Origin of the sequence: Candidatus Nucleicultrix amoebiphila FS5 (assembly GCF_002117145.1) — a bacterium.
Taxonomy (GTDB): domain Bacteria; phylum Pseudomonadota; class Alphaproteobacteria; order Caedimonadales; family Nucleicultricaceae; genus Nucleicultrix; species Nucleicultrix amoebiphila.
The window spans coordinates 517,465-1,440,210 of sequence record NZ_CP008743.1 but is presented as its reverse complement, the minus strand read 5'-3'; the positions used below and the strand labels follow the sequence as shown (position 1 = coordinate 1,440,210).

The following is a 922,746-nucleotide window of genomic DNA, read 5'->3' as shown; positions in this document are numbered from 1 at the left end:
ACCGCCCGTTGAAAATTTCCCTACGTTTGCCATGTTTGCGCTCTCATCGGGTGTTATGCTTGGGTTGTGGTCTCATGAGACCATAGCCCCTAAAGCAACTGCATCAGGAGGCGGCAGTGAGGTGGCTTTTACAGTTCCAAATAGAGAAGATGTAAAAAGCACTTACGATCAATGGAAAAAACAAAACTTACCTATTATTCAGGAACCAACTGAGATGGTTTTTGGCTATACATTTGTTGGCCTTGACCCTGATGGACATCGCTTGCGCGTTTTTTGTGAACGCAAATAATGAGAAAATATTGGGTTGCCATTGCATCGGCTGAGCACGTACGTCTTGGCCGCTTGCATGGCTTCATGCAAGTATGTCATGGAAAATCAGGCCCTCTCAAACGAATACATCCTGGTGACCTTGTTGTCTATTATTCACCCACCCTCGAATTTGGTGGAAAAAACAAGCTACAAGCCTTTACAGCCATAGGGATTGTGAAACCACGCGCCGCCTATCAAGTCATGATGGACAAGGGCTTTCACCCTTATCGTCTTGATGTTTCCTGGGCTCAGTCTCAAGATGCATCTATTTATCCTCTTCTTGAGCTCTTGGATTTTTCTCAAGGAAAGAAAAATTGGGGGTATCTTTTGCGTTTTGGATTATTTGAAGTGAAAGAGAAGGACATGGCCATCATCGCTAAAGCAATGCAGGCCTATGAACAGCTAATGAAATAATCTCTTATTTTACCGGAAAGTTAAAATAGGTTTCTGGATAAGGCTCTTCATTAATATTATAGTGCCACCATTCTTTGCGATAGTTTATGAAATTGTTCTCTTCCATCAATGTTTTCAAAAGTAAACGATTTTCACGCGCTTCCCCTTGAATTTCAGGATTTAAAGTATGGGACAGCTCATCAAGATAATCAAACTTAGTTCCCATGTTAAGCTCTTCATAAGAACCACCCTCTTTGAGTTTGACGATTGTCAAATCCACTGCCGATCCACGGCTATGGCTCGAACGCGCTGCAATATATCCCAAATTAAAAACTTCACGTTTATCAATGCGAGGATAATAGGCTTCCTTCATCGCTTGATCTTCAATGTTTCTGGCCCATTCTCCAAAATAATCAACTGTTTCTTGGGGACGATATGAATCGAAAACAAGCAAAGAAAGTCCTTGCATTTTCAATGTTTTCTGGATCTTAGAAAGGTTATGAGCCACAGCCTCCACAGTAATACAGACATCCGCCTCATAGCCTGGAAGAGGCCTGCCAATAAAGTTATCCTCTTTAAAATAGCGTATATCTGTCAAAATCGTTGCGTCGATATCATGCAGATACACAAACTTTTCGGGCAACGTCAAAGACATTGGGCTTACCTGCGGCTTAGACATGATCACACACTCCATGATTTAATTATTTTTTATAGATTAGATTTAAAACTATGGTAAATCAATATCTTACTCTCTACCAAAAGAACTTAGAAAGTCACGTAGGCTTTTTACTTGAAAAAGTTCTTAAACTTTGTTTATTCAATGAGAAACTTTTCGAACCATAAAGAGATACATGAAATGACCCAGACCCCAGAAAAGGGACTTGAAGAAAACCAGTTCCGCGCAGCAAGACTCACAAAACTGCAAGCGCTCAAGGAAAAAGGCATAGAGCCCTATCCATCGGGTTTTAAAAAACAGCATGAAATTAAAAACCTGGTTGAAAAATACGCTCATCTTGAAACAGGTCAAGAAACTCAAGATAAAGTTGTTGTTGCTGGTCGTATCATGTCTATCCGTAACAGTGGCATGTTCATTGATCTCCATGATCCTTTTGAAAAAATCCAAATTTTCTCCCATAAAAATCACCTTAATGAAGAACAACTCGCTCTCCTAGAGCTGCTGGATCTTGGGGATATTATTGGTGTGAAGGGTTTTATTCGCCGCACACCAAGAGGTGAGCTTACGATTAATAGCGAAGAAATTAGTGTTTTAGGGAAAGCTTTGCTGCCTTTACCAGAGAAATATCATGGTTTGGCTGATGTGGAGACCCGTTACCGCCAAAGATATTTGGATCTCATTATTAACCCAGAATCTAGAGATACATTGCGTGCAAGATCAAAAATTGTTTCTGAGATGCGGTCAGTGCTTAATAATGAAGAATTCCTCGAAGTAGAAACCCCCATGCTTCAAACAATCGCGGGAGGAGCAATTGCAAAGCCCTTCATTACGCACCATAACGCTTTGGACTTGACCCTTTATCTGCGTATTGCCCCTGAACTTTTTCTCAAACGTCTCATTGTGGGTGGGCTAAGTGATAAAGTTTATGAGATTAACCGTTGTTTTAGAAACGAAGGCATTTCAACACGCCACAATCCTGAATTTACAACAGTCGAGATCTATGAAGCCTATGCTGATTGTAAGGATATTATGGATCTCACTGAGCGATTGATTAAACACATCGCTGAAAAAGTCTTTGGTACCCTGACTTTTACCTATGGCTACCATACTTTGGATTTTTCAGGGAGTTGGCCAAGAAAATCAATGGTATCGCTTGTTGAAGAGTATACAAAAATTAATTTCCTGGATATTAAAACAGATGATGAAGCAAGAAGTGCAGGTCAAAAACTTGGCGTTCCCATTAGTGCCACAGACACTTGGGGCAAAGTCGTTGAAATTGTTTTTGAACACTTCGTTGAAAAGCACTTAATTCAACCAACTCACGTCACTGAACTCCCTTTTGATATTTCTCCTCTGGCAAAGCAACATACTGGCGATCCGAGACTTACAGAACGTTTTGAATTGTTCGTAAATACTTGGGAACTTGCGAATGGCTTTTCAGAGCTTTCCGATCCCATCGATCAAAGATATCGTTTCGAAAAACAAGTATCAGAAAAAGATCAAGGCAACGAAGAAGCGCATGAAATGGACGAAGATTTCGTGACTGCCTTGGAATACGGTCTACCTCCTACAGGTGGCCTTGGTATTGGTATAGATCGACTCGTCATGCTTATGACAAACTCACAAAGCATTCGTGATGTCATTGCATTTCCAACCATGCGACCAAAGAAATAAAAGAGTCTAGATAGTTTTCTTTGAACTATCTAGCAGAGGGGAGGATGGATTCTCCTTATCCGTACGATGTAAAATGATGCTAATACGTCGGTTTTTATCATCGGCTTTATTTTGAGGGACGAGGGGTTCAGTATCAGCTTTACCCACAACATAAATCATACGATCTTGCGGAATGCCTTGATCTAAAAATTCCCGTCTTGTGGCATTCGCCCGATCGGCTGAAAGTTCCCAGTTACTATATTTTTTATCATTCGAAAACTGGAATGAATCTGTATGTCCAGTAATTGAAATTTTGTTGGGGAGTTTCTTAATTACTTTGGCTACAAGCGCCACAAGTGTTTTGGTATGAGGATACATCTCAAATGATCCTCTTGGAAACATAGAATATCTTTGTTGATCAACGATTTGAATCCTTAGTCCTTCAGGAGTTTGATCAATAATAAGATTCTCAGCCAGCTCTTTTAATTCAGGAATTTCTTGAATAGCCTGCAATAATTCATGGGTTGCTTGCGTGAAAATTTGACTCTCATATTTTTGAACAATGGCTTGAGCTTTCACCAGTTCCTGAGGCTTTACGTCTTCTTTTTTCTGGTTATCAGCTTTCATTTGCATTTTAGCATTGCTGGTTTCATCGCCAGAAAAATCCTTATTTCCATCTTCTTCATCCTCATCTTCATCAGCGGTCATTTCGTTTTTAAGATGATTCGTATTCACACTCGAATCTGGTTTTGTGCTATTGAAATTTCCTTTAGTTTCCAAGGCAGATCCTCCTAAAAGGCCTCCGGTACCTCCCGCACCAATCCCTTCTCCCACGGGACCAAAATAATTTGAAATACCACGCCGTTGTTGTTCAGAGGTGGCATTTAAAAGCCACATCATAAGAAAGAAAGCCATCATAGCTGTTACGAAATCAGCATAAGCAACTTTCCAGCTCCCTCCATGATGACCTTCATGGTTACTCTTTTTGATTTTTTTGATAACAACGGTAAGGTCTTTTTCGTTCATTGTTTACTCAACCTTTGGAAGCCCAGCCACGGTCTTTTCAACATCATAAAATGAGGGACGAAGTTCGCTAATCAATGTTTTACGAGCAAACTCTAAAGCAATTGCTGGCGCATAACCATTTAAGTAAGCCAAAATTGCTGTTTTCATACATTGGTAGTATTTACTTTCTTCTTCATAAACGGCTTTGATCTTATTAGCGATTGGCGTCACACATCCATATGAAAGCAAAACTCCCAAAAAAGTACCAACAAGAGCACCCCCAATTAATCGCCCTAACACTTCTGGAGGCTGATCAATAGCACCCATCGTTTTAATAACACCCAACACAGCCGCAACAATTCCAAGAGCTGGCAGTCCGTCACCCATGGCTGTTACTGCTGCAGAAATACGTGAACGTTCATAATGATGAGTCTCGAGCTCTTCATTAATCAAATCTTCCATTTGATGCACATTTTGTGTACCCAGCGTTAACATACGTAAATAATCACACAAAAAAGTCAGAGCATGATGCTCTTGCATAAACTTTGGAAACTGATTAAACAGCTTGCTCTCATGGGGGTTTTCTATATGCGCTTCAAGAGCAAGCATCCCCTTGCTTTTAGCCAACTTAAAGATCATATAGAGTAAACTCAAAAGTTCTAAATAATCTTGCTTTTGATAAGGCGGACCTTTCACGGCATCCTTTAACGCTTGTCCTACATTTTGTAAAATTGACTTTGGGTTACTGATAATAAAGGCACCAATGGCGGCTCCCCCAATAATCACAAATTCAAAGGGCTGCCAAAGAACATGCATATGCCCCCCAAGAGCCATGTAGCCCCCAAAAACACATGCTATAACTACGCCGAGTCCCACAAATAACACGCGAACTCCCCTTATTTTTTATATCTGTATCATTTTGATACAGCTCGCGTTAAACTAACCTCTACCTCTAATTTCTATGGTTTGTAAGGTTAATAAAGTTTTAAAAATGCAGCGGTCTTTTTCTTCTAGTGACTTTCGCGCCACAATGTCTAAGTTTACCACAGGTATTTTGATCGTGGCCACAGCAAATCGTCAAGGACACCCAATCGGCGTGACCATTAATGCGTTCACTTCTGTATCCCTTGATCCGCCTTTGGTTCTTTTTTGTCTCAAGACATCCAGCTCTTCATTTAAGGCTTTTAAAGAAAATTCCGTGTATAGCTTCAATTTGCTCTCCTCTGATCAGGCAGTTATTGCTCAGAGTTTTTCTAAATACGAAACGAAAGACTGGAAGAACATAGACTATGATATGGAATCTCATGGACCTCCCATTTTAAAAGGATGCCTCGCAAATTTAATTTGTGAACGAGATAACCTTTATCACGGAGGAGATCATGGTATCTTTTTATGTAAAGTCGTCAGTCTCAAAAAAAATGACCAGCTAGAGCCACTTATCTTTTTTGACCGTCAGTATAAATCCTTCTAAAGTTCTTTAGATGGTTTATAGATTTCGACGCGGAGAATTGTATTTGAAAGACTTACAACTTTTACAATCGTTCCGGCGGGACAATCAGGACCATTCACCTTCCAAGTTGTGTCATCAATTTTAACTTTACCAATGCCATTGATAATGGGTTCACTTAAAGTTAAATGTCGACCAATGTACTGAGACCCTCTTAGATTTAAAGTTGGCTGATCATTCTTAGGAGGACTCTTTTTCAGATAGGCACGCCAAATCAAAACACTCGCAACAGAGAGTACTGAAAAAAGTAAAATTTCAACTTGAGTCGACATACCCGGAAAGATCCAAGCTAGAAATCCCATAATCCCAGCAGATACTCCCATCCAAATAAAGAAAGCACCAGGCACCATAATTTCAAGAAGCAACAGGATTAAAGCAAAAATCCACCACCACCAAAACGTAATTTCAGGAAGTTCAATCATTTTTGTATCCTTTATACGTTGGTCTTTTTAGTCGGTTTTTCCTGAGCGGGCGTCTTAAAAGACTCGCGCGCAATCTCGGCAATACCACCAATTGCACCGATAAGGCTTGTGGCTTCAAGGGGCAAAAAGACTGTCTTTTGATTGTTGGAAGTCGCAATATCTTTCAATGCTTCAACATATTTTTGCGCAACGAAATAATTGATGGCTTGTACATTTCCATGAGCGATAGCCTTAGAAACGCGTTCTGTTGCTATCCCTTCTGCATCAGCTAAACGTTCCCGGGCTTCAGCATGACGAAAAGCGGCTTCTTTTTCACCTTCGGCCTTCAAAACTAAGGCACGTTTTTCACCTTCTGCTCTTAAAATTTCAGCTTGTCGATGACCTTCAGCTTCAAGAATTGCCGCACGCTTTTCACGTTCAGCTTTCATCTGACGTGCCATGGCATCCACCAAATCCTTAGGAGGCGTAATGTCTTTAATTTCAACACGCGTCACTTTCAGTCCCCAAGGCGTTGTGGCATCATCCACAACATGAAGCAAAGATGCGTTAATCTTTTCACGATTTGAGAGCAGCTCATCCAAATCCATAGCTCCCATCACGGTTCTGATATTCGTCACCGTCAAGTTTGTCACTGCTAGCTCCAGATTCGTCACTTCATAAGCTGCTTTAGCAGCATCTAATACTTGAAAGAATATAACACCATCCACACGAACCATCGCATTGTCTCTAGTGATCACATCTTGAGAGGGAACGTTCAAAACGTTTTCACGCATGCTTATCTTAGATCCTACGCGATCAACAAACGGGATAATCAAATTCAAGCCAGGGCGCAGAGTTGCAATGTATCGCCCAAACCGCTCGATCGTCCATTCTTCTCCTTGAGGGACTGACTTTACAACTTTCATAATCAAGAAAAAGGCAAAAACTAAGACGACAAGCGCGAAGGTTGAAAAACCCCCTAAAGATTCTAATAACATCATATTCTCCTACGATTTGTGACTTATATACCACATTTTTTTACAAAAGGGAAATCGGGGAACTTTCTAAAAGATAAATAATTATTCTCGTAAGCCTGCAAGTTTGTTATTTTATAGATGTCCACAATAGTGATAGGCCCATGGCTCAAAAGAAACTTCCCCTCTGCGTTGATCTCGATGGCACTCTTATTCGCACAGATGTGGTGCAAGAATCGCTTGTTCTTCTTTTAAAAGAAAAGCCATGGGTATTATTTTTGCTGGTTTTTTGGCTTCTGAAAGGACGTGCTTATCTTAAAAAGCGACTCGCGGAGTTTGTGACTCTTAACATTCCCTCGTTACCCGTAAATCAAGAATTTTTCCACTATCTCAAACAGCAAAAAGCTCAACATCCCCTTTACCTAGTCACTGCTTCTGACATTAAACCCTCCACAATGATCGCTGCTCATTTTAAGATTTTTGATGACGTCATCGCCAGCGATGGCATCATCAACCTACGTTCGGAGAATAAAGCCAAAGCTCTTCAAGAACGCTTTGGTTCAAAGGGCTTTATTTATGCTGGCAACTCCCGTCATGATTTACCCGTGTGGGCAGCTGCAGCCGAAGCTCTCGCTGTTAATACTCCCCATGGGGTCCTCGAAAAGCTAAAAACGCTCAACATCAAAACCACTGTTTTTGATCCTCATAAAGATTTCTGGCGTCTTTTACTTAAAACTTTTCATTTTCGAGAATGGGCTTTTAACCTTCTTATTTTTGTCCCCTTTTTCTTGCAGGCGCACAGTCATGACTTAGGTCTTTTTCTCCTAGGATATTTAGCGTTGACTGCCCTAGTCACGGAATTAGATATTCTTAAAGATCTTTTAACGTTGGAAGAGAGTCGAAAGAACTCTATTCATCAACAAACGCCCCTTGCTAAAGGAGATTTACTGATTGCAACGGGCATCAGAACCTTTTTAGGCCTATTCCTGATCCATAGTTTCCTTCTGATCTCGTTGCCAGTTCTTTTCAGCTTTGTACAAGTACTTTATGGGCTTATTTTCACCCTTCACGCTCTTTATTTAAAACAAAATTTATGGAGCAAGTCCCTTGGGGTTATCCTTTTATGGGGCATAAGGCTCTGCGCTGGGTATGCCCTTCTCTCAGGCTTTCTCTTTGAATAATTGACATTAAAAGATTTTTCGCTTGAATCCTTAAGCGGAATTGGATAGTTATCCTGGAGTCTTCAGAAAAGCGCCCGTAGCTCAATTGGATAGAGCATCTGACTACGGATCAGAAGGTTAGGAGTTCGAATCTTCTCGGGCGCGCCACACTCCACAACCTTTACTTTACTTTTCTTTCCAAAAAATTCCGGAAGCAATACGGAAGTATTTGAAAAAATATCAGTGCGTTCTATAGAATAAAATTGACTTTTATCGCTGCTTTGTGATTCTCGCATAATGGAACCTTTTACGGAGTTCAGCGATCCCTGAATCCGTCACTTTGGTGCCGTTTAAAAAAACACTATCAAGACGTTTTAGCTCTTTTAAATGGACAATGCCTGCATCTGTGATGTCTGTGTTGGACAAGGACATGGATAAATAAGGGGAATCAATATTCTTCAGATGCACAAGCCCATTATCTGTGATTTTTGTGTTGGCCAAGTAAAGAAATTCAACACCTTTAATATCTTTTAGATAGGCAAGGGTAGCATCTGTAAATTTTTTCTCTACACTTCCATTCACTTGGATAGACTTAATGTGTGTTAGTTTGCTTACGAGTTTCATTGTCTCATCATCCACTCGATCGATATTGAGGGTCAACCCACGAAATGCTTCAAAGCTATAAACATTGTCTTTTGTGAGATCAGAGGCATATAGGATTTTGCTAGGTACTACTTTACGATTTAATTCATTTAGATAATTCGTGTGCTTTTCAATTTCTCCCTGCACATCCTTTGGAAGGGTCTCTAGAAGAGATTTTGGATTCGATGCAAAAGAGGAGTGTCCTGTCCCGAGCGCCATGCTTACAGCAAGCACTGAAAGCATTACGCTGTTTTTTGAGAGAAGATTTTTCATTTTAATTCACCCTGTTGATTCATGATGATTTGTTTTACAAAATAATGGATTATATTGCTCTATAGTATTAAATAATAAATTAAAAATATTAAGATAGTATTGATGTCTCTGTTGGGTGGTATTGGAGTCCTTCAAGCTTTGAGGAGGTGCAACAACACGTATTCCCCCATCTTGCCCCCATTTGAGCTAGAATAGAAGTAAGAAAGTTTATTCCTCTTATAAGCGCTCTTCTACAACAGGGAATTTGTAATGATGAATGAATTTCTGATTCCTTAAAGGTGTTGTTTGTTCAAAAGCGATTTTTAGATTTTCTTGGAGTTTTTCAACACTCTCTAAGACTGCCAAGAGGCTGTGATTATGCTCAGCCAAAGTTTGTTCACGAATACTTGGATCTTTTTCTATATCACTTCCAGAAAAACTAAGTGCTTGCTGTTTTTTTATCTGGTTAATGAGATGAGTAACCTTAGAGAGTTCTTGAGGCTCAGCAATAATCGCCATGGAAGAATCCGAGATTTTTTGAAGCAGGGGAGGCAGAAACCCTATGGCTTTTTGGGCTTGGACGAGGCTTTCATCTTCTCCTTTGAGAAGTGCTACGAGCTCAAGAGAGAGGGGCACATTGTCTTCCCCAAAAGTCAGATACTTCTGACCATTCACTGTGAACCTTCTGAGGAAGGTCCCTTGGGTATCCGTATTGGGAATGGCTTCTTGGTCATCTACTGTTTTAATCTTAGGCCAAGTCACGAGAAACCCTGGGTTTTCAAGAGCCTGTCAACTCTTAAAGATTCACAATTGCTGGAGATCTTTCTTATTTTGCTCATTGACGTAAGACGCTTCTTTGTAAAAAGAAGCGTCTTGGGATAGATTAAGACTAATCCTCTTTTTTTGTAAAAGTCACGTAGACATCATTAGTGCCCCAAGGATCTACTCCTTTTCTTATCGTCGTGCAGCACAACGGATCTTCTGGGTTAGATAAAACTCCTAACTCATTAACGGTATCAATTGAGAAGAACGTTTCAAGAGCTTTACGAGAGTCTGCATGTGAGTGTACATATTCACCAGCTGTAGCATAGCCAATAATAAGTTTACCTTTTGGTTTCAGAAGTTTTGCTAACCTTTCTGCTGCAGCTCCCTCATTCATTGCAATCATAAAAATGGTCACTATATCAAAACGACCGTTAAATTCTTCTCCAAGTTCTTTCACTGAACGCCTATATTGAAGAGATTCTTCATGCAAAGCCATATCAATGTTATGTATGTTAGCATAGGAACGTAAACATTCTTCAAAATTATCTTCAATTTTAGCATGATGGGCATATTCTGGCAGGACATGACCGCTTTCCACAGAAAACTTTATTTCCTCGAAGATGGGTTCAACTACCTCAACGATTGCTCCCCTACGCATCATTTCATAGGCATTGCCACCACCACCAGAACCTACATCCAAAATCCTTAGTCCTGCAAGGTCTTTGTCCTCACTACTTTGCCTTGGAAGGGCATGGCTCATACTAATCTTAGCTCGAGATAGATACTCTTCTTCCTTTGTTGTTAAATCAGAAGCCAAAAGATTTGAAAAAATAGTTAAAGAAAAAAAGTAGGCGGTCAGCAATAATTTTGATAAAGAAATCATAGGAATCACTTTCTAAAAATACTCAAAAAGTCTGAGTTCAAATTAAAAAAAGAATTAACACAAGTAATTAGTTATAAAAACAATATGACATTAAGTCAATAATAATTATATGAAAGATATATACTATTGTTACAATAGTACTGTCGTATTAAATCACTCTGCGCAGGATATTCACCCTTTGTTTTTGTCGATTTGCAATATACCTGTGAACTCCGCCCCCACAACCAAGTATTTCAAGCTTTTTCAAAAAACCTACACCCTCTAAAAATCCTTTGGGGAGACAGTCGACTTTGAAACGCAATCAGGAAGTTATAAATCTAATTGTTACGGTGACAATAAGAGACGAGAGGCATTATCAAAACTCAAGAGTAGGTGTTGTGATTGCTACCTTTGGCAATGCCTGTGATGTATGCAGTGAATTATTAAATTCACTGCATAGTGTTACAAGGTGTACTTATTTCTTAGATGCTCCGGGCATATCGTCATCTTCTTTTGAAGAAGAAGGAATAATTGCTATCGTTTCTCCCTTAGACTCTCCAGGATGATCATCTTCAATGTTAGGAAGAGTTTCTATTTCTTCCTTGCTTTCTCTTGGATAGAACTCATCGACAGATGTGACAATCCACCCTTGAAGCTTGGGGGTTAAAAAAGTCATTGTTTGAAAAGAGTTCACTGAAAAATCAGGCAAATGAAATATCTTTTGAGCAATGCTTCTAAAGGGCTTTTGTAAAAAGGCAGGAAGCAACAATTCGGTCTGGTTAAGAAGCTTGCTTATTCCTGAACTTTCTATACTCCTATAAATAGGAGCATCCCCTGGATTCTGAAAATCCACTAAATCTTTAGCTCCTGAAGCAATAACGCCAAATATCTTGTCATCTTGAACAATGGGACCGCCGCTCCCTCCAGATGATATTCCGCCTTCTAGAGGACTGGGCGTTTTCCTTTCATAAACTTTATTAAGCGTTTTACAACCCTGAGTTTTAGAAAAAGAAAATGAATCCTCATTCAATTTTGTTTTAAGAATAACAGCCCTGGGGTCTTTCAAGGCAGAATAATACTTTAAGAAATAATGACGCTCGCTTTTATCTTGAGGTAAATAATGACCACGACCACTTGCATTGTAAACACCACGTTTTCCAAAGCCTATCGCGGTTACAAAAGCATCTTCTGTGAATTCTTCACTTTTGCCAATCTTCATAGGTTTAATGTGAGCTGGGTAAGCATTCACTGTGAAAATAGCTATATCAACGTAACTTTTGGATATTACTTCGGCATCAAGGTAACGCTCATGAATTTTTAAAGCGCTAATTTTTGTCTTGGTTCCATCACTGAAACGAACTTTGCCTTTTCCTTGTGTTTTTTCATCAAGAACGTGACCAGCCGTTAAAATAAATTTTTTACCGTCATCTGTTTCGCAGAGCGTGCCGGTTCCTGCAAAGATTCCTGTAGAACCTTTCATAAAGATTTGACACACTGCTGGATATTTGCGCGCTTCCTTTATGTATTTTTCTTCATCAATGCCTTCAAACATAAGAGAAGCATTTAATGTACTTGAAAGAAGAGTAAGGATTATAGAAAAGAGCGAGGATAATTTCATAAGAGAACCTTTTGGGATAAATAATTTTGGGAGAAATATTTTAGATATTAAAGCATTTTTCTTATCCATTTATTGATTATTTGTCAATAATATTTTTAAAGTTATGCGAAAAGAAAGGGTTGATTGTCTAGCGCACCTGAATAACCTATTAAAAGACACCCTTCGAAATCGTTAACTCACAAATCGATGGAGAACGTTGGTCAGTTGCCCCACATCATCCGACTCTCCTAAGATGAGATCAAACTGATCTTTCTTCAGGATGTCTTTCGAAAAGCCTTGAATATCAAGATGATCTACTTTGGCGAGAGTAAGGTGAGGTGTGTACAGATCACCCGTATCGTTCAAAGGTTTGAGGTGATGATCGTACAAAAGCTGAGCAACAAAAAGATGAAGACGCATCAGATCAGAACTTCGTGCGACAGAAAGAGAAGCTCCCCATAACGGGGAATCGGGACTTTTACTAGAAAATCTAAGCCCTGTCAGCTGGATCGAAGGACTCTTCTCGGCTTTTTCAAGCCCCTTGATGAGCAAAGGAAGGGACGATTGCTCTGCCATAAATTGGCAGAGAGTGATATGCGGAAGGCTGTTGGGGCCAAGAATATAAGTCTGCGCATTTTGGGCAAAATGCTTCTGAGCAGCATGTACATAAACTTCTGGGTGTCCTGTTGAAAGAAGGGCAATGTTGTATCGATAGCGCATGAACTGCCTCGTTTTTTATAGGATTTATAAGCAGCGAACTTAAGTGTGTCAATGCTAGAGGATATTCGCCTTATTCTGCAAAAGCTCTTTCTCAAATCCGTGGTAGAGGGCAAAAAAATTATTGCGATAACACGCACATTAGTATAAACAGGACAACGCTGAGTTTTGGAGGTATTCTCCAAAGCTTTATGCTCCTTGCCGATATTAATCGGATTTGTTGAGCAGATTCTCAACCCAATAGCCATAAGGAGTACATATGGTTTTTTATGAATGTATATTTATTGTGCGCCAAGATATGTCGCCGGCGCAAGTCGAGTCTCTTACAGAGAAATTCGTCACTACGATCAAAGAACACAAAGGTAAAGTTGAACGCCAAGAGTTTTGTGGTTTGCGCACTTTAGCCTATCCTGTTCGTAAAAATCGCAAAGGACATTATGTTCTTCTTGATGTTGCTGCTGAACCAGTGGTGATGAAGGAAATTGAACGTCAAATGCGTTTAAACGAAGATATTCTCCGCTATTTAACTGTGCGCGTTGATGAACATGAAACAGGTCCATCAGCGTTGATGCGTGCTTCAAGATCAAAAGATGGTCCTCGTCGTGAATTCTTTGATGAGGAAGAAGGCGGACTCGCCTTAGAAGAAAGCCCTGCATCTGAACTTGAATCTGAAGAAGGAGCAGTCTAATGACCGAGAGAAAGCCTTATAGAAAATCATCTTCAACTGGTGGTAGAGATGGTGACAGCAGAAACAGTGCTGGTGGATCTTCAAGACGTCCTTTCTTTAGACGTCGGAAATCTTGCCCATTTTCAGAGCCAGGCGCCCCAAAGATTGATTATAAAGACATTAAGCTTTTAGAGCGTTATTTATCTGAGCGTGGACGTATTATTCCTCGTCGTATCACTGCAGTTTCAGCTAAACATCAACGTGCCCTTGCTCTTGCTATTAAGCGCGCACGTTATTTAGCATTGCTGCCTTATGTTGCTCGGTAAAGCGTGTCTGATCTAAAACAAAGACCTTTTTATTACGATGAAAGAGTCTTAAGTGTTGCAGGAGGGCTTTTATGTGCCCTCCTTTTTCATGCGCCCTATCTGCTTGTCCACAAAACCTATCAAAACGGGACCGCAGGTTTTTTAGTTATCTTTCAATTGATTTTTGTTTTTTTAGGTCTCTTCACAACACTCCCTCTTCTGCTATCAGGGTTGAGCAACGGTTTGAAATCGCTTCTGATTGGAAGCGGTGTGGCCCTAGGCATCATTTTTCTGTTCAATCCAAGCCTCTTAGGTCTCAATTTCCTTTTGTATTATATTGGTCCTGTTTTTATTCTTGTGCAACGGGGGCTATTAAGTCGAAACGTCAATAAGGATCAACTAGAATGGTACCCGAGCGGTTTGTTGCTCGCTAACCTCATTGCCTATGGGATTGGCCTCATTATTTTACAAAGCTATCTCACAGATTGGACCCATGAAACAGCTCAGCTTCAACTTCAATTTACTGAGCAAGCTAAAAAACTCCCTTCAGATCAACAGCTCTACTACAACCAGATGAGCTCAATGATGTTGTCTTTTTTCCCTGGGATTATGGCTGTATCAATTACGGGCTTACAAATCCTCCTAGCGCTCTTTGCTCAAAAAATATTGGAGCACAAGAATTTAAATCTAAGGCCTATGCCTCGTTTTATCGATATTAGCTTGCCCTGGTGGTTGTGGATTGCCCTTGCGTTTTGTGGAATTGGCGTCGTAGCCTTTTATGAATCCACAATTGGCCTGATTGCGAAGAATGTTATTCTCTTGCTGATTTTTGCTTTTTTCCTTGAAGGACTTAGCATTATTCATGCGTTTTCACGAAAAATCAAAAATGGTAATTTTAAGCTTAGAATTTTCTATTTGTTTGTGATAGTGTTCGGCTGGTTAATTATTATAGTCGCATTATTAGCGATTTTTGAACCCTGGCTGCAGTTGCGGCAAAGATTTTCTAAACTTAAAGGTTAAGTACTATGGAAGTTATTCTTTTACAACGTGTTGAAAAACTTGGGCAAATGGGCGATGTTGTTAATGTAAAGCCTGGATTTGCTAGGAATTTTTTAATTCCTCAAAAAATCGCTATTCGAGCAACCAAAGAAAAGCTTGAAGAGTTTGAAAAACGCCGTGCTCAACTTGAAGCACAGAATTTAAAATTCAAGAAAGAAGCAGAAGCAATTGCTGCTAAAATGACAGGTCTTTCAGTAGTCGTTATTCGTCAAGCCGGTGAAAATGGCCAGCTTTATGGTTCTGTTCGTCCTGCAGATATTTCTGACGTGATTACAGCCGCTGGTTTTACTGTAAAAGCAACGCAAATTCGTTTGGAAGTCCCTATTAAAGCCTTGGGTATCTATGTTGTAAAAGTTGCGCTCCATCCAGAAGTTATGGCTGATGTGAATGTTAACGTCGCCATGTCTGAGCATGAAGCTTCACAACAAGAGCTAAATCAAGAGATTGAAGCTCCTCAAAATTAATAACAACTAGAGCCTTTTCTTAGAGGTCTTTTTGTGTAGAATGTCAGGGCGAAAGAGTAATCTTTCGCCCTTCTTATTTTAATTATAACCTTGAAGAGTATGAGCGTTGTCATCATCAACTGCCCTAAAGATTGCCAATAATACTGCCGACAATTTGCCCGTGCGGCCCTTGCCCCATAACTATGAGGCAGAACAAGCTCTTCTAGCGGCACTCCTCTATGATAATGGGGCTTATGAAAAGATTTCTGAATTTTTGATTGCTGATCATTTTTCCCATCCTATTCATGGTAAAATTTATAGTGCGGTTACCCGTTTGATTGAAAAGGGACAAATTGCAGATCCCATTACTCTTAAAGATTTTTTTGAGCAGGATAAAAATTTAGAAGAAATTGGGGGTGTTCAGTATTTAGCTGAACTCGTTGGGGCTTTCATCTCTGTTATTAACGTTGAAGAATATGGACGCTTGATCCGTGATTATTCTTTACGTAGACAACTGATTCATCTCGGTCAAGATGTTGCAAGTCGCGCTTATACACCATCCCTAGAAATTTCAGCCTTAGAACAAATAGAGTTTGCAGAACAAAGGCTTTACGAATTATCCAGTCATGGCGTTAGCGAAAAGAACTTCACACCTTTTTCACAAGCTCTCACACTTTCTTTAAAATCCGCCGAAAAAGCCTATAAAACCGATGGTCATATTGTGGGCGTCACAACAGGATTAAGGGATCTTGATCGATGGTTAGGTGGGTTACATCCTTCGGATTTAATTATTCTTGCAGGCAGGCCCTCTATGGGAAAAACTGCATTAGCCACAAACATCGCCTTTAATGCTGCACGCTCACAAGCGAAGGAAAAATCTGGAGCTGTTGTCGCATTCTTCTCACTCGAAATGTCTTCTGAACAATTGGCAACACGTATTTTGGCTCAAGAATCTGGCGTTTTTTCTGATAAAATCAGGCGTGGCGATCTGAGGGAAAATGACTTTCCTAAGTTTGTTGAAGTTAGTCGTGAACTTGCGAGCCTACCTTTGTATATCGATGATACACCCGCTTTATCTGTTTCTGCCTTAAGAACACGTGCAAGAAGACTACAAAGAAAACATGGTCTAGGCATGATTGTAGTCGATTATTTGCAGCTCCTCCAAGCTCCTCATGAAAATGGTCGTCGTAGTGATAATCGCGTTAATGAGATTTCAGAAATTTCACGTATGCTCAAGGCCATTGCCAAAGAACTCAATGTGCCGGTTTTAGCGTTATCTCAGCTATCGCGTGCTGTTGAGCAAAGAGATGATAAGCGCCCTCAATTGGCCGATCTACGTGAATCAGGCTCTATTGAACAAGATGCCGATGTTGTCATGTTTATTTTTCGTGAAGAGTATTATGAAGCACGGCGTGAACCACAACGAGAAACCGATAAGCATCGCCAATGGCAAGAACGTATTGCGCAATTATACAACATGGCCGAAGTGATTATTGCTAAGCAACGTCATGGTCCTGTTGGCACAATCAAATTGTATTATGATGGTCCTCTCACTAAATTTGGAAACCTTGCTGATGACACACGTCTCCCTCAAAACTTCTGATGCTTTGCACCCTCAATCATTTGAGGTTCCAGCATCCCTCCCACTCCATGCCACAGCTTATCTGGAGCTTGATTTAGAAGCTGTACGACAAAATTATAAAACTATTCAATCAGTTCTAAAAAAAGGTTGTCGCTTGTCAGCTGTCGTGAAAGCAAACGCTTATGGTATGGGAGCAATTCCCACAAGCAAAGCTCTATATCAAGCTGGCTGTCGAGATTTCTTTGTCATCAACGTCGATGAAGCCTTGGATATAAAACCTTTTCTTCAAGATGCAAACATCTATATTTTAAATGGGGTACAGCAAGGCGCCGCATCAATTTTGTTGCGAGAAAAATTTATCCCGGTTTTGCTATCCTTAGAACAAATTGCTTTGTGGCAAGCTGAAGCACGACGTTTGGATCAGAATCTTCCTGCTATTCTCCATTTGGATACGGGGCTTTCCAGAGAAGGGCTAAGCTATGAAGAAGTTACCCAATTACACAACAACTTAGCATTATTGGATGGTCTTGATATTAAATACTACATAAGTCATCTCGCCAATGCAGATGAACCCAACAATTCTGAAAACATTGGACAACTGAATCGCTTTCAAGAATTATGCAGCAAGCTTCCACCAGCTCCAAAATCTTTTGCAAATTCCCATGGGATTATGCGGGGACAAAACTATCATTTTGATATGGCACGCCCAGGAATGGCAATTTTTGGTTATTGCGACTCTTTCAAGGAACCTAATCAATTAATGCCAGCCATTCGAATTGCTGCGCGCATCATTAGAAGACGTCCTTTAAGTTTAGGGCAACCTGTTGGTTATAATGCCCTTTTCAAAGCTCAAAAACCTATGCTCACTGCTACTCTCAATATAGGGTATGCCGATGGATTTTTAAGATGTTTAACAAACGTTGGTAAGATTAATATTCAAGGGTATCCAGCACGAATCATTGGAAAAATATCAATGGATTATACAGTTTTGGATGTCACAGACATACCAAATGATTTGACAGAACCCGGAACTTGGGTTGAAATTGTCCATGATGCCGACGCGTTTGAAGAGCTTTGCACACTTGGAGGCACCTGCACATACGAAATAGTGGCAAGACTGGGCCCAAGATTTCAAAGAGTTTATAAAAATGAAAATTAAACCATGACTTTTGCTTTACAATCTATTGGACATCTTTTTTTTATTTTTATAGCGACCACGGGTAGGCTCGCTCTTTTTATATTTAACGTATTACTCGTTTCGTTTAAGCCCCCCTATTACCCTCGACAAATAGTCCGTCAATTAATTGAAATGGGGTATAATTCTTTACCTGTTGTGGGACTGACCGCGACGTTTACAGGCATGGTTTTAGCCTTACAGAGTTTTACAGGATTCACGCGCTTTCAGGCAGAAGGAGCGGTTGCTACAGTCGTTGTGCTTTCCATTACGCGTGAATTATCACCTGTTTTAGCTGGCCTTATGGTTGCAGGTCGTGTAGGAGCTGCCATGGCGGCAGAGATTGGTACTATGCGCGTCACAGAACAGATTGACGCCTTAACGACTCTTTCCACCAACCCTCTCAAGTATTTGGTTTTCCCGCGAATTTTGGCAGGACTTATTACCCTCCCCATTCTTGTGCTTATTGGTGACATTATAGGTGTCCTTGGGGGATATTTGGTTTCCATTTATAAATTGGGCTTTAACCCCATTCCGTATCTTCAGCAAACTTTTGAATATTTAGAGAATATCGATGTGGTTTCTGGTCTTGTAAAAGCCGGTGTTTTTGGTGTTTGTATTAGCACGATGGGATGCTATCAAGGATATTATTCAAAAGGGGGCGCTCAAGGCGTAGGAGCTGCAACGACAAGTGCCGTTGTTTCCTCTTCTATTTTGATTCTTTTGTTGAATTATCTTCTCACTGCAATTTTCTTTAGTTGATCATGATGGCTGGTAAAATAAAACGTCTCACACCCAAAATAGCTCTTAAAAATCTTGATAAAAGTTTTGGGGAAAAGAAAGTGTTGCAAAACATTTCTTTAGAAGTTTTCGAAGGTGAATCTCTTGTGGTTATCGGAGGTTCAGGCACAGGTAAATCAGTCATGCTCAAGTGCATTTTGGGGCTCCTTACTCCCACGGCCGGTAGCATTAAAATTGACGGTGTAGAACTTTTTGGCGCTAAAATACAAGTTCTTGATCAAGTACGCCGTAAGATAAGTATGCTTTTCCAAGGTTCTGCTCTTTTTGATAGCCTTCCCGTTTGGGAAAATATTGCATTTCGTCTGCTCCAAGAAAAACGCTTAAACCGTTCAGAAGCTAAAGATTTGGCTGTATCTTGCCTTAGTGATGTTGGGCTCAAAGCTGATGTCGCGATGCTTTATCCAGCAGAACTTTCTGGAGGAATGCAACGTCGTGTTGCTCTTGCAAGAGCTGTCGCCAGTAAGCCGGAAATTATTTTTTTTGATGAACCAACAACAGGTCTTGACCCCATTATGAGTGGCGTTATCAATGATTTGATTATTAAAAACGTCAAAGAGTTGGGAGCTACGGCTATAACCATTACTCATGACATGGCGAGTGCACGAAAAATAGCTGACCGCATTGCACTCATTCATCAAGGCGCCATTGTATGGCAGGGGCCAGCCAAGGATATTGATCGTTCTAAAAACCCCTACGTTGATCAGTTTATCCACGGATCGACGAAAGGCCCCATCACTGTCGACGTCAATGTGCGAGCTTAAGCTCTATGGCACGACAATCTTCTCTTTTTGTTTGTCAAAGCTGTGGTTCTCCTCAAACCAAATGGGTTGGACGCTGTCCTGCTTGTGAAACATGGAATTCACTCGTTGAAGAAACTCATGACTCTAGCCCTTTAACCAGGTCAAAAAAAGCTTCCAAACGTACAGCTTTACCTACGGAAGATCTTCAATCTTCCACCCTTTCACCGCCGCGCTTTCAATGCACTTTGAGTGAGTTTGATCGCGTGTGTGGAGGAGGACTTGTTCAAGGATCCGTTATTTTAATTGGCGGTGATCCCGGCGTTGGAAAGTCGACGCTGCTTCTACAAGTAGCCGCCCTTCTAAGCAAGAAACATCCCACCCTCTATGTTTCTGGAGAAGAAGCCATTGATCAAGTGCGTCTTAGAGCACATCGCTTAGGATTAAAAGATACGCCTCTAAAGCTTCTCTCAAGCACCCATATTCACGACATCATCACAACGGTGGAACAAAAAGAAACATCCTATAAATTGGCTATTATTGATTCTATACAAACAATGTACTCGGACGCAATCGACGCAGCTCCTGGAACCGTGAGTCAAGTTCGTCTATGCTGTCAGGAACTTATGCATCTTGCAAAAACAAAGGGTATCATCATTGTTCTGATTGGTCACGTTACTAAAGAAGGTACCCTTGCTGGTCCTAGAGTTTTAGAACATATGGTTGATGCAGTCTTGTATTTTGAAGGCGAAAAAGGTCATTCTTATCGTATCTTACGTGCAACGAAAAACCGCTTTGGTCCAACGGATGAAATCGGCGTTTTCGAAATGCGCACAGAGGGTCTTCAACAGGTCTGTAATCCATCGGGGTTTTTCCTTTCAGAACGGCAAGGTATGATGAGTGGTTCCGCTGTTTTTGCTGGAATGGAAGGAACGCGTCCCCTTCTCATAGAAATCCAAGCTTTAGTTTCGCCTGCTTCTTTTGGCACACCAAGACGGGCTGTCATCGGGTGGGATTCTGGACGTCTTGCCATGATTTTGGCTGTTTTGGAAACAAGATGTGGATTAAATTTTGGGACAAAAGACGTTTATCTCAATGTGGCAGGAGGCTTAAAAATATCTGAACCTGCAGCAGATTTGGCTGTTGCTGCCGCTCTCATGTCAAGTTTAACAGGCGTCACACTCCCTGGAGATGCAATCTTTTATGGTGAAATCTCTTTGACCGGCGAAATTCGATCAGTAAGCAATGGTGAGGGACGCCAAAAAGAAGCGCAAAAACTTGGTTTTAAGCACGCTTTTACACCACGTGAAAAGTCTTCGGCTCTCTTTGAACCAGAACGCTTTAAAAGTGAAAGCTTTTCATTTTTGAGGGATTTTGTATCCTACTTCCACACCCATGATACAAAAGGAGCGCGTTATGCCTGAAACTCCCCAAGAAATAGTTAGTGGCTTTAATGTCCTTGATGGAGCCTTATTGGCATTGATTGCCATCTCTGCTGTTATTGGTCTTATGCGAGGCTTTACCCGGGAGATTTTAGGAGTAATCAGTTGGGGAGGTGCAGTCATCACCACCACTTATATGCTTCCTTTATTGCGGCCATTGGCGCGTGGTTATATTAAAACAGCGATTCTAGCAGATAGTGTCTCTGGCATTATCATTTTTGTCGTGGCTTTAGCTCTTTTAATTCCTCTTTCTAAAATGATTTCCAAACGTGTGCTCGACAGTGCCTTAGGAGGGCTTGACCATTCTTTAGGACTTTTATTTGGCGTCATAAGAGGGGGTTTTATCCTTGCCCTCGGTTTTCTTTTGACGACTTTTGTTTGGAAGGATAATGAACGTTCTTACATGGTTAAATCAGCTAAATCATTCCCTTTCTTGACTTCTGGTGCAAAAACTATCAACAGTATTTTACCTTCTTCCTTTAAAGCCCCCACTGAACATGTTCAAGAACACACAAAAGGTCTTCAAAAATCAGTGGAGGCTATTAACCGCTTGAAAGAAATGGATCAGTTGGTTAAAACTCTTTCCAAGCCTAAAACTGCTCAATCTGATGATTCAGAAAAAGTACAAAAAGGCTATCGTGAAGACTACCGCTCAGAAATGAATCGGCTCTTTAAAACACAATAACCAGGTTGAAATTCCGCCCATGGCTGTGAAAATTAAAGACTTTAAGCTTCCTCTACAGCTTCTCGCTGTACTTATTTTCTCTGTCGTTTTTGGACCTATTTTACCAGAAACGGTAAAGTCCTTTCTTTTTGCGGTCAGCATCACAATTAAGGAATGTTTGATTTTTTCTCTTCCTTTCCTAATCTTTTCTTTTTTGTTCACAAGTTTGGGGCATCTCAAGAACAATGCATTGTTTTTTGCTGCACTTCTCATTGCTCTTATTTGTCTTTCAAATTTCACTTCCACAATGACCTCCTATGGGATTGGACGTTTTACACTGGAGACAATTGCTGTCCCCTGTGTACCAAAAGATTTTGATCATCCTTTAATGGCCCTATGGAATTTTAAGTTACCAAAACTCATCAGCAACGATATGGCTCTTTTCATTGGGTTTATTACTGGTCTTATCGCAACTTTTAAATTTCCACATTTACAAAAAAGTTGGGGGCAACATCTTCTAAAGGGAAGTTATTTTCTCTTGAGAAAAGTATTCGTTCCCTTGATGCCTATTTTTATTTTAGGGTTCTCTTTAAAACTGCAAAATGATCAAATTTTAAATGTCATTCTTTTAGAATATCCAAAAGTTCTTATGATCATGGCCCTTGTTTGCTTTGGATACATTTTTATTCTGTATAGTATTTTTTCCAAGCTCAACCTTTCAAAAGCTACAAAAAGTATCAGCAATATGAGCTCACCCATGCTTGCAGGTTTTAGCACTATGTCCAGTGCCGCCGCGATGCCTTTGACAATTTTGGCCTCTGAAAAGAATGTTGAAAGACGTGAAATCGTTGATGTGGTTGTTCCAGCAACCGTAAACATTCATTTGATTGGTGATTGTTTTTCCATTACTTTTTTTGCCCTAGCGGTTATGGTCTCTTTTGGTCAAGGTATTCCAGATCTCAGCACTTTTTTGATCTTTGCTGCCTACGTTGTTCTTGCCAAATTTTCTGTCGCTGCAGTGCCCGGCGGTGGCGTTCTCGTGCTTGTCCCTCTTCTTGAACAGCATTTAGGGCTCTCTTCATCCATGAGCTCTCTCGTCACGACGCTTTATGTGATTTTTGACCCTATCATTACTTCGGCCAATGTTCTCGGTAATGGAGCATTTGTCATAGGTTTTTCTAAGATTTATCAAAGATTTGAACGGTATTTAAAAGGCTAATGCACTTCTAAAGTACAGTTTTTGGCATTCACAGTAATCTCCATTGTATGAATATTCTGTGTCTTAGTGGGACTATATGAACAGATAAAAAACTCTTGGACACCTTTATTTTCTTGTCCTATTTTCACTCCTTTAAAAGAAGCCACCCAATAACGTGGATCCCCAAATATGACGAGAAGAGCCTCTTGATCCATTGATTTCTTTTCGACACTTCCTTGGCGCGGTAAAAGAAAAAGCGCGGAAGGGACAACGCCTTGTTTATTTTTGATATAAGCATGGGGTTCAATATATTGGTCTATATCAATTCCGTTATTTATAATTGTGATATTGACTTCCTTAGCCAGGACGACATTGAAAACCGTACTCATCATAAACACAAAAATATGAGTTTTAATTCTCATGGATTATTCCTGCTTGGCGCAAAAGACTTATATTTTTTCCATAGTCTGCATTTTTAAAAATAGCCGTCCCAGCAACAAGAACGTTTGCTCCACATTCAGTTACTTTTTTTGCAGTCTCACTATCAATACCGCCATCTACTTCAAGGTCTATTGATCTTGACCCAATTTTATCACGCACACGTTTTATCTTTTCTAACATGCTGGGAATGAATTTTTGTCCGCCAAATCCTGGGTTAACAGTCATAACCAAGATCAAATCAACACTCTCAATCACGCAATCAATGACATCTGGAGGAGTCCCCGGATTCAAGGCTAAACCAGCCTTTTTCCCTAAAGAACGAATGAAGTTAAGAGTACGATGAATATGGGGACCTGCCTCAGGATGGACTGTAATAATATCTGCCCCTGATTTAGCGAAGTCTTCAATATAGAAATCCACAGGAGAAATCATGAGATGAACGTCAAATGGTTTATCACTAAAAGGTCTAAGGGCTTTCACAAAAGAAGGACCCAAGGTAATATTGGGAACAAAATGACCATCCATTACATCCACATGGATAAAGTCTGCACCCGCCTTGGTTATAGCCTGAACTTCATCTCCAAGCCGTGCAAAGTCAGCTGATAGAATAGAAGGGGCAATTTTTAATGTTTTTTTTGTCATAGCACTTTATAGTAGCATCACATATTTTTAAGATGATTGTATCATGACTCGGAAAAAAATTCTCTACTTGGTTGCAGAAGATCACTATTTTTTAAGCCATCGCTTTGAACTGGCAAAAGCCTCTGTCAATCAAGGATTTGAAGTCGTCTTAGCAACGAATGTCAGTAAATATCTCCAACAAATCCAATCAGCAGGTATTCGTGTTGTTCCTTTAAAGCATTTTCATCGCAGCAGTTTAAACCCCTTTAAAGATTTAAAGACTCTTAAAGAGCTTTATAAGATCTATAAAAATGAACGTCCTGATATCGTACATCAAGTAGCTTTAAAGCCTGTTCTTTATTGCACTCTCATCGCGCGCATTTTAAAAATTCCCCATATAATTAACGCCATTGCAGGTATGGGACATGTTTTTACAGACCAAGGCTTAAAAACTCGAGGGTTACGCATTATCTTAAGCCAACTGTTTCGTTTTATTTTAAAATCTCCCCATCAACATATCATCGTACAAAATCCAGATGATCGACACTTGATCTTGAATCTCTGTTCCATAGAACCAACGCGCGTGGTTCTCATTCGAGGAAGTGGCGTAGACACCAAACTTTTCAAAAAATCCCCTGAAAAACCAATTGATAGCAAGGGTCCTAAAGTAGCTCTGGTCGCGAGGATGCTATGGTCAAAGGGTATTCGAGAAGCGATTGAAGCTCAAAAAATTCTTAAAGCCAAAAATAAAAAACTCCAACTTTTTTTCTACGGCAACAGTGATCCTAAAAATCCAGCCGCTGTTCCCAATGCCTTATTAAAAACATGGCAAAAAGAAGGATTAATCCACTGGGAAGGGCATTGTGATCACGTTCAGGATATTTATAAAGACACACATATTTCCTTACTGCCTTCATACAGAGAAGGTCTTCCCCGTTCTCTTCTTGAAGCTGCCGCTGCAGGTAAACCCATCATTACAACAGACACACCTGGCTGTAGGGAAATAGTTCAAGATGGCGTGAATGGTTTCTTGGTCCCCATAAAAAACCCACAAGCTTTAGCAAATGCTTTGGAAAGACTTATCGATGATAAACAATTGCGTCAAAAAATGGGACAAAAGGGACGAGAGCTTATTCAGAAAGAATTCTCAGATGAGATTATCATTTCCCAAACGATACGTCTTTATAAAGACAAAAGCGTTAAGGTATCGGCTACAACAGGCTTTCTTAAAATATGAATTTGATGCCAAATTGCATAAAATAGAAGCGTCCACGCTGCAAATTGAGCATGTTTATCTTTTGACATAAAAATGGCCTTTACGTCTTCTGGAGCAAATACTTCTTGAACTCCTGGCTGTCGAGCAACAAAAGGACCCACCCGCGTTGCTTTTTCAGCAATCCATTCTCCAACAGGCACAGTAAATCCGCGCTTTTTTGCAAAGGGCTCCGCGATGGGCAAATTCTTTTCAAGCCAATGACGTAGGAGCCATTTTCCATGACCCTTCGTAGCTTTTAATTTATCAGGCAGAGAAAAAGTATGCGCAGCCACGATGGGGTCTAAAAAAGGTGTCCGACCTTCAACGCCATGCGCCATAAGGCAACGATCTAATTTAATCATAAGACCATTTGCAAGCCAGGTTGCGCAATCAATGCTTTGAGCGACTTGCATTTTTGTGAACCCTCTTGAAGAATATTCTTTTTCGAAATTCATCAGAACAGACTTCCAGTGGTCGTCGATTTTTCCTGTATATTTAATTTTATCAAAGGTTCCAGAAACTTTGGTGATACGTCCCCCAAGCCAACGAGGAAGCCATGTTTTCCGATAGCGCCCATACCCTGCTAATAATTCATCGCCTCCTTCACCACACAAAACAACTTTAACGTCTTGCCGCGCCATCTCAGCCAACTTAAACGTGGGCAGAGATGCCATATCTAATTGCAAATCATCAACAGCAGAGGCGACTTTAGGAAGAATCTTCCAGAAATCCTGTTCACTAAAATCAATCTCCGTATGATGCGTACCAAAATGTTGTGCTAAACGCTTTGCTTGCTCACGCTCGTCATGCACTTTTGTTCCTGAAAAACCTACCGTATACGTTCGAATAGGTGTATCTGTATGACGCTTCATCATCGCTAAAACAGTCGCTGAATCTAGGCCCCCAGAAAGAAAGAGGCCATAGGGAACATCCGAACGCAAATGCACACCCACGCTATTTTCAAGAGCAGTTTCTAAATTTTTGAGAGCCTCAGGCAAGGTTACAGAGGCATTTACAGCTTCGGGTAAATGATTAAGGATAAAACGATCCACGATTTGACCATTCCTAACGATCAAAGTTTCCCCAGGATTGACTCTTTGTATATTTTTAAAAATTGGTGAAGATCTCAATGTATATCTCAGTTGAAAAGCTTCACTCCGAACCTCTGGATCAATTTCAGGCGTTAACAGTTCTGCTGCAAAGAACGCTTGCGGTTCTGAAGCAAAAGCAAAAAAATCTGGATGTTCAAAGAAATATAAAGGCTTAATCCCAAAGGGATCTCTGGATAAAATGAGGTTTTTCTGTGTTGGATCATACAAAGCTAAGCCATACATTCCTCTTAAGTGTTTTGTAAACTGCGCTCCCCATTTTTGATAAAGTGGTAGAATCGGTTCGCAATCTGAAGTCGTCTTAAAAGGGTAGTCTTTTAGTTCCTGACGCAATTCCACATAATTGTAGATCTCACCATTAACGACGAGAAGATTACCAGCCGTATCGACAAGAGGTTGATGCCCAGAATTAAGGTCAATGATTGATAGCCGTGTATGAACAAGCCCAACTTGATCTTTGATAAGGATCCCTTGATCATCGGGACCACGATGATGCAGGGCTTGGGCAATCTTTTCCAAGACGGTCGTCTTAGGTTTGGTCTTGCCTTTCATCATGATCCCTGCAATACCACACATCCACTAAACCCTTTTCTTATCAATTACACGCGCAAAGAATTCTCTGTATTTTTGGGTCACAATCTCTTTAGAGAACTTCTCTTTAAAGGTTTCTGCTCCCCCTTTTATGATGGTACTCCTCAATGTTTTATTTTGAATCACTTCTTGAATAGCCGTGGCTAAAGCTCCATCATCTTCAACAGGCACAAGCAAACCATTTTTACGATTTTCAATCAATCCAGCAGGACCAGCGCTGGCTGCAGCAACAATAGGGCTCTTATGAGACCATGCCTCAATAACCACGTTTCCTAAGGGCTCAATCCTTGATGGACAAACATAAAGATCTGCAGCATTGAAAAGCGGCGTTACTGAACGCTGCCAACCTATAAAACGAATACGCTCTAATACACCTTGTTTTTCAGCCAAGTTTTTCAAAAACCCTTCACGTTCTCCCTCTCCTGCAAGCCAAAGATAGGTATTATCCAAATACTTTAAAGCTTTAATGAGGACATCAAAAGCCTTATCGTCATGAAAACGTCCTAAAGAGAGGAGAAGCGGGACATCATCTGGCGTATTAAAGGCAGAACGAGGCATTGATTTTGTCGTGTCTGGCTCAGGGACAAAATTAGGCAAATAAACTGCATAATCCTTATTCCACCCCTTACCCAAAAAATAATTGAAGATATCCTGAGTATTACCAATTAAATAATCGGCTTTTTTATAGTACTTCAAATCGTAATATCCCCCCAAACGAGCAACATGTACAAAGGAGCCTTGAGGGCAGAGATGACTGGCACGGCTCATCCAAGTCATTACAATGTCTGGACGAAATTCTTTGATCGCTTCTTTGAAAAGACGACGGGTTTTTAGATCAAACAACGGCTTAAAGGGTGCAATCGTATAAGGTATTTTAGCTTGATCAAAGAGCTCCATCCGTTCAGCATGAGCCCTCATTAAGACTTGTTGAGACAAACCATCTGCATGAAGAGCTTGGATCAGGCGACCAAAAAATACTTCAGCTCCCCCCACCTCTGCTCCAGCCATGACTTGCAAAACCCTCATTTTCAGGGCCTCCTAAGAACCATAGCTGTTTTCATGAGATTTACTGCTGCTTTAAAAACATCTTCAGGTTTTAAAGAACTCATCAAACCTTCACTTTGACCTTGTTTATGAAGCTCCATCAAACGCTCATAGGGTTCGGGCGTTCTAATAAACGCCGTTCTGACCCCAAAAGGGGCATAATGTTCTGAACGACTCGGGCCAAATAGCCCAAGGGTAGGCGTTCCAACAGCTGCAGCCATATGCATTAAACCTGAGTCATTCCCTATAAACAAACTGCTATGTTTAAAAAGAGCCGCTACATCCAAGAGATCAATTTTACCCATGAAATCAAGAACACGCTCTTCTGGAAAAGACGCCAACAGTGGCAATACACGTTGGCGTTCATGGGGAGCCGCAAAAAAAGCAATCTTAGCGTCTGGTAGAGGGCCATCCGAAGCTATGAGAGCATTCAGAACTTTACTAAAATGTTCTTGAGGCCATTCTTTTCCTGGCCAATTTGCAGCAGGAGATAAAGCAATAATTGGCGCATCAAAAGGCAGCCATTTTTTGACTTCTTTCAATCTTCTTTCTGAAACCATGAGAGATGGCGCAGGAGGTGGAAATACTTTAATAAGATCACCTAACTGAGTAACACGATGTTTTAAGCTCGGAATGGAACGCCATACGACACGCTTTCCCGCCCAAAGAATATACGCCAAAATTGAACCACGCAAATCCACCACCAAATCCCAGCGCTTGTCAAAAGTTTGACGCCACAGATGAAGCCAATGACTAAGATTACGCTTATTACGAAGAACAATCAGTTTTTCAAGGTTCGGAATATCTGTAAAAAGAGGTGATGGAGGTTCACCACAAGCGATAGTAAGCGCTGCATTTGGATATTGGCTTAGATAATGATTAAGTATCCCTGTAGACAGAACGGCATCACCGATCCGCGTGGAAGTAATAAAAAGAATTTTGGGTTGACTCATCTATTCAATACTCTTTGCCAATAAAAAATTACCTTATTTGTTAAAGCTAAAAGGCAGCGCTTGCAAGCATTCCCTTATTAATTTTGTAGACCAAATGGCTTTTTTCTGATTATTAAATAGGTTGTGCCATGACTAAGCAGAATATTAAAGCTATTTCCCATACAAATCTGGGGCTTCTCAAAATTGACGGAGCCGATGCAGCGTCATTTCTTCAAGGTCTCATAACCAATGATATAAAAAAACTTACAGAGTCTAACGGTCTTTATACAGCTTTCTTGACCCCCCAAGGGCGTTATCTTTTTGATTTTTTTATAACAAAGCACACTAACACCCTTTTTCTAGAAGTATCGAAAGATCGTATTCCAGAGCTTTTAAAACGTCTGACACTTTATAAATTGCGTTCTGATGTTAAGCTCTTTGATATGAGTGATCAGTATGGTGTTTTTACTCTTGAGTTTCTCCAGACTCTTTCAAAAGAATTCAAAATTTATGAGGATCCACGTCATAAATCGCTCAACTACCGGGGTTATGGACCTCTGGATAGCTTCAATTCTCTGGACTGGCAATGGCTTCCTTATGAAGAATATGAAGTGAAACGTCTTACGCTTGGGATACCGGAAGGCATTATTGACCTCATTCCAGAAAAATCAATCCCTCTTGAGTGCAATTTAGATGAGCTGAATGCCATCGATTGGCAAAAAGGATGTTATCTCGGACAAGAGCTCACTTCTCGAACAAAGCATCGAGGTCTTGTACGCAAAAGGCTCTTTCCCTATCAGATAGAAGGAGGCGCTCTCTCCCCCTTTACCCCCCTTTACTTTGGGGGTGCACAGATTGGAGAGACACGCTCAAATAGAGGTTCTGTTGGTCTAGCCATGGTCCGTTTAGAAGCCTTAGAACAATCCACGATCCATGCACCAATAACGACAGAGCACAATAAAACATCCCTCTCTTTCACAGTGCCTTCTTGGCTCAACCTTGCTTAAGAAGCTTTTTCTATAAAGTTTTACTAACACCATCTAAAGAAAGCTGGCAGCCAAATTGATTGTGTAGCAATTGTTTGTTAAAGTTTTAAAGATAAACTCTCTTTAAACGACTAAAAATGTGGTAGGAATGCAGAATAAAATAAAAAAATCGTATCCAGTCATAGCCCTCTTGAGTATTGGATTGGTTGTGGTGGCCTTTCTCTGGTATTTTGAATGGCGCAATACCGAATCAACGGATAACGCTTATACGCAATGTAACTTTTCTGTTTTGTCCCCTAAGGTCTCAGGATACATCAAAGAGGTGTATGTGAATGACAACCATGTGGTGAAAAAGGGCCAACCATTGATTAAAATTGATGATCGCGATTACCTCTACAAAGTTAAATCTCTCGAGGCATCAATCAATGGTCTTAACGCAACCATAGAAAGTGTTACGAGAAAAATTGAGCTGCAACGGGATATCATCAAGCAGGCTAAAGCAAACATAGACAAGAGCCAAGCCAATCTTGACTTATCCAAAAAAGACTATGAACGCACCAAACACCTGGTAAAAGATGATTTCACGCCTCAACAGCAATTTGACGCTAGAAAAGCCGGATTTATTACGGCAAAATCCGATCGACTTAGCGCTGAAGCGAATTTAGAAGTTCAAAAAAAGCAACTTCAAGTTCTTGAAGCCAACCTTAAAGAGGCTCAAGCACAGCTAGAACAAGCGCATCAAAGTCTTAACCAAGCAAGGTATGACCTTGAAAACACGACCATGTGTGCTCCCTATGATGGCGTCATCGGGAACAAAAGCGCTCAAATAGGTGAATTTATTACCACTGGCAGACCTGCTCTCAGTGTTGTCCCTGTACACGACACTTATGTGGTAGCTAATTTCAAAGAAACACAAATTATGAATATGCGCCCTGGACAAAAGGCCCATCTCACCTTCGATACCTACCCTGGAAAAACCTTTGTTGGTAGAATCGACAGCTTATCACCTGCGACTGGCGCACAATTTAGTTTGCTCCCCCCTCAAAATGCCACGGGAAATTTTACAAAAATTATTCAACGCGTTCCGGTGAAAATCACCTTGGAGAATTCAAGCAAAGAGTGGGATTTATTGCGCCCAGGTTTATCTGTTTTTGTTAAAGTTGATACGCGCAGTACGCCGAAAGCATAGGTTGAAATTTGAGCCAATCAAAAAATACCCCTCCTCAAACAACGACAGAAAAAGATGTCACAGTAAAAGATTGGCTAGCTTTTATGTCCATGGTTTTTGGCATGTTCATGGCTATTCTCGATATTCAGATTGTCGCCAGCTCCCTCAATGAAATTGGTGCGGGGGTATCAGCCACCAACGAAGAAATTTCATGGGTGCAAACATCCTATCTCATTGCCGAAGTCATCATGATTCCCTTAACTGGGTTTCTTTCCAGACTTTTATCGACGCGCATTTTATTTACAATGTCTGTTATAGGTTTTTCTCTTTCAAGTCTTTTGTGTGCCCTGTCTTGGGATATCAATTCAATGATCGTTTTCAGAGCCTTACAAGGGTTTATTGGGGGCGCAATGATCCCAACGGTTTTCGCAACGAGTTTTCTTATGTTCCCTGACAGTAAGCGCGTGACTGTGAGCGTCGCCATTGGTCTCGTTGCCACGATGGCTCCTACACTTGGCCCCACAATTGGTGGCTATCTTACACAAACATTCACTTGGCACTGGCTGTTTTTGGTTAACGTCGTTCCTGGATTTGTCGTTGCTATCATTGTTTGGAGACTTGTAAATATCGATAAGCCCGATAAAAAGCTTTTAGAAGGCTTCGATTTCATTGGTGTCAGCTTCTTGTCTCTCTCTTTAGGGTCGCTTCAGTATGTTTTAGAAGAGGGTAACCGCAAGGACTGGTTCGGGAGCAACATCATTGTCACTTTTACAATAATTTCAGCAGGATCAGGCTTGATATTTCTATGGCGCGCGTTGACCTATGAAAAACCAATCGTTGATCTCACTGCCTATAAAAGCGTTAATTTTACTATTGGCTCTTTTTATTCTTTTGTTCTTGGTGTCGGTCTTTATGGATCAGTCTTTTTGCTGCCTTTATTTCTTGGAGAAATTAGAGGGTATAATAGCCTGCAAATTGGTCTTCTCATGATTGTAACGGGCGCTTTTCAATTTGTTTCTTCTCCCCTTGCCGGTTTCGTCTCAAAAATTTTAGATCTACGTCTCATGCTTTTCTTAGGTCTTTCATGCTTTGCTATGGGTGTTTATTTAAACAGTTCTTTGACTTCAGAAGCAGGGTTTTGGGAATTTTTTCTTCCTCAAGCTTTTCGCGGACTTGCTTTAATGTTTTGCTTTTTACCTATCAATAACGTTTCACTCGGCACTTTGCCACAACATCAAGTCAAAAATGCCAGTGGTCTCTATAACTTAATGCGCAATTTAGGGGGTGCCATCGGTCTTTCTGTCCTCAACACCATGCTCACGCAACGAACAAAAATGCACTACCAGTATATTTCAGAAAAGGTTAACACCTCACGTCATTTAGTCATTGATCAATTCAATACCCTAACCAGTCAATTATCTGCTATCCCGCCGGGCAAAGATTTAATGGTGGCAACAAAATACCTTTCAATGATTGTTCAAAAAGAAGCCGCAGTCATGGCGTTTAATGATTGTTTTATATTGATCACCTGTATCTTTTCCTTTTCCCTTTTGTTAACGCCATTTCTACAAAAACCACAATTAGCTATTGAGGGTGGGCATTGATTTCGGCAATTCTTCGAACACCATTTTATTGTGTTCTGTTCTGTTTTTCTCTGTCTTCTCTCAACGCCAGTTTGACGAAACTAGAAGACATTGAATATTGTTTAAGAAAAACGCCCCCTCCTAAAACGAAGCTTATCATTGGCGGTGTTCGCAAAAATTCTGACCCTCATTGGATCATCAGTGATGATGACAGTATAACGATTAATACAGATAAATACTGTGGCGCAGAGATCATTTCTAATGGATTAGTGGTCCATTGTATGACGCCTCACTACAAGGCATTTTTAGAAAGTGCAACGGGAGGAAATCGCTTACATGGCTTCATTCGTACAATTGTTTTTGAACATGTACTCTCAAGAATTACGCCAAGTCATTTAGAGAGCTTACCCTTGTATTTAGACGTTTTACCTCCAAAAGGTCACTTTGAGGCTTCAACGAACTGGTTCTACTCTCCCTATGCCCTTGAAGATATCACTGGCCTCGACCAAGATCCTCTTGACGCTTCTCATAAATCCTTTGCAGATATTCTTGCTGCTTTTGCAGAACAGCACCCGGATTTCGCGATCGAATCCTTTTCCACGCCACGCCTTATCACAACAATGAAAATAGAGTCAGAGATGATTGGAGCCTTTAGCAGAAAAGAGTCTCTTCTACACAAACTTTATACTTATTTGCATGATACACTGAATCTTCGTGACATAGAGTTCTTTGCGGAAATTACCAATGGAGGCCAAAGCGTTTTTACGCCTCTTTTTGCCTTTAAAGTCCGCGCCGTCAAAAACGCCGCTAAACTCTAAGCTTCTTCTATCTTGGAGAAGTCGACAACAGATTCTAAGGTGTTACGAATTAAGGCCAACGTATTCAGACGATTTTTACGTATCTTTTTATCTTCTACGTTTACCATCACCTTTTCAAAATATGTATCGATGACACTGCGTAAACTGGCGAGCGTCTTCATCACCTTTGTATAGTTATGATCGCTCAACGCTTTCTCAATATCTTTTTGGCTGCCGAGGAATTTTTCATAAAGAGTCTGTTCGGCTTTCTCTGCTAAGAGAGCTTTATCAACTTTTCCATCATAAGAAATTTTATCTTTCTGTTCTTCTATTCTGAGAATATTCGCTGCCCGCCGATAGCCCGCCAAAAGATTGACACTATTTGCATCATTGTTTTCAAAAAACTCTTTAAGAGCTATGACGCGTTTGAGCATCAATCCTAAAGACTCCTCCTTGCTGACAGCAAAAGTTGCAGCAATATAATCGTGACGAATGCCCCGCTCACGCCAATAAACTTTGATGCGATCCAGGAAAAAATCGAGCAGATTATTGGAAGTATCTTCTAAAAGTAATATCCCCTTTTGCTTCTTAAACTCATCTTTATAGAGCTCATAAGCTTCTTTAAAAAGATCTGTGAGACAAAGTTCTTCATCTTCTTCCAAAAGGCGAATAATGCCTAAACAAGCGCGCCTTAAAGCAAAAGGATCCTTTGATCCCGTCGGCTGCACACCGATAGCAAAGAAGCCCACCAAAGTGTCTAAGCGATCCACTAGAGCGAGGAGGCGACTTAAAGGATTTTTTGGACAAGGATCATCGGGACCTTTGGGTGAGTAATGTTCGGCAAGAGCTACCGCAATATTTTCAGAAAGACCTTCTGCTGCGGCGTAATAACGTCCCATAATGCCTTGGAGTTCAGGAAATTCCCGCACCATATCCGTTACCAAATCAGCCTTACATATCAGGGCTACTTTTTTAGCGTCTTCCTTTTTAACGCCAAAGTGATTAGCCAGAGATTGGGCAAGAGAACTCAAACGCTTAGCTTTCTCATCCATGGTTCCAAGGCGTGAACTAAAGGTAATCTCTTTCAGTTTTTTGGCGTGTTCTTCTAACGTTTTTTTCAAATCATTTTCATAGAAAAACTTCGCATCGGAAAGACGGGCTCTTAAAACGCGTTCATTGCCTCTCACCAGCACTTCACCTCTGTCTCGGGGATCCGTATTGGCAATAACAACAAAATGAGGGGCTAATTTCCCGCTGGAATTTTTTAAAGTAAAATAACGCTGATGAACACGCATACTTGTAATCAAAAGCTCTGGTGGCAACTCCATAAATTCTTTTTCAATTGAGCCCAAAAAGGCTTGCGGCCACTCCACAATCCCGACGATTTCTTCCAAAAGATCATCATCACGTTTTAAAGTCAGTTTTTTATCCTGCGCCTCGAGCAATTCTTTAATCTGCTCTTGGATAAGCTTGCGACGTTCATCCTGATCAAGGATAACGTTGCTCAGTCTTAATTTGTTTTTATACTCTTCAAAACTCTTCACTGTAAAAGAGCTCGGTGCCAACAACCGATGTCCTTGGGTCGTATCAGAAAAAATTATTTTAGGAGCTTCAGGATCATCGCTTTCGCCAAAACTCACTTCAAATTTAAGAACTTGATTATCAAAAATACAAATTCCCGATTGCAAAGGACGAACCCAGGTCTTGAGACCCCTTCCCCAATTCATGGATTTTGGCCAAGACATTTCATAGAGAATCTCTTGAATAATTTCAGGAATAATCTCAATGGTGGGTCGTCCAGTATTATGAACATCCGCAAAGTAAAAAGTACCTTTAGGGGTTACTTCTTGCCTGCACTCATTGATCTTTTTTCCCACAGATTTTAAGAAACCATCAATTGCAGCCTGGGGCGCATCCACACGAGGGCCACGTTTTTCTTCTGTTGTTGATGGTTGCTCTCCAGGAATGTCTTGAAGAACAACGGTTAAACGGCGTGGCGTTGAATACACTTTTGGTTTTGTGAATTGCAAGTGAGCTTTCATAAATTTTTCAGTTAAAAGCCTTAACAAGTCTTCCCGTGCACGGGTATGCATACGGGCAGGAATTTCTTCAGATAAGAGTTCTATAAAAAGTTCAGCCATGGAGAGACCGGGGGGTAAGATTTTTCAGATAAACTTCACAACAACCTTTAGCGAGCGTTCGTACGCGCTCAATATAGCTGGCACGCTCAATCACACTAATCACGCCGCGTGCATCGAGCAAATTAAATAAGTGACTGGCCTTTAAGCACTGATCATAAGCGGGAAGTGCCAAATTTTGATCAAGCAAATGCTTGCATTCTTTTTCAACATCTTTAAAATTTTGGAGTAATTTCTCAACGTTCGCATACTCAAAATTATAGGCGGAAAACTCCCGTTCATTACGATGGAACACATCGCGATACGTCATTTTATTGACCCCACTAGCTCCATTCCAATCAATATCATAAACGCTTTCAACCCCTTGGATAACTTGTGCAATACGCTCAAGACCATAAGTGATTTCTAATGGCACAGGATAACAGGCCATACCCCCCATCTGCTGAAGATATGTGTATTGAGTCACCTCAAGGCCATCACACCATACTTCCCACCCAAGACCGGACGCTCCTAAAGTGGGACCTTCCCAATTATCTTCAACAAATCGAATGTCATGGACATCAGAATCAATACCAATTTCTTTCAGGCTTTCTAAATATAGACTTTGGTTGTCTTCGGGAGAGGGTTTTAGAATTACTTGAAACTGATAATAGGATTGCAAACGATTGGGGTTATCTCCATAACGACCATCGGTTGGGCGTCTGGAAGGCTGTACATAAGCAACACGCCAAGGCGTTGGATCAAGTGAACGCAATGTTGTTGCTGGATGAAAAGTTCCCGCTCCCATCTCAACATCATAGGGTTGAATAATTACACACCCTTGTCTGGCCCAAAAAGCCTGCAATGTTAAAATAATCTCCTGGAATGATTTCTTTGGCTCAGCCATACCCGCATTCTCAAAATGTTTTATAGAGGTCAGAGCCTAAACACTTAAGCAAAAAAGTCAAGGCCCCCTATAGTTTTAGGGCAGCCCCATGACGCAGAATTTTATCTACTTCAGGATAATAAGTTCCATCACGATCGTGCAGCACGAGACCTGCCAAAAGTTGCGGTGGACCTTTAGCGCCATTTCGTCCTTGAATAATAAATCGTTTAGCGGGTTCTCCCCTCTTTGACCAAAGAGGGAATATTTTAATATCGCCCACCTTACCGTCGAGGGTCTTTAAAATCTCAACTATTCCCTCAGTTCGATAAATGAGGGTGATTGTACCTTTTGGACGCACATGCTTAATACAAAAACTCACCCAACGTTGGAGATCCCCTTTTTCAATCATGCGCCCAAGTTTTTTAGATGAAAGAGAGGAAACTGTGGTTTTTTCACTTTCAAAAAAAGGGGGATTACTCAACACATGGTTAAATTGAAGGCCTTTAATTTGATCTATTTTTTCAAAAATATCCGCCTTGATTATCGTGAATGTTTGGTCCAGGTTATTCTGCTCAGTGTTTTGTAGAGCAAGGGTTGCTAAATTTTCTTGAACTTCTACCCCTACTCCCTTGATGCTGTTATCTCGCGCTGCTAAGCACAAAAGCGCCGTACCAACACCTGTACCCACGTCCAAAACGTGTTCTCCTTGCTTGATGGGAATAGAAGCGGCCAAAAACACAGGGTCGTTTCCCGCTCTATAGCCTTTCAAAGGCTGCGTTAACTGTAATCGTCCTCCTAAAAGAGCATCTGTTGTTGTATCATGCATGTTCATTTAGAATAAAATATGTTAATAAACTCTCGCTTTAATTGTTCCCGCTATTGTGGCAGTGTTTTATAAAACATGAAAGGCATTCGTTAATGACAGCGCTTTCTCAAATATATGAGAAGTCTAATATAGGCTCTGATTTATTAAAACCCTTACAAACTCTTGTCTCTTCAGATCTAGAGCGTGTAAACGCAATTATTTTAGATCGTCTAAAAAGTCCAATTGATCTTATTCCCACCTTAGCAAGACATCTTATTGCAGCAGGGGGAAAGCGCATGCGTCCCATGTTAACACTTGCCTGCTCTGCGTTAGTTGAGCATAACAGCGATCGTCCGATAAGATTAGCTGCTGCCATAGAATTTATTCATGCAGCTACATTGCTTCACGATGATGTTGTCGATGAGAGTGAATTGCGCCGGGGTGTCCCCACAGCAAATTCTGTTTGGGGAAATCAAGCCAGTATTCTGGTAGGCGATTTCTTGTTTTCAAGAGCCTTTGAACTGATGGTTGAAGATGGCTCCCTCGATGTTCTCAGAATTCTTTCAAGTGCCTCCAGTAAAATTGCCGAAGGTGAAGTGATGCAGCTTGTCTCATCAAAAGATGTTACAACATCACAAAATACTTACTTAGAGATTGCAACTTATAAGACAGCTACCTTATTTGAAGCCGCTTGCCAAGTTGGTGCCGTTCTGGATGGACCCAACTTAGAGAATGAACGTGCTTTAGCGAGCTTTGGACGCAATTTAGGACTAGCCTTTCAATTGGTCGATGATGTTCTGGATTACCAAGCTTCTTCGGAAATGATTGGAAAAAATGTTGGCGATGATTTTAAAGAAGGGAAAATTACCCTTCCCGTTATTCTGGCTTATAAAAAAGCAAATGAAGATGAAAAAAAATTCTGGCAACGCACATTGGGAACAAAACAACAAAATGCAAAAGATTTTGGTCAAGCATTGGCCTATTTAAACAAACATCGCGCTCTCGATGAAACGTTAACACATGCACAAACATACATTCATTATGCTCAAGAAAGCCTAATAAAATTTAAGCCTTCGCCTTATTTATCCGCTCTCTTTGATCTTTGTGAATTTTGCTTAAAGCGTGCTTTTTAACTCATTAATCCTGCATAAAAGATAATAAAAGCAACACCCGACATCGGGAAAAACCAATAGCTTTTATTCAAGACATAAGGAAGACACGTCAAAGGAAAAACAGAAATTATCGTCGTTAAAAACTTAAGTTCAAATGTTTGTTCATCAAACAAGTCTAGAACAAGTTCCATAACCCCCGTCAACACAACAACTGCAATAATACATAAAAATCCAGCTAAAAACCTTTGAGAAAACTTAATCTTATCTTCATGGTAATTCACATGTTTGCATATATTCAAAGGGATTCCATTTGGACTTCTGCAGAATTGAAAGAGTTCTTTTAAGATAAAAAGAGAGGCTAAACCCAATCCTGCGATCCAATTCACAAAATAGCCAATCAGCAATCCTAAAATGATGGCAAGAACTTTGCCAACTCCTTCACTAAAGCTGTTGATATATTTGTATTGATTCATAAAGAATCTCATTATTTACACCTTTTAGTATAGACTGAAGATGATTAAATAGAGATTAACATAGGACGATTTGCAAGATTAACTTATCGTACGGTTAATCTTCTTCAGAAAGGCACATGAGTGTTGTATTACCTCCCTGAGCCGTAATGTTGTTTGAGACTGCTTGTTCGGTCATAAAACGATGAAGATAATACGGGCCGCCAGCCTTGGGACCCGTGCCTGACAATCCCCGTCCTCCAAATGGCTGAACACCTACCACGGCACCAATAATATTGCGATTTATATAAAGGTTGCCGACAGCTAACTCTCGACTAACCGTTTCAATGCGACTTTCAAGACGGGTGTGCAGCCCTCCCGTTAAGCCAAATCCCATATGATTAATTGATTCAATCAGCGCTGGTAAATCTTTGTTTTTATAACGTAAAACATGCAAGATGGGCCCAAACACTTCTCTGGTCAACAATGAAAGACTCGGTATTTCATAGGCGACAGGCGCTATAAAAGTACCTTTTTTCTTCAAAGCCGGATCCATGGGCACTTGAGAGATTAAGGTCGCTTTCTGTTCAAGCAATTTCACATGTTCTAAAAGATTACTTAAAGCCTCATTATCAATGACCGGACCGATATCAGTTGAGAGCTGTCCCGGGTCTCCAACAGTAAGTTCATCCATAGCCCCCTTCAATAACGCGATGACATGAGGTGCTATTTCTTCTTGAAGCAACAATATTCTCAAAGCTGAACAACGTTGACCTGCACTCTGAAAAGCCGAGCTCAATGCATCTTTAACAACTTGTTCTGGCAATGCTGAAGAATCAGCTATCATAACGTTCTGTCCACCCGTCTCTGCAATCAAAGGAACAATAGGGCCCTTTTTTTCAGCCAACGTCTGATTAATGCGCCACGCAGTCTCGACAGAACCGGTGAACACCACACCCGCAACACGCGGATCACTCACTAAAGCCGCTCCGACGCGACCATCTCCTAATAAGAGGTGTAAAACATCTTTAGGAATACCCGCTTCATGGAGCAATTTTACAGCCATGTATGCTATCATCGGTGTTTGTTCGGCTGGTTTAGCGATAACAGTATTGCCTGTGACAAGGGCAGCGGCAACCTGTCCTGTAAAAATCGCAAGAGGGAAATTCCACGGGCTAATGCAAACAAAAACACCTCGTCCTCGTAACTTGAGTGAATTTTCTTCACCCGTAGGACCTGAAAAAACCTGAGGTTTTTCAAGGTTTTTAATGGCTTCATGAGCGTAATAACGACAAAAATCAACAGCCTCACGAATTTCCGCTACACCATCAGCAATTGTTTTTCCTGCTTCTTTTACACACAAAGAAATAAAGACTTCTTTATTTTTTTCACAAAGATCAGCAAATTTAAGCAAAGCCTCAGCGCGCTCTTTTACCGGTGTCTTCTCCCATCGATTCCAAGCAGCCTCTGCTATCCTTAAGGCAGCTTGGACATCTTGAGCATCTGCATCCATCACTTTCCCAAGACGTAAAGAATGATCTTGAGGAGAAGTGACGATACGAATTATTTGCGCATCTTCTTTACTAGGCACGCCATTAATTAAAGAAACAGCATTCCAGGTTGATGTTCTGTCTATCTCTTTTAAAATCGGAGCAACATCAGAACTTGAAGATAAATCGACACCCATAGAATTTTGTCTTTGAGCCCCATAAATATCTTTTGGCAAAGAAATAGAAGGATGACGTATAGATTGAAGATTCTGTGTTTTCTTAATGGGGTCTTCAAGTAGCCGCTCTAAAGGAATCGCTGGATTAACAATATTATTCACGAAAGAGCTATTCGCTCCATTCTCAAGCAAGCGCCGGACAAGATAGGGTAAAAGCTCTTTATAACTCCCCACAGGTCCATAAATACGACACTTTAAATTTTGATGATCTTCCATAACTTGTTGATAGAGAGCTTCTCCCATCCCGTACAGACGCTGGAATTCATAGTGTTTCCCTGCTCCTAGTTCAAGAACTGAGGCGACAGTCAAGGCATTGTGCGTGGCAAATTGAGGATAAAAAGCCTTTGTATTGTTCAACAATTTTCCGGCACATACCATATAAGACAAATCGGTTGAAGACTTGCGCGTATAAACTGGATAATCTTTCAATCCTATTTCTTGGCACCATTTAATTTCACTGTCCCAATAAGCTCCTTTAACCAAGCGCACAGGAAAGCGTTGTTTCGTTTCATGGGAGAGTTCAGCAAGCCAATCAATTACAAAGGGAGCACGCTTTTGATATGCTTGAACAGCAAGACCTATTCCGTCCCATCCTTTAAAGGAAGGATGACGTACTACTTTTTCAAAAATCTCCAGAGAAAGCGTTAAGCGATCAGCCTCTTCCGCATCCAATGTGACTGAAACGTTCGCTGTTCGCGCTGCTCTTATCAACTCAATCACAGTGCTGGTTAATTCTTTTAGGACACGTTCAGATTTTGGCACTTCATAACGCGGATGAAGCGCAGAAAGCTTAATAGAGAGACTTATAGAATCAGGATTAGATCGAAAAGTAGGAGATAAACTGACTGCTTCAATAGCGCCAAAATAAGCTGCAAAATATCGATCCACATCCTGGGATGTAAGCGCCGCTTCTCCTAACATATCAAAGGAATAATAAAAGAGTTTATCCTTCTGAACCTGCTTAAGACTTTCTTGGATTGTCTCTCCCACCACAAATTTATTGGCGAGTAACTTAATCGACTGCATAGTCGCTAAATGCACTACCGGCTGAGATGTTTTAGCAATAAGTGCTTTTGCTTTATCTCCCCAACTTTGAGGCTCTTTTGCTGCATCAATCAAATTTTGCAACACTGTTAAAGCCTGAGTCGATAGATTGACTAAATTTGAGGCACTGCCTCCCTTATGTTTTTTAAAATCTCCTTGACGTAACTTATCCTGAATCAATTGATTCATTGTCTCACGATCAGGAATACGCAAAAGAGCTTCCGCAAGACACATCAGTAACAGCCCTTCGTTACTAGACAAGTCGTATTTTTGCATAAAAGCATCAATAAGCGTCGCCGGTTTTTTATTACTTTTTCGCAATGACTTCACAATATTTTCAGCACTTTTGTAAACTTTTTCACGCTGATGTTCATCGAGCAAAGAATTAGATAAAAGACCAGTTATTGCGTCGTCTTCTGCAAGACGATAAGATTCTTCCAATCGTTGCCAGATTTTCTTATCAAGTGCTTTGAAAGCCATTCGTACCCCTTAAATTCTTTATGGTTTTCTTTCTTGTGTCTTTTTTCTACACTGGCCTTCTAAAATTTACAAAAGTTAAATATTGATGGCACAAAGGTTTACTAACACGCTTGGGTTTAAGGAAATTATCATTCAAGACTTGTCCGAAGCTCTGGCTGTTTTGACAAAAATAAAAGATTGCAACCCCCTAATTCAACTAACCACCGATGAGGAAGCTGTTGGATATGCTGGCGTACTATATTTCCAAAATATTGAGAAAACCTTAAAAAAAGAAGGTCTTTTGCAGCCGCTTATCTACGATTGTGGATCTTTAACAGGGTTTGCATTGGAAGCTTTATATCAACGATGTAGAATCATTGGTTTTGAGGGGTCACCCCAAGCAACCCAAAAACTCAAATCCATTGCTAATCAATTGGAAAGTCGTATTCTCACGCCGTCAGAACGTCCAACCCGTAAATTTGTTGTCCGTCACCACGCGCGTCTTGAAAAAGATCTCTTAGATTTTATTGCTTTGTAAAGTGGTCAATCATCCTGCATTGATTGAATAAGTTTTTCCACATTGTAATGCATCATATCCAAATAATTTGCAGCAGGGCCATCGGCGTCAGACAAAGCATCTGAATATAAAATATTTTCTGAGATATCGATTTGCGTTTCTTCAGCAATTTGTTCCATCAACTTACGATCTGAAATATTCTCAATAAACACCGCTCGAATATCTTCAGATCGAATCTGCTCAATCAAATGGGAGACATCATGAGCTGAAGCTTTTGATTCTGTGCTTACACCTACAGGCGCTAAAAACTTAATACCGTAAGCTTCTCCAAAATAGCCGAAAGCGTCATGGGCTGTAATTACCTTACGTTTGTTTAAAGGAATTTGATTCACCTCTTTATGAATCCAGGTTTCTAGATCTGAAAGCTTTTTCAAGTAATTTTTTAAACGTCCTTCGTAATATTTCTTATTTGAAGGATCAATTTTTTCAAGGCCTTTTGCAACGTTTTGCGCATAAGTTTTATAAAATTCCACACAATGCCAAGCATGGGGATCTGTAATAGTTCGATTATCTTTTTTATCAGAAACATTGCGTGGTTTGATGCCTTCTGTTGCTACGACTACGACTCCCTTATAGTCTGAAGCTTCCATAAGACGGATTAGCCATCCTTCAAAATTCAATCCGTTTAAAAATACAATATCCGCTTCAACGACTGTTTTATTTGTAACTGGCGTAGGCTGAAAAACGTGAGCATCTCCATTGGGGCCAACCAAAGATTTTACTTTGACGTTCTTTCCACCAATTTCACTCACAAGATCCCCAAGAATACTAAAACTTGCGACAGCGTTTATTGTTGAATTTCTTTCAACCGCCTTCAGAGATGACAGACTTAAAAAAACAATCAGGAGACTAGAAAATAATTTGATCATCGAGGATGAAGCACAGCTTGTCTTAAACTACCATAATAACCGAAACATAGGGAAACAATGTAAAACCCCCCTGCGACCAATGATATTGCTGGCCCCGATGGCCACACGTAATGATAAGAAAATATTAAACCAATATACCCCGATAAAAGAGCGATCCCACTAGCAATTAAAAACAAACTCCAAACCTCACGCGCCCAAAATCTTGCCGCAATAGCCGGCAACATAATCATACCTAAAGACATTAGAGTGCCCAACGCCTGAAAAGCGGCAACAAGATTCAACACCACTAAAATCATAAAAATAACGTGATAAATACTGCCTTTGCCACCAATTGTCCGCATAAATAAAGGATCAAAACATTCGATAATAAGAGGACGATAGATAATAGCTAAAACAATAAGTGTCGTCGTTGAAATACCAGCAATCATCAAAAGGGAAGCTTTATTGACGCTTAGAATATCTCCAAAGAGAATATGAATTAAGTCAACGGAGTTGCCTTTAAGAGAAACCATGACTGCCCCAAACGCCAAAGCTATCAAATAAAAACCAACGAAACTGGCGTCTTCACGAAGATGGGTAAAACGTGTCACAAGAGTAGCAAGAAAGGCAACAATAAGTCCTGCTAAAATCCCTCCTGCCCCCATAATCGCTAGAGAAAGCCCAGCAAAAATATATCCCATAGCCACGCCAGGCAAAATCGCATGGGAAAGAGCATCGCCTAAAAGGCTCATTCGACGAAGAACCAAAAGTACTCCGATCGGGGCACATCCACAAGCAAGAGAAAGACTCGCTACAAGCGCACGCTTTAAAAAAACAAATTCAAAAAAGGGAGCAATCAGCAAATCAAACATGATTATTCTCTTGTGTGTTCTCATCTTGATCTGCAAAAGCATCCCATCGGCGGGCCATGTGATTAGCTTTCGCTAAGCTTTCCAACGTAACAACCTCTTTCGTTTTTCCCCAAGAAATGATGCGTCTCGCTAACAAAATTGTTTCCTGAAAGTGCGTGCGTACGACATCAAGATCATGACTCACCACAATCAATGTCTTTCCAGCCTTGTTCCACTCACCTAAAATTCGTAAAAGATCATCCATCGTATAGGAATCAATCCCCGTAAAAGGCTCATCCAACATAATCACGGATGCTTTTTGTAAGCTCACACGCGCAAAAAGCATTCTCTGAAATTGACCTCCTGAAAGAGTATGGAGAGCTCGATCTCCATAGTCACCTAAACCCATTTTATCAAGGGCATCACTTACCTGAGCCTGTAATTCGTTAGAAATACTCTTAAAAAATCCCACACTAGGACAATGTCCGAGGGCCACAACATCTCTAACTGTCAAAGGAAAACTTCGATCTACTTCAGACAGTTGAGGTAAAAAAGCAATATCCCGACGTTGAATTCCATGATATTTAATGCTGCCTTTTTTTAGCCTGATAAGCCCCATAATTACCTTTAAAAGCGTACTCTTTCCTCCTCCATTGGGTCCCAAGAGAGAGTAACTTCCTCCTCTTAATAAATCCCCATTAATGTTTTCAAGAGCAAGATGATTTTTATAGGCAACAGAAACGTTTTTGAAGGATATGACAGGCGAAGAAACATTTTTTTTCAGGGTTGAAACCATTGTGATGTCCTTAATAAGCCCACCAAACACCAAGCCATAGAAGTGTAATCGCTAAACCCACAGCTAATATCCGAGCTCGAACACTCCACAACAATGGGGACATAATCTAATACCCTTAAGTTTTAATGTTATTATGAAGGGCTTTGGTCAAGTGTCAATGGAGAGCGCTTCTTTCTCACTTTTAATTTTTCCTTGGGACATTTTTTACGCGTATTTTTCTTCGACTTACGCGTATTCTCTTCTAATTTTATTCTTTCTATAACTTTCTGAATATATAGTTTGCGTCTTTGACTTTTTTCCTCACAAACAACAAAAGGCTCTGTGCGACACGCTTGAGCTTTCCCTTCTATAGTCAATAAGAGACTCAGAAGTATCAGTAAGCAATAATACTGCATGCATTCCTCTAAAGAGTTAAAAATTTGTTTTTACTGTATTTCAGGAAAAAATAAAAGAGCATCAACTGATTAAATAGTTTACTGCACTCTCAAGATCGTCAGCAATATAAAGAGGCTGCAAAGATTGAGGAAGATTTTTTTCCATCTTTTGTCCATGCCCTGTTCTAACGAGAATAGAATGACAACCTGCCCTTTGAGCCGCCTCTAAATCCTTTATATCATCACCAATTATTATTGTGTCTTCTGGGGAAATTTGAAAATTCTCCATGGCTTCCTTGAGCATATGAGGATTAGGTTTACGTCTAGACTCTGGCGTGAATTCAGAATCGACAGCATACAAGATATCATCTACATAGGCTGCCTTCTCTTCCAAGCACATTTTAAAATGATCATGAATATTCTTTAATTGTTCTTCGCTAATTAAGCCTTTTCCAACACACCCTTGATTAGTAACCACCACAACGATGACTTTAAGATCATTCAGCTTTTTAATAGCTTCTGGAACACCTGGATACATTTCAAATTGAGACTTATTCAATACATAATAGTGGCTGTTATCATTAATAACGCCATCACGGTCAATGAGAATCAGCTTGTAATGTTTCATCAGGTGCTCCACATTTCTTTAAATTAACTTATTGCCATTAGGCACAGATAAATCGGGCTTTATAAGACAGATATCTCCGTTCTGATCAGCAAATCCCAGCAATAAAAATTCGGACATAAAGCCCGCAATATTGCGCGGGCCAAGATTAATACAACCAGCAACTTGGCATCCTATTAGTGTTTCAGGCGTATAGTGAACGGTCACTTGAGCAGACGTTTGCTTAACGCCGATGTCAGGGCCAAAATCCACCCACACTTTATAGGCTGGTTTATTCGCTCTGGGAAAAGGTTCGACTTTAACGATCGTTCCCGAACGAATTTCAACTTTAGCAAAATCTTCATAGGTAATTATATGCATCTTAGGTTCCTTAATGAATCGATTAAAATAAAAAATAATGGCCAGATAATGGTCATTCCTAAGACGCTACTGCTTATAGAGAAAGCAAGGATTTGCAGAACATTTCAAATTTAAAGTCATAATATTTAATATAAAGCGCGTTTTCAGTTTGTCAAATCTTAAGCCTCTGAATTATCAGCAAGGTTGCCATTTTGCGATAGAATAATGTTAAGCAACAGGATGATTCGTAAACAAATAGACTTTCTTATTATTTTTTATCATACGAAACTGAGGAAACATCTCTTGAAATGTTTTTTGTTGCTCATGAAAGACATAGACCCAGAGTGATGAGAAATCAGTTTTGTTTTTAAATTCTTCTAGGGTTATAAAAAGTCCATCTACATGCTTCTCGCGTTTGGCAAATAGTAAGTCGTTGCTTTGAGAATCAATAATTTTAACAGCGCGATTTAAATAAAACCTCAAAGACGACATTTTTTCATAGTCACGAAAAAAATAAACTTGGTCGGCTTCCTTAGGAAGAACCAACGCCATCTTTTTACTCGTTATTTTATCTTCATAATGAGGCACAATGAATGCAGCAGATGTTATTGTAATAATTATCAATCCTGAGGCAAAAAGATTCACCCATCTTTTAGAAGCACAATAAACCCCTATCATCATGGCAACAGGCGGCATCATAGTCACGATATAATAATTTGCTTTCGCACGCGAAAGCGTAAAAAAGACAAAAAATACCCCCGCCCACACCATAAAAAAGTGCCCACTGATTTTTTCTTGTCTGTCCTCAATCCTTTGAAACTTCATGAAAAATATCAGAATTGTCCAGGGTACAAAATAAAGAAGCAATCGTGGGATGTAATAGTAAAAAGAACCACGGTAATAATCTCTCGGTTCACGCAAATCAAGAAACCTTAAAATATGTTCGTTGATAACATAAAAATTAAAAAACTCTGGTTCCTTTGACATCGCCAAGACATGCCAGGGCAAGGCGATAAGAAAAAAGAGAGCAATTCCCCGAATATCAAAAAACGCTTTCGCCATAGACATGGGACATTTCTCTATTATCCAGAAAAGTCCGATAACACCCCCCCCGAGAATCAAAGCGATAAACCCCTTTGTTAAAAGGGCAAGAGCTAAGAATAAATAAAAAAGACGAAGATATGTTTTGGTTTCTTTCATCCACCATATCAAGAAACACAAAAGTGCTACCGTCAGCCACAGCGTTAATAAAACATCGAAATAAACCATCCGTGAAAAAATTAATAACCCCACGGATGAGCTCAGAATAAAAGCACCTTGAATGGCTTTTTCTTTCAAGCCCAATTCAAGAAGCCCCCAATATACAATTGTAACGCAACCAACGCCTGCAAGCGCTGGGATAAAACGTGCGGTAATTTCACTTACCCCTGCAACTTTATAGGTTAAAGCCACCATCCAGTACAAAAGAGGAGGTTTTTCCAGATAAAGACCTCCATTTAAATGAGGTAAAATATAGTCTCCCCCATCCAACATTTCTCGGGCAATTTGGGCATATAACCCATCGTTATTGTCTAAAAGAGGATAAGCTCCTAATCCATAAAAGAAAACAAAGAGGGTATACAACATAAGCCCGAGTAGAGCGATGTAAGACTTTCCAAAGTATTTGATACTTGCACCCATGATTTTGTCCTGGTTTTATGGTACACATCTTTAACATGTTTGCGATCTTGGAGCAAAGCGAACCAACATCATGTCCCAACCAGTCCTAATCATCGGTGGACCTTCTGCAAGTGGAAAATCTGCTCTCGCCATGGATTTGGCCGAGTCCCTTAAAGGCGTAATTATCAATGCGGACAGCCTGCAAATCTACAAAGGCCTCCCTATTTTAACTGCCCAACCAACTCTAGAAGATCAAAGAAAAATCCCCCATCGTTTATACAGCAGCCTTTCCCCCTTCGAACAATGCACTGCAGCAATTTGGCGAGATTTAGTTCGGCAAGAAATTGATCTTGTGCATGCTACTAAAGCACTTCCTATCGTTGTCGGAGGAACAGGTCTCTACCTCAAAGCCTTAACTGATGGCCTCTCATTTATCCCGCCTATTCCAGACTTTATTCGAGAGGAATCGCGTCGCATCCAAAAAGATAACCTTCATCAACTCTGGGAGGATCTTGAACACTTAGATCCTGACTCTTTAATAAAACTTCATCCCAAAGATCAGCAACGCATCGCCAGAGCCTGGGAAGTTTTAAAAGCCACAGGAAAACCTCTTCGTTATTGGCAAAAGAAAAAATCACCTGTGAATCAAGACTATAAAATGCTGCCCATTGTAGTTTTGCCTCCGCGTAAAGAAGTTTACAATAAATCTGAAAAACGTTTTGATGAGATGCTTACTTTAGGGGTCATGGACGAAATAGCCACGTTTGCTTCTGCCTACCCCTTAAGAGATTTACCTCTTTCTAAAGCTTTAGGGGCTCTTCATCTGTTAGATGCTCTCGAAGGCAAGAGTTCCCTTGAAGAAGCTGTTATTTTATCTAAAACAGCCACTCGACACTACATTAAGAGACAATATACTTGGTTTCGTCATCAATTTTCAGCCTTGATCAGCCTTGAGACTTATTCTACGCAAGAGGCTAGGCAGCAGGTCAAAAAAGTATTAAAAGAACTTTAGTTATTGAAGAGAAATGAGTAAACTCTGCTCATTCTCTAGTTTTGGTGTTTGATCAATTGATTATGATAAAGTGAGATTCCATGTTTGGTAAGTTACTTAGAATGTTGTCGTCTGATATGGCGATCGATCTTGGCACAGCAAATACGCTTGTTTATGTAAAAGGGCAAGGCATTGTCTTGAACGAGCCTTCCGTGGTGGCAATCACAGATTTTAAAGGCAAAAAGCAAGTGTTAGCCGTTGGCGATGAAGCAAAACAAATGGTGGGAAAGACTCCTGGCAATATCCAAGCCATTCGTCCCTTGCGTGAAGGCGTTATCGCCGATTTCGAAATCGCAGAAGAAATGATCAAACACTTTATTCATAAGGTTCATAATCGCCGCAGCTTCGTCAGCCCTCAAGTGATCGTGTGCGTGCCTTCTGGTGCAACAGCTGTTGAAAAGCGTGCTATCCAAGAGTCAGCTGAAAGTGCTGGTGCTGGTCGTGTTTATTTGATTGAAGAGCCAATGGCAGCAGCGATTGGTGCAGGCCTTCCTGTTACGAGTCCCACGGGATCTATGGTTGTTGATATCGGGGGCGGCACAACGGAAGTGGCAGTCTTATCTTTAGGAGGTATTGTTTATTCTCGTTCCGTACGTATTGGTGGTGACAATATGGATGAGGCAATCATTAGTTACATTCGCCGTCATCACAATCTTCTGATTGGCGAGAGTACCGCTGAACGCATTAAAAAGGAAATCGGATCCGCTGTTGCTCCCGAAAAGGGTACGGGCAGAACAATGCATATCAAAGGCCGCGATTTGCTCAATGGAATTCCAAAAGAAATTATCATCAATGAAAAGCAAGTTGTTGAAAGCTTAACCGAACCTGTCTCAGGAATCGTTGAAGCCGTAAAGGTTGCCTTGGAAAATACAGCTCCTGAATTGTCAGCCGACATCGTTGATAAAGGTATTGTCCTTACAGGTGGTGGAGCACTTCTTTCTAATATGGACACAGTTTTAAGACAATCCACAGGTCTTCCCGTTTCTGTGGCTGATGATCCCCTTTCATGTGTTGTTAACGGTACCGGTCAAGCCCTTGAGCATATGTCTACTTTAAAGAGTGTGCTAATTAGCATGTATTAACCCAACTGGGGAATGGGGAGAGATAGCCGTGTTATCAAGGCCCAATCAAAATATTTTTAAACGCGGTTATCTCACGTCCCTTTCATTTTTCTTTATCTTTCGTCTATCATTTTTTATGGGTCTTGCGCTCTTCTGCTTTATATCGAGTGTTTTACAAAAACCTTTCATCGAAAAAATTCGTCAAAACCTTTTGGATGTTTCGACAGAAGTCGTGATTGTGAGTGCAAAACCTCTCGAATACATCAATCTCATGTGGCAAGGTTGGACCTCATACTTACAGCTTCACAAGAAATATGAAGATCTTACGGGACGCATTTCTGAACTAGAACATTGGGAACAAATTGCTCATCAATTCAACACTGAAAATAGTCGATTACGTTTGCTTTTAAACATGGTGCCTCAACCACAAGTTGAATTTACAACAGTAAGGGCCTATGACAATCCTTCTCAAACGACAAGTCGTAGCCTACTTATTAATGGTGGAAGCTTACATGGTATTAAGAAAAATCAAGTTGTTGTTGCGCATACGCAAATAATTGGTCGTGTTATTGAAGTCGGCTATCGCTCATCGCGCGTTTTATTATTGATTGATAATACGTCGCGTATACCTGTCGAATCTGAAACATCGCATGTTCAAGGAATTTTAACGGGTAATCATACTCCCTTCTTGGATCTTGTTTTTGCCCATGGTGAAGGACAACTTAACCCCGGTGAGTTATTATTTACATCAGGCAAAGGGGGCGTTTTCCCAGCGGGTTATAAGGTTGGCGTCATTCAAAATATGGAGGGCGACAAAATCAAAGTTCTTTCAGGCGTTGACTGGAAATCTTTAGACTTTGTGCAGGTTCTCACTTCATCAGTGATTGATGACTTAAATGAAGAAAATGATGCGCAAGAAGAGGCTGCTCAATGAACCCCATAAATATGTTAAAAGCAGCACATGTAAGTAATTTTTGGCGCTTGTTTGAAAGCATTTTACCCTCTCTCAGCTTGGTGATTATGTCGATCATATCGCTGGTCTTTTTAGCACCTTTAAGCCCCCTTATTCCTGATTTTACTTATATTCTTCTTTTTTATTGGGGCATTCATATGCCTGGCGCAGTTCCTTTAAGTATTTTATTTATCCTTGGGCTTTTTCAAGATTCCCTTGGAGGGTTCTATCTTGGAACACACCCTCTCATTAATATTGCCACCTGGTTATTGCTCTTGAATGAACGCCGCTATCTCTACAGTCAGAATTTCTACCAATTTTGGGCGATGTTTGCTGTTTTAGTTTTTATTCAGGGCTTCCTGAAGATTGTTGTTGCTTACTTTTCTCAGAATGCTTCCTATGACTTTACCATCCTCTTTTTACAGGTCATCATTACCATTGCAACCGCTCCACTTGTGTTTCTTAGCTGCAACGCCATTAGTAGAAAATTTAAATAAACCATGGAAGATAGGAGTGATCTTAAAAAAATATTTACCCGCCGATCTTTCATTCTCGCGGGGGGAAAATCTGTCCTCGCATCAGCCCTCATTTCGAGATTATATTATCTTGGTATTGTTGAATCTAACCATTATCAAACCTTAGCTAATGGCAACCGCATTCGATTAGAAGTCCTCTTACCCCAAAGAGGTAAAATTCTTGATCGTTATGGCAATGTCATGGCCACAACTTCTTCAAGTTATCATCTACAGATTTTACCCGAAGCAACCAAAGATGAAATTGCGATTCTGGAGAATCTCGCCAAGATTATCGACCTAGAGCCTCAACGTCTCGAGCAAGTATTAAAAGATATTAAGCGTCGTCCTAAATTTATGCCTTGTACAGTTATTGATGGTCTCACGTGGGACCAAGTCTGTGAAGTTGAAGTCCATATGCCTGACTTACCCGGATTACAAATAAAGCAGGGACTTTGCAGGACTTATCCTGATGGGGATAAAACACCTCATTTTATTGGGTATGTACAAATCCCCTCCGAGAATGATCGTAATAATGAGGATTCGCCCCTGTATCGAGCGCCTAACTTTAGACTGGGCAAAGGCGGAGTCGAAAAACAGTATAATGACGTACTCTGTGGAAAGCCCGGCTATCGTGAAATTGAGGTCAATGCGTATGGCAAAGAAGTACGACAACTCTCAACGTATAACAGCATTTCTGGACAGGATGTTCATCTAACCATCGATGCAGATCTCCAACACTATTGCCAAGAGCGCATTAGCGGCGAACATGAAGGGGGCTCGGCAGTCGTTATGGATATCAAAAATGGCGATGTTCTAGCCCTTGCTTCAGTTCCAACCTTTGATCCTAATTTGTTCGTTAATGGGATTAAAAAAGATGATTGGATGGGACTGATCAAAAACCCCTATGGTATTTTAAACAATAAGGCGGTGAATGGTTTGTATTCGCCCGGCTCAAATTTTAAAATGATGTTTGCCGCTGCTGTTCTCGAAAGCGAGAATCTTCCTCATAACTTTGAAACTTACTGCCATGGTCATGTGGAAATTGGCAACCATCGCTTTCACTGTTGGAAAGATGAAGGTCATGGACATGTCCATTTTGAGCGTGCCCTACAAGTTTCTTGTGACGTTTATTTTTATCAGCTTGCTTGCTTGGTAAAGATGGAACATGTCACAGCGGTGGCGAAGCGTTTTGGTTTTGGTCAACCGACTGGTCTTGAACTCCCTCAGGAAAAGGTCGGCCTCGTTCCCTCAAAATCATGGAAAAAAGCACACACGGGAACAGCGTGGCATAAAGGGGACACCGTTCTTCTCAGCATCGGTCAAGGATCAATCCTTGTCACGCCCATACAGCTTAATCTCATGATTGCTCGATTGGCCGCTAATAACTTGGCTATTAAACCAAGGCTTATCAGAGGTATCGATCACCAACTGTTGCCTGTGCCAAACTTTAACACACAAAAAATGGCCCTTGATCCAAAGCATATGGCGCGCATTAAAAAAGGTTTATTTGACGCCGTTAATTCTCCCGGAGGAACAGCCTATGCCTCTCGCATTACCAAAGAAGGTCAGGAGATGGGCGGCAAAACCTCAACCACGCAAGTACGTCGTATCACCATGCAAGAACGATTAACCCATGTCCCATCTCACAATGAATTACCATGGCAAGAAAGAAATCACGCCATGTTCTGTGGATTTGCTCCTTTGGATGATCCTCGTTATGCTGTCTCTGTTGTGATTGAGCATGGCGGTGGAGGGGGTAAAGTTGCAGCACCTATTGCTCGTGATATTATGTTAAAAACGTTTGAGCGGAGAGCTTAAAAGATGCAGCTAGTTTTATCTTTTTTTCAGCGTTTGAGTAAGATTAATTGGTTCATCTTGATCATCTTATCGCTTATTGCGTCCATTGGTCTTGTCACGCTTTATTCAGCCGCTGACGGCCATTTCTCCCCCTGGGCCAGCAAACAACTTTTACGTTTTATTGCGGGGTTAGGGGTGCTGGTTGTGCTAGGCGTTGTTGATATTCGATTTTGGTTAGCACAGTCCTATACCCTTTATTTTATATCCCTTTTCCTTCTCATCGTCGTTGAGCTCATGGGGCATGTGGGAAAAGGGGGCCAACGCTGGATTGACCTCTATATCTTTACACTTCAGCCTTCAGAGATCATGAAAATAAGTTTGCTCATGGCCCTTGCTCGCTATTTTCATAATAGTCAGCCCGATGATATGAAACGCCTGCTCTTTCTCATCCCCCCTGCGCTCATGATCTTGGTCCCAGCGGTTTTAGTGCTGCGCCAGCCCGATTTAGGGACCATGATTCTTCTCGTTGCTGCAGGCTTTAGCATCTTCTTTGTTGCAGGCCTCAGACTTTGGATTATGGTGACGGGAGGCATTCTTGGTCTCAGTGCTCTCCCGATTATGTGGAATTTCCTTCATGATTACCAAAAAGACCGGGTTCTGACGTTTCTTGATCCGGAACGAGACCCCTTAAAAACAGGCTACCACATCCTTCAATCAAAGATTGCTTTAGGCTCTGGAGGCTTCTTGGGCAAAGGTTTTCGAGAAGGCAGTCAAAGTCACCTTAACTTTTTGCCGGAAAAACAGACGGACTTTATTTTTGCGATGTTTTGTGAAGAATTCGGTGTTTTAGGCGGCAGTTTTCTTTTAAGCCTTTATATTATCTTGATTATTTATGGTTATAACGTGAGCTTAAAGAGCCACAGCCCCTATGGGCGCTTTTTAGGGTTAGGACTGACCACCCTCTTCTTCCTCTATGCTTTCGTCAATACTGCCATGGTGACCGGCCTTCTGCCCGTGGTGGGTATCCCTCTTCCCCTTGTTTCCTATGGGGGCACAGCGATGATTACCCTAATGATGGGGTTGGGTCTTTTGATGTCTATTGAGATTCATCGACATGTGCGGGTCAGCCGAACCTCAAAATAATTGATAAAAAATGTCGACAGTGGGCTCAAGCTTTGGTAAAGAACTCGTAATTCCCCCCAATGGGGCGCTTAGCTCAGATGGTAGAGCAGCTGACTCTTAATCAGCGGGTCACAGGTTCGATTCCTGTAGCGCCCACCAATAAATACGGTGGTTTCCACGATTTTCAAGATCCTGTAAAATTTTTCCGGAAGCAATACGGAAGCAAACGAAGTAGATTCAGATATAGAAGTTGGCTAAGAGTACATAGTAATTCCAAGCTTTCTCTCCAGCTCCACAACACTCGCGCTTCTTTTCTCAGCATCCATCTGGTTCACATTATGGAGTTTCCATTTGACGGCAGGGAGATCTTTGGCATGAGTGATAGGAAAGAGATCCCATTGAGGATCCCCTTGTTCAAAGGATATCAGGAAGTCTTTATCCTGAGGACTCAGCGCTTTATTAAGCATCTCTATTAGCCTCACCCGGGCTTGTTCAAGTTGCACATAGGTAATAGGCTCATCAGTCATGCTTTCAAACTCACTTTCATAGATGGCCTGTTGATCTAAAAGAGACGGTTGTAGAATTTCATGGATGGGTCGGCTGGTACTCAACAGATAAACAAGAAAGGCGTTCTTGAGTTTCTCTGTAAGCGCGAACTTCTCAAAGAAACAAAGAACATCAAAGAGGTCCCGAGGATGTTGTCGATCAAGAGATGCACAGAATTTACCGGCGTAGAGATCTTCAAAGCTGAGGCCTTGAACTGTGATTTCCTTTTTGTAAAGAGTTCTAGCCTTTTCACAAATCTCTAAAGGGATAGGATCAAAGACAGCGCCTCTGATCACCAGGTTGAGTTCAATTTTTATGCTGATATCATTTTGCTTTACCAGGATCTGTTTTGGAAGACGATCTTGGGTATATTTCGTCTCTACCTTCAGATTAGGATATGAACTCAGTCTTTCCGCGATTTCTGTCATCACATCATGCATGGCTTTTAAGGAATCCTCACGAGGAAGGATTTTCAGATAAGCCAAATCAATATCCACTGAGAGTCGTGGCATATCCAATAAAAACAAATTGATGGCTGTACCACCCTTAAGGGCAATGTCAGGTGATCGCATGACATCACTCAGAACAGTGAGCAATAAATCAACTTGCTTAGAATAGTGGGGTTTCATCATTCTTCTTTAAATCCTTAGGCAGGGTTATCCTATACTTTGCATTAAAAGTCCCTCCTTTAAAGAGGGAGAGCTTTCCTTTTCCCAAATCTATTTTGCTCATATCAAGTTTATGTATCCAGGGATGATTATAGTATTCTCCTAAAACAAGGAAGAGCCTTTTCCCCTTGTAAGAGGTACAGTTCTTCAGAAGTTCCTGCACGAGATCCGAGCGCAACCAGCTCAGGTGCTCCATGATGTTGGATGCCTCACTAAAGGAAAAGTACTCAGGAGTGAAACAGAGCATTTCAAGGATCGCTCGTTCTGCTGAAGAAACTTTGATCTTAAATTCCTCTACAGTTTCTTCCTCAACCCCAACATCACTTCCTACAACGTTTGTTCGTATGTAGTGAAGAGGCTTTCCCCAATCATGGTCTGTAAACCACTTTTCTATAGCCATATGTGGCCTTACAAAAAGATAGAGCGGAGCATTCTCCATTCTTACGTAATGGCCTTCTCCTTTCCTCTCAAGAGCTGAGCGTCCACCCACATGGATATCTTTATGAAGTTGGTATTGAAGAGCATGGAGACCTCCTTCCCATGTAACGCGATCGTTAGGCCGGATAGTAGCTCCATTTCCAAAAGGTAGTATCCATCCGGATTTCTTATAACTCCTCCTAAGATCATAGCCTACCCCTTGTTCTACAAGCCATTTAGCAGTAGCGACCGCATTCTTAGGCCAAACTTGCAAAAGGGAGTTTATTTTAGACATCACAACCTATCTTTTAATCTATTTATAATTACTAATACTAACAAATTTAATTTAAGACCACCACATATAAGTTTATTAATATCATCTAAAATGGTTCTATAATCTATTTTTAAATATAAAAGATAACTATTGATCTGTTAAAAACTACCTTCAGAAATGAAACATCGTTGTTAAAATCCTTATCTTTCAAGGCTTTATAAATGTTGGGGCGAAACAAGTTGAGAAACAAAAGATCGAAAAAAGATTAAATACGCTAACTCTTAATCAGCGGGTCACAGGTTCGATTCCTGTAGCGCCCACCAAGGTAGATGGTGGGTTCTCTTTAATTTCAAAGGCTTCTTCAAGAATCACGTCATCAGGTGAGATGAATTAAGACATATCAGAAAAGGTTAAAAGCTGAGTATTGGGCGCTTTGTCTCTACTCCATAAGTCTTTTTCCGAACTTTTCATGTCCATGCTATCAACATATCATTAAAACGTGTCGAAAAAATATGAGAAAATCGACATGTCAGGATCATGTGTCGATTGGGTAAACATGTAGGATTGAGGAAGAATATAGCTACTTTCTTAATATGTCCAATAATCCAAGATTAAGGTAAACCATCTCTTTCCCAATTTTTGTGCCTTTAATTAAACCAAGTTCTTCAATTCTTTTTAGATACTCTGACGCGGTTTGTCTCCCAACAATCTCTGCATCTGTAAGAGACAAAATACGGCAATAAGGCTTAGAAAATAACACCTCTATAAGATCTTTTGAGTATATCTTAGGATGCTTTTCCTTAATAATCTTAGTAAAGTTATTCATAAGATTAACAATATCATCTATCTTTTTCATAGTCTGACATGCCGTATGTTCCACTGCATCAAGCATATAAAGGATCCAATTACTCCAATCGTTCTTTTCTGTAACGTTTCTTAGTCCTTCATAATAACCTTTTCTATGTTTAATAAAGTACCTACTCAGGAAGAGCACTGGAGTATCAAGAAGGTTTTGGTGAACCAGATAAAGAATATTGATAATTCTTCCAACACGCCCATTACCATCAGAAAAGGGATGTATCGCTTCAAATTGATAGTGAATAATTGCTAATTTAATAAGCGGGTCAATGTCATCATTGCTGTGAATAAATTTCTCTAAATTAAAAAGCTTTGTACGGATTACATCTTCTCCTTCAGGAGGAGTATAAATAACTTTATCTTGAGAGTTAGCGATTTTTGTTCCCGGAATACGGCGTACGCTCGCATTATTTTTTTTTATTATTTGTACAAGTTCAATAAATAAATTGGTGGATAAATCACGCTTTCGTAGGTACTCGATACCGTGCCATAAGGCTTGCCGATAACACTCCACTTCTTTTGTGCTTGGATCGGCGTTCTTTTCGCCTAAAAGAGAAGCCTGATATAATTTATCATGTGTTGTAAAAATGTTTTCGATTTCAGAGCTGTCTTTCGCTTCAATAAGCGTTAAAGTATCAATCAAAATATTTTGATTGGGAATGATAGAACCTTTACTCTTTAACTCTGCCAAAGCCTTATTTGCCTTAATAGCTTTTTTTAATATAGCCTTGGTTTCCACCTCGCATTCTGGAGGAAGTAAGGGAAGATCATTATGAGGATTATCTTTATTAAAAACCATATGTCCTTCTCTAAATTTATTTTTAGAGTATCACAATGAACTAGGCCCCTCAAAGGGCTTCAATTTTTTTATAAAAGGTACCCATAACAAGCAATAATCAACATCAGCGGGTCACAGGTTCGATTCCTGTAGCGCCCACCAAGGTAGACGAGGGTTCACAGCAGATTTAGACTTTCCCGAAAAACAGTTAGGTAGCATATAGGTAGTAGTTTATTTAAATTCACGTATTCTTCGTTCACAACGATTTTGAATGAGTTTTGCGACAGCCGTCGAAACCGGATGATCCATTACAACTTCTGGAAGCTTAGACAGAATCATTTGAGCGAGGTCAGGAACACGCCGTTTTACGAACGGTTTAGAGAGGCCCGCTTCTTCAGCTAATTCCTCAAAATGTTTTGGTTGGATTTTCTCAGAAAGATATTCATCACCAATTTTCATGGCCATTTTTTTTGAAAGGGTCGGATAATAATCGGTACTCAATATATCATATAGAGGTGCTAGTCTTGTATTTGACGTCGTTAAATTATAAAGCAAAGAAAAATTTTTCCCATGGGCGTCATGATTCCCGACAAGAAAATTAAAAATGACGGCATCTAGTAAACGTTGAAGATCAATTACTGGCGCGCTAGACACCTTTCGCAATATTTCAAAGCATTGCTTTAAAGAAGGCCCTTCCTCACTTTGGTATTTTTTTTCTGGAACAATACCCAAAGCTTGGCAAAAATCCTCTTGATGCAATCGTATTAATTGGATTAATTCAGGATTTATACGAAGCATCATTCTGTCATAACGTTCTACAATAAGATAATCTATGTCTTCTGCACGACCAATTTCTATTTTTGCAGTTGAAAGACCTATTGCATCAGCGAGCCCCATGCAAAGAGCTTCATTAAAAACCGTCCCCTCAAAGCGCTCAATCGCTGGCTTTAGTATATGTGTACTGGGTGCTATGCCATGAGGTATAGAAATTTTGTCATTCAAAATGCGTACAGCGACTTTGTCTTGTACGCCCGCCAGGGAGAGTCGAATGTCTTGCTCACCAGCCATAAGTGGTCGATGAGGTAATTCTCTTAGGATTTTTGCTAATTCTTGCTCATTTATTTCCTGATAATTAAAACTCGTTTGTAGTTTCTCGCCGGAGGGTATGAATACAACAGCTCCAGCGCACTCTCCTCCTATGCGCTCTAACATGGAAAAATCATTTTCAGAACTAATGCCTAAAATAGTAGCAACCGTTTTTCTCATGCTTTGCTCTGGTAAGATGCCTGCAAAAAAACCGCGACATTCTTTAGGTGAAAAACGATCTTTGCGCAAAGGTAAAGACTGAGATAAAGGAATGGCGTTGGGGTTCTCAAGCCATATTTCCGCATAAGAAAAGAGCATTTGGCCGTGATTATCTTGGATGAGATTTCCTACGAACTTATCTTCTAAATAGACATCCAGTGATTTTGCCATGTCTTATTATTCCTTATTTTGCATTAAGCTGGGGGAAATAATGTCATATCTATTCCAAGAGTGTATAAAACGGTTAATACCTTACTCAATTGGCAAGTCGGTTTACCTTTTTCCAACTCAATAATAAAGCGTAGCCCTGTGCCAGAAGTAAGTGCCAATTCCTTTTGTGTCACTCCAAGCCGTTTACGTGTTTCTCTAACGAGTTTTCCAATTTGCTCAGTTGTATATTTCATGGCTTCTCAATATATTCCCGTACGGTAATATTATGATAAAAAGGCCTCTAATTCAAGCGAAATATTACCGTTCGGGATTTTCTTCTCGAAATTGAACGAAATACGTCAAAATATTCCCGATCGGGAATATAGCGTGAGAATAATTTAGACGTAAAAGCAGTAATTTGAAACAAGTTATCTTTAATATAGGAACAGAGTCGTATTAACCGGGATAAAGAATCAAAATCAGCGGGTCACAGGTTCGATTCCTGTAGCGCCCACCAAGGTAGACGGGGGGTTGTTTCACGAATTCTAAAAGCTTCAAAAATCCTTCGAGATACCCTGGACTTTTGAACTGATGCTAGAGCAATAAATTCAGATCAATTCGATATAATTGAAGGATGTCGCTTAATTCACTCTTTATGGACAGAGGTTGGCTTAGATGAAAGTGATGGCTATTACTTTTTAAAGCCATTGATTCTGAAACTGAAGCCTTTCCTAAGGGATCTCTAAGAAAGAATTTTGCTGATGAGTATCTTCAAAAATTGGATGAAGAAAAAAAGAATACTTAGAAAAAACGGCTGAAAGTATTAAGAAAATTTGTAGGGAATTAATTAATAAATACTCAAATTAAAGGAATTAAGTGACTTCTTCTCTCCCCTCTGAAACTGCAAAGATACTTAACTAAAGGACGATAATGGGATAAATTCTTCATGGCTACCAGAAACTAAAGAAAAATTAATTGATAAGCCGCCATGCCTCCCATACCAAAGTTCTCGAGAACACTCACCGTACTCAAAGGAACATTAAGAACAGTTCCTAAGCATGCGCACTTGGGCTTTTGTCCAGAGTAGACGCTCTTAAGGACACCACTGCCGCTCACTGTCATCACCACAACAGTGATCCAATTAATTAAAAAAGGATCAAACTTTATAAGATAGGCTATTCCTAAACAGAATTCTATAAATGGATAAGAAAATCCGTATGCTCGCAATCGTTTTGTAATCAAATCGTAGGTGGAAAAACCATTCACAAAACCCTTCAGATCAAAGAACTTAAACAGGGCTAAGAAAATGAAAAAATAGCCCATAAAAGAGTCCATAAAGTGATGCACTGCAAAGTCGCTATGGAGCGCTGATAAGAAGCCACAAAAGAGGAGGATGATAATAAGAGGCTTATAAGTTATGCCTATTTTCACAAGCGTCTTAAGAGGGCCTGGCTCAGCTCTTTCTTCAGGAGCCAGGTGACATTTTAGTGATTGAGATTGTCTATCCATAAGTTTTTTTCAGTTAGTCAAATCTTTTAATAAGGGTACGGATCTCTTCAATTTTTTGTTTTTGCTTCGCCTGATCGTTTTGATGAAAAACATCGGTCACACAATGAGAAAGATGAGTATCTAAAATTTGTATTTCTAGATTACGGACTGCAGAGCGAACCGCGTGTAACTGAGTTAAAATATCAGGACAATATCGTCTCTCTTGAATCATCTTTTTGACACCTGCAATCTGCCCTGCAATACGATTTAGACGGGGTAATTGTTCATCATGAGAAGGATGGCCCTTATCTTCACCTTTTTGACGCTTCATAGCTCTTCAATTCCTCTACTCAATTTCTACATCACGCATATACCCCATTAGGGTATATGTAAAGAAAAAAGAAGCAATCCTCCACCACCCAAAGATATACTCACCTCGCCGATGAGCCTCTGAGAGCCGCAGCGGCGTTATTTGGGGAAAAGATTGAAAAGTTAGGCTTAAAAGATCCTCGTTGACATCAGCTAATCCGCTAGTTTTGGAAAAAGTTTTCTTCTCTGCCATAAGAAATAAATAACCGGAACAACGATCATTGAGAAAAGAGGTGCAGTGATCATGCCGCCAATCATAGGCGCTGCAATGCGCTGCATCACTTCTGAGCCTGTACCATGTTCGAACATGATTGGGATAAGGCTTGCTAGAATAACTACAACGGTCATAGTTTTAGGACGCACGCGAAGAACGGCACCTTCTGTAATGGCAGAGAGAAGATCTTTGAGATTCTTAAGCTTTTTCTGCTTTCCATAGTTTTCTATACTGTGATCAAGATAAATGAGCATCACGACGCCAAACTCTGCAGCAACGCCCATTAAGGCAATAAAGCCAGCGGCAACAGCGACTGAAAGATTGAACCCCAACACATACGTTAACCACAGTCCTCCACTGAGTGCAAAAGGAAGTGAAATAAGAATAATCAAAGGCTCTATGAAATTTTTAAAGGTAACCCAAAGAAGGAAAAAAATAATAAAGAGGGTTAAAGGCACAATAAGGATTAATCTTTCAACAACCCGTTCCATATATTCATATTGCCCTGCCCATGACAAAGAATATCCTGAAGGAAGTGTGAGTGCTTTTGTTAGAATCTCCTTTCCTTTTGCAATATAAGAGCCAGGATCTTTTCCTCCTATATCAACAAAGATCCAACCCGAGGGACGTGCATTTTCTGTTTTTATTTGCGAAGGTCCATCTGAGATAATTTGTATATCTGCAATTCTGCCTAAATTAATTACTGAACCACTGGGGGTGAGGAGCGGAAGGTCTTTAAGTTTTTGAGGAGAATCTCTGAGCTCCCGTGGAAATCTTATATTAATGGGGAAACGCTCAAGACCATTGACTGTCTCAGCGATGTTTTCACCCCCAATTAGATTATTAATAATTGCACTCACTTCATCAATATTAAAGCCATACCTTGCAGCCTGAAGTCGATTAAGAACAATAGTCACATATCTTCCCTGGGCATTAGGCTCTGAATAAACAGAAACGGTTTGAGGAAGAGATTTGAGAAGACTTTCAATCTTTTTGCCGAGAGAATCAATCACTTTCAGATCTGGCCCTGAGACTTTAATCCCTATCTGGCTTTTGAGTCCTGTAGAAAGCATATCAATGCGATTACGAATGGGCTGCACCCAGAGATTCACAAGTCCAGGGATTTTTACTGTTTCATTGAGGACTGCAATTAATTTTTCATAAGTCATGCCTAAGCGCCATTCTTTGGGATCTTTTAATTGCACAACGGTTTCGAACATCTCAAGAGGCGCTGGATCTGTCGATGTATCTGCCCGACCTGCTTTACCAAAGACGCTTTTTACCTCAGGAATCTTTCGGATCAATTTATCTGTCTGTTGGAGAGTTTGTGCTGCTTTACCAATGGATAACCCTGGAAAAGCACTCGGCATATAGAGAACATCTCCTTCTTTTAAAGGCGGCATAAACTCAGATCCCGATTTTATCAGAGGATAAGCAGTTAAGGTCATAAGAGCAAAGGCAGTCAAAAGAATTGTTTTAGGATATTTAAATATCTGTCCTATGGCTTTTTCATAAAGAATAATAAAAAACCGATTGAGAAGGTTTTTACGTTCCGAACGAATGTTTCCACGGACAAAATAGATCATTAACACAGGGACAAGGGTGACAGAGAGTCCTGCCGCTGCAGCCATTGCATAGGTTTTAGTCAGTGCAAGAGGCGTAAACAAAAGGCCTTCTTGAGCCTGAAGCGTAAAGATCGGAAGAAAGCTCACGGTAATAATCAGAAGACTAGAAAAAAGCGGAGGGCCAACTTCTTTTGTGGACTCAAGAATTAATTTGACATGATCTGTAAATATTATTTTTTCTGAAGCATGCTTTTTCCGCCATGCCTCTATATGTTTATGGGCATTTTCAATCATCACCACAGCCGCATCTACCATAGCACCGATAGCAATCGCAATGCCGCTTAAAGACATAATATTGGCATTAATACCTTGATAATACATAATGATAAAGGCACATAAGATTCCGAGGGGCAGCGTTAAAACAATGACCAAGGTTGAGCGGAAATGCAGCAAAAAAATAAGACACACCAAACCTACAATAAGACATTCTTTTATAAGAGTTGATTTTAATTGATCGATTGCCCTTAAAATTAACTTTGAACGATCATACGTTGTAACAATTTCCATCCCTGAAGGCAGACTTTTTTTAAGACTTTCAAGTTTGTCTTTTACGTTCTTAATGACATGAAGAGCGTTTTCTCCAAAGCGCATGACAACGATGCCTCCAACCGTCCCACCTTCACCATTGAGCTCAGCAACACCTAGACGGACTTGAGGCCCAAGTTGAACACGTCCTATGTTCTTAAGAAGGATAGGCACTCCTTCTTTACTTATTCCTATGGGAATTTCTTCGATATCTTTGATGGATTGGAGATACCCTGTTCCGCGAATCATATAATCCGCCTCCCCCATTTCGAGGACAGAGCCACCACTTTCTTGGCTGGCATTTTGAATGGCTTGTTTAACCTTGGAGGGAGAAATTTTAAGAGCAATCAGTTGATAAGGGTCAAGAATCACTTGAAATTGCTTGACCATACCGCCTACAGTGGCAACTTCCGCCACACCTGGAACCGTGCGAAGGTCGAATTTTAAAAACCAATCTTGTAACGCTCTTAGCTGCCCAAGGTCATGCTGTCCTGTGCGATCAACAAGAGCATACTGATAGACCCACCCCACACCAGTGGCATCGGGGCCAAGCTCTGGTCGTACTCCTGAAGGAAGCTTACTGATCGCTTGATTTAAATACTCAAGAACACGAGATCGAGCCCAGTATAGATTGGTTTTTTCATCAAATACCACATAAACAAAAGATTGCCCAAAATAAGAAAACCCTCGAACGGCTTTGACTCCCGCCACCGCTAACATTGTAGTAGTCAATGGGTAAGTGACTTGACTCTCAATCACTTGCGGTGAACGTCCAGGGTAGTTTGTTTTTATGATTACTTGTACATCAGAAAGATCAGGGATGGCATCTATGGGGATATTCTTGGTGGCATAGATTCCCCACACCATCAGAGAAAAAGAAAAAAGCAGGATAAATACGCGGTTTTTAATGGACCATTCAATGATATGTTCAACGAGAAATAACATTAATGACCTTTGTGCATATTGAGAATAGGGGTGTCTTGAAGAGTATCAAGACTCGAAAGTCTCTCAAGGCTCGCTTTTAGATTGGATTCTGAATCGATAAGAAATTGACCTGAAGTGACTACTTTTTCACCTCCTTTTAATCCCGCTAGGATTTCCACATCCTCTTCTGTTTCAATGCCCGGCGTAACGAGACGAGGAGAAAAGCGACCTTCCCCTAACGACACAATAACATAATTTTTGGAAGTACCATAAATAAGAGCTTCTCTTGGGATGGTCAGAGCTTTTTTAGGAGAAGTTAAGATCCTTGCATTAACAACCATATTGGGCCTTAAAAACCCCTCAGGATTCGGTAAGAGAACGCGCACTTTAACTGTACGAATAGATGAGTTTGCTTCAGGATAAACATATTCTATTGATGCACGCCAGATTTTTTCTGAAACATCGGGAATGCGAATTTCGACCGTTTGTCCCGCTTTAAGAGAGAAAGCCTCTTCACCAAAGATTTCAAGGATTGCCCATACGGTCGAAAGATCTGTGATTTTTAAAAGTGTATCCTCTGCCTTCACTTGTGATCCTTCTCGAACGTTTAGCTCTGAAATGACCCCATCCATAGGAGCGTAGAAAGGGATTGTGTCTTGGCGTGATTTAGTCGTCGTAATGTTTTCTATTTGTCTATCGCTTAGGCCTAAAGTTTTAAGGGTGTTTTTCAAAATCCTTACATTCCCAGATTTATTCTCCTGTTTTAAAAAGGTAAGATATGCTTGCTGAATTTGAACAATGCGTGGAGAATAAAATTCGAGAAGAGGCTTATCTTTCTCAACAACTTTACCAAGCTCATTGGCATAAAGTTTTTTAATCCACCCATCCACACGACTCGTGACGCTCGTAATGTTGTCTTCTTTAACAGCAATTGAGCCATAAGCACGTATTTTTTGAAAGAGTGTTGATTCTTTTACTTCTGCAGTTCTTACGCCAAGCGTATTGGTAATTTGGGGATCAATGTGAATCTCGCCTGGAGACAAAGAGGGTGATTTGCTTTCTTCCGCGTAAACAGGAACAAGCTCCATTCCCATCCTGGATTTTCCTGGTTTATCATACCGGATGGTAGGTTCCATAGCATCAATCCAATAGAGGATCTTTTTTTTCTTTTCAGTCTTTGAAGAAGTTATGTCCCTCGATTGAGAAGGAGAGGATGAAACTTTTACTATGTTAGAAAACGTTAAAAAGATAACAAAGAAAGCAATGAGATTTTTAGGGAAAATGTTACTCATCTTGATTTCAAATCCCGCGTTATATTTTGATTTTTATCACATAAATATATTAATTAATATTTAATTATGGTCACAATATCACTGTAGCCTTAGATCACTCTGCGCAGAGTCCTCACCTATGATTTTTGAGGATTTGCAATAACACCTACCAACTCCCACCAACACGCACGTGTCTCTTGTTATCCTCCAAAGATCTTGAGCCAGGAGAGTCATTAAGTTGTTCTTAAGTTTTGACGGCTACACTTACTTTAGGATCAGGACTTACGAAGCGTGAAAGACCTATGGCAACGGCACTTGCAATCCAAGGCATTGGAGGGATGAACAGCTTTTCAGCTGGCTTTTTGTATCATTTGCGTCAAGAAAAGTTCAAACTTCAAATTATCTTTGTAACGAGTGGCGCTATACTCTGTCTCTATGACTTTCTCTCAGATGACCCAGAACCCCCAGGAATAGGACATAAAAATTCTTCCTTTTTATGTTATTTAATTTTTAGACAGAATTCTTAATAAACAAGAAAGCTTCAACAGATTTTAATCCCACTACATATATAAAAAAGATGTACGCTATAAAACAAAGATAACCCATAAAAATAAGAAGACCATCCTCTTCTAAAATCCCGATGCTAAAAATAGCAAGCAATCCTCCAAAAATAAAATTACTAAAAGGGATAGGCAGCATGAGCAAAAAAGCTAAGCAAAGAATAGTTATGCCATTTATAATTTCTGTGATGCGGTAAGTCATAAAGACCCATCTTGGTTTTGAAAAGCGCTCAAATCTCACAATATAAGGGAGCACGGCAGAAATAATCCTAGAAATTTTTGAATGAGAAATTGTCTTATTTCCAATGGATTTTGGTAGCCAAAGAGATTTCCTCCCCAAAACCATTCCTAATGCAAAAATAACAATAGGCAGACTAAAGATAACAGCAACTCCAGGTATAGCGAAAAATGGCAAAAGACTTGGTAAGGAAAAAAATAATATGGCGACCCCAAATGCGCGGTCACCTAAAGTCTGCAAAATATACTGATAGGTTAATTCTCTTTTCAAAATTTTATTTTTCACAATCTCCATGAGAATCTCAGAAGAACGTTTAGGGACTGTTTTATGGTTTTTATTCTTCATGCAATTTTTCTAGTCTTTTTCTGTATGAGAAGGTTTATTCTTCAGCCCTTTGTATTAAGACTTTATCAATTCTTTTGCCATCTAGATCAACAATTTCAAATTTAAATCCATCCCAATAAATACTTTCCCCTACCTCTGGGATCCGCTTAAAATGAACAAGAAGAAAGCCTGCGAGAGTGTTAAAATCTTCTGCTTCAAAAGCGCGGACAATCTTTGTTTCAAGAAGATCTTCGATATCATCTATAGGAGTTAATCCATCACACAACCATGAGCCATCTTTGCGCCGAGTAATTTCATAAGGTTCTTTTTCTTGAGATCCTGGGACATCCCCTACAAGGGTTTCAAAAAAGTCAACAAGAGTTATAATTCCCTGCATGGCACCATATTCGTCGACTACTATACCAAGATGAGTTTTATATTTTTTAAATTGTTCAAGCACCTCAAAGCCAAGAGAATCTTCCATTACACAAGGTGCCTCTTTGACCAATGATTTTAATTCAAAAGAATGTCCTTTCATTTGAGGAATTCTCCCGGATTATCCATAAGTTGATGAGCGACTCTTGCGCCTTTATTTGTTTTTGCCATGTGACTTATTTTGTTTCGATTAGATGAAACAATGGCAAATTCAGTCATCGCTAAAATACCATTTGCGATAATTAATAAAAAGATTATACCGAGATCTAATAAATACACGTAAAGCCTTTTATTTTGAATTTCTTATAAATCTATAGGTAAGCCTTCTATAGCGCAAGACATAGATGGGGAACGATTGAGGCTTCAAGAAAGAGCGGGATGACAGTTTAATGACACTTTTAAAAAGCATTCACCGAACCTAGTCGTCTTGAGGAGAGAGTTTCCCCAATCGATAAAAGTCCTCCTGTTCACTCATACAAACATCAAGATAGCTTTCTTCTCCATCAGCTCTCTTCTCGATGTAATATCCTACAATATTGGCCATTTCTTTATGGACTAGGAGCTCATTCTTCCACTCAGCCGAAGCCAAGGTTCCGAATAATCGAGTGCTAATTGATTGAGGCACAGCGTGATGATGGGTGATCATGATATTTTTCAGGGTTGAGAATAATGTCTCTATCTCAGTAATGCTATCCCAATGATAGAGAGCTCTTACAATGTTCCCAGCAGACGTTTTTCCTCGTATGCAAATTCCATGACAATGAAAAAGACTTTTTGTTTCAAGCAAAACTGTTGAAGATCTTTTAAAGGATGGAACAGTTTTTTGAGGCTCTCCAAAGATAATTTTGGTCATTTTGCCGCGGCTATAAACGACTCCTTCATCCTGATCAGCTTCGATCGTTTTGATTTCATAAGAGGCACGCAAAAGGGTTTCAAAGAAGAAAAAGACGACTATAAACAACAAGTATGAATTTATAGCCTCCTTATAAAAACGTATCGTTTTAAACATGTCTCTTAAAAAACCCCTCATCCTAACAAGATGGAAAGGTATATAGTATCTGAGACATCGTTGTCAATTTCTGCTTTTAGCCAAGATTTCTGTTGCCATAGAAATGGCCCTGCCAATAAACTTAATCATCCCTTTCGTCCCGACTCCCGCACAAAACTTTTTATGATAGTTTTTAACTCCAGCAAGTCTGCAGCACACTCGTCGTCATTAAGCTCATCTCTTCTCAATCTTTTTTCGCGCCATTTTTCGGCTGAGGCAAAATCTTTTTTATAATGCATCAATGCTTCAGCTATCTCACATATATTTATTGCCCTGTTATAAGAAGAAGGAGTCTTCCCAACAAGGGTTACAAACGCTGCTAACACTTGTTGATCAAGCTTAGCAATTGCTTGGGGCGTTTGGAAGTCTTTGAGAGCGTCAACAGTTTGTAGATAGTCTTTCACCTGCTCATCAAGATCACAGAGACGGTTATAGGCCTCGCGCGTAGAATACTCTACAGCTTTGGAAAAGAATGCCGACGCCTTGTCCAGATTACCCACTTTGAGATAGCTTTGCGCGGACTGAACAAAAGCCATTAAAAAATTTTCAAATGAGTAAGACCCACAAAAATCTTTCTTCATCTCATAAGCATGCTCTAAGAAAGTGACGTACGCCTCTCGTAAAGACGCAATCTTTACGTGATCTTTTTTCTCCTCTTTTTCTAGAAATTGAGCATAAGTTAAACAAATGTTCGCTAAATTTAACCAATCTTCTACTGAAAGATCGTCCTTAAAAACCTCATTCAGCTTGAGAGGAAAGACTGCTTTGTGACATTCTTCAACAATCTGCATTCTAGGAAAATTTTCACTTACTATCAGACCCTCGTCACACATATCATCTGTCATAGTTCGGCTAAGAAGCTGGAGGAAGTCCTGCGCATTTTCTTTGGATACTGGGAATTGAGTCACGTATTTCTCAAAAAACATGCGCCATAGAGCTTTTATCTTTTCTTCGTCTGCATCTAAATCGTCAGTTTCATCCAATAATAATTGATAAGTAATTTTAAGATCCGGCACTGTTATTTTACCTTTGCGAAGGTCAAGCATACTAAAGGCCATCTCTCGTATACTGGTAGACGTCCTTGCGTCTCGATTGTGGCGCTCAGTCCAATAAGATGTATCGAATAGAGATTCTAAAGCATCTATCGCAGAGTTATAAATTGTATCCCTAATACTAACATCACCGAGCACTAAACTTTTCAAGAAAGACAAAACAGTCTCTTGGAGAGGAAGACGTTCTTGTTCTTCTTGCAAAGATGGATTTGTAAGACTAACAGAGCTTGTTAAGCTTTTTAAAGCGTTTGTAAAATGATTACATGCGTGGGCATAATAACTTTTGTAAATTTCTTTTTTTAAGGGACTCGATTTACTAAGATCAGCCCATCTTAGATACATCTCACCAAGTCTTCTCTCGTACTCTCCAACTTTTTGGTGATGGTTAAATTCTTTTTCTGGATTGATCTCTTCATTACCGTTTGCTTCCCCATTGTCTATGAGGCTTTCCTTAGAGTATTTTATTAACAATCTAGTGTCTAGTATAAAGAAATCAAAAATACGTTCGATCATTTCCAAACGTTGAGCAATAAGAGATTTAACAGTTGCCTTATAATACCCAGCGCTATCACAAAATTCCCGATTAAGGATTTTCATCTGTGCTTCCGCTATATTTATGAAACGCTTATAGTTAAACAAAAGAGTTTGTTCAAATTTTTCAAGGTCTTCAGGCCGTTGACGACTCAATGAAACAGAATCATTCTGCACGATTTTTCCCATGGCTCTTAGCATTTGGTGCAAGTACAAAGCTGGTTCATTAGCCCCCAAAATGTTTTCCATTTTTTGAGCAGATACTTCATGACTGAGAAGCCCAAGACGCCGGTCCATCGTAAATAATAATTCATCCTGATCCTTATTAGGATCCGTGAGATAAGAAGCGATCAAAAAAGGAGGCAAAGCGCTGAAAGGATGGGCATTTAAGCGCCCTAGAATTGAATTCTCTATCGCAAAAAACTCCGCTTCAAAACAATGAAGATCCAAAAAACAAGCAATTTGATAGGGAAGAAATAGTGCTAGCCTTCTTCTTAATTCACCTTCCGCTGCCTTTTGCTTATCGTAAGCTTCAAGGCTTTTATTTTCAGACGCTCTCAATTTTAGATATTCTTCATAGAACATCTTAAACTCCGGAGTAAAATCAACTTTATTTTTCGTCACATCGTAAGCAAAAATTTTATCTTTATGCAAAACATCAAAACGTTCGCTAAAGCACGCTTTCCTCAAAAGATTTTGACCGTCTGCCGTATGACGATTTCGATAAAATAAATCCTGGAAAAATCTTTCTTGATCAACCTCAAGTGTCTCTTCATTGATAAATCCCTGAATCCATCGGATAACTAACTTCGGTTCTTGGGGAATAAAAAGTTTAGGTTCCCCTGAAATACCGTGCACTCTTTTGCATACTTCTCTCAAAGCCCAAAACGTTTTAAGATCTGAAAAATATAAAATCTCGATTAACACTTCATTAGGAAGAATCAAAAGCTGCATCTCATTTTCTTGTCTTGTTTTTTTTAGGTCAGCTGTGGAAATTTCTTCTATATCTGCGTCCTCCCTCACTTTCGTTCTTTTGGGTTTTGACTCTTTGTCCTGACTTCCCTCATCCTCTCTCTTGCGTTTAGCAGAAGATTCGGTACTTCCCCCTAAAAAGTTGTACAAATGTGGGTCGATAACGGGCTCTGTCTTTTCTGGCACAGAAGAATTTTGAGCTCTCTTTGGGTTTGGAGAATTTTGGTTTTCATCACCATCCATTGTATTCGATGCATGAAGGAAAGAAAAAGAGAAAACAAATAAAAATAAAAAAAGGATTTTATACATAGAAATTACTCTAGAAAATTTTCGCAAAAATCTCTCATAATTTAAAATCTATAAATTGTCAATTTGTTTCTATATATTATATAACACAGAAATAATAAAGGAGATTTTTTGACAATCCCCTATAAAAAATGATTTAAACAACCTTTATTTTTATGAGACTTGGGTCACGGAGTTGCGCCCAGTCAAGCTTAAACTTTGATTACCAATTGCTGCTAAAGATTTAATGCGATTGAGAAAGGTGATTGATGAATTTATTCCTATATAGCGCGCTTGGGGTATCTGTCCTCCTCATTGGAGGACTACTATGGAGACTCTCTTCCAATCGCCACAAATTGCCCTGTCCCTCTTGGCTCGCATGGCTTGTTGAATTAGACAATCCTTTTGCACATGCTCATAAAGCTTCTTCAATCATCGAAGCACTGCCAATTTTTGACGGCATAAAAATCCTCGATATTGGATGTGGTCCAGGCAGAGTTGCTTTACCCTTAGCCCAAAGAATTGCTGAAAAAAACGGCTGGGTAACAGGCTTGGATATTCAACACAAGATGATTGAGAAAACGCAAGCCAAAGCACAGGTGCTTGGGCTCACGAATATTGATTTCATTCATGGGGCGCTTGATACAATCAACCTAAACAAGAACACGTATGATGTCGTTCTTATGGTTTGCATTTTGGGTGAAATCCCCGAAAATGAAAGGGTTACCGCGCTGACAAGCCTTGCAGACGCCGTAAAGCCAAATGGGATCGTTTCCATCACAGAAACCATCTTTGACCCTCATTTTCAAAAAACGCAAACAGTCGTCGACTTAATGAAGAAGGTTGGCTTTGTTCAAAAAAAGTTTATCGGAAACAAGGGTGCGTACACCCTGCACTTTGAAAAGCAAAAATCTTAGGGTTTTCTAAATCGCTTTTAAAACAGGAAACACCACTTATAAAAATTTTTTCTCATTTTAGCTTTTCAAAAAACTTCTGAGCTTATTTTTCAATATTAAAAAATAACTTCTATTCCACTGTAGCTCTTATTTTTCTCCTCTAAAATGATAATAGAGATCGCAAAGACAGAGGAGAGTGACTATGCCTTATAAGACCCTTTCTGACTTGCCGGAGCCTGTAAAAAAAAATTTACCTATACACGCCCAAGAAATTTATAGGGCCGCGTTTAATAATGCTCTAGAAGAATACAAAAATCCCAAAAGAAGACGAACGTCTTCTTCAACACAAGAACAGGTAGCGCATAGGGTTGCCTGGGCCGCCGTTAAAAAAAAATATCAGAAATCTAATGATCATTGGATTTTGTCCACACGAGAAAACATACCATAAAGTGACCATCTTAGATTTAAGAAATGAACAACAAAAGGAGGAGAAAACCATGGTGACAAAAGTTGGATTACAACAAGATATCTTTGATGCGTTAAAAGACTTAATAGAGTTAGATCTCGATGCGATCGAAGCCTATGATGCCGCTCTTAATAGACTTGAAGACACCTCATACAAAACAACAATGAGCAGCTTCAAGGATGATCATCATCGACACGTCAAAGAGCTTTCTGATTATCTTATCAAGCACAAACATCAACCCCCTCAAAAAGGAGATCTCAAGAAAATTCTCACGCAAGGCAAAGTCATTATTTCTGAATTATTTGGAGACAACGCCATCATTGGTGCCATGAAAAGCAATGAAGTAGACACAAAGACCGCCTACAAACGGATGTTGACCTATGACGGAATAGACGATGCTCTCAATGAAATTCTTCAACGTGGCTTTAATGACGAACGGCGACATTTTGCATGGATGGAAACTCACCATGACAAGAGTTTCGACTAAAGTTTAATGCAGATCGAAAGAGAGAAAAAACGTTTTTAAATAAACTAGTCCTCTTTTTTTGAATGATCAATGATCAAACCGTGACCACTAAAAAAGGCATTAACTTAAAAAAGGAGAAACAAATGATGACCCTAAAATTAATACGCAATATTTCTTTTATATTTCTTGCTTTAAGTCTTGTTAGTCAAGCAACAGCAGGAACGGTTAATGTCATTAATGAAAATAAAAAAAACCTTAAGATACGCATTAAAGCAGAAGGCGATGTCATTAGCGAAAATCTCGCCTCCTATGTCCAAATTATTCCTGGTGAGTATTTGTATTCTTTCAAAGTAGATGCAGGGAATCTGAAAGGAAAGACTCTTTACTCTATTAAAGGGGATACCAATCCATTTACGATGGGAGACACTTGTGAGCATTTAAGTGTGTATGAAGATTATCGTGTAACCTTTATCAATGATACTGCAGGAACAACTTGTGTCGCTGATAAAATAAAATAGTGTCGGCTGCAACGTTATGCTTTTGCTAAGGACTCTCCGAAAAAAAATCGGGGGGTCCACTCTGAAGAGCCTGCGCTTTTCTCTGTGCAATATGAAACTTCACTTATGATGAGAACCAAATATAAAAAATCTCAACCTTGAGGCAAGGCATGCACAATAAATTAAAATTCTTCCTAAGACCTCCCCAAAACGATGAAGATAAGAACATAGCCTTTGATCAGTACAAGATACTTGTGGAGTCCATTAATAAAAGCAATGAGATCAGGGAGGCTTCTAATAATTTTTGGACGACAGTGAATGCATTAGGAATCTCTGCTATTGCTTATATCCGGGATAATCAAAGTGTTGATTCCTACCATAAACCCCTCGTCCTTTGGGGTATGATTGCGTTGGGCATTATTTTGTGTGTGTCCTGGATCAGTTATCTTGGCACTATAAAAAAAACGATAGACATCAGAAACAGATTACTTCTGGAAATTGAGAAATTCTTTCCTTTTCGACTTTTTACCATTCTTATTTTACAAACAGGTCGTCAAAAAGGCAAAAGGTCTTTAACGACGAAAGAAACCATCATCCCCTACTTATTCATAATATTTTACGCTTCCTTTGGAATTTTTATATTTTTATACCCGTGAAAAGGATTGTCGGATGTCGAAGATAGTATTAGCAACCAGGCGTGTTAATTAAAGATATTGAGATAATTTAAATTTTCCTCATTTTTCAACTTAACTTAGGATTTTCTATCGTTTCTTCTATTCTTAGGGAGACGCAGATGAAATCATTCAATACTAAAAATAGACTTAAGACTCTCATCGAAAACAAATCTTTTATCACACGCTTTTTTAAAAAAAACCTTAAGAATTATACAAAACATAAAGATTTAAATCACGTAAGGTTGCTCGCTCTTCTGCAGCCTTTATCTTTAACTGTTGGCTCCATCATGAAAAAAACATCTCAAAAGAGATTAAGTCAAGAAGACACCAAAAACCTATTTAAACTCAGCAGAAACATCCTCATTGCCTTTGTTGAAGAGGCGCCTGTCGCCATAGCCTTAGTGAATAATAAGCTAGAGTACATAGAAAAAAGCGCGCTGTGGGACAAGATCATGAAAAACATCTTAAGGAGCAACGACACTCAAAACTCATCTTTGCTGGATGATTTTGTGCATCGACCACACTACTGGAAAAGCTTATTTGACAAGGGGTTAAAGGGGAACGTTTTAACAAGCGAACATGAAAAATGTATCATAGAAGATAAGACTTTTTGGCTACGTTGGGAGATTCATCCTTGGCATGAAACACCTAAAAAAATAGGAGGTCTTATGCTCTTCCTTGAAGATATAACTAAAGAGAAAAATATGGAAATAAATTGCTCTATATTAAAAGCTAAAACTGAAAATCTAGAAAGCTTTGTATATATGTGCCCCCATGATTTACAAAGTTATACCAGAACAATCAGCATATTCTTTTCTCTCCTCGTTAAGCATCAAAAAAAAACCTTAGATAAAACTGCACAAAAGTATATTTCATTTATATCCACTGCCCTAGACAACATGAAGTCTTTGATTCAAAATTCTTTAAAAATGTCCACGTTAAAGAGAGAAAATCTGCAAAAAGAACTTTTTTCATTACAAGATCTTATCCTTGAAATTCTCAAGGATTTGAGCCCTGATATTACTGCTAAAAACGCGAAAATAGAGACGAGGAATTTGCCTGAGATTTATGGGGATCGCGCTCTTTTAAAAAGAACTTTTCAAAACTTAATTATGAACGCCTTGAAGTTTTGCGACACCACTCCTCAGATCACCATAAACTCTATAAGAAAAAAAAACTTTCACATAATTTCCTTAAAAGATAATGGTATTGGCATACAAGAGGATGATCAGGAAAAGATTTTTACAAACTTCTATCGTGGGAATGTGGGAAGCGTGGGAGGATCAGGCTTGGGGCTAGCCTTTTGCCGTAAAGTTATTGACTATCATCAAGGTAATATATGGGTAGAGTCAAAAGTAAACAAAGGATCCACTTTCTATATAAAGCTTAAGGCTTGACTTAATGTCATCCCCTAAAATTCACATACAACATATTCACTGCACTAAACCCCGTTGAAAAATAAATAAGCTTACATAAAAAACTGTCTCTACTAAACAAATCAGAAACTATATCCAGATGAAATAGCCCCTGACATAACCAAAAAACAATTCCCAGAAAAACAAGGCATAACGAAATTGTATCAATCATATTGTGACTTAATGATAAATATCGCTTGTTTTTTATAGACATCTATTCCTCTTAAGACTGGCCTGTTAAGTATATTTTTTATTATTCATTTCACATCCTTATCTTGCATAAGACGCATTGATTAAGAAATTTGAAAAGTTGTTTCTAATTAAACTTTTCAAGCAAGTCCTTCCGTATCAAGCTGAAGATGGTAATGCGTTGTTTCATCTATTAGAAACAGTGGAGGCTCCCATGGTTACTATAACGCAAGCTTATAAAAAACAAATTTCTCGAAGAATAAAAGCCCTTTTGAAGAGATATTTTTCAAATCACCCAAATTATAAGTAAGGGAATCAAGGCGACCCAATAACAACACCATATTATTTCGTTGTACTTTATAAAGATAATCTACGGAAGGAATAGGCTATGAATAAGAAGAATCGCATATTTATATCACTCTTGCTGATCAGTATAAGTGTAAGCGCTTGTCAGGAAAGAAGAGCAAGTGAGATAGGAGGCGAGATCACTGGAGGAGCAGCAGGCGCTCTGATTGGAGCACAAATTGGTGCTGGCACAGGACAAATAGCTGCAGCCGGCGTAGGTGCAGTGATCGGTGCTCTTGCGGGCGGAGAGATTGCGAGGAGCAGTTATGAGACTTCTCAGAAACCCCAGAATGAAGGAAGAATAACAACAGGAATTTCGCCTACCCCTCAAAGAAGAGCTTTTTACTGTCCCCAAAGAAAAAAATTAGCGCCTGAACATCTTAGGAAAGGTGTTTGCTACCGTGAATATACTCACAGAGTAGTTATTGATGGAAAACTCACAAAAGTGCATGGCACAGCTTATATGAAAAAAGATGGGTCTTGGCATATCTATAGTACAGCTGATTAGGTATCCTTACACATAAGAGCGCTATGTCAAATAAATCTCGACAGGATTATGGTTTGGTTTTGCAAGGCCTCGACAGAGTAATGCTGGCTGCGAAAATCAAACCTTCTCTATTTTATTGAATAACCTCATTACATTAAACTTAATCTAGGAATCAAAAAAAACTATAAAATGGACAAAAATCAGCAAATCACTGCAATAAATGCATAGATGATTCTTTATAGAAGAAGATATAACCTTAAGGAGGCAGAGGGAGTTACAAAATGGTCAGTTAATTACACGGGTTGATATAATTTCATATTCTATGAATTGCTCATTGACAGAGATGCCAATAATTTCTATTAAACCTTAAAAATTAGATAGGAATTGGAACACTTTAATATTTTTGAGAGTGAGAACAAATGACAAAAATAAGTACTCCCAAAATTCTTTACAATAAGTTTCCTTATAAGAAAGGGATAGATCTTCACAATGAAAAATTGCGAAGAATTATTGAGACTCTTCCTGTCTCCATGGTAGTTTTTGATAAAGATCTACGCTTTGTTATTGCGAGTGATCGTTTTTTTGAAAATTCACCTCTTCAAAAAGACAAAATAAAACCCTTAGATCACTGGTATAGCATCGTTCCAGATATGCCAAAAAAATGGAAACTTATCCATCAGCGTTGCTTAAAAGGAGAAAGTCTTAAATGTGATGAAGATCCATTTTATCGCAAAGATGGATCTATAGAATGGTGGCGCTGGGAAGTCGTCCCTCTTTATGAAGCAGATAAAACAATTGGTGGATTGATTCTTTATGCTGAAAGCATCACTGAGCAAAAAACAACAGAAAAGAATTTAAGGCAAATGTTGAGACGTCTTAATGAATCAAACAATGGTCTTTCCAAATTTGCTCATGCTTGTGCTCATGATCTCCATGCACCTTTGCGCACGATGTCTAACTATCTTCAGCTTTTGCACAAAAACTTGTTGAACGATAATCGAAAGACTCAAGAATATTATCAAGTCATCATGAAAAACGCTGAATATATGAGCACCTTGATTCACAAAACCTTGCAGTATTCCAATGACTCCCAGGAGGAGATTTCTAAAACTTGGTTCGAGATGACAGACATTGTAGAAAACCTTTTGATTATTCTTAATGATGACATTCAAGCTAAGAACGCTAAAATCTCGTGGGAGAAATTACCCAAAATCTTTGCAGATAAAGTACTGATATATCAAGTGGTACAGAACCTTGTTCTCAATGCGCTTCACTATAACGATTCTAAAATTCCTATCCTTAAAATATTTTTTGAAGAGAACTCAAACCATTGGACACTGGCATTTCAAGATAATGGCCCCGGAATTAATAAAATTAACCTTTCTAAGGTTTTTCGAGCCTACCACCGTGCAACGCCAGAAAAAAAATGTGATGGGTTAGGTCTTGGTCTTTATAAGTGCAAAAAAATTATTGCGAGCCATGGAGGCAGAATGTGGGGAGAATCAGAATTGAACAAAGGAACAACTTTTTATTTTACCCTTCCCAAGGGAAAAGAGGATTTTTAAAAGTTTCTGAAATTTTAGCAATACGGACAGGCTTGATTTTCAACGTTAAGTGACTATTTTCCACTAAAAGATGCAAAGTAAATTCTTTTTCTAATATAAAAATGCACTTTAAAATCTTAATAGTCCTATAGTGGGCTGAACATAACTAAGGACAGAGAATGACCAATAAGTTTTTGTCAGAAAAGAGTACAGATCACCTTGATATGTACTTAGGAAGAAAACTAAAGGAATTTAGACAAAGGGTACATTGGACACTTAGCGATCTCGCAAGTCGTGTTAGTTTATCCCATCAACAAATTCACAAATATGAGCAGGCACAGAGCAAAATATCGGCAAGCATGCTTTATCAATTTGCCCATGTCTTTAATACCAATCCAAATTCCTTCTTTGAAGGGTATCAACCCCTCGATGTTGATGAAAAAGTCGATACAAAAGATTTAATCACTGGCAGTAAAAAGAAATCTGTGAATCTTTTGCTTGTTGAAGATAACCCTGGTGATGAATATCTGGTTCGCAAAGCACTTTCCAACACTGAAGATGCTTTTAATATATACCAGATGCATTCAGGTGAAGATGTGTTGGATTTTCTTAAAAACAGACAGCTGCACCCTTTTCCTCGCCCGGACATCATTTTGTTAGATTTGCATCTCCCCGGCATTAGTGGACACGATGTTCTAAGGGTAATTAAGCAAGATCGGGATATGCAAGAAATTCCAGTGCTTGTTATGACAAATAGCTTGAATAAAATGGATCTCATTAAGTCGTATAAAAATTTTGCAAGTGGCTATATTTCTAAATCTTTTGAATATGAAAAATTTGAGAACTCTTTGTTAAAAGCCTTAGACTATTGGGTTGAAGCCGTTATCTTGCCGACTTCTGATTAATCTCAACAGAGAAATTTATTCCCCTTTTCTCCTTATTTTTTAACACCATAACAAGTACGATTTACTCACGAGGTTACAAAAAGAAAGCGCCCAAACGCGCATATTTTCAGTAAATAGGAGGGAGTGAACCATGTCTATTTTAAAAAGACTACGAGAAGATTATTCTTCATTATTCGAGACCTTGAACAAGGTCAATTATAAAGCTTACGGCAGTCACTTAAAATATGAGGAATCAAGAATCGCATGGTGCGATGAATTAAAAATTGGATTACGCATTCATCAATATATTCAGGACGATATATTTGATTCTTTTTTAAGTGCTCAAATCTCCAATGAAATAAACAAAAAACACATACTCCTGAACTATCAATTAATTGAAAGAAGTATTTGGGTATTAGAGAACGAAAAACTCACTGCCCATGATTGGTATAAAAAAGCATTACTTTTAAAAAACTTAACTGTTGAGACACTTAACGTCGAAAAGGGCATTGTTCTTGATCTCATAGAAAATACGTATGATGAGCAAGAACAACAAAAAATTGGCTGGAACTACACACAAACAAAACTCGATATTTTTTCTCAATGGCTTTGCATTTAATGATCGTTGAGCCGGCTAAGTTTTTTGCACAGGAGCATGAATTGAATGAATAAATCTCACTTTTCTTGGTATACGAGACCCTATTTTCGTATGTTCTATGAGAAATATATGATGGTCGTCGGACTCATCGGCCAACTTTTATTTTATCTGCAAGCGATTAAAATTTATCACACACGATCAGCGGAAGATCTTTCTTTAACAGGCTTTTTGATTGCATTTTTTTCACTCATAAGTTGGCTTTTTTACGGCATAATTTTGCGCAATAAAGTCTTAATCTTCGTCAATATTACCGGCAGCTTTGGTGCCCTACTTGTCGTTTTACTCAAAATACTTGTCGACCATAAAATACTTTAATTTTTTCTATAGTATCTATTTTGCTCATTTGAATGAAAAACGAGGAATGAAATGATGTTTAAGAAAATAGTTTTAACAACCGATGCCCATCATGCCAAAATTTATTCTATAAAAGGCCTGAAAATTACCTCCTTAATCAAAGAATTCTCCGCTCCTTCTCGTCAAATATGGAACAATAACACTTCGCGGGATAATTTTTATCATAAAGCAAGCACCCAAAGTCATTTTCTTGATCCACGCACCAAGATTAAAGAGGCTTTAGAAAATGATTTTGCGACACAAATTTCTAAAGAGCTCAAATTATTATGTCACCGCTTGCCCTATGACGCCTTAATCGTTTTTGCAGAACCAAAACTCATGGGAAAATTGAGAAAGCACGTAAACAGACAACATATTAAGGTAAAAATATTTTGGAAGTCTCAAAACCTTTGTCACCAAAATGAGCATGAAATAGAAAAGCATCTCCTTAACCTTAATCATCATAAGAATTAAGTGAAAGTATTTTGAGAAAGAAACACGCGCAAACCCCTTGGGGGACTGACCAAGGGGTTTGCTCCGTGCAAAACAAATCTCAAACAAGAGCGATCCTCATAATCTTTTTAGAAATATTACTGATGTTTCCTCTCTAAGAGGATTAAATCTTAAAAAACCCTGCATATTTCTTTCTTTAACGAAGGCAACCTTGGTTACATAATTTTGCCCCGTAAACCGATTGCAACTTTCTATCATGTGCTCGGGTGAATTGTCTTCCTGACTTTTATGAGTTAATGCTCTCCCCCAGGCATGGGGGACGATATTTTCGTTCGCTATAGGATTTTTTCCAGCCAGACTTTTTAACCTTCTGATATTTTTGATTCTTGCGGTGCTACCAGCCATTATTTCCTCCATTTGTTTAAGGGTGTACTTTCTTACAGTCGTCGTTTTTATTTCTTGGTATTACAGTCATTTTAAGACGCTCAAAAAAAGGAAAACAGTTTAATAAACAGGCGTTTTTCAATAGGAATATATTAAGGAGACTTAATTTTTACAGTATGACTTTATTGTTGGAATTTTCTCTAAATGTTCTTCTTTCCTATTAAAAGTTTCTAAACTTAACACTTTAGTATATTTCTTTTTGCATAAAAGTTATTGACACGTTGGAACGAACGAGGATAGCTTTTCATTTTTTTGACTCAAGGGGACATATGCAATTAGTTCATATAAAACACATAGTGCTTTCGATGGGACTTCTCGTTTTCTACTCTGACGTTTCTGCTACCTGCTTATACGAGAAAGAAGTGGACACACCAAAAATAGGGGGAGGCCTACTTACCACCAGGACTGAAGAGACCGAACGACACCAAGATAAAAAAATAATTAGAGAAGTGATTATTGAAGAATTACCAAGCGATTTGAGCGATGCGCGCATTGAAGTGATTTTACCTGGCCCCAATATTATCAAATGTTCTTCTGCAGGCGGTAGATTCGAACTTCCAACTCCGATTAATGCCCATGAGCCGTATTCTATAATTTGGAGCCAATATCCCCGTTTTGATGGCAAAGAGCGTTATGGCTATCAAGAGACTCAACAAAATTTTGAGATAAAAGGGGCTTTAGCTTTTTCGAGAGAAGATAAGGAAAATGTCAGGAGTAGCATTGCTTTGATACACGGCCCTCTCTTTCATGCAAAAAACGTCAGTCAAGGGCTATTAAGACATAGTCCGTATAAAGATTCCGTTCATTTTGATCAAATCTTATCTCAAAAGACGATCGCGATCCGAATCCATAAAGATCCAATATTCAATAGATACATGTTTTTAACGAGATTGGTGTGATTGATATAATAAAAATTAAATACATTTAATGTAATTAAATTGTTTTTTATTTTTTATATATTGATAAAAATGTCAGATTATTAAATATATTATTTAAAATAATAATAATATACATCTCAATTTCAATATATTATTGCTTTCAAAGCAAGACTCAATAAGAGAGAAAAATCATATTTATGATTGACTTCAGAATGTAAGCATCTTAAGTTCTCACCATGAACACGTCGCCGAGTTTGAGCATATTGCTCCGGCCTTTAATCACCCATCCAGTCTGTGTGCTTTTCACCCAGACTGCGGTAGCATTGGAACCAAACTTCTTGACCACCCCTTCAATATTCTCTGCCATCAAAAAATTAAGCTCCCTTCTTACTCGAGATGAGAAATGGAAATGTATAGGGATTATTGGGTTTGCAGTATGTACGTCTATATTAGAAATCACTACTGCTGCTGTTGTCATTATTTTTGCTCAAACTCTCAATCAAACTGAAGTGGGACAAAAATATTTGACTAGAGTGGGTTTTGAACCCCACCTATCGCCAAGTCAAGTCGTTCTATATATGGCTATCAGTTGTGGAGCTGTATATTTGATCAAAAATTTTATTGCTGCCGCAGAAATATTTTATCAAAATTTTTCTATCCAAAAAATGAATTATAATTTTAAAAGCAGGATCCTCTATCGTTACGCACAATCAGACTATGGCTTTTATTTAACTAGGAATTCATCTCAAGGTATACAACTTGTGGGAAGTGAGGCTGATTATATTTTCTCTGCAGGCATGATTTCTCTGGCTACGGTTTTCTCTGAAACGGTCGTCTTTTTATTTTTAATTATGATGGTGGTGTATATCAATCCATCATTAGCGATTTTCATTTTTATTATTGGCGCTATTTTAGGAACTTTAACAAGCAAGTTTATTCTTCCTCAATTTTATCATTGGGGTCAAAAACTACAAGAAGCTGGATTATTTTGCACCAAACACTTACAGCAATTCTTTCATTCATTTAAAGAAATAGTTTTAACTGGCAAGCAAAGAGAATTCATTGCTGCATATGAAATACATTCATTAAAGAAATCAAAAATACAAGCCATCTATTCTGCCACGAATGCACTTCCTCGTCTATTGGTTGAAACTTTATTTATTGGACTGCTTGTTATTACTGTGTCTTACTTGTGTTTAAAGCATGAAAGTCCAATGCAGCTTTTGGGCACTTTAAGTGGTTATCTGTATGTAGGATTTCGTCTGATGCCAGGACTTAATCGTATCCTTTCTCAGTTAAACCTATTTAAATCCGCGGCTTTTTTTATTGAAAGAGTCTATACTGAATATCACATATCAATTCTTAAAAGACATTACATTGATATTCCGCAATTTCACTTTAAAGAATCTATTTCTTTTAAAGACGTTTCTTTTAAATATCTTAATACGGAAAGAGAGTCACTTAAAGAAGTAAATTTTGAAATCCACAAAGGTGAAAAGATTGGAATTATTGGTGAAACGGGATCGGGTAAATCAACTCTTATAGATACACTGTTGGGTCTCTTAACACCGCATACCGGCTCAATTATGATTGATCATCAATTTCCAGTGAACTCAAGCCAATGGCATAGCGTAGTGGGTTACGTGCCTCAATCAATATATTTGATAGATGATACAATTGAGGCAAATATTTCCTTTGAACTAAACCCTACAGAGATAGATTATGAACGCTTAAATCGGGCAATTGATGATGCTCAGTTAAGAAGATATATTGACGGTTTACCAAACGGATTAAAAACAATTGTAGGCGAGAGAGGCATTCGTCTTTCTGGTGGAGAGCGTCAACGTATTGCTATAGCGAGAGCTCTTTATAGGAATCCGGAAGTTTTAATTTTTGATGAAGCAACATCAGCTTTGGATAACAAGACAGAAAGTAAGCTCATTGATACCATTAACCTTCTAAGTAATGACCATACTGTCATTATGGTTGCTCATAGACTCTCTACATTAAAAAACTGTGACAGGTTATTCGAGGTTAATAAGGGAACCTTGACCGTACTAACGTCACACAAGCAAAACCTCTTGAAATCCTAATCTTTGCGACTTAAGAATGAAGTCTTCTCCTATTTTATGTGACAGATATAACAAAACAAGGTGTTCCTATGACTAAAATTATCCAACTAGATGATGATCTAGACCTTCTTGACAGCATGATTCAAGACCAGAAGAAAGCAGATGAATTGTATAGACCCACTAATTACTGGGAAACGTATATGTCTAGTTTTCTTCCTGAGCTTAGAAAAAAAGGCTTACGTGATTTTAGGAGAAGAAAATTTAGCGTTATGGGGACGTTTGGAGCAACGGATATTAATCTGTTATCTATCGTTAATTTGCCTCAAATTCTTCAAACAGCACAAAAAACTAAATTGATATGGAGATTTGTTCCAAATGTAGTGTCTATTCTAGAAAAAATACTAAAACCAATAAGAAAGCTTTATGAAAAGCAAATAAATTCAGAAATAGTTGTTAATGCTTACTACCCTTATGCAAAAGAAAATTTCTTAAAAAAAGGATGGGACATCTCAAAATTTTCCATGACATTAATTGGCAATCCAGATGAAGCAATAAGTGTAGATGGAAAATATTGGTCAAGGCACCATTTAGATGTCGCAACCATTTTTATAGACGCTATGATTAGATCTGATTTTAAAGATGGTGATTTCTTCTGTGAAATAGGGCCAGGGTGTGGAAGAAACGTTGAATTCTTTGCAACAGCCTTTCCACATTCAACGATGATTCTATTTGATATCGCTCCGCAACTATACGTTTCAAATCAATATTTAAAAAAACGCTTCCAAGATAGATTCATTCCTTACGAAGAAGGCATAAAATTAAAGGTTTCTGACAAAAGTAAATGGAAAGGGAAAATTATTCTTTTACCAACCTGGCATATTGAAAAATGGAGCACAGTGCCTATTGATTATTTTTGGAATAGTGCAAGTTTTCAAGAAATGGAAATTCCAGTTGTGTCTAATTATCTTTCTCTTGTTAAAAAAATGAAGCCTAACTGGATATATATAAACGCCCTTCCAAACGGCAACTATTGGGGCGAATGGCATGCTGGGCAAGGAGGTACGAAGGCTCCCATAAAAGAAGAAATCTATACCATGAATCTAAAAGATCAATATGAGTTAAAAGAAAAATATTATACTAAATATATGCTACGAACCAATGACCACAACTCTCATATTTTTAAAAGAAAATCCAAAGCTGATTAAAGATGAGAAATTTATATTTATTAAATTGTTAATCAAATGCATCAACAAAAAGTCTGCATTCAAGGTCTTGGTTTTGTTGGCTCTGCAATGGCAACAGCTGTTGCTTTAGCAAAAGATCAGAACAACGCTTCCTTCTTCCAAGTCGTTGGAGTTGATTTGCCTTCTGCCGAGGGACAAAAAAGGATAAAAGCTCTTAATCAAGGGGTTTTTCCGTTTGAGACTTTAGATGAGGGTTTAAAAAGAGCCGTTCAAGAATGTCATCAGGCTGGCAATTTGTCCGCAACGAGCGATGAAAGTGCCTATGAAGATGCAGATATTGTTGTCATTGATGTACCTTTAGATTTTGATAGGTCAAATCAAAATCTAAAGTTTAGCTTTTTACCTTTTGAAGATGCCCTTAAATCAGTTGCAGACAGAATTAAACCCGAATGTCTTGTGATCATAGAAACAACAGTTCCGCCAGGCACTTGTGAAAAAATAGTTTTCCCTATCTTTACAAAAAGCTTTCTTGCCCGTGGGTTGAATCCAAATGATTTGCTTTTAGCTCACTCTTACGAGAGGGTGATGCCGGGAAAAGACTACCTAGATTCCATTATTAATTACTATCGATGTTTTTCTGGATATAATGAGCATTCTTCTAATGCTTGTCGGGCATTCTTGGAAAAGATAATAAATACGCAAGATTGGCCCCTTACCGAATTATCTAATATTACGAGCTCCGAAATCGCTAAAGTTTTAGAAAACAGTTATAGAGCAGTGAACATTGCTTTTATGGAAGAGTGGGCAGCTTTTGCTGAATCGATGGATATTGATCTATATTCTATTATTAAGAGTATCCGAATGAGACCAACGCACAGTAACATTCGCCAGCCAGGGTTTGGTGTAGGTGGATACTGTCTCACGAAAGACCCACTTTTTGCAAGCATTGCAGCTAAAGAACTGTTTGGTTTAAATGAGTTCCATTTTCCTTTCTGCGAGCTTGCAATCAAACAAAATCAACGAATGCCCTTAAGATGTCTAGATCATTTAACAAGACTGTTAGGAGATCTAAAAGATCATAAGATACTTTTATTAGGAGTAAGCTATCGGCAAGATGTTGCTGACACCAGATTTAGTCCTTCAGAGATATTCTGCAAAGAGGTTCTAAAACAATCGGGAAAGGTGATCTGTCATGACCCATTGGTTTCATTTTGGCCAGAACTAGGCATAACTATTGAAAGTGATCTTAATAAGATAGATCTTCACGATATAAGTGCTGTAGTTTTTGCACTTCCTCATCAAATTTACGCAAATTTTGATTTTAGAGAATGGTTAAAAAACCATCGACCTTTAATCTTCGACGCTAACAATGTTTTATCATCTGAAATGATGAGAAAATTAAAGCAAGACAACCATAAAATCTTTGCAATTGGCAAGGGTTCTTTGAACTAAAAAAGACTAGCATGAAAATATTGATTATTGGTGGCGTTGGATTTATCGGGTTACATCTTGCTCATAAATTATTAAGCTCAGAAGAGAACGTGGTCGATATTCTAGATGTTAAACCTTATAAAAATTTGGACGAAGAAGCGTTAAAGATTATCTCTCATAGTCGCTGTTCTTATATAGAGACAGATATAACGGATTTCAAAACAGTAACAACCGTTTCTAGAGATTATGATGTCATTTTTCATTTGGCAGCTATGCTAGGCGTACAAAATGTCATTAATAACGCCTCTTTAGTTTTGAAAAAAAACTATGCAATGACTGAAGTAGCTCTCGCTATTGCTTCGAATCAGCAGGCATTGCAAAAATTTTTCTACACATCAACTAGCGAAGTCTATGCAGGAACTTTACAGCATTATGGTCTGCCCTTTCCTACTGATGAAGGCACCCCTTTATCATTACCCGACCTGGATCAACCTAGAACAAGTTATATGTTATCTAAAATTTATGGTGAAGCACTGTGTCATCATTCTGCAGTGCCTTTTATTATTATACGTCCTCATAACGTTTATGGGCCACGCATGGGATTTTCTCATGTGATTTCCCAACTTTTGCAAAAAGCAGTATATTTAAATTCTCAAGAACCACTTGAGGTTTATTCTGTAGAACACAAAAGAACTTTTTGCTACATCGATGATGCTATTGGATTTTTGGTAGGTCTTTTAAAGATAGATATTAAAAATATAACTCTTAATCTAGGAGTAAGCCAACCAGAAGTAACAATAGGCGACTTAGCACAATTGATTTTAAATATCACTAATAAAAATGTAACAATTAAAGCACTCCCCGCAACTCCTGGCTCTCCCATAAGGCGAGCGCCGGCAAATGACAAAATTTGCAAATTATCATCTTATTCTCCCCGCTTTTCTTTAGAAGAGGGCTTAAAAAGAACCTATGAATGGTATATCAATCATCATTTCAAGAGCAGTAGTCATAAATGATCCCTACAGCTATACCCAATCTGTCTGGTAATGAAAAAAAATACCTATTAGACTGCATTGAGACAAATTATGTCTCATCAGTAGGACCTTACGTCAATAAATTTGAAGAATTAATTACCAAAAAATCTGAAAGTCTTGGGTGTGTTGCTGTCTCTTCAGGAACTGCCGCACTACACTTAGCTCTGCATGCTATTGGCGTACAACATGGTGATTTAGTTATTCTTCCTTCTTTTACTTTTATAGCTACGGCTAATGCTGTTGCACATTGTGGTGCTGAACCATGGATTTTAGATGTTTCAGAACAGGATTGGAATTTAGACCCTGCTGTTTTGCAAGAAGTTCTACAAAATGAAACAGAACAAATAAACAATAAAACTATTCATAAAGCATCAGGGAAAAGAGTTACTGCAATACTGCCTGTTTATGGTTTAGGATTGCCGCCTGATATGGAGAAAATTACAAAGATTGCCAATTATTATAGTTTAGCTGTTGTAGCCGATGCTGCAGCAGCTATGGGGTCTACTATCAAGAACCAAGCTATTGGACATCATGGAGCTACTCTTACAACATTTTCATTCAATGGCAATAAAACCGTTACATGTGGTGGTGGTGGTGCAATTATAAGCAATAATCCCTTGTTGCTTAAAAAAACAAAGCATATTTCAACAACCGCACGTATAGATGGGGGCTATAATCATGATGAAGTTGGTTTTAACTATAGGTTAACAAACGTTCAAGCTGCACTTGGTTGTGGACAAGTTGAGCAATTAGAATCTTTTCTAGCAATAAAAGAAAGTATTCGTAATTTTTATTGTGAAGCTTTTAAAAATATTGATGGTCTTTCTGCCTTCCCAGCGCCTGAAGGAAGAAAAAGTGCCTATTGGCTGTCAGGGGTTTACTTTAGAGATCGTCCTAAAGGCGATATGATAAAATGTTTAGAATCTCTGCAAGAAAACGATATTGAAGCTAAATTATTTTGGAAACCAATACATTTACAAAAACCCTATCAAAGTTGTTTTCGTTCAACAGTGAACGTAGCTAATAATATTTGGGATCGAATTTTAGTCCTTCCCTGTTCAACAAATATTACAAAAATAGAACTTGAGAAAGTAGCTAATTCTATACATGCTACATTAAAAAAATTGTAAAAAGATTAATGGAAAATAAATCAAAAACAATCATCATTGCTGAATGTGGGGTTAATCATAATGGCGATATAAATCTTGCTAAAGAGATGATTGATGTTGCTTCAGACGCAAAAGCAGACTATGTAAAATTTCAAACTTTTAAAACTGAATTGCTTTCTACGGCTGATGCTCCTATGTCCGATTACCAAGTAAGAAATCTTGGAAAAGTCGATAGTCAGTTTAATATGTTAAAAAATTTAGAATTCTCAGCAGAACAATTTCATATATTAAAAGATTATTGTGATAGTAGAAAGATCCCTTTTCTATCCACACCTTTCGATTTTGAATCATTGGATCTTTTGATCAATTTAGACGTCGATATGATCAAAATTTCTTCTGGTGACTTAACAAATGGTCCTCTACTTTTCAAAGCAGCCAAGAGTCAAAAGAAAATAATTATTTCAACCGGCATGGCAACTTTTGAGGAAATAAAGAAAGCATTGTCTGTTCTGGCCTGGGGATATTTTTATCCCAATCAAGAGCCTATTAATTTTTCATCCATGATGAACTTCTTCGCAACGAAAGAAGCACAGTCTATAATCAACGCAAAAGTTTATATTTTACAGTGTACGAGTGAATATCCCACTCCATCAAATTTGGTTAATCTCAACACTCTAAAAACACTTAAGTCTCAATTTAACGCTTCAGTGGGTTTTTCTGATCATACGCTCGGCTATCACATTGCAATAGCTGCAGTTGCAATGGGTGCAGCCATAATTGAAAAACATTTTACTTTGAATCGTGATTTTGTTGGCCCTGATCATAAAGCATCATTAATGCCAAAAGAATTAAAAGAAATGATCACTCAAATTCGTGAAGTAGAAAACGCTTTGGGTGATGGAATAAAGCAGCCTGTAGGTAACGAAATTGAAACTGCAAGACTCGTTCGAAAAGCCCTGTATGCAAATAATAACATTACAAAAGATCAAAGAATTTCTCCAGGTGATATTCAGGTTCTTCGCCCATATAATGGAAACTTAGAGCCAAACGCTTATTGGGATATAGTAAATACCCCTGCAAAAAAAGACTACCGCAAAGGTGATCCTCTTTAGGATATGCAAATGAGAGTTTTTGATCCTAATATTTCGACATTTTTGATTGGTGTTGGAGGACACGCCAAATCTCTTTATGAAAGCTTAGAAAGCGTCGACAGTAAATTGATAAGATACCTCGATCCATTGAAGGCAGATTGGCTTGAATCTTTGGGAATTGCAAAAATTAGTCAAGAAGATCTTGAAAAGGAATTATCTAAAAATCCTCAAGTTATTATAAGTTTTTTAGGTGGCACCTCTGAAGCTTTAAAGAAACGATTAGAATTGATGAAACTTTACAATAATATGGGGGGTACTCTTCCAATTATTACTCATTCACGGTCATCGATCAGTGCACGTTCCAAAATAGATGACGGTTGTCAAGTTTTTGCTGGAGCTATGGTTAATGCTTTTTCGCACATTGGATTTGGTGCAGTCGTGAACACAAATGCAGTTATCGAACATGATGTGGTTATTGAAGAAGGAGTTCATGTTGCTCCTTCTGCAGTCATTCTAGGAGGAGCACACATTGGTAGCAATGCTTATATTGGATCTAATGCAGTGATTATACAAAACACCCGTGTCCCTGAAGGCGTTTTTGTAAAAGCCGGATCAATCTGGAATAAAGAGTAGAAAATGAAAAATTGGCAAAGCTTAGTTGTTCAAAGCTTCCACAGTATAAAGGATGCCATGAATTTATTCGAAAAAAACAATGCTCAAATTGTCCTTGTGGTAGACGAAAGCAATGTTTTGCTAGGAACGGTCACAGATGGTGATATTAGACGAGGTCTCCTAAAATTTGTAAACCTGACGGATTCAGTCATAACAGTAATGAATCCAAAACCAATTACTGCTTTCGCGCACACATTAGAAGATGAAGTACTAAAGAAAATTTCCAATTTAGACATAAAATACGTACCAATTGTTGATGAAAAAAGAAAAATTAAAGGCGTTTACTCAAAAGAAGATTTTTCAAAAGTTTTACCTAAAGATAATCCTGTTATTATTATGGCTGGAGGCGATGGTATTAGACTGCGGCCTTTAACAGAAAATCTCCCAAAACCTCTTGTTGATATCAATGGCTGCCCCATTATTGAAAGACTTCTGTTGCAATTAATAGATCAAGGGTTTGGAAAATTCTATTTGTCCGTCAACTACTTAGGAGAGATGATAGAAAATTATTTTGGTGAAGGTAAAAAATGGGGTGTAGAGATTTCTTATTTAAAAGAAGATCAAAAGTTGGGCACCGCGGGATCTCTTCATCTTTTAAAGTCTCCCAACAAAGACTTGATTGTTTTAAATGGAGATTTGGTTACTTCTATTAATTTCAAACAGTTGTTAGCGTTTCATAGTGATGAAAAGGCAGATGTGACGATAGGCATACAACACATTACGTTTCGTGTACCATATGGTGTAGTAAATTACACTGAGGTGAAGGTTGATTCACTCGAAGAGAAACCTGTTTTAAATTATCATGTTAATTGTGGTATTTACGTGGTTAACCCAAAATGCTTAAACGAGATTCGTATTGAAGAAAAGATTGATATGACATGTCTTATTAATCGATTAATTGATAAAAAATACAGAGTCCTTGCTTTCCCTATTTATGAAGAATGGCATGATATAGGAAATATTCGCGACCTTGAAAAAGTTAGAGGGATATATAAATAGTAATGATCACAAAAAAGAAAATTTGTGTTTTTACAGCTGCACGCTCTGATTATTTTTTGCTTCGCCCATTATTAAAGTCTATTAAAGAGAATCCTAAATTACATTTGCAGATTGTCGTATCTGGAATGCATCTAAGCAAGGAATTTGGCGATACCTGGGAAATAATAAAGAGTGATGGTTTCGAAATTACTGAAAAAGTTCCTATGATTTTATCTACAGATACTCCGAATGCTACTGTTGCTTCCATGGGGCTAGGGATGATTCAATTCTCAGAGATTTTAACGCGACTTTCTCCAGATGTTTGTGTCGTTTTAGGTGATCGTTTTGAGTTAATGAGCTTTTCTATATCCTGTCACATATTGAAAATTCCTATAGCTCATATTCATGGAGGTGAACTCACTCACGGTGCTTTCGATGATGCCATAAGACACTCTATTACTAAAATGTCTGCTCTTCATTTGACTGCAACTGATGAGTATAAAAGACGTGTCATTCAGATGGGAGAACAACCATCTGCTGTTTTTAATGTAGGCGCGTTAGCTGTAGAGAATATTCAAAACATTCAAGACATTACTCTTGTTGATCTAGAAAAGCTTTTAAATTTGTCTCTTAATGAAAAATATTTTTTGGTGACATTTCATCCAGAAACCATGGGGAAAGTTGACATTAAGGTTCAATTAATTTGCTTATTGGATGCTTTAAAACGCTTTCCCGACTATCAAGTTCTCTGGACATCTTCCAATGCAGATCCTTCTGGAAGATGTATTAATGAGATGTTACGTTCCACAAATTTAGAACAATCTGTTCATTTTATTGAAAACTTAGGAGAATTATATCTCCCCGCTTTAAAACTTTCATCTGCAGTTATTGGAAATTCATCAAGCGCTATTATAGAAGCTCCAATTTTAGGTATACCTACTGTTAATTTAGGAACGCGACAAAGTGGAAGAGTTAGAACTTCATCCATCCTTGACGTTGATTTTCGAACAGAAGATATTTATCAAGCAATAAAAAAATGTCTGTCTCAAGACTTTCTATCCTCTATTAAACACGATAAACATCCCTATGGAGAAGGAAATACTGCGCAAAAAATAACAGAAAAATTATTGGAGTGGGATTTTTCAAAAAGTAAATTTAAAATCTTTTATGATTTGGATAAAGTTTTGTCATGATTTCAAAAAATATTGTTTTCTCCTCAATAACACCAGTTCTTCGAGTAAAATTTATTTTTTTAAAGGAATGTGAATAGTGGAAAAGTCAGCAGTTTTGAACATTGATGCAAACAAATACGCACCTTCTAAGCGTATTTTTCAGCCAAAATATGGCCTTCCTTCCGAAATTCAATTTTGCACAAATTGTGTTATTTCAAATCAGCGCCCAAACTCTTGTGTTGAATATCAACATAACTCTTTTAGCGTAAAAAAAACCATAGGTTTTAATGAAAATGGCCTATGTGATGCTTGTTTGCTAGCTGAACAGAAAAAAAATACTATTGACTGGGAAATAAGAGAAAAGAGTCTCATTGAACTTTGTAATAGATTTAGAAAAAACAATGGAGAATATGATTGTTTGGTCCCAGGTTCAGGAGGTAAAGATAGTTTTTATGCAGCGCACATACTTAAACATAAGTATGGAATGCATCCTTTGACAGTTACATGGGCACCACACATGTATACAGATTGGGGTTGGAAGAATTTCCAATCCTGGGTACATGCAGGATTTGATAATTATTTATGCACGCCCAACGGGCAAATACATCGTTTGCTAACTCGGCTAGCAGTGGAAAATCTTTTCCACCCCTTTCAACCGTTTATTATTGGCCAAAAAGCATATGCCCCAAAAATGGCAGCCCTCTTCGATATTCCTCTTGTGTTTTATGGAGAAAATGAAGCAGAATATGGCAATCCCATTGCTGACACTAAAACAGCATTACGTGACAGAAGTTATTTTTCACAGCCTCAAGACGAGTTATATCTTGGAGGTGTGAGTATATCAGATTTACAAAAAAAATACGGTATAAGTAAAGCTGATTTAACTCCCTATCTTCCAATGAAGACCGAAGATTTAGAGAGAAAAAATATTGAGGTTCATTATTTAGGTTATTATCTAAATTGGCATCCTCAAAGCTGTTATTATTACTCTATTGAAAACAGCAACTTTCAAGCTGCTCCAGAAAGAACACCTGGCACTTATAGCAAATATAATAGTATAGATGATAAAATTGATGACCTTCATTATTTTACTACTTATATTAAATTTGGTATTGGTCGTGCTTCATATGATGCGGCTCAAGAAATTCGTTCAGGTGATATTACTCGAGAAGAAGGAATTGCCTTAGTTAAACGTTATGATGGTGAATTTCCAGAAAGATTTTTTGATGAGATTCTTTCTTATCTAAGTTTGCCCCCCAAAGAGTTTCCTGTTGCCGCTAAAATGTTTGATCAACCTATTATGGACAGAGCTTATTTTGAAACTCTAACAAATAAGTTTCGTTCAGATCACCTATGGATGCACGATGGACAAAATTGGAAATTAAGAAAGACTATTTATGAAGCATAATGAATACATTTTTGATATTCAAAAAAGAAAAGTAATACGAGATTTTGAAGGTGCTTACAAAAATTTAGAATGTGTTTATCCTGATCAGTTTAACTTAGAGAGTCCAAAATTTCAGCTTGCATTACACAGAGCTTGTTTGATGGATAGCCCATCTGTTTTGGATGTAGGAGCTGGTTATGGAGTGTTTGTTAATGCCCTTAGTAAACTTGATATTGATTGTACTGGCGTAGATATCAGCGCTAGCGCCGTCAATAAAGGAAAAGAAAAATATGGAAAACAGTTAAAACTATATCAAGGAGATTTAGTGAAAGGTTTAGACTTTCAAAAAGGCTCTTTTGATTACGTTATTTGTTTTGGAGTTCTCACTTGGTTGTTAGATTCTTTGGATCAGTGTCTTGGTAATTTGAAGCATGTGCTTAAAAGCGATGGGCTCCTTGCTATTTCAATTTCTATTAAAGATACCAATGTGTTTTTTCGTGATATTATTTCGAATGAAAACGATTTTTTAAACCTTGTCAGCAAGCACTTTATTATTACAGATTTCTTAGTTCATTATCATGAAATTAGCCCTACTGAATCAAATCCGCAGCATTTTGATATTTCAACTCAAGCGAGAGACTTAATAGTTTTTTGTAGAAATGAGCAATAAATTGCGCTTAAAACCCCTTTTATATGTAGTGCATTGTGTTGATACTGAAGGTCCTCTGGAAGAAACTCTAGAAGCAACTTTCGAACGTCTTCGCAAAGAAAGAAAAATTGATCTTCCTCCCTCTTTACTAACTCTAAAAGCGCTTCAAAACAAAGAAATTGATCTAGGGGGGTCTGAAAATGAAATAGCTGAATATTTATCACCATCTCGATTAGCATATTTATCCACATGGCAAGCGGTTGAAGACATGATCTTAAAAGCAACTGACCATAAATATCGCTTAGACCACTCTGGGTCAGATGGTAGTTTATATACTTACTCTTGGTTTATAATTGATGTTGTTGGCTATAAAGATAACCCTCGAAGAAAAGCGATTGGATTTCATACTGTTTGGGATCAATATCAACATATTCTAAAAGATCGATTTTTTAACGATGTTTTTGGTTGGCATTTCCACACTGTTCCTCCTACTCATAATGCCCTTCATTATAACACTTGCTGGACAAACAATGATTTTCATGAACAAGTTTTGTCTCGCAAAATTATAGAAAGAAAATGGTTTCCGTTTCTTTTTAGATCTGGTGGTGTCATTGAACGTAATGACCTTAACTATTGGCTAGAACGTTTTATTCCGTTTGATTATTCCAATCAAAATAATAAATTTTCACAGTTTTCTCCTGGATGTCAAAGTGACTGGAGACATTCTCCTACTCAATGGGGAGCTTACCATCCTTCATTTTATGATTACAGAAGACCTGGTCAAATGAAGAGGAGTATTTTTAGATGTCTTGATGTTAAGACGCCAGGATGTGTCCTTGACGATCACGAAGTTAAAAACGCTTTTCATCAAGCTCGTGAAACTGGTGTTGCCGTTCTTGCGTATACCAATCATGATAGAAGGGACATAAGACCAGAAATTGAATATGCTTGGAATCTTATAAATTCAATAAGCAAGGATTTTCCAGATGTTGAGTGGCAATACACTAACGCATTAGATGCAGCAAAAAATTATCTGAATATTGAAGAGAACAGTAAATTATCTATAGAACTAGAATATCAAGATGAGCTTTTAACTATACATTCTAATCAACCTTTATTTACAAATGATTTATTCCTCGCCATCAAGGAAAAAGGAGATATTTATTACAGAGACAACGTAACTATTGAATCAGAAACCTCATGGTCTTATTACTCTCCAAGATGGTCTTCAATAGAATCTATCGGCGTTGGTGCTGTTACTTCTTGTGGGCAATCTGTTTGTAAAGTTTTAACTTTTTAGGAAGCTCAAAGATGAATGACTCTAAAATCTTAGCTCTCATTACAGCAAGAGCAGGCTCGAAGAGATTGCCAGGTAAAAACACTCGTGATCTAGGAGGTCTACCCTTAATCTCATGGACTATAAGAGCTGCTCAAAAATCTAAATATATCTCCAAATTAATTTTATCAAGTGATGACCCAAAGGCAATAGAGATCGCTAAAAGTGAAAATTGTGAAGTGCCATTTCTGAGGCCTTCATCCTTGTCAGATGACCATAGCACTTCATATGATGTAGCAGAACATGCTTTAAAGTCTATGAACATGAAGTATGATTGGTTGGTTTTACTCCAGCCCACTTCTCCTTTTAGATCCAGTGAAGACATAGATTCGGCCATTGCATTATCTCTTAATGAAAATGCCGATAGTGTCATCAGTGTTAGTGAAGTTGACAAAAGTCACTTAATGCTATTTATGCGAAATTCAAATGGTAGGCTCGAATCTCCTTATGGGATAAGCTTAAAGGATTTGAATAATTCTCGGTCTCAAGATCTCCCTATTCCATATGAAATTAATGGTGCTCTTTACGTTGTCAAAACATCTTGGTTTTTAGAAAGAAAAACATTTTTTGATGAAAGCACAATTTCAATGGTAATGCCCAAAGAACGTTCTGTAAACATAGATACAGAAATGGATTGGAGACTTGCTGAAATGTATTTAAAAAATATTATAGGAGTAAAAAAATGAAAATACTTGTTCTAGGTGGTGGTAGTATTGGAAAAAGACACATCAAAAATTTATTGTCAGCAATTGACTCAAAGCAACAGGTTTTTGTTGTGGAGCCAAAATTAGAAAGACAGAGAGAAATTATTAATCTTGGAGTAGCACAAGAAAATATATTTAATTCGAGAGATGATGCCTTAAAATCTAACCAATACACTGGTGCAATTATTGCAACACCTACTTCGATGCACTATGAGGATGCTTTTGCATTAGTGACTCATGGATGTCATATGATGATTGAAAAACCTCTTGGCATTGATGCAAGTCATTCTGAACAACTAGAGAAAAAGGCGCGTGAAAAAAATATTTTTATTTTTACAGCCTATTGTTTCAGGTTTGATCCAGTAGCAAATAAATTTCATCAACTCATTAAAGAAGGAATTGTTGGCAAGCCTTTGTACGCACGTGCTGAAATGTCAACTTATCTTCCTGATTGGCATCCACATGAAGACTATCGCACCTTTTATATGGCTAAGAAGGTTCTTGGGGGAGGAACATTATTAGATCAAAGTCATCTTTACGATATGACCCAGTGGTTTTTTGGAGATTTTTCTTCTGTTTTTGGCATTACTAAAAAACATAGTGATTTGGAAATTGAAACAGATGACTTTGGGGAATTTATTTTTAACATGAAGTCTAACATAAAAGTTTCAATCCACATTGATCTGTTTACAAGACCTTGGAGAGAATTCTATCAAGTAACGGGAGAGAAGGGAACATTATTGTGGGATATTCACACGCGTAAAATAATCTTAGAGCATACTGATAACAAAAGAGAGGTTGTAATGGAGGGAGCAGATTACAATCAAATGTACATCAATGAATTAGATTATTTTCTTAAACAACTAAAAGAACCAGGCAAAGTCAGTGGCCCAAAGTATATAGAGGGCAAAAGAGTTGTTGAGATTATTGATGCAATTCGACAATCTTCTGCTGAAGGTAAGCTTATTCAAGTTTAAATGAAAAAAAACCTTCTTTTAACGTCCCAGGATTATGGCTCTGGTGTTAATTTAATCCCTCTTTATAATAATACAAGGTTGCATGACTTATTTAACGTAGGTGTTATTTTATCAGGGCCCTCCTGCAGTTTGATGAGTAAGAGAAATACTGTTAAGGAGAGCGGTGTTAAAAAAGGCTTATCCCTTATTTATAATATTCAAACAACTGAAAATATTGCACATAAAGCCAAGCAATGTATTGAAGATTTCAAACCAGATATTCTTATGACGGGGATATCAGGTATTGGTATAGGAGTTGATGAAGCTGCCCTTTCATTATGTAAAGGGCATATAAAAACATTTAGCTACCAAGACTATTGGGGACATCTGAACTATTCTATAGAAATGCAAGCGGATCATTTATTCGTGTTGGATTCTTTAGCTGCGCAAATTACTTCAGAAAAATCCTCGTCTGCGATAACGATAGCTGGTGCGATGAAATATGAATACTATGATCAATATTGCAAGGAGGAGATATATCAACAGCTCCAAAACTCTAAAAACTTAACAGATAAATATTGGGTGTTTGTTGGACAACCGCTTTGGCATTTAGAGTCCTATAAAAGAACTTTAGAAATTGTGTCAGATAAGGCTGGAAAAGAGAAAAGAAAACTTTTTTATATCCCTCACCCCGCTGAATCTCCAAAAGAACATAATAATATTGATCTGCTAAGAATTAATTTTTATTCAGAATCATTAGGGGTAAACAAAGAAGCATTCACATTAAATGCAGAAAAGATGGTAACTTGCTATTCAAGCTTTGCTTTTGACATTTTGCTCTTAAAAAAAATTCTTCAACAAGATACTCCAGATGTTGTTGTTTTACTGTTATATGATGAAATGAGAGAGTTTCATCAACGTCACTCAGGAGGGTTAAGTTTCTTTCCATTAAAAGGAAAAGGTATAACAGAAATTTCTTCTGTTAAAGATCTCGATCTATTGTTTCATTCCCCGAGCAATAAAGAATCTTTCTCACTTGATTGCTATCAAAATGCGACTGAAAAAATTATTAATTGCTTGAATAGTTAAATAATCGATGTTGCCTCGTGTTATTGCAAGAATGGACATAAAGTCCAAAAATCTCATCAAAGGTGTCCATTTAGAAGGCCTTCGGGTTCTGGGTGAAGCAAAACTATTTGCAAAGATCTATTATGAACAGGGCGCAGATGAAATAATTTATTTAGATTCAGTTGCGAGCCTTTATGAGCGTTCTTACTTAGTGGATCTTATTAAAGAGACAGCAAATGATGTTTTTATTCCGCTTACGGTAGGGGGGGGGATTAAAACTCCAAAAGATGTTGAATCAATATTACGTGCAGGAGCGGATAAAATTGCTATTAATACCGCGGCCGTCAAAAATCCCTCTATTATCAAGGAAATAGCAACAGTTTTTGGTAGCCAATGTATTATAGTGCAAGTTGACGTAAAACGTACAGCGCTTGGGTTTGAAGTCTATATAGATGGAGGACGTGAAAAAACAGGACTCTCTGCCCTAGAGTGGATTAAAGAGGCGCAAGATCTAGGGTGTGGTGAAATTATTTTAACTTCTATTGATCAAGACGGTACAAAGAAAGGTTTTGATGTAGAGTTGATTTCAAAAGTTTCTCCCCTGGTGCATGTTCCCTTAATCGTAAGTAGTGGCTTTGGGAAGTTAAAAGATCTGTCAGAAATAAAAAAGTTCAATCTAGATGCGCTAGCGATCGGATCAGCGTTGCATTACAACCTATGTACGATAAGCGATATAAAAAAGTTTTATGGCTTTGATGACTCAGATGAAAAAAATTAGTATTATTGATTATTCTATAGGTAATTTGCATAGTGTCGTCAAAGCATTTTCCTATATAGGGGCCGATGCATACCTAATCACTGACCCTGTTGATGTAGCAAACGCGGATCGTCTAATTCTACCTGGTGTTGGTTCTTTTGGTCAATGTATCAAAACCCTCAATGAAAAAGGATTTTCTGAAGGTATTTTAAAATTTATTGAGAAAGAACGCCCCCTTCTTGGTATTTGCGTGGGCATGCAACTCTTATTTTCTAAAAGCTTTGAGCAAGGCGAATTTAATGGTTTAGATATTATCAGTGGTTCAGTTCATAGAATTGGATCTTCTGAGTCTGCAACATCTGTTAAAGTACCTCATGTAGGTTGGAAAAGATTAGCTAACAGTCAAGATATACCGTTACTCAACGATGTTGATCCAAAAGAGTCATTTTACTTTACTCATTCCTATAATGCGCAAGTGTGTGACCCAGAAGCAAAAGTAGCGATCACTCATTACAGTAACAATAAAATCACAGCGCTAGTGAAAAAGAACAGTACGCTGGGTTGTCAATTTCACCCTGAAAAAAGTAGAGCAGCTGGCCTTAAAGTATTAAATAATTTTTTGAATTTATAGGTTAAAAATACATGCAAAAAAAGTTAGTTATAGGAACTGCTTCGTCAGAGAGGACACAAAAGAATTTAGTGATTCCTTTTGTCTCCTCAAAATTGACTGATGGAAAACTGCTTGTAAAAGATCTGAACAATTTATTATGCCCGAAAATTTTTAGTGATATTTCTGAAAAAGATAAAGTCTATCAAAATCTCGACTCTTTAATTGAATATTTCGTCGTTAAACATACCAAAAAATTAAAAAAAACAACAAAGGATCATCTCAGTGACGATTTCTATAATTTTTTATTAAGGCCTTATTTTAATTACATTATATGCTCGGTATTTTCAAAATTTCAAATTTTAAAAAATGTTATTGATAGCTCAAAAGAGTCCCTCGCAGTGGAAGCATTAGATGTAAATCTAGGTGAAAGATTTATTAATTTTCAACACTTCCACCTTAATTTTCATTTCAATCAGAATTTTCATATGTGGATTTCTTCTGTCATACTAAATTTTCTGAAAAACGATCGAGTAAAAATAAAAACAATAGGATCATTTCATCCACAACCTTTTCTTAATAAGAAACGTTCCATATGGAACGAAATTATTAAATATAAAATGTTTACTAAACCTCATAGATTCTTTTTTCTTTTTTCCAATCTCTTAAATGATAAATTTAATAAACATTTATTATTTAAGAAAGTTTACGGGATTGGTTTTTTTATATCTCTTGTTTTTTCAAGTATACTCCTTCTAAAGAGAAGAAGACATTTTGTCGAACAAAAGTCAGCTAAGGTTCATAAAAAAAATTTCAACTTAGATAATTGGGACCCTAATTTTATTAATTCTCTAGAACATATTATTATGCAAACTCTTCCCTATAGTTTTAATGAAGGCTTTAATGATTATCTTTCGAAAGAGAAAAATACAAAAACAAGGAAAGCCAGAATTATCTTTGATAAGTCTACGATGCAAGATGAATTCTTGATTAAGCAAGCACTCTCAAAAGAAAATGGACGGTTAGTTTTTGTGCAGCATGGGGCGGGTTATTGTACACATAATGAATATAGACTTCTCTCTTATGAATTTAATTCAGATATGTTTATAATTTGGGGAAAACAAGCGCCTAACAAAGGACAATGTGAATTTATTTCTTTGCCCAGTCCCTTACTTTCTAAAATGAAAAACAAGCATCGATTTAAGACAGATACTCTTGTTTTTGGAGGGACTTGTATAAACCCATTGTGGGATGGTGTCCTTTACCCGGATCCATCTCATTTAAGAGGGTATTTGGCTCAAAAAGTTGACTTTTTTAATTCGATAGATACAAGGCTTATCAAAAAATCCTTTTATAAGGCTCATCCTGCTGGGGAAAACGATACTGTCTTCTTTAATGAAGTCTTTTTTATTAAAAACTCATTACCAGAATTACAAATAATACCTTCAAATATGAATTTTGAAAAATATCTCTTAAGCTGCAGACTATTAATTTTAGATCATTATGGCACCGCATTTTATAAAGCTATGGCTTCAAATACACCCACCATCTTATATTTTGGTTTCCCATTTTTTGATTTTCTCCCAGAATTTAAGAATTTACTAAATGAATTTCATGAATGTGGCGTGTTCGTAACATCAGCAAAAGATGCAGCAATCAAAGCAAACGATTTGTGGGATAATGTTGAAGAATGGTGGCTATCATCAAAAGTGCAAAACACTAGAAATAAATTTTGTAAATTATATGCTCAGACTGATAGTTTTTATCTATTTAAGTGGGCGAATGCCATTTTTAAGTTGTAACTTAAAAAATATAACCCTAATTTTCATTCAATATAATTTCAAATTAGAAGGAAACTAAAATGCCTCTCGCAAAATCATCTTATCTAGTGGGTAACTCTCGTTATTGGGAAAATGCAAATTATGATGCAACAAATGTTGGACATCCAGCATTTAAATTTTATGGTTTAATATTAAAACCTGATTTCAATATGACAGGTGAGAATGGAGAGAATTTACTTGATTGGGGATGCGGACGCGGAGCGAATGTTAATTATTTCAATCAATTAGGCTTTAAAGCTCAGGGCATGGATATGAGCGAAAGCGATATTGAAGTTGCGAAAATTAGATATCCGCACATTGCTCATCGTTTCACTCGCGTTTCCCCCTCACCTTCTGAGAACACACTGCCTATAGAAAAATATGATGTAATAACAGCTATTCAAAGCCTTTATTATCTTTCTAATACAGATTTCAAAATTTTAATCGATAGTCTATATAGTGCTTTAAAACCTAATGGGATTTTTTATGCCACAATGATGGGTATCTCTCATGGGTATTTTGAATTTTCAAAAGAGCATGAAGATGGTCTTCGACAAATTACATTTAATACAAAAAGAGGATATAGTCTTGAACAGTATTTTGTAAATTTTACTCAAAATAAAGAACACTTAATAGATAAATTATCTGCTTTTAAACCTGTACATATTGGTTATTATGATGAAAAATATAGAGAGGATGAAGGTTCAGGTTTTCATTGGACCTTTGTAGGTCAGAAAATTGTATAATTAATCATGAAATTCAATAATATTTATAATCAAAACAAGACGTTAGGTAAATTCATAATAGCTTTTCAAATTTGAAGAAGGTCTCAGATTTTTCAAATTACATTAAGTAAATCTACTTTAAGCTAGATGAAACTTATAAAGAATTTTAAATACAAAAATTATAGCATATGTTTATAGTAGAAATCGAATTTCCGCCTCAATTAAGTTTAAAATGTATTAAAGCAGGAGACTATCTTGTCCTCGGTTTATAAAAATGTCTATTATGAGAACTGGCTCGATCCCACAGAAGAACCTAGTTATTTTCAATACTGGAATAACCCATCAAAAGAAGAGAGTTTTGATGATTTTCAAAAAATGGAAGCTCATTTATCAGATATAGGCCTTTATAAGGACTTGGAGAATATTCTTAAATATTGTAAAGCCAGAAACCTCAAAATATTAGGTCACGGTCTAGACCTTGCTGCAGGAAATCTCTGGGCAACCGCCTATCTTTTAAACAACAGCAACTCTATTGAAAAAATGCTTTGTTTAGAATTTTCAAAACATCGACTTCTAAACCTTGGTCCTAAACTACTCAATCATTATAAAGTAGATAAAACAAAGGTACAGCTTATTTTGGGAAATTTTTATGATCTAAAACTAGCTGATGAAAGTATAGATTTCGTTATATTATCAGAAGCACTACATCACGCCGGTGACCCCAAAAAACTGCTCGCTCAAGTTTATCGAGTTCTTAAGAAAAATGGCGTGGTGATTCTTATTGGAGATCTTTTTATTTCAAAAACGCTCTACTTAAAATGCTTCGCTAACTATATTATCTCTTATGCATTCTTTAAAATTGCTCCTCATGTTTTAAAAAGAAAATTTAATAAATTTCTGGAAAAAAAGGATTTTTCTATTAATTTCAGAGATTTATATTTCCCTCCAGATCAAGAAACGGGTGATCATTATTTTTTACGTTCTGAATTTCACAGTTTTTTTAAAGAATTTTTTTGGTTCAAAGAATTTAAATCAACAAAAAAAAATCTTCTTTCATTTGTTTTAGTTAAGAAATAATCCATCGAGATATCTTTTATGAACAAAAATTCATTGCCTCTTGTTTCCATAGTAATAGCTACTTTTAATAGAGCACCTCTCTTAAAGGAGACCTTACAGTCTGTTATTAGCCAAACTTACAAAAACCTTGAAATTATAGTTGTTGGAGATGGATGCACAGATAATACTGAAGAGGTTGTTGCGAATCTTAATGATACCAGGATACACTATTTTGAGATAACACATGCTGGTAGACCTGCTGTTCCCAGAAATTTTGGTGCCATGAAAGCGAAAGGTAATTATATTGCTTTTTGTGATGATGACGATATTTGGGTGAATACTAAAATTGAAAAGCAGCTCGCCGTCTTTTTGTGCAATCCTGAGCTAGGATTAGTTTACACTGGTTTTTCTAATTTTACTAAAAATACTGATTTTTCAGAAGTTGTTAATCTTGATAAGACTAGTTTTGAGAAGCAGCTTTACCGAAATAGGATTGCTTTTTCAACTATCATGATTTCTAAAAAGATACTTCATAAAATTCAAGGATTTGATGAGAGAGCCGCTTTGAAAGCATCGGAAGATTATCTCTTTGTATTAAAAATTGTTGCTTGTTACCCCTTTTTTTTCTTAAATGAACCACTTCTAAAATATCGTGTTCACGCAGAGGGTATTAGTTCAACTAAAAATTCTGTTTGGAAATTATTCAAGTATTATATTCGCTTGTTAATTTGTTTCTTTGAGTGTTATAAGTTAAGATATTTATCATTTTCTAAGTTAATATTTATGGGTCTTTATCATTTTAAGCATGTATCAAAAATGATTTTATTTACATATTTTCAATCTTTTAAGAATATATGGTGTCTCAAAAGATGATTATTCCATGAAGATCCGTTGTTCAATGCGTAAAGAGAATTCTAGAAAAGAATAATTTTAATTAGAAGCAATGAAAAAGATACTTATCTCAAATGTTGGATTTGGAGAAGCTTGTCCTAGTGCATTAACTTTGTTGAAAGAAAATGCTTACGTCATTGAAAATAAAAACAATATAAAATTTACAGAAGCTGATTTTTTTAATCATCAAATCCATGATGTGGATGTTTTGATAGCTGGCACAGAGAAAATCACTCGGACACTTATTGAAAGTGCCACTAAACTCAAACTAATAGGACGGGTAGGGGTAGGAATAGATAATATTGACCTTGACGTTGTACAGGCTAAAAAAATCAAAATAAGCTATACTCCAGATGCACCTTCGACAGCAGTGCCTGAGTTTACAATTGCATTGATACTGAATTTAATAAAAGGTGTTTCTTATTCTGATCGTAAAATGCATCAAAAAATTTGGCATAGGCCAATGGGACGCACTTTATCAAAGTGTAAAATTGGAATTATTGGTGCAGGAAAAATTGGATCGTCGGTCATAAAATTAATAACCTCTTTAGCCCCAACCCTTGAAGTCTTTTTTTACGATCCACAGATTGAGTGCATTAAAAATGCTCAAAAAATTTCATTGAATGACTTATTTCAAATTTGCGATATTATTTCGCTCCATGTTCCATTAAACGAATTCACAAAAAACCTTGTAGATACAAATCTACTAAGTAAGATGCCTCAAGGCAGCTATTTAATTAACACATCCAGAGGGGGTATTGTTAATGAAGCATCCTTATATGACGCTTTAAAATCAAATTTAGCAGGAGCGGCCATTGATGTATTTGAACAAGAACCCTACATGGGCAAATTGTGTGAACTAGAAAACTGCATTTTAACATCTCATATAGGATCAATGACGCGTGAAACGAGGGGATTAATGGAGACCCAAATTGCAGAAGATGTTATAAATTTCATTAGAAATAAGCCTCTAATGAGACCTTTTGAAAACTTTTAATTAGTTGGATTAATATGAAAAAAGCTATTGTTTTCGGTGGTTCTGGTTTTGTTGGAAGTCATGTCGCCGATGCTCTCTCTCATGCAAACATAGAAACTACTATTTTTGATATCAATTCATCGCCGTATTTAGATAAAAAACAAAAATTTATTCAGGGCGATATTCTAGATGAAGAAAGTGTTTCCAAAGCCTTGCAAGGTATGGATTATGTGTATCATTTAGCAGGTCAAGCAGATATACATGCTAGTTTTGAAAGACCAAAAGATACTCTCAGTTTAAATATTAACGGGACAATTAATATTCTTGAAGCGTGTAGAAAAAATAATATCGAGCGGTTTGTTTTTGCTTCTACTGTTTATGTTTATTCTGATGCAGGTGGATTTTATCGAGCCAGTAAGCAAGCGTGTGAAATAATTATAGAAGAATATCAAAAAAACCATAACATTGATTACACTATCCTACGCTATGGCTCACTTTATGGGCCGCGTGCAAGTGACACGAATTTTATTCATCGCCTCATCAAACAAGCTCTGTTAGAGAAAAAAATAGAGGTAAGATTCGGATTAGATGAGAAAAGAGAGTTCATTCATGTACAAGATGCGGCACGAATGAGTGTCGATATTCTTTCTCGAGAATATATTAATTCGCGTGTTATGTTAACTGGTTATCAGTATATTAATTGCGATGAGCTAGTAACTACTATCAATGACATGCTCGGTGGTGATATCAAAATTCAACACCTTGATCATCAGGCAGAATACTCACAAGGTCATTATAAACGAACCCCTTATATCTTTAAACCTCAGGTTTCAAAAAAGTTAGTTAGTTCGGATTATATTGAATTTGGCCAAGGTTTATTAATTTGTATTGAAGATATATACGAAAAATTTGTGATAGATTGTCCAGAAAGTATCTCCCCTCATTTACAGAAACTTACGAAGTAACATTAAGGTAATATATGATTTGCGCACTTATGATTGGTAGAGCCAATAGTGTTGGTTTTCCAGGAAAAAACATCTACTCCGTTTTAGGAAGACCGTTATGTTCATATCCACTGATGGCAGCTCAGCAAGCCTCTTGTAAACCTCGAATATTTGTTTCCACAGATTGCCCTCAAATTAAGGAAATTGCTCTTACATTTGATGCTCAGCTCATTGAGCGCCCCCCATCGCTTACAACGAGTCAAGCTTTAGGTGAAGATGTTTTCCTGCATGGTTATAAAGAAATAAAAAAAATAGTTGAAGATGAGGGACAAACTGTTGACTATATGATTTTGCTTTTTGCGAACGCGGCAACAATCACTGCAAACTTAATTGATCAAGGTATAAGCATTCTAGAAAAGGACCCCTCTAAAGATTCAGCTGTGACGACCTCTATCTACAATATGTGGAGTCCATTGCGTGCGCGTAAGCTCGATGAAAATAATTGTCTAAAGCCTTTTGTTCCTTTTGAAACATTTGGAGATCCTAAGACTTTAAATTGTGATAGAGATTCTCAAGGCGATGTATATTACGCAGATATGTCTGCGTCTATTGTTCGCCCTAAATGTCTTGATTTAATGCAAGAAGGTCTTTTACCTCAAAAATGGATGGGGCAAAATATTGCTTCTATTCCATCTTGGGGCGGATGTGATGTTGATTATCAATGGCAAATTCCCACGGTCGAGTATTGGTTAAAAGCACATGGCTATACACACGCCGATCTTGAACAAACGGAAACGAATAACAGAATGTTCTCTAAAAGTATTTAACATGAGTCATATTTGTCCACTTTGCGCTAGCGCTTCTATTTCATTATATACTAATCAACTTCGTTTTGAGCAAAAAGCGAGTGTAATGAGATGTGCTAACTGTTCGCTGATTTATCTTGATCAGAACTCATTTCAATTTCCTGTTGATTTCTATGAGACACAATATCATCAAACTTATTTAACACATATCGATCCAGAAATTCTTGATCCGGAAAAGCATTATCAAAAAATGCAAAAGGCCTCTAGTATATGGACTAATAGAGTAAAAGAAATGTTATCCGGCACCGAAACCGTTTTAGACATAGGCTGTTCAACGGGTCATTTATTAATGGGTATCAAAGATTCTGCAGCAAAAGTTTTTGGACACGAGCTCAGTCGCAAAGAAGTTGAATTTTGCCAGCAAAAACTTAAACTAGACGTCGATGATAAACCTCTAGAGCAAAGATTTTCGCCTGAATCTTTTGATTTAATCACTTTGATTTTTGTATTAGAACATATCGGCGAACCCATTGCCTTTTTAAAAGAATTAAAAAAATATCTAAAGCCTAATGGTAAGTTAGTGATTGTAGTCCCTAACATTTTAGATCCGCTGGTCAGCATTTATGATATTGAAAACTTTAGAAAATTTTATTTTTGCATTGAACATTTATTTTACTACTCTCCTCAAACTTTGTCGGAAACATTAAGCCAGGCCGGCTATAGTTCAGATCCAGTTTGTTTACAGGAGTATCCAATTACCAATCATTTGAACTGGATTTATTGTCAAAAACCAAGAGAAACTCTATCCGCTCGCTCAAATACACCCGAGATACCTCTTATCAAAGAGACATTACAAAACGCACTTGATCAGTTCTGGCAACAGACAAATAAAGAATACCAAGAACTTATGGTTAAAAATGGGTATAGTGATCGCGTTTTTTGTGTAGCTAAGATACAAAATTAGGCCTGGATCATCTCAAGAATTGTCATGCAGTTTTTTTTAAGTCTTCTCTGACCTCTATGAAATTTTAACTCTTATCCAAGGATTTCTAACATGAATCTCGCAACCTCTTCTATTTGCAGTAAGCGATTAAAAAACGTAAAGCGGCAGTTTGATCCTTATTCAGATCGACGCAATTTTATTCGTTTAGATCGCAATGAAGATCCAGTTGGCTATGACGAAGATTTTTTTAAAAGTTGGTTGAACTCTCTTACTGTACACGATGTTGCTGCATATGCAGATTCTACTTCATTAACTCATAAATTGGCTCGATGGCTCGATGTATCACCGGATAATCTGTATATATCCGCCGGGTCTGATGCTGTTATTAAGAATATATTCGAGATCTACATAGATCTCAACGATCACATCCTTTTACAAGATCCTAGTTGGCGTATGTATGATGTATATGCAGGTATTTATGGTGCCCATATTCACTATATACATTACAATCAAGATCTGAAGTTTAATTTTGAGGAAATCATCCAAAAAGTAAAATCTCATAACATCAGATTGGTTGTTTTAGCTAATCCAAATCAACCTACAGGAACGCTCATTGAGCAAGAGAACCTTATAAAACTGCTTGATATCACCTCAGAAACAAACACTCTCGTAGTCATAGATGAAGCATATCATTTGTTCACGCCTCACACTCTTGCCGATGCTATAAAAAATTATAAAAATCTAATCATTGTGAGAACATTCTCTAAGGCCTTCGGTTTAGCGGGTCTAAGAATTGGGTACGCGATTGCGGATGCTGCACGCATTCAAGAATTAATGCTCTTAAGACCCGTTACCGATGCAAACAGTCTCGCCCTCAAATTTTCTGAATACTTGCTTGATAATATGTCATTTGTAATGCGCAAGATAAATGATTTTGTTGCAGGGAGAGATTTTTTATACCATCAGCTCTGTAAAGCAGGACTAATGTGCTATCCCTCTCATACTAACTTTTTGCTTTTACGTTGCCCTTCAATAGAAAATGCTCAAAAAATTATTCTAGAAACCAAGCAAAAAAAGTATCTTTTGAAAGGACCCTTTACTATTTTTCCTCTTGAAAACTGTATTCGAATTTCAATAGGACCATTAGCATTAATGAAAAAATTTTGGGAAGACTGTCAAGAAACGATAGTGCACTATAGTTCAAAAAATTCTGTTAATTTAACACTAGAGAAGTAATATGGACAAAAAAATTCACATCGCTGTTATTGGATGCGGTAGAGTATCGGGCCATCACGTACGTGCAATCAATAAAAATCCTCACTTAAAGTTGGCAGCCATTTCAGACTTGAGCGTCAAGAGAATGGATGAAATATGTGGTGTAGATAAAGTCCCCCATTATCAAAATTACCATACGATGCTTGAGAATCATCCTGAGATCGATGCTGTTGCCATTATCACGCCTAGTGGCATGCATTTCGAACATGCTTTTGATGTGGTTAATATCTATAAGAAACATGTCATTATTGAGAAGCCCATTGTTATGACATTAAAACAAGGAGAAATTCTTGGGGAGGCGGCAATAAAAAATTCCGTCCAAGTTTTCCCAGTTCATCAATATCGTTTCAATCGTTGCGTACAAAGAATTCGTAAAGCGATCTTGGAAAATGAATTAGGGCGCATTCAATTAGCAACCGTCCGCATGCGCTGGTGTCGACCCCAAAGTTATTATGATCGTGATCCTTGGCGTGGTACGTTTGCCTTGGATGGAGGGTGCTGTACAAATCAAGGAATCCATCATCTTGATTTGTTACGATACCTTAATGGTGACATAAAACGCATAAATTGCATGATGCGCACATTTGGTTCAAACATTGAAGTTGAAGATACCGTCATTGCGATTGCTGAGTTCGAAAATGGAGCATTGGGAAATATTGAGATAACTACCGCCGCTAGACCGCATGACTTTGAATCTTCTCTTTCTATTGTAGGAAGCAAAGGATTAGCTATGTTGGGCGGATCTTTTACCGATAAACTCATTGAGTTTTCCCCGCGACCTTCTGATGCCATTGACTTCAGTGATAACTTTGAAGATGCTTACGGGCTAGGACATGAAAATATTTATATGGGTGTCCTTAACGCCATTCTATATGATGAAAAACCCGCCGTAGAATTTTTGGATGCTATGAATACAATGAAGTTATTGCATGCTATGTACGTGAGTGCAGAAAAGAATACTTGGGTTAATCTTGATGAGGGGCTCAGTTCGCTCCAACTTGGTCGTCAAGACAATACATTAGCACAACCCTATCGTGTTACCAAAATCAAAGCATAGGAAGATCAGTGATGAGTAGTAATGCAAATATTAAATATGAAACAGATTCAATAGAATCATTTTATAAAGAACATAGGGTGACTTGGGATGATTTTTATCCCTCCGAAAAGAAGATGTTCGAAACATTAGAGCTCAACCGTCAAAGCTGCGTACTTGATGTAGGTTGCGGTTGCGGTGGTCTTGGCAATGCATTGGATTCACGCTTTAACGTAAAAAATTATGTGGGTATCGATATAAACAAGAAAGCTATCGATACTGCGCGGAAATTATTCGCTCAATACACCTTTCTAGAAGGCGATGTACTTGATCTTAAATCCCCTGAAATTCCTAACAACTACTTTGATCTTGTTGTTTCTCTTGGTTGTATTGATTGGAACGTTGAATTTGATAAAATGTTAGAAGCAGCCATGAATTATGTCAAACCTGGTGGTGTATTTCTCTCTAGTTTTCGTTTCAGCAACGAACTAGAAAAACACTCTCAATCTAAATCCTATCAATACATTAATTTTCAAAATCAACACGAAGGTGAACAAGCACCTTATATTGTTTTAAATCCGAATGATTTGTTTGATAAATTACTTCAATTCAAACCCAGTGCGATTAAAGGATATGGATATTGGGGATCTCCCAGTAAAACTGCTATTACACCTTATGAAAAAATTTGTTTCACTGTTCTTGCAATCACAAAGGGACCAGATGACCAATGTCAATTTAATCTCGAGTTACCGAATGATTTAGTTTGTCATTATGGCTGACACAGATATTATCACTACTCAATTAAAGTTGCTTGATAAAGTTAAAAAATATCTTGGCGCTAGAAGCTTGAAAGATGGTCAAAAGGTTGCGAGTGACCCCTCTTGCTATCTGAATGCTTGGGCAGCAGGAAGTCTAGGATATTTACGTTTACAATGCCTTCATAAAGGATTCAGTGAATTCCCCAATTACTCCTATCGTTTTTTAAGAAGTGTTTTGCAATCAGGTGCTTCTTCTAGTTATAAAATAGTTAACTTAGAACAGAGGGGTATTGCCTATAAACATATTGTCATCTCCTGGTGTAGACAAGATGACTTCTTAGAGGATGGTTCATTTCAATGCTCATATTTTAGTGCAAATTCAAAAAACACCCCAAATACTTTATGGTTTTTATTATCTCTTGATAATGTCCATCCACGAAAACTTAATAAAAATATTAGGATATTTGTAAGTCACCATGAAAATCATTATAGTGTTTTGCGTATCTTCAAAAACATATGGAAATGGTTTGTTTACAAAATAATTCCTGTCCCAGAAACTTTATTTGCTCATGCTTTAACGTCTGTATTCACATCAGAAATATTGAAGCCTGAAATTAAATCAGTGTTAATGGCTTACGAAGCTCAACCTTGGCAACACAAACTTAACCAAGGCATAAAATTATTTAACTCTACTATTAAAACTATCGGTTATTTGCATTCTAGTTTGCCTCCTTTACCAACCGATTTTGTAAAGCGAGACGGAGAACCAGACTTTTTATTTGTTCATGGCAAAGGCCAGAAAAAAATTTTTCAAAAATATTTAGGATGGGAAAAGAAAAGTATTCAAGTGATCAATTCTTTGAGGTTTCAAAAAGTTACCAAAAAAAAATTTTCAGGGAAAATTTTTATCCCCTATGATTTCAGTAAGGGTGATTTTTATATTGAATTACTAGAGTACTTTTTTAAGAAAATGGATTCAGACATGCCGCCTTTAAAAATTCGGAATCATCCTGCCCAAAGTCAGTCCAAGAAACACGCTGCCCTGATCAAGAATATTGAAAATCTACTGGCTCGATATCAAGACCGCTTTGATAGAAACTCAAAACGACAGATTGCTCTCATTTTTGGATCAACAACGACAGTGCTTGAATGTCTGGCAAGAGATATAGAGGTTATTCATATGACAACTGAGCCAGTTTACGAATCATATAGCGCTTCCCTATGGCCAGAATTGAAAATCAATAAAATTGAAAACCATATATTTTCATATAAACAAAAAAACAAAGATGAATATATTGCCTTAGGAGAGCGAAATACAAGTCTTCGCGATATTTTATTCCATGCTTAAAGCAGTTTTTTTTGATTTCGATGGTGTGATTTTAGATTCTGCCTCTATTAAGACGGAGGCTTTTTACGAACTCTATCTTTCCTATGGGATTGAAATCGCTAATAAGGCTAGAGATTATCATCTTCAAAATCAAGGTGTAAGCCGATATAAGAAATTTGAATATATACATACTTTGATTCTCAAACGAGAATATTCTGAAAGTGAAGGACAGATATTGTCCCGTATTTTTTCAGATATCATCATGGATAAAATGTTGAATTGTAAGTTTATCGATGGAGTTGTCGAGTTTTTAAGTAGCTTAAAGAAGAATAATGTTATGAGTTTTGTGTTATCGGCCACCCCCCATGAAGAGCTTCTAAACATTTGTAAAAGGAGAAATCTTCTGGGTTATTTCTCGGGAATTTTTGGAGCACCAGATACAAAAACCGTCATTGGTGAAAAAATCGTCAAGAATTACAGCCTCCGAAGAGATCAAATATTGTTTATTGGCGATAGTTTAAGTGATTTAGAGGCTGCTAATGCTCTAAAAATTCCATTCTTGGCTAGAACTGATAATCTTTGTACGGGCCCTTTTCCTCTTGCAATAAGAGCGATTAAAAATTTCCATGATTTTAAACTCATCTAAAGGCACTAAACACGAAGTTCATTATAGTTTTATAGAGGCTGAGCGCCTTGTGCTCAATGAGCTGAAAGAGAGCCTCATAGCAGATGTTTCAAATTTTGGACGCGCAACTTTAATTTTAACAGGTGGACAAAGCATTCGGTACTTTCTGTCCAGCATTGCTGCTCTCGATATTCCGTGGGAAAAGATTATAATATCTCTTACAGACGATAGATTAGTGCCAAGAGAGAGCAAAGATAGTAATGAAGGATTGCTTCTTAGAGATTTTTTTACTTTTGAGGGTCCTTCAAAATCTTTGTTTATTTCTTTAAAAGATGTAGTTCTTAAGGGTAAAAAGGAGTATCAGAATTTTTTTCAACGAATCTTGCCTCTATCATGTGTGATAATGAGTATGGGAGACGATGGGCATGTCGCATCTCTTTTTCCAGAGGATGAAGACGCATTAAGCTCTTCAGATCCGATTATTATCACTCAGAGGGCAGATTTTAAACGTGTCAGTTTATCACTGCCTCTGTTATTGAAAGCAAAAAGGCGTTTTATTCTGGCGTTAGGGAAGAAAAAGTGTGATTTTTTAGAGTCTGGTAATTTTCAGCAATTTCCATTAAGTACTCTTTTTAAAGAATCTTACATCGTAAAAGTGACAGATATTTGTTTAAAATAAATTCTTAAAATTAAGGAAGTATTGCTATGATTAAACAGGCCGTAAAAAAGATGATTGCAAATTCTGCGCAAAAGCTAGTCCGCTTTTCTATACATCGTGGCTGTATAACTCAAGATGAAATAATTAACAAATTGAGTGCTTACGAAATCATTAATACACCTTCAGGAAAACTTACTTTCTTTTGCCCAGGCGAAATTCCTATTTGGCGTGCACGAACATTTTTTACGAAGGAACCCGAGACGCTAGCATGGATTGACTCTTTTCAGCCAGATGATACTTTGTTAGATATCGGCGCTAATATTGGTCTTTACAGTCTATACGCTGGTCTAAAAGGCCACACAGTTTGTGCTATTGAGCCCATGAGCGATAATTTCTTTATTCTGCAAAGAAATATTAATATTAATCAATTAAAGACTGTTCAGGCATTTTGTCTTTGTTTGTATAATCAAAATAAACTAGATACTTTAAAAATTAGAAATGATGGTTTTGGTCAATCGCAAAATTCATTTGATGAAAACACAGGTGCATTTGATGAAACTTATGAGTTTTCCTACCAACAAGGTGTCGTCGGTATTACACTTGATTATTTAGCACAACAAACTTTTATACCCAACCACATTAAACTTGATGTTGACGGTCATGAATTAAAAGTTCTTGAAGGTGGTCACAAAACATTACAAAATAAAAATGTTAAAAGTATTTTGATCGAAATGAATGAGAAAGGTAAGAAACACCAGGAAACCTGTGATTTCATTTGTAAACATGGTTTTTCTATTGCTTCTAAATCTCATTCAGAGATGATGAATAATGAAAAATATAGTAAGTTCAAAAACTATATTTTTACGCGGATTGAGTAATGAAGTTATTAGTAACAGGCGTCGCTGGCTTTATAGGCTCAAAAATAGCTGAAGAGGCTTTACGCGAAGGTCACCAAGTCATTGGTGTAGACGATCTTTCTCAAGGACAGTTAGAAAATATACCCGCAAAAGCACAATTTATTCAGCTTGATTTAAGTCAATCAAATAACATAGATCAAATCCCAAAAGATATTGATATTATTTTACACTTAGCTGGTCAATCTTCTGGTGAAATTAGTTTTGACGATCCTATTTTAGATCTTTCAAAGAATACAGTATCCACATTAAATTTAATTCGATTCGGTATAGAAAACCGAGTCCGAAAGATACTCTATGCTAGCTCTATGTCAGTATACGGTCATGTAGACGACAAACCCATTTCTGAACATGAAGATTGTCACCCCTTATCTTGCTATGGCGCGGGGAAACTAGCTTCCGAGAATTACTTAAAAATTTATCAACATGAGCTTCCTTTTGTTGCTTTCAGAATGTTTAACGTGTACGGTCCAGGACAAGACTTATCTAATCTACGCCAAGGAATGGTAAGTATTTATCTAAGTTATGCTCTAAAAAATCATACTATACCTATAAAAGGTAGCTTGACTCGCTTCAGAGATTTTATTTACATAGATGATGTTGTAAAAGTATGGATGCAAGCTATTCATAGTTCTGCAGTGACTAATCGAATATTAAATCTTGGCACAGGGGAAAAAACAACCGTCCAGAATTTAATGGATCAACTGAAAGAAATTATCCCAAATTTATCCTGGACTGAAAATGAAAATACACCAGGAGATCAGTTTGGGGTATATGCAGATATTTCCAGCTTAAAAAATTTATTAGGTTTTTCTAATTTTACCCCTCTTTCAACAGGACTTAGAAGTTTTGCTGAATGGGCTCAAAAGAGAATTCAAAAAAAGGTGTTACAAAAAGGTTAGATGCATGTTTAGAAAAAGAGTTTTAATTACAGGAGGTGCCGGTTTTATAGGATCGCATTTATGCCGAGAGTTATTAAAAAATAATTGTGATGTGCTTTGCTTGGATAACTTTTTTACTGGTAAAAAAGAAAACGTAGCTGATCTTATTGCACATCCCTATTTTGAGCTTGTTAGACACGATGTTATTGAACCGTATTATGCAGAAGTTGATGAAATATATAATTTAGCCTGCCCTGCAAGTCCTATACATTATCAATCTGACCCTGTTAAGACTGTTAAAACCAATGTATTGGGGTCAGTTAACATGCTAAATCTCGCACTCAGAAATAAAGCAAAGATTTTGCAAGCATCTACAAGTGAGATTTATGGTGACCCTGAAATCGATTTACAACATGAAGAGTATTGGGGAAGAGTAAACCCAATTGGTATTCGTAGTTGTTACGATGAAGGAAAAAGATGTGCAGAGACTCTTTTCTTTGATTATCATCGTGAACATAATGTCAATATAAAAGTAGTGCGAATTTTTAATACATACGGACCTTATATGCGTCCTGATGATGGACGTGTTGTAAGTAATTTTATAGTGCAGGCTTTAAAAGGTAATGATCTCACCGTTTACGGCGATGGAAGCCAAACCAGGAGCTTTTGCTATATATCTGATTTAGTAACGGGCATTATTAAAATGATGTCTCATAATGATAAGTTTACTGGTCCTATCAATCTTGGCAATCCAGAGCCGATAAACATGTTAGGGCTTGCAGATAAAATTATTGAATTAACTGGGCGTAAATTAAAAATTGTTTTTGCTCCCTTGCCAAGCGATGACCCAAAACAAAGACAGCCTGACATTTCAAAAGCTCGCAAAGAATTGAATTGGTCAGCTACAGTTAAACTTGAAGAAGGATTAAAAGAAACAATCAACTACTTCAAAAAAATTTTATAAATCCCATATAAATAATAAATCCTTTTTATTCTATTTTTTCATGATGGGAATATATTCATATCGTTGAGTGAAGGGAGGGAATCATTACAAGTCTCTAGCCTCTAACCAATCCTAACATCCGCGCAAAAGCGATGATACTCTCCTTAGTCAGCGTTTTTAAGCGCATTAAGATAGACCGTTTGTAGATGCCGCCGTCTTGCTAGGACTTTGCCTTCCCCAACTAAACCGAGAAGAACTCTCTTCATTAGAAGTCCATCGATCATTAAACGTGCGTATCAAACCATTACCCTTTGGAAAAGCATGTATCGCCCTGAGGAGGAGGATAGAAGCGAACAGCAACTTCATCCATAGGGAATGTTTTGTTTTTCAACCAATACAATATATCCTGACATAGGTCATAGAATGATCCTTGAATCTGCACAGACTATACACCAAAATTTGTCAGGTTCAAAGTCTTCAGACCATGACCACGTCTGATCAAACATTTTCCGATGAAGACGCTTCATAAAATCGCTGGAAACCATCTTTCGTTATCGTCTCGCAAACAACCATTGTTCAGCCTCAATAATGTTGGCCTGCTCCCACTCATTTAGTTGATCTTGTGTTGTAATATGCCTTGGAATAAGAGAGACCTCATCGTCCTGATTAAAAGGTGTCATCCTTTCCGGGTAGATAAGCTTCATTTATCGTCGTCCATTCCAAATATTGGAAAGTTGCTTACGCCCTCTCATCTCTTCCCTAAGCCTTTTAATTTGAGCTTCCCGCTCTTGAGAGTATGTGGCTTGTTTTTCTAAGCTCATGGATGGTGAATATGACTGACGATTTCTTCTGCCTTTTTTTGAATTTAAGCATCCACAATTTCCTTCAAAGGTCTTTCTGGAACCAATACATGGATCACCCGACATTGCAAAGCCGCTGCTGCCTGCTCTAAAGTTTTCAGGGATATGGAATACGCCTCCCTCATATTTCTCAAGTTTTTCAAAAGCTTGAGGAGTAATTCCCACTCTCTCACCAACCTGTGCTAAAGTCATTCCTAACGCTTCACGGATGGTCTTAACGCGCCCTCCTTCGTCACCGCAAGGTCTCCCTCTTAGACTCGTCTCAGTCCAACCCTCACCTTACATCTCTATCTCTATGCATTGCGTTGCTCATCATAGAGTCAATTTACGTAATTTAATCTCTCAATAATTATTGCCACTCGTTAAAAATGCTGTGACTAAGTCTGGATAAAATCCATCAGGATTATTAGGAAAATTTACTTGGTTTGTCATATCCACGATACGTTGATAAAGATCTTGTTCATAATCACATCTGATAATTAACACCAGCTTTGATCCAGCTCTACCAGCTTGCATCGGGTTTGTTGGGTGTTGATCATTTCTCATTGATTGCGCTGTATTATAATCAGATTGTGTAAAATAACGACCCAATTCATTTCCTGAATCTATAATGACTTTAATAGTTCTGTTATCGCCGCCCCCACTAAAAATAATGTTTTGTTCTTCATTGACTAAGTTTGTGACCATAGCAATAAAGTCGTTAACGGTTCGAATGTCTGGATTAAACAAAGTATAAAAATTTCGATTATCAAAGCTACTCGTCGTTATTTTTGAAAACACATATTCATGACTGTTTGGATTTATATTCCCCACATGCAGACGTAAGACGTGATTCTCAATTCGATCATGACTACGATTGAGCGCTGCAATAGCCAATTGACGTAAAAAGGTTTTTCTTTGTGTAAGCCCTTGCAGACTTCTCTGCTGTCGTTGCTGACTTTCCCTGTTTAACTGCTCAGATGACTTATTTTTATTTTGGTACTGCCTATCCACAAATGAAGCACGCGCCTCTCCCGCATAAGATACGCTTAAAAGAACTGTTACGAGAACACTCACAGAACTACTGAGTAATTTTCTTTTCATAGAATCCTCCTCTGTCTTTGAATGATGAAGATGCGATTCTTTAGCCTGACTCAGAATCTTTAAGGAATCGTAAAAACGCGAAAAAGAAGATTTTCCTATCTTATCCTGGTTTTCTTCTCCGTCACTGCGAAGCCTCTCTTGGGTCGTGGCGATCCAACTTACTTAATGTACTGGATCACGTCGCTTCGCTCGTGATGACGCACTTCTATAGGCCGTCATCGCGAACCCTCAAAGAGGATGTGGCGATCCAGCGTACTTGTTTCATGAGCAAAGTCCCCTACCGCAACAATCCATACAGCCCGATTACGTTGTTGAGAAGATCCAGCTCAGCCAAGTCCAAACGATCCTGGTGACGGTTCAGGAGATCAATGAGAGCGTTGAAACGTTCTTTGCCGCAAATGTGCCTGGTGTTCATTTTCCCAGAACAATGAAGAACGCACCACGTATAAAGCCCCTCGTTACCGCAGACTTTCATGCCATTACAATGACCCACACAATTATGAGGACGATAGTATTGATAGGCTCGATATTTTCCCATCATTTCATCAAAATGTGTGGGAGGAAAAGGGCCAGGCACACCGTTCAGAATATGTCCATGTTTATGGTGCGGGTGCCAATGTTCAAAGGGACCACGAGCCAGAAGAACATTCGTGTTCAACACGATGACTGCACACACCAAGAAAATAATTTTATGGAAAGAGGTCATTTTTAACTCCCTGTTTTTTGAGTTAAGTATAGGCACATTCAAATTCTCGATGCAACACTCCTACTGTGATGCGTGCGCCGCTTCCATCGCTTCCCAGGAATCATGGATCAAAGGAATGACGACCCTACCTTGTCTATCAATCATTCCCCATTTTCCTCCCACCACGGATTTGTACATATCTTCTCGCATAGAACTGCAAAAGCTGGAACTCAAAGCGGGATAGGTTGGCATTTTGGGATAGTGGGCATAACATCCCTGACAAACATTGGCATGCCCTTCTCGAAAGGGAGAGGCAAAATCATAGAGGGGAGGAATAACCACTTGGCCTTTTGTATCGTGAAATCCTACCTTACCGTCTTTTATAAAACGACTGAGGCCTTCTTCATAATAATCGGGTCCATTATCAAAAAAGACTGTCTCAAACTTTAATAGTCCCTCCCGCGTCATGCGCCAGATTTTTCCTTTTTTCACCACAGGAACCAGGACAAAAAATTCTTTATTTTTTGAACTAAAGAGCGCTGCCTCTGACGGCACCATTACGTGCTCAAATTGAGGAAGGATAACCATTCTTCCCTGCTTGTCCTTAAAACCATAAAGGTCGGTTTTGGGGTCATGGACCACAAAAAGTTCCCCCCTATCCGCCTGTCCATCCGTGGACATAGTCAGAAACATAAGAGCACATAAAATTGAGGTGATAATTTGCATGGCTTTCCTTGTTCTATAATCGCGCCCAATCCCTTTAATCATAGAAGGAAGAGTCTTTTATAACAATCCTTTCCTTCTTACTGTTTCTTATGCACGCGCAGCTTTTCGACCTCTGCCTCTTGAAGACCTGTGTCTTCAGCGATTTCGAGATTGGTCAATCCTCGGGTGATGAGTTTAAGAGCCGTATCAATAGTCATCTGACGAAGCTTCTCTTCAGCAGCTTTAGCTTCTTCCTTAGCTAATTTAGCTTTTTCTTCAGCGTGTCTTAGATTCTCTTCAGCTTGATTCGCTCTCTCTTCGGCTTTTTTATATATCTTTTCTCTGGCTTCCTCTACCCAAGCTAAATCTTTAATTTTAGTTGCCACCCTCAATTCCATATCATTCCAATTTTTCTCATCTAAGGTTTCGTATATTTCTCGAATGTAGGTTTTTCCTGGATATTGACTGATATTTTTAGAGTTTTTCATCACATACAAAAGCTCATCGAGCGCTGACCCTATTCTTCCATTTTTCTTTTTAAATTTTGGCAGCTCTATGACGACATAATGCATCTTATCAAAATAGCAACGATGGGATTTCTGATGGGTTGTTAGATGATGTGAGATATAATCACTTTCTTCAGGAAAAAAAACCTGATTCACAAAGGAAATACAATACAAAGGCTGTGTTGTTTCATAATCCACCCCTTTTCTTTTAAATTGCATGGAAAATGCTTTAGCCGCATAATTTTGAACGCGATTTAAAAAATGGGCATCCCATCCTCTTTGCATCTCCACAAGAAAACCTCGATTATTTTGGTCTCGACAATAAATATCAACGATGCCTACCTTGCCGTCTTGTTCATCAGCCTCGAACTCTTTATTATAATACTCTATCGCCTTAATTGCTTGCTCACCCTCAAGCCCAAGAATTTCATTCAAAAGCTTTATAATCACGGAACTATTTTTAGGCGTTGAGAAAACCTTTTTAAAAGCAATATCGATGAGAGGGCTCACAAAAGTTGCGGGTGGGAAAAAATACTTATCAGCATCTTCTTCTAACGTAATGAATTCTTGCTTAACGTTTCTGCTGACATGGAAAGGACGTTGATTGAACTCCTGTGACCATTTTTTCAGGCCACCCCCTCTTTGCACGTTAACGGTGGAGTTTTTGAAAAGGGGGACGGAGGAAGAATGAACAGCCGGCCGCTTCTTAACAACTTTTGCCCCGCCCTTTGCCACTCCGTTGAACAGCACTTCTGCCAAGGCTGACGCTTCAGCTGCAGCTCCGTGTAAACTATAGATGCCCATACATAAAAATAAACAGACTTTGATGCTCTGCTTCATGGCTAACCTCTCTGTGGATATGGAAATGTCTTTTTATTATTACGATAGTCATATCCACAAAGAGGAAGATTGTCAACTTTTTTGGCAATTATTTTGCCTTAATCACCCCAAAACCCTTTAAGAAAGAGGAGTTGCGATAGGCACTCTATAATTTATTTTTTTGCCGTCTGCATCCATAGACCTTTAATGCGATGCCGTTGAAGGAAATAGATGGGGACACCTGTTATGGTAAAAAGGCTTGCCACCAAGAGCGTATTCCAGTTGGTGCTCAGAATAATCCACAGACAGAAAAACAAAGCCAAAACTCCATATGTCCATTGCCACAGGGATGCTTGTGTCTTTTGAGTGTACAGCACACGGAGATAAGCCAAAGAGCAAATACCATAAACGAATAAAAAGGATGTCACTGAGATATCAACAATGACATTGATCTTTTGAGCCAAATTATCGCTGTGGGTCAGAATCAGCAACGGCAGAATACCCATACAACATACGATTAAACTGCCATAGGGCGCCCCAAAGCGATTTCTCTTGGCGAAAAAGCTGGGCATCAAACCATCTTGAGCAAGCCCCAAAGCGATCTGACCGCTGGTTAACACCCAAGCATTCAAGGTACCGATGCACACAATCGAAGCAATAAGAGCAATGAGCAAATGCCAGCTCCCCCCAAACATATGCAACGCTGCTTCGCCATAGGGTGCCTTAGACTGGGCAAGCATTTCACCAGGCACAACGCCCATAATGGCCACACTATTCAAGGCATAGATAACCAATACACACAAAGTCCCCAGGATCACAGCACGGGGAATAGTCTTACCAGGATTTTCAATGGACCCCGCCGGTGTCGTCGCTGACTCTAGACCAATGAATCCCCACAAGGTCAGTAAGGTCACATAATTCAAAGCCTTGGGTAAACTCAACTGTGACACACTTTCACTGGTGAAAAAGTTATTGGTGTCAAAGAAAAACAAAGCGATGATTGGCACAATCAGAAGAGGAATTAATTTTAAGTTGGTCAGAAAAAACTCAACAATGCCCGCCACTTTGACGCCTCTCAAGTTTACGCCTGTAATCAGTAACAAGAGTAAGATCTCAAGACTTAAATGAAAGAGAGGGGAATGCTGGCCTAAAATCGGGGATAAATACCCAATGCTGGCCGTGATCACAGCAATGGAACTCACCCAAGAAACGACCCAATACGTCCACCCTGTAAAAAACCCAAAAAATCGACCAAAGGTCTCTTCTACATAGACATGAGGACCACCCGTTCTCGGAAAACGTGAACAAAGATTGGCAAACACAAGAGCCAGCATAATGGCACCCGCACCAGAAATTGCCCATCCTAAAAGACTGATGGCGCCAAAAGGCGCCAAATTTGCAGGCGACATAAAAACGCCCGAGCCTATCTGACTGCCCATAACCAGGGCGAAGACCGGCCAAAAACCAATTTTATTAGACATATAAATTCTCCAAACCAAAGGATTATCATTCAAACTTAAAACAACAAACTAAAAAATAAGGGGGATATAGTTACGCCTTGGCGGGGCGCTTTCGAGAGGAGAAAATGATGTCTTTTAAAGAAGACAAATACATCGGTGTACGCTTTACATAAAATTAGTTTATCGGTTCATGATAGCTTTTACCTTTTAAATGTCAACTTTTATTGAAAATGTTACGTGAGGATAGTCTTTCGTCTCCAGGAACGCACACGACGTGATTCGGACGTTTGACAAACCCATAAACAGAAAGCGACGTTGTATCTCCTTGACGCATCGTTCCATCATCCCCTACAACAATGACATAGAAACGTTGACCCTAATCGAGAGCTTATGAATGCGTGCTCCTGCACCCCCTCCTCTTGTCACTTTACAAGACATTTCCCTTGGATTTGGCTCCAAGTCGCTTTTTAGCCACGCAGAACTTTCTGTCGGCCGCAGGGAACGCATTTGTTTAGTTGGACGCAATGGCGCAGGAAAATCCACACTTTTAAAGATTATCGCTGGCATTATTGACCCTGAAACTGGCACCAGATTTGTGCAACCTGGGTGCCAGATTGCTTACCTTCCTCAAGAACCAGTCATCCCCGAAGGTCAAACAATTACAGAGTATATTAAAGAAGGCCTCAGAGAAGAAAATCGTGAGGATCATTATTTGATCGACGCAATGCTGAATATGATTAGGCTCAACGGAAATTTGGTTATGAACAATTTATCGGGAGGGGAAAAGCGGCGCGCGGCTATCGCACGTTCTTTGGTCAGCCAACCGGACATCTTATTGCTGGATGAGCCAACAAACCATTTGGATCTTCCCACCATTGAATGGTTGGAAGATATTTTAGAAAAATTCCCCGGAGGATTTGTTGTGATTAGTCATGATCGCACTTTTCTCAACCGCTTAACCAAAACAACCTTGTGGGTAGATCGGGGAATTGTGAGACGCCTTAATAAAGGATTTCAACATTTTGAAGAATGGGCTGAAACGATTGTGGCGCAAGAAGAAGTAGAGCGTGCCAAACTCGATAAACGCATTGCCCAAGAAACTACCTGGTCGCATCAGGGGATTACGGCTCGAAGAAAACGCAACCAGGGACGGTTGCGTCGCCTTTATGATATGCGTTCTGTGCGGGCTAAACATATTGATCATGGACGCAGTGTGATCATGGAATCAGAAATAGGCAATGTCTCTGGTGCCATGGTTATTGAAGCTAAAAACATTTCAAAGTCCTATGACGATCGCATGATCGTCACTAATTTTTCAACGCGGATTATGCGGGGCGATCGTGTCGGGATCATTGGTCCCAATGGCGCAGGTAAAACGACGCTTTTAAAACTCCTCACGGGTACGCTTTCTCCCGATAAGGGCTATGTAAAATTGGGGATGAACTTAACGCCTGTGTACCTTGATCAAGGACGGGCGCAACTGGATCCCGATAAATCCTTGTGGGCGACGTTGTGCGACAGCGGCGGTGATCAAGTGATGGTCAGGGGGAAACCCCGTCATGTGATTGGCTATCTTCGGGATTTTCTTTTTGAAGAAGCGCAAGCACGAAGTCCTGTCAAAAGTCTGTCCGGGGGAGAACGTAATCGTTTGCTGCTGGCCAAAGCGCTCGCTCAATTCTCGAACTTCTTGATTTTGGATGAACCGACGAACGATTTAGATATGGAGACGTTAGACCTTCTCCAGGAAATGCTCTCCGAGTATGAAGGAACTTTATTGCTTGTAAGCCACGACCGAAGTTTTTTAGATCGCGTTGTGACCTCAACGATTGTTCTCGAAGGCGATGGTACTGTTAAAGAATATGCTGGGGGCTACAGCGATTATCTCAATCAACGTCGCTTATCCTCGCCTGAATCAGCTAAAAAACATCAGAAGATAAAGCCCTTAGCGACAGGGACTTCATCGTTTCAGTCTACACCTAAAAAACTTAGCTATCAGCAAAAGCGTGATCTGGAATTATTGCCCAAAAAGATTGCAACGCTCGAAGCAACTATTCAAGAATTGAGTGCAAGACTTGAAGACGCGGAACTCTTTAGCCGCAATCCTGAGGTGTTTTTAAAAACCGCCGAGGGCCTTGAACAAGCAAGATTAGATCTTGAAAAATCAGAATCACACTGGCTTGAACTTGAAGCTTTAAGGGAAGAAATCGAAGGCGTTTAACTGGCCTTGTTTTAACAAAAACCGAGTGACTTCTCCATTTTTTTCACAGATACAGCGAAGTGGAGAGTTCCAGTTACTTATTTTACTGGATGGCTTCCCCCGTGTGTTCTCAATGACGAGGGATGCTGTCCTATTCTTTAGTCGTGATCATCTTCTAAATCAAAAGATAACCTGATGAAGTTATTGAATTGTTTTTCCACATCGTTGCGAAACACTGCAAACTCCTCCGTATCTTTTTTTGCTTCTTGAAATTCAGTCGTTAAAGAAGTTCTCATCGTGTTCACAAAAGTTCTTTGTTCATCGGTTTCCTTGTTCAGGATATCGGGCAGAAGCGGTTCAAATTTAACCATAAATCCCTTTAAAAATTGGTCACTTGTCACAGGGGCTTCCACATCGTCGATCATAATGCCGGGAACATATCCTTGCAGAACACAGAGCATGCGTTGCATTTTTCCTAGATCACACACACGACTTAAAGCATTGGGGCGAATACACCTGGCGAGCGCTTTGACAAAGTCCTGTTGAAGCATGTGCCGAAATTTCTGTTCGCTTTCTTCTGTTGGATTTTCTGGTTTTAAAGTGTTCACCAAGTGCCAGACTCTGGCAGCGGCATTAGCCATCCAAACCACATCATAGAGGCCCTCTGCCTTTTTAAAAGTGGTGTACAGTTGATTAACAGAAAGAGGAGGGTAATTGGGTTCATCCTCATTGCCATAAAAGAGATCCCCGTTAAGAGGTGGGTGCACTGTGAGCAGGGCAGCCTTAAGAAGATGAAAGACAGGACTATCCTCCCGTAGACCAAGCAGGTATTTCTGTAAATCGGCAAACAAATCCCCTTCTTTGCCTTCTTGATCGAGGGTTTCATCATAAAGTACTTTCAAACTTTCATAAGTTCGACTAATGCGTTCTTTATCCATAACATTTTCAGCATCATTATTTCTAAAAACGTGTGTGCCATTGTCAATCCAGGGCTGATCTTGAATTGCTTCTCTTGTATTGCTCAGGAGAGCTGCGAGATCCTCTGAATTATAGCGTGTCCCTCTTTGAGGAATATCCTTTATGTAACTAAGATGCTGATATGGATCCTGATTTTCCTCATTTCTCTCTCTGTGTATGATGACCTCGATGATCCGAAATAAAAAACTGGTCCCTTCCATGGCTTCGTATACTTCAGGACTGGTCACAATGACGCCAAACCCATAATTCACCATGTAAACGGCACCCTCGCTAGAAGAACTCAAAGCAGGTCCCCTATGCGTCTCAAGTTCATCATCGTCTGTCCTATAATTCCCAGCATAAATGAGGCTCCCAATGGGGAAACTCCTGGCACTCCCAAAACGGGTATCATCGACGACATCAACGTCTGCTCCTTCAAGTCCAGGTATATAAACATTTCCAATAAGCACGCAAAAACCCTCTGAGGGAACCATCGATAAAGAAACTAAAACGAACAGTAGTCGCATAAACATATGAAGAGGCATCCTTAGATATTGTTTTGCAAATTCTTTCCGAACATAGACACGATCTTTAATTTTGACAAGTAGATAATTTAACACTTAAAGTATTATAAAATAATTTTTTTAAAAATGAACAAGCATAGTGCTTAATGAATACCGATGATTAACTTGAAACAGTGCCCCGATCAACTCATTCCTTTCCTAGAAACAAAGCATCTTTATCTTCGCGCGCATCACCCCGACGACTGGTCAGACTGTGCCAAAATGTGGGCGGACCCTCTTGTCACACGCTATATTGGCGGGCAGCCCTTTAACAAGAAAGACGTCTGGAACAGGATACTTCGGTATTGAGGTCTTTGGTTTACTTTGGGATTTGGCTATTGGCGCGTGGAAGAAAAATCCACCCAACGCTTTGTGGGGGATGTCGGCTTTGCAGATTTTAAACGGGACATGATACCCGCCTTAGAAAGCCCAGAAATGGGGTGTGCTTTAGCCTATCCCTTTCATGGTCAAAGCTATGGTTATGAAGCTGTAAAAGCAGTTACCGCCTGGGGTGATGCCTATCTTAAAGAAAAGAAGACGTGCTGTATCATTCGTCCGGAGAATCTCCCTTCCCTCCGTTTGGCGGAAAAGTGCGGTTATCAACAACAGCACTTAACCTCCTATAAGGGTCATGAGACGCTGGTTTTATCGAGAATCTCTCTTTTTGGCGTTTGAAGGCCGACCTTTAAAAGGCTTTCGTGCCTGATCACGCTCTTTAAACGTATCTTTCCCAAATTTTTTCGATTTTGAGGGTTTCCCCCCAAAAGAAGGACGTTCTTCTTTTGAGCCAAATTTCTTCTTTGCGGGTCTATCACCGAAAGACGGCTTCTCTTCTTTAGACCAGAATTTTTTCGACTTTGCCCCATTTCCACCAAAGGCTGGACGATCTTCTTTCGAACTAAACTTTCGGGGTCTTGCGGGTTTATCATCAAAATCAAAATGATCCTCGCGAGACGCAAATCTCTTAGACTTTACGGGTCTATCACCGAAAGACGGTCTCTCTTCCCTGGAACCAAATCTCTTCGCTTTTGCAGGTCTCTCTCCAAAAGTTGGTCTTTCTTCTTTAGACCACACCTTTTTTGATTTTTCCGGCTTATCGTAAAAACGATCGGCTGAGGGCTTTCCCCAAGACTTCTTAGGACGATCAGACTCTTCCTCATGCAAGGACTTTGATCTTGGACCTTTAACCCTGCTCTCCAGAGGCTTGTCTTCTAACCAAGGACGTTGACGAGACTTCGATCCGCCGCCTCCAAACTTTCTCTCACCCGAAGAACCACGTTTGCCAAATCTGGGGGAATCATCAAAACGGCGCGCTTTGCCGGATTTAGAACGTCCTTCAAATCGCGGCGACTCAGATCTCTGTCCTGGATTAATCAAATTTTGAATAGCCATCCACTTACGTTTTTCATCGGGAGAGATAAAGCACAACGCTGATCCTGTCAAACCAGCGCGCGCTGTTCTTCCAATACGATGGATGTAATCCTCGGGACATTGGGGAAGATCATAATTAATCACATGTTCAATGTGCGGTATATCGAGTCCACGCGCTGCAACATCTGTCGCTACTAAGATGCGATACTTTTTATTAAGATAACTGCGGATTGTTTGAGCGCGCTTTGATTGTCTTAGGTCACCATGAATAAAACTAGAACTATAGTCATCATTTGCGAGTTTCTTTGAAAGCTTTTCTACGGATATTTTTGTTTTCGCAAAAATCAAAACCGTGCCAGAACGTTGATCCAATTCTTTAATAAGCTGTGTGTATTTTTCGGCCTGACTCAGAAAGAGACTTTCTTGTTTAATATTTACAGAAGGGGTATCCGTCGATCCAACGGCAATGCGTTCTGGATTGGTCAGGTATTTTTGTGAAAGGGCTGCGAAGTTCTTTGGCAAAGTTGCTGAGAACATCAACGTTTGTCTTTCTTTCGGAAGATATTTTGCAATCTCTTCCAACTGTACACCAAAGCCAATATCGAGCATCCGATCCATTTCATCGAGTACAAGGAAAGAGGTTTTTTGCAAGTTTAAGGACCGACGTCTCAAGTGGTCATTGACACGACCAGGCGTACCAATAATCAAGCGAGGATTAGCGCGCAGTTGACTAATCTGCTTGTACATAGAATCACCGCCAATAAGAAGTGCTGCTTGAATTTTATTATTTTTCCCCAAAAGCTTACGCACAAATTCAATAACCTGCATTGCCAACTCTCGCGTTGGGGTCAGAACAAGGGCTGTCTCTTGCTTAGATGCCATCAGTTTCGAAATCAAAGGTAAAACGAAAGCTGCCGTCTTTCCTGTACCTGTTTGGGCTGAACCAATAATGTCTCGTCCTTCAAGAGCCAGGGGAATCGCTTGGGCTTGGATAGGTGTAGGGGTAATGAATTGCAACTGGGTGAGCGCTTGGTGGAGCTCTTCAGGCAAACCAAAGTTTTGAAAAGTAGTCATAAAAGCATATGTCCTTGGGGCAACTTATTTAATGATTAAAAATTTGGGGATGAGATTAACTCAAGAAAAGGGATCTTATCCACATTGGTATAATTCCTGATCCTTATAATACTAAAATCCAATAATAGATAGTAAAAAGATAAATTAATATTCTTATTACTAGAGAACACCTTTAAAAGCCCCATAAATTCTAATATCTCAAACGGAAGCGTTTCATACAGTAGGTACAAATCTATAAAAATTTTTATAAAATTTTGTTGATATTTTACTAAAAGTCAATATTTTACCGAGGATCAAGTTTCAGAAAGGAACGACAATGATTCAACAGAATATTTTACTAAAGACAACCCTCTTGACATTTGCCTTGATTGGTTTTGGTCAAGTGGGCAATTCATTTAGCTCCGGCTTATCTCAAGAAACAGAAGAGCTTGTTGCTACTTCTCAGAGTCTCGCAAAAGTTTATCTGTCCAAGACCACTTCATCCTCTAACACTGACTCAAAATTAGATCGCGATGCTCTTGAAGCAAGCCAAGCTTTTGCAACAAAAAAAGAAAAGTTTGATACGGTTTACCAACCATCTTCCAAATATCCTGGCCTTTTGCTCGGCGCTACAGAGACTGCTCAAGCCACAGGAGAAGCTGTTGATGAACTACAAAAACTTTTTATAAAGAAGTTTACTCTAGAAAACATCAGTGAAATGCAGACAAAGAAGAAAAGCACCCTAAAAACTTTTGCTGATTTCTTTAATGCAGCTAACAACATACAGAAGCTCGATCGATTGGCTGCTTTGAAAGTTCCTGGGCATGACTTTTTTCATGGGTTCCAACAAGATCAAGTTTGGGGCGAGAATGAGCCTTACGGTCTCATGATTAAACAACGTATCGGAACAAAGATTTTTTCAGTTACCCTTGACCCTGAAGACCTTCTGAGCAAGAGCCCTATAGCCTCATTGAATATAACCCGATCCGGACGGGAACGTTTAACGACGCTTAACAAGCAGCTTGTTGAAATTTTTGGAGTCCTTTTAGAAGATGCGTCAAAAAAGATAGAGGCATGGCTCAACATGTTCGACCCTCTCTCTTCAACTTTCAAAAGAAAGATTGAAAAGCTCGACCAAAAGAAAGGCAAGCTTACAAAAGCTGCTAAAACGCTTCATATGGAGATCACAACTGCGGGAGATAAAGAAATTGCTCCTTCAGCAAAAGTGAGCAAAGCCTTGAACACGTTAGAAATCACAAAAGATTCTAGCGACACTAATGCCAGCTTATTAAAGAAAGTATACCAAAAGTATACAAACTTTGTAATGGCTCTCGATCTTAAGCTTGAACAAACCACAACTTCTTTGAAGATACTTGAAGACCTTTGGGGAAACATGGTTCGTAAAGGCCGGGTTTCTTAAAAAATTTACCGAGTCTGACCCGAGAAAAGAGGCCCTGGTGGGCCTCTTTTTTTCTATGTACACTGCCCCTAATAAGGTAAGGAGAAAAAATGAATAAAATTTTGACCTTTATGAAAAGCACTTTCAGTTTTGAAGGGTTATTGATTCTTTTTCTTTTCTCTTATCAATACAAGCATATAGGCAGAATCTTTGAAGAGGTAGACTGGGGATTGCTATTAAGTCTTCCTATTATCCTTCTTGGAGGGTCTTTATATTTTCAAAAAAAACATCTGCATCTTCACATGACGCCTCCCCAATGGTTTTTTATTGCATGGGCTTTATGGATGATTCTGTCAGCTTTTTGGTCTATTGCTGGAGTGAATGGTGCGGCAAAAGCTATATTTCTACTCCTCTTTACAATGCCCGCCTTTTTCACAGGATCCCTGCTCGTAGGAAGTGATGACCTAAGACTCGCGCGATTTTTAACTCTAACACTCTTATTTTCTCTGCTCACATTAATCGGTGGATTAACTATTTATGCTCTCACCCCCGGTCAGATTCAAATGGCCTTTGGCACAACCTATTTAGTCACAGGTCAGACCTTAGGTATTGGCTTTTTTCTCCTCTTAGATCTCAACAAAAAATCCAACACTCGACTTGTTTCTATTCTTACAAGCTTTGCAGCAGGTGCTATAATTTTTTTAATGCTTCATTTAGGAGGACGCGGTCCTTTATTAAGCCTTGGGTTCACCCTTATTTTTTATATATTTTTAAACAAGATGCACTTAAAAAGAATCCTCTCTTTTCTAGCATTAATGAGCCTAAGTTTATTGATGATGTATGGAGCTTTTAAATTTCTGACCTCTTTTGAAACCCCTATGGCTTCCCTAGAAAGGCTTCAATCTCTCCTTCATCCCAAGGGGGATAGTGCAATTTTAGAAAGACTTGAATATTTCAAATCTGCCTGGCATGCCTTTATAAGCGCCCCAATTTTTGGCTTGGGCATTGGGGGGTGGCCTACGTATCAAGCCCTGAATGACCCTCAATTACATCCTCATAATATTTTTCTCGAAATCATGGCTGAATCTGGAATAGTGGGATTACTTCTATTTTTGCTCCTCTTAATCACCTCTTGTTATAAATTTTGGCTTTCCGGATTGAGGTCCGTTCCCCTCTATGTACTCGTTTTCTGCTTTATAAATGCCTTAAAATCAGGCGATATCATTGATAATATTCTTTTCTTTGCTTTTCTGGGACTTTCTTTGGGCATCACTCAGAAAAAAACACATCCTTATAAAAAGGTTTAACTCTATGAATCCTCCACTCCCTCACCAACAACGCTTCAATTATAGACCCATAACTCCCAAAGATTTACCTCTTATTAATACCATTATCTATGAAGGGAAAAAATACTGGGGATATGCTGAAGAGGACGTTCAACGTTACATGAAAGCTGTTGGTATTTATGATGAGAATTATTTTCAAAATGGTTTTGGTTTCATTCTGGAAAGAGAGGCAGAAACAGTGGGATTTTATCTTTTTAAAACAGATGAAGATCCTATACATCTCAATCATTTTCATTTGAATACAAAATTTATTGGTCAAGGCTATGGTCGTCTTTTGTGGGGTCACTGCATTGCAGAGGCCAAGAAAAAGCGTTGGAAAGAATTTACGTTTTGGTCAGATCCTAATTCTTTTGGATTTTATACGCGCATGGGCGCTCTCAAAATTGGAGATTTGCCCATGATTACCGTGCCCGGGAAAATGGCGCCCATTATGCAGTATTCATTGGGATCATGAAAAATCCTTCCAATCACGTGAATATCCTCGAGAAAAATATCCTTGCCCTGTATGGCAATCGAGGGAAGCAGTGGTTGGCTAATCTTCCCAAAGTGATCTTAATTCTGAAAGAGTATTGGCAGTTAGAAAATATTATGCCCGTAACAACCATGAACTATAACTATGTTGTTAAGGCTACGCATCAACACCATGGTGCGGTTGTTATTAAAATAAGTTGTGATCAAAAGACACTGGAAGAAGAACTAAGGGCCCTAAAACATTTTGATGGCGATGGATCGATCATCCTCATCGACGACAATCCTGAGTATCAGGCCTTACTTTTACAGCAAGCTGTCCCCGGAAATTCCTTAAAAGATCTCTATTTAAAGCACCCAGAAAAAGCGATGGAACGTTACGTTGACGTGATGAAAAAGCTTCATAAAAAAGCAGCTCCTCAAGACCTAACGCATTTTCTTCACATCAATGATTGGTTTAAAGTCCTGGACTGTTCTTCTTCAAATCAACTTCCTACGCTCTTGCTTAAAAAAGCAAAGTATTTAAAAGATCAACAAATAAAGACAATGAAAGAAAATTTAGTGCTTCATGGGGATTTGCATCACGATAATATTTTGCTCAATGGCCATGAATGGCTCGCCATCGACCCGAAAGGCATTATAGGAGAACCAGAGTTTGAACTTGCTGCTTTTGATCTGATTCGTGATTCTGAAATGTCTGACCCGCGCACGATAAAACCGTTACTTTTTAAACGCATAACGCAACTTTCTACCCTAGCCGCTCTTGATGAAAGTCGTGTGAGAGATTGGGTGTTTTTGCGCATTATGCTTTCGGCGGCATGGTTTGTTGAAGATAAGGGAGATCCTCAAAAAATGCTGCATTTAGCCGAAACCTTCATAGAATATTAATACAATTTTGCGATGATCAAGGATCAAAAGATAAGGGAGACAATGATGGCAATTACACGAAAATCAGACGCTCACTGGTCTGGAGACCTTATGAACGGCCAAGGAACGATTCACTTGGGGAGTAAAGTTTTTGAGGGCCCCTATAGTTTTAAAGAACGTACATCAGAGCACAGCTCCCTCACCAATCCTGAAGAATTGATTGCAGCCGGCCATGCGGGGTGTTTCTCAATGGCCCTCTCCGCTCTATTGACGCAAGCAGGGTTTCCCCCAGAATCTATTAAAACAACGGCAGCTGTCACCTTAGATAAAGACGCTACAGGTTTTGCTTTAACCGAAATCAACCTAAGTACCAAAGTCCATGCCCCAGGACTTTCACAAGCAGACTTTGAACGCTGTACCCAATCAGCAAAAACAGGGTGTCCTATCTCTCGCGCTTTATCAACTGTAAAGATCACACTTGCAGCTGAGTTAGTCTAGTTTATAGAGGACAGCTATTTTTATGGTTCTTTAAAAACCTTGCTCCCTACTCAGGGACTTAAAGCGCTGGGTATCATTGAAATGTTGAATGCGTACTCCCATATAAACCTATAAGGGAATATAGGAGTATGTTTTATGAGAACCAAGTTTGTTCGATCTTTAATGTTTATTGCATTATCAACAACCGCTTTGCCTTCTTTGCAAGCAAGCTGGAATTATGAGCAACCTCCTGCACATAGACCCCAAACCAATAAACGTACCTTTGATGATATCTATCAAACCCCTCCTTCTACCGGTAACACCTTCTTATCGACTACATATTCTCTGGCTTCTTCAGGATTGAGTTCCCTTGGTTCATTTTTGCGCACTTCTTTCGGGTTCACTTCTCAAGAAGACGCAAGAGACACCGTTCCAACAAGAGCACAGGGTTCATCTTTATTGTTCCAAGCTGATGTACAGAATTATTTTACCCATAACCAAGAACAAGAATCTCAGAGAGTTTTAAGAGCTCCGCGTCATCACTTGATAGATTCATTTCCGGATAGATATCCACAAGCTCATGTATATCAAAGTAATTCATTCACACAAGGCTATCCTCCTTCCAATGGACAAGGATTTGCGGATGAATCATTTCACTATCAACCCTCCAGCTTTTTAGAGTCTTCAAACTTTGCATCACAGAATTCTATTTTATTGCCGCAAAGCTTACCTTATGGAGGTGTATCTAGGACGTCTACTTCAACCTCCCACGCTCCTCTCCTGATCATTGATGATAATGACGATCACGCACCTCAGGGAAATACTCCTGAAAGACCCAAGAAAAGACAAAAAAAGAACAACACCATCATTCTTGATCTTACTACGCCTACCTTTGAAACAGATGAAGAAGACATATTGATTTTGCCCTCAGGTCCATTCTCAAGCGTTCAGCAACAGGCACACTCTCATTTGATTCAGATAGACGAGGATCTCCCTGATATGATTGTCGAAGAAAAAGCGCAGCCGTCACGTCAAGGGAGCGGCTTAATTGTTGATATTGACGATCCTGAAAGCCTCCAAAAAGCCTTAAGAACATATAGTATCGAGCGTCGCTATAACCAAATGGAGCCCATTTACATGGAATGGTACAAAGAGCTTAGTATAGAATCAGGTCTTAAAAGGGCTTATGCAGATAAAAAGATTTATGATGAATGGGGCTCTGATGACCCTGAAAAACTACGCCAAATTGAATATCAAACAAAGAGTGCACGTGCAAAACTCATAGAGCTCGCTCGTACAAACCCCATCTACACCATCCTCAAGTCACGTGGGTTTAATGATAAAGAAATACGTTATGCTAGGGATCAAAGATTTTTAAATTTTTACGAGAAATAACAGAGATCAGGCATAGTATGCACAAGTAACGAGAACAGGCTAAAGCTTTTCCTGTTATCGAAAATTCACCTGATGACTAAATAGAATCTAGAGTTTTCTATTTATCATGAGATTGTTATAGGCTTAAGATCGTCAGCGCATTGAAAGTTTGAAAAATACTCCCATATGACTTCTGTGGGGAATCGTAGAGGGGTATTTATGAAAACAAAGTTCATTCGATCTTTAATGTTTGTTGCTTTATCAACGACAGCAATTGCTTCTGTTCAAGCCAGTTGGCACAATCAAGATGATAGAAGCCATCCCCCAATCCGTCAGGTCCAAAAACGTACGCTTGATGAAATCTATCAAGCGCCATCGGCTAGCGGATCAGGTCTCTTCTCTACGCTATGTTCCATGGCTTATTCAGTTGGGTCATTTTTAAGTTCATCCCTCTTTGGATCAACGTCCCAAGAAGATACAAGAGATACTGTTCCAACAAGAGCACCTATCCATCCTCAAGTATTTCACGCAGATATACAAAGTCATTTAGGACAAATACAACAACCCCGTAGAATTGTCAGAGCTCCGCGTCATCAGATTATAGATTCTTTGAAAGATAATGATTCACACGCCCCCCGATATCAAAGTCAATTACGCCATACTTCATTTTTTCCACCTATAGATCCTTCCTACGATCAACGTTCCAAAGGAGCACCAGCTCTTTTAGAACGCCCTGTTTTGGATTACGTCGCACACCATGGCGATGTTGTTAATATTGAGGGCACCCATTACCGTGTTAAGTTTCAAATGTGCGATCAATTTGGAACAATTCATGATGAGGGAGAGTTAGGATCAACCGTAAAAGCACACCTTCTGAGGTTCAAAAAAACAAAGCAAATTGGGGAGAGTAGCTATTATGTTGCTGAAGGCCGCAATGATGCAGAAACACAATTTGCATACCAACGTTGTTATGAGGGATTTCGTTTAAAATTACAGTTAACCCGTATTGAGCCTCAACACCACCACGCATCACCGATTGGGTTTGCTCACTATAGTCTTACTCCAATAAGGACTCCAGTGAGTCAAAGCCAAAGCCTAAGCTTTAACCCACTCCCCCTACCTGTCGTGTCATCATTCCCATCATCATCGTCTAGGGATTTCCCTACTGTTTCGAGGACTTCAAGCTCAACGATGGTTCAGCCAATACAGACAATAGAGATCGATGATGAGGAAGATCAATCAACACAAATGCAAAGTGAAAGCAGAACTAAAAAAAAGCAAAGAAGCACTGAAAAAAAGATTATTGATTTGACAAAACCTGTGGCGCCCACCCATCAAGCACCTGTATTTGTTTTTCCTTCAGGAAGACATCAAGGATCTCTACAATCCGCTGACATCGCGTTTTCTTCAGAAGATCAACGTTATTTTGACGATGTTGTTTCAGTGAGACCCATGCAGCCCCATTCTCAACAAAGAAGCACAATGAGTGCAGATATCATTGTACTAGAAAAGCCAAAATCACCTCCACAAGAAAGCAGTTTGCTTGTTGACATTGACGATCCAGAAAGCATCCAAAGGGCTTTAAACACCTATAGCATTGAGCGTCGTTACAACCAAATGGAACCCATTTATATGAGATGGTTCAAAGAGCTCGATGTGCGCTCTGGACTGAAACAATTAACGGATCAACAAAAACATAGTGGTACGCACAACCCTCTTCTTGAGCACCAGATTAATCAAGCGCGTCAAAGACTGCGTGAACTCGCTCAACGAAATCCTATCGCGCGCATCCTCAAGTCACGTGGATTTACCGATGCGGAAATACGGTATGCACAAGAGCAAAAATATTTGAACTTTTACGATAGGTAAAAGAGATACGAAGATATTGATTGCACAAGACAGTGATCTTAGGCTTAAATAGCCAAATAGGAAAATTGTCTTGTGTAAATCTTTAACTAATATTAATGGACTTCTTTTTTAATTTAGGAACAAAGAAATATAATATGTTTTTAAAATCACTCTCTTTCATTCTTCTTATTCTTTCGGGAACCACGGTTTTTGCAGGCACTCCTTTTAAGAGCGATGATCAAGAAGCAATCATAAAAAATGGAGGGAAAGCCCCTGGGTTAGCCCGCATTGGACTGCGTATGGGGGACACAGAAAAACTTCTCGGCTCAGCGGTACTTTTATCCGCCCAATCCATTGGTCTTCCTGTTGAGTATGAGGGCCGCGTATTTGTTAGCGCAAAACACATCTTTCTTACACTTTATGCAGATCTTAGAAAAGAATTTGAAGCTCCACATCTAAAGTTAACGCCAGACGCAATTCAAGATCACATTGACACTTACACAGCACAGAAATTATTTCTGGCAATGGAAGGCTCTAACACATCTGTTTCTCGTCGCATCCAAGATTTATATTATTCAAATCCAGAAGACACAAACGAAGATAATGACTACGTTTTTGGAATTTTAGATGAAGCCATTGTCGATGTCTCTCTTCCGAAAGTAAGCAACTTAAGCGTCGAGCAAATGGTTGCCCAGCCGGTTTTTTTAGCGGGCTATGGCATAACCAAAATGCAGAATAATGTCTTTGAAGATGGCGTGAAACGCGCAGGGGGGCAAGTTATAACCAAACTGAGAGGAAAAAACAGCTTTTCTGCAGCTTTTCAAGATTATTCTCACACTTTAGAGTCAGGCATTGCCTTACACGTTCAAAGCAAAAAAAATCCTACAAAAAAGAAGATGAAGTTCTTAGCGCTCGATCAGCTGAGAAAATATTTGCCCAGAACATCTCTTAAAGCTTTCTCATCAAAAGAGGAAACTCTTGAGAAGTTAACTGACTCACTCACAACCCTAAAAGCGGGTCAGCGCGAAGAATTTAGAACCTGGGAGACAACGTCTCTTGAGAACCCTTTTTATTTATTCAAACAAGCTACATCGACGGTTTATTCTGAACAAGGAGACAGTGGCGGACCTGCGTATATTATTGGTGACAATGGTGAGTTACAGCTCGTGGGGATTATGGCCAGTGTTTTAAAACCCTATAACTTTAATCCCGAGACGGTTACATATGTTGAGGGCGCCAAAAGACTTTCTCAAACAGAGGTGTCTACCTATGTTCAAGACTTGGACTTTACTGATAAAAGCAAGGCCTCTTTTTCCCAAAAAATTTATAACAACTTGTGCATTATTTATGACAAAGTATGCTCCGCATTGAATTTCTCTACGCGCGCTCATACACATCGTAACGGTGGAACGGTTTATGTTCACCTCAAAAAGCCGATAGAATTGTTTGTAGAAAAATTCTTCTCTCGCCTGGAAAAGGATTCATCTTCTGCATAATTATTATGCCGTGTTTAAACCTAGAAATGTGTCTTTCATTAAAAACGCTTTGTCAAACTAAGCACCAAATCTGGGTTATGTTTTAAGACAGAAAAGCCATTTCTCATTAAGTGCATTTGTAAGGCATGATGATTTTTTTGGAGGGCTCGGCTCCGCGGCGAAATAACCATGCCGGGTACAGGAATAAAAGTTACGCTGACACTTTTCGCTTCAAAATCTTTCGTTATTTCGTCAACAATAAAAGCTGCTGCGACGATTTCATTCTCTGGATACAGATCTTTTATCCGAGCCCCCAAATACAGCTCCAAGGAAAATTCTTCATGGGGAGTACTTTGCGCTAAATAGCCGCATCCAAAGGGTATTTCTTGATCTTTTAAAACAAAAAATAGATTATTTTTTGTATCCGTGTGTTGAAAAATCAAGGGGTCACTCATAGCTTCAAAAGAGTCTATATAGCTTAGAGCCTTAATGTTATTCGTGGTGGATACAAATGGGAATTTACCGTCATCAAGTTTTTGCAAGGATTGCTTAACTTCTTTCGTCACGGATTTTTGATCAAACCAATCAACGATGACCTCGTGACTCGTGAACCCCTTTGATGAAAAAAATAAGACAACAACAAAGAAGAGAATTAACTTTTTCATGTTACCTCACTCCATTCTTCATGATTCACTTTATTAGCCTATAAACCTAAACCTTACTAAAAGGTAAACGATTCAAAAACTTAAATTAATCGTTTAAAAATTGAGTGTTTTTCAAATGGGTGGCGTCCTTCTGAATTACAGGGCATAATTCAGCATGGAAAAGAAGAAAGCTATTTTTCAACTAGAAAGCAAAGGGCGAAGTCTCATATTCGCCCTTTCGATTGTATCTATAGTGGCCTATCTTCTCTTGTCTTTCGGACATTTTGGAAGAATTCATAATATTGCGATTGAAGACTTTCCGCTCATCTTCCTGATGGTGATCGGAGGAATTCCAATAACCTTTCAAATTATTATCAAGATGTTTAAAGGGGATTTAGGGGCAGATGCTCTTGCCGTTATTGCGATTATCACTGCCGCTTATTTAGGATCTTACCTAGCCTGCAGCCTCATCATTTTTATGCTTGCCAGCGGACAAGTGCTCGAAAACTATGCTCTTGCTAGGGCTTCTGCTGTATTAAGATTACTTGCACAGCGTATGCCTTCAAAAGCCCATTTAAAACAAGGAAGCGATATCGTCGACATTGAAGTGAGTCATATTAACATAGGTGACGTACTTGTTTTGTATCCCCATGAAATTTGTCCCGTGGATAGCATTGTCATTGAAGGTCATGGCGGTATGGATGAGTCTTATCTGACAGGAGAACCTTATCTGGTTACAAAAGCACCCGGTGTCATGGCTCTTTCGGGGGCCATCAATGGCGAATCTATGTTGCTTTTGCATGCGCAAAGACGCCCTCAGGATTCCCGCTATGCGAAGATCATGAAAGTAATGGAAGAATCTGAACAACATCGTCCACACCTGAGACGCTTGGGAGATCAACTAGGGGCCCTGTTCGCTCCATTTGCGCTTATTATAGCCGCCGCTACTTGGTACCTTTCCGGAGATCCTCTGCGCTTTTTGTCAGTTCTCGTGATTGCCACCCCTTGTCCGCTTTTAATCGCCATCCCCATTACACTTATCAGTGCCATTTCTCTTGCCGCTAAGACTGGAATCATTATTAAAGATCCTCTTGTTCTTGAGCGTCTTCCCACATGTCGCACGGCGATTTTCGACAAGACTGGCACCTTAACCTACGGTCAAGCAAGCTTGGTGGATATTTTTACTTTTGAAGGATTTGATCGAGATGAAATATTACAGCTGACCGCAAGCCTTGAACGCTATTCGAAACACCCTCTGGCTAAAGCTATACTCACAGCCGCTGAGGCCTCTAACCTTTCATTATTTGAAGCAACGGTCGTCTCAGAAAAGCCTGGCCACGGTTTGACAGGTCAAATTCAAAACCACAAAGTCCATATTACCCATCGAAAAAAACTTCTCCAGACGCATCCTCAGCACGCAAACGTTCTCCCGCATCTTAAACCAGGCATGGAATGTATTATCTTAATTGATGATCAAATGGCTGCAGTAATGCAGTTTCGCGATACTTTGCGAGCGGAAGGTCATTCTTTTATTTCCCATCTAAAACCCATACACCACTTTGAAAAAGTCATGGTAGTTTCTGGCGATCGTCCTGAAGAGGTTGAATATCTCGCTAAGCAATTAGACATCAAAGAAACTTATTCCAGTCAAACGCCCGAACAAAAACTGGCGTTGGTACGCGCCGAAACAGTAAAAGCGCCGACTCTATTTATGGGAGATGGCATTAATGACGCTCCTGCTCTTACGGCAGCAACCGTAGGATTAGCTGTTGGTCAACATGAAACCGTAACAGCCGAAGCCGCTGGAGCTGTCATTTTAGAGAATACCTTAAGTAAGGTAGACGCTTTATTACACATCAGCACGTGTATGCGTCGGATTGCCCTTCAAAGTGCTTTGGGGGGGATGTTACTCAGCGGTCTTGGTATGGCCTTTGCAGCGGCAGGTTTTATTGGTCCCGTGGCCGGAGCTTTATTGCAAGAAGTCATCGATGTTCTGGCCATTCTCAATGCCCTGCGTCTGACCTGGAAAACAACTTTACCCATACATATTAAGAATACCTAAATATCACACTGATCTTGAAATTTCCCAACACCTACCCATCTAAAGAAGGTTAGGGAATTTTAAAGGGAGGGATCGTTGTTATGCGATCCATTGTGTTAATTATTGTTTTTTTAATTGCTGCTGCGCATTCATTTTGCAGTTTTGCGTCTTCAGATTTGATAGATGAGGGCGAAGCAATTCAAAGAATATCCAAAAAAACTTCTGAACCCCAGTTTCCCATCACATCTGATTTTATCAAAAAACTCAGTTTAGAAACCTTACAAAAGTCCATCGATATTTATGATGCAGCGATAAAAAAAGGTATGGGAAGTAAAGATATGCGGTCTGAGTTTAAACTCGCCTATGGTCTTCTTACCCCAGATCAAGTCGTTCAAAGTATGACCATGCGCTCTATCGGGAAAGAACTAAGTTCTTCTGTTGGTTTTAACTACAGAAGCATGCTTTCGAGCACGATGCCCGAAGCCAAAGAAGCTTTTGATGGATTAATTTATGATTGCTCTTTTAAAAGAGCAGGCTATCTAAACGATTCTTTTGGAGTACTCGATTCAGCTTTTGGAAATTTCTTTTATAATTTTATGAAAGATCCAACTGAGGAAAACCTCTACAAAGAATCAAAAAAGTTTCTCAAGAACTATGTAACAGCTTTTACGATAGCGTTTGCTGGCTACTATCATCAATCAAAAGTCTTGGCTCCAAATGATTATTTAAGTGATGAATTTCAAATGGCTACTTGTATGGCTGCAGGCGGGGCTCTTTCCTACTTTACGAGTTCTATCTTTATAGAACTCGCAGACTATTACACGGATAAACTGTTTTTACACATCCCCATAATCTTCGACTCATGGAATAAACCAAAGACTGTTTCGAAAGGTAAATCAAAAACTCTCGACTCTCGGGAAGAAACTTCTATAACAAAAGCACCGCTAAGTCTTAAAAGAAAAATACATTTTGGTCTGGTCAATATCAGTTACGAGTTTGGCAGCTATTTGGGCGAAAGTCTTTATAGATTTTCACCAGCGACTCTTACGATGTCAAGTTATGAAGAAGAATTACGATCTTCCAAAGAGGCTTATGGAACGCTCGCTGCAAGTATCACCAACATGCTCTGGATGGGTGTCGAGAAATTCTTATAGAAATATCCTCTAAAGACACAGCGCCTAGTGTTCATTTTTTTCTAAGAATCCGACTTCTTCTCAATATTCAAATGAGAAGGTACCATTGTAAAACTTTATGCTGCTTCCATGACTTGATTGAGAATGTAACATCGCCAGATTAGCGTGTTTTAAAAGTGTGCTTGACGTCTCTCCATCGTCAGGAAAAACAGTAATACCAAGACTAAAATTCACTTTGATATGGTGAGAATGAAGCGCAAAAGAGTTTTCCATGGCAAACATGCATCGCCGAAGAACGGGGACTATTTCTTCACGCCCCTTGATGTTCTTTAAAACAATCACAAACTCATCTTCATTCCAGCGTGCCAATGTATCAAATTCACCAATGCACTTTTCTAATCGTTCTGAAATCATCCTTAATAATAAGTCGATTAAGTCCGAACCAATTGTCGCTTTAATTTCTCTATAATTCTTTAACCCTAAAAATAAAAAAGCTAAACTCTCATGATACTTTCTTGCATAGTGTAAACCCTGATTTACCCTATCCAATAAAAGCATCTTTGTCGGAAGACCAGTAATAGGATCATAGGGTTCAGTGTGTAATAAAAAATTATGATTTTTAGTAATATCTTTAAAACTAAAAATACGCCCAATAATTTTCTTATCGATCATGTGGGGAACGGAATATCTCTGAAAAACACGCCCGTCATGAAAGTGTAATTCATCAAAGCAATCTTCTCGCGGGTTCGTATAAAGTCTCTGCAAGCCTGCAACAAATTCCTGAGGATCTGCCAGTTGTTGTGCAACACAGGCAACCGCCATACGATCGTCCTTACTTTTTATGATCGAATCGGGAATCTCCCACATTTTTATGAATTTATTATTATATTGACTGAGGCTTCTATCAACGCCAACAAAAAGAATACCTTCCGTTGTTGATTCTAATATAGAGTGTATCAGTGACTGGCAGATTTTTATATTATTATTCATTCGTTGCCTAATTTACATCTTACTTAAGAGCATTTGATGTTCTTGGTTCTGGAGAATAATACAACCTATAAAAACTGGCAACGACCATAATTATATCAAGCATAGGTAGTTTAAAAAAGTATAGTGAATGAATTGAAATCTTCCCGCTTTCTTAGATAAATGGTAGGGTAAAAGAAATTTTTATAAAAGATTCACTTCCATGAATACGCCTGATCAGAAAACTGATGTAACGACTCAGAATGAGACTCTCCTAACGAAAAAGGAATTATTTATTGGCTTTGCGAAACTGTCTTTGACGGCTTTTGGGGGCGTTTTACCCTTGGCTTATCGGACGATTGTTGAAGAACGAAAATGGCTAAAGCCACAAGAATTTTTGGATCAATTGGGAATATGTCAGTTTTTACCAGGTCCCAGTATGGTGAATCTTGCAGTTATATTAGGCTCACGCTTTCAAGGCGTTTGGGGGTCTTTTGCTGCCTTAGCTGGATTGATTGGTCCTCCTTTTCTAATCGTCTTGATGATTGCCATTTTGTATCAACGTTTTCAAAATATTGAGATTTTTCACAATGCTTTAAAAGGTGTGACTGTCGCAGCCGCAGGGCTTATTTCTGCTTTAGCTATCAAAATCGCAGAGCCCATCTTTAAGAAAAAATGCAAAACGTCCATTGTATTTCTTCTCTTGGCATTTATTGGGGTTGGTCTTTTGAAGCTTCCCCTTATTCTCGTTTTGCTCTGCTTGGCCCCTTTTAGTGTTTATATTTTCTTAAGAAAGGCGCGCCGTGAAACCTAGTTCAGTTTTAGGTGTCTTAGGCCTCCATTTTGCAATGTTATCTTTAGTGGCTTTTGGCGGTGCGAATACTGTTGTTCCTGATATGCACCGGTTAGCCACAGAAACATTTTCATGGATGACTGACAAGCAATTCGCAGATTACTTTGCCATTGCGCAAGCATCTCCAGGCCCCAATGTTCTTATTGTGACGCTGATGGGGTGGCATGTAGCAGGCTTAAGTGGCGCTTTCGTCGCGACCATCGCTATGTGCGGACCTTCTTGTCTTTTAACCTATTATGTCTCTCGGCTATGGAAGCGTTTTGAAACCAATTGGTGGGCTGAAGCAATACGACAAGGCGTCGTGCCACTCACGACTGGTCTGATTGCATCCAGCGCTTTTATTATCGTAAAGATTGCCGATCATAGCATAGGGGGATTATTGATCACGATCGTGACGGCACTTTTTGTTTACAAAACAAAAATTAATCCTTTTTATTTTTTGCTTATCGGAATGATTTTGGGAATGATGGGATTAGTTTAGCAAAGTAGGGCTATCAAAGGGTGGGATTCTGCATTATAAATTCTAGCAAAATTAAAATTTTGAGGGATGAAAATGCTAAACAAAATCACGACTTTTTTTTGCTTGGGAATTCTTTTATTTGGAACAGCACACACAGCTGAAGCCTCTCGACTAAGAAAGGCAACGCAACCGATTCAAGAAATCACGTACACAAGTTTTGATGCTACTGAACTTTCCAAAATTATCGAAGAATTTCGTCTCAATAATGGGGAGCTGCCTCACAACAACGCCTTATTGATGCGCGGTTAATCAGGACGAATCCAGATCTTTTTCCTTACATCGAAAATCGAAAAAAAATAAGACATGCCGTCCGGGTGGGGCTTGGTAAGCTTGAGAAAATTGCTCAAGGTCTAAAAGAAAAAAAAGAATCCATGGATCTTTTAATCCCTGAGCTTGTTAAGGATGTCGCAAAATTAAGACGTTATCGGACAAGAATTTCTGATCCAAATCTTCTGGAGAGCAAACCCTATTATGAAGCACGCTTGCAAAGTATTTTGGGCAAGTATCCTCAGGCTGGAAGACGTGCTGTAAAAAGTGAAACCGTTGAGGAAATTCTTTATGATTATCGGCAAAACTACAAAGCGTTAGTGGCAGATATCGACCATATAGAAACGATAAAAAGCCCTGTGTCAGCACGGGTTACAGAGTCACTTACCCACGCTGATATCATTGAAAGACTCAAAGGACACGCACACTATAACACGCGCATAAAAACAATACGCTTAAAGGTCACGAAGTTTCTCTCTGATGTCTTTCCAGAGTAAGAAACAAGAGGCGTCATTGTTGGCGATAAACAATATCAAAGTTATTGACTAACATCTAATATTTCAATAAGACTTACTCTCCTGTTATTGAAGAAAGGGAGATACGGATGCTTTTATTAAGAGTTAAACTTTCACTTATGATGATGACACTCCTGCTCGGAGTGATCACTCCTTGTTCCGCCACTTGGACACAGGACGATTGGGAGATCACTTACCCAAAGAGACCTCATAATACTTCAAAAACTGTTTCAGATTTGAAGGAAATTATTCATAGAGGAAACAGGATTCTATGTCCTGCTGATATCATGTTTATCCTTGAGAAAGGTCGCACCTTGTTTGAAAAGGCGAAGGCGAATTATCTGTCTGCTTTTGCAGAAATTCCAGAATATTTGGCCTATTTTACAAAAGCAGAAGCAGAATACCGCAAACAAAAAACGGACGTCCTTGGTTCTTCTATAAACATTGAAGATATTGTTTTTTCAACTTCTCGCTAAGAAGAACTGCCGTCTTATTATGCGGTTTCTGAAAAAATAAGTGAAGCAGACTTTTTACCGAGAACCTTCTTCACAAAACTTCACAAACCGCTATAAGGAATAAACTTTGCCATCTTCAATTTTAAAGGTTTTTCCATCCCTGTCACCCCTTATTATTGTCGAAGCTTTTGAAGTTTATTCAAGATGTAATAGGCAGATCTCACAAGAAAGACCTTGAAACCTATCATTAACAAAAATGTCGTGATATACTTACCCAATAATAAAAATAAAAAATTACATCTTTACTCAGGGGATGAAATCATGACGCTAACCGATCGCATCAAATACTTAAAAATAACCTTAATCTTATTTGGCATAACATTCGTTATTGGCATTTACCCGTTAACAATCTTGTGGCCTTCTGGGTGGTCATGGCATACGGGACAGTCAGAGTACCTCCAGATGATTTTGGGAATTTATGCAACCCTTGGCGTATTCTTAATCATGGCTTCTAAAGATCCATTAGCCCATCGCAGTCTTATCTGGTTCACGGTTTGGTCGAGCATTGTGCACGGGGGAATCATGGCGATCCAATCGGTCGTTTATTCTCACCATGTCGGACATTTATTTGGCGACGTTCCTGTACTTTTTATCGTCGCCGCAGTCCTGGGATTTTTGATGCCGCGGACGGGCAAGAAAACTTAAGCGTCTTTGTTTTTTATGGGCGTTAGAGATCTTACTTAAAGGGGGGGGCGCATGACATATGTTATTTTAAAAGTCATCATTTCTGCGGTCATTATCGTTTCCATTGCAGAGATTTCTAAACGCAATGCTTTATTAGGGGCAATGATCGCGTCTCTTCCTGTTGTTTCTGTTCTTGCTTTAACCTGGCTTTATATTGATACGAAAAACACTCAAAAAATTATAGAGCTTTCCAAGAATATTTTGATTTTGATTATCCCTTCCCTGTCCTTTTTTGTCTTCTTAATTGTCCTCCTTAAAAAAGAAATCAATTATTATCTCTCCCTCTCACTCTCTTTATTTTTGATGGTCTCCTTCTACTTTATAACAGTGAGGCTATTGAAAGCACTTAATATTACTTCCTGAATTTAGACCCAGCGCCAGAATCATAAGCGTCCGTGTTTATTCTTCTCTGTCATCACGCGCACAGCGACGTGATCCAGTTTCTCTAAAAAATTTCATCATATAAATCCCGCCATTCAGGATTCAGGGATTCAATTAATTTTATCTTATTGTGTCGAGATCCTGATTTAATCTTTTTTTCTCTAAGAATTGCAGTTTCCATATCTTCAAAACGTTCATAATAAACGAGTAAGTGACACTTATATTTTTGAGTAAAGCCAGAAATTATTGCGTTCTTATGATGATAGATTCTCTGACAAAGATTAGACGTCACACCGGTGTACAATGTTCCATTGCGTTTATTGGTAACGATATAGATGGCGGGGAGTTTTAGGACGATCATCATTTTCCTCCTTATGTCATTGTGAGAACCACGACACACTTCACCACAACCAAGGTGGATCGCCACAACTCCTAACGGAGTTTTGCGATGACGATATTGATTTCATACGTCATTGATTGCGAACCCTCCCCTCTTTCGTCATCACGAGCAGCGCGAAGCAATCCAGCACAAACAAACGAGACTGCCGTGGCCAAGGGGCCTCGCAGCGACGCTACGTTAGATCGCCACAACTCCTAACGGGGTTTTGCGATGACAGAATGTCGACCAAGAAGTTTCGCAGTGACAATGTCCGTCATCACGCGCACGGCGACGTGATCCAGTCTATTTCAACGTCTATATCCCCGGCTTGAGGGAGATGAAAAGAACTTTCAAATCTTTGTCCGGCGTAAAGTTTTCTGCCCGCGCGATCACTGTCCCCATCTCGCTTTTTTCCACAGCTCCCGGCCAACAAAAAGCCACGATCGTATCGGGAGTGGGCGGGGTGATTTCAAGGGTAAAGTCTTTGATGGGCCCATTCCAATTGGCGCCGGTTGAGAGGATGTATTGAACTTCCATGGCGCGCACGACTTGAGAATCATCGGGGCGCAAGGCTTTAAAATAGCTGAGGATCTGCGCCTGGTCGTCGGGCCTCACACAGTAATTGCGCCAGCTTTTTTCGTCCAAATCCCGGCTTTCAATTTTAATGTCGTCAAAGGTTTTGATGTCTTTCCCCGTCAACCAATGATAGCCTGCTTGGGGTTTATAACTATGGGTCACCACCGTCTCGCTTTGGGGCTTAAAATATTGCTGCCAAAAATACGTGGTTTGGGTCTTCCAAAGAGGGTTTCCTTTCCCATCCAACAGATGCAGTTTTTTAAGCTTTTCCTGAAGGGCTTTGTTTTGGTGCAACGCCCCTTCTTCCATGTACCCAATAAGATACGCCGACGACAGGGGGATCTTGTGCTTGATCAACAGGTTGGTAATGTCTTTTCCGTTGGGGTCAAAGGCTTGGGTGCGATAGTTATACCCATATTTCTCCCCATTGACGGTGCGCTCAAAGTTAATGAACGCGGCATTATCCAGCCAACATTTAAGGTTACAGTTTGAGGGATGCTGGTCCAGCGCGCTGCCGGGATTTTCATCCAAGAGCTTGCGGGCCATATAGTCCTCATCCCATGAGGGGTGCACCCGCCAGTTATCCTCCGCATTCCCATAGGGGGACAAGGGCAGGGGAAAAGCGATCAGCTCATGCACCTCTTTGTCCGCGTGATTGAAAAACACATAGCGGATGTCGATTTTATCAACGCTGATCTTCAGGACCTCTTTGTCCATACTGATGTCAGCGGATTTCTTGAAATGAATCCCACCCCCCGCCACCGTCGCCGAAGTGTCGTTGGCACGGGCAGGATAGGAAAGCACACCCAATCCGATAACGGTAAAGGCGGCATACAAAAAACGGCGGGAGGAAGAGGAGAGGCCCATGGAAATCAGTCCTAAACGTTGGTGAAGAAGCCTATCATAGGGCCTTTGCAGAACATTGGGAAGGGGGGACGAGGTAGATAAAATATTAACCTCTTTTCTTTAATCTAGAATCTCCTAATTTTGTTGGAGGAAAAAATGATAGACTTTTCAAACTTTATAAAGCGCTCTTTTATTCTTGTTTTCACCCTTGGTCTCTCGTTATCAAATAGTGAGATTGTCAAAGCCTCTTCAAGTTCAAGTGAAGAAGGCCCCATGCCGACCGTAACTGCACGCCATGAGAGATTACGAGATGCGGTAACGCAAGCTTATAACAGAGCACGCGCAAACCTTACTCAAAACACCCTGAGGAGCCTTTTGGGCGCTATTGCGAATGAAGCGGATTACTTCATTGATCTTAACGCTCCTCTCGATAACCCCCATGATGATCCTCGTGTTGCAGGAACTAAAAAGCACGCCTACGCTAAACAACTTTTTCAAGATTTGGGCGTTTTTAATAATGTCAAACTTGAAAAGAACTATGGAGCCAGAGGAGCTTATCCTGCAAAGCTCGATGTAACTTTGGAAGATAAAGGCACGAACACAATTTATGTGTATGACTATAAATTTGGTGAAGCGGGTTTTACAGATAATAAGAAAGGACAATATAGAAATTCCTTGCAAACCTATATACAGACAACCTCAGGATGGGACAAAAAGAAACGGTTAAAAGTATTTTTCTTTGAAATCAGCCCGACACATTAAACAATGTAACAGTTGATAAGAAGGCGTTTGTGAAAAACTTAGAGAGATCATGAATTATGTTTAACATAAAAATCTGTTTATTTGTGTTATAGTGTAAATATGTTTACTTTATAATTTGAGAGTTCATATGCAATATATTTCTTTCATACTAAGATTTTCTTTTCCATTAATATGGACTATTCCTATTTATGCAGAAACAAAAGAAGAATGCAGAGCTAAATGTATTGCTTCCTACCAAGAATCTACACGCCCTATAACGATGCAAACTGAAGTGAAAGTATCAAGAGAATGGTTAGAAAAACATATAGAGCGTAAAAAACTTGACCGACTCTCTAATGCAGACAAAAAAGTTGGGTATGACGCTCTACTAAGCTATGAAGAAGGTTTCATTGCCCAGCCGAAAACTGATCACTCTATAGTGCTTAATCCTGCAACAGCAAGTCTTCAAGGAAATATTGAAGTTAGCTTAGATGATTTGAAGAAAAATTTAGATGCTTGCTTAAAGGATTGTGATAAGTGAGTTTAAAAAAAATCTATGAGATTTTAGTAAGATGTTGTCCTGTTTTAGGAGCTTTAATAGGTACTGTCTTAGGCGCTTTAGGAACGTATTGGATAAACACTAATGTTCAACGTAACGAACAAAAAGACCAAAATAAAAAGTTAATTATTAGTCAATATCCCTCCAACCTAAAGGATTTGCGTATATCTTTTAATGATTTTCACAAAAAAACAACTGAATTAAGTCTTAAAATAGACTCCACTTATGGAAAAATTCCACCTAACGTAGAACAAGATTTTTTTCAAATAAAAAATAAGGGGCTGAAGTAGCTAAGACCTAAAAAAGAGGTTAAGATAGCTACGCAATGTATGAGAGAAAAAGCCGATTAAGAGCAAGTCAGCAGAGCAAGTTGATAGAGCACTTTGTAGCTGGAACAACAGCACGAGCTGCGTCTGAATTGATTGGAATTCAGGCCAACACAGCCATCACATTTTATCGGCGGCTTAGAAAGCTGATAGCAAGCAAACTGCCATCGTATGAGCTTTCAGGAGAAGTTGAAGCTGATGAAAGTTACTTTGGGGGGGTTCGTAAAGGCAAACGAGGCCGGGGTGCAGGTGGAAAAGTGGCGGTTTTTGGGCTATTGAAGAGAGGGGGAAAGGTTTACACTGCCATCATATCAGACGCAAAAACAGATACTCTCTTGCCGATCATTAAAGAAAAGGTTCAGCCTGACAGCATTGTTTATACAGATACTTTTCGCTCTTACAATGCCCTTGATATCAGCGATTTTCATCATCGGCGTATCAATCATAGTCAGCTGTTTGCAGATAAGCATAATCACATCAATGGTATTGAAAATTTTTGGAATCAAGCTAAACGGCAGATGAGGAAATTTAACGGTATAAAGAAAGAGAATTTCTACTGGTTTCTCAAGGAATGCGAGTGGCGCTTCAATGGAGGGAACCATAGAGACCTTCTAACCCAGCTGAAATCATGGTATAGAGCAACCAGACACTAACTCTTAACTACTTCAGCCCCAAAAATAATCTTATTGCTCAATTAGAAATTTTAGATTTTTTTCTAATCTCTTTCTCTTTTGATTTACATGATAAATCAGAAGATTCAATAAAACAAATAATTCACATTGAGGAAGCACTGAATAATATTAAGAATGTAAATTTCAAAGACACTAATCAGCTTCTAAGTGTTCAAATTAATCCTTATCTTCGAAAGATAGCAAAGAACAACAATGATATAATTGAGAAATCAAAACAATCAATAAGAGAATATCTTTCAAAAGAATAAGATTTATGATTTCATTGTAGAGATAGTACAAAGTCTTTTTAGAAATATCACTTCTATTCGGAAAATTTTAAATTTTTGCTTTCTTGAAAAGAAATGTTCTGTGACTGCTTCTTAATCCACAATCAATTAACTTTTGCTTTTTTCTCGGCCAACACTCTTTTGACTCTTAGCATTGACTATTCTTTCTTTTCATCACAAAATTGCATGAAATTTAAATAAAAAAACTTGCATTTATTAGATTAAAGAACCATAATATAATTATAGAGGTGAGGGATGCGTGAATTGGATAAGTTAAAAAAAATTTTAAGACCGGGAAGGGTGTACAGGCGCGCGGACTTAGAGAAATATTCCAAAGCCGTGGATCGTCATCTCAAACTTCTTGTTCATGAGGGCGCGTTGGAAAAGCTTTCTGGGGGGCTTTATTATTGTCCAAAAACCACCGTTTTTGGGACTGCGCCCGCCGACGATAAAAAGTTGGTTGCCGCTTTTTTGAAAAGTCATAAGTTTCTTCTCACCTCACCGAATGCTTACAACACGCTTGGGGTTGGCACGACACAACTTTACAATGAAACGGTTGTGTATAATAAAAAAAGGCATGGTACTTTTACTTTGGGCGGACGTTCTTTTCATTTCCGGATGAAGCCGGACTTTCCCGCAAAACTCAGCCCTGAATTTCTGCTCGTTGATCTTATCAATAACCTGGATCGTCTTGCAGAAAATAAAGAGAATGTGTTGAAGCAGGTGCGAAAGAAAATCACGGCCCTGAAAGGACGTGCCCTTGACAGGGCTGTTTCCTCTTATGGGGGCGAACGCACAAAAAAGTTTTTTGCTCTGTCCTCATCGACAGGGACTGTCGCTCATGGGTGAGTCTCTTAACTATCTCCATCATCACTCCAATTTTTCTGATTTGCTGAACATTGTTGGACATAAAAAAAATATGGATCCCGCACTTATCGAGAAAGATTATTGGATTATGCATTGTCTTTATGGCTTGCAAAAAATGGGCCTCTCTTTTCAATTAAAAGGGGGAACCTCTCTTTCCAAAGGCTATCAAATTATTCATCGTTTTTCTGAAGATATCGATATACGCATAGAGCCTCTTTCTGGCATGACAGTGTATACAGGTCGAAATCAAAACAAGCCCTCACACTGTAACAGTCGGCGAGATTTTTATAACGCCTTGCAAAAGAGAATAAAAATTGATGGCATTGATTCCGTGGAACGCGATAAAAATTTTGATGATGAAAAATTTCGCAGTGGTGGCATACGCTTATTGTATCACTCAAGAACGTCCGCACTTACTCACTTAAAAGAAGGCATTCTATTGGAAGTAGGCTTTGATGATGTTTCGCCCAACAAACCTCGGGATATTACCTCATGGGCTTATGATCATGCTGTTGCAAATCGCGTTCCCGTTAAGGATAATCGCGCGCGCAAAGTTCGTTGCTATGATCCTGGATATACCTTTGTTGAAAAACTTCAAACCATCTCTACAAAATATAGAAAAATAACAAACAAAAACTCTCTTCCAGAAAATTTTATGAGACATTATTATGATGTCTACTGTTTGTTGAAAGAGCCTTCCATCTTAAATTTTATCGGAACTGCTGACTATCACGCCCATAAGAAAAAGCGTTTTCGAGACGCTGATCATAAAATTATTCACGAAAATGAAGCGTTTACTTTAACTGACCCCCTCATCCGAAATGAATTTAAACACGCTTATGAAAAAAGTCGAACCCTATACTATCAAGGCCAGCCCGATTTTGATGAAGTAGTTGCCTTGATCCAAAAACATTCTCACCAATTGTAATCACTCACCCAGCCATAACTTTTTGACTCTTTGTAAAATACCCCCTACACTGGGAGGCGTAGAATGTACGATAAAGAGGAGTGTTTAGGATGCGGTTTGGCTTAATAGTAAGCATGTTGGGGCTGGGGGTTGGCGCCTTTCAGGGAGATCTGAAAGCGTCCTATACCTCTGATCAAAACTGGGAAGAGGCCTATTATGAGGATTATTCCACGGCCAATACGTTGCCCACCTTGCTTCTTTATCGCAAAGGCACAGAGGATGAAGGGCCACAACAGATTGGGTCTTTAACCAAAATCAAGCGCAAGGATGCGGGGCCGCTTGAGGTCTTGGATGACAAGTTATTGTCCGCCCATCAATACCGGCCGGGCTTTAACTTGCAAAAAATGGTGCGCCTTTTTGAGGGAAATAAACGGTTTAGCAGCATCCGCGGGTGGACTATTAATCTTCGCGACGGCGACCAGGACGTGCCCGTGGGGATGATTGCTTATGGACACCATCGCGCCTCCTATTATGATCCCCGCTTTCCCACCTGGAATACGCCCTTTGCCTTTTTGGAGGACAAAGTGTGTTTTGAAGTAGAATGGTATATTCGCCCCGATTATCAACGTCGCGGGTTGGCCCGCAGTGCGGTGCAGGCGGTCGTGTCCTATATTCGAGAGGTGGATCAAGGGGTCACCAAAATGGATTATGCGATGGCCATGATTGCCAAGAGCAACGGCTTATCCACTAAATTTGCAGAGGCCCTCTCTTTTAAATTTGTGGGAACGGACCAGGACACCAATCAATATGCGTGGTCTTTTGCGGTGAATCCCGCTCTTCAGCAGAACTAAGTTGGACTGCCGCGGCCAAGGGGCCTCGCAGTGACGTGGCTTGGTTACAAATAAGCACGCTGAATTGCCGCGGTTCTGAAAGAATCGGCGCGATGACGGCCTATAGAAGTGCGTCATCACGAGCGAAGCGACGTGATCCAGTTAAATAAGCAAGATGGACTGCCGCGGCCAAGGGGCCTCGCAGAAGCAATGTCCGTCATCACGAGCGTAGCGACGTGATCCAGCTTAGATCGCCACGACGCTTAAGAAGCGTCTCGCGATGACACAGGACGTCCGTCCCTCTATTCCTCTGAAAAGCGCACATGCACGCCGGCGGCTTTCGCGGCTTCGGCTTTTTTGAGAGTGCCCCCCTCTTGGGAATACAAGCGATCAAAGGCCTCAAAGTCAAACGTGAAAGAAACAGTCATGGTTCTTGCGTCGACGGCGACCCTTAGGAAAGCATCCCGCAAAACGGACATCAGTTTTTCTGGACTTTCCAACAAAGCCTTGGAGTCCGCAAAGACGCTTTTTGAGAAAACCTCACACTCATCGAGCAAGATATAGGGCAGCGTATGAAGGGTGGTTATTTTAATCCCTTTCTGTGTCAATGCCGTGTAACACCGAGTCAGATTATCCGAGAGACGGCCACTGATAAGCATGGCCTCAACATTCTTGACCTCTGAGTCTTGCATGAATTCTTCCACGTAAACGTCCGTGGTTGCTCCAAGCTTATAGGGCGAGAGATGAAACAGTCCCACTTTTTGACGCTGGGAATCCCTTAAAACGATCCCTACACAATTATACAGATAGTTGGTCACTAAAATAGGACGGGACAAAGTAGCGTTGGTAATGGCCCGCCAATCCGTATCTAAATAAAGACTTTTTGCGGGGTCGACGTCAAACGCTTGGGAATTCGGTAACGCTTCCTTATGGTCCGCCACATAGGAGAACCGGGAAGAAACCAACGCATTATAAGCCTTTTGATCGTCGATCACCCGAAAGGTCTCCCCTTGCTGGGATTTGATCACATAGGTTTTAGAAGACACTTCATAAGAGATGCTTTCGAAGAGGGGCTCAGACGCCCGACTGCCGAAACCTATTCCGGATACGAGCAAAAAAACAAAAAACACCTGGCTCAAGCGCATGGTTCACGATCCTTCTCTATACGTATTTCATCGTTCTGGGGACACTAGAGACAAGGTCGGTCTATTGCAATCAAAATGTTACGGTGGACTGCCGCGGCCAAGAGGCCTCGCAGGAGCAATGTCCGTCATCACGCGCACAGCAACGTGATCCAGTGGATCCAACGACCTTCCCCCATTGAATTCCTTAAAATCATTCCCATATGTGTCTCACATATTATTCACTAGAGGGATGGGGATTCCAATGAAACTGACGTTAAAGAAAGATCGATCAATCAAAAATGGGTTACAAATAACATTCGCCTTGGCTCTCATGATGTCATCGAGTGCTTATGCCACCAAGCGTACTTTTACAGAAACCCTCACTGCCGACGAAAAATCTCAAGTCACTTCAGTCCCCAATCGTAAAGCTCCTCCCGCCAAAAAAAGCCGCGTTCAAGCTTTTAAAGAAACTGTATTACATCATAAAGGCAAAGTGGCTTTTGGTGCCGCTGTTCTTTCGGCCGGTGCGTGTGAGTTGCTCTACCCAGGATCAGTTTCAGGACGTGTGATTTCTGCTTTTGGAATGCTTACCACAGGGTTGGGCGGTCTTTTTGGAAGTAACACTCAGCTCGAAAATACACCCAATGCCACACCGTCAACACAAACACATCCAGAGCCCTGCTTGGAGCCAATAACCTTTGAAGAAGCTCAAAAATTATACGGTTTACGCTCAGATGGCAGCTATCTTGCACGGATGCCAGAAAGTGAGCCAACGTCAGATTCTCTTTCAGTCCTAGACCGTATGGGAAGAGAGATCGCCTCAAAGTCAGGAATGTCCTTTTCTGAGGGAGAAGTACTGCCAAAAGGCGAAGGAATTATGCATTTCATTCCGCGTTCTGCCATCGTGCCGAGCCCAAGTTCAGCCCTAGTGCCAACCACATTTGTGGATGATACAGCTGTGGGAACTTTTGTGCAGATGCCAACGTTTCAAATGCCAACTGTTGAGCGTGAGCCTTTGAACTTTATGCGTCCAAATTCCGTGACGCTTGCCCAAGGATTTGAATCATCCCTGCCACACTTTGTTCAGATGCCAACGTTTACGTTAGCCCCTGTTTCTGAGAGTGTTCAAGGAGATGTCTCCACGGCTGTTACGCTTTATCAAGCACCGGAAACTTTCGGTTCTGAAGGATCGACAGCTTTGCAATCTGTTTCTTTCTCTCAAGAATTTAAAGCGCCTGAAGAAAACACTCACACCACGTCAGGTCACCCCAATGCTGAGTCTGAACAAAAGAGTGAACAGTCAGAAGAGAAAACTTATGAGTCAGAAGATCGCCGTCAGAAAGCGAAAGGAAATTATCGTTCCTCTTCTGCACGGAGCAACCCCTACACACCCTATAGGCGACTTTTAGAAGATGCCTTTGTTGCGATGATGGTTGGCCCCATAAAGCCACTTTCAAATACAACGGCTGTACACACACCTGATGTGGATGAAGAAGAGGAAGAAGAAGGCGTCGTGATGTTCCCCCAATCGCCTAGGATGATTGACGAGGAAGAGTTTAGCCTTCAACAAGAAGCAATGGCTCAAGAAAACACGACTTCATTTCACACTTCAGCGTTTGAAGGTGACGACTCCGCAAGCTCCGATGATGAAGACGGAGATGACGAAAACAACGGAAAATAGGTTCATCATAAAAAGATGGGGCCTTGAAAAAGGCCTCATTTTTTTTGCATCATCGCCCAATGGGAAACGGTGTGGGTTACAAGAGAAACAACATCCCGATTCATTTTTGGGCGTTGGTCATAGGGATTATGGTGAATCAGTTGCAAAAGACACAAAAGATCCATCAACTTTGCTTGCCTTTTCCACTCTTGAGGCAAAAGATTGCCGGAAGACTCAATGCCTTTGATAAAACTTTCTTCGTAACATTTGGGCAGCTTATGGCTGTAACGCAGCATCATTCCTATATCTAACAAATACGGTCCAGCAAAAGAAAATTCCCAATCCAAAATAGCGGCAATTTTCCAAACGCCTTTTACTTCTTTAACCAACATATTTGCTGGATCATAATCCCCATGGGTGAGATTGGCGTCATCTTCGAATGGCAAGAGTGCGGCATAGTCTCGGACAAGTTTTTGAGTTCCATGATGAAGCTCAGGCCCCAAACTCTTAATCACAATAGGATCATTTAAAAGCATTGTTACGTAGGGGAGATATTTTTCATCTTCTTGAAAGGGGCGTATCTGAAAATCTTCTTGAAAAAATCCTCCTTTGGGCAATGTGATATGACGCAATTCATTTAAATAAAGCCCTGCATCAAAGGTGCATTCAGAAATCGCTTTTTCATCTTTTTGCAGGACAATGTCACGCATCATAATCCCTTCAATCCACTCAACAATGGCATAGGGATGAGTGTAAAGAGAACAGCTGTCATCAGCATATAAATAATGGGGAACAGGGAGTGTTCCTGCTACTTTTTTATGAATAGCCAGCTCTCTTTTCAACGCTGATTTTTCCCGCACATAAATGCGGATGACAACGGGAGGATGAGCTGTTTTAAAACTTACTTTATAATTTGTGTTGGCACATCCTTCAGAAAGAATGTGGAGTGTCTCAAGCGTATCCGGGATGAAAGGATGCAGTAATTTTTGAGCCAGAGCTTTGTCTAAATACACATGGTCTTTAAAGCGTTCCCAGTGACTCTTAAGGATGGGGTCATCCATCGCTTAACTTGCTTTGGCTTTCAGGGAACGCAGCGCTTGAGTGAGTTCAGGGATTAAGTGAAACAAATCACCTACGAGGGCAAAGTCCGCAATTTGAAAAATGGGGGCGTCTTCGTCCTTGTTAATAGCGACGATAATTTTACTGTCTTTCATTCCTGCCAAATGTTGAATGGCTCCTGAAATGCCGACGGCAATATAAAGCTCTGGCGCAACGACTTTTCCAGTCTGTCCCACTTGATGGTCATTGGAAATATAACCTGCGTCAACAGCAGCTCTTGAAGCGCCAATCGCCGCCCCCAACAGGTCAGCCAATTCTTCAATGATTTTAAAATTATCTTTGCTTTGTAATCCCCGCCCTCCAGAGACAACCACTCTGGCAGCTGTTAATTCGGGGCGGGCAGAAACCGAAGCCAAAGTATCCACATATGTGGACCCTGCTTCTTTGATATCTTGAAGAGAAACTGTTTCTAGAGTTGCCGATCCCTTACCCCCGTGTGCACGAGGAAAAGTTGTCGTTCGTACGGTCATAACTTTGATGGGATCACTTGATTCCACAGTTGCGATAGCATTGCCTGCATAGATGGGACGTTGAAAAACAGAAGGGGATTCCACAGCCATCACATCCGAGATTTGTCCAACACCCAAAAGAGCTGCCAAGCGCGGCATAAAATTTTTGGCGAACGTAGTTGAAGGGGCCAAGATGTGACTATAGGTCGCAGCAATATTTTTAAGGGCTTCTGTCACAGGTTCCGCAAGAAAATTTTTCAATGCGGGATGGGAGAGTAACAAAACTTTTTCAACTCCTTCAATTTTTTGCGCTTCTTCTCCAATCTTTTGAATTTGATCTCCGACAATACAAACAATGACCGATGGATCAATGGTCAGCGCTGCGGTAACAACGTGAAGGGTCGCTGGTTTTAAATTTTTGTGATCATGCTCAGCAATAACGAGAACGGACATTAAATTACCCCTGCTTCTTGATGAAGTTTTTGTATAAGATCCTCAACGGAGGCAACGCGAATTCCTTTTTTCCGCTGGGCAGGCTCACTTACCTTTAGGATTTTTTGCGAGCGTTTTGCGTCCACCCCGAGGGTGCTCATTGCAAGTGTTTCTAAAGGTTTTTGTTTGGCCTTCATGATATTAGGCAACGCTGGATAACGAGGAACATTTAAACGCAAATCCGTTGTCAAAACAGCGGGTAAGGATAATTTCAGCTTTTCTAGTCCCCCATCCACTTCCCGTGTGATGTGCGCTTGCGCGTTTTCAATCTTTAATTCGGAAATAAAAGTGCCTTGAGGCCAGGATAAAAGTCCGGCCAGCATTTGACCCGTTTGGTTGCAATCATCATCGATCGCTTGCTTGCCAAGAATAACCAACTGTGGTTGTTCTCGATCGATTAATTTTTGTAAAATCTTTGCAACGATGAGAGGCTCTGTCGGCTGATCACTTTCAACCAAAATTGCTTTATCCGCCCCTAAAGCTAAGGCTGACCTTAAAGTTTCTTGCGCTTGCGAAGGACCGATGCTGACGACGACAATTTCCGTTGCGATATTCTTTTCCTTCAACCGCACAGCTTCTTCTACGGCAATTTCGTCAAAGGGATTCATAGCCATTTTAACGTTGGTTAGATCAACGTCCGATTGATCAGATTTCACACGTGCTTTGACGTTATAATCGATCACTCTTTTAACCGCGACTAAGATTTTCATTATGATGTCCTCCCTTAAAAGCATTTAACGAAGGATACAAAGATATGTCAAGGGTTCAGCCTTTTAAATTCGCTCCTGGATCCCAGAGAACATCATGTTTTCCATGATTATTTAAATAACGCCCCATGACAAAAAGATGATCGGAAAGACGATTTAAATAACGCCCAATCTCAGGGTTTAGGGTGTTATCATGGGAAATGAGAGCAAAATAAATTCTCTCGGCCCTTCGTACAACGGTGCGAGCAAGGTGAAGATGAGCACTGACGGCGCTTCCACCAGGCAAGACAAAAGACCTGAGAGGTTCAAGCTCAGTATTCATCTGATCAATTTCTTTTTCTAATCGCTCCACTTGACTCTTTTGAATGCGCAGAGCTTGATCATTATTTGCGTTTTGGGGAAGGCAAAGATCTGCCCCCATATCAAAAAGATCATTTTGGATACGAGCAAGAACGAGATCATATTTTTCTCGAACGTGTAAACGCGCTAATCCAAGAGTAGCGTTTGCTTCATCAACCGTCCCAATAACATCGACTCTCAGGTCACATTTACTGACCCGAGACCCATCACCGAGAGCTGTCTTTCCCTTATCTCCCGTCTTGGTGTATATGCGTGTCAGTAGGACCATGATGAGATTTCTTTGTGAAAATTAAAAGGGCAGTGAATATAATCAAAGTAATCACCTGAAATATGATGCGCCAACGCATTAATTTATTACTTAAAAGAGCTCTTTTCTTTTCTCCCCTTGAAGTAATTAAATTAAAAACCCCAAGCCCCAAAGAGATAAGGGTGGCTAAAATACCGGCAATGACGATAACCAATAAAATCATACTCATGAGAGATTTCTTTTTTCCTTACCCAAAGCTGTGCTACAAGAAAGATAGCATATTTATAGGTCTCTGAGATAGCCATGAAAGATTTATTTGATTCAGTGAGCCATACACCCAGCGATTACAGTGCCAAAGATATTGAAGTTCTTGAAGGGCTTGAACCCGTTCGCCGTCGTCCTGGCATGTACGTTGGTGGAACAGATGAGAACGCACTGCATCATTTGTTTTCTGAAGTTATTGATAATGCCATGGACGAAGCTGTGGCCGGGCACGCGAGTTGGATAGAAGTTGTTTTTTCTGCCGATGGTTTTCTTTCGGTTCGAGACAATGGTCGTGGGATTCCCATTGATCGGCACCCTAAATTTCCTGACAAGTCGGCTCTTGAAATCATTATGACCACCCTTCATTCGGGGGGTAAATTTAGTGGAAAAGCTTATAAAACAGCTGGAGGTCTTCATGGTGTCGGTGTCTCCGTTGTTAATGCTTTGAGTGAGGCGCTAGAAGTTCATGTCTTTATAAAAGGCAAAGAATGGGAAATGGCTTTCAGCCGTGGATTAATGACGCAACCCTTAACGGCTGTTGGGGCTACAAAATCTGAAAATGGAACATTAGTGCGCTTTAAACCCGATCCAGAAATTTTTGGTGAAGAATCCCATTTTCGTCCTGAAAAACTTTATAAAATGGCGCGCTCGAAAGCCTATTTATTTAAAGGTGTTGAGATTCGTTGGCACTGTGATCCTGCTCTTTTAGAACCTGAGTCTAAAATTCCTACCAAAGACGTATTGCATTTCCCAGGAGGACTTGCCGATTATTTAAAGGAAGCTTTAAGTGAAGAATCTTTAATCATTAAAGAGGTATTTTCAGGATCCGCTAAATTTAATGATGGAAGTGGTCAAGTGGAATGGGCGATGGCCTGGCCTGTAATGGGCGATGGGTTTTTCTCTTCCTATTGTAATACCATCTCTACGCCCCTTGGGGGCAGTCATGAAGCAGGATTTCGTCAAGCGTTGACCAAAGCAATCAAAAGCTATGGAGAACGTTTAAGCTTGAAAAAAGCTTCCCATCTCACGGCCGAAGATTGTGTTGATGGGACCGCTGTGATGCTTTCCGTATTTATACGTGACCCCCATTTCCAAGGTCAGACAAAGGAAAAGCTCGTTACACCCGGCGTGACGCGTCTTGTGGAAGGGGTGGTCAAAGATATGGCTGACCATTGGCTAAGTGACCATAAGGAAGCGGCTCAAGTTCTTCTGAATGCGCTTATTGAGCGTATGGAAGATCGTCTACGACGTCGTCACGAAAAGGAAACGCAACGTCAAACAGCAACACGACGCTTGCGGTTACCGGGAAAACTCGCTGATTGTCTTAGTGAAAGTCGAGAAGAAACAGAGCTTTTTTTGGTTGAGGGAGATTCAGCCGGTGGGTCCGCAAAGCAAGCACGCGATCGTAAAACTCAAGCCGTATTGCCCTTAAGAGGAAAAATCCTTAACGTTGCAAGCGCTTCAACAGATAAACTTTTAGGCAACCAAGAGCTTAAAGATTTGTCCTTAGCTTTAGGGTGTGGAACGGGCAAAGACTGTCGACCTGAAAAACTGCGGTATGGACGTATTATTATTATGACCGACGCTGATGTGGATGGGGCACACATTGCTTCTTTGTTGATGACCTATTTCTATTTAGAGATGCGGCCCCTTCTTGAGCAGGGCCATATTTACTTGGCTCTTCCCCCCCTTTATCGTTTGAGTCAAGGCAGCAAGAGCGCTTATGCTCGAGATGATGAAGATAAAGAACGTTTGCTTAAAACTTTTAGAGGGAAAGTCGACATCAGTCGCTTTAAAGGTCTTGGTGAAATGGCTTGGAATCAGCTCAAAGAAACAACCATGGATCCCAAGCAACGTCAAATATTGAAAGTCCGTTTACCAGAAACCGTGATGGACGAAACGCTTCCCGATACTCCGATTATTCCCCTTGCGGAATTCGTTGACAACCTGATGGGGCGTCGTCCTGAAAAGCGCTTCTCATTTATTCAAAGCCGCGCTCATTTCGCTTACAACTTAGACGTTTAAAGAGAGAGTCCTTCTCTTGAAGGTGATGATGGAATACATCATAACGTTCAGTTTTCCTATCATACGAACAACTTTCTCGTCATTGTGTCTATTTGCCCCTTGTCATTGCGCTTATTCTTCTCTGTCATTGCAAGCTCTCTCTCCTTCATCATCGCGAACCCTCCCCTCTTTCGTCATTGCGAACGGAGCGACGCAATCCAGCACAACAAGCGAGACTGCCGCGGCCAAAGGCCTCGCAGTGACAGTGTCGGTCATCACGAATGAGACATTTTAATTCAGAAAAATGAGCCCAGACCTTCAATATCGACAATATTGTTTTACCCCATTGACAAGGGTCTGCTTTTGCTTATTTTAAAGGTTAATAAATTATTAATAATAAAGTAAACAGGAGCTAAAAATGAAGAAATACTTACTTATCTCGACCGCTTTGTTTTCACTAAGTCTTGGACTTACCCAAGTTCATGCTTCAGACATAAAAGAAGAAAGTGCTGTTAAAAGAGTTGGACGTTCTGTCGTTCGCAAAGTAGTGGGCGCTGCCACTGTTGGAAGCGTTGCCGCGGCTACTTCCTTTGGTAAGGACGAATATAAAACATATACGTCTTCTAGCGTTTTTATCAGAGAAGAAGTTGACCAAAATATTCCCTTTGTGACGCCAACATTAACTTCTTTTGGTGTTGCACGTATGCAAGGATATAACTGGTTTGATTCTGCACTGATTGCCACGACAACTTTAGGCGGCTCACTCTTTGGAGCAAGTAAACAAGTGTTACTTGACACCTTTAAATTTGAATTGCCCAGTTCTCAGAATTTGGCGTTAGCAACCGGTGTTGGCGCTGGGGCTGGATATTTCTTAGGAACCGTGCTTGTCGATGGATACCATTGGCTTGGATCTAAGATATTGAGAAAATCTACTGCAAAAAAGAAGAAAGACGAATAGTCATGAAAGGGAGAGAGGCGATCCCTCTCTCCATTATTTTTCACTATTCTTTGTTTTGAGACATACCGCCCATCATCGAATTTTTATCCATCATGTGTTGATTCATCATCGAGGAATGATCCATGCCTTGTCCCATGTGCATCATCGGACACGGCATATCAAGATACCCCCTTGCCCAATATTGCACTGAATAATAAAGGTTACAAAGCATCGTCAAAACGGCCAAAACCATGACAATGATACCGACAGATTTGGCGAGTGTTTGCCCTGGACCTTTTGTATTAAGCGCTTTTAAAATAAGTTTAGTGCCCATGATCAAAACAATCATGAGAAGTGCAAAGCTTATGTGTGAAAAAAATAGCATTGATCTCTCCTGTTGATGAGTTGTTCTAAACCTTTTTGTCAGCCAAAGAAGTAAAAACCAACGTATCAGAGTGAGCTGACAGTTGAGTGTATCATGAAGTTCTTAAGCAGCAATGGCTTTAAATGCTTGCCAAATTTCTGCTAAAGCTTTGACCAAATCATCAACCATGGCTTTGGTATGGAGAGCGGAAGGCGTAAAACGCAAACGTTCTTGACCTTTGGCGACGGTTGGATAATTGATGGGTTGAACATAAATCTTATAGTTTTTGAGAAGTTCATCGCTCAGATGTTTACAAAGTTTAGCATCACCTACCAACAAAGGTACAATATGACTCGTTGACTCCATAACGGGGAGTCCTTGTGCCCGAAGTTTTTGTTTCAAGTAAGAAGAAACACTATGAAGATGGTGACGCATTTCTGGATGATTTTGGATAATATTTAAACTAGCTCTAACACCTTCACAAATCGCAGGCGGTAAAGAGGTGGTAAAAATAAATCCGGGAGCATGAGAGCGCACAAAGTCAACTAAAGCAGCTTTCCCTGTAATGTATCCTCCAATAAGGCCGACTGCTTTACCAAACGTTCCTTGAATGATATCGATCTGATCTGCAACACCAAGGTGTTCAGCAACACCAGCGCCACGTTCTCCGTAAAGACCAATCCCATGAACTTCATCCAAAAATGTGAGCGCATTATAAGCTTTTGCGAGTTCCGCCATTTCTTTAATGGGGGAAATATCTCCATCCATGGAATAAACAGATTCAAAAACCACAAGCTTTGGTCGACTGCGATCAACGGATTTAAGATGAGCCTCCAGAGCAGACACATCATTATGTTTAAAAATTTTCTTCTCTGCACGGCTGTTGCGAATACCATGAATAATAGACGCATGATTTTTTTCATCGGACAGAATAAGGCAGTTAGGAAGAAAATGAGCGAGCGTTGCTAACGTCGTTTCATTAGCCACATACCCTGATGTAAAAATCAGAGCCGATTCCTTTTGATGAAAATCCGCCAACTCTTTTTCAAGCATCACATGACTGTGCGTGGTTCCAGAAATGTTGCGCGTTCCCCCAGCACCGGCTCCCGTCTTTGCTAACATTGTGGTCATGGCTTCCAATATTTTTGGATGTTGTCCCAACCCTAAATAGTCATTCCCGCACCACAACAAAATTTCTTCAGGACCAGCTTCCGTGTGATGGACCGCATGGGGAAATTTTCCACAAGAACGCTCAAGATCAATAAATATACGATAACGACCTTCTTGCTTTAAATGAGAAAGAGAGTGGATGAAGAAAGCCTGGTAATCCATTTGTGCCTCGATAATTGATTTCAATTTTGTCATGTTTTGCAATATGATTTATCTATACTAGAAAAACGCTCAGGTAAAACAAAATGCCAAAACCTGTTGAAACATCAAACATTTTGCCGAAGATTTGGTCGGTTAGCGAAATTTCTACGCTGCTTAAGGGCCTCTTGGAAGAGAGTTTCCCCTATGTGCAGATAAAAGGAGAAATTTCAGGAGCAAAATTTCATGTCTCAGGTCATTTATACTTTTCCATTAAAGATGCCAATTCAGTTCTAAATTGTGTGTGTTGGCGAGGTGTAGCCAGTGGTTTGCGCGATAAAATTGCCGATGGTCTTGAGGTTATTTGTACCGGGAGTATTACGGCCTATAGCGCTCGGTCGAGCTATCAGCTCACGGTTGAAAAAATTGAAATTGCCGGTGAGGGTGCTCTTTTAAAATTATTGCAAGAACGCAAAGAAAAATTTCTTAAAGAAGGTCTTTTTGATCCTGCACGGAAAAAACCTTTGCCATTTTTGCCACGCTCTATTGGTGTGATTACATCAAAAACAGGCGCCGTGATTCGCGATATTTTACATCGTTTAAGTGATCGGTTTCCTTTGCCTGTGATGCTTTGGCCCGTGAGTGTACAGGGCGAAGGTTCAGCAGAGCAAATTGCTGAAGCTATTCGAGGATTTAATCAACTCTCCCATAACAAACCGGATGTTTTAATTGTGGCGCGAGGAGGAGGAAGTATTGAAGATTTGTGGTCTTTTAATGAAGAAATCGTTATACGCGCTGTGGCTGAGAGTGAGATTCCCATTATTTCAGCCGTGGGGCATGAGACCGATACAACGCTGATTGATTTTGTCTCTGATCGACGGGCGCCCACACCAACTGCCGCGGCTGAAATGGCTGTGCCGGTAAAACGTGATTTGATTCAAGGACTTGCTGATAAGGGTCATCGACTCCACTCTTTATTGATCAGAGATTATCGCGAAAAACGTCAACGTTTTGATGATGCAACAGAACGATTGAGAAATAGCTTAAAAGTTTTTCGCGAACGTTGTTTGCAAAAATTGCAAAACTTATCGCAGCTTCTTGAAAGTTATTCATTTCATAAAACTCTTGAGAGAGGTTTTTGCTTGGTGAGAGACGATAAAGATCTTCTAATCCAGAAAGTTTCACAAACGAAAGAAGGACAATTTTTGAATTTGCTTTTTCAAGATGGTGAACAGCAAGCGATGGTGACGAAACATAAACCAACACCAAAATCCCGTACGCAAAAAAAAGGTCACAACCAACTAGACTTGCTCTAAAGTCAAAAATATAATTTAATATTATTTTCCAAGGATTAAGAGAAAAACAATGACACTGATGAACAGTGATGAATCCGCTAAAGAATCTTCTCCCTTTAAAGTGGGAACCTCGGATAATTTTATGGAGTTTGTTTTTGATGAGTCAAATACCCATCCCGTTGTCGTTGAGTTTTGGACATCTATGTCTGACACATGTCAGCAACTCAGAAAAAAATTAGAGCATGTGGCAAAGAGCTATCAAGAGAAGCTCTCTTTCGTCAGCATCAATATTGAAGAGGCTCCCGATATTGCTCATAAGCTAAGAATTCAAGCAGTGCCGACAGTGATTGTTTTTAAAGAAGGACGTCCCGTCGATGGATTTACAGGTCTTCAGCCGGAAAATCGCTTAAAGGCCTTCTTGGAAAGATTGGCTTCACAGACTGTTTCTCCCATGGAACATCATTTGGAAGAAGCAGGGAGTTTAATAAAGCGCGGTGATATCGTTGGCGCCATGAATTTGTATAACCAAGTTCTTGGCGAACATCCAGATAATGCCAAAGCTCTGATTGGCCTCGGGCAGTGTTATTTTGCTATGCAGGATCTTAAAAGAGCGAAAACTTATCTCACCCTGGTTAAGGATGGGGATGGGGCCCATAAATTCCCCGAGTATATAAGCCTCAAAAGCGCTCTAGAGCTTTACGGGGAAACCATTGTTACTGAAAAAGTTGAAATTCTACAGAAAAAAGTGTTAAAAAACCCTCAGGATTTGGAAGCCCATTTTAATCTTTCCATGGCATTCTATCGTCAAGGGGACTATAATGAGGCTTTAGAGCAACTTTTTATAATCTTAAGCCATGATCGCACATGGAACGATTATGCAGCGCAGAAAAAGCTGTTGAAGCTCTTTGAAGTTTTTGGTCCAGAAGACCCTTTAACGATCCAAGGCCGAAAAAGGTTATCGACTATCGTATTTTCGTAAAGCACAGAGGTAATATGACGATTACACTCAACAACTACCCAGCTAAAGTGCCTGTTCTGGTTTTGCCAGGAACAGTGTTGATGCCCCATGCTCATTTACCCGTGACGATTTCTGATCCACGTCAATCTATGTTGGTGGATTTGGCCATAAAGCAAGATCGTCTTATTGGTGTATTGCAATCTAGCCCTTTGGAAACACTGTTTACATCTGGATGTTTAGCGAAAATCTCCAGCTTTACGGAATTGGATTCCTTAAAATATCTTTTGGTTTTAACGGGTCTTGTGCGCTTTGAACTTGAAGAAGTGCCTGAAACAAACCCTCCTGTACATCCCTTAAAAGTACGCTATATGCCTGAAGATTCTACGGAAACAGGAGAATTTCAGATTGTTGAAGATCGTGAGCGACTCATGATGCTTTTAGAAAATTATTTTGAAAGTTATAATATTTCAGCCAATTGGGATGAAATCCAAGCTTCTTCTGATGAAAAGCTTATTTCCACCTTGGCAATGGTTTGCCCCTTTGAGCCTGTTGAAAAGCAAGCCTTACTGGAGACAAAAAATCTAAAAGAGCGGTGTCAGATGATGACTGCTTTGATGGAAATGGCTGTGTTCAAAAAATATAATTCATCCTATCAAAAGCATTGAGTTGATCATGACAGAGCCTTCAAAAATGCCCGATCCTAAACTTCTCGAAATTCTTGTTTGTCCTATCACTAAACAGTCTTTGCGTTTTGATCGTGCAAGAAATGAGTTGGTGAGTGAACATGCAGGGCTTGCTTATCCAATTCGTGATGGCATCCCCATTATGTTGGTGGATGAAGCCCGTAAATTGGACGAGAAAAGCAAATCCCCCAAAGGTTGAAATTTTTAATTTAGAGATTATCTTATGCATCACCACCACCATGACGACTGTAGCTGTATGGAATATCTAACCGTTTTAACGATTCCCGATCCGCGCCTAAAAATGAAAGGCGAGCGTGTGGAAACCATTGACGCGGGGATCCTTGATCTTTTGGAAGCCATGGTGAAGACCATGTACCACGATGAGGGCTGTGGTTTATCGGCGACTCAAGTTGGCATTGCCAAACGATTGGTGGTGATCGATATGGGAGATGAAAGTACGCCTGAACCTTTGAAAATGATTAACCCTGAAATTATTTGGCGTTCCCCTCAAACAGAAAGATATCAAGAAGCGTGTCTTTCTGTTCCTGGCGTGTCCGCTGAAGTAGAACGTCATGTGGAAGTAAAAGTCCGCTATACGGACATCCATAACAAAACCCAGGAAGTTCACGGAAAAGGTTACTTTGCTGAATGCCTCCAGCATGAACTCGACCACTTGGATGGCATTCTTTATATCGACCATTTAAGCCCCATGAAACGTCAACTGTTGATCAATAAAGTGATTAAATCCAAAAGGCTTTCAGGCACACGATGAATAAAGGTGCACGCCTCATATTTATGGGGACTCCTCCCCTGGCGGCCACAGTTTTAAAAAGGCTTATCCCCTCTTCTCTCGTTAATTTGATTGCAGTTTATAGTCAACCACCGCGCCCTGCCAATCGAGGGTATCACCTGACCAAAAGTCCTGTTCATGAACTCGCAGAAGATGCAGGTCTTCCTGTCTTTACCCCTTTAGATTTTAAGGACCCAGAGGCGATAAAACAGTTTCAAGAGTTAAAGCCGGATATTGTCGTGGTCGTGGCTTATGGTTTGATCTTGCCTCCAATAATCCTCTCTGTTCCTCTTCTTGGATGTTTTAATATTCATACTTCTTTGTTACCCAAATGGCGCGGCGCTGCTCCTATCCAGTGGGCCATTTTAGCGGGTGATCATGAAAGTGGCGTGACGTTGATGAAAATGGATGAAGGACTGGATACGGGCCCTATGGTCCATGTGAAAAAGACATCTCTGGAACCAACAATCACCAGTCAGCAATTGCATGATCGCCTCGCTATTTTAGGCGCTGACACTCTCATGGAAGCCTTGCCGAAAATTCTTTCTAGAGAAGCTCCTTTAATCTCTCAGCCTCTTGAAGGAGCAACCTATGCCCATAAAATTAAAAAAGAAGATGGTCACTTGTCTTGGCAACTCTCTTCTAAGGAACTCGATCGCCGCATTCGTGCTTTAAATCCTTGGCCAGGGACATGGGTAGATTTTCAAGATCAGGCCTTAAAAATTCTTGAAGCAGAACCTGTAAAAAATACGACACAAGCACGCCCAGGTACTCTGATCGATGAGCATTTGACTATTGCATGTGGGGAGGGCGCTTTACGTTTGATTCGTGTGCAACGCCCAGGAAAAAAACCTGTCAGTGCCCAAGAATTTTTAAATGGCTTCCCTCTTAAGGTGGGCGAGATTTTAAAGTAACGATGATCAATGAGCCTCTCGTGCATCGCTATAAATTGACCCTTGAATATGATGGTACTTCTTTTGCTGGATGGCAACGTCAAGATAATTTGCTGACTGTGCAAGAAGCCTTAGAGACTGCTTTTACAAAGTTTTGTGGATGTGACATTAAAGTGCACGGGGCAGGACGTACAGATGCAGGCGTTCATGCCACAGGGCAAGTTGCTCATGTGGATTTACCCAAGATCTATGAACCATTTGTAATTGGTCAAGCCCTCGGTTTTTATTTAGAGACGCTTCCCATTTCGGTCATCCATGTTGAACCTGTAGCTCTGGATTTCCATGCCCGCTTTTCGGCGACCTCTCGAACCTATCGTTATCTTATCATCAATCGCTATGCTCCTCTTGTTTTCCAAAAGAAGCGTGTTTGGCATGTTCATGGTCAATCTCTCGATGCCGTAAAAATGCACGAAGCCGCTCAAGTTCTGGTAGGTCATCACGACTTTACAAGTTTCCGTGCTCAATTGTGTCAAGCCAAGTCCCCAGAAAAAACCCTTGATCTTTTAACGGTAGAACGCAAAGGAGAACTCATTGAAATCCATGCTAAGGCACGATCGTTTCTCCATCATCAGGTACGTAATTTTGTGGGGACATTAAAGTTGGTGGGGGCTGGTAAGTTGTCGGTTGATGACGTTAAAAATATCCTTGCGGCGAAAGATCGCACTAAGGCCGGACCAACAGCGCCCGCCGAAGGCCTTTACCTCATCAATGTCGGATATAATTAGAAAATCTACTCATCACACCATTGTATCAAAATGAGCATCACGCCGACCAAATAAACAATATCCCATGAATTAAAATCATTTTCCCAAATCACACCGTCGTGGTGTATAACTCTTGTATTCATTAAAGCAGGGTAAGCCAATGAAAATAATGAAAAATCTCCTGGTCTCTACTATTCTCTTAACCCTATCACTGCCTGTCGCAGCTGCTGTTCCTGAAAATTGGAATGAAGGAAAAGTATTTGTTCTCCCTGAAGACGGAAGAAATCCCTGGGTTCAAGCGATCAATAATGCTGAAAAAACCATCGATATGGCAGCTTATAAAATTTCAGACTTCAAGATCATCGATGCTTTGAAAAAGGCTTTTGAGCGTGGCGTAAAAATCAATCTCTTGATGGAACCTTATACCTTCAAACATGATAAAAGCCAAAACGTGGAATCTCCCCTTGCGGCATTAAAAAAAATCGCATCCGTTTATCAACTTTCTAAGCGCTTTAATCAATGTCACTATAAAATGATTATCGTTGATACTGAGTGGGGGATGATTTCAACGGGCAATCTTGATGAGGAGTCATTCGACGGTATTCAGGAAAAAAATGTGAAAGCAGCGCGTGATTTTGCTGTTCCTATTTTGGACCAAAACACCATCGATGAAATGCTAAAAGTATTTGAAGCGGATATAAAAGACATAAGAGTTTCAATTGATGAATCTTCTCTTGTTTGGGGGCCTGACAATCAAAGAAATACTTTTCTCAAACTTTTAAACGGTGCTCAAAAATCCATTGATATCTACCAACAAAGTTTTCAAGATGTTGGACTTGCGGAAGCAACTGCTTCTGCTGCAAAAGCCGGTGTTAAAGTACGCGTTCTCATGATGCCATTTCCCTTTGGAAATAAAGAAGATCCCAATATTCCTAATCAAAATCTTATGAAGATAGCTGGGGCGAGAATAGGACTTCTGGACAAGCTTTATGTCCACGCAAAGGTTGTGATTGTAGATGACAGTATTATGTATGTAGGCTCTGGTAATTTCTACACACCTTCTTTAGATCAAACACGAGAGCTGGGCGTTTTGACGCAAAATCTAGAGCAGATTCAGACAGTAAAAAAGGTCTTTGAAAAAGACTGGAGAAAGTCCACGATTAATCTTTCTAGAAATCCATAGATCAATAAAAATGCAAAAGTTTTTAATATCTTTTATTTGAAAGCGTAGAGGTTCAGAAAACATATCACCTGAACCTCTAGGGTTCTCTTTGTCTAACCTAATTCCAACATATCTCTTTTGATCGACTCAAGCTCTAATCTTGCTTGACTGTGAAGTGCATTCGCTTCTTTTAACAATTGAGAAGCAGTTTGCAGATATTCTTGAGATCGCGGTGTCAGAATATGAGGACTCTCCATAGGCAGTGCTTGCTCAAGAGCCTCCATATACTGCTCATGGGAATCAAGTTGATGTTTGTCTGGATTAAATACTTTAAAATCATGTTTCATATTTCCAAGATCTTCACGCATAAACCCAAGAATCATACTCAAGTGGTCATATCTTTCTTGAGCTGTCGCCAACTTTGCTTCTGCTTCCTGACGTAGCATTTGTAAGCGCACTATTTTTTCTTTGTGAATGAGATCAGCTTCCTCAGCGAGACGTGCAAGGTTTTCTTTAATTTCGAGGTCAGCCTTTTTAAGGTTTGCCTGTTCTTCTTGAACACTCTTGCTTTCGGGAGCAAAATCCATTGCTTTCAGAACGACCTTTGCTCTTGGCTTAGGCAGAACTGGCTCTTCTGGAACTACATTGAACTTTGAAGTAACCGTTTCAGATAGTTTTTTCCCAATCATAGGTTTCGTTAAAGTAGGTTGAGCCTCTGTTGGCACCGAAGGAAGCGCTATTTTTCCTGGACCTTCCTTTTGCATTTTTATCTTAAACTCTTGGCAGAATGCCGGAAGCTTAAGATATTTTATGCGACTCGCCCCCACAGCATCGGCGCGACTATAAAATTCGTTTCCTAAGATTTCTTCACACAAGCCAACTGTTTCTTGAGGATGTTGTTCAGAAAATTCTTGCAGCGCTTGAATCGGGTTGGTTTTTTTTACAACCTCTTCTACAGTTAACGTAGCCGTAGCCAGCGTCGCCTGAGAAGCAAGACAACTCACTAAAATACCTAAGGATAACAAAATGCGCATGTAAATCTCCCTAATTTAAGTATTTAATACAAAAAATTTCTTTAATATAATTAATAGCACTAAATTATAAACAATACGTTACTATCAAATATATTGATTGTATTTTTAAACTTCTACAGAGACTCTCGTAATAGCCTTTTTCTTCAGAAATAAAACCTTCGTGTGAAACGTCCGATACAGCTCAGGGATAAAGGGAGCAAAGGGCAAAGCCTTAACAAGCAGCTTGGATAATTGGCTTGAAGAATTCTTTAAAAAGCACGTCTCAATATAGTCAACCCTATCAAAGACGTCGCGTGCAATTTTATCAATCTCCGCCTTACTCAGATAATATATCCCCGTTTGAGCAAAGTGATAGTTTGCTTTTGCTGTATCTTCCGCAGAGCTGTCCCTTTGAAATTGATTGCGAATACCAAGCATCGCCCAAAACAAAAAGTAAGGATAAGATTTAAACACGCCCCCAAAGGGCACATGAATATGCGCTTCGATGGGGCGCAGTTTTGCAGGAAAATAATGGATACTGACGCCCCCTGGTTTCAACACTCTATAAATCTCCTGGAAGGCTTTTTTTGGATCAAACACATGCTCAAAAACCGTGCATGAATAAATGAAATCAAAAGAGTTATCCGGCAAGGGAATCTGTGCTTTATCAGAAAATAAAAAACGTTTTTGATCTTCCGGTTGACGTAAGTGCGCATAATTACCCTGGTCATATCCAAAGGCATTCGCATACCCTTTATCAAGATACTCATAAACATGCCGCCCCGATCCACATCCAAAATCCAAAATCAAACTGTCTTTGGAGAGAGGATAGCCCAAGTCCTTGAGCATGTTTTCATGGAGAGCCACCACTTGGCTCGTCTCTTGAGAAATTTCATGCATATTTTAAATCTTTATCCGTCATCGATGAATATGAATCTATCTTTAACTTCTTCATTTCGCGGTGGCAATGGGCTTATGGAAAACGAGAGGATTCTTCCCTAAATAAGTTTTACTTATTGACAATAAATGCTTAATTTCTTACTATCTGCAAATTATTTACAGGAATCGTAAAAATGAATAAATATGCAAAATTATTACGCGTTTCTTTATATGCTTTGTCAGTGACTTCTTCAGTCCAAGCGACTGTTAATTCTTCGAACCAAAACGTAATTGATGGTCTCTATGACCCCTTAGGTCTGCCTAATTCACCGCTTGATTACTTGAAACTTCTTTTTCAAAAAGGCTCTATGGTGATTGAAAATGAAGTGCCCACCCTGGAATTGGTCAACGTTAAATTAATTGGAACAGTGGGCAATACGGTGCTTTCTAAAGGCTCTTTCACTTCCCTAGAAGAAATCATTAGCCCTAAAACAATTTCACGCGCTCAATCAGTTGTTTTTCAGCATTATCGGGTTAAGTCGCGCCAACCCCACCTTGAGAATATCGATGTGCTTTATCCCCAATCCATGGGATTAAGGTTGACTCATTCCCAACACCCTCAACTGGGCGTCATCCTGGGTGCAGTATTGAATTTCCAAATGGGCGCCATTCGAAAGAAATCTTGTGATATGGACCTCTCAATCGTAAGACGAGGACATCCTATTGCTCAGCAAGAATGGGAAGCGGGTCTTTTTCTGGGAGAACTTAAATAAATATTTCAAATAAAACAAAACAATATTTATTGTAAAATGGTTATTTACTGAATATTTACCAAATATAAATCATATTTTTTAATTTATGATATAATAATTAAGCATGGTTGTTATTTTTATACCATGATTATATTTGGAGGATATCATGTTTAATAAATGGATTTTAGGATCTTTGGTGGTCCTTATGACCATCGCCAGCAGCACTTCTGCAGACGCTTGGCGTTATTATTACGGCCACGGTTCGGTCGTTGTGAAAAGACCAGTCATTGTAAAAAAACCCATTATTGTGAAAAAGTCTATTGTTGTTAAACGCCCCGTCATCGAAAAAGACATCATCGTCAAATAGCTTTTTGTCTTAGATTGATCGATCAAAAGAGGCCCCCTTAAGGGCCTCTTGATGTTTTCACAGTTTTGATAACCATGCATTGACGTAATTTATAAAAGTCATAAGAACATCTTTTTCGTAGGTTCTTTTGTAAATTTTATCCTGGATATCATCAATACGATCTTCAAGGGATTCGCTTTTTTCTGTTCGATATTTCTTGAGCAGTTTCTTTTCTTTACGCTGCAGAGAACGAATTTTACTTTCTTTTACAGAAGCAGCATACGCATAATCATTAAGATCTTTTTCCAACGCCTTCGCTGCTTGTCCTAAATCTTCCCCAAAGATAGATTTTATTTTTCCCTGAAGGGCGCGTAGGGGTTCTAGAGAGGTGGGATCAACACTGGTCAAATTAGCTTTATGACCCGGCTCTCCCACTTGTGCAATTTGATACCCTTGTGTCTCCATAAGCGCTTCATAATCAAGAAGAACTGTGTATTGATTATTATATCTTTGGATCAAGAGACCAAAAAGAGTATAGCCTTCTGCTGGCGCCTCATCCCCAAACAACTGTTGATGAAAATTATAATTCAAGCTTGCGGAAACCTTGATTTCCGAAAGCTGAAAAAGCCTTTCGTAGGTTTCTTCCAGCGTTGAAAATAACCGTGCATACCAGAAAGCTTTTTGGGCGCTTTGTTGATTTAACTTTATGAGAGACCGCATCACGACGTGCTTTTTACGAAGACGCTCTAGTTGCTCTGTATCTTCCGCATACTCTTCTATACTTTTGCCCTTATCCAGAGAGGGCGTTCCGTCTTCTAAATAAGGCTCATAGTAACTTGCAAATTCTGTCTTGGCTTGAGCATAAGCCTCTCCAAGTTTCGCTAAGTCCTCTTCTTCTCTCTTGATCGTTTCTGCAGAAGATACCTTTTTTTCTTTAAAGTCATAATGGGCGAAAATTTTCTTTGCAGCGGAAAATAAATCATCTTGAACCACCGTCGACCCATAAACAGTAGTATTTATGAATAAAATCCCCCCTATTACCAATAATAAGCGTGTAAGCATAACAATACCTCCCTGGGTTTATGTGTAGATCATAATTCTTAAAGAGAGGTCCCCCCAGCGTCCAGGATAAAAGTTTTTAATAAGAAGAACGCTTTCTTTTACTTTATTGACAATTAATCAAAAATAATTAGAATGTATTACAAAACATACCATTCTTAAATTCTTTTAATGAAAGGCATCACGATGGTTAAAAAGTCTCTTTCTTTTATCCTCTTTCTCTCTTTATTTTCTTTTTTCCAAGGAAGTCTTGAAGCAACAAAAAATTTCCCCAAAGACTTTGATGGGGATCTTGATGTACCAATGCTGAAGAGCATTTTCTCTGGAGCAGTTGGATATAATAAAAATCTTTCATATCCCTACACGGCATGCCTTGAAGGACAAGAGGGACAGCTCTTTCAATATCAAGCAAGAAGATTGAAAGAGGGATCCCAAATTCCGCAAAGTCCTTTGATCGAGTTGATTGAAACCATTGCGAGTAACCCCCTTGCCACAGAATGGCATTATCGACTTTCTGATCTCGACAAACCGGATGCTGACCCGTTTCTGTTTGTCATTAGTCGTCTAAAGGTACAAGAAGCAAAAACCATGGACCCAACCAGTGCCGAGCATTTTACCAGAACATTTAAACATTCAAAAAAGGTTGAGAAGCACCAAAGACCTCCGTCAAATGTCTTAGGAGACGAGCAAGAAGATTTTCTTAAAAAACTCAAGCTGATGAGCCTTCTGGACAATGAGGTTTTGGCGCCTGGTCACCTGGATAAAGCGCTGAAAAAGAGCACAAAGGAAAAAGATAAGCAGGAGAAAAAAAAGAAAGCTAAAACAGAAGCAAGTTCTTCGTCCACTCCTCCGCGTGCGCGTGTATACGTCCGCTCCAAATCTGAGAAATATCTCAACAAATCCGTGGTTAAAGAGCTGATGAAGAAAGAAAAAAAGAAATAGGCGCGTGCACGTCAATTCGACTAGATCGAGTTCTTCTAAAAAGGCTCTCTTTTCAGATAATCCTCACGGGCCAAAGGGCATGATTCCCTTCCCCAACCTTCTCCAAAGATTCGGAGGAGGTTGGGCCTTGTGTTGTCCTAACATTAATTCACTGAGCGCCCAGACAAGAGCATCCATCCGATCGGGAGAGCTTTCACTCACGCCGGGAATATAGGTCGTCATTTGCTTTTCCAAATGCTTTAAGTCACTTCCAACGTGATGAACACGTCCTTTTTCATACAAAGCGGCAATGGGTTCCGCCCGGGTAATTTTACTGCGCCGGGCCATCACAGGGATCACATTGGCGCCGGCCAAAAATGTCTGGATTAAATCCCCGACCGCATCGCCGCCGATATTCTGTTCATAAATAATACCATCCGCTTTGTGACGCTCATAGGCCGCCACCGCGCGTTTTGTCCATTCTCTGGCGGGATATCGACCACTCAAATCTTCCAGGATATACGCCTGATTATCCGTTCCCAATGCCGCCACGACAAGGCCGGTTTCATCGGATTCTGGATTATGGGTAGCCGCCGGATCCACAGCCACCACAACGCGCTTTAAAGGCACCTCCACCTCTTTCACACGAAACGTATCGATCACATCCTGTTTCCATAAAGTGCCTTCATCGTCTTCCACCAATTGGCCTAAAATTTCTTGGGCTTCAAATCGTGTGCCAGCAAAAGTGCTTTGATATTCTTCCAAAGCCGCCGCACTTAAGTGCTCGGTATTGTCATAGGTGGTCCCCGTGGTTAACACCAGACTCCCCTTTTTTGCATACCCCAACAACCGTTTCATCAGGGGTCGCGCCCGGGGCGTTGTGGTGATCACCATCTTAGGGCGACGGCCCAAACGCAGCGCTAAATTCAGATTTTGAAACAGCAGCTCGCCATACTCAAACTTGGCCAACTCATCAATCCAGGCCGCATCAAATTCTGGCCCCCGCAATTTTTCATAGGCGCGCGCACTATAAAGATACGCCACCGCGCCGTTGGGCCAGGTAAGACGTTTTTTTGACGGCTCATAACGGGGGCGCTCATGGGGCGGATGAATTGCTAAAAGGCCACTAACGCCTTCCACCATCACCTGGCGCACTTCATCGGCCGTCGCCCCCACTAAGGCAATAGAGCGCGCGCCCTCTTCCATCACCCATCGGCGAATGGTTTCAGCCCCCAGTCGAGTTTTTCCAAATCCGCGCCCCGCCATGACCAACCAATAGCGCCAATCCCCCGAGGGCTCCCCTTGATTGGGCCGGGGATTCCAGGGAGGTGTTTGAAGAGAAGATGACTCCAGAGCATCCTGAGGAGCTGATTCAGAAAGCGTCCCGATCATGGGCATAATTCCTTAAAAAAAACAAAGGCCCGCAGAGGAAGGGAAAAGAAACATTAAGAGGAGAAAAATGAAACTGGGGGAACTATACGTCCCCCGCACACCGCCCGTCAAATTTTTTCTACAATTTAAGGGGTAATTTTCCTTGGAAAGCCTTGAAAAATGCGGATCTTCTTAAGAACGCTCTTCAAATATTTATTTTGCCCTTCCGTGATTTATGAGGGCCCCACGATGACGTCCCTTTCGTCATCACGGGCGGAGCGACCTGATCTATCTTCTTCAATTTCTTCTGGGCGCTTCGATGCAGAGAAAAAGTTTTTGACGCGGGGGAGAGAGACCGAAGGTTAGCAAAAGACATACTCATATTAATAATAAATTAATGCCAAATTGTTAAAATAATCTAATACAACGGGAGACATGTCTTTGTGTTGTTGTGAAAGAATAAAAACGTCATTTGAAAAAATTAAAAATGGGATGAGTAGGCATCCCTTAAGGTTTACTCTTTTTGTTATTATGGTCATAATAATTGGCACGTTCTTAATTAGAAATTTCTTCGCAGATTGGCTTAATCCACCACAAGGATGCTCCTTGGAAAATGCAAGTGAAGAAGTTGATGCTTTTTTGTATTTTTTTACTGGTGTTGCAACGACTGCGTTAGCCTTAATTGCTTATATGCAACTGGTCCCTATCAAGAGAGACATAGAAGGAAGTTTTTTACTAGAGATTATCAAGCTTTGGGAGATGCCTCAACAGAATGAGGCAAGATTATTGATAGATAATATTTTAAGTAAAGGCAAAAAAAATATCAGTGACTCAGAGAAGGTTATTAAACGCTTCAAGGAGTTAGAAGAGAAAAAAACAAAAGAAAAAAAAGAATATCATATGATTACTGATTTTCTCAATTTGTTAGAGATGATGGGATACTTTTATAAAAAAGAGTACATAAGCTTAGAACAATTTGATGAGTTAATGGGAACAACAATCATTGAGTATGGTGACATATTTGATGATTGTTTTATAAAAAAAATAAAGCCCAAACAACCAACCGCCCTTAAGTATTTTAAAGATTTGGCAACAGACGTTAAAAATCGACGCGAAATGATAAAAAATGATTAATCATCCAGAAACTAAGCCGTGGATAACATGACACTCACCCTTGATAAAATTTATAACAATTATAGATCTGTTGAGGCTGACCTTCGAACCCTTCTCATGTATGTTGATCTAGATAAAAATAATTACCAAACAGATTCAGCCGAAATTCGTAAAATCGTATTAAGCAGCTGTGCGATGATTGAGCAAAGCTTGAACTTAGTGACAAATAAATTAAACACCTCTATAAGAAAATGTAGTTGTTCTGCAGCGTCAAGAATTGAAAATTATTTGAGGACAAATGGCTTTGATCTTTCCATTTTGACTCCCTATATAAGGCCTATTTATCTTACTCCTTGGGAGAGAGGATCTCTTTCATCAAAAAAAAGCTGCGATTGCTACCAATTCGATTGGTGGCAAGTATATAATCATATTAAACATGGGAAGGAAGCTGGTGAAGATAAGCCTTTTAAAGCAGCTTTAGATAGTGTCGCAGCACTATTCTCTATCGTTGTCTTTCTTACATCCGGTAGCAGAATTGATCTATTCTGGAACATTTCTGATTTGCTAAAAATAGCAACAAAAGAAACGCCAAAATATCTAAATTTTTACAACACAATTTCCACACTCGAAAATAAAATTTGGCAAAATAAGTAATTTTAACACTCGCATAGAACGTCATCACGCGCAGAGCGACGTGATCCAGCACAACAAGCAAGATGGACTGCCGCGGCCAAGAGGCCTCGCAGAGACGTGGTCTAGTTACACATAAACACGCTGAATCGCCCCGCGGTTCTGAAAGAATCGCCGCGATGACGGCCTATAGAAGTGCGTCATCACGAGCGAAGCGACGTGATCCAGTTAAATAAGCAAGATGGACTGCCGCGGCCAAGGGGCCTCGCAGGGACGTGGTTTGGTTACCAATAAGCACGCTGAACCGCCGCGAGACGATTTTCTATTATGCACCTTGAATCTTTTAAATCCCTCCCCATATGAATTCTTGGTGTCACGGGAGTTGGCACCTATCATTCGTCTGGGAGGTTATTTTGAAAAGTATTTTTACTCTTATTGTTATGACTGCATTTGCCGTGCCGTGTGCTGCCAGTTCTTCTCTATCTGAAGAAGGTACTGTCGTTAGAACAGCCAAAAGAAGTCGGGGAGACATCTCAGGCGGTCAAGAAAATAAAGAACTGTCTAAAAAGAAACGATCAACCAATTATGAAAAATCTTTGACTCTTTTTCAATCGGACGACCTTTCTCTAAGAGCTGTTGGACAAAGCAAATTGATGAAAATTGCCACCAACAAACATCATCTCGGTCAAGAAAAAGCTATTCGCAGTCTTTTTGACTTATCACGGGGTGATACAGATGACTATTTTCAATTTCGTCTCATCGCTACTTCACTTGTTGAAAACACAGAGCAACCCGTTGATGTGCGTAAAGCCTGTCTCCGCTTACTCACCCGCAGCTTTGTCATCGAAGACCGGGAACTTGGATGGTCACTCTACGACACATACTTTGTTAACGATCTCTTGTAAAACCCCTCGATAAGAGAGCCCCTGGCTCTCTTTGAGCTAGGTCTTTTTAGTGTCTCTCTTCCTGGAGAGTTTTGAGATCTTCGAGAGAAAGACCTGTGGTCGCTGCAACCTCTTCCGAAGAGAGATTTTTTTTGAGTAACTTTTTCGCAATCTCAAGGCTGGCTTCTTTTATCCCCTCTTTTATCCCTTCTACTTTACCTTCCTCGCGACCTTTTTTTATCCCATCATTTTTGACCATAGCCGTATATTCGGTATGTTGAGCATAAGAATCTCTCGAGCGCAAATATTGATTACGTCTTCGAAAAGAGTGTGTATCTTGCTTTGCTAACTCATAGGCTTTCTTTAACCCTTCACTTACGTCTTCAGGGATCTCTTTTTTATTTTCTGCGTCATTAAAATACTCTAGCCAGTTTTTAAGATTTTCATCCTTTCTGAGTGCTTCTTCCTGGTCCTTAATATTCCCCAACGAATACTGAATCAACTGCAACTGGGGAATCACATGGGGAGGGATCGCTTCATCTTGCATCTTGTAATGACGCATAAATCCCTCCCCTTCAGGCCAATGTTTGACCTTATTTTGACCACCGCCGAGGATATTGATGCCGATCACTGATTTTAGTTTCTCCCACTTTTGTCCACGCCGTAACTGATTGCCATATATATGGGCGGCATAAGCCAAGGCCCGTGCATCCCACATATCATCTTTGGGAACCTGAACCTCAACAATCGCATAATCCTTGGTTGATAACCGACACAATACATCCACCTGGGAATCTCTTTCTTCAGGGATGATCCCGATTAAATCATCCAAGACCGGTGCAAGCTTGATTAATGTCTCTGTTACATGAGGAGATTGCAGATCCTCAGCACTCACCGCTTGTGTCTTTTGGATTTTTTTCATGAGTTTGCGAAGATCTGGATTCTTAAGTGTTTTTTTAAGGACCCCGAATCGTTTCAACGGATTCAAATGAGTGTCAAGTAATTCCGTGCTCTTAACCTCAGGAAGCTTGGCAAAAGTTCTGATGAAATCCAGACGGGCCTCATCATTGTTTAAGATAGTTTTGACCGTACGGTCATAGATGGGATTTGCGAAGATCTGTTTTGCCTTCTTACTATCTTCAGTTCCCCGCAAGAGAGGATGACGCGTTGTAAAAGACCGACGCTGTAAATGTTTATTGATAAGGGATAATTTTGTTTTTCCCCGTCGAGAAACACCCCTCTTGTTTTGACTGAGAGTATGACCCTTCTCCGATTCTGGTTTTTTCTTTAAGCACAGACGATTAACGCCTTGGACTAAGTCTTCCATTAAGAACGACCCCTGGCTCTCCCCAGAGATCAAGACACATAACCCCACGACACTTGCTATAAATTTTGGACGCACCCATTGCAGACCCATGGAACATTCTCCTGTTCTAAACGTTACACACCGCCCGCATGATTTTTATGATTTATTTAGAACACTATATCCATATTTATCACTATGTCAAGTTTTTAATAGAAAGCAATCCAGTATGGATGATCTTCTCTTTTAGAAGACGGCGTGATTCGTTACACTGTCTTTTTATAAAGAAAAGTTTTCACAAGAGGCATGTCGATAATGAACAAAGGCTACACCAAAGGGATGGTCTTAATCACCATCATTTTGATGGATCTCTTAGCGGGGATGGAGTTCGATCTTTTTGTGCCGAGCTTTCCAGAGCTGCAACGTCATTTTGACCTCTCTCCTTTTTGGGTCGAAGCGTTATTGTCCATCAATTTTTTGGGGTTTTGTTTCAGCCTGTTTTTTGTGGGCGGATTGGCGGATCGCTATGGTCGCAAACCCATTATTGTTATGGGTTTGATAACATTTATTATCGGCAGTGTTTTTTGTTTATGGACATTGTCTTTTGTTTTTCTTTTGATCGGACGCTTTCTCCAAGGGATGGGGGTGGCGGCACCGGCGATCCTCAGTTTTTTGATTATCGCCGACGCCTATCCTTTGAAAAAGCAGCAGGCTCTTATGGCCATGCTGAATGGTCTTATGAATGCCTCAGCAGCGGCGGCACCCGTCATCGGAAGTTACATCACTCTGTATTTTCATTGGCAAGGAAACTTTGTGACGCTTTTACTGATGGGTCTGGGGACATTTGGAATGGTCGCGATTTTTATTCCAAGTCAGCCCCGGCCCGCGCATAAGGAACCACTCTCCCTGCGCGGTTATATACCCATTTTCCAATCACGCCCGCTGATGCTACTCATCACCCATATTGTTTTGATGTTTGTCCCCTATTGGATTTTTGTAGGGATGTCGCCGCTTCTTTACATGGAAGATTTGGGCGTGAGCCTTTCCCATTTTGGATACTATCAAGGGGCATTGGCCCTTGTATTTGCGTTGGGGAGCCTTCTCTTTGGCCTCATCATCAGTCGGTGTGACCAAAAGAAAATGCTCTCCCTTTCTAATCAGATTTTTGGGGTGAGTTTCTTATGCATCGCATTGATCACGGTCATGGATAGTCGCAATGCGTTGGTGATTACCTTGGCCCTTTTGCCCTTTATTATTGGGCAGATTATTCCAACGACGGTGTTGTATCCCATCGCCCTGAACTTTATGCCAAAAGCCAAGGGGCGCGTATCGGCCGTCATGCAAGGGGCACGTCTGATCATCTCAGCGTTGTGTCTGCAACTAGCGGGCTATTTTTATCAAGGATCGTTTCAAAGTATCGGAATTATGATCGCGATCTTCATTCTCATGATTTCTGTCACCCTGTTTTTTGTGATCAAAAATCAGGCGCTCATGACGTTTTCCAAGGAAGTCTAAATAGAAGGTGAGTACACCACACGGTTTGCACAGCATGGTGTACTCTCAATGCCCTCATCCTGAATCAATGGCTGACTTCAGAAATCACAACTTCGGCTTCTTCTCTTTTGGGAAGACTATAAAAGAGAATAAGACTTACCACGCCACACCCAAGCATCACGCCAGCAATCGCGATGATCGTTCCTTGGAAGAGGATCCCCATAAGAAAAATACCCAAGGCACCAAACGCCATTTCAGCGGATCCTAAAAGAGCTGCACTGGTGCCACGGCCTTCTTTGACTTCTGAAAATGCCAGGGCTGTTCCATTGGGAAGGATAAGCGCCAATCCAAAAGCAAACGGAAAGTTCAAAATTTGCAACAGGACAGGAGAATTGAAGTCTAAATATCCAGCGACAATAAGCGAAACACTGCTGAAAAAAGACATCCAGAGACCCCCCGCTAAAAGCGTTCGTAAAGGGACTCTTCTCACCCATCGGCTGTTGATGAACGTCCCCATCACATAAATGGCGACGCCACTGAAACCATAATAGCCATAGTCATGAAGCGGCACGTCGAGATGACTAATAAAGAGCACGGGGAGCGTCGCCATCCATGCCCAAAGACCGCCAATCATCAAACTTGGAATTAAAGATAATGTGAGAAACCGACCATTTTGAAACGCGCGGCCATACCCGCGCACGATTGACGTAAAGGAATACTCTGAGCGCTCCTTTTTGGCCAGCGTCTCAGGCATCCACGTAAACAATAGGATAAAGATCATCAACGCAACACCACTGACCACTCCAAAGCACATCTTCCAATTGAAATGGTAGGCTAAGGAACTTCCTAGAATGGGGGCAACACCCGGCGATAACGCAATCGCCATCCCCATGTAAGAGAGAACTTGTGCACTTTTTTGTTCTGTAAAGAGATCACGTACAGTTGCAAAGGCCACAACGACGGCCACGCCTGCCCCTAATCCTTGAATAAAGCGTGCAAGAAGTAAACTCTCGATTGAATAGGCTAAAAAAGAAAAAAAAGAGCCGACAAGAAAGAGTCCCATCCCAACGCGCAAGATGGCTCTTCTCCCAAAACAATCTGAGAACGGACCGTAAATAGGGCCAGAGAGAGCAAGCCCTAAGAGATTAATGCTTATCGTCCATTGCACGAGAGATTCGGAAACGTTGAAATGCTTTGCAACAAGAGGAAGGCATGGTGTGTAAATTGCCGTGGCCATTTCAGCAGCAGCTATAATAAGTATTAATATAAATGGTACACTAAAATTAAATGAGCGGTTCATCGAAAAATATCCTAAGTAAATTAAGAAATGTATCAATTGTTGAAACAAAGTCTGTTTCAAAACCGCATGAGATGGAAGAAAACAAGAAGACAAATCATACGGTATTTAGGGAAACCCTAAACACCGGGACCTAGTATGTGATAACAGTACTCATCATTGTTACTCCTTTTTCCTAAAGAGTATATGAGATCTTCTAAGAAAAAATCAAGATTTACGATATCTTTCATGGGACTTTTCCGTATGTTCTTAACGAAAAGTTAAATAAAATGACCTATCCGTAGACACTGCATAAGAGTGATTAAACACGGAAAATTACAGGGCCTAAAAAAGGAATAAAATCATGAAAAATACACTGTCACGCGTTTTAAAAATAACTGGATTGGGGCTTATTATGTCCTTCAATTGCGCCTCCCAGAGTTTTGCTGAATGCCCAGAGTTTAACGCGACTGACTGGAGAAGTTTATCCCATGGTCAAACTGTAAAAAACTATAAGATAACAAAGGGGAAGAGTGCTGTTGAGGGTCTTATGAGCAGAGGCAGCAAAACACCAATCTTCGACTCTGAAAAGCAAGACGTGTGTTACTATAAGGCAACCAAAGAGCAGTTAAGCAATACCATCGAATTGACCTTTATAGAACCTTCTGCAAAAAGTCTCTATCAGCGATAAAAGGAATTTGAATAGCAGGAGGAGATCCCCGTTACGACCGGAGCTTTTCGTCTCTCATACTTTATTAATTATTTTCCCGTCCTGTTCCTCCAGGATTGGACAAAGAAGTCTCAACGGATGGTTGCGCATCTCCCTGGTGTGCTTGGCGGGGCATCGTAGGAAATTTGATGGGGATATAGGCTTTTCTCCAGCGATCAAAAACCAAGGGCATATCAGGAGTGAGAGCAAACGGATATGTAGAAACAAAAGGATTTTCACGGTTCGTCACATCGTAAATCGTAATCTCTGCACCAAGATTGAGAGATTTCGGCTGAACGATTTCAAAGTTAGTCTGTATGTGTTCTTCCTCTTCTTCTTCAGAACTGGATAAGGCCTTAATAGGAATATAAGCCCGTCTGTTGTGATCATACGCCAATTGGGTAACGGGGTTGAGGGCAAATGGATAGGTCATAACAAATTTTGAGTGGGGGTTGTTCGCATCATAAACCGTAATGGGGGCACCTAAATCAAGATCTTGTGGGATAATAAAATTGAACTGCGTTGGAACAGAAGAAGACCGCGCCCGTTCTTGACGCGTGTTATTTTCTTCTTGTGATTGCACAACTTGAAATGTTCCAGGACTAAAAGCAGAGGTGATTCCTAAAGCAAATCCCGACGTCTGTTCACCCCCAAGCCCCGATGAGGTTGTTCCATAATCAGATCCATCCCCGCCGTTTCCATTGGAATGAGAAATCAGGGATGTTGACGGAGGAGTAGAGAGCGCCTCTTGTGTGGAGGGGGAATGAGGGAGACTAAATTGCTCTTCTAGAAACGCCTCCACATCCGTGGACAAAGGGCGAGATATCGTAGAGGGAGTACTTCTGATGGGGTTTACAAATTTAGCAACAGCCCCTAAAAACAAGCCAACGCCTGCCGTTGTAAGGGGTGTTGCTGCTCTCGCAACATATTCTGTCAATTGGGACGTATGATGGGTGGAAACGATTGCCGTGCTCGTCGTAGCACTGGGTGTAAATAGAGAACTCGAATATGACCCAAGGGATTGTGTGCTGCCGGGACAAAAATATTCTGCGGCCACACCAATGACAAGACCCGCTGCAACAAGAGCAATTTCTTTATTTTCTAAAACGGTGTCTTTCAAAGCTTCAAATCTGCTTTTTTTGCGGGGACTGGGTCTTCTATCACGCGCTCTGGGAGCGTCAACTTGATCTTGATTTTCAAAAGAATCACGGGTTCTTTTGGTTGCTTGAACACATTCTGGTGCAATCAGCACGATTGATAAGAGAACAATAGTCAGCTTCTTCATCGAAAAAGAAATCCAGCAATGATTTAGAAAAGAAATCATCCCAATAAAACCCCTTAAGCCCTATTTACACCCTTCATATGGGGTCTTTTTTATGATTTTCAATTGCTTGTTTTAAGCAAGGCCCCGTCCCGTGGGGGAAACGCTGTCAACTTATTTTTATGGGTGGGCGGTCCTTAAAATTCATGGTAAGCCTTAGCAGAGAAAAAATTCAAAAGGGGGGAAACCCGCAATGAATATACGTTCTTCTTTGGCGCTTTTCGCGCTGCTCTTTTTCATCATTGGTGTTAAGTCTAGCCAGGGCTCTTCTATTGTTGAAGACTTTATAAGTGGATGTGAGGGAACTATAGAAAAGATTTATGTTAAAAGTGGCAGCTACGTCAAAGCTGACCAAAAAATTCTAAAACTTTTAAGTTCTAAAATGCCTCGCATCACGCTACGTTCTTTTCGTGGAGGATATGTAGCCAATTTAGAAGTTCAAGAACAAGCTAAGATCAAAGAAGGCTATAAGCTTTTTAGCATATCACCAAATCCTCCGACTCCCAATACCCCCATTGAACTCCCAGAAGAAAAAAAGAACAATAAAGAACCACTTGAATTGAAAAAAAGTGTACTTCAACTTCCCATCATTCAACAACTTTTCGTTCTCATGATCCCCATTACACCGAAAGTACTCTTGATGCCTCTTGCTCAAGAAAACACTCAATTATTGCCTGCACAATTTTTACCTAACGTGACTGAAAAACTGCTGCAGTATGATCATACAGTTGAAGAACCAAAAATTACCCCTTCAACGCCTATCAATGAAACCCTCGTCGAGGACGCGAGTGCTCTCTCAATTTTTCATTCTGTTTCTCTCCCTATGAAACATTTTGCAGGACGCCTTCCCCAGCTCACCCCCAAAGACTTGGGGCTCCAAATCTTTGATGGCACTTTTTATCATCAGCTGTTTTGGCTTACCTTTGAAGCCTTTTTACTATTCCTTACGCTGGCCCTTTCTGATGTTAAAGGGTGGGAATTGGTTTGGGCGAGCCGTGGATTTTTGCGTCGTTCCGTTGCTGAGCTGAGGGAGGTTTTTTTGTTTACGCCCCCCTCCCGTCGTGTTCTTAAGATTTCACCTTCAGGATCCAGACGATGGACGTCTTAAAATTTCGCCCCCATCATTTTCTCTGTGCCTTAGGCTTTGAGGGCAAAGGATATTCATCGTCTTTCGTCGATAATTTTCAACAGATCGTGGATGTTCTGCGCTCACCCGACGGAGATACCCAAGCTATCGATGTCGTCGGAGAAACGGACGCTATTTGTCAGGCGTGCCCGGAGAAAACAGGGAGCACCTGTCTTTCCCAAGAAAAAATTGAAAGCCTTGATCGCCGCCATGGACGGTGTCTTGGGATAGCTCCTGGAGATTCTCTTACCTGGAGAGAAGCCAAAGAGAAGATTCTTAAAACTGTATCCCTTTCTGTTTTTCATGAAATTTGCGCAGGCTGTCAATGGAAGGATTTGGGGCTTTGCGAGACAGCTCTTTTGAAACTTCACACCATTTAACACGAACCATTTTTATTGGAGGAATCCCATGAAATTTTTACATCTCTTATTCTTGAGCTTTATCTTTTTGAATACCGCCGCTATGGCTACTGATTACAGAGAAGACGCCCTTACTTTGGACGGAACAAAGATTATTCGTCGTCATTATTCTCATATCCCTTCTACACAAACGACGATTAAGCAACATCGTCTCGATATTGATGAAAAGCAGTGGCTTCTTGTCTCAGCAGATAGTCAAGAAGGGGGAAAAGGAATGTGGGGCCGCAGCTGGGTTTCCCCCAAGGGGAATGTGTTCGCAACCTTTGGCATTTATGTGCCTTTTGATGCCCTTGAAAAACTCTCTGATATTCCGATTCTGGGGGCGTTAGCCACTGCCCGAACCCTTGAACATTTTGGGCAGAAACCCAAATTAAGATGGATCAATAACCTTCTGGTCAACGATAAAAAAATCGGCGGCGTTTTATGTGGAATGGAACAACATGGCAGTCATCATTTTGTCGCTTATGTTGGAATCGGTTTGAACGTCGATATGTCAGAAGAAGCGTGTTCAAAAATTGATCAACCCGCAACGTCTCTCCGTTGCCTTATGCCCTTCCCTCCAAGCACGGAAGAGGTCCTCACCCATTTGACCGAAAGCATTCATCTCTATTTCACCAAAGGTCTTCACCATGGATCCTTAATATCCATCTATAGAAATTATCTCGCCTATAAGGGGGAACAGGTCGAAATCTTTGATGGGAAAAATCGTTTCCAAGGTGTGTTTGTCGATATTAACGAGGATGGTCACTTAATTTTAAAAACGCTGACGGAAGACCTGGTGTTTGTCACAGGTGAAATATCGCCTAGATTTTAAGCGACACCCGAGCGGAAATACAAAAGAAGAGCTCAGGGTAAGTTTTACACAAGTCCATAAGTGCAAAAAAAACTTGACATTAAGAAAGCGATTATTATATTGAGTGGTAACTCAGTGAGTTATGGATCAGTGAAATGTTGAGAAAAATACAGAAACTACACACAAAGGAAAAGATTATTCAAACTGGCCTTCAGCTGATGGCAAAGCAAGGGATTATCGCTACAAAAACCCTCGATATTGCCAAGGCAGCCGGGATATCCCATGGGACTATTTTTGTTCACTTCTCAACAAAGAATGATTTGGTTGTTGGTATCATTGATGAGGTAGGACGCCGCATGTCAGAGGCGTTTCAAACAATTAAGAGTGAGAACGCGTCTTTACGGACTATCCTTGAAGCTCATTTAACTGTGCTGGAGGATTTTGAAGATATTTTCTCTCAGATTTTGATTGAAAGTCCTCTTTTACCTCCGGCAGTTAAAAGTACACTTTTCATGCTGCAATCCGGTATTTCGCATAACATCAACCAAATAGCAAAGAAAGAGATGGAAGAAGGACTCTTGCAAGTCATTCCCCCCTCCTTCCTCTTCAACACTTGGAATGGACTAATTTATTACTATCTCAGCCATCGCGATTTGTTTGCACCAGGGAAATCTCTCATTCGCACAAAGGGTCCAGAACTTATTGATAATTTTATGAAACTTATTGCAAAGGAAAAGGAGAAAAACAATGGATAAAAAATGTACCGCTTGTGGATCATGTGGGTTTCCCATGTCAAAGCTTGAGGATTATGCGCTTAAGAATCCCGAGAGCCTTTATTGTGTTCATTGCACAAATCCTGATGGAACCCTTAAACCGTATGCGGAAATTTTTGAGATGACGGTGAGCTACTACAAAAACTCTCAAGGAATTGAAGATTCTGCCGCACGAAAACTCGTTCAAGACTTATTAACATCCTTTCCAGCATGGAAGAAAATGAAGGAGAAAGAAAATGCCCCGCGTTGATTTTTACACGGCTCCCCATGATGAGCAGCGTAGCATGCTTTTTGAAATTGCTCACAAAGCCAGCACTATCAATTTTAAGGACACACTGGCTGTGAAGGGCTTAATGCAACAAATAGAAAACATGATCAAAGAATTGCGTGATCATGCTGAGAGCGAAGAAACATGGGCACATCCTTTTATTTTAAGCAAGTTTGATAAGGAAGTCTTACAGTTCGAAGAAGATCATCAAGCACAAGAAGCAGTGTTGGATGAGGTTGAAGAAAATGTTCGATCTTTACAGACCGGTTCAATGGATTCTCAAGATTTGGGCCAAAAAATGTACAAGTCCTTGTGTAAATTTATCGGACGTTATCTCACTCACCTTGAGAAAGAGGAAGCCATCCTGCCCCTTCTTTGGGAAGCTTTTACGGATGCAGAGCTCTGGGCAGTTAAAGTTGTTTACTGTACCATAAAAAAGCCTGCTGAAGCAGAAAAACTCTTGACGATGTTGTCCGCAGACTTAAATGCTCAAGACTTAGATATTCTCTTTACTAAGATTAAAGACGTTCATCCCCCTCAGGATTATGAGAAAGTGATGGCTCTTTATGAGAGTTTGTCTCCCTTCCGCCAGAACATATCGATTGCGAGAACTTAAGTTTCAAGAAACTTTTTGAATTCTCTTGAGGAGGCAAGAAATTCAATCAGATCATCGGTGAGCTTTTCAGAAGCCTCTGGCGAGAGCTGCTTTTTAAGAAGTAAGGCAGAGGCTTCAAAGCTGGCAATTTTAGCTCATATGTGCGGAACCTATACACTACAGTTTTTCCTATTGTTCAGGCTTTAAGAAAAAATTAAACTATTTTCGACAGCCTTTAGAAAATAAACAGGGAGTTTTAAGATGCGCTTTTTTGATAAAATAATCCTCACGTTGGCCGCTTTATGTATGGGGCATTCACAAGCAAATGCAAGTGCGGAATCGGAATCCCATGAAGTTCAAGTAACACTCGGCATCAAAAGTCCTCTCGTCGGAACAAAGAGTATGGATAAACTTGTTGTTACGCTTCCTGATTCCAAAAAATATACATTTTCTATTAGGCCGGGAGACGTTAAACAGAACATGCGCTGGAATCTCGGAACCATCAATACAGAAGACTTGGGTAAGCGAGATTTAACTTTTTATTTTACCAACGTCTTTCACCCCGAAGATGAAACATTTTCTACCTCCTGCTCTACGAAAAACATTCATCTCTCTACGAAAGGCAAAGACCTTGTGAAGCTCCGGATCCATATTGCCACAAAACCTTCCTCAAGACCTGAGCTTGACAAAATAGAACACATTTGTAGCTTTGAAGAAGTTTTTGCAGAAAAGTAATTCAAGCCGTTACCACAGCATGAGAAGGGGAAGCGTCCCCTTCTTATTTTTTATTCCCCGCGCGACTTTTCCCCATTTTGAATTTTTAAGAAAAACTTAAGTCATTTTATACTTAAAAATAATGATTAAAAAATATACCTAAGATGAGCTTTTTTATAATCAGCAGGAGTATTGATGATGCATACAACCCTAAAAAATTACCGTCTTATTATTATCAGTATTTCTCTCTTCTGGATGTTCACTTTCAACCCCTTAAAAGCGACTGGGGTTCTTGATCTACAGATGGACGAAGACTATTTTGCTTTAAGACCCCATTTGCACCAAACAAAGTATGTATTGCAGTATCTGCTCAAGAAAAACAAACCCATTTCACCTTCACAATCCGTGGGAGAAATGACGAAACAGCTTCTGGAGCAATCCCGCTTGTTTTATGCCGTTTATGAAGAACATCTCCAAGCAAAAATGTCTCAAAGAAAGACGCTCGGTACGTATGACGTTTTCCCCTATTTTCGTTATAATTATCAAGGGGCACTTAGTTTTGCAGGGTTTATCAAAGAAAAAGAACGCAGTGATTCCTCAGGACTGGAAACAACGGCTTCTCCATTTTTAGTAACTTTTGCAGGAAAGAGATTATTGGATCTCCCCTGTCGGGATTTCAAAACGGTGTTTATCGACAACGTCGTTTTTGCCCAACGCCTTACCCGCAGTGAACGCCAACACATAAAAAGCGTCCCTCATTCTAAGAAGAAGTTTAGTCGGAAAGTCAAAAGACAAAAATCTATTTTCCTTGATCGAAGTCAATAAGCTTTTTTTGCTTAATACATTGTTAATGTTTTACTCTTACCTTTTGAAATAATTAGAAAAATTGTCCTAAACGTAGGGAGGCGTCTAAGCGTGTCGCGCTCCCTTCTTTTTGACATCAAACACCATGCTATAGAAAACTTTTATTAAAAATAATAATTAATTTTATTACAATTAAACTAATAATAATTTAAATATAAAATATTTGTATTTTGCATTTTTTACTGTATTTATGTTTTTAATTTAAACACAAGAGGTACAATTATGTTAAAAAAATTAGTTTTTTTGTTAACAATATTAACATTAACACAAACTTTTTCTCAAAAGACGCTTGCAAGCTCTAGCTTTTTTGTTGAGGATTATTCGACATCGACACATCCAAGACAAAATCCTCAAGGATATAACGCGTGGGCTAAAAATCGTAGTATAAGAATAAAAACAGAAGAAATTTCAAAAGCAAAGACCACAGCCCCAAAAGCAAGCATCGAGAAGAAGACATACAGCCTTGATCTGGAAGGTGATTCTGATCACACTAAAAAAGTTAAAGATCTTTTAGAAACACATTTTCCAATGCTCGTTAGGCTTTCAAACGATTTTAAAAATGGTGCAGGCATTGAAAAAGATGGGATCAAAGTGTCATACGAGATCGACACATCACCTTCAGGAAAAAAGAAGACATCAGTCCTTATCGAAGTTAAGGGCGCTATTTCAACTACTCTTGCAACTAAGCTAGAACCTTATAGAACAAAAGATATTCGCTTTTTTACACCATCAAACAGTAAGCACTCAAAGCTGAGCCTTGATAAATAAAGAAAGCTTTTAAAAGCAAGTCCTCTTAAGAGGACTTGCTTTTATTTCTTACATGCCATGCAGCAACGGCAGAAGAAAACCACTAAATAAAGACCTGCAAGACCAACAAGAATGTAAACAATTCTTTCAATCATGGGCACTGACCCCAACAAGAAAGAAACAAGGTCGAAATGAAACAACCCTACCAATCCCCAGTTAAGAGCACCAATGACCACGAGAACCCACGCAATCTTGTCTAAAAGCCGATGGTAACAGCAGGCAACTTCTTTGTCTTTCACATAGATAACCTCCCTGATTAAACGATGCCTCAAGTTTATTATATCACTTTTTGACGATTAAGAGGGGGAGGGACTACTTTTTTTCCTCATCCAAAGAAGTGCTAGACCTATTTTCATTGACCTCTCGGGTCATTTTATCCAACTGTTGGGGAAGAAAGCGTTCATAATAAAAATCTTCGTCTATTTCGCGGAAGAGTTGGTTCGGTTTTTCTACTAACTTATTCATAAAATTATCATGCCACGCGTAATAGATAGGGTATATGGTTAAGGGACCTGGCAAACGTTCAGAAGACCCAACATCCCCCTTTTTGAACCCTGCAATTTCAACAAGGTTGTCATCAAAATGAAAAGCTCTAATCTTCACTGGAGATGTATTTTCTAATTTTTTCAGGATGTCTAATTTTCTCAGAATTTCTGCAACAAGTTCTGGAATCGCCTCAGCTTTTTTACGATGATTCCCCGTGAAATAAGTTCCATGTTTTAATGTTTCTGGACTATCTTTGTGGATAACCTCATGATCTCCTAACCCAGACAGGTCTTCAAAATCAATCCCCTTAGACTTTAGATCAGCGTGGGTCAATCCGGCAATGGCCCCGTGTCGTGCTGTTAAGCCAACAACTATCACTTTTTTACTTTTTAGAAATTTCAACTTATCAACGATACAGTCTTCAACGAGACGGGTTTGGGGATAAGTCTCAGCAGTTAAACAATCTAAGGTGTAGCTTGCATAAAACTGTTCAAATTTTTGATACTGCTCTTCATCGCCGTCGAAATTACTCCCTTCTTTAAAAGCTTTTAAGAAATAGAGTCGGTCAGGGGACGATAAATGAAGAGTCAAAAAATTCTCCATAACGAGAGTTTTATCAATATCAAAAAAAGCGAAGATGATTTCTTCTTCATTAACAAATTTGGAAAAATCAACATGTTTAAATTTTTCCACTTTCTGAGCTTCTTCAATAACGATGGGAAAAGAGTTTTCTTTTTTTGGGGAGCTTTGTTGTTCGATGCTCGGCTGTTTAAGCGGTGTCGGTTCATGAATTTCTTCTTCAGAACACTGTAGATTCACACCCTGAGGTTTTACTTTTTCTTCACTCTGTTGACCCAGAACATTAAGCCTTATTTTGAGCGTCGAACTCGCCTCTCCTTCATCGACTTTTAAAGGCGAGAGAACATCAGTAGCGTGAGATGATAGGGGAAAAAATAAACCAAAAAGGCAAATAGAAATGAAATTAAAATACAAATGAATATTCCTTAGTGAGCAGCGATAATTAATTCAATCTATTACTATGTGTCAATATTTATGTATTTTTATTTTTAATTAAATTTAATTAAATTTTTATTTATAATTTATTACTGGATGCTTAATGAAAGGGTTTTGGTCATAGAAAACCAGACGAAGATCCCCCATTTATTAACTTTTTTGCTATACTATAATTATCAGGGAGCTTAGAGAGTGGTGACGCGTTTGAAAAAATTTTTACACGGTCAGCAAGGGGCCATAGCGATTATGGCAGTCTTTGTTATTCCTTTGCTGATAGGATTCCTGACCCTTTCCATTGATTTTGGCAGTCTTTTTGATCAAAAAAGAAAATTGCAACAGGCCTCGGATACAGGTGCTATTAATGGAGCCTGGGCTTTGGTTTATCAGAGCTCAGCCCAAGCGTATAATTATGCGTTAGATGCCGCCAATAAAAATAGCTTTTCTTCCACAATGGGGACATTCACTTTTAATAATCCCCCATCGACAGGAGCCTTTATAGGAGATCCATTGGCTGTCGAAGTAAAATTATCGCAACCGGGAAACTTACGTCTTCTCAAGTATTTTGGAATTGATAGTATCACGCTCAATACCCGTTCTGTCGCCAGCACAAAGATCTTGCCCATTTGTGCTTTCATGACTTCAGCGAGTGTGAGCGGCGTCACAAGCTCGTCTGCTCTGACACTCAGCGGTGGAGCGAATGTTCGCATGGATAATTGTGGTATAGGCATTAATGCGACAGGCTCAGCCGCAATGAGCATTGTTGGTAATAGCACTTTGACGACGGACTTTGTTGCCATTGTGGGGAACTATAAATCAACCAGTAATGCGAATTTAAACATTAAAAATGGCATTGATACTGGAGTGCCTCCCATACAAGATCCATTTATTAACCTCAAACCTCCCTCTTTTTCAGGGTGCACAACGAATAATTATTCGACCAAATCAAAAGTCACCCTCAACCCTGGTGTTTATTGTGGTGGCATGAGTCTCACGGGTAAAGCGAATGTGACGCTTAATCCTGGTGTCTATATTATAGACCGAGGATCTTTAAGTCTGGGAGCGCAATCTCAAATGACTGGAAAAGATGTTACTTTTATTTTGACCAGCTCAACGAATTCGAATTATCCAACGGTTACTATTGCAGGGGGAGCAAGTACTAATTTATCTGCTTCCCCAACAGGACAATGGGCAGGCTTTTTGTTTTTTGAAGATCGAAGAGCCTCTGGTTTAACCCATTCCGTAACGGGTGGCAGCGCCCAAATTCTGTCCGGAATATTATATTTTCCATCATCCTCTTTAAAATATGCAGGCTCCACGAGTGCGGCTGGAAGCGTCTGTGTACAGTTGGCTGCAAACACAATTACATTCACGGGGGGCGCCACTCTAGGAAGTTCTTGTCCAACTGAATCCGCTTTCAAAATAGGAAAAGTGAAGCTCGTAGAATAAGAGAAGGTTTATGAATTGGTTTAAGAAAAGCAAAGGAATTTGGTCGAAGAATGGGGCAGCTTTGATAGAGTTTGCTCTTATCATGCCTTTTTTAATCTTAATTCTTTCTGGTCTTTTTGATTTCAGCTTAATTTTGATTAAAAGAAATGCTCTCAATATTGCTGTCAATGCGGGCGTGCTTTACGCCAATGCAAACCCAAAGGATGTGAGTGGCACAGGTACGAAAGCAGCCATACAACAAGCAACCAAAATCACACCCTTAACCATAACCGTTAGTTCATTTTGCGGCTGTATTGAGGGACCTCCATCAACTTGCAATGGACCCTGCGCTGACGGATCAATTCCTGGAAGATATTTTTTAATTGATGCAAAAACATCTGTTCCCCTCACCACCTTATTACCTTTAACAAATCCTTTTCCTATTGAATTTACGGCAACTGTGAGAGTCCAGTAAATGTTAAAAGTTCTGCCCTATTTTTGTCGTCATACAAGAGGCAATGCCTTGATAGAATTTGCTTTTGCAGCCCCTGTTTTTATTCTGATTGTTTTTGGCGTGATCGATTTTGGCATTAGCATGTGGGAAAAATCTTACCTAAACTATGCTCTCTCAAATACAGCGCGCTATGCTTTCATCCATCCTGATGCCAGCGAAAATGATCTGACCAATTACGCCAAGACGCAAATTCGGGGGATTACGAAGACAATTTCTTTTAATGTAGTTATTGTACCCAAAACCTATGTGGATCTTACAGGAACTCTACAATATAAATTTTTTGGTCTCCCCTTTAGCCCTATGAACATAGTGATCACGATTCGTCAGCCTCTCCCTCCGAGTTAACGTTGAGTGCATAAAATATAAAGTCAAAAGGCGCGATGAAGAACGAAGAGGGTTGCTGAGCGCAAAAGATCTGATTTGGGTCCAAAGGATTCTAATAGACTGAGACATTCTTCCACTAAGTCTTCAGCTTTTTTGCGTGCCCCTTCAACCCCAAGAAGACTAACAAAAGTTGGTTTCTGTGCCTGTTGATTCTGACCAACGGGCTTGCCCACCACAAGAGCCGTGGATTCTACATCCATAAGATCATCGCGAATCTGATAGGCAAGACCAAGATTATACCCATATTTTTCAAGGTTCTTTAGGAGGGAGGATTGCACGTGCATGATCAGACCTGCCGCCGCACAACTGAACGCAATCATCGCTCCTGTTTTTAAATTTTGCAGATGTTCAATTTCACTTAAACTATAAAATTTTGTAGAACTTTCCATATCCAACATCTGCCCCCCCATCATTCCTTTTCCACCGGAGGCTTCGAGAAGTCCTTGAATTAATTCAAGACGTGTTTGTGGATTGGAATGGGTTTTGGTATCGGACAGAAGATATAGTCCTTCGGTAAGTAAACTATTGCCCGCCAAAAGTGCTGTCGCTTCATCGAATTTAACATGAACTGTTGGCTGACCGCGACGCAGGGATGCATTATCCATTGCAGGCAAATCATCATGGATTAAAGAATAACAATGAACCATTTCAATGGCAGCCGCTACTGGCAGAGCTTGGTGTGACACTCCTCCTAAAAGTTCCACAAAATTCAGAGTTAAGAAAGGTCGAAAGCGCTTTCCCGGAGTCATGAGACTATAAGCCATGGCAGAGGATAATCTTACAGGTATTCTTCCCTGCCAAGCGTGGATTAAAGATTGAAGATAGGTATCAACCTGCTGACGGGTTTTGGTCAATGCTTCTTCGAAATTTGTCATAGCCTATGGCTCAAGATCAGATAGCGTAACTTTAGGGTGCTTTTGTGCATCCAGGGTAACTTCTTCAATTTTAAGCTGTGCGCTCTTTAAAAGCCCCTCACAACGCTCACGAAGTTCTGTACCTCTTTCATAAAAAGCAATTGCTTCTTCTAGAGGAACTTGCCCACTTTCCATCTTGCGTACAATCTCTTCCAACTCTTTGAGAGCGGCTTCGAAAGAAAGTGTTATTTCTTTTGTTGATGGTTGATCTGTCATTTTCATCCCTATGATCCTGGAGCTTCAAAGGGATCATGTTTTTTTTATAAGGTCAAGGGGAGACATATACCAGAACCACGCCAACCGACTCCAGAACTGTTTTCATGAAATTAAGGAGGGTTTTTAGAGTTTTTTTACAGACTGTTAACAACTTTGCAATATGTACCATGATAGGCTGAAAATATAAGGATATGATAAGAAAGATGGGAGGGTTTTATGGTAAAAGCCGTGCAAAAACTTGAAACAGAAGACCTTCTTAAGCTTTATGGTGATATCTCTTTTCGTGTTGATCTCACCAGTGATCAAATCCTCTGGCAAGGGCCTATATCTCTTTTGATAGAAGAAGCATCCTCACAGATGAATGGCCCATCTTATATGGAATATCTCGATAACCAGGGTTTTTGGCACCGATTAACCGCCATTGCCAACACATCGCGCGATAACTCTTCTTATAGGGTTGAGTATACATTACATCCGAATGGTCGCAGCCCTGTCTTGATAGAAGAGAAAGGCACGGTTATCTATGATTTTCAGGGAATCCCTCAAGCTATTCATGGCACAATTCAACCTTCTGCAGAGCAACCTTTAAAGTTAGGCTCAAAAGAAACATCAGGTTATGACTCTATTAGTCATTTACCGGGGCCTGACATGCTTCACGAGCTTTTATCCTCATATTTAGAACAAACTGCTTTTTCGAAAGGTATGTCATGGGCTTTTTTGGTCATTGAGTTTGATCAAATTATGGCCCTTGCCTGTGGTCACGGCATTAAGCCTGTGAAAGAATTGGTTCTCAACACTGCTCAACATATACGCCATATCACACGTTTTGATGATTTTTTAGGTCATACGACTCCTGTCAGCTTTGGTCTCGTCGTCAAAGAATGTGATCAATGGGGTGTCGCTCAAACGACGGAACGACTTTTAAGCCTAGTCAACGAAGTGCGTGTTGAGGGTCAGCAAGGTGAGACACTCATACCTAAAGTATCCATTGGAGGAGTTATATTCCCCAGCGATTTCAAGGATGCAGCAAGCATAATAAAATCTGCGACACAAAATGCTCAAGCCTCTCATTTAATCAAAACAGAAGCACCGTTTATTGAGAGACCCTATCCTTTAAGTGATAGTCCAATTCCATTTAAACGTCGTCGCAACGATAAAAAATCTTAAGTTAAAGATTTTTCTTCGTTTTTGATTAACTATTCCTTAATCTCCCAATTTTAGCATGCAAAAAATTGGAGATTTTTGTGAATTCATTCAAACGGTTAAGCATATCTTGTTTCATCCTTATTGCTCTCAACACACACGTCAAAGCTAGTTTTCAAGAGTATCTTGACGATTCTCTTCAACAAACAAAAACCATTGGACGGCCACGAACCCCTGCGGGAGTCCTCTTAAAAACAAAGCAAGCGATTCAGATGTGGAAAGACATTGCTTTAAAGAATGAAGAAGAATTGAGGCTCCTGAAAGGAAAAATGGGAAATGAAGTTTTTGAATTTTTAAAAAATGTGATCGCGGATATTATTCGAGAATTGAGCACGCTTCCTTATGAAGATCATGCTTTGCAAAATCTCATTACTCAGAATTATGTTCCTGTAGGTGAGAATTTTAATGAGCTCAGTGAACGCGAGAAAAAAACAACAACTGTCATAGCAAGCGCTAGAATGGAGAGCGTTAAACCTCTCTATCTTCATCAATTGGCAAACACAAAATGTCTTCAACATTTATGGGCGATTAAAGAAGCCCATCAAAAACTTCTTCATTCAGGAGATGCCTCTCCTGGTCTAACTTCTGTCGAAGAAGACTATCGTCTTTTAGCGTCAACGAGCCAACTCTATAATCGCCATATTACATGGTTCTGGGCCATAGAAAGATTGTTGGTCGTTCTCACGCTTGAAGGAAAAGAAAATGCTGATGCCGTCGTTCACAGCAAAAAAACAAGCGGTGAAGAGTTGACCCTTGAACAGGAAAAGGAAATTGAAAAACCGTTCTTGAGACCATTTCAAGAATTGTGGACGACGTGGTGCACGAATAATGAAGAGAGCCCTGACCCTCAAGGGACTCAATTGATCAAAATTGTTTTGCCTACTCTCTGGCAGCACCTCGAAATTTTTATGTTAAAAATGGTGGGGCAAGGTTGGACGTTAGAAAGAATGGGAGAAGTAGCACCAGGATTTATTCCCAGCATTGAAAAAATAAAAGCATTCCATCCGTCTTTGCAAGCTCAGCAGAAAAGCACGCTTCGATTCTCGGAGCTTCTTCAAGTCTATTCCGAGAATGCCCGTGAAGAAAGTAAGGGAATCTATGATTTTTATGACGCAGACGCTACTTTGGAAGCAGCCCGTCGATTTCAGAGCATGTGGTTAAATAACCGACTCGTATCTGTAGAAGCGCAACTGAATTTTGAAACGACCACCCCTCAATTTCTTGAACCTTGGAAAAAAGTTATGGAAGATTTTGATCCCACTCTCGATCAAAGCGCCTATCCCAATATATTTAAATTAAGCGCTTGGTATGAAGAAGAGCGTAAAGCCGATACTCTGACCCCGACATTAGTTTCAGAAGTGAAAGGTGAATTTGCTCTTGGTTTTTTTGATTATTTCACTGAGGAAACAAGAAAGATCAAAGATCATCCTGACTATGAATCTTCAGAGGTTAATATCGCTGGAAAAATACTCTTTAAAGTCTTACACAATTTTCAGCTGATCGGCGATAGTTATGTCCATCTTAAAAGACTAGAACAACAGAATGATGACGTTGAGACACTGCTCAAAAAAGCTTATGAGCAGGTCGTTCAAGCAAAGCGCTTGTTTAAGAAGTCTCTCTTATTTTTCCGCCTAAAACTGCTCTCTGAATCAGAGCTGTCTTAGGCACTTCTTTATGGATGGCGTCTAAAGATGCCTTTCGTAAAGTAACCGATGATTAAAGCCAAAACAGCCGCCCCCAATGGGAAGTAAAAAAGAGTTTCATATATTCTATAGAACACATCCAAGGATGCAATCTTATCCGTAGTGATATCCTTTTCACTACATTCACAAAAGAATCGCGCAATAAAAGCAGCGATATAATGACCAAAAGAAATGCACAAATAAACGGATCCCATCATGAAGCTAGCAAAGCGCGCTGGGGACAATTTTGAAACCATGGATAACCCGACGGGAGAAATACATAATTCTCCTGTGCTATGCAGAAGGTAAGCTAAAACCAACCAAATCATGGCCGTATATCCCTCTGGTGTGGAGGTTTTAATTGCTATCAACAAGCATCCGAAACCTAAGCCCGCTTGTGCCAAACCGAGAGCAAATTTTGTAGACGTTAACAGATCGCGACCCCTTTTTTTTGTGATGTAATCCCAAAGCAACGTAAAGAGAGGCGCACATGTCACGATAAAAAATGGGTTCAAGGATTGAAACCAGCTGGTCTTTAACTCCCATCCAAACAACATTTTGTCCACATTGCGTTCAGCAAAAAGGTTCATAGACCCTCCTGCTTGTTCAAAGCATGCCCAAAATATCATATAGAAAGGTAGCATAACCAGGATGGTTAAAAGACACTTTCTCTCTTCTTTTTCACTAACATAGATAAAGTAAAGAATCATGGCCAAGGTGCCCACACCAAAAATAGTCACAAAATGTTTGAGAACGTGATTGTGGTCAACCATCAGAGCAACGAGAGGAGCAGCTAATATTCCTAAGATAATGGTGATTTTGAAAAGACTCAGGCCCAAGAAAACGGGCTTGTCCAACTTTTTCCCAATGGGAGAAAAGCCGACATCTTTTATGATATCTCTTCCCCAAAATAGAACCAAAATACCCAAGAGCATCCCAAATCCCGCAAGGGCAAAGCCATAATGCCATCCAAAGGTTTCACCAACAAAACCACACGCTAAGGGCGCTAGAAACCCTCCAAGGTTAATCCCCATATAAAACAGCGTAAAACCGCTGTCTCTGCGTGGGTCTCCTTTTTCATAAAGTTGTCCCACAAGGGATGCCACATTGGCTTTGAAAAAGCCTGTGCCTACAATGATGAAAGCAATTCCATAATAAAGGGCTGACTGAATAGGAAGCGCTAAGGTAAAATGGCCCAAGGCAATAATAAAACCACCCAAATAGATCGCGCGTCGATTTCCTAAATATCGATCCGCAAGATAGCCTCCAACCAACGGAGCACCATAAACAAGCGCACCATACGCTCCGTAAATGCCATAGGCTTTTTCATCCCCAAACAAAAGCTCTTTTGTCATATAGAGAATCAGGAGAGCACGCATCCCATAGTAACTGAAACGCTCCCAAAGCTCTGCAAAAAACAGAACATAAAGCCCCTTCGGATGAGAAGCAGACGCTGCTTTTATAGCTTTTTTTTCAATGGGTGATAGGTTTTCGGTCAGAGTTTGGGTCATTATCATTTTTTCCCTTAAATCACATAAAGCCTCAGGTTACGCCCCTTAAAGATCATCTCTTAAGGGTTCTTTAATTTTTATGACTTTAGAATCTATTTATTATTTCTGTCAAATCCTTTACGACAGAAAGAAAAGTTTTTAAATTCAAAAGCATATTTTATAAATTTGGGATTAAGTTTGATTGGTGTAACATAGATGAAACGTACTGTCACGAATATATCCGAGGGAAAAAAAAGGCATGGAGGGAAAAGGCCTGGCGCTGGCCGCAAAATTGGGAGTGGCCCTTATGGTGAACGAACGACGGTTATGCGTGTTCCTAAAAGTCGCGTCGATGAAATTAAGTTGATGCTGAAACAGCTTTCTGATGTTCCTCAACCGGGGAAAAAAGTCATCAAAGTTGATCAAATTTTTAGACCAAAAATTGGAAATGCAACCTCTCTCAAGTTGTACACGACACATGTTCCCGCCGGTTTGCCCGAGCGCATGGAAGAGTATACGGAAGATAGTCTTGATCTTAATGAGCATCTTTTAAAAAATCCGAATAGCACGTTTTTTGTTCGGGTAAGTGGAGACTCGATGATCGATGCAGGCATTCATCCGGGTGATTTATTGGTCGTTGATCGTAGTTTGCCTCCCAGCAGCGGCCGTATTGTTGTCGCTGTCATTAATGGTGAATCCACGGTAAAGCGCCTTGTGCGTGAACATGGCAAATTATTACTTATGCCTGAAAACCCAACTTATCCTGCTATTGAAGTGCGCGATGAAACCATGTTCATGATTTGGGGTGTCGTAACCAACGTCATTCATTCTCTTTAAAATATGGGCTTTTGCAGTTTAAAAGAGAGCCGCGCCGTGACAAAGGAAAAGATGAATCAAACTATTTTTTTCTTTTCATCATTCTTGAATGACGATTAAATACTTTTAGAATTTTATAAGAATTGAATTTAAGAACAGGGAGCTTATGCACAACGCCTTAACTGAACGAGAGTTAACGTTGATTCGTCTCGCCACATACGCTTCAGTGACGGTGGCTGTTGGACTTATTTCAATTAAATTTTTTGCGTGGGTCATGACCAACGCCGTGAGCCTTCAGGCAACTTTGGTAGATTCTCTATTAGATGGTATGGCTTCTTTTATCAACTTAGTTGCCATTCGTCATGCCTTGAGACCCGCGGATAAAGAACATCGCTTTGGCCATGGAAAAATTGAGGCCATCGCTGCTCTGGGGCAATCCGCTTTTATTTCAGGTTCTGCTGGATGGCTTTTTTATGAAGCCTTGCATCGCCTTATTCAACCAGAACCCCTTATTGAAATAAAAATAGGCCTCGTTACCATGATCGTATCGATCATCGTGACAATTTTTTTGGTGGCGTTCCAACAATACGTTGTGAAAAAAACATCTTCAGCAGCTATTCGCGCGGACTCCATTCATTACAAAAGCGACATTATGGTGAACTTAAGTGTGTTGCTTGCTTTGGGACTCAGTAATTTTTTTCAACACACTTTCTTTGATCCTATCATTGGTGCAGCGATCGCCTTTTATATCCTTTACACAGCGTGGGACATTATAAAACATTCTTTTGATATTTTGATTGATCGTGAATTTCCCGATGAGGCGCGCGAAGAAATCACGCGAATTGCAGCTAGTCATCCAAAAGTAAAAGGCATCCATGATTTAAGAACCCGTTCCTCAGGAAGTAAGAGTTTTATTCAGCTGCATCTGGAGATGGATCCAGAAATGACCTTACAAGAAGCCCACAAAATAGCAGAAAAAGTCTCTCATAATATCCGCATAAAATTCCCCCGCGCTGAAATCATCATTCATGAAGATCCTTATTATGACGCCCATGATGATGAACTCGAAAAAGGCGATATATAATTTCCTTACAAAAATGATCTTCAAGAATACTTAGAAATACTAAGTATTTTGCATATTTATATCTATTTTTAGAAAAAATATATTTTGTCAAAAAAATTTGACAGAATTGAAAATTTAATATATCTCCCCATATCTTTATTATTATCTTTTAAAAATCAATTTTATTGAAAATCCAATCATGATTCATTTTAAAAAACTTATTTTTATTGTCATATTTTTTGCATTCACGTCTCTCGAAGCAACTTCCTTTGTTGAGATGCAAGAAGAAAATAGCAACTCTAGAGTCACGCGCCTTCACGAAATACTCTCTTATGCCGACCAATTTATTGCTTTCTCAGAAGACTATAAAATTTACGCTGAAAATTTTAACGCAGAACAATATTCTTTAAGTGCTAGGCCTTCAATCATCAGCATTAAAAACGCCGAAGAGAACATCGACATAGCCCTGTCTTACAAAAAAAATATAGAGGATATTCTTACAGGAAAAAAAAGTATCAACGCTGCTTTATTTTACTTTTTATCCCACAGACTTACACTGCTTTCACTAAGAGAAAAAGCAAAAGACGCAATGTTTCAAGCAATTACTAAATATCGATCAAACCCTGAGCTATATCGGGACGTTACTTACAATCGGGTTGCTTATACACATCCTCAAAACATTGATAAATACTACGGATCAGATCCCGTCATGAGAAAACAAGCAGAAAGTGATACCACTTTCTTTCAGTTCGGCAATAAGCTTATTCTGAGTCTTTATGCACTCGCCACCCCCCATGAACTGAGTGATAAAACACGTTTTTATATACGCCTTTCGCCAACATTGTGGCCTTTGTTATCCGGTAAAACAGATGATCTAGGACATCCCGATGGCGCAATTTACGTTCATGAAAGCGATCCTGCCGGAAAGCACTTTGATTTGGATTTCTATCAAACCTATGGTTTAGAAAATGAAACAATCGATATGCCTTTACTGGGATACTCAAAAGGAAAAATGATTCCTGTTAAAGTCAGTGAATATGAAAGAAGCCAAGTTGATCCTACTTATAAAGACTATAAAAAAATTAACCCCCTTCTTTACCCGGATTGGTTGAAGCCAAAACAAGTACCAACGCGTGCGGTTAGTAGAGCTGAACACTCTTCTTCAAGTGTTGCTTCATCTCCTCACGCTCGTCAGACAACAAGCAAAGAGGGTGCACCAAATCAGCAGAAGCCTAGTTCTAGTAAAGCCCCCGCTCTTCCTCCTTCAAGCGTGAAACCTGTTAAACAAGTGACTTCCCTTGTCCCTCCTCAGACGACATCTTTGTTTGAAAAGGACATTGACATCATAACGGAAGAGCTGATTAAAACTTCACTCAATGACACCGTAGATCTGCCTTCAGAAGTGGATATCAAAACCCATAGCAGTATCCCTGCTGCACCAGAAATTTTGAGTCTGCCAAAACCTTTAATAGTCAAAGAAGAACCTAAGGAAAACCAACACGTTTCTCTTCTCAGAACTTCTACCTCAGAAACGACGCAAGAGGTATTTCCTGTCGCCTCTTCCAGTCAAGTAGTCGTAAAGGATCGCTTAGATTATCTTGCCCCGCGCGGAATGCGTCTGTTTCATGGAGCGGATACAAACACCTATAGAACTTTGATCTCAAATCCAAACTATCTCAGCGGGAAACATTGGAAGACGTATGAAGCTATTTTTGATTATCAAGCATTTAAAAATGTCTCCTTTGGTCAAATTAAAGCTTTATGGCAAGAGATTAATGGTCCTAATAGTGTTAGAGAAACATCGGGCAGCTCTCATAAAGCTTTTCTCGATGCTAACGGTAAGGTTGTCGCAGGAACTTTTGCTCACGGTAATGCCATGACGTATTCAAAGAAAACAATTCCTTATATTCGCGATGCGCTCACCAAAATTGGTTTTGGTTTCGGCTTGGGGTACTAAGTTCTTTTGGAGCGGTAATGGGGTGTAAAATTTTTTTATGGGAAGAGAAAATATATTTATTTAAATAACCTTTTGATTTTTATCAAATTTTTGAAACACTTTATAAGTAATTGAATGTTTGACTAAAAATATATAATTGGTATTATCCTCATCCAGTGCTTAATGACTATTTTTACTAAGTAATTAAGTATTTGAAATATAATAACAATTGTTTCAACAGGGAAAAATAAATGAAAATAACAAATAAATTACTCCTCACCTCTTCCTTTATGTTCACCTTAGCGATCAGCAATGTTCAAGCCAGTGTTGATGATTTTGAAGTTAACTCTGATGGCAGCGTGAAAACAACCGTCGGGCAAGTTGAGTTTGTTGCAAACAGTGCAAGTAAGACTGTTTCCTTTCATCGTGACGACGAAGGAAAAGCTGCCGAGATTACAGCAAATGTTCAAAAGCAACTTTCTGATGCGATCGCTCCCTTGGGCGATTTTGAGAATATCGTTGTGGCTTTGGATCCATCCACGGGAAAAGTTACTGTTTCTGCAGACTTAAGTAAGCTTGAAGATAGTGATCGTTCTGTTGCTTTTACTGTCAATAACTATACAAGCAGAGTTCTAACTCTGAACACAACAACATCTTTATGCACACTGGGTCAATGGTGTGAAAGAATGGTTCCTGACGACATTCAACCTGAATCATCAGGACACAGTGCCGCTAAATCAAATACTCTGCTCAAGGGTGTTGAAGGAACATTAACCTATGATTTGTCGGATGGTGCAGGCACTGCATCTATAGGCTTTAGCAATCCATTTATTGGTAAAGTCAAATATACGATTAATGCACCCAATGGCTTTGAAATTTCTGTTTCAGGGGGTGGAGGAAATAACGCAACTCCTGTGTTTTCATTGCGTTCAGCAACACTGCCAATCAGCGTAAAGCCAACCCCAGTGGTTCCTGAAGTAACTACGACGCCAAATGATCCGCAACCAACAAATCCTACCCCAGCACCTACGACAGTTGACACAACGACCACTCCTGCTGGTGATACAACAACAACGCCTGCTGGCGATACAACAACAACACCCGCTGGTGACACAACGACCACACCTGCTGGCGATACAACAACGCCTGTTGGCGACACAACAACACCTGCTGAGACTTCTTCCGCCAGCTAAGCAAAAAACACTTTAATACTTTTAAAAACCCCGATCCAAAAAGTCGGGGTTTTTTATAGTCCAAAGTTAATTATTTACTGGGCAATGCTTTAGGATTGCGGGTTTGAATAGCGATAGATTGTGGTTTGAAATCTTCAGGAATTTCTCGAATTAACGTGATCTTCAAGAGACCATTCTCAAGTAATGCATCACCTACTTGGATAAAATCAGCGACCTGAAAACGTCGTTCAAAAGCCCGACGCGCAATTCCTTTATAGATATATTGGACCTTTTCCTCTTCCCCCTTAGATTTACCTGAGACTGTTAACAAGTTATGTTGAATGGTAACAGATAGTTCTTCGCTGGAAAAACCCGCCACAGCCATGATCAAACGATAGATGTTCTCATCAAGTTTTTCGATGTTATAGGGGGGATAGGTTGTATGACCACCTTCTTCAGAACGCATGGCAGCATCCATCAAACGCATTAAATTATCAAAACCAATGCTTGAGCGAAATAAAGGCGTTAAATCAAATGGGCGCATGGGTAACCTCCGTGCCTATTGTGGCTGGAGTGGACAAAAAAAACAAGGCCCCAGACATAAAGTCAAAGGGCCTTTTATTGTGGTAAAATATTAAAATTAATTCTTAAGACCAAAATTTTGATAACGGCTGTTAAACTTAGAGAGTTGCCCCCCAGTGTCAATAAGACGATGAACGCCTGTCCAAGCAGGATGGGATGAAGGATCGATATCTAAGCGAAACACGTCGCCTTCTTTACCCCAAGTTGAACGGGTCTCAAATTCAGTACCATTCGTCATAACGACTTTAATCGTATGGTAATCGGGATGGGTATTTTTCTTCATGGTCGAATCCTATTTATACATAAATCTATTTTGCTTTTACTGAACTCATAAAAAAAATGCAAGTCTTCTTATTAAATAAGGGTTACGTCGCTGTTTTTCCACTCTAATTCTTAAACTGAGCCTCTAAAACCCACTGAACAAGCTCATCCAAAATACGCTGATAGGCCTGATTAAAGGCCATCATTACTCCTTTAAGACCCTGTTCTGTTACGAAAGCTTCTGATTTAAAAACACGCTGAGCCAAGAGATCTCGACGAGGCGAGCGGGCCATTTTTATTTCTAATTCAATTTGTACCTTACGAAAGACGCCTTGATCTTCAAGAAGATCGAAGTGTCGGATTTCAGGAATCATTAAAAGGGTGCTCTTAAGGTTATCTTCAACACGCCCTACCCCCTTAAAATGACCGGAATACTCAAGGGCCTCAACTAAATGCGTTTGGATAATTTTTGGCAAACTCTCTGGCCATTCTGTCCCCGCCAACATATCCTGCAGCATTAATCCTGCCTCATCCTGTCTTAAAACACTAATTCTCGTTGTCGCAACAGGACCAGTTGCTGCAGGTTCATCAATCATCACAATGTCTGACAAAGATACGTGAGATTTACGGAGCTCTTTCAGAGATTGTAAGACAATTCTTTTCCCTTCTTTAGAAGGTTCAGGAAACAAACTGACACACCCCGTTAGAAAAAAGCTCACAACAACAAACGCTCTTGAATTAACCATTTGCATCATTCGATGGGAACCCCTGAATTTAAGTTTTTATTGATAAAGTCACCCGGACTGCGCTCTAATTGTGACACAATACGCGTAATCCCTTGAACAGAATCATGGGTTTCTGAAATCAACTTTGAAAACTCATAAAGACTGGTGTGGGTAAATCCTTCGATCGCTTCACGATTCCCTTCCAGCATCTTTTTAAATTCGATAGCCGTATCATTAAAGATTCCTGCTGAATCTTTAAATTTCCCCATCACAACGTGGAAATCATTTTTCATGCTATGCATTTGCAAGGTGAAATCTTCGAAGGACTTTTGCAAAGCTTTTAAGGAATGTCGTGTCTCAAACATAACTTCTTTAAAGGCCATACGCGTTTCATCATCGAAGAAACGGTTCAAAGTTCCTGTCAATTTATAGATACGTCTGAGAACTTTTGGGGCATCGCTAAATAAAATCTCAATCTTTGATTGCCGCGATTTTATAATGGGATAACGTTCACCCTCTTTAGCGCGTAGAAGAGGACTTTCCCGACTTCCTCCTTCAATTTGAATATAGCCTGTTCCTGTCAATCCCTTCGCTTCAATGGACGCAATAGTATCTTCTCGAATGAGCGCTGGCTCTGTAATGTTCACACGCACCAAGATACGCTCAGGATTTCTTTGATCAACGGCGAGACTTTTAATATATCCTATGGGCAAGCCATGATAACGCACTTGCTCGTTTTCTCTTAAACCCGTCACCGATCCTTCAAAAAGAATGTCATAGGTAAGGGCCCTCCCCTGAAAATCAATTTTGGCCATCCACAACACTGCAATCAGCGCTGCCAAAAGCAAACCAAAAACAAAACTGCCAGCAATGACATAGTTTGGTTTTACTTCCATTTACGTTCCCTTCCGTCCCCGTCCTCGCTCCCCACTAAAGTAATCTTTAATCCAAGGGTGCGGATATTTTTTTATTTGGTCAATAGTCCCCACGATCACCTTACGGTCAACCAAAACAGCAATACGATCGCAAATCGCATAAAGACTATCAAGATCATGGGTCACCATAAAGACCGTCAGATTGAGATTATGCTGCAATTTCCTTAATAATTGATCAAATTTTTCTGCAGAGATAGGATCGAGACCTGATGTAGGCTCATCTAAAAACAACAACTCAGCGTCCACAGCTAAAGCACGCGCTAACGCCACACGTTTCACCATTCCCCCCGATAGTTCTGAAGGAAGTTTTTGAGCAGCGTCCAAAGACAAACCGACCATCGCTAATTTCAAATAACTTATTTCACGCATGAGGTCTGGTGGAAGATTTGTCATCTCTTCCATGGGTACTTGAATGTTTTCTTCAACAGTAAGAGAACTGAACAGGGCTCCACTTTGAAAAAGAACACCACACCGGGTGCGCAAAACATCACTTTTTTCTCCATGGATATCACTCCCAAAAAGAACAATCTTGCCGGCCTTTGGTTTTAGCAATCCTAAAATTGTTCTCAATAAGACGGTTTTTCCACTTCCTGACGCCCCCACCAGTCCAAGAATTTCACCGCGCTTTACATCAAGGTTTAAATCTTGATGGATCATTTGACCATGAATCTCGGTGGTTAGATTTTCAATCTTAAGGATACTGGTATTGTTGCTCATTGTCTAAATACCTATGTACGAGAAGACAATTGAAAACGCAGCATCCAAAACAATAACCATAAAGATACTTTCTACCACTGATTTGGTTGTATGAATTCCCACACTGCGCGCCCCTCCTTCAATGCGTAACCCTTCAAAGCATCCAACCAAAGCAATCACAAAAGCAAAAAACGGCGCTTTAATAATACCGACCCAAAACGTCCAGGGGCCTAAAGCCATTTTTAAATGTTGAAAAAATTGTTCTAGATTTAAATCTAAAATACTCATGGACATCAAACCGCCCCCTAAAACAGCCATGAAATCCGAAAAAACCGCCAAAAGTGGAAGCGCAACAATCAAAGCCAAAATACGGGGCAAGACCAAAACTTCTGTGGGATTCATGGCTAAGACAATCATCGCATCCACTTCTTGATTTAGTTTCATAAAGCCAATCTGAGCCGTAAACGAGCTGCCTGAACGTCCGGCCACCACGATCGCTGTCAATAAAATGCCAATCTCTCGTAAAACGGAGATGGCCAAAAGATCGATTGTAAAGATCTCAGCCCCAAAGCGTTTTAATTGATCAACGCTCTGATAGGTCAAGACGATGCCTATTAGAAAAGAAATAAGCCCTACAATGGGTAAAGCTTCCACACCCACACGTTGGAGCAACGTACAAAAAGGTTTAAATCGAAAACGCCAGGGTCTCAGAAGCGTTGATAAAAAAGTAAGGGCAACTTCTCCCAGAAAGGATAAAAAAGTCAAAGACGTATACGCCGATGCCATCGTGCGATGTCCCAAATGGTCCAAAAACAAAAGAAAACGATTTGGTATCTTCGGCAGTTCTTTTATCTGCACCATATAACTTTGGACTTGATCTAAAAGCCCTTGTACTTCTTTAGAAGCCTTTTGAACGCTATAAGAAATGCCTTCGATCTTCAATCGCCTTAAAAAACGCGATAAAATCCACGCCCCTGCTGTATCACAGAAGGATAGGTTTTGAAGATTCACACTATATTCATTGCCCTTTTGAATTTTTAAAGACCTAAGCTCAGCGTCCACGGTGGCCAAATGAGTCACCGTCCAAGTCCCGCCAGGTTCTAAAAAGATATGTTTCCTATCAAAGGTTATTTTCAGCGTTGCGTCTGTTGACAAAGCTCATCCCTATTTTTTCCTGTATCATACTGAGATTCAGGAGGTTCGTCAAAGTCATGGTTACATTTTGATCGGATGGGAAAGTTTTTTGTAAAAATTAGATAATTTTAAAAGAAAAATTCTAAGAAAGTAAAGGTTCAACAAAGTTTAAAGGACCCCATTGCTTTCTTTTCTATTTCTGCTTAAGATCATGCCGCCATTCTAGATAAGAATGTCGGTTAATATTATATTATCATGGAGATAAACGTGAAGAAAATCGCTTATTTACTCGCTTCTGCTTTTACATTAGCAACAGCAGTTTCAGCTATCGCAACTGAAGCAAAGACTGAAGAGGCTTCAAAGCCAGCTGAAGTAGCTGCTCCTGCTGTGCATGAAGAAATGCACAAAGAGATGAAAAAAGAAGAAGGTAAAGAGAAAAAAGCTCACCACAAAAGCAAAAAGCATCACAAGGCTTCAAAAGAAGCTCATGCTGCTGAAGCTGCAAAGACCGAAGCTATGAATGAAAAAGAAGCTATGGTTGGTGAAGCTCCTGCTGCTGAAAAGCCAGCTGACGAAAGCGCTTCTAACTAAAGTGCTTGTGTCCTTGAATTTATAGGACACAAAAGCTATTAAAAACGGGTAAATGCAAGTTTACCCGTTTTTTTATGCTTAAAATTCCTCTAAGTGCGCGCGAATCATCCAAAGAGTTTTTTCATGGGCGCGTAACCGTTCAATCAAAAAATCTTCCGTTCCGATATCCCCTGACTCATGAACACTCTCGATGGACTTCTTCAAAAAGAGACAGATCTTTTCATGATCTTCTCCTAAAATCGTCAACATCTTACTATCTTTAAGACGCATATCCGTCGTTTCTTTAAGCGTCGTAAGGTCTAAAAATTCCTTAAAGCTTCCAGGGGCAAAACCTCCTATTGTTCTAAGCCGCTCAGCAACTTCATCCACAGCCCCGGCCAATTCTCCATAAAGCTCCTGAAAAAATTTATGAAAGAGACCAAAGTGACGTCCGAGGACATTCCAATGAAATTTTTGGGTCTTGAGATAGACAAGATAAGTATTCGCTAAAAGTTCTTTGAGAACCGCTTCACTTTTTTTAAAATTGACTACTTTCGCCATGATATCCCCCATTTTTGTTTATAGTGTTTTTATTTTATAAATTAATTATAACCTATTCATCACTGAAATGGGCATTTTTATGAAACGATTAGAGCGCGATTTTTTTGAACAGTCGACCTTGGATGTCGCTCAACAGTTGATTGGAAAATCTATGATGTTCGAAAACGTCCAGGGCGTTATTACAGAAACCGAGGCTTATGTTGGTCAAGATGATCCTGCCTGTCATGCGGCCAGAGGCTTAACACCTCGCAATGCAGTGATGTTTGGCCCCGCGGGTCATAGTTATGTTTATTTTATTTATGGGATGTATTTTTGTCTCAACTTTGTCACTGAGAAAGAAGGGTTTCCTGCTGCAGTTCTCATTCGCGGTGTTTTTATAAAATCACCTTTTGAAAAACATCTTAATGGGCCAGGAAAACTGTGCCGTGACTTTGGTATTACAAAAGAACATAACGGAATTGATCTGACACTCTCTCCCCAACTCTATGTTTTGCGGGAAAGTCAGCCCCTCCCCTACATTACCACACCACGGATTGGCATTCGGGTTGGGACTGATAAATTATGGCGTTTCGTCGCTGATCCTCGTCAGATTTAAAGATTATTGTAAATCATTCTTTTGAACTAAAGAAAATAAAATCCAAAAATTCGAGGATTCTTCTGTTTCCGGTTTAAAAGTTAATTCCCCCCAAAACTCAGCTAAATTCAAAAACGCATTCGCTTTCATGCTGTCAACTTGTTCTGTATAGGACACTGACTTTAGAAACAACGACCCCACAGAACCCCCAATAAAATCGCCGGGGAGATCTTTAAAGGCGAACGCTTTCCAAGGCTCTTTTTGTTTTTAGGAAAACAGGGTAGCAAAGATTTTGCAAAAAGTAGAGAGGCCTCAAATTACCCCATCAAAAAGTTTTCGACATCGGCATAAACTGAACGATCACTCCATCGGGCAACGTGTAATCAATCAAGTGTTCCCCAACGTATCCCTGATTTTTGTAAAAATCGACCCCCGGCAACGTGGACATAAGTTCAGTCTTTGTGAATCCCGCAGCCTTTGCTTTTTCTTCACAAACGTTCATTAACATCTTCGCTAATCCTTGACCAACATAAGCCGGCGCTACAAAAAATGCTCGGATTTTTGCTGCTTCCTGATGAGGATCTAAAGATCCTTGCGTTCTATCAAGACAATGGTCTCCCCCAAACAAAGTACGTCGTTTACTCCAGCCTCCACACGCCAAATACGCACCGCCTTCATCGATGACATAATAGGTTTGGTCCTCAATCAGTTCGCTGTCCACACTAAAGACATAACGAATCAAGCTTTCGATCTGCTGAGGTGTATAATGTTTTCGACTGAGCCCCCGCGCAGATTCTTGTATAAGCTTATTGAGGTCCTCAATTTCTTCTTTTTGAGCACTTCTCACCACGCGGTGTTTAGAGTCCATAGGCTTCCTTCAACATTTTATTAGTCAAATTAGACTGCTGCGACGATCCTTGCAGTGACTTTTATGGTATAAAAATAAACCTTAAGCTTTTTTCAAAAAGCAGGTCTTCAGAACGATTTGGGATTTCCCTTCACGGAACTCAATCTCGTCTTCGCTCGACGTGAGTCGAATGTTTTTTACAACCGTCCCTCTTTTCAAAGTCAGACCCCCGCCGCCTTTTACTTTTAAGTCTTTAATAAGCATCACAGAGTCACCATCGTGTAAGGGATTACCGTTGCTATCTTTTACTTCCATCGTTTTTTCCTTTAAGTTTATAAAGAGTGAGGATTTTAATCCGTGTTTTAAAATGATCGCTTCTCAAGACAATTGTCAACCTTTACATCTGTCGAATGATTTTAAACTATACGCATACCAATTCTATTTTTTATCATTATTGCCTACTGGGTAATTCTGCATTATGCTGCCTTGGAATTATTCATTGAGGAGGAACTATCATGAAAAATATTTTAAAGATTTCCACTGCAGCGTTACTTGTTGTTCTTAGTTTTTCACACAACAGTGTTCAAGCATCCGTGACCGAAACAGAGGGTGAAAAACTGGATGCACCAAAGAAAATTCGTCTCATTCCCCCTTTTAAAGATGCTGACTCTAAAAAAGAAGCCCGCAACACAATTGCCAAACTGATTGTTACACCTGAAAATCCAGAGAAACAGTATATCGGGGCTTCAGCCTGGTTTTTGTTATGGGAGGGTCATCCCTTTGAAAAGGCTCTTGCTGCTGTCGCTCTTCAAGGCATTGCTAATGAAGAATGTCATCCAAAGCGCGCAGCCGCTCGTCGAGATTTGGGAATTTATAAACCAGTGACACCCCCAGAAGAAATGAAACCCGTCAATCCTAATCCCCCTTATCTTATGGATATTGCCTTGCGACTTTCTGTTAGTCAGGATTTAGACGATCAACAATTGGCCTTAAATGTTGCCATACGACTCCTCTATGCCCATGGGGAAGCTTGGGTGCGCGATAAATTCAAAACTTATAAAGAAGCACAAATTACGCGTTTGGTGGGGATGTTAGAAGAAAAGGGTGAGATTCCTAAGCTCTAAATTTTTCTCTCAACAAATGAATACGACCCTTCATGACCGTCTTTTCTAAGACGGTCATTTTTTTCTTACGCAAACGCGCTTGATCCTTAACCTTCTGCCCCTTTAACACTTATTATCGACAGGTTATCTCAAAAACGTACGTTCTCTCTTCAAAAGATAATAATAAATAGATAGTGTTATATACTTATTGACAATAAATAAAATATTCTGCAAAATTAACTTTTTATAGAAAATCACCTGAGTTTAATCAAAACTTAGATGTTTACGGTTTTCAGTGAACTTATCATCAATTTTTTTATCTGATTAATACTATTATTCATCTAATATATATGGAATACTTATGATCCTGAATTTAACATTCAAAAGCGCGCTTATCAGACTTTCTTTTGCCTTAACTTTTATTTTTCAGGGACTCCTTCCTGAGAATCTCATAGCTTCTACTGCCTTTGAAGACGAGGACAGAGCACACTCACCAGACCAAAATAGAGTATCAATCCCCTCAATCAAGCGTGAAGTGAAAAAAGACATTGCGCGACAATTCCTTCATTTCTCAAAACCCCATAATGAACTAGTGGATCGGGTATTCTTTAAAAAATCAGACGCTCATAGAGCGACGGCCTTGGTTAAAATATATACGAAATTGGGAGACGCTCTTTTTTCAGGCGCCCTTGATTTTTTTAGCACCTTTAGAGCACCAGGCTCTACTGTTCAAAATATTATGGATGATAGTCAGCCTTATTTAAAAGGGACAGGGTATTTCATTACAGACGTGCAAGGAGATAATATTCTCATTCAAGACACGACGCTCCTCCAAAGCTTTACGCTGCCTTATAATTTTGGTGATTTTGTTGAAACGTTTTTTATTGAGCCCGCAAAATACTATTACCACCAAGCGCATAATCACGCCCCTTTTCAAGAAAAAGAGAGCCTTCACAACCAAATCAAGTGGGTGAAAAAAGGATTTAAAACACTGTTCCCCAACTGGGTGCCTTATGATAAGCGGATTAAAAAACCAAATGCTCTTGTTTCTCTTCTTACAAAGATATTATCGAAGCTCTCATTATAATAAGAGAAAAACTCTTCATCTTTATTGCGTAAGCGCATGGTGCGGTACGCGGTATTTTATTGAAATAAAGGAACATATCCAGATAGAAGGAGAGAGGTTGCTCAGGATACAAAAAACTCCTTCACCAACCATCGCTCTATAATTTTTTATCGAAAATTTTTCAAAGGTTCAAGGCCCCCTCCATGCAAAAAATTCTTCTGACTCTCTGTGTATTGTTTAATCTCTTTGATCAACTTTCAGCTTCTGATGCTTTTCCGCATGACAGCGATAGCCGTGAAGGAAAAAGTATGACGCACCGGGGTTCTTCCTCCCTCAGCAATCAAATGATTAATTTTAATGTGGATACGCACGATTTCCAGAATGGTGTTTTAGCAATTCATGATAATCGCACCAATCAAATAAGAACTTTCAACTGTCCTGGGATTAAGAGTGTGCATACCCTCTACCTTGATCCGTGGGAAGGCATTTACGTTAAAGCCCTTAAAGGGTCGACAGCTACTGAAAATAAAGTCATGCAAAAAGCATCAACTCCCTTTTTTCTATACCATCTCACGCAGACAACAATGAGAGACCTATCCTCGGGATTTGCGTCCACCTCACATTTAAGACCTGATCTTTATGGGGGAATTTACTTTAGTGGAAAGGATCCAAACACGCACACCCAGTCCGTGCTTCATTTTAAAGGTCAACACATAAACACCATCGTAAAAGGCTGGTCTTCTATCGAAGAAATCATTCCTAGTTACGGTCATATTTATGTTCTAGGCGAGCCCATACAAGGCAATCAACTTCTCGTAAATGTATCAGAAAATAGGCAAGACATCCTATTTCCAACCTGGAAAAATGTACAGGCCATCATCAGTGATTTGGATGGCGGACTGTATATATTTGGTCTTAACGCAGAAGGCGAAAACACAACCCTTCTCAGAAAGGACGGACGCTCAAAAAGATTATTTCAAGACGTGTCAGGAATCACGTCCATTTACCCTGATCAAATAGGCGGGTTTTATATTTATGGAACAGATTCGTATAATTGTCCTACGCCTTTGGGACGCTATATGCGCGATGGTACTGAATTCATGAGGCATGATGCACAAAACAATCAATAAGAAAGACCTCTCTATGAGAGAAATCTTATTAAGAAGTTTCGATTAATGAGCCGCACCCTGTTTTAAAAAAAGAATCTTCATTGCAAGACCGGACAAATTTTTAAAAAATTGACAGATATTAATAATATAATTAATACTATTAATATAGAGTATTAATTATATTTTGGTATACACTATGAAAAAATACTTTTTTGTGTCATTATTATTTCTTAATTCAAGTTTTTGCCACTCTTCGTTACTAGAGTCTTCTTCTTCTGATAGCAGCTCACACACGAGCTCTTCTTCTTCAACATCGACGATTTCCACCACCCTCATGGATGATCATGTTCCTGTTGAGTATAAGACAAAGCATGGGCAATATATTCATGACCGACTTTTGTCTGAAGATGCGCGTCAAAGAAATGGGTATTTTCTTTTCCTGGATCTTGGAAACATTTTTTTTGAGATCTTTCAGAATTTAGCAACCTATACGACTGTCTACGCTGCAAAATGTGTAAATCTTGTTTTTCCAGACACTGAATTTCTTATAGGTGCCAATGGAGAAACCTTTGTAACAAAAAATTTAGCCACAAAATCTGAAACGCTTCACGATTTTGATGAGATTAGATTCAAAGCTCTTCTGTTATCCTTGCATTATTTTTTTTCAGCCCATGAAGTCGCAATTTTTAGTAAACGTAAACAGGAAAGTACAACAAAAATAAAAGACGTCCTTACCCATTTTGCCGACCCTTATGATAAGGCTTTTGATGGCGACAAAGCTCCCTCTAAATTTCAATTAAGAAAGATTCTCTCGCAGACGCAAAAAAGTGATGCCCTATATCAAAGTCTCTATTTCCTTAAAAGAGACATTGATCTCTTCCTTAAGGAATTAAGCGCACATCAAGAAAATCAAACACTTCTTCGTGCATCCTCAGACCCGAGTAAAAATTTCTCAAGCACAGAACTCGCGTCAATACAAGAAGTCTATCAAAACTGGGGGGAACTTCTTCCCGTAAGGCTCCAAAAACTTAATGATCTAGCGACATACTACAGTCGTCTATCATATGCCCCAGTGCGGGGAGGTTCCTATGTTGTCAGCATCCCCAAACAAGAATTACAGCACGTTGCCCGTCACATTTCTTTGTTGATCAAACTTCAAGACGATATTAATGATTTTAAAATGCGCTTTCGAGAAAAGCATACCGTTCTCACGCAACAACTCAGAGAGGATGACTCTAAACTTGCACGGGTACACCTCTATTTTGAAACAACAGCCACTCTCGTAAATAACTTTATTCAGTTTGTTAAGCGCCATCAAAAAATCGTGAGGACTATCTATAACGAAAGAGTTCATCGTTTACTATCAGATGTCGGCTTTATTGTTTCCCTCTCTTCTGAGATCCCTTCAGATGTCGATTTAAAGTCCATTGTAAGAACTTTTTTTGGATTTACCGAGGCGTCCTTTAACCATGAAATTGATGCGTTAAGTCATTTACTTGCAGATTTTAAAATTTCGAGCTTTGAATCTAAAGCGACGTTAGAAAGCTCACAAGCTTCTTCTTCAAGCTCTTCCGATGCGGAAAAAGATCCTAAGCCAGGCAGAAAATTTAAGTGGTCAAAACCAAGACCTCACCTTAAAAGCACGAGTGTTCCTGCTCTGTCAATTGAGGATCAAGCTGATAATTCTTAGACACACGTTCATTTGCGCCCATGGTAAATTACATTAATGAAGAGAAATTACTCCGATGAACACAAAGACTAAAATTTTTCTCAAGAATAGCTTCCCATTCTTTGCAAAAATGAAGAATCTTAAGAATTTTTTCCGTTGCGCCAACAACTAAGGATGTGATCGTTTACCATGCCTATCGCTTGCATATACGCATAAATAATTGTTGATCCTACAAAAGTCATGCCACGCTTTTTAAGATTCTTTGACAGAGCATCACTTTCAGCTGTTTTAGCGGGGACATCTGCCATTTTCTGCCAATGATTTACAATGGGTTTGTCATTCACAAACTTCCAAACGTAACGATTAAAAGATCCGAATTCTTTCTGAATTTTTAGGAAAGCCTGCGCATTCTGACGTGCCCCATAAATTTTTAAACGGTTACGAATAATGTCAGGGTTATGACGCAAAGACTCTAGGGTCTCATCATCCATCGCTGCAACTTTGACAGGATCGAAATTATGAAAAGCCTGACGATATCCTTCGCGTCTTTTTAAAATCGTTTCCCAGCTAAGCCCCGCTTGAGCTCCTTCAAGAATAAGCATCTCAAATAAATGCTGATCGTCGTGGGAAGGAACGCCCCACTCATGATCATGGTAGTCGCCATAGAATTCTTTTCCTGGCTTGCCCCCAAAACAGCGCCTTTTACCATCAACCCCTAGAATCATTATTTACACTCCTTGTTTCTCATGATTAATCAGCCATTTTTTACGAGCGATACCACCCCCATATCCCCCTAAATCTCCACTTGCGTTGATAACACGATGACATGGAATCACAATAGCAATTTGGTTCGCCCCATTGGCGTTGGCAACAGCGCGAAAAGCAGAGGGTTTTCCAAGGCTCTTCGAAATTTCAGCATACGAACGTGTCTCGCCATAGGGGATTTTCCTCAATTCTTCCCAGACGTCTTTTTGGAAAGGAGATCCGAGAAGATATAAAGGTGTTTTGAACGTGCGAAGAGTCCCCTCGAAATACTGGTCGAGTTCATGGTCAATGGACTGAATTGGGTGTGTTACGCCAGGAATAATGGCTGCTTTTGTTTTTTGTCGCAAACGTTCAACTTCGCGTTCCAACCCTCGACGATCAACGAACTCTAAAAGATAAAGCGCGTTCTCATCTGCAATGGCGATCATGGGGCCAAGCTTTGTGTCCAACCAAGAAGCCTTTAAAATGGGACGCTGTCCCAATAAGCTGGGGGCTGCCCCCATAATACGGGAAAATGCATCCCTAAAACCACTACTGGATTCATACCCTGCGTCAAGCTGTGCGTCGATGACTGCCTCCCCTGCACGTATTTGTTTCATAGCAATGCCCATACGTCGTGCTCTTGCATATTCAACAAAGGTCATACCGAAACGCTTTTTGAATTGACGCCGCGCCGTGGAGGCATCAACGAAGAGTGCTTGAAAATCTTTATCTTTCCATCTTTTCTCTGGATTTTCTTCCACAGCATTTACAAGCGTCTGGATAAGGTCCGAAACTTGATTAGGGTGCGATAAGGGGCGACAACGCTTGCACGGCCTAAAGGAAGCGAGAAGGGCTTGCTGTGCCGTCTCAAAAAATTCACAATGTTCAAATTTTGGTTTTCGCGCTGAACAGGTGGGACGACAAAAGACACCTGTCGTTTTAACTCCCACATAAAATACACCTTCGTAGTCGGTTTTTTTCTCTATGAGTGCTTGATAATACTCTCGTTTGCTGTCAGCAGAAATCATGGGTCTCCTCCCACCTCTAATCTTGGATATAGTTCATTATACCAAGATCAGTAAAGCGCGACGCCGAAATTCAGGCATGGATTTTTTCATAAGGTAAAAAGATCCTGCTTCATGGCGTCTTTTTGTCTGGCAAGAAACCGTCCACTTGCGTTTCCCAGAGCGTTTTGTAAATACCTCTTTTGGCAAGAAGATTTTGGTGCGATCCATCTTCAACGATCTTACCTCGATCAAAAACAAGAATGCGGTCCATGTGAAGGAGGGTGGAGAGGCGATGAGCAATGACGATGGTGGTTTTTCCTTGCATGAGTTCCCATAAGGAGTCTTGAATAAAGCGCTCTGTCACAGAATCGAGTTGTGACGTGGCTTCATCTAAAATCAAGATAGGGGCGTTTTTAAGGATTGCCCGAGCAATCGCAATCCGTTGCCGTTGTCCTCCAGAAAGCTTAACACCCCGTTCACCAACGAGAGAGTCGTAGCCCTGCGGTAATGCGCGAATAAACTCATGAGCGTGAGCGCGTTTGGCAGCTTCAATAACATCTTCATCGCTAGCATCTGTTCTACCGTACCGAATATTGTCCATCAAACTTCGATGAAAGAGGGAGGGATCTTGAGGGATCAGAGCAATTGATGCGCGCAAGCTATCTTGGGTAACATCCCGGATATCCTGGCCATCAATAAAAATATGTCCCTCTGTCACATCGTAAAGCCTTAGAATGAGGTTCACGAAGGTCGTTTTGCCCCCACCCGAATATCCGACAAGGCCCACCTTTTGTCCTGCCTCGATGGTGGCCGACTTATTTTGAAAGAGGGGTTCAGTTCCTTTATAGTGGAATTTGACCTTTTCAAAGCGAATCTGCCCTTGTCTTACCCGTAAATTATGGACATCTGATCGATCCGTAATCTCTGGTTGAATCAGGAGAGCTGAGAGGCTTTGCTTACACTTTCCAACAGCCTGGTTAAATTGATCCACGAATGACATCATATACCACATCATGTGCCCCAGTTGCATGGAAAGTCCTAAGATCAAAGCAAAATCTCCAATGCTGACGAAACCCTTTCCATAAAGGTAAATCAAAAAGTAAACAGAAAAGCCCATCATGATTGTGATCATTAAACCTTGAAGGCTCCACAAAAAAATGCCAAAGCGTTCTTTCGTTTGAAACGCTTTTTGAGTTGCTAATAAAAAAGGACGCATTCTTGAGATTTCATATTCTTTTTTAGAGAAAATCCTGACGTTGCTTTGATTAGAAATACAATCAACCAATTGGCCAGAAATGATAGACTCGCACTCCGCATATCTATCCTCTAAATCCACAAAACGCTTGGACATAAAAATACTAACGACTGCAAAAACAACAAACCATAAAAACAGTGTATAAAAGAAAAGGGCGTTTACAAAATAGGCCGTCACAAATGACGCCAAAAGCAATGAGGCTCCTCGAATAAATTCAACGACGATCCTCTGTAAAATAATCTCGATATTGTCAGCAAGAGTCGTGATTTGACTGGCAATGCGTCCGGATAAGTTGTCTTGAAAAAACTGATGAGAGCTCCCCAAAACAAAACGTAGCGTTTTTTTAATGATTTGATTTTTAATTAAAGGTTGAAATTTACAATTCATATAGTTTATGGAGCGCCACGTAAAGTTGTCAAAAACAATGAAGTTTAAAACAATCAATAGAGCTGGCCACATTAAAAGAGACAAATCTTCCGAGTGTACCTGAGGCAAAGTGTTAATAATGACTTTAATGAGGATGTTATTAAATGGTCCAAAAAAACCAGCTAATATAGCCGTGGATACAAAAATCGTAGCCGTTAACTTATAGGGCTTCAAGAAATACCAAATAAAAGAAGGTAAAGTTTTAGGAAGTTGGTGACTCATATCAACTCTCTCGAAATTCAGGGCTTTTAAAAAGGAGCTTCAAAACCATAGTTGGTTTTAAGCTTTTGCCCATCTTGCAGGGCTATCGAGAGATGTTCTTCATGATACGTTTAAACCTATTTTGTGTATTCACTAATAAACATAAGCGTGGTTTTGAGAAAAATCAAGGTTGTCATCAAAAAAGAAATGGCAAATTCTGAAGATACTTATAAAGAACGTTTGGCAGAAGGGGCTTCGGACTCTTTTAAATTCAAAAAAGTAATAAATAATTCTGGCATGAAAAAATTTAAAGGGATAGGGACGAGTATAAATAGCTGTTTTTTTCACCTGCTCAAGAGGCCATATCACCAATGCCGAACATTGACAAAGTTCATATTGATGTCTCTCTCGTGCGTCGGCTGATTGCTACACAATTTCTGCAATGGCAAGATTCAGGAAGCTCCATCATAAGCTGTTGGTATGTGGCAAAAGATAAAAGAACAACGTCTATCATCTTTGCTGCATCCGGGTTCTTTTCTAATTTTTCAATTCCCCAATCTGCGAGCTTGGCATACTGCTCCAGGAGTTTTTCTCCTGTCTTATGAACGAAAAGAGCGAGTTTCTTCTTTTCTAAAGCTATTTTTCTCGCACCTTCTTCCTGATCTCTCTCCCCTTCTTCAATCGTGGATTCTTCTTTGAGGGCTATTTATAATTATCTAAGAAAGAAAATCACAGATTCACTTATGCTTCAGTCAATATAAAGTTTATCGATAAGTTTTTCTAATATGTTTCCTTCTTTTGTAAGATGATAATTCTCATCAAAACCAACAATCATTAAATAATCACTGCAACACTCTCGTAGATCTACAAAATCATCTTCAGCACCACTTAGTAGAAATTTATTTGGGGAAGCAGGAGTAAGTCTTACTCTATCTTCCATTTTTCCTTTTGAAGCAGCTATTTTAAGTAGCTGCATTTCTTCTTCGTTTAGATATATTTTCATTTTTTACTTTTTTAATCTTTCTGCTAATTTTGTGCTAGTAGGGTATACAGATATTATCTTTCCTGTATCAGGATTAATTGCAACAGTCGCTTTTTCTCCAATAAATTTTTGACTCTTTCTTCCCAACTTATCAACTACGATATCATTTACTTTCAAAGGATTTTTCAAGGCTTGTAGTTCGTCAACTGATCTTACACCTCTCTCAACTTTACGACTCACGCCATGAGAAGTCACGCCAAAACCTGATGTGATTTTATCTGAAGTTTGCTGAAAAACCCGCTGTCCCAGGGATGAACGCATCACGCGGTGACCAGCTTCAGAAAGTTTGGTACTGAGTTTAATCATAAGAGGGCTGGAGCTCACATAAGCGTCCCACGCTGCTGTGGCCGTGAAATACTGAACACCTTTTATGACATATTTGCCGGTGCCATAGGTAACAACTCCAACAACGCCATAGACGACAAGCTTTTTGACGGCGGCTTCTGCACCTTCTTCCTGATACGTCGTGAAGACGTCATAGCCTGTCCAGAGAGTACTCCCTACGGCAGCTGCTCCCAATATCAAGGGAACAAAATTATTCTCTACCGCATTGGTGGCTGTTTTGGTGGCGATGTCGATGTCTTGTCCCGTAGCAAAAGCCGTCACTGCTCCTGCTAATCGAGCCAAGTCTACCTTGTGACGGAGCTCTTCTTTGAGGGCTTCCTTAAACTCTTCTTGTGTGAGGGTTTTTCCTGTGCGATGGGCGTCTGCCAAAATATCAAGGGCCAGCGCTTCCCGATCAGGAACCAAAAATTCAGCAGCGACTTCCGAAGAAACTCCCCCAACGATCTCAGCTTATAATACAATGATCCTACTTTTGCTGACGGTCTTTCTCTTCTTGCTCAATCAAATATTCAAAAAAGTCAGTGAAACTTGGGAAGATGGTAGGATTATCATAAAATTTCATATCAATAAGATTGTTAGCGTCAGATAAGCTACATTCTATAATAGAGGTGTTAAGTTTTGGATCATCTTTGGTTTCCATGACAACAAAACTCTCTGATTCTTCACGCAAAGCTAAAAAATTCCTAGGGAGAAAACATGAGCTCTTTCGATAAAAGAGAGTCTTTTCTACTACATTCCAGCCTTTTACGTCAGGATCAAATGAGAAAAATGATTGGCCTGCAATTTCTTCGTAACCATCAAAAACCTTAGAAATTTGCTTAAAGTCATCAGGCAAAACCAATTCTAACTTATCTTCTATAAGATGAAGCTTCTTACTATCAAGACCTTTTTTCTCAAATAAATTTCTATATCTTTTTATTAAGTGCTCAATTTTTTCATCATTCATTATTAACCCTTTGTTTCCAATAATTTGCGGTATCGGTGTCAAATTTTCTACGATCAACAGGATGAGTAGGGTGTGGTTTGTTTGTTCCCCACAAACTATGAAGCATGCTTTGCCCGGGCTTTCCTACACCATGGTACCTTGTGCTTGCTTCAACTAAATTTCCCATACCATTCTGATTAATATGATGTAAAGTAGCGAAAGAACCATCTCTTAACTGTGGAGCTTTACCTAATTTTGCAGCCTCCATATTAGTCATCCCCCTAAATTTCAGCGGACCTTCTGTCCTCACCATCGTCCAATCAATATCAGTTCTTTGGTAAACTTTATAGGTCTGTTGCGTTCCAGAAGGAGACGTCCATGCAATTTTCTTATCAAAGATCGAAGAGTTGAAAGCCCCTAATTCCAAACGTTCTTGAGAAGTTATAGGCATTCCCTGTTTAGCATGAACATGATGGCCGCCTGTAGGGCGATACTCTCCCATGGAAGCCTTCGTCTTCAACGCCCCATGGGCCTTTTTAAAATCCTTAAGGGATGTGAGCAGTTCTTTTGAAGGCGCTGTGCTGGTTCCTTTTTTCCCTTTAGCACCTGCTGCTTTGAGGAGCAGAAGAGGCCCTGCCACCGCATGGGCATAGACCACTTGTTCTTCCTTGCTATACCCTGCCCCCTTCAAGTGTTCCCTGATCGCTTCCGTTCCACTTTTAAGCGCCCGATCTAGTTCTTTTTGTGCCTTTTGCGTCCTCTCTGCCTCGCCGGTGGCCAAACGTTCAGGAAGCTCCATCATAAGCTGTTGGTATGTGGCAAAAGATAAAAGAACAACGTCTATCATCTTTGCTGCATCCGGGTTCTTTTCTAATTTTTCAATTCCCCAATCTGCGAGCTTGGCATACTGCTCCAGGAGTTTTTCCCCTGCCTTGTGAACGAAAAGAGCGAGTTTCTTCTTTTCTAAAGCTATTTTTCTCGCACCTTCTTCCTGATCTCTCTCCCCTTCTTCAATCGTGGATTCTTCAAAATGAAGGCTCTTCAGTTCTTCTTCTATCTCATCCAGGGATACGAGAACGTCTCTTGTCTTTTCACTCACGGCCAAAGCATTATACCGGGCAGCGTTGCCTGCTGTTAAGGCGGCAACATCTGGGTCTTGTCCGGTGAAGCAAGCCAACGTGGCCGCTGTAAAGCGAGCGATAGTGACGCCCCGATCAATCAAAGCCTGAGTGTCTTCAGATTCAGGATGACCGTTATTCTGACCTTCCAGCCCTTCCCGATAGAGATCTCCGACCATTTCCCCCACCACTGCACCGATGGCGCCGGTGATAGGCTCTCCTTCCATCAAGGCCGCAGAGACTGCTCCCAAGGCACCATGGGCGAGTTTTTGGGTGAGGGCATCAATTTTATCAAGCTTAAAGGCATCTCCTATATGGGAGGATCCATAGCTCCCTGCCAGATTGGCGGCCCCTAATCTCAAGCTTCCCTTTAAAATATCGCTGAATTCCCGTCGACTGAAAATCCCTTCCACAGGAATTTGGGCCGCTGTCTCGATGAGACTGCTCTGCAGATGGTCCATAAAATCCAGTGTTTTTGGATGGACAGGGATGTTGAAGGTTGTCCCAAGTTGACTCCCGAGACCCGCCGTTCCTACACTGATGACTGTGTTTCTTAGGGCATCCCCTGAGGCCATTTCCTCAAGGGTTTTTAAGGGGTCTCCCTGGTTGTTCACCATCCCAACAATCATTTGAGTGGTTAATGCTTTCGCACCCGCCGTCATCATGGCGCCTGAGACACCCGTGCCGATTCCAGGAATCACAAGGGAAACACCGATGGCAATCAAAGCACTGAGACCTGGGCCCATCGCTTCATGGGTTTCGTGCCAGGATTTGATATCTTCCTTGAGGGAATCAGGCGAAACCCCTTTGGCACGCAACACTTGTATCAAGGAAGGATTGGCCTCCAAGGTTTCTTTGAGATTTTTCCTTACCTGCTTTAATTAATCTCAAAAATCAACTGAAATTTCTATTTTTCTTCTCCATAATGTCTTTAATTTCAGCGCACTGATCCTTATGAAAAGATGAACGAGATACAGTCATCTCTATTAAGATTTTAAGAATATCCGATGGAATTTTAGGAATAAGAGATTTTAAAAGCTCATAATTCTCTTTGTTATTTAAAGTTCTTATAAAATATCTTTTTGCTTCTTCAGGACTTTCAGAGAATAGCTCAACAAGATAAGTTTCAGAAAATGACTTCTCTTGGTTTGTCTCCTCAATAAAATCATACCCTAGCATTTCTGCTGCGGTCGTGTATTCGCTAAATTCTTCAACAAAATTCCAATAATCACCGCAAAGACCATCACTAATACCTTTTAAACTAAAAGTTTCCTTGTTTTTGTAAGCAACAAGATCAAAATCATCGCTCTGTTCAATTAACCATAAAAAATTATTGAGAGCGCCATCAACTGCATCAACTACAAGATTTTTTAGCGTTTCTTTTTGGTCATCCGGAATTAATTTAAGCTTTTTATATAATTCAATGTTAACTGGAGCTTTTGTAATGCCTGCAATTATATTATATTCTTCCCTTATAGTAAGATCTCTTACATGTTTCATTAATATTTGTCCGAAGATATATAAAGCTCTTAATTCTGTGTCTTTTGCCATTTTAATGATCCCTTATTTAGTTTTAAACCAAGGTATATCAGTTGGAACTCTAACGCCTTTGTTTCTTAAATCATTTAAAGATGTTGCAACTAAGCTTCTCGCTTTCTCTTTTGTTGCGCCTCCTTTAATAAGCACTTCAACTGCTATGCGCGTATGTTCTTTCATAGTATTAGGTTTACCACTTTTACCTAATTCTCTAAACAGCTTTTGCTGAGCGATAGTCACAACTTTATGCTGTACACCAATTTTCGCCATGAGCTCATTACTAATCGAAAATCCCTTCTTAGGATCATAGTTAATGTGTCCCTCAAAAGCTTTTTTAGCATGAACATGATGGCCGCCTGTATGACGATACTCTCCCATGGAAGCCTTCGTCTTCAACGCCCCATGGGCCTTTTTAAAATCCTTAAGGGATGTGAGCAGTTCTTTTGAAGGCGCTGCGCTGGTTCCTTTTTTCCCTTTAGCGACTGCTGCTTTGAGAATTGGATATAAATCTTATCGGGTTTGAAATTCCGAGTCCTTATTACTTAATACTGGGTGGATATTTACTAAAGCGTTCTATCCAACCTTCTTCTGTATATAACTCTCCGCAAAGACCATCACTGGTATCACGAAGACTTATAGTTTCTGATTTATCTTTGTTGTATTTTACGAGATCATATTCTTCATTTTGCTCGATCATCCATAAAAAATGATGAATGGTAGAGTCAATTGCTTGTTTTGCGAACTGTCTTATAAACTCTTTTTCTTTCTCATCCAGATCTCTTATTTTTTCGTATATTTCTTGATTTTCTTTTCCACCCATTTGTCCAGAAGCTATCAAATCATTTTTTTCCAAAACTTCGTCTCTAACGTCTTTAATTAATATTCTTCCAAATTTTTCTAGTAATTCTTTTTTAGACATTATCTATCCTATTTTTAACTGTTCCATGGGATGGTAGTTGGGGTTTTTACGTTTGCTGCTTTCAAACTTTTAAGGGATTTAGAAACAATATTACGAGCTTGATTATAAGTCAATTTTCCTTCTCCGCCAGATACTAACGATTCTACTGCAATTCTAGTATGTTCTTTCAATGTATTTGGTTTGCCACTTTTAGCTAACTCACCAAACAACCTGCGTTGCGTTGATGTAACTTTTAGATGGTCTATCCCAAGACTCTTCATATACTCATTACTAATCGAAAATCCCTTCTTAGGATCATAGTTAATGTGTCCCTCAAAAGCTTTTTTAGCATGAACATGATGGCCGCCTGTATGACGATACTCTCCCATGGAAGCCTTCGTCTTCAACGCCCCATGGGCCTTTTTAAAATCCTTAAGGGATGTGAGCAGTTCTTTTGAAGGCGCTGTGCTGGTTCCTTTTTTCCCTTTAGCACCTGCTGCTTTGAGGAGCAGAAGAGGCCCTGCCACCGCATGGGCATAGACCACTTGTTCTTCCTTGCTATACCCTGCCCCCTTCAAGTGTTCCCTGATCGCTTCCGTTCCACTTTTAAGCGCCCGATCTAGTTCTTTTTGTGCCTTTTGCGTCCTCTCTGCCTCGCCGGTGGCCAAACGTTCAGGAAGCTCCATCATAAGCTGTTGGTATGTGGCAAAAGATAAAAGAACAACGTCTATCATCTTTGCTGCATCCGGGTTCTTTTCTAATTTTTCAATTCCCCAATCTGCGAGCTTGGCATACTGCTCCAGGAGTTTTTCCCCTGCCTTGTGAACGAAAAGAGCGAGTTTCTTCTTTTCTAAAGCTATTTTTCTCGCACCTTCTTCCTGATCTCTCTCCCCTTCTTCAATCGTGGATTCTTCAAAATGAAGGCTCTTCAGTTCTTCTTCTATCTCATCCAGGGATACGAGAACGTCTCTTGTCTTTTCACTCACGGCCAAAGCATTATACCGGGCAGCGTTGCCTGCTGTTAAGGCGGCAACATCTGGGTCTTGTCCGGTGAAGCAAGCCAACGTGGCCGCTGTAAAGCGAGCGATAGTGACGCCCCGATCAATCAAAGCCTGAGTGTCTTCAGATTCAGGATGACCGTTATTCTGACCTTCCAGCCCTTCCCGATAGAGATCTCCGACCATTTCCCCCACCACTGCACCGATGGCGCCGGTGATAGGCTCTCCTTCCATCAAGGCCGCAGAGACTGCTCCCAAGGCACCATGGGCGAGTTTTTGGGTGAGGGCATCAATTTTATCAAGCTTAAAGGCATCTCCTATATGGGAGGATCCATAGCTCCCTGCCAGATTGGCGGCCCCTAATCTCAAGCTTCCCTTTAAAATATCGCTGAATTCCCGTCGACTGAAAATCCCTTCCACAGGAATTTGGGCCGCTGTCTCGATGAGACTGCTCTGCAGATGGTCCATAAAATCCACTGTCTTTGGATGGACAGGGATTTTGAAGGTTGTCCCAAGTTGATTCCCGAGACCCGCCGTTCCTACACTGATGACTGTGTTTCTTAGGACATTCCCTGAGGCCATTTCCTCAAGGGTTTTTAAGGGGTCCCCCTGGTTGTTCACCATCCCAACAATCATTTGAGTGGTTAATGCTTTCGCACCCGCCGTCATCATGGCGCCTGAGACACCCGTGCCGATTCCAGGAATCACAAGGGAAACACCGATGGCAATCAAAGCACTGAGACCTGGGCCCATCGCTTCATGGGTTTCGTGCCAGGATTTGATATCTTCCTTGAGGGAATCAGGCGAAACCCCTTTGGCACGCAACACTTGTATCAAGGAAGGATTGGCCTGGAGCGTTTCTTCCCTGAATTCCGCGTCGATTCCTTTGCCAGCGTTTAAAACGATTTCTTCTGCGTCAATCTCTACATCTTTATAATGTGTGCTCTGACTTCCAGAATTTGTAAGGGACGTCCACACCAGGGAAGAATCAAATTCTTGCAAACTATGGAGGAAGGACTCTTCCACTCCTTTAAAAATAATAGCGCCCTCGGGGGTATCAATCTGGACCTTATGTTTTCCTTTGAGGTGCGCAGCGCCCAATCCCACAACGCCCTCATCGGAGGTAATCTCTATGGAGTCCCCCGCCCTTATTTCTGTCACCTGATGGGTTTTGCTCTCATGAACCTCATCGCGCTTTGAGGTCCCGTGCAACAGACCTTTTTCTGTTTCATGGGTTTCAGAATGATAAGAGTCAACGGCTGAAGGCATCAACACGTCCCTCTTGCCATGGATCGTCACTGTGGTTCCCGCATTAATTTTAGCAGCCCTTAAAACAACCGGGTCCCCCAGGTTCACATAAGGTCCTTCGGATGTGTGATGGGAAGGATGTGCCGTGCTTGAATAAATTGTTGTGCTCTTCGTGCGTGTCGACGTAAAGAGGCCTAAGAATCCTCCGTCTTCCTCTTCTTCATGAATCGTGGTGGTAGTCGTGCTGATGAAAGGCGTTGACGTGGAGGGGCCTTCAAGGCTTCCCACAAGAAGACCTTCTTGTCCTCCGTATAACTCTGAACTCGTGTCCCTAAATTCTTTTCTGCCCAGAACAGTTGCTTTTTTACGTCCTTTAATGCGCGGTGGTGCCTTAGGTAGATAAGAGGTAACCGTTGTATCGCCATAAACGCTCACCGTCGTATGCCCAAGGCGATCAAGCTCAACTCTTCCTTCAGAAAAAACATCGACATCATCGCCTTCAAGGGCGCCACTTTTTAGAGAAAAGTTCTCATCGGTATGAACCTTGAGCGTCTCTTTCGCTTCTAAAGAGCCTGATTCCAAGGCCCTTCTATCCGTATCCTTATCTTTCAAAAGGAGAACGGGGGACAGGGCTTTTTTAAGTTTTTCTCCTTCTAAAACTTCCTTAAATACTTCTCCAATAGAGACAAGTTCGTAGGCAATCATTGACGTGGCTTGGGATTGAAAATCGCTGAAGCTCATCACTTCTTTTCCTGATTGCGCGGCATTTCCATGGAATTCTTCCCACAGCGTTTTTGCAAAAACAGAACGCACTCCCCCCAGAGAGCTGAGAATATCTTTAAAGGCCAACTCTGCCAGACTCTCTGTCATGAGGTAAGGAATAGGCTCACTCTTGTTAGGACGACTGCCTAAAAGCAGAAGATTATTTCTGTTTCGCGGCCCTGTTGAAGAGAAAGGAATCCCTGTCTGACTATAGGCATCAGGACTTTCAGCTTGTTGAAGCAAACCACGCGTTCTTAAATTTGGCAGATAATCTTTTAAAGAAATTGTATAAGAAACATGGGGGATGATGGCCTCTTGTTGATCTTGATTTTCGATGACCACATTTTTCGCCTGGATAAAAATATTCCATGCTTTCGCGTTTCCTGACATTTGCACCAGATCTGAATTAAGTGAGAACTGTTCGCCCGCTCTCATCAGGGCTGGTAAGGGCGGTGTATTTGATCGGCTTTGAAGTTTCACCCACGTAGGAAGGCTTTGAGGATTCAGACGATTCGATTTATGAATCAAGCTGCCCGAGGTCATGATACGCGAACCAATAACATCCAATTGATCAACGTCGAGGTCTATAAAAGCTTTGTCATCTCTCTGTCCTCCCACATCAAATACGGGCCCTGTCGATTGTTCATGGGAAAGACTTTTGAGATCAAATAAATAATTTCTCTGTAAAATAAAAATATTTCCCATACAGCTTACTGTATCGTCTGGCTGGAGAATAAATCTTGGCGTTTTAACGGTTGCTCCCTGTTGGGCGTACGTATACGTGGATCCTTTTTGCTGAATACTTTTTGGAGATGTCAGTTGCAGTGTTCGACTCCACAAAATCCCATAAAGGTCTAAGATTTCTCCTTTTAAAGACGCAAGGGACAAAGACTCTTCTGCGCCAATGGTAGCGCCGGAAGAAGAGCGCAGAATATCCCGATAAGATACTTTATTATGACCAGCCCAATAGAACGCATCAGCGGGGTGAAAAGAAGTCCCGATATGAAGGTCATCATCACTGGTAATGCTGACATTTTTTCCAAAGATCTTTCCCCACGCATTGGTAAACTGCTGGGCGTGAATTTCAACTGGGCCTTTGGTTTGAAGAAGAGCCTTTTTTTCCTGTGTTCCATGGGTCATGGATCCCTGGGCGTGCAAATGAATTCCTTCATCCGCTTCAAGATCTTCTTCTAAAGCGACCTTCCCCGCCGTCAACGCAAACTGTCCCTTGAGACGTAAAGGTTCTTTTAAGTGAAAAGAAGACTCCCCCATATCAAGGGTCAAAGAATGAACGACACTTAAGGAAGAGTCTTCATGGGTAAAACCGCCTTGGGTCAGTTTCATCAAAAGATCAAAAGCCTCTAAGGAGTCGAGATAGAGTTGTTGAGGCATTACAAGGTGGACACGCCGTCCTTTAATTTTCCCTTCAACTGGATTGAAACGCTGGTCTTCGAATTTTAAAGACGACGACTCAAATTCTTCTTTCGAAATTTCTACAGGCGCTTCGAGGCCAAACCTCTTCCAATAGGTATAATTTTTAGACGCTGCCATACAGCGCACATTGCCAGAGGAATCGCCCAAACTATAACTATTAGAGTATTCGGGAATAGCGTCATTGATAAAACTATAGGAGAATCCTCCATATTCAGTTCCTCCATAAACAGACGTGGAAAGATATTGTCTCCATTTTTTAACCCTTTGAACATGAGTATGATCACTTTCCCTTTGAAGCTGTTCTGCCCGAAGACAAATTTCGTCTCCTGCTATCTCTCCAATTTTTTTAAGAATATCTGTCTCAATAGAAACCTTCGGAGCCTGCATGCGCCCGCTGTTTGAGAAAGTATGTGACTTGAGAATAAGAGGATAGTCGAGAAAAAGATCAGCAGGTTGTTCAAAGTTCTGAGCATAAAGATAAAGAGATGCTGCAGTGTAAGGGAGGGTAGAAAGTGCTTGAGACTGCATTTCTTGATCATCAGGTAAAACGATCAAGCAATCTCCTTGTGCTTCTACTTTTCCAAGTTTCGTAAACTTTGTGTGTCCCTCAAGAAACACACTCACCAAGAATTTAATAAGTCCTTCATTAAAGATATCTTTAAAATGATGATCTGCAGACCCTCCCAGAATCATCGATGCTTGAGGATGATTTTCCAACGTGTGAACCACATCCACTTTCCCCCCCAGCACTGAAAATTTTCCTGTGTTTGTGATGGTCTCAATGATCAGATCTAAAGGATTAATAAGCGTCATCGTGCCTTGATTATTCATATGAGGCAGCGCTGTATCAGAAGAAACTTCACCAAGCTTTACCCTACCCGTCTTTGTATTAGTAAAGGTTTGGAGTTGGAAAAAAGCTCTTTCAGCCATCTTTAAAAGGCCTGAATTTAAAAGTTCAGGAGAGATAAATTTTACTGTGGTGCCCGTGAGGCGTCCCTTTTGAAGGATAGGTTTTGGAGTTTCAACAAGGAATTGAAATCTTGGACTTTTATAAGTTTTGGCTCCGTCAATGCTGCCTTCGTTAACAAAGGTCTCTCCTCTGAAATGAAAGTTTTCGTCGAGAGTAATTGTGGCATAAGGACCATTTTTAAAGTAACCCCCCTCTACAAAGGAAGACTTATGCATCGAGCCAGCGACAATATCGCCTTCATTGACCAGATTCGAATAAATAAATTCATCGACGGTGATTGTGCCGCGATTGAGAATAAGAGCATTCTTGAGTAAATCGATAAAAAGACTTATCCCTTTAATCTCGGCCCCTTCGCCATTTTCAAAACGCCGAATGCCTTGATGCCAGTTCAAGAATTCTCCTTGCAGCAACGGTTTGGTAGAAAGGTCAGGATCTGTTTGATTTAAAAACTCTGCAATGGAGAGGGGATCCTCTCCTAGAATCATCAGGTGATGATGATTGTAAAAACGCCCCTCTCCCCCTAGGGTATCAAGCGTAAGGACACCTCGATTGGCGGCTTCTTGATTAATCATGAGATTCAAGTTTTTGTTACCGAAAACTCCGCGATTTTCAAGTGTATCAACAATCAGGGACCCCTGACCTTGCAAGAGGTGAGCGTTCATCAATTCTCTCATCTGAAGCTCCCAATTTGTTTTTATCACTCCAAAGTTTTGAAGAGAGCCAAGCCTTCCTTTGATTGCATGAGCCAAAAAATCTCCTCGATTAAGGACACGCGCTTCCTGGTCTTTAAAGGTAACTTCTTCCGCAACAAACGTTCCTCCATTCTCAAATGTATCTTCAATGTGGACTTTGACATTCTGATGTCCCAGGACGCCAGAATTCTGGCCTTGCGTTAGTGTGATGCGACCGGCCCCTTCAATGTGAGCGCCTGGGTTGTTCACAAGATTGTCTATATGGAGATTGAAGAGGGCTTTTGTTTTCAAAATCCCCTGGTTAATCATCTGATGACATTGTCCTAAAACGTCTCCAAAGAAGTCGATTAAGCCTGTATGAATAAAGGTGCCTTTAAAATTGCTAAAGTGCAGGCTCCCTGGCCCCTCTAATTTCTTGATAGCATTTTCAATGGTGCCTTCCCCCATAATCGTCAAAGACTGAGATTCAAGATTGAGGTCCGATCGAAGGTAAAGTTTTTTTGCAATCTCAAGATGCAATGGTCCTTGAGCGCAAAGGGTTCCATCAATTGATCCTGTCTCTGTTTTAAGAGTCAGGTTTTCTGAACAAATTTTACTCGTTGCAGACAACTCTATGTCTTTCGTATGCATCTGCATTTTAGGAGCGCCGATCACTCCCGTGTTTGTTGTTTTTCCTTGAGACAAAATGCTTTGAAGAACATCCCCTTGAATCGTGCCTTCATTGTAGATGCGTCCAAACGAAATAAGGTCTCCCCGATGGGCGCTTATGATCTCTCCTGTATTCACAAGATTATGATGAACAATGGTTCGTACGGTTTGACCAACAACACTTCCATGATTCTCAAGTGAATGCGCCGTGATCCTGACCAAGTCAGATTCTATATCTCCTTTATTGTGGATATACCCCCCTTGGTAGATCGTTGAGCAATGTTTGGATTTAATTTGCCCAAAATTAAAAAGGGGATTTCCATAGAGATTAAGGGTTGTCGATTCCTCATGGGTGATCGTTCCCAGGTTCAAAAGCGTGCCGTTCAACAGATGCAAATGATTAACCCTGAGGTGACCTTTTTCCGTAATCAACGCTGTTGTAGTGTTCTTTGGTTGCGCCTCTTTTTTTAACTTGATCCGCAGATCTTCCCCACAAACGTCTTGACCTATCAATAGGGACTTAGCCTTTACATTGAGCTTGCCAAAATTCATGTGATCAAGGGCGATGGTTTGGGAAGATTTAAGAGTCAGGGATTGGGTTCCTAAAGATCCTTTTTCTGCGAGAACGGATCCATCCCACAAGACAACAAGACTTAAAAGATGGGGCACTGAAAAATTCAGCCCTATGGAACGTTTTTGCGGATCATACACTTCTCTAAGATGCTGATGTTGTTTCTTTGTAAAGGCTTTATGATTTTTGGGGACAAAAGTTTCAAAAACAACGGTTGATTTTTCGTTATCGCTTTTCTTTTTAACTTGAAGCGATAATCCTTCTTTCTCAGGAGAAGAACGTCGAGCGCTGCTACGCTGATGTGTCCGCTTTACCGTAACGGTATAGTCTGATGTTTCCCAAAGATCAGTACCAGCATAAGCGACTGCCACCAGTTCATTAAAATAAGAAATGAGCACAAGGAGTGTAAAAAACCGACTGAATACGCTCTTCATTTATTACCTATTTGGAATACTTAATCTAAAAAAATATCTGTTTTTCTCTATTTATTATTGTTTTTATTGAGAATCATCGATTTGATGCTTATGTCATAATTGATGTCATAAAGGCATGTCAAACATTTTTCTATTTTATTTGCCTTTTATTGCTGAAGAATAAGAACGACTTACAAAAAGGTTTTGAAGAACAAAATCTAAAGAAGAAAAAGTAATGGATTAATGCACTGTCTTAAAAATTCACACTTCTCAATTTTTGATTTCTAGATGAAAGCATTATTAAATAAACATAACTTCATGCACTATCGCTTCTAATGAAAATTAGATGCGCTTTCACAACAGATCAGATAGATTACGTGAAAATAGGCAGTCATATTTGTGCTGGATAACAGGGGATATTGAAGGTGAAAAAGTTTTTATACATTTTAGGATTGATGATAACCTTTTCAGAAACGTCTTTTGCAAGCGAGGATTTTCAAGAAGACGTTTCTTCTACCCTTCGTTTCAAGACCTTTACCACACAATTGATCGTGGAATTTGATAGCGCACAGCAACAAACACCGACGGCTTGGATTAATGAACAACTGTATGGCATGGGTACAGAATTACTCCTTGAAATTAGAAACGGCTGCTATCAAAAGAAAAAAGAACTCGAAGAGTGCATTAACACTCTCAAGACTCACCATACGAAAGTCTCCTCTAAAAAGAGTGACTCTAAGAGAAAGAGCAGCTCTTCTGAGAAGAAAAAATTTCAGGAAAACCCAGACACAAACATGATCTCTGTGCAGGGTCTTTTGCCTATCCAAGGTCTTTTAGGGGCTTATGAGTATATCATTACACTCATCAACATTAAGCTTAGCACACCAACACTACAAGACCTCCTTCCTGTTGAGGAGTACAAAGATTTTGCAGCGTCACTCCAAGCTCAATCTACTCTTGCCACAGAAGAAGAGCTTAAGGGATGGATTCATCAGACTGTTCCTACTTTAAACAGAGAAAATCTTGTAAAAGCTCTGGAAGCTTGCGTCTCTAAAAGGATAGCCTTACGGGAGACACTTCAGAAATTACACTCTCATGAACTTAATACAGATAAAGTACAAAGCCTTTTTGAGGCTTACACCCTAGCAATCGACCTGATTAAAGAAAAATATAGATCCCTTTAATCTAGGAATAGAGATTTTTCAGACATCCTCTTTCTTAAGGAAAAGTCCTTTCATCCCTCTCTAAACTCTTTACCCTCGTGAAAATCACGGGGTTTTTCATATTATTTTGACAAAATGGTTAATAATGTTATCTAAATAACGCACACACGTAATTCCAATATAGAAGATCATATGTCATGTTATCATTATCCAAATTATTTTTAATACTTTCCTTTTTTTTCCTAAATATTTCATCAGAACTCCAAGCATCTCAGGAAACTATAAAAGAAGAGATAAGCAATGAGAATACTCCCCCTGCAAATCTCAGAAGAAAAGTAAGACGAGAGACAGAAGAAAATAAAAAATTACCTGAAATTTGTCGACAAATTCGTAAACAGGAAGAGTATGAAAATCCTTATACAGCCGCTGTAAAGTTAACCAATAGCTCAGACCAACAGGATAAGATTCGTGGATTCTCCCTCTTAAAGTCTATAGCTCTGCAAAATGGTCATGAATATCAATATGAGGCTGCTCAAGCTCTCATCATTATTGGTGATAAAGAAGTTGGGAGAAATGCCCTAATATTTATTGCTCAGAAAAATAATCATAAGCATCAATATGATGCTGCACTCTCTCTCTTTAAGATTAATTATCATACACCTGAAGTTCTACGTAAACGTTCTGATGTAATCTCTAGAAATATTGGTTTAACTGTAGTTCAATCGATTGCTCAACAAAAGGGTCATGTACATCAATATGAAGCAGCTCAAGCCCTCTTCAATTTTGGTGAAAAAAAAGAGAAGGAAGGTAGCAAAAGTATTTTAAGATCTATTGCTCGGCAAAAGGGTCATGGGCATCAATATGATGCAGCTAAAATCCTTCTCAATCTTGGTAATAGAAAAGATAATGAAATTGGCAAAAGCGCCTTAAGATCTATTGTTCAAAAAGAGGGGCATGCACATCAATATGATGCTGCAGATTATTTATTCGAGCATGGTCATGAAGAAGACAAAGCTTTTGTGAAACCTTATATTATTCAAGAAATCCGAGACACCCTTATCGATGGACATCACCGAGAATTCCTCATCCGTTTCTTTCTTAAACAATGGTGTAGTCCTGACGATCAAAGATTAGGTTTTCAATTAATGATTGAGACTTCTCCCACTAAAAAGAGCTATAATGAAGCGCTTCAGAAAGCTCTTTTATTGAAAAATGCAGAAGTTGTAAAAAGCTTACTACAGCAAGGGGCCAGTTTAACATATGTACGTGATGGCTACTATTCCAACCTTCAAGTGGCTCTAAACTATGGAAAAAATTTGACTTCGGCTTCGGCTTCAGTCCTCAAAAACATTCTTGATATTATTGCGGAAAGAAAACAAGTAGAAATAAATACGCCTCTCGATACAGAAAATAATACCGCTCTTCATTTAGCGACATTGTGGGGATTTAAAGATACTGTTCAAAAGCTCCATGTTGCAGGGGCTCTTTTATCTCTTAAAAACAGAGAAGGAAAAACAGCTCTTCAGATCGCTGAAGACACTATTTTAAAGAGAGATCGTTGGTTGGCAGGTTATAGAAAAAAATATTCAAGTAATCCTGCTGCTCTGAGCGGCTTAGAAAAAAAATGCGATGCTGCTTCTCAAGTAATCCAAGAAATCGAAAAATATTTGAAAGAAGCTAAGCAATGCGTTCCTTCTTTAAAAACAAAGCTCATGGGATTTATACAACAAGGACTTATAGTACAGACGATCTCTCAAAAAGATTTAGAGCGTCTGCCTTCCGACCTTAAAGAAGAAGTTCTTATGAGCACACTCAAAGGAAACGAGTTCCTCGGCGGCTAGTAAGAACTCGAGTTTTCTTTCTTAACATTGAAGCAATAAGGGCTCGAATAAAATAGCTCTATAAGTTGAGATTTCGCATGAGTCTTCGCTTTGATTTTAATATTATTGAGATGAAACTCTATCGTTCTTGGTGAAAGTTTTAGTCTGAGGGCTATTTCCTTGATGCTCTTTCCCGACGCTAGAAGCTGCAAACACTCCATTTCTCTTCTCGTTAACGAGATTTTCTCACCAGATGGCAGATTAAACCAAAAATTAATAATTTTTGTTTGATCAACAAAATTTTTATATTTTTCTCTAAACGCGCGATCTGGACTTTTTTGAACGTTATAATTCTCATATGAGAATGTTATTCTATCATAATCTATATCACACTCTTGAATTTTAGAAAAAAAATACAAGATAAAGCTATGAAGAATCTCTAAGTGATTCAGATAAATATTGATCACTTCAAAATTATCTTTATCTGTTCCAAAATGCCAGGATTCAAGAATATCTTTTTTTCTTCGATAGATACCATAGCAATGCCAAATCTCATTTTCATGAAGCGCTTTCAACATATCATTATTTTTCTCTTCACTGGGAGGCCAGTAAAATCGACGTTCACTAAATTCAGTCGCTTCTAGATCTACATATTCATAAATAAATCTGTTTTTAAAAGTAGAGGAAAAATAGCTATTAATCCAATTAACATTAGAACACAAAACCAACGATTTTTTTTCTTTCAAAAACTGCTTGTTATACGAAAAATAGGTGAAGTCAAAATTTTTAAAAAGAGGGTGAGCAATGGAAGCTACAAGATTGGAAATTTCTGGAGGATATTTCCTTTTGTCACTCTGTTTTGTCATTGTAAAGATCCTCTCCTCTATATTCGAGAGATAAATACCTCAAATAAAAACATCTATTATCTTATCATTGACATAGAAACATAGCATCTGAGAATTTTAGAGATAACTTTCTATGCAAACACCTTTCTTGGGATCTGAAAAGCTCATAGAAGGACGTACTGCACATTACTACGCCAGCCATGAGCTTTGTTATTAGTTCAGTATGTTCTATTCAAAAGAAGTATTTAAAGATTCTTCTTTCCACGCACTCATATCTTTTTCAAGAGCGCTTAGCTTTTGATGCAAGCGATCCAAAGCATTTTTTCCAAGAGGAAGATGAAGGGGAGGATGCTCTGCATGAGCCACTTTTACGATGACACGTGCTGCCTTTTTGGGATCTCCCTCTTGTTTCCCATTGTTTTCTCCCCATTGGTGTATCGCCATTCCACTGGTGATAGCGTACTCTTCTATTGTTTTCTGAGCTCTTTTAATAGAGCTGCCTAAGAAATTTGTTCGGAAGGGGCCAGGTTCTACGAGCGTCACGCTTATATTAAAAATTTTTATCTCTTGGGACAACGCTTCGCTGAATCCCTCGAGGGCAAATTTACTAGCATTATAAAGCCCAGCGCCAGCACCACCAACAAGACCTGCAATGGAAGACAATTGAATAATATGGCCTGATTTTTGTTGACGCATAATGGGGAGGACTTGCCGGGTTACTTCTAGAGCTCCAAAAAAATTAGTCTCCATCTGCGCACGCGCTTCTTGATCGCTAATCTCCTCTATTGCGCCTAATAGGCCATACCCCGCATTATTCACGAGAACATCTATCCTGCCAAAACGCTTAAGTACTTCATCCAAGGCTTTTTTTATTTCATCTGGATGAGTTACGTCCATTTGTACAGCAAAGGTGCGCCCTGGGACAAGATTTTCAAATTCTTGAAGTTGATGCGCATGGCGAACAGTCCCAATCACTGTGTCTTTTTGATGGGCCGCTTCTTGTGAAATCATTCTCCCCAATCCCCCAGAAACTCCTGTAATAAACCAGATTTTTTCGTTTGTAGACATACGCACCTCCTTTATGATTTGTTTTTATAATAATTGATCACGCTTACTTTTCACATCTTAATAAAAAACTATCTTTCAAATAAGCCGCTATACGGTGAGGAATTTCATCCTTTTTTTATAAGCATCTTTCACAGATTTATGAATGCTTTGAGGAAAACCTGGAGGGAGAAAGTATTCTATTTTTTTAAACACTGCGGGCGTTTGATCAATAATATCTTGGATGATTTTATCAATGACAGATTTAGAAAGGCCCGCTCGTTCTCCCGTCTGAAAGAAGTGACGCCGATGAATATCCTCTATTTTGTAATGACGCGCCTGACCGACGGACATGGCAAGCTTAACTTTTTTCATTTCGATGTGTCGTGCCGAGATGCTCGGTTGTACCGTTAAAACATCATAAAATGGCGTAAGTTTATACCCACTCCCTGGTGCTAAAAAGATACTAAAATTTTTTGCATGCCCGTCTGTGGCTCCCAACAACCAAAAAAGAATCTGACATTTAAAAAATTTTTGTTGGTCTTCGAGAGCTTCATCACTGCCTCGGAGTAAGCGCATAATGTCATGGATTCCTGGACCCCCTTGATTTTGATATTTACGGGTAGGAGGAACGGAAAGTGCCTGACAAAAGTCTTCTTGAGGCAAGCGGATTAATCGACCATCATCAGTCCACAACCGGTCAAAACGCTCTATAACAAGAGCTTTTGTTTTACCAAATGTCTGGATATGAGCTTGATTCACAGGAAGGTGAAACGCTTCTAAAATTTTTAAGCAATAAAATTCATTCTCAATACTATTGGAAAGATCAATCCCTCCTGGAAGGTGACCAATTTGGGTTTTTAAAATATGCGTTGTTGGTGTTGTACCTGTCGGTTTGATCCATTGATTATCTTTAAATAATAGCGCTGTTTTTTCCTGAACCCCTGCAAGGGAAATTCGAAAATCACTCTCCAGATCAAGCCCCAAAGGAAATCTCCCTAAGTTAAGAAGCATCTTCTCAATATCGTCTTCATCAACAACGGTGCCTTGGATTTCGTGTTTGGGTTTTATGGACACACCTTCAGGAATAAATTGCAACGCTCCTACGCAATCTCTGCCTATTTTTGCAAGTAAACTATAAGCATCAATGCCGTCCGCACCCAAACGTTCAGCCATGTGTCTTCGCATCGTGTCTGAGTCGGGCAGAAGATTTTCAAATACAGAAGAGACGGCTGCTCCTTTATAGGGATCTTCTCGCAAAGGAAGAGAGAGAGAAATCGGCATCGCATGTTCCCAGCGAAGCCAGAGAGAATCATACGAAAAAGTAATAGATCCATGCATCTCTTTGGTCAGATGGCCAACAAGACGATTATTCATCAAGACCGTCAAATGCACGTAAGCGCGACGACGTCCCATTAAAATATTGCTCCCATTTTGGAAATCTTATTTTTACGTCGCGGTTGTATCACAACTTCAAGATCAAGCGCCGCCAAAAGATCAAATAAGGTTTCGAGCTTCGTACCTGGAGAACCTTTTTCAACTCGAGAGATGGTTTCTTGCCATAACCCAGATTTTTCTCCTAACGCACTTTGGCTAATATGAAGCGCACGACGGGTTCGATGAAGAATCTCACCGACTTGTTTGGGCGTCCTTGCAGTCTGTTGCATTTTGTTATTCCTACATATGATCTTTAAATCATAAAATAAAAATATGATTTGTCAATCATAAAAATTATATATGATCTGTATATCATAAAATTTATGAGCTTTTTATTATCGCGGACATCCTGCAAAAACACTCTGCGCTTGCAAACAAGAATATCAGACTATAAATGTTAAGGATGGGCTATAAAAAATTCAAATTTCTCCTCACGCTAACGACCGTAACATCGATCGTACTTTCTCTCATTTTTTTTATTCTCTGCCTCGGAGGGGGTGGGGTTTTAAATGATCTTTATTTTGCCTTGGATGAAATGCGCGATTTAGAGGCAAAAAACCTTCTTCATTCTCCTCCTGCAGATATTTCCCCCATTACACGCCGGGAAATAGACCTTGTTCATAATTCCAAGGGGTTAGAGACTTATATACAAGAGAACCATCGCACCCTCTCACAATTTGAAAAAGTATTAAGTATTTTTATCGTTCTCTCGGTGCTGACACTCACTTTACAAGTTTTCCTCTATTTTTATAGGCGATTGCGTCGACACAGAAATCGTATGATTTAAAGTGTTTGGTAAATAACGAAGCAGCCATAGAGGGAATACTCTTATCGTATCCACATTCTTACAATCGGAAACTCTCCTGAGATCTTCAAATAATCCTCTAAATCCTTAAGGCTCCCAATTTTAGTTGGTATTATCAAAAGGCTGTTTTTTCTTGCATTTTTAAAGGAAAGAAGGCTAAAAAGTGTTTTGACTTAAAGGAAAAATAAATGAGACGTTTCTTTTTACTTTCATGCTTTATTTACAGCATTTCTTTATCAGCTTCTGACATCAAAATGCACCTTATCGAAGAAGACCAAAAAATAACACCGCAGACCTTTCATATAAGCAAAGGAGATGTTTCTTTTGATCTTATGGGGACGCAACATAATTTCCCTTATAAATGGTTACATCCAAAGGCATATCAGCTCATTGAAAGCTCAACCTTATTTGTAAGTGAGATTGAACCCCTTAGTGAAGAAGAAAAAATCATTTTATGTCAGCAGAACTTCCCAAGGAGGCCATCGGATCAAGCTTCATTTGATAAGTTATTTCAAACACAAGAATATAAACAGCTTCCCTCACCTCTAAAAATAGCTTTTCAAGAAATTGTGAACTATGAGCTCAATTTTGGTTTTACCCTCTCATTGTTTTCCCGATATGCTTATAAAGAAACCTTTATGGAAGGTATGGATTTTTGTATTGAAAAGTCCTTTCAAGCAGCTGGGAAACGTACATTAGGACTTATCTCCTTTAAAGAACAATTGTGCAGCGATGACAGTCATGGTTTGTCAAGACTCTCCTTCGATGAGATTTCATCAGAATTAGAAAAGCAGCAGCTCAATTTTTCTTGTTTTTTTTATCTCGAGGACCCTTCACCCAGAAGCTATCCCCGAAGCCTTGATGACATACGCCAGCAAGTCAAGGAAGAGCAATTTCTAAATGACCGCGACCCAGCTTTTATACAAAAAAGCATAAGGATCGCAACTAAAAATCCAGAAGATAAAGTGCTTGTAGGAGTTGGCATTTTTCATCTGCCATTTATGCTTGATGCTTACACCAGTGATGGCTGGACAGTCACAAAATTATTTGAAGATCAATAATTAAAAAATACGAGAGTACTTAAAACAAAGTTTCTGGAAAGGCTTCAAATTTATGGGAGTGTTAATTAAAAGATAGACGAGAATTTTTCTCTGATTATTTCAAAATGGGTGGGTTCCTGCAGAAACCGCGAAAGACGCAAGGAAAGATCAACCATATCTTTGCTTCTTGAGACAATTCTCGTTCTTCTTGCCATGCGCCCTAAGTGATGCCTGGTATTCGCGTTATCACTTTCAATACGAGTCGTTCCTGACTTTCCAATGATATGCCTCTCTTGAGGAAGAATCTGGGAGTAAACCTCCCAATCATCGGTGTAAAAGTTTCCTTTGACGTGCTTTACTTTTTCATAAAGTCTTTGGAAGGTTTTAGCATTACGATGGCCTGTAACCCAGGCAAGGGTTTTCCCTTCATGACGATCCAAGGCTTTCCAAATCCAGAGTTTGTTTTTTTTGAAGTGACATAATGCCACATCTCATCAAAGTCAATATCATAGGTCCCTTCTGGCACTTGAGGGGGCGGAAGGTCCTCACAAAAATTACGAATCCAGTGGTAAACAGCTGTTCTCGAAACCTTAAAAAGTTTTGCTATGAATCCATAACTTGATTTTCCCATTCCATACAACAGGACAGCTAAAGCCTGAGCTTCAACAGGCGTTTTCTGTCTCCGATCACCTTCGATAAACGACAGACCTCATTCTTTGCATTTATATCTTTGATGTTTTCTTGCCTTCCCATTTCTTACAAGTTTAAAGCTTCCACAATCCTTACATCTAACTTGCATTTCTGCCTCCTATCTTTGTTTGAAGGCTGTATATCATGTCTCTCTTTTAATTAACACTCCCGATTTTTATTAACTCAAACTCATACGTACTAAACCTATCAAGAATATTAGTTTGTCATGATCGTAGGGAAGGATAAGGGTTACCTCCCTCTATAAGAGAGAAGTAACCAAGCTTTTACTTTGTTTTCAGAACGAAGTTTGAAATTTTTCGATCTGTGAATTTATCACTGTAGGCGTTTTCTTTGGAGGAGAGCTTAACCTTAACGCGGTAAGTATCTTTTTCTATTTTATAGATGTCGAATTTATATAATGCATCTAGTATGGTATTATAAGTGCCTTTCGTCAGATAATGTCTAAGAGTATCTCTTGAATCTTGTACTTTTAAAGATTGATGAAAGTAATAAGGCATCTCATTCTGACTAAAGTGGAAGTCGTCTATGTGTATTCCACTTTCATCATCAGAGCATGGGAAAAATTTAAATTTTAATTCGTTATATGACTTATAATTTGATAAACTAATCTCAACGGGGTCTGTATTCTCTTTGTCCTCAAAATAATACATAAGAGAAAACAATACGGGATTATTTGAATAGCTGAAATCATCAAATGACGTTTTATTCCTAGTCTTAAATTTCTCGAATTTGGGAGTTAGTTTGTATGTGTCGTAAATATCTTTACCAAACAAAGTCTCAAGTACATATTTTGAAAAATATTTTAGATTTATGGTGTCCTCTTCTGTGATTTTGATTTCTCTCTGGGAATTTAACTTAATTCCAGGCTTATACTGGGCTACACATTGAGTTAAATAGTCAACAAAATCAGGTAAACCATAAATGCTATTCCCTAGAACTCTAGCAACACCCTCAACCTGTACATATTCACTTTCACTCACTTGCTGCGCTATTTTAATCTTTGATTGAGCCGCGCTAGTAAAGTTAGGCTCCTTACTAGGTTCGTTAGAATCATCTTTAGGCCTCTTAGTGTCATACAGCGCTAATGATTTTGGTTGAGTATCTTCATCATCCCCCTTTTTTGCGCGTGCATTAAGAGATTGTAAGGTTGATAATTCCAAAACGGAGGGGTCATAATTAACCACCTTGACTGAAGTTGATCCAGAGTTTTCATGCGTTCTAATGCCTTCTAAAAGATCCTCTGTTGCGTAAACGGACGAGCAAGAAAATAATGATGTAGTGATAAAATAGAGAAAAATTTTTTTCATAAGTATATATCCAAATATATTTGAGAGTTGACTATAGATTGTTTTCCTTTTTGTCATATATTATTTCTAAAGAGAGGTCAATTTTTTTAGTAACAAAAACAACCTCTCCCTCCTCTTAAAGATTTTTATGATTCGCAGAGCAATGTCAATAACACGTGAAGATGGCCGAAGTAATTAACACGTTAGTTGACCGATTTTTGCCCTTATGAGAGAAGTGAAGGCCGTAGGCCTGAACGAAGCTCATAAGGGCTAAGCGGCGATTTTATGACAGGGCACCTCCTGCTCGTCCTTAAGATTTCCGTATTCGTCGTATTTACCTAAACACAAGTGCCCGTAGAAGATTCCGAGCGTCTTATCTTCGTATATATGTACCGTTACAGTTGTCCTCACGTAATGGTACCTGAGATCATTTTTGGGAATCTGTAAGGTAAGGCCTTCATATCTTACTGTATTATCATTCTGGACAATCCGTTCCTCCTGAATACACAAAATATCCCGTAAATCAACTCTCACCCAGGGAATAAAGGCACTCTTTTCCTCTTTTGCAGACACAGAGAAACGCTCATTGTGACGAGGAATGTATATATTCCTCAAATAGGCATTAGCCTCTTCAACCGTTTTGATCCCTTTTAAAACAAACTCTTTTGGAAGACGATCCTGCAACGTCCCAAATAACCTTTCACTTCTCCCTCTTGCTTGTGGACTGTAGGCAGCTATATGACGAATACCCAACTGCTTTAAAGCTCGGCCAACCTGTGTCAGATGGGTCTTGTCTACTTTGCCTCCCGCTTGTGGTGTTAACCAATAATGGCTCCCTCGATCCGTATAAAGGGAACAAAATAAACCATAGAATTCTATTGTCTCTCGAATCCCTCTCAGAGAGCTTAAAGTATCTTCCTCTTCCACAAGAAAAGCCGATGTAATATTTGATGTGGCATCGTTAAGGGAGACAATCAGATCAAGGTTATAATCTAAATGAGGAAGCCAACGATGAGTCGACCCATCTTGGTGCAGCATCATCCCTGCCATTGGGCGACGTTCTCGCCTTAAACGATGATCCCCTCCTCGTTTACCCCGCTTAACCAAATGAGCCTCTTCAAGCTTATTTCTTGCCCAGTTATAGCTTCTCTTAAATCCATGTTCTCTCACTGCAAACTCGTGAAAGTGGCGGACACTGAAACCTCGATACATCTCAGCATAAAGCTTTGTTATAAAGTCAACTTCTCGATCGGCTGCACGGTGAGGACTCTGGCGACCAAGTCGTAAGTCAAAATGTCCATTAAATCCTTCTGAATCATAACGTTGCCGTTTGCGATAAAAGATCCTGACTGATATGCCCAGAATTTCTGAAGCTTCTTCACAACTCAACCTTCCTTTTTTATGCCCTTCATATATTTCTTCGAATCTCATCTGGTGAATGTCCTCTATGATTTGTGGTTTTCTCATATGGACCTCCTTTCAAGGTCCATCCTCTCATCGGACAACTCACTTGTTAACTAAATCGGACATATCACTTGTTTGCGACAATGGGCAGATTTTAGTTGAAATGATGACAATTGATCTGTTGTAGATGGAAACTCAGGATTCAAAAAGAAGTGATAATTTTTTCGTATTTGCTCCCCATTTGCTCCCCCGGCCCATTTAGATTATTTGTAGATTTCTTGGGAACCACCAATTTAAATGGTGGGCGCTACAGGAATCGAACCTGTGACCCCAAATATTATTCGAGATAGCTGTAAAAATGCTCTGAGCCAAAAATAGAAATAATAAAATTGACCAAAACTGATAAAAGCTACAGAATTAAAAAATAAAGCATTATTTGCAGAAAAGTTGATTTGCTGATGAACAAAAGAAAATTTCAAGACCAACAGATTTGTATCAGTACTTTTAATGTTATATTATTGCTCCTCCCAATCTTTGGTATTAGTTTTGTTATTTATACGTGGATTAGCTCTTCCTTTTCATCTTTAGAAAAAGAGATTACTAAAATCAGCGAACAAACAAAGGAAATAAATAATATAAAATCGGATGTCCATGCAATGCTTTACAACGAACGAAAAACTCAAGGAGAGGCGGTAAAAACCTCATCTCCTCAATTAGCAAGTACGCTCAATTCAGATGCTCTTGCGCGTTATAGTCTTGAACAGCATATGCCCTCTACAGAATTTAATCATGCTCTTGAAATTTTGAAAGCTAAGCCATTAACTGAGGCTAAAGCCGCATTAAAGGAGAAAAACCTATTTAACGCTTCACAGATCAAAGCGATTTTCAACTCAGAAAAAAAGTGATTAAGTCAATTTTTTTCATATCCGTTTAGCTGGAAACTGTACGAAGTTATTTTATAACTACACTCTTAGGGCTTTTTTATAAGTTTTTTGTTAAGCTGAGTTTCAATTTCTTCCAGCTTTAATAAAATTTCTTTCATAGAAGGTATGGCTTTAGCGTTAAAAAACATTTGTTCCATTTTCTTATAATCCTCTTCAATCTCTTTTAAACGATCACCGGGTAGAAGATGAATGCCTTCTTGGAAAATTTGGTCGTATTTAGCCCACGCAGAAGGAAAAAAGGTCTCTTTATTTTTAATAACTGTTTTTAAGAGATCCATTTCTTGCATTGCAGCGTTTAAGTAACCCCTCCTATTGGCTAATTGGTAAACATCGTAGAAATGACGCGATAGACGTTCAGGGGTGGGTTTATCTACTGGCCTATTATATTCCGCATGGAGAAGCGTAGCTTTCTCAAAGAATGTTCGTGTTGGTGATAGGACGCTCGCTGAAACATTCAATCTATCTAACTCTGGAATATGTTGATGGATATATGATGTGATCGTTATTCGCTCTGATGGAAAATTATCTCCTCTAATGCCAAACTCTATCAATATTCTTGGCTTGATGTAGCTATATTGGCCTTCAAAATAGCTTGGATAAAAAATTTCAATTGAAAATGGATCTTCATCGGTAGCACGTATTGTGACTTTTTCTCGTGATGATTCCTCGAGAGATCTTTTTAAGAACGGTAAAATATAACAGTTAATTTTATCTAAGACTTTGTTCTTTTAATATGCCGATATTTTTATCGACAACTTTACGCGAAAGGTGAGAAAAATCTTCCGTTGAAGCATGTTCTGAAAAATATTGCCTATCAATTGTTATATCTATATCTTCACTGAAACGCTCAATAATTTGATAAGCCTTAGAAAGGGATGTCCCTCCTTTAAATAAGAAAATATCAGGTAGATCCTTTGAAAATAGGACATCTAAGATTAAGACAACCCAAAGATCCTTTTCAATAATCGTCGTCTCAGTCTGCATTTTTGATGCAGCAGCTTGTATAATTTCTTTTTTCGTCTTTTGAGATTGGATAAAGAAGTCAGTCATTTAAAACATCTCTCACAAGAATACTCTGCATCCAGACGGGCAGGAGTCCTAACCAGCTTTTCAATTGCTTTTTATCTCTATTATCTAATATTGCTTTGATTTTTGAAGCTACAGCATCAGTGATGCCTTTATTGCCATAATAGTACAACGCTTGAATAACAAGCCCTGCCTTTATATCAAGGCCTAAAAGTTTCCTGGGGCAAACATGTTTGAAAGTCACTGGTACACTTCCTAATGTTAATGAACGATTAGGTCCATCAGTTAGATAAATGTGCTGAGCAGGGACTTGCAAACTTAACCCTAGCAGATTGGCAGCCTTCGCAGGGCTTACCTGCACTTTATACCCAAATTTATGTGCATAAGAGCGCACAATATCATCAATGTTGGGAGAGATGTTTCCTACAATAGGGTTTTTAAGAGGTTTACAATACAATCCGGTTGCAACTTTTAAGATGTGGTTTTTTCTTGAAAGCCTGGAAAGTGTTTGGTCAATTGTATTACGTTGCGCTAAATTTAAGAAATCAGCGGCACTAAAGACTTTCCCCAAAGGGGTTCGGTTTATACGATTCACTAAAACGCTATGCATATTATATACTCCTTATGTCATAAATATAGTATATTTTTATGACATTTTCAAGTTAAAACGTGCTTAAAAATGATAGGGTTAAGACACTTCTTCAGTGATAAGCGTCTCTTCTGTAGGAGATGTATAATGCTCAACTTGTTTAGGGTTTTCGGATTCGAAAGTATTGCTTATAAACGAAGAAGCAATAGAGGAGAGGCTCTTATATCGCATCCACGTTCTTACAATTGGAAACCATCCTGGAAGCTTCAAATAAGCCTCTAAATCTCGATGGAGGCTAATTTCAGTAAGGATAATTAATCATACATAGTCTACTTAAGAGAAAACAAATTTCTCCAAGAAATAAAAGAGTCAAATATAGTATACTACGTGCGTGATGATCCATACGCTGCTCTTTCTGAATCTCATCATTTTAACCATGCAGAGAGAATACGTGTCTTGTCATACCTTTTTGTCTAAAATTTTTTTGCCGTATGCACGCTTCTGTGGAGAAGAATTAGAAATTTAAGAATCATTCTAAAAGATTTTAAAGAACGGTTGGATTAGGGTCATGGTTGGTCTCAATTGGAATCAACCTGGCATTGGGTGTGAGGCCATATTCGATGAGCAATCTCTATGAAATAAGCATCAAAATCAAGGGTTCCAAAATAAAGGAAGAAAACTTATACAACCTTTGAATACTTAGATTTGTAGGCTTTTTCAAATTCTTGCCTCAGTATTGTAATGGACTTCATGATCTTCGGAGAATAATCTTCAAGGTTCAGTGCATCACAGTATAATACCTTTTTAACAGCATCATATTCCCCAAGACATGCATCTATAATCAGAAATTTAAGAGTTTCGTGTTCTGGAACATCTTCTTGGAATCCTGGAATGAACAAAACAACGATAATTCCTTCTTTTTCTTCTATAAGCTCAAATAAAATGTCTGAATAACTGACTTTCGTATCATTAATATTAATAAGGAGCTCATTTAAGTTCAATATAGGTTGTCTAAACTTATGAATTATTAAACCATCTAGTTCTGGCTTTTGTTTGTATATTTCTTCAACATCCGAAAACGCTTCTTCTATACCATCCGCACTAATGGTTATTTCATAACTATTCCCCTCTAAGCGACCTAGCTCTAGGGTTAGATTCTCATTAATTTTCTTAAGAGGCTTGTTGAATACATTAAAAAACGCATTTATTCTTTTGTTAGAATCCCATAGGATGGAAAGATCCTTAGAATGCTGGCTAACTATATTCCAGAATTGCTGAATTAATTGAGTTTTTACTTTGTCATTATTCATGTGTAAGCTTTCCTTAAAATTAAGGAATCAATCCTTCATCACCCTATAAATCGTCTGCTGGAACTCTTCCCCCTTCTGTCTAGACAAATTTTATAACAAATTAAATATAATTCCTTAATTTTTCTCTTTAGGAAATTCATTCAGTTCTGCTTCAATTTCATCTGTCGTTGGAAGAACTTTATTAAATCTTGAGAGGAGAAATACGGTTAAAAAGTGAAATTTATAGGATTCATTGATCATTTCTTGCGCTAAATGTGAGTTTAGAGAGGGTAGTTAATCTGTTTAAGACGGGGTATTATGATTCAAAAAGAAGTGATGATTTTTTCGTATTTGCTCCCCCAGTCCATTTAGATTATTTGTAGATTTCTTGGGAACCACCAATTTAAATGGTGGGCGCTACAGGAATCGAACCTGTGACCCCCTGATTAAAAGTCAGATGCTCTACCGGCTGAGCTAAGCGCCCGTCAAAAAGACATGGCTAACATAATTTTAGAACTAGCTAAGGTCAACACTTCTTTTCAGAAAGAATCTTGGCTATTTTATTCGAAACTTGCTAGAACCCATTTATGGCAGAGATTATTAAAATTCAACCAGAAGACAGTGGCCAACGGTTAGATCGTTGGCTGAAGCGGCATTTCAAGGGATCTATCCCCTATACTTTGTTGCAAAAACTGATCCGAACGGGTCAAATTCGCCTTAATGGGAAACGTATTAAAACAGATACGATTCTTGAGGAAGGTCAGGAATTACGTCTTCCTCCCTTAGCACCGTCGGAAAAACCCATAAAGACACCCCCTAAAATACGCGCAAGCGACTTGGAAGCCTTTCAGGAAAGCATTCTCTATGAGGACAATGATGTTTTGGTCTTGAATAAACCCATTGGTTGGGCGGTTCAAGGGGGAACGAACCTAAAATTCCATCTGGACCAAATTCTACAAAATCACCCCACCTATGGACGTTTGTTTTTAACCCATCGTTTGGACCGAGAGACAAGCGGTGTACTGATTTTGGCAAAATCTCGAGAAGCTGCTGCCTTTATAACCCAAGCTTTTAAAGAAAAAATTATCGAAAAGACCTATTGGGCCTTGATTGTTGGAGAACCTCCGCTCGATGAAGGAGAAATCCACGAACCCCTTGAAAAGAAAACACCCCGAGGAACGATGACCGTCGATGCCGAAACCCACTATAGGGTTTTGGGGGCTAAAAGGGGCATCACCTGGGTAGAACTTATGCCCTTAACCGGCCGTACGCATCAACTCCGTCAACATATGGCCATGATAGGATGTCCGATTCTAGGGGATGGTCTTTATGGAGGTCGGGAGGCTCACCCTTTTGGTAAGCGCAGTGCTCTCCATCTTCATGCCCGTCAAATTAGTTTTACGGGGCCAACAGCAAAACAAATTCAAGTCCAAGCTCCTTTACCCGAAGAATTACTCAAAACTTTTCGTGAATTAGGCTTAAAAATTCTCTAAAGAATAAATCCTTGAGCTTGTTTTCATAAACCTGTATTTTATTACAAACTAAAATAAATTTTAAGAAACAGGGATAACACTTATGAAGCGTGGCGTTTTTATTGCACCCTGGATAGTCTTATCCACGTCACCCCTTTATGGAATTGATACGGCCCACGAAATTGCCGTTCTTAAGGAACAAGTTCAAACTCTGATGCAACGCATCAATGAACTGGAAAAAAACCAATCGGCACCGAAACCCCAGGACATAAAAACAACAGCTGAAACTGCAAAACCTGCAGCAGCACCTGCGGCCCAACCAGAACCCAAAAACTCTGGCCTCGAAATTCCGAAAGCCATCACAACGTCCGGTAATGATAAAGTTCAATTGCGTATTAGCGGTCATGTAAACCGGGCAATCCTATATGGGAATAATGGTACCAACAGTCGCCTCACCCACGTGGACAATGCTAATTCAAACTCAAGAGTACGATTCGAAGGATTGGCTTCGCTCTCTAAAAAATTGAAGCTTGGCACAAACTTCGAAGCCGGCTTCTCTCCCAACTCTAGTGATTCTATTGATTTAGGCGTAGGGTCTCCAAACCCAACCACATTCAATGCTCGCAAAGCCGAAGCCTTTGTAGAACATGATAACTACGGAAAATTATCCGTGGGTCATGGCTATACTGCTTCCTATGAAATTGTGCAATCGGATCTTTCTGGCACCTATGTGATGACAGACGGCGCAACGGCAGAATTTTTTGCAGGCGGGATAACCTTCTTTAATGTAAATGGCTCCAAAGGCCCTAGCATCGGACAAGTTTTTCAAGGCATGGATGGCTTAAGACGGGACAACCGTTTACGTTATGACACACCACAAATGAGGGGCTTTAAGCTGAGCAGCTCTCACGTTCAAGGAGATATGGGAGACATAGCCCTACGCTATGCAGGTGAAATCGCTAAGACCCAAATCCAGGGGGGTATCGCTTTTGCCAACGATCGTAAGGGGTCAAAATCTAACCAAACCAGCGGGAGTATTTCCTTCCTCCATGCCTGTGGTCTTAGCCTAACTTTAGGAGCCGGCAACCGAAGTTACAAGAGCTTTGCTAATCGTAAACGTCAAGGTTTTATGGGCTACATAAAAGGCGGCTATCAAATGAAATACTTCACATGGGGGCCAACGTCTGTCGCCGTAGATTTTGCTAAAGGGGCCCACATTTTTGCGGACAATTATGTAACCCATATCTGGGGCGCCTACCTTGTACAAAATGTTGATCCTGCGGCTACTGAATTATTCATTGGCGCACGCAAGCATCAACTCTTTTCTCCTGGACAACGGTATAAAGATATTTTTGCTGTGATGTCAGGGGCACGGATCAAGTTTTAATCGTGCTGAAAAAGACTCTCTCTCTTTTTTGTCTTATGCTGGGCGCTTGTGAAGTGAAAGAACTGCCTATTACGGAAAAGGATGATGTTAAGCCAGGACCCGGCCTTTTTTCAGGTAAAAAGGGCGCTTTTGAAATCAACCTTCCAGAGGATGAAGAAGAACTTAAGGAAAAACAGGCTTAAGCCGATAACTTCTTAATCGTATTGGTGGTGCTGTACCCGTCCTTAAGTTCGGCTAAAAAGACTGTCCCTCCCCAACTCATGACTTCTTGCGCTCCCACAACTTTATCAAGGGTATAATCTTCTCCTTTGACCAATAAGTCAGGACGCATATGTTTGATGAGGTCAAGGGGTGTATCCTGATCGAACAAGACAACCGCATCGACATTGGTCAGGGATGCGAGAACAAAAGCGCGATCTTGCTCTTTATTGACAGGACGTGTAGGTCCTTTCAGACGAGAAACAGAAGCATCTGTGTTTAATCCCACCACTAAACGATCACAGCGCGTTTTTGCTTGACCTAAAAGCGATAGATGACCGGAATGGATTAGGTCATAACATCCATTGGTAAATCCGACCTTAAGCCCCCGACGATGCCAGTCAATCATTCGATCCGCTAACTCTTGCCAGCTTAAAACCTTCTCCTGGGGGAGCCCCCCTTCTTCTTGCTCAAGCTGACTCGTCAATTCATTGCGGGTAACAGTTGCAGTCCCTACCTTTGCGACGACGATTCCTGCGGCAATATTCGCCAATCTCACAGCCTCTTTGATATCAGCACCAGCAGCAAGAGAAGCGGATAGCACTGCTATCACCGTGTCTCCCGCTCCAGAAACGTCATAGACTTCGAGAGCATGGGCTTCTATAAAATAGGGTTCATCAGTCTTGGTTACTAAAGCCATTCCTTGTGCTCCACGCGTCACAAGTACATTTTCAAAATTAAATTGGCTCATGAGATATCGCGCTGCCTCGACCACTTCTTCTGGTGTGGATACAGGCATCCGAGTTGCTTGTGCCAGCTCTTTAACATTCGGCGTTAAAATCGTAACACCTTTATAAATGCTGTAATCATGTCCTTTTGGATCGACAATGATCGTTTTGCCTTTCTCCTTGGCTATTTTTATTAATTCTCTCAAAAGATCCGGCGCCAAAAATCCTTTGTGATAGTCGGACAAAATAACGCCATCGACGTCGTCCATGGATTTTTTAAAATAGTCTTTAATTTCTTGTTGGTGCTGAGACGAAAGAGTGATTGTGGTTTCTTGATCCGCACGCATTAACTGCTGTCCCCCAGCAATATAGCGCGTTTTAAGAGTGGTGGGTCGGTTTTGATCTTTATATAATTCGGCTTTAACTTTTCCTAGCTCTTGCAGCAATGACGCTACCTGTTCACCGGCATAGTCATTACCAACTAAAGCTGAAAAAGAAACATTGACACCAAGCATTGCAAGATTGCGCACGACGTTACCAGCGCCTCCTAAAACATAGGTTTTACGAGCAACACTAAACACCGGTACCGGTGCTTCGGGAGATATCCTTTGAACATTGCCATAAATAAAGCAATCCATCATTACATCTCCCAAGCACAAAAGCCTGGTCTTTTCAAATTTATGAATAATATCAGAAAAATGGTGGAGAAGTGTCATTTTTTAAGGCTTTCTTCATCAAGTCCTAAGGCGTATTCAAGGGCGGCACAAAGCATCTGCCCAAGAAATATATGCATCTCTTGTATTCGACTGGTGGTTTTTGAAGGCACGATCAAGAGGGGATCCGCATAATCTTTCATAAGCCCCCCATCACCCCCCGTAAAACCCGCCGCTTTAATCTTTAAAGTCTGAGCAGTCTTTAGGGCTTCAATAACATTTGGACTTTTACCCGATGTACTAATAGCAATAATCAGATCGTCTGGCTTGGCGATGGCTTCCAGTTGGCGAGAAAAAAGATGTTCAAACCCTAAGTCATTCCCAATAGCCGTCAAAGCTGATGTATCCGTTGTCAAAGCCATGGCAGCGATTGCTGGACGATTATGACGATAACGTACGGTCAGTTCGGTTGCTAAATGCTGAGCATCTGCTGCACTTCCCCCATTACCAAAGAATATCAGCTTTCCACCATTTCGAATGGACTCTGCGGCAGCGGTTACAAGGTGTGCAAAAGCATTCTGCACAGCTAATTGTGTTTTAGTAAAAACCTCTTGATGTTCAGCAAATTCGTTTGAGAAAAAAGTGTCTAGATCAAAAACATTAGTTATTGTCTTTAATGCCTGACCTTCAGATCTTTTCATCTTAAGTCCTTTCAAATTCTAAAAGCTATCTATAAACAAGGAATACTCTGATTGACTAGTACTTTTTTATCAAAAGTCAACGCGAATATTTTGCATCCCCTCAATTTGAGGGCGAGACTGGGTTTCAAAACTAAGTTTTTCACCAGCTGGTAGACGTGTTTCATGCCAATCATGCTGCCACTGATCCAAAGTGCACTCAGTGTCACCCTTCAATTTCGCTTCAATCTTTGAGGTCCATGATGCCGCATCGCATCGTCCCATCACTTTCACTTTTAAAGGTGGAATTTGACGAATGCCATCCGCAATATTTTTAATGTCCCCCACCAAAAAGAATTGGATGACACCTTTGTCAGTTTTCTGCAAAGTTGCAATATTATCCATCACGATACTTAAATTTGTCTTTTTTGACGAAAACCCCATATTCTCAAAAATAATTTTTGATTCAGGAATAAGGCGCGTAACCCATTCTCTCTTAAAAATGACAAAGGAAAAGCTCGCCACAATCAATCCTAAAAAAACAAAAACAAAAATCAACTTTTTCAAAATCGATCCTGTATTTTCCTCTTCGGGCTCTTCTAAGTCCAGATCAAGGACGTCCGTCTGTTCTGAAATACGGATATTTTCTTGGAACCACTGGTGTCCACAACCAACACAACGAACATCACGTCCGACGTCGCCTAAGGACTGGTTATCGGTCATATAACGTCGATCACATTCAGGACAGGTAATAATCATTTGTTCAACTCTCTTAAATCTCTATATCTTTATAGGATTTATCCTTGACCATGGCAAGAAATCTTCATTATTCAATAATTACCAATCTTGACAAAAATTTCTTGCGTCAAAAAATCCCTTCGTCATGATATGGTAGTTGAAAATGAAAAGGTATGTCTATTGTGACTGAAGAAATTATACACTTTAAACGAGTCAGCCTACGCTATGAAAATGGCTTTGAGGTGTTTAAGGATATTACGTTTCGCCTTTATCCTGGCTCATTTTATTTTTTAACCGGCCCCAGCGGCGCTGGCAAGTCTTCTCTTTTGAAGCTCATGTATTTGGGTTATCGAGGCTATAGAGGATCCATCCAAATTTTTGGCAAAGATTTTATCAATATCAAACATAAGGAAGTGCCTGATTATCGTAAAAACATTGGGGTTGTCTTCCAGGATTTCTATCTTTTAGATCACTTGAGCATCTTGGACAATGTCGCCCTTGCCAAGGTCATTCATGGCTCTAACTGGAGTGACAGTCGAAAAAAGGCAAAAGAGATTTTAGAGTGGATTGGTATTGGCGATCATTTAAACCATTTTCCAACCACTCTTTCCGGAGGTCAAAAACAACGCGTTGTGATTGCGCGTGCTGTGATTAATCGACCGAAATTACTGTTAGCTGACGAGCCTACGGGTAATGTTGATGATGAAAATGCTGTTCGTTTAATGCATCTCTTTGAAGAATTGAACCGTATGGGGACAACAGTGGTGATCGCAACCCATAATCGCGATATTGCGACTCTGTTCCCCCATCCTGAGATACGCCTTGAAAAGGGTGTTCTCAAAACCTACGTCCCTGAACCTGAAGAAAAGACAATTCGCTATGGCTGAACATCCAGAAATTATTCCTTTTAAACAGCATAACTCTTCACGCTTCCTTCCATGGATTATAGCGTTGATGATTTATATGGGCATTTTAGCCTTGGGCATAACTGTAGTGACTCAAAAAGTTCTTGAGAACTGGAGCCTCGGCTTAAAAAATGGCTTTATTGTAGAAATTCTCCATCAAACCAATCATGAATCATTACCGTCTTCTACGGAACAACAAAAGGTTGTCTTAGATATTCTCCAGCAAATTCCCGATGTGGAAAAAGCGCAAGTTATCGCCACGTCAGAGCCTGGCGCAAACACACCAACGCTCATCGATGTAAAGATGAAGTCTAATAAAACAGTGGATCTCTCTCAGCTTGAGCGTGAATTAAAACATGTCCTTCCGAATATCGTTGTCCGTGATCAAGCAGAATTACGTCAAAATCTACTCGTGATCGGGCGTACAATCTTTGCAACTGCTCTTATTTTTTCATGCGTGATTGCCGCCACAACGATGATCACGATCGCTTTTGCGACTTATTCTGGACTCATTACACATCAGCCCGTGATTGATGTTTTGAGACTATTGGGAGCAAACGATCGTTATATTGCCCAACACTTTCAAAAACATGCCTTGCACCTCTCATTTCGAGGCAGTCTCTTAGCAATCCTTTTATCCGGCATGAGCGTGTTTTTTTTAAGTAAATTTATTGAATCCACCTCTATGTCACTTTTTCAACAGCACACTGAATTTTTTGAGATCTGGTTTATTATTTTTCTGACCCCTCTTTTCATGATGCTCATGACTTTAATTGCTTCGCGCATGACTGTTCTGTTTGCATTGGCTAAAAGAGTCTAGAAATGAAGTGGTTTTTTAGTGCTCTTACCCTCCTGGCTTTACTGTGGATCGCAGGGGGGGTGTGGTTTGTGCAAACGCTTCCTCAACATCAGGATTGGCACACAAAAACCGACGTCATTGTTGTATTAACCGGAGGAAAAAATCGCATTGAAGTCTCCGTTGATCTTCTCGATAAAAATCTGGGAGGAAAGTTATTTATTTCAGGCGTAGACCCTTCGGTTAAAGACAAAAACGACTTGAGCGCCCGTAATCTGCCCCAAGGCCTTTTGGAGGCTATTGACTTAGGATACGAGTCAAAAAACACCTACGAAAATGCCTTAGAAGTGGCGGATTGGGTTCAAAAACACAATTATCAAAGCATTCGTTTGGTGACTTCTGATTACCACTTAAGGCGCAGTTATATGGAACTTCGTTCCTATCTGCCCCAAGTACAAATCCTTCCCCATGCAGTAATCAGTTTTAAAACTCATAAAGATTGGTGGACCTTTGATAACATCGCGTTTATGGTCGGGGAATATAATAAGTACATTGAAGCTTTTGTACGATTTGAATTGAACAATATTTTTAGGAGCCTGATCAACTAAGATGCTTTTTCTCAGATCCTTACTCTTTAATATACTGTTTTATATTTGGACAACTTTTGTTGTTTGCCTTTCACTTCCTGGTTTTATTCTGGGACGCCGATACACAATCACTTGCTCTATTCTTTGGGGGCATGGCACTCAATTTCTCTTAAAGTACATTAATGGAATTACGTATGAAATTCGTGGACGTCACCACATAAAAAAAGGTCCTTATATTTTTGCGTGTAAACATCAGTCTGCTTGGGATACAACGATGATAGAAGTGATTGCCCCCTACTCGGCAATTATTTTAAAAAAGGAACTTACCTGGATTCCCTTTTTTGGATGGCTCTTGATACGCTGTGGTTTTATAAAAATTGATCGCTCTAAAGGAAAAAGTACAATTCCTCTCATGGTTGGAGAAGGACAAAAGAACATCGATAAAGGAATCTCTATCTTTGTTTTTCCTGAAGGCACACGCAGAGCTGTTGATGCGCCTCCTAACTATCGTTATGGCATCGTTGCCATGTATGAGCGTTTGAACACCCCCGTTATTCCAATTGCTTTAAACGCTGGATATTTCTGGCCACGACGCCGCTTCATAAAAAATCCAGGACATATTATTGTGGATATTCTTCCGCCTATTAATCCTGGTCTCACGAAAACAAAATTTCTTAAAGCTTTGGAATTAAGTATTGAAACTGCCTGTAAAAACATAAAGCCAAAGGAGACACCTCTTTGAGATTTTCAAAAAAAACTGTCTTTATTTTTGTCGTTTGCTTGAGTGTCTTTGGGGGAGGTTACGGCTTTATTTGGAAGCGCGCTTCCAATGAATTACATCAAATCGTCACGCGATTTACGGAAGACGCACAAAAGAATGGTTTCACTATTCACTACGATACGATTTATTATACGGGCTTTCCTTTTGAAATCATGGCAGTTCTTCAAAACCCGCATCTAAAATCAAACAAAGTTGAACAGAGTGACGCGTTTGTAGAAGGTAATTTAATTTTAAAAACTCAGATTTGGAGACCGCAAACCTTGGCCATTCAAACCCAAGGAAAAGTCACTTACAAATTGAAAATATTTCCTAGCCAGTCTCCTCTTGATTTAAATATTACGGCTGCCAATGTAAAAGGTACAAAAAGCCTTTGGGGGAAAGATATCGTCGAATTTTCTAGCCAAAACCTCTCCCTTAAAACGTCTAACGAAGAAGTAAAGTTAAGAGAGTTGGGATTTGCCCTAAACACCAATCTTGAACAAAGCGAAAACGAAGATCCTTATACTTTTAATCTTTTTATCGATGATTTGATATGGACGGTTTCCCAACAATTTCCCTTACCCAATAAAATTGACCACGTGTATTTAGAAGGCAGTTTCAATCGTATGATTAGCCTCAATGAACCAACAGCAGCTTTGATAGCCAAAGATTGGTATAAAAACGGGGGGAACCTTGATTGTGGTAAAATTCTTCTAAAATGGGGAAGCTTGAATCTCGAAGGCAACGGCGCTGTCTCTCTTGATTCAAATTTACAACCTCTGATAGCTTTTTCTGCAAAAATTGGCGGACTTGAAAATTTACTGACCGCGCTTGTAAAAGGAAAATTTATCTCTCCCAAGACAGAATCGATCGCCAAAATTGCTCTCAATCTTTTGAAAGAATCCGATCCTGAAGATCATACGCGCACTTATCATTCTGCATCGATTAGCCTACAGGAAGGTGTGCTGTCTTTAGGTCCCGTCGATTTGCTTAAGTTCGCTCCCATACGTTGGTAAGTTTTGGCGGCGCTCTTTGTTTTTAAATCATGAGCAGAGAGAACTCTTTAGGGAAAAACGATCTTAGCTTAATGGCTTGGGAACAAAGACATGGGGACCCCATTTAGGGATTGGTTTTTTTCTTAAAGAAATGACCTGTTTTTGAGCTTCCAAAACGACAAGTCCCCCAAATTTCTTTGACCAATTCTGTCCTAGGCTTTCCAAAGCTTCATAAAATTGAAGACTAACAAAAGAGTTGAAGGGGGGCATATGCAAGCAATATTGAGGGTTTGACGGTGTAAAAAAAGCATTTTCAAGCAAATCATACAGCTGTCTTCCTGTATAAGGATGTCCATGACCAAAAGGCGTCGAAACGTTCCGAGACCATAGACCGCGTCTATTGGGAACAATCATAAGTAGTCGACCGCCATCACTGAGAACACGCCAAGACTCTCTTAAAAAATCATGGGCATTGGCCGTATGTTCAAAACTATGAACCACAAGCAGTAAATCAATCGTCTTGTCTTCTAAAGGCCATTGATTTTCTTCAATCAAAGCTGCGAGGTTCTTGGCATCTTTTGGCCAAGACATAACGCCCATGGGGCCAGGCATAAAAGAGAAAGTTGCGCGGGCGTCTTCTTTAAAAAGGGAGAGATAGGGGTTTGAGTATCCAACCCCTGCTACAATTTGACCTTTAACATGGGGCCAAATTTCATGAATTTTACGCATAACAACACGACGGCAGGCCTCTCCAAGGTCGCTTTTGTAAAAATTATAATACTGGATAACGTCAAGCCACATACCCTTAGTTTATCATTTTTAAGAAAAAGAAACAGTCTCCTCATAAAAGGACCAGATATCCTTTTCTTTAAGCTTTTTCTTATCTTTTTCCCCAATATCTTCGATAATTTTTCCGTCCTTCATAACGATAAGTCGATTGCCTAAACTCAAGGCTTGCTCAATTTTATGGGTGGTCATCAAGGCCGTAATTTTATTTCCCTGAATTACATTCATCGTTTTCTCAAGAACTAATGCTGACGCGCGTGGATCAAGAGCACTCGTGTGTTCATCCAACAGTAAAATTTTAGGAGGGTTCAATAAACATAAACCCAGGCTCAACAATTGACGCTCTCCTCCCGATAAATGACCCGTTGGGGTATCCAAATGTCCTGGCAATGAACGATGAAAATCTTTCAAATAGTCCTTAAAAAAAGCTCTTTCGGTTTTTTGACTAATTTTCAGATTCGCCCTTTGATGACGCAAGGTTGCCATTAAACAATTTTCAAGAACCGTTAATCCTTCAAAGGTTGTCATGACCATATCTTGCGTTAACGTAATAATATCACGCGCAATAGAGTCGAGGGAGCGCTCCGCAAGGTCTTCATTTTCAAATAAAAGCTTCCCTTGAGAGGGACGATAAAGACCTTGAATAAGACGTATTAAGCTCGTCTTTCCCGATCCGTTACTGCCCAGCAATATGACAAAATCGCCTTTTTCAATAACAAGAGAAAGATTATCCAAAATCTTGCGATTCCGGTTTTTATCTTTAAAGGTGACGTGTTGGAGTTCTAAATAAGACATCAGAGATTTCCTCCACGCAACGCTTCAGGAGCGCGATTCCAAAGAATGGCAATAAGAAACACGCCCACCAGCAACTTTAAATAAAGAGGCTCCACACCAATCATTAAAAACAAATTAAACACGAGGAAATAGAGCGTCACACCCAACACACAAAACAGTAAGCCTAAAACTTCAGACGTTTTTTTGAGAAAATGATGTTGAAGTTGATGACCAAGAATTACTGTACCAATGCCTATTAACGCTAGGCCAATTCCCATATTCACATCTGCATACCCATTGGCATAGGCCGTTAAGATACCCGAAAGAGCCGCAAGCATATTGCCGATAATCAATCCTGTGCGTCGATAAATTTCTGGATTTTTACCATAGAGAGCAAGCAAGACACGGTTCTGTCCATAGGCCCTTAAAACGAGTCCAAACCTGGAATGAAGAACCCACGCAAGAACGCTCCCCACCAACACAGTGATCAGAACTAAAGCCGTAAAACGACTTAAGGGCAGAAACGTTCCCTCAAAAAGAAACAGCTTTGTTGATAGAGAAATCAACGGTGTTTGCATAATAATCAGGGATAAGGCATTCAAAATAAAGACCATCAAGATCCCAGCAATAAGGGGAGAAATTCGATTTTTGCTTTGGATTAAACTTACCGTCAAACCGCTGAGACCGCCCCCCGCTAAAGCAGAGACGGTGGCCAGTATTGGTCCACCTCCCCTCTCAAGAACTGCCGCAAAAAGAGAGGCTCCTAAGATAAAACTCCCCTCAACGGTCAAATCTGGAATCTTGAGAATGCTGTAACTGAAATAGATTCCAAGAGCCAACGGTAAAAATAAAAATGCCTGATCGATGAGATCAACAATCATTTTTTTGCCCCATCTTGTGTCACCATCACGAGCTGATATCCTTTTAAAGCAGCCACAGATTTAACCGTGTCTTCATCGAGACCCTGTTTTTGAGCTGCGGTACTATTTAAAAATAGCACAAAAGTATCGGCGGGCTTCAACGGTATTTGATGAGGTGCCTTCCCTTTCAGCAATTCTTGAACCTGATCTGCTCCTTCTTTACCAATGTCATACTCACGATTTCCCAAGGCCATCGCTCCTCCGGAAATTACCGATCCTTCATCACAAGAAATAAAGGGGATTTTAAGGTCTTCAGCCGCTTTCGCAAGGGTAGTTGCACCACTGGCTACAGCAATATCCTTCAGAATAAAGAGGGCTTGGGACGACGGATCCACATGCTTACTGATGGTATAAATCTCGCTTATATTTTGCACCATCAAGGTCTGCAAGGTAACCCCCTCTTGGTCAGCCAATTTTTTCAAATCCATAATTTGTTGGCTTATTTTTTCCGAGTTACTGTAAATGACCGTGAGTTTCTTTAAGTCTTTAATAACATCTTTGATAATCTCAAAAGACGGAATCACCGACCCTTCCTGAATGCCAGTAATGTTCTTTTGCTCTTGCGTTACGTGACTCGTCACATCCAATCCTACAATCGGAATTTCATCGACTTTAGAGGCCGCTAAAAGCGTCGCTTCGGTTCCAATAGTTGCAATCGCTTTGACATTTTGACGCTTAAATTGCTCAATGATAGAACGCATAATCGCGCGATCTCCTTGAGCATTTTTGACGGAAACAACAACTTTATCTCCCTCAAGGGTTTTCAATTGTTCAACAAAACCTTGGCTCATGTCCCGTAAGGCTCTGTTTTCTAAAGGAATGACGAGACCTACTTGCGCCACATTTTTTGATTTCTGGGTATTAAAATAGAAGAGAGCCGCTCCCAACAGCACCACCCCCAACACGATAAAAACTTTTTTCATTTCTTCCTCACATAAAAAATTCAAATGGTTTGGTTAAAACCACACGCAACACTTACAAATAAAAAGATACAAAATTAATGTGGCCGCACAGGCCAGAGGTGTGAAGAAGAAAGCCAAGCAAATACTGTCCCTCCTTGATGGGAGACTGTTGCGCCTTGTAAAAGAGAACCGTGCACTATCAAATTCATGGCTTTGCTTAATACTATTCAACTCTGGTAATATAAAGGTCAGGACACTGGAAATCAACCCCCCTGAAATGGATTCCTCAAAATTGACTTGGAAAGTGTTGACGGTATCGTAGAGCGTCGCAAAAAAGTAATACAAAGAAAAAAAAGAGAATAATAAGAACAAAAATCATTGATCCAATATTCAAAGTATGGTCCTCTGTTGAAAAATAAAGAAAAAAAATAAACAGGGACAATAACAATGGGAACACTTCCTTCATTTCTGCATGTTCGTGCGCCACGTTTTTTAAACCAGATTTCTTTTAAAGAAAAAATCACCCTTAAGGTTCTGGGGATAGGGTTAACGGCGATAAGTTTTAATACGGAAGTCCATGCTGGTAACTGGCCTAGCACAACATTGAATACTCCCAATAATACGACAGGTGACGCGGGAAACAATGACGTCGTACCAAGTCCCAATAGATTGATTGTTGGTGATAGTTTCTCTAATTCAAACGCCTCTATCAAGAAAACCAACGAGCTTATTCAAGGATTCTTAACAGTTAATGGGGGAGCCACTTTAGGAGGTTTTGGTAAATTTAATTACGATTTGATAACATTTCAAGATCTAAGCACTTTTGAGTTGGGGGTTGCAGCAGATTCTGTTTTTTCCGTCACTCCCAGAACGAGTACTGGTGCGTTCGCTTTATTTGGTAATGTGCGATTAATTGTGAACGCAGAACCTGGTACTTATGGAACAGGAACGACTTTTTTTATTGGAAATATAGATGCGAATAGTCCAGGCACGTTTTCTCCGACTTCAACCAATGGTTTGGTTGAGATTGTAGGATTTTCAAATCTCGCAACAACAGGTCTTACGGTTACCGTCCGTGACGCGTCCACAACCATCCCCGTCAATATTCCGACCGCCGACGTAGGCTCCCTTGCAACCAATATCGGACAACATGGCTTGGACAGAGCAGCCATTGGCGACGTGGATGATTTTATGCCGCAGTTAACGTTTAGGCCTGCGTCCACACGCAATCCTTTGAAATCAAGAACATCTTTTTCAAAGGCCATGGCTATTATGTCCCAACAACAAAAGCCTTTTATTATCGAGAAAAATCATCAACGCTTTTGGGTGACACCTTATTATATTCAAGGAAAAACGAATCTCCAAGTCAACGGAGATTCCAAGGATTATAATGAAGGAATCATGTCTGGCTATCAGAGAAGCTTTTGGAAAGATACTGCCACCTTTGGCGGTACTGTCGGTTTAGGGATGGGACAACAATACACACCCACAGCTTTTGGAATGGACAATCGTGTCAATTCGAAGTTCTTGTTTTTAGGCGCCTATCATTCTTTAAAATTTCTTGAAAGTGGCCGATATGATTTTAATATAACGGGAGGCTTGGGTCGTCATGATGCTCTTCGCAATGGTAACCCTGCCCCCAATATATTTTATCAAGCCAATGGGGATTTTTCATCGAAAAGTCTATCGGCCAATCTTTTGGGATCTTGGCTGTTTAAGCTTCCCTATAATTATTCTTTCCGTCCAAGCGTTGGATTTACCATGGGATATAATGCCTTAGCTGGCTATACGGAAAACAATGCGGGCACATTCAATCAAGTCTATGGTCGCAAAGTAACCCGTTCCAGAGAACCTTATGTAGGGGTTGGCTTACGTAAAAGATGGGATACAAAAGACTATGTCTTTAAACTCACGGGGATTCTTGAACATGGGTATGAATTTGGAGATGACAGAACGAATTCGCGTGTCAGCCTTCAAACGAACACAACGAGTGGGTTTGAAGTAAACAACCGGGGGTACGGCCGTCACGCCAACTATTTGACTGTCTACGGATCTGCCTTGGATACCAAGATCAACTTGAAATTCTATTTAACCTATGCAGGAACGTTGAAGCGTTTTCGCACAGTCCACGCGATCTCTTTGAAAACAGAATATCGCTGGTAGATGATCGCTATGTATAGAAGAACTGCTTATCAAAAAGCAGTTCTTCTTATCCCTAAAGGATAAACTTCGATAGATCTGTGTTCTTTGCTAAATCACTTACATGCTCTTTCACAAATTTAGCATCAATATTAATGCTCTCTCCGTGACGATCGCTGGCTGTAAAACTAATTTCATCCAGTAATTTTTCCATCACGGTCTGTAAACGACGGGCCCCAATATTTTCAACGTTTTGATTGACCATGGCTGCTGTCTTAGCGATTTCAAGGATCGCTTCTTCTTTAAATTTTAAATTCACCCCTTCGGTTTCAATCAAGGCTTGATATTGACGAATTAAACTGGCTTCAGGCTCTTTTAAAATACGTACAAAGTCTTGTTCTGAAAGCGCTTTAAGTTCAACCCGGATGGGAAGCCTTCCTTGTAATTCAGGCAAAAGATCAGATGGTTTTGATAAATGAAACGCCCCGGAAGCGATAAACAAAATATGATCGGTTTTAACGGTTCCATATTTCGTGGCAACGGAGGTTCCTTCGATCAACGGCAACAGATCCCGTTGCACGCCTTCACGGCTCACGTCAGCCCCTGATCTTTCTGATCTTCCGGCGATTTTATCGATCTCATCAAGGAACACAATCCCGTTTTGCTCAACCGCTTCAATGGCTTCTTTGATCGTTTTTTCTTGATCGATCAGCTTATCGCTTTCTTCATCAACGATAATTTTAAAAGCTTCTGATATTTTCATTTTCTTAGGTTTTAAGCGGCTTCCAAATGTTTTGCCAAAAATATCACCTAAATTAAGCATTCCCATTTGAGCCCCAGGCATGCCTGGAATATCAAGAGTAGGCATTTGTAAACTGTTGCTTTCATTGATCGGAATTTCGATTTCGCGGTCGTCAAGTTTTCCTTCACGCAGCATCTTACGAAACTTTTGTACGGTCTCTTCGCTGGCTTTATCACCAACCAGCACTTGCAAAATGCGCTCTTCAGCATTGAGTTCGGCCTTGGCTGTCACTTCTTGGCGGTGATTCTGCTTTGCCGTAGAGATCCCAATTTCAACCAAATCACGAATAATCTGTTCCACATCTCGGCCCACATATCCAACTTCTGTGAACTTGGTAGCCTCAACTTTCAGGAAAGGCGCATCCGCAAGCTTTGCCAAGCGCCTTGAAATTTCAGTTTTCCCTACTCCCGTCGGGCCTATCATAAGGATATTTTTAGGAAGAATTTCTTCCCGCAATTCTTGAGGAAGCTGTTGGCGACGCCAGCGATTCCTGAGGGCAATAGCGACAGCCCGTTTGGCTTCATGCTGGCCAATAATAAAACGATCAAGTTCAGAAACAATTTCACGGGGGGTAAACGCTCTCATTTATAGGCTCTCAACAGTAACGTTATGGTTAGTATAAATACAAAGGTCTCCAGCAATTTTCATGGAACGGCGGGCGACCTCTTCGGCATTCAGATCTTTTACATCGATCAAGGCACGGGCTGCAGCTAAAGCATAGGATCCGCCTGAACCAATTCCGATCAAACCATCTTCGGGTTCTAACACATCTCCAGTTCCGGTTAAAATCAAGGATACATTCTTATCAGCAACAGCCATCATCGCTTCGAGACGGCGCAAATATTTATCCGTACGCCAGTCTTTTGCAAGCTCAACACAGGCGCGCGTTAGTTGGTCGGGGTACTGTTCTAATTTTGTTTCTAATCTCTCAAAAAGCGTCATGGCATCCGCCGTTGCCCCCGCAAAACCAGCAATAACTTTACCTGGTATTAACTGACGAACTTTACGTGCATTGGACTTCAATGTAATGGAACCGAGGGTCACTTGCCCATCGCCTGCAACAATGACCTGACCATTTTTACGCACAGATAAAATCGTTGTCCCGTGAAGATTTTGTTTGTCTTTATCCATATGGACTCCTTTCTTGACGGAGAATACTATACATTAAGACAATAACCATGTTTTTTTAAACTGTCAGTCCGTATTTTAAAAAGGATTGAAAAGAGGAAGATTAAATAATGACGCTGTATGATGAAAACAACGTTTTTGCTAAAATTATTCGCGGGGAAATTCCTTCAAAAAAAGTTTACGAGGATGCGTTTTCTTTGGCCTTTCATGATATTAATCCGAAAGCCCCTATACACGTTCTTATTATTCCTAAGATAAAAGTTAAAACGTTTCAAGACTTTGCTCGGGACGCTTCTCCTGAAGAAATGAAGGGGTTTTTTAATGGTATGGATCATGTTTTGAGAATTCTCAATATCCAAGGTGGGTACCGCATTATGGCGAATACGGGGATTCACTCCGGTCAAGAGGTAGATCATTTTCATTTACATATTCTTGGGGGAAAACATCTAGGCCCTATGGTCTGCGCTTGATTGCAGAATTCCTTCGATGACGGCAGTCCAAGCTTTGCCGATATTCTCAAGATTATACCCTCCCCCTCCCAGGGCTAAAAGTCTCTTGTGTCCAAGGTCGTGAACCAATGTCGTTAAAGATTTTGCCGCATGAAAATGCGCTTTGGGAGAGTAGGCAAGAGAAGCTAAAGGATCATCTTTCAAGCTATCAGCCCCACATTGTAAAATAACGAACTCTGGTTCGTGTTTACTGACGAAGTCAAAGATTGTTTGAAAGGCTTGCATAAATGCGTCATCTCCAGACCCTGGGAACAAAGAGATATTAAGTTTCAGACCATGACCAGGTCCTTTTCCCCGTTCGTAATACTCACCACTTCCCGGATAAAGGGGGGATTGATGGATATCCCCATAGATCAAACAAGGATCTTCTTCAAAAGCGTAATAAACACCATCTCCATGATGAACATCGATATCAACATAGGCTATTTTTTTAAGATTATACTTGTTTTCGAGAACTTTAATCGCAACGCCACAATCATTGAATACACAAAATCCTGCAACTGAATTTGGATATCCATGATGAAGACCAGCGATAGGGATGAACGCTTGATCTATTTCTCCGTTCATAATTTTGTCTACTGCATCAAGCGCAGATCCAACAACTAAACAGGAAGCTTCATATACTCCCTTAAAAGCAGGGGTGTCTCCGTAATCTAAGTATCCTTCTCCTGTTTGAGATTTTTTGATAACAAAATCGATAAAATCAGAAGAGTGAAATGATTCAAGTTCTTCTCGCAAACAGCTTTTCCCTTTTAAAAGATGAACTTTGCTTTCCAATTTTTTCTTTAAAAAAGCCTGTTTGAAAGCATCAAAGCGATGATTATTAAATGGATGATCATCGCCAAATCCATAGGCAGCTAAACGCTCATCTAAATAAACCCCGAGTCTTTTCATGCTTTTTCTCCCTTGAAAAATACTAGCATGATTAAAATGATTGGGAAGAAAAATAACCTTGGGTTTTTAAAAAGATCGCTTCCGCTAAATGCTCATACCCAAGGGTAGAGTCAGCGTTAAGATCAGCAATGGTACGCGCAACTCTCAAAAGACGATGATAAGATCGTGCAGACAATTTAAGTTCGTGGCTTGCCTTTTGCAATAGAGCTGTACCCTCTGTGGAAAGAGGTGTTATTTCTTCCAGAAATTTCAGTGGGACATCGGCATTGGTTTGAGACATTTTTGGAAAGTGTTGATAGCGATTTTTTTGCAGGAGCCGTGCTTGCAGAATGCGTGCTTTTATTTCAAGAAGATCAGAAGGGGAAGAAGGGGCGGCTTGTAGATCTTGAAACTTTACTTCTGGAACGCTGACGCACAAATCAATTCGATCCATAAATGGCCCTGAAATCTTTAAAAGATAATCATTGATACACTGCGGTATGCGACGGCACGCTCGACTGGCATCGTAGGCAAAACCACAGCGACAGGGATTCATGGCCGCCACTAATTGAAATTTGGCAGGATACGTTACGTGATGATTTGCCCGTGCAACGGTGATTATTTTATCTTCTAAAGGTTGACGGAGAGATTCTAAAGAGTTTCTTGAAAACTCAGGCATTTCATCCAGAAAAAGAACCCCGTGATGGGCGAGCGTAATTTCTCCGGGTATTGCTCGATGCCCTCCTCCCACAAGAGAAACATGAGAGGCGGAATGATGAGGTGCCCGAAAAGGTCGTCTATGAACAATAGATCCTTGGGTGAGTTGGCCACAAAGACTATGCACCATCGAAACTTCAAGGGCTTCTTCAGCTTCTAGAGGTGGAAGTAAAGAAGGCAACCTTTGCGCCAGCATTGTTTTTCCCGCCCCTGGAGGTCCAATCATCAGCAAGTGATGACTTCCCGCTGCAGCAATCTCTAAGGCTCTTTTTGCTAAAGATTGTCCTCTGATATCGCTCAAAATTTTTTCCGTTTCTTGATAGTCCGTGAGTTTCGGTTGCGGTGACGCGAGAACTTGTGTTCCTTTAAAATGATTCACAAGGTCGAGTAAAGTTCTGGCGGCTATGATCGACATGTCCCCTGCCCAGGCCGCTTCTGGGCCAGAGGCCTCAGAACAAATAATTCCCCGATTCAAACTATTCGCATGAACAGCGGCAATAAGAGCCCCAGAAACAGCTGTTATCCGGCCGTCTAGTCCTAATTCACCGAAGGCTATAAACTCAGAAACTTCTTCCTGACTCAGGACTTTAAGTCCGACAAGCAACCCGAGCGCAATAGGAAGATCATAATGACTGCCTTCTTTTTGCAAATCTGCTGGCGATAAATTAATGGTAATACGCTTTGGAGGTAACGACAGCCCCATCGAATAGAGTGATGAACGGACGCGTTCCTTGGATTCGGCCACCGCTTTATCGGGAAGACCTACAATTGAAAAAGCTGGCAAACCATTGGTGATCATTGATTGAACATCAACATCAATGGCATTCAACCCTTGAAAGGCGATCGTCGAAACGTGAGAAACCATTTATTTACCCTGTTATATTATTCTATTGATAGGTGTGATTTAGACAGTGTGTCAAGAATAATAATAGAAACGTTTAGAGGTAAGGTTTCTCTACCTCATGACTTAGGACGTTTGCTTAGAAAAAGGAATAACAATCGTGCGTTCTTTTAGAATAGTCTCTCTTTTCTCTTGCCTGCTTTTCAATTGTTCTGTGTGGGCAAGCGATGGCAGCTTTGAACGCGCCTACACTTATTTAAGGAATGACACAAAGCAAGTTGTGGAAACCCATGAAGGCACAAAAGTGCGTCCTGATCATGTTGGTATTCTAACAAGTCACACTATTGAAAATCTCTATGAAGAATTTGACGAAACCATGAATACTTATGTTCTGGATACACGTCGTCGTTTTAAGGAAATCGAGGTCGACGCATTGATCAAGACAGCCACTCCAAGCAATATAAAACCTTGTACTGTTTCCTTTAAAACCTATTCTATGTTCAAATGGGGAAAGGTGACGCTCGCGACTTTTGTCTTAGTAAGTCAGGAAGGGAATGAGTTGGTTTGTAAACCTTTGGCGATGGAAATTCACGGCAATGCCTCTCTTAAGCCCGGGGGAGAAGTATACCCAATAAAAGATGCCATGGCCAAACAGGACGACTATAATAAAAGTAACCCCGTACGTTATGTCCCTATCATTATTGAACCAGGCATCCATATTCATATCGAACCAAGGCATCAAAAATGATGATTATTCGTCGAGCCGATGAACGCGGCCTCACAAAAACATCTTGGCTAACAAGCCATCATACTTTTTCATTTGGAGATTATATCGATCCTCTTCATCGCGGCTTTGAAGTGCTAAGAGTGATTAATGAAGATTTTGTAGCTCCCAGCGAAGGCTTTCCTTTGCATTATCATGAAAATATGGAGATTATTACCTATATGATTTCAGGCGTACTTCAACACAAAGATACGCTTGGCAATAGTGTAAAAATCTCTGCGAATGAAATTCAAAGAATGACAGCCGGTCATGGCATTCGTCACAGTGAATTTAACGCCTCGGATAAAGATCCTGTCCATCTCTTACAAATATGGGTTTTGCCAAACGAGCGCGGGCTTGAACCAAATTATGAACAAATGTCCGTTCCAGTTTTGACGTCAGGCTCTGGATGGGTACCGCTCATCAGTCCGGAAAAAACTGAAAACTCTCTCTCGATTCATCAGGATTTGGCTTTATATAAAGCCACTCTATCCCCTGAAGAAAAGATTTCTTATACGCTGCAAGAAAACAGAGCGGGATGGATCCAGGTCATTAGAGGGGATCTCAGTCTCGAGACTGAGACACTTTCATCGGGCGACGGTGTCTCATTTTATGGTCCAATGACGATCGATCTTCAGTCTCATAAAGACTCTGAGATTCTGTTATTCGATATGGCTCTCCGCGTTTAAGATTCTTTCCTATTGAAATGAAGAACCTGTATTCGGTGCATCGAGACTTTGCATTTCAATTCCTCCAGAGGATCCCATAGGCGCTGAAGGAGCATTTGTCATGGGAGATGGGGTCGATGGTTGCCTCATTGTTGAGGGTTGTTGCGATTGACCACCCTGGGACATCATATCCCCTTGCGTGGGTTGGGAAGAAGAATAAGGAGCTGTCAGATATTGTGGCTTAATACGCACATAGCTCACCACGTTTTTCACCCGACTTGTTCGTCTTGCAATATCAATAACCTTATCTAATTCTTTTTGATCTTGGGCAACACCCATCAAGTATACCGTCCCTTTGATCGTTTGGATGTTGTAGTTAATTGAGCTTATATCGCCGTCAAAGAGGAGCTTTGATTTTAATTGAGTTGTAATCCAGGAATCACTTGAATATCCTCCGAATCCCCCTCCTTCACCGACCGTTGTTTCATCAATAACTTCTTGAACCCCATCAACCTTCCAAGCAAGACGCACTGCATCAATTTGTACTTGAGGGGTCGGAACGACACCTGTCAACAGAACGCGTCCTTGACGTACAACGATATCAACGTGTTTGAGCAATGCAGCACTATGTTCCATATACAACATATTAATACGCGTCTTGATGCTAGAATCACTGAAAACTCCGCCAATTCCACGCTCCTCAGCGACAGAAGTTGTCACTGCTGCACCAGTCCCCACAAACAAAACAGGCTCACAGCCAGAAAGAACGAGAGATCCGAGGGCAGTTGAGGATAAAAGGGCTAAGGACTTTAAAATAGTTTTCATGAAATTCTCCTATTCATCATTGAACCAAGCATTTTCAATATGCTGTAATCGCCAAGGTGTTACCAATATAATATCGAAGCGTATAGCATATTCTTGAAACTTTGGAAATCGGGCTATGAAAAATTGCCCCGCTCGAATTAATCTGTTTTTTTGTTTAGAGGTCAGCGCTTCAGCGGCTCGCTCATAGGAATTTCTTGATTTTACTTCAATAAAAACTAAGCACTTTCCTTTCACCATGATTAGGTCAATCTCTCCCACTTTCGTTTTAAAGCGGCGGAATAAAGATCTATACCCTTTACATCTCATCCAGAATTGAGAGACATATTCCGCCAATAAACCTCTTTGATAATTTGACGGCATAATCATCGGAGCGTGTCCTTTAATCTCAACATAATTTTATATATTTTCTGTCGCGGCTGTTGTGTTTTCGCTTGAACTTCACTCACAGCTTCTTTCCCAGATTTTCCTTGGGCTAAAAGTTCTTTCAGCAAATCCTCCAAATCTTGCTCACTAAGTGGATTGATAGATTGACCCTCCACCAAAAGAACGATCTCTCCCTTAAGAGGCGCTTGATTTTGAAGAGCCTCTTGAAGAAACGAGACAGAACCTCTCAATACTTCCTCAAATTTTTTTGTCAGCTCTCGTGCAACAGCCACACGACGCTCTCCCATAACTTCTTGGATCGCATCCAAAGTATCAACAAGTCGTTGAGGTGTATCAAAAAAAATTAATGTATGGGTCAGGTCTTTAAAAGATTCTAAAAAGCTTTTTCTTTGCTGTTCTTTTGCAGGGATAAACCCGCAAAAAGTAAAGGGCAGAGGATTAAGTCCTGATAAGCAAAGTGCCGCTAAAACAGAGGAGGGACCAGGAACGACAGTGACGTAGAGCCCTTCTTCAACAACAGCGCGCACCAGTTTATATCCTGGATCAGAAATTAAGGGCATCCCTGCATCGGAGATCAGAGCGATGGTCTTGTTGTCTTTTAACCCTTCGATGATTTTTGGACGTACTTTCTCTGCATTGTGATCATGGTAAGCTTGGAGTTTCGCCTTAATACCATAATGTGTTAAAAGTTTTTGGCTCACGCGCGTATCTTCACAGACGATAAAATCTGCCGACTTTAACGTTGTAAGCGCTCTCAGTGTAATATCCTCTAAATTGCCAATGGGGGTTGCAACCAGATAAAGCCCTGGAGGATATTTACAAAATCCTTTGAGATCGCTAGGCTCATCTAAAGTTTTGACGAATGAATTTTTAGGATGGGGCTTCAATGTTACTCTCGATGAAAAGAAAACCTTTTCTGTTGTGTCTGGTGTTAATGATCCTTTCTGGATGCAGCAGTAGTGTACAAGAGTCCATTGACGAAACACAACCCCCCCCTATTCTCACCAGTACCATTGAAGGGGAAGAACTTATAACGCCTACGCTGCCTGATGACCAAAGCGCTGAAAAAAAAGCGACGCATCTTCCTGTCAAAAAACACAAAGTAGGAATTTTATTACCTTTAACTGGCGTACGGAGCCATATCGGACAATCCTTATGGAAAGCGATCGAACTTAGCTTTTTCGAAAGTGGAGAAAACATTTTAGAGTTAATCGTAAAAGATACAAAAAGTAGTCCTGAAGTTGCCAAAGAATCAGCACAAGCTCTGGTACAGTCAGGATGTGAAGTGATTGTAGGTCCTATCTTTGCCGATGAAGTGAGTGCGCTTACTCCTGTTGTGTCTGGACAAAATGTTTCTGTTTTGTCTTTTTCAAATGATCCTAAAGTAGCGCGTGATAATATTTTTATTCTAGGTTTTTCCCCAAAAGAACAATTGCATCGTTTATTGGCCTATGTTGATTCCCTAGGGGTAAAGAAAATTTCCGCATTGTTGCCTCGAAACGCCTACGGAGATCTCGTGTCGCAAAATCTTCTTTCTCTTCAAGAGGAATTAGGGTTTCAGATCATCGCCTTAGAACGTTATGAAACAGGACAACAAAACTTTGCAAGCTACCGTGAAAAATTGAAACTTCCTGAAACCCAAGCTCTTTTATTAATCGACGGAGAAAAGACAGCGAATAAAATTCTCAGCGATTTAGATATGGATGATTCCACCCTTGATAATCTCCGCATTCTCGGTCTCTCCCAATGGGATCACCTCCCAAAACCAAGCTCCGATGAACTACAAGGGGCTATGTTTGTGGCACCAGATCCAAGCTTACGTGCTCCCTTTATGAGTAATTTTGAGAATACGTATCATCAAGCTCCCGAACGCATTTCATCTCTTGCCTATGATGCGCTCTCACTGTTAACCGCTTTGGGACGGCAAAATGAGATTCACCCTTTTAAAGTGGACACTCTCTTACAGCCAAGCGGTTTTGAAGGCATTGAAGGGCTATTCCGTTTAAAATCCGATGGAACCTCTGAACGCCGCTATGCGGTGCTTCAGTTTTCCCATGGCGTTTTAAAGGTTCTTTCCCCTTCAAACACCAAATTCTAGACTTCAATGTTTGTTGAGGGAGACGCCGCTCCTCCTTTAGCGATTCCCACCAAAGCAGGTCGCAAAAGGCGATCATGAAGTATAAATCCATCTTGCATCACTTCAACGATGCTTCCTGCAGGATGCGTATTGTTTTCGACCTCGAACATAGCTTGATGTTGATGATGATCAAATGGATCGCCCGCTTTTGGAGCTATTCTTACAATGTGATGACGCTCAAAGGTTTTTAGGAGTTCCTTTTCTGTCATTTTGACACCGTCAACAAAACCCTGAACTTCCTTATCTTCAAAAGTTTTTGAATCCACCGTTTTCAAGGCACGCGAAAGATTATCAGCGATATGAAGTAAATCACGGGCAAAGGATGTGATTCCAAAACGTACACTTTCTTCTTTTTCCTTGTGTGCACGTTTTCGCGTATTCTCTGCGTCTGCAAGAGCACGCAATAAATTATCCTTCATTTCACCAAGCTTATTTTCCAGCTGCTGAACCTTTTCTTCTACAGACTCTTCCTTCTCAGACGCAAGTGACCCCTCGACAGTGTCGGTTGCGTTTTCATTGTTTTCTTGAGTATCTTGAAATTCTTTGTTTTCCATCATGACTCCTTTCAGAAATCAATCATACGACTGATCATTTTTGCAGTATAGTCCACAAGGGGAATGATGCGCCCATAATTTAAATGTCGCGGACCAATAATACCTAAAGCTCCTATAATCGTTTTATTATTATTGCGATAGGGGGAAACGATCAAGGATGTTCCCGACAAACCCGCTATAGGATTATTAGAACCTATAAAAATTTGCACACCTTCACCCGCAATAGCGGCATCTAACAATCGGATGACATTCTCCTTTGTCTCTAGCTCAGAGAACAACAGACGAAGTCTTTCTAAATCCTCTAAATGGGTGACATCTTCTAACAAGTGAGATTGACCAGTCACAATCAATCTTCCTGTTTTAGGTTCTCCAGACCAAGTGCCTAATCCTGCCTCCACAACCATTTTTACCAAATCATCGAGGGAATTCTGTTGTTCCTTCAATTCTTTTAACAAGGCTTTGCGCGATTCATTGAGGTTTTTTCCTATTAAACGCGCGTTTAGAAAATTACTCGCTTCTTGCAATGTTGAGATTAAAAACCCTTGAGGAAGAGTAACAATTCTATTTTCAACAGAACCATCTTGGTTCACCAATATAACAAGCGCTTGATTATTATTTAAAGCCACAAATTCAATATGCTTGAGAGGACTTTCTTGTTTTGGAGCAAAAACAAGACTCACACACCGTGAAAGTCCTGAAAGAGTTGAGACAGCATTTCCCAAAAGTTCTTCAATATCTGGATGATCAGGTGTGTAGTGCTTTTCAAAATTTAATTTCTCTTCTTCGGACAGGGCTCCAATTTCAATAAGGCTATTAATAAAAAAGCTAAGCCCCGCTTCCGTTGGTACACGACCGGCTGAGGTGTGAGGAGAATAAAGTAATCCCAATCTTTCTAACTGGGCCATTACATTACGAATCGTTGCTGAAGATATATCAGCTTTCATGCGTTCACAAAGAGTGTGAGAACCCACAGGCTCACCAGTTTCACAATAGGCGTCCACTAAGCTTCGAAAAATCTCTTTTGATCTCTCGTTTAGTTCATAAATCATCAAAATTTCTTCCCTTTTCTTCTAGAAATGTAGTAAGTCAAAGAAAAGACGTCAATGTTAAAGAAAAGGAGCCTTCATGCGTCCATCCCAACGTCAGGCAGATCAGTTAAGAGATATTAAGATTGAACTCGGCTATGCAAAGCATGCTGAAGGCTCATGTTTGATCCATTTTGGTGAAACGAAAGTACTGTGTACAGCCACTGTGGAAGAAAAAGTACCCCCTTTTATTAAAGATTCAGGTGCTGGCTGGGTAACAGCAGAATATGGTATGTTACCGCGTTCAACCCATACACGTATGTCCCGTGAAGCAGCACAAGGAAAACAAACTGGTCGCACGCAAGAAATTCAAAGACTCATTGGACGTGCTCTACGATCAGTGACAGATTTTAGCGCCATGGGTGAACGTCAAATAAAGGTCGATTGCGATGTCATACAAGCGGATGGTGGTACTAGGACGGCGGCTATTACTGGCGGCTATTTAGCACTTCATATGGCCTTTCAAAAACTAAAAAGAGACGGTATTATTTCTAAAAATCCCCTTACTGATTTTCTAGCAGCTATATCGTGTGGCATCATTAATGGTGAAGCTGTTTTAGATCTCGATTATATGGAGGATAGCAACGCCATCGCCGATGCAAACTTTGTTATTACTGGTTCAGGAAAAATTGTTGAAATTCAAGCGACCGCCGAGCAAACTCCTTTTGAGCGCTGGGAATTCGAGGCATTATTAAAACTGGCCGAAGATGGCATTAAAACTTTGATTGAATTGCAACGACAAGTTCTTAAAGAAGCTGAGGAAAGTTCAAGTGCCGCGTAAGCTTGCCCATGGCTCCAAAATCATTCTTGCAACAAGCAACATTGTTAAAAAGCGAGAAATATTAAATCTGCTAGAACCCTACGGTTTAGACATTATTTTTTCCGATAATCTAAAACCAAAGGACCATGAAGAAAATGGGCGTACTTTTTGCGAAAATGCTCTCATTAAAGCGCAGGCCTATCTTAGCGGTGATTCCCCAGTTTTATCTGATGATTCTGGTTTAGTGATTCCAGCGTTAAATGGTCGACCTGGTATTTTCTCAGCACGTTTTGCTGAAGAAGTTGGCGGATATCCCCGTGTATTCGAAGTTCTTGAACAAGAGCTTTCTTCTTCCAAAGATTATCGCGCCTATTTTGAATGTTGTTTGGTTCTTTTATGGCCAGAAGGCCATGGGGAATCATTCTCTGGTCGCGTTGAAGGGACCCTTGTTTTTCCACCCCGCGGATATCAAGGACAAAAAAATTATGACTCTATTTTCATTCCAGAAGGATCCACAAAAACCTTTGCTGAAATGAAGTTAGAAGAAAAGCAAAAAATTAGCCATCGCGCTCAAGCCGTCAGAAAACTGATTCAATACTGTCTAGAGCCATGAACCAAAACCTTTTTGGTCTTTACATCCATTGGCCATTTTGCCTTTCGAAATGCCCCTATTGCGACTTTAATAGTCATGTCCGTGACTCCATTGATGAAGAAAAATGGCGTGACGCTTTACTAAAAGAGCTTGATTATACGGCACAACGCATTCCAGGACGCACTTTATCAACGGTTTTTTTCGGCGGTGGCACGCCTTCCTTAATGAGTCCTAAAACTGTCGGTGCGCTTTTAGACCGTCTTGGGCATTATTGGCAAATAGATCCTAAGCTTGAGGTCACCCTCGAAGCCAATCCCAATTCTGTTGAAGCGGATAAATTTCAGAATTTTAAAGCAGCCGGTATCAATCGTCTTTCTTTGGGCATTCAGTCCTTAAGACAAAAAGACTTAAAATTTTTGGGACGTTCTCATAGTCTTGAGGAGGCTCTCAAGGCTATTCATACTGCGCAGAAAATCTTTCCAAGATTCTCTTTTGATCTTATTTATGCCCGTCCAGAACAAAGCCTCGATGAATGGCAAAGAGAACTGACAGAAGCGCTTGAATATGCGCAAGGTCATTTGTCTTTGTATCAACTTACTATTGAAGCCGGTACAGCCTTTCACACTTTACACGAACGAAAAGCTTTTCGTTTACCTCAACCAGAACTCGCAAGTGATTTTTATGCCCTCACCCAAGAAATGACTGAAAAGCATGGGGTAAACAACTATGAGGTATCTAACTATGCGCGCCCTGGAGAAGAATGTCGCCATAACTTGATTTATTGGAAGTATGGAGACTTTGCCGCCATTGGGCCTGGCGCTCATGGAAGGCTTACACTTGATCACAAAAAAATCTCTTTAAAAAATCTAAAGGCTCCCGAAACATGGATCAATGCTGTTGAAAAACAAGGACATGGATCTGACGCTGAAGAAATTCTCTCTCCAAAGGAGTGTGTTGTAGAGGCTCTTATTATGGGGATGCGTCTAAAAGATGGTATAGAGTTTTCAGTGCTGGAGCGCGAATACCCAGGATCTTCTTCGATTCTCAAAAATCATTCTAACACCCAACGATTAAGAGAAGCAGGATATTTAGAACTTGATGAACACACGCTGCGTACAACCTTTGAAGGTCGTCTGCGCCTCAATAGTGTGATTGATTATTTAACGGATAGCTTAGAGTAAAGAGAGTGTTTTTTCTTAAAAGACTATGGTATAGGTCTTCAGAAAATACACTTATGGGAGAAAGTATCATGAAAAAACTTATTTCTTTATCCGCTGTTTTGATGATGACAGCCACCTTAAATGCCTCCACAACAACTGATAACCTGGAAAATGAGGCAGCTATTTTAACCCCCCATCAAGCCATCGAAGGCACAGGATGCCCTTTTGTTGACACAAAAGAAATTTTAACGCTCGATGCACAAGGTCGCATGGAATCCCAAGGTCAAATTTGGATCGTGGCTCCTGATTCAACAAAAACGATTAAAACATTAGCAACGCTCGAGGGAGACAAATCCCTCATGCGTTACGACGTATTACAACATGGTAAAATGGCTTCTATGGAAACACAAGGAAAAGACAAGCGTTGCACTTATACCTTGTACCTTCACCCAGACCATCCCGCATTTTCTGATTTTGATCTCAGCTTTACGTTGATTCATACAGAAAAATAATGATGTGAGAGGGTGCTGCAAAGCATCCTCACTTCATCAAGAGCGGTTTAAGATCAAGATAAAAAGCGCCACTCCCGCCATCTTTAGGGCTTGCTTGGCTATAATGATTAACAAGAGCCAAAAAGTCTTTTTCTTTCATCCATTTTGAAAAATTTTCTTTAAGCGTTCCGAGCCCGCTGATGCTCCCTCTTAATCCTTTGCCTGTGATAACAATAACCTGCAACTGATGAGACTGTTGTTTGCGCATTAGAAAATTCATGAGAACAGTCCGCGCCTCTTCAACCTTATAACCATGCAAGTCGATTTTCTTCCTGATCGGATCACGAGTCTTGACTATTGCTTTTGCAGAAATAGACGAGGGTTTCATTTTCTGCGTCTTAGAAGATGATTTTGAAGATTTAGGTTTTTTTTGGATTTTATTAGGAAGAGCAATGACCCCCTTTTGGTACGCTTGCCAAATTTCTAAATCCTCTTCAGTAAGGGGGGGGTTATGTTTTTTAGTCATTTCGCTTTTGGAAGAAAGATATAAAAGCAACTATCCAGCTGCATGGGGCCTGCAAGTTCACCAGCGGACGCCCCTGTTCCACAAAAAACATCCCCTCTCAATGGTCCTTTGATAGCGCCTCCCGTATCATGGGCTAACATCAATCTTGTTAAATCGGGTGTTTTACCGTTACGTGATTTTCCTTCGATCCATAAGGGAACGCCTAAGGGTATATAGCGTGGATCCACTGCTAAACTTCTCAAAGTCGTTAAAGGTTGTCCAAGCGCCCCCACAGGTCCCCTACCCTCTAATTTTTTAAAAAAAACATATGATTTATTGAGAGTAAAAAGTTCTTCACGCTTTTGAATATTGGCATCTAACCAACTGCGCACTGTTTGCATAGAAATTTCTTCTTGGGCTATTTCTCTACGTCGTACCAACTCCTTCCCCACAGATGTATAAGGATATCCATTGGTGCCATGGTAACTCACACGCATTTCACCTCCGTCTGGAAGTTTTATAACTCCTGATCCTTGAACAGCTAAAAAATAGGCGTCTTTTGGATCCTTAAGCCATGCGATTTCTAGGCCTCTGTTCTTTAAAGCCCCTTGATGAATTTCAGCGCGTGTAAAATAAGGTTTGAGGGTTCCTTGTTCAACGCGTCCTGCGATACGACGCCCTTTTAAATCATCACTAAAAACCCCCATATCCTCAACAACAACCAACTCTTCCGGACGACGATAGAGAGGGGTCGTATACGGTCCCTCTTGCCTCAGCGATCCCTCATAAATTGGTTCATAATACCCTGTTAATAACGCTTCGTTATCGTCTTGCGGAAGAAGACGATGGGGAACAAAATAAGTTGTGAGAAAATGTTGAAAGTCAGTAAAGTCAGAGGCTAATAAGTCTTGCCATTGCGCTTTGTCTCCCAACCAGCCAAAATTAAACCTACCCTTTGTTTTTAAATATTCTAAAGAACTATGCCAAGCGTCACCCACCCCCTCAAACGTCTCTTGCCGCCATCCCGGCAACTGCTCAAACTCTACCCTTTCGAGCTGATAGGGGCACGTTGTAAAATTACTTGAAAGGTGTGCAGCCAGCGTTTGCATCCAGAATCCTTAACTGTTAATTTTTACAAGCATCCAATTTGGATCCGAGGATTTTAAGTCCTTCTGAAACGTCCATGTATCATGGATTTCTTCTGACTGTTTTGGATCGCCTTCAAGAATGTTGCCACTCTTGTCGCGCAAAATGTGCGTTTGTTCCGTAACAAAAAGCAGTGTAATCCGAGCCATAGTTCCCGATACAGTAATATACTCAGGCGTCACAGATTCTACGCGCAACAGCGTTGTCTCAAGCACTTCCCCTGCCTTTTTTCGCGCTTCGCATTCTGTGCTAAAATCCTTATAAATATCTTTACTGAGTAAAGATTCAATGTCCTGTATAGTGCCTTTTGCAAAGTGACTGATGATAATTTCAAAAGCTTGGCTTGCTCCTTTGATAAAATTTTTCCATAAAAAAGTTGGATCTATGGACTTAAGGGTCGCAATTTCAGAGCTAAATTTTTCAGGAATAACTTCAGGAGGCGTTGCAGCTTTAATCTTATCATCAATAACTTCGCCTTTTAACCAAATCGATATTTTTTCGGCGCGCTCTTTATCTTCATGCCCCCGTTTTTCGCCAAGGACAAGATATAATCTGTATAAAATTACACCAGCAATAAGAGCGAAGATGATAATCTGAAGGACTTCTGTGTCTAAACTCATTCTATCTTTTTCTCCTTTGAGAAAACACTATGCGGCGTGTGTGTTTTTAGTTAATATACCCCAAAATAAAATTTTTCTAAGGAGCAAATTATGCCAGACAAAAAAAAGTCTGTCCCTCATACGTCAAACGTTCAAAACTCTCAGAATCAAATTCCGATGGCCCCTCTTCTTGTGAATGGTCAATACATTAAAGATCTTTCTTTTGAGAACCCCAATCCATTAAAAAGTTTAACGCAACAAGAAAAAGCTCCAGAAATAAGCGTTAACGTTGACCTTCAGGCTAACCCTGTTCAGGATAAAACCTTTGAGATCGTTCTACACATTAAAGCAGACGCCACTAGCGATAAAGAAAGAATGTTTTTGGTTGAGCTGGAATATGCTGGCATTTTTACGGTTGGTGACATTCCTGAACAAAACGTACACCCAATCTTAATGATAGAGTGCCCAAGAATTCTTTTCCCTATGGCACGGGCTATTATTGCTAATATTACACGTGAAGCTGGGTTCCCTTCCTTGTCATTGAACCCCATTGATTTTGCGGAACTCTATCGTCAACAGTTTATGTCAGAAGCAAAATCAGATCCTTCGGACCCGAAAGCAAAAGAGTCTAAAAAGAGTTCCAAAGAGCATTAGAAATTTTTCCTAAAATTTCCTTATGATTCTTTAGTTCCTCTTCACTGGCAGGAAAAGAACGAATTGGACGCACATTCTGAGTGTGTCCATCAACTCTTGAGAGTATATGTTGAGCTTCTTCTTCAAGATGGAAGGTAGACTGACGGCCCCCTATTAATTCTAAATAAACCTCTGCGAGTAATTCCGCATCCAAAAGAGCACCGTGCTTAACACGTGTTGAGTTATCCACATTAAAACGACGACAGAGCGCATCAAGATTAGCAGGAGATCCTGGAAATTTCTCACGGGCAATTTGTAATGTATCAATGACGCGCTCAAAACTTAACGGAGCAATCTCAAGAGAACCAAGTTCATGATTTAGAAATTTCATATCAAAACGCGCGTTATGGATCACAAGAATATCGTCTTGAATAAATTCTAAGAATTTTTCTGCCACATCTTTAAAAACTGGATGATCCCTTAAAAACTCTTCGGACAACCCATGAACATTAAAAGCTTCTTGCGGCATGTCTCTTTCAGGGTTGATATAACAATGAAATACATTTCCGGTGGGAACATGATTCATCAGCTCAAGACATCCTATTTCCACCAAGCGGTGACCAGATTTGGGGTCAAGTCCTGTGGACTCGGTGTCGAGGACGATTTCACGCATTGTATTTCCTTAATTGTAAACAAATTGGGTTCAGCAGATTTCTAAGATCTCTGAAGGTTTTACTCTTTCCTCTTGAAGTTTCAAGAACAAAATCTGCGCGTTTTTTACGTTCTTCTTCAGGTAAAAAACGCTTTAAAATTTCTTGCAACCTTTTTTCATTCATATGAAGACGGGCAAGAACTCTCGTTCGTCTTACTTCTTCTGGTGCCCACACCATTAACACGTAATGACACAGGGTATTGATTCCTTTTTCAAATAAGAGAGGTATATCAAGAACAACAAGCGGTATTCCACGCTTTTGATGGTAAAGAATAAAAGCGTCTCTTGCTTGAGCAACACGCGGATGAAGAATAGCTTCCAAGGCATTAATCTTTTCAGGATCAGAAAACACGTTTTCTCTGAGCCAGTGTTTTACGACTTTGCCCTCGAGGACAGATTGGGGGAAGGCCTGCTGAATATCATCCAAAACCTCAGGGTCTTGATAAAGGTCGTGGACACAAGCATCAGCATCAAAGATGGGAACCTTTATTTTTTTAAACAGCCTGGCTGTGGTCGATTTCCCCATCCCGATAGAGCCTGTCATCCCCAGTATAATCGTTGCAGGGGTTTTATCCATAAGTTATCACCAGCCCTCTCTTATTCGTATGTGGGTAACTTTTTATTCCCAGAGTTACATGTCTTATCCCTACTTTATCCGAAAATTATACATCTGTGGATAAGAAGATAGAAAAATATTGGCTGAGAGGGCTACCTTAAGAAAATCCAATGTGTTAGAAGAACAAGAAACGGTATATAACTTTTTCCCCTGGTTCCGGAAAAGAGTTTTCCACAGGACTACTACATCTACTACCTTATTACTTAGTAATAATATATAAAGAAGAAGAGTAAAAAGCCCGTTCATGAAACCCTTAATTGACCTTATTCGAACCAAAAGTTCTCAACGTGTACCCATCTGGTTTATGAGACAAGCCGGCCGATACCTTCCTGAATATCGCGCTCTACGCGCGCAACAACCAGATTTTTTAAAATTCTGCTACACCCCAAAATTGGCTGTGGAAGCAACTCTACAACCTCTGAAGCGTTATGATTTGGATGCCGCCATACTTTTTTCAGATATCCTCGTCATTCCCCATGCTTTAGGTCAGCATGTGGGTTTTGAAGAAGGCGTCGGACCAATTCTCGGGGACTTTCATTTAAAGAATCTGAAGATCGATCGCCTTGAACAAACGCTTTCACCCGTTTTTGAGATTTTGACAACCCTTCGAGCTTGCTTGCCCCCCCATATAAGTTTAATAGGCTTTTCTGGCGCTCCCTGGACCCTGTATTGTTATATGATCGAAGGACGGGGGAAGCGAGGGTTTTCAAAAGCTATTGCATGGGGGCAAGAAAATCCTCAGCAATTTCGGGAAGTTATGGAGTTGCTGACAGACGCTGTTGTTGCGTATCTTAAGCATCAAGTAAGAGCGGGGGCTGAGGTGGTGCAACTTTTTGATACTTGGGCAGGAGAAGCCCCCCAAGACTTATATGAGATAGGGGTAGTGAAGCCGGTAACAAAGATCGTCAAGGAATTGAAGGCTTTTTCTGCCCAAGTGCCTCTCATGGGGTTCCCTAAAAATATCGGAGAAAGAATCGTACCGTATGTGAAAGAGACGGGCATAGATGTTTTAAGTCTGGATCCAACTTTTAATCCAGAGGCTCTTGCGCAGATTCTTCCACAAACAGTTTATCAAGGCGGCCTTGATCCGGAATTGGTGGTGCTTGGAGGAGAGGCTATGATCAAAAAAGCCGATACGTATTTGAAAGCTTTCAAAAATCGCCCTTATATTTTTAATTTAGGTCACGGACTTTTGCCCAAGACACCGCCTGAAAATGTGCAGAAGCTGATTGACCATGTGCGAAAGATGAATGTTGATGGCTAGTCAAAGAGTTGCTGTTGTTTTGTTTAACTTAGGCGGCCCTGATTCCTTACAATCTGTTGAGCCCTTTCTGTATAATTTATTCAAGGATCCTGCGATTTTGAGACTTCCTTGGGGGATTCGCCATGGGCTGGCGAAAATCATTTCAAAGCGACGTGCTCCGCAAGCGCAGGAGATTTATAAACACCTAGGAGGGGCGTCTCCTCTTTTAGAAAACACTGAAACGCAAGCCCGCGCTTTAGAAAAGATTTTGGGAGAGAATTATAAAGTTTTTATAGGGATGCGCTATTGGCGGCCAAGACTAGAGGAAACGGTTGAGCAGATAAAAGAATGGAATCCAGATAAAGTCGTTCTTTTGCCCCTGTATCCTCAATTTTCAACGACCACGACCCAATCGTCCTTGGATGAATGGAAAGAGTATAGTCGACAACAAGAGAGGGTGATCCCAACAGAGGTGATTTGTTGTTACCCAGAGGAGGGGGGGTTTGTAAGAGCAATCGCTCAACGTCTTGCAGATCAATTAAAGTCCTTGAAACCATCAAAGTCCTATAGGGTCTTGTTTACGGCCCATGGATTACCCCAAAAAATTGTTGACGGGGGAGATCCCTATCCCAAACATGTAGAGATGACGATCTCTGCGGTGTTAAAAGAACTGACGCGACTGGAAATCCCAATTGAAGATTGGGTAACATGTTATCAGAGTAGGGTGGGGCCTTTGTCTTGGATTCGTCCCTATACGGATGATGAAATACACCGAGCTGGCAGAGAGGGGCTGGGAGTGGTGATTGTGCCTGTAGCTTTTGTTTCCGAGCACTCTGAAACGCTTGTTGAGTTGGATATTGAGTATCGCGCTTTAGCGAAAAGAGTCGGGGTTCCTTTTTATCATCGTATTCCGACTGTTTCAGATCATCCTGATTTCATTCAGTCTCTTGCCCGTTTAGTTAAAGATGAAAAAGAAACAGTGTGTATAGCAGGTGATAAACAATGTACATGTGGGGGGTATCGTGGCTGATTATTTGACCGGCTATTATTTATGGATAAAGGCGCTTCATATTATTTTTGTGATGTCATGGATGGCGGGGATGTTGTATTTGCCAAGGTTGTATGTCTATCACGCTCAATCCAAACCTGGCTCCGAGCTTTCTGAAACCCTGAAGATTATGGAAAGACGTCTTTTAAGGGGCATTATTAATCCGGCGATGATCGCTAGTTTTATTTTTGGGGGGCTTTTGTTGATGGTACCAGGGGTGCTTGTGAGTCCTTTGGGGTGGTTGCACGTGAAACTCCTGTTTGTTTTGTTGCTTTCCGCCTACCATGGTTTCCTCGCCCGATGGCGCAAGGATTTTGAGCGAGATCAAAACCAGCGTTCACACACCTTCTACCGAATGATCAATGAGATTCCGGCTGTTTTTATGATTATTATCGTAATTATGGTTGTCATTAAACCTTTTTAGGGGTATAGTAAAAAAATCCAAGTGGTCATAGGGCCATCAAAACTAAATTTTTCCAACATAAATATGAAATTTAAGCAATGAATATCAATGAATTAAAAGCTAAAGCGCCTGCTGAGTTACTGGAGCTCGCGGAACAACACGAAATTGAGAATGCTTCCACCCTGAAAAAACAAGATCTTGTTTTTGCTATTTTAAAGAAACTCGCAGAAAAGGACGTCCCTATTTTTGGCGAAGGAACGGTGGAAATTCTTCAAGATGGATTTGGTTTTTTAAGGTCTGCGCAAGCCAATTACTTGCCAGGACCCGATGATATTTATGTCTCCCCCAGTCAAGCAAGACGATTTGGTCTCAGAACAGGGGATATTGTTGAAGGACAAATTCGCGCCCCCAAAGATTCAGAGCGTTATTTTGCGCTTCTCAAAGTTAACCTCATTAACTTTGAACCCCCAGAAAACGTAAGGCATCGTATTAATTTTGATAACTTAACGCCCCTTTATCCCGATGAACGCTTTAAATTGGAATATGACAACGGGGGAAAAGATAATTCTACGGGACGGGTGATTGACTTAACAAGTCCTTTGGGGAAGGGACAGCGTGCTTTAATTACGGCACCTCCCCGAACCGGTAAAACGATGATGTTGCAGCAAATCGCCCACTCTATTTCAAAAAACAATCCAGAGGCTTATCTGATTGTTCTTTTGATTGACGAGCGCCCGGAAGAGGTGACTGATATGGCCCGTTCCGTCAAAGGAGAGGTGGTGAGCTCGACTTTTGATGAGCCTGCCTCCCGTCACGTACAGGTTGCTGAAATGGTTATTGAAAAAGCGAAACGCCTTGTGGAATATAAAAAAGATGTCGTTATTCTTCTGGACTCTATTACTCGTTTGGCGCGCGCCTATAACACAGTCGTGCCGTCCTCGGGGAAAGTGCTAACGGGGGGTGTTGATGCCAATGCTCTGCAAAAACCAAAGCGCTTTTTTGGCGCTGCTCGTAATATTGAAGAGGGAGGATCCCTCACCATTATTGCAACAGCCTTGATTGACACGGGATCGCGTATGGACGAAGTTATTTTCGAAGAGTTCAAGGGCACCGGAAACAGTGAAATTATTTTGGATCGTAAGTTGTCAGATAAGCGCGTCTTCCCCGCGATAGACATTACGCGCTCTGGAACGCGTAAAGAAGAGTTGTTGGTTGATAAGGGGGAATTAGCGAAAATGTGGATTTTGCGCCGTATCTTAAATCCCATGGGACCCCAAGAAGCCATGGAGTTCCTCCTTGAAAAGTTGCGTCAGACGAAGAACAACGCTGATTTTTATGAGTCTATGAACACTTAGACCCGATGGAGCACGATCGTTTTTGTGGCTTGTTGGGAGCGTGTGTTTCACGTGAAACATTTTTTCAACTTGTTGGCTTTGTTCAAATACTGTTGAAGTGGCAAGAAAAACTTAATCTTATCTCCAAAGAGTCTATTCCTACGCTCTGGGAGCGTCATGTGGTTGACTCCGCACAATTACTTCATTTTCTTCCTCAAGAAGGGAAAATTGTTGATCTGGGAAGTGGGGGTGGATTCCCGGGAATTGTTCTTTCTATTCTCAGAAACGATGACGTTATTCTCCTTGAAAAAGATGAACGTAAGGCGACATTTTTGCGCCATGTCAGTCGTGTTCTTTCTTTGAAGACAAAAGTGATTTGCCAGCGCATAGAAACAGTTGACTCCTTACACGCTCCTCTTATTACGAGTCGCGCCCTGACGTCCTTGAATCACCTCATGGCCTATATGCAGCATCTCGGCACTGATAGTGTGCAGGGGTATTTCTTGAAGGGAAAAACGACCGATGAAGAGGTTTCCGAAGCCGCCCAAACTTGGATTTTTAATGTTGAAAAATTCCCTAGCCGAACAGATCAAAGTGGGGTAATTATAAAAATAAGCAGCTTAAAACAACGCAAGGGGGAAGAGGATGACCATCATAGCCGTGGCCAATCAAAAAGGGGGGGTTGGTAAAACGACGACTGCTGTTAACCTTGCAACTTCTTTAGCCTCTGTCGAACAAAAAGTCCTTCTCATTGATTTAGATCCTCAAGGAAACGCCTCAACGGGGATGGGGCATTTTGATCGACAGACGAAATCCGGCTCCTACGATATTCTTATTGGACGAACATCCTTCGAAAAAGGTATTGGCCGTACAAAAATACCGAATCTTTATATATCAACAGCCTCAAGCGATTTGGCTGGGGCTGAAATTGAATTGGTTTCTCTGAAGGGGCGGGAGTATAAATTGAGAGATGCGCTCGCTCAAGCGCGCTTAGAGTATCAGTATATTATTATCGATTGTCCACCGGCCTTAGGATTACTGACGGTGAATGCCCTAGTGGCCGCCGACGAAGTACTCGTCCCCCTTCAGTGTGAATTTTATGCGCTGGATGGTTTAGCACGATTGGTTGAAACTATTAAACGTGTCAGGAATACTTTTAACCCCACCCTTAAACTGTCAGGCATCGTTTTAACAATGTTTGATAAACGAAGTGCTCTTTCGGCACAGGTGGCCGAAGATGCCCGCTATCACTTTAAAGATAAAGTCTTTAAAACAGTTATTCCGAGGAGTGTGCGGGTTTCTGAAGCGCCTTCCCACGGAAAACCCGTCGTTATTTATGATGTGCAAAACACGGGTTCTATTGCTTATATGCACTTGGCCAGCGAAATATTATTGAAACAAGCCGGAGGATCACAATGGTAAATCCATCTCGTTCACTTGGTCGCGGATTATCTGCAATTCTTGGCCCTGATTTGTCAGAAGACACGGCCAATACAATTCGTATGATTAATATTAATGATTTGGTGGCAGGCCGTTATCAACCACGTAGTCTTTTTGATGACGAGAACATGGACTCCCTGGTGGCTTCCGTTAAAGAAAAGGGGATTTTGCAACCCATTATTGTGAGACCTCTGATCGGTCATTCAGGTCCTTTTGAAATTGTCGCCGGTGAACGGCGTTGGCGTTCGGCTCAAAAGGCTGGATTAGATCAAGTCCCCGTCATTGTGCGCCCCTTAAGCGACGTAGAGGCCCTCGAAACAGCGCTGATTGAAAACGTGCAACGTCAAGATTTGAACCCCCTTGAAGAAGCGGAAGGGTATCAAAAGTTGATGGTTGAGTTTCACCATACGCAAGAAGAGCTTGGAAAAATCATTGGAAAAAGTCGCAGTCATATCGCCAATATTTTGCGCTTATTAACGTTGCCTGAAGATATTCAAAGCTATGTTCGTCAAGGAAAACTAACGGCGGGTCACGCGCGCAGTTTGGTGGGGCAGCCCAATGCGCGGGAGTTGGCAGAAAAAATTCTTAATCAGAATCTCACCGTTCGACAAACTGAAAAACTCGTTCAAGAGACGCACAATAAGGTCTCTCCCAAAAAACTGTCCCCCCAAAAAACGGCTGAACCGGAAGAGATAGGAGACAATCAACAGCTTACAGAGATGATTAGTAATTTGTTAGGGGTAAAAGCCGAGGTGTCGCTCAAAAATAAGCCCTATCAATTGACTCTTTATTTTAAAGATCTAGAGCAGTTAGATCAACTTTTGGATAGATTTACCAAAAACAACGAAAAGCTCTAGGCGATCATTTTTTCTAGAGTTTCGCCTTGGCCAACCACAGGTGTTTCTGAAACAGGCGTTGGGCGATTAAAGAAACGATTTCTCAAGGCGAGAGAAATCGTAGCCAATGTGGAAACAGACGCCCCGAAAACGAACGACCACGCTAAAGCGCCGTCAGCAAACCAACCGCAAACAGCTCCTGCTAATAATGACATAACCCCTATGACGATATAAAATAAACCAATGGCTGTTCCCAAGATGCGTTTGGGGGATTCATCGGCAACAATGGCTGTAAATAAAATTTGTGAACTTCCCCGTTGCGCTCCCCAAAGCAAGACGCCCACCAGGCCCAACCACAAATCTGTCGCAAAAATAAAGCAAACGTTTGACAACAACAGGGTAATGTAAGAAAAATAGAGCAGTTTTGAACGATCGATTTTATCCGAGAGACGACCAATGGGATAGCAACATAACGCTGAAATGGCATTAAAAATGCCAATCGTCGCCATACATAACCACGTTGGAGCTCCCAGTTCCTTAAGACGAAGCGCTAAAAAACCATCACTAAAGCGCGCAAACATGAATAAAGATGAGGTGATAAGCAACGACCAATAATTAAGGGGCAACTTCGCGATATCTTTCAACGATAAGCGACTTTCTTGAGTTTTTAAGGGGAGATTAATTTGTGTGCCCGAAACTTCTTCGTTCATTCCTTTCCACAGCAATATAACGGCAACCAAACACGGAATGAGGCCAATCCACAAAAGAACGCGATAATTTTCTGTAAACAAAGTTAAAAAGCTTACGAGAAAAGGTCCAATAATGCATCCCACTGTTTTGCCCGTCATCATGATGCCATAACACGCTCCCCGCGTATCACGGGTTGAGATGTCGGCCACATAAGCATCTCTGGGGGTCGCGATAACACCATTACTCATACGTTCAAGAATTTTTGAAGTCATGACGCCGCCCACACCCGCCGCCAAAATAAAAAATGGCTTTGAGAGCGCTGTCATGAGAACCCCAAAAATCAACGTTGGTTTCTTTTTGCGAGAATAGTCGCTCGATATCCCAGAGAAAAGTTTACTAATCTGAGAGAGGCCTTCCGTAAAGCCTTCCATGGCGCCCATGGAAAACATACTGATCCCGAGAACAGCGGTAATATAAAAAGGGGAAATGCTAAACGCCATGGTTGTCGAGATGGCCACAAGCATATTCGCTATCGTAACTGGCCAAATTTCAGCCGGAAGCCATCCAATTCTTTCCTTCAGAGAGAACATTTCTTTTCCCTTATAATTTATATCTTAAGAATCCTTAAGATAGGCTATCCTTAATAGAATTTCCAGAAAATGTTCACGCATGTCTGTAAGTCCTGATTTTAAAGAGCGATCAAGGATCTCTAGTTGTCCCAAAACACTTTTAAGCCCCCCAACAGACCAAAGAGGGAGAACTGACTTCAGAATCTTAGCTTGATTACTATAAACCGGTTGAGACAGTGTCGTCAGCGCTTTATCAAGCGGCGTATGGTCGTTCAGAGAATGGCGTAGCTCAAAAAGATTTAAAAAGTACCGGAGCATGAGACGGTGAAGAGCAATGCTGTCTTGAACGTCCAGATTGTGGGGCATACGCTCGATGATACTTTTCGATTGACGGGTTAAGACCCCTTGGCATAACAGCTCAAAATTAGGTTTGAGGTCTGATATCAAAAGGCTTTCGATGTCTTCAAGCGTTAACGTTGAGGTGTTATGAGCATAAAGAGAAAGCTTCTCAAGGTTTTGATGAAATTGCTCCAGGTTCGTTTTCAAAAGGTCGATCAACACGGTAAAAACAGAGGGATCAAGAGTGATCGAATGTTTTGTTAAGAACAGACGCGCATATTGAGTGATTTCATCCTGGGCGGGAAGGTAACAGCCAAGGGCATAACAATGAGGCTGAGTTTCCAAAAATTGGGTTACTTTTGATTTAAAATTCAGACTTTGGCTGATCAACAAGAGAGACGTGTTTAATGTTTTCACTGTCTCTTGTAGGGTCCCTAAAGATTTTTCCGTCAGTTGATCAAATCGATACAGCTTTATATCGTTGGGCTCTCCGAAGAGGGACGGGCTCTCCAAAAAATTCAGGTCTTCGAAACTTTCAAGAACATCAACTTTCAGAGAACGATGAGTTTCTTTAAGAATTTTAAGAAGGGTTTGTTCGCGAAATGAAAGAAGACCTTGGTTAGAGCCATAAAGATAAAAAACAGCTGGAAGAGAGGGCGCTTTTTGTAACAGAGGTAAGAAGGTTTGAATCTTCACTACATCTTATCCTTGCTTCTCAATGAAATATCCTGCCAACTGAAGGGTGATCTCTTGAGCCAGCGCTTCAATAAGGCGTTCACGGGTGTTTTTCTCGGACACAACAGCGGGCAGAGACGCAAAATCAGCTTGGGACCCAATGGAGAACCCTGAAATCTCTTCAACAGTTCCCGCCGTGACGATTTTTTGAGTGTCCAGGCTCTTTAAACTATAATGAGCCACCATCGTAATTTGAGCGCGCCGAGAGGTGGCATCTTTACGAAAACTGATATCCGAACGAGTTTCAGTCACTCTGACATCAAGGGCATAAAGAGGATGCGCCGATGTATGACCATGGGGTGTAAAGTTTTGAGAGAGCTTGTTGCGGAGCATCTGCCCTGTTCGATCTGCGATAACGTTGATCTTAATCTTCGTCAGTTCTTCTGACGTCCCATGATGGGGGGCATACATAGGTTGGAAGCCACACCCGCTCAAAAGACCGATAAGGAAAAAGAATCTAACCAGAGACAACAATGTTTAAAACCTTTTTGGGAACCAGAATCATTTTCTTCACCTGCTTGCCGTCAAGTTGAGCTTTGACTCGGGGATCGTCGAGAGCCAACGCTTCAATCTCACTTTGGGGGTGATCTTCGGTGATCTCGAGGGTTGCTCGAAGTTTACCATTCACTTGGACAGCCAACGTAAAGCTATCCTCGTGGGCCAGAGCTTCATCGAAAACAGGCCAGGCTGTTTCTGTCAACATCACAGAATGACCCAACCGTTGCCATAGTTCTTCTGTAATATGAGGCGCTACGGGATTTAAAAGCTGGAGAAGACTTTCAAAGGCTTCTTTTAACACGGGCTTTTGAACACTCTCAAGGTTGAGGTCAAAGAGAATATTGCTTAACTCCCGCAAGCGAGCCACATAACGATTTAAGTGAAAAACGCGCAGATCCTTTGTCGCTGTTTTCAGGGTTTGGTGAACGGTTTTTCTCAAGGACAGTTCAGTATCGTTGAGGGTTGTGGGCATGGGGGCCTTTGTCTTGAGGTCGTCAAGAATAGACACGCCATAACGCCAAAGACGATTCAAATATTTCCACGCCCCTTGGGCTCCCGCATCGGTCCATTCAAAATCCCTCTCTGGAGGACTGTCAGAGATCATAAACAAACGTGCTGTATCGGCGCCAAAAGCGTCGATAAAGATTTGGGAATCAACAACGTTTTTCTTGGACTTACTCATTTTTTCAGAGCGTCCAGGACGGACAGGGCTGTGATCGCTGAGACGATAGGGTTTCCCCGCATCATCAAAACCGACTTCTTCTGGCAATAACCAATCGCCATTGTGCGCCCGATAGGTCATATGACAGACCATGCCTTGGGAAAGCAGGCGTTGGAAAGGCTCTTCAATATTCAGATACCCACACGCTTTTAAAGCGCGGGTGAAAAAACGTGCATAGAGAAGGTGGAGGACAGCATGTTCAATACCGCCAATGTATTGATCCACGGGCAGCCATGTATCGGCAACTTCCTTAACAAAGGGCGTTGGGGCCTGGGGGGAACAAAAGCGCGCGAAATACCATGAGGACTCAAAGAAAGTATCCAGCGTATCAGTTTCCCGTTGCGCCGCCTGACCACACGTCGGGCAGGAAACATTTTTCCATGTGGGATGGTGGGCGAGGGGATTGCCTGGCTTATCAAAGGTTACATCCGTTGGCAAAAGCACGGGCAGATCTTTTTCTGGCACAGGAACGACGCCACATACCCCGCAATGAATGATCGGGATGGGACATCCCCAATACCGTTGGCGGGAAACACCCCAATCCCTTAAGCGATAGGTGAGGGTGGCCACGCCTTTTTTAAGGTCTTCCAGCTTTTGAATAGCAAGGGGCAGAGCGTCAGCATTGGAAATCCCATTCATAAAATCCGAATGAAAGAGAATCCCGTCCCCTTCATAGGCTTGATCCTGTACCGCGAAGGTTTCATCAGCATCTTTGGGATGGAGAATCGCCTTGATAGGCAGATTGTATTTCTTCGCAAACTCAAAATCGCGCGCATCGTGGGCAGGACAGGCAAATACCGCTCCGGTTCCATACTCCATCAGCACAAAGTTGGCCACATAAAGGGGCAATGTCCACGTTGGATCAAAGGGATGGACGACCTTAAGGCCCGTATCAAGACCGCGCTTTTCCATCTTTTCGATGGCTTCTAAACTGGTTCCCGCCCTATTGCAGTCTATAATAAAGTCTGCGAGGGCTTGATTGGTCTTGGACAATTCTTCGGCTAAGGGATGGTTGGGGGACAGGGCACAAAAGCTTGCGCCAAAAAGTGTTTCAGGGCGCGTGGTGAAAATCTTAAGCGCGTCTGAGCGGCCCTCGATGACAAACTCAACGGTTGCCCCATAGGACTTTCCGATCCAATTGCGCTGCATGGTGATTACTTTTTCAGGCCACTGTGTGAGCGTATCCAAGCCTTTTAAGAGGTCTTCCGCAAAGTCCGTAATTTTCAGATACCATTGTTGAAGCTTGCGCTTTTCAATGGGGGCGCCGGAACGCCATCCTTTCCCATCGATGACTTGTTCATTGGCCAACACAGTGTGCTCGACAGGGTCCCAGTTCACAAAGCTTTCTTTGCGGTACACAAAATTATGTGTGTAGAAATCTAAAAAGATCTTTTGTTCATGGGCATAGTAATTGGCATCACAGCTACAGATTTCCCGGCTCCAGTCATAGGAAAGCCCCATGGCTTGGAGTTGTTGCTTCATAATGGCGATGTTTTCATGGGTCCATTCAGCGGGAGGACGCTTGTTTTGGATCGCTGCATTTTCAGCGGGCAATCCAAAGGCGTCCCATCCCATGGGATGCAGGACGTGAAAGCCCTCGGCTTTTTTAAACCGAGCAATGACATCCCCAATCGTGTAATTGCGGGCATGGCCCATGTGAATACGCCCAGAAGGATAAGGGAACATTTCCAAGACATAATACTTCGGCTTTGTGGGGTGGTCGTCGGCCTTAAACGATTGTTGATCGTGCCATACGGTTTGCCATTTTTGCTCGTTTTCCTTGGGATTATACCGATCGTCGAGGGCCATCACCAATCCTTACATATTCATCTTAATTTGACGGGCCCGGGTCAAGATAGCGTCTTCAATATCCGTTGCCCGTTGCGTATCGATCGTCATATCGATCCATTGGTTCCCTTGGAGATCTTGTTTAAAGATGGAGACTTTTACGCCATCGGCTCTCAATTGGCGGTCCAAAATGCGAATATCAATTTTGAAGCGTTCATTGGGGGTGGCGGGCGGTGAATACCACTCCGTTAAAATAACTCCGCCAAAAGGATCGGCGGATTTCAAGGGCATAAAGCTGATGGTATCAAGGGCCGCGCGCCAGAGATAGCTGTTAACGCCTATGCCACTGGTGGGCTCTTCTTCGTGGGCTTTAGGACCAATGGCAAACGTATCATCTCCGAACAACTTCCCTATGTCTTTATAGCGTTGCTCGCGGCGACCGGGAATGTCCTCGTCGTTTTTAATAGCGTCACTGGCACACCCGCCTAAAAGGGCGATGGCGATGAAGGATGATCCGAGAATATACGTAACTTTAGCCATAATCCTTGTCCTCTTTATCGTGAAGTGAATGAACAAGGTATGGAGCCTTTCCGCTTTAAGGTCAAGGGGGTAGCGTTTAACATCTGCTATAATTTTGTATTTTTTGTGAGGGGGAAAAGTAAAACGTTGGACTGCCGCGGCCAGAGGTCTCGCAGTAACTCCCTCTCAATCGTCATCACGAGCGCAGCGATGTGATCCATCACAATAAATAAGGTGGATCGCCACGACTCTCAAGAGGAGTCTCGCGATGACCAAGCAGGAATGTCATTATAGACAATAAAAAAGGGGAGGCCGAAGCCTCCCCCAAGTTCATGATCAGTATTGTTATTGATTAGAACTTTACGCGCATACCGAGTACACCAACATGGCCACGGTTGTTGTCAACGAAGTTAGGCTCGCTGGCACTTCCAGAGCTGCTTACAGCCCACCATTCACGGGCACCAGCATAGTTTGCGTTATTCATTTGATTGTTTGTATCATACTTGAAGTATGTACCTTCAGCAAAGAAGACCAAACCAGGCGCGAGCTTACGTTCAGCAGCCAAGGAGAAGACGTTGGCTTTTGCACGGCCGAGGTTAACAGACGCTGGTACCGCAGCATTTTTACCGAGTCGACGGGTTGTATGGCTATAAGAGGCAGAAATCTTATCTGGGCCGATGTTATAGGCCAATCCAAAGTTATAGATGCGACCGGCATCGTTATCACTGAGACCAATCAACTCTTGGCTCTTCATGTTATCGATGAATTCAAAGCCACCTTCGAAATTGCCATACCCCAAAACGAACCCCAAAAGGTATGCTTTTGTTTTTTGACGGTTTGCAGTTCCTGAAGCTCCAACAACTTGCGGTGCTAAAAAGTTGTTACCAATTGGAGCGAGTCTTCCACGGTTTTGTTGAGTGCTTCCTGCCCAGAGGCCGATAGCGCTAGCGGCGAGATCTATACCACAATTGAATTTATGTTTAAAATTTAACCCAGCCGCAATGTGATTTTTGTCGAAAGGAATCGCATTAGCGCCGTCATGAGTATTTGTGAGGGTAAATAAGCGCCTTTCACCAAAATGACGGGAGTTTGGGGTAAAGCTGAATCCAGCTTGAAACCCATAGATTCTGGGTGTGTAGTAGTTGATTTTTGTAGAATCAAGGGAACGACCCAAAGGTTGCGCCTTCACAACAACGCCCGTGGTTCTGTTTACAACGTGGGTATAGTTACCATCGGTTCCGCCGGTTCCGCCCATCACATCTTGAAGAGGACCAACAGACATGGTGTATTCAATACCCCGGGTATTACCGGCTGTCATGGTTCCCCATTCGCCCTTTAAGTGAACGCGGGCTTCATCAATGGTTTGAGTTTCATTTTTATCCCCATTGAGACCAATGAGCATTCCATAATCCATTTCCCCATAGCCTTGGGTCTTGCCGTCCACAGCGATATTGAAGCGGGTGTCGGCAAATTCAAAGTGTGTGCCTTGACCTTTACCAGGAGCCTGAAGAGCTCCAACTGCTGGGTCAATGTCCCTTTGTTTTTGCTTGAAGAACATCATATGGAAGTTACCTTCCCCTGAGAACGTCAAACTTGGGGTTGTATCTCTGCGATTTGCCCCAAATTTCTCTTGGGCTACCGCCATAACAGGGCTTGCTAATGTCACCATTCCCAAAGCCACTGCTGTTGTACCGAGTAAAAACTTTTTCATCCTTTTTTCTCCTAAAAATCTTGACGGTGCCTTATCTGTTTTCGGTAAATCCATTAATAAGACGCACACGTCCAAAACATCTATTACCACGTGCCCATGAAACGCGTTTTAAGGAGTGAAAGCAATCTTGAGGGGGGATTTTTAGTTTTTTTGAAAACGTGTGTGTCGTAATCGCAACATTTTTTCCTAAACTTTAATCAATTTTAACGCAATGACCCATTGCAATCAAGCCTTGCATAGCGTAAGAAAACGATTATGACGACGAAAATTCAGAAGCCTTTGATCGGCATCACTCTCGATTATCGCCAAAGTGGCGATTATTCCGCGTATCCCTGGTTTGCCCTTTCCCATCGTTATGTCTGTGCCGTAGAAGAAGCGGGAGGCATTCCCCTCTTGTTAGCGCCGACGCCCGCGACTTTAGAAGCGGTCGATCACCTTCACGGGATTATTTTTACGGGCGGGGATTTTGACATTGATCCGGCCCGGTACGGTGTGTCCATGTGTCATCCCAAGGTTAAAATCAACGCCCACCGCACGAACTCGGAGATGGCTCTCTTTGAAAAGGTCTTTGCCAAAAAAATCCCAATCCTCGGGATTTGTGGTGGCCATCAACTTATGAATGTGGCGTTGGGGGGAAGCCTCAATCAGCATATTGAAGACGATATCGCCAATTCCCTCGTTCATGAGAGCAATACGGCCCATCCAAAGGGGGCCCAGCGTCATGAGCCGTCCCATACAATAAAAATCGCACCGGACTCAACACTGTTTAATATTCTCCAAGTCACAGAAACAGCGGTCAATAGTTCCCACCATCAATGTATTAAAGAATTGGGAAAGGGAATTATCGCAACGGCTTGGGCCGAGGATGGTATTATTGAGGCCATCGAAGTTGTGGATCATCCTTTTTGTTTAGGGGTTCAGTGGCATCCTGAATATCATGTCAGCCCTCAAGACCCTCAAATTTTTAAAGCCTTTTTAAAGGCGACACAGGGTATACACGGGGCATGAGCGACCCACACCGTCATCGCCTAGCCAAAGTTATTGCCCAGCGGGGCGTTTGTTCAAGGCGTGAAGCAGAACGATGGATTGTTGAGGGACGCGTTCATGTGAACGGGGTGCGTGTTGAAACGCCCGCCACCCTCGTTTCTGAAACAGATATAATTCTCATTGATCAAAAACCCTTACGATCAAAGCCGGTGATTCGACTCTGGCTTTATCACAAACCATGCGGCTTGATTACGACCCACCGGGATCCCCAAGGACGGCCCACGGTTTTTGATCAACTGAAATCTTTAGGCCCTCATATTCTCTCTGTTGGGCGTCTGGACTTGAATTCCGAAGGGTTGCTGCTGTTAACCAACCATGGTCCCTTAGCCCGTCTTTTGGAACATCCGTCGACGGGCCTTAAAAGAACCTATCGCGTCCGGGTTCAAGGGACTCTCAATGAGCAAAAACTGAACAGACTGAGGAAAGGGATGGTCGTTGAGGGCATTCACTATGCTCCTGCCGAGGTAGTGCTGGATTCAACGCCAGGATCTTCGAACGTCTGGGTAAAGATGACGTTGACGGAAGGTAAAAATCGAGAAATTCGGCGTCTGATGGAAGCCATTGATTGTCAAGTGAATCGACTCATTCGTTTGTCCTATGGTCCTTTTAATCTAGGAGCTCTCCCCTTGAACGGCGTTAAAGAGGTCGCGGAAAAGGATTTCCAAAAATTCCTCTCAAAACGAGAAGACGACGCATGAGAATCATTTCAGGCTTATACAAAGGGCGCCGTCTTAAAGTACCGCCCGCCTCAAAAACGCGGCCGACCCAAGATCGGGTGCGGGAAGCGTTGTTTAGTATTTTAAGTTCCCATTATCAAAGTCAGGGGGATTGCTTTGACGATAAAGTCGTGTTGGATGCTTTTGCGGGGTCAGGGGCTTTGGGGTTAGAGGCTTTATCCAGGGGCGCGGCCCAGAGCTTTTTCTTTGAAAAAAACAAGCCTGTTTACACAATACTGCTTGAAAACATCCACCACCTGAAGGTGGAAAAACAGTGTCAGACTTACCTGTGTGATGCTTTGCGTCTGCCTAAGGCCCCTCAAAAAATGGATCTGGTTTTTCTTGATCCTCCCTATGGTCACGGATTGGTTTTAAAAACCATCGAGGCCCTCATCGCGAAAAAGTGGATGGATAAAGGATCTTTAATAGTCATCGAAGTTTCAGCCCATGAAGATCTAGCGCTACCCCCTTCTTTTGAAGTTTTTGCCGATAGGGCTTATGGAAGTACTCGGATAATCCTCGCTTGTTTAAAAGAATTTTGCCTAAAGGTTCAAGAATAAGGAAAGAAATGAGAAATTACGTCTAAATACTCCTTTGGTGCATTTCATCAACACAAGACAAGCAAAAGAACAAAAATAAAACTCTCTACTTGACAGCGGGTAAGTTTTTGTATTATCTACTTCTATCTCTCTGGTATAACTAATAAACGGATTTAAAGCGATGGCCAAGGAATATGACTTCTCAAGTGGCGATCTTGTAGTTTACCCCGCCCATGGTGTGGGACGTGTACTCGCCATTGAAACCCAAAAGGTTGCTGGATGTGAACTCAAGGTTTTTGTGATTTCTTTCGAACGGGATCGCATGACATTACGTTTGCCCATGGCAAAAGCGACAGCGTCAGGTTTACGAGCCTTGAGCACAAAGAAAGAAATTTCCACAGCTTTTAGCACGTTGAAAAAGACGGCCCGCTCTAAAAAAGGGCTTTGGTCCCGTCGCGCTCAAGAATACGAATTGAAAATCAATTCAGGCAAGTTGACCTCCATCGCAGAAGTGATTCGCGATTTGTATCGTGGGGTGAACCAGGCCGAGCAATCCTTTAGCGAACGCCAAATCTATCAAGCCGCTATTGAACGCCTCACCGCCGAAGTGGCCGCTGTTGAAGCGGTTGATAAGGAAAAGGTGATCGAGCGTATCCACGATAGCTTAGGCTCTGTGGTTGCGGCTTAACGATTTAGTGAATTTTCCACTCGGAAGCAAAATACGCGCATTCCGCTGGGCTTAAAAGCGGTTTTGAGCTTATCATCACGGAATGCATTTTGCCTTCTAAACTGCTCTCCCAAAAATGCAGAAACTTTTTTAGCACGGGATATTTCGGCGCCAAGTCATAATCTTGCCATATATAGCTTTGCAAAAGTTCTGGATAATCGGGAAGATGATAAACAATTTCTGCGGTTGTTAACTGATAACCCTGCAACATAAGGGAGATATCGCCCATGGCCTTTCTCCTTCTTTCATGCCCTTGTCACTTTTTCAGTTTAGGAAAGAAAGTTAAAAAAAGTACTAAGAGGACAGGTGTTTAAGAAAAAAATGCGAAGGAAGTCTCCGTTCTTGTTGGCCACGCCTATAAGTGATGAACCTCTTGTGCGTGGGCGGCCCCGTGTCTCTTAGCTCGGCTGAAGAAGAATCTCGACGGACTGGGTCATAATTTGTCCAAAGCGGGGATTGTGAAAGGTGTAGTTCACAGTGATTTGCAAATGCCCGTTGTCCAAAAGGGTGATGGCATCGGGCGGGATATCCCACGTCCCCGTGTCGTCTATTTTTGTAAAACAATCGGGACATTTAAAGGTTCGAAAGAAGCGATAGCGAATTCCGTCATGGATGATATAAGAAATTTGTTGTTTGACGAGGGCGCTTAAAGACTCAGCCGTAAGCGGCTTTATTATTTTCGCCGATTCTTCCAGGGTATCCGTGTCTTCTGTGGCGCTTCCACTTGAGCGGCTCTTGTGGGGTTTGGCATCGCCGTCATCTTTAGAACAGAATCCCCAACAGCACGAAGCAGAGGCCATATGGGGGATCAAAACAAAAACAACAAACAGTAAAACTTTCGCCATGGACAGCCTCCTTTAAGTTTGATTTCCCTAGAGTAATCCTTTAACGCTTCGAAATCATTCAAAAATATGTGAAAATTTTGAGAATACTCAAAAATAATGATATACTCCTCAAAATGACACAAGGTGGAATTCATGGCTAAAGCTTCAAAAAAGATCATACGGCCCGCGCCGAAGAATGAGGAGAAAATGTGGGCAACGTTTTGTCACTTAAGTGGCCTGGCGGGTTATCTCATCCCTTTTGGTCACCTTATTGCCCCTTTGATTATTTGGCTGATGAAGCGCCAGGACTCAGACCTTATCGATCGCAATGGTAAAGAGGCCCTGAATTTTCAGCTGTCCGTCACCCTGTATGGCGTGGTGGCCTCTATTCTTATTTTTGTGCTGGTAGGATTGGCGTTGCTCTTTGCCTTGGCGATTTTCCAAGCCGTGTGTGTTATTATCGCGTCTATCAAGACCAACGATGGGATCGCGTATCGCTATCCCCTCACCATTCGTTTTATTCAATAAATCCTCTCACGAGAGATTGATTTAGACCAGATCCTATGGTATGGACTACGGGATCTTATGGCCGGATTAGCTCAGCTGGTAGAGCAACTGATTTGTAATCAGTGGGTCGGCGGTTCGAATCCGTCATCCGGCACCAGTAAATAAGACCTTCTAGCAAACTTCTCAAAATTTCTAAAAATTAATTGTCATCAAATTGTCATCAAAGAACCGCTAACATGGGGAAAGAAAGTATCTCATTTTAGCTAGCAATTTAGAGATAACACATATATCTTTTTACTGTGGGGCACATATGAAAATGCCTCGGGCGCATGCTAAGCAGAGGCACTACCGAGGCTTATATATTAAATATAGTACCAAATTGGGTAATATGCAAGAGCAACGCAAAGACGATCATCAAACTCTAGAAAAGTTGTTTGAGGGCCTCTCTTATGAGCGTATGTCAACATATCTTCAGTTCAGCAATAATGACAAAGAAAAAGCCTTAAAATTATATATACATAACACCCGGATAAGTGAAAGCTTTTATACCTCGTTGCAAGGCTTGGAAGTTCTTTTAAGAAACTCGGTTCATAAAGCTGTTTCAAGAAAATATGGGGAGAGATGGCTTTTTAACACGAGATTTCCTTTTGAATACATCCAAAAGAAAACACTAGAAGATGCTTTGGCAAAAGCAAAAGTTGAATTGACCACATCAAAGCTCATTGCAGAATTAAATCTAGGCTTTTGGGTCTCTCTTTTCGGTAGGAAATATGAAGAAGTATGGCGACACAGCTTAAGGTCAATCTTCCGCCAGGAAGTTCTTACAAGGAAAGAGCTACACATAGAGCTTAGTAGAATAAGAGAGTTGAGAAACAGAATTGCGCATCATGAGCCCATTTTCAAAAGACAACTCGAAGAAGATCATACAGCCATCTTGAAAGTAATCCATATGATCTGCCCAATCACAGGAAAATAGGTGGAGGATAACTCTAGAGTTAAAGACACATTTGAAAACTTTAGGCTCTTTTGTTGAGGGGGATTTGAGAGGGGTTTGTCGGCGAAGAAGGTCGTCGCGCTGGAGGGTACTAAATGCTACTTTTTAAAACTTTTAGTTGCAAATAGTTAATATTAGTATTATAGTGTAACTATAAGGAGAATACCATGTCGACGCCCATAAAATTATCTGATGATCTTATAAAAGACGCTAAAGCTTATGCCGGTCCTTATCACCGTTCTGTCCCAAAGCAGATAGAATATTGGGCAATGATTGGTAAAATCGCTGAGCAAAACCCCGATTTAAATTATGAAATGATCAGTAAGATCCTTATAAGCTTAATGGAAGAAAAAGAAGGCCATGTTGAAGCCTATAAGTTTGATTAATGCAAATCTTTCAAACGCCCTCTTTTAAAAAAATAATCAAAAAACTTCATAAGAATCAGAAAAAGAGTCTTGATGAAGAGATCAAGAAATTAATGCAAACGCCCCTTATGGGTGAATTGAAAAAAGGAGACCTCGCAGGGGTCAGAGTTCATAAATTTTACCTCATCAGTACGTTAAGCTTACTTGCGTATACATATAACGACGAACACCAAACCCTCACGCTGCATTATCTCGGCAGCCATGAAAATTTCTACAGAGACTTAAAATCTAAGAGGTAAGGGGTGCTTTTTAAGAGTTAGGACCCTTTTGCCGAGGGGGGGTTGAGAGGCGCTTATTGGTGATGGGGGGAGACGGGAGAGAGTAAATCACGAAGTGATTATTTAAGCATCCCGCTTCCGATTTTTATGCTCAAAAAGCTTTTTCTACTGGATGGAGAGAAGGGCAAAAGTAAAAGATGAATAATTAAAGCGAAGCAGGCCATAAAATTTAAAAGCATTCAGTCGTTGTCAACTTTATTGTACGTTAAGCCATCTGCACAAAAGGTTTTATGTATGAAATATAAAGAATTTCCTGAAGATAACTTATTAAATGACACACATAAAACGTCTGATCTAAAAATATTTGAAGATTTGCTGGAAGAGCGCAAGAACGAAGCTTATCTTTTGACTAAACAATTTGCTGATCAAGCAATTAGTTATTTAAAGTATGGGAACTCTGGAGGTATAGCTGTAATATTAAGTTTTCTTGGAGCTTCTAACTGGGATTCGCATTAATACTCTCTGTTTTTAATGGTAAGCTTGAATGTTATTATTTCTCAATTTTGTATGTAATGTAATTGCAATGTATAACAATTTTTGTTATATTTTAAAATTATAATACATTTTGAGGTTGCAGTGACAGCAGAAGTTGTACAATCGATCGCTAAATCTGGGCTTAGAGTTTTTAATAGAGAGGATCTAACGAGAATTACAGAGCCTATGGGTCTTTCAAAGACGTATATGCTGCGAATGTTAAGTCTCATGACTCAAAATGGAAGCTTTATCTCTTATGGCAAAGGACTATATTCTTTGCCTACAGAGCTTCTCTCCGGAGGACCAATCCATACCTTTGAAATTGCTCTCAAGCTTGCTAAGAAAGGGTCTATCAGCCATAGATCTGCATTCTCATACCACGAATTAAGCGATCAGATATTCTCAACGGTTTACATTACAGTTCCTAAAGAAGCAGGCGCGAATCTCTCAGGCGTAAAAGAATATGTTCTTAGGGGAGATAAATATAATTTAATAAGGGTTTCTCCTCAAAATTATTGGGGAAATAAACAGGCCTTCTTAGGAGAAGCAAAAATTTCTGTGACGGATTTAGAAAAAACGTTAATTGATGGTCTGGCAAACCCGGCATATTGTGGTGGTTTCAGAGAAGTTCTCTTTGCCTTTGAGAAAGGATTAGAGAAAGCGTCTCCTCAGCTGCTTTTAGAATATGCCCAAAAAACATCCTTGGTCACGTGCAAACGTTTAGGATTTGTTTTAGACAAGATGAGAAAACATCTAGATGTACAGAAAAAAATTGAAGAACTCTCTATGCCTTACTATCAAAAACTTGATCAGACAGGTCTTCGAAAGGGTAAGATCAATAAGCGTTGGCATCTTATAGAGAATATATAATGAATTTGAAGTCCCGACTCCAAGCGCAAACTCAAAAACAGAATGTAAAATGGGAAATAATAGAACAAGATTATATCCTGTCGGGGGTTTTGGAAGGAATTTCAAGAGTTCCAGAGTTGAAAAACAATCTTGTTTTTAAAGGAGGAACGGCACTTAAGAAAGTCTATTTTGGGGATTATCGTTTTTCACAGGATTTAGATTTTAGTGGAAGAAATAATCTTAAAATCTTTACTGGACTTGATGGTTTGATCCAAAGCGCCTGTACTCAAGCTTCAGAAACAATACGATCTTCTGGTGAAAATGTTGAGCTGAAGAGTGAGCCATATCTTGAAAAGCGTCCTCATCCAGAGGGTCAGAAAGCTTATGTTATTCAAGCACGACTCCCCTGGCATAGAGACTTTCATACTAAAATATATGTTGAAATATCTTTTGAAGAAATCATTCTAATGCAACCTGAAGAACGACAGATTATCTATCCTTATGGTGAGTTAGATCAAGGCTCTATTTACGTTTACCCTCTTGAAGAGATCGTAGCAGAAAAGATCAGAGCACTCCTTCAGTTTGCTAAAAAACTTCATGAAAGAAGCTGGGGACGTTCAAGAGTAAGAGATTATTATGACATATGGAGAATTCTGAAATCTTATTCTGATAAACTTCACTTGAATATTCTTCCGGACCTTGTTCAAAAAAAGTGTGCTCATAAAGCAGTTTCTTTTGAAAAAATAGAAGATATTTTTCAAGAAAAACTCTTGTTGAATTTAGAACAGGAATGGCAACCATGGTTGGCAGATATTGTTAAGAATCTACCAAATAAAGGCATTGTTCTAAGTGATCTAAGAGAGATTCTGATTCCTATATTTAATAGCCAACAAAAATAGTTGATAAATCGAGAATAAAAGATATGAAACCCTCCTCATTTTATTCTTTATCTGACGCGCAGTATCCTTACCTCCCGCAATCTCCGCACGCAGAACCCCCTAAAAAAATGTTACGATCACTCAAAAGTCTCCCTAACCTTTAATGCCCTTTTGCAAAAGACGGATCAAGGCTAAATTCGCGTCCGTCGTGGGATAGGTGTGCAGATCGTTGGGGGCCACCCATTCAATGCTGGCTTGTCCTTCCAGCGCTTGGGGAGAGCCTTCCCAGTGCACACATTTATAAACCAAGAGGATGATTCGAAACTGAGGATAGGAATGGGATATGAACGTGAACGGCGTCAGATTTTCAGGGGTCACACGCACCCCAATTTCCTCTTTCAGTTCACGAACGAGGGCGTCTTCAGGGCTTTCGTCCTTTTCCAGTTTGCCGCCGGGAATTTCCCAGAGAAAGGGCATGGGTTTATTGGCCGGTCGTTGGGCCAAAAGAATGCGCCCTTGGTCATCGTGAAGAAGGGCTCCAGAAACAGTAATGATCGGCAACGCCATTGAAAAACCTTCTCTTTCGTTTCAGATATCTTGAGATATAAAGTATTGATGTCGTAAGTCAATGACGCAAGGAAAGCACCCAATAAATTTCTTATCCTTAAAACCCTCTCTCTTCTTTTCTGTTCTTCCGGTATCCTTTATCCTTACATCCTGACCCTATTGAGGACCAACGGTATGAAAAAAATAACCCTTTTGCTTTTCTTCTGTCTCTCTTGCTTAAGCCCGCATGCTTGGGCGCAAGAGACGCAACTGGACCTGACCATCGCCCACTGTGAGGCAGCTAAAAAAGCCGACCGCGACCTGAACGCCGTGTATCATCGCATTCTGGCGCTGTATGCCAAGAATAAACCTTTTCTCATCCATCTAAAAAAGGCGCAGCGGGCCTGGGTTCAGTTTAGGGACGCCCATCTTCTCTCAATTTACATCCCTGAAGCCGGGGGGTGGGGGTCCAGTGAAGGGATGTGCCGGTGTATAGAACTTCAAAAACTCACCGAACACCGAACGAAACAGCTGAAAGAATGGCTGACGTCTGAAGAAGGAGATATGTGCGGGGGTAGCAAAGGGCTGACGGACTTGACTCCGTAAGCGCGCCCCTCTGACATCCTAGACTTATTGAAAAGTATGTCCGTGCTGGGCCACAAAGGTTCTTTGAAAAACGCGCCCCCCAAAGAGTAAGACCAGGGGGCTTGTCTCAGGCGTGGGATTTTCCTGAAAGTTCACTTTCTGGGCGACTCTCATCATCGCTTCATTGGAGGTGTTTGTGAGAAAAGAAAAATAACGGGCCTGGGGAATAAGAGAGCTTCTTTCTTGATACAGGGCCATCACCATTAGGATGGCCTGGGTGCAATAGCCTTTGCATCGCATATCTTGATTAATCCAGACGGCCCCAATGCGGATGTCGCCTGAAGAGAGGGCGCGGGGCACGATAAACCCGATTTCGTCTTGCTCTTGTTCTCTAAAAATCTTAAACCCAAAGTCTTTGCGCGGGATTTCAAGGACGGGTTCAACGTCAATGCCTCCGACATAGTGAAAGAAAATACCCGGGTAAGAGGCATGTCGATAACAGGTGCCCTCGGTAAAAAGAGTTTCAGGCGTGGCTCCTTCGCTGGGGAAATTTTCAATCTCCTGCAAGGCGGTTCTCAAGGCTGATAAATTCATGAGGGGAGGATCTCTTTGCTCTGCCGTGGGAATTTCTGCGACCAAATGAATTTGCGAACGACTGGGGAGGAACTGTTGGCTTTCTGTAAACCCCGCGCGTTTAATCAGCTCGATTGTGGATTGATTCTCAGGCGTATCCGCATGGAATAAATACTGAATCTCAGGGAAGAGGTGTCTTTTCAACGCTTTAAAAGCGCCCAGCACGGTCCGAAACGCTTCGGTTATATGCTCGGGAGTGTGCATGGATACCCAAGACAAATCGATATAGCCTCGGACGACATTCGTTTCAGCGGTGATATACCCGAGCTGGCTTTTGTCCTGGAACGCGTGCACTTTAAAGCCTGGTTTCTTGCCTTCCCAGGGTGTTTGTATCGTACGAGACCACTGCAAAAAAATGGGGCTGTGGGCTTTCGTTCTTCTAAAAATTTGTCCTTCTTCAATCAGCGTCGTTAAATCTTGTGTTGCCATGGCAACAGGTGAAGAGACAAAAAACAGCCCTAAAATAATAAGCCATGAACGTAAGATCATCTTCCCTGACACTCCCCATAAATTTTTTATATCGAATGTGATAGCAAGGTCAGAAATGGCCTGTCAATTGACCCATTGCTTGTTACTCACCCTTATTTTTTTCTGTCTCTTGTTCCGGAATCACAGAAGAGGTTTCTTGAGGCTTCTCAATCTTGGGCAGCATTTCCCGAATCTTTTTGAGGTATCCTTGAAACTCCGTGAGTTTTTCAACGACCTCACTGGGGAGTGTTTCCAGAGGAGGGAGAGACTCTTCCTCTTCTGTCACGCAAGCGTTTACATCCTGTAAATGCGCTTGGGGGATGAGCGAGAAAAGGGTTGGGAATCGCCCCAAAGCCCGGATTAGAAAACCGCTCTCCGCCATAATATTTTCTTTGAAGTGCTCTTCTTTTTTACTGTCCATGAGGCGCTTGAAAGACAAGGTATAGAGCTCTTCTTCTGCACCTTGAGAATTGTCAACCGTTTCTCGCGAAAGGTAACGCTTAAAAAGCGGGCGAAGCGTTGGATCAAGCTGAAGATCGGGGGAAGGTAAAAATTCTTCCTGGGTCTGTTCCTGGAAAATGCGAGGATAGTAAATATCGACACGATCTCCATAGAGGCGTCCTATTTTTGCGTCGCACTTAAACACGAGGCATTTGAGCGACCCTTTGTTCGTTAAATGGATAAGGCCATGAACTCCGAGAAAGGCGGTGGTGTCTTTATCCTCTTCTCCTGTTGGGATCAATTTTAGAGTAGAAAAATGATGAAATAATGCCTGATACACTTCAGAAGCATAGCCTTTGCCTTGCGCCGTCTTATGAAATTTTACGTCTGTTCCTAAATAATGCGTTTTCATGTCTTCTTGGGCAGGATAAAACCCGATAAATTTTAATAATCCGACCAGCTCTTTTTCCAGGAAGGCTCCAAAATAGAGAATCCCCAGGGGTGTGTTTGTTCTAAAAGGATTGAGGTCAGACACGTCTATTTTTTGAAGCAGCTGAGAACCCTCCTTGATAATGGTAAGAGAATTATCAAGGGCATCCGGCTCTTCTGTGATGATATTGACAAAAGAAGCGTCCGATTGGTCTACGGCTTTTGCACTGTCATAATCTTCTGGGGTTAGAGGACGCACAGACAGATTTTTTGTTTTAAAACTGAGGGCGTCCATGAGGCAGGGGTGAGATGACTTCGCTTTTTGTTTCTTTAAAGGCCCCCCTTTCTCACTCACGGGAGTCTCATGTTTTTCCTCTTCCGCACGAGGCATCTCTGACGATTCTTTAGGGGCCTTACGTTTGAGACTTTTTTCCTCCTCTTTATGTTCAAAGGAGCCGTAAACGTTCACAGGTGTGCTTAAGGACAAGCATAAAAAAAGGAAGACGGATAAGAATTTATTCATGGGGTAAGTTTCTCTCTTTTGATCATGTGTTTATAATTTAGCTATACAGAGAAGACTCTCCAAAAAGCAATAAGATTATCGGGACAGAAGGAATGGCCCTTTGCTGCGGGGTACTTCTCAAGGACACCTCTTTTCCCTTTTCAAGAAAATCGCTATACTTGTGACTTGAAAATCGCGCAACAAAATAAGCCCCTATACCATGAAACGCGTATGGTTTTACAGGAGGACATCTTGAAACACACTTTAATACCTTTTGCCGTCTTGCTCTTAATGGTTGTTATGACTTTCCCCTGTTATGGATCAGATGACGGAGAGGTTGAGGAAGCCAAACGTTCTCAAGCGCTGGTTGTGAAGGATCCTCTACAGCGTGATCTTGCGGTGTCTTCCACGCCCTCCCGAGAGGGTCCACCAAAGTCTTTAAATTTAAAAGTCATCGAAACAATTGAAGAGAACTCACCGCTCTCTCAGCGCAATTATCTAAGAGGTCTTCTGATCAAATCTGCAGGTGTGGGCGCCGCCTTTTATACCCTGAAGCATGAGCCCGTTTTGGGTTTTTTAGGCGTGGCAGGCTATGTCTATAAAGGAGGTGTGTCTGCTTTTATTAAGATAGCGGGAGGCATGCTAGGGGGCGCCATCGGGAAAGATATAGGTATAGTGCTTTATGGGGACGAAGCTTTAGGAAATGCCCTCTCTGCCGTTGGCGCTGCGTGTGGGTACGGTTTGGCAACATTGTTTGTGGATATGACCACTTATGGATTTAAGCGTCTTCTGGGGACCCATAAGACGAAGACCGTCAAACGCCAAACGATCACGCTTGACGAGGGCGTGTCTTAACGCACGACGCTCTGCAAGCGGCAGAGAAGAAGAGCGTCACCAAGACCTTCTGACATATTCATATAATGTTAACGACTTCGCGATACCTTAAAGACGTAGGGCAAGCGTTACTAGGATGAAAGTCCTTCTCTCAAAAGGATCATTTGATGCGCATTGGTGTTCCAAAGGAAATCAAAAATCATGAATATCGTGTCGGATTAGTTCCCTCAAGTGTGCGTGAACTGCGTCATCATGGTCATGACATATTCATTGAAAAGGATACAGGTCTTGGCATCGGGGTGAGCAATGAAGACTATGAACGATCAGGCGCCATAATTCTGCCAGACGCTGCCTCCATTTTCGAGACGGCAGAAATGATTGTAAAGGTTAAAGAGCCACAACCCCAAGAATGTGCGCTTCTTCGAGAAGATCATATTCTTTTCGCTTATCTTCATCTCGCCCCTGATCCAGAACAAGCCAAGAATTTAATGCACGCGAAGTGCGTAGCGATAGCCTATGAAACCGTCACAGATAATACAGGCGGTCTTCCTCTTCTCTCTCCTATGAGCGAAGTTGCGGGCCGTATGTCAATTCATGTCGGAGCGACCGCCTTAGAGAAATTTAATGGTGGTTCAGGGGTTCTTTTGGGAGGTGTTCCAGGCGTAAAACCAAGTCATGTTCTCGTTCTAGGAGGAGGCGTTGTTGGCACTAATGCTGCACGCATGGCCATGGGTCTTGAAGCCCATGTCACGATTATTGATAAGTCTCTCACGCGTTTGCGCCAACTTGATACTCAGTTTGGATCATCTCTCGATACTATTTATGCAACCGTTGAAGCGATCGAATATTATTCTGAAAAAGCCGATCTTATTATCGGGGCCGTTCTGTTGCCAGGGGCTGCTGCTCCAAAACTTATCAGTAAAACCATGTTGAAAAAAATGCGTCCAGGATCCGTTATTGTTGATGTGGCTATTGATCAAGGAGGGTGCTTTGAAACAAGTCACCCAACCACCCATGACTCTCCAACCTATGTTGTCGATGATATCATTCATTATTGTGTTACAAATATGCCTGGTGCTGTGGCGCGTACATCTTCTTTTGCGTTTAATAATGCCACGCTTCCCTTTGTTGTTGCCCTCGCAGATAAAGGGTATAAAAAAGCGTTGCAAGAAGACCCTCATCTTCTCAATGGACTTAATGTTGCCCATGGACATATTACCCATGAAGCTGTTGCACGCGCTTTAGGAGAGGTGTCTATACACCTGCTTTTGAGGCTCTTTGAAAATTTAAGTTTTTTTCAGGAATCGCCATGGGATCGAGTTCTAAGTCTACAATCTGATAAGGGCATCCCATTTTTTTTCTAGATTTAAGACGTTTATTAAGAAGGGTCATCATTTTGTCAAAGCTTACCCTATAATCTTGAAAACCATAGCTTTTCGTTTTTCCTGTTGAGCCTATACGACCATAGTTTGCTTGCAAGAGCCAGAAACCAAAAAGGTCTTTAGAAAGATGCAGATTATATTCTCTAAAAATCTTCTTTTCAGGATGAATGGCGCGGAGCTTAAAATAAGAAACGGAGGACATACTTAATGTTTTCCTGACTTCTCTCGTACATTTCCAAGCTTTATATAAAACGCCATTTATTAACAAAATCTTAAAATTCAAAAAACCATGAATTAACGGATATTATTGAAACGCTGGGATAGATTTTTTAAATCCTATATAAGGCTTACCTTCGTAATCTGGGTGTTTATACCCATGAGATTCAAATCCTGTTTTTGTGTAAAAATCGATGGCTGGTTGATTCACTTCACGGGCTAACAAAACAATATCTTTAAATCCTTGTGCAGAAAATCTTTTTTCAATCACATCTATGATTCCTTTTCCGATTCCTTTCTTTTGATGGGATGGATGAACAGCCATTTGACGGATGTAAAGAGTTGTCGTCGCATTATTCTGATCAGGTTCAACTGTTGCAACACCAATGACAATTTTACTCTCTTGATCAAACGCTTGTAAGAGCCAAATTGGTGTTTTCTGAGCCTTGAAGTCTTGCTCTTCTTCCTTGAAGGTCGCCTCAAGCCACTCTTCTTTTGAATTAAAGGTCAGTTTAAGGGTCTCTTTTGAAAATGATTCATACGCTTTGGAAAATGACAGGAGAAAAACGCTCATTGCTTCAGAAACATCTTCTTCGATTTCAGTCCATTTAAAGTCAGCGGAATGTTTTTTTGAGGAAACTGAAGAGGATGGAGAATGAGAGATTTCTTCTTGAAAATCATAACTGGCATAAACAAGGTCACTCATACTAAAAAATAGTATTAGAAATGTTAGTAAGCGCATTGAAGAGTCCTTTCTTCGTCGGTGACCTAATTAATGAAGTATTAATGTGTTTATCAAATTATTGAAAGATTTTATAGCAAAAGAGATATATACCAAGCATTAATATTTCATCTTTCGCGCATTGAGAGATTAAGGCGTATGCCTTATTTTTCTCTGGTTCTTCTTAGGCATCGATTCGACCAAAACATCGTAAGAGTTCTCTCAGAAAGTTCTCAAAACCTTATTGTTCTCAGGCAAGATCATTATAAAAATTCAGAAATTTCTTTTTCTTGGCTTTTTGAATTTCAATTTCAGTAAATCCTGATTGCAACAACTTTTCATGAATTGGATTAGCTTGTACAAGAGTCTTGAAGCGATTGCGGGCGCGGGCTATTTTTTCAGGTAAAGTTTTCTTTTCTTCCTCTAAGAATTTTCTTGTCTCAAGATCAAGTAACTCATCAAGGAGTTGCTCTTCTAGGCCAGCTTGCTGTTGCTCTAAAAGGATAAGCTGTGACTCTCTTCTCAAAGATTTTACCCACTCCCCATGTTCTTCGGCAATTCTATTGAGTCGGGATTTTTTAGACGGCACAAAAGTCACTTCCTCATCGCTCGTAAGATCAACAACGTCGACTTTCTGAGACTTTTGTACACGATCAACCGTTAAATCGTCATCATCAGATTTTTCAGAGTCTTGTTCATGTTTGAAGATCACGAATGCTTTTTTTTCTTCTTTCTCATCAAAATTTGGAGAATGAGGGGCTGTTATAATTGTCACTTCCTCTCTATCAGGTTTCTCGGAGCTTTCTTCAAACTTTGATAATTCTAACACTTTTTGAATAAGGGCCTCTTCATCCCCTTCTGGAATATCAAAATGAGTAAACTGATCTTTGGAAGAGAGCGCTTCAGAAGCAGATCCGCTCGGTAATGAGCTTTCGTCACCGGTAGAGACAGCCAATACAAAATTTAATAATTCTTCTTCTGTCGTAAACCCTAATTTTTGATAGGAGAGCCTTTCTTCATCGGGTGTAATTTTCTTGGAAAATGAGGGTTGTGATGAAGTGTTCTCCCCTTCTTCTTTTAAGGCGTCCGTGGCAAATGCGCAGAAATGTGTTCCTTCTACGGTCAAGATTAGAGAAAGAAAAATCCCAAATTTCTGAAAGTTCATTGTGTGTCCTTAATAAATTGAATGATTATTAATAATAAGTATTATGACCAAATGTCAAATAAATTTGCCATAGTTATATATTATGTAGGAAGATGAATTCTGATCAAATCCCCTATTTTTAAGGCAGGGCAAGAGCGATCCCTCAAGAATATTTTTTTGCAAAAAAACATCCTAGAGCGGTAGACAGTGCACCTTCTTTACAGTATGACCTCTAAGAAATTTATATGGATTTTAGATTTAGGGTGTTCCCAGAGTCGAAAAAATAACTAGTATAAAAATAAATATTTTAGAAAAAATTATAGAAGAACAATGACGAGAAATTTAATCCTCTTTTTTAGTGTAATCATGATGTCCTCACATTTTACACTTTTTGCAGAAACCCAGGCAAAGGTTCCCTCAAAAATACAAAAATTTATCAAAAAGCTAGAGTCTAAAAAAGACACGTTACAAGGGGGGGCTGTTGCTATTTTGTATAAAGATAAAGTGATTTACAAAGCAACGTTTGGCAAGCAAAAAGGAAAATTTGGGCGTCCTATTACTTCTAAAACGTTGTTTCCCTTGGCTTCCCTTTCAAAATCTGTTTCAGCCGTTGCTATTGGATTGATGGTAGATAAAAAAGCCATAGACTTTGAGGAAACATTTAAACTGCCCTATTTGCAGAAGGCTGTGAATTTAAGAGATATTATGAGTCACTCCACGGGGTATGAGTTCACGGGAAATAGGCAGATTGAAAAAGGGTTCAGTCGTCAGAAGTTGTTAAAAACCCTTGGTGATCAAAATCCGGTGTGTGATCCGGGTGAGTGTTATTTTTACAGTAATATGATTTATGGTCTTGTTGAAGAGGCGTTAAATCGTAAAAAGCTGACTCTCCAGTCGGCGATAAAACAATTACAAGACGTTCTAAAGACGAAAGCTATTCAAGTCGTGCCCATCGATCCTCAGGTGGAGGTCGCCCATCCTCACTTGAAAGAAAAAAACACGATTAAGCCACTCCCCCTGCCTCCTTATTTTCCAAAAGCTGCCCCTGCCTCAGCGGGTGTTTTTGCATCTCTCGATGGAATGATTGAATTCTTTAAATTAAGCTTTGGATATAAACCCCATTTGATTTCTCAAGAAACCTTAGAAACTCTCTTTACGCCTGTTGTTAGCAATCGAGATGTGTATAAGTGGAACCTAAACTGGCCGTGTAGCAGAGAAAAGATTGAATCCTATTACGGAATTGGTTGGCGCATTTTAAAAATGTCAGAGTACCCTGGGAAAGATTTAATCTTTCATGCGGGGTTTCTGTCAGGCGTTACCCCATTTATGGGGTTTATCCCATCGGAAGAAATTGGCATCATCTTTCTTGTCAATCAACAGTCTCGTCTACCTTTTGAAATGGGTATCGATTTTTGGAGTGCATTTCTGAGCTGAGATATGGTTAAAAAAGAGGGGGCTTTACACAGGCCCCCCTCGAAATTTTCTCAGAACTTTAGATGTCATTCTTTAAGATAAATTATAGAGTGTCTTTCTCAGCCTTTCGTTTTTTTGATTAAATACCTCAACAGTAACTTCCTTAGTGGTGTTATTGCCTGAGATACGTGCAAAAAGATTCTCAGTCAAAGTTGGAGACAGAGGGGTTTTTGTTTTTAATAAATACCCTTTGTCTTCGGTTCTTAAATCGATCGTATCACCAAGAAGACCGGCCTTATTGCGTGCAACCGCAAAGAGACCTGAGACTAAGACTTCTAAGAAAGCGTGTCCTGTATCTTGCCCATCGGCTTTATAAGCGTGGAACATCCCATCATTTTGGCAATGGGCATCGCCTGAGATAAACATGACATGCTTGATATTGTTCGAAATAATGTGGTCTAAAAGTTTTCGATATTGCTCAGGATAACCACTCCACGCATCCTCTGTCGATAATAAGAAAATAGGCACCGATGTCACAATAATTTTAAGAGCATTTTTTCTTGAATCTGCACTAAGCCAGGTTGTGAGAGCAGTCAATTGTTCTTCGCTGATCAATTGCTTTTTTGAAGGTCTGCGCTCAGAGCGTGTATCCGTAAAAAACATTTCCGCGCCATTGGAGGTTGTGTACCAGAAGTGAGGCGTTTTCTTACCAAAAGGTCTTTGGAAAAGAGAATAAGCTTTATGAGCGGCCGCACTTTGTTCTGGATATTTTTCCTCTTCTTCTGCATTCGCATCATTCCACAGTTCATGATCATCCCGTGTCATGTGAATAGGACCAGAAAAATTCGCAGCGAGACTGCGAAAATGTTCTTGTGAAAAGGCCTTTTCATGAACCCGTCCATATTCATAAAAGGTCTTTGCAGGGAAAAGCATTCCCATGGCATCGGCATAAATTTGGTCACCCGTAAAGGCTATGGAATCCGTTCTTCCTCCTAATTTTTCCGCATTCAGAATATTTGTTTCCATCCCCTTAAAAATGTGATCGCCTTCTTTTGCCCAATCAGAAGTCTTTCGGCCAATGCGCCGACAGGATCCTGTTAAAATTGAAAATTCTTCTTCAAGCTGATCAGATTTTGGCGTGCAAAAGCGAACGACATGGCAATTCTCAAAATTCAATTTTGATTTCCCCATGTCAGGAGAACTGAGATATCCGATTCTTACCACATATTTTTGGCCAGGCTTTAGAGAATCAAGGGTTAAGTGCCCCACATGACGATCTTTATGTTTCATGGGGAATGTGACGACGCTTTCTTCTCCCAATTCATCCCCGTTAAATTGCCTTAACGCAGCAACACCAATGTTGTCATGGGGAGTGCTATGATGAAAAAGATGCTTTTTGAGAACATCGCCTTGCCCCATAAGAGTAATGGACGTCGAGGTGATATAACGAATAATGGGGCCAACTTTTGGAAACTCTTTCACTCCAATGCTGTCTTCAAGACCATCGGATGCTTTTACGCCTTCAAAACTCATCAGCAACAGACAAGCAATGGATCCTATTCTCAATAGACTTTTAGTCATGGTCACCTCTTTCTGTAATGATTCCCTAAAAATTTAAAGGAAGAGTCATTAACAAACCTTAAACAAAGATTAAGGATGACAGAGAGTTTTAGCCATGAGCACTTTTATTCACTGTCTGAAGAAGAGGGCCATAATTTTCTTAACAACAGAATATTGCAATAATCTCAAATTAATGTATTCGATAGGAGAGTTTTTCATAATGGCTTTTTAAGGCTGACCCCCAAAGGGGTGATTTTATCATGAGGGAAGAATGTCTAAGAAATTTAACAATAAAATCATCCTTATTGGATTTGGAAGCATTGGTCAGGCGGTGATGCCTCTTCTTATCAAAGAGCTTGGTGTTAGTTCAGAGCAGATTGTGGTTATTACAGCCGATAATGCTGGTGAAGATGTGGCCGAAGCGTTCAACTTGGAAGTAAAAATCTGCGCGCTTTCTCAAAAAAATTATGAAGCTGTATTAAAGGAATACCTTACGCCCGGTAATTTTTTAATTAATTTATCAGTAGATGTGTCTTCTTTGGCGTTGATTAAGCTGTGTCAAAAGAATGATGTTTTTTATATTGATACATGCATAGAACCTTGGAAAGGGGGCTATACAGATCTCAACCTTGAGCCTTCTGAGCGTTCAAATTACAATCTTCGTGAACAATTGCTGGCTCTGAAGAAAATGTATCCGGGCGGTGCCACAACCATTGTCGCTCATGGCGCTAATCCTGGTCTCGTTTCTCACTTTACCAAAAGAGCGCTGATGACGCTTGCCGAGGATCAAGACCTATCAGGGACGACGCCTCAAAACGCAGAGCAATGGGCTCAATTAGCTCATGATTTAGGCGTTAAAGTTATTCATATCGCCGAGAAAGATACCCAGGAGACGCATGTTATCAAGAAACCTGGAGAATTTGTGAATACCTGGTCTATTGATGGTTTTATGAGTGAAGGACTTCAGCCAGCAGAGCTTGGATGGGGCACGCACGAAAAGCAGATGCCAAAAGAGGGAGTCCAGCATACGTATGGATGTAATGCCGCCATTTATCTCAATCGTCCAGGACTGACAACGCGCGTCAGAACGTGGACCCCCCTTGCTGGTAGCTTCCATGGGTTTTTGGTAACCCATAATGAATCGATCTCGATTGCTGATTATTTTTCCTTGAAAAACAAAGACACGGTGATTTATAGGCCGACGGTGCATTATAGTTATCATCCAAGTTCTGACGCGGTTCTTTCCATCGATGAATTCATTGGGAATAACTTTTGTGAACCACAGTCTAAAAGACTTCTCATGGATGAAATTGATCATGGCAAAGATGAGCTTGGTGTGCTCCTCATGGGACATGACAAAAAAGCGTATTGGTATGGATCCCGGCTTTCTATTGAAGAAGCGCGCATCCTTGCCCCCCACAATAATGCTACTTCTCTGCAAGTCGCTGCGGGTGTCTTAGGAGGAATAAGATGGGCTCTTGAGAACCCTAATCGGGGGATCTTAGAGCCAGAAGAGCTAGATTTTGAGTTTGTGTTAGAGGTGGCGTCGCCCTATTTAGGAACTTTGATCGGCGTCTATTCTGACTGGACACCAATTCAAAATCGCCTGCAGCTCTTTTCAGAAGATATAGACTACTCTGATCCTTGGCAGTTTAAAAACTTTCTCGTCGCTTAATAAGTTTTCTGCAACGTCTTGTGAAACCAACGCACACGTGAAAGACTTTATGTTTTTAAAAAAGGAAGAGGGGGAAGGGGTATTGAGGAAAGCTCATCTAAAGACGACGCGTTGAACGCCGCCTTTAGATAACTTAAATTACAGAGCTTTTAGGTCAACCGCAGAGGATTTACCTTTTTCTGTTGCTACTTGATATTCAACAGCTTGACCTTCTCTTAGGCTGCGAAGACCAGCCTTTTCTACTGCAGTCATGTGAACAAATATGTCAGATGAACCGTCTTTGGGTTCAATAAATCCATAACCTTTGGTGCTGTTAAACCATTTTACTGTGCCTTGAGCCATTCTCTTAGTCCTTACTCTACTCTATTAAAAAAATTTTATACTATTCTTCAAGGAATAACTCGAAACAAAACTTCAAAATTGAAGGAAGGCTTAAAAGCTATTTCTTAAAATATAACATCAATTTGTTGGTTATTTTGGGTTTTGTCAAATGTTAAATTGATTTATTGACCGATTGTTTCTTGTTTTTGGAAGAAAATACAAACACTTTTTTCTACAGAGCGGCACCATAAAATGGCCGTTATGCTTGATAGCTGGCTCTGGTGAACGCTTTTGCCCTATTATAATGACAGAAATGCGCAGGGTTTAAGATAGTTTGTATTTGTCCTGCTTTCTTCTTAAGTTTTTCTTTTTTAATAACCATTTAAACAATAACTTATTGACAGAATAAATCTGTTGAAGTTGACTTTACGGCATAAATGAATTAGTCGATGACTCTGTGTCGGATCTTCAATCGTGCTCTCTTAAAAAGGTATCCCTTATGAAAATCTTCCAAAAAATCTTGTTTTTACTTTTTCTACTCCCTCCTTACACGGTGCTTGGAACACAGACGGATATACAGGCTTCACCCCACTTTCAGGTGTTTAATGCAATGAAAAAAAACCAACCAGAAAAATATGAACAGACCTTGACCCTCGTGAAGGAGCATGTTGAAAAAAACATTGGACCCGTGACTGAGATTGCAGTGGATTCCTCCATCAAAGAACAGCCCATTAGTATTCTTGTGGTCGCACCCACACTGCAAAGAAATTATTATACGCTTGTAACATCGGGAATGAGTGTTCTGTCTATGCATGATCCTTTTGATCAAATAGAGCATTATGGGGAGTTGGTGGTGTGTCTCCCTGCCAATTGGATGCCGTCCCTTGCTTCAGTGATTGATTCCGATGCCGATGCCAAGAAATTTTGGCCCATTGATCTTTTAATCAAGCTTGCGCGCTATCCACACGTAAACAATACTTATATAAATTCTGGTCACACAATCCCTCAAGGCCCTGAGAATAATCCTTATCCTCAATTTAATAGGATCTTGATTCACTTTCCCATAAAGTTAGGAGAAGATTTTGGGGTACTACCAACCAAGGATGCAAGAACAGCCATTTTATTCCATGGTGTTTATCCTATTTTTGCTGACGAATTTGACTATAAGAAGCGGCACAATTCCGATGATTTATTAGATTATCTTATCTATCAGGGAGTTTCTCTTATCCTAGACGTTGATCGAAAAAGCACGTGTCGTTAGATTAACCAAACACATACAAGATAAGATAAATAGTCATATTAATGCTACAGCCTTCTTAAAGGAATTGCAGAGAATATCCTTACAAACGAAGCGAAAAATAAATATTTAGCTTTTCTCTGTTTGCTATTTGAAGGAGGTCTGATGGTGATTTTAAAAATTCTCTAAGTCAGTAATTTTTTTTCTAGTATGGAGGAAATGCTTTTCCCATCCCAAATGTATTCAAGATGTCTCTCTTGTATACAGTTTGAAATTAGTTTTGGTTTAAAAACAGCAATGTTTTGACCCATCGAGTGTCTTACACTCTTATAAACAATCCCGTTTGAATCTATATTTTTAAGGTGTTTTGCTAAATCCTGAGAGGACTTATATGAGATCTCATCGTATAGAGGGCTATTAATGAAATTTTGGCCTCTAATATCATGAAAATCACCTTTTATTTTAGCCAAAAGTACTCTCATGTCTAAGTGCATCGGAGGCTCTTTTGTCGCTTTCATAAAAATTTCTCTATGAAATTTGGTTTCAGCAATAGCAGTTTTAATATCATGAGCTGCATAATAAACGCCCCACTGGCCATTGCTGAATCTACTTCCACTTGGATTCACATGAGTAAAAGGAGCCATAATAAAACTAGAGCCAGGTCCAGAGACACGATCTTCTGGTGATATGAGAGATATTTGCCCATTTTCATCTCTAAGGCGATCATTAGTTAAACTCTCAATACTCGCCAATGTTTCCCAGTCGCTCGAGGAAGAAACCCTTTCAAATAGATTAATAGGAGGGAAACGGCTTGGAATTATTCTCCAACTTTTCCTCCACTCAATTGAATATAAGGGTGGCGTTGTTAGGACCATCCACCCCTCTCTGAGTCAAGGTATTGGCGTACAATATATAAATCAGCAACGTGACCAGACAGCATTCTTTCAAGAGCAGAGTGACCACCAAAAAGTGGAGCGTTATTAGGTTTTTTGACCCATTCATCAGCAGCACTAGAATCGGGAAGGAGTATTTGCAATGCTTTATATATGCCCAGAATATATGAAATTCTCTCAAAAGTATCTTGAGACACACTGCCTTCAAGGTGTTTTTGCCATTTAAAAAAGGTGGACCGGGGGACTCCTAATAGTTTCATTTTCTGATCATTAGAAAGTCGCCATAAATTCGTTATTTTAAAGAAAGCCTTTAAGGCTATTCTTGTGGATTCAGGAGAGTCTAAGTTTTGAAAAGTTTTTGTCTTATTTCTCATTGAGTAAACACTCCATAAATAGACTATAAAGTTATAATAGTCTAAAATTGGACTATATTCAAGATAATTTTTCCTCTTCTCAGGAACGGCCATTTTAAAAATTATAGCTTTCCATAAAAATATCATACAAGCCTCTATTTTGTTTGTTTTTTTTCAAACAGAAGGTATTGTCAGTTGGTAAAAAATTAGGACTGATAACGATGAAAAAGACAAAAATTTTAGGGGCTGAAGTAGTTAAGAGTTAGTGTCTGGTTGCTCTATACCATGATTTCAGCTGGGTTAGAAGGTCTCTATGGTTCCCTCCATTGAAGCGCCACTCGCATTCCTTGAGAAACCAGTAGAAATTCTCTTTCTTTATACCGTTAAATTTCCTCATCTGCCGTTTAGCTTGATTCCAAAAATTTTCAATACCATTGATGTGATTATGCTTATCTGCAAACAGCTGACTATGATTGATACGCCGATGATGAAAATCGCTGATATCAAGGGCATTGTAAGAGCGAAAAGTATCTGTATAAACAATGCTGTCAGGCTGAACCTTTTCTTTAATGATCGGCAAGAGAGTATCTGTTTTTGCGTCTGATATGATGGCAGTGTAAACCTTTCCCCCTCTCTTCAATAGCCCAAAAACCGCCACTTTTCCACCTGCACCCCGGCCTCGTTTGCCTTTACGAACCCCCCCAAAGTAACTTTCATCAGCTTCAACTTCTCCTGAAAGCTCATACGATGGCAGTTTGCTTGCTATCAGCTTTCTAAGCCGCCGATAAAATGTGATGGCTGTGTTGGCCTGAATTCCAATCAATTCAGACGCAGCTCGTGCTGTTGTTCCAGCTACAAAGTGCTCTATCAACTTGCTCTGCTGACTTGCTCTTAATCGGCTTTTTCTCTCATACATTGCGTAGCTATCTTAACCTCTTTTTTAGGTCTTAGCTACTTCAGCCCCAAATTTTATTCTCAATGATTTTGATGGCGTCCTCTTTTTCCCAAGGACAGGCCAGCTGGTGCTGCGGGTGTTGTGAAGAAGAAGGAATGGATTACCATCCTACTGTGGTGTCTACATCCACGGGACCAAAGACAACGGATTTAAGAAATTTTGAATTGCTCATGTTCAAATATCCTCTCGTGCGCGATCGGAAAAAACAAGATTCTTTAGGGATTGCGCGCAGCATTCGTCTCTCAAAATATTTCGCGAGGGGGAAAAAGTATTTAAATTCGGATGGAAAGCTAAATCTTGATTATATCCGCAGATTAAAACTCTCTGCGGATCAAATGGATGAGATGGAAAAAAGAGACGCTGCTGCTGGCAATGTTCTGCAAATTTTTGGCACATCCGCAACAATCGCGGAATTTAATTCTCCAAAAACAATAGAAAGCCACTTAGGTCATTTTAATTATGTCTTTAAGAACCCCGTGTTGGTGACGAACAGAACCCCTGAGGGACTGATAGACTTTACTCTAACTTATCCCGTCGAAGCAAAAGGTCAGCTGTTGAGTTTTAATGCTTTAACACTGACCGGATCATTTTTGCCCGAATTGAGAGACGACTCTTCTCCGGATTTAGATTCTTAATAAAAATTTAAGAGCTCTTCCTGTACATATCGTTTAAACTGTTTTTCGATGTGCAGGGAGAATGCAATGGATTTCAATGTTGAACATGACGTAGAAGGTCATCAATTTTATATGGTGATAGAGGGTTATACATGTTTTTTGAACTATAGAATTTTAAATGATGGTCAGACCCTAGATTATCAAATTACATTTGTGCCCCCCGAATTGCGCGGACGGAATCTAGGCCAAGTTTTGGTCAAGTATGCCTTGGATTACGCCCGAGACAATCAATTGAAGATTATCCCCACGTGTCCTTTTATTAAAAAATATATTGATAGTCATCCAGAGTATGGGGATTTAGTCGAACATTGATAGAAGACAATATAAAAAAACTATACTTAATAATAATCAACCTTAAGAATTGTTAAAATAAATAGAAAATATTGATTTTATTGTGTATAATAAATTATCGGGAGGATTCTGTATTGAAGGGGGCGTTTAGACGATTTATAACCCACCTCAATAACATAAGAGGGAGTAGCGGTGCATCTTTGATAGAATTTGCCCTTGTAGCTCCTGTTTTTTTAATGTTGCTTATTGGATCTATTGAATTTGCACGGTTATTTATCATTGAAAATGCCCTGATTGCTGGCGTTAGACAAGCAGGTCGTTATGGTATTACAGGAGCGAACGCCGTGGGACAAAATCGCAGCAATAGTGTCACGCAGGTTCTAAAGGATACGATCAAAACGTATAGTGCAGGTCTTGTCGACCCCTCTAAGTTACAGATTTCGTCTAATGTTTATCAAAGTTTGAATCAAATTCAGCCCTTAACAATGGGGAATGATCCCCAGACCCTTAATCCAGGGGGATCGAGCGAGGTCATACAATATATGGTAATTTATCCAACAAAAACGTTGATTCCCTTTTTATCGAATAATGGTGTCTTAAACCTCACGGCAGAGGCGACTTACGTTAATGAAAACTATGGTGGTCAATAGTAAAGGTTATGGCCATGAACAGTACACGATTTTTTTGGAAGTCTAAAAAGGGCACAGCAGCTATTGAGTTTGCTGTCATAGCGCCTCTCTTTATAACTTTTATCGCTGGGTTATTTGAGTTGGCCATGTTTATGTTTTTAAACGTAAAGCTTCAAGTGCTCGCTTCCACAATTGCGAATAATGTTACAATACAACAAACAGCTTCCAGAACGAACATTCAAGGAATGCTGGGGGTTGAAGATACAATCACGTATCCCTTTAAAATAAGCAATAAAGGAGGGATCGTTGTTACTCAAATTCAGCCAACGGCGCAAAATCCTAATATTATGACAATTTCCTGGCAGGTCGCTTCAGGAGCAGTCAGTAGGTTAGGTTCTACGGGCGCTGTACCCGTTAATGTTCCAGGCAATATAACGCTGACGGCCGGACAGAGTATGATTGTGACAGAAGTTTTTTATAACTATGCGCCTATAATATTTGGGATTTTCATAACGGCGAGACCACTCTATACCACCGCTGTTTTTTTACCGCGACAAGGGACGCTTTCAACGCTGAATCCGTGATATACTAAAGCCATAAAAGGAATGCATCAGATGGGCAGGGAAGTTTTAAAGCAAATATGGAAAACAAAAGACGGCGCAGTGGCCATTATTGCTGCCTTTGCGATCCCTGTGGTTCTCGTCTTTGTGGGGATGGCGATTGATATTGCGCGCGTTAACTACGTGAATTCAAAAATCGCCTATGCTGCGGATGCAGCGGTTGTGGCGGCGCTTCGTTATGATCAAGCCAATGCTGTAGCAAATGCCACAAAAGTTTTTAATGCCAATTTTCCCGCTAACTTCCTCGGGGCAAATGTGATCCCTCAAGTGACGGTTGCATCGGATTTTAGTGAAGCGACAGTTAAAGCAAGTGGTCAAGTGAAAGGCTATTTTTCATCTTTCGTGGGAATTACCAATTTATCAGTCGGTGCGTCCGCTACCTCTCGTAGAGGATCTAGTGGTCTTGAATTGGCTATGGTCTTGGACGTGACAGGATCTATGGACTGGAGTGGTAAACTGCCTGCTTTAAAGCAAGCCGCAACCAGCATGATCAATATTATTTATGGGAGTAATAATTCAAGAAACAACACAGTTATATCGATTGTGCCCTTTGTAGCGACGGTCAATATAGGTACTTCTCATACTGCATGGCTTTCAAATCCGGCTGTTCTTGCGACATTTCCATCGGGCCAGCCTTGGAAGGGATGTGTCATGGCGAGTCCCAATGAAGAAACAGTTCTTCCTCCCGGGTCAAACTTATGGCCAGTGTATTACACGCAATCGACGATCCCCATGCATCCAGCAACTCCGAATGCTACATGGGATAATGATTGGAGAACCGATGCCAGTGGTAATGTCGTGATTGTTCATGCAATGCTCGATGGCTCAAATGGGGCCCAACCTGTGTCTATTGGTCCGAACCGAAGTTGCGGCCCTCCCATTTTGCCAACCTCGAATGATAAAACAGCCTTATTAAACTCTATTAATGGCTTTTCGCCCATCTATGGCGGCGGAACTTTTGGTAATCTTGGATTTGGTTGGGGCTGGAGAATGCTTGATCCTGGTTGGGGGCCTTATTTGCCCGTCGCTCCAAAACCCTATAAGCAATCGAATAACAAAAAGGTTTTGTTATTTATGACCGATGGTTTTAATACATGGTATGATTCGAGTCCAAGCCCTACGGGGGATCCAACCGCTTATGGCTTCCAGTTGACTGGAAATACTTTAGGGATCTCGAGTATTGGAGCCTCAAGAGCTGCTATTGATAATAAATTCCTGAATCTTTGCGCCCAAGCGAAAGCTCAAGGCATCGAGGTTTATACGTTGTTGTTTATGGGAGGAGATGCCCAAGCCGTCAATATGCTTACGACATGTGCGAGTAAGCCGAGCAATTTTTTTAATGCAACAACAACAACACAGATTGTGACGTATTTCCAAGACATTGCCAATCAAATCAATACGGTGACGATTGTGAAGTAAGAAAGTTTTTTGATTCTTAATCAATATTAAAGTGATGGAAGAACCAAATGAGGTCGTCCATCTCTTGTTCTTCTTGGGCGGCTTTAAGAACCTTAGTGACAGCAGCAGGGGGGATTGCTCCTCGGATAGCTTCGTTTTCACTATAAGTTTTATAAGCTTCAAGAGATTTTTGACGTAAAACTTCTTTCATACTGTAATAGTGGTCACTGTAATCAATTTTATCAATGCCGGGGATTTTTCCTCGTCTGTTTTCTGCTTCAATCTTACCTAGCATGTACTCGAGGGTATTAAGAGAATTGAGTTCGTTTTTGAACGATTCAACAACACGTGACAGGGTTTCAGATGAAGAGAATTTGTTTGCAGCCTCTTGTTCCTTGGCGGAAGCGTCGACTTGACGTGTTTCAACTTGTTTTATAGTGCCAGAATTTTTCCTCAAATTTTCGATATTATTGAAAAATACCAAATTTTCATTGGCATCTTTAGACTTTAAACTACCCAAGGTTGCATCCGAAGCGGAAACTTCTGTAAAGTCATCCGAAGCATAATTGTTTGCATCTTCCTCTGAGTTAACGCCTAAAATACCTGCAAGCGCGTTAAGGACATCTGAGGTTGTATGGGATGTTGTACTCTGTGGCGTGTTGCTCACAACATGGCTTGATCCGCTGACATTAAGAACGCCAACGGCGCTGTCTCCGTTACCATTCACATTGATAAGGCGCAATTTATCGCGATCTTCTTCCTTTTGTTTTTTCTTTCTAATTTCATCTAAAATGGCTTCTTGATGTTCAACAGTGTGAACCATGACACACCCATCAGGAGAACCAATAAGGCTTGTCGCAATAGCAGCATCAACGTGGCTTGCAGCTTGGGCAAGAACTGGAAAGGACGCCGAAAAGGAGGCGGTGAGAAGTAAAGATTTGAAAATGCGATTCATCAATGATGACTCTTACTAATTAAGGATCCTATAGGGCAGATGGGGAGTAGATTTTTAATTTCAAGGGGTGATCCAAAAATATTTTTTCTTTATCCTAGGGCAGTGGTGATTGCATTGATAATCGTATTAAAAATCGCCAGAATCTTTGTGCCAACACTCGTCAAGGTTGCAAGAATTACAACAGAAATAAGCCCTACAATAAGCCCATATTCTATGGCTGTTGCTCCTTTTTCGTGATAAAAAAACGTTTTAAAGAGATTAAACAAACCCACAATATTTAACCTTTGTTACAGAACACATATAGTTATTATTGCCCATAATTCTGAAAAATTGATTAATTTAACCAAAAATAAGGAGATTTTTCATTTCACTTATTGCCTCATTTTGTTACAATTTTAGAAAAAATGAGACTAAATGATGAGCATCTGGAAACGAGCAAGTGCTTTACAAATCACTATTATTCTAACTTTGGCCTTAAAATTAGGGGGGCTTTGGGTGATCTATACGGCTTTTTATAAGGGTCAACGACCGCCCATGAACGCTGAAATCGTAATACAAAAACTTTTTACCAAAAACCAATAAAAGAGGCATTGAATGTGGGAACTGGATACGGTTGAACTCTCTCGATTACAATTTGGGGCAACGGCCCTTTATCACTTTCTTTTTGTTCCTCTAACGTTGGGGCTTTCTGTTATTATCGCCATTATGGAGAGCGTCTACGTCATGACCAATAAGGTCATTTGGCGCGACATGACAAAGTTCTGGGGAATCCTTTTTGGTATCAACTTTGCCATGGGTGTCTGTACGGGGGTTCCTTTAGAATTTCAATTTGGGACAAACTGGTCTTATTACTCTCATTATGTGGGAGATGTGTTTGGATCTCTTTTGGCGATTGAAGGGTTGATGGCTTTTTTTCTTGAAGCTACTTTTATTGGTCTCTTTTTCTTTGCGTGGGATAAATTATCAAAGATTGCGCATTTAATAGTGACGTGGCTTGTGGCCATTGGCAGTAACCTGTCAGCTCTCTGGATTTTAATTGCAAATGCCTGGATGCAAAATCCCGTAGGGTCTCATTTTAATACCACGTCTATGCGTATGGAGCTGACATCTTTTTATGACGTCTTTTTCAATCCTGTGGCCCAATCTAAGTTTGTGCACACAGTAAGTGCGGGTTATGTAACAGGCGCTATGTTTGTTCTTTCCATCAGTGCTCTCTATTTATTGAAGAAAAAGCATGTAGATTTTGCCAAACGTTCCATGGCTGTAGCAGCTAGTTTTGGTTTGGCCGCGGCTCTTTCGGTTGTCGTATTGGGGGATGAAAGCGGTTATACAACTTCAGAAAATCAGCGCATGAAACTGGCTGTGATTGAAGGAATGTGGCATACAGAGCCTGCTCCCGCTGGCTTGACAGTATTTGGTCTTCCTGATCAAAAAAACTTCAGAACAAATTATGAAATAAAAGTCCCCTGGCTCTTAGGATTGATTGCAACGCGCTCTTTTGATGAAAAAGTTGAGGGCATTATCAATTTGGTCGATCATGCGGAAGAACGTATTAAGAATGGTATGAAAGCCTATGTTGCCCTTGAAAGGTTGCGGAAAGACCCGAATGATCAAGGGGCGCGCTTTCAGTTTGATGAGACAGGGAAGGATCTTGGATATGGGTTGCTCTTAAAACGCTATCGTTCGAATATTAATCAGGCAAGTTCTGAAGAAATCAAGAAAGCAGCCTTGGATACGGTGCCAAAAGTTGCGCCTTTGTTCTGGTCTTTTCGGATTATGGTTGGCTTAGGCTTCTATTTCATTCTTCTTTTTGGGGCAGCCTTCTATTTTGCATCCATCAATCAATTTAGCAATCGTCGCTGGTTTTTGAAGGTATGTTTGTGGAGCTTGCCTTTGCCGTGGCTTGCCGCCGAGTTGGGGTGGTTTGTGGCGGAATATGGTCGTCAACCTTGGACGATTGATGGCATTCTTCCAACTTTCTTAAGCGCATCAAGCATTCCTGCAACTCATGTGGCTTCAACGCTTACAGCCTTTGTACTGTTCTATAGTGTCCTCGCTGTAGTGGATGTGACTCTAATGCGCAAGTATATTAAGCTTGGACCCGATGGGGCCTTAAAATCAAAGAAGGGAGCTTAACATGTTAGATTTTGAAACGCTCAGGTTAATATGGTGGGTTCTTTTAGGAGTGTTGTTAATTGGGTTTGCAATCCTCGATGGGTTTGATTTAGGCGCTGCCATGTGGTTGCCCTTCTTAGGGAAAAAGGATGAGGAACGACGGATTATCATCAACACGGTTGGTCCCGTTTGGGAAGGAAACCAAGTGTGGCTGATTCTAGGAGGGGGAGCAAGCTTTGCGGCTTGGCCTTTTGTCTATGCTGCGTCTTTTTCGGGATTTTACATCGCCATCTTCCTCTCTCTTTTTGCGGTTATTTTAAGACCCGTTGGTTTTAAATTTCGTAGTAAAATGCCAAGTTCAACGTGGCGAGAAACCTGGGATTGGTTGCTTTTTGTTGGCGGTCTTGTTCCTGCGCTTATCTTTGGCGTGGCGGTGGGAAATCTATTTATGGGGGCGCCGTTCCATTTTGATGAGACGCTGCGTCTAGCCTACACGGGTTCCTTCTGGCAGCTCCTTACACCTTTTCCTGTTCTCTGTGGTCTCATGAGTATTGCCATGATGTTGTTTCAAGGGGGGATTTACTTGAGCCTGAAGACAACGGGTGCTCTTTCTTCAAGGGCTCACCGAGGATCTCTCTTTGCTGGTTTTGCCATGTTGGTCCTCTTTATTATAGGGGGTTTTTGGCTATACCAGGGAATCGAGGGGTATCAAATCACCAGTGCTATTAATACAGCAGCGTCTTCTAATCCCATTGATAAGCAAGTATCAAAAGAGTTCGGACTTTGGTTCCATAATTATGGAGTCCAACCAAAACTGTATCTTATTCCAGGACTTGGATGTTTATCTATTCTGGGCGCTATTTTCTTGGTGAATGCTAAAAAATATGGCTGGGCATTCTTGAGCAATTCTGTGGCGATCTTCTGCGTGATCTCTTCAGTGGGCGTGTCTTTATTTCCCTTTATCATGCCTTCATCCAGTGAGCCTAATCATAGCTTAACGGTATGGGACGCTTCCAGCAGTCAACGCACTTTAATGGTGATGCTCTTGGCTGTGCTTATTTTTCTGCCGATTATTTTGGCCTACACAGCTTGGGTGTACCGTGTGCTGAGAGGGAAAGTTACCAATAAATCATTAGAAGAAAACAAAACAAACGCATATTGAGGATAAAACAATGTGGTATTTTTCATGGGTATTAGGACTGGGTCTCGCGGCCACTTTTGGCATTCTCAACGCCATGTGGTTTGAACTCAAAGAATCTGATAAGAAAAACTCAAAGTAAAACGACTTAGTTTCATTTAATAATTTTATATTTTTCAGAAGTGCTTCTCCTTTTTAAGGGAGAGGTCTCTTTTTTTGCGTCTTCTAACCCATCTGTAAATGGTTTATCTTAGCCGTGTTCAAAAATAATAACAGGGTTAAAAAATGAAAAATAAGAATAAGATTAAGGTGTTACTTGTCTCTACCGTCCTATTTTTTGGCATTAGTTTGCAGGAAGTCCACGCTTCTGCTGAACATGATGAAGTTGAACGGTCTTCAACTGGCCGACGGTCGCCAAAACATGAAATCTTTTTGGTTGTCGATGAGGATGTTAAGCCCATTGGCAGAGTCTATGTTGATGATTCCCAATATTTATTGCTCTATCCTCATCTGACGTATGTGGCCGAGAAAAGAATCAAAAAAGGTAAAAAAACCAGTACTGTTCTGCAAAATTATACGGGTCTCCAGATGGCAGGGCAATTGCAACAATTCAGGTCCAGCAATGGCAATCGCCCTCTTAAAAGACTTATGTCTGTTCATCAGGGTGTAAGAGTTTTGTACGAGCGCCCTGAATAAAGTAAAAAGCTGCGACTATAGTTTGGTCGCAGAAAATACATCTTATAAAAAAGAATATACCACCCCTTGAATTCATAGAAATACATCCCAAATAAAACACAGATCGTTATTTATCATTGTTATTATTAGGGACGTAGGTTATGAACATTTCATTAAATCGTAAATTATTATCTGCTTTAACAGCGGCCGCTTATTTGGCGAATGCTGGCGCAAGCTTTGCCTCACAAGCTATGGTTGAAGAAGTTGCTGAACACGGTAATCGCACCAGTGTTTGGGGTTTCTGCACATGGGGTATGAAAAAAGCTGTTTCCACAACGGCTAAAGCGAGTGCTGTTTTTGGTGTTTCTGAACTAAGCCGTGACTATGTTTGGAGTGGGTTGAAGGCAGTCCAAAATTTTGCGAGTGACGCATATACAGCTTACGGTCCAAGTGTTTCTCATGGCCTTACTGTTGCCTATAACACGACAACTGATGTTTGTGGTTGGGGTGTAGATAAGTATAATACTTATAGTCCAACTGTTTCTTATTATGCTTCCCCCTTCTTGAGTGCAATTGGGACTGGTATCGAATGGACTTTTGAAGCTGCTGCTGCCCATCCTTATGTTGCTGCGGGCGTTGCCGTTGTCGGTCTTTATGGCATGTATAAGTTGGGTCAAAAGAAAGCGCCTGGAACAACAACGACGGTTGATACCGAAGTTAAAGCTGAACTCGGGGTAGACGATCATTCGACAGTTGAAGTGAAATCTGAAGGCGGCCAAGGTCAAGGAACGGTAATTATCAATAATATTATGGTGTCCGCAGACGCTTTCCAAGAGTTTCTACGCCAAAATCAAATGAATGTAGGAAGCTCTTCTGGTGGACAAAAGCTTTTGAAAGTTAAAAAAGAAGTAAAGTAAAAAAGATCGATAAAATAAAAAAAGACACACGCAAACTTTAAACACCCCTTTATATTAAAAGGGGTGTTTTTTGTATACAAATAAACCTCCACCTACGGTGGAGGACTGGACGCGTTAGACACAGTATGTAAGAAACCTCCAAGCTTGGACCACAGAGTGGCCAAGAATGGAGGTTTATATGAACAATAAAAGCCTATCACATAGTACATGGGATTGTAAATTTCATGGGGTATTCTCAAGTAAATACCGTACGAAGCGACTTTATGGAGAGCTTCGCAAGGAACTGCGAGAATTATTTATAAAGCTAAGTTTACAAAAAGGCTGTTGCATAGAAGAGGGATTTCTGATGCCTGATCATGTGCATATGCTGATATCGATTCCGCCTAAATATTCCGTTTCTCATATCGTTGGTTTTCTCAAAGGGAAGACTGCTTTATATGTGGCAAATAAATATGCAAAGAAGCGACGATATAAAGGGTATCACTTTTGGGCTCGGGGATATTTTGTATCAACAACAGGCTATAATGAACAGGTCGTTAGACGGTATATCCAGAACCAAGAGAAGAACGATAAAGTCAGTGATTACGCTGATTTATTCACTCGTGCTTATTAGTTACTAACAAAACCACTTCTAGTGGTCCAAGCGCAGCGTTTCAAACCTCCCCCTCTGGGGGAGGTCTGTGACTTTATAAGAGCTCATATGTAAAAACTTTTACGGGAGTGTTAATTAAAAGATAGACGAGAATTTTTCTCTGATTATTTCAAAATGGGTGGGTTCCTGCAGAAACCGCGAAAGACGCAAGGAAAGATCAACCATATCTTTGCTTCTTGAGACAATTCTCGTTCTTCTTGCCATGCGCCCTAAGTGATGCCTGGTATTCGCGTTATCACTTTCAATACGAGTCGTTCCTGACTTTCCAATGATATGCCTCTCTTGAGGAAGAATCTGGGAGTAAACCTCCCAATCATCGGTGTAAAAGTTTCCTTTGACGTGCTTTACTTTTTCATAAAGTCTTTGGAAGGTTTTAGCATTACGATGGCCTGTAACCCAGGCAAGGGTTTTCCCTTCATGACGATCCAAGGCTTTCCAAATCCAGAGTTTGTTTTTTTTGAAGTGACATAATGCCACATCTCATCAAATTCAATATCATAGGTCCCTTCTGGCACTTGAGGGGGCGGAAGGTCCTCACAAAAATTACGAATCCAGTGGTAAACAGCTGTTCTCGAAACCTTAAAAAGTTTTGCTATGAATCCATAACTTGATTTTCCCATTCCATACAACAGGACAGCTAAAGCCTGAGCTTCAACAGGCGTTTTCTGTCTCCGATCACCTTCGATAAACGACAGACCGCATTCTTTGCATTTATATCTTTGATGTTTTCTTGCCTTCCCATTTCTTACAAGTTTAAAGCTTCCACAATCCTTACATCTAACTTGCATTTCTGCCTCCTATCTTTGTTGGAAGGCTGTATATCATGTCTCTCTTTTAATTAACACTCCCACTTTTACATCTTATTCAAAATTTGGATGAAAGCTGGTTGCCATAGCATTATCTTCTAATCACTCAATAAATTGTCTGCCTGCTTATTTAAGATTTCTTGCAACAGCTCTATACAGAGTGTTCTGTAGCGCATAATTTAATATTTTGGGACATTTTATGCCGGCAGATGAAAGCCTACGCCCTTTTATAATGAACACCATCATCTTTTATAGGCTCCACAGAAAGGCGATAACCAAGTCCTTGAAGTACTGTTTCGATAGTACCAAAGCTTGGATTTCCTTCTTCAGAAAGAGCTTTGTAAAGGTTTTGTCTATTTAAGTGTGTTCTTTCTGCGAGTTTAGTTAATCCCCCATTTGCTTTCGCAATATCTCTAACTGCGGTTAAAAAAGCAGCTGTGTTTTTGTCTTTTTCATATTCTTCTAGTGCCACAGAGAGATATACCCTTGCGTATTCAGGGTTTTTTAGATCTTCTAAAAGGGTGTCTTTAAATTTTCTTAGATTTCTCATCCTAGCTCTCCATATATTCTTTCCAGTAGCTTTGTGCCTTTTCTATATCACGTGCTTGAGTTTTCTTATTCCCTCCACAAAGTAAGATCACTATCTTATTACCTTGCTCACCATAATAAATTCTGTAACCTGGCCCAAAATCTAACCTTAACTCTGATACACCCTGGCCAACAGAGTGATGATCTCCTGAATTACCCAGTGTGATTCTTCTTATACGTTGTTGAATCCTGGATTTAGTTGTTTTATCTTTCAAAGCGTCAAGCCACTCTATATAAGGCTCATGCCCTGTCTCGTCCTGATAAATCTTAACAATTTTAGGTATTAACATACGATTTTCTATTACCTTATACTGTTAATGTATTCTATGGGCGACAAATTGTCAAGTAGATTCAGCTAATAACTATTTCACGATTAAGTGACCTTAAATTCGTCAAAATAAAGTACACCTGTAATCAACACTTCTTCCCTCACTTTTTGCAACAGAGCCCTTAACTTATCTAAACAAAGCACAAGGAAAATTGGTTGATCACCCACTTTTTTATCGCTCCGATTTTTGGATCCTTAATGTAATCCTTTACGTATGCTTGAAATTTCTAAGATTTACTCAAGTTCTCCATCAGTAGAATCTTTGGTGGCGAGCTTATAATGCTTTGCAAATTTACTGTTTCTTAAAGGAGCGTGTTCCTCAAGAATCTTTACAAGGTTAGCTCTCAGATTTCTAACATTCTCAAAAGCTGTTAAAAGTTTCTCATTGTGCTCTATCAATTCTTGATATTGAGCTGATTTATCTTTCTGTTCTTCTGTGCCAAAGAGGCGTGTTTTTTGTTGAGTACTCATTAATTTTATTTGATATTTTTTTTGGATGTCTGAAACGCGCTCTTGCAAAAACTGCAGAGAATGAAGAGCGTGTTTTTGATTTTCATCCCCATCATCAACAATAGCCATCAGCTTTTCTGCTTTTTTCACATTCTTCTTTCCGAATGTAAGATATGTTTCTCCTTTAACCTTAAAAGCCCTCAGAAAGGGTCCTTGTGTTTCTACTTTTGTACCATCTTCTGGCTCTTCAATAATCTTCGCAAGAGACACCATAAACCCAGGGTTTTTAACGCTTTTAAACAGCTTAAGCGTTCTTCTTAGGTAAGCTGTTAAGTTTTTATAATGGGGGAACAGAAACTCAAGAAGCATAGGGTGGTTAAAGCTTTGTCTTGTCGATGTTTTGTCATTCGCAAGTTTTTCATCAAGCAATACACCATACGTTTCTTCCGTGTTTTCTCTAAAATCTTTAACTTTCCGTTTTGCTTCTTTCCTCTCTTCAGTTTTTAAAGGAAATTCATAGGGAAGGGAAATATCTAAGTAATTATAAAGAATACTAAGGCTTCTATCTATTGGTTTTGGGGATTTAGCTCTATAGAGCAAAAGATACATAATGCTTTCCTCGCCAATAAGGGGGTAGCTTTGGCTTTCACCCCCATAGGTATAAAGCTCCGCAAGCGATAAAAAGCCTTCATGATAACCTCTTTTTCCCGCTTTCTTGAAGTATCTAACGGATCGCTCGCCGTCTGATTCGAGACCGTTCTGTAATAGATCGCCAGCTTTATAAGAGGATAAAGGATCGCCTCTGTCACTTCCTAATTCATAATAATGAACGTAACGCGGGTTTGCATTCCACCAATTTTCTGAGTCTTCTTCATCTTGAAGATCATAGGTTAAGACATTTTCGCCTGCTTTATAGCGTTCTGGATAAAAAAGTCTGTCAGAATCAAGCGCGCTGTAAAAATCCCCAAGAATTCTTGGGGCTTGAACATCGCCTTCTTGAATGGCTTCTTCAAGGGTTTCAATCGCATGTTTTCTGTTTTCTTCTAAAAGATTCGAAAGAGTGACTGTATAAAGCCATCCCAAGTTCCTTTTAAAGGCTCTGGCGTCTTCTTGGTCTTTTCCATTTTCTAAGTATTTTTTTAGCCTATCGATGTCTTCAGGTTTTAAGAGATTAGCAACGTCTGGGTTGTGAGGATCACTCACTAGCAATCTGACAGCAGCGTAAGAGGCTTTCATATTTCCTTGTTTAATTTGCCTAGAAATTACCTCAAGGTCTTTCAGTTTGAGATTAAAATAGCCATGATCTTCAAAATAAAAATCTATGAGATCAGCTTCTTTTTTGAGCTGATCTTCATTAGAAAGTTCGCTTGAATTTATTGATTTTCTTAAGTCGTTCAGTCTTTTTTTTAGTATCCTGGAATTCAAGAGCTCTCTCTCTAAACGCGCCCTTTTTTGAGCTGGCTGATCCGCCTCTCCCTTTTCTTTGCCTTTGTCTAAGGGTTCATATTTTCTCTTAAAGCTTTGATAATGATTTTCAAATTCTTGATAAGCTGGCTCGGTGCTGTTCTCTTTCTCTGAAGACGCCGATAAAATAGAAGTGGGAGTGATAGAGACAAGTGAAGAAAGAAGCAGGAGCTTTAATGAAGAAGACATGCAAGGGTACCTTTTTGCATTAAAATGATATTTAACGAACTATAGCTAAAACAACATATGCCAATTCGTCAAGTAATTTTTAAAAAATAGAAATAATTAGATCTTTGAGGGAAATAAAAAAGTCTGAATATACTTATTCACTAGGATGACTATTGAGTCCTAATTGTTTGAGACGTTGATCTCGACCGCATCGAAAGCGATAAAAGCTGTATCGAATGGGGTTCTTCTCATGATAACGTTGATGATAGTTTTCAGCGAGGTAAAAAGGAGAAGCCTCTGTAATCTTCGTTGTAATTGCGCCCACGAGTTTTCCTGATTTTTCAAGAGATTGTTTGGAATCTTCAGCAATCTTCTGTTGTTGAGGGGCGTGATAAAAGATTTCTGCACGATAGTGTTCTCCCCGATCACAGAATTGACCACCATTGTCTAAAGGATCAATATTCTGCCAAAAGATATTTAGGATTTGAATGTATGTAATGACTTTGGGATCAAAGACAACCTGCAGTGCTTCCGTGTGACCTGTGGTGCCCGCACACACTTCTTCATAGGTCGGATTCTTTGTGTGTCCTCCTGTATACCCCACAAGGGTTTCAATCACTCCCTTGATCTCATCAAAAACGGGTTGCATGCACCAAAAACACCCGCCTGCGAGGGTGGCCACTTCATAGTGGTTTCTTTTTATTTCTTCTGGCGTCATTCTCTACCTCTTGTTCAGAAGATAATCTTCTAGTCTTTAGGAACTCACAAGCTTTTTGTCTAAAAATACCGACACGCGGGGGGTGAGTGTAAAATACTAAAACGGTAAAATTGTATTTTATAATTCAAAAATACAAAAATACGACATTGATTTTGAGAGAGAGGGTCACTATAGTAAAAAAGGAATATAGGAGATTACCCATGTACCGTAAGATAAGTCGCGGCTTTCAAATTACGTTACCCCCTGAGTTTCGGGAGCGTCATGGTCTCAAGATAGGCGATGTCATTGAGATGCGCGATGAAGGTTACTCTCTATCCATCCATCCAGCCCTTCAGACATCTTCTCAAAATATGGCAACCAAATTGATCGAGCTTCTCAAACAAAGTCCCGCTGATGGAGTAACAGAGATTCCAGAAGAGCGCCTTTTAAATGTGCTCGGTAACGAAATTGAGACTTCTTAGAAATGAAAGGCGTTTTAGATACACCTATATTGTTAACGGCGGCCCTCAAAGAGGGGTTTTGTCGTCAGATCTTACGCGATGGTCTGCAAAATCAGGTGCTCTATACATCTCCTCAACAGTTGCTTACGTTTATTCAAATAACGCGTCGACCCCACATGGCGCCCTTTAAGGACTATTTGGAAAAATTCATCATCCTGTATGCAGAATGTGCAAAAAATATAAAGCCAACCCAAGATCAAGCAGCCGATTTAAAAAATCTTGGGGAAGATCAAAGGAATTGTTTGAACATCGCTCTTATGGTCCAGGCCAATTTTTTTGTGACCAGTCGTCCTCAGGACTATGAAACTCAAGAAATTCAAGGAACGTTGCTGCTTTCTCCCGAACAATTTCGAGAACCACGGTCTCAAATCTAACAAAAGCAACTGTCGGGCAATAAAAGCGTAAGACCAATGCCCCACATGATACACCCAATAATAAAATCTAAGACCTTCCAGGCTTTTGGATTTTCAAAGAGGGGGCTTAAGAGTCGTGCTCCATAGCAAACACTAAAGAACCATACAAAAGAGGCTAGTATCGCTCCAAAAGCAAAGAAAGGACGTTCAAAGTCCTCATGTTGAGCTCCAATACTTCCAAGCAACACGACAGCATCAACGTAAACATGGGGATTAAAAAAAGTGAGGACAAAGAGCGTGACTAAAGTTTCTTGCAAGGAAGGACGCTCTGGTCCTTTCGCATCTTTTTGAGTAAGAGCGTTTTTCTTAAACACAGAACGAAAAGCTCGAAATCCATACCAAAACAAAAATGCTGCTCCGCCCCATTTGGCGATGAGCAATAAAATTGTATTTGACGTTAAAAAGGCACCAAACCCGCCAACACCGACGCTAATTAACAAAGCGTCAGCCAAGGCGCAAAAAAAGGCTGTCACAAAAACTTGATTCCTCATAATGCCTTGTTTAAGGACAAAAGCATTTTGAGCACCAATAGCGATAATCAGGCCAGCGCCTGTTCCGCACCCCTTTAAAAAAGGCAGCCAACAAAAATTCTGCATTGCATCCTCACGTTTTTCTTCACACTTCTTAAAAACATCTTAAGGTATTGTTAGGGTGAGACTGGTGCCGACGAAGGGATTCGAACCCCCGACCCACGCATTACGAATGCGTTGCTCTACCAACTGAGCTACGTCGGCGCTCTCCTTGATGATAAATAGCGAGGATCAAAAATAAAGTCCATAAAAAAGGGGGCTAGAAAGCCCCCCTTTATCCTTGGATAATAGCGCTTATCGGCGATTGCCTAGCAACCTCAAGAGCATGATAAACAAGTTAATAAAGTCGAGATAAAGTGTCAAAGCACCCATCACTGCTTTCTTTACAGCAATGCCTTCTTCATCACCATAAAGATACATGTTCTTTATGTTTTGGGAGTCATAAGCTGTGAGACCTGTAAAGATCAGCACACCAATGAGGGAAATACCAAATTCTAAAGCACTGCTTGCTAAAAAGATATTAACCAAGCTTGCAATGATAATGCCGATCAATCCCATAAATAAGAAGCTGCCCCAATTGGTTAGATCGCGATTCGTTGTATAGCCATAAAGACTCATGGCTCCAAAGGTTCCTGCAGTAATAAAGAACACTTTCGCAATACTGCCTAAATTATAGACGATAAAGATCGACGCCAATGAAACACCCATAAGAGCGGCAAACAGCCAGAAAGTTACTTGGGCTGCTGTTGCTGACATTGTGTGAATACGTGCGCTAAAATAAAACACAAACCCCAAAGGCGCTAACATAACAACCCAACGCAAAGGAGTGCCAAAAATCAATTGTAACAATTCAGGACTTGTGGAGACGAAAAACGCAACCACACCTGTCAATGCAATGCCGAGGGTCATATAATTATAGACGCTTATCATAAAGGCGCGCAAACCCTGGTCAACTGCAGCTTTTTCGCGAGCAGCTCCACGGACAACGCTAGATCGAAATTCATTTTTCATCTAATAATCTCCAAACAATAATTTACAGTAGAATTATACACCCAAAATGAAACAAAAAGCAAGAAGAGCACTGTTGTTAATGGTTGTTTCAAGGACCCTTCTAATATTTGCGTTTAAATTGCTTATAGACAGTGTCGTCGTTACGTCGACCAATAAGAGCTAATTTCAGGGTAGAAGCTTCAATGCGATAGATAATTCTAAATTCGCCAACATCGACTCTGAAGAAATTTTGATCATTGCCTTGAAGGGCTTTTAAATCTGAAGGCGCAGGATCTTCAAGTAAAGATAATATTTTATTACTTATTTGTTTATACTGTTTTGAATCTAAGCTTCTCCAAAACTTACAAGCATCTTTTGTTAAATCAAGACTTAACATCACTTAAAGCATCAATAAGCTTTTTTCCTTCAGAAGTTCCCATATAACCACTTTTTTCCGCCAATTGAGCTTTCATAAGCCAATAAGAATCCTCTAAGGCCTCCAAGCGATCATATTCTTCTTTAGAGAGCATGACGACCACTTCCTGACCTGTTTTAGTCACCATAATAGGGGACACAAGTGCCTTGTTTAGGTATTTGCCGAAGTGTGTTTTTACTTCAGTTGATGGAATGGCTATCATTATGGAATCTCCTTATATTAATTAATTTAATCATTTTAATTAAAATAGTCAAGGAGTAAATTAAATCACCTACTCTCTGTTCTTAGAAACAGGGGGTAGACCTAATATTTTGTTAATGTTGGGATGCTTGGAAGAAAAGAAAGTATAAGACAAGGTGATGGTACGAACATCCTTTAAATCCGGATCATCGACAATTTTTGGGTCAATATAAAACATAACGGGCATATCAACACCTTGTTTGGGTCCCAAGATTTGATCTTCGAAACAAAAACATTGAATTTTATTAAAATAAGGAGCCGCTTTATCTGGCGTCACATTATAGCTTGCGATACCGACGAGAGGCTGATTAGAGACATTCTCAAAATGATAAAAAGCCAACGCATTTTCACCCGCATAAACTTCGACGCTTTGTTGTAGAGGTTTGAATCTCCAGGGTAAATCTCGATGGACATCGGCATTAAAACGTATCGTTAACCGATGGTTGGTTATTGCTTTGGATTCATCGAGCGCTATCTTTGGTGTTCCTCCGTAGCCAGTCTTTTGACAAAAGATGCGATAGAGAGGAACGGAAGCAAAAGCGAGAATCAGCATGGAAAAAACGATGGCGGATAAAATAATGCTGAGATGCTTATTTTTCTTGTGAAGGGAGGACACGCTTGATCACATACCCTTCATGCGCACGATCGCTAGGCCATAAATTAAAAGGACAAGAACGCCCAAAATCACAAGAAGAGCGATATTTTTTTTTCGCAGAGCGGGCGTTATTTTAAAAGGCTTTTTCATCCTATTTTTCCCCAAATGTGATCAATCATCATGGCTGATAAAAGCATAAAAAGATGAAAAATAGAAAAGGTAAAAAGCTGAAAAGAAGATTTTGCATGGGGTTTTAGGTAAAATTTTATCAGGCGTATCAAAAGCCATGCACTTAAAAATAAGACCGTCCCCCCATAGATATAGGAAAATGATCCTATAAAGTAAATCAGGCCTGAAATTAAAAGGGTCAAAAGAGCATAAAAAGTGATTTGATTCTGTGTATATCTGTGACTTTTTAGAACAGGCAACATAGGAACGTTTGCACGTTCATAATCTTTAGAACGATAGAGGGCAAGCGCCCAAAAATGATAAGGCGTCCAACAAAAAATCAAAAGAAATAAAAGTATGGGAAGTAAAGCCATATCCCCAGTGGCAGACGCCCAACCAATCATAGGAGGAAAAGCGCCTGCAGCCCCTCCAATAACAATATTCTGAGGGGTGCGACGTTTTAACCAAACTGTATAAATAAAAATATAAAAGCCAATAGACAGTCCCAACAAAAATGCCGCAAAAAGATTTGTTGTAATGGCCATCATAAAAAACGAAAAGAGGGATAACAAAACCCCTAAGCTTAAGGCATCATTCGGAGCGATACGTCCAGAAGGGATGGGTCGCTTTTTTGTTCTTTCCATTAAAGAATCAATGTCTCGATCATACCACATATTTAAAGCTGCAGCCCCTCCTGAGGCAGCGGCGATGCACAGAAGAGAAACGAATCCTAAATAAAGATGAAGGGATTGAGGGGCTAAAACCATGCCCGTCAAGGCCGAATACACGACAAGAGACATGACGCCAGGCTTTGTTAGACTGAAAAAATCGCGTACGGTTGCGTCCAGGGAATTTTCAGCAAAAAGAAGTTTCGTACTGATCAATCCAGAATGAGCGCGCATTACTTTACTTTAGGCAGAGTTTCAAATGAATGAAATTCCGGTGGAGAGGGTAATGTCCATTCCAAAGTAGTAGCCCCTTCTCCCCAGGGGTTTTTACCGAGCTTTTTACCCCACAAAAAAGTATGCAAAACGATAAATAAGAAAAATAAAGAAGCAAAAGCAGTGAGATAAGCACCATAGGTTATAATAATATTCCAACCCGCATAAGCCTCTGGGTAGTCAGGTATTCGCCGTGGCATGCCTGCGAGACCTAAAAAGTGCATGGGGAAAAAGATCAGATTGACGCCAATAAAAGTCAGTACGAAATGTATTTTACCGAGGGTTTCAGAGTATTGTCTTCCCGACATTTTACCAATCCAATAATAAAATCCAGAAAAAATTCCAAACAGGGCACCCATAGAGAGAACGTAATGAAAATGGGCGACGACATAATAAGTGTCATGCATGGCTGTATCGATGCCGGCATTGGAAAGGACGACACCGGTCAGTCCACCCATGGTGAACAGAAAAATAAAGCCAATAGCAAAAAGCATGGGCGTTGTGAAACGTAAGGATCCTCCCCACATTGTTGCGATCCAGCTGAATACTTTGATGCCTGTTGGTACCGCAATGATCATGGTTGCTGCCGTAAAATAAGCACGGGTGTTGACTTCTAATCCCACGGTAAACATGTGGTGAGCCCAGACCAATAGACCAATAAACCCAATAGAAGCCATCGCATAAACCATGCCTAAATAGCCAAAAATGGGTTTTCTTGAAAAGGTCGAGATAACCTGACTGATAATACCAAAGGCAGGGAGGATCATAATATAAACTTCAGGATGGCCAAAGAACCAGAAAAGGTGCTGGAATAAAAGAGGATCTCCGCCACCGGCTGGATCAAAAAAAGTTGTTCCAAAATTACGGTCAGTGATAAGCATGGTAATTCCACCCGCAAGAACAGGCACTGAAATAATCAATAAGAAGGCCGTAATTAACATAGACCACACAAAAAGTGGCATCTTGTGGAGCGTCATTCCTGGCGCGCGCATATTGAAAATAGTTGTCACAAAATTAATGGCGCCAAGAATAGAGGAAGCTCCTGCCAAATGGAGGCTGAAAAGCATATAGTCAACGGCCGGTTCCGAATGGCCTATAATTGAGCTTAAAGGTGGATAAAATGTCCAACCAGTCCCTGCTCCTTTCCCTTGAAAAACAGAGAGTAATAACAAGGCTAATGAAGGAACAAGTAACCAAAAACTGATGTTATTAAGTCGAGGAAAAGCCATGTCTGGAGCCCCAATGAGTAAGGGAATAAACCAGTTGCCAAAGCCACCGATCAAGGCTGGCATTACCATGAAAAATATCATTAATAAGCCATGGGCGGTAATAATCACGTTATAAAATTGATGGTCGGCGATAAATTCATTGCCTGGGTGACTTAATTGGATGCGCATAATGATCGACAACACACTCCCAATGAGACCTCCAATAACAGCAAAGATAATATATAAGGTCCCAATATCCTTGTGGTTTGTCGATAAAATCCAACGACGCCAGCCCGTTGGATGATGAGAACTGTGACTCATTTCAACCCCTGCATAAATTTTAACTTACCTTTGTTGATGGCGCAGGCTCCGCAGAGCTTGCATGTTTTGACTTTGTTTCATTTAGCCACTGATTAAATGTTTCTTTATCTACAGCTTTGACGGCAATGGGCATGAAGCCATGATCCATACCACATAGCTCGGAACATTGACCGTAGTAAGTACCTTCTTTTTTAACGTTTACCCAAATTTCTCTTAATTTACCAGGGACACTATCTTGTTTAATCCCTAAGGAGGGGATGGCCCAACTATGAAGGACATCTTCAGATGTAACCAATATGCGTACGACAGTATCCGCAGGGACGATAAGTTGATTATCGACTTCAAGAAGTCGCATTTGCCCCGGTTTGAGATCCGCATCTTTTATCATGTAACTATCAAAACTCACCTGATGATCAGGATATTCATAGGTCCAATACCATTGATGTCCTATGACCTTAACGGTCATCTCTGCATCGACAGCTTTATCCATAAAATACATAAGTTTAAACGATGGGAAGGCGATGACGGCTAAAATAATCACAGGAAAAAGCGTCCAAACGATTTCAAGAGGTGTATTGTGAGTTGTTTTTGAAGGGACGGGATTCCTAGACTCTCTGAAACGAAAAACTACAAAAATCAATAAAAACAAAACGAAAATTGCGATTGAGAAAATAATCACCAGCAAAAGGTTATGAAGTTCTGTGATTTTTTCCATCACAGGCGATGCAGGCACTTGCAAATTCATTTGCCATGCATGAGGTTTATCTGCAAAGGCTGAATAAAAAGGTATGAGTGAAAAAACAGCGATCAAAAAACTTAAAAGGCGTTTATGCACGTTTTTATTATTCTCCAGCATTTAAATATGTGTGTCTATAATAGCGCGTTTTCAGGATCTTTTGTAGGGGCTTAATCAATTTTCTCTTCCAATCCTATTGATAGCTTGCATTATGGGCATTAATTCTTATCATATCTCCTTCAGTTTTTATTTTATGGAGCCTAAAAATGAAGAATTTTTGGTGTGTCATTATTTTCTGTTTGAGTTTGATTTTCTCGTATGAGGCACAAGCAACGTTGCAACCTCCTCTCATAAAAGAAGTCCTGCCTTTTCTCAAAGAACAACAAAAATTGAATGGCACGCAGTTTCGTTTGCAAGGAAGTTATTCAGGCTTTCCGAACATGTTTCCCCAGTTCATGCTTTATTCTCTGGCACAGCCAGACTTAAGCCTTGAGCTTGTAGAACGCAATGAAGTGACTTTTAGAGAATTAAAAATTGGGTTTAAGCACAATGAATTTAATCCTGAAATTCATGTCATATCAGCTGGTGATGGAAACCCTTTGACAGGAGAGACGCCTTTAAGGATTTTATTTTGGCTCGTTCCTTCTGACGGCATACGGGACGGCGATAAACAAATCTTAGAAAATTTAACGAAGAAAGATCCTAATCTTGTCGTCTTTATGATTAATTCCTACGATAAAAGTATTTCAAAGGACCCCTTAAGCGCTTCTGCATTGACGGGCGCCATTCATCAAATGCATTTGATGAATGAACTTTTTGATGAGCATCACAAATCCCTGGTTCCAATAAGTACACTCGACGTTGTTGGGTTATCTTATGGCACTATTCCGGCAATTGGCGTTTTGCCCCTGAGTCCGATTTATCAAAAAATCCGCAGTGCAGCAGGCTTTTCAAAGCTACCAGAAGAATCGCCTGTGGATCGTTATTACGGTGTTTACCCGACTTTTCCTCTCGTTTTTGCGCCAGATTTTAAAGTGAATGGTAAAATTCGTTTACTAACGTCCGAAGGCGAAGACCAGTGGTTTTCGAATAAATATTTAAGCCCCTATGAAAAATTCGCAAAGCGTGCGGGTGTTGATATCCGTATTGAAAGAACTTTACAGGGAGGTCACGATTCAATTGATATTTCAACGGTGGATCTTAATGCCTGGGAGAGAGCAAAAAAACGATTTCCGAATCTCAGCAATATCGTGACATGGATGCGTGTAAGCGTAGAAGACTTATCAAAAGTTTCTTTGGTAAAAGTGACTGAATTAGAAAAAGAAAAATATAAAATCATGACGGATTTTGTCCAAGGCTTCATTAATGAACTTGGTAAAGAAGAAGGGCTTCTTCACCAAGAAATAAGACAACGTACAGAAGCCTCGCCCTCCCTCGAGGAAACGCTGCCTGACTTTAAACTATGGACAAAAGACCAAATTATGAAAGCGTATGCGTTAAATTCTTTTAAAAAATTAAATGGAGAAACATTTAAGCAAGAGGACTTTGAGGAAAAACTTGAAAGGGCGGATGTTAAACGAGGCATGCTTGATATGGGCAAAAAAGTCTTTGTTGACGTTTTAACAAATCTCCGAGATCTAGAAACAGAGCTCAGAGGAGAGAAGCGCGATAAGGAGCTTGGAGAAAAGAGAAGAGCGTTAACGAACACCTTGTCTTCCTATGGCAAGGCGCTTGCGTATACTTTTTTTGAAAGGGAACACACAATTGAACTCACAAGTCCAACCCCTATTGTGGCTATGACAGGACAGAACCCTGATAATGGAACCCACGCAGAGCTTGATGAATGGGAGTGGTTTTTAAGTGTCCCAGAAACCATTACCTTTGGCGTTGAAAAGACCCGTCATTGTGGTGATCGGGGACTTGTCGAGGATTTCTTATCCAGAAAGTAAATTTTTACAGACACTCAATTGCAAGGGCTGTTGCTTCGCCGCCTCCAATACAAAGGCAGGCGACGCCCTTTTTTAAGTTCCTGTGCTTGAGAGCATAAAGCAATGTCACAAGAATGCGCGCCCCACTGGCACCGATTGGGTGACCCAACGCACAAGCTCCCCCGTGAATATTGACTTTGTCATGGGAGATTTTTAAGTCTTGCATGGCGGCCATAGCGACAACAGCAAAAGCTTCGTTAATTTCAAACAGATCCACGTCATTTAAGGTCCAACCGGTTTTAACCAGAACTTTTTTAATCGCGTCAACAGGGGCAAGGGTGAACCACTCAGGTTCTTTGGCGTGAAATGCGTGTGCGTGAATCACAGCCAAGGGTTTCAAATTACGTTTTTCAGCTTCGCTTTTTCTCATCATGATAACAGCCGCTGCGCCATCACTAATAGAGCTTGAGTTTGCAGCAGTGACAGTCCCTCCTTCTTTAAAAGCGGGTTTTAAAGTGCGGGCTTTTTCAAAATTTAATTTAAGGGGGGGCTCATCTTTATCAATCGTGATCGTATCTTTTCTATCTTTCACGACAACAGGAACAATCTCATCGACAAACAATTTTTGTTCGATCGCTTGTAAGGCTCTTTTGCCTGATTCAATGGCAAAGTCGTCTTGTTGTTCTCTTGAAAAATTATATTTCTCCGCAGTTTTTTCTGCGAACACTCCCATAGACTGCCCATGATCATAAGCGTCTTGCAATCCATCAAGAATCATGTGATCGAATATTTTGTCGTGTCCCATACGATAGCCATCCCGTGCCTTGGCTAAAAGATAAGGAGCGTTGGTCATACTTTCCATGCCACCGGCGGCCACTACTTTTACATGATCGAGACTTAAAGCGTCGTACCCTGAGATGATCGCTTTCATTCCAGAACCACATACTTTATTCACTGTTGTAGCGCCTGTCGATGGAGGTAAGCCAGCACCGAGTGTTGCTTGACGTGCAGGAGCTTGTCCCAAACCTGCTGGCAAAACGCATCCCATATAAACTTCTTCAATGGATTCTGGCGAAAGGTTGATGCTTTCATAAGCGCCTTTAAGAGCTGCGGAACCAAGATGGGGAGTGGTGACATTTTTAAACTGGCCCTGAAACGCGCCAGCGGGTGTTCGTTTTGCAGCAACAATAACAATAGGATCTTTTTGCATTCTTTGGCCTCCCCAGGCGATGTATTTTTAATTTTTTTATAAGGGCACTATGGGGAAGAAAAAAACTTATATCAAGGTGTTTTTGCGCTTACATCAAAAAAGCGGTCGCTAGTCCTAGAAATACAGCATAGCCTAAGACATCGGTCGTTGTTGTCAGCAAGGGACCTGCACTTAACGCAGGATCCAATCCCATTTTGTGAATGATAATGGGGAATAGGGTTCCTGCAAACGCTGCCCACAGAATATTACAAATAATGGCCGTCGATAAGATAATGCCCAAATGAATGTCTTGTAACCACAAGATAGCAATTCCGCCCAGAATAAAGGAAAAGAAACTTCCCGTTACAAAACCCACCAAGATTTCTTTTGTGATGGCACGCCAGGTGTCTCCTTCTCTTAAACTACGCGTTGCAAGGGCTCGTACAACAATGGTTACGACTTGCATGCCGGCATTCCCGCCCATGGCGGCATTAATCGTCATCAAGAAAGAAAGCGCTGTAATTTTTTTTATGGAATCTTGAAATTGAGAAATCACAAAAGCCGCCAAGAGTGTATTGACTAACGTGATAACCAACCATCGAATACGCATATAAGAAGCTGTTAACACAGGAGCATTAAAGTCAGACTCACTGACTTTTGCCATGAGCATGATATCTTCTTCGGCTTCTTCTTCGATAACCGAGACCACATCGTCCACAGTGATCATACCCACAATGCGCCCTGAAGGATCAACAACCGGTGCTGAAACTAAACCATAATGTTGGAAGAGAGCGGCCACTTCTTCTTGATCTTTCGTTACAGGAATTTGGTGGAGGTCTGTGTTCATAATATCGGAAACAGCTTTATCGCCTTTATATTGCAGAAGTTTGCTTAAAGGGATTTCCCCGATGGGATGGTGACGTGGATCCACCACATAGATCGTGTAAAAATTTTCCGGTAATTCTTCATTACTACGAATAAAGGCAATGGCTTCCGTGACTGTCCAAAAAGTAGGAACACACACCATCTCACGCTGCATCAAACGACCGGCGCTTTCTTCAGGATACGTCATGACCTCTTCAAGAATCGCGCGTTCAACGGCCGGAATCGCACTGAGAACTTCCTGTTTTTGATCCTCTTCCAGGTCTTCAATCAAATCAAGAGCGTCATCACTTTCCAGATCGCTGACGGCTTCAGCAATTTCTTGCGTATCCAAAACTTCCAGAGCGTCTTTACGAATTGTATCTTCAAGTTCGGCTAGAATTTCAGGATCAAGTGTTGTTTTAATAGCCTCAATAAAAACGCGACGATGATCCGCACTGAGACCTTTCATAAGATCGGCAACGTCTGCCGCATGAAGGCCTTCAATAAGACCCTGGACGATTGTGAAATTATTGCTATTAAGAGCCGATTCTATTTCATCAGCAAGGGCAGGCGAAACACCGTACAAACTTTTATTTTCTAAAGGGTTATCGTCTTTAGGGATCGTCATGTGTTTACCGCCGCAAGAACAGTCATATTTAAAACACCTCTGACGCTTACGGAAGGGGTAAGAATGTGGGCAGATTTATTGCCGCCAAGAAGAACAGGTCCAATGGGTTGAGCGTTTGCTAGTCCTTTAAGCATATTAAAGGCAATGTTGGCTGCATCTAAATTTGGCATAATCAATAAATTCGCTTGGCCTTTTAGACGAGAATGAGGAAAAATACGGTTGCGCCCTTCTGGGTCAAAGGCTGCATCCGCATGCATTTCTCCTTCAATCTCAAGGTCCTGATCAAGATCAGAAATTTTAATGAGCGCTTGACGCATTTTTTCAGCACTGTCAGCTGTGCTTGAGCCAAAGCTAGAATGTGAAAGAAGGGCAACTTTTGGTATTAAACCAAATTGTCTTACTTGTTGAGCAGCCATCAAGGTTATTTCAGCGAGCTCATCAGCCGTGGGATCTTTGTTCACATAGCTATCACAGATAAAATATACGCCTCGGTCTAGCACAATGCCACTAATGGCAGCTATGACACCGCCGCCTTGTTTAAGGCCTATGATTTGTTGAATGTGTTCCAAGTGTCGTTGGTAACGACCTTCGGGACCGCATAACATAGCATCTGCATCCCCAAGATGAACCATCAAAGCAGCGATGACGGTTGAGTTTGTGCGCAGGATAGTTTTGGCAAAATCAGGAGATACGCCACGACGTTCCATGAGTTTATGATAGGCCTGCCAATATATATTAAAGCGATGATCTTTCTGGGGATCGATAAGCTCAAAATCAACGCCGGGGCACATTCTCAATCCAAGACGTTCTAGACGAAACTCAATAACTTTGGGGCGTCCAACAAGGATAGGCTTAATAAGTTTTTCGTCCAGAGCGATTTGAGCGGCCCTTAAAACTCTTGTGTCTTCACCTTCTGAAAACACTATACGTTGAAGTTTTTTTCGTGCTTGATTGAAAATGGGGCGCAGAGCCATACCTGTGCGAAACACGAATTCACTCATTTGCTGCTTATAAACAGCTAAGTCACTTAAGGGCCGTTCGGCAACTTTTGTTTTCATGGCTGCTTCAGCAACGGCAGGTGCAATTTCACTCATAAGCCTTGGATCAAAGGGTCTCGGAATAATATATTCAGGGCCAAAACGAAGATCTTCCCCACTGCCATAGGCTGCCAGCACGATATCTGAAAGTTCTACCTTCGCTAAATTGGCAAGAGCATGGACACATGCCAGCTTCATTTCATCATTAATACGCGTTGCTCCCACATCAAGAGCACCCCTAAAAATAAAAGGAAAACAAAGAACATTATTAACCTGATTAGGGAAATCTGAACGTCCTGTCGCCACAATGGCGTCGGGTCGTACGGCTTTTGCAGCATCTGGAACAATTTCTGGATTGGGATTGGCGAGGGCAAGAATAATTGGTTTATCTGCCATATTTTTTAAGAATTCGGGCTTTAGAACGCCTCCTGCTGACAATCCAAGAAATATATCAGCGCCTTCCATGACTTCTTCAAGACACCGCGCTTGTGTGTCTTGTGCAAAAAACATCTGACAGTCATCCAAGTCTTTTCTAGACTTATGGATAACGCCATCAATATCGGTCACAAAAACATGTTCTCTTTTCAGGCCAAGTTTAAGAAGGAGGTTTAAGCAAGCAATCGCTGCAGCGCCTGCTCCTGATGTCACTAATTTTACCTTGCTTATATTTTTACCAACGAGCTCTAAGCTGTTTAAAATGGCGGCAGAAACAATAATAGCAGTGCCATGTTGATCATCATGAAAAACAGGAATTTTAAGACGTTCACGCAGCTTTTTTTCAACATAAAAACATTCAGGAGCTTTTATATCTTCAAGATTGAGAGCACCAAAAGTAGGCTCAAGACTCGCAATGATATCAACAAGTTTATCGGGATCTTGTTCATTAATTTCGATATCAAAAACATCAATGCCGGCAAATTTCTTGAATAAGACAGCTTTTCCTTCCATCACAGGTTTTGCTGCAAGAGGACCTGCATTACCGAGTCCTAATACAGCTGTACCATTGGTAATCACACCAACAAGATTCTGACGTCCAGTAAGCTCTGAAACTTTTTTGGGATCTGCGATGATTTCATGGCAAGCCGCTGCAACACCTGGAGAATAAGCAAGCGATAAATCTCTTTGATTGGCCAGAGGTTTTGTCGCAACGATCGCTAATTTTCCTGGTTTCGGATAGCGGTGATAGTCAAGGGCGCTTTTGTAGAATTCGTCCTTCATTGGCAACTCTAATAATTCAAGGTTTGAGCCTAATTGCAACAGTGTAACATATTGTTCTTGATGACACGAGAGGTGTTGAGAGGTTTTTCAAGGAATTTTATTGGTGCGGTCGAGAAGACTCGAACTTCCACGGGGTCTCCCCCACAGCGACCTCAACGCTGCGCGTCTACCAGTTCCGCCACGACCGCCTTTAAGGTATTCTTTAAATACTCGGAAAAGTTTGCGTTTTGCAAGGCAATTTTTGTAGAATATTCATATGAAGGTAAAATTGTGAAACAAAATTCTCCTCAAACACAAAACCCTGTTCGTTGGGAAGTGGCGCAAAATATCGTCGAATACCCTGAGGCTCTTGGGCGTATGAAAAAAATTGTTGCCCACATCCAAGAAGGAACAGGACCCGAAACAGTGTGGCTCTTAGAACACCCTTCCGTTTATACGCTTGGCACGTCCAGTGTGAAGAGTGATCTTTTAAATCCTGGAGATACGCCAGTTTTTGAAACAGGTCGTGGCGGTAAAATCACTTACCATGGCCCTGGCCAACGGGTTGGGTATGTGATGCTGAATTTAAAATCCCGAGAGCCTGATTTAAGACGTTATATCTGGACTTTGGAAGAATTACTCATTCGTGTTTTGGCGGAGTTCACTGTGAAAGCAGAACGTCGATCCGGGCGTATCGGACTGTGGGTGGTGAATACCAATCAACAGGAAGAGAAAATTGCTGCTATCGGTGTACGCATCGAAAAATGGGTGACTTATCATGGGTTTGCCTTAAATGTTGCCCCAAACTTGGAGTGTTTTAAAGGCATCATTCCCTGTGGCCTTAAAGATTTTGGAGTAACTTCTTTAGAAAAGCTAGGGATCAAGAGCCCCTTACGTGAAATTGATGGGGCTCTCAAAAAACATTTCTTTGAACTTTTTTAGCCTAATTTTTAAGAAGCCATTGATAGATTGTGTCTCTTTGCAGAGGATCCATAAGAGCAGGGGCATGACCCGCTTCTTTCACTTCATATCTATCGAATTTGGGTCCTCGTTTCTGCATTTCTTCAAGAAGTGTTTTGGGTAAAATATCTGAAAATTCACCATTAATGACCAAAACAGGGCAGGTGATTTTATCCCAAAATGACCAGAACAAAATATTTCCCTCTTTATCTTCAATGGTTTTAATAGGGCCGGGATTATTGTCATCTTCCACATACCGCGCAGATAAGGGATCATAAGCAAGGGTATAGGTTCCTTGAGGTTCCTGAACAATGGAATTTTTTAAAAGATGCTGCCAATGGTCTTCCGTTAATTTACCAAAAGGCGCATAGACTTGACGCAAAAGAGCAGCGCCTTCCTCAAAATTTTTAAACGTTAATTTTATACTCGCATATTGTTTAATTCTGTCGACGGCTGCTTTTGGGATCAAGGGGCCCACGTCATTGAGAATAAGTTTTTTAATGGGAGAATTTGGTAAACAAGCCATAATCATGCCAATCAAACCCCCCATGGAAGTACCGATCCAATAGATTTCTTCAACATCAAGGCGGGCAATGAGAGCATTGGCGTCGCTCATGTATTGTTCGTAACGATAATTTTGAGGATCTTTGAAGCGATCGCTTTGACCTCGCCCGACCACATCAAGCGCAACCACATGAAAATCTTTACTGAGATCTTCAGCAAGGAAATCAAAATCTGATTTATTGCGTGTAAGCCCATGCATGCAAATGACAGCGCGCTTAGGATTAGGGGTGCCTCTTTCCGTATAAACTAATCTGTGAAATCCTTCATTGGAAAGACCATGAAAAAATTTTAACACCATGTTATCTCCCTTTCTTTATTTTTATAAATTTTCGAGCGTGCTCAGAAGATTAACGAGAAACATCTGTGCTTAAGCGCTCAACCCCAGGAAGTTTTTTACCTTCTAGCCACTCCAAAAATGCTCCCCCTGCTGTTGAGACGTGAGAAAATTTGTCCATGACACCTGCTTTGTTGAGGCAAGCAATAGTTTCACCTCCCCCTGCGACGGAATAAAGAGCGCCCTTTTGCGTTAAAACTGCAATAATTCTAGCAATCTCCAGGCTCGATTCATCGTAAGGAGGGATTTCAAAAACACCTACAGGACCGTTCCAAATCACTGTTTTAGAGGCTTCAAGAATTTTTCGAATGTCTACAACGCTTTCAGGTCCCATATCAAAGATTTTTTCAGAGCTTTCAATGGCGGAAATTTCAGCAATTCTTGAACCTGGATCGAGATTTGCATCTCTTGGAACAAAGATAGTTTTGTTCAGAGTCTTCGCTTTCTCTAAAATAGAGTGTGTCTCGTCCAACATATCACGTTCAAAAATTGAGGCCCCTATGGGAAGCCCCATAGCTTTTAAAAAAGTGTTGGCGATTCCTCCTCCAACAATAAGCGTGTCAATGCGATCCAAAAGATTTTCAAGAACAGTAAGTTTCGTTGAAATTTTACTCCCGGCAACAATGGCAGTGACAGGATGTTCAGGATGATCAAGGATTTTCGTCAAGGCTGAAATCTCATCTTCCATCAATCGTCCCGCATAGGAGGGTAAAATATGGGTAATCGCTTCAACAGAAGCATGGGCGCGATGAGAAACAGAAAAAGCATCATTTACATAAAGATCTCCTAATTTTGCAATCTCCGCGGCAAACAACATGTCATTCTCTTCCTCTCCTCTGTGAAATCGAATGTTGTCGAGCAATGTGATAGAAGCATGGGGACGATGATTCCATTCTTTTTGGAAAATGATGGGTTCTTGAAGGTTTGTTTCTAGAGCTTGAGCAATGGGTTCTAAGCTTAAAACGGGGTCTTCCCTGCCTTTGGGTCTTCCTAAATGGGACATAATAACAACTTTTGCGCCCTTTGAATGAAGCTCTTGAAGAGTCTTAAGGGAAAGTTTAAGGCGTGTTTGGTCAAGAATAACCCCGTCTTTCATCGGCAGGTTCAGATCTAACCGTAGCAAGACAATTTTACCTGCGACATCAACACCATCGAGCGTGCGCAATTTCATGCTCTAAGGAGCCTCCCCTAATGTGAGCAAAAAACTCTATTGCTCAGTGGTTTTAGAACTTTTGTTAATTTTATTTACGGCCTCATCCAAATCAGCTTGTGTACAAAGGCCAAGGGTAACAGGATTGCTAGGCTTAATCGTTTGTGTGTTCTTATGGGTTCGATTTTTAATCGCTTCAATTGTGTTTTTTGTTGTTCCCACAAGATGAATAATATCTGAATCCCGCATTTCAGGATAATTTTTCAAAATCCAAGCAATAGCATTGGGACGATCTCCACGTCTTGAAAGAGGCGTGTAGCGACTTCCTTTTTTTCTTATGCTCAAACTTTGATCAATAGGAGGTAAAAGAGCGAGCCGAGTATTTGAGTCGTTTTCACAACGCTTGATTTCCTGAAGAGTCAATTGATTATTCGTAATAGGATCAAACGGAGCCAATCCTGCACCAATATCGCCATCGGCGAGGGCTTGAATTTCTAAAACATGTAACCCACAAAATTCTGAAATTTGATCAAAAGTGAGCGTTGTATTTTCAATAAGCCATAGGGCAGTAGCCTTAGGCATTAGTGGCGTTGACATATGACCTCCTCTAGGTCTCGAAATAGAAAACTTAAGCTGGACTTTACCCCATTGTTTAGTTTTTTTAAAGAAATTAATGTTTCTTCGTAGAATGGCTGTTCCGCCAGATTATGGCGATAAATAACCCTTTGATGGGAGGCAGCAGAACGAGCGTTAATATTATTGTGGTCACTATCACGATACCCATGGATACCCAGTCCGGCCATAGGGCGTACCTTATTAAGAAAAATATAAGAGGAGAGACAATGGCGCCTAGAAGAAACATAGTGAGCCAAGCTGGTCCATCGTCGGCGCGAATTTCGCCTAATGGTTCTCCACAGGATAGGCAAGAATCAACTTGTTTTAAATAACTTTTATATAGTTTGCCCTTTCCACAGTGAGGGCAGCGGCACAGCATCCCGCGTTTCGCAATCGACCAGTAGGTGTGATCAGTCTTGGGCATCTTTGTTTATAGTCCTTTGAAAGTATCTTCTTGTTCTAATAATTTGCTCTGAATACCTTAAAAATTACAAGTTTATTCGTTAGAGAGGGGACTTCAAGTGAAATGGAAAAAAGAAAGTTCTAGAAAGACCCCTCATTTACCTCGTATTTTTGGTTGTCAAAGACCATAAATACGAGGTAGAATCAAAAAGATATAACAAGGGATAATGAGCATGATTCAAAGAAGCTATTATCTTCATCAAATTCACGATGCTTTTGAACAGCATTCTGTATGCGCTATTCTTGGACCGCGACAATGCGGCAAAACAACCCTTGCCAAATTTTATGTACAAGAATTGAAGGAAGTTCATATCTTTGATTTGGAAAATCCTCAAGATTTGGCTATGTTAGAGTCGCCTTCGTTAACATTACCTCCTTTAAATGGAACCATTGTTATTGATGAAATTCAAAGAAGACCTGATTTATTTCCTTACTTACGATTTTTAGTCGATAACTCTGATAAAAAATTTCTTATCTTAGGAAGTGCGTCACAAGACCTTATCCAGCAAAGTAGTGAAACCTTAGCAGGACGTATCGCTTATATTGAACTCCCTCCTTTTCTGCTCAATGAAGTGAACGATATGCATAAACATTGGGTGCTTGGGGGTTTCCCAAAATCGTTTTTAGCGCCCTCTTATTCTCAAAGTGAAAAATGGCGAATTAATTATATTCAAAACTTTCTTGAGCGTGATCTTTCCATGATGGGAATACAAACAGTTCCCAGCAATATGAGAAGACTGTGGAGCATGCTCGCTCACTATCATGGACAAATTGCTAACGTCTCTGAACTATCGCGATCTCTAGATATGACCGATAAAACCATTAAACGTTATATGGATATTCTAGAGAGTTGCTTTATGATCCGGCAGTTAAAGCCATGGTTTGAAAATATATCTAAGCGACAGGTTAAGCGTCCAAAATTATATATACGGGATAGTGGAATTTTGCACACGTTACTTGGAGTGTCTGATAATGCTATTCTTACACATCCTAAATGTGGTGCATCCTGGGAAGGATATGCTTTAGAAAATCTGGTACATTCATACGACAATGATTTGTATGAGTTTTATTTTTGGGCTACGGAAAAAGGTGCCGAGCTCGATTTATTAGTTACTAAAGGAAGTCAACGTATTGGTTATGAATTCAAATATTCTGAAGCTCCAAAAATAACAAAATCAATGAACATTGCTATGAAGGATCTGAAATTAGATCACCTTAGCATCATAACTCCAGGTGAAAAGTCTTATACATTGGGAAATAATATTAACGTCACAAGTTTGAAGGAAGCTATCAATCGTTCTTTCCGTGCAGACCATGAAACTTAAAATCTAGGATTTTCATATCTTTCGGTTGATCCGTTTATCAAGCTTAGAGAACTTTCCTAGGTGCAAACGTAAGGAAACAATTTATTCAAGATGAACGATGTCTTAAAAAATTGAATATAAAAAATACGAGATTTTTTTATTGAAGCGAACGCCTTGAGCATGCTAGATCACCTTACAAGCATCGCAAAAGGGTCAATATGTTACGAAAATCATATAATTGGACACTGAGTTTCGCAAACAAGCCCCAAGCTCTTTGGGTTTTGAGCGCCATCTCTTTTGCTGAAAGTTCATTTTTCCCTTTGCCCCCAGATCCCCTTTATATTGCAATGATTGTTGCCAATCGAAATCGCGCTTGGTTTTTGGCACTTATTTGCACACTGACCTCCGTACTAGGAGGTATCCTGGGGTATTTCATTGGTTATGGTCTTTATGAAACTTTAGGACAATGGATTGTTTCAGCTTACGGCCTTGAAGAAGCTTTTGATAAATTTCAAGGAGAATTTATTAAGTGGGGCTTTTGGATTATTGCCCTCAAAGGATTAACGCCCATTCCTTATAAAATTGTAACCATTTCAAGTGGTGTTGTGGGCATTAATATGACAACGTTTTTGATTGCCTCTTGTATTGCCAGAGGTTTTCGCTTCTTTTTAGTGGCGGGGTTATTCTGGAGTTTTGGCCCTTGGATTAAAGACTACATCGATAAAAATTTAGGGTTGATCACAACACTTGGGGTCTTGGCGTTGATCGCAGGTTTTGTCATAATAAAGTACATTATCTAAATAAATTGGGAGGCGGGAGAGTGTCTCTAACCCTCACGCAAAAGTGGATATTTTTAATAACTGTCGCAGGGATTGCTTTGGCCATCGCCTATGGCAGTGAATATTTTTTTCAATTAAAGCCTTGTGGTCTTTGCTATTATCAGCGGTATGGATTTTGGACTCTTTTAGGCGTCTCTTTTATTTCTATGCCTTTAGGAGTGCGCGCCCGCCCTTTACTTTGGTTTGCGGCAGCCATTTTGATTGGGACGTCTTTGATAGCCTTTTATCAAGTGACGATTGAGCAAGGACTTGTTGAGCCTTCTGCGGCATGTCAAAGCAGACAACGGGCGACAACGCTTGAAGAAATGCGCGAACAAATACAAGCTGCGTCTGTCGCGAAATGTGATGAAGTGCAAGCTCGGTTTTTAGGTCTTTCCATGGCTGTCTATAGTGCGTTCATTTCATTGTTTTTAGGACTGATTGTGATCTTCTTAGCAAGACAAAAGGAGCCTCAACAGTGACGCAACCCATGCCAGGAGAGATGACCCCACAAGAAAAAAAAGCGCGGATGATTCGTGTCAATCACGCTGGAGAATATGGAGCCTTGCGCATTTATGAGGGGCAATTGCGTATATTGGGAAAGAGTCCAAAGGGTGATTTGTTGCGTCATATGCTTGCGCAAGAAAAAGAGCATTTAGAAAAATTTGAAAAGCTCATTATCGAGCATCGTGTAAGACCAACGCTCTTATCTCCTTTATGGCACGGGTTGGGGTATGCTTTAGGAGCGTTGACAGCAACGATGGGTGAGAAAACGGCTATGGCGTGTACGGTTGCTGTTGAAGAAGTCATCGATGATCATTATGCCAAACAAGAACAAGAACTGCCTGAAAGCGAATCAGATTTTAAAACATTGATTCATAAATGTCGTGAAGAAGAATTGGAACATCGCGACATTGGTCTCGCGAATGGTGCTGAGCAAGCCACGGCTTACCCCTTATTAAAGGGAGCAATCAAGGCTGGAACAAAACTGGCTATATGGTTATCGGAAAGAGTGTAAAACGCATTCTTCGTCAGTTTTTTTAAGCGCGTTTATTCTGAAAATTGATCACTTCTTCCAAAGAAGGAAATACTTCGTTGGTGTGAACCAATTTTAAAATCCCCACCCTTGAGAGTTTTTTTGATACGCGTTTATTTGCTTCGCAGAAGTAAACTTTAACACCGCGCTTATGGTATTGCTCAACAATTTTTGAAAGCGTTTCCAGTCCCGTTAAGTCGATAAAAGGAACATTTTGTAAACGAAAAACCACACACTTTGGATCTGTATGGGTTGATGAAAGAGCATGTTCAATTTTTTCAGCGGCTCCAAAAAACATGGGTCCTGAGATATTATAAATGATACCATTTTCTAAGGATGTAGAGGCGATATTGCTTTCAGAAAATTTCTTCCACAACATTCCGATAGAACTCATTTTTATGTCTCTTGTTTGTTGTGTTCTGAGGACAAAAAAGAGAGTTGAGAGTATCACGCCCAAAAACACAGCTGTAACCAAGTCTGTAAAAACAGTCAGAATGAACGTTATGATTAACACGCACATATCGTACCATGGGGCTTTCATGACAATATGCATGAATTCAGATACATCGCACAAATTAAACGCTACGACGAATAAGATTGCCGCTAAAACAGAAAAGGGGATATGCATCGCATAGGGCGCTAAAATTAAGAGCGTCAGCACGAGAACGAGAGAATGAACAACGGCAGAGATAGGGCTATTTCCTCCATGTCGAATGTTCGTAACTGTCCGTGCAATGGCGCCCGTTGACGCAAATCCACCCCAAAAAGGGGTAATAAAATTGGCCAAGCCTTGTCCTATCAGTTCTTTGTTAGAGCTGTGCTTTGTTCCCACAATTGAATCAGCCGCTGACGCTGAGAGAAGTGATTCTACTGCCCCCAACAAAGCGATGGTAAATGCTGGCCAAAGAAGATTGGTAAGGGAGACCGTAGAAAAATCAGGAAGTTGAAATTTAGGTAATGTGTGAGGAAGTCCTCCAAAAACAGACCCTATTGTGGCGATGCTCGAAAAATCAAAATAGGACTGAATAAGCGTTGCAACTGCCATTGCAATTAAGGGCGAGGGAATGCTTTTTATGTACCGAGGTGTAAAAATAACGAGAAATAGACTCAAGAGAGATAAGAGCGTCGTCTTGGGATCCAAATTTGGTAGATCGTGTAAAAGTAAAATAAGTTTATCATAAAAAGCAGCATCAATGGGAAGAGCAACAGGCAACCCAAAAAAACTTTTCCATTGCCCCATCAAAATGATGACGCCAATGCCACTGGTGAATCCGACGACAACTGGATAAGGGATAAATTTTACAACGCTGCCAAGTTTTAAAAAGCCCATCAATAGCAAAATACTGCCTGCAAAAATGGTGGCGATTTGCAAACCATTGATGCCATACTTTGCTGTGATGGCGGACAAGATAACGACAAACGCGCCTGTTGGACCTGAAATTTGGACGCGCGTTCCCCCAAATAAGCCAACGATAATGCCCGCAATGATGGCTGTATAAATTCCTTGCTCAGGTTTTACCCCCGATGCAATGGCAAAGGCCATAGCAAGAGGAAGCGCCACAACACCAACAATGACGCCAGCAGCGATATTTGTTTTCCAATGTTTAGGGTGTAGTAATCCAGATTTATGGGCTTCTAAAATCGCAATCATTTCATTAACTTTATTTTATGAATGGAAAAACATTCCATGGGCGGGATTGCACGGTGTTCTTTTCGTGCGTTAAAAATATCCCAATCCCTTTGTAAATCTAGCCAATATTCAGGGGTTGTTTGGGGAATTGCTTCACTAAAAGAGAGCGCTGAATCAGCCGTCACGCCCCTTCGAGCGTTTACAATTTCGTTAAGGCGCGCGTAAGTCCACCCCAAATGTTGAGCAAAGGCTGTTTGAGTGATGCCATGGGGTTCTAAATAGACCTGTCCTAAAACCTGACCGGGGTGTTGTGTAAACTTCTTGACCAAGACAGCGCTCCAAAGCTATTTCATATATCGATATACGATATACATAATCATTTTTTGCGCAAAAAATCAAGCTATTATAGGTTTAACATTGCAGAATATTATGACGATGTGTGTGTAGGAAATTCAAAGGTTTTGAATATAATTTTCAAGAGATCTTCTATCAGAAGAACAAAAGTTGAATTTACAATCTTTTGGAAAGCGTTGACATTTATCGCAAATGTAATTATATTGTAATTACATGGAGGCAAGTATGCGTATCAATATCATTCAAATTGGCAATTCAAAAGGAATTCGTCTTCCTAAGTACGTTTTTAAGAGTTGTCATTTCCAAGAGGCTGTAGATCTTGAAATCGAAGATGATAAGGTTATCCTTCGCAATATCGAGCGTAAACCTAGGCATAATTGGGATTCTTCATTTAAAAAGATGGCATTAGCAGGTGATGATAAGCTGCTCGACGAATATTCTACAACGAACTGGGACGTAGATGAGTGGAAATGGTAGATATTAAGCGTTTTGATATCTGTCTTATTAACTTAGATCCGACTCTTGGATCAGAAATTAAGAAAATGAGGCCGTGTGTTGTCATTTCTCCCGATGAGATGAACAGGAACATCAACACTATTATTGTAGCTCCTATGACTACTAAGTCACGTAAGTACCCTACAAGAATTAAGATTACCTTCGAAGGCAAAGAAGGTCAGATCGTCTTAGATCAAATTAGGACAATTGATAAAATACGTATTGTAAAGAAATTAGGAAAAATTCATCAAAAGACCGCTCATGAAGTTTTGAGATCTCTTATAGAAATGTTTTCTTATTAATGGCCAGGTTCAATGTTATTGGACTTTTTTTGTCAGAAGCTTCCTGTGCAAAGGTATAGCCAGCGCACAAAATCCAATGGTCTGCTTATTTATTAGGTGTCAGCCCCTAATCTTTAATGTGGACGCTTTTTTAGCTAAAGGGTATGTCCTCATTAAAACTTCAGGAGAAATACGAAGTTTTTGATAAAGCACCCTGATCATGTTGATGCTTAAAGCTCTTTTTTTTGAAAGAATTTCAGATACACGTCCTCTTTCTACTTTAAGAATTGTAGCCAAGTCATTTCTTGAAAGATTTTCTTGGTCAAGCCTAAACTTTATAGCCTCAATAGGATCTGGCGGATCAATAGGATAATGTTTGGCCTCATAAACCTCTATTAGAGTCGTGAGCACATCTAACGCATCACCTTCAGGAGTGTTTATTTTAGCAGACATAAGTTTGCTTACTTTTTCTAAAGCTTCTTTATAATCCTGTTCAGTTTTAATTGGCTTAATCTTAATATTCATTAATCATCTCCGGATCGATCTCTTCATATTCTTTATGAGTCCCAATAAACTTAATAAAAACGATCTTAAAATTGTAATTTATTTCAACAACTAAGCGGCATCTGTTGCCAGAAATATCAAATATAACTCTATTGTTTTTTAAAAAATCTGCACGTATATAGCGCTTTTTGATATCCTGCGTATTATTCCAATTCGCTTTTTTTGTTTCATCATGCCATGACTTTAAAGAGTTTTTTGCTTGAGGGTGCCTTTCCCAAAATTCCTTTAGGTTTTTTACCGCTATAATTCTCATTATTTCATCGCCCCTTAATTTTTAATATAACATGTTCCCATTTTGGGATCAAAAGATAAGTTTATGGATTCTCCTGTTGACCATAGGGAAATCAGCTGAAATACTGTTCCCATGACAAAAATAAAATGTGATGTTCTGATCGTAGGGGGAGGTCCTGTAGGCGCTGTGGCCGCTCTTCAATTGACGAAGACAGGTCTTAAAGTCGCTCTTGTTGACATTGTGGATCCGCGTGCGCCGTTGCCGAAAAATTTAGATGGTCGAACTGTAGCTCTTGCCTCGGGCACCATTGAACTTTTAGAAAACTGTGGTGTTTGGGAAGGAATTCATAGAGACGCCACACCCATTCAAGAAATTTATGTGGCCAATCATCAGGGCGGAGGGTTTGTCCGTTATGGTCAAGAAGAGAGCGGAGGAAACCCTTTAGGCTACAACGTTGAAATTGCATCTTTACGCCAAAGTTTGGCCACATTGCTTGATCACAGAAAAAACCTACAGATTTATGCACCGTCTGAAATTCAAGATTTATCTTTAAAGGAACCTTTTATGGAGGTGCTTCTAAAAAATGGAGAAGTGATTCAAGCGTCTCTTGTGATTGGCGCGGATGGAAAAAACTCTGCTGTACGTCAAAGACTGCATATTCAATCTTGGACACGCTCTTATCATCACACGGCTCTGGTTTTCAATGTTTTTCATGAGAAACCTCACAACAATATTGCTTTTGAAAACTTCCTTGAGCGGGGGCCCATCGCTTTTTTACCCATGGGGGATCCTTATCTTTCTTCGGTGATATGGAGTGAGGAGACTCAGAAAGCAGAACAGTGGAAAACACTCAATGACGAAACCTTTATCGAAGAAGTGCACGTGCGATTTCCTAATCTTGGTCAACTGAAATTGGCAAGCCAGCGCTGGTCGTTTCCTTTAAATCTCACAATGGTGAAGGAATATAAAGCTCCGCGTGCTTTATTTGTAGGAGATGCGGCCCATGCTATTCATCCAGTAGCAGGGCAGGGTCTTAATTTGGGGTTTAGAGATCTTGTTGTTTTGGAAAGACTGATAAAAGAAGCGCAAGAATTGGGATTGGATATTGGCGGATCTTGGTTGCTGAGTGAATATCAAAAGCAGCGTCGTTTTGATGTGTTGTCTATGTCAGGGGTGACCCATGGTCTTATCCATCTATTCTCAAACAAGAGTAAAGGATTAGGATTCTTGCGCGGCCTTGGCTTAAGAGGAGTGCAAAGAATTGCCCCCTTGCGTCGACTCCTCGCGCGTCATGCTATGGGACTCAAAGCTTCTTAAAGAACCTTTGTGACTTTTTTAAGCCAAGCTTTTGTTTTTGAATCTACCAAAGGTGTAAGTGTTTCACGCACACGTTTATGATAGGCGTTGAGCCAAGCCTTTTCTGCAGGCCCTAATAATTTGATATCCACCAGATTCAAATCAATAGGGGCCAGTGTTAATGTTTCAAACTCAAACATTTCTTTCTCAGCCCCTTTTATTTTTCCTGCAGCCTTAACAACGACAAGATTCTCAATACGGATCCCAAAGGCTCCTTCTTTATAATATCCAGGTTCATTAGAAAGAATCATACCAGCCTCTAGGGGAATACGATTTGGTACAGTCGCGATGCGCTGGGGTCCTTCATGAACACCTAAATAGCTGCCAACACCGTGACCAGTACCGTGATTGTAGTCAATGCCTGCTTGCCATAAAGGATAACGAGCAAGGGCGTCCAATTGGGAACCAGTCGTACCTTTGGGAAATTTTGCTAAAGCCAAAGCGATGTGACCTTTTAAAACGCGCGTAAAACGATCTTTCTGTTCTTGGGTGGCTTTGTTCCCTACGATGACTGTTCGCGTCACGTCCGTCGTGCCCTCCAAGTATTGGGCTCCAGAATCAACTAAATAGATATCTCCCTTTTTAATAGGGCGATTGGTTTCAGGCGTGACGCGATAGTGAATAATGGCGCCATTTGGCCCTGTGCTGGAGATAGTAGGAAAACTATAACTCTTAAAATTTTTCTGCTTTAAACGAAAATCAAATAACTTATCCGCAGCTTTGATTTCATCAAGCTTACCTTTAGGGGCTTGTTCAGAAAACCAAGCTAAAAAGGATGACAAGGCTGCCCCATCGCGAATGTGTGCATCTCTGGCGCCCTGAATTTCAGTAGGATTTTTACAAGCCTTGGGGAGCAACAAAGGATCAAATTTGCGTATGACTTTGCCTCCTGCATTCTCTATGGTGTGGATCAAAATCGCTGGTGACATGTCAGGGTCAATACAGATAACAGATTTTTTCTTACCCAGCTTTTCTAATTCACTCAGAAATTTTGAATAAGAATGAAGACGTACTTTACTACCCAAATGCGCTTTGATGCTCGCAGAGAGTTTCTTTTCATCGACGAAAAAGTCAACGATGCCAGACTGATGAACAATGAGATGAGAAATTGTTACGGGGAGTGATTCCAAATCATTGCCGCGAATATTAAGAAGCCACGCTACATTTTCCAAAATACTTGTGGCATAAGCATCAATAGTGTGTTGCTTCAAAGTTTTGACGAGATCCTTAATTTTTACATCCTTATCGATGCCAGAATACTTTTTTGGATGGGGAATAATTTTAAAGTTTGGAAATTTTGGGCGATCCATCCAAATCGCATCAATGGGGTTTTGTTTGAGGGCTTTAAGACTCGCCCCCTTTTCTTGAAGCGCTGACTCAAAATTGAGAATTTCCTTTTCTGTGAGCGTCCAAGGATCGTAGGCGATTTTTTCACCCTTTTTTATTTTTTCCTTTAACCATTGAATAGGAGTTTTATCGTTGATTAAAAATGAGGTGTATAACTTTCCGTCCGTTTGATGACGCGCTTGAAGAATATAGCGACCATCCACAAATAAGGCCGCTTGATTTTCCAAGATAATGCCAATTCCAGCTGATCCTCTAAAATTAGTAAGCCAAGTCAAACGTTCTGAATGGGGCGGAAGATATTCGCTTAAATGCTCGTCTGTATTAGGGAGAATATATCCTGAAACGCCTTGATTCTTTAAATATTTTCGAAGATTAACAAGCTTTTGTTGAGCATTCTTTCCCGCCATAGCCTACCTTTCTGTTATTTTTTTGGTTAGGATCCTTTAACGCGCTCTCTCTTTAACCTACTTTTATCTTCGGGTAAATGCAACTTATGCTTTATTTATATTTTTAGGGAGTGTTATGACGAATTCTGTGAATTCGCCTTTCTTGGTGTTGATGGTCATCGTTCCTTTGTGTTGTTGAGAAATAATATCATAGCTCAGAGAAAGACCTAAGCCTGTTCCTTGACCTGTTGGCTTCGTGGTAAAGAAGGGTTCGAAAATCTTCTTAAGGTGCTTTTCATTGACGCCAGGACCATTATCTTTAATACCTATTTCAACAAAATCTTTTTTATCTTTTGTCCATATCTCGAGGAGAGGTTCGTAGTTTTTATCTTTCAGTTTCTTTTCGAGCAATGCATCAAAAGCATTCATGACGATATTGAGAAGCGCACGGCTGAGGTCCTGATGATAAATTTTCACCGGCGTTAATTTGGGATCGAATGAAGTTTTAATCTGAGGTGTAAAGCCTTTTTGTTTAAAGCTCGAAAGCAATAATAAAATATTCTCTCTTAAGAGGTCATTCAAATCGGCTTCATGGGGAGCATCTGATCCACCCCGGGCGTGGACTAACATACTATGGATGATCATATCAGCATGACGTCCGTGCTTTTCTATGCGGTGAATGTTTGAGAGAAGATCCACCAGAAGCTTTTTGATTTGTTCTTGATCGGCCTTGGAAGATTGTTTCAAAGTTTTGTTCAGAATACGTTTTAAATCTTCGAGAAAAGTTCGTGAAATTTCAGAAAAGTTAATGACGAAATTTAAGGGGTTTTTAAGTTCATGGGCAATCCCTGCTGTGAGAGCGCCTAACCCCGCCATCTTTTCTTGAAAAATGATTTTTGATTGCGCTTTTTTAAGATTGTTAATCGCATCTTGTAATTGCTTATTACGCTTATAAAGATCATTCGTTCTTTTCAAAACTTGACGATCCAAGTCTTGGATATTTTGTTCGAGCGTTTTAACCAAATTCCGGTTTTCTTCGAAAACTTTTGAGACTGTCTCAAACCAACGTAACCATGGTTCTTTTAAATCACTGAAAACCACTTTTGAACGACCTTGGCTTGTAATATGTGTTACCAAACGTTCAGTCGGTTGTATAAATTCCTGTACGATAATGCGATTCGCTGCTACCAGAATAATCGTCGCGAATACGAAGATTAAGATAAATCCAGGACCAATATTTCGAAGGGCTGCCAAGGTGATTTCCCAGGCACTTACATAGTAGACAACCGTCCAAGGAGCATGCGCTGTGGACGATTGAAATACCCAGTAATTGCCAAGTTTAGTAATCTTATTGGGATGAATTTTAAGAATTTGTTCAATCTCTAACCCATCGGGAAGTGTGTCTTCTATTTGTAATTTAAGGTTATTTTCGATTGCGTTATTATAGGCTCCTGTGTCTTCAAGAATACTGTGATGATCATTGATCACGATAAGACGACCAAATTTGTGATGCAATGATTCAACAAAGCTGCTTAAGGAACTCAACGTAAAATCGATTGAAACAACGCCTTTAAAATGATTTTTTGAATACACCGATGCCGCACACGTCATCATCAAAACATTATCAGGACTCAGATAAATGTCTGTCCAATATAATCCATCTTTCGAAGTGCCAGCATGGAGAACCAATTGACAAAGACCATGCTTGAAATTTTCCATGCAGTAATAGGTTTTTTTAGGCGATAACCATGGATAAATATTACTAAATTCTCGATTTGAAATATAATAGGCATGGCGAATAGATCGATTGTTTTCCAGAAGTACTCTAAAAAGAGGGTTCAAACGATAAGCCATCGTAATTTCATGCCATAATTCAGATGAAATTTTTTCAACTGTCATAAGGCCTGTTAAATTACCAACATTGGCTTTATTCACGGTGCTTTTATTAAGGGTGAATATTCCATTGTCATATTCAGAAACAAGATGCGGTCTAAAATTAGGATTTGGGGGTTCACTGAGAAAACTTTCTGCCTGACTCTTAATCGATTTTACAGCGTCTGCGCGAATTCGTAGAACGAAATTGAGAGATTGAGACTGTTCAGTCAGCTGCAAACGCAAAGCATTAAGAATATAAACTTTGCTTTCCTGATAAAGAGAGCTAAAAAGCAGTGTGGCGCTAATAATAACACCACTGTAAGCAAGAGTTGCAATGCGATTGAACTTAGAGAAAAAATTCATGGGCAGCTAAGCTTTTTGGGGCTTAAAAGCCCACTCCGTTTTTTTAATTACAATTTTGAAAAAGATCCTGGTGCCTCCTCAAGGGGGGGATATTTTTTTGATCCTGGTTTGCGCGCAGGCACCATATCTTTGTTATAGTCTTGTATCCACTTGAACCATTCATTCCACCAGGAGCCTTCGAATTGTTTAGCAGATTTCAGCCATTCATTGGGCGTTTTTGAAAGTTTATCATTGACCCAATAGCCATATTTGCTTGAACTTGGATGATTGAAAATTCCAGCCACATGTCCTGAGCCGCCCAGTACAAATTTTAAGGGACCTTTGAATACTTGAGTTCCTGCATATCCACACCACCATGGAGCAATATGGTCATCCCGTGTATTTAAAATAAAAGTTGGCACAGCGGCTTTGCTGAGGTCGAGTCCTTTCCCGCCAATTGTAAGAGCACCGGGTTTACGAAGAAGGTTTTTCAAGAACATGTTTTTTAAGTAATACGTATACATGGTTGCAGGTAAATTCGTCGAATCAGAGTTCCAATAAAGAAGATCAAAGGCCAAGGGTTCTTCGCCTAAGAGATAGTTGTTGACCACATAGGACCAGATTAAATCGTTGGCTCTTAATATGTTAAAGGTGCGTGCTAATGTATCACCATCCAAATAACCTTGTTTTTTTGTACGACGTTCAATGTCTTCTAGTTGCTTTTCATCGATAAAGACCATCAAATCGCCAGCGTTTTCAAAGTCAAAAAGAGTTGCCAGATAGGAAGTAGTTGCGAGAGGGTTTTTCTTTTCTCCTCCCAGATAGCCACTGAGAGTTGCAAGGAAATTGCCACCAATGCAATAACCAAGCGCATTTACTTTCTCTTCTCCCGTAATAGCACACATAACATCAATAGCATTCTTTACACCTTCAAAGACATAGTCCTCATAACTCTTATGAGAGAGGCGTTCATCGGGATTAACCCAGGAAACCATAAAGACTGTAAATCCTTTATCTAAAGCCCAGCGCACGAAGGAATTTGAGAGTCTCAAATCAAAAATATAAAAACGATTAATGCAGGGTGGAATTAACAACAACGGTAAACGAAAGACGTTTTTTGTTGTAGGCTCATACTGAATAAGTTGAATTAAATCATTCTGGTACACAACTTTTCCAGGGGTAATTGCAATATTCTTACCCAGCTGAAATGCGTCTCTATCCACCATTTTAATGTTGAGCTGACCTTGCCCTGCTTCTAAATCTCTTAAGAAATTGTTCATTCCTTGGAGAACGCTTTTACCGCTTGTTTCATAGGCTTTCTTCAAAGCAAGGGGATTTGTCCCAATATAATTACTGGGTGAGAGGGCATCAGAAATTTGTCTGGAATAAAACTGGACTTTGTGAGCTGTCTTTTCATCGACGCCTTCAATATCCGTTGAAACATCTTTCATCCAACGACTCCAAAGCAAATAACTTTGCATCAAGTGATTATAATAGGGGTTTTCACGCCAAGAATCATCTTTGAAGCGTCGATCTGAGAGTTCTGGTTCAATAATAGGCTTCGTTTCTTCTTTTTTGAGAAGACTTTTAGAGGTCTCTTGCCAAAGAGCCATATAATCTTTCCAAAAAGCACTAGAAGCGTCCATAAAGCTTTTGGGGTTTGAGGCTATTTTTTGAAAAGCATCCATAAAGGATTCAGCCGTAACCCAAGGATTAAAGATGGTAAAATAACCCGCCCCTTTTTGTTTCTTTTCAGCGGCATGTTGTAAGATGTTTTGCAACTTTGTTCCATAATTCATGAACAAACTACTCATCTCATAAGGATCGCTGGGCAAGTTTGGTAAAGTGGGTTTTTCTTTTGTTGTTGTCCCCATTTTTTTCTTCCTGTCTTAAAGGTTTATATTAAATAAAACCCTTAACCCATTCCTCTAATGCAGACTTTGGTACTAAACCGACTTGAGTTCCCACGACTTTACCGTTCTTAAATAACAGAAGCGTGGGAATGCTGCGTACGTTGAAATTAACAGCTGCATCAGGATTGTTATCAATATCCACCTTAACGATCTTAAGGGAGCCTTCAAATTCTTCAGCCATTTCTTCTAAAATGGGAGCGATAGCCCTACAAGGACCACACCATTCAGCCCAAAAATCGACCAATACCAGTTGTGATGCTTGGAGCACTTCTTTGTTAAATGTATCATCTGTTGCGGAAACTAAAGCCATAACACGTACCTACCTTTTTTATCTTCTTTGTTTATCATCCTAGGAGGATCGATTCTTTTTCTCAAGCAATAATGTCAGGCAAGAGAATGCTTTTTATTTTTTCAACTTGATCCTTTAAAATAAGCTTACGCTTTTTAAGGCGCTTAATAGCAACCTGATCAACAACATTGGCACGCATCATTTGCCCGATGAGACTGTCCAGCTCTCGATGTTCTTTCGCCAATTTGTCTAGTTGTGCTTTTAATATTTCTTGTTGATCCATTACACTAAGTCAACGCTTTAAATTATTTTATGTTTTAGAATAACACCTCTTACCCCCCATTGTTAAGTGTGCTTGCAGAATGTGGCGTAAATGTTATAGTTTGGACATAAAATAGTGTGGTTGTGATGAAAAAAAGAATCGGAATCTTAACCAGCGGAGGTGATTGCGCTGGACTGAATATGGTGCTTGCTGCTGTGACGAGCCGAGCGATCCATGGTTATGGCTGGGATGTCTACGGCATTCGTCAAGGGACATTAGGTCTTTTAAGGCGTCCTGTGGAAGCAGAACCTCTAACACTTGAGAGTTTTAGAGCCCCTATTCCGCGTATGGGCGGCACAATCTTGGGAACGACCAACAAGGGGGATCCCTTTGCTTTTCCTTTAGATGATGGTCACATCAAGGATCGATCTGAAGAATTTGCTGAAGGGTGCAAAATACTGGGATTAGATGGGCTTATTGGTATTGGCGGAGACGGCAGTTTAAATATTTTAAGGCGCTTGGCCCATAAAGGGCATGTCCCTTTTATTGGTATTCCTAAAACCATTGATAACGATATTGGTCTTACGGAAAACTCCATAGGTTTTACGACAGCAGTTGATGTGGCCACCGAGGCCTTAGATCGTTTGCAGCCAACGGCAGCCAGTCACGATCGTGTGATGATTTTGGAAGTGATGGGGCGTGATGCAGGTCATATCGCGCTGAGTGCTGGAATCGCAGGAGGAGCTCATATAATTCTCATCCCAGAAATTCCCTATACACTTCACAATGTTGCAAAACATATCCAAACGATTATGAAGGAAGGTCATAATTTTGCTCTCGTGATTGTGGCTGAAGCGGTGAAAACCGAAGATGGTGAAAAAGTGGTGATTGCTGATCCTACCGGACGCAAGCGTTTTGGAGGAATTAGTCATTATCTAGCCGATCGTATTACCGAACTCACAGGAGCAGAGACGCGTTTTACCGTTTTGGGACATGTTCAGCGCGGAGGACAACCGAATGCAAGTGATCGTTTGCTTGCTTCATCCTTTGGTGTTCATGCAGTTGATCTGATTGCCCAAGGAAAATCCGATCGCATGGTCGCGTGGCAGAATCGTTGTGTGGTGGATGTTTCATTGGAAGAAGCCATCAAAAGCTATGGAGAAGTGGAGCCCCAGGGCACGCTTGTCAAAACTGCGCGCGGTTTAGGAATTTGTTTGGGAGATTCATAAGAGGGTTAAAATGAGCCCTCTAGACGATGCAAAGGGCTCACTTTAAAGGTCTTAAGAAATAGTGCGTAAACGATTTTGCGCGAGGTCTATTTCAGTCATAATTTTACCAGCAAAGCTTTCACGGGTAATCCAAGGCGTATTATAATCAGTCAAAAAGTACGTTAAGGTTTCCTGTGCATGCTCAAAATTGCTTAAAGATTCTTTCAGTAAACTTTTTTGTTCATCAACACTACGCGCTCTGAAAGCCGCCCAGCGTATTACTTGACCAAGGGAAGTATAGTAATCAGCCTTGTTGCCCAGAGGAATCATGCTTTCTAGGGTGCGCTGATGTTCCGAGGCCTTTAAAAAGCAGACCTTCATCAACTCATCTTTGAACATGCCAAACGCTGACTCATCTTTAATGAGAAGCGCAAGACGCACAAAAGCTTTTGATATCTCAAGGGCGTCTACGTTTTTTGCAGAAGGGACAATGCTTCCGACGATCCCATCATCCTCAGAAGGGGTGAACTCATTTAAGAAATTCGCTTTATTAATCAGAGCAGGAGGAACAAGAAAAATAATTTCTATGGGTAATAACTCAATAACCTTTGGATTAACGCGTGTTGTAAACGCAGTGTTAAAATTAGCGGTGGCTTGAGCACGGAGTTCTTCAAATTCTGGAGTTGCACTGAGTTTCATCATATTTCTTAATTGTGTTCCTTGCGTTTTTCTCTCCAGGTCTCGCATCGCACTTCCGCCAAGCACGCTACCGGTTTTCATTGAAATGGGTCTAAAAGGTTTATCTTCACGGAATTGATCAGGTAGTGATGATGCATGAGCAGTAGTTGTAATAAAAAATAATGCTGAAATAGTAAATACTTTCATGTTGCATCCTCCTTTATTTTATAAAACGAAGTAATTTCGTTTATTCATCGCTATGATATTTTGTACAACATTAATAAAGTACTAATTCATAAATATTTATTACTTAGTGCGCATATTAACTATTTTTTTAAAATTAGGGTCTACACTCTATGTAATTTGTTGAAAAAGCGTAAGGTGACCAGTTTTTCTAAACAGAGATAAGCCTTAATAGAGTTGAGGCGGCTGCATAAATCAACCGCCTTCCAGTAAGAGTATTGCGATGTCGTTAAATTATCCTAAAAGTTCTTCGACGTCTTTTATGGAATCTTCTTGTTCTGCTACGAAAGCAGGATCTTCATGCTGAGCTTTTAAGTCTTCAAGTTTCTTTTTAGCAGCGCCTACTTCTGTTCTTGCTAAACCTCTTTTACCCGTTGAACCATGTTGTGCGGCCTGAGCCAACAACTGTGTAATCTCCCGCTTCATATTTTTGATTTGAAGGGGGACGTCTGCAAAAGAACTGGCGGATGCAAACATAACCAAAGCAAGTGTTGCAACAATAGATTTAATACTTAAGTATTTCATGTTACCCTCCAATATACAATAAAGTTATATTGTCATAAAACAACTAATAATAAGTAAATTTACATAATAATGTAAAAATTACTTTTAGTAATATTTGAGAGAGCCAGAAATCTTGCGCCCTTGCGAGCGAAGCGACGTGATCCAGTTAAATAAGCAAGATGGACTGCCGCGGCCAAGGGGCCTCGCAGAGACGTGGTTTGGTTACCAATAAACACGCTGAATTGCCGCGGTTCTGAAAGAATCGGCGCGATGACGGCCTATAGAAGTGCGTCATCACGAGCGCAGCGACGTGATCCAGCACAACAAGCAAGATGGACTGCCGCGGCCAAGGGGCCTCGCAGGGGCGTGGTTTGGTTACCAATAAGCACGCTGAATCGCCCCGCGGTTCTGAAAGAATCGCGTGATGACATTTTCTGACGATGTTTTTTTATTGTTCTTCTTGGGTGATAACCCTTTCACTCCCCCATCGCCTGGGTGGCTCAGGACGCTGAGGGAGGAAAGAGCATGATCCGTTTTTCAAAGGGAGAGCCTTCTCAATTTCTCTTCCTTCGAAGCTCTTTCCCCGGGGAAAAATTCTTTTAACACTCTAAAAATCTTCTTAAAAGGTCCTGGGCCGGCGGACAACTAACCCTCTTCCTTTTAAAAGATCGTTTACTGTGTGGTCTTAAGATCTTAATGACCTATTACTTCTTTCACGTATCCTTACGCCCATCCCTCTTGTTGGGGGAGAGAGGCAAGCGTAAATGTTATTCTGCAGAACAAACATAAGGGTATTTATACGCCTAAAGGGCAAAAAGGACCAAGAAAAAAGATTAAAAAAAATGCACACGACCTCTGAAAACCCTTATGAACAAAGGCGCTTGCAGAGGCAAAATCTTGGAAAAAGAAAATAAAAAAATTTGCCCTTGGAAAGGGAAGGACACCTCAAAACCGCGTCATCAATAAAATTGGTGCCCCCGGGGAGACTCGAACTCCCACATCCTCGCGGATAGCAGATTTTGAGTCTGTATATCAAAATTTAGCAAGCTCATATTAAATAGCCTTAGAACGTTTATTTAGCTAGTATTTAAAGGATTCCGTGCTTATCAGATAATCTTGGAAATTATCGGAAAATATCGGAAATTCTCTCTGCTTTGGTGACAATTTGGTGACAATTTTCAGAGGATATGATATTAATTTTTTTATCATCATAGGAGAGCTTATGCTTAAACTGACAAAGAGAATCGTTGAAAGCACTCAGCCTGATTCTCAGAAACCCTTAAAAATATGGGATTCTGAGCTGAGAGGGTTTGGGCTTATTATTCTCCCTAGTGGGAGGAGAACTTATTGCATTGAATACAGAAATATTAACCGCATTAAAAAAAGATTTAAACTGGGAGTGCATGGACATATCACTACAGAAGAAGCGCGTGGTCTTGCTAAGAAATATTTGGGGAGTATTGCCCATGGAAATGATCCTGCAGAAAAAAAGAAAGAGAATAGAGATCTTCCCACTATAAACACTCTTGCTCAAGATTATATTGTAAGACACGGTGTACGGAAAAGAACAAGAAGCTTAAAAGAAGACCAAAAATTACTAAAGAATATCATCTTACCTTCCTTGGGTAATAAATTTGTGGCCAATATTTCTCGTAGAGATATAGAGAGCCTTCACCTGAAACATGAGAAAACTCCCTACCAAGCTAATAGAATCTTAGCCTTACTTTCTAAGATGTTTTCCTTAGCTATGTCTTGGGGTTGGAGAGCAGACAATCCAGTGAGGGGAATTGAACGATACACCGAAGGAAAAAGGGATCGATGGCTTAATGAAGAGGAAGTTAAAAAACTTTGGAGTGTTCTGTCATCCTACCCAGAACATTTAACAGCCTTTTCTTTTAAGCTTCTTCTATTAACAGGCGCTAGAAAAAGCGAAGTATTTCATGCCACCTGGGATCAATTTGATTTAGAACAAGGGGTTTGGACGAAACCTTCACATTTGACCAAACAGAAAAAGAAGGAGCATCTGCCACTTTCAGAACAAGCTCTAGAAGTTCTTGCTAATCTTAAAGAACTTCAAAAACACGCTTCTCCATATCTATTCCCAAATAGAGTTACTGGAGAACCTATGCAAGGAGGTGCGACTTTTTGGAAAAAAATCTTAAAAGAAGCTTGCTTAAAAAATGTAAGAATTCACGATCTTCGTCATACCTATGCTTCTCATCTTGTCTCGAGTGGGTTAAGCCTTAGCATTATCGGAAAGCTTTTAGGTCATACCAATCCATCCACCACCCAAAGATATGCCCATCTTGCTGATGAACCTCTGAGAGCTGCCGCAGAATTGTTTGGGAGGAAGGTTGGGAAGTTGAGCTCAAAGGACTCTAGTTGACATCAGCTACTTCGCTCGCTTCGGGAAAAGTTTTCTTCTCTGCCATAAGAAATAAATAACGGGAACAACAACCATTGAGAGAAGAGGTGCTGTGATCATGCCGCCAATCATAGGAGCTGCAATGCGCTGCATCACTTCTGATCCTGTACTGTGTTCAAACATGATAGGAATAAGGCTTGCGAGAATTACCGCAACAGTCATAGTCTTAGGGCGTACGCGAAGAACGGCTCCTTCTGTAATGGCAGAGAGAAGATCGTTGAGATTCTTAAGTTTTTTCTGCTTTCTATAGTTTTCAATGCTGTGATCAAGATAAATGAGCATCACCACACCAAACTCTGCGGCAACGCCCATTAAGGCAATAAAACCAGCGGCAACAGCGACTGAAAGATTGAACCCTAAAACATACGTTAACCACAGTCCTCCACTAAGTGCAAAAGGAAGTGAAATAAGAATAATCAAGGGTTCCATGAAGTTTTTAAAAGTAACCCAAAGAAGGAAAAAAATAATAAAGAGGGTTAAAGGCAGAATAAGGGTTAATCTTTCAACAACCCGTTCCATATATTCATATTGCCCTGCCCATGACAAAGAATATCCTGAAGGAAGTGTGAGCTCATTTGCCAGAAGTTTCTTTGCTTTCGTAATATAAGAACCAGGATCTTCTTCTCCAATATCAAGAAAGACCCAACCCGAGGGGCGTGCATTTTCTGTTTTTATTTGAGAAGGTCCATCCGAGATAATGGTGATATCGGCAATTCTGCCTAAATTAATTACTGAACCACTGGGGGTTAAAAGAGGAAGGTCTTTAATTTTTTGAGGAGAATCTCTGAGCTCCCGTGGAAATCTTATATTAATGGGAAAACGCTCGAGACCATTGACTGTCTCAGCGATATTTTCACCGCCAATGAGATTATTAATAATTTCACTAACTTCATCAATATTAAAGCCATATCTTGCAGCCTGAAGCCTATTAAGAGCAATAGTCACATATCTTCCCTGGGCATTAGGCTCTGAATAAACAGAAACGGTTTGAGGAAGAGATTTGAGAAGACTTTCAATCTTTTTGCCGAGAGAATCAATCATTTTCAGATCTGATCCTGAGACTTTAATCCCTATCTGGCTTTTGAGTCCTGTGGAAAGCATATCAATGCGATTACGAATGGGCTGCACCCAGAGATTCACAAGTCCAGGGATTTTTACGGTCTCATTAAGGGCTTCAATTAATTTTTCATAAGTCATTCCTAAGCGCCATTCTTTAGGATCTTTTAATTGCACAACGGTTTCAAACATCTCAAGAGGCGCTGGATCAGTAGAGGTATCTGCCCGACCTGCTTTACCAAAGACGCTTTTTACTTCAGAAATCTCTCGGATCAATTTATCTGTCTGTTGAAGCGTTTGTGCTGCTTTACCAATGGATAACCCCGGAAAAGCACTCGGCATATAGAGAACATCTCCCTCTTTTAAAGGAGGCATAAATTCAGACCCCGATTTTAAGATGGGGTAAGCGCTTAAGAGTACGAGAACAAATACACTCAAAAGAGTTACTTTTGGATACTTAAAAACGTGTCCTATGATTTTTTCATAAAGAGTAATAAAAAACCTATTGAGAGGATTTTTACGTTCTGAGCGAATTTTTCCACGAACAAAATAGATCATTAACACAGGTACAAGAGTGACAGATAGTCCTGCCGCTGCAGCCATTGCATAGGTTTTAGTCAGTGCAAGAGGAGTAAACAAAAGGCCTTCTTGAGCCTGAAGCGTAAAGATAGGAAGAAAGCTGACAGTAATGATCAGAAGACTAGAAAAAAGCGGGGGGCCAACTTCTTTTGTGGACTCAAGAATTAATTTGACATGATCTGCAAATAGTATCTTTTCTGAAGAATGTTTTTTTCGCCATGTCTCTATATGTTTATGGGCATTTTCAATCATCACTACAGCCGCATCTACCATAGCACCGATAGCAATCGCAATGCCGCTTAAAGACATAATATTGGCATTAATGCCTTGATAATACATAATGATAAAGGCACATAAGATTCCGAGGGGAAGCGTTAAAACAATGACCAAAGCTGAGCGAAAATGCAGCAAAAAAATAAGACACACCAAGCCCACAATAAGACATTCTTTTATAAGGGTTGATTTTAATTGATCGATTGCCCTTAAGATTAAGTTTGAACGATCATACGTTGTAACAATTTCTACACCACTAGGAAGGCTGTTTTTAAGACTCTCAAGTTTGTCCTTTACGTTCTTAATGACATGAAGAGCGTTTTCTCCAAAGCGCATGACAACGATGCCTCCAACAGCTTCACCTTCACCATTAAGCTCAGCAACCCCTAAACGAACTTGAGGCCCAAGCTGAACGCGTCCAATATTCTTAATAAGAATGGGGATTCCTTCTTTACTTGTTTCAATGGGAATTTCTTCGATGTCTTTTATGGATTGGAGATACCCCGTTCCGCGAATCATATAATCAGCCTCCCCCATTTCGAGGACAGAGCCGCCACTTTCTTGGCTGGCATTCTGGATGGCTTGCTTAACCTTGGAGAGAGGAATTTTAAGGGCAATCAGTTGATAAGGATCAAGAATCACTTGAAATTGCTTGACCATTCCTCCGACGGTTGCAACTTCCGCAACACCTTGGACAGTGCGAAGCTCAAATTTTAAAAACCAATCTTGCAGCGCCCTCAGCTGCCCAAGATCATGCTGCCCTGTGCGGTCAACAAGGGCATACTGATAGACCCACCCCACACCAGTGGCATCGGGGCCAAGTTCTGGTCGCACTCCTGAAGGAAGTTTGCTGATCGCTTGATTTAAATACTCAAGAACACGGGATCGAGCCCAGTAAAGATTGGTCTTTTCATCAAACACTACATAAACAAAAGATTGCCCAAAATAAGAAAAACCTCGAACGGCTTTGACCCCCGCCACCGCTAACATTGTGGTAGTCAGTGGATAAGTGACTTGACTCTCAATCACTTGCGGTGAACGTCCAGGGTAGTTTGTTTTAATGATTACTTGTACATCAGAAAGATCAGGGATGGCATCTATGGAGGTATTCTTGGTAGCATAGATGCCCCATAAGGTTAACAAAACCGCTGCTAACAATACTAAAAAACGGTTGCGAAGAGACCAGCGAATAACCGCAGTAATCATCCTTAACCCTTTAAGTGATTAATTCTTTTCAATGTGGGTAATTTGCATTTGATTGTTTATATCTTTTTCTAAATGAAAATTAATGATTGTGCCTGCTCTTAATTGACTCATGTCCACTTTCTCAGACACACTAAAAGCCATTGTCATTCCTGGCCAATCAAGAGCCTTTATGGGATCGTGTTTGATCGTAAGTTGATGCTTTTCCTCATCAATTCCCTCGATTGTACCGTGACCTACAACGGTGTTAGACTTTACCTCTTGAGAAGGGTTCATATTGCTTCCTTCAGCCATAACCTCCCAACTTATGAATGTTATGCTTAAGGATAGAATAAAGTGGGTAATCATCCTTTTATTGATGTTTGTGATCATGATTGTCTCCTTTTTGAGTTTCTAACCGCTGCAGGCTCGCTTTTAGATTGGATTCTGAATCGATGAGAAATTGACCTGACGTAACGACTTTTTCACCCACCTTTAATCCTGCTAAGATTTCCACATCTTCTTCTGTTTCAATGCCCGGAGTAACGAAACGAGGAGAAAAGCGACCTTCCCCTAAGGACACAATCACATAGTTCTTGGAAGTACCATAAATAAGAGCTTCTCTTGGGATGGTGAGGGCTTTTTTAGGAGAGGTTAAGATCCTTGCATTGACAACCATATTAGGCCTCAAAAACCCCTCAGGGTTCGGCAAGAGAACGCGCACTTTAACCGTACGAATAGAAGGGTTTGCTTCAGGATAAACATATTCTATTGATGCACTCCAGACTTTTTCCGAAACATCGGGGATGTGAATGTCAACCGTTTGTCCCGCCTTAAGAGAGAAAGCCTCCTCGCCAAACACTTCAAGAATTGCCCATACCGTTGAAAGATCTGTGATTTTTAAAAGTGTATCCTCACCTTTCACTTGAGCCCCTTCACGAACGTTTAATTCTGAAATCACGCCAGTGACCGGAGAATAAAAAGGGATCGTATCTTGGCGTGATTTAGTCGTCGTAATGTTTTCTATTTGTCTATCGCTTAGGCCTAAAGTTTTAAGGGTATTTTTCAAAAATCGGACATTTTCTGATTTCTTATCTTGTTTTAAAAAAATAATATACTCTTGTTGAATTTGTACAATGCGCGGCGAATAAAAGTCAAAGAGCGGCTTATCTTTTTGGACAATCTCACCAAGTTCATTGGCATAAAGTTTTTTAATCCACCCATCCGCGTGACTCGTGACACTCGTAATATTGTCTTCTTTAACAGCAATTGAGCCATAAGCACGTATTTTTTGAAAGAGTGTTGATTCTTTTACTGCTGCAGTTCTTACGCCAAGCGTATTGGTGATTTGGGGATCAATGTGAATCTCACCTGGAGACACAGGGGGTGATTTGCTTTCTTCCCCGTAAACAGGAACAAGCTCCATTCCCATCCTGGATTTTCCTGGTTTATCATACCGGATGGTAGGCTCCATGGCATCAATCCAATAGAGAGGTGTCTTTTGTTTTTTAGCCTTTGAAGTGGTCATTTCCATTGATGGAGAAGAAGAATTCGAAGTTTTTGCTATGCTAGAAAAACTTAAGACGATGATAGAAAAAGCAGTTAGACTTTTAAATAAGCTATTATTCATCTTAACTGAAAAGCCCCCGATCACCTTTTATTTTTTAATTTATCACATAAAAACATTGTTTAATGGTTAAAAAATCCCTTGACCTTGGAGTAAACTCTAAGGAGTATACTTAAAATGATGGGGAACGTTCAAAAAAACGGAGGAAACCATGACGATCGATCCTAAAACTATTGATCCTGCCTATGGCTATTTTAAAGAGTTCGCCAAAGTTGGATTGGGGACGGCAGGCCTCATTCATCAGATGCGTGAAGAAGTCATCTTTAAGGATGGAGTTTTGCCGGCTAAGTACAAAGCTTTGATGGCGGCCTTATGGGGTGTAAGTGCTCGCTGTGAACCTTGTTTGACTTATTATATCCTAAAAGCCAAAGAATTGGGGGCCTCGGAAGCTGAAGTTGGCGAAGTCTTAGCCATTGGATCAACTATGGGGGGCTGTGTGGGAGAAACCTGGGCCTTAAAAGCTTATAAAGCTTTTAAAGAAGATAAGACCTCATCCATAGACTGTGCTTGCGATGTGTAAGGAGAGAACAAACCATGCGCAACTATCGAATTAGTCAACTGGCGAAAGAATGTCAGATTAAGGCCGATACCATTCGTTTCTATGAGAAAATAGGCCTTATGCCTAAGCCTTTCCGTGGGGCTAATGGCTATCGGTATTATGATAAAGAAGCATTGAAACGTCTGAGATTTATTATGCGCTCTAAAAACATAGGGTTCACTTTAGATGAGATTATGGAGCTTTTGACCATTAAGGGAACCTCAAAAAATGCCTGTCATGAGATCCAAACCCAAGCACAAACTAAAATTCATTTGATTGATCAAAAACTTCAGGAACTGCAGACCATAAAACAAGCTCTCATAACGTTAGTCAAACAGTGTCAATTGAACAAAAAGCCAATGACCGATTGTCCCATTTTGGATGCCTTAGAAACAGAGGAGTTTACATATGAATCATAAATCAATCTGGGCGAGTCTATTCGGAGCTATAGGAACTTCTATCGTTGCTTCCTTATGTTGTATTGGTCCTTTGGTCGTCCTCAGCCTAGGCATTGGAGGTGCTTGGACTAGTCACTTAACAGCACTTGCCCCCTATCGTCCTTATATTATTGGATTAGTAGCTTTATCTCTGGGTTATTCATTTTATAAATTATACTTAAAACCGCCTACTTGTGAAATTGGCAAGCCTTGCGCTCACCCAAGCACTCTCTTCATTCAACGTCTTGTGTTTTGGATAATAAGTCTGATCATTTTGTTATTGCTGACCTTTCCTTGGTATAGCTCAAGGTTCTTTTAGAACGAACGAGGAGTATAGATTATGAAAAATTTATTGACGATCTTTTTTATGGGTAGTTTTTTAGCTGTCTCAGCATTTGCAGTGCAGTTATCGACTATTGAATTGTCTGTGCAAAATATGACCTGCAATCTTTGTCCTATTACGGTTCGAAAAGCTCTTGAAACTGTTCCTGGCGTTAAGGAAGTCTCTGTTGATCTGAAAACAAAAGTTGCAAAAGTAACTTACGATAAAGAGAAAGCTAAACTTTCTGACCTTGCAAAAGCAACAACTGAGGCTGGCTATCCTTCAAAGCTCTTAAGAAGATAAGTTTTAGTAGGTGTCCAGGTTTAAGTTTTTTCTTTAGAGATTTTAAGACAAGTAGTCATATCGATGCAGATTGTAGAGGGGGTTTCCATTCGCCAAGTGTCCAGATCCATGGTTGCTTAATAAACTTAAAAGATAAGAGCTTCCTTTTGCGGGGGGCCTTCTCTTTTTTCTAAACAACTTCTTGTTCAGTGATCTTAAGGATTGCCGCTTCTTCCTTTTGCAGAAGATCTTTCAACCCCTTCAAATCCACCCATCCCTGCCACTCCCCTCGGATGGCGTTCCATTTGAGGCCAAGTTCTCGCATCTTTGCCCTTACCTCTTCATTGGGTTTTGAGGTGAACTTAACGATCACAGGGGATGTATCCTTATTATCCTTAGCAAAGGCAGCGCCGCCTTTATGAGCCCATGCTTTCACTATTTTTATATCATCAGCTTTTTCTTTGATTTCCAGCAGAGCTCCATAAAGAACATTGGTCTCTAAATCATCGAGTCCAGCTTTAGCCACGAGTCCGCCGAGTTCAATAAGTCTTCGTGTTCTGGATTGTCGCTCCATGAGTTTTACATGGGACTCAATCCGCATGAGCCTATTTTTCTTAAACTCAATCATCTGTTGCTTTCTTTCAAGGATGTTCACTCGTGTCATCAATCCCTTCTCCTCTTTAGTCGATTTTATTCTGGTTGTTCTAGACCCTGTTGTTTTGTACCTTTCCGGTGAACGTGCGTTAAGTTTTTCTTGTTACGTATGCTTACTGAAAAGGACGTTTTATTCTTTGTTAAGGAAATAAAGATATAATTAAAGATATAATTAATGAGTTAGAGAAAGGTCAATCAAATGAACAATAGTTATATAGTTCTTTTTACACTCGCTGCATTTTCAATCTCCTCCTCATCTTTAGCACAAGAAGGTCAGAAAGAATCAGAACAGTACTCTCATAGCGTTGAGTCAAACGCAAATGGTCAGATGAAAGATATATCAAATCCGATGAACCAAATGCCTGGGCATATGGGACCGATGATGGGCCAGGGTCACCCAGGAATGTGTGGACACATGCACGGCCAGATTAACGATATGGCAAATATGATGAACCAAATGCATGAGCATATGGGATCAATGATGGGACATATGAATGATCCCAAAATGAAAGAGCAAATGCAGCAAATGCAAGAAAACATGGACAAATTTAAGGAGGAATTGGAGAAAATGAAACAGCAAATGGGCAGCAGCGCCACGGCGAAATAACTTTTAAAAGATATTGGGGCAAGAGGAGAAAAAATGAGTAATAGATATGGTTTTGGAAAGGAAGTCTCATATTCCTTTAACGAAGCAATTGAGCGAGTCACTCAGGCATTAAAACAAGAAGGGTTCGGTGTTTTAACTGAAATCGATGTAGCTGCAACGGTCAAAAAGAAACTCGATCAAGAGATGCTTTCTTATCGTATATTAGGTGCTTGCAATCCTCAATTAGCTCACCAGGCTCTGAAAATAGATCCATCCATTGGTCTGCTTTTGCCCTGTAATATCGTTGTTCGCATGAAGGAAGATGGTCAAGTTTATGTGGAGTTTATGGATCCAGCTGCTGTGTTAGATTTGGTTAATAAACCAGAAATAAACTGTATTAGTAGTGAGGCTAGAGAACGGCTATTACGAGTAATGCACGCACTATAGTTAGGAGACGTCCCTTGACATATACGCAATTGGAGAACTGTAGTACTGTCGTATCAATCTGTCATTGCAAGCTTATTTTTTTGCCATAAGAGATAGATTATCGGAATAAGAATCATGTATAAGAGGGGCGCTGTAATCATGCCAGCAATCATTGGCGCTGCAATACGTTGCATAACTTCTGAGCCTGTGCCGTGAATAAACATGATCGGAATAAGGCCAGCTAAAATAACGTATCATTCCCGCAGCTGTGTGAAACGTGATGACAAGAAACATCCACCCTGCAACCATCACAAAATATTCAGGCGCTCATAAGCTTTGCGAAGAGGTTTCTGAGGGGTAAAACCCCACCGTTTCAGATAATTGCCAACGCTACGAATAGCCAGCTTGATCCCGAATCTCTGCTCAATAAGAAGACCAACGGCATCACGCGTCCATAACATGAAGGGTAGCTTTAATTGGTCCGGACAGCAGTCTCGAATCATATTAAAGATAATGGCGCATTGATGGGGCTTCAGGAGGGTCATGTCCTCAGACCGACGCCCCCGCTTTTTCTTACGAAGTTCGATTTCACCCTTCTTCTTGTAGCTGGATACCCATTTCGAGACTGTACCACGTGCCACTCCCATCAATTGGGCTGTTTCTGTACATGTCCGCCGTTACTTTAATGGTAATTTAGGGCTTTTCTTTGGCAATAGATGTTTGGGTCGTTATGATGCACTGGGAAACCTTATAGATTCTGCGATAGATTTACAAATGGCAGCATAAGAAAATGAATCAATTTATCCGATCTTTGCCGTGGGCATTATCGCAACGAGAGCACAAAGCATCAACGCACGCTACGCTCTCCGTCGTTGACACTTTGCGCTCTCATTGCGTTCTGTTCCACCACGCAAAGATTAAGGATAAATTTCGGTCAACTCTCGTGCTAACTAACTCGGTCATTTTGACGTGCTATTGACAGGAGCTGTTCTGCATCTTGTGGCGACTGCTCTTGCAAAGTCATTCAAAAAAGATTTATCATGATAGTGGTTATCCATCAAGAATTTCCAGGAGAGTGAGATGAAACAGATGCAGATTTTGTGGAAGCGCCTCATTAAGGGCGGCGAGACTTGCACACGTTGCGGGGACACCGGTCGTGAACTCGAAGCAGCGGTGGCCAAATTAGCGGCCGCGCTGCGACCGCTAGAAATCGAGCCCGTACTCGAAACGCAGGAAATCGATGAAGCTGCGTTCAAAGCCAATACCTCGGAGTCCAACCGCGTGTGGATCGCGGGCAAATCCATTGAGGAGTGGCTCGGCGCCGACGTTGGTATGAGCCGCTGCTGCTCCGTGTGCGGTGACTCGGATTGCCGAACACTTGAAGTCGGCGGGCGTACTTACGAGACAATTCCGGAGGAGCAGTTCATCAAAGCCGGGTTGATGGCGGCCAGTCAGATGATCATGTCGGCATCATCGTCGGACAGATGAGCAACCCTGCATGCTACGCTCTTCGGCGTTGACACGTTGCTCTCTTTGAGCGCTCTGTTCCTCCATACAAAGATTAAGGATAAAATTCGGCCAATTAACGTGCTAACTAACTCGGTCACTTTGATGTGTTATTGACACCGTTTTATTGCCTGATTAATATGTGCTACTTTCGTACGCTTTTTGTCCGTCCTCTCTCAGTACACATATAAATGTCTCTTTCATTGATACGTCCAATCCTGCATAGTATTTCATGGAATGTCTCCTATTTGTTTTTTATCAGTTAAACATAGAGCTTTACGCTCTAGGAGACATTCTTGCCGATTAACTTACGCAATTACAGTATGTAATATAATCTTTGTGGGTATAACAATTCTACCGTGTGTGAGAAAGCTATTGCGCGATCTGAGTATAGTTGTATTACGCTAGATTATTTGAAATGCTCTTGCCGAAGTTGACCATTGGGGTCACTTCAGTTAGAATAATCCAAGCTTTGAAAGCCAATCATTAATAGTTTTGTATAATCCTCGAATTATCGAACGGCTTTTTGGATATTTTTTCTCTCACCCATGAATTCAGGGGTTTTGCCCATTTGGCATGACTTTTAAGCAAAATCAGCCCCAAAATTATAAACAACCATCCTTGTAAAAAGGGAATGAAGACACCAATTATCCCTATGAGCAAAAAGAAATAGCCAAGGATAAAGCGCAAAAAACGTAGTGATAAGTTATTACGGTTAGACAAAAAACCTCAGCTCATTGTTAATCATTTATGGACGCTTTCATCTTGTCTAATATATGAAAAGTTTAATAATCTTAACCCATTAAGGACAACAATTAAACTCGCTCCCATATCTGCTAATATTGCCATCCATAAAGACGCCAACCCCGAAAGCGCTAAAGCAAAAAAGATTATTTTAATTCCGATCGATAACGTAATGTTTTGAACGAGCTTATGCCAAACACGACGACTGAGGTGAATAAAAAAAGGTAACTTATTTAAATTATCTTCCATCAAAGCAACATCCGCAGTTTCCAGGGCCACATCAGTACCTGAATGACCCATCGCAAAACCAATGGTTGCCTTAGCAAGTGCTGGTGCATCGTTAATACCATCGCCCACCATCCCTACTTTGTTATATTTCTTTAAAAGCTCATCCATAGCTATAAGCTTATCTTCGGGTAATAAATTAGCTTGGATGTCATCAATACTTAGTTTTCCGGCAATAGCTTGAGCCGTAGTTGGATTATCTCCCGTAATCATGGCTATTTTAATTCCAAGTTGGTGTAGTGACTGAATGGCTTGGATACTTGTTTCGCGCAAGGTATCTGCTACGGCAAGAATCGCTAATACTTCATGCTTTGTTCCGAGTACAATAGTGGTTTTCCCCTGTTGTTCCAGTCGATGTAAGATGGATTCAACGTGCGTATTGCATACATTGTTTTCTTCAGCAAAGCGATGATTACCTAGAAAATAATGTTCTCCGTCAATAATACCAACTAGGCCTCGTCCGGGAATAGTTTCATATTCATGAATGGCTAATAAGTTACTAGATTGATTTGAAGATTGCCAATGTTGTATGATAGCACTAGCAATAGGGTGTTCCGAGTTGACTTCTAAACTAGCAGCAAGTTGTAAGACATCATATTTAGAATTTTTAGTAATGCTAATAACATCTGTAGCTTTAGGTTTCCCATGTGTAAGAGTTCCTGTTTTATCGAAAGCGATTGCTTTTAGATGACTCCCTATCTCAAGATAAGTTCCCCCTTTGATTAAAATACCATGTTTAGCTGCTGCAGCTAGGCCACTTACAACCGTAATAGGTGTGGAAATAACTAAAGCACAAGGACACGCAATAACCAATAGCACCAAGGCTTTATAAAACCATGGGTAAAAGGGGGCTTGCCAGATAAAGGTGGGTAAAAAAGCAATTAAAATAGCAGTAATAACTATTGTTGGCGTATAATATTTTGCAAATTGATCAACAAATCGTTGTGTTGGAGCTCGTTCACTTTGTGCTTGTTGAACGGCACGAATAATTTTAGCAAGTAATGTCTCATTTGTTTGACTTGTGACTTTAAATTCAAATGAACCCCGCTCGTTAATAGAACCTGCAAATACAATGTCTCCTTTATTTTTTTCTACGGGAATTGATTCGCCGGTAATAGGCGCTTGGTTTACGCTTGTGCGGCCTTTAAGGACAATTCCATCTAAGGGAATACGTTCACCAGGTTTGACCCAGACAATGTCATTAATTTGAATTTCTTGAACAGATTTAACTTCCCAGCTGCCTTCTTCAGTTTGCACAGTAGCAACATCAGGGGCAATCTCTATCAAACGCTGGATGGCTTGTCGTGCCTTATCTAAAGAATAACTCTCAATTGTTTCCGCAAGGCCGAAAAGAAAAGTTACCATAGCGGCTTCTGGCCATTCACCAATAATGACAGCCCCAAGAACGGCAATTGTCATCAAGAAATTAATGTTAAGTATGAAATATTGGACAGCGCGTACTCCCTTGAGAAAAGTTACGCGACCACCTACGAGCATGGATGCTAATGCTAAAACGATAATCAAAAGGGAATTTTCAGTACGTGTTGTAAAAGCAATAACTTCAGCAGTGAAAGCTAACAAACCTGAAATGGTGATTATCATCCAATCTTTGGCTGTTACATGAGCTTGTAATAAGTTAAGTTGTTTGTTCGTATAAGAGTTGTTTTTGATTTGAATATCTAGACCTAATGAAGTTAAAGCTTGTTGGATATCGGAAACATCAGAGGTTTGATGTGTAACAATCAGCTCTTGTTGAATTAAATTAAATTCTAACTGCTTTATATTAGTCACCGATCGTAGCTTTTCACGAATAAGCTTTTCTTCCGCAGGACAGTCCATGGTAGGAATATAAAAAGTTGTTTTATTCATATATTATTTCTCAATCAGATTATTTTTACTTAATTAATCCCTCACTGATACGAGCATCCTCTTTACTTCCACAAAAGATAAACAGCTGGAATAATGATTAATGACAGGATTGTAACACTAACCATTCCCCCGATCATTGGCGCTGCAATGCGTCGCATGACTTCTGACCCTGTTCCACCTAGGAGCATGCATGATAGGGAGTAATCCCACTAGGATACTTTCTAGCATCCATTCTACTTTTAATATCAAAACTTTATCATGTGCGCTCCACACGGACAACCTGCAACCGAGGTCAGCAATGAAAAGGAATGAGGAAATTGCTTTGGTAGAAGAATACAAATCTTGTAAATACGCAACTTAGGGATTATTGCTGAGGAACGTTCTGCCCCTTATCAGAACCTTTCTGCTGCATCTGTTTCATGCTCTGTTGATTTCCCATGTTTTGTAAGTGTTCCACATTGTACATATTCTTGCCTGGACTTTTTTCCGTAGCCCCCATATTTCCTGTCTGTTCTCTCATCTTTTGCCTCATTTCACTGTGCAGGGCTATCTGCATATCATAACGCTCTTGAAACCAAGTCTTGATGCCATAATAGGAGGTGCAGAGGATGCGGAAGAGAACAATGAGATTCCATGTGTCATAGAAAGCCCCCTTTCTTTTCAAGAGCGTTTGGAAAAAGCTGGCGCTAACCTTGATGGTTGGAAAGTAGATTTTGTTGCCCAAGTCATCAGTGCGAATGGCTTAGCCATAGCAGGAAATGCAATGCAAGGAACTACCGTACGTCCCTTTAAGGCGATCTTACCCTCCCCCTTTTCTGAGCGGTAAGTTTAAAGCAGAAGAGCTCACTCAGGGGCTCTTTTCTTTTCCTAAACAGCCTCTTGTTCATTGATCTCTAAAACTTGAACATCTTCCTTTTGAAGAACCTCTTTCAGAACTCTTAACTCTATATACCCCTGCCACTCGCCTCTAAGGGCATTCCATTTCAATCCCAGTTCACGGATCTTTGTTCTGGTTTCTTCATCGGGTTTGGATTCAAACTTAACGATGACGGGGGATTTGTTGGTGTTTTTTCGTGCAAAGGCAGCGCCACCTTTATGAGCCCAGGCTTTAACGGTCTTTACATCTTCAGCACTTTCTTTGATTTCAAGAAAGGCGCCATAGAGCGCATTAGTATCCCATTCTTCTAAGCCAGCTTTTGCGACAAGTCCGCCGAGTTCGATTAGCCTTCTTGTTCTGGATTTTCGCTCCATGAGTTTTACATGGGACTCGAGTTGTTTAAGCCTATTTTTCTTGAACTCGAGCGCTTGCTTTTTACGCTCAAGGAGATTGGATTTTGTCATTAGCTACCTCACCTGAAAAAGCCTTTATTGTTATAAGAATTAAAATACCAGAGGAATAAAATCGCCACAAGGCGTTATGAAGTGAATTGATAAATTTACTGCATACGCAATATGCATTGATACCAATGCGCTTATTTGTTATGGTAATTTCAAAATTAAAAAGGCTTAAATAAAAATGGCCATCCAGTTTGCAAGAGTTCAGTATGTATCAAGGAGTACCGGCGCTAATGGCTGCCGGAAGGCCGCTTATAATGAGCGCGCGCAGATTAGGTGTGAACGCACAGGAGAAGTGTTCCACTTTCAACATAAACGGGACAACGTCTATCATGAGATCTTATTACCGGAAGGGGCTGATCTTAAGTTCAAGAATAGCTCTGTTCTTTGGAATGCAGCAGAGCATGCTGAAAGACGCGTAGACAGCCAAGTGGCCAAGGAAGCAGTGGTTGCCCTTCCTGATGACAAAGAGATTCGCCTCGAAGACCGTATAGAGCTCTCTCATAGGATCGCCAAAGAATTTTTCTTATCGAAAGGCCTTGCTGTTCAAATCGATATCCATGCGCCGCATGATGAAGACAAAAACTGGCATGTCCATATGTTAGCCACCACCAGGCGTTTTTCTGAAGATGGCAAGTCTTTAAATGCTTATAAGGCCAGAGACACCGATCCAACGATTCGCAAAGGTTTCGTCACCGAAGCAGAGCTGGTGGGAGAGAAGGTCAGAGATATCCAAAACGCCTACTTTAAGGAAAAGGGCTTGGACTTAAGGGTGGATCCCATTGGTATTGTTCCCCAAGAGCATCTGGGTCCTGTACGTATGCGCCACCATATGAATGATGCTTTGAAGAGATCAGAGCTCATTAAAGAGACCAATGAAGCCTTGGCTAAAGATCCAGCAGTTATTTTAGAAGCTCTGGGGAAGAACAAGGCCGTACTATCCAAACAAGACATCGAACGGTTTATCTTCAAACATGTTCCACGGGCAGATCAGGCCATCTTACTTAAAGGGGTCTTGAGTGACAAGAATCTGATAACTCTTTATGATTCCTCAACAGGGGAAGAGACTGGGCTTTATACTTTAAAAGAAACACGGACCTTAGAAGAAAAGCTCCTGCGCTTTGCAACATCCCTTCATAAGCAAGAGAGTGTTCCTCTTTTGGATTCAGTGAGAAACCAGGTAACAGAGAAATACATCCTCTCCTTAGAACAACAAGCAGCTTATGATTGTGTAACACAGATTCCCCATAATCTAAGTATTATCCAGGGACGCGCCGGTGTTGGCAAAAGTTATGTCTTAAGGCCTATCAGAGAAGTTCATGAAGCTTCAGGTTATCGGGTAATTGGTTTAGCTCCCACCCATAAGGTGGCTCAAGATATGCTGGAGGATGGTTTTAGGGAGGCCACCACTTGCCATGCTTTTTTGTTTGCCTCTAAGAACCAGAGAAATACCATTGATGAGAAAACGCTCCTGATTGTGGATGAAGCAGCCATGCTTTCTACAGAGCTGCAGATAGAACTTTTTAACGGTGCCAAACGAGCAGGATCTAAGGTGCTTCTTGTAGGAGATAGTCGTCAGCTCTCCAGTATTCAAAAAGGTGGGATGTTTGAGGTTCTGGTAGAGAAGTTTTGCTCCGTTGAGATTACTGATGTAAGACGCCAAGAGATCGATTGGCAGAGAGCAGTATCTGAATCTCTCTCCCGTGGCGAAGTGAAAGAAGCTGTTCATATATTAAATGACCACGAACGAATCTTCTTCTCAGGGACTAAAGAAACCTCTTGTGCTGCTCTGATTAATGCCTGGTCTAAAGATCATGCTGATGATCCTCACATCAACAAACTTATCCTCGCCCAAAGAAACGTGGATGTAGATGCTCTGAATTGCGCAGTGAGAGACATTCGACGCGCCCGAGGAGAGCTGGGAGATCATGACTATGAGATCATGACAAAAAGAGGTCCTCAAAGGTTTGCGGAAGGGGATCGCATTCAACTCACCGAGACGGATAAAACCCAGAATCTCTTCAATGGCAACTTCGGGGCTATTAAAAAGATCACCGAGACCGCTTGTACGATCCTTCAAGATAATGGACAGGAAGTCACCTTTAATCCTGAAACTTATATTGGGTTACGCCATGGCTATGCGGGCACCATTTATAAAGCCCAAGGATCTACCCTCCCCAACATTTATGTGCTTCATGATAAGGCAACCAACCTCAATAACAGTTATGTGTCTTTGACCCGGCAAACCAAAGACCTGAAAGTCTTTATCTCCCAAACAGAGACGCCCACTTTAGACCATCTCATTCAACAGATGGGCCGTGACCATGGCAAAGAAGCCAGTTTAAAATACCTCACCTTAGAAGAGGTAAGAGAAAGGGACAAATCCCTTTCTCTTACTCAAGCTATACAGGAAGCGCTCAAAGATATTAAAACAAAAGTGAAGGACCATTTCCATAGGAATGAAGATTTCTATAAGTTTGAAAGGACTCAGGAGACCAAAATCCATCGGGTAGCCCCTCAAGATCCTCTCTTTCCTATAGAGGAGAAGAAGTTTGAGGAGGTCAGTCAACTTCTTGAAAGAAGGCTTTATGGACTCTTTAAAGAAAAGCATAACCGCTTCCCAGATGGGGATGAAAAGAAGTTCCTGGAAAAGCAAGCTTCTAGGACAGGGGAATATCTCTTCCATCTCAAGCATTATGAACATAGAGAGCCAACGTTGGGAGATGTCAAAGTTCTCTCTACTCGGGTACGATTTGAATTAGGTCGCAGTGAAACAATCAAAGCCGAGATGTTAGAAAACCTCGATAAAAAGCAGGATCTTGTCAAAGAAGATTACTTAAGAGCCACTCTCTATGCAGAGCGTCTTGCGCGTATTGAAGGACGAATGTTTGAGGAAGAGTTCCGTCAGAATGGCGATGTGAAGAATCCCCAGAAGTTTATGAAACCAGCTTCCGTTGAACTCCAGCAGTATCAGCAGAGTCAAAAGCACCTTGCAGATCAATTGGTCCAAGAAAAAAACCTCTCTCCTTTTGTAGCTACACGTGTTGCCAATGAAATCCAGAGGGCGCACGAGAGCTTAGGAAAAACTCCCGATGACAAAACCATTGAGGTTTATATCAAGCTGGGCAGCTACCTTGAGGAACGCCAGGAAACCCTTAAACAAACCTATAAAGATCTGACGCCTTATAAAGCTGAGCGATCGATAGAGTATATAAGAAGAAGTGAAGCTGAGGTTTGGCTGAAAGAAGTGTTCTATAATAAGGAAGAACCTAACAAAGTGAGAGTCCATGAGATTCAAAAGGATGCAGAAAGTGCTACGAAATATGCGCTTAAAGAAGCTCAGAAGGGATTTTGTAAGGATAGAGGGTTAGAGCTTTAATCATAGGCAATAGAGAGAAGATAAATGATCACAAGTAACGTACTTCATAGAGTTTTTAACATACTATGCGGCGATCAAATAGGTACATGTTTTACTATTGATGTTGATGACCGGCAGTATGTAATTACCGCAAAGCATCTTCTGGAAAAATGGGACGGTAGCTCTTCAATGAAAATCTTCCATGAAAATTTTTGGAAAGATATTCAATTAACTTTAGTAGGGCATTGCAATGGCGATATCGATATTTCCATTTTAAAAGCTGAGATTCAATTATCACCAAATTTCCTATTAGAAGCAAGCTCTGCTAACATGGGGTATGGTCAAGATGTCTATTTTCTAGGATTTCCTTATGGAATGCAGGGAAATATAGGAAAATTAAACAGAGACTTCCCACTTCCATTTGTAAAAAAAGCAATAGTTTCTTGTATGCAATTTTTGGAGGATGGAACACAAATATTTTATTTAGATGGCCATAACAATCCAGGTTTTTCTGGCGGACCGATAATCTTTAAAGAATACAACAAGAGTGATTTTAAAGTAGCTTCGGTAATATCTGGATATAAATCAACGGAGGAGTCCATTTTTCAAGGTGAGAATGAAGTGCCTCTAGTGTATAAGTACAATACTGGAATTATTATTTCATACGGAATTAAGCACGCAGTTGATATAATTACGTCTAACCCAATTGGATATAAACTAACATCATAACACCGTCACTATACTAAAATTGATGGAGAAAAAGTTAGTGACTGGAGGACTAAAGTGGTTCAAAAAAGAAGGGCTTACTCATTGAGGTAAATTCTTGTCTAAAAAATGGGCGCACCTAACAATTAATTGTCCTTGATCCACCATTCTTTTGAATCTTCAAAATATATATATCCCTGAGATTGTACTTCTTGATGAAGAGTCCACCATTTTTTGGATTCTCTTTTTTCATCAAAATAATCTCTAGTCAGAATAATGGGACAAACTATTCCACTGATAAAGAAGATTGATAATCCAAAAGCGCCAAATAGAAAAGTTGTTTCACTGATAAATCCAGTTTTATTAATATAGTCAAATATAACCAATAAGAGAGGTAAGGTTCCTAACCATAAATAAGCTTTTCTTTTCTGTCGCTTTTGCCGTTTTTCATAGAGTGAATTAAGTTCACGGCTTAATAGAGAAAGATGATCTCTTTCACTGGCTGAAAGGTTTTCTATCTCGCTTAAATTTTTATATGTTTTTCTCATTAATTGCTATCAGACACATAAATTATTGGAAAAGATTTATGGATCAACAAACTCCTTTGCAAGTTCATTTTCAAGCTCTTCAATCGTAGGTAAGACTGTTTTTAAATTTTCAGGTAAACTCTCTGTCAGACGGTATTCGGCAAGACCTATTGGTTTAGTCATATCCCGTAAAGCATATTCAGCAACTACACCAACTTTGGACCTACACAGAACAAGCCCTATTGAAGGATTATCACCAGGCTGGCGCAGTAAATCATCCACTGCCGAAAGATAAAAATTCATCTTACCTGCATACTCAGGTTTAAATTTGCCGGATTTGAGTTCAATTACTACAAAGGAACGAAGTCTTATGTGATAAAAAAGCAAATCTATATAAAAATCCTGCTCTTCAATTTGAAGATGATACTGCCTTCCCAAAAATGCAAAACCTTCACCAAGCTCCAGAAGAAATTTCTCAATATGGTCAATTAAACCCTTCTCAATTTCTCTTTCATGTGCATCTTGCCCTAAACTTAAAAAATCAAACAAATAAGGATTCTTTAGAATGGATTGAGCAAGCTCAGATTTTGGAGAGGGAAGTTTCTCATTAAAATTGGTAATCGCTTTTCCCTCACGTTTAAAAAGGTTAGTTTCAATCTGCATAGATAATACATTACGTGACCACCCATGTTCTCTGGCTTTTTGAATGTAAAATCTACGTTCAAGGGGGTTTTTCACCTCAACCAAAATAGTTATTATATGAAACCATGGCAATTGGTCAGCAGCCTGCTGACTAATCTCATCCTTAGAAAAACTTTCAGAAAATAGCTTCATATACTTAAGGTTTGTGGGACTAAACCCCTTCATATCAGGGAATTCTCTTCGAAGATCTTTACTTAATCGATCAATAACTTTAGCCCCCCAACCGTACTTCTTTTGGCCACTAATAATTTCGCTGCCTATATAATGATAAAGATTGATCATTTCAGAATTAACGCTGAGTGCTGCTCTGTAACGACTTGTAGCAACCTTCTCTTTTAGGGTTTTGAGCAGGTCTTTATAATCATTAGAGAGGAGATCATTATTCATAAATCATATACTTTTTAAAATCTTAAGACTCATCATTTAGCTGTAGGGTTTCTTTAATTTAGGAGGCATAAGCTTATGCTACTTCTTCTATAGATTTTTTTCTAGTTTTAGTTTTTTTAACACAAAGGCCAGTTTGTCTGATCTTTTGAGCACGTTTTTCAAACTCAATATTAATCAAACTGAATTTCTTATTTAGCACAAAAACAGAAGCAATAGAGAAGATACTCTTATATCTCATCCTCATCTTTACAATAGGAAACCCTCCTGGAAGCTTTAAATAAGCTTCTAAATCCTTAAGGGCGCCAATTTCGGTTGGTATGATCAAAGGGGATGTTTTGGTCATTTGATTGATAGAAACCCCGTCTCTCATAGCATGCGCTCCATAGGAGAGATTTTCCTGGGTCTCCTTCTGCTCACATTCTCCAAGTACTTTAGAAATCCATAGAGTCGTTGATGGGTCATTATTCCTGAAGAATAAAAAGGTGTTAAAAAGATTGAGCATGTTTTGAGAGGCTGCCTTACCATAGATCTCCTCTAACTGGGGAATGCTTTGAATTCCTGCTAAAACACACCCCCCATATTTACGAAGCTCAGCAAGGCCTGTTTTTAGAGAAGGCAGCTTTTGAAGAGCCGGCAGCTCATCTGTTATGAACCATAGACGTCTTTTAGGATCTGGAGCTTCAGACATTAAAGCGTTGATTGAAAGGTCAAGCCAAGCTGAGATCAAAGGCCTTAAAGTTTTTCTTTGATCTGGCATCGCTGTTAAGAATAACCACTGGTCATCACTTTTGGATTGAGAAATCCAAGTTCTTACGGAAAACCCTTCTTCCACGGGACTTAAGAATTTAAAGCCACTTAAATGTGTGGCGAGATTAGCTCTGACCGATAGGGTAGTTTTTTCTCCATCTTTATTCGTATAAGAGGATGCCTCAGTGCCTTCAAAAAATGATTGAAACGTACGCATATCTGAAGATGTGAGAAGAGAATAAAGCTGATAGGGATCTCGAAGGTCTTGTTGTTCCAATTTCTGGGCAGCAATACGAAACAATGTTCTCCCAGCCTCATCCCAAAAAGCATCATGTGAGCCCCCTTTATCAGGAATAATGCTTTCTGCCAGAGCATCATAATGAGTATGACTTTTGCAATCCTTCCAAAGGTCCCACTGAACTGATCTTGCATCAAAGGGATTCAAAATAAGATCTTTTCCTTCTCGATAATACTTCGCTACCAAATCTCCTGTGAGATCCACAACAATGGCTCTATTACCGCGCCTTCGAATTTGAGGAAGAAGCGTGTGAAAGGCGTTAGTTTTCCCAGAACCGGTGGTTCCTGTGATAAGAATGTGTGACATTTCCTTATTCTTCACAAGAGGAACGTTATCAAGTCTTAGATCTGAGGCTTGAAATGTCCATCGTAAGCGCCTTGCAAGAGCTCTTGGAGAGATCAGGTGAGATCCTCTTTGATGTTTCTTATTATGCACGAATAGGCCCCTTAAGGCCCAGAATGTTAGGAGTAAACAGACGACACCAAAAGAGATATTGAGAGATAATTTGGCAGACTGAAACACAACGTGGGAGATTCTTTGCTGTATCAGCAAAATTCTTGGATCGCGCATAATATCTGCAGCATAGCGACGATGAAGTTTCCCATTAGGTTCAGAGAAATTAATGATAAGCTTTTCAGCACGAGAGGATGAATTAAACGCTAGGAGTATAGAAGCCTTATGATATTGAAAATATTGATCCCAAGCATATTTGGGAACTTTATTCCAAATTTGATAACCAAAACTCCCTATTCCAATGAAAAATGAAACCAAGAGACCTGTAGTCACCACCTGTCTGAGCATTCTTAAGCTATGAAGATTAAGCTGTCCGCCTCTGGTAACACTTTTAAGAATCATTAATAAAACCTTTCAGTTGTCCCAAAATCTGGGGATAAAGATGGGGGTAAGGGAATGACTCAGCAATTTTGCTTTAGATATCTTGGGGTTACCTGAACTGCTGAAAGAAGAGGCAGTGAAACCTATTGGTAACAAAAGGAAATACTTAGTCAATAGAAGGGTTTTAGACTTTGCTGCGTAGTTTAGAAATGGTATAGTTACAGAAAATAAAGCAGGGACAAAATGAACGTCATCTTTGTTAAAAATTATGGTCTCTTTTGGTTGAGGATATCCATTCGGATCTTGTCTCTTCTCTCTGCTTTTATTGTTGGAAAGTTTTTCAACGCTGCGTTTTTTATTTACGCTTATTTTGCAACATCCATTCTGTTGGACATTCTCCTGTTCAAAGGTTTTAAACTTAAAGAATCCCACTGTAAAAAAGCTGGGTATTTTGAGAATAAATTCAATAGTTCTCCAGAGCACTATGACCGCTACACTCATTCTGTGATTAATGCCAAACTCGTGGCCTTTGTCTTGGCACACCTGGTGCTCTTGCTTCCTTTCAAAATGAGCATGGAAGGATTGATGGTGATTGTTTCTAGTGTGTATGGGATTTGTTTGACAGGCATCGTGTTCCGTTATGGGTTCAAGTATGGTTACCATAAATTGAAGGCGGTTAGCGAGAAAGAAGCAAAGGGTTATATACCACCGGCTCCCATCTACAATGGACCTAGAGGAAATGGTTATCTGAATGGAGTTTATACTGGCGATCCTCATCACATAACTTGACATCAGTTTGAATCTCCAATTGTAGAATCTAAATCTCGTCCCATCTTCTTGCCCATACGAGTTACGTTCATTTTTTCGTTCTGTTCTTTATGGGCTCTTTCTTGGGTTGCTTGTTGTTGCTCAAGGTCATGACGTAAGCTTCTGATCTCTTCGGTGTTTTTATTTTGAGATTTATCAAGGGTGGAGCCCATAAGATCAAAGTCGCTTTGCAGGAGGTCTTCTGACTTTAATCCAGCTTCATTAATTTGGTGTTGAGCGACCTCAAGGCTTCCCCCCGTTACCTTAGGGTTCATGGATCCTAAATAATTTTGAATCTCGTTTTCACTTAGTTTATGGGTTGCTTCATTAACCCACGATTCAAAAGACGCCTTACGGGCCGCCATGAACTCACCCTGTTCCCTATTATGAGGATGACTCTCCACATACTGAGTCGCTTGCATTACATCTCCTCCAAACTTCTTATTGGCTACATAACCCAGATATGCTTCATTCTCGTTTGTATTGACGCTAATACCTTTTGTATCGGCCAAGGATTTAGCTTCTGACCAATTCTCCGTTCGTGTGTAGGCCTTTTGGAACTGCTCACTAGATTGCTGCATTTCTGCATAGGATCCTTGGAAAGACTGTGCGGCATCGCGCGCAGCTTGATCTGTAATGTTGGCGCTATTCTGCTTTGCATATTGCATGGCAAAGCTTAAGCCCTCTGACACGCGCTTTCCCAAATCAGTATTTTTAATTTTTTGAAATGCTTCCTGGTTCTGAGCATTGGCACTTAGACCTGTACTACCATCAATGCCTGTCTTGACGAAACCTAAATTCAGACTTGCTCCTGCATTCACACGAAGGGCCATTTCAGCAGCTGTTTGTTCTGTTATGTTGTTGTTCTTAGAAAATTGCTGAAGATCTCCCATAGTCTGTTCGAGTCTTTTCTGCATCTCCGTTGATTCACTACTACTCATCCCCTCTGTTGTCCCCACCCCATGACTCAGCCTATTCGTCAAGTTCAACAGATTACTCGCCGTATCTGACGTGGATTTCATATAAGCACTGGAGGCATTCTCCATAAGTTGCTGACTCTGGGTGTAGTTATCATTAATGGAAGCTTGAAGATTGTCATTGCTCGCTATATTGGAGGTGAGCGTACTTTGCATCACACTGACGGTTTGTTGACCCTCCGTACTGGTGGTCAAGGTCATCTTACCATCACTTAAACTGGAGCCATAATTAAAGTGTGAGCCCAACTGCTGTTGGGCGATCTGCCGACCACTAATGGTTTGATTATGGAAGCTTTGGTTGTCAAAGCTGATATTACCATCAGCCATTTCACCTCCAATCTTAGAAGCAATACTTTCCACACCTGCACTCATCATGCTAGCCATGCTGGAGAGAGCATAGCCACTCTTTGAAATAAACGCATAGGCGATAAAAGGCACGGAAAGTTGGAGACCTGTCATAAGACACGATGCATCAAAAGCGGCATCGGCTAAGGCTGTGGTGGTCTCCACACTAAAGCCTTTCCCATAGGCTCTAAAGATTCCTTCATTGGCGCGTGCTTGGAGCATGGTGGTGAGGGAACTCAAAATAGCCGAGAACACTGGGAAGCTCTGCACACAAAAGATCAGCCTGATCCAGAGGGTTAAGAGTGTTAGGCCCCCAGGTACAAAGCACAACGGAATAATCAAGACAAATACTATCAGCAACATGCCAAAGAGAATGGACTGCACCATGGGAATAAAGGACGTCGCCACAGAACCCTTCACCAAAAAACTCATACTCTGCCCGGCCAAGGTTCTTGTGGCTGAATAAGACAAGAGTTCCGGACTTAATCGCTCAAATCCCATCTCTTCTCGTTTATCGTCAACGGCTTCCCGGTAGGCATTAACCAGCATTTGTTGGCCTACGCTGTTGGAGGCTTCACTCGTCTGCTTGGCTAATTTGGACCAAGCATCCCCCATCATGTGTTTGAGTTTACTAGAGACTTCTTTTTCTTCCTCAACAGGTGCTCCAAAAAGAGTGCCTGCTAGAAAAGAAAGTCCATGTTTCCCCTCTAGGGCCATCACATCAGCCACTTGTCCAACTGAAGTTTTACAATCCATAAACTCCGTTTGACCACTGGGCTGTCGCCAATAGACTCCCAGCCAAGGATGAGGATTGGTTTTAATAAAGCCTAAAATATCATTGGTGGTAAGGGCTTCATGTTTAAGGCCCTTCAAGTTACTGGCTACGAAGGGCCAATAGAAGCATTGGCGCATAAAATCTTTGATGTTCTGACGGACTATGGGATCTTTAATACGAACGTATCTTGCTTGAGCTGCCAACCGAGCTCCAAAGATGGGCCCTGCTTTAACGTATCTAAGATTCTCAGGGGTCGGAAACACACTCTCAATTTCTTCCGTGAGAGCTCTTGAAAAGGTACTGGCAGTAGAGGCAATGAGCGCTAATCCTACAGGGATATTATCGACCCGATCACTATTAAAATAAGGATCAACTTCATCCACAATGTTGACCGTGGTTTTAGGCACGAGCATCAAAGAGAGGATGGCATAGGAGGGAATAAACCAGGTCTTGGCAAAGATACCAATGTTCGCTTGAAAAAGCGCCCTGGTTGTAGCCCAAACACCCCCTACAATCATAGAGAGATAACCCACTGATGTGAGATAAGGACTGTTGCTTTTAAAGACCAAGGCCAGACCATTAAACAAGGTCCACAACATCTGACCCCCGCCATAACTGTAAATACTAAAATCCATAAGATCTCTCTCCTTTTAAGAGCTCTTCGCCAAGAGGGCTTGTTCATGCGCCTTCATCCATTCCGTCAAACGCCAGATGGCTTGATGATCTGAAGAGCTCATCATGGCGTTTAATCTGTTTCTTGCTAGTTGCAGGCGATCTTTGAATTCTTTAATGGCTGAGGCTTCCATCTGAACCCCTTCCAGCACTTCAACGGCTTGAAGAACTTCTGAGGCAATAGTCTCAAATTGATGGAGAAGGATGGAGAGTGCAATAAACTCTGTGGTATCGTTCATCATAAAGGGACTTCCCACCGCTGCAGAGACTTGGATATAGCGATAAAGGGGTACCCTTACTGCATCTCCTAAAAAGCTGCGCTCTTCTTCAGTGATATCCCCAAACTCAATATACTTTTGTCTTAAGCTCATGATGCGAGTTCCCACTTTAGAAATCATCGCATCTTTCTCATCAATGAGGGTTTTGGTTTGAGCAGGATTGAGACAGATGTCTGAAGAATCACACCTAAAATGAACTGTTTCTCCTCCTTTCAGATAAGTGGTTAGAAACTCCTTCTCATCGGCCTTAGGCGACAAGTACATGACTCGATAGCTTTCTCCTTCTTTCCGAGAAACAATGGTACCAGTCAACGTCATGATAAACTCAGCCAGGTCTTTTTGATCCTTGTACTGGGGCATCTTTTTTAAGACATGCCAGACCAGGTTATATTCCCCTGCCATCAGATCTTCATATTTTTGTTTAGCTTTCTCTAACACTTCTTGTTGATGGCTCGATTGATCACAGGCTTTCTTGGCACTAAAGACATCTTGGTTATGTCCCGTTTTGCTCATATCCATACAGAGTTGTTCTCTAAGCGCTCCTTGTTTGGGGAGCATGGCATCCATAATGGCCTGCTTCATGGTACATTCATCAAAGAGAGTATTGTTGATACTTTGGACAAAGCTCCTGAGATTAGACATTAAACCTTCCACTTGGGGCACCATGGTTTTCATGGCGAGTTGAAGAGCATAGGTGGGGATTCCTTGGCCTACTCGCTTCAACATTTGGACGGCCTCTTGGCCGGTAATAAATGACACGCCGCCAAACTGAAGAGACATGCCATCACAACTGGCTCCAAAGTGAGGCAAGCGTATATGAATAGGGGAGAGCGTCTTATTCTGCTGTCTTACAAAAAGACTCCCGGCTGTATAATGACCTGCGGCTTGATCTTGGAAAGCTCCTGCTCCTGTTTGATTGGCCCTGGCACCTAATTTTTCAAACATGGTCTCGAGGCCCCCGGCTTTGAGGGGAAAGCTTAAAGTAGTACACATAAGAATCTTGAAAAGGCTATGAGTGCGCATGTGGTATCTCCATGGCTTGGATCAGTGTTTCAATGTTTTGAAGGAGCTCTGTATAAGACACCATGCCCCAAGCAACCGGCATAACCTCCAGAGTTTTAGGGTTGGCTAAAAAGAGTGCAGGATAGATTCCTTCTGGATTAATGAGACCCAAGATTCCATTGTCTTTGGAGATATTGGTAAGACCCGGTAACGTGCCGCCATCCTTAGAAATTCCCTTCAATTCAAAACCAAAACGATGGGCAAATTCAGCGACCAGAGGTACAAACTTATGGCAATAGGGACAGTCGTGTTTAAAGACAAAGAACAAACCATAGGTCTTAGAAAGAGTTTTCAATTGGGAGGAAAGTTTCTCAGTTTTATCTTGTTCATAAATCTTCCGGTGAAGGGGATTTAAGTTAGTGGCGGCTTCATGACCTCGACCATCCATCAAAGAGGATACCATCCACAGGTGGCTGAACAGTTCTGATTTCTTAAACATCTTATCATGGAGATCCCGCGTCTGATTGACGTTCTCTAACGTCGGCACCAAAATAGATTTGGCCATGGCTTCTTCAAAGTTCTCACGAAGGTGTAAGAGTTGGGCTTGATAGGTTTCTTTCTTCTTAGGTGGAGATTTCAAAGATTTAGGCTGAGAACTTTCTTCTTGTTTAATAGGTTCTGGAGCCTGTTCTTTGTACCACAGCCAGCCTTCCGCAGAAGTTTGATCCCACTTATGAGCATAAGTCTCAGTAAATGTAATTGCTAAGATCAGAGCACTAGAAAACCACTTCATGGGGAACTCCATCTTCAAGGGGTTGAGAGGGTGTCTTTAATGCTTCAGGATTCGCTTCTAACGTTGGAATCTTCGCTTGCCAGTTGGAATAGAGCTCTTCCGTCATCCTTGATACCGTCGGCAAGACTTTATGGGCTTGAAGGTCTTCATAAAGTTCACTCAAATTTAAAAGATCAAACCTTACGTGTTGCAATTCATCAATCGTAAAGCCACGGCATTGGGGATGTTCAGCGTCTCCAAACCCAAGGCCTAACTGAGCGCGTCCTTGCTCATGGAGAAGGCGAGCCAACTTGGATCCAAAGCAACAGTAATTGGACTTCTTGCGAAGACAAATTCCAAGGGCCTTCTCAGCACAATAGGTCCCCACATAAATGCACTTCTTTTCTTCTCTGAATTTAGCCAGAGCCTTTTCTTCCTCTCCACAATTGGAGAGACCAAGAGAGACTCCCCACCCTTTGCCGGTTGCACAGCAATCTTTAAAATTAACGCAGTTACGGGAGCAGGCATAGGATTGGCCTTTAAAGATTGAATTGGCCTTGGCATCCATCTGTCCTTGCATCTCTTTAAAGATGACCAACTTGGAGAGAGCCTCTGCCATATCCGTGTTAGGAGCAATGCCCATCTTTGAGCAGTTCCCGTCCATACAAAAGGGAATGTTTCCCTTAAGGCTGACTTTTTTTGTGCCTTCTTTAACCTCGGTGCACTCAAAGGTTTGTTCATAAAGCACACAAACGTCGCCCACTTTTTCTTTACAGGTGGAATTGATTTGAGAGCAGCCATTCAGTCTTAAAGAGGAACAGGTGTTTTTAACTGGTCTCTGGCAGGTGTAGGTCAGATGCTCCTGCCAACAGTCTCGGTGCACAGCATAGCCATTAATGTTTCTAGTGGCAGGTCCTTGGGTGCAGTGTTTTTCAACATAATGACAGTGTCCTTGGTCTACTTGTTCTTCGAGGGAATCACAATTAGAAATCCATTGTTCACGACTATCGTCAGGATTTAAAAGTGTGAAATCGTACTCTGTTTTCTGGATTTCTTTTCTCGTCTCTCCTGAAAAGCCTTTGAAATACCGATAGATCCTCATAACGGTTCTAGGCCAATAATTGCAGCCATCAAAAGAGTTAATGCTCATCTCCGGGAGAGCTTCATTCTTTACGGTATAATCATAGTATTGATGGGACCATCCCCATATCCGAGTATGGAGATACTCTTTGGATTTATGGATTGTCTGAACGGCTAAATCCCTCTGACAATGAACTGTATAAGGATCCCCCTCTTCCACACATGTGTGAGTGGTTGACTCTATCGTATCGGGCGTACTCTCTTCTTCCACTTCCGCCTTCACCACCGCCTCTGGATTGGCCACGATCTCATTAGCATCCTTGATCAGCGAATCGGTTTCTTCCATTTTAAAGAGGGGCTTATCTTGAACCACGTCCCTTAAAAGAGATCCTGCTTGAAGAGTAGAGTCCTTTGATGTTGCTTCTCCATTATAGAGTTTATTATTGGCATCCTCAGAAAGTTTTGAAGAGTTCTCAAAATAGTTCTTCTCAGACACCTCTCCTCCTTGATATCCTGGGATGTCAGAAGGGTTGGAGGGAGCTTTGACCAACCCTGGTGCTAACTCCAAACCCTTTTGATACATCACGGAATCTGAGGCTATGACCCCTTGGATTGTCATCATCAAAGCCAGGATAAGAATGTATTTCATAGGGCCTTCACCTTAAGCTTAGATAAAAGACGGGTCTTATAGAGGGCCTGCTTCTCTTCACTCTTTGAGTGATACAAAAGAGCAGCTTTCATCCAAGAGCCTGTTCTCTCTTGATGATCCCTCAGCAAAGAGGCGGCATAAGGAAGAGCTACCTCAGGAGACAGCAGTTCTTTTGGGTGATTAAAATTATCTTGATGCCAGTGCCAATTGATCTGCATGCAGCCCACATCTATATTGGTAATACCTTTTTGAAGACATTTATTTAGAAAGTTTTCAGCTTCTAGCCGCGTTTTAAAATAATGGGCTTTGCCCCTGACGTTCACTGTCCAGGGCCAAATCAACCCTTCCACACCACTCTCCACAAGAGCGATGGTTCTTAAAAGGTTGGGCGGCACTTGTTCTGTATGAGCCACCTTCTCAATGTAGTAAGGAGAAAGAGAAGCGAAGGCTGAAGAAAAATTACATAATCCTAAGATAATCAAACGAGCTTTCAATTTCATGTTCTTTCTCCCAAGGCCTTCAGCATTGAGTCGACCTTTAAATCTCCTGACTGTTTAAACTCCTCTAACGCATGAGAAATGCTCACATTGCCTGATAAGCGATCATGGGTTGATTTATAATGACCAGGCATTCCTTTGACATGAATAAAGGTAGGTACGTTCTCAACTTTAAAATCTTCAAAGACGGTTGGATCGATATCCACTTCAATGCCGAGTTCTTGAAGGCGTTTTTGTGTTTTTACAAAAGAATCATCCACCAATCCTCGAATGACAAGGCGCCCTCCTGTTTTTTGCACATCGTAACTATAGGCTTTTAAGGCTTCATCTCCCATGGACAGGGTGACAAAGACCAGAAGAGTTGAGAGGGGATTTTTATGTTGGAAGACTCTTCCAGTTGAGCAACTCTTCTCTATCTTTGAAGAGGAATGAGTTTGAATACTTGGAGATAGGTCTTGATCCATGCCAAAGAAACTAGGTTCCGTGTTAGAAGTCCCGTCGAGGGATTCTAAAAACTTCTTGGCGGCCTCTTGGGATTCTTGCGTCTCCTTTAAAGAACCTTGGATGATCTCTTTAGCCATATCTTGAGGGGATGTGGCTTGGAGCTCAGTGAGATCAAAACTTACGCTAAAAATTAGTAACAATGTGAAATATGATCTCATTTTTATCTCCTAAAATCAGCCTAAACAACAGTCACGACGACGCCAGATCAGATAGCCAAAATCTTCTCCTTGATAAGGATATTCCCGTCCTCCTTGCCACAAGACTTCGGTCTTGCCAAAGGGCTGACACTGAAATGTTTGGGCTCTGGGATAAGTCATCTGAGTGCGATATTGAGATTTTCTGATAACAGGCATGAAGTACTTGCCACACAAGCCCGCTTCGCCCATATAGCCCCACAAGAGGCCTTCTCGGTGGAGCTTCGCCATCATCCGTCCTGCTAAAAGCAAACTGGCTTGTACACCACCATTGTGATCATTTACCGTTCCAGAAAACGGATAAAGACTGCCCTGACAACCATTGCACCAAAAGAGAGGATCGATAGGCAGATGGACACTTGCTGCTACACAATCAGCAGCACAAGCAGCTTGGGCAATAGGATTACCAAAGAGAATCCCTTCAGGATTGAGGATGGCGGATTTTTCATCATCGTTCCATAAGGGATCCAGTTCTGTCAGATAGGCCACATCGATGGAAGACTTTTCTAAGCAAACAAAATCGAGGAGGACTTCAAAGATATGGAGGACGGGATAGACGTACCAATGGACATTATAGAAACTCCTCTTTAATCCATTCCCTTCGTCATCACTCACATGACCCCGGTCTTTGATGCCTGTTGAGGCCGCTTGCAGACCCCCCATATTGACCAAGCAATAAGGGGTGCGTGTTACATCGACGAGTCTAGCAGGTTCCCAAAAGGAAATGGGAATCCCCACCCTTGGAATAGGTGTGCCACACGCACAAAGAGGACCCTTGGCTCCTTTAGGATCAGGCTCGCCGCCAACCACCTTAATCCCAGCAATTCGAATGGGAAAGATACACTTCCAGCAGATATCGGTGATAGGGTTCACAAATCGACCCACACAAGATCCTGCCAGGAGAGGCCCCCCATAAATTAGAAGAATAAAAAGGATAATAAGTTTCATTGAACTTTATCCTCCAAGAGGACTTCTTCAATGAGAAGATGTTTACCCTTCTGACTGATCCTTGCCGGCACTTGCTGGATTTTGAATTTTTTGATCAGCATCCCGCCTTGGTCAAAATAAAAGCGCTTTTTGTGGCGTTCTGAAAGATCGAGGGGTTTGCCTGCAATAAGAACAAGCTTTGCATCTTTATGATTCTTGAGGGCCCAGTGGATTTGTTCTTTATCATCCCCATCGAGCAGGACGAGCGGCACACCCCAAGAGACCATATCTAGAGGATTAATATGTGTGCCCTTTTGATGAATAATTCTGCCCCGATGATCCTTAATGTCCTCTTCTACGATGAGAGTGGGATCATAAAGATAGGATCGTTCTTCTGATGTGCGATGCACAGAGTTGAGACGTGTTGGATTTAAGGCTTTATACGACACCCTTTGTTGGATGTCTTTTTGAAGATCATCGAGTTTACCTTCAGTTTCTAATCCTTTCAGACGAGTTTGAATGACCTCGAGCAAATTACGCTCTCGAATCTCAAACGTTGTTCCTTGAATACCTAGGTCTTTGGCGTGGACTGAAGAAGACAAAAACAGAAGACAGAAGGTCAGTTTTTTCATGCAGCCCTCAAAGAGTATTTCTGTTGAAGAGCAGCCTCGATCGCTTCACCGACCTCTAACCCTTGTTTAATAAAATCCTGGACGTGCAAGTAATCTTGAGGATTGGTAGAATAGAGTAAGCTCGACCAAGGGTCACAACATAGCCGTCCAATCACTCCACCAACACTATTGCTATAAAGAGCAATCTCACTAAAGCGATCCGCTTTGCCGAGAGAGCGAAGGGTGGCTTCTTTAAAATTATTGCTCACCAATTCTTGGAGTTGAGGATGGTGATGCAGACTGGTGGTTACATCCCCTGACTGATGGAGAATGGCTTTCCATTCACTGTTCTGAAACGCTACCGTGGCACCAGGGCTCTCAGGTTTAAAATAATCGTTCAGATTTTGGGTGGCTAAGGTTAATGAAGCCCTATATTTACGAGCCGTTCTAACCACCTTTTCAATAAACTGTCCTGAGCTTTTACCTTGGATCAGTTCCCAGGCTTCATCAATCAGAATTAAATAGGGAGCGCTTCTGTCACTTCTGACCATCCGTTGCCAAGCATGAACCATCATCATTTGAACGATGACGGCTTTAAGATTGTCTTTAAGGTTTTGCGTCTCAATGACGACCAGATCATGATTCAGATTGAGTGTAGCAGGGCTATTAAAAAAACTTCCATACGCCCCTTCTTTACTATAAAGACGAAGAGTTCTGGCTAAATCTTTGGCTCTGGAATCTGAATGATTCTTGAGCCACTCATAAAGATCATGAAGGCTGCCCGATGATTGCCTCAATTTCCAAACTGTCTCGATAGCCTCTTGAAGCAAGCTTTCTTGAATCTCATTGACCTCGCCCTTGGGCATGGCCATGGTCTTTACCACCTGAAGTAAAGCTGAAAGCTGCTCAGATCTTTCAACGAGATCCTCTCCTGTTTCGCCTTCAGGAATATGGGTAAAAGGATTCAAAGAGATCTCCGTCGTCACATCAAAATCAATGTGATGACCGCCTAAAATGAGACAGAGTTTTTTAAAGCTCTCGCCCTTGTCCAAGACAAAGGCTTTGCCACTCACGCCTAAAACAGTAGTGATCAGTTCATTACAAAGGAAGGATTTTCCGGAGCCTGACATGCCAGAGATACAGAGATTATAGTTGGAAGATGATGAGACGAGAGATTGATTAGGAAGGAGCACTCCATCAAATGGACTCCAGAAGAAGAGTTGTCCGCGTCTCCCCAGTAAAGGAATTCCTGGGGTTAGTTGCCCTTTCCACTCCCCTAGAATGGGGAGCATGTTTTGAGCCTCTTTAGTGATGGTTTTACGAATGCGACCCAAATCTTCCAAAGTGGTCGCACAGCCATAAATTTCTTGTCTCAGGCCAAAATATTTAGACTTGGTGCCAAGGGTCCACATCATGGGCATGGAGGCTAACAGCATCGCCAAGTGATCATAGCGGGTGGGGGACAACCGCCAGCCAGCATTTTGCCAAATGCCATTCAGTTTCTGTTCTACCGTCTGTAAATTCTGCGGAGCACTAAAGACAGTGAGATTAAGACCCGCGAGCACCACTCGTTCGCCCATTTGGATTTGAGCCACCGCGTCTTGAGTTTCTAGGTGTTCTTCGTGCAACCCTTGCATCCATTTAGACATCCGATTCTTGAGAGCATTTTCTAAAGCCTCTCTTTTTGTATTGAGCCGTCTGGTTTCGCGAGATTGATTGGGTGTCACATAGATCCCGTAATGCATCAGGTAAGGACAGGGAATCGCATGGTGCGGTTTTAAAACGTCGCCTAAAAATTTATCCATATGGCCTAAGGCCCAATAAGGAGGCGCTTTGGAAGGTACATAGGATTTACAGATAAATTCATTGTTATTCAAAGAAACTTCATTTTCTCTCACCCTCCAAAGATTATGGGGATCTAATATCTGGCGATTGAGAAAATCATGGGGAGAAAGAATCCTATCATCAGGCAAGGTAGTTTTACTAAAGTTAAGAATATTCCCCACTTCCCGAATTAATCCTTGGTCATCAAGGATTTCCGTAAACACACCAATTTGTTTGAGGCAATTTTGAAAGATGGAGCGGATTTGAAGAAGCTGGGTTTTTTCCATCACGGCTCTATGATGATTGGCAAGAGTATAGGAGATGAGGAGTCTAAAATCCCGAGCCAAATGACCTTGCTCATCCTCAAAGGCTTTAGCTCGCAGAAAGTCTGTGCGCTTCTGACCTAAGTGCTGAAACACCCCGTTCAAACGGTGGCGCTTCCAATAGTCTAAAAGTCCTTCAATCCGAGGACTGGCAAAGAGTAGAAATTGCAGGGAACATCCTTCCGGTAAGTTCTCTTCCGATGCAAAGAAGTGAGCCAAGGTACTTTGATCAGAGAGACTGGCCCCTACAATGGGACAGCCTAGAAGCACAAATCCTGTGGAATCCTCGTTATAAAAGAGTTTGGATTCAGAACAATAGGTCTCATAGGGCAACAGTTTATGGAGCCTTGGAATCTTTGTTAGAGAATCCCAAGCGTCTCCCGTTCTTCCCTTAAAAGGAGAATCTTCTGAGTGGATACCTAATAATGAAGCAGTTTGATCACCCATAAATTATTGCCTCAAACTGGCAGACAAAGCTGGTGAGAAATAGATCTGAGCTTGGGGTGATCCTACTAAAGATGATTTTCCTTCATCCCCTAAATCAATCTCGTGTTTGTCCATGGCTTTATTGACCTTTGAAAGGGAAGAACATTTGAGGCCTTCGCCAATGGGGCAATCAAAGCTCCCGTCATAGGTGCTGCATCCCGATAAAATGAATGAAAGAATAATGAGTTTTTTCATGGGTGGACCTCTTGGTTAGAAGAATGGGGTTGAGTCACCAGTTTAATTTCTGGTGCAGGATCGGGCATAAGATCGATGCCGCGTTTAAAGACCACATCGACCACCCGTCCGGCATTAACGACAATGACAGGTTGCATGGCTTCTGCCCTTTTGATGGAGAATTCAGCGAGTTTATCGAGTGCGTTCGAGGCGCCTTTGCCAAGACCACCGGTCATGGCATCTTTAGGAGATAAAGCGTTGGTTTGACCAAAGGGTGTTATGGGATAAACACTGCGCGTCGCATCAAATTGCAAGAAACTAGACATGCCCGATAAGATGCCTGAGAGAAATGCTTCCCGGGCTACTTCCCCAGCCCGGTCTACAATTTTACCTCTGAGGCCTGGGGCCCCATCTTCTCCGATAATCCAGCCTTCCACAGAGCGTTCTACCGTGGTGCCATCGGGTTCGATAAATGAGAGCGTATGCAAACGACACATGGCCCGCTCTGCGGAAAGATCCCCATAACAACTGCCAATCAACACAGAGTCTCTCATATGGGATTGAAAACCTCGAGGCAGGATTCCTTCATCTGCTAAACGCAATACAATGGGTTGGGGGTTTGATTGGGAAGCGACCGCCGTGGATACCACCGCCCCAGTTGTGAGCACCGCTTTGGCATAACTCCCTGCCGGCACATAATGACTGGCTTTTTTGACAGGTTTAGGACTCTTCTCCAAGCCTTGATGCATGATACGTGAGCGAGGTACTATCAAACCGTCCTGGGAGATAGGAGAGGAATGAGCAATACTTTGAGGAACTGAGGTTGTGAACATTTCTTCCTGAGGGAAGCCTTTAAAGTTTGAGGCTTGGATGGGAGCTCCCCTCTTTGATGGGGAAGAGAGAGCGTCCTTTTGAGCAGGAGCTTCGATTTGTTCTGACTCCGATTGAAAAGGACTCCCTTTTGTGAGGATCTCTTCCACAGTCTCTAGACGTTTAGCGAGAATATCATTGGAAGCTTCTAAGTTAGATGCTTTTTTCTCGGCCTCTTCAGCCCGCCTTTCGACACGTCGTGCCCAAATATCTCGGACATCCACCGACTCTGACGGTACGGTGAGTTTCTGACTTTGAGATATGGTTTTAATAGGAGGGGATTCTTCTTTAGAAGCGCTTGATTTAAAGAAGCCTAAACCCAACACCAAAGATCCCAGAGCTACACCTGACAACAAAGCCACCCTTCCATATTGACGGGTTTTAATTTTATCCGCCGGTAAAGTATCGGGGTCCTTGAAGAGATTTTTAAAAAAGTTCTTCATGGGCTTAATGGGTAAAGACGGCAGCAATATTATCCATGTGGAAGCTAAAGACGAGACCAATGATAAAGATAGCAATGGCCGCCCATAGATTACTCTTCATGATGGCACCGACCACCCCTCCTATGGTGCCAAACACCAGAACTGCTTTACCCAAAGGCCCAGTGATCAAAGTACTCACTTGGGTGGTGGCTTCCGAGAGCTTCACAATGGCTGTGGCTTGTGCCTCACTCGTGAGAGCCCCCGTTATTAGAAAGGCTCCTAGGGATTGAAATGTCTTTTTGATTGGGGATTTTTTCATGTTTTGCCTCCTTTAAGCTTTCTTCTTAGTGATGATAAATAAGTTAGTGGATTCGTGAGGGTTGAGACTCGATTGAGCAAAGAGAGCTGCTTCTCCTGAGTGTGTTAGGCGTTCAGGGTTCAACATTAACGCTTCAGAAGAAGAGGACGTCACTCGGTAAAGGGTCACCTCATAGAAATCTCGTCTCCAGGTTTTGAAAGGCACCGCCTCCAAGCTTTCTCCTCGGCGAACTTTTTTGAGACACTCAATGTGCTTGAAGCCTTGAGGAACAAACCCTTTGCTAAAATCAATGAGCCATCCCCTAATGTCTTCTTCAGTGACAGAAGGAAGGACTTCAGGAGAGACCAGAATAATAGGAGAAGATGCCATAGAAGCTGTGGAAAGCTCTAAGTCTTGGGTGAGGCCTGCTCTGGTAATGACGGTCAGAGAGAAAGGCTTTTTAATGCCTTCTCCTGCAATAAACACATGACCAGAACCATGGAGTTTAATGTATTCTTCCATATCTCCAGGGTAAGCAAAGATGTCTTGAATGATATCTTTATCGACGCTCACTCGGGTAAGTCCCTTATTAGAAATGGGAAGTTTTAAAACAGTTGAGGGGTCTATCTCATGGGCTGCGATTAAACATTCCGAAGAGAGTAGAGTTGTGAGAAGCATAAATTTTCTAAACATCGGATTTTTCCTCCAGGGTTTTAATGGCAATGACCCCATTGGATAAAAGGGTGTAGCCCAGGTGATAGGTTTTAGAGGTGACTACAGGGTTTCTGTCTTGGCCCAAATAGGCCATGAAGGTGCCTATCACGGTGATAACTTTAAGCGTGCGATCAATCTGGAAGTCTTTGGGATAAAATACCGTCGCCATCTGATTCCGTTTAATGTCTTTAGCGTTTTGGGTGAGTTTCTCATTGAGGAGAGTAGGTGATAGGCTGAACTCCAAGAACTTCTTATTCTGGTAATCGACGGTCTGAGGATTGACCGTCAATACTTCCCTTAACAAGGTGTTGGCCCAATCGATTAGGTAAGCATCGGAGAATTCCCCATTCTCAAGAACAAGAGGACGGTCCAAAGCATTCATGGGCACCATGACAATGCGCTCGTTTTTATTCATCACACAAAGACTCAATACAATGTTGGAGGACATGGCCAAGCCAAACGCAATGGAGAAAAAATTCCTCTGGCTCCAGAGGAAGTGGGCTTTTGAGAGCAGGAGTTCTGGCTTCATGACAGCCACCGCCTTTGGCTCGAATGGGGGAGCTTTTGTGAGTCCTTGGGCCCAATCCCAAACTTCCAATGTATCCAGCTCATGAAGCTGAAGCCTTTAATGGATTTCTTAAAGCGCTTCAGGGCCCAGACTCCTAAAATGCTGCTTAAGAACATCAGGCCTCTAACCCAGATGTTGGAATAAAAGACAGCGCCTATAAAACCTAAAAGGCCAAGGAAGATTTCGTCCTTGGTCAACCCCACAAGTCTTACTGGCTCAGAAAGATGTTGATAGAGGCGGTGTTCTTTAAGATTCATCACTGAGTCCTCAGAGTGAGAATTTTTGGATTGGGGTTTGTTTGATCGTTCAGTTCTTGGTCCAGTACTTGCTGCAATTCTTCCGAGAGAAACTGCAATAAGCGACCAAAAGACTTGATGCTGGAAAGGGCTGCTAGAACTTCTGCCTGAAACATGGGGTCTAAATCCATCAGATTTTTTTTCTTCTTTAATTTTAGAAGATTCAAATTCAAAAGCGTTTCCGCTTCAAACATCAAACCCAGCAAAAGCGCGCAGGATGCAATCGATTTTTTAATATTCCTGTTTGAAGATAGTGAGTTCATGGTAGTTTCTCCGATGTTGGTAAGACATTTGAAAGTTCTTCAGGCTGAACGAAAACTAAATCAAAAAACTCAATCTCCGATTCAACGGCTTTTAAGGAACTGAGAATATTTTGATAAAACTTCTGCGGTAGATAAGTGACGTAAAATTCTTTAGAAACTGAAAGTGTAGCACGGTTGCTTTTGACTTCTAAAACTCTTGTTCTTGTAAAGAAGTTCATAAAATCATGACAACCAATTTCTTGGATCAAATGATTTAAAAAGACCTTGGTGTTGGGATCATTTTTGATGCTGTGAATAACCTCTAAAGCATTCTGTTCGCTGTAGTGTTCTGTGAAAACTTTTTGTTTATAGTCCTCTCCATCAAAATTACCCTCGAATATCTTTTGGATGTTTTGAGGGTCCGTGGCCCAATCCAAGGTTACTTTCCATCCTTGCTTCCCTTTTCCCATCAGGAACGGACTCAATGCGATCCTGCTGCAATAGGCTGTCCAATTTTCTTCATTTGAAGCAAAGTGAGATTTTAATAATTTTTCGAGACGATAGGATCGTTTAGGTGTCAGATGGACTTTTCTGGATTTTTGCTCAATAACTTCATTCCAGAAATTGATCATTATTTCAGAAGAGGGCGCGCACCCCTCTGGGGTATTCTTTTGTGTAATCTCTGTAAGTATTCTCTGTTCTATATAATGATCTGTGCAATTTGACCCTTCCGAACGGGTCAAGTTGTTCTTCTCGATCGGGTCATTTTGACCTGATCGATCAGGTCTCTTCTCAACTGCTTGTAATTGCTCATAATTGATTGTGTACCACTTACGGTGGTTGAATTTATGATCACTCAACTTTTCGCTATAAATTATTTCCTGTTTTTCAAGGGACGTGATTGTTCTTTTGACAGTTTCTTTAGACCAAAAGGGGAATTGTTGTTGCCATTCATCATAAGAATTGTAAACCCAATGCCTCTCCTTAATAAGATTCTTATTATGGTTTGGATTTAGCCAATAATGCATCTGCTGCAAAATAATCGCTTCATTCAAGCCAACCTTCTTTGCAAGGGTTGGCAAAACTTGGAGTGGAGGCTCATCAATCAATAAGTTTGAAGCCATGGGTTTAACCTTAAAAATGCGCTGGTAGCGTTTTGAAAACGCTTTCTGACGTTGTGCGTCGTGTGTTTAACTCCTCAAATTGTTCAACATCGTCCAATCGATATAGAGATTGACGACCAATTTTAACGTGTTTTGGCCCTTGTCCGTTCCACCTCCATTGACTTAGAGTGATTGTTGATAAGTTCCAGCGTTTAGCTAATTCTTCTTGTGTTAGAAGTGGTGTTTCCATAGTTCCTCCTTATAATTTTTATCTTGGATAATAGTGAATGAAGAGCTGTAGACTATGGATACATATAGAAAATAGTATTCCTTCGATTCGAAAAGAGACGAATCAAACAGAAAACTGGCAAACTGGTATTTTTTTTGATATACTTTCATAGTCTACTAACACTAGACAAAGCCTCATTTTCATACTTCGCGGTTGGAATGAGGCTTTTTTATTAATATTATCTTCTTTTAATGTGTTCTTGGTATAAACTGAGCCCCAAAGGGATCAAGGGGATTTTAAAATGAGTCATTTGTCGTCTCCTTTTTATCAATTAATGAACTTGAGCTGAGAACGTGAATTGCAGCGATATATACGAAATGGCAGTTTGTAAGAGAGTTGTAAGAATTAAAGTTTTTGAGCTGCATTTTATCCCTGTAGCGTTTTTTATCATGTTTTTTATGAGCTTATTGGGGTATTTTGAAAATGTCAACAGCTGTTTACAATTCATCACTAACAAAAATGGATAAAATAGAAAAATGTCTATTGATATCGATAAACTAAGATCTTTTTATTTAGTGGGCTCTTTACAGTCCTTTGCTAAAGCAGCTGAGCATTTGGATCTTTCTCGATCAGGAGTGAGCAGACATATTAATGCGCTTGAATCTTTAATAGGAGTGAGGCTTTTAGATAGAGATACAACGAATGTAAAGCTTACGCCGGCGGGAAAACTGTTTTTAAAAAAGACTGAGAAAATCCTTCAAGAATATGAAAGTGGTCTACGAGAGCTAAACGAGATTGAACAAGGTTATACAAAAAAAATATCTTTTTTTGTGACGTCATCACTTCTTGCGACCTCATTTTTTAATGACATATCTGATTATTTAGATAAGAATCCAAAGTTGCGTTTAGATTTGAGTTCCACTGAAAAAATGGTTGATTTAAATTTAAGAGAAGCAGACGTAGCTATACAGCCTTTCGTTGATAATAGGTCTACAAATATCATTTACAAGACATTGATTCGATACCAAACGTTTTTATATGGAACGGAAAAGTATTTTTCAAAACATGGAAAACCTAAGACAATAGAGGATTTAAAGAATCACAAGCTTGTTGGATATAAAGAATCTTTTGCAAACAGTTATAGAGATTTAAACTGGCATTTATATCTATCAGATACCCCTTCAGTTCCCTTTATTGTAATAGATTCAGGCTTAGGAACAGTAAGAGCTATTCAAAGCGGGGTAGCCATTGGTCCCTTGTCTATTGAAGGTGCCCCATATTTTGAGAAGAACAAAGAATTTATTAAGCTCTTTCCTCAGCACGAAGGCCCTCCCATAGAGCTCTATTATGCTTATCCAGCAGAGCATGAGCATAAAGAGGATTTGGAAGAAATTTTTGCATTCTTACATAGTCGAATGAACCAAAAAAAAGCTGCTTAGAGTTCTGCAGCTTTCAAAAAATAAACGAGGGTTGTTCTTTTCCCAGAGATCACTTGATTGACAGCATGTGGTAAATAGCAATCTGTAATTAAAAAAGACATCTTTTTGGGTTTTATTGTTTTCAACACCTCTTTTGATTTTAAGGCGAACTCACCTCCCGTATAATCATCAGAAAGACATAGGATGACAGCATATTTGTAATCTTTGCTGTAGTCGCTATCTACATGCCATCCAATAACACTTCCTTGTTCCATGAGATGAACCTGACAACGAGAAATTGCAGGAGAGTTGAGGTTTGTAATTTGCTTCAAAAAATCTTGTATTTTATGTGAGAACGCTAATGAAAGAATTTTCGGGTGAGTGGCCTCAGCTTCTCCTTCTCTCAAAATAGCTTCTCCTTTTAGGGTATGCTGATCACCTGAATCTCCGGTCACAACAGCTTTATAGCACAGAGCAGAATAATCAGTAAGATCAATAAGTTTTTGCCATTCGTTTATACTCAAAGGAGTATGATTGGATTCTATACACACATACCCGTGCTCTTGAAGATGATGAGCATGGTTCAAAGTTTCTTGATTCATGCGAATCGTCCTTTGTTTAATTTTAGTGGATTTGTTTGAGGAATTTTAAAGAGGACGCCCCCCACTAAGATACACGTAATGCCGAGGAAAGAAGAAAGGGTGATTTTAAAGTCTTCAAACAGATAAGACAGAAAAATGGCTCCAATGGGCGTGAAGGTCCACAGGTAAGAGGTGTTCGTAGGTCCTACGCGTTTGATCAGTTCCATAATGAATACAAATATGACGGCTGACACTAGAACACCGAGGTACAACATAGGTAAGGTGTTCTGCAAGAGTGTAGCGCTATATGTGATGTAATCTTGATTGAGGAGACATAGGAGAGAGCCAAATCCTCCGGCATAGATCATTGAGTACTTGCAGAGTTTTAGGGAACTTAACCCCATTTCTCCCCCCAATCGTTTGGAAAGGAGATACCCGAGAGATGATAAGAGAGTGCTTAAAAAAGCCAAAACAATGCCATACAAAGCTTCAAGCGACAGGAATTGTAGCGCTAAAATATCTTTAAAAAACAACAAACTAATTCCTAAAAGTCCCAGCACGCACCCAGAGAGCGTCGGGGCCGTAATAGGCTTTTTGTAAAAAAACCTTTCTAAGATCATCGTTGGAATCACTATCAACGATAGGATCACAACAATCAGCCCACTGGGGATATAAAGGGCTGCTTTATAATTAAGATAGTAGTTGAGAAAGAAGGAAAGGAGGCCATTCGTAAAGAGCATTAAATGCAATTTATAATTGAGCTTTGGAGTGATGTCTTGGTTTGTAAAATAATCCCAAGCCATTAAAAAGAGCGCCCCTATACTAAACCTGACTGAAATAGCGAGAATCTCAGGGAGTTGTTTGACTTGCTCTGGCACAAGAATCCAACCGCTACTAGCAATGAGAAAGCTCATCAAGAAAAGCAGTGGCGTTGAAATCTTTTGCATTGTAAAACCCATATTCTCCCAAAAATTGGTTCTTAATGATTTGAAGACCTTCCTATGTGCTATGGATAATCAAGTTTTCTTGTAATTACAATGAGAAGTTAAAATTGCTTATTGGGAGGGATTAGTAGCCTATGGGAGGATTAGCTTAAATGGTGACAATTTGGTGACAATCATTTTTTAAGAATTGAATAAAAACTATTAAGGAGACATGAAGCCCCTTTGTTTTTAATGGTGCCCCCGGGGAGACTCGAACTCCCACATCCTCGCGGATAGCAGATTTTGAGTCTGCCGCGTCTACCAATTCCACCACAGGGGCAATATAGGCACGCATAATAAACATATAGCCTTGAACGTCAACCCCAACATTTGATAAAGATTTACAAAACAAAAAATAAAGTAATAGCTAATTCGCTTTTAACCAATGAGTGCGTTAGATATCGCACGCGCGTGCGAGCACGTGTCAACTATGTCCCACGCTACTCTGTTTTATGACATAGTATAAAAGAGAATTGGTGCAAAACAATGTGATGGAGTCTTTGCATATATGTTAAAAAGTATATTAGGAGCCTTATTTTTATTTCTGGGTTGTACAGTGTTTAATTCGTGTGTTGCCTATCCCCCCTTAGTTCTCGAAGGTAAAATAGTACCAGATTTTCAATCGTTGGCTGAATTTTTGTACGGTAAAGAAGGGTTGCCGCGCGATGCACGCAACCTCAAAGCTTGGAATGACTGGGCGCAAACCCATTTTCTGAGGCCCAGAAATAAAGACCATATGGATATTAAGGACCACCCAAAGGATCCTCGTCACAATAAACTTATGAAATACTTTGATAATCTTGGGTTGATCAATGCGGTGACGCCCTCAAAATCACAGTATCAAGCGATTGTTATTTTTGGGGGAGGACCTTGGAATAGTCGTGAACGTATGAACTATGTGCAAAAACTTTGGGAAGATGGCGTTCGAGCCGAACACATTGTTTATATTGGGGGGCATCGAAAGCTAAGTGAGAAAGAAACCCTTGCCCATGTTCTTAATGAAGTGAAGCCCTATATTCCAAATCGTTCAGGTTGGGTGGCTCCTCAAAAAGTTGATCTGTATGAAAATCAAGCAGCCAAAGTTGTTTGGGATCAAATTATTGTAGACGATACTTTAAGAAGTAAGCTTAAAATTCTTACGACACACCCAAAGCATGATCCCGTGACTGGTAATTTTATGCGTCGCGCCAATACAGAAGATACGATCATTGATTTCTTTAAAAAATATCCAAAAATAAAAGATGTGTTGTTTGTATCGAGCGCCCCCTATGGCCCCTATCAGAATGAAACGGTGATCAAAGTTTTGAAGGAAATGAAATTACATCATGTGACTGCTGAAACCGTTTCAGATGATTTACATATGGATGCGACTACCTTGGCATTTCTCGATACATTAGCGCGACGTTTATATACCATTTATCAGTATTCTAAGCAGCGCTCTCAAAAATAATGCAGCGTTTCCTTCTGCCAAAGAAATCTAAGAAGCAGCTTTTTCCTCATCTTTAACAATGAGATTCTCAAGGAGGATGGGGAAGCTGACCTTTTTTGAAAAAGATCCTAAGGTTATATCGCCGTCTAATCGGGCCTCAAGAGCAAGCGTATGGGGATTGATATCGATGATTTTGACCGAAACGTTCTTAAATCTGGGCTCAAAATGTTCGATGGTTTGAGCAATTTCTTCAGCCATGTTTTGACGACCTGCAAGACTGGACACCTCAAACCAAGAAAAATCACTTAACCCATAAAATTGAGGCAGAACATAATCAGATAAAGAATCATAGGTGGCTTCTTTGGCTTTATCTTTTGAAGAATGTCTTGTGTTGAGAATCATTGTTAGTTCATCTTCAAGGGATGCCTTGAGTCCTTCAAAATCGAGAAGAACATCATGGATGTTTTCACTTAAGGTCGTGGGATCATTATCCGTTAAACGATCAAAAAGGGGCGGATAAGCCCCTTTGATCTTTAAGGTTTTTTGTTTTAAAGGTCTCTTTGGCATCTAGTCCTTTATTGTAACTGCCCTGTTTCAGCATTGAAGGTTGTTGACGTGTTCCCCTTTGCTTTACCGTCTTTATCATAGGGCGTATGCGTTACTTGTATAATTCTTGGACGATAGAATATCACAACTTCATCATTGTCGTCTCTAGAAAGATCAACGCTTGAAAAGTACACATCTTTAATACTGTACTTCACAACAATCTTCCAAACACCATTGATGTTATCAAGTTCAACGATGTTAATTTCATTGATTTTATCGCCATTGATCAATTTTTTGCGATAGTCGGGATATTTCTCGTCGCGACGAATACGAATGTGTGGATCGCGAATGGTCACCATGGATGAAGATCGCAAGAGTCCACCAATGTTAGGGGTGGTTTCTTTGAAAAGACCGCCGTCATCATACCCTACAAGCGTGACATAGTTCTTTAAGTCAGCTGTTTGTGTAGAGTCTCCAACATTCGACTTTGTTAGATCGTCAATCTTCACCATTTTGTTTGGTGTTGATATGCCCTTACCAAACCCCTCGCTGCTGCCAACTTTAGAACGTGCATCTGCGAATTGTTTTTCGTCTCTGTGTATTTGTAACTTGTCTACAACGTCTGGCATTTATTCCTCCACTAATTTCAATTTTGTATTTTTTAAGTCCATAAGCCTTTCTCTATTTTGCTGCTGGCTTTGGTAAAGTTGCAACCAACCGAATCGAGGCAGTTAAATCTTCGAGTTGGAAGTGTGGTCTTAGGAAGATTGTTGCCCTGTAGCTTCCTGGCTTGCCAGGAATGTCAAATACATCTACGCGCGCTTCTCGAAGTGGAAACTGAGCTTTCACAGATTGAGGAGCTTCATCACTGAGTAAGACGTACATCGCGAGCCAGTTATGTAGGAATTTCTCAATCTCTACAGCTGACATAAAGCTACCAATCTTATCGCGCATCATAGTCTTAATATAATGAGCGAACCGTGAAGCACAGAGCATGTAGGATAAGCGTGCTGATAAAGCTGCGTTCGCATTAGCGTTATCCATGTCGTATAGCTTTGGCTTTTGTGTTGTTTGTGAGCCAAAGAAGGCAGCATAATCACGATTCTTACAGTGACAGAGGGCAATGAACCCAAGGTCGCTGAGTTCTTTCTCGCGACGATCTGTAATCGCAATTTCAGTTGGACACTTTAAAGCAACATCCCCATCCGTTGTTTTGAAGGTGTAGTAAGGAAGTTCTTCAACCAATCCACCGCCTTCAACACCTCGGATTGCTGCAGGCCATGAGTAATCGGTGACAGCATCCAAAATTTTGAGAGCCAAGAACCATGCAGGATTACCCCAACAGAACTTGGAGTTATCAACCCCATCCACATCTTCTTCGAAACTCAGTCCTTCAACGGGTTTGCCTTTTTCACCATAAGGCATACGCATGAGAACATGAGGCAACATAAGAGCGACATAACGAGAATCTTCTGTTTCACGGAAAGATTGCCATTTGCCCATTTCTGTTCCTTCAAAGATGATTGAAAGATCTCTTGGGTGCCCAAGCTCTGTATAGCTTTTTAAGCTAAAGCAACTTGAATTAGCGGCAGCTAAGAAAGGTGCATGAGCTGCTGCGGCGACTTGTGAAATTTTTGTGAGAAGCTCAACATCTTCGTTGCCGGGTCCGAATTCAAAATCTCCAAGAAGCACTGAATAGGGGGCACCACCAAAAGTACCGTATTCCTCTTCATAAATTTTCTTGAAGAGTTGGCTTTGGTCGAACTCTACCGCTGTCTCAAGGTCTCGCGTAATTTCAGTCTTGGTAATATTCATTAAGCGAATGAAAAGTTTTGAGCTGACATCTGAATTTGTAATAAGATGCCATAGGCCTCGCCATGAAGCTTCAAGTTTTTGAAAGTCAGGATAATGAATCACAACGTTGAGCTGAGTTGTAATTAACTCATCAATTTGTTGAATGCGCTGACTGATAAAGCCAATTGAGTCTTTTGCAGGATTTTCTGCTTTACCGAGTTGAGCAATGAACGTCTCAATCAGAGATTTACAATACTCAGGTGTTGAGTGTTCCTGCACCATCTCGGTTTTTTGAACAACATCATCGGACTTTAAGGAAGCGCCCTTGTCAGAGATGGATGCATCGAGGGTGTTCATCAAGGCGTCATTGACCTCAACTTTACCGAGCAAGTCTTTTAACTTTATCCTGTCATCATAGAGAGCTTTGAGAAGAGGAATATTCTTCACCACGCTGAGTGGTTCAAAATCGTCCATGGACAGGAAAGTCAAATCAATGCCCAAGTCTTTTGCTCCAGCACCTAGTAAATCAGGTACGAGAAAGTTTGCACGAGGTTGAATGGATTTCATGGTGTCATCAAAGGTGTCACCAGCAATCATAACAAATTTGCGTGCTTTGAGGGGGACTTTTGGCACAACAGAAGCACCCGATAGATCTGCGAGAATGCCAAGCACATATGGCAGCTCAAGTATTTCTTGTGCATCCCCTATTTCAACGTCATAGGTTATTTGCACTCTTGGTGGACGTACATGGTCCAGTTTATGTTGAATGCTCTCTCTCATTTTTACCCCCTCTTTCAAAGGTCTTATTTTTTACCGACTTCGTTCTACTTCTAATTAAATGCTATTTTTATTAAAAAGAGGTAAATATCGTAAAATTTTTCCAATGGTTTAGTGGAAAGCGTCTAAAATAAAGGTAAAATTTAATAAAATTATGCACGCATTTTTAAATAATCTTGTTAATAAATGATTAATTTAGCTATTTAAAAACTCTTTCTCCATGGTTTCTTCTCAAAAACTTAAGAGCTTGTTGAGGAAATTTTAACTATTGTAGAGACTTGGCAAAACTTGCGAACATCATTATCTTATGAGGGTGATTAACTTGAACAATGGAGCATACCGATGAAGAAGTTTTATTATTATGGTCGATACGGAAAGAACTCTGAAAAATTTAAAACCCCCAGTATCAACCATTTCGAAGAAAGTACTAAACCATGCGTAACCCTTTTAAAGAAGTTCCTCTAAAGTCTTTTATCCATCAGTTTTTTCTCGTCCTCTTACTTATTTTTAACCCTCAGTTTGTCTACGCTTCCGCTCAAAAAACGATCGCTATCACACAGATTGTTGAACATCCTTCTTTGGATGCAACCCGTCTTGGTTTGTTGAAGACCTTAGAAGAATCGGGCTTCAAAGAAGGCGACACACTAAGAGTGATCTATGAAAATGCCCAGGGCAATATCACAACGGCCGTACAAATTGCCCAAAAATTTATCGCCCTTAAACCGGACGTTATTATCGCCATTGCAACGCCTTCAGCGCAAACAATCGTTTCATCAATGAAGGACGAAAAAATCCCTGTCATTTTTGCCGCTGTTAGTGACCCTTTGGGCGCGCGCCTTATTAGTAATCTTGAAAAACCTGGCGGTAACGTTTCAGGCGTTACCGACGGACAGCCAATTAATGAGCAAGTACAGCTTATGAAAAGTATTTTACCTGAACTCAAAAGGATAGGGGTTCTTTATAATCCCGGTGAAATTAATTCGATCAGAATACTGGAACGCTTAAAAAAAGAAGTTTCTACGGATATTGTGATTGTTGAATTAGCGGCGAGTAAATCCCATGAAGTAAAAGAAGTGGCCCAAAAATTAGTCCAAGAAGTTGATGCTCTCTACATCCCTTTGGACAATACAATTGTTTCTGCTCTTCCTTCGGTTCTGAAAGTTGCACATAAAGCTAAGATCCCTGTGTTTTCCACTGATCCAGACTTGGTAAAACAAGGTGTGCTTGCTTCTATTGGATCTAATTACACGGATGTGGGAGAATTGACTGGAATGATGTGTGTTAAAGTTCTCCAAGGAGAAAATGTGGGTGATATGCCTGTGACCATGCCGAAGAAAAAGGCGCTCTATTTAAATCTTAAAACAGCGAAACATTTAGGGATTTCCTTTTCAGAGCAGCTTTTAAAAAAAGCGAAATATAAATTCCACTCATAGCGAGGGGGCTTAACGGCCCCTTTCTAATTGAACAACGTGTCGATAAGCTTTTCGACAAAGGGTTGTCATTTTTTTAAACGCTTTATTATCCTCTTTCTTTTTAAAAGAAGCAATTGAGTTACGCCATCTCAAATGACTGAGAAGCATTTCCTTAATCAAAATAAGACGATCAGCAGGGATGTGTTTTGTAAGTTCAGGATTCAAGGAGAGCGCCCGTGCAAAATGTTCTTCTTCATCTTTAAATGCATCGGTAAAAATGCTGATATCTGTCGTTATCAAATTTTTAAAAGCCAGAGATATTATTTGAGCTTCAGCTGAAAGAACACCCTTCTTTGATTTTTTAGGGGGAGGTGGTTCGTCTTTGGAGTCCAAATACTTTTCAAAAAGTGGGCAGAGTTGATCATGAAGCGTGACGTCATAGGAAAGGATGCTCTCGTCAATATCGGGGTACACTGTATATACAGAATCACCAAAGACTTGACCGATACGAAAATGAGATTTTTTTAAGAACAAGGAGAGCGACGCTTTATTTTGAGGGTTTATAATGGCTAAAAGTCCGCGATAATGGGTCTTTGCCGGCTCCTTAGAGCTTTGGGCGAGTAATTTTTGTTCTTGTAAATAGCGTGTCAATCCTAGGACCGCTTCTTATCCATAGCCCTGTCCACGGGAATCTTTGCCAAATTTAATCTCTATCGTTAGATATTTCTGTTCGTCTTGATGTTCCTTTTCAAAGTCATAGAGATCGATAAGTCCCAGGAGTTTTGGAGGAGGTATAGGATCTTGAGACTTTTTAAAAACACCAAAATAAATCTTAAAAGAACCTTCTGTTTGCTTGCGTGAGGTTTCTTTTGGATCTTGGATAATTGTCCACGGCTTCTCTAAAAGGCTTTCTTGTTGCGTAATAAGGGGGGTAAAGCGTAATGATTTAGATCTGCCATTATCCTCATCAGGAGTCAAAAGTTGTGCATAAGAAACTTCCTCTTCTGACTCAAGAGCTTTAACCATCTCAAGATGACGGAGTCGGATAGGTTGGAAAGTGGTTCGTTCTGTTTCAAAGGTCATGAAGTCTTCAAGCGTTTGAATTTTGCTGCCCTGGACATCCCAAGTTAAAGTCAGGAAAAAACATGAGACAAAAATTTTTTTAAAATAGGTCTTTAGCATTTTCATTATCCAAAAATTTAAATAGGACTAGGATTATAGAGTAGTTCAAAGTTTTTTTATGAAAAAACTTGACAAAAACTGACTTCATCCCCTCATAGTATAGAAGAAGGAAAAAAATCCTTCTTGAAATCATATAAACATAGGAGCTTACCATGCGTTCATTACGACTGCGACTGCGTCTAAATCAAACAATTTGTTCGTTTAACTCATTTAAAGAAAGATTTAGATCATGTCATACAATTTCAAACCGACGAAAACCGTAAAGATATTCATTTCACGTATTATTCCTACCTTTTTTCTTTTTTTCCCCTTCCATCTTCACTCTTCCGAAAATCAAAAAATAGTTGCCATTACTCAAATTGTGTCTCATCCAGCTGCTGATAAGACGCGTTTTGGTGTGATTGATGCCCTTAAGAAGGCAGGCTATGAAGAGGGTAAAAATCTTAAGATTCTTTATGAAAATCCTGAAGGTAATATGGCAACGGCCGTGCAAATTGCTCAAAAATTTGTAGGACTTAAGCCCGATGTCATCGTGCCGATCACAACCCCTTCGGCCCAAACCATTGTTTCTGCAGCCCGCGGTTCTATAATTCCAGTGGTATTCGCCTCTATCACGGATCCTGTGTTCGCAAAAATTGTGCCTTCTCTCAAAAAGCCGGGAGGTATGATTACGGGAGCTTCTGATTTCCCGCCCATTGAAGGTGACATTGCGCTTATGAAAGAAATCATGCCAGAAATAAAGCGCATCGGGATGATTAATAATCCGGGCGAAATTAATGCTGTCAAAATGATGGAGCTTACCCTTGAAGCAGCAAAGAAGCAGGGGATCGAAGTCGTGCATGTGGCAGCAGCTCAATCAAAGGATGTTCTTGATGCAACGAGAGCTTTGGTGGGTAAAAAAGTCGATGCTATCTTTATTTGCTTAGACAATACAGCGCTTTCAGCTATGGATGGCATTTTACAAATAGCTTTTCAAGCGGGAATCCCTGTCTTTTCTAGTGATCCTGATTCTGTGGATCAAGGCGTGCTCGCGTGTCTTAGTCATACTCAGTACCAAACAGGCTATTTAGCAGGTGAGATGATTGTGAGGATATTTGACGGCGAAAAACCCGGAGATATTTCAGTATCTCATCCTAAGGTAGCAGAACTTCATCTCAACCAAATAAGTGCTGATAAACTTAAAATTGAATTTCCAAAAAGCCTTATCAAGAAAGCAAAACGTATCATTAAGAACGCTTAACATAAGAAGCCCGGGGTTTATACCCGGGCTTCCTTTAGAAAAAATTAAGATTTCGTTTAGTATAACAGCTTAGAAATCAACAAGGAGGACAGGGTGCTTAAAAAGATTTTTATCGTTGTCGGTCTAACGTGGTCCGTTACCCTTTCAGCTAAGCCACCAAGCCTCGAATTTATCTTTAAGAGAGGTCTGCAACATTGCACGGGCTATTGTAATTCAGGAAAAATCAAATGCCAAAAGGGAGTTAATAAACAAGGTTATTATGATTGGTGTCTGAAAAATTGTTTGCACAAAGACAAAAAAGACCGCCAAAAATTTGTGGAAGGAATTTCTTCTTGTACACCACCAACTGTGACACCTCCTGTACCGCCCCCTGTCGTCAAAGAAGAATCGTCTGAAGAAATTGAGAAGAGGCTTGCTCAAAAGTATACGGATACTGAGAATAGTCAGGATGCTGCTTATAAAACGGCGGATGTTCTTCTGGAACTTTCGCGCAAGGGTGAGAAAGACCCAAGTTGGGAAGCGGTTAAAGCGATTTTATTTGAGAGAGAAAGAGCAAAGCCTGGGTATCTTAATTTTACGATGAATGCCGGTAAATACGCTTATGAAGGAATACTTTACGGATTTGATGAATAATTTAGCCTATCTGCAGGATGTAGACTAGGTTTTGAAAGAAAAATTTGCTTTAAGCTTCGCCTCGCGTTAATGTACGAGAAAATTTTGGAGCAAAGGCTATGAGTGAGATTCATGATCTTTTAGAAGAAGCCAAGCAAGACGCCCGTATTGAGCAGATTATCAAATTTTGGCGTGCCTATGGCAATCACATTATTGGTGCTATTTTGATAGCGCTGACGGTGACTTTTGGTTGGATTTATTGGGAGTATCGAACCGAACAAAAAAAAATAAGAGCCGCTAATCTATACGATCAAGTCATTACTTTCATGGACAAAGGGGAACATGAACTGGCTGACCAAGCATTGAAGGATCTTTTAAAAGAATCTTCTAATGGCTATGGCATTTTGGCTCAAATGAGGTTAGCCGGCGAAGATTATCAAAAAACCCACAAAATATCTGATTTTTACGAAAAAATTATCAATGACAAAAAGGTGGATGAGAAATTCAGAGATTTAGCTGTTATTGTTTTAAGTTTGCAGAGTATGGATCAAGATCAAGGTAAAATAAATCTAGAGCAACTACGCACGATTGCTGAAGGTAAAAGTCCATTTTCCGCCAATGCTCGAGAAATTATTGGCTTAGTTTATTTAAAAGAAGGGGATCCAAAAGCAGCCCTTCAGATTTTCAAGGATCTTAGCCAAGAGGAAGGTGTCACTGAAGGAATACGTCTCAGGGCGCGGGCCATGTTGGAGCAGTTTAATCGATAAGGATTCTTCAAGGATGAAGTATAATTTTTTTGGGACGCTTTCTATTTTAGCCCTTGGCCTCAGCGCCTTGGTTGTCTCAAGTTGTGATAAGAAGGACAAGGTGGTTATTGAGGGAAAACGTGAAACAATTTTTCTCAATCAAGAGATCTTGAAACCCGATGACAGTGCAAAAGACATTGAAATCAATTTCTCTAACGTTGAAGCAAATGAAAGTTGGCCTCAGGCCAGTGGTAATGCATCCCATAACATGTCTCCTGTGGAATTGGGAGAATCTTTAACGCTTGCTTGGGATGCCAATATAGGATCTGGGTCTGGGGGTGAAAATCGCCTTATTAATGGCCCTGTTTCTGCTGAAGGTCTTGTTTTTACGATTGATAGTGATGGTGTCATTCGTGCCAGTTCTCTTAAGGATGGTTCTCTCAAGTGGGAAGTGGACTCGAGGCCAGAGAATATAGCGAGCCAACCCTTTAGTGGAGGGCTGGCTTATGATACTGAAACCCTTTTTGTGGCAACTGCTTATGCAGAAGTTTTGGCTCTTAATCCAAAAACGGGCGCCATAAAATGGCGCAGTTCTGTAAATTCTCCAGTGCGTGCTGCACCATCTGTGAAAGACGGTCGTGTCTATGTTATTTCCATTAATAACCAACTTGATGTTTTAGAGAGTGAATCCGGTAAAATATTGTGGACCCATAACGGGATTATGGAGACAGCAGGTATTTTAGGAGGAGCCAATGTAGCAGTGCATAATGGCGTTGCCGTTGTTCCTTATTCATCGGGTGAAGTCTTCGCTCTAAGAGTTGATAATGGCTATCCCCTTTGGTCTGAAAGCTTAAGTTCATTGACGCGTGTCGACTCTGTATCATCCCTTGCTCATATTAAAGCGCGACCCGTTATTGATAATGGTAAAGTGTTCCTTATTAGTAATAGCGGGAAAGTTTCAGCCATTAATTTGAGTCGTGGACAGACTATGTGGAGTAAGGAAATTGGTGGAATTCGTAGTCCTGCCGTAAGTGACGGTCTTCTTTTCTTGGTGACAAACGAGAATGAGCTGGTTTGTTTAACTCAAGAAGAAGGTTTAGTTGTGTGGACAAAGACTTTGCCGCGTTTTCTAGACGTTGAAAAATCTGAAGGCAAGGTGCTTTGGGCTGGTCCAATCCTTGCTTCTGAGAATCGTCTTGTCTTGGCAGGCTCAAACGGCAAAGCCTTAATTTTATCAGCTAAAACCGGTGAAGAAGTAGCAAAATTAGAGCTCCCAGGTCAGACACTTATTTCTCCCATCATTGTTGATAAGACATTGTTGTTCTTAACGGATGATGCAGTGCTTGCCGCTTATCGTTAAATAAGTTCATTTAGAGTAATATGAAACGCATTCTTATTATTGGCCGTCCGAACGTCGGAAAGTCGACTCTTTTTAATCGATTGAGTGGTAAAGCGATGGCTATTGTTCACGACCTACCGGGGGTGACACGCGATTGGCGTGAGAGTAATGCCCAGCTTGGTGACCTTCGTTTTAAACTTATTGATACTGCCGGTCTTGAAGGCTTTGAAGACTCTGAAATTAAGAGTCAGATCAAAAAGCAAAATCAACAGCTGCTTTCTTTAGTTGATGGTGTTCTTTTTATGGTTGATGCTCAAGATGGCGTGTTGTCTAGTGATATTGAACTGGCAAAACAGTTACGACCCTTTAAAGATAAAGTTATTTTAGTTGCGAATAAGGCTGAAAGCAAAAAGACGGATGGCGTTTTATTGGATTTTTTTCGTTTAGGCTTTGAAGAAGCTACGCCAATTTCTGCTGCCCATGGAGATGGTCTACAGAATCTCTATGAAGCTCTTCAGGAATTGCTTGGCGAGACAGTCAGTGAACATACTAAATCAGAACAAGGAGCACCTCTTCATTTAGCTTTTGTAGGGCGTCCTAATGCGGGGAAATCCACCTTGATCAATAGTCTTATAGGTGAAGATCGTCTTTTAACAGGTGAACAACCTGGTATTACGCGAGATGCAGTCGCAATCGATTGGACTTATAAAAGAAGGGCAATTCGCCTTTTTGACACTGCAGGTATGCGCAAACGTGGAAAGGTTGATGAAGATTTAGAACAGTTGTCTATTCGTGAATCTTTGAAAGCAATCCGGTTTGCTCAAGTTGTGGTTCTTGTGGTTGACGCTGAAACACCTTTGGAAAAGCAAGACTTAACAATAGCCTCTTATGTAGTTGAAGAAGGTCGCGCGTTGGTTGTTGCTGTAAATAAATGGGACAAATCCTCTCGCCAGTCTTTAGAAGAAATTCAAGCGCGCTTAGAAGAAGTCCTTCCTCAAGTGAAAGGGGTTTTTTGTGTCCCTATCTCTGCAACGCTCGGTCAGAAACTCGACGTTTTGATGAATAAAGTTCTGGAGAGTTATGATCTGTGGGACTCTCGCTTGCCAACGGGTGCTCTGAATCGTTGGCTAGAAGAAGCTCTGGAGAGACATCCGCCCCCCGTTTCAGGTCTGAATCGCATTCGCATTAAATACATGACCCAAATAAAGTCTCGACCTCCAACTTTTACGTTGTTTGTTACCAAACCTGTCGAACTGCCAAAAAGTTATGTGCAATATTTGTCTAATAGCTTACGTCAGACTTTCAAGTTGCCTGGTATTCCTTTGCGTTTTCTTATTCGCAAAACCAAAAACCCTTATGCAGGTAAAAAATAGTTTTTTCTTTAAGATGCCATCGCTTCAACAAACATGTCTGTCACTGTGTCTGGGGAAGCAATTTTTGAAGGATCTTCACCGGGAAAGGCTTGTGCTCTCAGATTTGTGCGTAGGGGACCAGGGTTAATAAGATTTACCTTGATTTTTGAATGCTCCATTTCTTTAGAGTAGGCTTTGATCATGGTATTGAGGCCCGATTTGCTTGTGGCATAAGCTCCCCAATAGGCTGTTTCTTCTGGGAGATCCGTCGCAAAACAGATACGTCCCCCCGTAGATTTTAAAAGAAGAGGCTCAAGAGCTCTTAAGAGATGCCAATTGGCATGGAGATTGGTTTGTAGGACTTGTTGCCATAGAGCAGGAGTCAGGTGGGTCAGGGGTGTGAGACTTCCTAGAGTTGCCGCTAAGCCAAGAAGACCATCAATATAGCCAAATCTTTTGCCGATGGAAGCAGCCATCTCATAAATTCCTTCAGTGTTTTTAAGATCAAGGGGAATCAGGAGGGCATTTTTACTGAGGCAATCATCAAGGTCTTCAAGGGATTTTGTTTTTCTGCCAATTAAAATTAATTCTGCACCTTCTGCATCAAATTTTTTAGCAACAGATTGACCCAAGCCACCGGTTGCCCCTGTAATAATTATTTTTCTACCTTTTAAACGGCCCATCGTTTACCTTTGTTTACTAAATATTTACTCAGCTTTTATAAGCAAGTATGTATCTATTATCAGATATAAGAATAAAATAATATCTCTTGAGATATTGGGGAGAAAATGAATAATCAGGTCTTATTGAACCGAGTGATTCTACCAACTCTGTATAGTGCTTTGGTCGTGGCTCTTACAGGCGGCGTTATTGTCTACTTTTTTCCAAAAACGTCTCTGACTCTTTTTCTCTGTTTAGTGACTGTGTCGTTGCTTCTGTTTACGGGGCTTGTCCATCTTTATTTTCATAGACCTTCCTATCGGGGTAAGCATTATAGAAATATTATTGAGGGCTTTGGAGATCCAAACAGAATTTATCTTTTGACGGATAAATATCACAACGTGATCTTTGCAAGTCAGGCTGTTCAGAAGTTGTTTCCTGATATTTTGGCCAAAGGGATTTCGACGTTTGAAGACAACATTGATGGGGAGGATTCTCTCAAAAACTATAAAACCCTTTTGGTGAATGCTGGAAAGGATAAAAATAAGCTAACGTATAACTTAAGATTCAAAACGCGATATTTACAGTTCTCTCTCTATGAATTCTTAGGAGAAAATGTTTTCTTTTGGCGAATTGAAAATTTATTGCCAGAGAGAACCAATGACTCTTTCCTGAAAGGAAATGAATTTATTGATCGCTTGAATGTAGAAGACATATTGGATTATGGCCCTGCAGGCTTGGTCATCGTCGACGATAAGTTGTTGGTGAAGGGATACAATAGAATTTTTAAGGAAAGTTTTTTAAAGGCCCAACCGTTACAGATTGAGACGCCCTTGGCTTCGCTGTTACCTCAAGAAAAGCAGATATCTTTTAATCAAGTCCTTACCAAAGTCATTGACGAAACTGCTGAGCATGCCCATTTAGAAGTTCAATTTTCATGGGAAGAAGAAGCGTCAGCGATTATTTATGCGAGCTTAATTAAGCAAGCATCTCTGCCCACAAAGGGTTTGTTTATTCAGTTTTTTGATAATTATGAGCAAAAACAATTACAACTTCAATTGATGCAGTCTCAAAAGCTACAAGCCTTAGGGCAGTTAGCAGGCGGCATTGCCCATGACTTCAATAACCTTTTGACAGCGATGATAGGTTTTTGTGATCTACTGCTTTCGCGGCACTTTCCGGGAGATCAATCCTTTACGGATATTATGCAGATTAAGCAAAATGCTAATCGTGCAGCAAACCTTGTGCGTCAACTCTTAGCATTTTCTCGTCAACAAGCCTTACAACCAAAGGTTTTGGACATTTCTGATACACTCTCAAACCTTTCTGTCTTATTGCAGCGTCTTATTGGAGTATCCATTAGCCTTAGAATTGTTCATGGACGAGATCTTGGTCTTGTGAGAGTGGATCAGGGACAATTTGAAAGAGTGATCATCAATCTTATTGTTAATGCCCGCGATGCTATCAAAGAAAATGGTGAAATTGCCGTTTGCACAAGCAATAAGCATTTGGACCATCCTCTGCAATCGGGACATGAAGTAATTCCCAAAGGGGATTATGTGGTCGTGGAAGTCATTGATAATGGTGATGGAATAAGCCCAGAACATGTTAATAAAGTTTTTGATCCGTTCTTTTCCACAAAGGAAATGGGATCAGGAACAGGTCTTGGTCTCTCAACTGTTTACGGTATTATTAAACAAACAGATGGGTATATTTTTGCAGAATCAGAACCAGGAAAAGGTACAAAATTTACAATTTACTTGCCTCGTTATAGTGAGACAGTTGAGAAAGTAACATCAACGAATATGGATCCTGAGCTTCCCACCCAGTTTCATCGTGATCTAACGGGCGCAGGAACAATTTTATTGGTAGAAGATGAAGATGCGGTCAGGCTCTTTTCTTCGCGCGCTCTTCGCGATAAAGGGTATGAAATTATCGAAGCGAGTACAGGAGAGGAAGGCCTGAGTATTCTTCAGGAACATAAAAAGAGTAAATCTCTTAATATCGATTTGATGATCACTGATATTGTCATGCCTAATATGGATGGTCCTACGTTGGCTAACAAGGCCCTCTCTCTTTATCCTAACCTTAAAATCATTTTTATTTCAGGCTATGCAGAAGACTCTTTCCGTAAAAAACTGCGTCAAGAAGGGGATATTCATTTTCTTGCAAAACCTTTTAACCTAAAAGATCTTGCTAAGAAGGTGAAAGAAGTTATGGAATTGAAAGATGATGATTCTGAAGACAGGGGAAAACTCTTAAAGAAAGCGGCTTCTGACAGTCCTTCTTGATTAATGTAACATTTTTGTTGACAAATATCCCTCAGGATTTCTATGATCAGCGCTGGGGGGGATCCATGAATAGATCCATGGACTGGAATAAAATTAATATTTTTTACCGTGTGGCTCAAGCTGGGAGTTTTACTCATGCTGCCCAATCAATGCGCGTTAATCAATCAAGTTTAAGCCGTCAAATTATCGATTTAGAGAGGACATTTAATACAAGGCTTTTTGAACGTAAACGACGAGGCGTTTTGCTTACGAAACAAGGGAACGAACTCTATCGTTTTGCTCACAAAACTTTTCAAGAAGGAGAGCGCTTACGTCATTTTTTAACGAACAAAAATTATGATTTATGTGGATCGCTCGATATCATGGTCGCGAAAACCTGGACAAGTCCATGGCTCATAAAAACCTTGGAGCCTTTTATGCGTGATTATCCTGAGGTGAACATTAATATCATTGAAGACGATGAACCATTCGATAGCAATCGATTCGACGTTTTGATAGGACCTCAAGAACAAGCGCCTTACCAATGTTTGCAAAGTTATATTCGCAGCTTTGAAGTCAAATTGTTTTCTTCAAAAGAGTACCTTGCTGAACACGGAACACCGCAATCAATTCATGATCTGAAGGATCATCGGTTGATTAGCAATTCAGCGAATCTATCCCGTGTTAATGATGACTATGAGGGAGGTCTTTTAAAGAGACAAAAAAAGTCTATGAAATCTCATTATCCTCCTATGATTATGAGTTCTGCTGAGGGTATTCTTTGTGCTCTGCGCGAAAATATGGGGATTGCTTTTCTGCGAGAAGATCAGGTTGAGGAGGCTAAAGACTCTCTCGTAGAGATTAATTTAGAATTAGATAATCCAACAAAGATTCCACTTTACATGAATTTTCCTATTCATTTGTTGGGAGTTGAAAAGATTTTAAAACTTAGGAACTATATAAAAAAGCCATTTTCTCCTAATAATTAAGACATTTTAAAATCATCTCTTTGACGATAGATAAAGATTCTCTATAATTTATCCTAAGAGATCAAAAAAAATTGTAACGGAGGTTAATGTGCTGAAATCAATTATGCTCGTCGTTGACGGTTCAAATGCGGGAGTGGCAGCGCAAAATCTTGCCGTTAAGATTGCTAAAGAGAAGAAGGCCCAGATTACTGGCATAGGCGTTCTTGATATTACTTGGATCGTGGAGCCTCTCCCAGAACCCTTTGTGGGCACTGCTTATTCTGTCTATGGAGCAGAAGAAATTGAAGTAGAACATAGGCATGTATCAGAGGCTCTTAAAAAATTTGCAAAAAAATGTAGCGATGCTGAAGTAGCCTTTCGTTACGTTGAGGAAAAAGGATCTCCCGCTCGAATCATTGAAGATCTATCCCATCGACATGATTTGATTGTTATTGGTCAAACAACTGAATTTCACTTTGAGTTAGAAAAGGCTAATGACTTAACTGTTAAACAGGTAGCGCGTGATAATCCACGACCTTTGTTGGTTGTTCCTGAGCATGCATCTAAAGGAGATCGTATCTTGGTTGCTTATGATGGGAGTCTACAAGCAGCCCGTTCTTTGCATATGTTTCTTCTTTTGGGGCTCGGTTTAGGGAAAGCTGTTGATATTGTGACAATCCATAAAAAAGTTGAAAAAGCCACTGAAATTGCGCAGGCTGCCTATGACATTTGTCTAAAACATGGGCTAAAAAGTACTGTTCATGCCATTGATGATGGACGATCACCCGCCGAGATTATTTTAGAGAAAATCGATGAATTCAAATCGGGGACTATTGTGATGGGCGCCTTTAGTCATCCAACGATTCGCGAGGTTCTCTTTGGCTCAAGTACGCTTGACTTGATTGAACGTTGTCCGATTCCCTTATTCATCCATCACTAAAATAAAACTTGGGATGGATAAAATTTTCCAAAGGCTTTTTTTGGGATTCTTTGTCTATGGTTTATTTTATTCGTCAACGATAGCAAGCTTCACTGAAGACCGAGTGACTGAAAGTGTCTCTCTGAATCGTCGTGCGGTTGTGAGTCAAATTTCTTATACAATTGTTGATCATGTTCTGCCCCGCACATCGACCATCACAAATGTTGCTGGTCGCATAGGATTAAGCTTTTTAATTTCAGAACCGATCGCTCAAGTAAGTCGTCATGTACATCCCTTTGGTCGGATTCACCAAAGGTATGAAGCAACTTGGTGGGAGGTGACGAAAGGAGCCTTATGGTCGACAGCAACGGTTTTGGGTCTTCCGTATCTCTCAGAGACGATAGGTGACTTTGTGAGTATTGATCTTTCAAATAGTGTGTTTGCAACACTGTCATGTTTTGAAAGTGTGACGGGATATGAGATGCCAGCAAGAGAAGCGGCACGTTGGGCTTATTATTATTCTCCAGAAGTTGTGCAGTATGGTCTTTTGGCTCTTACGATTGGAGGGAGCTTGCTTTATGAATGGCGCAAAGCAAAAACACAACGTCCCTGGAAGCGGAAAAAGTTTTTTTAATCCTATAAAAAACCCCTCTTTAGAGGGGTTTTAGGTTATTTTAAATTAGTTCCTGGATTAAGTCCTAGGCTCATATTCAAAATTTTAGAAAATAGGTATGAATCTCTTAGTCGATTAGTTTTAGATCAGTTGCTGCTGTCTTACCATTCTCGTCTTTTAGAGTGTATTCAACTTTTTGACCTTCTTGTAATGTACGAAGACCTGCCTTTTCAACAGCAGAAATGTGTACAAACGCATCTTTTGATCCATCATCAGGTTGAATAAATCCAAAGCGCTTGGTTGGGTTGAACCATTTAACAGTACCGGTAGCCATTAGTAGAGTTCCTTAAAGAAAAAGTTTAACAAATTACAACGCCTTACAATAACACGAGTCAAAGCAAAGGGCTACAAAAAAGAAAGAAGAAGTTAAATCACTGAAAAATCCGATAAAATAAGACACCAAAGATTAAATTTGAACATTTGTCATAAAATCAACCTATGACGTTTAAGTATTCAATTCAAACTCTCTGGTGCCTGTCTTTAATCTTGAAAGCAGCACATTAAAATACTTCTTCACGTTTATCTTGCAGATGACTTGAATTTGAGGTCTTTGTAAGACCATCTTTTTCGCTAGCATCTGTCTCAGGCTCTTTGCTCCAATCAACCATAGGAAGAAGGCTGGTCAGAATTCCAAAGATACGTTCGCCGATCTCTTCCTTCTTCTTTTCCTCTTGAAGTTTTTTGGCGGCTTTTTCTTTACAGTCAGCAATTTCCATCTCACGGTTTTGCCAGATATAACGCGCAACCACAGGAATTTGCAAAAGGGACAAAGTTACATCAACGCCTTCTTTTGCTTTGGTTACTTCGTTTGTTAACATGAGGCTAAACTTAGCGGACCCTAAACCGTATATTTCACGCATGAAATCATAGAAAGTAAAGTCAAGGGATGTCGATGTATTATCGACCTGTTTTGCAAGATCAATAATACGATGTATACGATCACCAACAAACGAAGAGTAGTTTTTTTCACTCGCAGTTTCAGGAACCAATGAATTATAAAGCTCAAGTCTTTCCCGATCACTGCCTAGCGTTGAAGGATCAAAAGGTTCCCCCAGCTTTTCTCGGAAATCTGGCAAAAGGTCAAACTTTTCTCTACCAAGAGCTTTCTTAATGGCAGCATCACTGGAGATTTTATCAACTAAGGCTGTTGTACGCTCTTTAAAGCGTGCCAGAAGTTTTGAGCGAATATCCGTCGTTAAAGAGATCTGAAATTCAGTGATATCTTCCTTAATTGATTGTAACGCTGATATAGCTTTTTCCAACAACTCATCCGGCTTGAAACTCTCAACAAGATCTGCAAGACCCTTTGGCATAAGATTTGTCGCCATATCGATGACATCTTCATAAGCTAATGCCTCAACGAAACTCGCGTACAGAGATGTAGACATCTTTTGTTCGAGTTTATCGTAGTTAATCTCACTGTTTTCAGAATAAGCTTTTTTGAGTTCAACGACAGGATCTCGACCTTCCATGGTTTGCTTGATCGCAATATTAATCCAAGGGCGAATTTGTCGATTGAATTCATCCAAGTTGCTTATGTTGAATAATACGAGTTCGCCTGATGCATGAGCACGTGCATAGAACATACGCTTTACGTGGAAATAGAGTTGATCAATTTCTTCCTTCGTATAGGTCGTACCTTTGAACACAGAGCTATTGGGATCAAAGATGGACTTAGCAATGATTTTAAAACTATCAGCATATTTGCTTGCACCACTGACAGTGGAGCAATGTTTCAAAAGATCATCAAATCCTTTTTCGATAATTTTGCGATCAGTTTCCTCACGGAATTTAAGAGGATCAATGACCTTTCCTGTACGTGCTGCTTCGAAAAATTCAAGAACCATCTCATGGGCAATCTTTGCACAATATACGCTATTGGTTCCTAAATCACTTATGGCGCTTCTTGTAAGGCTTTCTACATTTTCTAAAGTATCGCGGATCGCATTCATAAAATGACCATAATTTGCGAATGTATCATCCATCTCAATCATGTCCATAAAGCCTTTTTCTAAGGCTTTGATGCTCATAGAATCCGCTCCATCAGGAAGATCTCTCAACAGATTTTCTTTGATTCGAGAAAGTGCTGCTAATCTTTCCTTTTCATCAACGATATGGACCAAGAGAATAGAATTTATGCGTTCACAAAGTGCATCTTTTCCACCCTTTGTAAATCCTTTGACAACCAAAGCTTTGATGTACCAGCTAATATCACGAGAATTCATATTTACAAGATCCAGATGCTCCCATACATTGCGGTAACTCCTTCTGGTCTCAAGCTGAATATCCTCAAGTTTGCTTTGATCAGTTTTGTTGAGCTCCTCAAAGTTGGCTGGCGATTCAGTCTTATAGACAGGACGGTTTTCCGCCACTGATATGCCTTTTACAACTGTCAAAAGATCTTTTTGGTAAAGCGCTTTAAAAGGCTCCATCAGCAAGGCAATTGATTGAAAGAACTCTTCTTTCCCCATTGCTGTTGATACTTTTTGAACGGAGGTCTTAACAATTTCTTCGAGCTCCTTTTTGTCTTTTACGGCTAGGGCTGTAAAAATTCCGCTTTTTAAGTCAGAGGCCAGAGCGTCTGCAACCATTTCTACGGACACTTTTTTATTAATCGCTTTTGCAGCCAGATAGAAATTCAAAATTTCTTCTAGAACAGCATTCGTTTTAATGGGCACACCTTTTGTTGCCAAAGTTAAAGTAATCTCTGTAATTGTATTTTGCATCGATTCTTCAGCTAGATATGTACTAATCTCCTCTTGCGTAAGAGCCAATAATTCTTGGGGAGACATATCATCAATTTTTTTGACAACCTGTACAGCCTTTGTGCTTTCAACTTTCTGAGTCGCAGTGCCTCTGCCAAAAGTCTTTTTCGGGGCTGATGTTGATGCCCTATTAGGAGGTGGCGGCACGTGTCCTCTCATCTGTGGAGGTAGAGGTATGTTTCCCGGAGGAGGGGGTATAGTGCCTTTCATCTGTGGAGGTGGAGGCATACTCCCCTCGAGATTGCCAGTTTCTTCAACGACAATTTCACTTGCGCGCTTGAGTCTTTCTTCTTCTTCGAGCTTTAATCTTTCTTCCTCAAGTCGCAATCTTTCAGCTTCGAGTCGAAGTCTTTCTTCTTCAAGTTTTTTTTGCTCTTTTTTGATTTTTTTATCAGCTTTTTCGAGTAATTTTTGTGCTTTTTGAGAATTGAGATTTTTCAAACGTTGCAAATGTCTTTGACGCAACGCCTCACTTTGTTTGAGATTCTCAAGGAAGTTTTCTTGCTCACCTTCTATTGAAACAGACTTGGTAAACTTTCCAATATCAGTAGTGAGAATTTTACGAATTGAGTCAATTTCTTGTTCTTGAGCTCTTTTTGTTTTACGTGCTAATTCTCTTTCACAGCGTTCACGATCTAACTTTGTTTGTAGAACCTTTGCTCTCTTTTCCCATAACAGAGCGCTCACAAAATTTAAATCAAGATCATCCATTTCTTGGCTGCTTAATTTAGAAGATCCAGAGCCACTATCTTTAGTGAATTCGATATCAATTTTGTGTTCAGATTTTCCCTTATTTTTCATGAGATAAATGAAAAGATCGGAAATTTCAAAATTAACTTCAGGCTTCATTTCCTTTGCATTTGCATAACGAACTGCAGTGACCAAATAACGTACGAGATCATTATCAACTTGCGCTTTTTTATCAGTGCCCACAGGAATGGTTGAGTTGTAAAGATTAATCAATTTTTCATCGTCATAACTTTCGAGCTCTTCTAATCGGTCAGAGAGGGAGATATCCTTACCCGTTAATTGTTGGATGATACCAATCGCTTCTTCGGGAATACTCAGAGCTTTTGCATCTTCTATGCTCTGATAGCGATCAAAAGCCTGAATTAAAATACGCTCCATACGATCTCGAACACCCATATCAACTTTCGTGAGGGATTCAACAATGTCATCACTGTCATTCGGACCTAAAATGTTATTGTGCAGCTCAAGTAAATCCTTATCAGAAAGCACTCTAAGGGTTTTTATTTTTTCCTCTAAGGAACCTCCTGCAACACTCAGGATTTCTTCAAAAGCTTTTTCTTTAAGGGTGATTTTCTCTTTTTTCAAAACTTTACCAAGCTTTGCATCGAGACCGGTGACAAAAGAGTTTACGCGCATAAAGTGCGCATCGGTTATGGCTTCACGCTTTTCTTCAAGATCACACCCATAACGTGTTTTGTTTTTATCCAATTTATTAACCAGACCCAAAATCAAACCACGCAGATTTGAGCTGTTTTGTAGTGCCAAGGCTTGAAAATAGCTTAAAGGTTTATCGAAAGTGGACAAGATATACGATTTAAGCAAAACTTGTGCTGCAAGTTTTTTATCCCCAGTTTTTTGGGCTTTTAAGGATTTTTTCTCTAACTCTTTTTCAGCATTAGAACGTAACGTAATCTGTGTTTTCCGTGCCATATCTTCAATGACGCCATTAAGATCTTCTTTGATAAGCGGCGTTGTTAATGGCAGCAATTCATAGGATTCAACATTTGCTGATACTTGTTTAACAGGTTTTGACGGAACATGGACACGCCTGACATCCTCAGGGTATAGCTGTTCAATAGCTAAATTTAGATAGAGAGAGGCTGTATAAAGAGTATGTTCAGGATCAAGGATTTTTTTACCTTTGCCATCAACAGTGCTTTCCAATTTAAAACTTGGATCTTGAATGCTTTTAGAAACTAAAAGACTTAAAGCAAAGTCTTTAATTTCTTCACGCTCTGACTCACTAAATTTATAACGAGCAATCAGATCTTCCGGAATTTCTGCATCCATATTTGTTGCAAGGCGAACCTTAGCAAAGGGTTGAATGAGAAAATAGTTACGAATTGTACTATCTGGACTTGTTGCAGAAAACCCTTGGGGCGCCTCTTGCTCCTCATCCTTTACCACAACATCTAAGCTGCGATTAATGAGAGCAGAGAAAGCTTTAATCGCATTCGCTTTTTTTGCTTTTTTAAGAGAACTTTCAGCTGATTCCGTCTCTTCTTGACCAAGACTTTGGAAAAATCGTGAACGCTCTGATAAGAAAATTTTGGTGGCCAAAGTTTTGTCACCTTCTAGGTCAACAGAGGCCCCTGAAGCAATGGGTTCAATTTGTTGAATCGCAGATCGCAGAGCGTTTAAATAAAACCCTAGATCACTGTCTTCGCCCCTTTTAAGGACAGTGTTGATCAGGTAAGTTTTCAGACCAGCTTTTTTGGACTCAAACAATGTTTTTAAACAAGATTCAAAAACGTGATTCTCGATTTCTTGAATTTTCTGCAGGAATGGAATGCTTTGGAAATCCAATGCCTGAAATTCGCCTTCCAAAAGTTCATGGGCTCTTTTTAAGAGTTGTTCTTGATGATTGTTATAATCTGGATGTACCTTGGCGACAGGAGCAATTCCCAGAAAATGGGGGTAATTGGTTAGAATTAAAGCAAAACGATCAATGAATACTTTTGGATCTTTATAAAGCTGTTCGTTAATAAGCTTTTGAGCCTTAGCACCGAAATGGGTTTTTAAGTTGATAACGAAATCATTGGCACTTTTACCAATAACTCTTGTCATAATCTCATCAACAATTGGATCAATGATATCAGAAGATTTTTTAGCTGATTGAAGTGTTAATCTTGTTGCTAATGCTTCTTTCAAGCTAGAGTCAGAAAACAAGCCATTTAGGCTGTGGAGTTTTTCAGCTAAGTCATCAATGAGAACATCTTTGTCAATAACGCCATGGTTTAAATAGCGGTTATGACCGTCATTAAGGCTTGCACTAATCCCTTCGATGAGACGAATGTTTTCGTTCATTTTAGACAGAGCTCTGAATGCTTCAGGTGATTTGTGGTCAGGAATATTCTCAAAGATATGCTTTATATAGCTATCAAGAGGATTTTCAACAGCTGCTTCTTTTTGTGCAGTAGCTTTTCTCTGACGCGCTTTTAATTGCTCAGCAAAGCTTAGTTGTGGCTCTTCCACTTTTGGTTTTGGGGCTTCTTCTTTCGGTAAAGGTATATACTGAAAGACTTCTTGATAGGGGAGCAATGCTTCTCTTAATTTTACTAAATATTCTTCTCGCTCAAATGCATTTGGATCTGGCAAATAGCTAATTTGTTGAACTGATTTCTCAATTCCCAAGAGAACTTCTTGAGCGTTGAGAGTATGAATATTGTCAACACCCTTAAAGCGATCAACTAGGTATTCACGAGCTGTTTTGCCGCCAAGGATGGTTGGGTAGCGAGAGACTGAATCAACTAAACTATCAATAAACAATTCTTTTTCGTTAAATTGATCCTTGGCTGATAAAGGAATGGCGTAAATCTTTTCTGCAATCTCATCCAATAAGATTTGCAGCTCAATCTCACTTTTAGATATGTCAGCTTTGATCCCGAGTGTTTTTACTTTATCTCTTAGGTATCTTTCAGGGTCTTTGTCAAAAAGAACACTATGATCGCGCAGTTTTTTAGCCAATGCAGGGATGAGGCCGGTCAGATCAGAATACTCTTTTAAATCAACCAAAAATTTTCTTTTGATGATTTCAAGTTGGCCTTCTTTAATTGCGTCAGCAGCTTCAGGAGTATTAAGGTCAAGGGATTTTAGCTTTTCAATAACTCTGTCTCCCAAAGTTTTTGATGGCGTTTTAGTCCCTCTGGAATTGAACGCATTTAATTCTGATTCAGCTGTATCAAGGCGCAGTTTTACAAGTGCTAGATATTGTGATTTCGCAAAATTTGTTACATCCGGAGCAGTGAATTTTTTTAATTCAGATTCGAGTTCTTGAATTAAGATAGTCGCAGCAGGTTTTGACAAATCAATGTCTTGGAATTTTGCTTGGACAAATTTAAAAACATTTGGCACGCCTAAGCTATGTTGAAATGGGGTAAGCTGAGCTGCGAGACGTTTAATAAATTCATTTTTAAAGTTATAAACCTTTGGCTCTAAGGGACGGAAAGATCCCAAGATTTTTTGAATTGAAGAAATTACTGTGGAAATTTTCTCAACATCTTTTTTCTTAATGCCAGCGAATTTCTCTGTGACAAATTTTAGAGGATCCTTCAGTCTTGGATTAACGGCTGCATAGGGCGTAATTGATTGAGCAACAGCTTTTATATATTGTTCGATCGTATTGAAATCTTGAGGCTTTGGAAGCTCAAAATTAGCTCCCTTAATGATATTGGAGATAGCTTTATATGCTTCGGATGCGTCTTGAGACTTCAGGTCTTCGATGCCCTCGAAATATTCTTGAGGTGTTTTATCGACGAAAAAGGCAGCATAAGGTCTTAACGAGGTATCTATGATCTCAAGGTATATGTCTCGAGGACTTGTCGATTCTGGTGTTAACAATGTAAGTGTAGAACCTTTAACAATCTCTTTTACTTCATCAAGAACAAGATTAACGCTTGGATCTTTCAAATCTTTGAGAGTTTCCAATTTTCCAGTGACATATCCTTTGACTCCGCCGAGTTCAGCAAAAGAAGATTCATAGGGAGTTAAGACTTTTATGAGATAGGCTTTGAATTCAGCAACATCATCAAAATTGGTTTCAAATTGTGCTGGATTTGGAATTGAAGATCCTTTGACCGTAGCAATGGCTTCATTGACAACATCAGTAAGTGTTGAATCTTCTAAGGTATCGGTCTCCTTGAGTTTCTTGCGAAAATAAAGAGCTGTTTTGCCCTGAAAGAGGCCAGCATAAGGTTCAAATTCCTTGGATAGTTTTTTGTCAATCAATGTTGAAATGACATCAAATTTCTCTGGATCGCTCGTAACATGTTTTGATTTATCTACGAACATAGTGTTCAATCCCGCAACTAAGGGCTCAATGATTGCTTGGATAGGGGTCTCTGGTCTTAAGGCCTTTAGTCGTTGAACAACATTGGTAATTGAGTCAATCAGAGGGGAATTTTTAGGTAAAATAATACCACTATTTTCAAGGAATTTTTTGACTGAGCTTTCAATTTTTGGACGTGTCTCATCCTTATTGGGAGGGGGGGTATTTCTGCCTACTTTTGCTCTTGCAAACAGGTCCACAACATTATTAACTGCTGCAGGTTGATCAGCGTCGACAGGACGTACATTCATGGGACGTCCATGGAGACGTAATCTTTCGATTACGGGTTGATCAACACCTGCTTGCGCTTCTATTAATTCACGCTTTTTAAGAAGTGGTTTTGGGTCTCCCCCCAACAATTCTTCCAATAGGATCTCACTATCTAAGTCTTGGAGTATCCTGTTGTAGGTTTCTTTAGAATAGTACCAATGACCATTGCTATAGTAACCACCTGTGAATTCATCATAATAATAGTCAATATGTGTTGCTTTTTCATTGGTGCTTACATTTTGATCGTGTGATTGTAGATCAATCATGGCACTATTGTTTCGGGATAATTCAGATGTTATTTGATTATCTGAGTCTAGATAATTATTATTTGAGCTCGTAGACCCTTCTTGAGATAGGGTTTTGAGAGATAAAGATTCTGCGTTTTCGCTGTGAGACTCTAGAACTCTATATTTTGAATTCTCTGCTTCAGATGATGTAACATATTCTTGGGATCTTGTTGATTGACGATCAAAAGAATGAGTTGGAATTTGGTTTCCAAAAGAATCAACTAAGGGGCGTGCTGAACGGCCATTCAAAGTAGGTTCACCAGAGAAATTATAGCGATGAACTTTTCTTTCCTTTTCTTGCGCGCGGGCAATCATCAATTCTTTTAAAACTAAAAGAACAAGCTTCTTTTTAGTTTCTTCAGTGATCTTATGTAAATCGATGATTGTTAAAGGTTTGTGAGTTTGCTTTAAAAGAATAGAGGCAGGAATAATGGACTTGGCTGAAGTTGATGTGGCCTCTAAGCCAGCAGAACTTATGATGCTAATCAAGGAAGTTGTGAAGAAAAGAAATTTTTTGGACATGGGATATACTGCCTACAACAATGAATAAAAAAAAATCACTGTTGGACATATGGTAATCCACAACATTTATTACAAGTGTGCAGATTACTGCATCACTATCGATGGATTTTGGCTTTGGTTAAGCTGCTTGAGCTGTTCTTTGATAACGCCAAATTGTCGCTGGAGGAATATTCTTAAATGTAATTCCCAGCTTTTTGCTGTCTAAGCCAAATCGGTTAGCAGGTAAGGGGGAAGTATGGCGATAGGAATATTGTACAATTTCTCCGTCTGCAGACATAACTTTAAAAGCGGCGTCAATAATTGCTTTTTGAAGTTTAAAAGGCATTGTTGAGACAGGCATACCGGAAATAATCGTAGAAACTTTGCCAACACAGTGAGGCGGCAGAAGTTTTTCCAAATCAATAGCATTGCCGTGAATGACATTAGCATTAGGCAAAGCTAATTTTAGAAAGCTATAAAGTTCAGGGTCCAATTCTAGAATATACAATCTATCTAAAGGAATGCCGTGTTGAATCAATTTACGCGTGAGACTTCCGGTGCCAGCACCCAGCTCTACAACAACCTGATCATCTTTTAATTTTACTTGATTGGCGATCTTTTCAGCGAGAGCGCTTGACGAAGGCGCAATAGCTCCGAGACGCAGGGGATGCTTTATCCAACGCTTGAGGAAAAGCCAAGCTTCTTTAGATGATTCTTTTGTTGAAAGACTAGAGGCTGTCATTAACATGTCCTTTATTCAATAAGGATTATCGCCAAATCGTCATCACCATGACCTGAGTTTCGAAAATGATCAAGGATTTTTTTGAAATAGAGTGAAAACTAAGGATTTATTTTTTAAGAATAATTTTAGAGAGTTAGATCTGAGGGTCAAGGTGACCCTCAGCAAATTTGTTTTATAAGCTGTAGTAGAGTGAAAATTCTTTCGGGTGAGGAACTTCTGTGACCGCCAGCACTTCTTCATTTTTAAGAGCAATATAGGCTTCTATCTGCTCATCAGTGAAAACATCCCCACGTTTTAAGAACTCACGATCTTGATCCAAAGCCATCAGGGCTTCTTTTAAAGAACCAGACATAATGATATCGGGCGTTAGTTCATGGGGTTTAAACTCGTAAAGATTCTTATCCATGGCTTCTCCGGGGTGAATTTTATTTAAAATCCCATCAATGCCCGCCATAAGCATAGCTGAAAGAGCAAGGTATGGGTTGGAAGATGGATCTGGAAAGCGAATTTCAATACGTCTTGCTTTTGGATTAAGAATGTGGGGAATACGAACAGCTGCTGAACGATTGCGAGCGGAGTATGCCAGGTAGACTGGCGCTTCATATCCAGGAACCAAACGTTTGTAACTATTGGTTGTTGGATTCGTAAAAGCGTTTAGGGCGCGTGCATGTTTAAGAATTCCACCAATGTAATAGAGTGCAGATTCTGAAAGATTGGCATACTTGTCGCCTGGGAATATGGGGGCGTCATTAAGCCATAAAGATTGGTGGACATGCATGCCTGAACCATTATCGCCAAAAATAGGTTTTGGCATAAAAGTAGCGGTTTTACCGTTCTCAACGGCTACGTTATGAACAACGTATTTAAAAATTTGCAGATTATCAGCTGTGCGCGTTAGGGAGTCGTATGAAAATCCAATCTCATGTTGTCCCGCAGCCACTTCATGGTGATGTTTTTCACCAGCGACACCCATATCGGCGAGTGTGGAAAGCATCTTTGCCCTTAAGTTGTGTTCAGAATCGATAGGAGGCACTGGGAAATATCCGCCTTTAGGAAGAGGACGATGACTTAAGGTTGGCTGATCTATGCCTTTAAAGGTCTGGTTATTTGTATAGGATCCTTCTGCTGAGTGGATGCGATAAAAAGCATTTTGAGCGTTACAATCAAATTCGACTTTATCAAAGATAAAAAATTCAGGTTCAGGCCCGAAATAGGCTTTATCAGCCACTTTGCTTTGTCTTAAAAATTGTTCGGCCCGGAGAGCAATAGAGCGTGGATCACGGGTATAGGGTGTCTCATCCTTCGGATCGTGAATATTGCAAAAGACAATAAGCGTTGGCGATTCACTAAAGGGATCGTTTACCACATGAGAAATATCAGGTTTTAAGGTCATATCGGAATCGTCAATTTCTTTCCAACCCTTAATAGAAGAACCGTCAAAAGTAATGCCGTTGGCGATCATATCAGCATCAATGGAGGTCGTTTTCACACTCATATGGTGCCAAAGACCTCTTGAATCGGTGAAACGAAAATCAAGGTATTGAATACCTTGGTTGGTAATGCGATCAAAAAGTGCGTTTATATCTTGTTCTGAATTAGACTGTAATTCCTTGATTTTACTCGAAGCTGCAACCATTCATTCCCCCTAAATTTTGATATGCATTACAAGCATATTAGCTTGTTTTAGGGGAATTAAAAGAGGTTAATCAAAGCCTTAAATAAAAAAGGGGTCCAAAAGGACCCCTTTAAAATTATACTCTTTCTAAAATTAGAAAGCGTAACGTAGACCAGCCATGACGCTGTGTGAGTTCAGGTTGCCAGCAAGTGTGCCAACGCCCAAACCAGCAGGAGTTGTAACGTTACTTGTCTTGATTTTACCCAAGTTCATATAGCGCCAGTAAAGATCACCGGTTAGGTTCTGGGTGAAACGATATCCTGTACCAGCAGTTAACTGCCAAGCAAGCTTGGTTTCAGTGCGGCCAGAAATGTTAAAGTTTTGCAAAGCGTTGTTAACTGTCGCATTTGTAAAGTTAATGCCGTTCACTTTATTGCCAGAAATACCAGCACCAAAGCCTACGTATGGTACGAAACGATACCATTCGATCAAGTCGAAATAGAGGTTTGCCATACCGATGAAGCTTTGTACTTTGGATTCAACGCCAACTTTTTGTGCAACTTGTGCGCCAGCTGCATTGTTCTCAGTTACGAAACCATCGCTCAATTTACGATATTGATAGCCAAACATTAATTCAGAGCGTACAACAATCGTGCGGTTAATGCTGCCCATCAAATGACGACCCAGCGCTAATTCACCATGGAATCCACCCTTCAATTTTACGCGATTGAAACGGATACCTGGAGTTGTGCCTGAAGCAGAAAGTGTTGTGTTGTCTGGAAATACGTAACCAGCGCCTGCGCGCACATACCATTTACCGGGTTCTACGGCTTGTGCAACATCGCTTCCTAAGAGAGCACCAGCAGCACAGAAAAGCCCTAAAGCATATTTCAATTTCATTCCTAAATTTCCCCTTTGTTCATTTTTCATATTTACTTTTATTTTTAATATGATTCTCAGAAAATCCCATTAAAAACAAACAATAAATTTTCTAAAACACTATATAAGCTTGTTCAAAATACTCCCCTTTTGGGCGTAATCAAACCTTTGATGCATAAAAAGAGGGGGAATCTTTAAGAATGTTGAAAAAGAGCAACAGTCAAAAAGGGAGCTTCATGATTAGGAACGAAAAGATCCCCAGAATTTTTTGAGTTTTTCGGAAAATTTTTCAGTTTCGGGACTATGATGGTTATCTTCTAGGAGCTCTGAAAATTTGTATAAGGCTTCTTTTTGTTTTTTATTGAGACCAACTGGCATTTCCACAAAGACATGGATAAACATATCTCCACGGCTGCCTCGTCTCAGGATCGACATCCCTTTGCCTTTTAGGCGAAATTGAGCACCAGATTGCGTGCCTTCAGGGATAGTGACTCTAGCACGGCCTCCTTCTATCGTAGGAACTTCGATAGATCCACCAAGTGTGGCTGTAGTCATGGGAATCGGAAAACGACAATGAAGATCATCACTGTCCCGTTCGAAAAATGTATGGGAACTAATTTCGATATAAGCGTAAAGATCGCCATCTGGCCCACCACGCAGCCCTGCTTCGCCTTCGCCGGCCAACCGAATGCGGGTGTTATCTTCAACACCTGCTGGAACGGAAATGGTTAAAGATTTGTCGTCAAGGCGTCTGCCTGTCCCAGAACAACTTGTACAAGATTTTTCAATTTTCTTTCCGGTGCCGCCGCAGGTGGTACACGTGCGCTCAATGGTAAAGAACCCTTGCTGCATGCGCACAGTTCCATGACCATGACAGGAATTACAGGTAATAATTTTCGAGCCTTTTTCAGCACCGCTGCCTGTGCACGAACTGCATTTTACGTAAGTTGAAATTTTTATTTTGCTTTGTGTGCCGTGAAAGGCGTCCTCTAAGGTAATTTTAAGACGATACTTTAAGTCAGATCCTCGCTGACTCATGCTGGCTTCAGCTCGAGTGCCACCGGCTCCACGACGCATGCCTCCCATGAAATCACCGAAAACTTCTTCAAAAATGTCACTAAACGGACTGCCAGCGCCCCCAAATCCTCCAGCTCCAGCACCACCACCAGGCCGAAATCCTGCTTGACCATCGAAAGCTCCATGACCATAGCGGTCATAAGCGGCACGTTTTTGGTCGTCCTTTAAAACCTCATAGGCTTCGTTCAGTTCCTTGAACTTGTGTTCAGCTGTCTTATCATCCTTATTACGGTCAGGATGGTATTTCATAGCTAATTTGCGATAGGCTTTTTTTAATTCATCGGCTGAAGCGCCTTTATTAACGCCCAGGATACTATAGTAATCTTGTTTAGCCATGGTGTGAGGAACCTATCCTTATTAACATTCAGAAATGAGAGAAGGAGCCCTTAGGCCCCTTTCTTCTTGTCGTCTTTGACGTCCTCATATTCAGCATCCAAAATTTCACCTTCAACGGTCTTTTCAGATGAAGATTCACCACTTGGTCCCTCTGAGCCACTCCCAGGAGCAGCGCCGCCTGCAGCGTCATGAGTCTGAGTAGCTTTATAAACAGCCTCTCCGAGCTTCATGGCTGATTGGGTGAGAGCTTGCATTTTACCTTGCACTTCACCCACATCTTTTGCTTCAAGAGCGTCCTTTAACGCTTTAATATCCGATTCAATCGTAGATTTTTCAGCGTCGGAAATCTTATCTCCGTAGTCTTTGAGATTTTTTTCCGTGGCATGAATCAAGCTTTCTGCATGGTTTGAAGCTTCAACGAATTCGCGCTTCTTTTTATCTTCATCTGCATGGGCTTCTGCATCTTTAACCATTTTCTGGATTTCTTCATCCTTAAGTCCACCGGATGCTTGGATCCTAATCTGCTGCTCTTTATTGGTTGCCTTATCTTTAGCGGAGACGTTAACGATACCATTCGCATCGATATCAAACGTAACTTCAACCTGAGGCATGCCACGCGGAGCAGAAGGAATACCAACTAAATCAAACTGACCTAACAGTTTATTGTCAGCGGCCATTTCGCGCTCACCTTGAAAGACGCGAATAGTCACGGCAGTTTGATTATCTTCAGCTGTTGAGAATACTTGGCTCTTCTTTGTTGGAATCGTTGTATTGCGCTCAATCAATCGGGTGAACACGCCACCCAATGTCTCAATCCCTAAGGAAAGAGGCGTGACGTCAAGCAATAGAACGTCTTTCACATCACCGCGCAAAACACCCCCTTGAATAGCTGCGCCCATGGCGACAACTTCATCGGGGTTTACGCCACGATGGGGATCCCGTCCAAAGAAGTTTTTCACAGTCTCTATGATTTTGGGCATACGGGTTTGACCACCGACCAGAATAACTTCGTCGATTTGTCCGGCTGTAACGCCAGCATCTTTAAGAGCATTTTTACAAGGAGCAATTGTCCGCTCAACAAGATCAGCAACAATGGCTTCAAGTTTTGCGCGCGTAAGAGCAATTGTTAGGTGCTTAGGTCCAGAAGCGTCAGCCGTGATAAAGGGCAAATTGACCTCAGTCTGCTGAGCCGTAGACAATTCAATTTTCGCTTTTTCAGCGGCTTCTTTTAATCTTTGCAATGCAAGACGATCTTGTCGTAAGTCAATGCCTTGTTCTTTTTTAAATTCATCGGCGAGATAATCAATAATTTTTTGGTCAAAGTCTTCACCGCCTAAGAATGTATCACCATTTGTGGATTTTACTTCAAAAACACCATCGCCAATCTCAAGAATAGAGATATCAAAAGTACCTCCCCCAAGATCGTATACGGCAACAGTTCCTGTTTTCTTTTTATCTAAACCATAAGATAACGCTGCAGCTGTGGGTTCGTTAATAATACGCAGCACTTCAAGACCAGCTATTTTACCCGCATCCTTCGTTGCTTGACGTTGGGCATCATTGAAATAAGCTGGTACCGTAATAACAGCTTGAGAAACTTTCTCACCTAAAAAGCTTTCAGCTGTCTCTTTCATTTTCTGTAAAATAAAGGCGCTTACTTGACTTGGGCTATATTTTTTACCTTGAGCTTCAACCCAAGCATCGCCATTGTTAGCGTCAATGATGTGATAAGGAACGAGATTCTTATCTTTTTGCGTCATGGGATCGTCGAAACGTCTCCCAATAAGACGCTTGATAGCAAAAAGTGTGTTTTCAGGGTTCGTGACAGCTTGACGTTTTGCTGTTTGCCCCACCAAACGCTCTCCATCTTTCGTAAAAGCTACGATGGAAGGGGTGGTTCTAAAACCCTCAGAGTTTTCAATTACACGAACATTGCTTCCTTCCATGACAGCAACGCACGAGTTGGTCGTACCTAAGTCAATACCGATTACTTTAGTCATTTTATCCTCATATGTTAGCAAGCTTACACAGCCTCAAGTGAGCACTGTTTAAACCCCCATGATTTACAAAGGAGACAGAACATCTCCACTTCTTAATATAATCCTATGGGCACAACACTGCAAGAAAATTTTACCTGAGAGGCTGAAGTCTGAAGGAGAGGTTCTTATTTTAAGAACCTGTTTTACAAGGAATTTTTAGCAACTCTGAGGGTTATGTTCTTGAAACTTGTGCAGATTTTCCCTCTAGGGCATTAAAGAAATCTGTGAGAGTTGCATTAAGTACGTCAGGGTGTTCTAACCATGGAAAGTGACCTGCCTTTTGAAGAGTCACTATTTTTATATTAGCTCTCTTAAACCGGGCATCTTCTTCAAAAACGCCTAAAGGCGTAATGAAGTCGTCGGATCCACCAATAATTAAAGTAGGTGTTTTGTCGGGCACCCATGTTATTTTGGAATAAATTTGTGCGCCTTCCTTATACCACCAATGCTCTGTTGGGATACAATACGTGAGCTTTTTTACAATTTTCTCTATTCCTTGCACACGATTCTCATGGGAAAAGAAATAAGGAACTTCGCTCATATAAAGAGCGTTAATTGTTTCCAGAGTTGGCTCTTCAATGAACGAAGATTGAGCATCCGACAAGGGCGGTAAATTGTTCTCTCGCGCACATTTAGCAAATAAGTCAGAATGCAAAGTAGGTATTGAGTTTAGAATCACAAACCCTTTTAATGAGTCTTCTAATTGAGGGCAAAATAAAGGTAAGTACCCGCCAAAAGAGTGCCCTATTAAAATAGGGTTTTCAAATTTCTGCACGGCATCAATTAAAAAGTCCCCCCACTTCTTATAAATAGCATTGGAAGGAATGTCATAAGGCTCGTTCGTGCCATTAAAAATCAAATCAATGAGCCAATAATTACCAGGGACATTCATGGTGTCAATCAAACTAAGAAAACAATTTGAATCAACACCAGGGCCTCCAGGCAAGAATAGCCAATTAAACACAGACTTTCCTGGTACTGATTTTACGAGTTGAAAGCGTGTATGGTTTTCATCATATAAACTTTTTAAAAGTGTCATTTTCTGTGTGAAACCTTCTTGTGAAGTGTTGTAGTGAAGACAAAACCGTACAATAAATCAAGTGACTCAGCTCTTGAAGAGTTTAAGTCACTGGCAGAGATTAATTTATTCAGAGTCGTCGCTGTTTTCTTCATGACTGTCGCTCTCTGACTCAATTCCTAAGTCGCCCATGGAACGCATGATTTCAGCATCAACCCAGCCATTTGATTCAGCAAAGTCTTCATACTCTTACGGAAATCTACACGAATAGTTGCGTAGCTTCTTTGTTCATCATAATCGGCAAATTCATCCACCTCGATTGATTTTTTTACAAAAAGACTGTGAGATGGGGATGCCCCAAAAGAAATAAGTATACTGCATAGCAATAATGCTTTTAACGACTTTGACATAATAACCTCCATGTTTTCATTGAACTTTTAGAATCGAGCGCGCTCATTATGTGTTCGTAAATCAATTTCTTTGGCAAAAACTTTTCAACAATTCGAAAAATGGGAAAACGTTTTTTAGAAAATACTTAATCCAGGTTTATCGGTTTGTTTATCAGTGGCTTCTGGTCTGAAAATACTTGTTTCTTGACGAATTTCGCCGATATTTTTAAAGACCAATCGGAAGAGTAATGTTGTGCCAGGCTTGATATCACGATCACGATAAAAGGTTTTGGTTAAAGTTGTTGAGAAAACAAAACATTCATCACCATAGTTTAAGCCAATGCCTTGGGATAATTGACCGCTTCCTGTTCCAAGACCGCGTGTTGTCGTGATAGAGCCACTCCAATTTTCGTGAAATTGCGAATTCAATGCAAAAGATACTTGTTCGGCTTTCCGACTGTCAGGGTCATCAGCAAGACTTGGAAGAAGAGCATAAATACTTTCAAGATTTAATATGGGTTGACCAAAACGCCCATAAAGCTCATGACGACGCGCACGTAAAAACTTTCGATCTAAGAGCAAACGAGATTTGAGCGTGAACCAAGTTTTATAATTAAATTTTAAGCTGCCCACATAATCAGAGAGTCTTTTGTCGAGACCTGTTTGAGACAAATAAGGACGTGGCGATTGAAAGGCATAACTTTGTCCTAAAAACAGATTTGTATTGCCATAAGTACTGGAAAGACTCGACAGATTAAAGCCATAATTAACCCTCGATCCTCCATCCAAGCGATCAAGTCCTCCAAATCTGCTTTCGCTAAACAGATTATAAGTATTAAACTCAAGCAAGTGACTATCTTCATTAGGGATTTGAGCTGGCTGCCCGGGATTTGTGGCCATGACAAAGCCAGCTATAGGCTCAACGATGATATTAGTCATAGAAGAAGGTCGTACCCATGGATAGCGCCATGTTCCATATAACTGAGGAAAAAGCCGACCTTTCGTTGAGTCTAAGGTGGTGATATTTTGAGGGGAGTTTCGTAATTGAGTTGAGTGATAAAAATCTCCACGCACCTTTGCTCCCACACTATAAACATCCCCTAATGGAGACATAAATGGGACTGACACCCCGCCAATCGTTACAAGGCGTTGCATTTCATCACCCTTTGGACGCGCCAAATTTAAAATACTGCTATCCCAACTCCATTGTTCTTTGAAGCGACCAGGGTGACTGAGATAGTTATAGCTTACCATTGGTAAAACCATGGGAGTTCTCTTTCCCACATCATTTGCCCGTAACCCTTGGAAACTATAGCTCTCAACGAGAGCATAATTTCGACCATAGAAGCCCTCTAAGAAACCTTTAGACACAAGACTGGTGCGAGAAGAAAGATTAAGAAAATTAAAACGTCTAAGATACGTATCATCCGTTGTGCGTTCTAGGTTAAACCCCGCGCGCCAACGAGAATTCAGGTCAAATTTTCCACTGGAAAGCACATGCCCACGAAATCTGTCCTTATGTTGCATATTAGAAGGATCGATGCGCTCAACACGGTCTCCTTTTGTAATGCTGCCCGCCACTGTGAATTCACCTCTTCGAAAGCGATGACGGTATTCAGCGCTTAAAAGAAGAGGAAATTGATTTTTCGCAACATAAGCAGGCGTGACAGTTAAATCAGTTTGATCATCGACAACCCAATAATAAGGCAGGGCAATCACCGTACCTAAGTTACTGGACGCCCCAATGGTGGGAGCTAGAAATCCGCTTCGTCTTTTGACTGTGGGATCTGCGTGCTTGAAATAAGGCACATACGCAACTGGGACTCCCAACATTTCCATGAGCGCGTTATGATAGATAATATTATGATTTTCCTCATCCCAATGAACAGCTTCAGCTTTAATTTGCCAGAGAGGGGGTTTAGTGGGGTCCTTTTTACAGAGAGCGCAGGGAGAATACACACCCTTTTTAATAATAGATTCAATGCCTTTTTTACGTTCTCCACTTTCACCCGCAAGTCGACCATTGTCTGTCATTAAAATACGGATGTGCGTTATGAAACCTTGCTTTAAATCACCTGTGAGTTCGGCATAATCGAGAAAGGTAATATTACCCTTGGGTTCTGTTAAACGTATATGACCTGAGGCTGTTATTCTATCGAGCGTTTGATTATAGGTCACTGTATCTGCAAAGAGTCTGGTGCCTTGATGATAGATTTCCACATTGCCGCGCGCAATAATGAGCCCAAAGTCTCGCTCATAGACGAGTTCATCAGCGAGAAGTAAAGAAGGTTTCTCATCTGTTGTTGTAGGTTCTTCACCGTAACTTGCGCAAAAGGGCAACAAGAGGGCAGCAAAAATAACAAACCAATATTTTATCATACCCTCTTATCCATCTTCGAGATGAAGAAGTAAAGAGACTCCTAAAAGGGCGCTCACGCCGGTTGGTATCCAAGCAGCAAGGATGATAGGAATCGTTGAAGATGTTCCTAAAGCATGGGCAACATCTCGGAAAAAATAAAGCAGAAAAGCAACGACAACACCTAAAGAAAGCATACCTGTAAATCCGCCTTGTCTAAAAGGACGCATGGTGCAACTTGCCGCTAAAATAACCATGACGCCAAGCCATGCCCAACGAGCCAAAAGAGTGTGCCAATGAAGGGCATATTTGAGCGGAGAAAGACCTGAATTTTCGAGTAATTTAACGTAGCCCAGCAAGTGCCAAAAAGAAATACTAGCTGGATCAGCGCCATTGTCTTGTAAGGATCTGAAATTCAATGTGGTGGGCATGGATAAGTTTTCTTGAAGGGCGGGGACTTGGTCTGGAAGAGAGATCCATACCTTATGAAGGGTGATGAGATTTTTACTAAATTGACCTTCCTGTGCATCAATGCGTCTGACAAACCGATCTTGATCATCGGACTGGAAAATAACAATCTGTGATAAATTTTTTGTCTTTTGATCAATACGGTTTACGTGAAAAACATTTTGTTGACCCAGTTGTACTTCTCGAATCCAAATGCCAGATTCAGAAATCGAAAGACTATCCGTATGATTATTAAGATAGTAATTATCTAAATGTTCGTAATGCAGCATCATTTTAGAGGCAACAGGATTTATAAAAATTAAATCAAAAGCTCCTAAGGAGAGAGCGGTCAAGGTAATGGGAGATAGAATTTGCCAGACAGAAATTCCAGAAGCTTTGGCTACTTCAAGCTCCCTATATTTGTTTAACTGCCAAAAACATAGAATGCCAGCAAACAAGGCTATGAACGGTGATATTACTTCGATAAGATTAGGCATCTTCAAAAAAGACATTTTTAAGACAAGACCAAATGAAATGTCGGGCTTACAAGAAGCTTTACGCAACAGTTCCGAGCAGTCAAAAAGCATAATCATGGCAGTTGTAATTAATAAAACCACCCAAAATGATTTTAGATAGTTCTTGATCAAATAGCGTGAAAAGAGAGTAGAAAGTCGCACTTACACAAGCCTCTTATCTAAAAACTGCCAATGTCGGTCAAATCCATAAAAAGCTAAGCCCCCTATTCCAAGAACAATACTATAGGCTAAGGGGATTGTGACAAAAGCATAATCAACAATATTTAATAAGCTCAAACACAGAATCTCCAAGACCGTGCAAAGTGAAAAGATGATCAGCAACCTTTTCGATCGGGTGCGTCGTTGGTAGTCTCCTCTGAGAAATAAATTGAGCGCCAGTAAAATAAAGCTAACGATACTGAGAGGAAGAAGAATGCGCTGATGCCCTTCTGCGAGTAATCTCTTTTCAAAACTGGGATTGATTTGCTCATCGGGAGGATCGAAAAGATCCCCTAAAAAGCGTTCATAAGGTTTTAATTGTCGTTTGTCTTGATCTTCTTGTTGGGTGGACAGATCGAGTCGATATTCTTCAAACCAAAGAATACGCGGCTTTCCTGATTGAGAGTCAAATTCTTGTCGATTACCATTAAGCATCACGATTTGAGCACCATTAGGTGTTTCAAGAAGAACGCCTTCTTCCGCAGCAAGGGTAACTTGATTATGTGGATTGCGCGCATCATGAAGGAGGATTCCTCTCAGCTCTCCTGATTTTTGACGACTTCGAACATAAAGTGTGAAATGTTTAAAGTTATTAAACTCTCCAGCTCTAATCATATGAACGCCAACACGATTGCGAATATCATATTCTAGATTTTTAAATCTCTGAAAAGATAAAGGCAAAAAATACAAATTAATCAAATACATGATGACCATGACCACAAGAGCGAGAAAGACAGCGGGTTTTGCGAGCATAAGATTGCTGAAGCCAGTGGCTCTAAAAATAATAAGCTCAGAGTCATTATTAAGGCGGTTGTAGACAAAAAGTACGGCCAGTAAGGCCCCGATGGGCAAAAGAATACCCAAAAGATCAGGCAATAGGTAAAGGATTAATTTAAAAAAGATTTGTAACGTGAACCCACGACTAATCACAACGTCAATAAAGCGTAAGGATTGTGTAAGCCACACCAATAAGGTTAATATGATTGTAATAAAACCTGTGGTGAGCAGAAGCTGTTTTAGAATATATCGGTTAGCAATTGTCATAATATTACGAGTTGTTTCACAAAAAACCCTTGCATTCAATCCATAATTGAATGTATGCCATAATTTATTACATCTTAAAGAGATATAGTGTTAACTAAGTATCATACGACCCCATAATTAAGATGATTTTGGATTTTTACTCATGAAATTGATCAACACCTTTTTTATCCTTCTCGCAGGATTTCTTTTATCTACCAACGTTAGCGCTCAAGATACAATTCGTATGGCGGCCGTTGTGAACAAGAAGATGATTTCAGAAGCTGATCTGGAATCTCGATTAAAATTAGCAGTCTTGTCATCGGGAATGGAGCTTACTCAAGAGATTCGTGATCAGCTCAAGTCTCAGATTCTTAAAACGATGATCGATGAAGAGTTAAAACTACAGGAAGCTGAGAAATTTGAGATTCAGATTCCAAAGGAAAATATCGATTTAGCTTTCACGAGTATTGAACGTAGTAACAATATGGAGCCAGGGTATCTTAAAGCCATTTTGGTTGAAAACGACATCCCTGTAGAGACCATGCAAAATCAAATCAAAGCTAACTTGTCATGGCAAGAGTATATTCGTGAACGTTTTCACTCAACAGTTCAAATTGGTGATTCCGAGATTGATAGAGGTCTTCAAGAGCAAGAACAATCCATAGCTGAACCCCAGGACCTTATTGGTGAGATTTTCTTGTCTGTTGAATCTCCAGATCAAGATGATCAGGTTAAAAATCAAGCGCGTGAACTTGTTACTAATATGAAACAAGGAGCGCGTTTTTCCATGTTAGCTCAGCAGTTTTCTAATGCAGCAAGCGCTGCACAAGGTGGCGATATTGGTTGGGTAAGACGTAGTATGCTTGAAGATTCTTTAAAGAATGCTCTGGAATCACTACATCCGGGTGAGATCACTGAGGAACCTGTGCGTGGTCAAAATGGTTATTATATTCTTATGTTAAGAGATCATCGTGAAGCGGGGGAAAGCCCTGGTAAGCAAACACTTATTTCCTTTAAGCAAGTGCTTTATCCTGTTTCTGAAATACACTCAGAACGAGATTTTCAGTCGGCAATGAATACGATGAAGTCTCTTAGTGGTTCTGCTCGTAGTTGTGGTTTGTACGGGAAAATCGCATCGGGGAACAAAAAATTGAAGTTACAAGAAATGAAAGAAATACCCTTTAATTCCTTAATGCCCCAACTAAAGGACATACTGTCAAAAGTAGAAGTCGAACAAGCAACTGACCCGATTCCTTCTGATATTGGTATTGTCAGCTTTATGGTTTGCGAAAAAAAGGAAATTGACCCTAAAAAATTGAGCCGGGATGATATGCGTGCCATGTTGGTTGATAAAAAATTGAATCTTTTATCGGAACGAGAGTTACGCAATTTGCGCCGTGCTTCTTTTATAGACATAAGGATTTAGTGAGCTAGTGATGGATTTAAGTTTTCTTCCCCCTTTACGGGAAGTCATTAAAATCCATGAACTCAATGCGAAGAAATCCTTAGGTCAAAATTTTATTTTAGATCTAAACGTTACACGCAAAATTGCAAAATCGGCTCCTAATTTGGATAAAGGAACGATAATTGAAATCGGTCCTGGTCCTGGGGGGCTGACGCGCGCTCTTTTAGAGTGTGGAGCGCAAAATATTATTGCCATTGAACAGGACCCGCGAGCGATTCAAGCGCTTCACGATCTAAAAACAGCATCTCAAGGTCATTTAAGGGTTATTGAGGGAGATGCATTGGCTGTTGATATCCACACACTTGGTGAAGCTCCCCGTCAAATTGTCGCTAATCTTCCTTATAACATTGCTACCCCTTTGCTTTTTGGATGGCTTAAGCACGCTCACAATTTTTGTGCGATGACACTTATGTTTCAAAAAGAAGTGGCAAAACGATTGGTGGCTAAGCCTAAAACAAAGGACTATGGCCGTCTTGCGGTAATCGTGCAATGGTTGACAGACCCTAAGATTCTTTTTGATTTACCTCCATCGGTTTTTGTTCCGGCCCCCAAAGTTACTTCGAGTGTTGTGCAACTTGTTCCTTTAAAGAAACCAAGATTTCCCTGTGATAGGGAGGCCCTCGAAGAAATAACGAAATTAGGATTTGGTCAGAGACGTAAAATGCTTCGGTCAAGCTTAAAGGCGGCTTTTGAAGATGTTGAAAAAGTTTTATTGGACCTCAATATCAATCCCCAGTGTCGTGCTGAAGAATTAACGTTAGAGGAATTCTGTCGCATCGCATCTTATTATAAAAAAAGCCCCGTTTATCGGGGCTTTTAAAGCTTCAAACGCTTAATTTTATCTGTAGGCTTACTACTTACATCACAGCTGCGCCTGTTAATGCTGTTTTTCCAGCTTTTATCACGGCGCTTTGAACATCTTTATTCGATACAACAGCCCCAGCAGTTTTCAGAATTTTCGATCCAGCGCTTTTGAGTGAGGACAGAAAGCCAGCTTCTACTGATGGGGAAGCAACTGATACGGTAAATAATACCGCTAAGGCAATGAGAACGTTCTTCATAATAATCTCCCTGAGATTGTTAATAAACACAATATGCAACAGTATTATGTTACAAATAAAAGGTTAAAAACGTGTAAACGATTCTTCTAATTGTTTAAGAGGGAGATTAGTTTTTTTAATGTTTGAACTTTTTCTTCTAGTTTTACGGGGGTCCAAGCTTTTAAATTTTCTTCAAAAGGGCGGGCATGATCGTTTTGATACAAATTTTGGTGAAAACGCTTAAATTTTGCAGAACCTCCTGGGAGTTCATAGATGTAAACAGGTTTTCCTGTGAAGCAAGCTTCTGCCGTCATAGAAATACTATCAGCAGTCACTAAAAGAGCGTCTGAATGAGCTAAAATGCCTAGATAGGGGTTATTCCCTGTATTATCCCAAAGATAGTGGGGGATATCAGTAAGGCCCCTTTGTAAAAGCTTATAACATGAAGAAGATGTTCTTCTAGAAACAGTAATTGCAAAACTTACCCCCATTTTTTTATGGAGATCCCGTAATGCTTTAACAAGTTTGTTCATAACCTTTTGATCAAGAGTATAGCAAGAATTACTTCCTCCAATGAGTACGCCCATTAAAGGGTGGGGGATATTCTTGAAAATATTTTTAAAATCCCCATGGGCATTTTTCAATTTTTCGTCTGTGAGACCGTGGAGGGCGCCGGTTATCTCAATCACATTTGAGCCCGATAAATTGTCATGTTTAGGGACAATGACCGCATCAAAAGATTGAAAGGGTAGATAAGGGTTGAGGATTTGAATGACCTTAGTTTTGCCTCGATTGAGTTTACGAATTTCTGCAGCGGGTGCGGCGGATTGTCGTCCGCCAGCAATTATAAGATCGGGCCAGGGTTTATCGAGTGAAGCACTTCTCTTAGACAAAGAACGTAACGGTAATGGCCAAAAACAAGAAGGTAAAATAGACCATGGAAACTTAGCATAAACAGGTTTTAAATGAGCCTCTACCCCCAGAGCAGTCGCTAGACCAAGGGCCTGATTGCGCGTACCGATCTTATCCCCATCATAGACAATCCAACACGTCTTTGGGGACATGGCGTCTCCTACTTAAAGATAACTTTAAGGATTTCATACCCTTTACTGCCATTAGGGGTACGTACTTCAACGCGATCACCTATATCTTTTCCAATCAGTGCTTTGGCGAGAGGAGAAGAAATAGAAAGAAGACCTTTACTAATGTCAGCCTCATCGATACCCATGATTTGATAGGTGGTTTCTTGTTCAGTATCTTCATCGTAAAGAGTAACGCTAGCACCAAATTTAACGGTTGTACCTGTAAGTTTACTAATGTCGATAACTTCAGCCCGAGCTATTTTGCTTTCTAATTCGGTAATACGTCCTTCAATAAAGCCCTGCTTTTCGCGAGCGGCGTGGTATTCGGCATTCTCAGACAGATCTCCGAGAGCGCGCGCATCAGCAATCGCTTTAATCACGGCTTGACGTTCAACTTTCTTTAAATGGCTGAGTTCTTGCTTAAGACGCTCAAATCCATCAACAGTCATGGGTAATTTTTCCATGGGCAAACTCACTTAAAATAACAACTCAAAACAAAACAAAGCCGTAGCTTATTATACCATGCAGTTATGGGATGCAATGGTAATATTACATGTAAGACATAATCAGGTCTTTTGACCTTTCAAGGGTGATTCTAATATGAGTTGAAAATAATTTATATAGAAGTCTTAGGCAAGTTGGTGTAACACATCACATAATATTGAGATAAAGAGGCCCTTTTTTCTTATGAGCGATTATAAGGACACCATATTCTTACCAAACACAGCCTTTCCTATGAAAGGAGACCTTGCTAAGCGCGAGCCAGAGTGGGTGAAGCGTTGGCAGGATATGAACCTTTACAAAAAATTAAGATCAATGAGTCAGGGGCGTGAAAAATTTGTTTTGCACGCTGGACCACCTTATGCCAATGGCCATTTTCATATAGGACACGCTTTTACGGGTATCTTTAAAGATATTGTGGTGAGAACACAGCAAATGTCAGGAAAAGATGCGCCCTTTGTCCCAGGATGGGATTGTCATGGTCTGCCTATTGAATGGAAAATCGAAGAAAAATATCAAAAGCAGAAAAAAGCTAAAGATGAAGTCCCCGTAGGTCAATTTCGTAAGGAATGCCGTGATTTTGCTCAGCATTGGATTGATGTGCAGCGAGAAGAGACGCGCCGCATGGGTATTCTCGCTGATTTAAATCATCCTTACATTACGATGGATTATTCAGCGGAAGCTTCTATCACTGGTGAGTTGTTTAAATTCCTTAAAAATGGTGGATTATATAAAGGTTATAAGCCAGTTATGTGGTCTGTTGTTGAAAAAACGGCAATGGCTGAGGCTGAAATTGAGTATCAAGACCGTCAATCTCCCTCTATATATGTACGCTTTCCGATCATAGAGACAAAGAGTGAAGCTTTCAAAGGAGTCTCTATTGTTATTTGGACGACAACTCCTTGGAGCTTGCCTGGCAACAGAGCGGTTGCTTATGGTCCAGAAGTTTCCTATGTGACGCTTGTCGTTGAAGAAATAGGGGAAGGGAGTCTTGCGAGAGTTAGTGAAAAATTCCTCTTGTCAGGTGAACTTGTAGAAGCCTTTGTGTCATCAACTAAAATTACCCGTTATAGTCTCAGTCAACCGGTTAACCCTGAAGATTTAAAAGAAATTAAAATTGCCCATCCTTTTTATGGGAAAGGCTATGACTTCCTTGTGCCTCTTTTGCCTGGTGATCATGTGACAACAGATGTTGGTACAGGCTTTGTACATACGGCTCCAAGTCATGGCTTGGAAGACTTTGAGATCGGGAAAAAATTTAATTTGGAAATACCGGAAACGGTCAAAGATGATGGATACTTTAGTGAAAAGGTGCCGATTTTTGCGGGTCACCACGTTTATAAAGTAAATCCACTGATTATTGAGACACTAAAAGAATCAGGAAATTTGGTTGCTGAAAGCGTTATTACTCATAGCTATCCACATTCATGGCGTTCTAAGGCGCCTCTTATTTATCGTGCTACACCTCAATGGTTTATTGGTTTAGAGAAAAATAAGTTAAGAGAAAAATCTTTAGAAGAAATTGAAAAGGTTTCTTGGTTCCCCTCTCAGTCCAAAAATCGTATTCGTGCTATGGTGGAACAGAGTCCAGATTGGTGTGTTTCTCGCCAAAGAGTGTGGGGGGTTCCTTTAGCGTTGTTTGTCGAGAAAAGTACCGGAAAGCCTCTTATCGATGATCAAGTGAATGAGCGTATTTTAAAAGCCTTTAAAGAAGAAGGGTGTGATATTTGGTTTGAAGCAGGCATTGAGGAAAGATTTTTGACGCCAAACTATAATCCTAAGGATTATGAGCCAGTGCGTGATATTCTAGACGTGTGGTTTGATTCAGGATCAACTTTTGGATTTGTTCTCGAAGATCGTGAAGACCTTGCGATGCCGGCTGACCTTTACTTGGAAGGATCTGACCAGCATCGTGGTTGGTTTCAAAAGTCTTTGCTCGTCGCGTGTGGAACGCGCGGAATTGCACCTTTTAAAGCTGTTGTCACTCACGGATTTGTTGTGGATGAACAAGGTCGTAAGATGTCCAAATCCTTAGGGAATGGCGTTTTTCCCATGGAAGTTGCAGATAACATGGGTGTTGAAATTTTACGATTGTGGACAGCATTTGTCGATTATCGTGATGACTTGCGCGTTGGGCCAGAGATTCTCAAACATCTTCAAGATCTTTATAGACGATTTAGAAATACATTGCGTTATCTCTTGGGCGCTCTATCTGGATACTCTGCACAAGAGAAAGTCGGTTACGAGCTGCTGCCTGATCTGGAAAAATGGGTCTTACATCGTTTGCAGGAACTAGACCAATTACATAAAAAAAGCATTGAAGCTTATGATTACCAGGGATTTTATAATCAATTGCATGCGTTTTGCGCTGTGGATCTCTCAGCCTTCTACTTTGATATTCGTAAAGATTCCCTTTATTGTGATCATCCCAATGATGACAAAAGGAAAGCAACACGCTGGGTGATGTATACACTGTTTCATCATTTGACCCATTGGCTGGCTCCGCTCTTATGTTTTACGACAGAAGAGGCGTGGCTTACCCATGACTCAAGTGAGGAAAGTATCCACTTAAGAACTTTTCCGAAAGTGTTGGACAGTTGGAAAAATGTATCTTTAAGTGAACGTTTTGAGAAACTGCGTTTGCAAAGAAAATGTTTAACAGGTGCTTTGGAAGAAGCCCGTGCTAAAGGGCTGATTGGTTCAAGCTTACAAGCGCATCTCGTGGTATATGATAAGAACAATAACCTTCTCGATGGGGTGGATTATTCTGAGTTGGGCATTGTTTCAACCATAGAGAGAAAATTAGAGGAGGCTCCTGAAGGTGCTTACACAACGACTGATACTCCCGATTTAGGGGTGATCGTTGAAGTCGCAAAAGGTGAGAAGTGTCAAAGATGTTGGAAGGTACTGCCGGAAGTAGGGCAAGGGAAAACCTTAGATCTTTGTTTGCGTTGTGATGATGTTGTGCACTCAATAAGGGGGGCTTAAATGATTGGACGCGGAAAATTTTTAAATTTTGGTTTGTTTGTGGCCGTGTTCACTTGCATCCTTGATCAGGTAAGCAAACAGCTGGTTTTAAAATTTATTAATGCAGCGGAAGTTATTCGTGTATTGCCAGTTTTTGATTTAGTTTTAGTATGGAATCGCGGCGTTAGTTTTGGCATGCTCAATTCGTTAAAGATTGATATTTCAGTTTTTTTAAGCGGCATTGCTTTTGGGGTTTCCATTGCCTTATTTATTTGGCTGTTACGTGTGAAAACGTGGACCTTATCGTTGGGGTTGGGATTAATTATTGGGGGTGCTATTGGCAATGCAGTTGATCGCATACGTTTTGGTGCAGTGACAGATTTTTTCTATTTTCATTGGCATCAGTTTTCATTTCCAGCGTTTAATGTGGCTGATATGGGTATAAGTGTTGGTGTGTTTTTTGTTTTGTTAGATAGTTTTCTTTATCCGAAAGGAGAGCGTTCATGAAAAAGGGATTGAATTTAATGCGAGTTTCAACAGCTTTAGTTGGTGTTAGTATGGCTTTAGGTCTAACAGCCTGCGATGAAACAAGAAGAGCGTTGGGGTATGAAAGAAAGCAACCGGATGCTTTTCGTGTTGTGAGTCGTGCACCTTTACATATGCCTCCTGATTATAACTTAAGACCGCCAAAACCCGGAGCTCCTAGACCTCAAGAACTGACACCGCAGCAAAAAGCTGAACAGTTGGTGTTTAAAGGAGAGAAGTCTCAAACTGGGTTAGGAAGCGAGGAAATTGTTTCAGAAGAAAAATTATCACCATCAACGGTAGGTGAAGATGCTTTTATGAATCAAATTGGCTCAGGGGAAGAGGGGATTCGCAGTGAAGTGAATCAAGAGGCAGCAAAAGAAGCCTCAGAATTATCTAATCCAATCGTCGACAACATTGCATTTCTCAAAAAGAGAAAAAAAGATCCAGGGGATGTTATAAATCCTGTTGAAGAACAAAAAAGACTGCAAGATGAGGGGGTTATGAAGCAACAAAATCCATCTGCGCAAAAAGATTCTGGGGAATAAAATAAGTGTTACGTTTGATTCTTTTTACACTTTGTTTTTTTGAAGCTGTTACAGCATGGGCTGGTCTTTTTAATCCTAAAACATTTCAGCTTGATAACGGGCTGAGCGTTGTGGTGTTAGAAAATCATCGTGCGCCAGTCGTCTCTCACATGGTTTGGTATAAGGTAGGTTCTGCGGATGATCCTGAAACATCTGTGGGACTCGCGCACTATCTTGAGCATTTAATGTTCAAAGGACCGAAAGAGACTGCCTCTGCAGAAATGGATCAAATTATGAATCGGATTGGCGGATCGTTTAATGCGTCAACATCCTATGATTTTACGAATTATTATGAAATTGTTGCTGCTGATCAGCTGGAAACAGTAATGCGCCTTGAATCAGAACGCATGGAAAAGCTGACAATTCTTGATGAGCAAGCTTTGCCAGAAAAAGATGTGGTCTTAGAAGAACGCCGCATGCGTTATGAAATGAACCCGTTTGGACGTCTTTTTGAAAGTGTTTCAGCGGTCTGGTATTGGCGACATCCCTATGGCAGACCGGCTATTGGTTTTGAAAATGACATTAAAGATTTGACGCCAGAAGCAGCCAGAGAATTTCACAAAAAATGGTATGCGCCTAATAACGCAGTGCTTATTGTTGCTGGTGCGGTGACTGTTGATGAGGTCAAAAAGCTTGCAAAAAAATATTATGGGAAAATTCCAAGCAGACCTGTGCCAGAACGAAACTGGCTCAAAGAACCATCCCATGGAGACGTTGAACAAACGATAACAGTTTACTCTAAAGACGTTGTTCAACCTTCTATGGTTTTTCTCTATCCAGCGCCAAATTTTAAAGATGACAAAGACATGGCTTATGCCATTCAAGTTTTGGATTTTCTTTTGAGTGAAGGAGCCACAAGCAAACTTTACAAGTCTTTAGTTGAAGGCAAGAAAATTGCTGCTGGAATTTCGTTTGTTTATAATATCTATAGTCGTCAATTAGGACATGTGTATCTCACGACATCACCGAATCCAGGTCATACTCTTGAGAGCCTTGAAAAAGCTGTGATTCACGAGATAGAGAAATTTCTCCATGAAGGTGTTACCAAAGAGGAAGTTGAAAAAGCAAAAGAGAGGATGCTCGCGAAGCTTGTTTATCTGAGAGATAATGCCTTGAGTGGGGCCTCTGAATTTGGCGGCGCTTTTTGTGTTGGGCAAACTATTGAAGAGATTGAAGCGTGGCCAGAACGCATTAAAGCTGTGACCACAGAACAAGTCAACAAAGCCTTAAAAACAATCTTTCTAAGTAAACAGAAATTAAAGGGGTATCTTTTACCCGAAGCCAAGAGGAACTAGAATATAAAAATGATAAAGGCGCGTTTACTTCTTATTTTTTTCAGTATCCTATGTATTTTGCATATGCCCATATCAGCGACGGCGGAGATTGCAGAACAAATAAAGATTCAAGAAGTAATCTCTCCTAAAGGGATAAAAGCGTGGCTTGTCGAAGATCATACCTTGCCCATACTAACCATGAATTTTGGATTGGAAGCTGGAAGTCGTTATGATCAAAACGGTAAAGAAGGAACGGAAAAACTTTTTTTAAGTATGCTTATAGAGGGGGCTGGTCCGTATAATACTGAACAGTTTGATGCAGTGTTGCAAGACAAGGCTATTAATCTTTCCTTTAATTCGAGCGAAGATTATTTAGTAGGGATGTTCAGAACAACGATTGAACACAAAAAAGAAGCACTGCAGGTTTTAAAGGAAGTTCTCTATCATCCTCGTTTCGGTCAAGAAGAATTTAATAAAGTTAAATCTAGATATTTGGCTCATCTGCCAAACTTAAGAAAACGTCCAGAGTTTATCGCGAATAAAGCTCTTGATAATGTGGTCTTTGGTTCTCATCCTTATCATCGAGATGAATCTGGATCTGAAACGTCCATCAAAAGAATTACTCTTGAAGACATTAAGAATTTTGGCAAACAAAATTTAACACGTGATCGCCTTATGGTGGGGGTTTGTGGAGCTATTACGGCTCGGGAATTAGCAGTGCTTTTGGATGACGTTTTTGGAGAGCTTCCAATAGAAAATCCTCATAAAGAAAAATTTCAGCCTGCTCAATTAAATATTGATGGTTCACTTCAAATCATTGAGAGTGCTCACCCTCAGAGTACGGTCGTTTTTTCTCAAAAGGGGCTTCCTATCACCGATAAAAATTTTCGTAAGGTACAAGTGCTACTCCAGATATTAGGGGATGGTTTACCTTCACGATTGCTCCAAGAAATACGCGTTAAAAGAGGATTGATTTATACTTTAAGTTTAGGTTCTCAAAATTATCAGCTAGCAGACCTTATCTCCGGACAAATGGCTTCAGATAATGCGCATGTTGCAGAGGCTATTAAAGTTTTAAAAGAAGAATGGGCGAAGATTCGTGACAAAGGCATTACGAGTCAAGAACTCGAAGATGCAAAGACTAATCTTATAGGAGGCTATCCTCTTAATTTTACGTCCTCAGGAAGCATTTCTGGGGTTTTGCAAAGCTATTTATTATATGGATTTGATAAGGACTATATTGTCCGTCGAGAAAAAGAAATTCGTTCCTTGAACTTAGAGGAAGTGAACGCCTTTGCTAAAGAGTTTTTCAAACCTGAGGGCTTAACTTTTGTTGTTGTGGGTAAGCCACAGGATCTAACACCCCTTAAGGGTCATCAATAGCTTATTCAGAGTGCTCGCGTGCTTCTGCTGCATCATGCATCCTTTTGTGAATGCGTAAAAAATAAACGCTCATGCACAGAATCGTTGCGATGAGAATAAAAATTCCAACAGGAACCATCGTGCCTGCATAAATTTTACCTGTAATCCAGACGCTAAAAGAAATGATTGTACCCCTTGTAAACCCAATGACTGCCGATGTTGCTCCAGAGTTTTTGGGAAATAACGCCATGTTTTCAGCCGTAATGGCTGCAAAAGCAAAGCCAAGGCCAGCCCCATAAAGAGAAAAACAAGCTGACAACAAAATGGGAGATGATAAACCTAAAGAGGTTGTCGCCCAAAAGGACAAACCACCTAAGGCAAAGAGGATCATACCAATCGTCGCTGTTGTGACTAAACTAAAGGCTCTGATAGCTTTCCCTGCTAGATAGCTGAAAAGGGCATTGAAGAACATAATGCCCGCTTGATAGAGGCCATAATGGCCGGGACTAATACTTAAAACGTTTACGAAATAGAATACGGCAGTGGCGATGAATCCCACGAACCCGCCAATCATTAAGGATGGGACAAAGGACATAAAATGAAAATCCTTATTGCTTATAATATCCCAGTAGACTGTCATCACCGATTTGAAGGAAAGAGTCTTTGATTCTTTAAGGGTTTCAGGCAAGTTAAAATACAATAACAGAAAAGCAATTGAGCTAATAAAGGCCAAGAACAGGAAGTTCATTTGCCAAGAATAGTGAGCAGCAATATACCCGCCAAACATGGGCGCTAAAACGAGTGAAACCGTAATCGTGGTTGTAAGATAGGCCATATAAACAGCGGCCTTTTTATGATCAAAAATCTCTGCAAAAATGGCGAATGATAGTACTGAGGCTGCAGATCCTCCCATACCTTGAAAAAACCGGGCAATAATGAGCACTTCAACGCTTGGAGCAAGAGCGCATATGAGAGACGCTGCAAAAAATATAAACTGAAAAGCAACCATAATCTTTCGCCGTCCAATCGCGTCTGAGATTGGGCCTAAGATAAGAGTAAAGAGGCTTGAGCCAGTAATACCAGCAGTTAATGTTAACTGAATCGTTTCACGCGAACAGTTAAAATAGTCGCCCATCAAAGGCATGCTTGGAACGTAAAGGTCAAAAGCAAACACTGAGACAGCCATGGCCATCATCACGATGACAGGTAACGATAAAACTCCTGAAAACATTTATATAGGCCTCTTGTTAGCTTTTCATTCCATATGGGTACTTAACATGAATGAATCAAGGAGGGGTATAACCTTGTTCATTTGTCCCCAAAATGACAATATATTAGTCCAAAATGAATCCTTCTTTATAATATAGGCTAATATGCACAATATATCTAAAAATATGGCTGATAAAATTATTTCTTTACGCAAAAGTAGAGCGATGACACAAGATTCTCTTGCTAAAGCTGCAGGATTACCGCGTTCAACGGTGACACATCTTGAATCAGGGCATGGGAATCCCTCTTTAATGAATTTAATAAAACTAGCGTCAGCCCTAAATGTAAGCGTAGAAGAGTTGGTTGCGAAAAATCGTCCTAATTGTACGCATATAAAAGCAAAAGATGTCGCATTTTTCAAGCGAGATCAAGGAGGATGCCTTGTATATAAATTACTACCCGATCCAATACAGGGGATGCAAATCGAACGTATACAATGGCAACCAAAATCTGTTTTAAAAGGAAGCCCTCATCTGTCAGGGACAAGAGAATATTTTACTTGCCTTAAGGGACAAATTACTGTGTTTGTGGAGGGTGATGAGTTTGTTATGGAAGAAGGGGATGTGTTAGCATTTCCAGGTGATAGACGCCACTCTTATCATAATACTGGACGTGGCTCAGCAATGGCATTGAGTGTTATTGTTTTAGCGAGTAAGCAAGACAAAAAAATCGTGGAATTATAAGATGAATTTATTTAGACAAGAATTAATCGGCTGCCAACCTTTAAGCAATCTTTCGAAAAAAGAAACTCTTTTATCAATTAAGAAGCTGAAAGAAGACTTTAAAAACGGTCTATATCCATTTCTATCTATTGTTGAAAAGACTGATGATCTTGAATTTTTAACAAAAATTGCAATGCCATTTCAAAAATTTAAAGATGTTGTTGTCTTAGGCACCGGTGGATCAAGTTTGGGTGGGCGTACGCTTGTTGACTTAAAACAATCTTCATTTTCAAAGCTTGTGGGTCATCCTCGATTACATTTTTTTGATAATGTCGATCCTTTAACGTTGAAAGAATTTTTTAATTATCATTCTCTCAGTCAAACAGGATTCATTATTATTTCAAAATCTGGATCAACAGCTGAAACCATAGCGCAATTTTTAGTATTACTCGATCAAGGCGAGAGTGGTTTTAATATAAAAAATCAATGTATTGTCATTACAGAACCAAAACAATCTCCCTTGCGAAAATTAGCAACGGAATTAGAGATAAAAATTCTTGATCATGATCCCCATATTGGGGGAAGATTTTCAGTCTTTTCATTGGTTGGGTTACTGCCGGCAATAATCGCAGGTGTCAAAGTGCACAAGGTTCGAGAGGGGGCAAAATCTCTTTTAAATTCTGTTTTTAATGAGGCAGAGAATGCAACTTTCTTATGTGATTTTTTTAGTGAAATTGATGAAGGTTTAAATATTTCATCTTTGGTTATGATGCCTTATTTTGATCGACTTACCACTTTAAGTTTTTGGTTTAGACAACTTTGGGCCGAAAGTTTAGGGAAGGAGGGTACGGGGTCTACGCCTATCAATGCTTTAGGGACTGTTGATCAGCATAGTCAACTACAGCTTTATTTAGAGGGGCCCAGGGATAAATTTTTTACTCTTCTTTTTATCGAATCATGCGAAGATGATTATTATTTTTCTGACACTTACCTAAAAGATCCAGATCTTAATTACCTTAAAGGTCAAAGTTTAGGAACACTATTGCACATGGAGGGAGAGGCAACTGCTCAATCTCTAGTAAATCATCAAAGACCTATTCGAAAGATTTATCTTCAGCAATATAATGAAGAAACACTTGGAGCTTTGATGATGCAGCTTATGATAGAGACACTTTTGATGGCGGAGTTATTAAAAATAGACCCTTTAAGTCAGCCTGCTGTTGAAGAAAGTAAGATTCTAACGCGTCAATACATGTTAGCAGGAAGAGAACAAGAGTGACCATTCGTTTATTACCCAAAAATCTTATTAATCAAATAGCTGCGGGTGAAGTCGTTGAAAGGCCGGCCTCTGTTGTCAAAGAACTGGTAGAAAATGCTATTGATGCTGGCGCTACAAATATTCAAATTTCTATACGTGAGGGTGGTCGAAGTTACATCGCTATCCGTGATAATGGTCATGGCATTGCTAAGGATGATTTATCTCTTGCGCTAGAACGACATGCAACGTCTAAACTGCTGGACGATGATCTTTTCAATATAGGAACTTTAGGCTTTCGAGGTGAAGCACTGCCTTCTATTGCATCTGTGAGTCGATTGAGTCTAACGAGTCGACCAAAAGGTGCTGATTCAGCATGGTCAATTACTGTTGAAGGCGGAGAAAAAGGACTACTTAAACCACAGGCTTATCCTGAAGGAACTGAAGTCGAAGTAAAAGATCTTTTTTTTGCAACACCTGCAAGATTGAAATTCATGCGTTCTATTACAACGGAAACAAATCATATTATCGATGTTGTGCAACGTCTTGCTTTGGCTCATCCGAATATTGCCTTTGAATTAAAAAACGATCAAAAAACAATCTTGAGCTTTCATAAAGACGATAATGCATTACAACGATGTGATGCAGTGATGGGAAAAGACTTTACGCCTAATGCTATGAGAATAAATCTTACGCGTGATCACGTAACCTTGAATGGATATGCAAGCGTTCCAACTTTTAATCGAGGACTCAGTGATTTACAGTTTTTGTATGTCAATAATCGACCCGTAAAAGACAAAGTTCTCAATAGCTCTATTAGAGTGGCTTATCAAGATTTCTTAGCGCGCGATCGTCATCCTTTGGTTGTTCTTTTTTTAACTGTTCCAACTAATGAAGTGGACGTGAACGTGCATCCAGCGAAAACTGAGATACGATTTCGTGAACCAAACCTTATTCGTAGTTCAATTATAGGTGCGCTGAAGCATACACTTCACGAAACAGGACATCGAACATCGTCAACGCTTGTTGATACGGCTTTGCGCGCATTTCAACCCTCTGTTCCTTATGGTAAATCACATCAGAGTTCTTTGACTTTTCCTTTACGAGAGGCAGAACATCTTCCTTATGATGCTGGTTCTTATGGAAAAGTCTTAGAGAAATTTGCTGATCAATCCTCAGATAACTCTCAGGCTCACCCTCTTGGAAGTGCGAGAGCTCAAATTCTTAAAACATATATTCTATCAGAGTCAGAAGATGGATTTATTATTGTGGATCAACACGCTGCTCATGAACGACTCGTTTATGAAAAAATGAAAATTGATTTCGCCAACAACGCCATTAAACGACAATGTTTGCTTGTTCCTGAGATTGTTGAGCTAGCAAATCATGAAAAAGAGAGACTCTTATCCCATCAAAATGAACTGCAACATTTTGGTCTTTATATCGAACCTTTTGGAGGGAATGCTATCTTAATACGAGAAGTCCCGTCTCTATTAGGTGATTTTGATATTAAAGGGTTGATTAGGGACTTGGTGGATGAGCTCAAACTCCATGGACAAGCTCTCAGTCTAAAAGAAAAGATGCAGGAAATTTTAGGAACTTTCGCTTGCCATAGTAGTATTCGTGCAGGAAGACAATTGAATATTGTTGAAATGAATGCTCTTTTACGTCAAATGGAGAATACGCCCCATTCAGGACAATGCAATCATGGCAGACCAACATATGTTAAGCTATTAAAGTCAGATATTGAGAAATTATTTGGGCGGCGTTAAAAAAACCCAACCGGTTAAAGTTGGGTTTTTTATCTTAATCTGAGTATTTCTCGGATTACTTTTTCTTAGCGACAGTCTTTTTAGCTGCAGGCTTTTTGGCAGCTGTCTTCTTTACAGTCTTTTTAGCTGCAGGCTTTTTAGCAGTGGTTTTTTTAGCAGTAGTCTTTTTGACCGCTGTTTTTTTAGCTGCAGGTTTTTTAGCGGTAGTCTTTTTAGCGGTAGTCTTTTTAGCTGTAGTTTTTTTAGCTGTAGTTTTTGCTTTTGCTATCATTGTAGTACTCTCACTCTTAGTTTTAGTTACAGAACCAACTCCTGCGCCAAATTTTTCTTTGAGCATTTGCTCGAAGAAAAGAATTTTGGCTCCAAATACCAGGAGCATTAACAGGCCAATAATCTTGGCCAATATACCGCCATTCCAAATCATGACGATACCAACTAATAATAAGGCAACAGCAACAATCATCATGATGATTAAAGTATTAACATCTTGACCCGACGCCATTGACTTAATTTTATATGTGTAATTTAATTTTTCGTGGGACTCGTTTAATGAATCAGTAAATTGAACAGATTGATAATAGTACCAACCGATCATACCAAGGACACCTAAAAATAATAAACTAACATTCACCAAGCCTACAATGATTCCACCCCCAATGAGACCAATGTAGAATTTTTGTAGAAAATTTCGGATTTCAGTTTCTTTAGCAGAAGACGGTAAAGTGTATCCGTTGCCAAAACTTAACCAAGGATAGAATACTTTTCCGCCAGATTTATCTTTAGTGAAAAATACACCCAGTAACCAATCAAGATATTCTAAAGGTTTTTTCATAGTTCCTGCCCTAGATTTCTACTTTATATTTTTTACTTATAAAATTATTTTAACTTAAAATTTCAAATTTTCTACCCCTCATGCAATAGACAACATGCTTGAGTGCTAAAAAATCTATGAAAAATGCTGATGAACGACTACTTTTGCAATTTATTTTCTTTGAGGAATTTTGTTGCAACTTCTTGAATTGTGCGGCCTTTCACATCTACCTCCGCATTCAAGTGTTGCATAGAGGTCGCAGGGAGAATGTTTTTGAGTTGTTGCAAAATCTGAAATAGCTCTGGATGTTTTTCAAGCGTCTGCTGTCGAATAACGGGTGATGCTAAATAGGATGGATAAAAATTCTTATCATCTTCGAGAACACGTAAGTTATTTCCAACGAGTCTCCCATCAGTTGTAAAGGCAGCGATGACATCGGTCTCTTTATGTTTAATAGCCTCGTACATTAAGATTGGATCCATCTGCGACACTTTTGCAAAGTGGAGATGATATGCTTTAATAAGACCAGGATAAGCATCTGGTCGACGAATAAATTCAGGAGGAGCAGAAATTTTGAGCGCGCCTTGAAAATTTTTTAAGTCACTAATTTTTTTGATGTTATTTTGTTGTGCAAAATCTTCTCGAATTGCAAGAGACTGTGAGTTGGAAAACCCTAATGGTTCAAGCCAAATAAAATTAAAATTATTTTTGTAAGCCTCTTTTACAAAGTGTAAGAGCGCCTGCTCCTCTAATTTTTTCGTTTCATTGAGAACAGTTAGATAAGCAGTACCAGAATATTCTACATAAAGATCAACATCACCTTTCAGCATAGCCTGATGAACAATTTCTGTGGTTCCTAAATTAAACTGACGCCGAACAGTTAAATTTGTATTGTCTGAAATAAATTGTGCAAGAATCTCTCCGAGAATTAATTGCTCAGTAAAGTTTTTTGTGGCGATGGTGATATTATTTTCAGTCTGTGCTATCCGATTTTGCCAAAAACTCACAAGACCTAATCCTATCATAACAATAATTACGCCTAATAAATACCGTGTGCGTGAATTATTATTTTCCATTCGTGCAATGACTTGATCACTTCCGAGGGCTAACAGTGCTGCCGGTAAGGCGCCCAAAAGGATTAATTTTTGATCATTTAAGGCGAGACCTTGCGTAATAAAATCTCCAAGACCTCCGGCACCAATGAACGCTGCAATGGTTACAATGCCAATGGTCATTGAGGCAGCAACACGAATACCTGCAATTATAATGGGCATAGCGAGAGGCAGTTCGATAATCCACAGGCGTTGAGCTTGCGTGAATCCTAATCCGTCTGCTGTTTCAGTCATAGCAGGTGAAACGTTCTGAAGCCCAGTGTAGGTGTTTCTTATAATGGGTAAAACTGCATAAAGAGTTAGAACCACTAAAGTTGGTTTAAGACCAATCCCAAGTATGGGAATAAGAAGCGCAAGCATAGCCAAGCTGGGAATTGTTTGAAATATATTCGCAAAGGCCAAGGTAGGCCCCTTTAATTTTGGATAGCGGTGGATCAGGATGCCAAAAGGTAAAGCTAAAGATATTGCTAAAATAAGAGTAAAGCCTGAAATATAAATATGCTCCCAGGTCTTTAAAATCAATGTGGGGGTTTGAGATATCATAAATAAGAAAAATTCACTCATCATTGGCTCAGGTCCAAGCTAGAGTGAACGAGACGTTCCACAAAGGGTGTTTTTGGGGTTTTAATGAGGTCTTCTTTTGTTCCGATTTGTTGAAGGTGACCTTCATGGAGAACGGCAATACGATCTCCAAGTTTTAAGGCTTCTTGAATATCATGGGTAACAAATACAATTGTTTTTTTAATTTTTGCCTTCAACTGAAGAAGTTCATCTTGTAGAGCCTGACGGTTAATAGCATCTAAGGATGCAAAAGGCTCGTCCATCAATAGACATTTTGGATCAGTTGCTAAGGCTCTTGCAACACCAACTCTTTGCTCCTGTCCTCCTGAGAGTTCGGCAGGAAATCTCTTTGCATAGGATGCTGGATCCAGATCAATTAATCGTAAAAGCTCATGAGCACGCGCTCGTCTTTCTTTAAGAGGCACGCCTTTGAGTCTTAAAACGATCGCAATGTTATCTTCAATAGACATATGGGGGAATAGATTTGCTTTTTGTAAAACATAACCAATAGAACGGCGCAACTTAACGATAGGGTATTCTACAATATTGCGTTGTTTGAAAAAAATAGATCCTGATGTTGGTTCTATAAGACGTAGAATCATTTTGAGTAAAGTTGTTTTCCCAGATCCTGATGATCCTAATAAGACAAGGGTTTCACCTCCTCTTATTTCTAAGGAGAGATCCTTCACAACAAAGGTGTTGCCGGCATCATAAGACTTTGAGACGTTTCTAAATTGAATCATGTCATTTCTTTATGAACATGTTTTTTCATAATGTTAACGAAAAAAAAGACAAATGACCACAATGTTGCTAGATATTTAGAGTTTAGTAAGCTTTTTTAGCGAAAGTAAAAAACAAAGCTCTAGGGAACTCAAAATAATAAGGGATATATAGATCATGAAAACGCCAAAGATAACATTGATTCCAGGAGATGGAATTGGCCCTGAAGTAACAAGCGCTACTTGCAAAATCATTGAAGCAGCTGGCGTAAAAGTTGAATGGGAAGTATGTGAAGCAGGCGCTGCTGTCTTTAAAAAGGGTTTACCGAGCGGTGTTCCCACAGAAACGATTGAATCGATTAAACGAAATCGTATTGCCCTTAAGGGTCCCTTAGAAACACCCGTAGGTTATGGAGAAAAGAGTGCCAACGTAACTTTGAGAAAGCTGTTTGAAACTTTTGCTAACATCCGACCTATCCGAGAATTTCCTGGTGTGAAGAGTCCTTACGCAGGTCGCAAGATAGATTTTGTAATTGTACGCGAAAATGTCGAGGATCTTTATGCCGGCATTGAATACATGCAAACACCTGGTACGGCACAAACCCTTAAAATTATCACCAAAAAGGGATGTGAAAAAATCGTGCGTCTTGCTTTTGAATATGCGCGATCTGAAGGACGCAAGAGTGTGCATTGTGCGACAAAAGCCAATATCATGAAATTTTCAGAAGGAACACTCAAACGTACCTTTGAAGAAATAGCGCCTGAATATCCTGAAATTAATGCGCAGCATATTATTGTCGACAACTGTGCTCATCAATTAGTTCGCTTTCCTGAAAAATTCGAAACAATCGTTACGACAAATATGAATGGAGATATTTTGAGTGATCTTGGCTCTGGTCTCATTGGAGGTTTAGGATTTGCGCCTGGTGCAAATATTGGTAATGACATTGCTATCTTTGAAGCAGTTCATGGATCGGCTCCTAAATATGCGGGTAAAAATACAATCAATCCTACGGCTGTGATACTTTCAGGAGTCATGATGTTACGTTATCTTGATCTGCAAGATATTGCTGATAAAGTTGAACAAGCAGTGCTTGTTACCCTTAAAGAGGGGAAAGTACTGACAAGGGACATTATTGGTGATGAAAAAGCGGCAACAACAAGTCAATTCACCGATGAAATTATTAAAAATCTTGGTCGAACAATAGATTGGTGGCCTAAAAGACAATACAAAAAATTGCAAGTGCCAAAAATCTCAAGCGCCCCTGATTATACAAAAGCAAAATCTCGTCAAGTCGTTGGTGTCGATGTATTTGTTGAATCCCCCATGGATAGCGAAAGTTTGGGAAAGAATTTGGAGCTGCTGTCTGAAGGAACGCCTTTTAAATTAAAGATGATCTCTAATCGTGGCGTTGTGGTTTATCCATCCTCCGGCGTTTCTCCTGATGTTGTTGATCATTGGCGCTGTCGTTTTATGCTAAAAGAAGAGACTGCAAATTTGAATGATGACCTGTTATTGCCCCTTCTGAAGAAAATTGGGGATCAACATACTTGGGCTCACTTAGAGAAACTTAACGTCTTTGACGGTAAAAACGGCTTCAGCAGGGACCAAGGGGAAAATTAGAAGCCCGGTACCATAGAGAAATCGTTCTGAGCAATGGGGAAAAGGTGATAGTCACTTCTTCGTTGAAGGATATCTAAATCTAAAGTTTCAGAACCAATCAGAACGCCAAGACTAAGTGCAAGGTGTGGAATTGCTATGGCTTCAGCTAATTGATGAGAGAAAGCAAAATCTACGAGTGTACAGGTCTCCCACCCTTTTTTGGTAAGAGTGTAGGAACAAGTATAAAGTTTGCTAAAGAGCTTTTGCTCTAACTGCAAAAAATCTTTAAACCCTTCTTGGGAAATAAAAAATTTTCCAGTGAATCTTTCATAAAGATCGATTTTTTCTTTTTTGACTAAGTCATAGTCGACAGCACGCGCATTAAAAGTGCCGATAATTCTCATCAGAAGTGTCTGCTCATCTGTCGTTAACATGACAGCCGCGGCATCTTTTATAATCTGAAAATAGGTTTTCTCTTCAAAAAATGGAGAGAAATCATGTAAGTGTTTAACATGTAAATGATGGACCTCTTTTCGGGCCGTGATGATCAACTTTTCCTCATCTACAAAAGAAGCGTGCATCGTTGAGACATCAAGCACAACCAGGATCAGAGCGCACCAAACAATAAATTTTATAGGCATACGATTTCCTTGTTTCATAGAGTATGCTTCAAAAGATAATTTTTGTCATCCAATGAACGAGAGGCATTAATTACAGCTGAATACAGTTTATTCTATCAAAGGAACAGGGTCGTTGCTTTGAGAAGTTCTAGATGTTTTGATAATGCCAAGTCTCTTCATCTGTTTGGCTAAATCTTTACGAGGAGAGGCGCCATTTGGTCTTGGCGAATAGCCATGATTCTTGTTTTTCATGTCATCATAATTCAAGGCAACCTCTCCCTGATTTTTTGCTGCTTCGAGTCTTAGTTTGACATCTTTAATAAGTATTGTGTGTTGACCTCCTTCTTTTTCTCTCTGAGCTGCACTTGCATTTAAAGGTTGGTTGGTGATTAAAAATATAAGGGTATATAATATAATGTATTTTTTGATCATGAATATCTCCAATTTGTATTATTATTTTTTGATAGTATTTAAAAATATATTCCATTTAGTTAATAGATAAATTAATAATTATTTTATTTTTTATAATAAATATTCATTTTTAATGAAATTAATACTTTTGATAGGAATTTTTAATCATTTCTTTTGCGGTTGTTTAGCGAGATCAATCCATAAAGGATCGTGGGGATAGTGTCCTAAAAGAATATCTGGCAGGTAATCTGGAAGGACAATTGGATAAATAATGTCCGAGGAATTTTTGATATCCTCAAGGGAAAACCATGAGAGGGCTTTGATAACCTTTTTTTCAGAGTCTGTCAGGTGGGCCAGAGAGAACTTCGTTTCCGATGTGTGAGCGACAACAAAAGTTTGATGAAGATGGGTCAACTGGCCATTTAAAGAAAGATCAAATTCACCATACCAGACGACTGGTCCTAGGGTGATCCAGTCCTTTTTAAGACCTGTTTCCTCAAAAATTTCTCTTAAGGCAGCCTCCTCGATTGATTCAGACGATTCAATCTCTCCACCAATTGGAAACCAATAACGACCGTGGTACTGACCATCAACAGTTGTTGTTTGAGGGTCATCGGCACACATAAGCAGCAATTGTTGCATATCGTTCAATAATAAAATTTTAACGCTTTTTCTTAAAAAAACCGGCTCCATGTGCTCCCTGCACTCTTTAATAAAAACTAAATGAATCGTTTCATTATTGGTGTGTTTATAGAAAATGAAGGACTCCTTTTCAAGGAAAAGCGAGCGATGAGTTCTATAATTATTCCCTAAGAGGATTATTAAAATATTCAAGAGTGCATGAACGAAAACGTCTTACATAAAATTGTTCGTAACAGATTTTGTCAAATCTGCTAAAAGAGAAGAAAAATAAAACTCTCGATGGGGAAACAGATATGTTGCGGTGCATTAGTTTTTTTATAGTCGTTTTTTTCTTGAATCTCTCTGATCTGGTTGCTTCTCATCTTTTTCTCGAAACCTGCCTTCTTCCATCCATAAAAAGAGTTTCTTCACGCGCTTTTGCCACACAATCGAGCACTCGATGGACTAAGCCACCATTCCAATGGTCAGAGCAAGAGAGAATAAAAATACAAACATTTGCTCAGAGTCGTCATGATGTGCCACTCCCCACCTCGGTGCGTATTATTGAGGTAGGACCTAGGGATGGTTTGCAAAATGAGGAGAAAGTTATAGAGCCCGAAGGAATTCATAAACTGATCACTCTTCTTGAAGAAACAGGTCTTCAGGTGATTGAATCGGGTGCTTTTGTTTCAAAAAAACGTGTGCCAGCAATGGCCGGCACAGCCGATGTTTTGCGATTGCATCAGCCTAAAGTAGGAGTTTCGTATCCCGTGTTGATTCCCAGTATGGAAGCGCTTGAAGAAGCAGCAGCATTAGGTGTGCGAGACGTGGCAATTTTTACATCACCATCTGACGGATTTAATCTGCGCAATATTCATAAGACGACCCGTCAAAGTCTTGAGGTCATTCATCCTATCATTCGGCGGGCCAAAGAAAATAAATTTAATGTCCGTGGCTATGTTTCTTGTGTTCTGGGATGTCCTGTTGAAGGATATATGGAACCAAGTCGGGTGGGAAGAATAAGTGCAGAGCTTTTAGATATGGGGTGTGATGAAATTTCTTTAGGCGATACTATTGGAGCTGGTACACCGGACACGACAGAAGATCTCTTATGTTGTCTTTTTAATGAAATGAAATTAGAACCTAAAAAATTTGCGGGTCATTTTCATGATACCGGTAATAGGGCCTTAGAGAATATTCTTGTATCGCTTGGATATGGCATAACCACAATCGATAGTAGTGTGGCAGGTATTGGAGGGTGCCCTTTCGCTAAAGGGATCCATGAAATTCAAGGAGCGAAAACAAAAAAGCGTGCCGTAGGAAATGTAGCTACTGAAAAAGTGGTTTGGATGCTCAACAGAATGAATATAGAAACTGGCGTAGATGTGGATGCTTTAATGCATGCGCGAAACTATATACTGACAAAGCTCAACTAAAGTTCCGCGCATTATTTTCGTAAGGCCCTATTAATCTTTTTTGGGATTCTCAAATTTTCTATATTCTAGGTAAAGCCTTCCACCTAAATAAAGAAGGCATGCACCTCCGACAACATAACTACCAGAGGCCAGAGCCGTGAATTGGGAAATTTCTGCTAAATTTGCTGTAATGTCAGCGAGAGTATGACCATAGAGAGCATATCTATCCATCTTTTTAGGAAATTTTTGTTCATTATTTCCATTCTCATCCTTGAGCCAACTCTTTTGGATCGCCTTTGCTAAAAAAACATAACGAGGAATATTTAATAGGTCTGCCCAAGGAGATCCTGTAGAGTTTTTAACAGCAGCGTAAACAAAATCTGAGGCAAAGTGACTTAGAATCCAAAACTGAGTTGGTCGCTTCATACCGCTATCGACAACAATTTCTTTAAAATGACGCTGTGCTTTTGCGCCCACGCTTTCGGATTGCAAATCGTCTTTTGATGCATGCGTTGGGAAAGAGAACAATAAAATAAAACAGGTTAATAAAATGCGATGGACATTCATTCCTCGTCTCCTATGTTTTTTTGTTCGTCAATACTAGAAGGCAAGAGTTAAGGATTGGTGAAGAAAAGTTAATGCGATAAAAAGTGTATTTTTATATTAAAATCATTATGTTGAATATTAAAATAAACAATTATTAAAGTAATATTAACCTTATAAAGGTAACAATAAAATAATAAAAGATTTCTATTTTTATTGGAGGGTGTCATGTCATATTCAAAAGGCTTGTATTATGGGGTTGGAATTTCAATTCTTTTGCTTTCAGCGTCTCTCAATTCTAACACATGCTATGCTCTTAGTGATCAGTCGACGTCAATGCCTACAAATGTAAAGAATTTGGAGGAAGCTCAGAGCGTCATGGCAAGTTGGAAGGATGAACAAGCAAAAACAACAGTGCTTCTGGACCACTATAAAAATGTAATTGTAAGTTATGAGAAACAGCGTGTTTCATTAGGCAAACTCAAAACCAAGCTCTCGAGTATGGGGACTCTGCCCTTAGAAGCACAAGAAACAATTCTCAAGATGCATGAAGACTTTTTAGATCTTAAAACCGAAGGAAAATCCACCGAAGAAAGATTGAAGGCTACTCTAGATAACCTCGATACCAAATTGCATGAAGTTGATGAAACATTGCAAAGCTATCAAGCCAAAACAAAAGACGTAGAAGGTAAGCTCGATCTCTTAAATAAGAAAATTGAAAAAGGTCAGACCGTGATTGATAGAATGAAAAATTTTCAAGAACGCATGAGACGGTTTGAACCTGTTGATAAGACAAGTACCGAAACAGGGACTAAAACAGAACAAAGTAAAGGAAAAGTGAGCGAGTTGATTAAAAAGTTTGAAAAATAAAAGCTTATGTTGGATTCGTTCTCCTAAGTTTTCTCGGAACGGGGATTTAAAAGCCCTGCACGAAAAGAGGAGCAGAGATTAAGGCTCACGCTGGGTCAATATCTATTGATATTTATGAAAAGGAATAAAAAGTCTTCTGCTTATAAAAATGAGCCTTTTTTAAAACAAAAAAGAACAAGAGAGTGTTTTTATAGAGGATATTTTTATTTCCAGGAGAAGAAGATGAGTAGGGCTCAAAAGTTTTTTACGTATTTTATTTGGATCTCTTTTTTTGTTTCGCCTCTTAGGGCTGAAGAAAGTATTCAAGTGCAAGGTTATGCAGAACGGGAAGTGAAGCCTGATATGGCTGAGTGGACATCGCGTTTTAATGTAGAGTCGGCTCACTATGCCAAAATACCTGAACTTCTTGAAACAGCCCAGAAATTGATTTTAAAATTCCTTGAGAATAGCACCGTACCCCAATCTGCTGTTCAATTCTCTCCCCCCACTGTTCATAAAGTCTATGATAAAAAAGGAGGCGTGATGGCCACGCAAAATTTCCAAGTGCGCATCAAAGATATCGATAAAATAACGCAATTGGCCCACGGCTCTTTCAAGCTTCTTGAGAAAGGCGTTAAGATAGATCCTGAAGGTGTGTCTTATTATTTGACGACAACATCCCAGATTCAAAAAGAACTTTTTCCTGAAGCCTTTGAAGATGCGCATGCTAAAGCTGAGACTTTGGCCAAAGGGGCGGGGAGAAAATTAGGAAAAACCCTAAAAATTATTGAGGAAAGTGAAGAAAAACTTCATCCTCTGGGACGTGTTATGGCTTCTAAACTTTCCCCTACTGATACCTCAGGGGTCTTCAAAAACGTGAGTGTCCGAATTACAGTCACTTTTGCCTTAGAATAGGAGAAGAGAGGTGGTGCCCGCTGCCGGAGTCGAACCGGCATGACCTTTCGGCCGACAGATTTTAAGTCTGTTGTGTCTACCAATTCCACCAAGCGGGCGGTGGCTTAAAACCTACCTTGTCTTGACGTGTCAATCAAGGGTCTTAAGCGGCAGAAGAGGTTCTTTTTGAACCATCTAAATGGTAATCTAGAGTCTTTAAAAGAGCCGTCTTTAAGTCCATCTTGGGCTCCCACCCTAAATAGGTTTTAGCATTACGAATGGACGGGACTCTAAACCCTAAATCTTGATAGTGTTTACCATAATGTTCTTCAGCTTGTACAGTTGAGATCTTCACTTTATCAGCAAGATTTTTATAGGCTGGGTATTCTTTGACCAGTTGAACGAGGAGTTCAGCCAATTCCTTAATAGAGACATCATTTTTGGGATTACCAATATTAAAGATGCGTTGATGGGCACAATTGTCCTTATTCTCAATAATTTTAATTAAAGCATCAATACCGTCGTCAATGTAAGTAAAGGATCGGCGTTGTTTACCACCATCGACGAGCTTAATTTCTCCGTGATGCAAAATATTACTGATAAACAAGGTTACAACCCGTGAGCTTCCTTCTTTATGTTCATCAATACGGTCAAGCTTTGGTCCTAGCCAATTAAAGGGGCGGAAGATGGTATAAGGTAATTGTTCATGCACACCATAGGCATAAATTACGCGATCGAGAAGTTGTTTGGAACAGGAGTAAATCCAGCGTTGTTTGTGGATAGGGCCCAAAACAAGGCTTGTATCTTCTTCGCTAAATTCAGCGTCTTGGCTCATGCCATAGACTTCTGATGTTGATGGGAAAATAACCCGTTTCTTATAGCGCACACATTGGCGAATAATTTCCAAGTTAGCTTCAAAATCTAATTCGAAAACTTTAAGAGGATCTTTCACATACAGAGAAGGTGTCGCAATAGCGACCAAAGGCAAGATGACGTCACACTTCTTAATGTGATAAGCGATCCATTCTTTATTAATGGTGATATCGCCTTCGACGAAAGTAAAGCGTGGGTTATCAAGACAATTTTCTAGTTTATCGGAAGCCATGTCCATACCATAGACTTCCCAGTCCTTAGAGGCCAAAATGCGCTCTGTGAGGCTGTTACCAATAAAACCATTTACACCAAGAATAAGGACTTTAAGGCTCATTTCAATCTCGCTTGTTTCTTTATAGGGGTTGAATCTTCCGTGGTATCTTCTTCTAAAATCTCTCGGATCAAAAATCGTGGATGATGCCGAACAACTTGATAGGTGCGTCCAACGTACTCTCCAACGATTCCAATACCTGTTATTGCAACACTTACGAGGAAATAGAGAATTGCAAAAAGTGTAAAGAGCCCTTCTGCTTCGGGGCCGATGATAAGACGGCGCAAGAAAAGATAAGCCACCAAAACACCACTGAGAGCAGAGACAATAAATCCAAAAACTGTAAAAGCATGGAGAGGAGCTAAGGAAAAGCTCGTAAATAAATCGAATGTGACGCGCACGAGACGATAGAGATCGTACTTTGATTCACCCTCGCGTCGTGGTTCATGGGGGATGCCTATTTCTGAAGGATTAATGGCAAATGTGTACCCCAATGCAGAAATAAAAGTGGATCCTTCGCTACACTGCGTGATAAGGTCGACAATGCGTCGACTATAGGCGCGCATCATACATCCTTGGTCACGAATGTGAATATTGGTGAATTTGCCCCGCAGATAATTCATCGTCTTAGAAGAAGCGTCTCGGATCCATGAGTCATTACGTTTTAAACGATAGGTGCCCACATAATCATGACCTTTTTCGAATTCCTTTAGGAGGTTGGGAATTTCTTCGGGGGGATTTTGTAAATCTGCATCTAGGTTGATAATGATTTCACCACGGGCGCGTTCAAACGCAGCCATAATGGCCATGTGTTGTCCAAAATTACCATTGAATTCTATGACACGAATGTGTTGAGGGCGGCGCTCAAAGAAGGAACGCAAAATCTGACTTGAGCGATCTTTGCTGCCATCATTCGTAAATATCACCTCAAAGCTGCACTTTAGCTTATCTAGTACAGGTAATAAGCGATTGTAGAGTGTTTCTAAACACTCTTGTTCATTATAAACGGGGATGACAACAGAAAGATAGACTGCTTTCGACATCTTAAACTCTCTTTAATACGCGACCCATGGCCTTAATAACCCGATCTTGGTCGGCTTCGGTCATAGTGGGGAAAAGGGGAAGGCTTACGATTCTATCGCTAATCGCTTCAGCATGGGGAAAGTCACCTCTCTTATAGTGAAAGGTGTTTTGATAATAAGGAAATAAATGGACGGCTTTATAATGGAGAGCTGTTCCGATGTTTTCTTCTTTCATAGCTGCCATAAACTGATCGCGATTGAGACCCGCTTTATTCTCAAGCAGTTGTACAGCAAATAAATGCCAGCCATGTTTGTGAGAGTAAGTAGGAGATTCAGGAAGTTTTAACTCAGACCAATCCCCCAGCTTTTCATAGTAACGTGTAACCAGTTTCTGACGTTTTTCGATAAAGCTATCCAAATCTTTTAATTGATGGATCCCTAAGGCAGCTTGGATATCCATCATGTTCGCTTTATATCCAGGGAAAACAATCTCGTACTCATGACTGCCGTTTTTGCCAAAGCGGTTCCAAGCAGGACGATCAATGCCATGAAAACGATAAAGACTAATGGTTTTAGCAAGGTTTTCATCTGCACATGTAAGGCATCCACCTTCGCCGGTGGTCATTGTTTTATTGGCGTAAAAGCTGAAAATTTGGATATCACCAAAAGAACCAATTTTTTTACCTTTATACTCTGCGCCGATAGCATGGGCCGCATCTTCAATAACCCGTAGATTATGTTTTTTAGCAAGGGCATAGAGAGGATCAAGATCAACGGGAAGACCTGAAAAATGGACGGGCATAATGGCTTTCGTTTTGCTCGTCAGCACGTCTTCAATGCGATTCACATCCATATTATATGTGCCAGGTTCTACGTCCACAAAAACAGGTTTTGCCCCTTGTTTTGCAATAGAATTAGCGGTGGCGGCGAAAGTCATTGGTGTTGTGATAACTTCATCACCCGCTTGAATACCTAAAGCTTCTACGGCATAAAAAAGGCCAGCCGTTGCTGAAGTAAGGGTATGTGCATAAGGGCAGTGTAAATAATTTTTCAGATCTTCTTCAAACTTCTGTACTTTTGGGCCAGTGACGAGCCAACCAGAACGCAAACACGTCACCACATCAGCAATCGCCTCTTCACTAATGGAAGGACGTGCAAATGGCAAAAACTCCGTGTTGTCAGAAATAGACTTAACTGCGTGAGACAAGATAAACTCCTAATAAAATAACACCGATTCCCATGATACGCATGGGGGAGAGATTTTCTTGAAAGATATAGTATCCAGTGATCGCTGTGATGACATAGCCTAAGCTTGTCATCGGATACGCATAACTTATGTCAACGCGTGCAATAGCAGCCATCCAGCAAATAACGCTGAGAAAATAACAACCAAATCCAAAGAAAAGAGCCGGACTTTTTAAGACTTTTAGTGTTACAGGAATGGCATTGACCAAAGACATTTCAAAATAGCCAACGGTACGCATCCCAAATTTAAGCGCGAGTTGAGCGAGTGAATTGAGCAAAACACCGCTCAGTATCAGGGATATAGCTGAATTGTTCACAGAGGCTCCTTATTAACCACTAAAATATCTTCCTTTGTCTCCGCAAGTGGGAAAAGTTCAAGTATTCCCTCGCTTTTTAAGGAATCATAACTTTCCTTGCGGGTCACCATATACACTTTTTTATGACTCTGCCAGAGTTTCCTAAAATCGCTTTCTTGCATCATCCAAGCGCTTGTATCCTCTTGATCCATACCAAACTCTAGCTCACCTTTCCATCCCACAACATTTACTATGCGATTTAAATAAAAAGGTAAATCTTGATAATATCGTCTATAACAAATTACCTGGTCATTGCTAGTTAAAAATGATTTTAAATGATCGCTTAAAGTCTTAATTGAACGATTTTCAAATGTAGGCCAGACCTGTGTAACTGTTACACACAAAAGAAATGAGGCCATCATTATGCCATATAAAGCTTTTAAGGGACCTTTTTTTAAGAAAAGTAGAAACACGAGAGGAGGAGAAAGCAGCAAAATGGCTATGGCTATAATAATATGAGGTAAAATAGGCAAGTAGTCGATTTGTCTCTGAACAATAACTAAGGGAATCAAGGCTGCTAAAATAAATGAAATACCAAGAAATACATAAAATCCTGCCTTAAATTGGGGGACTTTTATGGTTGATAAAGATTTACCGAGAACAAGGCTTAAAGGTGGAAAAACCGGTAGGACATAGGGAATTAACTGAGATTTAGAAACAGAATAAAATGCTAATATAAAAGCAGCGGAGATCAGCCAAAAAAAATCAGTTTTAAGGCTCGAGAGCAATAGTTTAGCGTTCTTGAAATACTGTTTAAAAACGGGACCAAAAAAACCAATCCAAGGAAACCACCCTAACATTGCAATGAGAATGAAAAAGCCAAAAAACTGCTTTCGTCCATGCATAGTCGTTGTATAGCGCAACAGGTGTTCTTGAATAAAATAAAAGTATGGAAATTCTGGATTTTTAAGACTGACTAAAATATGCCAAGGCAACATGATGGCTAGATACAGAAAAATTCCCCAAGGCTTAAACGCGAGCCCAAGAGTTTTCCACTGCTTTGTTACACTCGTCCAAATAAGAATGATTGTACCGGGAATGACCGCACCAATAAGCCCTTTACTCAGAGTTGCCATGGCCATGGCTGTATAAAACATTCCTAAAGCGAGAGTTTGCTTTTTAGGAAATAAGGAAGCTAAAATAAACGAAAATAGGGACAGGGTAATAAAAAAAGAAACAGCGCCATCTAAGATTAAGATTTGGCTGTGGCTGTAAAACAGAAGAGAAGTTCCCAAAGTTAAGCTGCTGAGCCATCCCACGGAGCGATTGTAGATCCAAGTTCCCGTTAAATATACCAGCAATACGCTTAACAAAGAAAATAAGGCTGGCCATAGCCTTAACCCCCATTCTTTAGGACCGAAAACTTTTAAGGACAAACTCCCCAGCCAATACATAAGAGGGGGCTTTTCAAAATATTTTACACCATTGAGACGGGGTGTCACATAATCGTCGCTGGCGACCATCTCTCGTGGAATTTCCGCATAACGTCCCTCATCAGGTGTTGATAAAGGTCGAACTCCAAGGTTAAAACCAAAAAAGACACCAAAAATAAGCACCAAAGAAATAAGATCTTTTTTGATTGTTTTGATCGGTGTCATTGAGCTGATCTTCCTTGAGTCGCGATATATGATTCTTCATCAATAAACTAAAAATAAAACTTAGAAAATGAATTTTATCTCTTCTGTTTTAAAGAAAAGCAGGGGTATAGGCAACCAATCTTAAAAGGATCTGAAAAAGGGTAGCGGTAGTTTTTAGAAATAAATTATAGGGTTAGCATAAGACGCTTTTTTGTAATTTCTTTAAATTCATCGACTATCACGCTATGGTGCGTCATGGTACTATTTTGAAAAATTAATAATAAAAGAGAAATATATGGATAGATTCATCACAGTGCTTGCTGTTCTAGGAATTCTTTTTAAGGGGTGTGTTTCTGCGACTCACGCCTCTCAGTTGAGAGGGTTTGATGAAGAGAGCCTCTCCCCCCACTCTTTCACAAAACGTGTGAATGTTTATGAACCTAAAAAACCGTCTGCTCATGAAGAGTTCGATTCTCGTTTAGAAAAACCCTCAGAAGTGCTTATCTCGTCATCCATTCCAGAGTGTCTTCCTCTTCTTGATGGAGGCGTCGATACAATCTCGCTTCGTTTAAAGCAATTAGAATGTCATCTTGGTGAATACTTAAGCCCCCCGAAAAATAGAGCACCAAACGCGCGTAGCCTTGAAAAGGAAAATACGCCTGCTTTTGATTTTTCTCAAACGAGCTCTGTAAAAAGTTTTCCCAAGGCCAAAATTAGGCCACACTCAGTCATGGAATCGAAAGCTTTCCATGGAAAGAAAAAGGTAACAAAAAATAATTCAAATCCTCCAGGGAAAAAGAAAACACAGCTTTCAGATACTGAAAGAAAAAAAGGACAACGTTTTAGCAAAAACACATCTTTTGATTTTGACTTGGAGGTTCTGACGAAAGAACAAAAAAAACGTTTCCTATCCATTGAAAAAATACTCTCAGAGATCCCTGCAAAAGAACGAAAATATTCAATTGAACTATATAAGGTTGTTGCCTATGGGATGATGTTGAGACTATCCCCTCAGGAAATCTCAAAAAGATATGGATTTTCAAGGGGAAACATAAGTCATATTCGTATGTACCTCGAAGAAAATGGGCTCATAAAAGAATCGGAAATCTAGTGTAGGCATGTCTGCGAATGAAAGTAAATCGCGCACCAATGTATAGGCAATAAAATGGTAAACAGACAAGGATGTCATGTCCCTTCAGAGTAAATTAGGTCAGCTTTTCATATGTGGTTTTAAAGGCTTAGATCCTCGTGATCCTGCGCTCAAACCTCTTTTTGAAAACATAGAAGAAGGATTGATAGGCGGCTTGATTTTTTTTGGCTATAACATTCAAGAAAAGAATCAGTTGCAAGATTTGATTGGGACGATCAAAGCTTTAAAAGCGCCTTTCCCTTTATTTTTATCTGTTGATCAAGAGGGGGGGAGAGTGCAACGATTGTCCTCCAAAAATGGTTTTCAGGATGGACTTTCGGCCTTTGCAGTAGCAGAAAAATTCTCTCCTGAAGAAGCGTATCAATATTATCAAGAACAAGCTGCCGTTCTACAAGAAGTGGGACTTAATCTAACCTTTGCGCCAGTTGTTGATGTGCATTCTGACCAATCGCCTGTCATTGGTGCTTATGGTCGAAGTTTTGGAACCGAACCTGAAACAGTAGTCGTCTATGGACGTAGCTTTATTAAGGCTCATCAAGACAAAGGGATTCTCACGTGTCTTAAACATTTTCCCGGTCATGGATTGGCCCTGGCAGATAGTCACGCTGGCTTAGTGGACATTACCGAGACTTGGCAAGAAAGAGAATTAGAGCCTTATAAAGCTTTAATTCAAGAAAACCTGACCGATTTTGTGATGACTGGACATTTATGGCATCGCAAGTGGCATAAGGATTTACCCGCAGCTTTTCAACGGGAAAAAATAACGGCGCTTCTTAAACAAGAGCTGAAATTCAAAGGTTTAGTGATTACTGATGATTTAGCCATGGGCGCTATTCAGCAAAATTATACAATTAATGATGCTTTAATTTTATCTCTGACATCAGGTCATGATTTGTTACTGTATTCATTTAATCAAGCTGCTTCACCCGAGGCGAAAACTTTAGTTGAATCACATGATAGTCGAAGGTATTTAAACAATCTTGTATTAGAGGCAGTGCAGAGTGGGCGATTATCAGAAGAGCAAATTAACTCTTCTTACGATCGGATTTTGGAGACGAAGAAGAAGATTTCGGTGTAGATTTATTTTGAGAATCGGGCTTTTTCCCTTTGGGGCGTTTTTCTTGAATTGAAGTGCCGTGAGTGTAATAGTGAACCATTTCAGCAATGTTTGTTGTATGATCGCCGATGCGTTCTAGGTTTTTAACAACAAATAGCAACTCCGTACAAGGACCAATATTACGTGGGTCTTCCATCATATAAGTCAAAAGTTCGCGAAGATAGCTGAGATATATTTCATCGACCTCTGTGTCCCTTTGCCACACTTGAAGGGCTTTTTTGTCATCGCCAGCAATATAAGCATTAATGACGTCACGTATCATTTCTCCGGTGACGTCGGCCATGCGAATGATAACATGAGGTGAAAGAATTTGCGGCATGGCTGAAAGAGTAATCGCTCGACGAGCAATATTCGTTGCATAGTCGGCAATTCTTTCAATATGACTTGAAACTTTAAGTGCGCTTACAACGTGACGCAGATCTTTAGCAACGGGTTGACGTAAAGCAATCATGCGAATAGCAAATGTATCAATATCATGCTCAATCTTATCGATCTCTGGATCACTCTCAATAATTTGTGTGCCAAGCGCTGCATTGCGTTCAACAATCGCTTGAATAGATTTTTTAAGTTGCTGTTGGGCCATTTTGCCCATATCCCTAATCTTTGTGTTTAGGAATTTTAGGTCTTCATCATAAGATTTTACAATGTGATCGAAACCCATGTGTGCCTCCTAGCCAAAACGGCCTGTAATATATTCTTGTGTTCGTTGATCGTAAGGATTTGTGAACATATCTCCCGTATCACCTGCCTCGATCATATAGCCTAAGTGAAAAAAAGCTGTTTGTTGTGACACGCGTGCTGCTTGATGCAAGTTGTGCGTTACAATAACTATAGTATAGTTTTCCCTTAGCTCGTCAATAAGCTCTTCTATCTTAGCCGTTGCAATGGGGTCTAGAGCTGAACAGGGTTCGTCCATTAAAATAATCTCAGGGTTAATAGCAATGGCCCGTGCAATACATAAGCGTTGTTGTTGACCACCAGAAAGACGTGTAGCGGGCTTATGGAGTTGATCTTTAATTTCGTTCAATAATCCCGTGCGCTCAAGACTCTTATGAACAATTTCATCTAGCTCAGCCTTAGTTTTAAAAAGTTTGTGAATTCGTGGTCCATAAGCGACGTTGTCATAGATGGACTTGAAAAATGGGTTGGGCTTTTGAAAAACCATTCCTACTTTAGCGCGTAAGCTGACGATATCTATAGATTTATCATAAATGTTTTGCCCATCGATCTCCACGGTACCTGCAAGACGCATCCCTTCAATGGAATCATTCATACGATTTAAACATCTTAAAAATGAACTTTTTCCACAACCAGAAGGACCAATAAGAGCGGTAACCTGACGATCTTTGATACTTAATGAAATATTAAAAAGAACCTGCTTTTCACCGTAAAAGAGGTTAAGATTTGAAGTGCTGATTTTAAAGAGATGTCTTATCATATTAAGAATACTTATACTCAAATTTTCGTCTCAAGAGAATGGCAATTAAATTAATAAAGCCTAAAAAGAGCATGAGAACAATAATTGCCGCGGCAGCATCAACCATAAACCCAGGTTCTGGATTTTTTGACCAGGTAAAAATTTGCACTGGAAGGGCGGCAGCAGGATCGAGAGGTGATTGAGGAATATCGACAATAAAAGCCATCATTCCGATCATTAAAAGAGGTGCTGTTTCTCCAAGCGCGCGCGCGAGCCCAATTAAAGTGCCTGTAAGAATTCCGGGGAGCGCTAAAGGCAGCACTTGATGAAAGGTCGTTTGTACTTTTGAGGCTCCCAGGCCAAAGGCAGCGTCTCGAATAGAAGCGGGTACAGATCTGAGAGATGTGCGAGCAGTCACAATAATTGTCGGCAGTGTCATAAGCGCTAAAGTCATGCCGCCTACCAATGAAGAAGAGCGCGGTAAGTGAAAGAAATTTAGGAAAATGGCTAACCCCAAAAGCCCAAAAACAATGGAAGGCACAGAAGCAAGGTTTGATATATTGATTTCAAGAAAAGAAGTAAACCGATTTTTGTGCGCGAATTCTTCCAAATAAATGGCAGCTAACACACCTATTGGAAAAGCCAATAAAAGAGTGATCAATAATAAATATGCGGTGCCAATCAATCCTCCAAAAATCCCCGCTGTTTTCGGATTGCGAGAATCGCTTTGCGTAAAAAATCCAGTATTAAAAGCAGTTTTAACACGTCCATCTTTTTCAAGCTTTTCAGCCCAAACCAGATGGGTTTTAAACCGCACCTTAATTTCAGGAGGTAAGAGATCATTGTTGACTAATAAATATTCGAAGATATCTGATGCGGGTAACCATAAAGTATGATCATGAAAGGGACCTTTTTTGCTTTGAACCAAAATCTTGCGAGCGCCTAAATCGATAAATTGTTTCAGCGCAGCACGATCATCACTGTTAATGTTAGGGTAGGTATCTTCAATCACTAACCGCAAATGACGGTCATAGGGCGTCGTTTCTTCAACGTTAATGGCATTAAAAGCAATTTGGGTTTGAGTAAAAGCCGGTAAGCCTTTGATAATAATTCCGCCACTCAAAATCATTAAGAAAAGCAATACAATTAATAAAGCTGTTCTGCAGAGCCAACGGAAATAACGATCCATATTATAGCGCTTTTTGGTAAGATTTTTATGGTCTCTCGTTTTATAAAGCATATTTTTTCCGATGACGTTTAACCGCACTTTGAGCAATGAAATTAATTAAGAAAGTAACAATAAAAAGGGTTAATCCGAGGGCAAAGGCCGAAAGTGTTTTGGGGCTGTTAAATTCCTGATCACCGGTTAATACATTGACGATTTGAACGGTGACTGTGGTGACCGAATCAAGCGGATTTAAGGTAAAGTTTGCTGTGAGTCCTGCTGCCATAACCACTAACATTGTTTCGCCGATCGCTCTTGAGAGAGCCAAAAGGATTGATGCAATAATACTTGGAAGCGCAGAAGGAACAACTATTTTACGAATTGTTTCTGATTGTGTAGCGCCTAAGGCAAGGGAATTATCGCGATAGGTCTGTGGTATCGCTCTTAACGCATCATCTGTTAAAGATGATATAAAAGGAATAATCATGAATCCCATAACGATGCCTGCTCCTAAGGCACTTTCCGATGAAATATTGAATCCATGAGCGCTTAATTTACTGAGCCCTCTTAATAAAGGAGCTACGAGAATGATGGCAAAGAAGCCATAAACGATGGTTGGAATCCCTGCCAAAATTTCTACGAGAGGCTTTAAAAGAAGACGTGTTTTTGGATGAGCATACTCAGAAGTATAAATGGCGATGAGTAAGCCTAAAGGAACAGCCGTGATCAAAGCGATTAAAGTGATTAACAAGGTACCACTAAAAAGTGGGAGTACGCCATAATCACTGGAGATCTCTGGATTGTTGGTATCAAAAGTAATCTCTGGTTCCCAATGAGTACCGGTGAGAAACTCAAAAAGATTTACAATCTTGAAAAAGCGTATAGCCTCAAAAATCAAAGAAAGAACAAGAGAAGTGGTAATCAAAATAGCTATAAATGCTGATAACCACAATAGGATCTTGATGAAAAACTCAAAAGTTCTTTTTCTAGAAGGTTTGATCATGGAAGCTCTCCAGATATTTTTTTGCTTTCTTGTTTTCGCAAATGATCGGGAAGAGGAATAAACCCATAATTTTTTAAATATCCTTTTGGACCTGATATTTCTTCTTTCATCAAAAATTCAATAAACGCAGAAAGCCCTGCTACATCCTTTTTATGATCCAGTTTTACATAAAGAAAAAGTGGTCGTGAAAGGGGGTATTGACCAGATGTAATGGTTTCAAAAGACGGGGCTATATCATTGATTTTGATAGGAATGATTTGGTCGCGATTCTTTGAAAGAAATCCAAAAGTGAAAATGGCGATAGCGTCAGTTTCAAGATGTAATTTCTTCGCTGTCATTGTTTCTTGTTCAGCGGTCTCAATATAGGTGTGATCATCGCGCAATTGAGGGGTAAGTGTGTATTTTTCTTCAGCATCTAGAAAAGATTCAAAAACAATCTGTAAAAAAGTCTGACGCGTTCCTGAAGTCGACGGCGGACCTAAAAAGCGAATTGTTTGTTGAGGAAGCGTTTTATCTATGTCGGACCAGAGATGGTAAGGATTGCGAATAGCAGTGTCTTCGATAAGGATATAACGCGCTAAAGCCAGAAACAATTGCTTCATGGTTAAGTTTTTTGGTCCCTGTGGCCGGGCCTTGGCGATGACAATACCATCATACCCTATTGTAATTTCAAGAATATCTTTAATGCCATTGTTGGTACAATAGTCTCGCTCTTCTTTACTCATGAGACGAGAACTCGTTACAATGTCTGGCGTATCTATATCTACACCATTACAAAATACTTTAATTCCTCCTCCAGTACCGGTTGATTCGACAATTGGCGTCTTATAGTCGGTTTCGCTGCCAAAAATTTCTGCAACAGCACTAATAAAAGGATAAACAGTGCTTGATCCCACAATATGAATATGCTCTCGCTGGGCTTTTAAAGGAGCCATGAGCAGCACAAACAATACAAGGAGCAAACATAAACTTTGCCTAAAAAATCTGAGACCTCTTGTCAGGGACTCCCCCATCCTTTACTTTTCAACCCAATAGGTCTTATATCTTGTTCAAAGGGTATTACGAGAGTTGAGGGAAGTGTCAAGCATTTCAAACAAACTAAGGGTTAATTTTCAGGGAAGTGTGCCATGACCCCTATGATGGCACAATACCGTAGAATTAAAGAAAGTCATCCAAACTGCCTATTATTCTTTAGGCTAGGGGATTTTTATGAACTATTTTTTGATGATGCAATTGTTGCCTCAAAAGCACTCAACATAACTTTAACGCGACGGGGTCAACAGGGCGGCGAAATCCCTATGTGTGGCGTACCCTATCATGCAGTTGAAAATTATTTGGCGCGTCTAGTGAAGCAGGGCCATCGCGTTGCTTTATGTGATCAAATTGAAGATGCTACCGTCGCTAAAAAGCGCGGAGCAAAATCTATTGTGGAAAGAGATATAACGCGCATTGTTACGCCCGGCACATTGACTGAAGACACTCTTTTAGAGTCAAAGCGTTCTAACTATCTTTCTCTTTTATTAGTTGAAGAGAGAAAAGCAACGCTTTCTATAATGGAAATGTCGACGGGCTTTTACACTGTAGAAACCGCCCCTATTGCGCAAATCAATTCTATGCTTTTGCGCTATGAGCCAAGTGAATTGATCGTCCCTGAAGGTATTCTTCAAAATCCTGAACTCTGTGACGTGTTAAAGAATTGGAAAAAAATTATAACACTCGTGCCCGATAGTCGATTTGATCCTGAGAATTCGAAAAGTCAGCTTGAAGAAGCTTTTAAGGTGAAAACCTTAGAATCTTTTGGGGAGTTTTCAAAAATTGAAATAACCGCTTTGGGAAGCTTGCTTGATTATGTAAAGCTGACTCAGCGTGGCATTTTGCCTAAAATTCTCCCTCCCCAACGAAAATCAAATAACCATATTCTTGAAATTGATGGGGCTACGAGACGTAATTTGGAGCTTACACAAAATTTGTCGGGGGGTTCGAAAAATACCCTTCTTGAAACTATGGATGAAACCCAGACCTCTTTTGGAGGTCGTTTGCTTTTGCAATGGTTAGCATCTCCTCTTGCAGATCTGTACGGTCTTAATGAACGTTTGGATCGCGTAGCGTTTTTTAAAGAAAGACGTGCTCTCTTAGAAGAGATACGTGAGTCCTTAAAGAACTGCCCTGATCTGGAGCGCGCTCTTTCCCGATTGAGTTTAAATAGAGGGGGGCCTCGGGATCTTGCGGGTGTTCGTGACGGATTATTGATTGTTGAGAAGGTTAGAAAAGCCTTAGAAAAAATAGAAAAGCTGCCAGATGCCCTTGGCAAAATAACAGGGAAGCTCAGTCATCAAGAAGTTTTAATTGATCGATTGACGCGGGCTTTAAATCCTGAATCTCTCCCTATTTTAGCGACGCAAGGAGATTTTATTAGAGAAGGGTATTCAAAGGAATTGGATGAGTTGCGGCAATTAAAAGATAGGGGTCGTCAATTGATGATTGAGCTCCAGGCTCGTTACGCCGAAGCGTATGACATTCCTTCTTTGAAAATTAAACACAATAATATTATCGGTTATCATATTGAAATTACAGCGACGCATCTTAGCAAAGTTCCCCAGGAATTCATTCATCGTCAAACAATTGTCAATGGTCAACGTTACACAACTCTCGAACTTTCAGAATTAGAGCGTAAGCTCAAGAGTGCAGCAGAAGATGCTCAAGTCCTTGAGATGAGACTCTTTCAAGAGTTAGTTGGCGAGATAATGGTGCAAGCGGAGGAAATTGCCAGCACAGCCGGAGGGTTAGCGATACTTGACGTATCAACAGCTTTGGCTTTCTTGGCTGAAAAGTGGAACTATTGTCGACCCGAATTTTTAGAAAATACTACTTTCTTGATTAAGAAAGGTCGTCATCCGGTCGTTGAAAAAGCTTTAACCGAAGGAAATGAAACGCCTTTTGTACCCAATGATTGTCACATGGATGCTCAGAAACATCTCTGGTTGCTTACGGGTCCGAATATGGCTGGTAAGAGTACATTTTTAAGACAAAATGCTTTGATTCTCATCATGGCTCAAATGGGTTCTTATGTGCCTGCAGAGGCAGCAAAAATAGGAATTGTGGATCGATTGTTTAGCCGAGTAGGGGCCGCTGATGATTTGGCGCAAGGACGCTCAACTTTTATGGTTGAAATGGTTGAAACAGCAGCTATCCTGAATCAAGCAACAGCGCGCTCATTTGTAATCTTGGATGAAGTGGGAAGAGGGACATCCACTTACGATGGCTTATCCATCGCGTGGGCAACCATAGAATATCTGGAAAAGACCATTACTTGTCGTGGCTTATTTGCTACTCATTACCATGAGCTAACAGAGCTTAAAAAAGAGTTCCCTCATATTCATTGTGCGACAATGCGGGTCAAAGAATGGGAAAAAGAAGTCGTTTTTATGCATGAAGTTATTAGCGGAGTTGCTGATCGCTCTTATGGACTTCATGTGGCAGCACTGGCTGGCGTACCTAAAACTGTTTTGGATCGCGCTCAAGAGGTTCTCCTTTTCCTCGAAAATAAAAAAGAAAATAAGAAAGCAATTAAAGTTGCAGAACTTCCTTTATTTTCTGCTTATCAATCGTCAGCGCTTGAACAAGAAGTTGAGACAATAAATCCTGATGAGCTTAGTCCTCGTCAAGCATTAGAGTTTTTGTATCGCCTGAAAACCCTTGTTAAAAGGACTGCTGCATGAGGATTGTGCGTTCTGTTGCGACTATCGGCGGTTTTACCATGATAAGTCGCGTGTTGGGATTTGTGCGCGATGCTTTTATTGCTTCTTATCTGGGAGCAGGGCCAGTTGCTGACGCCTTTTTTGTGGCCTTTAAGTTTCCGAATTTTTTTCGCAGGTTATTTGCGGAAGGAGCACTTAATGCGGCTTTTGTTCCAATGTTTTCAAGGTTTTTGACTGGTAAGGGAATTCAGCAAGCAACACAAATGGCCGAGCAAGTTTTTTCTGCTCTTTTCTTAACTCTTTTTGCATTTGTGCTGCTTGTAGAGATATGTTTACCCTGGTTGATTTATATATTGGCTCCGGGGTTTCACGCAACGCCAGAACGTTTAGAACTGGCTTTAACTTTTGCGCGCATTACTTTTCCATATATTTTATTTATTTCTTTGACGGCTTTAATGAGTGGAATTTTAAATTCTCTTCATCGCTTTGCTGCCGCCTCTGCAGCGCCAATTTTACTGAATATTGCCATGATTGGTGGATTGCTCTTTTTTAGGAGTTTAACACCAACTGTAGGACATACCTTGGCTTGGTCAGTTACTGTTGCGGGCGTATTTCAATTTTTGTGGATTCGTCGATCTTTGAGAGTGGCAGGTGTTCAATTGAAATGGCAAATGCCCAAATTGACGCCGGCGGTTAAACAGCTGCTACATGTGATGATGCCTGGTGCTTTAGGAGCGGGAATCATTCAAGTAAATCTCTTTGTAGATATGATCGTGGCTTCTTTTTTACCTGTAGGTTCTGTTTCCTTCCTCTTTTATGCGGATCGTTTGAATCAGCTGCCTTTAAGCGTCATTGGTATTGCCGTGAGCACCGCGCTTTTGCCATTGCTTTCTAAACACTTTGAGAAAAGAGATCATCATTTAGCGATTGAAGCACAAAATCGTGCTTTAGAATTTACTTTGTTCTTAACTTTGCCTGCCACTTTGGCGTTAATTATTTTGGCGGAACCCATCATTTCCGTGTTGTTTGAACGTAATGCTTTTGGTCCTTTACAAGTAAAAGAAACAGCAGCGACACTTTCTGCTTTTGCCATTGGTTTGCCGGCTTACATAATGGTGAAAATTTTTTCCACAAGCTTTTTTGCGCGCTATGACACGCGAACACCTGTCAAAGGGGCACTTATGTCTCTTGCAGCAAATTTTTTGATGAATCTTGCTTTTATGACAACCTTAAAGCATGTGGGAATTGCTCTTGCAACAGCTTTGGCGGCTTGGGTGAATGTTGCTTATTTACTGCGTTATTTGTTTAAGGAGGGAGTTTTTCATTTCACAGCCTCCTTTAAAAATAAGTTTCCTCGCATGTTGTTGGCTACAGCTATCATGGGAAGTGTTCTTGGTATTCTGTTGCGTGTATTTGAGAATGTTGTACAAGATTCAAGCTGGATGAAAATCCTTGTTGTTGTAACTCTTGTGGGGGCTGGCATGATTTCCTATCTTTTGTTGGGCCTCGTATTAAAAGCCTTTGATGTTGAAGAAGTCAAAATGAAACTTAAGATCAGAGAGGGGGAGTAACCCCTTCCTGTCTTAAAATATAATCTCTAAACTTCGATTATCCCCAGCATTCACTAATTTTTTTTGCCCTGAACCTGTAAATTTATTGCCTTTCAAGATAAGTTTTCGCAAGCTTTTAAGAGCAATAAGATCATCAATACAGGTATCATCAAGACTACAGGAACTTGCATCAAGGTAAGTAAGCTTAGTGTGATCTGAAAGAGCTTTAGGGAGTGTATTGCCCAAAGGATTGCCAGCACAGATAAGCACCGTCAAATTCTGCAAGGTAGTAAAAAGTCCCACTGACTTACTAGAGAGTTTATTTTGGCTTATATCCAAACCTGTCAGCCAAGTCATTTTAAATAAAGGCACTCCACACTCATCATCTAAATTACATTCCCTAAGATTAAGCACTGTTATTTTCTTGTTTGTGGACAAGGCCTCTGCAAGCTCTAGATAAAAAGAGTTTTTTGATAAATTAGCGCTGACTACAGAGGGGTCACTATCTTCTAAAGATTCAATTTCAGAAAGCTGGAGTCCGGACAAATCTGATAAATCGCTATCATATTGGAAATTGTCTTCTAAAAATGATGAAATTTTGGGTGAGCTTTGACTTGCCTCAATTTCGTCCGTTGCTTTTAATAAATCAAGAGAAGACCAAATAAAAACAAAATAAAACACTGAGATCAAAGCTATTTTATTCATAATTATAGTTCCTTAGGTGATTTTTTAATTAAAAGGATACCCTGTATTTAGCGCAGAGTCAAATTTTGACATTGGAACATGTATGTTCACAAGAGACAATTTGTTCATTTTATTTTTAGTAATCAATTTCTTATCTAAGTTAGAGTGCACTTTATTTTTTCTGAATGACAATATACGTGTTTACAATAATAAAAAATAAAATTTTTATGAATCATAGAAATCACGCAGGATCCTTAAGCGTGCAAAGATTTTATTAAGTGATTGTTAACAGTAGGTCTTTATAGTCTTGAAAGGAAAGCTAATACAGTCTCTAGCACCTTTTTATACTTTTTTGGAGGAACAGATGGCTAAAATTCTTTGTGTTCTCTATGATGATCCAATTGCTGGGTATCCTAAAACGTATCCTCGGACAGATATTCCAAAACTTAATAGTTACCCTGATGGCATGTCGTTGCCTACACCACACCATATTGATTTTAATCCAGGCGATTTGCTAGGGAGCGTTTCAGGTGAATTAGGTTTGCGTAAGTTTCTAGAGACTCAGGGGCATACTTTCATCGTCACCTCGGATAAAGATGGACAGAATTCAGTTTTTGAAAAAGAATTACCTGATGCTGATATTGTGATTTCTCAACCATTTTGGCCAGCTTATTTGACCTCAGAACGGCTGGCAAAAGCTCAAAAATTAAAATTGGCTATTACTGCTGGAATTGGTTCTGATCATGTGGACTTAGAAGCCGCAATTTCAAGAGGCATTACAGTGACTGAAGTAACCTATTGTAATAGTATTAGTGTTGCTGAACATGTTGTTATGGCAATTCTTGCTTTGGTCCATAATTACATCCCTTCCTATAAAACTGTTGTTAACAAGGGATGGAACATTGCCGATTGTGTCTCTAGAGCCTATGACGTGGAAGGGATGAATATTGGTTCCGTTGCAGCAGGACGTATTGGTTTAGCAGTTTTAAGACGTTTAAAGCCTTTTGATGTTAAATTACACTATACAGATCGGCATCGTTTACCAGAGAGCATCGAGAAAGAATTAAATGTTACCTTTCATCCCAACGTAGAATCTCTCGTTTCAGTATGTGATGTTGTTTCTATTAATTGCCCTCTTCATCCTGAAACAGAGCATCTATTTGACGATGATTTAATCAGCAAAATGAAGAGAGGATCATATATCGTAAATACAGCGCGAGGTAAAATTTGTGAGCGTGATGCTATAGTCCGTGCGCTTGAAAGCGGCCAATTAGCAGGATATGCTGGTGATGTTTGGTTTCCTCAGCCAGCGCCTAAAGATCATCCCTGGAGAACAATGCCCCATCATGGCATGACCCCCCATGTTTCAGGGACAACCCTTTCTGCACAAGCTCGATATGCAGCAGGAGTGCGCGAAATATTAGAGTGCTGGTTTGAGAATCGCCCAATTCGCGAGCAGTATTTGATTGTAAATCAAGGTAAACTCGCCGGGATGGGCGCTTATTCCTATAGTGCTGGGAATACAACGGGTGGTTCAGAAGAAGCTGAAAAATTCAAAAAATCCTAGCAGTAAAAGCCAGGATGTGCAAAAAATTCATAGTCTTTTAGATAGATCAATAGAACATAAGGAATTCGCTATGATTTTAAGATGCGTGCTTTCTTCTCTTGTTTTGTTTTTGTCTATAAGGCCTCTTGTTGCTTCTCATTCTACGGAGCGTGATGATGAGGATCGTGCTCTTAAAATTTCAAAAAAGGAACTCACAAAAACAAAAAAAGATTTACGAAAAGTCGGTGAGAGAAAGAAAAATTTAAAAATATCGCTTGCGACAACTTTTGTACAAGAAAATGGAGAGACTGAAAATCGTCAGAGATTTGTCAATGGAAGTCTTTCCCCAAGAGGTATCTCAGCGCTCAGAATCACGAAAAGTCAAAGTGCACGTGTCATTGAAGAATTTTCAGTAGAAATGGAAGGATTACATATAAGTGATTCTCCCTTTGTCCCCGTCGTACACGGAAACATTCCTAAAGAAAAATCTTCTCTAAATAGATCTCCAAGACCGAGTACGCTTAAAAAAGCTAAAAGTTTTAACGGTCGCGAAGAAAAGGAAGATGAACATAGTATCACTGCTTATAAAAACCGGACTGCTGAAAAAAAGAAAAAATCTCATGATAAAAAGAAGAAACGTCACCCTAAACATGACCTAGATACAAAAAGAAAAGATAAAGGTGAGACTAGGAAACCGCGCGCGCGTTCTAAAAGTTTGATGAAGTCAGTTGAAAATCAAAGATTTAAGAGTAATGAAGAAGATGAAAAAAACAGCTCCTTGGTTGTGGTTCCCAACATGCTTCTTTCATCCCATGCCGGAAAGGTAGTGAGATATGTTGAGAAAGCTCAGCAAGCGTACCAAGATGCGAAATATTCCTCGTTATTAGAGGAGGCTCAGAAAGAATATAAGAAGAAAAAAGTCGGCATTCCTTAAAAGAAAAAACGCTGCTGAGCTATTTTGAATAGGAACGCTGTGACAAAGCATGAAGTAATGCTTTGTGATGATCGGGTTTAGAGATTGATATTTTTACAGTACTGGAGAGACTTGCTGAACAGTCTGCCACATAAATGCCTTGATCTTTTAAAAATTTTAGCGTGTCAGGGAAACTATTGAGGGTCACACAGAGGAAGTTGCTATCGCTTTTAAACACTTTTCCCACGATTGATAATGAAGACAGTTTTTTGCTTAAAGAATCTCGCTGCTTTTTAATTTTATCCCAAGAATTCATTATTTTTTGGGGATTAAAAAGGCGCTTTTTAATTTGCTCTTGTGAAGGTGTAGAAATACCAAAAGGAATTTGAGTGTATCGCAGAGTACTGATTATCAAAGGATCTGCAAGAATGCTCCCACATCTTAACCCCGCCATCCCCCAGGCCTTCGAAAAAGTTCTTAAAATGATAAGATTCTTGTATTTCTCCAAAAATTGCATGTGAGAGGGTTGGCGTGCAAATTCAATATAAGCTTCGTCAATGACGACAAATCCAGAGATTTTTCTACACAGATCTTTGATCAAATCCATTTTTAAAAGAGAGCCCGTTGGATTGTTGGGGCTACACAAAAAGATCATTTTTGGATTTGTTTTGACAACAGCCCCAATGTCAAAAGAATCAAGATTTTCGCCTTCTAACGGCACTTGACTGACGTTTAACCCATGGATCTTTCCCCAGTGCGCATAAGCTGGGAATGAAGGGGTTAATGTGCAGATCGTATCCTTTCCAGGTTCACAAAAAGTTCTTAAAAGAAGATCAATGCCTTCAATAGAGCCAACCGTAAAAAGAATCTGTTCTGGCTTTAAGTTTGTAGGGATATCAGGGTATAACTTTGAATTTATGTGCGTAAGAGATTTAATATAAAGTTCTCTCATGGAGAGTTGGATGAGATCTGGATATTCAGTAAATTGCCCGCCATAAGGGTTGGTACTATTAGAAAGATCTATTTTAAAACGAATATTATTAAGCTCTTTTTGTACAGGGCCAGGGAGATACAACTCATTATATATTTTTCTAGCTTGAGGATGTAATGGCATAGAGGTCAAAATTCTTTCAATCTAATCCAAAAATTGCGTCTATCTTTAAGCATAACTGTACTGGTTATCTCTAACTTTTTTCAAAATATGAAACATCGATTCTGCATCAACTGGTCTACTGAAATAATAACCTTGGGCCTCATCACAGAGATGCTTTTTCAAAAAGCTATATTGTTCTTTTGTTTCAACACCTTCAGCAACGACTTTTAGTTTTAGCTTTTTTGCTAAGGCAATGACAGAAAGAACGATGTTTCCTTCAGTCGTATAGATCTCATCTTGCACAAACGATTTATCGATTTTTAATTTATCAACAGGAAGGATTTTAAGATAATTGAGGCCTGAATAACCCGTTCCAAAATCATCAATACTCAAGGCAACACCCTTCTCTTTAATTTTTCTCAGAAGATTTAGAAAGGTATTAAAGTTGCGCATAAACCCAGTTTCACTAATTTCTAGTTCAAGAAATTTTGTATCTAGATTTGTTTCCTTGAGTGTTTTTTCAAGTTTTGCCAAGAAATCCTTCTGCTTAAATTGGTTGATACTAACGTTTACTGCGATCGATATTTCAGGAAGACCGTCATCGTGCCAGGCCTTTAATTGTCTGCAAGCTTCTGTTAAAACCCATTCTCCAATTCCAGAAATTAACCCTGTTTCTTCCGCCAGAGGGATAAATTTGTCTGGAGACAAAAGACCCCGCTGAGGGTGTTTCCAGCGAATTAAAGCTTCCACACTTTTGATAGAATGCGTTTTAATATCAACAATTGGCTGATAATAGAGAAGAAATTGATTGTTAAGAATTGCTTGATGAAGATCATTTTCCAATTCAAGTTGCTCAAGAGCGTATTCCGTCATATGAGATTTATAGAATTGAAAGGTATTCTTACCTTCAGCTTTTGCATGATACATTGCAGAATCAGCACTCTTGAGTAAGCTTGTCGCAAACTGCCCATCTTTTGGATAAAAACTAATACCCATGCTACAGGTAATAGTGATGCTGTGATTTTGAATATGAAAAGGTTGTTCCATAGAAAACATACAATGCCTTATAATGGAGGCGACGTTTTCTTCAGATTTTAGATCAGGAATGACAATAACAAATTCATCTCCTCCCCAACGGGTCAGAGTATCATATTCTCGAATTGATTCACTTAAACGTTCAGAGACTAATTTTAAAAGAAGATCACCTGTATCATGACCTAAACTGTCGTTTACACCTTTGAACCTGTCTAAGTCTAGGAACAGAATTGCAACTTTTTTCTTATGCCGTTTGGCGTATTTTATACACTGGTTAATACGATCCATTAAAAGAGTGCGATTGGGAAGACCTGTCAGAATATCGTGCGTAGCTTGATGAACAAGCTGATACTCCATTTGTTTGCGCTCTGTTACATCGCGAAAACTAAACACGCGACCAACAACTTTCTTTTCCATTTTCTGAGGAATGGAATAGCGCTCATAAATACGACCATCCTTAAATTCTATTTCATCAAAAACGTCAGTGTTTGGTTTGGAATAAAGCCTTTTTAATGATTCTACGAAACCATCAGGATCTTTGAGTTGTTTTAAAACATACGTGATTGCTTTTTGATCTTCTCTGTTCTCTAAAACCCCGACCGGGATCTTCCACATTTTTCTGAATTTTTGGTTAAAAGTCACAATATTCCCATGAATATCAACCACCAGAATGCCATCCGCAGTTGATTCAAGAGTTGCCTCTAGTAAGGAAATTGACCTTCTAAGGTTGTCTTCGCTTTTTTTCATTCTTTATATGCCTTAAGTATTATTTCAGCACATTGAGAGATGTTATCCCTGTCAAGCTTATTATAAATAGTATTCTTGATTTAAGGCTAACTTATTTAGGAGGTGGTTGCAAGTGATCTAGTGACGACCGTTTACAAGGATCTTAAAGATGTTGCGATAAAATATGTGAGCAAATTTTACCATTTATTTATACGTGTGCAGTATTTTTATCTCAAGCATGAACGTGAAAGGTGTTTTTGATATTACACAATAGGGATTATCAAGTGAGAGATTCCAGCTTAAATTTTTATAGCGTCATTGAAGTTTTTCTCAGATGGTATGAATTCAAAGGAGGCTTCAAATGCGCTATTTAATTCTCTTTCCTCATGCACAATGGCTGGAAAGTCTTTCTTTGGAAGAGGGGCTTTTTAAAAATAGCACGCTTGTGCTCCCGCATAACAGCTTGGAAACGGCACAGGTAAAGCGCTTGCAGCCATTTCTTGGGGAAATTATTCAAGTTGAAAATTATTTCATGACGGGTGAAGTTGAGTGGTTAGTTTACAAGATCTTTCAAAAAGCCCCCTTTGACAGAATTATCGCGCCAGATGAAGAAGATATTTTAAGGGCAGGTCGTTTAAGGACTTTACTAGATCTTGAAGGGCAGAACTATGAAAGTTCACTGGCATTTCGTGATAAGATAGTTATGAAAGAAATTCTTGCTAAGAAAGGAATAGTCGTTCCTCCATTTCGTGCCCTAAATAATTATTCTGATTTTATCGAGTTTATTCAAAGTCATACTTTTCCAATAGTTTTAAAGCCACGACTGGGTACTGGATGTCAGGGAATTCATGTTTTGCACAGCGAAGATGACGTTCGGAAAATACTCTCCAACTCATCTGTTTTCAGCAATTCAGAAATCACTCTTTTGCAAACGGAAGTTTTTATTCATGGTCCGATGTATCACATCAATGGATTAGCTATAGGGGAAAAAGTTATTTGCTCTTGGCCTTCTGTATATTTACATTCAGCATTGGGAATTATTGCCGGCACTTATGCTGCGAGTTCTTTGTTGGCTGCTGAAAATCCTTTGACAGATAAACTCAACCAATATGCAAAAAAGATCATAAAATTGATGCCTACTCCTCAAGCCGCTGCTTTTCATCTCGAAGTTTTTATGGTTGATGGTCAAGATGAGCCTGTATTTTGTGAAATTGCTTCTCGTGTAGGAGGAAAAGGTGTGAATCATTCTTGGAAAACCTCCTTCAATATTGATCTGAAAAAGCTATTTATTTTAATGCAAGCAAATATCGATATTAAAGTGATTGAACAACCAAGAACTCCTTCAGTCATTAGTGGGGAAGTTTGGTTTCCCAAAATTAAGGGAACGTTGGTGCATATTGAGAATCAATGTCCCTTTCCTTGGGTGAAAGAATATGAAGTTTACTCAAGGCCTGGCGATGCTCTTTCCTCTCCCCATGATATTACCGAAATCTTAGGAGGCACCCCGTTGATTTTGGGAGAGTCAGAAATAGAACTTCAAAAAAGAATTGAGGATCTAGAAGCTTGGTTTTATCAAAACACCAAGATCTCATAGGAAGGACATTGTCGGCAAGTGCACACGCTTCGTTTCCCAGCAGGATAGGAAAAGAAAAGATTAACTTTTCATTCACCTATTTTCATTACCTTAGAAATAATAGAACTTAATAAAGGAGCACATCATGGGGTTTCCAGCTCAATTGTCAAATATGGAAAGAGTGAAAGTAATTTCGAGAGAAGATATTCCTGCCGTTAATTATGCAAATGTTGCTGGAGAAATTCACAACCTTGGTCTTTTGCTAGATTTTAGAAAGAATAAAGACTTAAGTTATTTTATGCCTGAGCAGTCTCGTTTTTCTATGAGTTGGGTTCGCTTGAGAAAAGAAGAAACTCTGAGTATTCATCAGCACCCTACAGCAAGTATGATCATTATTACTTCAGGAGAGGGGATGGTTTTAGGAGATGTGCATCAGGCAGTCAATGAAGGAGATGTTGTTATTGTTCCTCCAAATTGTCGCCATGGTTTTATAGGCAAAGGAAAAAAAGGATTTTGGGGTCTTTCTGTCCAATTTGAGGGGCTAGGTCTTTATGAAGATCCAGAAAATCCAAGGGTTAAGTTTACTGGAAAAACTGATGAAGATGAATTTAAGCTGCTCTTAAAAGATCAGGAAAAGTATGAAAAACATTTCAGAAAAAATGCTTTAATGAAATTACTCGCTTCAGATCACATCAAGAAAAAAGAAGTGCGTGAACGACTCTTAGAAGCACTTAATTTTTGGTCCGACTGGTTTCAAAGAATTTTAGCAGCACGTGTTGCAGCGGGCAGTCCAAAAGCATTTCAAATGTTAGCTGAGCAACACTGGGAAGAAGAAGCAGGCCATAATAAAGAATTATCATCCCTCAGGGGGATAAACCTATTTCTCTCTGGGATCCTATTCTCGATGCTGCAGCAAGTTGGTTTTATCAACGCGCTTTATCAGGAAGTCCTGAAGAGAAAACGGTTTTGATGCATTGTGTTCTTGAAGCTGCTTCCCACATCTTTCATAGTGAAGCGCAAACGCATTTCCCTGGAGCGACGCACTTTAAACTTCATAGTGAGCTTGATGAAGAACATACAAAAATGGGCTTTGAAATTCTTAAAGCATCACCAAATATTGATCTTCACGAAATGCGCGCTGTTCTTTGGGAAGGATGGCGTATGATGGAATATCTTACTTCAAGAATGGCCCATTATGCTAAAACTGGGAGCTCTTAAACTGAGCTGAATAAAGTTATTGCCTTCTGAGGCTAAACATATTTACATACGCATATAATTTGTAGAGGTTTTACGTATCATGAAAATCATTCTCTAAAATTGCCCTGAATTTTAGGGCACAAAACAATAATCAGCAGATGCGCATTGTTTTGTTACTCAGTCCTTAAAATCACTTTTATAGAGAGAAATTATGATGCATAAACCCATTCAAATCAAAAGCCTTGATCTATCTTTTTCCCACAAAACCTGTTTTAACAATTTCAATTTCCAGATTGCTTATGGTAGTCGCATTGGGATCATCGGCAGAAATGGCAGCGGTAAATCAACATTATTGAAAATAATAGCGGGCTATTTTGACTCTTCTGATGGGGCCATTATACATAGTGAGGATTTGATTATTGGCTACGTTCCCCAAGTCATTGAAGATCACGTCAACTTAAGTGGTGGTGAACGCTTAAACAGGGTTATGACAGAAGCCTTAAGCCTTGATCCAAACGTTCTATTGCTAGATGAACCGACCAATCATTTAGATCGCCGCAATCGAAAAAGCTTGATGCGGATGCTGCAAAATTACCATGGTACACTGATTGTTGTGTCTCATGATACAGAACTTCTGAGTATTTGTATTGATAAGCTCTGGCACATCGATAACGGGAATATCCATGTATTTTCCGGTAATTATGACAATTATATTTATGAAATTAAACTTAAGCGTGCATCCATTGAAAGCGAGCTGGCGCTTCTAAATCGCCAGAAAAAGGATATGCACCATAAGCTGATGCAAGAGCAACAACGAGCTGCCAAAAGCAAGCTCAAGGGCGAGAAAAGCATCGATCAGCGTAAATGGCCAACTATCGTAAGTAAAAGCAAAGCGCTGCGTGCTGAGGAAACTTCAGGACGTAAGAAATCTTCTATTGATAAGCGTAAATATGATTTAATAGCAAGCTTAGCTGAACTTCGTATCCCAGAAATCATCATTCCTAAATTTTCTATTGGGAGTTCCGAAGTAGGTGCTCGAACGCTTATACAAATTGGAAATGGATCCGTTGGGTATTCTATAGATGTCCCGCTCTTATCAGGAATTAGCCTCAATCTTTCTGGCGATGAACGTATGGCTATCACGGGCGATAACAGGAGTGGAAAATCGACTTTGATTAAAGCCATCCTTGGTGATGATACAGTCTATAAAACCGGAGACTGGCTTGTTATCAAAAGAGAAGACATCGGCTATCTCGATCAACATTACAGCACTCTTCAGCCCCATAAATCCGTGCTTGAGACAATATCAGAACGCGCGCCCTATTGGTCTCATGCTAAAATAAGGTGCCACCTAAATGATTTTCTATTCCGTAAAAATGAGGAGGTAAATAGCCCTATTCGTGCTTTATCTGGTGGGGAAAAAGCAAGGCTGAGTTTAGCACAAATCGCAGCCTGTAGCCCAAAGCTCCTGATCCTTGATGAAATCACCAATAATCTTGATTTAGAAACACGCGAACATGTTATCCAAGTTCTGAAAGCTTATCCCGGAGCTATGATTGTGATTTCTCATGATGCTGATTTCCTGGAGGAGGTTGGGGTGGATACGTATTTCAAAATTAACGGGGATTATTAAGTTTTAGAGCTAAGTGATGGCAATTAAATTCGAAACCTTTTTTAGGTAAATTTTATGTTCTGTGTATCTTAAGTATCTATGGTCAGATGAATTTCTTGACACAGATTCTCTTTCAAAATTTGGATTATAGGGTGATGATATTGGTTTCTGTGGGGATCTTCTCATATCCATTACTATTTATTGTAAAGTTAAATTTGGAAGACCGCAGGAAAAAAGTTAAGCGGGTGTTCTTCCCTCGTTTAATAAATATTTATTTTGAATGGGCTAATTTATTTAAGTCCACTGCTATTGGATGCTGCGCAGACGTAGCAGGATCAAAGACTCTTGTAGAAAGCCAATTGTAATCTTTATCGCCTTTCTTAACTTCCAAGTGAAATTGAGAAGCCGGGTGAGAAATGGTTATCCCGTGACTCATTGATGTTAAACTTTTTCCCTGGGTAGAAATAATAGGAGGATGATCACTCATACGCTTGTGCATTTTCTCACGAGACAGTATGCGTTGCATCTCTAAGTCGCCTGGTGCTTCTTTGTGGACGTTGTCCCAATTCCAAGGCGTTTTAAACTCTTCGAAAGACTCGTGCAAATTTTTTTGCAAAAGTCTATCGTATACTCCTTTTCTTTCAGCTTCATTGATAGAAAGCTTTTCCATTTCTCGATCTGTTTCTTGTTTGCTTTTTTCTAGAATTTTTTGATAAATTTCTGGGTGTTGTTCCTTTAATTCGCTTAATTCCATATAATCATACTTTTTTATATGATCTTGCATTTCTCTTGTTCCCATAGAAAGAGAATCCGAAGGCAACGCTTTCGTCAAAATTTGCGTCATGGCTTCAACGGGAGCGTTGACCATGAAGCGACGTTTAGGGTTTCTTATCAACATAACTTTAGCTGCAAAGGCATGCAAATCTACGGAAACTCCCTTTGGTCGTCCAGTGAAAACACCTTCGGCAGATACCGTTATGCCAAGGTGTGATGTGAGCAAAGCATTAGGAGAAGAAGTCACTGTCATATACATTTTAAGATTGTAGGGGAAAGAGCTTTTATCTCGAAACATATATTCTCTTCCTGCTTGATAATCGATGGGCAGTGTTATGTGACGTGCCGTTGAATCTGATGTGATGTAAGCCATCCACACTTCATTTGATTCTATTGAAACACTGTTTAAAACTCTAAGCGCATAGCCAGAGCCATCAGATATATTACCTTTTTGTACGTGTTTCCCTGTGCCAGTTACTAAACTTTTTACTGCGCCTACTACGCGAGGAGCGTTTTGAACTTCAAGATATTTTTTCCATGCAACTATATTAAAGCCAGTAATTTTCTCCATGACAAGACGTAACCCTGGTTGATCTGTCATAGGAGATGTATATAGTCCATCATCTATTTTTGTGACATTTTGGAATATGTGCTGTCCAGGATCTGGCGTTATTCCAATAGCAGAAGAAAAAACAGGTGTTGATAAAAAAGTTTCTAGTACTGCACACAATAAGAGTATTTTCTTCATTTTTACTATGAATTCTAAATATATATGTTCTTGTTAACTCTATACAAAAAAGGCTGAGCTCTTCATGGGTTCAGCCTTTTTTATGAGTTTCTTTATTTAGCCTTGCTAGGCTTGAATTTTTTAATGTTGCTTGTGATTTCTGCACGTGTCGGAACAGTAATCTTCAAAAGCTCCTTAGCAGCAGTTGCGGCTATGCGCGTTGTATCAGCATAAGGAGGAAGAGAAAGATTGATGTAGCCTTGATTTTCTTGACCAACAAGACGAATCCTGACGTCATTTCCAAATGTTGTTAGTTCACAATTTTCAGCATTAATACCGGGGATATAGCATTCAATAGTTGTTTCCGTGTCATTATCCCAATACTTAACAGCGAACCCTTGAGAAGCCCACCAGGCCCCTTCTCCTTTGTAAAAATTCCAACTTTGCCACCCATTAGCTGGCCAAGGATTATTTGACCCAGGTCCATCACCACCACCATAGCCGGGAAAATTTTTTACATTATCTTCTTTCCATGCTGGATTCCACCATGCTTGAGGGGCTTGGTTCTGCCACCACCAACTGGGGTTTGCTTGGTTTTGCCAACTGTTCCATTGTTGAGGAGCTTGATTATTCCAGTTCCACCACTGTGGGGCTTGATTCTGCCAGCCATGCCACTGTTGGGGGGCTTGGTTCTGCCACCACCAATTGGGGTTTGCTTGGTTTTGCCAACTGTTCCATTGTTGAGGAGCTTGATTATTCCAGTTCCACCACTGTGGGGCTTGATTCTGCCAGCCATGCCATTGTTGGGGGGCTTGATGTTGCCAATTCCACCATTGAGGCGCTTGATTCTGCCACCACCACTGTGGGGCTTGGTTTTGCCATGCACGAGAAGATGCCTGATTCTGCCACCACCAAGATGGATCGCTTTGATTTGAAGGTTTAGGTTGAGCTTGAGCTAACATGATGAAAGTCCTCCTGATTTATACGATGAATATTTTTCAATACTCTCAGATACGGAGATATTGTTACCCTAAGAGTTAAATTAGTATTAGAGAGGAGTGGTTAATTTATCCTTAATAAAATTGAAAGCATATTAAGGACAAACTAACCCGTGATATTCACGCATTAACCTTAAAAATTAACTCTAAGTCCTAAGGTTCCACCGATCGTTCTACTTTCTATAGTGGCCCCTCTGCTGACGCCTCCTGGCATGGATGTGCCATCATCAGTCATTTTTTTATGGGGAATAAAATAACCAATACCAATGAGTTCGACGCTTTCAGTAACTTTATAACGAACACCTCCGCTGATATGATGTTCATCTAAGGGAATACTCAAAGCATTAAAGAAAACTTTATTCTCATAAATCGGCGATTTTCCATAATTGTATCCAATGCCGACTGTTAGAGAGTCTGTAAATTTATGTTGAATACCCGTTAAGATAATCGCTTGGTTTCCCCAGCCTAGATTTTTGTGTAAAAAGTTTACTTTGCCCCAGTAAATACCTTTGAAATCCAAAACAAAATCTGTTTGAGGATTGAAATGTACAGCAATTCCAAAACGAAAGGTTGCAGGGATTTCATAAGCATCTTGAAACTCGGGATATTTATTATACTTTGCAAAGAAAACAGGCGTTGCGGCAGAAGATCCGATCGTCAGATATTTATTGACATCCCACATGCCTCCAATGCGAACACCAACCCCAAAAACTTTATTGGATTGAAGCTGTCCGCTGATCTGTTGTCCATTGGGGAGGCCTAAGTTCATCCAAAAGTCTGAATATCCGACGAGCAAGCTTATCCCATACGATTGACCTTTTGTTGGGTTATACGCAAGTGTTGGCGCAGTTAATATGACGCGATTAACAGCTTCATTGTCAAAGTTGCCGTTCGGTGGGTTGAGTGCACCAGGATTTCTGGTCGCAGACTTGAAGGCAACAAAGCCGCCCCCCCCAGACATTCCGATACCAAAAGCCCATTTTTCATTAATGCGATAGTTAAATCCCGCATCATTAACAAAGAGCGTTTTATAACGATTTTTTTGCTTTCCAATCGGATTTCCAAGAAGGGCTGATGATGAATCTAGAGATTGATCTTGATTAAAAACGCCTTGGAATAGTGCCACATGCGTTGGTAAGCGTCCAATATGTGCGGGGTTTGCAATAACATTGGAGGCATCAAGAGGAAGCGCCGTTCCTGCGCCACTCAGCATACCATGTGTTCCTACGAAATGAGGGAAAAGACCATTGCGCGCTTGTGCGCCGTGTGTGTACATCAACCCAACTATGAAAAATAAAGAAAGTTTTGTTAAAGAAAAACGTCGGATTTTCAATGAATTAACGAACTGCATGCCTATGGTGTCTCCCAAATTTTTTTAAAAGTTTACCATAGAATCGACGTAATTTATTAAAATTTGATCGAATTTTTTATGCGTAAAAACAATGAGTTATGCGATTGCTGAAAGTGTTGCGAATTTTCAACTGTATTAGACAGCCTCATCCAACTTTCAACACTGGGAAATATCTAAGCGTTTTTGTTTAGTAGAGCATTAGTGTAGTCAGAAGAGAAGCTATCCAAGTATTCTCGTCACGAGAACATCCTCCTCCTGATGAGCTAGGCATCCCCTTAAATAACCGTTACATTAGGTTGAACGGCCCAACGAGAAAGGCGTCAATCCAATAAAATACTGAGGAGTAAAGTGCTTCTCGGTTGCTTTTACACTTTGGATGCCTTCAATTAAAAATGACCTTGGCTCATTTGAAGGAAGCTTAACTGCAAATAACAATAGTTTTCTATCTTTTGTTCTTTTTAATTCGTATGGTTCAATTAAATAGTTTTTAATTGTTTGATCTTTCTTTTTGTATGTTATTTCCACGCATAAGTGATTCGCTGCAGCATAACGAATTAATTCTAAAGGTATTGTTGTGTTCCAGGGGCTAATCATGCTTGGCGGTTGCCAAGTGAGGTCCATATCCTTCTTCTGGAATGGGAACAAATCCAATTTTAGTTTATTGCCTTTACCTTCCAACCAATTAAAAACGTTGGGCAACTCTTGCCAGAAATCATCTAAATTCGGCAAGGCAGGAAGCTGATGGCCTAACATGTTTTCCCATTCTGCTCTGAGTTCGTCTCTTTTAGGATGGTTTTCCATAAAGGTTAGGGTGGGAACAGAAATGGATTTGAATTCGCATTTCTTCTTGAGAACTTCAAAGACCTGTTCGCCAGTTTCAGCCTGGTTAGCATGGCGAAAAAGATGAATGACATCATATAAATCTCTTGGTCGTGCCCGCTCACCCAATGCTCTTAGCTTCTCGGCAAAAATTTCTGGAAAACTATAGCAATAACTTTTAATGCCACTTTCTGGATTGTCTTTGTATGGATGGTGAACTAATCGTAGGTCTGGGCTTGTTACAACAAGTTCATTCACAGTTAAATCTAATTTTATGCGAGCAGGAGCACGTCTACGCTGCATAGGCCCTATATAGCCAACCTTTCCTTCAGCAGACCTTTTATTATCTCTAATTTTGAATTGAATGGTTTCTTTGGGAATCTCAATTCCAACAACGTCATAAAGCCATGGTGCAATATCATTAAAGCACATCGTCAAGAAATCAACGTCAATTTGGCTTTCATCAATTAGTGTGTAGTCTAAGTCTTCAGAAAAACGATAGGTCTCAAAATAGCATTTTTTAAGGCATGTTCCTCCTTTGAAGATCCACTTATTAGATAAGAAACGATGGTTATTAATTGCAGCGAGTAACCAACCAAGTACGTAGTCCTTCTCGACTACATTCACATCTAGGCTAAATTCCCCTGCTAAGGTCATTAAATTTTTGTTAGAGATCATGTTAGTATTTCCAGTTAGCCGGTATCCACAAACGCCATTTTGTTATGAGCTTATCTGCGCTCAATTGAGGGTCCAGCTTGCTTTTTCCTTTAGTTAGATGTTTTGAACAAGCTTCAATAGTTGCCGTTTCTTCAGGAACACACATTTCTAGTAAAAATCCCAACCTCTTGAAAACAGCTCCATTAGCAAGTTGGGTAGCATATTCAATCATTAAAGAAAGATTCTTATGCTCAGATTGCAAATATTCCTTCAGCATATCTGTTGTTGTTCGAATTCCCCCCCCAATTTTAGGGTCAACCAAAAAATCTATAATGGTTCGCGTGGGGTCCGATACCATAACCTTAATCTGGCCTCTCCACACAGGTTTCAACCCAAACATTGCATTTGGAGAGGTTGTAATAAGCATAAAGGGTGTACCGTTCATTACTGGATGAAGGTTGCGCGGTTTTTGGGTTGTTTTAATGAGAAGGGTTCGGAAAATTTGCTCTGTTAGCCCCCAGTATTCTCCTGCACTCCAACCTCCAACATAGCAAGGTCTATATAACTTTTCTGCGATGATCCATGGATCTTCTAAAGATACATCAGTCACTTTTGATTCTAGGGGAACAGGGATATACACCCCTCGTTTAATGCGAGATAACCATCCTTTGCTGCACCATCGAGCTAATTGCTTTCCAGCTAGGTGTCGAGAAACTCCTAAAATTTCAGAGGCTTGTTCAACTGAAATGACGTTTTCTGCTTCCCTCAAAATTGATGAAAGTTGCTCCCTATCTAATTTTCCAAGACCTGATATGGTAGACATAGTACATTATAATCGCAGTAATTCCACTAATATAAGAATAATGACATATGTAATATACTTAATGCAACTGAATTAGTGCATATAAAGCGCAGTAATACCCTTAATGTGGGAATAATTGCGTATTATATGCACTATAGTGGTAAGCATTTTGTGAATAAGAGGTAAGCGGAATACGCGGATCTTTTTAGGCTAACTACGACAATGGTACATTAAAGGATCCTCTTCTCACTCCATGAGATGTAGACGTGCAGATGTAATTAACGGCACTCCTACAAAGGCTCAGTCCCCTCGGAAAGAATATGAATATACTTATCATAAGTATAAATCTTGCCTCTTTGTTTTCCTGTGATTTCCCTCACAATGTTCATCTCTTCCAATTTGTTTAATGCCGACAGGACAGTATGTTGCGTAATTTTTAAATGAGCACTTATTGTTGGGATATTTGTAACGGGATGTTTTTTGAGATGGTCAAACACGTCTCTTACTGCGCCAGATCTTAAACTTGATATTTTTTGTGTGTCTTCCTGCAGGGTTTTTAAGAGACGTTTTGTAGCAAAGATTTCATCTTGGCATGATTCAATAATACCTTTTAAGAAGAATGAAATCCAACTGTCCCAATCATTCTCCATTCTTAATTTTTGTAATAAGTCATAATACTTTTGTCTCTCTGCTTTGAGAAAATAACTGATATATAAAACGGGATGTTTTAGAATTTTCCAGTTACACAATAACAAAGTCACAAGTAATCTTCCAATTCTTCCGTTGCCATCGAGGAAAGGATGGATGCTTTCAAATTGAACGTGAGTGAATGCAATTTTAATTAAAGCGGGAAGTCCCGCATCTTCCAAATGAATAAATTTTTCAAGATCGCCCATGAGAGGAATAACCAAATCAGGGGAAGGAGGAACATACAATGCATTACCAGGACGGCTTCCTCCTATCCAATTCTGAGAGATTCGAAACTCACCAGGGTTTTTATCTTGCCCTCTCACACCTTTCATTAAGACCTTATGGATTTCTTTAATGAGCCTTAGAGAGAAGGGGAGTTCCTGGATCCTTTTTAGACCATAATTGATGGCATTTACATAATTGGTTACTTCTTCTACATCCGATGCTGCTACAGAAGGAGAGAGATTGTTTTCGAACATAAAGAGGTCAGCGAGAGAAGATTGCGTTCCTTCAATCTGAGAAGACAGGAGAGCTTCTTTTCTTACGTACAAATAGATAAAGAGAGTGATATCGGGTATGAATTCAGAGAGCGCGTCAATTCTACCTAACGCTTGATTGGCTTGATCAAGGAGTCCTTGAAACTTACTGATATCGATGAGATTTTTGGTTAAGTGGCCTGGCACATAGCATTTGTAGCTTTCTCCATGCCCAGAAATTTCTTTAAAACTGCCAAATGTCATCGTGTAACCTTTCCTGCAATCACACTTTTCTTAATGCAGTTTAGCGCATTTTATTGCAATAAGGAAAATGTTAATGCAATTAAGATCACTTTATTACAATAAAGAAAATGTTAATGGAATGAAGAGGACTAATTTACAAGAGTTTGATTTATTTTTAGGACTCGACATGCGGCACTAAAAATTTTTAAACTTTGGGTTTTTGTGAAAAAAAGCTTTTTCAGGATTGGCTCCCCGGGACGGACTCGAACCGCCGACCCAGTGGTTAACAGCCACTTGCTCTACCGACTGAGCTACCGGGGATCACGACTATACTTACACATGGCTCTCTAGCAGACTCAGAAAGCCAAGGCAAGCTCAAAATGGAGGCCGGGACCGGAATTGAACCGACGTACAAGGATTTGCAGTCCTCTGCATAACCACTCTGCCACCCGGCCAGTTTTGAGCATGGAGGGAATGTAACGCCCTCTTAGAAGTCGGTCAATTGGTGTTTTTTGGTTTTGATGAGAAAAACTTTTTCTTTATATAAATAATGCCAAAAACGACGACGACAATGGCCCCAAGAATCCCCAGCGCCATTTTTTCTAAGTGCAAAATCTTCATAATCATTTCTTCAACAAAGTCAGCGGCAAAATAGCCAATAGTATACCCGGCTAAACAGCTCAACACTGACCAGATAAAGGCTGCAATCACATTAAGAATCGTAAAGCGTTTGATGCTGATACCGCTGGCACCGATAATTAAGGGACTGGCGATGCGAATGCCATAAATAAAGCGAAATGACAAAATGAATCCCACATTGTATTTATGCAGAAGTTCAAAAACGCGCTTTGATTTTTCTTTCAGCGTTGGATAACGCTCAATAAGATTGGGGCCATAAAAACGCCCAATGTAAAACAAAAGCTGATCAGCAAACAAAGTCCCTAAAAAGGAAATGACCATAAGAAGGGGGAGGGAAAAATAGCCCTTATAAGAGAAAGCACTGGCTGTGAGAACGACCGACTCTCCTTCAACAAAGGAGCCCAAAAGGACAATGAGATAGCCTAAAAATTGATATTCTTTAAAAAATTCTTCCATAAACGATCGCAATTTATAAGGGTGAATATGTTCTTACTTAATGGTTTTTTCTAAAGCTTGTCTAGGGAAAACTGGCTTGCGTCAACGGATTGATTCTCTGAGGTGCGATATAAATAGCCAAAACAACAAAAAGTCATAAAGATCACCCCTGCAACATAGAGCAATGGGCTTGAAGGATGATTCGTTAAGCTATAAATCCAAAGACAAATGGCGGGAGTCGTACGTCCAAAGGTCTCAGATCCGATGGCATAACTGATACTGTGGATAAGATATTTATCTTGATCAGGAAAAATGCTAGCAGCCCAAGGAATTAAAGCAGCAGAAAAACCAACGCCACCAATAACCATCAATGCGCGCCAAATAAAGACTTCCATAAGCGATAGCCCCTGGAAAAAGCCAAGAAGGGCGCAAGTGCTTACTAAGAATAACAAAGCGCATCCAATCATCACACGTTGCCAATTCAATTGCCTGATCGTGAGCGCAACCAGTGGCATAATAAGGGCGTCGAGCCATAGCAGACTACTCGACTGGTTCATAAGACTTGGCAGAGAAAGAGAGCTGATTTGCGGAAGATAGGGATTCAAAAAAACAAAAATAAATGAATAGGTTAAATATGAAAGCCCGTAAATGGGGATAAAGCAAATAATCAGTTTGTAGTTAGCTTTAATGCGCTTTAAGAACGCCCCATAAGGTAAGGCAATGTTGAAAGCGGAGAGAGGGCGATCGTCTTTTAACTGAAATCGCATCCACAAACCGCAAAGTCCCACGAGAAAGCCAATAATAAAGGGTATACGCCATAAATTCTGAGAATCGGGAGAGGCGACAATTAAAGCACTCAACGACGAAGCTGCTAGGATTCCCAAAACCGTTGAGCTTTGATAAATGCTGGTTAAGGGGACTTGCTGGTGCTTTTGGCATTTTTCTATAAGATAATATCCCGCAATGGTATTTTCGCCAGCCGCGCAAAAACTCTGAAAAAAGCGCGTGCTTACTAAAAGAATGGGCGCCAAGATACCAATTTGTTCTGCTCCAGGGATTAGCCCCATAAGGCCTGTGGCAAGGGCAACACCAATAAGTGTCCAAGAGAGAGCCTTTAAAGGACCATAGCGATAGGTCAATTTGCTAAAAAATACACCGCCTAAAGGTCGCGCAATAAAAGTAACTGCAAAAACACTGTATGTTAAGATCAGCTGGTAAAGGGGCGAAAAATTGGGGAAAAATAGTTTCCCTAAAATAGGCGCTAAAAAGCCATAAAGGGATGAATCAAAATGCTCTAGCAGATTGCCAATAATAATACTGTAGCGATGTTTACGGCCGTAGACCTTTGAATGATAAGTAATAGTATCAGAATAGATGGTTGTCATCTCAATTTCCTCCGCCAGCATTATCTGGTTCAGGTTCACGGGTTGGAAAACCTCTCAGCCCCCTATGGGCACCCCGATGAGAATATACTGCAGCATAGATTTTTGGATTTGCGCTGTCAACTTATTGGCGCTAGGAAGTAATAAGAAACAAATTTAAGATCGAGGGCGATGCGTATTAAACCCACTTCTGTAAAAGAGCTTTATGCTTTTGCTGCTGCAGTGGCTGAAAAGAGTCAGCCAGGAGATGTGCTTTTGCTTAAGGGAGATTTAGGCGCCGGAAAAACAGAATTTTCGAGGGGTTTTGTGCGCGCACTGATGGGGCATGAGATAGACGTGCCCAGTCCAACCTTCACTCTTGTACAAACTTATGAATCCACAAAAGCATTGATTTGGCATTTTGACCTATATCGTCTAAAACATTCTGAAGAAATATGGGAATTAGGTCTGGAAGAAGCTTTAGGCGGAGGGATTGTGCTCATTGAATGGCCTGAACGACTTCCAAAACTTGAGCTTACCAACACATTAACTTTGTCTATGGATGCTCAAGATCATAGTATTGAGCTTTCGGGTACAGGACATTGGATTAAAACAATCAAAACACTTGAGAACGCTCATGGATAAGGGCGTATTCAATGTACCAGGAGGAGAGACTTTTTTAGAGACTTTGTCTCAATTTTTGATTCATGGCGCCAAGCAAGATCCCTTGCATAATGCAAAGACACTTATTTTTCTGCCTACCCGACGTGCGTGTCGCCATTTAACGGAGAATGTAGGACGTTTGAGTCAAAATCATCCTATCGTTTTACCGCGAATGATTCCTATTACAGATATTCCCAACGATTTGCTGCCCGTACACTATCAGCGTGATCTTGTCCCAGCTGTTAATGCTTTTTCTCGTTTAGGTCTTTTAAGTAAGCTTGTGTATGAAGCAGGACAAAAGATCTTAGGGGTCAGTTACAATGATGCTATGCAATTGGCGTCCTCACTGATTGAATTGTTAGATGAAGCTGGAGATGAGGGAGTACAGCTTACAAATTTCAAAAAAATTGTTCCGGAAGTTTATGCAGAACATTGGCAAAAAATTCTCAATTTTTTTGAAGTTTTAACGGATAAATGGCCGCGTATTCTAAAAGAAAAAAATGTTATGGATCCGGCATATCGACGTACAATTATTCTTGAAAAATTGACAGAGTCTTGGCAGAAAGAGCCTCCCAAAACTCCAATCATTGGGGCTGGATTAACTGGAACACTCCCGAGTGTTGCTCGGTTGTTGAAATCTATTAAAGATTTGCCGCGTGGCCTCATTTTGATACCCGGCCTTGATCACACTTTAGATGAGGCACATTGGCAAAGTTTGCCCTATTCCCATCCCCAGTATGCTCTTTCAAGACTCCTCAAAATCATGGATATCACACGATCAGATATTAAAAATTGGAGTCTTGGTTCTAACGTTTCCTCAAGACAGCAACTTTTTCAAAATATATTTCATCCCTATGACTTGAGAAATGCAAAAACAAAAGATCTCATCGAAGAAGGGGCATTAAAAAAAATAACGTTGCTTGAGGTTAGTAATGATGAAGAAGAAGCTTCAAGTGTGGCAATGATCTTAAGAGGAGTTTTAGAAGCTCCCCAAAAAACAGGAGCCTTGATCACGCCGGATCGTACCTTGGCCAAAAGAGTATTGGTGCATTTACGTCGCTGGGGATTGTCTGTAGATGATTCAGCAGGAACAAGGTTGTGTGAAACACTCCATGGACGATTCTTTGCTCTTTCAGCCGCGCTTCTCTTTAAGGAATTTGATAGTGTAACTTTTCTTAGTTTTCTCAAACATCCTTTTTGTCGCTTTGGGATGTCTACAAAACTGATCAGGTCTCAAAGCCGTGATTTTGAGAAAAATTATTTAAGGGGCAAAGAATTAAAGGGGGATCCTAGTAGGATCGAATGCTATCACTCACTATGGAGTCGGGTTGTTGAGGATGCTCAACATGCTTGGCAACTACAAAAACAGAAGGCGACAAGTCTTAAGTTTCTTATCGAAGTCCATGTGAAGTTTTGTGATGCTGCTTCCAAAAGACATCAAGATGAAACGGGATTCTCGCTTTGGCAAGATGATATTGGTCAAGCATCCCGTGATTTTTTTGAGAACTTGTTAAAATCTGCATCTGACTTTACAGACCTTCGCGCTGAAGATTACCCAGGATTTTTGCAAAACTTTTTAGCCTCTGAACGCGTTCGACAGCCCTGGGGTCATCACCCAAGACTTTTCATTTATGGTCCTTTAGAAGCGCGTCTTATGCGACCAGATGTGGTGGTGTTAGGAGGGCTTAATGAAGGAGTCTGGCCCAAGGGAAAATCAGAAAGTCCCTGGCTAAGTAACACGATGAAGACACAAATAGGTCTACCAGATTCTGAACAAAATATCGGATTTATGGCTCATGATTTCTGCCAGTTTTTGCAATGTGATGAAGTTTACTTGTCTCGTTCACAGCGCTCTCAAGGAACTCCTACTTTTCCATCTCGGTGGGTTTTACGTCTTAAGACTGTGCTCAAAGGTGTCGACAAAGAATCTACAATATACCCTGCGCAAAATTGGCTTGGATGGAGACATCTCCTTGATCAGCCAAAAGAAATTGTCTCAGTTAAGCGCCCGAAGGCATGTCCTCCAGTGAGTGCAAGACCCAAAAAACTACGTGTTACGCAAATCGATCTTTTGAGTAAAGATCCTTATGGACTTTATGTGGATGAGATTCTGAAGTTACGTCCTCTCTCTGAATTGGGTCTAGAGTTGAATGAGGCTTTTTTTGGATCAGTTGTCCATAAGGTTCTTGAAAAGTCCACAAAACTGAAAGATCTGACTCTAGAAAATTTAGAGAGTTTGGGAATGGAATTTTTCGCGCCCCACACGCGGCATCCAAAAGTCACTTATTATTGGATGCCCCGTTTTAGAAAAGTTGCAGAAAATTTTCTTAAAATCATAACGCAACGATCACATGTAAAAGCTATTTATGCTGAAATACAAGGGGCTAATGAAGTGATCCCAGGATTTACCCTGACAACAAAAATAGATCACCTAGAACTCCATGAAGGGCAGGCTGTTAAACTTATTGATTATAAAACCGGCAAAGCTCCTTCCTATTCTGAAGTGCAAAAACAAAACGCGCTACAATTACCGTTAGAGGGTCTTCTGGTGCAAAGAGGAGCATTAAGCGACAGGGTGTCAGCTACCAAAGTTATTGGCTTAGAATATTGGCAGTTGCAGACCGAACAGGATGAAGCCGTTGTTGAGTTAGGAGATGTTGATCATCTTATCCAAGAAGCGCAGAAGCGTTTGCGGTATCTTGTAGAATACTATGACGATCCAAGTACGGCCTATCGCCCGCCTTTAACAGCAGAAAAAACTCTTTATCCACATTTAGCAAGGAATGCAGAATGGCTCAGCATTCTTTAAGTTTAGCATCACAACGTCAGGCTCTCAACACGCAGTCCCATGTCTGGGTTTCAGCGTCGGCTGGGACAGGAAAGACTAAAATTCTGACGGATCGAATTTTATTGCTGCTTTTAGAAAATATAGATCCTGGGCATATTTTGGGCATTACGTTCACAAAAGCTGCTGCTGCAGAAATGTTGCATCGATTGACTGAACGCTTGGGGCTTTGGGCGACAATGGACGAAGAGTTCGTTGTGAAAGATTTGACATCTCTTTTTGGTAGTCAGCCATCAGAAGTACAGCTAGAAAGAGCCCGCCGTCTTTTTTGCAAAATTATTGATGGGACAGATTCTCTTAAAATTCAAACACTTCATAGCTTTTGCCAAGCCTTATTAAAACGTTTTCCTTTAGAAGCCGCAATAACTCCGCATTTTAAAGTTATTGATGAGGCTGAATCTCATGGACTCATTGAAAAAGCTTTTGAAGATATTGTAGGTGAGGGGAACAAAAATAAAAAGGATTTTGACGTTTTAGCGCTTTCATTTTCTTTTGATAAATTAAAAGATTTTCTAACCTCAATCGCTCTTGAGAAGAACGTTCATTCTTATGGTGAAAAAACATTAAAGGAATATCTAGACATAAAAGATCTTCTTCCTTGGTATACTGAGATCCCTGGTGAAGAGTTAAAAAATGCTGCTGAAATAATGATAAATGGGGGAGTAGAAGATCAGAAAAGAGCTCTTCTTTTAAAGGAAATTTTGCACAGTGAAAATTTATACCAAAGAAGACGCGATTATTTTCAAATATTTCTGAACCAACAAGGTCAGCAGCGTGCACGTCTTTTGAGCAAAAAAATAACCGAAAATTATCCCGGGATTAGAGATCTATTTGAAGCAGAGGCTCAAAGAATATCACTCTATGAGCAAATGAGAAAAGCTGAAACTATAAAAAATATTTCTTCGGCTTTGATGAAAATTGGCAGTTCATTAAGAGAGAAATACACTTCCTTAAAACAGCAATCGGCTGCCCTTGACTATAACGATTTGATCTCTCACACCCTAAGGCTACTGCAATGTCAAGATATGCGCGATTGGATTCTTTATAAGCTTGATGCAGAAATTGATCACATTTTGGTAGATGAAGCTCAAGATACTAATGTGGAGCAGTGGGCCATCGTTGAAGCTTTAGTCGAAGAGTTCTTTGCCGGTAAGGGCGCTCGTGAGGTCAATCGTACTCTTTTTGCTGTTGGTGATGAAAAACAATCTATTTTTAGTTTTCAAGGAGCAGATCCGGATATTTTTCAAAAAGTAAGGGATAGTTTTTCTGAAAAATCAAATAGGATAAAAAAGACTTGGTCGGATGTAACGTTACAGCATTCTTTTCGTTCTTCCCCTGTTGTTTTAAAAGCGGTCAATGCGACTTTTCAAAATCTTTTTAATGTTCCATTTCATGAAAGTACGCGAGAAGAGCAAGGGGGCTTAGTTGAAATCTGGCCTCTCCTTAAACCAACGGCAGAAATGTTAGAGGGGGGAAATTCTACCTCTCATAGTTTGGCTAAGCAAATTGCTAAAAAAATTTCGACTTGGTTGAAAAATGGTGAGAGACTTCCTGCAAAAGGAAGAGCTATTGAGCCGCGCGATATCATGATTTTAGTGCAGAGACGCAGTTCCTTTTTATATCAAGTAATTCGCGCTCTTAAATCTCATAAAATTCCTGTAGCGGGTGCTGATCGTTTGCAACTTTTGGAAAATATCGCTGTACAAGATCTCTTGGCTTTATGCGAATTTTTGTTGCTCCCTGAAGATGATTTTCATTTGGCGTGTGTTCTTAAAAGTCCCCTCTTTGGTTTGAATGAAGAACAGATATTTGAATTGTGTTTTGATCGGGGGAAAGAGAGTCTTTGGCAACGTTTGAAGCAGCACCCGAAATTTTCTTTTGAATCAACTATTCTAAGAGAGTTGTTAAAGAGTGTTGATTTTATGGGACCTTATAGTCTTTTGTCCAAAATCCTTAACGAGTTCGAAGGCTGGAAAAAATTTCAAGGACGCTTGGGTTTAGAGGTCAGAGATGTGATTGAGGAATTACTCAGTCTTGCAATAAATTTTGAAGAGCGTGAAGTCTTTAGTTTGCAGAAATTTGTCTATTGGATGAAAGGACAAAAGATCGATGTAAAACGTGATTTTATGGGGCACAGCAGAAATGAAGTTCGCGTAATGACTATACATGGTGCAAAGGGTTTACAATCACCGATTGTCTTTTTGCCCGATACAACGCGTGTGCCGCAAGTGCGTGAAGATTGGCTACCTTCATCTGTTGGCTGGATATGGAATCCTCGAATGGATGAGGATATAGAGCAAACTTCTGTTTTACGGCAAGCCCTACAAAAAAAGAAAATAGAGGAATATTATCGTCTCCTTTATGTTGCGATGACAAGAGCAGAGGATCGTCTTTATATTTGTGGCTATGAGGGACAACGATCATCAGCCGAAGGTAACTGGTACGAAGTGATGACCAATGCTCTGGTTCCATTAGCGCATTCTTTTGATTTGTCAGAAGGGACCGTTTTACAAATAAGAGAGAGCCAAAAAGTTACCCCTTTGTTTGAAGAGAAGTCTTTGGGTGTTGCGAGGAAGTCTGAACCTGAGCCCGCTTGGCTTTTTATAAAGCCTACAGTTGAACAGGGGACGCTGCCTCCAAAACGACCATCTGCAGCTCTTGATTCTCAGGAAGCGACACAGTTCGCTCTTAAAGATCATCGTTACAAGCGTGGCCTTCTTATTCATAAATTGTTAGAAGTACTTCCCTCAATTCCTGAACAAGATTGGTCAGAAACCGCGCGTCTTCTGATAGTAGATTTTGATATGAAGGATCAATGGCAAGAACTTTATTCTAAAGTTCATGGTATTCTTAAGGATCCAAAATTTTCCCATCTGTTTCAAGCGAATGGCTATGGGGAAGTGCCTCTTACTGGAAAGGTGGAGGGCGAGATCGTGAATGCTCAGATTGATCGATTAATCATTGAAAATGAGCGGGTGCTTATTGTTGATTTTAAATCGGATCAAAATTCTGCGTGTCATCAAAGAAAAGAAGTTCCACGAGAATATGTTGCTCAACTAGAACTCTATAAAAAACTTGTGCGCGGCCTTTACCCAAATAAATCCGTTGAAGCTTATATTTTGTGGACGGAAACGGCGACACTTACGGTTGTTTAATGCCCGGCGTAATTTTTGTTTTTTCTGCTTGTTCTTTAAGAAAATTACGAAAGATCTTAAGGCGCTCAAGGCTTTCCTGCTGTTTCAGATAAACCATAAAAATATCAATATGAGGACCTTGAATCTCAGGTAATACGCGGATCAAGTTGGTATCTTTCAATAGAAGTGATTCTTGAGAAAAACTTATGATGCCTATGTCATTTTGGGCCGCTGTCAACATGGCACGCATAGAATTAATCGCGAGATATGGCTCGCGTCTTTCGCCAGGTTCAGTACCAATTTTTAAATGCCAGTCTCTATCTTCATGAAGAAAGGATTTGCTCTCACCAAAGCTGATTAGCCGATGATGACTGAGATCTTGGACGGTTTTAGGAATGCCAAACTGTTTGAGATATCCTTCGCTCGCATAAAGACAACGGTTCCAGCTCATCAAAAATTCTTTTTCAACGAGAGGTGAATCGGGAAAGAAGCTCGTAATGACGAGATCAATACCTTCATCAATAAGGTCGACGATTTTTTCTTTGACAAGAACGGATAGTCTAATCTCGGCGTGCTTTTTAATAAAATCAGGAAGATAATAGTTGAGCCAAGTATCAATAAACCCAAAGTTCGACGCAATGCGTAGATCGCCTGCAAGAGTATTATCCATGGATTGGATGATTTGATTGAGAGATTCAAGTTTATTAAAGGCTTTTTCTAGTTCAGGAAAAATAGCTTTTCCTTGAGAGGTTAACGTCACCCCTCTTAAGTGACGGTTTAAAAGCTGCGTACCTAAGTCTTCTTCAAGACTTGATATGCGCCGACTAAGGGCAGATTGGGTAACATTCAGCTCTCGAGCAGCCTTTGAAATGTTGCCGATCTTTGCGGTGATGTAGAATAACTTCAACTTATCCCAATCCATAGGGTCTCCTCACCCTTTAATTTTACGAGCCTTTGATTAAAAATTGATAAAAATTAGATCAAAAGGTTCAAATGGCGAGATAAATACACGCAAAAATCATGCTCAATAGATGGGGAATAGCCTTGACGAGCGACGCAATCCAGCACAACAAGCGAGAGTGCCGCGGCCAAGGGGCCTCGCAGAGACGTGGTTTGGTTACCAATAAACACGCTGGAGCGTCGCGGTTCTGAAAGACCGGCGCGATGACGGCCTATAGAAGTGCGTCATCACGAGCGAAGCGACGTGATCCAGTTAAATAAGCAATATGGACTGCCGCGGCCAAGGGGCCTCGCAGAGACGTGGTTTGGTTACCAATAAGCACGCTGAATTGCCGCGGTTCTGAAAGAATCGGCGCGATGACATTTTCTGACGATGTTTTTTTATTGTTCTTGGGTGATGACTCTTTCACTCCCCCATCGCCTGGGTGGCTCAGGACGCTGAGGGAGGAAAGAGCATGATACCGTTTTCAAAGGGAGACTCTTCTCTCAAATCTTCTCTCTTCGAAGCTCTTTCCCCGGGGAAAAATTCTTTTAACACTCTAAAAATCTTCTTAAAAGGTCCTGGGCCGGCGGACAACTAACCCTCTTCCTTTTAAAAGATCGTTTACTGTGTGGTCTTAAGATCTTAATGACCTATTACTTCTTTAACGTATCTTACTCCAGTCTCTCTTGGGGAGAGACAAGGGTAAATGTTATTCTGCAGAACAAACATAAGGGTATTTATACGCCTAAAGGGCAAAAAGGACCAAGAAAAAAGATTAAAAAAAATGCACACGACCTCTGAAAACCCTTATGAACAAAGGCGCTTGCAGAGACAAAATCTTGGAAAAAGAAAATAAAAAAATTTGCCCTTGGAAAGGGAATCCCGCGATCATGTTTGCAACGAAGAGATATCGTTTAAAGCGTATCGTCGCATCCCAATCAAGAGCAGCCAACGTTAAACCTTCTTTAGTTGTGCGATCATTGTAGTAGAGAAATAACAATGAAAAGAAAAAGTATTTGTAGTTTCAACTATTCGTTTTATGAATAGATTGTCTTCGAAAATCTAAGATTGAAAAAGTATTTTTTGTATGAGATCTTCTGCTCAACAGTTTATATTTTATAGGAGATGGTTATGTTGCAATTTATTACTAAAGAAGTTTCAAGTAGTACTTCTGGATTATTTTCTTCTCTTGGGAGGGAGAAGAAAAAATCCACAAAAAATACCGACACGACCTATGTGGTTTATATTGATCGATCATCGGGTTTAATTGGGGGTGCAAAACTACAGCCCATTACACAGTCTAAAATTTCACGTACTGAGAGATTTGCGGCTGGCTTGGTGAGAGAAGAGAATGTGTGGGAATGTTCACAAGTTTTCTTTGATATTGAGGGATTGCAAGAAGAAGATGTGCATCAAGATGAGACACAAAAGTTAATTAAGAAATTTTATAGTGAACTTTACAAAGGATTACAGGATTTTGCCGTTGAAAAAAGAGCTAAAATGATTGTAACGCACCATCCTAAAAACTTACATCAAGAACTGCGTTTTCTTGGGCAATGGTCATTCCATACGGAAATGAAAATAGAGAAGTTTGAAACATCCCCCGTTATTATGGGCATTCTCGATTTGCAATTGAAAGCACGCAATCCTTTGGAAATTCTAAAGTCCTTAAGAATTCAAGAAATGTCACACCCACAATTGGCTTGCTAAGAAAGAGTTATTGAGGGAAAGTTAAAGGACACTGAGATTCTCAGTGTCCTTTTTTATTTAATTAGCAGTTTGTTCAACATCTTGACGACGAATGTTGAAATGCAAAAGCAAGTTGGCACTGACAAAGATAGAAGAAAGAGTGCCTACAAAAATACCCACTAAGATAGGGAGACTAAATACCGAAATCACAGGTCCACCAAAGAAGTATAGACCAAGAAGAGCCATCATTGTAGTTGAAGAGGTCATCACTGTTCTGGATAAAGTCTCATTGGTACTGCGGTTCACGAGTTCATTGAGAGGTGTCTTTTTATATTTACGTAGGTTATCACGAATACGGTCATAAATCACCACCGTGTCGTTGACCGAATAGCCAAGAGTCGTGAGAATTGCTACGAAAGCTGTTTCGCTAAACTCAACGTTAAAAAGAGAATAGAATCCAACCACGCTGATACAATCGTGCATAAGACTGATGACACAGCAGAGACCAAACTGCCATTCAAATCGAATCCAGATGTAAAGTAGAATAAGAATAATCGCAAAAGCGACAGCATAACCACCATTTCGAATCAAGTCCGCGCTCACTTTGGGACCTACGGTTTCCACACGACGATATTCCACATCTGGACCAAGCGTCTCTTTGATTTTCTCTAACGCAGCGGATTGGGCCTTTTCGTCTCCATGCTGACGTTCAATTCGAATCATGACATCTCGATTACTGCCAAATTCTTGAAGTTTTGCTTCGCCAAAATTAAGTGCATTTAACTCTGCACGCATTTTGGATAAATCAGCGGGAGCTTGTGTGCGAACTTCAATAAGAAATCCGCCTTTGAAATCGATGCCATAATTGAGGCCTTTGACAAAAAAGAGGCCAATGGATCCGACAACCATAATTAAAGAGATTAAATAAGAGACATAGCGAATAGTCCCTGTAAAAGGGATGTTCGTATTAACTGGAACGAATTGAAAGCCTTTCATAAGTCTATCCTTATATTAAATGGGGAGCTTGGAGGGTTTAAAAATCTTCAACCAACCCACAATTAAAAGTCGTGTCAGTGAGATCGCTGTAAACATTGAGATAATAATGCCAACAGCCGTTGTGACCGCAAATCCACGAACAGGGCCTGTACCAAAGAAATAAAGAGCAGCTGCCGCAAACAAAGTGGTGACGTTCGAGTCAATAATTGTTCCCATGGCTTGCCTGAACCCTGAATCAATGGCAGAGACCATCTTGCGGCCTAAGCGAATTTCTTCTTTGATACGCTCAAAGATCAACACGTTGGCGTCCACAGCCATTCCTAAAGTTAAAGCGATACCGGCTACACCAGGAAGCGTGAGAGTAGCACCCAAAACAGACAAAGCTGCAAAGAGGAAAATTAAGTTAAAAATGAGGGCCAAATTAGCGATGATGCCAAAGAGCGAGTAGGAAACAAGCATAAAGGCTAACACAAACAAAACGCCAATAATTGTCGCACGATGACCGGCGGCAATTGAGTCAGCGCCCAGATCTGGACCGACTGTGCGTTCTTCGATGACAGTCAAAGGTGCAGGAAGAGCACCTGCCCGCATGAGGAGTGCTAAGTCATTTGCTTCTTGAACGCTAAACTGTCCCTGAATAACGCCATTGCCTGGGATAACGCTGTTGATTACCGGAGCGCTTATGACCTGATTATCCAAAACAATAGCCAATCTGCGACCAATGTTATCACGGGTTATTTCAGCAAATTTTCGACCCCCTGGCGTATCAAATTTAAAGTTCACTTGGGGCCTATTATACTCATCAAAACTGACTGAAGCATCATCAAGGCTATCGCCACCGAGCAGAATTTTTTTCATAACCACATACTGAATTTGTCCACCATTACTTTTAGATTCACCCGGTAGAATTTCAGTGCCGGCAGGCGGGGGATTTCCTCCTAACATCGCAGCTTCGGGATATTCAGGATGCAAAAGACGAAATGTCATTTGTGCTGTTTTTCCTAAAAGAGCTTTAACGTGGCTAGGATCTTCAATGCCGGGAAGTTGAACCAAAATTCGATCATCTCCTTGGCGTTGAATGTTGGGTTCTTTGGTTCCCAATTGATCAATACGCTTTCGAACAATCTCAATGGATTGTTGTAGAACTTTATATTTACGATCACTGATAGCAATATCTTTAAAGTGCAAAGTAACAGTTTCTTGTTGAGGGTCGTAGCTCACATCTGCATCGCTTTGTTCTTTCTTTAAGATGCTTTGCGCAAGCGTTGCTTGACTTGCGTCACGTAATTTAAAACTGACAGCATCTTTGTTGATCGCTAGATTTAAATACCCTACTTTTTCGCTGCGCAGAATTTTACGCGTTCCCTCAAGGAGACTGTCTAAACGATCTTTTAAGGCATGCTGAACATCTACTTCTAAAAGAAGATGAGATCCCCCCTGGAGATCAAGTCCCAAGCTTATTTTTTGGTTCGAATACCACGTTGGAAGTTTGTTTAGAACAGTCTCGGGTAAAATATTAGGAAGGGGCAAAATGACCCCGATTACGCACGCGAATAAAATTAATATGACCTTCCAAGGGGGCAGTTGAACCATTGAATCCTCTACTTCTTCTTTTTATCTGGCTTATTATTCACCACGCTTGAAGAAGGCTCTGTTTTAGCGAGAACTTGAGACACCATGCTCTTCAACATGCGTACTTGTACATTATTCGCAATTTCAATCTCAATTTCCGTGTCATTAACGACGCGAAACACAGAACCGAAGATGCCGCTTGAGGTAATTACTTTATCGCCACGCCTCAGGTTGGAAACTAGTTGACGATGCTCAGCTTCCTTTTTCTTTTGAGGACGAATAATAAAAAAGTACATGACCACAAAGAGAAACAAAAGAGGGGCGGCAAAACCAAGGATGTCAAAGCTTCCACCAGCACCACCCGCTCCTTGGGCATGGGCTTCAGAAATAAAAGAAAAATTATTTAAAAGGGTCATTCATTGTGCTCCATTAAGCTATGTTATCTAATTAATTGGCCTGATTCTAAACGCAAATAGCTGTTATTGCCAACCCCCAACCTTAGGATTGCTTCAAATATTTAAGAGGATCATGGGGTTTTGCATTTTTGCGCAGCTCAAAATGCAGCTGTGGGGTATTCACAAAGCCTGAAGAGCCTACAGTCGCAATAGTTTGCCCTTTCGTTACGCGATCTCCTTGTTTGATTAAAACTTTATCAGCATGACAATAAGCTGACTTCCATCCACCGCCGTGGTTGATGAGAATGATATTGCCAAAACCACGTACTTCATTGGCGCTGTATTCGATCACCCCATCTTCAATAGCTAAAATCTTTGTGCCGCGCGATGCTTTAATATTAATACCATCATTTTTAGCACCCTCTGTGCTTTGGTTAAATTGGATCAAAATTGACCCTGTCGACTCTAAGGGCCACGAGAAATTGAAAAGTTTTGGCTCAGTCGATTCTTTTTCTGTGGCTGCGTCGTTCGTTTCTGCCCCTGATTCTTGAGTGGTTTCTGAGAGTGGGGCTTCTTCATTCACAGATTCCTCCTGAGGAGTCTGCTCTTCGACACGAGGCTCTTCAGTCTTTTTGGACTTGGAGTGAGTCTTATTTTTTTGAAGCAAAGGCTCTTGAGTTTCGGTTACTGATTTCTTTTCAACTTTGTTTTTCTTTTTTCGAAAAGAGCTTAGTTCCTGATTTATTTCTTCTCCTCGGAGGCTTTCAAAGGGATCTTCTTCCTCTGCTTCATTAAAGCTGCTGGTTTTTTCTTTCTTTTTAGAGTCATGTTTTTCCTTTTTTTTAGCTTCTTTAAGGTTTTTTTTTGCTGGCTTTAGATCTTGATCCTTAATGTTTGACGTGGATTTATCTGGATTCTTTTGATCGAGCGTTTCAACATCTTCCCATTCCTCTTCCGTTTTTTGAGGAACAGACGGTTCTGCGGTTTTGAGAGGTTGGGGTGTGATGACAGATGGTACAGGACTTAGGGGGTGAGAAGAAACGACTGGGGCGGTAGATGGCTTTGAAAGCGTCGCTAAGTGCTGAACTTTTGGAACAAGAAGTTGTTGACCAGGTCGGACACTATAAGGTGAAGGAATATGATTAAGTATAATTAAGTCACGGGTCGATACATGATATTTTTGTGCAATTTGTGTCAAAGTCTCACCTTGTTGGACAATGACCATCATGCGATTCATCGCCGGCGCTGCAGTACCTGTTCCATAGGAAAAATGTGCAGGTGGACCAACACGCTCACTACAAGCCGACAAGAGGATGACAAACGATATATATAACCAGGATTTCATTAGAAAACTTGCTTTAAATTCCTTAAAGTTTTCTCATGAGTCAGATCCAAATGCAAGGGGGTGATTGAAATTTCACCATTAGCAATGGCTTCCAAGTCAGTGCCTTCTTCTGTGGGCGTGCTGTCTCTTGGACCAATCCAATAAAAGGGTTGCCCATTGGGATCAAACCAATCCAAAAGATTTTCACGCACAGTTCTAACACCTTGTTTCACGACGCGAATGCCTTTTACTGAACTAGAAACCACATCTGGAAAGTTAACATTAATTAATACATAGGGAGGCCAGGGATTCGCTATTAATTTCTTAATGATATCAGTGGCAAAATGTTCAGCCGTACTCCACTTGATGGGCTGATCGTTCTTACCTGCTTGACTAAAAGCAATAGAGGGGACACCCAATAATGTTGCTTCCATGGCTGCTGCAACTGTTCCTGAATACGTAATATCATCGCCTATGTTTATGCCATGATTGATACCAGATAACATTAAAGTAGGTTGATTATCTTTTAATATTTTTGTGAGAGCCACCATGACGCAATCTGTTGGTGTACCATCAACGGCATAACGTTGGCTCGAAACTTTACGAGCACGAATGGGACGACGTAAAGTGAGAGAATGACCGGCGCCACTATGTTCAATTTCAGGAGCAACGACCCAAACATCATCCGTAAAAGTATGAGCAATTTTTTCGAGAACTTTAATGCCATGGGCATTAATACCATCATCATTGGAGATTAAAATTCTAGGCTTTACATTCTTTGTCATAGGGCTTTTATCCTCTCTAAGCCATTCATATAAGGTATGAGTACTTGTGGAATTTTAACCGTTCCGTCTTTTTCTTGATAGTTCTCTAAGACCGCAACAAGTGCACGTCCCACGGCAATTCCTGAGCCATTGAGGGTGTGAACATATTGAGGGTTGGATTTTTTGCCATCCTTATCAGTAGGTCTAAAACGTGCCATCATACGTCTCGCTTGGTAATCACCACAATTTGAGCAGCTAGAAATTTCTCGATAGAGACCTTCTCCAGGCAACCAGACTTCTATGTCATAAGTTTTGCGTGATTGAATTCCTGTATCGCCAGAGCAAAGAATGATAATACGATGGGGTATCTCAAGCAGTTTGAGAACTTCCTCTGCAGCATTAACCATGCGCTTGTGTTCATCTACAGAATGATCGGGATGGGTAATACTGACCAGTTCTACTTTATGAAACTGATGTTGACGAATCATGCCGCGCGTATCTTTGCCAGCAGCGCCTGCTTCTGAGCGAAAGCAAGGAGTATGTGCAACAAATCGTTGAGGAAGAATAGATTCTTCCATAATTTGTTCACGTACCATATTAGTCAGTGATACTTCAGCCGTTGGTATAAGCCAATGGTCGCTTGTCGTACGGAAAAGATCTTCGCCAAACTTCGGCAACTGTCCCGTGCCAAAAAGAGCACGATCTTGAACTAAATAGGGTGGAGAAACTTCTTGATACCCAAATTTTTGCACATGTAAATCAAGCATGAAATTTCCCAAAGCGCGTTCTAGAAGAGCTAATGCACCTTTTAAGATCACAAACCGAGAGCCAGAAATTTTAGCTGCTGATTCAAAATCCATAAGACCTAATTTGGTGCCGATTTCATCATGACGTTGCGGCGTGAAATCGAAACTTTTAGGCGTTCCCCAGGACAAAACAACTTTATTGTCGTGTTCATTGCTTCCAAGGGGGACTTCATCTTCTAAAATATTTGGCAAAACCTCTAGTATCAAAGAAAGTTCATTATCCAAAACTTGCAGTTCACTCTCAAGGACGGGGATGCGTTCTTTAATGGTTGCTGCTTCAGCAACTTGCGCATCGGCATTTTGACCTTGTTGTTTCGCTTGGCCGATAGCTTTGGCCAGAGCATTTCGCTGATTTTGTAAATCTTGTAGCTCTGTTTGACATTGACGGTGTTGTTTATCAAGCGCGATAATTTTTGGCGAACAAGGCTCCGCTCCACGCTTCTTCAAATTTTCATCTAGTTTATCGGGATTTTCCCTAATCCACTTTAAATCGAGCAACGTAACTCTCCAAACTTATTTCTTTGTTTTTACCAGCAAACGAATTAATAAAATCGAAATCTCATAAAGACCATACAAGGGCAAAGCCAATCCTACCATACTCAAAACATCTGGCGGTGTTAAGAGGGCAGAAACAACCAAAATCATGATAAAACTATATTTACGATATTTCTCAAGCATTTGATACTGAAGAATGCCAACACGTGCTAACAGAAAAAGCAAAATTGGCAATTGGAAACAAATACCAAAGGCCATGATCAAACGCATGATAATAGAAAGATATTCTCCGACACGCGCTTCTAATTGAATAGGCAGAGTCTCTGACGTACCGTGGGTTTCAAAATTAAGAAAAAACTGCCAAGCTGGAGGAATAATGATGTAGTACGCAAAGGCTGCTCCAAGGAAAAACAAAATGGGGGTTGCCAAAAGAAAGGGGAGTGCGACACGCTTTTCTTGGCTGTATAAGCCAGGGGCGATAAAAATCCACAACTGATTTGCAACAATGGGAAATGAGAGAAAGGCAGCAGAAAAGAAAGCCACCTTGAGGTAAGTAAAAAAAGCTTCGGCCAGACCTGTGTAAATTAAGCGACGGCCTTCCTTATCTTTGAGTGCCTCGGCGAGAGGACGAATCAAGAAGGCAAAAATTTCTTCAGAAAAATAATAGCAAACTAAAAAGGCACTAAAAAAAGCGAACACCGAATAGAGTAAACGACGGCGTAGCTCAATTAAATGATCAACGATAGCCATCTCATGACTAGTTGCGAGCGCGTCTTTTTGGAGTCTTGATGGTTTTTTTGTCATTGATTATAGGCTTTTTTAAAGGATCATTATCATTTTGCAGAGGCGTATAAATATTCGCCGATTTCTTAAATTCTTCAAATTCCCCTTGATGAATAAAATGATTCAGGGTTGAGCGAACTTCATTACTTAAATTCTTAGCTTTGGCAATCCAACGGCCCAAGGCACGCAGTACCACAGGTATTTCTTTAGGTCCTAAGAGGATTAAAGCGACCACGGCGATGATAAAAATTTCTCCCCAACTGCCCAAGTCAAACATGGACTAGCTCTTTTTCTTTTTACTTGGGGATTTATTTGAGCGTGACTGTAAAACCTTTGGATTATTTTTGGAAGGAACAGGCTCTTCTTCAAGGCCTCCTTTAAAGGCCTTAATGCCTTTTGCTAATTCTTCCATCACCTTGGGTAATTTGCCTGCACCAAAAATGATCAGTACGACAACCAAGAGAAGAAGGACGTGACCTAAACTTAATCCCATTAACAATACTCCTAAAGTAATTCCTTGGTTTGTATATAAAACTTACTACATGTGCGCAATAAAAAACGCTTATTATATCTTTTGAAGGCCAAATCTATCTTGATCTCCAAGCGTTTAAGGGATCAAAAAAAATAATAAACCAGGGGGCAAAAGAGTACAAGGGGAAGTAAGACACATATTTGACAAAAAACTTGACAAATGCAAATAGTAGATATCATACTCTAAAAAAATCATAAAATAGTTGGCGGGTGAAGTGTAACGTTTAGAACAGGAGAAAGAGTCATGGGGCTGCAGTGTAGACGTCTAAAATTTATATTCATTATGTTGGGGTTATGCGTGGGGGCAGGAAGTGGCGAGAGTCACGGGTCGTTCTTCTTGGTTGAGGAAGTGATCAAAGACTTTAGTCGGCTCACTGTCAAGAGTACGGCGAGCAGAGCAAAGCCGCTCCCTCAAAAGGCTTTTGTGAGAAAAAACTATCGAAAAGGTATGCCAAGAACTCTATTCTTCCAGCCAATGCTTTCCAAGAATTTCCCTAACGCCCGAGGCTATCATATCACGTGTGCTGTGCATGATGAGGGGAAAAAGGGAAAGAAGGAGACAAAACCAACGTTCAATATTTCAGTTAAAGACTTTAAAAATGAGGGGTTAGAGGTAGAGTTGGTTCTCGAAATTAAAGAAGAAAACAATAGGTTTCACGGCCTGTATTCTTTAAACACGGAATTAAGAATGGAAGCAGACCTGTGTGTAAGAGATCACTACACATCTAGCACTTATCTAGAATTGATTCATAATACATTAATTCCTAAAAAGGAACTTGATTTTCTTGATGATCGCAGGGGAAATCATCATAGAATCAAACATTATAGTCAAACGACTCAAGATTTAGCAGAACAAGTAGAGGAGTATTCGAGATATTTGATATACGGGGCCAAATTTAAAATGATCCTGCCCCCGGAGAGAAAATTTTAGTGAGCCTGCATCAAAGAAGACGATCTTAAGAAGTTACAGGAGTGAGGGAGGCTCTGGATTATCCGCTTGGAGGTGTGAATAACAGCAGGGCTCGGGCGCTGTCAACACTTGCAAGTTAATTGGGATTAATCACCTAATAGCTTTCTTGGACAACACACTGACGACTAGAGACTTTGCAAAAATTTAAGGCTTTCTCAAGAGTAACAAAGGGGCCTACAAGGATACGATGTTCGATACCCTGCCTGAATCCTAAATCGACCCGTCTAAAGTATGTTTCGAGTCTCAATGTATCTTTTTTTATAGCGGGCATCTTCATTATTTGACCCCAAGCAGACTCGGCTTCGTCGTGACTTTGAAACCCTTTGAAAGAGACAAAGTATTTAATTGATGCCAATTTTGGATGAGAAGGAAGAGACTCTCCTTTCAAGGTGTAAGGACAGCGTTCGTAAACTGTAATGTTTTCCTTAGAAGAAATGTCTGATTCTGTGGGATTATGATCATTTTGAGTGTCCATATGCTCAGCAAAAAAGTTCTCACTTAACGCTGGAGGTCGGATAATGGGCTCTTCAGGTTTTTCAATAATTTTGGTTTCAGTGGTTTTGTCTTTCTTATGATCCAAGCTTTGATAAATGGTTTTTTCTTGATGGGGGATCAGACGTGAAGAGCCCTCTTTGGGGCGAATTTTCAAAGGAGTGTCAGGTGGAGAAATGATGGGGAGAGTTGTTGTGGGTTTTGAGTGATTGTAATTAAGAAAAAGAAACCCACCGCCTATGAGCAAAGTGAATCCTAAAAGAAACAAAAAAATTCTTAATGGAGAGCTAAAAAATCCCGATTTTTCCTGACCATAGGAATAGGACCGAAACTGGGTGTGCACCGAAGTTGGTCTTTTATTCCACTTTGTCTGGGTCACTAACGCATCTCCTCCAGAGGTTGCACCCCTAGTACTTTTAATCCTGATGCTATGATGAGCATGACTGCGTAGACAAGGCAATAGCGTTTTTGTGAAAGTTCAACATCGTTGGGTAAAATAAACCGTAATTCTTCATTTTCGCGGCCTTTGTTCCATAAAGAATGAAAGGCTGAAGCCACATCATATAGATAAAAAGCAATACGATGGGGTTCATAAGTGAGCGCAGCGGTCTCAATAACGCGGGGCCATGTGGCCATCAATTTTATAAGAGAAAGCTCACCAAGATCTTGAAATTGACCCTTGAGATCAAGACTTGCCAAGGTTTCAGGAGTTAAGTCAACGTGGGGAAATGTCCCCAAAAAATGACGTTTTACAGAATGACAACGGGCGTGAGCGTATTGCACATAAAAAACAGGGTTATCCTTTGTTTGCTCTATCACTTTATCAAAATCAAAGTCTAAAGGAGCATCGTTTTTGCGGGTTAGCATGATGAAGCGAATCGCATCGCGACCTACTTTTTGGATAGCTTCTTGAACAGTGACAAAAACACCTGCCCGTTTTGACATTTTTAAAACTTGTCCCTGATCAATGAAGCGAACCATCTGGCAAAGTTTAACAATGGCTTGTCCTTTTCCCTCAGTGATCGCGGTGACCGCCGCAGATAAACGTTTTACGTAGCCGCCATGATCAGCGCCTAAAACATCGATAAGAGTCGGTGACCCTCGATTAAACTTATCAAAATGATAGGCAATATCGTTGGCAAAATATGTCCAGCTGCCATCAGACTTTTTTAAGGGACGATCAACATCATCGCCGAATTGAGCAGCACGGAACAAAGTTTGTTCACGAGGTTCCCAATCATCGGGGGTTTTACCTTTGGGAGGCTCTAGGATGCCTTGATAAATTAATCCTAGATTTTCTAAAGCTTTAAAAGCAGCTTCTACTTTGCCTTCTTTGACAATGCTATGCTCGGATGTAAAGACGTCGTGAAAAACTCCTAAATCATTAAGATCAGATTTAATACGTGTCATCATGGCGTCAATGGAAAAAGCGCGAAATGTCTCATACCATTGCTCTTCAGGTTTATTAACCCATTGATCTCCATACTTTTTAGCCAGAGCTTGACCCACCGGAATTAAATAGTCTCCTTGATAACCATCAATAGGACCAATGGTATGGCCGAGGGCTTCTAAATAGCGTTGATAGACAGACAATACCAAAATACGCGCTTGGCCCCCACTATCATTTACGTAATATTCACGCTGTATAGGATGTCCCGCTTTTTCGAGCAAGTTGGCCAATACGTCTGCGACAAGTGCTACACGACTGTGGCCCATATGAAGAGGACCCGTGGGATTCACAGAAGCATATTCTACGTTGATAGCATGCCCTTTTCCTAAAGTTGAATCGCCATAATTTATGCCAGATTTTAGAATGTTCCTAACTTCTTGAGCCCAGAAGTCATGATGAAGAGAAAAATTGATAAAGCCTGGACCTGCTATTTCAATATGCGTGACAAAAGAATTATTTTTCAATTTTTCTTCGACCAGTTGAGCCAAATCCCGAGGAGATAGATTGGCTTCTTTTGCAAGAACCATCGCCACATTAGTTGCTAAATCGCCATGGGTAGACTCTCGGGGAGGGTCAACGGTGACTTTACTGGTATCAAGCCCTGCCTTTAGTTTTTTTTCTTGAACAAGGGCATCAATAATCTTAATGATTTCATCACGAAAAGTTTTGTAGAGATTTTGGGGCATTTGTTGCTATAGTCTAAAGAATTGTTATGTCCAACATGATTTCTGCATAACACACTATGCTAAATCTACCAATGGTTTCAAAGAATATTTTTGAAAATGAATAAAGACGATATTTTAAAGATGACTCCCCTTAATCCCTCAAGTGATTTGAATTTGCAAGTCACCCAAAGGGCTTTTGATCAAATAACAGTTTTAGAAAAAACCGAGGGCATGCTGCGTGTACGCGTTGATGGAGGCGGATGTTCAGGACTTCAGTATAACTTTTCATTTGAAAAAGAACCTGGTCATGAAGATATCGTCTTTTCTTTGGGTGAAGTTAAAATCATCTCTGATGAAACTTCTTTAAATTTTCTCAATGGATCTATGATTGATTATACGGAAGATATGATGAGTGCTGCCTTTGTGATTAAGAATCCCAATGCTGTAGCTTCATGTGGATGTGGAAATTCATTTTCAATTATTTAAGGTCTAACAGGGCATAACAATAATGACCAAAATAGCAACATGGAACGTCAATTCTATTAGAGTTCGTCTGCCTCAGGTCCTTGAATGGATTAAAAATGTTGGGCCGGACATTCTGCTTTTACAAGAAATTAAGTGTTTAAAAGAAGCTTTTCCAAGCCAAGAATTTGAAGAGGCGGGCTATAATGTCGCTGTCTTGGGGCAAAAGACGTATAATGGTGTTGCCATCCTTGCGAAAAATCCCATTGAAGACGTAAAAGAAGGTTTGCCGGGGGATGATGCTGACATAGCGGCACGTTATATCGAAGCGGTGGTTGGGACGACGCGTGTGGCGTCTGTCTATGTTCCCAATGGTCGAGAGGTGGGGAGTGAGAGCTATGAGTATAAACTCAGGTTCTATGAAAGGCTTCACGATCACTTAAAAATGCTTTTGACGTACAATGAGGTCTTGTGTGTGGGGGGGGATTACAATGTGGCCCCTGAAGTGGATGATGTCTACGACCCGAGCTTATTCGAGAGAGAACGAATTTTGTGTAGCTATCAAGAGCGGGCAGCATTTAGAAAGCTGGTCCATCTGGGACTTTATGACGCACAAAAACAAATAGGCTTAAAGCCTCACCAAGATCCAAGGTCTCATTTTACTTGGTGGGATTATCGAGCAGGGTCGTGGCAACAAAACTTGGGCTTTCGCATTGATCATTTTCTCTTATCTCCTCAGGCTATAGACCTTTTAGAAGATGGGGGGGTTGCTTTTGAAGTGCGCGGACAACCTCAGGCTTCTGATCATGCCCCTTTGTGGATTCAGCTTAAATGAGTATAAATGTTAGCTTAAATTAGCTAAAGCCGATTCAAGTTTCACTTTCTTTTCCAAGCCCTCACTGAGACGTGCCTTATTCTTTTCAAGAATATCTTCAGGGGCTTTTTGCACAAACTCTTTATTGTTCAGTTTATTTTCCGTGGCTTGGATATCCTTGATGACGTCTTTTAAAGAGTTCTCAAGGCGTGCACGCTCTTTATTAACATCCAGAACATCGCCAATGGGAAGAACATACGTAGCTTCTTGCACAACACATTGAATTGTGCCTTTTAACTTCTCATCAGGAGCTGATGAATCAAAACGCACAAATGCCAACCGTTGGAGAAGAGCTAAAAATCTGTCAATACGAGACAAAGATTGAGAAGAGGCATCACGCACGTGTAAAGGAAGAATCGTGCTTGGTGGAACATTAAGCTCTGTGCGAGATGTTCGGATTGCAGAAATCAACGTGATCAACCAACGAATATCGCTAGAAGCGTTTTCATCGATTAGCTGTTTTGTTTTATGTGCGTTGAACGGCCACTGTGCTTTAGCAAGCATCTCACTCTGAGGGCTCAAAGCTTGCCAGAGCTCTTCCGTAATAAAAGGCATGAAAGGGTTCAGCATATGGTAAATAATTTTCAGAACCCAGGCGGTTGTCGCGCGCGTTTCTTCTTGCTCTTTTTGCTCTGCCGATCCCATAAAAATGGGTTTAGAAAATTCAATATACCAATCGCAGAATGTCCTCCAAACGAAATGATAGAGAAGGCTAGCGGCCTCATCAAAGCGATAACGATCGAGAGCGTTTTCAAAAGCGTGGTTAAGCGTTGCAACTTCAGAGACAATCCAACGATTGAGGGGCGAATTTAACGTTGAAGGATCATAATCATCTTTTAATGCGCATTGATTTTGCAAAGAAAAGCGGGTGGCATTCCAAAGCTTGGTTGCAAAATTTCGATTATTTTCCACAATAGATTCCGAGAGGCGAATATCTCTGCCCGGGGTTGTTAAAGCGGCCACTGTAAATCTGAGGGCATCCCCCCCAAATTTTGCAACAACATCCAAAGGATCAATGACGTTCCCTTTTGATTTTGACATCTTATGGCCTTTTTCATCACGGACCATGGCATGTAAGAAGATGTTTTTAAACGGGGACTTCTTCATAAAATGCATGCCCATCATCATCATACGGGCAACCCAAAAGAAAATAATATCCAAGCCGGTGACAAGGACATCGCTGGGATAATGACGTTCCAACACACTGTTTTTTTCTGGCCAGTTTAATGTTAAGAACGGCCATAAGGATGAAGAAAACCAGGTGTCTAAAACATCTTCATCTTGTACGAGAAAAACCTCGTGGCCAAAATGATTTTTGGCAAGCGTGTGTGCTTCCGTCGAATCGTGAGCTACGAAAATTTCTCCATCGGGAGCATACCAAGCAGGAATACGATGTCCCCACCACAGTTGACGGGAAATACACCAAGGTTGAATGTTTTCAAGCCAATGGTAATAGGTAGATGACCAGCTTTCAGGGACGATTTTAGTTTTTCCAGATTTAACAGTCTCAAGGGCATCTTTGGCGAGGGTAACAGCATCCACATACCATTGCTCTGTAATACGTGGTTCAAGAATATCTCCTGAAAAACGATCTGCATGAGGCACCATGTGCACGACATCTTCTTCTTTTTCCAAGAGGCCGAGTTCAGTTAAGGCTTCAAGAACTTTTTTGCGTGCCACAAAACGATCGAGCCCTTGAAATTCTTCAGGAACTTTTTCATTTAAACAGGCGTGCATATCAAAGATATTGAGAGGCTCAAGATTATTTCTCTTCCCTACTTCAAAGTCATTAAAATCATGGGCAGGAGTGATTTTTACTGCACCTGTTCCTTTTTCAGGATCGGAATATTCATCGGTAATAATAGGAATTTCACGATTGCTCAGGGGCAAAAGCGCAAACTTTCCATGAAGATGATGATAACGTTCATCGTTGGGATGGACCGCCACAGCTTGATCTCCGAAGAGAGTTTCTGGTCGAGTCGTGGCCACAGTAATATATTCATCGCTTCCCACAACAGGATAGCGGATGTACCAAAGCTTTCCTTTTGTTTCGATGTTTTTCACTTCAAGATCTGACAAAGCGGTAAGGAGCTTTGGATCCCAGTTCACAAGGCGTTGGTCTTTGTAAATGAGCTTTTCTCGATAAAGAGAAACGAATATTTTGATCACGACTTCAGACGCATGAGGATCCATGGTAAAGCGTTCACGACTCCAATCTGGGGAAAATCCCAAGAGTCGCTGTTGCTTGAAAATCATTCCGCCGTATTCTTCTTTCCATGCCCAAACACGCTCAACAAATTTTTCACGACCTAAATCCTGTCGGTGTAGACCTTCTTTCTCTAAAGCTTTTTCTACCAGAATTTGAGTTGTAATACCCGCATGATCCATGCCCGGTTGCCAGAGAACGCTATACCCTTTCATACGCTTATAACGCACTAAAATATCTTGGAGTGTAAAGGTGAGCGCATGTCCTAGATGAAGACTGCCAGTCACATTCGGTGGGGGCATAATAATGGTAAAAGGAGGTTTCGAAGGGTCGTCTTCAAAGTGAAAAACGTCTGATTTTTCCCAAAGATCAATAATTTTTGCCTCAATTTCTTGAGGCTGGTAGGTCTTGCTTAACATTGGCTCGTCATAAATATTTAGGGGTTAGATACTTAAAAAGTCGACAATCAATCTACTTTTTATTCTTAATTTTTTCAATCTGTTCACTCACCAAAAATTTTACGATGGTAGGAAGGTGAGCATCAAGCCACTCTTTAAGCATGGGTTGTAACATTTGGTGAATGATACTCTCAAAGGTTTGACTACCAATATTGCCACTGTGAATGGGAGGAGCCTGGTGCGGCATTTCAGGATTCTGAATAACACTTTTGAATTGATCGAACGACTCTTGTAGTTTTGCAGTGGTTTCTTGAGCGAGAATATCTTCCTTTTGTTTCATAAGGTAATCTCCTTTTAAGGGCGTCGAGGTTTTTTGTGAAACGGGCGTAGGCCTTGGTGATATTTTCTCTGGAGAGGTGGTTTCGATGGAGGGACTGGAAACTATGTCTTGTTTTAAATTTACGACAGAACCATCCTGTTGCACCATATCGGTAAGTTCAAGAATAGCTTTTTTATTACTCGGAAGTGGCAATGAGGGGTCTGTTTTCTTCATTGGTTTTCCTGTTTTATAATGTATATCCTCGGCAATAATGCTGCGAATAGACGTTAAAATTTCCTCAACTTTTTGATCTTCCGGAGACGGGGCTTTCATGAATCATATCGTCCTTATTTAATAATCAGTGCCAGCCGTTCCGAACCAACGATCATTAACAAGATCATAATGGCCTTGAACATCATGCTGTGTGGTTGGTAGCTTTAAATTTCTGGCCGTCATGGATCCCATGGCACTCAAAAGAGTATAGCCAGCAATTAAATAATCTCTTTGAGCTTTTACTAATTCTGTTTGAGCAGTAACTAAGTTCTGTTCGGTAATTAAAGCATCAAGCAGTGTTCTTTCCCCAACCAAGGATTCTTGACGCGCTCCTTGAACACTGAGTTCTGCCGCTTGTACTTGAACCGTCAATTGTGCAATTCTATTTTTTGCACCGACCCAAGACTCCCAAGCAGAGATTGCATTAGCTGTTGATTGTTGAAGAGCTTTACGTGCTTCTACGCGTTTTTGTGCTTCTGCATGATAGGCTTTTCTTAAGTTTGCCCAATCAGAACCACCGCCATTCAGGATAGGAACTGTTAAAGAGACAGTTGCCTGAGCGCTATTGCTGCGACTGTGGGCGCCCCTTGATTGTAAGTCTCTCCCAGCATTTGCATTGAGATCCACACTTGGCAAAAGCAATCCTTCACGGACATCGACACCTTTCTTAGCTGCTGCCAACGAGTAATTAGCACTCACAACATTTGGGTGGTCTTTATTTGCCTTTTTAATTGCTTCTTCTTTAGTCTTGGGAGTGTCCATAGCTTCATCTAAAGCAGGAGGAGGCGTTAAATCAGTGGGGGGTGAACCAATGGTATTGATATATGAACCTTCTGCCGTTTTTGCATCTTGTGCCGCCGCAATCAATTCTGATTTTGCTTGCGCTAAAGCTGATTTTGCTTGAGAAACATCTGTTAATGTTTTTTCACCAACTTCGGCTTGAGCGAGGGCTTGTTCTAATGTCTTTTCTAGGACTTTAACTTGGGTTTTTTTTAATTCAACCGCTGCTCTTTTATACCAGAGGTCCAAATAAACTTGCACAGCAGATAACAAAACGTCTTGTTCAGTTGAACGGAAAGATTCTAGGCCTGCATGGACTCCGATTTCAGCTGCCTTCGTGTTTGCAAGAGTTGATCCACCTGCATAAAGAGATTGTTTTAATGTAACTGAAGCGCTTGTAGGTCTTGAGAGAGCAGCACCACCTGGTGGAGGACTTTCTACGGCTTGCCAATTTTTTCCGACACTTGATGTTACAGAAAGGCTGGGTAAGAATCCAGACCGAGCAATAGATACATCCTCGTGAACACTATATTGTTCCCGAATTTTAGCTAATAGGTTACTATTTTGCTGGTAGGCAAGAGTAAGAGCTGTAATAAAGGGATGATCTGATGTTAAAGTCCCATGTTGAATGCCTGATTGTAAGACTTTTTCAACAGCCTTTTCTTCTGCATACAGCAGACCTATCTCAGGATTTTCTGGCTCTGGACTTTGCGCTGCCACGGGCTCTAAAAGAACAACGACAGCTGAGGAAATTAAGAATAGTTTCTTCAAAGAAATATTTTGTTTCATGGGTTTTTTTAGCCTTACCTTTTAATAGCATTATTTCTAATACAATGGCACCGATGAGTCAATAAGGCGGCTCCAAGCATCAATGCCGCCTTTTAAGCTTTGAACCTTTGTAAACCCTAATTCTCTAAAATACAGTGCAGCTTGGAGACTGCGATAACCATGATGACAAAGAGTTATAATATGGCTTTTAGGATTTAATAGCGGACCCTTCAATGTTAACTCATTCATGGGAATATGTGAGGTTCCTTGTATACTTGATAATAGAAGTTCGGCTTTTTCCCGTACATCTAGGACGAGCAATGTTGGATTGTTGACCCATAATTCTTGAAGTTCTTGAGGAGATAACTCAAGGGGGTATTTTTGTTGATGAGTCATAGTACAAAGGTGGTTTTTACAGGTGCAAGCTCCTTGATCATTGGAGCTTCAGCTTCAAAAACAATTTTTCTTGTAAGAGTTTTATTGGTTTTATGGAAAATGGTTGCTCGAGGGGTTTCATAGGAGTTATACGCGATAAGTGCCCCTAATCGCCCGCCATCTTTTAATTGTTCAAAGAGTTTTGATGGGACTTCATGAACAACGCCTTCAAGAATAATGACATCATAAGGTGCAGCTTTTAACCAGCCCTTATTTAAAGGATTTGAGACGGATTTCACATTAAAAATGTTAAGCTCTTCCAACAGTCTTTTAGCAATTTTTGAACGATCAAGATCTGATTCTAAGCTGATCACGAGCTTAGAGAGAAAACCTAGGATGGCTGAAGAATAGCCGTATCCTGCAGCAACATCGAGGACATTTTCGTCAGGCTGAATTGAGAGAGCTTCTACCAGGTTTGCAAAGACGAGAGGAGGCATAATGGATCTATTGTGATCAAGAGGGAGAATTCCATCAGCATAAGCCAAATTTTCATACTCTTTTTTTACAAAAAGTTCTCTAGGCACTGTTGATAAGGCCTTAATGAGAAGAGGATTTGAAACTTTATTAGGGAGAATTTGGCTCTTAACCATGGTCTCCCTCAGTGCATTAAAATCAAGCATGTAATAAAAATAGCACAGCTTCTAGTGGTCACAACAGGAAAATAAAGAACTCGACTTATTTTTCTTCTGCAAGTGCTTTTTCGATTGCACTGATTGCTGTAGAAATTTTGCTCGTTTCTGGACCCCCAGCTTGTGCCAGGTCGGGTCTCCCCCCTCCACCTTTACCACCAAGGATCGGTACTACAAGTCTCACAAATTTTACAGCATCAAGCTTGCTGGTGAGGTCATCAGTGATGCCTACAACAATCGACGCTTTGCCTTCAAAACTACTCCCTACAACTACAACTCCAGAGCCAACTTTTTTCTTGAGCTGGTCAACAATGGGTTTTAATTCTCCCGCAGGTGTTTCATCGCTAACATGACTTACTAATTTAATGCCTGCAATAATCTTGATATCACCATCATCTGAGCCACCTGTAACACGTTTTTCACGTAATTCTTTAAGAGAGCGTTCAAGCTTTTTTTGTTCTTCACGGAGCGCTTCAATGCGCTCAATGATCTTATCGGGAGTTACTTTTAAGGAAGTGGCGATGTGATCGAGAATAGAAAGACGTTGTGATATGAATTGTTCTGCACTTTTTCCAGTTAAAGCTTCAATGCGTCTTATGCCTGCTGCGACGCCGGATTCTGAAATAATTTTGAAATAGCCAATATCACCTGTGTGATGGACGTGGGTGCCACCACAAAATTCAATAGAATAAGACTTATCTTGATCTCCCGCCCCCATAAAAACCACACGTACGGTTTCTCCATACTTTTCTCCAAAGAGGGCAAGGGCTCCAGAATGTTGAGCCTCTTCTGGGCTCATAACATGCGTAACGGTATCCGTGTTACGGCGAATGAGGAAATTAACTTCGTCTTCAATTGATTGCAGAAGATCCTTTGACAGAGGTGTTGGATAACTAAAATCAAAACGCAAACGGTCGGGAGCAACAAGAGAACCTTTTTGTACAACGTGAGTGCCCAAATGCTTCCTTAAAACTGCATGCAAAAGGTGAGTGGCAGAATGATTAGAGCGCAGGAGCGTTCGGCGCTCTGCATCAACCTTAAGTGTTACTGTATCGTTTATTTCAAAGGAACCATCCTTAACGATTCCCTTGTGGACAAACAATCCATCGGCGCGTTTAAAAGTATCAACGACTTCAAAGGAAGCCTTTTTTTCACTAAGGATAATGCCTGTATCACCAACTTGACCACCAGATTCAGCATAGAAAGGTGTTTGATTAGAAATCAAATGGACCATATCCCCTTTTTGTGCGCGGGGGACACTTTTGTTGTCTAAAACTAATGCTTGAACAATCCCTTGAGCTTCATGGGTTGTGTACCCTAAAAATTCTGAAGGACCAGTTTTTTCAAACACATCAAACCAAATGCGATCAGTCTTTTGTTCGCCAGACCCAACCCATGCTGCCCGGGCTTCTTGACGTTGATGCTCCATGGCTTTTTCGTAGCCTTGCATTTCGACTGAAATACCGCGTGATTTTAGGACATCTTCTGTTAAGTCTATGGGAAAGCCATACGTATCATAGAGTTTAAAGGCGATAGCACCTGCAAGACTGCCGTTTTGAGCAATTCCTTTTGATTCTTCTTCAAGAAGTTTTAAGCCGCGACCTAACGTTTTTAAGAACCGTTCTTCCTCAAGCTTGATTGTTTCAGTGATAAAAGCTCGGGCTTGGGTAAGCTCGGGATAGGCTTCTCCCATCTCATTGATCAAAGTTGGCACAAGACGATAAATAAAGGGCTCTTCTTGTCCCATCAAATAGGCGTGTCGCATAGCACGACGCATGATACGTCTTAAAACATAGCCCCGTCCTTCATTAGAAGGCGTTACACCTTCAGCAACTAAAAAAGAAGTGGAACGTAGATGATCAGCAATAACGCGGTGAGAAGGCGTTTGGGGACCTTGATAGGCAACTTTTGATTCTTCGGCAATAACCTGAATAATATTTTTAAAGAGGTCGATGTCATAGTTGTCATGGACACCTTGCAGAACGGCAGATACACGCTCAAGCCCCATGCCTGTATCAATGGAAGGCTTGGGAAGAGAAAGACGCTTGATCGCTCCTTCTGTATCCGCTGCATCTTCATATTGCATAAAAACTAGGTTCCAAATCTCAACGAAGCGATCTCCATCAGCTTCAGGTGTGCCTGGAGGTCCGCCTTGAATTTTATCGCCATGGTCGAAAAATATTTCAGAACAGGGGCCACAGGGACCTGTTTCACCCATAGCCCAAAAATTGTCGGATCCAGCAATACGTAAAATACGATCGTCGCTAAGACCGGCAATTTTTTTCCATAGTTTTGCAGCTTCGTCATCGTCAATATAAACGGTGACTAAAAGACGCTTTGCATCGATACCAAATTCCTTTGTTACTAAATTCCAGGCAAGCTCAATGGCGCGATCTTTAAAATAATCGCCGAAAGAAAAGTTACCAAGCATCTCAAAGAATGTATGATGGCGGGCTGTATGCCCCACATTTTCCAAGTCATTGTGTTTACCTCCGGCACGAATGCATTTTTGTGCGGTGGCTGCTCGAGAAAATGAAGATTTTTCGGCACCCGTGAAAATATTTTTGAATTGCACCATACCCGCATTGGTAAAGAGAAGGGTTGGGTCGTTACGAGGAACGAGACCACTGGATGGAACAATTTTATGCTCATTCCTGGAAAAATAATCCAAAAAGAATTGACGTGTTTTCGCTGTAGTCCACATAGATTTATAAACGCTTTATTTTATGTAAGTTCTAAAAAGTTTATGCAGCTGCATCCGTTTCTGTTTTCGTATCGCGCCCATCCTTTTTAGACTTTTTCTCAGACTTTGTAGGTTCTGAAGTATGTCCAACACGTGACGGTAAACCCACCTTTTGCAGAATCGCATTTTCAATTTCCACAGCCATCTCAGCATTTTCTTTTAAAAAGACCTTTGCTGCTTCACGTCCTTGGGCGATACGCTGGTCTTTGTAAGAGTACCAAGAGCCTGATTTCTCAAGAATTTCATACTTTACGCCCAGATCAATGAGTTCACCGACTTTAGAAATACCTTCGCCATACATGATGTCAAAGTCGACGACCTTGAAGGGAGGCGCTACTTTATTTTTCACGACCTTAACGCGGGTTTGGCTGCCAACCACATCTTCTTGGTTCTTGATGGCAGAAACGCGACGAATATCAAGTCTTACAGAGGCGTAGAATTTTAGGGCATTACCACCCGTGGTTGTTTCTGGGTTGCCAAACATAATACCGATTTTGTGACGGATTTGGTTGATAAAAATCACCATGCATTTGGATTTGCTGCAGGAACCTGTCAATTTACGTAAAGCTTGACTCATAAGGCGCGCTTGTAATCCCATGTGGGAATCTCCCATCTCGCCTTCGAGTTCAGCTTTTGGAACTAAAGCGGCAACGCTGTCGATAACAAGAACATCAACGCTTCCTGATCGCACAAGAGTATCCGCAATTTCAAGAGCTTGCTCGCCCGAATCTGGTTGAGAGATCAGCAGACTATCGACAGAGACACCAACTTTACCCGCATAAACGGAGTCTAAAGCATGCTCGGCATCAATAAAAGCACAGGTACACCCTGTTTTTTGCGCTTCAGCGATGACATGCAACGCCAAAGTTGTCTTCCCCGAGCTTTCAGGGCCAAAAATTTCAATGATACGACCTATGGGAAGGCCCCCAATACCTAAATCAATATCAAGGCCAAGAGACCCGGTTGGGATGGCTTGAACCTCTTCAATTTTTTGTTGACCTAAACGCATAACTGACCCTTTGCCAAAGGCCTTTTCGATTTGACTTAAAGCGGCTTCTAATGCTTTTTGCTTATCCATTGATATGAACCCTAAATTTTATGATGGTGGCATCCTAACATGGGGCAAAGTGAAAGCGCAAATAATCCTCACCCCATGGTGATCGAAATCATCTTAAGAGCATTTCTTGCAAAAAAACAACTGGCAAATTTTCTTTATATGAGTTTAGGGCATATAAGACTCAAGACGTCTGAAAATAGGAAAGAATCACGAAATATAATGCGAAGAAGCGAGATCATTAAAACTACGATGTAATGACACATTTACTTTAAAAAATTTTAAATAAGTATACCTTAGGTATTCAAAATATTACAAAAATAAAGTTTCTTGGTGATTTTCTTTAAAAAAGGTCTACAACAAAAAAGAAAAGAAGCCGTGGGTATTTAAGGAAAAAGCTGTTCTTAAAATGAAAGAGGCAAAGGATATGGACATCAAGCTCCCAATAAATGTTGCCCTTGTAGGGTTTGGATTCTCTGGAAGGACTTTTCATGCGCCTTTTTTAAATGTTCTTGAAGACTACAATTTATGCTGGGTTGTCTCCTCAAATGCTGAAAAAGTTCAAGAAACCCTTCCCAGAGCCCAGGTTGAATCAGATTTTTCCAATGTTCTTAAAGATCCAACCTTAGATTTAATTGTGATTGCTACTCCTAATACAACTCATTATGAATTGGCTAAAGCCTCTCTTGAAGCTGGAAAACACGTTGTGATTGATAAGCCTTTTACGATTCATTCTAAAGAAGCTCAAGATCTTATCAAAATCGCTCAGCGTCAAAAACGAATTCTAACCGTTTATCACAATAGACGATGGGATGGAGACTTTTTAACCATCAAAAAACTCATCGCCGAAAAAGTATTAGGCGAGATCTATTTATATGAAGCGCACTTTCACAGATATAGACCGCTCCCTAATCCACAACGATGGAAAGAAAATGAAGGGCTTGGGTCAGGAATTTTATACGATTTAGGCTCTCATTTACTCGATCAGGCCGTCTCTCTTTTTGGTCTGCCGAGTGCTATTGATGCTGATATCATAACACAAAGGCCTGGTGCCATTGCTGATGACTACGTCCATTTAATTTTAAAGTATGGAGCAAAGCGGGTTATTCTAAAGGCTAGCAATCTCGTTTATAGTCCAGGGCCACGCTATCAACTTCATGGGACAAACGGAAGTTTCTTGAAATATGGAATAGACCCTCAAGAACAAGACCTGATTGCAGGAAGAATCCCTCTTTGTAAAACCTGGGGTCAAGATAAGGAAGAGAATCATGGTATCCTGAGTGTTAATAAACGACATACCAGGGTTCCTACAATTCCTGGGAATTATGCAACATTTTATAAATCCCTAGCTAAGGCCATTGATAATAACTCTCCTCCGCCCATTCTTGCAGAGGAGGCCTATCAAGTCATGCTTCTGCTTGAAGCGTGCCACTAACAAGCCTCTTTTCTTGAGAGAATGCATAATTCCAAGCTTGTTCAAGCACTTTTGATTTAGCTGAATTTTCTATAAATGAAGAGACTATGAAAGATGAGTTTTTATACCGCATCCACTTTATTTCTTTCAGTCTTAATTTAATAAAACAGCTTTTATGGCCATTTGACTTCAGGAGGCATAGACATCAAGATCGCTTCTACATTTCCTCCAGTCATCAAACCAAAGCGTGTTCCACGATCATAGAGTAAGTTAAACTCCACATAACGCCCACGACGTTGAAGTTGATGTTGACGTTGTTCTGGTGTCCAAGACGACTCCATGCGTCGTCTGACAAGTTTGGGGTAAATGTGGAGGAAGGCTTTGCCTACATCTTGCGTGAAGGCGAAATCATGCTCCCAATCATTTGAATTATGATAGTCGTAAAAAATACCGCCAATGCCACGAGGCTCTTGACGATGTTTAAGATAAAAATACTCATCACACCATTTTTTATATTTTGTGTAATAGTCTGGATGATGTTTGTCGCAGGCGCTTTGAAAAGCGTCATGAAATTCTTTACGGTCTTCCTCGAAAGGAACATAAGGCGTCAGATCCGCGCCTCCTCCAAACCACGATTTTGACGTGACGATGTGGCGTGTATTCATGTGAACAGCAGGCACGATTGGCGATGCCATGTGGGAAACAAGGGAAATACCACTCGCCCAAAATTTTGGATCTTGATCAGCTCCAGGGATTTCATGACGGAAGTCTTCTGAAAATTCTCCATGAACTGTTGAAGCATTGACTCCGACTTTTTCAAAAACGTTGCCGCGCATGACACGCATACGTCCGCCACCCCCTTGCGGGTGTTGCCACTTGGTTTCTTCAAAGCGTCCCGGAGTTAAGCCTGGGTGTTTTGCCGCGTGCTCTTGTTCAATGGATTCAAAGGCTAAACAAATTTGATCTTGAAGATTTTCAAACCATTCTTGAGCGCGTTTTTTTTGCATTTCTATTCTCCTTTTATAGGGTCCTTGGGAATAAATTTGTTTGCTTGAGGGCTTCACCAAGAACCATGGCCGCAGCAATGGCGACGTTTAAAGAGCGTCTTTCCGGAACCATGGGGATCGACACCGTGGCATCCATATTAGAATAAAGTTCTTGAGGAATGCCAGTGCTTTCGCTTCCCAAAAGCAATGTATCATTATGATTAAATGAAAATAAATGATAGGGGGTAGGAGATTCTGGGGTGAGAAAAATGAGACGTCCCAGAGGTCTGTTATCCATAAAGTCTTTCCACGATATGTAACGATTCAGGACGGCTAAATCAATGTAATCCATTCCTGCACGTTTTAACCCTTTATCTGTGAGCACGAAACCGCAGGGTTCAATGAGATCAATGGGTACATTAAGACAAGCTCCTAAACGAATTAAAGTGCCGGTGTTTTGAGGAATTTCAGGTTGAAATAGGGTGAGTCTCATAGCATTAAACCTTAAAAAGCAAAGAGTGATGGGGTGTTTTTTCGGAGCCAAAGCCGACATTGTTTGTGGTTTGGGTGCAGCGTGTTCACCAATTGCCAAAACCGATGACTGTGGTTCAGTTCCTTTAAATGAGCAACTTCGTGTGCACAAACATATTGAGATACTTCTAGAGGAGCTAGGATAAGGCGCCATGAAAAAGATAAATTGCCTGAAGACGAACAGCTCCCCCATCGAGTTGTGGAATCTCTAATGCTAATTTTTTGAAAAGTAACGTTTAGTTGTTCAGCAAAAAGGGTAACATTATGGTGGAAATAGCTTTTTGCTTGTTGCTTGAGCCATTTCTTCAAACTCTCAAGGTGATGTTCTTCAGGTCCATATATATAAAGTGTTTTTTCATCTGCCCAAATATGCGTCGTCGTTCTGTTTGCAAATGTTAATTGCAGCGTTTGACCAAACAAAGTGATGTCCTGGGGAATCGCAGGACGCTCTATACGTTGAGCTAACTGTCTTTTAATCCATACCTCACAGTCTTTTAAGAAATCTAAAATTTTGGCAGGTTTGATACGTACTGGCGTGGTGAGTTTAAAATTTTGACGACGTTGATCAAACTGTAGTTTTAATCGTTTGGCGCGAGGATGAGGGGCAATCATGAGTTCCAAAGGGAAGCCTTTTTGGTGCCAATGATCTAATACTTCTGGAATCATGAGAATAATCTCTTGAGTGTCGTTTTAACATAGGACCATTCTAAAGGAGGACGATTGTGATAATGTTTAATCTGTCCTTTTAAGATGCCAGTTTGATCAAAAAGACCTTCTATTCCCCACATCTCATGTTTTTCATCGAGTCCATAGCGCAAATCTAAAATTTTGACCAACTTGTCGCCATTCTCTAACCTTGTGGTTTTTCTCAAGACTTTTCCCATGGCAAACCAAATAAAAAGCTGTCCTTGGTGAGTATTTTCTAATGATTTTACTTCAGGGTCAGAAGCTTGATTTTGACATGACCAATTTATTTTTTGAGGAGGATGGAGAATATTAAAATACGCAATACAACTTTGGTTCTCTTTTATAGCAATAAGACGATGAAAGTGAGGCTGAAGAAGTGTCGGGTAAGAGTAAATCTCAAAAGTGCTCATGGAGGGGTCAGCTTTGGCTAAGGCAATGGACTTCTGATTCATCCAATAACCGTACCCTAAATAGAGTGTTGAAAGGATCAAAGCTGATACAGCTAATCCCCGCGCTAGAGAGATTTTTTTGCGTTTGATAGCAACGATTCCAGAAACAACGGCAATGAAAACAATAATACTGTAAAATGGATCGATGACGGCTACTGCATCCCCAGCAACTCTGGTAGTGCTGAAAGGAGAAAATAGCTGAGTGCCGTAACTTGTTGAGCAATCTAGAAAGGCATGACTCAAGAGAGCTAAAGAAAGAATCAAACTCCAGATAAAGAAATAAAATGGTTTGCGTTCATGTGAGTATTTTTTTCCATAAATTTTCCATAAAAGAAATCCCAAAAAAGGTCCTACAATAGGACCAAAAAATATTGAGTGGGTTATCCAACGATGATAAAAAAGACCTTCAAGAGTTCCGACAAAGGGGTCGGCGATAATATCAACATCAGGGAGCATGGCGACTAGACCGCCGACCACAATCAACCGAAGGCCTAGGGAACGAGGAGTGAAGCTTTGAGCAATCGTACTGCCAAGAAATCCGTGTGTAATTGGATCCATAATATCCTTGATGTGTTTGAGACGCTTTTTTAAATAAAATATGCAGAAAAAGCGTCTTGCTATTTACTCAAGTCTGCATTCAGATTACATTCTATGATCAAACAAGACAAAGACTCAACAAAACTTTTTGAGGGGAACGTGTCCAAAACAACGATACAAAAAATTGAAAACAATAAAAAATCTCGTAGGGATTTTTTAATTTTAGCTTCCTCTGCCATGGGTGGAGTCGGCATTGCTGGGGCGACTTGGACGTTGATTGATAGTATGAACCCAGCTGCAGATGCTCTTGCTGTAGCCTCTGTGGATGTTAATCTGGCTCCAGTTAAAGAGGGGCAAGCGATTACTGTAATGTGGCAAGGAAAACCAATTTTTATCCGTCGCAGGACCCCTGATGAAATAAAGGCGGCTGTGAATGTGAATATGAATGAACTTGTCGATCCTCAAGCTGATAAAGATCGTGTCCAAAAACCCGAATGGTTAGTCGTCATAGGGGTTTGTACGCACTTAGGTTGCGTTCCTTCTGGTCAGAAAGTCAGCGATAATCGTGGCCATTTTGGTGGTTGGTTTTGCCCCTGTCATGGCTCTGAGTACGATACCTCGGGACGTATTCGCAAAGGCCCCGCTCCTAAAAATCTTGAAGTGCCTCACTATAGATTTTTAAGCGATCACTCTATCCGTATCGGTGAGGAGGCAGTGTAATGGCAATAAAAAAATCTAAGAGTGCAAAACCGAGAAAAGGCATAAAAAAGCAATCGAAAACTGCAGCACTTGTCGACTGGATTGAATATAGATTGCCGATGTTCGGCTTTATGCAGAAGCATCTCGTTGAATATAAGACACCTAAAAATTTAAATTATTTTTGGAATATGGGGTCATTGGCAGGCATCACTTTGGTGATAATGATTTTGACGGGCATTTTTTTAGCTATGCATTATACCCCTCATGTGGACCACGCGTTTCGTAGCGTTGAGAGTATTATGCGTGATGTAAACTATGGTTGGCTTATTCGCTATATTCACATGAACGGCGCTTCTATGTTTTTTATTGTGGTCTATTTGCACATTTTTAGAGGTCTTTATTACGGCTCCTATAAAGCTCCCCGTGAGTTGCTTTGGATTTTGGGAGTTGTGATTTTTTTGATGATGATGGCCACAGCATTTATGGGGTATGTGCTTCCATGGGGACAAATGAGTTTCTGGGGTGCAAAGGTTATCACTAACTTATTTTCAGCGATTCCGCTTGTTGGAGATAGTATTGTCAGTTGGCTTTGGGGGGGATTGTCAGTCGACAACCCAACGCTTAATAGGTTTTTTGTTTTGCACTACCTTATTCCCTTTTTAATTATTGCAGTCGTAGCGCTTCATTTGATTGCTCTCCATGAACATGGTTCGAATAATCCTTTAGGCATTGATAAAAAGACACCAAAAGACAGTATTCCTTTTCATCCTTATTATACGTTGAAAGATAGCTTTGGGTTGGGTGTGTTCTTGTTAATATGGGCAGGTTTCGTATTTTTTGCGCCGAATTTTTTTGGCGAACCTGATAATTATATTCCAGCAGACCCCTTAGTAACACCTCAACACATTGTGCCTGAGTGGTATTTCCTTCCCTTTTATGCCATTTTGCGGTCTGTTCCAAGCAAATTGGGAGGGGTCATTTTAATGTTCAGCGCTGTTTTGGTGCTGTTTGTGGTGCCTTGGCTAGATCGTTCACCCATCAGAAGTGCGCATTTTAGACCTTATTATAAATGGTTATTCTGGGTTTTTGTTATGACCTGTTTAACTTTGGGATGGGTAGGATCTCAATTACCAGAAGGTTGGCCTCTTTTTATTGGACGCTTGGCAACGGTCTATTATTTTTTCCACTTCTTCGCTGTATTGCCTGTGTTGAGTCGCTTTGAAAAGCCGCTGCCTTTACCAAAAAGTATTGATGAAGCCTATGCTAAAAAGCAAGGGAGAGGCAAATGAAGTTAAGAGCAGTTTTTCTTACCCTCCTCTTTTGCGGAATATCTTCTTTTGTGCGTGGAGAAGGTCATACTCCTCCACCAAAAAACGACTGGAGTTTTAAAAGTCCCATTGGTACTTTTGACCGCGCTGCTTTGCAAAGAGGTTTTCAGGTCTATAAAGAAGTATGTTCAACGTGTCATTCCATGAATCTTGTGAGTTATCGCAATTTACGTGATCTTGGTTTTTCTCATGGGGAAGTCAAAGCCATAGCAAAGCAATATCAAGTTCCCACGTTAAATGATGAAGGAGAATCGATAACACGCCCTGCTGAATCACAAGATGCATTTGTTTCACCTTATCCTAATGAAAAAGCAGCTCGAGCAGCAAACAATGGGGCCTATCCCCCTGATTTATCGCTGATTGTCAAGGCACGTAATGGTGGGGCTGATTATGTAAAAGCGTTACTTGTTGGCTTCAAAGAGCCTCCAGCTGGAGTAACTTTAAATCCTGGAATGCATTATAACGTTTACTTCCAAGGTAATCAGATTGCCATGGCTGAGCCCTTAAAAGAAGGTCTCGTAACGTATACTGATGGAACAAAAGCAACTGTTGAGCAGATGGCAGATGATGTCGTGACTTTTTTATCTTGGGCTGCTGAACCTGAAATGGAAGCAAGAAAACGTCTTGGCATTAAAGTTCTGATTTACTTGTCAGTTTTTTCTGTAATGATGTATTTTGCCTTGAGGAGGGTACGTCGTCATATAAAATAATAGTGCTTTTAACTCTTAAATAATAAGGAGTAAGCATGTCTAATGTTGTGGTAGAAGCTGCTGAACTCAAGTGTGACATGGGGTCTTCTTCTTGTTCTCTACTTGCTATCGAAGCTGTAACAATTAATGTTACTGGAGAAATTGTTGCTCTTGTGACAGATAATGAGTTTGGAGCAAATATTGAGGGTTTTGGAACTTGTACCATTTTAAGTGCGATCGAAGAGTCAGATGCAGATTGTACTATGGAACCGGCAGGTGAATGGTTGATTGGTTCTATGACAACAAAATTTGAAGGAGAAACGGCTGTTCTGACAAGTGATTCAGTCCTAATGTGTTCTTTTGGTGGCGAAATTACCATAGAATCTGCAGGTGAAGAAATTGTGGAAGCAGAATAAGAAACATCCTTGACTGTATCCTCTCACTTTGGGATCTTTTGAAAAGTTTAATCTAATTTAGTTAAGTGTTGAAAACCTATGGCTGGACATTCCCAATTTAAAAACATTATGTATCGTAAGGGCGCGCAAGATGCCAAACGTGCCAAGATTTTTACAAAAATCATTCGAGAACTTACAGTGTCTGCAAAAGAAGGTGGAAGCGATCCTGATTCGAATCCCCGCTTAAGAGCTGCTATCATTTCGGCAAGGGAAGCTAACATGCCGAAAGATACTGTGACGCGAGCAATTAAACGTGCTTCTGGTGGAGATGAAGATCTTGATTACCAGGAAATTCGCTATGAAGGGTATGGGCCTGGTGGAGTAGCATTAATTGTTGAATGCTTAACAGAGAATCGTAATCGAACCGCTTCTGATGTGCGAGCTGCGTTTACAAAGTTTGGCGGAAATTTAGGCGAAACAAATAGTGTAAGTTTTCAATTTTCTCGTATAGGGCTCATACGGTACCCAGCTTCCGTATCAACTCCTGAGAAAATGTTTGAGGAAGCCCTAGAAGCAGGAGCAGAAGATATCGTTTCTGATTCAGAAGGGCATACAATAACGTGTGCTGCAGATAGATTGAATGCAGTTCGTGAGGCTTTACAAAAAAAATTTGGCGACCCTCAAGCGGCGAAGCTTGATTGGCGCCCAAATGTAAGTGTTCCTTTAGATGAAGAAACAGCAAAGGGTCTTTTTAAGCTCATTGATGCCTTGGAAGATAATGATGATGTACAAACTGTTGCTGCAAACTATGAGGTTGACGAGGCGATATTGACGAAGTTAACCCAATAAGGATAAGAGGGTGTCACATTCTTTAAGAATAATTGGTTTTGATCCAGGGCTCATTCGTACAGGATGGGGTGTGATTGAATGCCAAGGAAATTCTTTAAAGCATGTGGCTCACGGTACGGTCTCTCCCCCCAAAGATCTTGATTTTAGTGAAAGATTGAAATTTTTATTCGAAAAGCTGATGAGCATTCTTCAGAGTTATACTCCCCGTGAAGCAGCAGTAGAGGAAACTTTTGTTAACAAAAACCCAACTTCAACGTTAAAACTTGGTATGGCGCGTGGTGTTGTAATGTTGGCGCCAGCTCAGTTCGGATTAAGGGTTGGCGAGTATTCGGCTAATCGTGTAAAAAAAACCGTGGTGGGAGTAGGACATGCTGAAAAAGATCAAGTACTGATGATGGTGCGAAGACTTTTGCCGACAAGTAATTGTCAGGAGGTTGATGCTGCTGATGCTTTGGCTGTCGCAATCTGTCATGGGCACTTTTTGCAAACTCAGGAACGATGGGGAACAGTTGCATGATTACCAAGTTAAAAGGGGTTGTTGAACACAGATTCGAGAATGCTATTGTGCTTGATGTACAGGGAGTTGGCTATCACGTGTTTTGTTCTGCAAAAACACTCGATAAAATCCCTCAAATGGGTCATGCATGTGCTTTACACACAGACATGATCGTACGTGAAGATTTTATGCATCTTTATGGATTTTGGGACTTGGAAGAACGTGATTGGTTTCGGATGCTTTTAAGTGTTCAAGGGGTTGGTATGAAAGTTGCCCTTTCTCTTCTTTCCGTTGGAACACCAGCTGAATTAGCTCAAGGGATTGCTTCCCAAGACAAAACATTTCTTTCAAGAGCCGATGGTGTTGGGCCAAAATTGGCAGCTCGGCTTCTGACTGAATTGAAAGATAAAGTGCAATCTTTGGCTCCTGTTTACATGCATCCTGCGTTGACCAAAAAGATGGGCTCTCAAGCTGATAATATTTTTCAAGATGCAGTTTCAGCTCTTGTTAACCTTGGTTACCGAAACTTTGAAGCTGAAAGAGCAGTACAATTTGCACTTCAGAAAAATCCAGAGCATGGTACAGTAGAAGAATTAGTTCGGGTTGGACTTGCGAAATTGGCAAAGGTATAAAATTTGCAACCACAACGTCTTATAACGCCAGAAACACTTCATGAAGATTTTGGGGAGAATACGCTCCGTCCAATATCTCTTAAGGATTTTATTGGTCAAGAACAAGTCTGTCAAAATTTGAAAATCTTTATTGAAGCTGCCAAAAAACGACAGGAAGCCTTGGATCACGTTTTATTTTTTGGCCCTCCAGGTTTAGGGAAAACAACTCTATCTCAGATTATTTCTCACGAATTGGGAGTTGGCTTTAGGGCCACATCTGGTCCTATTATTTCTAAGGCTGGAGACCTTGCAGCGATTCTTACGAATTTGCAGCCACGAGACGTTCTTTTTATTGATGAAATACATCGTTTGAATCCGGCAGTGGAAGAAGTGTTGTATCCGGCGATGGAAGATTTTAAACTCGATTTAATTATTGGTGAAGGACCCGCTGCTCGTTCCATTCGTATTGATCTTCCTCCTTTTACATTGGTAGCAGCAACAACTCGTACAGGATTGATGACATCGCCTTTAAGAGATCGATTTGGCATTCCCTTACGTTTAGATTTTTATACACCTCAAGAATTAGAGACCATTGTTGCTCGTGGTGCTCGGATTCTTAATTTGTCTATGACAAAAGATGGTGTCGTTGAAATAGCGAATCGATCTCGTGGAACACCGCGTATCGCTGGACGTTTATTAAAGCGTGTGCGGGATTTTGCAGAGGTGTTGAATAAGACCAGTATTGATAAAATTATCGTAGATGAAGCCCTTAATAGATTGGGGGTTGATAAGCGAGGATTAGATAGTTTAGATAGGCTTTACTTGGAGCGTATTGCGACTGTATATTCGGGTGGTCCTGTTGGTGCAGACACATTGGCAGCTCTTCTTTCTGAGCAAAAAGATAGTTTAGAAGAAGTGATAGAGCCGTATTTGATTCAGCAGGGGTTTATTCAACGTACTCCTAGAGGACGAGTTTTGACGAAAGATGCATATTCTTACCTTGGGCTAGCTTTTGATAAAGGCGCGGTCCAAATCGATACATTAGAATGAGTATGGCTACGATTCATAAGATTTTAAAGCCTGAACCACCCTTTTACCATAAGGTGCGTGTATATATTGAAGATACCGACCTTGGCGGAGTTGTCTATCACAGTAATTATTTGAAATTTGCTGAAAGAGCACGCACAGAAATGTTTCGTGAGCATGGGTATGATATTGCAAATATTTTACACCCAAAAGGCATATTTTTTGCTATAAGGCAGTGTATTGTAGATTATCGTGCGCCGGCCTTTTTAGGGGATTTATTAACAATTCAAACGGATATCTCTCAAGTCAAGCCGACACGTATTTATTTTGATCAGAATGTATGGCGTGAAGACAAACTTTTAGCGGAAATCAAAATAATTGTGGCAACTATTGATGTTAAAAAACTAAAACCAGTGCCTTTGCCCCATGAGGTAAAGCAAGTTATTAAAGAGAAGTTGACGAAACATAGCGAGTAAGAAAGATGGAAAATACGACGGTTGATTCTGTAGCAGTTGGGCAGTCTGTACATAATACAGGCTTTTCTATGTGGGATTTGTTTCTTAATGCTGACTGGGTTGTGCAGATCGTAATGATTGTACTTCTTTTGGCATCTTTTTGGAGCTGGACAATTATCTTTGCAAAGATTTCTAAGATTAGTGTTCTCAACGTTAAGGCAGATAATTTTGAAGAAGCCTTTTGGTCGGGAGGGGCCTTAGATACTCTGTTTGAGCGCGTGGGAGCTCGACCAAAAGATCCTATGTCAGCTGTGTTTGCTGCGGCGATGCGTGAATGGCGTCGTTCCAGTACCAAGTCTCGTGGAGGTTTATCCCATGATCTCAGAGCGACACTTCAACAACGCATTGAAAAAGTGATGCACGTGACTGTAAACCGTGAAATGGATCATTTGGAAAAGCAAATGACTTTTTTAGCCTCTGTAGGCTCAACCGCTCCCTTCATTGGATTATTTGGAACTGTATGGGGAATTATGCACAGTTTTCAAAGTATTGCTGCGTCCCAAAGCACAAACCTTGCAGTTGTGGCACCGGGGATTGCCGAAGCTCTTTTTGCAACAGCCATTGGCTTGGTTGCTGCTATTCCAGCTGTGTTAGCGTATAATAAAATTTCAACTGAGCTCAATCGTTACGCAGGTCGTTTGGATTCTTTTGTGAATGAATTTATGGCGATTATTTCTCGTCAACTTGAGGGAGTCGAGTAAATGGCTGGCGGTTTTGGTTCAAAACCATCGATGAGAACTTTAAGGCGTCGTGCAAGTCAAGGTACGATGAGCGATATTAATATGACTCCTTTGGTGGACGTCATGCTTGTGCTCTTAGTAATTTTTATGGTGACGGCGCCTCTTTTGACCGTTGGGGTGCCTGTTGATCTGCCTAAAACTAAAGCAACTGCGATTGGCGATAATATAGAGCCCTTAACCGTCTCCATCGACAATGAAGGTCGTGTGTATTTACAAGAAACGCAAATGGACGTTGAAGCAATGATTTCGCGGTTGAAAGCAATCACAGAAACAAAACCAGATGCACGTATCTTTGTGCGTGGAGATCAGAAAATCCCTTATGGACGAATCATGGAAGTCGTTGGTGCTATTAATGCAGCAGGTCTTAAAAAAGTCGCACTTATTACTGAGATGCATCAGGGGAAACCTTCCCATGGAAAGAAAAACACAGGACATCCAGGTTAACATATGAAAATGCGTAAGGCTGCAATACTATCAGGCCTGCTTCATCTGGTGATTTTTTTTCTTATATTTATTGGCTTGCCTTTGATTTCGTCAAAGCGTCCCGAAATGATTTTGCCTTTAGCAGTGGATGTGGTTGAGATTGCTGATAAAACACAAGCGCCAAATCCTGTTTTAAAACCCGCGCCAAATCCAAAGCCTGAGCCAAAACCGGAACCAAAACCAGAACCAAAGCCTGAGCCAAAGCCCGAACCAAAGCCCGAGCCAGAACCAGAACCTGAACCTGAAGAAGAGCCTGAAGCTTTGGCTATTGAAAAGAAAGAAGAAAAACCAAAGCCAAAACCAAAACCAAAAGAGAAGCCTAAGCCAAAGATTGAGAAAAAAAAGGAAGTAAAGAAAAAAGAGCCTAAGAAGAAGACAGCTGATCGCTTTAATTCTATTTTGAAGAATTTAGAAGAGCTCAAAGAATCAACAGCTGACGACAAAAAAGCTGAAGAGAACGAGGAAGAAGAATCTGCAGTGTCTAACGAAGCTGGAGAAAAAGGAGATAAACTTACTATGAGCCAGCTAGATGCCTTACGTCGACAATTGGGACAATGTTGGAATATTCCGGCTGGTGCTCGAGATGCTGAAAATCTCGTGGTGGATATAAAAGTGCATATGAATCCTGATGCTACTGTGAGGGATGCTAAAATTGTTGACACAGGGCGCATGGCGAGCGATCCTTTCTTTCGAACAGCAGCGGAAAGTGCTTTAAGGGCTATTTTAAGCCCCCAATGTAGCCCTTTAAAATTGCCGCTGGACAAGTATGAGTCTTGGAAAGAGATGACTATTGGTTTTGATCCAAAAATGATGTTTTAAGTGAGTAATATGGAGATGAAGATGCAAGGACTATATAGAATTTTATTGGCATTGACGCTTATGTTCGGAGCGATTCCTCTCCAAGCAGAGATGCGTGTTGATGTGACCGAAGGAACAATGCAGCCTATGCCCATAGCCGTTCTTCCTTTTTCAGGGAACACAGCTGAAACAAATCAGATGGGTCAAAATATTGCTAGTGTGATCAGCAATGATTTGGAAAGCTCCGGACTTTTTAAGCCTATTGATTCATCTGCTTTCATTCAAAGCCAACCCTCTCAAGAGCAAATTCGTTTTGCTGATTGGCGTGCTATTAATGCCCAAGCTCTTCTTAAGGGGCAAGTACATCAAACGTCAGATGGTCGTATGCGCGTGGAGTTTCGTCTTTTTGATGTTTATTCTGAGCGTCAACTCATCGGTTATGCATTTACAGCCACATCTGAAACTTGGCGTCGTATTGCCCATAAGGTGGCAGATCAAGTCTATCAACGCCTTTCAGGAGAAAGTGGTTATTTTGATACTAAAATTATTTATGTATCGCGTGTTAAAACGGGTAAACGTCGCGTTGAACGTTTAGCCATTATGGATCAAGACGGGGCTAATCATAGAATTTTGAGCGATGGTAGAGCTCTTGTGCTGACACCGCGTTTGTCACCTAATTTGGATTTAGTAGCTTATCTGAACTTTTTAAATCGCAAGCCCAATATTTATCTGATGAAGATGTCAACTCAGCAAAATGAGATTTTGGGGCATTTTCCAGGGATGACCTATGCCCCACGCTTTTCTCCCGATGGCACTAAACTTATTATGAGCTATGCATTAGAAGGGACAAGTTCTCTTTATCTTATGGATTTGGCTTCACGTCAGGTTAATAGATTAACTCAAGAAGATGGCGTTATTGATGTATCTCCATGCTTCTCGCCAGATGGGTCACAAATTGTTTTTGTTTCTGATAGGGGGGGGAAGCCACAAATTTATGTGATGGGGACATCAGATTTATCTCCTCGTCAAATTAGTCAAGGGGAAGGAAAATATTTTTCTCCTGTTTGGTCTCCTCGAGGCGATTTAATCGTCTTTGTGAAGCAACATCATGGTATTTTTTATATTGGTGTTATGAAAACCGATGGTAGTGATGAGCGCATGATTACTCAGGGTTACATGGTTGATTCTCCGACATGGTCGCCAAATGGGCGTGTTATCATGTTCACCCGTGAAGACCGTAGTGGACAAGCCAAGCTTCACACAATCGATATTACAGGATATAACGAACGTGTTGTACCAACGCCACACGAGGCCATAACTGCAGCATGGTCCCCCTTGATCCCGTAGGGCTTTCGTTTTATACTGTTTAGCGATTGTTATGTAGTTATTGGAAATTCGATTGTTGGGTTTCCTGACATTACAAGATACCTTTAAATTATTTTAGGAGAAAAGGGAGTTATCATGCGTCAAAAATTATTAGGGGCATTAGCCATTGGTATGCTCGTTGCAGGTTGCGAGAGCACAGAACCATACAAGCAAGACACTGACATGAAAGGCAACACATTCGGTGATTGGCCTGCACCATCAGCAAGCGCTGAAGGTCCAGTGCCAGGATCACGCGAAGACTTTCAAAAGAATGTCGGCGATCGCGTGTTCTTTGATACAAACAAGTCACACATCGACAGCGCTGCTAAGACAACATTGTCAAATCAAGCAGCATGGCTGAAGAAGTGGCCATCTGTTGACGTCATCGTTGAAGGTCATGCTGACCAACGTGGTACTGAAGAGTACAACATGGGGCTCGGTCAACGCCGCGCAGCCGCAGCAAAGAAAGTTCTGCTTTCCCATGGCGTGCCTGCAAAGACCATCGAAATCATCAGCTACGGTAAGACACGCCCAGAAGATTCAGCACATACAGCTGAAGCATGGGCTAAAAACCGTCGTGCTGTGACTGTAATTCGCTAAATCACTACGATTTAGGAATTCTTTTAAAAGCTAGCCAAGTTTTCTTGGCTAGCTTTTTTATTGTTTTGATCAAAATTTAGCATTAACCGATGCTTTTAAATTCTCCTCTCAATGAATAGCCTGTTAGCTCACTTGAATATTGACGGAAGAGGTCTTTCTCTTTACCTTCAAAGTCTAAAATAAACATAATTTTAATATTTATTTTTAAGTGCATGAGTTTTTGTATGATGAAAAAATCCAATGTTATTCTAATTTTAGCGGTGTTATTGATCGGAGCTTATGATGCTAAAGCTCAAAAGGCGGACATAGAAACACGCCTACAAAAATTGGAGCAAGAAATACAATTGCTTCGCCAGGAAAATAAGGAGTTAAAGAGTGGAATTGATGCTCCTGAAGTACCACAAAAAATTATTAAAACACCGACAGAATCTGGGATAGGTCAAGAGCCGCATCAGAATCAAAAATTAATGACTATTGAGAGACCTAAACAACTTGCTCCTCGATATGATGATGATGTGATTATGGATGATGATGACATTCTTGACAATCCTGATGCTGATAAACCTTTGCAACCTCAACCGCTTTTGAAGAAAAAAGTTGAAGAACAACCCCAACCAGAAAAGAAAGTTGAAGCATCTGAGAAAACTCAACCTCAAGAGATTGATAGTCATGAGGATGATGAAGGAGTTGCAATAAAAGAAGAACATATTTTAAAACACCCTCACCAAAAAAAGAAGCCGACTGCTGCTTCTAAAAAGACTCTTCCAACGAAAGAGCAAGATGAAAAGGACGATGATGAAGATGAGGATGAGGAAGAAGAAAAAGATAATTCTTCATCTGATGCTTTTAAGGGAAAAGCTGATAGTTTTCTCCCAACGGGAATAGATCAAGATGATTATGAACGAGCCATGGAATTTCTAAGCGATGGTGATTATAAAAAGGCAGAAACAGCCTTTAAAGCTTTTTTGAGAAACCATCCAAAGAGCTCTTTAGCTATTAATGCGCGTTATTGGTTGGCAGAGACATATTTTGCACGCAAAGATTTTAAGAATGCCTCGATTAATTTTGCAGAAGCTTATCAAAAGCATCGAGAAGTCATGAAAACGAAAAAATCGCAAAACAAAGAAATACAAAAAGAAGCTTTTGCAAAAGGACCTGAAGCGCTTGCAAAACTGGCGCTTTCCTTAAAAGGAATGGGAAAGAAAGAGGAAGCTTGTATAGCCCTTGAGCAGCTTCAGGATGAATTTAAGCAAACTCCAGCTAATGTGAAAAAATTGGCAGAACGTGCTCGCCAAGGATTGAAGTGTCCAAAGTAGCCCACGGTTTTCTGGAGATAAAATTTAGTTCTTTAATGGAACGCTTCTTACCCTTTGAAGAAGCACCTGTGGTAGCGGTTGGCGTATCTGGTGGTAGTGACAGTCTTGCATTAACGCTGTTACTTCAGCGTTGGTTAGAACGATATCAGGGAAGACTTTGCGGACTCATTGTTGATCATGGTTTGCGACCAGAATCTTCAGCGGAAGCTGAAGCGGTGAAATCATGGCTCAACGATCATCATATCGAAGCACATATTTTGCCTTGGCGAGGACCTAAGCCTACAGCTCACATACAAATGAGCGCTCGTGTAGCACGTGTTAATCTAATGCAGGATTGGTGCGTACAGAACCAAGTTTTACACCTCTTTTTGGCGCATCATTGCGAAGATCAATTCGAAACTTTTTTATTAAGACAGGAAAAAGCAAGTGATTTAGATGGCTTGGCGGGGATGAGCTCAATAGTTATTAAAAGGGATTTACGTGTCTTAAGGCCTTTATTAGCTCTCTCAAAAGAAGAATTGCGCGTTTATTTGCGCGAGAGAGCACAGACTTGGATTGAAGACCCAAGTAACATAAATCCAAAATTTGCGCGCAGTCAGCTTCGTCAAGGGATAGACTTTTCTAAAAAGGCTCATAGTTGTGTAGAATTGCTTGAAAAATTAGGACAATTGCGGAACTTATGGCAACGATTAGCAGCCTGTTTTTATGCTTCTTATGGAGCTTTGTATCCTGAAGGTTATGGTCAATTATCTTTTGAACCATGGGCCAAATTACCAAAAGCTTTTGCGCAGGATATTTTGAAAAATCTTATCAAAACAATAGGTACAGAGGACTATGCGCCAAAACGTAAAGCTCTTGATCGTCTTTTTATTCAAATCCATGCGTTAGGGTTTAAGTCAGCCACTCTTGGTGGATGTTTGATTGTTTTGAAAAAGAGTATGCTTTTTGTCATGAGAGAAACGGCAGCTATCTCTAGGGAAGATCAACAAAAACACTCTGCGGTTTTTGATAATAGGTTTCTTTTATCTTATGATCTTGAAAACAAGATTAGTAAAACTACCTGTTTAGAGCAAATTCAAAATCCGTTGAAGAAAGAGGTTTTAAGCTCAACGGCCTTTAAATATCTGCCTAGAAAGGTTGCTTTTGGCTTGCCAGTCCTCTTTGAAAGGGATAAACTAAAATACCTATACAGATTCGGATGCTATGAGAATCTTAATGACACCCCCTTAAGGGGGTGGTTTAGGCCCAAGTATCCTCTAACCAATTCATTTTCATTTTTACTTAACACTAATGGGGCATAATTGGTAAAAGATTAGGGACACTCTAAATGAAAGGCAAAATGAGGATTAAAAGTGAATAATTACGGTCGCAACATAATTTTGTGGATTATCGCTGGGCTTTTTTTAATAGGTCTATTCAATATGTTTCAGGGTGGACGTAGTCAATCGTCTAACGTGAATCTCGCGTATTCTGATTTTCTAGATGATGTTGATAAAGGTTCAGTAAGAGAAGTCATCATTAAAGGCAACGCCATTGCTGGCCGTCTTGAGGATGGCCGTACGTTCTCATCCTATGCACCCAGTGATCCTACTTTGGTTCAAAAGTTGACGGACAAAGGAGTTCGTGTGTCTGCAGGACCTGCTGAGTCAGAAGGAAGTTCCTTTTTGGGTGTTTTATTATCATGGTTTCCTATGTTGCTCTTTATTGGTATATGGGTACTGTTTATGCGTCAAATGCAAGCAGGCAGCAACAAGGCTTTGGGTTTTGGAAAATCTAAAGCGAGATTGCTTTCTGAAAAAGCGGGAAAAGTTACATTCAATGATGTTTCTGGCTGTGATGAAGCTAAAGATGAGGTTCGAGAAGTCGTTGATTTTCTAAAAGATCCTCATAAATTCCAGAAGCTTGGTGGTAAGATTCCAAAAGGCGTGCTGCTTGTGGGGCCTCCTGGTACAGGTAAAACTCTTTTAGCGCGTGCTATTGCTGGTGAAGCCAATGTGCCTTTCTTTTCTATCTCAGGATCCGATTTCGTTGAGATGTTCGTGGGGGTGGGGGCAAGTCGCGTGCGTGATCTTTTTGAGCAAGGGAAAAAAAATGCACCCTGTATCATTTTTATTGATGAAATAGACGCTGTCGGCCGTCATCGTGGTGTAGGGTTAGGAGGAGGCAATGATGAACGTGAACAAACTCTCAACCAGCTGCTCGTGGAAATGGATGGCTTTGAGTCCAATGAAGGCGTTATTTTAATTGCTGCTACGAACCGTCCTGATGTTTTGGATCCAGCTCTTTTACGTCCCGGTCGTTTTGATCGTCAAGTGGTTGTTCCTTTACCAGATATAAAAGGCCGTGAAGGGATTTTGAAAGTACATATGGGCAAAGTACCGTTAGGGCCAGATGTAAAAGTCGTAGTGATTGCTCAAGGTACACCTGGGTTTTCAGGTGCTGATTTAGCTAATCTCGTGAATGAGGCTGCTCTGATTGCGGCACGTCAAAATAAGCGTGTTGTTTCTATGGTTGATTTCGAAGAAGCTAAAGATAAAGTCATGATGGGCCCCGAACGACGTTCGATGGTGATGACTGATGAAGAAAAAAAGCTAACGGCATACCATGAAGGTGGTCATGCGATTGTTGGGTTTTATAATCCAAATTCTGATCCAATTCATAAAGCCACGATTATTCCTAGAGGACGCGCTTTGGGTATGGTGGTACGTTTACCTGAAACAGATCGAGTGTCCATGGCTAAAAGTAAGCTAATGGCTGATCTTGAAGTCGCCATGGGAGGACGTATTGCTGAGGAAATGATTTTTGGGCCTGATAAAGTAACAACAGGTGCGTCTTCTGATATTAATCATGCAACAGAGATTGCACGACGTATGGTGACTGAATGGGGTATGAGCGAAAAGTTAGGGCCTCTTAAGTATGGCTCACAGAATCAAGACATGTTTGCAATGGGTGGGGGGCATACAAAACAGTTTTCTGAAGCAACGGCACAGATTATTGATGAGGAAACCAAGCGTATTGTTGACACAGCGTATAAGGCAGCAACAAAGGTTCTTCAGGATAACAAAGATAAACTGCATTTATTAGCAAAAGCTTTGTTGGAATATGAAACCCTTTCAGGCGATGAAATTAAAAAGATTTTGAGTGGGGATAAACTGGATCGTAAGCAAACTCCCAAAACAAAACCAATGGATAAGCCCAAAAACTCTACGCCTCCACGCAAGAGTTCAACGCGTATCCGTCCATCAAAATTGGATCCTCAAGGACAGCCTGGGTCTTAAGACATTTCTTGACTCAAATGAGGAGTGAAAGAGGTCAAGACCTGCTTGATTATTGAGTTTGGCTGATTTATCTTGATTTCTTAATCTGATCGAGACAGAGTGTCAGAAATATTAGGATGTTTTTTGATGAAAAAGCTTTTTGGCACTGACGGTGTAAGAGGAACAGCCAACGTTCCACCCATGACTCCCGATGTTATGATGCATTTGGCTGTGGCAGCGGGGCAGTACTTTAAAAACGGCAATGTTCATCATCGTAGCCGTGTTATTATTGGCAAGGATACGCGACTTTCTGGTTACATGATTGAGCCAGCTCTAACCTCGGGTTTTATTTCCGTTGGCATGGACGTGATGCTTTTGGGGCCTTTGCCAACACCGGCGATTTCCATGTTGGTGCGTTCTTTAAGAGCAGATCTAGGCGTAATGATTTCCGCGTCTCATAATCCGTATCATGATAATGGTATAAAACTCTTTGGTCCTGATGGTTATAAACTTTCAGAACAAGTAGAACATGAGATTGAAAAGAGAGTTTTTGAGGGGGAGTTGCGTAACTTGGCGGCGCCTAAAGATCTAGGACGTGCTCAGCGTCTTGAAGATGCTCCAGGCCGTTATATAGAATTCGTCAAGAATACATTTCCTAAGAACAAAAATTTGGAGGGCATGAAGATTGTTATCGATTGTGCCCATGGTGCTGCTTATAAAGTTGCTCCGACAGTTTTTTGGGAATTGGGGGCAGAAATTATTACGATTGGAGATGAGCCCAATGGTATTAATATTAATAAAGAAGTAGGCGCCACATCCCCTGCTGCTATGCAAAAGGCAGTCCTTGAGCATAAGGCCAATCTTGGTATTTCTCTGGATGGAGATGCGGACAGAGTGGTAATGGCCGATGAAAAAGGCCGCCTAATCGATGGTGATCAGTTGATGGCGCTTGTGGCAAGTTCCATGAAAGAACAAGATCAATTGCGTGGCAACACTGTTGTCGCTACAGTGATGTCTAATCTTGGGTTTGAGCGCTATTTAGAAAGAGAAAAACTTAGACTTGTACGCACACCTGTAGGTGATCGTCATGTTTGTGAATATATGCGTACCCATGACTGTAACGTAGGTGGTGAGCAATCTGGGCACATTATCCTAAGCGATTACGCTAGAACTGGGGATGGTCTTGTTGCAGCTTTGCAAGTGCTGTCAGTGATTGTTAGTCAAGGAAAGCCTACGAGTGAAGCGGCGCATATTTTTGAACCCTACCCCCAGATTTTGCGGAATCTTAAAGTGCATCAAGGAAACCCCCTTGAAAATGAAAAAGTAAAATTTGCGATTCAAGCAGGTGAAAAAGAACTGGGGACAAAAGGCCATCTTTTGGTACGTAAATCAGGAACTGAACCGCTTCTACGCCTGATGGCTCAGGGAGAAGACGAAGGTCAAATCAATAAAATCCTTGATCGCATTGTTGAATCTTTATTGGATGAAAATTTGATGGATCAACCCCTTAAGGCGGTTGCATCCTAGGAAGAAGCTATGAGAAATATAGTTTTAATAATGGGAGCGCTGGTTATGGGGTCACAAGTTGATGCATCAAAGATGCCTGAAGAGACAGTAGATGACAGTCAGTGTTTCACGCATACTTTGAAAGGCGCCCCATCAGCAGAGCCCTTTAATTTAGTAACTGTGAAAGCTAGAGTTCTTCAGAAAATTATGAATAGTCCTACTCCTGTGAGTGAAGAAGATCAAACAGCTCTTTATAGTTTGGTTGACGATCTCGCAAAATTTCCTTTTGGTGAATCGTTATTAGCACAAGGCGGAATTACAGGGCGATGGACCCACTACATGGTTTATGAACATCCCCGTATGGGTCGCTGGAGTGGGAGGAATAGCTTAGATGAACCTTTAACAACTGCTGAAGACTGGGTTCTCAATAAAATGCCCGTGATGCTTGCCACTCAACAAAGGTTCAATATTTTTCAAGGGATTCTGAATAAACATTTAAAGGATGGTGCAAAATTTGGGTCTGTGCCTTGTGGTTGGATGGCTGACCTTTTGACGCTGCCTAGTCTGTCGCATTTCCAAGATGTCGAGTTGGTAGGAATGGACATAGATTCAGAAACTCTGAAAGAAGGTGAACAATATGCAAGCTCTTTGTCAGTGAGCGCAAAGGTTTCATTTAAAAAACAGGATGCTTTAACTCTTCCTGTAAGTGCTGATTTTGATGCGTTGACCAGTAATGGTCTCAATTTCTATATGCATAATGATAATCAAGTAGTGCAACTCTACCGATCTGTTTTCGGCGCCTTAAAGTCTGGGGGAGTTTTTGTGACTAGCTTCTTAACAACACCTCCTATACCAAAACCAGATGCGCCTAAGTCACCTTGGAGGATGTCTGGATTGAAGCCTGAAGATTTAATGAAGCAACGCCTTTTATTTCAATTTCTTGGCACACGTATGAGTGCATTTCGATCAGAAGAATTGACTATTGCCCAGTTAAAAGAAGCAGGATTTGATAAGATTGAGATATATCCTGATGATGCTTACATGATGCCAACAGTCGTTGCTTATAAAAACTAAATCAACTCTATCTTGCCATCTCTAAAGCGGGGTAGCTGAAGCCTATAAAATGAATCAAGTTGATCATAAAATGAGTAAGCATTGCGGCTTCAATGCGTCCCCCAGAACGTTCATAAGCATAGCCATATCCTGCGCCCGCTATAGTTGCAAAAATCATGTAAAGAGGCCCGCCTGGAAAATGACACAATCCAAATAGAAATGCAGGAATTCCTATAGCTAGACACATGTTGAAAATCGAGTCACCCAAAATTTTGCGAAGCTGCTCTTGCAGAAATCCCCGGAAAAAAGCTTCTTCTGCCATACATACAAAAAGTAGATTTACGGGAGCCCACAGAATTAAAAGAGTAGGAATTTTAAAATCAAAACGCACATACTGAAATGCCAAAGCTAATCCCATTAAAATGACTGCTAAAGGCAAGGTCACTTCCAACGTTACGATAAATGATTTTAACCACTCTTTTGATTTTTGTGCAAACCGTCCTGCGGCTAGAAGTAAAAATAATCCAGCAAAGATTTTATCCAGATTGAGATAAAGCTTGTAAGGAAGAGAATCGGCACTCAATTTTAAATCAGAAATCATCACCCAGTTGTTAAACCCAGGTGCTTTATGGAGATAAAACAAACCAGTCAAAATAATGAGCAAAATAGCAAGTATAGCTTTTAAAAATGACGGGATGCTTCGTTGATAAAAAAGAAACGCAATACCGCCAAATCCCAGGAGTAAAAGGATCGCAATAACATTGACGCGACCTAAAGATAAAGCTAACCCTAGGGTTAAAAGGCTGACAATAAAACTGATGCTCGTCGAGCGCCATGCCAAAAGTACCGCTCCTAAAAGACCCAATAAAATATAAGATTCCTGATATTGCATTAAAAACTCAAGCACTGGGGCCTCCTCCTTTTTGAGACTGTTTTGTTTCTCCTGGTATGGATACAATTTTTGCGTCACGTATGATCGTTTTATCGTTCACTAATTCTACTTGCTTTGGACTGGCGTAAGCGAGAGAGATTTCTTTTTCTCGTTCGAGAATTTTTAGTAGTTCTTCAAAAGACTGACGTTCAATTTCTTGGTGATCCTTTGGATGACAATAATAGCAAACACTGGCCTCTATTCCCGAAGGATCTTCAAATTTAGGGTGATAGTAAACCTTGCTATCAATAGAGAAATTCTTAATCTTTTCCTTTTCACCGACCTTGCGATATTTAGGAAGGATTTTTTCATCCAGCAACTTTACAACTAACGTTCGAAATTGATCAAGATTGGACTTTGGAGTGAGCAGAAAAGTTAGCTTATATTCCAAAAGATTAAAATTCTTAGAATAATTGATGAGGGGATGATGGATAATCAATCCATTGGGAATTTTATAGATTTTACCTGTTGGATGTTTGCGGTGAGTTAAATAATATTCAGAGATGGTAAAATAAAAAACACCAATAGAAGTAACGTACCCTGTGTAATTTGCTATTTCGATTCGGTCGCCTTCAGAGAAAAGATTTCGCCACATGATAATCAACCATCCCGAAAGATTCATGAGGGTTTCTTTTTGTGTAATCGTTAACGCTGCTGAAATTAGGCCTAAAAAAGCAAATAGATGGATAAAACCTTCCATCCAAATACGTGCTACAAAGTACAGAATGATAAAACCTGAAGCGTAGAGAAAACGTTTGCGGTATTTTAATTTAGTTTCTGGTTCTTTGTTTTTGATAAAGTTTAAGAAAATTAGATAGAGCACGCCAAGTATTATAAAAATAATACTTGTATTGATAACTTTGCTGGAAAAATGAACCGCTACATCCTCTGACATGTGTCTCGCTCATGAAATAAAATTATGGTAGTAATTTGTAGAGAGCTTTTCAAAATCATGCAAGAGGCCTTTTAATTATGAACGAAGCTAAGTTCATATTTGACAATTTTCATTGGATCCAAGATATTAGATATCCCGTTCTTACAAGCTTTTTCAAGATATTTGTCTTTTTGGCTAGTGAAGGCTTTTATGTGAGCATCGTGGCTCTTTTAGCATGGGTAGGAAAACGGAAGTTAGCTGAAAAACTTGCTTTTTGGGTAGTTTGCTCAACAATTATAAGCTGGGGCTTGAAAGCTCTTTTTCACCTACCACGGCCTCCAGGGCTTTACTTAATTGAAATTGACCAAAGTTTTGGGTTTCCCAGTGCAGACGTGTTGGTCTTTTCTGTCTTTTGGTTCATCATTGCCTATCATCTAAAGTCAAAAATTTTTAATGTCCTGTTTATCGTTGGTATATGTTTAATAGCTTTTTCAAGAATCTATTTGGGGGTTCATTATCTTCACGATGTTCTTGGCGGTGCTATTTTGGGGTGTCTTTTTGGTTTTGTTGCGACGCGATGGATCACACATCGGCAAGAGATCATTCTTGGAATTACTTTTTTTTTCTTTGGATTTTTGGTTCCAGAAAGAGCTGAAGTTTATGTGGCTCAAGGGATACTCTTAGGTCTTCTTATCCTTAAGTTTTTTGAAAAATCAGAAAAACTCGAAGAAAAAATATTTTGGCGACCTTTGGTTTTTATTCTGGGGAGCATTGGACTTTTGTTCATCAAAGTAAGCTTTAAAAATCTTTTGCCGGAAGGGATGCTTTATACTTTTTTCAGATATGCTCTTTTAAGCGTTTTTATCCTTAAAGGCGCTGAATTTTTTACGAATAAAATTGAATTAGTCTTTAAGAAGCGCTTCTAGCATAGTAAGGCCCGTATTGCGTCCAGAAAGAACAATAACTGTTGGTCCTGTCAGTTGTGGTTTATGCTGTAAAAGGCAAGCGATTCCAACTAATCCTGCAGGTTCAACTAAGTATTGGTGATGAGATATCATCCAGCGAAAAGCCATTTTGAAGCTTTCTTCAGTCGCAAGCATAACGTCATCAATTCTTGATCGAAGAATTTGAAAACACTTTTCTCCAATACCTCCTTCAAGAGGTGCTGCAATTGTTTCAAGGCTTGGCATCGTCGTCATCGCTTTTCCTTGTTCAAAAGATAGTTTAAGCCCAGAAGATCCTTCATGTTGACAGCCAATAATTTTGCATTGAGGGTTTTTGTTTTTAATGAAATAACTCAATCCTCCAGCAAGGCCACCGCCACCAACAGGCACAACAATCGTTGCAACGTCTGGAATATCCTCTAGGATTTCTAATCCTAATGTTCCCCCATTACCTGCCATGATGATTTCATCGTCGAATGGTGAAATGAAAGGTAGTTTTTGTTTGGCACACTCTGCTTTTGCCCACCTTTCTGTGTCGTCGTAACCAATAAACTCTGACATGTGGATCTCAGCACCATAGGTTTTTATTCCTTCTAACTTCGCTGGGTCGGCATTCTTTGTGACATAGATGTGAGCTTTAATACCAAGTTTCTGAGCAGCAAAAGCAATTCCTTTGCCATGGTTTCCTGCTGAACAGGTTCCTATACCATTTTTCCTTTGTTCCTTACTAAGGCGGCTCAGGTAAAAATAAGCTCCTCTAATTTTAAATGACCCTGTGATTTGCAAGCATTCCAATTTTAAATAAATCGGAACACCAAAAATAGAGTCTAAAATAGGAGAAGATTCAATGGGCGTCTGACGGATTTTATCCTTAAGAAAATCTCGGGCTTCTTCAATAAGGTGTAGTGTGAGTTGAGGCATTGACAATGTTTCCTTCTACCTTTTCCCAAATCTTTTCAGCGATCCTGAGAAATGTTTGCGAAATTGCTTCTTGAGGATAAGCTTGAACGTAAGGGTTTCCCTGATCCGATGTTTCTCTTAAAAGGGTCGTTAAGGGAATATCCCCTAAGAATTCAATATTTTGCTCTTGAGCTTCTTTTAATCCTCCACCTTGATTAAAAATCTTCGTGTCGTGGCCACAATGAGGACATTTAAAATAGCTCATATTTTCGATAATGCCTAAAACAGGAGTCTCGACTTTAATAAACATATTCAAGGCTTTGCGCGCATCAAGCCAAGCAAGATCTTGAGGCGTTGAGACAATGACGGCTCCAGATAATTTTACTTTCTGTACAAGGGTAAGTTGAGCATCTCCTGTGCCGGGGGGTAAATCAATAATGAGACAGTCTAGATTTCCCCATGCGACTTGAGTGAAAAAGGTCTTCAATGCTGATTGAACCATAAGGCCTCTCCAGATAATAGGTTTATCGCTGGGGGATAAAAAACCAATAGAGATTACTTGTATACCCTGGGCATTAAGGGGTATAATTTGCTTATCTTTTACTTTTGGTTGACCGCTTAATCCCAATAAATGAGGAATTGAAGGTCCATAAATATCGGCGTCCAAAATTCCGACCTTTAAGCCTAATTTTTGAAGAGAGAAAGCAAGATTTACAGCAGTTGTTGATTTTCCTACGCCTCCCTTACCCGCTGCTATGGCAATAATATGTTTGATATTGGGAAGCTCAAAACGGACATTTTTCTTTATTTTGTTTGGAGTTGGTTCTTGTCGATGGGCAGTCATGACTACAAGGATGCGTTGATCTTTGTACTTTTGCCCTAATAGGTCTTCAATTTGGTGTTTGGTAATTTCATAAGCTTTGATTTGGTCAGGATGAACAGTTAAAGCGACCACAATAGTTTTTTCGCGTACGACAGTACCCGTCACAATTTTATCATCAACAATATTATTATTGCTGATGGGGTCTGCTATGGTTTTTAAGATGGAGAGAATGCTTGAGGGGTTTAAATCTTCTTTTTTTACAAACATTTTCAAGAACCCCCATTGCACTAACCCACAATGTGTCCTATAACTCTTGAAGGATTTTTTGTAAATTAAAAACGCTTCGGAGCCTTATATGCCGTGGGATAATAAAAATTCAGGAGGGCCTTGGGGTAATCGTGGGGGAGGTGGAGGAAAACAACCACCAAATCTGGATGACCTTATGAAGCTTTTCAATGGTGACCGATTCAAAAAGTTCGGTAAAGATGGAAAGTTTTTTGGATTACTGGCTCTTCTTCTTGTAGCTATGTTTTGGCTATCAACAGGTGTTTACAAGGTCCAAGAAGGTGAGCTAGGGACAGAGATTTTATTTGGTCGTTTTTCAGGAACGACACCTGCTGGGCTCCATTTTTGGTGGCCGTCTCCTTTTGGCGATGTCATCGTTATCAAAGTATCTCAAATCAATCGTGTGGATAGTGGCGTTAAAGTGAAATCTGGTGTGGCACTTTCTGGAGAAGACGCTGAGAGTCTTATGTTAACTGGAGATGAAAATATCGTTTCTGTTAACTTCACTGTTCTGTGGAGTATCAAAAAAGTTGAAGATTACCTCTTCAATGACCCAGATCCTAATAAAACAGTTAAGTTTGCTGCAGAAAGTGCTGTTCGAGAAATTGTAGGTAGGACTCCCATAGTTTATGCGTTAACAAAAGGTCGTGGTGAAATTGCCGATGATGCGCAGAAGTTATTACAACAAATGGTAGATGATTATCGTATTGGAATTCAAATACAAGAAGTACGTCTACAAAAGGTAGACCCGCCCGTGCAAGTGATAGATGCTTTCCGTGATGTGCAAAGAGCGCGCGCCGATCGTGAAAGCAGTATTAACGAAGCACGTGCTTATAGTAATACGATTGTGCCAGAGGCACGTGGTACAGCAACACAGACGACTCAAAGAGCCGAAGCTTATAAACAAGCCGTTGTTGCTGCTGCTCAAGGTGAGGCGGATCGTTTCACTTCCATCTATCAGCAATATCAATTAGCACCAGAAGTGACGCGTAAGCGCATGTATATTGATTCTATGAAAAAGATCTTGAAAGATGCGAACAAGATAATTGTTGATGGCAAAACTCAAGGAATTCTCCCTTATCTGCCGCTGGATAGTTTAAAACCTCGCCAGCCAGAACAAGCTGAGGAGTCAAAATAATGAAGACTTCAATTACAAACATCGCTCTCGCTCTTGTTGTGTTAATGATTCTTCTTTCTGGATCAGTCTTTACCGTGAGCCAAACAAAAAAGGCTTTAGTGTTTCAGTTTGGTGAAGTGGTGGAAACCTATGATACGCCAGGCTTGAAATTTAAAATACCATTTGTACAGAGCGTGCTTTATTTTGACCGTCGCTTGCTTGATTACAACTTGCCAGTTATTGAAGTAACTGCTGAGGATCAAAAACGTATTGTTGTAGATCTTTATGCGCGTTATTCCATTGAAGATGTATTGCTCTTTTATAAGACAGTGAATGATGTTGCTGGTGCTGAAAACCGTTTATCAACAATAGTTTCGGCAAGCATGCGTAGGGTGATTGGTCAAGTGCCTTTGTCACAAATGCTATCGCCGGAGCGTGCAAAAATTATGCGCAAAATTAGAGAAGAAGTTTTTGAATCAGCAAAAAGCTTTGGAATTAATGTGAAAGATGTGCGTATTATTAGAGCTGATCTGCCCAAAGAGAACAGTGAGGCTATCTTTAAGCGTATGGAAAGTGAACGCGTTCAAGAAGCTAAACAATTTAGAGCTGAGGGTAAAGAAAATGCGATTGCTATTCGTTCCCAAGCTGAGCGAGAGAGAACAATTATTCTTGCAGAAGCTGAACGTAAAGCACAAGTTTTAAGAGGGCAGGGTGATGCTGAGTCTTCAAAGATCTATGCGCAAGCATTCAATAAGGATAAAGAGTTTTTCTCTTTCTATCGGTCTATGAATGCTTATTCAGAAGCTTTAACCCCGGAGGGCACGACTTTTATTTTATCGCCCACAAGTGAATTTTTTGATTTTTTTGGAACTAAATCAAAATGATGGTAATAACTTTTCCAGCGATGCAATTGGAGGAATCAATCTATGATGAGTAGGGTAACAAAGATTAGAATAATATTACTAAGCGCAATTCTTGGATCGTTTATGATGGTTCAGGCTCTTGAAGCGGCAGCAGATGCGCCTCGTGATTTTTCATCAGTAGTCGAGCCTCTTATTCCTTCCGTGGTCAATATCTCAACAACGACGGAATTAAAGCGTGATCGTCAGAGTTTTGGAATTCCACGTTTCCCTCAAGGTTCGCAATTAGAAGAATTATTCCGTCAGTTTTTTGAAGGTCAAGATTTAGATATGCCTCGCAAGGCTACGTCTTTAGGCTCTGGATTTGTTATTGCTCAAGAAGGCAATGAAGCCTTTATCGTGACGTGTAATCACGTTATTGATGATGCGGATAAAATTCGGGTGACATTTCATGATAAGATGGAATTGACTGCGACCGTTGTTGGACGAGATAAGCGTACAGATGTTGCTCTTCTCAAGGTAAAAACTTCGAAGAAGTTGTCTGTTGTAGAATGGGGAGAATCTAAGGATGTGAAAGTTGGACAATGGCTATTAGCTATTGGTAATCCTTTTGGTCTTTCAAGTACTGTTACTGTTGGAATTGTTTCAACGATTGCACGTGATATTGCATCCCGTGCACGGGGGCTTTCCGCCGATTACGTTGAAGGATATATCCAAACTGATGCTTCCATTAATATGGGTAACTCAGGGGGGCCACAATTTGATGCTCATGGCAAAGTCATTGGTATTTCAACGGCAATCTTTTCGCCTAATGGTGGAAACATTGGTATTGGATTTGGAATTCCTGCGGATATTGCACGTACAGTAGTTGATCAATTACGCAAATACGGTCGAACAAAACGTGGTCTCTTGGGTGTTAAAGTCCAAGTTGTGACTGAAGAAATTGCCCAATCAATTGGTCTTGGTAAAGCTCGGGGTGCCATGGTTGCGGAAGTAACACCAAAAGGACCTGCTGCGAAAGTAGGCGTAAAATCTGGCGACATAATCTTAAAATTTAATAACGTTGAGGTGCAGGAATCAAGACAGCTTCCACGTATTGTTGGCGAAAGCCCTATTGCAAAGAAAGTACCTATGTTGATTTGGCGCAATGGTAAGGAAATAAGTCTTGATGTGGTCGTGGGAGAATACGAACAAGCTGAATCAGAAAGTGCTGCGAGCGAAAAAGCTGCTGGTGAAGAGCTGCCCGAAATACGTAAGCATAAGCGGATTCTCGGTATGGAGATTGTGAATCTTACGCCTGAAATATCAAGAGATTACCAACTTTCTGATGACATAAAGGGTGGCGTTCTCATAGCACGCGTGGATCGTGATTCTGAAGCTGCCGAAAAAGGCTTGCAAGAGGGAGATGTTATTACTGAAATACGTTTTAAAAATGATGTTATCACTCCCACAACGTCTAATCAGGTAGAGGAGTTTGTGAATAAGGTTTTAAAAGCTAGTCCTGGACCAGTGACTGAGGGTGATGAAAAACCGGAAAACAAAATTCTTCTGCAAATCGCCCGTGGTAAGACAACAAGATTCGTTGCTCTTAAAGCGATTGAGGCGAATGAAGATGAGGATGAGACTGACGGCAAGCCCTCTCGACGTCTTTTGAAGAGAAAGCGTCAAGATACGCGTGAACGCGTTGGCTAATCGTTAAGAGATTTTAAAAAGGGGAAGCCGTTAAAAGCTTCCCCTTTTTTGTTGGAATAAACTATGAGCAATTATCATTTTGAAGTTGATGAGGAAACAAAGGGTCTAAGACTTGATAAATTTCTGACCCTAAAAATTCCATTGGAAAGTCGTTCTCGACTTCAGGGGCTGATCACATCTAAGCATGTATTCGTTAATGAGCAGGCAAAAGATCCTTCTTACAAATTAAAACTAGGGGAAGTAGTGCTGGTCGAGATACCTCCTCTTGAAGAAGCTATCCCCCAGGCCCAGAAAATTCCTCTTGAGATTGTTTTTGAGGACGAAGATTTGATAGTGATCAATAAACCTCCAGGTATGGTAGTGCACCCAGCTCCGGGGAATCCTGATCAAACACTTGTTAATGCACTTTTAGCCCATTGTGGATCTTCTCTTTCTGGTATTTCAGGTGTGAGACGTCCAGGGATCGTGCATCGTCTTGATAAAGGAACCAGTGGCTTGATGGTGATTGCAAAAAACGATTTTACCCATCGTGCTCTTACTGAGCAATTTTCTGATCGAACGTTAAGCAGGCGTTATTATGCACTTGTTTGGGGCGTGCCGCAGCCTTTTGAAGGACGTATTTCTAGGCATATTGGACGCTCTCCACGTAATCGACAAAAAATGGCAGTCGTACGTGTTGGAGGTAAGGAAGCTATTACAAACTATAAAGTTTTAGAGACTTTTCAAAAACTAGCTAGTTGGGTTGAATGTCGCTTAGAAACGGGGCGTACTCATCAAATTCGTGTTCATTTGACACATCTAGGATATCCTATCTTGGGGGATCCACTCTATGGTAAGATGCCTCGTTGGGTGGCTCCTTCCATTAAGGAGGCCGTGATTCGAATGACTGACGGTAATACACGACCCATGTTGCATGCTTTTGGTCTTAAATTTAGGCACCCTGCTTCAGGAAAATTAGAAAAATTTACATGCCCTCTACCAGAAGATATACAAAACATGATAGATTTCTTAAAGAACCAACAAGAATAAAAGAGCGGGGCTAAGGGTGGATTCTGAAGATAACGAGCCAGAAATAATTGAGGACGATAAGAGCGAAAAGGTTGAAGAGATTCCAGAAACTCAAGACATCGTACGCTTAATCCCTACTCTTGAGAACACGGACAGTCTCAGTCATTATATCCGTGAGATTAATAAATTCCCTATGCTTGAATCTCAAGATGAATATGAGCTTGCGAAAGCTTGGGTTGAAAAAGCCGATAATCAGGCAGCTAAAAAAATCGTTCAAAGCCATCTTAGATTGGTTACAAAAATTGCTGCCGGTTATAAAGGGTATGGTTTGCCTATCAATGACCTAATTGCCGAAGGTAACATTGGTATTTTACAGGCTTTGCGTCGTTTTGATCCTGGTAAAGGATTTCGGTTTTCTACCTATGCTATGTGGTGGATTAAGGCTAGTATCAAGGACTATATTATGCGCACTTGGTCCTTGGTAAAGATAGGCACTACTGCTGCTCAAAAAAAACTATTTTTCGGACTAAAAAGTACAAAAAAAAAACTCGGACTCGGTGAGGGGGTCGGTCTCACCCCAGAAACTGCTGAAAAAATAGCTCAAGAACTTTCTGTCACTAAAGAAGAAGTTATGGAAATGGATAAAAGGCTTAGTGGAGCTGATTATTCACTCAACGTTTTTGTAGGCGAAGACAATGAGTCCGAATGGCAGGATTGGCTGACTGACGAAGAGATGAGTCACGATCAGAAATTAGCGGAAAAAGATGAACTTGATAAGCGCAGGCAGCTTTTTGAGAAAGCCTTGGATTGTCTTGATGAACGCGAGCATGTGATTCTATCAGCACGTCGTCTTCATGAGCCTCCTAGAACTTTGGACGAAATTTCTCAAGATTATAACATCTCTCGAGAAAGAGTACGTCAGATTGAAATGCGTGCTTTTGAAAAGCTGCAAAAGCATATTCGCGATCAAATCTCAAAGCAAATTAGGCTTTAAAGCTTTACTTTTCTAATCGCTCATAATTGCCCAAGAGAGTGGCCTCAGCCAAAATATGTCCCTTCATGGCTGTGCGGATTTCATTTTTAGTAGCACCGATATTAAGATCGAGAATAATATCAATGGCATACAATCTAAAACGGTATTGATGTTCCATATCGGGAGGACAGGGTCCGCCATAATCATTTCGCTTCCAACTATTAGCGCCAGCTTTTGTTCCTTCTGGAAGATTTTTGGTGTTTTCTAATAACTCAGAAGTTGACGCAGGGATATTGAACAGCAACCAATGATCCCAAAAACCTACGGGAGCATCGGGATCATCAACAATCAGAACAAAACTTTGGGTTCCTTTTGGGGCTCCCGTCCATTTTAAAGGAGGAGAATAGTCTTTTCCATCACATGTATAGGTACTTGGAATTTTTCCCATATGTTGAAAAGCTGGACTCATAAGCTGCATAATCATTACCCCTGTATGTAAAAAATTAGCCATCTTTAATCCTTGATTGCTGTCTTTAGAATAGCATTTTTTTATTGAAGAATGCATACCCTAAAAAATCAATATTTATCAACCATACACCCATACTTGTTAATTGACAAAATTTTTTACCTCATAGATGAGCTAAAGTAGAGAAAGGAAGCCAAAGTAATAGAGAATCTAAAGGGAGTCTTGTTATTTCATTTTGCAGAGGGTGTTGTTTCTTAAAAATGATTTACTTTTTTCTTCAATTCCCTCGAAAAACTCACTATGCTGAGGACCAAATTTAACCTTATGGATGGTGTATGACAGAGCTTTTAAGCGAAACTCCTGGAGATCAAACCTATCGGGTTGCTGCCCGCAAATACCGCCCTAAGACCTTTGATGCCCTGATAGGCCAAGAAGCTATGGTCAAAGTATTGACTAATGCTATTACCTTAGGTCGATTACCCCACGCAATTTTATTAACAGGAACGCGTGGCGTGGGTAAAACCACTACAGCACGGCTTTTGGCGCGTGCACTCAATTGTGTAGGTGCTGATGGTCAGAGTGGGCCAACGCTTTCGCCGTGTGGCATTTGTTCTTCTTGTGTGGCGATTGATCAGGATGCTCATTTGGATGTAATTGAGATGGACGCAGCTAGTCGTACGGGAGTGGATGATGTTCGTGAAGTGATAGAAGCATCGCGGTATAAAGCTGTCTCAGCGCGTTATAAAATCTATATTATCGACGAAGTGCATATGCTTTCCAAAAGTGCTTTTAATGCCTTGCTTAAGACTTTGGAAGAACCACCGCCCCATGTGAAATTTATCTTTGCCACCACAGAGATTCGTCGAGTACCTGAGACAGTTTTATCGCGCTGCATGCGTTTTGATCTAAGGCGCGTGGACGTTCCAGTCCTGATGGAGCATTTGCAAAAAATTTCTAATCTAGAAGAAGCCAGTATTGAGCCTGAAGCTTTGGCCCTTTTAGCGCGCGCAGCAGCAGGATCGGTGCGTGATGGCATGTCATTATTAGATCAAGCGATTACGCTTAGCGAAAAAAAAATTACACGTCAAAGCGTACAAGGAATGCTTGGTTTAGTCGATCAAAGTAGCTTGCTGAACCTCTATGAAGGAATCATAAAAGGGGATGCAGGGCTTTGCCTCAAGGTGTTTCAATCGTTCTATGGTGATGGAGCGGATCCAGTATTGTTGATCGAAGATTTAATGTCTTTGACTCACACGTTGCATGCTTTAAAAATTGCTCCTGAAACTTTGAAAGATCCCAGGTTTTCTGATGAAGAAATGGAGCGTTTAAAAAATTGGACAACGCAACTTTCTGTGCCTATGTTAAGTCGTCTTTGGCAAGGATTACTTAAGGGATTAGAAGAAATGAAACAAGCCCCCAATGTAGAGATGGCTGGCGAAATGGTGTTGATTCGTCTTTGTTATTTGCAGAATCTGCCTACGCCTAGTGAAGTGATTCAGCAGCTCGTAAAAATGCCGGAAAGAGCGAATGCCAATGCGCAAACACAAACATTCTCTGAGCCCTCAATCGCTCAAGAAATACCCTCATCGCCCATGATAAAGGCAGTCTTGGCAGCATTCCCTGGGGCGAAGATTGAATCTCTCGCATAATCATATTGTTTGAAAGGAATAAAGAATGAAGAATATTGGCAATATCATGAAACAAGTGCAACAAATGCAAGCTAAAATGACAGAAGTCCAAGAAAAGCTGGGCAGCATGACTGTTGATGGTTCTGCTGGTGGTGGCATGATCAGTGTTGTGGTCAATGGTAAAGGCGAGCTCAAGAGTTTGAAAATTAATCCTGAACTTTTGACTGGTGAAGATAAAGAAATGTTGGAAGATTTGATTGTAGCTGCCGTGAATGATGGCAAGGCTAAGGCCGAAGCCATGGCGAGTGATGAAATGTCAAAAGTTACGGGCGGCATGGGGCTGCCTGGTGGTATGAAACTCCCTTTCTAAGAGTAAAAACGATCCATGAGTCCCCATCTGCAAAGTCTTATTCAGCTGTTATCGAAACTGCCAGGATTAGGTCCCCGTTCGGGTCGGCGAGTAGCTTTACATTTGGTAAGACATCGTAAAGAATTGATGAAGCCGTTAGCTGAGGCCATGATAAATGCTGCTGAGCGCATTCAAAGCTGTACTATCTGCGGGAATTTAGATGCAATTAACCCTTGCGGATTCTGTGAAGATAAAAACCGTGATTCAACTCAATTGTGTGTGGTGGAAAATGTGGCAGATTTATGGGCATTGGAACGTTCAGCCACTTTTCGGGGACGCTATCACGTTTTGGGAGGGACTCTCTCAGCCATTGATGGGGTAGGGCCTGATGATTTGCATATTCCTCAACTCATTGAACGAATTGAGCGTGAGGAGGTTAAAGAAGTTATTATGGCACTGAATATGACTGTTGAAGGACAAACGACAGCTCATTATTTGGCTGAGCGATTGGTTGATTCCGGAGTCCTTTTAACGGCTCTAGCCCATGGTGTTCCTTTAGGGGGTGAACTGGATTATTTGGATGAAGGAACAGTAGCTCGGGCTCTCATAGGTCGGCAGAATCTATAAAGTTTAGCCTCTTTCATTACGAGCAAAGCGATGTGGTCCAGAAAAATAAGCTTATTTTCGTATCTTTATTAGAAAAACACGATATCTCTGTTTTGGACAGTATCGATCAAATTCTTTGTCTAATCATAGAGTCGAAATCTGCGTAGCAATTTCCCTGACAAGCGTGACAAGTTTTAGGATAGATCTCTCTTTTTCTGCGTAAGCGATCCATATTGTATTCTTGTCTTTCTTTATTACTCATAGGAAAGCTGGCGCGACGATTTTTTTCTGCGCGTTTTGATTTTGATGCGTCAAAGCCTCCTGAGATTAATGGTAAGGGAGCGCTCTGACGACGCTTTGAATGGGGTAATTCCAGAAAATTAACGCGTCTTTGGTGAGGAGGGACTGTCACTCCAAAGTCTTCTTGATCTTCAGTACTGGCCCTATCGAAGTAATTTTCCGTCTCTATAGTTGCTAACTGAAGCATAGCAGATCTAGGACCTGCTTCATCATCAAGATCATCATTGGAAGTTTCATTTTTTTCTTCATGTTCGGAAACATCAGGCAAATCGAGCGCTTGAAACTCTTCATTATCCTCGTAACCGCCTTGATCCCAAAAATCGACTTGTTCAACGTGGGCTTGTTGAATTTCTATAGCACCATCATCCTGCAGCCCATTTTCACCGAGATCTTGATGCAAGACAACTTCAATTGGATCATCTTGAAGATCATCTTCAGCGAGCTCTTGATGAAGAACCTCATTAGGCACTTCCTGATCATCTTCGACTAGGTTCTGCTGAAAGACCATATTAATAATATCTTCCAAGGCGTCTTTTGAATTTATTTCAGAAATTTTAATGGGATAAACGTTGCGAAGAAGTTGGATTTGATGTTCTTCGGTAGGAAAGGAAGGTACAAAAGAATAACGAAAGGACAAAGGTTGTTTAGGCTCGTAATCTTCACTATATCGGTGCATCGTTTTAAGGTGGGGAATAGCTGATAAATTCTGATCGTTTTCTTTAGATAATCTAAAGGGAGCATCATTAAAACTTCCAAAAAATGTCTTTTTTAATCGAGAAAATGAGGCGTTGTCAGAGGATTGAAAACTGAAAGAAGAATTTTTAAAAAATGTTGATTGACCCTCAAGACCATGAGTGCCATCACCGGTGGAATAAAATTTTAAAATAGGTAAATCATTATGATCATGAGAGTGAGAGAAGGTCGTGATCATAACGGCAAAAAGCGCTACAGTAAGTGAAGAAACTGCGGTGCTTGATAATTTGAAAGTATTAAGCATAAAATTTAAAGACCTAACTAGATGTGATGTGGAAAATAGTTTAAAAGTAATCCATTTGTCAAATACATAAAATAGATACATTTTTGTAACTAGACATTTAATAAATTGATTTTTAAATAATTTGGTTAAAACCACAGCATTTATTTGCAATATAGGCAAATTTTATATTGAAAGAAGAGTAAACATTGAATTATGCACCAATGATCATCGGGATTAGCGGTATTTCGGGGGCAGGAAAAACGACTTTTGCAAAACATTTGTCCCAGAGTAATAGTTGGACGGCAATATTTTGGGATGACTTTGATGGTATATCATCGAGTCCCGATAATCTTGTTAAATGGTATAAGCAGGGAAAAGACTATGACGAATGGAATTATCCTGATCTAGCCAGAGTATTAGAGGAACTTAAAAACAGAAACATTATACCGCATCCTGTTCTCAAAACAGAGTTGCAACCAACAAACATCATTGTTTTTGATGCACCATTAGGACGATTGCATGAGCAAACAGGACAATCTATTAATCTATGGGTGCATCTCGAAGTACCACTCGATATTGCTTTAGCACGTAGAGCTATTCGAGATTATAAAGATAAGCCTCTAAAAGAGAATTTTTTCGAGGATCTCGAGTGTTATTTGAATGAGTCGCGACCATTGTTCTTTGATAGTGATTTGAAAGAGAAAGCAGATTTGGTGATTGATGGAACGTTAGATGTTTTAACGCAAGCTGAGCAACTTAAAAAATATTTAAAGGAATACAGATGACTCTCTTAAATCGATTACTAAAAATAAGATCATTTTTCTTAGTGCTTGTTTTATCAGCGTGTACGTCTCAGCCAAAAGAATTCTTTTTGCGAGATCAAGAAGAAACGTTATGGACTCATCTGGAATTAGGTGCTGGAAATTATGGTAAAGATGGTCATACAAAAAAATCACAACGTATGACCACTTTGATGGCTTTAATGTATGTAAGTTCTGCTCATAATTTTGTCGACCAATTAAATGAGAGAGATCCCTGTTTGTATGACCCAAAATATCAGTATGCGGTTTTGTTTTGGACATTGGATAGACTTGTTGAACGATATGGGACCAAGGGTGTTTTTCATATAAATGATTTGTTTGAAGAATATGCGCAATATGCGGTAGAGCAACTATCAAAGTATGCACATGAAAAAGGATATCATGATATTCTTATTCAAGCAGTACCAGGAGATTATACAAAAATTTGTCCCTCTCAAACTTTAAAGCTGTTTCAACGCACAAAATACGATAGCGTTCATTTGAAAAACCCTGAGGTGTCATTTTATCATGTAGCAATGGATGGTGATAATATGTATACGAATGTGCAAGGTCGAAACCAAGCACGAAAAAGGTTACAAAAATTGGCCAATTTATCTGATAATGGTCTCTATTTCTTTTCTATCTACACCGGTAATAATTTTATTCCAGAGATTGAGAAAAAAGAATTTATAAATAAAGGGATTTTTTATCGAGAAACAAATGCATGGGGGCCTGTCCCTTATTACTTTCCCGAAGGAACGACGATCGATATAAAACACGGGAAAGTATATTATATAGAGAGCAATCAAGAATTTAATCAAGATGATTGTCAATGAAGATAAATATTCATTTATTACACCAATATCCTCAATATATTCCTCGCTTAGCTCAAATATGGCAGGAAGTTTTAGGAGAGCGATGGTTGCCTGGCATTCCTCTCAAAAACATTGAAAAGAGATTTCAAGATCATTTGAATACTGAGACATTGCCATTGACTTATGTAGCGCTTGAAAACATGACGCCTGTAGGCATGGTAAGTTTAAGAGTCACTGATGGGGTAAGACCAGATCTCACGCCTTGGTTAGGATCTTTGGTTGTTGACACTGCTTATCAAGGTTTAGGCGTTGGAAAATCTTTGGTAAAAAAGGCTGAAGAAAAAGTAAGAGAAATGGGCTTTGAGAAACTTTATTTGCTGACTTTTGATACCACCCTTGAAGGATGGTACGGGCAAATGCAATGGAGTAAAATTGGTTATGATCAATTGCAGGGAAAACTTGTCACGTTGATGTCGCTAGAGTTATCCAAATCTTTTAAAAACGTGTGAGAATGCCTACGATAGTGCCACTGAGGCAACTAGAGAGAGTACCCGTTAAGACGGCTCTAAATCCAAGTTCAATGATTTCGTTGCGACGCGTGGGAGCCATAGTGCCAATGCCGCCGATTTGAAATCCAATACTGCTGATGTTAGCAAAACCGCAAAGAGCATAGGTCATAATGAGACTGCTATGATTGTTCAAGAGACCTTTTGGTAGAGCGGCTAGACTTATAAAAGCCACAACTTCATTCAGTACAGTTTTTGTGCCCAGAAGATTTCCAGCGATCTTTGCTTCTTCCCAAGGAATGCCCATAAGCCAAGTAATGGGAGCCATGATCCAACCAAAAATACGTTGCAAAGTAAGCACTTCTCCGCCAACGTGTGGCAAAAGGTTAAAAAGAGAATTCACTAAAGCAACTAGAGCAAGCATCACGATAATAATTGCCAATATATTGAGAAACAACTTCATTCCATCGCTGGCTCCTTGAGAAACAGCTTCCATAAAACCATTGAATTTATAAGGCACCACTAATTCACCGGATGTGTCTTTACCTACATGGGGGATCATAAGACGTGAAATAGTAATGGCAGCAGGAATGCTAATAAGAGATGCAGTCAAAATATGCACGATGGGATTTGGGATAGTGTTTTCCAAAATATTAGCATAAACGACCATAATAGTTGCTGACGTGGTGGCCATGCCTGCTGTCATAATTGTGAAAAGTTCACTACGAGAAATATCAGCGAGGTAAGGACGAATGAGTAAGGGAGCATCAGTTTGTCCTAGAAAAACTTTGGCTGCTGAGCATACGCCGAGAGCACCTCCCACATTCAATGTACGATTTAAAGCCCAGGAAAATCCTTTGACAATAATTGGTAAAATGCGCCAATGAAAAAGAAGCATAGCGAGCGAGCTGACGACAATAATCATAGGTAAAGCGTTAAAGGCAAAGATAAAAATATTGGCACTCTCCTTTAGTGCAAAAGGTAAATCAGCTCCTCCCAGATATCCAAAGGCAAATTTAGTGCCTTCTTGGGTAGCCATTTTAAGAGCATTTACGCCTCGACTGAGGAGAAGAAAGAGACTTTGAACATAGCTTATTTTGAGAATCAAAAAAGCCAGAAGAAATTGAAGCCCTATACCTAAAACAACGGTCTTGAGTCTGACAGCTTTACGATTTTCACTTAAAAGCCAAGGGATACATAGGAAAACCAATACTCCAAGAAAACCCTGAAAAACCGTTAGATAGGACTCCATACGATGTATCCTCTTTTGATTGGATTTTTTAAGAGTCATACTCTAGACAAAAGAGAATTGCAATTTGTTTGGTAAACGTGTCAGATGGGAACAGAAGAGGAAATATAAATGCTAGACATAACTTTTATTCTGATCCTTTTAGGATGTATCGGAGTGACTTTTTTGCTCACTCATTTTTTTCACAGATCTCGCTTTGGTTCTTTGGAAGCAAAAGGAAAGAGAGCGCAAGAGTTAGAGGATTCACTAGTTTTGCTTCAACAAAAGTATATGGAAGCGCAGACAACTAAGGCTTCTCTTGAAACTGCTTTGATCAAGAAAGAAGAATCATTCCAAGAGAAGATTAAAATTTTGGAAGAAGCTAAAAAGCATTTAAGTGATGCATTTACGGCTCTTTCTTCAAAAGCCTTAGAGCAAAATAACAAATCCTTTTTGGAGTTGGCGCAGCAGACGCTCATGAAATTTCAGGAAACAGCTAAAGGTGATTTAGCATTGAAAGAAAAGGCCATATCAGAACTTGTGTCTCCTTTAAAAGAATCTTTAAAAGGCGTTGATCAAAAACTGGCTGAGCTCGAAAAGGAAAGATCTACAGCGTATCAAGTGTTGCGGCATCAGGTGACAGAAATGATTTCTTCTCAAAAAGAGTTGCGTCAAGAGACAGCTAATCTGGTTAAAGCTTTACGTACACCGCATGTAAGAGGACGCTGGGGAGAAATGCAATTAAAACGGGTTGTTGAGATGAGTGGTATGACAGCTCATTGTGATTTTATTGAACAGCAATCCATTGATGGAGACGAAGGTCGTTTACGTCCAGATATGATTGTAAAATTACCGGGAGGCAAAAAAATCATTATTGATGCAAAAGCTCCTTTATCTGCATATCTGGAAGCTTTGGAGTCAGTGGATGATGAAGCGCGTATTGAAAATTTACGTGCACATGCGCGACAAGTAAAAACCCATATTATAGCTTTATCAAGCCGTTCCTATTGGGATCAGTTTAAAGAAGGAGAAACTCCAGAATTTGTCGTGTTATTTCTTCCAGGTGAAACATTTTTTAGTGCTGCACTTGAACAAGATCCAACTCTAATGGAATTGGGGGCTGAAAAGCGCGTTATCTTAGCAACACCAACAACCTTAATGGCACTGCTCCATGCCGTTGCCTATGGTTGGAAGCAGGAAAAAATTGCTGAAAATGCGCGTGAGATTAGTGATTTGGGAAGAGAGTTGTATAAACGTCTTTCTGATATGGGAGGGCACGTTGCAAAGCTTGGGCAGGATTTAGGCGTTGCTGTAAAGTCTTATAATAAGGCTATAGGAACACTTGAAAGCAGAGTAATGCCGCAAGCGAGACGATTTCGAGAATTAGGGAGTGCTCCTGACAAAGAAAACATTGATATTTTAGAGTCTCTTGATCCTCAGATACGTGAGCTTCAAGCTCCGGAGTTTCAAAGTGACGTCATCTCTCATGAAACAAAGCAACCTCTTTCTTTTATAAAGCGTTCTCACACTGAGCATCCTTGAGGATAATTTTATCCAAGCGCCTTTTCAAAGCCTGATCGAACTGATAAAATCACCTTTAAATCATATTATAAAGGGTGAGTTCTCTTGGGTAATTTTGAGATAAATAAAATAATTATGGCTTTGTTATTGGCTCTCTTAATTTCAGTGATTGCAGGCATCGTTGCGAATCATCTTGTTGAACCTGAAAAATTAGCAAAAAATGCTTACGAAATTGAAGGTGTTGAAGAATCAGGAAGTGTGACGGCAGTTTCTGGGCCTGATGTTGCTGAACCTATAACTCCTCTTTTAGCCAAAGCAAGTGTAGAAAATGGTCAGAAAGTAGCTCAAAAATGTTTACAATGTCATACCTTTGAAAAAGGTGGACAAAACAAAATTGGTCCCAATCTTTGGGGAGTAGTTGGAGCAAAACATGGACACGTCGATGGCTTCGCTTATTCATCAGCGCTTACTCAAAATCCTGGAACTTGGGATTATGAATCCCTCAATCATTTTCTCTACAAACCTCGTGAGTATATTAAAGGTACAAAAATGTCTTTTGTTGGACTTAAAAAAACTCAAGATAGAGCTGACTTGATCGCATACCTTCGAACGTTGAATGATTCCCCCCTTCCATTGCCCGCTAATTAGGATATTACAATGCGTCTATGGTTGTCATTTTTAACGTTCTTTTTGATTTTTGCATCTTTAACCCAAGCAGCTGATAAAAGTCTTGGGGTTAAGCATGGTATTTCATTATTCAATGCACCCTTACATTATCCCAAAAACTTTACTCATTTCGATTATGTGAATCCCAATGCACCTCAAGGGGGAGAAATAGTTTTCAGAGCTATTGGAAGTTTTGACTCGTTTAATCCTTTTGTTGTGAAGGGAACGCCTGTTGCGGGAATGACGATTCTTTTCCCATCTTTAATGCACGCTACTTTATCGCGCAGGTCTTATGATCGTTCTCAAGAGGATTATGGTTATGCGGCAGAGACCATTGAGTGGTCTGAAGATAATACTTGGGTGATTTATACGTTGCGCTCAGACATAACATTTCATGATGGTTCTCCGATAACTGCAGATGATGTGATTTATTCCTTTAATACGCTGATTCAAAAAGGGAGTCCTCTTTACAAGTCCTATTATCAAACAGTGAAAAACGTTGAAAAGTCAGGAGAACGAGGGGTTAAATTTACTTTTATTAATGGTGACAGTCGTGAGCAAGCGATGATTGTGGGGGAGATGCCCATCTTATCAAGAGCTTATTATGAAAAGGTGGGCTTTGAAAAAGCTGATTTAACGCCGCCTATTGGCAGCGGTCCTTACAAAATTGAAAAATTTGAAGCTGGTCATTCAATCACTTACGTAAAAGTTGATAATTGGTGGGGAAAGAATTTAGCAGTCAATAAAGGGCGATATAATATAGAACGTATACGATATGATTATTATCGAGATGACATTGTAGCTTTTGAAGCTTTTAAGAGTGGTGACTACGATGTGCGTATTGAATCTTCAACAAAAAACTGGGTGAAGGGATATGATATCCCCCAGATAAGTCGAGGAGATATTATAAAGCTGCAAGTAAAGGATAAGAATCCTAGACCTGCTCAAGTCTTGATTTACAATACGCGTCGTGAATTGTTTAAAGATAAATTATTCCGTCAAGCTCTGGTGTACGCTTTGGATTTTGAGTGGGCCAATAAAAATCTTTTTTATAGTTTTTATAAAAGACTCAAGAGCTACTTTGAAAATTCTGAGTACGCAGCAACAGGTCTTCCTCAAGGAGATGAATTAAAATTACTGAATGAGTACAAAGATAAGTTACCTTCCGAAGTATTTACGACAGTGTTTTCTCCCCCTATTTCTGGATCACAAGAAGCGCTTAGAAAGAATTTAGGAATTGCCGAATCACTCTTAAAGAAAGCTGGATTCGAAGTTGATCAAAAAAGAAAAGTTCTGACGGACCCAAAATACGGTAAGCCTGTGAAAGTTGAGATTTTGATACAAGATGCAAACCTTCAGAGAGCGCTCCATAATTTTATAGAAAACCTTAGAAAAATTGGCATTGAGGCGACATTGCGTATGGTAGATGCGGCTCAATATGAACGTCGCATTGAGAATTATGAATTTGACATCTGTATGCAAGTGATTCCTCAAAGTAGCTCTCCTGGTAACGAACAGAGGGAGTTTTGGGGGTCAGATAGAGCAGATATTGTTGGTGGTCGTAATTATGCAGGGATCAAAGATCCTATTGTTGATGCGCTTGTTGAAAAACTGATTGATTCTGATGATCATGACACGCTCGTGCAAAGAACTCGCGCTCTTGATCGTGTGCTTCAATGGGGATTTTATACCATTCCTCTTTGGTATTCTGATACAACTAATATTGCCCATTGGAAAAAAGTCCACCATCCGGATAATTTTCCTGAATATGGAATCGATATTGATGCCTTTTGGGTGGATCAAAAACCTGTGAACGAAAAGTAATACTGAATGATTTCTTACGCTCTGCGTCGTTTTCTTTTATTAATTCCAACCTTATTTGGAATTATTTTAATCAATTTTATCATTATACAAGCAGCTCCTGGCGGTCCTGTTGAGCAGATGATTGCGAAAATTCGTGGCACAGCAGTCGGTGCTACAGCGCGTTTTGCTGGTGAAGCTGGCGATTTATCGGTCTCTAAAATTGATACTTTTAAGGGAGAGGAAATGGCATCCAAATATTCAGGTTCCAGAGGGTTAGATCCTGAATTTATCAAGCAAATTGAAAAGATGTATGGCTTTGATAAGCCAGCGTACGAACGGTTTTTTATTCTACTGAAAAACTATGTAACGTTTAATCTTGGACAAAGTTATTTTCGGGATATCTCAGTTGTGGATCTGATCAAGGAGAAACTTCCTGTTTCATTATCCTTAGGCTTGTGGTCGACATTAATTATATATCTTGTCTCTATTCCTCTTGGAATTCGTAAGGCAGTGAGAGATGGTTCAAATTTTGATGTTTGGTCGAGTACTGTGATTATTATTGCTTATGCCATTCCAAGCTTTTTGTTTGCAATTTTATTGATTGTTTTTTTATGTGGGGGAAGTTTTTGGTCCATTTTTCCTTTAAGAGGGCTCGTTTCTGATAACTGGGCGACTTTGAGCTTGGGAGGGAAGATACTAGATTACTTTAAACATATTACTTTACCAATTTTTGCTCTCGTTATTAGTGGGTTTGCGAATCTAACATTTTTGACTAAGAATGCATTTTTAGAAGAAATCAACAAGCAATACGTGATTACGGCAAGGGCAAAAGGCCTGAGTGAGAGAAAGATTCTTTATGAGCATATCTTTCGTAACGCAATGCTCGTAGTTGTTGCGGGGTTACCAGCGGCTGTTATTCATATTTTCTTTACGGGATCTCTTTTGATTGAAGTAATTTTTTCACTCGATGGAATTGGACTTTTAAGCTTTGAAACCGCTTTAAATCGTGATTATCCCGTTGTGTTTGGAACGCTTTATATTTATACACTTGTTGGTCTGTCTCTCCACATTATTAGTGATTTGGCGTATATGTTTGTGGATCCAAGAATTGATTTTGAAAGGCGTGTGGGTTAGATGGCTCTAATCAATTTTTCTCCCCTCACGAAAAAGCGATGGCAGCATTTTAAAGCTAATCGAAGAGGGGCGTGGTCTTTAAAGATTTTCCTCTGTCTTTTTCTTGTGACATTATTTGCTGAATTTATTTGTAACGATAAACCTTTGTTAATTCGATACGAAGGAAGCTTTTATTTTCCGATTTTTGTTACCTACAGTGAACAAGATTTTAAAGGAGATTTTGAGACAGAAGCTGATTATCGAGATTCATATTTAATTGAAAAGATTAAGACCAAAGGCTGGATGATATGGCCCTTGATTCCTTATAGTTACAATACCATCAACTACGATCTTCCAAGTCCCGCTCCTTCTGGACCAACTGCAGACAATCTTTTAGGAACGGATGATCAAGGACGTGATGTTTTAGCAAGGTTGATTTATGGCTTTAGGATCTCTGTCTTGTTTGGATTAATTCTAATGGTTTTCGGTTCAGTTATCGGTGTATTGGCAGGTGGAATTCAGGGATATTTTGGTGGGCGACTGGATCTTATTTTGCAGCGTATTATAGAAATTTGGGCGGGAATGCCGACGCTCTATTTACTTATTATTTTAAGTAGCCTCGTCGTACCAAATTTTTGGTGGCTCCTTGGCTTTATGTTGCTTTTCAATTGGATGGCATTAGTTGGCGTTGTGCGCGCTGAATTTTTAAGAGCACGTAATTTTGATTACGTAAAAGCTGCTCGCGCACTCGGAGTGCCAAATTTTAAAATTATGTTTAGACACGTGTTGCCTAATGCTATGGTAGCAACGATAACTTATTTACCTTTTATTCTCAATGGGGCCATTACTACTTTAACCTCATTGGATTTTTTGGGTTTTGGTTTACCGCCTGGATCTCCTTCATTAGGAGAAATGTTAGCTCAAGGAAAAAACAATCTGCATGCACCGTGGCTTGGTATAACGGCATTTATGGCCATTGCAGTAACTTTAAGCTTACTGATTTTTATTGGGGAGGGAGTGCGTGATGCCTTCGATCCTCGAAAGACGAGTCGATGATCATGGCAAAGGCGAATTCTTCAATCTTGGAAGTCAAAAATTTACATGTAAGCTTTGGTAAATCTGATCAACAGTTCAATGCGGTTAAAGGAGTATCTTTTAATCTTAAAATGGGAGAAACGCTGGGGATACTTGGCGAAAGTGGTTCTGGAAAATCTGTAACGGCTCTTTCAATTTTGCGTCTTCTTCCTTATCCGTTGGCTCACCATCCTCACGGAAAGATACTTTTTGAAGGTGAAGATCTTCTTCAATCGTCATCTTCAAGAATGCAAAAGATTCGGGGTAATGAAATATCGATGATATTTCAGGAACCTATGACATCGTTGAATCCTCTCCATACTTTAGAAAAGCAAATAAGTGAGGTATTGATTCTTCATCAAGGGATTTTGCGAGAAGAAGAACGAAGAAAAAAAATTATTGAACTCATGAAGTTAGTGGGGTTTCACGATGGAGAGCAACGTCTTTCATCTTATCCTCACCAACTTTCGGGGGGGCAGCGCCAAAGAGTAATGATCGCCATGGCCGTTGCAAGTCGTCCGAAAATTTTGCTCGCTGATGAACCCACAACAGCTGTTGATGTAACGACTCAGGCAGCCATCCTGGCCCTTTTACAAGATCTTCAAAAAAAGTTTGGGATGTCTCTTATATTGATTAGCCACGACTTGAACGTGGTTCACAAAATGGCAGATCGTATTTTGGTGATGCAAAATGGTCAGATCGTTGAAGAAGGAAGCGTTAAGACTGTGTTTGCAAAACCTAAAGATCCTTATACAAAAACGTTACTCAGAGCTGAACCATCAGGAAAGGCGATTTCTCTTAAGAAATCAGCGCGTAGTTTGATAAAGGCCAATGATCTACAAGTGAACTTTTCTATTAAGCACGGCTTGCTTCAAAAAGTTGTGGGGACTGTGAAAGCTGTTGATCATGTGTCATTTGAGCTAAGAGAAGGTGAGACTCTAGGTATTGTGGGAGAAAGTGGTTCGGGGAAAACTACGCTTGCAATGGCTATTCTTGGTCTGCAACAGTATACGGGTCGTGTTTATTTTGAAGGAAATTCTATTACTGATCTTTCAAATAAAGCTTTGAGGTCTTATCGACGTTTCATGCAGTTGGTTTTTCAAGATCCTTTTGGCTCTTTAAGCCCACGTTTAAGTGTGAGTGAAATTATTGGAGAAGGACTTGAAGTTCATGAACCGACTCTTTCAAAAAATGAGCGCGAAAAACGGATATCTCAATCTTTAAAAGAAGTAGGGTTAGATGAGCGTACGCGCCATCGATATCCCCATGAATTTTCAGGTGGACAGCGTCAACGTATTGCTATTGCTAGAGCTATTATCTTAAAGCCGAAATTAGTTGTTTTGGATGAACCAACATCAGCATTAGATCGCGCAATTCAGAAAGAAATCTTAGATTTGTTAAGGGCATTGCAGAAAGCAAAAGGGCTTTCCTATTTGTTTATTAGTCATGATCTAAAAGTTGTAAAGTCTATGAGTCATCATATTATGGTTATGCATAAAGGAGAGGCAGTTGAGTTTGGTGCAACTGAAGCATTATTTCAACGTCCTAAGCATGCGTATACAAAGACATTACTGAAAGCAGCATTAGATCTTGAAATAAATAATCATGGCTAACAAACTTTTTAGTCTACAGTCTTCTTTTGAGCCAGCGGGGGATCAACCTCAAGCCATTCGCCAGCTGACGGAAGGTCTTAATGCAGGTGAAGTAAACCAAGTTCTTTTAGGGGTTACAGGGTCAGGTAAAACCTTTACAATGGCTCATGTAATCCAAAGTTTGAGTCGTCCTGCATTAATCTTAGCCCCAAATAAAACTCTAGCAGCGCAGCTTTATGGTGAGATGAAAGAGTTTTTCCCTAACAATGCAGTGGAATATTTCGTTTCTTATTATGATTATTATCAACCAGAAGCTTATGTTCCTCGTTCAGACACGTATATTGAAAAAGAAGCTTCCATCAATGAGCAAATTGATCGTATGCGGCACTCTGCAACTAGGGCTCTTTTAGAGCGGCAAGATGTTATTATCGTTGCGAGCGTCTCATGTATCTATGGTATTGGCGCTGTTGAAACCTATAGTAAAATGGTAGTGGACTTAGAAGTTGGCGCTTCTATTGAACAAAGAGAACTCTTAAAACAATTAGTAATACTTCAATATAGAAGAAATGATATAGGGTTTATACGAGGAAGTTTTCGCGTCAGTGGAGATACAATCGAAATTTTTCCATCTCATTTGGATAGTAGAGCTTGGCGAATTTCATTTTTTGGAGATGAAATAGAATCTATTGATGAAATAGATCCTTTGACTGGGAAGAAAGAAGCAACGCTTAATGCAGTGCGTCTTTATGGAAATAGCCATTACATAACGCCACAACCAACGATTCAGCAGGCCATTAAGCAGATTCAGGCAGAGCTCAAAATTCGTTTAGAGGAATTCGCGGCTGCTTCAAAGCATATTGAATATCAGCGCCTTAAGGAACGCGTTACTTTCGATATTGAAATGATGGCTGCTACAGGGATGTGTCCCGGCATTGAAAATTATTCCAGATACCTGACAGGTCGTGCACCAGGAGAGCCTCCGCCAACTCTATTTGAGTACTTACCTAAAAACGCCCTTCTTCTTGTTGATGAAAGTCATGTTTCTGTTCCTCAGATACGAGGGATGTATAAGGGAGATGCTTCTCGTAAATCGACGCTTGCTGAATATGGATTTCGTTTACCTTCTTGCGTTGACAATCGACCATTAAAGTTTGAAGAATGGGAGAAAATGCGTCCTCAGACAGTGTTTATTTCAGCAACACCAGGTCCTTGGGAATTAGAACAGACAAAAGGGATTTTTACAGAACAAGTGATTCGCCCCACAGGTCTCATTGATCCAGTCTGTATTGTGCGTCCAACGACGCATCAGGTTGATGATCTAATGGCTGAGTGTAGAGAAGTTGTAGCCAAAGGGTATCGTATTCTTATTACAACATTAACTAAAAAGATGGCAGAAGCGCTGAGCGAATATTTAAATGAAACAGGAGTTAAAGCTCGTTATATCCACTCTGATGTTGAGACTCTGGAGCGCATAGAAATTATCCGTGACTTAAGGTTGGGGATATTTGATGCTTTGATTGGCATTAACTTATTGAGAGAAGGATTAGATATTCCAGAGTGTGGGTTAGTGGCCATTTTAGATGCGGATAAAGAGGGATATTTGCGTTCTAAAACATCTTTAATCCAAACGATTGGACGAGCGGCGCGCAATGTTGATGGTCGAGCTATTCTTTATGCAGATATTATGACCCAGTCGTTAACCGCCGCTTTGGAAGAAACCAGTCGTCGTCGCGAAAGACAACAAGCCTATAATGCGGCCTATGGTATTACGCCTGAAACAGTTAAAAAATCAATCAACAATATTCTAGAAAGCGTTTATGAGCAGGATCATACAACCATCGACCTTAATTTACCCGAAGAAATGCAGCTGCAAGGAAAAGATGGAAAACAAATGATGAAAGAGTTAGAAAAGAAGATGTTGGCAGCAGCAAGTAATCTTGAATTTGAAGAAGCTGCAAAATATAGAGATGTTTTGAAGCGTCTAGAAAATCAAGATCTTGAAATTTCTATCACTACAAATAGAACAAAATTTCAAAAAAGACGTCGTTCGTAACTGTCAAAAATCGTGATTTCCAGCTTTAATAAGAGTTATTTTACATGAAAAACTATATTCCAAGGTCTTAGATTGCATATTTTTGAGAAATAGGTTAAATTTTATTCGAGTTTTATTAATAAAGAGGAGTTTTCTATGAATTTAAAAACATTAATGGCAGTATTGTCTATTCCTATGGCTTTAGGTCTTGCCGCTTGCGATAACAAAGAAGCTAAAAAAGAAGAAGCAAAGATCGAAGAAGAAGGCAAAAAAGTTGAAGAAAAAGTTGCTGAAGTAGGCGAAAGTGCAGTGAATACAGTTGAGCAAGAAGCGAAGAAAGTAACTGAAGAAGTTGAAAAAGCTGCCGAAAAAGCAGAAGAAGTGGTAACTCATAAGCCTGAAGAAAAAGAAGCAACGGCTGGTGAATCTCAATCTGAAGAGAAAAAAGCTGAAGAATAAGAACTTTTAGACTCTATTTAAAACCCGAGAATTTAAAAATTCTCGGGTTTTTTTATATTGAAATAGCAATATTTGTTATCTTAAGCGTCTAAAATGCTTTCAATCCACTTGATCGTTTTGTGTGTGATGAGTGCACCATGGGATTCACTCTTAATGACAACTTCAGGAATTGTGAAGAACCATTGGAAGGCTTCACGCCATGTACTTTGATAGGATGGAGCTATTTTGTTGAGTATGTTATCTATGATTTTGAGTCCTTTAACAATAGGTCTTGCTAAGTATTGTTCTGTAATAGGCCAGGGATTGTGAGAAAAAAACCTAGGACCATCTGTGATAATGCCAATCAGACGTTTGCTTTTTTCAGAAATAATGGGGGCACCACTGTCTCCTCCAGTAGGAAAACCAGTTTTATTGCTTCCTGTTTCTTTCATAAAATTGGTTTCAAGATTTAGAGGAAGACACATGTCTTTAGGAAGGTTCGAAGGACGTTGATAGAGGAGAATTTCTACTTTTGAGAATTTTAGAGGAACTGCAAGAGGTAAGTAATTGCTGCGTTTTAAATATCGAGCTTGATTTTGAGCATTAAATTTTCCATAGATGCCACTGCCAATAACGACACTATTAATTGGGCCTGTCTTAATTTTTGTATCAAGTGTGGCGGGCTTAATTGGGGGGAGTGTTTTTAACTTTAAAATGGCTATATCAAAAGAATGAATGATGCCTTGGAATAGGTCAAAATGAGGATGAAGATGAATTGAATCGACTTCATAGCACTCTTCAGTGGCATCAAAGTACACTAACCCTCCTTCTTTGCCTTTAGCTACGTGAGCTGCAGTTAAAACACACTTTTTGCCAGATTTAGTTTTTATATAGACACCTGAACCATTGCTTCTTTGATCTTGAGAATCTTTGAGTAAAACACTACAAGCATAAGGGTGGGATTGAGCTTTTTTATAATGCTCTTTGGAGTCATTTTCTTCATGGATTAAAATCCCAAAGGTTGCAGAGGTATAAAAATTGAATGTCACTAAAAGAATTAAAAATAATGATTTTTGATACATGGGAGCTTAAAAAATTGTTAGCAGTAAAATTATCCAACAGTAAATTGTAAATCTCTGAAAAGCAATATTAAAATAATTTGTATTTTATATTAATAAATGTGGAAATTAATTCATGCGTAAGTATCAAATATTTGTATATATTTTTGCTTTGCTTTTTTCTTGTGTCTCTCAAGCTTCTTTTGTTTTTAATAGAACTAATGCTCAATTAGTCAATACACCACTCTTATTGTTATATGCTGAGTATAGAAATGGTGTGAGGGCTGGATTATCAAAGACGGAAAACGGTAGCTTTGAGAGGGCTTTAAGGCTTCATGCTCAAAGCTTTTCTTCCCACTGGCAAGTCATTGTTAATGAGATACGTGGTTCCTATTTTTATGGAGCTGAATTCCATCCAGATGTGTTTATTCATCGATTTAAAAGTCTAAAAGATCGAGAAGATTTTTTTGAAAGGTATACTAAAAATTATGAAGAAAAGATTAGAGCTTTATCATCGTCCCAATCTCCAAGAACGCATAAAGGCTCAACGGGTTTCTCTCATGGATCCTATAACTTAAGCACTTATACAAGATTAAAAGCTGAAGCTGAGAGATTAAAAAAAGTAGGGCCAGATCGATATTTTAAAGTACTCCCAAATGCTAGTCCTTTCCAGGTTATGGGGAAAAATCGTTCCAAAAATAGGGGGGCAGGAGAAGCTGTCGTTGTGATAGATGATTTTTCAAAGAGCTATTGGAATGAAATCCTAACTTTGCCTCAAGAGTTAAAGGGGAAATTGAGCAGGAATATGAGACAATTAGGTCTTCGACGCGTGTTCTTTCGCAGTCATTCACTCAGTATAACAAGCTTAATTACCAGCCGATACGGATATGCGCCCAGGGCAGAAATAATTCCCATTGAATGGTATTTTACTAATCGCTCTTTCCAAGATGATATTAGATCTCTGCCAACGTCAGCACGCGTTGTTAATATATCTCTAAGCAAGGTGAAGTTTAAAACTTTAGAAATTCTCTATCCAGGACGCATAGTTGTTCTATCAGCAGGTAATGCGTCTTTAAATATGACGCAGATTGATTATTGGAAGGAAATTAGAAGAGGGATTGCGAAAAATTCTTGGATAAAGAATCATTTAATTATTGCTCTTGCTGTAGGCCCCGATGGTAAAAGTCTCGCGAGCTTTAGTAACTTTCCTGGAGATGACGATGACTTTCAGGATATAAGTTTTTGTGTATGTGGAGAAGATGTTCAAGCCCATGCGCCTATCTGGAATAAGTTTTCGCCAGAAGTAGAAGAAATTTCAGGAACATCGATGTCTGCTGCTCTTCTTTCAGGGATGATTACTGCTCGATTTTCTGATCATTCTGAGGAAACACCATCAGGGGTACTCTCGAAGCTGAGAGCGAGCACTAAGAAAATTGGTAACAATCGTTACTTTGGCAGAGGGTTAGTGAGTGCAGAGTCATTTTTGGAGAATGATTAAACAAACGTGATCCGCTCCTACTCTTTCGAACAAAGCCATCACCATCGTACAGTACAAACTAATTTGTACTAATCTTGGCAGAAAAAACTTGACATATTGATAAATATAGATAGGTTATTCTAAATAAATCATAAAAATCATGCGGATGTTGTGTAAAGCTTAAGAACAGGAGAGAATTCCATGGGTCTACAGTATCTGCGTCTAAAATTTATATTAATGGTGTTGGGTTTATTCATTTTTAGCTCTAGCGAAAGCCAGGGATCGCTCTTGGTTGATGAATTGACAAAAGGCTTCTGCCGGTTATCCTTACAGGGGAAGGCATGGAAGGCAAAGTTTATCAAGCAGGGCAAAAAAGAACCTGGGCTCTTCTTTAAGGACAAAACAAAACCTCTTTTTAACAAGAAATATTTTGGTAAAAAAACCTATCGGACTGCTACCTCTAGCGCTTTATTTTCCCAGTTCATGTTGCCGAAGAATTCCTTTAACCACAGAGGATTTCATACCACGCATGTGGTGAATGAAGATGAGACAAAGGTAGAGAAAGTGAAAGGTCAAAATTTTCATATTTCAGTTAAAGAGTATAAAAATTCTGGAAGAGATCTCGCGTTGGTTTTCGAAATTAAAGCTGAAGACAGCAATGCGTTTCACGGTCTGCTTTTTCTAGATGGTACATTAAAACTCGAGTCAGAAATGGAAATAAGAGATTTTTACGAAGAAAGCCAATATCTAGAAGTGATCCATAATACTTTAATACCAGAAGATGAACTGGATGTGCTTAACGTGAGGAGACGGTATGACATTAAGGATTATAGTCAAATTTCTCAAGACTTAGCTGAGAAAGTAGAGGACTATTCAAGTCGTGTGATCTTTAGTATTCGCTTTAAAGCGTTCATTCCACCTGAGAGTAAATCTTAGAGATTGAAGAGGGGGGCTTAAGCGAATGCGATCCACAAAAGAAGCGCACCACCTAAAAATAACCGATAGATAACAAAAGGTGTAAGACTCGATTTTTGAAGCCAGCGCATCATAAAATGAATAGCAACAAGACCTGACATTAATGAGACGCCAATACCAATGAGCAACTCATGAGTGATAAGGCTTTCTCCTGATTGAACAACCTTAATGCCCGTATGGGTTGCGGCAGCAATGATGGCCGGCATTGACAATAAAAAAGAAAACCGCGCGGCATCTCTGCGCTCAAATCCTAAAAGGCGTCCCATGGTCATACAGGCTCCAGAACGACTCGTGCCAGGGATCAAGGCAAGGGCTTGAGCACAGCCAACCAGAAAACCTCTTCCTAAAGTCATTTCCTTAAAGGTATTAATTTGTGGAGATCTTTGATCGATAATGTACATTAAAATGCCAAAGAAAATGCTCGTTGACGCAACAAGACCAATGGATCTTAATTCGAGACCAAAATAACTAATTAAAGACCCTAAAATCACTGCGGGAACGGTAGCTAGAGATAAATTAAGGAAAAACCGCGCTTGTTTCGTAAAACGACCAGTTACTAGATTAAAAAAGCCAATGGTTAATTGAATAACTTCTCGCCAGAAATAAAAGAGCACAGCGCCTAAAGTACCCACATGGACTGCAACATCCATGATTAAGCCTTGGTCTTCCCATCCCATAAATTGCGGTAGTAAAATCAAGTGACCTGAGGAACTTATGGGCAAAAATTCCGTCAGTCCTTGAATAATAGCCAAAAGAAAAATCTGTTCTAGAAGCAATCTGAGGCCTTTTCGTTCCTGATAGATGTGGTATTTATGGTAAAATCGATATCGTAACCTATGAAAGAAGTCAAAAGCTTTATGAGAACCCTGTTTCATTATCCACTTTGCCCCTATAGTCGAAAAATTCGGATGCTTTTGGCTGAAAAGAATTTGGAATTTAGTTTGCAATTTGAACCAGTTTGGCGTAAACGGCCTGAATTTCTTGATATTAATCCTGCGGGAAAAGTACCGGTTTTGATTGACCACGAGAATCAAGTGATTATGGATAGTGGGGTAATTTCGGAATATTTAGAAGAAGCATATCCCGGTCAGAATTTTATTGGTAAAGCAATTGCAGCGCGCGCTGAAACAAGACGTATTGTCGCCTGGTTTGACGATGTTTTCTTTAATGAAGTAACCAAACAAATCGTCTTTGAAAAAACTATGAAGCGTCAGTTTTCCTTGGGAGAGCCTAATTCTAACGTTATTCGCGAAGGAATATCTTACATGCATCAACATTTTGATTATTTGTCATGGTTGATAGAAAGACGTCATTGGGTAGCAGGTGAAACTTTCTCTTTAGCAGATATGGCTGGCGCTGCGCATATTTCAACTTTAGACTATATCAATCATGTTCCTTGGGAAGAATATCCTGAGATTAAAGAATGGTATTCACGTATTAAGTGTCGTCCCAGTTTTCGAGGGCTATTAAATGATCAAGTGCCTGGCATAATCCCTCCTGTGCATTATTGGGATTTAGATTTTTAAAAATGCGGTCTATAGCTTTTTAAATATTCAGGAACAATGGCTTGAACATCTTTTGGTTGAATGCCTAAATCCTTAAATGTCCAGGCTTTATTTGATACGACTGAATCTTTCTTCATGAGCTCAACCTGGTCAGCGGTTAAAGGAGGATGGGGCAAGATTTGTAAAAAATAACCTAAGATTTTTGAGACAAAAAAAGGTAAGGAAACAAAAATTTTTTTACGTTGAATTGTTGTCGTAATAAATTCCATGATTTGAGTTAACGTGTAGACTGTTGGACCACCGAGTTCATAAGTTTTCCCAGTCGTTTCAGTATTCTTAAGAATTGCGATCACAGCATCAGCAACGTCTCCAACATAAACAGGTTGAAATTTTGTTTTTCCTCCACCAATAAGAGGTAAAAACGGACTCAAAACAGCTATTTGTGCAAAGTAGTTAAAAAAACGATCTTCAGGGCCAAAAATAACACTGGGACGTAAAATAGTAACATCTGGAAAAATCTTTTTAACGGCCTCTTCTCCTTGACCTTTAGTTTTAGCGTAACGAGAGTGACTATGTAGATTGGCTCCCAGTGCTGACATGTGAATGAGACGATGAACTTTATGAAGAGCACAAGCTTTAGCAACATTCTCTGCACCGCGAAGGTGGATTCTGTCAAATCGTTGAGAACCCTTTTCAAAAAGAATTCCTACGAGATTGATGACAATGTCTGTTTCTTCACAGGCAGCACGTACAGAGTCGTAATTGCAGATGTTGACGGGAATTGGGGTGACTTGACCGACAACGCCCATGGTTCTTAGAAAGAGCGCTTGATCAACATCACGAACACCTACACGAATTTGGGCGCCTGCTCTGGCGAGACGCTGAACAATGCGTCTTCCCACCAAACCAGATCCGCCAAAAATTGTTACTTTTTTCCCCTGCATACTGTACTCATTTTTGAAGATTATTGCTGTATTTCAACGGTATCACCTAAAGTGATTTTACCAAAATTTTGATGAATAAAATAGGCACCAAAGGAAATTCCTTTATCGGTCATTCGATAAGTCTTTAGTGTGGTTAGTGGTTCACGGTCTTTACGTTCGCCGGTTTCTTGATCGGTAGAGGTAATAGTGCAGCGTGTGCAAAGCTTAGAAAACTGTAAAGACAAATCACCAATCTTTATTTCTTTCCATTTATCTTCATCATGCGCTTCTATTGAGCCGGAAATCACGATATTGGGACGAAACCGATTCATTGGAAGAGGTTCTTTTAATTTACTGTTTAAAACGCTTAATGAAGACTCAGAAATTACGAGGAAAGGTTGCGAATCCTGAAAATTAATGTGTCGATGATTGTCCCCCGTATATCTTTCATTTAACTTCCGAGAAGAACGAGGATCCATCCTTACCAGTTTCACTGGTGTATCTAAAAAGCGACTTAATTTCTCTGAGGTTTCTGAGGACACTTCAACCACTGAACACAGGTCTTTCCAGATAGTGGCTATACGAGGTTCTCCTTCAAACTCTTCAATATCATGTACTCTTGGGGGTTCTTGAGGGATATTAATGACAAGGTTTTCTTCTTGAATAGTTGGTTGAATCAGGGCCATGCGAGGAACAGTGCGTTGAGTGATGAAACGATCATTTTCATCAATGATCATCCATTGTCGATCAAATTCAGCACCATTTTCTACAACGTTAAAGGATTCCACCTCTACATAGTGAAGGCTTTTAATAGGATGGATATAAAGTTTTGATATCTTATAATCTGTCATTTTATACCCTTTTCCTGAAGAAATGAGAAGATATGGGTGAGAGGCTCTTTAAGAGAGGGTAAACGAGAAAGTCGATTAACAATATCCTGAGGATTGATTAATCTTAGAAGAGAAAAGACGATAAGCGCGATTATCATTATACGCATTAAGCTGATGGTAATTGTAACTAACTCTTGGCTTTGAATAGTCAAAGCGATGATGGAAAGAATCAGAGATAACAAAAACCAGGGGCTCAGGAGATCTTTGATCAATCCTCTCCAAAAACTTTTGCTGGGACGACGTTTAGGTGCAATTTTGAGCGTTGAAACAATAAATTTTTCCCACTGCTTTAAGCGGGATTTGCTTATTTTTAATGCTAATAAGCAAAGGCTTATAGCTAAGATTAGTTTAAGAACCACAAAACACGCTATGATCGTATATAGGCTTATAGCGAAGGATTGTTTTTGAAGCCAAGTTTCAAGAAATGAAAATCCTTGAAAAAGAGAAGATCCAAAAATAATACTGCCAATAAGAATAGGCTGAATAAAGCTCCAAAGGCTAGCTAAAATGCTGCCAATAATCCATCCAAAAGCGTTATGACCAAAAATGAGAGGACCTAATGCGTAGAGAAAACCCTGCATAAGAATGGCGAACACTGGACTTAGTCTCTTTCCCATGGGAGCAAAGACTTTCATGAGAGCTGTAATACTTGATATTTGAAAACTGGTGACTCTTTTTTCCATACCAGAGGCCCAAGACATCCAAAAAATCTGATGAAGTGACAACCAAAAGCCGCTTAACGGAATATGTAGGGTGTGGCAGATAGTGCCAATGGTAAGCTCGCCTATGCCGACAAAACCTCCCGCTTTGTTGCTAGGCGAAAGCTGATAGAATGTGCTTTTTTCCAACCCTCTATCCACAATCAAAGAATTAACCTTTCCATCCTGTAAAATAGATCACATCAAAGGGAATGGCAAATCGACCATTCTGTCGCTCTAAGCATTTTTCAGCATTTTGAAAAAGTTTCTTAGAAGGAGTTGCTTTCGAACGTTCAATCAAAGCATTCCCTTCTCCCATTCCTCTTAAATCGTGTAAAAGAGTGATTAATTTTTCATAGTGCACCATTACCCGATCCACATCAACCATGGGCCATGTAAAATTTGCTTTTTGTAGAAGCTCTACAGATGCTTCATTGGAGATGAGAGGATAAATGCGCGCATGAGCGCCCTTTGTGAGAAACAACTCAGTTTGTAAAAGGGCATCCCGCAAAGGCTTAAGTGTTTCTCCACCAAAAAATGTTCCTAGAAATACCCCTTCGTTTTTTAAAGAAGAACGAATATTACAAAGATGCGATAAGGGATCATTTAAGGAGTGCAACGTTAAAGTTGAGATAACCAAGTCAAAAGAGTCTGCTCTAAAACACCAATCTTCAAAATTGAAGGTAACTCTGTTCGAGTATAGAGAGAGATTAAATCGTTGAGAAGTTCGTTCGGCAGATACTATGAAAGCTTCAGGAAATCTTTTGTGAAGAGCATCTTTTAAAATGCCTGTGCTTGCACCCATGAGAAGGATAGTAGAAAAATCTCGCTTAATTTCACGCAAGCGCTCTAGAATTTGATTCTCAACGTCTTCAAAAAGAAACGCATGTTCAGAAAAACGAGAGGCCGTACGCGCTTGATTTTCTCTTATACGGCAAACGTCAAATAAAGGTTTCAAACTCCACGATCTCCATTCTAGGAATCAAAACCGTGGAGATCTTTAGCGGCTCTTTGACGACTCATGAGCAGGTAAACAGTGGGTACTAAGAAAAGCGTGAACAAGGTTCCTAAAGTCATACCACCAACGATCACTAATCCAATAGGTTGACGGCTTTCCATGCCGGCACCGCCGGCTAAAGCTAGAGGAAGAGCGCCCAGAACCATTGCAAACGTTGTCATTAAAATAGGACGTAAACGCAATCTTGACGATTCAATGACGGCTTCTAATTTTGATTTACCATCAGCTTTTAATTTATTGGCGAAATCAACGATAAGAATACCATGCTTGGTGATCAAACCAATCAATGTCAAAAGACCAATTTGACTATAAAGGTTCATAGTCATGTCTGGAACAAGCCATAGGAGAAAAACACCACTGGCCATGGACATTGGCACACTGAACAGAATGATAAGAGGATCTATGAAGCTTTCGTATTGAGCTGCAAGAACCAAGTAGATAAAGAGCAATGCAAGACCAAAGATGATGGTCACATTACTGCTTTCTTCTAGAAAACGGCGGCTTTCTCCACCGAAGTCAATACGATAACCGTCGGGCAAAGACATGTAAGAGATGTCTTTAGCTTTTTGTAAGGTTGTGCCCAAGCTTGCCCCTGCATCAAGACGTGCCGTAAGGGTAATAGCTCTTAAACCACCAAAGTGGTTGATTTCAGTAGGGGATAAACGCTTGCTAATAGTGATGAGCTCTGAAAGAGGCACCATTGTTTCTTTGCGATCTTTAGTACTTCGGATATAAAGTCCTAATATATCGTCAGGTGATTTTCGGAAAGATTCTTCGACTTCCACTTTCACATTATAACGTTTATTTTCACGCTTAAAAAAGCTCGCTGGCCGGCCGCTGATTAAGGTATCAAGAGTGCTTGCGATGGTTGCTATCTCAATGCCAAGGGAAGCTGCTTTATCGCGATCGACGGTGACAACATATTCTTGTCCTTCATTAGAGAAGTCGCCTTCGAGGCGTTGAAGTTTAAGCTGTTGCGTTAAAATATGCATAAGTGGATCAACAGAGATAATCAAATCCTCATAAGATTTCGTTGTTTGTACAACCATCTCAAAAGGTGATTCGCTGATGCCAGAACCCAAGAGACTTTTACCTCCCATGCTGGCAACGAGTTGCAACCCTGGAACTTCATCTAGAGGATCGCGAAGACTTTCTGCAATCTCTTTACTGCTGCGCTTACGGTCTTCCCATGGCTTTAAAAGGTTCAAAGCAGTTGACTCACCCGGAACACTAACAAGTGTTAGGCGTGTGGTGATTTCTGGGACACCCTTTAAAATCTCATCGACTTGTTTCATATAGCGATCAACAAATTGAAGATTAGCGCTGTAGGGAGGAATAGCTCTAACGTTTACAATTCCTTGATCTTCTCTTGGCACAAGTTCCGTGGGAATGCGCATCACAATTAAATATCCAAGCGCTGAAATGAATCCAGCAGAGATCAACACAAGGAATTTTCGATCAAGTGCTTTACGTAAAATTTTGGCATAAAAGCTATCGATTTTATCGAGGTAAAGGTCACCTTTAACTCCTAAGTCTTTCCAGAGTTTTTTTAATACATAAAAACGATCTGATTTCTTTATAGAGTCTTTGCCATGAGGATGGAGTAGTCGTCCACACATCATCGGCGAAATGGTAAGGGCAACGAAACCAGAAAGAATCACAGCGCCAGCAAGCGTCAAAGCAAACTCAGTAAAGAGAATACCTGTCATGCCGGGAGAAAGTGTAATAGGAGCATAAACAGCTGCTAGAGTGATAGTCATAGCAATAACGGCAAAACTGATTTCTTTTGCACCTTTAAAGGCAGCTGCAATAGGAGACATACCTTTTTCAATGTAACGATAAATATTCTCGAGCATAACGATCGCATCATCAACGACCAATCCAATGGCAAGAACAAGAGCCAAAAGTGTAAGCGTATTAATAGTAAAGTTAAAAAGATAAATGATAAAAAATGACCCAATCAATGAGACAGGGATAGCAACGATTGGGATAATAATCGCTCTAAAAGAGCGCAAGAAAACTAAGATCACTAAAATAACGAGAATCGTTGCTTCAAAAAGAGTTTGATAGACATTCTGAATTGTGCGTTCTATGAAAATAGTCTTATCATTGGCGATTTCAATCTTCATACCTTTGGGCAAAGTTTCTTGGATATGAGGTAATTGTTTTTTGAGATCTTGAGCAATATCTAAAGGATTTGCGACAGACTGTTTTGTAAGACCAATGGCAACAGCATTTTTCCCATTAAAGAAAACTTTGTTACGTGTGTCATCGGATTTCATTTCAGCAAAGCCAACGTCTGAAAGGCGAATCAGATAGCCTTCTCTTTCCCCAATAATTAAATTATTAAATTGACGTTCGCTAATGAGAGGAGCTTTTGTAGTGACAAGAATTTCTTGCTCTTTTGAAATCAATTTACCTGCAGGTTTTTCAACGTTCTGTTGCTTAAGAGCATTCGCAACATCTTCGGCAGTAATTTTGTAACCCGCTAGTTTGACTGGGTCTAAAACCAAATGCATTTCATATTCACCACCGCCAAAAATCTCAACGCTGGAGACACCGTTGATGACTTCAAGTTGACTTTCCAAATATCGATAAGCATAGTCAGCAATATCTTTTGTTGAAAGTTTATCGCTATAAAGGGCGATGTAGATAAAAGGTAAGGCGTCAGCATCAGCCTTTTTAATACGGGGATCTTCTGCATCGGCAGGTAGTTTGTTTTTAATACGTCCTATGCGATCTCTTACATCGTTAGCGGCTGCCTCAATGGAACGATTAAGATTGAATGTTAGAGTGATACGACTCTCTTCCGCTTGACTTCTAGACGTGATGGTATTCAACCCTTCAATACCGGATAACTGGTCTTCTAAAGGTTTGGTTACTTGAGCTTCAACGATTTCTGGGCTGGCACCTTCGAAAGCAGTGATAACGCTTATTTTAGGTTGATCAACGTTTGGATATTGTCTTACCTGAAGTCGTGACCAAGTGACGGCACCAACCAGAACAATAATTAATGACAAAACTGTGGAAAGAACGGGACGTCGAATACAAATCTCAGTTAATTTCATAAACTAAACCTTTTTGCTGGATATCGTTGTTGTATCCCTTTGTTGTTATTTAGAAACTTCAGATTCTGTGGGTACACTTTCTGTTTTAGGCTCTCCATTCTCACTGGGGCCGGAATCAGATTGTTTTTCAGTTTCTACGATAGTTTCTGCAGCTTTTTCTTGAGGTTTTACTTCCTCACTTTTCTGTTCTTCAGTTTGAGCAGGAGCTTTCTTTTTCTCCTCAGCAACTTTTTCTGTATCTTGAGAGGTCTCTGGTTCGTCCAGTTGATATCTTACAGGTGTTCCATCACGCAGTTGTTTGACTTGATAACCAACTGTAATAATCAAGTCGTCTGCATTGAGTCCACGCAAGACTTCAACGTTTTCATTTTCTCGAAGACCTGTAGCGATGGGAACACGCACAGCTATTTTATCAACGACTTTAAAGACAAACTCTTCGTCGCCAGATAACTCGATGGCGCCGGCTGGAATAATAAGTGTATTATCTTTAGAACCAACGACAACAGAGGCACGAGCAAATAGACCAGGTTTTAGAATGCCTTTTTTGTTTGGCATCTCGGCTCTTACTCCAATGCTGTGACCACTTTCGTCAACAGTGGCGTCGATAGATTCTATGGAACCTTTAAACTCTTTATCTTCAAAACCGTCGACACGAATATTGACTTGCTGCCCAACGCTTATATAGCGTAGGAACTGACCCGGTAATTTAAAATCTACTTTTATAGGATCTATATCGACCAGGGTTGCAAGCTCTGTTTGTTCGCTAACAGGACTGCCAAGAGCGATGTCATGGATGCCAACTACTCCTTCAAAAGGAGCATACACAACTGTACGTTCGAGACGAGTTTTAGCTGTTTCTAAGGAAGCCTCAGCCATTTTTAATTCGGCAAAGGTCTTGTCACGCGTTTTAATGGGACCAAATTGCGAAGCGGCTAATTTTTCAGCGCGTTTATATTCGGCTTGGGCAAGAGCAAGTTTCGCTTCTGCTTCTTTCAAATCAGATCTAAAAGTACGATCGTCGATCTCAAAAAGAGGATCGCCGGCGTTGACCATTTGCCCACCTTTAACGTCAACTTTTGCAATTAATCCATGTACTTCAGGACGAATTTTAACGACTTGATTCGCTACTAAAGTGCCTACAGCATTAACTTTTCGTGTCATGGATCCAACGCGTACATGCTCTACTTCAACAAACGGTCCTTCGTTTTGCCGTCTTCCTTTAGTGCCAACTTTTTCTTGAATGAAATAAGTGAGTAGGGCAATAACTGTTACTGAAATAAGCACAATAACTGCTATTGGTACACGTTTGAGGAGAGTCATTGTTGACATCTTTCTTTATTGTTCTGTAAATATAATATTAGCATTACATAAGTTAATTTTTTATAAAATCCTATATGTCAAATTTTATAGAAAAATAACGATCACGTTATTATATATAGGGCTTCTTAACCCCTTGGACAAGTTTTTTTGAAAAAGAATTTATCATCTCTTCAGGACAAAACAATTTTACAAGTTTTACCGAACATGGACGTTGGCGGTATTGAACAAGGTACACTTCAGATCGTTGAAGCATTACACAATGTAGGAGCTCGGGCTCTCGTTGTCTGTCATGGAGGAAGATTGATAGAGGACGTTGTAAAAAGGGGGGGTGAAGTTATAACTCTCCCTGTCCATAGCAAAAATCCTCTGGTGATGCTTAAGAATATTCACTCCTTAAAACGTCTGATAACAAAGGAAAGAGTAGATCTTGTCCATGCGCGCTCACGCGCTCCTGCTTGGAGTAGTTATTGGGCTTCAAAAAGCCTTCATATTCCTTTTCTCACCACATTTCATGGTACTTATAATTTTCACAATCCATTCAAGAAATTCTATAACAAAATTATGACTAAAGGAGATCGCGTTATTGCGATTTCTAATTTTATTGGTCAACACATTGAAAAAAACTATGGTTTAAATCATGAGAAGATTGACATCATTTGGCGTGGTATTGATTTAGAAGTATTTGACCCCAAGAAAATCAAACAGGATTATCGAAAGAAATGGGGGATTCCTGCTGACCATTTTCTCATTTTAATGGTTGGACGTCTAACACGGTGGAAAGGGCAAAAAGTTTTGTTGGAAGCCTTATCCCATTTGACATCAAAAAAAATTGCTTGTGTGTTTTTAGGCTCTCATCAGGGACGAGAGGCTTATAAGCTTGAGTTGGAAAATTACACTAAACATAAGCGATTAGAGCATTTGGTGCGATTTGTAGAGAATGATGCTATGCCTGCAGCCTATTCAAGTGCCGATCTTATTGTGCATGCCTCAACGGATCCAGAAGCTTTTGGAAGGGTGGTAGCTGAGGCTCAGGCGATGGAAAAACCAGTCATTGCAAGTTGCTTAGGTGGTCCAAAAGAAATTATTAAAGATGGCGAAACTGGGTGGTTGATTGAACCTAACGATCCTAAAGCGTTGGCAACAGTTATAGAGTTGGCTTTAAATCTAAAAGCCTCGCAACGTCAATCTATGGGAAAAAAAGGACGTCAGAGAGTGCGAGAGAATTTTTCAAAGGAAAGTATGTGTGCTAAAACCTTGGCTGTCTACGCAAAAGTATTAGGAACGAAAGCGTGAAAACTCAACAACATATTTTGGTAATCAAGCATGGGGCTTTAGGAGATATGATCAATTCTCTTGGAGCTTTTAAAGTCATTCGCAAGCACCATAGAAACGATCATATTACTCTGTTAACTGATCCAGCTTATGTTAAATTTGTGAGTAAAACGCCCTATTTTGATGAGATTATCACTGATCGTCGAGATCGACTTTACCTGGATTTTTTTAAGCATCGTAAAGTATTGAAGACATTTCAGCGCATTTATGATTTGCAAACATCAAGACGTAGTTCCTTATATTTTAAACTTTTAGGGCCAGGGCAAAAACCTGAATGGAGTGGCATTGCTGAAGGGTGCAAGTTTCGTCAAACGCGTTCAGACCGAGATTTTATTCATGCCTTTCTACGTTTTGCAGATCAACTAAAGATTGCGGGCTTAAAAATTAAAGGAGAAGAAGATCTTTATCCAGATCTATCATGGCTTAAGCTCGATGTGGGTCATTTTAATATACCAGAAAAATCTGTGCTATTAATTCCTGGAAGTTCTAAAGGCGGAGCGAGTAAACGTTGGCCAGCGCTTAAATATGCAGATTTATCGAATCGGTTGATTGCAAAGGGATGGAATCCAGTACTCATTGCTGGTCCAGATGATCAAGAAGTAGCATCAGTTATTCGTGAAAAATCTCCACAAATATTAGATCTCAGTTTAAAAACAAATTTTTTTGAAATCATTGGGATTGCAAGAAAAGCAGTAGCTATTGTTGGAAACGATACGGGGCCCACACATCTTTCAGCTTATACAAAATCTAAAACGCTGATTTTATGGTCGAGCTTTTCTGATCCTAATGTTTTTGCTCCTAGAGGACCAAATGTTCATGTGTTGCATTACCCTAACCTCGAAGAATTATCGGTTGAGAAAGTCTTTGATTATCTTATAAAAGTAATATTAAAATCTTCAGAAGCTATTAAAAAGGTGAAGAGAGGGTGTCTATGAAATTTGTTGCGGTGCTTAATAAATCTATTGAGATTCCAAGATTAATGAATGCTTTAGGGCATGTTACGATAGGTCTTGCCAGACAGCTTGAGAGTGATGTGGAGGCTGGACTCGTAACGTATGTGGATTCAGAAGGTAATCGATTCCCTCACATCAGTCAGTATCCTTTTATTGTTCTGGACACAAACAGCTCAAAGTTGAAAGCTTTTCATGAAGCCTTAAATCAAGAAAACATAAGGCACACTACTTTCCTTGATACGATGATCGAAGGTGGGTCTGACCAACAAGTAGCACGTACTAAGGAAAGAAAATTTGAAGAGCTGATATTTTATGCTATTGCCGCCTTTGGAGAGAAGGCGAAGCTAGATCCATTAACCAAGAAATTTTCGCTTTTTAAGTAAAGATTCTTTTTAAAGGACTTTATTGGCTCGAAAATTGTCGGTGTAACTTTTTGGGTTTATTGAAGCCTCGTGAGGAGCAACTATCGTATATATCCACCCTTGTTTTTCGACATAAGATTTTGCTTCTTCCAATGTTTTAAATCTAAGAATAACTTGACTGTTATTGTCTTTTGTCGCTGTCCACTGCATCAGTGGCTCAATATATTGCGTAGATTCAGGAAGAAAAGTCACGCGCCAATTTTTTGTCTTAGCTTTTCCAGATTGCATCGCTGTTTTTGTTGGTTTTAATATCATTGCATGGGGCATTTTAGGATACCTCTAAATATTGAATTACGATAAAGTCTCTCTCTCTTTATATATTCTCATCATAACAAAATTCAGTATGCGAGAGAATTTTTAAAATGTATTTTCTAAACGTGCGCCTATTCGTATTGGTTTCACTTTTACAGCAAGACCAGTTTCATCATTTGTTTCAACAAAAACACCACAAAGTGTGCCAGGTCCTTTAGCGGGTGTTAAACGTATATCGTAGATTTTACGCGTAAACCTTAAAGTGGCTCCTTTTTTTTCCATACCAATGACCGAATCATAATCTCCTGTCATTCCAGCATCCGTTTGATAAGCAGTTCCCATGGGAAAAATTTGAGCGTCTGCTGTTGGAATGTGCGTGTGCGTGCCAACGACAAGAGAGACTTTTCCATCTAGAAAATGACCTAAGGCCATTTTTTCACTGTTTGCTTCTCCATGAACATCCACGACGATGGCTCCAATGTTATCTTGCCCAAGGGCAAAAAAGGCCAAGTTATTTTTCAGTGTAGAAAATGGATCATCAAGAGCATCCATAAAAAGACGCGTCATAACGTTGATAACTACTAGGTCTTTTACCCCGTCCTTTTTAAAAACATTTAAGCCACGCCCCGGCGTGCCCTCTGGAAAATTAAGGGGCCGCAACAAACGATCGTCTGTATCAATATAGGTTAAAATTTCCTTTTGATCCCAAACATGATTTCCTGTCGTGATCACGTCTGTACCTACATCATATAGATCATGACAAATTTCTTCTGTGATACCAAAACCGCCAGCGGCATTCTCAGCATTAACAATGATCCAATCTAGGTTGAGGTGCGATTTTAAAAAGGGGAGCTTTTCAAGCGCTATATCACGTCCTGGACGGCCGACAATATCGCCAACAAATAAAATTCTCATTTAAATTTATATATCCTTTCAGGAGTAATAACGGCTTCTAGGACCCTATCATGGGGTTCGAAAGGGATTTTATCAAGCATTTGTATATCAAAGGCAATACCGAGTGTTTTAATATCTTTTTGCTCAAGGAGTGCATTTATAGCTCTATCATAATGTCCTTTTCCATATCCTAAACGATGCCCATTTTTATCAAAAGCCAACAGAGGAACTAAAAGGATATCTGGTTCTAGTCTAGGCTGAATGATACTTGGCTCCAGAATATTGAAAGAATTTAACTCTAATAAATCTCCAGGATTCCATTGGTGAAAAGTAAGATGATGCGTTTTGAGATTAATGCGCGGTAAGCATATCGTGGCATTCTTGTTATGAAGAAGTGTAAGCGTTATTTTGGTGTCCGCTTCTTCATCCTTTGGCCAATACCCCGCAACGACAAGACCATCCACATCTTTTAAATATTTCAGAACCTGTTGACTAATCTGGGTAGCATAATTTGAGCGTTCTTGAAAAGTAAGGGAGTCAATAAAAGCTTTGCGTTCAGCTTTTTTTATTTCGCGAAGACTAGACTTATCGTGCATGAAAACCTTTGAAGAAATTAAAGGGCCGCTGCGACCGTTGGGTAAATTTACATCCGCGCGGTGGCCCTGCTCAGCAGGTGGGCGCCGTATGCCAAAACCCACGAGTCTCGGCGGGGACAGCTCCCTAAGATGTGTTATCGGCCCCCGGGAAAAATTCCAAACGAGAGGCGCAGCCCTAATTATTATTAGATCACTTTTCATGACAATTAGCAATAGGTGATCTATTTTATTATTAAGTACTAAACAAAATACTTGACAATTTATTTGTTGTTAAGTAAATTGATTTACTTAAAAATATTCGGTTAAAAGCTATGGGTTACTTTCCTGTATTCAGCTTTTTATTAGTATTTTTTGTTCACAATATTTTTGCAAGTGAAGATTTATTTGACTTCAAGAGTTCCAATAAAGAGAACCCTTCGACTGAATATCGCGTTTTTGAGAAACCAAAAAAAGAAATTTCAAACTAGCGCTTTAACGAGAGCAGACTCCAAGAACTTAAAAATACAATTAATCCACATACAACATTTGTTCACAATATTTTTGCAAGTGAAGATTTATTTGACTTCAAGAGTTCCAATAAAGAGAACCCTTCGACTGAATATCGCGTTTTTGAGAAACCAAAAAAAGAAATTTCAAACTAGCGCTTTAACGAGAGCAGACTCCAAGAACTTAAAAATACAATTAATCCACATACAACATTTGTTCACAATATTTTTGCAAGTGAAGATTTATTTGACTTCAAGAGTTCCAATAAAGAGAACCCTTCGACTGAATATCGCGTTTTTGAGAAACCAAAAAAAGAAATTTCAAACTAGCGCTTTAACGAGAGCAGACTCCAAGAACTTAAAAATACAATTAATCCACATACAACATTTGTTCACAATATTTTTGCAAGTGAAGATTTATTTGACTTCAAGAGTTCCAATAAAGAGAACCCTTCGACTGAATATCGCGTTTTTGAGAAACCAAAAAAAGAAATTTCAAACTAGCGCTTTAACGAGAGCAGACTCCAAGAACTTAAAAATACAATTAATCCACATACAACAATTGAAGGCGATGTCGGTGTCTCAAAGAAAAAGGACGCGCTGATTCCTAGCATTATAAAGCTGATCCCAAAGAGAGCAGCGCCGATAACCATTTGTTCAGGCGTTTTGGCGTAAAGACGAGCAGTTGCTGCAGGGAAAATAAGCAAGGAAGACATAAGAAGAACCCCAACGATCTTAATACTTAAGGCCACACTAAATGCTAAGAGAAATAAGAAAATACCTTGTATGAAGCGAACATTGATACCATCAACTGCAGCGAGATCTGGGCTGAGAGTGGTTGCAAGAAGTTTATGCCAATAAAGACTTAAAACCGTTAGTGTGAGAATAACGCCAATGACCATTATGACAAGGTCTTGATTTGTGATCGCCAGAATATCTCCAAACAGGTAGTCCATTAAAGTGAGACGCGCTTGTTTATAGAGAAAGATGCTTAATAAGCCGATGGCAAGAGCGCCCTGAGAAATAAGAGCTAGAGTTGTATCTTTGGAGAGAGATTTTTGGTGAAGAACGAGGAGTAGAAGAAGAGCGACAACAAATGAAGATAAGAAAATTCCAAAAACTGGCAAAATACCGATTATCAAGCCAATGACGACTCCTAACAGAGAGGCATGAGAAAGAGTATCACCAAAAAAAGCGAGACGTCGCCATAACACAAGAGACCCCAAAGGACCAGCCATTAGAGCAATCAATCCTCCTGCGATTAAGGCTTTTATTACAAGCATATCCATTAATGATTCTCCTCATGAATATGATCATGTGTATGGTCATGATCATGGGTATAGGGAACCAGACCAGGAGGAACAATTGTTCCAAACAATGCTCTGTATTCAGGCTTTTTTTGCACTTCTAAAGGGTGTCCAGCACAACATATGTGATGGTTCAGGCAAATTACACGATCACTTGCGCTATGAACAAAATGGAGGTCGTGAGAAACGAGTAATATTGTACATCCTCTCTCTTTGCGTAAGTGGGTGATGAGTTGATAGAGCTCGCTTTGTCCTACAACATCAATACCTTGTAAAGGCTCGTCTAGCACAAGGAGCTCTGGGTTCGTCAATAAAGCTTTGGCAAAAAGAACACGCTGAAATTCTCCACCAGATAGGTTGTGAAGGGATGCCGATAATAACGAAGAAGCACCAACTTCTTTAAGAATCTTGATGGCTTGAGACTTTGACGCATTAAGAGTTAAAAAGCGTTCAACTGTGATAGGTAAGCTTGGATCAATTGTGATTTTTTGTGGCATATAGCCAATGCGTAGATTAGGTTTGCGCCAGATAATTCCTTGGCTCGGTTTGAGCAATCCAAGAATAATCCTAAGGAGAGTTGTTTTGCCTGCACCATTAGGACCAATGATTGTGACGAACTCTCTATTTTTAAGTTGAAAGGAAACTTCTTCTAAAAGGCGTCGATTGTTGAGGGTTAAATTAAGCCCTTCAGCTTTTAAAAGTATCATGCGTGAATCACCTTTTTAAGGTGTGCTACTCGAAAAACAATCAATGAATAAAAAATTGCAAAAATTAGACAAGGTAAAAGAAAGAAAGGATGATATCGAAAATCCACATTCTGCATTACAAGAGCTAAGAGTCCTTGTAAGATAAAGATACCGTAATAAAGTAACGCAACTGAAGTGTGACTCCATCCAGAACGAGTTAAAAGCTGGTATAAATGCTCTTTATGGGCTGTCAGGATATTTTCTTTTCTTAAACCACGACGAATGACGGTTAAAGTAGTGTCATAGATATAGATGAAATACAGCACGGGAAATGTCCAAAATGAAATACTGCCAAAATCTGTACGTGTCAAAAGGAGGGCAAAAGAAGCAAAAATAAAACCTAAAAAGAGGCTACCGACATCCCCCATAAAAATGCGTCCAAAGTAAAAATTTAAACAAAGAAATCCCAGAGTAGATGCAATTAAGATTGAAAATATTGGCATTAATAGGTTGTAATGATGGAAGTTTAATATAAGAGCAATAACGGTAAAACTTATAATAGCGACACCCCCTGATAATCCATTAATACCATCCATAAAATTAAAAGCATTTACAAAGCCTACAAGCCATACCAAAGAAAGCAAGACTGAAAGCCAAAGTGGAAGGTTCCATGTAAAAAGAGCATCGGGGGCAATATAAACCCCTGCTGCAATGATGGCCAGAGAGAGCAGGACTTGTAAGGGTAACCTGAAAATCGAAGAGAAATTCTTTAAGTCGTCCATAAACCCAAGGACAGCAAAGAGAGCTGCAGCCCCCATAGTTGTTTGCCATGCAACGAGACTATCTTTAAAAGGTAGTTGGAATTGGCCAAAAAAGGCCGAAATGATAAAAAAAGCTAACACGATGGCTGCCCCTCCGCTGCGTGGCGTTGGGACACTGTGTGAAGATCTATGCCCTGGTTGATCAACAATATTGACACAAATCATCAACAAGGTCAGCACCAAGGAAAGAGAAAAAGCTAAAAGACCTAGGGTCAGTAAGGACACGCGCCCTTCTTCCTTTTATTGTAAGGTGATAATGGCTGGGAGACCTGGATTCGAACCAAGGCTGCCCGGTCCAGAGCCGGGAGTTCTACCGCTAAACTATCTCCCAATATTTAACTTTTTCCCTCTATAACAGGATCTATAAGCTTGGTCTAGAGTTCTGATGAGAAGCAGAGGAAACACTTTTTAAAATAATACATGAAAAGAGTTAATAATATTGACCATTTGTAAATAAATAGATTAAGTGCTATCCATGTTTAAATAGGTAACTTTATACCAAGATAGCGTTTGAAACTGATGAAATATTGTATTGCTTATATAATCTTATCATTCGTCTGTATTCTTTCACAGGCTTTACGCGCTTCAGAAGAATTGCTTCCTTCAGAAAATCAGAAAAAATCGCCCACACAAGTTTCATCAAAGTCTAAGAAAAAAAGTAAGGTTCACTTTGAAGACAGTATCACATGTTTAACTGATAACTTACAAAGACTGACTTTGCAGGATGACGAAAAATACCCTCATACGCGCGATGCTGTTATGAAAATGGATCCGTATTTCCCTCTTTTTGCTAAGTATCAAAAGGGACTATTCACATCAGATCTTATCTATATGATTTTCGATGACTACTTTACGACGCGAGATTTATTAATAGCACAGCGCTGGGCCAAGGCATTTTATCAAATTGCTCGAGCAGTTTTGGAAAAAAGGATTTATGGCAGGATTTTAAAAGATCCTGAGAGGGTTGGACTCTCCACCACCAATCAGTGGGAAAGAGCTTTCTTTAGAGCAAAATTTACTTATGATAATCGTGCTCAATATTCAGTTTGGAAAGTTGCTGCATATGGCTATCTCCTTCAAAAATCTGATAGGCGTTCCGCCAGTCCTCTTTGCATGCGTGTAACAGAAGAATCGCCTCTTGAAGAACAGGTTGAGATTATGCTTACGCAAATGTCTTTTTATGCATCTCATGGACAAAGCCTTGTGCTTTACGATATTTCAAAAAATGTTCCTAAAATGAAACCAGGGCCTGCAAAAACATTGGCTTTGATTCCAATTGATTTTGTTTTCAATTACCTTAGCTTCATGACTTTTGATAGACGTTATGCGAATTTTCTCAAACGTCCTGAGATAGTTAAACTTTTTAATGTCGAAGAGCAGAAAACGATTAATTTGATGATGAAAGCTTTTAATGTATTTTATTTGTCTGAGACTTTAGAAGGATCAGAGGATGAGATTGATCCAGCCTCTTTATATGGTGAGCTTATGGCCATAAAACTGGACAAATACCAACCATTTTATAAAAAAGCCTGGGCGCAATACTGGATGGCAAGATTGCATATGATGGGCGTTGGTACAGTTAGAGAGCCTATCATATGGCGACGAGCTCTTGATAATCTTATCGACTCTCCTAATCTTAATGTTCCCGCAAAATTATGGATTTTGAGGGAGCTTATCACGAACGCCCACATTCAACAGGGTCCTCATGAGGGATGGAAACCAACTGTCAGAGAAGCTTTAAGCTATTGTGATAGAGCTTTAAGTCTGGTGCAGTATGAAAAATATTACCTTTATGACCCTATCGTTTTGGATGCTGATGTCTTTGAAGGACTTAAAAGAAATCTTTTAAAGGCCGTAAAGCATTAATTTATCTATATCTTTAAGAAATAATTATTTTTTTTAATTTTCCCCTTGAAAGAGGGAACTGCAATTCCAATATGATCTTTACGAATGGTTAATATGAATAAAACGAAGAGATAAGAAAGTGGAATTTTAAAGGAGCCCCCTCCCTCCCTGTTAGGCCAGGTTCACCTGAACGATCACATACCTCCTACAACATACCTCCCTCCCTCCGAAACGTGGCCTAACCTCCTTTAAAATAACCACCCCTCCCTACGAGAGCCCTCTTACCTCCCTGGTAAGGGGGCTTTGTTTTTAGATGAAAAGTCGACTTTTTTTCAAATAGGTTATCTTAAGAAAATCTAATAATGCTTATTTCAGAAGGATTAGCATAAAAATAAATTACTTATTGACAAAAAAAACAAAGCGGTGTGTTATCCCTTTATAAAATTTGTCAGATAGAAAAACAGGAGATACTTTGATATGATTATATCGAATAAAATTAGTATTCGTGCAGTATGCAGTGTTTTTGCCATTCAGGTCTCAGCATTTGGATTTATGATTTCAAACGTACAGGCAACAGATATACTTGAAGAGATTATGAAGGCAAAAGGGTTTACTGCTAAACAAGCTAATTTTGCAGTTAAGGGAGTGAACGGAACTCAAGAAAAGGTCTCTTCTGAAGAATTTTCTAGCCGCGTGCAAGCTCTTAAAACTGCAGAGCAAACAGTTCAAGGGAGCGGAGATCAAGTTGTGGATTACCTAAAAGTAAAGCCACACAAAACTATTAAGAAAGCTGTTGAAAAGGCTACGGCCGGCGTTGTTAATAACGATGCTGCAGTTCAAAGGCTCAACGCTGTTGGTTTAGACGTTCGAGACATTAATCTCATTGCTGCGGCAAGGCGTTTGATAACTCTGAATGAACGGGCGGCCTCTGCTGATCAAATTCAAGGTACATCGGCCTTTATCTTAGGAGGACGCGCTGACCCAGAGCTTGCGGACATTGATGGTTGGGTGAATAATCAACTAACCCGCGCTGAACGTATTTTGATTGCAGTGGCAAATTTGGACTCAACAAATCCGGACTTGATTGCTGGCGTTAGACGCCTTGGCGTCCTCGGTCAAAACAATCCTTCTGCGGATCAAATGCAAGGAGCTGCAGCGTTCATTGCTGGCGGTCGTGCTGATCCAGAGCTTGCGGACATTGATGGTTGGGTAAATCATCAAGCAACGCGTGCTGAACGTGTTTTAATTGCAGCAGCTGGTGAAGATTCAACGGATAATGACTTGATTGCCGCAGCTGCCAAAGCTGTTGAGAAGAATATCCAAAATCCAACCCTTGAGGAGCTCCAAGGCGCTGTTCATTTAATGACTGTTCTTAATGAAGGTGATCCATCGGAAAATCGCATTAAAGGAGCTGCAGCGTTCATTACTGGCGGTCGTGCTGATCCAACCCTTGCGGACATTGATGGTTGGGTGAATAATCAACTAACCCGCGCTGAACGTATTTTGATTGCAGTGGCAAATTTGGACTCAACAAATCCGGACTTGATTGCTGGCGTTAGACGCCTTGGCGTCCTCGGTCAAAACAATCCTTCTGCGGATCAAATGCAAGGAGCTGCAGCGTTCATTGCTGGCGGTCGTGCTGATCCAGAGCTTGCGGACATTGATGGTTGGGTAAATCATCAAGCAACGCGTGCTGAACGTATTTTGATCGCCGCAGTTGGTGAAGATTCAACGGATAATGACTTGATTGTGGCTACCACTGCGTTGATTCATTTGAATGAACCAAATATTACTGCCGACAAAATATTCAATGCTGATTATATCTTACGCATTTTGAACGTTGATAGACAGCATCTTACGTTGGTTCAAGTTGAGGCTTCAGAAGCATTTGATGATAAAGGGCTGAGAGACGATCTCACTATTGATCAAATCAATCATTGGGTTGTAGCTGGTGCTCAAGATAGACCTCGCATTGTTAGGGCTGTAAAGGCCTTTGTTGACGGGGGTGTCAAAGATGCTTCGACAAATGAAATCGATCATTGGCTAGGGTTACAGCAAGGCAAAAGAGCAGCTTTTGTTAAGGCCGTTAAACGTGGCAACAGAATGTAATGACAATGGGCTTCTCCCTGCGTGTTAAATCACACGGGAGAAGAATTGAAAGGATGATGTAATTTCCATGAAGAAAAGTAGTTTTAAAGTTTTACTGTTAACAGCGATAACAGCGAGTTCACCGTTAATGGCTGTTAGTTCTCACTTTTACAAACCTGGATTTTATGCAGGGCTGGCGGCAGGACATAGTTATATGCGCTCTGACGTAAAGGAAAGTGTTTTTATTCCTGCTCTCATTAATACGAATGGTAGTGGAACCGCTAAAAAACATGGCGTCGTAGGAGAGATCCTTGGTGGCTATCGTTATTTCTTCGCCAATGGATTCTTAACGGGGCTTGAACTTGGTATGGCAGTGGATAGCAACAGAACGGAAAAGAATTTACAATTGGATGTTCTGCGCGGTCGTTCAACATTAAAGAGTTCTTTTAAATTTATGCCGGCCTTGGTGCTTGGAAAGCAATTCTCAGACAGATGGTTGGGTTTTGTTAAATTGGGAGCGAGCATCAATCGTTTTAAAGGTTCCCATGAAATCTATTTGGCCAATCGTCTTGCTGCCAGTGAAAACTTTAAGGCCACTAAAGCAGGGATAATGATTGGCGTTGGTGTTGAATATGCCTTTAGTGATAAATTTTCAACTGTTGCGACCCTTGGTTATGAAAATTATGGCAATATCAAACAATCATATAAAACGTTTACAGGTCCAGCATTTGATAAGAATAGTGGCGGATTTAAACCATCTTACGTTACAACAAAGGTTGGATTTATTTATAAATTCTAATCTATGAAATTCTCCCATCTCTTTGAGATGAGATTCCTTTGTAAAGCCTCCTAGCTTAAAAGCGCCAGGGGGCTTTTCTATTCCCCTTCCTACGCGAGCCTTTTTACCATAACAGGTGTCCCCCTCTATTTCCTTCAACGGTATCGCATAAAAGGTCTCTGGATGCAGACGGCAAAAAAATAAATTATAAGTTATTCCTTGTAGAACCTCTTTATTAAAGGGTTTTGGAGTGATTAAAATAAAATAATTGCCAAAAAAGTTGACAATCTTCCTCTTTGTGGATATGACTATCGTAATAATAAAAAGACATTTCCATATCCACAGAGAGGTTAGCCATGAAGCAGAGCATCAAAGTCTGTTTATTTTTATGTATGGGCATCTATAGTTTACACGGAGCTGCAGCTGAAGCGTCAGCCTTGGCAGAAGTGCTGCTCAACGGAGTGACAAAGGGCGGGGCAAAAGTTGTTAAGAAGCGACCGGCTGTTCATTCTTCCTCCGTCCCCCTTTTCAAAAACTCCACCGTTAACGTGCAAAGAGGGGGTGGCCTGAAAAAATGGTCACAGGAGTTCAATCAACGTCCTTTGCATGTCACGGGAAATGTCAGACAAGAGTTCATCACGTTAGAAGAAGATGCTGATAAGTATTTTTTCCCACCCGTTTCCTTTGAAGATCCCTTAGGAGATATGGGGTTTAAGAAGCTATTTTCCACCCCTAAGAATACCACGATGATCATCAAGGTTTTGAATGAGCTCCTCAATCTTCAAGGAGATGATCGTATTCGGAATATTAGTTTTCATGATAAGGAATTTATGCCAGATAAAAAAGAAGGGAAACGCGGCATTGTTGATGTTTATTGTCGCGATCACTTGAATCGAGGGTTCGTTGTTGAAATGCAAAAAGACAAAGATTACCATTATCTTAATCGAGCACAAAATTACCTGGCCAAAGCTTATACATCTCAATTTAACCCTGAAAGTACCGACTATGATAAAGGACAACCCTTTTATTTAATTTCTTTTGTGAATCACATATTGTTTCCTAACGAAAAGGGATATTTATCCCGTCATAAAACTGTCCATACAGGGTCTCATCATTGTTATCTGGATAAAATGCAATATGTGTTTGTTGAGTTGCCAAAATTCGACAAAGTGAATGGGCGAATTGAAACGGCGTTGGATGAGTTTCTTTATCTTTTGAAGAATATGAGAAAAATAAGCGCTTATCCTTCTAAGAGTCATGTTTTTGAAGTCTATGAGACCATGGATAAAAAGAATTGGTCAGATGCTGATTTGCGGGTTGCTACAAAAATGAGAGATCTAAGGCGTCTCGATGAAATTAAAGAAGAAGAATATAAGAAGGCCATGGAAGAAGCCGGAGCCGCTGATGAAAAAGCCAGAGCTGCTGATGAAAAAGCCAGAACTGCTGAAGAGAGCTTAAGACAATCTGAGGAAAAATCTAAGGTAGCTGAAGAGAAATCGAAAGTAGCTGAAGAGAAATCGAAAGTGGCTGAGGAAAAATCGAAAGCTGCTGAAGAGAAGCTTAGTCAGATGAATATTGATACGGCTCTTAAACTCATTACCTTTAAGTTAAGTACGCTGCAAATCTCAGAGGCGACAGGTCTTCAAGCTACAGAGATTGAAAAGCTGCGCGTGCACGCAAAGAAATAGGAGAAGAACACCTTAACTATCCACAGAGAGGTTAGCCATGAACAGAGCATCAAAGTCTGTTTATTTTTATGTATGGATGTGTATGTGTGTAAGGAATACAAGTTGAGGGTTATTTTTTGAGTAGATGTTCCTAAAACTCTGACGAATCCTAAATCATATGAAATCTCTTTGATGTTATTTGTAGAGTAAGAAAGGCCTGTGAATGCTTTTTTGTTTACCTAGGCATCAAAGAAAAATAAAAATATAAAAACATAATATTTATTTATGCTTATTGAGAATTGATAGAGTGTTTTTTTATTCTTAGATTAAATATAAGATAATTAATATTTATTCTTCAATGATTAAAATAATAGTGTTCAATTAAAAAATTGATAGATCTCAAATTTTTACTTTCATCTTGTTGAAAAGCATTTTAAAATAAGCGCTATGATAATAAGTACTCAGACTTCTTTACAGAACAAGTCATCTGTATTGCCTTCAGAGCAATACTATGCAGCCATTGATTTAGGAAGTAATACCTGCCGACTTTTGATTGCGAAACGTTCTGGTGATTCATTTTCAACTCAGGAAGTGCATTCAAAAATTGTACGTCTAGCTGAAGGACTGAGCCAGACCAATCGCTTGTCTCCCATGGCGATCCAGCGCACTCTGCAGATTGTAAGTCAGTATGCACGTCGTATTAATCAATATAAACCTATTGAAGTTTATGCTGTGGCTACAGAAGCTTGTCGACAAGCAGAAAATGCAGAATCTTTTATGAATTTGATAGAAACCCAGACAGGAATTAGTTTCTCAGTAATTTCTCAGAAAGAGGAAGCTTTTTACGTAGCAAAAGGGTGTGCAGCGCTCATGCAGGATACTTTTCCTTATACTATATTCTTTGATATTGGCGGCGGAAGTACGGAAGTAATTTGGGCTCGAAAGAAGAGTGATGGCGACGTTCAAGTGATTGATTCAACCTCATTACCCTTTGGGGTTGTTAATATTGCTGAAAATTTTAATGCTAACCTTGCCAGTATCTATCAAACTTTTCAAAGTGAGGTTGCGAATCGTGTTAGTAATTTTGCTCAAAAAAACCACATTTTGAATGAAATTAATCACAAGCGCGTGCAGATGATTAGTACGTCTGGTACAGCAACAACTGTTGCTGCGATTCATTTAGGTTTAAGAGCCTACGATCGGCAGAAAGTTGATCGTACTGTTTTAACTTTTGCGAATATTGAATCAATCACCAAACAGTTGCAACTTATGTCCATTAATGAAAGGGTGCTGCACCCTTGTGTGGGAAATGAACGTGGAGATCTAATTCTGGGAGGAATGGCCATTTTAGGCGGAATTTGTGAGGCTTTACCTGTTGGACAACTGCAAGTTGCTGACCGCGGAGTCAGAGATGGTATTGTCGCTTACATGGCTTATGGTCATAAACCTGCTCCTGATCATCGTTTACATCTTGAAACTAGCGCCGCATGAATCCACAAAAATCTACAACGTCAAAGGGTTCGCGCCCTCTTAAAACACGTGCATTAAAGAAGAAAAATTTGAAAAATTCTTCTAAACAATGGCTGCAAAGACAACTGAATGATCCTTATGTTTTTGAGTCTCAGCGACAAGGTTTACGGTCAAGATCCTCTTTTAAACTTAAACAAATTGATGAAAATTTTAAAATTCTTAAGCCTAATGCGCGTGTAGTTGATTTGGGTGCTGCTCCTGGGGGGTGGTTACAAATAGCCGTTATGAAAACGCAATCCAAAAGTGAAAATCCGTCAGTTATAGGCATTGATCTATTAGAAATTGAACCTCTTAAAGGAACAAAGTTAATTCAAGGAGATTTTCTAGATAAAGCTGTACAAGAGAGCTTGCTCGATATTTTAAAAGGACCTGTGGACGTGGTCTTAAGTGATATGGCTGCAAATACTACAGGTCATGCGACAACGGATCACTTAAGAACTCTTATGCTTGCAGAGGAAGCTCTTCAATTTGCTTTAAATGTATTGAAACCTGGGGGGACATTTGTGAGTAAGTTTTTTCAGGGGGGTGGTGAAAAAGACTTTATGACAACACTGAAAAAACATTTTCGACAGGTAAAATTTTTTAAACCTGATGCTAGTCGTAAAGAGTCTTCCGAAATGTATCTTGTTGCTCAAGGTTTTCGCAAAGAATGACTCCTGCGGCACGACTACAATCTCTTTTAGAGCTTATCCCAATTATTACAGATGGCTCTCGACCCATGGACGAGGCCTTACAAAACTATTTTATTATAAGACGCTTTATGGGATCTCAAGATAGACGTTTCATAAAAGAAAATCTTTACAATATCGCTCGAACCTATGGTCATCATCACTCAGCTTGGAGTCAATTTTCTCAACGTGAATCTATAAATTGTGACCGAGCGGTGCTTTTGTCTTATCTTTGGTCTGTTCAAAAAAAGAGTGAAGAAGATCTATATGGATATTTTACGGGTGAAAAGTACGCACCCCAGCCAATCAGTTCATATGAACTCAGTTTTATAAAATGGCTGCCAACTCAAAAGATATCTGATTGGGATTATTTTAATGTATCTGAGCCCATTTGGAATATTCTTCAGAAGCAATGGACAAAGGAACAAATATCACGTGAACTAGAAGCTTTAGATGGAGAAGCCCCTTTAGATTTGAGGGTGAACTTATCTAAAATCTCTCGTGATCAACTCATTAAATTGCTCTTAAAAGAAAACATTAAAGCTTCTGAAACTCCATTATCGCCAAGTGGTATAAGAATTAACGGTCGTCCGCGACTTCAGGCTTTGACAGCCTATAAGAATGGCTTTTTTGAAATTCAAGACGAAGGTTCTCAGATTTTAAGTCTTATCGTCGGCGCTCAGCCTGGAGAAATTATTGTCGATTATTGCGCAGGAGCCGGCGGAAAGACTTTAGCCATGGCTGATCATATGCAAAACAAAGGGCGAATAATAGCCTTGGATAAGAACTTGCGTCGTTTGGAGAGGGCTAAGGAACGTATTAAAAGGGCAGATGTTAGAATTGTGGAGTTCGTTGCTGAAGGGCTTAAAGAGAAGTGTGAGGCTGTACTTGCCGATGTGCCTTGTTCTGGATCAGGTACTTGGAGAAGGCACCCAGAACTAAAATGGGTGTTTAATCTTAAAAGTTTTGATGAGATAAAAGAAACTCAACAAGCGATCCTTGAAGAAGCGGCTTTTTATGTAAAGCCGGGAGGTCGACTCGTTTATTCAACATGCTCAATTTTTTTTGAGGAGAATCAAGATCAAATAGAGAAGTTTTTAAGAAATCATTCAGATTTTAAGTTGCATCCAATCTGTTTTCCTCCTCTAAAATCTACTTCTTACCTAACGTTAACTCCTTATACTGCAGGGACAGATGGTTTTTTTGCCGCAGTTCTCATAAAAATGCAGTAGGAAGATTGCTGACCCATTTCTTTTAAGAAAGATAAATTTTGGGCTTGGCGGTTGAGGTGCCTTTGATTTATAGATAATTGCAAGATAAACTCTTTCTAAGCGCTCTTAGCTCAGATGGATAGAGCAACAGCCTTCTAAGCTGTGGGTCGCAGGTTCGAATCCTGCAGAGCGCGCCAATTTATCCATATTTTTTTCTCAAAAATGGCTTAAAGTTAAGTAAAAATTAAGATTTTTCATTCTAAACTTTAACTTAAGACGAACTATTTCTGGCCCTTTTTATCAAAGGGATGGTAATAGGTCGAAGAACGGTGTATATATTTTGTGTTAAGCATCGAAATCGATCATAGATAACGACAACAAAACAGGAAGGAATTGAGTATGAGTAGGTACAATTTCAAATCTTGGATGGTTAAGGCTGGTGCTGTTGCTGCCCTCCTTACAACAACCGGATGTGCTGAGTATTACATTGATAAATTAGAGCATGTACAGTCTGATGGCTATCCATTTGCAAAAGCTTTGAAAGCTGAATACGAAGCATATGCAAAAACTGAATCCCGCGTAAATTATGACCAAATCGACGGTTCTGCATTCGCTGTAAAAGGCTTGCAAGCTGCCCATGGTCTAGAAGTATTACCTGAAGATCCTGAGATGTGGGACATTCCAGCTGATAAGCTGCCCATGCTCTTTGAAGCTCGTGAACGCCTTTTGTTTGCAATCCACAAGAGTGGTCGTGTGATTGCTCCTGATCTTGCTGCAAGAGCCCAAGTTTCATACGATTGTTGGGTAAATGAAATGGAAGAAGGCTTCCAACCTAAAGAAATGGGTAAATGCGAAATGGCTTTCAAGCAAAACTTAATTGAGCTTGAAAAGGCTGTTGATCAGCATACACCAACCTTTAGTATAAACTTTGATTATAACAGCCCAGTGTTGCGTAAAGATGCAATGGTTACACTTGATCGTGTAGCAAAAGTTGCCGCAAACATGAGTGACTTTACAATCAAGGTAACAGGTCGCACAGACGTGGTTGGTGGCCGTAAGTTTAACTTAAGACTCTCACAAAAGCGCGCTGAGAACGTTAAGGATGCTCTTATAAAGATGGGTGTTCCTGGTAATCGTATCGAAGCTGTTGGTGCTGGTGAGTTTGGTAAGAAAGAAGTTGAACCAAAGCACAGAAGAGTTGATATTGAAATTTCCTAGTTTCAATACACTGTAAAATTAAGAACGGCGCCTTAGGGCGCCGTTTTTGTTAGGGGATAGAGAATAAAATGAAATCAAAATTAGAGAACTGCATTCATGGCAATGCTCTAGTTTATCAAGGTCGAGGAATTCTTATATTAGGTAGTCCTAGGTCAGGAAAATCTGATTTATCTTTAAGGCTAATTGAACGAGGAGCAATACTTATTGCTGATGACTTGGTCAGGATTGAACAAGAAAATGGATCGTTAGTTGCTTATGCTGATCCAGAGTTTCAAGGGTTACTTGAAGTTTCTGGGGTTGGTTTTATTCGAGTTCAAGGACACTCTAAGGCAATACTGAACTTAGTTCTTGAATTAGGGCAGGAGACAGAAGACAATCGACTTCCAAGGCCGCAAAAATTTATGAGATATGGGGTTGAATTGCCTCAGTTTAATTTTAATCCTTGGATTCCAAGTTGGCATGCGCGTCTTGGTGTCATTTTGGGGAATATAGGCTTAATAGTAAATGATGAGGATTTGTCTCAACCTCTTTTAAAGATGAAGAGTTCACAGTGAAAAAACCGTTTATTTTAGTGAGCATTTTGATCAGTTTTTCAATACTGATATTATTATATTTGGTGAAACGCTTTCCTGATTCTTTAAACTCTCGTGATAACCAAATGAGCTTGGTGTTTTTTGGGATTTTACTGACATATTTTATTTTAAGATTTTCTCAAAATAATGCTCCCATTAAAACGACCCTGCAACAAGGTGTTGTGTGGATCGGGTTCTTCTTTTTAGTGATTGCAGGATATAGTTATTGGCCTCAAATACAGCAATTTTGGCTGCCTGTGGAACAGCAACTTTTGCCTTCTAAAGGGCAACGCTTAGATCATCTTCGAAGCATTAGCTTTCCCTTGAGCAATAATGGTCATTATGTGATTGAAAGTAGGATAGAAGGGACTCCTCTTCGTCTCATGGTTGATACTGGAGCAAGCAAAGTTGTGCTTACTCAAGATGATGCTGAACGTATAGGGATTAATCTGCGTCATCTGACCTTTAATCAGCCCATGCAAACTGCTAATGGACTTGTATTTGGTGCGCCTATTACTTTAAGGGAAATAGAGATCGGACCCATAACAATTGAAAACATTTCAGCGATTGTTTCAGATGTCGGTTTGGAGCAATCTCTGTTAGGAATGAGTTTTTTGGAGAAATTATCTTCTTGGCGTGTAGACGACGGCAAGTTAATCATGGAACAATAAAATTTAATTCGGTGGATATTTGCCTGGATAATCGTATTGTGCTTCATCTTTAGGAGCTTCTGGCAAACCTTTTTTTCCACAGGAAACGAGGCTAACAGCAACCGTAAGTATGAAAAAAATATAGAAACTTTTTCTGATCTTGACCATTTGCAACGGGAATTCTACTTTCTAAGAGTAATTCTTTAATAGTTTGCTAATCATAAAAAAGGAAGTGATTTTTGTCCACGTTTTTCAAGAGTATCCCTGTTCTTTTTACTATAATTTGGGCGTCATCTGGTTTTGCATATCCTAGTCGCTTTGAGCCTATGGAACCTAAGAATATTGAGCCATTTAGTTTTTTTGATGCACATAAAAAAGCTCATACATTAGAAGAGTTTAAGGGGAAGATCGTTATTCTGAGTTATTGGTCTACGCGTTGTTCCCCGTGTATCAAGGAGATGCCGTCCCTTGATCGATTAGCATCAAAATTTCCAGATGTTGTTGTATTGAACTTATGTCGGGATAAGAAAGAATCAACAGATATTCAAAAAGTGTTTGATCAACATAATATTAAGAATTTAAAGGTATGGATTGATTTAGAGCGTTCAGGACCTTTAATTTTTCACTCCACCGGCACACCCACTACTTATGTTATAAGTAAAGAAGGAAAGCTCTTGGGTCGATATGTAGGAGCCGCGGAGTGGGATAGTCAAGCTATGCTTGATTTAGTTGAAACCTATAGAAAAGGTGAATTTCCTGTTCTTCCAAAAAATTTATGGGAACGGTTTTTAATGTTATTTAAAGGATAAAATACAGGATTGAAAATGTCTGAGCATCACACAAAAGTTCTGATCATTGGCTCTGGTCCCGCTGGTTATACAGCAGCAGTTTATGCAGCTCGTGCGAATCTTAAACCAATATTAGTTCAAGGAATACAACCAGGCGGTCAGTTAATGATTACAACGGATGTAGAAAATTATCCTGGATTTGCTGAGGTTATTCAAGGGCCATGGTTAATGGAGCAAATGAAAGTCCAAGCAGCGCATGTTGGGGCAATCCTAATGTCAGATACTATCAAATCAGTCGATTTTTCAAAGCGACCTTTTAAAGTCATTGGTGAGAGTGGTGCTGTATTTATGGCTGAGGCAGTTATTATTGCAACTGGAGCTCAAGCAAAATGGTTAGAAATTCCTTCAGAGAATAAATTCAGAGGATATGGTGTTTCAGGATGTGCTACGTGTGATGGCTTTTTTTATCGGGGTAAAAAAGTAGCGGTTATCGGCGGAGGTAACACGGCAGTTGAAGAAGCTATGTATCTTACGAATCATGCGTCTGAAGTAACTGTAATTCATCGCCGCGCTAAATTTAAGGCTGAAAAAATTCTTCAAGATCGACTTTTCAATAATCCTAAAATTAAAGTTATTTGGAATCATAAGGTTGAAGAGATAGTGGGAACTGAAGAACCTAAAAGTGTTACAGGATTAAAATTAACGAATGTCAGCACAAATGAAGTTCTAGAACTTTTAGTGGATGGTGTATTTATTGCCATCGGACATCGTCCAATGACTGATTTATTCAAAGGTCAGATTACTCTTGATGAGCATGGATACATTGCAGCAAAATTGGGCTGTACTGAAACGAATATTCCTGGTGTTTTTGCTGCTGGAGATGTTCAAGATAAAGTTTATCGTCAAGCAGTAACGGCTGCTGGACAAGGTTGTATGGCTGCTTTAGATGCTGAAAGATTCTTGGCAGCCAAAGGCTAAAATAATTTTCTTTGTTCATTAAGGAGTTATTAAATTTTCCCCCCTAAGGTCTCTTTTAAGCCCTTGTTTTGGAGAGGAAAATGCCTCTCAGTCAACCCTGAGTGATTTATAGTGAAGCAACAGTTATGAGTTCAATCGTTACGAAGGTTTCCGATGGTATAGGTTGGATCACTCTTAGTCGTCCAAAAGCTCTCAATGCTTTAAATTTGCAAATGATACGAGAACTCCATCAAACGCTTGTTGAGTGGGTCGAATTAGATGAAGTTGAGTCTGTCGTTGTTTTGGGCAGTGGTGATCGTGCTTTTTGTGCTGGAGGAGATCTTCGATCCGTCTATGAAGCTCATATAGCAAAAGATCATCATTTTTTTGATGTATTGTTTCGTGAAGAATATACGCTGAATTATATTATTAAAACTTATCCAAAACCTTATCTTGCATTTATTAACGGTATTGCAATGGGGGGTGGATTGGGGCTTTCAGTGAATGGTCAATTTTGTATCGTGAGCGAAAAAGCCCACTTAGCTATGCCAGAAGTGAGTATAGGTTATTTTCCTGATGTGGGAGGAAGTTACTTCCTTAATACAATGCCAGGAAGGATAGGCTATTATTTGGGGCTTACGGGAAGTCACTTTAGCGCTGGTGATGCAGTTTTTACAAACTTATCCTCTTATTACATTCATAGCGAACGTTGGAGCTTGGTATTTGAAACACTAACAAAGCTCGAAAAAAAATCACCTCAAAATATTAGAGTAATGCTAGAAAATTTTACGGAAGACGCACCGCCTTCAAAGTTAAAAGAAAAGCAAGAAGTTATTGATAGGTGTTTTAATAAACCAACATTGGAAGGAATTTTAAAAGCTCTTAAATGTGATTCAGATCTCTTTGCTTTGGAGACGTATAAGCAAATTTTAACAAAATCCCCTTTAAGTATTTGCGTGACATTCGAACAACTGCAACGGTGTAAAGATTTGCCTTTTGATGCCGTGATGCAGGAGGAGTTTCGTTTAAGTCGTTCTTTTGTAAAGGAACATGATTTTTTTGAAGGAATCCGCGCTGCTATCATCGATAAAGATCGGCGACCTCGGTGGCAACCTGCATTGATAGAACAGGTGACGTCATCTATGATTGAGGTCTATTTTCATCATCATGATTTTGAACGCTTACCTATCTAAAATTTATTACCAAGCTGCTTGCACTGTACCTAAGAATTTCTCATCGATGAATTTTCTAACTGTCTCACTTTGATAAATCTTTAAAAAACGAGCAATTTCAGAGCGGGTTTGGTCACCATTTTTTACAACAATAACGTTGATAAATTCTTGGGGGGCATCTTCCTTAAATAAAGCTGTGCGGGGATCCATACCTGATAACACTACCCAGTCAGTATTAATCACAGCCAGCGATACATCTTCTAAGACGCGTGCAAGCTGAGGAGCCTCTACTTCAACAAATTCAAAACTTAGAGGATTGTCAATAATATCTAAAGGTGTTGGGTTAGGTGAAGGTTTCAGCTTAATCAAATTTGCGCTTTCGAGAAGTTTTAAAGCTCTTCCTTCATTGGTAGGATCATTTGGAATAGCTATTTTTTCAGCAGGTTTAATGAAGTGAGAATTTATGCTCGAAAAATTCTTCAATTTTTTTGAATAAAGGCCTAAGGGCATAATGACAGCATTTCCTATAATTTTTAAATCATAGCCACGATTTAGAATTTGTTCTTCTAGAAATGGTCGATGTTGATAAATATTAATATCAAGATCTCCTTGTGCTAGGGCTGCATTGGGCAGATTAAAGTCATTAAATTCAACGATTTGAATCAGAAGTCCCTCAGCAATAGCAAGTCTTTTTACTTCTTCCATAATAATGGCGTGCGGTCCAGCTGTGACTCCTACACGTAATGCTTTTTCTTTTTCAGAGCATCCTCCAAGAATAAGGGCCAACAAGACGAAGCATCGAATAAATTTTAAAAAGCGCATATTTTTCTCCTATTTATGAAGTTTTTGCGACCACCAATTCCCATACGTCTGTACTCCTTGTACAAGCACAATCAAGATAATAACAATGACCGCAAGAACAGTGAGGTCATAGCGCTGATAGCCATAACGAATCGCTAAATCTCCTAGTCCACCACCACCAACGGCACCGGCCATGGCTGAAAAACCTATGAGATTAATGATCACTGTCGTAGCACTACGAATCAAAGTGGGCAAAGATTCAGGCAAAACAATTTTTATTATAATGTGCCTGATATGTGCTCCAAAAGCTTGGCCTGTTTCTATGAGTTCAAGAGGAATAGTTATAAACGCTTCTTCAGCAACGCGCGCTAAAAGAAGTGTGCTCGCAAAGCTTAAGGGAATAATAGAAGCCATAAGACCAATTGAACTACCAACGAGTAATCGAGTGATCGGAATTAAAAGAACAATGAGAATAATATAAGGAATAGATCTGAAGGCATTAATAGTGCTTCCAAATACTCTGTAAATCCATGGACTATCAAAAAGACCTTGAGGGCGAGTGATATAAAGCAAAATAGCTAAAGGGATACCCAATAGCAGACCAATGGCTGTGCTAGTTGTGACCATTAAGAGAGTTTCAAGCAAAGCCTTTAAAATTAATATTACCATGGAATAGCCCCATAGCCTAAAACTTCAACACTTACATTGTTGCTTTTTAAATAGTTTTGAACATTTTTTAATTTCTGTTCGTGATAGGGCATTGCAATCACTAGAACTCCAAATGCTAAGGCTCTAATGTGGTCTAGATTGCCTGCAATGATATTCACAGGAACATCATATTGTTCAATGAGCGTGGCAACTATGGGTTTTTGCGCGGCCTCACCAGAAAACACCAAACGTAAGAAAGCCGTACCATTTGGAATTGGGCTTGATTGTAGTTTTTTTTGTAAATGATGGGGTAAATCTCGGTTCAGAAGATTGCGTAAAAGACTTTTGGTTTGTGATGTTTTTGGTGTGAGAAGGATATCCTCAAGACTTCCTGACTCAATGATCTGTCCACGACTGAGAACAATTACTTCATCGCAGATTTCTCTTATTACGCCCATATCGTGAGTAATCAGCAAAATCGCAATACCTAATTTTTGATTCAATTCCTTGAGCAACTCTAAAATCTCAAGACAAGTTTCTGGGTCTAAGGCCGATGTGAATTCATCGCAAAGAAGCAACTTTACGTTGCTTACCAAAGCGCGAGCAATTGCTACACGTTGTTTCTGACCACCACTAAGCTGACAAGGATAGGCATTTAGCTTATGAGCTAAACCAACTCTTCTAGCGATATGTACGGCCCTTTTATAACGATCAGCTTTGGAGATATTTTGCAGTTCCAGAGGAAAAGCAATATTTTCAATAACTGTGCGGCGTCTTAAAAGATTGAAGTTCTGAAAAATAGTCCCAATTTCTTGTAAAAGCTGGAATTGAGGAGGAGTAGTCAATAGCTGACCATTGATAAAAATTTCCCCCTGATCTGGCGTTTCAAGGCCATTTAGACAACGTAAGAGAGTGCTTTTTCCAGCACCACTTCGTCCAATGATGCCAATAATTTTTCCTTGGGGAACTAAAAAATTTATATCCTTTAAAACTGGATAACCATTAAACGTTTTAAATAAATGAGTGACTTGGATAGAAGAAGGTATTGAGAAAGGAAATCTCCTGATGGATACAATAAGATATACTGTGTAGCCCTAAAACTGTTAATTGTCAACTGGTGGTAAAAGTTCTGGATTAAGAAGAACCTGATCATCATCATGTGTAAATGGAGCCTCTTTAAGCCAGGATGTCCATGCTAGGGATGTTTTACGATCTAAACGTGAAGCCATTACATCGCTTGCTTTGATCACTAGATTAATCTCATAACTGTTTTGAATACTTAAATAAAATCGGATGAGTTGACAAAGAGGATCATAGAGTGTTCCTCCGCGTAAGAACTGTAGGAATTTCTTTTGATTCAAAGGGCCAATTTTAATAATAAGTCTGCTTTCTTGATCCCAAAAATGAGTACCGGCTGTAGCACTGAGCCCTAAAATATTATTTTTACCGTTGATCCCAAGAGTGGTTTGATCTGTTTCATTAATATCTTGCCAACGCCCTTGGAGCTGTTGAACCATTACCGGAACTTCGAAATAGTTTTCCAGCAATACACGTAGTCCTTCTGCTGAACGCTGTTGTGTCCAAAATAAGCCTGCCAGAGAAAGCAATGTATTATCACGAAAGTTAAAACGATTTTTGAGACTTTGATGTCCAAGTCCCATAGATGAAAAAAGAATGCGCGCCAGAGCAGTCTTTTCAGGCGCTGTTGTCATTAATCCAATTGTATATTTTTTGCGAACGCGATGGAGAATGGAGATCAGCCTATGGTTAAAAATATTGAGAAATTCCTGAATTGCAGTGTCTTTATTCTGAAGACGTCTAATGATCTTTTCTGTATGGGGCATTGGCAGCGGCCCCCCCATGCCAGCAAGTCCCATAAAGTTTACTTGCATAACTGTAGGCGTCAGGGAATCCTTATTTTGGCTGAGACTGAAAATATCGCTCGAAGGATAGGATAATAAGATACGCGATTTAATAGAAACCACTTCCTTTTCAGGATGAAAAGTTTCTCCCAAAGGTTTGGCTTTTGGATACATGAGTTCCAAAACCTTGACGGCTTGATGAAACTCAAAATGATAACTCTCGTTAAAAAGAGTATCTTCTAGAGAAGTTTTTTGTTTCCGGCGAGGGGCTGCCATAGTTTCCAAGTCTCAGTTAATTTTGTACTTTTAATTTCCAGTTGAGTAAAAGAGTTTAAGGTGGCAAAAAGCGAAAAGAAATGATTCATGACCGAAGAAAATAAAAGAGCATTCGTTTCTTTATCTCCGATTTGATCAAAAGTTAAACTGATTTTAGTACCTTGCACAAATCCCCGCCAAGCGTCCATGCTAATGCGATGCGTAATCAGTGAGGTTTCGAGTTTTGAGAGAGATTCGATCTCAGGACGATCATTCACGTTTTTAAGATTGGAATAAAGGCGGACTATTTCTTTTAGAGCTTGTAAGCTTTCTGACTCATTGGATAAAGAAAGATGATTCAAACAAAGGTTAGAGATAAGCTGCCATTGTGTTTTCCCTTCCATGGGAGGGTAGGATTGTACCGTGGGTCTTTCTAGACAATAAATGGACGACGCTGGAACAGCCACTTCTGGTTGAAGAATACCACCTGAAGGAATTTGATGCGCTAATCCTCGATTTGTGCACATGAGGTGGGCATAAATTACGTCATTGGCTGGCAGTTTTGGATTAAAATCAAAATCCACAAAAGACAGCATAATATCTGTGCCCTCAAGGTCTGCGTTTATTGCAGGGATACGGCGTGCATGCCAGAAAGAGCGATCTTCTCTATCTGGATATTGATGGTTGAATCCAAAATAAGGGAGAAACTCTTTTGTTGAATCTACTTCTTCAAGAGCCGCATTTACCTTAAGGATAGAGTGAATTTCGGTTGAATTTTCTAATCTCTGATCACCAACAAGACGATATTCAGCAATGCGATGATCAAGCTTAATGGGCTCGCTAATTTTTGGGAACAAATTGATGATAGGAGTGCACCCTAAAAGGAAATTATTGATGCCCACGTCACCTTGTTTAAGGGGGACAGTTGTTGCGAGGGAAATATAAATATCAAGGGTATCTTCTTCAAAATCCTGATTGAGATTCAAGATATCAAAAAATAAGAATTTTTCAGGAAAATGAAAATACTCAAAAAGCAACCGATGACCTGCATGATGTTTGTGAGAGGTTGGAACAAGTTTTTCATTATCCTTAAATCCAACTTGTTCAATAGACCCCATAGGAAGCATACGAATACCTTGCGTGCTTTGAGCGACAACCATAGGATCTTGAGCAAAAAGGGCTGCGAAAATTTGATTTTGCAAAACTAGATTTCCAGAGATGTAGAACCGTAGTGACTCAACACCTACTTTTTTAAAAGAGCCAGCAAAAGATTGAAGTGTAATCTTCAGCGCTCGATTGCTTTTGATGACATGACTGAGGTCTACTGCTCTGGTTGAAACAACATCAACGGCCACAACATTAATAGGGACTAATTGAGTCTCATAACAAGTTTTAAAATTGCAAATTTCATCGTTGCTACTAAAAGTATAAAGTCCAGTTCCTTGAGGAACAATATATGGAGCAGTAAGTTTTCCTACTTCGGCGGCTGTGTCAAATTTAGCAATCGTTAAGGAAGGCATAGGCTCGGTGAATTGGGGATACAATGCTCCTAATAAGGCATTGGTAATTTGAGGGAAGTCATCATCAATGGTGCGCTGTAGTCTGGCCGTTAGAAATGCAAAGGATTCCAACAATCGTTCAACATGAGGATCAGAAGATTCAGTGGTACCTAGATCCAGTCGCTTAGCAATTTTAGGAAATTCTCGAGCAAAGCGTGCCCCAGAATTTCTCAAGTAACGCAATTCCCGTTGATAATACTCAAAAAACGGATCTAAGGCTTCCAAACCAGGCTCCCTTTAGTATTTATTGCTTTTCTATAAAAATGGCACAAGATCTTAATTCTGGCTAGACATTTATGCTTTTTAAGAATCATAAAAAAGCACGCCGTGTTTTCACAGCGTGCTTTGAAGGGTGAAAGAAACATTAAAAGAGCTTAATTCTCCCACTCTTCTTTTGCGGTTGTTGACTCTTCTGGCTCTTCGTCTGGATTCGCATGTTGAAACTTTTTCTTAAGAGCATCAGCAATGAAACTACCAGATGTTTTTTCCTTTTCAACGGGTTTAATATGCTTCAAACCCTCAGTACCTTTGTCTTTGCGAGCTTCAATCTGCGCTTTTAGGGCTGCACGATTATCACCTGAAGATGATTTTGGACCGCCAGTTGTGTGAGAAGGAGTGCTTGTACCTGTTCCTGTGACGGGCTTTGGAAGCGGAGGAGGAGTCGGAGGCGTTGGTGGTTGTGGTACTACCTCTTTTACAGGCTCTGGAATAGTTGTTGAGATCGGTGTTTTCGTAGATGATTGTTGTGGTACTACCTCTTTTACAGGCTCTGGTGTCATTGTCGAGGGCGGTGTTTTTGTAGATGTGGGCGTACTTACTGGTGCTGAGACTGGAGGCGCCCACTTTAATGTACAAGCCTCAACTATCTTTTTTGTTTCGTTAGCTTTAGCGAGTTGTTTTTTATCAGGTTTACTATAAGCTGCTGGACTACAATATTGAAGACACCAGGATCCTTCTGCTTTCTGTTGATCTCTCGTGAGAGGACTTTTGACGCCACATAAATCTTCTTGGTTTGCACAGGGTTTAATCTTTTTGCCCTTATAGACTATAGGTTTATCGGCACAATCTTTGTTACCAATTGGACTTGGGTTTTCTTGACGTGCTTTTGAGGCATCAGATCGACCAAAAGCCGCTTGCGTTTCAGCGGGTGCTAATAAGGCGGCCATACTGACGCAACTCAGTACGATAAGACCCCTTCGTAAATTTTTCATTTATGTTCTCCAAAATTATAGTGAAGCCCATAAATAGTATCCCTTAAATAGGGAATAGAGTCAATTCTTCTCAAATAAGAAGGGATTTTTCGTTTCCAAAAGCAGAAGGATTTTTATTCGTTTTCTTCATTCTTGCCATGACAGTGTTTGTAGCGTTTCCCAGAGCCACAAGGACATTGAGCATTTCGGTTTATGCCTTCGTAAGGTGATCCTTTGGTTTTCTTACGATTTTTCATCAGGCGATTAGCGACAGATTCTTTTTTTGCTGTCAGAAGAGAACTTTCGTCTTCACCGTCAAGGGTTGGTCTTTGAAGAGTTACATTACGATTTGCTTCTTCGGCATCTTCAAAAGCGGCATCCATGATTTCTTCTTCAGAAGATTCTTGCATTTGTAGATGGAAAATAGCGCTCGTAACAGCTTCGCGCACGCGCACAAGCATTTCCTGAAAAAGCATGAAAGCCTCTTGCTTATATTCATTGAGCGGATCGCGTTGTGCATAAGCTCTGAGGTTAATGCCTTGACGCAAATGATCAAGCGTATGCAAATGGTCTTTCCAAGATTGATCAAGGATACGCAACAATATACCTTTTTCAGCGGCTCGTAAGAGAGAGCTGCCATAAAGTTTTTCCTTTTCCTGAATCTTGTCATCACATGCTTTAGAAATACGTTCGATGATCTCCATATCTGCAATGCCTTCTTCTTGAGCCCACTCAGCAATAGGCAGATCAAGAGAGAAAAGGCGCAAACATTCTTCATGGAGTGCATCCACATCCCATTGGTCAGGATAAGCATTGACTGGAATAAAGCGTCTCACTGTTGTCTCAAGGACGTCTTGGCGCATATCCAAAATGGCACTGCTAACATCATCTTGGCTCATAATATCTTTGCGCTGCTCATAAATGACTTTTCTTTGGTCATTCATCACATCATCATACTTTAAGAGATGTTTACGAATATCATAGTTACGGGCTTCAACTTTTTGTTGAGCGCGTTCGATACTTTTATTAATAAGTGGATGAATAATAGCTTCACCTTTTTGCAATCCTAGTTTCTGTAACCAGGTATCAAGGCGCTGCGAGCCAAAAATGCGCATAAGGTCGTCTTCCAAAGATAGGAAGAACTTAGACATACCATTGTCTCCTTGACGACCAGAGCGACCCCTGAGCTGATTATCGATACGACGGCTTTCATGACGTTCAGTACCAACGACATAAAGACCACCAGCATTTTTAACAAACTCACTCGCTTCTTGGATTTCTTTTTTGAGAGCTTCAATTCGTTGAGCCCGTTCTTTCTCATCAGTAATGTCTGATAATTCAAGCTCAATGCGCATTTCTAAGTTGCCGCCCAGTTTAATGTCCGTACCACGACCAGCCATATTCGTGGCGATAGTAACAGCATACGGTCTACCGGCTTGAGCAACGATGGCGGCTTCTTGCTCGTGATGACGCGCATTCAATACTTTGTGTTCAATGTTCTTGCTTCTTAACTTGGACGAAAGTAGCTCAGACTTTTCAATGCTGGTCGTGCCAACCAACATTGGTTGACCTAATTTGTTTCTTTCCTCAATAAGCTTGATGATGGCATCGTATTTTTCTTCGGCCGATCGATAAATTTCATCGTCGTGATCTTTTCTGACCAAGGGTAAGTTGGTTGGAACTGTAAGAACTTCAAGTTTATAGATGTCACCAAATTCAGAAGCTTCAGTAGCCGCAGTTCCTGTCATACCTGCGAGTTTTTTATAAAGCCTGAAGAGGTTTTGGAAAGTGATAGAGGCCAAAGTTTGGTTCTCCATCTGAATTTCCACGTTTTCTTTAGCTTCAAGAGCTTGATGAAGACCATCAGAATAACGACGTCCTTCCATCATACGGCCGGTGAATTCATCAATGATAATAACTTTGTTTTCTTTAACGATGTAATCCACATCTCTTGTAAAAAGTTTGTGCGCTTTGAGAGCTTGGTTCACATGATGAACAAGAAGAATATTGTTAACATCATAAAGTGATCCGCCTTGCATCAAGCCACTTTTAGCAAGCAAATCCTCAATTTTCTGAGACCCAATTTCTGTTAAAGTAATTGCACGTGCTTTTTCGTCTTTTTCATAATCTTCTGGAACAAGATGAGGGATCAGTTTATTAACAGCAATGTATAGCTGTGAAGAATCTTCAGCAGCACCTGAAATAATGAGGGGAGTTCTGGCTTCATCGATTAAAATACTGTCTACTTCGTCGACAATAGCATAATTGAAATCTCTCAAGACCATGTCATCTAAACGAAATTTCATGTTATCTCTTAAGTAGTCGAAACCAATCTCATTGTTGGTTGCATAAGTAACATCTGCAGCATAGGCTGTACGTCGTTCATCGTCGTCGAGATCATTTAAAATACAGCCGACTGTAAGTCCTAGAAAATTATAGATTCTTCCCATTTCAGCAGCGTCACGGCTTGCCAAATAGTCGTTGACAGTTACAACGTGCACTCCTTTGCCTGTAAGTGCATTCAGATAGACAGGTAAGGTTGCAACAAGAGTTTTACCTTCACCGGTGCACATTTCAGCAATCATGCCACGATGAAGAATCATTCCGCCCATCATCTGAACATCAAAATGTCTAAGCCCTAAGGTACGTTTTGAAGCTTCACGAACAGTTGCGAAAGCTTCTATTAAGATGTTATCTAAGGTTTCCCCTTTCTTTAAGCGCTCCCGAAACCAATTGGTTCTTGCTTGAAGTTCGGTGTCAGAAAGTTTTTCTAATTCCGGTTCAAGGGCATTAATGGCTGCTACCATGGGTTTTAGCTTTTTTAGGAAACGTTCATTAGCTGAGCCAAAAAGACGCTGGAATAATGATGAAAACATTGATATCTTTGCCCTTGTTAAATTTTCTAGGTGTTAAAAACTGTATTCATAAAGACAGTTTTTATACTCCAGGGGCCTTAGATTGCAAGCAAAAGTGATGCACTTATCATTTCTTTCGTTTTGCGAACCCTAGCCTTTGATTAATGTAATGGTAAACATTATATATAATCTTAAGATAGAAGGCCAAATTTAAATCGTTGAGAAAGGAATAAACGATGACGATAAGATTCAAAATTGCAACTGTTGCTACTGTTCTTGCAACTGTCATGGCTTCAAATGCTTTGCCAGTTTTTGCTCAAGAAGATGCAGCAAAAGCAGAAAAGTCTGAAAAAGCTGAAAAAGGCGATAAAAAAGGTACAGTTGTAGCGAAAGTTGATGGTGAATCAATTTATTCTAGCGAAGTTAAGGCTATGGAAAAGATTTTACCAAAGCAATTGCTTCAACAAGCAAAAGATAAAAAGAAGCTTTGGAAGGGATTGCGCAACCAATTGGTTGATCTAAAGATCATTACTGATGCTGCAAAAAATTCTGGCGTTGAAAAAGATCCAAAGGTTCAAGCAGCCATTGATCAAGCTATACTGCAAGTAAAAATCCAAGCTTTCTTAGGTAAGGAAGTAGGCCAGCACTTGAACGAAAAGGCTGTTAAAGAAGCTTATGACGCTTATGTAAAAGAATTCCCCAAAGGAAAAGAAGAAGTTAAAGTTCGTCATGTCGTTGTGAAGGACGAAGCAACAGCTAAGAAAATCATTAAGCGCCTTGAAGAAGGAGAAGATTTCTTGAAGCTTGCTCGTGAGTTTTCCATTGATAAATCAACTGCGAGTGAAGGCGGAGATCTTGGGTATATTTCCGAAGGCGATATGGTGCCTCCAATGTTCTTAAAGGCTGCCATGGAACTTAAGTCAGGTGGTTTCTCTAAATCACCGGTTAAATCTGATTTTGGTTGGCACATATTGAAGGTTGATGATCGTCGTAAAGCAAAACCACACGCTCTTGAAGAGGTTAAAGAAGACATTGGTCGTGAACTTCAAGAGAAAGCCATGTTAAAGCTGGTAAAAGATCTTCGTGGTAAAGTAAAAGTTGAGCTTTTCGATGAAAATGGCAAGCCAGATAAGGAAGGTTTTGATCTGAACGGCGGTAACTCTACAGATAATTCTTCTTCCGATGCTGCTCAAGATGATAAAAAAGACGAAAAAAAGGATGAAGAGAAGAAATAATTTTCTCTCATCGTTTATTATCTAACGCCGCGATTAAAAGTGCTCTTTGAAAAAAGGGCACTATTTTTTTATACAAAACAAACCTCTTCCGTAGACGGAGGTCTTTGACTAACATTTTCACATATGTTAATTATTTTCAGGGTTTGATTTGAGCTTTTCCAAAGCAAACACTTCAAGTTTTTCATTCGCGTTGGTATCAAAACTCTTTAAAAATTCTTTGGCGTCTTGTGTGCTGTTCAAAAATTGAACTAACATCCCGTTAAACAGCTTGCCACGGATATCACCATAATCTCCTAAACGTGTGTGTGTTAACAGACTCCATGGCCTCTCTATCACTTGTGACAGTGCTATTTTTACGGCAGGATTTGACTGATAAAAATTACGTTCTTCTAAAATTTGATGAGCCTTTATAGTAGAAGGCATATAACCGCTTAATTTACTCCAGAGAACTTGATTTTCAGGCGTTGATACAAAGTCAAGAAACAGTCTCACGCCTTCGCTTTTGTTCGTTGCCCAAAAGGCTCCTCCTCCAATTTTAGGAGCATAGGGTGACTCAATCGCTTTACGGTCATAAGGCAAAGGCGCAAAACTTAAATCAAATTTTTGTTTCGCTTTACTGATTTCTTTCTGAATATCATTAAGGCGTCCAACGCCCTGCATAAGAATTAAAGTGTCGCCTTGGGCAAAGGCTTCTTCAGCAACATTAGAAAAATCACTGACATATCTGTAAATGTCTTGTTTTGACCATTGACGAAGTTTTTCAAAAAAATCAATGATATGGGGATTTCTATGAAGAATGAAGCGTGCTTTGTACATATCATCAAAACCATTTTCATGAGTTGTGATAGGCATATTGGTCATAGAAGTAAGATATTCATAAGTATAAGCAGCACTCCATGGGAAAGTGAATCCATAGAATTTCTTTCCTGGTTCTTTAGTTCTTAAAATGCCGAGAGTTTTTTCTGTAAAAGCAATGAGTTCGTCCCATGACATTGGTGTACTGTATTTCCATTGATAGTTGGGTCCATAGGCCTTCTGAAGAAGTTCTTGATTGACGAACATGATCCCCATTGAAGGATTAAAAGGAAATCCAAGAAGAGTTCCGTTTAAACCGTAGTTTTCTTCAAGACCTGCAAAGAATTGCATATCATTCAGTGCAGGGATAATTTCTCCAACAGGGATTAGTTTTTTCCCCTGAGATGTTGAATTTTGATAGTGCGCGATGATGGTGGGAGAAGCGAACTCTGAAATATGATAGAGATCTGGACGTGCCTCTAACGGTTTGTCTTTTTCTGCGATAACAGTTTTAAAGACATCAAGATAGTTTCCTTTATCGACCACTTCCGCTTTTACTGAAGTTTGAGATTTATTGAAAGCCTCGAGATAAAGCAAAAAGGCTTCATGGATTTTCCCAGAGAATCCAGTGCAAATTTTTAAAGTAGTTTGTGGGGTGTCCTCAAAGGAATTTTTTGTACAGGCTGACAGCGAAATTAAAAAGCAACCGATTAGTAAATAATGTAAGAAATTCTTCATAGCGCTAAGTTCTCTAAAATTTTTAATGTTTAAATTTTTAATCTATTTGTGTAGCTTGCGCAAGAAATCATCAAGTTCTCGCGGGCTTTTAAAAATTTTAATTTTTTTATCTTTTTGATGTTTGGCAAAATACTCAAAATAAGTTTTTCGTCTTAAGTAATATTTGAAAATTGCTTTAAATAGCAACCAAGAAAACTTATCAGAACACCCTTTGGGTCGGCATTCTCGGACCCGTCTTTTATGTTGCAAGGTACGTTTTGTCGCTCGCCAAAGACATAACCACAGAGGAAAATCTAAAACGTAAATTGTATATGCAGATTGGGCACGAAGCTCGAAATCCTGAAGCATTCCTTCTATAATCCAAGAAGGCTGAGTTAAGATTTTATGCAACTTATCATACCATATTGGATCTTCAGTGCGTTTCCACCCTGGAAGCCAATAAAGACAATCAAGATGGTACGTAGGAATATTTGTTTTTTTTGTTAAAATCTTGCTTAAAGTTGATTTTCCAGCGCCAGCAGGACCAAAAATAAAAATCCGTTGATTCTTTTTTGTTTTCATTGATGTAATGCGTTTGAGAGGAGGGGAAAACTGCGATCAAGTCGGTAATCCAAACTTGAATGATCATCCGGAAATTCTTCATACATATGAGGAATATCCATCGTTTTTAATAGTTTTATCAGTCTGCGTGCACCATAATGAAGATGATACTGATCATAACTGCCGCAATCAATAAATAGTAGTTTCAATTGACGTAGATGACTTCCGTGTTGTTGAACGATATTTAGGGGATCATATTTCAGCCAAGCTTGCCAACGTTCAGGTATGATCTCAAGTGAGTGAGGATTAACCGGAAGTTGAATTCCCAAAAAAGCGCTAGGATTAGGATCATAGCTTGCAGCCATAGCTAACATATTGAGGGTTTCAATATCGATACCACTTAATTTTGAACGACTCTCAAAAGACGTTATAAAGTTCTCTATGGAGTAATCAAATTTTGATAAATAGTTGAAAATTTTAGGAAAACTAGGAAGGTAAACGAGGTCAAATGCCATGTCGCCAGACTGGCAAGCGATGGCACTCCAAAAGTCAGCATGCTTGATACCATGGAAAATGGCGCCATATCCTCCTGAAGATTTTCCCATACAGCCTCTTTTACCGAGCCCTCCACAGTTAAATGTAGTTTCTATAAGAGGCACAATTTCTTCAAGGATATGTGTTTCATAATTACCCATAGCTAGGCTGTTTACATATTGGTTGCCCCCAAGACGTGTAAAACAATCAGGAAAAGCAACAATGACAGGAGGCATCCCTTCAGCTATCAGACGGTCTAGACGTTCAGCATCATTCTCACCAAAATTGCGCCAATTAAGGCGACCCAATCCAGAATTTGAATAAGCCGCAAATTCAACGATCAAGGGATAATGAGCGGCGGCATTAAAATGAGGGGGTAGATAAACAAGAAGGTCGCGTTCTAATGGATCGCCTAATAGGTTTTGGCTGAGCGCTTTACTCTTAATTTTTAAGACTTCAATCCGTCCTACAGGCCCTGAATGTCTTTTCCGCATAGGGTAATGTCCTTATTAACCCTTTATAAAAGGTTTTCTTGCTAAATTAGAACTATGATTTGAAACCATAATATTTGCGAGAGGGGAAAAAATGTCAACTCTGGATCGTCTTGCTGAAAGCGCAGAAAAGTTTTTTGAATCAAAATTGATGCATTTTATTGTCATTGGGATGGTGCTCGCGATTGGCGCTATGTCGGGGCTGAGTACTTTTCCCGAATTTAAGTCCTATAATGAAATTTTTGAAACAATTGATCGTGTTATTTTAGCCGTCTTCGTGATCGAAATGATGGTGAAAATTATTCTTTTACGAGGAAGATTTTTCAAAAGTTACTGGAACGTGATTGACTTTATAGTCATTGCGTTATCTCTGATGCCTAATTCTATTGCTTATACCTTTAGATTATTAAGGTTTTTACATGTTATGAGCTCCTTAGAGCTGCTTCCACGAACAAAGCACATTGTTGATGGATTGGTTCATGCTTTGCCTGGCCTTGCGAACGTCTTCATAGTGTCAATGGTCATCTTTTATATGTTTGCTCTCATGTCTACAGCCATGTTTGGCACTCACTTATCTACCGAATTTGGTACCGTAGGTCTTTCAATGTATACCTTATTAAAAGTTGTGACGGGGGGAGTAAGTTGGGTTGTTATTACAGAACAGCTCCATACTATTGGTTTGTCCTCTACTTTATTCTTTAGCCTTCTTTTGTTTGTGAGTTATTTTTTAGTGGCTCTTATGATTGGAGCAGTGATAAGCGCAGTATTAAGGGTTGAAGAGCGTTTTGAACCTCGTAAAGGAACGACGGACTTACGCCAAGAATTAAGTAAAATACAGAGAGACCTTAAAGAAATCAGAGGAGATTTGAAGCGTCGCAAATAACTAGGCGCAATAATCTGCTATTGAGGCTCTCTTTAAAAAAGTTTAGATTATGTTGAGCTTTTTAAAGGGAGAGGTCATGGAATTATTGAGAATTATAGGGTTGCTTGCTGTTTTCGTGAATGGGCTTGGAACAGTTGTGTTAGCAGAAGATAAAGACTCACTTTCTTCCAATGACAATCTCGCATCTCTTAAAGTTACTTACGATGAATACAAAAAAATCTTAAAGCAGATCAAAAAAGAATTAAAATACGAAGGTTTAATAAGGGTAGTGCCTATTGCTAAAGAAAAATTGGAACAAACTATTAAAAACCGTAGTGAATATTTTGACGAGCTTGCCCCATACATTTTGCCTGCTTTAAAGGTAATTCACCTTGAAAAGGATGAATCTTTGACCGCAGAGAAAAGAAAGAAGCTTATTAAAAAGGCTAAAGCTGACGTTATTAACCTCAAAAGTTTTGAGCAGCATAAAAAGCTCGCAAGCCATATTTTGGAAGAACTGGCGGTAGAAGAAAAGCTTAAACATCCAGAAGCTTACGGTAATATAAAGGTGGAGAAACTTGAAAAACTTAAGAAAATTCGTCCACCTGTCCCGCAAGAGCGCTTCAAATCTTCATTAACGGAAAATTAAATTTTTTCTAAGGAACTTGTTGCCAAAAGAGTTCTTTCCTCGTATACAAGTGCCATGAGGTGATAGGAAACCTCAAAATCTTTTGGACGGGAAATTAATCTTTGCAGTCTCAAGAACCATCGTTTAGCAGACTTCGTAACTTGTTCTGGCCGATCCAGGGCAATGAAGCAAAAAAATTTCTTCCTATGACTTTAATGATGTTTTTTGTGTTGTTCAACTATACAGTGTTGCGCAATACGAAAGATGCTTTGGTGGTGCCAGCAGTGGGACCTGAAGTGATCCCCTTTTTAAAGGGCTACATTATCATGCCTGTGGCCATTCTTTTTGTTACAATTTATGCAAAGCTGGCCAATACTTTAAAGCGAGAATCTTTGTTTTATACAGGCGTCTCAATATTCTTAATATTTTTTCTTGTTTTTGCTCTTTTTCTTTACCCCTATAGAGATTTGCTGCACCCTTCAGCAGAAACTGTTCAACATTTAAAAATATTACTGCCCAATATCCAACATTTTATTTCGGTTTTTGAAGTCTGGACCTTGTCGTGCTTTTATATTTTCTCAGAGCTCTGGGGAACAATCGTTTTGGGTCTTTTGTTCTGGCAGTTTGCGAACCAGATCACTAAAACCAAAGAGGCAAAACGCTTTTACACTATGTTCGGGTTTTTAGGACATTGTGCACTTATTGCCGCTGGGCTAGCAATGAAACACTTCTGTGCAATTCAAAGGCAAGCAGGAGGCGCGGTTGATTCTTGTGGTGATTATCTGAACGCTCTGACTATCTCAGTTGTCTTTTGTGGCTTGGTGATCATCTGTATTTATTATTGGATGAATAGAAGTGTGTTAACTGATCCTCGTTATTATGATGAATCCGCCAGTAAAGCTAAAAGTAATGAGAAAAAGCCCAAGTATACTGTTTTTGAAAGCTTTAAGCATGTGGTGACGTCCAAATATATTGGTCTTATTGCTATTCTTGTTTTGGGGTATGGTATTTGTAATAACTTGGCAGGTTTGATTTGGAAAAAGCAATTGAGGTTGCAATATCCTACAACGCTAGAATATGCTGATTTTATGGGGAATTTTTCAATTGCTACGGGATTTGCTACAGTAATCTTAATTTTTTTCTTCAAAGGGATTGTTGCTCGTTTTGGGTGGTTTCGAGGAGCAATTATCACACCAACGGTTCTTGCGATTACAGGAGGATTGTTCTTTTCCTTCATTCTTTTTGGTGATTACCTCGCAACAGTAACCCAATTTTTAAGTCTTACTCCTTTGATGATGGCAGTGCTCATTGGTTCGACGCAGCAGGTTCTTTCAAAATGTAGCAAATATTCAATGTTCGATCCCACAAAGGAAATGGCCTATATTCCTTTAGACGATGACTTAAAGGTCAAAGGTAAGGCTGCTGTTGATGTGATTGGGCATAGTTTTAGCAAGGCCAGCGGTGGGTACATCTCCAGTGGTCTACTAATTTTGACAGCGGCTAGTGATTTGATGATTGTCGCTCCATTTATGATCGCGATTTTTATTGCTGTGGTTTCTGTCTGGATATTAGCCGTGATTTCTCTTAATAAAATGTATATTCGTCTTGTTTATGAAGAAGAACAACGCCGAAAGAGCGACTTGTTTGCTTCAGTGGCTGCTATCCAAAATTCTTAAAATCTTTACGCAATCCTTTTGTTTGTGTCATAATTATTTAATCAATGAAAAACAAATAAGAGGGGCACATGAAACGTTTCAATTTTTTATATTTTATTTTTGTGATCTCGGTATTGCAGGTGTTAACTTCCGGAGAAGTTTTTGGCGATGTCATGTCTTCGTTGAAAAGAAAGTTATCTTCTGGAAGCTTAAGTGGTGGTCATTGCACAACGACGGGAAATACCCCCTTTACTAAGGGAGAGGCCCTATGTCTTCCAACTGATGAAAAAAATGTTTGTGACGATCCAGAGCGTCTGAAATTCTGTTTAGAAAGCTGCAGTTATAAATCAAATATCGGTGAAAAATGTCTTTTGAAAAAAGGGTATGCACTTATTGAAGTAGAAAACAATATGAAGCTTCCTGTTAAATTTGATGTCTTTGAGCCAAATATAACAGATCCCCAATTAGCCTCCAATTCCACATCGTTCAAATATCTGGTTGAAAAAGATCGTGCTTACCCCGTTTATGATAAGAAAAAAAAGGGATCTCAATTGATTGCAGTGTCGTCAAAAGACGTGAAAGGAGCTTCCACATTCGTTGTAGGTGGGCGTAGGGCGTCAGCCTTTGAAAAAGCAGATTTAGTGCGTTGTCAGAAGTTGACCTTTGGAAAAAAATATATTCTACGTTTTTATGATGCTTTTGAGAGTACGAAGACAGGTGGCTTAGAGTTAGAATGTAAAGTCCAAGATGACACAGCTAATTTTCTAGCTTCAACTGTGGCAAATGAGCGATAAGATCTGATAGTCCTTCCCTAAACGTTGGAAAGAGGAGCTGTATTTTCAGCTCCTCTTTTATTTTTTGATTGGAAACGCGGCGGTTACAAAGATAAAATTCTTTTGCAAAATCAGAGAGACTGGCTTCTTCAAAGGGAATGAGGGGAGGGCAAGGAATTTTCAATAATGATGCTGCAAAGCTCAATACATCGTTGCTCGATGCTGGTTCGTCATCCGTCACATTATAAACCTGCCCTGGATTTGGGTGATTCATAGAAACTTTCAGCATTTCAACAATATCCAAAATATGAATGCGACAAAAGACTTGTCCAGGCTTGTAGATGTTTAGGGTGTCGCCCTTTATAAGCCGTTCCAGAGTATTACGTTGAGGCCCATAAATCCCTGTCAGGCGAAAGATGTGTATAGGCAATTTGTAATGGAGTCCAAACTCTAACCATTGATTCTCAATAGCTAATCGCTGTTTTGAACGTAAACTGTCAGGATGCATAAGACTTTCCTCGGTAACCCACTGACCTTGATGGTCACCATAAACGCTTGTAGAAGAAAGGTACCCCAGCCATTGAAGATTTCTATGTTTTTTTAGTATTGAAGCATAATGTTTGAGAGTTAAATCTTCGCCATCAATTGGTGGAATCGAAACTAGAATGTGCGATGCTGAGAAGATATCCTCTTGCGTTAGAAGATCATCATTTCGATGCGTTCCTTGAACGAAGATGCCTTGTTCTTCTAGATTTGTTTTGAGAAAATGGGCAGTGTACCCTAGTCCCCAACACAAAAGTTTTTCAATCACGGTAGCGTCTCTTTAAGTTTGATAGATATATGTTCCCGGAGAATTTTCAATGGCTTTGTAGTTTTTATTCCCCGCAGGTCGAGCCATTACCTTCTTCGTAGAGGAAGCTTGCGCGATCCATTCTTGCCACGCTAGCCACCACGACCCTTTTTTATGAGGTGCAAGGGCTTCCCAACGATCAGGAGACAAGTACACTTCATTTCTTGGGGTAGTTTTTATTTGATAAGCTGCTTTTGGGTGATCTGGATTACTGACAATACCCACATTATGTCCTCCACTGGTCAAAACAAAAGTTACATCTGTGTCTGCCAAAAGATGAATTTTATGAACCGATTGCCACGGTGAAATGTGATCTTTCACTGTAGCAACACAGAAAATAGGCACTGCCACATCTTGGATGGCAACGGGCTTCTGATTCACTTTAAAGCGACCCTCAGCCAGGTCGTTTTTCAAATAAATATTCTTCAGATATTGCATATGCATTCGATAGGGAAGACGCGTTTCATCGGCATTCCAAGCCATTAAATCACTTGGTTCTTTGCGAACCCCTAAAAGGTAGTTTCTTAACATATAGGACCAAATGAGATCGGTGGACTTGAGCATCTGAAAAGTACCCTTCAATTGAGGTTTATCAAGATACCCTTGTTGCTTCATAATTTTTTTAAGGAAGTTTATTTGACTCTCATCAACAAATAGAAGTATTTCTCCAGCCTCTGTAAAGTCTGTTTGAGCTGCAAAGAGCGTGACAGTTTTCAACTGTTGATGGTTGTATCGACTTAAATAAGCTGCTGCCATAGTGAGGAGTGTTCCTCCTAAGCAATAGCCCGCAGCATGGATGGAAGTTTTAGGACAGATATCTTTAATGACTTTTAATGCGTCCATAATGCCAAGCTGTATATAGTCTTCAAACGAAAGATCACGATCTTCTTGCATTGGGTTCTTCCAGGAAATCATGAAGACAGTATGTCCTTTATCCACCATATACTTAACCAAGGAGTTTTGAGGAGAAAGGTCCAAAATGTAATATTTCATGATCCAAGCTGGAACAAACAATATCGGCTCTGCATAAACTTCTTTTGTGCTGGGGCTGTATTGGATAAGTTCTATGAGGTTATTGCGATATATCACTTTACCGGGAGTAATCGCTACATCGCGTCCTGCTTTAAATTTTTGCAAGCTTTCGGGTGGTTCACCTAACAATGACTTGCTCAAATCTTTCAAAAAATATTTGTATCCTCGGAATAAGTTCATTCCCATTTGTTCAATTGTCGTTGATAAAACTTCTGGATTGGTAAAAGGAAAGTTTGTAGGTGAAAAAAAGTTCAACATTTGTCTTAAAGTAAAATCAATAACATCACGATGATGTTCTGAAGTGCCTGGAGCACATGCGGCATTTTTCCACCAATCTTCAACATAAAGAAAAGCTTGTTGATAGTATTTATAAGGTGCTTTTTGCCAGGCGGAGTCCTTAAAACGCTTATCTGTCAGATAATATTGACATTTTTTGTCTTCTTGATCACCACGCAAAACGCATTGGTAGCGTTTTAAGAGTTCTAAGGCTTGAGCGCTCAGGGCTACTTGCTTGCCTGGAGAAGAAGCGAGATGAATAATCCAATCACAAAACGCTAAGGTAATAGAAGCTGGAGAAAGAGAGAAGGTGAGTTTACCAATGCTTTGATAAAACAATTGGTCAAGCCAAGCATAATACTCATTGTAGCCATCCGTTAAGGATCTCTCTTCTTCATTTACTTTCTGGGCAAGATTATTTTCCTTCATTTTTCCCTCATTTTTGTTTCTACTATAAGCCAGAATAGACAAAAAAGACTTAAATTTTTTTTAATAAATGCCTTTTTTGAGATTGGAAGCTCTTGGTGTCTTACAATACTCTAACCTTTCTTCTCAAAACAGTCGGAATTGAATTCCAAATGACATTAGAGTCTCTTGATTTCTAAATTATTTTGAGTTTTAGAGAAGGGAAAAAGAATCCACATGACGCCTTGTATAGCCACCGTTTATAGTTAGAGCTTTCCTCAGTTCTCATATAGAGCAACCTATGCGCTTTTACTCAGAATCCTTGACACCAAGAATTTACATGGTTAATTGAAGATGGTGTCTTGCCCAGGTGGCGGAATTGGTAGACGCGCTAGGTTCAGGTCCTAGTGAGCGCAAGCTTTTGGAAGTTCGAGTCTTCTCCTGGGCACCAATTATTGAGTGTAAGGAAAAGCCATGAAGCCAACCATAAAACTCTACCAAGGAGACCTTCCAGCTGATGTGCAGTTTGATGGAAGTGTCGCTATTGATACAGAAACGATGGGATTAAACCATAATCGCGACCGTTTATGTTTAGTACAACTTTCCGGTGGTGATGGAGTTGCACATTTAGTGCAGTTAAATACTAGCAAAGAATATAACGCCCCGAATTTGTGTAAAATTTTGAGCGATCCTAAAATTATTAAGATCTTTCATTTTGCGCGCTTTGATGTAGCTGCTCTAAAACACTCTTTAGGAGTTGTGACCACGCCTATATATTGCACCAAAATAGCTTCTAAGTTAACGCGTACTTATACTGAGAGACACTCTTTAAAAGATTTATGCAGAGATCTCTTAAGTATCGATATTTCAAAAGAACAACAAACCTCTGATTGGGGGAATCCCACCTTAAAGCCGGAGCAAATGGACTATGCTGCTGGTGATGTTTTACACTTGCATCAGTTAAAGGTTAAATTGGATGCACTGTTATTGAGAGAAGGGCGGACAGAACTGGCTAAGGAATGCTTTCAATTTTTACCAACGTGCACAAGCCTTGATTTGCTGGGCTATGAAGACTTTTATGTTTTTCAACACTAGGATGTCTGCTAATCTTAATACTCAGTTGACGAAAGGCTTAATATAAAGATGACGGTAGTTGCTAAGAGTGTAAAGCCACTTTCAGACGTTTTAGAAGCTCAAAGGGTAATATCCCTTGAAGTGGCTGCTCTTGAAGCTCTCAAAAAGACATTAAATGATAGTTTTACAAAAGCTATTGAGGTCTTGGTTGCCACCAAGGGTCGTGTGATTGTCACAGGCATGGGTAAGAGTGGACATGTGGCGCGCAAAATTGCTGCAACCCTGTCTTCGACAGGAACGCCTGCTCTTTTTGTTCATCCTGCAGAAGCAAGTCATGGAGATCTTGGAATGATCTCTATTAATGATACAGTCATTGCCCTATCCAATTCAGGGGAAACTTCAGAATTGTCGGATGTTTTAGGTGATACGAAACGTCGGTCATTACCTCTGATCGCGATTACCAGTAATCCACAAAGTGCTTTAGCTTCTGCTGCTGATGTTGTGTTACCCTTGCCAAAGTTTGAAGAAGCGTGTCCTTTAAAGCTGGCGCCCACAACTTCAACAACACTCATGATGGTTTTAGGAGACGCCTTGGCAACGACTTTATTAAGTCGCAAGAACTTTTCTTCCGAAGATTTTAGTGCGTTTCACCCAGGAGGGCGTCTAGGGCAACAGCTGTTGCAAATTAAAGATATTATGCACAAAGAAAATGAATTGCCTTTAGCGCATCCACAAACCTTAATGCGTGATGCAATGTTGGTTATGACCGCCAAGAGGTTTGGTTGTGTAGGGATTGTTAGTGAAGATACCGGTCGTTTGCTAGGTATGATTACGGATGGTGATTTAAGGCGTCACATGTCTGGAAACTTGCTTGAATTAAAGGCGCAAGACGTTATGACGAGCAATCCTAAAACCATACGTCAAAATGCTCTTGCCCAAGAAGCCCTAGCGATTATGAATACCAAGAAGATAACCAGTCTTTTTGTCGTTGAGAACACTCAAGAGAATAAGCCCATTGGGATTCTGCATATTCATGACTGCCTTAGGGCAGGAATCTCTTAAGAGGTACTATGCAAGCAATTATCCCGCCCATTAAAAAAGTACATTTTCCTTTTGTTTCTTCTTTGCGACATCGAAAGTTGAGCAACTCTTATTCAAAGCGCGTGCGTTTTTTAAAATGGTTTTTACCCTTCACTGCTTTGACACTTATTAGTGTCGTCTTTTTTTGGCCCCACCTTCAGGATTTCTTGGAGGCTACGCAAACATCTGTGGCAAGGCCTTATATTAAAAAGAAACCTCAAGATATCAGTGTCGAAAACTATTTGGTAAAACCAAGGCTTATATCCACCGATAAAAATGGTCGACCTTATTCAATAAAGGCCGAAAAAGCTCTCCAATCTAAGCCTCATGAAGCATTGCTGACTGATCCACAAAGTGAGATTGTTCTTGAAGATAAAACATCAATTAATATTAAAGCGCAGGCTGGGTATTTTGATGAAAACAATAATACGTTAACGTATTCAGATAATGTTGTTCTTGAGAGTTCGAATGGATACCACCTTGAGACAAAAGAAGCAAAACTACAGTTTAATAATCAAAACGCTCAAGGAGATAAACCTGTGCACGGTGTTGGACCTCTTGGGACAATTGATGCTGAAGGCTTTGCTGTAATGAAAGAATCAAACTCTATCCATTTTAAAGGCAAAAGTAAGTTGATCATCTATCCTCAAATTGACGAGGCTGCGAAGGTTAACAAAGCTCATGAATAAAGTTTCTGCGTTTATCCTGTTGTTTTTATATAGTCCTTTAATGGCTTTTACCTTTGATAATCAAAATAATGATTTGCCGATAGAGATTGACGCAAAAAAAGGGATCGTCTGCGAGCAAAATGAAAATCGTTGTATTGCTGAAGGTTCTGTGGTTGTGAGACAAGGTGAAAGAACTCTTTATGCGGATCGTTTAATTGCCTACTTAGGTCCTAAAGAAGCTCAACAGAAATTGTCACGAATCGTTGCTCAAGGTCATGTCTATTATGAAGCTCCTGCCCTGTATCAAAAAGCTATAGCTGGTAGCGCTGATTACAATTTAAAGGACAACACCTTAACTTTAAGCGGTGGTCCTCTTAAGGTCTGGCTAAAAGATGTAGATGTAACGGCTCAGAAAGTAATTCGCTATGATGAAAAACAAAAAATAATTTTGGCTGAAGGAGATGTTGTTGCTCGTCAAAATGATAAATCTTTGCTTGCGCCTATTCTTAAAGTTCATTTGAAAGAAAATAAGCAAGGGAAAACAGAAATTGACAAGCTTGAAGCTGAAGGAGTTGTAAAGATCATTACTTCTAAAGAAATTGTCCAAGCCAAGAGCGGAACTTACAAACAAACTCCCGATGAAGCTACTTTAAGTGGAAATGTTGCTATCGATCGTCTTGATGGTCGTCTTGAAGGAGATTATGTTGAAATAGATGTAGAGAGAGGGATAAATCGTATGACCTCTAAGATAAAGCGTGCTCAAGCCTTAGTGAGACCGTCAAAAGAAACATATAGTTCAATGAAAAAAACAACCTCATGAATCCAAAAGCATCCCATTCACATTCTAAAGTAACGTCTAAAACCCCTGCTTTGGGTTTAAGTGTTGAAAACTTATCTAAAGTTTATAACGGACGGCCTGTCATCCGCGATATAAATTTACGTCTAGAAAGAGGAGAAGTTGTGGGGCTTCTAGGGCCAAATGGCGCGGGGAAGACAACAACTTTTTCAATTATTGCAGGGTTGGTGACACCGAGTTTAGGGACTATTAAACTAGATGGCCATGATATTACGACGTTTCCCATGTATCGTCGTGCACGCTTGGGTATTGGTTATTTACCGCAAGAAGCTTCTATCTTTAGAGGGTTAACCGTTGAAGAAAACATTATGGCCATTATTCAAGTTATGGAAAAAAATCATGATCGCCGAGAGGAAATTTTAGAATCTCTCTTATCAGAGTTTATGATTACACATTTGCGTCGTTCCATGGCGTTAACTTTATCGGGAGGAGAGCGGCGACGTGTTGAAATTGCTCGAGCCTTAGCGAGTCAACCTGAATTTTTCTTGCTTGATGAGCCATTGGCAGGCATTGACCCTATAGCAGTAGGTGACATCCGTAATCTCATTGCCCATCTCAAAGACCGTCAAATTGGTGTGCTGATTACAGATCATAATGTGCGTGAAACCCTTGATATTGTTGATAGGGCTTATATCATTAATGAGGGTAAGGTTCTCATGGAGGGGTCTCCAAAACAAATTATTGCGGATAAAAATGTTCGGCGCGTTTACCTTGGAGAAAGTTTTAGGCTTTAATATGCCTTAATATGAAGACAACACAGGGACTTATTCAACGTCAACAACAGACTCTAACCCTCACGCCACAGTTGCGTCAGGCCATAAAACTTCTTGAACTTTCCAATCTTGATCTTGCCTTGTTTATTTCACAAACTTTGAATGAAAACCCATTATTGACGCTTGATCCTCCGGATGGTCTTGAAACAAGTCTTTCTGAGAAAAATACCGAAGGTGAGGAGTTTGATGGTGAAGAATTTGACAACATATGGACCAATGATAGTGATTCAGATCGTTGGCAAGATCAGCCAAATCTAAATAAAAAAAATTCTTTCGATGATTCTGAGGGCAATAACCTAGAACGTCTTGCAGCCAACTCTGAGAACCTTACTGAGCATCTTTTGTCTCAGTTAAATACAGATATTCGTGATCCTGTAGAAAGGCTCATTGGAGCGCAATTGATCGAATTGGTTGATAATACAGGTTATATTTTTGCTGATTTTTCGAATTTGGCTGAGCAATTGGGGTGTTCAGTTGATTTTCTAGAGTCTCTATTGATTAAACTGCAGTGCTTTGACCCTCCTGGAGTGTTTGCACGCAATCTTAAAGAATGCTTGACGCTTCAGCTGCAAGATCAAGGAAACGTTAATAAAAAAATGCAAAAAGTTATAGATCATCTAGATCTTTTGGCGGAGCATCGTATTGACAAGCTTCTTAAGGAGTGTGTTTTGAATCGTGATGAACTTATAGAAATCACAAAAAAAATTAGAGAGCTTGATCCTAAGCCGGGTCTGAGATTTGAACAAACGCCTTCTCAAACCGTTATCCCCGATGTGATGATTACTTTTGATAAAAACGAAGGAAAGTGGCGTGCACACCTCAATGAAGCAACGATGCCGCGCATTTGGATTGATCAAAAATATTATAAGCAGCTCAATGAGAATAAAGCTGCCAAAGACACACGAAAATACTTGAGTGAACAATATGGTAGTGCGAATGCGTTGTTAAAAGCTCTTGCGCAAAGACAAAGCACTATTTTGAAGGTTTCAGAGGCTATTGTTGAACATCAACAGACCTTTTTTAATAAGGGAATAAAGGGCTTAAAACCCATGGTTTTAAGAGATATAGCAGAAATTATCGGTATGCATGAGAGCACTGTAAGCCGTGTGACTAGCAATAAATATATGGCAACGCCACGGGGTACATTTGAATTAAAGTACTTTTTCACTGTAGCTTATACGCATGCTGATACAGGAGAAGATCTTTCTTCAGAAACTATTCGTCATCAAATTAAGGAATTAGTTGAAAAGGAAGACCCGAATCAACCTTTTTCCGATGACCAGATCGTTAAAATTTTAAGTACAAAAGGGGTACCACTTGCGAGACGTACCGTGGCAAAATATCGTGATGCCCTTAAGCTGCCTTCTTCTTACGAGAGAAAACGGCGTAAAAATGTAGGTTTTTAAAGATACTAAATAAAATTTTTCTTTTTCCACTACTGGCAAAGAAACCCTATCAGAGGTATAATTATATTATTGAGGCTTAAACTTTATTAGGACAACAAACATGAAATTAACTGTAACAGGACGTCAAGTTGATATCGGTGAATCTTTCCAAAATTATATTGATAGTGAGTTCAAAGCTCTAATGGAGCGTTACAATATCCATCCTGTTGAAACAACAGTGGTAGTGTCAACGGCTGGTCATCTTTATCGTTGCGATATTGCTTCGAAAATAGGTCGTGTTTATATCCGTGCTCAAGAAACGGGCGATGAAGTTATTCAAAGCTTTGATAATACTTTCCGTACGCTCGTTCAGCGTTTGCGACGCCATAAGCGTAAATTAATGGACCACTACAAGCACCATGATGTGCACATAAGTCCTGAAATGGTGCCCCAATATGTTTTGAATAGTTTGCCACCATCAGAGCATGATCAGGATGAAGAATTAGCGCCTGCAATTATTGCTGAATTGCAGACCGAAGTTGAGTCCATATCTGTGGAAGAGGCCGTAATGCGCCTCGATCTTTCCAATGAATCCACTTACGTGTTTCGCAGCAGTAAACACGGGGGCATCAATGTTGTCTATCGTCGCTCCGATGGAAATATCGGTTGGATCGATCCCCAGAAAGCTTAATGTCTGGAAGCAAGGAAACCGTGTAGGATAGCAAATTGAATCAACCAATTCAGCTGGTCTTGGTGTTCAGGTGAATGTGCTTTTAGATCGTATGGGCTTGAGACATTAAACGCAGCCAATATTTTAGTATAGCGTTTCCATAAGTCATTACGATCTTGGTGCGTAAAAAATCTTAAATGTTTTATACGTGTATTCCAATCGACTAACCCCAAGTAGGTTAAAGTATCATGTACATTTTCTTGATAATGAGGGTGCGAGATAATACGTCTTAAAGTAATTTCAGCGTTAAGCGTGTCACCAGCTTGTTGAACGAATGAAAAGAATTTGACATGATTCATCAAACTAATGGCTTTGTGTCTGTCAAGTTCCATAAGTGCGTTAATAACTCTAGCATCAATTGTGGTGCCCTCCAAGAGCACGGATACAGAATTTCTCAAGTAATCAGAATCCAATTGAGCGCCATTTGTTCTGAAGAGAGACCGTGCGACGGTAGCTTGTATATAGTCTTCAAAAAAAGTGATGACCTTCTGAATGAAGTAAAATCTTATATGGTTCGGAAGGCTTCTTAAAGCTTCCTGCTTCAAATACCAAAGAGTTTTGAAATTTTCCCTGAATAATTTGTAGAAGAAGTCCAAATTTTGAGGTTCTCGTAACTCTTCTGCTAAGCACTGATTGGCAACTTTTGTCAGATAATGGGTTGATGACACAACTTCTTCGATCAGAATTGGATGACTCGCCAAGTGCATTAAAAAAAATAAAAGATCAAGATTTCTTCTTGGAAGGGGTTGTGCATATGTATGAATTAATAAGGGTTGGGTGACTGAAGAAAGTGCGTGCGTAACTTCTCTATCGTCAGCAAAAAGATGACTAAATCTAGTTAAAAAAGCCCAGCGATTGTTAGGGGTTTCTTCAATAGAAAGCGCTATAAAAAGCGTGCGATAAAAACTCCGTGCTAAATCTTCTTTATTTTGGGTTGAGAGAAAATGATAATAGGAAGTCTGTGCTGCAAAGCTACCAATGACGGAATCGCTATCAAACAAATATCTCGTTAAACCAAATTGGTGCTCGGCTTCTTTATAGCGTTTTAATAAAAAGAACATGCATCCTAGCCGTTCTTGTTCTGATATTTCCACATCAAGTTTCTTTAAAGAAAAGAATTTTCTCAAAATTGTAAGAGTGACGTTTCCCAATATTTGATTTTTTTGGGGAAAATAGGGATGAGTCGCCAGATGACCTAAGGCTTCAACAGCTTCTTCTTTATGCGTACATCCATTGATACGTTCAATAAGTTGGTCAGCAGTGATTATGGTATTCACAGTGAAGAAGCGTAAGATAGGTCTCTGCATTGGTTGTTGTGAAGGAGGGCGGTGTTCTGCATTTAAAGGAGGAAGTCCTAATAATGGTTGAACAGCTGTTGGACGTGCGTCTTCTATGCTCTCAGGATTGAGAAGTTCATGAATGCTTATTTTTGAGGCATGAAGGGGAACTATTAATAGGGATCCAATAAGAGTAAGAATGGCAGAACGTTTTAAAAACATAGAAGCATCCGTGATTGAAATGATAGCATTTTCTTGATGTATAACTTTGTTTACAAAGGGTCAATATTTTTCAGAGGAGTAATCTCTTAAAGTACTTTCTTAAGAAACTCTCTAGCACGCTCTGAAATGGGGGATTTGAAAAATTTAACAGGGCTTTGTTCTTCTAATAGGATTCCTTCATCAAGAAACCAAATGCTGTCCGCGACTTCGCGGGCAAAACCCATCTCGTGAGTGACGATGGCCATAGTAATCTTTGTTTTTGCAAGATTTTTAATAACATCTAAGACTTCTTTCACCATTTCAGGATCGAGGGATGATGTAGGCTCATCAAAAAGAATAACCTCAGGATCCATAGCTAAAGCACGTGCAATGGCTACTCTTTGCTTTTGTCCGCCTGAAAGTTTTACTGGATAAACATGCGCTTTATCCTTAAGACCAACTTTCCTTAATAATTCTAAAGCCTGAGTTTCTGCATCTTTCCTGGATTTACCCAATACTTTCATGGGGGCAAAAGTAATATTCTCTAACACATTCATATGAGGAAAAAGATGAAAATGCTGAAATACCATGCCAATCTTTTGCCTCAGCTTCTGTAAATTACAGCTCTTTTCTGTAATATCTTTGTCGTTGAAAAAAATGTTCCCTGAAGTGGGAAGCTCTAAAAGATTTATGCAACGCAACAAAGTAGATTTTCCAGAGCCAGAGGGGCCAATGATAGCCACAACTTCACCTTTCTTAATCTCCGCAGAGATGCCTTTTAAAACTTCGTGTCCATGGAATGACTTATAAAGATCTTTAATGCGAATCACTTTGTCTCATCCACTTTTCAATATGTTTAGAAACATAGGTTAGAATCATAACAATGACATAGTAAATAACGGCTACAATCATTAGGGGCTCAAAAAAGAGATACGTTTTCGCTGAAACAATATTTGCCCGCCGCAAAAGATCCAACTCTCCGATGACTGAAACAAGGGCAGATTCTTTTACAAGATCAATGCTCTCATTAACCAAGGCCGGAAGAATATTCTTAATGGCTTGAGGTAAAATAATACTCTTAAGAGTTGTCAAATGAGAAATCCCCAAAGCAGCTGAGGCTTCAAATTGACCACGATCGATGGCTTGTATGCCGGCGCGAATTGTTTCAGACACATAGGCAGCTGAGTTTAAGGAAAAAGCTAAAATCCCTGCTTGAAAGGCGCTTATTTTATACCCTAAAAGTTCAGGCGTGGCGTAATAGATTAAGGATAATTGCACCAAAAGCGGCGTACCTCTAAAAATAGAAGTGTATAGATAGGCAAAACCCCTTAGCAATCTATTCTGAGAAATCTTAAAAATAGCTAAAAAATTGCCTAATATAAAGCCACATAAAGCCGATAATCCTGCATACTCTAAGGTTACAAAAGTACCTTCAAGTATATAGGGAAGGTCTGGACGGATTTGCTCAAAATGGAAAATCACATCTTATCCTTGGATTGCAGCCATTTTTCAACCAAACGATCAATTGTGCCATTTTTCTTTAATGCTTCAATAGCTTCATTAAATTTAGCAACCCAAGGAGATCCCTTTGCAAAGGCAATACCCGTTTCGGTATCTCCTTGTCTGATGTGTACATATTTCAAATCTTTGTTTCTCTGAACATAAGCGATAGCAGGTCGTAGATCCATCATAACGCCATCAATCCTATCAGCTCTTACTTCTTGAATTAATTCTCCAAGTTTATTGAGGTGTACTATTTTCACTTCTCCCTTAGGGGCCAGCTTTTGGAGGACTTCATCATGGGGAGTACCAAGCTGAACACCAATTTTCTTCCCCGCGATATTGTCGGCAGTAATTTCAGGATGTTCAGATTTTATAACAATAGCAACTTGATTACGAATGTATGAAGTTGAGAAATCCACATTCTGAGCACGCTCAGGAGTAATTGTTAAGGAAGCCATGGCTAAATCAGCTCGGCCTGATTGCACGGAAGAAATAAGGCCATTAAAATCACGATCTTCAACTTCAATTTTAATGCCAAGGTATTGTGCAATTTCTTGAACGAGATTAATGTCAAAGCCAATGATTTTTCCAGCATCCCCTCCTTCAAAATATTCGTAGGGTGGGTTATCAGCTGACGTAACCATGGTAAGAGTCTTTTCAAGACCTTTGACTTCTCGAATTTTATTTTTGTCACTGCTGTCACCACAACCAGTGAGTCCAAAAAGAGCGCAAAATAAGAAACCAAAAATAAAATTTTTTCTAAGGACCATGAGCTATAACTACCCTAAGTATAATGAGTTAAACACGTTTACAATTTCTTGAAACATTGCTAATTTTCAAGAGAAGAAGCCAAATATAAACTAAAGATCTAACGATGAAACTCATCACCGGCAATAGCAATTTTCCTCTAGCTCAAAATGTGGCCAGCACATTAGGAATAGCATTGACCAAAGCGAGTGTCAAAAGCTTTGCAGATCACGAGATTAGTGTTGAAATTCATGAGAGTGTTCGTGGTGAAGATGTGTTTGTCATTCAATCTACCTCTTATCCAGCCAATAATCATGTGATGGAATTATTGATTTTATTGGATGCGTTAAAACGAGGGTCGGCGAGACGGATCACGGCTGTTGTCCCATATTTTGGTTATGCGCGTCAGGATAGAAAAACTGGACCAAGAACACCTATTTCAGCAAAACTCATGGCAAACTTAATCACTCAAGCGGGCGCCGATCGTGTTGTTACTTGTGATTTGCATGCAGGTCAAATCCAAGGGTTTTTTGATATTCCCGTTGATAATTTATTTACCGCTCCATTGTTTAGTCATAGCATCAAAGAGCGTTTTAAGGATAAATCCTTTGTGATTGTTTCTCCTGATGTGGGAGGCGTTGTGCGTGCACGCTCTGTGGCTAAGCGTGTTGAAGCTGAGCTTGCAATCATCGATAAAAGAAGAGAACACGCTGGTGTTTCAGAGGTGATGAACGTGATTGGGGATGTGCTTGGACGCAATTGTATTTTGATTGATGATATTGTTGATTCTGCAGGAACACTTTGTAATGCAGCAAGTGCTCTTATAGAAGCAGGCGCAACAACGGTTGAAGCATACGTTTCCCATGGGGTGCTTTCGGGTGAAGCTCTGAAAAAAATAGAGACGTCACCTCTAAGCAAGCTGTCCATTACCGATAGTATTTATATGCATGACACTAAGGAACGCTCAAAAAAGATTGAATATCTTCCTTTAGCGCCCCTCTTAGGAGATACTATACAGCGTATTGCGACCGAACAATCTGTCTCTAGTCTTTTTAATTAAGTAGTGAGTGCGGAGCTTTTTAGTTTCTGCATTCCATAAACGATACTGCCACCAAAAATTGAGCAGACGGGAATCGTTAACAAAGAATAAGCATAAGATTGTGTCGTGTATACGCGTGCACCATTCGCCATATCCCCACTCCAAAAGAGATCCATAAAGAACCCAATGATCGTATGAAAGAAAGATCCTCCTAACATATTAATGCAATTCAAAAAAGCGACTGTTACCCCTAGTAAAGCTGCAGGCATGAGATTTGACCCTGCTGTAAAAACTAAGACTTGGTAACAACTCAGAATACCAATACAAAAAAATAGTGCGCTTAATCCAAAGGTGTTCATTGTACTGGTGCCAAGAAGCATTCCGATAAAAAGGCCAGCCATACCGAGGCTGCATAGAATGATCACTTTGTACACACCCCAATGTGTACTTAAGAAAGCGAGGAGGGGGCCTCCAAATAACATACCTATAAATATGAACGAAACCAAGCCGGCTGCCTGACTTTTCTCAAGTTTATAAGCAGATATAAGATAGTTAATTCCCCAAACATCGGCAAAGCCTTCTAAGGAGCCCACCATTAATAAGTTAGCGACAGCGAGCCAAATGAGAGCTGGAGATTTTAGAGTTTTTTGTAAATCTTTCAGCGTGATTTTATTTTTGTGGATTTTAGCAGTTGGTGGGTTTTTTAAAAAAATAAAGATAAAGCAACCTAACGCAATACCAAATAAAGCAATAATGCTAGCGACTTTTTGCCAGCCCAAGGTATCAATCATATAATTGACGGGCTTGCCTCCATAGAGCGCTCCTAAAAGTCCAAAAGTGAATGTTAGCCCAATCATGGTAGAATAACGATTTAAGGGAAACCATAAAGAAACGGCCTTAGATACCCCTAAAAACCCAACAGCAGAAGCAGCGCCAATCAAGAAACGACCTAAAAGAGCAAGTCCCCATTGGTTCGTAAAAGTAAAGAGGAAGATTGAGAGTCCGCATAGGATTGCACAGAGAGCAATAATGAGTTTGGCTCCATAACGATCGAGTAATATAGCCACAGGAATTTGCATACTCGCATAGCCAAAATAATACATGGCTGACAGGAACCCGAAAGCCGTGGCTTCAATGGAAAATTGCTCCATAATTTGTTGCATTAAAAGACTAGGCCAGAGACGTAAAATGAATTGATAAGCGAAAAAGGCGAGAGGTAAAGACCACATAAGCCATGGAAGCGCTTTTAAACGGACAGAAGACATACAAAATCCTGTTTCTTAATTTAATGAGAGATATACGATATTTTTTGAAAAAAGAAAGGTTTATCGGCGCCGAGGGCCGATAATAATCTGAGAAATAATGATTCTGAACATTTTTAAATTCATAATTTTAAAATAGGAAGCAGACACAGAAAAGTCAATTGGAAAAGTCGGTTTTATCGAAGCAGAGGCCCTTTCATGTCATCAGTCTGTTAATCAAGGTCTATAGGTTAAAACTAAACGATCACTGTCAATGGAATGGTCTAAATTGGTTTAAAATGCGTAATTATTGTCTTATTAATCAAAAATAGGTTGCAAAATTTGTCCCAACGATTTAATGGATGAGCAAAGGTTTTTTTAAGGAGAAAAGCAATGACGACAACAGCAACAATGCGTGTTCAGTCTCGGGAAAACATTGGACGTGGAGGTTCACAAGCCTTGCGCCGTCAAGGTTTAGTCCCAGGAGTTATTTATGGGGCCGGTAAGGACAATGTCAACTTCGCAATTGACGAGCGTGACGTTGTTAAAGGCTTAAATGATGCTGGGTTCTTTACGCATATTTTTGATTTAAAGATAGGTAATGTAAGCGAGCGAGGGCTAGCACGTGAGGTTCAGTTGCATCCAGTTACGGATAGACCAATTCACATTGATTTTTTAAGAGTTGGTAAAGATAGCAAGGTGAATGTGGCTGTGCCTGTAACCTTTATCAATGAAGATAAATCTCCAGGCTTAAAGCGCGGTGGCGTTTTGAATATCGTTCTCCACAACCTGGAATTAGTTTGTCCTGCCGATCATATTCCTGATCATTTGACCGTGGACTTAACGGGTGTTGAAATTGGTCATGGTATTCACGTTGAATCTTTGAATTTGCCTGCTGGCATTAGTGTTGCGCATAAGGATCGCGATAATACCATTGCAACAATCGTGGCTCCAACGATTCAAAAAGCTGAAACTGAAGCTGCACCTGTAGAAGGTGCAGCTACTGCTGCTCCTGCAGAGGGAGATAAGAGCAAATCCGAGTAATCGGGTTTTCTAGAATATGCTCTTCGTGGGGTTAGGGAATCCAGGCGAACAATACCACAATAACCGGCACAATATAGGTTTTATGGTTGTGGACGCCTTGGCCCAGACCCACAAGTTTTCAGTGCCGAAGACAAAATTTAAAGGTATCGTGCAAGAGGGAACTTTTCAGGGAAAGAAAGTTTATCTTTTTAAACCTTTGTCCTATATGAATCTTTCTGGCACGGCTGTTTCTGAGTTAGCTAATTTTTATAAAATACCCCTTCATGAGATTGTTGTCATTCATGACGATCTTGACCTAGATCCTGGTAAAATTCGTATGAAGCAGGGGGGTGGTCATGGGGGGCATAATGGTTTGAAAAGCTTAGATGCTCATTTAGGGAATGACTATTGGCGGTTGCGTATTGGCATTGGGCATCCAGGGGTGAGAGATTTTGTTTCTCCGTATGTTTTAAGTGACTTTTCTAAAGCTGATTATATGTGGTTAAAGCCTTTGATAGAGGCTATTGTTGACGAGTTTGGGCTGTTGGTGGAAGGTAATTTCAGTAAATTTATGAGCCTTGTGCCACAAAGATTAAAATAAACGAACGAAGATGAGGACTCATGGGGTTTAATTGTGGAATTGTGGGATTACCCAACGTTGGAAAATCCACCCTGTTTAATGCGTTAACGGCAACCGCTTCTGCCCAAGCAGCCAACTATCCTTTTTGCACAATCGATCCTAATTCGGGTCGTGTTGCAGTGCCCGATCCTCGTTTAAAACTTATTGCTCAAACGGCTGGATCAGCTGTTGAGCTTCCAACTTTTTTAGAATTTGTTGATATTGCAGGGTTGGTCCGTGGCGCCAGTAAAGGAGAAGGACTGGGCAATCAATTTTTAGGTCATATTAGAGAAGTAGATGCTATTTTACATGTTCTACGTTGCTTTGAAAATGATGATATCATTCATGTTGAGGGCCCCGTTGATCCATTACGGGATGCTGAAATTATTAACACAGAATTGATGATTGCTGATCTTGAGAGTATTGAGCGTCGTCAACAAGCTCTGGCTAAAAAAGTACGCAGCGGCGATAAGGAAGCAGTGGTGGCTTTAAATTTGCTGGAACGTGCTTACGATGTTCTCAAAGATGGCAAGCCAGCGAGAGCTGTGGAATTAAAGGATGAAGAAAAAATCATCTTTAAACAGTTAGGGTTGATTACTCAAAAACCTATTCTTTATGTTTGTAATGTAGCAGAAGATGAAGCTAAAACAGGTAATGCTCATACTGAAAAAGTTGTGGCATTTGCGAAAAGCGAAAATGCTCCTGTGGTCATTATCTCTGCGGCCATTGAATCTGAAATTTCATTACTATCTTCTGAAGAAGAAAAGAAAGATTTTTTGAAAAGCTTGGGTTTAGAAGAAACAGGATTGTCTCAAATCATAAGAGCAGGCTACGGGCTTTTAGATCTCATTACTTTTTTTACAGCTGGACCGAAGGAAGCACGCGCTTGGACTGTACGTCAAGGCGCTTTTGCTCCAGAAGCGGCGGGTGTTATTCACAGCGATTTTGAACGTGGCTTTATTTGTGCTGAGACCATAAGTTTTGAAGACTTTGTTCAATATAAAGGAGAGCAAGGCGCTAAAACAGCAGGGAAGCTTCGTCAAGAAGGCAAAGACTATCGTGTAAAAGATGGTGACGTTTTCCATTTTCGTTTTAACGTTTAAAGGACCGCCTTTTTCTTAAGACGGTCCCTTTTGAAGAGTTAAGGCAGCTTTAAGGTTTGCCATTTTTCCTTATTAATGAAGACTTTCAAGTTTTTAGGTGTATGAGCAGGCAAATCTTTGATAGGGGTTCCCTCAAGTATTTTTAAGGCCATAGTTCCTGCTTCAATTCCTACATCTTCATAACTATAGCTGAGAGCTGCAACAGCGCCATTTTTAACGGAGCCGCTATCGGCGGCAAATACTGGTTTTCTAGCATGTGTCGCTAAATCCGAAAGACTGGTCATAGCCGAAACGATTGTGTTGTCTAAAGGAACATAAATAGCATCAATTTTAGGCAAGATCATGTCAGTGACGGCTTTAATATCGTTGGTTGTCGTAATAGCGCCTTCCTCTATATGTATAGAATTTTTCTGAGCCCAAACTTTCGCTGCATTAATCATGGCCACTGAATTCGTTTCTCCTGGATTATAAAGCAACCCAAGGTTTTTGAGATGTGGGATTACTTTTCTCAAATAATCCAACTGTGCTTCTACGGGAGGAGCATCAAGGATTCCCGTAACGTTGCCTTCAGGAGCCTTTAGGTTTTTAATTAAATGGGCACCTACAGGATCTGTGACAGCTGCGAAGACGATAGGGATATTGAGATTCTTTGTCGCGTTGACTGCTGCTTGTGCTGAAGGGGTACTAATGGTCAAAATTAAGTCTGGATTGGCCGCCAGGACATCTTTTGTCATTTGTTGATTAATAGCACTATTTCCCTGGGCATTACGATAAATAACTTTCAGGTTTTCACCTTGTATAAGACCGTGTTTTGAAAGAGTTTCTAGGAAATGATAACGCACTTCATCAAGTGCTTGATGCTCAACAATTTGAAGGATGGCGATGGTGTTTTTAGGGGTGGGTTTGTTGCAAGATATTAAGAAAAGGGTCGTAAGAGATATGATTAAAGATTTAAGGGTTTTGAGAGTCTTTCGGTTTGAGTGTTTCATAAGCTGTCATCCAATTTAATAAATTAATCCAAAGGCTTGTAACCATTGAGGTCTTGCTAAATCGGCTGCTAAATCGAAAGAAACGATCTGAATAATAAGTTGTCATGATTTACTCCTTCTTTATAAAGTGTCACAATAAACAGTATCGTGTTTAGAAGAGTTATTTCAAGAGGGAAAAGCATGAGAATAGCAATTGGCAGTGATGAAAAAACGTCGCTTACGCATTATATAATCGAAGAAATTGCAAAGCGTGGCCATGAAGTGGTGACATTTGGTGCTCTTAAAGAGCAGCCCAAAGAAGTGGATTGGCCGCTCGTAAGCGCTCAATTGGCGCAAGCTGTTTCCGAAGGAAAAGCTGATGAGGGGATCCTTTTTTGCTGGACTGGTACTGGAGCTTGCATTGCTGCCAATAAAATACCGAATGTGCGTGCTGCCCTTTGTGCAGATGCAGAAACAGCGAAGGGAGCGAGAACTTGGAATCATGCGAATGTTCTTGTCCTCAGTTTGCGACTCATTTCAAAGCCTGTGGCAAGGGAAATTTTGGAAGCATGGTTTTCTACTCCCTATAGCGAAGATGATTGGAATCTTCAGCAAATTGAACGCATTAAAGAAATCGAGTCCACGAATAAAAGGGCCTGTTAAGTATTTTTTAAGTTTTGAGGAGCGTTTTTGTAAGGGTTACTCGCCTTTTAACCTAAGCCTTTTCTTTTTGTTCTCGTAAAACAAAAGCATAAAAACATCACAATAAAGTAATTATAAAGTATAAAATAAATAAAAGTGAAAAGCCTTGTCATTATTGGAATTATTCACAGTTAAAATTCCCTACGCCTTTGTCCGCATTATTTTGTAAAAATTTACTTTAATTTTTTGTTATCTGTTAAGGATCTTAAAAAGAATGGTTGACATTGGTTTTCTTTTTGAATAAACGAGCAAAGTGTATTTTTTAGTGTAACTCAGGAAAGAGGACCAATGTTTATTCAGACAGAAGAAACACCAAATCCACTAACCTTAAAATTTCTTCCCGGCCGAGAAGTCATGGCAAAGGGGACAGCAGACTTTCCCGATGTGGAAGCAGCGGAGAAATCACTTTTGGCCAAAAACCTTTTTGGCATTCAAGGAGTTACAGGCGTTTTTTATGGAGCTGACTTTATTACCATTACCCGTGCAGAAAATTTTGATTGGATGGTCCTGAAACCGTCTCTATTAGGGGCGATCATGGAATACTTTTTGACCCATGATCAGGTGGTGATTAATCAAGCGTCAGAAGAGAATGAAGACGTTATGGTTGTTCCGGACTCAGAAATTGTGGCGGAAATTAAAAATCTTCTTGATAGTAAAGTACGTCCTGCCGTTGCTATGGATGGCGGCGATATTATTTTTGATAAGTTTGTTGATGGTATTTTGTATCTGCGCATGCAAGGCGCGTGTTCCGGCTGTCCTTCATCATCGGCTACCTTAAAAGCTGGTATTGAAAACATGTTGAAACATTATATTCCCGAAGTTGTCGAAGTTCGGGCAGTTCAATAATTAGAGTTTGAATTTAGTTTGAAAGAGGGTCGAATGAAGAAGATATCTCGTTCATATCAACTTTGGAGTCGTTATCTGATTCTCTCCACTGTGGGAGTAATGATTTTCGCCCTGTATTGGTGTGTGTTTTTTAATCATTCAGTGACGCTCCGTACAGAAGTGAAGCGTTTTAATCCAATGCTGATTAGTTTATTTCAAGAGAGCAACGAGGGATCCGCTCAACAGTCCTTTGAAAGTGTTGTGGTAGAGAATGTCAACGAAATGAAAGCCCTCTTTGAAAATCATGATTTTAAGCCCTTTGAAGAACATGTGAATGTGACAGAAGTTCCGCGAATTTTCCTTGCAACTTTGCCTCGAGATCTTAAAACCATACGCTCCCTAGAAGATCGAAAACAAATGTTTGTGCAGGCTTTGCTGCCGATGATTCTGGCAGAGAATGAAAAAATCTTAAATGATCGCCGTCGTTTGCGCACCATAGAAGTAAAAATTGAACGCAATCAAGATCTTTCCAATGAAGACAAATTTTGGGTTTTGACGTTAGCATCTCGTTACAAAATGAAGGATGCTGAGAAAGCAGAGACAATTGTGTCAGAGCTTTTAAAGCGCGTGGATATTATTCCAACTTCTTTGGCTTTGAGTCAGGCTATTATTGAGACAGGGTGGGGGAATTCCTTTGCTGCTTTACAAAAAAACTCAGCTTTCGGGATGACAATTTCCGATAAAGTAAAGTACTATGAGTCTCTCCAAGCCTCTGTGGAAGGGTACATTTTAAATTTGAACTCTAATGAGGCTTATAAGAAAATGCGTCTGGTGAGGGCTGAATTAAGAGCAAAAGGAGAAGACCTTTGCAGTTTTAAATTAGCTGAAACATTAATTCGCTACTCGGAATTGGGGAATCTTTATGTGGGTCGTGTGAAAAGCATTATTAAAACCCATGATCTGCGCCAGTTCGACCAAGCTCAATTGGTTCGCGCTAGCTAATAACAGCGAGTCATAAAAAAGCCCAAGGGCAAATTTTTTTATTTTCTTTTTCCAAGATTTTGTCTCTGCAAGCGCCTTTGTTCATAAGGGTTTTCAGAGGTCGTGTGCATTTTTTTTAATCTTTTTTCTTGGTCCTTTTTGCCCTTTAGGCGTATAAATACCCTTATGTTTGTTCTGCAGAATAACATTTACGCTTGCCTCTCTCCCCCAACAAGAGGGATGGGCGTAAGGATACGTGAAAGAAGTAATAGGTCATTAAGATCTTAAGACCACACAGTAAACGATCTTTTAAAAGGAAGAGGGTTAGTTGTCCGCCGGCCCAGGACCTTTTAAGAAGATTTTTAGAGTGTTAAAAGAATTTTTCCCCGGGGAAAGAGCTTCGAAGGAAGAGAAATTGAGAAGGCTCTCCCTTTGAAAAACGGATCATGCTCTTTCCTCCCTCAGCGTCCTGAGCCACCCAGGCGATGGGGGAGTGAAAGGGTTATCACCCAAGAAGAACAATAAAAAAACATCGTCAGAAAATGTCATCACGCGATTCTTTCAGAACCGCGGGGCGATTCAGCGTGCTTATTGGTAACCAAACCACGCCCCTGCGAGGCCCCTTGGCCGCGGCAGTCCATCTTGCTTGTTGTGCTGGATCACGTCGCTGCGCTCGTGATGACGCACTTCTATAGGCCGTCATCGCGCCGATTCTTTCAGAACCGCGGCAATTCAGCGTGTTTATTGGTAACCAAACCACGTCTCTGCGAGGCCCCTTGGCCGCGGCAGTCCATCTTGCTTATTTTGTACCTATCGCAACTTCAACGCCGGCTGTACGTGTTTCGTTCCAAATAGGATAGGCACAGATATATTTTTTCTTCGAGAAAAACCCTTTCTTTATAACGTCTGGTTGAATAATCATTTTGCCTTCACGATAAGGTGGAAACTTATCGCTCATTAATGACTGATGTGCGAGTAAAGTTTCTGACATGCTTACATCATTAATGGACATGCTCGGCGTGATGATTCGCTTTGTAATTGGATCAGTCATTTTTGGATAAATGTGAGAGGGGCTAAAGATGTGATTTGGGTAAAACACCCAACTGTTCTTTTCTTTTACAATGGGTTTTCCGTCAACCACAAGAGTTTTTATCTCTAACCCATTCAACACAGGACAAGTAACATCAGCATATAATGTGTTCGTTATCATTGTAAACGATAGGAAAGAAAATAAATATTTTAAAGTGAACATGTGAATTCTCCACAATAATTTGTACGAGGCCCATCTTTTTTTAGTTTTATCATGAATTTTGTGAAAAGATAGTTAATAGGAAGAAATAAAGAGATATTGAACAATTAAAATTCAATGTTATGATCTATCTTCTGTTTGAGACGAATGCAAATTAGGATGATGCAAGGATTTTAGTAAATTTTTAAGTAATGCTGTTTTAAGCTAAAAATAATAATGAAGGGAGCGCTAAGTTATGAAAAACAAACATTTATTAGCCTTAATCTTTGGTTTTTGGGTTGCCGGAACCAGTTATTCAATCGCCGCTGATAAACCGCATCCATGGGTTTTACAGATTGTTGATGAGATTAAAAAATATGGTCAAAGTGAAGCTTGTGCTGATGGTCGTGCGCTTCGTAAAAATCATCAAAACTGTGCAACAAAAGATGGTGCTGCCATTGCCAAGATCGTTTGCACGACCCATGATAACGTCTATCGTGACAAATTTGAAAAAGGGCAGTGCGGATCAAAAGCGGCTAAGACATGGGGCGGCGTTGAAGATGTGGGTACTTATTTTGAAAAGGCTATTGATCTCGGAAAACCCGATGCAATCGCATTAGCTTGCACCCCCCCTCTTGAGCAATTGAGAGGAAAATTAAAAGAAGTAGCTGAAAAGAAATGTCAGGACGGGACAGTTAAACCCAAAGCTCCTGCACGTCCCACACAAGCTGCGCCTATGGTTAAACCAGAAGAGTTGAAAAAGGGAGCAGCCTTTATGGAAGAACTGAAAAAAGTTCTGCAAGAAGGACCAAAATTAAAGCCTGTTAACAGAAGAATAAGTCTTGGTGGGGCTGGAAAAGTAACAGTTGAGGGTCAAGCCATCTCTGTTCCAGCGACCACAATGCCAGAAATTACGACACAAACAAAACAGGATCTTTTGAGTGCATCTCAACAGTTGAGTGAGGCCTTGAAAAATCTTAATAAGTCTGTTGAAGGTGGAGAGGGTGTTTCGCAAGGTGAACTGCCAACTGTAGAAAAACTGACACAAAATATTCAAAATGCTCAGACAGAACAGCAGGTTGTTGACGTTGTAAAGAAAGCTACTCAGGAAGTTGTGCAGTGGGAGTCATCTAAAGCTAAGAGACAAAGAGAACTAGAAGCAATGCGCCAGAAATCTAATCCATTACTCGGAGGATAAAAGGCTAACACCTGACTATTAATCTTGTGCTGACACTTAATTTTGAAAATTAGGTGTCAGTTTTTTTTATCACTTGCAGTCATTATCAAGCGTCTTTATATTATCCTTTATGAAACCTATTGATCAAAAAATCTTTTTCACATCCACTCAAGTCCGCGTCGTCGTGGGCAGCTAAAGCTGTCCTATATCTGTTCTTTTTAAAACTTATTGTTGTATTCATTTCTCCCAGAAGATAAATCTGGGCGTTCAATATTCATCAAAGGTGGATGATGTTAAAGAGATTTAAAATGCTATTGAGTAATGACATGAGGGCTTTTGCGCTAGTTATGTCTACAGGCTTTGCTATGTTCGCCATGTTTTTTGGTTCGGGTAACTTGGTGTTTCCTCTCTTGGCAGGTAAGGTTGTTGAAAGCGCTTATGGTCTAACCATGCTTGGCTTTGTGTTGACAGGCGTTGCCATGCCATTCTTAGGTCTTTTGGGGGTACTTCTTTATGAAGGGAGTTACAAAAAATTCCTTAGTACTTTTGGCCTTAAAATTGGGTTTTTAATGGCTCTTATCATGTTAGTTTTATTAGGACCATTTGGTGTTGTGCCGCGGTGTATTACGGTATCATTTGGTAGCTTTGCTATGATTTCAAAGTCTCTCAATTTACCTATGTTTAGTTTTATTATGTGCTCTGTCGTTTTTTTGTTATCCTTTAATGAAAATCGCGTCGTTCCCCTATTAGGTGCTTTTTTGGCGCCGATTAAAATTGGCTCGGTGGGCATTATTATTGCTTATGGTTTGCTGTTTTCAGAAGCACCAAAACTGACAAATATCTCAACCTATACAGCATTCGAGGAGGGCATTTTTAAAGGATATCAAACGATGGATCTTTTGGCTGCTTTCTTTTTCGCGACTGTGATTATTCGTCATCTAAAAAATGCAAGTCAAAAATCTGATAACCCGCGTGGCTTTTTTAAATTATCGCTCTTTTCAATGCTCTTGGGAGCAGGGCTTTTAGCCATTGTTTATGCGGGATTGGTGTTTCTCGGTGCAACTTATGCAGAACAGCTCAATCAATATTCTTCAGAAAAATTCCTGAGTGTGATTGCTCATCTGACTTTAGGAGAGTATGCGGGAATTTTTGTTTCCATTGCTATTATACTGTCTTGTTTAACGACGGCCATAGCTCTTGCTACAGTTTTTACTGATTTTCTATTTGAGCAAGTTTTAGTGAAAAAAATCCCAAGGACTGTCTGTTTGGGGGCTACCATGCTCATGACCTTTATAGTTTCAACCTTTGGATTCCAAGGGATAGCTAATTTTCTGAGTCCTATTTTAAAATTGATGTATCCTGGGCTCATTGGCCTTACCCTGCTGAATCTTTTTCTGTGGGGGTGGAAGAGACGACTGAAAAAACAACCACAGATTTCCCCAACCATTTTATCTTGACAATTCCTGTGTCAGAGCGTCTCTTTAGGACAATACATAGCAATCAAAGGGACGTTTATGGCTACTCTAAAATCTGAATTTCTTCTAGAATGTCAAAATCGTGGTTTTCTACACCAAGCCACGGATCTGGAAGGCCTTGATCACCGCTTAACTCAAAAACCACTTGTTGCCTATTTAGGATTTGATGCCACGGCTACTAGTCTTCATGTAGGAAACCTTATGCAAATTATGTTGCTGCGTATGCTGCAAAAATATGGGCATAAACCTCTTGTTTTGATAGGAGGGGGAACCACACGTGCTGGTGATCCTTCAGGTAAAGATGAGATGCGCAAGCTTTTAAGTGTTGATGATATTGCGAACAATAGTGCCAGCATAGGAAAGATTTTTAAAAAATATCTGAAGTTCGGAGAAGGTGCTTCAGAAGCTATTCTCGTGAATAACGCTGATTGGCTTTTGCAATTAAATTATCTGGATTTCTTGAGAGATTATGGACGGCATTTTTCTGTTAATCGGATGCTGACTTTTGATAGTATTCGTATGCGATTGGAACGAGAGCAAAACTTAAGCTTTCTTGAATTTAACTATATGGTACTTCAAGCCTATGATTTTCTCGAGCTTAATCGTCGTTATGAATGTGTTCTACAGTTTGGTGGAGCAGATCAGTGGGGAAACATAGTGAGTGGTGTTGATTTGGTAAGACGTGTAGATCAAAAAGATGTTTACGGCATGACAACACCTCTTATTACGACATCTGATGGCGCAAAGATGGGCAAGACTGCTCGGGGAGCAATTTGGCTTAATGAGGATATGTTGTCCAGTTATGATTATTGGCAGTTTTGGCGGAATACTGCTGATCAAGATGTGGGTAGATTTTTAAGGCTCTATACAGAAATTTCCTTAGATGAAATTAAACGACTTGAAAGCCTTGAAGGTGCAGAGATTAATGAAGCGAAGAAAGTACTCGCTGATGCTGCAACTCTTCTTTGTCATGGTACAGGAGCCGTCCAAGAAGCTCGAAAAACAGCCGAAAGTTTGTTTGTCAAAGCGGGAGGCGAAGATTATGAAGCGATGCTTGCAGCTTTACCATCTATGACTGTTTCAAAAGATCAAGTTTTCCAAGGACTATCTGTTTTAGATCTTTTCAAAAGCATGGGTCTTACCACGAGCAATGGAGAAACCCGACGTTTGATACAAGGAAGTGGCGCACGTTTGAATGATCAGCTTGTGAGTGATGAGTTTTATAAAGTTACATTGGATGATTTTGATGAAAAAGGTCGACTTAAACTTACTGCAGGTAAAAAGCGTCATGGCTTGGTTATCTTGCAAAGCTAAGTTTATATTTCTTGTCCTTTTTTTCTTGGGATCATGGCAATCTTTGGTTGCAAATGAGGCGCCAAATGTTGTTGTGACTATTCCTCCTTTGTATGACCTTGTTCTAGGAATAATGGAAGGGCGTGGAACACCAAAATTATTGGTCGAAGCCAATACATCTCCTCATAATTTTTCATTGACTCCTCAGCATCTAAAACTCCTAGATCAAGCTGATTTGATTGTTTGGATTGGTCCAGATTTGGAAGGAGTTTTAGAAAAGCCCCTCAGGGCTTTAAACAAAACAACATTTCCCATTCAAAACTTAAGTGGGTTAAAGATATATCCTATAAGAGAAGATGCTGATTGGCACCATTCACCATCAGATCTTCATGATCATCACCACGGCTCATTTGATCCGCATCTTTGGCTAGATATCGATAATGCTATAATCATTGTTAAATTCATTGAAGAAAAATTGATAGCCCTTGATGGAGAATATGAATCGCTTTATCGTACCAATAGAGAGAAGCTTACGACCGAATTAAAGAATCTTAAAATTAAACTTACAACTGATTTGAAGAACGTTGCTCATAAGCCATTTTTTGTAATGCATGACGGTTATCAATATTTTGAAAAAGCTTTTGAGCTAAATGCTCTAGGGGCGTTAACTCTGGATCCTGGGATGCAGCCAAGTTTGGGTCGTTTGCACAGAATACGTGTAAAAATAAATGATCAAAACGCTCGTTGTCTTTTTGCAGAACCGCAGTTTTCTGCTAAAATTGTGAATCAGTTGGGGCAAGAGTTAGATGTGAATGTAAAAACTCTTGATTATATGGGCGTTGATGTTCCTCTAAGTCCTCAAGGGTACTTTGAGATTATGCAGAATTTAGCAAAAGCGGTAAGAGAATGTCTCGGATCAAAAAAATAACTGCAACAGGACGATCTCTAGCGCTCATTGCTGATAAATCCCCTGAGGCTCAAAAAGCCTATAAGGAATTGAAAGAGCTTTATCGTTTTATAAAACCAAAGGATGCGGATGTTCTCGTAGTGTTAGGAGGAGACGGCTTTATGTTGCGAACGCTTCATGAAACTCGGGATCAGCCCAAACCCATTTATGGCATCAATTTTGGGAGTGTAGGTTTTTTAATGAATAAATACCGCCCAAAGACTTTGATTAAGCGCCTTGAAGATGCAACAAACGTAACGCTAACGCCTTTGTTAATGGAAGCTACAACAGTTAAAGGTAAAAAAATTCTTGATCTGGCCATTAATGAAGTCTCTCTTTTCAGGCAAACCCATCAAGCAGCTAAGATTAAAATTTCGATTGATAAAATTGTGCGTCTCCAAGAACTAACTTGCGATGGCGTGATGGTGGCTACGCCAGCTGGCAGTACAGCCTATAACCTATCAGCGCATGGTCCAATTATTCCCTTAGATGCTAATTTGTTGGCTCTAACTCCGATTAGTGCTTTTCGTCCACGTCGATGGAGAGGAGCCTTATTACCTCATAAAAGTGTAGTAGAGTTTGAAGTTTTAGAACCGGAAAAACGTCCAGTGAGCGCTGTTGCAGGTCCTACAGAAGTTTCAGCAGTGAGGCACGTTTTGGTGAGAGAGGACCCCACAGCCCACTTCATGTTGTTGTTTGATGTGGAGCATGCTCTAGAAGAACGCATTATTCGGGAACAGTTTTTGGTTTAAAATCTTTATAACTCAAGCCCTTAGCCATTTAAAATATCTGCTTTTAAAAGTTGATTAAAATCTTAAATGATTGATTTTGCATAAATCCGTGGCAATGACATACAAAAAGGTTGCAGCATGTTGATTTTTTCGCTAATGATGCAGCAGTGAATTTTTATTGTTTTGAGGTTATAAGCTATGGCAGTTCCAAAGAAGAAAACATCCAAGTCTCGTCGCGATATGCGTCGGTCACACCATGCAATTAAGCCAGCTTTAGCATCTGAATGTCCAAACTGCGGTGAGAGAAAGCTCTCCCATCATGTCTGTGTTAAATGTGGACATTACCGCGGTCGTCAAGTTATGACCGTTCAGGTCGAGGCATAAGGCCGTCCTTTTTGTTAACCACCTGGGGATCTCATAAGTGTCCATAACCTTAGCCATTGATGGTATGGGAGGTGACCAAGCGCCCCAGATGGTGGTTGCGGGATTACGACAAGCCCAAAAATTGCACCCCAATATCTCTTTCTTACTGTATGGTCAGGAAAAGTTGTTGAGTAAACTCATTCCGTCTGATGATCCATTAAGAGCTATTACACAAATTCGACATACTGATGAAGTGGTCACAAGCGAGACTACTGTTTCAACAGCTTTAAGATCCTTAAAAAAATCCTCTATGCGCCTTGCTATACAAGCGGTTGCTGATGGTGAAGCTCAAGGAGTTGTTTCTGCTGGTAATACAGGCGCCTATATGGCTCTTTCAAAACTAACATTACGTGCCATAGAAGGAATTGATCGTCCAGCGATTGCAGCATTATTGCCGACTGTTCGTGGACTTTGTGTCGTTCTTGATTTGGGTGCCAATGTGGAAGCTACAACTGAGAATTTAGTGCAGTTCGCTTTTATGGGGAGTCTCTTTGCCCGCTATGTCTTAGGTATCGAAAAGCCTTCTGTGGGGTTACTTAATGTGGGTGTCGAAGAGCTGAAAGGTCATGACAAATTAAAGATGGCTCAGTTGGTTCTTAAAAACAACCCCTTGATTGAAAATTTCTATGGTTTTATCGAAGGAGACGATATTGCCTTCGGTAAGACAGATGTTGTAGTGACGGATGGTTTTACTGGAAACATAGCCTTGAAGGCTATCGAAGGTACAGCCAAATTACTCTCCAACTTTTTAAAGCAAGAAATCCAGAAATCTTTTCTATCTAAAGTGGGGGCTCTATTGGCTAAAAGCGCTTTTTCGACTGTTAAACATCGCTTAGATCCCCATCGCTATAATGGCGCACCTTTTTTGGGACTGAAGGGGATTGCGGTGAAGAGTCATGGTGGGACAAGTGCTTATGGATTTTCTTCAGCGATTAACGTTGCTGTACATTTAATTGAAAATAAAGTGAATGAGCGTCTTGCTAAGGATATTTCTCTGCTCTCACAACATTTAGTGCAAGAGATGGAAAATCTCTCTCTTGCCATTGAGAAGCCCACCCCAATCAAAGGATAGGAGTAATCCATGACTAACAAGAGTCAGAATATTCGTTCCGTCATCATTGGTTATGGTGGATATTTACCTGAGCGTATCGTTACGAACGAAGAGCTTACAACCATGGTGGATACTTCTCATGATTGGATTGTTGAGCGTACAGGGATTCATCAACGCCACTTTGCGGCTGATGACCAGGTGACCTCGGATTTGGCTGTAAATGCTGCAAAAATAGCCCTTGAAAACGCTGGTATTAAAGCTGAAGATCTTGACCTCATTATTGTTGGTACGGCAACTCCAGATAAAACTTTTCCATCAACTGCAACGCGTGTTCAAGAAAAAATTGGTAACACAACAGGGTTTGCCTTTGACGTAGCCGCAGTGTGTGCTGGTTTTTTGGTTGCTGTGTCAGTTGCTGATCAATTTATTCAATCAGGACAAGTCAAGAATGCGTTGGTAATCGGTGCAGAAATGCCGTCACGGATTATTGATATGAATGATCGTCGTACTTGTGTTCTTTTTGGTGATGGAGCAGGTGCTTGGATTTTGCAAGGACAAAAGAGTGAAAGAACGCCAGAAGAACGCGGTGTGATTGATACAAAAATTTACTCTGATGGACGTTTTTGTGACATTCTCCATACAGATGGAGGACCTTCCTCCACTGGTAAAGTTGGTCAGATCCAGATGGAGGGTCGAGAAGTATTTCGTCACGCTGTTGAAAAATTAGCTGATGCTGCAGAGAACATTTTAAAGAAGAATGGTTTGACGTCAGCGGACATTGATTGGTTTATTCCCCATCAAGCAAATAGTAGAATCATTGAAGCTGTGGCCAAACGACTGGCATTTCCTCAGGAAAAAATTATTCAAACGGTTTACAAACATGCGAACACGTCAGCGGCATCTATTCCTTTAGCTTTTTATGAAGCAGTCACTGAAGGTCGTGTGAAAAAAGGGGATCTCATACTCCACGAAGCAATCGGTGGTGGTTTAGTATGGGGCTCCGCATTGGTTCGATTTTAAGAGATTTTTTATGACCTACGTCGTCACGGAAAAGTGTATCAAATGCAAATACTTGGATTGCGTAGAAGTTTGTCCCGTCAATTGTTTTTATGAGGGGGAAAACATGGTGGTTATTAATCCAGAAGAATGCATTGACTGTGGTGTATGCGAACCTGAATGTCCAATTGAGGCGATTCAGCGTGATATCGAACCGGGTCTTGAGAAGTGGGTGGAGCTTAATCGCACAATGTCTAGAGAGTGGCCTAAGATCAGTGTGAGCGACCTTCCTCTACCTGATGCAGATCAGTGGAAAGATGTCCCCAATAAGTTTGAGAAATTTTTCTCAGCAAATCCTGGTAAAAAGAAGTCTTAATTCTTAAACCATAGTACTATGCTTTTTTAATTCTTGCATATTATTTGTCAAATGGGTATTTTGCCTCTCTTAAATACAAACGGAGTATATAGATGAAGTGTTTAAAGTTTGTTATTACAGCAGTTTTACTGAGTGGAGCATTGTACCCCTGTGCAACACTTCAAGCCTCCAATCTCATTCAAGGAGAAGTCCAAGAATATGATGGTCTTAAAGATCCTTATTCTTCAACTGTCAGAGATGTTACAGCAAAATATGTAGGGAAATTACATGATTTAAAGGAAGCGGCAGGAAAGTTAGAAGACCAAAAAGCTGCGGTTGCGTATAGAGAAGCCCATGAAAAATTTTTAAAAACATACCCTATTTCTTCTGTTTCTGGTTTCTTAGAAAAAGAAATTTCAGCTGAGGAATTGGTAGATTTTGCGCGAGATTCCAAAGCCTTAAACCAACTTTTTGTTGAAAAAGAATCCACAGAGTTAGAAAGACTTCAAATCAAGGATACGCAAGCGAACTTTAAACGCGCTGAGTTTGTCTTTGGGCATTGGGACTATGTTTTTAAACTGAAACAGATTATGAAAATCAGATTTTCTACAAATTTGTTTGAGTTCTTACAGCAAGCTTACAATCCAAATTATTTTCCTCCTCATTTTCCTCAGGGGATGCTGCCGCCTGGTAACTTTGTGTATCTAGACCTCTTTAGTTTTAAAGAAGAAGATAACACACTCAAAGTTGCTTTAGATGTTGACTCTATTGTTCAACCATACAAACAAGCGATAATAGGAGGCGCTGCTATGGGTGCTCCACACCCTGCTCCTGTTGTTGATCATGTCAAAATCTTGAAAGAGATGGTGACAACGTTATTTGGAGATGATCTTAAGGGAGAAAGTGATATTTTAGCACAATGGCTTCATGCGATTACCCCTCTTTATAAACATAGAAAAAGAAAATTAGAGCATTTGCGTCATCAGTTTGAGGATTTGCACAAAGATCATAAGAAAGTTTTAAAAACCCTTGAACAAGCCGAAAATCCTCGAGGAGTCGCCCCATTGTATTTTCTAGGGAACACCGGTGAGAGCTTTCAATCGTTAGGGCTTTTGGGGGTTAAGAAAGAATTCTTTAAGATTGAGCCGCTAAGTTCAGAAGAGGCTAAAGTTTCTGCAAAATCTATGTATGTAGAAAAGGCCAGAAAACTTGAGAGAAAAATCGAGCAAGTTGAAGCAGAAGTGAGCTTATTGTCAATTATGAAGAATCTGCGAGATGAGTTAGTGAATGCACTAAAACGTAATGGTCGCGTGAGCTAACATTAAGCTTTAAGAGCACTCTCTTAAAAAGAGGCTCATATGAGCCTCTTTTTTTATGCTTTTATTCATAAAAAAGGAGAGCCAAGAGCTCTCCTTTAATAGGTTTAAGATAGAAGTTCTTTAAGCAACTTTAATCACGTCATCGCCTTTTTTCCAGCTGCACGCACAAAGCTCCCCCGTCTGGAGAGCATCGAGTGTTCTTAAGATCTCATCTGGATTGCGGCCGACACTCAAGTCATTGACACTTACGAAACGAATCATGCCTTGAGGATCCACAATATAGGTGGCACGCATTGCTACACCTTCTACAGGGTGAAGAATGCCTAATTCTTTACAAAGCTCATGTTTAATGTCTGAGAGCATAGGAAAAGGGAGGTTATTAAGATCTTTATGATCTTTGCGCCACGCCAAATGAACGAATTCAGAATCAGTGCTGCATCCATAAACTTTTGCATTTCTTTTTTCAAATTCTGCATTCAGCTGACCAAAACCAGAAATCTCCGTGGGACACACAAAGGTAAAATCCTTAGGCCAGAAGAAATAGATTTTCCATTGACCTTTATTTGTTTCATGACTGATATTGACGAATGCTTTGGAAAGATCGTTATCGACAACTGCTTTCAGTTGAAATGCTGGAAATTTACTACCGACTGTTAACATTGTTCTTCTCCTCTATTCACCGGTCAAAAGACGATCGACTAATTGTCGAACTGTTGGAATAAAACCATTATCGTAAAATGGGTCTTGTGCAAAGCGAAAAGCGTTGTGACCTGCGAACATTAGCTGGTTCTCAACATTTCCGCCGTGGGAAATTTCTTGGAGCGTCTTTTGGATACAAAATGACCGAGGATCTGCTTTTTTACCTGTAGAGTAAGGTTCATGTTGTTGCCAATTACTAAACATACAAGCACTTAAACACCCCATACAGTTAATTTGGTCGCGCAGGATTTCATTGGCTTTTTCAGGAGTTACAAAAATAAGTGTAGAATCAGGTGTACGAAGAATCTCGGTAAACCCTTCTTTAATCCACATCTTGGCTTTTTGATAGTCGAACTCTGTTAGATAGACTTGTCGATTTCGTACTCCCACAGACAAGATGGTACGATGTTCTCCGATTTCCGCGGTCGTGTAGGCTACTTGCCTATGAGACCTCTCCGTCAGTTCATGGAGAAATTCATTTTTAACAGCCGATGAATAAAAGCCTGTGGGGCTGAACTTATTAAGAAGAACATCTCCATCCTTTAGCGTCAATAGCTTGCGCTTCCATTCAGTAGAAATCGGACTCTCTTGAGTGATTAAGGGACGAGTTCCCAATTGGAAAGCAATGGGACCTAGCTCAGGATTATCAATCCAATTTTCCCATTCTTTGAGCCACCAAACACCACCAGCCATAATGATCGGGATCGTGTGTAATCCATAGTTTTTCATCTCCTCACGGAGTGCTAAAACACGTGGATATGGATCTTCAGGTTTTTGAGGATCTTCACTGTTGCTTAAACCATTGTGACCACCTGCGCGCCACGGATCCTCGTAAACAACCCCTCCAAGCCATTCAGGGAATTTATGGTATGCTCTTTTCCATAGAGCTCTAAAGGCACGAGCAGACGAGACGATGGGGTAATAATAAACGCCATATTGTGCGGCAATTTCGGCGATACGATAGGGCATGCCTGCTCCGCAGGTTACTCCATGAACAAGACCTTTAGCGCCTTCTAAGACACCTTTGAGAATTTGTTCGCAAGCCCCCATTTCCCAGAGAACATTGACGTGGATTCTTCCCATGCCGTTGCTACGTTCATGGGCTATACGTGCTTGTGTGATGCCACCTTGAATAGCGTAGTTCAAAAGTTCATCGTGACGTTCGCGGCGCGTACGACCGTTGTAGACAACAGGAATAACTTTGCCATTTTCATCGTGAGCGTCGGCATTTACAGCTGAGAAGGTACCAACACCTCCTGTCGCTGCCCATGCTCCAGAACTCTCGCCATTGGAAATAGAAATACCCTTTCCCCCTTCAACCAAGGGAAGTGCTTCCTTGCCCGATAGCAAGATAGGATTAAGACTTTTCAAAACGACTAGGCTCCTTGATTCGTAATTTCTTGGCCAGTCTCTTGGTCAACAACTTTCATGCTCAGCTTGGCTTTTCCACGTTCGTCAAAACCGATAAGCTTTACATAAACTTCATCACCTACGTTGACCACATCTTTTACTGACTCAACCCGTTGAGTAGCCAATTGAGAGATATGTACGAGACCACTGCGTCCACCAAAGTAATCAACAAACGCACCGAAATCCATTAATTTCGCAACTTTAGCTTTATAAATATTACCGACTTCAGGTTCTGCAACTATAAAACGAATTCTGTCCATAGCTGCTTTAATTGCTTCTTCATCGGTACCAGCAATGTCTACAGTGCCATCATCTTTAATTTCAATACGCGTGCCTGTTGTTTCGCAAATTTCACGAATAGTTTTTCCGCCTGGGCCAATGATTTCACGGATTTTATCTTTTGCTACTTGAATGCTCTCAATGCGAGGCGCATGAGGACTGATAGCGTCGCGAGATTGATCGATGGCTTCTCCCATAGCTTTGAGAATGTGCAAACGCCCCTGTTTAGCTTGAGTAAGGGCAACCTGCATAATTTCTTCAGTAATGCCAGTGACTTTAATGTCCATTTGTAGGGCAGTTACGCCATCGGCAGATCCAGCAACTTTAAAGTCCATATCGCCTAAATGGTCTTCGTCGCCCAAAATATCTGAAAGAACAGCAAATTTCTTGCCTTCTTTTATGAGCCCCATGGCTATACCAGCTACTGGCTTTTCAATGGGAACGCCTGCATCCATAAGTGCTAGAGAGCTTCCACAAACTGTTGCCATGGAAGACGATCCGTTAGACTCAGTAACTTCAGAGACAACATGCAATGTATAAGGAAACTTATCTTTTGTTGGAATCATGGGATGAACAGCACGCCAAGCAAGTTTTCCATGACCAATTTCACGACGCCCTGGTGAACTTACACGACCCACTTCACCCACGGAATAGGGAGGAAAGTTGTAATGCAGCAAGAAATTCTCGCGGTACTCGCCTTCAATAGCATCTATAATTTGTTCATCTTGGCTGGTTCCGAGAGTCGTTACGACCAAGGCTTGAGTTTCACCACGTGTAAACAAGGCGCTACCATGTACGCGTGGGATAATACCAACTTCTGCGCTAATGGGGCGAATGGTTTCTAGATCACGACCATCAATGCGAATTTTGTTTTTCAAGAGATCACCGCGAACAATATCTTTTTCAAGATTTTTAAATTCGCTAAGAACAACATTCTCTGGGGTGTCTTCGTCTACGATAGATTCTAAAGCTTTTTGTTTAACAAGCTCAATTTTCTGAATGCGGTCCTGCTTTTTCTTTTCACTATAAGCACTGCGGAGGCCATCTTCCGCAATTTTCTTCAAGGCTTTAGCAACACTCTTTTGTATATCTGATTTTTCGGGCATATCCCAGGCTTTACGTCCTGCTGCTTTGACCAGTTTATTAATAGCCTTCAAAACTGGTTGGAAAGACTTGTGTCCGAACATTACCGCTTCAAGGAGAGTTTCTTCAGAAAGTTCTTTTGCTTCAGATTCTACCATTAAAACGCCGTCTTCCGTACCAGCTACACAAAGATCTAAAGTTGAATTTTGCATTTGCTCAGATGTGGGGTTCAGTACAAGTTTCCCGTCAATATAGCCTACACGTGCACCTGCCAATGGTCCATGAAAAGGAATGCCAGCAAGAGCAACGGCCGCTGAAGCACCAATAATGGCAATAGCATCAGGATCGTTTTCCATATCATGACTAAGCAAGCTACAAATGATTTGTGTTTCATAGCGGAAATTCTCTGGAAAGAGAGGACGAATCGGACGATCAATCAAACGAGATGTTAAAACAGCCTTTTCAGAAGGCTTACCATCACGTTTGAAAAAACCACCAGGTATTTTGCCTGCTGCAAAAGATCTTTCTTGGTAGTGAACAGTGAGAGGGAAAAAACCCACTTCTTCTGAAGGTGATTTGTTAATAGCGACTGTGCACAAGAGGCTTGTTTGTCCATAAGTAATGACAACAGCCCCTTCCGCTTGTCGTGCAACCTTACCCGTCTCAATTGAAAGAGTGCGTCCACCCCATTCGATTTCCTCGCGGTGTATTTTAAACATACTTGTCATGACTGATGTCCTTTCCATCATGTCCACCAGGGGCTCTGCCTAATCCCCTTAGGATAGTTTTAATATTATTAACGGCGGAGCCCAAGTTTCTTAATCAAATTCTCATAGCGGCTTTGATCACAGCTCTTGAGATAATCGAGAAGTTTGCGACGTTGGTTCACCATCATTAAAAGGCCTCGACGTGAGTGAAAGTCCTTTTTGTGGTGTTCAAGATGGGTTGATAAGCTATTGATACGTTCCGTTAAGAGAGCAACTTGTACATCTGTGGAACCCGTATCCTTATCATTCGCAGCATAATCTTTGATAATTTTTTTCTTACGTTCAGCAGCAATCGACATCGGTTTATCCTTTCTTAAAGATTCAAAATTCGAATAGGGCGAATTTGGTTGCCCTGATCTTTCGCAATTCCTAAAAGCCTATTTTGTTCATCATAAAGAGCAATCAGACAATCGGATGGCGTAAGATTCCCCTCTAACTCAGAGGAGGGTCGTGCCAAAAAACGCCCTTGCCTTAGCAACAGGGCTTTTTCATCATCAACCCGCATAGCCGGGATGTCGTCCAGAACTACCGGGAGGGCACGAACATACCTTTCTAATAAATTTATGGGGTCCTTTGCAAGTGTTTCGATTGAAATCGCATCTTTTATATTGAAATTTCCGGAACTTTCACGATGAATATTATCTGCAAAAGCATAAGTAGAAAGCTTTTGAGCCATGTCTTCGATCAGACTACGCACATAAGTGCCTTTTGAGCAATGAAGGCGCAATTTTGCATGATCGGCATCAATATATTCAATTAAATCAAGAGATTGAATGAAAATAGGGCGCGGTTTTAAATCCAATGTTTCGCCCGCTCTGACGCGATCAGAGGCTCTTTTCCCTTCAATTTTGAGTGCAGAATAAAGCGGAGGTTTTTGGAGCTGTGGCCCTAAGAAAGAAGAGAGGATGTTTTCAATTTCTTTACGTGTAGGTCTATTATTACTGGTTGCTAGGATTTCACCTTTAGCGTCCCCTGTTGAACGCTTTTCCCCCCAGTGAATGGTAAAAAGATAAGTTTTCTCTTCATTTTTAATAAATGGAATAAGTTTAGTGGCTTCTCCTAAAGCGACGGGAAGAACTCCTGTAGCCAAGGCATCAAGAGTACCTAAATGCCCCACTTTTTGTCGTCCAATAATTTTTTTGAGCGTATTTAATACAGAGGCCGATGTGACGCCCTTAGGCTTATCCAGAATGAGCCAACCATGATAAATCATACGAATGCGCTTTCTGTTAATGGGTTCTCAGACATCGGACTCGATGGGACAAGCGAATGAGTCTCTATAGACAATCAAGATTTCTCATTACTGGGGCGCTTTTTTTCTGCTTGAATGAGACGATTGATTTTTTCAGCTTCATCATAGGTTAAATCAGCTTCAAAAAACAACCTAGGCGTAAACTTAGTTGTCAATTGTCGCCCAATCTTACTTTGCAAAAGAGGCGCCACGTCATTGAGTGCATGAACAACTTCATTCATATTTTTACCGCCCATAGGCATAACAAAAACCTTTGCATGCTTTAAGTCCGGGCTAACACGAACTTCAGTCACAGTAATATAAGTGTTGATGAGGATTTGATTATGTGTCATTTCCCGCTCTAAAATGTTTGCAAGAATATGACGAATCTCTTCGCCGACACGAAGCTGACGTTGTGTAGGTTCATTACCTTGGCGATCTTGATGACGCATGGGTTCGCTCTTTAAATGACTACAGTTGACGGGCTATGGATTCAATTTCAAAGCACTCAATCACATCACCAGAACGGATGTCTTGATAGCTTTCAAAGGCCATACCACATTCATACCCAGACTTTACCTCTTTTACCTCATCTTTGAAGCGTTTTAGAGTCTTTAATTTACCTGTATGAATAACGACGTTATCGCGCAGTAAACGTACGCTTGACCCGCGTTTGACAACACCTTCAGTCACAAAACAGCCAGCGATTTTGCCAACTTTAGTGATGTTAAAGACATCACGTATTTCGGCATAGCCAAGGAATTTCTCTTGTAACGTTGGAGCTAACAAACCACTTAAAAGAGCTTTCACATCATCAATAATATTGTAGATTATGGAATAATAGCGAATCTCAACAGCACTTTTAGCAGCTAACTCTCGTGCTTGAGGGTTAGCACGTACATTAAAGCCAATGACTAAAGCTCCTGTGGAGCTTGCCAAGGTAATATCACTCTCGTTAATTGGCCCTACACCTGTGTGGAGAATTCTTAAGGCGACTTCCTTGTTATCTTCAACCAGCTTACTTAGAGTTGAAGAAATAGCTTCTAAGGATCCTTGAACATCAGATTTGACAATCAATGCCAGCTCTTGCATTTTGCCTTCGGCAGCTTTTGAAAGAAGCAGATCAAGTGTAATTTTTGGTGTCGCTGTTACTTTAGCTTGCTTTTGACGATGTTTACGATAGTCCACCACTTCCTTAGCCTTACCCTCATTTTCGGCGACAAGAAAATCATCACCAGGAGAGGGTAATCCGTCAAAACCTAAAACTTCAACAGGCGTTGAAGGCCCGGCTTCCGTACGCTTTTTTCCGTTTTCATCAGTTAACGCACGTACACGCCCCCATTCAGCACCAGCAACAAAAATATCACCGATTTTTAAGGTGCCACGTTGTACGAGTATTGTTGCAACTGGACCTTTACCAACTTCAACTTTTGATTCGATCACGACACCTTCAGCATAACGATTAGGGTTAGCTTTCAGGCCAAGAAGATCAGCTTGTAGAAGAATAATTTCTTCTAGTTTATCAATATTGATGTTGTTTTTTGCTGAAACTTCAACAGCAATAACATCACCACCCATTTCTTCAACAACAATGCCATGGGATAATAGTTCTGTCTTTACACGTTCAGGACGTGCGTCTGGCTTATCAATTTTATTGATAGCGACGATAATTGGAACATTGGCCGCTTTTGCATGATTGATCGCTTCAATGGTTTGTTCCATAACACCGTCATCAGCCGCCACAACTAGAATAACAATATCAGTGACGTTCGCACCACGTGCGCGCATTTGTGTAAAAGCAGCGTGACCTGGCGTGTCAATAAAGGTAATTTTCCCTCCAGAGGGCATGGTTATTTGATAAGCACCAATATGTTGTGTTATGCCACCTGCTTCATGATTTGCGACGCTACTTTTACGTATGGTATCAAGAAGAGACGTTTTGCCATGGTCAACATGTCCCATAACTGTAACGACAGGAGGACGTGTGACTTTGAGATGATCGAGATCATCCTCAAGCTTCAGGCCAGTTTCAACGTCTGATTCTGCTACCTTTTTAATGATATGCCCAAACTCTGAAACAACGAGTTCTGCAGTATCCGAATCCAAAACTTGGTTGATCGTGGCCATTACTCCAAGACGCATAAGTGTTTTGATAACGTCGGCGCTACGAACGGCCATACGGTTTGAAAGTTCTTGTACCGTGATTGCTTCAGGTACGATAACTTCACGGACAATTTTCTTTTGCTCTTCTGTAAGGCCTAAAGATTTTTGAAGTTTGTGTTTTTCCTTTTCTCGGGCACGCTTCAAAGAAGCAAGACTGCGCATTTTTTCTTGCTCAGGGTCTTGCATAGCCTCTTCGACAGTTAAACGATGAAGTTGTTTGCGAAAATCAGTTTCACTTCCACCACGTTTAGGAACGGAGAGAGTTTTACGATGCGCTTCTCGTGCAGCTTGGCTGGCTCGCCGATTCTTAATCTCTTCTTCGCCTTCTTCATCCAGGTCAATAAAACGACCTGTGAAGGTTGGACGATGAATATGATGAGATGGATCATAAGATTTCTTTTCAGATTCAATAGGAGGTGGAAGAGGGATTTCTGGTTCAGAAACTTTCTCTTCTTCTGTCTGAGTTTCTTCTATGGGTTCAGGCTCACTAGGTTTTTGAGGAACCTCTTGTTCTGATTTTTCGCGCTCTAACTGCTTACGCTCTTCTTCTTGACGTTTGGCGTCTTGCAAAAGTTTAAGACGTGATTCGATTTCAGCGTCAGATAACTTTCCCTCTTGTTGGTCGCTCCATTCTTCTCCTTGTAAGAGAGATTTTTGCCCTTGTTGATCGTTCGTATCAATAGTGCGCTTACGTTTGACTTCAACAGAAACCGTTTTTGATCGTCCGTGGGAGAAGCTTTGACGAATCTGCCCCGCGTCCACGATCTTATTGATCTCGAAACTTTTTTTAATGCTCAAAGTTTTCTTCTTTGAATCGGGAGTGTCTTTCTTCTCAGCCATGACTCACCTTCCTAGGTCGACACAATTATGCTCGGTTCTCTGGTTCGGAATTAAACCATTTAGCACGTGCATTCATAATAATTTGATTGGCAACATCTTCAGCGATGTCAGGTAGAATTTCTCTTAACTCATCACTGGCCAAATCAGCGAGATCATTGCCATTTTTAATGCCTTTTTGGGCGAGAGCAATAACCATTTTTGGTGTTAAGCCCTTAGATTCAATCAGAGACTTGTCGATCTGTAGATCTAAGTATTTCTTTTGATTTTCTTGATCTTGTTGATCAAGAAAATTCTGGGCTCTCGACTTGAGTTCGTCTACCAATTCTTTTTCAAAGCCTTCGATAGCAAGAAGGTCATGTTCGGGGATCATAACGATTTCTTCAACGGACGTAAATCCTTCATTGACCAAAAGATGAGCAAGAACTTCATCCACATCCAACGCTTCTACAAAGAGAGCGGAACGCATTTTTGTTTCAGTTGTGCGACGATTTGATTCTTCAGATTCAGATAAGATATCGATATGAAGACCGGTTAATTCACTGGCTAAACGTACGTTTTGACCACGACGACCAATAGCTAATGAAAGCTGGTCATCGGATACGATTACTTCAACGCGATTGGTTTCTTCATCCAAGACAACTTTTGTTGCTTCAGCTGGAATCAAAGCGTTGACTACGAATACGGCTGGATTGCCTGACCAAGGAATAATGTCGATCTTTTCGCCCTGCAGCTCATTAATAACCGCTTGTACGCGACTTCCACGAAGACCAACACAAGCTCCAACGGGATCAATGCCACGATCCCCTGAAGTTACAGATATCTTAGCTCTACTTCCAGGATCTCTAGCGACAGATTTAATCTCGATCAGGCCATCATAAATTTCCGGGACTTCTTGTTTGAACAGACCTGCCATAAATTGGGGATGCGTACGTGAAAGAAATATTTGAGGCCCGCGTACTTCTTGGCGGACATCCATAATATAGCAACGAATGCGGTCACCAGGGCGAAAACTTTCTCGTGGGATCAATTGATCACGCGCCAAAAATCCTTCAGCGCGTCCCATTTCAACGATGACATTACCGAATTCAACGCGTTTGACTTGACCGCTGATAATTTCGCCTATGCGATCTTTAAATTCTTCATGTTGCTTTTGACGCTCTGCATCGCGTACTTTTTGAAAAATAATTTGCTTTGCTGTTTGAGCTGCTACACGCCCTAAATCAATAGGAGGGAGGGGAGTGCGAATTTCTTCACCCACATTGATCTCTGGGTGGATTTTACGGGCTTCTTTTAAATCAATCTCTGTGTGTTCATCAACAACTTCATCAACCACTGTTATAATGGAAGCAAGGGATATCTCTCCAGTCTTGCGATCAATAGATGCTTGGATATTACGTTCCATACCGTATTTAGCACGGCTCGCCTTTTGAATAGCCATTTCCATAGCAAGAATGACTTCTTCTCTATCAATGCCTTTCTCCCGTGCCACTGTGTCAGCAACACTTAGAATTTCAGTATTGATGATACCCGTTGTCTGTGTAACCATTTGTCTCTCTACCTCTTTTTTACTGGGGGTTTAACCTCAAGTTCCTGAAATTTTGGCACTAAACGTGCCATCCGAATTTCTTGGTAGGGGATCTCGTAGGTCTGCCCCTCAACCTCAAGGATAATATGATCCTCTAAGGCTTTTACTAAAATTCCTTTAAACCTTTTCCGGTTCTCAACAGGATTATGAGTTTGTAATTTAATCTCATTGCCTTGAAACCGTATAAAATCCTGAATTTTAACCAAAGGTCGGTCAAAACCAGGAGACGATACTTCAAGATTGTAGGGTGTGCTAATAGGGTCTTCAATGTCTAATAGTACCGACAACTCTCGACTGGCTCTGACACAATCATCGATCGAAACCATTGTTTGGTCTTGGTTCTCAATCATCACTAAAAGTGTCTGCCTATTTCCACCTCCGCCTAAAGATACATAGACCAAATCATACCCGAGGGCGTTTAAAGTTGGTTCGATGATCTTTTCGATGCGTTGGAGCACATCCATATCTTAAAACCTTTATCCCAAAAAAAAATGGGCTCTGGTTGGTAGCCCATCCTTCTATAGAGATGATACTGTTAATATTTCTGAGGGATTATAATAATTTTCAGTTCAAAAGCAAGACATTTTTATTTGGATCAATGCTCTATCAAATTGATCGTTACTGATGTCTGATTAGATTTAAGAACACATAAGCCCCCTATGGGAAAGGTAAATATGGGAGTTGTATGACCAAAGTCAGCATTGGCAATGACGGGAATATCATTTAACTCTTGTTTTGAGTTGATGATCAATGTGAGTTTTTCTAAATCCATGCTGAATTTTTGTTCAAAACGACCAATAATGAGAGCTTTTACTTGATCAAAGTAAGGTTGATGTATGAGGGATTGAAGATCACGGTCGAATTCAAAAACGCAGGCGCCTTCTGTAATAGAGTCAGCTTCTAAAAACAAAACTGTATTTTTAAAGGAAGGCATGTAGGCTGTGCCGTGAAGTAATTGAATTGTGCTTAAATTGCCTCCGACAATTGTCCCTGTGGCATCACCGGGATGAATAATCCAATAACCCTCGTTGACGTGAAAAATCCTATTTTCTTGATCTGAAAACCAGGCATCGTTTGACCAAGTTTCTGATACGGTTAAATGAATTGGCGAAGAATCAAAAAATATTTTCTTAAAAAAATCGCGCGTATACTCAAATCCTTTTTTCATTGCAAAAGAGCTGAATTGGGGGCCAGAATAAGTAACTAAACCGGTCTTATGGTAGATAGCATTTTGTAAAGCTGTAATATCAGAAAATCCACAAAAGATCTTAGGATTGCTTTTGATGAGATCATAGTCGATGTATTTGAGAAGCTGATTAGCATTAGATCCTCCGATAACGGCAAGGATGGCTTTGACGTTTTTATCATGGAAGGCATCATGCAGGTCTTCTATGCGCGATGATATAGATGACGATTGAAACGTATCTTCTTCATTCACATGTTTGCCAAAAGTTACTTTCAGTCCTAATGATTCTAGAACCTTCACGGCGTAAGAAATATTATCCGCAGATATGATTTTAAGACTTCGGGAGGGGGCTATGACCCTGACCTCATCTCCTTTGGCTAGTTTTTCAGCAAATATTTTCATGGGTGTTATTTCTCACTTTGTCATTCAAAATATTAGAGTAACTTCTTGAAAGCCTATTTTTGAGAATATAGCAAAGTCTCAAAATCTTGGTCATTTTCTTGAAGCAGGGTGATGGCTGTTACAAAATCAACACTTTTCTCAATCATCGTTAGAATAGTTTTTACAATAGGAGGTGTTGAGATGCCTTGGTCTTCTTCAAAGGATTTTTTGAGTTTTTTTGTTTCCAAGACCATGTGATAGAGGTCTTTTTCGTCAAGTTTAGTGCTTTCATCATGATGCATAGAATGAATTGTTTGAACGAGGCGTATAACACGATCAATAAGTTTATCATTGGAAGGCGAAACGTCGATCATCAAGTTATCGTATACTTTCCCCATTTCAATCATTGTGCCATTAGAAATGAGATTCAAGCATTGTTTGAGAAGTATGGTTGACAAAATGTTTAAAGGATCATTTTCTACTTTGTAAGGAATGATGAGCGGAGCATGGGTGAGAGCTTTTAAAGCAGTCACATGATCATCGATTGAATCTTCTTCAAGAACTCCAATAAAAGCTGTTTGAGCGCCCTTAGCTTTAGCGTCGCTGAGGATAGTGATCATTTCACTGGCATGTTCTGGAGTTAATCGACTTTTGGCAACTCCAATAACAAGGTTTCCCAGACCTTTTGGACGATCTTTAAAGGCGCCATAATCGCCATCAGCTTGAGAAGAAAGCAAAATTTCTTCTGCGTCTATCGCTTCAACGCTATTCAAAGAGCGCCCCAAAAGATCTTGCCACGCTTTTTTATTAGTTGAAGATCCAAGCATATAGGCTCGGAATTCAGCTTCCTTTAATTGTTTTGCTTTATCCTTCACAGATCTGGGTGGATTGGTCGAAAATGTTGGAGCTGTTTCTGTGGCATCAATTTTAACAGTGGGTAAAGTCTTAGGAGGAGCAATAAAGGTGATATACCCCTTTTGATTGGTCGCTTTTGTTTTATAAAAATCAGCATTCTCGTCAGATAAAACATCTTTTTCTAACTGAATGATAGTGGACACTGTGGGTAAAAAATTTCTGAGCGTCGAGTGAAGGACTGCTACCTGATCGGTGAAAGTTGTCGCAGCATCTTCTATAGAGTCTGCATCAGTAATATTGAGGGCAACTTGATTTAAAAGATGCCCCCAAAAAGCAAGACCCATGGTTCCAGCTTGCAAACGTGTTGAACCCGTAATGGATTGAGGACCAGTGACTAATCGAATGTGTTGCACTTGATAGTCTTCAAAAAGGGTTTTAGTCATTTTTGAAGGCGTTTCACTATTGTAAAAATAATAAGTTTGGCAGTGAGAGTTACGCGCTTCAATGCCTGCGCCAATATTGAATTTGGCTGAGCCACTCGCAGAAATTAATACAACAATATCTTTTGGGTGCACCTTTAAATTTTTTATTGCTTCTTTTCCCGAAGAAACGCTGTCTTCAAAGCCTTCTTTGGCGCGGACAAAGGCACGTGGACCACCTGCAATTACAGCACAGACAGCATTTTCATAATGAAAAAGATTCTGCTCCGATGACTGTTTTTGCCAATATTGACGCCATTCAGCTTCTAATTGGAGGGCAATACGACCACTCGTTCCCGATCCCACTAGGATTAAGCGTCCTTCAGTTTTGAAACAGCTTGATAATTCAGAGAGAAGTTGAGACTGGTGTTGTGCAAAAGCATTTTTTAAAGGGGATATATTTTCTTGATCAACATTATGGAGAAGTTCTAAGCCAGCTTGTCGATTTTTTTTCATGGTTTGACTAAGACCAAAGGTTTTTGGATGACGCTTTTCTGTTGTAGTATCTTCAAAATCAACCGAAGCTTTAAAATCTTCATAACTGAGTTCAGATTTACTTGCTTTAGCAGCAGCATTCATAAAGTTCATGGAAAATCCTATTAACAAAGCTAAAGCTAAGTATACCCAATTATTCATTGCGCCCCCAATTTTTTTTATGTTCAATAACTTAACATGAAAAAAAGGCTTACGTCATGAAGGATAAAAAAATCCTACTCTCGTTGGCTGCATTTTATGGTAAAACAATATTATGATTAGTTTAAGAGTTTTCACATGGATAAAGGGTCGATACGTGGGCACTGATTCTTACGGGAATAAGTACTATCGCGAGCGCTTTTTATTTATGAAACCTAACCGTAGACCTAAACGTTGGGTGATTTTTAAAGGTGTTGCTGAAGGTTCAAAAGTGCCTGCAGAGTGGTATGGATGGTTACATTATTCTTTAGAAGAGCCTATTCGTGATCGGCAGAAGTATTTTTGGGAAAAGCCCCATCGACCTAATTTGACAGGGACATCCTTGGCTTATTTACCTTCTAAACATAGTTTAAAATTATCAGGAGATAAAAAGTCCAAGAATTCTAATTATGATGCATGGGTGCCTAAAAAGACTGTAAAGTCCAAGCCAAAGGTAAAGAGCGCGTTAAAACAAAAGAAGACAAGTAAGGGTAAGAAATGAGGACAAATCTTATTGAAACAATAATGGGTGCAGTTGTTTTGGCTGTAGCAGTATTTTTTCTAGTTTTTGCTTATACGAGTAGCCGTGTAAGACCAAATGGGGGGAACATTTTTCATGCTCGTTTTGATCGTGTGGATGGCTTAAAAATTGGCAGCGATGTGCGTATGAGTGGTGTCAAAGTAGGAAGCGTTCAAAAAGTCAGAATCGATCCAAAAAACTTTTTTGCACTTGTTGAGCTATCTGTTGAACCCCAAATTTCTTTACCAAAAGATACTTCGGCTGAGATTGTTACTGATGGTTTCTTGGGAGGGAAATATATGGCACTTGTGCCTGGTGGAGATGATGAGAACATTAAGCCTGGGGGAGATATTATTTATACGCAATCTTCTGTAAGCTTGGAAGCAATGATTGGTCAATTGATCTTCAATAATAAATCGACCAAGAAGGAAGGTGATTCAGGAGAAGGAAAGGCCGGTCATTCCAGTGCAACAGTGCCGACAACCGAAGCGTCAGGCCCAAGCCCGAACGCATAATGATGCAATTTTACCTTATTATTTTTTGTTGCTTGTTATTGGGGAGCCCTATAACTTCTGCCTATGGCAGTAACCCCACGGAACAAATTGAAGAAAAAAATTCTTTCGAAGAAGAAAGTGTTGGTTCTTTTACCAATATAGCGATTCTGCAAGGCCTCGATAAAGTAATGGCCAGAGTTTCTACTCTAAAAGTGCAGATCAACCATGAAATAAATTTTGGACATCTGCGTATTTTAGTCAAGAAATGTTGGCGTTCATCACCTGAAGATCCCCCTGAATCGAAAGCTTTTCTTGAAATCATGGAAGAGAAACCAGGCGCTTCTAGAGTGACTCTTTTTACAGGGTGGATGTTTGCTTCTGCACCTTCTGTGTCGGCTTTAGAACACCCAGTTTATGATGTATGGCTTAAAGAATGTACGGGAGAAGTAACAGAAACGGCTCCAAAGAAACTTCTTAGAGAAGATGTGGAGATTGCAAAGCCTGAAACAGTGAATGATCGTATGGAAGCCCTTTATAAAGGATTGGTTGAGAGAAGGAACAATGAACCAGAATCAGATTAAGAAGTTGTCTTTTGTGGTGGTTGAAGATAAAAGTCCTGTTGCGCATGTTTTAAGAGTACCTGCTAAAATTTTGACTTTTCCTCTCAGTGCTGAAGATAAAGAAGATTTGGATATTTTAACGGCTAAATTCTTTGCTACAGAAAATTGTGCAGGGCTGGCCGCTCCTCAAATTGGTATTGGTAAAAGTATGATAATCTATAGCGTTGACGAGGAAGTAAAAAACTATCGTAATGATGTTGATGAAGTCATAAAACCCAGAGTTCTTATTAATCCCAGCTACATGCCACATCTAGAGAAGGGAAAGAGGATTGATTGGGAAGCCTGTTTTTCTGTCAGTCAGCAATACGGGGAAGTCCCTCGTTTCATTGAAATTGAATATCAAGGGTTTGATCCAGAAGGAAACCTTATTCATGGGATCGCCCAAGGATTTCATGCACGTTTGCTGCAACACGAAATTGGTCATCTCAATGGGCAGCTTTTTATAGATCTTTTTGAACCAGGATGTCGCCATGGTCCTTTCGAAGAGATGCGCGCCATTCGTATGAAAGAATTAAAAGAACGTCAAAAATAAATCTAATATTCTAGGCGCTTTTAGTATGACGACCATAAGCGTCATCGAGACGCACAATATCATCTTCACCCAAATAACTGCCTGTTTGGACTTCGACTAAATGCAATTCAATTTTGCCAGGGTTTGACACTCTATGTTTGACCCCCATGGGCAGATAAACAGATTCATTTTCATGAACAAGAAGCGTTTCCTCTCCTTTGAGTACTTTTGCAACACCGTTGACGACAACCCAATGTTCAGAACGATGGTGGTGAATTTGGATAGAAGTTTCTTGGCCTGGCTTTATCATGAGACGCTTTACTTGAAAACGTTCACCCATATCAGTAACTTGGTAAAAACCCCAAGGACGATAGACTTTAGAGTGTGAATCGGCTTGAGAGCGGTTATTATTTTTAAGTTGAGTTGTAATCTCTTTAACCTGGTGAGTATGTGCTTGATCGACTACTAGGACTGAATCGGGACAAGCTACTACTACAAGATTTTCAATACCTATGGCTGAAACCAGGATACCTTCACCTTCTATAAACGAATTTTTAACATTATGGGTGATTACGTCGCCTTTAATAACGTTCCCTTCGGTGTTTTTTGCTTTGAAATCATAGAGTGATTTCCATGAGCCCAAATCAGACCATTCAAAAGCAGCAGGCACAACGCAAGTTTTGTTGCTTTTTTCCATAACTGCGTAATCAATAGAAATACATTCTGCATTGCTATAACTACTGGCGTCTAACCGAATAAAATCTAGATCTTTTCTGCTATCTTTTACGGATTTTTGGGTTTGAGTGACTATGTTAGGTGAAAACTTTTTAAGTTCTTCTAAAAGAACGGAAGCCTTACTTAAAAAGATACCACTGTTCCAGAACATTCCTTTTTGTTTCAATAATTCAGCGGCATTGTCTTTTGTAGGCTTTTCAATAAATTTTTCAATTTTAAAACCTGTGGTGAGATCAGTCGTATTTTTAGCTTGAATATAGCCATAATCAGGAGAAGGTTGATCAGGGGTAATACCAAACAAAACAATATGACCAGATTCAGCAAGCACTAAAGAATCTTGTACTGTTTCGATAAATTTCTCATAGGGGCGAATCACATGATCGGAAGGCAGAATGAGAACTATATTGTCTTTAGCATTTTGTAGAAGACAAGCGACAGCGATTGCTGGAGCAGTGTTGCGAAGACTTGGTTCAAGCACTATTTCTTGAGGTTTTACATCAATCAAACGAAGTTGCTCAGAAACAATAAAGCGATGATCTTCATTGCACATTAAGAGTGGTGCATTAAAAAGTTTATGTTGAAGAGATTTTGCGAGACTTTGTAGCAGACTGAGTTCACCTTCAAGAGTCAAAAATTGCTTCGGGTAATTAGAACGGGAAAGTGGCCAAAGACGTGTACCACTACCGCCAGCGATTATTATTGGTGATACTTTCATAAAGATCTTCCTTTATAGTCCTCGTAAGCTATTTTTAAACCATCTCTTAACGACATTTTTGCTTGCCAACCCAGTTGTTTTATTTTGGACACATCTAACAACTTGCGTGGGGTGCCGTTTGGTTTCGAATCATCATAAATAAATTGTCCTTTATACCCTATGACGTCAGCAATCATATTAGCAAGATGGGAAATTTTCATGTCTTCTCCAGTTCCAATGTTGACTGGAGAAAAATCCGAATATTTCTTAAGTAAGTGAACACAAGCATCAGCTAAATCATCTACAAATAAAAATTCTCGGAACACGTCGCCTGTTCCCCAAAGAGTAACCGATTTAGCGTTATTCTGCTTTGCTTCATGAATTTTCATGATTAAAGCCGGTATAACGTGGCTATTTTCAAGATGATAAGTATCACCTATGCCATAAAGATTTGTAGGCATTGCACTGATGAAGTCACAACCGTATTGATATCGGTAGGCTTCTGCCATTTTTAAACCAGAGATTTTTGCGATTGCGTACCATTGGTTGGTAGGTTCTAAAGGTCCTGTTAAGAGTTCATTTTCGTTCATGGGTTGTTTGGCAAGACGTGGGTAGATGCATGAAGACCCCAAAAACAAAAGCTTTTGAACATTTTGAACATAGGCAGCATGGATGATATTTGAAGCAATCATCATGTTCTCATAAAGAAAATGTGCTGGATACGTATTATTTGCATGAATGCCGCCTACTTTTGCAGCAGCAATAATGACCACGTCGGGTTTGTTTGCTGACATCCATTCATCAACTTTAATTTGTGAAGTGAGATCTAGATGTGTTCTGTCAACAGTTAACACTTCGCAAGATTCATGGGTAAGGCTTTTGACTAAGGCTTTCCCAACCATTCCTCGATGACCTGCAACCCAGACTTTTTTATGAGTCAAAGTAAACATATTCAAGCCATTGATGTTTGAGTGTTGGGCGATGAAGTTTGCAACGAGCATTCAAGACAATCTTCGTGCATCATTTCTTTTACTAACTCTTCAAAAGTAACGGTTGGTTTCCAACCCAGTTTTTTTTGAGCTTTTTCAGCGTTGCCAAGAAGAAGGTCAACTTCCGTGGGACGATAGTATTTTTTATCGATTTTTACGAGCACGTCTCCTGTTTTAGAGTTGATGCCCTCTTCGTTGATACCTTGACCTTGCCAACGAATGTGTATGTTTACCAGAGAAAAGGCTTTTTCGACAAACTGTCTGACAGAATAGGTTTCTCCCGTTGCTAAGACAAAGTCTTCAGGGGTACTATGTTGCATCATGAGCCACATACCTTTGACGAAATCCTTTGCATGACCCCAATCTCTTTTAGCATCAAGATTTCCGAGAGTAATACATTTTTGGCGGCCATTGATAATGCTGGCAATGCCTTTTGTGATTTTGCGAGTTACAAAGGTTTCTCCTCGTAGAGGGCTTTCATGGTTAAATAAAATGCCGTTGACTGAAAAAATGTCGTAAGCTTCTCTATAATTCACTGTTATCCAGTAAGCATAAAGTTTGGCTGCTGCGTAAGGGCTGCGTGGATAAAATGGCGTTGTTTCTTTTTGAGGCGTTTCTTGGACTAATCCATAAAGTTCAGAGGTAGAAGCTTGATAGAATTTAGTAGTTTTTTCCATCCCTAAAATACGAATTGCTTCAAGAAGCCGAAGAGCTCCAACAGCATCAGCATTGGCTGTGTATTCAGGAGTTTCAAAGCTGACAGCAACGTGACTCTGAGCAGCTAAGTTATAAATTTCCGTTGGATTAATTTCTTTGATCAGGCGGATAAGATTAGTGGAATCAGTCATATCCCCATAATGAAGGTGAAAATTTTTATTTTCCAAATAATTCTCAATACGTGCAGTGTTGGGGAGTGAAGAACGGCGTTGCAGCCCATGGACTACATAATCTTTTTTCAAGAGAAGATCGGCTAAATAAGCTCCATCTTGTCCCGTAATACCCGTCACAAATGCAATTCTCTTCATTTTCTTGTCTCAGTCCAAAGTTGAATCTTTACCATAGTATAAAATTCATCTTTATACTCTTTCATGGGTTTTGCGCAAATAATAACTAGTTTTTCTTTTCCTTCAAAGCTGTGAAGAGGGCCAGTTAAAAGATAAAACTTCTTCTTTTGATGATCAAACACTAAACCTAAACTTAGGTCATGGGATTCTAATAATTGTCTGAGGTTTTTATAAATTGGTAAATTAGGGGAAAGAGCGGAGATAAAATCAGAAGTTCTAAAGTTTGGATTTAATGAAAAACTTACATTTGTTGAAATATTGACATGAGGAGTTTTTGATAAATTATAGGTGGAGATTTGAGTTTCATCTATATTGCAAGCCGATGTAGCGGGGAAGATAACTTTATTTTGTAATTTAAAAATCAACTTTGGGCCAAAGAGCGCTCCTACAAGCAAGATTATGGAAAAAAACAGGGTGATTTTTCCAAGTTGGGTGGAGAGCGTTTTGTGGATTGATAAAGGTTTTCGGGCATAGGCTGCAGCAAAGAATAGAGAAAAAAAAGCGAACGTTGCAGCAAATACCCGCCATCCCCCGTCAACCCAGATAACGCTTGCGGAAAGAAAATTCCCTATAAGGCCGCTTAAAATAAACCCACCTAATATTGGGTTGGTTTTAACATAGTGGATGAATTTTTTTGTACTGAACCAATATAAAAAAAGCATAAAGAGACTAATGATGAGACATTGAAGGATCTGCAGAGCATAGGACAAGAATTTGTGGGTATTGACAATGTGATAGAGAATATTTTTGATCTTAGGTTCTGGTTCCAAAAAATCGAAAGGAAATAGGAGATTTTTAATGAAAGCAAGGGTATAGAGAATCAACCCTTTTATTAGACTCAAGGGGGTCTTAAAAATTAATCGCAATGATTCTTTATAAACATGGGAAGACCATTCAGATTCGCTCAAAGAACCAAGGGGAAAAATTTTAAGAGCATATTCCAGCCGTTTAATTCTCCCGCCATTAAAAGTTGGTAAGCACCATCATAGTACCCTCCAGCATCGCTATAAGGAATAGTTCCACCAAGCGCTACAGAAGAGCCAAAGGAACCAATAATCGGAAAACCTAACCAGGCATTAAAAACAACAAACCAAGAAAACAATAAGCACAAAGCTTGTATGATCGTAAAGTGGATTAAAGCGCTCTTTCTTAAAGATGCCGAAAAAGGTTTGTTATTCATGAATGAATATTCTTAAGAGACATTTGAGAATGAATAGTCATGATTTGAGGGTTCGATGAAAGAGGTTGAACACAAAGCCCTACAAAATTATCCATTTGATCAAAAGTATTCAAAGGTCCTGTTACATAAAATAAACTTTTGGAGAGCATGTCAAACACAAGTCCGAAGGAAGACGGAGCGTTCCTAGCAGGGAATGTAAAATCGACTTCAGTAATTTTGCTTGTCAGAAATTTGAAACGCGTAGGTGAAACTTTCCATAAAAATGAATGATGGTAATCATTGGATAAGTTGACGTGGGGCGCCTTATGGAGAGAGTGCGCAATAATTAATTGCTCATCTTTTTGACATTTAAAGGAGCTTTTTATGTTTTCTATAGAGTTAGCTTTGAAAAATATTTTTGGCAAAAAGGCTGTGCTTAAAAGCATTAGACATGATAAACCGACAGCAATTTTGGTAATTGGAATGGCGTTGTGTTCTGAAGTGTTCATTTTTAAAGGGATCTTGGCGAATGCCAGGCTCAATAATGCAGGGAAAAAGACCATGGTTGCAGAAAAAACCCGCCATTTTCCATCAACCCAAATAACAAAAACGGAAAAAATATTACCGAGGACTGCACAAAAAACAAACCAACCACTTTGAGGATAGTTTCTTAAATACGCAAGGAATCTCTTAATAATAAAAAAACCACTCGAGAGAATCAGCATGGAAAAAATAGCTTTTATCCATGAGAGATTTTTAGGAAGTGTGAATAACTCAAGAAAGCTGATATTTGGAGCGATAGATTCAAAAGGATAAAGATGAGTGCGAACAAAAATCACGAAGTTTTTGATTAAACCTTTTATGAGATCCACAGGAGAATTCATAATAAGCTTTATCGTTTCTTGGTAAACTAATTTTGCCTGTTCTGCTTCTGACAATGAATGGATGCCTGGAATAGTGTACGAATGTTGCCAGCCTTTACCACCTGCTGCTAATCCATAAATGATGTAAGAAAAATTACTGTGTAGGTTTGCTAATGTGCTGTGATCCGAATATAGCCACAGGAGGAGCTTATTGTAAAAAAAAGCGCCTAGAACGCCAGTTAAAGCCCCAAAAACCCACTTTTTTTTGAAAGTAAAATCTTGGAAGAGAATCCACAAAAAGATCATGGGCAAAACAAAAAAAGCACCAGAGCGAGCATTTAAAGCTGCGGTTAGCAAGAACATACCAAAAGAAAACAAAAAAATGTTTTGATCGCGCTGTCCTGTCCATAAGAGAAGAAAAGCGAGGAGTCCAAGGCTCATCCCGAGGGATTCAGAAAGTGGTGTATATAAAACAAAAAATCCTATCCCTAGAAAGAACGCGCCAAAAAAAACAACACTTACCCAGCTAATGGTTCGAATAAACTCATAAATGACGAGACTGAGACAAAAAGAAAAGAGAGCCGTTTGGATAAGCAAAGCTCCTATATAACTGTCTCCAGTCATCCATAAGCGAACACTTAAGAAGAGGGCGTTGATGGGGCGACGAAGATTCCAACTATCTAAGAGTCCACCGTTTAAAATATTTTCAGCGCCCCAATAATACATCAAGGCATCGCTATGAGGGATTAATCCTCCTAACGTTGAATAACTGTTGAAGCTACTAAAAACGTAAAATCCAGACCAAGCATTAAGAACAATAAGCAATGAAACAGCAAAGCATAGAAAGAGAATGATCAAAAAATTCTTTTGCGCATTAAAAAAATCAAGGGATTTGGAGAAGTACATTGATCGAAGAACCAAATTTTATGTTCTGAGTAAGTGTTGCATAATCTAGACTTAAAGGTTTTAAAGTTTTTATAGAGAGCCCCTCGTACTTATTATTCTGCAAAATTTGAAGAAAACCTTTGAATTGTTCTTTAGAATGACACGAAGGGGCAATTTCAAGGAGGATTTTTGGTTTAAATCTCGCTAAAGTATCTTGACTGCCTGAAAGAACGGAAAACTCATTACCGTCAACGTCGAGCTTGATAAAATCTAATTTTTTGAGTTTATGTTTTTTTACAAAACCATCCACTGTTTCTATAGATGAACCTTTTGTAGTTTTTAGTGCTCCAAAGTGATCTGGATGCAAAGCATCCTTGTTTTTTAACGGCCAGCTAGAATAAATTTCAGGAACTAAATGAGTCATTGTATGGTCTGCAATCATTACCTGTAGAGGGTTTATCCTTGATTTCAACTCCTCATTTAATTCAATATTTCTTCTTAATTTTTTATAAGCATAATCCGTTGGCTCAAAAGCAAAAACTTTTCCTTTTGATCCGACAAGTTTTGCCAGAGGTAAAGTATGTGATCCACAATTAGCCCCAATATCAAAAACGATATCTCCTTCTTTAACAATGTCAGTATAACGATTTACAGTTGCTTTTTCAAAAGCCCCAAGGATATAGATCGAAAAGTCAATTCCTTCTGAAAGATCAAGATCCCAAATGATGTTTTGTCGTTTTGTGACAACCTGATCATTTTTATTAACAATGGCTCTTATCCAATGTATTATTTGATAGCAAAATTTTGCTAAATTAATTTTTAATTTTGTGTTCATGAGGCATAACTTTTTCTATAACAATAAATAATCTAAAACTTAACAAGGACGATAAAAACTCTAGTTTCTCATCGAGTTTTAAAGCGTGTTGAATGCAACGATTTGGAATCAAAGACCACTTTTTAAATCCTCCTGAAAGAGGATAGGCAAACACACTTTTCCTTTGAATTTTACAAATTACAAAATTAGGGAATAATGATAAAAACTGCGCTTGAAATTTATTAAAGATGAGGTCTGGTATTGCTTGATTTGCATCAAAAGGCTTTCGATCGTTTGATAAAGGTCCATCTTCCAGTGGATTTACATTCATATGAATAGGTTCATCATGGAACAGTTTGAAAAATAAAATACTCAAAGGTGTCATTCCAGGCTCTAAGAGTATGAGTCGTCCCTTGTTTTTTAAAACCCTATAAGATTCATTGAGGAACTTTAATGGTCTTTCAAGGTGATGAAGAGTATCCATCATGACTATATTATCAAATGAGTTATTAGCAAAAGGCAGAAAATGAGCGTCACTTACAACGTGTGTGTCAGGCGCTTTAGTAATGTCTGTTGAATACAGTGTATGCTTTGAAGATGATAATTTATTTAAATATGATGCGAAATTGCCGGACCCACCGCCTACTTCTAGTAATGTTCCTGGTATCGTTTGAGATAAAATGAGGTCATAGTAATTATGGTAAACAGCTCTTAGAACGGGTTTATTATTCCATATTTCTCGATGGGAAAGGGTAATTTCTTGGCTCATCAAAAAGCCTTTAACTTTCTGAATGCCAAAAGAGTCATTTGCAAAAGTAAGAATCCATGACGAAAGCGTGAAATTTGTGTCACACCATAAGACCTAGCTGCGTAACGAACGGGAATTTCGGTAATTTGTAGATTCAATTTGCTAGCGCCAAAAATTAAATCAAAATCGCCGAAGGGATCAAAATCTCCAAAATATGTTCGGTTTTTGATCAATCGTTTATAGTCATCACGCCATAAAACTTTTGTTCCACAGAGAGTGTCAGTTAATCTTTGATTTAAAAGATACGTAAAAATCCATGAAAAGGCCTTATTAGCAAGGAAATTCAAAAATTGCATCGCTTCATTTTCCATGGGGTAAATGAGACGTGTCCCATTGATAAATTCACCTTTGCCACGAACGAGAGCATCATAAAATTTTGGCATTTCTTCAGGAGGCGTTGTCAAATCGGCATCTAAAATCATTAAAATGTCCCCCTTCGCCTTATCAAAAGCAAAGCGGACAGCATCGCCTTTCCCTCGTTTTGGCTGAATAAAGCCTTTTATATCGTATTGAGGATAAGCTTTAATGACACGTTTTATCTCATCAAAAGTGCCGTCACTACTGTGACCATCAACAAAAATAATTTCCATTTTAGAAGCAAACCGAGGAAGCCGCTTTACAGCTGGTTCAATGTTGCCTTTTTCGTTTTTGCACGGGACCACCACTGTAATCGACGGGAGTTTTTTGGGTAGTTCTTTTGTTTCTATTCGTGCCACTACATACGTTCTAAGGCATAATCGTCTAATACCTGGCATCGTTGCAATGAATCTATTTATGAGAGTTCCTAAGCCAAACATTTTTTTTGGCAAAAGCTGTCGATATTCGTATTTTAAAGGTACAAAATCCTCCAACTTCATAAATTCAATAATGTCATCTGTTGAAAGATAGTTTTGGTGAAGACTAGGCATTTTTTGTTTGAATAACTCAGCTGTTTTTAGAACGGGCTCCCAGTATTTTGAATAATAAGAGACGATAATGCGCGTTTTTTCAGAACAAAGACCATGGATGTTTTTGAAAAATTTTTGAATGTCTTTTATAGAACCAACAGTGTCTGAAATAAGAATGACGTCAAATTCCTGACCTTTAAGGATTTTATCCAAAGGTTGTTCGATATCGGCATTGTAAAATGTCAGATCTGGATAGGTTTTCTTAGCGTATTTGATTAGGTTCTTAGAGAGATCAATCCCAACGCCATGACTTGGATTTAGTCCTTTTAGTAAATCACCATTTCCACAACCTAAATCGAGAACACGGGAGCCTTCAGGAATAAGGAACTTTAGATAACGTAAATCTTCATCGTGAAAATAGGCATTTTTTTTGCGCCAAGCATTGTATTCCGCTGGATTATCGTAGGCGTTTGTCGCAAGCATAGGTCTCAATTTATTTTAAATGAATGAATTTATTCAAGTTCTAACTTTATGCGTGATGAAAAGCAAGAGGTTATGGTTTAAAAGGCTCACGAAGTGCTCTGAGAAGTTCAGCATTTCTTTGATCCTGTTCTCGAATTTGGGAGAGCAGTTGCCGTTTTTCCTCATCTCTCTTTTGTTTAATTGAGACTTGAGTTTCAAGATATTTGGATAATTTATCTTTTTTCTGTAAGACTTTTTGAGTTTCTTCTAGGGTTAGGCCTTCATAGTTCCCTTTAGCGGTATCGAGTAGAATATTTTGAGCAGGGTCTTTTGTAGCAAGAGTATCGTCTGCTTGGGACAAAGCACTCTTGGTTTGTATAAAGAGGAGAAAAAAAACTACCAGCGATATTGTTGTTTTTTTCATTGAAAGGCCAAACCCACTATTTAGAAAAAAGTTATTTTAAACTTTCTTCAGATTTTAATAAAAGTTATTTATAAAATAAACAACATGATAAAGCGAGGACTATTCGTCCGTCAAGCGTGAACATCACACTTACTGCATTAACATGAGAGCCGTTTCTAATTCGTCGTCCTCTGTTAAGTCCGAATGTGTTAACGTACGTTGCTTTTGGGGGGACTCAGCTTGAATCTGCGGAGCCTCAATTTTCTTTTTAGGAGTAGTCTGAAGCGAAGGTTGTATGTTCTCTTGTGTTTTTGGCGGCTGGACGTTTTTTGTTTCTTTGACGATCTTTAAGGGATCTTCTTTTGTGACTGACAATTTTTCTTCTGAAGAGGTTAACGGTTCTAAAAGAATGGGTTTTGCCTCTTGAATTGGCAACGTTTGGGATTGTGGATGTTGTAGGATATGAATATAGGCAAGGTTATTGCGTACAGCATCTTCTGAAAGATCGATGCTGTATAATTGTCCTGCTTTATCAATCTGACCAGATAATCCATAGGCTAAAGCTAAATTTTGTCTATCGCGAACACCCGCATTTGTTGATTTTGAAATCTTTTCAAGAATTGATAGGCCTTTCGTGTAATTGCCAGACAAAGCATAAGAAAGTCCTAAGTTAGATTTAGTTATTTTAGCGTTGGGATAGAGAGCAAGAGCCTTTAAATAATAATCTTGAGCAGTCGCATGGTTGTAATTTAAATCATGACAAATACCAAGACCATTAAGGGCTATTTGATTTTGAGGATCCTTTTTGAGTATGGATTCAAAAACTGCCATTCCTTCTTTTGGTTGATGACTGCTGATATACGTTTTTCCTAACTCTTCTTCTAATGAGATTTGATTAGGATTCTCCACCAATGATTTCTTTAAACACTCTTGTGCTTCGCGATAACGTTTGAGTGCATTTAGAGATTTAGCTAATCCTAAAGTTGCTGGAACATTATTTGGGGTTTCATCCAAGATTTTTCTGTAAAGCCCGATAGCAGTTGATTGCTGACCACCTGTTCGCATTTTTTCAGCAAGATTTAAAGACTTTGATTCATCTTTCATAAAAGTAGAATCATCATTTTGATCGGTTCCTGCACAACCAAAAAGGATTGATGTTGCACCAACTAACACTAAACTCTTGAAATTTAGTTTCATAAACTTAAGCCTTTTTATTCCTGTTAAACTAAAGCTTTTTATCAAACTAAAGCTCCTCATGAAAGAAAATTTATTAATTGAGTGTATGAAACGGATATCACTTTATCACAAGACTCATAAGTGCAAGAATGCAACAATAGTGTTTTGTTTTAAGACAGCTGTTTGAGAAAATGGTGGTTTTGTGGCAATGTTTTTAAATAACAAAAAGCAGGGGTGGTATTTGACCTTTTTTTATATACTTTTTGCCTTATCAGCGTTTGTATTGGCCATTGAGGATTTTCTTTTTTTTAGAATTTCAAACCTCATAATAGCCTTACAGCTCGCTCTTTTTGTAGCGATGGTATTAATTTTTAAAGAACCCATAGATTTTTTATTTCCAGGGATTGCTTTCATTGTTGTGATGGGGGTTGGTTTCATTTTGTTCAATTATCAGATGATTGGGGCGGGAGATGTGAAGTTTATTGCTACGGCCTCCGCATGGTTTATGCTTCTTGGTGATATCGCCGGCTTTTTGTTGTTGACTAGCTTGGTTGGTGGTCTTTTGGCTCTTTTCTATCTATTTCTGGGGACACATATAGAAATATTGAGGTTAGCATTGGCCAATAGGGTGGTCAAAATAATGCCTTGGGCACACTTAGAGGCTTGGGTGAATTATGAACCTGAAATTGCAACTTTGAAAAAGCACAAAAAAATAGTACCCTATGGCACTGCAGTAGGGATGGCCTGCATAGTAATGGTAATAATAAGAATGATGGCAAACAGCCTATGATTACATTTAAAGAAGTAAAAATTATTTTAATAGCGCTTTTAATAGCAATTTTAGTAGCTCTGGTTACGCGATTCATAGTGTTGCCTTCTAAAGTTGCTAAGCCGGTGAAATCTGACGAAATTGAGATTTTAGTAGCTACATCAAAGCTACAATTAGGGGATGTTTTGGCACCTGCAACCACCAAATGGCAGTTGTGGCCTAAAACAGCTGTAGGGGCGGAGTTTATTACTAATAAAAATGAAGCTCAAAAAATTATGGGCGCCACGTTGCGTGTAGAAACAGAGGCGGGCGAGCCTATCATGCGTACTAAGTTGATCTTAGGGAATGATAAGGGAATTTTGACATCTCTTATTACTCCAGGTATGAGAGCTTTTACAGTGCCTATCTCAGGCGGTCATGGTTCAAGTGTAACGAGCCTGATTTCTGCAGGGGATTATGTAGATATTATCGTGGCTACAAGATCGGCAGATGGTAAGGGCTACGTTGGCAAAATGGTTGCCGAGAATGTGCGTGTTCTCGAGGTGGATGGAAGTTTTGAGAGGACGCAGAAGGGGTCAGGTAAGTTACCTCGTTATATTACTGTTGAAGTAGACTCAAAAAAGGATGAAATCTTAGCGGCGGAACTTAAAGAGGGGGAGGCCACAATTAGCTTGCACTCAGCGACTAAAGATAAGAAAGAACAAGAAAAAGAGAGATTAGGGATTGCGGGACAAGCGGATTCAAATGAAGAAGAATCAGTCACGATTTCTGTTATTCGCGGCGTCAATAAAAGCGACGTAACATTCAAGAGGTAAGGTTAGTATGGTACAAGTTTTGTTAAGTAAATTTTTATGGCCGAGATATTTTTTAGTCTTGATGATGCTTTTGATGGGAGTCGGCAATGCGCTTGCTACAAAGCCGGAGCGGAGTTTATTTTTGTCAGTCAATACAGCAGAAATTTTAAAATTTTCTAAAAATGTCTCTGAGGTTTTTGTTGCAAATCCAGATATTGCAGACGTGCAAGTCAGTAATCCTAATTCAGCTTATGTTTTTGCAAAGAAGCCAGGGACCACTACCTTAATTGTATCGGATAAAGATGGTGGAGTTTTACAAAGCTATGAGATTAACGTAACCCACAATCTTAAGCAGCTCAATCAAATGTTAAAATCCGTAAAGCCTGGGGAAACTGTAAAAGCCATTTCTTCACCGAAGGGAATTATTTTAGAAGGTTCTGTTACGTCTCCTCAAGCGTCTAAAGATATTAATGATATAGTGAAGCGTTTTATCGGGGATGCTGAGGAGATTGTTAATAACATAAAAATTGTGGCTCCCACGCAGGTTTATTTGAAAGTTAAGGTTGCGGAAATTAATCGTACAGTTTTGAATAAGCTAGATATCAACTGGGGATCAGCAATCCAACCAAATCACTTTGCTTTTGGTGTTTTGCAAGGACGCGCACCTATTGATGCGACCACTGGAGCATTTAGCAGTGGTGTAAATCTTATAAATCCTCCCTTTAACAGTTTGGGCGTACATTTTAATGATGGAAAAACAAACATTGCTGGACTCATAGATATCTTAGACAGTGAAAGTCTAGCAACGGTCTTGGCAGAGCCAAACTTGGTTGCTATGTCTGGTGAAACAGCCAGCTTTTTAGCGGGCGGAGAATTTCCTTTTCCTGTTCCACAGCAACGAAACATCACAATCGATTTTAAAGAGTTTGGTATTAAGCTTGCTTTTACGCCTACAGTTCTTTCGTCCAATAAAATTAATTTACGCGTACGGCCAGAGGTGAGTGAACTAGATCGTGTGAATCAGTTAGATTTTTCATTTACAGTTGGAACAAGAGTGCAGGTGCCGGGAATTAAGACAAGGCGTGTTGAGACATCTGTAGAGCTTGGCAGTGGCGAGAGCTTGGCGATTGCCGGATTATTTTCAAACAACATTAATAATGCTTTGAGAGAAGTTCCTGGGTTGGCCGATATCCCTGTATTGGGAGCATTATTTCGTTCAGCGAGTTTTTCCAGGAATGAATCCGAGCTGGTTGTCATTGTGACGCCTTATATTATTCAGCCTTCTTCCAAAGAAGATTTTGCGTTGCCTTCAGATGGTCTTGTTTACACATCTCAACTTGATACGTTTTTCTATGGACGTTTGACACGTGAAAAAACGCCTCTTGAGAAAACAACTGATAGTTTAGAAGGGAGCGCCGAGGTGAAAGGCGATAACAGCCTTCTTGATCAAGACATGCACCTTATTGGATCAGCAGGATTTTACTATGAATAAAGCAAAAATATTATCAGTTCTTCTATGTAATTTATCTTTGGTGACACTGAGCATCTCTCTTACTGGTTGCTATGAAGATCGTAAGGAAGTTACTCTTCATAATGGTTGGAAGCCAAAAATTGAAAGACTTTCTTGGCATGATGAAATCCACTTCAAAAAGGGTTCTTCATCCATTAAAAACTCTGAAAAGCGCAAAATAAAATCTTTGGTTCAAAAAACTGAACCAAAATTACCACTTTATGCACGTATTCAAGTGGCTAAGCATTTTTCTGAGGGTAGAGTATCCAATTTGAAGCATGTGCTCATGGGCTATGGCATAACGAGTGATAAAATTGACGTGACATACCTGAATACTAGTTCTTCTCAAGGAGAGAAGATAGAAAAATCAGGGTGTTCAGCGATAGTCGTTATTGATCAGTATCGTTTGACTCTTCCTCAATGCCCTTCTTGGGGAGAGATCACTACAAACTCAGGACGCAATGGAGATGAGCCATTTGGGTGTGCTACAGCTTATAATTTTGGTAAAATGATTGCTGATCCCAGAGATCTTTATAAAGGGAAGACTTCTGATGGTGTGGATAGTGCTTATCAAGCTTTAGCTATAGAGAGATATAGAACTGACAAAATTAAAGCGTTGAAAAGCGAGAGGGTTCAATCCTCAGCTGGTCAATAATTTTTAATAGGTAGATTTTTTAATAATTTGCGTCTTATCATAAAGAAAACTAATAACGGATGCAGGTATGGTTGAGAATTTTGAAAAGCAAGAAATTGCTTTAGCTTTTGTTGAAGATCAAGAATCAGAAACTTTTTTAAAAGAATTTTCATGGACTACGTATGCCATAAAGGCTGAAATACATAAAGGTGGCATCAAAGAGGCTATCAAATATATACAAACCAATCGTTCTCCAAAAATACTGATAATCGATTTAAGTGACTCTGAACTGCCCCTCACAGATATGCAACGTTTAGCAGAAGTATGTGAGCCAGGTGTCAATGTGATTGCTGTTGGTGTCCGCAATGATGTGGGCATTTATCGCGATCTTATTGAGTTAGGCGTAAAAGATTATATATCTAAGCCTATTACACCGGCCTTACTGGGAAGATGTTTAGATAGTCTTAAGCCTTCAATTGATAAAAAAGCAGGTCACGCTAGATTCCAAGGGCTAGGACAAAGTGTGGGGTTCTTAGGAGTACGCGGAGGAGTAGGAGCATCGGTTCTTTCTGCAAGTTGCGCTCTATTGCTTTCTCATACGCATAGGAAACGCACTCTTCTTATGGACTTGGATTTACATTTTTCAGGTGCTGCACAGTTTTTTGATTTTTCATTAAAGCAGGGCTTTCGTGAGATGCTTGAAAACCCTGAAAGAGTTGATGAGCTCTTTATTGAAAGATGTTATATTCAAGAGAGTGAATTTCTTCATATTCTTGGGGGGGATGAAAATTTAGAGCAAACAGTTGAGATTCAAGATAAATCTTTAGAGGAACTCAATCGGTTGGTTAAGAATAAATTTCAATATGTGATTATAGATATTCCAACGCGTGCAGAATTTTTTCACCTAGGTCCTTTAATTCGTCAACTCAATACATTAGTTCTGGTGTTAGATCCGTCAATTTTATCTGTTAGGGATGGGGTGAGACTCCTTAATTATTTTAAAAAGGTGATGCACCCAAAGCAACGTATTGTTATTGTTCTGAACAAAGTTAAAGTTTATCGTGAAGGTGAAATGAATGCTGATGCAATTCAAAAGACCTTACATGTTCCTTTGGATTGCGTTATCACTTTTGATCATAAAAATATGCTTTCTAATATGAATAAAGGAGATTTGCTGGCTGATGCAGATAGCCTTTTTGTAAAGGAAATTCAATCTTTGACAGATGTTATTATTGGCAAAGAAATGTCCGCTAAAAACGTTGAAAACGAAAACTTCTTTTCTCGTTTGTTTAAGTCAAAATGAGAAATGCGTAGGTATTGATAGATGGTTCACTTTGGTAAACGTGATGACGGTGAAAAAACTGAAGAACCAGGAGCTACAAAAGACCTGCCTGAAAAGAATCTTTCAGCAAGCTCTCATAAACCTAGTCAATCTAGTCAGCCAAATAAGGGAGAGAGTGACTTATCTCCAGCTCTTCAAGAGTATCGTGATAAAATTTTTGATCGTTTAGTTATTGAGATTGATTTGAGACGCGCTGCCCAAATGTCACGAGAAGAATTGCGCGTTGAAGTTGAAAACTTTATTGCGAAATATGCTGAAGAAAACATGATGCAAGTCACTTATTCCGAACAGCATAAAATAGCTGTGCAAATTGTGAGTGATATGGTTGGGCTGGGCCCTTTGGATCCTTTATTTCAAGACCCCGCCATTACTGATATTATGGTAAACGGTCCTGCCTCAGTTTATGTAGAGCGATATGGTAAGTTAGAAAAAACAAACGTAAAGTTTCGTAACAATCGTCATGTTTTTCAGATTGCACAGAGGATTTCAAGTCAAGCCGGACGAAGAATTGACGAATCGAGTCCTATTGTTGATACACGTCTTAAAGATGGTAGCCGCGTTAACATTGCTGTTCCTCCCGTAGCTCTTGATGGCGTTTCTATTTCGATTCGACGATTTTCAGAAAAAGGAATTTCTTTAAGCGTGATGGCAGAGAAAGGCAATATCTCACCTAATATGATGGAATTCTTTAAAATCATTGCGCATTGTCGTATGAACATAATTGTTTCAGGGGGAACTGGAGCTGGAAAAACGACACTTTTAAACGCGCTTTCTCAATTGATAGATCCTCAAGAACGTATTGTTACCATTGAAGATTCAGCTGAACTGCGTCTCTATCAACCCCATGTAGTGAGACTGGAAAGCCGTCCTCAAAACATTGAGGGAGAGGGAGAAATTACCATTCGTGATCTGGTTAAAAATGCGCTTCGTATGCGTCCAGATCGTATTATCGTTGGTGAGTGCCGCGGTTCAGAAGCGTTTGATATGTTGCAAGCAATGAATACGGGTCACGATGGGTCTATGTCGACTTTGCATGCGAACAATGCAGCTGAAGCTCTGAACAGACTTGAAAACATGGTGCTAATGGCAGGGTTTGAATTACCTATTCAAGTGATTGAACAATATATTGCTGGGGCAATTAATATCATAGTTCAAATAGCGCGTATGCGTGATGGAATAAGACGTGTTATCGAAGTCATTGAGATCATTGGCTATGATGGCAAAAATATTATTACGCGTCCCCTGTTTCTTTTTAAACCAACAGGTGAAGACGAAAATGGAAAAGTTGTCGGTATGTTTGAATTCTCTGGGCAAATGCCTGAGTTTATGCCTAAGATTGAATACTATGGTCTTAAAGAAAAAATGATGCAATGTCTAAAATAACAAGGAGGACCGTACTTTGGATTGGTGGGTAGCAGTTCTCATTGCTGGAGCCTCTTTTTTAATTTTTTTGTTGGTATATCTCTTTCTGTTAAAGAGGGAAGAGGCAAAGAAGTTACATGAGCGTTTTGGTCGTTTAAAAATTGAACTTTTGGAGACGATTGAGAAGGAAAAAGAAAGCCTTTTTAGAGAATCCAAAGATAGCATGATCAAAAAGAAATTTGATGCATATATTAAAGGTACCCAAGACTCAAAGCGTCCTGCTTTTATGACTTGGATCGCTTCAAATCCGCACTTACCTAAACTTTTATTAATCGCAGTTCCATCTTTCTTTGCTTCTTATTTTGGAGTGCAATCATTTCTGAAACAGACTTTTGAAGTTAATTTTTTACTAGCTTCTTTGATTACAGGGCTTTTGACGGTTTTTATTTACGGTGTTTTAGAACAGAGACGTATTGATCGTTTTCTCAAAACTTTTCCAGGAGCTCTAGATATTATGGCTAGAGGATTAAGAGCGGGTCTTTCTATTGAAAAAGCTTTTGATACAATTTCTCGCGAAATTGAAGGCGAGGTTGGACATGAGTTTCAAATGATTGGTGATGAAATGAGGATAGGTATTCCTTATAGAGAGGCTTTACTGAACTCAGCTAAACGTGTGCGAATTATAGATTATGATTTTTTTACTGGAGCATTAAGCATTCAAAGAATTGTAGGTGGAAGTATTGCTGAATTTATTGATAATCTTTCTTCTATTATTCGTAAACGTGAAGAACTTCGTTTGAAAATAAAAGCTGTTTCAGCGGAAGCCAAAACAACAGGACTTATTATTGGAATATTGCCTTTTATTACACTTTTTGGGATTACTTTTTTAAAACCTGAACATTTATATGTATTCCAACATGATCCTTTGGGACGCAAGCTTATGTTACTAGCGATTAGCCTAATTATTGCTTCAGGAATTGCAGTCAATAGACTGGTAAAAATTGATATTCAGTAGGGATTTTATGACTACATTTCATATGGAAGATTTATTAATTTTTATCATCAGTTTTTTAGTTTTGCTCATGTTTTTGCTGTGGCAGCTGAAATTTAAAGAAGGTAAGGCTCTTGATGAGCGTTTAAGAACATTACAAGGTAAGACAGCCCTCAATAACACGAATGGAAGTGCAGTAAATGCTTCTCAGAAAAACCTAAGAGAGCAAATTTTTAAATCTTTTCAGAATATTGCGCAAAAACAACTGGGGGTAAACTATAAGGAGATTTTTGATCGAGCCGGTATTCGAACCTCTAGTCCCGGAGCACTTTATTCTGTTTTGAAAGTTGGTTTTCTTATGGGATTTATGATCCTATATATAATTTTAATGAATAGCATCCCTGCTCTTTCAAATCTGTCTTTTGTATTTAAATTGGCTGTTTTGATAGCGTGTATCTTAGCTGGATTGCGGGGGGCAGATGTTTATCTCAAGTGGCACACTAAAATCCGTTATAAAATGCTAAAACGTGATCTTACCTCTGCGTTAGATTTGTTGGTTATCTGTACTAATTCTGGTTTAAGTTTAGAACGATCTTTTGAGAGTGTTGCGATTGAAATCGGTTACAGTAATGTGGAGTTGGGGCGAGAATTTGCTTTAACGGCTATTGAATTATCAATCCTTCCTGATCGACGTCAGGCCTTAAAAAATCTTTCTTCAAGGATAGAATTGCCTTTGGTTCAAGATATGGTCACAACTCTGATTCAAGCAGAAGAACAAGGAACGGCCGTTGCGCAATCTTTGAAAATTCTTTCTGGGGAGTTTCAAAAGAAAAAGGTTCTTGAAATAGAGACGAAAGCTGCACGGTTACCGGCTTTACTCGCTATACCTTTGGTGAGTTTAATTTTACCTAGTTTATTTATCGTGATTCTAGGCCCTGTTATTATTGAACTCGTTGAAAATTTTAATTTCTAGGATATAATTTTAATTATAGGGTATAATAAGAGTAAAGAGTTGTTAATAAATTAATTTTTTTATACTTTATTAACGAAATTAGAGGAAAATTAAGTATTATAACAGGAGAGACGAATATGAAAGCTTTAAAAACCTTTGTAAGGAATGAAGATGGAGCAACAGCCATCGAGTACGGCCTGATCGCTGCGTTGATTGCCATAGTGATCATTGCCGCCTTAACGACTGCTGGTCAACAATTAAGAACTATTTTTGAAAGGATCAGAGACGCTCTTACTACAGCGGCGGCTTAAATTAGTACTTTAGAGTTGAGCTCAAGAGTAATTTTAGGTGCGTGGTAATTACCACGCTACCTTAGGTTGTGAGGGGATTAGGAGTTTCCTATGTTCTCTGGCATTTTCAAAGGTAAGTCTTTTGTTAAAAACAAATCACTTGCTGATCTTCTTTCATCATTTTTTTTGAATAACGATGGGGCTACGGCCTTAGAATATGGTCTCATCATTGGGTTTATTTCACTTGTCCTTATTGGCTCCTTGACAACGATGGGAGTACAGTTGACGGCAGTTTTTACGAGTTTGACTTCATCTCTTCAAACAATAGCGTCATCATAGAACGTAACCAAATACGTTGATTATAGAGAGTGAACAGTTTCATTCTTCCCTTGATCTTTTAAAATGTTCTTTTATAGTAATCTCACTTTTTAAGAGAGTGGGGATTTACAGTTCTTTCAAAACATCTTTATGTCACGTCAAATAGTTGATTTGTCGAAGGTTTCGATAGCTTTTTTAATGGCATTTTTCCAGGAAGTATTATGACATGCTAGCAATGCTCAAAAACTATTTTGCCTTTTTTCTAGTATTGCCGTTTCTTGGAGGAGCAGGTCTTTACTTAACCTTGCGAATGCGTGGACTGCAGTTTCTTAAAATCCCAATGGCTTTTCGGTTATTAACCCGAAAATCAAAAGGACAAGAATCTCTTTCTTCTTTTGGAGCTGTTGCAGCAGTTTTAGGAGGTAATTTAGGTACTGGTAATATCTCTGGCATCGCTATGGCTTTGAGTATGGGGGGGCCAGGATCACTGTTTTGGATGTGGGTGATGGCGCTTCTAGGGGCTATTATCAAATACTCGGGAACATTTTTGGGCGTTAGATATCGTGAATTAAGTTCGCGTGGAGGATATGTCGGCGGTCCAATGTATTATCTTGAGAAGGCTCTTAAGATGCCGTTGCTTGCTAAAGTATTTTGCATTTTTACAATGATTTCTGCCATTACCGTTGGGAACTTTGTGCAAATTAACTCAGTAGCCTTACCTCTGACCGAGTTTGGTATTCATCCCTTCATTTTGGGTGCGTTTATGGCCCTAATTGTAGGATACGTTATCTTTGGCGGTCTATCACGTTTTGCTAAAGCTTCCATGATTATTGTGCCATTGAAGGCTGTTGGATATATCGCCACGAGTGTGTTTATCTTGATTTCATTCCATGATGCTATTCTTCCGGCCCTTAAACTTATCATAACTTCTGCTTTTGACTTTAAATCGATGTTTACAGGTGTTGCGACATATTCGTTATTGACTGCAGTGCGTGACGGTTTTGCGCGGGGTCTTTTTGCTACGGATACGGGAGTTGGTTTAGCGCCAATTTTACATGCACCAGTGACCTATACGACCCCTGGCGTTGATATTGCAATTGCACAAGGGGTGATTAGCATGTTGTCTCCCATTGTTGTTATGATTGTTTGTAGCTTAACGGGAGTTGTATTGATTGTGACTGGTGCCTGGCAGACCCCAGGCTTACAGAGTACCAATATGTGCGTTGAAGCCTATCGGATTGGCTTTGATTCATATTTAGCAGGTCACATTGTGACAGTTACATTATTTTTCTTTGCAATGACAACAATAACGACTTGGTCTTATTGTGCTGACCGAGCTGTTGAATATCTATTTGGTGAGAAGGCTATAAAAGTTTTCCAGTGGATTTTTGTGTTTTTAATCCCCATCGGTGCTATGGCCCACGTTAATCTTGTTTGGGCAGTTGCAGATATTTCTGTAAACTTGATGATGGTAATCAACATGATTGGCATCCTAGGCTTATCAAAACTCGTTATTCATGAAACCAATGCATTTTTCTTTAAAACAAAAGCAAGAAAAGGTCTTATGCCTCATCTTAACGATAGGGAAGAAGTCTCGAAATCTTCTCTGTGAGCGTAGGGGGCAATATAGCCATTAAAAGAGAAAACATATAAGTTATCCATGGAAAAGCAATGCGTGGTTTGTTTTTCTCTAATCCCTTTCTGATGATCCTTGCAGCCTTTTGAGCGGACATCAAAAAAGGCATAGGGAAGGTATTGTGTGAAGTTAAAGGAGTCACAACAAACCCTGGGCAAATGACCGAAACTTTTATGTTTGCGGCGCTTAAAGATTCTCTTAGTCCTTCTCCAAGGACTCTTACTGCAGCTTTGCTGGCACAGTAGGCTCCTTTCCCGCGATAACCTTTGAATGACGCAAGAGAGCTCATGAGCGCAATTTGACCATGCTTGTTTTTTTGCATGTGTTCGATGATAGGCAAAAGAGTATTCAATAATCCTTGAAGGTTAACGTCAAATATCTCTTGAATGACAATAGGATTTTCTTGACGTCCAAAGTTACCAACACCTGCATTCAAAATAGCAATATCAATCGAATGTTTTTGTGTAAGTCTCTTAAACCATGACTTAAAATCATCACGATGACGGATATCAAGGAGACCAAGGGTAATTTTTGCTCCTCGGTCTTTACACTGTAGAGCTATTTTTTCAAGTCTGCTTTGATCACGTCCTAGAAGGATAAGATGCGTTTGTGGGGCAGCATAAACTATTGATAGTTCAGCACCTATACCACTGCTTGCACCAGTTATCAGTATTGTTTGAATGAACAGTCTCCCCGATTGACTGGTCGGGGTGGAGGGATTCGAACCCCCGACATCCTGCTCCCAAAGCAGGCGCGCTACCGGACTGCGCTACACCCCGAACAGATGATCTGATACACTATTATCGATGCTTCATCAAGAACCTTCTCGATAAGAAAATTTTAAGAAGCTTTTTGAAGTGATTGAGGGATATCAATTTGTTCTTTAAAAGCGCTTTTTTGTGAGAGGATAAGGATAAAGAATGGTAAGCAAGCAAAAATACCAAACCCGTAGAATACTGGCCATGACGTTTGATCTGCAAGCCATCCACACCCAGAAGAAAACAAAACACGCGCAAATGATGCAAAAGAAGATAACAATGCATATTGGCTGGCAGTAAAAGGAGCTGAACATAACCCAGAAAGATACGTTATAAAAGCGGCTGTTCCTATTCCACAGGCTAGATTTTCTAAACCAATTGTCATAAAGAGAACACCTAGATTATACCCAAGATATGCTTGAACCATAAACATGAGACTAGACAAAATCTGTAAGATTCCACAGAAAACTAAAGTATTGAAAATTGGATGTCGGCTTAGCATAAAACCACCGACAACTCCTCCTAGAATCATTGCACCTATACCAAACGACTTAGCCACATGTGCAATTTCAAGCTTACTAAAACCCAGTTCGAGTAAGAATGGCACACTCATTACGTTTAAGAGCGTATCACTCATTTTGTAAAACAGGATAAAGAGGACCAGAACAACCCAGTTTTGGCGATCTTTGAGAGAGACGAAAGCATTAATAAATAACTCAAAAGAGCGTTGCCATATATTTTTTGATTTTTGGCGATAAAAAGATAAGGGAATTACTTTTCTTGAAGAACGATGTTCAATTTTGTTCTGTATAGGTTCAGGAGAAAGGATATTTGCAACTATCCCAATTCCAATAGCACAAGCCATAAATCCGTATGCAGTTAACCAATTATAGTGCGCTGCTACATACAGTGCCCCCGCTCCAGAAGCCCAAAGTCCTAAACGATATCCTAACACAGAGGCACTCGCTGCAGGGCCTGCTAAGTGATCATGCGCTATTTCAACACGATACGCTTCAATAACAATGTCTTGACTTGCGGAACAAAAGGCTGCCAGAAAAGTGAAAAGAGCCGTCAAGACGATGCTTTCAGCTGGATTAACGGTTCCTAAGCTGATTAATGAAACAATGAGCGCAACTTGCGAGAGAAATAACCAGCTTTTTCTATGTCCAAAGAGATCGCTTAGAATAGGCAAACGTATAGCATCAATGATAGGAGCCCATAGAAATTTAAAACTATAGGGAAGGGTTAGCAGCACAAAAAGTCCGATATTCGTTTTACTAATTCCAGATTCACTTAAGCGTGCATGAAGCGTGGATAAAGTCAAAAAGAATGGTAAACCGCTTGAAATGCTCAAGAGGAAAATGGCTGAGATACGGGGATCTCTAAAAAGTTCTCTCGTCTTTTGCCAACGGTTCATCAAACAGCCTTATCGTTTATTTTTACAATAGTATCCTAGAAAATTATCCTTCCTGTCTATAATATAAACATTAATGTTGAGTTTATCCTTGAAAATTTCTATTTTTGTGTACTTGTTGATCTTCCTTGTCTGGAATGATGAGGCAGACACAAAATACTTAATTAACAAGAAAGAAAGTTAAAATGGCCGAATTAGAAGCTTCTTCTCAAGCGTCACCGAAAAATGAAAAGCCTGAGAGTTTTGCTGAACTCTTAAAATCTTTGGTTTTTGCAGTTGTCCTAGCAACCTTAGTGCATACAGTTGCTTATAAGCCTTTTCACATCCCTTCAGGCTCAATGAAGCCCAATCTTTTAATCGGAGATTTTCTTTTTGTTTCAAAGTTTACTTATGGATATAGCCATTTCTCTCTTCCTTTTAGTCCGCCTTTATTTTCGGGGAGAATTTTTGCTTCTAACAAGCCCAAAATAGGAGAAGTGTTTGTTTTTAGAGGTCCTCATGATCCAAATACAGACTACATTAAACGTGTTGTAGGGTTGCCTGGTGACCGTGTTCAGATGCGTGAAGGAATTTTATATATAAACGATAAACCTTGCACCCTCGAACAAATTGAAGATTTTGAGGATATTGATGAAGATAGCGGATTACCCGTGAAGGTGCCTCAATATATTGAAACTCTTCCAAATGGTGTTAAACACCGTATTATCAAATACGAACGTTTTGGTGAAGGTCGCCTTGATAACACGCAGGTTTATGAAGTGCCGCAAGGTCATTATTTCGGTATGGGAGATAATCGTGATCGTTCAGGAGACTCGCGTATTTTGAGAGGGATTGGCTACATTCCAGAAGAATACATTATTGGCCGTGCTGAAATATTATTCTTCTCTACGTCAGCACGTTGGTGGGAGATATGGAAGTGGCCTACTGGAGCACGCTACACGAGGTTTTTAAACTTAATAAAGTGATGACTGTAGTGACTGATTTACAAGGACTATGCGATAAAATTTCTTACCAGTTTAAGAACGTTAACCTATTGGAGGAATCATTAACTCATTCGAGTCATGTTTCCAGAGACAAAGGAAAAGGTTATAGCAATGAACGGTTAGAATTTCTTGGTGACCGAGTTCTTGGATTGGTGATCGCGACTAAACTTTTTAAGGATTTTCCAAAGGATGTGGAGGGTCTTTTAGCGAGACGTCATGCGCATCTTGTGAGTAGAGATACCTTAGCAGAGGTAGCCTTAAAAATAGAGCTGCAAAATCATGTGATTTTGGCCAGAAGTGAGAAAAGTTCAGGTGGTCAGATGAAACCCTCAGTTTTGGCTAATGCTTGTGAAGCTTTAATTGCTGCGCTTTATCTAGATGGTGGCTATGAAGCCGCAGAATCTTTTATTGAGTTTTACTGGCGTGAGATGATTTTGAATATGAGAGATGCACCCAAGGATGATAAATCTCTTTTGCAAGAATGGGCGCAAGGTCGAGGGTTGGGGACACCAACCTATCAATTGAAAAGTCAAGAAGGTCCAGATCATGCGCCTAGATTTCAAGTGGACGTTATTATTAAAGGGTATAATAACGTTCAAGGGGAAGGCCTTTCAAAGCGTCACGCTGAACAAGATGCAGCAAGAAATATGTTGAATTTCTTGAACAGCGAGGGACTTTTGTGAAGCGTTGTGGATTTATTGCAATTTTGGGTGAGACAAACGCTGGTAAGTCAACACTGCTCAATCGTCTTGTTGGATCAAAGGTTAGCATCGTTTCTCATAAAGTGCAGACAACCCGTCGCCGCATTTTAGGAATAACACTCAAGAATGATGCACAAGTCATTTTTGTTGACACCCCAGGTATTTTTGAACCTAAAAAACGTTTAGATCGTGCAATGATCAAAGCGGCATGGTCGGCAGCGACAGATGCTGATTTAAATCTCGTACTTGTTGATTTAACGATGGAAAATGATGAAAAAACCAGGGCGCTTTTAAAGGAATTGAGTAAAAATAAGCAGCCTCTTTTTATCGCGTTGAATAAGCTAGATTCTGTGCACAAAGATAAAGTTTCAGCCATACATTTGAGTTTGAAAAATGAGTTTAATCCTGAACAAATTTTTACTATTTCAGCTATTACAGGCGAAGGGGTTGAAGAAATGCTATTGGCCTTGCTGCAGCGTTTACCTGAAGGGCCGTGGTTATTTCCAGAAGATCAAATTACAGATTTGCCCATGCGTCTTTTGGCGGCTGAAATAACGCGTGAGAAAGTATTAGATCATCTTCATCAAGAACTGCCTTATGATATCATCGTGGAGACAGAAGGTTGGGAAGAATTTAAAAATGGAGATTTGAAAATAAGTCAAATCATTCATGTGCGTCGACCGGGACAAAAAGCTATTGTTCTTGGGAAGGGAGGAAGTATGATTAAAATTATTAGCTCTGAAGCCAGAAATGAATTGTCTAAAATTTTTGAATGCAAGATTCATTTATTTCTTTTTGCACGCGTTTCAGAACGATGGATGGATGATCCTTATTTTTATAAGAGCCAAGGACTCGATTTTGAGCGTTAAATTCCATGCAATGGCATGATAAAGGTATTATCTTAAGTATGCGCCGCCACGGCGAAAAAGCTTTAATTTTAAATCTTTTTACCGAGAATCATGGCCGTCACAGTGGTGTTATAAAGCCCAGTCGCAAGAATCAAGGAGATTATGAGATTGGCACATATGTTCGTTGTCAATGGCATGCGCGCTTAGAGCAGCATTTAGGTTATTGGGCTTTGGAGCGTATTTCAAGTCCCCTTGCTGCGATTATTAATGATTCAGAGGCTTTGTGCGCTCTTACGGCATCAACATCTCTTTTAGATGTTTTGATGCCCTTAAACGAGAGTCACGAACAGCTTTTTTCTGCTTTTTTAAAATTACACTTAGGGTTTAAAGAGCGCAACTGGCATGGAGCTTACATCGAATTTGAGAGAGCTTTATTGGAAGCAGCTGGATTTAAGCTAGATTTAAAGCATTGCGCTGCGACAGGTCAGAAAGATGATCTGGCTTATGTGTCACCAAAATCAGGTCGGGCGGTTTCTTTTGAGGCTGGAAAGCCCTATGAAAAAAAGCTTTTAAGATTGCCTGTCTACTTTTTAAAGTCTAAAACAGTACAAAATGCTTTATCAATCCTTGAACTTGTTGAAGCTCTGGAGCTGATAGAGTATTTTCTAGAGAGATATGCACTCGAAATACATGGTCTTAAGATGCCTATGGCACGTCAGAGACTAAAAAAAGTCTTAGCAGAAAGGGTTGAGCATCAAAGGTTAGCATGAGTAAAACAAAAGGGACGATCATTGATGCGACATTTGATAAAGCTTTGGGAGAGCGTTACCTTAGCTATGCTTTATCAACTATTATGTCACGTTCCTTGCCCGATGTGAGAGATGGACTTAAACCTGTCCAAAGACGTATTCTTTATGCGATGTATGATTCTGGCAATACTTACGAAAAACCTTTTCGTAAATCAGCAAGCGCCGTTGGTTTTGTCATGATGAAGTATCATCCTCATGGTAACGATCCTATTTATGAGGCGATGGTAAGACTGTCACAAGACTTTAGTACACGTTATCCATTGATTGAAGGGCAAGGAAATTTCGGAAGTCTTGATGGTGATAATGCGGCTGCTATGCGTTACACTGAGGCTCGTCTTTCAAAAGTGGGTGTAAAGCTTTTAGAAGGGATTGAAGAAGAAGCAGTTGATTTTCAAGCAACCTATAATGGTGAAAGTCAAGAACCTCTTGTTTTACCAACTTATTTCCCAAATCTTTTAGCTAACGGTACGACTGGTATTGCCGTAGGTATGGCGACTAATATTCCTCCTCATAATGTAGGAGAAATTATCGAAGCGTTAGTCAATTTGATTGAACGTCCACAGATGACGGTATCACAATTGCTTAAAATTATTCCAGGACCTGATTTTCCAACCGGGGGAGTCATTGTTGAGGATGAATCAGTTTTAAAAGATATGTACGAAACTGGTAGAGGTGGTCTGCGTCTTAGGGCTCGTTATGAAGTTGAAAATCTGAAAGGTGGGCTCTATCAGATTGTTGTTAACGAGATTCCTTACCAAATACAAAAAGCGCGTTTGATTGAAAAAATTGCAACTCTGTTACTTGATAAAAAACTGCCCCTCTTAGCTGATGTACGCGATGAATCAACAACAGAAGTTAGAATTATTCTCATCCCTCGTAATCGTAATGTTGATCCTAAAGTTCTTATGGAATCTCTTTTTCGGACGACTGATTTGGAAACACGTTTTAATTTGAATATGAATGTCCTTGATGGCGGGCGTGTTCCAAAGGTGATGAATCTAAAAGAAGTTCTTCAAGCATTTTTAAATCACTGCCAAGACGTTTTGATTAGACGAAGTCGTCATCGTCTCGCCAGGATAGAAGAAAGGCTTGAAATCTTAAAGGGATATCAAATCGCCCATCTTAATCTAGATGCTGTTATTAAAGTGATCCGTGAGTCAGAAGAGCCAAAAATAGAGATGATTAAGCGTTGGCGACTTACGGATTTGCAGGCTGAGTCAATATTGAATATGCGTTTGCGGGCCTTACGAAAACTTGAAGAAATCAAAATTGTTGAAGAAATTAAGGGCTTGGAAGGAGAAAAACTTGATCTTGAAAAGCTTCTGAGAGATGAACGTAATCAATGGCAAAATGTTTCTTCCAAACTGAAAGAAATGCAGAAGCTTTTTGGAGCTAAATATCCTTTAGGCAAGAGACGTACAACATTTGATCGTGTGCCAGTATTAGACGAGGTTCCGATTGAGGCTATGGTCGAAAAGGAAGCCGTCACTGTTGTGATTTCAGAGAAGGGGTGGGTTCGGGTATTTAAAGGTATTGCACCAGAAGCGAGTGAGATTAAATACAAAGAAGGTGACAAAGAAAGCTATATTTTGCCTGCCGAAACGACGGATAAGCTCATAATTGTTGCTAGTGATGGTCGATTTTATACCATTGGAGTTGATAAATTACCGGGTGCAAGAGGACATGGCGAGGCATTACGTCTTATGATTGATCTGCCTAATGAACAAGATATCGTTAGTATCATAGCTTATAAGTTCGATAAACCCGACTTAAAGCTTGTTTTGGTTTCTAGCGATAGTCGAGGCTTTATGTTGAATGCAAAAGATACGCTAGCTCAAACAAAAAATGGAAAGCAAGTGATGACGGTTGCAGAAGGAGCTTTTGTTCAGGCTTGCTTACCAGTGACAGGAGATCATCTCGTAACTGTTGGTATTAACCGAAAATTATTGATTTTTCCTCTGAAAGAGTTACCGATTATGGTGAAAGGACGCGGCGTTATTTTGCAAAAAATTAAAGAGGGGAAGCTTTCAGATATTAAAGTTTTTAGTGCTGAGCAAGGATTAACTTGGATTAAAGCCGGCGTTACACAAAAACCTAGTGATTGGAAGCTTTGGCTAGGTAAACGAGGTCAAGCAGGACGTCTTGTTCCTTCTGGCTTCCCACGTTCAAACCGTTTTATACAATCTTAGATGACAATCCTATTTGATTCGTCTATTTCTTAGGGCTAGAGTAAAGACGCAAAGGATAGATTAGTGATGACATCGATGCGAAGACAGCAGCCCTCCAAAATGACAATTTTTCCAGAAACCGTGCGTCTGTTTTTCAAAAAGAAAACATACCAGTTTTTCGGAACTTTAATGGCCTTATCTGGGATTTATCTTTTTTTGGCATTGATTTCTCATGATCCTTTTGATCCCTCTTCTAATGTTTCCTTAAATGGACCAATCCAAAATCTTTGTGGAGAAAAAGGCGCTTATTTGAGCGATTTTTTCCTACAATTTTTTGGGGTCGCAAGCTTTTTAACCCCCGTATGTCTTGTGTTGTGGGGATATACTATTTTCCGGAGCCAAGCGGTTAAGGGGAGTCTAATTCGAATTAGTTTTTATCCGATTACGCTAGGATTGTTTTCCTTAACTCTTTCTGGGTTTTTTGGTGGTGATTCCCATGACGAATCAGGGTCTATAGGTATTATTGGGTGGTATTATATCGAATTATTTTTGAATAAGTTTGTGACTCAGTTCCCCCCTATTGTCCCTCAGCTTTTTCTAACGATTATAACTGGCGTGTTTATTTTCTTTTCCTTAGGATTAACCAAGGGAGAGTGGCAGATATTTGGACGCATTCTTTTAAAGATTTTGTTCTTTATTGAAGGTCTTTTGAAGTATTTTATTCATTTGATCTTTAAACACTGGAGCGTAAATAACGTCAAAGTTAGTTTGAAAAAATCAAGTGAAAGAAAAACACCTTTTATAGACCGTGCACGGGAGCCACAAATTCATGTTGAGCATGCTCTTGTAAAACCTGATCATAAAACTGTTGAGGAGCCACTTTCGCTTGAAATTGTGCAGCCAAAAATTATTGAAACTCTGCCAAAAACAAAATCTGGCAAAGTTCCTCTTGATCTTGTTGAAGTGCCAAGCACGCAGCTTCCTTCTCTAAAGCTTCTCAACCAATCCTCTGAAAAAATAACACTTTCTGAAAAGCTCTCTCACGAAGAAATTGCTCAAAAGGCGGAACATTTAAAGCGTGTTTTAGAGGAATTTGGAGTCAAGGGACAAATTGTAAAAGTTCATCCTGGACCAGTTGTAACACTTTATGAACTTGTTCCTGCAGCTGGAGTTAAAGCTTCTAGAATAATAGGACTGTCTGACGATATTGCTCGTTCAATGAGCGCTATTTCGGCTCGTATTGCTGTGATACCAGGCCGTAATGCATTGGGTATTGAATTACCTAATGATGTTCGTCAAACTGTATATCTTTATGATTTATTATCCCATAAAGATTTTGAACATACGGGCGCTATTCTTGGACTTTCATTGGGGAAAAATATTGGAGGAGATCCGGTCATTGCTGATCTTGCTCGTATGCCGCACCTTTTAGTGGCAGGAACCACGGGTTCAGGTAAATCTGTGGGAATTAATACGATGATTCTATCTCTTCTTTATCGTTTGCCTGCTGATCGCTGTCGTTTCATTATGATTGATCCAAAAATGCTTGAACTGTCTGTTTATGATGGTATTCCTCATCTTTTAACACCCGTGGTTACCGATCCTAAGAAAGCGGTATTTGCTTTAAAATGGGCAGTGCGGGAAATGGAAGATCGTTATCGTGCGATGTCGCGATTAGGGGTTCGTAACGTTGAGGGGTATAATCAACGGTTAAAACAAGCACAAGAAAAAGGTGAAACTCTTTCGCGTAAAATTCAAACGGGTTTTGATCCAGAGACAGGAAAACCGATTTTTGAAACAGAGTTTCTAGATATGACTCTTTTGCCATATATCGTTGTGATAGTCGATGAGATGGCAGACTTAATGATGGTTGCAGGAAAAGAAATTGAAGCCGCAGTTCAACGTTTAGCACAGATGGCGCGTGCGGCTGGTATTCATTTAATCATGGCGACCCAACGTCCTTCTGTAGATGTCATCACGGGGACTATTAAGGCTAACTTCCCTACGCGTATTAGCTTTCAGGTGGCTTCTAAATTTGATAGTCGTACCATTTTAAATGAACAAGGGGCTGAGCAGCTTCTAGGCCGCGGTGACTTACTTTACATGGAAACAGGGGGTAAAATTGTTCGTGTCCATGGACCTTTTGTGAGCGATGAAGAAGTTGAGCGTGTTGTAAAATTTTTGAAGAGTCAAGGGACTCCAAATTATATTGATCACATAACTGAAGAGACGAGCGATATGGCTCTTTCTCTTTTTGGTGAACAGGGAGAAGCAGTTGATGGAATGTATGCCCAGGCTCTTGAAATCATACAAAGAGAAGGGAAAGCTTCAACCAGCTTTATCCAACGTCATCTGAAAATTGGCTACAATAGGGCTGCTCGTATTATGGAGCAGATGGAAGCTGAAGGAGTTGTTTCAACTGCTAACCATGTTGGAAAGCGGGAAGTTTTGAAAAGAATAAGTTAATTAGAGGAGACTTAATCTAATGCGCATTTTTTATTGTCTTATTATGTTTGTTTTTCTTGTATTCAATATGGATGCAGCTCTTGCTATCGTTTCTGTAGAAGATATGGTCAAGATAAAAAAATTGGAAGATTATTTTAATAAGATGAAATCTTTGAAAGCAGTCTTTCATCAAACAGACATAAATGGTTCTCTCAGTGAAGGAAGGTTCTTTTTACAACGTCCAGGAAGAATGAGAATTGAATATATTCGCCCTGATCAAAAACTTATTGTCGCCGATGGCCAGTGGTTTATTTATCATGATCCCGTTATGGAAGAGACAACACGTATTCCTTTGGAGTCGTCTCCAGCAAATATTATTTTAAAGAACCATGTATCCTTTAGTGAAGGAGTAACAGTCCTTGATTTTTCTGACGAAGACAAAGATACCGTTGAGGTTACGCTTACAAGAAACGATGAACCTGGAATGGGAAGTCTAACGTTGACCTTTAAACGAGAGCCTCTTACCTTGTTGCAGTGGATTGTTCATAATCCTCAAGGGGGGGACACTGTTGTAAAGATTAGCAGTGTTAAGACATCTGACAAACAACTCCCTCCTGAACTCTTTAGATTTGATCGTCTGAGATTTTAGAACGACTGGGTTGGAATTCTAAAATATCACCTGGTTGACGGTGCCTTTTTAATGATTGATTACTGTTAATCATTGAATATTAATAATTTTCTTGTACTTGGAAGAAAAACCTTTTAATTATAATACTGTATCTAAAATGCCTGGGAGGTAAAAATGAAGCCGCAAACTAAAGCTATTCTTTCAAGTATGGCTGGTAATACCCTTGAATTCTATGATTTTTATTTGTATGGCACATTTGCGCCTCTTTTAGCAAAGATATTCTTTCCTACATATGATTCTACAGCAGCGCTTATGGCCAGTCTTATGACCTTTGCGGCTGGATATTTCATGCGACCTTTAGGAGCCATCCTTTTTGGTCACTTAGGCGATCGATTAGGGCGCAAGCAAGCATTAACTCTCTCAATTTTCTTAATGGCTATCCCAACGAGTCTTATTGGCTTTTTACCAACTTATGATGCAGTTGGTATTGCTGCACCAATTGTTTTAGTACTCTGCCGATTGTTACAAAGTATATGTGCTGGAGGTGAATATAACGGCGCGGCGATTTTTGCAATCGAACATATAGGCAAAGGAAAGGAAGGTTTTGCAGGGTCTCTTATGTCTGTTTCTGGAGGAGGGGGAGCATTATTAGCAACGTTCATTGGTGCCTTTTTTATGCAATCTACGATGCCTCATTGGTCTTGGCGAATTCCATTTTTACTAGGGGCTTTGCTTGGTGGTGTTGGATTTTATATACGACGTCAGGTTCACGAGAGTCCTCAATTTAAAAAAGATGTAGCTAAAAAACCTTTGAATATCCCCTTATCTCAAGCGCTTTCAAAGTTTCCTATCGCTGTTTTGTGTTGCATAGGGGGAGCTGCTTTTTCAGGTGCACTTTCGTCAACATTCGCGGCTTACATGAATGTCTATCTTACAAAAGTTGTGGGACTTGAGCTTGGAAGTGCTTTGTCACTTAACACCTTTGGGTTGATAGTGTTTGTTTCTTGTGCTCCTTTAGCTGGAATGTTAGCGGATCGTTTTGGGTTAGCACGTGTTATGACAATTTCAACTCTTGGATTGATGATGAGTATTTATGGGATTTTCAATTTGGCAAGTACTGGACTGACTTTAAATATTCTACTTGCTAACTTTCTTTTGTGTGCTTTTGCTGTAGGGTTTATAGCGCCTCTCAATGCTTTTATGAATCGATTGTTTCCGGCTAACAGTCGTTATAGTGGAATTGCTTTTGGTTATGGTGTGGGGATGGCTACGTTAGGTGGCACAACGCCCATCATTATGACTTGGCTGATTGATAAGACTGGACTTTCAATGGCACCAGCTTTTTATCTGATGAGTTTAGGAGCTTTGGGGTTGTTGATTATTTTTGTTGGTTCAAAAATCACAGAACCTCAAAAAAAGCTAGAATTTAGAGAGCAATTGGTTTCTGCGCAATAATTCCTACATTCTCACGTCCATCAAGTTTAATGTGATCTGGTAGATTAGTGCCGCGATCAAAAAGAAGGCTTTTCTCTATTTTGAACCCTCTTTCAATCAGTGCTTGAGAAAGTACATCCGTGTCAAGAAAATTGAAAAATGGAGGATTATCTGCAACAACAGCGTGAGTTGTATGAAGACTGAGATTCTCTATTTCACCAGGCCAAGGAGTCCCTGACTGCTTTTTCTTTTCATATTCAGGTAAGAATGCTTTGAGGATATTAATATAGGGGCTGCTAGCGATGATAAAAACTTTGCCCCCTGGAACCAGCCATCGATAAAAATTATCAAAAGATTGCGCAATTTCACTGCCTGTTAGAAAATGTAAAACTTGAGATGCATGAATAGCGCCAAGACTTTCGGCAGGAAAGTCTAGTCCGTAGGGAATCTTCGCACAACGTAATTGCAGACGATTTTGGTGCTTTTGAGGTGTTCTCTCTTTGATAGCGGTAAGATGTTCTTGAGCCATATCGTTGGCGATAACCGTTGCTCCAGCCTCAAGGGCAGGGATGCTAGCAACACCAAAAGCAGCGCCAATGTCAAGAACGGGTGCGATACAAGTGCCTGAAAACTCGATAAAAGATTTACTAAAATCAGTTAAGTCAGCAATAGAATGCCCCATTCTATTCACAGTTTTAATCAACTTTCCTTGAGACTCAAGTTCTCTTAAATTAACCATGTATTCTCCGAGCAGCCATAAAAATGGAAAAATTCCAACTGTCATAGCCTATGCAAAAATATTAATTTTTTCATTAAGGGGGCCATTATTAACTTGAGGTTGAGAAGAATTTGAATTTCTTCCTAAGATACCTTCCAGATAATCACGGAAAAACAGGACCCGTTTTGAATTCTTTAGTTGTTTTGAATAAATGTAAAAAAGTTCAATGGTTGGACCTTCTGCCTCGGGTAAGACGGGAACTAAGTTTAGTTTGTCCAATCCAGGATGCTCTTTTGGAATAGTGATAATACCAATTCCTTCTTCTGCCAAAAGGCAACGAGTAATTGTTGAGTTTGCTTGAGCGATGGGTTCACGCATTTCTCCCACTGGCATTCCAGCCTTTAAAAGCCAATTTGAACTTTGAAAAGGATGATTGAGGTGATATCCATAACCAATAAGATGGTGATTACTTAGATCCTCTAGACTTTTGGGTGTTCCGTGAGTTTCCAGGTACTGAGGGCTAGCAAAAAGCCCCATATGCACTGTTAGAAGAGGTCTCTGAATATAATTGGTTTGATTAGGAATATGAGGGTGGATAATAACATCCGCCTCGCACAGATCTAAGTCAGGGGCAATATCATTACCAAAAAGAGTGACATGAATTTTAGGATACTGCTTGATAAATTTAGGCAGGTGAGGGGAGATGTAGAGGGCGGCAACTCCATAAGTGGAAGCCACTTTTAAGCTACCTGACGGTTCACTCTCTTCTTCACGAATCGTCGTTTGAGCTTTTTGGATAGCAGTCATCATGTGTGAAACTTGTTCAAACAAGATTTCACCCTGTTTAGTCAAGACAACTCCGCGAGTATTACGCTGAAACAACTTGGTTCCCAAATGTTCTTCAAGATGCCTGACGCTTCGACTTAAAGCTGATTGACTTATATTTAGCCGCTCACCTGCACGTGTAAAATTTGCAGCTTTTGCAACGTAATAAAATTGTTTAAGTTTATCCCAATCCATTGTGTAAATTTCAAAAATTCCAAAGACTCAAAAAGTTATTGTCGTTGAGGATTATTAGTAAAAGTTTTTGTTTCACTTTCCCAATAGTCATAAATATAATTTACTTATAAGTAAAGAAAAATGTTGAACTTTGACCGTTTATTGAAAATTAAGTCGATAATCTAGATACCTAATTGTTGGGAGAATTTGTCAATAAGCGTTCTTGCAAGTGACATTTTATATGGGTAGAGTTTAAATGAAATTGATTGTATCAAAGTTTCATTTCATTTTAGAAAACTAGGGAGCCCAATCATGCGAATAATATTATTCATAGTCCTTTTAACGCTCATTTCTATCTTTAAAGTTGAAGCATCGAGTGAAGACTTTGAGGACCTTTTTGCAACCGAAACCCTAGAAAGAAGAACTGTAGAAAATAGGTTTTTTGAAATTCTGAATTATGAAAATAGCGATAAGGCACTTTACGAAGTCACTATAACTCCTCCAGAAGGTGTAAATCTCAAAAACCTGCCATCAGGGTGTCTTATAGGTTTTAAGAAGGCACGTTCTGATGATAACTCTTGTACTTTAATATGGTCTTTCAATGATAGAAGGTGTGGAGGAGACAAACTATTTTCTTTCACTATTAAGAGAAAAGAAAGTTCTTCATAAAATAAACCCTAGCCATCATGAAAAAGTTAGCGCGCAGGGATAAGCTTCTGAAACACTCGTTCTCAGACGAGACTTTCTGCATTAAAATTTAATTTATCTTGAAGTCTTTTTTGTGCAAGGCTGCCCCTTAAGCTTGCATAGAAGGGTCCCAGGTTTTGGTATTATTGCGTCCAGCGGATTTAGCTGCGTACATTGCTTTGTCAGCACGATCGATGCATTCTTCAATAGAAACGTGCGGATCAAGTAAAGTAATACCAAAAGAAGCAGTGATGGTTGCAGGAGTTTTACGTCCTATGTCAATTTCTAATGTGGAAATATCTTTACGTAATTGATCTACGCGTGAATAACACTCTTGCAGATCTATATGCTGCATACAAAGTAAAAATTCTTCTCCTCCATAACGAAACAATTTATCGTAAGATCTAAGGTGTTTACTAACGAAATGGACTAAGCCAATGAGCACTTTATCGCCCGCATTATGGCCATACTTATCATTAATTTTTTTAAAAAAATCTAAATCCATCATAATAAGGCAACAAGATTGAGCACTTCGTTTCACTAAAGCATGAATTTCGCGTAACATTGGAAGCATATCAATTCGATTCGTTGCTTCAGTAAGCGGATCGCGCGTATGAAGAGAAAATTCTAGCTCACGCTTCAAGGACGCTATTTCAAGCTGTAAACGTTCAATGACATTGGCAAAAATATCGTAATCTTGAGATTCAACACCCCCCTTTGTGTTCATAGACATAAGTAACCTTGCGGCTACTTGATGCATTTGTTTGTGTGCTTCACCTATAGCAACAAACCCAGGATGTTTTTGCAGTTTTTTAGGAGAATCTTGGGTGTACCATTGTCCAAAGAGACATTCCTGGTGAGCTTTTTGTTCAATGTCGCCTTTATTTACTGGCAATCGACAAATAAGGTCTCGAATAATCCTTTTGTGCCATTGGATGTGATTGAAGAGAGCCTGATCTAAGTGAGTAAGGATATTTTGTAACTCTTCACGCGTAAAGTTGAGACTTATAGCTGTCATTGCACTTCCAAGCATTTTATTTATCTTAATAAAAATATAACTGAGAAAAGATGTAAATATCAATCTAACTTTTCTTTTAAAGAAAAAGAAAAAGAAAAAGAAAAAAATAAAAAAAGACGCAGATGGAATGAAATCATTAATTTTTTGACTATTCTCTGATCATATTCCAAGTATATTAAGCCTAAGAAATGTAACTTAATGAAAAATCAGAGGTTTAAAGTAACCACAGATGTCAAATTTAAGCAGAATTCTTAGAGAATTTAATCATGAGTTATAATCGCATACGAAAGATATTAACTGTCCTTATAGCGTTTTTGGGATTTATAATTTTTGTTGACTTGATGTCGTTTCTAGGAGCTGGGGGTGTTTTGAATGAGCTAGATCTTGCGTTAGAAGAAATAGAAAATTTAGAAGAGAAAAATCTTTTAAATGCCCCTCCAGAAAACATTTCTGAACCTACAAAATTTTATTTAAGTCAATTTCATAATTCAATCGAACTTAAGAAACATATCAAGGAATATGAGACAGATCTGTCTTCTCGAGACATCTATTTTGGTGTTTTTATTGTGCTTTTCTTTCTTAGTATTATTTTAAGAATTTATTTCAGGAAAGAGTCAACTAACACTACAAAATAGGGCATTCAATATAAATTACGTATTATTGAACAGTATCTTAGAATTTATTGTTGCGTGTTTGGAGCATTAAGAGAAAAAATACAGAAGTCTTTATGTGTCTGGTGCGCCCGAGAGGATTCGAACCTCCGACCCCAGGATTAGGAATCCTGTGCTCTATCCTACTGAGCTACGAGCGCTCTCATTAAAATTGTCGACACTCTAATATAGATCATCAGCCCTGCCAAGGTTCTTCTAAGGCCTTAAGTTTCGAAAAAAATCCTTTAAAAGGTCAGATGCTCTACTTTCCATAATACCCCCATACACTTCAGGTTTATGGTGGCAGGTGGGTTGATTAAAAATACGGGGGCCATGAAGTACTCCCCCTCCCTTTGGATCATAAGCCCCAAAATAAAGATGCTTGATACGAGCAAATGCAATAGCCTGAGCACACATGGAACAAGGCTCTAAAGTGACGTAAAGACTGCATTGGTTCAAAATAGTAGATTTTAAAATTTTCCCAGCTTCTTTAATCACTAGCATCTCTGCATGGGCTGTTGGATCATGGTCAATTTCTACACGATTGCCAGCCTTGGCGATGATTTTGTTGTCCATAACAATTACTGCGCCTACAGGAACATCCCCCGAATTTTTTGCTTGAGATGCTATCTTTAAGGCCTCATCCATAAAAAAATTGTGCGTCATTTTCATCCAAGGATTTACTCGATATTAAATATCTTTAAAATATACTCTAGAAAAACGATAAGGAACACGGAATGCAAGAAAAAGTTCGTATGGAAAAGGATTCATTTGGTGATATTGCGGTCCCAGAGGATTGCTATTGGGGGGCTCAAACTCAACGATCAATTAAAAATTTTCCCATTGGTGGAGAGAAAATGCCTGTGCCCTTGATCAGAGCTATGGGAGTATTAAAGGCTTCAGCAGCCAAGGTTAATATGACCTTAGGTCTTTTGGACGATAAACGTGGACAAGCAATTATTCAAGCTGCCAGTGAAGTGATGGCAGGACAGCATGACATGCAGTTTCCTTTGGTTGTTTGGCAGACGGGGTCAGGTACACAAAGCAACATGAATGCTAACGAGGTAATTTCAAATCGTGCCATCGAGATTTTAGGGGGAAAGCGTGGAAGTAAAGACCCCGTTCATCCTAATGATCATGTCAATATGGGACAATCTTCAAACGATAGTTTTCCAACAGCTATGCATATTGCTGCAGTGCGTGAAGTTCACAATTCCTTAATGCCTGCACTAAAAAAGATGTTGAAAGAGTTAGAGGCGAAGGAAAAAGATTTTGCGTCGATCATTAAAATAGGGCGCACGCATCTTCAGGATGCAACACCTTTAACCCTTGGTCAGGAATTTAGCGGGTATAAAACACAAATTAAGCATGGCTTAAAGAGAGTTGAAAATGCTCTTGATTATCTTTATGAGCTAGCTCAAGGTGGGACGGCCGTTGGTACAGGACTCAATACACATAAGGATTTTGCAATTAAATTTGCGGCTGAAGTTTCTGTATTAACAGGACTACCCTTTAGGACTGCTTCAAATAAATTTGAAGCTTTGGCTAGCCATGATGCCCTTGTGGAAATGTCAGGTGCATTAAATGTTTTAGCTGTTTCATTGATGAAGATTGCGAATGATATTCGCCTTTTAGGCTCTGGTCCTCGTTCTGGTATTGGAGAGTTAAGTTTACCTGAAAATGAGCCCGGTTCATCAATTATGCCAGGTAAAGTGAATCCAACCCAGTCTGAGGCTTTAACCATGGTTGCTACTCAAGTAATGGGAAATCATGTAACTATTACTATTGCGGGATCCAATGGACATTTTGAATTGAATGTGTTTAAGCCCGTAATTATCTACAATTTACTTCAATCCATCAAATTGCTGAGTGATGCAGTGGACAGTTTTACAGAGCGATGTCTCAAGGATCTAAAGGCGAACACTGAGCGCATTCAAAAGCATTTGAATGAATCTTTGATGTTAGTCACCTCGTTGAATCCGCACATTGGTTATGATAAGGCCGCTTCAATTGCGAAAAAAGCTCACAAGGAGGGAACAACTTTAAAAGAAGCTGCTTTGTCTTTAGGTTATTTGACAGCTGACCAGTTTGATCAATGGGTTGATCCACAAAAAATGATTGGACCAAAAATTTAACTTCTTTTAAGCGGTTTGAGATAGGATAAAAGAGCGGAACCCATGATAAGAAAAATCGTCAATATGAGCGTTAGTTCAATGGGTATAAAGTCTTTATCAAAATACCAGTTCACAAGCATTTTAAACCCTACTAGTAGCATAACAAGTGCTAATCCATATTTCAGATAATGAAAGTTCTTTACCATTTTGGCTAAAGCAAAATAGAGAGAACGTAAGCCTAAAATTGCAAAGATATTGGTTGTATAAACGATGAAGGGATCGGTAGTAACTGCAAAAATCGCTGGGATAGAATCAAGTGCAAAAATGACGTCAGTCAACTCCACTAATATCAGCACCATCAAGAGGGGCGTCATATAGAATTTTCCAGATCTTTTCACAATGAACTTTTCATTCTCAATATTTCTAGTGAAAGGAAGATATTTTTCTAGAAAGAGGACAAGCCAATGATTTTTGAATTCCTTATCTTTTTCTTTTAAAAATAACATTTTAAAGCCAGTAAAAATCAAAAATAAGCTAAAGAGTGCCATCATAAAATGGAATTGCGTGATTAACTTAGCTCCAAGGAAAATAAGCACACCACGCATAACAATTGCTCCTAAGACTCCCCAATACAAAACACGATGTTGATAAATAAGAGGGATTCTAAACTGCGTAAAAATAACAGAGAAAATAAATATATTATCGAGACTTAAGCTTTTTTCGATGAAATAGCCGGTGAAAAATTCAAACCCCTGTTGATGACCCAAGGTATAAAAAATACCAATATTAAATAGAAAGGATATAACGACATATCCTAAACTGGTTAAGAGCGCCTCTTTATAAGAAATTTCATGAATGTTACGATGGAGAACTTTTAAATCAAGAAATAGAAGAATAAAAATGCACAGAAAAAAAGCGCTCCAGGCTAAAGGTCCATGAGATATCATTATTTCCCCTGTTGTTTAGATTAAAAATGAGCGCTTCGCATCACTTCCACATCACAAAGATAACCAATGCCAACGCCATCATCAACGATTTTAAGCGCATCCTCTAAAATTCTTTTGGCACGACTTTCATCAGTGACGACAATAATCATCACATTTTCAAAAATAGTAATACCATCTTCAGCACCTCTTGTGCCGTGATGACCTTGACCAGAAACATGAGGAATCATCGTGTATCCTTGTGCGCCAGATTTTTGAACAAGCTGGAGAATCTGCTCCACATAGGCGACTTCAATTATAAGTTCCAATTTCTTTTTTTTATGTGTTTGCATGTGTCCTACCTATTGCCATCCCAATATTTGTAATATTTTTAAGTATAAAGGAATTCCCAGCACAATGTTAAATGGAAATGTAATGCCTAACGCCAGAGCTATTGCAAGCGCAGCGTCAGCTCTGGGAGCTGCAATGCGCATGGCTGCGGGAACAGCAATGTAAGAAGCGCTGGCGCTTAACACAATAAACAGAAAGGCATTCCCGATTGAAAAATGGAGGAACGCAGAAATTCCAAGACCTAAAAGAGCACTTAGTATGGGCATAAATAATCCAAATAAAGTAATTTTGAAATTTAGTCTATTACTGATGCTAATTCTCTTAGATGTATAAAGCCCCATTTCAAGTAGAAATAAACACAAAATCCCTTTGAACGGATCAAAAAACAAGGGTTTAACTTGTTCAAAAGCATTGATATTAGAAAGATATCCAACCATAAAGCCGCCAACTAACAGCACAACAGAGCCATTTAAAAATATCTCTCTACTTAGTCGTGGATGAAACAATTTTGAGGACACACCATTGTTCTGATTGAGCAAATAAAGTCCACTCACAATAGCGGGGGTTTCCATTAGTGCAGCTAAAACAATCATCTGAGGACCATAAAGAACGTTGTTAATTTCAAGGATTTGACTGGCAACCGCAAAAGTCACAATGCTGACAGAGCCATAATGAGCAGCAATAACTGCAGCATTCTCATTGTCCACAATTTTAAAAAATTTCAACAGACTATAGGCAATTAAAGGAATGCCAAAACTTGCTATAAGAGCAAAAACTATTTGAACAAGAAGGCTTATATCAATTGAAGTATTAGAAAGGTTATGCCCTCCCTTTAAACCAATGGAAAACATGAGGTATATTGCAAGAATTTTTGAAAAACCTTCGGGAAATTTCAGATCAGATTTTAGAAAACCTGCAACTAATCCAAGAAAAAAGCATAAAATAATAGGTGACGTGAAGTTGAATATCACTAAATCCCAATTGTTCAAGAAGGCCTCCCTATAAGATTTGCATCAATCATATTGGTACTTTGCAGTTACCTTGAGGCATTAGAGCTTAAAGCGAACATTGTATAATTACGCATTTCATCAATTTGTTCTGTATTTGTTGCAAAAGCTATAAAAAAATCTGTATACTGTCTTTCTAATCTAGAAACAATAGCTCTAATTTCATTTGCTTTTGCAACAGAGATTTTTGAACTCTTTAAATTAAGAGATTTTAATAAGGCTAGTTCAGTTTTTCGATTCCTATAAATCATGCTAGCTTGATCTTTAAAATAATCAGTTGCGATTAAGGAAACACTACAGTTTGTTCTGATGTTCAGAGAAGCCGCAAATTCTAAAAATGCTGTAAAAGAAACTTTATCTTCTTCTGAATCATCTATTGGACAAACTCCCTGCAAACGTCTCTTTAAAAGATCACTATTAATGATGATGCTTTCAATTGTATCCATGCCTCTAAATTGAATATAAAATTTGGAGGCGCTCATATCTAGCGTGATCGGGATCCTATTGTGTTTAGTCTTTTTTGATAAAGTATCATCATCGAACCCATCGGCTGAAGCAAAGAGGGGGGATATTAAAAAGAAACTAAGGAATAAAAGACCGGAAATCTTTATCATTCGGGACATTTTGCGCTCCTATTATAAGTTTTGAGGTTTCCCAGGATGAGTTTCTTTCATAAGGAACATTAAAACGATAGACATAACTAAACAAATAGGAACAACACTTAAGGCTAAGCGATAGTCACTTATTGCATAGATTGGGTCGCCGACAGAATTTTTAGAACCATCCCAGTACAAGACTAAGAGTTTACCAATCAGAGGGTGTAAAATTACACCATTCAACATCACGATTGAGTTCATAAATCCAAGAGCAACCCCACTTCTTTCTTTTGGCATGATTTCACAAATTGATGCAAAGGAAAGACCCTTTGAGGTGTACGTGAAGCCAACCAAAAAGAATAAGACATGCATTATTGCTAAAGGAATACCCTGATAAAATACAATAAAAAGATGAACAATAAAGGCAACAAAACAGCCAATATACATGGGAGTTTTGCGTCTTTTCAAGAAATCTGAAAGAGCGACAAAAGCTGGTCCACCAAGAGCTGCTCCAATGAACATGGTCCACATGACGACATCAGCGGCACTCTCTTGGCTGACACTACAGGCTTGCTCGACGAAGACGACTCCCCAAGCAACCCCCCATACTGTGAGGGGCACATACATTAACATACTGAAAAGGGAGAGCACCCAGGCTTGCTTTGAAACAATAACTTCACGGAGACCTTTAAATAATTGTTTGTGTTCTGGGGCAATTTCATGGCTAATATCTCCCGTTGGGGAATTTTCGACATAAAAGAAAATGAGTCCGCTAATCGCAATTCCACCCATACCCATAATCAGCAACGTATTATTCCATCCGACGTTATTGATAAGCATGCTTAGGGGACGGCCGCCGAGAGATGCGCCAAGGGTGCCAAAAGCCAGTGTCAGAGCAATAACTTGTCCTAATTTATTGGGAGCAAACCATAAAGTACCAAGCTTCAGTGTACCGATAAATCCACAGGCAGACCCCATACCCATAAAAAATCGAGCAAGAGCAGCTATGTAGACATTGGTTGTTGTAGCAAAAAGAAAACATCCAATGGAACAGGTTAATGCAGCTATACCAATAAGCTTTTTAGGGCCAAAACGATCCATAATAAGCCCCAAAGGAATTTGTAGAGAAAAGTAAGCCCAGTCATAACAACTAATAATAGCGCCAAAATCTTCTGCATCGATTTTGAATGCGTGAATAAGTTCATCGCGCATGACATTAGGAAATACTCGTACGATAAATTGATAGCTGTAAAAAAGCGCACCGCATCCAATTGTTAACCAAGCAATCAGTCCGCCCAATTCTCGATTTCTGGAAACGGCTTGTTCCATTCAAAAACTCCTCAATTCTTGTATGCTATATGAAGCGTTAAAGCAAAATGCCCTTGAGGGCAAGATAGATATTGTTTTTGGAAAAAAATCCGCGCGTTAGCTCTCTAAATATAAAATCATAAAAATAATTTATGACAATTTTTATATAATTTTACACTAGAGCAAGAGATTGCAAAACCTCTTCGGCAATAATTTTTTCTTCATCAGTTTTTATTATCATTATTTTTACTGTGCTTTTTTTGTCAGATATGAGCATTTCTTGATTCTTATCATTCGTCTCATCATCAAGAGAAACGCCATACCAACTAAGCCCTTGGATGATTTTTTTTCTAATTTGAGGTGCATTTTCACCAACACCAGCCGTAAAGACAATAACGTCGAGCCCTTTGAGGAATACCATCATACTACCGATATATTGGAGAATTCTATGGACATAAACCTGAATGGCTTCATTTGCATCGGGTGAGACTGATTCTAAAAGAACTTTCATATCTGAACTTATTCCAGAAAGTCCAAGAAGTCCTGATTCTTCATAGAGTAAGTGTTTCAGATCTTTTAATGACATTTTTTTTTCTTCAAGCAAGTAAAGTAATACTCCTGGATCCACTGTTCCACAACGTGTCCCCATTAATAGTCCCTCAAGTGCAGAGAATCCGGTAGTGGTATAGACGCTTTGACTGTCTTTAATAGCAGCAAGACTGGCACCACTTCCTAAATGAGCAATAATGACACGTTTATTTTTTAAATCGACTGGTAGTTTTTCTAAAACTGCAGCAAAGGATAAACCATGAAATCCGTATCGATAAATGCCTTGATCATAGTAACGTCGAGGAAGACCAAAGATTTTGAGTTCTTTTGATTGAGTGACATGGAATGAAGTATCAAAGCATGCAAATTGAGGGAGTTGAGGATAAAGAGTTTTAATGATGCTTATAGGCATTAAATTATAACCTTGGTGAAGAGGAGCAAGAGGAATAAAATTCTCCAAATCTCTCACCACTACATCATGCAGTAACGTTGTTTTTAAGTATCGATTGCCTCCATGAACAATACGATGCCCCACTGCTCTTAGACTGTAACTGCTATTATTTTTGTTAATCCAATCAAGGATCTTTTTGATGGTTTTAGCCAGGGACTGAGGCAAATTCTTTTGTTCATCAAGGACTTTATGGTCTTCATTTTTTACAATTAAGACATCATTAATAACAGAAAATGTGAGGATTTTTTTTAAGGGTTCTACAGTCATGTCAAACAAAGCTATTTTTAGACTGGATGAGCCGTAATTGATCGTTAGAATAGCATCATTGGTATTCATTTCTATCTATGCGTTCCATGACGATGGTGAAAAAGTAAATTTGCAATGGCAGCAGAGACAACCCTACTGTTGATGTCTTCCGATCTACTTGTGAGAATAAATGGAACTTTAGCACCCATAACGATTCCAGCCTCTTGAGCACCTGCAAGATATTTAAATTGTTTAACTAAAATATTACCTGATTCAAGGTCTGGACATACGAGAATGTCAGGATCTCCAGCAACAGGAGAGTGAATATGTTTTATTTCAGCAGATTCTTTTGAAATAGCATTATCAAACGCTAACGGTCCATCAATAATACCGCCCATTATTTGTCCACGTTCAGCCATTTTAGAAAGAGCTGCAGCATCTACAGTGGATTGAATTTTCGGATTGACGGTTTCTATAGCAGAAAGAAGTGCTACTTTTGGTTTTTCAATTCCAAAAGAATGAGCTAGATCTATTGCATTTTGGATAATATCTACTTTGCATTCTAAGTCAGGCAAAATGTTGATAGCAGCATCAGTCACAAGTAGAAGTTTGGGATAATTTGGTAAATCATTGATCATGATATGACTCATCCTTCTATCTGTACGTAGGCCTGAATCTTTTGCGATGATAAAGGATAAGAATTCATTTGTATGAATGGCCCCCTTCATGAGTGTATTGACTTCTCCATCTTTAGCCAATTTGACGCCTGTGGCTGCGGATTCATGACTGTGATGGGTAGAAAAAATTTTATAAGGACTTAAATCCACATTTAGGTCATTGGCTAGTCTTTGTAAGCGTGCCTCAGGGCCAATAAGAACTGCTTCAATAAACCCTTGTTTATGAGCTTCAATCGCTGCTAATAAAGATATCGCGTCCATAGGATGCACTATTCCAACTTTCATTGGAGGATTTTTTTTTGCTCTATTAACAAGATGTTGGTGATGATGTCCTGGGCATTGAAAAGTCAAAGATTCAGTTGAAGACTCTTCAGGGCTTAATGAAACAATAAGAGCTCCACTTCCAATTACTTCACCGAGCGACGTTTTAAATTCACAAGAAAGAGATGCTTCATTGCCCTCATCTTTTTCCTTTACGTCTAACTCTAGAGTGATTGTTTCTCCTAAGTTTGGTGGACGTACGAAACTTAAATTTTGTTCACGAATGAGGGGGACAATTTTGGATGTATATTTGCTTAAAGTTAAGAGTATGAGATTCTCAAGCCAACCTTGACCTGAGAGAGTTAAGTGACAGGGGCCATGAGTTTTAAGGAGTGTTTCCTCATCTCCGTTTGTGCCAAAAATTGAACAGATCTGAAGCTCTCTTGGTGTAAAGGCTTTTGTAAAAGTGATCTTTTGGCCTTTTTTTAAGCTAGATTTTTGTTGTGTTGACAAACGAGTATCCTCCTGAATTATTTTGCAAGTATTTTAAGAGGATTAGGTTAATAAACCAATAATAATTGATTTACCAACGAGCCTGAAGATTCTTTTTATGAGCTCTATGACCAACATCAACGTGAATAAAGCCAGAACTAGGATAATACCCAACCCCTTTTGCATTTGTTTGATAGGCTGCATCTCTTAAGTATTGAAGATTAAAACCAGACATTTGAATATCAATAGCCTGCCCTTTTAAATGAAAGCTATTTTTTGCCACATGATTGCCAGCTTCTCTTAACATTGAGTTTGTGCGAGGACAACGATAGGCTGAAATAATCTCAAAAGGCTTGTTATTGCCTATTTTCTGATGAAGATGATGTAACAGATCAATGAGCTTAACGTCCATTTGTGTTATTTCATTTGTGCGCCAATCACGCATAATATGATTAATTTTTGCGATCGATTCTTTGATGTAGCAACCATGTTCGCAATAGGCTTCTTTGAAAAATTCTCCTGTATGTGTATTATATAAGCTGAGAGCTTTAACAGGAGTTTGTGCTTTTGCAATAGATGGGGTGACAAGAGAAGTTGCCATAGTGGCGCTTGTTCCAACCAAGAACTGTCGTCTAGTCAATTTAAAGCCGTTGTTCATAAGATCCCCTATGCTTCACAATGTAATTATATACTCATTCGGTGTTATTAAAAACTGCCAAATGAATCAAGCTAAAAAACTTTTTGTTTTTAAGCTTTTTGACTAAAACGACCCTTTCGCTGCTCTTCAAGAGAAAGCCAAATGCGTTGATCTTGTCCATAAATATCATTGGCAAAATGTACAAGACCGTCGGAATCCTCCCATACAGTAAAATAAGTTATGTGAACGGGGACGGGGTTTTTTAAGTCTACATTATTAGTAATATTGCCTTCCATAGAACTTTCAATTTTTTCTCTGGGCCATTGTTGTGGATTATTAAAGACAAACATAGCTAACTCAACAGGTTTTTCAACGCGAATACATCCTGAACTCAAATATCGTGAGCTTTTATTAAATAACTGAGGGTCTGAAGTTGAGTGAAGATAAACATCAAAGGGACTTCGAATAGAAAATCTTATCTTGCCTAAAGCATTCATGGAGCCAGGTAATTGTTTAAAATGATAGTCGAAATTTTCGGCTGTTACGTTAGACCAATCAACATCATCTGGATTAATTTGACTGCCTGATCCATCATAAACTACAAAGCCCTTTTTTCTTAGATATCCTGGGTCTTTATGAATAAGTTTTAACTTGTCCTGAACTGCAATGAGACGCGGAACGTTCCATACTGGATTAAAACGAATTGAGTAGATTGAAGATGAAAAAACAGGAGTTTGCCTATAATTCATGCCCACGATAACTTTCATGGATAAAGGACTTTTACCTTTTTCGACAGCTTTAAGCTCCATGCCAGCAATATTCACCATAACATAGCGCTCTCCTAAATTTTGCGGCAACCAACGCCACCGTTCCATTGAAATGAGAATTTGTTTGATTTTTTGATTTACCGGAATATTAAGCGCTGTCACGGTTCCGTTGCCAACAATTCCATCTGGTTCAATACCATGACGATTTTGAAAGCGTTTCACAGCTTGTTCTACAGCATCATCAAAATTTGGTGATTGCGTTTCATCTTCTAAATCTCCTTGCATAAAGAGTATTTGACGTAAGACCGAAACTCGATGCTCTTTCATTCCTTTCTTAAGAGCTGGCCCCGTGGGTAAAGAGGGCCATCCTCCTCGAGATTCGATTGATCGATATTTTGCAAGAATACCTTTTAATGTTTGATACTCTGGACTTTCGAGAGTGAATGTTTTGAGCCATAATCCCGAAGGATCATTTTGAAATCCATGGAGAACAACGTGTGCTGATTCGACAGGATCTGGATTCAAGTATAATCTTTTATCAATTTTTTTAGGACTTAACCTTGACCCTGTTAAATCATCGATATAGCTATCAATGGCCTTGCTAAGAGTAAATTCGGCCTTAAGGCGCTGATTAGGATCATTATAGAAACCCTTAAATGTTTCGACAGTTTGAGCATAGTCTTCAGGATCTACTCCTTCATTAGCTGCATTTAGTAATGTTTCTATAGCATAATAGGTGCTATCTTTTAGGTTTCCTGAATCATCGAGCCACAAGGGTTCAAATTCTCGTGCTGTATAGAGATCAACAAGAAATTTCTCTTGAGAAGATAAAACTTTTTTTTCCTTAATGAGCTTATGCAAGAAATGTTTTATATCATGACTGAAGGACTCAGTTGTTTGCACTAACTCAACAGGAGTTGTAAACTCTTCCGCTCTTGCTTGCCCCATGTTGATGGAAACGTTCAAACTGAAAACAATCACTAGTAAATGCAGTATTGATAATTTTTTCATGATAACTTCCTTATGAAGAACTTTTAGTTATCATGACATTGTTCTTTTAAAGACTCAATTATCTTTATGTAGCTTGATTGTTTCCGAAATGGCAGTAAGAGAGTAATCAACTTGATAGTCAGGGTTATCTAAAATATGTTGCCACGCCAAGTTATTATCTTTATCTAAAACGATCGGAGCTTTTAAATTAGCCGTAATCTCATAAGAATTGCCACTATTCTGAATAGTAACAATATATAAAATTTTGACAGATTTTTCAGCGATTCCATAAAATGAAGCTGTTTTATTTTTTTCTTGATCACTAAGAGCGAATCCGTTGAGAGACTCTGCAGGTAACACTATAAAAGAGTAATCAGGAGCTTCAGGATTATATAATACGCGAAATGGAGAAAATTTATCTTGAGGAAAATTTTTTAAAAGAAAGTTTTGTTCTTGGCTAAAACCAAATAAACCCTTTGGAAGTTTTACAGAAATATCATTCTTATGGCTACTAACCTCAATATTAAAATTGTTAAGGATTTTTTTATTTCTTGTGGTGAGTTCATTTTTTAGTGTTACTTTCATTTTAGTCCCCCTCATCTTGAAAAAATCGATAAAATTTTATCTGCAGAAAGAATTTGTTTGGCTGCATACAAAGAACATGAAAAGCGTGTTTGATTTTCAATTAACTTCACATAGCTTTCATAAGGATCTGCCTCGGCAATATTTGCGATAGAGCTCTTTAAATATTTTTGACTATCTTGATATTCCTTTGTGGTTGTATTTAGTGTGAGACGTTTAGTTCCTACTTGATCCAAAAGTCCAGAAGCCTCCTTCATGGATTGACCGGCATATGTAAGAGCTTCTTGTAAAAGTTTATAGTCGTTTGAATTTGGGTCTGGGGTGGGTTGTGCTGTAGAGCAAATTTTTAAAGCATGAAGGATATCAGCAAAAGCGTCTTCACTAGCGAGAACATCATAAGAAAGTTCTGTGCTATCTGATAAAGGTACAGATCGTGAAATTAGATCTGGCTGTGTATATATCTTACTCGAAGGGGCACCGAGAGAGTAGGGACCTATTAGACTTACATCTACAGGTTGCTTATCAGTCCTCTCTCCACCGAAGAGATATAAATTTTCGGAATCTTTGGCGTTTAAGATATTTTGCATCTCAGCCAAACAATTTTTTGCATAATCATTAAGCCCTTTATCAATAGCTGTTGGATTGAGAGCCCCAGTGATACGTGTGCGTACCTCTGTTATTAAATCTATTACTTGATTAATTCGTGATTCGACCATCTCTAATCGGCCGTCGACTGTTGAAATCGACGAAATATAACTATTATCTTTAACTTGTTGATTGAGAAGATTCTGCAATGCTTGTGCTTGTGAAGATATATCGCTGTATAACTCAGCTTTTCTTCCTGAAGACATTTTATTTAAGGCTTGTGTCACATCCTTTTGATTTTTTGCAATAAGTGTTTGAGTATTGCTAAGGTTTGATTGTTCTGAAACACGATAGATGTTTAGGCTTGCGGTCATTTTGCTTCTGATCCTCCTATTTAATATCTAAAAGAGCGCTCATCATTTCACGCGCCGTTTTGACGATTTGTGTGGACATGCTGTAAAGAAATTGGTTTTGCAACATATCAGTAATTTCTTCAGAGAAGTTAACGCCACTTTGAGCGCCAATCTCTCCCATCATTTGTTGTTTAATTCCATTTTGCATTTCAAGATCGTCATAAGTATTTTTTGCAATTTGAGAATTTGTTGCAATGATAGAGCCTGCAAAATCAATTAGAGATTGCGTTCTGGCAGGAATGTTTGGACTAGCGTTGATTGGAATACTCTGATTAAGCTTTAAAGACATAGCAGAAATAATTTCACCATCACCAGCCTTAATTGCTTCAGTAGGGAGGGGGATTGCAATGCTCTGATTTAATTTGCCGCGTGCTAACAGTCCATTATTAGTCAAAAGATCAGAGCGCACTTGAAGCAATTGAGACAGACCAGTAATGCTAGGGTTACCATCGTTTGTAACGCGGGTTCCTGTTTTAAAGAATGCATTTAAATCAAAGAAATCACTAATATGTTGTCCGGTAGTATTTTCAATAGCGTCTGCTTCATTAACTCGTGGAATTGAAACAAGAGCAATCCCATAATTACCATTATTGGGAGAGTTATTATTAATGGCTAAATTGAGCAAGGAATTACCTGCGCCATCAGGCTGCCATGTAGCATCAACGTTATTTAAACCTGCAACAAGTGCAGTCCTAAAGTTATCCATAGTCACGACTCCCATAGCTGTTAGATCTATGACTTGTTGCTCTACAAAACTTCCGTTCGTATTATCAATGACGGCAATTCTCAGTTGGCCTGTTCCTTGAAAATTTGTTGTAAGCGGAGTGGGAATAGCTCTGTTACCTTGCATGACTCGTTGGCCGGTTATGCCAGTACCGCGATTGTGGAGTGCATTCATCTGATCTCTTAGATTCACTGTGAGTGTATCTAGATTTGCTTGTAGATTTGGCAAGTCAACATCTCGAAGAGAAATAAGACCAGCAAGCTCTCCACTCGTGATTTCCATAGTAACATCAGCACCATTAAATTGAATAGGAGGAATACCTCCAGGATATACAGTTGATGCAGTGATAGCTCCTGTAGGAACGTAGGTGAATGTACGGGCTGTTGCTGCGCTGTCAACTATCGTGCGCATGTTTTCTGTGTAAATAAAGATTGCTCCATTGTCTTGTTCAGCGCTGATAATATTAAGTTTTTCCGCAAGAGCGTTAATAGCAACTTGCCTTTTATCTTCAAGGTCTGTGCAGTCAAGTTTGTTTACTTTATCTTGAACAATACGATGGTTGAGTTGATGAATTTCTGAAATGGCTGCATTTGCTTCATTAATCGAAAAAGCAATTTGTTGATCAGCTTGACTGCGATTAGCTTGAATAAAATTTGCAAATTGGTTTATTTTTCCCGCAACTAACGTTGCATTGTTAATAGTATCAATAGCTTTTGAGGGAGAGTTAGGGCTCGTAGCTAAAGTTGACATACTTTGGCTAAGCTGGGACATGTATTCGCCAAGTGATCCTCCTGTGCCTGGCTGTCCGATTTGCTGCTCAATGTTTTTTAAGTAAGACGATTTAACATTCAAATATTCTACATCGCTTGTTTGGCTTTGTAGGTTCGCCACGCGAACTTCATCAACCATACGTTGTGGAGCACCAGCAATAACGCCACCGCCTTCTGTAGTGACAAGAGTTGAAATTTTACGGGTATAACCTTCTGTATTCGCATTAGCAATATTTTTAGCTGTGATGCTGTTTCTTGCACCAGAAGCAATGATACCTTCTAACCCTCTGCGGAGTGCTGATGTTATGCCTGAACCTGTAATGACGTCTACCATAATTCCTCGACTTAGTTTTTACAAAGACTGATCAAACGTTAATGATGATGTAATCGTAGCCATCAATGGAACTGTTCTGTCAGCTTTTGTTCCACGAGCTGTGTAACTATTTGTTAATCGAGCAGAACGATTCATTGCTTCATGAAGTTTTTTTAAGAACTTTTGACTCGTGATATTAAGACGTTCAAGTCTGATTTCATTTTCTTCAGCCAAGAGTGTGAGACTGAGTGTTTTTTTGTGAAGGTTATCTTTTTCCATAGGTGGTAATGCTTGGATAAAACGCCGATTATCGACGATCCAAGTTTTTAATCTTATATAGCGATAGACAAGGTCTTCTTTTTGAATACTCAATTTAGATACTTCAGGCCCTTGAAAATCCTTTAAAAGTTGATTTTCTAATGTTAAAAAATCAATAAGCTGGTCTGTAACTTCATGAAACATTTCAAGATTCATATCTTTTCTCCATTAGATTCAAAGGGGAAGAAGTTTCTTGTAGGTGTAAAATTTGTCGTTCAATGGCACCGGTTAGGTCACGTGCAGCACCAGATTCAGCAAGCTTTTCTCCCAGGATTTCATTAAAGAAAGAACGTACCATTTGCTCACCAAATCCTCCCAAAGGTTCATCCTCTTTGAGACATTCATTCACAACTTGAGAAAAGAACACCCCAGCCAGTTTTTCAGCTGTTTGTTTTGCTTGTGCTGAGTTGCCTCCCATTGCTAAAAGAGGGATGGGATTATTTTTAAAATCTGTGTTAACCATTGCTACCATTTTACATAACCTCTATTTCTGCTTGAAGGGCTCCAGCTGCTTTAATAGCTCGTAGAATGGTAATAAGATCTCGAGGGCTTACCCCGAGAGCATTTAGGCCATCTACAAGATTTTGTAGACTAATACTTTCTTTAACAATTGCGATTTTGTTGCCTTTTCCTTCGTCCACTTCTATTTTGGTTCTTGGTACAACTTGCGTTGATCCTGCACTTGAAAAAGGATTAGGTTGAGATACTTGAGGAGTTTCGGTAATTTTAATTGTTAAGTTTCCTTGAGCGATGGCTACCGTTGATATAGTTACATTTTCACCAATGACGATCACACCATTTTGCTCATCTATCACAATTTTTGCAGGTTGATCTGTTTTAACTTTGAGTTGCTCAATTTCAGATAAAAAATCAAGAACGTTGTTTTGATAATTTGTAGGAATAGAAAGTTCTATTGTATTTGGATCGGCTGCTTTGGCTACAGAATTTCCCATAACGCGATTAATTTCACGTGCTATTCTTTTAGCCGTTGCGAGATCAGGATTCTTGAGAGATATATTCATGGATTTAAGGCTTGCTAAGGAAAATCCAATCTCTCTTTCGACAATTGCTCCATTTGCGATGCGTCCACTTGTTGGTACTCCCTTTGTAACTGAAGATCCAGCAGCGTCACCTCCTCCAACGCTTGATTTAGCTCCTTCTGCAGAATATCCTCCTATTGCTACTGCTCCTTGAGCAACAGCATAGACGTTCCCATCAGCACCAACTAATGGGGTTACAAGGAGCATTCCTCCGGCAAGACTTTTAGCGTTACCGAGAGCAGAAACTGAAATATCAATTTTACCACCATGTCGTGCAAAGGCTGGAAGACTGCCTGTAACCATCACTGCAGCTACGTTTTTACCTTTAATGTCTTTATTGCGGATATTAACCCCAAGGCGCTCTAACATGCTGGTTAAGGTTTCACTTGTGAATGGAGAAGACTTGGGATCATCTCCTGTCCCATTGAGACCGACAACTAAACCATAACCTACAAGTTGGTTCTCTCTAATACCTTCAAAATTTACAATATCTTTAATACGTTGATTTGCTGTGCTTTGTGACGCAAAGAAAAATGACCCTATTATTAGAGCCCACCATATTAGAGCGATAGATTGTAAAGATCTTTTGTTCACTACTACATCCTTATCCACATTAAAAACTACTGATATTCATGCGAAATTCGTGCCAGGTGCTTCAAAGAAAATTAAAGGCCTGAGTTTATTGAAAATAATTACACTAGGATTTTAGAGGAAAACGATTAGAATATGGTGCGTAAAAAAGAGACGATAATAATAAGGCTTCATAATGGTAAAAATAGAAACGCAGTATCCTTTGAGACCCATCACTGCGGCTAGGTCAAAAAAAACTCAAGCAAAAGGAGGATTTTCGGAAAAGATTGCCGACTCTGGGGAAACTGTGTCCACTACGCCAGCAGAAGTATCGTCTGTGCAAGTACCGGCAGGTGTCTTTCAAATTCAAGAAGTCACTGATTTGCTAACATCTCGAAAGCAGGCTTTTCAACATGGAGAAGAATTATTAAATGGCCTCGATCGTTTACGTATGGCTCTTCTCGAGGGATCTTTGTCTGAAAACGTTTTAAAAAACCTTGTAGAGACTCTACAACTAAGACAAACTGTTGTTGAAGATTCACAGCTTGAAGAAGTTCTTAAAGAAATTGAGCAACGTGTCCAAATCGAACTGACTAAAATAGAAATGATGCAAACTAAGAAAGTAGGCTTGTAAGAGTCTTACCTATCTTATAAAATATAAGCATATGGATTTATTTATAATTAATGGAGTTATCTATGAAGACAAAAACTGGGCACAGTGCAAAGGAGAGCGGTAAAAAGGCGGATGATACCATCTTGCTTTCTCCTGATTATGTACCCTCAGAGAATGAAGCTTATATGAATCCCAAACAGTTGGAATATTTTAGACAAAAGTTATTGCGTTGGAGAAGTGAACTGCTCAAAGATTCTTTAGAAACGATTCATAATTTACAGGAAGAAACTCATAATGAACCTGACATAGCAGATCGTGCGTCTGCTGAGACGGATCGTGCTCTTGAATTAAGAACACGCGACCGTGAACGTAAACTGATCAATAAAATTGATGAAGCATTAAGACGTATAGACGACGGCTCTTATGGTTTTTGTGAAGAAACTGGTGATCCTATTGGGATTGCACGCTTAGAAGCTCGCCCTATTGCAACCTTGAGCGTTGAAGCGCAAGAACGTCATGAAAAGCAAGAGAGAATTCAACGCGAAGAATAATACAACACGTTGAATTCTGAGCAGATTAAAATGGTGACAAAACGTTGATAACTTGCTGACCTACAGGAATATTTTGGAAGTCAGTAAGGTCTCCACGACCACCATACCCAATACGCGCTTCAGCCATTTTGATATAATCAATTGTATTGTCGGAAAGAATATCTTCTGGACGTACAATGCCTGTTAATCTTAACTCTCTGACCTCGTTATTTACGCGCATTTCCTGGTTGCCAACAATAATAAAATTTCCGTTGGGCAATATCTGTGTCACGGTTGCTGGAATAACCAGATTAATCTTCTCACTACGTTTAATGATTCCATTTGCAGTATGGTCTGGGGCACTGGTTACTCCAATAAGCTTGCTTGGGTTAATGGTGTTTGGAAAGAGATTAGAAAACTGACTTTCAAATCCAAGGAAATTACCTGCTGCAACGCTAGAGTCAGTTTTGCGTAAAAAGGTAGAGTTATCTTTGACCACAGCGCTATCATCCATAGCAACTTTTACCGTTAGAATATCTCCTATTCCTTTTGCACGCTGATCTTTAAAGAAACCTTGAGCTCCAGGTTGCCAAAGAGAATTAACTTTTTTTTCCGCTAAAATCGGCATTGGCATAGGCATGGTCACGGGTTGATAATTTCTTGAAGATACAGGATTTTGAATTTGAGAAAGAGAAGGTTTATCACCTACCTCATGAAGACGATCGAGCGTGCGACAACCATCTAAAATGATCACTGTGCTACTCAGTAATAATGCCTTAAAAATGGTTTTCTTCATAGTTTGTTGCTCCTATTGCAGACTTGGCACGTCAACGGCTACCTGATTAATTCCAGTGACCGTGGTCTTAATTACTTGGTTTGAATCAAGGTTACTTACACGTACAATCGACCCAGTAGTGCCATCTTCAAGTGCTTTGCCTTTTGTTTGTAAGAGCATGTGCGGAGTTTGTACTGTGATGGTGACCATGGCGCCTTTCTTAATCACATTGTTTTTTGTGAGTTGTTGAAGTTTGATGGGGTTATCAGCTTGTAAAGAGCTTGCTTTTACAAGATTTCCAACGACTTCATCGTGACTTGCCGCCATAGTACGATTCACTAAATGGATTGGCATTTTTTTCCATCCTAGGTCTTTTTGTTCAATGATTTCTCCGGATTGCAAATTTTTTGTTAAGACTGGCACATCGACAAGAGCAATTAACTTGCCAGTTATGGAGATAGTAGTGTTATAGTCATCATTAAAGACCATCTCTGCCTTAAATCTATTACCTAAATCATTAACTTGTAAATTCTTGATAGAAAAATCTGCTTGCGGCAGGTTCTTGTTTAACCTTAATACTGCGGGATCTAGATCTATTTTAAACTCTTGAGTGGTATATTCAGCCATTTCCTTAAGCACTTTTTCTATAGTCTCTTTCGTGGGAAAGAGAGTTGCTTGTTGGTTAACTCCAGGTTTGTAATGTGTCTTTTGAAAATAGTCATTCAGCGACGGAGCTTTTGGTGTTTCGTAACCTAGCGCTATTGCTGAGAAGTTTAATGATAATGCAAAAGGCAGCATAATTCTTAGTGCTTTAAACATTATTAGCTCCCAATTTTATCGATCATATGAAGAATTTCTTCAGCAGTTTTTGCCGACTTAGTATTCATTTCGAATCCACGCTGTGCTTTAATAAGATTGGTAACAGCATAAATAGCGTTCACATTTGACCCTTCAATATAGTTTTGTATGATTTTACCAGCACCATTCGTATCAGGTGCGCTTTGTGTGGGAGTCCCAGAAGCGAGTGTTTCAATTAAGAGGTTGCCGGCTAAAGATTCTAACCCACCTGGATTGGTAAAGAGCACTAATTGCATGTCTCCAATCTTTTGTGGTATGGCATCAGCAGCCGTTTTAGAAAAAACCTCTCCATTACTATTAATGTCAACTGTAGAACCAGCAGGTACTGTGATTCCTGGAAATACTGTGTATCCATCTTGCGTCACAATGGTACCATCTGGGCTTGTCGTAAATGAACCATCTCTTGTATAGGCAATGCTTCCTGAAGGAAGTTCGATTTGAAAATATCCTTCTCCTTGAATAGCCATATGATATTGATTTTCAGTGGGTACTAACTGCCCTTGTTCTTGTATAGATATAATGCCTTTGGGTTGTACTCCTAACCCAATTTGAATGCCTGAAGGTACAATAGTTCCTGAGGAGGAAGAGGTTGAGCCAACACGTTTTTGAGACTCAGAAAACATTGTGGAAAATACTGTTAACTTACGTTTATAAGCTGTAGTATTAGCGTTTGCTAAATCGTTTGCAATTTGATCAAGCATAAGTTGCTGAGCACTCATGCCTGTAGCGGCTGTATTCAAAGCGCGTAGACTCATTTTTTTTCTCCCTTAAGCAGCTGGTGCAACTGTTATCATTTTTTGAACTTCTTCCATGGCCAGTGTATTTTGCGTATCAATGATTTTTTGCGTCATTTGGAAGAGACGATTCAGCATAATCAATTTATTGGTTTCTGAGATTCCATCAACGTTTGATCCAACTATATAACCTTGAGCTATAGAGATATCATTCGCAAGAGTTGGCTCTTGATTAGAAACATAAAGAGTACCTTCTGTTCTAGTAATATCGTAAGGGTTATCGAAATTGAATACGCCAACCGTATCAATTGGTCCACTAGTGTTAGCGATAGTCCCATCTGGGCTTACTGTAATATTTTTATCACCAACAGGAATAGCAATCGGCGTTCCTCCTGCGTTTAATACAGGATATTGACCATCAACCGTCACTAATTGCCCTTCGGCATCAAGAGTAAAAGCGCCATTTTTTGTATATCGACGACCATTGGGGGTCTCAACAGAAAACCAGCCTCTTCCCATATTTCCCAGATGAAATATATCTCCAGTATACTCAAGAGGACCTGGATTCATATTTTTAACAGTTGCAACATCCTCAACAAAAGCAACCTGTCCGTCAGAGGTGAGATATTGGCTAAACACCATATCTTCTTGTAAAGCGCCAGGGGTATTAATTTGAGCTAGATTATCAGCAGTGACCTCCAGTGCATTTAAAAGAGCTTTTTGGAGGGATAGGCCAACTACAGCAAAGGTATCCATTTTTATCTCCTATTAAAACATGTTGAAAATAATATGCATGGATTGTGCCAAGTGCTGATTTACCTTTTTGCTATTCAAATTGTAACTTTATGTTAAACTTTTATGAATAAAGGTCATGATAATAAAAAATAAAATGACATGAATGTAAAAGAAAAGAAGTTCATGACCATGAGAGGGAGTAAAGATGGATTCCGCTGTTCAAGAAGAAATAAAAACTATTGAAGTTGATAAATCAGATAGTATTTCTGGGGAAGGTTCTGCAAAAAAAGATAAGGGCATTTTAAAAATTGCAATTTTTGCTGGAGTGTCGCTTTTTTTAATTTCAGGCTCTATAGGAGGAACACTTTTTTTTACAGGTTTTTTCTCTCATAAAGCTACCTCCGAAGAAACTGCAGCTGAGAAAAACAAACCAGTAGCTATAGATCTTTCTAAAATCGCTTTTTATGCTATGCCTGAAATGCTAGTGAACTTGACTCGTCAAGGCAAGAAGGCCTCATTTTTGCGGATGGTGGTCAAACTTGAGTTAACTAATGGTGAAGAAGTGAAGACGCTTGATGCTTTAAAACCACGAATTATTGATCAATTTCAGTCTTATTTGCGCGAGTTAAGAGTTGAAGATGTTGAGGGATCAAGTGGCCTTCAAAGGTTACGCGAAGAGCTTTTAAAACGTGTCAATCAAGTGGTGGCACCAATCAAAGTGCACGATATTCTTTTTGAGACATTATTGGTTCAGTAGGAGAAACGAATGAATTTAACCGTTATTTTGGACTTTCTCATTACAGCTTTGTTAATTGCTACTATTGGCTATGCATTTTTGCTGAATAGACGTCTTATGGTCCTTTATAAAAGTCGAGAGGATTTGCAAAATTTTATTAAAAACTTTTCAGCATCACTCTTAAAAGCAGAAGCAGGGGTGAAAGAACTCAAAGAAACAGGACGAAATCTTTTTGCATCTATTGAAGATCAAACAAAGAACACTAAGACTCTGAAAGATGACTTAGTGTTCTTAATTGAGAGAGGTGAAGACATCGCGAAGCGATTAGATGAGCTTATCTCGAAATCAAGACCTATTTTTAAATCTGAGCAAAAAATAGAAGCTGTTAAAACTTTACCAAAAGCAGATGAAGATGATCAGAATCAACCTGTGATTCTGAAAACTTTAAAAAAGATAAGGTAGAATGCCCTATGATAAAGAAGCTAAAACCAAACCTTTCTTTAATAAATCTTATAAAACCTCTCACTGATAAAGTTTTGCATGCTAGAATTAGAGTGCTTCCTATCGTTATTTTTACATGTTGTATGCTGTTGACAGTGAAATTAAACTTATTGAGAGAGCATTTTGAAGTTTCATCATCAGTTATCGGAATATCAACTGTTGTTGCAGAGGAAGAAAAGCTTGCTGCATCGGAAGTAAAACCAGAAACTAGAGATGAAGAAGATAAGGGAAAGCCAGGAAAACCATCGCAAAAAGAGGGAAGTACTGAAATTTCAGCAAAAAATGATCCTCAACAAGAAAAAGATAAAAATAGTATGATTTCTGCAAAAGCAGAAGGGAGTAAAAAGGATAATGAGCCTCCTTCAACAAAGATCAGTGATTTAGATCCAAGTAAACTTTCATCTGAAAAATATAGTTTACTAAAGCAAGCGTCAGAATCAGATCAAGTCGCTAAAACAGATGAAACTGCTAAGGTGAAAGAAACTGCTCTAGAAGCTGTAGAAAGCCGTATTAAAAAACGTCTGGCCGAAATGGGCGAAGATAAAAAAACTCTAGAAAATTATTTAAAGAAAACTGATGAAAAGCGTGATGAACAATTAGTGAGACTTGTCAAAATGGCTGAAAATATGGATGCTAAGCAAGCGGCCAAAATTCTGGAAGGGGTTGAATTTCCTATTCTTTTAGACTTGATGGAAAAAATTAAAGAGGCAAAAGGGTCGGCGATTTTGTCTAAAATGGACCCAGAAAAAGCGAGCTTTTTGATGAGTGAGTTGGCCAAGCGTGGTAAAACCTTGAACAAGGACAAGGCATAAACTTGTTAATACTACGATATCTCTCTATCGTTTTTTTTGTTTTGTTATTGACCACACGTCTAGTGGCAAGTTGTGAAGAAGAGCTCAATAAGGCCGAGAGTCAATGCAAAAAATCAACTCATTATAATGATCATTGTGGCTGCCTTAAAACCGAGATGGATAAATGCAAAGCCCATCAAAAATATAATGGATATTGTTGGCAAAATGAACAAAGTAACCACATTGTGCATTGTCAGCGTGATAGACTAGCTAACTTAGCTAATTGCAAACTACCAGGACAAATTCGTGGTCATTCTTGTAGTTGCATTGAAGATCAATACAACAAATGCGTCCTAGGAAAACCCAATGACATGTCTTGCTGGAAAAGCAAAAAAAACCGTTAATCAAGAATTCTTTACTTTAATGTACAGCCAAGGCCACCATCACCTGCAATACCGATGAGTGATCTTAATCCTTCGGATTTTCTAGTTTCTAGAAGGGCTGTTTTACCAGCAGTAATTTTACAGGTTGCAGGTAATGGGTTAACAACCTTTTTTGATTGTTTCCAAGCAGCTGCAGGGTCTTTATAAGCCACTATAATAGTGCCTACGGGCAAATTAAGTGACTCTCCTGGAGTGAGCGTTGTTGCCATACCTATCAATTCACAGCCTGAGCTGGTAATCGTGCTTCTTACTCCTTGTTGAATGGCACTGGATAATTTATCCCAAAAATCGCCTTTAGTTTTTTCAAAAGATTTTTGTATGCCGCCAACAACATTATCAAGTTCTCTGCTCTTGATACCGCAAGTGGCAGTTCCTTTAGATACTTCAACTACGATTGGATACTTGCTTCCTGACTTAACATATTCAGCGTGCACAATCGTAGGCACTGAGAGTGTACTTATAAGTAAAAAAGCTGATATTTTTTTAATCATTCTACTGCTCCTTTATGTTTTAACCAATAAAACGATATATTTTGATCTTATCATTATAAAGTAAAGATAGGGTTAAGTTTGATATGGATAAGAGAACAATTTTCTTGAACTGAAGAGTTTTTGAAGGATATGGTGTGTCCATGACAATTTTAGCTTTTGAAACAGCAAATTTTGGGGCCTCTGTTGCCTTAAGCAACGCGCAGAAAATTCTCGCTTGCGATGAAACGCTTGAAGAGCGAGGACAGGATGGGTCTCTTATCCCAACAATTTTGTCAATTATGCATAAAAGTAATGTAAACTTTCAGGATTTAAGAGCAATTATCACCACGACGGGACCTGGATCATTTACAGGGTTACGTGTTGGATTGACTGTTGCCAAAGGTTTTTCGTTTTGTTTAAGGGTTCCTGTTCTGGGTATTTCATCATTGGAATGGGTTGCTTTTTCCGTCTTCAGAAAATATGGACCTTTACCATCTAAGTTATTGATTGTACTAGAATCAAGACGTGAGGATCTATTTGTACAACTTTTTGATTCGCATGCTCAAGTAATCAAAAAAGCAGTTAATATAAAAAAATCTGATCTTGATCAATATTTAGAAGGAGAGAAAGTACTTTTTGCTGGTAATGGAGCTCATCATTGGGCTCAAAATTCTGAAGTAATGCTCAATATTCACCCCCATGCTCTGGATTTAGCTTTTCAGGCGGAAAAAATTTTGGAAACGCAAACGACACAAAATTATCCCCTCTCAGCATTTTATTTAAGATCAGCTGATGTTACCCTTGCTTCCATCAAATAATACTCAAAAGGTACAAATAAAACTTTTAAATCTAATTGATCTTCATAGCCTGGATGATGATGCATGTTTTTCAGGATGGTCAAAATTTGCTCTTCTTGAACATTATCAACAAACTGGTGCGCTTGGATTTGTGGCAATGATGGATAAACAACTCATCGGACTTATATTTGCACGTATCGTCCTTGATGAGTCAGAGATTTTAACTTTTGAAGTTAAAGAGGTCTATCGAGAGCAAGGTGTAGGAAAGAGATTGTTACAAAACCTTTTAAATGAAATCAAACGAAGAGGAGCCAGAAAAATTTTTTTAGAGGTCAATGAGACAAAATTTAAAGCTATCAGACTCTATATAGATTCTGGTTTTTCAGTCATTTCTAAAAGACATAATTACTATTCTTCTTCATTAGGACAAAAGATTAATGCTTTGGTTTTAGAGTACACAGTGAATTGAAAAAATAAAATTTTATAAAATTCCTCTTGATTAATTATGCTATATATTTTAGTAAATCAACTATGACAATTAAGTGATTAATTCAATGTAATTTTTAGTGCCTGGGAAGTAAAATTATAAATAATACGATTGTTTTAAAGTATTAACTTACAGAAAGAGAGAGAAGATTATGACGAGCACAGAATCAAATAGCAATCATGAGGCTATAAATTTGGAAGTGTTGGCAATGACATCAGATATCGTTGCGGCACACGTTGCCAATAATAACGTTGATATCAACGATTTGCCACGTTTGATTAAGCAAGTGCACAGCGTATTAGCAGAACTTTCTGGCAAAGGCGGCTTACGTGCTGATCGTCCAGAACCAGCAGTACCTGTAAAGAAATCAATACATGATGATTATATCATCTGCTTGGAAGATGGTAAGAAATTAAAAATGTTAAAGCGTCATTTGAAAACGGCTTACAACATGACACCAGAGCAATATCGCGAGCGTTGGGGGCTTTCCTCAGATTATCCAATGGTTGCTCCAAACTATGCAAAGCAACGTAGTCACTTGGCAGTAAAGATTGGTCTAGGTCGTAAGCGCAAAGACTCACGTGCAATGGCGGCTTAATTACTAAGTATGAGCTTTTTAAAAATCGACAGGACTTATGATGATAGTCCTGTCGATTTTTTTATGGCTTAATTTCTGAATTTTCGTTGAAGATGTGAAATGCGTCACGTTATATTGACAACACATTTTAAATCAAAAGGATATGGTCTTGAGTAAACGTTTGTATATTAAGACTTATGGTTGTCAGATGAATGTCTATGATTCTGAGAAAATGGAGGCATTGCTTAAGCCTTTAGGCTATGCTGTCACAGACGCTCCTGAATCAGCAGATATGGTTATTCTAAATACATGTCATATTCGTGAAAAAGCTACAGAAAAAGCATATTCTGATATGGGGAGGATGAGAGAATTAAAGAACGAACGTCAAGCTCTTGGCAAAGATATGATTATTGCTGTTGCTGGATGTACAGCTCAGGCTGAAGGAGAGCAAATACTTAATCGTGCACCATATGTAGATATGGTTTTTGGTCCACAATCCTATCATCTGTTACCTGAAATGCTTGCAAAAGCAACACGTTCGGTTGAAAAAGGAAAAGGTCCTGGATGTGGCGTTCTTGAAGTTGATTTTCCCGAGGTCCCAAAATTTGATTTTTTGCCTGAGCCGACTGAAATCTCAGGACCAAGCACTTTTCTCGCTATACAAGAAGGATGTGATAAATTTTGTCACTTCTGTTGTGTTCCTTATACGAGAGGAGCTGAGTATTCCCGGCCAGTTCAAGATATTTTCAAAGAAGCCAAAGCATTGGTTGTTAAAGGTGCTCGTGAAATCACCCTTTTAGGGCAGAATGTGAATGCTTATCATGGAGAGGCACCTTCGAACAAAGGTGAATGGGGGTTAGGGGAGCTATCTCGGTATTTAGCTGAAATTGAAGGACTTGAGAGGATTCGCTACATGACTTCTCATCCAAGGGATGTTGATGAAGCTCTGATTCAAGCACATCGAGATGTTCCTCAATTGATGCCTTTTCTTCATTTGCCTGTACAGTCTGGATCAGATGTAATTTTGAAAGCTATGAATCGCCGTCATACGTCTCAATTTTATCTTGATATTATTGCTAAGTTTCGTTCTGTGCGTCCTGATATAGCGTTTTCCTCGGATTTTATTGTAGGTTATCCAGGAGAGACTGATCAAGATTTTGAAGCGACACTTGATCTTGTGCGTCAAGTGAACTTTGCACAAGCTTATTCATTTAAATATAGCCCTCGTCCTGGAACACCTGCTGCAGCGCTTGAGAATCAAATTGATGAAAAATTAAAATCAGAGCGTTTACAAATACTTCAAGATCTTTTGAGGGAACAACAAGCTCACTTCAATCGTAATATGATTGGGAAAAAGTTAGCTATTTTACTGGAAAAAGTTGGTCGACATCAAGGCCAGCTGATTGGTCGTAGCCCTTTTCTCCAATCTGTGCACATAAAGGCGCCTGCACAACTTCTTGGAGAGATTGTAGAAGTTGAAATTACTTCTGGAGAAACAAATAGCCTTGCAGCTAAACTTATAGCAACATAAGAAGAAGCGTCAATTCCATTAGAGGGGTGTGCCAATGGGTGATAAGGGAGAGAGCTCAATAGAGTTAGAATTCGATGATAATAGATTGCTTTCTCAGCTCTTTGGGGATCGAGATCGTTTTTTAAGACATATAGAAAACACTTTGCATGTTTCTATTGCTGTAAGAGGAAATCGTTTCCTCATGAGTGGATCAGTAAAAGATACAGCTGCAGCTTCTACTGCTTTAAGCAGTCTTTACGAAAGATTAAAAAAAGGGAATACGATAGGCTTGGCTGAAGTTGATGCAGCTTTGCGTATGGCAACCTCTACAGTTTTAAAAAATGATGATAGAAGTAACGGTTATAATAGCGTTGAAGTAGCTATTCCAACACGTCGTCGAGTTGTTTCTCCTCGTACTTCTCATCAAGCTGATTACATCCATATGTTGCATTCAAAAGATTTAGTATTTGCTTTGGGGCCAGCTGGAACAGGAAAAACTTATTTAGCGGTAGCAACAGCAGTATCTATGTTATTTGCAGGTAAGGTGAATCGCATCATACTCTCACGCCCTGCTGTTGAAGCAGGAGAAAGATTAGGTTTTTTGCCTGGCGACATACGTGAAAAAGTCGATCCTTATTTACGCCCTCTTTACGATGCTCTTTTTGATATGATTCCTTCAGAACAAGTACAAAAAAGATTTGCAAGTGGTGAAATTGAAGTAGCTCCTCTTGCTTTTATGAGGGGGCGCACATTATCCAAAGCCTTTGTTATTTTGGACGAAGCTCAAAACACGACCCATGCACAGATGAAGATGTTTTTAACTCGTCTTGGGGAAGATTCAAGAATGGTTGTAACTGGAGATTTAACTCAGATAGATCTGCCAGTTGGAGTTGACTCAGGACTGAAAGAAGCATTGCATGTTTTAGCTGATGTTCCCTCAATTGGCTTTCAATATTTTGATAAGGGTGACGTGGTTAGACATCATGTAGTTACAAGAATTATTGAAGCGTATGAAAAATATGAGAGTGCCGACCCTCATCGATCTCAAAAGAAAAGTAAATGAACTCATCAAATCAACAGAATGAAAATATAGTAATAGATATTGCCTGTGACGATGAAAAATGGTCAGTGGTTATTAATGATTATGAAGCTATTATTCAATCACGCATTCGATGTGTGTTAGAACAAGTAGTGCCTTGGTTAAAAAATGTTGAAGTAAGCGTGTATCTTACTAATAATGTTAATGTTCAGCGTCTTAATAAAGATTACCGTCATAAAGATCATCCAACAAATGTTTTATCTTTTGGGGTGCTTAATCGACCCTTGAAAGCAGGCGATCTTAAAAATTCTAAAGAACCATTTTTTTTAGGAGATGTTGTTTTAAGTTATGGTGTTATTCAGCAAGAGGCTCTAGAGCAGAACAAAAACATACTGGATCATCTAAGTCATTTATTGGTGCACGGAGTTCTCCATCTTTTGGGATATGACCATGAAGATAGAGAAGACGCAGAAAATATGGAAAACCTTGAAATTGATATTTTAAAAAAATTCAGTATAAAAAATCCTTATGAGTGCCGTGGGGAGGTCACCATATGATAAAAAAAATTCAGAAATTTCTAAAAAGCTTGAATCCAAAGAATATTGCAGCTGAGGTGCACGCAATTAAGCCTGAGGAAAGTGTCGAAAAAGAGCTTTCTTTAAGCGATGCAGAAAGAAATTTTTTAAATATTCTGCGAGAAGTTAAAACTATGACTGTGGCTGATTGTATGGTCCCTAGAGTAGATATTATTGCACTTTCTGTCTCAACCAATGAAGAAGAAACAATCAAAATTATTGCTCAAAAGCCTTTTCGCTTTTATCCCGTTTACACAAAAGCTTTAGATGATGCTATGGGGTTTGTTTCAATGACAGACGTTGTAAAGTCAATTTATGAAAAGACTTACGACCTCAGAAGCCTTACGCAAGAAATTCTATATGTTCCAAATTCTATGCGTCTTTTTGATTTGTTTATGCATATGCGCGTAAGTGGCATCCCCATTTCTCTTGTAGTAGATGAACATGGCGGAATTGATGGACTAATTACTGTAGCGGATATCACCCGTGAGATTATTGGTGAAGGTGAAGAAGATGAACTTGCCGAAAATACTCCTCACGTTGTGAAGCTTCAAGACGGAACTTTAGTGGTTGATGCACGATTGCATCTTGATGAATTTGAAGAGCAATTTGGTTCTTTTTTAACCACTGAAGAAAGAGAAGAAGATCTTGATACTGTTGGAGGACTGGTGATTTATTTAGCTGGTCGTGTTCCCGATTACAAAGAAATCATTCAACACTCAAGTGGTGTTGAGTTTGAAATTCTAGAAGCAACTCCAAGACGTGTTCTCAGAGTTAAAGTTCGAGGTAAAGCTGAGGAAGTGTAAAATGAAAGGTGATCGTTTAGAGTGTCTGTGGAAATTTAGTCTTAAACATAAATTCTTAAGCGTCTTTATCTTAGGTGCAATGGCAAGCCTCAGTTTTCCTCCTGTCGGTTTTTTTCCTATTCTTTTTTTTACATTTCCTCTTTTCTTTATGTTTTTAGAACAAATGCCTAAATCCAAATCGGCTTTTTGGCTTGGTTGGTGGTTTGGTTGGGGGCATTTTATTGCTGGTATGTATTGGATTGTATTTGCTTTAGGGGTAGATATAAAAAGTTTTGCCTGGCTTGTTCCATTTACTCTCTTTGGTCTTCCTGGATATTTGGCTCTTTACCCAGCAGTCGTATCCTTAATTACGAGTTTTTTACCTTTTTCAGGGGTCAAACGGATTCTCATTTTTGCCTTATTATGGTCATTGTTCGAATGGGTGCGTGGTTGGTTATTTACAGGGTTTCCTTGGAATCTTTTAGGATATAGCTGGAGTCAATCACTTTCTATGCTGCAATCTACAGCTTTGTTTGGTGTCTTAGGGCTTGGGTTTTTTACGATTCTTTGGTCACTGCTTCCTCGCATTTTTTTTGATAAAAAAACTTTTAGGAAGGACAAAGTGTTCTCTTTTCTAGGATTATCTTTGATGATTCTATTTTGGGTAGGAGGAAATATAAGGCTTCATGATGCTCCAAAAGATCATGTGGAAAATATTTATCTAAGGTTAGTTCAACCGAATGTTGCTCAAAAAGAAAAATGGAATCATAAAAACATATTACCTAATTTTCAAAAGCTGCTTACTCTTTCTTCAAAGCCTAGCGACAAACCAATTACTCATGTAATTTGGCCTGAAGCAGCTATTTCATTTTTTCTAGAGAGCGATGAAGAAGCACGTCTTGCCATTGCCAGCGTAGCACCAAAGAATGGTGCTGTTCTTTTAGGTGCTCCTCGACGAACCTACGCTCCTCAACCTCTTCAGCTTTGGAATAGTTTTTTTATTGTGAGTCATTCGGGAGCTATTCTGGGCAATTATGATAAAAGTCATCTAGTTCCTTTTGGTGAGTTTGTACCGTTACGTTCTATTGTTCCAAGTTTTATTAAAAAAGTGACCGCTGGAATGGTTGATTTTTCAGCAGGGGAAGGATTGAGATCGATCGATTTAGAAGGACCTTTACCAGCTTTTTCTCCACTCATCTGTTATGAAGGAATTTTCCCTTCGGAAGTGGTTTCTAAGAGAGATAAAAGACCAGAGTGGTTGTTGAACGTAACTAACGATGCTTGGTATGGGCCAACTTCTGGGCCGTATCAGCATTTTGAAATTATTCGTGTACGCGCCATTGAAGAGGGGGTACCCGTAGTGCGTGTTGCTAACACTGGGATTTCTGGTGTACTTGATGCTTATGGACGTACGGAAGCAGAGTTAGGATTAGAAAAAATGGGGGTGATCGATGCGGAACTTCCTAAGTCATTGGATTACTTAACTTTATATGCTGAGTATGGGGATAGGACATTTTTTGCGCTACTGACGACATTTTTAGGGCTTTGTTTTTTTCTATAGATCAATCAATCGAACAATTTTGATATACCTTTTCAGTGCACCCTTTTGATACACTGACCATTTCAAAGCGTAGGGTTTTCCGTGCTTATTAAATTGAATGCCAATAATACCTGTGCCAACGCCTCTTAGTGTCTTTGTACGTTGGTCACATAAACCGTGAGGAGATTGTGTAGAGTCAAGGATTTTTAACCACAAGCATTTTTCTGTTCTATAATATTCGTCTATAACAATCATCATATGTTGACCTGAACAGCGTTTTACATATTGATCTGTTTTATGAGTTGTGTAAGCAATGATATCTCCTTTTTTAAGAGAGAAAACTGATGGTATTGCTTGCCAGTGTCTGCTTTTTTGAGTGCCTTTTTCAAGCTGCGAAATAAAATCAACGTAATGCAAGGGCGCGGGGAGACCTTGAGAGTCTAAAGAAGGACGCATTTTTCCAATAGTATTGATATGTCGATTGAGTTCGAGAAGAGCTTTTGGTTCAACTTGATCTACCAATTTTGTAACTAATCCATAACAATTGACTCGATAAGAGTGTTGTCGAGAATTGAGGTAATTTTCATCTGAGTAAATATTACAAGAAGAGCTACTTTCACAATCCATTATAAGGCGTTGATAAGCTTTTTTAAACCCCGTGTGAGGAAGTGTTGTTTTCTCAAACAAATCACTGGCTTGACTTTGTGTTGTCAGGATAAAAAAGATAAGAATGTTAGAAAAAATAATGTGTGTGAAGATCGTTCCTGCTTTTATTTATAAATCCTTGTACACTGCTAAAACGTATACGACAAGATATTCTTAATGATTTTTACGCAGGGCTTTAAAACTAGCGAGAATGATGAGTACTCCTCCTATGAACATCCATACATCAGGCAATTCATGCCAAAAAATATAACCTAAGATCAACGTCCAAACGACACCTGTATATTCTAAAGGAGCTACAGAAACCAAGCTAGAGCGTTTAATACCTTCAATAATAAATAAAAAAGCGAGAGAGTGAACAACTGTAGGAATAAGAAAATAGGACCATTCAATAAAAGAAATATTATAATTTTTAACAAAAGGAACGGCAACAGCCATATTGAAAAGGGCAGTGTAAAAAAGAATGGCTTCGGTCGTGGCTTTTGCCGACAGAAATTTAATAAGTAATAGGGAAAGAGCCCAAAAAAGTGCTCCTAGAATGACATATCCTTTATAAATATCAAAAGGTCCTAATCCTCCACGAAATGAAATAATAACACCAGAGAAACCAACAAGCAGGGCAATGAGAATGCCTTTTGTGGGTTTTTCTTTGAGAAACAAGATGGAAAGAGCAGCAATTAAAAGGGGTGCCATGTGATAATAAATATTATAGCTGGCTAGATCAAGCCCAACTAATGATTTTATGCTAAAATAGATACTCAAAAAACCAAAAAGACTGCGAAGAGTCATGACCCATGCTCGGTCTGTTTTTAGAGACGCTAACTGTCCTCTCAGGACTTGCACACCGAAGATCAACAATACGCCAAAAAAACTACGAAAAAAAATAATATCATAACTAGCGTACTTCTGACTGAGCATTTTTAGCAAAGCGTCATTTACAGCAAATAATAAAACGCCTAGCCCATATAGAGTTGTACCACTCACTTGCAGTCTTGTTAACACGTGCGTTTCCTTAAAATGGCTAAATGCTATTTTATCTATTCTTATAAATTTTAGCTACGGCAAGCGACAAGCAGTCACTTAGAAGAATATTGACTAAAATTGGAGCGGGCGAAGGGATTTGAACCCTCGACCCCAACCTTGGCAAGGTTGTGCTCTACCCCTGAGCTACGCCCGCTTTTCGAGGAATTATGGACGGATAATACGCAAGTGCTATATTTTTGCAAGAGCTTATTTTTCAAGTCTGTGTAAAAATTTCTCTGACTGCGTATAGACTTCATTGGGCCAGCGCCTGTGAAGCCAAAACCACTGGTCAGGATGGGCTCTGATCCAAGTTTCTATCGATGCGTTGATCTCACTTAAAAGTCTTTCTACAGGCTTATCTGGTAATATTGGGGAATGATAAGTCACAAGAAAGTGAGTTTTATCGGTACGAACAACCTGTACAGGCAGAATCGGGCATTTATATTTAACAGCTAACCTCGCAATAGCAGGAGCAGTCATGGCTGGGTAACCAAAAAAGGGAATTGGAAGACCTTCATTCATTTTTTGATCCATGAGCACGCTTAAATGCTCTTCCCGCTGTATGACGTCAATAAGTTGTCTTGCGCCATCAGCCCCCTTTTCAACGAGTTCATCAACGAGATTACCGTGGATGCGACGCACAAGCTTAGAAATAAAGGGGTTATTGACGCGTCGATAGACTTGAGCAATTTTAAACCCTTTTTGTTTTGCAGGCAGAGTAGCAAATTCCCAATTTGCTAAATGACCAAGAACGAAAATAACACTCTTATGAGATTTTTTGAGCTTTTTTAAAATCTCTAATCCTTCAATTTTCACGGGACTCGCAGGCCCAAAAATATCAATTTTGTGTAAATGAGGATATTCAGCAAAGGTGCGTCCTAAATTATCCCACATGCCTTTAATAATTGCATCATGCTCTATGGATGACAATTCTGGGAGTGCAAGTTTGAGGTTTCTTCGAACTCGTTTGTTGGCTCCCAATATAGGGCCAATATGACGTCCCAGCCAACTTCCTAAGGCTGATGATGTTCGAAAAGTCAGGCAGTAGAAAATACCCACAATCACACAAAATGCAACGACTTCAAAAAACTGCCCAATCAATTTTAAGAAAGCTTTCATATCAATACTCTTTCAAGTACCTTCATGAGCTTATGAGGATCATTAAATTTAATGTCCATCGAGATAGGGGTTATCTTCTTTGACCAAGGCTCAGGAATACGTACGTAATCTTTTGTGGTTGTAACTACTGTTAAATCTCCTCCTACCAAACGATTCAATTCTTCTGGGATATAAGGGTGGTGATCACTAAATGAAAAAGTATCAAGTACATGAAGACCAGCGTTTCTTAAAGAGGTAAAGAATTTTTCAGGATTTCCTATTCCTGCAAAGGCGCATAATTTTAAAGTCTTTAATGTTTTAAGGATATTGGGATCTAATTGAGCATGAGCATAAAAAGTTGGTATTTTAAAAGGTTGATGTTGCCAACCCTCACCAACGATAATAACTGCTTGTGCTCTAGATAAACCACTGGCCAAGGACTCACGTAAAGGACCGGCTGGAAAGAGTCTTCCACTCCCCAAACCATAGGATCCATCAATGACAAGTATATTTATATCTTTGTGAAGATATGGATTTTGAAACCCATCATCCATAATAATCACTTCTGCTCCATTCGCTAAAGCTGATTTTGCCCCCTCAACGCGATCAGCAGAGACCCACGTGGGACCTTTTTTAGCCAGCAATAAGGGTTCATCACCAACATCTTCAAAAGTATGGATGTAAGGATCTACCAAGAGAGGGCCTCTCATTTTTCCCTTGTATCCGCGAGTGAGGAAATGTGGTTTTATTCCCATGTTCCTTAAAAGATCATAGATGGCAATTGCGACGGGTGTTTTTCCTGCACCTCCAATAACCACGTTTCCAATACAAATTACAGGAATAGGAAGTTTACTGGCTTTAATTTTAGAACGATAAAAAGTGCTGAAATATTTGTAAAAAATCGCTATGGGGATAAGAAGAAGTCCTCGAATTGAATCTCTTTTATGCCAAAACTTGGGTGCTTTCATTGAAGTCCCTATAAGTTTTTCAAAAATGGATTGAGTGTTTTTATTACGCGAGTCATAGCTTGATCTTCGGATTCAGCGACTCTTAGAGCATTTTTAGCGAGCGTATTTCGAAGACTTTCATTGCGCAATAAACTTTCTATAGCTTCCGCTAAAGTTTGCTCATCACTGATCTCGAGGCTTCCTTGAGCTTTGGCAAAAAGGACAGAGACTGAACGAGCATTATGCATATGAGGTCCATGGAGAATTGCACAATTGAGACGTGCAGGCTCTATAATGTTATGTCCGCCAATGGAAATGAGAGATCCTCCTACAAAAACAATGTTTGCTGCATTATAAAATAATCCAAGCTCACCCAGCGTATCTGCCAAATAAATTTCATCGGTATTGAGTAGTTTATCATTCGTTGATCGACAAGCAACTTTTAGACCGTATTGCTTCATCATAGCTTTGAGCGTAGGACCTCTTTCTGGATGCCTTGGAACAATGACAGTTAATATGTTATTGAAAGATTTTTTCACACGTTGATGGGCCTTTATAATTGAAATTTCTTCACCATCATGAGTGCTTGCTGCGACCCAAAAAGGTCGATTGCCAACAATAGATTTAAACTCCTTCAATTTTTTTAAATCACATTTTAAAGGAGCTGCAGCAAATTTTAAATTACCGGTAGCAATAGGGTTTACGCCACCTAAACTTTTAAATCGTTGCACTTGTTCAGAGGATTGAACCATAAGAGATGAAAACTTTTCTAGAAGAGGGCGAATAAAACCTCGAGCAAAACCCCAACGTTTGAATGATTTATCGGAAAGATGTCCATTAATCAATAAAAGAGGAATATTATGTGCGTGCACAGCCTCAATAAAGTTAGGCCATAATTCAGATTCAATCCAAATGGCAAGATTTGGCTTCCAAGTATCTAAAAATTTGTTCACCCATTGGGGGACATCAAAAGGAATAAACTGATGAATAGCCTGAGAAGGTAACTGTTTTACTAACATTTGTCCCGAAGTGACAGTGACCGAAGTTACAAGAAACTTGATCTCCGGTCTTAACTTAGTAATGTTTTTAATGAGAGTGAGAGCGATTTGAGCTTCACCTACACTAGCAGAGTGAATCCATATCAGACTTCCTTCAGGACGAGGGCGTGAGGAATATCCTTTACGCTCAGGGATTCTTTCAGGCAATTCCTTGCCCTTCTTAATTCGCTCAGCAAGCGTCTGTTGAATGAACCAGGGGGCAATAGTTTTTGAGATAAAACGATAAAGAGGCAACATAACCATATTTCCTAAATGACGGGGTCACGACCGACCATTCCGTCGGCTTTATGGACGAGCTGCGTAAGCTCTCTTTCAAAATTCACACGGACTTCTTCCATCTCATTTTTATTTAGATGAGATGGTAAAGTGAAGGGTGAACCATACATCAACACACCTTTACCGAATGGAAATGGTAATACCAAACGATCCCAAGAAGATAATAGTTTGCGTCGCGAAACAGCAAAAGTAACGGGGATTATTTTTGCACCTGACAAGCGTGCAATTGTTAAGAGGCCTTCTGCTACCTTAAATCTTGGTCCTCTTGGACCATCGGGCGTAATGCCTATAGCATGCCCATTCTTTAAAACCTTTAAAATCGATCTCAAGGCTTGAGCTCCCCCTTTTGAAGAAGAGCCAGCAATCGTCCTTATGCCATAATGGGCAACAGTTCCAGCTATAAGCTGGCCATCAGGATGTGCTGAAATTAACATGTGAAAAGGCTTCTCACTCTCCCATGCAAAACAGGTCATCATTAAGCGATTGTGCCAGAAACAAACAATGATTGGTTCTTTCGAATCCCAAAGAGGTTGTATGTTTTCAAAACCAATTCTTTTCCATTGTATTGTATTATAAACAAACCCAATATATCGAGCAGCGACCCAACATAAAAATTTCAGGAACCAAGTTTTTTTTACAAGTTGCTTCAATTTTTGCTTCATTAAGCTACCTCCTTTTCACTGAGTTGAGATTGTGAAAGTAAAGCATATTGCTTGCTGGTTTTAAGAAGCTCACTGTGGGTGCCTATGGCCTTAATGATACCTTGATCAATCAGAATAATTTGGTCTGCATCTTTTACTGTTGACAGTCGATGGGCGATAATAAGCGTTGTTCTACCCTTCATTAAAGTTCTGAGAGCTTCTTGGACTTTTTGTTCCGAAGCTGTGTCTAAGGCAGAGGTTGGCTCATCCAGTAACAAAATAGGCGCATCTTTTATCATGGCACGGGCAATGGAGAGTCTTTGTCTTTGACCTCCTGAAAGCGAAGTTCCATTTTCACCAATTTGAGTGTCATAACCTTGAGGAAGCGCCATAATAAAATCATGGGCTGCAGCGGCTTTTGCTGCATCAATTATCTGTTCATCACTGGCACCTGGTCGTCCAAAGGCTATATTTGCTTTTACAGAGTCATCAAAAAGAATAATTTCTTGGCTCACTAATGCAATGCAAGACCTTAAAGATTTTAAAGTTACTTTAGAAACGTCTTGTTCGTCGATTTTTACTTGTCCTCTGGTAACGTTGTAAAATCTGGGGATGAGATTTAGCAGGGTTGATTTCCCCCCCCCACTGGGACCAACGAGAGCAGTGGTTTTTCCAGCTTGAATACTGAGAGTGATGTTATTTAAAACATCTGAACGCTTTTTATAGGCAAAATCAATATTTTCAAAGTCAATCTTACCTTTGTTGATTTTGATATCTTGTGCTGACTCTATATCGACAATTCCAGGACGGCGATCCATAAGTTTAAAGACACGCTCAGCAGAGGCTAATTGCTCTTGTAAGTTAGCATTAAGATTAGCTAAGCGTTTTAAGGGTTCGTAAGTCATAATTAAAGCAGTTATGAATGAGAAAAAAGCACCTGGGTTTTGCGTGCCTTGAATAACCTCATTCCCTCCATAGAGGATTACTATGCCAATAGCGACTCCTCCTAGAAATTCCATAAGAGGATGTGAAGCTGATTTCATGCGTGTAGCTTTGAGTGTACGTGAGAAAATCTGTTCAACGTGGTGAGAAACTCGATTTGCTTCAATTTTTTCTAACCCATAAGATTTTATTAAGCGCATACCTTGAAAAGCTTGACTGAGAAGACTTGTAAAACCGGCCATTTCCTCTTGAACATTGCCTGAAACTTTGCGCATGCGTTTGCCAATGCGTATCACGGGAAAAATGGCAATGGGCAAGACAAAAAGAGCAATGCTAGCTAGCAACCAATCTTGATAGAACATGAGTAAAATAAAGAAAATTAGGGTTAATCCATCTTTACAGAGGTTAGTGAGAGTGCCTGTTACAGCTGTATTAAGCTTATTTACATCATTGGTGAAATGTGAAACTAAGTTACCACTTGTGGTGTTTTGAAAAAACTCAAGGTCATCTAGTATCAGGTGATTAAATAAATCTTTTTGAAGATCAGCAATAATTCTTTGACCAACATGTCCCGTTAAGACAGATTCTATATAGGTTGCAATCCCTTTCACGAGGAAAACTCCCACGACCATAAGTGTGACAGGTAAAAGCATGGTAGCTTTTTTAGCAACAAATATATCATTAATAATGGGTTCAATCAGCTTAGCTGGTGCTACAGAAGCTAAAGCGACAATGATCATAGTGACTGCAGCTAATATAAGATGGCCAAAATAAGGACGCGCGTAATTCTGTATAAGACGCTTTATAAGCGTTGACGTAAAAAAGCTTTGAGTTGGTGAAGATGATTCCGTCTTCATACCGTTCATGGCACTTTAGACGCCAGCAAGCGTCATCCCCTCAATAACAAAAGTTGGTGTATTAGTTGCATAGTTAAATTTCAAATCATTAGCAACTGTAATGTTTTTTAACATCTCCTTAAAAGTTCCAGCGATGGTAATTTGTTGTACAGGGTAAGAAATTTGACCGTTTTCAATCCAAAAGCCACTCGCACCTTCACTATAATCACCAGTGACAGAACTAAAGCCATGCCCTAGAAGATCTGTGACAAAGAAACCATTTTTAATGGATTTTATAAGATCTTCAAAAGAAACCTGTCCTGGTTCTAAATATAAATTCGAAGAAGTTGGAGATGGAGTACTACGTGTTGTGCGCACAGCATGTCCTGTTGATTTTAATTCCATTTTCATTGCTGAACGTGTGTCTAACAACCAACTTTTTAAAACGCCTTTTTCGACGAGAAGTCTTTTTTGAGGTAAAACGCCTTCTACATCCACTGGATATGAAGCAAGTCCACGAGCACGTGTTGCATCATCAACAATCGTAATACCTGGCGAAAAGATGAGCTTATTCATCTCATGTTGTAAATAACTCAATCCTGCTTGGCAGACCTTTTGTCCGTTAATAGATTCAGCAAAGTAATTGATAATGTTCTGACCAACACGAGGATGGAAGACAACGGGAACTTTTTGCGAGGAAATTTTTCGAGGATTCAATTTTTTAACGGCCATTTCCGCAACTCTTTTACCGAGCGCTGTGGGGTCCTCAAGTTCATTGAAATAGATGCGATTTGTGCCATCAAATTCAATTTGTTTGTCGAGTCCTTCCCCTGCAATAGCTCCTATGAATATTTGATGAGAAGACTGTGAATAAGTGTTCATAAACCCATGACTATTAGCAACACCAGTTAAGTATGTAGAGAATGTTGTTCCTGATGTTTCAATATTGGTAACGCCTTTTATAGAACGAGCATTTTCTTCGCATGTTTTTGCTCGTTCAATTAACTCATCGATTGAACATTCTGTAGAGTCAAAAAGATCTATAGAGGGAATTTGGTCAGCTTTTGCAAAATTTTCTGCTAACCCGCAATAAGGATCTTCTGGCACATGCTTCACCATGTCCACAGCTTGTTGAGCCATGTCCACTAAGGAATCAAAAGAAGTATCTGTTGTTGAAACAAGAGCTTGGCGCTTTCCCTTAAAAACACGTAGTCCAAGCTCTATTGAGGACGCTTTTTTCACTTTCTCGAGAGCCTGATTGCGCACATTGACAGACACAGTATTTTTGTGAAAAGCAATAACATCAGCTGCATCTATACCCTTTTTCATAGCTTCCGTTAGCGCATTTTCTATAAGCTGCTTAAAATCATTTTCTTGCATTAACCGCTTTCCTCACAAAGAATCAATTATCTGGCCTTAGATATAGTTTAAAGAGGTTCCTTTCGTCTAGTCAAAAGCAGCAAGACCAAATAATCTAAAATTTTGACTGTTTTGATATCATTAGGCGTATTATCTAGTTATAATCAAGAAAAATATATTTTATTAGTTGATTATCTTTTCCTAGTTGACGTATAAATATAGGTGACAGGTTTTATTTTGAGATTTAATGGCAAACATAAATAAAAAAGTCTCTTTAACATTTCTTGTGGCAGCAACCATTTCTCTTGGTTTTATGTCAACAGATATCTACGCACCAAGTATGCCCGATATGGGGGTTTATTTTGGGGTTGATGAAAATATCATTCAAATTACTGTTGCTAGCTGCCTTTTGGGAGCTTCCCTTTCAGGGCTTATTGGTGGAGCTTTGTCTGACTTTTTGGGGAGAAGGCCATTGATGGTTTGGGGAATAGCGTTATTTACGTTATCTAGTCTCATTAGCACTGTATGTTCTTCTATCTCTCTTCTTATTATTTCGCGTTTTATTCAGGGCAGTGGAATCGGGATTTTTAATGTTGTAGGGCTGGCTACACTTCAAGAGACTTATTCACCAAAAGAAAGCGCAAAGGCTATGGCTCAGATGGAGATGATTTTTACTATTTTGCCAACGATCACTCCTGTTTTAGGAGGGTACGTTCATATTATGTTAGGCTGGCGCGCCAACTTTCTAATTATTCTAGTTGTAGCTCTTTTAGTTCTTGCGGGAGTTTTTGTCTTTTTTAAAGATAAGAAATCTACATTATCTTTACCACAGCTTAAATTATTTTCTTTTTTTGAAAACTACAGCTCCTTAACCAAAAACAAGGCATTTATGGGATATGTTCTTTTGTCGCCTATAATTTATGGTGCGGAGATATGTTTAATGACAATTTTGCCTTTTTATTGTATTCAATACTGGCAAATTTCTCCTGATATTTATGGCTTCTGGGTGGGAGCTACTTTTGCGGCTTATGGTTTTGGTTCTTTAGTGACGAGTCGTATTATCGATTCATTGGGGCTCAAACGAACGATGCTGCTGGGGTTAAGCATTATTTTTGTCAGTAGTCTTTGTCAGATGGCAATGAGTCTGTCGTCTGATCCATTACCAATAATTCTTATTGTGTTTTTAAGTTGTCATCAGTTTGGTATGGCAGTGCTTTATGCTCCATCAATTGCTAAAGCTTTATCTGCAGTTCCAAAAACAAAAGGGTCGGCCTCGGCCATTCCTAATATGCTCTTTATGGTAGCTGCAACTTTAGGAGCCACTTTTGCAGGATTATCAGAGCAAAAAACGCTTACATTTGGTGCTTTTACCATGGTAAGTCTTTCCTTTGTTTCTCTTAGTTTATTTCTGATTATTTCGTTAAAAGGGAAGCTCTCCTCTATCGGTTCAGTCTTAGGGGCAAGAGGTTAAGGTAGTCTTTGAAAAATAAAATAGTGACAAACACGTCCTTTTTTGAGAGCCTTTTGCTCATAACGAGTTGATGGCCAATCTGGAGGCCTTTTTGTGTATCTTTTGATTAATAGAAAATCATGTTGCTTTTGAAAAATATCTTCTATCCATTCTAAGTAAGAGACATCATCGCTTGCGATTCTTAATTTTCCGCCTAGTTTTAAGAGTCGAGCAAAGATTTTTAAATTTTCAGGGTTAATGAGACGACGTTTATGATGGCGAGCTTTTGGCCAAGGGTCTGGAAATAGAATAAAAATTTGATCTAAAGATTCATCAGAGATACCTCTTAAAAGAGGGCGTACATCGTCAGGATAAAGACGGATGTTATTAAGTCTGAATGCATGCATTTGTTGTACACAATTGACTAGACCATTTAAAAACACTTCAACGCCAATAAAACCAGTGGAAGGGTTATTTTTGGCTTGCGTGATTAAATGCTCACCACTGCCGAATCCTATCTCAAGATTATAATGATCATAAGGCTGTTGAAATAACTCCTGAATATTAAGAAATTTTGAATCTATTGGTAAATGAATAGCATTTTTTTCTAATGCTGACTGTAATAAATCTAGTTGCCCTGTGCTTAAGGTGCGGCCTTTGCGACGACCATAGAATTTCTCTTTGAATGTATTCTCCATGACATTTTTTCATAGCAAACAAAAATCATCTTGTCAGTAAAGATTAAAAAAAATGACACAAACTTTAAGAGTTTGTGTCATGAGTGATAGATCAATTTATTTTTTAGAATTTCATCAGTTGGATAATTTGAAGTATGTACTAATGTGATATGGTGTGTCCCAAGGATGAATGAAAGTAATAGTATACTTGTCGTAATTTTTAGTTTCATCATTAATTCTCCAGATTTTATTTTAAAAACGGGAGTGTTTTTAAATCATTCTTACGATTTTAAAAACATATTAATTATTGATTAATTATCAAAGAACTCTCATTTTATTCTGACACAAAACCATTGTGAGAATATAGTGCCTTAGACAGGGGTTTTCTTAACGAAACAGTTATCTTTTTGTGAAATTTTGTCTATAATATGTCTTTTAAAAGTAAGAACTAGAGTATAATGAGATATTAATGACGCAAGGCCAAACAAAACAAGGCCTCCTTGAAAAGGCTGTGAGTGTACTCGTTGCTGAATTTGGCAAAGATCATAAGCAAAATATTACCCACTTTATAGAGAATCTTTTCGAACATTCCCCTCCTACGGAGTGGAGTAAACTTAAAGTTGAAGAAGTCGTTGAGGGACTCAGCCGACTTTGGAAATTGATTGCAGTGAGACCAAAAAGCAAAGAAAAATTTGAAGTCTATCATTGGAAGCCTAAGGGAAAATCCGCTGTTGCAGAACGTGTTATCATCGACTTTGTGAACGATGATATGCCTTTTTTGGTGGATTCTTTGATTCAAGTATTAGGACGTGAAGGCATTCGTCCTCGTCTTGTTTTGCATCCCGTATACCTTGTGAAGCGCGATAAAAGTGGACATCTTCTGTTCTTAGAAAGATCTAATGGGTCTAAAGAAAAAGGAACGTCTGAATCCATTATCCATTGTGAAATAACAGAGGGTATTACATCTGATTTAATCGACGTTTTAAAGAATAAGCTTCCTGAAATTTACACAGAAGTTCGTCGCGCCACGAGTGATTGGGCAGAGATGCGACAAAAAATAGATGTTGCAGTGCAAGATTTGGCAGGGGTTTCTAGGGTTCTTAAAGCAGATCAAACAGAAGAAGTTCTTGAATTTCTCAAATGGATTAAAGATGACCATTTTACTTTTCTCGGTTATTGTAAATATGATTTGGTGACGTCTTCTGGAAAACTTTTAAAGGAGCCGTCGACAACAGATACATTAGGTGTTCTTAAAGAAAAAAAACTTCATAACCTGAGCGTTCTTTATGAGGGGATTACATTTAATTCTTTGGCGAGGCGTTATATCTATGAACCAGTCCCCATTGCCATCAATAAAACATCAAAAATTTCCAATGTTCATCGTGCAGTTCCTATGGATTCCGTTTGGGTGAAGCGCTTTAATGCGAGGGGCCAGGTTATAGGGATACACATTTTTGTGGGATTATTTACATCTGTTGCTTACGACAGCAGTGCCCGTGATATACCATTATTACGCCGTAAGATCATCCAGATTTTGGAGTACTCGAATCTTTCCTCCCATTGGCATGACGGCAAAGGTCTTATTCATATTTTGGATTCCTTGCCTCGAGATGAACTTTTTCAAGCAACGGTTCCTGAACTTTCAGAAATTGGATTAGCAGTTTTACGTCTACAACAGCGTCCGAGAGTTGCTCTTTTTGTTCGTCAAGATCAATTTAACCGCTTTTTGTCCTGCTTAGTTTATATTCCCAGAGAGCGATTCGATACTGCTCTGTGTGATGAAATGGGCAATATTTTAGCACAAGAACTAAAAGGTGAGGTAAGCGCTTATAAAGCACAATATGGCGCTCTTGATTTTGCACGTGTGCATTATACTGTTACTTTAAAAGATGGAATTAATGAAAACGCTTCTTATGAAGCTATTGAACAAAAACTTATCAATGCTGCTAGACTGTGGAAAGATGACTTACGTGTAAGCCTCAATGAAGTTTTTTCAGAAACTGAGAGTGCTGTTTACTATCGACGTTATCGAGATGCTTTTGGACGTGGATATCAGGAACGTTTTAAAGGCTCTACTGCAGTTCTTGATATCATTGAAATTGAAAAGGTGTTGAAAAGCCAAAAGCGTTATGCACGTTTAACTGCAGACGAGACATCCAATAATTCTTCCATCAAGTTAAAGATATATAATTACAAAACACCTATACATCTGTCTGATATTCTGCCTGTTTTAGAAAATTTAAATCTCAGAGTGATTAGTGAAATTCCTTTTAAAGTAAAAGCTAGTGACCAAGTGACAGAGATTTGGATACATGACTTTGAAGCAGAAAGTAAAGATAATAGACTCATTGATATCAAGGTTGTTAGCCAAAAATTCTTAGAAGCTCTTAATAAAGTCTGGGAACAAGAAATTGAAAATGATGGTTTTAACAAACTTGTTTTGCGCGCTCAATTGGATGTGCGTCAATGCATGTTGCTGAGAGCTTATGCTAAGTACTTACGACAACTTCAACTGCCTTTCAGTAAAGAATACATTGAGACGACCTTAGTTAAAAATCCTGAAATAATATCTTCTCTTGTTCAACTTTTTGAGAGAAAATTTGATCCTAAAATTAAAACTGAAGACTCTAAATTGATTGCAAAAATCAATAAAGATTTGGATCAAGTTGTGAGTATTGATGAAGATCGAATTTTAAGAGGATATCTGAATTTGATTCAAGCATCTGTCAGAACTAATTATTATCAACGTACTGCTGATGGATCGGTCAAGCCATACTTTTCAATCAAATTTTTATGTTCAAAAATTGATGAAATGCCACTTCCTAAACCAATGTTTGAGATTTTTGTTTATTCTCCGCGTTTTGAAGCGGTGCATTTGAGGGGAGGGAAAGTAGCACGTGGGGGGATTCGTTGGTCTGATCGTTTGGAAGATTTCCGCACTGAAATTTTAGGTTTGATCAAGGCTCAGATGGTTAAAAACACAGTTATTGTCCCTGTTGGTTCAAAGGGTGGTTTTGTGTTGAAGCGTGATCTTAAGGGATCAACACGTGATGAGATAATGGCCGAAGGCATTGAATGTTATCGAGGTATGATGTGTGGTCTTTTGGACATCACGGATAATTTGGTGGGAGGGAAAATCATTGCGCCTAAAGATGTAGTGCGTTGGGATGAAGATGATCCCTATTTGGTTGTTGCAGCCGATAAAGGAACAGCAACTTTTTCTGACTACGCTAACGGAGTTTCTAAGGATTACAAGTTTTGGCTCGATGATGCTTTTGCGTCAGGAGGATCTGCAGGTTATGACCATAAAAAGATGGCTATTACTGCCCGGGGTGCTTGGGAATCAGTCAAACGTCACTTTAAAGAGATGAACATCGATATCACAAAGACTTCAATTACCGTGATTGGTATTGGCGACATGTCAGGAGATGTCTTTGGAAATGGAATGTTGCTATCGAAGCACTTGAAGTTGTTGTTCGGTATTGATCATCGTCACATCTTTATTGATCCAGATCCAGATCTCGTTACAAGTTTTAAAGAACGTCAAAGACTCTTTAATTTACCTCGTTCAAGTTGGATGGATTATGACAAAAAAATTCTGTCAAAAGGAGGGGCTATTTTTGAACGTACTTCAAAAGAAATTATTCTGACGCCTGAAATTAGAAATCTTCTGGGGTGGGGACAAGAGAAAATTACTCCCAATCGACTTATTCAAGAAATTTTAAAGTATCCAGCTGATCTTCTTTGGTTGGGGGGTATAGGGACTTTTATTAAATCTTCAAGAGAAAGCAATGCTGATGTTGGCGATCGTACCAACGATTCTATTAGAGTTAATGCGCGTGATATCCACGTCAAAGTTGTAGGTGAAGGAGCTAACCTAGGTGTAACTCAATTAGGTCGTATAGAGTTTGCTAACTTAGGTGGCCACATCAATACTGATGCGATTGATAACTCTGCTGGTGTTGATTGTTCAGATCATGAAGTAAATATCAAAATTCTTCTCAATGGTATTATGAAAGAAGGGACTCTTAATCTAAAAGAACGTAATAAACTTTTAGAGACAATGACCGACGAGGTTGGGGAGCTTGTTTTGCGTGACAACTATATGCAAACTCAAGCACTAAGCTTGTTACGTGAAATGGGGGTTCAGAATTTGGATCATCAAATTAAAGTGATGAACAGCCTTGAAAAACATGGAAAACTCAATCGAGCGTTGGAATTTCTTCCTGATGATAATACTTTGCAGGAGTATATTGCCTCTCAACGTGGACTTAGTAGGCCTGAGTTGGCTGTTTTGATGGCTTACAGTAAAATTTACACCTATGATCAGATTCTAGCCAGTAATGTTCCTGAAGATTTTTATTTTGAAAGTGCTGTGGTTAATTATTTTCCTGAGCCATTGCGTCAAAACTATCGTAAAGAAATTTTACATCATCCTTTAAGACGTGAAATTGTTGCTACCATTGCAACCAATGAACTAATTAATCGCCTAGGCTTAGCTTTTTTACATGAGGCTCAGGAAAAGAGTGGGTGTGATTTTTCAGAAGTAGTACGTGCGTGTTTTGTAATTATAAGCGTTTTTGATTTAAATTCTTTTTGGCATGAAATTGAAAATTTAGATAATAAAGTTCAAGCGTCTGTTCAGTTGCGTTCTATGATGGATATTTTAAAGATTGTGAAAAGAACCACATTGTGGTTGTTACGCTATCAAAATAAAATTGAATCGATAAGCGAAACCTCAAGTATTTTACGTGTGGGTGTTGAATCGTTTCTTTCTGGACTAGCCAATTGTCTAGATGATGAAGGCTATGGTGCTCTTGCAGCCTCTATAAATGCTTATATTACAGATGGCCTTGATTATGATTTTGCTCAACGACTCTCGATTTTGAAAATTGCTGCTTCTTCTCCAGATATAATTCTCATTGCCACTGAAACAGGTAGTACAGTGCAGAACGTAGCCAGTTTATACTTTATGGTTGGCAATCGATTTGGATTTAATCAACTGCGTTTAAGCATTGATAATCTTTCTTCAAGTTCTTTCTGGCATCGTTGGGCAGCTGCAGGTCTGCAAGAAGACCTTTATATTTATCAAAACAATATGGTGATGAGTATTCTCAGTTATATGAGAAGATCCAAGACTCTTGAGAAATTATCTATGACAACGTTGCTTGAAAACTGGATTCATACTTATTCAAGAGATGTTGAACGTGTTGACCAAGTGCTCAACGAAGCCAAACTCCATGGTTTGGGAGATTTTTCTCTTATTACGGTTGTGGCTCGTGAATTAAGGCAGCTTTGTGGCGGTTAGCCTAAGAAACCTTTTTGTATTCAGGCACTAGCAACTGAAGCGCTTTTATTGCTTTATCGGTGAGACGTTGACGCGCTAAGTTTTCTAGTTTGTCTATTGCCGTTAGTAAATGCTTTGGATCATTGATTTGTGTCGTAGCCATCATAATAGTTTCACAAGCTGTTGATTGAAGATTTTCGTTTTTAAAGAATAATTCTTCATGAAGTTTTTCACCTGGACGTAACCCCGTGTAGTGAATGCTAATATCTTCATCTGGTTTAAGACCAACAAGTCTAATCATTTGTTTTGCAAGATCAGCAATATTAATTGATTCTCCCATATCTAATACAAAAATTTGTCCTGTAGATTTATTGGATTTGTAACCAAGGACGGCAGCTTGTAGAATTAATTCGACTGCTTCGTGAATGGTCATAAAGTAGCGGGTGACACGTGGGTCAGTAACAGTGAGAGGTCCTCCTCTTTCTAATTGACGCTTAAAAAGAGGAACAACTGATCCAGTTGAACCTAACACATTACCAAATCGCGTAATGATAAAACGAGTTGAAACGGTTTTCGTGTTGAGGCTATCGAGTGATTGACATAGACACTCTGAAAGACGTTTGCTAGCTCCCATAATGCTAGAAGGGTTAACAGCTTTATCGGTGGAAATAAAGACCATAGCTTTTACTTTAAAATGACGTGCCGCTTCAGCTACATTGCGAGTTCCCACGATGTTGGTCAAAATAGTCTCATTTGGATTTTCTTCAGCAATGGGAACATGTTTTAGAGCAGCTGCATGGAAAATAACATCTGGTTTTTCTTCTCCGATAATTTTGAAGATACGTACCGCATCAGAAACATCAGCGAGGACAGATTTAGAAGAAATATGATGAAACTTTTCCTGAAATTCTAGGTTGATCGAGTAGAGCAAAAATTCTGAATTATCAATTAAAGTCACGTGAGATGGTTTGAATTCTGCTAGTTGACGTATCAGTTCACTCCCAATACTTCCTCCTGCACCAGTAATAAGAATACGACGCTTTTCGATAAAAGTACGCATGGCTTTTCGGTCAAGCGAAACTTGTTGACGACCTAGAAGATCTTCTACAGAGATGGGTTTAATATCAATATGATGGCTTCCTGTAGGTTTATTGAAGTCAGTCAATTTAGGAAGACGTGCAAGATCTACTCGCAAATCATCACAATCCTGCAAAAGTTTTTGTAATTTTTTACCTTTAAAATGAGGATCAGTAATTATCAAATGATGAGGATGAGAGCCTTGACTATCAAGATGTGTCACGACTTCAGGAATATCATCAAGAGTTCCCATAACCTCAATGCCATGGACATATCTACCTACGTCAGCTTTTTTCTCATCAATGATGCCAACAATTTCATAGAGTTTCTTTGCATTATTTTCGACTTCACGAATAAACATTTCTGTCTGGTTATTGACTCCAACTAGTAAAACCCGCGCCTGAGGTGTGGCAGAAAGGTTTTCTTTTTCACTGGTTTCCCAACGGTTACGAAAAACTCGATAAGCGAAACGTGATCCTCCTAAAAATCCCAACATAAGAAAGCAAGCAATTACAATGACAGATCTTGGCATGCTTACGGGGTGAGTCATAATCAGCATAAGTGGGGTGTAGAAAACAACAGTAAAGGCCACTGCTATTGTAATTGCGGAAAGTTCTTTTAAAGACACATAACGCCAGACGCCTCTATAGATTTGACTCCACAAAAAAATTGCTGTGGCAATGAGACCAAAAACAATAGTGTGCTTAAGAATAAAACTAGGAGGATAGCTGACAATATCATCGCCAACTCGTAACCACAAAGCAAAAGGAATTACGATAAGAGAGGCTAAAATATCGTGTAGCAAAGCAATAAAACTACGATTAAAGATGCTCAAATAGTCTGCCGATCGAATTGATTTTACAACTGAGAGCATTTTTTTATCAAAAGCTTTTTTAAAGGAATAATTTATCTTTTTCCTGCTCACATTTATCCTCTTGTGCAAGTATGTTTAGAGATAGTTCGACAATACCATGTTGTGGTAATTTTTAAACCCTCTTCTGCATTGACTAGTGGGCGCCAATGCAAAGATTGTCGTATTTTATTATCATTTACTTCTAGACTTCCATAGACCCTGTCAATAATACCTTTTCGTCCTAGAAGGGAAAAAAATTTTGTTAAAAAAACATAAGGTAATTTAAAAAGCATTGGTTTACGACCAATGTTTTGACGAATAATTGAAACTAAATCACTTGTGGAAACGGTTAAATCTTGAATTAAAAAAGTCTGATTTCTGGCCTTTTTATTTTTAATACATTGCGTTATTGCATCAATAAGATTATCCACATAAATGAAGCTGCGCAGATTGTTGATATGTGCAAAAGGTAAAGGCCAGGAAGAAGTTGCAATTTTAAGGAGAGATCTAAAGTTTCCTTTAACGCCCGGTCCATATATAAGCGGAGGTCTTAAAATCGTATAGCTCATTTTTGAACCTTTAGAGGTTTTGATGAGAGCTTGTTCAGCAAGAAATTTAGTTTTACCGTAATCATCTAGAGGACTTGATTGACCATCTTCACACAATGCTTCGCCAGGGGTTGTAAATTCACCTTGTGCTTTGATGGAACTTAAATAAATGAAATGTTCAACACCTGCTTTTTGGGAAGCTTCTGCCAGATTCCGAGTGCCTTCCACATTTAAAGTATAAAAATTATCATAAGTAAGCGGAAGATAACGTCCATCTTTAACTCCATGGGTTTGACCTGCAAGATGAATAACAACCTGATAATTTTTTAAAATCGATTGCCATTGTGTTGTACCATCAATGGAAGATAGTGTTATATAATTCACTGGATAACTAAGTTTGTTAGGGTTACGAACTATAGCTGTTATATTATGATAGCCATCTTTGATTAGTTTTTCTATGAGTCGCTTACCAACAAAACCAGTGGCTCCAGTAACTAAAATGTTTATCATTTAAGGGTACCCATGGACAAAAGAATTTGCCATGATACTGGGTCAACGGGCATGACAGAAAGACGTCCTTGCTTTACGAGCCCTAAATCCTTTAAACGTTCATCTTTCTTGATTTCAGAGAGCTTGACAGGGACTGTCAAGCTCTTTTCAAAGGCCACCTCTATCATGACAAATCGTCCTGTTTCATCGCTTGGATCAGGGTGTGCTTCTTTGATAACTTTGACAAGGCCCATGATTTGTCGTTCTTCACCAGAATGATAAAAGAGACAAGAGTCTCCTACACGCATAGTTTTCAGATTTTTTGCAGCTTGAAAGTTGCGCACCCCATCCCAATGAGTAGTGCCATTTTTGATTTGATCTTGCCATGACCAAGTAGAGGGTTCAGATTTAATGAGCCAAAAAGCCAAAAGTATCTCCTATAGATAAGTTTCGTTTTTCATAGAACGTGCAAGCAGAGATTTTATTTCTGCTTCGATAGGCGCGTCTTCATAAATTATATTGTAAACAGCTGTACAAATAGGCATTTCGACCTTCAATTTTTCGCTAAGAAGTTTAATGGCTTTCGCTGTGTAAACCCCTTCTGTCAAGTGTGTGTTTTGAGGGGATTCGGAAGCGCGTTCATATTCACCAATCCTTATACCAAAGCTCATGTTGCGTGATTGAGTAGAGGTACAGCTAAGAATAAGGTCTCCTACGCCTGATAGCCCTAGAAAAGTTTCTGGATGAGCATTTTTAACTTTACCCAATCTTGTGATTTCAGCAAGTCCTCGTGTTATTAAGGTAGCACGTGTGCTTTCGCCAAAATTGCGAGATGTGGCTATGCCCGAAGCGATAGCAATAACATTTTTTAGCGCTCCAGACAGTGCAACGCCTGTTAAATCATCGGAAGGATACAGACGAAAATTCTGACTATGAAGGCTCATAGCTAACCATCGACTAGTGGTTATTTCAGATGCAGCAAGAGTTGCTGCAGTAGGACTGCCAGAAGCAACTTCTCTAGCAAAAGTTGGACCTGACAAAACGGCAATAGATCTTTTCGGTAAAAGGTCTTCAAGTAATTCATTCATCAATAAACCAGTTTCAATTTCAATTCCCTTAGAACAAAGAACGATGTAACTGCTTTGTGGAATGTTCTTTTTTACAGATGTTATAAGTTCTCTAATTTGCTGAGCTGGAGTGACAATGAGAATAATATCCGCTTCTATAGCGGTGTTAAGATCTGAAGTAAATTGAAGTCCAGGATCAAGTTTAAGACCAGGTAAATATTGGGTATTTTCCTGTAACGTCTGCATTTTCTCCATTATCTGAGAATTACGACCCCAGAGCAATGTCTTTCTCCCTGCCCTAAGAGCTGATAATGCCAAGGCCGTTCCCCAAGCTCCGTTTCCTAAAACGCTTACAGTTGTCATAATTGTTTTACCTCCGTCAACGGCCACCGTGGTCTCGCTTTTACATCCAAGGGATCTTTCAACCCTAATTTTAATTTTTCGATGCCCGCCCAAGCAATGACTGCTGCATTATCTGTACACAAGTTTAAAGGGGGCGCAATAAAGTCTATAGAAAATTCATGAGATAGAGATTCAAGATGAGATCTCAAGTGTTGATTAGCTGCAACTCCTCCTGCAACAACAACAGTTTTCAAAGTTGGATAACGCTCCTTACAAAACTCAAGTGCATGATGAGTTCGGTTAATGAGGATATCGGCTATGGCTTTTTGGAAGCATGCGGCTACATCTGAAATGAATTGTGGATTTATAGAGTGTTTTAAGACGATTTCACGCACAGCTGTTTTTAGACCAGAGAATGAAAAACTGCATTTAAGTGTGGGATCAGAGTTTTTCAAAAGGGGTCTTGGTAAAATATAAGATCGATCATTTCCATTTAGTGCAGCCGTTTCAATCGATGGGCCTCCAGGATAAGGTAAATTAAGCAATTTAGCTGTTTTGTCAAACGCTTCCCCAACCGCGTCATCCAGTGAAGAGCCTAAGAGTTCATAGTCAACGGGGCTTTTTGCTACCAATAGTTGAGTGTGTCCTCCTGAAACGAGCAGAAGGAGAAATGGAAAATCAACATTATTTGTAAGACGCACTGTAAGAGCATGCCCCATTAAATGATTGATACTTAAAAATGGCAGGTTATGAACAGCAGCAATGGTTTTTCCCATCATCATACCGACCATTACTCCTCCAATAAGTCCTGGGCCCGTGGTGGCAGCGATTGCATCAATATCATTGAGGGTGCACTTCGCATCTTTAAGGGCTTTGTCCAAAATAGAGTCTAAACTTTCAAGATGACGTCTTGCAGCGATTTCTGGCACAACGCCACCAAAGGGTTGATGAATACTCAGCTGTGACGAAACTATATTGCTTAAAATCTTTCGATCATCAGTGACAACGGCCACCGAGGTTTCATCACAGCTGGTTTCGATTCCTAAAACATTCATAATGACATTAGCTTTATAATATGTACTATGGAGACTATTAATAATGGCACTAATTTTGGATCGCAAGAATAATGCGTAAACGATTACGTCTTGGCAGCCGCGCAAGTATTTTAGCACAACGTCAAGCTGATTTAGTTAAAGATCTCTTGAACAGCCACGGACATCATCATTTTCAAGACTTTCTAGAGATTGAAATAGTTCTTTTCAAGACTTCGGGAGATCTCATCCAAAATGGTAATCTACAAGAATATGGTGGAAAAGGTCTTTTTACTAAAGAAATAGAAGAAGCTTTGTCACAAGGTGAGATCGATTTAGCTGTTCATTCCATGAAAGATGTGGCCTCAGTTGTGCCAGAGGGCCTAATTTTCCCGTGTTTTTTGCCTCGAGAAGATCCTCATGACGTATTTATTTCAAAAACAGGTGTGCGATTTGATGATTTACCCCAAGGAGCGATTTTAGGGACGTCTTCTTTGCGCCGTAAGCTCCAGGCCTTGCATAGAAGACCAGATTTAAATGTTGTATCCTTTCGAGGAAATGTGGATACACGTCTTCGTAAAGTCAGAGAAGGCTTAGTGGATGGTACATTCTTGGCTCTTGCGGGTCTTCGACGTTTGGGTTTGCAAGAGACTATTGTGGAAACTTTGTCTCCCAAAATCATGCTTCCCGCTATGACCCAAGGGGTTATAGGCATTCAATGCCAAGAAAATAATATTGAATTATATAATTTCTTACGAGGATTAACCCATCACCCTACGGAAATATGTGTGAGAGCTGAGAGAGCGTTTGCAAAGACTGTTTCTGGCACTTGTAATACTCCTATTGCGGGTTTTGCCGAGATTAAGGGGGAAAAACTAATATTAGAAGCGTTAATTATCAGTCTTGATGGTCAAAAGATTGAACGTCGTATCTTAGAAGGTTCCTTTGAAGATGCTGAAAAAATGGGAATTGAGATTGGAGAACAACTTAAACCGATTTTGGAAGGTTGGATGACTTGCGTCTCCTCATAACGCGCCCACTTGAACAAACGGAATTTTTGTCTAAAATGTTAGAAAATCAAGGTTTTGAGGTTGTGCCAGAGCCTTTACTGAAGATTGAGCATAAATCTATTCCTCTAAAGATCTTTGATAACGTTCAAGGTATTATTGTTACGAGCGCTCGAGCTTTAGAAAATCCTTCTCTAGACTTAGTACCTAAGAATCTTCCACTTTTTGTTGTGGGAGAAATAACCGCTAAAAACGCTAAAGACAAAGGATTTTCAACTATTTTTGTAGGTCAAAATTCTGCAGCTTCTTTAGCTAATATTATTATTGATTATTTTATCAATCAAAGCGCTCGATTAGTATATCTGTCGAGTAATGAAATTAGGTATGACTTTGTTAACCATTTAAAACCTTATTCAATACAGGTCGAACGCATTATTGCATATTTAGCGAAGACAAGTGATCAGTTGAGCGATTCAGTGGTAAAAGCTCTTGAAAATAAAGAATTAGGAGGAGTTGTTTTTTTCTCTCCCCGTACTGCTGAAATTTTTGTTAAACTAACAAAAGCTAATGAAAAAAGTTTAAAAAATTTAGTTGCTTGGTGTGCGAGTCAGTCTATAGCTGATGTTCTTGAGAGAAATTCTTGGCAAAGTATTGTGGTTGCGGAAAGCCCTGCTCAAGAAAGTATGATAAGCGCACTCAAAAACTATAAAAACCTTCTGAGGGGCTAGATTATGGGCGAGAAAGTTAGCGATTCCAATCCTGAGAAATTAACAGAGAAAAATAAATCATCTCCCAGATCAAAAGGTCTATGGCTTTTTATAGGATTTCTTATTTTGATAGGGGGCTTTGGATATCTAGGGTATACAAATTATCTTTATGAAAAAGAGCTAAGGTTGACTATAAATAATTTCGATCAAAAGATTAGAAATGCTGATAGTGCTCTTGAAGTTCTTTCAGAGCAAGTAAAAAGTCTCAATGAAAAAACAACTCAGATTAGCACTGCTACAAGTGCTGAGATTATTTCACATCTTGAAAATAAGATAGCTTCGCTTGAAGCTTGGCAGACTTTTTTTATTGAGAGTCGCAAGAATGAAGATGCATATCAAAATTCTTTGAAGATGCTTAAGAAAGCAGTAAATTCAGGTAAGCCGTATGTTCAAGAGCTGAAGATCATGAATGGATTGAAACTAACCTTAGACGGGCAGCGTTCCGTAGAAGAGTTAAAAGAGTTTGAATCCTTTGGCATACCTTCATTAAAATTCCTTCAAGAAAGCCTGCCTGAGGCTCTGAATGAAATGCACAGGAGAGGTCAAGTGTCTTCAGTGCAAGGATATATGCACAAGCTTTGGCAGCGTTTAAAGTCCTTGATTACCGTTAGAAAAGTGACAGATTTTAATGAGTCAGATACAAGCTTAGAAGCACAATTAGCGAAAATAGAAAAGAGCGTTATCGAAGATAAGGACGTTAAAATTGCTCTTATGATGCTTAGTCAATTAAAGGATTTTATAACTCCTAAAATGCAAGCATGGATAACCCATGCTGAAGGCTATCAACGCGTAGATGAAGCTCTTCAAGTTCTTGCAAACCAATGGAAAATTGAGTCAGTATCTGAAATCGCAACAAATTCAAATCAGGGAAAATAAGCATGATTAAAAGACTTTTATTCCTAATCATTACAGTCATCATTGTGACTTTATTGGTGTTTTGGTTTCAAGATCATCCTGGGTTTTTGGTTATCAGGTGGTTGGGTTATGAGGTTGAAGCACAAGTTTCAGTGGCTTTGTTGATATTGTCTCTTGGATTCTTTTGTGTATGGGGTGTCTTGGGGCTTCTAAAAAAAATCCTTCATTTTCCTCAGTTTTTGAAAGGCCGGTATGGCGCACATCATCAGCGTAGAGGTTTACAATCATTGTATAATGCTTTGTCATCTTTGGAAGCAGAAGATGTAAAAAAGTTATTGATAGAGGGAGAGGGCATTAGCAGTCATTGGTCTGAGAAGCCTTTGGAAACATTTTTTAAAGCTAACGCTGCCTATTATTCTAATGATTTTAAAGGTGCGACAGAAGCCTTTAATCAACTACGTCTTTATAAAGAGACTGAATTTTTAGGGTTTAAAGGACTGATCAAGTTAGCGTTAAAACAGGATCAAGAAGAGAAAGCCTTGGAATTGGCCATTGAGGCAGATAAAATTTACCCTCAATCGCCTTATATTGCCAAATTTATCTACCAACATTCACTTATGCGAGAAAAATTTGATCAGGCTTTGATGATGATGCCGACGCTTTTACGTTTAAAAATTATTTCAGAAGATGAAGCAGAGTCACAAAGAGCTTTTATTTATGTAAGTGAAGCTAACAAATTTAAAGAGGAGGGTAAGTCAGATGAAGCTGATAATCTCTATGAAAAGGCTTTACAGTTACGACCCGATCTTCTGCCCGTAGCTTTGGCCAATGCATCGCGTCTTATTGAGGCAGGCAAAGCTCGAAAAGTACGAAATTTAATTGAAAAAATATGGCCTCAGACGCCTCATCCAGATCTAGTGCCATACTATTTGAGAACGTTTAATGATGGGCATCCTATGGAGCAATTCAAGCAAGTGCAACGTTTAGTAAGTTTTGCTCCTGATTATCCTCAAAGCTTTCTAGAAAGTGGGCGCTATGCTTTAAATGCCAAGGTATGGGGAAGAGCACGTTCTTTCCTCATGGAACTTGTAGAGCGAGAGAACGCAACAGCTGAAGTATATAAGCTATTGGCAACTTTAGAGCTAGAAGAACATCATGACAAAAATCGTTCTGAGCAATGGTTGCAAAAAGCAACAATGGCACCACAAACGTCCATGTGGCGTTGTGAATCTTGTTTGAAACCTCAAGATGCTTGGCTGGGGTCCTGCCCAGACTGTTGGGCCTGGGGGCGTATCAATTGGATAGGAGTGTCTAATTGAGAAAACTAGCTCTGATTGGGGCAGCATTAGGATGGGGAGCTAAGAAATTTGAAACTGAGCAGGGACCTCAGCATTTAAAAGAATCTAAGCTTTTAGAGCATTTACAACAAGAGGGCTTTATTGCCTGTTGGTGGGACCATGTTACCCCTCTTGTTAAAGGTAGTGATTTTCAAGCTAGCCCAACCATAGAGCAACGTTGGCAGTGGGTTGTGGATTTTAATCATCGTTTGGCTAACACAGTGGAAAAAGCTTTAAGAGCTGGATATTTTCCAGTTGTTTTAGGGGGAGATCATTCAATTGCTGTTGGAACTTGGAGTGGCGTGACTCGATACTATCAAATTACAGAAAAATTTGGATTGCTATGGTTAGATGCACATATGGATGCCCACACTATAGAAACAACTCCCTCACAGAATATGCATGGTATGCCTGTGGCTGCTCTTTTAGGATATGGGCGTTCAGACTACGTCGAGAGCGGTGGTTTTAAAAAGATAATACGGTCAGAGAATCTCATACATTTAGGAGTACGAAGCTACGAACCAGAAGAAGCTGAGTTTTTAAGACGAGAAAATACTTTAATTTTTAAAACTGATGACGTGAATGTTTTGGGTCTGCCACAAGTTGTAAAAAAAATTTTTGAGAGAATAACGTTAGGTACACAAGGATTTGGTATTAGTATCGATCTTGATGGTTTCGATCCTCAATATGCACCAGGAGTTTGTTGTCGTGAACCAGGGGGATTACATCCTACTGAAGTTTTAAAAGAGCTGAAAGTTTTGACACATCATCCTCTATGTTATGGCCTTGAGATTGCTGAATACAATCCAAGTCTTGATCAGAACAATAAAACTCGTAATTTAATAGAACAAATAATAATTTCACTTTTAAGAGATTGACAAAGAGGAGGAGATAAGGATGACTCTCACTGAGAAGCTCATTGATAAAGAAAAACAAGTTTCGGCTCATAACTATTCTCCTCTGCCTGTAGTGATGAGTCGTGCTAATGGTGTCTGGATGTATGACGTTGAAGGAAAAAAGTATCTGGATATGTTGTCGGCATATTCTGCTGTGAGTCATGGTCATTGTCATCCACGTATGGTGAAAGTGTTGCATGAGCAAAGTCAAAAACTTTGTTTATCCTCTCGAGCTTTTTATACGGAAGTCTTGGGACCATTTTTAGAAAAACTTTGCTCTGTTAGTAAAATGGATCAAGCTTTACCAATGAATTCTGGTGCAGAGGCTGTGGAAACGGCTATTAAAGGTGCTCGTCGTTGGGGATATCAAATAAAGAGAATTCCTGAAAACTTAGCAGAAATTATTGTGTGTGAACGAAATTTCCATGGACGTACTTCTGGGATTATTAGCTTTTCTTCCGAACCTAGTTATAAAAAAGGATTTGGTCCTTTTATGCCAGGGTTCAAAACCATTCCTTATAGTGATGCAAAAGCCTTAAAAGAGGCGATCACACCAAACACGTGTGCTTTTCTTGTTGAACCGGTGCAAGGAGAAGGTGGCTTATATGTGCCATCCCTGGGATGGCTCAAAGAAGTAGAAAAAATTTGCCGTGAAAATCGCGTGTTATTGATTGTTGATGAAATCCAAAGCGGGTTAGGGCGCACTGGAAAGTGGTTTGCTTCAAATTATGAGGATATTCAACCTGATGGTATGACTATTGGAAAAGCTTTGGGAGGCGGTGTATTTCCTATTTCTGCTTTAGTAGGAAAAAAAGAACTCATGGATGTCTTCACTCCAGGAAGTCATGGTTCCACTTGGGGTGGTAATGCTCTTGCCGCTGCTGTTGGTTTAGAAGCTCTGACAATTTTAGAAGAAGAGCATTTAATAGAGCGGAGCGCTAAGTTAGGGATTCATTTATTAAACCGCTTAAAAGGCTTAAAAAGTCCATTAATTAAAGAAGTTAGGGGGATTGGACTTTGGGCTGGGGTTGAAATTGATCCGCAAAAAGCCCGTGCGCGTACTATTTGTGAAATGTTAGTGAAACGTGGAGTTCTTTCAAAAGAAACCCATGAGACAGTGATTCGTTTTGCACCTCCTTTAGTCATAGAGCAAAGTGAGATCGAGTGGGGCATTGAACAATTGGTTTGGGTTTTGGAAAATTATAAGCCTGAAAATTCTTAATAACATTTTTAAGGGTGTGTTTTATTTAAATTTACACAGGATAAAAATCTTTAGGGTCAAAAGCTGGATAGTTGATGCACAGGACACGTACAGGTGAAGAATGAGTTGATTGAAGATGGTGCACAACATTAGCTCCAAGATGAATAGATTGACCAGCTTGAAGAAGATATAGAACCCCATCAGATTCAATGCTTAACTCTCCATTTAAAACTAGAAAGTACTCTGTTCCTGTTTTATGAAAATGCTTTGGCGCATCAACAATATCAAGAATAGCGATGCTCCATTTGCAATCCATGCTGGGATCGGATGCTAAAGTAAAAACAGTATAACCAGATTCGTCTATGCGAAAGATGTAATATTCTTGAGGAATTTCTGGAAGAGTTTTGAGCGTTTCTATCAGTTGGGGAGCAATTTGTGTTTGCTGATCAACGATTGTCTTCTTATCCCAATCAGCTACAACAAAAGCTGCTGACTCAGCCTTAGTATAAGAGTAATACTCATGGAAAACATCATCTGGATGATTGAATCCAGGAATATTGATCACAAGAAATCGTACATGTTCTTGAGGATGAATAGCATGCACTTTTTGAGGCGGAATGCTGATAAATTGTCCAGGGCCTAGAATCACTGCCATATTCTCCCCGAAAAATTTTACACGACCTTCAAGTACTATAATGATTTGAGTCTGCAGTTTATGATAATGAGAGGAGACGTTTTCACAAATATCGAATAACTCAATTTTCCAATGTTGCTGAGCTTCAGGAGAGATGAGCTCATAAATCGTTAAGTTGGTATTAATCGTTTCAATGTTGCAAGCTTGAGAAAGATGTCTTGCATCAAAATAGGCTGCTTTTCGATTATTCATAAGAATCTCATTTATTCAATAATGTGTATATCATAGGAAGGTCAAATTAAAAAATCTATAAGGATTTATAAGGTCTTTATGTTTAAAACAACTGATCAAAGCGTTTTCTGAAATTCGACCCTTTGACAAGTTAAATTTTATCCCTATGATGAAATTGCATTCACAACTGAGGAGACTATGCGATGACAAAACTTTTTATGATTATAGGGTGTTTTCTATTGAGTCATGGTGTTTTGTTTGCAAGTGTCGCTAATGATTTAATGCTTTATGAGATAGAGGATTCTGCAGGTAATAGAGGAACGCTATTTGGAACGACTTTTGATTTAAAATTGACCGATCTTCCTGGCAGTTCAGTTGTTATTAGTAAATTGAAAACTTCAGCCTCTTTCATTCCAGAAACACAGCTTCATGTTATTCCTCAAGGAAAATACGTTGATAAGCGCCCTCAGAAAGAGGGATTCCTAAAATTGAGAGCAGAATATGAGCAAGCTCAGTTAACTCAGGATGAGACAGCAATGAAGAGATTTATGCAAACTATTCGATGGTTGAGAGCAGAAGAAAAGTGGTGGGATAAAATTGATCAAGAGAAGTTTGGAGAACTTTGTCAGTATTGTACTGAAATTCAGGATCCAAGTTACGGGACAACGACACGACCTTGGGTAACGATACTTAAATATTTTATGTATAGAAATTTTGCTCAAGCAAAAATGGATCTTGAGCTTTTTAGGATTGCGGCCAACGAAATACCTAATATCCAAGCAGTTTATATGTCTAATCCTGATCAGACAGATATCTTACATCCTACTGTGCTTTTTAAATTTACAATCGATCCTGTTTTACTCACCAAGATTGATGAATTTGACTTTGAGGAGCTAAAGAAGCTCTTAGGAAGTAATCCCTTTCATAGATTGGAATATTTTAACCAAAATTATATGAAGGGTGATGCTCATGGTCTTTGTCAAGGCTTAGACTCTGAAAGTTTTCCAATGTGTAATCCGTTGTTTGGGGGTGAAGCCGTAAAAACTAAAGCGACGTATTTTACTAAAAATATCCTAAGCATCTTAGAGAATAAGGTTGCACCATGCTTTTTTTCAGTACACTCTGTACTTTTAGGAGGTGAGGCAGGTATTCTTAGGCTGTTGCAATCCCAGGGTGTGAAAATTCGTCAATACAGAACTGACGGGAGTTTAGTAGGTTAAATACAGCATTTCCTGCTAAATGATTGATATTTTCAATAAGTTCCCTATATGTTAGGGATAGTATTATCTCAAAATGGGGAAAAACAGTTGGTCTTAAGAAAAAATCTTAAAGGCATTCTATGGATTTTGATGTGGGCATTGGTCTTTACGATCATTATGTCTTTAACTAAATTTTTAGAAACTAAAAATACTGTCATCACTGTTTTTACGCGCTTGATTTTTGGTTCGGTATTTTTGACTCCCTTTGTTCTCAGCCAAAAGTGGCAAGATATAAAGACGAGACGCTTACCACTTCATGCTTTAAGAGCATTCTTTGCATGTAGTGCCATGCTTTGTACTTATTACGCGTATCAGAATCTCCCTTTAGCTTTTGCTACATCTATTGGTTTTACTGCGCCTTTGATTACAACGGTTTTGGCTATTATTGTTTTGAAAGAAATAGTGACATGGGATCAATGGCTAATTTTGATCTTAGGATATCTGGGGGTGCTTGTAATTGTTCATCCTAGTAACTTTCCCTTTGAAATAGGTGTGGTTGTCGCTATTTTCGCCAATATATTTGCAAGTAGCGCTATCATCACTGCTAAGCGTTTGACTGCGACAGAAAGCACAGTTCAAATCATGTTCTACTTAAACATCTTAAGTCTTACATTTATTAGCTTAGTAGCTCTCTTTTTCTGGACGACGCCTTCTCTTCAAGATGTGATGTTATTAATGGGGCTAGGAGCATTGGCAACCCTTTCCCATTTTTGCAGTTTGCAAGCTCTCAAAAATAGTACACCTTCAGTGTTGGCGCCATTTGAATATTCTCGTTTTGTTTTTGCGATTCCAATCGGTATTCTTTTTCTTGATGAGTGGCCTTCTTTGCAGACAATTATAGGTAGCTTGATTATTGTAGTATGCAATTTGGTTCTCACCATAAAGCAAACCCGTCTGAAAGAGCGTCAGACGGGCCAAGAAAATGCAAAAAACTTAAAGCAAGTAGCTTAAAAATTTTACATAAAATCAGATTCTATATTGGCGCTTGTCTTTTTACCAATTGCATCGAAATTATCTTCGAGCCATTTCTTTCCACAACGTCGACCTGCTTTGTAGAGGTATTCTAAAAAGTCTGGGTCTGCACAAAAGCCACTAGCGCGATCAATACCACCAAAGAAGGCATCATCACGAATCATATGAATATGAAGTCTTTTTAAAGCCCCAGGTTTTACAAGACCATCATCAATTAACTTAGTCACGAATGATATGGCCCGCATTTCGCGCGTTAAACATGAATTCTGGGTTATTTCCCCTAAACGATTATTGATAGCATGTACAGTAGTAGGTACCATCGGATCATGGACACGACGAATTTGGATAATCACAATGTCTGTAGATTCGCAATTATAAATTAAAGGATACACTGCAGGATTGGCGATGAATCCCCCATCCCAATAAAATTCACCGTTTATTTCAATGGCTTTAAAGAGAGTAGGGACACAAGCCGATGCAAGAACAGCATCTTTTGTTAGCTCTTTACCTGTAAAAACTTTGACTTTGCCTGTAGCTACATGAGTAGCACAAAGGAAGAGTTTGACATCTTTTGAACCTTGCAAGACTTTAAAGTCAAACAACTTGGAAACTACTGGATCCAATGGGTGACCGCCATGGGGGTTTAGTTGATAAGGAGATAATGCTCCTGAAACAAATTGCATCATCTTAAACATAGGTGTGCCGCTGATATCATAATTTTGAACCAGCTTATCCATAGGATTGGGTTTAAGAGGGCTTTTGCGCCCTTGCTCTCCGATTTCTCCCCATAGAGCTTTTAGAGATTGTCGTGCGCCGTTTGGACCATCTTTTATAAAACCGTAGGCTGTTGCTGTCGCATTCATGCCACCAGCGCTGGTGCCGACAACTCCTTCAACGTCGATGCGCCCATCTTCAAAGATTGCATCAAGCACACCCCAAGTGAAAGCACCGTGAGATCCACCACCTTGAAGCGCGAAAGATACTTTTTTTCGTTCTGAATTTTTAGGGGTTGCCATTATTTTTCTCCATCAATTTAAGCCTATAATCAGTTTAAAGTGATTTTGATTGATAATTTATTAAAATGTCATAAAATTACTCACTGGAAAAAATAGTTATCTTAATTGTATAATATTTTTCTAATTTTATTGATATTAACCACCCGTATGGAGTCTTTTAATGAACAAGGTATTGGCTTTCTTATTATCATTTTCGTTTGCCTCATCGGCATATTCTATGGGAATTGATATTCAATTCGATGAGGATGCTATATCTAAAATAAGAGGACATCAATTTAGTGCGATACTTGAAATGGAGAAAGTAGACAGAATTTCAGGAGTTGCTAGTGAAAGTCGGGTACAGAATATTTCAGAGAATTTTTTTGAACCTAAAAAGCTTCATGTTACCTTTGAGTCATTTTCAGAGCCGGTAGATTTTGCAACTCATTTTATTCGTTATCATGGAATTATGTCTATCGGTAAACAAGAGATCATATTGGAAGAGTTAGACTTTAATCACAATACTCCGTCGGCAACTATCGTAGTAAGTTATGGATCTATCATTAATGATTTTTTGGCTGGTTTTCAGAAATTTCCCCTTTGAATAAGCCAGTAAAAAAGAATCGTTTTAGAAAAAAGCGCAGTGTTTATAAATACCCCAATCAGCACTAAACTCCTGGTTAGGGTATGCCTTAGGGCAGTATTATTTTGCAAACTTTCTGTCTGATTTCTTTAACTTTTTAATCAACTCTTTAAGTTTATCTTCAAAGTCGTCAAATCGAATAGGTTTTGTGATAAAAACTGCCGCACCATATTGACTAGCGAGAGAAATATTCTCCATATCGCTATAAGCGGAGACGATCATAGTTTGAATATGGGGATGTTTTGCATGAAGAATCCTTAAAAGCTCAAAACCATTCATTTGAGGCATATTGAGATCACTTGCAACGATATCAATATCTTGCTGCTTTGCTACAACTTTAAGTGCATGCTCTCCATCTCTTGCAAAGTAAAAACGGTATTGACCAGCAGCGATTTCATTACGAAAGCGTTGTTGAATAAGGACATCTAGATCCGGTTCATCATCGACAATCAGAATTTTTACCATACTTCACGAAAAATTTTTTATTAAATTTAAAAAAGATGCTACCATAATTCAATCTAAAGGGCACCCCCTTCATTATAAAGAAAGGGGGAAACACTATATAGGGAGAAATAAAACCCATGGAAGTGCGCTTTTGGGGAGTAAGAGGGTCTACCCCCGTTTCAGGACACAAGTACCAAAACGTTGGCGGACATTCAAGTTGTGTAAGCATTCATTGTGATAACGAAATCATTATTTTGGATGCGGGAACAGGTCTTTATGACCTTGGGGGATGGATGATCGAGAATGCTATCCATGAAGCTAGCCTATGCTTTTCCCACTATCATTTAGATCATATCACAGGCTTTCCCTTTTTTGCTCCAGCATATAACAAAAATTTTACCCTCTATATCTATGGAGGAAAAATGGAAGGGATGAGCACAATTAAGAATGTTCTTGAGGGAGATATTTTTAAAAAACCTTTATTTCCCGTGCCGTTTTCTGTGATGCAGGCCAAAATGATATTTAATCATCTCAAACATCAAGAGAGAATCCAAATATCAAAAACTTTAGAATTCACTTGTGGTGATCTTAATCACCCGGGTGGAGCTCTTGGTTATAGAATTAAAGCGCATGATAAAGTTGTCTGTTACATCGCTGATACAGAGCATTACGATGTTGGTCTAGACAATAATGTTCTAGATCTTATTAAAGATGCAGATTTGGTTATTTATGATGCAACTTTTACTCAAGAAGAATACCCTCTTAAACGTGGATGGGGGCATTCAACGCCAGAACAAGGAATAAAAGTATGTCAACGAGCAGGAGCTAAAAAGCTTGCATTGTATCATCACGATCCATCTCATGATGATGATTTTCTTATGGATCTTGAGAAAAAAGTTCAAAATATTTGGCCTTTTGTTTTTATTGCAAAGCAAGGAATGCATCTAGAGATTTAGAATATGCATCAGTAATCATTTCAAAGGAATGCTTTCATGGAGATTTTTGAAAAGCTCAAAGCACGTTTTTTGAAAATGATGGTGCCCGAAAATTCCCAAACTCAGCCAGGTGAAATACAATCATTAGCCTCTCAAATTCTTGTACATCTTTGTGATGGCAATGCGCAGCATTGCCTAACAGCCTTACATTCACGTTTTGAGGGGCTTAGTGCAGAGGAAGTAGAGTTTCGTTTAGAGCAATATGGGCTTAATGAAATCGCACAAGATAAAATACCTTCTTGGTATTTTCAGTTATTTAAATCTTTTATCACGCCATTCAATGGAATACTCATTTTTTTGGGGACGATTTCACTCATTACGGATATTATTTTTGCCTCTGTTGAAAACCGCTCCTGGCGCACTATTATCATGATTTCAATTATGATTGCGCTTAGTACATTGTTACGATTTTGGCAGGAGTATAAGTCTATTGTAGCTGCAGAAAAACTAAAAGCTATGGTAAAAACAACTGCAACAGTTGTTCGAAAAGACTTTTCAGAGCCTAAAGAAGTTTCTACTTCTCACCTTGTGCCAGGTGACATCATTAAGTTATCTGCAGGCGATATGATTCCAGCTGATGTACGGTTATTGATTTCTAAAGATCTTTTCGTGAATCAGGCTGTCTTAACAGGCGAATCATTGCCAGTTGAAAAGCATAGCCAATTGAAGCATCACTTGCATAAAGATTCTTTGAATCCATTTGAACTCAGTTCTATCTGCTTAATGGGAACGGATGTTGTGAGTGGAACAGCTACTGCTGTTATTGTGAATACAGGAAATCATACTTATTTTGGATCTTTAGCTAAAAAAATCGTTAATCAACGCCCTCTCACAAGCTTTGACATAGGTATAAACAAAGTGAGTTGGATCATTATTCGATTGATACTAGTGATGGTTCCAATTGTTTTTTTATTGAATGGTATCACAAAAGAAGAATGGCTAAATTCGCTTTTGTTCGCGGTCTCTGTAGCAGTTGGGTTAACTCCTGAAATGTTACCAATGATAGTAACTGCAAATTTAGCTAAGGGTGCAGTTGCAATGTCTCGAAGAAAGACAATTGTAAAAAGCTTAAATTCCATACAAAATTTTGGCGCTATGAATATTCTTTGTACAGATAAAACAGGGACATTGACACAAAACAAGATTGTGGTTGTGTGGCATCTAGATGTTTATGGGCATAAGCATGATCAAAGCGTTCTAAAATATGCATATTTAAATAGTCACTATCAAACTGGTCTTAAAAATTTGCTCGATCTTGCAATTATTGATTATATTAAAGAGCATAAGCACGAAGACTTGAAAAATGTTTACGAACGTATTGACGAAATTCCTTTTGATTTTTCTCGAAGACGCATGTCCATTGTTTTGAAAGAGAATGAAACAACGCACCTTCTAATTTGTAAGGGAGCAGTTGAAGAAGTAATGGCACTTTGCACTCATTTTGAAGAACAGGGCGTCGCAAAATTATTGAGCGATGATGTGCGTAAAAAAGCCAAGCACATGGTTGAAGAGTTAGCTACCGATGGTCTTAGAGTTTTAGCCGTAGCCTATAAATCAATGCCTGCTTCTGCGGAGTATCAATATACTTTTGAAGATGAAACTAAGATGACTCTAGCTGGGTATGTTGCGTTTCTTGATCCACCTAAAGCAACAGCAAAGGAAGCCATTATTGCACTTCAACATAAAGGAATTATCGTGAAGGTAATCACTGGCGATAATGAAATGGTAACGCAGAAAATATGCAAAGAAGTTGGATTAATGAATGGCCACAACATTGTATTAGGGAACAATATCGATACTATGACCGACACTGAGCTTGCAGACATAGCAGAAAACACAACAGTTTTTGCAAAAATTTCTCCTTTGCAGAAGTCTCGTATCATTCGTGCGCTTAAGATGAAAAACAATACGGTGGGCTATATTGGCGATGGAATTAATGATGCTGCAGCTTTAAGAGAAGCAGACGTAGGTATTTCAGTAGATACGGCTGTTGATATTGCAAAGGAATCAGCAGATATTATTTTACTTGATAAAAGCCTTATGGTTATTGATGATGGAGTTTTAGAAGGAAGGAAGACTTTTGGTAACATTATAAAATATATCAAAATGACGGCGAGTTCTAACTTCGGGAATGTCTTTAGTGTTCTTACGGCTAGTGCATTTCTTCCTTTTCTCCCTATGTTACCCATTCACTTACTGATCCAAAATTTACTCTATGATATTTCACAAACTGTTATTCCTTGGGATAATGTCGACAGAGAATATTTAAAGGTGCCACGCAAATGGGATGCGAGTGGGATAGCCCGATTTATGATGTTTATAGGGCCCATTAGTTCAATTTTTGATATTATAACTTTCATAGTTATGTGGAATGTATTTAAAGCTAATTCAGTGCTCCATCAGTCCTTGTTCCAATCAGGCTGGTTTATTGTAGGATTACTTACTCAAACTCTTATTGTGCATATGATAAGAACACCTAAAATCCCATTTATACAAAGTATGGCATCGACACCAGTAATTTTACTGACAATGATTATTATGATGATTGGAATATATATCCCCTATTCAATCTTAGGAGAGCACGTCAAATTTGTGCCATTACCCGCAGAATATTTTGTTTGGCTAGTAGGAATTCTGACCGCTTATTGTACTCTCACTCAGTTTGTTAAAGTATGGTATATTCGGCGTTTTCATGAGTGGCTTTAATTGATTCTCCATGCTTGCTGAGATCTTAATTCCCAGTTTTGCATGTATAGTTTTGTAATCTGTGGATCATTTATGAATAATACATTTTCAGCATTACGACTTTGTGCTGCCTTTGTCCAATTGAACGATCCTGTGATTACAAAACGTTGATCAATAATCATGACTTTATTATGAGCAATTCCTGGGACGTCGTCGAAAGAAACTTTTAAGCCAGATTTTTGAAGTTCAAAAAGCATAGAATGCATGTCTTTCAATTGACTTCTATCAAAGAGTAGAGCTACCGTTTTTCCTTGCTCTTTAGCTTCGATTAATGCACGAGCAATAGGTTTGGAAGTAAAAGAGTAAGCTTGAACGAAAATGGATGATTTAGCATTGTTTATTGCCTCAATAATAAGTTGAGTGCAATTTTCTTGAGGTGTGAAGCAGGCACTAATTTTGGCATTTGAATTAGAGGATTCCTGCCAATGTGGATGCAAAAATTCATGAGCAGTATAGCCTGAAACCATTCCCATAAGTAGGGCTGCTGCGATTGTTGTTTTAGAAATTGGTAAATGCGTGATTTTTTTATACATAAGATCTACAATAATCTACTTCATAATAAATCGCTTATAACTTTTTGATAAAGATTTCACAATAGGTGGTGATAGGGAGTAAAATGATCTATTTGGTAATTGCTTGTAGTTCTTTTGTGTCATCGTTGCTGACATTTTTTTCAGGGTTTGGTTTAGGTACAATCCTTATGCCATTCTTTGCTTTATTTTTTACTGTTCCTGCAGCTATTGCTATGACGGCTCTGGTCCATTTGCTGCACAATCTGTTTAAGACAGGGTTGTTATGGAAGAATGTGGAGTGGAAGGTGGTGCAACGTTTTGGTTTATCTGCGGTAGGCGCTGCTATACCAGGAGCTTACTTACTTAACTATCTTGCTCAACTTCCCTCTTTAATCACTTATAAGATGTTTAATGTTATTTTTGTGATAAAGCCTGTGAATATGGTAGCTGGTGTTTTGCTGATGATATTTGCTACGATTGGTCTATTAGCTGTGAAAGGATCATTTTTTAGAATTAAGTGGGCTATCTTAGGAGGGATTTTAAGTGGTTTTCTTGGTGGTTTAGTAGGTCAACAAGGAGCTTTTCGAAGTGCATACCTAGTTCAAGTGGGGCTTAAGAAAGAACAATTTATTGCGACCAATTCTGCTATCGCTATCTTTGTTGATATGGCACGTTTGAGTATTTATGGTTTGTCTCTTGAGTTTTTGTTTTCAGATGCCAATAATTGGTCATACATGGGAGTGGCAATTTTTGCAGCTTTTCTGGGAGCTCTTTTAGGAAACGTTTTATTAAAAAAAATTACAATTGATCTTATTCACATGCTCGTGATCGTCATATTATATTTTTTAGGATTGGCACTTACACTTGGACTTATTTCATAAGGTATTAACTTATAATTAATCATTAAATTTAAACAATGGGTTACCTATGGATTAAGGGGTGGATAATACAAGTGAGGGTAAAATGATAAAGCGTATAGTGTTTTTTTCTTTTATATTTTTGTTGATTGCTATTGGCGATGTTTTTGCTTCAGATATAACGGTTCGTATTAAACAAACAATTGACCATAAGGGATTTTCTTTAAGAGATCACTATTCTTTCTTTAGTGGAGAAGGCATTGAATATGATTTGACTAAAGTTATTGCAACAGTGAGTAGTTTTACTTGGGATAACGATAAACGGCACAAATTTGCTTTTAATGTAGAGCGTGAGCTAAATTTAGATTTAGATGTGGATGAAATTGTTAGTGAAGTTCCAGCTATTCCCACAACTGCTATTTGTGTGGCCTTAGAAGTTTGTCCCAAAGATGAGCAAGTGGGAGTGCCAAAACCACGTAGATTGCTCACTAAATTGGATGCTTTTATGTTTGATTTTGAAGAACCTTCAAAACCAAGCGCTATAACATTAATTGTGAGGATGAATGAAGAAGGTTTGGTGGATATGGAAGCCAAACTCACTGGGCTTGGTCCTCTCGTGAATATTTACCCAGCTTTCGCTAAACTTCGTCCAGAAAAAGACTTGGAACTTTTGTCAAAACATAACGCAATTATTGTAACAAGACATGCTGCAGCAACTAGCTCTTCTACTTTTAACCAAGCTTGGGAAGAAATTCTTAACTACAGAGGCAAGTAGCAGTAATTCTGCTACTCTTTCTCCTTTGTTAATATTCTCCGTAGTGGGTCTCAGGGAGCGTTTGTCCGCCATCGACGATAATAGATTGACCTGTGATATATCGAGCCTCATCAGACGCCAAGAATAAGTGAGCATAGGCAGTTTCTTCTGGAGTCCCCAGACGTCCCATGGGAATGGGTTTTGTACGCTCTTCAATAACTTTAGTACTGTTAACCTTCATGCCTTCTGTCATTATATTGCCAGGTTCAACAGCGTTAACAGTAATTTTGTATTTGGCAAGCTCAATAGCAATGGTTTTCATGAAACCATTCATGCCGCTTTTAGAAGCTGTATAATGGGATTTTGTTGGCAATCCAACACGTGGTCCTGATATCGATGACGTGAAAACGATACGACCATATTGTTGATTCTTCATAGCGGGAATAACAGCTTTTACGGCATAAAATGCACCATTGAGATTTGTTTTAATAACTTCATGCCATTCTTCTTTGGACATGACGTCGATGCGAGAGGGGGGATAAATACCTGCAGCATTGTGAATCAGTATATCAATACGATTATGCATTTTTAACGTCATTTGAGCCATTCTTTCCATATTTTCAGGCTTCGTTATATCAGCAACAATATAGCTAGCTTTACCCCCCGATTTTGTAATTTCATCAACAACATTTTTAAGATCTTTTTCAGTCCTGCTGACGAGAATCACATTTGCTCCTTCGGCAGCAAAGACTTTAGCAATGCTACGTCCAATCCCTTTACTGGCTCCAGTGATAATGGCAATTTTATTGTTCAAGCGGTTGTCACAGATTGCTTGAGAGAAAAAAGTCACGAGTAACAAGGAGAAAATTGAAAATATTTTTATGAACATTATGCTTTCTTTCTAATAATTTATGATGAGATAAAGACATAATTTATCCCAAAATAAGAGTCAATTTGAATGAGTAGACGAGAGAAGCGACATAAACACGCTACAAAAAAAGGGCTGTTGTTACACAGCCCTTTCTTTTTAACGTTAGATAGGGTTTGAGGTATTAGAAGCCCATGCCGCCCATGCCACCGCCCATGCCACCCATATCGGGCATTGGAGCGGGATCTTTTTTATCTGGGAGGTCAGCGATCATGGCTTCAGTGGTGATAAGAAGACCAGCAACCGAAGCTGCATCTTGCAAAGCACTACGTACAACCTTAGCTGGATCAATGATCCCGCGTTTTATCATGTCGCAATATTCACCATTTTGAGCATCATATCCTTGGTTAGGATCATTTTTCTCAAGAAGCTTACCAGCAATTACTGCACCATCTTCTCCAGCATTTTCAACGATTTGACGAATTGGAGCTTGTAAACAACGACGGATGATATCTACACCAACTCGTTGATCGTCGTTTTGTGGTTTTGTGTCTTTGAGTGAGCTAATAGCATAGAGAAGTGCTGCTCCGCCACCTGCAACGATACCTTCTTCAACAGCTGCGCGAGTTGCGTTGATTGCATCTTCTACACGATCTTTACGCTCTTTCACTTCAACTTCTGTTGCGCCACCTACGTGGATCACTGCAACACCACCTGAAAGTTTTGCCAAGCGTTCCTGCAGTTTTTCACGGTCATAATCTGAAGTTGTTTCTTCAATTTGAGCGCGAATTTGGTTGCAACGTGCTTCAATATCAGTCTTCTTACCGGCTCCATTGATAACAGTGGTGTTTTCTTTTGAAATTACCACTTTCTTTGCAGTTCCCAACATCTCAAGGTTTACAGTCTCAAGTTTAATACCGAGTTCTTCGGAAACAACTTGACTATTTGTTAGGATAGCAATGTCTTCAAGCATAGCCTTACGGCGATCACCAAAGCCAGGAGCCTTTACGGCAGCAACTTTCAAACCACCACGAAGCTTGTTCACGACGAGAGTTGCAAGGGCTTCGCCTTCAACATCTTCAGCAATGATCAACAGAGGACGACCGGATTGTACAACTTGCTCAAGCACTGGTAGCATGGCTTGAAGACCAGTCAGTTTCTTTTCGTGAATGAGAATGAAGGGATTTTCTAGTTCTACAATCATTTTTTCTGAATTGGTAACGAAGTAAGGAGAAATATATCCACGGTCGAATTCCATGCCTTCAACAACATCTAATTCAGTATTGATGGACTTTGCTTCTTCAACAGTTATGACACCTTCTTTACCAACCTTTTCCATAGCTTCTGCAATGATTTGTCCGATTTCAACTTCACCATTTGCAGAAATAGTTGCTACTTGTGCGATTTTCTCGCTTGTGGAAACCTTTTGTGCGCTGCCTTTTATTTGTTCAACAACTTTAGTAACGGCAAGATCAACTCCACGCTTAAGATCCATAGGGTTCATTCCAGCAGCAACGGACTTAATGCCTTCACGAACGATAGCTTGAGCTAGTACAGTTGCTGTGGTTGTTCCGTCACCAGCAACATCATTAGTTTTGCTTGCAACTTCGCGCACCATTTGGGCGCCCATGTTCTCAAATTTATTTTCCAATTCAACTTCTTTAGCAACCGTAACACCGTCTTTAGTGATACGTGGTGCGCCAAAGCTTTTTGAAATAACTACGTTACGACCTTTTGGTCCAAGGGTTACTTTAACTGCATTGGCCAAAATATCGACACCTTTTAACATCCGGTTGCGGGCGTCAGCCGAAAACTTTACGTCTTTTGCACTCATAATATATCTCCTGTCAAAGAATTAGATTAGGCAGCTTTTTTGTTTGAAACGATTCCGAAGATATCGGATTCTTTCAAAATCAAAAGCTCTTCGCCGTCAATTTTTACTTCTGTTCCGGACCATTTGCCGAAAACAATGCGGTCACCAACTTTGACTTCGAGAGGTGTCAATTGGCCAGCTTCATTGCGGGCACCAGGACCAACTGCTAGGACTTCACCTTCGATAGGCTTTTCTTTTGCGCTATCGGGGATGATAATACCACCTGATGTCTTGGATTCTTGTTCGATGCGTCTGACCAGGACTCGGTCATGTAAAGGTCTAAATTTCATTATTTACTCCATGTTTCTTTATCATTCAAACGACTAAAGAGTCTCTCGACGGTGAAAACCCAAGTTAGCACTTTCACTGAGAGAGTGCTAAAACTAATACAAATATTTGAAAAATATGTCAAGATATTTCTAGCAGTTCAAAGATTCTAGTTTAAGAGAGGCTTAAAATTGCCTGCTCTTTTCTAACAAGTAATGCACTACAGCTGGAAATAGACAGATTGTTTATTTTTTGACATTTTGGGTTGAGTAATTTAGGAAATAGTGCAAAGTTGTGGTTAATTTTTGTAAGCCAATGAATCTTTTTATCGAAAGTATAATCTTATGAGTCCTTCAAAAGTGGGCTTTCGTCCTTTGTTAATTTGGATTTTTGGGGCGAGTTTTTATTTCTATCAGTTCTTTTTTAGAGTTTCACCAAGCGTTATGACAGACGACTTAATGGAGACTTTTGGTATTCAAAGTTATGCTTTAGGCATATTATCTTCCTTTTATTATTTTGCTTATGCTGCGATGCAAATTCCTATTGGAATGATGTTGGATCTTTATGGTCCGCGACGCCTACTAACTCTTTCGTGTTGTTTATGTACGTTAGGAGGCCTTGTTTTTGCTTCATCTATGGGGATTGGTACCGCTTCTTTAGGTAGGCTCTTAATGGGAGCAGGATCTGCGTGTGCTTTTATTGGGACACTTAAACTTGCTACCTTGTGGTTTCCCCTAAGACATATTGGTTTAGCTGCAGGTTTCACAATGTTTTTGGGTTTTTTAGGTGCTACATCTGCAGGAGCCCCGTTAGCAATTCTTATTGATCATGTGGGATGGAGATCCGCACTTTACATTGTGGCTATTATTGGTGTTTTTTTAAGTCTAGGGATATGGGTTTTTGTGAGAGATCGTGAAAATCATCATGTCGATGAGCTCAAGAATATACAAGACCAAACAATTCTTTCTCGAGCGATTATCAATTTAAGAACAGTAGTTGTTAATCAGCAAGTGTGGCTTTTAGCATTTTATGGATCTTTGATGTATGTCCCCTTATCAGCTTTTGCAGATCTGTGGGGCATCCCATATATCACGCGTCTTTATGAGATTGATAAAGAGTTAGCGGCATCCCAAACCTCTATGATTTTTATGGGAGCTGCTTTAGGTGGACCAGTTATGACATGGCTCTCAGATTATCTTAAGAAAAGAAAAACGCCTATGATGATTGGTGCTGCTGCTATTACTCTATTGTATTCCATCGTTATATATTTTCCGAATATACCTTTTCCACTCATGTATGTGCTGCTGTTTTTTGCAGGATTTCTATTTACTGGGCAAGTGCTTTGCTTTGCCTCGGTGTGTGAAATAATTCCTTTAAGTGCGAGTGGAGTAGCCGTTGGTTTTACTAATATGGTGGTAATGATTAGTGGAGTGATTTTTGAACCTTTGATTGGCTGGATTCTACAAAAACTTTGGAATGGGCAGATGTATAACGGTGCGCCAATTTATAGTGTCGAAAATTTTAAGATTGCATTAATAACAGTTCCTCTGAGCACATTGGTCGCAGTTATTTTGTTGCGATTTATTCAGGAAACACATCCTCAGTCATTAAGAGCAAAGTAGATTATTTAGGTGGCAAAAGTATAGGTTCTTTTGCCGGATTTTTTTGAAATATACATCGCCTGGTCAGCTTTTGTTAAAAGTTTGTCAATAGTGTCACCATCATTGGGATAAATGACCACGCCAATGCTAACTCCAAATGGAACAGACTTATTATTGTAATCAATAGATGTACCGGCAATATCATTTATTTTATCAGCTACTTCCTTCATTTTTTGATTATTAATTTTTCCAATCAGAGCGATACAAAATTCGTCTCCCCCCAAGCGCGCGACAATGTCTTCTTTGCGGAGCGCTGCTTTTAGATTATGCGCAAGCTTAATGAGGACTTCATCTCCTACTTCGTGACCAAAAGTATCATTTACTTCTTTAAACCCATCTAAATCAAAATAAAAAAGCGTGTAGACTAACTCATGGTTATGATCTGCAGTCATAAGATTATCCAATGCTCTCGTGAATGCAGAACGATTAATCAGACCAGTTAATGAATCGTGATCGGCTAAATGTTTCATTCGTTCTTCACGAGCTTTACGATCTGTTATGTCCTTAAAAAGTGAGACAACTCCTCCTCCAGGAATTTTATTTTCTATTACCTCAATCCATGTGCCATTTTTTAAAAGGTGTTCATAGGGCAAGCCAGGATTGTTATGGAATTTTACAATCTCTTCTAACGAAGAAGTTAAAGGATGATTAGTATGTATAGAATCAAGATTTTGACGACGATCCTCTTGATAGATCTTGTTTTCAATGTTTTTCTTTATAAAGTCCTTAAAAGTAAATCCTGCTCCCCCAAGATGATCAATAGAAGGGAAAAGTTTTTTGAGGACAGAATTACATTCGATCAATCTGTCATCAGCATCAAAGATAGCAAAACCATCATCAATACTTTCAATAGCTGCAACCAAACGTTGACGCTCATTAGCGAGTTGTTGTGCGGCATGTTGTTCTCGGTCTCTTAGATTCTTCTTATCAAGGCATGCATGTACGCGCGCATACATCAATGTTGTGTTTATAGGCATAGTTAAGTAGTCGTCAGCACCAGCCTTAATGCATTCAATTACTCCGTTGATGTCGTCAAGACTTGAAACAACGACAACAGGTATCATTTGAGTTTGCATCTTACCTTTAAGATATTTCAGAACTTCGAACCCTGAAACATCGGGCATGAGTATGTCTAAAAGAATTAAATCTACGAGTTGATCGGAGAGAATATCAAATGTTTGATGCCCATTATTAGCAAAAATGACTTTATGACCTGCTTGTTTAAGACGTCTGGCAAGGTTTTCTCTTTTCTCTTCACTATCATCAACAATTAATATAGTGCCAACGGGATGAGAGGTTTGGCTTAAGTAGTAATCTGTTGTTTGAGTGAGAGCTTCTCTTTTAACCCCAAGGACAGCAATTAATGATAAGAGCTCTTCAGAACCTGAAATTAGATGTCCAAGAGATGATGTTAATGAATCATTAGATTGCGCTAATTCTTCGAGGATAAGTTCACTATAACCTTTGATGTTTGACACAATTGCTCTTAAATCGTGTCTTATGGTTGACCATTCATCAATCGTAATGCTCTTTTTTTGAATTTTATTTTTGAGGGCGTCTCTTTGTTCATAAAAATCAGAGAGAGCCTTTTTAATGACTGAATAGTCTTTTAAAAACTGCTTATAATCAGAAGCAGGAATGTTAGAGAGAGATTCCTGCATTGTATGCAGAATATATTCTGTTTCTCTCATGAATGCTTCATTATGATGAGACTGTTTGGATTGATTTTCCTTGGAAATGGTTGGGTTAACTTCCATTTGAATTAACTTTCCTTACATTTCTTAAGAAGATCTCTATTTTGGCAATGAGGCGTTCAATCTCAATAGGCTTTGTTTCGTACTCATCGCAACCGGCAAGAAGAGCCTTATCTTTATCTTCGCCCATTGCATGTGCTGTTAGCGCAATAATTGGGATGTTGCATGTGTTAGGATCATCTTTAATCCTTTTAGTGGCTTCCCAACCATCAATTTTAGGTAAAGACAAGTCCATCAAAATTATGTCTGGTCTATATTGCTGAGCTTTTAGAATGCCTTCATCACCATCTTGGGCAAGAATAACTTCATAATTACGCTTAGTAAGACGTCTTGAGAGCATATCACTATTAATTTCATTGTCTTCGACCAACAAAATCTTAACCACTAAGAGATCTCCAAGGTTTTTAGCTAATTACATTCTATCAAAATTAGATTCTAAAACAACGATGGTAAAAAACTTCTAAATAAGCTATAAAAAAAATATCTAAAATTAATATGTATATATGATATATTAAGATTAATAAGGGGGGGCAATTTTGAAATCTGACTTAGCCAGCTTAGAAGGAATTGCTAAGAAGGTTGAACTTCTAATAAATATCGATGACCTTTTAGAGAAAAGAGGACTCATTTCACTTGACCAAAAAAAAGTGGTGGAAAGAGAAAGAAAGAGCAGTGGCAAAACAATCGAAAAGCTCTGTGTTGAGTTTGGATTTATCACTGAAACTGCTATTAACCAAATCATCGAAGAACATCTTGGTTATGAAATTTTTTACCCAGAAAAGTATCTCATTGACCAAAGCTTACTCAATAAATTTCCCAGAGCACTTGCTGAAAGATTTTACGTAATACCCCTCAGCTTTTCTTATAATACCATGGTTGTAGCAATGGTCGATCCATTTGATTTAAGGGCTTTAGATTGCTTAAAGGAACATTTTCCTAAAATTGGACATTATAAAAAATGTATTGCTGAAGAGAGTGTGTTGATGGCGGCGATAGACCGCTATTATGGTTATCCTTGGACGTTAGAAAAGATACTTGAATCTCTGGAAAAAAACCTAAAAGGCAATAATGAAACTAACGTTGAAGAGCCGTCAATCAATAATTTCCTTAACATTGTTCTAGTTGATGCTGTTAAAAGAAGAGCTTCAGATATTCATCTGAGTCCTGAAAAAAATTTAATTCAAGTACGTTATAGAATCGATGGGATTTTGCAATCTCTATGCTGTTTTCATGCAGTACACTGGTCGAGAATTGTTGCGCGATTAAAAATTATGTCTGGATTGGACATTGTGGAAACAAGGAGATTTCAAGCTGGCAGCTTTCATTGTTTTATCAAGGGAAGGGAGGTTTATTTTCGTCTTGCAACTCATCCAACACAATATGGTGAAAATATTGTAATTCGAGTGTTGGACCGTTACTATGGTGTAAAATCATTGAGTGATTTAGGATTGGAAGAAAAGCAACTGAAGATTCTTTTGAATCTTATACAAAAACCTCAGGGGATGATTGTATTTTGCGGACCTACCGGTTGCGGAAAGACAACGACACTTTTTTCTTTAGTTGAAGAATTAAAAGGCACACATAAAAATATCTTTACTCTTGAAGATCCTATCGAATATAGAATTTCAAAAATTCATCAAACATCAATTCAAAAAAAATTAGGGATGTCTATGGCAGAAGGAATAAAATCCATTCTTCGACAGGATCCCGATGTTATTTTAATTGGTGAAATTAGAGATGAAGAAACTGCTCAAATGGCTTTTCGAGCATCAATGACGGGACATCTTGTTCTCACAACTTTGCATGCTCAGAATGGCTTAGGGGTCATCCATAGGCTCATGGATTTAGGAATCAAATCAAGTCTATTCCCGAGTAATCTCTTAGCTGTTGTTTCTCAGCGTTTGGTGCGTCTTCTATGTTTACGTTGTAAACAAAAACGTAAAGGAAGCAGAGACTTAGATTATTATTGGGCAGAAGGATGTGAGGAATGCTCATACTTGGGATCACAGGGAAGGAAAGCTCTTGCGGATATTATTATACTAGATCAAGAGTTTGAAGAGGCGTTTCTTTCAGACTCACCATTATCTTTACTAAGAAATATTCTAAAATTAAAAAAATACAATAGTTTTCAAGAGCATGCACAAAAACTAATTCAAAATGGCATGGTGGGTGCAGAGGAAGTTAAGCGTATTTTTGGTCTGGAGGATTTACATGTGGATTTATTATTCGGCGATAGATGAAAAATCCAAAAAATATAGAAGCTATATCTTCGTTGCCAATGATATTTTACTTTCGGCCTTACTAGATGAACTAGGACATCATCTCATCCGTTTTAGATTCCAACCTCATATGAATTTCTTAAGTTTTGCAAAGCCTAGCCTTGAAGAACAAAGAGATTATTTTTTTAAATTAAGACTTTTATTAGCTGCCAAAATTTCGATCTTAACGGTTTTTAAAATTCTCTGCAGTGAAGGCACTTCAAGACATCTCAAGGCTCTTTCTTTAAATATTATTGCAGGTCTTAAGGACGGAGTTTCACTTTATCAGTCTTTTGTGCGCTATCTACCATTTTTTGATTCATTAATTTTAGGTCTTATACGTGGTGCAGAACAAACGGGTGATCTTGAGAGGGCATTCTTATTGATCGAGGAATATTTGAATGAAAAGATGAGGATGCGAGACATTGTCTATCAATCTATTCGTTATCCTTTGGTTTTACTTATTCTTATTATCTGCGTGGTTGTTGTCTTAATGAACAAGGTTGTACCTGAGCTTATTCAAATCTCAAGCACACTTCAAAAAGACATTTCTTTTAAGGCATCTGTTTTGACAAAGATCTATGAGTTTATTGTCGGTAACATATTCTTAGTTGGAAGTTTATTTCTTTTGTGTGGCATAATTTTTCCCATGTTGGGCAGGTTTAGCCCAAAAATACGTAAGGCTATGGCTCAGCATTCACTTAAAATACCGCTTGTAGGAGCATTCTATAAAAGTATTTCTAGCGCTTCATATTTTTTAGCTCTTGAGGTTTTTATTCAAGGGCATTTGACTTTGAATGCCAGCATGAGGGAAGCTGTTCATGTGATCCGGAATACTTATGTTAAAAACTGTGCATTGCAGATTGTCGAGAAATTAGAAGGAGGAACAAGCTTTTATGAGGCGTTAAAAGCTTCAGATCTTTTTCCTTTATATGTTTTAAAAATTATTCAATTGGGTGAAGAAACGGGGCAAATTTTACAATCATTGTTTCAGATCAATCAGTATTATAGAAATATTTTTGAGCGTCAGTTGTTATCTCTTAAAATTTACCTTGAGCCATTATTTTTATTGATTCTTGGTGCTTTTATCTTGTGGATTGTTTGGTCATTTATATTGCCTTTGTATGATAATCTTTTAATGGTAGAGCAGACGTTATGAAGCAAGATTTGATCATCAATGATGACAGTATGTGCTTGTTAACGTGGCAACGAAATAAATTGGTGACCATTAAAACTTTGCAAACTTTAGAACATTTTACTCCTCAGAAGGGAAAGTTAAATGTTTATGTGAATGTGTCAAAACAAAGTTTTTTCAGTGGTGTATTGCCTCAATGTTCATATTGGGATCAACATCAAATTCTAATAAAAAAACTTATGTTTCTATCAAGGTCTGAAGAAGGGGTTGGTGGCAAGAGACTGCAATTTCGTCAATTTAATGGCGTTCATATTGAAGGCTTTGATTCTATACAATATAATGTAGAGCAACTGATTAAAAAATATCAAACTATCAGTGGTATTTATTCAATTCCTTTGGAAATCCCTCAGATTATCTCGATGGTTAACTCTTCCAATTGCTATCTTTTGTTTTACAGAGTTGAGACCTTTTTTCTTAAAATGATCTATGTGAATGATCAAAAAACAAAGTACACGCGTATCATTCCGGTTAAAGACTATCTTTCTATTGCTACTTTTAAGAACGAAGTAAAAGCAGCAATAAATTTCCTTAAAAGGCATTTTGCTCTTGATAACAAGTTGGACATTTTAATTTTTAGAGATAAAAATATGGAGAATTGGGAATGGCAATCCATGTTTACTCAAGATGGTTATTTTCAAATCTCTAATCCCTACCATGAAAATTTTGAATATTATTGTATACGTCTCTTTCATAAAAGAAGGCTCTCAAGAGCAAAAATTAGATCTAAGGCACTGCAAGAGGTCAGCCGGCAACAACTCATCATGAGAATTAAAATGAGTCTCATTTTGTTTGGGGTGAGTTTCTTTCTTTTTTTCAATCTAATGCAGAGTTATGAAATTTATAATCTCAATAAAGCTTTGTCTCAATTTTTTAAACCACCAATACATATCAATGAAAACTCATTAACCTCAGTTAAGCAGATGCAAGATTTTTTAAGAATTCATAAAGCAAAGCTCAATCCCCTATTTTATCTCAGTAAACTTGCTTTGAAGAGAAATGGAAGCATTCTTTTCGATCAGGTATCCTGGAGTTATCCACTTTCATTCAATAACAAAACACAAGAATGTAAGTTGATGCTTAAATTTAAGTCACACTCTAAACAAATCAAAGAACTTAATACTTATCTAAAAAATAATTTTTTCGATTTTTATTCTCAAACTGAAGAAGTCAATAAAACCTTTCAATGGCATATGAATGAAGAAAATGAATCGCATTTCCAAGATTATACGTTGCTTATGAAAAAGAGAGTGCATGAAGATTAAAACTATAGTGATTTATTTATGGTTTAGCATGATTTTGACTGCTGGTCTTAATTACTATAAGAGAAATTTACTATCTAAGTTCCATGAGAACTTAAAGACTCATAACATTAGTCAAATAAAAATAGACGCTGAATTAGCATTTCAAAAATTTCAAAATCATAAAGCGAAGAAAGATTTTGCAAAATTTATGGGAAAAGAGATTTCGAGAGAAGTCTTGTTCGATCATATGAAAAACTATGCTCAATCATGTGGTGTAAGCAGCATAAATGCTGATTTTAACACCTCTTATTTTGAACAAAATTATACCCTGCAGAGGGTTGAAGTGAGTGTTAAAGCACATCATGATAGAGCTCTTTACTGTTTTGTCTATGCTTTAGAGAATTCCAGTCTTTTGTATGTTTGGCTTGATGTATTAGATTTTAAACGAGACTCGATTGATGAAGATGAAATAGTCAGCGGTAATATAAAAGTCCATATTATTCGTTGGAGGTCATCATAGGGAGATTTTTAATATTCTTTTTTTTGTTGATAGAACGTTGCTATGCTGAAGAGAAGTTATGGGATTTTAGTTTATTCTTTGAAGAGGAAGTGGAGATCACTGAGGAAAAGAGCGTTTTAGAGTTACAAGGAATAAGCTATCTTAACGAAGAAAACTGGGTGATTTGGATGAATAATAAACGTTATTCAAAAAAAGAGAATTTTGAGGGAGTAAAAATACAAAAAATTAATTTAGCGGAGATTGAATTGATATGGCTCATAGAAGGATACCGTCACTTCATCAAACTTTCTCCAGGGGAAGTCTATTGTTCCAAAAATAGAATAACTTTTCAGAGTAGATCTCAATGTCTATGTGATTAATCTTTAAGACGGCAAGGGAATTTTCCATAGTGACTGATGAGTTGATCTCTAGATGTCCATTTGACGATGGAAGATTCCAGTTCTTTAATCTTTGTTTGAACAAAGTGAGGAGAGGAATTTTCAAGGTTCTTTTGCGATTTTTGCGGCGCTTCAAGAACGACGGCGATAAAGCCCTTATGAAGATCTACAATGCTTTCATTTTTTTCATCAAAAATTTTCAGCGTTTGACCTGTTGTTGTGCAATAATTCAGAAGGCTTCTTTCCTGTTGACCTTGAAGCTTGTTTGTTTGAGTGAGATTGGGCTCTACAGCATAGAGTATTGGTTTATAAAATCCATCATTTGCAAAGATCAGAGAAATACCTAAGCTATGGTAAGGGACATAACCTATGAAGAGCTTGGATGAGTCACAAATTTTAAGTGCTTTACCAAAAATGTCTGAAGCAGGGCAGGGAAGATGCCCATTTCTTAATAAATAAGCAGCTAAACTGACCATAACAATTTCTAGATGATCTAGAGTTTTTTTATACCGTCTTGTCTCAAGTTGAAGAGTAAGCAAGGGCAAAGTGAAGGAAGCTAAAATTCCCATGATTGCAAGAGCAATAGCGATTTCAATGAGAGAAAATCCATCTTGAGTAGAACGTAGTTTTTTAAAATTGAAAATACAGAATGCAGCATTTTTCAGTGTTTTTAACATTATACTGTCCTCGATGAACACACGCATTTTCTGGATATCCATCACCATTCTTTGCTCTAATACGTCCTGAAGTGGGATCGCCATTGTCAGCTTTTTTATCTAAGCTCATGGCTTGTAGAGGAGTAAGGACGCCCCCGTTTCCATGGAGACCATTTTCAGCCCCTAATAAAAACCAATGTCCGTCCATATCTTCTGTGGGTTTATACTGTACAGTAAAGCCTCCACCTGTTTTAGCGCTCGGTGCTCCCTGATTAAAACGGGCGATGCCATTAGATGGTAAAAGACCCGCACTAGAAATTAAACCAGCGGCAGAAAGATGCGACCAAAAAGAGAGTGCTTCATGATTATAATGACTACCTGACCCGGCTAATCCAGGACCTTCAATGAAACCGTTGTTATTTCCATTTTTAAGAGAAGGATCAATTTGGCTCTGCGCCAGATGAAAGTCACCTGGTAAGGAGTCGTACTTTTCATAGAAAATGTTCACCGCAAGACGATAGCTATTGACTTGTGTTAGTACAGATTTTAGGCGAGCACTTTCAAGAAGCTCTTGTCCTTTAATAATACCGCCTAGAATAAGCCCAATAATAGCCAGCACGATTGACAATTCAATAAGGTTAAAGCCTTGTTGATTTTTATATATTCGCAAGATGAAGCCTCCCATGCTTAGCTTGAATCATGCGTGCAATTAATGTTACATATATCAAGTTGGCAGTCAATGAAAAAAAATAAAAAATTAAGAATTAGGGGGGCGAATCTTTATGAAAATTTGGAGTTTTCGAATGATATGAGTAAATTCAGAAGGTGGCTGAGAAAAGTCATTAATCCAATCAAAGATTTCAGGATCCTCAGAATCAAGGAGCTTTGTTAGCGCATCGATTTCAATCGTTGAAAGATTGGGCACCTCTTTTTCAAAAAAGGACCGAAACAAAAAATCAGCTTCACGTGTGCTGCGATAAAAGGCTTTATAGCGAAGCTTTTTTAAATTCATGAGTTTTTCCCGAGTAGTGATTAAGAAAAATTTAGGTAGCTTAATATATACATGCAAGTCAAAGTTGTTGGATAAAAAATATTTTAAATAAAAACAATCGATTTACATCGAATGAAATATTTTTTTCACTATTGCTAAGTAAAAAGTAAGTAATATGTAAACTTATATTAAATTATCAATCTCTATCATCGGTATTGTGTATTATGGAGGATTGAAAAATGCTTAAAACATTCAATATATTTATTTACGTTATATTGTTAATCTCATTAAATAGTACAAATTCCTATGCTTCGAAATCAGAATATAGTTCATCTTCTGTTTCATCTGAAGATAGTCGAGAGGGAAAGAAAGAGAGTGTTTTCGATCTACATCCTCTTTTAAAAGGGGTGATTATTACAGTCGACGGCGGAGGGACGAGAGGAATTATACCCCTCTATTTCCTTCATATGCTGCAGAAAAAATTAGGTGTTTCGCTGGTTGACAAGGTGAATGTATGGGGAGGGACTTCAATTGGAGGGATTACAGTTCTTGGTCTGAATAAACCGAGTAAAGAAGATGCGTCACAACCTGAAAAAACTCCTGAAGATCTTATAAAACTTGTGCAACAAGAAGCGACAACAATTTTTCCTAAATCAATTTATAACTCCGTGACATCAATTGGTGGATTAAGAACAAATATATATCCTGCCAGTGGAATTGAATGGGTGTTAAGAGAACAATTTGGCGATGCTAAACTCTCGGACTCAATAGGAAATGTTATTGTGGCTGGGTATGACACAAGTCGTGGAGAACCTGTATTCTTTAAAAGCGCAACTGCTAAAGATCCATCAAAATACGGTGAATTTGATTTTTACTCCATGGATGTCGCAAGGTTAACTTCGGCCGCACAAACATATTTTCCTCCTGCTCAAATTCAATCAATTGGTGGCAGAATTGTTGAAGGGATTGATGGCGGTAATGTGGCAAACAATATAACGGCCTCTGCGTTGGTTGAAGCGCGCAAACGTTATCCAGATGTGCTTGATTGGCTTGTTATTAGTTTAGGAACAGGAAAAGTACAAAAAACAATGTCATATTCTCAAATCAAAAATAAAGGAGGATTATTTTGGCTAAAACCTACCCTAGACATAACGATGAATGGAGCTAGTCAAGTTGTTGATTACCAGTTGAGAGAACTTTTACCTCCTGAAGAGTCAGATACAGGATTTTATCGCACGCGTTATCATCGATTTAATCCCATTCTTCCTCCAGAAAACAGTGATCTTGATAATGCTAGTCCTGAGAACATGCGTCAGTTGCTTATTCATGCAGAAGCTTACTATCGGGAGCATGAATCAGAATTTAATGAAATTGTTAAAGAGCTTAGGAAAAGGCCATCAATCAAAGAAATTAACAGACTTGCAGCTTTGAAAAGACAGGAAGAGATGGACGCACTGTCAGAGAGATTGAGTCACTTAGAGTTAGGTTCATCACATAATTCTGGGGTAAAAACAGGTCTTGTACCTAGAAGAAAGATGCATGAATCAACTCCTTCAAGACAGGGAGATGAAGAGAAAATCGAATATATGCATCAAAGAAGTGTTTCTGAATCTGAGCCTTTTTTTCAAGAGCTAGGGGATGATAGTGAGATAAAAAGAAAGCTTCCAAGATTGGTTGAGTTTAGGCGAAGTTCAACAAAAAGTATGTTGCCAAGCTTAGGGAGTCCACGAAAGTTCAATCCTGCGCTTTTACAGCAAATTAGATCTTCTTCTTCAAGTGATGCACAGGATGTTGAGGAAGGCTTGGAAAAAAAATAAAGGTTTTAAAACTAGCCTTATTTTTCTATAAGGCTAGTTTTGCTTTATTTCTGAGCATTTTTTTCTAGCCAAACACCCACTTAAACAAGATATAACTATAAAACTATATGTTTTATTTATTTTAGAAGATGTAACCAGTGCGACCTGAAATACTAACAACATTATTTTCATCACTGATTTCCCTTTCAGGAGTTGGTCCTGAAAGTTCGCGAAGGTTAGAAAATCTTGTTGGTTCAAGAGTTTTTTCTTTATTATGTCATTGTCCAACAGGCGTTATTCAAAGACGTTTAGTTGATAAATTGTCCATGGCTCGACCTAGTGATGTTGTAACTTTATTAGTTAGTATCGATGAACACGTAAAGCCACCAAAGGGGAAAAGATTGCCCTATCGTGTGCGATGTTCTGATAAATATGGAGGACGACTTGATCTTGTTTTTTTTCATCCTCAAGAGATTTATCTACTGAAAATCCTTCCCTCAGGTCAGGAAAGAGCCGTTAGCGGAAAAGTGGAATATTATCAATCACGTTGGCAAATGATACATCCCGATCATATCGGACATCCTTTAACTTTAAAAGATTGGCAAGGTCCTGAACCGCAATATCCTTTGACTCAAGGGTTGACACAAAAAATGTTACGTAAATTTATAGATGAAGCTTTTAAACGATGTGTGACTCTTCCCGAATGGATTTCTGAAAAAATAAAAGCAAAAGCAAAATGGTTAGGATGGAGAGAATCTCTTGTTTCTATTCATAATCCTCAAAAGAATGAAGAGATTAACCCTTTTAATTTAGCTTATCAGCGTCTTGCTTATGATGAATTACTGGCTAATCAACTTTCCTTACAACTCATAAGACAAACTCAAATTAAGTCTCAAGGTAGGCCAATTATAGGTAATGGAGAGTTACGAAAAAGGGCTATTGACTCTTTACCCTTTCAACTAACAGAGCATCAACGATCCTCATTGAAAGAGATCTTCAAAGATATGGCGGAGCCCAAGCGTATGGTAAGACTTCTTCAGGGAGATGTGGGAAGTGGTAAAACAATTGTGGCTTTTCTGGCTCTTTTGAATGCTGTTGAAGCAGGTCTTCAAGGTGCATACCTTGCACCTACTGAGATTTTAGCCCGTCAGCATTATCAGAACATGAAAAGATGGGCCGATAAAATTGGGGTATCCGTTGGACTATTGACAGGAAAAGATCGTAAAAGTGAAAGAGATGAAGTTCTCAAGTGTCTTCAAGATCATTCTCTTAAAATCCTTGTGGGTACTCATGCTTTGATTCAAGAAGGAGTAGTTTTTAAAGATTTAGGATTGGCAGTGATTGATGAACAACATCGATTTGGTGTTTCTCAACGTTTGCAGCTCTCTCAAAAAGGACAAAGTGTTGATACGCTTGTTATGACGGCAACGCCAATTCCCAGGACTTTGATGATGACCACCCATGGAGACTTAGATTGTTCATTCTTGAGGCAAAAACCTTCAGGACGCAAGGATATTGTAACAAAAGCTATCTCTACGGATAGGTTGAGGGAAGTCATAGAAGCTCTTAAGCGCGAAATTAACAGAGGTGGAAAGATCTATTGGGTGTGTCCTTTGGTAGAAGAATCTGAAGCTCTTGATTTAACTTCGGTAGAAGACAGAGCTCTTAGCTTAGAAACGCACTTTAAAGGAAAAGTAGGACTTATCCATGGACGTATGAAGTCGATAGAAAAAGAAAAAGTTATGACATCATTTATTGAAGGTGACATCAAGATTCTCGTGGCTACAACAGTAATAGAAGTTGGAGTGCATGTGGATGATGCAACGGTAATGGTAATTGAGCATGCAGATCGCTTTGGATTAGCTCAATTACATCAATTGCGTGGGAGAGTGGGGCGAGGTGAGCAACAAGCGACGTGTTTGCTTCTGTATCAAGGTTCACTCAATTCAGTAGCTCAAGCGCGTTTACAAATAATGCGTCAGAGTAACGATGGCTTTCGCATTGCTGAAGAGGATTTGAAACTACGAGGAGGAGGTGAGATCCTTGGGTTAAAACAAAGTGGAATGGCTAATTTTCGTTTTGCAAATCTGGAATTTCATCAAAACCTTTTAAATCAAGCCCATGAAGACGCTAAAGAAATACTCATTCATGATCCATTTTTGCTTTCAGAACGTGGTAAGGCTTTACGCATTCTTTTAGCACTTTATGAACAGGACGCTGCTGTTCAATATTTGCAAGCAGGATAAAATACTCATGAATTATAGACATATTTACCACGCTGGTGGAATGGCGGATGTTTTTAAACATTTTATTTTAACGTTAGTACTGCAAAAGCTACTTCAGAAGGACACACCTTTTTTTGTGCTTGATACTCATGCTGGCTTGGGACTTTATGACTTGACTCTAGAAGCTCCTCAAAAAACGCGAGAGTTCGAAGGTGGCGTTCAGCGTTTTATGAATCAATGTAAAGAAGATCTCATTTTTCAAGTTTATGTTAATCTTTTGAAAGAGTTGAATGAAGGTTCAATAGATATCAAGAAATATCCTGGTTCTCCTTGGATCAGTCGACATTTTTTAAGAGAGCAAGATCGTTTAATTCTCTCAGAACTACATCCAGAAGATTGTTATGTTTTAAATTCTTTGTTTAAAAGAGATGAGCGTGTAAAGGTTTTGTATCAAGACGCCTATATTGCTTTAAAGGCGCATTTGCCACCAAAGGAGCGTCGAGGCTTAGTTTTGATAGATCCTCCTTTCGAAGCAAAAGATGAATTTAAACAGATCACGCAGGGTCTTAAAGATGCTCTGAAAAGATTTGCTCACGGTATGTATGGTATTTGGTTTCCTATCAAAGACCCAAAAGAGATAAAGAAATTTTATCAGAGCTTAGAATCTCTGAGTTTGAAAAAGGTTCTTAAAGTCGAATTTTATTGGTCTTTTCCCAAAAATATTGAGAGACTTAATGGTTGTGGAATGGTGTTGATCAATCCTCCTTGGAAACTTAAAGAGAGTCTTGAACAGGCTTTACCAAAGTTACTGACAGCTTTTGACATTAATGAAGATGGCTTTTTCAAGATACATTGAAAGAGTGAAAAGACTGTAGCGTTGATATGTTAGGCTTGCTAGCTATCAAATCCAATTCAATTCAATCCAACCATACTCATGGCTACTTAATCGAGATAATAGTACCTGCAGTAAGATTTTGAAGGTCTTTTGCGTGAAGAGAAAAGACTGCAAAAGGTGTGCCAGCGGCTGCCCATAATGTGTCTAACTTAAGCAAATCTTCATCGATAAACGTTGTAAGCACTTGTTGGTGTCCAACAGGCGGAATGCCGCCGATAGCAAATCCAGTCACTTCCCTGGTAAAATTAGCGTCTGCTTTTTCAATTTTTTCACCAAGGTGGTGGGCAATGGCTTTTTCATTAACTCGATTGATGCCGCTTGCTAAAACGAGCACAGGTTTTCTTGTATCTTTTGTTCGGAAAAGTAAAGATTTAATAATTTGAGCAACGTCGCAACCAATTGTATTTGCAGCTTCAAGGGCTGTTCGCGTGCTTTCTTCTAACTCAACTACTTGAAAAGTAAGTCCTTTTTGAGCAAGTACATCTTGCACACTTTGGGCGCTTTTACTAAGCCTAAGAGGCGTTGAGGACATTTCTAATCCTTCCACTTACACAAAACCTGGCGGAGGGGATGGGATTCGAACCCACGATACGGGCTTTAACCCGTATAACGGTTTAGCAAACCGCCGCCTTCAGCCTCTCGGCCACCCCTCCCTTAAGGATTAAGCTAGATAATTAACTAACCATCCTAGAGTGTTGTGTCAATCTGAAGTTCTTAAAATTTACGTTTTTCTTTGTGATGTTTTACTCGAGAGCGTTGACAATGGAGTCTTTGTCGTCTAATTGGAGAAAGTCCCTAGAGGAGGGGTGGCCGAGTGGTTGAAGGCGCACGATTGGAAATCGTGTATACGTTAATAGCGTATCGTGGGTTCGAATCCCATCCCCTCCGCCATCCGTTCGTCGTCATAACGATCAACCCGCCTTAGATGACCTTAAGGCTGCTGTTAATTTTAGCAAGAATAGTCAAGAAAGCTTGCTCTTGCACTAAAATACTAATATGGCCTTTCTCATTGTTTTTATTCGCTCCATACAAGAAAAGCGTTTATTATTCCTAGATAAAAATGAAAAAAATAGGGGCTGACACCTGACTTTTAAGAAGTTTGGATGTTGGGATGTATGTAATGCATTGTAAACTCTCAAGAAATGAACAGTTAAAGCTTATGGAATTTTTTCTAGCAGAAACGCCTACTCGAACAGCGGGTGATTTAGTAGGAGTCCAGCGAGCAATTTTGTGGAGAGAGTGAACTTGATGAAAGTTATTTTGGAAGTGTGCGAAAAGGTAAGAGAGATAAAGGTTCCGCAGGGAAAATTCCTGTCTTTTGCCTCTTAAAACGAGAGGGAAAAGTTTACACACAAGTCATCGATGATACTAAATCATCAACGTTGATGTCCATTATTCGAGAAAAAATCAAGCCTGACAGTATTATCTATACAGATTGTTATCGTTCTTACAATGTTTTAGATGTGTCTGAGTTTAAGTACTATCGTATCAACCTTAGAATTTTTTGCTCACAAGCATAAGCATATTAATAGTATTGAGAACTTTTGGAATCAAGCAAAGAGACATCTAAGAAAATATAATGGTGTCCCAAAACCTCAAACTTCCATCTTTTCTTGAAAGAGTGTGAGTGGAGGTTTAATATGGGCTCACCTAAAATTTATTTAAACAACGATGCAATTTTTATAAGGGAGACCATATGAGTGTATCACAATTAGGACAAGAAAAATGTCAAGTTTGTGAAGGGTATATTAATCCATTAGGGTTGGACGATATAAAACATTATATGACTGAGATTGATTCAGAATGGCAAGTAAATGAAAAAGGACACCTGGTCCGACAATACAAATTCAAAAATTTTAAAGAAGCGCTTGATTTTGCTAATAAAATTGGAAAATTAGCCGAAGAGGAAGGTCATCATCCAAATTTGATCGTTGGTTGGGGACGATGTACTATTGAACTTTGGTCTCATAATATTAAAGGCCTTTCTAAAAATGATTTTATTCTCTCTTCAAAGATTGATGCTCTAGGGGAATAAAATGATTCAAGGTATGAATCACATTACTCTTGCAGTTGCTGATATAGAAAAATCATTTCATTTTTATAAAAGCGTTCTTGGTCTTAAACCTTTGGTTAAGTGGGATAGGGGCGCTTATTTTCTTGTGGGAAAAGATTTTTGGTTCTGTCTTAACCTCGATGAAAAACGAGTCATCAGTCCTTGCTATACGCATTATGCTTTTAGTGTTTCACAGGATGATTTTTATTGTATGGCTCAAAAAATTCAGGCTTCAAATGCAGAGATGTTTAAAGAAAATAAATCTCCGGGTGATTCTCTTTATTTTCTCGATCCAGATGGTCATAAATTAGAAATTCATGTAGGAAATTGGCAATCTAGGGTAAAAGAAAAGAAAATTTTTTTAGGTTCTTGGAAAAATGTGGAGTGGTTTGTTTAAAGAACAAGATAAGTTAAGTGTTTGCTATCCAACTACCTCGCATAAGAATGGTCGCTTGGCTTTTTAATAGCACTCGATTCCCTTGTACTTCAATATCAATGACTCCTCCACGAGAAGAGGCTTGATAGGCTTTAAACTCTGTTTTTTTTAGTTTATGCATCCAATAATCAGCAAGTTTGCAATGAGCTGAGCCTGTAACAGGGTCCTCAGTAATAGATTCATTTGGAACAAAGAAACGAGAAATGAAATCAAAATCACCTTTACTCTTTTGAGTAATAATGATGCCTCTGAACTTAGTATCTTCAAGCCTTTTAATGTCAACATGAAGAGACTGTAGATTAATATCTTCAGGTATTTCAACGATCACATCATTGATAACACGTACTGCTTTTAAAACAGGTACTTCTAAAATAGACTTAAAAATTTTGAGATCAACATCTTCCTCTCCTTTTTGCAAGGGAAGATTGAGCAAAAGAAGGTTATCGTCTGCTTTTGTGACACGTAAAGGGCCACTTTTTGTAATGAAATGTAGTTCTTGATCTTGCACAATGTTCTCATGAAGGAGAACATGAGCTGCAGCAAGTGTTGCATGTCCACAAAAGTCTACTTCAACCTTGGGAGAAAACCACCGTAACTGAAATTGTTCATACTTTATAGGCTTTACAAAAGCAGTTTCAGAATAATGAATTTCTTGAGCGATCTTTTGACATATTTGATCCGATGGGAAATCATCTACGAGCATCACGGCTGCTGGATTGCCTTTAAAAGGTTGATCCGTAAAAGCATCTACGAGCCAAAAATTTATTTTCATTTTTTTACTTCATAGCTACAAATATTTTAGCAGAGCGAGAAGGTTTTATGGGGAGACATTGCCCACCTTTAGCTGTTACTTTTTTGCAAAAATTAAGAGCTTGATCTTTAGAAAAACCGTTCAGTCTAGCTCTATAGACTTTACGTTTATTACGCGGTGAGGGACTAATGGTTATTTTTGCTTTGGTTGCCATGATCTTAGGCATTGTTTTTAAGACAGCATTAGCCGCATTAGAAGCTTCTTGAGACTGCCGATAGGCACCTATTTGGATGGCCCAATCTCCACTTTTATCATTTACTGTTGTTATTGGGGATGCAGGCTCAGAATAACTTACTTGTTTAATTTCGGGAGAATGTCGTGGGGCATTTATTTCTGAGGGAGTAGGCAGCCTTTTTGTAAAATATTCAGGCGGAATACTTAAGGGTTGTGAAAGGTTATTATTAGCAAGCATAATTTCAGATTGTTTTGAAACACTAGATGGTGGATTAAGATTTTTGGCAAGCACAACATATTGGAGTTCATTTTGATTTTTTAATCCATTTTTCTTCTCAGAATTGATAATTTCAAAAGTACTTTCAACGAGACTTGCAAGACGTTGATCACGCCAACTTGCACTTTTTCCACCAATCAAAACTGCAATAATATGTCTATTATCTCTAATTGCTGAAACAGCAAGATTATGAGCACCTCGAGCGTATCCAGTCTTAATTCCATTCACTCCTACTACTGTTCCTAAAAGTTTATTGCTATTTTTGTACGTTAATCCATTCATTTGAAATGAAGGAGTACCAAAGTAAGACGAGTACTGAGGAAATCGTTTGTAAAGAGCTTGTGAAAGCACTGCCATATCTTTAGCTGTGGTAGATTGAAGAGGGTCGGGAACACCAGAAGCATTGCGAAATGTAGTTCTAGAGAGACCCAGCTCACGAGCTTTTTGAGTCATCATCTGTGCAAACCGTGCTTCTGACCCATTTCCAAGATGCTCAGCAATGGCTACAGCCATATCGTTTGCAGATTTCACCATGAGTCCTAAAATAGCATATCTTACTGGAACTCTTGTGCCAGGTTTAAGATGAAATTGAAAATTAGGCATAGTTGTAGCAGATTTTGAAATTCGTATCTTTGTATCAAGTGAAACCTTTCTTGACTCAAGCTGCTCAAGTAAAAGATAGAGGGTCATCATTTTTGTTAATGACCAAGGAAAAACAGTAGTGTCTGCGCTTTTAGCGTGAAATACGCGTCCTGTTTTAGCATCAATAACGATGTGTGCGTAGCGCATCGCTTGAGCCGCAGACGAAAGCAAACCCATGCTTGTAGCTAAAAAGAAGAAAAAAACCAATTTATTCAACAAGCTCAAACGCAATGCCATCCTGCTTTTATATCATTTAATATTCACAACTATTAATTAAAATACATCTTTGGCTTAATGTCCAGGCCTTAAATCATGGCTGCGTCTAAAAAAGATATTTTAGAAAATTTGCGATCCTTCGTTATTTGATTGATAAATTACAGTGACGATAGCATTAGTAAAATCGAGTGACGATGAAACATGATGTAAGCTTAAGGGCATGAATTTTAAAGGCTGACCAATAGCATCATGGATTTCCCTAGAAAGATCTGCATATTGCGACTCATCAAGCAAGGGATTCGGATCAAAATTAACTCCTCCTTTAATATGCACAGGTTTAGAAATATCTTTTGCTTTAATGCTTATGCTCTGGCATGGGCTTGAAATTTTATTGCTTTTTAAAGTAATTTCTGCGCCTCTCATTAAAAAACATTCATTGTTAAAAACGAAACGTGGTGCGGTAATAACTGCACAATTTTTTGAGTCTGAAGGATAAATGATTTGACTATATACAACAATGCCAACGGGAGTTGTTAAAGTGTCATAGTGATCAACTTTAACAAGATGAGCTTTGATTGAATCATCCCAGAGTTTTGCGACAACATCTGAAGAATCCAGTTTTTTAAAAACAGGACCTTCCCCTGAAAAGCGTAGTCTTAATACTTGATGTGGTTCAAGATCATCAATGAAAAACTTCTGAATATTAGAAGAAGAAACCGTTGATATCATTAAAATCCAAGAAAAAAATAAAGAAATTTTCTTAACAATCAGCATAATCACTCCCTAGTACTAGATTAACAAGAATTGCATTAAGCTCAAAAAATCGGACTCTTTAATATATTAAAAAGTCTCTTACGCAATAAAATTTTTGATTTTCTCTGGTATGGATGCTCCTGATCCATGACCTAGAGCAATATAGATGAATGGTGCTTGATGAATGCCATCCAATTTTAAAAATTCATTAACTTGCTGTTCATAGAATGCTCCAGTGATCCATGTTTGGATATTTAAAGCAGTGGCTGTTAATAAGCATGTTTGAGAAATGTGCCCAGCATCTAAGACCGCAATACGATAAGCACGAGAATGTGGATATTTGCGCCAAATTTTTTCGAAGAAAGAAACCAAGAAAATTCCACAGGCTGAAGATTTACCAAAAAACTGACCTGCTAAAGCTTTGGTGAGTTGTTCATCGGAAACCTGGTCATTAATTCGTGTTAAAGCATGCTTCTTGACATTATAGTGGTATACTCCTGAGGATAAATCTTCAATGTTATTCACCACTAAAAAGACTTCTGTTGGGTGCAGTCCGCCCCCAGAAGGACTCGTTTTGCGAAATGCATATTCATCAAGGCTTAATTCCTTTAGTTCTTGCCATGGACCATGAATCAAACCAAAGCTGACAAAAAGCAGCGTACTAAGGTCAGTTAAGGAAATGGATTGATCAAAAAATTCTCGTGATGTTTTTCTATTTTTTAAAGTCTCGAGAAAAGAAGAATCAGAAAGTTTCTCTAGAGTGGGTTTTGGTAGAAGAGTTTCAAGTCCAGATCTTTCAACAAAAAGTTGAGGCTTGGGTCCTTTCAATTTTTCAGATTCTTTAAGATACAAAGTAATCCATTGTTGCTCCTCTAAACCGCCATCAACATAATTAATGTCATTAGTTCCGAGATGAAAAATGTAAGAAAGTTTATCCCATCCCCAAAGGACGTTAGGGTATGGTTTGAGACTCAGTACATCGGCTTCTATTAATTCTTTGTCTATCTCGGAAAGAGTTGCTTCAAACGTTGGATTTTTCCATGCCAAAATCCTTTCAAAATAGTCTTTTTGAAGGGCGTACTGAGTATGATGTTGATAATCCCAAAGCACAAATTCATTCTCATGAATAAAAAAGAAGATATTGGGATTGATATGTAAACGTTCCATTGTGCTGCCCTGGAGAGAATTTTTGTTATTTATTCCATTATGGAAAAAATAAAATATCACGTCCTAGTTCACTTTTATACCATACCCTTATAAGATGACAAAAAATAAAAGTGAAAGAAAAGAATGAATCAAAAGGTAGGCGGAGTATTAGCTGAAATTAAAAGACTTCAGACGCAAAGTGCTTTTGGTCGCGTTGAATCACTTGCAGGGACACTTTTAGTGGTTAAAGCTCCTTCTAATCGAGTCTTTATAGGTGAAATTTGTGTTATTGAGGGTCGTGAAGGTAGAAGAATACAAGCAGAAGTAGTGGGCTTTCGCGAAGAATCTGCTCTAGTAATGCCTTATGATGCGATCGAAGGTGTTGGACCTGGGAGTAAAATTGAGTTTGCTGGGCAAGAAGCTGTTGCTTATCCTCATCAAAGTTGGTTGGGCAGAGTGCTGAATGGATTAGGAGAGCCCATTGATGGCCAAGAGCCATTGCTCTATGGCGACAGAGTATATTCTTACAAAGCGCCTCCAATACCAGCTCATGCAAGAGCTTTAGTGGAAGAGCGACTGGATTTAGGAGTGAGAGCGTTTAATACTTTTCTAACCTGTTGTCGAGGGCAGAGAATGGGTGTTTTTGCTGGATCTGGAGTGGGCAAATCTATGCTCTTGGCTCAACTTGCGCGTAATGCAAAAGCAGATGTTATTGTTATCGGTTTGATTGGTGAGCGCGGTCGAGAGGTCAAAGAGTTTATCAAGCATACTCTTGGCGAAGAGGGGTTAAAGAAAAGTGTGTTGATAGTTTCAACATCCGATGAGCCTGCTTTGTTAAGAAGACAGGCTGCATATCTAACCATGACAGTCTCCGAGTACTTTAGAGATCAAGGATGTGAAGTGCTTTGTTTAATGGATAGCGTGACTCGCTTTGCGATGGCGTTAAGAGAAATTGGATTAGCTCTAGGAGAACCTTCTGCCAGCAAAGGGTATACCCCTAGTGTTTTTGCTGAACTTCCGCGTCTTCTAGAGCGCGCAGGCCCTGGACTTGATAAAGCTCAATCAGGGAGTATCACAGGACTATTCACGGTTCTTGTGGAAGGAGATGATCATAATGAACCTGTTGCAGATTCTGTTCGCAGCATATTAGATGGTCATGTGGTGCTTGAACGAGCGATTGCAGAACGTGGGCGCTATCCAGCTATTAATTTATTGCGTAGCGTTTCTAGGTCTATGCCTATGTGTAATACTGAAGACGAGACACGTTTGATTAAGAAAGCGCGACAACTTTTATCTACTTACGAAGATATGGCTGAAATGATTCGTTTAGGGGCCTATCGCAGAGGTGCGAATGCAGAGGTAGACGAAGCAATACAATATAATGCGCCATTAGAAGAATTTTTAAGTCAAAAATTGAACGAGTGTGTGTCGTTACCTGATGCTTTTCAATTATTGGAAGAGATTCTTCCGCCCGTGAAAGATATATAGTTTATGAAGTCCATTAATCTTCTTTTGCGCATAAAGAAACAAGAAGTTGATGCTCAGCAAATAAAATTGAAACAATTAAACGCTCAGATTGAAGTTCTTGAAGACAAGTTAAAAGAGCTCTATGAAGAAATAGCGTCTGAAAGAAGTTTGGCGCAAGGGTCAACGAGTACTCACTTTGCTTATCTTGAGTATTTAAAAAATACGGAAATGAAGAAAAAAAAATTACTGGATGATATCCGTCGTATTGAACATATTCGTAATGAAGAACAAGATACATTCCATCGTCTTTACTCAGATTTTAAGTCTGTTGATATTTATCGTCAGCAGAAAATCACTCAAACAAAGAAAAAAAAAGATAAAATCGAAGAAATAATTATGGATGAAGCGGCTCTCAACCGATTTTATAGAAAAAAATCTCATTAGAAAAAAAATAAGGACTTAAGTAATAATATTCTGTTTAAAATAATATCAATAAAAATTTGGGAGATTAATAATGTCGAACGAAAATTTAAAAATAACTATTCTATTTGGATCTTATCGTATTGAGAGAAACGGATTACGTGTAATCAAATACTTAGATAGCCATCTAAAAGAGCGAGGTGTTTCTACAACTATTGTGGATGCAAAACTTGAAAAACTTCCTCTGCTTGAAAGAAGATATAGCGAGTATGCAGCAGATAAGAATTTACATAGTGATGATAAAGCATTATTCGAGCGGTTAAAAAATATTTCGGAAATTTTTAAGGCGTCCGATGGATTTCTGCTGGTGGCGGGTGAATATAATTTTAGTGTTCAACCAGGATTGAAAAATCTTATTGATTATTTTTTGCCTGAATATGCTTTCCGTCCTGGCGCTTTGGCAATGTATTCAATGGGGGCTTTTGGAGCATCTCGAGGTATAACAAATCTTCGCGGTATCATGGGAGAGGTTGGTATGTCTTCTCTTCCCAGTGTTCATTACTTTCCTCAAGTGCATGTCAGTCTGGATGAAAATGGCAAAGACGTTGAAAACCGCTATGAGAAACAGACAAAAAAATTCTTAGATGAACTTATTTGGCATGCAAAAGCTTTAAGAGGAGCACGTTCTGAAGGAACACCTAATTAAGGGGGATTTTGATGATTAAAGGAAAATCTGCAATTGTAACTGGCTCTACTAGCGGTATTGGGTTAGCAATCGCTCAAAGGCTCGCTAGCGCTGGAGTCAATATAATGTTAAATGGTTTTGGCGATAAGGGGGAAATTGATAAATTAACAGAAGATCTCTCTACAGAATTTAGTGTTAAATCTCATTATTCAGGAGCAGATATTACAAAGCCTCAAGAGATTGAAGCCATGATCAAGCAGGCTGAATCAGCTTTTGGACGTCTTGATATTCTGGTCAATAACGCGGGAATTCAATTTACGGCTCTTGTTGAAGAATTTCCTCCAGAAAAGTGGGATGCAATTCTTGCGACCAATTTATCTTCTGTTTTTCATGGAATTCGCTATGCTCTACCGGGAATGAAGAAAAATAATTTTGGGAGAATTATTAATATTGCTTCTGCTCATGGTCTAGTCGCTTCAAAACAAAAATCAGCTTATGTAGCTGCGAAACATGGGGTCTTAGGTCTTACTAAAGTTGTGGCTCTGGAAAATGCTGAAAGAAACATTACATGCAATGCCATTTGTCCTGGATGGGTTTTGACGCCGTTGGTTGAAAAACAAATCCGAGACATGGGCGTACGCGATAAAATCAGTTTTGAAGATGCAAAGATAAAATTACTGCTTGAGAAGCAACCTTCTTTGCGATTCATCAAGCCTGAGGACATTGGTGATTTGGTGATTTTTCTTTGTAGTGAAGCTGGAGAGTCGATGACAGGAGCAGCGCTCTCTATGGATGGTGGATGGACAGCTCAATAATTTGAGAATTGTGTTCTAACGGAGGAAAGAGCTGAGAAATAAAGACCAGAAAGTCGTCAATTTAGCCTTGCAAGGTGGTGGTTCTCATGGCGCCTATGCTTGGGGTGTCATTGAACAACTCATTGATGATGGTCGTATTGACATTGATAGTCTAAGTGGAACCAGTGCTGGCGCAATGAATGCTGTAGTTTATGCCTATGGACGCATGAAAAATGGTCCTCAAGGTGCCAAAGAGGCATTGCATAATTTTTGGTACGAAGTGAGCAAGATCGGGAATGGTTTTAAACTAGTCTATCACAACCATGTTCAAAAATTTATGAACCATTGGAACGCAGATCGTAATCCTTCGTTTTTGTGGTTTCAGATGATAACGCGACTCTTTTCACCTTATGAATGGAATCCACTTAACATAAACCCACTAAAAGATGTGCTTGAGAAGTGCGTTAATTTTGAAGAACTCAAATTATGTGAGTGCGCAAACATTTTTATTGGGACAACTTGTGTGCGTACCGGAAAAGTTCAGGTTTTTCACAATAAATCAATTACGGCTGATGTGGTGATGGCCTCTTCGTGTTTGCCCACGCTTTTTCAATCGGTAAAAATTGGTAATGATTGTTTCTGGGATGGAGGATTTTCGGGAAATCCTCCCTTATTTCCTCTGATATCGCGATCAAAATCACGAGATGTTATCATTGTTCATATCAATCCAATGGTAAGAGAGGAAATTCCAGATAGACCTTTAGAAATTATGAATCGTATGAATGAAATAGCATTTAATTCTTCTCTTTTAAAAGAGTTGAGAGCGATTTCTTTCGTCATTAAATTATTGGATGAAGAGTGGTTAAAGGAAGAATATAGAGGTAAATTGCGACATCTTCTCATTCATTCTATTCATGCAGACCAACCTCTAAAAGGTTTGGGTGTGTCAAGTAAGTTTAGTACAGATTGGGGTTTTTTGACATATTTACGTGATTTAGGCAGAGCTGAAGCGAAACGATGGTTAAAGGAAAATTATGATAAGGTTGGGGTTGAAGCCACTGTTAATCTTCGTAGTGAATATATCGATACAACTTCGACAAAGATGTGAAGAAATCGCTATATTGGATAGAACATTAAAATATGAATCATTAATAAAAAATTAAATATAGAATGTATGATATTAGCAAAAATAAGAATTCATAATAATGGGAGAGTGAGAGTTGCAACAAGCACTAAAATCTTTTATCGACAACAAACTTATCAAACATGTCATTTTATTAATAGTAGTGATCAATGCATTTTTGTTTATTGTTGAGGGATCAGAATTTTTAACTTCCAAACTACATATTACAAACATTAATTTTTATCATAAGCTTATCCTTTATATATTTGGCATTGAAATGACGATAAAACTTATCGCATATGATAAAAAGTATTTTTCTATTCCGTGGAATTTAGTTGATTGTATAGTTGTTGCGGCAGCACTTTTAGGTGTTGTGTTCAATATGCCTTTTGTAGCCATTATTGCTATTTTTAGAACGCTTAAGCTTGCAGAACTATCACCACGCTTACTCAAAATTGTTGAAGCTTTTTTTCTTGCTCTTCCTCATCTGACAGCAGTGATTCTTCTTATTCTACTCATTTACTATATTTATGGTGTTATAGGATTTGAGCTTTATAGATACATAGATCCAAACCATTTTGGGACATTTTCTGGCACAATTTTAACGCTTACTCAGTTAACTCTGCTGGATAACTGGGCGGACGTTGCGCGTCCTTTGATGACAGGTCATGCTTATTCTTGGGTCTATTTTATTAGTTTCACATTTTTAGTTGCATTTTCAGCAATCAATCTGATTGTAGGAGTTTTTGTGGATGCTGTTCAACAAAAGAGTGCAGAGCTTCACGCAGAACGTGTAAGAAGCAGAGGGAAACTCTTCCAAACACTTCACGATTTAAAAATTCATATTTCGGATCTAGAGGCTTACATTGAAAAGATCGAAACGAAAATCACTATGGAAGAAAAACTTCTCAGAAAGCCTACAACGAAACTCAAAAAAAGAAGATCCTAGTGAGAAAGTAGCATTGAACGTGTAAAAAAAATATAAGGTAAGGTGTTTTGTGTAAAAAACATCATGGCCTTATGGTTTAAGATTAACGTTTATCAAACGTTGCTGAGATTTTTCCGAAGTAGAGTCCTTCTTCACCCAGAAATGCTTTTCGAGAAATTTATGCAGTTGCTCCATGGAGCGCGTGAGAATGGATTCTGATGAACTATCATTTTTACTGTAACCAGCGTTTGCAATAGGTCCCGCAAGATGCATGTCAATTACACGCTTATTACTTGCAGGCGCATTCAAAAATCGGTCCTTACCAAAAGTATCTCTTACAACTATTTTCTCTGGAGATTCAACACCTCGGGGGTTTTGTGGACTTTCGGTTCTTTTGTTCATCAATTCTGTATGATGCAGCTCTAGTTCATTGTCTGCTGAATCTGATGAAACAGGAGTATCTAAAGTAATCACTTGCGTTATTTCAGGTTCTTCGTCAAGTTCATCTTCCATAAAAGTTTCGGATAAGGGGGCGTCAGGATCAACAACAGTAGCGACAGATGACTTTCCGTCACTTGATTCATTTATCATCTCTTCAGTGACAACATCAGTTTGCTCAGCCAGCAAATAGTTGGGTAAAAGCAAAATTAAAACTAAAATATAAAAACGAATTATCAACTTCATTGACCTCAAAGCCATGTTAAAATTATTTTTTACTTATAAATTATTAATGAAAAAAATAATGTTAGAAGTCAAGTTTTTGATTGTAGAAAGAAAAATTCACTGTGAAATGCGATAATGTTGCAATTAACAAGAATTGTTCGATGAAAAATCAATAATTAACTGATTATAAACTGTTCATCTTCCAAAATTTAATGATTTTTGGAGGACTCATGAGAAAAATACGTAATCTAATAATAATTTTTATATTGTTTGTAAGTATACCTTTACAAGCGACTAACTCAACGATCCCAGGTGATGATTCAAGTGCCGATGGCAGTAGTCAAGTTTGGTATGCAGTGGTTGCTTCTTCTATTGTGACGACAATAGCGAATTGGGGAATTAATACGTTTGCTCCTTGGGCCTATGCCCGGGTGCAAGATGGGACAGCGGCAAATTGTGCTCGAAATATGTTTTGCTGCTGTTGTCGTAAAAAAGAAGATAAATTGCTTCGAGACGTCAACATAGATGGTGACATGATTTTAGCGTTGAGGAAAGTGTTGAATCTTTTGAATGGTCTTAAAGACCAGTATGAATACGAAGCCACGATAAAAGGAGGAATTTATACTGTAGGAACCTATAAATTTATCTTTCGAACGCCATTTGGTTTAGAAGATGAACGTACTTCTCAGGTTCTTATTCGTGAATTGAAATTAGCGAAGGGAATTTCTACTGATCCAAGAGATGAAGGCTTTCAAGCTCTTAAAGAAGTCTATGACATGATTAAATTAATTGGCGGAGTGAATCCTAGTAATGCAGAAAGCCGATTAAGAACTGAGTTGACCGAAAATGTGCGGTCTTGGGTAGCAGATAAACGTGTTTTTATCACACGCTTTCAAGATCCAAAATACTTAAGTTTATTACTCGATAGGAATGGAGGATATGAAGTAATCTTTTGCACTGCAGCCGATATCAATGACGTTATTATATCGATTAATGATCGACAAGATCCTCATAAGGTGGGCATGCGGGAAGATGAACTTGAAGATGATATAACAGAAGAAGAGAAGCCAAAATTAAGAAAGAGCCTTAGTTCTCCGGCTTTAACAGGTCTTTGTGAACAATTAGTAGCAACAGGTTCTCAATATCCCAGAAAAAAGCAAACTGTTCTTTTTAGAGAACTTGTGGATACGTTGGACAAATGGACTCTTGATGATGATTTCGAAGAAAAAACAACTATGTCTTTAAGACAGCGTAAAAAAAGAAAAGAACCACGTGTAGAAAAGTCTCATTTAAAAATGGAGGGGGATCATAGAAGTAAAGCAAGATCTTCAAAGTTTAAAGACAGTGATGATGAAGGAGATGATGAAGGGATGCTTTCTATGAGGATGAGTTCTCTTAGGATTATGAGTCCTAGTCAAGAAGGTAGAGATACGATTATAGAAGTAGGAGAAGAAGATGATGATGAGAAGAGCGCTGAAAAAAGGAAGAAGTCTCCTAACCCTACGAGTTCAATACAATATCACGATGAAGAGAATCCATCGTATTCGAGTGATTAATTCTGAGCTGAGGGGTGAGTTTTTTTGTAGATTTCTAGGAGACTGTCGTTTGTGATCTCTGTGTATTTTTGGGTCGTGGATAGACTAGAGTGACCTAGCAGCTCTTGAATTGAGCGTAAATCGGCGCCTGATGCCAAGAGGTGTGTTGCAAAACTATGACGTAGACTATGAGGCGTTATTGTATCGGAAAGCCCCAATAATATTCGTAACCTCCTCATTTGTCGTTGGGCGACACCTGGATTGAGTTGAGCTCCTTGCTGTCCTATAAAGAGAGGAGATTTGGGCTCGAATTTTTGAGGATGAACTTCAATATAATCGCTGACTTTTTCAATAACTTCTGGGTGAAGAGGGATGAGTCGTTCTTTTTTACCTTTGCCTTTAATCATGAGAGATTGTGGTTGAGACATCATATCTTGAAGAGTCAGAGCAAGCGCTTCTGACAAACGTAGTCCGGCGCCATAGAGAAGTATGAATAGTGCTTGATCTCGTAAATTCATCCATCTTTCTTGATTTTCTTCCACGGTTGTTTGCATCATTTCTAGAGCATCTGTTTGTTTTAGAGGGCGTGGTAAAGTTTGTGTAAGGCGTGGGGAAGAAATCCGAAAGATAGCTTGATTATCGATTTGATGATGCTTTTTTAAATAACGATAAAAACTACGCAGGCAGGACAGCATACGCTGGTTGCTGCGTGCACCAATATTTTTTAAGGCTTGTTGAGCAAGGTAAGCTCTAAAGTCCTTTATGGTCAATTCCTGTAAGTCTCTTTTAGCGATAGGGACTCCCAAATAGTGGTTGAGAAAAAGGAAAAAAGCTTTTAGATCGTGAAAATAATTTTTTACAGTATGGTTTGAATAATTTTTTTGAATGCATAAAAATTTATGCCATTCCTTAATAAGCTCGAAGCTTTCCCTTTTCAGGCTTTGACCAAAAAACGTTTCTTCAAGCTCATTACGAGGGTTCAACATCGTTAGATAATCTTTTGTCCTGTAGCTTTCCAGTCTTTTAAAAAGGATTCTAATCCTTTGTCAGTTAATGGGTGTTGATAAAGTTGTTTAAATATTTTAGGTGGAATAGTTGCTACATCGGCGCCTGCTTTTGCAACATCAATAATATGAAGAGGATGACGTATAGATGCCGCTAGGACCTCAGTTGTCAGATTAGGGTAGTTCCCATAAATATGGCAAATCTCATGAATGAGTTCGAGCCCATTATGACCAATATCATCTAGACGACCCATAAATGGAGAAATGAATGTTGCTCCGGCTTTTGCAGCTAATAAAGCTTGAGCTGCTGAAAAACATAAGGTAACATTCACTACAATGCCTTCATCGCTGAGAGCTTTACAAGCTTTCAACCCATCAAAAGTCAAAGGCACTTTAATGGCTACGTTATTGGCAAGTCGTGCTAAAGTATGGCCTTCTTGGATCATTTCTTTAACGTCAGTGCTGGTTACTTCGGCGCTTACTGGTCCTGGAATGAATGAGCAGATCTCAGCAATCACTTTTTTAAAGTCTTTGCCTTCTTTTGCTATCAGTGTAGGATTAGTTGTTATACCATCGATTAAGCCAGTTTCAGCTAATTCTTTGATTTCCTTTACATCAGCGCTATCAAGGAAAAATTTCATGTTCCCTCCTTTGTGGACTTTCTATAGATCTATATAAACGATTTGATAAACGGAGTATACCAAGGTGAATAGCCAAAAGGAAACATTTCAAGGCAGAATACAAGTTTTGTTGCCTGTTCCCCTTGATAACTCCTTTGATTATACAACTGAACAACCTCTTTGTTTAGGGGATTTTGTTCAAGTACCTTTTGGTAAAAAGAAATTGTGGGGAGTTGTTTGGTCTCAGCAAGCTGTATTTGAAAGTAATGTTAAAACAGTGATTGCAAAATCTACTCTCCCCCCCCTGTCTGATTTGATGAGACAGTATATTGAGTGGGTAGCAGACTATATCGTGGCGCCCAGAGGTGCTGTTCTTAAAATGGTCATGAATCTTCCCGCTGTGTTCAATGAACCTAAAAGAGCGCGTAAAAAATTTCAATTTTCTAACAATTTTTCATATAGATCCCCTGATCTTTCTGAAGATCAGGAAAGAGTTGTCGTTGAAATTAAACAATATATTAACGCACAACCTTATAGTGTTTCTTTGATCGATGGTGTAACGGGGTCAGGTAAAACAGAAGTATATTTTGAAATTATTGCCGAGAAATTGTCTGATGGAGGACAAGTACTCATTCTTTTACCTGAAATTTCTTTAGGCCCTCAATGGTTCCAACGGTTTAAAGAACGTTTTGGTGTGGAGCCTGCACAATGGCATTCTGACTTAACACCTGCTCAACGTCGAGAGACTTGGCTTGCAATTCAACGGGGAGAAGCTCAAGTAGTCGTTGGCGCGCGATCAGCCCTGTTTTTGCCCTATGCAAATTTAAAGATGATTGTAGTAGATGAGGAGCATGAACAGGCTTTTAAGCAAGAAGAAGGAGTGATCTATCATGCGCGAGATATGGCAATTGCGCGTGCTCATATGGAACAGATCCCAATTCTTTTGGCATCAGCTACGCCATCTCTTGAAACAATCGATAATTGTGAACGTCATCGATATAAGAGATTTTACTTGCCTGAACGGTTTGGTGATGCTTGTTTCCCAAGTATTACAACCGTTGATATGCGTACTGAAGGTACAAGAGGTAATCACAATTGGCTTTCTTCTACCCTATCAGAAGCTATAAAACAAACAGTAGAGCGAAGTGAGCAGGTTTTGCTATTTTTAAATCGACGTGGATATGCGCCTCTTACTTTGTGTCGAAAATGTGGAGCCAGAGTTACTTGTCCTCATTGTACGGCTTGGCTCGTGGAGCATAAGAAACCGCCTCGGATGGAATGCCATCATTGTGGCCATACTGCGAACATTCTAAAGAGTTGTGATGCCTGCAGTGCAGAAGAAGACTTTGTTGCTTGTGGCCCCGGTGTTGAACGATTAGAAGAGGAGATCAAGAAACGTTTTCCTAATTTGCGATGCTTAATTATGGCGAGCGATCGAGTAACGACATCGAAAATGTTGAATGAGGCAATTGCAAAAATTCAGCAACATGAAGTTGACATAGTGATAGGTACTCAAATGATGGCCAAAGGTCACCATTTCCCTAAACTGACGCTTGTTGGTGTCATAGACGCAGATTTGGGGTTGGCAGGAGGAGATTTAAGAGCCAGCGAAAAGACTTTTCAGCTCCTTCATCAAGTTTCAGGAAGAGCTGGGCGTGCGGAATATAAGGGAAGTGTTGTAATTCAAACTTACCAACCAGAACATCCTGTCATGCAGGCTCTGCTTGAGCACGATCGCGATAAGTTTATTGCGTTTGAACAAGAAAGCAGAAAGCTTTTTCATATGCCTCCCTATGGACGCCTTGTTGCTGTCGTTTTTTCAGGCACTGATGGACTTCTTGTTGAGAGAACGGCCAGATCATTTGTTTTAAAGGCGCCTCTCCATGATCAGTTTGAAATTTTAGGACCAGCACGAGCACCTTTAGCCGTTATTCGTGGACGACATCGTTGGCGCATTTTGATCAAAGGACCAAAGGAACTGAGTGTTCAAAAATTATTGAAATTTTGGTTAAAAGGTTTTGATTGTCCCGCAAGTATCAAGTTGTCTATCGATGTTGATCCTTATTCATTTTTATAGGGAAGAATAGCCTGTCATTCTCTTTCCTTTAATGAGAGGGGCTAGATGATGACAGCGATTCAAAGATACCATTATCCTCAACAATCTGATAATTTGCTTCTTTAACTTCGTTTGGGTCAAGAGGTTCAAAAACCCCACCTTTGAGATGCTTTCCTAAAAAAGCTTCAATTAAATAGAGACTCAAACGTTTCACAAAATTGTTTTCCCACGTATGACCTTCCTGAGGAAATTTGAGATATGTGTGAGCTATTCCTGCCTCTTTTAATGCTTGTGACATGAGATCTCCGTGATTTGGTGTGACTTGAACGTCCAGGCCTCCTTGCATCATCAGAAGAGGAATTTTAACTTGATGCGCTTGATGAACCGGAGAGACTGCTTTAAAGTCGTTGATGTCATCCGCGTTTAGAGATTCACCAAAACGAAAATTTGGAGCAATTGAGAGAACATTGTTTAGATCTGATCTATCGCTGTCTAAGGGGACTTGATCGAGAAGCAATAGAGGATTTGAGATACCGCAGAGAGAAATTGCACATTGAAAGCCTTTGAAGGGAGAATGTAAATCAGGTTTATACATACTCCCCAGAAGCGCGGTGTATCCACCATAACTGCAACCTAAGATAGCGGTATTCTCGGGATTGGTTAGTCCTTGAGTAATAAAATGGGTCATAAGATCATAGAGGTATGTTTGCATTTGTCGCCCCCATTCACCATGTCCACGTTTCCAATTTTCTTTTGAATCATCTGATCCAGGAAAATTTGTTTTGACTACCATATATCCTCGTGAGGTGAGATGCTGAGTCTCTAAATCATTTTGAAGAACATCATGAGCACGGGGGCCACCATGAGGTATCAGGACTGTGGGGTAGGGAGCTTCTCCTTTTTTTGGTTTAGCTATAAAAACGTCATAAAGGTCTGTTGACGACAATTTATGCCTCCCAAATTTATTTGAAGGATTAATAGTCCATTGAAACGAAGAGTATTCGAGAGGAGAAAATTTCTCAGAATCAAATGAAATAAGAGATTCTCTACTAAGAGAAATTTCATTGGTTTCTAAAGTATATTGACCTGCGATTGCCATTCCTTCTTGGAGAGAAATTTCAAACTGCCAAGGATACGAAACATTTGGTTCTAAATGCGTAAAATAAAAGTCTTTTGTTTTTAAGCGTATTTCAAGGATTTTCACGAGCGCATTGAACACATGCATAAATAAACTGCTCCCAAACCATTTTCTTTTACCATGTTTAAATTCGTCAAAACAAAAGAATGGATCTTCGTATCTCGAGAAACTGACAGCGTTTTTTGTGGAAATTAAAGGAAAAGCACCTACACTGGGGAAAGATTCTCCTGTATTAATGTCGTAAATAAGACGATTGCTTTCATGTTGGAAAAGGGCACTATGGGGAGCACTAGCCTCAAAACTAAGTTTAGGGATTTGATAAGTATCAGAGGGAATAGATTGTATTTCAACCCATCCTTTTTGTGTTGTCTTAAGAAAGAATTTGATAAATCCATTATCGTAACGGTAGGCGCCTCCAACGGTTTTTCTAAGAAAATTAAAGAATATACGATCAAAACTCAGATCTGTTTCTAAATCCATCGATATATTGGTATGATCTTTATAATTGTACTTATAAACCATAAGTTTGTTCGATTGTGTCTCTGAACGACCGGTCCATACTATGTTTTCCTCAGTTATAGAGAAGTCTAGAAAATCATAAAAATTAATAGTTTCGTCATGCAATGAGCAAATGTTTTCAGGGGACATGAAAAGAACAAGAGTGTTTCTTAATGTTCTTGGGGAAGTTGTTTTGTACAAGAACAAATTAGATCCATCCTCCGGATTAGTAGTAGTTGCTGCAGCAAATTCAACAAAATGATCTGGATATTTTTTCTGTATAGAAGTTTTGGCAACGATGTGAAGAGGAGGCGATTGATCATCTAAATCTTCTAAAGGATAGAATTCTGTTCGTTTAATATAAGATGCTAAAGTGAGTGTTGGAACAAAAATTAAAATATTTAGAATAAGTATAAAGAAAATTTTTTTTAAGAAATGTTTCATTGCTTGAAATATACTCTTGTTATTTTTGACATGTAAAGCTCTTATTAAGATGCACTTATATTTAAAAAAAGAAAGTGCTATATATCCTAATGCTGTGGTGTTATCAAGAAAAATAGTTCTTAGGGTAATTTGAGAACATGTTGTTACTTGATAGAAGAATGATTAATATGATATTAATGCCTTTAAAATAAAGGTTTAAGGGAGTGAACCAATTAAAGTTGATTTGATGAGCTCAAATCCGCAATTTTGTCAGAGGATCATAGCGGATGTCTAGAGCAGTAAAAGTTTATGGTAAAGCGCTGTTTGACTATGCAAATGAGTTGAATGCCCTCGATGAGGTTTCAAAGGATTTTGAAAGCTTGAGGCAACTTATATCGGAAAGTCCTGATTTCCAGAATTTTTTATCTAATCCGACTTTTTCCAAAAAAAACTCTATCGAAGTTCTCAAGTCAATTGCAGAAAGTGCTCAATTCACCGAAGTTCTATTGAAGCTATTCATCTTATTGGCTGAGCAGAGGCGCTTAAATTTATTATCAGATATTATTGAGGAATTTCATGCGCTTTATCAATCAAAAAAAGGCTATTTGATGGCTCAGGTGACATCAAGCAGTCCTTTACAAGACAAGCAAGTGAATTCTTTACAGTTAATTTTAAAGGAAATAACTGGCAAGCAAGTGCTTTTAAAACATCAAGAAAATCCAGAGCTTTTAGGAGGATTTGTGGTGTCTTTGAACTCGCTTCAAGCGGATTTTTCCATTAAAGCTCAATTAAATAACTTAAGAAGCGAATTAGAAGGTTAACCCATGGAATTAAGAGCCGCAGAAGTTACCAGTATTCTGAAGAAGAAAATAGCCAACTATAATATGCAAGCAGAGTTTGCTGAAATAGGCCATGTTTTGGAAGTGGGGGATGGTATTGCGCGCGTTTATGGACTTGAAAATGTTCAAGCGGGTGAAATGCTTGAATTCCCTGGGGCAGTTCAAGGTATGGCTCTTAACCTTGAGCAGGATAATGTGGGTGTTGTGTTGTTTGGTGAAGATCGTAATATTCGTGAAGGTGATATTGTTAAACGCACGGGGCGTATCGTGGATGTGCCGGTGGGTAAGGCGCTTTTGGGGCGCGTTGTCGATGCGCTTGGTAATTCTATTGATGGTAAAGGAGATTTAAAGGGAGCCCAACGTGCAAAAGTTGAAGTAAAAGCCCCTGGGATTATTTCAAGAAAAAGTGTTTCTGAGCCAATGCAAACTGGTATTAAAGCCATTGATGCATTAGTGCCTATCGGACGTGGTCAGCGTGAATTAATCATTGGTGACCGTCAGACAGGTAAAACTGCTATTGCGATCGATACTATTTTGAATCAGAAAAAAATCAATGAATCTGGTGATGAGAAAAAGAAGCTTTATTGTATTTATGTCGCCATCGGTCAAAAGCGCTCAACAGTTGCGCGATTAGTGAAAATTTTAGAAGATCATGGAGCTATGGACTATACAACTGTTGTTGCAGCCACAGCTTCAGATCCAGCCCCTTTGCAATTTTTGGCACCTTATACCGGATGTTCAATTGGGGAGTACTACCGTGATAATGGCATGCATGCTTTGATTATTTTTGATGATCTCTCTAAACAAGCTGTTGCTTACCGACAAATGTCCTTATTATTAAGACGTCCTCCTGGTCGTGAAGCATATCCGGGAGATGTGTTTTATTTGCACTCTCGCTTGCTTGAACGTGCCGCAAAAATGAATGATGCACAAGGTGGAGGCTCATTAACAGCGTTACCAATTATTGAAACTCAAGCAGGGGATGTGTCGGCTTATATTCCGACCAACGTGATTTCCATCACTGATGGTCAAATCTTTTTAGAAAGCGATCTTTTCTATAAGGGCATTCGACCTGCCATTAACGTCGGCCTTTCTGTAAGCCGTGTTGGTTCTGCTGCGCAGCTTAAAGCCATGAAAAAAGTGGCAGGCTCTATTAAACTTGAGCTTGCTCAGTATCGTGAAATGGCAGCCTTTTCTCAATTTGCTTCTGACTTAGATGTATCAACACAAAAATTATTAGCACGCGGTGAACGGTTAACTGAACTATTAAAACAACCACAATACTCTCCAGTTTCAAATGAAGAGCAGGTGCTAGTCATTTATGCGGGTGTTAAAGGGTATCTCGATGATGTTCCAGTGCATGAAATTAGCCGTTTTGAACAAGAAATGCTTGCAGCTTTAAAAAATGATTCACCAAATATTTTGGCATCAATAAGAGATACTGGTGAAATGAATGAAGCAACAGAAAAATCATTCAAAGCTTTCTTGGATCATTTCAAAGAGATTTTTGCTTAAAGGAAGACAATGTCGAGTCTCAAGGAACTTAGAAGTAGAAAAAAGAGCGTACAGTCGACAAAAAAAATTACGGCAGCTATGAAGATGATTGCCGCAGCAAAACTACGCTATGCTCAAATTCAAGCGCAGACATCGCGTCCTTATGCAGATGGTATGAATAATATCTTTGAGAACTTACTATCTCGTGCTCAAAACATGGACTCTTTGCCCCCGCTTTTAGTAGGAACAGGAAAAGATCTTTGTCATTTGGTTGTTGTTTTAACATCGGATCGAGGTTTGTGTGGCGGCTTTAATAATACAGTTGTTAGAGCAGCGACTTCTTTTATTGAAGAACAACAAAAAGCTGGCAGAGAAATAAAAATTTTCTGTATTGGTCGTAAAGGTTATGAACAAATGCGTCGGAAATACGGTAATTTAATCATTGAAAAAGCGAATGCTTTTGCTAAACCCCTGTTCAGAGATAGTGTTAAAATAACAAAGAAAATCGTGGATGAATTTTCTAAAGACGCTTTTGATCACTGTACTATTATTTACAATAAATTTATTTCTGCCTTGTCTCAAAAAGTTACTCGAGATCAAATTATTCCCTTTAAAAAGGCTCATTCTGAAGATAGAAAACTTGAGATGTCTTCAAACGCTCTTTATGAATTTGAACCAAAAGAAGATAAACTTTTACAGCAACTGCTGCCTAAAAATCTTAGCATTCAAATATTTAGAGCACTATCTGAAAGTGCTGCCAGTGAACATGGGGCGCGCATGACGGCTATGGATTCAGCAACACGCAATGCAGAAGATATGATTAAAGATCTTGAGCTTACGTACAACCGTACCCGTCAAGCTTACATCACAAAAGAACTAATTGAAATTATTTCAGGAGCGGAAGCCCTCTAAATTGGTACAGATAAGGGAGTTAAAAATGAAGAGTAGTGTGAGTCAAGGCGCCATTGATCAAGTAATTGGTGCTGTGGTTGATGTGCATTTTCCGGGACATCTTCCTGCAATTTTGAACGCTCTTGAAGTTGAGAATCATGGTCAAAAACTAGTTCTTGAGGTGGCAAAGCATCTAGGTGAAAACACTGTGCGAACCATCGCTTTAGACTCAACAGATGGATTAGTCAGGGGCCAAAAAGTTATTGATACGGGTAACCCCATCAGTGTGCCAGTAGGCCCAGAGACGCTTGGACGTATCTTAAATGTTATAGGAGAACCAATTGATGAGCGGGGGGCTATTGATACAAAGAAAAAATATCCTATCCATCGACCGGCTCCTACCTTTATCGAGCAGTCCACTGAAACTGAGATTTTAGTGACTGGAATTAAGGTTATTGATCTTCTCGCACCTTATTCAAAAGGTGGTAAAATTGGACTCTTTGGTGGTGCAGGTGTTGGTAAGACTGTGATCATTATGGAACTGATAAATAACATTGCTAAAGCCCATGGAGGTTACTCAGTCTTTGCGGGCGTTGGAGAACGTACGCGTGAAGGCAATGATCTCTACCATGAAATGATTGAATCTGGTGTTATTGATCTTAAAGGAGATAAGTCAAAAGCTACGCTTGTCTATGGGCAAATGAATGAACCTCCTGGAGCTCGTGCACGTGTAGGATTAACAGGGCTAACGATAGCGGAGTATTTTCGTGATGAAGAAGGTCAAGATGTTCTACTCTTTATCGATAATATCTTCCGTTTTACACAGGCTGGAGCTGAAGTTTCAGCCTTATTAGGGCGTATTCCTTCTGCCGTGGGGTATCAGCCAACGTTGGCAACAGAAATGGGTGCTTTGCAAGAACGTATCACTAGTACGACCAAAGGATCGATTACAAGTGTACAGGCTATTTATGTGCCTGCTGATGACTTAACGGATCCCGCACCAGCGACATCTTTTACCCATTTGGATGCGACAACGGTATTGAGTCGACAAATTGCGGAATTGGGAATTTATCCTGCTGTTGATCCTTTGGATTCTACGTCTCGTATTTTATCTGCAGTAATTTTAGGGGATGAGCATTATAGAGTTGCGCGTGATGTACAGAGAATCTTACAAACCTACAAATCTTTGCAAGATATTATTGCTATTCTTGGTATGGATGAACTATCTGAAGAAGATAAAGTCGTTGTATCTAGGGCACGAAAAATTCAAAGATTTCTCTCACAACCTTTGCATGTAGCTGAAATATTCACAGGCACAAAGGGGGTCTTTGTAAATCTAAAAGATACGATTCAAGGATTTAAGGAAATCGTTGAAGGCAAACATGATAATTTACCAGAAATGGCTTTCTACATGGTAGGTACTATTGAAGAGGCTCTTGAAAAAAGCAAGCGCATGCTGAGTGAAGCTGCTTAGGGAGCTCTTATGAATAAACTCAACTTTTCTCTTATTTCTCCTGAAAGAGTCTTTTTTAAAGGTGAGGTAGATATGGTCATCTTGCCTGCTGAAAATGGAGAAATGGGGGTACTTTGGGATCATTCACCTTTCATAGTTTCTTTAAAAGCTGGGTTGATAAAAATTTATCAAGATCAAAAAATAGCTGATCAAATATTTGTTTTTGAAGGATTTGCCAATATCAATCCTGAAGGATGCCAAGTACTGGCTGAAGAAATTGTTGAAGTTGAAGAATTGAGAGTCGCTAAAATTGAAGATTTCATTGATAAAATTCGTGAAGAGATTGATATTGCTCACGATTTAGAAGACAAAGAACGTTTGAGTCGTGATCTTCGTATCGCTTATGCAAAGCAACAAGTCATTCACACGCTTACTGATATCAATTCATGACAACTTTCGCCAAAAAAATAAAGTTTGAGTTACACTTTGCTCAAGTAGGTGATGTGATAGACATTATTTCACCTGGATCTTCAAAGAAACCAGAGATTTTAAAAGCAGCCCTCGACCTTTTAGAAAATTGGGGCCTGCGGTCGCGCGTAGATGCAGATATTTTTGGCGATCATTTTCTTTATGCGAATACGACAGAAAAGCGTGTCGCCTCTCTTAAAAAAGCCTTATATGCGAAAGATTCGAAGATTGTGTGGTCTTTGGGGGGTGGCTATGGAACGACCCGCACATTGAATGCTCTTCAACAAATGACTCCTCCTGAACACCCCAAAATTCTTATTGGATTTAGTGACATTACTGCTTTACATATTTTTCTTAGTGAGAAGTGGGGATGGACGACGTTTCATGGACCTGTGATAAAACAGATCGTTGAAAATAATCTAGATGAGGAATCCTTAACGCTTGTTAAAGATTTTATTTTTGGGAAAAAACCAAAGCTTTCCTATAAAAATATAAAACCTCTTAATAGACAAGCTGAAAATTTAGTCCAGCTGAATGCTGTACTGACGGGCGGTAATCTTTCAATCATAGAAAGCAGTATTGGCACGAATTGGCAGATAAAAACGGAAAATAAAATTTTATTTTTTGAAGATGTAAATGAACGCGCTTATCGCACTGCTGAAAGACTTGAACACTATAGACAAGCAGGGTTATTAAAAGGTGTGAAAACAATTTTATTTTCTGAATTTACTTGGAACGAGGACAATCCACGCGAATCGCATCTGACAGAGCAGGTTCTTAAAGAATTTGCTGAAGAAGTAGAATTCCCAGTTTTTCGTCTAAAAGGAGTAGGGCATTTTAAAAAAAACCTTTTGATTCCTGTAAACGCACCTGCTGAATTGAAAAAATTAAATGATCAACATATATTAGAGGTCTATTTGTAAGACTCCATAAAATGCTTTTTATTTGTTGAAAAGTTTTTTGGGTAATAATTCTTTTAAAATATCTTCGTAGAGTCTCTTTTTAAAAGGGATGACGAGAGAGGGCAGATTTTCAACTTCTGTCCACTGCCATTCACAAAATTCCGGATGGTGAGTGTTAAGATCAATATCCTCATCTTGACCTAAAAATAGCATAAGAAACCATTTTTGCTTTTGTCCTTGATATCTACCTTGCCAAAGAGTTGCTGCAAGCTCTTTGGGGAAGTCATAAGAGTACCAGTTTTTGGATTCCTTCAGAATATCGACATTATTAATTCCGACTTCTTCATATAACTCTCTTAAAGCGGCTTCTAATGGAATTTCTCCCTCATCGATACCACCTTGAGGCATTTGCCAGGGGCCATGAGGGTTATCGAAACGCTTGGCTACAAAAACTTTATTTTCTTTATTAAGAAGAATAATTCCAACGCCAGAACGATACAATTTATTGTCCATTGTTTTTGTTAAGAAGGGGTGAATTGATAAAGTGCTTTAAGACAATGTTTTTATCTTTCAAAGTTTTCACCCATTCAGACAAAATCTCAATAGAAAGAAAACTAGCATCACAGATTGCCGTCATTTTTTTTGTGCTGGGAGCATCTTGGATAATTTGAGCTAAGACAGAATGAATAGAATTTTTCTCATTGTCCGTATTGATAATATAAGTTACTTGTGAGCTATTAGTGCTGAGTTTAGGACTAAGGCTTCTTGACGTAGATCCATCGTCTATAAAATGTATCTTTTTGAGGTCAAGATATTGAAGAATAGGTTTGAGATCTGGTTCAGAAATTGTAAAGAGAGATCCTTTAAACCCAACGACCCCTGAACAATTCGTACAAGTATTAATGACAGATTCTAGACGCTTTACATTCTCTTCAGATGGTATACCCGTCAATAATACGTTAGGACCTGGATCGTTTTGCGGATAGTTTACAGGTTCCATAGGACACAATACAAAAACTTCAAAACCCTTTTTTTGCGCTTGAGAAATCTGTTTACGTGTTTCGTCTCCTAAAGGATAAAACGCTAAACTAACTTCTGGCGAAAGTTTTTCTAAAGCCATTTTCAATAAATTTTCTGATAGTCCAACGTTGCTTATGATAAGGTTTAACGTTGTTTCTTTTTGCTTTGAAACTGGTAGGGGATCTTGCGCCAAGCTTGTTGGTGCATAAAAAATTAGAATGACTAAAAGTATGAGATAGGATTTGACTACTCTAAAACTTTGCATCATAGAATTCTAAGAGGCCTTTTTTAAAGGTTTAATATGACCACCATAAAGGCTTCCAGCTTTGAGAATATTTAAGGCCTGTAAAAGCTGAAAATCCTCAACATTTTTTAAAGAAGTATTATCTACAATAATCTTTGACTCATCCTTTTGATTAGAGTCTGGCTTCTGTGGTGAAGATTGATCTTTATCAAGAGGTTCTTTTGTGCTAATTGCTTTGGCTAAACTCGATTCATTAAAAGGTTGATCTTGAGCGAGAGATTTTAAATCTGATTTTTGTTCTACTTGAATATCGGGTTCGATGCCTTGTTTTTGAATAGATCGACCAGAAGGTGTATAGAAAAGCGCTGTTGTCAGTTTTATAGCTCCACCATTTGTTAAAGGATAAACTGTCTGTACAGAGCCTTTCCCCCAAGATTTTGTGCCTACAATAATAGCGCGTTTATGATCCTGAAGAGCGCCTGCCACAATTTCTGATGATGAAGCAGAGCCTTCATTGATGAGTACCACCAAAGGAAGGCCATTCGTTAAGTCACCTTTTATAGCATTTCGTTGAATGATGTTCTTTTGTTCACGGCCACGAATTGAAACGATTTCTACGTCATTTAAAAAGATGTCTGCAACTTCAATAGCACTATCAAAAAGCCCCCCAGCATTATTGCGTAAATCTAAAACAAAACCAAGAAGCTTTGAACCGAGCTTATTCTGAAGATCAACAATTGCTTTTTTAAGGTCGTTACCCGAGGACTCGCTAAAGGTTGTAAGTCGCAGGTACCCAATATTACTTTCTTCAATACGGGATTTGACCGGTTTTGTGATGATAATATCTCGTTTAATAGTAACATCAAAAGCTGTTTGATCTTTGCGACGAATGCTGAGTGTAACAGCAGTTCCTGGCTCACCCCACATTTTCTTTGCGGCTTCAATGCTGGATAAGCCAAAAACAGGTTCTTTATCAATCATGATAATCAAGTCGTTTGATTGGATTCCTGCCTTGTACGCTGGTGAATCTTCAATAGGTGAAACAACTTTTATGATACCTTCTTCCACAAGAATTTCTAACCCAACCCCTGCATAGCGTCCTTGGGTTTGTTTGTTAATTTCTTCAAATTTCTCAGGGTTGAGATAAGCAGAATGTGGATCTAGGTTTGTGAGCATCCCATTTAAAGCACCTTCTAAAAGTTTTAAGTTATCTACGGGCTCAACATACTCTCGACGAACTCGATCCGAGACATACGCATAGAAGGTTGAGGCTTCTTCCGCAGACATCTTTTTGTCTATATCAGGTTTAATAGCACATGCAGGCAGCATAAACACTGCAAGAAGAGTAAAAAGAACAGAGAATTGAAAACTCATGAGTAGCTTTTTATAGGAATTTTTAGTCACTTATGAATAAACCCTAAAATTAATCAACATCTTTGCGTCATCATAACTTTCCCCTTTAAAACGATCAAGGGTGGTACTGCAACTTTTTCAAGCACTATGGCATTTTAGATAATGTTTTCTTAAGGGCTTACAATTAAAGATTTTCCAGTCATGTTTTCAGGGATTGGTAAATGCATAAGATCTAGAATAGTAGGTGCAATATCTGCAAGTGTCCCGCCTGCTTTGAGTTGAACAGAGGGTTTATCGTTTGCAACAATGACAAAAGGCACTGGATTTAAAGTGTGAGCTGTTAAAGGTTCATGAGTATGGGAATCAATCATTTCTTCAACGTTCCCATGATCAGCTGTTATGATCAAAATTCCATCTTGATTTTTAATAGCTTCATTTAATTGCCCAAGACAGGTATCGATCGTTTCTACAGCTTTAATTGAAGCCTTTATATTTCCTGTATGCCCAACCATGTCCGGGTTCGCAAAATTGACCACAATAAAGTCAAAAGCCTCATTTTTGATCTTATTTATTAATTGTTTTGTGACTTCAAAAGCTGACATTTCGGGTTGTTGATCATAAGTAGAGACTTTAGGAGAGGGAATAAGAATACGCTCTTCTCCCGGAAATGATTGCTCACGACCGCCATTAAAAAAGAAAGTGACATGGGCATATTTCTCAGTTTCCGCAATGCGTAGCTGTTTTAGACTATGTTCAGCTATTATTTCTCCTAAGCTATTTTTTACTTCCACGGGCGGAAAAATTGTTCTCAAAAAAGGCGTTAAGATATCTGAATATTCCACCATGCCAAGAGTTTCTGCCCAATTAGGAGTATAATTACGATCGAAAGCATTAAAAGTAGGATTCAAAAGTGCCGATAAAATCTGACGAACACGATCTGCCCTGAAATTTGCCATAAAAAGTCCATCTCCATCTCTCACACCTTCGTAATTAAAGTATACAGCAGGAGGAATAAATTCGTCCCCGATATTGGATTTATAATTATCTTCAAGATAACTCAGAAAATTTTCAACTTTTGGTCCATCGGCGTGAATGATCGCGCCATAAGCGCGCGCAACTCTATCCCAACGATTATCACGATCCATTCCAAAGTAGCGTCCTCCAAGGGTGACAATCTTAACGGCCGGGTGGAGTTTACGAACAAAGTCTTTTAAATATCCCTTTGCCGACATAGGTGGTGTGTCACGGCCATCAGTAAAGCCGTGAATATTCACTCTAACTCCTTGATCTCCTATGTGATTTGCAAAGGCTAGTATATGGTTTTGGTGGGAATGCACGCCTCCTGGAGATAGCAACCCCAATAGGTGACAAGTCCCCTTTGATTTTTTGAGCTTTTCAATAAAGTCGTTTAAAGCTGGAAGAGAAGAAAGTTCGTTATTCTCAATTACTTGGTCGATACGAGGAAGGTCTTGCATAATGACTTGACCTGATCCAATCGTCATGTGCCCCACTTCTGAATTTCCCATTTGTCCATTCGGTAGACCAACGCTTTGAGCAGAAGCATCCAAAAGTGTCCATGGAGAGTTTTTAAGAAAATCCTGCCAGGACGGAGCGTGTGCTTGGGAAATGCTATTGTTATCAGCTTCTTGTCGATAACCCCAACCATCCAGGATACATAAAACGAGTGGTTTTTTTCTCATTTTTAAGACTTCATTCTACAATAATTTTAAACACTAACATATTTTATAGGTAAGAAAAGTTATTCCTGTGCTGCCCGCTTAAGACGATCATTAATTGCGTGACCTAACCCTTCTTTTGGAATAGGCATAACCGCAATGCTTGCATAACGATCATTATCTAATAGCCTTATCATGGCAAATAAATTAGTCGCAGCCTCATTGAGATTACCTGATGGACTTAAATTTAACGAGTATGCTGCCCCTTTAGGGATATGAGGGCCAAATGCCAGAAGAGCTTGATCCTTTTTGGGAGCCGTACAATTAAGATATAAGGGGATATGGGGGGCATAATGAACTTTTAGTTGTCCGGGAGCCTTTGGATTGCTTTTTGAGTGACTTTGATTTTCTAATACAATTCCTGTTAAGTTCTTGATTTCCTCTGCTGTTATTTTCCCAGGTCGTAACAACTTTGGGATTGGGACAGTTAAATCAATAATGGTTGACTCAATACCGACATGGCAAGCGCCGCCATCAATAATCAGAGGAAGGAGAGGATTATTTTTAAAGCTATCAAATACATGTTGAGCAGAGGTAGGACTTACTTTTGAAGAGGGATTGGCGCTGGGGGCGGCCACAGGCTTTCCAAAATTTCTCAGTATTTGTAAAGTCATGGGGTGGCTGGGAATACGTACTGCTAGAGTATCAAGACCAGCCGAAGCCAGAAACGAAATCTTTGATTCCTGTCGTCTCGGCAAAACCAACGTTAAAGGACCTGGCCAAAACGCATTGGCTAATTTTTTAGCTAGTTCTGTAATCTCAACATCTTGATTCATAAAGGTGATATGAGGATAGTGAATGATCAAAGGATTAAATTCCGGACGCTTTTTAAGGGCAAATATATTAGCAACAGCTTTATCATTGGTAGCATCACCTGCAACACCGTAAACTGTTTCAGTTGGTAAGGCAACCAGTGCACCATCCTTTAGATAGTGGACTGCTAAATCTAAATCTGTTGATATTTCAGGCATTTTCTATACTTCAATCAAAATAATCAATTCTCTTAAGTCATTACACGACATAGAGGTATTTTTGTAGACATTTCATTTTTTTGTTAGCGTCTTCTTCGCGCTCCATGACAAACTATTATGAAGTCTTGAATTCTTTAATTTTAATAAGTCATGTCAAAGAGTGTTATATTATAATCACTAATGATTTCAGACGCTAATTTCTTATTTTTGCGAAAGCCAAAAAGCCCAAAAAGACATCCTGCTGCTTTAATGCTTTTAACCGAGAAATGAGTATCAATTTCTGAATCAATAAATTCTTTGGCGACAAGAGAGGTCGGTAATCCCTGGAACGCACAAAATTCTTCTGTTAATCTTTTTTCTACAGCCCATGGATGTCCTCGTTGATACCATTGGTCTAAAAACGATTGGGCGGCGTTTACATCTTCTTCAAATTCATTATATCCGTACTTGAGGCTAGTATATTGTTCTTCCAATGCCCAAGGAATCCCTTGGTCTGCAAGTTTAGCTAAAAACGCTTTTGCAGATTGAGGTTTCTTTCTAAAACCATTTGTTCCATTCATTCGTCCCTCAAATTTTTTTCGTAAAGCCCATGGATGGTTGATTCTAACCCATTGATTGACAAAGCGTTTAGCTGTCTTATCGTGTTGTGATTGGCTTCTCAGATGTAAACTTAACTGTCTTTCCAAAGCTCCCTCATTACCCAGTGCTATAAATTTTGCAAAAAGACGATCAGCTTTTCTTGGATTTCTCTTATAGCCATTCGTCCTAAACATAAGTCCTTCCAATTTTTTTTCTTGTGCCCAAGGGTGGTTTTGCAAAAATAAGGTTCTTACCAATTCCTTGCCTTGTTTAAAATTTTGGGAGTAGCCCATATTTCCAAATAAAATCCCACAAAGCTTTTCATCTAAAGCCCAAGGACATCCTACGTCAGCTACCTTTTCTATGAATTTACGTCTTTTCCTTCTCTGCGAAATGCTTGTGAGTTTATGAATTTGGGCATTGTTGATGATCGGTAGAATTTGAGGATATTTCCCTGTTTTTTTAGCAATTCTGAAGAGTATTAATTTATGACTCTCAATTTCTCCAAGAGCAACGGCGAGAGAAGCTTTTATTAAAAGAAATTGAACTGTTATTGTTTCTTTATCTAGAGGCGTTATAGCGTCATTTAAAGGTAAACGCATTCTTATGCCATAATGTTTCCACAAACTCGATTCTTGAGAAACACCGCGCATTCTTACATTACTAAGACTTACCCTTCGAATATCAAGAGGATTAAGGAAGGAAAATAGATACAAAATGACCTCATCGGATAAAAATTCTAAATAATTTTCATCGTTATGATGAGAGATCACTTGACGTTGTTGAGAAGTGGAGAGGCGATCATCTTCTAGTTGATTTTGATTGAGACCTATATGAGAAAAAGACTTATTAAAATCATTCTCGTCGTTTGTAGCAAGAAGAGGAGAATTGCAAAGCAATAATAAAAGCGTGATCAGCGTGGGAAAGAAAGAAATTTTTATCATTTTTCTCTTCTTTTTTTAATTCTTTTATGAACAAAGATATTCTTATATTTTTTGTCTTAGCCCTTTGACAAACTCTGCTAACCCAAACTGGCGTTGACGCTTTAAACGTTCACTTTCCAGAATAGCTTCAACTTGTTTTACACTATGATCAAAATTGTAATTAATAATCACGTAGTCATATTCCGCCCAGTGGCTCATTTCATCAGCAGCCTTAGACATACGCTTTTCGACAACTTGTTGAGAATCTTGTGCTCTTAACATCAATCGGCGTTTTAGTTCGTCCCAAGTAGGAGGCAAAATAAACACTGTGACTAAATCGCCACGAGCCACTTGTCCCAGTTGTTGGGTGCCTTGCCAATCGATATCAAAAAGGACATCCTTTCCTTCTTCAAGCGCTTTTTCAACAGGTTCGCGGGGGGTGCCATAATAGTTGTCGAAGACCTTTGCATACTCAAGAAGTTTCTTGTCTTCTGCTTGTTTATTAAACTCTTCAACTGAACAAAATTTATAGTCTCGTCCAGTAACCTCTCCTGGTCTACGTTTACGCGTCGTAAGAGAAACGGACAGCATTAAATTTTTATCGGATTTTAATAATTGTCTTGATATAGTTGTCTTTCCTGCCCCAGACGGAGAGGATAGTACTAACATAAGACCGCGGCGTTTAATATGAATAGGATTGATCATTTGAAACTTCTATCATGTAGGTTTTTAAAGCTCAATACTCGATAGCCGTCTTTTAAAGGTTAGCTTGAAATTTTATGTGAATCTTCTTAAAAAGAGATTAATAACCTCCTGAAATTAGTGTAATAATTTGAAATAATTTTTTTGCCAAAAATCTCATGCGTTTACTCTTTTTAAGTCTTCTTGTTGTATGCTTTCCATTAGAGGGTATAAGGAGTATAACAATGGCGTCCTCTGAATATAACTATATGACCACCAAAGATGGTGCAAAAATAAGAATAGCACACTGGTCTCCAGGTTCTGATTCCAATACATATTATAGGGATGACGCAGGAAGGCTTCAGCCTACGGTTTTGCTTTTGCAAGGCAGGGCATCATTTATTGAAAAATTTGATGAAATTGTCGACGCTCTTTTGAATCGTGGATATTCAGTATGGGCTTTAGATTGGCGTGGTCAAGGTGTATCAACACGTTTGACTGAAAATCGTCAGAAAGGCCATATTGACTCATATGAAACCTACATCACAGATTTGAATCAATTCTTGACCGAATATGTTCTACCAGATGCCAATGGGCCTATTATTGCTCTGGGGCAATCCATGGGAGGGCATTTGGTCTTGAGATATTTACATGATTACCCCGGTCATATTAGCGGCGCGATTTTAACAGCACCTATGTTAGACGTTAATACAGGAGGATACCCAAAGGGGATAGCAAAGTTTCTTGCGAAGTTTACAAACAAAATAGGGTTAGGAGAAAATTATATCTTTGGACATGGTGACTTTCTTCCCACAAAAGAACCTTATGAAGACAATTTTCTAACGCATGATCGCGAGCGATTTTTTAAACTAAAGCGTTTGCAGATGGAGCATCCTCATTTGATTATAGGTGGGGTAACTTTTGGATGGCTTGATGCCACTTTTGAATCAATCGCCAAACTTAGTCAACCTGGTTATTTACAGGATATTAAAGTTCCTGTTTTAATTCTTGCTGCAGGGGAAGAGCAAGTCGTTGATAACAGCGGCATTCAAAGAATCTGCGATATGCTGCCTCAGTGTCATTTGAAAGTTTATGAAAATGCGCGTCATCAAATTTTAAGTGAAGTCGATGAAATCTTAAAACAATTCTGGAATGATTTTGATCATTTTATTGACGAACAAATTCTAAGGCAGCCACAAAACAGATCAACGGAAGGGCGGCTCATTGAATCCGCGCAACTTACGCGAATGGAGCGTCGTCGTCCCACGCTCTCTAAGGATATCAACCGCCTTAAGCCCAATTTTTAGGTGTTGATCTACGCGACTTTCGTAAAAAGCATTAGCCATATTGCGTAACTTAATTTCTCCGTGAACTGGTTTATCCGAAACGCAGAGCAGTGTTCCATAAGGAACTCGAAAACGAAGCCCATTCGCAGAAGTCGTTGCTGATTCCATATCCAAGGCGATAGCACGACTTTGATTAAAGCGTTCATGAAGTTCGCGAGATCGCAATTCCCAATTGCGATTACACGTTGTCACAACAGTGCCTGTGCGCATGCGAGTTTTTAGTTGATGCGGTTGTAGACCGGTAATTTGAGCAACGGCTTCCTGTAAAGCTACTTGTACTTCAGCAATTGGAGGTACAGGAACCCAAAGAGGTAAATCTTGATCCAGTACGCCGTCTTCCCGAACATACCCGTGAGCTAAAATATAGTCGCCTAAGATTTGACTGCGTTGTAAGCCTGCGCAATGACCGAGAATAAGCCAGCAATGAGGTCTTAAGACTGCCAGATGATCAGTAATATTCTTGGCATTCGTGGGACCAATTCCTATGTTAATAAAGCTAATACCATTTTTATCCGAACGTTTGAGATGATAAGTTGGCATTTGTGGTAAGTGTTTAGGAGGCTGACCATTAGTCGATATTTCTTTATTCTTGCTCGCAGTTTTTACGACATCTCCCGGTTCAATAAGAGAGGAGTAATGCCCATCTATTAGCTGCTCTTGGCTGTAATTGTAAAAAGCTTCCATATAGCGTTGATAGTTGGTAAGTACGATAAAATTCTGAAAATGCTTGGGATTTGTACCGGTGTAATGGTAAAGGCGGTAAAGAGAATAATCTACACGCTCAGCATCAAAAAGTGCTAGAGGAAACTCTCCCCTTTCTCGTACTTCGAAAGTATGATTCACAACTTCATCATCTATGCGCTTTAAGTCAGGATGTACAAAACCCAAGCGAAACTGCTTCAATTGTTCAGGCGTAAACTGACTATCAGGACTCTCTAAGCCTGCAAAATGCCATGGAATACGACGTCTACTGCGACGAATCAGAATAGGGCCTCCATAATTCTTCAGCAATAAGGTGATTTGTTCTTTTAAATAGTCCTCAAAAAGACTAGGTTTTGTGATGGTTGTGCCATAAAGACCTGGTGCATCAACGATACCATAGGATAACGTTGCGTCTGTTGCGTCTAGTTTTTCAGGCCCAATGTTAATACTAATATGAGGATAACAAGCTTCCACAGGTTGAGTGGCTGTTAAATCCCCTGCAATTAACTGAGCAAAACTTTCTTTTATCAAAGCAATGCTATTCTGATAAATATCCTTTAGTCTTTGAATTGCTTGATCAGCGTCAAAAAATTCTTCTGACTCACTATATTGATCAGTGTTCCTAGTCTGCTTTACCACCCGACGCCTCCACTTTGTCTGTTTTCTTTATAATTATTTCTCCCCATCAAGGCCTAAAAGCGCTCGGGCAAAGCTCTTGGCTTCAAAGGGTCTTAAGTCGTCTATATCTTCACCAACTCCTATAGCATAAACTGGTAATTTAAATCTCTCAGCTAAACTAACCAGGACGCCACCACGAGCAGTACCATCTAATTTCGTCATGATAAGCCCTGTTATTTGTGTTGTCTTCAAGAAAATCTCAGTTTGCATATGTGCATTTTGACCGACTGTCGCATCCAAGACTAGGAGGCAACTGTGTGGGGCTGTTTCATCAATCTTTTGAATGACGCGTCGAATCTTTGATAATTCATCCATAAGATCAGATTTATTATGAAGACGACCAGCTGTATCAATGATTAAAATATCGTCCTTATTTTTTTGAGACTGTTGTAAGGTGTCAAAGGCAAGACCTGCAGCATCGGCACCTTGTGAAGCCACGGCAATTGGAACATTAATGCGTTTTGCCCAAACTTGCAGTTGCTCAACAGCAGCAGCTCTAAATGTATCACAGGCTGCAAGTCGTATCTTGTGACCTTCATTATGGAAATAGTGAGCTAATTTGCCAATGGTAGTTGTTTTACCACTTCCGTTTACGCCGACGATCAACATGACAAAAGGCTTTTTATTCTTACCTAAAGTAATCGGTTTTTCTACAGGTTTGAGGATGGCTTCTATTTTTTCAGCTAAAAATCCTTTTAACTCTTCATCAGAAATATCTTGATTGAAACGTTCTTTCTTTAAGGCTTCAATAATATTTTTAGATGTATCAACACCAAGATCGGATAAAATCAGAAGTTCTTCTAATTCATCTAACGTGTTTTGATCCAGCTTACGCTTTTTGATAATATTAGTAATGCCCTCACTAAGTTTTGTGGAGGTCTTCGATAAGCCTTCTTTAAGCCGTTTAAACCAACCTTTTTTTTCTTCTTTTTTTTCGGCCATTCCTTATCCTTTTATGATGAGTGTCTGATCTTTAATATCGACGACTTTGGCTTTTAGAATTTGCCCTTCTTTAGCAGGAGTTTCAATAATTTTTGCGGGAGCATAATGATTTGTGCGTCCTCGAAGATTTGCTTCCATCAAAATGGTTTCTTCAAGGCCTAATCTACTTTTTAAAAATTTGTCCAATTGAATTTTGCCGAGTGCGCGTAGTCGTTGTGCTCTTTCCTTAATTAAGTCTCCAGGAACTTGTGGCATGCGCGCAGCAGGTGTGTCTTTTTTAGCGGAATAGGGAAAAACGTGAAGATAAGTAATATTACACTCTTCGACTAATTTCAGAGAATTTTGAAACATTTCTTCTGTTTCTGTAGGAAATCCAGCGATAATATCAGCCCCAAAAACTGCATCCGACTTTAATGATCTAATTTTATTACAAAAATTGATCACATCTTCTCTTAAGTGACGTCTTTTCATGCGTTTTAAAATCATATTATCTCCAGCCTGCAGGCTAATATGAAAATGAGGCATGAGACGATTCTCACTGGCAATGATGTCAAAAAGCGTTTCTTCAACTTCGCTGGGATCAAGGGAAGTGAGACGTAAACGTGTTAGGGAAGGGTGCTGTTTTAAAACTCTTTTAGTCATCTGTCCCAAGGTTGGAAAGCCAGGTAAGTCTTTGCCATAGTCTGTTATATCGACGCCAGTAAACACAATTTCTTGACAATCGTTTTCTAGCAATGTGGCGATTTGCTGACTAATTTCTCCCATGGGGACGCTACGGTTGTTACCGCGACCATAAGGAATGGTGCAAAAGGTGCAACGATGATTACAGCCGTTTTGGATTTGAATAAAAGCGCGACTGCGATTTTCAAAGCCAGAAATGAGATGATTTGCGGTTTCTTTAATTTCCATGATATCGGTTACATGCACCTTATCGGAGACTTGACGATAAAAGTGTTTTTTCTGCATTTTCTCATGATTGCCTAAGACCCGGTCTACCTCGGGCATTGTGGCATAGAACTCTGGATTGATTTGAACGCTACACCCAGTCACAATGATATAAGCTTCAGGGTTTTCGCGACGTGCTTTTCGAATAGCTTGTCGAGCTTGCCGTTCCGCTTCATTTGTGACAGCACAAGTATTTATAATAATAGCATTATCAAGACTCTGTTGTTCTGCATGATCGCGCATGACTTCTGACTCATAGGTGTTAAGGCGACACCCAAAAGTTATAATTTGTGGCTTAGATGTATTTAATACTTTATCACTCATGGTGCCTAGATAAGACTTTTTAGAGTGTTTTTGCAATTAATTTAAATAAAAACCCCCGATGCAGTGCACCGGGGGTTAAATATCCCTAATCTTTGAAAGACTAGAAGTGGTAGCTCAAACGTGCCATCAAGTTGTGAGAGTTCATCTTGATGTTTTCTTTTGAAAGAGCGGCACTTACTGATTTCTCAAACATGAATTTATATTCAGCACCAACGCTCCACTTGTCATTGATTTTCATATCAAATCCAACTCCTGGACCAAAACCAAACACGAAATCTTTTTTAGATTTTTTACCGTTACCGCTAACAACAACCTGACCGTTTTCAGTGAGGACTGCGTTTGCAGACAGCGTGTTTTCTACTTGAGTACCTCTCAAAGCAACCAATCCATAAAGTACGGAGTCTGAGAAAGTATAACCGAGTTTTGCAGCAATTTCGCTATAGAACTTACGCTTATGCTCAAGCTCAATTTTACCAGTGAAGGCGATATTGTTTTGAGCAATGGTACCTTCAAATAGGTTCTTTTTAGCGCTTCCAAAATGATACCCTGCTTCTAAACCAATTCCAAAGAATACGCTTTGGGGGGCAGATTTAGAGTATTGTACGAACAAACCAAAGGGAGCTTGATTGAAACGAAGTGACTTATCCAAGGGTGTGCCTGTGCCGCTTAATTTCACGGAATTGGATGTCCAGCCAGCAGTCGCACCCATTGAAAAACCGTTGTATGCAGCAGCTTCGGCTTGAACTGCGCCCATCAGCGTCAAAGCTGAAGCAGCGGCTAATAAAATTTTATTTAATCTCATATCACGACTCCTTTATTAATAATGTGACTTGAGCATCTGTAAATGGTAATGCCACATAAGCAAAAATAAAATTGTAATTTGGGCAAATTATTGTTCAGGATTGTGACAAATGTGCAACAATATACGAATGATATGATTTACAAGCTTATTTTTAAATAGATCCCTATTGTTGTCAGAACGGTCATGAAAATTGATGCTACAAGTCCTAAGATAATCAAACCATTCGCGCCGCTATTAAGAATGGTTAACCCAAACCCAATAGAAGAAAAACTTGAAAGCAACTCAATAAAAGCAAGTCTCAGATAGCTAAGACTTTCTAAATAATGTTGTCTTGAGTGATTTTCTTTGAGGAGATCTTTAACCAAATTGTGAATCATAAACACATAGAAGCCAAGCAGAAACCATAAAGTAGCAATAATCATCATAAGTCCAAAATGAAAGCTAATGGGAATTAAAAAAAATATAAGACAGAGATGAAAAAGGAGATAGTTTTTTATCTCATTTTCCTTTGTAACATCTTCTATAACATAGGCAGTCATAACCCAAGGAGCATAGGGCTCAAAAATAGTCCTGCTTTTATTATCTTTATAAAATATATTTTTAAATAAATAATCATATATTTTCATATTATTATTATAACAATTATGAATTAATGCATATTTAATTTCCTCTGTATTTAGAGACCAATCCTGACAGAGCATAGATTGACAAATGGTAAAAAATAAAATACCTATTTAGCAAAATAATGGTCAATCACTGAAAAGGTGGCGCTTGTGAAGTCTAATTTATTTGTTTATGTTCTCTCAGGGTTTTTATTCGCCTCTCCTCATATTCTTTATGCAACTCACAATGAAAACATAGGAGGGGAGGAAAGAATTGAAACTCAAAGGGGATATGTTCAAGCAACAATTACAAAATTCAAGTTTAAGCAAGATCCTTTTGAAATGGCATCTCCTGAATCTCTCCAAGAACATGAAACGCGTCTTTATATTCATCGGTTTTTAGAAGCTTTGCATGAAAAATCAATGGTGAAGAGAGCCATGGCCTATGGATTGCCTGTGCCAGAGCCTATACCTTCCGTGCAAATTAAGAAGGAAAAGGACGTTATTTATATTGATTTAACACCCGAGGAGCTACGTCAAAAAACAATTGATACTTTAAATAAAGCCTATAAGCCAGAAATTGAAGCCATGCTTCTTAATGAATTGAAAAATTCTTCTTGGCTTAAGGACATTAGCTTGGCGTTCTTTTGTCAAAGACGTGTAGAGTCTGAAAAAGTAAAGGAATATGTAATCAGAGCTGCCTATGAAGTGGCTGGTGAAGAAGGCTTGGTGTTGAAAAATATAAAAACTTTAGAGGAACCAAAAGAGTCTTATCAAACACCTGAATTTTCTCCTCATGTCTCTATGCAGCTAGATGAAGAAACAAGAGAAAGAGAAAGGCAAGCACTTGAGCTGATGCATTATCAAGAACTGATGAGATTGCAGCTTGAGCGTACCGCTGCTCAACGCGCACAAAGTATGTCATTAAACATGGGGATTCCTGAGAACGGGCAACGTTATAGAGGAATAGCCCCGCTTTATGGATATCAAAATTACTCTGGTGTGATGCCTTCAGTATCACCACCTACCAATCCAAGCGGATATGGGCCTCAAGGATTTCCTAACTTCTGGAGTGGTTTGTTTAATAATGGCATCTAAGAGAGCTTAATTATCATCCAAAGATATTTGTGCGGGAGCGGGCTTTGAATAATTTTAAAGCCCGCTTTTTCGTAAACATGAATGGCTTTTTGGTTATGAAGAGCTGGGTCAACAAGACAAGCAGTATAATGTGGTTTTATATGGCTTATTAAAAATTGCTGAAGAATCTTAGATCCTAATCCTCTGCCCAATGCCTTAGATTCACCAATATAAAAATCGAGAGCAGCAAGATTTGAGGGTAGAGCGTCTATCTTAAGGTCTTGATCACGAAGATAATCGTAGGCATTGTAATATTGGATGAAGCCTAGAGGATCTTCATTTTGACAGATTATGAAACAAAAAATGGGCTTGGAAGTTGTGTTGTGAAAGCGCGGTAAATACTTTTTCTCCACATCTTCTAAGGTCCAAGATCTCTGCTCTCCGTACCATTCGTTCACATGTGGAGTATTAAGCCAACGACAAAGAAGAGGAAGGTGTTCTTTCTTTAAGGACTGAAACGTTATCATTGAGGTCATTAGCTTCTATATCTTAGCTTATTTAAGTTGACTTTATCATAGAAGTAGTCTAACTACATCACACACTATTATTACGTCAGTCGGCGAGTATCGCTCACTGGCGATTTTCTTTTTGGAGAATTTTGGTTCGTGTTTGAGAGTCTCAGTAAAAGACTTGGTGATATTTTTGATCGTCTAAAGCGCCGTGGCGCTTTGAGCGAAGATGACGTTGCTGCTGTTGCACGTGAAATCCGCATTGCGCTGTTAGAAGCGGATGTGGCACTGCCTGTTGTGAAGGAGTTTATCGAATCCATAAAGCAACGAGCCGTTGGGCAAGAGGTTATTAAAAGTGTAACCCCCGCTCAAATGGTTGTAAAAATTGTTCATGATCATTTGATCGAGATTCTGGGAAGTCAAGAGAGTAATCTTAACTTAAATTCTACGCCGCCGGTGGTTATCATGATGGCGGGGCTTCAAGGGTCTGGTAAAACTACGACGACGGGAAAACTTGCTCACTTTCTCACGAATAAATATCGTAAAAAAGTGTTGATGGCATCGACGGATATTTACCGTCCTGCAGCGCGTGAGCAACTTGAAGTTCTTGGTCAACAAACTAAAATCACTACGTTACCTATTAAAGAAAAAGAAAAGCCCTTAGCTATTGCTAAGCGAGCTCATGAAATGGCCCGTCTTGAGGGATATGATGTCTTGCTCCTTGATACGGCAGGACGTCTCCATATTGATGAAGAATTGATGGATGAGCTAGCTGATATCAAGAAAGCTCTGAAGCCAACGGAAATTCTGTTGGTGGCTGATGCAATGACCGGTCAAGATGCGGTGAATATTGCAAAAAGTTTTCATGAAAAACTAGATTTAACAGGCATTATTCTTACACGCGTGGATGGTGATGCGCGTGGAGGAGCTGCTCTTTCTATGCGTCAAGTGACCGGTTGTCCTATTAAATTTGTGGGATTAGGCGAAAGAGTTGAGCAATTTGATATATTTTATCCCGATCGTATTGCCAGTCGTATTCTTGATATGGGTGATGTGGTTACTTTGGTTGAAAAGGCTGCTGAGACTATTGATCGTGAAGAGGCTGAAAAACTTGCGAAAAAAGTCGAAAAAGGTAGTTTTGATTTGGATGATTTCGCTTCTCAGATAAAACAGATTTCAAAAATGGGTGGAATGTCTGGGATTATGAATTTGCTGCCTGGTATGGGAAAATTCAAGGATAAGATAGAAGAAGCGGGGATTGACGATAACTTAATAAAACGTCAATTAGCGATTATCCATTCTATGACCCTTAAAGAAAGAAAGTTTTACAAAATTTTAAATGCATCAAGAAGAAAACGTATTGCACAGGGGTCAGGAACCACAGTGCAGGACGTGAATCGATTGCTAAAGCAGTATCAAGATATGCTCAATGTCATGAAACGCTTTAAAAAAATCGGTAAAAAAGGTTTTTTGCGCCAAGGGTTAAAGGGACTTTTTTCGCCGAAGTAAATTGAAAACGAATGAGTAAACTAGAAGGAGTTACAAATGCTTAAAATACGTCTCGCTCGTGGTGGATCAAAGAAGCGCCCCCATTATAGTATCGTGGTGGCCAACTCAAGAAGTCCACGCGATGGCAAGTTTATTGAGAAAATTGGTCGTTATAATCCCATGGTCGCTAAGGATCATCCTGAGCGTTTGGTTCTTAATACAGAGCGTGTGAAGTATTGGTTGGGTGTAGGCGCAGAGGCCACAGATCGTGTTGGTCGCTTTTTAGGTCAACAAGGATTGGCACCAATGCCAAAGATTTATTCAGACCCGATCAAGTCTGCCCCTAAGAAAAAAGCCCAAGAACGTATAGCTGCTGAAGCTGAAAAATTAGCAGCTGCGGAAGAAGCAAAAAAAGCAGCAGAAGCTGAGGCTGCCGCTGCAGCAGCAGCTCCTGCGCCAGAGCCCGTCGCAGAAACTTCTGTTGAGCAAGAATCTGCTGCTGTCGCTGAAGAACCACAGCCTTCTACAGAAGGCTAAGCGCTCTTAAAGCACTATGAACAACGCATGGCACTTCAAGATTCGTCGAAAGTTTTAATTGGTGAAATCCAAGGCCTTCATGGGATCAAGGGGGCTGTGCGTTGTCGCTTTTATATCAATCACATAAAAGATATAGAAAAATGCTCAGTTTTTGTTGATGAACATGGGCATGAATACAAAGTTTTAGAGATGATTCCTACTCGTCATAGGGAAAATTTTATTCTTAAAATAAATAATATAATCTCAGCAGATCAAGCTGAAAAATTACGAGGGATGTCTTTGTATGTAAAGCGTCAAGACTTGCCTCCTTTGCAAAGCAATGAGTATCTTTACGCTGATCTTATTGGATTAAAGGTATTGACTGTAGATGAGAAAGATTATGGACGGATTATTAGTGTTCATAATTTTGGCGCAGGAGATATTTTAGAGGTGCAATTAAAAGCAACTACAAAAAAAGTGTTGATTCCTTTTACTAACGATGCGGTTCCAGAGATAGATCTTATTAAGAAAACCATTAAAATTAATGAAGATTTTGTGCCGATAGTGACTGGGCAGGAAGAGAAAGTCTGATGCATTTTAAGGTTTTTACTTTATTCCCAGAGTTGTTCCCAGGTCCACTGAAAGCTTCAATTATAGGGAAAGCTCTTGATAATGAGTTATGGCAATGTGAAGCCATTAATATTAGAGACTATGCCACAGACAAACACCGAACAGTTGACGATATCGTTTATGGGGGTGGACCAGGTATGGTTATGAGGGCAGATGTGGTGGATGCGGCTCTGAGGGCTCATTTTCAGGTTAAGAAACCTAGGACACTCCTGTATTTAACCCCTCGAGGGACCCCTCTAAAACAAAGTCGTGTAAAAGAGCTTGCACATTGTTCCACAATAGGGTTATTGTGTGGTCGCTTTGAAGGCATTGACCAACGTGTTATTGATGATTGGTGCATAGAAGAAGTAAGTATTGGAGATTTTGTTCTCTCTGGCGGTGAGCTGGCTGCAATGATGCTGATGGATTCAGTTTTGCGGCTTTTGCCAGGCGTAATTGGATCGCCTGAATCGTTGGATGAGGAAAGTTTTAATGAGGATCTCCTCGAATATCCGCAATATACAAGACCTGCGGACTGGAATGGTATGAAAGTTCCAGAGGAATTAATTTCGGGGAATCACGCGTTAATTAGGAAATGGCGACGCCAGCAAGCCGAAAAGATTACTAGCTTAAGGCGTCCCGATCTTTGGAAGCAGTATTGCGAGAAGTCAAAAGGATTAGGAAAGGGTGAATCATGAATATCATTCAGCAATTTGAACACGAACAAATGCAAACTATTTTAAAGGACAAAGTTGTGCCTGATTTTGCACCAGGTGATACCTTGCGTGTTATGGTGAAAGTTGTTGAAGGTGATCGTGAGCGTGTGCAGGCCTATGAAGGTGTTTGTATTGCGCGTAAAAATTCAGGGATCAACTCTTCTTTTACCGTTCGTAAAATGTCCTTTGGTGAAGGTGTCGAACGCGTATTTCCTCTTTATTCACAAAGTATTCGTATTGAAGTTGTACGTCGCGGTCATGTGCGTCGCGCAAAACTTTATTATTTGCGTGACCGTTCTGGTAAGAGTGCTCGTATCGCTGAGAAAACTAATTATGCAAATCGTGAAGCCGACAATACTGGTTCTGCGGTTGAAACTTCAGCCACTAAAGTGAAGAAAGAAGCTAAGCCAAAGGCTGAAAAGCAAGCTAAAAAGGCTCCTGCAGCAGAGACCGAGTCTCCTCAACAAGCCTAATTTCATTTATTGATAGACTTTTAATGGGGCTTTGCCCCAAAAGTTTTATGTATTTTTAAGAAATTATTAAACACTTGAGGATATCAAATGGCTCAGAACGCTGGAGGCGCCGCCTTGAAAAAAGAATATAAACCCTCTGTTGTTTCTGAGTTTCATGCGCACAGTTTTCCTAAAATTAAACTTTCTAAGGAAGAACTGCTAAAGCACTATCGTATGATGCTGCTTATTCGTCGCTTTGAAGAAAGAGCCGGGCAGATCTATGGTATGGGAAAGATTGCAGGGTTTTGTCATCTCTATATTGGTCAAGAAGCCGTTGTTACAGGTCTTCAATCGTGTCTTACTGAAAAAGATACCATTGTTACTGCCTATCGTGATCATGGTCATATGCTTGCCTGTGGTATGGATCCCAAAGGAGTAATGGCAGAGCTTACAGGGCGTATTGGTGGATATTCAAAAGGTAAGGGAGGCTCTATGCATATGTTCTCCCGTGAAAAGAATTTCTTTGGTGGTCATGGTATCGTGGGAGCTCAAGTACCGATAGGTACAGGACTCGCTTTTGCGCATAAATATCGTAAAGATGGCGGCCTATGCGTGACTTACATGGGAGATGGGGCCGTTAACCAGGGTCAGGTATACGAAGCCTTTAACATGGCAGCTCTTTGGCAATTGCCAGTTATTTATATTATTGAAAACAATCAATATAGCATGGGAACAGCAGTGGCCCGTCATGCAGCAATGCCCCATGAACTTTATAATCGTGGTATTGCTTATGGAATTAAAGGGTATCCAGTGAATGGTATGGACATTCTCGAGGTAGAAGCTGCCGGCCGTATGGCTGTCGACCATGTGCGTTCTGGAAAAGGACCGATTATTCTTGAGATGAAGACCTACCGTTATCGTGGACACTCTATGTCTGATCCTGGAAAATACCGTTCTAAAGAAGAAGTGGAGAGCGTTAAAGAACAAGCAGATCCTTTAAGTCTTCTACAATCAAAATTAGAGAAAGAATTTAAGGTAAGCGAAGCTGAGTTCAAAACTTTTGAAAAAGAGATTAAAGAAATCATGGTTCAAACGATTGAGTTTGCAGAAACTAGTCCTGAACCTGATGCGTCAGAGTTATTTACAGATATTTATGTAGGCGAGACCCCTCAGGCCTCAGATAAGAGTGCTTCAGAGCCAAGTTCTTCTGGTTCATCTTCAATAGGCTGGTAGGAGAGAGAGATGGGAGAACAGAAGCTAATGAAAATTATGACAGTTCGTGAAGCATTGAAAGAAGCGATGGCTGAAGAAATGCACCGTGATCCCAATGTTTTTTTAATGGGAGAAGAGGTTGCAGAATATCAAGGAGCTTACAAGGTTTCACAGGGACTTTTAGATGAATTTGGTTCTGCAAGAGTTATAGATACACCTATTACTGAGCATGGCTTTGCTGGATTAGGAGTTGGTGCAGCTTTTGCCGGGCTAAAGCCCATTGTTGAATTCATGACATTTAACTTTTCTATGCAAGCAATCGATCATATCATCAACAGCGCTGCTAAAACTCTTTATATGTCAGGTGGCCAAATGGGATGTCCCATTGTATTTCGTGGCCCCAATGGTGCAGCGGCTCGCGTTGCGGCTCAGCACTCTCAATGTTATGCTAGTTGGTATGCCCATTGTCCAGGACTTAAGGTCATTTCACCTTATAGCTCAGCTGATGCTAAAGGTTTGTTAAAATCAGCAATTCGAGATCCTAATCCCGTTATTTTTTTAGAAAATGAAATTTTGTATGGTCACAGCTTTGAAGTGCCCGACGAACCTGATTATCTCGTTCCCATTGGAAAAGCTGCAGTTTTGCGAGAAGGAACTGATGTAACTATTACGGCCTTTTCATTAATGGTTAAGCATGCTCTTGAAGCAGCTGATCGTCTAAAGGAACAGGGAATCAGTGCTGAAGTGATTGATTTACGCACGATTCGTCCTCTTGATACTTCTACAATTGTTGAATCTCTCAAGAAAACAAATCGCTTGGTGAACGTTGAAGAAGGATGGGCTTTTTCAGGAATTGGTTCTGAAATTTCAGCCATTATTATGGAGCATGCTTTTGATTATCTCGATGCCCCTGTCAAAAGAGTAGCAGGAGCTGACGTGCCAATGCCATATGCTGAAAGTCTAGTTAAGATGTCACTGCCTCAGGTTGAAAATATTATTGCTGCAGCCCATGAGGTCTGTTATCGCTAAATTTATAGAAACTATTTAACGGGGATCCGACAATGCCTATAAAAATCCTCATGCCGGCGCTTTCACCGACTATGACCGAGGGTAACTTAGTTCGTTGGTTAAAAAAAGAGGGAGATAAAGTATCTCCTGGAGATCTACTCGCCGAAATTGAAACAGATAAAGCCACAATGGAAGTTGAAGCTGTTGATTCTGGGAATTTGGCGAAGATATATGTAGCTGCAGGCAGTGAGAACGTTAAAGTTAATGATTTAATTGCTGTTCTGTTGGAAGAGGGTGAAGATGCTTCAGCATTAAAGAACATCAAAATAGAGACTGCAAAACCAATTGCTGCTTCTGCTCCGAAACCGACCTCAACACCTTCTGCACCAGTTAACCAAGCTGTTGCTCAAGAAATCGTTCAACCTCAAAGATCACAACATTCTGAAAGAGTCTTTGCCAGTCCTTTAGCGCGGCGCGTGGCTGAACAAAAAGGAATTAGTCTGAATACTGTGCAAGGTACTGGTCCTAAGGGACGAATCGTTAAGGCTGACGTGGAGAAATCTACAGGTAAATCGATTCCTCAATCAAAAATTTCTAGAATTCCGCAAGGTCCTATCATTGCAAGTGATGGAATGTTCCCAGCTTATGAAGAAGTAAAATTAAGCAATATGCGTAAGGTAATTGCACAGCGTTTAACAGAATCAAAGCAAAATGTGCCTCATTTTTATCTAAGTGTTGATTGTGAGATCGACGCTTTGTTGGAGGCCCGCCAGGAAATCAATGAGGACTTAGAAAAAGAAGCCCGTATTTCAGTGAATGACTTTATTATCAAAGCTTGTGCTAAAGCTCTTACGCAAGTTCCAGAAGCCAATGCAACTTGGGGTGAAAGGCATATCAAAATTTTCCAAAGTGCTGATATTTCTATGGCTGTAGCAATCGATGGGGGGTTAGTTACGCCCATCATTCGTGAAGCTCACAATAAATCACTTTTTGAGATTAGTACCGAAGCAAAACAGCTCATTGTTAAAGCAAGAGCGGGTAAACTTACGCCTCAAGAATTTCAGGGTGGAACTTTTAGCATTTCTAATCTTGGGATGTATGGAATTAAGGATTTCTCAGCAGTGATTAACCCTCCTCAGGGTTGTATTTTAGCTGTAGGAGCTGGAGAAAAACGTCCTATTGTGAATAAAAATGGCCAGATTGAAGTAGGAACAGTTATGACTTGTACTTTGTCTGTCGATCATCGTGTTGTGGATGGAGCAGTTGCTGCAGAATTTCTTCAAGCCCTTAAAAAATTAATTTCTACTCCGGTGTTAATCTTTATTTAAATATATTGTCCTTAGAATAGGGTAGGAGAAACCTTATTAGGGGGGCACCCATGAAGAAAAAAGTCGCTGCAAAAGCCAAAAAAACCGTGGCTAAAAAGGCAGTCAGGGCTTCTGTTAAGTCAGCGACTGTTGTCGCTGCAAAAAGAGCTGCTGTTGTCTATGCAGGTTTTTGGCGCCGTTTAATAGCATTCGTTTTAGATATAGCCTTGTTTAAGATCTTAACTTTATGGATGACAATTCAGATTTTGGACAATCTCTTCAAGTGCATGGCAACTGGAGGACCCGTCTTCAGCCATTGTTCACAAGAATTAGGGCTCTTTGTCGTACAGTATTTTGCACTTTTAGCTCTCTATTTTTGCTTCCAGTTATCTTCTCAATACCAGGCTACATTTGGCATGAGAGCTCTGGGCTTAAAAATCACGGACCTTAAAGGACAAAAAATTACCTTTTTGAAGGCCTTTGGCAGATTTTTTATGATGTTCATCTTATTGATCTTGTTTCCACTTCTGGTTTTGGCCTTTTTACCGGTGCTCTTTACCAAGAAGAGACAAGCTCTTTATGACGTGTTGACTGATACAATTGTTGTGAAGAGTTGAAGTAAAAAAATGCTCTCCTTAGGAATTTAAGTCCTTAAGGAGGTAGTAACGTAAACACTCCCTGGAGAAGGGAAGAGGAGGATGTTGTGGTTCAAAAAAAGACAAAAGCAAAAAAGAAAACAGCTAAGAAAGCAGTAAAACAAACTACGAAAAAAGTTGCAAAGAAAGCGGTTAAACAAACAGCTCGTCAAGCAACAACATTAATGAGTCGGCCTATTAATGTTGCACCCAAAATTGGAGACAAAAAAATGTCAGTGCATTACGGTGGATTTTGGATTCGGTTGGTAGCATTTTTTATTGATCGTATCGTTCTAGGAGCTATTGGGTTTGCTTTAGGGGTAGTGCTCATGCCTATCATGATGGTTGGTGGGGGAGGAACGATGACAATGACTGAGGGCAATCAGATGATGACAGCATTTGCTGGATCAAGCGCGCTTATGGGAATGGGGTTAGGCGTGCAACTGATTATTTTGATCGTTGATGTCCTCTACTTCTCACTTTTGCAAAGCTCTTCATGGCAAGCAACCATAGGTATGAAAGTTTGTGGTATAAAAGTTGTTGGCCTTGATTATCAAAGGATTAGTTTTCTAAGAGCCCTGGGAAGGTATGCAGCTAGTATTCTTTCAGGCATTATTCTGATGATAGGGTACTTGATGATTGCCTTTACAGAGAAGAAACAAGGTCTCCATGATAAACTAGCCGAGACCTATGTTGTTTGGAAAAGCTAACGACTCTTAATCGTGGCAACTGCGGCGTACACCAATCCCTACGGTTAGTGAACGCCCAGTATCTTCAATGAGATAAGAACAAACATCCTTGAAAAATTCAGGGACAGGTGGGTGGTAAACAGGTTCAATTTCGGTCACTGTCATAGTTGTTGTTGGATTAATTGTCGTGTCTCCAACAGTTGAGAATAACTCATAAATTCTTCCATTTGATATATGTCGCAATTTGCCTGTAGACATCATTTCTTCAAAAACTACTCTTACCTGATCACCGCTTGGGCATAGGCCAGGTTCAATTTCAGTGGGGCGATGACAGGCACAGAGAAGAAGGAGGGACGATACTATAAAACTTTTCTTAATCACGTGAATCTCCACATTTTTTTATTTGTTACAACTGTACCTAAAATTAGTTCTTAACGCAATTTGCATTATAAAAAATACTGACAAACTATTGTGTGGTATAATATTTTTAGGGGTGATTCTTGTTTAACGACGCAAAGGAGGACAAGAAGTATTTCAAATGTTTCGCGAAACTTCCATTACATCTCTGGGTAGACAAGAAGGGATTGACTCGATATCGGTGCGCATTGTCTCTTGCTATGATCGTCGTGGACCAGAACGTTTGCATATCTTTGATTATCGTCACTTACGACGACCTGAACACTTGTGGACACTTATACGTCAATAGATTTTCAACTAAAGTTTTATCTCATAAGCTTAGCCACTTGATTTTATGAAAGACCAGTGTTAGCAGTCTTTATAGATTGATGATTGAAAAGGATTTGTGATGCAGCGATATGCAAAATCTTATAAGAATTTGTTAGTTTTGAGTGTGATAGTACTTACAGCTTGCTCTTCGAGTTCCGATAATGAGATTGAAACAACAGAAATGCCAGTGGTGGCTCAATCACCATTAGAAGGAATTTCTGCACAAAATGTGCAAATGACTGCCAATAGTTGTCGTTCACAGGTGGAGAATTTATGGCAAATGCGCGCCCAAGTGCCTCGTGAACGGATTCGGGAATTTCACATTGCTGTCGGAAGAGCTTCTGAATCTTGTGATAAACTAGATCATTTTAATAAGCAGCTCGCAACGGCTTCTCAACAAGAATATATTTTTAAACAAAACCTTTCCATGGCTCAAACTGTGGCGCAGGGACAAGCGTTAATGCCAAATCAGGTAATGCTTGGAGAACGTCAGGAAATAATAGGAGCTCAACCTTTAAATGACGATGAGCAAATGTTGTATGATCAAAGCTATCATGAAGCTAATGATTCTGGGAATCCATTGAGTTTACAAAAATAGAGAGAGTATTTAGTTTCTATTTTAAATAAATAGTTGCTCAAATTGAAAAACATCAAGACTAACACTTGACAATTGAACAGTCAGGAATTAAATGTATGAAGTAAATTACCTCATAGGCACGATTGTGAAAAATATTAAATTAGAAATACCCTGTAAAAATCATTCCGCAATGTAATTTGTGTTGAATTGTATCAATATATCAATTTGGTGAAAATATATGAAAACGATTGTTTTGGAAAAAAATTGCTTTAATCACATTACGTATTTAGTTGCTTATTAAGTCCTCCCTCTAATTTTTCATATTCTACTGTAGTTGATCTCTCGTGGTCCATTTCAACTGGCAAAATTCGTCAGAATGATTTAGAGATGCTTTTAGGTTTCTAAAAATGAGATATAAAAAAATTCTTTATTTTTAAAATTAGTATATATATATGGATGAAATGTCATTAACGAGTTGAGAGTATCATGGATTTAGAAAAACTTAGAGTCTTTTACATTGTATCTATGGAGGGAAGTGTATTACGCGCCTCCTATAAGTTAAATATTGCTCAATCTGCCGTCAGTCGTACCATTAGTCTTCTTGAGGAGAGTTTAAAAAGCAAGCTTTTCATCCGTAAACATCAGGGAATGGTTTTAACTGATACAGGAAAAATTCTTCTGGATAAAACTCTCGATATTTTAAAGTTGTCGAGAGAAGCTGAGCAAATGATTGAAGACTTTAACAAAAAGCCCCGTGGAAATTTACTTGTCTATTCTACTGCTGGTTTAATCAATCATTGGATTATGAAGTTTGTACCAGGGTTTTTGGAAGCTTATCCAGATATTAGCTTGATTTTGCATGGAACTTCTAATCTTACTTTAGAAAACAATGAGGCTGATGTTTGTATCGGTTATTTGCCTGAAGAAGAAGCATCTGACTTGGAGACCGTTTATTTAACAACTTTAGTCCATCGTCTGTATGCTAGCAAAAAATACATTGATAAGTTTGGTAAGCCGAAAAGTTTTGATGATTTGAAGAACCATCGACTCTTAGCATATTCATTAAGCAATCCCAGTGCTCTGAAAAATGCTGATTGGCTGTTTGAAAAACTAAAGAGACATAAGCCTTATTTGCAAATCAACTCGGCAGACGGATTAATTCGCGCCGTAAAAGATGGATTGGGCATTGCTACTCTAGGTGAAAACGTTATTCAAAGTGATAAAGACGGTTTAGTGGAAATTTTGCCAGAGTATGGTGGTCAAGAGATTAATCTATATTATTATTATAGACCTCATATGAAATATTCCAAGCGAGTATCAAGTCTTGCGGATTATATTCTTGAAAATTTACCAACAAAAAAATAATACCCTGATTGAAGCAGCTTAGCAGTTAAATCTGTTAAGCTGCCTTTTTATTGAAGCAACCAAGAATAAGATCTGTTGCTTCTTCTGCTGAACCCCATCTCAAAATCTTAACCCACTTGTTTGATTCCAAATCCTTGTAATGCTCAAAGAAATGTTGGATTTGATGTAATAGAATATCAGGCAGATCTTTGTAGGATTTGATTGTGCTGTAGTAAGGGCTTAATTTGTCTATTGGTACGGTTAGGATTTTTTCATCCATGCCCGCTTCGTCTTCCATAAATAAAATACCAATAGGTCTCGATCGTACAACTGCCCCCGGAATTACAGGAATTCGGCTTAACACTAAAGCATCAAGGGGATCGCCATCTTGCCCCATGGTGCCCGGAATAAACCCATAATTAGCTGGATAGACCATAGCGGTATGTAAAAAACGATCAACAAAAAGAGCGCCAGATTCTTTATCGATTTCGTATTTTACAGGGTCTCCTCCCATGGGAATTTCAATAAAAACATTAACGTCCCAAGGCGGATTTTTGCCACTGGTAATTTTAGATAAATCCATTATCGATCCATTTTATTAATAGAATGAATGACTATTAAGATAATTAAGCGTTTAAATCAATTCTTTTTAACAAAAAGACAAAATTATTTATTACTGTCTTCTTTCAGATCCATACATGATTCAACCATGGGTGTGTAGTAGTCGGCTTTTTTAAGGGCAAGTTGCCTTTCTTTCCAGGATTTTACTGAATGATGAGTAGAAGGAAGGCTTGTTTGTATACTTGCTTTTTCAATAGAAGGGCGTTGACTTTTCTTCAGATTCTGATGGCTGAAATAACTAGCGTTAAAGAGAGCGTTCCTAGAACTAATACTGAATGTCTCATCGATGACCTGGTTATGTTCTAGAAATGTAACGATAGAAGATTAAAGCCATTTTAACAAAATGGAAAAAAATAGTGAAAATTTGCATACGGTCTTGGTTTTAAAAAGAAAAACCCGGATGAGTGAATCATCCGGGTTTTTCTTTGATAGAGCATGTCTCTTTTTATTGAGCAGGGGCGAGAAAAGCACCTTTTTTCTCAATTGTAAGTTTATGGGGAACCCACTGACCTGATTCAGGGTCATACATACGTTTCGTACGATAAGTACCCAACTCTTTTTGCTTTTTGATGCGATCAGAGCGTCTTGGTTCTTTTGAGGAAGGTGTCATCTTTTCCTCAAGGATAGGAGCAACTGTATTGTTTACCTTTTCAATAACCATCTGACCTGCACTTGTCACGATGCTATCCGCTGCTTTAATACCAACGTCTTTGTAATAAAGGCTGATAGTATTACGCAACAGTTGCTTTGGATTGAGATAGCCAAGCTTCTCCATACCCCATAATATCCAATCACCTGAATGTAATGATTTTTTCATGTCTTCAGATAAAAGATTAGGGACATAATAGGCATATTCCTTAGCCATGGAAATGATTCCAGCTGCGTCTACGTTTGAAGCCTGTTCAGTCAAATACTCAGCTACATAGTCAGCAGTTGGTACCACAACCTTAGCAATCAAAATGTTTGAAACCAAACGATTGATCGCCATGGATACGAGAGGCGTTGTAACACTTGCTACACCAACATCAAATGTTAGCCAGCCTACAGTTCTCAAACCTTTCCAAGCATATGAATGCCAGAAAGCATTGGCGTTCGTCTTGTGAATAAGAGCATCTTGGTCAAAAATCCAATGTGCCTTTGGGCTTAAACGGAAAATGTTGAGCTCAGCTTGCTTTAAATCTTGAGGATTTTCTAAAAGCTGATTCCAAAGGACCTGTAAAGGCTTCTTCTTCATCGCTGTATTTTCTGCAATTTCAGCAATTTCTTGTAATGATGCTGCTTTACTTGCAGGGAAGAGTTTCTTGATTTGTCCAAGAGCACTTTGAGATAATCTATAGCCCCAGTATGAAAGACGATCAGTGACCGATTCAGCCGATGCGGCAGCATATTGATAAAGAAATGCTTTGATTCCAGTTTGAGTGGGATGTTCAAGGATTTTAGCTAAAGCAGCATGGGCCGAAGACTCAGATTTATCAATGACTTGTTCAATGATTTTCTCGCCCATCACATTACCAAAGTAACGCATTAAAGGAAGAACGCCATCAATCAGTACTTTGTCTTTAATTTGTCTTTTATAGCCTTCGTGAAAAACACCTAATAACAAGGCATCCAAAAGGAAGGAAGCAGCTTTATAAACTTTTGATTCATGATAGTGGTGGCTGCCATCGATAATTCCTGCATCATGAAGCGCGCGATGTGTTGTTGGATGATATTTAAAGAGAAGCTCCATTGATTCTTCAAATGGCACTTGATTGTTTAATACAACTTCCAAGAAGGCCTTTGGGTTTGCTTTAAGTTCAGCATCAGCCTTTTCTAACCAATCAAGGCCAGCTTCAAGGTCATAGTGTGACGACGAAGGTGCGTAATGAGGTTTTCTTGGATCTTCTCCGTCATTCAGTTGATCTATTTGGATCGCAATTTCATTCGTGCTGTGATCAGGAGCGGGAATTGAGAGTGGAGAAGCAATAGTCTCAGTTGATTCCATGAGTTGATCAAGTTGTATCACGACTTCTTCTGGGGTCTGAGTAGGCGGTACAATTAGAATTTGAGGTGCAAAAGGATCTTCTCCAGGAATTTTTTCTTGGGTTTCACGGCTTGCAAACATTAACTTGTTCATATCGATAACCACTCGGTCATCAATTTGAGATTTGTTTTTGCCATAAGTTGGCATCATAAGGCCAGGGTGAGAGCGAGTTAATATAGACTCAATCTCCAAACCATGATGTCCAGAATCTTTAGCGAGCACTGGTGACAAAGCCCCAGCAGAATATGCTAATAGAGTAACAACACTAACTGTTGTTCTTAGGTTTTTTGACAATTGAATAATCATAATAAACTCACAAAATAATTAAAATTTTAAATATAAAACATACCTTTATCGTTCTGTTCATTTAAGTATTCATTTCAAGTATTCAAGGATAATAATAAGAGTTTGTCAAAAAACAACTTTAACGGTCTTATTGAAAATTTTAGAAAGACAACCATTTAAAGATAATAGGTATGTGAATTTTATGGAGTTTTAAGGGTATGAGTACGATTTTTAAGTCAAAGTACGCCAAAATGATGGCTGTCGCAGTTCTTTTATTATCTGGATTAAGCCAAGATCTATTAGCTTCTCGGACAAGAGCCTATGATGACTGGAAAGGGGATCGCGTTTCATCCAGACAAGTAGCTACACGTGGAGAAATTGTTTCATATCGATCCACGACGAATTCCTTTGATTTGAGTGATGATGTGCCTTTAAGCCAAAAAGCTTTGAACGTTGCAAAACGGGGTGGTGCGATGTTAGGGGATTTTGCAGGTGAAATGGCCTTTAATATGGTTCAAAGCTATATATTCGTTGGCGCAATTGAATATGGCTTGGATTTATGTACTGGGATCCCAGGAAGCAATGCCCTTGTAGCACACATGATCTATCGTTTAACCGATACGCTCTTTGTAAAGAAAGCATTTCATAAACAAAATTCCGAAGACACGATCGCTTCTCGTTTAATTCGTGGGGGAAGCATGCTTGTAGCCGATTTTATTGTTAAAGAAGTTGTTGATGGAATAGATTTTGTCGCTGCTGTTAATGGAGCGACTGCTGTGAGTGAGATGGGGAAAGAAGCAGGTAAAAGCGGCGGATGGTTTTTTGGATCTCAAGTCCAAGCAGAAATTGAAAGACATAATGTTGGGGTCGTACGTAGCACAATTAACTATGCAAAAGATAAGCTTTGGGGAGTTGCGCAATCGGGATACATCGGCAGCGCCCTTGTGAACAGCTTTTATAGTCTTAAGTCAACAGGAACTTCTACCGTTTCCAAGATAAAGGGTTGGTTTGGTTATTAAAGCTTGCGCTTTATCCTGATAAAATAAAGGCTCAGACTTTTTGAAGAACGTTGTATCTTAGGATCACTACGTGCGAGGGATAACATTTTTTCGATTAGTATTTAAAGCGTCAAGAAATTCCTCAAGAAGCTTTTTATAGAAAGCTTGTGGCAGTAGACCATATACAACTGTTGATATATCTCCTTTACTCGTTATGCGCAGGTCTGGGCCAGGCCAAATAAACCTGTTAGCTTCGGAAAATATAACCCAAGATTTCTCTCCATCTAGCCCAAGACGCCGTTTGGTTTCAGCCGGTATCTCAAGAGAGAAGAGAGCTTGAGAAGGGCTTGGTGGAGTGTGTGAAATAGGAAGTACTGTTACAATATCATCGTTCTCTTTATTTTGAGTAACTATAATTACTGCACAAGGACGATCCTTGACTCCTTCTTCCTATCCGCGTAAAAACTCTTCTTTCCATAAATAGGAATAACGAATAACCTGCGCGTTTTTGGGCTTAGGAAAGTCCACCGTCTTATTTGCTTACTTCGTGATTAAATGCCTCTGCTTCAGCGGGCGCTTCAGCAACTTTAAGGACAGCAATATCTTCCGTAGTGAAATCCTGAAGGCTCATCACCTGACGGTCACGTTTTTTAAGGCGATGATATTCTTCAACCGACATCAAGACCAACCGATCTCGACCTTTGTTAGAAATCGTTACAGGTGCAGCAATCGCTTTATCTTGAACTTCCCCCCACTTACGTTGGCAGTCAGCGGATGAAAAACTAAACATATTAAATCCCCTTTGTTCATATATGTATTATATGTATATTACATGAAATATGTAAAGAGTTCAATAGTAAATTATGAATTTTAAGAAGAGGAGAAGGAGCCTCAGAATCTAAAGGTTAAACAGTACTCTATCATTTGAATCTATCTATAAAAGCTTGCGTTTAACTGAGTCCATTATTAACATTAAAGTATGACTTGCTTTAATCATTCAAAGAAGGACTCTGTTGGGAGTTGTAAAAGTTGTGGCAGAGCTCTCTGCCATGCCTGCATCGCTCCAGGGTTAGACTCAATCGCTTGTAAAAACCGTTGTGAAAATCAGGTGCAAGCACTTGACGGCTTTTTAAATAAAGCCGTCATGAATAAATATAGCACAACCGTTGTTGGACAAGCGGCTGTCACAGTGATGATGGCAGGTCTTAGTGTTCTGTTTTGGAACCTTGAGCTCCCTGGATTTGCTGTTTTTTTGTTAGTGTTAACAGTCATTCTTGGCTTTAATACTTATCGTTATTACAATAAGAAATAATCATGATTAAATTATCTCGACACTGTCGAGATAATTTAGCCTGAGCCATTTTGAGAAACGGATATCCGTTCTTAGTTTCTATGGCTTAAGCAGATATGAAAAAGGAGCATGTAACGATGAGTATGATTATCAACTTCTACCCAGTTCCTGACGAACTAACACAACAAGTTGAAAATAAATCTACGTCTATTATTAACTTGGCAGATTACGTGCAAAAAAAATTTTTAGATGATGAAGATCAACATAATGATCATCTGGAGCTTTATTATCATACATCTTTTGCAATCATTGAGAGACTCTATAACGCTACAATTAATACTGATGAGCAGCTTCCAGTGCTAGGGTTCCAGGACTATTCTAATGAAGAAGCAGATGAGCTATTAAGTGACTATGTTACATATTCAGCAGGATATTTGACTCATGAAGATGTTAAAAAATTTGTGAGTAAATTAGGAACCTTATCCTTTGATGATTTGTGGAAACAAAGTTTGGGTGAGGATGCTCGACAAAAGTCTTCCCTTGTGAACTCAATTGAAAAGGATTTAGGCGTTTCCGCAGAAGAACTCCTAGAGCAGAGCGATATACTAAAAGAATATTATGATAGCTTTGTAGATTTTATAAAGAATATAACCACGATAGGACTTCAAAAAAGATTGGGCTTGTTTATATCCGTTGATTAAAATTAAATCAAATCCTATTGCAAAGATTTCATTTAATATTTACTTAATGTTGAGACAAGCATGCCGTGTTCAACGAAATCACCTGGAAAACCCAAGACTTTGAAACTACCAAAAAAATAATCGGAAGGTTTTCAGAAGCATCCAAGAAACCCCCAAAATCAAGGGTATCTTGGCTTTATTCATAAACGTGATATGGTAAGATCATGCAAAATGTGGCCTTAAGCGATACAGTTATTGAGTATGGATATTTTTAATCTTCTCTCTCAGCTCGAGGGTAAGACTCTTGAATTTAAGAGAGACTTATCTTCCTTAAAACCAATTCTTAAAACTGTTATCGCTTTTGCTAATACAGCAGGCGGGACTCTCCTCATTGGACGTTCTTCTGATGGAGATATTGTAGGCATTGATGATCCCCTTAGCGCTGAAGAGAAGCTCGCAAACTGTTTTTCTGATAATATAGCGCCCTCGTTAATCCCCGATATTGAATTTATAACTGCTAATAAGAAAACCTTGCTGCTTATAAAAGTCGCTCACCAGCCAGGGCCGTTTTATTTAAAAAGTGAAGGTACTCCAAGCGGGATTTATATCAGGTTAGGTTCCACTTCAAGAAAAGCAAGTCCTGAAATTGTGGCTGAGCTTCAAAGGTCCTATTCAGGCCTTTCTTTTGATCAATTGCCGTGTGCCAACCTTACAGAAGAAGCTCTAGACCCTACAAAGATCAAAAATTTCCTATCTTCACTTGGAAAGAAAAATAAACGGGCACTTTTAGAAACTTTAGGGATTGTTCTACCTGTCTCAGGAAAACACTTCATTTCTAATGGGGGCATAATTCTTTTTGGAAAGGAAAAAAAACGGTCAAGACATTTTCCAGAAGCTCAAGTAACCTGCGCCCGCTTTAAGGGGGTTGATAAAAGCGTTTTCATTGACCGCCAGGTTTTAGAAGGAACAATCTTGGAAGCCATTGATCAGGCTTTAAAATTTATCCAAAGAAACACGCGTCTGAGTTCTCAAATTGGGTCCTTACATCGTCAAGATCTATCTGAATATCCTGAGATCGCTATTCGAGAAGTGCTTATCAATTCAGTCGCCCATGCTGACTATTCTCTGGGAGGACGTATACACCTCGCTATTTACGATGATCGTTTAGAAATTCAGAATCCAGGTATGCTGCCTTTTGGACTGACCCTTGAAGACTTTAAAGCGGGCATCAGCCGTATTCGTAATCGTGTCATTGCCCGAGTTTTTCGTGAAGCTAAATTAATAGAAGAATGGGGCAGTGGATATAGCCGTTCAGTTGCTTATTGCAGAGAGCACCTGTACCCTGAGCCAGAATGGCAAGAGATTGGCTCAAGTATAAAGGTAACTTTCCACCCTCACCCCGTTTTTATATCTAATGTCCCTGTAAATGTCCCTGTAAATGTCCCTGTAAATATCCAATTAAATGAACGTCAACTCTGGTTTCTGCAGAAAATTGCTCATAATAAAATTGTCCGCTCACCTGATATAGCACATCATTGGAACGTGAGCGAAAAAACAGCAAAAAGAGATATTGCTGAACTTCAAAAACATAAGCTCGTAGAGTTTAAGGGAAGCCCTAAAAGGGGAAGTTATATTATAAAAAAATGAAAATAAAACATCTCACACAGGATCTTTTTGAAGTAATTAAAACCCATATTGATGCCACTGCAGAATGGAATCAAGAGAGTGAAAATATCGAATTAAATTTCCCCAAAGAGTTCTTAGAAATTCAAGAGGACCTTGAGATTTCTTCAGAGCAAACCTCTTAAAATATAATAAAAAATCTAGAACAGCAAAGCAGTGAACAAGCTCCCACTAATTATTCGCCCCATTTTGAGGATTTTTAAAAATTAGGTGGGGTACTTTTTCTACCTCTGATGGAGATTATTCTCAATTAGTCGATAACACTTTGGACTGTATAAAGCTTCATTATGGAGCATCAAAACTGACACTTGTAAAACTTATAAATGATAAAATTGAATTACTTAATAGACTTCCAAGAATTTTATATTTTTTAAAATAAACGAATGATTCTCCAGAAGCTTTACAAGCAGCTATAAAGGAAACAGATAAAAAAGTGAGAGAGGAAAATAGAGGGGAATTTCTTCTGCCAAGCATTTTTGACATATTACAATATCCCCAAGCTTTTCTATTATTTGATGCATTTTATTTAACTTACCCACTAGAATGTACTAACAGCAAGTTCACGTTGCATTTTATCAGGGAAGGTTCGTTATCGATAGATTTTCTAGCACTTCAGAAGAAACTAGCTTCTTAAGTCCAATTTTTTCTAATCTTACAGTAGACAAGAATTATGAATACTTAAAAGACTGCATAAAATTTTTAAATAATCTTATTTCATATGTCTACGATTGGCATAACTACCTAGATTCTAATGGGTATGTCGATTTTGAAAGGAACTTAAAAGCCATATCTTTGTTAAAGATGATTATGGATTCAATCATTTATAATAAAACCACTGCTAATCAATTCATGAAAACTGCCAATTCTTTTAGAAGCTTAGATCTTCTTTCAAATTTGATTTTGGCGCTTATTGGGGGCAATAAAAACCAAAAAAAAGAAACGGGTATTTTTGATAAATTCTTTGATTTAAAAGAGAAAAATCCGTTTCTGGGAGGCTATATTGGGAATTGCTTAGTAAATAAAATAGATGAAAGCATTAAAAATTATGAAAGCGATAGTTCTATTTTTAGAGCGTTCAGAAATCATTTTACGCACGGATCGTTTGAAAATATAAACCAAGAAAGATTTGACGCTCTCATGAATCATAAAGCTCTCCCCCCTTATGCGCTTAATCTCTTGCCTATGATCTGGTTGGCTATTTTAGGGGCTGATCCTAAAGAAGTTATTGAGTGGTTTAAGGGGGCAACCATCAGCAAAAGAGATATCAAATGAACTCTAAGAAAAAGGAAAACAGTAGACTTTGCGGCTGTATAGGTAAGAGAATACATGATTATGGTTTAGGTATAGGGAGTATCTTATTAGGCTTTGCAACATGTATCGCATTGTGGAACTCAGATAAAATTTTAGATACTGTGCTTATTATCCAAGATCAAGCTAAAGCTAAAGAAATTAAAGCAGCGGTAAATCATCTTGAAGCGCTTATCATAAGCAATACTTCTCAAGCGGTATTTAAAGAATGGAGTAATCTTCCAGATAATGAAGTGAGTCCAGAACTCTTAAAAAAAAATTATCCCTACAGCAAAAGAAGGGCTTAAGCCTGGAGCAGTTTATTTACCTGAACAAAACATTGATAGAGTATATGGAAAATTAATAGATAAAAAATTAGACAGTGTTCGAAAAATGAATTTTTTAAGTGATAATTTAGAAATAAAAAGAGCTGACTAATTTGTAGCAAAAAATAACCATCCTTCCTTGACAAAGTGTTTCATTTAAAGATACCTAACCCTAAAGCTTTAACAATTGGAATAGGACATAGTCATGCGAATTTTTAAGAGATTCTTCGTTCTGATGTTAATAATGGTTGGTGTTTCAGCCCAGGCCAGTTTTGATCAAAATCTTGTGCTTAACGTTAAGAAAAATGTCGTTAGCATTACGACACGCAAAAATATCTCAGCCTATAGCGATAATATTCAGAGTTTTGGAACAGGATTTATCGTTAACAAAGAAAAAGGTATCATTCTCACCAATAAGCATGTAGTGGGAGCCGCCTCTATTGCTTCTTATGAAGTATCTTTCTTTGATGGGACGGAAGTGGATGCGCAATTTGTATATGTAGATCCTTGGCATGATTTTGCTTTTATCAAAGTAAACCCAAAGCAAATTCCTGCGGGTACTCCTAAGCTTGTGATCGCTAAAGATGAAGCAGTCTTGGGTGAACCTATTTTTATTATTGGTAAAAATGCTAACCAAAATTACTCCCTCCAAACTGGCGAAATTAGCAGTATTTATGAAAGCATTGGGACATTGCCTAATCAATCCTATCGTATTAGCTTGAATGCTCGAGGAGGCGCCAGTGGTTCTCCCGTCGTGAATATGAAGGGTGAAGTTGTTGCCCTTATTCATTCTTCAGACTTTGATAATTTTGCGTTTGCTTTGCCCATGAGTTATGCGAACGATGCGCTTGTATCCCTTTTGCAAAAGAAACAACCGTCTCGAAAGCATACAGGCATGATTCTTGATTACTACTCTCTTGATCGCGCTGTGAAGTATTTCCACTTTCCCCAGGAAAAAGTCGATGCTTTTATGAAAAGCTACCCAGATTCATTTAATCGGGGGTTGCGTGTCCTTGAAATTTTTAAGGGATCCCCAGCGATGGATAAGCTTCAAGTGGGGGATATGATTTGGTCCATTGAAGGTGAAGAAATTGGTCCGAAGTTATATTTGCTTGAAAAGAAACTTAATGATCTTTCCAAAGATAAAGTCAAACTCAGCGTATATCGCGAAGGTAAATTGCTTGATGTGGAAGTAGGGCTTTATGACCTTTTTAAAACGCGTATTAAACGAATGGTTAGTTTTGGTGGCGCGGTATTTTATGAACGTGATGATTTTATTCGTAAGTTAACCAATGCACCTGAAAAATCTGTCTTTATTAGCAATATCAAAGAAGGGAGCAGTTTTTCCGGTCGCTTTCCTCCTATTCCTGGAGCCCAAAAGCTTTTCATCAAGATCTCAAGCTTTTCTGGAAAACCAGTTGAAACGCTGGACGATCTGATCAAGGTTATTCCTGAATTGATCAAAATGAAGAATTTTAATACGTCTTATAAAAATTATGGGGTTTATTTGGCCCATGACAATTTGCCAGTCTTTTCCCACAGTGAGACATGTCTGGAGGTTAGTTATAACGATATTGATGGAACGCCTATGGTCTATGACTATGACGATAGTACCGGCGCTTGGAAAGGAAAAGAAATACCCCTAAAATAGGTTATTTCTTAGGAAGCTGCTCAGCTGCAGGCTCTGGGGATGCAGGAGGCGCTACTGGAGGTGTTTGAGCTGGAGTAGGAGGTGCAGCGGTGGTTGCTGGTGCTGGTGGAGAGGGTGGCGTTGTTGGCTTTAAGGGGAGAGCTTTTGCAAAAGCCGAAGATTTTGGAAGTGGTTTTGGTTTATATTTAGCTAACTGCCCAACGATAGGGTGGAATTCACGTTGATAAATTTCGTGATAGCCTTTCAACGTTTGATCATCAATATCTCCGGGCCTATGCCCCATATCTTGAATAATTTGTTCTCCTTGGTGAATAAGGCCTAAGCGTCCTTCAATAGCTTCTTCACGTTTTTCAGAGGCCCCCTCGCTGTCTTCTTTACCAGTCGCTCCAGATTCTTCTGCGGCCTTATTTGCGTTCTTAAAGGTTTGAATAGCGTCTTTATAGGATTTTTTCAAAGTGGAATAATAGAGGCGATGAGCGAACGTCGTTCCTAAATAGGGTTCTTTGGCTAAGATTGGTGATGAAAAGATCAAAAAAGCTGTGAATAAAAAATAATAACGCATGGATCTCTTTATGGGCTGTTTTTACAATTTTTCCTTGGGGTAAGAATATAGATATTCAGGCGATTCATCAATTGCAGAAGAGAGAAGGACAGAAAATAAACAAGGAAAGTATTACGTTATACTTTCCTTGCTTTTCTAAATTTTAATGTCCATGCTCCCCCGAATGTGAAAGAGGATACTCTCCAGAACTTGAGAGATTATGCTCTTCATGGGGAATTTCCGTTGTCATAGCGAGGGGATTGGGCTTAGGGTTAAGAGCTTCCATCATATTTTCTAGTTCAGCCTTCATGGCTGGTACTGTGGCCATTTTATTGAACTTTGTAAATTCAATCGCAATAATTTTAATTTCTGGGACCTCTTTTGTTTGAGGAAGCGTTTTTGCGAGTTCGCCCATCGTAGAACTATATCCTGCAAGAGCAAACTTAACGCTATTGTCAATCAAAACAATGGTAGATATTTTTTTGTCCACTAAATTATGGAGTAGGTATTGTTCGATCGTTTTTGCTTTCCCTCCAGAAGCAAAGGTATAATCTTCAGGGGCAATGCCAACTTTACGCAGCATCTCTAATTTGTCATAGGTGGCTTTTAAGGCCGAGCAAACCCCAACATGGGCCCCGCCAAATTTTAGTGAAGTAATAAGAGGGATTATTGCGTCATCTAGCACCTCATAATGTGCAGCCCAACCTAAAGTATCTGTGGGGTTTAAGAGGCGTGCATCAGAATGTTCGGTAAGACCTAATTGTTCTTTTGCTTCTTTAAAGACAGGACCATACGTACGATACAAATCTGGACTTGCTAGAAGGTGATATGTCTTTCCAACCCATTGAGAAACCTTTGTTGCAATAGTTTCGTCAAAATCAAAGAAAAAAGCTGTTTCATGGAGATTAACGCCATGATGCGCCAAAATCCCTAGAACATTCGCCATCGAGTCAGTTGATTCATTAAGGACGGTGATTTTTTTATCTGTTTGATGGACTTCCGTGGAAGCAATCGCAGACTGTAAATTGAATGAGACTGGGGTCAAACAGAGGAGACCTACAGCCCAAAGTTTGTTAAAAAACTTACGCATTACTTTCTCCTGTATTGAAAACATCTAATAATAGTTATTATCAATAATATTGGTTAATATAATGCTAAATCTAAAAAATATAATTTTTTATATAAAACAACTATTATATAAAAAAGCCCTCTGGAGAGGGCTTTTTAAAGTTGCAAATACGAGAATTTTAGTGGCTTGAATTGCCAGGAAGAAAAGTAGCGGTCAATGGGGTAGAAGAGATATTTAATTTTACGTCTGTGACGAGACCAGATTGTACGAAATCATTCAAAGAGATGACTGCGTCACCAAAAGAAATCACGCCACTAAAGCGAACAAACTCACTGTCACCTACATAACGACTGAATGAAGGCACTTCTACTGAAGTAAAGTGAGCCAATGGCTTAAAAGAAACTTCGAGCGTTTGCTCCTCAAGAGGTTTTACAGAGTCCTGCGTCGACAAAAGACTTGTTTTGAAAGTGCCTTTAAAGTTTTTTTGTGCGTTTGCGACATATGCTTCACTATCTTGAAAAATATCAATTTTAGAAGCATTAACTGAAGTTGTAATAAATATCGCAGCTGTCAAAGAAAGTAGTTTATTCATAAGAAATCCTCATGTTGAAATATACTTAGGTCTAGAGGAATATAAATGAAAGTAATTATAAAATCAATATTTTTCCATTTTGGAATTATTTTGTAGGGTGTTGTTTTATAACTGTAAAATAAAATGTCCCTGATTTTCGTCAGGGACACACTAAAACACTACTGTTTTTTATTTAAAAGCTGTTTTATGAATTATTCACATTGGTGGAGTTATTCAGCTTTTTGTGAAAATCTTTATCACGCATAGACGTCAACAAAGCATCAATACTTCCATTGTTGTTTTGGATTGTGGAAGCATAGAGAGACCGTTGAGTGATGCTGAGACTCACGCCATTTACGATTAAATCATAAATTTTCATGCCATTTTTCGTATCAAAAACTTTCCAGTCAACGCTCAAGGGTTCTCCGCCTTTTGGTCGTACGATCTGAGATTGTACGATTTTTCCACCGTCTTTCGTTTCATGGGAAGAAAGAACGCTTAGTTTTTCGTTATTATAATTGTCAAATTGGGCTGAATAGTTTTCAACAAGGGCATCTTCAAACAATTTTAAGAATTCAGCTTTTTGTTCGTCATTCATTGTTCTCCAGTAGCGCGCCATGACAAATTTGCCAATGGATTTAATCTCAAAGACGCTTTTTAAAATTTGACGAAAGCGTTCCCGTCGGTCTTCCATAGGGGAATTCCGATCAACCAAAATACCAATGATTTGATTTCCTATATCGTTTACGAAAGTCTCATACGAATGACCTTTTTCACTGACGGAAGCTTCATTAGAATTTTCGTTTCCATTTTCTTTGTCTTGCGCCTTAACATCGTAGGTTGTTGTTAACAAAATAAGCGGTATAAAAAGAATTCTCAAAAATTTTGTCATCTTATTCCTCATCACTAGGTTTAGGAGATTCACGATCGACGATACCATTACTAATATTAAACTCACGATTTTGAATATAAAGTGTTTTAACCATTGCATAAGGGTCATTCGAACTATAGATAGTCTTTTCTATATCAAACCAATGAGTGCGCTTATCAATGAATTCAACACCATAACGTGCATAATTCCAGTTCCTATAGCCATGACGTCTCGCAATATAAGGGAATGGGTCGGCAAAGAAATCAACGACACGACCAATAAAATCTCTGGGATTTGAAGGGCCAATGATGGGGATCATCAAGAAAGGTCCACTGTCAACTCCTGCAACAGCGAGAGTTTGACCAAAATCTTCAAAGTGGTAATCGGCAATCATTTCCTTACCTGGATCAAAGACACCGAGCAACCCTATAGTAGAGTTTACACAAAAGCGTCCAAATGTCTCAAAAGCGCGTTCCGGTGCACCCTGCAGAAGATCATTAATAAAGACCACAGGAGAGGTAAGGTTAGTTAAAAAGTTATGAACGCCTTCCTGAATTTTTTCATGAACGGTTAGGTCATATATTTGGGCTGCAGGCTTCAAAAACATCCCGTCTATAGTTTCATTAAATTTAAAGATGCCTCTATTTAAATCCTCTAAGGGATCTTCGGTGCTTACCTCTCCAGGTCTTTTATCAGGACTTGCTATTGTTTTTTCTTTTGTGGAAGACTCTTTTTCAGGAGCAGGAGATTCCGAAACTGGACCGATTGATGTTTTGTTGTCTTGGAAAGGAACCGTTTCACAGCCCGTGAGATAAAGGTTTAATGCAGTGTTTCCAATGACCAAAAACGTTATAGTTTTTATTTTTATTATACTCATTTACCTTAATCCAAAGATTTTTGTTGAATTTAACGATAGAAGATGACTAAAAAATTAACAATAATAAGATTTGTAAAATTTGCATGAAAAAAGGTCAAGATCAAAGCTTGATAATTTACAAACCAAGAAATCCTAGATAAGATCCCGACTTAAGATGAGAGGAAAAAAAATTAATAAAAAATTCATGGGTGTTTTAGTAGGAATGCTCTTCCTTCTTTTGGGGGGAGGTCATTTTTTATACAAGCATTTTGAACAGCCAAAAGCTTTGGCAAATGTTGATTATTCACTATTATCTGATTTAGATATTGTCATGGGAGACGCAGAAGCCCCCATCACCATTATTGAATATTCTTCATTAACTTGTGGTCATTGTGCTCATTTTCATAATGAAGTGTTACCAAAAATTAAACGGAGATTTATCGATACAGGAAAAGTGCGTTTTATTTTTAAGCATTTTCCCTTGGATCAGAGAGCTATTGATGCTGCGGTGGTCTTAAGCCAAGTACCAAAATTGCGACAAGCTCAAACGCTTGCACGCCTTTTTGAGAGACAAAATCATTGGATAAGCGATCAAGGGCATAGGGCCTTATCAGAAATTTGCCAGCTCGATCCTCAAAAGTGTTTACAATTTATCAAAAATCAAGAAAAAGTAGACGCTTTTCTAAAGTCGCGCCTTGAGGCTGAGAAAATGATGAATATTAATGCAACACCTACATTTATTGTTCAGGGCAAGGTTATTCCATATGCTCCGACTTATGAGGAGATTGAAAGATTAATCGAACCAAATTTCTAAGCTTTTTCATGGGTTTAATGTGACAACATCTCCTAAAGATAATCTTAAAAACCTCAAATATACGTGGCATTATCTAAAGCCTTATGGGTGGGAGTTGGTGCGGGCGTTATGTGCTCTCAGCGTCGCTGCTGTTATTATTCTAGGACTTGGCCAAGTCGTACGCGTTCTCATTGATCAAAATCTTCATTCTCCTAATTCCAGCCTCTTTACGCGCTCTATCATAGTGTTTGCTTTTTTAAGTATCGTTTTAGCATTAGCGACGTATGTTAGAACTTCGACAACTGCTTGGATGGCTGAAAGAGTTGTATCTGATTTAAAAGCAAAACTCTTTAATCATCTTTTAACTATGGATCTCATTTTCTATGAAAAGCAAAGGCTTGGAGATTTGTTGGCACGACTCAATGGTGATGCAACCCTGATTCGTACAGTTGTTGCTGCGTCAGGAGCCGTGGCGATTCGCAGTACAATTCAGCTTTTTGGTAGTTTAATTTTTCTTATTATTACCAGTCCTCGTTTACTGCTGGTTATTTTAGCGACGATCCCTGTTGTTCTTATTCCTATTTTTCTCATTGGACGATCTCTAAAAAATGTGAGTAAAGAATCTCAAGATCAATTGGGATTAGTGAATGCCTTTGAAGAAGAAAAGCTGATGGCTATTAAAGATGTGCAGATCTTACATGCTGAGGCAGAGACAGATAAAGCTCATAAAGCTCTTTTGCTAGAGAGCTTAGGATTCAGCAAAAGGCGTGTACACAAACGATCTCTCTTGATAGCTTCCGTCATTGGTTTGGCTTTTCTTGCTGTAGGGCTGGTCGCTTGGGTTGGCGCTAATGATGTGTATGCGGGAGCAATGACAGCAGGGGAATTAGCTGCCTTTATTTTCTATGCCATTGTGGCGACTGGTTCTCTGAATTCCTTAGCTGAAGTGATTGGAGATATTCAAGCTTCTTCTGGTGCTATGGAACGTATTTTATCAGTGATGGCGACATCCTCTCTTATTCGTGATCCAAAAGCACCACAAGTCATCCCCCCATCCTCTAAGGTGACTATTACTATTAAAAATTTGACATTTTTCTATCCTTCTCGTCCTGAAAAGCCAGCTTTGAAGGGAGTTAATTTACAAGTGATAGGCGGGCAACATATAGCGCTTGTAGGACCTTCAGGAGCAGGAAAGAGCACACTCTTTCAGTTGTTGTTGCGTTTTTATGATCCTCAACAAGGTTCTATAAACTTAAGCGGTATCCCCCTTGATCAGTTGAGTTTGGAAACTGTGCGCTCAAAAATTGGTATTGTTCCGCAGGATCCTGTGATTTTTAATGATACAGTGTTTAATAATATTTGGTTTGCTAATCCTAAGGCTTCTCGAAAGAGTGTTCTTGAAGCGGCTAAAGCTGCTTATGTCCATGAATTTTCTGAATCTCTTCCCCAAGGCTATGATACTGTGTTAGGGGAAAGAGGCGTCAAATTATCGGGGGGGCAACGTCAGCGCATTGCTATTGCCCGCGCTCTATTGAAGTCTCCTCAAATACTCTTGCTTGATGAAGCGACAAACGCTTTAGATGCTCTGAAAGAACATTATGTCCAAATGGCCATTGAAGAATTAATGAAAGACAGAACAACAATCATTGCGGCTCACCGTCTCACGACAGTTAAAAAAGCTGATAACATTATTGTTTTGGATCGGGGAGAGATTGTGGCAACGGGGCAGCATGAAGCTCTTGTCAAAGCCAAAGGCCTTTATTATGACCTGGCTCAAAAACAGCTGATAGCTTAAGGTACTCTTCTTTCTCATAAGTGGGATCTTTCCTTTCTCCGTCATCAAAGCACCTATCTCTTCCTCTATCCTCCCGGTCATCACGAGTGTAGCGACGTGATCTCCTCGGATTTCGCGATGATACTTCACGCCCGGAGTCATAGGCACATAACTGACAAAAACTTGACATATTGATAAATATAGATAGAGTGTTCTAAATAAATCATAAAAATCATGCGGGCGTTGTGTCATTAAAAAGAACAGGAGAGAGTTCCATGGGTCTGCAATATGTGCGTCCAAAATTTATCGCAGTCGTAGTATGTTGCTTAGTTGGGGGGATTATTGGCGAAAGCCACGGGTCGTTCTTGATGAAAGACCTGGTCGATGGCATGAAGGGGCTTACGCTTCGAAGCAAGCCTCTCCTTCCAAAAATCCAGCGTCGGTCTTTTGCAACAAGTCCTAAGCTGTTTAAGGCGTCGGAGCCCTGGATACAAAGTGCAAAACAGGTTTTTGGGCGCCCCACCTATGATGCCACCGTTAAAAAGGTCTTGGCCAATGATGAGGCTCGCCTTGATTTTATTCGAACTTTTGCCAAGCTACCGGATGTTGTGTCGACGCAACCCCTGGATGTGTCCTTAAATCCAATCCGTCGCATAACGAATCTTAAGGAACTTTTTAAAGCCAAAGGAATGGTTGAGTATATGGAGAATGTACAACAACAGCCAAGCCAACATAAAGTTATGTGTGATAACAACATGTCCATTTTAGGATCAACGTTTTTGTGGGGAGTTGCGGCCCACTATGGGGATCTCTTAAGTTTGTTACCCATGGAAAGGGACTCTGATGTGGATATCTTGTGTCGCTTGTCGACGGATGAGTATGTTTTGGTTGAAGTCCAAGTCAAGAAACAGAACTATTGGGACAAGAGAGCCCTGGCCTATGCTAGCGCTATTTACGGCAATCAATTACGGGAAGGGCAGGAGTGGGAGGATCTTAAAAAGTTGGTTTGTATCAATGTCCTGGGAGGCGGGCCAGATAACGTACGATTTTGGCCTCAGGGTGCGCACTTTATGCGCCATTACATCATACAAGATCAAAAGGATCCGCAAAATGTCATTCCTGAATTACAGTTGATTCAATATTCCTTGGAGAATGTGAAAGGCGATGAGGAAGAACTTCAACAGAACAAAAATCTGAAGGATTGGCTCGATTATTTTAAAAATGCTCAGGACATGAAAGAAATCCCCTCAGGCATCAGTACCGGTCTCCATAAGGCCTATGAGTTAAGCATGCGTAAGGATTTCTCTGCGAAGGAACGGGCGCTCCAGGACGAGCAGGATAACAACTTTTCCCGCTACTCTCACCACATAGATTCTATGAAAATGGAAGCCCTGGAAGAGGGTATAGAAAAAGGTAAGACTGAATCAGCCATGAATTTGTTAGCGATGGGGATAGAGGTAGAAAAAATCGCAAAAGCTACAGGATTGAGCGAAGAAAAAATCCTGTCTCTTAAGACAGAGAAGAGTACTTAAGCGTGAGAATTCTAAATCAGCTTTTGACCACTATGGATGGCTGCGACACCACCGGATAGATTTTGGTAAGCGACGTTTTGATAGCCAATAGCGGTCAGTCATGAGCAAATCCTAGGATAAAAACTTGACATTTTGATAAAAATAGATACTATGTTCTAAATAAATCAAAATAATCATGCGGGCGGTGTGTAACGTTTAGAACAGGAGAATGTTCCATGGGTCTGCAGTATGTGCGTCCAAAATTTATAGCAAGTGTCGTGGGTTTATTTATGATGAGTACTGGCGACAGCCAGGGGTCATTCTTGATTGAAGACTTGGTCCAAGGCGTTAGCCGTCTGTCTTTGAAACGTAAGACCGAACAAAGAACGTTTCCCAAGCAGCGTAAACATGAACCGACGATTTCTCTGGTTGGAGGGGCGTCGAGCCCTCTGAAAAAGAAAGTAAGACTCTTAAGTTGGCCGGATACACTCAACAATCGCTCTTTCCATGGTTCGTCAAAAGTATTATTGGCGAACACGGATGAGGTGATCTTTGAAGAAACCACGAAAGATCTTCCCATTACGGAAGTCCCCTTTATTAATCCCATGGATGATGTGGCGTTTAAAAATATTTTTACGAGCCCAGAAAATGAAAAAGTTGTGATCACCGTTCTTAATGAGATTTTACAACTCGAAGGGGACAATGCCATCGAGAGATTTGAAGTCTTACAAACCGAGAATCTTCCTCAAAAGGAAAAAGGCAAAAAATCTTTTATTGATGTGGTGTGTCGCGATCATAAGGGACGGTGTATATTGATTGAAATGCAACGGTCCCTGCAAGAAGCTTTTGATAAACGTCTCGTTTATTATGCGTCGGAGGCTTATACGGGGCAGCTTTTCAAGGGACAGAAATATGTGTCTTTGGACTCTGTCTATGCTATCGAGTTTACGGATTTCAATTTTTCCCCCCATAAGAAGAGTTATATCTCGCGTCACGCGATCCTTGACACCGAAACCCATGAGAACGATTTTAAAGGTCTGCATTTTATTGTCATTAATCTTAAAAAATTTGAACAAGAAAAAAGGAAAATCAATACCCCTATGGGAGAATTTCTTTATTTTCTCAAGAACTGGCGAAAAATTACAAAAGTTCCGGAAAACACCAAGATCCGACCTATCTACGAAGCCGTTGACCGACATGTGTTGTCCAGTGATGCTTTTTGGTCCTATGCAGATCGCTATTTTGAAGAAATGATTGCCGCTCAAACCTTAGAAACCTTACAAAGGAATACAGAAAATTTACAAAAGAATACAGAAAATTTACAAAAGAATATAGAAAACTTACAAAAGAATATGAAAGAAGGCAAAGAAGAAGGCGTAAAAGAAGGTATAGAAAAAGGGAAAAAGGAAGGAATAAAGGAGGCCAGTCTTGAGATTGCGAAAAGATTGCTCAAAAAAAATCTCTCTTCAGAAGAGGTTGCAGCGACCACAGATCTTTCTTTAGAAGATATCAAAACGCTTCAGTAAGGGAGAACAAAAAGACCTGGCTCAAAGAGAGCTAGGGGCCTTTTTATTGAGGAGTTTTACAAGAGATCGCCAGCAAAGTATGTGTAGAAACTATTCAAGCATGTACTGGCCTTATGGAAGAGGAGATTCAAAAACTGGGATAAGCTTAGAACAGGTGTCTGTGGTTCATACCAAATCTTGAACAGCTGCAGTCGACGATCCTATGGATTTTGGCCTTATTTGATTTCTTTGACGAAAGATCGTTACATATTTGAACGATTCAGTTCTTGAATACTTTGAATGACTTTATCCCAGACAGTTTTGAACTCGAGAAGGTTTTTTTCAGCTTGCGTCATGGCTTCCATAACGTCAATGGAAGAGGCTTTATCATTGGCAGCATGAACCGTAATCTCTTCAGCTTTTTTAGAGGAATCAACTGCTTCCATAAGAAATTCTTTAAAAGGGGTCGATGTCGTTTCGCCAGAGTTTTCAGTTTTGAGGCTTTTTACATCCTGATAATTTGCAATTGCTGTTACTGGAGCAGTTTTAATTTCTGACATTTTTGTCCTTTCTTAAACTTTAGCGGCCACTGATCAAGCGAATAGTTTTATATTCGAGGTCCTTATCAACTTCAGTGATCTTCATGGCACGTGTTGCATCTTGTTTGGTTTCTTGCAAATTCATCATTTCCATTAGTGGATTGATATCAGGCATTTTTACATAGCCATTTCCATCGGCATTAGGATGACTAGGGTTATAGACCAAGTGCATTTTTTGTGAATTGCTCGTGACTTTCTGGACTTCTACCACTTGAACATTACTCTGTTTGTCGAGTTTTGATTTAAAAGTGATTTCTTTGGGGACGTAGTTAGCAGATTGTGAGTTTGCCATATTTTGAGAAATAACCTTCATGCGTTCATTGTTCGCCTTAAGAGCTTTGATCGCCATTTTTTTAACAGGAGAAATATTGTCCACCATATGTTACCCCAATCTACTTTCCTGAGCTTAAGATCATTTTATAACGATTTAAATTGGTTTGTAGAATATTGAGTGTTTTATAATAATCTGTTGCAGCCTGATCAAACTTTGCCATTTGCTCATGAGCATCAATTGAATTATTGGACAGGGATACCTGGGCCTGCACATGATGAGGTCCAACTGTCGTTGTATAATATCCTGAATTAGAGCCAAGGTGCTTATCGTTAGTTTTTTTCAACGTATGAGGGTCGTTGGGCGCTTCTTGGCCTGAGTGAAGAACACCTTTAAAATTGATAGTTTTTGTCTTTGCACCAGGCAGTGATGAACGTGTTATATTATCAGCCGCAACAATCTTTTGCTCTTCCAGCATTCTGAGTTTTGTACTGGTGACTTTAAAAACGTCAGCCATAAGGTTTCCTTATGATGTTAACATCTTTAAAAGTATTAAAAATTTGCATTAATAAAAAGTAAATTTTATGATAGTATAAATTAAAATTATAAAAATGTTAAATAACAATGCTTTGTATCACGCGAAAAATTGGCGAAACTGTTATTATAAACGACAAGATTAAAGTACATGTTCTTGAAGTGAAGGGAAAGTATGCCAAATTGGGATTTGAATTTCCTGATGATACATCCGTTCTTCGAAATGAACTCTATGAGCGTATCCGTCTCGAAAATCAAAATGCCGCTCAAAGCGTTAATCTAATTGATAAAATTCTCAAATGACCCATTCATTAACGTCAACAGACATTTCTAAAAAGATTAGCGATTTAAGAAATACTCTGGCTAACGTAATCAAAAATTTTCAAGAAACGGGAAGTATCAATGTCAAAGAGCTGAGCCAAGAAGTTGAAAATCTCAAAATGATTATTGAACAGGCTGGAAAGCACGCTGAATTTAAAACAGCCCTAGAGGAGTTAAAAATAGATTTTGATGCCTTTGGTGAGTTACTGACGGTACGATATGCTGCATTAAATCAAGAACTGAGTGGTCTTGCGCGTCAAAAACACGGTATTAAAAGTTATTTGCGGAATACTCCCATTGAAACATATCCAGGGGCGTTGGACGATGTTTAATGAAGTAATGCTTCAAGCTATTTTTGGCTTAGGGATCACCATTCTCATTATTTTTGCTGTAGCGTTTATTTTTAAGCGCTTTTTTGCACCCTTGACCATGAATAAATTTAAAAGCAAAAAAATAAAAGTTCTTGAAGCAACGATGCTTGATCCGCGGCACCGACTTTTTTTAGTGGAGTGGGAAGGTAAAGAGTATATGTTCCTTCTGGGAGGTCAGCAACCATTGCAAGTGGATGCCAAACTGTCATCACAGAAAAAAGCTGAATAAAGGCAGGAAAGATGCAAAAAAAGTTTCGTTTTATAAATCGTAAAAAAATTGTATTTATTCTTTTGAGTATTCTCCCTCTGTTCTTTTTTTTGTTGCTCAGTGCTAATGAAGGTTTTGCACAATCATTGACACTTGATTTTGGCAAGGGTGGGGGGTCGACGACGGCAAGGATGGTCCAACTTGTCTTTCTAATGTCTATCCTCAGTTTAGCACCTTCAATCCTTGTTATGTTGACGTCTTTTACGCGACTTATCGTTGTTCTATCCTTTTTAAGAAGTGCTTTGGGTATGCAACAATCACCGCCCAATACGGTTTTGGTAAGTCTTGCCCTCTTTCTTACAGGTTTTATTATGGCCCCTACTCTTCAAAAAGCTTACGAAGAGGGAGTCAAACCATATATGGAAGAGAAGATGAATGAAGAACAAGCTTTGGAAAAAACTATGGAGCCAATTAAAGGGTTTATGTTGACTCAAGTGCGTGAAAAGGATTTAGAACTTTTTCTGGATCTTTCAAAAATAGACGAATTGAAGTCTGTAGATCAAACGCCTTTAAGAGCTTTGATTCCTGCTTTTATGGTGAGCGAGCTGCGTCGCGCTTTTGAAATAGGCTTTCTTATTTTCCTTCCGTTTATCATTATCGATATGTTGGTTGCTTCCATTTTAATGTCCATGGGTATGATGATGCTGCCTCCCATGATGATTTCTCTTCCTTTTAAAGTAATCTTTTTTGTGATGATTGATGGTTGGAACCTGTTGGTTGGAAGTCTGGTGAAAAGTTTCTTTGCTGGTGGCTAAAGCATCAAATTAAGATGCTAAAGGTTTCAAAGGATGAATCAACATTTGGAATTCATTTTTATAATGACTTTTTTCCATCATAGAACCATATTTTTCCTCTAATCCTTTTAAGTCCTCAGTTTTTCCAAGGTTTGCCAAGCTGGTTGCATACTGCAAAATCATTCTTGGATTCAAAGGTTGGTTGTCTGGAGGGGTGGTAAGAAATTCATCAAGGAGCTTTTTGAGTTCTTCCCATTCTTTTTGTTGCCAAGCCAATTGGATTTGTAAGAGTTGTATTTGGTTGGAGTTCATACTTTTCATTAAAGCGCGCGCTTCATCAAATTTCTCAAGTTCGATTAAGATCTTTGCCTCAAGAAATGCTTTTCTTTTCTTTAGATCGTCATTCATATCATTTGATGAAATAGCTTTCAGTGTTTTTAAAGCTTCATCATCTTTTTCTTCCTCGCTCAGTACATTGGCGAGTTCTATAGTTAAAATATAATACAATGGCTCTTTAGGTTCTGTATTCTGTAATTGCAGCTTTAATAACTCTTCAGCTTTGGTGTAAACTTTCATATCGAGCATGACATCAATGATTTTGTGAGTAACTTCAATACTTCTAGGTTCAAAACCAGCAAACTGCCTATACGTGCTGAAAAAGGCGACAGCGTCTATTGGTGACTCTTTAAGTAATTGCTCAGTCTTATTCAAAAAACAGTTTCTGGCTTGTTCACGATAAATCTCAAGATTATAAAAATCAGGGTAATATTCGGACAAAGTACGCACTGATTTAATCACGGCCACGTCCTCTTTCTTTTCAAGATAGAGATGAATTAATCTTTCTAAAACTTCAACCTCAATAGAATCATAACGCCATTCGGTTTCTAAGTTTTCTAATACTTTTAAAAAATCGTCAGGATTTTTTTCAGGATCAAGAGTACCTAACGAAAGAATGGCAAGCGTTTTAATTTTTCGGTTATCATGGGATTCTTGAACATTTTTTAAATAAGCTATTGCGTTCTCTTTATCATCATTTAATAAAAGTTCTCGAGCCAAAAGATATTTATGATGAACAATTTGATCACGCGACAGTTCTTTTTGATTGATCAAATTTAAGAAAATTTGGGCGCTATAGCCAACTTCTAGTGATGAATGAGCTGCCATAAGAGCGAGAGTATTTTTGATTTTTGTTGGATAATTCTGGAAGTAGGCAAGAGATTGTGTGAATTTTTCAAAAGCCGATTTATAGAAACCTTGGGCACTTTCAGCATAGGCTAGCCAAAGCATCATTTCAGGTTCGGACATAAGGTCCATATCATCCAAGAGTGTTCTTGAGAGGCGTATTTTTTTACATAAAGCTAATAACATAGCTCTTAAAGGTGATTCTGCTTTTATAAGTTTTGCAACACCAAGTGCTTCTTCAATATTATGCGTATTAATAAAAAAATTTATGAGGTTGTGACGGGCTTTAAGAGGATCCGATGATTCATGAATTTTTCGTAATAAAAATTGACGATGATAAATCCAATCTTTCTCAGGAATAGGGGGAAGTTCAGATAAAAATGGAAACAACGCTGGGACAATAGCCTGATTACGTTGACGTTTGCGATCTTCATTTTTTGAGAGGATGAGTGCCCTGTTTTTTCCGCTTATACTTAATTTTTCATTTTGTATATTAATGTTAAGGATATCGTCCCCAGTATTAAGCACCAAACCTTGAAGAGATTCTATAATTGTAAAGTCAGTGAATTGACGCTCAATTTCTATCCCTTCTTGCTGGAGAGGAAAGACGTACAGATAATCATTTGCATCTGGGTCTTTGATCACGATAGGTTTAGTTTTATTGGGAAAACCAAAAATGAGGGTACCATTGTCATTGATTCCTTCATCCAAAGGTAAGATATGGGGATGATTTTGTGCAAAAGCAGAAAACTGAAGTGAAAAGGTATTTTTCCCTCTCAAGATAGCTGGAATATGGGATTCTTTAAGCTCTAATCTGATGATAGTGGCTTCTGGGTGTTCTATTACATGAGGCCTTCCAATGAGCTCATTTTTAAACTTTTTAGTGTGGAACAGATCGAGTTTAAAGACCTGATCAAAAACAATCCACAGCATTTTTCCTCTTTGAAAAACAGCAACATTGGGTAAAGAATCAAAAATAAAACTTAATTTGATATTATTTTCATCGGGAGCATCTACCCATATTTTCCGAGTTGGAATATCTCCTGCGCACGCTACTTCCAATGGAAGCATGCTATATAGCATTACGAAAAAAATGCAGAAAAATATTTTTGACATCACTTCCACTGTAATCTTAAGTTGCAAACTCTTTTATTTATCCTTTAAATTTAATAAAAGTTTGTGAAAACGTAAAACGTAAAAAGATATTATAAGAAATTGGGAAGGCCCTTATGTCAGATTCGCTACAGTATGATGTTGTTATCGTGGGGGCAGGTCCGTCTGGATTGTCTTCTGCTATTCGTCTCAAGCAATTATGCCAAGAGCAGGGCAAAAATCTCTCTGTTTGCATTCTTGAAAAAGGATCTGAGGTTGGTGCCCATATTTTATCGGGAGCTGTCATTGATCCAAAAGCGTTAAATGAATTGATCCCTGATTGGAAAGAGCAAGGCGCACCTTTAAATATACAGGCACAAAAAGATAAGTTTTTATTTTTAACGAAGAGACGTGCTTTTCGTCTTCCCACGCCTCCACAAATGAAAAATCACGGTAACTACGTGATTAGCTTAGGAAATCTATGTCGTTGGTTGGCGCAAAAGGCTGAAGGGCTAGGTGTAGAAATTTACCCAGGATTTGCAGTTGCTAAGGCAATCTTTGATGATGATGATTGTGTGATTGGGGTTGAAACGACACCGATGGGGTTGGATGCAGAAGGAAAACCTACAGATCGATATCAAGAAGGGGTAAAAGTTTTTGCTCGTCACGTTCTACTCGCAGAGGGGTGTCATGGCTCTTTAAGTAAAGAAATTATGATTAAATATAACTTGCGGAAAGACGCTCAACCTCAAACCTACGGATTAGGCATCAAGGAATTGTGGGAAGTAAAACCTGAAAATCATCACCCGGGTTTCATTACACACACTATTGGTTGGCCCTTAGACCGTAAAACATATGGGGGTTCCTTTATCTACCATCTTGAAAACAATCAGATCTCTATAGGCTTTGTTGTGGGATTAGATTATCAGAATCCCTACATGAGTCCTTATGAAGAGTTTCAACGTTTTAAACAGCATCCTGCGATTAGAAGTTTATTGGAAGGGGGAAAACGTATGGCTTATGGAGCACGTGCTTTAAATGAGGGAGGGTATCAATCCATTCCAAATTTGAGTTTTCCAGGGGGATCGCTTATCGGTTGTAGTGCTGGGTTTCTGAATGTTCCAAAGATTAAAGGTACTCATACAGCGATGAAGTCTGGAATGATTGCTGCAGAGACTGTTTTTGAATTTTTAAGTATGAACGGTAAAGCCAATAAGGTGCTTTTGGGTGAATTTGATGAACGTGTGAAAAAAAGTTGGATTAATAAAGAGCTCAAAAAAGTGCGTAACATTCGACCAGGTTTTCGTTGGGGGCTTTTGTCTGGGTTGATAAATGCGGCTTTAGAGACTTATCTCTTCAGGGGGGTAATGCCATGGACGCTAAAACACCATAAGGACAATGAGAGTTTGAAGTTGGCTAAGAATTCAAAGCCTATTGCCTATGCCAAACCCGATAATATTATCAGCTTTGATAGGCTTACTTCTGTATTTCAATCCAATACGAATCACCCAGAAAATCAACCGTGTCATCTTCATTTATCTGATCCTGAGCGAGCCATAAGTTGTAATCTCGCACTCTATGATTCTCCTGAACAACGCTATTGTCCTGCAGGTGTTTATGAAATTGTGCGGGATGGAGATAATCAAGCCCCACGATTACAAATTAATGCGCAAAATTGTGTCCATTGTAAAACTTGCGATATTAAGGATCCCACTCAAAACATTAACTGGGTTCCTCCTGAAGGGGGAGGGGGGCCTCGCTATCCAAATATGTAGATTCTGTGAGTCTCGTAATTTATTGCCGATAATCGTGTCTTTTTTGTTTACGAGGATACTTTTTATAGGATTTCTGCGCCTTCTGATGATAAAATTTTAAATCAATATGGAGCGGGAGTTTAGAGAGAGGACTCTTCTCTAAATGAAGCAACTGATCACGCGTATATTGAATCCTTGTTGGTGCGCCCTCTTCGACTATTTCTTCTTTAAAAAAAGAGGCCTCTAAAGGATAACTCAAGAAAAAGGTGGTTATTACCAATAAGAGAATATGTTTCATAAATCTAAACCTTAAAAATTGATCACCGAGATTAATTAAACGCAAGAGAAAAAGCTGTCAATAGAACAAAAAAAACCCTAGGATTTCCGGGTCAATATCCTAAAAAGCAAATTTTAAGATGGAAATCCTAGAGTCTTTCATAATTCCTTTTACTTTCAAAAGCTTAACAGAGTGTTAATGACCTGTAATATTATGTTGTTTCCAACGATCTCCTCGATAACGTATATACATCAGAATAACGTGAATAGCACCATAGACTGCGGTTATTGCCCAAGTTAATTGGGGAGTGCCAGAGGAAGAAACCACGAAAATATAAATTGGCAAAAGGGCAAAGACCCACACACCCGTTGTGCTTATCATCATGACATATTTTGTATCTCCGGCAGCTGTGAGCATGCCTGCCATTACCCATGCAAATCCGTCAAACACAATAAAAACCCAAACCCAAAACAGTGCAATTTTTGTCATCTCTCTTAATTCCACAAGATGACTCTTGATTGTAACCTCAGGTAAAAATAGCTCAATCAATAAATCGGGCATAACCAAGAGGGGAAGTGCTAAAATAACCATCATACTGAGATGGACTTGAAATGTTGAGTAGAGAGCTTTTGGAACAATTGACCATTGCTTGCCGCCAATTAGATTAGAGCCGATAGCAATAATCCCTTTTTGAATTCCATCATTGAGGAAAGCAAGAAGTATAAAAATACTTTGGCCAATGGAAACGATTGTTACATAGGCTTCTCCACGATGAGCCATCATATTTAAAAGAACAGACCAAGCGGCGATTTCAAGGACGTGACCAATAGTCGTTGGTAAGCCAATCTCAAGACATTTCAACAGAACTTTCCTATTAAAAGTCATCACGTGGGTATGATATTTTTCGCGGTACTTTTTCTTGCCGATAAAAATACTGAGAAGAACCGTTGCCTGAACTATTTGAGCTGTGACCATGGCATAAGCAGCTCCCATCAATCCAAAAGAAGGAATCCAGCCTTCAACACCAAAAACAAACAAATAGGCTAAAACAAGGTTAATCACATTGGCTAAAATTGTTGCGAACGTAACAATAGCCACGCGTCCAGTACCTATAAAAAATGATGCTACGGCCACCATAAGGGGCACGAGAGATGAAAAGAACATCAAGAAAGTGAAATAGGGGGCTCCCATAGATTCATATTCTTCAGGGATAAACCAAGTGTTGCCATAAATGGCCATGGGAATAAAAACGATCGAAAGTGATAAAGCAAACCAAATCATTTGCCAGACAGGTTCTGCAACGCGATCATATTGTTTAGCACCATTATGTTGCCCGACAAAAACTTCAGCAATCGAAGCGACACCGGAAGAACCATACTGAAAAATAGCACACGCCATCCAGGTTGTAGCCATTGTATTCATTGCTTCTGTTGAATAGCGGGCTAAAAGAAGTCGATCCAAAAAAAACATTAAATTTGTTGAAAGGGCCGTCATCATCATAGGGAAGGATATGACTAACACTTCTCTAAGACTGCCTGGGCGATACTTAGTCAACCCTTTAAAGGGCTGCGAGGTACTTGGGGAGAGGGAAGACATAATGATTCTCTAAGTTATTTTTTGTTGTCGTTTAACATGTGCAGGGGTCCTGGACGATGCTTTGAAAGAGGCCCAATGGGCTCTATGACGCTATAGATGAAATATTTTCATAATAGCTTAATTTAACACAGATTAATCAAAAGGAAAAGAGGGAGGAGATGGTGGGCGCAGCCGGGATTGAACCAGCGACCCCTACGATGTCAACGTAGTGCTCTCCCACTGAGCTATGCGCCCCACAAAAAGTGGTTTAAATAAACAACTCACTTCTGATACCTGAATAATCTTTTAGAATCAAGTCTTCATGTGATGATAGCTGGCCCTCAGATAATCATACCCTGTAACAAGAGTAAGAATCGCTGCTACCCATAGACCAATAATGCCAATTGTGGCTAGAGAAAAGAAATAAGACGATTCAGGGACGGCAATGAGCAATCCAATAGCTCCCATCTGAACAGCAGTTTTCCATTTTGCTAATTGGCTGACGGGGACTGAAATCTGAGTTTGAGCCAAAAATTCTCTTAATCCAGAAACTAAAATTTCTCGGCAAAGAATAATAATAGCGGGTACCAATGAGAGCCCTCGAATACGGTCAAATCCAACGAGAAGTAAAAGTGTTGAAGCAACTAAAAGCTTATCGGCAATGGGATCCAAAAAGCCCCCCAGTTTCGTTGTCTGTTTAAAGGTGCGGGCAAAATATCCATCAAGAAAATCAGTAATGCACGCAAACATAAAGAAAACAGCGGCAATCCAAAATCCCATTTCCTTATTCATATAGAACAGTACGATCATGATCGGAATAATTGCAATTCTGAAGAGAGTTAATGTGTTTGGGAGGTTAGGAAGCATCATTTAGTCAACGCCTATATAATATCTAAGGATGGAAAAAATCATAAATTTTATTTGCAAGAGCTGCACTAATTCCATTCACTTTTTTTAAGTCTTCAAGCCCTGCATTTTCTATATTGCGAGTAGATCCAAAATGGCGCAAGAGAATTTTTTTGCGTTCAGCACCAATTCCTGAAATTTCATCGAGAGGCGACAAAGTGAGGGCCTTTTCACGTTTCTTTCGATGGGTGCCAATCGCAAAGCGGTGCGCTTCATCTCTCAATCGTTCTAGATAATGAAGGATTGGACGATGACGTTCAAGAGTAATGGGATGAGAATCTTTTTTAAAAAAAGTTTCCTTTCCCGCATTACGCTCAGGTCCTTTAGCAATAGCTAGAATAGGAATATCAAGGTTTAATTCATCGAGCACCGAGTGGGCTGTGCTTAATTGTCCTTTGCCTCCATCAATCAAGATAAGGTCTGGTAAAGTATTTTCAACCTTCTTGAGAAGAGAGCCGCTAAAGCGTCGCGTTAAGACTTCTCGCATCATTCCAAAATCATCTCCAGGTGTGATCCCTGATGGTCCAGCGGTTTTTATTGTAAACTTTCGGTAGAGTTTTGTTTCAAAGCCTCTTCTTGAAGCAACCACCATGGCTCCCACAGCATTTGATCCTTGAATATGGCTGTTATCGTATATTTCAATGCGTTCAGGAATATTCGGTAACTGAAATACTTCCGTCAATTTTTCCAGGATCGATTTGAGAGTTGAAGCTTCTGCAAGATGTCTCTCTAAAGCTTCACAAGCGTTTTCGTAGGTACGCTCTATTAACTTTTTCTTCTCTCCTTTGAGAGGTTTGAGGAAGGTGACTGAATGACCGTATTTTTCATGAAAGGCGTTTTGTAAAAGATTTTTGTCTTCAAGGTCGTAATTGATTAATACAAGCTCTGGAGGCTGATGATCATTATAAAATTGGGTTAAGAAACTGGTGAGAACATCTTCGGGGGAGGTTTCATCGGTGTGAAGAGGAAAGTATGTTCTGCTGCCAAAATGACTACTATTTCGAAAGAAAAAGATTTGAATAGCAACGCTACCTTTATCTTCTGCTAAGGCAATGATATCCGTACTTTCTTTGAATGTAGGATTCATATTTTGGTGTACTTGGATCTGGGTCAGCGCACGAATTTGGTCACGATAAAAGCTTGCATGTTCATAGTCACGTTTAGCACTTGCAGCCAACATTTTTTCACTCAATTCCTTTTGTAGAAGCTGACTCTTGCCTTCGAGAAAATCTTTTGCTTGTCGTACAGACGTGTTGTAATCCTCTTCATTGATATAGCGCACACAAGGGGCAGTGCAGCGTTTGATGTGATATTGTAAACAAGGACGTTTTCGTGCAGCAAAATAACTATCGCTGCAATTTCTCAGTTTAAAGATCTTGTGCAGACTATTGATAGTCTGATGAACGGCTTCAGTAGAAGCAAATGGACCATAATATTTACCTGGGATATTTTTTGCACCACGATGCTTTCCAAGACGAGGCCATTGACCTTCTGTAATCAAAATATAGGCAAATGATTTACTATCCTTAAAAAGGACATTATAACGAGGGTTAAGATTTTTGATGAGTGTTGCTTCTAGAAGCAAAGCTTCAACTTCATTATGAGTTATCACAAACTCCATGGAAATTGTTTCTGAGATCATACGTTTAAGACGATTTGGTAAACGCTGGGGTTGAGTATAACTTTGCACCCGCTTCTTAAGACTTTTGGCTTTCCCCACATAAAGAACCGTGTCGTTTTTCCCCAGCATACGGTAGACACCCGGTTTAAGAGGTAAGTTTTTAACGTAATCGCTTATAACTTCAAGACCGCGGTTCAAAGAAGTTACTGGAGAAATATGTTCAGGCATTCACTATGTCACATAAAATCACTTAACTGCCCTATTATGGTGCAAATTTAATTGATATGCCAATAAATTAGAGGACAGCAAGCTTGTGGATAACTTTGTGCGTAAAAAAGCAACTAAATTCTTTAAGTGATTAAAGAAGAGAATTAATAAACCACCAGAAAAGAAATATGATGAATTAAGTCAACATGTTGATTTTACTAGGATTTTGTGCAAATGAAAAAAATTTAAATTAATTTTAAAAAGAGGATTGACTTCTTGAAGACCCAATGAAATTTGCACTGTTAATAAATTTACAAAAATGTGAAAAAAAAGTAGAATTTTTTAATCATTTTAGGTTACATATTTTTAATAAAAATAAAACTATAATCCTTTGACACATTTACGAGAGTTGGAGGTTGAAATTTTGAATCAAAATTCAAGAAGGGGGTTCTTTGCACGAAACACATTATATGTCTGATACACTGATACTTTTAATAACTGCTGCCATTGTTGTTCCTCTTTTTCGTCGATTAAAAGCAAGTCCGATTTTAGGATATCTAATTGGAGGTTTGATCATTGGACCAAAAGCTCTCGGGTTCATTGCTGGTTTTGACGGTCTAAAGTTTTTTTCACAATTCGGTATTGTTTTCTTATTGTTTACAATAGGTCTCAAGATGCCTTTGCAAAGGTTTCAAGTCCTCAAGCGTTATGTTTTTGGTCTGGGGTTTGCTCAAGTAATGCTGACCACCCTTGCATTTTCAGCGATTTGTTGGTGGCTGGATCTATCGATTGAAGCCACAATCCTTATAGGCAGTGCACTTGCTCTTTCTTCTACCGCAGTTGTATTGCAGCTCTTGGCAGAACGTGGGGAGATCGCGCAACGATTTGGCCGTGTTGCGTTTGCTGTTCTTTTGCTGCAAGATCTTTTTGTTGTTGTTCTCTTGGTATTAATGTCAACCTTTGCCCAAAGTGAAAGCAGTATCCTCAGTGTGTTAGGGATCTCTGCAGTAAAAGCGTTTTTGGTGCTCTTTATGATTTTGATGGTTGGCCGACTTTTATTGCGCCCCCTTTATCGCGCTTTCGTCCGTATCAATAATCAAGAGTTAATGTTAATTTTGACGCTCTTAGTCGTCTTAACTACCAGTGTGGCAACTTGGGCGGCAGGCCTATCTATGGAATTGGGGGCCTTTTTAGCAGGACTTCTGCTTTCTGAGACAGAATATCGTCATCAAGTTGAAGCAGATATTCATCCTTTTTATGGTTTACTCTTAGGTCTATTCTTTATGACCGTGGGCATGTCTATCAATATTAGTCTTATGTATAGCCAATTTTCAGTGATTTTAACGCTTATTGTTGGCATGATGGCGATTAAAGCGGCCATACTCTTTTTCCTGTGCTTGCTCTTCAAGTTGCCACGCATTACGGCTGTGAGGGTGGGGTTATTGTTGGCAGGGGGAGGAGAGTTCGTCTTCGTTCTTTTTATTCCAGCTTTGAATCTTGAGATTATTACGCCTGAGATTGCCCAATTGATTTATAGTGCGGTGGCTGTTTCGATGGCTCTTACGCCTCTTTTAGCTGTTATTGGTAAACGGTTAGATGAACGTTGGCATCAACAAGAATCAGATGCGTCACTCCATGCCGCCCTTGATGAAATTGGTGACTTAAAAAATCACGTGATTATTGCTGGATTTGGGCGTGTGGGTAAAATGGTTGCACGTCTTTTGTTAGAGAGAATGATTCCCTTTGTGGCGATCGATAATAACATGGATAATGTCTCCAATGGACGTGCGAAAGGATTTCCAGTGTTTTACGGAGATGCTTCTCGAGCCGAAGTATTGCGGGTTCTAGGCGTCGAAAAAGCGAAAGCTGCTGTTGTGAGTATTAATAATACCCGCGCAACTTTGAAAATAGCCACGATGATACGTCGTCAATTTCCCCATCTGCAAGTCTCAGTTAGAATGCGTGATGATGAATATGAAGCTAAATTAGCCCAATTGGGTGTGGCTGTTATTATGCCTGAGAACCTGGAACCAAGCCTTCAGTTGGCGTCTGCTGTTCTTAAAGCTGTGGGTACTCCTCAAGAAGAAGTTGGTCAAATCATTGATAACTTTAGAAGAGCCTACTCATCTCAAAATGCAGAGGATGAGAGCAAATAGAAAGGATTCAGCTATGCTAAAATATAGTGTTGCAGTTTGCTTGGTTGCTTTCTGTATGGGGGCTTATGGTGCGCAAGCGTCCGAGAATCAGGTGAATTTAGAAAAGAAAGACGACCCAAACACTTCTTTGGCATCAACACATAAGCCTAAGAATTCAGCAGTTAATTCCCTGATGGGGTATATAACACCAGTAGTAAATACTTTCACAAACATCCATTTTGCGGCCACAAATAATCCAGAAGTTGAAAAGGCAAAGTTTCCGCCTTTAACGCTAAAGGAAGTGAGCGATTTATTTTTAAGTGACGATGCTGCGGTGGAAACCATTCTTAAGCGTGAAATTGCCTATGTCACAGGCAACGGTTTTACGGATCCTACCCATTATAAAGGGATCTTGAGCATTATAGAGTTTGATTATGGTGATGTGGAGACCTCTTATATAAGCGCGGATACAGGATATAAAATCAGTTTTAAAAGTGCTGCAGGTAAAGTAAAGCCAAAGGCTTTTTTGAAGTCTTTTATAGACAGTTATGGGGAAACGGCCTTGTTTGATAAGAAAACTCCACAAAAAAGATCAGATACACGCACAGAAATAGAATACATTTTTGCGACCAAAAAGTTGGAAACGCCTCATCGACAAATTGTTCTCAGAGCGATTCGTTATCAGCCTATGGAAGAGTTTCTCTAACAAGAGTGTAACGTTGTAAGATAATTGACGCTTGATAATTATGAAGACTTCAGATAGGTTCCAACCGTTCGCGAAGGTCCCCATCGTCTAGTGGCCTAGGACACCGCCCTCTCACGGCGGCAACACGGGTTCGAATCCCGTTGGGGACGCCAATCAAATCAGCCTTGTCAAAATAGAAAAAGATTTTTCTCGAACTTTTCCTTTAAATGTAAAGATCCTCAATCTGTATCTTTAAATACCTTGGCATAAAGCTCTTCAAGCTGTTGACATTCCTTCTTAGATAAAGCTTTGAATTCTTTTTCTCTTGCACGTTTAGAAAGTTTTCCCTGATTTTGTTCTAAAAAATGAATCAATAAATCAGCTAAATGATCTGGCATATCAAAAAGTTCATTAATATTTTTTTTCATTTGGTCATACATTTCAAGATAATTGATCTCTTCTGGGAGAATTTTCTCTATTGTTTCTTGTATACATTCATAAAGAAATTCCGCCATTTTTGTAGCATCAAAATATCGATACAAATCTATTGTTTCGTTAAGAATTTCTACATTTCCGTTTTCTGTGGGCCTCCAATCAATGAACTCAAGTCGAGGACGAGAATATGATTCAAGAACACGTCGATAGTCATCTATGCGTTTCAAAATAACTGTCGACACAGGAAAAACTATCTCCTTAGGAGTAAAGTCAAGATCAGCAAGCACATGATGAATAAGGTAGCGGTGTATGCGTCCATTACCATCGACAAAAGGGTGAATAAATACAAACCCAAAAGCTATAACAGCCGCAAGGATAGGCGCATCAATTAAACCCTTCTTATTAAGCTTCTGATAAGAGTCTATCATTCCCTTCATAAGTATGGAGAGATCTTGCCATCGAGCAGAAATATGATCTGGCAAAGGCCTTTGTGTTGATCTCTCATGAACGCCTATAAAACCTCCTTCTTCTCGAAGACCAAGTTTAACAAAACGCTTGTCCTCTATTACAATCTCTTGTAAACGCAAGAGTTCTTCTAGAGAAAGAGGTACGAATCCTGCTTGAGCAATGGCGCGTCCCCATCGCTCTGTACGACTGTGAGGTGGCGTTTCTCCTTCTATGGCAAAAGAAGCTCTCGAATCTTTGAGAAGGAGAAAAGCTGCAGCTCTAGACAACACATCAGGATGAATGTTTCCTGTTTTCGTATAGGCTGTCTCGCTTAAATTAAGATCTAAAAAATGTTGGAGCTTTTCTGTGCGTCTCACCAAAGGACAAAAATCTTGAGTCCCAGGAAGGTTATTATTCACGCGATGTCTTTTGGAAAGTTCAGAAGCTCCACCAAATTGGAGTTTTATATCAACAACAGCAAAGAAATTTCCCCTTTCAATATCGGGAATGTTGAGTTTTTTCCCTGTAAGCCATTCATAGAGAAACCAAACCCGGCGACTGTAGCGACTGTTAGGTTCAGATTTAACCCAACCTTCAAGTTCAGTAGGTTGGATTTTTTGAAAAAGCGTATTGAGAATGGCAAGATCAATTCCTTCATACTTTAAAGCAAAAGTAAGATGCCCTACGAGGGATGGTTTTGGCTTATGCCTTAATGTATAGACTTCCCAACCCTCAACTTTATACCGTTTATGCTGACGACTGATAAAACAGAGATGTTCAGGTAAAGGTGTCTTCAAATCATAAGCATGAACCAAAGCCGCATACCCTGCTAAAGAACCATCCATTGTTGGAAGAGCTCTTCCATGAAAAATACTTACAGGGTGTGAAAAACGCTTATAATTATCAATTTCCATGAAAAATACTTAGTTTTTTTATGTTTCTAATAAATTCGACATTATCATGAAAAATGCTTACAATCTATGAAAAACGTTTATAAAAACAATTTTTTATGAATTTTGATTATAGATTGTGAAAAACGATTACAAAAGCTATTTTTTATGAATTTTGATTACAAAACGCTCCTTTTCTCTCCCAGCGGCAACACGGGTTCGACTCCCGTTGGGGATGCCAATCAAGTCACTGTCTTCAAAAAGAAGTTGGTTGTTATTCATTCTGGTTGAATGATTCAAGCGATGGCGGATAGACCCTTCTTTTCCACCAAAGAGAGCAGTTTCAAAGAAGGTCCTGCGGGCTTTTTTTCTCCGCGTTCCCATTGACTGACAGAATCTTTCGAGACGTTCAAATAGTAGGCAAACACTGCCTGGCTTACTTCTCTTTTTCCGAAACGAGTTTAAAGACCAGAATGCTGGCGGCGAGGACAAGGGTAAGACCATTGGCGATCATGACGGGCAGAGCGTTGATCATCACCCCATAGGCGAACCAGCACCCAACGCCTAAACACAGGATAATATACATCAATAATGAGATATCTTGCGTTCGCTTAGTTTTAAAAACTTTAATCGCTTGGGGGAGGAATGCGGCTGTCGTAAGGGAACCTGCTAAATGGCCTATGACTTCAGCAATATTGATATACTCAGTCATAAATATGTGCGTTCAATTGAGGTGGCGTCCCCAACGGGATTCGAACCCGTGTTGCCGCCGTGAAAGGGCGGTGTCCTAGGCCACTAGACGATGGGGACCAATGACAAGACGTTTAACCACAATGACTGCAAAAATCAAGCGATATATGCAGAAGAATCCTATAAATTTTAAACAATCGCCTTAGAGTCGTGACTTTCAGGGATATGAAGATCATGCATCATGAATTTTGGAATCTCATTGCCAAAGCCGACAATGATCGGACCTTTGTTTGGGTGTCTTGGTTTCTGATGCTTTGTTGGTGCCGATTGAATAGGCTTAGAAGGTTGCTGTGGAAGAGAGTCACTTTTTGGTGTCTTGATCATTTCAGGCTTCTTATCTTCTTCAGACAGCACTTCAAAGAAAGGAATCTTTGTCTTAATTAAACTTTCGATTGCTTTAAATAACTTAATTTCTTTTTCACTCATGAATGTAAAAGCTTTTCCTTTCCTGCCAGCACGACCAGTTCTACCAATACGGTGTACATACTCTTCGGCGTTATTGGGGACATCAAAATTGAAGACAACGTCTATGTCATCAATATCTAAGCCACGGGCAGCAACATCGCTTGCAACAAGAAAGCGAATCTTCCCAGACTTAAATTCTTCGAGGGTCTTTGTACGTACAGATTGTGTCAAATCCCCATGGAGTGGTGCTGTGCTAAGCTTTGCACGCTTTAAGAAAGTGCAAAGTGCGGAAATATCTTTTTTACGATTACAAAAAATAATGGAAGATTTTGGATTTTCTTTATCAATAAGGGCTTTTAGAATATTACGTTTGTTAGCATCTTCAGCTTTTACGGCAAAATGTTCGACAGTTTCGGCCGTCTTGGAAGAGCGTGAAATAAAGATCTCATCAGGGTTTTTGAGAAATTTTTGAGCAATTTTTTTAATTTCTTCAGAAAAAGTTGCTGAGAACAGTAAAGTTTGGCAATTCTTTGACAAGAGACCAAGGATTTTTTCAACATCTGGGATAAAACCCATGTCGAGCATGCGGTCTGCTTCATCAATAACCAACACTTCAATAGCATGGGGCATGATGCGTCCACGTTCAAAAAGATCTAACAAACGACCCGGCGTTGCAATAAGAATGTCGGGACCTTTGGAAAGACGCTTTTCTTGCTCGTAAATAGATTCTCCCCCAATCAGGGTAACGTTTTTAAAGCCGTGGAACGTTCCATATTGCGTAAAGCTCTGTTCAACCTGTTGAGCGAGCTCACGGGTAGGAGCTAAAACCAAAACACGGGGCATACGGGCTCTTTGACGTCCATTCTCCAAAATATGAAGAATAGGAAGCGTATAAGAAGCTGTTTTGCCAGTACCTGTTTGTGCGCAGCCAAATAAATCGTGGCGCTTTAACACAAGAGGGATAACTTGACTTTGTATTGGGGTGGGTGAATTATAACCAGCTAATTCAATACCTTGTAGGGTCTTAGGACCTAGCCCGAGATCAGAGAAATTCATGTGTTGTGATTTTTACCTTTTAACATCTATGCATAGTACTAATTGATATTTTTTTTAATATTGTCAAATTATTTTTTTAATTATTACTATTATTTTAGAATCAATGTTGTAAAAATGCCTGTTTTTAAGGGATATTAGGACTTCGCGTTTTGTGACTCTCTGGCGGAAATCCATTGCGTTAAAAATTCAGCGGTCATTGGTTTGGCAAAGAAGTAGCCTTGTCCTTGGTCACAGCCAATTTTTTGCAGGAATCTAAGCTCCTTTTCTGATTCCACTCCTTCAGCAACAGCCTGAAGATTGAGCTCATGAGCAAGAAGTACGGCGCTACGAACAATAGCTTCAGCAGCCGAATTTGTGATCATTTGATCAATAAAGATTTTATCAATTTTAATTGTATCAATGGGAAGCTCAAAAAGATACTGCAATGAGGATTGTCCCGTTCCAAAATCGTCGACGGCGATTTTAATGCCCGTGTCCCTAAGAGTAGCAAGGATATCGGCGACGGTTTTAATGTTAGAGGCGACGGCATTCTCTGTGACTTCAATTTCAATGCTTTCAGGCGGAATGCCGAGATTTCTTCGCGTTGCATGTAATTCTTGCAAAACAGAAGGGTCATAAAAGTTCTTCATAGAGAAGTTAAGAGCGATTTGAAGCTTCAGTCCATTTTTATGCCACTGAGAAACTTGTTTGAGGGCTGAATGAATCATCCATTTGGTATAGTTATTAATTAAGAGAGTGCCTTCAATGAGATTGATAAACTCATTGGGAGGGATAGCACCGAACTGAGGGTGATTCCATCGTGAAAGGGCCTCAACACCAATAATGGCACCTGTCTTAAGGTCGATTTTGGGTTGATAGAAGAGCTGAAGTTTTTTGTTTCCTATTGTGTGACTCAAGTCATGAATAAGCTGCAAGTTACGTTTGCTATAACTATCGTCTTCTTTTTGAAAGATCGAATAAGGAGCACTGAATCTTTTGGACTTTTCAGCTGCCAGTTTTGCTTTCCGGACGACGTCTAAAATATGATCATCAGCTTCTTTAAAAGCAACGCCATAATTAAATTCAGTGAAAATAGGGATTGATTCAATAATAAATTCATTTTTGATCAGATGTCGACAAGTTTCAATTACTTTGGGAACATCCGTATCT

Annotated in this window: 917 protein-coding genes, 22 tRNA genes, 1 other RNA gene, 6 pseudogenes and 1 riboswitch (2 of these 947 cut by a window edge); of the genes and pseudogenes, 482 read left to right on the top strand and 464 right to left on the bottom strand. The window is 39.8% G+C overall.

Annotated elements, in window-relative coordinates:
* Positions 1-289, top strand: partial view of a VOC family protein gene (locus GQ61_RS07150; RefSeq protein ID WP_085784669.1) — the 3' portion only. The gene continues 80 nt to the left of window position 1, outside the view; only the last 289 of its 369 coding nucleotides appear in the window; its start codon lies beyond the left edge, outside the window; its stop codon occupies positions 287-289.
* Positions 289-723 carry an EVE domain-containing protein gene (locus tag GQ61_RS07145; RefSeq protein WP_085784668.1) on the top strand — a complete coding sequence of 145 codons (435 nt, stop codon included), beginning with the start codon at positions 289-291 and terminating at the stop codon, positions 721-723. The genes GQ61_RS07150 and GQ61_RS07145 overlap by 1 nt, the downstream gene beginning before the upstream one ends.
* Positions 724-727: 4 nt before the next feature.
* Here the strand turns inward: GQ61_RS07145 and GQ61_RS07140 are convergent, their stop codons facing one another.
* Positions 728-1,381 (bottom strand): M15 family metallopeptidase, encoded by a 654-nt coding sequence (locus GQ61_RS07140; protein ID WP_198157309.1) that lies wholly within the window; start codon positions 1,379-1,381, stop codon positions 728-730.
* A gap of 177 nt (positions 1,382-1,558) precedes the next feature.
* Between GQ61_RS07140 and lysS the strand changes: the two genes are divergently transcribed.
* Positions 1,559-3,052: a lysine--tRNA ligase gene (lysS, locus tag GQ61_RS07135; protein WP_085784666.1), complete on the top strand. Its 1,494-nt coding sequence runs from the start codon at positions 1,559-1,561 to the stop codon at positions 3,050-3,052.
* 6 nt (positions 3,053-3,058) lie between these two features.
* On the opposite strand, the gene GQ61_RS07130 is transcribed toward lysS, so the two are convergent.
* Both GQ61_RS07130 and motA read right to left on the bottom strand, forming a co-directional pair.
* Complete coding sequence (locus GQ61_RS07130) at positions 3,059-4,057, bottom strand: flagellar motor protein MotB (RefSeq protein WP_085784665.1); 999 nt, start codon at positions 4,055-4,057, stop codon at positions 3,059-3,061.
* A 3-nt stretch (positions 4,058-4,060) separates the two neighbouring features.
* Positions 4,061-4,921, bottom strand: a complete 861-nt coding sequence (gene motA, locus GQ61_RS07125; RefSeq protein WP_232317310.1) for a flagellar motor stator protein MotA — start codon at positions 4,919-4,921, stop codon at positions 4,061-4,063.
* A 145-nt stretch (positions 4,922-5,066) separates the two neighbouring features.
* Between motA and GQ61_RS07120 the strand changes: the two genes are divergently transcribed.
* Positions 5,067-5,507 (top strand): flavin reductase family protein, encoded by a 441-nt coding sequence (locus GQ61_RS07120; RefSeq protein WP_198157308.1) that lies wholly within the window; start codon positions 5,067-5,069, stop codon positions 5,505-5,507.
* On the opposite strand, the gene GQ61_RS07115 is transcribed toward GQ61_RS07120, so the two are convergent.
* On the bottom strand, positions 5,504-5,965 hold the full coding sequence (locus GQ61_RS07115; RefSeq protein ID WP_085784663.1) for an NfeD family protein: 462 nt from the start codon (positions 5,963-5,965) through the stop codon (positions 5,504-5,506). The genes GQ61_RS07120 and GQ61_RS07115 overlap by 4 nt on opposite strands.
* A gap of 11 nt (positions 5,966-5,976) precedes the next feature.
* Positions 5,977-6,945 carry an SPFH domain-containing protein gene (locus GQ61_RS07110; RefSeq protein ID WP_232317309.1) on the bottom strand — a complete coding sequence of 323 codons (969 nt, stop codon included), beginning with the start codon at positions 6,943-6,945 and terminating at the stop codon, positions 5,977-5,979.
* A gap of 137 nt (positions 6,946-7,082) precedes the next feature.
* Here GQ61_RS07110 and GQ61_RS07105 point away from each other — a divergent pair, with 137 nt between their 5' ends.
* Together GQ61_RS07105 and GQ61_RS07100 are read left to right on the top strand one after the other, a co-directional pair.
* Positions 7,083-8,099: a hypothetical protein gene (locus GQ61_RS07105; RefSeq protein ID WP_085784661.1), complete on the top strand. Its 1,017-nt coding sequence runs from the start codon at positions 7,083-7,085 to the stop codon at positions 8,097-8,099.
* Positions 8,100-8,169: 70 nt separating this feature from the next.
* Positions 8,170-8,246 (top strand) — tRNA-Arg (locus GQ61_RS07100).
* Between the two features lie 102 nt (positions 8,247-8,348).
* Here the strand turns inward: GQ61_RS07100 and GQ61_RS07095 are convergent.
* The 5 genes from GQ61_RS07095 to GQ61_RS07075 form a co-directional block, all read right to left on the bottom strand.
* Complete coding sequence (locus GQ61_RS07095) at positions 8,349-8,993, bottom strand: leucine-rich repeat domain-containing protein (RefSeq protein WP_085784660.1); 645 nt, start codon at positions 8,991-8,993, stop codon at positions 8,349-8,351.
* A gap of 216 nt (positions 8,994-9,209) precedes the next feature.
* On the bottom strand, positions 9,210-9,734 hold the full coding sequence (locus GQ61_RS07090; protein WP_085784659.1) for a hypothetical protein: 525 nt from the start codon (positions 9,732-9,734) through the stop codon (positions 9,210-9,212).
* Positions 9,735-9,861: 127 nt separating this feature from the next.
* Complete coding sequence (locus tag GQ61_RS07085) at positions 9,862-10,620, bottom strand: class I SAM-dependent methyltransferase (RefSeq protein ID WP_085784658.1); 759 nt, start codon at positions 10,618-10,620, stop codon at positions 9,862-9,864.
* A gap of 454 nt (positions 10,621-11,074) precedes the next feature.
* A complete protein-coding gene (locus GQ61_RS07080) occupies positions 11,075-12,217 on the bottom strand; it encodes a trypsin-like peptidase domain-containing protein (protein ID WP_198157307.1) in 1,143 nt (380 codons plus the stop codon).
* A gap of 171 nt (positions 12,218-12,388) precedes the next feature.
* Positions 12,389-12,916 (bottom strand): 2'-5' RNA ligase family protein, encoded by a 528-nt coding sequence (locus GQ61_RS07075; RefSeq protein WP_085784656.1) that lies wholly within the window; start codon positions 12,914-12,916, stop codon positions 12,389-12,391.
* A gap of 256 nt (positions 12,917-13,172) precedes the next feature.
* On the opposite strand from GQ61_RS07075, the gene rpsF reads away from it, so the two are divergent.
* The 11 genes from rpsF (at position 13,173) to GQ61_RS07020 (ending at position 23,006) form a co-directional block, all read left to right on the top strand.
* The gene (gene rpsF, locus GQ61_RS07070) at positions 13,173-13,601 is read left to right on the top strand and encodes a 30S ribosomal protein S6 (RefSeq protein WP_085784655.1); all 429 of its coding nucleotides are present in this window, start codon (positions 13,173-13,175) and stop codon (positions 13,599-13,601) included.
* Positions 13,601-13,906, top strand: coding sequence for a 30S ribosomal protein S18 (rpsR, locus tag GQ61_RS07065; RefSeq protein ID WP_085784654.1), 306 nt, complete (start codon positions 13,601-13,603; stop codon positions 13,904-13,906). Before rpsF ends, rpsR begins: the two co-directional genes overlap by 1 nt.
* A gap of 3 nt (positions 13,907-13,909) precedes the next feature.
* Positions 13,910-14,905: a DUF2232 domain-containing protein gene (locus GQ61_RS07060; protein ID WP_085784653.1), complete on the top strand. Its 996-nt coding sequence runs from the start codon at positions 13,910-13,912 to the stop codon at positions 14,903-14,905.
* A gap of 5 nt (positions 14,906-14,910) precedes the next feature.
* On the top strand, positions 14,911-15,408 hold the full coding sequence (rplI, locus tag GQ61_RS07055) for a 50S ribosomal protein L9 (protein ID WP_085784652.1): 498 nt from the start codon (positions 14,911-14,913) through the stop codon (positions 15,406-15,408).
* A gap of 106 nt (positions 15,409-15,514) precedes the next feature.
* A complete protein-coding gene (locus GQ61_RS07050; protein ID WP_085784651.1) occupies positions 15,515-16,990 on the top strand; it encodes a replicative DNA helicase in 1,476 nt (491 codons plus the stop codon).
* The gene (gene alr, locus GQ61_RS07045) at positions 16,962-18,128 is read left to right on the top strand and encodes an alanine racemase (RefSeq protein WP_198157306.1); all 1,167 of its coding nucleotides are present in this window, start codon (positions 16,962-16,964) and stop codon (positions 18,126-18,128) included. The genes GQ61_RS07050 and alr overlap by 29 nt, the downstream gene beginning before the upstream one ends.
* A gap of 3 nt (positions 18,129-18,131) precedes the next feature.
* Positions 18,132-18,905, top strand: a complete 774-nt coding sequence (locus tag GQ61_RS07040; protein ID WP_085784649.1) for an MlaE family ABC transporter permease — start codon at positions 18,132-18,134, stop codon at positions 18,903-18,905.
* A 5-nt stretch (positions 18,906-18,910) separates the two neighbouring features.
* Positions 18,911-19,705, top strand: coding sequence for an ABC transporter ATP-binding protein (locus tag GQ61_RS07035; RefSeq protein WP_085785082.1), 795 nt, complete (start codon positions 18,911-18,913; stop codon positions 19,703-19,705).
* Positions 19,706-19,710: 5 nt separating this feature from the next.
* A complete protein-coding gene (gene radA / locus GQ61_RS07030; protein ID WP_085784648.1) occupies positions 19,711-21,105 on the top strand; it encodes a DNA repair protein RadA in 1,395 nt (464 codons plus the stop codon).
* Complete coding sequence (locus tag GQ61_RS07025) at positions 21,098-21,808, top strand: CvpA family protein (RefSeq protein ID WP_198157305.1); 711 nt, start codon at positions 21,098-21,100, stop codon at positions 21,806-21,808. The genes radA and GQ61_RS07025 overlap by 8 nt, the downstream gene beginning before the upstream one ends.
* A gap of 19 nt (positions 21,809-21,827) precedes the next feature.
* Positions 21,828-23,006, top strand: a complete 1,179-nt coding sequence (locus tag GQ61_RS07020; protein ID WP_085784646.1) for a cation:dicarboxylate symporter family transporter — start codon at positions 21,828-21,830, stop codon at positions 23,004-23,006.
* Here the strand turns inward: GQ61_RS07020 and GQ61_RS07015 are convergent.
* Complete coding sequence (locus tag GQ61_RS07015; protein WP_085784645.1) at positions 23,003-23,407, bottom strand: hypothetical protein; 405 nt, start codon at positions 23,405-23,407, stop codon at positions 23,003-23,005. The two genes, GQ61_RS07020 and GQ61_RS07015, sit on opposite strands and share 4 nt — an antisense overlap.
* Positions 23,397-24,068: a ribulose-phosphate 3-epimerase gene (gene rpe, locus GQ61_RS07010; RefSeq protein ID WP_085784644.1), complete on the bottom strand. Its 672-nt coding sequence runs from the start codon at positions 24,066-24,068 to the stop codon at positions 23,397-23,399. The genes GQ61_RS07015 and rpe overlap by 11 nt, the downstream gene beginning before the upstream one ends.
* Positions 24,069-24,111: 43 nt before the next feature.
* On the opposite strand from rpe, the gene GQ61_RS07005 reads away from it, so the two are divergent.
* Positions 24,112-25,284, top strand: coding sequence for a glycosyltransferase family 4 protein (locus GQ61_RS07005; protein WP_085784643.1), 1,173 nt, complete (start codon positions 24,112-24,114; stop codon positions 25,282-25,284).
* Here GQ61_RS07005 and asnB read toward each other — a convergent pair.
* Genes asnB through GQ61_RS06990 form a run of 3 tightly spaced genes read right to left on the bottom strand, consistent with a single transcriptional unit; the run spans position 25,230 to position 28,999 of the window.
* Positions 25,230-26,987, bottom strand: a complete 1,758-nt coding sequence (asnB, locus tag GQ61_RS07000) for an asparagine synthase (glutamine-hydrolyzing) (RefSeq protein WP_085784642.1) — start codon at positions 26,985-26,987, stop codon at positions 25,230-25,232. The genes GQ61_RS07005 and asnB overlap by 55 nt on opposite strands.
* Before the next feature lie 3 nt (positions 26,988-26,990).
* Positions 26,991-28,028 carry a glycosyltransferase gene (locus GQ61_RS06995; protein WP_085784641.1) on the bottom strand — a complete coding sequence of 346 codons (1,038 nt, stop codon included), beginning with the start codon at positions 28,026-28,028 and terminating at the stop codon, positions 26,991-26,993.
* A gap of 2 nt (positions 28,029-28,030) precedes the next feature.
* Positions 28,031-28,999: a glycosyltransferase family 9 protein gene (locus GQ61_RS06990; RefSeq protein ID WP_085784640.1), complete on the bottom strand. Its 969-nt coding sequence runs from the start codon at positions 28,997-28,999 to the stop codon at positions 28,031-28,033.
* Positions 29,000-29,127: 128 nt separating this feature from the next.
* On the opposite strand from GQ61_RS06990, the gene ygfZ reads away from it, so the two are divergent.
* The 4 genes from ygfZ to GQ61_RS06970 all read left to right on the top strand — a co-directional run bounded on the left by ygfZ (position 29,128) and on the right by GQ61_RS06970 (position 33,533).
* Complete coding sequence (ygfZ, locus tag GQ61_RS06985; protein ID WP_085784639.1) at positions 29,128-29,985, top strand: CAF17-like 4Fe-4S cluster assembly/insertion protein YgfZ; 858 nt, start codon at positions 29,128-29,130, stop codon at positions 29,983-29,985.
* A 127-nt stretch (positions 29,986-30,112) separates the two neighbouring features.
* Positions 30,113-31,153: an HlyD family secretion protein gene (locus tag GQ61_RS06980; RefSeq protein WP_085784638.1), complete on the top strand. Its 1,041-nt coding sequence runs from the start codon at positions 30,113-30,115 to the stop codon at positions 31,151-31,153.
* An 8-nt stretch (positions 31,154-31,161) separates the two neighbouring features.
* On the top strand, positions 31,162-32,736 hold the full coding sequence (locus GQ61_RS06975; RefSeq protein ID WP_198157303.1) for a DHA2 family efflux MFS transporter permease subunit: 1,575 nt from the start codon (positions 31,162-31,164) through the stop codon (positions 32,734-32,736).
* Positions 32,733-33,533 (top strand): hypothetical protein, encoded by an 801-nt coding sequence (locus GQ61_RS06970; protein WP_085784637.1) that lies wholly within the window; start codon positions 32,733-32,735, stop codon positions 33,531-33,533. The genes GQ61_RS06975 and GQ61_RS06970 overlap by 4 nt, the downstream gene beginning before the upstream one ends.
* On the opposite strand, the gene glyS is transcribed toward GQ61_RS06970, so the two are convergent.
* The 3 genes from glyS to GQ61_RS06955 form a co-directional block, all read right to left on the bottom strand.
* A complete protein-coding gene (gene glyS / locus GQ61_RS06965) occupies positions 33,530-35,653 on the bottom strand; it encodes a glycine--tRNA ligase subunit beta (protein ID WP_085784636.1) in 2,124 nt (707 codons plus the stop codon). The two genes, GQ61_RS06970 and glyS, sit on opposite strands and share 4 nt — an antisense overlap.
* Positions 35,646-36,536, bottom strand: a complete 891-nt coding sequence (locus GQ61_RS06960) for a glycine--tRNA ligase subunit alpha (protein WP_085784635.1) — start codon at positions 36,534-36,536, stop codon at positions 35,646-35,648. Before GQ61_RS06960 ends, glyS begins: the two co-directional genes overlap by 8 nt.
* A gap of 67 nt (positions 36,537-36,603) precedes the next feature.
* Positions 36,604-37,341: a tRNA1(Val) (adenine(37)-N6)-methyltransferase gene (locus GQ61_RS06955; protein ID WP_198157302.1), complete on the bottom strand. Its 738-nt coding sequence runs from the start codon at positions 37,339-37,341 to the stop codon at positions 36,604-36,606.
* Positions 37,342-37,433: 92 nt separating this feature from the next.
* On the opposite strand from GQ61_RS06955, the gene GQ61_RS06950 reads away from it, so the two are divergent.
* The gene (locus GQ61_RS06950) at positions 37,434-38,453 is read left to right on the top strand and encodes a polyprenyl synthetase family protein (protein ID WP_085784633.1); all 1,020 of its coding nucleotides are present in this window, start codon (positions 37,434-37,436) and stop codon (positions 38,451-38,453) included.
* Here GQ61_RS06950 and GQ61_RS06945 read toward each other — a convergent pair.
* Complete coding sequence (locus tag GQ61_RS06945) at positions 38,450-38,905, bottom strand: hypothetical protein (RefSeq protein ID WP_085784632.1); 456 nt, start codon at positions 38,903-38,905, stop codon at positions 38,450-38,452. The two genes, GQ61_RS06950 and GQ61_RS06945, sit on opposite strands and share 4 nt — an antisense overlap.
* Positions 38,906-38,999: 94 nt before the next feature.
* A complete protein-coding gene (gene putA, locus GQ61_RS06940; protein ID WP_085784631.1) occupies positions 39,000-42,131 on the bottom strand; it encodes a bifunctional proline dehydrogenase/L-glutamate gamma-semialdehyde dehydrogenase PutA in 3,132 nt (1,043 codons plus the stop codon).
* An 85-nt stretch (positions 42,132-42,216) separates the two neighbouring features.
* On the opposite strand from putA, the gene GQ61_RS06935 reads away from it, so the two are divergent.
* Complete coding sequence (locus GQ61_RS06935; RefSeq protein WP_085784630.1) at positions 42,217-42,648, top strand: hypothetical protein; 432 nt, start codon at positions 42,217-42,219, stop codon at positions 42,646-42,648.
* A 5-nt stretch (positions 42,649-42,653) separates the two neighbouring features.
* Here GQ61_RS06935 and GQ61_RS06930 read toward each other — a convergent pair whose 3' ends face one another.
* From GQ61_RS06930 to GQ61_RS06900, 6 genes are all read right to left on the bottom strand, one after another.
* Positions 42,654-43,556 carry a metal ABC transporter solute-binding protein, Zn/Mn family gene (locus tag GQ61_RS06930; RefSeq protein WP_085784629.1) on the bottom strand — a complete coding sequence of 301 codons (903 nt, stop codon included), beginning with the start codon at positions 43,554-43,556 and terminating at the stop codon, positions 42,654-42,656.
* Positions 43,553-44,413 (bottom strand): metal ABC transporter permease, encoded by an 861-nt coding sequence (locus GQ61_RS06925; protein WP_085785080.1) that lies wholly within the window; start codon positions 44,411-44,413, stop codon positions 43,553-43,555. Before GQ61_RS06925 ends, GQ61_RS06930 begins: the two co-directional genes overlap by 4 nt.
* Positions 44,400-45,182: a metal ABC transporter ATP-binding protein gene (locus GQ61_RS06920; protein WP_085784628.1), complete on the bottom strand. Its 783-nt coding sequence runs from the start codon at positions 45,180-45,182 to the stop codon at positions 44,400-44,402. The genes GQ61_RS06925 and GQ61_RS06920 overlap by 14 nt, the downstream gene beginning before the upstream one ends.
* Before the next feature lie 456 nt (positions 45,183-45,638).
* Positions 45,639-46,184, bottom strand: a complete 546-nt coding sequence (locus GQ61_RS06910) for a D-glycero-alpha-D-manno-heptose-1,7-bisphosphate 7-phosphatase (RefSeq protein WP_085784626.1) — start codon at positions 46,182-46,184, stop codon at positions 45,639-45,641.
* 18 nt (positions 46,185-46,202) lie between these two features.
* The gene (locus GQ61_RS06905; protein WP_085784625.1) at positions 46,203-46,541 is read right to left on the bottom strand and encodes a tRNA-binding protein; all 339 of its coding nucleotides are present in this window, start codon (positions 46,539-46,541) and stop codon (positions 46,203-46,205) included.
* Positions 46,542-46,748: 207 nt separating this feature from the next.
* A complete protein-coding gene (locus GQ61_RS06900; protein ID WP_085784624.1) occupies positions 46,749-48,200 on the bottom strand; it encodes an ArnT family glycosyltransferase in 1,452 nt (483 codons plus the stop codon).
* Positions 48,201-48,270: 70 nt separating this feature from the next.
* On the opposite strand from GQ61_RS06900, the gene miaA reads away from it, so the two are divergent.
* From miaA to GQ61_RS06865, 7 genes are all read left to right on the top strand, one after another.
* A complete protein-coding gene (gene miaA, locus GQ61_RS06895) occupies positions 48,271-49,191 on the top strand; it encodes a tRNA (adenosine(37)-N6)-dimethylallyltransferase MiaA (RefSeq protein WP_085784623.1) in 921 nt (306 codons plus the stop codon).
* 80 nt (positions 49,192-49,271) lie between these two features.
* Complete coding sequence (locus tag GQ61_RS06890) at positions 49,272-50,312, top strand: rod shape-determining protein (RefSeq protein WP_085784622.1); 1,041 nt, start codon at positions 49,272-49,274, stop codon at positions 50,310-50,312.
* A gap of 28 nt (positions 50,313-50,340) precedes the next feature.
* On the top strand, positions 50,341-51,225 hold the full coding sequence (mreC, locus tag GQ61_RS06885) for a rod shape-determining protein MreC (RefSeq protein ID WP_085784621.1): 885 nt from the start codon (positions 50,341-50,343) through the stop codon (positions 51,223-51,225).
* Positions 51,222-51,740, top strand: coding sequence for a rod shape-determining protein MreD (gene mreD / locus GQ61_RS06880; RefSeq protein ID WP_085784620.1), 519 nt, complete (start codon positions 51,222-51,224; stop codon positions 51,738-51,740). The genes mreC and mreD overlap by 4 nt, the downstream gene beginning before the upstream one ends.
* A 3-nt stretch (positions 51,741-51,743) precedes the next feature.
* On the top strand, positions 51,744-53,576 hold the full coding sequence (gene mrdA / locus GQ61_RS06875) for a penicillin-binding protein 2 (protein WP_085784619.1): 1,833 nt from the start codon (positions 51,744-51,746) through the stop codon (positions 53,574-53,576).
* Between the two features lie 3 nt (positions 53,577-53,579).
* Positions 53,580-54,698, top strand: a complete 1,119-nt coding sequence (rodA, locus tag GQ61_RS06870; RefSeq protein ID WP_085784618.1) for a rod shape-determining protein RodA — start codon at positions 53,580-53,582, stop codon at positions 54,696-54,698.
* 62 nt (positions 54,699-54,760) lie between these two features.
* Positions 54,761-54,836, top strand: a tRNA-Lys gene (locus GQ61_RS06865).
* A 95-nt stretch (positions 54,837-54,931) separates the two neighbouring features.
* Here GQ61_RS06865 and GQ61_RS06860 read toward each other — a convergent pair.
* The gene (locus GQ61_RS06860; RefSeq protein ID WP_085784617.1) at positions 54,932-55,855 is read right to left on the bottom strand and encodes a nucleotidyl transferase AbiEii/AbiGii toxin family protein; all 924 of its coding nucleotides are present in this window, start codon (positions 55,853-55,855) and stop codon (positions 54,932-54,934) included.
* Positions 55,833-56,603, bottom strand: a complete 771-nt coding sequence (locus GQ61_RS06855; RefSeq protein ID WP_085784616.1) for a type IV toxin-antitoxin system AbiEi family antitoxin — start codon at positions 56,601-56,603, stop codon at positions 55,833-55,835. The genes GQ61_RS06860 and GQ61_RS06855 overlap by 23 nt, the downstream gene beginning before the upstream one ends.
* A 206-nt stretch (positions 56,604-56,809) precedes the next feature.
* On the opposite strand from GQ61_RS06855, the gene GQ61_RS09195 reads away from it, so the two are divergent.
* Positions 56,810-56,905, top strand: a tRNA-Lys gene (locus GQ61_RS09195).
* A gap of 257 nt (positions 56,906-57,162) precedes the next feature.
* On the opposite strand, the gene GQ61_RS06850 is transcribed toward GQ61_RS09195, so the two are convergent.
* The 7 genes from GQ61_RS06850 to GQ61_RS06820 all read right to left on the bottom strand — a co-directional run bounded on the left by GQ61_RS06850 (position 57,163) and on the right by GQ61_RS06820 (position 66,110).
* On the bottom strand, positions 57,163-58,239 hold the full coding sequence (locus tag GQ61_RS06850) for a Fic family protein (protein ID WP_085784615.1): 1,077 nt from the start codon (positions 58,237-58,239) through the stop codon (positions 57,163-57,165).
* 210 nt (positions 58,240-58,449) lie between these two features.
* The gene (locus GQ61_RS06845) at positions 58,450-59,694 is read right to left on the bottom strand and encodes a type II toxin-antitoxin system HipA family toxin (RefSeq protein ID WP_085784614.1); all 1,245 of its coding nucleotides are present in this window, start codon (positions 59,692-59,694) and stop codon (positions 58,450-58,452) included.
* Between the two features lie 23 nt (positions 59,695-59,717).
* Positions 59,718-59,927 (bottom strand): helix-turn-helix transcriptional regulator, encoded by a 210-nt coding sequence (locus GQ61_RS06840; RefSeq protein ID WP_085784613.1) that lies wholly within the window; start codon positions 59,925-59,927, stop codon positions 59,718-59,720.
* Positions 59,928-60,633: 706 nt separating this feature from the next.
* Entirely contained in the window at positions 60,634-61,182 is a 549-nt protein-coding gene (locus tag GQ61_RS06835; RefSeq protein ID WP_085784612.1) for a MauE/DoxX family redox-associated membrane protein, read from the bottom strand.
* A gap of 13 nt (positions 61,183-61,195) precedes the next feature.
* On the bottom strand, positions 61,196-61,492 hold the full coding sequence (locus tag GQ61_RS06830) for a metal-sensitive transcriptional regulator (RefSeq protein ID WP_085784611.1): 297 nt from the start codon (positions 61,490-61,492) through the stop codon (positions 61,196-61,198).
* A 191-nt stretch (positions 61,493-61,683) separates the two neighbouring features.
* Complete coding sequence (locus tag GQ61_RS06825) at positions 61,684-64,839, bottom strand: efflux RND transporter permease subunit (RefSeq protein ID WP_085784610.1); 3,156 nt, start codon at positions 64,837-64,839, stop codon at positions 61,684-61,686.
* A complete protein-coding gene (locus GQ61_RS06820) occupies positions 64,839-66,110 on the bottom strand; it encodes an efflux RND transporter periplasmic adaptor subunit (RefSeq protein ID WP_085784609.1) in 1,272 nt (423 codons plus the stop codon). The genes GQ61_RS06825 and GQ61_RS06820 overlap by 1 nt, the downstream gene beginning before the upstream one ends.
* Before the next feature lie 230 nt (positions 66,111-66,340).
* On the opposite strand from GQ61_RS06820, the gene GQ61_RS06815 reads away from it, so the two are divergent.
* Positions 66,341-66,616: a hypothetical protein gene (locus GQ61_RS06815; protein WP_085784608.1), complete on the top strand. Its 276-nt coding sequence runs from the start codon at positions 66,341-66,343 to the stop codon at positions 66,614-66,616.
* Here the strand turns inward: GQ61_RS06815 and GQ61_RS06810 are convergent.
* The 5 genes from GQ61_RS06810 to GQ61_RS06790 form a co-directional block, all read right to left on the bottom strand.
* A complete protein-coding gene (locus GQ61_RS06810) occupies positions 66,600-67,232 on the bottom strand; it encodes an exopolysaccharide biosynthesis protein (RefSeq protein WP_085784607.1) in 633 nt (210 codons plus the stop codon). The genes GQ61_RS06815 and GQ61_RS06810 overlap by 17 nt on opposite strands.
* Before the next feature lie 34 nt (positions 67,233-67,266).
* Positions 67,267-67,749: a transporter associated domain-containing protein gene (locus GQ61_RS06805; protein WP_085784606.1), complete on the bottom strand. Its 483-nt coding sequence runs from the start codon at positions 67,747-67,749 to the stop codon at positions 67,267-67,269.
* Positions 67,746-67,925 (bottom strand): CNNM domain-containing protein, encoded by a 180-nt coding sequence (locus tag GQ61_RS09450; protein WP_085784605.1) that lies wholly within the window; start codon positions 67,923-67,925, stop codon positions 67,746-67,748. The genes GQ61_RS06805 and GQ61_RS09450 overlap by 4 nt, the downstream gene beginning before the upstream one ends.
* 139 nt (positions 67,926-68,064) lie before the next feature.
* On the bottom strand, positions 68,065-68,655 hold the full coding sequence (locus tag GQ61_RS06795; RefSeq protein WP_157111168.1) for a hypothetical protein: 591 nt from the start codon (positions 68,653-68,655) through the stop codon (positions 68,065-68,067).
* A 125-nt stretch (positions 68,656-68,780) separates the two neighbouring features.
* The gene (locus tag GQ61_RS06790; RefSeq protein ID WP_085784603.1) at positions 68,781-71,558 is read right to left on the bottom strand and encodes a hypothetical protein; all 2,778 of its coding nucleotides are present in this window, start codon (positions 71,556-71,558) and stop codon (positions 68,781-68,783) included.
* Positions 71,559-71,803: 245 nt separating this feature from the next.
* On the opposite strand from GQ61_RS06790, the gene GQ61_RS06785 reads away from it, so the two are divergent.
* From GQ61_RS06785 to GQ61_RS06760, 6 genes are all read left to right on the top strand, one after another.
* Positions 71,804-72,451 carry a class I SAM-dependent methyltransferase gene (locus GQ61_RS06785; protein WP_085784602.1) on the top strand — a complete coding sequence of 216 codons (648 nt, stop codon included), beginning with the start codon at positions 71,804-71,806 and terminating at the stop codon, positions 72,449-72,451.
* Between the two features lie 181 nt (positions 72,452-72,632).
* Positions 72,633-72,878 (top strand): ChaB family protein, encoded by a 246-nt coding sequence (locus GQ61_RS06780; RefSeq protein ID WP_085784601.1) that lies wholly within the window; start codon positions 72,633-72,635, stop codon positions 72,876-72,878.
* Positions 72,879-72,927: 49 nt separating this feature from the next.
* Positions 72,928-73,383, top strand: coding sequence for a DUF2383 domain-containing protein (locus GQ61_RS06775; protein WP_085784600.1), 456 nt, complete (start codon positions 72,928-72,930; stop codon positions 73,381-73,383).
* A 122-nt stretch (positions 73,384-73,505) separates the two neighbouring features.
* The gene (locus GQ61_RS06770) at positions 73,506-73,880 is read left to right on the top strand and encodes a hypothetical protein (protein WP_085784599.1); all 375 of its coding nucleotides are present in this window, start codon (positions 73,506-73,508) and stop codon (positions 73,878-73,880) included.
* A 149-nt stretch (positions 73,881-74,029) separates the two neighbouring features.
* Positions 74,030-74,515 (top strand): RipA family octameric membrane protein, encoded by a 486-nt coding sequence (locus GQ61_RS06765; protein WP_085784598.1) that lies wholly within the window; start codon positions 74,030-74,032, stop codon positions 74,513-74,515.
* A gap of 137 nt (positions 74,516-74,652) precedes the next feature.
* Positions 74,653-75,930 (top strand): sensor histidine kinase, encoded by a 1,278-nt coding sequence (locus GQ61_RS06760; protein WP_085784597.1) that lies wholly within the window; start codon positions 74,653-74,655, stop codon positions 75,928-75,930.
* Positions 75,931-75,937: 7 nt separating this feature from the next.
* Here GQ61_RS06760 and GQ61_RS09445 read toward each other — a convergent pair whose 3' ends face one another.
* Complete coding sequence (locus tag GQ61_RS09445) at positions 75,938-76,120, bottom strand: DUF378 domain-containing protein (RefSeq protein WP_408606996.1); 183 nt, start codon at positions 76,118-76,120, stop codon at positions 75,938-75,940.
* Between the two features lie 405 nt (positions 76,121-76,525).
* On the opposite strand from GQ61_RS09445, the gene GQ61_RS06745 reads away from it, so the two are divergent.
* The 6 genes from GQ61_RS06745 (at position 76,526) to GQ61_RS06720 (ending at position 80,862) form a co-directional block, all read left to right on the top strand.
* Positions 76,526-76,990 carry a YMGG-like glycine zipper-containing protein gene (locus GQ61_RS06745; RefSeq protein WP_085784594.1) on the top strand — a complete coding sequence of 155 codons (465 nt, stop codon included), beginning with the start codon at positions 76,526-76,528 and terminating at the stop codon, positions 76,988-76,990.
* A 398-nt stretch (positions 76,991-77,388) separates the two neighbouring features.
* Positions 77,389-78,534 carry a sensor histidine kinase gene (locus tag GQ61_RS06740; protein WP_085784593.1) on the top strand — a complete coding sequence of 382 codons (1,146 nt, stop codon included), beginning with the start codon at positions 77,389-77,391 and terminating at the stop codon, positions 78,532-78,534.
* Positions 78,535-78,692: 158 nt separating this feature from the next.
* Complete coding sequence (locus GQ61_RS06735) at positions 78,693-79,418, top strand: response regulator (RefSeq protein ID WP_085784592.1); 726 nt, start codon at positions 78,693-78,695, stop codon at positions 79,416-79,418.
* A 130-nt stretch (positions 79,419-79,548) separates the two neighbouring features.
* The gene (locus GQ61_RS06730) at positions 79,549-80,016 is read left to right on the top strand and encodes a hypothetical protein (protein WP_085784591.1); all 468 of its coding nucleotides are present in this window, start codon (positions 79,549-79,551) and stop codon (positions 80,014-80,016) included.
* Between the two features lie 45 nt (positions 80,017-80,061).
* The gene (locus GQ61_RS06725) at positions 80,062-80,370 is read left to right on the top strand and encodes a SemiSWEET family sugar transporter (protein ID WP_085784590.1); all 309 of its coding nucleotides are present in this window, start codon (positions 80,062-80,064) and stop codon (positions 80,368-80,370) included.
* Positions 80,371-80,421: 51 nt separating this feature from the next.
* The gene (locus GQ61_RS06720; protein ID WP_085784589.1) at positions 80,422-80,862 is read left to right on the top strand and encodes a host attachment protein; all 441 of its coding nucleotides are present in this window, start codon (positions 80,422-80,424) and stop codon (positions 80,860-80,862) included.
* 96 nt (positions 80,863-80,958) lie between these two features.
* On the opposite strand, the gene GQ61_RS06715 is transcribed toward GQ61_RS06720, so the two are convergent.
* Entirely contained in the window at positions 80,959-81,246 is a 288-nt protein-coding gene (locus GQ61_RS06715; protein WP_085784588.1) for a hypothetical protein, read from the bottom strand.
* A 308-nt stretch (positions 81,247-81,554) separates the two neighbouring features.
* Here GQ61_RS06715 and GQ61_RS06710 point away from each other — a divergent pair, with 308 nt between their 5' ends.
* The 35 genes from GQ61_RS06710 to GQ61_RS06540 all read left to right on the top strand — a co-directional run bounded on the left by GQ61_RS06710 (position 81,555) and on the right by GQ61_RS06540 (position 116,966).
* A complete protein-coding gene (locus tag GQ61_RS06710) occupies positions 81,555-82,184 on the top strand; it encodes a hypothetical protein (RefSeq protein ID WP_085784587.1) in 630 nt (209 codons plus the stop codon).
* Positions 82,185-82,501: 317 nt separating this feature from the next.
* Complete coding sequence (locus GQ61_RS06705; RefSeq protein ID WP_085784586.1) at positions 82,502-84,256, top strand: ABC transporter ATP-binding protein; 1,755 nt, start codon at positions 82,502-82,504, stop codon at positions 84,254-84,256.
* Between the two features lie 68 nt (positions 84,257-84,324).
* On the top strand, positions 84,325-85,440 hold the full coding sequence (locus GQ61_RS06700) for a putative sugar O-methyltransferase (protein ID WP_085784585.1): 1,116 nt from the start codon (positions 84,325-84,327) through the stop codon (positions 85,438-85,440).
* A gap of 36 nt (positions 85,441-85,476) precedes the next feature.
* Complete coding sequence (locus GQ61_RS06695) at positions 85,477-86,871, top strand: nucleotide sugar dehydrogenase (protein WP_085784584.1); 1,395 nt, start codon at positions 85,477-85,479, stop codon at positions 86,869-86,871.
* An 11-nt stretch (positions 86,872-86,882) separates the two neighbouring features.
* The gene (locus GQ61_RS06690; protein WP_085784583.1) at positions 86,883-87,866 is read left to right on the top strand and encodes an NAD-dependent epimerase/dehydratase family protein; all 984 of its coding nucleotides are present in this window, start codon (positions 86,883-86,885) and stop codon (positions 87,864-87,866) included.
* On the top strand, positions 87,863-89,014 hold the full coding sequence (locus GQ61_RS06685) for an aminotransferase class I/II-fold pyridoxal phosphate-dependent enzyme (RefSeq protein ID WP_085784582.1): 1,152 nt from the start codon (positions 87,863-87,865) through the stop codon (positions 89,012-89,014). The genes GQ61_RS06690 and GQ61_RS06685 overlap by 4 nt, the downstream gene beginning before the upstream one ends.
* 8 nt (positions 89,015-89,022) lie before the next feature.
* Entirely contained in the window at positions 89,023-90,105 is a 1,083-nt protein-coding gene (neuB, locus tag GQ61_RS06680; RefSeq protein WP_085784581.1) for an N-acetylneuraminate synthase, read from the top strand.
* Positions 90,106-90,114: 9 nt separating this feature from the next.
* Positions 90,115-90,717, top strand: a complete 603-nt coding sequence (locus GQ61_RS06675) for an LbetaH domain-containing protein (protein WP_198157300.1) — start codon at positions 90,115-90,117, stop codon at positions 90,715-90,717.
* 3 nt (positions 90,718-90,720) lie between these two features.
* Entirely contained in the window at positions 90,721-91,755 is a 1,035-nt protein-coding gene (locus GQ61_RS06670; protein WP_085784580.1) for a nucleotidyltransferase family protein, read from the top strand.
* 2 nt (positions 91,756-91,757) lie between these two features.
* On the top strand, positions 91,758-92,927 hold the full coding sequence (gene neuC / locus GQ61_RS06665; RefSeq protein ID WP_085784579.1) for a UDP-N-acetylglucosamine 2-epimerase: 1,170 nt from the start codon (positions 91,758-91,760) through the stop codon (positions 92,925-92,927).
* A gap of 76 nt (positions 92,928-93,003) precedes the next feature.
* Complete coding sequence (locus tag GQ61_RS06660) at positions 93,004-94,314, top strand: N-acetyl sugar amidotransferase (RefSeq protein ID WP_157111167.1); 1,311 nt, start codon at positions 93,004-93,006, stop codon at positions 94,312-94,314.
* Entirely contained in the window at positions 94,304-94,963 is a 660-nt protein-coding gene (locus GQ61_RS06655) for a class I SAM-dependent DNA methyltransferase (protein ID WP_085784577.1), read from the top strand. Before GQ61_RS06660 ends, GQ61_RS06655 begins: the two co-directional genes overlap by 11 nt.
* 1 nt (position 94,964) lies before the next feature.
* Positions 94,965-96,242, top strand: a complete 1,278-nt coding sequence (locus GQ61_RS06650; RefSeq protein WP_157111166.1) for a hypothetical protein — start codon at positions 94,965-94,967, stop codon at positions 96,240-96,242.
* Between the two features lie 11 nt (positions 96,243-96,253).
* A complete protein-coding gene (locus GQ61_RS06645; protein ID WP_085784575.1) occupies positions 96,254-96,964 on the top strand; it encodes an acylneuraminate cytidylyltransferase family protein in 711 nt (236 codons plus the stop codon).
* Positions 96,961-97,959 (top strand): Gfo/Idh/MocA family protein, encoded by a 999-nt coding sequence (locus tag GQ61_RS06640; protein ID WP_085784574.1) that lies wholly within the window; start codon positions 96,961-96,963, stop codon positions 97,957-97,959. Before GQ61_RS06645 ends, GQ61_RS06640 begins: the two co-directional genes overlap by 4 nt.
* The gene (locus tag GQ61_RS06635; RefSeq protein ID WP_085784573.1) at positions 97,960-99,027 is read left to right on the top strand and encodes a hypothetical protein; all 1,068 of its coding nucleotides are present in this window, start codon (positions 97,960-97,962) and stop codon (positions 99,025-99,027) included.
* A 7-nt stretch (positions 99,028-99,034) separates the two neighbouring features.
* On the top strand, positions 99,035-99,784 hold the full coding sequence (hisF, locus tag GQ61_RS06630) for an imidazole glycerol phosphate synthase subunit HisF (protein ID WP_085784572.1): 750 nt from the start codon (positions 99,035-99,037) through the stop codon (positions 99,782-99,784).
* Positions 99,771-100,394, top strand: coding sequence for an imidazole glycerol phosphate synthase subunit HisH (hisH, locus tag GQ61_RS06625; RefSeq protein ID WP_198157299.1), 624 nt, complete (start codon positions 99,771-99,773; stop codon positions 100,392-100,394). Before hisF ends, hisH begins: the two co-directional genes overlap by 14 nt.
* A gap of 11 nt (positions 100,395-100,405) precedes the next feature.
* The gene (locus GQ61_RS06620; protein WP_085784570.1) at positions 100,406-102,172 is read left to right on the top strand and encodes an LIC12162 family transferase; all 1,767 of its coding nucleotides are present in this window, start codon (positions 100,406-100,408) and stop codon (positions 102,170-102,172) included.
* Positions 102,173-102,231: 59 nt separating this feature from the next.
* Positions 102,232-102,936: a class I SAM-dependent methyltransferase gene (locus GQ61_RS06615; RefSeq protein WP_085784569.1), complete on the top strand. Its 705-nt coding sequence runs from the start codon at positions 102,232-102,234 to the stop codon at positions 102,934-102,936.
* A gap of 234 nt (positions 102,937-103,170) precedes the next feature.
* A complete protein-coding gene (locus GQ61_RS06610; RefSeq protein WP_085784568.1) occupies positions 103,171-103,992 on the top strand; it encodes a class I SAM-dependent methyltransferase in 822 nt (273 codons plus the stop codon).
* An 18-nt stretch (positions 103,993-104,010) separates the two neighbouring features.
* On the top strand, positions 104,011-104,844 hold the full coding sequence (locus GQ61_RS06605) for a glycosyltransferase family 2 protein (protein ID WP_085784567.1): 834 nt from the start codon (positions 104,011-104,013) through the stop codon (positions 104,842-104,844).
* 70 nt (positions 104,845-104,914) lie between these two features.
* Complete coding sequence (locus tag GQ61_RS06600; protein ID WP_085784566.1) at positions 104,915-105,859, top strand: NAD(P)-dependent oxidoreductase; 945 nt, start codon at positions 104,915-104,917, stop codon at positions 105,857-105,859.
* Positions 105,860-105,873: 14 nt separating this feature from the next.
* Positions 105,874-106,803 (top strand): NAD-dependent epimerase/dehydratase family protein, encoded by a 930-nt coding sequence (locus GQ61_RS06595; protein ID WP_085784565.1) that lies wholly within the window; start codon positions 105,874-105,876, stop codon positions 106,801-106,803.
* A 14-nt stretch (positions 106,804-106,817) separates the two neighbouring features.
* A complete protein-coding gene (locus GQ61_RS06590) occupies positions 106,818-107,609 on the top strand; it encodes an acylneuraminate cytidylyltransferase family protein (protein ID WP_085784564.1) in 792 nt (263 codons plus the stop codon).
* Between the two features lies 1 nt (position 107,610).
* A complete protein-coding gene (locus GQ61_RS06585) occupies positions 107,611-108,552 on the top strand; it encodes a class I SAM-dependent methyltransferase (RefSeq protein WP_198157298.1) in 942 nt (313 codons plus the stop codon).
* Between the two features lie 90 nt (positions 108,553-108,642).
* Positions 108,643-109,767 carry a pyridoxal phosphate-dependent aminotransferase gene (locus tag GQ61_RS06580; RefSeq protein ID WP_085784562.1) on the top strand — a complete coding sequence of 375 codons (1,125 nt, stop codon included), beginning with the start codon at positions 108,643-108,645 and terminating at the stop codon, positions 109,765-109,767.
* Position 109,768: 1 nt separating this feature from the next.
* Complete coding sequence (locus tag GQ61_RS06575; protein ID WP_085784561.1) at positions 109,769-110,863, top strand: Gfo/Idh/MocA family protein; 1,095 nt, start codon at positions 109,769-109,771, stop codon at positions 110,861-110,863.
* A gap of 11 nt (positions 110,864-110,874) precedes the next feature.
* Complete coding sequence (locus GQ61_RS06570) at positions 110,875-111,618, top strand: class I SAM-dependent methyltransferase (protein WP_085784560.1); 744 nt, start codon at positions 110,875-110,877, stop codon at positions 111,616-111,618.
* 214 nt (positions 111,619-111,832) lie between these two features.
* Entirely contained in the window at positions 111,833-112,945 is a 1,113-nt protein-coding gene (locus GQ61_RS06565; RefSeq protein WP_157111165.1) for a hypothetical protein, read from the top strand.
* Positions 112,938-113,570 carry an HAD family hydrolase gene (locus tag GQ61_RS06560; protein ID WP_085784558.1) on the top strand — a complete coding sequence of 211 codons (633 nt, stop codon included), beginning with the start codon at positions 112,938-112,940 and terminating at the stop codon, positions 113,568-113,570. Before GQ61_RS06565 ends, GQ61_RS06560 begins: the two co-directional genes overlap by 8 nt.
* The gene (locus GQ61_RS06555; RefSeq protein ID WP_085784557.1) at positions 113,551-114,228 is read left to right on the top strand and encodes a 6-phosphogluconolactonase; all 678 of its coding nucleotides are present in this window, start codon (positions 113,551-113,553) and stop codon (positions 114,226-114,228) included. The genes GQ61_RS06560 and GQ61_RS06555 overlap by 20 nt, the downstream gene beginning before the upstream one ends.
* Before the next feature lie 26 nt (positions 114,229-114,254).
* Positions 114,255-115,085: an FkbM family methyltransferase gene (locus tag GQ61_RS06550; RefSeq protein WP_085784556.1), complete on the top strand. Its 831-nt coding sequence runs from the start codon at positions 114,255-114,257 to the stop codon at positions 115,083-115,085.
* On the top strand, positions 115,085-116,023 hold the full coding sequence (locus tag GQ61_RS06545) for an NAD-dependent epimerase/dehydratase family protein (protein ID WP_085784555.1): 939 nt from the start codon (positions 115,085-115,087) through the stop codon (positions 116,021-116,023). The genes GQ61_RS06550 and GQ61_RS06545 overlap by 1 nt, the downstream gene beginning before the upstream one ends.
* A gap of 4 nt (positions 116,024-116,027) precedes the next feature.
* Entirely contained in the window at positions 116,028-116,966 is a 939-nt protein-coding gene (locus tag GQ61_RS06540) for a UDP-glucuronic acid decarboxylase family protein (protein WP_085784554.1), read from the top strand.
* A gap of 530 nt (positions 116,967-117,496) precedes the next feature.
* Here GQ61_RS06540 and GQ61_RS09190 read toward each other — a convergent pair.
* The 7 genes from GQ61_RS09190 to GQ61_RS06510 all read right to left on the bottom strand — a co-directional run bounded on the left by GQ61_RS09190 (position 117,497) and on the right by GQ61_RS06510 (position 123,084).
* Positions 117,497-117,649 carry a hypothetical protein gene (locus tag GQ61_RS09190; protein WP_157111164.1) on the bottom strand — a complete coding sequence of 51 codons (153 nt, stop codon included), beginning with the start codon at positions 117,647-117,649 and terminating at the stop codon, positions 117,497-117,499.
* Positions 117,650-117,997 carry a hypothetical protein gene (locus tag GQ61_RS06535; RefSeq protein ID WP_085784553.1) on the bottom strand — a complete coding sequence of 116 codons (348 nt, stop codon included), beginning with the start codon at positions 117,995-117,997 and terminating at the stop codon, positions 117,650-117,652. It abuts the gene before it with no gap.
* A gap of 150 nt (positions 117,998-118,147) precedes the next feature.
* On the bottom strand, positions 118,148-118,888 hold the full coding sequence (locus tag GQ61_RS06530; protein ID WP_085784552.1) for a hypothetical protein: 741 nt from the start codon (positions 118,886-118,888) through the stop codon (positions 118,148-118,150).
* 277 nt (positions 118,889-119,165) lie between these two features.
* On the bottom strand, positions 119,166-119,594 hold the full coding sequence (locus GQ61_RS06525) for a hypothetical protein (protein WP_085784551.1): 429 nt from the start codon (positions 119,592-119,594) through the stop codon (positions 119,166-119,168).
* Positions 119,595-119,654: 60 nt separating this feature from the next.
* Positions 119,655-120,299, bottom strand: a complete 645-nt coding sequence (locus GQ61_RS06520; RefSeq protein ID WP_198157297.1) for a WG repeat-containing protein — start codon at positions 120,297-120,299, stop codon at positions 119,655-119,657.
* 77 nt (positions 120,300-120,376) lie between these two features.
* The gene (locus GQ61_RS06515) at positions 120,377-121,624 is read right to left on the bottom strand and encodes an Rpn family recombination-promoting nuclease/putative transposase (protein WP_085784549.1); all 1,248 of its coding nucleotides are present in this window, start codon (positions 121,622-121,624) and stop codon (positions 120,377-120,379) included.
* 152 nt (positions 121,625-121,776) lie between these two features.
* A complete protein-coding gene (locus GQ61_RS06510; protein ID WP_085784548.1) occupies positions 121,777-123,084 on the bottom strand; it encodes an APC family permease in 1,308 nt (435 codons plus the stop codon).
* A 373-nt stretch (positions 123,085-123,457) separates the two neighbouring features.
* Between GQ61_RS06510 and GQ61_RS06505 the strand changes: the two genes are divergently transcribed.
* Positions 123,458-125,281, top strand: a complete 1,824-nt coding sequence (locus GQ61_RS06505; protein WP_085784547.1) for an ABC-F family ATP-binding cassette domain-containing protein — start codon at positions 123,458-123,460, stop codon at positions 125,279-125,281.
* Positions 125,282-125,418: 137 nt separating this feature from the next.
* On the opposite strand, the gene GQ61_RS06500 is transcribed toward GQ61_RS06505, so the two are convergent.
* Entirely contained in the window at positions 125,419-126,750 is a 1,332-nt protein-coding gene (locus GQ61_RS06500; RefSeq protein ID WP_085784546.1) for a hypothetical protein, read from the bottom strand.
* A 354-nt stretch (positions 126,751-127,104) separates the two neighbouring features.
* Between GQ61_RS06500 and GQ61_RS06495 the strand changes: the two genes are divergently transcribed.
* Positions 127,105-127,455, top strand: a complete 351-nt coding sequence (locus GQ61_RS06495) for a GNAT family N-acetyltransferase (RefSeq protein WP_198157296.1) — start codon at positions 127,105-127,107, stop codon at positions 127,453-127,455.
* Here the strand turns inward: GQ61_RS06495 and GQ61_RS06490 are convergent.
* A complete protein-coding gene (locus GQ61_RS06490) occupies positions 127,426-129,225 on the bottom strand; it encodes a DEAD/DEAH box helicase (protein ID WP_085784545.1) in 1,800 nt (599 codons plus the stop codon). The genes GQ61_RS06495 and GQ61_RS06490 overlap by 30 nt on opposite strands.
* 316 nt (positions 129,226-129,541) lie before the next feature.
* Here GQ61_RS06490 and GQ61_RS06485 point away from each other — a divergent pair, with 316 nt between their 5' ends.
* From GQ61_RS06485 to GQ61_RS06450, 8 genes are all read left to right on the top strand, one after another.
* Positions 129,542-130,624, top strand: coding sequence for a hypothetical protein (locus GQ61_RS06485; protein ID WP_085784544.1), 1,083 nt, complete (start codon positions 129,542-129,544; stop codon positions 130,622-130,624).
* Between the two features lie 89 nt (positions 130,625-130,713).
* Positions 130,714-131,910: an O-antigen ligase family protein gene (locus tag GQ61_RS06480; protein ID WP_085784543.1), complete on the top strand. Its 1,197-nt coding sequence runs from the start codon at positions 130,714-130,716 to the stop codon at positions 131,908-131,910.
* A gap of 4 nt (positions 131,911-131,914) precedes the next feature.
* Positions 131,915-132,403 (top strand): GNAT family N-acetyltransferase, encoded by a 489-nt coding sequence (locus GQ61_RS06475; RefSeq protein WP_085784542.1) that lies wholly within the window; start codon positions 131,915-131,917, stop codon positions 132,401-132,403.
* Positions 132,400-133,305 (top strand): aminoglycoside phosphotransferase family protein, encoded by a 906-nt coding sequence (locus GQ61_RS06470; RefSeq protein WP_085784541.1) that lies wholly within the window; start codon positions 132,400-132,402, stop codon positions 133,303-133,305. Before GQ61_RS06475 ends, GQ61_RS06470 begins: the two co-directional genes overlap by 4 nt.
* A 42-nt stretch (positions 133,306-133,347) precedes the next feature.
* Positions 133,348-133,782: an OsmC family protein gene (locus tag GQ61_RS06465; RefSeq protein WP_232317307.1), complete on the top strand. Its 435-nt coding sequence runs from the start codon at positions 133,348-133,350 to the stop codon at positions 133,780-133,782.
* A 135-nt stretch (positions 133,783-133,917) separates the two neighbouring features.
* Entirely contained in the window at positions 133,918-135,156 is a 1,239-nt protein-coding gene (locus tag GQ61_RS06460) for a hypothetical protein (protein ID WP_085784539.1), read from the top strand.
* Between the two features lie 198 nt (positions 135,157-135,354).
* On the top strand, positions 135,355-137,004 hold the full coding sequence (locus tag GQ61_RS06455) for a hypothetical protein (RefSeq protein ID WP_085784538.1): 1,650 nt from the start codon (positions 135,355-135,357) through the stop codon (positions 137,002-137,004).
* Positions 137,005-137,138: 134 nt separating this feature from the next.
* Positions 137,139-138,479 (top strand): hypothetical protein, encoded by a 1,341-nt coding sequence (locus GQ61_RS06450; RefSeq protein WP_085784537.1) that lies wholly within the window; start codon positions 137,139-137,141, stop codon positions 138,477-138,479.
* 38 nt (positions 138,480-138,517) lie between these two features.
* Here GQ61_RS06450 and GQ61_RS06445 read toward each other — a convergent pair whose 3' ends face one another.
* On the bottom strand, positions 138,518-139,123 hold the full coding sequence (locus GQ61_RS06445) for a hypothetical protein (protein WP_085784536.1): 606 nt from the start codon (positions 139,121-139,123) through the stop codon (positions 138,518-138,520).
* 154 nt (positions 139,124-139,277) lie between these two features.
* Between GQ61_RS06445 and GQ61_RS06440 the strand changes: the two genes are divergently transcribed.
* Both GQ61_RS06440 and GQ61_RS06435 read left to right on the top strand, forming a co-directional pair.
* Positions 139,278-141,164, top strand: a complete 1,887-nt coding sequence (locus GQ61_RS06440; protein ID WP_085784535.1) for a heavy metal translocating P-type ATPase — start codon at positions 139,278-139,280, stop codon at positions 141,162-141,164.
* An 80-nt stretch (positions 141,165-141,244) separates the two neighbouring features.
* Positions 141,245-142,297: a hypothetical protein gene (locus tag GQ61_RS06435; RefSeq protein WP_085784534.1), complete on the top strand. Its 1,053-nt coding sequence runs from the start codon at positions 141,245-141,247 to the stop codon at positions 142,295-142,297.
* Positions 142,298-142,357: 60 nt separating this feature from the next.
* Here the strand turns inward: GQ61_RS06435 and GQ61_RS06430 are convergent, their stop codons facing one another.
* Entirely contained in the window at positions 142,358-143,266 is a 909-nt protein-coding gene (locus GQ61_RS06430) for a GGDEF domain-containing protein (protein WP_085784533.1), read from the bottom strand.
* Between the two features lie 199 nt (positions 143,267-143,465).
* Between GQ61_RS06430 and GQ61_RS06425 the strand changes: the two genes are divergently transcribed.
* The 7 genes from GQ61_RS06425 to GQ61_RS06395 all read left to right on the top strand — a co-directional run bounded on the left by GQ61_RS06425 (position 143,466) and on the right by GQ61_RS06395 (position 146,959).
* Complete coding sequence (locus GQ61_RS06425; protein WP_085784532.1) at positions 143,466-144,056, top strand: chromate transporter; 591 nt, start codon at positions 143,466-143,468, stop codon at positions 144,054-144,056.
* The gene (locus GQ61_RS06420; protein ID WP_085784531.1) at positions 144,046-144,576 is read left to right on the top strand and encodes a chromate transporter; all 531 of its coding nucleotides are present in this window, start codon (positions 144,046-144,048) and stop codon (positions 144,574-144,576) included. Before GQ61_RS06425 ends, GQ61_RS06420 begins: the two co-directional genes overlap by 11 nt.
* Positions 144,577-144,648: 72 nt before the next feature.
* Positions 144,649-144,864 carry a hypothetical protein gene (locus GQ61_RS06415; protein ID WP_085784530.1) on the top strand — a complete coding sequence of 72 codons (216 nt, stop codon included), beginning with the start codon at positions 144,649-144,651 and terminating at the stop codon, positions 144,862-144,864.
* Positions 144,865-144,929: 65 nt separating this feature from the next.
* Positions 144,930-145,379: a hypothetical protein gene (locus GQ61_RS06410; protein WP_085784529.1), complete on the top strand. Its 450-nt coding sequence runs from the start codon at positions 144,930-144,932 to the stop codon at positions 145,377-145,379.
* 107 nt (positions 145,380-145,486) lie between these two features.
* Entirely contained in the window at positions 145,487-145,873 is a 387-nt protein-coding gene (locus GQ61_RS06405) for a hypothetical protein (protein ID WP_085784528.1), read from the top strand.
* A gap of 300 nt (positions 145,874-146,173) precedes the next feature.
* Positions 146,174-146,557 (top strand): DUF6632 domain-containing protein, encoded by a 384-nt coding sequence (locus GQ61_RS06400; protein ID WP_085784527.1) that lies wholly within the window; start codon positions 146,174-146,176, stop codon positions 146,555-146,557.
* Between the two features lie 51 nt (positions 146,558-146,608).
* Complete coding sequence (locus GQ61_RS06395; RefSeq protein WP_085784526.1) at positions 146,609-146,959, top strand: DUF3147 family protein; 351 nt, start codon at positions 146,609-146,611, stop codon at positions 146,957-146,959.
* Positions 146,960-147,041: 82 nt separating this feature from the next.
* Here GQ61_RS06395 and GQ61_RS06390 read toward each other — a convergent pair whose 3' ends face one another.
* Positions 147,042-147,341, bottom strand: coding sequence for a GIY-YIG nuclease family protein (locus GQ61_RS06390; RefSeq protein ID WP_198157295.1), 300 nt, complete (start codon positions 147,339-147,341; stop codon positions 147,042-147,044).
* 330 nt (positions 147,342-147,671) lie between these two features.
* Positions 147,672-148,799: a DUF4424 family protein gene (locus tag GQ61_RS06385; protein ID WP_085784524.1), complete on the bottom strand. Its 1,128-nt coding sequence runs from the start codon at positions 148,797-148,799 to the stop codon at positions 147,672-147,674.
* Positions 148,800-148,934: 135 nt separating this feature from the next.
* Between GQ61_RS06385 and GQ61_RS06380 the strand changes: the two genes are divergently transcribed.
* The 7 genes from GQ61_RS06380 (at position 148,935) to GQ61_RS06350 (ending at position 153,987) form a co-directional block, all read left to right on the top strand.
* Positions 148,935-149,540: a hypothetical protein gene (locus tag GQ61_RS06380; protein WP_085784523.1), complete on the top strand. Its 606-nt coding sequence runs from the start codon at positions 148,935-148,937 to the stop codon at positions 149,538-149,540.
* 127 nt (positions 149,541-149,667) lie between these two features.
* Positions 149,668-150,060, top strand: a complete 393-nt coding sequence (locus tag GQ61_RS06375) for a hypothetical protein (RefSeq protein WP_085784522.1) — start codon at positions 149,668-149,670, stop codon at positions 150,058-150,060.
* Positions 150,057-150,368 (top strand): hypothetical protein, encoded by a 312-nt coding sequence (locus GQ61_RS06370; protein WP_085784521.1) that lies wholly within the window; start codon positions 150,057-150,059, stop codon positions 150,366-150,368. Before GQ61_RS06375 ends, GQ61_RS06370 begins: the two co-directional genes overlap by 4 nt.
* A gap of 35 nt (positions 150,369-150,403) precedes the next feature.
* A complete protein-coding gene (locus GQ61_RS06365; protein ID WP_085783673.1) occupies positions 150,404-151,057 on the top strand; it encodes an IS1595 family transposase in 654 nt (217 codons plus the stop codon).
* 560 nt (positions 151,058-151,617) lie between these two features.
* Positions 151,618-152,211: a hypothetical protein gene (locus tag GQ61_RS06360; RefSeq protein WP_085784520.1), complete on the top strand. Its 594-nt coding sequence runs from the start codon at positions 151,618-151,620 to the stop codon at positions 152,209-152,211.
* Positions 152,204-153,157 (top strand): nucleotidyl transferase AbiEii/AbiGii toxin family protein, encoded by a 954-nt coding sequence (locus GQ61_RS06355; protein WP_085784519.1) that lies wholly within the window; start codon positions 152,204-152,206, stop codon positions 153,155-153,157. Before GQ61_RS06360 ends, GQ61_RS06355 begins: the two co-directional genes overlap by 8 nt.
* A gap of 89 nt (positions 153,158-153,246) precedes the next feature.
* On the top strand, positions 153,247-153,987 hold the full coding sequence (locus tag GQ61_RS06350; RefSeq protein ID WP_085784518.1) for a GNAT family N-acetyltransferase: 741 nt from the start codon (positions 153,247-153,249) through the stop codon (positions 153,985-153,987).
* A gap of 281 nt (positions 153,988-154,268) precedes the next feature.
* Here GQ61_RS06350 and GQ61_RS06345 read toward each other — a convergent pair whose 3' ends face one another.
* Positions 154,269-155,111 (bottom strand): hypothetical protein, encoded by an 843-nt coding sequence (locus GQ61_RS06345; protein WP_085784517.1) that lies wholly within the window; start codon positions 155,109-155,111, stop codon positions 154,269-154,271.
* Between the two features lie 241 nt (positions 155,112-155,352).
* On the opposite strand from GQ61_RS06345, the gene GQ61_RS06340 reads away from it, so the two are divergent.
* Positions 155,353-156,771, top strand: coding sequence for a hypothetical protein (locus GQ61_RS06340; protein WP_085784516.1), 1,419 nt, complete (start codon positions 155,353-155,355; stop codon positions 156,769-156,771).
* Between the two features lie 35 nt (positions 156,772-156,806).
* Here the strand turns inward: GQ61_RS06340 and GQ61_RS06335 are convergent, their stop codons facing one another.
* The 5 genes from GQ61_RS06335 to GQ61_RS06315 are packed head-to-tail and all read right to left on the bottom strand — an operon-like array spanning position 156,807 to position 160,353.
* On the bottom strand, positions 156,807-157,811 hold the full coding sequence (locus tag GQ61_RS06335; RefSeq protein ID WP_085784515.1) for a phosphotransferase family protein: 1,005 nt from the start codon (positions 157,809-157,811) through the stop codon (positions 156,807-156,809).
* A gap of 3 nt (positions 157,812-157,814) precedes the next feature.
* Positions 157,815-158,771 carry an electron transfer flavoprotein subunit alpha/FixB family protein gene (locus tag GQ61_RS06330; protein WP_085784514.1) on the bottom strand — a complete coding sequence of 319 codons (957 nt, stop codon included), beginning with the start codon at positions 158,769-158,771 and terminating at the stop codon, positions 157,815-157,817.
* Entirely contained in the window at positions 158,771-159,520 is a 750-nt protein-coding gene (locus GQ61_RS06325) for an electron transfer flavoprotein subunit beta/FixA family protein (protein ID WP_085784513.1), read from the bottom strand. Before GQ61_RS06325 ends, GQ61_RS06330 begins: the two co-directional genes overlap by 1 nt.
* A 55-nt stretch (positions 159,521-159,575) precedes the next feature.
* Entirely contained in the window at positions 159,576-160,145 is a 570-nt protein-coding gene (locus GQ61_RS06320; protein ID WP_085784512.1) for a cob(I)yrinic acid a,c-diamide adenosyltransferase, read from the bottom strand.
* Positions 160,105-160,353 (bottom strand): HIG1 domain-containing protein, encoded by a 249-nt coding sequence (locus GQ61_RS06315; RefSeq protein ID WP_085785078.1) that lies wholly within the window; start codon positions 160,351-160,353, stop codon positions 160,105-160,107. Before GQ61_RS06315 ends, GQ61_RS06320 begins: the two co-directional genes overlap by 41 nt.
* A gap of 74 nt (positions 160,354-160,427) precedes the next feature.
* On the opposite strand from GQ61_RS06315, the gene parE reads away from it, so the two are divergent.
* Complete coding sequence (parE, locus tag GQ61_RS06310; RefSeq protein WP_085784511.1) at positions 160,428-162,413, top strand: DNA topoisomerase IV subunit B; 1,986 nt, start codon at positions 160,428-160,430, stop codon at positions 162,411-162,413.
* 397 nt (positions 162,414-162,810) lie between these two features.
* Entirely contained in the window at positions 162,811-163,350 is a 540-nt protein-coding gene (locus GQ61_RS06305) for a hypothetical protein (RefSeq protein ID WP_085784510.1), read from the top strand.
* A gap of 43 nt (positions 163,351-163,393) precedes the next feature.
* On the opposite strand, the gene GQ61_RS06300 is transcribed toward GQ61_RS06305, so the two are convergent.
* Together GQ61_RS06300 and hemA are read right to left on the bottom strand one after the other, a co-directional pair.
* Positions 163,394-163,714 (bottom strand): hypothetical protein, encoded by a 321-nt coding sequence (locus tag GQ61_RS06300; RefSeq protein WP_085784509.1) that lies wholly within the window; start codon positions 163,712-163,714, stop codon positions 163,394-163,396.
* A gap of 102 nt (positions 163,715-163,816) precedes the next feature.
* The gene (gene hemA, locus GQ61_RS06295; RefSeq protein WP_085785077.1) at positions 163,817-165,025 is read right to left on the bottom strand and encodes a 5-aminolevulinate synthase; all 1,209 of its coding nucleotides are present in this window, start codon (positions 165,023-165,025) and stop codon (positions 163,817-163,819) included.
* An 83-nt stretch (positions 165,026-165,108) separates the two neighbouring features.
* Here hemA and xseA point away from each other — a divergent pair, with 83 nt between their 5' ends.
* From xseA to GQ61_RS06255, 8 genes are all read left to right on the top strand, one after another.
* Positions 165,109-166,317, top strand: a complete 1,209-nt coding sequence (xseA, locus tag GQ61_RS06290; protein WP_085784508.1) for an exodeoxyribonuclease VII large subunit — start codon at positions 165,109-165,111, stop codon at positions 166,315-166,317.
* Positions 166,318-166,366: 49 nt separating this feature from the next.
* Complete coding sequence (locus GQ61_RS06285; protein WP_085784507.1) at positions 166,367-167,275, top strand: tetratricopeptide repeat protein; 909 nt, start codon at positions 166,367-166,369, stop codon at positions 167,273-167,275.
* A gap of 14 nt (positions 167,276-167,289) precedes the next feature.
* Entirely contained in the window at positions 167,290-167,919 is a 630-nt protein-coding gene (locus GQ61_RS06280; protein ID WP_085784506.1) for an LON peptidase substrate-binding domain-containing protein, read from the top strand.
* Positions 167,920-167,926: 7 nt separating this feature from the next.
* Complete coding sequence (locus GQ61_RS06275; protein ID WP_085784505.1) at positions 167,927-168,136, top strand: Trm112 family protein; 210 nt, start codon at positions 167,927-167,929, stop codon at positions 168,134-168,136.
* Between the two features lie 24 nt (positions 168,137-168,160).
* A complete protein-coding gene (gene def, locus GQ61_RS06270) occupies positions 168,161-168,709 on the top strand; it encodes a peptide deformylase (protein ID WP_085784504.1) in 549 nt (182 codons plus the stop codon).
* Positions 168,706-169,641, top strand: a complete 936-nt coding sequence (fmt, locus tag GQ61_RS06265) for a methionyl-tRNA formyltransferase (protein ID WP_085784503.1) — start codon at positions 168,706-168,708, stop codon at positions 169,639-169,641. The genes def and fmt overlap by 4 nt, the downstream gene beginning before the upstream one ends.
* A gap of 2 nt (positions 169,642-169,643) precedes the next feature.
* The gene (truA, locus tag GQ61_RS06260; RefSeq protein WP_232317305.1) at positions 169,644-170,405 is read left to right on the top strand and encodes a tRNA pseudouridine(38-40) synthase TruA; all 762 of its coding nucleotides are present in this window, start codon (positions 169,644-169,646) and stop codon (positions 170,403-170,405) included.
* A 139-nt stretch (positions 170,406-170,544) separates the two neighbouring features.
* Positions 170,545-171,567 (top strand): phospholipase D-like domain-containing protein, encoded by a 1,023-nt coding sequence (locus GQ61_RS06255; RefSeq protein WP_085784502.1) that lies wholly within the window; start codon positions 170,545-170,547, stop codon positions 171,565-171,567.
* Positions 171,568-171,659: 92 nt separating this feature from the next.
* Here GQ61_RS06255 and GQ61_RS06250 read toward each other — a convergent pair whose 3' ends face one another.
* Together GQ61_RS06250 and GQ61_RS06245 are read right to left on the bottom strand one after the other, a co-directional pair.
* Entirely contained in the window at positions 171,660-172,580 is a 921-nt protein-coding gene (locus GQ61_RS06250) for a hypothetical protein (RefSeq protein ID WP_085784501.1), read from the bottom strand.
* Positions 172,581-172,685: 105 nt separating this feature from the next.
* The gene (locus GQ61_RS06245; protein ID WP_085784500.1) at positions 172,686-173,459 is read right to left on the bottom strand and encodes a class I SAM-dependent methyltransferase; all 774 of its coding nucleotides are present in this window, start codon (positions 173,457-173,459) and stop codon (positions 172,686-172,688) included.
* Between the two features lie 173 nt (positions 173,460-173,632).
* Between GQ61_RS06245 and GQ61_RS06240 the strand changes: the two genes are divergently transcribed.
* On the top strand, positions 173,633-174,211 hold the full coding sequence (locus tag GQ61_RS06240; RefSeq protein ID WP_085784499.1) for a hypothetical protein: 579 nt from the start codon (positions 173,633-173,635) through the stop codon (positions 174,209-174,211).
* Between the two features lie 145 nt (positions 174,212-174,356).
* On the top strand, positions 174,357-174,557 hold the full coding sequence (locus tag GQ61_RS06235) for a hypothetical protein (protein ID WP_085784498.1): 201 nt from the start codon (positions 174,357-174,359) through the stop codon (positions 174,555-174,557).
* A gap of 57 nt (positions 174,558-174,614) precedes the next feature.
* Here GQ61_RS06235 and GQ61_RS06230 read toward each other — a convergent pair whose 3' ends face one another.
* Entirely contained in the window at positions 174,615-175,598 is a 984-nt protein-coding gene (locus GQ61_RS06230) for a hypothetical protein (protein ID WP_085784497.1), read from the bottom strand.
* A gap of 183 nt (positions 175,599-175,781) precedes the next feature.
* Here GQ61_RS06230 and GQ61_RS06225 point away from each other — a divergent pair, with 183 nt between their 5' ends.
* On the top strand, positions 175,782-176,537 hold the full coding sequence (locus tag GQ61_RS06225; RefSeq protein WP_085784496.1) for a hypothetical protein: 756 nt from the start codon (positions 175,782-175,784) through the stop codon (positions 176,535-176,537).
* Positions 176,538-176,600: 63 nt separating this feature from the next.
* Here the strand turns inward: GQ61_RS06225 and GQ61_RS06220 are convergent, their stop codons facing one another.
* A complete protein-coding gene (locus GQ61_RS06220; RefSeq protein ID WP_085784495.1) occupies positions 176,601-177,908 on the bottom strand; it encodes a DNA-packaging protein in 1,308 nt (435 codons plus the stop codon).
* 585 nt (positions 177,909-178,493) lie between these two features.
* Here GQ61_RS06220 and GQ61_RS06215 point away from each other — a divergent pair.
* The 3 genes from GQ61_RS06215 (at position 178,494) to GQ61_RS06205 (ending at position 180,535) form a co-directional block, all read left to right on the top strand.
* On the top strand, positions 178,494-179,021 hold the full coding sequence (locus GQ61_RS06215; RefSeq protein WP_157111163.1) for a DUF4760 domain-containing protein: 528 nt from the start codon (positions 178,494-178,496) through the stop codon (positions 179,019-179,021).
* A 27-nt stretch (positions 179,022-179,048) separates the two neighbouring features.
* Positions 179,049-179,654: a hypothetical protein gene (locus tag GQ61_RS06210; RefSeq protein WP_085784493.1), complete on the top strand. Its 606-nt coding sequence runs from the start codon at positions 179,049-179,051 to the stop codon at positions 179,652-179,654.
* Positions 179,655-180,043: 389 nt separating this feature from the next.
* Positions 180,044-180,535, top strand: coding sequence for a hypothetical protein (locus GQ61_RS06205; RefSeq protein ID WP_085784492.1), 492 nt, complete (start codon positions 180,044-180,046; stop codon positions 180,533-180,535).
* Positions 180,536-180,581: 46 nt separating this feature from the next.
* Here GQ61_RS06205 and GQ61_RS06200 read toward each other — a convergent pair whose 3' ends face one another.
* Positions 180,582-181,931 (bottom strand): Rpn family recombination-promoting nuclease/putative transposase, encoded by a 1,350-nt coding sequence (locus tag GQ61_RS06200; protein WP_085784491.1) that lies wholly within the window; start codon positions 181,929-181,931, stop codon positions 180,582-180,584.
* 201 nt (positions 181,932-182,132) lie between these two features.
* On the opposite strand from GQ61_RS06200, the gene GQ61_RS06195 reads away from it, so the two are divergent.
* A complete protein-coding gene (locus GQ61_RS06195; RefSeq protein ID WP_198157293.1) occupies positions 182,133-183,332 on the top strand; it encodes an MFS transporter in 1,200 nt (399 codons plus the stop codon).
* A gap of 64 nt (positions 183,333-183,396) precedes the next feature.
* Here the strand turns inward: GQ61_RS06195 and GQ61_RS06190 are convergent, their stop codons facing one another.
* The gene (locus GQ61_RS06190; protein WP_085784489.1) at positions 183,397-184,611 is read right to left on the bottom strand and encodes a multidrug effflux MFS transporter; all 1,215 of its coding nucleotides are present in this window, start codon (positions 184,609-184,611) and stop codon (positions 183,397-183,399) included.
* A 340-nt stretch (positions 184,612-184,951) separates the two neighbouring features.
* Here GQ61_RS06190 and GQ61_RS06185 point away from each other — a divergent pair, with 340 nt between their 5' ends.
* Entirely contained in the window at positions 184,952-185,278 is a 327-nt protein-coding gene (locus GQ61_RS06185) for a hypothetical protein (RefSeq protein WP_085784488.1), read from the top strand.
* Positions 185,279-185,342: 64 nt separating this feature from the next.
* On the opposite strand, the gene GQ61_RS06180 is transcribed toward GQ61_RS06185, so the two are convergent.
* Positions 185,343-186,581 (bottom strand): hypothetical protein, encoded by a 1,239-nt coding sequence (locus GQ61_RS06180; protein ID WP_157111162.1) that lies wholly within the window; start codon positions 186,579-186,581, stop codon positions 185,343-185,345.
* 229 nt (positions 186,582-186,810) lie between these two features.
* On the opposite strand from GQ61_RS06180, the gene GQ61_RS06175 reads away from it, so the two are divergent.
* The 9 genes from GQ61_RS06175 (at position 186,811) to GQ61_RS06135 (ending at position 192,937) form a co-directional block, all read left to right on the top strand.
* Positions 186,811-187,725, top strand: coding sequence for a biotin/lipoyl-containing protein (locus GQ61_RS06175; protein WP_085784486.1), 915 nt, complete (start codon positions 186,811-186,813; stop codon positions 187,723-187,725).
* Positions 187,713-188,123, top strand: a complete 411-nt coding sequence (locus GQ61_RS06170; RefSeq protein WP_085784485.1) for a DUF1284 domain-containing protein — start codon at positions 187,713-187,715, stop codon at positions 188,121-188,123. Before GQ61_RS06175 ends, GQ61_RS06170 begins: the two co-directional genes overlap by 13 nt.
* Positions 188,124-188,151: 28 nt before the next feature.
* Complete coding sequence (locus GQ61_RS06165) at positions 188,152-188,976, top strand: biotin--[acetyl-CoA-carboxylase] ligase (protein ID WP_085784484.1); 825 nt, start codon at positions 188,152-188,154, stop codon at positions 188,974-188,976.
* 134 nt (positions 188,977-189,110) lie between these two features.
* Positions 189,111-189,710: a TetR/AcrR family transcriptional regulator gene (locus GQ61_RS06160; RefSeq protein ID WP_085784483.1), complete on the top strand. Its 600-nt coding sequence runs from the start codon at positions 189,111-189,113 to the stop codon at positions 189,708-189,710.
* Complete coding sequence (locus tag GQ61_RS06155; RefSeq protein ID WP_085784482.1) at positions 189,703-189,978, top strand: zinc ribbon domain-containing protein; 276 nt, start codon at positions 189,703-189,705, stop codon at positions 189,976-189,978. Before GQ61_RS06160 ends, GQ61_RS06155 begins: the two co-directional genes overlap by 8 nt.
* Entirely contained in the window at positions 189,965-190,612 is a 648-nt protein-coding gene (locus GQ61_RS06150; protein ID WP_085784481.1) for a hemerythrin domain-containing protein, read from the top strand. The genes GQ61_RS06155 and GQ61_RS06150 overlap by 14 nt, the downstream gene beginning before the upstream one ends.
* 240 nt (positions 190,613-190,852) lie before the next feature.
* A complete protein-coding gene (locus GQ61_RS06145) occupies positions 190,853-191,326 on the top strand; it encodes a hypothetical protein (protein ID WP_085784480.1) in 474 nt (157 codons plus the stop codon).
* Between the two features lie 174 nt (positions 191,327-191,500).
* Positions 191,501-192,130, top strand: coding sequence for a hypothetical protein (locus tag GQ61_RS06140; protein WP_085784479.1), 630 nt, complete (start codon positions 191,501-191,503; stop codon positions 192,128-192,130).
* A gap of 261 nt (positions 192,131-192,391) precedes the next feature.
* Positions 192,392-192,937: a hypothetical protein gene (locus tag GQ61_RS06135; RefSeq protein ID WP_085784478.1), complete on the top strand. Its 546-nt coding sequence runs from the start codon at positions 192,392-192,394 to the stop codon at positions 192,935-192,937.
* A gap of 41 nt (positions 192,938-192,978) precedes the next feature.
* Here GQ61_RS06135 and GQ61_RS06130 read toward each other — a convergent pair whose 3' ends face one another.
* The gene (locus GQ61_RS06130) at positions 192,979-193,215 is read right to left on the bottom strand and encodes a DUF378 domain-containing protein (RefSeq protein WP_085784477.1); all 237 of its coding nucleotides are present in this window, start codon (positions 193,213-193,215) and stop codon (positions 192,979-192,981) included.
* 73 nt (positions 193,216-193,288) lie between these two features.
* Positions 193,289-194,455, bottom strand: coding sequence for a DUF2608 domain-containing protein (locus GQ61_RS06125; protein ID WP_085784476.1), 1,167 nt, complete (start codon positions 194,453-194,455; stop codon positions 193,289-193,291).
* Between the two features lie 216 nt (positions 194,456-194,671).
* On the opposite strand from GQ61_RS06125, the gene GQ61_RS06120 reads away from it, so the two are divergent.
* Genes GQ61_RS06120 through GQ61_RS06110 form a run of 3 tightly spaced genes read left to right on the top strand, consistent with a single transcriptional unit; the run spans position 194,672 to position 196,760 of the window.
* A complete protein-coding gene (locus GQ61_RS06120) occupies positions 194,672-195,922 on the top strand; it encodes a pilus assembly protein TadG-related protein (protein WP_198157292.1) in 1,251 nt (416 codons plus the stop codon).
* Between the two features lie 10 nt (positions 195,923-195,932).
* On the top strand, positions 195,933-196,376 hold the full coding sequence (locus GQ61_RS06115) for a TadE/TadG family type IV pilus assembly protein (RefSeq protein WP_085784474.1): 444 nt from the start codon (positions 195,933-195,935) through the stop codon (positions 196,374-196,376).
* Positions 196,377-196,760, top strand: a complete 384-nt coding sequence (locus tag GQ61_RS06110; protein WP_085784473.1) for a TadE/TadG family type IV pilus assembly protein — start codon at positions 196,377-196,379, stop codon at positions 196,758-196,760. It begins immediately after the preceding gene.
* 23 nt (positions 196,761-196,783) lie between these two features.
* Here the strand turns inward: GQ61_RS06110 and GQ61_RS06105 are convergent, their stop codons facing one another.
* Entirely contained in the window at positions 196,784-197,674 is an 891-nt protein-coding gene (locus GQ61_RS06105; protein ID WP_085784472.1) for a polyprenyl synthetase family protein, read from the bottom strand.
* A gap of 3 nt (positions 197,675-197,677) precedes the next feature.
* Entirely contained in the window at positions 197,678-197,935 is a 258-nt protein-coding gene (locus tag GQ61_RS06100) for an exodeoxyribonuclease VII small subunit (RefSeq protein WP_232317304.1), read from the bottom strand.
* A gap of 210 nt (positions 197,936-198,145) precedes the next feature.
* Between GQ61_RS06100 and GQ61_RS06095 the strand changes: the two genes are divergently transcribed.
* Together GQ61_RS06095 and GQ61_RS06090 are read left to right on the top strand one after the other, a co-directional pair.
* Positions 198,146-199,096: a diguanylate cyclase domain-containing protein gene (locus GQ61_RS06095; RefSeq protein WP_085784471.1), complete on the top strand. Its 951-nt coding sequence runs from the start codon at positions 198,146-198,148 to the stop codon at positions 199,094-199,096.
* Positions 199,097-199,173: 77 nt separating this feature from the next.
* Positions 199,174-200,796, top strand: coding sequence for a hypothetical protein (locus tag GQ61_RS06090; protein ID WP_085784470.1), 1,623 nt, complete (start codon positions 199,174-199,176; stop codon positions 200,794-200,796).
* An 8-nt stretch (positions 200,797-200,804) separates the two neighbouring features.
* Here the strand turns inward: GQ61_RS06090 and GQ61_RS06085 are convergent, their stop codons facing one another.
* Positions 200,805-202,331 (bottom strand): peptide MFS transporter, encoded by a 1,527-nt coding sequence (locus tag GQ61_RS06085; RefSeq protein ID WP_085784469.1) that lies wholly within the window; start codon positions 202,329-202,331, stop codon positions 200,805-200,807.
* A gap of 189 nt (positions 202,332-202,520) precedes the next feature.
* On the opposite strand from GQ61_RS06085, the gene GQ61_RS06080 reads away from it, so the two are divergent.
* The 4 genes from GQ61_RS06080 to GQ61_RS06065 all read left to right on the top strand — a co-directional run bounded on the left by GQ61_RS06080 (position 202,521) and on the right by GQ61_RS06065 (position 207,312).
* A complete protein-coding gene (locus GQ61_RS06080) occupies positions 202,521-203,141 on the top strand; it encodes a LexA family protein (protein ID WP_085784468.1) in 621 nt (206 codons plus the stop codon).
* A 145-nt stretch (positions 203,142-203,286) separates the two neighbouring features.
* On the top strand, positions 203,287-204,204 hold the full coding sequence (locus tag GQ61_RS06075) for a cation diffusion facilitator family transporter (protein WP_157111160.1): 918 nt from the start codon (positions 203,287-203,289) through the stop codon (positions 204,202-204,204).
* Positions 204,205-204,382: 178 nt separating this feature from the next.
* Positions 204,383-206,140 carry a hypothetical protein gene (locus GQ61_RS06070; RefSeq protein WP_085784467.1) on the top strand — a complete coding sequence of 586 codons (1,758 nt, stop codon included), beginning with the start codon at positions 204,383-204,385 and terminating at the stop codon, positions 206,138-206,140.
* A 230-nt stretch (positions 206,141-206,370) separates the two neighbouring features.
* A complete protein-coding gene (locus GQ61_RS06065) occupies positions 206,371-207,312 on the top strand; it encodes a hypothetical protein (RefSeq protein WP_085784466.1) in 942 nt (313 codons plus the stop codon).
* Positions 207,313-207,382: 70 nt separating this feature from the next.
* On the opposite strand, the gene GQ61_RS06060 is transcribed toward GQ61_RS06065, so the two are convergent.
* The 6 genes from GQ61_RS06060 to GQ61_RS06035 all read right to left on the bottom strand — a co-directional run bounded on the left by GQ61_RS06060 (position 207,383) and on the right by GQ61_RS06035 (position 211,645).
* Positions 207,383-207,835, bottom strand: a complete 453-nt coding sequence (locus GQ61_RS06060; RefSeq protein WP_085784465.1) for an Hsp20 family protein — start codon at positions 207,833-207,835, stop codon at positions 207,383-207,385.
* Between the two features lie 96 nt (positions 207,836-207,931).
* Entirely contained in the window at positions 207,932-208,156 is a 225-nt protein-coding gene (gene rpmE, locus GQ61_RS06055) for a 50S ribosomal protein L31 (RefSeq protein WP_085784464.1), read from the bottom strand.
* A 103-nt stretch (positions 208,157-208,259) separates the two neighbouring features.
* Positions 208,260-208,889 (bottom strand): ABC-type transport auxiliary lipoprotein family protein, encoded by a 630-nt coding sequence (locus GQ61_RS06050; RefSeq protein ID WP_085784463.1) that lies wholly within the window; start codon positions 208,887-208,889, stop codon positions 208,260-208,262.
* Positions 208,886-209,755: an MlaD family protein gene (locus GQ61_RS06045; protein WP_085784462.1), complete on the bottom strand. Its 870-nt coding sequence runs from the start codon at positions 209,753-209,755 to the stop codon at positions 208,886-208,888. The genes GQ61_RS06050 and GQ61_RS06045 overlap by 4 nt, the downstream gene beginning before the upstream one ends.
* Complete coding sequence (locus tag GQ61_RS06040; RefSeq protein ID WP_085784461.1) at positions 209,756-210,511, bottom strand: ABC transporter ATP-binding protein; 756 nt, start codon at positions 210,509-210,511, stop codon at positions 209,756-209,758.
* A 3-nt stretch (positions 210,512-210,514) separates the two neighbouring features.
* Positions 210,515-211,645 carry an MlaE family ABC transporter permease gene (locus GQ61_RS06035; protein ID WP_085784460.1) on the bottom strand — a complete coding sequence of 377 codons (1,131 nt, stop codon included), beginning with the start codon at positions 211,643-211,645 and terminating at the stop codon, positions 210,515-210,517.
* 246 nt (positions 211,646-211,891) lie between these two features.
* Here GQ61_RS06035 and GQ61_RS06030 point away from each other — a divergent pair, with 246 nt between their 5' ends.
* Positions 211,892-212,215, top strand: coding sequence for a hypothetical protein (locus GQ61_RS06030; protein ID WP_085784459.1), 324 nt, complete (start codon positions 211,892-211,894; stop codon positions 212,213-212,215).
* Positions 212,216-212,293: 78 nt separating this feature from the next.
* Here the strand turns inward: GQ61_RS06030 and GQ61_RS06025 are convergent, their stop codons facing one another.
* The gene (locus GQ61_RS06025) at positions 212,294-212,755 is read right to left on the bottom strand and encodes a Dps family protein (RefSeq protein ID WP_198157291.1); all 462 of its coding nucleotides are present in this window, start codon (positions 212,753-212,755) and stop codon (positions 212,294-212,296) included.
* 79 nt (positions 212,756-212,834) lie between these two features.
* On the opposite strand from GQ61_RS06025, the gene GQ61_RS06020 reads away from it, so the two are divergent.
* Entirely contained in the window at positions 212,835-213,350 is a 516-nt protein-coding gene (locus GQ61_RS06020; RefSeq protein ID WP_085784457.1) for a DNA-3-methyladenine glycosylase, read from the top strand.
* Between the two features lie 304 nt (positions 213,351-213,654).
* Here the strand turns inward: GQ61_RS06020 and GQ61_RS06015 are convergent, their stop codons facing one another.
* Positions 213,655-214,197: a GNAT family N-acetyltransferase gene (locus tag GQ61_RS06015; RefSeq protein WP_157111159.1), complete on the bottom strand. Its 543-nt coding sequence runs from the start codon at positions 214,195-214,197 to the stop codon at positions 213,655-213,657.
* Positions 214,198-214,278: 81 nt separating this feature from the next.
* Positions 214,279-214,491, bottom strand: a complete 213-nt coding sequence (locus GQ61_RS06010; RefSeq protein ID WP_085784456.1) for an alkylphosphonate utilization protein — start codon at positions 214,489-214,491, stop codon at positions 214,279-214,281.
* Between the two features lie 200 nt (positions 214,492-214,691).
* On the opposite strand from GQ61_RS06010, the gene GQ61_RS06005 reads away from it, so the two are divergent.
* From GQ61_RS06005 to GQ61_RS05990, 4 genes are all read left to right on the top strand, one after another.
* Complete coding sequence (locus tag GQ61_RS06005; RefSeq protein ID WP_085784455.1) at positions 214,692-215,300, top strand: hypothetical protein; 609 nt, start codon at positions 214,692-214,694, stop codon at positions 215,298-215,300.
* Positions 215,301-215,640: 340 nt separating this feature from the next.
* Complete coding sequence (locus tag GQ61_RS06000) at positions 215,641-216,366, top strand: hypothetical protein (RefSeq protein ID WP_085784454.1); 726 nt, start codon at positions 215,641-215,643, stop codon at positions 216,364-216,366.
* A gap of 182 nt (positions 216,367-216,548) precedes the next feature.
* Positions 216,549-217,475, top strand: coding sequence for a hypothetical protein (locus GQ61_RS05995; RefSeq protein WP_085784453.1), 927 nt, complete (start codon positions 216,549-216,551; stop codon positions 217,473-217,475).
* A 175-nt stretch (positions 217,476-217,650) separates the two neighbouring features.
* Positions 217,651-219,144, top strand: coding sequence for a hypothetical protein (locus tag GQ61_RS05990; RefSeq protein ID WP_157111158.1), 1,494 nt, complete (start codon positions 217,651-217,653; stop codon positions 219,142-219,144).
* 119 nt (positions 219,145-219,263) lie between these two features.
* Here the strand turns inward: GQ61_RS05990 and GQ61_RS05985 are convergent, their stop codons facing one another.
* The 11 genes from GQ61_RS05985 to GQ61_RS05925 form a co-directional block, all read right to left on the bottom strand.
* Positions 219,264-219,848, bottom strand: a complete 585-nt coding sequence (locus tag GQ61_RS05985) for a DNA-3-methyladenine glycosylase I (RefSeq protein WP_085784451.1) — start codon at positions 219,846-219,848, stop codon at positions 219,264-219,266.
* Between the two features lie 3 nt (positions 219,849-219,851).
* Positions 219,852-220,898, bottom strand: coding sequence for a bifunctional transcriptional activator/DNA repair enzyme AdaA (locus GQ61_RS05980; RefSeq protein ID WP_085784450.1), 1,047 nt, complete (start codon positions 220,896-220,898; stop codon positions 219,852-219,854).
* Between the two features lie 109 nt (positions 220,899-221,007).
* Entirely contained in the window at positions 221,008-222,780 is a 1,773-nt protein-coding gene (locus tag GQ61_RS05975; protein ID WP_085784449.1) for an ABC transporter ATP-binding protein, read from the bottom strand.
* A gap of 727 nt (positions 222,781-223,507) precedes the next feature.
* Complete coding sequence (locus GQ61_RS05960) at positions 223,508-223,762, bottom strand: hypothetical protein (protein ID WP_085784446.1); 255 nt, start codon at positions 223,760-223,762, stop codon at positions 223,508-223,510.
* A gap of 3 nt (positions 223,763-223,765) precedes the next feature.
* On the bottom strand, positions 223,766-224,551 hold the full coding sequence (locus GQ61_RS05955) for a VENN motif pre-toxin domain-containing protein (RefSeq protein ID WP_085784445.1): 786 nt from the start codon (positions 224,549-224,551) through the stop codon (positions 223,766-223,768).
* Between the two features lie 61 nt (positions 224,552-224,612).
* A complete protein-coding gene (locus tag GQ61_RS05950; RefSeq protein WP_085784444.1) occupies positions 224,613-225,092 on the bottom strand; it encodes an SMI1/KNR4 family protein in 480 nt (159 codons plus the stop codon).
* A complete protein-coding gene (locus GQ61_RS05945) occupies positions 225,085-227,010 on the bottom strand; it encodes a DUF637 domain-containing protein (protein ID WP_232317351.1) in 1,926 nt (641 codons plus the stop codon). The genes GQ61_RS05950 and GQ61_RS05945 overlap by 8 nt, the downstream gene beginning before the upstream one ends.
* A 73-nt stretch (positions 227,011-227,083) precedes the next feature.
* Positions 227,084-227,740, bottom strand: coding sequence for a hypothetical protein (locus tag GQ61_RS05940; RefSeq protein WP_085784442.1), 657 nt, complete (start codon positions 227,738-227,740; stop codon positions 227,084-227,086).
* A gap of 12 nt (positions 227,741-227,752) precedes the next feature.
* The gene (locus GQ61_RS05935; protein WP_085784441.1) at positions 227,753-228,103 is read right to left on the bottom strand and encodes a hypothetical protein; all 351 of its coding nucleotides are present in this window, start codon (positions 228,101-228,103) and stop codon (positions 227,753-227,755) included.
* A gap of 160 nt (positions 228,104-228,263) precedes the next feature.
* Positions 228,264-228,644 (bottom strand): hypothetical protein, encoded by a 381-nt coding sequence (locus tag GQ61_RS05930; RefSeq protein WP_085784440.1) that lies wholly within the window; start codon positions 228,642-228,644, stop codon positions 228,264-228,266.
* Positions 228,645-228,658: 14 nt separating this feature from the next.
* Positions 228,659-236,380 carry a DUF637 domain-containing protein gene (locus GQ61_RS05925; protein WP_085784439.1) on the bottom strand — a complete coding sequence of 2,574 codons (7,722 nt, stop codon included), beginning with the start codon at positions 236,378-236,380 and terminating at the stop codon, positions 228,659-228,661.
* 404 nt (positions 236,381-236,784) lie between these two features.
* Between GQ61_RS05925 and GQ61_RS05920 the strand changes: the two genes are divergently transcribed.
* Both GQ61_RS05920 and GQ61_RS05915 read left to right on the top strand, forming a co-directional pair.
* Positions 236,785-237,543: a hypothetical protein gene (locus GQ61_RS05920; protein ID WP_085784438.1), complete on the top strand. Its 759-nt coding sequence runs from the start codon at positions 236,785-236,787 to the stop codon at positions 237,541-237,543.
* Between the two features lie 176 nt (positions 237,544-237,719).
* Positions 237,720-239,363, top strand: a complete 1,644-nt coding sequence (locus tag GQ61_RS05915; RefSeq protein WP_085784437.1) for an ankyrin repeat domain-containing protein — start codon at positions 237,720-237,722, stop codon at positions 239,361-239,363.
* On the opposite strand, the gene GQ61_RS05910 is transcribed toward GQ61_RS05915, so the two are convergent.
* From GQ61_RS05910 to GQ61_RS05895, 4 genes are all read right to left on the bottom strand, one after another.
* A complete protein-coding gene (locus tag GQ61_RS05910; RefSeq protein ID WP_085784436.1) occupies positions 239,360-240,208 on the bottom strand; it encodes a helix-turn-helix domain-containing protein in 849 nt (282 codons plus the stop codon). The genes GQ61_RS05915 and GQ61_RS05910 overlap by 4 nt on opposite strands.
* Positions 240,209-240,415: 207 nt before the next feature.
* Positions 240,416-241,255 (bottom strand): oxidoreductase, encoded by an 840-nt coding sequence (locus GQ61_RS05905; protein WP_085784435.1) that lies wholly within the window; start codon positions 241,253-241,255, stop codon positions 240,416-240,418.
* A gap of 87 nt (positions 241,256-241,342) precedes the next feature.
* Entirely contained in the window at positions 241,343-242,647 is a 1,305-nt protein-coding gene (locus GQ61_RS05900; RefSeq protein ID WP_085784434.1) for a type II toxin-antitoxin system HipA family toxin, read from the bottom strand.
* Positions 242,647-242,898 carry a helix-turn-helix domain-containing protein gene (locus GQ61_RS05895; RefSeq protein WP_085784433.1) on the bottom strand — a complete coding sequence of 84 codons (252 nt, stop codon included), beginning with the start codon at positions 242,896-242,898 and terminating at the stop codon, positions 242,647-242,649. The genes GQ61_RS05900 and GQ61_RS05895 overlap by 1 nt, the downstream gene beginning before the upstream one ends.
* 305 nt (positions 242,899-243,203) lie before the next feature.
* Here GQ61_RS05895 and GQ61_RS05890 point away from each other — a divergent pair, with 305 nt between their 5' ends.
* Positions 243,204-243,455 (top strand): hypothetical protein, encoded by a 252-nt coding sequence (locus GQ61_RS05890; protein WP_157111156.1) that lies wholly within the window; start codon positions 243,204-243,206, stop codon positions 243,453-243,455.
* 206 nt (positions 243,456-243,661) lie between these two features.
* Positions 243,662-244,534, top strand: a complete 873-nt coding sequence (locus tag GQ61_RS05885; protein WP_085784431.1) for a TraB/GumN family protein — start codon at positions 243,662-243,664, stop codon at positions 244,532-244,534.
* Between the two features lie 65 nt (positions 244,535-244,599).
* On the opposite strand, the gene GQ61_RS09440 is transcribed toward GQ61_RS05885, so the two are convergent.
* The 5 genes from GQ61_RS09440 to GQ61_RS05870 all read right to left on the bottom strand — a co-directional run bounded on the left by GQ61_RS09440 (position 244,600) and on the right by GQ61_RS05870 (position 247,977).
* Positions 244,600-244,953: an IS1 family transposase gene (locus tag GQ61_RS09440; RefSeq protein WP_198157280.1), complete on the bottom strand. Its 354-nt coding sequence runs from the start codon at positions 244,951-244,953 to the stop codon at positions 244,600-244,602.
* A complete protein-coding gene (locus GQ61_RS09260; protein WP_198157290.1) occupies positions 244,869-245,144 on the bottom strand; it encodes a hypothetical protein in 276 nt (91 codons plus the stop codon). The genes GQ61_RS09440 and GQ61_RS09260 overlap by 85 nt, the downstream gene beginning before the upstream one ends.
* A gap of 78 nt (positions 245,145-245,222) precedes the next feature.
* Positions 245,223-245,312, bottom strand: a complete 90-nt coding sequence (locus GQ61_RS09435) for a transposase-like zinc-binding domain-containing protein (protein WP_157111104.1) — start codon at positions 245,310-245,312, stop codon at positions 245,223-245,225.
* Between the two features lie 175 nt (positions 245,313-245,487).
* A complete protein-coding gene (locus GQ61_RS05875) occupies positions 245,488-246,531 on the bottom strand; it encodes a hypothetical protein (RefSeq protein WP_157111155.1) in 1,044 nt (347 codons plus the stop codon).
* Positions 246,532-246,780: 249 nt separating this feature from the next.
* Entirely contained in the window at positions 246,781-247,977 is a 1,197-nt protein-coding gene (locus GQ61_RS05870; RefSeq protein ID WP_085784429.1) for an ISNCY family transposase, read from the bottom strand.
* A gap of 395 nt (positions 247,978-248,372) precedes the next feature.
* Between GQ61_RS05870 and GQ61_RS05865 the strand changes: the two genes are divergently transcribed.
* Positions 248,373-248,819: a hypothetical protein gene (locus GQ61_RS05865; protein WP_085784428.1), complete on the top strand. Its 447-nt coding sequence runs from the start codon at positions 248,373-248,375 to the stop codon at positions 248,817-248,819.
* A gap of 65 nt (positions 248,820-248,884) precedes the next feature.
* Here GQ61_RS05865 and GQ61_RS09310 read toward each other — a convergent pair whose 3' ends face one another.
* The 5 genes from GQ61_RS09310 to GQ61_RS05840 all read right to left on the bottom strand — a co-directional run bounded on the left by GQ61_RS09310 (position 248,885) and on the right by GQ61_RS05840 (position 252,246).
* Positions 248,885-249,499 (bottom strand): nucleotidyl transferase AbiEii/AbiGii toxin family protein, encoded by a 615-nt coding sequence (locus tag GQ61_RS09310; protein WP_269747293.1) that lies wholly within the window; start codon positions 249,497-249,499, stop codon positions 248,885-248,887.
* Between the two features lie 67 nt (positions 249,500-249,566).
* Positions 249,567-249,908: a nucleotidyl transferase AbiEii/AbiGii toxin family protein gene (locus GQ61_RS09305; RefSeq protein ID WP_085784426.1), complete on the bottom strand. Its 342-nt coding sequence runs from the start codon at positions 249,906-249,908 to the stop codon at positions 249,567-249,569.
* Positions 249,901-250,494: a DUF6088 family protein gene (locus GQ61_RS05850; RefSeq protein ID WP_085784425.1), complete on the bottom strand. Its 594-nt coding sequence runs from the start codon at positions 250,492-250,494 to the stop codon at positions 249,901-249,903. Before GQ61_RS05850 ends, GQ61_RS09305 begins: the two co-directional genes overlap by 8 nt.
* 659 nt (positions 250,495-251,153) lie before the next feature.
* Positions 251,154-251,783: a hypothetical protein gene (locus GQ61_RS05845; RefSeq protein ID WP_085784424.1), complete on the bottom strand. Its 630-nt coding sequence runs from the start codon at positions 251,781-251,783 to the stop codon at positions 251,154-251,156.
* Between the two features lie 387 nt (positions 251,784-252,170).
* Positions 252,171-252,246: transfer RNA gene (locus tag GQ61_RS05840), tRNA-Lys, on the bottom strand.
* Between the two features lie 103 nt (positions 252,247-252,349).
* Here GQ61_RS05840 and GQ61_RS05835 point away from each other — a divergent pair.
* The 3 genes from GQ61_RS05835 to GQ61_RS05825 all read left to right on the top strand — a co-directional run bounded on the left by GQ61_RS05835 (position 252,350) and on the right by GQ61_RS05825 (position 254,803).
* Entirely contained in the window at positions 252,350-253,255 is a 906-nt protein-coding gene (locus tag GQ61_RS05835) for an RluA family pseudouridine synthase (RefSeq protein WP_085784423.1), read from the top strand.
* An 82-nt stretch (positions 253,256-253,337) separates the two neighbouring features.
* On the top strand, positions 253,338-254,621 hold the full coding sequence (locus GQ61_RS05830) for a porin (RefSeq protein WP_085784422.1): 1,284 nt from the start codon (positions 253,338-253,340) through the stop codon (positions 254,619-254,621).
* A 2-nt stretch (positions 254,622-254,623) separates the two neighbouring features.
* Entirely contained in the window at positions 254,624-254,803 is a 180-nt protein-coding gene (locus tag GQ61_RS05825; protein ID WP_085784421.1) for a hypothetical protein, read from the top strand.
* Here GQ61_RS05825 and rfaE1 read toward each other — a convergent pair.
* The 3 genes from rfaE1 to GQ61_RS05810 all read right to left on the bottom strand — a co-directional run bounded on the left by rfaE1 (position 254,800) and on the right by GQ61_RS05810 (position 257,636).
* Entirely contained in the window at positions 254,800-256,263 is a 1,464-nt protein-coding gene (gene rfaE1, locus GQ61_RS05820; protein WP_085784420.1) for a D-glycero-beta-D-manno-heptose-7-phosphate kinase, read from the bottom strand. The genes GQ61_RS05825 and rfaE1 overlap by 4 nt on opposite strands.
* A complete protein-coding gene (locus tag GQ61_RS05815; protein WP_085784419.1) occupies positions 256,260-256,901 on the bottom strand; it encodes a D-sedoheptulose 7-phosphate isomerase in 642 nt (213 codons plus the stop codon). The genes rfaE1 and GQ61_RS05815 overlap by 4 nt, the downstream gene beginning before the upstream one ends.
* Before the next feature lie 69 nt (positions 256,902-256,970).
* Positions 256,971-257,636, bottom strand: a complete 666-nt coding sequence (locus tag GQ61_RS05810; RefSeq protein WP_085784418.1) for an MJ0042-type zinc finger domain-containing protein — start codon at positions 257,634-257,636, stop codon at positions 256,971-256,973.
* A 152-nt stretch (positions 257,637-257,788) separates the two neighbouring features.
* On the opposite strand from GQ61_RS05810, the gene GQ61_RS05805 reads away from it, so the two are divergent.
* From GQ61_RS05805 to GQ61_RS05785, 5 genes are read left to right on the top strand one after another with little or no spacing between them, the layout of a single operon-like run.
* Positions 257,789-258,502 carry a cell division ATP-binding protein FtsE gene (locus GQ61_RS05805; protein ID WP_085784417.1) on the top strand — a complete coding sequence of 238 codons (714 nt, stop codon included), beginning with the start codon at positions 257,789-257,791 and terminating at the stop codon, positions 258,500-258,502.
* Positions 258,495-259,340, top strand: a complete 846-nt coding sequence (locus GQ61_RS05800; protein WP_085784416.1) for a cell division protein FtsX — start codon at positions 258,495-258,497, stop codon at positions 259,338-259,340. Before GQ61_RS05805 ends, GQ61_RS05800 begins: the two co-directional genes overlap by 8 nt.
* A gap of 2 nt (positions 259,341-259,342) precedes the next feature.
* The gene (locus tag GQ61_RS05795) at positions 259,343-259,924 is read left to right on the top strand and encodes a YdcF family protein (protein WP_085784415.1); all 582 of its coding nucleotides are present in this window, start codon (positions 259,343-259,345) and stop codon (positions 259,922-259,924) included.
* Position 259,925: 1 nt separating this feature from the next.
* Positions 259,926-260,645: a lysophospholipid acyltransferase family protein gene (locus GQ61_RS05790; protein WP_085784414.1), complete on the top strand. Its 720-nt coding sequence runs from the start codon at positions 259,926-259,928 to the stop codon at positions 260,643-260,645.
* Entirely contained in the window at positions 260,642-261,679 is a 1,038-nt protein-coding gene (locus GQ61_RS05785; protein WP_085784413.1) for a DUF2125 domain-containing protein, read from the top strand. Before GQ61_RS05790 ends, GQ61_RS05785 begins: the two co-directional genes overlap by 4 nt.
* Before the next feature lie 63 nt (positions 261,680-261,742).
* Here the strand turns inward: GQ61_RS05785 and GQ61_RS05780 are convergent, their stop codons facing one another.
* Genes GQ61_RS05780 through GQ61_RS05765 form a run of 4 tightly spaced genes read right to left on the bottom strand, consistent with a single transcriptional unit; the run spans position 261,743 to position 265,061 of the window.
* Positions 261,743-262,459, bottom strand: a complete 717-nt coding sequence (locus tag GQ61_RS05780) for a class I SAM-dependent methyltransferase (protein WP_085784412.1) — start codon at positions 262,457-262,459, stop codon at positions 261,743-261,745.
* Positions 262,460-262,477: 18 nt separating this feature from the next.
* Entirely contained in the window at positions 262,478-263,239 is a 762-nt protein-coding gene (locus GQ61_RS05775; RefSeq protein WP_085784411.1) for an ATP-binding cassette domain-containing protein, read from the bottom strand.
* Entirely contained in the window at positions 263,239-264,099 is an 861-nt protein-coding gene (locus GQ61_RS05770) for an ABC transporter permease (protein ID WP_085784410.1), read from the bottom strand. Before GQ61_RS05770 ends, GQ61_RS05775 begins: the two co-directional genes overlap by 1 nt.
* Positions 264,096-265,061 carry an ABC transporter substrate-binding protein gene (locus tag GQ61_RS05765; RefSeq protein ID WP_085784409.1) on the bottom strand — a complete coding sequence of 322 codons (966 nt, stop codon included), beginning with the start codon at positions 265,059-265,061 and terminating at the stop codon, positions 264,096-264,098. The genes GQ61_RS05770 and GQ61_RS05765 overlap by 4 nt, the downstream gene beginning before the upstream one ends.
* 426 nt (positions 265,062-265,487) lie before the next feature.
* Here GQ61_RS05765 and GQ61_RS05760 point away from each other — a divergent pair, with 426 nt between their 5' ends.
* Complete coding sequence (locus tag GQ61_RS05760; RefSeq protein WP_085784408.1) at positions 265,488-267,203, top strand: autotransporter outer membrane beta-barrel domain-containing protein; 1,716 nt, start codon at positions 265,488-265,490, stop codon at positions 267,201-267,203.
* A gap of 52 nt (positions 267,204-267,255) precedes the next feature.
* On the opposite strand, the gene hslU is transcribed toward GQ61_RS05760, so the two are convergent.
* Both hslU and hslV read right to left on the bottom strand, forming a co-directional pair.
* Positions 267,256-268,566: an ATP-dependent protease ATPase subunit HslU gene (hslU, locus tag GQ61_RS05755; RefSeq protein WP_085784407.1), complete on the bottom strand. Its 1,311-nt coding sequence runs from the start codon at positions 268,564-268,566 to the stop codon at positions 267,256-267,258.
* Positions 268,567-269,112 carry an ATP-dependent protease subunit HslV gene (gene hslV, locus GQ61_RS05750; RefSeq protein WP_085784406.1) on the bottom strand — a complete coding sequence of 182 codons (546 nt, stop codon included), beginning with the start codon at positions 269,110-269,112 and terminating at the stop codon, positions 268,567-268,569.
* Positions 269,113-269,219: 107 nt separating this feature from the next.
* Between hslV and GQ61_RS05745 the strand changes: the two genes are divergently transcribed.
* Complete coding sequence (locus GQ61_RS05745) at positions 269,220-269,579, top strand: HIT domain-containing protein (RefSeq protein ID WP_085784405.1); 360 nt, start codon at positions 269,220-269,222, stop codon at positions 269,577-269,579.
* Here GQ61_RS05745 and GQ61_RS05740 read toward each other — a convergent pair.
* On the bottom strand, positions 269,556-270,512 hold the full coding sequence (locus GQ61_RS05740) for an arginase family protein (RefSeq protein ID WP_085784404.1): 957 nt from the start codon (positions 270,510-270,512) through the stop codon (positions 269,556-269,558). The genes GQ61_RS05745 and GQ61_RS05740 overlap by 24 nt on opposite strands.
* A 31-nt stretch (positions 270,513-270,543) precedes the next feature.
* Positions 270,544-272,073 (bottom strand): YifB family Mg chelatase-like AAA ATPase, encoded by a 1,530-nt coding sequence (locus GQ61_RS05735; RefSeq protein ID WP_085784403.1) that lies wholly within the window; start codon positions 272,071-272,073, stop codon positions 270,544-270,546.
* A gap of 136 nt (positions 272,074-272,209) precedes the next feature.
* On the opposite strand from GQ61_RS05735, the gene GQ61_RS05730 reads away from it, so the two are divergent.
* Both GQ61_RS05730 and GQ61_RS05725 read left to right on the top strand, forming a co-directional pair.
* Complete coding sequence (locus GQ61_RS05730; RefSeq protein ID WP_085784402.1) at positions 272,210-272,797, top strand: hypothetical protein; 588 nt, start codon at positions 272,210-272,212, stop codon at positions 272,795-272,797.
* Entirely contained in the window at positions 272,794-273,501 is a 708-nt protein-coding gene (locus GQ61_RS05725; RefSeq protein WP_085784401.1) for a pirin family protein, read from the top strand. Before GQ61_RS05730 ends, GQ61_RS05725 begins: the two co-directional genes overlap by 4 nt.
* A 9-nt stretch (positions 273,502-273,510) precedes the next feature.
* Here GQ61_RS05725 and GQ61_RS05720 read toward each other — a convergent pair whose 3' ends face one another.
* From GQ61_RS05720 to rsmI, 3 genes are read right to left on the bottom strand one after another with little or no spacing between them, the layout of a single operon-like run.
* Positions 273,511-274,305, bottom strand: a complete 795-nt coding sequence (locus GQ61_RS05720) for a BON domain-containing protein (RefSeq protein WP_085784400.1) — start codon at positions 274,303-274,305, stop codon at positions 273,511-273,513.
* A gap of 9 nt (positions 274,306-274,314) precedes the next feature.
* Positions 274,315-274,665: a YraN family protein gene (locus tag GQ61_RS05715; protein ID WP_269747292.1), complete on the bottom strand. Its 351-nt coding sequence runs from the start codon at positions 274,663-274,665 to the stop codon at positions 274,315-274,317.
* Between the two features lie 2 nt (positions 274,666-274,667).
* Complete coding sequence (gene rsmI / locus GQ61_RS05710; protein WP_085784398.1) at positions 274,668-275,576, bottom strand: 16S rRNA (cytidine(1402)-2'-O)-methyltransferase; 909 nt, start codon at positions 275,574-275,576, stop codon at positions 274,668-274,670.
* On the opposite strand from rsmI, the gene GQ61_RS05705 reads away from it, so the two are divergent.
* Entirely contained in the window at positions 275,576-276,787 is a 1,212-nt protein-coding gene (locus tag GQ61_RS05705) for a penicillin-binding protein activator (protein WP_085784397.1), read from the top strand. The two genes, rsmI and GQ61_RS05705, sit on opposite strands and share 1 nt — an antisense overlap.
* Here GQ61_RS05705 and GQ61_RS05700 read toward each other — a convergent pair.
* Both GQ61_RS05700 and hrcA read right to left on the bottom strand, forming a co-directional pair.
* Positions 276,784-277,383: a nucleotide exchange factor GrpE gene (locus tag GQ61_RS05700; RefSeq protein WP_085784396.1), complete on the bottom strand. Its 600-nt coding sequence runs from the start codon at positions 277,381-277,383 to the stop codon at positions 276,784-276,786. The two genes, GQ61_RS05705 and GQ61_RS05700, sit on opposite strands and share 4 nt — an antisense overlap.
* An 8-nt stretch (positions 277,384-277,391) precedes the next feature.
* The gene (gene hrcA, locus GQ61_RS05695) at positions 277,392-278,429 is read right to left on the bottom strand and encodes a heat-inducible transcriptional repressor HrcA (protein WP_085784395.1); all 1,038 of its coding nucleotides are present in this window, start codon (positions 278,427-278,429) and stop codon (positions 277,392-277,394) included.
* Between the two features lie 76 nt (positions 278,430-278,505).
* Here hrcA and rph point away from each other — a divergent pair, with 76 nt between their 5' ends.
* The 4 genes from rph (at position 278,506) to GQ61_RS05675 (ending at position 281,489) form a co-directional block, all read left to right on the top strand.
* Entirely contained in the window at positions 278,506-279,246 is a 741-nt protein-coding gene (gene rph / locus GQ61_RS05690; protein WP_085784394.1) for a ribonuclease PH, read from the top strand.
* On the top strand, positions 279,236-279,838 hold the full coding sequence (gene rdgB / locus GQ61_RS05685; RefSeq protein WP_198157289.1) for an RdgB/HAM1 family non-canonical purine NTP pyrophosphatase: 603 nt from the start codon (positions 279,236-279,238) through the stop codon (positions 279,836-279,838). Before rph ends, rdgB begins: the two co-directional genes overlap by 11 nt.
* A complete protein-coding gene (gene hemW / locus GQ61_RS05680; protein ID WP_085784392.1) occupies positions 279,835-280,998 on the top strand; it encodes a radical SAM family heme chaperone HemW in 1,164 nt (387 codons plus the stop codon). The genes rdgB and hemW overlap by 4 nt, the downstream gene beginning before the upstream one ends.
* 68 nt (positions 280,999-281,066) lie before the next feature.
* Positions 281,067-281,489 (top strand): hypothetical protein, encoded by a 423-nt coding sequence (locus tag GQ61_RS05675; protein ID WP_085784391.1) that lies wholly within the window; start codon positions 281,067-281,069, stop codon positions 281,487-281,489.
* Between the two features lie 28 nt (positions 281,490-281,517).
* Here the strand turns inward: GQ61_RS05675 and GQ61_RS05670 are convergent, their stop codons facing one another.
* Genes GQ61_RS05670 through GQ61_RS05660 form a run of 3 tightly spaced genes read right to left on the bottom strand, consistent with a single transcriptional unit; the run spans position 281,518 to position 283,739 of the window.
* A complete protein-coding gene (locus GQ61_RS05670; RefSeq protein ID WP_085784390.1) occupies positions 281,518-281,994 on the bottom strand; it encodes a Smr/MutS family protein in 477 nt (158 codons plus the stop codon).
* Entirely contained in the window at positions 281,991-283,082 is a 1,092-nt protein-coding gene (mltA, locus tag GQ61_RS05665) for a murein transglycosylase A (protein WP_085784389.1), read from the bottom strand. Before mltA ends, GQ61_RS05670 begins: the two co-directional genes overlap by 4 nt.
* Before the next feature lie 9 nt (positions 283,083-283,091).
* A complete protein-coding gene (locus GQ61_RS05660; RefSeq protein ID WP_085784388.1) occupies positions 283,092-283,739 on the bottom strand; it encodes a Tim44/TimA family putative adaptor protein in 648 nt (215 codons plus the stop codon).
* Positions 283,740-283,829: 90 nt separating this feature from the next.
* On the opposite strand from GQ61_RS05660, the gene secB reads away from it, so the two are divergent.
* A complete protein-coding gene (gene secB / locus GQ61_RS05655; RefSeq protein WP_085784387.1) occupies positions 283,830-284,372 on the top strand; it encodes a protein-export chaperone SecB in 543 nt (180 codons plus the stop codon).
* Here the strand turns inward: secB and dnaQ are convergent.
* Together dnaQ and coaE are read right to left on the bottom strand one after the other, a co-directional pair.
* Positions 284,347-285,024, bottom strand: a complete 678-nt coding sequence (gene dnaQ, locus GQ61_RS05650) for a DNA polymerase III subunit epsilon (RefSeq protein ID WP_085784386.1) — start codon at positions 285,022-285,024, stop codon at positions 284,347-284,349. The genes secB and dnaQ overlap by 26 nt on opposite strands.
* On the bottom strand, positions 285,017-285,640 hold the full coding sequence (coaE, locus tag GQ61_RS05645; protein WP_085784385.1) for a dephospho-CoA kinase: 624 nt from the start codon (positions 285,638-285,640) through the stop codon (positions 285,017-285,019). Before coaE ends, dnaQ begins: the two co-directional genes overlap by 8 nt.
* 283 nt (positions 285,641-285,923) lie before the next feature.
* Between coaE and hemE the strand changes: the two genes are divergently transcribed.
* The 7 genes from hemE (at position 285,924) to GQ61_RS05605 (ending at position 292,004) form a co-directional block, all read left to right on the top strand.
* Positions 285,924-286,943 (top strand): uroporphyrinogen decarboxylase, encoded by a 1,020-nt coding sequence (gene hemE / locus GQ61_RS05635; protein ID WP_085784383.1) that lies wholly within the window; start codon positions 285,924-285,926, stop codon positions 286,941-286,943.
* Positions 286,936-287,952, top strand: coding sequence for a ferrochelatase (gene hemH, locus GQ61_RS05630; RefSeq protein WP_198157288.1), 1,017 nt, complete (start codon positions 286,936-286,938; stop codon positions 287,950-287,952). Before hemE ends, hemH begins: the two co-directional genes overlap by 8 nt.
* A complete protein-coding gene (hemJ, locus tag GQ61_RS05625; RefSeq protein WP_085784381.1) occupies positions 287,945-288,394 on the top strand; it encodes a protoporphyrinogen oxidase HemJ in 450 nt (149 codons plus the stop codon). Before hemH ends, hemJ begins: the two co-directional genes overlap by 8 nt.
* A gap of 77 nt (positions 288,395-288,471) precedes the next feature.
* Complete coding sequence (rho, locus tag GQ61_RS05620) at positions 288,472-289,728, top strand: transcription termination factor Rho (RefSeq protein ID WP_085784380.1); 1,257 nt, start codon at positions 288,472-288,474, stop codon at positions 289,726-289,728.
* Positions 289,729-289,733: 5 nt separating this feature from the next.
* A complete protein-coding gene (rsmG, locus tag GQ61_RS05615) occupies positions 289,734-290,396 on the top strand; it encodes a 16S rRNA (guanine(527)-N(7))-methyltransferase RsmG (protein ID WP_085784379.1) in 663 nt (220 codons plus the stop codon).
* Positions 290,353-291,129 (top strand): ParA family protein, encoded by a 777-nt coding sequence (locus GQ61_RS05610; protein WP_085784378.1) that lies wholly within the window; start codon positions 290,353-290,355, stop codon positions 291,127-291,129. The genes rsmG and GQ61_RS05610 overlap by 44 nt, the downstream gene beginning before the upstream one ends.
* Entirely contained in the window at positions 291,123-292,004 is an 882-nt protein-coding gene (locus GQ61_RS05605) for a ParB/RepB/Spo0J family partition protein (protein ID WP_157111154.1), read from the top strand. The genes GQ61_RS05610 and GQ61_RS05605 overlap by 7 nt, the downstream gene beginning before the upstream one ends.
* Here GQ61_RS05605 and GQ61_RS05600 read toward each other — a convergent pair.
* The 6 genes from GQ61_RS05600 to GQ61_RS05575 all read right to left on the bottom strand — a co-directional run bounded on the left by GQ61_RS05600 (position 292,001) and on the right by GQ61_RS05575 (position 299,553).
* Positions 292,001-293,263: an MFS transporter gene (locus GQ61_RS05600; RefSeq protein ID WP_085784376.1), complete on the bottom strand. Its 1,263-nt coding sequence runs from the start codon at positions 293,261-293,263 to the stop codon at positions 292,001-292,003. The genes GQ61_RS05605 and GQ61_RS05600 overlap by 4 nt on opposite strands.
* Positions 293,264-293,287: 24 nt before the next feature.
* Positions 293,288-294,277, bottom strand: coding sequence for a DNA polymerase III subunit delta (holA, locus tag GQ61_RS05595; RefSeq protein WP_085784375.1), 990 nt, complete (start codon positions 294,275-294,277; stop codon positions 293,288-293,290).
* A 6-nt stretch (positions 294,278-294,283) separates the two neighbouring features.
* The gene (lptE, locus tag GQ61_RS05590) at positions 294,284-294,727 is read right to left on the bottom strand and encodes an LPS assembly lipoprotein LptE (RefSeq protein ID WP_157111153.1); all 444 of its coding nucleotides are present in this window, start codon (positions 294,725-294,727) and stop codon (positions 294,284-294,286) included.
* Between the two features lie 46 nt (positions 294,728-294,773).
* Positions 294,774-297,344, bottom strand: a complete 2,571-nt coding sequence (leuS, locus tag GQ61_RS05585) for a leucine--tRNA ligase (RefSeq protein WP_085784373.1) — start codon at positions 297,342-297,344, stop codon at positions 294,774-294,776.
* 9 nt (positions 297,345-297,353) lie between these two features.
* Positions 297,354-297,863 carry a DUF3576 domain-containing protein gene (locus tag GQ61_RS05580; protein ID WP_085784372.1) on the bottom strand — a complete coding sequence of 170 codons (510 nt, stop codon included), beginning with the start codon at positions 297,861-297,863 and terminating at the stop codon, positions 297,354-297,356.
* A 331-nt stretch (positions 297,864-298,194) separates the two neighbouring features.
* On the bottom strand, positions 298,195-299,553 hold the full coding sequence (locus GQ61_RS05575; RefSeq protein ID WP_198157287.1) for a porin: 1,359 nt from the start codon (positions 299,551-299,553) through the stop codon (positions 298,195-298,197).
* Positions 299,554-299,808: 255 nt separating this feature from the next.
* Between GQ61_RS05575 and GQ61_RS05570 the strand changes: the two genes are divergently transcribed.
* The 4 genes from GQ61_RS05570 (at position 299,809) to GQ61_RS05555 (ending at position 302,543) form a co-directional block, all read left to right on the top strand.
* Positions 299,809-300,561, top strand: coding sequence for a gamma-glutamyl-gamma-aminobutyrate hydrolase family protein (locus tag GQ61_RS05570; RefSeq protein WP_085784370.1), 753 nt, complete (start codon positions 299,809-299,811; stop codon positions 300,559-300,561).
* On the top strand, positions 300,558-301,298 hold the full coding sequence (locus GQ61_RS05565; protein ID WP_085784369.1) for a pseudouridine synthase: 741 nt from the start codon (positions 300,558-300,560) through the stop codon (positions 301,296-301,298). The genes GQ61_RS05570 and GQ61_RS05565 overlap by 4 nt, the downstream gene beginning before the upstream one ends.
* Positions 301,295-301,876 carry a 16S rRNA (guanine(966)-N(2))-methyltransferase RsmD gene (gene rsmD / locus GQ61_RS05560; protein WP_085784368.1) on the top strand — a complete coding sequence of 194 codons (582 nt, stop codon included), beginning with the start codon at positions 301,295-301,297 and terminating at the stop codon, positions 301,874-301,876. The genes GQ61_RS05565 and rsmD overlap by 4 nt, the downstream gene beginning before the upstream one ends.
* 160 nt (positions 301,877-302,036) lie before the next feature.
* A complete protein-coding gene (locus GQ61_RS05555; RefSeq protein WP_085784367.1) occupies positions 302,037-302,543 on the top strand; it encodes a CarD family transcriptional regulator in 507 nt (168 codons plus the stop codon).
* Between the two features lie 4 nt (positions 302,544-302,547).
* Here GQ61_RS05555 and GQ61_RS05550 read toward each other — a convergent pair whose 3' ends face one another.
* Together GQ61_RS05550 and GQ61_RS05545 are read right to left on the bottom strand one after the other, a co-directional pair.
* Positions 302,548-302,811, bottom strand: a complete 264-nt coding sequence (locus tag GQ61_RS05550; RefSeq protein WP_085784366.1) for an usg protein — start codon at positions 302,809-302,811, stop codon at positions 302,548-302,550.
* 169 nt (positions 302,812-302,980) lie between these two features.
* Entirely contained in the window at positions 302,981-303,427 is a 447-nt protein-coding gene (locus tag GQ61_RS05545) for a hypothetical protein (RefSeq protein ID WP_085784365.1), read from the bottom strand.
* Between the two features lie 132 nt (positions 303,428-303,559).
* Between GQ61_RS05545 and GQ61_RS05540 the strand changes: the two genes are divergently transcribed.
* The 8 genes from GQ61_RS05540 (at position 303,560) to GQ61_RS05505 (ending at position 307,832) form a co-directional block, all read left to right on the top strand.
* The gene (locus GQ61_RS05540; protein ID WP_085784364.1) at positions 303,560-303,934 is read left to right on the top strand and encodes a DUF4870 domain-containing protein; all 375 of its coding nucleotides are present in this window, start codon (positions 303,560-303,562) and stop codon (positions 303,932-303,934) included.
* A gap of 60 nt (positions 303,935-303,994) precedes the next feature.
* Positions 303,995-304,070, top strand: a tRNA-Thr gene (locus GQ61_RS05535).
* A gap of 153 nt (positions 304,071-304,223) precedes the next feature.
* Positions 304,224-304,889 (top strand): Abi family protein, encoded by a 666-nt coding sequence (locus GQ61_RS05530; protein WP_085784363.1) that lies wholly within the window; start codon positions 304,224-304,226, stop codon positions 304,887-304,889.
* Positions 304,890-305,074: 185 nt separating this feature from the next.
* Complete coding sequence (locus GQ61_RS05525) at positions 305,075-305,293, top strand: TA system antitoxin ParD family protein (protein ID WP_085784362.1); 219 nt, start codon at positions 305,075-305,077, stop codon at positions 305,291-305,293.
* A complete protein-coding gene (locus GQ61_RS09430) occupies positions 305,293-305,571 on the top strand; it encodes a type II toxin-antitoxin system RelE/ParE family toxin (RefSeq protein ID WP_085784361.1) in 279 nt (92 codons plus the stop codon). Before GQ61_RS05525 ends, GQ61_RS09430 begins: the two co-directional genes overlap by 1 nt.
* Positions 305,572-305,844: 273 nt before the next feature.
* Positions 305,845-306,066 carry a hypothetical protein gene (locus GQ61_RS05515; RefSeq protein ID WP_085784360.1) on the top strand — a complete coding sequence of 74 codons (222 nt, stop codon included), beginning with the start codon at positions 305,845-305,847 and terminating at the stop codon, positions 306,064-306,066.
* Between the two features lie 120 nt (positions 306,067-306,186).
* A complete protein-coding gene (locus GQ61_RS05510; protein ID WP_085784359.1) occupies positions 306,187-306,954 on the top strand; it encodes a type IV toxin-antitoxin system AbiEi family antitoxin domain-containing protein in 768 nt (255 codons plus the stop codon).
* Entirely contained in the window at positions 306,954-307,832 is an 879-nt protein-coding gene (locus GQ61_RS05505; protein ID WP_085784358.1) for a nucleotidyl transferase AbiEii/AbiGii toxin family protein, read from the top strand. The genes GQ61_RS05510 and GQ61_RS05505 overlap by 1 nt, the downstream gene beginning before the upstream one ends.
* 132 nt (positions 307,833-307,964) lie before the next feature.
* Here the strand turns inward: GQ61_RS05505 and GQ61_RS05500 are convergent, their stop codons facing one another.
* On the bottom strand, positions 307,965-308,378 hold the full coding sequence (locus GQ61_RS05500) for a (deoxy)nucleoside triphosphate pyrophosphohydrolase (RefSeq protein WP_085784357.1): 414 nt from the start codon (positions 308,376-308,378) through the stop codon (positions 307,965-307,967).
* Positions 308,379-308,552: 174 nt separating this feature from the next.
* Between GQ61_RS05500 and GQ61_RS05495 the strand changes: the two genes are divergently transcribed.
* Positions 308,553-308,963, top strand: a complete 411-nt coding sequence (locus tag GQ61_RS05495; protein ID WP_085784356.1) for a lysozyme inhibitor LprI family protein — start codon at positions 308,553-308,555, stop codon at positions 308,961-308,963.
* Positions 308,964-308,987: 24 nt separating this feature from the next.
* On the opposite strand, the gene GQ61_RS05490 is transcribed toward GQ61_RS05495, so the two are convergent.
* Both GQ61_RS05490 and GQ61_RS05485 read right to left on the bottom strand, forming a co-directional pair.
* On the bottom strand, positions 308,988-310,064 hold the full coding sequence (locus tag GQ61_RS05490; protein ID WP_085784355.1) for a GNAT family N-acetyltransferase: 1,077 nt from the start codon (positions 310,062-310,064) through the stop codon (positions 308,988-308,990).
* Positions 310,065-310,146: 82 nt separating this feature from the next.
* A complete protein-coding gene (locus GQ61_RS05485) occupies positions 310,147-311,436 on the bottom strand; it encodes a GNAT family N-acetyltransferase (RefSeq protein WP_085784354.1) in 1,290 nt (429 codons plus the stop codon).
* Between the two features lie 231 nt (positions 311,437-311,667).
* Between GQ61_RS05485 and GQ61_RS05480 the strand changes: the two genes are divergently transcribed.
* Positions 311,668-312,270 carry a hypothetical protein gene (locus GQ61_RS05480; RefSeq protein WP_085784353.1) on the top strand — a complete coding sequence of 201 codons (603 nt, stop codon included), beginning with the start codon at positions 311,668-311,670 and terminating at the stop codon, positions 312,268-312,270.
* 146 nt (positions 312,271-312,416) lie between these two features.
* Positions 312,417-313,613, top strand: coding sequence for an alanine dehydrogenase (gene ald / locus GQ61_RS05475; protein WP_085784352.1), 1,197 nt, complete (start codon positions 312,417-312,419; stop codon positions 313,611-313,613).
* Between the two features lie 322 nt (positions 313,614-313,935).
* Here the strand turns inward: ald and GQ61_RS05470 are convergent, their stop codons facing one another.
* Both GQ61_RS05470 and GQ61_RS05465 read right to left on the bottom strand, forming a co-directional pair.
* Positions 313,936-314,589 carry a GNAT family N-acetyltransferase gene (locus tag GQ61_RS05470; protein WP_085784351.1) on the bottom strand — a complete coding sequence of 218 codons (654 nt, stop codon included), beginning with the start codon at positions 314,587-314,589 and terminating at the stop codon, positions 313,936-313,938.
* Positions 314,590-314,818: 229 nt separating this feature from the next.
* A complete protein-coding gene (locus tag GQ61_RS05465) occupies positions 314,819-315,733 on the bottom strand; it encodes a hypothetical protein (protein WP_085784350.1) in 915 nt (304 codons plus the stop codon).
* Positions 315,734-316,042: 309 nt separating this feature from the next.
* On the opposite strand from GQ61_RS05465, the gene GQ61_RS05460 reads away from it, so the two are divergent.
* Positions 316,043-317,146, top strand: coding sequence for a serine hydrolase domain-containing protein (locus tag GQ61_RS05460; RefSeq protein WP_085784349.1), 1,104 nt, complete (start codon positions 316,043-316,045; stop codon positions 317,144-317,146).
* Between the two features lie 72 nt (positions 317,147-317,218).
* On the opposite strand, the gene GQ61_RS05455 is transcribed toward GQ61_RS05460, so the two are convergent.
* Positions 317,219-318,706, bottom strand: a complete 1,488-nt coding sequence (locus tag GQ61_RS05455; RefSeq protein WP_085784348.1) for an alkaline phosphatase D family protein — start codon at positions 318,704-318,706, stop codon at positions 317,219-317,221.
* Between the two features lie 250 nt (positions 318,707-318,956).
* Between GQ61_RS05455 and GQ61_RS05450 the strand changes: the two genes are divergently transcribed.
* Positions 318,957-320,360 (top strand): homospermidine synthase, encoded by a 1,404-nt coding sequence (locus GQ61_RS05450; RefSeq protein WP_085784347.1) that lies wholly within the window; start codon positions 318,957-318,959, stop codon positions 320,358-320,360.
* Positions 320,361-320,498: 138 nt separating this feature from the next.
* Here GQ61_RS05450 and GQ61_RS05445 read toward each other — a convergent pair whose 3' ends face one another.
* On the bottom strand, positions 320,499-320,702 hold the full coding sequence (locus GQ61_RS05445) for a cold-shock protein (RefSeq protein WP_085784346.1): 204 nt from the start codon (positions 320,700-320,702) through the stop codon (positions 320,499-320,501).
* A gap of 589 nt (positions 320,703-321,291) precedes the next feature.
* On the opposite strand from GQ61_RS05445, the gene GQ61_RS05440 reads away from it, so the two are divergent.
* Entirely contained in the window at positions 321,292-321,942 is a 651-nt protein-coding gene (locus GQ61_RS05440) for a suppressor of fused domain protein (RefSeq protein ID WP_198157286.1), read from the top strand.
* Between the two features lie 161 nt (positions 321,943-322,103).
* Here the strand turns inward: GQ61_RS05440 and GQ61_RS05435 are convergent, their stop codons facing one another.
* The 3 genes from GQ61_RS05435 to GQ61_RS05425 all read right to left on the bottom strand — a co-directional run bounded on the left by GQ61_RS05435 (position 322,104) and on the right by GQ61_RS05425 (position 324,080).
* A complete protein-coding gene (locus GQ61_RS05435; protein WP_085784344.1) occupies positions 322,104-322,793 on the bottom strand; it encodes an RES family NAD+ phosphorylase in 690 nt (229 codons plus the stop codon).
* The gene (locus GQ61_RS05430; RefSeq protein WP_085785072.1) at positions 322,784-323,185 is read right to left on the bottom strand and encodes an MbcA/ParS/Xre antitoxin family protein; all 402 of its coding nucleotides are present in this window, start codon (positions 323,183-323,185) and stop codon (positions 322,784-322,786) included. Before GQ61_RS05430 ends, GQ61_RS05435 begins: the two co-directional genes overlap by 10 nt.
* A 241-nt stretch (positions 323,186-323,426) precedes the next feature.
* On the bottom strand, positions 323,427-324,080 hold the full coding sequence (locus tag GQ61_RS05425; RefSeq protein ID WP_085783673.1) for an IS1595 family transposase: 654 nt from the start codon (positions 324,078-324,080) through the stop codon (positions 323,427-323,429).
* 71 nt (positions 324,081-324,151) lie between these two features.
* On the opposite strand from GQ61_RS05425, the gene GQ61_RS05420 reads away from it, so the two are divergent.
* From GQ61_RS05420 to GQ61_RS05400, 5 genes are all read left to right on the top strand, one after another.
* Positions 324,152-324,754 carry a hypothetical protein gene (locus GQ61_RS05420; protein ID WP_198157284.1) on the top strand — a complete coding sequence of 201 codons (603 nt, stop codon included), beginning with the start codon at positions 324,152-324,154 and terminating at the stop codon, positions 324,752-324,754.
* 66 nt (positions 324,755-324,820) lie between these two features.
* Complete coding sequence (locus GQ61_RS05415) at positions 324,821-325,105, top strand: GNAT family N-acetyltransferase (RefSeq protein ID WP_198157283.1); 285 nt, start codon at positions 324,821-324,823, stop codon at positions 325,103-325,105.
* Between the two features lie 179 nt (positions 325,106-325,284).
* Positions 325,285-325,734, top strand: a complete 450-nt coding sequence (locus GQ61_RS05410) for a TadE/TadG family type IV pilus assembly protein (RefSeq protein ID WP_085784341.1) — start codon at positions 325,285-325,287, stop codon at positions 325,732-325,734.
* 14 nt (positions 325,735-325,748) lie between these two features.
* Entirely contained in the window at positions 325,749-326,297 is a 549-nt protein-coding gene (locus GQ61_RS05405) for a TadE/TadG family type IV pilus assembly protein (protein WP_198157282.1), read from the top strand.
* A gap of 30 nt (positions 326,298-326,327) precedes the next feature.
* The gene (locus GQ61_RS05400) at positions 326,328-327,752 is read left to right on the top strand and encodes a pilus assembly protein TadG-related protein (protein ID WP_198157281.1); all 1,425 of its coding nucleotides are present in this window, start codon (positions 326,328-326,330) and stop codon (positions 327,750-327,752) included.
* A gap of 16 nt (positions 327,753-327,768) precedes the next feature.
* Here the strand turns inward: GQ61_RS05400 and GQ61_RS05395 are convergent, their stop codons facing one another.
* Together GQ61_RS05395 and GQ61_RS05390 are read right to left on the bottom strand one after the other, a co-directional pair.
* Positions 327,769-328,686, bottom strand: coding sequence for a hypothetical protein (locus tag GQ61_RS05395; RefSeq protein WP_085784338.1), 918 nt, complete (start codon positions 328,684-328,686; stop codon positions 327,769-327,771).
* Positions 328,687-328,775: 89 nt separating this feature from the next.
* Positions 328,776-328,958 carry a Flp family type IVb pilin gene (locus GQ61_RS05390; RefSeq protein ID WP_232317303.1) on the bottom strand — a complete coding sequence of 61 codons (183 nt, stop codon included), beginning with the start codon at positions 328,956-328,958 and terminating at the stop codon, positions 328,776-328,778.
* A gap of 142 nt (positions 328,959-329,100) precedes the next feature.
* Here GQ61_RS05390 and GQ61_RS09180 point away from each other — a divergent pair, with 142 nt between their 5' ends.
* The 7 genes from GQ61_RS09180 (at position 329,101) to tnpA (ending at position 334,144) form a co-directional block, all read left to right on the top strand.
* The gene (locus GQ61_RS09180; RefSeq protein ID WP_157111151.1) at positions 329,101-329,268 is read left to right on the top strand and encodes a hypothetical protein; all 168 of its coding nucleotides are present in this window, start codon (positions 329,101-329,103) and stop codon (positions 329,266-329,268) included.
* A gap of 12 nt (positions 329,269-329,280) precedes the next feature.
* On the top strand, positions 329,281-330,822 hold the full coding sequence (locus GQ61_RS05385) for a cytochrome ubiquinol oxidase subunit I (protein WP_085784337.1): 1,542 nt from the start codon (positions 329,281-329,283) through the stop codon (positions 330,820-330,822).
* A gap of 1 nt (position 330,823) precedes the next feature.
* Positions 330,824-331,963 carry a cytochrome d ubiquinol oxidase subunit II gene (gene cydB / locus GQ61_RS05380; protein ID WP_085784336.1) on the top strand — a complete coding sequence of 380 codons (1,140 nt, stop codon included), beginning with the start codon at positions 330,824-330,826 and terminating at the stop codon, positions 331,961-331,963.
* Between the two features lie 10 nt (positions 331,964-331,973).
* Positions 331,974-332,081 carry a cytochrome bd-I oxidase subunit CydX gene (gene cydX, locus GQ61_RS05375; RefSeq protein ID WP_085784335.1) on the top strand — a complete coding sequence of 36 codons (108 nt, stop codon included), beginning with the start codon at positions 331,974-331,976 and terminating at the stop codon, positions 332,079-332,081.
* 143 nt (positions 332,082-332,224) lie between these two features.
* A complete protein-coding gene (locus GQ61_RS05370; RefSeq protein WP_085784334.1) occupies positions 332,225-332,635 on the top strand; it encodes a hypothetical protein in 411 nt (136 codons plus the stop codon).
* A gap of 140 nt (positions 332,636-332,775) precedes the next feature.
* On the top strand, positions 332,776-333,531 hold the full coding sequence (locus GQ61_RS05365) for a hypothetical protein (protein ID WP_085784333.1): 756 nt from the start codon (positions 332,776-332,778) through the stop codon (positions 333,529-333,531).
* A gap of 178 nt (positions 333,532-333,709) precedes the next feature.
* Complete coding sequence (gene tnpA / locus GQ61_RS05360) at positions 333,710-334,144, top strand: IS200/IS605 family transposase (protein ID WP_085784332.1); 435 nt, start codon at positions 333,710-333,712, stop codon at positions 334,142-334,144.
* A 114-nt stretch (positions 334,145-334,258) separates the two neighbouring features.
* Here tnpA and GQ61_RS09425 read toward each other — a convergent pair whose 3' ends face one another.
* The 6 genes from GQ61_RS09425 to msrA form a co-directional block, all read right to left on the bottom strand.
* Complete coding sequence (locus tag GQ61_RS09425; RefSeq protein WP_198157280.1) at positions 334,259-334,612, bottom strand: IS1 family transposase; 354 nt, start codon at positions 334,610-334,612, stop codon at positions 334,259-334,261.
* Positions 334,528-334,971, bottom strand: coding sequence for an IS1/IS1595 family N-terminal zinc-binding domain-containing protein (locus GQ61_RS09255; protein ID WP_198157279.1), 444 nt, complete (start codon positions 334,969-334,971; stop codon positions 334,528-334,530). The genes GQ61_RS09425 and GQ61_RS09255 overlap by 85 nt, the downstream gene beginning before the upstream one ends.
* Positions 334,972-335,206: 235 nt before the next feature.
* Positions 335,207-335,539 carry an addiction module antidote protein gene (locus tag GQ61_RS05350; protein ID WP_085784331.1) on the bottom strand — a complete coding sequence of 111 codons (333 nt, stop codon included), beginning with the start codon at positions 335,537-335,539 and terminating at the stop codon, positions 335,207-335,209.
* Position 335,540: 1 nt separating this feature from the next.
* Positions 335,541-335,867, bottom strand: coding sequence for a type II toxin-antitoxin system RelE/ParE family toxin (locus GQ61_RS05345; RefSeq protein ID WP_085784330.1), 327 nt, complete (start codon positions 335,865-335,867; stop codon positions 335,541-335,543).
* 272 nt (positions 335,868-336,139) lie between these two features.
* Positions 336,140-338,008, bottom strand: a complete 1,869-nt coding sequence (locus GQ61_RS05340) for a tetratricopeptide repeat protein (protein ID WP_085784329.1) — start codon at positions 338,006-338,008, stop codon at positions 336,140-336,142.
* A gap of 133 nt (positions 338,009-338,141) precedes the next feature.
* Complete coding sequence (msrA, locus tag GQ61_RS05335) at positions 338,142-338,705, bottom strand: peptide-methionine (S)-S-oxide reductase MsrA (protein WP_085784328.1); 564 nt, start codon at positions 338,703-338,705, stop codon at positions 338,142-338,144.
* Positions 338,706-338,905: 200 nt separating this feature from the next.
* Between msrA and GQ61_RS05330 the strand changes: the two genes are divergently transcribed.
* Positions 338,906-339,166, top strand: a complete 261-nt coding sequence (locus GQ61_RS05330) for an AbrB/MazE/SpoVT family DNA-binding domain-containing protein (RefSeq protein WP_085784327.1) — start codon at positions 338,906-338,908, stop codon at positions 339,164-339,166.
* Positions 339,167-339,168: 2 nt separating this feature from the next.
* Positions 339,169-339,579 (top strand): hypothetical protein, encoded by a 411-nt coding sequence (locus GQ61_RS05325; protein WP_085784326.1) that lies wholly within the window; start codon positions 339,169-339,171, stop codon positions 339,577-339,579.
* On the opposite strand, the gene GQ61_RS05320 is transcribed toward GQ61_RS05325, so the two are convergent.
* The 10 genes from GQ61_RS05320 to coxB form a co-directional block, all read right to left on the bottom strand.
* Positions 339,576-340,214 (bottom strand): LysE/ArgO family amino acid transporter, encoded by a 639-nt coding sequence (locus GQ61_RS05320; protein ID WP_085784325.1) that lies wholly within the window; start codon positions 340,212-340,214, stop codon positions 339,576-339,578. The two genes, GQ61_RS05325 and GQ61_RS05320, sit on opposite strands and share 4 nt — an antisense overlap.
* Positions 340,215-340,276: 62 nt before the next feature.
* A tRNA-Thr gene (locus GQ61_RS05315) sits at positions 340,277-340,352 on the bottom strand.
* 90 nt (positions 340,353-340,442) lie between these two features.
* Positions 340,443-341,159, bottom strand: coding sequence for a Bax inhibitor-1/YccA family protein (locus tag GQ61_RS05310; protein ID WP_085784324.1), 717 nt, complete (start codon positions 341,157-341,159; stop codon positions 340,443-340,445).
* Positions 341,160-341,259: 100 nt separating this feature from the next.
* Positions 341,260-341,535 (bottom strand): type II toxin-antitoxin system RelE family toxin, encoded by a 276-nt coding sequence (locus GQ61_RS05305; protein ID WP_085784323.1) that lies wholly within the window; start codon positions 341,533-341,535, stop codon positions 341,260-341,262.
* The gene (locus GQ61_RS05300; RefSeq protein ID WP_085784322.1) at positions 341,522-341,776 is read right to left on the bottom strand and encodes a type II toxin-antitoxin system Phd/YefM family antitoxin; all 255 of its coding nucleotides are present in this window, start codon (positions 341,774-341,776) and stop codon (positions 341,522-341,524) included. The genes GQ61_RS05305 and GQ61_RS05300 overlap by 14 nt, the downstream gene beginning before the upstream one ends.
* A 69-nt stretch (positions 341,777-341,845) precedes the next feature.
* Positions 341,846-342,430 (bottom strand): cytochrome c oxidase assembly protein, encoded by a 585-nt coding sequence (locus GQ61_RS05295; RefSeq protein ID WP_085784321.1) that lies wholly within the window; start codon positions 342,428-342,430, stop codon positions 341,846-341,848.
* A gap of 6 nt (positions 342,431-342,436) precedes the next feature.
* Positions 342,437-342,559 carry a cytochrome c oxidase system small membrane protein gene (locus GQ61_RS09300; protein ID WP_269747278.1) on the bottom strand — a complete coding sequence of 41 codons (123 nt, stop codon included), beginning with the start codon at positions 342,557-342,559 and terminating at the stop codon, positions 342,437-342,439.
* On the bottom strand, positions 342,556-343,479 hold the full coding sequence (locus GQ61_RS05290; RefSeq protein WP_085784320.1) for a heme o synthase: 924 nt from the start codon (positions 343,477-343,479) through the stop codon (positions 342,556-342,558). The genes GQ61_RS09300 and GQ61_RS05290 overlap by 4 nt, the downstream gene beginning before the upstream one ends.
* Positions 343,479-345,047 carry a cytochrome c oxidase subunit I gene (gene ctaD, locus GQ61_RS05285; protein ID WP_085784319.1) on the bottom strand — a complete coding sequence of 523 codons (1,569 nt, stop codon included), beginning with the start codon at positions 345,045-345,047 and terminating at the stop codon, positions 343,479-343,481. The genes GQ61_RS05290 and ctaD overlap by 1 nt, the downstream gene beginning before the upstream one ends.
* Positions 345,048-345,066: 19 nt before the next feature.
* The gene (gene coxB, locus GQ61_RS05280) at positions 345,067-345,882 is read right to left on the bottom strand and encodes a cytochrome c oxidase subunit II (RefSeq protein ID WP_232317302.1); all 816 of its coding nucleotides are present in this window, start codon (positions 345,880-345,882) and stop codon (positions 345,067-345,069) included.
* 167 nt (positions 345,883-346,049) lie between these two features.
* Between coxB and GQ61_RS05275 the strand changes: the two genes are divergently transcribed.
* On the top strand, positions 346,050-347,732 hold the full coding sequence (locus tag GQ61_RS05275) for a hypothetical protein (protein ID WP_085784317.1): 1,683 nt from the start codon (positions 346,050-346,052) through the stop codon (positions 347,730-347,732).
* Positions 347,733-347,736: 4 nt separating this feature from the next.
* Here GQ61_RS05275 and GQ61_RS05270 read toward each other — a convergent pair whose 3' ends face one another.
* The 4 genes from GQ61_RS05270 to GQ61_RS05255 form a co-directional block, all read right to left on the bottom strand.
* Positions 347,737-348,921 carry an acetyl-CoA C-acyltransferase gene (locus GQ61_RS05270; protein WP_085784316.1) on the bottom strand — a complete coding sequence of 395 codons (1,185 nt, stop codon included), beginning with the start codon at positions 348,919-348,921 and terminating at the stop codon, positions 347,737-347,739.
* An 88-nt stretch (positions 348,922-349,009) separates the two neighbouring features.
* Entirely contained in the window at positions 349,010-350,392 is a 1,383-nt protein-coding gene (mgtE, locus tag GQ61_RS05265) for a magnesium transporter (RefSeq protein ID WP_085784315.1), read from the bottom strand.
* A complete protein-coding gene (locus tag GQ61_RS05260) occupies positions 350,389-352,647 on the bottom strand; it encodes an NADP-dependent malic enzyme (protein WP_085784314.1) in 2,259 nt (752 codons plus the stop codon). Before GQ61_RS05260 ends, mgtE begins: the two co-directional genes overlap by 4 nt.
* 101 nt (positions 352,648-352,748) lie before the next feature.
* Positions 352,749-352,835: transfer RNA gene (locus GQ61_RS05255), tRNA-Leu, on the bottom strand.
* 82 nt (positions 352,836-352,917) lie between these two features.
* On the opposite strand from GQ61_RS05255, the gene lipB reads away from it, so the two are divergent.
* Complete coding sequence (gene lipB, locus GQ61_RS05250; RefSeq protein WP_085784313.1) at positions 352,918-353,568, top strand: lipoyl(octanoyl) transferase LipB; 651 nt, start codon at positions 352,918-352,920, stop codon at positions 353,566-353,568.
* Position 353,569: 1 nt separating this feature from the next.
* Here the strand turns inward: lipB and GQ61_RS05245 are convergent, their stop codons facing one another.
* The 4 genes from GQ61_RS05245 to GQ61_RS09420 all read right to left on the bottom strand — a co-directional run bounded on the left by GQ61_RS05245 (position 353,570) and on the right by GQ61_RS09420 (position 356,628).
* Entirely contained in the window at positions 353,570-354,448 is an 879-nt protein-coding gene (locus tag GQ61_RS05245; protein WP_085784312.1) for an alpha/beta fold hydrolase, read from the bottom strand.
* A gap of 49 nt (positions 354,449-354,497) precedes the next feature.
* A complete protein-coding gene (locus GQ61_RS05240; protein ID WP_085784311.1) occupies positions 354,498-355,655 on the bottom strand; it encodes a phosphoglycerate kinase in 1,158 nt (385 codons plus the stop codon).
* A gap of 36 nt (positions 355,656-355,691) precedes the next feature.
* Positions 355,692-356,231 (bottom strand): cell cycle transcriptional regulator TrcR, encoded by a 540-nt coding sequence (locus GQ61_RS05235; RefSeq protein ID WP_085784310.1) that lies wholly within the window; start codon positions 356,229-356,231, stop codon positions 355,692-355,694.
* 73 nt (positions 356,232-356,304) lie between these two features.
* Positions 356,305-356,628 carry a DUF983 domain-containing protein gene (locus GQ61_RS09420; RefSeq protein ID WP_408606995.1) on the bottom strand — a complete coding sequence of 108 codons (324 nt, stop codon included), beginning with the start codon at positions 356,626-356,628 and terminating at the stop codon, positions 356,305-356,307.
* Between the two features lie 256 nt (positions 356,629-356,884).
* Between GQ61_RS09420 and GQ61_RS05225 the strand changes: the two genes are divergently transcribed.
* From GQ61_RS05225 to GQ61_RS05210, 4 genes are all read left to right on the top strand, one after another.
* Positions 356,885-358,036 (top strand): ATP-binding protein, encoded by a 1,152-nt coding sequence (locus tag GQ61_RS05225; RefSeq protein ID WP_085784308.1) that lies wholly within the window; start codon positions 356,885-356,887, stop codon positions 358,034-358,036.
* 197 nt (positions 358,037-358,233) lie between these two features.
* Complete coding sequence (locus GQ61_RS05220) at positions 358,234-358,815, top strand: YqaA family protein (protein WP_085784307.1); 582 nt, start codon at positions 358,234-358,236, stop codon at positions 358,813-358,815.
* 20 nt (positions 358,816-358,835) lie between these two features.
* Positions 358,836-359,315: a disulfide bond formation protein B gene (locus tag GQ61_RS05215; RefSeq protein WP_198157278.1), complete on the top strand. Its 480-nt coding sequence runs from the start codon at positions 358,836-358,838 to the stop codon at positions 359,313-359,315.
* Positions 359,312-359,851, top strand: coding sequence for a demethoxyubiquinone hydroxylase family protein (locus GQ61_RS05210; protein WP_232317300.1), 540 nt, complete (start codon positions 359,312-359,314; stop codon positions 359,849-359,851). Before GQ61_RS05215 ends, GQ61_RS05210 begins: the two co-directional genes overlap by 4 nt.
* Positions 359,852-359,873: 22 nt before the next feature.
* Here GQ61_RS05210 and GQ61_RS05205 read toward each other — a convergent pair whose 3' ends face one another.
* Both GQ61_RS05205 and GQ61_RS05200 read right to left on the bottom strand, forming a co-directional pair.
* Complete coding sequence (locus tag GQ61_RS05205) at positions 359,874-361,520, bottom strand: SulP family inorganic anion transporter (RefSeq protein ID WP_085784305.1); 1,647 nt, start codon at positions 361,518-361,520, stop codon at positions 359,874-359,876.
* Positions 361,517-361,828: a HigA family addiction module antitoxin gene (locus GQ61_RS05200; RefSeq protein WP_085784304.1), complete on the bottom strand. Its 312-nt coding sequence runs from the start codon at positions 361,826-361,828 to the stop codon at positions 361,517-361,519. Before GQ61_RS05200 ends, GQ61_RS05205 begins: the two co-directional genes overlap by 4 nt.
* Positions 361,829-362,078: 250 nt before the next feature.
* On the opposite strand from GQ61_RS05200, the gene GQ61_RS05195 reads away from it, so the two are divergent.
* Together GQ61_RS05195 and GQ61_RS05190 are read left to right on the top strand one after the other, a co-directional pair.
* On the top strand, positions 362,079-362,330 hold the full coding sequence (locus tag GQ61_RS05195) for an AbrB/MazE/SpoVT family DNA-binding domain-containing protein (RefSeq protein WP_085784303.1): 252 nt from the start codon (positions 362,079-362,081) through the stop codon (positions 362,328-362,330).
* Positions 362,324-362,650, top strand: a complete 327-nt coding sequence (locus GQ61_RS05190) for a type II toxin-antitoxin system PemK/MazF family toxin (RefSeq protein ID WP_085784302.1) — start codon at positions 362,324-362,326, stop codon at positions 362,648-362,650. Before GQ61_RS05195 ends, GQ61_RS05190 begins: the two co-directional genes overlap by 7 nt.
* Before the next feature lie 99 nt (positions 362,651-362,749).
* On the opposite strand, the gene GQ61_RS05185 is transcribed toward GQ61_RS05190, so the two are convergent.
* Both GQ61_RS05185 and GQ61_RS05180 read right to left on the bottom strand, forming a co-directional pair.
* Positions 362,750-363,154: a helix-turn-helix domain-containing protein gene (locus tag GQ61_RS05185; protein ID WP_085784301.1), complete on the bottom strand. Its 405-nt coding sequence runs from the start codon at positions 363,152-363,154 to the stop codon at positions 362,750-362,752.
* Positions 363,144-363,446, bottom strand: coding sequence for a type II toxin-antitoxin system HigB family toxin (locus GQ61_RS05180; RefSeq protein ID WP_085784300.1), 303 nt, complete (start codon positions 363,444-363,446; stop codon positions 363,144-363,146). Before GQ61_RS05180 ends, GQ61_RS05185 begins: the two co-directional genes overlap by 11 nt.
* A gap of 111 nt (positions 363,447-363,557) precedes the next feature.
* Here GQ61_RS05180 and GQ61_RS05175 point away from each other — a divergent pair, with 111 nt between their 5' ends.
* Positions 363,558-364,742: a UbiH/UbiF/VisC/COQ6 family ubiquinone biosynthesis hydroxylase gene (locus tag GQ61_RS05175; protein ID WP_085784299.1), complete on the top strand. Its 1,185-nt coding sequence runs from the start codon at positions 363,558-363,560 to the stop codon at positions 364,740-364,742.
* Here the strand turns inward: GQ61_RS05175 and GQ61_RS05170 are convergent.
* From GQ61_RS05170 to GQ61_RS05150, 5 genes are all read right to left on the bottom strand, one after another.
* Entirely contained in the window at positions 364,739-366,535 is a 1,797-nt protein-coding gene (locus tag GQ61_RS05170) for an aminopeptidase P family protein (protein WP_085784298.1), read from the bottom strand. The two genes, GQ61_RS05175 and GQ61_RS05170, sit on opposite strands and share 4 nt — an antisense overlap.
* 84 nt (positions 366,536-366,619) lie before the next feature.
* Positions 366,620-368,752 (bottom strand): sensor histidine kinase, encoded by a 2,133-nt coding sequence (locus tag GQ61_RS05165; protein WP_085784297.1) that lies wholly within the window; start codon positions 368,750-368,752, stop codon positions 366,620-366,622.
* A gap of 47 nt (positions 368,753-368,799) precedes the next feature.
* Positions 368,800-370,605: a PHA/PHB synthase family protein gene (locus GQ61_RS05160; protein WP_085784296.1), complete on the bottom strand. Its 1,806-nt coding sequence runs from the start codon at positions 370,603-370,605 to the stop codon at positions 368,800-368,802.
* Between the two features lie 28 nt (positions 370,606-370,633).
* Positions 370,634-370,954 (bottom strand): thioredoxin, encoded by a 321-nt coding sequence (gene trxA / locus GQ61_RS05155; protein WP_085784295.1) that lies wholly within the window; start codon positions 370,952-370,954, stop codon positions 370,634-370,636.
* A 61-nt stretch (positions 370,955-371,015) separates the two neighbouring features.
* Positions 371,016-371,216: a YdcH family protein gene (locus GQ61_RS05150; protein ID WP_085784294.1), complete on the bottom strand. Its 201-nt coding sequence runs from the start codon at positions 371,214-371,216 to the stop codon at positions 371,016-371,018.
* A gap of 125 nt (positions 371,217-371,341) precedes the next feature.
* On the opposite strand from GQ61_RS05150, the gene GQ61_RS05145 reads away from it, so the two are divergent.
* Positions 371,342-372,424, top strand: coding sequence for an ATP-dependent 6-phosphofructokinase (locus GQ61_RS05145; protein ID WP_085784293.1), 1,083 nt, complete (start codon positions 371,342-371,344; stop codon positions 372,422-372,424).
* A 51-nt stretch (positions 372,425-372,475) separates the two neighbouring features.
* On the opposite strand, the gene GQ61_RS05140 is transcribed toward GQ61_RS05145, so the two are convergent.
* Together GQ61_RS05140 and GQ61_RS05135 are read right to left on the bottom strand one after the other, a co-directional pair.
* Positions 372,476-373,288 (bottom strand): hypothetical protein, encoded by an 813-nt coding sequence (locus tag GQ61_RS05140; RefSeq protein ID WP_085784292.1) that lies wholly within the window; start codon positions 373,286-373,288, stop codon positions 372,476-372,478.
* A gap of 270 nt (positions 373,289-373,558) precedes the next feature.
* Entirely contained in the window at positions 373,559-373,849 is a 291-nt protein-coding gene (locus tag GQ61_RS05135) for a hypothetical protein (protein ID WP_085784291.1), read from the bottom strand.
* A 1,201-nt stretch (positions 373,850-375,050) separates the two neighbouring features.
* On the opposite strand from GQ61_RS05135, the gene GQ61_RS05130 reads away from it, so the two are divergent.
* A complete protein-coding gene (locus tag GQ61_RS05130) occupies positions 375,051-376,214 on the top strand; it encodes a tyrosine-type recombinase/integrase (protein WP_085784290.1) in 1,164 nt (387 codons plus the stop codon).
* 6 nt (positions 376,215-376,220) lie between these two features.
* Here GQ61_RS05130 and GQ61_RS05125 read toward each other — a convergent pair whose 3' ends face one another.
* The 3 genes from GQ61_RS05125 to GQ61_RS05115 are packed head-to-tail and all read right to left on the bottom strand — an operon-like array spanning position 376,221 to position 380,973.
* Complete coding sequence (locus tag GQ61_RS05125; RefSeq protein ID WP_085784289.1) at positions 376,221-379,367, bottom strand: efflux RND transporter permease subunit; 3,147 nt, start codon at positions 379,365-379,367, stop codon at positions 376,221-376,223.
* An 18-nt stretch (positions 379,368-379,385) separates the two neighbouring features.
* The gene (locus tag GQ61_RS05120) at positions 379,386-379,736 is read right to left on the bottom strand and encodes a copper-binding protein (RefSeq protein WP_085784288.1); all 351 of its coding nucleotides are present in this window, start codon (positions 379,734-379,736) and stop codon (positions 379,386-379,388) included.
* Positions 379,717-380,973 carry an efflux RND transporter periplasmic adaptor subunit gene (locus GQ61_RS05115; RefSeq protein WP_085784287.1) on the bottom strand — a complete coding sequence of 419 codons (1,257 nt, stop codon included), beginning with the start codon at positions 380,971-380,973 and terminating at the stop codon, positions 379,717-379,719. The genes GQ61_RS05120 and GQ61_RS05115 overlap by 20 nt, the downstream gene beginning before the upstream one ends.
* A gap of 148 nt (positions 380,974-381,121) precedes the next feature.
* Between GQ61_RS05115 and GQ61_RS05110 the strand changes: the two genes are divergently transcribed.
* The 4 genes from GQ61_RS05110 to GQ61_RS05095 are packed head-to-tail and all read left to right on the top strand — an operon-like array spanning position 381,122 to position 382,570.
* The gene (locus tag GQ61_RS05110) at positions 381,122-381,490 is read left to right on the top strand and encodes a carboxymuconolactone decarboxylase family protein (RefSeq protein ID WP_085784286.1); all 369 of its coding nucleotides are present in this window, start codon (positions 381,122-381,124) and stop codon (positions 381,488-381,490) included.
* Between the two features lie 14 nt (positions 381,491-381,504).
* The gene (locus GQ61_RS05105) at positions 381,505-381,927 is read left to right on the top strand and encodes a heavy metal-responsive transcriptional regulator (protein WP_085784285.1); all 423 of its coding nucleotides are present in this window, start codon (positions 381,505-381,507) and stop codon (positions 381,925-381,927) included.
* Positions 381,917-382,264, top strand: coding sequence for a mercuric transporter MerT family protein (locus tag GQ61_RS05100; RefSeq protein ID WP_085784284.1), 348 nt, complete (start codon positions 381,917-381,919; stop codon positions 382,262-382,264). Before GQ61_RS05105 ends, GQ61_RS05100 begins: the two co-directional genes overlap by 11 nt.
* Positions 382,265-382,285: 21 nt before the next feature.
* Positions 382,286-382,570, top strand: a complete 285-nt coding sequence (locus GQ61_RS05095; RefSeq protein WP_085784283.1) for a heavy-metal-associated domain-containing protein — start codon at positions 382,286-382,288, stop codon at positions 382,568-382,570.
* A 169-nt stretch (positions 382,571-382,739) separates the two neighbouring features.
* Here GQ61_RS05095 and GQ61_RS05090 read toward each other — a convergent pair whose 3' ends face one another.
* Complete coding sequence (locus GQ61_RS05090; RefSeq protein ID WP_085784282.1) at positions 382,740-383,213, bottom strand: conjugal transfer protein TraD; 474 nt, start codon at positions 383,211-383,213, stop codon at positions 382,740-382,742.
* A gap of 189 nt (positions 383,214-383,402) precedes the next feature.
* On the opposite strand from GQ61_RS05090, the gene GQ61_RS05085 reads away from it, so the two are divergent.
* Together GQ61_RS05085 and GQ61_RS05080 are read left to right on the top strand one after the other, a co-directional pair.
* Entirely contained in the window at positions 383,403-383,810 is a 408-nt protein-coding gene (locus GQ61_RS05085; protein WP_085784281.1) for a hypothetical protein, read from the top strand.
* Between the two features lie 33 nt (positions 383,811-383,843).
* A complete protein-coding gene (locus GQ61_RS05080) occupies positions 383,844-384,236 on the top strand; it encodes a DUF302 domain-containing protein (protein ID WP_085784280.1) in 393 nt (130 codons plus the stop codon).
* A 53-nt stretch (positions 384,237-384,289) separates the two neighbouring features.
* Here the strand turns inward: GQ61_RS05080 and GQ61_RS09175 are convergent.
* The 3 pseudogenes from GQ61_RS09175 to GQ61_RS09415 all read right to left on the bottom strand — a co-directional run.
* A pseudogene (locus tag GQ61_RS09175) lies at positions 384,290-384,466 on the bottom strand (hypothetical protein); the annotation flags it as partial.
* Between the two features lie 72 nt (positions 384,467-384,538).
* A pseudogene (locus tag GQ61_RS05075) lies at positions 384,539-384,709 on the bottom strand (helix-turn-helix domain-containing protein); the annotation flags it as partial.
* Positions 384,710-384,781: 72 nt separating this feature from the next.
* Positions 384,782-384,877: pseudogene (locus GQ61_RS09415) on the bottom strand (helix-turn-helix domain-containing protein); the annotation flags it as partial.
* Between the two features lie 418 nt (positions 384,878-385,295).
* Here GQ61_RS09415 and GQ61_RS05070 point away from each other — a divergent pair.
* Positions 385,296-385,703: a DUF2703 domain-containing protein gene (locus tag GQ61_RS05070; protein WP_085784278.1), complete on the top strand. Its 408-nt coding sequence runs from the start codon at positions 385,296-385,298 to the stop codon at positions 385,701-385,703.
* Between the two features lie 504 nt (positions 385,704-386,207).
* Here GQ61_RS05070 and GQ61_RS09410 read toward each other — a convergent pair.
* The 4 genes and pseudogenes from GQ61_RS09410 to GQ61_RS05055 form a co-directional block, all read right to left on the bottom strand.
* Entirely contained in the window at positions 386,208-386,411 is a 204-nt protein-coding gene (locus GQ61_RS09410; RefSeq protein WP_408606994.1) for a PGPGW domain-containing protein, read from the bottom strand.
* Between the two features lie 54 nt (positions 386,412-386,465).
* A complete protein-coding gene (locus tag GQ61_RS05060; RefSeq protein WP_198157276.1) occupies positions 386,466-388,589 on the bottom strand; it encodes a heavy metal translocating P-type ATPase in 2,124 nt (707 codons plus the stop codon).
* Between the two features lie 92 nt (positions 388,590-388,681).
* Positions 388,682-388,816, bottom strand: a pseudogene (locus GQ61_RS09170) (efflux RND transporter permease subunit); the annotation flags it as partial.
* A 167-nt stretch (positions 388,817-388,983) separates the two neighbouring features.
* Positions 388,984-389,139 carry a hypothetical protein gene (locus GQ61_RS05055; RefSeq protein WP_157111147.1) on the bottom strand — a complete coding sequence of 52 codons (156 nt, stop codon included), beginning with the start codon at positions 389,137-389,139 and terminating at the stop codon, positions 388,984-388,986.
* Positions 389,140-389,187: 48 nt separating this feature from the next.
* Between GQ61_RS05055 and GQ61_RS05050 the strand changes: the two genes are divergently transcribed.
* Positions 389,188-389,445: a hypothetical protein gene (locus GQ61_RS05050; RefSeq protein WP_085784274.1), complete on the top strand. Its 258-nt coding sequence runs from the start codon at positions 389,188-389,190 to the stop codon at positions 389,443-389,445.
* 41 nt (positions 389,446-389,486) lie between these two features.
* Here GQ61_RS05050 and GQ61_RS05045 read toward each other — a convergent pair whose 3' ends face one another.
* The gene (locus tag GQ61_RS05045) at positions 389,487-389,960 is read right to left on the bottom strand and encodes a conjugal transfer protein TraD (RefSeq protein WP_085784273.1); all 474 of its coding nucleotides are present in this window, start codon (positions 389,958-389,960) and stop codon (positions 389,487-389,489) included.
* Between the two features lie 175 nt (positions 389,961-390,135).
* Between GQ61_RS05045 and GQ61_RS05040 the strand changes: the two genes are divergently transcribed.
* Both GQ61_RS05040 and GQ61_RS05035 read left to right on the top strand, forming a co-directional pair.
* On the top strand, positions 390,136-393,333 hold the full coding sequence (locus GQ61_RS05040; RefSeq protein ID WP_085784272.1) for an AAA family ATPase: 3,198 nt from the start codon (positions 390,136-390,138) through the stop codon (positions 393,331-393,333).
* A 24-nt stretch (positions 393,334-393,357) separates the two neighbouring features.
* A complete protein-coding gene (locus tag GQ61_RS05035) occupies positions 393,358-394,041 on the top strand; it encodes a S1 family peptidase (protein ID WP_085784271.1) in 684 nt (227 codons plus the stop codon).
* A gap of 122 nt (positions 394,042-394,163) precedes the next feature.
* Here GQ61_RS05035 and GQ61_RS05030 read toward each other — a convergent pair whose 3' ends face one another.
* The 3 genes from GQ61_RS05030 to traD form a co-directional block, all read right to left on the bottom strand.
* Positions 394,164-394,565: a hypothetical protein gene (locus GQ61_RS05030; protein WP_085784270.1), complete on the bottom strand. Its 402-nt coding sequence runs from the start codon at positions 394,563-394,565 to the stop codon at positions 394,164-394,166.
* Between the two features lie 36 nt (positions 394,566-394,601).
* Positions 394,602-395,633 carry a PDDEXK nuclease domain-containing protein gene (locus tag GQ61_RS05025; protein ID WP_085784269.1) on the bottom strand — a complete coding sequence of 344 codons (1,032 nt, stop codon included), beginning with the start codon at positions 395,631-395,633 and terminating at the stop codon, positions 394,602-394,604.
* A 73-nt stretch (positions 395,634-395,706) separates the two neighbouring features.
* A complete protein-coding gene (gene traD, locus GQ61_RS05020) occupies positions 395,707-397,533 on the bottom strand; it encodes a type IV conjugative transfer system coupling protein TraD (RefSeq protein WP_085784268.1) in 1,827 nt (608 codons plus the stop codon).
* A 222-nt stretch (positions 397,534-397,755) separates the two neighbouring features.
* On the opposite strand from traD, the gene GQ61_RS05015 reads away from it, so the two are divergent.
* Positions 397,756-398,301, top strand: coding sequence for a hypothetical protein (locus GQ61_RS05015; protein ID WP_085784267.1), 546 nt, complete (start codon positions 397,756-397,758; stop codon positions 398,299-398,301).
* A gap of 2 nt (positions 398,302-398,303) precedes the next feature.
* On the opposite strand, the gene GQ61_RS05010 is transcribed toward GQ61_RS05015, so the two are convergent.
* The 18 genes from GQ61_RS05010 to GQ61_RS04925 form a co-directional block, all read right to left on the bottom strand.
* Positions 398,304-401,051, bottom strand: a complete 2,748-nt coding sequence (locus tag GQ61_RS05010; RefSeq protein ID WP_085784266.1) for a conjugal transfer protein TraG N-terminal domain-containing protein — start codon at positions 401,049-401,051, stop codon at positions 398,304-398,306.
* Between the two features lie 15 nt (positions 401,052-401,066).
* On the bottom strand, positions 401,067-402,311 hold the full coding sequence (locus GQ61_RS05005; RefSeq protein ID WP_198157274.1) for a conjugal transfer protein TraH: 1,245 nt from the start codon (positions 402,309-402,311) through the stop codon (positions 401,067-401,069).
* A gap of 64 nt (positions 402,312-402,375) precedes the next feature.
* On the bottom strand, positions 402,376-403,161 hold the full coding sequence (locus tag GQ61_RS05000) for a conjugal transfer protein TraF (protein WP_198157273.1): 786 nt from the start codon (positions 403,159-403,161) through the stop codon (positions 402,376-402,378).
* A complete protein-coding gene (locus GQ61_RS04995) occupies positions 403,145-404,869 on the bottom strand; it encodes a conjugal transfer protein TraN (RefSeq protein ID WP_085784263.1) in 1,725 nt (574 codons plus the stop codon). The genes GQ61_RS05000 and GQ61_RS04995 overlap by 17 nt, the downstream gene beginning before the upstream one ends.
* A complete protein-coding gene (locus GQ61_RS04990) occupies positions 404,866-405,369 on the bottom strand; it encodes a transglycosylase SLT domain-containing protein (RefSeq protein ID WP_085784262.1) in 504 nt (167 codons plus the stop codon). The genes GQ61_RS04995 and GQ61_RS04990 overlap by 4 nt, the downstream gene beginning before the upstream one ends.
* Positions 405,366-406,028 (bottom strand): type-F conjugative transfer system pilin assembly protein TrbC, encoded by a 663-nt coding sequence (gene trbC / locus GQ61_RS04985; RefSeq protein WP_085784261.1) that lies wholly within the window; start codon positions 406,026-406,028, stop codon positions 405,366-405,368. Before trbC ends, GQ61_RS04990 begins: the two co-directional genes overlap by 4 nt.
* 15 nt (positions 406,029-406,043) lie before the next feature.
* Positions 406,044-407,012, bottom strand: a complete 969-nt coding sequence (gene traU, locus GQ61_RS04980; protein ID WP_085784260.1) for a conjugal transfer pilus assembly protein TraU — start codon at positions 407,010-407,012, stop codon at positions 406,044-406,046.
* On the bottom strand, positions 407,009-407,623 hold the full coding sequence (gene traW, locus GQ61_RS04975) for a type-F conjugative transfer system protein TraW (RefSeq protein WP_085784259.1): 615 nt from the start codon (positions 407,621-407,623) through the stop codon (positions 407,009-407,011). The genes traU and traW overlap by 4 nt, the downstream gene beginning before the upstream one ends.
* Positions 407,620-410,196 (bottom strand): type IV secretion system protein TraC, encoded by a 2,577-nt coding sequence (traC, locus tag GQ61_RS04970; RefSeq protein WP_085784258.1) that lies wholly within the window; start codon positions 410,194-410,196, stop codon positions 407,620-407,622. The genes traW and traC overlap by 4 nt, the downstream gene beginning before the upstream one ends.
* A gap of 3 nt (positions 410,197-410,199) precedes the next feature.
* Complete coding sequence (locus GQ61_RS04965) at positions 410,200-410,430, bottom strand: hypothetical protein (RefSeq protein WP_085784257.1); 231 nt, start codon at positions 410,428-410,430, stop codon at positions 410,200-410,202.
* The gene (locus GQ61_RS04960; RefSeq protein WP_085784256.1) at positions 410,427-411,722 is read right to left on the bottom strand and encodes a TraB/VirB10 family protein; all 1,296 of its coding nucleotides are present in this window, start codon (positions 411,720-411,722) and stop codon (positions 410,427-410,429) included. Before GQ61_RS04960 ends, GQ61_RS04965 begins: the two co-directional genes overlap by 4 nt.
* A gap of 4 nt (positions 411,723-411,726) precedes the next feature.
* The gene (locus GQ61_RS04955) at positions 411,727-412,020 is read right to left on the bottom strand and encodes a hypothetical protein (protein WP_085784255.1); all 294 of its coding nucleotides are present in this window, start codon (positions 412,018-412,020) and stop codon (positions 411,727-411,729) included.
* Positions 412,021-412,032: 12 nt separating this feature from the next.
* Positions 412,033-412,692 carry a TraK domain-containing protein gene (locus GQ61_RS04950; protein WP_198157272.1) on the bottom strand — a complete coding sequence of 220 codons (660 nt, stop codon included), beginning with the start codon at positions 412,690-412,692 and terminating at the stop codon, positions 412,033-412,035.
* On the bottom strand, positions 412,685-413,242 hold the full coding sequence (locus tag GQ61_RS04945; RefSeq protein ID WP_085784253.1) for a TraE/TraK family type IV conjugative transfer system protein: 558 nt from the start codon (positions 413,240-413,242) through the stop codon (positions 412,685-412,687). The genes GQ61_RS04950 and GQ61_RS04945 overlap by 8 nt, the downstream gene beginning before the upstream one ends.
* The gene (traL, locus tag GQ61_RS09405) at positions 413,239-413,538 is read right to left on the bottom strand and encodes a type IV conjugative transfer system protein TraL (protein WP_085784252.1); all 300 of its coding nucleotides are present in this window, start codon (positions 413,536-413,538) and stop codon (positions 413,239-413,241) included. The genes GQ61_RS04945 and traL overlap by 4 nt, the downstream gene beginning before the upstream one ends.
* Entirely contained in the window at positions 413,538-413,840 is a 303-nt protein-coding gene (locus GQ61_RS04935; protein ID WP_085784251.1) for a hypothetical protein, read from the bottom strand. The genes traL and GQ61_RS04935 overlap by 1 nt, the downstream gene beginning before the upstream one ends.
* Positions 413,837-414,943, bottom strand: coding sequence for a hypothetical protein (locus tag GQ61_RS04930; RefSeq protein WP_085784250.1), 1,107 nt, complete (start codon positions 414,941-414,943; stop codon positions 413,837-413,839). The genes GQ61_RS04935 and GQ61_RS04930 overlap by 4 nt, the downstream gene beginning before the upstream one ends.
* A 10-nt stretch (positions 414,944-414,953) precedes the next feature.
* Positions 414,954-415,172, bottom strand: a complete 219-nt coding sequence (locus GQ61_RS04925; protein ID WP_085784249.1) for a helix-turn-helix transcriptional regulator — start codon at positions 415,170-415,172, stop codon at positions 414,954-414,956.
* A gap of 515 nt (positions 415,173-415,687) precedes the next feature.
* On the opposite strand from GQ61_RS04925, the gene GQ61_RS04920 reads away from it, so the two are divergent.
* A complete protein-coding gene (locus GQ61_RS04920; RefSeq protein ID WP_085784248.1) occupies positions 415,688-416,590 on the top strand; it encodes a LysR family transcriptional regulator in 903 nt (300 codons plus the stop codon).
* Here the strand turns inward: GQ61_RS04920 and GQ61_RS04915 are convergent.
* The 3 genes from GQ61_RS04915 to GQ61_RS04905 all read right to left on the bottom strand — a co-directional run bounded on the left by GQ61_RS04915 (position 416,587) and on the right by GQ61_RS04905 (position 418,413).
* Positions 416,587-417,171 carry a 2OG-Fe(II) oxygenase gene (locus tag GQ61_RS04915; RefSeq protein WP_085784247.1) on the bottom strand — a complete coding sequence of 195 codons (585 nt, stop codon included), beginning with the start codon at positions 417,169-417,171 and terminating at the stop codon, positions 416,587-416,589. The genes GQ61_RS04920 and GQ61_RS04915 overlap by 4 nt on opposite strands.
* Complete coding sequence (locus GQ61_RS04910) at positions 417,168-418,097, bottom strand: DMT family transporter (protein ID WP_198157271.1); 930 nt, start codon at positions 418,095-418,097, stop codon at positions 417,168-417,170. The genes GQ61_RS04915 and GQ61_RS04910 overlap by 4 nt, the downstream gene beginning before the upstream one ends.
* 229 nt (positions 418,098-418,326) lie before the next feature.
* Positions 418,327-418,413, bottom strand: a tRNA-Leu gene (locus tag GQ61_RS04905).
* Between the two features lie 228 nt (positions 418,414-418,641).
* Between GQ61_RS04905 and GQ61_RS04900 the strand changes: the two genes are divergently transcribed.
* The gene (locus GQ61_RS04900) at positions 418,642-419,583 is read left to right on the top strand and encodes a YdcF family protein (RefSeq protein WP_085784245.1); all 942 of its coding nucleotides are present in this window, start codon (positions 418,642-418,644) and stop codon (positions 419,581-419,583) included.
* 27 nt (positions 419,584-419,610) lie between these two features.
* Here GQ61_RS04900 and tssE read toward each other — a convergent pair whose 3' ends face one another.
* The 3 genes from tssE to tssC are packed head-to-tail and all read right to left on the bottom strand — an operon-like array spanning position 419,611 to position 422,682.
* On the bottom strand, positions 419,611-420,129 hold the full coding sequence (gene tssE, locus GQ61_RS04895; RefSeq protein ID WP_085784244.1) for a type VI secretion system baseplate subunit TssE: 519 nt from the start codon (positions 420,127-420,129) through the stop codon (positions 419,611-419,613).
* A gap of 8 nt (positions 420,130-420,137) precedes the next feature.
* The gene (locus GQ61_RS04890) at positions 420,138-420,737 is read right to left on the bottom strand and encodes a hypothetical protein (RefSeq protein ID WP_085784243.1); all 600 of its coding nucleotides are present in this window, start codon (positions 420,735-420,737) and stop codon (positions 420,138-420,140) included.
* A 52-nt stretch (positions 420,738-420,789) separates the two neighbouring features.
* Positions 420,790-422,682 (bottom strand): type VI secretion system contractile sheath large subunit, encoded by a 1,893-nt coding sequence (gene tssC, locus GQ61_RS04885; protein WP_085784242.1) that lies wholly within the window; start codon positions 422,680-422,682, stop codon positions 420,790-420,792.
* Positions 422,683-423,113: 431 nt separating this feature from the next.
* On the opposite strand from tssC, the gene GQ61_RS04880 reads away from it, so the two are divergent.
* Complete coding sequence (locus GQ61_RS04880) at positions 423,114-424,112, top strand: ABC transporter substrate-binding protein (protein ID WP_085784241.1); 999 nt, start codon at positions 423,114-423,116, stop codon at positions 424,110-424,112.
* A gap of 9 nt (positions 424,113-424,121) precedes the next feature.
* On the opposite strand, the gene GQ61_RS04875 is transcribed toward GQ61_RS04880, so the two are convergent.
* Both GQ61_RS04875 and GQ61_RS04870 read right to left on the bottom strand, forming a co-directional pair.
* Positions 424,122-424,742 carry a hypothetical protein gene (locus GQ61_RS04875; RefSeq protein WP_085784240.1) on the bottom strand — a complete coding sequence of 207 codons (621 nt, stop codon included), beginning with the start codon at positions 424,740-424,742 and terminating at the stop codon, positions 424,122-424,124.
* Positions 424,743-424,757: 15 nt separating this feature from the next.
* Positions 424,758-425,273, bottom strand: a complete 516-nt coding sequence (locus GQ61_RS04870; RefSeq protein WP_085784239.1) for a GNAT family N-acetyltransferase — start codon at positions 425,271-425,273, stop codon at positions 424,758-424,760.
* Positions 425,274-425,502: 229 nt separating this feature from the next.
* On the opposite strand from GQ61_RS04870, the gene GQ61_RS04865 reads away from it, so the two are divergent.
* The 5 genes from GQ61_RS04865 to der all read left to right on the top strand — a co-directional run bounded on the left by GQ61_RS04865 (position 425,503) and on the right by der (position 430,583).
* A complete protein-coding gene (locus GQ61_RS04865; protein ID WP_085784238.1) occupies positions 425,503-426,513 on the top strand; it encodes an ABC transporter substrate-binding protein in 1,011 nt (336 codons plus the stop codon).
* A gap of 93 nt (positions 426,514-426,606) precedes the next feature.
* Entirely contained in the window at positions 426,607-427,146 is a 540-nt protein-coding gene (locus GQ61_RS04860) for a hypothetical protein (protein ID WP_085784237.1), read from the top strand.
* Between the two features lie 98 nt (positions 427,147-427,244).
* Positions 427,245-427,892 carry a tetratricopeptide repeat protein gene (locus tag GQ61_RS04855; protein ID WP_085784236.1) on the top strand — a complete coding sequence of 216 codons (648 nt, stop codon included), beginning with the start codon at positions 427,245-427,247 and terminating at the stop codon, positions 427,890-427,892.
* Between the two features lie 13 nt (positions 427,893-427,905).
* Positions 427,906-429,231, top strand: a complete 1,326-nt coding sequence (locus GQ61_RS04850) for an outer membrane protein assembly factor BamB family protein (protein WP_085784235.1) — start codon at positions 427,906-427,908, stop codon at positions 429,229-429,231.
* Positions 429,232-429,251: 20 nt separating this feature from the next.
* The gene (der, locus tag GQ61_RS04845) at positions 429,252-430,583 is read left to right on the top strand and encodes a ribosome biogenesis GTPase Der (RefSeq protein ID WP_085784234.1); all 1,332 of its coding nucleotides are present in this window, start codon (positions 429,252-429,254) and stop codon (positions 430,581-430,583) included.
* An 8-nt stretch (positions 430,584-430,591) separates the two neighbouring features.
* On the opposite strand, the gene GQ61_RS04840 is transcribed toward der, so the two are convergent.
* On the bottom strand, positions 430,592-431,245 hold the full coding sequence (locus GQ61_RS04840) for an SDR family NAD(P)-dependent oxidoreductase (RefSeq protein ID WP_085784233.1): 654 nt from the start codon (positions 431,243-431,245) through the stop codon (positions 430,592-430,594).
* A 105-nt stretch (positions 431,246-431,350) separates the two neighbouring features.
* On the opposite strand from GQ61_RS04840, the gene GQ61_RS04835 reads away from it, so the two are divergent.
* From GQ61_RS04835 to GQ61_RS04820, 4 genes are all read left to right on the top strand, one after another.
* Positions 431,351-433,513, top strand: coding sequence for an ATP-binding protein (locus tag GQ61_RS04835; protein WP_085784232.1), 2,163 nt, complete (start codon positions 431,351-431,353; stop codon positions 433,511-433,513).
* 65 nt (positions 433,514-433,578) lie between these two features.
* Positions 433,579-434,481, top strand: a complete 903-nt coding sequence (locus tag GQ61_RS04830) for a LysR family transcriptional regulator (RefSeq protein WP_157111145.1) — start codon at positions 433,579-433,581, stop codon at positions 434,479-434,481.
* An 88-nt stretch (positions 434,482-434,569) separates the two neighbouring features.
* On the top strand, positions 434,570-435,400 hold the full coding sequence (locus GQ61_RS04825; protein WP_085784230.1) for a universal stress protein: 831 nt from the start codon (positions 434,570-434,572) through the stop codon (positions 435,398-435,400).
* 13 nt (positions 435,401-435,413) lie between these two features.
* Entirely contained in the window at positions 435,414-436,013 is a 600-nt protein-coding gene (locus tag GQ61_RS04820; RefSeq protein ID WP_085784229.1) for a hypothetical protein, read from the top strand.
* 106 nt (positions 436,014-436,119) lie between these two features.
* Here the strand turns inward: GQ61_RS04820 and GQ61_RS04815 are convergent, their stop codons facing one another.
* The 12 genes from GQ61_RS04815 to lptF all read right to left on the bottom strand — a co-directional run bounded on the left by GQ61_RS04815 (position 436,120) and on the right by lptF (position 457,628).
* Complete coding sequence (locus GQ61_RS04815; protein WP_085784228.1) at positions 436,120-436,326, bottom strand: cold-shock protein; 207 nt, start codon at positions 436,324-436,326, stop codon at positions 436,120-436,122.
* Between the two features lie 226 nt (positions 436,327-436,552).
* A complete protein-coding gene (locus GQ61_RS04810) occupies positions 436,553-444,973 on the bottom strand; it encodes a hypothetical protein (RefSeq protein WP_085784227.1) in 8,421 nt (2,806 codons plus the stop codon).
* 118 nt (positions 444,974-445,091) lie between these two features.
* Complete coding sequence (locus GQ61_RS04805; protein ID WP_085784226.1) at positions 445,092-445,694, bottom strand: class I SAM-dependent methyltransferase; 603 nt, start codon at positions 445,692-445,694, stop codon at positions 445,092-445,094.
* Positions 445,695-445,866: 172 nt separating this feature from the next.
* A complete protein-coding gene (gene glnA / locus GQ61_RS04800) occupies positions 445,867-447,330 on the bottom strand; it encodes a type I glutamate--ammonia ligase (protein WP_085784225.1) in 1,464 nt (487 codons plus the stop codon).
* Positions 447,331-447,462: 132 nt separating this feature from the next.
* Complete coding sequence (locus GQ61_RS04795) at positions 447,463-448,209, bottom strand: outer membrane protein (RefSeq protein WP_198157270.1); 747 nt, start codon at positions 448,207-448,209, stop codon at positions 447,463-447,465.
* Between the two features lie 219 nt (positions 448,210-448,428).
* Positions 448,429-449,601, bottom strand: coding sequence for a molecular chaperone DnaJ (gene dnaJ, locus GQ61_RS04790; protein ID WP_085784223.1), 1,173 nt, complete (start codon positions 449,599-449,601; stop codon positions 448,429-448,431).
* A gap of 50 nt (positions 449,602-449,651) precedes the next feature.
* Entirely contained in the window at positions 449,652-451,601 is a 1,950-nt protein-coding gene (gene dnaK, locus GQ61_RS04785) for a molecular chaperone DnaK (RefSeq protein ID WP_085784222.1), read from the bottom strand.
* A 211-nt stretch (positions 451,602-451,812) separates the two neighbouring features.
* Positions 451,813-452,679, bottom strand: coding sequence for an alpha/beta fold hydrolase (locus tag GQ61_RS04780; protein WP_085784221.1), 867 nt, complete (start codon positions 452,677-452,679; stop codon positions 451,813-451,815).
* A 158-nt stretch (positions 452,680-452,837) separates the two neighbouring features.
* A complete protein-coding gene (locus GQ61_RS04775; RefSeq protein WP_085784220.1) occupies positions 452,838-453,068 on the bottom strand; it encodes a hypothetical protein in 231 nt (76 codons plus the stop codon).
* A gap of 114 nt (positions 453,069-453,182) precedes the next feature.
* Complete coding sequence (locus tag GQ61_RS04770) at positions 453,183-455,426, bottom strand: LPS-assembly protein LptD (protein WP_085784219.1); 2,244 nt, start codon at positions 455,424-455,426, stop codon at positions 453,183-453,185.
* Between the two features lie 6 nt (positions 455,427-455,432).
* A complete protein-coding gene (locus GQ61_RS04765) occupies positions 455,433-456,527 on the bottom strand; it encodes an LptF/LptG family permease (RefSeq protein ID WP_085784218.1) in 1,095 nt (364 codons plus the stop codon).
* Complete coding sequence (gene lptF / locus GQ61_RS04760) at positions 456,528-457,628, bottom strand: LPS export ABC transporter permease LptF (RefSeq protein ID WP_085784217.1); 1,101 nt, start codon at positions 457,626-457,628, stop codon at positions 456,528-456,530. It abuts the gene before it with no gap.
* A gap of 142 nt (positions 457,629-457,770) precedes the next feature.
* Between lptF and GQ61_RS04755 the strand changes: the two genes are divergently transcribed.
* Together GQ61_RS04755 and rsmA are read left to right on the top strand one after the other, a co-directional pair.
* The gene (locus GQ61_RS04755; RefSeq protein WP_085784216.1) at positions 457,771-459,033 is read left to right on the top strand and encodes a peptidylprolyl isomerase; all 1,263 of its coding nucleotides are present in this window, start codon (positions 457,771-457,773) and stop codon (positions 459,031-459,033) included.
* A gap of 10 nt (positions 459,034-459,043) precedes the next feature.
* A complete protein-coding gene (gene rsmA, locus GQ61_RS04750; RefSeq protein ID WP_085784215.1) occupies positions 459,044-459,892 on the top strand; it encodes a 16S rRNA (adenine(1518)-N(6)/adenine(1519)-N(6))-dimethyltransferase RsmA in 849 nt (282 codons plus the stop codon).
* 37 nt (positions 459,893-459,929) lie between these two features.
* Here rsmA and GQ61_RS04745 read toward each other — a convergent pair whose 3' ends face one another.
* The 3 genes from GQ61_RS04745 to greA form a co-directional block, all read right to left on the bottom strand.
* Positions 459,930-460,133, bottom strand: a complete 204-nt coding sequence (locus tag GQ61_RS04745) for a hypothetical protein (RefSeq protein ID WP_085784214.1) — start codon at positions 460,131-460,133, stop codon at positions 459,930-459,932.
* Between the two features lie 86 nt (positions 460,134-460,219).
* Entirely contained in the window at positions 460,220-461,176 is a 957-nt protein-coding gene (locus GQ61_RS04740; protein WP_085784213.1) for a mitochondrial fission ELM1 family protein, read from the bottom strand.
* 8 nt (positions 461,177-461,184) lie between these two features.
* Positions 461,185-461,658: a transcription elongation factor GreA gene (gene greA / locus GQ61_RS04735; protein WP_085784212.1), complete on the bottom strand. Its 474-nt coding sequence runs from the start codon at positions 461,656-461,658 to the stop codon at positions 461,185-461,187.
* 223 nt (positions 461,659-461,881) lie between these two features.
* Between greA and ileS the strand changes: the two genes are divergently transcribed.
* The 5 genes from ileS to GQ61_RS04710 are packed head-to-tail and all read left to right on the top strand — an operon-like array spanning position 461,882 to position 468,431.
* Positions 461,882-464,683, top strand: coding sequence for an isoleucine--tRNA ligase (gene ileS, locus GQ61_RS04730; protein ID WP_085784211.1), 2,802 nt, complete (start codon positions 461,882-461,884; stop codon positions 464,681-464,683).
* Complete coding sequence (gene lspA, locus GQ61_RS04725) at positions 464,684-465,169, top strand: signal peptidase II (protein WP_085784210.1); 486 nt, start codon at positions 464,684-464,686, stop codon at positions 465,167-465,169.
* Positions 465,166-465,735, top strand: coding sequence for a DUF3035 domain-containing protein (locus GQ61_RS04720; RefSeq protein WP_085784209.1), 570 nt, complete (start codon positions 465,166-465,168; stop codon positions 465,733-465,735). Before lspA ends, GQ61_RS04720 begins: the two co-directional genes overlap by 4 nt.
* Positions 465,736-465,740: 5 nt before the next feature.
* Positions 465,741-467,069, top strand: a complete 1,329-nt coding sequence (locus GQ61_RS04715; protein ID WP_085784208.1) for a M16 family metallopeptidase — start codon at positions 465,741-465,743, stop codon at positions 467,067-467,069.
* Positions 467,070-467,078: 9 nt separating this feature from the next.
* Positions 467,079-468,431: a M16 family metallopeptidase gene (locus GQ61_RS04710; RefSeq protein ID WP_085784207.1), complete on the top strand. Its 1,353-nt coding sequence runs from the start codon at positions 467,079-467,081 to the stop codon at positions 468,429-468,431.
* Between the two features lies 1 nt (position 468,432).
* Here GQ61_RS04710 and GQ61_RS04705 read toward each other — a convergent pair whose 3' ends face one another.
* Positions 468,433-469,641: a multidrug effflux MFS transporter gene (locus tag GQ61_RS04705; RefSeq protein WP_085784206.1), complete on the bottom strand. Its 1,209-nt coding sequence runs from the start codon at positions 469,639-469,641 to the stop codon at positions 468,433-468,435.
* Between the two features lie 142 nt (positions 469,642-469,783).
* Between GQ61_RS04705 and GQ61_RS04700 the strand changes: the two genes are divergently transcribed.
* The 3 genes from GQ61_RS04700 to mutL are packed head-to-tail and all read left to right on the top strand — an operon-like array spanning position 469,784 to position 473,368.
* The gene (locus GQ61_RS04700; RefSeq protein ID WP_085784205.1) at positions 469,784-470,362 is read left to right on the top strand and encodes a helix-turn-helix domain-containing protein; all 579 of its coding nucleotides are present in this window, start codon (positions 469,784-469,786) and stop codon (positions 470,360-470,362) included.
* A 1-nt stretch (position 470,363) separates the two neighbouring features.
* Positions 470,364-471,620 (top strand): phosphoglucose isomerase-related protein, encoded by a 1,257-nt coding sequence (locus GQ61_RS04695; RefSeq protein WP_085784204.1) that lies wholly within the window; start codon positions 470,364-470,366, stop codon positions 471,618-471,620.
* Positions 471,617-473,368 carry a DNA mismatch repair endonuclease MutL gene (gene mutL / locus GQ61_RS04690; RefSeq protein ID WP_085784203.1) on the top strand — a complete coding sequence of 584 codons (1,752 nt, stop codon included), beginning with the start codon at positions 471,617-471,619 and terminating at the stop codon, positions 473,366-473,368. The genes GQ61_RS04695 and mutL overlap by 4 nt, the downstream gene beginning before the upstream one ends.
* 55 nt (positions 473,369-473,423) lie before the next feature.
* Here the strand turns inward: mutL and GQ61_RS09250 are convergent, their stop codons facing one another.
* The 3 genes from GQ61_RS09250 to GQ61_RS04675 all read right to left on the bottom strand — a co-directional run bounded on the left by GQ61_RS09250 (position 473,424) and on the right by GQ61_RS04675 (position 476,595).
* Positions 473,424-474,200, bottom strand: a complete 777-nt coding sequence (locus GQ61_RS09250; protein WP_198157269.1) for a hypothetical protein — start codon at positions 474,198-474,200, stop codon at positions 473,424-473,426.
* A gap of 137 nt (positions 474,201-474,337) precedes the next feature.
* On the bottom strand, positions 474,338-475,858 hold the full coding sequence (locus GQ61_RS04680) for a glycine betaine ABC transporter substrate-binding protein (protein ID WP_085784202.1): 1,521 nt from the start codon (positions 475,856-475,858) through the stop codon (positions 474,338-474,340).
* The gene (locus GQ61_RS04675) at positions 475,855-476,595 is read right to left on the bottom strand and encodes an ABC transporter ATP-binding protein (RefSeq protein WP_085784201.1); all 741 of its coding nucleotides are present in this window, start codon (positions 476,593-476,595) and stop codon (positions 475,855-475,857) included. Before GQ61_RS04675 ends, GQ61_RS04680 begins: the two co-directional genes overlap by 4 nt.
* 154 nt (positions 476,596-476,749) lie before the next feature.
* Here GQ61_RS04675 and GQ61_RS04670 point away from each other — a divergent pair, with 154 nt between their 5' ends.
* Positions 476,750-478,195: an NADP-dependent isocitrate dehydrogenase gene (locus GQ61_RS04670; RefSeq protein WP_085784200.1), complete on the top strand. Its 1,446-nt coding sequence runs from the start codon at positions 476,750-476,752 to the stop codon at positions 478,193-478,195.
* Here the strand turns inward: GQ61_RS04670 and GQ61_RS04665 are convergent.
* From GQ61_RS04665 to GQ61_RS04655, 3 genes are all read right to left on the bottom strand, one after another.
* On the bottom strand, positions 478,192-478,815 hold the full coding sequence (locus GQ61_RS04665) for a hypothetical protein (RefSeq protein WP_085784199.1): 624 nt from the start codon (positions 478,813-478,815) through the stop codon (positions 478,192-478,194). The genes GQ61_RS04670 and GQ61_RS04665 overlap by 4 nt on opposite strands.
* Before the next feature lie 87 nt (positions 478,816-478,902).
* Positions 478,903-479,226: a hypothetical protein gene (locus tag GQ61_RS04660; protein WP_085784198.1), complete on the bottom strand. Its 324-nt coding sequence runs from the start codon at positions 479,224-479,226 to the stop codon at positions 478,903-478,905.
* A gap of 144 nt (positions 479,227-479,370) precedes the next feature.
* The gene (locus GQ61_RS04655; RefSeq protein WP_085784197.1) at positions 479,371-479,898 is read right to left on the bottom strand and encodes an NUDIX domain-containing protein; all 528 of its coding nucleotides are present in this window, start codon (positions 479,896-479,898) and stop codon (positions 479,371-479,373) included.
* A gap of 242 nt (positions 479,899-480,140) precedes the next feature.
* On the opposite strand from GQ61_RS04655, the gene GQ61_RS04650 reads away from it, so the two are divergent.
* Entirely contained in the window at positions 480,141-481,262 is a 1,122-nt protein-coding gene (locus GQ61_RS04650; protein ID WP_198157268.1) for a hydroxymethylglutaryl-CoA lyase, read from the top strand.
* A gap of 30 nt (positions 481,263-481,292) precedes the next feature.
* Here the strand turns inward: GQ61_RS04650 and GQ61_RS04645 are convergent, their stop codons facing one another.
* Complete coding sequence (locus GQ61_RS04645) at positions 481,293-481,808, bottom strand: hypothetical protein (protein WP_085784196.1); 516 nt, start codon at positions 481,806-481,808, stop codon at positions 481,293-481,295.
* 204 nt (positions 481,809-482,012) lie between these two features.
* On the opposite strand from GQ61_RS04645, the gene GQ61_RS04640 reads away from it, so the two are divergent.
* Together GQ61_RS04640 and GQ61_RS04635 are read left to right on the top strand one after the other, a co-directional pair.
* The gene (locus tag GQ61_RS04640; protein WP_085784195.1) at positions 482,013-482,654 is read left to right on the top strand and encodes a coiled-coil domain-containing protein; all 642 of its coding nucleotides are present in this window, start codon (positions 482,013-482,015) and stop codon (positions 482,652-482,654) included.
* A gap of 222 nt (positions 482,655-482,876) precedes the next feature.
* The gene (locus tag GQ61_RS04635) at positions 482,877-483,548 is read left to right on the top strand and encodes an SIMPL domain-containing protein (protein WP_198157267.1); all 672 of its coding nucleotides are present in this window, start codon (positions 482,877-482,879) and stop codon (positions 483,546-483,548) included.
* An 11-nt stretch (positions 483,549-483,559) separates the two neighbouring features.
* On the opposite strand, the gene GQ61_RS04630 is transcribed toward GQ61_RS04635, so the two are convergent.
* The 6 genes from GQ61_RS04630 to GQ61_RS04605 all read right to left on the bottom strand — a co-directional run bounded on the left by GQ61_RS04630 (position 483,560) and on the right by GQ61_RS04605 (position 488,892).
* Positions 483,560-483,646 (bottom strand) — tRNA-Leu (locus tag GQ61_RS04630).
* Positions 483,647-483,690: 44 nt separating this feature from the next.
* The gene (locus GQ61_RS04625; protein WP_085784193.1) at positions 483,691-484,734 is read right to left on the bottom strand and encodes a bifunctional UDP-4-keto-pentose/UDP-xylose synthase; all 1,044 of its coding nucleotides are present in this window, start codon (positions 484,732-484,734) and stop codon (positions 483,691-483,693) included.
* Positions 484,731-485,714: a glycosyltransferase gene (locus GQ61_RS04620; RefSeq protein ID WP_085784192.1), complete on the bottom strand. Its 984-nt coding sequence runs from the start codon at positions 485,712-485,714 to the stop codon at positions 484,731-484,733. Before GQ61_RS04620 ends, GQ61_RS04625 begins: the two co-directional genes overlap by 4 nt.
* Before the next feature lies 1 nt (position 485,715).
* Positions 485,716-486,900: a DegT/DnrJ/EryC1/StrS family aminotransferase gene (locus GQ61_RS04615; RefSeq protein ID WP_198157266.1), complete on the bottom strand. Its 1,185-nt coding sequence runs from the start codon at positions 486,898-486,900 to the stop codon at positions 485,716-485,718.
* Complete coding sequence (locus GQ61_RS04610) at positions 486,884-487,255, bottom strand: SMR family transporter (protein WP_198157265.1); 372 nt, start codon at positions 487,253-487,255, stop codon at positions 486,884-486,886. The genes GQ61_RS04615 and GQ61_RS04610 overlap by 17 nt, the downstream gene beginning before the upstream one ends.
* Entirely contained in the window at positions 487,252-488,892 is a 1,641-nt protein-coding gene (locus GQ61_RS04605) for a glycosyltransferase family 39 protein (RefSeq protein WP_085784191.1), read from the bottom strand. The genes GQ61_RS04610 and GQ61_RS04605 overlap by 4 nt, the downstream gene beginning before the upstream one ends.
* A 274-nt stretch (positions 488,893-489,166) precedes the next feature.
* Here GQ61_RS04605 and GQ61_RS04600 point away from each other — a divergent pair, with 274 nt between their 5' ends.
* Together GQ61_RS04600 and GQ61_RS04595 are read left to right on the top strand one after the other, a co-directional pair.
* Positions 489,167-489,982 carry a hypothetical protein gene (locus GQ61_RS04600; RefSeq protein WP_085784190.1) on the top strand — a complete coding sequence of 272 codons (816 nt, stop codon included), beginning with the start codon at positions 489,167-489,169 and terminating at the stop codon, positions 489,980-489,982.
* A gap of 76 nt (positions 489,983-490,058) precedes the next feature.
* Complete coding sequence (locus GQ61_RS04595; protein ID WP_085784189.1) at positions 490,059-491,099, top strand: glycoside hydrolase family 3 protein; 1,041 nt, start codon at positions 490,059-490,061, stop codon at positions 491,097-491,099.
* Here the strand turns inward: GQ61_RS04595 and phoU are convergent.
* Genes phoU through GQ61_RS04570 form a run of 5 tightly spaced genes read right to left on the bottom strand, consistent with a single transcriptional unit; the run spans position 491,047 to position 495,658 of the window.
* Positions 491,047-491,799 carry a phosphate signaling complex protein PhoU gene (gene phoU, locus GQ61_RS04590; RefSeq protein ID WP_085784188.1) on the bottom strand — a complete coding sequence of 251 codons (753 nt, stop codon included), beginning with the start codon at positions 491,797-491,799 and terminating at the stop codon, positions 491,047-491,049. The two genes, GQ61_RS04595 and phoU, sit on opposite strands and share 53 nt — an antisense overlap.
* A gap of 9 nt (positions 491,800-491,808) precedes the next feature.
* On the bottom strand, positions 491,809-492,576 hold the full coding sequence (pstB, locus tag GQ61_RS04585; RefSeq protein ID WP_085784187.1) for a phosphate ABC transporter ATP-binding protein PstB: 768 nt from the start codon (positions 492,574-492,576) through the stop codon (positions 491,809-491,811).
* 1 nt (position 492,577) lies between these two features.
* Positions 492,578-493,795: a phosphate ABC transporter permease PstA gene (gene pstA, locus GQ61_RS04580; RefSeq protein ID WP_085784186.1), complete on the bottom strand. Its 1,218-nt coding sequence runs from the start codon at positions 493,793-493,795 to the stop codon at positions 492,578-492,580.
* Complete coding sequence (gene pstC, locus GQ61_RS04575; protein WP_085784185.1) at positions 493,785-494,723, bottom strand: phosphate ABC transporter permease subunit PstC; 939 nt, start codon at positions 494,721-494,723, stop codon at positions 493,785-493,787. The genes pstA and pstC overlap by 11 nt, the downstream gene beginning before the upstream one ends.
* Positions 494,720-495,658: a PstS family phosphate ABC transporter substrate-binding protein gene (locus GQ61_RS04570; RefSeq protein WP_198157264.1), complete on the bottom strand. Its 939-nt coding sequence runs from the start codon at positions 495,656-495,658 to the stop codon at positions 494,720-494,722. The genes pstC and GQ61_RS04570 overlap by 4 nt, the downstream gene beginning before the upstream one ends.
* A gap of 192 nt (positions 495,659-495,850) precedes the next feature.
* Between GQ61_RS04570 and mutS the strand changes: the two genes are divergently transcribed.
* Entirely contained in the window at positions 495,851-498,442 is a 2,592-nt protein-coding gene (gene mutS / locus GQ61_RS04565) for a DNA mismatch repair protein MutS (protein WP_198157263.1), read from the top strand.
* Positions 498,439-499,992 carry a murein biosynthesis integral membrane protein MurJ gene (murJ, locus tag GQ61_RS04560; protein WP_085784183.1) on the top strand — a complete coding sequence of 518 codons (1,554 nt, stop codon included), beginning with the start codon at positions 498,439-498,441 and terminating at the stop codon, positions 499,990-499,992. The genes mutS and murJ overlap by 4 nt, the downstream gene beginning before the upstream one ends.
* Before the next feature lie 12 nt (positions 499,993-500,004).
* Here the strand turns inward: murJ and GQ61_RS04555 are convergent, their stop codons facing one another.
* Positions 500,005-500,676, bottom strand: coding sequence for a leucine-rich repeat domain-containing protein (locus GQ61_RS04555; RefSeq protein ID WP_085784182.1), 672 nt, complete (start codon positions 500,674-500,676; stop codon positions 500,005-500,007).
* A 343-nt stretch (positions 500,677-501,019) separates the two neighbouring features.
* Here GQ61_RS04555 and GQ61_RS04550 point away from each other — a divergent pair, with 343 nt between their 5' ends.
* Positions 501,020-502,222 (top strand): NAD-dependent formate dehydrogenase, encoded by a 1,203-nt coding sequence (locus tag GQ61_RS04550; protein ID WP_085784181.1) that lies wholly within the window; start codon positions 501,020-501,022, stop codon positions 502,220-502,222.
* The gene (locus GQ61_RS04545; RefSeq protein ID WP_085784180.1) at positions 502,185-503,135 is read left to right on the top strand and encodes a hypothetical protein; all 951 of its coding nucleotides are present in this window, start codon (positions 502,185-502,187) and stop codon (positions 503,133-503,135) included. Before GQ61_RS04550 ends, GQ61_RS04545 begins: the two co-directional genes overlap by 38 nt.
* 19 nt (positions 503,136-503,154) lie before the next feature.
* On the opposite strand, the gene GQ61_RS04540 is transcribed toward GQ61_RS04545, so the two are convergent.
* Together GQ61_RS04540 and GQ61_RS04535 are read right to left on the bottom strand one after the other, a co-directional pair.
* Positions 503,155-504,228, bottom strand: a complete 1,074-nt coding sequence (locus GQ61_RS04540; protein ID WP_085784179.1) for an aminotransferase class I/II-fold pyridoxal phosphate-dependent enzyme — start codon at positions 504,226-504,228, stop codon at positions 503,155-503,157.
* A gap of 45 nt (positions 504,229-504,273) precedes the next feature.
* Positions 504,274-505,989, bottom strand: a complete 1,716-nt coding sequence (locus GQ61_RS04535; protein WP_085784178.1) for a sensor domain-containing protein — start codon at positions 505,987-505,989, stop codon at positions 504,274-504,276.
* Positions 505,990-506,329: 340 nt separating this feature from the next.
* Here GQ61_RS04535 and GQ61_RS04530 point away from each other — a divergent pair, with 340 nt between their 5' ends.
* The 4 genes from GQ61_RS04530 to GQ61_RS04515 all read left to right on the top strand — a co-directional run bounded on the left by GQ61_RS04530 (position 506,330) and on the right by GQ61_RS04515 (position 510,371).
* Entirely contained in the window at positions 506,330-507,562 is a 1,233-nt protein-coding gene (locus tag GQ61_RS04530) for an ATP-grasp domain-containing protein (RefSeq protein ID WP_085784177.1), read from the top strand.
* A 124-nt stretch (positions 507,563-507,686) separates the two neighbouring features.
* On the top strand, positions 507,687-508,511 hold the full coding sequence (locus GQ61_RS04525) for a cupin domain-containing protein (protein ID WP_085784176.1): 825 nt from the start codon (positions 507,687-507,689) through the stop codon (positions 508,509-508,511).
* On the top strand, positions 508,511-508,759 hold the full coding sequence (locus GQ61_RS04520) for a hypothetical protein (protein WP_085784175.1): 249 nt from the start codon (positions 508,511-508,513) through the stop codon (positions 508,757-508,759). Before GQ61_RS04525 ends, GQ61_RS04520 begins: the two co-directional genes overlap by 1 nt.
* A gap of 190 nt (positions 508,760-508,949) precedes the next feature.
* Entirely contained in the window at positions 508,950-510,371 is a 1,422-nt protein-coding gene (locus GQ61_RS04515) for an ABC-F family ATP-binding cassette domain-containing protein (RefSeq protein ID WP_085784174.1), read from the top strand.
* 250 nt (positions 510,372-510,621) lie between these two features.
* Here the strand turns inward: GQ61_RS04515 and GQ61_RS04510 are convergent, their stop codons facing one another.
* From GQ61_RS04510 to GQ61_RS04465, 10 genes are all read right to left on the bottom strand, one after another.
* Positions 510,622-511,872 (bottom strand): hypothetical protein, encoded by a 1,251-nt coding sequence (locus tag GQ61_RS04510; RefSeq protein ID WP_085784173.1) that lies wholly within the window; start codon positions 511,870-511,872, stop codon positions 510,622-510,624.
* A gap of 92 nt (positions 511,873-511,964) precedes the next feature.
* Positions 511,965-512,813, bottom strand: a complete 849-nt coding sequence (locus GQ61_RS04505) for an Hsp20/alpha crystallin family protein (protein WP_085784172.1) — start codon at positions 512,811-512,813, stop codon at positions 511,965-511,967.
* A 169-nt stretch (positions 512,814-512,982) separates the two neighbouring features.
* Entirely contained in the window at positions 512,983-514,200 is a 1,218-nt protein-coding gene (locus tag GQ61_RS04500; protein ID WP_085784171.1) for an OmpP1/FadL family transporter, read from the bottom strand.
* Positions 514,201-514,491: 291 nt separating this feature from the next.
* Positions 514,492-515,697 carry a nucleotidyl transferase AbiEii/AbiGii toxin family protein gene (locus GQ61_RS04495; RefSeq protein WP_085784170.1) on the bottom strand — a complete coding sequence of 402 codons (1,206 nt, stop codon included), beginning with the start codon at positions 515,695-515,697 and terminating at the stop codon, positions 514,492-514,494.
* 1 nt (position 515,698) lies between these two features.
* Entirely contained in the window at positions 515,699-516,499 is an 801-nt protein-coding gene (locus GQ61_RS04490) for a type IV toxin-antitoxin system AbiEi family antitoxin domain-containing protein (protein ID WP_085784169.1), read from the bottom strand.
* A gap of 269 nt (positions 516,500-516,768) precedes the next feature.
* On the bottom strand, positions 516,769-517,908 hold the full coding sequence (locus GQ61_RS04485; RefSeq protein ID WP_085784168.1) for a Fic family protein: 1,140 nt from the start codon (positions 517,906-517,908) through the stop codon (positions 516,769-516,771).
* Between the two features lie 224 nt (positions 517,909-518,132).
* A tRNA-Asn gene (locus GQ61_RS04480) sits at positions 518,133-518,208 on the bottom strand.
* A 60-nt stretch (positions 518,209-518,268) separates the two neighbouring features.
* Positions 518,269-518,342, bottom strand: a tRNA-Cys gene (locus tag GQ61_RS04475).
* Between the two features lie 43 nt (positions 518,343-518,385).
* Complete coding sequence (locus tag GQ61_RS04470; RefSeq protein WP_085784167.1) at positions 518,386-518,982, bottom strand: DedA family protein; 597 nt, start codon at positions 518,980-518,982, stop codon at positions 518,386-518,388.
* Between the two features lie 50 nt (positions 518,983-519,032).
* Positions 519,033-520,346: an MFS transporter gene (locus GQ61_RS04465; RefSeq protein WP_085784166.1), complete on the bottom strand. Its 1,314-nt coding sequence runs from the start codon at positions 520,344-520,346 to the stop codon at positions 519,033-519,035.
* Positions 520,335-520,432, bottom strand: a riboswitch (TPP riboswitch). It overlaps the preceding gene by 12 nt.
* Positions 520,433-520,514: 82 nt before the next feature.
* Between GQ61_RS04465 and tsaE the strand changes: the two genes are divergently transcribed.
* From tsaE to addA, 3 genes are read left to right on the top strand one after another with little or no spacing between them, the layout of a single operon-like run.
* Positions 520,515-520,967, top strand: coding sequence for a tRNA (adenosine(37)-N6)-threonylcarbamoyltransferase complex ATPase subunit type 1 TsaE (gene tsaE / locus GQ61_RS04460; protein ID WP_085784165.1), 453 nt, complete (start codon positions 520,515-520,517; stop codon positions 520,965-520,967).
* A complete protein-coding gene (addB, locus tag GQ61_RS04455) occupies positions 520,960-523,794 on the top strand; it encodes a double-strand break repair protein AddB (protein WP_198157419.1) in 2,835 nt (944 codons plus the stop codon). Before tsaE ends, addB begins: the two co-directional genes overlap by 8 nt.
* On the top strand, positions 523,776-526,985 hold the full coding sequence (gene addA, locus GQ61_RS04450; protein ID WP_085784163.1) for a double-strand break repair helicase AddA: 3,210 nt from the start codon (positions 523,776-523,778) through the stop codon (positions 526,983-526,985). The genes addB and addA overlap by 19 nt, the downstream gene beginning before the upstream one ends.
* Here addA and GQ61_RS04445 read toward each other — a convergent pair.
* Positions 526,972-527,886 (bottom strand): LysR family transcriptional regulator, encoded by a 915-nt coding sequence (locus GQ61_RS04445; protein ID WP_085784162.1) that lies wholly within the window; start codon positions 527,884-527,886, stop codon positions 526,972-526,974. The two genes, addA and GQ61_RS04445, sit on opposite strands and share 14 nt — an antisense overlap.
* A 1,152-nt stretch (positions 527,887-529,038) precedes the next feature.
* Here GQ61_RS04445 and GQ61_RS04435 point away from each other — a divergent pair.
* Positions 529,039-529,617 (top strand): hypothetical protein, encoded by a 579-nt coding sequence (locus tag GQ61_RS04435; RefSeq protein ID WP_085784160.1) that lies wholly within the window; start codon positions 529,039-529,041, stop codon positions 529,615-529,617.
* A 57-nt stretch (positions 529,618-529,674) separates the two neighbouring features.
* On the opposite strand, the gene secF is transcribed toward GQ61_RS04435, so the two are convergent.
* The 9 genes from secF to tatA form a co-directional block, all read right to left on the bottom strand.
* Positions 529,675-530,592 (bottom strand): protein translocase subunit SecF, encoded by a 918-nt coding sequence (secF, locus tag GQ61_RS04430; RefSeq protein ID WP_085784159.1) that lies wholly within the window; start codon positions 530,590-530,592, stop codon positions 529,675-529,677.
* Between the two features lie 15 nt (positions 530,593-530,607).
* The gene (gene secD, locus GQ61_RS04425) at positions 530,608-532,185 is read right to left on the bottom strand and encodes a protein translocase subunit SecD (RefSeq protein WP_085784158.1); all 1,578 of its coding nucleotides are present in this window, start codon (positions 532,183-532,185) and stop codon (positions 530,608-530,610) included.
* An 8-nt stretch (positions 532,186-532,193) separates the two neighbouring features.
* Positions 532,194-532,580 carry a preprotein translocase subunit YajC gene (gene yajC, locus GQ61_RS04420; RefSeq protein WP_085784157.1) on the bottom strand — a complete coding sequence of 129 codons (387 nt, stop codon included), beginning with the start codon at positions 532,578-532,580 and terminating at the stop codon, positions 532,194-532,196.
* Between the two features lie 82 nt (positions 532,581-532,662).
* The gene (locus GQ61_RS04415) at positions 532,663-533,904 is read right to left on the bottom strand and encodes a LysM peptidoglycan-binding domain-containing M23 family metallopeptidase (protein WP_085784156.1); all 1,242 of its coding nucleotides are present in this window, start codon (positions 533,902-533,904) and stop codon (positions 532,663-532,665) included.
* Positions 533,904-534,668 carry a 5'/3'-nucleotidase SurE gene (gene surE / locus GQ61_RS04410; RefSeq protein ID WP_085784155.1) on the bottom strand — a complete coding sequence of 255 codons (765 nt, stop codon included), beginning with the start codon at positions 534,666-534,668 and terminating at the stop codon, positions 533,904-533,906. The genes GQ61_RS04415 and surE overlap by 1 nt, the downstream gene beginning before the upstream one ends.
* Entirely contained in the window at positions 534,665-535,951 is a 1,287-nt protein-coding gene (gene serS, locus GQ61_RS04405; RefSeq protein WP_085784154.1) for a serine--tRNA ligase, read from the bottom strand. Before serS ends, surE begins: the two co-directional genes overlap by 4 nt.
* A gap of 15 nt (positions 535,952-535,966) precedes the next feature.
* The gene (gene tatC, locus GQ61_RS04400) at positions 535,967-536,752 is read right to left on the bottom strand and encodes a twin-arginine translocase subunit TatC (RefSeq protein ID WP_085784153.1); all 786 of its coding nucleotides are present in this window, start codon (positions 536,750-536,752) and stop codon (positions 535,967-535,969) included.
* Complete coding sequence (gene tatB / locus GQ61_RS04395) at positions 536,706-537,008, bottom strand: Sec-independent protein translocase protein TatB (RefSeq protein ID WP_085784152.1); 303 nt, start codon at positions 537,006-537,008, stop codon at positions 536,706-536,708. The genes tatC and tatB overlap by 47 nt, the downstream gene beginning before the upstream one ends.
* Before the next feature lie 3 nt (positions 537,009-537,011).
* Complete coding sequence (gene tatA / locus GQ61_RS04390; protein WP_085784151.1) at positions 537,012-537,224, bottom strand: twin-arginine translocase TatA/TatE family subunit; 213 nt, start codon at positions 537,222-537,224, stop codon at positions 537,012-537,014.
* Between the two features lie 282 nt (positions 537,225-537,506).
* On the opposite strand from tatA, the gene GQ61_RS04385 reads away from it, so the two are divergent.
* Positions 537,507-538,193: a hypothetical protein gene (locus GQ61_RS04385; RefSeq protein ID WP_085784150.1), complete on the top strand. Its 687-nt coding sequence runs from the start codon at positions 537,507-537,509 to the stop codon at positions 538,191-538,193.
* A gap of 133 nt (positions 538,194-538,326) precedes the next feature.
* Here GQ61_RS04385 and GQ61_RS04380 read toward each other — a convergent pair whose 3' ends face one another.
* Entirely contained in the window at positions 538,327-539,103 is a 777-nt protein-coding gene (locus GQ61_RS04380; RefSeq protein WP_085784149.1) for a hypothetical protein, read from the bottom strand.
* Positions 539,103-540,860, bottom strand: a complete 1,758-nt coding sequence (gene argS, locus GQ61_RS04375; RefSeq protein ID WP_085784148.1) for an arginine--tRNA ligase — start codon at positions 540,858-540,860, stop codon at positions 539,103-539,105. Before argS ends, GQ61_RS04380 begins: the two co-directional genes overlap by 1 nt.
* A gap of 96 nt (positions 540,861-540,956) precedes the next feature.
* Between argS and GQ61_RS04370 the strand changes: the two genes are divergently transcribed.
* The gene (locus GQ61_RS04370) at positions 540,957-541,325 is read left to right on the top strand and encodes a HesB/IscA family protein (RefSeq protein WP_198157418.1); all 369 of its coding nucleotides are present in this window, start codon (positions 540,957-540,959) and stop codon (positions 541,323-541,325) included.
* 22 nt (positions 541,326-541,347) lie between these two features.
* Positions 541,348-542,136 carry an exodeoxyribonuclease III gene (locus tag GQ61_RS04365; protein WP_085784147.1) on the top strand — a complete coding sequence of 263 codons (789 nt, stop codon included), beginning with the start codon at positions 541,348-541,350 and terminating at the stop codon, positions 542,134-542,136.
* A gap of 9 nt (positions 542,137-542,145) precedes the next feature.
* Here the strand turns inward: GQ61_RS04365 and GQ61_RS04360 are convergent, their stop codons facing one another.
* The 7 genes from GQ61_RS04360 to recA form a co-directional block, all read right to left on the bottom strand.
* Entirely contained in the window at positions 542,146-544,800 is a 2,655-nt protein-coding gene (locus GQ61_RS04360) for a valine--tRNA ligase (RefSeq protein WP_085784146.1), read from the bottom strand.
* 52 nt (positions 544,801-544,852) lie between these two features.
* On the bottom strand, positions 544,853-545,431 hold the full coding sequence (locus tag GQ61_RS04355; protein ID WP_085784145.1) for a DUF2497 domain-containing protein: 579 nt from the start codon (positions 545,429-545,431) through the stop codon (positions 544,853-544,855).
* An 18-nt stretch (positions 545,432-545,449) separates the two neighbouring features.
* Positions 545,450-546,940 carry a TolC family outer membrane protein gene (locus GQ61_RS04350; protein ID WP_085784144.1) on the bottom strand — a complete coding sequence of 497 codons (1,491 nt, stop codon included), beginning with the start codon at positions 546,938-546,940 and terminating at the stop codon, positions 545,450-545,452.
* 36 nt (positions 546,941-546,976) lie between these two features.
* Positions 546,977-547,315 carry a rhodanese-like domain-containing protein gene (locus GQ61_RS04345; protein WP_085784143.1) on the bottom strand — a complete coding sequence of 113 codons (339 nt, stop codon included), beginning with the start codon at positions 547,313-547,315 and terminating at the stop codon, positions 546,977-546,979.
* Positions 547,312-547,944, bottom strand: coding sequence for a protein-L-isoaspartate O-methyltransferase family protein (locus GQ61_RS04340; RefSeq protein WP_198157417.1), 633 nt, complete (start codon positions 547,942-547,944; stop codon positions 547,312-547,314). The genes GQ61_RS04345 and GQ61_RS04340 overlap by 4 nt, the downstream gene beginning before the upstream one ends.
* An 85-nt stretch (positions 547,945-548,029) precedes the next feature.
* Positions 548,030-550,687 (bottom strand): alanine--tRNA ligase, encoded by a 2,658-nt coding sequence (gene alaS, locus GQ61_RS04335; RefSeq protein WP_085784141.1) that lies wholly within the window; start codon positions 550,685-550,687, stop codon positions 548,030-548,032.
* Positions 550,688-550,727: 40 nt separating this feature from the next.
* Positions 550,728-551,804 carry a recombinase RecA gene (gene recA / locus GQ61_RS04330; protein ID WP_085784140.1) on the bottom strand — a complete coding sequence of 359 codons (1,077 nt, stop codon included), beginning with the start codon at positions 551,802-551,804 and terminating at the stop codon, positions 550,728-550,730.
* 385 nt (positions 551,805-552,189) lie between these two features.
* Here recA and GQ61_RS04320 point away from each other — a divergent pair, with 385 nt between their 5' ends.
* Positions 552,190-553,215, top strand: coding sequence for an oxidoreductase (locus GQ61_RS04320; protein WP_198157416.1), 1,026 nt, complete (start codon positions 552,190-552,192; stop codon positions 553,213-553,215).
* A gap of 152 nt (positions 553,216-553,367) precedes the next feature.
* Here GQ61_RS04320 and hemF read toward each other — a convergent pair whose 3' ends face one another.
* From hemF to GQ61_RS04300, 4 genes are read right to left on the bottom strand one after another with little or no spacing between them, the layout of a single operon-like run.
* Complete coding sequence (hemF, locus tag GQ61_RS04315; RefSeq protein WP_085784138.1) at positions 553,368-554,201, bottom strand: oxygen-dependent coproporphyrinogen oxidase; 834 nt, start codon at positions 554,199-554,201, stop codon at positions 553,368-553,370.
* Between the two features lie 13 nt (positions 554,202-554,214).
* Positions 554,215-554,673: a tRNA (cytidine(34)-2'-O)-methyltransferase gene (locus GQ61_RS04310; RefSeq protein WP_085784137.1), complete on the bottom strand. Its 459-nt coding sequence runs from the start codon at positions 554,671-554,673 to the stop codon at positions 554,215-554,217.
* 11 nt (positions 554,674-554,684) lie between these two features.
* Positions 554,685-555,377: a M48 family metallopeptidase gene (locus GQ61_RS04305; protein WP_085784136.1), complete on the bottom strand. Its 693-nt coding sequence runs from the start codon at positions 555,375-555,377 to the stop codon at positions 554,685-554,687.
* On the bottom strand, positions 555,374-556,405 hold the full coding sequence (locus GQ61_RS04300; protein WP_085784135.1) for a metal-dependent hydrolase: 1,032 nt from the start codon (positions 556,403-556,405) through the stop codon (positions 555,374-555,376). The genes GQ61_RS04305 and GQ61_RS04300 overlap by 4 nt, the downstream gene beginning before the upstream one ends.
* Positions 556,406-556,543: 138 nt before the next feature.
* Here GQ61_RS04300 and petA point away from each other — a divergent pair, with 138 nt between their 5' ends.
* The 19 genes from petA to GQ61_RS04200 all read left to right on the top strand — a co-directional run bounded on the left by petA (position 556,544) and on the right by GQ61_RS04200 (position 574,131).
* Positions 556,544-557,104: a ubiquinol-cytochrome c reductase iron-sulfur subunit gene (petA, locus tag GQ61_RS04295; RefSeq protein ID WP_232317339.1), complete on the top strand. Its 561-nt coding sequence runs from the start codon at positions 556,544-556,546 to the stop codon at positions 557,102-557,104.
* A gap of 98 nt (positions 557,105-557,202) precedes the next feature.
* On the top strand, positions 557,203-558,372 hold the full coding sequence (locus tag GQ61_RS04290; RefSeq protein WP_232317349.1) for a cytochrome b: 1,170 nt from the start codon (positions 557,203-557,205) through the stop codon (positions 558,370-558,372).
* A complete protein-coding gene (locus tag GQ61_RS04285) occupies positions 558,369-559,121 on the top strand; it encodes a cytochrome c1 (RefSeq protein ID WP_085784132.1) in 753 nt (250 codons plus the stop codon). Before GQ61_RS04290 ends, GQ61_RS04285 begins: the two co-directional genes overlap by 4 nt.
* A 35-nt stretch (positions 559,122-559,156) precedes the next feature.
* The gene (locus GQ61_RS04280; RefSeq protein ID WP_085784131.1) at positions 559,157-559,516 is read left to right on the top strand and encodes a DUF4280 domain-containing protein; all 360 of its coding nucleotides are present in this window, start codon (positions 559,157-559,159) and stop codon (positions 559,514-559,516) included.
* Between the two features lie 78 nt (positions 559,517-559,594).
* Positions 559,595-560,344: a YebC/PmpR family DNA-binding transcriptional regulator gene (locus GQ61_RS04275; RefSeq protein WP_085784130.1), complete on the top strand. Its 750-nt coding sequence runs from the start codon at positions 559,595-559,597 to the stop codon at positions 560,342-560,344.
* A 10-nt stretch (positions 560,345-560,354) separates the two neighbouring features.
* The gene (gene ruvC / locus GQ61_RS04270; protein ID WP_085784129.1) at positions 560,355-560,861 is read left to right on the top strand and encodes a crossover junction endodeoxyribonuclease RuvC; all 507 of its coding nucleotides are present in this window, start codon (positions 560,355-560,357) and stop codon (positions 560,859-560,861) included.
* Positions 560,858-561,472: a Holliday junction branch migration protein RuvA gene (gene ruvA, locus GQ61_RS04265; protein WP_085784128.1), complete on the top strand. Its 615-nt coding sequence runs from the start codon at positions 560,858-560,860 to the stop codon at positions 561,470-561,472. The genes ruvC and ruvA overlap by 4 nt, the downstream gene beginning before the upstream one ends.
* A gap of 3 nt (positions 561,473-561,475) precedes the next feature.
* Complete coding sequence (ruvB, locus tag GQ61_RS04260) at positions 561,476-562,501, top strand: Holliday junction branch migration DNA helicase RuvB (protein WP_085784127.1); 1,026 nt, start codon at positions 561,476-561,478, stop codon at positions 562,499-562,501.
* 2 nt (positions 562,502-562,503) lie between these two features.
* Positions 562,504-562,953 carry a tol-pal system-associated acyl-CoA thioesterase gene (gene ybgC, locus GQ61_RS04255; RefSeq protein WP_198157415.1) on the top strand — a complete coding sequence of 150 codons (450 nt, stop codon included), beginning with the start codon at positions 562,504-562,506 and terminating at the stop codon, positions 562,951-562,953.
* Positions 562,954-562,958: 5 nt separating this feature from the next.
* Entirely contained in the window at positions 562,959-563,693 is a 735-nt protein-coding gene (gene tolQ / locus GQ61_RS04250) for a protein TolQ (RefSeq protein ID WP_085784125.1), read from the top strand.
* Positions 563,694-564,176 carry a protein TolR gene (gene tolR / locus GQ61_RS04245; RefSeq protein WP_085784124.1) on the top strand — a complete coding sequence of 161 codons (483 nt, stop codon included), beginning with the start codon at positions 563,694-563,696 and terminating at the stop codon, positions 564,174-564,176.
* A gap of 3 nt (positions 564,177-564,179) precedes the next feature.
* Positions 564,180-565,034 (top strand): cell envelope integrity protein TolA, encoded by an 855-nt coding sequence (tolA, locus tag GQ61_RS09165; protein WP_198157414.1) that lies wholly within the window; start codon positions 564,180-564,182, stop codon positions 565,032-565,034.
* Between the two features lie 21 nt (positions 565,035-565,055).
* Entirely contained in the window at positions 565,056-566,360 is a 1,305-nt protein-coding gene (tolB, locus tag GQ61_RS04230; RefSeq protein ID WP_198157413.1) for a Tol-Pal system beta propeller repeat protein TolB, read from the top strand.
* Between the two features lie 114 nt (positions 566,361-566,474).
* On the top strand, positions 566,475-566,978 hold the full coding sequence (pal, locus tag GQ61_RS04225) for a peptidoglycan-associated lipoprotein Pal (RefSeq protein WP_085784121.1): 504 nt from the start codon (positions 566,475-566,477) through the stop codon (positions 566,976-566,978).
* 224 nt (positions 566,979-567,202) lie between these two features.
* Positions 567,203-568,294 carry a tetratricopeptide repeat protein gene (locus tag GQ61_RS04220; protein ID WP_198157412.1) on the top strand — a complete coding sequence of 364 codons (1,092 nt, stop codon included), beginning with the start codon at positions 567,203-567,205 and terminating at the stop codon, positions 568,292-568,294.
* Positions 568,282-569,595, top strand: a complete 1,314-nt coding sequence (tilS, locus tag GQ61_RS04215) for a tRNA lysidine(34) synthetase TilS (protein WP_085784119.1) — start codon at positions 568,282-568,284, stop codon at positions 569,593-569,595. The genes GQ61_RS04220 and tilS overlap by 13 nt, the downstream gene beginning before the upstream one ends.
* 51 nt (positions 569,596-569,646) lie before the next feature.
* The gene (ftsH, locus tag GQ61_RS04210; RefSeq protein WP_085784118.1) at positions 569,647-571,572 is read left to right on the top strand and encodes an ATP-dependent zinc metalloprotease FtsH; all 1,926 of its coding nucleotides are present in this window, start codon (positions 569,647-569,649) and stop codon (positions 571,570-571,572) included.
* Between the two features lie 123 nt (positions 571,573-571,695).
* The gene (glmM, locus tag GQ61_RS04205; RefSeq protein ID WP_085784117.1) at positions 571,696-573,078 is read left to right on the top strand and encodes a phosphoglucosamine mutase; all 1,383 of its coding nucleotides are present in this window, start codon (positions 571,696-571,698) and stop codon (positions 573,076-573,078) included.
* Positions 573,079-573,087: 9 nt separating this feature from the next.
* Positions 573,088-574,131, top strand: coding sequence for an SAM-dependent methyltransferase (locus GQ61_RS04200; protein ID WP_085784116.1), 1,044 nt, complete (start codon positions 573,088-573,090; stop codon positions 574,129-574,131).
* A 7-nt stretch (positions 574,132-574,138) separates the two neighbouring features.
* Here the strand turns inward: GQ61_RS04200 and GQ61_RS04195 are convergent, their stop codons facing one another.
* Positions 574,139-575,017 carry a CPBP family intramembrane glutamic endopeptidase gene (locus tag GQ61_RS04195; protein WP_085784115.1) on the bottom strand — a complete coding sequence of 293 codons (879 nt, stop codon included), beginning with the start codon at positions 575,015-575,017 and terminating at the stop codon, positions 574,139-574,141.
* A complete protein-coding gene (locus GQ61_RS04190; protein ID WP_085784114.1) occupies positions 575,010-575,936 on the bottom strand; it encodes a mechanosensitive ion channel family protein in 927 nt (308 codons plus the stop codon). Before GQ61_RS04190 ends, GQ61_RS04195 begins: the two co-directional genes overlap by 8 nt.
* A gap of 77 nt (positions 575,937-576,013) precedes the next feature.
* Here GQ61_RS04190 and GQ61_RS04185 point away from each other — a divergent pair, with 77 nt between their 5' ends.
* The gene (locus GQ61_RS04185) at positions 576,014-576,841 is read left to right on the top strand and encodes a phosphatase PAP2 family protein (protein ID WP_085784113.1); all 828 of its coding nucleotides are present in this window, start codon (positions 576,014-576,016) and stop codon (positions 576,839-576,841) included.
* Here GQ61_RS04185 and GQ61_RS04180 read toward each other — a convergent pair.
* Together GQ61_RS04180 and GQ61_RS04175 are read right to left on the bottom strand one after the other, a co-directional pair.
* Positions 576,818-577,780, bottom strand: a complete 963-nt coding sequence (locus tag GQ61_RS04180) for a threonine ammonia-lyase (RefSeq protein WP_085784112.1) — start codon at positions 577,778-577,780, stop codon at positions 576,818-576,820. The genes GQ61_RS04185 and GQ61_RS04180 overlap by 24 nt on opposite strands.
* On the bottom strand, positions 577,752-578,849 hold the full coding sequence (locus GQ61_RS04175) for an Mrp/NBP35 family ATP-binding protein (protein ID WP_085784111.1): 1,098 nt from the start codon (positions 578,847-578,849) through the stop codon (positions 577,752-577,754). The genes GQ61_RS04180 and GQ61_RS04175 overlap by 29 nt, the downstream gene beginning before the upstream one ends.
* Before the next feature lie 88 nt (positions 578,850-578,937).
* On the opposite strand from GQ61_RS04175, the gene hflK reads away from it, so the two are divergent.
* The 5 genes from hflK to rpoH all read left to right on the top strand — a co-directional run bounded on the left by hflK (position 578,938) and on the right by rpoH (position 584,538).
* Positions 578,938-580,005, top strand: a complete 1,068-nt coding sequence (gene hflK / locus GQ61_RS04170) for an FtsH protease activity modulator HflK (protein ID WP_085784110.1) — start codon at positions 578,938-578,940, stop codon at positions 580,003-580,005.
* A complete protein-coding gene (gene hflC / locus GQ61_RS04165) occupies positions 580,005-580,868 on the top strand; it encodes a protease modulator HflC (protein ID WP_085784109.1) in 864 nt (287 codons plus the stop codon). The genes hflK and hflC overlap by 1 nt, the downstream gene beginning before the upstream one ends.
* A gap of 42 nt (positions 580,869-580,910) precedes the next feature.
* Positions 580,911-582,536 (top strand): Do family serine endopeptidase, encoded by a 1,626-nt coding sequence (locus tag GQ61_RS04160; RefSeq protein ID WP_085784108.1) that lies wholly within the window; start codon positions 580,911-580,913, stop codon positions 582,534-582,536.
* Between the two features lie 63 nt (positions 582,537-582,599).
* Entirely contained in the window at positions 582,600-583,565 is a 966-nt protein-coding gene (locus tag GQ61_RS04155; RefSeq protein WP_085784107.1) for an RluA family pseudouridine synthase, read from the top strand.
* A gap of 16 nt (positions 583,566-583,581) precedes the next feature.
* Positions 583,582-584,538, top strand: coding sequence for an RNA polymerase sigma factor RpoH (rpoH, locus tag GQ61_RS04150; protein WP_232317338.1), 957 nt, complete (start codon positions 583,582-583,584; stop codon positions 584,536-584,538).
* 4 nt (positions 584,539-584,542) lie between these two features.
* On the opposite strand, the gene GQ61_RS04145 is transcribed toward rpoH, so the two are convergent.
* A complete protein-coding gene (locus GQ61_RS04145; RefSeq protein ID WP_198157410.1) occupies positions 584,543-585,028 on the bottom strand; it encodes a YbhB/YbcL family Raf kinase inhibitor-like protein in 486 nt (161 codons plus the stop codon).
* A 290-nt stretch (positions 585,029-585,318) separates the two neighbouring features.
* On the opposite strand from GQ61_RS04145, the gene GQ61_RS04140 reads away from it, so the two are divergent.
* Genes GQ61_RS04140 through recR form a run of 3 tightly spaced genes read left to right on the top strand, consistent with a single transcriptional unit; the run spans position 585,319 to position 587,587 of the window.
* Positions 585,319-586,632, top strand: a complete 1,314-nt coding sequence (locus GQ61_RS04140; RefSeq protein ID WP_085784106.1) for a DNA polymerase III subunit gamma/tau — start codon at positions 585,319-585,321, stop codon at positions 586,630-586,632.
* A gap of 25 nt (positions 586,633-586,657) precedes the next feature.
* Positions 586,658-586,981, top strand: a complete 324-nt coding sequence (locus GQ61_RS04135; protein ID WP_085784105.1) for a YbaB/EbfC family nucleoid-associated protein — start codon at positions 586,658-586,660, stop codon at positions 586,979-586,981.
* A gap of 15 nt (positions 586,982-586,996) precedes the next feature.
* Positions 586,997-587,587 carry a recombination mediator RecR gene (recR, locus tag GQ61_RS04130; RefSeq protein ID WP_085784104.1) on the top strand — a complete coding sequence of 197 codons (591 nt, stop codon included), beginning with the start codon at positions 586,997-586,999 and terminating at the stop codon, positions 587,585-587,587.
* Between the two features lie 106 nt (positions 587,588-587,693).
* Here recR and GQ61_RS04125 read toward each other — a convergent pair whose 3' ends face one another.
* Positions 587,694-588,863 carry a hypothetical protein gene (locus tag GQ61_RS04125; protein ID WP_085784103.1) on the bottom strand — a complete coding sequence of 390 codons (1,170 nt, stop codon included), beginning with the start codon at positions 588,861-588,863 and terminating at the stop codon, positions 587,694-587,696.
* Between the two features lie 185 nt (positions 588,864-589,048).
* On the opposite strand from GQ61_RS04125, the gene GQ61_RS04120 reads away from it, so the two are divergent.
* The 3 genes from GQ61_RS04120 to GQ61_RS04110 are packed head-to-tail and all read left to right on the top strand — an operon-like array spanning position 589,049 to position 590,966.
* Positions 589,049-589,627, top strand: a complete 579-nt coding sequence (locus GQ61_RS04120; protein WP_157111141.1) for an AAA family ATPase — start codon at positions 589,049-589,051, stop codon at positions 589,625-589,627.
* Entirely contained in the window at positions 589,624-590,478 is an 855-nt protein-coding gene (locus GQ61_RS04115) for a hypothetical protein (RefSeq protein ID WP_085784102.1), read from the top strand. The genes GQ61_RS04120 and GQ61_RS04115 overlap by 4 nt, the downstream gene beginning before the upstream one ends.
* A complete protein-coding gene (locus GQ61_RS04110) occupies positions 590,475-590,966 on the top strand; it encodes a GNAT family N-acetyltransferase (RefSeq protein WP_085784101.1) in 492 nt (163 codons plus the stop codon). Before GQ61_RS04115 ends, GQ61_RS04110 begins: the two co-directional genes overlap by 4 nt.
* On the opposite strand, the gene GQ61_RS04105 is transcribed toward GQ61_RS04110, so the two are convergent.
* On the bottom strand, positions 590,953-592,215 hold the full coding sequence (locus tag GQ61_RS04105; RefSeq protein ID WP_085784100.1) for a NupC/NupG family nucleoside CNT transporter: 1,263 nt from the start codon (positions 592,213-592,215) through the stop codon (positions 590,953-590,955). The genes GQ61_RS04110 and GQ61_RS04105 overlap by 14 nt on opposite strands.
* A 108-nt stretch (positions 592,216-592,323) precedes the next feature.
* Here GQ61_RS04105 and GQ61_RS04100 point away from each other — a divergent pair, with 108 nt between their 5' ends.
* From GQ61_RS04100 to GQ61_RS09160, 8 genes are all read left to right on the top strand, one after another.
* Positions 592,324-593,733 (top strand): DNA recombination protein RmuC, encoded by a 1,410-nt coding sequence (locus tag GQ61_RS04100; protein WP_085784099.1) that lies wholly within the window; start codon positions 592,324-592,326, stop codon positions 593,731-593,733.
* Between the two features lie 114 nt (positions 593,734-593,847).
* Entirely contained in the window at positions 593,848-594,360 is a 513-nt protein-coding gene (locus GQ61_RS04095; protein WP_085785059.1) for a c-type cytochrome, read from the top strand.
* A 9-nt stretch (positions 594,361-594,369) separates the two neighbouring features.
* On the top strand, positions 594,370-596,202 hold the full coding sequence (locus GQ61_RS04090) for an extracellular solute-binding protein (protein WP_085784098.1): 1,833 nt from the start codon (positions 594,370-594,372) through the stop codon (positions 596,200-596,202).
* A gap of 6 nt (positions 596,203-596,208) precedes the next feature.
* Positions 596,209-597,315 (top strand): microcin C ABC transporter permease YejB, encoded by a 1,107-nt coding sequence (locus GQ61_RS04085; RefSeq protein ID WP_085784097.1) that lies wholly within the window; start codon positions 596,209-596,211, stop codon positions 597,313-597,315.
* The gene (locus GQ61_RS04080; protein WP_085784096.1) at positions 597,316-598,350 is read left to right on the top strand and encodes an ABC transporter permease; all 1,035 of its coding nucleotides are present in this window, start codon (positions 597,316-597,318) and stop codon (positions 598,348-598,350) included. It abuts the gene before it with no gap.
* On the top strand, positions 598,347-599,981 hold the full coding sequence (locus GQ61_RS04075; protein WP_085784095.1) for an ABC transporter ATP-binding protein: 1,635 nt from the start codon (positions 598,347-598,349) through the stop codon (positions 599,979-599,981). Before GQ61_RS04080 ends, GQ61_RS04075 begins: the two co-directional genes overlap by 4 nt.
* Complete coding sequence (uvrB, locus tag GQ61_RS04070) at positions 599,974-602,013, top strand: excinuclease ABC subunit UvrB (protein ID WP_085784094.1); 2,040 nt, start codon at positions 599,974-599,976, stop codon at positions 602,011-602,013. Before GQ61_RS04075 ends, uvrB begins: the two co-directional genes overlap by 8 nt.
* Before the next feature lie 135 nt (positions 602,014-602,148).
* Positions 602,149-602,451 carry a hypothetical protein gene (locus GQ61_RS09160; RefSeq protein WP_157111140.1) on the top strand — a complete coding sequence of 101 codons (303 nt, stop codon included), beginning with the start codon at positions 602,149-602,151 and terminating at the stop codon, positions 602,449-602,451.
* A gap of 80 nt (positions 602,452-602,531) precedes the next feature.
* Here the strand turns inward: GQ61_RS09160 and GQ61_RS04060 are convergent, their stop codons facing one another.
* The gene (locus tag GQ61_RS04060) at positions 602,532-603,512 is read right to left on the bottom strand and encodes a trypsin-like peptidase domain-containing protein (protein ID WP_085784092.1); all 981 of its coding nucleotides are present in this window, start codon (positions 603,510-603,512) and stop codon (positions 602,532-602,534) included.
* Between the two features lie 112 nt (positions 603,513-603,624).
* Between GQ61_RS04060 and GQ61_RS04055 the strand changes: the two genes are divergently transcribed.
* Positions 603,625-604,986 carry a S8/S53 family peptidase gene (locus GQ61_RS04055; RefSeq protein ID WP_085784091.1) on the top strand — a complete coding sequence of 454 codons (1,362 nt, stop codon included), beginning with the start codon at positions 603,625-603,627 and terminating at the stop codon, positions 604,984-604,986.
* 180 nt (positions 604,987-605,166) lie between these two features.
* Positions 605,167-605,901 carry a hypothetical protein gene (locus GQ61_RS04050; RefSeq protein ID WP_085784090.1) on the top strand — a complete coding sequence of 245 codons (735 nt, stop codon included), beginning with the start codon at positions 605,167-605,169 and terminating at the stop codon, positions 605,899-605,901.
* Positions 605,902-605,918: 17 nt separating this feature from the next.
* On the opposite strand, the gene GQ61_RS04045 is transcribed toward GQ61_RS04050, so the two are convergent.
* Positions 605,919-606,815, bottom strand: a complete 897-nt coding sequence (locus GQ61_RS04045; protein WP_198157409.1) for an undecaprenyl-diphosphate phosphatase — start codon at positions 606,813-606,815, stop codon at positions 605,919-605,921.
* Between GQ61_RS04045 and GQ61_RS04040 the strand changes: the two genes are divergently transcribed.
* On the top strand, positions 606,798-607,466 hold the full coding sequence (locus tag GQ61_RS04040) for a glutathione S-transferase family protein (protein WP_085784089.1): 669 nt from the start codon (positions 606,798-606,800) through the stop codon (positions 607,464-607,466). The two genes, GQ61_RS04045 and GQ61_RS04040, sit on opposite strands and share 18 nt — an antisense overlap.
* On the opposite strand, the gene GQ61_RS04035 is transcribed toward GQ61_RS04040, so the two are convergent.
* The 6 genes from GQ61_RS04035 to GQ61_RS04010 are packed head-to-tail and all read right to left on the bottom strand — an operon-like array spanning position 607,463 to position 615,362.
* Positions 607,463-608,389 carry a complex I NDUFA9 subunit family protein gene (locus tag GQ61_RS04035; protein WP_085784088.1) on the bottom strand — a complete coding sequence of 309 codons (927 nt, stop codon included), beginning with the start codon at positions 608,387-608,389 and terminating at the stop codon, positions 607,463-607,465. The two genes, GQ61_RS04040 and GQ61_RS04035, sit on opposite strands and share 4 nt — an antisense overlap.
* Positions 608,390-608,409: 20 nt before the next feature.
* Positions 608,410-609,219: an MOSC domain-containing protein gene (locus tag GQ61_RS04030; RefSeq protein ID WP_085784087.1), complete on the bottom strand. Its 810-nt coding sequence runs from the start codon at positions 609,217-609,219 to the stop codon at positions 608,410-608,412.
* Positions 609,216-610,106, bottom strand: coding sequence for a hypothetical protein (locus GQ61_RS04025; protein ID WP_157111139.1), 891 nt, complete (start codon positions 610,104-610,106; stop codon positions 609,216-609,218). Before GQ61_RS04025 ends, GQ61_RS04030 begins: the two co-directional genes overlap by 4 nt.
* A 22-nt stretch (positions 610,107-610,128) precedes the next feature.
* Positions 610,129-610,914, bottom strand: a complete 786-nt coding sequence (locus GQ61_RS04020) for a class I SAM-dependent methyltransferase (RefSeq protein ID WP_085784085.1) — start codon at positions 610,912-610,914, stop codon at positions 610,129-610,131.
* Positions 610,915-610,931: 17 nt separating this feature from the next.
* Positions 610,932-614,042 (bottom strand): efflux RND transporter permease subunit, encoded by a 3,111-nt coding sequence (locus tag GQ61_RS04015; protein WP_085784084.1) that lies wholly within the window; start codon positions 614,040-614,042, stop codon positions 610,932-610,934.
* A 45-nt stretch (positions 614,043-614,087) separates the two neighbouring features.
* On the bottom strand, positions 614,088-615,362 hold the full coding sequence (locus GQ61_RS04010) for an efflux RND transporter periplasmic adaptor subunit (protein WP_198157408.1): 1,275 nt from the start codon (positions 615,360-615,362) through the stop codon (positions 614,088-614,090).
* Between the two features lie 147 nt (positions 615,363-615,509).
* On the opposite strand from GQ61_RS04010, the gene GQ61_RS04005 reads away from it, so the two are divergent.
* The 3 genes from GQ61_RS04005 to GQ61_RS03995 are packed head-to-tail and all read left to right on the top strand — an operon-like array spanning position 615,510 to position 618,030.
* The gene (locus GQ61_RS04005; RefSeq protein WP_085784082.1) at positions 615,510-616,655 is read left to right on the top strand and encodes a glycosyltransferase family 4 protein; all 1,146 of its coding nucleotides are present in this window, start codon (positions 615,510-615,512) and stop codon (positions 616,653-616,655) included.
* Entirely contained in the window at positions 616,652-617,629 is a 978-nt protein-coding gene (locus tag GQ61_RS04000) for a glycosyltransferase family 9 protein (protein ID WP_085784081.1), read from the top strand. Before GQ61_RS04005 ends, GQ61_RS04000 begins: the two co-directional genes overlap by 4 nt.
* Positions 617,626-618,030, top strand: coding sequence for a DUF2000 domain-containing protein (locus tag GQ61_RS03995; protein WP_085784080.1), 405 nt, complete (start codon positions 617,626-617,628; stop codon positions 618,028-618,030). Before GQ61_RS04000 ends, GQ61_RS03995 begins: the two co-directional genes overlap by 4 nt.
* Before the next feature lie 9 nt (positions 618,031-618,039).
* On the opposite strand, the gene GQ61_RS03990 is transcribed toward GQ61_RS03995, so the two are convergent.
* The 8 genes from GQ61_RS03990 to GQ61_RS03955 form a co-directional block, all read right to left on the bottom strand.
* The gene (locus tag GQ61_RS03990; RefSeq protein WP_085784079.1) at positions 618,040-618,336 is read right to left on the bottom strand and encodes an ETC complex I subunit; all 297 of its coding nucleotides are present in this window, start codon (positions 618,334-618,336) and stop codon (positions 618,040-618,042) included.
* 90 nt (positions 618,337-618,426) lie between these two features.
* Positions 618,427-619,236 (bottom strand): TIGR00282 family metallophosphoesterase, encoded by an 810-nt coding sequence (locus GQ61_RS03985; RefSeq protein WP_085784078.1) that lies wholly within the window; start codon positions 619,234-619,236, stop codon positions 618,427-618,429.
* On the bottom strand, positions 619,233-619,811 hold the full coding sequence (locus tag GQ61_RS03980; protein WP_085785057.1) for a 5-formyltetrahydrofolate cyclo-ligase: 579 nt from the start codon (positions 619,809-619,811) through the stop codon (positions 619,233-619,235). The genes GQ61_RS03985 and GQ61_RS03980 overlap by 4 nt, the downstream gene beginning before the upstream one ends.
* A gap of 18 nt (positions 619,812-619,829) precedes the next feature.
* A non-coding RNA gene (gene ssrS / locus GQ61_RS03975) (6S RNA) lies at positions 619,830-619,990 on the bottom strand.
* A gap of 806 nt (positions 619,991-620,796) precedes the next feature.
* Positions 620,797-621,585, bottom strand: coding sequence for a metal ABC transporter permease (locus GQ61_RS03970; protein ID WP_085784077.1), 789 nt, complete (start codon positions 621,583-621,585; stop codon positions 620,797-620,799).
* Entirely contained in the window at positions 621,585-622,310 is a 726-nt protein-coding gene (locus GQ61_RS03965) for a metal ABC transporter ATP-binding protein (protein ID WP_085784076.1), read from the bottom strand. The genes GQ61_RS03970 and GQ61_RS03965 overlap by 1 nt, the downstream gene beginning before the upstream one ends.
* Positions 622,307-623,335, bottom strand: coding sequence for a glycosyltransferase family 4 protein (locus GQ61_RS03960; protein WP_085784075.1), 1,029 nt, complete (start codon positions 623,333-623,335; stop codon positions 622,307-622,309). Before GQ61_RS03960 ends, GQ61_RS03965 begins: the two co-directional genes overlap by 4 nt.
* A 32-nt stretch (positions 623,336-623,367) precedes the next feature.
* Positions 623,368-623,441 (bottom strand) — tRNA-Gln (locus GQ61_RS03955).
* Positions 623,442-623,620: 179 nt separating this feature from the next.
* Between GQ61_RS03955 and GQ61_RS03950 the strand changes: the two genes are divergently transcribed.
* The 14 genes from GQ61_RS03950 to GQ61_RS03885 all read left to right on the top strand — a co-directional run bounded on the left by GQ61_RS03950 (position 623,621) and on the right by GQ61_RS03885 (position 638,275).
* Complete coding sequence (locus tag GQ61_RS03950; RefSeq protein ID WP_157111138.1) at positions 623,621-624,976, top strand: hypothetical protein; 1,356 nt, start codon at positions 623,621-623,623, stop codon at positions 624,974-624,976.
* Between the two features lie 456 nt (positions 624,977-625,432).
* Entirely contained in the window at positions 625,433-627,064 is a 1,632-nt protein-coding gene (locus tag GQ61_RS03945) for a hypothetical protein (protein ID WP_085784073.1), read from the top strand.
* A 67-nt stretch (positions 627,065-627,131) separates the two neighbouring features.
* Positions 627,132-627,842 carry an outer membrane protein gene (locus GQ61_RS03940; RefSeq protein ID WP_085784072.1) on the top strand — a complete coding sequence of 237 codons (711 nt, stop codon included), beginning with the start codon at positions 627,132-627,134 and terminating at the stop codon, positions 627,840-627,842.
* Between the two features lie 335 nt (positions 627,843-628,177).
* Positions 628,178-629,509, top strand: a complete 1,332-nt coding sequence (locus GQ61_RS03935) for an Rpn family recombination-promoting nuclease/putative transposase (protein ID WP_085784071.1) — start codon at positions 628,178-628,180, stop codon at positions 629,507-629,509.
* A gap of 426 nt (positions 629,510-629,935) precedes the next feature.
* Positions 629,936-630,979, top strand: coding sequence for a Ppx/GppA phosphatase family protein (locus GQ61_RS03930; RefSeq protein WP_085784070.1), 1,044 nt, complete (start codon positions 629,936-629,938; stop codon positions 630,977-630,979).
* Positions 630,980-631,047: 68 nt separating this feature from the next.
* On the top strand, positions 631,048-631,671 hold the full coding sequence (locus GQ61_RS03925) for an RlmE family RNA methyltransferase (RefSeq protein WP_198157407.1): 624 nt from the start codon (positions 631,048-631,050) through the stop codon (positions 631,669-631,671).
* The gene (locus GQ61_RS03920; protein WP_085784068.1) at positions 631,668-632,918 is read left to right on the top strand and encodes an RsmB/NOP family class I SAM-dependent RNA methyltransferase; all 1,251 of its coding nucleotides are present in this window, start codon (positions 631,668-631,670) and stop codon (positions 632,916-632,918) included. Before GQ61_RS03925 ends, GQ61_RS03920 begins: the two co-directional genes overlap by 4 nt.
* Positions 632,919-633,017: 99 nt before the next feature.
* Positions 633,018-633,094: transfer RNA gene (locus GQ61_RS03915), tRNA-Arg, on the top strand.
* Positions 633,095-633,296: 202 nt separating this feature from the next.
* Complete coding sequence (locus tag GQ61_RS03910; protein WP_085784067.1) at positions 633,297-634,115, top strand: OmpA family protein; 819 nt, start codon at positions 633,297-633,299, stop codon at positions 634,113-634,115.
* A gap of 68 nt (positions 634,116-634,183) precedes the next feature.
* Complete coding sequence (locus GQ61_RS03905) at positions 634,184-634,669, top strand: HPr kinase/phosphorylase (protein WP_085784066.1); 486 nt, start codon at positions 634,184-634,186, stop codon at positions 634,667-634,669.
* Positions 634,666-635,358, top strand: a complete 693-nt coding sequence (locus GQ61_RS03900) for a retropepsin-like aspartic protease family protein (RefSeq protein WP_085784065.1) — start codon at positions 634,666-634,668, stop codon at positions 635,356-635,358. The genes GQ61_RS03905 and GQ61_RS03900 overlap by 4 nt, the downstream gene beginning before the upstream one ends.
* A gap of 218 nt (positions 635,359-635,576) precedes the next feature.
* Complete coding sequence (locus tag GQ61_RS03895) at positions 635,577-636,146, top strand: TlpA family protein disulfide reductase (protein WP_085784064.1); 570 nt, start codon at positions 635,577-635,579, stop codon at positions 636,144-636,146.
* A 15-nt stretch (positions 636,147-636,161) separates the two neighbouring features.
* The gene (trxB, locus tag GQ61_RS03890) at positions 636,162-637,103 is read left to right on the top strand and encodes a thioredoxin-disulfide reductase (RefSeq protein ID WP_085784063.1); all 942 of its coding nucleotides are present in this window, start codon (positions 636,162-636,164) and stop codon (positions 637,101-637,103) included.
* A 125-nt stretch (positions 637,104-637,228) separates the two neighbouring features.
* A complete protein-coding gene (locus tag GQ61_RS03885) occupies positions 637,229-638,275 on the top strand; it encodes an enoyl-CoA hydratase/isomerase family protein (RefSeq protein ID WP_157111137.1) in 1,047 nt (348 codons plus the stop codon).
* Between the two features lie 6 nt (positions 638,276-638,281).
* Here the strand turns inward: GQ61_RS03885 and GQ61_RS03880 are convergent, their stop codons facing one another.
* From GQ61_RS03880 to secA, 7 genes are all read right to left on the bottom strand, one after another.
* Complete coding sequence (locus tag GQ61_RS03880) at positions 638,282-639,076, bottom strand: MetQ/NlpA family ABC transporter substrate-binding protein (protein ID WP_085784061.1); 795 nt, start codon at positions 639,074-639,076, stop codon at positions 638,282-638,284.
* A 9-nt stretch (positions 639,077-639,085) separates the two neighbouring features.
* Positions 639,086-639,724, bottom strand: coding sequence for a methionine ABC transporter permease (locus GQ61_RS03875; protein ID WP_085784060.1), 639 nt, complete (start codon positions 639,722-639,724; stop codon positions 639,086-639,088).
* A complete protein-coding gene (locus GQ61_RS03870) occupies positions 639,718-640,683 on the bottom strand; it encodes a methionine ABC transporter ATP-binding protein (RefSeq protein ID WP_269747291.1) in 966 nt (321 codons plus the stop codon). The genes GQ61_RS03875 and GQ61_RS03870 overlap by 7 nt, the downstream gene beginning before the upstream one ends.
* A gap of 123 nt (positions 640,684-640,806) precedes the next feature.
* Positions 640,807-641,841, bottom strand: a complete 1,035-nt coding sequence (gene tssG / locus GQ61_RS03865) for a type VI secretion system baseplate subunit TssG (protein ID WP_085784058.1) — start codon at positions 641,839-641,841, stop codon at positions 640,807-640,809.
* On the bottom strand, positions 641,805-643,604 hold the full coding sequence (gene tssF, locus GQ61_RS03860; RefSeq protein ID WP_085784057.1) for a type VI secretion system baseplate subunit TssF: 1,800 nt from the start codon (positions 643,602-643,604) through the stop codon (positions 641,805-641,807). The genes tssG and tssF overlap by 37 nt, the downstream gene beginning before the upstream one ends.
* A 149-nt stretch (positions 643,605-643,753) precedes the next feature.
* Complete coding sequence (locus GQ61_RS03855; protein ID WP_157111136.1) at positions 643,754-644,590, bottom strand: hypothetical protein; 837 nt, start codon at positions 644,588-644,590, stop codon at positions 643,754-643,756.
* 113 nt (positions 644,591-644,703) lie between these two features.
* Positions 644,704-647,445: a preprotein translocase subunit SecA gene (gene secA, locus GQ61_RS03850; RefSeq protein ID WP_085784055.1), complete on the bottom strand. Its 2,742-nt coding sequence runs from the start codon at positions 647,443-647,445 to the stop codon at positions 644,704-644,706.
* Positions 647,446-647,660: 215 nt separating this feature from the next.
* On the opposite strand from secA, the gene GQ61_RS03845 reads away from it, so the two are divergent.
* Complete coding sequence (locus GQ61_RS03845) at positions 647,661-648,659, top strand: peptidylprolyl isomerase (protein ID WP_085784054.1); 999 nt, start codon at positions 647,661-647,663, stop codon at positions 648,657-648,659.
* A gap of 126 nt (positions 648,660-648,785) precedes the next feature.
* Here GQ61_RS03845 and GQ61_RS03840 read toward each other — a convergent pair whose 3' ends face one another.
* The 3 genes from GQ61_RS03840 to GQ61_RS03830 are packed head-to-tail and all read right to left on the bottom strand — an operon-like array spanning position 648,786 to position 651,760.
* On the bottom strand, positions 648,786-650,192 hold the full coding sequence (locus tag GQ61_RS03840) for an extracellular solute-binding protein (RefSeq protein WP_085784053.1): 1,407 nt from the start codon (positions 650,190-650,192) through the stop codon (positions 648,786-648,788).
* Positions 650,193-650,234: 42 nt separating this feature from the next.
* Complete coding sequence (locus tag GQ61_RS03835) at positions 650,235-650,753, bottom strand: P-loop NTPase family protein (protein WP_085784052.1); 519 nt, start codon at positions 650,751-650,753, stop codon at positions 650,235-650,237.
* Positions 650,750-651,760, bottom strand: a complete 1,011-nt coding sequence (locus tag GQ61_RS03830) for an alpha/beta hydrolase (RefSeq protein ID WP_085784051.1) — start codon at positions 651,758-651,760, stop codon at positions 650,750-650,752. Before GQ61_RS03830 ends, GQ61_RS03835 begins: the two co-directional genes overlap by 4 nt.
* A gap of 91 nt (positions 651,761-651,851) precedes the next feature.
* Between GQ61_RS03830 and GQ61_RS03825 the strand changes: the two genes are divergently transcribed.
* The 4 genes from GQ61_RS03825 (at position 651,852) to GQ61_RS03810 (ending at position 655,696) form a co-directional block, all read left to right on the top strand.
* The gene (locus tag GQ61_RS03825) at positions 651,852-652,640 is read left to right on the top strand and encodes an ion transporter (RefSeq protein WP_085784050.1); all 789 of its coding nucleotides are present in this window, start codon (positions 651,852-651,854) and stop codon (positions 652,638-652,640) included.
* A 76-nt stretch (positions 652,641-652,716) separates the two neighbouring features.
* Positions 652,717-653,268 carry a hypothetical protein gene (locus GQ61_RS03820; RefSeq protein ID WP_085784049.1) on the top strand — a complete coding sequence of 184 codons (552 nt, stop codon included), beginning with the start codon at positions 652,717-652,719 and terminating at the stop codon, positions 653,266-653,268.
* A gap of 101 nt (positions 653,269-653,369) precedes the next feature.
* Positions 653,370-654,923 carry an Npt1/Npt2 family nucleotide transporter gene (locus GQ61_RS03815; RefSeq protein WP_085784048.1) on the top strand — a complete coding sequence of 518 codons (1,554 nt, stop codon included), beginning with the start codon at positions 653,370-653,372 and terminating at the stop codon, positions 654,921-654,923.
* Between the two features lie 68 nt (positions 654,924-654,991).
* Entirely contained in the window at positions 654,992-655,696 is a 705-nt protein-coding gene (locus GQ61_RS03810; protein WP_085784047.1) for a hypothetical protein, read from the top strand.
* Here GQ61_RS03810 and GQ61_RS03805 read toward each other — a convergent pair.
* Positions 655,659-656,486 (bottom strand): SDR family oxidoreductase, encoded by an 828-nt coding sequence (locus GQ61_RS03805; RefSeq protein WP_085784046.1) that lies wholly within the window; start codon positions 656,484-656,486, stop codon positions 655,659-655,661. The two genes, GQ61_RS03810 and GQ61_RS03805, sit on opposite strands and share 38 nt — an antisense overlap.
* Before the next feature lie 12 nt (positions 656,487-656,498).
* Positions 656,499-658,262: a PHA/PHB synthase family protein gene (locus GQ61_RS03800; protein WP_085784045.1), complete on the bottom strand. Its 1,764-nt coding sequence runs from the start codon at positions 658,260-658,262 to the stop codon at positions 656,499-656,501.
* Between the two features lie 340 nt (positions 658,263-658,602).
* Between GQ61_RS03800 and GQ61_RS03795 the strand changes: the two genes are divergently transcribed.
* The 8 genes from GQ61_RS03795 to hpf all read left to right on the top strand — a co-directional run bounded on the left by GQ61_RS03795 (position 658,603) and on the right by hpf (position 664,765).
* A tRNA-Leu gene (locus tag GQ61_RS03795) sits at positions 658,603-658,689 on the top strand.
* A 23-nt stretch (positions 658,690-658,712) separates the two neighbouring features.
* On the top strand, positions 658,713-659,333 hold the full coding sequence (locus tag GQ61_RS03790; RefSeq protein ID WP_085784044.1) for a ribonuclease D: 621 nt from the start codon (positions 658,713-658,715) through the stop codon (positions 659,331-659,333).
* Positions 659,334-659,381: 48 nt separating this feature from the next.
* Positions 659,382-660,374, top strand: a complete 993-nt coding sequence (locus GQ61_RS03785; RefSeq protein WP_085784043.1) for a KpsF/GutQ family sugar-phosphate isomerase — start codon at positions 659,382-659,384, stop codon at positions 660,372-660,374.
* 8 nt (positions 660,375-660,382) lie between these two features.
* Positions 660,383-661,081, top strand: a complete 699-nt coding sequence (gene lptC, locus GQ61_RS03780) for an LPS export ABC transporter periplasmic protein LptC (protein WP_085784042.1) — start codon at positions 660,383-660,385, stop codon at positions 661,079-661,081.
* Complete coding sequence (locus tag GQ61_RS03775; RefSeq protein WP_085784041.1) at positions 661,074-661,880, top strand: LptA/OstA family protein; 807 nt, start codon at positions 661,074-661,076, stop codon at positions 661,878-661,880. The genes lptC and GQ61_RS03775 overlap by 8 nt, the downstream gene beginning before the upstream one ends.
* Positions 661,877-662,650, top strand: a complete 774-nt coding sequence (lptB, locus tag GQ61_RS03770; RefSeq protein WP_085784040.1) for an LPS export ABC transporter ATP-binding protein — start codon at positions 661,877-661,879, stop codon at positions 662,648-662,650. Before GQ61_RS03775 ends, lptB begins: the two co-directional genes overlap by 4 nt.
* Before the next feature lie 11 nt (positions 662,651-662,661).
* The gene (gene rpoN, locus GQ61_RS03765) at positions 662,662-664,095 is read left to right on the top strand and encodes an RNA polymerase factor sigma-54 (protein WP_085784039.1); all 1,434 of its coding nucleotides are present in this window, start codon (positions 662,662-662,664) and stop codon (positions 664,093-664,095) included.
* 100 nt (positions 664,096-664,195) lie between these two features.
* Positions 664,196-664,765 (top strand): ribosome hibernation-promoting factor, HPF/YfiA family, encoded by a 570-nt coding sequence (gene hpf / locus GQ61_RS03760; protein WP_085784038.1) that lies wholly within the window; start codon positions 664,196-664,198, stop codon positions 664,763-664,765.
* On the opposite strand, the gene GQ61_RS03755 is transcribed toward hpf, so the two are convergent.
* From GQ61_RS03755 to GQ61_RS03740, 4 genes are all read right to left on the bottom strand, one after another.
* Positions 664,762-666,303: a hypothetical protein gene (locus tag GQ61_RS03755; protein WP_085784037.1), complete on the bottom strand. Its 1,542-nt coding sequence runs from the start codon at positions 666,301-666,303 to the stop codon at positions 664,762-664,764. The genes hpf and GQ61_RS03755 overlap by 4 nt on opposite strands.
* 86 nt (positions 666,304-666,389) lie before the next feature.
* The gene (locus GQ61_RS03750) at positions 666,390-667,112 is read right to left on the bottom strand and encodes an amino acid ABC transporter ATP-binding protein (protein ID WP_085784036.1); all 723 of its coding nucleotides are present in this window, start codon (positions 667,110-667,112) and stop codon (positions 666,390-666,392) included.
* Complete coding sequence (locus GQ61_RS03745) at positions 667,099-667,764, bottom strand: amino acid ABC transporter permease (RefSeq protein ID WP_085784035.1); 666 nt, start codon at positions 667,762-667,764, stop codon at positions 667,099-667,101. The genes GQ61_RS03750 and GQ61_RS03745 overlap by 14 nt, the downstream gene beginning before the upstream one ends.
* Positions 667,761-668,555: an ABC transporter substrate-binding protein gene (locus tag GQ61_RS03740; protein ID WP_085784034.1), complete on the bottom strand. Its 795-nt coding sequence runs from the start codon at positions 668,553-668,555 to the stop codon at positions 667,761-667,763. The genes GQ61_RS03745 and GQ61_RS03740 overlap by 4 nt, the downstream gene beginning before the upstream one ends.
* Before the next feature lie 104 nt (positions 668,556-668,659).
* Between GQ61_RS03740 and GQ61_RS03735 the strand changes: the two genes are divergently transcribed.
* Complete coding sequence (locus GQ61_RS03735) at positions 668,660-669,592, top strand: ribose-phosphate pyrophosphokinase (RefSeq protein WP_085784033.1); 933 nt, start codon at positions 668,660-668,662, stop codon at positions 669,590-669,592.
* Here the strand turns inward: GQ61_RS03735 and GQ61_RS03730 are convergent.
* Complete coding sequence (locus GQ61_RS03730; RefSeq protein ID WP_085784032.1) at positions 669,589-670,836, bottom strand: MFS transporter; 1,248 nt, start codon at positions 670,834-670,836, stop codon at positions 669,589-669,591. The two genes, GQ61_RS03735 and GQ61_RS03730, sit on opposite strands and share 4 nt — an antisense overlap.
* 369 nt (positions 670,837-671,205) lie before the next feature.
* Here GQ61_RS03730 and GQ61_RS03725 point away from each other — a divergent pair, with 369 nt between their 5' ends.
* The 3 genes from GQ61_RS03725 to ychF are packed head-to-tail and all read left to right on the top strand — an operon-like array spanning position 671,206 to position 673,557.
* A complete protein-coding gene (locus GQ61_RS03725; protein ID WP_085784031.1) occupies positions 671,206-671,856 on the top strand; it encodes a 50S ribosomal protein L25/general stress protein Ctc in 651 nt (216 codons plus the stop codon).
* Between the two features lie 16 nt (positions 671,857-671,872).
* Positions 671,873-672,436, top strand: coding sequence for an aminoacyl-tRNA hydrolase (pth, locus tag GQ61_RS03720; protein ID WP_085784030.1), 564 nt, complete (start codon positions 671,873-671,875; stop codon positions 672,434-672,436).
* Positions 672,437-672,456: 20 nt separating this feature from the next.
* Complete coding sequence (gene ychF, locus GQ61_RS03715) at positions 672,457-673,557, top strand: redox-regulated ATPase YchF (RefSeq protein WP_085784029.1); 1,101 nt, start codon at positions 672,457-672,459, stop codon at positions 673,555-673,557.
* Positions 673,558-673,595: 38 nt separating this feature from the next.
* On the opposite strand, the gene GQ61_RS03710 is transcribed toward ychF, so the two are convergent.
* The gene (locus tag GQ61_RS03710; RefSeq protein ID WP_085784028.1) at positions 673,596-674,546 is read right to left on the bottom strand and encodes an ABC transporter substrate-binding protein; all 951 of its coding nucleotides are present in this window, start codon (positions 674,544-674,546) and stop codon (positions 673,596-673,598) included.
* Positions 674,547-674,726: 180 nt separating this feature from the next.
* On the opposite strand from GQ61_RS03710, the gene GQ61_RS03705 reads away from it, so the two are divergent.
* The 3 genes from GQ61_RS03705 to GQ61_RS03695 all read left to right on the top strand — a co-directional run bounded on the left by GQ61_RS03705 (position 674,727) and on the right by GQ61_RS03695 (position 677,054).
* Positions 674,727-675,188 (top strand): RpiB/LacA/LacB family sugar-phosphate isomerase, encoded by a 462-nt coding sequence (locus tag GQ61_RS03705; protein ID WP_085784027.1) that lies wholly within the window; start codon positions 674,727-674,729, stop codon positions 675,186-675,188.
* Between the two features lie 327 nt (positions 675,189-675,515).
* Positions 675,516-676,073 carry a NifU family protein gene (locus tag GQ61_RS03700; RefSeq protein WP_085784026.1) on the top strand — a complete coding sequence of 186 codons (558 nt, stop codon included), beginning with the start codon at positions 675,516-675,518 and terminating at the stop codon, positions 676,071-676,073.
* 33 nt (positions 676,074-676,106) lie between these two features.
* Positions 676,107-677,054 (top strand): glucosaminidase domain-containing protein, encoded by a 948-nt coding sequence (locus tag GQ61_RS03695; protein WP_085784025.1) that lies wholly within the window; start codon positions 676,107-676,109, stop codon positions 677,052-677,054.
* A 778-nt stretch (positions 677,055-677,832) separates the two neighbouring features.
* Here GQ61_RS03695 and GQ61_RS03690 read toward each other — a convergent pair.
* Positions 677,833-678,285: a hypothetical protein gene (locus GQ61_RS03690; protein WP_085784024.1), complete on the bottom strand. Its 453-nt coding sequence runs from the start codon at positions 678,283-678,285 to the stop codon at positions 677,833-677,835.
* A gap of 232 nt (positions 678,286-678,517) precedes the next feature.
* On the opposite strand from GQ61_RS03690, the gene GQ61_RS03685 reads away from it, so the two are divergent.
* The 10 genes from GQ61_RS03685 (at position 678,518) to GQ61_RS03640 (ending at position 688,027) form a co-directional block, all read left to right on the top strand.
* Entirely contained in the window at positions 678,518-679,459 is a 942-nt protein-coding gene (locus GQ61_RS03685; protein ID WP_085784023.1) for a hypothetical protein, read from the top strand.
* Positions 679,460-679,746: 287 nt separating this feature from the next.
* Complete coding sequence (locus tag GQ61_RS03680; protein WP_198157406.1) at positions 679,747-680,895, top strand: branched-chain amino acid transport system II carrier protein; 1,149 nt, start codon at positions 679,747-679,749, stop codon at positions 680,893-680,895.
* A gap of 57 nt (positions 680,896-680,952) precedes the next feature.
* Positions 680,953-682,227 (top strand): tyrosine--tRNA ligase, encoded by a 1,275-nt coding sequence (gene tyrS, locus GQ61_RS03675; RefSeq protein ID WP_085784021.1) that lies wholly within the window; start codon positions 680,953-680,955, stop codon positions 682,225-682,227.
* The gene (locus GQ61_RS03670) at positions 682,202-683,134 is read left to right on the top strand and encodes a zinc ABC transporter substrate-binding protein (RefSeq protein ID WP_198157405.1); all 933 of its coding nucleotides are present in this window, start codon (positions 682,202-682,204) and stop codon (positions 683,132-683,134) included. Before tyrS ends, GQ61_RS03670 begins: the two co-directional genes overlap by 26 nt.
* Complete coding sequence (locus GQ61_RS03665) at positions 683,113-683,904, top strand: NAD kinase (RefSeq protein ID WP_085784019.1); 792 nt, start codon at positions 683,113-683,115, stop codon at positions 683,902-683,904. The genes GQ61_RS03670 and GQ61_RS03665 overlap by 22 nt, the downstream gene beginning before the upstream one ends.
* Before the next feature lie 177 nt (positions 683,905-684,081).
* Entirely contained in the window at positions 684,082-684,267 is a 186-nt protein-coding gene (gene rpmF / locus GQ61_RS03660; RefSeq protein ID WP_085784018.1) for a 50S ribosomal protein L32, read from the top strand.
* 37 nt (positions 684,268-684,304) lie between these two features.
* Entirely contained in the window at positions 684,305-685,378 is a 1,074-nt protein-coding gene (gene plsX, locus GQ61_RS03655; RefSeq protein ID WP_085784017.1) for a phosphate acyltransferase PlsX, read from the top strand.
* Positions 685,379-685,387: 9 nt separating this feature from the next.
* Positions 685,388-686,377 (top strand): beta-ketoacyl-ACP synthase III, encoded by a 990-nt coding sequence (locus tag GQ61_RS03650; protein ID WP_085784016.1) that lies wholly within the window; start codon positions 685,388-685,390, stop codon positions 686,375-686,377.
* Between the two features lie 10 nt (positions 686,378-686,387).
* Positions 686,388-686,729: a ferredoxin FdxA gene (gene fdxA / locus GQ61_RS03645; RefSeq protein WP_085784015.1), complete on the top strand. Its 342-nt coding sequence runs from the start codon at positions 686,388-686,390 to the stop codon at positions 686,727-686,729.
* Positions 686,730-686,821: 92 nt separating this feature from the next.
* The gene (locus GQ61_RS03640) at positions 686,822-688,027 is read left to right on the top strand and encodes a hypothetical protein (protein ID WP_085784014.1); all 1,206 of its coding nucleotides are present in this window, start codon (positions 686,822-686,824) and stop codon (positions 688,025-688,027) included.
* 120 nt (positions 688,028-688,147) lie between these two features.
* Here GQ61_RS03640 and GQ61_RS03635 read toward each other — a convergent pair whose 3' ends face one another.
* The 11 genes from GQ61_RS03635 to GQ61_RS03585 form a co-directional block, all read right to left on the bottom strand.
* Positions 688,148-688,687 carry a peroxiredoxin gene (locus tag GQ61_RS03635; protein WP_085784013.1) on the bottom strand — a complete coding sequence of 180 codons (540 nt, stop codon included), beginning with the start codon at positions 688,685-688,687 and terminating at the stop codon, positions 688,148-688,150.
* 12 nt (positions 688,688-688,699) lie between these two features.
* Complete coding sequence (locus GQ61_RS03630) at positions 688,700-690,097, bottom strand: NAD(P)H-dependent flavin oxidoreductase (RefSeq protein WP_085784012.1); 1,398 nt, start codon at positions 690,095-690,097, stop codon at positions 688,700-688,702.
* 5 nt (positions 690,098-690,102) lie between these two features.
* Positions 690,103-692,226 (bottom strand): polyribonucleotide nucleotidyltransferase, encoded by a 2,124-nt coding sequence (gene pnp, locus GQ61_RS03625; protein ID WP_232317337.1) that lies wholly within the window; start codon positions 692,224-692,226, stop codon positions 690,103-690,105.
* A 68-nt stretch (positions 692,227-692,294) separates the two neighbouring features.
* Positions 692,295-692,564: a 30S ribosomal protein S15 gene (gene rpsO / locus GQ61_RS03620; RefSeq protein ID WP_085784011.1), complete on the bottom strand. Its 270-nt coding sequence runs from the start codon at positions 692,562-692,564 to the stop codon at positions 692,295-692,297.
* A 14-nt stretch (positions 692,565-692,578) separates the two neighbouring features.
* On the bottom strand, positions 692,579-693,478 hold the full coding sequence (truB, locus tag GQ61_RS03615) for a tRNA pseudouridine(55) synthase TruB (RefSeq protein WP_085784010.1): 900 nt from the start codon (positions 693,476-693,478) through the stop codon (positions 692,579-692,581).
* A gap of 74 nt (positions 693,479-693,552) precedes the next feature.
* Positions 693,553-693,948 (bottom strand): 30S ribosome-binding factor RbfA, encoded by a 396-nt coding sequence (gene rbfA / locus GQ61_RS03610; protein ID WP_085784009.1) that lies wholly within the window; start codon positions 693,946-693,948, stop codon positions 693,553-693,555.
* A gap of 19 nt (positions 693,949-693,967) precedes the next feature.
* On the bottom strand, positions 693,968-696,499 hold the full coding sequence (gene infB, locus GQ61_RS03605) for a translation initiation factor IF-2 (protein ID WP_085784008.1): 2,532 nt from the start codon (positions 696,497-696,499) through the stop codon (positions 693,968-693,970).
* 25 nt (positions 696,500-696,524) lie between these two features.
* Positions 696,525-698,045 carry a transcription termination factor NusA gene (gene nusA, locus GQ61_RS03600; RefSeq protein ID WP_085784007.1) on the bottom strand — a complete coding sequence of 507 codons (1,521 nt, stop codon included), beginning with the start codon at positions 698,043-698,045 and terminating at the stop codon, positions 696,525-696,527.
* An 8-nt stretch (positions 698,046-698,053) separates the two neighbouring features.
* Positions 698,054-698,542: a ribosome maturation factor RimP gene (gene rimP, locus GQ61_RS03595; protein WP_198157404.1), complete on the bottom strand. Its 489-nt coding sequence runs from the start codon at positions 698,540-698,542 to the stop codon at positions 698,054-698,056.
* A 137-nt stretch (positions 698,543-698,679) separates the two neighbouring features.
* Entirely contained in the window at positions 698,680-699,666 is a 987-nt protein-coding gene (locus GQ61_RS03590; protein ID WP_157111198.1) for a S66 family peptidase, read from the bottom strand.
* Positions 699,667-699,725: 59 nt separating this feature from the next.
* On the bottom strand, positions 699,726-701,621 hold the full coding sequence (locus GQ61_RS03585; protein ID WP_085784004.1) for an N-acetylmuramic acid 6-phosphate etherase family protein: 1,896 nt from the start codon (positions 701,619-701,621) through the stop codon (positions 699,726-699,728).
* A 154-nt stretch (positions 701,622-701,775) separates the two neighbouring features.
* Between GQ61_RS03585 and GQ61_RS03580 the strand changes: the two genes are divergently transcribed.
* The 4 genes from GQ61_RS03580 to GQ61_RS03565 are packed head-to-tail and all read left to right on the top strand — an operon-like array spanning position 701,776 to position 703,823.
* Positions 701,776-702,159 (top strand): NADH-ubiquinone oxidoreductase subunit NDUFA12 family protein, encoded by a 384-nt coding sequence (locus GQ61_RS03580; RefSeq protein ID WP_198157403.1) that lies wholly within the window; start codon positions 701,776-701,778, stop codon positions 702,157-702,159.
* Complete coding sequence (mlaD, locus tag GQ61_RS03575; RefSeq protein WP_085784002.1) at positions 702,156-702,692, top strand: outer membrane lipid asymmetry maintenance protein MlaD; 537 nt, start codon at positions 702,156-702,158, stop codon at positions 702,690-702,692. Before GQ61_RS03580 ends, mlaD begins: the two co-directional genes overlap by 4 nt.
* Entirely contained in the window at positions 702,692-703,252 is a 561-nt protein-coding gene (locus tag GQ61_RS03570) for a DUF2155 domain-containing protein (RefSeq protein WP_198157402.1), read from the top strand. Before mlaD ends, GQ61_RS03570 begins: the two co-directional genes overlap by 1 nt.
* Positions 703,233-703,823, top strand: coding sequence for a peptide deformylase (locus GQ61_RS03565; protein WP_198157401.1), 591 nt, complete (start codon positions 703,233-703,235; stop codon positions 703,821-703,823). Before GQ61_RS03570 ends, GQ61_RS03565 begins: the two co-directional genes overlap by 20 nt.
* A 10-nt stretch (positions 703,824-703,833) precedes the next feature.
* Here GQ61_RS03565 and GQ61_RS03560 read toward each other — a convergent pair whose 3' ends face one another.
* The 11 genes from GQ61_RS03560 to GQ61_RS03510 all read right to left on the bottom strand — a co-directional run bounded on the left by GQ61_RS03560 (position 703,834) and on the right by GQ61_RS03510 (position 714,762).
* Complete coding sequence (locus tag GQ61_RS03560; RefSeq protein ID WP_085783999.1) at positions 703,834-705,252, bottom strand: mannose-1-phosphate guanylyltransferase/mannose-6-phosphate isomerase; 1,419 nt, start codon at positions 705,250-705,252, stop codon at positions 703,834-703,836.
* On the bottom strand, positions 705,249-706,181 hold the full coding sequence (locus GQ61_RS03555) for a GDP-L-fucose synthase family protein (protein WP_085783998.1): 933 nt from the start codon (positions 706,179-706,181) through the stop codon (positions 705,249-705,251). The genes GQ61_RS03560 and GQ61_RS03555 overlap by 4 nt, the downstream gene beginning before the upstream one ends.
* 2 nt (positions 706,182-706,183) lie before the next feature.
* Positions 706,184-707,245, bottom strand: coding sequence for a GDP-mannose 4,6-dehydratase (gene gmd, locus GQ61_RS03550; protein WP_085783997.1), 1,062 nt, complete (start codon positions 707,243-707,245; stop codon positions 706,184-706,186).
* On the bottom strand, positions 707,242-708,126 hold the full coding sequence (locus GQ61_RS03545) for a hypothetical protein (protein WP_157111135.1): 885 nt from the start codon (positions 708,124-708,126) through the stop codon (positions 707,242-707,244). The genes gmd and GQ61_RS03545 overlap by 4 nt, the downstream gene beginning before the upstream one ends.
* A gap of 62 nt (positions 708,127-708,188) precedes the next feature.
* Positions 708,189-708,464: a hypothetical protein gene (locus GQ61_RS03540; protein WP_085783995.1), complete on the bottom strand. Its 276-nt coding sequence runs from the start codon at positions 708,462-708,464 to the stop codon at positions 708,189-708,191.
* Positions 708,461-710,164: a hypothetical protein gene (locus GQ61_RS03535; RefSeq protein WP_157111134.1), complete on the bottom strand. Its 1,704-nt coding sequence runs from the start codon at positions 710,162-710,164 to the stop codon at positions 708,461-708,463. The genes GQ61_RS03540 and GQ61_RS03535 overlap by 4 nt, the downstream gene beginning before the upstream one ends.
* 25 nt (positions 710,165-710,189) lie before the next feature.
* Entirely contained in the window at positions 710,190-711,026 is an 837-nt protein-coding gene (locus GQ61_RS03530) for an FkbM family methyltransferase (protein WP_085783993.1), read from the bottom strand.
* Positions 711,004-711,774: a class I SAM-dependent methyltransferase gene (locus tag GQ61_RS03525; protein WP_085783992.1), complete on the bottom strand. Its 771-nt coding sequence runs from the start codon at positions 711,772-711,774 to the stop codon at positions 711,004-711,006. Before GQ61_RS03525 ends, GQ61_RS03530 begins: the two co-directional genes overlap by 23 nt.
* A complete protein-coding gene (locus tag GQ61_RS03520) occupies positions 711,774-713,183 on the bottom strand; it encodes a glycosyltransferase (protein WP_085783991.1) in 1,410 nt (469 codons plus the stop codon). The genes GQ61_RS03525 and GQ61_RS03520 overlap by 1 nt, the downstream gene beginning before the upstream one ends.
* Before the next feature lie 70 nt (positions 713,184-713,253).
* Positions 713,254-713,586 carry a hypothetical protein gene (locus GQ61_RS03515; protein ID WP_085783990.1) on the bottom strand — a complete coding sequence of 111 codons (333 nt, stop codon included), beginning with the start codon at positions 713,584-713,586 and terminating at the stop codon, positions 713,254-713,256.
* 129 nt (positions 713,587-713,715) lie between these two features.
* Positions 713,716-714,762, bottom strand: a complete 1,047-nt coding sequence (locus tag GQ61_RS03510; protein WP_198157400.1) for a tetratricopeptide repeat protein — start codon at positions 714,760-714,762, stop codon at positions 713,716-713,718.
* Positions 714,763-714,982: 220 nt separating this feature from the next.
* Here GQ61_RS03510 and GQ61_RS03505 point away from each other — a divergent pair, with 220 nt between their 5' ends.
* The 11 genes from GQ61_RS03505 (at position 714,983) to GQ61_RS03455 (ending at position 725,315) form a co-directional block, all read left to right on the top strand.
* Positions 714,983-715,531 carry a prepilin peptidase gene (locus tag GQ61_RS03505; protein ID WP_157111133.1) on the top strand — a complete coding sequence of 183 codons (549 nt, stop codon included), beginning with the start codon at positions 714,983-714,985 and terminating at the stop codon, positions 715,529-715,531.
* Positions 715,528-716,325: a Flp pilus assembly protein CpaB gene (gene cpaB / locus GQ61_RS03500; protein WP_085783987.1), complete on the top strand. Its 798-nt coding sequence runs from the start codon at positions 715,528-715,530 to the stop codon at positions 716,323-716,325. Before GQ61_RS03505 ends, cpaB begins: the two co-directional genes overlap by 4 nt.
* Before the next feature lie 7 nt (positions 716,326-716,332).
* Complete coding sequence (locus GQ61_RS03495) at positions 716,333-717,796, top strand: type II and III secretion system protein family protein (protein ID WP_085783986.1); 1,464 nt, start codon at positions 716,333-716,335, stop codon at positions 717,794-717,796.
* Complete coding sequence (locus tag GQ61_RS03490) at positions 717,789-718,469, top strand: CpaD family pilus assembly protein (protein WP_085783985.1); 681 nt, start codon at positions 717,789-717,791, stop codon at positions 718,467-718,469. Before GQ61_RS03495 ends, GQ61_RS03490 begins: the two co-directional genes overlap by 8 nt.
* Before the next feature lie 67 nt (positions 718,470-718,536).
* Positions 718,537-719,751: a CpaE/TadZ family protein gene (locus tag GQ61_RS03485; RefSeq protein WP_085783984.1), complete on the top strand. Its 1,215-nt coding sequence runs from the start codon at positions 718,537-718,539 to the stop codon at positions 719,749-719,751.
* 21 nt (positions 719,752-719,772) lie between these two features.
* A complete protein-coding gene (locus GQ61_RS03480; protein ID WP_085783983.1) occupies positions 719,773-721,173 on the top strand; it encodes a TadA family conjugal transfer-associated ATPase in 1,401 nt (466 codons plus the stop codon).
* 16 nt (positions 721,174-721,189) lie between these two features.
* Positions 721,190-722,167: a type II secretion system F family protein gene (locus GQ61_RS03475; protein ID WP_085783982.1), complete on the top strand. Its 978-nt coding sequence runs from the start codon at positions 721,190-721,192 to the stop codon at positions 722,165-722,167.
* Between the two features lie 7 nt (positions 722,168-722,174).
* A complete protein-coding gene (locus tag GQ61_RS03470) occupies positions 722,175-723,116 on the top strand; it encodes a type II secretion system F family protein (protein WP_085783981.1) in 942 nt (313 codons plus the stop codon).
* Between the two features lie 116 nt (positions 723,117-723,232).
* Positions 723,233-723,406, top strand: a complete 174-nt coding sequence (locus GQ61_RS03465; RefSeq protein WP_085783980.1) for a Flp family type IVb pilin — start codon at positions 723,233-723,235, stop codon at positions 723,404-723,406.
* A 90-nt stretch (positions 723,407-723,496) separates the two neighbouring features.
* Positions 723,497-723,724 carry a Flp family type IVb pilin gene (locus GQ61_RS03460; protein ID WP_085783979.1) on the top strand — a complete coding sequence of 76 codons (228 nt, stop codon included), beginning with the start codon at positions 723,497-723,499 and terminating at the stop codon, positions 723,722-723,724.
* Positions 723,725-723,929: 205 nt separating this feature from the next.
* Positions 723,930-725,315, top strand: a complete 1,386-nt coding sequence (locus GQ61_RS03455; RefSeq protein ID WP_085783978.1) for an alanine/glycine:cation symporter family protein — start codon at positions 723,930-723,932, stop codon at positions 725,313-725,315.
* Here GQ61_RS03455 and GQ61_RS03450 read toward each other — a convergent pair.
* The 3 genes from GQ61_RS03450 to GQ61_RS03440 all read right to left on the bottom strand — a co-directional run bounded on the left by GQ61_RS03450 (position 725,278) and on the right by GQ61_RS03440 (position 727,514).
* Complete coding sequence (locus GQ61_RS03450) at positions 725,278-726,006, bottom strand: SDR family NAD(P)-dependent oxidoreductase (protein ID WP_269747290.1); 729 nt, start codon at positions 726,004-726,006, stop codon at positions 725,278-725,280. The genes GQ61_RS03455 and GQ61_RS03450 overlap by 38 nt on opposite strands.
* 35 nt (positions 726,007-726,041) lie before the next feature.
* Positions 726,042-726,118, bottom strand: a tRNA-Pro gene (locus GQ61_RS03445).
* A gap of 61 nt (positions 726,119-726,179) precedes the next feature.
* Positions 726,180-727,514, bottom strand: coding sequence for an AmpG family muropeptide MFS transporter (locus GQ61_RS03440; protein ID WP_085783976.1), 1,335 nt, complete (start codon positions 727,512-727,514; stop codon positions 726,180-726,182).
* Between the two features lie 182 nt (positions 727,515-727,696).
* Here GQ61_RS03440 and lepB point away from each other — a divergent pair, with 182 nt between their 5' ends.
* The 8 genes from lepB to GQ61_RS03400 all read left to right on the top strand — a co-directional run bounded on the left by lepB (position 727,697) and on the right by GQ61_RS03400 (position 737,548).
* Positions 727,697-728,476, top strand: coding sequence for a signal peptidase I (gene lepB, locus GQ61_RS03435; protein ID WP_085783975.1), 780 nt, complete (start codon positions 727,697-727,699; stop codon positions 728,474-728,476).
* On the top strand, positions 728,428-729,177 hold the full coding sequence (gene rnc / locus GQ61_RS03430; RefSeq protein WP_198157399.1) for a ribonuclease III: 750 nt from the start codon (positions 728,428-728,430) through the stop codon (positions 729,175-729,177). Before lepB ends, rnc begins: the two co-directional genes overlap by 49 nt.
* Positions 729,174-730,064: a GTPase Era gene (gene era, locus GQ61_RS03425; protein ID WP_085783973.1), complete on the top strand. Its 891-nt coding sequence runs from the start codon at positions 729,174-729,176 to the stop codon at positions 730,062-730,064. Before rnc ends, era begins: the two co-directional genes overlap by 4 nt.
* Positions 730,065-730,069: 5 nt before the next feature.
* Positions 730,070-730,813: a DNA repair protein RecO gene (gene recO, locus GQ61_RS03420; protein WP_085783972.1), complete on the top strand. Its 744-nt coding sequence runs from the start codon at positions 730,070-730,072 to the stop codon at positions 730,811-730,813.
* Positions 730,810-733,041: a DNA topoisomerase IV subunit A gene (gene parC / locus GQ61_RS03415; protein WP_085783971.1), complete on the top strand. Its 2,232-nt coding sequence runs from the start codon at positions 730,810-730,812 to the stop codon at positions 733,039-733,041. Before recO ends, parC begins: the two co-directional genes overlap by 4 nt.
* Before the next feature lie 66 nt (positions 733,042-733,107).
* Complete coding sequence (locus tag GQ61_RS03410) at positions 733,108-735,486, top strand: DNA translocase FtsK (protein ID WP_085783970.1); 2,379 nt, start codon at positions 733,108-733,110, stop codon at positions 735,484-735,486.
* A gap of 19 nt (positions 735,487-735,505) precedes the next feature.
* Entirely contained in the window at positions 735,506-736,114 is a 609-nt protein-coding gene (locus GQ61_RS03405) for a LolA family protein (RefSeq protein WP_085783969.1), read from the top strand.
* A 153-nt stretch (positions 736,115-736,267) separates the two neighbouring features.
* Positions 736,268-737,548, top strand: a complete 1,281-nt coding sequence (locus GQ61_RS03400) for an MFS transporter (RefSeq protein WP_085783968.1) — start codon at positions 736,268-736,270, stop codon at positions 737,546-737,548.
* On the opposite strand, the gene GQ61_RS03395 is transcribed toward GQ61_RS03400, so the two are convergent.
* Both GQ61_RS03395 and GQ61_RS03390 read right to left on the bottom strand, forming a co-directional pair.
* Positions 737,520-738,266 (bottom strand): class I SAM-dependent methyltransferase, encoded by a 747-nt coding sequence (locus tag GQ61_RS03395; RefSeq protein ID WP_198157397.1) that lies wholly within the window; start codon positions 738,264-738,266, stop codon positions 737,520-737,522. The genes GQ61_RS03400 and GQ61_RS03395 overlap by 29 nt on opposite strands.
* Before the next feature lie 48 nt (positions 738,267-738,314).
* Positions 738,315-739,265 (bottom strand): LysR family transcriptional regulator, encoded by a 951-nt coding sequence (locus GQ61_RS03390; RefSeq protein WP_085783966.1) that lies wholly within the window; start codon positions 739,263-739,265, stop codon positions 738,315-738,317.
* Between the two features lie 291 nt (positions 739,266-739,556).
* Here GQ61_RS03390 and GQ61_RS03385 point away from each other — a divergent pair, with 291 nt between their 5' ends.
* Positions 739,557-739,913 (top strand): hypothetical protein, encoded by a 357-nt coding sequence (locus tag GQ61_RS03385; protein WP_085783965.1) that lies wholly within the window; start codon positions 739,557-739,559, stop codon positions 739,911-739,913.
* A gap of 127 nt (positions 739,914-740,040) precedes the next feature.
* On the opposite strand, the gene GQ61_RS03380 is transcribed toward GQ61_RS03385, so the two are convergent.
* Positions 740,041-740,964 (bottom strand): diguanylate cyclase, encoded by a 924-nt coding sequence (locus tag GQ61_RS03380; RefSeq protein ID WP_157111132.1) that lies wholly within the window; start codon positions 740,962-740,964, stop codon positions 740,041-740,043.
* A gap of 251 nt (positions 740,965-741,215) precedes the next feature.
* On the opposite strand from GQ61_RS03380, the gene GQ61_RS03375 reads away from it, so the two are divergent.
* Complete coding sequence (locus tag GQ61_RS03375; protein ID WP_085783963.1) at positions 741,216-741,584, top strand: hypothetical protein; 369 nt, start codon at positions 741,216-741,218, stop codon at positions 741,582-741,584.
* A gap of 99 nt (positions 741,585-741,683) precedes the next feature.
* Here GQ61_RS03375 and GQ61_RS03370 read toward each other — a convergent pair.
* Positions 741,684-741,760, bottom strand: a tRNA-Arg gene (locus GQ61_RS03370).
* Between the two features lie 55 nt (positions 741,761-741,815).
* A complete protein-coding gene (locus GQ61_RS03365; protein ID WP_085785055.1) occupies positions 741,816-742,265 on the bottom strand; it encodes a nucleoside deaminase in 450 nt (149 codons plus the stop codon).
* Positions 742,266-742,336: 71 nt separating this feature from the next.
* Between GQ61_RS03365 and fumC the strand changes: the two genes are divergently transcribed.
* On the top strand, positions 742,337-743,734 hold the full coding sequence (gene fumC / locus GQ61_RS03360) for a class II fumarate hydratase (protein ID WP_085783962.1): 1,398 nt from the start codon (positions 742,337-742,339) through the stop codon (positions 743,732-743,734).
* Here the strand turns inward: fumC and GQ61_RS03355 are convergent.
* The 15 genes from GQ61_RS03355 to GQ61_RS03285 all read right to left on the bottom strand — a co-directional run bounded on the left by GQ61_RS03355 (position 743,731) and on the right by GQ61_RS03285 (position 758,307).
* Complete coding sequence (locus tag GQ61_RS03355; protein ID WP_085783961.1) at positions 743,731-744,660, bottom strand: TerC/Alx family metal homeostasis membrane protein; 930 nt, start codon at positions 744,658-744,660, stop codon at positions 743,731-743,733. The two genes, fumC and GQ61_RS03355, sit on opposite strands and share 4 nt — an antisense overlap.
* A 20-nt stretch (positions 744,661-744,680) precedes the next feature.
* Positions 744,681-744,989 carry a DUF190 domain-containing protein gene (locus GQ61_RS03350; RefSeq protein WP_085783960.1) on the bottom strand — a complete coding sequence of 103 codons (309 nt, stop codon included), beginning with the start codon at positions 744,987-744,989 and terminating at the stop codon, positions 744,681-744,683.
* Positions 744,990-744,998: 9 nt separating this feature from the next.
* Positions 744,999-745,976, bottom strand: coding sequence for a sodium-dependent bicarbonate transport family permease (locus GQ61_RS03345; protein ID WP_085783959.1), 978 nt, complete (start codon positions 745,974-745,976; stop codon positions 744,999-745,001).
* Positions 745,977-746,023: 47 nt separating this feature from the next.
* Complete coding sequence (locus tag GQ61_RS03340) at positions 746,024-746,617, bottom strand: hypothetical protein (protein WP_085783958.1); 594 nt, start codon at positions 746,615-746,617, stop codon at positions 746,024-746,026.
* 12 nt (positions 746,618-746,629) lie between these two features.
* Positions 746,630-747,919: an MFS transporter gene (locus GQ61_RS03335; protein WP_085783957.1), complete on the bottom strand. Its 1,290-nt coding sequence runs from the start codon at positions 747,917-747,919 to the stop codon at positions 746,630-746,632.
* A gap of 151 nt (positions 747,920-748,070) precedes the next feature.
* Complete coding sequence (locus GQ61_RS03330; RefSeq protein ID WP_085783956.1) at positions 748,071-749,234, bottom strand: acetate/propionate family kinase; 1,164 nt, start codon at positions 749,232-749,234, stop codon at positions 748,071-748,073.
* A 2-nt stretch (positions 749,235-749,236) separates the two neighbouring features.
* The gene (locus GQ61_RS03325; protein WP_198157396.1) at positions 749,237-750,595 is read right to left on the bottom strand and encodes a bifunctional enoyl-CoA hydratase/phosphate acetyltransferase; all 1,359 of its coding nucleotides are present in this window, start codon (positions 750,593-750,595) and stop codon (positions 749,237-749,239) included.
* 70 nt (positions 750,596-750,665) lie between these two features.
* Positions 750,666-751,232 carry a peptidoglycan L,D-endopeptidase MepK gene (mepK, locus tag GQ61_RS03320; protein ID WP_085783954.1) on the bottom strand — a complete coding sequence of 189 codons (567 nt, stop codon included), beginning with the start codon at positions 751,230-751,232 and terminating at the stop codon, positions 750,666-750,668.
* An 89-nt stretch (positions 751,233-751,321) separates the two neighbouring features.
* Entirely contained in the window at positions 751,322-752,989 is a 1,668-nt protein-coding gene (locus tag GQ61_RS03315; RefSeq protein ID WP_085783953.1) for a L,D-transpeptidase family protein, read from the bottom strand.
* A gap of 54 nt (positions 752,990-753,043) precedes the next feature.
* Entirely contained in the window at positions 753,044-753,553 is a 510-nt protein-coding gene (gene fliW, locus GQ61_RS03310) for a flagellar assembly protein FliW (protein ID WP_198157395.1), read from the bottom strand.
* Positions 753,554-753,564: 11 nt separating this feature from the next.
* Positions 753,565-754,509, bottom strand: coding sequence for a flagellin N-terminal helical domain-containing protein (locus GQ61_RS03305; protein ID WP_085783951.1), 945 nt, complete (start codon positions 754,507-754,509; stop codon positions 753,565-753,567).
* Positions 754,510-754,525: 16 nt separating this feature from the next.
* Complete coding sequence (gene flgK, locus GQ61_RS03300) at positions 754,526-756,376, bottom strand: flagellar hook-associated protein FlgK (protein WP_085783950.1); 1,851 nt, start codon at positions 756,374-756,376, stop codon at positions 754,526-754,528.
* 18 nt (positions 756,377-756,394) lie between these two features.
* A complete protein-coding gene (locus GQ61_RS03295) occupies positions 756,395-756,829 on the bottom strand; it encodes a hypothetical protein (protein ID WP_085783949.1) in 435 nt (144 codons plus the stop codon).
* Positions 756,819-757,145, bottom strand: coding sequence for a hypothetical protein (locus GQ61_RS03290; protein WP_085783948.1), 327 nt, complete (start codon positions 757,143-757,145; stop codon positions 756,819-756,821). The genes GQ61_RS03295 and GQ61_RS03290 overlap by 11 nt, the downstream gene beginning before the upstream one ends.
* A 1-nt stretch (position 757,146) precedes the next feature.
* Positions 757,147-758,307, bottom strand: coding sequence for a flagellar basal body P-ring protein FlgI (locus tag GQ61_RS03285; protein ID WP_085783947.1), 1,161 nt, complete (start codon positions 758,305-758,307; stop codon positions 757,147-757,149).
* 172 nt (positions 758,308-758,479) lie between these two features.
* Here GQ61_RS03285 and GQ61_RS03280 point away from each other — a divergent pair, with 172 nt between their 5' ends.
* A complete protein-coding gene (locus GQ61_RS03280; protein ID WP_085783946.1) occupies positions 758,480-758,917 on the top strand; it encodes a flagellar assembly protein FliX in 438 nt (145 codons plus the stop codon).
* 164 nt (positions 758,918-759,081) lie between these two features.
* Positions 759,082-759,447, top strand: coding sequence for an RNA polymerase-binding protein DksA (gene dksA, locus GQ61_RS03275; protein WP_232317346.1), 366 nt, complete (start codon positions 759,082-759,084; stop codon positions 759,445-759,447).
* 25 nt (positions 759,448-759,472) lie between these two features.
* On the opposite strand, the gene flgH is transcribed toward dksA, so the two are convergent.
* From flgH to GQ61_RS03255, 4 genes are read right to left on the bottom strand one after another with little or no spacing between them, the layout of a single operon-like run.
* Positions 759,473-760,222, bottom strand: a complete 750-nt coding sequence (flgH, locus tag GQ61_RS03270) for a flagellar basal body L-ring protein FlgH (RefSeq protein WP_085783944.1) — start codon at positions 760,220-760,222, stop codon at positions 759,473-759,475.
* 12 nt (positions 760,223-760,234) lie between these two features.
* Entirely contained in the window at positions 760,235-761,020 is a 786-nt protein-coding gene (gene flgA, locus GQ61_RS03265) for a flagellar basal body P-ring formation chaperone FlgA (RefSeq protein WP_085783943.1), read from the bottom strand.
* A 2-nt stretch (positions 761,021-761,022) separates the two neighbouring features.
* A complete protein-coding gene (gene flgG, locus GQ61_RS03260; protein WP_085783942.1) occupies positions 761,023-761,814 on the bottom strand; it encodes a flagellar basal-body rod protein FlgG in 792 nt (263 codons plus the stop codon).
* Positions 761,815-761,826: 12 nt separating this feature from the next.
* Complete coding sequence (locus GQ61_RS03255) at positions 761,827-762,549, bottom strand: flagellar hook-basal body complex protein (RefSeq protein WP_085783941.1); 723 nt, start codon at positions 762,547-762,549, stop codon at positions 761,827-761,829.
* 184 nt (positions 762,550-762,733) lie between these two features.
* On the opposite strand from GQ61_RS03255, the gene GQ61_RS03250 reads away from it, so the two are divergent.
* From GQ61_RS03250 to GQ61_RS03240, 3 genes are read left to right on the top strand one after another with little or no spacing between them, the layout of a single operon-like run.
* Positions 762,734-763,285 (top strand): flagellar basal body-associated FliL family protein, encoded by a 552-nt coding sequence (locus tag GQ61_RS03250; protein ID WP_085783940.1) that lies wholly within the window; start codon positions 762,734-762,736, stop codon positions 763,283-763,285.
* A 9-nt stretch (positions 763,286-763,294) separates the two neighbouring features.
* Positions 763,295-763,726, top strand: coding sequence for a DUF6468 domain-containing protein (locus GQ61_RS03245; protein ID WP_085783939.1), 432 nt, complete (start codon positions 763,295-763,297; stop codon positions 763,724-763,726).
* Positions 763,727-763,734: 8 nt separating this feature from the next.
* Positions 763,735-764,577 carry a MotE family protein gene (locus GQ61_RS03240; protein WP_085783938.1) on the top strand — a complete coding sequence of 281 codons (843 nt, stop codon included), beginning with the start codon at positions 763,735-763,737 and terminating at the stop codon, positions 764,575-764,577.
* A gap of 394 nt (positions 764,578-764,971) precedes the next feature.
* On the opposite strand, the gene GQ61_RS03235 is transcribed toward GQ61_RS03240, so the two are convergent.
* Positions 764,972-765,490 carry a hypothetical protein gene (locus GQ61_RS03235; RefSeq protein WP_085783937.1) on the bottom strand — a complete coding sequence of 173 codons (519 nt, stop codon included), beginning with the start codon at positions 765,488-765,490 and terminating at the stop codon, positions 764,972-764,974.
* Between the two features lie 140 nt (positions 765,491-765,630).
* Here GQ61_RS03235 and tsaB point away from each other — a divergent pair, with 140 nt between their 5' ends.
* The 8 genes from tsaB (at position 765,631) to lnt (ending at position 772,800) form a co-directional block, all read left to right on the top strand.
* A complete protein-coding gene (tsaB, locus tag GQ61_RS03230) occupies positions 765,631-766,287 on the top strand; it encodes a tRNA (adenosine(37)-N6)-threonylcarbamoyltransferase complex dimerization subunit type 1 TsaB (RefSeq protein WP_085783936.1) in 657 nt (218 codons plus the stop codon).
* A complete protein-coding gene (locus tag GQ61_RS03225; RefSeq protein ID WP_085783935.1) occupies positions 766,262-766,735 on the top strand; it encodes a GNAT family N-acetyltransferase in 474 nt (157 codons plus the stop codon). The genes tsaB and GQ61_RS03225 overlap by 26 nt, the downstream gene beginning before the upstream one ends.
* 169 nt (positions 766,736-766,904) lie before the next feature.
* Positions 766,905-767,351 (top strand): Ros/MucR family transcriptional regulator, encoded by a 447-nt coding sequence (locus GQ61_RS03220; protein ID WP_085783933.1) that lies wholly within the window; start codon positions 766,905-766,907, stop codon positions 767,349-767,351.
* 142 nt (positions 767,352-767,493) lie between these two features.
* Complete coding sequence (gene miaB / locus GQ61_RS03215) at positions 767,494-768,861, top strand: tRNA (N6-isopentenyl adenosine(37)-C2)-methylthiotransferase MiaB (protein WP_085783931.1); 1,368 nt, start codon at positions 767,494-767,496, stop codon at positions 768,859-768,861.
* Positions 768,862-768,895: 34 nt separating this feature from the next.
* Positions 768,896-769,903, top strand: a complete 1,008-nt coding sequence (locus tag GQ61_RS03210) for a PhoH family protein (protein ID WP_085783930.1) — start codon at positions 768,896-768,898, stop codon at positions 769,901-769,903.
* Entirely contained in the window at positions 769,900-770,436 is a 537-nt protein-coding gene (ybeY, locus tag GQ61_RS03205) for an rRNA maturation RNase YbeY (RefSeq protein ID WP_085783929.1), read from the top strand. Before GQ61_RS03210 ends, ybeY begins: the two co-directional genes overlap by 4 nt.
* Positions 770,433-771,260 (top strand): transporter associated domain-containing protein, encoded by an 828-nt coding sequence (locus GQ61_RS03200; RefSeq protein ID WP_085783928.1) that lies wholly within the window; start codon positions 770,433-770,435, stop codon positions 771,258-771,260. The genes ybeY and GQ61_RS03200 overlap by 4 nt, the downstream gene beginning before the upstream one ends.
* A gap of 1 nt (position 771,261) precedes the next feature.
* Positions 771,262-772,800, top strand: coding sequence for an apolipoprotein N-acyltransferase (gene lnt / locus GQ61_RS03195; RefSeq protein WP_085783927.1), 1,539 nt, complete (start codon positions 771,262-771,264; stop codon positions 772,798-772,800).
* On the opposite strand, the gene GQ61_RS03190 is transcribed toward lnt, so the two are convergent.
* From GQ61_RS03190 to GQ61_RS03150, 9 genes are all read right to left on the bottom strand, one after another.
* Positions 772,795-773,466 (bottom strand): hypothetical protein, encoded by a 672-nt coding sequence (locus GQ61_RS03190; RefSeq protein WP_085783926.1) that lies wholly within the window; start codon positions 773,464-773,466, stop codon positions 772,795-772,797. The two genes, lnt and GQ61_RS03190, sit on opposite strands and share 6 nt — an antisense overlap.
* Positions 773,467-773,598: 132 nt before the next feature.
* The gene (locus GQ61_RS03185; protein ID WP_085783925.1) at positions 773,599-774,444 is read right to left on the bottom strand and encodes a DMT family transporter; all 846 of its coding nucleotides are present in this window, start codon (positions 774,442-774,444) and stop codon (positions 773,599-773,601) included.
* Positions 774,445-774,544: 100 nt separating this feature from the next.
* Positions 774,545-774,619 (bottom strand) — tRNA-Gly (locus GQ61_RS03180).
* Between the two features lie 53 nt (positions 774,620-774,672).
* A complete protein-coding gene (locus GQ61_RS03175; protein WP_085783923.1) occupies positions 774,673-775,584 on the bottom strand; it encodes a lysophospholipid acyltransferase family protein in 912 nt (303 codons plus the stop codon).
* Entirely contained in the window at positions 775,581-776,531 is a 951-nt protein-coding gene (gene lpxK, locus GQ61_RS03170) for a tetraacyldisaccharide 4'-kinase (protein ID WP_085783921.1), read from the bottom strand. The genes GQ61_RS03175 and lpxK overlap by 4 nt, the downstream gene beginning before the upstream one ends.
* Before the next feature lie 8 nt (positions 776,532-776,539).
* Positions 776,540-777,805, bottom strand: a complete 1,266-nt coding sequence (locus GQ61_RS03165; RefSeq protein WP_198157394.1) for a 3-deoxy-D-manno-octulosonic acid transferase — start codon at positions 777,803-777,805, stop codon at positions 776,540-776,542.
* An 11-nt stretch (positions 777,806-777,816) separates the two neighbouring features.
* On the bottom strand, positions 777,817-778,506 hold the full coding sequence (locus GQ61_RS03160; protein ID WP_085783919.1) for a lysophospholipid acyltransferase family protein: 690 nt from the start codon (positions 778,504-778,506) through the stop codon (positions 777,817-777,819).
* The gene (locus GQ61_RS03155) at positions 778,506-780,284 is read right to left on the bottom strand and encodes an ABC transporter ATP-binding protein (protein WP_085785054.1); all 1,779 of its coding nucleotides are present in this window, start codon (positions 780,282-780,284) and stop codon (positions 778,506-778,508) included. Before GQ61_RS03155 ends, GQ61_RS03160 begins: the two co-directional genes overlap by 1 nt.
* A 15-nt stretch (positions 780,285-780,299) precedes the next feature.
* Entirely contained in the window at positions 780,300-781,643 is a 1,344-nt protein-coding gene (locus tag GQ61_RS03150; protein WP_085783917.1) for a TldD/PmbA family protein, read from the bottom strand.
* Between the two features lie 226 nt (positions 781,644-781,869).
* Between GQ61_RS03150 and GQ61_RS03145 the strand changes: the two genes are divergently transcribed.
* Entirely contained in the window at positions 781,870-783,093 is a 1,224-nt protein-coding gene (locus GQ61_RS03145) for an MFS transporter (protein WP_085783916.1), read from the top strand.
* Here the strand turns inward: GQ61_RS03145 and trmB are convergent.
* Positions 783,090-783,770 carry a tRNA (guanosine(46)-N7)-methyltransferase TrmB gene (gene trmB, locus GQ61_RS03140; protein ID WP_085783915.1) on the bottom strand — a complete coding sequence of 227 codons (681 nt, stop codon included), beginning with the start codon at positions 783,768-783,770 and terminating at the stop codon, positions 783,090-783,092. The two genes, GQ61_RS03145 and trmB, sit on opposite strands and share 4 nt — an antisense overlap.
* Positions 783,771-784,218: 448 nt before the next feature.
* Here trmB and GQ61_RS03135 point away from each other — a divergent pair, with 448 nt between their 5' ends.
* Positions 784,219-789,057, top strand: a complete 4,839-nt coding sequence (locus GQ61_RS03135; RefSeq protein WP_085783914.1) for an NAD-glutamate dehydrogenase — start codon at positions 784,219-784,221, stop codon at positions 789,055-789,057.
* A gap of 1 nt (position 789,058) precedes the next feature.
* Here GQ61_RS03135 and GQ61_RS03130 read toward each other — a convergent pair whose 3' ends face one another.
* From GQ61_RS03130 to tsaD, 5 genes are read right to left on the bottom strand one after another with little or no spacing between them, the layout of a single operon-like run.
* Complete coding sequence (locus GQ61_RS03130; RefSeq protein ID WP_085783912.1) at positions 789,059-791,038, bottom strand: polysaccharide biosynthesis protein; 1,980 nt, start codon at positions 791,036-791,038, stop codon at positions 789,059-789,061.
* Positions 791,039-791,040: 2 nt separating this feature from the next.
* Positions 791,041-792,024: an NAD-dependent epimerase/dehydratase family protein gene (locus tag GQ61_RS03125; RefSeq protein WP_085783911.1), complete on the bottom strand. Its 984-nt coding sequence runs from the start codon at positions 792,022-792,024 to the stop codon at positions 791,041-791,043.
* Positions 792,021-792,431: an EVE domain-containing protein gene (locus GQ61_RS03120; RefSeq protein ID WP_085783910.1), complete on the bottom strand. Its 411-nt coding sequence runs from the start codon at positions 792,429-792,431 to the stop codon at positions 792,021-792,023. Before GQ61_RS03120 ends, GQ61_RS03125 begins: the two co-directional genes overlap by 4 nt.
* A gap of 9 nt (positions 792,432-792,440) precedes the next feature.
* Positions 792,441-793,460 carry an NAD(P)H-dependent glycerol-3-phosphate dehydrogenase gene (locus tag GQ61_RS03115; protein WP_157111128.1) on the bottom strand — a complete coding sequence of 340 codons (1,020 nt, stop codon included), beginning with the start codon at positions 793,458-793,460 and terminating at the stop codon, positions 792,441-792,443.
* Complete coding sequence (gene tsaD / locus GQ61_RS03110) at positions 793,430-794,467, bottom strand: tRNA (adenosine(37)-N6)-threonylcarbamoyltransferase complex transferase subunit TsaD (RefSeq protein ID WP_085783907.1); 1,038 nt, start codon at positions 794,465-794,467, stop codon at positions 793,430-793,432. The genes GQ61_RS03115 and tsaD overlap by 31 nt, the downstream gene beginning before the upstream one ends.
* A 71-nt stretch (positions 794,468-794,538) precedes the next feature.
* Between tsaD and hemC the strand changes: the two genes are divergently transcribed.
* Genes hemC through rocD form a run of 6 tightly spaced genes read left to right on the top strand, consistent with a single transcriptional unit; the run spans position 794,539 to position 800,527 of the window.
* The gene (gene hemC / locus GQ61_RS03105) at positions 794,539-795,474 is read left to right on the top strand and encodes a hydroxymethylbilane synthase (protein WP_085783906.1); all 936 of its coding nucleotides are present in this window, start codon (positions 794,539-794,541) and stop codon (positions 795,472-795,474) included.
* A gap of 35 nt (positions 795,475-795,509) precedes the next feature.
* Positions 795,510-796,178, top strand: coding sequence for a uroporphyrinogen-III synthase (locus GQ61_RS03100; protein WP_157111127.1), 669 nt, complete (start codon positions 795,510-795,512; stop codon positions 796,176-796,178).
* A gap of 3 nt (positions 796,179-796,181) precedes the next feature.
* On the top strand, positions 796,182-797,093 hold the full coding sequence (locus GQ61_RS03095) for a COG4223 family protein (protein WP_085783904.1): 912 nt from the start codon (positions 796,182-796,184) through the stop codon (positions 797,091-797,093).
* Between the two features lie 2 nt (positions 797,094-797,095).
* Positions 797,096-798,391 (top strand): heme biosynthesis HemY N-terminal domain-containing protein, encoded by a 1,296-nt coding sequence (locus GQ61_RS03090; RefSeq protein WP_085783903.1) that lies wholly within the window; start codon positions 797,096-797,098, stop codon positions 798,389-798,391.
* Positions 798,388-799,287, top strand: coding sequence for an arginase (locus GQ61_RS03085; protein ID WP_085783901.1), 900 nt, complete (start codon positions 798,388-798,390; stop codon positions 799,285-799,287). The genes GQ61_RS03090 and GQ61_RS03085 overlap by 4 nt, the downstream gene beginning before the upstream one ends.
* Positions 799,288-799,306: 19 nt before the next feature.
* Complete coding sequence (gene rocD / locus GQ61_RS03080; RefSeq protein WP_085783900.1) at positions 799,307-800,527, top strand: ornithine--oxo-acid transaminase; 1,221 nt, start codon at positions 799,307-799,309, stop codon at positions 800,525-800,527.
* A gap of 31 nt (positions 800,528-800,558) precedes the next feature.
* Here the strand turns inward: rocD and GQ61_RS03075 are convergent, their stop codons facing one another.
* The gene (locus GQ61_RS03075; RefSeq protein WP_085783899.1) at positions 800,559-801,392 is read right to left on the bottom strand and encodes a cupin domain-containing protein; all 834 of its coding nucleotides are present in this window, start codon (positions 801,390-801,392) and stop codon (positions 800,559-800,561) included.
* A gap of 182 nt (positions 801,393-801,574) precedes the next feature.
* Here GQ61_RS03075 and GQ61_RS03070 point away from each other — a divergent pair, with 182 nt between their 5' ends.
* Complete coding sequence (locus GQ61_RS03070) at positions 801,575-802,591, top strand: hypothetical protein (RefSeq protein WP_085783898.1); 1,017 nt, start codon at positions 801,575-801,577, stop codon at positions 802,589-802,591.
* Between the two features lie 87 nt (positions 802,592-802,678).
* Positions 802,679-803,581, top strand: a complete 903-nt coding sequence (locus tag GQ61_RS03065) for a DMT family transporter (RefSeq protein ID WP_198157393.1) — start codon at positions 802,679-802,681, stop codon at positions 803,579-803,581.
* 5 nt (positions 803,582-803,586) lie between these two features.
* Here the strand turns inward: GQ61_RS03065 and GQ61_RS03060 are convergent, their stop codons facing one another.
* Entirely contained in the window at positions 803,587-804,618 is a 1,032-nt protein-coding gene (locus tag GQ61_RS03060; protein WP_085783895.1) for a patatin-like phospholipase family protein, read from the bottom strand.
* Positions 804,619-804,778: 160 nt separating this feature from the next.
* Between GQ61_RS03060 and GQ61_RS03055 the strand changes: the two genes are divergently transcribed.
* A complete protein-coding gene (locus GQ61_RS03055) occupies positions 804,779-805,201 on the top strand; it encodes a hypothetical protein (RefSeq protein ID WP_085783893.1) in 423 nt (140 codons plus the stop codon).
* Between the two features lie 99 nt (positions 805,202-805,300).
* Here GQ61_RS03055 and GQ61_RS03050 read toward each other — a convergent pair whose 3' ends face one another.
* Positions 805,301-805,705 carry a response regulator gene (locus GQ61_RS03050; RefSeq protein ID WP_085783892.1) on the bottom strand — a complete coding sequence of 135 codons (405 nt, stop codon included), beginning with the start codon at positions 805,703-805,705 and terminating at the stop codon, positions 805,301-805,303.
* 116 nt (positions 805,706-805,821) lie between these two features.
* On the opposite strand from GQ61_RS03050, the gene GQ61_RS03045 reads away from it, so the two are divergent.
* Positions 805,822-806,640 carry an MBL fold metallo-hydrolase gene (locus GQ61_RS03045; RefSeq protein ID WP_085783890.1) on the top strand — a complete coding sequence of 273 codons (819 nt, stop codon included), beginning with the start codon at positions 805,822-805,824 and terminating at the stop codon, positions 806,638-806,640.
* 78 nt (positions 806,641-806,718) lie between these two features.
* Entirely contained in the window at positions 806,719-809,385 is a 2,667-nt protein-coding gene (gene mgtA, locus GQ61_RS03040; RefSeq protein ID WP_408606993.1) for a magnesium-translocating P-type ATPase, read from the top strand.
* Here mgtA and GQ61_RS03035 read toward each other — a convergent pair.
* Positions 809,382-809,957, bottom strand: coding sequence for a phospholipase D family nuclease (locus tag GQ61_RS03035; protein WP_085783887.1), 576 nt, complete (start codon positions 809,955-809,957; stop codon positions 809,382-809,384). The two genes, mgtA and GQ61_RS03035, sit on opposite strands and share 4 nt — an antisense overlap.
* An 83-nt stretch (positions 809,958-810,040) precedes the next feature.
* Between GQ61_RS03035 and GQ61_RS03030 the strand changes: the two genes are divergently transcribed.
* Positions 810,041-810,817 (top strand): sulfite exporter TauE/SafE family protein, encoded by a 777-nt coding sequence (locus GQ61_RS03030; protein ID WP_085783886.1) that lies wholly within the window; start codon positions 810,041-810,043, stop codon positions 810,815-810,817.
* An 82-nt stretch (positions 810,818-810,899) separates the two neighbouring features.
* Positions 810,900-811,568 carry a hypothetical protein gene (locus GQ61_RS03025; protein ID WP_157111126.1) on the top strand — a complete coding sequence of 223 codons (669 nt, stop codon included), beginning with the start codon at positions 810,900-810,902 and terminating at the stop codon, positions 811,566-811,568.
* 28 nt (positions 811,569-811,596) lie between these two features.
* Here GQ61_RS03025 and GQ61_RS03020 read toward each other — a convergent pair whose 3' ends face one another.
* From GQ61_RS03020 to GQ61_RS03010, 3 genes are all read right to left on the bottom strand, one after another.
* Positions 811,597-812,361: an SDR family NAD(P)-dependent oxidoreductase gene (locus tag GQ61_RS03020; RefSeq protein WP_198157392.1), complete on the bottom strand. Its 765-nt coding sequence runs from the start codon at positions 812,359-812,361 to the stop codon at positions 811,597-811,599.
* Positions 812,362-812,599: 238 nt separating this feature from the next.
* Positions 812,600-814,249: a chaperonin GroEL gene (gene groL / locus GQ61_RS03015; protein ID WP_085783881.1), complete on the bottom strand. Its 1,650-nt coding sequence runs from the start codon at positions 814,247-814,249 to the stop codon at positions 812,600-812,602.
* 26 nt (positions 814,250-814,275) lie between these two features.
* Positions 814,276-814,578 carry a co-chaperone GroES gene (locus GQ61_RS03010; protein WP_085783880.1) on the bottom strand — a complete coding sequence of 101 codons (303 nt, stop codon included), beginning with the start codon at positions 814,576-814,578 and terminating at the stop codon, positions 814,276-814,278.
* A gap of 321 nt (positions 814,579-814,899) precedes the next feature.
* Here GQ61_RS03010 and GQ61_RS03005 point away from each other — a divergent pair, with 321 nt between their 5' ends.
* Positions 814,900-816,177 (top strand): MFS transporter, encoded by a 1,278-nt coding sequence (locus GQ61_RS03005; protein WP_085783879.1) that lies wholly within the window; start codon positions 814,900-814,902, stop codon positions 816,175-816,177.
* 5 nt (positions 816,178-816,182) lie between these two features.
* Here GQ61_RS03005 and GQ61_RS03000 read toward each other — a convergent pair whose 3' ends face one another.
* Together GQ61_RS03000 and GQ61_RS02995 are read right to left on the bottom strand one after the other, a co-directional pair.
* Complete coding sequence (locus GQ61_RS03000; RefSeq protein ID WP_085783878.1) at positions 816,183-817,973, bottom strand: diguanylate cyclase; 1,791 nt, start codon at positions 817,971-817,973, stop codon at positions 816,183-816,185.
* Positions 817,963-818,355 (bottom strand): response regulator, encoded by a 393-nt coding sequence (locus tag GQ61_RS02995; protein WP_085783877.1) that lies wholly within the window; start codon positions 818,353-818,355, stop codon positions 817,963-817,965. Before GQ61_RS02995 ends, GQ61_RS03000 begins: the two co-directional genes overlap by 11 nt.
* 151 nt (positions 818,356-818,506) lie before the next feature.
* Between GQ61_RS02995 and GQ61_RS02990 the strand changes: the two genes are divergently transcribed.
* The 5 genes from GQ61_RS02990 to GQ61_RS09245 all read left to right on the top strand — a co-directional run bounded on the left by GQ61_RS02990 (position 818,507) and on the right by GQ61_RS09245 (position 823,543).
* Positions 818,507-820,210 (top strand): GspE/PulE family protein, encoded by a 1,704-nt coding sequence (locus tag GQ61_RS02990; RefSeq protein ID WP_085783875.1) that lies wholly within the window; start codon positions 818,507-818,509, stop codon positions 820,208-820,210.
* Positions 820,182-821,387, top strand: coding sequence for a type II secretion system F family protein (locus GQ61_RS02985; RefSeq protein WP_198157391.1), 1,206 nt, complete (start codon positions 820,182-820,184; stop codon positions 821,385-821,387). Before GQ61_RS02990 ends, GQ61_RS02985 begins: the two co-directional genes overlap by 29 nt.
* Positions 821,384-822,685, top strand: a complete 1,302-nt coding sequence (locus tag GQ61_RS02980) for a hypothetical protein (RefSeq protein ID WP_085783873.1) — start codon at positions 821,384-821,386, stop codon at positions 822,683-822,685. Before GQ61_RS02985 ends, GQ61_RS02980 begins: the two co-directional genes overlap by 4 nt.
* Positions 822,675-823,184 carry a hypothetical protein gene (locus GQ61_RS02975; RefSeq protein ID WP_085783872.1) on the top strand — a complete coding sequence of 170 codons (510 nt, stop codon included), beginning with the start codon at positions 822,675-822,677 and terminating at the stop codon, positions 823,182-823,184. The genes GQ61_RS02980 and GQ61_RS02975 overlap by 11 nt, the downstream gene beginning before the upstream one ends.
* Positions 823,185-823,273: 89 nt before the next feature.
* On the top strand, positions 823,274-823,543 hold the full coding sequence (locus tag GQ61_RS09245; RefSeq protein WP_198157390.1) for a hypothetical protein: 270 nt from the start codon (positions 823,274-823,276) through the stop codon (positions 823,541-823,543).
* On the opposite strand, the gene GQ61_RS02965 is transcribed toward GQ61_RS09245, so the two are convergent.
* From GQ61_RS02965 to GQ61_RS02955, 3 genes are all read right to left on the bottom strand, one after another.
* Positions 823,540-824,238, bottom strand: coding sequence for a type II secretion system protein (locus GQ61_RS02965; protein ID WP_198157389.1), 699 nt, complete (start codon positions 824,236-824,238; stop codon positions 823,540-823,542). The two genes, GQ61_RS09245 and GQ61_RS02965, sit on opposite strands and share 4 nt — an antisense overlap.
* Positions 824,192-824,887, bottom strand: a complete 696-nt coding sequence (locus GQ61_RS02960; RefSeq protein ID WP_198157388.1) for a prepilin-type N-terminal cleavage/methylation domain-containing protein — start codon at positions 824,885-824,887, stop codon at positions 824,192-824,194. Before GQ61_RS02960 ends, GQ61_RS02965 begins: the two co-directional genes overlap by 47 nt.
* An 87-nt stretch (positions 824,888-824,974) precedes the next feature.
* Entirely contained in the window at positions 824,975-825,229 is a 255-nt protein-coding gene (locus GQ61_RS02955) for an FAD assembly factor SdhE (protein WP_085783868.1), read from the bottom strand.
* A gap of 218 nt (positions 825,230-825,447) precedes the next feature.
* On the opposite strand from GQ61_RS02955, the gene GQ61_RS02950 reads away from it, so the two are divergent.
* The 3 genes from GQ61_RS02950 to GQ61_RS02940 all read left to right on the top strand — a co-directional run bounded on the left by GQ61_RS02950 (position 825,448) and on the right by GQ61_RS02940 (position 830,085).
* Positions 825,448-827,025, top strand: a complete 1,578-nt coding sequence (locus GQ61_RS02950) for a patatin-like phospholipase family protein (protein ID WP_085783867.1) — start codon at positions 825,448-825,450, stop codon at positions 827,023-827,025.
* Between the two features lie 137 nt (positions 827,026-827,162).
* Complete coding sequence (recG, locus tag GQ61_RS02945) at positions 827,163-829,250, top strand: ATP-dependent DNA helicase RecG (protein ID WP_085783866.1); 2,088 nt, start codon at positions 827,163-827,165, stop codon at positions 829,248-829,250.
* A gap of 7 nt (positions 829,251-829,257) precedes the next feature.
* Positions 829,258-830,085 (top strand): 23S rRNA (adenine(2030)-N(6))-methyltransferase RlmJ, encoded by an 828-nt coding sequence (locus GQ61_RS02940; protein ID WP_198157387.1) that lies wholly within the window; start codon positions 829,258-829,260, stop codon positions 830,083-830,085.
* 82 nt (positions 830,086-830,167) lie between these two features.
* Here GQ61_RS02940 and GQ61_RS02935 read toward each other — a convergent pair whose 3' ends face one another.
* The gene (locus GQ61_RS02935; RefSeq protein WP_085783864.1) at positions 830,168-830,656 is read right to left on the bottom strand and encodes a YbaK/EbsC family protein; all 489 of its coding nucleotides are present in this window, start codon (positions 830,654-830,656) and stop codon (positions 830,168-830,170) included.
* Between the two features lie 27 nt (positions 830,657-830,683).
* Positions 830,684-830,777 (bottom strand) — tRNA-Ser (locus GQ61_RS02930).
* Between the two features lie 147 nt (positions 830,778-830,924).
* On the opposite strand from GQ61_RS02930, the gene GQ61_RS02925 reads away from it, so the two are divergent.
* From GQ61_RS02925 to GQ61_RS02910, 4 genes and pseudogenes are all read left to right on the top strand, one after another.
* Positions 830,925-831,015 (top strand) — tRNA-Ser (locus tag GQ61_RS02925).
* A 220-nt stretch (positions 831,016-831,235) separates the two neighbouring features.
* A pseudogene (locus tag GQ61_RS02920) lies at positions 831,236-831,824 on the top strand (IS1595 family transposase).
* Positions 831,821-832,159 (top strand): 4a-hydroxytetrahydrobiopterin dehydratase, encoded by a 339-nt coding sequence (locus GQ61_RS02915; RefSeq protein ID WP_085783863.1) that lies wholly within the window; start codon positions 831,821-831,823, stop codon positions 832,157-832,159. The pseudogene GQ61_RS02920 and the gene GQ61_RS02915 overlap by 4 nt, the downstream one beginning before the upstream one ends.
* Before the next feature lies 1 nt (position 832,160).
* Positions 832,161-832,574 (top strand): fosfomycin resistance glutathione transferase, encoded by a 414-nt coding sequence (locus GQ61_RS02910; protein WP_085783862.1) that lies wholly within the window; start codon positions 832,161-832,163, stop codon positions 832,572-832,574.
* A gap of 13 nt (positions 832,575-832,587) precedes the next feature.
* Here GQ61_RS02910 and GQ61_RS02905 read toward each other — a convergent pair whose 3' ends face one another.
* The 4 genes from GQ61_RS02905 to GQ61_RS02890 form a co-directional block, all read right to left on the bottom strand.
* Positions 832,588-833,385 (bottom strand): PhzF family phenazine biosynthesis protein, encoded by a 798-nt coding sequence (locus GQ61_RS02905; RefSeq protein WP_085783861.1) that lies wholly within the window; start codon positions 833,383-833,385, stop codon positions 832,588-832,590.
* Positions 833,386-833,389: 4 nt separating this feature from the next.
* Positions 833,390-834,754: a D-alanyl-D-alanine carboxypeptidase gene (locus tag GQ61_RS02900; protein WP_085783860.1), complete on the bottom strand. Its 1,365-nt coding sequence runs from the start codon at positions 834,752-834,754 to the stop codon at positions 833,390-833,392.
* Between the two features lie 99 nt (positions 834,755-834,853).
* The gene (locus GQ61_RS02895) at positions 834,854-835,507 is read right to left on the bottom strand and encodes a hypothetical protein (protein WP_085783859.1); all 654 of its coding nucleotides are present in this window, start codon (positions 835,505-835,507) and stop codon (positions 834,854-834,856) included.
* Between the two features lie 78 nt (positions 835,508-835,585).
* Positions 835,586-836,653 carry a SagB/ThcOx family dehydrogenase gene (locus GQ61_RS02890; RefSeq protein ID WP_085783858.1) on the bottom strand — a complete coding sequence of 356 codons (1,068 nt, stop codon included), beginning with the start codon at positions 836,651-836,653 and terminating at the stop codon, positions 835,586-835,588.
* 123 nt (positions 836,654-836,776) lie between these two features.
* On the opposite strand from GQ61_RS02890, the gene fliI reads away from it, so the two are divergent.
* The 6 genes from fliI (at position 836,777) to GQ61_RS02860 (ending at position 842,070) form a co-directional block, all read left to right on the top strand.
* The gene (gene fliI / locus GQ61_RS02885; protein ID WP_085783857.1) at positions 836,777-838,120 is read left to right on the top strand and encodes a flagellar protein export ATPase FliI; all 1,344 of its coding nucleotides are present in this window, start codon (positions 836,777-836,779) and stop codon (positions 838,118-838,120) included.
* Between the two features lie 3 nt (positions 838,121-838,123).
* Positions 838,124-838,543: a flagellar FliJ family protein gene (locus GQ61_RS02880; RefSeq protein ID WP_085783856.1), complete on the top strand. Its 420-nt coding sequence runs from the start codon at positions 838,124-838,126 to the stop codon at positions 838,541-838,543.
* Positions 838,544-838,613: 70 nt separating this feature from the next.
* Positions 838,614-839,225, top strand: coding sequence for an NADPH-dependent FMN reductase (locus GQ61_RS02875; protein ID WP_085783855.1), 612 nt, complete (start codon positions 838,614-838,616; stop codon positions 839,223-839,225).
* An 11-nt stretch (positions 839,226-839,236) separates the two neighbouring features.
* A complete protein-coding gene (locus GQ61_RS02870) occupies positions 839,237-840,019 on the top strand; it encodes a 3-hydroxybutyrate dehydrogenase (RefSeq protein WP_085783854.1) in 783 nt (260 codons plus the stop codon).
* A gap of 67 nt (positions 840,020-840,086) precedes the next feature.
* Positions 840,087-841,106: a patatin-like phospholipase family protein gene (locus GQ61_RS02865; protein WP_198157385.1), complete on the top strand. Its 1,020-nt coding sequence runs from the start codon at positions 840,087-840,089 to the stop codon at positions 841,104-841,106.
* Between the two features lie 112 nt (positions 841,107-841,218).
* A complete protein-coding gene (locus GQ61_RS02860) occupies positions 841,219-842,070 on the top strand; it encodes an ion transporter (protein ID WP_085783852.1) in 852 nt (283 codons plus the stop codon).
* Positions 842,071-842,139: 69 nt separating this feature from the next.
* On the opposite strand, the gene GQ61_RS02855 is transcribed toward GQ61_RS02860, so the two are convergent.
* Positions 842,140-842,733 (bottom strand): hypothetical protein, encoded by a 594-nt coding sequence (locus GQ61_RS02855; RefSeq protein WP_085783851.1) that lies wholly within the window; start codon positions 842,731-842,733, stop codon positions 842,140-842,142.
* Positions 842,734-842,942: 209 nt separating this feature from the next.
* Between GQ61_RS02855 and GQ61_RS02850 the strand changes: the two genes are divergently transcribed.
* The gene (locus tag GQ61_RS02850) at positions 842,943-844,268 is read left to right on the top strand and encodes a hypothetical protein (protein ID WP_085783850.1); all 1,326 of its coding nucleotides are present in this window, start codon (positions 842,943-842,945) and stop codon (positions 844,266-844,268) included.
* On the opposite strand, the gene GQ61_RS02845 is transcribed toward GQ61_RS02850, so the two are convergent.
* Both GQ61_RS02845 and fsa read right to left on the bottom strand, forming a co-directional pair.
* Positions 844,265-845,233 carry a tyrosine recombinase XerC gene (locus tag GQ61_RS02845; RefSeq protein ID WP_085783849.1) on the bottom strand — a complete coding sequence of 323 codons (969 nt, stop codon included), beginning with the start codon at positions 845,231-845,233 and terminating at the stop codon, positions 844,265-844,267. The two genes, GQ61_RS02850 and GQ61_RS02845, sit on opposite strands and share 4 nt — an antisense overlap.
* 2 nt (positions 845,234-845,235) lie before the next feature.
* Positions 845,236-845,892, bottom strand: a complete 657-nt coding sequence (fsa, locus tag GQ61_RS02840) for a fructose-6-phosphate aldolase (RefSeq protein ID WP_085783848.1) — start codon at positions 845,890-845,892, stop codon at positions 845,236-845,238.
* Positions 845,893-845,956: 64 nt separating this feature from the next.
* Between fsa and priA the strand changes: the two genes are divergently transcribed.
* Entirely contained in the window at positions 845,957-847,948 is a 1,992-nt protein-coding gene (priA, locus tag GQ61_RS02835) for a replication restart helicase PriA (protein ID WP_198157384.1), read from the top strand.
* Positions 847,949-847,976: 28 nt separating this feature from the next.
* Here priA and GQ61_RS02830 read toward each other — a convergent pair whose 3' ends face one another.
* Positions 847,977-850,007, bottom strand: a complete 2,031-nt coding sequence (locus GQ61_RS02830; RefSeq protein WP_085783847.1) for an alpha/beta hydrolase family protein — start codon at positions 850,005-850,007, stop codon at positions 847,977-847,979.
* A 266-nt stretch (positions 850,008-850,273) separates the two neighbouring features.
* Between GQ61_RS02830 and atpH the strand changes: the two genes are divergently transcribed.
* The 6 genes from atpH to GQ61_RS02800 are packed head-to-tail and all read left to right on the top strand — an operon-like array spanning position 850,274 to position 856,054.
* Positions 850,274-850,807 (top strand): ATP synthase F1 subunit delta, encoded by a 534-nt coding sequence (gene atpH / locus GQ61_RS02825; protein WP_085783846.1) that lies wholly within the window; start codon positions 850,274-850,276, stop codon positions 850,805-850,807.
* A 3-nt stretch (positions 850,808-850,810) separates the two neighbouring features.
* Complete coding sequence (gene atpA / locus GQ61_RS02820) at positions 850,811-852,340, top strand: F0F1 ATP synthase subunit alpha (protein WP_085783845.1); 1,530 nt, start codon at positions 850,811-850,813, stop codon at positions 852,338-852,340.
* 9 nt (positions 852,341-852,349) lie between these two features.
* Positions 852,350-853,231, top strand: a complete 882-nt coding sequence (locus GQ61_RS02815; RefSeq protein WP_085783844.1) for a F0F1 ATP synthase subunit gamma — start codon at positions 852,350-852,352, stop codon at positions 853,229-853,231.
* Positions 853,232-853,256: 25 nt separating this feature from the next.
* Positions 853,257-854,684, top strand: a complete 1,428-nt coding sequence (atpD, locus tag GQ61_RS02810; RefSeq protein WP_085783843.1) for a F0F1 ATP synthase subunit beta — start codon at positions 853,257-853,259, stop codon at positions 854,682-854,684.
* 9 nt (positions 854,685-854,693) lie between these two features.
* Positions 854,694-855,113 carry an ATP synthase F1 subunit epsilon gene (gene atpC, locus GQ61_RS02805; protein ID WP_085783842.1) on the top strand — a complete coding sequence of 140 codons (420 nt, stop codon included), beginning with the start codon at positions 854,694-854,696 and terminating at the stop codon, positions 855,111-855,113.
* Positions 855,110-856,054, top strand: a complete 945-nt coding sequence (locus GQ61_RS02800) for a S66 peptidase family protein (protein ID WP_085783841.1) — start codon at positions 855,110-855,112, stop codon at positions 856,052-856,054. Before atpC ends, GQ61_RS02800 begins: the two co-directional genes overlap by 4 nt.
* Before the next feature lie 18 nt (positions 856,055-856,072).
* Here GQ61_RS02800 and GQ61_RS02795 read toward each other — a convergent pair whose 3' ends face one another.
* From GQ61_RS02795 to gmk, 7 genes are all read right to left on the bottom strand, one after another.
* A complete protein-coding gene (locus GQ61_RS02795; RefSeq protein WP_085783840.1) occupies positions 856,073-856,546 on the bottom strand; it encodes an RNA pyrophosphohydrolase in 474 nt (157 codons plus the stop codon).
* Positions 856,536-857,321 (bottom strand): divergent polysaccharide deacetylase family protein, encoded by a 786-nt coding sequence (locus tag GQ61_RS02790; protein WP_085783839.1) that lies wholly within the window; start codon positions 857,319-857,321, stop codon positions 856,536-856,538. Before GQ61_RS02790 ends, GQ61_RS02795 begins: the two co-directional genes overlap by 11 nt.
* 6 nt (positions 857,322-857,327) lie before the next feature.
* A complete protein-coding gene (locus GQ61_RS02785) occupies positions 857,328-858,701 on the bottom strand; it encodes a S41 family peptidase (protein ID WP_085783838.1) in 1,374 nt (457 codons plus the stop codon).
* 119 nt (positions 858,702-858,820) lie between these two features.
* Complete coding sequence (gene gpmI, locus GQ61_RS02780; protein ID WP_085783837.1) at positions 858,821-860,350, bottom strand: 2,3-bisphosphoglycerate-independent phosphoglycerate mutase; 1,530 nt, start codon at positions 860,348-860,350, stop codon at positions 858,821-858,823.
* Between the two features lie 59 nt (positions 860,351-860,409).
* A complete protein-coding gene (locus tag GQ61_RS02775; protein ID WP_085783836.1) occupies positions 860,410-861,357 on the bottom strand; it encodes an L-threonylcarbamoyladenylate synthase in 948 nt (315 codons plus the stop codon).
* Between the two features lie 140 nt (positions 861,358-861,497).
* The gene (locus tag GQ61_RS02770; protein ID WP_085783835.1) at positions 861,498-862,880 is read right to left on the bottom strand and encodes an F-box protein; all 1,383 of its coding nucleotides are present in this window, start codon (positions 862,878-862,880) and stop codon (positions 861,498-861,500) included.
* 42 nt (positions 862,881-862,922) lie between these two features.
* On the bottom strand, positions 862,923-863,564 hold the full coding sequence (gene gmk, locus GQ61_RS02765) for a guanylate kinase (protein WP_085783834.1): 642 nt from the start codon (positions 863,562-863,564) through the stop codon (positions 862,923-862,925).
* Between the two features lie 221 nt (positions 863,565-863,785).
* Between gmk and GQ61_RS02760 the strand changes: the two genes are divergently transcribed.
* Complete coding sequence (locus tag GQ61_RS02760; protein WP_198157383.1) at positions 863,786-864,847, top strand: alpha/beta hydrolase; 1,062 nt, start codon at positions 863,786-863,788, stop codon at positions 864,845-864,847.
* Here GQ61_RS02760 and GQ61_RS02755 read toward each other — a convergent pair.
* The 5 genes from GQ61_RS02755 to GQ61_RS02735 form a co-directional block, all read right to left on the bottom strand.
* A complete protein-coding gene (locus tag GQ61_RS02755; RefSeq protein ID WP_085783832.1) occupies positions 864,746-866,227 on the bottom strand; it encodes an AMP nucleosidase in 1,482 nt (493 codons plus the stop codon). The two genes, GQ61_RS02760 and GQ61_RS02755, sit on opposite strands and share 102 nt — an antisense overlap.
* Before the next feature lie 33 nt (positions 866,228-866,260).
* Positions 866,261-867,208 carry a signal recognition particle-docking protein FtsY gene (ftsY, locus tag GQ61_RS02750; protein ID WP_085783831.1) on the bottom strand — a complete coding sequence of 316 codons (948 nt, stop codon included), beginning with the start codon at positions 867,206-867,208 and terminating at the stop codon, positions 866,261-866,263.
* Between the two features lie 3 nt (positions 867,209-867,211).
* On the bottom strand, positions 867,212-868,477 hold the full coding sequence (mtaB, locus tag GQ61_RS02745) for a tRNA (N(6)-L-threonylcarbamoyladenosine(37)-C(2))-methylthiotransferase MtaB (RefSeq protein ID WP_085785052.1): 1,266 nt from the start codon (positions 868,475-868,477) through the stop codon (positions 867,212-867,214).
* Between the two features lie 100 nt (positions 868,478-868,577).
* Positions 868,578-869,279, bottom strand: coding sequence for an outer membrane protein (locus GQ61_RS02740; RefSeq protein ID WP_085783830.1), 702 nt, complete (start codon positions 869,277-869,279; stop codon positions 868,578-868,580).
* A 137-nt stretch (positions 869,280-869,416) separates the two neighbouring features.
* Positions 869,417-869,905 carry a hypothetical protein gene (locus GQ61_RS02735; protein WP_157111125.1) on the bottom strand — a complete coding sequence of 163 codons (489 nt, stop codon included), beginning with the start codon at positions 869,903-869,905 and terminating at the stop codon, positions 869,417-869,419.
* Between the two features lie 147 nt (positions 869,906-870,052).
* Between GQ61_RS02735 and GQ61_RS02730 the strand changes: the two genes are divergently transcribed.
* Positions 870,053-870,979: a hypothetical protein gene (locus tag GQ61_RS02730; RefSeq protein ID WP_085783828.1), complete on the top strand. Its 927-nt coding sequence runs from the start codon at positions 870,053-870,055 to the stop codon at positions 870,977-870,979.
* Here the strand turns inward: GQ61_RS02730 and GQ61_RS02725 are convergent.
* Positions 870,976-871,494 carry a GNAT family N-acetyltransferase gene (locus GQ61_RS02725; RefSeq protein WP_085783827.1) on the bottom strand — a complete coding sequence of 173 codons (519 nt, stop codon included), beginning with the start codon at positions 871,492-871,494 and terminating at the stop codon, positions 870,976-870,978. The genes GQ61_RS02730 and GQ61_RS02725 overlap by 4 nt on opposite strands.
* Before the next feature lie 129 nt (positions 871,495-871,623).
* Between GQ61_RS02725 and ffh the strand changes: the two genes are divergently transcribed.
* The 10 genes from ffh to GQ61_RS02675 all read left to right on the top strand — a co-directional run bounded on the left by ffh (position 871,624) and on the right by GQ61_RS02675 (position 880,120).
* Positions 871,624-872,976 (top strand): signal recognition particle protein, encoded by a 1,353-nt coding sequence (gene ffh, locus GQ61_RS02720; RefSeq protein ID WP_085783826.1) that lies wholly within the window; start codon positions 871,624-871,626, stop codon positions 872,974-872,976.
* Positions 872,977-873,012: 36 nt separating this feature from the next.
* On the top strand, positions 873,013-873,492 hold the full coding sequence (gene rpsP / locus GQ61_RS09325; RefSeq protein ID WP_085783825.1) for a 30S ribosomal protein S16: 480 nt from the start codon (positions 873,013-873,015) through the stop codon (positions 873,490-873,492).
* Positions 873,493-873,519: 27 nt separating this feature from the next.
* Positions 873,520-874,062, top strand: coding sequence for a ribosome maturation factor RimM (gene rimM / locus GQ61_RS02710; protein WP_085783824.1), 543 nt, complete (start codon positions 873,520-873,522; stop codon positions 874,060-874,062).
* Positions 874,062-874,778, top strand: a complete 717-nt coding sequence (trmD, locus tag GQ61_RS02705; protein WP_085783823.1) for a tRNA (guanosine(37)-N1)-methyltransferase TrmD — start codon at positions 874,062-874,064, stop codon at positions 874,776-874,778. The genes rimM and trmD overlap by 1 nt, the downstream gene beginning before the upstream one ends.
* Entirely contained in the window at positions 874,775-875,269 is a 495-nt protein-coding gene (rplS, locus tag GQ61_RS02700) for a 50S ribosomal protein L19 (protein ID WP_085783822.1), read from the top strand. The genes trmD and rplS overlap by 4 nt, the downstream gene beginning before the upstream one ends.
* Positions 875,270-875,482: 213 nt before the next feature.
* Entirely contained in the window at positions 875,483-876,481 is a 999-nt protein-coding gene (gene pdhA, locus GQ61_RS02695; protein WP_408606992.1) for a pyruvate dehydrogenase (acetyl-transferring) E1 component subunit alpha, read from the top strand.
* Between the two features lie 9 nt (positions 876,482-876,490).
* Positions 876,491-877,489: a pyruvate dehydrogenase complex E1 component subunit beta gene (locus GQ61_RS02690; protein WP_085783820.1), complete on the top strand. Its 999-nt coding sequence runs from the start codon at positions 876,491-876,493 to the stop codon at positions 877,487-877,489.
* Positions 877,490-877,521: 32 nt separating this feature from the next.
* On the top strand, positions 877,522-878,796 hold the full coding sequence (locus GQ61_RS02685; RefSeq protein WP_085783819.1) for a pyruvate dehydrogenase complex dihydrolipoamide acetyltransferase: 1,275 nt from the start codon (positions 877,522-877,524) through the stop codon (positions 878,794-878,796).
* A 50-nt stretch (positions 878,797-878,846) separates the two neighbouring features.
* Positions 878,847-879,392 carry an RDD family protein gene (locus tag GQ61_RS02680; RefSeq protein ID WP_085783818.1) on the top strand — a complete coding sequence of 182 codons (546 nt, stop codon included), beginning with the start codon at positions 878,847-878,849 and terminating at the stop codon, positions 879,390-879,392.
* A gap of 86 nt (positions 879,393-879,478) precedes the next feature.
* Positions 879,479-880,120, top strand: a complete 642-nt coding sequence (locus tag GQ61_RS02675) for an RDD family protein (protein ID WP_085783817.1) — start codon at positions 879,479-879,481, stop codon at positions 880,118-880,120.
* A gap of 6 nt (positions 880,121-880,126) precedes the next feature.
* Here GQ61_RS02675 and GQ61_RS02670 read toward each other — a convergent pair whose 3' ends face one another.
* Positions 880,127-880,480, bottom strand: coding sequence for a hypothetical protein (locus GQ61_RS02670; RefSeq protein WP_085783816.1), 354 nt, complete (start codon positions 880,478-880,480; stop codon positions 880,127-880,129).
* A 157-nt stretch (positions 880,481-880,637) separates the two neighbouring features.
* Between GQ61_RS02670 and GQ61_RS09155 the strand changes: the two genes are divergently transcribed.
* The 3 genes from GQ61_RS09155 to GQ61_RS02660 all read left to right on the top strand — a co-directional run bounded on the left by GQ61_RS09155 (position 880,638) and on the right by GQ61_RS02660 (position 882,767).
* A complete protein-coding gene (locus GQ61_RS09155) occupies positions 880,638-880,805 on the top strand; it encodes a hypothetical protein (RefSeq protein WP_157111124.1) in 168 nt (55 codons plus the stop codon).
* Between the two features lie 99 nt (positions 880,806-880,904).
* Positions 880,905-881,423, top strand: a complete 519-nt coding sequence (locus GQ61_RS02665) for a hypothetical protein (RefSeq protein ID WP_085783815.1) — start codon at positions 880,905-880,907, stop codon at positions 881,421-881,423.
* 465 nt (positions 881,424-881,888) lie between these two features.
* Positions 881,889-882,767: a LysR family transcriptional regulator gene (locus tag GQ61_RS02660; RefSeq protein WP_085783814.1), complete on the top strand. Its 879-nt coding sequence runs from the start codon at positions 881,889-881,891 to the stop codon at positions 882,765-882,767.
* Positions 882,768-882,801: 34 nt separating this feature from the next.
* Here the strand turns inward: GQ61_RS02660 and ppa are convergent, their stop codons facing one another.
* Both ppa and GQ61_RS02650 read right to left on the bottom strand, forming a co-directional pair.
* The gene (ppa, locus tag GQ61_RS02655) at positions 882,802-883,329 is read right to left on the bottom strand and encodes an inorganic diphosphatase (protein ID WP_085783813.1); all 528 of its coding nucleotides are present in this window, start codon (positions 883,327-883,329) and stop codon (positions 882,802-882,804) included.
* A 483-nt stretch (positions 883,330-883,812) separates the two neighbouring features.
* A complete protein-coding gene (locus tag GQ61_RS02650; protein WP_085783812.1) occupies positions 883,813-885,696 on the bottom strand; it encodes a hypothetical protein in 1,884 nt (627 codons plus the stop codon).
* A 197-nt stretch (positions 885,697-885,893) separates the two neighbouring features.
* Here GQ61_RS02650 and GQ61_RS02645 point away from each other — a divergent pair, with 197 nt between their 5' ends.
* Entirely contained in the window at positions 885,894-886,694 is an 801-nt protein-coding gene (locus GQ61_RS02645) for a hypothetical protein (protein ID WP_085783811.1), read from the top strand.
* 511 nt (positions 886,695-887,205) lie between these two features.
* On the opposite strand, the gene GQ61_RS02635 is transcribed toward GQ61_RS02645, so the two are convergent.
* Positions 887,206-887,463 (bottom strand): type II toxin-antitoxin system prevent-host-death family antitoxin, encoded by a 258-nt coding sequence (locus GQ61_RS02635; RefSeq protein ID WP_085783810.1) that lies wholly within the window; start codon positions 887,461-887,463, stop codon positions 887,206-887,208.
* Positions 887,464-887,652: 189 nt separating this feature from the next.
* On the opposite strand from GQ61_RS02635, the gene GQ61_RS09150 reads away from it, so the two are divergent.
* The 4 genes from GQ61_RS09150 (at position 887,653) to GQ61_RS09145 (ending at position 890,452) form a co-directional block, all read left to right on the top strand.
* The gene (locus tag GQ61_RS09150; protein WP_157111123.1) at positions 887,653-887,985 is read left to right on the top strand and encodes a hypothetical protein; all 333 of its coding nucleotides are present in this window, start codon (positions 887,653-887,655) and stop codon (positions 887,983-887,985) included.
* Between the two features lie 116 nt (positions 887,986-888,101).
* Positions 888,102-888,665, top strand: coding sequence for a DUF1877 family protein (locus GQ61_RS02625; RefSeq protein WP_198157382.1), 564 nt, complete (start codon positions 888,102-888,104; stop codon positions 888,663-888,665).
* A gap of 240 nt (positions 888,666-888,905) precedes the next feature.
* Entirely contained in the window at positions 888,906-890,291 is a 1,386-nt protein-coding gene (locus GQ61_RS02620) for an AlbA family DNA-binding domain-containing protein (RefSeq protein WP_085783807.1), read from the top strand.
* A complete protein-coding gene (locus GQ61_RS09145; RefSeq protein ID WP_157111122.1) occupies positions 890,288-890,452 on the top strand; it encodes a hypothetical protein in 165 nt (54 codons plus the stop codon). The genes GQ61_RS02620 and GQ61_RS09145 overlap by 4 nt, the downstream gene beginning before the upstream one ends.
* A 160-nt stretch (positions 890,453-890,612) precedes the next feature.
* Here the strand turns inward: GQ61_RS09145 and GQ61_RS02615 are convergent, their stop codons facing one another.
* The gene (locus tag GQ61_RS02615) at positions 890,613-890,810 is read right to left on the bottom strand and encodes a hypothetical protein (RefSeq protein WP_085783806.1); all 198 of its coding nucleotides are present in this window, start codon (positions 890,808-890,810) and stop codon (positions 890,613-890,615) included.
* A gap of 324 nt (positions 890,811-891,134) precedes the next feature.
* Between GQ61_RS02615 and GQ61_RS02610 the strand changes: the two genes are divergently transcribed.
* The 3 genes from GQ61_RS02610 to GQ61_RS02600 all read left to right on the top strand — a co-directional run bounded on the left by GQ61_RS02610 (position 891,135) and on the right by GQ61_RS02600 (position 893,591).
* Complete coding sequence (locus GQ61_RS02610) at positions 891,135-891,599, top strand: hypothetical protein (RefSeq protein WP_157111121.1); 465 nt, start codon at positions 891,135-891,137, stop codon at positions 891,597-891,599.
* Positions 891,596-891,922, top strand: coding sequence for a hypothetical protein (locus tag GQ61_RS02605; protein WP_085783804.1), 327 nt, complete (start codon positions 891,596-891,598; stop codon positions 891,920-891,922). Before GQ61_RS02610 ends, GQ61_RS02605 begins: the two co-directional genes overlap by 4 nt.
* Before the next feature lie 223 nt (positions 891,923-892,145).
* Positions 892,146-893,591 carry a trypsin-like peptidase domain-containing protein gene (locus GQ61_RS02600; protein ID WP_085783803.1) on the top strand — a complete coding sequence of 482 codons (1,446 nt, stop codon included), beginning with the start codon at positions 892,146-892,148 and terminating at the stop codon, positions 893,589-893,591.
* 1 nt (position 893,592) lies between these two features.
* On the opposite strand, the gene GQ61_RS02595 is transcribed toward GQ61_RS02600, so the two are convergent.
* The 5 genes from GQ61_RS02595 to GQ61_RS02575 form a co-directional block, all read right to left on the bottom strand.
* Positions 893,593-894,153, bottom strand: a complete 561-nt coding sequence (locus GQ61_RS02595) for a hypothetical protein (protein ID WP_085783802.1) — start codon at positions 894,151-894,153, stop codon at positions 893,593-893,595.
* A gap of 142 nt (positions 894,154-894,295) precedes the next feature.
* Positions 894,296-895,222 carry a hypothetical protein gene (locus GQ61_RS02590; protein ID WP_085783801.1) on the bottom strand — a complete coding sequence of 309 codons (927 nt, stop codon included), beginning with the start codon at positions 895,220-895,222 and terminating at the stop codon, positions 894,296-894,298.
* A gap of 157 nt (positions 895,223-895,379) precedes the next feature.
* Positions 895,380-895,793, bottom strand: a complete 414-nt coding sequence (locus GQ61_RS02585; RefSeq protein ID WP_085783800.1) for a hypothetical protein — start codon at positions 895,791-895,793, stop codon at positions 895,380-895,382.
* A 184-nt stretch (positions 895,794-895,977) separates the two neighbouring features.
* Positions 895,978-896,664 (bottom strand): MlaC/ttg2D family ABC transporter substrate-binding protein, encoded by a 687-nt coding sequence (locus GQ61_RS02580; protein WP_198157381.1) that lies wholly within the window; start codon positions 896,662-896,664, stop codon positions 895,978-895,980.
* Position 896,665: 1 nt separating this feature from the next.
* Positions 896,666-897,520, bottom strand: coding sequence for an MlaA family lipoprotein (locus GQ61_RS02575; RefSeq protein WP_085783798.1), 855 nt, complete (start codon positions 897,518-897,520; stop codon positions 896,666-896,668).
* Between the two features lie 154 nt (positions 897,521-897,674).
* Here GQ61_RS02575 and GQ61_RS02570 point away from each other — a divergent pair, with 154 nt between their 5' ends.
* The 4 genes from GQ61_RS02570 (at position 897,675) to GQ61_RS02555 (ending at position 903,103) form a co-directional block, all read left to right on the top strand.
* Entirely contained in the window at positions 897,675-898,313 is a 639-nt protein-coding gene (locus GQ61_RS02570) for a thioredoxin domain-containing protein (RefSeq protein ID WP_085783797.1), read from the top strand.
* 19 nt (positions 898,314-898,332) lie between these two features.
* Positions 898,333-900,087: an ATP-binding cassette domain-containing protein gene (locus GQ61_RS02565; RefSeq protein WP_085783796.1), complete on the top strand. Its 1,755-nt coding sequence runs from the start codon at positions 898,333-898,335 to the stop codon at positions 900,085-900,087.
* A 254-nt stretch (positions 900,088-900,341) separates the two neighbouring features.
* On the top strand, positions 900,342-901,598 hold the full coding sequence (locus GQ61_RS02560; protein WP_085783795.1) for an Rpn family recombination-promoting nuclease/putative transposase: 1,257 nt from the start codon (positions 900,342-900,344) through the stop codon (positions 901,596-901,598).
* A gap of 215 nt (positions 901,599-901,813) precedes the next feature.
* On the top strand, positions 901,814-903,103 hold the full coding sequence (locus tag GQ61_RS02555) for an Rpn family recombination-promoting nuclease/putative transposase (protein ID WP_085783794.1): 1,290 nt from the start codon (positions 901,814-901,816) through the stop codon (positions 903,101-903,103).
* Between the two features lie 242 nt (positions 903,104-903,345).
* Here GQ61_RS02555 and GQ61_RS02550 read toward each other — a convergent pair whose 3' ends face one another.
* From GQ61_RS02550 to GQ61_RS02540, 3 genes are read right to left on the bottom strand one after another with little or no spacing between them, the layout of a single operon-like run.
* Positions 903,346-903,642 carry a flagellar hook-basal body complex protein FliE gene (locus tag GQ61_RS02550; RefSeq protein WP_085783793.1) on the bottom strand — a complete coding sequence of 99 codons (297 nt, stop codon included), beginning with the start codon at positions 903,640-903,642 and terminating at the stop codon, positions 903,346-903,348.
* Positions 903,643-903,661: 19 nt separating this feature from the next.
* Positions 903,662-904,060: a flagellar basal body rod protein FlgC gene (locus tag GQ61_RS02545; RefSeq protein WP_085783792.1), complete on the bottom strand. Its 399-nt coding sequence runs from the start codon at positions 904,058-904,060 to the stop codon at positions 903,662-903,664.
* Between the two features lie 13 nt (positions 904,061-904,073).
* The gene (locus GQ61_RS02540) at positions 904,074-904,469 is read right to left on the bottom strand and encodes a flagellar basal body rod protein FlgB (RefSeq protein ID WP_085783791.1); all 396 of its coding nucleotides are present in this window, start codon (positions 904,467-904,469) and stop codon (positions 904,074-904,076) included.
* 107 nt (positions 904,470-904,576) lie between these two features.
* On the opposite strand from GQ61_RS02540, the gene csrA reads away from it, so the two are divergent.
* From csrA to fliP, 4 genes are read left to right on the top strand one after another with little or no spacing between them, the layout of a single operon-like run.
* Positions 904,577-904,789, top strand: coding sequence for a carbon storage regulator CsrA (gene csrA / locus GQ61_RS02535; protein WP_085783790.1), 213 nt, complete (start codon positions 904,577-904,579; stop codon positions 904,787-904,789).
* Entirely contained in the window at positions 904,786-905,139 is a 354-nt protein-coding gene (locus GQ61_RS02530) for a hypothetical protein (RefSeq protein WP_085783789.1), read from the top strand. Before csrA ends, GQ61_RS02530 begins: the two co-directional genes overlap by 4 nt.
* Entirely contained in the window at positions 905,132-905,407 is a 276-nt protein-coding gene (locus GQ61_RS02525; RefSeq protein WP_085783788.1) for a flagellar biosynthetic protein FliO, read from the top strand. Before GQ61_RS02530 ends, GQ61_RS02525 begins: the two co-directional genes overlap by 8 nt.
* An 11-nt stretch (positions 905,408-905,418) precedes the next feature.
* Positions 905,419-906,201, top strand: a complete 783-nt coding sequence (fliP, locus tag GQ61_RS02520) for a flagellar type III secretion system pore protein FliP (protein ID WP_085783787.1) — start codon at positions 905,419-905,421, stop codon at positions 906,199-906,201.
* A 9-nt stretch (positions 906,202-906,210) separates the two neighbouring features.
* Here fliP and GQ61_RS02515 read toward each other — a convergent pair whose 3' ends face one another.
* Entirely contained in the window at positions 906,211-908,433 is a 2,223-nt protein-coding gene (locus GQ61_RS02515; protein WP_157111120.1) for a tetratricopeptide repeat protein, read from the bottom strand.
* A gap of 158 nt (positions 908,434-908,591) precedes the next feature.
* Here GQ61_RS02515 and GQ61_RS02510 point away from each other — a divergent pair, with 158 nt between their 5' ends.
* Positions 908,592-910,229: an electron transfer flavoprotein-ubiquinone oxidoreductase gene (locus tag GQ61_RS02510; RefSeq protein WP_085783785.1), complete on the top strand. Its 1,638-nt coding sequence runs from the start codon at positions 908,592-908,594 to the stop codon at positions 910,227-910,229.
* Between the two features lie 19 nt (positions 910,230-910,248).
* Here the strand turns inward: GQ61_RS02510 and GQ61_RS02505 are convergent, their stop codons facing one another.
* From GQ61_RS02505 to uvrC, 5 genes are all read right to left on the bottom strand, one after another.
* Entirely contained in the window at positions 910,249-910,506 is a 258-nt protein-coding gene (locus GQ61_RS02505; protein WP_085783784.1) for a hypothetical protein, read from the bottom strand.
* 174 nt (positions 910,507-910,680) lie between these two features.
* Entirely contained in the window at positions 910,681-912,081 is a 1,401-nt protein-coding gene (locus tag GQ61_RS02500; protein WP_085783783.1) for an MATE family efflux transporter, read from the bottom strand.
* Positions 912,082-912,240: 159 nt separating this feature from the next.
* Positions 912,241-912,315 (bottom strand) — tRNA-Val (locus tag GQ61_RS02495).
* A gap of 57 nt (positions 912,316-912,372) precedes the next feature.
* The gene (gene pgsA, locus GQ61_RS02490) at positions 912,373-912,930 is read right to left on the bottom strand and encodes a CDP-diacylglycerol--glycerol-3-phosphate 3-phosphatidyltransferase (RefSeq protein ID WP_198157380.1); all 558 of its coding nucleotides are present in this window, start codon (positions 912,928-912,930) and stop codon (positions 912,373-912,375) included.
* Positions 912,931-912,952: 22 nt separating this feature from the next.
* Positions 912,953-914,815: an excinuclease ABC subunit UvrC gene (gene uvrC / locus GQ61_RS02485; RefSeq protein WP_085783782.1), complete on the bottom strand. Its 1,863-nt coding sequence runs from the start codon at positions 914,813-914,815 to the stop codon at positions 912,953-912,955.
* 431 nt (positions 914,816-915,246) lie between these two features.
* Between uvrC and GQ61_RS02480 the strand changes: the two genes are divergently transcribed.
* The 3 genes from GQ61_RS02480 to GQ61_RS02470 all read left to right on the top strand — a co-directional run bounded on the left by GQ61_RS02480 (position 915,247) and on the right by GQ61_RS02470 (position 917,787).
* Entirely contained in the window at positions 915,247-916,950 is a 1,704-nt protein-coding gene (locus GQ61_RS02480; RefSeq protein WP_157111119.1) for a cation:proton antiporter domain-containing protein, read from the top strand.
* A gap of 13 nt (positions 916,951-916,963) precedes the next feature.
* Positions 916,964-917,635, top strand: a complete 672-nt coding sequence (locus tag GQ61_RS02475) for a hypothetical protein (RefSeq protein WP_085783780.1) — start codon at positions 916,964-916,966, stop codon at positions 917,633-917,635.
* A 76-nt stretch (positions 917,636-917,711) separates the two neighbouring features.
* Positions 917,712-917,787 (top strand) — tRNA-Glu (locus GQ61_RS02470).
* A 66-nt stretch (positions 917,788-917,853) separates the two neighbouring features.
* Here GQ61_RS02470 and GQ61_RS02465 read toward each other — a convergent pair.
* The 6 genes and pseudogenes from GQ61_RS02465 to GQ61_RS02440 form a co-directional block, all read right to left on the bottom strand.
* Complete coding sequence (locus tag GQ61_RS02465; protein WP_157111118.1) at positions 917,854-919,410, bottom strand: Fic family protein; 1,557 nt, start codon at positions 919,408-919,410, stop codon at positions 917,854-917,856.
* A gap of 272 nt (positions 919,411-919,682) precedes the next feature.
* Positions 919,683-919,835: pseudogene (locus tag GQ61_RS09400) on the bottom strand (helix-turn-helix domain-containing protein); the annotation flags it as partial.
* Complete coding sequence (locus GQ61_RS02455; RefSeq protein ID WP_085783779.1) at positions 919,823-920,098, bottom strand: SemiSWEET transporter; 276 nt, start codon at positions 920,096-920,098, stop codon at positions 919,823-919,825. The pseudogene GQ61_RS09400 and the gene GQ61_RS02455, both read right to left, overlap by 13 nt.
* 22 nt (positions 920,099-920,120) lie before the next feature.
* Positions 920,121-920,196, bottom strand: a tRNA-Glu gene (locus GQ61_RS02450).
* A 69-nt stretch (positions 920,197-920,265) separates the two neighbouring features.
* A complete protein-coding gene (locus GQ61_RS02445) occupies positions 920,266-921,597 on the bottom strand; it encodes a DEAD/DEAH box helicase (protein ID WP_085783778.1) in 1,332 nt (443 codons plus the stop codon).
* Positions 921,598-921,731: 134 nt separating this feature from the next.
* On the bottom strand, positions 921,732-922,746 hold the 3' portion of the coding sequence (locus tag GQ61_RS02440) for a putative bifunctional diguanylate cyclase/phosphodiesterase (protein WP_085783777.1). It continues 644 nt past the right edge of the window; 1,015 of the gene's 1,659 nt are visible here — the last part of the coding sequence; the start codon falls outside the window, past its right edge — the gene reads right to left on this strand; it ends in the stop codon at positions 921,732-921,734.

Bases quoted from the DNA above. Each gene is read 5' to 3' on its own strand.
- GQ61_RS07145 (WP_085784668.1), top strand. From the start codon at position 289: ATGAGAAAATATTGGGTTGCCATTGCATCGGCTGAGCACGTACGTCTT.
- GQ61_RS07140 (WP_198157309.1), bottom strand. From the start codon at position 1,381: ATGTCTAAGCCGCAGGTAAGCCCAATGTCTTTGACGTTGCCCGAAAAG.
- lysS (WP_085784666.1), top strand. From the start codon at position 1,559: ATGACCCAGACCCCAGAAAAGGGACTTGAAGAAAACCAGTTCCGCGCA.
- GQ61_RS07130 (WP_085784665.1), bottom strand. From the start codon at position 4,057: ATGAACGAAAAAGACCTTACCGTTGTTATCAAAAAAATCAAAAAGAGT.
- GQ61_RS07120 (WP_198157308.1), top strand. From the start codon at position 5,067: ATGTCTAAGTTTACCACAGGTATTTTGATCGTGGCCACAGCAAATCGT.
- GQ61_RS07115 (WP_085784663.1), bottom strand. From the start codon at position 5,965: ATGATTGAACTTCCTGAAATTACGTTTTGGTGGTGGTGGATTTTTGCT.
- GQ61_RS07110 (WP_232317309.1), bottom strand. From the start codon at position 6,945: ATGATGTTATTAGAATCTTTAGGGGGTTTTTCAACCTTCGCGCTTGTC.
- GQ61_RS07105 (WP_085784661.1), top strand. From the start codon at position 7,083: ATGGCTCAAAAGAAACTTCCCCTCTGCGTTGATCTCGATGGCACTCTT.
- GQ61_RS07095 (WP_085784660.1), bottom strand. From the start codon at position 8,993: ATGAAAAATCTTCTCTCAAAAAACAGCGTAATGCTTTCAGTGCTTGCT.
- GQ61_RS07085 (WP_085784658.1), bottom strand. From the start codon at position 10,620: ATGATTTCTTTATCAAAATTATTGCTGACCGCCTACTTTTTTTCTTTA.
- GQ61_RS07080 (WP_198157307.1), bottom strand. From the start codon at position 12,217: ATGAAATTATCCTCGCTCTTTTCTATAATCCTTACTCTTCTTTCAAGT.
- GQ61_RS07075 (WP_085784656.1), bottom strand. From the start codon at position 12,916: ATGCGCTATCGATACAACATTGCCCTTCTTTCAACAGGACACCCAGAA.
- rpsF (WP_085784655.1), top strand. From the start codon at position 13,173: ATGGTTTTTTATGAATGTATATTTATTGTGCGCCAAGATATGTCGCCG.
- rpsR (WP_085784654.1), top strand. From the start codon at position 13,601: ATGACCGAGAGAAAGCCTTATAGAAAATCATCTTCAACTGGTGGTAGA.
- rplI (WP_085784652.1), top strand. From the start codon at position 14,911: ATGGAAGTTATTCTTTTACAACGTGTTGAAAAACTTGGGCAAATGGGC.
- alr (WP_198157306.1), top strand. From the start codon at position 16,962: ATGACACACGTCTCCCTCAAAACTTCTGATGCTTTGCACCCTCAATCA.
- GQ61_RS07040 (WP_085784649.1), top strand. From the start codon at position 18,132: ATGACTTTTGCTTTACAATCTATTGGACATCTTTTTTTTATTTTTATA.
- GQ61_RS07035 (WP_085785082.1), top strand. From the start codon at position 18,911: ATGGCTGGTAAAATAAAACGTCTCACACCCAAAATAGCTCTTAAAAAT.
- radA (WP_085784648.1), top strand. From the start codon at position 19,711: ATGGCACGACAATCTTCTCTTTTTGTTTGTCAAAGCTGTGGTTCTCCT.
- GQ61_RS07025 (WP_198157305.1), top strand. From the start codon at position 21,098: ATGCCTGAAACTCCCCAAGAAATAGTTAGTGGCTTTAATGTCCTTGAT.
- GQ61_RS07020 (WP_085784646.1), top strand. From the start codon at position 21,828: ATGGCTGTGAAAATTAAAGACTTTAAGCTTCCTCTACAGCTTCTCGCT.
- GQ61_RS07015 (WP_085784645.1), bottom strand. From the start codon at position 23,407: ATGAGAATTAAAACTCATATTTTTGTGTTTATGATGAGTACGGTTTTC.
- rpe (WP_085784644.1), bottom strand. From the start codon at position 24,068: ATGACAAAAAAAACATTAAAAATTGCCCCTTCTATTCTATCAGCTGAC.
- GQ61_RS07005 (WP_085784643.1), top strand. From the start codon at position 24,112: ATGACTCGGAAAAAAATTCTCTACTTGGTTGCAGAAGATCACTATTTT.
- asnB (WP_085784642.1), bottom strand. From the start codon at position 26,987: ATGTGTGGTATTGCAGGGATCATGATGAAAGGCAAGACCAAACCTAAG.
- GQ61_RS06995 (WP_085784641.1), bottom strand. From the start codon at position 28,028: ATGAGGGTTTTGCAAGTCATGGCTGGAGCAGAGGTGGGGGGAGCTGAA.
- GQ61_RS06990 (WP_085784640.1), bottom strand. From the start codon at position 28,999: ATGAGTCAACCCAAAATTCTTTTTATTACTTCCACGCGGATCGGTGAT.
- ygfZ (WP_085784639.1), top strand. From the start codon at position 29,128: ATGACTAAGCAGAATATTAAAGCTATTTCCCATACAAATCTGGGGCTT.
- GQ61_RS06980 (WP_085784638.1), top strand. From the start codon at position 30,113: ATGCAGAATAAAATAAAAAAATCGTATCCAGTCATAGCCCTCTTGAGT.
- glyS (WP_085784636.1), bottom strand. From the start codon at position 35,653: ATGGCTGAACTTTTTATAGAACTCTTATCTGAAGAAATTCCTGCCCGT.
- GQ61_RS06960 (WP_085784635.1), bottom strand. From the start codon at position 36,536: ATGGCTGAGCCAAAGAAATCATTCCAGGAGATTATTTTAACATTGCAG.
- GQ61_RS06955 (WP_198157302.1), bottom strand. From the start codon at position 37,341: ATGCATGATACAACAACAGATGCTCTTTTAGGAGGACGATTACAGTTA.
- GQ61_RS06950 (WP_085784633.1), top strand. From the start codon at position 37,434: ATGACAGCGCTTTCTCAAATATATGAGAAGTCTAATATAGGCTCTGAT.
- GQ61_RS06945 (WP_085784632.1), bottom strand. From the start codon at position 38,905: ATGAATCAATACAAATATATCAACAGCTTTAGTGAAGGAGTTGGCAAA.
- putA (WP_085784631.1), bottom strand. From the start codon at position 42,131: ATGGCTTTCAAAGCACTTGATAAGAAAATCTGGCAACGATTGGAAGAA.
- GQ61_RS06935 (WP_085784630.1), top strand. From the start codon at position 42,217: ATGGCACAAAGGTTTACTAACACGCTTGGGTTTAAGGAAATTATCATT.
- GQ61_RS06930 (WP_085784629.1), bottom strand. From the start codon at position 43,556: ATGATCAAATTATTTTCTAGTCTCCTGATTGTTTTTTTAAGTCTGTCA.
- GQ61_RS06920 (WP_085784628.1), bottom strand. From the start codon at position 45,182: ATGGTTTCAACCCTGAAAAAAAATGTTTCTTCGCCTGTCATATCCTTC.
- GQ61_RS06910 (WP_085784626.1), bottom strand. From the start codon at position 46,184: ATGAAACATTACAAGCTGATTCTCATTGACCGTGATGGCGTTATTAAT.
- GQ61_RS06905 (WP_085784625.1), bottom strand. From the start codon at position 46,541: ATGCATATAATTACCTATGAAGATTTTGCTAAAGTTGAAATTCGTTCG.
- GQ61_RS06900 (WP_085784624.1), bottom strand. From the start codon at position 48,200: ATGGGTGCAAGTATCAAATACTTTGGAAAGTCTTACATCGCTCTACTC.
- miaA (WP_085784623.1), top strand. From the start codon at position 48,271: ATGTCCCAACCAGTCCTAATCATCGGTGGACCTTCTGCAAGTGGAAAA.
- GQ61_RS06890 (WP_085784622.1), top strand. From the start codon at position 49,272: ATGTTTGGTAAGTTACTTAGAATGTTGTCGTCTGATATGGCGATCGAT.
- mreD (WP_085784620.1), top strand. From the start codon at position 51,222: ATGAACCCCATAAATATGTTAAAAGCAGCACATGTAAGTAATTTTTGG.
- mrdA (WP_085784619.1), top strand. From the start codon at position 51,744: ATGGAAGATAGGAGTGATCTTAAAAAAATATTTACCCGCCGATCTTTC.
- rodA (WP_085784618.1), top strand. From the start codon at position 53,580: ATGCAGCTAGTTTTATCTTTTTTTCAGCGTTTGAGTAAGATTAATTGG.
- GQ61_RS06860 (WP_085784617.1), bottom strand. From the start codon at position 55,855: ATGATGAAACCCCACTATTCTAAGCAAGTTGATTTATTGCTCACTGTT.
- GQ61_RS06855 (WP_085784616.1), bottom strand. From the start codon at position 56,603: ATGTCTAAAATAAACTCCCTTTTGCAAGTTTGGCCTAAGAATGCGGTC.
- GQ61_RS06850 (WP_085784615.1), bottom strand. From the start codon at position 58,239: ATGGTTTTTAATAAAGATAATCCTCATAATGATCTTCCCTTACTTCCT.
- GQ61_RS06845 (WP_085784614.1), bottom strand. From the start codon at position 59,694: ATGGCAAAATCACTGGATGTCTATTTAGAAGATAAGTTCGTAGGAAAT.
- GQ61_RS06840 (WP_085784613.1), bottom strand. From the start codon at position 59,927: ATGAAATATACAACTGAGCAAATTGGAAAACTCGTTAGAGAAACACGT.
- GQ61_RS06835 (WP_085784612.1), bottom strand. From the start codon at position 61,182: ATGGATAGACAATCTCAATCACTAAAATGTCACCTGGCTCCTGAAGAA.
- GQ61_RS06830 (WP_085784611.1), bottom strand. From the start codon at position 61,492: ATGAAGCGTCAAAAAGGTGAAGATAAGGGCCATCCTTCTCATGATGAA.
- GQ61_RS06825 (WP_085784610.1), bottom strand. From the start codon at position 64,839: ATGTTATTTCTCGTTGAACATATCATTGAATGGTCCATTAAAAACCGC.
- GQ61_RS06820 (WP_085784609.1), bottom strand. From the start codon at position 66,110: ATGAGTAACATTTTCCCTAAAAATCTCATTGCTTTCTTTGTTATCTTT.
- GQ61_RS06810 (WP_085784607.1), bottom strand. From the start codon at position 67,232: ATGAAGAATAAAAACCATAAAACAGTCCCTAAACGTTCTTCTGAGATT.
- GQ61_RS06805 (WP_085784606.1), bottom strand. From the start codon at position 67,749: ATGAAAGGACATTCTTTTGAATTAAAATCATTGGTCAAAGAGGCACCT.
- GQ61_RS06795 (WP_157111168.1), bottom strand. From the start codon at position 68,655: ATGTTTAAAACGATACGTTTTTATAAGGAGGCTATAAATTCATACTTG.
- GQ61_RS06790 (WP_085784603.1), bottom strand. From the start codon at position 71,558: ATGTATAAAATCCTTTTTTTATTTTTATTTGTTTTCTCTTTTTCTTTC.
- GQ61_RS06785 (WP_085784602.1), top strand. From the start codon at position 71,804: ATGAATTTATTCCTATATAGCGCGCTTGGGGTATCTGTCCTCCTCATT.
- GQ61_RS06780 (WP_085784601.1), top strand. From the start codon at position 72,633: ATGCCTTATAAGACCCTTTCTGACTTGCCGGAGCCTGTAAAAAAAAAT.
- GQ61_RS06775 (WP_085784600.1), top strand. From the start codon at position 72,928: ATGGTGACAAAAGTTGGATTACAACAAGATATCTTTGATGCGTTAAAA.
- GQ61_RS06770 (WP_085784599.1), top strand. From the start codon at position 73,506: ATGATGACCCTAAAATTAATACGCAATATTTCTTTTATATTTCTTGCT.
- GQ61_RS06765 (WP_085784598.1), top strand. From the start codon at position 74,030: ATGCACAATAAATTAAAATTCTTCCTAAGACCTCCCCAAAACGATGAA.
- GQ61_RS06760 (WP_085784597.1), top strand. From the start codon at position 74,653: ATGAAATCATTCAATACTAAAAATAGACTTAAGACTCTCATCGAAAAC.
- GQ61_RS09445 (WP_408606996.1), bottom strand. From the start codon at position 76,120: ATGATTGATACAATTTCGTTATGCCTTGTTTTTCTGGGAATTGTTTTT.
- GQ61_RS06745 (WP_085784594.1), top strand. From the start codon at position 76,526: ATGAATAAGAAGAATCGCATATTTATATCACTCTTGCTGATCAGTATA.
- GQ61_RS06740 (WP_085784593.1), top strand. From the start codon at position 77,389: ATGACAAAAATAAGTACTCCCAAAATTCTTTACAATAAGTTTCCTTAT.
- GQ61_RS06735 (WP_085784592.1), top strand. From the start codon at position 78,693: ATGACCAATAAGTTTTTGTCAGAAAAGAGTACAGATCACCTTGATATG.
- GQ61_RS06730 (WP_085784591.1), top strand. From the start codon at position 79,549: ATGTCTATTTTAAAAAGACTACGAGAAGATTATTCTTCATTATTCGAG.
- GQ61_RS06725 (WP_085784590.1), top strand. From the start codon at position 80,062: ATGAATAAATCTCACTTTTCTTGGTATACGAGACCCTATTTTCGTATG.
- GQ61_RS06720 (WP_085784589.1), top strand. From the start codon at position 80,422: ATGATGTTTAAGAAAATAGTTTTAACAACCGATGCCCATCATGCCAAA.
- GQ61_RS06715 (WP_085784588.1), bottom strand. From the start codon at position 81,246: ATGGCTGGTAGCACCGCAAGAATCAAAAATATCAGAAGGTTAAAAAGT.
- GQ61_RS06710 (WP_085784587.1), top strand. From the start codon at position 81,555: ATGCAATTAGTTCATATAAAACACATAGTGCTTTCGATGGGACTTCTC.
- GQ61_RS06700 (WP_085784585.1), top strand. From the start codon at position 84,325: ATGACTAAAATTATCCAACTAGATGATGATCTAGACCTTCTTGACAGC.
- GQ61_RS06695 (WP_085784584.1), top strand. From the start codon at position 85,477: ATGCATCAACAAAAAGTCTGCATTCAAGGTCTTGGTTTTGTTGGCTCT.
- GQ61_RS06690 (WP_085784583.1), top strand. From the start codon at position 86,883: ATGAAAATATTGATTATTGGTGGCGTTGGATTTATCGGGTTACATCTT.
- GQ61_RS06685 (WP_085784582.1), top strand. From the start codon at position 87,863: ATGATCCCTACAGCTATACCCAATCTGTCTGGTAATGAAAAAAAATAC.
- neuB (WP_085784581.1), top strand. From the start codon at position 89,023: ATGGAAAATAAATCAAAAACAATCATCATTGCTGAATGTGGGGTTAAT.
- GQ61_RS06675 (WP_198157300.1), top strand. From the start codon at position 90,115: ATGAGAGTTTTTGATCCTAATATTTCGACATTTTTGATTGGTGTTGGA.
- GQ61_RS06670 (WP_085784580.1), top strand. From the start codon at position 90,721: ATGAAAAATTGGCAAAGCTTAGTTGTTCAAAGCTTCCACAGTATAAAG.
- neuC (WP_085784579.1), top strand. From the start codon at position 91,758: ATGATCACAAAAAAGAAAATTTGTGTTTTTACAGCTGCACGCTCTGAT.
- GQ61_RS06655 (WP_085784577.1), top strand. From the start codon at position 94,304: ATGAAGCATAATGAATACATTTTTGATATTCAAAAAAGAAAAGTAATA.
- GQ61_RS06645 (WP_085784575.1), top strand. From the start codon at position 96,254: ATGAATGACTCTAAAATCTTAGCTCTCATTACAGCAAGAGCAGGCTCG.
- GQ61_RS06640 (WP_085784574.1), top strand. From the start codon at position 96,961: ATGAAAATACTTGTTCTAGGTGGTGGTAGTATTGGAAAAAGACACATC.
- GQ61_RS06635 (WP_085784573.1), top strand. From the start codon at position 97,960: ATGAAAAAAAACCTTCTTTTAACGTCCCAGGATTATGGCTCTGGTGTT.
- hisF (WP_085784572.1), top strand. From the start codon at position 99,035: ATGTTGCCTCGTGTTATTGCAAGAATGGACATAAAGTCCAAAAATCTC.
- hisH (WP_198157299.1), top strand. From the start codon at position 99,771: ATGAAAAAAATTAGTATTATTGATTATTCTATAGGTAATTTGCATAGT.
- GQ61_RS06620 (WP_085784570.1), top strand. From the start codon at position 100,406: ATGCAAAAAAAGTTAGTTATAGGAACTGCTTCGTCAGAGAGGACACAA.
- GQ61_RS06615 (WP_085784569.1), top strand. From the start codon at position 102,232: ATGCCTCTCGCAAAATCATCTTATCTAGTGGGTAACTCTCGTTATTGG.
- GQ61_RS06605 (WP_085784567.1), top strand. From the start codon at position 104,011: ATGAACAAAAATTCATTGCCTCTTGTTTCCATAGTAATAGCTACTTTT.
- GQ61_RS06600 (WP_085784566.1), top strand. From the start codon at position 104,915: ATGAAAAAGATACTTATCTCAAATGTTGGATTTGGAGAAGCTTGTCCT.
- GQ61_RS06595 (WP_085784565.1), top strand. From the start codon at position 105,874: ATGAAAAAAGCTATTGTTTTCGGTGGTTCTGGTTTTGTTGGAAGTCAT.
- GQ61_RS06590 (WP_085784564.1), top strand. From the start codon at position 106,818: ATGATTTGCGCACTTATGATTGGTAGAGCCAATAGTGTTGGTTTTCCA.
- GQ61_RS06585 (WP_198157298.1), top strand. From the start codon at position 107,611: ATGAGTCATATTTGTCCACTTTGCGCTAGCGCTTCTATTTCATTATAT.
- GQ61_RS06580 (WP_085784562.1), top strand. From the start codon at position 108,643: ATGAATCTCGCAACCTCTTCTATTTGCAGTAAGCGATTAAAAAACGTA.
- GQ61_RS06575 (WP_085784561.1), top strand. From the start codon at position 109,769: ATGGACAAAAAAATTCACATCGCTGTTATTGGATGCGGTAGAGTATCG.
- GQ61_RS06570 (WP_085784560.1), top strand. From the start codon at position 110,875: ATGAGTAGTAATGCAAATATTAAATATGAAACAGATTCAATAGAATCA.
- GQ61_RS06560 (WP_085784558.1), top strand. From the start codon at position 112,938: ATGCTTAAAGCAGTTTTTTTTGATTTCGATGGTGTGATTTTAGATTCT.
- GQ61_RS06555 (WP_085784557.1), top strand. From the start codon at position 113,551: ATGATTTTAAACTCATCTAAAGGCACTAAACACGAAGTTCATTATAGT.
- GQ61_RS06550 (WP_085784556.1), top strand. From the start codon at position 114,255: ATGATTAAACAGGCCGTAAAAAAGATGATTGCAAATTCTGCGCAAAAG.
- GQ61_RS06545 (WP_085784555.1), top strand. From the start codon at position 115,085: ATGAAGTTATTAGTAACAGGCGTCGCTGGCTTTATAGGCTCAAAAATA.
- GQ61_RS06540 (WP_085784554.1), top strand. From the start codon at position 116,028: ATGTTTAGAAAAAGAGTTTTAATTACAGGAGGTGCCGGTTTTATAGGA.
- GQ61_RS09190 (WP_157111164.1), bottom strand. From the start codon at position 117,649: ATGAAGCTTATCTACCCGGAAAGGATGACACCTTTTAATCAGGACGAT.
- GQ61_RS06535 (WP_085784553.1), bottom strand. From the start codon at position 117,997: ATGACTTTAGCACAGGTTGGTGAGAGAGTGGGAATTACTCCTCAAGCT.
- GQ61_RS06530 (WP_085784552.1), bottom strand. From the start codon at position 118,888: ATGAAAAGAAAATTACTCAGTAGTTCTGTGAGTGTTCTCGTAACAGTT.
- GQ61_RS06525 (WP_085784551.1), bottom strand. From the start codon at position 119,594: ATGACCTCTTTCCATAAAATTATTTTCTTGGTGTGTGCAGTCATCGTG.
- GQ61_RS06520 (WP_198157297.1), bottom strand. From the start codon at position 120,299: ATGCAAATTATCACCTCAATTTTATGTGCTCTTATGTTTCTGACTATG.
- GQ61_RS06515 (WP_085784549.1), bottom strand. From the start codon at position 121,624: ATGAAGCAGAGCATCAAAGTCTGTTTATTTTTATGTATGGGCATCTAT.
- GQ61_RS06510 (WP_085784548.1), bottom strand. From the start codon at position 123,084: ATGTCTAATAAAATTGGTTTTTGGCCGGTCTTCGCCCTGGTTATGGGC.
- GQ61_RS06505 (WP_085784547.1), top strand. From the start codon at position 123,458: ATGCGTGCTCCTGCACCCCCTCCTCTTGTCACTTTACAAGACATTTCC.
- GQ61_RS06500 (WP_085784546.1), bottom strand. From the start codon at position 126,750: ATGTTTATGCGACTACTGTTCGTTTTAGTTTCTTTATCGATGGTTCCC.
- GQ61_RS06490 (WP_085784545.1), bottom strand. From the start codon at position 129,225: ATGACTACTTTTCAAAACTTTGGTTTGCCTGAAGAGCTCCACCAAGCG.
- GQ61_RS06485 (WP_085784544.1), top strand. From the start codon at position 129,542: ATGATTCAACAGAATATTTTACTAAAGACAACCCTCTTGACATTTGCC.
- GQ61_RS06480 (WP_085784543.1), top strand. From the start codon at position 130,714: ATGAATAAAATTTTGACCTTTATGAAAAGCACTTTCAGTTTTGAAGGG.
- GQ61_RS06475 (WP_085784542.1), top strand. From the start codon at position 131,915: ATGAATCCTCCACTCCCTCACCAACAACGCTTCAATTATAGACCCATA.
- GQ61_RS06470 (WP_085784541.1), top strand. From the start codon at position 132,400: ATGAAAAATCCTTCCAATCACGTGAATATCCTCGAGAAAAATATCCTT.
- GQ61_RS06465 (WP_232317307.1), top strand. From the start codon at position 133,348: ATGATGGCAATTACACGAAAATCAGACGCTCACTGGTCTGGAGACCTT.
- GQ61_RS06460 (WP_085784539.1), top strand. From the start codon at position 133,918: ATGAGAACCAAGTTTGTTCGATCTTTAATGTTTATTGCATTATCAACA.
- GQ61_RS06455 (WP_085784538.1), top strand. From the start codon at position 135,355: ATGAAAACAAAGTTCATTCGATCTTTAATGTTTGTTGCTTTATCAACG.
- GQ61_RS06450 (WP_085784537.1), top strand. From the start codon at position 137,139: ATGTTTTTAAAATCACTCTCTTTCATTCTTCTTATTCTTTCGGGAACC.
- GQ61_RS06445 (WP_085784536.1), bottom strand. From the start codon at position 139,123: ATGAAAAAGTTAATTCTCTTCTTTGTTGTTGTCTTATTTTTTTCATCA.
- GQ61_RS06440 (WP_085784535.1), top strand. From the start codon at position 139,278: ATGGAAAAGAAGAAAGCTATTTTTCAACTAGAAAGCAAAGGGCGAAGT.
- GQ61_RS06435 (WP_085784534.1), top strand. From the start codon at position 141,245: ATGCGATCCATTGTGTTAATTATTGTTTTTTTAATTGCTGCTGCGCAT.
- GQ61_RS06430 (WP_085784533.1), bottom strand. From the start codon at position 143,266: ATGAATAATAATATAAAAATCTGCCAGTCACTGATACACTCTATATTA.
- GQ61_RS06425 (WP_085784532.1), top strand. From the start codon at position 143,466: ATGAATACGCCTGATCAGAAAACTGATGTAACGACTCAGAATGAGACT.
- GQ61_RS06415 (WP_085784530.1), top strand. From the start codon at position 144,649: ATGCTAAACAAAATCACGACTTTTTTTTGCTTGGGAATTCTTTTATTT.
- GQ61_RS06405 (WP_085784528.1), top strand. From the start codon at position 145,487: ATGCTTTTATTAAGAGTTAAACTTTCACTTATGATGATGACACTCCTG.
- GQ61_RS06400 (WP_085784527.1), top strand. From the start codon at position 146,174: ATGACGCTAACCGATCGCATCAAATACTTAAAAATAACCTTAATCTTA.
- GQ61_RS06395 (WP_085784526.1), top strand. From the start codon at position 146,609: ATGACATATGTTATTTTAAAAGTCATCATTTCTGCGGTCATTATCGTT.
- GQ61_RS06390 (WP_198157295.1), bottom strand. From the start codon at position 147,341: ATGATGATCGTCCTAAAACTCCCCGCCATCTATATCGTTACCAATAAA.
- GQ61_RS06385 (WP_085784524.1), bottom strand. From the start codon at position 148,799: ATGGGCCTCTCCTCTTCCTCCCGCCGTTTTTTGTATGCCGCCTTTACC.
- GQ61_RS06380 (WP_085784523.1), top strand. From the start codon at position 148,935: ATGATAGACTTTTCAAACTTTATAAAGCGCTCTTTTATTCTTGTTTTC.
- GQ61_RS06375 (WP_085784522.1), top strand. From the start codon at position 149,668: ATGCAATATATTTCTTTCATACTAAGATTTTCTTTTCCATTAATATGG.
- GQ61_RS06365 (WP_085783673.1), top strand. From the start codon at position 150,404: ATGTATGAGAGAAAAAGCCGATTAAGAGCAAGTCAGCAGAGCAAGTTG.
- GQ61_RS06360 (WP_085784520.1), top strand. From the start codon at position 151,618: ATGCGTGAATTGGATAAGTTAAAAAAAATTTTAAGACCGGGAAGGGTG.
- GQ61_RS06355 (WP_085784519.1), top strand. From the start codon at position 152,204: ATGGGTGAGTCTCTTAACTATCTCCATCATCACTCCAATTTTTCTGAT.
- GQ61_RS06350 (WP_085784518.1), top strand. From the start codon at position 153,247: ATGCGGTTTGGCTTAATAGTAAGCATGTTGGGGCTGGGGGTTGGCGCC.
- GQ61_RS06345 (WP_085784517.1), bottom strand. From the start codon at position 155,111: ATGCGCTTGAGCCAGGTGTTTTTTGTTTTTTTGCTCGTATCCGGAATA.
- GQ61_RS06340 (WP_085784516.1), top strand. From the start codon at position 155,353: ATGAAACTGACGTTAAAGAAAGATCGATCAATCAAAAATGGGTTACAA.
- GQ61_RS06335 (WP_085784515.1), bottom strand. From the start codon at position 157,811: ATGGATGACCCCATCCTTAAGAGTCACTGGGAACGCTTTAAAGACCAT.
- GQ61_RS06330 (WP_085784514.1), bottom strand. From the start codon at position 158,771: ATGTCCGTTCTCGTTATTGCTGAGCATGATCACAAAAATTTAAAACCA.
- GQ61_RS06325 (WP_085784513.1), bottom strand. From the start codon at position 159,520: ATGAAAATCTTAGTCGCGGTTAAAAGAGTGATCGATTATAACGTCAAA.
- GQ61_RS06320 (WP_085784512.1), bottom strand. From the start codon at position 160,145: ATGGTCCTACTGACACGCATATACACCAAGACGGGAGATAAGGGAAAG.
- GQ61_RS06315 (WP_085785078.1), bottom strand. From the start codon at position 160,353: ATGAGTATGATTTTATTGGTTATCGTCATTGCCGGTATTTTAGCCACC.
- parE (WP_085784511.1), top strand. From the start codon at position 160,428: ATGAAAGATTTATTTGATTCAGTGAGCCATACACCCAGCGATTACAGT.
- GQ61_RS06305 (WP_085784510.1), top strand. From the start codon at position 162,811: ATGAAGAAATACTTACTTATCTCGACCGCTTTGTTTTCACTAAGTCTT.
- GQ61_RS06300 (WP_085784509.1), bottom strand. From the start codon at position 163,714: ATGCTATTTTTTTCACACATAAGCTTTGCACTTCTCATGATTGTTTTG.
- hemA (WP_085785077.1), bottom strand. From the start codon at position 165,025: ATGGATTACCAGGCTTTCTTCATCCACTCTCTTTCTCATTTAAAGCAA.
- xseA (WP_085784508.1), top strand. From the start codon at position 165,109: ATGCCAAAACCTGTTGAAACATCAAACATTTTGCCGAAGATTTGGTCG.
- GQ61_RS06285 (WP_085784507.1), top strand. From the start codon at position 166,367: ATGACACTGATGAACAGTGATGAATCCGCTAAAGAATCTTCTCCCTTT.
- GQ61_RS06280 (WP_085784506.1), top strand. From the start codon at position 167,290: ATGACGATTACACTCAACAACTACCCAGCTAAAGTGCCTGTTCTGGTT.
- GQ61_RS06275 (WP_085784505.1), top strand. From the start codon at position 167,927: ATGACAGAGCCTTCAAAAATGCCCGATCCTAAACTTCTCGAAATTCTT.
- def (WP_085784504.1), top strand. From the start codon at position 168,161: ATGCATCACCACCACCATGACGACTGTAGCTGTATGGAATATCTAACC.
- fmt (WP_085784503.1), top strand. From the start codon at position 168,706: ATGAATAAAGGTGCACGCCTCATATTTATGGGGACTCCTCCCCTGGCG.
- truA (WP_232317305.1), top strand. From the start codon at position 169,644: ATGATCAATGAGCCTCTCGTGCATCGCTATAAATTGACCCTTGAATAT.
- GQ61_RS06255 (WP_085784502.1), top strand. From the start codon at position 170,545: ATGAAAATAATGAAAAATCTCCTGGTCTCTACTATTCTCTTAACCCTA.
- GQ61_RS06250 (WP_085784501.1), bottom strand. From the start codon at position 172,580: ATGCGCATTTTGTTATCCTTAGGTATTTTAGTGAGTTGTCTTGCTTCT.
- GQ61_RS06245 (WP_085784500.1), bottom strand. From the start codon at position 173,459: ATGCATGAAATTTCTCAAGAGACGAGCCAAGTGGTGGCTCTCCATGAA.
- GQ61_RS06240 (WP_085784499.1), top strand. From the start codon at position 173,633: ATGAATAAATATGCAAAATTATTACGCGTTTCTTTATATGCTTTGTCA.
- GQ61_RS06235 (WP_085784498.1), top strand. From the start codon at position 174,357: ATGTTTAATAAATGGATTTTAGGATCTTTGGTGGTCCTTATGACCATC.
- GQ61_RS06230 (WP_085784497.1), bottom strand. From the start codon at position 175,598: ATGCTTACACGCTTATTATTGGTAATAGGGGGGATTTTATTCATAAAT.
- GQ61_RS06225 (WP_085784496.1), top strand. From the start codon at position 175,782: ATGGTTAAAAAGTCTCTTTCTTTTATCCTCTTTCTCTCTTTATTTTCT.
- GQ61_RS06220 (WP_085784495.1), bottom strand. From the start codon at position 177,908: ATGATCGGGACGCTTTCTGAATCAGCTCCTCAGGATGCTCTGGAGTCA.
- GQ61_RS06210 (WP_085784493.1), top strand. From the start codon at position 179,049: ATGACACTCACCCTTGATAAAATTTATAACAATTATAGATCTGTTGAG.
- GQ61_RS06200 (WP_085784491.1), bottom strand. From the start codon at position 181,931: ATGGGTCTGCAATGGGTGCGTCCAAAATTTATAGCAAGTGTCGTGGGG.
- GQ61_RS06195 (WP_198157293.1), top strand. From the start codon at position 182,133: ATGAACAAAGGCTACACCAAAGGGATGGTCTTAATCACCATCATTTTG.
- GQ61_RS06190 (WP_085784489.1), bottom strand. From the start codon at position 184,611: ATGAACCGCTCATTTAATTTTAGTGTACCATTTATATTAATACTTATT.
- GQ61_RS06185 (WP_085784488.1), top strand. From the start codon at position 184,952: ATGAAAAATACACTGTCACGCGTTTTAAAAATAACTGGATTGGGGCTT.
- GQ61_RS06180 (WP_157111162.1), bottom strand. From the start codon at position 186,581: ATGAAGAAGCTGACTATTGTTCTCTTATCAATCGTGCTGATTGCACCA.
- GQ61_RS06175 (WP_085784486.1), top strand. From the start codon at position 186,811: ATGAATATACGTTCTTCTTTGGCGCTTTTCGCGCTGCTCTTTTTCATC.
- GQ61_RS06170 (WP_085784485.1), top strand. From the start codon at position 187,713: ATGGACGTCTTAAAATTTCGCCCCCATCATTTTCTCTGTGCCTTAGGC.
- GQ61_RS06165 (WP_085784484.1), top strand. From the start codon at position 188,152: ATGAAATTTTTACATCTCTTATTCTTGAGCTTTATCTTTTTGAATACC.
- GQ61_RS06160 (WP_085784483.1), top strand. From the start codon at position 189,111: ATGTTGAGAAAAATACAGAAACTACACACAAAGGAAAAGATTATTCAA.
- GQ61_RS06155 (WP_085784482.1), top strand. From the start codon at position 189,703: ATGGATAAAAAATGTACCGCTTGTGGATCATGTGGGTTTCCCATGTCA.
- GQ61_RS06150 (WP_085784481.1), top strand. From the start codon at position 189,965: ATGCCCCGCGTTGATTTTTACACGGCTCCCCATGATGAGCAGCGTAGC.
- GQ61_RS06145 (WP_085784480.1), top strand. From the start codon at position 190,853: ATGCGCTTTTTTGATAAAATAATCCTCACGTTGGCCGCTTTATGTATG.
- GQ61_RS06140 (WP_085784479.1), top strand. From the start codon at position 191,501: ATGATGCATACAACCCTAAAAAATTACCGTCTTATTATTATCAGTATT.
- GQ61_RS06135 (WP_085784478.1), top strand. From the start codon at position 192,392: ATGTTAAAAAAATTAGTTTTTTTGTTAACAATATTAACATTAACACAA.
- GQ61_RS06115 (WP_085784474.1), top strand. From the start codon at position 195,933: ATGAATTGGTTTAAGAAAAGCAAAGGAATTTGGTCGAAGAATGGGGCA.
- GQ61_RS06110 (WP_085784473.1), top strand. From the start codon at position 196,377: ATGTTAAAAGTTCTGCCCTATTTTTGTCGTCATACAAGAGGCAATGCC.
- GQ61_RS06105 (WP_085784472.1), bottom strand. From the start codon at position 197,674: ATGACAAATTTCGAAGAAGCATTGACCAAAACCCGTCAGCAGGTTGAT.
- GQ61_RS06100 (WP_232317304.1), bottom strand. From the start codon at position 197,935: ATGAAAATGACAGATCAACCATCAACAAAAGAAATAACACTTTCTTTC.
- GQ61_RS06095 (WP_085784471.1), top strand. From the start codon at position 198,146: ATGGTAAAAGCCGTGCAAAAACTTGAAACAGAAGACCTTCTTAAGCTT.
- GQ61_RS06085 (WP_085784469.1), bottom strand. From the start codon at position 202,331: ATGATAATGACCCAAACTCTGACCGAAAACCTATCACCCATTGAAAAA.
- GQ61_RS06080 (WP_085784468.1), top strand. From the start codon at position 202,521: ATGAAACGTACTGTCACGAATATATCCGAGGGAAAAAAAAGGCATGGA.
- GQ61_RS06075 (WP_157111160.1), top strand. From the start codon at position 203,287: ATGCACAACGCCTTAACTGAACGAGAGTTAACGTTGATTCGTCTCGCC.
- GQ61_RS06070 (WP_085784467.1), top strand. From the start codon at position 204,383: ATGATTCATTTTAAAAAACTTATTTTTATTGTCATATTTTTTGCATTC.
- GQ61_RS06065 (WP_085784466.1), top strand. From the start codon at position 206,371: ATGAAAATAACAAATAAATTACTCCTCACCTCTTCCTTTATGTTCACC.
- GQ61_RS06060 (WP_085784465.1), bottom strand. From the start codon at position 207,835: ATGCGCCCATTTGATTTAACGCCTTTATTTCGCTCAAGCATTGGTTTT.
- rpmE (WP_085784464.1), bottom strand. From the start codon at position 208,156: ATGAAGAAAAATACCCATCCCGATTACCATACGATTAAAGTCGTTATG.
- GQ61_RS06050 (WP_085784463.1), bottom strand. From the start codon at position 208,889: ATGATGCAAATGGTTAATTCAAGAGCGTTTGTTGTTGTGAGCTTTTTT.
- GQ61_RS06045 (WP_085784462.1), bottom strand. From the start codon at position 209,755: ATGGAAGTAAAACCAAACTATGTCATTGCTGGCAGTTTTGTTTTTGGT.
- GQ61_RS06040 (WP_085784461.1), bottom strand. From the start codon at position 210,511: ATGAGCAACAATACCAGTATCCTTAAGATTGAAAATCTAACCACCGAG.
- GQ61_RS06025 (WP_198157291.1), bottom strand. From the start codon at position 212,755: ATGGCGAAAGTAGTCAATTTTAAAAAAAGTGAAGCGGTTCTCAAAGAA.
- GQ61_RS06020 (WP_085784457.1), top strand. From the start codon at position 212,835: ATGAAACGATTAGAGCGCGATTTTTTTGAACAGTCGACCTTGGATGTC.
- GQ61_RS06015 (WP_157111159.1), bottom strand. From the start codon at position 214,197: ATGGACTCTAAACACCGCGTGGTGAGAAGTGCTCAAAAAGAAGAAATT.
- GQ61_RS06010 (WP_085784456.1), bottom strand. From the start codon at position 214,491: ATGGAAGTAAAAGATAGCAACGGTAATCCCTTACACGATGGTGACTCT.
- GQ61_RS06005 (WP_085784455.1), top strand. From the start codon at position 214,692: ATGAAAAATATTTTAAAGATTTCCACTGCAGCGTTACTTGTTGTTCTT.
- GQ61_RS06000 (WP_085784454.1), top strand. From the start codon at position 215,641: ATGATCCTGAATTTAACATTCAAAAGCGCGCTTATCAGACTTTCTTTT.
- GQ61_RS05995 (WP_085784453.1), top strand. From the start codon at position 216,549: ATGCAAAAAATTCTTCTGACTCTCTGTGTATTGTTTAATCTCTTTGAT.
- GQ61_RS05990 (WP_157111158.1), top strand. From the start codon at position 217,651: ATGAAAAAATACTTTTTTGTGTCATTATTATTTCTTAATTCAAGTTTT.
- GQ61_RS05985 (WP_085784451.1), bottom strand. From the start codon at position 219,848: ATGATTCTAGGGGTTGATGGTAAAAGGCGCTGTTTTGGGGGCAAGCCA.
- GQ61_RS05980 (WP_085784450.1), bottom strand. From the start codon at position 220,898: ATGATTTCTGCTGACAGCAAACGAGAGTATTATCAAGCACTCATAGAG.
- GQ61_RS05975 (WP_085784449.1), bottom strand. From the start codon at position 222,780: ATGAGTCACCAACTTCCTAAAACTTTACCTTCTTTTATTTGGTATTTC.
- GQ61_RS05960 (WP_085784446.1), bottom strand. From the start codon at position 223,762: ATGAAAATATATCTAAACGAAGAAGAAATGCAGCTACTTAAAATAGCT.
- GQ61_RS05950 (WP_085784444.1), bottom strand. From the start codon at position 225,092: ATGAATGATGAAAAAATTGAGCACTTAATAAAAAGATATAGAAATTTA.
- GQ61_RS05940 (WP_085784442.1), bottom strand. From the start codon at position 227,740: ATGGCAAAAGACACAGAATTAAGAGCTTTATATATCTTCGGACAAATA.
- GQ61_RS05935 (WP_085784441.1), bottom strand. From the start codon at position 228,103: ATGGGAGAGTATCGTCATACAGGCGGCCATCATGTTCATGCTAAAAAA.
- GQ61_RS05930 (WP_085784440.1), bottom strand. From the start codon at position 228,644: ATGTCTAAAAAAGAATTACTAGAAAAATTTGGAAGAATATTAATTAAA.
- GQ61_RS05925 (WP_085784439.1), bottom strand. From the start codon at position 236,380: ATGAAGAGCGTATTCAGTCGGTTTTTTACACTCCTTGTGCTCATTTCT.
- GQ61_RS05915 (WP_085784437.1), top strand. From the start codon at position 237,720: ATGTTATCATTATCCAAATTATTTTTAATACTTTCCTTTTTTTTCCTA.
- GQ61_RS05910 (WP_085784436.1), bottom strand. From the start codon at position 240,208: ATGACAAAACAGAGTGACAAAAGGAAATATCCTCCAGAAATTTCCAAT.
- GQ61_RS05905 (WP_085784435.1), bottom strand. From the start codon at position 241,255: ATGTCTACAAACGAAAAAATCTGGTTTATTACAGGAGTTTCTGGGGGA.
- GQ61_RS05900 (WP_085784434.1), bottom strand. From the start codon at position 242,647: ATGGGACGTCGTCGCGCTTACGTGCATTTGACGGTCTTGATGAATAAT.
- GQ61_RS05895 (WP_085784433.1), bottom strand. From the start codon at position 242,898: ATGCAACAGACTGCAAGGACGCCCAAACAAGTCGGTGAGATTCTTCAT.
- GQ61_RS05890 (WP_157111156.1), top strand. From the start codon at position 243,204: ATGCGCGATTTAGAGGCAAAAAACCTTCTTCATTCTCCTCCTGCAGAT.
- GQ61_RS05885 (WP_085784431.1), top strand. From the start codon at position 243,662: ATGAGACGTTTCTTTTTACTTTCATGCTTTATTTACAGCATTTCTTTA.
- GQ61_RS09260 (WP_198157290.1), bottom strand. From the start codon at position 245,144: ATGGGAAAATCAAGTTATGGATTCATAGCAAAACTTTTTAAGGTTTCG.
- GQ61_RS09435 (WP_157111104.1), bottom strand. From the start codon at position 245,312: ATGCAAGTTAGATGTAAGGATTGTGGAAGCTTTAAACTTGTAAGAAAT.
- GQ61_RS05875 (WP_157111155.1), bottom strand. From the start codon at position 246,531: ATGAAAAAAATTTTTCTCTATTTTATCACTACATCATTATTTTCTTGC.
- GQ61_RS05870 (WP_085784429.1), bottom strand. From the start codon at position 247,977: ATGAGAAAACCACAAATCATAGAGGACATTCACCAGATGAGATTCGAA.
- GQ61_RS05865 (WP_085784428.1), top strand. From the start codon at position 248,373: ATGAACAAAAGAAAATTTCAAGACCAACAGATTTGTATCAGTACTTTT.
- GQ61_RS09305 (WP_085784426.1), bottom strand. From the start codon at position 249,908: ATGACTGACTTCTTTATCCAATCTCAAAAGACGAAAAAAGAAATTATA.
- GQ61_RS05850 (WP_085784425.1), bottom strand. From the start codon at position 250,494: ATGCATAGCGTTTTAGTGAATCGTATAAACCGAACCCCTTTGGGGAAA.
- GQ61_RS05845 (WP_085784424.1), bottom strand. From the start codon at position 251,783: ATGAATAATGACAAAGTAAAAACTCAATTAATTCAGCAATTCTGGAAT.
- GQ61_RS05835 (WP_085784423.1), top strand. From the start codon at position 252,350: ATGGCAGAGATTATTAAAATTCAACCAGAAGACAGTGGCCAACGGTTA.
- GQ61_RS05830 (WP_085784422.1), top strand. From the start codon at position 253,338: ATGAAGCGTGGCGTTTTTATTGCACCCTGGATAGTCTTATCCACGTCA.
- rfaE1 (WP_085784420.1), bottom strand. From the start codon at position 256,263: ATGACACTTCTCCACCATTTTTCTGATATTATTCATAAATTTGAAAAG.
- GQ61_RS05815 (WP_085784419.1), bottom strand. From the start codon at position 256,901: ATGAAAAGATCTGAAGGTCAGGCATTAAAGACAATAACTAATGTTTTT.
- GQ61_RS05810 (WP_085784418.1), bottom strand. From the start codon at position 257,636: ATGATTATTACCTGTCCTGAATGTGATCGACGTTATATGACCGATAAC.
- GQ61_RS05805 (WP_085784417.1), top strand. From the start codon at position 257,789: ATGTCTATTGTGACTGAAGAAATTATACACTTTAAACGAGTCAGCCTA.
- GQ61_RS05800 (WP_085784416.1), top strand. From the start codon at position 258,495: ATGGCTGAACATCCAGAAATTATTCCTTTTAAACAGCATAACTCTTCA.
- GQ61_RS05795 (WP_085784415.1), top strand. From the start codon at position 259,343: ATGAAGTGGTTTTTTAGTGCTCTTACCCTCCTGGCTTTACTGTGGATC.
- GQ61_RS05790 (WP_085784414.1), top strand. From the start codon at position 259,926: ATGCTTTTTCTCAGATCCTTACTCTTTAATATACTGTTTTATATTTGG.
- GQ61_RS05780 (WP_085784412.1), bottom strand. From the start codon at position 262,459: ATGTGGCTTGACGTTATCCAGTATTATAATTTTTACAAAAGCGACCTT.
- GQ61_RS05775 (WP_085784411.1), bottom strand. From the start codon at position 263,239: ATGTCTTATTTAGAACTCCAACACGTCACCTTTAAAGATAAAAACCGG.
- GQ61_RS05770 (WP_085784410.1), bottom strand. From the start codon at position 264,099: ATGATTGTTGATCTCATCGATCAGGCATTTTTATTTTTACCGTTGGCT.
- GQ61_RS05765 (WP_085784409.1), bottom strand. From the start codon at position 265,061: ATGAAAAAAGTTTTTATCGTGTTGGGGGTGGTGCTGTTGGGAGCGGCT.
- GQ61_RS05760 (WP_085784408.1), top strand. From the start codon at position 265,488: ATGGGAACACTTCCTTCATTTCTGCATGTTCGTGCGCCACGTTTTTTA.
- hslU (WP_085784407.1), bottom strand. From the start codon at position 268,566: ATGAGAGCGTTTACCCCCCGTGAAATTGTTTCTGAACTTGATCGTTTT.
- hslV (WP_085784406.1), bottom strand. From the start codon at position 269,112: ATGGATAAAGACAAACAAAATCTTCACGGGACAACGATTTTATCTGTG.
- GQ61_RS05745 (WP_085784405.1), top strand. From the start codon at position 269,220: ATGACGCTGTATGATGAAAACAACGTTTTTGCTAAAATTATTCGCGGG.
- GQ61_RS05740 (WP_085784404.1), bottom strand. From the start codon at position 270,512: ATGAAAAGACTCGGGGTTTATTTAGATGAGCGTTTAGCTGCCTATGGA.
- GQ61_RS05735 (WP_085784403.1), bottom strand. From the start codon at position 272,073: ATGGTTTCTCACGTTTCGACGATCGCCTTTCAAGGGTTGAATGCCATT.
- GQ61_RS05725 (WP_085784401.1), top strand. From the start codon at position 272,794: ATGATGATTATTCGTCGAGCCGATGAACGCGGCCTCACAAAAACATCT.
- GQ61_RS05720 (WP_085784400.1), bottom strand. From the start codon at position 274,305: ATGAAAACTATTTTAAAGTCCTTAGCCCTTTTATCCTCAACTGCCCTC.
- GQ61_RS05715 (WP_269747292.1), bottom strand. From the start codon at position 274,665: ATGCCGTCAAATTATCAAAGAGGTTTATTGGCGGAATATGTCTCTCAA.
- GQ61_RS05705 (WP_085784397.1), top strand. From the start codon at position 275,576: ATGTTACTCTCGATGAAAAGAAAACCTTTTCTGTTGTGTCTGGTGTTA.
- GQ61_RS05700 (WP_085784396.1), bottom strand. From the start codon at position 277,383: ATGATGGAAAACAAAGAATTTCAAGATACTCAAGAAAACAATGAAAAC.
- hrcA (WP_085784395.1), bottom strand. From the start codon at position 278,429: ATGATTTATGAACTAAACGAGAGATCAAAAGAGATTTTTCGAAGCTTA.
- rph (WP_085784394.1), top strand. From the start codon at position 278,506: ATGCGTCCATCCCAACGTCAGGCAGATCAGTTAAGAGATATTAAGATT.
- hemW (WP_085784392.1), top strand. From the start codon at position 279,835: ATGAACCAAAACCTTTTTGGTCTTTACATCCATTGGCCATTTTGCCTT.
- GQ61_RS05675 (WP_085784391.1), top strand. From the start codon at position 281,067: ATGAAAAAACTTATTTCTTTATCCGCTGTTTTGATGATGACAGCCACC.
- GQ61_RS05670 (WP_085784390.1), bottom strand. From the start codon at position 281,994: ATGACTAAAAAACATAACCCCCCCCTTACTGAAGAGGATTTAGAAATT.
- mltA (WP_085784389.1), bottom strand. From the start codon at position 283,082: ATGCAAACGCTGGCTGCACACCTTTCAAGTAATTTTACAACGTGCCCC.
- GQ61_RS05660 (WP_085784388.1), bottom strand. From the start codon at position 283,739: ATGAGTTTAGACACAGAAGTCCTTCAGATTATCATCTTCGCTCTTATT.
- secB (WP_085784387.1), top strand. From the start codon at position 283,830: ATGCCAGACAAAAAAAAGTCTGTCCCTCATACGTCAAACGTTCAAAAC.
- dnaQ (WP_085784386.1), bottom strand. From the start codon at position 285,024: ATGCGTGAAATCGTCCTCGACACCGAGTCCACAGGACTTGACCCCAAA.
- coaE (WP_085784385.1), bottom strand. From the start codon at position 285,640: ATGGATAAAACCCCTGCAACGATTATACTGGGGATGACAGGCTCTATC.
- hemE (WP_085784383.1), top strand. From the start codon at position 285,924: ATGAAACCCTTAATTGACCTTATTCGAACCAAAAGTTCTCAACGTGTA.
- hemH (WP_198157288.1), top strand. From the start codon at position 286,936: ATGGCTAGTCAAAGAGTTGCTGTTGTTTTGTTTAACTTAGGCGGCCCT.
- rho (WP_085784380.1), top strand. From the start codon at position 288,472: ATGAATATCAATGAATTAAAAGCTAAAGCGCCTGCTGAGTTACTGGAG.
- rsmG (WP_085784379.1), top strand. From the start codon at position 289,734: ATGGAGCACGATCGTTTTTGTGGCTTGTTGGGAGCGTGTGTTTCACGT.
- GQ61_RS05610 (WP_085784378.1), top strand. From the start codon at position 290,353: ATGACCATCATAGCCGTGGCCAATCAAAAAGGGGGGGTTGGTAAAACG.
- GQ61_RS05605 (WP_157111154.1), top strand. From the start codon at position 291,123: ATGGTAAATCCATCTCGTTCACTTGGTCGCGGATTATCTGCAATTCTT.
- GQ61_RS05600 (WP_085784376.1), bottom strand. From the start codon at position 293,263: ATGTTCTCTCTGAAGGAAAGAATTGGATGGCTTCCGGCTGAAATTTGG.
- lptE (WP_157111153.1), bottom strand. From the start codon at position 294,727: ATGTATGCCCCCCATCATGGGACGTCAGAAGAACTGACGAAGATTAAG.
- leuS (WP_085784373.1), bottom strand. From the start codon at position 297,344: ATGGCCCTCGACGATCGGTATAATCCCAAGGAAAACGAGCAAAAATGG.
- GQ61_RS05580 (WP_085784372.1), bottom strand. From the start codon at position 297,863: ATGGCTAAAGTTACGTATATTCTCGGATCATCCTTCATCGCCATCGCC.
- GQ61_RS05575 (WP_198157287.1), bottom strand. From the start codon at position 299,553: ATGAAAAAGTTTTTACTCGGTACAACAGCAGTGGCTTTGGGAATGGTG.
- GQ61_RS05570 (WP_085784370.1), top strand. From the start codon at position 299,809: ATGACGACGAAAATTCAGAAGCCTTTGATCGGCATCACTCTCGATTAT.
- GQ61_RS05565 (WP_085784369.1), top strand. From the start codon at position 300,558: ATGAGCGACCCACACCGTCATCGCCTAGCCAAAGTTATTGCCCAGCGG.
- rsmD (WP_085784368.1), top strand. From the start codon at position 301,295: ATGAGAATCATTTCAGGCTTATACAAAGGGCGCCGTCTTAAAGTACCG.
- GQ61_RS05555 (WP_085784367.1), top strand. From the start codon at position 302,037: ATGGCCAAGGAATATGACTTCTCAAGTGGCGATCTTGTAGTTTACCCC.
- GQ61_RS05550 (WP_085784366.1), bottom strand. From the start codon at position 302,811: ATGGGCGATATCTCCCTTATGTTGCAGGGTTATCAGTTAACAACCGCA.
- GQ61_RS05545 (WP_085784365.1), bottom strand. From the start codon at position 303,427: ATGGCGAAAGTTTTACTGTTTGTTGTTTTTGTTTTGATCCCCCATATG.
- GQ61_RS05540 (WP_085784364.1), top strand. From the start codon at position 303,560: ATGGCTAAAGCTTCAAAAAAGATCATACGGCCCGCGCCGAAGAATGAG.
- GQ61_RS05530 (WP_085784363.1), top strand. From the start codon at position 304,224: ATGAAAATGCCTCGGGCGCATGCTAAGCAGAGGCACTACCGAGGCTTA.
- GQ61_RS05525 (WP_085784362.1), top strand. From the start codon at position 305,075: ATGTCGACGCCCATAAAATTATCTGATGATCTTATAAAAGACGCTAAA.
- GQ61_RS09430 (WP_085784361.1), top strand. From the start codon at position 305,293: ATGCAAATCTTTCAAACGCCCTCTTTTAAAAAAATAATCAAAAAACTT.
- GQ61_RS05515 (WP_085784360.1), top strand. From the start codon at position 305,845: ATGAAATATAAAGAATTTCCTGAAGATAACTTATTAAATGACACACAT.
- GQ61_RS05505 (WP_085784358.1), top strand. From the start codon at position 306,954: ATGAATTTGAAGTCCCGACTCCAAGCGCAAACTCAAAAACAGAATGTA.
- GQ61_RS05500 (WP_085784357.1), bottom strand. From the start codon at position 308,378: ATGGCGTTGCCGATCATTACTGTTTCTGGAGCCCTTCTTCACGATGAC.
- GQ61_RS05495 (WP_085784356.1), top strand. From the start codon at position 308,553: ATGAAAAAAATAACCCTTTTGCTTTTCTTCTGTCTCTCTTGCTTAAGC.
- GQ61_RS05490 (WP_085784355.1), bottom strand. From the start codon at position 310,064: ATGATCTTACGTTCATGGCTTATTATTTTAGGGCTGTTTTTTGTCTCT.
- GQ61_RS05485 (WP_085784354.1), bottom strand. From the start codon at position 311,436: ATGAATAAATTCTTATCCGTCTTCCTTTTTTTATGCTTGTCCTTAAGC.
- ald (WP_085784352.1), top strand. From the start codon at position 312,417: ATGCGCATTGGTGTTCCAAAGGAAATCAAAAATCATGAATATCGTGTC.
- GQ61_RS05470 (WP_085784351.1), bottom strand. From the start codon at position 314,589: ATGCGCTTACTAACATTTCTAATACTATTTTTTAGTATGAGTGACCTT.
- GQ61_RS05465 (WP_085784350.1), bottom strand. From the start codon at position 315,733: ATGAACTTTCAGAAATTTGGGATTTTTCTTTCTCTAATCTTGACCGTA.
- GQ61_RS05460 (WP_085784349.1), top strand. From the start codon at position 316,043: ATGACGAGAAATTTAATCCTCTTTTTTAGTGTAATCATGATGTCCTCA.
- GQ61_RS05455 (WP_085784348.1), bottom strand. From the start codon at position 318,706: ATGACTAAAAGTCTATTGAGAATAGGATCCATTGCTTGTCTGTTGCTG.
- GQ61_RS05450 (WP_085784347.1), top strand. From the start codon at position 318,957: ATGTCTAAGAAATTTAACAATAAAATCATCCTTATTGGATTTGGAAGC.
- GQ61_RS05445 (WP_085784346.1), bottom strand. From the start codon at position 320,702: ATGGCTCAAGGCACAGTAAAATGGTTTAACAGCACCAAAGGTTATGGA.
- GQ61_RS05440 (WP_198157286.1), top strand. From the start codon at position 321,292: ATGAAAAAAAACCAACCAGAAAAATATGAACAGACCTTGACCCTCGTG.
- GQ61_RS05435 (WP_085784344.1), bottom strand. From the start codon at position 322,793: ATGGTCCTAACAACGCCACCCTTATATTCAATTGAGTGGAGGAAAAGT.
- GQ61_RS05430 (WP_085785072.1), bottom strand. From the start codon at position 323,185: ATGAGAAATAAGACAAAAACTTTTCAAAACTTAGACTCTCCTGAATCC.
- GQ61_RS05425 (WP_085783673.1), bottom strand. From the start codon at position 324,080: ATGTATGAGAGAAAAAGCCGATTAAGAGCAAGTCAGCAGAGCAAGTTG.
- GQ61_RS05420 (WP_198157284.1), top strand. From the start codon at position 324,152: ATGGCGTCCTCTTTTTCCCAAGGACAGGCCAGCTGGTGCTGCGGGTGT.
- GQ61_RS05415 (WP_198157283.1), top strand. From the start codon at position 324,821: ATGGATTTCAATGTTGAACATGACGTAGAAGGTCATCAATTTTATATG.
- GQ61_RS05405 (WP_198157282.1), top strand. From the start codon at position 325,749: ATGAACAGTACACGATTTTTTTGGAAGTCTAAAAAGGGCACAGCAGCT.
- GQ61_RS05400 (WP_198157281.1), top strand. From the start codon at position 326,328: ATGGGCAGGGAAGTTTTAAAGCAAATATGGAAAACAAAAGACGGCGCA.
- GQ61_RS05395 (WP_085784338.1), bottom strand. From the start codon at position 328,686: ATGAATCGCATTTTCAAATCTTTACTTCTCACCGCCTCCTTTTCGGCG.
- GQ61_RS09180 (WP_157111151.1), top strand. From the start codon at position 329,101: ATGATGAGCATCTGGAAACGAGCAAGTGCTTTACAAATCACTATTATT.
- GQ61_RS05385 (WP_085784337.1), top strand. From the start codon at position 329,281: ATGTGGGAACTGGATACGGTTGAACTCTCTCGATTACAATTTGGGGCA.
- cydB (WP_085784336.1), top strand. From the start codon at position 330,824: ATGTTAGATTTTGAAACGCTCAGGTTAATATGGTGGGTTCTTTTAGGA.
- cydX (WP_085784335.1), top strand. From the start codon at position 331,974: ATGTGGTATTTTTCATGGGTATTAGGACTGGGTCTCGCGGCCACTTTT.
- GQ61_RS05370 (WP_085784334.1), top strand. From the start codon at position 332,225: ATGAAAAATAAGAATAAGATTAAGGTGTTACTTGTCTCTACCGTCCTA.
- GQ61_RS05365 (WP_085784333.1), top strand. From the start codon at position 332,776: ATGAACATTTCATTAAATCGTAAATTATTATCTGCTTTAACAGCGGCC.
- tnpA (WP_085784332.1), top strand. From the start codon at position 333,710: ATGAACAATAAAAGCCTATCACATAGTACATGGGATTGTAAATTTCAT.
- GQ61_RS09255 (WP_198157279.1), bottom strand. From the start codon at position 334,971: ATGCAAGTTAGATGTAAGGATTGTGGAAGCTTTAAACTTGTAAGAAAT.
- GQ61_RS05350 (WP_085784331.1), bottom strand. From the start codon at position 335,539: ATGAGAAATCTAAGAAAATTTAAAGACACCCTTTTAGAAGATCTAAAA.
- GQ61_RS05345 (WP_085784330.1), bottom strand. From the start codon at position 335,867: ATGTTAATACCTAAAATTGTTAAGATTTATCAGGACGAGACAGGGCAT.
- GQ61_RS05340 (WP_085784329.1), bottom strand. From the start codon at position 338,008: ATGTCTTCTTCATTAAAGCTCCTGCTTCTTTCTTCACTTGTCTCTATC.
- msrA (WP_085784328.1), bottom strand. From the start codon at position 338,705: ATGACGCCAGAAGAAATAAAAAGAAACCACTATGAAGTGGCCACCCTC.
- GQ61_RS05330 (WP_085784327.1), top strand. From the start codon at position 338,906: ATGTACCGTAAGATAAGTCGCGGCTTTCAAATTACGTTACCCCCTGAG.
- GQ61_RS05325 (WP_085784326.1), top strand. From the start codon at position 339,169: ATGAAAGGCGTTTTAGATACACCTATATTGTTAACGGCGGCCCTCAAA.
- GQ61_RS05320 (WP_085784325.1), bottom strand. From the start codon at position 340,214: ATGCAGAATTTTTGTTGGCTGCCTTTTTTAAAGGGGTGCGGAACAGGC.
- GQ61_RS05310 (WP_085784324.1), bottom strand. From the start codon at position 341,159: ATGAAAAATGAATTTCGATCTAGCGTTGTCCGTGGAGCTGCTCGCGAA.
- GQ61_RS05305 (WP_085784323.1), bottom strand. From the start codon at position 341,535: ATGTTAAGTCTTGATTTAACAAAAGATGCTTGTAAGTTTTGGAGAAGC.
- GQ61_RS05300 (WP_085784322.1), bottom strand. From the start codon at position 341,776: ATGATAGCCATTCCATCAACTGAAGTAAAAACACACTTCGGCAAATAC.
- GQ61_RS09300 (WP_269747278.1), bottom strand. From the start codon at position 342,559: ATGAAAAAGCCTTTTAAAATAACGCCCGCTCTGCGAAAAAAAAATATC.
- GQ61_RS05290 (WP_085784320.1), bottom strand. From the start codon at position 343,479: ATGCGCGCTCATTCTGGATTGATCAGTACGAAACTTCTTTTTGCTGAA.
- ctaD (WP_085784319.1), bottom strand. From the start codon at position 345,047: ATGAGTCACAGTTCTCATCATCCAACGGGCTGGCGTCGTTGGATTTTA.
- GQ61_RS05275 (WP_085784317.1), top strand. From the start codon at position 346,050: ATGAAGAATTTTTGGTGTGTCATTATTTTCTGTTTGAGTTTGATTTTC.
- GQ61_RS05270 (WP_085784316.1), bottom strand. From the start codon at position 348,921: ATGCAAAAAGATCCTATTGTTATTGTTGCTGCAAAACGAACACCCGCT.
- mgtE (WP_085784315.1), bottom strand. From the start codon at position 350,392: ATGACGATCCCTAAAGACGATAACCCTTTAGAAAATAAAAGTTTGTAC.
- GQ61_RS05260 (WP_085784314.1), bottom strand. From the start codon at position 352,647: ATGAAGGACGAATTCTACAAAAGCGCCCTTGACTATCACCGCTATCCG.
- GQ61_RS05245 (WP_085784312.1), bottom strand. From the start codon at position 354,448: ATGGTGTTAAAATTTTTTCATGGTCTTTCCAATGAAGGATTTCACAGA.
- GQ61_RS05240 (WP_085784311.1), bottom strand. From the start codon at position 355,655: ATGAAATTGCGCACGCTCGATGGTGTTGATGTCGCAGGTAAAATTGTC.
- GQ61_RS05235 (WP_085784310.1), bottom strand. From the start codon at position 356,231: ATGTCAACGCCACTAATGCCTAAGGCTACTGCCCTATGGCTTATTGAA.
- GQ61_RS09420 (WP_408606995.1), bottom strand. From the start codon at position 356,628: ATGCTGTGCCGCTGCCCTCACTGTGGAAAGGGCAAACTATATAAAAGT.
- GQ61_RS05225 (WP_085784308.1), top strand. From the start codon at position 356,885: ATGATTCAAAGAAGCTATTATCTTCATCAAATTCACGATGCTTTTGAA.
- GQ61_RS05220 (WP_085784307.1), top strand. From the start codon at position 358,234: ATGTTACGAAAATCATATAATTGGACACTGAGTTTCGCAAACAAGCCC.
- GQ61_RS05205 (WP_085784305.1), bottom strand. From the start codon at position 361,520: ATGATTGCGATTTTAGAAGCCCATAAATCTGGATTACTACACCCTAAA.
- GQ61_RS05195 (WP_085784303.1), top strand. From the start codon at position 362,079: ATGCGTATCAATATCATTCAAATTGGCAATTCAAAAGGAATTCGTCTT.
- GQ61_RS05190 (WP_085784302.1), top strand. From the start codon at position 362,324: ATGGTAGATATTAAGCGTTTTGATATCTGTCTTATTAACTTAGATCCG.
- GQ61_RS05185 (WP_085784301.1), bottom strand. From the start codon at position 363,154: ATGAATATTAAGATTAAGCCAATTAAAACTGAACAGGATTATAAAGAA.
- GQ61_RS05180 (WP_085784300.1), bottom strand. From the start codon at position 363,446: ATGAGAATTATAGCGGTAAAAAACCTAAAGGAATTTTGGGAAAGGCAC.
- GQ61_RS05175 (WP_085784299.1), top strand. From the start codon at position 363,558: ATGACAAAAATAAAATGTGATGTTCTGATCGTAGGGGGAGGTCCTGTA.
- GQ61_RS05170 (WP_085784298.1), bottom strand. From the start codon at position 366,535: ATGGCGGGAAAGAATGCTCAACAAAAGCTTGTTAATCTTCGAAAATAT.
- GQ61_RS05165 (WP_085784297.1), bottom strand. From the start codon at position 368,752: ATGAATTTTTTCTCTAAGTTCAATCGCATTGCAACTCTTGCTTACAGT.
- GQ61_RS05160 (WP_085784296.1), bottom strand. From the start codon at position 370,605: ATGGGGACAACAACAAAAGAAAAACCCACTTTACCAAACTTGCCCAGC.
- trxA (WP_085784295.1), bottom strand. From the start codon at position 370,954: ATGGCTTTAGTTTCCGCAACAGATGATACATTTAACAAAGAAGTGCTC.
- GQ61_RS05150 (WP_085784294.1), bottom strand. From the start codon at position 371,216: ATGGATCAACAAGAAATATTAAAAGCACAACTAGACAAATTGGCGAAA.
- GQ61_RS05145 (WP_085784293.1), top strand. From the start codon at position 371,342: ATGAAAAAAAGAATCGGAATCTTAACCAGCGGAGGTGATTGCGCTGGA.
- GQ61_RS05140 (WP_085784292.1), bottom strand. From the start codon at position 373,288: ATGAAAGTATTTACTATTTCAGCATTATTTTTTATTACAACTACTGCT.
- GQ61_RS05135 (WP_085784291.1), bottom strand. From the start codon at position 373,849: ATGAAATACTTAAGTATTAAATCTATTGTTGCAACACTTGCTTTGGTT.
- GQ61_RS05130 (WP_085784290.1), top strand. From the start codon at position 375,051: ATGCTTAAACTGACAAAGAGAATCGTTGAAAGCACTCAGCCTGATTCT.
- GQ61_RS05125 (WP_085784289.1), bottom strand. From the start codon at position 379,367: ATGATTACTGCGGTTATTCGCTGGTCTCTTCGCAACCGTTTTTTAGTA.
- GQ61_RS05120 (WP_085784288.1), bottom strand. From the start codon at position 379,736: ATGATCACAAACATCAATAAAAGGATGATTACCCACTTTATTCTATCC.
- GQ61_RS05115 (WP_085784287.1), bottom strand. From the start codon at position 380,973: ATGAATAATAGCTTATTTAAAAGTCTAACTGCTTTTTCTATCATCGTC.
- GQ61_RS05110 (WP_085784286.1), top strand. From the start codon at position 381,122: ATGACGATCGATCCTAAAACTATTGATCCTGCCTATGGCTATTTTAAA.
- GQ61_RS05105 (WP_085784285.1), top strand. From the start codon at position 381,505: ATGCGCAACTATCGAATTAGTCAACTGGCGAAAGAATGTCAGATTAAG.
- GQ61_RS05100 (WP_085784284.1), top strand. From the start codon at position 381,917: ATGAATCATAAATCAATCTGGGCGAGTCTATTCGGAGCTATAGGAACT.
- GQ61_RS05095 (WP_085784283.1), top strand. From the start codon at position 382,286: ATGAAAAATTTATTGACGATCTTTTTTATGGGTAGTTTTTTAGCTGTC.
- GQ61_RS05090 (WP_085784282.1), bottom strand. From the start codon at position 383,213: ATGACACGAGTGAACATCCTTGAAAGAAAGCAACAGATGATTGAGTTT.
- GQ61_RS05085 (WP_085784281.1), top strand. From the start codon at position 383,403: ATGAACAATAGTTATATAGTTCTTTTTACACTCGCTGCATTTTCAATC.
- GQ61_RS05080 (WP_085784280.1), top strand. From the start codon at position 383,844: ATGAGTAATAGATATGGTTTTGGAAAGGAAGTCTCATATTCCTTTAAC.
- GQ61_RS05070 (WP_085784278.1), top strand. From the start codon at position 385,296: ATGAAACAGATGCAGATTTTGTGGAAGCGCCTCATTAAGGGCGGCGAG.
- GQ61_RS05060 (WP_198157276.1), bottom strand. From the start codon at position 388,589: ATGGACTGTCCTGCGGAAGAAAAGCTTATTCGTGAAAAGCTACGATCG.
- GQ61_RS05055 (WP_157111147.1), bottom strand. From the start codon at position 389,139: ATGAGAGAACAGACAGGAAATATGGGGGCTACGGAAAAAAGTCCAGGC.
- GQ61_RS05045 (WP_085784273.1), bottom strand. From the start codon at position 389,960: ATGACAAAATCCAATCTCCTTGAGCGTAAAAAGCAAGCGCTCGAGTTC.
- GQ61_RS05040 (WP_085784272.1), top strand. From the start codon at position 390,136: ATGGCCATCCAGTTTGCAAGAGTTCAGTATGTATCAAGGAGTACCGGC.
- GQ61_RS05035 (WP_085784271.1), top strand. From the start codon at position 393,358: ATGATCACAAGTAACGTACTTCATAGAGTTTTTAACATACTATGCGGC.
- GQ61_RS05030 (WP_085784270.1), bottom strand. From the start codon at position 394,565: ATGAGAAAAACATATAAAAATTTAAGCGAGATAGAAAACCTTTCAGCC.
- GQ61_RS05025 (WP_085784269.1), bottom strand. From the start codon at position 395,633: ATGAATAATGATCTCCTCTCTAATGATTATAAAGACCTGCTCAAAACC.
- traD (WP_085784268.1), bottom strand. From the start codon at position 397,533: ATGATTCTTAAAAGTGTTACCAGAGGCGGACAGCTTAATCTTCATAGC.
- GQ61_RS05015 (WP_085784267.1), top strand. From the start codon at position 397,756: ATGAACGTCATCTTTGTTAAAAATTATGGTCTCTTTTGGTTGAGGATA.
- GQ61_RS05010 (WP_085784266.1), bottom strand. From the start codon at position 401,051: ATGGATTTTAGTATTTACAGTTATGGCGGGGGTCAGATGTTGTGGACC.
- GQ61_RS05005 (WP_198157274.1), bottom strand. From the start codon at position 402,311: ATGTTTGAAAAATTAGGTGCCAGGGCCAATCAAACAGGAGCAGGAGCT.
- GQ61_RS05000 (WP_198157273.1), bottom strand. From the start codon at position 403,161: ATGAAGTGGTTTTCTAGTGCTCTGATCTTAGCAATTACATTTACTGAG.
- GQ61_RS04995 (WP_085784263.1), bottom strand. From the start codon at position 404,869: ATGAAATACATTCTTATCCTGGCTTTGATGATGACAATCCAAGGGGTC.
- GQ61_RS04990 (WP_085784262.1), bottom strand. From the start codon at position 405,369: ATGAAATTGAAAGCTCGTTTGATTATCTTAGGATTATGTAATTTTTCT.
- trbC (WP_085784261.1), bottom strand. From the start codon at position 406,028: ATGAGATCATATTTCACATTGTTACTAATTTTTAGCGTAAGTTTTGAT.
- traU (WP_085784260.1), bottom strand. From the start codon at position 407,012: ATGAAACTTATTATCCTTTTTATTCTTCTAATTTATGGGGGGCCTCTC.
- traW (WP_085784259.1), bottom strand. From the start codon at position 407,623: ATGAAAAAACTGACCTTCTGTCTTCTGTTTTTGTCTTCTTCAGTCCAC.
- traC (WP_085784258.1), bottom strand. From the start codon at position 410,196: ATGGGTGATCAAACTGCTTCATTATTAGGTATCCACTCAGAAGATTCT.
- GQ61_RS04965 (WP_085784257.1), bottom strand. From the start codon at position 410,430: ATGAAAAAACTCATTATTCTTTCATTCATTTTATCGGGATGCAGCACC.
- GQ61_RS04960 (WP_085784256.1), bottom strand. From the start codon at position 411,722: ATGAAGAACTTTTTTAAAAATCTCTTCAAGGACCCCGATACTTTACCG.
- GQ61_RS04955 (WP_085784255.1), bottom strand. From the start codon at position 412,020: ATGAAAAAATCCCCAATCAAAAAGACATTTCAATCCCTAGGAGCCTTT.
- GQ61_RS04950 (WP_198157272.1), bottom strand. From the start codon at position 412,692: ATGTTTAGAAAATTTATGCTTCTCACAACTCTACTCTCTTCGGAATGT.
- GQ61_RS04945 (WP_085784253.1), bottom strand. From the start codon at position 413,242: ATGAAGCCAGAACTCCTGCTCTCAAAAGCCCACTTCCTCTGGAGCCAG.
- traL (WP_085784252.1), bottom strand. From the start codon at position 413,538: ATGAATCTTAAAGAACACCGCCTCTATCAACATCTTTCTGAGCCAGTA.
- GQ61_RS04935 (WP_085784251.1), bottom strand. From the start codon at position 413,840: ATGAACTCACTATCTTCAAACAGGAATATTAAAAAATCGATTGCATCC.
- GQ61_RS04930 (WP_085784250.1), bottom strand. From the start codon at position 414,943: ATGGCTTCAAACTTATTGATTGATGAGCCTCCACTCCAAGTTTTGCCA.
- GQ61_RS04925 (WP_085784249.1), bottom strand. From the start codon at position 415,172: ATGGAAACACCACTTCTAACACAAGAAGAATTAGCTAAACGCTGGAAC.
- GQ61_RS04920 (WP_085784248.1), top strand. From the start codon at position 415,688: ATGTCTATTGATATCGATAAACTAAGATCTTTTTATTTAGTGGGCTCT.
- GQ61_RS04915 (WP_085784247.1), bottom strand. From the start codon at position 417,171: ATGAATCAAGAAACTTTGAACCATGCTCATCATCTTCAAGAGCACGGG.
- GQ61_RS04910 (WP_198157271.1), bottom strand. From the start codon at position 418,097: ATGCAAAAGATTTCAACGCCACTGCTTTTCTTGATGAGCTTTCTCATT.
- GQ61_RS04900 (WP_085784245.1), top strand. From the start codon at position 418,642: ATGTTAAAAAGTATATTAGGAGCCTTATTTTTATTTCTGGGTTGTACA.
- tssE (WP_085784244.1), bottom strand. From the start codon at position 420,129: ATGCCAAAGAGACCTTTAAAACAAAAAACCTTAAAGATCAAAGGGGCT.
- GQ61_RS04890 (WP_085784243.1), bottom strand. From the start codon at position 420,737: ATGCCAGACGTTGTAGACAAGTTACAAATACACAGAGACGAAAAACAA.
- tssC (WP_085784242.1), bottom strand. From the start codon at position 422,682: ATGAGAGAGAGCATTCAACATAAACTGGACCATGTACGTCCACCAAGA.
- GQ61_RS04880 (WP_085784241.1), top strand. From the start codon at position 423,114: ATGCGTAACCCTTTTAAAGAAGTTCCTCTAAAGTCTTTTATCCATCAG.
- GQ61_RS04870 (WP_085784239.1), bottom strand. From the start codon at position 425,273: ATGCTAAAGACCTATTTTAAAAAAATTTTTGTCTCATGTTTTTTCCTG.
- GQ61_RS04865 (WP_085784238.1), top strand. From the start codon at position 425,503: ATGTCATACAATTTCAAACCGACGAAAACCGTAAAGATATTCATTTCA.
- GQ61_RS04855 (WP_085784236.1), top strand. From the start codon at position 427,245: ATGAGTGAGATTCATGATCTTTTAGAAGAAGCCAAGCAAGACGCCCGT.
- GQ61_RS04850 (WP_085784235.1), top strand. From the start codon at position 427,906: ATGAAGTATAATTTTTTTGGGACGCTTTCTATTTTAGCCCTTGGCCTC.
- der (WP_085784234.1), top strand. From the start codon at position 429,252: ATGAAACGCATTCTTATTATTGGCCGTCCGAACGTCGGAAAGTCGACT.
- GQ61_RS04840 (WP_085784233.1), bottom strand. From the start codon at position 431,245: ATGGGCCGTTTAAAAGGTAGAAAAATAATTATTACAGGGGCAACCGGT.
- GQ61_RS04835 (WP_085784232.1), top strand. From the start codon at position 431,351: ATGAATAATCAGGTCTTATTGAACCGAGTGATTCTACCAACTCTGTAT.
- GQ61_RS04830 (WP_157111145.1), top strand. From the start codon at position 433,579: ATGAATAGATCCATGGACTGGAATAAAATTAATATTTTTTACCGTGTG.
- GQ61_RS04820 (WP_085784229.1), top strand. From the start codon at position 435,414: ATGGATAAAATTTTCCAAAGGCTTTTTTTGGGATTCTTTGTCTATGGT.
- GQ61_RS04815 (WP_085784228.1), bottom strand. From the start codon at position 436,326: ATGGCTACCGGTACTGTTAAATGGTTCAACCCAACCAAGCGCTTTGGA.
- GQ61_RS04810 (WP_085784227.1), bottom strand. From the start codon at position 444,973: ATGTCCAAAAAATTTCTTTTCTTCACAACTTCCTTGATTAGCATCATA.
- GQ61_RS04805 (WP_085784226.1), bottom strand. From the start codon at position 445,694: ATGACAGCCTCTAGTCTTTCAACAAAAGAATCATCTAAAGAAGCTTGG.
- glnA (WP_085784225.1), bottom strand. From the start codon at position 447,330: ATGGTTGCAGCTTCGAGTAAAATCAAGGAATTACAGTCTAATTCAGAA.
- GQ61_RS04795 (WP_198157270.1), bottom strand. From the start codon at position 448,209: ATGAAATTGAAATATGCTTTAGGGCTTTTCTGTGCTGCTGGTGCTCTC.
- dnaJ (WP_085784223.1), bottom strand. From the start codon at position 449,601: ATGGCTAAACAAGATTACTATAGTATCCTGGGCGTTAATAAAGGCGCT.
- dnaK (WP_085784222.1), bottom strand. From the start codon at position 451,601: ATGACTAAAGTAATCGGTATTGACTTAGGTACGACCAACTCGTGCGTT.
- GQ61_RS04780 (WP_085784221.1), bottom strand. From the start codon at position 452,679: ATGACACTTTTAAAAAGTTTATATGATGAAAACCATACACGCTTTCAA.
- GQ61_RS04775 (WP_085784220.1), bottom strand. From the start codon at position 453,068: ATGTCAAAGTCGTTAAAAGCATTATTGCTATGCAGTATACTTATTTCT.
- GQ61_RS04770 (WP_085784219.1), bottom strand. From the start codon at position 455,426: ATGATAAAATATTGGTTTGTTATTTTTGCTGCCCTCTTGTTGCCCTTT.
- lptF (WP_085784217.1), bottom strand. From the start codon at position 457,628: ATGACAATTGCTAACCGATATATTCTAAAACAGCTTCTGCTCACCACA.
- GQ61_RS04755 (WP_085784216.1), top strand. From the start codon at position 457,771: ATGAAATTGATCAACACCTTTTTTATCCTTCTCGCAGGATTTCTTTTA.
- rsmA (WP_085784215.1), top strand. From the start codon at position 459,044: ATGGATTTAAGTTTTCTTCCCCCTTTACGGGAAGTCATTAAAATCCAT.
- GQ61_RS04745 (WP_085784214.1), bottom strand. From the start codon at position 460,133: ATGAAGAACGTTCTCATTGCCTTAGCGGTATTATTTACCGTATCAGTT.
- GQ61_RS04740 (WP_085784213.1), bottom strand. From the start codon at position 461,176: ATGTCCCCAAAGACGTGTTGGATTGTCTATGATGGGGATAAGATCGGT.
- greA (WP_085784212.1), bottom strand. From the start codon at position 461,658: ATGGAAAAATTACCCATGACTGTTGATGGATTTGAGCGTCTTAAGCAA.
- ileS (WP_085784211.1), top strand. From the start codon at position 461,882: ATGAGCGATTATAAGGACACCATATTCTTACCAAACACAGCCTTTCCT.
- lspA (WP_085784210.1), top strand. From the start codon at position 464,684: ATGATTGGACGCGGAAAATTTTTAAATTTTGGTTTGTTTGTGGCCGTG.
- GQ61_RS04720 (WP_085784209.1), top strand. From the start codon at position 465,166: ATGAAAAAGGGATTGAATTTAATGCGAGTTTCAACAGCTTTAGTTGGT.
- GQ61_RS04710 (WP_085784207.1), top strand. From the start codon at position 467,079: ATGATAAAGGCGCGTTTACTTCTTATTTTTTTCAGTATCCTATGTATT.
- GQ61_RS04705 (WP_085784206.1), bottom strand. From the start codon at position 469,641: ATGTTTTCAGGAGTTTTATCGTTACCTGTCATCGTGATGATGGCCATG.
- GQ61_RS04700 (WP_085784205.1), top strand. From the start codon at position 469,784: ATGCACAATATATCTAAAAATATGGCTGATAAAATTATTTCTTTACGC.
- GQ61_RS04695 (WP_085784204.1), top strand. From the start codon at position 470,364: ATGAATTTATTTAGACAAGAATTAATCGGCTGCCAACCTTTAAGCAAT.
- GQ61_RS09250 (WP_198157269.1), bottom strand. From the start codon at position 474,200: ATGAAAAAACCTTTAGAATATCTTGATTGGTTACTGGGTGTATTTTTC.
- GQ61_RS04680 (WP_085784202.1), bottom strand. From the start codon at position 475,858: ATGATGAGTGAATTTTTCTTATTTATGATATCTCAAACCCCCACATTG.
- GQ61_RS04675 (WP_085784201.1), bottom strand. From the start codon at position 476,595: ATGATTCAATTTAGAAACGTCTCAAAGTCTTATGATGCCGGCAACACC.
- GQ61_RS04670 (WP_085784200.1), top strand. From the start codon at position 476,750: ATGAAAACGCCAAAGATAACATTGATTCCAGGAGATGGAATTGGCCCT.
- GQ61_RS04665 (WP_085784199.1), bottom strand. From the start codon at position 478,815: ATGCCTATAAAATTTATTGTTTGGTGCGCTCTGATCCTGGTTGTGCTT.
- GQ61_RS04660 (WP_085784198.1), bottom strand. From the start codon at position 479,226: ATGATCAAAAAATACATTATATTATATACCCTTATATTTTTAATCACC.
- GQ61_RS04655 (WP_085784197.1), bottom strand. From the start codon at position 479,898: ATGGAGCCGGTTTTTTTAAGAAAAAGCGTTAAAATTTTATTATTGAAC.
- GQ61_RS04650 (WP_198157268.1), top strand. From the start codon at position 480,141: ATGTTGCGGTGCATTAGTTTTTTTATAGTCGTTTTTTTCTTGAATCTC.
- GQ61_RS04645 (WP_085784196.1), bottom strand. From the start codon at position 481,808: ATGAATGTCCATCGCATTTTATTAACCTGTTTTATTTTATTGTTCTCT.
- GQ61_RS04640 (WP_085784195.1), top strand. From the start codon at position 482,013: ATGTCATATTCAAAAGGCTTGTATTATGGGGTTGGAATTTCAATTCTT.
- GQ61_RS04635 (WP_198157267.1), top strand. From the start codon at position 482,877: ATGAGTAGGGCTCAAAAGTTTTTTACGTATTTTATTTGGATCTCTTTT.
- GQ61_RS04625 (WP_085784193.1), bottom strand. From the start codon at position 484,734: ATGAGCCTTAAAGTCCTTATTCTTGGTGTAAATGGTTTTATTGGTAAC.
- GQ61_RS04620 (WP_085784192.1), bottom strand. From the start codon at position 485,714: ATGTCGAAAGCAGTCTATCTTTCTGTTGTCATCCCCGTTTATAATGAA.
- GQ61_RS04605 (WP_085784191.1), bottom strand. From the start codon at position 488,892: ATGACACCGATCAAAACAATCAAAAAAGATCTTATTTCTTTGGTGCTT.
- GQ61_RS04600 (WP_085784190.1), top strand. From the start codon at position 489,167: ATGGATAGATTCATCACAGTGCTTGCTGTTCTAGGAATTCTTTTTAAG.
- GQ61_RS04595 (WP_085784189.1), top strand. From the start codon at position 490,059: ATGTCCCTTCAGAGTAAATTAGGTCAGCTTTTCATATGTGGTTTTAAA.
- phoU (WP_085784188.1), bottom strand. From the start codon at position 491,799: ATGGGTTTCGATCACATTGTAAAATCTTATGATGAAGACCTAAAATTC.
- pstB (WP_085784187.1), bottom strand. From the start codon at position 492,576: ATGATAAGACATCTCTTTAAAATCAGCACTTCAAATCTTAACCTCTTT.
- pstA (WP_085784186.1), bottom strand. From the start codon at position 493,795: ATGCTTTATAAAACGAGAGACCATAAAAATCTTACCAAAAAGCGCTAT.
- pstC (WP_085784185.1), bottom strand. From the start codon at position 494,723: ATGATCAAACCTTCTAGAAAAAGAACTTTTGAGTTTTTCATCAAGATC.
- GQ61_RS04570 (WP_198157264.1), bottom strand. From the start codon at position 495,658: ATGGCTCCTTTAAAAGCCCAGCGAGAGCATATTCATATTGTGGGATCA.
- mutS (WP_198157263.1), top strand. From the start codon at position 495,851: ATGACCCCTATGATGGCACAATACCGTAGAATTAAAGAAAGTCATCCA.
- murJ (WP_085784183.1), top strand. From the start codon at position 498,439: ATGAGGATTGTGCGTTCTGTTGCGACTATCGGCGGTTTTACCATGATA.
- GQ61_RS04555 (WP_085784182.1), bottom strand. From the start codon at position 500,676: ATGAATAAAATAGCTTTGATCTCAGTGTTTTATTTTGTTTTTATTTGG.
- GQ61_RS04550 (WP_085784181.1), top strand. From the start codon at position 501,020: ATGGCTAAAATTCTTTGTGTTCTCTATGATGATCCAATTGCTGGGTAT.
- GQ61_RS04540 (WP_085784179.1), bottom strand. From the start codon at position 504,228: ATGCCATTACATCCTCAAGCTAGAAAAATATATAATGAGTTGTATCTC.
- GQ61_RS04535 (WP_085784178.1), bottom strand. From the start codon at position 505,989: ATGAAAAAAAGCGAAGACAACCTTAGAAGGTCAATTTCCTTACTAGAG.
- GQ61_RS04530 (WP_085784177.1), top strand. From the start codon at position 506,330: ATGCGCTATTTAATTCTCTTTCCTCATGCACAATGGCTGGAAAGTCTT.
- GQ61_RS04525 (WP_085784176.1), top strand. From the start codon at position 507,687: ATGGGGTTTCCAGCTCAATTGTCAAATATGGAAAGAGTGAAAGTAATT.
- GQ61_RS04520 (WP_085784175.1), top strand. From the start codon at position 508,511: ATGCATTGTGTTCTTGAAGCTGCTTCCCACATCTTTCATAGTGAAGCG.
- GQ61_RS04515 (WP_085784174.1), top strand. From the start codon at position 508,950: ATGATGCATAAACCCATTCAAATCAAAAGCCTTGATCTATCTTTTTCC.
- GQ61_RS04510 (WP_085784173.1), bottom strand. From the start codon at position 511,872: ATGAAGAAAATACTCTTATTGTGTGCAGTACTAGAAACTTTTTTATCA.
- GQ61_RS04505 (WP_085784172.1), bottom strand. From the start codon at position 512,813: ATGTTAGCTCAAGCTCAACCTAAACCTTCAAATCAAAGCGATCCATCT.
- GQ61_RS04500 (WP_085784171.1), bottom strand. From the start codon at position 514,200: ATGCAGTTCGTTAATTCATTGAAAATCCGACGTTTTTCTTTAACAAAA.
- GQ61_RS04495 (WP_085784170.1), bottom strand. From the start codon at position 515,697: ATGATCTCTAACAAAAATTTAATGACCTTAGCAGGGGAATTTAGCCTA.
- GQ61_RS04490 (WP_085784169.1), bottom strand. From the start codon at position 516,499: ATGTCTACCATATCAGGTCTTGGAAAATTAGATAGGGAGCAACTTTCA.
- GQ61_RS04485 (WP_085784168.1), bottom strand. From the start codon at position 517,908: ATGACATTTGGCAGTTTTAAAGAAATTTCTGGGCATGGAGAAAGCTAC.
- GQ61_RS04470 (WP_085784167.1), bottom strand. From the start codon at position 518,982: ATGGAAGAATTTTTTAAAGAATATCAATTTTTAGGCTATCTCATTGTC.
- GQ61_RS04465 (WP_085784166.1), bottom strand. From the start codon at position 520,346: ATGACAACCATCTATTCTGATACTATTACTTATCATTCAAAGGTCTAC.
- tsaE (WP_085784165.1), top strand. From the start codon at position 520,515: ATGCGTATTAAACCCACTTCTGTAAAAGAGCTTTATGCTTTTGCTGCT.
- addB (WP_198157419.1), top strand. From the start codon at position 520,960: ATGGATAAGGGCGTATTCAATGTACCAGGAGGAGAGACTTTTTTAGAG.
- addA (WP_085784163.1), top strand. From the start codon at position 523,776: ATGGCTCAGCATTCTTTAAGTTTAGCATCACAACGTCAGGCTCTCAAC.
- GQ61_RS04445 (WP_085784162.1), bottom strand. From the start codon at position 527,886: ATGGATTGGGATAAGTTGAAGTTATTCTACATCACCGCAAAGATCGGC.
- GQ61_RS04435 (WP_085784160.1), top strand. From the start codon at position 529,039: ATGTTGCAATTTATTACTAAAGAAGTTTCAAGTAGTACTTCTGGATTA.
- secF (WP_085784159.1), bottom strand. From the start codon at position 530,592: ATGAAAGGCTTTCAATTCGTTCCAGTTAATACGAACATCCCTTTTACA.
- secD (WP_085784158.1), bottom strand. From the start codon at position 532,185: ATGGTTCAACTGCCCCCTTGGAAGGTCATATTAATTTTATTCGCGTGC.
- yajC (WP_085784157.1), bottom strand. From the start codon at position 532,580: ATGACCCTTTTAAATAATTTTTCTTTTATTTCTGAAGCCCATGCCCAA.
- GQ61_RS04415 (WP_085784156.1), bottom strand. From the start codon at position 533,904: ATGAAATCCTGGTTATATATATCGTTTGTCATCCTCTTGTCGGCTTGT.
- surE (WP_085784155.1), bottom strand. From the start codon at position 534,668: ATGACAAAGAATGTAAAGCCTAGAATTTTAATCTCCAATGATGATGGT.
- tatC (WP_085784153.1), bottom strand. From the start codon at position 536,752: ATGACAAAAAAACCATCAAGACTCCAAAAAGACGCGCTCGCAACTAGT.
- tatB (WP_085784152.1), bottom strand. From the start codon at position 537,008: ATGTTTGACTTGGGCAGTTGGGGAGAAATTTTTATCATCGCCGTGGTC.
- tatA (WP_085784151.1), bottom strand. From the start codon at position 537,224: ATGGGATTAAGTTTAGGTCACGTCCTTCTTCTCTTGGTTGTCGTACTG.
- GQ61_RS04385 (WP_085784150.1), top strand. From the start codon at position 537,507: ATGGGGCTGCAGTGTAGACGTCTAAAATTTATATTCATTATGTTGGGG.
- argS (WP_085784148.1), bottom strand. From the start codon at position 540,860: ATGCCCCAAAATCTCTACAAAACTTTTCGTGATGAAATCATTAAGATT.
- GQ61_RS04370 (WP_198157418.1), top strand. From the start codon at position 540,957: ATGAATAAAGACGATATTTTAAAGATGACTCCCCTTAATCCCTCAAGT.
- GQ61_RS04365 (WP_085784147.1), top strand. From the start codon at position 541,348: ATGACCAAAATAGCAACATGGAACGTCAATTCTATTAGAGTTCGTCTG.
- GQ61_RS04360 (WP_085784146.1), bottom strand. From the start codon at position 544,800: ATGTTAAGCAAGACCTACCAGCCTCAAGAAATTGAGGCAAAAATTATT.
- GQ61_RS04355 (WP_085784145.1), bottom strand. From the start codon at position 545,431: ATGAAAGCCCCGTCTCCGGAAGATCAAAAAGTTGAGGAAATTTTAACG.
- GQ61_RS04350 (WP_085784144.1), bottom strand. From the start codon at position 546,940: ATGAAACAAAATATTTCTTTGAAGAAACTATTCTTAATTTCCTCAGCT.
- GQ61_RS04345 (WP_085784143.1), bottom strand. From the start codon at position 547,315: ATGACTCATCAACAAAAATACCCCCTTGAGTTATCTCCTCAAGAACTT.
- GQ61_RS04340 (WP_198157417.1), bottom strand. From the start codon at position 547,944: ATGGTTAAGAGCCAAATTCTCCCTAATAAAGTTTCAAATCCTCTTCTC.
- alaS (WP_085784141.1), bottom strand. From the start codon at position 550,687: ATGTGGACTACAGCGAAAACACGTCAATTCTTTTTGGATTATTTTTCC.
- recA (WP_085784140.1), bottom strand. From the start codon at position 551,804: ATGGATAAGCAAAAAGCATTAGAAGCCGCTTTAAGTCAAATCGAAAAG.
- GQ61_RS04320 (WP_198157416.1), top strand. From the start codon at position 552,190: ATGAAAGAGGCAAAGGATATGGACATCAAGCTCCCAATAAATGTTGCC.
- hemF (WP_085784138.1), bottom strand. From the start codon at position 554,201: ATGCAAAAAAAACGCGCTCAAGAATGGTTTGAAAATCTTCAAGATCAA.
- GQ61_RS04310 (WP_085784137.1), bottom strand. From the start codon at position 554,673: ATGAGACTCACCCTATTTCAACCTGAAATTCCTCAAAACACCGGCACT.
- GQ61_RS04305 (WP_085784136.1), bottom strand. From the start codon at position 555,377: ATGATTCCAGAAGTATTAGATCATTGGCACCAAAAAGGCTTCCCTTTG.
- GQ61_RS04300 (WP_085784135.1), bottom strand. From the start codon at position 556,405: ATGGATCCAATTACACACGGATTTCTTGGCAGTACGATTGCTCAAAGC.
- GQ61_RS04290 (WP_232317349.1), top strand. From the start codon at position 557,203: ATGTTCGGCTTTATGCAGAAGCATCTCGTTGAATATAAGACACCTAAA.
- GQ61_RS04285 (WP_085784132.1), top strand. From the start codon at position 558,369: ATGAAGTTAAGAGCAGTTTTTCTTACCCTCCTCTTTTGCGGAATATCT.
- GQ61_RS04280 (WP_085784131.1), top strand. From the start codon at position 559,157: ATGTCTAATGTTGTGGTAGAAGCTGCTGAACTCAAGTGTGACATGGGG.
- GQ61_RS04275 (WP_085784130.1), top strand. From the start codon at position 559,595: ATGGCTGGACATTCCCAATTTAAAAACATTATGTATCGTAAGGGCGCG.
- ruvA (WP_085784128.1), top strand. From the start codon at position 560,858: ATGATTACCAAGTTAAAAGGGGTTGTTGAACACAGATTCGAGAATGCT.
- ybgC (WP_198157415.1), top strand. From the start codon at position 562,504: ATGGCTACGATTCATAAGATTTTAAAGCCTGAACCACCCTTTTACCAT.
- tolQ (WP_085784125.1), top strand. From the start codon at position 562,959: ATGGAAAATACGACGGTTGATTCTGTAGCAGTTGGGCAGTCTGTACAT.
- tolR (WP_085784124.1), top strand. From the start codon at position 563,694: ATGGCTGGCGGTTTTGGTTCAAAACCATCGATGAGAACTTTAAGGCGT.
- tolA (WP_198157414.1), top strand. From the start codon at position 564,180: ATGAAAATGCGTAAGGCTGCAATACTATCAGGCCTGCTTCATCTGGTG.
- tolB (WP_198157413.1), top strand. From the start codon at position 565,056: ATGCAAGGACTATATAGAATTTTATTGGCATTGACGCTTATGTTCGGA.
- pal (WP_085784121.1), top strand. From the start codon at position 566,475: ATGCGTCAAAAATTATTAGGGGCATTAGCCATTGGTATGCTCGTTGCA.
- GQ61_RS04220 (WP_198157412.1), top strand. From the start codon at position 567,203: ATGATGAAAAAATCCAATGTTATTCTAATTTTAGCGGTGTTATTGATC.
- GQ61_RS04200 (WP_085784116.1), top strand. From the start codon at position 573,088: ATGAGAAATATAGTTTTAATAATGGGAGCGCTGGTTATGGGGTCACAA.
- GQ61_RS04190 (WP_085784114.1), bottom strand. From the start codon at position 575,936: ATGTCAGAGGATGTAGCGGTTCATTTTTCCAGCAAAGTTATCAATACA.
- GQ61_RS04185 (WP_085784113.1), top strand. From the start codon at position 576,014: ATGAACGAAGCTAAGTTCATATTTGACAATTTTCATTGGATCCAAGAT.
- GQ61_RS04180 (WP_085784112.1), bottom strand. From the start codon at position 577,780: ATGCCTCAACTCACACTACACCTTATTGAAGAAGCCCGAGATTTTCTT.
- GQ61_RS04175 (WP_085784111.1), bottom strand. From the start codon at position 578,849: ATGTTTGTAAAAAAAGAAGATTTAAACCCCTCAAGCATTCTCTCCATC.
- hflK (WP_085784110.1), top strand. From the start codon at position 578,938: ATGCCGTGGGATAATAAAAATTCAGGAGGGCCTTGGGGTAATCGTGGG.
- hflC (WP_085784109.1), top strand. From the start codon at position 580,005: ATGAAGACTTCAATTACAAACATCGCTCTCGCTCTTGTTGTGTTAATG.
- GQ61_RS04160 (WP_085784108.1), top strand. From the start codon at position 580,911: ATGATGAGTAGGGTAACAAAGATTAGAATAATATTACTAAGCGCAATT.
- GQ61_RS04155 (WP_085784107.1), top strand. From the start codon at position 582,600: ATGAGCAATTATCATTTTGAAGTTGATGAGGAAACAAAGGGTCTAAGA.
- GQ61_RS04145 (WP_198157410.1), bottom strand. From the start codon at position 585,028: ATGGCTAATTTTTTACATACAGGGGTAATGATTATGCAGCTTATGAGT.
- GQ61_RS04140 (WP_085784106.1), top strand. From the start codon at position 585,319: ATGACAGAGCTTTTAAGCGAAACTCCTGGAGATCAAACCTATCGGGTT.
- GQ61_RS04135 (WP_085784105.1), top strand. From the start codon at position 586,658: ATGAAGAATATTGGCAATATCATGAAACAAGTGCAACAAATGCAAGCT.
- recR (WP_085784104.1), top strand. From the start codon at position 586,997: ATGAGTCCCCATCTGCAAAGTCTTATTCAGCTGTTATCGAAACTGCCA.
- GQ61_RS04125 (WP_085784103.1), bottom strand. From the start codon at position 588,863: ATGCTTAATACTTTCAAATTATCAAGCACCGCAGTTTCTTCACTTACT.
- GQ61_RS04115 (WP_085784102.1), top strand. From the start codon at position 589,624: ATGACTCTCTTAAATCGATTACTAAAAATAAGATCATTTTTCTTAGTG.
- GQ61_RS04110 (WP_085784101.1), top strand. From the start codon at position 590,475: ATGAAGATAAATATTCATTTATTACACCAATATCCTCAATATATTCCT.
- GQ61_RS04105 (WP_085784100.1), bottom strand. From the start codon at position 592,215: ATGGAGTCCTATCTAACGGTTTTTCAGGGTTTTCTTGGAGTATTGGTT.
- GQ61_RS04100 (WP_085784099.1), top strand. From the start codon at position 592,324: ATGCTAGACATAACTTTTATTCTGATCCTTTTAGGATGTATCGGAGTG.
- GQ61_RS04095 (WP_085785059.1), top strand. From the start codon at position 593,848: ATGGCTTTGTTATTGGCTCTCTTAATTTCAGTGATTGCAGGCATCGTT.
- GQ61_RS04090 (WP_085784098.1), top strand. From the start codon at position 594,370: ATGCGTCTATGGTTGTCATTTTTAACGTTCTTTTTGATTTTTGCATCT.
- GQ61_RS04085 (WP_085784097.1), top strand. From the start codon at position 596,209: ATGATTTCTTACGCTCTGCGTCGTTTTCTTTTATTAATTCCAACCTTA.
- GQ61_RS04080 (WP_085784096.1), top strand. From the start codon at position 597,316: ATGGCTCTAATCAATTTTTCTCCCCTCACGAAAAAGCGATGGCAGCAT.
- GQ61_RS04075 (WP_085784095.1), top strand. From the start codon at position 598,347: ATGATCATGGCAAAGGCGAATTCTTCAATCTTGGAAGTCAAAAATTTA.
- uvrB (WP_085784094.1), top strand. From the start codon at position 599,974: ATGGCTAACAAACTTTTTAGTCTACAGTCTTCTTTTGAGCCAGCGGGG.
- GQ61_RS09160 (WP_157111140.1), top strand. From the start codon at position 602,149: ATGAATTTAAAAACATTAATGGCAGTATTGTCTATTCCTATGGCTTTA.
- GQ61_RS04060 (WP_085784092.1), bottom strand. From the start codon at position 603,512: ATGTATCAAAAATCATTATTTTTAATTCTTTTAGTGACATTCAATTTT.
- GQ61_RS04055 (WP_085784091.1), top strand. From the start codon at position 603,625: ATGCGTAAGTATCAAATATTTGTATATATTTTTGCTTTGCTTTTTTCT.
- GQ61_RS04050 (WP_085784090.1), top strand. From the start codon at position 605,167: ATGGGTCTACAGTATCTGCGTCTAAAATTTATATTAATGGTGTTGGGT.
- GQ61_RS04040 (WP_085784089.1), top strand. From the start codon at position 606,798: ATGAGAACCCTGTTTCATTATCCACTTTGCCCCTATAGTCGAAAAATT.
- GQ61_RS04045 (WP_198157409.1), bottom strand. From the start codon at position 606,815: ATGAAACAGGGTTCTCATAAAGCTTTTGACTTCTTTCATAGGTTACGA.
- GQ61_RS04035 (WP_085784088.1), bottom strand. From the start codon at position 608,389: ATGCAGGGGAAAAAAGTAACAATTTTTGGCGGATCTGGTTTGGTGGGA.
- GQ61_RS04030 (WP_085784087.1), bottom strand. From the start codon at position 609,219: ATGACAGATTATAAGATATCAAAACTTTATATCCATCCTATTAAAAGC.
- GQ61_RS04015 (WP_085784084.1), bottom strand. From the start codon at position 614,042: ATGAAATTAACTGAGATTTGTATTCGACGTCCCGTTCTTTCCACAGTT.
- GQ61_RS04010 (WP_198157408.1), bottom strand. From the start codon at position 615,362: ATGACTCTCCTCAAACGTGTACCAATAGCAGTTATTGTGCTTATTTCA.
- GQ61_RS03995 (WP_085784080.1), top strand. From the start codon at position 617,626: ATGAAATTTGTTGCGGTGCTTAATAAATCTATTGAGATTCCAAGATTA.
- GQ61_RS03990 (WP_085784079.1), bottom strand. From the start codon at position 618,336: ATGCCCCATGCAATGATATTAAAACCAACAAAAACAGCGATGCAATCT.
- GQ61_RS03985 (WP_085784078.1), bottom strand. From the start codon at position 619,236: ATGAGAATTTTATTTGTTGGCGATATTGTCGGCCGTCCAGGACGTGAT.
- GQ61_RS03980 (WP_085785057.1), bottom strand. From the start codon at position 619,811: ATGCACGATAAGTCTAGTCTTCGCGAAATAAAAAAAGCTGAACGCAAA.
- GQ61_RS03970 (WP_085784077.1), bottom strand. From the start codon at position 621,585: ATGGATATGCTTGTAATAAAAGCCTTAATCGCAGGAGGATTGATTGCT.
- GQ61_RS03965 (WP_085784076.1), bottom strand. From the start codon at position 622,310: ATGATACTTTTAAAAGCTGAAGGGCTTAATTTAACCCTCAACAATCGA.
- GQ61_RS03945 (WP_085784073.1), top strand. From the start codon at position 625,433: ATGATTATATCGAATAAAATTAGTATTCGTGCAGTATGCAGTGTTTTT.
- GQ61_RS03940 (WP_085784072.1), top strand. From the start codon at position 627,132: ATGAAGAAAAGTAGTTTTAAAGTTTTACTGTTAACAGCGATAACAGCG.
- GQ61_RS03935 (WP_085784071.1), top strand. From the start codon at position 628,178: ATGAAGCAGAGCATCAAAGTCTGTTTATTTTTATGTATGGGCATCTAT.
- GQ61_RS03930 (WP_085784070.1), top strand. From the start codon at position 629,936: ATGATAATAAGTACTCAGACTTCTTTACAGAACAAGTCATCTGTATTG.
- GQ61_RS03920 (WP_085784068.1), top strand. From the start codon at position 631,668: ATGACTCCTGCGGCACGACTACAATCTCTTTTAGAGCTTATCCCAATT.
- GQ61_RS03910 (WP_085784067.1), top strand. From the start codon at position 633,297: ATGAGTAGGTACAATTTCAAATCTTGGATGGTTAAGGCTGGTGCTGTT.
- GQ61_RS03905 (WP_085784066.1), top strand. From the start codon at position 634,184: ATGAAATCAAAATTAGAGAACTGCATTCATGGCAATGCTCTAGTTTAT.
- trxB (WP_085784063.1), top strand. From the start codon at position 636,162: ATGTCTGAGCATCACACAAAAGTTCTGATCATTGGCTCTGGTCCCGCT.
- GQ61_RS03885 (WP_157111137.1), top strand. From the start codon at position 637,229: ATGAGTTCAATCGTTACGAAGGTTTCCGATGGTATAGGTTGGATCACT.
- GQ61_RS03880 (WP_085784061.1), bottom strand. From the start codon at position 639,076: ATGCGCTTTTTAAAATTTATTCGATGCTTCGTCTTGTTGGCCCTTATT.
- GQ61_RS03875 (WP_085784060.1), bottom strand. From the start codon at position 639,724: ATGGTAATATTAATTTTAAAGGCTTTGCTTGAAACTCTCTTAATGGTC.
- tssG (WP_085784058.1), bottom strand. From the start codon at position 641,841: ATGGCAGCCCCTCGCCGGAAACAAAAAACTTCTCTAGAAGATACTCTT.
- GQ61_RS03855 (WP_157111136.1), bottom strand. From the start codon at position 644,590: ATGAAAAATTTACGAAGGGGTCTTATCGTACTGAGTTGCGTCAGTATG.
- secA (WP_085784055.1), bottom strand. From the start codon at position 647,445: ATGTTTTCATCATTATTCCAGCGTCTTTTTGGCTCAGCTAATGAACGT.
- GQ61_RS03845 (WP_085784054.1), top strand. From the start codon at position 647,661: ATGACGATAAGATTCAAAATTGCAACTGTTGCTACTGTTCTTGCAACT.
- GQ61_RS03840 (WP_085784053.1), bottom strand. From the start codon at position 650,192: ATGAAGAATTTCTTACATTATTTACTAATCGGTTGCTTTTTAATTTCG.
- GQ61_RS03835 (WP_085784052.1), bottom strand. From the start codon at position 650,753: ATGAAAACAAAAAAGAATCAACGGATTTTTATTTTTGGTCCTGCTGGC.
- GQ61_RS03830 (WP_085784051.1), bottom strand. From the start codon at position 651,760: ATGCGGAAAAGACATTCAGGGCCTGTAGGACGGATTGAAGTCTTAAAA.
- GQ61_RS03825 (WP_085784050.1), top strand. From the start codon at position 651,852: ATGTCAACTCTGGATCGTCTTGCTGAAAGCGCAGAAAAGTTTTTTGAA.
- GQ61_RS03820 (WP_085784049.1), top strand. From the start codon at position 652,717: ATGGAATTATTGAGAATTATAGGGTTGCTTGCTGTTTTCGTGAATGGG.
- GQ61_RS03810 (WP_085784047.1), top strand. From the start codon at position 654,992: ATGAAACGTTTCAATTTTTTATATTTTATTTTTGTGATCTCGGTATTG.
- GQ61_RS03800 (WP_085784045.1), bottom strand. From the start codon at position 658,262: ATGAAGGAAAATAATCTTGCCCAGAAAGTAAATGAAGAAGAGAGATCC.
- GQ61_RS03790 (WP_085784044.1), top strand. From the start codon at position 658,713: ATGAAGCCAACCATAAAACTCTACCAAGGAGACCTTCCAGCTGATGTG.
- GQ61_RS03785 (WP_085784043.1), top strand. From the start codon at position 659,382: ATGACGGTAGTTGCTAAGAGTGTAAAGCCACTTTCAGACGTTTTAGAA.
- lptC (WP_085784042.1), top strand. From the start codon at position 660,383: ATGCAAGCAATTATCCCGCCCATTAAAAAAGTACATTTTCCTTTTGTT.
- GQ61_RS03775 (WP_085784041.1), top strand. From the start codon at position 661,074: ATGAATAAAGTTTCTGCGTTTATCCTGTTGTTTTTATATAGTCCTTTA.
- lptB (WP_085784040.1), top strand. From the start codon at position 661,877: ATGAATCCAAAAGCATCCCATTCACATTCTAAAGTAACGTCTAAAACC.
- rpoN (WP_085784039.1), top strand. From the start codon at position 662,662: ATGAAGACAACACAGGGACTTATTCAACGTCAACAACAGACTCTAACC.
- hpf (WP_085784038.1), top strand. From the start codon at position 664,196: ATGAAATTAACTGTAACAGGACGTCAAGTTGATATCGGTGAATCTTTC.
- GQ61_RS03755 (WP_085784037.1), bottom strand. From the start codon at position 666,303: ATGTTTTTAAAACGTTCTGCCATTCTTACTCTTATTGGATCCCTATTA.
- GQ61_RS03740 (WP_085784034.1), bottom strand. From the start codon at position 668,555: ATGGTCCTTAGAAAAAATTTTATTTTTGGTTTCTTATTTTGCGCTCTT.
- GQ61_RS03735 (WP_085784033.1), top strand. From the start codon at position 668,660: ATGAAACTCATCACCGGCAATAGCAATTTTCCTCTAGCTCAAAATGTG.
- GQ61_RS03730 (WP_085784032.1), bottom strand. From the start codon at position 670,836: ATGTCTTCTGTCCGTTTAAAAGCGCTTCCATGGCTTATGTGGTCTTTA.
- GQ61_RS03725 (WP_085784031.1), top strand. From the start codon at position 671,206: ATGACGACAACAGCAACAATGCGTGTTCAGTCTCGGGAAAACATTGGA.
- pth (WP_085784030.1), top strand. From the start codon at position 671,873: ATGCTCTTCGTGGGGTTAGGGAATCCAGGCGAACAATACCACAATAAC.
- ychF (WP_085784029.1), top strand. From the start codon at position 672,457: ATGGGGTTTAATTGTGGAATTGTGGGATTACCCAACGTTGGAAAATCC.
- GQ61_RS03710 (WP_085784028.1), bottom strand. From the start codon at position 674,546: ATGAAACACTCAAACCGAAAGACTCTCAAAACCCTTAAATCTTTAATC.
- GQ61_RS03705 (WP_085784027.1), top strand. From the start codon at position 674,727: ATGAGAATAGCAATTGGCAGTGATGAAAAAACGTCGCTTACGCATTAT.
- GQ61_RS03700 (WP_085784026.1), top strand. From the start codon at position 675,516: ATGTTTATTCAGACAGAAGAAACACCAAATCCACTAACCTTAAAATTT.
- GQ61_RS03695 (WP_085784025.1), top strand. From the start codon at position 676,107: ATGAAGAAGATATCTCGTTCATATCAACTTTGGAGTCGTTATCTGATT.
- GQ61_RS03690 (WP_085784024.1), bottom strand. From the start codon at position 678,285: ATGTTCACTTTAAAATATTTATTTTCTTTCCTATCGTTTACAATGATA.
- GQ61_RS03685 (WP_085784023.1), top strand. From the start codon at position 678,518: ATGAAAAACAAACATTTATTAGCCTTAATCTTTGGTTTTTGGGTTGCC.
- GQ61_RS03680 (WP_198157406.1), top strand. From the start codon at position 679,747: ATGCTATTGAGTAATGACATGAGGGCTTTTGCGCTAGTTATGTCTACA.
- tyrS (WP_085784021.1), top strand. From the start codon at position 680,953: ATGGCTACTCTAAAATCTGAATTTCTTCTAGAATGTCAAAATCGTGGT.
- GQ61_RS03670 (WP_198157405.1), top strand. From the start codon at position 682,202: ATGGCTTGGTTATCTTGCAAAGCTAAGTTTATATTTCTTGTCCTTTTT.
- GQ61_RS03665 (WP_085784019.1), top strand. From the start codon at position 683,113: ATGTCTCGGATCAAAAAAATAACTGCAACAGGACGATCTCTAGCGCTC.
- rpmF (WP_085784018.1), top strand. From the start codon at position 684,082: ATGGCAGTTCCAAAGAAGAAAACATCCAAGTCTCGTCGCGATATGCGT.
- GQ61_RS03650 (WP_085784016.1), top strand. From the start codon at position 685,388: ATGACTAACAAGAGTCAGAATATTCGTTCCGTCATCATTGGTTATGGT.
- fdxA (WP_085784015.1), top strand. From the start codon at position 686,388: ATGACCTACGTCGTCACGGAAAAGTGTATCAAATGCAAATACTTGGAT.
- GQ61_RS03640 (WP_085784014.1), top strand. From the start codon at position 686,822: ATGAAGTGTTTAAAGTTTGTTATTACAGCAGTTTTACTGAGTGGAGCA.
- GQ61_RS03635 (WP_085784013.1), bottom strand. From the start codon at position 688,687: ATGTTAACAGTCGGTAGTAAATTTCCAGCATTTCAACTGAAAGCAGTT.
- pnp (WP_232317337.1), bottom strand. From the start codon at position 692,226: ATGACAAGTATGTTTAAAATACACCGCGAGGAAATCGAATGGGGTGGA.
- rpsO (WP_085784011.1), bottom strand. From the start codon at position 692,564: ATGTCGATTGCTGCTGAACGTAAGAAAAAAATTATCAAAGATTATGCT.
- truB (WP_085784010.1), bottom strand. From the start codon at position 693,478: ATGATTTATCATGGTTGGCTCATTCTGGATAAGCCTAAGGGCGTCACA.
- rbfA (WP_085784009.1), bottom strand. From the start codon at position 693,948: ATGCGTCATCAAGATCGCCAAGGTAATGAACCTACACAACGTCAGCTT.
- infB (WP_085784008.1), bottom strand. From the start codon at position 696,499: ATGGCTGAGAAGAAAGACACTCCCGATTCAAAGAAGAAAACTTTGAGC.
- nusA (WP_085784007.1), bottom strand. From the start codon at position 698,045: ATGGTTACACAGACAACGGGTATCATCAATACTGAAATTCTAAGTGTT.
- GQ61_RS03585 (WP_085784004.1), bottom strand. From the start codon at position 701,621: ATGAATAATTGGGTATACTTAGCTTTAGCTTTGTTAATAGGATTTTCC.
- mlaD (WP_085784002.1), top strand. From the start codon at position 702,156: ATGAGGACAAATCTTATTGAAACAATAATGGGTGCAGTTGTTTTGGCT.
- GQ61_RS03570 (WP_198157402.1), top strand. From the start codon at position 702,692: ATGATGCAATTTTACCTTATTATTTTTTGTTGCTTGTTATTGGGGAGC.
- GQ61_RS03565 (WP_198157401.1), top strand. From the start codon at position 703,233: ATGAACCAGAATCAGATTAAGAAGTTGTCTTTTGTGGTGGTTGAAGAT.
- GQ61_RS03560 (WP_085783999.1), bottom strand. From the start codon at position 705,252: ATGAAAGTATCACCAATAATAATCGCTGGCGGTAGTGGTACACGTCTT.
- GQ61_RS03555 (WP_085783998.1), bottom strand. From the start codon at position 706,181: ATGTTTACTTTGACTCATAAAAAAGTCTGGGTTGCAGGTCATCGAGGA.
- gmd (WP_085783997.1), bottom strand. From the start codon at position 707,245: ATGAAGAGAATTGCATTTGTGACGGGTATTACGGGACAAGATGGAGCT.
- GQ61_RS03540 (WP_085783995.1), bottom strand. From the start codon at position 708,464: ATGAATAACAAACCTTTTTCGGCATCTTTAAGAAAGAGCGCTTTAATC.
- GQ61_RS03530 (WP_085783993.1), bottom strand. From the start codon at position 711,026: ATGAACACAAAATTAAAAATTAATTTAGCAAAATTTTGCTATCAAATA.
- GQ61_RS03525 (WP_085783992.1), bottom strand. From the start codon at position 711,774: ATGAGCCAAGAAATTACCCTTTCCCATCGAGAAATATGGAATAATAAA.
- GQ61_RS03520 (WP_085783991.1), bottom strand. From the start codon at position 713,183: ATGCTTGCGACAAACGCCTACGATAATCCAGCGGAATACAATGCTTGG.
- GQ61_RS03515 (WP_085783990.1), bottom strand. From the start codon at position 713,586: ATGAAAAAAACAACAATATCGCTGGTAGTTTTTTTTCTCCTCTTTATA.
- GQ61_RS03510 (WP_198157400.1), bottom strand. From the start codon at position 714,762: ATGAAACTAAATTTCAAGAGTTTAGTGTTAGTTGGTGCAACATCAATC.
- cpaB (WP_085783987.1), top strand. From the start codon at position 715,528: ATGATTACATTTAAAGAAGTAAAAATTATTTTAATAGCGCTTTTAATA.
- GQ61_RS03495 (WP_085783986.1), top strand. From the start codon at position 716,333: ATGGTACAAGTTTTGTTAAGTAAATTTTTATGGCCGAGATATTTTTTA.
- GQ61_RS03490 (WP_085783985.1), top strand. From the start codon at position 717,789: ATGAATAAAGCAAAAATATTATCAGTTCTTCTATGTAATTTATCTTTG.
- GQ61_RS03485 (WP_085783984.1), top strand. From the start codon at position 718,537: ATGGTTGAGAATTTTGAAAAGCAAGAAATTGCTTTAGCTTTTGTTGAA.
- GQ61_RS03480 (WP_085783983.1), top strand. From the start codon at position 719,773: ATGGTTCACTTTGGTAAACGTGATGACGGTGAAAAAACTGAAGAACCA.
- GQ61_RS03470 (WP_085783981.1), top strand. From the start codon at position 722,175: ATGACTACATTTCATATGGAAGATTTATTAATTTTTATCATCAGTTTT.
- GQ61_RS03465 (WP_085783980.1), top strand. From the start codon at position 723,233: ATGAAAGCTTTAAAAACCTTTGTAAGGAATGAAGATGGAGCAACAGCC.
- GQ61_RS03460 (WP_085783979.1), top strand. From the start codon at position 723,497: ATGTTCTCTGGCATTTTCAAAGGTAAGTCTTTTGTTAAAAACAAATCA.
- GQ61_RS03455 (WP_085783978.1), top strand. From the start codon at position 723,930: ATGCTAGCAATGCTCAAAAACTATTTTGCCTTTTTTCTAGTATTGCCG.
- GQ61_RS03440 (WP_085783976.1), bottom strand. From the start codon at position 727,514: ATGAACCGTTGGCAAAAGACGAGAGAACTTTTTAGAGATCCCCGTATC.
- lepB (WP_085783975.1), top strand. From the start codon at position 727,697: ATGGCCGAATTAGAAGCTTCTTCTCAAGCGTCACCGAAAAATGAAAAG.
- recO (WP_085783972.1), top strand. From the start codon at position 730,070: ATGCAATGGCATGATAAAGGTATTATCTTAAGTATGCGCCGCCACGGC.
- parC (WP_085783971.1), top strand. From the start codon at position 730,810: ATGAGTAAAACAAAAGGGACGATCATTGATGCGACATTTGATAAAGCT.
- GQ61_RS03410 (WP_085783970.1), top strand. From the start codon at position 733,108: ATGACATCGATGCGAAGACAGCAGCCCTCCAAAATGACAATTTTTCCA.
- GQ61_RS03405 (WP_085783969.1), top strand. From the start codon at position 735,506: ATGCGCATTTTTTATTGTCTTATTATGTTTGTTTTTCTTGTATTCAAT.
- GQ61_RS03400 (WP_085783968.1), top strand. From the start codon at position 736,268: ATGAAGCCGCAAACTAAAGCTATTCTTTCAAGTATGGCTGGTAATACC.
- GQ61_RS03395 (WP_198157397.1), bottom strand. From the start codon at position 738,266: ATGGTTAATTTAAGAGAACTTGAGTCTCAAGGAAAGTTGATTAAAACT.
- GQ61_RS03390 (WP_085783966.1), bottom strand. From the start codon at position 739,265: ATGGATTGGGATAAACTTAAACAATTTTATTACGTTGCAAAAGCTGCA.
- GQ61_RS03385 (WP_085783965.1), top strand. From the start codon at position 739,557: ATGCGAATAATATTATTCATAGTCCTTTTAACGCTCATTTCTATCTTT.
- GQ61_RS03380 (WP_157111132.1), bottom strand. From the start codon at position 740,964: ATGCTTGGAAGTGCAATGACAGCTATAAGTCTCAACTTTACGCGTGAA.
- GQ61_RS03375 (WP_085783963.1), top strand. From the start codon at position 741,216: ATGAGTTATAATCGCATACGAAAGATATTAACTGTCCTTATAGCGTTT.
- GQ61_RS03365 (WP_085785055.1), bottom strand. From the start codon at position 742,265: ATGACGCACAATTTTTTTATGGATGAGGCCTTAAAGATAGCATCTCAA.
- fumC (WP_085783962.1), top strand. From the start codon at position 742,337: ATGCAAGAAAAAGTTCGTATGGAAAAGGATTCATTTGGTGATATTGCG.
- GQ61_RS03355 (WP_085783961.1), bottom strand. From the start codon at position 744,660: ATGATATCTCATGGACCTTTAGCCTGGAGCGCTTTTTTTCTGTGCATT.
- GQ61_RS03350 (WP_085783960.1), bottom strand. From the start codon at position 744,989: ATGCAAACACATAAAAAAAAGAAATTGGAACTTATAATTGAAGTCGCC.
- GQ61_RS03340 (WP_085783958.1), bottom strand. From the start codon at position 746,617: ATGTCCCGAATGATAAAGATTTCCGGTCTTTTATTCCTTAGTTTCTTT.
- GQ61_RS03335 (WP_085783957.1), bottom strand. From the start codon at position 747,919: ATGGAACAAGCCGTTTCCAGAAATCGAGAATTGGGCGGACTGATTGCT.
- GQ61_RS03330 (WP_085783956.1), bottom strand. From the start codon at position 749,234: ATGAATACCAATGATGCTATTCTAACGATCAATTACGGCTCATCCAGT.
- mepK (WP_085783954.1), bottom strand. From the start codon at position 751,232: ATGAACAACGGCTTTAAATTGACTAGACGACAGTTCTTGGTTGGAACA.
- GQ61_RS03315 (WP_085783953.1), bottom strand. From the start codon at position 752,989: ATGAAAAAATTATCAATACTGCATTTACTAGTGATTGTTTTCAGTTTG.
- fliW (WP_198157395.1), bottom strand. From the start codon at position 753,553: ATGAAAGTAACACTAAAAAATGAACTCACCACAAGAAATAAAAAAATC.
- GQ61_RS03305 (WP_085783951.1), bottom strand. From the start codon at position 754,509: ATGACCGCAAGCCTAAACATCTATCGTGTTTCAGAACAATCAAACCTT.
- flgK (WP_085783950.1), bottom strand. From the start codon at position 756,376: ATGGTAGACGTCATTACAGGTTCAGGCATAACATCAGCACTCCGCAGA.
- GQ61_RS03295 (WP_085783949.1), bottom strand. From the start codon at position 756,829: ATGAATCTTGAAATGTTTCATGAAGTTACAGACCAGCTTATTGATTTT.
- GQ61_RS03290 (WP_085783948.1), bottom strand. From the start codon at position 757,145: ATGGTAGCAATGGTTAACACAGATTTTAAAAATAATCCCATCCCTCTT.
- GQ61_RS03280 (WP_085783946.1), top strand. From the start codon at position 758,480: ATGGTAAAAATAGAAACGCAGTATCCTTTGAGACCCATCACTGCGGCT.
- dksA (WP_232317346.1), top strand. From the start codon at position 759,082: ATGAATCCCAAACAGTTGGAATATTTTAGACAAAAGTTATTGCGTTGG.
- flgH (WP_085783944.1), bottom strand. From the start codon at position 760,222: ATGAAGAAAACCATTTTTAAGGCATTATTACTGAGTAGCACAGTGATC.
- flgA (WP_085783943.1), bottom strand. From the start codon at position 761,020: ATGTTTAAAGCACTAAGAATTATGCTGCCTTTTGCATTATCATTAAAC.
- flgG (WP_085783942.1), bottom strand. From the start codon at position 761,814: ATGAGTCTACGCGCTTTGAATACAGCCGCTACAGGCATGAGTGCTCAG.
- GQ61_RS03255 (WP_085783941.1), bottom strand. From the start codon at position 762,549: ATGGATACCTTTGCTGTAGTTGGCCTATCCCTCCAAAAAGCTCTTTTA.
- GQ61_RS03250 (WP_085783940.1), top strand. From the start codon at position 762,734: ATGGATTCCGCTGTTCAAGAAGAAATAAAAACTATTGAAGTTGATAAA.
- GQ61_RS03245 (WP_085783939.1), top strand. From the start codon at position 763,295: ATGAATTTAACCGTTATTTTGGACTTTCTCATTACAGCTTTGTTAATT.
- GQ61_RS03240 (WP_085783938.1), top strand. From the start codon at position 763,735: ATGATAAAGAAGCTAAAACCAAACCTTTCTTTAATAAATCTTATAAAA.
- GQ61_RS03235 (WP_085783937.1), bottom strand. From the start codon at position 765,490: ATGATTAAAAAAATATCAGCTTTTTTACTTATAAGTACACTCTCAGTG.
- tsaB (WP_085783936.1), top strand. From the start codon at position 765,631: ATGACAATTTTAGCTTTTGAAACAGCAAATTTTGGGGCCTCTGTTGCC.
- GQ61_RS03225 (WP_085783935.1), top strand. From the start codon at position 766,262: ATGTTACCCTTGCTTCCATCAAATAATACTCAAAAGGTACAAATAAAA.
- GQ61_RS03220 (WP_085783933.1), top strand. From the start codon at position 766,905: ATGACGAGCACAGAATCAAATAGCAATCATGAGGCTATAAATTTGGAA.
- miaB (WP_085783931.1), top strand. From the start codon at position 767,494: ATGGTCTTGAGTAAACGTTTGTATATTAAGACTTATGGTTGTCAGATG.
- GQ61_RS03210 (WP_085783930.1), top strand. From the start codon at position 768,896: ATGGGTGATAAGGGAGAGAGCTCAATAGAGTTAGAATTCGATGATAAT.
- ybeY (WP_085783929.1), top strand. From the start codon at position 769,900: ATGAACTCATCAAATCAACAGAATGAAAATATAGTAATAGATATTGCC.
- GQ61_RS03200 (WP_085783928.1), top strand. From the start codon at position 770,433: ATGATAAAAAAAATTCAGAAATTTCTAAAAAGCTTGAATCCAAAGAAT.
- lnt (WP_085783927.1), top strand. From the start codon at position 771,262: ATGAAAGGTGATCGTTTAGAGTGTCTGTGGAAATTTAGTCTTAAACAT.
- GQ61_RS03175 (WP_085783923.1), bottom strand. From the start codon at position 775,584: ATGAAAGCTTTCTTAAAATTGATTGGGCAGTTTTTTGAAGTCGTTGCA.
- lpxK (WP_085783921.1), bottom strand. From the start codon at position 776,531: ATGAAAGCACCCAAGTTTTGGCATAAAAGAGATTCAATTCGAGGACTT.
- GQ61_RS03165 (WP_198157394.1), bottom strand. From the start codon at position 777,805: ATGTTGCCTCTTTATCGTTTTATCTCAAAAACTATTGCCCCCTGGTTC.
- GQ61_RS03160 (WP_085783919.1), bottom strand. From the start codon at position 778,506: ATGAAGCAAAAATTGAAGCAACTTGTAAAAAAAACTTGGTTCCTGAAA.
- GQ61_RS03155 (WP_085785054.1), bottom strand. From the start codon at position 780,284: ATGAAGACGGAATCATCTTCACCAACTCAAAGCTTTTTTACGTCAACG.
- GQ61_RS03150 (WP_085783917.1), bottom strand. From the start codon at position 781,643: ATGCAAGAAAATGATTTTAAGCAGCTTATAGAAAATGCGCTAACGGAA.
- GQ61_RS03145 (WP_085783916.1), top strand. From the start codon at position 781,870: ATGGCAAACATAAATAAAAAAGTCTCTTTAACATTTCTTGTGGCAGCA.
- trmB (WP_085783915.1), bottom strand. From the start codon at position 783,770: ATGGAGAATACATTCAAAGAGAAATTCTATGGTCGTCGCAAAGGCCGC.
- GQ61_RS03135 (WP_085783914.1), top strand. From the start codon at position 784,219: ATGACGCAAGGCCAAACAAAACAAGGCCTCCTTGAAAAGGCTGTGAGT.
- GQ61_RS03125 (WP_085783911.1), bottom strand. From the start codon at position 792,024: ATGATAAACATTTTAGTTACTGGAGCCACTGGTTTTGTTGGTAAGCGA.
- tsaD (WP_085783907.1), bottom strand. From the start codon at position 794,467: ATGAATGTTTTAGGAATCGAAACCAGCTGTGATGAAACCTCGGTGGCC.
- hemC (WP_085783906.1), top strand. From the start codon at position 794,539: ATGCGTAAACGATTACGTCTTGGCAGCCGCGCAAGTATTTTAGCACAA.
- GQ61_RS03100 (WP_157111127.1), top strand. From the start codon at position 795,510: ATGTTAGAAAATCAAGGTTTTGAGGTTGTGCCAGAGCCTTTACTGAAG.
- GQ61_RS03095 (WP_085783904.1), top strand. From the start codon at position 796,182: ATGGGCGAGAAAGTTAGCGATTCCAATCCTGAGAAATTAACAGAGAAA.
- GQ61_RS03090 (WP_085783903.1), top strand. From the start codon at position 797,096: ATGATTAAAAGACTTTTATTCCTAATCATTACAGTCATCATTGTGACT.
- rocD (WP_085783900.1), top strand. From the start codon at position 799,307: ATGACTCTCACTGAGAAGCTCATTGATAAAGAAAAACAAGTTTCGGCT.
- GQ61_RS03075 (WP_085783899.1), bottom strand. From the start codon at position 801,392: ATGAATAATCGAAAAGCAGCCTATTTTGATGCAAGACATCTTTCTCAA.
- GQ61_RS03070 (WP_085783898.1), top strand. From the start codon at position 801,575: ATGACAAAACTTTTTATGATTATAGGGTGTTTTCTATTGAGTCATGGT.
- GQ61_RS03060 (WP_085783895.1), bottom strand. From the start codon at position 804,618: ATGGCAACCCCTAAAAATTCAGAACGAAAAAAAGTATCTTTCGCGCTT.
- GQ61_RS03055 (WP_085783893.1), top strand. From the start codon at position 804,779: ATGAACAAGGTATTGGCTTTCTTATTATCATTTTCGTTTGCCTCATCG.
- GQ61_RS03050 (WP_085783892.1), bottom strand. From the start codon at position 805,705: ATGGTAAAAATTCTGATTGTCGATGATGAACCGGATCTAGATGTCCTT.
- GQ61_RS03045 (WP_085783890.1), top strand. From the start codon at position 805,822: ATGGAAGTGCGCTTTTGGGGAGTAAGAGGGTCTACCCCCGTTTCAGGA.
- mgtA (WP_408606993.1), top strand. From the start codon at position 806,719: ATGGTGCCCGAAAATTCCCAAACTCAGCCAGGTGAAATACAATCATTA.
- GQ61_RS03035 (WP_085783887.1), bottom strand. From the start codon at position 809,957: ATGTATAAAAAAATCACGCATTTACCAATTTCTAAAACAACAATCGCA.
- GQ61_RS03030 (WP_085783886.1), top strand. From the start codon at position 810,041: ATGATCTATTTGGTAATTGCTTGTAGTTCTTTTGTGTCATCGTTGCTG.
- GQ61_RS03025 (WP_157111126.1), top strand. From the start codon at position 810,900: ATGATAAAGCGTATAGTGTTTTTTTCTTTTATATTTTTGTTGATTGCT.
- groL (WP_085783881.1), bottom strand. From the start codon at position 814,249: ATGAGTGCAAAAGACGTAAAGTTTTCGGCTGACGCCCGCAACCGGATG.
- GQ61_RS03010 (WP_085783880.1), bottom strand. From the start codon at position 814,578: ATGAAATTTAGACCTTTACATGACCGAGTCCTGGTCAGACGCATCGAA.
- GQ61_RS03005 (WP_085783879.1), top strand. From the start codon at position 814,900: ATGAGTCCTTCAAAAGTGGGCTTTCGTCCTTTGTTAATTTGGATTTTT.
- GQ61_RS03000 (WP_085783878.1), bottom strand. From the start codon at position 817,973: ATGGAAGTTAACCCAACCATTTCCAAGGAAAATCAATCCAAACAGTCT.
- GQ61_RS02985 (WP_198157391.1), top strand. From the start codon at position 820,182: ATGTGGATTTATTATTCGGCGATAGATGAAAAATCCAAAAAATATAGA.
- GQ61_RS02980 (WP_085783873.1), top strand. From the start codon at position 821,384: ATGAAGCAAGATTTGATCATCAATGATGACAGTATGTGCTTGTTAACG.
- GQ61_RS02975 (WP_085783872.1), top strand. From the start codon at position 822,675: ATGAAGATTAAAACTATAGTGATTTATTTATGGTTTAGCATGATTTTG.
- GQ61_RS02965 (WP_198157389.1), bottom strand. From the start codon at position 824,238: ATGTTAAAAACACTGAAAAATGCTGCATTCTGTATTTTCAATTTTAAA.
- GQ61_RS02955 (WP_085783868.1), bottom strand. From the start codon at position 825,229: ATGAATTTAAAAAAGCTTCGCTATAAAGCCTTTTATCGCAGCACACGT.
- GQ61_RS02950 (WP_085783867.1), top strand. From the start codon at position 825,448: ATGCTTAAAACATTCAATATATTTATTTACGTTATATTGTTAATCTCA.
- GQ61_RS02940 (WP_198157387.1), top strand. From the start codon at position 829,258: ATGAATTATAGACATATTTACCACGCTGGTGGAATGGCGGATGTTTTT.
- GQ61_RS02935 (WP_085783864.1), bottom strand. From the start codon at position 830,656: ATGTCCTCAACGCCTCTTAGGCTTAGTAAAAGCGCCCAAAGTGTGCAA.
- GQ61_RS02915 (WP_085783863.1), top strand. From the start codon at position 831,821: ATGAGTGTATCACAATTAGGACAAGAAAAATGTCAAGTTTGTGAAGGG.
- GQ61_RS02910 (WP_085783862.1), top strand. From the start codon at position 832,161: ATGATTCAAGGTATGAATCACATTACTCTTGCAGTTGCTGATATAGAA.
- GQ61_RS02905 (WP_085783861.1), bottom strand. From the start codon at position 833,385: ATGAAAATAAATTTTTGGCTCGTAGATGCTTTTACGGATCAACCTTTT.
- GQ61_RS02900 (WP_085783860.1), bottom strand. From the start codon at position 834,754: ATGGCATTGCGTTTGAGCTTGTTGAATAAATTGGTTTTTTTCTTCTTT.
- GQ61_RS02895 (WP_085783859.1), bottom strand. From the start codon at position 835,507: ATGCTGATTGTTAAGAAAATTTCTTTATTTTTTTCTTGGATTTTAATG.
- GQ61_RS02890 (WP_085783858.1), bottom strand. From the start codon at position 836,653: ATGGAACGTTTACATATCAATCCCAATATCTTCTTTTTTATTCATGAG.
- fliI (WP_085783857.1), top strand. From the start codon at position 836,777: ATGAATCAAAAGGTAGGCGGAGTATTAGCTGAAATTAAAAGACTTCAG.
- GQ61_RS02880 (WP_085783856.1), top strand. From the start codon at position 838,124: ATGAAGTCCATTAATCTTCTTTTGCGCATAAAGAAACAAGAAGTTGAT.
- GQ61_RS02875 (WP_085783855.1), top strand. From the start codon at position 838,614: ATGTCGAACGAAAATTTAAAAATAACTATTCTATTTGGATCTTATCGT.
- GQ61_RS02870 (WP_085783854.1), top strand. From the start codon at position 839,237: ATGATTAAAGGAAAATCTGCAATTGTAACTGGCTCTACTAGCGGTATT.
- GQ61_RS02855 (WP_085783851.1), bottom strand. From the start codon at position 842,733: ATGAAGTTGATAATTCGTTTTTATATTTTAGTTTTAATTTTGCTTTTA.
- GQ61_RS02850 (WP_085783850.1), top strand. From the start codon at position 842,943: ATGAGAAAAATACGTAATCTAATAATAATTTTTATATTGTTTGTAAGT.
- GQ61_RS02845 (WP_085783849.1), bottom strand. From the start codon at position 845,233: ATGTTGAACCCTCGTAATGAGCTTGAAGAAACGTTTTTTGGTCAAAGC.
- fsa (WP_085783848.1), bottom strand. From the start codon at position 845,892: ATGAAATTTTTCCTTGATAGCGCTGATGTAAAGGAAATCAAAGAATTA.
- GQ61_RS02830 (WP_085783847.1), bottom strand. From the start codon at position 850,007: ATGAAACATTTCTTAAAAAAAATTTTCTTTATACTTATTCTAAATATT.
- atpH (WP_085783846.1), top strand. From the start codon at position 850,274: ATGTCTAGAGCAGTAAAAGTTTATGGTAAAGCGCTGTTTGACTATGCA.
- atpA (WP_085783845.1), top strand. From the start codon at position 850,811: ATGGAATTAAGAGCCGCAGAAGTTACCAGTATTCTGAAGAAGAAAATA.
- GQ61_RS02815 (WP_085783844.1), top strand. From the start codon at position 852,350: ATGTCGAGTCTCAAGGAACTTAGAAGTAGAAAAAAGAGCGTACAGTCG.
- atpD (WP_085783843.1), top strand. From the start codon at position 853,257: ATGAAGAGTAGTGTGAGTCAAGGCGCCATTGATCAAGTAATTGGTGCT.
- atpC (WP_085783842.1), top strand. From the start codon at position 854,694: ATGAATAAACTCAACTTTTCTCTTATTTCTCCTGAAAGAGTCTTTTTT.
- GQ61_RS02800 (WP_085783841.1), top strand. From the start codon at position 855,110: ATGACAACTTTCGCCAAAAAAATAAAGTTTGAGTTACACTTTGCTCAA.
- GQ61_RS02795 (WP_085783840.1), bottom strand. From the start codon at position 856,546: ATGGACAATAAATTGTATCGTTCTGGCGTTGGAATTATTCTTCTTAAT.
- GQ61_RS02790 (WP_085783839.1), bottom strand. From the start codon at position 857,321: ATGATGCAAAGTTTTAGAGTAGTCAAATCCTATCTCATACTTTTAGTC.
- gpmI (WP_085783837.1), bottom strand. From the start codon at position 860,350: ATGAGAAAAAAACCACTCGTTTTATGTATCCTGGATGGTTGGGGTTAT.
- GQ61_RS02775 (WP_085783836.1), bottom strand. From the start codon at position 861,357: ATGCCTGAAATATCAACAGATTTAGATTTAGCAGTCCACTATCTAAAG.
- GQ61_RS02770 (WP_085783835.1), bottom strand. From the start codon at position 862,880: ATGATAAAAATTTCTTTCTTTCCCACGCTGATCACGCTTTTATTATTG.
- gmk (WP_085783834.1), bottom strand. From the start codon at position 863,564: ATGATCAATCCTATTCATATTAAACGCCGCGGTCTTATGTTAGTACTA.
- GQ61_RS02760 (WP_198157383.1), top strand. From the start codon at position 863,786: ATGGCGTCCTCTGAATATAACTATATGACCACCAAAGATGGTGCAAAA.
- ftsY (WP_085783831.1), bottom strand. From the start codon at position 867,208: ATGGCCGAAAAAAAAGAAGAAAAAAAAGGTTGGTTTAAACGGCTTAAA.
- mtaB (WP_085785052.1), bottom strand. From the start codon at position 868,477: ATGAGTGATAAAGTATTAAATACATCTAAGCCACAAATTATAACTTTT.
- GQ61_RS02740 (WP_085783830.1), bottom strand. From the start codon at position 869,279: ATGAGATTAAATAAAATTTTATTAGCCGCTGCTTCAGCTTTGACGCTG.
- GQ61_RS02735 (WP_157111125.1), bottom strand. From the start codon at position 869,905: ATGAAAATATATGATTATTTATTTAAAAATATATTTTATAAAGATAAT.
- GQ61_RS02725 (WP_085783827.1), bottom strand. From the start codon at position 871,494: ATGACCTCAATGATAACGTTTCAGTCCTTAAAGAAAGAACACCTTCCT.
- rpsP (WP_085783825.1), top strand. From the start codon at position 873,013: ATGCTTAAAATACGTCTCGCTCGTGGTGGATCAAAGAAGCGCCCCCAT.
- rimM (WP_085783824.1), top strand. From the start codon at position 873,520: ATGGCACTTCAAGATTCGTCGAAAGTTTTAATTGGTGAAATCCAAGGC.
- trmD (WP_085783823.1), top strand. From the start codon at position 874,062: ATGCATTTTAAGGTTTTTACTTTATTCCCAGAGTTGTTCCCAGGTCCA.
- rplS (WP_085783822.1), top strand. From the start codon at position 874,775: ATGAATATCATTCAGCAATTTGAACACGAACAAATGCAAACTATTTTA.
- pdhA (WP_408606992.1), top strand. From the start codon at position 875,483: ATGATGCTGCTTATTCGTCGCTTTGAAGAAAGAGCCGGGCAGATCTAT.
- GQ61_RS02690 (WP_085783820.1), top strand. From the start codon at position 876,491: ATGGGAGAACAGAAGCTAATGAAAATTATGACAGTTCGTGAAGCATTG.
- GQ61_RS02685 (WP_085783819.1), top strand. From the start codon at position 877,522: ATGCCTATAAAAATCCTCATGCCGGCGCTTTCACCGACTATGACCGAG.
- GQ61_RS02680 (WP_085783818.1), top strand. From the start codon at position 878,847: ATGAAGAAAAAAGTCGCTGCAAAAGCCAAAAAAACCGTGGCTAAAAAG.
- GQ61_RS09155 (WP_157111124.1), top strand. From the start codon at position 880,638: ATGTTTCGCGAAACTTCCATTACATCTCTGGGTAGACAAGAAGGGATT.
- GQ61_RS02665 (WP_085783815.1), top strand. From the start codon at position 880,905: ATGCAGCGATATGCAAAATCTTATAAGAATTTGTTAGTTTTGAGTGTG.
- GQ61_RS02660 (WP_085783814.1), top strand. From the start codon at position 881,889: ATGGATTTAGAAAAACTTAGAGTCTTTTACATTGTATCTATGGAGGGA.
- ppa (WP_085783813.1), bottom strand. From the start codon at position 883,329: ATGGATTTATCTAAAATTACCAGTGGCAAAAATCCGCCTTGGGACGTT.
- GQ61_RS02650 (WP_085783812.1), bottom strand. From the start codon at position 885,696: ATGATTATTCAATTGTCAAAAAACCTAAGAACAACAGTTAGTGTTGTT.
- GQ61_RS02645 (WP_085783811.1), top strand. From the start codon at position 885,894: ATGAGTACGATTTTTAAGTCAAAGTACGCCAAAATGATGGCTGTCGCA.
- GQ61_RS02635 (WP_085783810.1), bottom strand. From the start codon at position 887,463: ATGTTTAGTTTTTCATCCGCTGACTGCCAACGTAAGTGGGGGGAAGTT.
- GQ61_RS09150 (WP_157111123.1), top strand. From the start codon at position 887,653: ATGACTTGCTTTAATCATTCAAAGAAGGACTCTGTTGGGAGTTGTAAA.
- GQ61_RS02625 (WP_198157382.1), top strand. From the start codon at position 888,102: ATGAGTATGATTATCAACTTCTACCCAGTTCCTGACGAACTAACACAA.
- GQ61_RS02620 (WP_085783807.1), top strand. From the start codon at position 888,906: ATGGATATTTTTAATCTTCTCTCTCAGCTCGAGGGTAAGACTCTTGAA.
- GQ61_RS09145 (WP_157111122.1), top strand. From the start codon at position 890,288: ATGAAAATAAAACATCTCACACAGGATCTTTTTGAAGTAATTAAAACC.
- GQ61_RS02615 (WP_085783806.1), bottom strand. From the start codon at position 890,810: ATGTCAAAAATGCTTGGCAGAAGAAATTCCCCTCTATTTTCCTCTCTC.
- GQ61_RS02610 (WP_157111121.1), top strand. From the start codon at position 891,135: ATGGATTCAATCATTTATAATAAAACCACTGCTAATCAATTCATGAAA.
- GQ61_RS02605 (WP_085783804.1), top strand. From the start codon at position 891,596: ATGAACTCTAAGAAAAAGGAAAACAGTAGACTTTGCGGCTGTATAGGT.
- GQ61_RS02600 (WP_085783803.1), top strand. From the start codon at position 892,146: ATGCGAATTTTTAAGAGATTCTTCGTTCTGATGTTAATAATGGTTGGT.
- GQ61_RS02595 (WP_085783802.1), bottom strand. From the start codon at position 894,153: ATGCGTTATTATTTTTTATTCACAGCTTTTTTGATCTTTTCATCACCA.
- GQ61_RS02590 (WP_085783801.1), bottom strand. From the start codon at position 895,222: ATGCGTAAGTTTTTTAACAAACTTTGGGCTGTAGGTCTCCTCTGTTTG.
- GQ61_RS02585 (WP_085783800.1), bottom strand. From the start codon at position 895,793: ATGAATAAACTACTTTCTTTGACAGCTGCGATATTTATTACAACTTCA.
- GQ61_RS02580 (WP_198157381.1), bottom strand. From the start codon at position 896,664: ATGACAAAATTTTTGAGAATTCTTTTTATACCGCTTATTTTGTTAACA.
- GQ61_RS02575 (WP_085783798.1), bottom strand. From the start codon at position 897,520: ATGAGTATAATAAAAATAAAAACTATAACGTTTTTGGTCATTGGAAAC.
- GQ61_RS02570 (WP_085783797.1), top strand. From the start codon at position 897,675: ATGAGAGGAAAAAAAATTAATAAAAAATTCATGGGTGTTTTAGTAGGA.
- GQ61_RS02560 (WP_085783795.1), top strand. From the start codon at position 900,342: ATGGGTCTGCAATATGTGCGTCCAAAATTTATCGCAGTCGTAGTATGT.
- GQ61_RS02555 (WP_085783794.1), top strand. From the start codon at position 901,814: ATGGGTCTGCAGTATGTGCGTCCAAAATTTATAGCAAGTGTCGTGGGT.
- GQ61_RS02550 (WP_085783793.1), bottom strand. From the start codon at position 903,642: ATGTCAGAAATTAAAACTGCTCCAGTAACAGCAATTGCAAATTATCAG.
- GQ61_RS02545 (WP_085783792.1), bottom strand. From the start codon at position 904,060: ATGGTGGACAATATTTCTCCTGTTAAAAAAATGGCGATCAAAGCTCTT.
- GQ61_RS02540 (WP_085783791.1), bottom strand. From the start codon at position 904,469: ATGGCTGACGTTTTTAAAGTCACCAGTACAAAACTCAGAATGCTGGAA.
- csrA (WP_085783790.1), top strand. From the start codon at position 904,577: ATGCTTTGTATCACGCGAAAAATTGGCGAAACTGTTATTATAAACGAC.
- GQ61_RS02530 (WP_085783789.1), top strand. From the start codon at position 904,786: ATGACCCATTCATTAACGTCAACAGACATTTCTAAAAAGATTAGCGAT.
- GQ61_RS02525 (WP_085783788.1), top strand. From the start codon at position 905,132: ATGTTTAATGAAGTAATGCTTCAAGCTATTTTTGGCTTAGGGATCACC.
- fliP (WP_085783787.1), top strand. From the start codon at position 905,419: ATGCAAAAAAAGTTTCGTTTTATAAATCGTAAAAAAATTGTATTTATT.
- GQ61_RS02515 (WP_157111120.1), bottom strand. From the start codon at position 908,433: ATGCTTCCATTGGAAGTAGCGTGCGCAGGAGATATTCCAACTCGGAAA.
- GQ61_RS02510 (WP_085783785.1), top strand. From the start codon at position 908,592: ATGTCAGATTCGCTACAGTATGATGTTGTTATCGTGGGGGCAGGTCCG.
- GQ61_RS02505 (WP_085783784.1), bottom strand. From the start codon at position 910,506: ATGAAACATATTCTCTTATTGGTAATAACCACCTTTTTCTTGAGTTAT.
- GQ61_RS02500 (WP_085783783.1), bottom strand. From the start codon at position 912,081: ATGTCTTCCCTCTCCCCAAGTACCTCGCAGCCCTTTAAAGGGTTGACT.
- pgsA (WP_198157380.1), bottom strand. From the start codon at position 912,930: ATGATGCTTCCTAACCTCCCAAACACATTAACTCTCTTCAGAATTGCA.
- uvrC (WP_085783782.1), bottom strand. From the start codon at position 914,815: ATGCCTGAACATATTTCTCCAGTAACTTCTTTGAACCGCGGTCTTGAA.
- GQ61_RS02475 (WP_085783780.1), top strand. From the start codon at position 916,964: ATGCTAAAATATAGTGTTGCAGTTTGCTTGGTTGCTTTCTGTATGGGG.
- GQ61_RS02465 (WP_157111118.1), bottom strand. From the start codon at position 919,410: ATGGAAATTGATAATTATAAGCGTTTTTCACACCCTGTAAGTATTTTT.
- GQ61_RS02455 (WP_085783779.1), bottom strand. From the start codon at position 920,098: ATGACTGAGTATATCAATATTGCTGAAGTCATAGGCCATTTAGCAGGT.
- GQ61_RS02445 (WP_085783778.1), bottom strand. From the start codon at position 921,597: ATGAATTTCTCTGATCTCGGGCTAGGTCCTAAGACCCTACAAGGTATT.